At 63.5% G+C, this 886,748-nt stretch carries 861 protein-coding genes, 4 tRNA genes, 2 other RNA genes, 22 pseudogenes and 2 riboswitches (2 of these 891 cut by a window edge); of the genes and pseudogenes, 500 read left to right on the top strand and 389 right to left on the bottom strand.

The features are described from left to right. Window positions 1-13: the 3' portion of an SDR family NAD(P)-dependent oxidoreductase gene (locus ACFOJ9_RS23885; protein WP_378981915.1), read on the top strand. It extends 782 nt beyond the left edge of the window; only the last 13 of its 795 coding nucleotides appear in the window; its start codon lies off the left edge, out of view; it ends in the stop codon at window positions 11-13. 228 nt (window positions 14-241) lie between these two features. Here ACFOJ9_RS23885 and ACFOJ9_RS23880 read toward each other — a convergent pair whose 3' ends face one another. Further along, complete coding sequence (locus ACFOJ9_RS23880) at window positions 242-841, bottom strand: LysE family translocator (protein WP_378981913.1); 600 nt, start codon at window positions 839-841, stop codon at window positions 242-244. A gap of 93 nt (window positions 842-934) precedes the next feature. On the opposite strand from ACFOJ9_RS23880, the gene ACFOJ9_RS23875 reads away from it, so the two are divergent. Both ACFOJ9_RS23875 and ACFOJ9_RS23870 read left to right on the top strand, forming a co-directional pair. After that, a complete protein-coding gene (locus ACFOJ9_RS23875) occupies window positions 935-1,804 on the top strand; it encodes a LysR family transcriptional regulator (RefSeq protein WP_378981911.1) in 870 nt (289 codons plus the stop codon). Between the two features lie 232 nt (window positions 1,805-2,036). After that, window positions 2,037-3,329 carry an IS4 family transposase gene (locus tag ACFOJ9_RS23870; RefSeq protein ID WP_378979481.1) on the top strand — a complete coding sequence of 431 codons (1,293 nt, stop codon included), beginning with the start codon at window positions 2,037-2,039 and terminating at the stop codon, window positions 3,327-3,329. A gap of 107 nt (window positions 3,330-3,436) precedes the next feature. On the opposite strand, the gene ACFOJ9_RS23865 is transcribed toward ACFOJ9_RS23870, so the two are convergent. From ACFOJ9_RS23865 to ACFOJ9_RS23855, 3 genes are all read right to left on the bottom strand, one after another. Continuing rightward, window positions 3,437-4,087 carry a dihydrofolate reductase family protein gene (locus tag ACFOJ9_RS23865; RefSeq protein ID WP_378981909.1) on the bottom strand — a complete coding sequence of 217 codons (651 nt, stop codon included), beginning with the start codon at window positions 4,085-4,087 and terminating at the stop codon, window positions 3,437-3,439. Window positions 4,088-4,196: 109 nt separating this feature from the next. Then, entirely contained in the window at window positions 4,197-5,051 is an 855-nt protein-coding gene (locus ACFOJ9_RS23860) for a protein-L-isoaspartate O-methyltransferase family protein (RefSeq protein WP_378981907.1), read from the bottom strand. An 86-nt stretch (window positions 5,052-5,137) separates the two neighbouring features. Then, window positions 5,138-6,502 (bottom strand): Nramp family divalent metal transporter, encoded by a 1,365-nt coding sequence (locus ACFOJ9_RS23855; RefSeq protein WP_378981905.1) that lies wholly within the window; start codon window positions 6,500-6,502, stop codon window positions 5,138-5,140. Between the two features lie 225 nt (window positions 6,503-6,727). Between ACFOJ9_RS23855 and mntR the strand changes: the two genes are divergently transcribed. Next, the gene (gene mntR / locus ACFOJ9_RS23850) at window positions 6,728-7,183 is read left to right on the top strand and encodes a manganese-binding transcriptional regulator MntR (RefSeq protein WP_378988008.1); all 456 of its coding nucleotides are present in this window, start codon (window positions 6,728-6,730) and stop codon (window positions 7,181-7,183) included. 99 nt (window positions 7,184-7,282) lie between these two features. Beyond that, entirely contained in the window at window positions 7,283-7,471 is a 189-nt protein-coding gene (locus tag ACFOJ9_RS23845) for a hypothetical protein (RefSeq protein ID WP_378981903.1), read from the top strand. A gap of 82 nt (window positions 7,472-7,553) precedes the next feature. Here ACFOJ9_RS23845 and ACFOJ9_RS23840 read toward each other — a convergent pair whose 3' ends face one another. Then, window positions 7,554-9,623, bottom strand: a complete 2,070-nt coding sequence (locus tag ACFOJ9_RS23840) for a hypothetical protein (RefSeq protein ID WP_378981901.1) — start codon at window positions 9,621-9,623, stop codon at window positions 7,554-7,556. Window positions 9,624-9,892: 269 nt separating this feature from the next. Here ACFOJ9_RS23840 and ypfJ point away from each other — a divergent pair, with 269 nt between their 5' ends. Continuing rightward, the gene (gene ypfJ / locus ACFOJ9_RS23835; RefSeq protein ID WP_378981899.1) at window positions 9,893-10,795 is read left to right on the top strand and encodes a KPN_02809 family neutral zinc metallopeptidase; all 903 of its coding nucleotides are present in this window, start codon (window positions 9,893-9,895) and stop codon (window positions 10,793-10,795) included. Between the two features lie 146 nt (window positions 10,796-10,941). Continuing rightward, entirely contained in the window at window positions 10,942-12,207 is a 1,266-nt protein-coding gene (locus ACFOJ9_RS23830) for a TCR/Tet family MFS transporter (RefSeq protein WP_378981897.1), read from the top strand. 156 nt (window positions 12,208-12,363) lie between these two features. Here ACFOJ9_RS23830 and carA read toward each other — a convergent pair whose 3' ends face one another. Continuing rightward, on the bottom strand, window positions 12,364-13,581 hold the full coding sequence (gene carA, locus ACFOJ9_RS23825; protein ID WP_378981895.1) for a glutamine-hydrolyzing carbamoyl-phosphate synthase small subunit: 1,218 nt from the start codon (window positions 13,579-13,581) through the stop codon (window positions 12,364-12,366). A 277-nt stretch (window positions 13,582-13,858) separates the two neighbouring features. Here carA and ACFOJ9_RS23820 point away from each other — a divergent pair, with 277 nt between their 5' ends. Next, the gene (locus ACFOJ9_RS23820; RefSeq protein ID WP_378981893.1) at window positions 13,859-14,308 is read left to right on the top strand and encodes a GatB/YqeY domain-containing protein; all 450 of its coding nucleotides are present in this window, start codon (window positions 13,859-13,861) and stop codon (window positions 14,306-14,308) included. A gap of 91 nt (window positions 14,309-14,399) precedes the next feature. Beyond that, window positions 14,400-14,577: pseudogene (locus tag ACFOJ9_RS38860) on the top strand (DUF4336 domain-containing protein); the annotation flags it as partial. Here ACFOJ9_RS38860 and ACFOJ9_RS23815 read toward each other — a convergent pair. Further along, on the bottom strand, window positions 14,543-15,508 hold the full coding sequence (locus tag ACFOJ9_RS23815; protein WP_378981891.1) for a LysR family transcriptional regulator: 966 nt from the start codon (window positions 15,506-15,508) through the stop codon (window positions 14,543-14,545). The pseudogene ACFOJ9_RS38860 and the gene ACFOJ9_RS23815 overlap by 35 nt on opposite strands. Before the next feature lie 101 nt (window positions 15,509-15,609). Between ACFOJ9_RS23815 and pcaD the strand changes: the two genes are divergently transcribed. Next, window positions 15,610-16,401: a 3-oxoadipate enol-lactonase gene (gene pcaD / locus ACFOJ9_RS23810; RefSeq protein ID WP_378981889.1), complete on the top strand. Its 792-nt coding sequence runs from the start codon at window positions 15,610-15,612 to the stop codon at window positions 16,399-16,401. 53 nt (window positions 16,402-16,454) lie between these two features. Here pcaD and ACFOJ9_RS23805 read toward each other — a convergent pair whose 3' ends face one another. Then, window positions 16,455-17,429: a hypothetical protein gene (locus ACFOJ9_RS23805; protein ID WP_378981887.1), complete on the bottom strand. Its 975-nt coding sequence runs from the start codon at window positions 17,427-17,429 to the stop codon at window positions 16,455-16,457. A 632-nt stretch (window positions 17,430-18,061) separates the two neighbouring features. On the opposite strand from ACFOJ9_RS23805, the gene ACFOJ9_RS23800 reads away from it, so the two are divergent. Next, window positions 18,062-18,775 carry a DNA helicase gene (locus tag ACFOJ9_RS23800; protein WP_378981885.1) on the top strand — a complete coding sequence of 238 codons (714 nt, stop codon included), beginning with the start codon at window positions 18,062-18,064 and terminating at the stop codon, window positions 18,773-18,775. 18 nt (window positions 18,776-18,793) lie between these two features. Here the strand turns inward: ACFOJ9_RS23800 and ACFOJ9_RS23795 are convergent, their stop codons facing one another. Next, window positions 18,794-19,741: a LysR substrate-binding domain-containing protein gene (locus ACFOJ9_RS23795; RefSeq protein ID WP_378981883.1), complete on the bottom strand. Its 948-nt coding sequence runs from the start codon at window positions 19,739-19,741 to the stop codon at window positions 18,794-18,796. A gap of 260 nt (window positions 19,742-20,001) precedes the next feature. Here ACFOJ9_RS23795 and katG point away from each other — a divergent pair, with 260 nt between their 5' ends. Together katG and ACFOJ9_RS23785 are read left to right on the top strand one after the other, a co-directional pair. Next, window positions 20,002-22,197 carry a catalase/peroxidase HPI gene (gene katG / locus ACFOJ9_RS23790; protein ID WP_378981881.1) on the top strand — a complete coding sequence of 732 codons (2,196 nt, stop codon included), beginning with the start codon at window positions 20,002-20,004 and terminating at the stop codon, window positions 22,195-22,197. 182 nt (window positions 22,198-22,379) lie between these two features. Beyond that, window positions 22,380-22,937 carry a GNAT family N-acetyltransferase gene (locus ACFOJ9_RS23785; protein ID WP_378981879.1) on the top strand — a complete coding sequence of 186 codons (558 nt, stop codon included), beginning with the start codon at window positions 22,380-22,382 and terminating at the stop codon, window positions 22,935-22,937. A gap of 6 nt (window positions 22,938-22,943) precedes the next feature. Here the strand turns inward: ACFOJ9_RS23785 and ACFOJ9_RS23780 are convergent, their stop codons facing one another. Further along, on the bottom strand, window positions 22,944-23,981 hold the full coding sequence (locus ACFOJ9_RS23780; protein ID WP_378981877.1) for a DmpA family aminopeptidase: 1,038 nt from the start codon (window positions 23,979-23,981) through the stop codon (window positions 22,944-22,946). Between the two features lie 66 nt (window positions 23,982-24,047). Continuing rightward, window positions 24,048-24,462 (bottom strand): annotated as a pseudogene (locus tag ACFOJ9_RS23775) (MerR family transcriptional regulator). 107 nt (window positions 24,463-24,569) lie between these two features. On the opposite strand from ACFOJ9_RS23775, the gene ACFOJ9_RS23770 reads away from it, so the two are divergent. Next, the gene (locus ACFOJ9_RS23770; protein WP_378981875.1) at window positions 24,570-26,816 is read left to right on the top strand and encodes a heavy metal translocating P-type ATPase; all 2,247 of its coding nucleotides are present in this window, start codon (window positions 24,570-24,572) and stop codon (window positions 26,814-26,816) included. Between the two features lie 5 nt (window positions 26,817-26,821). On the opposite strand, the gene ACFOJ9_RS23765 is transcribed toward ACFOJ9_RS23770, so the two are convergent. The 4 genes from ACFOJ9_RS23765 to ACFOJ9_RS23750 form a co-directional block, all read right to left on the bottom strand. After that, the gene (locus ACFOJ9_RS23765; RefSeq protein ID WP_378981873.1) at window positions 26,822-28,006 is read right to left on the bottom strand and encodes an MFS transporter; all 1,185 of its coding nucleotides are present in this window, start codon (window positions 28,004-28,006) and stop codon (window positions 26,822-26,824) included. A gap of 74 nt (window positions 28,007-28,080) precedes the next feature. After that, a complete protein-coding gene (locus tag ACFOJ9_RS23760; RefSeq protein ID WP_378981871.1) occupies window positions 28,081-28,314 on the bottom strand; it encodes a DUF2061 domain-containing protein in 234 nt (77 codons plus the stop codon). A gap of 108 nt (window positions 28,315-28,422) precedes the next feature. Beyond that, a complete protein-coding gene (locus tag ACFOJ9_RS23755) occupies window positions 28,423-30,087 on the bottom strand; it encodes a Na/Pi cotransporter family protein (RefSeq protein WP_378981869.1) in 1,665 nt (554 codons plus the stop codon). Then, complete coding sequence (locus tag ACFOJ9_RS23750) at window positions 30,084-30,392, bottom strand: hypothetical protein (protein ID WP_378981867.1); 309 nt, start codon at window positions 30,390-30,392, stop codon at window positions 30,084-30,086. Before ACFOJ9_RS23750 ends, ACFOJ9_RS23755 begins: the two co-directional genes overlap by 4 nt. An 83-nt stretch (window positions 30,393-30,475) precedes the next feature. On the opposite strand from ACFOJ9_RS23750, the gene ACFOJ9_RS23745 reads away from it, so the two are divergent. The 3 genes from ACFOJ9_RS23745 (at window position 30,476) to rpoD (ending at window position 35,379) form a co-directional block, all read left to right on the top strand. After that, window positions 30,476-30,844 (top strand): RcnB family protein, encoded by a 369-nt coding sequence (locus ACFOJ9_RS23745; protein ID WP_378981865.1) that lies wholly within the window; start codon window positions 30,476-30,478, stop codon window positions 30,842-30,844. A 139-nt stretch (window positions 30,845-30,983) separates the two neighbouring features. Next, entirely contained in the window at window positions 30,984-32,930 is a 1,947-nt protein-coding gene (gene dnaG / locus ACFOJ9_RS23740) for a DNA primase (RefSeq protein WP_378981863.1), read from the top strand. Window positions 32,931-33,357: 427 nt separating this feature from the next. Further along, complete coding sequence (gene rpoD / locus ACFOJ9_RS23735) at window positions 33,358-35,379, top strand: RNA polymerase sigma factor RpoD (protein ID WP_378981861.1); 2,022 nt, start codon at window positions 33,358-33,360, stop codon at window positions 35,377-35,379. A 70-nt stretch (window positions 35,380-35,449) separates the two neighbouring features. Here rpoD and ACFOJ9_RS23730 read toward each other — a convergent pair whose 3' ends face one another. Together ACFOJ9_RS23730 and ACFOJ9_RS23725 are read right to left on the bottom strand one after the other, a co-directional pair. Next, window positions 35,450-35,851 carry a TauD/TfdA family dioxygenase gene (locus ACFOJ9_RS23730; RefSeq protein WP_378988005.1) on the bottom strand — a complete coding sequence of 134 codons (402 nt, stop codon included), beginning with the start codon at window positions 35,849-35,851 and terminating at the stop codon, window positions 35,450-35,452. After that, a complete protein-coding gene (locus ACFOJ9_RS23725) occupies window positions 35,818-36,504 on the bottom strand; it encodes a TauD/TfdA family dioxygenase (protein WP_378981859.1) in 687 nt (228 codons plus the stop codon). The genes ACFOJ9_RS23730 and ACFOJ9_RS23725 overlap by 34 nt, the downstream gene beginning before the upstream one ends. A gap of 302 nt (window positions 36,505-36,806) precedes the next feature. Here ACFOJ9_RS23725 and ACFOJ9_RS23720 point away from each other — a divergent pair, with 302 nt between their 5' ends. The 5 genes from ACFOJ9_RS23720 to ACFOJ9_RS23700 all read left to right on the top strand — a co-directional run bounded on the left by ACFOJ9_RS23720 (window position 36,807) and on the right by ACFOJ9_RS23700 (window position 39,921). Beyond that, window positions 36,807-37,100, top strand: coding sequence for a GYD domain-containing protein (locus ACFOJ9_RS23720; RefSeq protein WP_378981857.1), 294 nt, complete (start codon window positions 36,807-36,809; stop codon window positions 37,098-37,100). A gap of 124 nt (window positions 37,101-37,224) precedes the next feature. Next, window positions 37,225-38,289 (top strand): DMT family transporter, encoded by a 1,065-nt coding sequence (locus tag ACFOJ9_RS23715; protein WP_378981855.1) that lies wholly within the window; start codon window positions 37,225-37,227, stop codon window positions 38,287-38,289. Beyond that, on the top strand, window positions 38,290-38,658 hold the full coding sequence (locus ACFOJ9_RS23710; protein ID WP_378981853.1) for a thiol-disulfide oxidoreductase DCC family protein: 369 nt from the start codon (window positions 38,290-38,292) through the stop codon (window positions 38,656-38,658). Between the two features lie 159 nt (window positions 38,659-38,817). Then, complete coding sequence (locus ACFOJ9_RS23705) at window positions 38,818-39,510, top strand: PadR family transcriptional regulator (RefSeq protein WP_378981851.1); 693 nt, start codon at window positions 38,818-38,820, stop codon at window positions 39,508-39,510. A gap of 111 nt (window positions 39,511-39,621) precedes the next feature. Next, window positions 39,622-39,921, top strand: coding sequence for an HlyU family transcriptional regulator (locus ACFOJ9_RS23700; protein WP_378981849.1), 300 nt, complete (start codon window positions 39,622-39,624; stop codon window positions 39,919-39,921). A gap of 182 nt (window positions 39,922-40,103) precedes the next feature. Here the strand turns inward: ACFOJ9_RS23700 and ACFOJ9_RS23695 are convergent, their stop codons facing one another. After that, the gene (locus tag ACFOJ9_RS23695) at window positions 40,104-40,241 is read right to left on the bottom strand and encodes a hypothetical protein (RefSeq protein WP_378981847.1); all 138 of its coding nucleotides are present in this window, start codon (window positions 40,239-40,241) and stop codon (window positions 40,104-40,106) included. A 126-nt stretch (window positions 40,242-40,367) separates the two neighbouring features. Between ACFOJ9_RS23695 and ACFOJ9_RS23690 the strand changes: the two genes are divergently transcribed. Further along, window positions 40,368-42,266 (top strand): PatA/PatG family cyanobactin maturation protease, encoded by a 1,899-nt coding sequence (locus ACFOJ9_RS23690; RefSeq protein ID WP_378981845.1) that lies wholly within the window; start codon window positions 40,368-40,370, stop codon window positions 42,264-42,266. A 91-nt stretch (window positions 42,267-42,357) separates the two neighbouring features. After that, window positions 42,358-42,543, top strand: a complete 186-nt coding sequence (locus ACFOJ9_RS23685) for a hypothetical protein (protein ID WP_378981843.1) — start codon at window positions 42,358-42,360, stop codon at window positions 42,541-42,543. Between the two features lie 259 nt (window positions 42,544-42,802). On the opposite strand, the gene ACFOJ9_RS23680 is transcribed toward ACFOJ9_RS23685, so the two are convergent. From ACFOJ9_RS23680 to ACFOJ9_RS23655, 6 genes and pseudogenes are all read right to left on the bottom strand, one after another. Continuing rightward, complete coding sequence (locus ACFOJ9_RS23680) at window positions 42,803-43,186, bottom strand: hypothetical protein (protein ID WP_378981841.1); 384 nt, start codon at window positions 43,184-43,186, stop codon at window positions 42,803-42,805. Between the two features lie 59 nt (window positions 43,187-43,245). After that, window positions 43,246-43,416: a hypothetical protein gene (locus tag ACFOJ9_RS23675; RefSeq protein WP_378981839.1), complete on the bottom strand. Its 171-nt coding sequence runs from the start codon at window positions 43,414-43,416 to the stop codon at window positions 43,246-43,248. A gap of 170 nt (window positions 43,417-43,586) precedes the next feature. Beyond that, entirely contained in the window at window positions 43,587-45,014 is a 1,428-nt protein-coding gene (locus ACFOJ9_RS23670; RefSeq protein WP_378981837.1) for a S8 family peptidase, read from the bottom strand. A gap of 29 nt (window positions 45,015-45,043) precedes the next feature. After that, window positions 45,044-45,973 carry a phosphatase PAP2 family protein gene (locus tag ACFOJ9_RS23665; protein ID WP_378981835.1) on the bottom strand — a complete coding sequence of 310 codons (930 nt, stop codon included), beginning with the start codon at window positions 45,971-45,973 and terminating at the stop codon, window positions 45,044-45,046. A 22-nt stretch (window positions 45,974-45,995) separates the two neighbouring features. Continuing rightward, entirely contained in the window at window positions 45,996-47,720 is a 1,725-nt protein-coding gene (locus ACFOJ9_RS23660; protein WP_378981833.1) for a hypothetical protein, read from the bottom strand. A gap of 393 nt (window positions 47,721-48,113) precedes the next feature. Further along, a pseudogene (locus tag ACFOJ9_RS23655) lies at window positions 48,114-48,431 on the bottom strand (MFS transporter); the annotation flags it as partial. 50 nt (window positions 48,432-48,481) lie between these two features. Between ACFOJ9_RS23655 and greA the strand changes: the two are divergent. Then, window positions 48,482-48,964 carry a transcription elongation factor GreA gene (greA, locus tag ACFOJ9_RS23650; protein ID WP_378981831.1) on the top strand — a complete coding sequence of 161 codons (483 nt, stop codon included), beginning with the start codon at window positions 48,482-48,484 and terminating at the stop codon, window positions 48,962-48,964. Window positions 48,965-49,013: 49 nt separating this feature from the next. Here the strand turns inward: greA and ACFOJ9_RS23645 are convergent, their stop codons facing one another. The 6 genes from ACFOJ9_RS23645 to ACFOJ9_RS23620 all read right to left on the bottom strand — a co-directional run bounded on the left by ACFOJ9_RS23645 (window position 49,014) and on the right by ACFOJ9_RS23620 (window position 53,243). After that, window positions 49,014-49,400 (bottom strand): hypothetical protein, encoded by a 387-nt coding sequence (locus tag ACFOJ9_RS23645; RefSeq protein ID WP_378981829.1) that lies wholly within the window; start codon window positions 49,398-49,400, stop codon window positions 49,014-49,016. A 323-nt stretch (window positions 49,401-49,723) separates the two neighbouring features. Then, window positions 49,724-50,926 carry an MFS transporter gene (locus ACFOJ9_RS23640; RefSeq protein ID WP_378981827.1) on the bottom strand — a complete coding sequence of 401 codons (1,203 nt, stop codon included), beginning with the start codon at window positions 50,924-50,926 and terminating at the stop codon, window positions 49,724-49,726. Window positions 50,927-51,142: 216 nt separating this feature from the next. After that, window positions 51,143-51,664: a YkgB family protein gene (locus ACFOJ9_RS23635; RefSeq protein ID WP_378981825.1), complete on the bottom strand. Its 522-nt coding sequence runs from the start codon at window positions 51,662-51,664 to the stop codon at window positions 51,143-51,145. A gap of 40 nt (window positions 51,665-51,704) precedes the next feature. Beyond that, complete coding sequence (locus tag ACFOJ9_RS23630; protein ID WP_378981823.1) at window positions 51,705-52,163, bottom strand: SRPBCC domain-containing protein; 459 nt, start codon at window positions 52,161-52,163, stop codon at window positions 51,705-51,707. Continuing rightward, window positions 52,156-52,494: an ArsR/SmtB family transcription factor gene (locus ACFOJ9_RS23625; protein WP_378981821.1), complete on the bottom strand. Its 339-nt coding sequence runs from the start codon at window positions 52,492-52,494 to the stop codon at window positions 52,156-52,158. The genes ACFOJ9_RS23630 and ACFOJ9_RS23625 overlap by 8 nt, the downstream gene beginning before the upstream one ends. A 290-nt stretch (window positions 52,495-52,784) precedes the next feature. Continuing rightward, window positions 52,785-53,243: an Lrp/AsnC family transcriptional regulator gene (locus tag ACFOJ9_RS23620; protein ID WP_224571096.1), complete on the bottom strand. Its 459-nt coding sequence runs from the start codon at window positions 53,241-53,243 to the stop codon at window positions 52,785-52,787. Between the two features lie 172 nt (window positions 53,244-53,415). Between ACFOJ9_RS23620 and ACFOJ9_RS23615 the strand changes: the two genes are divergently transcribed. Beyond that, window positions 53,416-54,150 carry an AzlC family ABC transporter permease gene (locus ACFOJ9_RS23615; protein WP_378981819.1) on the top strand — a complete coding sequence of 245 codons (735 nt, stop codon included), beginning with the start codon at window positions 53,416-53,418 and terminating at the stop codon, window positions 54,148-54,150. After that, window positions 54,147-54,446: an AzlD family protein gene (locus ACFOJ9_RS23610; RefSeq protein WP_378981817.1), complete on the top strand. Its 300-nt coding sequence runs from the start codon at window positions 54,147-54,149 to the stop codon at window positions 54,444-54,446. The genes ACFOJ9_RS23615 and ACFOJ9_RS23610 overlap by 4 nt, the downstream gene beginning before the upstream one ends. A 55-nt stretch (window positions 54,447-54,501) precedes the next feature. On the opposite strand, the gene ACFOJ9_RS23605 is transcribed toward ACFOJ9_RS23610, so the two are convergent. Beyond that, the gene (locus ACFOJ9_RS23605) at window positions 54,502-55,137 is read right to left on the bottom strand and encodes an FMN-dependent NADH-azoreductase (RefSeq protein WP_378981815.1); all 636 of its coding nucleotides are present in this window, start codon (window positions 55,135-55,137) and stop codon (window positions 54,502-54,504) included. A 110-nt stretch (window positions 55,138-55,247) separates the two neighbouring features. Here ACFOJ9_RS23605 and ACFOJ9_RS23600 point away from each other — a divergent pair, with 110 nt between their 5' ends. Beyond that, window positions 55,248-56,204 carry a LysR family transcriptional regulator gene (locus tag ACFOJ9_RS23600; protein ID WP_378981813.1) on the top strand — a complete coding sequence of 319 codons (957 nt, stop codon included), beginning with the start codon at window positions 55,248-55,250 and terminating at the stop codon, window positions 56,202-56,204. On the opposite strand, the gene ACFOJ9_RS23595 is transcribed toward ACFOJ9_RS23600, so the two are convergent. Beyond that, window positions 56,137-56,763, bottom strand: a complete 627-nt coding sequence (locus ACFOJ9_RS23595) for a TetR/AcrR family transcriptional regulator (RefSeq protein WP_378981811.1) — start codon at window positions 56,761-56,763, stop codon at window positions 56,137-56,139. The genes ACFOJ9_RS23600 and ACFOJ9_RS23595 overlap by 68 nt on opposite strands. A 66-nt stretch (window positions 56,764-56,829) precedes the next feature. Between ACFOJ9_RS23595 and ACFOJ9_RS23590 the strand changes: the two genes are divergently transcribed. Both ACFOJ9_RS23590 and ACFOJ9_RS23585 read left to right on the top strand, forming a co-directional pair. Then, the gene (locus ACFOJ9_RS23590; RefSeq protein ID WP_378981809.1) at window positions 56,830-57,291 is read left to right on the top strand and encodes a VOC family protein; all 462 of its coding nucleotides are present in this window, start codon (window positions 56,830-56,832) and stop codon (window positions 57,289-57,291) included. Window positions 57,292-57,363: 72 nt separating this feature from the next. Continuing rightward, window positions 57,364-58,176 (top strand): annotated as a pseudogene (locus ACFOJ9_RS23585) (arginase family protein); the annotation flags it as partial. A gap of 96 nt (window positions 58,177-58,272) precedes the next feature. On the opposite strand, the gene ACFOJ9_RS23580 reads toward ACFOJ9_RS23585, so the two are convergent. Continuing rightward, the gene (locus ACFOJ9_RS23580) at window positions 58,273-59,238 is read right to left on the bottom strand and encodes a S1C family serine protease (RefSeq protein ID WP_378981807.1); all 966 of its coding nucleotides are present in this window, start codon (window positions 59,236-59,238) and stop codon (window positions 58,273-58,275) included. 225 nt (window positions 59,239-59,463) lie between these two features. On the opposite strand from ACFOJ9_RS23580, the gene ACFOJ9_RS23575 reads away from it, so the two are divergent. Continuing rightward, window positions 59,464-60,336, top strand: a complete 873-nt coding sequence (locus tag ACFOJ9_RS23575; RefSeq protein WP_378981805.1) for a S1C family serine protease — start codon at window positions 59,464-59,466, stop codon at window positions 60,334-60,336. A gap of 8 nt (window positions 60,337-60,344) precedes the next feature. Continuing rightward, the gene (locus ACFOJ9_RS23570) at window positions 60,345-61,004 is read left to right on the top strand and encodes a response regulator transcription factor (RefSeq protein WP_378981803.1); all 660 of its coding nucleotides are present in this window, start codon (window positions 60,345-60,347) and stop codon (window positions 61,002-61,004) included. 245 nt (window positions 61,005-61,249) lie between these two features. Here the strand turns inward: ACFOJ9_RS23570 and ACFOJ9_RS23565 are convergent, their stop codons facing one another. Then, entirely contained in the window at window positions 61,250-61,516 is a 267-nt protein-coding gene (locus ACFOJ9_RS23565) for a type II toxin-antitoxin system VapB family antitoxin (RefSeq protein ID WP_378981801.1), read from the bottom strand. A gap of 135 nt (window positions 61,517-61,651) precedes the next feature. Between ACFOJ9_RS23565 and ACFOJ9_RS23560 the strand changes: the two genes are divergently transcribed. Beyond that, complete coding sequence (locus ACFOJ9_RS23560; protein ID WP_378981799.1) at window positions 61,652-62,518, top strand: SDR family oxidoreductase; 867 nt, start codon at window positions 61,652-61,654, stop codon at window positions 62,516-62,518. A 385-nt stretch (window positions 62,519-62,903) separates the two neighbouring features. On the opposite strand, the gene ACFOJ9_RS23555 is transcribed toward ACFOJ9_RS23560, so the two are convergent. After that, window positions 62,904-65,171, bottom strand: coding sequence for an OmpA family protein (locus ACFOJ9_RS23555; RefSeq protein WP_378981797.1), 2,268 nt, complete (start codon window positions 65,169-65,171; stop codon window positions 62,904-62,906). A 197-nt stretch (window positions 65,172-65,368) separates the two neighbouring features. Here ACFOJ9_RS23555 and ACFOJ9_RS23550 point away from each other — a divergent pair, with 197 nt between their 5' ends. Together ACFOJ9_RS23550 and ACFOJ9_RS23545 are read left to right on the top strand one after the other, a co-directional pair. Beyond that, complete coding sequence (locus tag ACFOJ9_RS23550; RefSeq protein WP_378988002.1) at window positions 65,369-65,815, top strand: YcgN family cysteine cluster protein; 447 nt, start codon at window positions 65,369-65,371, stop codon at window positions 65,813-65,815. A gap of 288 nt (window positions 65,816-66,103) precedes the next feature. After that, on the top strand, window positions 66,104-66,484 hold the full coding sequence (locus ACFOJ9_RS23545; protein ID WP_378981795.1) for a hypothetical protein: 381 nt from the start codon (window positions 66,104-66,106) through the stop codon (window positions 66,482-66,484). 272 nt (window positions 66,485-66,756) lie between these two features. Here ACFOJ9_RS23545 and ACFOJ9_RS23540 read toward each other — a convergent pair whose 3' ends face one another. Next, window positions 66,757-67,470 carry an SIMPL domain-containing protein gene (locus tag ACFOJ9_RS23540; RefSeq protein WP_378981793.1) on the bottom strand — a complete coding sequence of 238 codons (714 nt, stop codon included), beginning with the start codon at window positions 67,468-67,470 and terminating at the stop codon, window positions 66,757-66,759. Window positions 67,471-67,603: 133 nt separating this feature from the next. Between ACFOJ9_RS23540 and ACFOJ9_RS23535 the strand changes: the two genes are divergently transcribed. After that, a tRNA-Ile gene (locus ACFOJ9_RS23535) sits at window positions 67,604-67,679 on the top strand. A gap of 323 nt (window positions 67,680-68,002) precedes the next feature. Here the strand turns inward: ACFOJ9_RS23535 and ACFOJ9_RS23530 are convergent. The 8 genes from ACFOJ9_RS23530 to ACFOJ9_RS23495 form a co-directional block, all read right to left on the bottom strand. Continuing rightward, complete coding sequence (locus tag ACFOJ9_RS23530) at window positions 68,003-69,481, bottom strand: M81 family metallopeptidase (RefSeq protein ID WP_378981791.1); 1,479 nt, start codon at window positions 69,479-69,481, stop codon at window positions 68,003-68,005. A 67-nt stretch (window positions 69,482-69,548) separates the two neighbouring features. After that, a complete protein-coding gene (locus ACFOJ9_RS23525; RefSeq protein WP_378981789.1) occupies window positions 69,549-70,508 on the bottom strand; it encodes an ABC transporter ATP-binding protein in 960 nt (319 codons plus the stop codon). Then, window positions 70,505-71,464, bottom strand: coding sequence for an ABC transporter ATP-binding protein (locus ACFOJ9_RS23520; RefSeq protein ID WP_378981787.1), 960 nt, complete (start codon window positions 71,462-71,464; stop codon window positions 70,505-70,507). The genes ACFOJ9_RS23525 and ACFOJ9_RS23520 overlap by 4 nt, the downstream gene beginning before the upstream one ends. Next, a complete protein-coding gene (locus tag ACFOJ9_RS23515) occupies window positions 71,461-72,090 on the bottom strand; it encodes an ABC transporter permease (RefSeq protein WP_378981785.1) in 630 nt (209 codons plus the stop codon). The genes ACFOJ9_RS23520 and ACFOJ9_RS23515 overlap by 4 nt, the downstream gene beginning before the upstream one ends. Before the next feature lie 219 nt (window positions 72,091-72,309). Further along, a complete protein-coding gene (locus ACFOJ9_RS23510; RefSeq protein ID WP_378981783.1) occupies window positions 72,310-73,239 on the bottom strand; it encodes an ABC transporter permease in 930 nt (309 codons plus the stop codon). A gap of 48 nt (window positions 73,240-73,287) precedes the next feature. Beyond that, window positions 73,288-74,526: an ABC transporter substrate-binding protein gene (locus tag ACFOJ9_RS23505; RefSeq protein WP_378987999.1), complete on the bottom strand. Its 1,239-nt coding sequence runs from the start codon at window positions 74,524-74,526 to the stop codon at window positions 73,288-73,290. Continuing rightward, window positions 74,451-74,873, bottom strand: a complete 423-nt coding sequence (locus ACFOJ9_RS23500) for a hypothetical protein (RefSeq protein WP_378981781.1) — start codon at window positions 74,871-74,873, stop codon at window positions 74,451-74,453. The genes ACFOJ9_RS23505 and ACFOJ9_RS23500 overlap by 76 nt, the downstream gene beginning before the upstream one ends. 45 nt (window positions 74,874-74,918) lie before the next feature. Continuing rightward, a complete protein-coding gene (locus ACFOJ9_RS23495) occupies window positions 74,919-75,803 on the bottom strand; it encodes a MurR/RpiR family transcriptional regulator (RefSeq protein WP_378981779.1) in 885 nt (294 codons plus the stop codon). A 189-nt stretch (window positions 75,804-75,992) separates the two neighbouring features. Here ACFOJ9_RS23495 and ACFOJ9_RS23490 point away from each other — a divergent pair, with 189 nt between their 5' ends. Then, complete coding sequence (locus ACFOJ9_RS23490) at window positions 75,993-77,135, top strand: NAD(P)/FAD-dependent oxidoreductase (RefSeq protein WP_378981777.1); 1,143 nt, start codon at window positions 75,993-75,995, stop codon at window positions 77,133-77,135. Between the two features lie 89 nt (window positions 77,136-77,224). On the opposite strand, the gene ACFOJ9_RS23485 is transcribed toward ACFOJ9_RS23490, so the two are convergent. From ACFOJ9_RS23485 to ACFOJ9_RS23470, 4 genes are all read right to left on the bottom strand, one after another. After that, window positions 77,225-77,854, bottom strand: a complete 630-nt coding sequence (locus tag ACFOJ9_RS23485) for an HAD family hydrolase (protein ID WP_378981775.1) — start codon at window positions 77,852-77,854, stop codon at window positions 77,225-77,227. Further along, entirely contained in the window at window positions 77,854-79,374 is a 1,521-nt protein-coding gene (locus ACFOJ9_RS23480; protein WP_378981773.1) for an FGGY-family carbohydrate kinase, read from the bottom strand. Before ACFOJ9_RS23480 ends, ACFOJ9_RS23485 begins: the two co-directional genes overlap by 1 nt. A gap of 164 nt (window positions 79,375-79,538) precedes the next feature. After that, window positions 79,539-80,339, bottom strand: a complete 801-nt coding sequence (locus ACFOJ9_RS23475; protein ID WP_378981771.1) for a BtpA/SgcQ family protein — start codon at window positions 80,337-80,339, stop codon at window positions 79,539-79,541. Window positions 80,340-80,377: 38 nt separating this feature from the next. After that, window positions 80,378-81,238 (bottom strand): DeoR/GlpR family DNA-binding transcription regulator, encoded by an 861-nt coding sequence (locus ACFOJ9_RS23470; protein WP_378981769.1) that lies wholly within the window; start codon window positions 81,236-81,238, stop codon window positions 80,378-80,380. Window positions 81,239-81,405: 167 nt separating this feature from the next. On the opposite strand from ACFOJ9_RS23470, the gene ACFOJ9_RS23465 reads away from it, so the two are divergent. The 8 genes from ACFOJ9_RS23465 (at window position 81,406) to gspG (ending at window position 90,062) form a co-directional block, all read left to right on the top strand. After that, window positions 81,406-82,206, top strand: a complete 801-nt coding sequence (locus ACFOJ9_RS23465; protein ID WP_378981767.1) for an SDR family NAD(P)-dependent oxidoreductase — start codon at window positions 81,406-81,408, stop codon at window positions 82,204-82,206. Between the two features lie 175 nt (window positions 82,207-82,381). Next, the gene (locus ACFOJ9_RS23460) at window positions 82,382-83,557 is read left to right on the top strand and encodes an ABC transporter ATP-binding protein (RefSeq protein ID WP_378981765.1); all 1,176 of its coding nucleotides are present in this window, start codon (window positions 82,382-82,384) and stop codon (window positions 83,555-83,557) included. Further along, window positions 83,554-84,384, top strand: a complete 831-nt coding sequence (locus ACFOJ9_RS23455; protein WP_378981763.1) for a carbohydrate ABC transporter permease — start codon at window positions 83,554-83,556, stop codon at window positions 84,382-84,384. Before ACFOJ9_RS23460 ends, ACFOJ9_RS23455 begins: the two co-directional genes overlap by 4 nt. A 95-nt stretch (window positions 84,385-84,479) precedes the next feature. Further along, window positions 84,480-85,775 carry an ABC transporter substrate-binding protein gene (locus ACFOJ9_RS23450; RefSeq protein ID WP_378981761.1) on the top strand — a complete coding sequence of 432 codons (1,296 nt, stop codon included), beginning with the start codon at window positions 84,480-84,482 and terminating at the stop codon, window positions 85,773-85,775. A 95-nt stretch (window positions 85,776-85,870) separates the two neighbouring features. After that, complete coding sequence (locus ACFOJ9_RS23445; RefSeq protein ID WP_023809125.1) at window positions 85,871-86,785, top strand: carbohydrate ABC transporter permease; 915 nt, start codon at window positions 85,871-85,873, stop codon at window positions 86,783-86,785. Between the two features lie 186 nt (window positions 86,786-86,971). Next, on the top strand, window positions 86,972-89,095 hold the full coding sequence (gene gspD / locus ACFOJ9_RS23440) for a type II secretion system secretin GspD (protein WP_378981759.1): 2,124 nt from the start codon (window positions 86,972-86,974) through the stop codon (window positions 89,093-89,095). Window positions 89,096-89,097: 2 nt separating this feature from the next. Next, complete coding sequence (locus tag ACFOJ9_RS23435; protein WP_378981757.1) at window positions 89,098-89,592, top strand: prepilin peptidase; 495 nt, start codon at window positions 89,098-89,100, stop codon at window positions 89,590-89,592. Beyond that, entirely contained in the window at window positions 89,592-90,062 is a 471-nt protein-coding gene (gene gspG, locus ACFOJ9_RS23430) for a type II secretion system major pseudopilin GspG (RefSeq protein ID WP_378981755.1), read from the top strand. The genes ACFOJ9_RS23435 and gspG overlap by 1 nt, the downstream gene beginning before the upstream one ends. A 13-nt stretch (window positions 90,063-90,075) precedes the next feature. Here the strand turns inward: gspG and ACFOJ9_RS23425 are convergent, their stop codons facing one another. From ACFOJ9_RS23425 to ACFOJ9_RS23355, 15 genes are all read right to left on the bottom strand, one after another. Continuing rightward, window positions 90,076-90,792 (bottom strand): hypothetical protein, encoded by a 717-nt coding sequence (locus ACFOJ9_RS23425; protein ID WP_378981753.1) that lies wholly within the window; start codon window positions 90,790-90,792, stop codon window positions 90,076-90,078. Next, window positions 90,789-91,154, bottom strand: coding sequence for a type II secretion system protein J (locus ACFOJ9_RS23420; protein ID WP_378981751.1), 366 nt, complete (start codon window positions 91,152-91,154; stop codon window positions 90,789-90,791). The genes ACFOJ9_RS23425 and ACFOJ9_RS23420 overlap by 4 nt, the downstream gene beginning before the upstream one ends. Next, window positions 91,151-91,624, bottom strand: a complete 474-nt coding sequence (locus ACFOJ9_RS23415) for a GspH/FimT family pseudopilin (RefSeq protein ID WP_378981749.1) — start codon at window positions 91,622-91,624, stop codon at window positions 91,151-91,153. The genes ACFOJ9_RS23420 and ACFOJ9_RS23415 overlap by 4 nt, the downstream gene beginning before the upstream one ends. Then, on the bottom strand, window positions 91,621-92,838 hold the full coding sequence (locus ACFOJ9_RS23410) for a type II secretion system F family protein (protein WP_378981747.1): 1,218 nt from the start codon (window positions 92,836-92,838) through the stop codon (window positions 91,621-91,623). Before ACFOJ9_RS23410 ends, ACFOJ9_RS23415 begins: the two co-directional genes overlap by 4 nt. Beyond that, window positions 92,838-94,481: a GspE/PulE family protein gene (locus ACFOJ9_RS23405; protein WP_378981745.1), complete on the bottom strand. Its 1,644-nt coding sequence runs from the start codon at window positions 94,479-94,481 to the stop codon at window positions 92,838-92,840. The genes ACFOJ9_RS23410 and ACFOJ9_RS23405 overlap by 1 nt, the downstream gene beginning before the upstream one ends. After that, entirely contained in the window at window positions 94,478-95,455 is a 978-nt protein-coding gene (locus tag ACFOJ9_RS23400) for a hypothetical protein (RefSeq protein WP_378981743.1), read from the bottom strand. The genes ACFOJ9_RS23405 and ACFOJ9_RS23400 overlap by 4 nt, the downstream gene beginning before the upstream one ends. Then, on the bottom strand, window positions 95,395-95,961 hold the full coding sequence (locus ACFOJ9_RS23395; RefSeq protein ID WP_378981741.1) for a hypothetical protein: 567 nt from the start codon (window positions 95,959-95,961) through the stop codon (window positions 95,395-95,397). Before ACFOJ9_RS23395 ends, ACFOJ9_RS23400 begins: the two co-directional genes overlap by 61 nt. Further along, the gene (gene gspM / locus ACFOJ9_RS23390) at window positions 95,958-96,557 is read right to left on the bottom strand and encodes a type II secretion system protein GspM (protein ID WP_378981740.1); all 600 of its coding nucleotides are present in this window, start codon (window positions 96,555-96,557) and stop codon (window positions 95,958-95,960) included. Before gspM ends, ACFOJ9_RS23395 begins: the two co-directional genes overlap by 4 nt. A gap of 2 nt (window positions 96,558-96,559) precedes the next feature. Further along, window positions 96,560-97,609, bottom strand: a complete 1,050-nt coding sequence (locus ACFOJ9_RS23385; RefSeq protein WP_378981738.1) for a PilN domain-containing protein — start codon at window positions 97,607-97,609, stop codon at window positions 96,560-96,562. Window positions 97,610-97,863: 254 nt separating this feature from the next. Further along, window positions 97,864-99,474: a GMC family oxidoreductase gene (locus ACFOJ9_RS23380; protein WP_378981736.1), complete on the bottom strand. Its 1,611-nt coding sequence runs from the start codon at window positions 99,472-99,474 to the stop codon at window positions 97,864-97,866. A gap of 53 nt (window positions 99,475-99,527) precedes the next feature. Further along, window positions 99,528-100,562 (bottom strand): extracellular solute-binding protein, encoded by a 1,035-nt coding sequence (locus ACFOJ9_RS23375; protein WP_378981734.1) that lies wholly within the window; start codon window positions 100,560-100,562, stop codon window positions 99,528-99,530. A gap of 104 nt (window positions 100,563-100,666) precedes the next feature. Continuing rightward, window positions 100,667-101,455: an ABC transporter permease gene (locus ACFOJ9_RS23370; protein WP_378981732.1), complete on the bottom strand. Its 789-nt coding sequence runs from the start codon at window positions 101,453-101,455 to the stop codon at window positions 100,667-100,669. Beyond that, window positions 101,452-102,369 carry an ABC transporter permease gene (locus ACFOJ9_RS23365; RefSeq protein WP_378981730.1) on the bottom strand — a complete coding sequence of 306 codons (918 nt, stop codon included), beginning with the start codon at window positions 102,367-102,369 and terminating at the stop codon, window positions 101,452-101,454. The genes ACFOJ9_RS23370 and ACFOJ9_RS23365 overlap by 4 nt, the downstream gene beginning before the upstream one ends. After that, window positions 102,366-103,460, bottom strand: a complete 1,095-nt coding sequence (locus tag ACFOJ9_RS23360) for an ABC transporter ATP-binding protein (RefSeq protein WP_378981728.1) — start codon at window positions 103,458-103,460, stop codon at window positions 102,366-102,368. The genes ACFOJ9_RS23365 and ACFOJ9_RS23360 overlap by 4 nt, the downstream gene beginning before the upstream one ends. Before the next feature lie 93 nt (window positions 103,461-103,553). After that, complete coding sequence (locus tag ACFOJ9_RS23355) at window positions 103,554-104,684, bottom strand: branched-chain amino acid ABC transporter substrate-binding protein (protein ID WP_378981726.1); 1,131 nt, start codon at window positions 104,682-104,684, stop codon at window positions 103,554-103,556. A 192-nt stretch (window positions 104,685-104,876) separates the two neighbouring features. Between ACFOJ9_RS23355 and ACFOJ9_RS23350 the strand changes: the two genes are divergently transcribed. From ACFOJ9_RS23350 to ACFOJ9_RS23310, 9 genes are all read left to right on the top strand, one after another. Beyond that, entirely contained in the window at window positions 104,877-105,794 is a 918-nt protein-coding gene (locus ACFOJ9_RS23350) for a branched-chain amino acid ABC transporter permease (protein WP_023809431.1), read from the top strand. 1 nt (window position 105,795) lies between these two features. Next, on the top strand, window positions 105,796-106,971 hold the full coding sequence (locus ACFOJ9_RS23345) for a branched-chain amino acid ABC transporter permease (RefSeq protein ID WP_378981723.1): 1,176 nt from the start codon (window positions 105,796-105,798) through the stop codon (window positions 106,969-106,971). Continuing rightward, on the top strand, window positions 106,968-107,753 hold the full coding sequence (locus ACFOJ9_RS23340; protein ID WP_378981721.1) for an ABC transporter ATP-binding protein: 786 nt from the start codon (window positions 106,968-106,970) through the stop codon (window positions 107,751-107,753). Before ACFOJ9_RS23345 ends, ACFOJ9_RS23340 begins: the two co-directional genes overlap by 4 nt. Then, window positions 107,746-108,447: an ABC transporter ATP-binding protein gene (locus ACFOJ9_RS23335; RefSeq protein ID WP_378981719.1), complete on the top strand. Its 702-nt coding sequence runs from the start codon at window positions 107,746-107,748 to the stop codon at window positions 108,445-108,447. Before ACFOJ9_RS23340 ends, ACFOJ9_RS23335 begins: the two co-directional genes overlap by 8 nt. A 201-nt stretch (window positions 108,448-108,648) precedes the next feature. Next, entirely contained in the window at window positions 108,649-109,923 is a 1,275-nt protein-coding gene (locus tag ACFOJ9_RS23330) for a flavin-containing monooxygenase (protein ID WP_378981717.1), read from the top strand. 43 nt (window positions 109,924-109,966) lie between these two features. Next, window positions 109,967-110,455 carry a RidA family protein gene (locus ACFOJ9_RS23325; protein WP_378981715.1) on the top strand — a complete coding sequence of 163 codons (489 nt, stop codon included), beginning with the start codon at window positions 109,967-109,969 and terminating at the stop codon, window positions 110,453-110,455. 5 nt (window positions 110,456-110,460) lie between these two features. Continuing rightward, complete coding sequence (locus ACFOJ9_RS23320) at window positions 110,461-111,135, top strand: DUF1028 domain-containing protein (protein WP_378981713.1); 675 nt, start codon at window positions 110,461-110,463, stop codon at window positions 111,133-111,135. 21 nt (window positions 111,136-111,156) lie between these two features. Further along, window positions 111,157-112,647, top strand: a complete 1,491-nt coding sequence (locus ACFOJ9_RS23315; RefSeq protein ID WP_378981711.1) for an aldehyde dehydrogenase — start codon at window positions 111,157-111,159, stop codon at window positions 112,645-112,647. A gap of 49 nt (window positions 112,648-112,696) precedes the next feature. After that, window positions 112,697-113,653 (top strand): LysR family transcriptional regulator, encoded by a 957-nt coding sequence (locus ACFOJ9_RS23310; protein ID WP_378981709.1) that lies wholly within the window; start codon window positions 112,697-112,699, stop codon window positions 113,651-113,653. Window positions 113,654-113,692: 39 nt separating this feature from the next. On the opposite strand, the gene argE is transcribed toward ACFOJ9_RS23310, so the two are convergent. Next, the gene (gene argE / locus ACFOJ9_RS23305; RefSeq protein ID WP_378981707.1) at window positions 113,693-114,859 is read right to left on the bottom strand and encodes an acetylornithine deacetylase; all 1,167 of its coding nucleotides are present in this window, start codon (window positions 114,857-114,859) and stop codon (window positions 113,693-113,695) included. A gap of 274 nt (window positions 114,860-115,133) precedes the next feature. Here argE and ACFOJ9_RS23300 point away from each other — a divergent pair, with 274 nt between their 5' ends. The 12 genes from ACFOJ9_RS23300 to ACFOJ9_RS23245 all read left to right on the top strand — a co-directional run bounded on the left by ACFOJ9_RS23300 (window position 115,134) and on the right by ACFOJ9_RS23245 (window position 130,566). Then, entirely contained in the window at window positions 115,134-117,203 is a 2,070-nt protein-coding gene (locus ACFOJ9_RS23300) for an oxidoreductase (protein ID WP_378981705.1), read from the top strand. Between the two features lie 83 nt (window positions 117,204-117,286). After that, window positions 117,287-117,889: an ANTAR domain-containing response regulator gene (locus ACFOJ9_RS23295; protein WP_378981703.1), complete on the top strand. Its 603-nt coding sequence runs from the start codon at window positions 117,287-117,289 to the stop codon at window positions 117,887-117,889. A 2-nt stretch (window positions 117,890-117,891) separates the two neighbouring features. Further along, window positions 117,892-119,130, top strand: coding sequence for a CmpA/NrtA family ABC transporter substrate-binding protein (locus tag ACFOJ9_RS23290; RefSeq protein ID WP_378987996.1), 1,239 nt, complete (start codon window positions 117,892-117,894; stop codon window positions 119,128-119,130). Window positions 119,131-119,488: 358 nt separating this feature from the next. After that, the gene (locus tag ACFOJ9_RS23285) at window positions 119,489-120,805 is read left to right on the top strand and encodes a CmpA/NrtA family ABC transporter substrate-binding protein (protein WP_378981701.1); all 1,317 of its coding nucleotides are present in this window, start codon (window positions 119,489-119,491) and stop codon (window positions 120,803-120,805) included. A 95-nt stretch (window positions 120,806-120,900) separates the two neighbouring features. Next, entirely contained in the window at window positions 120,901-121,791 is an 891-nt protein-coding gene (gene ntrB, locus ACFOJ9_RS23280; RefSeq protein WP_378981699.1) for a nitrate ABC transporter permease, read from the top strand. 11 nt (window positions 121,792-121,802) lie between these two features. Next, window positions 121,803-122,600: an ABC transporter ATP-binding protein gene (locus tag ACFOJ9_RS23275; protein WP_378981697.1), complete on the top strand. Its 798-nt coding sequence runs from the start codon at window positions 121,803-121,805 to the stop codon at window positions 122,598-122,600. Between the two features lie 405 nt (window positions 122,601-123,005). Next, window positions 123,006-123,197 carry a twin-arginine translocation signal domain-containing protein gene (locus ACFOJ9_RS23270; protein ID WP_378981695.1) on the top strand — a complete coding sequence of 64 codons (192 nt, stop codon included), beginning with the start codon at window positions 123,006-123,008 and terminating at the stop codon, window positions 123,195-123,197. A gap of 113 nt (window positions 123,198-123,310) precedes the next feature. Then, window positions 123,311-124,552 carry an MFS transporter gene (locus tag ACFOJ9_RS23265; RefSeq protein WP_378987993.1) on the top strand — a complete coding sequence of 414 codons (1,242 nt, stop codon included), beginning with the start codon at window positions 123,311-123,313 and terminating at the stop codon, window positions 124,550-124,552. Between the two features lie 21 nt (window positions 124,553-124,573). Continuing rightward, entirely contained in the window at window positions 124,574-127,024 is a 2,451-nt protein-coding gene (gene nirB, locus ACFOJ9_RS23260; RefSeq protein WP_378981693.1) for a nitrite reductase large subunit NirB, read from the top strand. Window positions 127,025-127,029: 5 nt separating this feature from the next. Next, complete coding sequence (nirD, locus tag ACFOJ9_RS23255; protein ID WP_378981691.1) at window positions 127,030-127,359, top strand: nitrite reductase small subunit NirD; 330 nt, start codon at window positions 127,030-127,032, stop codon at window positions 127,357-127,359. 3 nt (window positions 127,360-127,362) lie between these two features. Further along, a complete protein-coding gene (locus ACFOJ9_RS23250) occupies window positions 127,363-130,209 on the top strand; it encodes a nitrate reductase (RefSeq protein WP_378981689.1) in 2,847 nt (948 codons plus the stop codon). A 99-nt stretch (window positions 130,210-130,308) separates the two neighbouring features. Continuing rightward, the gene (locus ACFOJ9_RS23245) at window positions 130,309-130,566 is read left to right on the top strand and encodes a BrnA antitoxin family protein (protein WP_378981687.1); all 258 of its coding nucleotides are present in this window, start codon (window positions 130,309-130,311) and stop codon (window positions 130,564-130,566) included. 136 nt (window positions 130,567-130,702) lie between these two features. On the opposite strand, the gene ACFOJ9_RS23240 is transcribed toward ACFOJ9_RS23245, so the two are convergent. From ACFOJ9_RS23240 to ACFOJ9_RS23200, 9 genes are all read right to left on the bottom strand, one after another. Beyond that, entirely contained in the window at window positions 130,703-131,059 is a 357-nt protein-coding gene (locus tag ACFOJ9_RS23240) for a cupin domain-containing protein (RefSeq protein ID WP_378981685.1), read from the bottom strand. A gap of 58 nt (window positions 131,060-131,117) precedes the next feature. Further along, window positions 131,118-132,500, bottom strand: coding sequence for an NAD(P)/FAD-dependent oxidoreductase (locus tag ACFOJ9_RS23235; protein ID WP_378981683.1), 1,383 nt, complete (start codon window positions 132,498-132,500; stop codon window positions 131,118-131,120). A gap of 29 nt (window positions 132,501-132,529) precedes the next feature. Continuing rightward, the gene (locus tag ACFOJ9_RS23230; protein WP_378981681.1) at window positions 132,530-133,648 is read right to left on the bottom strand and encodes an ABC transporter ATP-binding protein; all 1,119 of its coding nucleotides are present in this window, start codon (window positions 133,646-133,648) and stop codon (window positions 132,530-132,532) included. A 1-nt stretch (window position 133,649) separates the two neighbouring features. Then, window positions 133,650-134,438, bottom strand: coding sequence for an ABC transporter permease (locus tag ACFOJ9_RS23225; protein WP_378981679.1), 789 nt, complete (start codon window positions 134,436-134,438; stop codon window positions 133,650-133,652). Beyond that, window positions 134,435-135,343, bottom strand: a complete 909-nt coding sequence (locus ACFOJ9_RS23220; RefSeq protein WP_378981677.1) for an ABC transporter permease — start codon at window positions 135,341-135,343, stop codon at window positions 134,435-134,437. The genes ACFOJ9_RS23225 and ACFOJ9_RS23220 overlap by 4 nt, the downstream gene beginning before the upstream one ends. A gap of 25 nt (window positions 135,344-135,368) precedes the next feature. After that, window positions 135,369-136,448, bottom strand: coding sequence for an extracellular solute-binding protein (locus ACFOJ9_RS23215; RefSeq protein ID WP_378981675.1), 1,080 nt, complete (start codon window positions 136,446-136,448; stop codon window positions 135,369-135,371). A gap of 3 nt (window positions 136,449-136,451) precedes the next feature. Beyond that, a complete protein-coding gene (locus ACFOJ9_RS23210; RefSeq protein WP_378981673.1) occupies window positions 136,452-137,144 on the bottom strand; it encodes a helix-turn-helix domain-containing protein in 693 nt (230 codons plus the stop codon). A 136-nt stretch (window positions 137,145-137,280) separates the two neighbouring features. Then, window positions 137,281-138,375, bottom strand: a complete 1,095-nt coding sequence (locus ACFOJ9_RS23205; protein ID WP_378987990.1) for an ROK family transcriptional regulator — start codon at window positions 138,373-138,375, stop codon at window positions 137,281-137,283. 57 nt (window positions 138,376-138,432) lie between these two features. Next, window positions 138,433-139,083, bottom strand: a complete 651-nt coding sequence (locus ACFOJ9_RS23200; protein WP_378981671.1) for an SGNH/GDSL hydrolase family protein — start codon at window positions 139,081-139,083, stop codon at window positions 138,433-138,435. 355 nt (window positions 139,084-139,438) lie between these two features. Between ACFOJ9_RS23200 and ACFOJ9_RS23195 the strand changes: the two genes are divergently transcribed. The 5 genes from ACFOJ9_RS23195 to ACFOJ9_RS23175 all read left to right on the top strand — a co-directional run bounded on the left by ACFOJ9_RS23195 (window position 139,439) and on the right by ACFOJ9_RS23175 (window position 144,796). Next, window positions 139,439-140,485, top strand: coding sequence for a substrate-binding domain-containing protein (locus ACFOJ9_RS23195; protein WP_378987987.1), 1,047 nt, complete (start codon window positions 139,439-139,441; stop codon window positions 140,483-140,485). Window positions 140,486-140,579: 94 nt separating this feature from the next. Then, entirely contained in the window at window positions 140,580-142,091 is a 1,512-nt protein-coding gene (locus ACFOJ9_RS23190; RefSeq protein WP_378981669.1) for a sugar ABC transporter ATP-binding protein, read from the top strand. Window positions 142,092-142,099: 8 nt separating this feature from the next. Beyond that, complete coding sequence (locus tag ACFOJ9_RS23185) at window positions 142,100-143,062, top strand: ABC transporter permease (protein WP_378981667.1); 963 nt, start codon at window positions 142,100-142,102, stop codon at window positions 143,060-143,062. A 3-nt stretch (window positions 143,063-143,065) separates the two neighbouring features. Beyond that, complete coding sequence (locus ACFOJ9_RS23180; RefSeq protein ID WP_378981665.1) at window positions 143,066-144,019, top strand: ABC transporter permease; 954 nt, start codon at window positions 143,066-143,068, stop codon at window positions 144,017-144,019. A gap of 93 nt (window positions 144,020-144,112) precedes the next feature. After that, on the top strand, window positions 144,113-144,796 hold the full coding sequence (locus tag ACFOJ9_RS23175; RefSeq protein ID WP_378981663.1) for an SGNH/GDSL hydrolase family protein: 684 nt from the start codon (window positions 144,113-144,115) through the stop codon (window positions 144,794-144,796). A 149-nt stretch (window positions 144,797-144,945) separates the two neighbouring features. Here ACFOJ9_RS23175 and ACFOJ9_RS23170 read toward each other — a convergent pair whose 3' ends face one another. Then, window positions 144,946-145,206, bottom strand: a complete 261-nt coding sequence (locus ACFOJ9_RS23170) for a hypothetical protein (protein WP_378981661.1) — start codon at window positions 145,204-145,206, stop codon at window positions 144,946-144,948. 235 nt (window positions 145,207-145,441) lie between these two features. Here ACFOJ9_RS23170 and ACFOJ9_RS23165 point away from each other — a divergent pair. Further along, window positions 145,442-146,411, top strand: a pseudogene (locus ACFOJ9_RS23165) (SDR family oxidoreductase). A 48-nt stretch (window positions 146,412-146,459) separates the two neighbouring features. Beyond that, a complete protein-coding gene (locus tag ACFOJ9_RS23160) occupies window positions 146,460-147,341 on the top strand; it encodes an NmrA family NAD(P)-binding protein (RefSeq protein ID WP_378981659.1) in 882 nt (293 codons plus the stop codon). Window positions 147,342-147,678: 337 nt separating this feature from the next. Here the strand turns inward: ACFOJ9_RS23160 and ACFOJ9_RS23155 are convergent, their stop codons facing one another. Together ACFOJ9_RS23155 and ACFOJ9_RS23150 are read right to left on the bottom strand one after the other, a co-directional pair. Next, window positions 147,679-148,116: a hypothetical protein gene (locus ACFOJ9_RS23155; RefSeq protein ID WP_378981657.1), complete on the bottom strand. Its 438-nt coding sequence runs from the start codon at window positions 148,114-148,116 to the stop codon at window positions 147,679-147,681. 228 nt (window positions 148,117-148,344) lie between these two features. Next, a complete protein-coding gene (locus tag ACFOJ9_RS23150; RefSeq protein WP_378981655.1) occupies window positions 148,345-150,153 on the bottom strand; it encodes a dipeptide ABC transporter ATP-binding protein in 1,809 nt (602 codons plus the stop codon). 190 nt (window positions 150,154-150,343) lie between these two features. Here ACFOJ9_RS23150 and ACFOJ9_RS23145 point away from each other — a divergent pair, with 190 nt between their 5' ends. The 9 genes from ACFOJ9_RS23145 (at window position 150,344) to ACFOJ9_RS23105 (ending at window position 159,696) form a co-directional block, all read left to right on the top strand. Next, entirely contained in the window at window positions 150,344-151,702 is a 1,359-nt protein-coding gene (locus ACFOJ9_RS23145) for an LLM class flavin-dependent oxidoreductase (RefSeq protein ID WP_378981653.1), read from the top strand. Window positions 151,703-151,716: 14 nt separating this feature from the next. After that, window positions 151,717-152,493, top strand: a complete 777-nt coding sequence (locus tag ACFOJ9_RS23140; protein ID WP_378981651.1) for a DUF427 domain-containing protein — start codon at window positions 151,717-151,719, stop codon at window positions 152,491-152,493. A gap of 34 nt (window positions 152,494-152,527) precedes the next feature. Continuing rightward, a complete protein-coding gene (locus ACFOJ9_RS23135) occupies window positions 152,528-154,165 on the top strand; it encodes an ABC transporter substrate-binding protein (protein WP_378981649.1) in 1,638 nt (545 codons plus the stop codon). A 7-nt stretch (window positions 154,166-154,172) separates the two neighbouring features. Beyond that, a complete protein-coding gene (locus ACFOJ9_RS23130) occupies window positions 154,173-155,132 on the top strand; it encodes an ABC transporter permease (protein WP_378981647.1) in 960 nt (319 codons plus the stop codon). Beyond that, window positions 155,129-156,016 carry an ABC transporter permease gene (locus ACFOJ9_RS23125; RefSeq protein ID WP_378981645.1) on the top strand — a complete coding sequence of 296 codons (888 nt, stop codon included), beginning with the start codon at window positions 155,129-155,131 and terminating at the stop codon, window positions 156,014-156,016. Before ACFOJ9_RS23130 ends, ACFOJ9_RS23125 begins: the two co-directional genes overlap by 4 nt. A gap of 70 nt (window positions 156,017-156,086) precedes the next feature. After that, complete coding sequence (locus ACFOJ9_RS23120; RefSeq protein ID WP_378987984.1) at window positions 156,087-157,109, top strand: LLM class flavin-dependent oxidoreductase; 1,023 nt, start codon at window positions 156,087-156,089, stop codon at window positions 157,107-157,109. Window positions 157,110-157,147: 38 nt separating this feature from the next. Next, a complete protein-coding gene (locus ACFOJ9_RS23115; RefSeq protein ID WP_378981643.1) occupies window positions 157,148-157,792 on the top strand; it encodes a ThuA domain-containing protein in 645 nt (214 codons plus the stop codon). A 17-nt stretch (window positions 157,793-157,809) separates the two neighbouring features. Then, window positions 157,810-159,303, top strand: coding sequence for an aldehyde dehydrogenase family protein (locus ACFOJ9_RS23110; protein WP_378981641.1), 1,494 nt, complete (start codon window positions 157,810-157,812; stop codon window positions 159,301-159,303). Window positions 159,304-159,357: 54 nt separating this feature from the next. Beyond that, window positions 159,358-159,696 carry a hypothetical protein gene (locus ACFOJ9_RS23105; RefSeq protein ID WP_378981639.1) on the top strand — a complete coding sequence of 113 codons (339 nt, stop codon included), beginning with the start codon at window positions 159,358-159,360 and terminating at the stop codon, window positions 159,694-159,696. Window positions 159,697-160,067: 371 nt separating this feature from the next. On the opposite strand, the gene ACFOJ9_RS23100 is transcribed toward ACFOJ9_RS23105, so the two are convergent. Beyond that, complete coding sequence (locus tag ACFOJ9_RS23100) at window positions 160,068-162,089, bottom strand: amidase (RefSeq protein WP_378981637.1); 2,022 nt, start codon at window positions 162,087-162,089, stop codon at window positions 160,068-160,070. A gap of 145 nt (window positions 162,090-162,234) precedes the next feature. On the opposite strand from ACFOJ9_RS23100, the gene ACFOJ9_RS23095 reads away from it, so the two are divergent. Continuing rightward, window positions 162,235-162,510, top strand: a complete 276-nt coding sequence (locus ACFOJ9_RS23095; protein ID WP_378981635.1) for a hypothetical protein — start codon at window positions 162,235-162,237, stop codon at window positions 162,508-162,510. 15 nt (window positions 162,511-162,525) lie between these two features. On the opposite strand, the gene ACFOJ9_RS23090 is transcribed toward ACFOJ9_RS23095, so the two are convergent. The 4 genes from ACFOJ9_RS23090 to ACFOJ9_RS23075 are packed head-to-tail and all read right to left on the bottom strand — an operon-like array spanning window position 162,526 to window position 166,415. After that, on the bottom strand, window positions 162,526-163,611 hold the full coding sequence (locus ACFOJ9_RS23090; protein WP_378981633.1) for a Gfo/Idh/MocA family protein: 1,086 nt from the start codon (window positions 163,609-163,611) through the stop codon (window positions 162,526-162,528). A gap of 40 nt (window positions 163,612-163,651) precedes the next feature. Then, window positions 163,652-164,416 carry an ATP-binding cassette domain-containing protein gene (locus ACFOJ9_RS23085; protein ID WP_378981631.1) on the bottom strand — a complete coding sequence of 255 codons (765 nt, stop codon included), beginning with the start codon at window positions 164,414-164,416 and terminating at the stop codon, window positions 163,652-163,654. Then, complete coding sequence (locus ACFOJ9_RS23080; RefSeq protein WP_378981629.1) at window positions 164,413-165,414, bottom strand: ABC transporter permease; 1,002 nt, start codon at window positions 165,412-165,414, stop codon at window positions 164,413-164,415. The genes ACFOJ9_RS23085 and ACFOJ9_RS23080 overlap by 4 nt, the downstream gene beginning before the upstream one ends. Beyond that, the gene (locus ACFOJ9_RS23075) at window positions 165,411-166,415 is read right to left on the bottom strand and encodes a sugar ABC transporter substrate-binding protein (RefSeq protein WP_378981627.1); all 1,005 of its coding nucleotides are present in this window, start codon (window positions 166,413-166,415) and stop codon (window positions 165,411-165,413) included. The genes ACFOJ9_RS23080 and ACFOJ9_RS23075 overlap by 4 nt, the downstream gene beginning before the upstream one ends. Window positions 166,416-166,453: 38 nt before the next feature. On the opposite strand from ACFOJ9_RS23075, the gene ACFOJ9_RS23070 reads away from it, so the two are divergent. From ACFOJ9_RS23070 to ACFOJ9_RS23060, 3 genes are all read left to right on the top strand, one after another. After that, the gene (locus tag ACFOJ9_RS23070; protein ID WP_378981625.1) at window positions 166,454-167,071 is read left to right on the top strand and encodes a hypothetical protein; all 618 of its coding nucleotides are present in this window, start codon (window positions 166,454-166,456) and stop codon (window positions 167,069-167,071) included. A gap of 118 nt (window positions 167,072-167,189) precedes the next feature. Then, window positions 167,190-167,387 carry a hypothetical protein gene (locus tag ACFOJ9_RS23065; RefSeq protein WP_136616314.1) on the top strand — a complete coding sequence of 66 codons (198 nt, stop codon included), beginning with the start codon at window positions 167,190-167,192 and terminating at the stop codon, window positions 167,385-167,387. Window positions 167,388-167,416: 29 nt separating this feature from the next. Continuing rightward, window positions 167,417-167,617, top strand: coding sequence for a hypothetical protein (locus ACFOJ9_RS23060; RefSeq protein WP_378981623.1), 201 nt, complete (start codon window positions 167,417-167,419; stop codon window positions 167,615-167,617). Window positions 167,618-167,710: 93 nt separating this feature from the next. Here the strand turns inward: ACFOJ9_RS23060 and ACFOJ9_RS23055 are convergent, their stop codons facing one another. After that, entirely contained in the window at window positions 167,711-168,277 is a 567-nt protein-coding gene (locus ACFOJ9_RS23055) for a TetR/AcrR family transcriptional regulator (protein ID WP_378981621.1), read from the bottom strand. A gap of 103 nt (window positions 168,278-168,380) precedes the next feature. Between ACFOJ9_RS23055 and ACFOJ9_RS23050 the strand changes: the two genes are divergently transcribed. The 3 genes from ACFOJ9_RS23050 (at window position 168,381) to ACFOJ9_RS23040 (ending at window position 171,212) form a co-directional block, all read left to right on the top strand. Then, window positions 168,381-169,196, top strand: coding sequence for an oxidoreductase (locus ACFOJ9_RS23050; protein ID WP_378981619.1), 816 nt, complete (start codon window positions 168,381-168,383; stop codon window positions 169,194-169,196). An 85-nt stretch (window positions 169,197-169,281) separates the two neighbouring features. Next, on the top strand, window positions 169,282-170,148 hold the full coding sequence (locus ACFOJ9_RS23045) for an alpha/beta fold hydrolase (RefSeq protein ID WP_378981617.1): 867 nt from the start codon (window positions 169,282-169,284) through the stop codon (window positions 170,146-170,148). A gap of 62 nt (window positions 170,149-170,210) precedes the next feature. Continuing rightward, window positions 170,211-171,212, top strand: a complete 1,002-nt coding sequence (locus ACFOJ9_RS23040) for an NADP-dependent oxidoreductase (protein ID WP_378981615.1) — start codon at window positions 170,211-170,213, stop codon at window positions 171,210-171,212. 28 nt (window positions 171,213-171,240) lie between these two features. Here ACFOJ9_RS23040 and ACFOJ9_RS23035 read toward each other — a convergent pair whose 3' ends face one another. From ACFOJ9_RS23035 to ACFOJ9_RS22995, 9 genes are all read right to left on the bottom strand, one after another. Then, on the bottom strand, window positions 171,241-171,450 hold the full coding sequence (locus ACFOJ9_RS23035) for a hypothetical protein (RefSeq protein ID WP_378981614.1): 210 nt from the start codon (window positions 171,448-171,450) through the stop codon (window positions 171,241-171,243). A 283-nt stretch (window positions 171,451-171,733) separates the two neighbouring features. Further along, window positions 171,734-172,369 carry an outer-membrane lipoprotein carrier protein LolA gene (locus ACFOJ9_RS23030; protein ID WP_378981612.1) on the bottom strand — a complete coding sequence of 212 codons (636 nt, stop codon included), beginning with the start codon at window positions 172,367-172,369 and terminating at the stop codon, window positions 171,734-171,736. A gap of 55 nt (window positions 172,370-172,424) precedes the next feature. Next, window positions 172,425-172,688, bottom strand: a complete 264-nt coding sequence (locus tag ACFOJ9_RS23025; protein ID WP_378981610.1) for a YMGG-like glycine zipper-containing protein — start codon at window positions 172,686-172,688, stop codon at window positions 172,425-172,427. A gap of 83 nt (window positions 172,689-172,771) precedes the next feature. Then, complete coding sequence (locus tag ACFOJ9_RS23020) at window positions 172,772-173,254, bottom strand: VOC family protein (RefSeq protein ID WP_378981608.1); 483 nt, start codon at window positions 173,252-173,254, stop codon at window positions 172,772-172,774. A gap of 180 nt (window positions 173,255-173,434) precedes the next feature. Beyond that, window positions 173,435-174,583 carry an amidohydrolase gene (locus ACFOJ9_RS23015; RefSeq protein WP_378981606.1) on the bottom strand — a complete coding sequence of 383 codons (1,149 nt, stop codon included), beginning with the start codon at window positions 174,581-174,583 and terminating at the stop codon, window positions 173,435-173,437. Window positions 174,584-174,630: 47 nt separating this feature from the next. Next, complete coding sequence (locus tag ACFOJ9_RS23010; protein ID WP_378981604.1) at window positions 174,631-175,086, bottom strand: hypothetical protein; 456 nt, start codon at window positions 175,084-175,086, stop codon at window positions 174,631-174,633. A 124-nt stretch (window positions 175,087-175,210) separates the two neighbouring features. Then, window positions 175,211-175,654, bottom strand: a complete 444-nt coding sequence (locus tag ACFOJ9_RS23005; protein ID WP_378981602.1) for an SRPBCC family protein — start codon at window positions 175,652-175,654, stop codon at window positions 175,211-175,213. A 179-nt stretch (window positions 175,655-175,833) separates the two neighbouring features. Continuing rightward, a complete protein-coding gene (locus ACFOJ9_RS23000) occupies window positions 175,834-176,787 on the bottom strand; it encodes a helix-turn-helix domain-containing protein (protein ID WP_378981600.1) in 954 nt (317 codons plus the stop codon). Window positions 176,788-176,881: 94 nt separating this feature from the next. Then, on the bottom strand, window positions 176,882-177,658 hold the full coding sequence (locus ACFOJ9_RS22995; protein ID WP_378981598.1) for an IclR family transcriptional regulator: 777 nt from the start codon (window positions 177,656-177,658) through the stop codon (window positions 176,882-176,884). A 261-nt stretch (window positions 177,659-177,919) separates the two neighbouring features. Here ACFOJ9_RS22995 and ACFOJ9_RS22990 point away from each other — a divergent pair, with 261 nt between their 5' ends. The 7 genes from ACFOJ9_RS22990 (at window position 177,920) to ACFOJ9_RS22960 (ending at window position 185,680) form a co-directional block, all read left to right on the top strand. After that, the gene (locus tag ACFOJ9_RS22990; protein ID WP_378981596.1) at window positions 177,920-179,584 is read left to right on the top strand and encodes an amidohydrolase; all 1,665 of its coding nucleotides are present in this window, start codon (window positions 177,920-177,922) and stop codon (window positions 179,582-179,584) included. Then, window positions 179,571-180,638: a CobW family GTP-binding protein gene (locus ACFOJ9_RS22985; protein WP_378981594.1), complete on the top strand. Its 1,068-nt coding sequence runs from the start codon at window positions 179,571-179,573 to the stop codon at window positions 180,636-180,638. Before ACFOJ9_RS22990 ends, ACFOJ9_RS22985 begins: the two co-directional genes overlap by 14 nt. 38 nt (window positions 180,639-180,676) lie before the next feature. Further along, window positions 180,677-181,861 carry an ABC transporter substrate-binding protein gene (locus tag ACFOJ9_RS22980; protein ID WP_378981592.1) on the top strand — a complete coding sequence of 395 codons (1,185 nt, stop codon included), beginning with the start codon at window positions 180,677-180,679 and terminating at the stop codon, window positions 181,859-181,861. A gap of 147 nt (window positions 181,862-182,008) precedes the next feature. Further along, window positions 182,009-182,878 (top strand): branched-chain amino acid ABC transporter permease, encoded by an 870-nt coding sequence (locus ACFOJ9_RS22975; protein ID WP_378981590.1) that lies wholly within the window; start codon window positions 182,009-182,011, stop codon window positions 182,876-182,878. Continuing rightward, window positions 182,865-184,580 (top strand): branched-chain amino acid ABC transporter ATP-binding protein/permease, encoded by a 1,716-nt coding sequence (locus tag ACFOJ9_RS22970; RefSeq protein ID WP_378981588.1) that lies wholly within the window; start codon window positions 182,865-182,867, stop codon window positions 184,578-184,580. Before ACFOJ9_RS22975 ends, ACFOJ9_RS22970 begins: the two co-directional genes overlap by 14 nt. Continuing rightward, window positions 184,577-185,269, top strand: a complete 693-nt coding sequence (locus ACFOJ9_RS22965; protein ID WP_378981586.1) for an ABC transporter ATP-binding protein — start codon at window positions 184,577-184,579, stop codon at window positions 185,267-185,269. The genes ACFOJ9_RS22970 and ACFOJ9_RS22965 overlap by 4 nt, the downstream gene beginning before the upstream one ends. Before the next feature lie 267 nt (window positions 185,270-185,536). Next, the gene (locus tag ACFOJ9_RS22960) at window positions 185,537-185,680 is read left to right on the top strand and encodes a hypothetical protein (RefSeq protein WP_378981584.1); all 144 of its coding nucleotides are present in this window, start codon (window positions 185,537-185,539) and stop codon (window positions 185,678-185,680) included. A 227-nt stretch (window positions 185,681-185,907) separates the two neighbouring features. Here ACFOJ9_RS22960 and ACFOJ9_RS22955 read toward each other — a convergent pair whose 3' ends face one another. Continuing rightward, window positions 185,908-186,600, bottom strand: a complete 693-nt coding sequence (locus ACFOJ9_RS22955) for a DUF2270 domain-containing protein (protein ID WP_378981582.1) — start codon at window positions 186,598-186,600, stop codon at window positions 185,908-185,910. Window positions 186,601-186,759: 159 nt separating this feature from the next. Here ACFOJ9_RS22955 and ACFOJ9_RS22950 point away from each other — a divergent pair, with 159 nt between their 5' ends. After that, a complete protein-coding gene (locus tag ACFOJ9_RS22950) occupies window positions 186,760-187,491 on the top strand; it encodes a gamma-glutamylcyclotransferase (protein WP_378981580.1) in 732 nt (243 codons plus the stop codon). Here the strand turns inward: ACFOJ9_RS22950 and ACFOJ9_RS22945 are convergent. From ACFOJ9_RS22945 to ACFOJ9_RS22925, 5 genes are all read right to left on the bottom strand, one after another. Further along, window positions 187,478-189,451, bottom strand: coding sequence for a glycoside hydrolase family 127 protein (locus ACFOJ9_RS22945; protein WP_378981578.1), 1,974 nt, complete (start codon window positions 189,449-189,451; stop codon window positions 187,478-187,480). The genes ACFOJ9_RS22950 and ACFOJ9_RS22945 overlap by 14 nt on opposite strands. Window positions 189,452-189,473: 22 nt before the next feature. Then, the gene (locus ACFOJ9_RS22940; RefSeq protein ID WP_378981576.1) at window positions 189,474-190,331 is read right to left on the bottom strand and encodes a carbohydrate ABC transporter permease; all 858 of its coding nucleotides are present in this window, start codon (window positions 190,329-190,331) and stop codon (window positions 189,474-189,476) included. Further along, complete coding sequence (locus ACFOJ9_RS22935) at window positions 190,331-191,251, bottom strand: carbohydrate ABC transporter permease (RefSeq protein WP_378981574.1); 921 nt, start codon at window positions 191,249-191,251, stop codon at window positions 190,331-190,333. The genes ACFOJ9_RS22940 and ACFOJ9_RS22935 overlap by 1 nt, the downstream gene beginning before the upstream one ends. A gap of 175 nt (window positions 191,252-191,426) precedes the next feature. After that, window positions 191,427-192,674, bottom strand: a complete 1,248-nt coding sequence (locus tag ACFOJ9_RS22930; protein ID WP_378981572.1) for an ABC transporter substrate-binding protein — start codon at window positions 192,672-192,674, stop codon at window positions 191,427-191,429. 63 nt (window positions 192,675-192,737) lie between these two features. Next, window positions 192,738-193,781 carry a LacI family DNA-binding transcriptional regulator gene (locus tag ACFOJ9_RS22925; protein WP_378981570.1) on the bottom strand — a complete coding sequence of 348 codons (1,044 nt, stop codon included), beginning with the start codon at window positions 193,779-193,781 and terminating at the stop codon, window positions 192,738-192,740. 461 nt (window positions 193,782-194,242) lie between these two features. On the opposite strand from ACFOJ9_RS22925, the gene ACFOJ9_RS22920 reads away from it, so the two are divergent. From ACFOJ9_RS22920 to ACFOJ9_RS22905, 4 genes are all read left to right on the top strand, one after another. After that, a tRNA-Cys gene (locus ACFOJ9_RS22920) sits at window positions 194,243-194,318 on the top strand. Window positions 194,319-194,534: 216 nt separating this feature from the next. Beyond that, complete coding sequence (locus ACFOJ9_RS22915; RefSeq protein ID WP_378981568.1) at window positions 194,535-194,741, top strand: hypothetical protein; 207 nt, start codon at window positions 194,535-194,537, stop codon at window positions 194,739-194,741. A 5-nt stretch (window positions 194,742-194,746) separates the two neighbouring features. After that, window positions 194,747-194,938: a hypothetical protein gene (locus ACFOJ9_RS22910; RefSeq protein ID WP_027160878.1), complete on the top strand. Its 192-nt coding sequence runs from the start codon at window positions 194,747-194,749 to the stop codon at window positions 194,936-194,938. A gap of 76 nt (window positions 194,939-195,014) precedes the next feature. Next, complete coding sequence (locus tag ACFOJ9_RS22905; RefSeq protein WP_378981565.1) at window positions 195,015-195,239, top strand: DUF6500 family protein; 225 nt, start codon at window positions 195,015-195,017, stop codon at window positions 195,237-195,239. On the opposite strand, the gene ACFOJ9_RS22900 is transcribed toward ACFOJ9_RS22905, so the two are convergent. Further along, a complete protein-coding gene (locus ACFOJ9_RS22900; protein WP_378981563.1) occupies window positions 195,240-195,506 on the bottom strand; it encodes a DUF1488 family protein in 267 nt (88 codons plus the stop codon). Continuing rightward, window positions 195,503-195,751 (bottom strand): hypothetical protein, encoded by a 249-nt coding sequence (locus ACFOJ9_RS22895; protein ID WP_378981561.1) that lies wholly within the window; start codon window positions 195,749-195,751, stop codon window positions 195,503-195,505. Before ACFOJ9_RS22895 ends, ACFOJ9_RS22900 begins: the two co-directional genes overlap by 4 nt. A 249-nt stretch (window positions 195,752-196,000) precedes the next feature. Between ACFOJ9_RS22895 and ACFOJ9_RS22890 the strand changes: the two genes are divergently transcribed. The 5 genes from ACFOJ9_RS22890 to ACFOJ9_RS22870 all read left to right on the top strand — a co-directional run bounded on the left by ACFOJ9_RS22890 (window position 196,001) and on the right by ACFOJ9_RS22870 (window position 199,652). Continuing rightward, the gene (locus ACFOJ9_RS22890) at window positions 196,001-196,354 is read left to right on the top strand and encodes a co-chaperone GroES (RefSeq protein WP_378981559.1); all 354 of its coding nucleotides are present in this window, start codon (window positions 196,001-196,003) and stop codon (window positions 196,352-196,354) included. Window positions 196,355-196,454: 100 nt separating this feature from the next. Next, window positions 196,455-198,086 carry a chaperonin GroEL gene (groL, locus tag ACFOJ9_RS22885; protein WP_378981557.1) on the top strand — a complete coding sequence of 544 codons (1,632 nt, stop codon included), beginning with the start codon at window positions 196,455-196,457 and terminating at the stop codon, window positions 198,084-198,086. A 149-nt stretch (window positions 198,087-198,235) separates the two neighbouring features. Then, window positions 198,236-198,394, top strand: a complete 159-nt coding sequence (locus tag ACFOJ9_RS22880) for a hypothetical protein (RefSeq protein ID WP_352870515.1) — start codon at window positions 198,236-198,238, stop codon at window positions 198,392-198,394. A 262-nt stretch (window positions 198,395-198,656) separates the two neighbouring features. Continuing rightward, window positions 198,657-198,971 carry a GYD domain-containing protein gene (locus tag ACFOJ9_RS22875; RefSeq protein WP_095200474.1) on the top strand — a complete coding sequence of 105 codons (315 nt, stop codon included), beginning with the start codon at window positions 198,657-198,659 and terminating at the stop codon, window positions 198,969-198,971. 183 nt (window positions 198,972-199,154) lie between these two features. Further along, window positions 199,155-199,652 carry a GAF domain-containing protein gene (locus ACFOJ9_RS22870; RefSeq protein WP_378981554.1) on the top strand — a complete coding sequence of 166 codons (498 nt, stop codon included), beginning with the start codon at window positions 199,155-199,157 and terminating at the stop codon, window positions 199,650-199,652. Between the two features lie 28 nt (window positions 199,653-199,680). Here ACFOJ9_RS22870 and ACFOJ9_RS22865 read toward each other — a convergent pair whose 3' ends face one another. The 7 genes from ACFOJ9_RS22865 to ACFOJ9_RS22835 all read right to left on the bottom strand — a co-directional run bounded on the left by ACFOJ9_RS22865 (window position 199,681) and on the right by ACFOJ9_RS22835 (window position 205,550). Then, window positions 199,681-200,730, bottom strand: a complete 1,050-nt coding sequence (locus ACFOJ9_RS22865; protein WP_378981552.1) for an alpha/beta hydrolase family protein — start codon at window positions 200,728-200,730, stop codon at window positions 199,681-199,683. Between the two features lie 199 nt (window positions 200,731-200,929). Beyond that, window positions 200,930-201,988 (bottom strand): helix-turn-helix domain-containing protein, encoded by a 1,059-nt coding sequence (locus tag ACFOJ9_RS22860; protein WP_378981550.1) that lies wholly within the window; start codon window positions 201,986-201,988, stop codon window positions 200,930-200,932. Between the two features lie 103 nt (window positions 201,989-202,091). Next, window positions 202,092-203,147 carry a YeiH family protein gene (locus ACFOJ9_RS22855; protein ID WP_378981548.1) on the bottom strand — a complete coding sequence of 352 codons (1,056 nt, stop codon included), beginning with the start codon at window positions 203,145-203,147 and terminating at the stop codon, window positions 202,092-202,094. Between the two features lie 167 nt (window positions 203,148-203,314). After that, window positions 203,315-203,599: a type II toxin-antitoxin system RelE/ParE family toxin gene (locus ACFOJ9_RS22850; protein WP_378981546.1), complete on the bottom strand. Its 285-nt coding sequence runs from the start codon at window positions 203,597-203,599 to the stop codon at window positions 203,315-203,317. After that, window positions 203,596-203,877, bottom strand: coding sequence for a type II toxin-antitoxin system ParD family antitoxin (locus tag ACFOJ9_RS22845; RefSeq protein WP_378981544.1), 282 nt, complete (start codon window positions 203,875-203,877; stop codon window positions 203,596-203,598). The genes ACFOJ9_RS22850 and ACFOJ9_RS22845 overlap by 4 nt, the downstream gene beginning before the upstream one ends. Window positions 203,878-203,990: 113 nt before the next feature. Further along, entirely contained in the window at window positions 203,991-204,368 is a 378-nt protein-coding gene (locus ACFOJ9_RS22840; protein ID WP_378981542.1) for an ester cyclase, read from the bottom strand. Window positions 204,369-204,557: 189 nt separating this feature from the next. Then, window positions 204,558-205,550 (bottom strand): carbon-nitrogen hydrolase family protein, encoded by a 993-nt coding sequence (locus tag ACFOJ9_RS22835; RefSeq protein WP_378981540.1) that lies wholly within the window; start codon window positions 205,548-205,550, stop codon window positions 204,558-204,560. A 428-nt stretch (window positions 205,551-205,978) separates the two neighbouring features. On the opposite strand from ACFOJ9_RS22835, the gene ACFOJ9_RS22830 reads away from it, so the two are divergent. From ACFOJ9_RS22830 to ACFOJ9_RS22770, 13 genes are all read left to right on the top strand, one after another. Beyond that, window positions 205,979-206,446 carry a GNAT family N-acetyltransferase gene (locus ACFOJ9_RS22830; RefSeq protein WP_378981538.1) on the top strand — a complete coding sequence of 156 codons (468 nt, stop codon included), beginning with the start codon at window positions 205,979-205,981 and terminating at the stop codon, window positions 206,444-206,446. Window positions 206,447-206,598: 152 nt separating this feature from the next. Beyond that, window positions 206,599-208,032, top strand: coding sequence for an aldehyde dehydrogenase family protein (locus ACFOJ9_RS22825; protein WP_378981536.1), 1,434 nt, complete (start codon window positions 206,599-206,601; stop codon window positions 208,030-208,032). Between the two features lie 169 nt (window positions 208,033-208,201). Continuing rightward, on the top strand, window positions 208,202-208,612 hold the full coding sequence (locus ACFOJ9_RS22820) for an antitoxin Xre/MbcA/ParS toxin-binding domain-containing protein (RefSeq protein ID WP_378981534.1): 411 nt from the start codon (window positions 208,202-208,204) through the stop codon (window positions 208,610-208,612). Continuing rightward, window positions 208,606-209,304: an RES family NAD+ phosphorylase gene (locus tag ACFOJ9_RS22815; protein ID WP_378981532.1), complete on the top strand. Its 699-nt coding sequence runs from the start codon at window positions 208,606-208,608 to the stop codon at window positions 209,302-209,304. Before ACFOJ9_RS22820 ends, ACFOJ9_RS22815 begins: the two co-directional genes overlap by 7 nt. Window positions 209,305-209,369: 65 nt before the next feature. Continuing rightward, on the top strand, window positions 209,370-209,702 hold the full coding sequence (locus ACFOJ9_RS22810; RefSeq protein ID WP_378981530.1) for an ArsR/SmtB family transcription factor: 333 nt from the start codon (window positions 209,370-209,372) through the stop codon (window positions 209,700-209,702). Between the two features lie 16 nt (window positions 209,703-209,718). Further along, window positions 209,719-210,225 carry an arsenate reductase ArsC gene (locus ACFOJ9_RS22805; RefSeq protein WP_127270862.1) on the top strand — a complete coding sequence of 169 codons (507 nt, stop codon included), beginning with the start codon at window positions 209,719-209,721 and terminating at the stop codon, window positions 210,223-210,225. Between the two features lie 5 nt (window positions 210,226-210,230). Next, window positions 210,231-210,920: an aquaporin gene (locus ACFOJ9_RS22800; RefSeq protein ID WP_378981527.1), complete on the top strand. Its 690-nt coding sequence runs from the start codon at window positions 210,231-210,233 to the stop codon at window positions 210,918-210,920. Next, the gene (arsC, locus tag ACFOJ9_RS22795) at window positions 210,917-211,339 is read left to right on the top strand and encodes an arsenate reductase (glutaredoxin) (protein WP_378981525.1); all 423 of its coding nucleotides are present in this window, start codon (window positions 210,917-210,919) and stop codon (window positions 211,337-211,339) included. The genes ACFOJ9_RS22800 and arsC overlap by 4 nt, the downstream gene beginning before the upstream one ends. Before the next feature lie 63 nt (window positions 211,340-211,402). Next, on the top strand, window positions 211,403-211,723 hold the full coding sequence (locus ACFOJ9_RS22790) for an ArsR/SmtB family transcription factor (protein ID WP_378981523.1): 321 nt from the start codon (window positions 211,403-211,405) through the stop codon (window positions 211,721-211,723). 50 nt (window positions 211,724-211,773) lie between these two features. After that, complete coding sequence (locus ACFOJ9_RS22785) at window positions 211,774-213,198, top strand: NAD(P)-binding domain-containing protein (protein WP_378987981.1); 1,425 nt, start codon at window positions 211,774-211,776, stop codon at window positions 213,196-213,198. Beyond that, window positions 213,191-214,432, top strand: coding sequence for an arsenite efflux MFS transporter ArsK (gene arsK, locus ACFOJ9_RS22780; RefSeq protein WP_378981521.1), 1,242 nt, complete (start codon window positions 213,191-213,193; stop codon window positions 214,430-214,432). The genes ACFOJ9_RS22785 and arsK overlap by 8 nt, the downstream gene beginning before the upstream one ends. Before the next feature lie 114 nt (window positions 214,433-214,546). Further along, window positions 214,547-214,792, top strand: coding sequence for a type II toxin-antitoxin system ParD family antitoxin (locus ACFOJ9_RS22775; RefSeq protein ID WP_378981519.1), 246 nt, complete (start codon window positions 214,547-214,549; stop codon window positions 214,790-214,792). Beyond that, window positions 214,782-215,081 (top strand): type II toxin-antitoxin system RelE/ParE family toxin, encoded by a 300-nt coding sequence (locus ACFOJ9_RS22770; RefSeq protein WP_378981517.1) that lies wholly within the window; start codon window positions 214,782-214,784, stop codon window positions 215,079-215,081. Before ACFOJ9_RS22775 ends, ACFOJ9_RS22770 begins: the two co-directional genes overlap by 11 nt. A gap of 45 nt (window positions 215,082-215,126) precedes the next feature. Here ACFOJ9_RS22770 and ACFOJ9_RS22765 read toward each other — a convergent pair whose 3' ends face one another. The 7 genes from ACFOJ9_RS22765 to ACFOJ9_RS22735 all read right to left on the bottom strand — a co-directional run bounded on the left by ACFOJ9_RS22765 (window position 215,127) and on the right by ACFOJ9_RS22735 (window position 220,976). Then, window positions 215,127-215,885, bottom strand: a complete 759-nt coding sequence (locus tag ACFOJ9_RS22765; protein ID WP_449288649.1) for an amino acid ABC transporter ATP-binding protein — start codon at window positions 215,883-215,885, stop codon at window positions 215,127-215,129. Between the two features lie 26 nt (window positions 215,886-215,911). Beyond that, on the bottom strand, window positions 215,912-216,586 hold the full coding sequence (locus ACFOJ9_RS22760) for an amino acid ABC transporter permease (protein ID WP_378981515.1): 675 nt from the start codon (window positions 216,584-216,586) through the stop codon (window positions 215,912-215,914). Next, on the bottom strand, window positions 216,583-217,254 hold the full coding sequence (locus ACFOJ9_RS22755; RefSeq protein WP_378981513.1) for an amino acid ABC transporter permease: 672 nt from the start codon (window positions 217,252-217,254) through the stop codon (window positions 216,583-216,585). Before ACFOJ9_RS22755 ends, ACFOJ9_RS22760 begins: the two co-directional genes overlap by 4 nt. A 129-nt stretch (window positions 217,255-217,383) precedes the next feature. After that, entirely contained in the window at window positions 217,384-218,172 is a 789-nt protein-coding gene (locus tag ACFOJ9_RS22750) for an ABC transporter substrate-binding protein (protein ID WP_378981511.1), read from the bottom strand. Window positions 218,173-218,283: 111 nt separating this feature from the next. Continuing rightward, window positions 218,284-219,447, bottom strand: a complete 1,164-nt coding sequence (locus tag ACFOJ9_RS22745; protein WP_378981509.1) for a saccharopine dehydrogenase family protein — start codon at window positions 219,445-219,447, stop codon at window positions 218,284-218,286. Beyond that, on the bottom strand, window positions 219,444-219,944 hold the full coding sequence (locus ACFOJ9_RS22740; RefSeq protein ID WP_023813263.1) for an Lrp/AsnC family transcriptional regulator: 501 nt from the start codon (window positions 219,942-219,944) through the stop codon (window positions 219,444-219,446). The genes ACFOJ9_RS22745 and ACFOJ9_RS22740 overlap by 4 nt, the downstream gene beginning before the upstream one ends. A 156-nt stretch (window positions 219,945-220,100) precedes the next feature. Beyond that, window positions 220,101-220,976, bottom strand: a complete 876-nt coding sequence (locus tag ACFOJ9_RS22735; RefSeq protein WP_378981507.1) for a LysR substrate-binding domain-containing protein — start codon at window positions 220,974-220,976, stop codon at window positions 220,101-220,103. Between the two features lie 139 nt (window positions 220,977-221,115). Between ACFOJ9_RS22735 and ACFOJ9_RS22730 the strand changes: the two genes are divergently transcribed. Together ACFOJ9_RS22730 and ACFOJ9_RS22725 are read left to right on the top strand one after the other, a co-directional pair. Beyond that, complete coding sequence (locus tag ACFOJ9_RS22730; protein ID WP_378981505.1) at window positions 221,116-221,319, top strand: hypothetical protein; 204 nt, start codon at window positions 221,116-221,118, stop codon at window positions 221,317-221,319. Between the two features lie 21 nt (window positions 221,320-221,340). After that, window positions 221,341-222,090 (top strand): sulfite exporter TauE/SafE family protein, encoded by a 750-nt coding sequence (locus ACFOJ9_RS22725; RefSeq protein ID WP_378981503.1) that lies wholly within the window; start codon window positions 221,341-221,343, stop codon window positions 222,088-222,090. 14 nt (window positions 222,091-222,104) lie between these two features. On the opposite strand, the gene ACFOJ9_RS22720 is transcribed toward ACFOJ9_RS22725, so the two are convergent. The 3 genes from ACFOJ9_RS22720 to ACFOJ9_RS22710 form a co-directional block, all read right to left on the bottom strand. Continuing rightward, the gene (locus tag ACFOJ9_RS22720; protein WP_378981501.1) at window positions 222,105-222,623 is read right to left on the bottom strand and encodes a GNAT family N-acetyltransferase; all 519 of its coding nucleotides are present in this window, start codon (window positions 222,621-222,623) and stop codon (window positions 222,105-222,107) included. Then, on the bottom strand, window positions 222,620-222,895 hold the full coding sequence (locus tag ACFOJ9_RS22715) for a type II toxin-antitoxin system TacA family antitoxin (protein WP_378981499.1): 276 nt from the start codon (window positions 222,893-222,895) through the stop codon (window positions 222,620-222,622). Before ACFOJ9_RS22715 ends, ACFOJ9_RS22720 begins: the two co-directional genes overlap by 4 nt. A gap of 106 nt (window positions 222,896-223,001) precedes the next feature. Beyond that, on the bottom strand, window positions 223,002-223,451 hold the full coding sequence (locus ACFOJ9_RS22710; protein WP_378981497.1) for a universal stress protein: 450 nt from the start codon (window positions 223,449-223,451) through the stop codon (window positions 223,002-223,004). A 212-nt stretch (window positions 223,452-223,663) separates the two neighbouring features. Between ACFOJ9_RS22710 and ACFOJ9_RS22705 the strand changes: the two genes are divergently transcribed. After that, complete coding sequence (locus tag ACFOJ9_RS22705) at window positions 223,664-224,245, top strand: histidine phosphatase family protein (protein WP_378981495.1); 582 nt, start codon at window positions 223,664-223,666, stop codon at window positions 224,243-224,245. Between the two features lie 31 nt (window positions 224,246-224,276). On the opposite strand, the gene ACFOJ9_RS22700 is transcribed toward ACFOJ9_RS22705, so the two are convergent. The 5 genes from ACFOJ9_RS22700 to ACFOJ9_RS22680 form a co-directional block, all read right to left on the bottom strand. After that, complete coding sequence (locus ACFOJ9_RS22700) at window positions 224,277-224,678, bottom strand: VOC family protein (protein ID WP_378981493.1); 402 nt, start codon at window positions 224,676-224,678, stop codon at window positions 224,277-224,279. Window positions 224,679-224,775: 97 nt separating this feature from the next. Continuing rightward, window positions 224,776-225,819 (bottom strand): RNA polymerase subunit sigma-70, encoded by a 1,044-nt coding sequence (locus ACFOJ9_RS22695; protein WP_378981491.1) that lies wholly within the window; start codon window positions 225,817-225,819, stop codon window positions 224,776-224,778. A 40-nt stretch (window positions 225,820-225,859) separates the two neighbouring features. Continuing rightward, window positions 225,860-226,606 (bottom strand): SDR family NAD(P)-dependent oxidoreductase, encoded by a 747-nt coding sequence (locus ACFOJ9_RS22690; protein WP_378981489.1) that lies wholly within the window; start codon window positions 226,604-226,606, stop codon window positions 225,860-225,862. 340 nt (window positions 226,607-226,946) lie between these two features. Next, window positions 226,947-227,693 (bottom strand): pseudouridine synthase, encoded by a 747-nt coding sequence (locus ACFOJ9_RS22685; RefSeq protein ID WP_378981487.1) that lies wholly within the window; start codon window positions 227,691-227,693, stop codon window positions 226,947-226,949. Between the two features lie 136 nt (window positions 227,694-227,829). Continuing rightward, window positions 227,830-228,696, bottom strand: a complete 867-nt coding sequence (locus ACFOJ9_RS22680) for a class I SAM-dependent methyltransferase (protein ID WP_378981485.1) — start codon at window positions 228,694-228,696, stop codon at window positions 227,830-227,832. Window positions 228,697-228,813: 117 nt separating this feature from the next. On the opposite strand from ACFOJ9_RS22680, the gene ACFOJ9_RS22675 reads away from it, so the two are divergent. Together ACFOJ9_RS22675 and ACFOJ9_RS22670 are read left to right on the top strand one after the other, a co-directional pair. Beyond that, window positions 228,814-229,716 (top strand): LysR family transcriptional regulator, encoded by a 903-nt coding sequence (locus tag ACFOJ9_RS22675; protein WP_378981483.1) that lies wholly within the window; start codon window positions 228,814-228,816, stop codon window positions 229,714-229,716. Window positions 229,717-229,909: 193 nt separating this feature from the next. Beyond that, entirely contained in the window at window positions 229,910-230,365 is a 456-nt protein-coding gene (locus ACFOJ9_RS22670) for an SRPBCC family protein (RefSeq protein ID WP_378981481.1), read from the top strand. 37 nt (window positions 230,366-230,402) lie between these two features. Here the strand turns inward: ACFOJ9_RS22670 and ACFOJ9_RS22665 are convergent, their stop codons facing one another. Further along, window positions 230,403-231,236, bottom strand: coding sequence for a helix-turn-helix transcriptional regulator (locus ACFOJ9_RS22665; RefSeq protein WP_378981479.1), 834 nt, complete (start codon window positions 231,234-231,236; stop codon window positions 230,403-230,405). A 90-nt stretch (window positions 231,237-231,326) separates the two neighbouring features. Here ACFOJ9_RS22665 and ACFOJ9_RS22660 point away from each other — a divergent pair, with 90 nt between their 5' ends. Further along, window positions 231,327-232,217, top strand: coding sequence for an SDR family oxidoreductase (locus ACFOJ9_RS22660; protein WP_378981477.1), 891 nt, complete (start codon window positions 231,327-231,329; stop codon window positions 232,215-232,217). 87 nt (window positions 232,218-232,304) lie between these two features. Here ACFOJ9_RS22660 and ACFOJ9_RS22655 read toward each other — a convergent pair whose 3' ends face one another. Continuing rightward, window positions 232,305-233,003, bottom strand: coding sequence for a RibD family protein (locus tag ACFOJ9_RS22655; RefSeq protein ID WP_378981475.1), 699 nt, complete (start codon window positions 233,001-233,003; stop codon window positions 232,305-232,307). 352 nt (window positions 233,004-233,355) lie between these two features. Between ACFOJ9_RS22655 and ACFOJ9_RS22650 the strand changes: the two genes are divergently transcribed. From ACFOJ9_RS22650 to ACFOJ9_RS22635, 4 genes are all read left to right on the top strand, one after another. Beyond that, complete coding sequence (locus ACFOJ9_RS22650) at window positions 233,356-234,303, top strand: substrate-binding domain-containing protein (protein WP_109660434.1); 948 nt, start codon at window positions 233,356-233,358, stop codon at window positions 234,301-234,303. A 226-nt stretch (window positions 234,304-234,529) separates the two neighbouring features. Continuing rightward, on the top strand, window positions 234,530-236,095 hold the full coding sequence (locus ACFOJ9_RS22645) for a sugar ABC transporter ATP-binding protein (RefSeq protein WP_378981473.1): 1,566 nt from the start codon (window positions 234,530-234,532) through the stop codon (window positions 236,093-236,095). Then, window positions 236,092-237,108 (top strand): ABC transporter permease, encoded by a 1,017-nt coding sequence (locus ACFOJ9_RS22640; protein WP_378981471.1) that lies wholly within the window; start codon window positions 236,092-236,094, stop codon window positions 237,106-237,108. The genes ACFOJ9_RS22645 and ACFOJ9_RS22640 overlap by 4 nt, the downstream gene beginning before the upstream one ends. A gap of 285 nt (window positions 237,109-237,393) precedes the next feature. Then, on the top strand, window positions 237,394-238,683 hold the full coding sequence (locus ACFOJ9_RS22635) for a hypothetical protein (protein WP_378981469.1): 1,290 nt from the start codon (window positions 237,394-237,396) through the stop codon (window positions 238,681-238,683). Between the two features lie 36 nt (window positions 238,684-238,719). Here ACFOJ9_RS22635 and ACFOJ9_RS22630 read toward each other — a convergent pair whose 3' ends face one another. The 4 genes from ACFOJ9_RS22630 to ACFOJ9_RS22615 form a co-directional block, all read right to left on the bottom strand. Then, entirely contained in the window at window positions 238,720-239,298 is a 579-nt protein-coding gene (locus ACFOJ9_RS22630; protein ID WP_378981467.1) for a hypothetical protein, read from the bottom strand. After that, the gene (locus ACFOJ9_RS22625) at window positions 239,295-239,888 is read right to left on the bottom strand and encodes a hypothetical protein (protein WP_378981465.1); all 594 of its coding nucleotides are present in this window, start codon (window positions 239,886-239,888) and stop codon (window positions 239,295-239,297) included. Before ACFOJ9_RS22625 ends, ACFOJ9_RS22630 begins: the two co-directional genes overlap by 4 nt. After that, on the bottom strand, window positions 239,885-240,475 hold the full coding sequence (locus ACFOJ9_RS22620; protein WP_378981463.1) for a hypothetical protein: 591 nt from the start codon (window positions 240,473-240,475) through the stop codon (window positions 239,885-239,887). Before ACFOJ9_RS22620 ends, ACFOJ9_RS22625 begins: the two co-directional genes overlap by 4 nt. 100 nt (window positions 240,476-240,575) lie before the next feature. Further along, entirely contained in the window at window positions 240,576-240,938 is a 363-nt protein-coding gene (locus ACFOJ9_RS22615; RefSeq protein ID WP_378981461.1) for a hypothetical protein, read from the bottom strand. Between the two features lie 185 nt (window positions 240,939-241,123). Here ACFOJ9_RS22615 and ACFOJ9_RS22610 point away from each other — a divergent pair, with 185 nt between their 5' ends. Then, window positions 241,124-241,426 carry a hypothetical protein gene (locus ACFOJ9_RS22610; protein WP_378981459.1) on the top strand — a complete coding sequence of 101 codons (303 nt, stop codon included), beginning with the start codon at window positions 241,124-241,126 and terminating at the stop codon, window positions 241,424-241,426. A 357-nt stretch (window positions 241,427-241,783) separates the two neighbouring features. Here ACFOJ9_RS22610 and ACFOJ9_RS22605 read toward each other — a convergent pair whose 3' ends face one another. Further along, window positions 241,784-242,488, bottom strand: coding sequence for an XRE family transcriptional regulator (locus ACFOJ9_RS22605; RefSeq protein WP_378981457.1), 705 nt, complete (start codon window positions 242,486-242,488; stop codon window positions 241,784-241,786). Between the two features lie 209 nt (window positions 242,489-242,697). Here ACFOJ9_RS22605 and ACFOJ9_RS22600 point away from each other — a divergent pair, with 209 nt between their 5' ends. Beyond that, a complete protein-coding gene (locus ACFOJ9_RS22600) occupies window positions 242,698-242,955 on the top strand; it encodes a hypothetical protein (protein WP_378981455.1) in 258 nt (85 codons plus the stop codon). Window positions 242,956-243,049: 94 nt separating this feature from the next. Next, the gene (locus ACFOJ9_RS22595; RefSeq protein WP_378981453.1) at window positions 243,050-243,718 is read left to right on the top strand and encodes a GcrA cell cycle regulator; all 669 of its coding nucleotides are present in this window, start codon (window positions 243,050-243,052) and stop codon (window positions 243,716-243,718) included. A gap of 286 nt (window positions 243,719-244,004) precedes the next feature. Here ACFOJ9_RS22595 and ACFOJ9_RS22590 read toward each other — a convergent pair whose 3' ends face one another. After that, window positions 244,005-244,313 carry a DUF982 domain-containing protein gene (locus ACFOJ9_RS22590; RefSeq protein WP_378981451.1) on the bottom strand — a complete coding sequence of 103 codons (309 nt, stop codon included), beginning with the start codon at window positions 244,311-244,313 and terminating at the stop codon, window positions 244,005-244,007. Between the two features lie 108 nt (window positions 244,314-244,421). Next, window positions 244,422-244,703 carry a DUF982 domain-containing protein gene (locus ACFOJ9_RS22585; protein ID WP_378981449.1) on the bottom strand — a complete coding sequence of 94 codons (282 nt, stop codon included), beginning with the start codon at window positions 244,701-244,703 and terminating at the stop codon, window positions 244,422-244,424. A gap of 241 nt (window positions 244,704-244,944) precedes the next feature. Between ACFOJ9_RS22585 and ACFOJ9_RS22580 the strand changes: the two genes are divergently transcribed. After that, window positions 244,945-245,538 carry a DUF6456 domain-containing protein gene (locus tag ACFOJ9_RS22580; protein WP_378981447.1) on the top strand — a complete coding sequence of 198 codons (594 nt, stop codon included), beginning with the start codon at window positions 244,945-244,947 and terminating at the stop codon, window positions 245,536-245,538. 84 nt (window positions 245,539-245,622) lie between these two features. Here ACFOJ9_RS22580 and ACFOJ9_RS22575 read toward each other — a convergent pair whose 3' ends face one another. From ACFOJ9_RS22575 to ACFOJ9_RS22525, 11 genes are all read right to left on the bottom strand, one after another. Beyond that, the gene (locus ACFOJ9_RS22575; protein ID WP_378981445.1) at window positions 245,623-245,931 is read right to left on the bottom strand and encodes a hypothetical protein; all 309 of its coding nucleotides are present in this window, start codon (window positions 245,929-245,931) and stop codon (window positions 245,623-245,625) included. Between the two features lie 440 nt (window positions 245,932-246,371). Continuing rightward, window positions 246,372-248,354 (bottom strand): acyltransferase family protein, encoded by a 1,983-nt coding sequence (locus ACFOJ9_RS22570; protein WP_378981443.1) that lies wholly within the window; start codon window positions 248,352-248,354, stop codon window positions 246,372-246,374. A 296-nt stretch (window positions 248,355-248,650) separates the two neighbouring features. Then, complete coding sequence (locus ACFOJ9_RS22565) at window positions 248,651-248,944, bottom strand: hypothetical protein (protein WP_378981441.1); 294 nt, start codon at window positions 248,942-248,944, stop codon at window positions 248,651-248,653. 161 nt (window positions 248,945-249,105) lie between these two features. Further along, window positions 249,106-250,182 (bottom strand): ABC transporter ATP-binding protein, encoded by a 1,077-nt coding sequence (locus ACFOJ9_RS22560; RefSeq protein WP_378981439.1) that lies wholly within the window; start codon window positions 250,180-250,182, stop codon window positions 249,106-249,108. After that, window positions 250,179-250,979 (bottom strand): ABC transporter permease, encoded by an 801-nt coding sequence (locus tag ACFOJ9_RS22555; protein WP_378981437.1) that lies wholly within the window; start codon window positions 250,977-250,979, stop codon window positions 250,179-250,181. Before ACFOJ9_RS22555 ends, ACFOJ9_RS22560 begins: the two co-directional genes overlap by 4 nt. A gap of 1 nt (window position 250,980) precedes the next feature. Beyond that, window positions 250,981-251,841, bottom strand: coding sequence for an ABC transporter permease (locus tag ACFOJ9_RS22550; protein WP_378981435.1), 861 nt, complete (start codon window positions 251,839-251,841; stop codon window positions 250,981-250,983). Window positions 251,842-251,924: 83 nt separating this feature from the next. Then, window positions 251,925-252,959: an ABC transporter substrate-binding protein gene (locus ACFOJ9_RS22545; protein ID WP_378981433.1), complete on the bottom strand. Its 1,035-nt coding sequence runs from the start codon at window positions 252,957-252,959 to the stop codon at window positions 251,925-251,927. Window positions 252,960-253,042: 83 nt separating this feature from the next. After that, window positions 253,043-254,521, bottom strand: a complete 1,479-nt coding sequence (locus tag ACFOJ9_RS22540) for an aldehyde dehydrogenase (protein ID WP_378981431.1) — start codon at window positions 254,519-254,521, stop codon at window positions 253,043-253,045. Then, window positions 254,518-255,576, bottom strand: a complete 1,059-nt coding sequence (locus ACFOJ9_RS22535; RefSeq protein WP_378981429.1) for an LLM class flavin-dependent oxidoreductase — start codon at window positions 255,574-255,576, stop codon at window positions 254,518-254,520. The genes ACFOJ9_RS22540 and ACFOJ9_RS22535 overlap by 4 nt, the downstream gene beginning before the upstream one ends. Before the next feature lie 5 nt (window positions 255,577-255,581). Then, the gene (locus ACFOJ9_RS22530) at window positions 255,582-257,366 is read right to left on the bottom strand and encodes an alpha/beta fold hydrolase (RefSeq protein ID WP_378981427.1); all 1,785 of its coding nucleotides are present in this window, start codon (window positions 257,364-257,366) and stop codon (window positions 255,582-255,584) included. After that, window positions 257,359-257,946, bottom strand: a complete 588-nt coding sequence (locus ACFOJ9_RS22525; protein WP_378987975.1) for an amino acid synthesis family protein — start codon at window positions 257,944-257,946, stop codon at window positions 257,359-257,361. Before ACFOJ9_RS22525 ends, ACFOJ9_RS22530 begins: the two co-directional genes overlap by 8 nt. A 141-nt stretch (window positions 257,947-258,087) precedes the next feature. Between ACFOJ9_RS22525 and ACFOJ9_RS22520 the strand changes: the two genes are divergently transcribed. Next, entirely contained in the window at window positions 258,088-258,759 is a 672-nt protein-coding gene (locus tag ACFOJ9_RS22520; RefSeq protein WP_378981425.1) for a GntR family transcriptional regulator, read from the top strand. 23 nt (window positions 258,760-258,782) lie between these two features. Here ACFOJ9_RS22520 and ACFOJ9_RS22515 read toward each other — a convergent pair whose 3' ends face one another. After that, complete coding sequence (locus ACFOJ9_RS22515; protein ID WP_378987972.1) at window positions 258,783-259,526, bottom strand: helix-turn-helix domain-containing protein; 744 nt, start codon at window positions 259,524-259,526, stop codon at window positions 258,783-258,785. A gap of 218 nt (window positions 259,527-259,744) precedes the next feature. Between ACFOJ9_RS22515 and ACFOJ9_RS22510 the strand changes: the two genes are divergently transcribed. Further along, window positions 259,745-260,026: a hypothetical protein gene (locus ACFOJ9_RS22510; RefSeq protein ID WP_378981423.1), complete on the top strand. Its 282-nt coding sequence runs from the start codon at window positions 259,745-259,747 to the stop codon at window positions 260,024-260,026. Here the strand turns inward: ACFOJ9_RS22510 and ACFOJ9_RS22505 are convergent, their stop codons facing one another. Further along, window positions 260,027-260,767: a Crp/Fnr family transcriptional regulator gene (locus ACFOJ9_RS22505; protein WP_378981421.1), complete on the bottom strand. Its 741-nt coding sequence runs from the start codon at window positions 260,765-260,767 to the stop codon at window positions 260,027-260,029. Window positions 260,768-261,129: 362 nt separating this feature from the next. Here ACFOJ9_RS22505 and ACFOJ9_RS22500 point away from each other — a divergent pair, with 362 nt between their 5' ends. Then, complete coding sequence (locus ACFOJ9_RS22500; protein ID WP_378981419.1) at window positions 261,130-261,438, top strand: hypothetical protein; 309 nt, start codon at window positions 261,130-261,132, stop codon at window positions 261,436-261,438. Continuing rightward, window positions 261,435-261,638 carry a hypothetical protein gene (locus tag ACFOJ9_RS22495; protein WP_378981417.1) on the top strand — a complete coding sequence of 68 codons (204 nt, stop codon included), beginning with the start codon at window positions 261,435-261,437 and terminating at the stop codon, window positions 261,636-261,638. The genes ACFOJ9_RS22500 and ACFOJ9_RS22495 overlap by 4 nt, the downstream gene beginning before the upstream one ends. 124 nt (window positions 261,639-261,762) lie before the next feature. Here ACFOJ9_RS22495 and ACFOJ9_RS22490 read toward each other — a convergent pair whose 3' ends face one another. Together ACFOJ9_RS22490 and ACFOJ9_RS22485 are read right to left on the bottom strand one after the other, a co-directional pair. Then, the gene (locus ACFOJ9_RS22490; protein WP_378981415.1) at window positions 261,763-262,104 is read right to left on the bottom strand and encodes a low affinity iron permease family protein; all 342 of its coding nucleotides are present in this window, start codon (window positions 262,102-262,104) and stop codon (window positions 261,763-261,765) included. A 313-nt stretch (window positions 262,105-262,417) separates the two neighbouring features. Beyond that, entirely contained in the window at window positions 262,418-262,627 is a 210-nt protein-coding gene (locus ACFOJ9_RS22485; RefSeq protein WP_378981414.1) for a hypothetical protein, read from the bottom strand. Between the two features lie 484 nt (window positions 262,628-263,111). On the opposite strand from ACFOJ9_RS22485, the gene ACFOJ9_RS22480 reads away from it, so the two are divergent. Further along, window positions 263,112-263,273, top strand: coding sequence for a hypothetical protein (locus ACFOJ9_RS22480; RefSeq protein ID WP_378981412.1), 162 nt, complete (start codon window positions 263,112-263,114; stop codon window positions 263,271-263,273). A 63-nt stretch (window positions 263,274-263,336) separates the two neighbouring features. On the opposite strand, the gene katE is transcribed toward ACFOJ9_RS22480, so the two are convergent. The 4 genes from katE to ACFOJ9_RS22460 form a co-directional block, all read right to left on the bottom strand. After that, window positions 263,337-265,445 carry a catalase gene (gene katE / locus ACFOJ9_RS22475; RefSeq protein ID WP_378981410.1) on the bottom strand — a complete coding sequence of 703 codons (2,109 nt, stop codon included), beginning with the start codon at window positions 265,443-265,445 and terminating at the stop codon, window positions 263,337-263,339. Window positions 265,446-265,625: 180 nt separating this feature from the next. Further along, on the bottom strand, window positions 265,626-265,841 hold the full coding sequence (locus ACFOJ9_RS22470; protein ID WP_378981408.1) for a CsbD family protein: 216 nt from the start codon (window positions 265,839-265,841) through the stop codon (window positions 265,626-265,628). A gap of 381 nt (window positions 265,842-266,222) precedes the next feature. Next, on the bottom strand, window positions 266,223-266,318 hold the full coding sequence (locus ACFOJ9_RS22465) for a putative RiPP precursor (protein WP_378981406.1): 96 nt from the start codon (window positions 266,316-266,318) through the stop codon (window positions 266,223-266,225). A gap of 111 nt (window positions 266,319-266,429) precedes the next feature. Continuing rightward, window positions 266,430-267,461: a hydroxyacid dehydrogenase gene (locus ACFOJ9_RS22460; protein ID WP_378981404.1), complete on the bottom strand. Its 1,032-nt coding sequence runs from the start codon at window positions 267,459-267,461 to the stop codon at window positions 266,430-266,432. A 141-nt stretch (window positions 267,462-267,602) separates the two neighbouring features. Here ACFOJ9_RS22460 and ACFOJ9_RS22455 point away from each other — a divergent pair, with 141 nt between their 5' ends. Both ACFOJ9_RS22455 and ACFOJ9_RS22450 read left to right on the top strand, forming a co-directional pair. Next, complete coding sequence (locus tag ACFOJ9_RS22455; protein ID WP_378981402.1) at window positions 267,603-268,664, top strand: LacI family DNA-binding transcriptional regulator; 1,062 nt, start codon at window positions 267,603-267,605, stop codon at window positions 268,662-268,664. 108 nt (window positions 268,665-268,772) lie between these two features. Then, window positions 268,773-269,627, top strand: a complete 855-nt coding sequence (locus ACFOJ9_RS22450; protein WP_378981400.1) for a sugar phosphate isomerase/epimerase family protein — start codon at window positions 268,773-268,775, stop codon at window positions 269,625-269,627. A gap of 326 nt (window positions 269,628-269,953) precedes the next feature. On the opposite strand, the gene ACFOJ9_RS22445 is transcribed toward ACFOJ9_RS22450, so the two are convergent. Together ACFOJ9_RS22445 and ACFOJ9_RS22440 are read right to left on the bottom strand one after the other, a co-directional pair. Then, window positions 269,954-271,168 (bottom strand): FAD-dependent oxidoreductase, encoded by a 1,215-nt coding sequence (locus tag ACFOJ9_RS22445; RefSeq protein WP_378981398.1) that lies wholly within the window; start codon window positions 271,166-271,168, stop codon window positions 269,954-269,956. A 95-nt stretch (window positions 271,169-271,263) separates the two neighbouring features. Beyond that, on the bottom strand, window positions 271,264-272,763 hold the full coding sequence (locus ACFOJ9_RS22440) for a glucosamine inositolphosphorylceramide transferase family protein (RefSeq protein WP_378981396.1): 1,500 nt from the start codon (window positions 272,761-272,763) through the stop codon (window positions 271,264-271,266). 240 nt (window positions 272,764-273,003) lie between these two features. Here ACFOJ9_RS22440 and ACFOJ9_RS22435 point away from each other — a divergent pair, with 240 nt between their 5' ends. Both ACFOJ9_RS22435 and ACFOJ9_RS22430 read left to right on the top strand, forming a co-directional pair. Then, a complete protein-coding gene (locus ACFOJ9_RS22435) occupies window positions 273,004-275,103 on the top strand; it encodes a GumC family protein (RefSeq protein ID WP_378981394.1) in 2,100 nt (699 codons plus the stop codon). Window position 275,104: 1 nt separating this feature from the next. After that, entirely contained in the window at window positions 275,105-276,421 is a 1,317-nt protein-coding gene (locus ACFOJ9_RS22430; protein ID WP_378981392.1) for a VpsF family polysaccharide biosynthesis protein, read from the top strand. Between the two features lie 173 nt (window positions 276,422-276,594). Here ACFOJ9_RS22430 and ACFOJ9_RS22425 read toward each other — a convergent pair whose 3' ends face one another. Both ACFOJ9_RS22425 and ACFOJ9_RS22420 read right to left on the bottom strand, forming a co-directional pair. Further along, entirely contained in the window at window positions 276,595-277,851 is a 1,257-nt protein-coding gene (locus ACFOJ9_RS22425; protein WP_378981390.1) for a glycoside hydrolase family 5 protein, read from the bottom strand. Further along, a complete protein-coding gene (locus ACFOJ9_RS22420) occupies window positions 277,848-279,017 on the bottom strand; it encodes a DUF1972 domain-containing protein (RefSeq protein WP_378981388.1) in 1,170 nt (389 codons plus the stop codon). Before ACFOJ9_RS22420 ends, ACFOJ9_RS22425 begins: the two co-directional genes overlap by 4 nt. A 338-nt stretch (window positions 279,018-279,355) precedes the next feature. Here ACFOJ9_RS22420 and ACFOJ9_RS22415 point away from each other — a divergent pair, with 338 nt between their 5' ends. From ACFOJ9_RS22415 to ligD, 6 genes are all read left to right on the top strand, one after another. Continuing rightward, window positions 279,356-280,525, top strand: a complete 1,170-nt coding sequence (locus ACFOJ9_RS22415; RefSeq protein ID WP_378981386.1) for a glycosyltransferase family 4 protein — start codon at window positions 279,356-279,358, stop codon at window positions 280,523-280,525. Continuing rightward, complete coding sequence (locus ACFOJ9_RS22410) at window positions 280,522-281,829, top strand: lipopolysaccharide biosynthesis protein (RefSeq protein WP_378981384.1); 1,308 nt, start codon at window positions 280,522-280,524, stop codon at window positions 281,827-281,829. The genes ACFOJ9_RS22415 and ACFOJ9_RS22410 overlap by 4 nt, the downstream gene beginning before the upstream one ends. A 14-nt stretch (window positions 281,830-281,843) precedes the next feature. Then, entirely contained in the window at window positions 281,844-283,073 is a 1,230-nt protein-coding gene (locus ACFOJ9_RS22405; RefSeq protein ID WP_378981382.1) for a GNAT family N-acetyltransferase, read from the top strand. 12 nt (window positions 283,074-283,085) lie between these two features. Beyond that, a complete protein-coding gene (locus ACFOJ9_RS22400; protein ID WP_378981380.1) occupies window positions 283,086-284,303 on the top strand; it encodes a GNAT family N-acetyltransferase in 1,218 nt (405 codons plus the stop codon). A gap of 444 nt (window positions 284,304-284,747) precedes the next feature. Continuing rightward, the gene (locus ACFOJ9_RS22395) at window positions 284,748-284,972 is read left to right on the top strand and encodes a hypothetical protein (protein WP_378987969.1); all 225 of its coding nucleotides are present in this window, start codon (window positions 284,748-284,750) and stop codon (window positions 284,970-284,972) included. Window positions 284,973-285,087: 115 nt separating this feature from the next. After that, a complete protein-coding gene (gene ligD, locus ACFOJ9_RS22390; protein WP_378981378.1) occupies window positions 285,088-287,592 on the top strand; it encodes a DNA ligase D in 2,505 nt (834 codons plus the stop codon). 83 nt (window positions 287,593-287,675) lie between these two features. On the opposite strand, the pseudogene ACFOJ9_RS22385 reads toward ligD, so the two are convergent. Further along, window positions 287,676-287,961, bottom strand: a pseudogene (locus tag ACFOJ9_RS22385) (GIY-YIG nuclease family protein). 362 nt (window positions 287,962-288,323) lie between these two features. Here ACFOJ9_RS22385 and ku point away from each other — a divergent pair. The 5 genes from ku (at window position 288,324) to ACFOJ9_RS22360 (ending at window position 293,319) form a co-directional block, all read left to right on the top strand. After that, complete coding sequence (gene ku / locus ACFOJ9_RS22380; protein WP_378981376.1) at window positions 288,324-289,229, top strand: non-homologous end joining protein Ku; 906 nt, start codon at window positions 288,324-288,326, stop codon at window positions 289,227-289,229. After that, the gene (locus ACFOJ9_RS22375; protein WP_378981374.1) at window positions 289,226-290,347 is read left to right on the top strand and encodes a tetratricopeptide repeat protein; all 1,122 of its coding nucleotides are present in this window, start codon (window positions 289,226-289,228) and stop codon (window positions 290,345-290,347) included. Before ku ends, ACFOJ9_RS22375 begins: the two co-directional genes overlap by 4 nt. Before the next feature lie 214 nt (window positions 290,348-290,561). After that, entirely contained in the window at window positions 290,562-291,206 is a 645-nt protein-coding gene (locus tag ACFOJ9_RS22370; RefSeq protein WP_378981372.1) for an alpha/beta hydrolase family protein, read from the top strand. Between the two features lie 4 nt (window positions 291,207-291,210). Next, complete coding sequence (locus ACFOJ9_RS22365; RefSeq protein WP_378981370.1) at window positions 291,211-291,981, top strand: exodeoxyribonuclease III; 771 nt, start codon at window positions 291,211-291,213, stop codon at window positions 291,979-291,981. A 186-nt stretch (window positions 291,982-292,167) separates the two neighbouring features. Next, the gene (locus ACFOJ9_RS22360; RefSeq protein WP_378981368.1) at window positions 292,168-293,319 is read left to right on the top strand and encodes a hypothetical protein; all 1,152 of its coding nucleotides are present in this window, start codon (window positions 292,168-292,170) and stop codon (window positions 293,317-293,319) included. Between the two features lie 61 nt (window positions 293,320-293,380). Here the strand turns inward: ACFOJ9_RS22360 and ACFOJ9_RS22355 are convergent, their stop codons facing one another. Together ACFOJ9_RS22355 and ACFOJ9_RS22350 are read right to left on the bottom strand one after the other, a co-directional pair. After that, window positions 293,381-293,476 carry a putative RiPP precursor gene (locus tag ACFOJ9_RS22355; RefSeq protein WP_378981366.1) on the bottom strand — a complete coding sequence of 32 codons (96 nt, stop codon included), beginning with the start codon at window positions 293,474-293,476 and terminating at the stop codon, window positions 293,381-293,383. A 213-nt stretch (window positions 293,477-293,689) separates the two neighbouring features. Continuing rightward, window positions 293,690-293,779, bottom strand: coding sequence for a putative RiPP precursor (locus ACFOJ9_RS22350; protein ID WP_378981364.1), 90 nt, complete (start codon window positions 293,777-293,779; stop codon window positions 293,690-293,692). Between the two features lie 173 nt (window positions 293,780-293,952). Between ACFOJ9_RS22350 and ACFOJ9_RS22345 the strand changes: the two genes are divergently transcribed. The 4 genes from ACFOJ9_RS22345 to ACFOJ9_RS22330 all read left to right on the top strand — a co-directional run bounded on the left by ACFOJ9_RS22345 (window position 293,953) and on the right by ACFOJ9_RS22330 (window position 295,629). Beyond that, window positions 293,953-294,411 carry a mobile mystery protein A gene (locus ACFOJ9_RS22345; RefSeq protein ID WP_378981362.1) on the top strand — a complete coding sequence of 153 codons (459 nt, stop codon included), beginning with the start codon at window positions 293,953-293,955 and terminating at the stop codon, window positions 294,409-294,411. Continuing rightward, window positions 294,408-295,013 (top strand): mobile mystery protein B, encoded by a 606-nt coding sequence (locus tag ACFOJ9_RS22340; RefSeq protein WP_378981360.1) that lies wholly within the window; start codon window positions 294,408-294,410, stop codon window positions 295,011-295,013. Before ACFOJ9_RS22345 ends, ACFOJ9_RS22340 begins: the two co-directional genes overlap by 4 nt. Window positions 295,014-295,076: 63 nt before the next feature. Then, window positions 295,077-295,256: a hypothetical protein gene (locus ACFOJ9_RS22335; protein ID WP_378981358.1), complete on the top strand. Its 180-nt coding sequence runs from the start codon at window positions 295,077-295,079 to the stop codon at window positions 295,254-295,256. Window positions 295,257-295,275: 19 nt separating this feature from the next. Then, window positions 295,276-295,629 carry an isochorismatase family protein gene (locus tag ACFOJ9_RS22330; RefSeq protein ID WP_378987966.1) on the top strand — a complete coding sequence of 118 codons (354 nt, stop codon included), beginning with the start codon at window positions 295,276-295,278 and terminating at the stop codon, window positions 295,627-295,629. A gap of 325 nt (window positions 295,630-295,954) precedes the next feature. Here the strand turns inward: ACFOJ9_RS22330 and ACFOJ9_RS22325 are convergent, their stop codons facing one another. From ACFOJ9_RS22325 to ACFOJ9_RS22305, 5 genes are all read right to left on the bottom strand, one after another. Beyond that, on the bottom strand, window positions 295,955-296,185 hold the full coding sequence (locus tag ACFOJ9_RS22325) for a hypothetical protein (RefSeq protein ID WP_378987963.1): 231 nt from the start codon (window positions 296,183-296,185) through the stop codon (window positions 295,955-295,957). Between the two features lie 45 nt (window positions 296,186-296,230). Beyond that, window positions 296,231-296,530, bottom strand: a complete 300-nt coding sequence (locus ACFOJ9_RS22320) for a DUF1236 domain-containing protein (protein WP_378981356.1) — start codon at window positions 296,528-296,530, stop codon at window positions 296,231-296,233. A gap of 1,234 nt (window positions 296,531-297,764) precedes the next feature. Next, window positions 297,765-297,971, bottom strand: a complete 207-nt coding sequence (locus ACFOJ9_RS22315; RefSeq protein ID WP_378981354.1) for a hypothetical protein — start codon at window positions 297,969-297,971, stop codon at window positions 297,765-297,767. Window positions 297,972-298,307: 336 nt separating this feature from the next. Continuing rightward, window positions 298,308-298,595 (bottom strand): hypothetical protein, encoded by a 288-nt coding sequence (locus ACFOJ9_RS22310; protein ID WP_378981352.1) that lies wholly within the window; start codon window positions 298,593-298,595, stop codon window positions 298,308-298,310. A gap of 206 nt (window positions 298,596-298,801) precedes the next feature. After that, complete coding sequence (locus tag ACFOJ9_RS22305) at window positions 298,802-299,542, bottom strand: sulfotransferase family protein (RefSeq protein ID WP_378981350.1); 741 nt, start codon at window positions 299,540-299,542, stop codon at window positions 298,802-298,804. A 241-nt stretch (window positions 299,543-299,783) separates the two neighbouring features. Between ACFOJ9_RS22305 and ACFOJ9_RS22300 the strand changes: the two genes are divergently transcribed. Beyond that, window positions 299,784-300,002, top strand: coding sequence for an exopolysaccharide production repressor protein (locus tag ACFOJ9_RS22300; RefSeq protein ID WP_378981348.1), 219 nt, complete (start codon window positions 299,784-299,786; stop codon window positions 300,000-300,002). A 750-nt stretch (window positions 300,003-300,752) separates the two neighbouring features. Beyond that, window positions 300,753-301,055: a DUF1236 domain-containing protein gene (locus tag ACFOJ9_RS22295; protein ID WP_378981346.1), complete on the top strand. Its 303-nt coding sequence runs from the start codon at window positions 300,753-300,755 to the stop codon at window positions 301,053-301,055. Window positions 301,056-301,166: 111 nt separating this feature from the next. Here ACFOJ9_RS22295 and ACFOJ9_RS22290 read toward each other — a convergent pair. Then, window positions 301,167-301,268, bottom strand: a pseudogene (locus ACFOJ9_RS22290) (glutathione-dependent disulfide-bond oxidoreductase); the annotation flags it as partial. Window positions 301,269-301,451: 183 nt separating this feature from the next. Between ACFOJ9_RS22290 and ACFOJ9_RS22285 the strand changes: the two are divergent. After that, window positions 301,452-302,246 (top strand): hypothetical protein, encoded by a 795-nt coding sequence (locus ACFOJ9_RS22285; RefSeq protein ID WP_378981344.1) that lies wholly within the window; start codon window positions 301,452-301,454, stop codon window positions 302,244-302,246. A 52-nt stretch (window positions 302,247-302,298) separates the two neighbouring features. Here the strand turns inward: ACFOJ9_RS22285 and yghU are convergent, their stop codons facing one another. Beyond that, window positions 302,299-303,165 carry a glutathione-dependent disulfide-bond oxidoreductase gene (yghU, locus tag ACFOJ9_RS22280; RefSeq protein WP_378981342.1) on the bottom strand — a complete coding sequence of 289 codons (867 nt, stop codon included), beginning with the start codon at window positions 303,163-303,165 and terminating at the stop codon, window positions 302,299-302,301. A gap of 228 nt (window positions 303,166-303,393) precedes the next feature. Here yghU and ACFOJ9_RS22275 point away from each other — a divergent pair, with 228 nt between their 5' ends. Then, on the top strand, window positions 303,394-304,299 hold the full coding sequence (locus ACFOJ9_RS22275; protein WP_378981340.1) for a S1C family serine protease: 906 nt from the start codon (window positions 303,394-303,396) through the stop codon (window positions 304,297-304,299). A gap of 43 nt (window positions 304,300-304,342) precedes the next feature. On the opposite strand, the gene ACFOJ9_RS22270 is transcribed toward ACFOJ9_RS22275, so the two are convergent. Beyond that, complete coding sequence (locus tag ACFOJ9_RS22270) at window positions 304,343-304,957, bottom strand: hypothetical protein (protein ID WP_378981338.1); 615 nt, start codon at window positions 304,955-304,957, stop codon at window positions 304,343-304,345. A 255-nt stretch (window positions 304,958-305,212) separates the two neighbouring features. On the opposite strand from ACFOJ9_RS22270, the gene ACFOJ9_RS22265 reads away from it, so the two are divergent. Further along, window positions 305,213-305,812 (top strand): YdeI/OmpD-associated family protein, encoded by a 600-nt coding sequence (locus ACFOJ9_RS22265; RefSeq protein ID WP_378981336.1) that lies wholly within the window; start codon window positions 305,213-305,215, stop codon window positions 305,810-305,812. 5 nt (window positions 305,813-305,817) lie between these two features. Here the strand turns inward: ACFOJ9_RS22265 and ACFOJ9_RS22260 are convergent, their stop codons facing one another. Next, the gene (locus ACFOJ9_RS22260) at window positions 305,818-306,447 is read right to left on the bottom strand and encodes a glutathione S-transferase family protein (RefSeq protein WP_378981334.1); all 630 of its coding nucleotides are present in this window, start codon (window positions 306,445-306,447) and stop codon (window positions 305,818-305,820) included. 408 nt (window positions 306,448-306,855) lie between these two features. Beyond that, entirely contained in the window at window positions 306,856-307,167 is a 312-nt protein-coding gene (locus tag ACFOJ9_RS22255) for a hypothetical protein (RefSeq protein WP_378981332.1), read from the bottom strand. A 383-nt stretch (window positions 307,168-307,550) separates the two neighbouring features. Here ACFOJ9_RS22255 and ACFOJ9_RS22250 point away from each other — a divergent pair, with 383 nt between their 5' ends. Next, complete coding sequence (locus ACFOJ9_RS22250; protein ID WP_378981330.1) at window positions 307,551-309,173, top strand: ABC-F family ATP-binding cassette domain-containing protein; 1,623 nt, start codon at window positions 307,551-307,553, stop codon at window positions 309,171-309,173. Between the two features lie 56 nt (window positions 309,174-309,229). Here the strand turns inward: ACFOJ9_RS22250 and ACFOJ9_RS22245 are convergent, their stop codons facing one another. From ACFOJ9_RS22245 to ACFOJ9_RS22200, 10 genes and pseudogenes are all read right to left on the bottom strand, one after another. Continuing rightward, window positions 309,230-309,670 (bottom strand): hypothetical protein, encoded by a 441-nt coding sequence (locus ACFOJ9_RS22245; protein WP_378981328.1) that lies wholly within the window; start codon window positions 309,668-309,670, stop codon window positions 309,230-309,232. A 281-nt stretch (window positions 309,671-309,951) separates the two neighbouring features. Further along, entirely contained in the window at window positions 309,952-310,197 is a 246-nt protein-coding gene (locus tag ACFOJ9_RS22240) for a MoaD/ThiS family protein (protein ID WP_292643612.1), read from the bottom strand. After that, the gene (locus tag ACFOJ9_RS22235) at window positions 310,197-312,458 is read right to left on the bottom strand and encodes a xanthine dehydrogenase family protein molybdopterin-binding subunit (protein ID WP_378981326.1); all 2,262 of its coding nucleotides are present in this window, start codon (window positions 312,456-312,458) and stop codon (window positions 310,197-310,199) included. The genes ACFOJ9_RS22240 and ACFOJ9_RS22235 overlap by 1 nt, the downstream gene beginning before the upstream one ends. Before the next feature lie 2 nt (window positions 312,459-312,460). Continuing rightward, the gene (locus ACFOJ9_RS22230) at window positions 312,461-312,937 is read right to left on the bottom strand and encodes a (2Fe-2S)-binding protein (RefSeq protein ID WP_378981324.1); all 477 of its coding nucleotides are present in this window, start codon (window positions 312,935-312,937) and stop codon (window positions 312,461-312,463) included. Then, complete coding sequence (locus ACFOJ9_RS22225) at window positions 312,937-313,797, bottom strand: FAD binding domain-containing protein (RefSeq protein WP_378981322.1); 861 nt, start codon at window positions 313,795-313,797, stop codon at window positions 312,937-312,939. The genes ACFOJ9_RS22230 and ACFOJ9_RS22225 overlap by 1 nt, the downstream gene beginning before the upstream one ends. A gap of 250 nt (window positions 313,798-314,047) precedes the next feature. After that, window positions 314,048-314,689 (bottom strand): annotated as a pseudogene (locus tag ACFOJ9_RS22220) (glutathione S-transferase family protein); the annotation flags it as partial. A gap of 93 nt (window positions 314,690-314,782) precedes the next feature. After that, the gene (locus tag ACFOJ9_RS22215) at window positions 314,783-316,351 is read right to left on the bottom strand and encodes an FAD-dependent monooxygenase (protein WP_378981320.1); all 1,569 of its coding nucleotides are present in this window, start codon (window positions 316,349-316,351) and stop codon (window positions 314,783-314,785) included. A gap of 263 nt (window positions 316,352-316,614) precedes the next feature. After that, entirely contained in the window at window positions 316,615-319,248 is a 2,634-nt protein-coding gene (locus tag ACFOJ9_RS22210) for a bifunctional diguanylate cyclase/phosphodiesterase (protein ID WP_378981318.1), read from the bottom strand. Window positions 319,249-319,402: 154 nt separating this feature from the next. Next, window positions 319,403-320,170, bottom strand: coding sequence for a response regulator (locus tag ACFOJ9_RS22205; protein WP_378981316.1), 768 nt, complete (start codon window positions 320,168-320,170; stop codon window positions 319,403-319,405). 187 nt (window positions 320,171-320,357) lie between these two features. Then, window positions 320,358-321,437 carry an IS630 family transposase gene (locus ACFOJ9_RS22200; protein WP_378977646.1) on the bottom strand — a complete coding sequence of 360 codons (1,080 nt, stop codon included), beginning with the start codon at window positions 321,435-321,437 and terminating at the stop codon, window positions 320,358-320,360. 627 nt (window positions 321,438-322,064) lie between these two features. Between ACFOJ9_RS22200 and ACFOJ9_RS22195 the strand changes: the two genes are divergently transcribed. The 3 genes from ACFOJ9_RS22195 to ACFOJ9_RS22185 all read left to right on the top strand — a co-directional run bounded on the left by ACFOJ9_RS22195 (window position 322,065) and on the right by ACFOJ9_RS22185 (window position 328,279). Beyond that, window positions 322,065-324,950: a beta strand repeat-containing protein gene (locus ACFOJ9_RS22195; protein ID WP_378981314.1), complete on the top strand. Its 2,886-nt coding sequence runs from the start codon at window positions 322,065-322,067 to the stop codon at window positions 324,948-324,950. 216 nt (window positions 324,951-325,166) lie between these two features. Further along, window positions 325,167-326,972 carry a type I secretion system permease/ATPase gene (locus ACFOJ9_RS22190; RefSeq protein WP_378987960.1) on the top strand — a complete coding sequence of 602 codons (1,806 nt, stop codon included), beginning with the start codon at window positions 325,167-325,169 and terminating at the stop codon, window positions 326,970-326,972. Between the two features lie 11 nt (window positions 326,973-326,983). Beyond that, window positions 326,984-328,279 (top strand): HlyD family type I secretion periplasmic adaptor subunit, encoded by a 1,296-nt coding sequence (locus ACFOJ9_RS22185; protein ID WP_378981312.1) that lies wholly within the window; start codon window positions 326,984-326,986, stop codon window positions 328,277-328,279. 58 nt (window positions 328,280-328,337) lie between these two features. Here ACFOJ9_RS22185 and ACFOJ9_RS22180 read toward each other — a convergent pair whose 3' ends face one another. Beyond that, the gene (locus ACFOJ9_RS22180) at window positions 328,338-329,231 is read right to left on the bottom strand and encodes a LysR family transcriptional regulator (protein ID WP_378981310.1); all 894 of its coding nucleotides are present in this window, start codon (window positions 329,229-329,231) and stop codon (window positions 328,338-328,340) included. A gap of 103 nt (window positions 329,232-329,334) precedes the next feature. Here ACFOJ9_RS22180 and ACFOJ9_RS22175 point away from each other — a divergent pair, with 103 nt between their 5' ends. The 3 genes and pseudogenes from ACFOJ9_RS22175 (at window position 329,335) to ACFOJ9_RS22170 (ending at window position 330,438) form a co-directional block, all read left to right on the top strand. Further along, complete coding sequence (locus ACFOJ9_RS22175; protein ID WP_378981308.1) at window positions 329,335-330,072, top strand: SDR family oxidoreductase; 738 nt, start codon at window positions 329,335-329,337, stop codon at window positions 330,070-330,072. A gap of 9 nt (window positions 330,073-330,081) precedes the next feature. Beyond that, window positions 330,082-330,195, top strand: a pseudogene (locus ACFOJ9_RS38855) (oxidoreductase); the annotation flags it as partial. A gap of 30 nt (window positions 330,196-330,225) precedes the next feature. Further along, entirely contained in the window at window positions 330,226-330,438 is a 213-nt protein-coding gene (locus ACFOJ9_RS22170) for a tautomerase family protein (RefSeq protein WP_127263805.1), read from the top strand. Between the two features lie 301 nt (window positions 330,439-330,739). On the opposite strand, the gene ACFOJ9_RS22165 is transcribed toward ACFOJ9_RS22170, so the two are convergent. Both ACFOJ9_RS22165 and ACFOJ9_RS22160 read right to left on the bottom strand, forming a co-directional pair. After that, window positions 330,740-331,822 (bottom strand): transposase, encoded by a 1,083-nt coding sequence (locus ACFOJ9_RS22165; RefSeq protein WP_056580349.1) that lies wholly within the window; start codon window positions 331,820-331,822, stop codon window positions 330,740-330,742. A gap of 230 nt (window positions 331,823-332,052) precedes the next feature. After that, entirely contained in the window at window positions 332,053-332,964 is a 912-nt protein-coding gene (locus ACFOJ9_RS22160) for a transcriptional regulator GcvA (protein ID WP_378981306.1), read from the bottom strand. Window positions 332,965-333,181: 217 nt separating this feature from the next. On the opposite strand from ACFOJ9_RS22160, the gene ACFOJ9_RS22155 reads away from it, so the two are divergent. The 3 genes from ACFOJ9_RS22155 (at window position 333,182) to ACFOJ9_RS22145 (ending at window position 335,964) form a co-directional block, all read left to right on the top strand. After that, window positions 333,182-333,364, top strand: a complete 183-nt coding sequence (locus ACFOJ9_RS22155) for a DUF1127 domain-containing protein (protein ID WP_378981304.1) — start codon at window positions 333,182-333,184, stop codon at window positions 333,362-333,364. After that, window positions 333,361-334,251: an NmrA family NAD(P)-binding protein gene (locus ACFOJ9_RS22150; RefSeq protein WP_378981302.1), complete on the top strand. Its 891-nt coding sequence runs from the start codon at window positions 333,361-333,363 to the stop codon at window positions 334,249-334,251. The genes ACFOJ9_RS22155 and ACFOJ9_RS22150 overlap by 4 nt, the downstream gene beginning before the upstream one ends. A gap of 156 nt (window positions 334,252-334,407) precedes the next feature. Beyond that, complete coding sequence (locus tag ACFOJ9_RS22145; protein WP_378981300.1) at window positions 334,408-335,964, top strand: serine hydrolase; 1,557 nt, start codon at window positions 334,408-334,410, stop codon at window positions 335,962-335,964. 29 nt (window positions 335,965-335,993) lie between these two features. On the opposite strand, the gene ACFOJ9_RS22140 is transcribed toward ACFOJ9_RS22145, so the two are convergent. Then, entirely contained in the window at window positions 335,994-336,929 is a 936-nt protein-coding gene (locus ACFOJ9_RS22140) for a hypothetical protein (protein ID WP_378981298.1), read from the bottom strand. A 160-nt stretch (window positions 336,930-337,089) separates the two neighbouring features. Here ACFOJ9_RS22140 and ACFOJ9_RS22135 point away from each other — a divergent pair, with 160 nt between their 5' ends. After that, a complete protein-coding gene (locus ACFOJ9_RS22135) occupies window positions 337,090-338,202 on the top strand; it encodes a KamA family radical SAM protein (RefSeq protein WP_378981296.1) in 1,113 nt (370 codons plus the stop codon). Window positions 338,203-338,211: 9 nt separating this feature from the next. Here the strand turns inward: ACFOJ9_RS22135 and ACFOJ9_RS22130 are convergent, their stop codons facing one another. The 3 genes from ACFOJ9_RS22130 to ACFOJ9_RS22120 are packed head-to-tail and all read right to left on the bottom strand — an operon-like array spanning window position 338,212 to window position 343,456. Then, window positions 338,212-338,829 carry a 4'-phosphopantetheinyl transferase family protein gene (locus ACFOJ9_RS22130; RefSeq protein ID WP_378981294.1) on the bottom strand — a complete coding sequence of 206 codons (618 nt, stop codon included), beginning with the start codon at window positions 338,827-338,829 and terminating at the stop codon, window positions 338,212-338,214. A gap of 35 nt (window positions 338,830-338,864) precedes the next feature. Further along, entirely contained in the window at window positions 338,865-339,350 is a 486-nt protein-coding gene (locus ACFOJ9_RS22125; RefSeq protein ID WP_378981292.1) for a GNAT family N-acetyltransferase, read from the bottom strand. After that, window positions 339,347-343,456, bottom strand: a complete 4,110-nt coding sequence (locus tag ACFOJ9_RS22120; protein ID WP_378981290.1) for a Pls/PosA family non-ribosomal peptide synthetase — start codon at window positions 343,454-343,456, stop codon at window positions 339,347-339,349. Before ACFOJ9_RS22120 ends, ACFOJ9_RS22125 begins: the two co-directional genes overlap by 4 nt. Before the next feature lie 491 nt (window positions 343,457-343,947). On the opposite strand from ACFOJ9_RS22120, the gene ACFOJ9_RS22115 reads away from it, so the two are divergent. From ACFOJ9_RS22115 to ACFOJ9_RS22105, 3 genes are all read left to right on the top strand, one after another. Continuing rightward, window positions 343,948-344,538: a BA14K family protein gene (locus tag ACFOJ9_RS22115; RefSeq protein WP_378981288.1), complete on the top strand. Its 591-nt coding sequence runs from the start codon at window positions 343,948-343,950 to the stop codon at window positions 344,536-344,538. Between the two features lie 97 nt (window positions 344,539-344,635). Next, window positions 344,636-344,983, top strand: a complete 348-nt coding sequence (locus ACFOJ9_RS22110) for a DUF2934 domain-containing protein (RefSeq protein ID WP_378981286.1) — start codon at window positions 344,636-344,638, stop codon at window positions 344,981-344,983. Next, on the top strand, window positions 344,980-345,129 hold the full coding sequence (locus ACFOJ9_RS22105) for a hypothetical protein (protein ID WP_109660636.1): 150 nt from the start codon (window positions 344,980-344,982) through the stop codon (window positions 345,127-345,129). Before ACFOJ9_RS22110 ends, ACFOJ9_RS22105 begins: the two co-directional genes overlap by 4 nt. 52 nt (window positions 345,130-345,181) lie before the next feature. On the opposite strand, the gene ACFOJ9_RS22100 is transcribed toward ACFOJ9_RS22105, so the two are convergent. Both ACFOJ9_RS22100 and ACFOJ9_RS22095 read right to left on the bottom strand, forming a co-directional pair. Further along, a complete protein-coding gene (locus ACFOJ9_RS22100) occupies window positions 345,182-347,044 on the bottom strand; it encodes a CHASE2 domain-containing protein (RefSeq protein ID WP_378981284.1) in 1,863 nt (620 codons plus the stop codon). A gap of 6 nt (window positions 347,045-347,050) precedes the next feature. Next, window positions 347,051-347,581 (bottom strand): FecR domain-containing protein, encoded by a 531-nt coding sequence (locus ACFOJ9_RS22095; protein WP_378981282.1) that lies wholly within the window; start codon window positions 347,579-347,581, stop codon window positions 347,051-347,053. 172 nt (window positions 347,582-347,753) lie between these two features. On the opposite strand from ACFOJ9_RS22095, the gene ACFOJ9_RS22090 reads away from it, so the two are divergent. Further along, the gene (locus tag ACFOJ9_RS22090; protein WP_378988353.1) at window positions 347,754-348,134 is read left to right on the top strand and encodes a hypothetical protein; all 381 of its coding nucleotides are present in this window, start codon (window positions 347,754-347,756) and stop codon (window positions 348,132-348,134) included. Window positions 348,135-348,230: 96 nt separating this feature from the next. On the opposite strand, the gene ACFOJ9_RS22085 is transcribed toward ACFOJ9_RS22090, so the two are convergent. The 3 genes from ACFOJ9_RS22085 to ACFOJ9_RS22075 all read right to left on the bottom strand — a co-directional run bounded on the left by ACFOJ9_RS22085 (window position 348,231) and on the right by ACFOJ9_RS22075 (window position 351,271). Further along, a complete protein-coding gene (locus ACFOJ9_RS22085) occupies window positions 348,231-349,382 on the bottom strand; it encodes a sulfite oxidase (protein ID WP_378981280.1) in 1,152 nt (383 codons plus the stop codon). Between the two features lie 413 nt (window positions 349,383-349,795). Continuing rightward, window positions 349,796-349,960 carry a hypothetical protein gene (locus ACFOJ9_RS22080; RefSeq protein ID WP_378981278.1) on the bottom strand — a complete coding sequence of 55 codons (165 nt, stop codon included), beginning with the start codon at window positions 349,958-349,960 and terminating at the stop codon, window positions 349,796-349,798. A gap of 357 nt (window positions 349,961-350,317) precedes the next feature. Next, a complete protein-coding gene (locus tag ACFOJ9_RS22075; RefSeq protein WP_378987957.1) occupies window positions 350,318-351,271 on the bottom strand; it encodes a DMT family transporter in 954 nt (317 codons plus the stop codon). Between the two features lie 151 nt (window positions 351,272-351,422). Between ACFOJ9_RS22075 and ACFOJ9_RS22070 the strand changes: the two genes are divergently transcribed. The 13 genes from ACFOJ9_RS22070 (at window position 351,423) to ACFOJ9_RS22010 (ending at window position 364,688) form a co-directional block, all read left to right on the top strand. Beyond that, a complete protein-coding gene (locus ACFOJ9_RS22070) occupies window positions 351,423-351,572 on the top strand; it encodes a hypothetical protein (RefSeq protein WP_109660636.1) in 150 nt (49 codons plus the stop codon). Window positions 351,573-351,927: 355 nt separating this feature from the next. Beyond that, entirely contained in the window at window positions 351,928-353,331 is a 1,404-nt protein-coding gene (locus ACFOJ9_RS22065) for a class I SAM-dependent DNA methyltransferase (protein WP_378981276.1), read from the top strand. Between the two features lie 8 nt (window positions 353,332-353,339). Continuing rightward, entirely contained in the window at window positions 353,340-354,269 is a 930-nt protein-coding gene (locus tag ACFOJ9_RS22060) for a GIY-YIG nuclease family protein (RefSeq protein ID WP_378981274.1), read from the top strand. Further along, window positions 354,262-354,630 (top strand): restriction endonuclease subunit S, encoded by a 369-nt coding sequence (locus tag ACFOJ9_RS22055; RefSeq protein WP_378981272.1) that lies wholly within the window; start codon window positions 354,262-354,264, stop codon window positions 354,628-354,630. Before ACFOJ9_RS22060 ends, ACFOJ9_RS22055 begins: the two co-directional genes overlap by 8 nt. A gap of 52 nt (window positions 354,631-354,682) precedes the next feature. Further along, the gene (locus ACFOJ9_RS22050) at window positions 354,683-355,504 is read left to right on the top strand and encodes an IS5 family transposase (protein ID WP_378976343.1); all 822 of its coding nucleotides are present in this window, start codon (window positions 354,683-354,685) and stop codon (window positions 355,502-355,504) included. 88 nt (window positions 355,505-355,592) lie between these two features. After that, window positions 355,593-356,822 carry a restriction endonuclease subunit S gene (locus ACFOJ9_RS22045; RefSeq protein ID WP_378981270.1) on the top strand — a complete coding sequence of 410 codons (1,230 nt, stop codon included), beginning with the start codon at window positions 355,593-355,595 and terminating at the stop codon, window positions 356,820-356,822. A gap of 4 nt (window positions 356,823-356,826) precedes the next feature. After that, window positions 356,827-358,524: an AAA family ATPase gene (locus tag ACFOJ9_RS22040; RefSeq protein ID WP_378981268.1), complete on the top strand. Its 1,698-nt coding sequence runs from the start codon at window positions 356,827-356,829 to the stop codon at window positions 358,522-358,524. Further along, complete coding sequence (locus ACFOJ9_RS22035; protein ID WP_378981266.1) at window positions 358,521-359,309, top strand: hypothetical protein; 789 nt, start codon at window positions 358,521-358,523, stop codon at window positions 359,307-359,309. The genes ACFOJ9_RS22040 and ACFOJ9_RS22035 overlap by 4 nt, the downstream gene beginning before the upstream one ends. A gap of 178 nt (window positions 359,310-359,487) precedes the next feature. Continuing rightward, entirely contained in the window at window positions 359,488-360,297 is an 810-nt protein-coding gene (gene minC / locus ACFOJ9_RS22030) for a septum site-determining protein MinC (RefSeq protein WP_378981264.1), read from the top strand. Window positions 360,298-360,364: 67 nt separating this feature from the next. Beyond that, complete coding sequence (minD, locus tag ACFOJ9_RS22025; RefSeq protein WP_378981262.1) at window positions 360,365-361,180, top strand: septum site-determining protein MinD; 816 nt, start codon at window positions 360,365-360,367, stop codon at window positions 361,178-361,180. Continuing rightward, on the top strand, window positions 361,177-361,449 hold the full coding sequence (gene minE / locus ACFOJ9_RS22020; RefSeq protein ID WP_023813379.1) for a cell division topological specificity factor MinE: 273 nt from the start codon (window positions 361,177-361,179) through the stop codon (window positions 361,447-361,449). Before minD ends, minE begins: the two co-directional genes overlap by 4 nt. A 213-nt stretch (window positions 361,450-361,662) precedes the next feature. Continuing rightward, a complete protein-coding gene (locus ACFOJ9_RS22015) occupies window positions 361,663-362,745 on the top strand; it encodes a transposase (RefSeq protein ID WP_056580349.1) in 1,083 nt (360 codons plus the stop codon). 482 nt (window positions 362,746-363,227) lie between these two features. Continuing rightward, complete coding sequence (locus ACFOJ9_RS22010) at window positions 363,228-364,688, top strand: hypothetical protein (RefSeq protein ID WP_378981259.1); 1,461 nt, start codon at window positions 363,228-363,230, stop codon at window positions 364,686-364,688. 46 nt (window positions 364,689-364,734) lie between these two features. On the opposite strand, the gene ACFOJ9_RS22005 is transcribed toward ACFOJ9_RS22010, so the two are convergent. The 6 genes from ACFOJ9_RS22005 to ACFOJ9_RS21980 form a co-directional block, all read right to left on the bottom strand. Next, window positions 364,735-366,519 (bottom strand): ABC transporter ATP-binding protein, encoded by a 1,785-nt coding sequence (locus ACFOJ9_RS22005; RefSeq protein WP_378981256.1) that lies wholly within the window; start codon window positions 366,517-366,519, stop codon window positions 364,735-364,737. A 9-nt stretch (window positions 366,520-366,528) separates the two neighbouring features. Continuing rightward, the gene (locus ACFOJ9_RS22000) at window positions 366,529-367,563 is read right to left on the bottom strand and encodes a glycosyltransferase family 2 protein (protein ID WP_378981254.1); all 1,035 of its coding nucleotides are present in this window, start codon (window positions 367,561-367,563) and stop codon (window positions 366,529-366,531) included. A 4-nt stretch (window positions 367,564-367,567) separates the two neighbouring features. After that, on the bottom strand, window positions 367,568-368,674 hold the full coding sequence (locus tag ACFOJ9_RS21995; RefSeq protein WP_378981252.1) for a glycosyltransferase family 2 protein: 1,107 nt from the start codon (window positions 368,672-368,674) through the stop codon (window positions 367,568-367,570). Further along, window positions 368,671-369,840: an acyltransferase family protein gene (locus ACFOJ9_RS21990; protein ID WP_378981250.1), complete on the bottom strand. Its 1,170-nt coding sequence runs from the start codon at window positions 369,838-369,840 to the stop codon at window positions 368,671-368,673. Before ACFOJ9_RS21990 ends, ACFOJ9_RS21995 begins: the two co-directional genes overlap by 4 nt. 632 nt (window positions 369,841-370,472) lie before the next feature. Continuing rightward, window positions 370,473-371,714 (bottom strand): sensor histidine kinase, encoded by a 1,242-nt coding sequence (locus ACFOJ9_RS21985; RefSeq protein ID WP_378981248.1) that lies wholly within the window; start codon window positions 371,712-371,714, stop codon window positions 370,473-370,475. After that, entirely contained in the window at window positions 371,711-372,439 is a 729-nt protein-coding gene (locus ACFOJ9_RS21980; RefSeq protein ID WP_378987954.1) for a response regulator, read from the bottom strand. The genes ACFOJ9_RS21985 and ACFOJ9_RS21980 overlap by 4 nt, the downstream gene beginning before the upstream one ends. A gap of 210 nt (window positions 372,440-372,649) precedes the next feature. Here ACFOJ9_RS21980 and ACFOJ9_RS21975 point away from each other — a divergent pair, with 210 nt between their 5' ends. From ACFOJ9_RS21975 to ACFOJ9_RS21935, 9 genes are all read left to right on the top strand, one after another. Beyond that, window positions 372,650-373,375 carry a hypothetical protein gene (locus ACFOJ9_RS21975; protein ID WP_378981246.1) on the top strand — a complete coding sequence of 242 codons (726 nt, stop codon included), beginning with the start codon at window positions 372,650-372,652 and terminating at the stop codon, window positions 373,373-373,375. Between the two features lie 129 nt (window positions 373,376-373,504). Further along, on the top strand, window positions 373,505-373,732 hold the full coding sequence (locus ACFOJ9_RS21970) for a hypothetical protein (RefSeq protein WP_378981244.1): 228 nt from the start codon (window positions 373,505-373,507) through the stop codon (window positions 373,730-373,732). A 226-nt stretch (window positions 373,733-373,958) separates the two neighbouring features. Beyond that, a complete protein-coding gene (locus tag ACFOJ9_RS21965; RefSeq protein WP_378981242.1) occupies window positions 373,959-375,227 on the top strand; it encodes an efflux RND transporter periplasmic adaptor subunit in 1,269 nt (422 codons plus the stop codon). A 3-nt stretch (window positions 375,228-375,230) separates the two neighbouring features. Then, window positions 375,231-378,398 carry an efflux RND transporter permease subunit gene (locus ACFOJ9_RS21960; RefSeq protein WP_378981239.1) on the top strand — a complete coding sequence of 1,056 codons (3,168 nt, stop codon included), beginning with the start codon at window positions 375,231-375,233 and terminating at the stop codon, window positions 378,396-378,398. 11 nt (window positions 378,399-378,409) lie between these two features. After that, window positions 378,410-379,900, top strand: coding sequence for an efflux transporter outer membrane subunit (locus ACFOJ9_RS21955; protein WP_378981237.1), 1,491 nt, complete (start codon window positions 378,410-378,412; stop codon window positions 379,898-379,900). Between the two features lie 168 nt (window positions 379,901-380,068). After that, window positions 380,069-381,151, top strand: coding sequence for a histidine kinase dimerization/phosphoacceptor domain -containing protein (locus ACFOJ9_RS21950; RefSeq protein ID WP_378981235.1), 1,083 nt, complete (start codon window positions 380,069-380,071; stop codon window positions 381,149-381,151). Between the two features lie 181 nt (window positions 381,152-381,332). Next, complete coding sequence (locus ACFOJ9_RS21945) at window positions 381,333-382,214, top strand: EamA family transporter (RefSeq protein ID WP_378981233.1); 882 nt, start codon at window positions 381,333-381,335, stop codon at window positions 382,212-382,214. Window positions 382,215-382,424: 210 nt separating this feature from the next. Continuing rightward, window positions 382,425-383,384, top strand: coding sequence for an AraC family transcriptional regulator (locus ACFOJ9_RS21940; protein WP_378981231.1), 960 nt, complete (start codon window positions 382,425-382,427; stop codon window positions 383,382-383,384). A gap of 221 nt (window positions 383,385-383,605) precedes the next feature. Next, window positions 383,606-384,316, top strand: coding sequence for an outer membrane protein (locus ACFOJ9_RS21935; protein ID WP_378981229.1), 711 nt, complete (start codon window positions 383,606-383,608; stop codon window positions 384,314-384,316). A gap of 156 nt (window positions 384,317-384,472) precedes the next feature. Here ACFOJ9_RS21935 and ACFOJ9_RS21930 read toward each other — a convergent pair whose 3' ends face one another. Genes ACFOJ9_RS21930 through ACFOJ9_RS21920 form a run of 3 tightly spaced genes read right to left on the bottom strand, consistent with a single transcriptional unit; the run spans window position 384,473 to window position 388,220 of the window. Next, window positions 384,473-386,770: a xanthine dehydrogenase family protein molybdopterin-binding subunit gene (locus ACFOJ9_RS21930; protein WP_378981227.1), complete on the bottom strand. Its 2,298-nt coding sequence runs from the start codon at window positions 386,768-386,770 to the stop codon at window positions 384,473-384,475. Continuing rightward, window positions 386,767-387,750 carry an FAD binding domain-containing protein gene (locus ACFOJ9_RS21925; protein ID WP_378981225.1) on the bottom strand — a complete coding sequence of 328 codons (984 nt, stop codon included), beginning with the start codon at window positions 387,748-387,750 and terminating at the stop codon, window positions 386,767-386,769. The genes ACFOJ9_RS21930 and ACFOJ9_RS21925 overlap by 4 nt, the downstream gene beginning before the upstream one ends. Then, window positions 387,747-388,220 carry a (2Fe-2S)-binding protein gene (locus tag ACFOJ9_RS21920; RefSeq protein WP_378981223.1) on the bottom strand — a complete coding sequence of 158 codons (474 nt, stop codon included), beginning with the start codon at window positions 388,218-388,220 and terminating at the stop codon, window positions 387,747-387,749. The genes ACFOJ9_RS21925 and ACFOJ9_RS21920 overlap by 4 nt, the downstream gene beginning before the upstream one ends. A gap of 383 nt (window positions 388,221-388,603) precedes the next feature. Here ACFOJ9_RS21920 and ACFOJ9_RS21915 point away from each other — a divergent pair, with 383 nt between their 5' ends. Further along, on the top strand, window positions 388,604-389,212 hold the full coding sequence (locus ACFOJ9_RS21915) for a TetR/AcrR family transcriptional regulator (RefSeq protein WP_378981221.1): 609 nt from the start codon (window positions 388,604-388,606) through the stop codon (window positions 389,210-389,212). A gap of 88 nt (window positions 389,213-389,300) precedes the next feature. Here the strand turns inward: ACFOJ9_RS21915 and ACFOJ9_RS21910 are convergent, their stop codons facing one another. The 4 genes from ACFOJ9_RS21910 to ACFOJ9_RS21895 all read right to left on the bottom strand — a co-directional run bounded on the left by ACFOJ9_RS21910 (window position 389,301) and on the right by ACFOJ9_RS21895 (window position 392,073). Continuing rightward, entirely contained in the window at window positions 389,301-389,684 is a 384-nt protein-coding gene (locus ACFOJ9_RS21910) for a VOC family protein (RefSeq protein ID WP_378987951.1), read from the bottom strand. Between the two features lie 194 nt (window positions 389,685-389,878). Continuing rightward, on the bottom strand, window positions 389,879-390,883 hold the full coding sequence (locus ACFOJ9_RS21905; RefSeq protein ID WP_378981220.1) for a zinc-dependent alcohol dehydrogenase family protein: 1,005 nt from the start codon (window positions 390,881-390,883) through the stop codon (window positions 389,879-389,881). 49 nt (window positions 390,884-390,932) lie between these two features. Continuing rightward, window positions 390,933-391,196 (bottom strand): hypothetical protein, encoded by a 264-nt coding sequence (locus ACFOJ9_RS21900; RefSeq protein ID WP_378987948.1) that lies wholly within the window; start codon window positions 391,194-391,196, stop codon window positions 390,933-390,935. A gap of 127 nt (window positions 391,197-391,323) precedes the next feature. Next, complete coding sequence (locus tag ACFOJ9_RS21895) at window positions 391,324-392,073, bottom strand: DUF899 domain-containing protein (protein WP_378981219.1); 750 nt, start codon at window positions 392,071-392,073, stop codon at window positions 391,324-391,326. A gap of 329 nt (window positions 392,074-392,402) precedes the next feature. Between ACFOJ9_RS21895 and ACFOJ9_RS21890 the strand changes: the two genes are divergently transcribed. The 3 genes from ACFOJ9_RS21890 (at window position 392,403) to ACFOJ9_RS21880 (ending at window position 395,287) form a co-directional block, all read left to right on the top strand. Beyond that, window positions 392,403-393,623 (top strand): helix-turn-helix domain-containing protein, encoded by a 1,221-nt coding sequence (locus ACFOJ9_RS21890; protein ID WP_378981217.1) that lies wholly within the window; start codon window positions 392,403-392,405, stop codon window positions 393,621-393,623. A gap of 36 nt (window positions 393,624-393,659) precedes the next feature. After that, entirely contained in the window at window positions 393,660-394,292 is a 633-nt protein-coding gene (locus ACFOJ9_RS21885) for a Vgb family protein (protein WP_378981215.1), read from the top strand. Between the two features lie 164 nt (window positions 394,293-394,456). After that, complete coding sequence (locus ACFOJ9_RS21880; RefSeq protein ID WP_378987945.1) at window positions 394,457-395,287, top strand: aldo/keto reductase; 831 nt, start codon at window positions 394,457-394,459, stop codon at window positions 395,285-395,287. A gap of 50 nt (window positions 395,288-395,337) precedes the next feature. Here the strand turns inward: ACFOJ9_RS21880 and ACFOJ9_RS21875 are convergent, their stop codons facing one another. Next, the gene (locus ACFOJ9_RS21875; RefSeq protein ID WP_378981213.1) at window positions 395,338-395,883 is read right to left on the bottom strand and encodes an autotransporter; all 546 of its coding nucleotides are present in this window, start codon (window positions 395,881-395,883) and stop codon (window positions 395,338-395,340) included. 101 nt (window positions 395,884-395,984) lie between these two features. Between ACFOJ9_RS21875 and ACFOJ9_RS21870 the strand changes: the two genes are divergently transcribed. After that, window positions 395,985-396,734 (top strand): GntR family transcriptional regulator, encoded by a 750-nt coding sequence (locus ACFOJ9_RS21870; protein WP_378981211.1) that lies wholly within the window; start codon window positions 395,985-395,987, stop codon window positions 396,732-396,734. A 26-nt stretch (window positions 396,735-396,760) separates the two neighbouring features. On the opposite strand, the gene ACFOJ9_RS21865 is transcribed toward ACFOJ9_RS21870, so the two are convergent. Further along, on the bottom strand, window positions 396,761-397,066 hold the full coding sequence (locus tag ACFOJ9_RS21865) for a hypothetical protein (RefSeq protein ID WP_378981209.1): 306 nt from the start codon (window positions 397,064-397,066) through the stop codon (window positions 396,761-396,763). Window positions 397,067-397,279: 213 nt separating this feature from the next. On the opposite strand from ACFOJ9_RS21865, the gene ACFOJ9_RS21860 reads away from it, so the two are divergent. Together ACFOJ9_RS21860 and ACFOJ9_RS21855 are read left to right on the top strand one after the other, a co-directional pair. Next, window positions 397,280-397,939 (top strand): glutathione S-transferase family protein, encoded by a 660-nt coding sequence (locus ACFOJ9_RS21860; RefSeq protein ID WP_378987942.1) that lies wholly within the window; start codon window positions 397,280-397,282, stop codon window positions 397,937-397,939. A 310-nt stretch (window positions 397,940-398,249) separates the two neighbouring features. After that, window positions 398,250-399,755 carry a helicase HerA domain-containing protein gene (locus tag ACFOJ9_RS21855; RefSeq protein WP_378981207.1) on the top strand — a complete coding sequence of 502 codons (1,506 nt, stop codon included), beginning with the start codon at window positions 398,250-398,252 and terminating at the stop codon, window positions 399,753-399,755. A gap of 207 nt (window positions 399,756-399,962) precedes the next feature. On the opposite strand, the gene ACFOJ9_RS21850 is transcribed toward ACFOJ9_RS21855, so the two are convergent. The 11 genes from ACFOJ9_RS21850 to ACFOJ9_RS21800 all read right to left on the bottom strand — a co-directional run bounded on the left by ACFOJ9_RS21850 (window position 399,963) and on the right by ACFOJ9_RS21800 (window position 413,221). Continuing rightward, window positions 399,963-401,009: a glutathione synthetase gene (locus ACFOJ9_RS21850; RefSeq protein ID WP_378981205.1), complete on the bottom strand. Its 1,047-nt coding sequence runs from the start codon at window positions 401,007-401,009 to the stop codon at window positions 399,963-399,965. A 15-nt stretch (window positions 401,010-401,024) separates the two neighbouring features. Further along, window positions 401,025-402,890, bottom strand: coding sequence for a flavohemoglobin expression-modulating QEGLA motif protein (locus ACFOJ9_RS21845; protein WP_378981203.1), 1,866 nt, complete (start codon window positions 402,888-402,890; stop codon window positions 401,025-401,027). Continuing rightward, window positions 402,887-403,711 (bottom strand): N-formylglutamate amidohydrolase, encoded by an 825-nt coding sequence (locus ACFOJ9_RS21840; RefSeq protein WP_378987939.1) that lies wholly within the window; start codon window positions 403,709-403,711, stop codon window positions 402,887-402,889. Before ACFOJ9_RS21840 ends, ACFOJ9_RS21845 begins: the two co-directional genes overlap by 4 nt. 51 nt (window positions 403,712-403,762) lie before the next feature. Further along, the gene (locus ACFOJ9_RS21835; RefSeq protein WP_378981201.1) at window positions 403,763-404,743 is read right to left on the bottom strand and encodes an ABC transporter permease; all 981 of its coding nucleotides are present in this window, start codon (window positions 404,741-404,743) and stop codon (window positions 403,763-403,765) included. 253 nt (window positions 404,744-404,996) lie between these two features. Next, complete coding sequence (locus ACFOJ9_RS21830; RefSeq protein WP_378981198.1) at window positions 404,997-405,971, bottom strand: ABC transporter permease; 975 nt, start codon at window positions 405,969-405,971, stop codon at window positions 404,997-404,999. After that, window positions 405,968-407,518, bottom strand: coding sequence for a sugar ABC transporter ATP-binding protein (locus ACFOJ9_RS21825; RefSeq protein WP_378981195.1), 1,551 nt, complete (start codon window positions 407,516-407,518; stop codon window positions 405,968-405,970). Before ACFOJ9_RS21825 ends, ACFOJ9_RS21830 begins: the two co-directional genes overlap by 4 nt. A gap of 238 nt (window positions 407,519-407,756) precedes the next feature. Beyond that, the gene (locus tag ACFOJ9_RS21820) at window positions 407,757-408,791 is read right to left on the bottom strand and encodes an ABC transporter substrate-binding protein (protein ID WP_378981193.1); all 1,035 of its coding nucleotides are present in this window, start codon (window positions 408,789-408,791) and stop codon (window positions 407,757-407,759) included. 90 nt (window positions 408,792-408,881) lie between these two features. After that, entirely contained in the window at window positions 408,882-409,796 is a 915-nt protein-coding gene (locus ACFOJ9_RS21815) for a sugar phosphate isomerase/epimerase family protein (protein ID WP_378981191.1), read from the bottom strand. Window positions 409,797-409,934: 138 nt separating this feature from the next. Beyond that, a complete protein-coding gene (locus tag ACFOJ9_RS21810) occupies window positions 409,935-411,470 on the bottom strand; it encodes a mannitol dehydrogenase family protein (RefSeq protein WP_378981189.1) in 1,536 nt (511 codons plus the stop codon). Continuing rightward, window positions 411,467-412,249: an SDR family oxidoreductase gene (locus ACFOJ9_RS21805; protein WP_378981187.1), complete on the bottom strand. Its 783-nt coding sequence runs from the start codon at window positions 412,247-412,249 to the stop codon at window positions 411,467-411,469. Before ACFOJ9_RS21805 ends, ACFOJ9_RS21810 begins: the two co-directional genes overlap by 4 nt. A gap of 78 nt (window positions 412,250-412,327) precedes the next feature. Further along, window positions 412,328-413,221 (bottom strand): MurR/RpiR family transcriptional regulator, encoded by an 894-nt coding sequence (locus ACFOJ9_RS21800; protein ID WP_378981185.1) that lies wholly within the window; start codon window positions 413,219-413,221, stop codon window positions 412,328-412,330. 341 nt (window positions 413,222-413,562) lie between these two features. On the opposite strand from ACFOJ9_RS21800, the gene ACFOJ9_RS21795 reads away from it, so the two are divergent. The 9 genes from ACFOJ9_RS21795 to ACFOJ9_RS21755 all read left to right on the top strand — a co-directional run bounded on the left by ACFOJ9_RS21795 (window position 413,563) and on the right by ACFOJ9_RS21755 (window position 423,589). Continuing rightward, complete coding sequence (locus ACFOJ9_RS21795; RefSeq protein ID WP_378981183.1) at window positions 413,563-414,750, top strand: Gfo/Idh/MocA family protein; 1,188 nt, start codon at window positions 413,563-413,565, stop codon at window positions 414,748-414,750. A 286-nt stretch (window positions 414,751-415,036) separates the two neighbouring features. Beyond that, on the top strand, window positions 415,037-415,921 hold the full coding sequence (locus tag ACFOJ9_RS21790; protein WP_378981181.1) for a helix-turn-helix domain-containing protein: 885 nt from the start codon (window positions 415,037-415,039) through the stop codon (window positions 415,919-415,921). 253 nt (window positions 415,922-416,174) lie between these two features. Then, window positions 416,175-417,245, top strand: coding sequence for an ABC transporter substrate-binding protein (locus ACFOJ9_RS21785; protein WP_378981179.1), 1,071 nt, complete (start codon window positions 416,175-416,177; stop codon window positions 417,243-417,245). Between the two features lie 144 nt (window positions 417,246-417,389). After that, window positions 417,390-418,211, top strand: coding sequence for an ATP-binding cassette domain-containing protein (locus ACFOJ9_RS21780; protein WP_378981177.1), 822 nt, complete (start codon window positions 417,390-417,392; stop codon window positions 418,209-418,211). Beyond that, window positions 418,208-419,467 carry a sugar ABC transporter permease gene (locus tag ACFOJ9_RS21775; protein WP_378981176.1) on the top strand — a complete coding sequence of 420 codons (1,260 nt, stop codon included), beginning with the start codon at window positions 418,208-418,210 and terminating at the stop codon, window positions 419,465-419,467. The genes ACFOJ9_RS21780 and ACFOJ9_RS21775 overlap by 4 nt, the downstream gene beginning before the upstream one ends. Before the next feature lie 21 nt (window positions 419,468-419,488). Further along, window positions 419,489-420,217 carry an SDR family oxidoreductase gene (locus ACFOJ9_RS21770; protein ID WP_378981175.1) on the top strand — a complete coding sequence of 243 codons (729 nt, stop codon included), beginning with the start codon at window positions 419,489-419,491 and terminating at the stop codon, window positions 420,215-420,217. Window positions 420,218-420,347: 130 nt separating this feature from the next. Further along, window positions 420,348-421,949 carry an FGGY-family carbohydrate kinase gene (locus tag ACFOJ9_RS21765; RefSeq protein WP_378981173.1) on the top strand — a complete coding sequence of 534 codons (1,602 nt, stop codon included), beginning with the start codon at window positions 420,348-420,350 and terminating at the stop codon, window positions 421,947-421,949. A 140-nt stretch (window positions 421,950-422,089) separates the two neighbouring features. Then, window positions 422,090-423,112: a cupin domain-containing protein gene (locus ACFOJ9_RS21760; protein ID WP_378981171.1), complete on the top strand. Its 1,023-nt coding sequence runs from the start codon at window positions 422,090-422,092 to the stop codon at window positions 423,110-423,112. A gap of 135 nt (window positions 423,113-423,247) precedes the next feature. After that, window positions 423,248-423,589, top strand: coding sequence for an excalibur calcium-binding domain-containing protein (locus ACFOJ9_RS21755; RefSeq protein ID WP_378981170.1), 342 nt, complete (start codon window positions 423,248-423,250; stop codon window positions 423,587-423,589). A 13-nt stretch (window positions 423,590-423,602) separates the two neighbouring features. Here the strand turns inward: ACFOJ9_RS21755 and dinB are convergent, their stop codons facing one another. Next, entirely contained in the window at window positions 423,603-424,850 is a 1,248-nt protein-coding gene (gene dinB / locus ACFOJ9_RS21750) for a DNA polymerase IV (protein ID WP_378981169.1), read from the bottom strand. 243 nt (window positions 424,851-425,093) lie between these two features. Between dinB and ACFOJ9_RS21745 the strand changes: the two genes are divergently transcribed. Further along, complete coding sequence (locus ACFOJ9_RS21745) at window positions 425,094-426,176, top strand: transposase (protein ID WP_056580349.1); 1,083 nt, start codon at window positions 425,094-425,096, stop codon at window positions 426,174-426,176. 367 nt (window positions 426,177-426,543) lie between these two features. Here ACFOJ9_RS21745 and ACFOJ9_RS21740 read toward each other — a convergent pair whose 3' ends face one another. Further along, window positions 426,544-426,960 carry a winged helix-turn-helix transcriptional regulator gene (locus ACFOJ9_RS21740; protein ID WP_378981168.1) on the bottom strand — a complete coding sequence of 139 codons (417 nt, stop codon included), beginning with the start codon at window positions 426,958-426,960 and terminating at the stop codon, window positions 426,544-426,546. A 102-nt stretch (window positions 426,961-427,062) separates the two neighbouring features. Between ACFOJ9_RS21740 and ACFOJ9_RS21735 the strand changes: the two genes are divergently transcribed. Next, window positions 427,063-427,662 carry a dihydrofolate reductase family protein gene (locus ACFOJ9_RS21735; RefSeq protein ID WP_378981166.1) on the top strand — a complete coding sequence of 200 codons (600 nt, stop codon included), beginning with the start codon at window positions 427,063-427,065 and terminating at the stop codon, window positions 427,660-427,662. A 15-nt stretch (window positions 427,663-427,677) separates the two neighbouring features. Here ACFOJ9_RS21735 and ACFOJ9_RS21730 read toward each other — a convergent pair whose 3' ends face one another. The 6 genes from ACFOJ9_RS21730 to ACFOJ9_RS21705 all read right to left on the bottom strand — a co-directional run bounded on the left by ACFOJ9_RS21730 (window position 427,678) and on the right by ACFOJ9_RS21705 (window position 432,982). Beyond that, window positions 427,678-428,421 (bottom strand): 2OG-Fe(II) oxygenase, encoded by a 744-nt coding sequence (locus tag ACFOJ9_RS21730; RefSeq protein WP_378981164.1) that lies wholly within the window; start codon window positions 428,419-428,421, stop codon window positions 427,678-427,680. Then, complete coding sequence (locus ACFOJ9_RS21725; protein ID WP_378981162.1) at window positions 428,418-428,972, bottom strand: methylated-DNA--[protein]-cysteine S-methyltransferase; 555 nt, start codon at window positions 428,970-428,972, stop codon at window positions 428,418-428,420. The genes ACFOJ9_RS21730 and ACFOJ9_RS21725 overlap by 4 nt, the downstream gene beginning before the upstream one ends. Window positions 428,973-429,320: 348 nt before the next feature. Beyond that, complete coding sequence (locus tag ACFOJ9_RS21720) at window positions 429,321-430,403, bottom strand: transposase (protein WP_056580349.1); 1,083 nt, start codon at window positions 430,401-430,403, stop codon at window positions 429,321-429,323. Between the two features lie 227 nt (window positions 430,404-430,630). Next, entirely contained in the window at window positions 430,631-430,852 is a 222-nt protein-coding gene (locus tag ACFOJ9_RS21715) for a hypothetical protein (protein ID WP_378981160.1), read from the bottom strand. Window positions 430,853-430,873: 21 nt separating this feature from the next. Further along, window positions 430,874-431,986 carry a bifunctional DNA-binding transcriptional regulator/O6-methylguanine-DNA methyltransferase Ada gene (gene ada, locus ACFOJ9_RS21710; RefSeq protein ID WP_378981158.1) on the bottom strand — a complete coding sequence of 371 codons (1,113 nt, stop codon included), beginning with the start codon at window positions 431,984-431,986 and terminating at the stop codon, window positions 430,874-430,876. A 303-nt stretch (window positions 431,987-432,289) separates the two neighbouring features. Further along, complete coding sequence (locus tag ACFOJ9_RS21705) at window positions 432,290-432,982, bottom strand: winged helix-turn-helix transcriptional regulator (RefSeq protein WP_378981156.1); 693 nt, start codon at window positions 432,980-432,982, stop codon at window positions 432,290-432,292. Window positions 432,983-433,160: 178 nt separating this feature from the next. On the opposite strand from ACFOJ9_RS21705, the gene ACFOJ9_RS21700 reads away from it, so the two are divergent. Beyond that, window positions 433,161-433,487, top strand: coding sequence for a DUF1330 domain-containing protein (locus tag ACFOJ9_RS21700; RefSeq protein WP_127383465.1), 327 nt, complete (start codon window positions 433,161-433,163; stop codon window positions 433,485-433,487). Window positions 433,488-433,608: 121 nt separating this feature from the next. After that, complete coding sequence (locus ACFOJ9_RS21695) at window positions 433,609-434,145, top strand: hypothetical protein (protein WP_378981154.1); 537 nt, start codon at window positions 433,609-433,611, stop codon at window positions 434,143-434,145. Between the two features lie 62 nt (window positions 434,146-434,207). Here the strand turns inward: ACFOJ9_RS21695 and ACFOJ9_RS21690 are convergent, their stop codons facing one another. Further along, window positions 434,208-434,657 carry an ester cyclase gene (locus tag ACFOJ9_RS21690; protein WP_378981152.1) on the bottom strand — a complete coding sequence of 150 codons (450 nt, stop codon included), beginning with the start codon at window positions 434,655-434,657 and terminating at the stop codon, window positions 434,208-434,210. 226 nt (window positions 434,658-434,883) lie between these two features. Between ACFOJ9_RS21690 and ACFOJ9_RS21685 the strand changes: the two genes are divergently transcribed. Continuing rightward, on the top strand, window positions 434,884-436,980 hold the full coding sequence (locus ACFOJ9_RS21685) for an EAL domain-containing protein (RefSeq protein WP_378981150.1): 2,097 nt from the start codon (window positions 434,884-434,886) through the stop codon (window positions 436,978-436,980). 55 nt (window positions 436,981-437,035) lie between these two features. On the opposite strand, the gene ACFOJ9_RS21680 is transcribed toward ACFOJ9_RS21685, so the two are convergent. Continuing rightward, window positions 437,036-437,230 carry a hypothetical protein gene (locus ACFOJ9_RS21680; protein WP_292191096.1) on the bottom strand — a complete coding sequence of 65 codons (195 nt, stop codon included), beginning with the start codon at window positions 437,228-437,230 and terminating at the stop codon, window positions 437,036-437,038. Window positions 437,231-437,697: 467 nt separating this feature from the next. Between ACFOJ9_RS21680 and ACFOJ9_RS21675 the strand changes: the two genes are divergently transcribed. Further along, the gene (locus ACFOJ9_RS21675; protein ID WP_378981148.1) at window positions 437,698-438,420 is read left to right on the top strand and encodes a 3-keto-5-aminohexanoate cleavage protein; all 723 of its coding nucleotides are present in this window, start codon (window positions 437,698-437,700) and stop codon (window positions 438,418-438,420) included. Window positions 438,421-438,433: 13 nt separating this feature from the next. On the opposite strand, the gene ACFOJ9_RS21670 is transcribed toward ACFOJ9_RS21675, so the two are convergent. Both ACFOJ9_RS21670 and ACFOJ9_RS21665 read right to left on the bottom strand, forming a co-directional pair. Beyond that, window positions 438,434-439,948, bottom strand: a complete 1,515-nt coding sequence (locus ACFOJ9_RS21670; RefSeq protein ID WP_378981146.1) for an AMP-binding protein — start codon at window positions 439,946-439,948, stop codon at window positions 438,434-438,436. A 38-nt stretch (window positions 439,949-439,986) separates the two neighbouring features. Continuing rightward, complete coding sequence (locus ACFOJ9_RS21665; protein ID WP_378981144.1) at window positions 439,987-440,802, bottom strand: p-hydroxycinnamoyl CoA hydratase/lyase; 816 nt, start codon at window positions 440,800-440,802, stop codon at window positions 439,987-439,989. Window positions 440,803-440,920: 118 nt separating this feature from the next. On the opposite strand from ACFOJ9_RS21665, the gene ACFOJ9_RS21660 reads away from it, so the two are divergent. Continuing rightward, the gene (locus tag ACFOJ9_RS21660) at window positions 440,921-441,373 is read left to right on the top strand and encodes a MarR family winged helix-turn-helix transcriptional regulator (protein WP_378981142.1); all 453 of its coding nucleotides are present in this window, start codon (window positions 440,921-440,923) and stop codon (window positions 441,371-441,373) included. A 101-nt stretch (window positions 441,374-441,474) separates the two neighbouring features. Here ACFOJ9_RS21660 and ACFOJ9_RS21655 read toward each other — a convergent pair whose 3' ends face one another. From ACFOJ9_RS21655 to ACFOJ9_RS21645, 3 genes are all read right to left on the bottom strand, one after another. Beyond that, on the bottom strand, window positions 441,475-442,602 hold the full coding sequence (locus ACFOJ9_RS21655) for a serine hydrolase domain-containing protein (RefSeq protein ID WP_378981140.1): 1,128 nt from the start codon (window positions 442,600-442,602) through the stop codon (window positions 441,475-441,477). Between the two features lie 217 nt (window positions 442,603-442,819). Further along, entirely contained in the window at window positions 442,820-444,424 is a 1,605-nt protein-coding gene (locus ACFOJ9_RS21650; RefSeq protein WP_378981138.1) for an ABC transporter substrate-binding protein, read from the bottom strand. Window positions 444,425-444,479: 55 nt separating this feature from the next. After that, window positions 444,480-445,613 carry an NAD(P)/FAD-dependent oxidoreductase gene (locus tag ACFOJ9_RS21645; protein ID WP_378981136.1) on the bottom strand — a complete coding sequence of 378 codons (1,134 nt, stop codon included), beginning with the start codon at window positions 445,611-445,613 and terminating at the stop codon, window positions 444,480-444,482. A 136-nt stretch (window positions 445,614-445,749) separates the two neighbouring features. Here ACFOJ9_RS21645 and ACFOJ9_RS21640 point away from each other — a divergent pair, with 136 nt between their 5' ends. Further along, window positions 445,750-446,367 (top strand): helix-turn-helix domain-containing protein, encoded by a 618-nt coding sequence (locus tag ACFOJ9_RS21640; protein ID WP_378981135.1) that lies wholly within the window; start codon window positions 445,750-445,752, stop codon window positions 446,365-446,367. 143 nt (window positions 446,368-446,510) lie between these two features. Here ACFOJ9_RS21640 and ACFOJ9_RS21635 read toward each other — a convergent pair whose 3' ends face one another. Next, the gene (locus tag ACFOJ9_RS21635) at window positions 446,511-447,803 is read right to left on the bottom strand and encodes an IS4 family transposase (protein WP_378979481.1); all 1,293 of its coding nucleotides are present in this window, start codon (window positions 447,801-447,803) and stop codon (window positions 446,511-446,513) included. Between the two features lie 397 nt (window positions 447,804-448,200). Then, entirely contained in the window at window positions 448,201-449,196 is a 996-nt protein-coding gene (locus tag ACFOJ9_RS21630; protein ID WP_378981133.1) for an ornithine cyclodeaminase family protein, read from the bottom strand. A gap of 127 nt (window positions 449,197-449,323) precedes the next feature. On the opposite strand from ACFOJ9_RS21630, the gene ACFOJ9_RS21625 reads away from it, so the two are divergent. Next, entirely contained in the window at window positions 449,324-449,785 is a 462-nt protein-coding gene (locus tag ACFOJ9_RS21625; RefSeq protein WP_378981132.1) for an Lrp/AsnC ligand binding domain-containing protein, read from the top strand. 84 nt (window positions 449,786-449,869) lie between these two features. On the opposite strand, the gene gcvA is transcribed toward ACFOJ9_RS21625, so the two are convergent. Next, complete coding sequence (gene gcvA, locus ACFOJ9_RS21620) at window positions 449,870-450,769, bottom strand: transcriptional regulator GcvA (protein ID WP_378981130.1); 900 nt, start codon at window positions 450,767-450,769, stop codon at window positions 449,870-449,872. Window positions 450,770-450,896: 127 nt separating this feature from the next. Here gcvA and ACFOJ9_RS21615 point away from each other — a divergent pair, with 127 nt between their 5' ends. Together ACFOJ9_RS21615 and ACFOJ9_RS21610 are read left to right on the top strand one after the other, a co-directional pair. Beyond that, the gene (locus ACFOJ9_RS21615; protein ID WP_378981129.1) at window positions 450,897-451,601 is read left to right on the top strand and encodes an SDR family oxidoreductase; all 705 of its coding nucleotides are present in this window, start codon (window positions 450,897-450,899) and stop codon (window positions 451,599-451,601) included. Window positions 451,602-451,650: 49 nt separating this feature from the next. Then, entirely contained in the window at window positions 451,651-452,709 is a 1,059-nt protein-coding gene (locus ACFOJ9_RS21610) for a Gfo/Idh/MocA family protein (protein WP_378981127.1), read from the top strand. 160 nt (window positions 452,710-452,869) lie between these two features. On the opposite strand, the gene ACFOJ9_RS21605 is transcribed toward ACFOJ9_RS21610, so the two are convergent. Next, window positions 452,870-453,469: a DUF922 domain-containing Zn-dependent protease gene (locus ACFOJ9_RS21605; protein ID WP_378981125.1), complete on the bottom strand. Its 600-nt coding sequence runs from the start codon at window positions 453,467-453,469 to the stop codon at window positions 452,870-452,872. 125 nt (window positions 453,470-453,594) lie between these two features. On the opposite strand from ACFOJ9_RS21605, the gene ACFOJ9_RS21600 reads away from it, so the two are divergent. Continuing rightward, window positions 453,595-454,089 (top strand): hypothetical protein, encoded by a 495-nt coding sequence (locus tag ACFOJ9_RS21600; protein WP_378981123.1) that lies wholly within the window; start codon window positions 453,595-453,597, stop codon window positions 454,087-454,089. Between the two features lie 285 nt (window positions 454,090-454,374). On the opposite strand, the gene pdxR is transcribed toward ACFOJ9_RS21600, so the two are convergent. After that, window positions 454,375-455,817 carry a MocR-like pyridoxine biosynthesis transcription factor PdxR gene (pdxR, locus tag ACFOJ9_RS21595; protein ID WP_378981122.1) on the bottom strand — a complete coding sequence of 481 codons (1,443 nt, stop codon included), beginning with the start codon at window positions 455,815-455,817 and terminating at the stop codon, window positions 454,375-454,377. Between the two features lie 38 nt (window positions 455,818-455,855). On the opposite strand from pdxR, the gene ACFOJ9_RS21590 reads away from it, so the two are divergent. The 3 genes from ACFOJ9_RS21590 (at window position 455,856) to ACFOJ9_RS21580 (ending at window position 458,646) form a co-directional block, all read left to right on the top strand. Then, window positions 455,856-456,575, top strand: coding sequence for a pyridoxamine 5'-phosphate oxidase family protein (locus ACFOJ9_RS21590; RefSeq protein WP_378981121.1), 720 nt, complete (start codon window positions 455,856-455,858; stop codon window positions 456,573-456,575). 241 nt (window positions 456,576-456,816) lie between these two features. Next, complete coding sequence (locus ACFOJ9_RS21585; RefSeq protein ID WP_378987936.1) at window positions 456,817-457,269, top strand: GNAT family N-acetyltransferase; 453 nt, start codon at window positions 456,817-456,819, stop codon at window positions 457,267-457,269. A gap of 177 nt (window positions 457,270-457,446) precedes the next feature. Beyond that, complete coding sequence (locus tag ACFOJ9_RS21580) at window positions 457,447-458,646, top strand: aminotransferase-like domain-containing protein (RefSeq protein ID WP_378987933.1); 1,200 nt, start codon at window positions 457,447-457,449, stop codon at window positions 458,644-458,646. Window positions 458,647-458,669: 23 nt separating this feature from the next. Here the strand turns inward: ACFOJ9_RS21580 and ACFOJ9_RS21575 are convergent, their stop codons facing one another. Beyond that, window positions 458,670-458,924 (bottom strand): hypothetical protein, encoded by a 255-nt coding sequence (locus ACFOJ9_RS21575; protein ID WP_378981120.1) that lies wholly within the window; start codon window positions 458,922-458,924, stop codon window positions 458,670-458,672. A gap of 385 nt (window positions 458,925-459,309) precedes the next feature. Here ACFOJ9_RS21575 and ACFOJ9_RS21570 point away from each other — a divergent pair, with 385 nt between their 5' ends. From ACFOJ9_RS21570 to ACFOJ9_RS21525, 10 genes and pseudogenes are all read left to right on the top strand, one after another. Further along, window positions 459,310-459,738, top strand: a complete 429-nt coding sequence (locus ACFOJ9_RS21570; RefSeq protein ID WP_378981118.1) for a VOC family protein — start codon at window positions 459,310-459,312, stop codon at window positions 459,736-459,738. Between the two features lie 239 nt (window positions 459,739-459,977). After that, window positions 459,978-460,493 carry a hypothetical protein gene (locus tag ACFOJ9_RS21565; RefSeq protein ID WP_378981116.1) on the top strand — a complete coding sequence of 172 codons (516 nt, stop codon included), beginning with the start codon at window positions 459,978-459,980 and terminating at the stop codon, window positions 460,491-460,493. Window positions 460,494-460,938: 445 nt separating this feature from the next. Beyond that, the gene (locus ACFOJ9_RS21560) at window positions 460,939-461,556 is read left to right on the top strand and encodes a C39 family peptidase (RefSeq protein ID WP_378981114.1); all 618 of its coding nucleotides are present in this window, start codon (window positions 460,939-460,941) and stop codon (window positions 461,554-461,556) included. 23 nt (window positions 461,557-461,579) lie between these two features. Beyond that, a complete protein-coding gene (locus tag ACFOJ9_RS21555; protein WP_378981112.1) occupies window positions 461,580-462,641 on the top strand; it encodes a D-alanine--D-alanine ligase family protein in 1,062 nt (353 codons plus the stop codon). Window positions 462,642-462,765: 124 nt separating this feature from the next. Next, on the top strand, window positions 462,766-463,113 hold the full coding sequence (locus ACFOJ9_RS21550) for a DUF4279 domain-containing protein (protein WP_378981110.1): 348 nt from the start codon (window positions 462,766-462,768) through the stop codon (window positions 463,111-463,113). A gap of 217 nt (window positions 463,114-463,330) precedes the next feature. After that, window positions 463,331-463,690: an SPW repeat protein gene (locus tag ACFOJ9_RS21545; RefSeq protein WP_378981108.1), complete on the top strand. Its 360-nt coding sequence runs from the start codon at window positions 463,331-463,333 to the stop codon at window positions 463,688-463,690. 169 nt (window positions 463,691-463,859) lie between these two features. After that, window positions 463,860-465,239: an NfeD family protein gene (locus ACFOJ9_RS21540; RefSeq protein ID WP_378981106.1), complete on the top strand. Its 1,380-nt coding sequence runs from the start codon at window positions 463,860-463,862 to the stop codon at window positions 465,237-465,239. Beyond that, window positions 465,236-466,000: a slipin family protein gene (locus ACFOJ9_RS21535; RefSeq protein WP_378981104.1), complete on the top strand. Its 765-nt coding sequence runs from the start codon at window positions 465,236-465,238 to the stop codon at window positions 465,998-466,000. Before ACFOJ9_RS21540 ends, ACFOJ9_RS21535 begins: the two co-directional genes overlap by 4 nt. A 243-nt stretch (window positions 466,001-466,243) precedes the next feature. Beyond that, window positions 466,244-466,678 carry a hypothetical protein gene (locus ACFOJ9_RS21530; protein WP_378981102.1) on the top strand — a complete coding sequence of 145 codons (435 nt, stop codon included), beginning with the start codon at window positions 466,244-466,246 and terminating at the stop codon, window positions 466,676-466,678. A gap of 122 nt (window positions 466,679-466,800) precedes the next feature. Next, a pseudogene (locus ACFOJ9_RS21525) lies at window positions 466,801-467,295 on the top strand (IS1 family transposase); the annotation flags it as partial. On the opposite strand, the gene ACFOJ9_RS21520 reads toward ACFOJ9_RS21525, so the two are convergent. Then, complete coding sequence (locus tag ACFOJ9_RS21520; RefSeq protein WP_378981100.1) at window positions 467,292-467,522, bottom strand: hypothetical protein; 231 nt, start codon at window positions 467,520-467,522, stop codon at window positions 467,292-467,294. The pseudogene ACFOJ9_RS21525 and the gene ACFOJ9_RS21520 sit on opposite strands and share 4 nt — an antisense overlap. 172 nt (window positions 467,523-467,694) lie before the next feature. On the opposite strand from ACFOJ9_RS21520, the gene ACFOJ9_RS21515 reads away from it, so the two are divergent. From ACFOJ9_RS21515 to ACFOJ9_RS21495, 5 genes are all read left to right on the top strand, one after another. Further along, window positions 467,695-467,865: a hypothetical protein gene (locus ACFOJ9_RS21515; RefSeq protein ID WP_378981098.1), complete on the top strand. Its 171-nt coding sequence runs from the start codon at window positions 467,695-467,697 to the stop codon at window positions 467,863-467,865. An 89-nt stretch (window positions 467,866-467,954) separates the two neighbouring features. After that, window positions 467,955-469,943 (top strand): AI-2E family transporter, encoded by a 1,989-nt coding sequence (locus ACFOJ9_RS21510; protein WP_378981097.1) that lies wholly within the window; start codon window positions 467,955-467,957, stop codon window positions 469,941-469,943. Between the two features lie 497 nt (window positions 469,944-470,440). Beyond that, the gene (locus ACFOJ9_RS21505; protein WP_378981095.1) at window positions 470,441-470,899 is read left to right on the top strand and encodes a helix-turn-helix transcriptional regulator; all 459 of its coding nucleotides are present in this window, start codon (window positions 470,441-470,443) and stop codon (window positions 470,897-470,899) included. Then, on the top strand, window positions 470,899-472,251 hold the full coding sequence (locus tag ACFOJ9_RS21500; protein WP_378981094.1) for a HipA domain-containing protein: 1,353 nt from the start codon (window positions 470,899-470,901) through the stop codon (window positions 472,249-472,251). Before ACFOJ9_RS21505 ends, ACFOJ9_RS21500 begins: the two co-directional genes overlap by 1 nt. 258 nt (window positions 472,252-472,509) lie before the next feature. After that, entirely contained in the window at window positions 472,510-474,549 is a 2,040-nt protein-coding gene (locus tag ACFOJ9_RS21495) for an ATP-binding cassette domain-containing protein (protein ID WP_378981093.1), read from the top strand. 142 nt (window positions 474,550-474,691) lie between these two features. Here ACFOJ9_RS21495 and ACFOJ9_RS21490 read toward each other — a convergent pair whose 3' ends face one another. The 5 genes from ACFOJ9_RS21490 to ACFOJ9_RS21470 form a co-directional block, all read right to left on the bottom strand. Then, window positions 474,692-475,126, bottom strand: coding sequence for an FKBP-type peptidyl-prolyl cis-trans isomerase (locus tag ACFOJ9_RS21490; RefSeq protein WP_378981091.1), 435 nt, complete (start codon window positions 475,124-475,126; stop codon window positions 474,692-474,694). Window positions 475,127-475,428: 302 nt separating this feature from the next. Then, on the bottom strand, window positions 475,429-476,430 hold the full coding sequence (locus tag ACFOJ9_RS21485; protein WP_378981090.1) for an aldo/keto reductase: 1,002 nt from the start codon (window positions 476,428-476,430) through the stop codon (window positions 475,429-475,431). Window positions 476,431-476,489: 59 nt separating this feature from the next. Next, window positions 476,490-476,735 (bottom strand): DUF982 domain-containing protein, encoded by a 246-nt coding sequence (locus ACFOJ9_RS21480; protein ID WP_378981088.1) that lies wholly within the window; start codon window positions 476,733-476,735, stop codon window positions 476,490-476,492. A 141-nt stretch (window positions 476,736-476,876) separates the two neighbouring features. Next, window positions 476,877-477,062 carry a hypothetical protein gene (locus tag ACFOJ9_RS21475; RefSeq protein WP_378981086.1) on the bottom strand — a complete coding sequence of 62 codons (186 nt, stop codon included), beginning with the start codon at window positions 477,060-477,062 and terminating at the stop codon, window positions 476,877-476,879. 115 nt (window positions 477,063-477,177) lie between these two features. Continuing rightward, complete coding sequence (locus ACFOJ9_RS21470) at window positions 477,178-478,068, bottom strand: LysR family transcriptional regulator (protein WP_378981085.1); 891 nt, start codon at window positions 478,066-478,068, stop codon at window positions 477,178-477,180. Between the two features lie 103 nt (window positions 478,069-478,171). Between ACFOJ9_RS21470 and ACFOJ9_RS21465 the strand changes: the two genes are divergently transcribed. Both ACFOJ9_RS21465 and ACFOJ9_RS21460 read left to right on the top strand, forming a co-directional pair. Continuing rightward, window positions 478,172-479,041, top strand: coding sequence for an NmrA/HSCARG family protein (locus ACFOJ9_RS21465; RefSeq protein ID WP_378981083.1), 870 nt, complete (start codon window positions 478,172-478,174; stop codon window positions 479,039-479,041). 15 nt (window positions 479,042-479,056) lie between these two features. Beyond that, window positions 479,057-479,200, top strand: a pseudogene (locus tag ACFOJ9_RS21460) (DUF1857 domain-containing protein); the annotation flags it as partial. A 69-nt stretch (window positions 479,201-479,269) separates the two neighbouring features. Here ACFOJ9_RS21460 and ACFOJ9_RS21455 read toward each other — a convergent pair. The 5 genes from ACFOJ9_RS21455 to ACFOJ9_RS21435 all read right to left on the bottom strand — a co-directional run bounded on the left by ACFOJ9_RS21455 (window position 479,270) and on the right by ACFOJ9_RS21435 (window position 481,240). Beyond that, on the bottom strand, window positions 479,270-479,476 hold the full coding sequence (locus tag ACFOJ9_RS21455) for a hypothetical protein (protein WP_109660896.1): 207 nt from the start codon (window positions 479,474-479,476) through the stop codon (window positions 479,270-479,272). Between the two features lie 250 nt (window positions 479,477-479,726). Then, on the bottom strand, window positions 479,727-480,014 hold the full coding sequence (locus ACFOJ9_RS21450; RefSeq protein ID WP_378981082.1) for a hypothetical protein: 288 nt from the start codon (window positions 480,012-480,014) through the stop codon (window positions 479,727-479,729). A 222-nt stretch (window positions 480,015-480,236) separates the two neighbouring features. Continuing rightward, window positions 480,237-480,380, bottom strand: a complete 144-nt coding sequence (locus ACFOJ9_RS21445) for a hypothetical protein (protein WP_378981080.1) — start codon at window positions 480,378-480,380, stop codon at window positions 480,237-480,239. Window positions 480,381-480,809: 429 nt separating this feature from the next. Next, a tRNA-Gln gene (locus ACFOJ9_RS21440) sits at window positions 480,810-480,883 on the bottom strand. A 63-nt stretch (window positions 480,884-480,946) separates the two neighbouring features. Beyond that, on the bottom strand, window positions 480,947-481,240 hold the full coding sequence (locus tag ACFOJ9_RS21435; protein ID WP_378981078.1) for a hypothetical protein: 294 nt from the start codon (window positions 481,238-481,240) through the stop codon (window positions 480,947-480,949). Between the two features lie 93 nt (window positions 481,241-481,333). Between ACFOJ9_RS21435 and ACFOJ9_RS21430 the strand changes: the two genes are divergently transcribed. The 3 genes from ACFOJ9_RS21430 (at window position 481,334) to ACFOJ9_RS21420 (ending at window position 483,405) form a co-directional block, all read left to right on the top strand. Then, a complete protein-coding gene (locus ACFOJ9_RS21430; RefSeq protein WP_378981076.1) occupies window positions 481,334-481,624 on the top strand; it encodes a hypothetical protein in 291 nt (96 codons plus the stop codon). 35 nt (window positions 481,625-481,659) lie between these two features. Then, window positions 481,660-482,724, top strand: coding sequence for a PAS domain S-box protein (locus ACFOJ9_RS21425; protein WP_378981074.1), 1,065 nt, complete (start codon window positions 481,660-481,662; stop codon window positions 482,722-482,724). 132 nt (window positions 482,725-482,856) lie between these two features. After that, window positions 482,857-483,405, top strand: a complete 549-nt coding sequence (locus tag ACFOJ9_RS21420) for an MgtC/SapB family protein (protein WP_378981072.1) — start codon at window positions 482,857-482,859, stop codon at window positions 483,403-483,405. On the opposite strand, the pseudogene ACFOJ9_RS21415 reads toward ACFOJ9_RS21420, so the two are convergent. Then, a pseudogene (locus tag ACFOJ9_RS21415) lies at window positions 483,402-484,204 on the bottom strand (alpha/beta fold hydrolase). The gene ACFOJ9_RS21420 and the pseudogene ACFOJ9_RS21415 sit on opposite strands and share 4 nt — an antisense overlap. Window positions 484,205-484,466: 262 nt before the next feature. Between ACFOJ9_RS21415 and ACFOJ9_RS21410 the strand changes: the two are divergent. Next, window positions 484,467-484,769, top strand: coding sequence for a hypothetical protein (locus ACFOJ9_RS21410; RefSeq protein ID WP_378981070.1), 303 nt, complete (start codon window positions 484,467-484,469; stop codon window positions 484,767-484,769). Between the two features lie 283 nt (window positions 484,770-485,052). Here the strand turns inward: ACFOJ9_RS21410 and ACFOJ9_RS21405 are convergent, their stop codons facing one another. The 4 genes from ACFOJ9_RS21405 to ACFOJ9_RS21390 all read right to left on the bottom strand — a co-directional run bounded on the left by ACFOJ9_RS21405 (window position 485,053) and on the right by ACFOJ9_RS21390 (window position 486,384). Further along, on the bottom strand, window positions 485,053-485,298 hold the full coding sequence (locus ACFOJ9_RS21405) for a DUF982 domain-containing protein (protein WP_378981068.1): 246 nt from the start codon (window positions 485,296-485,298) through the stop codon (window positions 485,053-485,055). 13 nt (window positions 485,299-485,311) lie between these two features. Further along, entirely contained in the window at window positions 485,312-485,548 is a 237-nt protein-coding gene (locus ACFOJ9_RS21400; RefSeq protein ID WP_378981066.1) for a DUF982 domain-containing protein, read from the bottom strand. Window positions 485,549-485,678: 130 nt separating this feature from the next. Continuing rightward, a complete protein-coding gene (locus tag ACFOJ9_RS21395; protein ID WP_378981064.1) occupies window positions 485,679-486,122 on the bottom strand; it encodes a GFA family protein in 444 nt (147 codons plus the stop codon). Between the two features lie 82 nt (window positions 486,123-486,204). Next, on the bottom strand, window positions 486,205-486,384 hold the full coding sequence (locus ACFOJ9_RS21390; RefSeq protein ID WP_378981062.1) for a DUF3606 domain-containing protein: 180 nt from the start codon (window positions 486,382-486,384) through the stop codon (window positions 486,205-486,207). A 144-nt stretch (window positions 486,385-486,528) separates the two neighbouring features. Between ACFOJ9_RS21390 and ACFOJ9_RS21385 the strand changes: the two genes are divergently transcribed. Beyond that, window positions 486,529-486,777, top strand: a complete 249-nt coding sequence (locus ACFOJ9_RS21385; RefSeq protein WP_378981060.1) for a hypothetical protein — start codon at window positions 486,529-486,531, stop codon at window positions 486,775-486,777. A gap of 110 nt (window positions 486,778-486,887) precedes the next feature. Here ACFOJ9_RS21385 and ACFOJ9_RS21380 read toward each other — a convergent pair whose 3' ends face one another. Beyond that, a complete protein-coding gene (locus ACFOJ9_RS21380) occupies window positions 486,888-487,079 on the bottom strand; it encodes a hypothetical protein (protein WP_378981058.1) in 192 nt (63 codons plus the stop codon). A 212-nt stretch (window positions 487,080-487,291) separates the two neighbouring features. On the opposite strand from ACFOJ9_RS21380, the gene ACFOJ9_RS21375 reads away from it, so the two are divergent. Beyond that, a complete protein-coding gene (locus tag ACFOJ9_RS21375) occupies window positions 487,292-487,720 on the top strand; it encodes a DoxX family protein (protein WP_378981056.1) in 429 nt (142 codons plus the stop codon). Window positions 487,721-487,729: 9 nt separating this feature from the next. On the opposite strand, the gene ACFOJ9_RS21370 is transcribed toward ACFOJ9_RS21375, so the two are convergent. The 3 genes from ACFOJ9_RS21370 to ACFOJ9_RS21360 all read right to left on the bottom strand — a co-directional run bounded on the left by ACFOJ9_RS21370 (window position 487,730) and on the right by ACFOJ9_RS21360 (window position 489,613). Continuing rightward, complete coding sequence (locus ACFOJ9_RS21370; RefSeq protein ID WP_378981054.1) at window positions 487,730-488,035, bottom strand: hypothetical protein; 306 nt, start codon at window positions 488,033-488,035, stop codon at window positions 487,730-487,732. Between the two features lie 187 nt (window positions 488,036-488,222). Further along, window positions 488,223-488,933 (bottom strand): hypothetical protein, encoded by a 711-nt coding sequence (locus tag ACFOJ9_RS21365; RefSeq protein ID WP_378981052.1) that lies wholly within the window; start codon window positions 488,931-488,933, stop codon window positions 488,223-488,225. Window positions 488,934-488,977: 44 nt separating this feature from the next. Then, window positions 488,978-489,613, bottom strand: a complete 636-nt coding sequence (locus ACFOJ9_RS21360; RefSeq protein ID WP_378981050.1) for a hypothetical protein — start codon at window positions 489,611-489,613, stop codon at window positions 488,978-488,980. Here ACFOJ9_RS21360 and ACFOJ9_RS21355 point away from each other — a divergent pair. Continuing rightward, entirely contained in the window at window positions 489,612-489,779 is a 168-nt protein-coding gene (locus ACFOJ9_RS21355; protein WP_378981048.1) for a hypothetical protein, read from the top strand. The two genes, ACFOJ9_RS21360 and ACFOJ9_RS21355, sit on opposite strands and share 2 nt — an antisense overlap. A 17-nt stretch (window positions 489,780-489,796) precedes the next feature. Here ACFOJ9_RS21355 and ACFOJ9_RS21350 read toward each other — a convergent pair whose 3' ends face one another. Further along, on the bottom strand, window positions 489,797-490,768 hold the full coding sequence (locus ACFOJ9_RS21350) for an IS1595 family transposase (RefSeq protein ID WP_378981046.1): 972 nt from the start codon (window positions 490,766-490,768) through the stop codon (window positions 489,797-489,799). Between the two features lie 363 nt (window positions 490,769-491,131). Here ACFOJ9_RS21350 and ACFOJ9_RS21345 point away from each other — a divergent pair, with 363 nt between their 5' ends. The 5 genes from ACFOJ9_RS21345 (at window position 491,132) to ACFOJ9_RS21325 (ending at window position 494,892) form a co-directional block, all read left to right on the top strand. Next, a complete protein-coding gene (locus tag ACFOJ9_RS21345) occupies window positions 491,132-491,788 on the top strand; it encodes a type II toxin-antitoxin system RelE/ParE family toxin (RefSeq protein WP_378981044.1) in 657 nt (218 codons plus the stop codon). 267 nt (window positions 491,789-492,055) lie between these two features. Continuing rightward, window positions 492,056-492,526: a hypothetical protein gene (locus ACFOJ9_RS21340; protein ID WP_378981042.1), complete on the top strand. Its 471-nt coding sequence runs from the start codon at window positions 492,056-492,058 to the stop codon at window positions 492,524-492,526. Continuing rightward, window positions 492,519-492,923: a hypothetical protein gene (locus ACFOJ9_RS21335; RefSeq protein ID WP_378981040.1), complete on the top strand. Its 405-nt coding sequence runs from the start codon at window positions 492,519-492,521 to the stop codon at window positions 492,921-492,923. The genes ACFOJ9_RS21340 and ACFOJ9_RS21335 overlap by 8 nt, the downstream gene beginning before the upstream one ends. After that, window positions 492,862-493,557 carry a terminase large subunit domain-containing protein gene (locus ACFOJ9_RS21330; protein WP_378981038.1) on the top strand — a complete coding sequence of 232 codons (696 nt, stop codon included), beginning with the start codon at window positions 492,862-492,864 and terminating at the stop codon, window positions 493,555-493,557. Before ACFOJ9_RS21335 ends, ACFOJ9_RS21330 begins: the two co-directional genes overlap by 62 nt. A gap of 579 nt (window positions 493,558-494,136) precedes the next feature. After that, window positions 494,137-494,892: a phage terminase large subunit family protein gene (locus ACFOJ9_RS21325; protein WP_378981037.1), complete on the top strand. Its 756-nt coding sequence runs from the start codon at window positions 494,137-494,139 to the stop codon at window positions 494,890-494,892. Between the two features lie 132 nt (window positions 494,893-495,024). Here ACFOJ9_RS21325 and ACFOJ9_RS21320 read toward each other — a convergent pair whose 3' ends face one another. Further along, entirely contained in the window at window positions 495,025-495,951 is a 927-nt protein-coding gene (locus ACFOJ9_RS21320; RefSeq protein WP_378987930.1) for an IS110 family transposase, read from the bottom strand. A 351-nt stretch (window positions 495,952-496,302) separates the two neighbouring features. Here ACFOJ9_RS21320 and ACFOJ9_RS21315 point away from each other — a divergent pair, with 351 nt between their 5' ends. Further along, the gene (locus ACFOJ9_RS21315; RefSeq protein WP_378981035.1) at window positions 496,303-497,106 is read left to right on the top strand and encodes a class I SAM-dependent methyltransferase; all 804 of its coding nucleotides are present in this window, start codon (window positions 496,303-496,305) and stop codon (window positions 497,104-497,106) included. 141 nt (window positions 497,107-497,247) lie between these two features. Here the strand turns inward: ACFOJ9_RS21315 and ACFOJ9_RS21310 are convergent, their stop codons facing one another. Continuing rightward, the gene (locus ACFOJ9_RS21310) at window positions 497,248-497,619 is read right to left on the bottom strand and encodes a nuclear transport factor 2 family protein (protein WP_378981033.1); all 372 of its coding nucleotides are present in this window, start codon (window positions 497,617-497,619) and stop codon (window positions 497,248-497,250) included. A gap of 158 nt (window positions 497,620-497,777) precedes the next feature. Here ACFOJ9_RS21310 and ACFOJ9_RS21305 point away from each other — a divergent pair, with 158 nt between their 5' ends. The 3 genes from ACFOJ9_RS21305 (at window position 497,778) to ACFOJ9_RS21295 (ending at window position 500,216) form a co-directional block, all read left to right on the top strand. Then, window positions 497,778-498,110: a GYD domain-containing protein gene (locus ACFOJ9_RS21305; RefSeq protein ID WP_378981031.1), complete on the top strand. Its 333-nt coding sequence runs from the start codon at window positions 497,778-497,780 to the stop codon at window positions 498,108-498,110. Between the two features lie 196 nt (window positions 498,111-498,306). Continuing rightward, entirely contained in the window at window positions 498,307-498,876 is a 570-nt protein-coding gene (locus tag ACFOJ9_RS21300; RefSeq protein WP_378981029.1) for a hypothetical protein, read from the top strand. Window positions 498,877-499,133: 257 nt separating this feature from the next. Beyond that, window positions 499,134-500,216, top strand: a complete 1,083-nt coding sequence (locus ACFOJ9_RS21295) for a transposase (protein ID WP_056580349.1) — start codon at window positions 499,134-499,136, stop codon at window positions 500,214-500,216. A 335-nt stretch (window positions 500,217-500,551) separates the two neighbouring features. Here ACFOJ9_RS21295 and ACFOJ9_RS21290 read toward each other — a convergent pair whose 3' ends face one another. Beyond that, on the bottom strand, window positions 500,552-501,166 hold the full coding sequence (locus ACFOJ9_RS21290) for a class I SAM-dependent methyltransferase (RefSeq protein ID WP_378981027.1): 615 nt from the start codon (window positions 501,164-501,166) through the stop codon (window positions 500,552-500,554). Between the two features lie 298 nt (window positions 501,167-501,464). Between ACFOJ9_RS21290 and ACFOJ9_RS21285 the strand changes: the two genes are divergently transcribed. The 5 genes from ACFOJ9_RS21285 to ACFOJ9_RS21265 all read left to right on the top strand — a co-directional run bounded on the left by ACFOJ9_RS21285 (window position 501,465) and on the right by ACFOJ9_RS21265 (window position 507,210). Next, on the top strand, window positions 501,465-503,219 hold the full coding sequence (locus tag ACFOJ9_RS21285; protein ID WP_378981025.1) for a portal protein: 1,755 nt from the start codon (window positions 501,465-501,467) through the stop codon (window positions 503,217-503,219). Beyond that, window positions 503,216-503,539 (top strand): Bbp19 family protein, encoded by a 324-nt coding sequence (locus ACFOJ9_RS21280; protein WP_378981023.1) that lies wholly within the window; start codon window positions 503,216-503,218, stop codon window positions 503,537-503,539. The genes ACFOJ9_RS21285 and ACFOJ9_RS21280 overlap by 4 nt, the downstream gene beginning before the upstream one ends. Window positions 503,540-504,235: 696 nt before the next feature. Then, on the top strand, window positions 504,236-505,852 hold the full coding sequence (locus tag ACFOJ9_RS21275) for a hypothetical protein (protein ID WP_378981021.1): 1,617 nt from the start codon (window positions 504,236-504,238) through the stop codon (window positions 505,850-505,852). Between the two features lie 177 nt (window positions 505,853-506,029). Further along, complete coding sequence (locus ACFOJ9_RS21270) at window positions 506,030-506,458, top strand: hypothetical protein (RefSeq protein ID WP_378981019.1); 429 nt, start codon at window positions 506,030-506,032, stop codon at window positions 506,456-506,458. Between the two features lie 278 nt (window positions 506,459-506,736). Next, window positions 506,737-507,210 (top strand): hypothetical protein, encoded by a 474-nt coding sequence (locus ACFOJ9_RS21265; RefSeq protein ID WP_378981017.1) that lies wholly within the window; start codon window positions 506,737-506,739, stop codon window positions 507,208-507,210. 349 nt (window positions 507,211-507,559) lie between these two features. Here the strand turns inward: ACFOJ9_RS21265 and ACFOJ9_RS21260 are convergent, their stop codons facing one another. Then, the gene (locus ACFOJ9_RS21260) at window positions 507,560-507,874 is read right to left on the bottom strand and encodes a YMGG-like glycine zipper-containing protein (RefSeq protein WP_378981015.1); all 315 of its coding nucleotides are present in this window, start codon (window positions 507,872-507,874) and stop codon (window positions 507,560-507,562) included. Between the two features lie 256 nt (window positions 507,875-508,130). Here ACFOJ9_RS21260 and ACFOJ9_RS21255 point away from each other — a divergent pair, with 256 nt between their 5' ends. The 3 genes from ACFOJ9_RS21255 to ACFOJ9_RS21245 all read left to right on the top strand — a co-directional run bounded on the left by ACFOJ9_RS21255 (window position 508,131) and on the right by ACFOJ9_RS21245 (window position 510,988). Then, on the top strand, window positions 508,131-508,700 hold the full coding sequence (locus tag ACFOJ9_RS21255; RefSeq protein ID WP_378981013.1) for a hypothetical protein: 570 nt from the start codon (window positions 508,131-508,133) through the stop codon (window positions 508,698-508,700). 211 nt (window positions 508,701-508,911) lie between these two features. Then, the gene (locus tag ACFOJ9_RS21250; RefSeq protein ID WP_378981011.1) at window positions 508,912-509,823 is read left to right on the top strand and encodes a hypothetical protein; all 912 of its coding nucleotides are present in this window, start codon (window positions 508,912-508,914) and stop codon (window positions 509,821-509,823) included. Between the two features lie 175 nt (window positions 509,824-509,998). Next, window positions 509,999-510,988, top strand: coding sequence for a Coat protein (locus ACFOJ9_RS21245; RefSeq protein ID WP_378981009.1), 990 nt, complete (start codon window positions 509,999-510,001; stop codon window positions 510,986-510,988). Window positions 510,989-511,193: 205 nt separating this feature from the next. On the opposite strand, the pseudogene ACFOJ9_RS21240 reads toward ACFOJ9_RS21245, so the two are convergent. Then, window positions 511,194-511,649, bottom strand: a pseudogene (locus tag ACFOJ9_RS21240) (IS630 family transposase); the annotation flags it as partial. Window positions 511,650-511,729: 80 nt separating this feature from the next. On the opposite strand from ACFOJ9_RS21240, the gene ACFOJ9_RS21235 reads away from it, so the two are divergent. Together ACFOJ9_RS21235 and ACFOJ9_RS21230 are read left to right on the top strand one after the other, a co-directional pair. Next, a complete protein-coding gene (locus tag ACFOJ9_RS21235; RefSeq protein WP_378981007.1) occupies window positions 511,730-512,041 on the top strand; it encodes a hypothetical protein in 312 nt (103 codons plus the stop codon). After that, complete coding sequence (locus ACFOJ9_RS21230) at window positions 512,041-514,509, top strand: hypothetical protein (protein ID WP_378981005.1); 2,469 nt, start codon at window positions 512,041-512,043, stop codon at window positions 514,507-514,509. Before ACFOJ9_RS21235 ends, ACFOJ9_RS21230 begins: the two co-directional genes overlap by 1 nt. A 328-nt stretch (window positions 514,510-514,837) precedes the next feature. Here ACFOJ9_RS21230 and ACFOJ9_RS21225 read toward each other — a convergent pair whose 3' ends face one another. Further along, window positions 514,838-515,920 (bottom strand): transposase, encoded by a 1,083-nt coding sequence (locus tag ACFOJ9_RS21225; RefSeq protein WP_056580349.1) that lies wholly within the window; start codon window positions 515,918-515,920, stop codon window positions 514,838-514,840. A gap of 117 nt (window positions 515,921-516,037) precedes the next feature. Beyond that, entirely contained in the window at window positions 516,038-516,841 is an 804-nt protein-coding gene (locus ACFOJ9_RS21220; protein WP_378981003.1) for a hypothetical protein, read from the bottom strand. A 37-nt stretch (window positions 516,842-516,878) separates the two neighbouring features. Here ACFOJ9_RS21220 and ACFOJ9_RS21215 point away from each other — a divergent pair, with 37 nt between their 5' ends. Then, on the top strand, window positions 516,879-517,382 hold the full coding sequence (locus tag ACFOJ9_RS21215; RefSeq protein ID WP_378981001.1) for a hypothetical protein: 504 nt from the start codon (window positions 516,879-516,881) through the stop codon (window positions 517,380-517,382). Then, on the top strand, window positions 517,382-518,851 hold the full coding sequence (locus ACFOJ9_RS21210; protein ID WP_378980999.1) for a hypothetical protein: 1,470 nt from the start codon (window positions 517,382-517,384) through the stop codon (window positions 518,849-518,851). The genes ACFOJ9_RS21215 and ACFOJ9_RS21210 overlap by 1 nt, the downstream gene beginning before the upstream one ends. Here ACFOJ9_RS21210 and ACFOJ9_RS21205 read toward each other — a convergent pair. Beyond that, window positions 518,840-519,919: an IS630 family transposase gene (locus ACFOJ9_RS21205; protein WP_378977646.1), complete on the bottom strand. Its 1,080-nt coding sequence runs from the start codon at window positions 519,917-519,919 to the stop codon at window positions 518,840-518,842. The two genes, ACFOJ9_RS21210 and ACFOJ9_RS21205, sit on opposite strands and share 12 nt — an antisense overlap. Window positions 519,920-520,179: 260 nt before the next feature. On the opposite strand from ACFOJ9_RS21205, the gene ACFOJ9_RS21200 reads away from it, so the two are divergent. From ACFOJ9_RS21200 to ACFOJ9_RS21180, 5 genes are all read left to right on the top strand, one after another. Continuing rightward, on the top strand, window positions 520,180-520,641 hold the full coding sequence (locus tag ACFOJ9_RS21200; RefSeq protein WP_378980997.1) for a hypothetical protein: 462 nt from the start codon (window positions 520,180-520,182) through the stop codon (window positions 520,639-520,641). 72 nt (window positions 520,642-520,713) lie between these two features. Continuing rightward, entirely contained in the window at window positions 520,714-521,535 is an 822-nt protein-coding gene (locus tag ACFOJ9_RS21195) for an IS5 family transposase (protein ID WP_378976343.1), read from the top strand. Further along, on the top strand, window positions 521,532-522,107 hold the full coding sequence (locus tag ACFOJ9_RS21190; RefSeq protein WP_378980995.1) for a hypothetical protein: 576 nt from the start codon (window positions 521,532-521,534) through the stop codon (window positions 522,105-522,107). The genes ACFOJ9_RS21195 and ACFOJ9_RS21190 overlap by 4 nt, the downstream gene beginning before the upstream one ends. Before the next feature lie 29 nt (window positions 522,108-522,136). Next, window positions 522,137-522,724 carry a T6SS immunity protein Tdi1 domain-containing protein gene (locus tag ACFOJ9_RS21185; protein ID WP_378980993.1) on the top strand — a complete coding sequence of 196 codons (588 nt, stop codon included), beginning with the start codon at window positions 522,137-522,139 and terminating at the stop codon, window positions 522,722-522,724. 446 nt (window positions 522,725-523,170) lie between these two features. Further along, a complete protein-coding gene (locus ACFOJ9_RS21180; protein WP_378980991.1) occupies window positions 523,171-526,005 on the top strand; it encodes a hypothetical protein in 2,835 nt (944 codons plus the stop codon). Between the two features lie 138 nt (window positions 526,006-526,143). Here ACFOJ9_RS21180 and ACFOJ9_RS21175 read toward each other — a convergent pair whose 3' ends face one another. From ACFOJ9_RS21175 to ACFOJ9_RS21165, 3 genes are all read right to left on the bottom strand, one after another. Then, window positions 526,144-526,887, bottom strand: a complete 744-nt coding sequence (locus ACFOJ9_RS21175; RefSeq protein WP_378980989.1) for a hypothetical protein — start codon at window positions 526,885-526,887, stop codon at window positions 526,144-526,146. A 14-nt stretch (window positions 526,888-526,901) separates the two neighbouring features. Continuing rightward, window positions 526,902-527,285 (bottom strand): hypothetical protein, encoded by a 384-nt coding sequence (locus tag ACFOJ9_RS21170; RefSeq protein WP_378980987.1) that lies wholly within the window; start codon window positions 527,283-527,285, stop codon window positions 526,902-526,904. Window positions 527,286-527,751: 466 nt separating this feature from the next. Continuing rightward, window positions 527,752-528,438 (bottom strand): FkbM family methyltransferase, encoded by a 687-nt coding sequence (locus ACFOJ9_RS21165; RefSeq protein ID WP_378980985.1) that lies wholly within the window; start codon window positions 528,436-528,438, stop codon window positions 527,752-527,754. A 275-nt stretch (window positions 528,439-528,713) separates the two neighbouring features. Between ACFOJ9_RS21165 and ACFOJ9_RS21160 the strand changes: the two genes are divergently transcribed. From ACFOJ9_RS21160 to ACFOJ9_RS21140, 5 genes are read left to right on the top strand one after another with little or no spacing between them, the layout of a single operon-like run. After that, window positions 528,714-529,433, top strand: a complete 720-nt coding sequence (locus tag ACFOJ9_RS21160) for a glycoside hydrolase family 108 protein (RefSeq protein WP_378980983.1) — start codon at window positions 528,714-528,716, stop codon at window positions 529,431-529,433. Then, on the top strand, window positions 529,433-529,654 hold the full coding sequence (locus tag ACFOJ9_RS21155) for a hypothetical protein (RefSeq protein ID WP_378980981.1): 222 nt from the start codon (window positions 529,433-529,435) through the stop codon (window positions 529,652-529,654). Before ACFOJ9_RS21160 ends, ACFOJ9_RS21155 begins: the two co-directional genes overlap by 1 nt. A gap of 1 nt (window position 529,655) precedes the next feature. Then, a complete protein-coding gene (locus tag ACFOJ9_RS21150; RefSeq protein ID WP_378980979.1) occupies window positions 529,656-529,889 on the top strand; it encodes a hypothetical protein in 234 nt (77 codons plus the stop codon). Then, window positions 529,874-530,059, top strand: a complete 186-nt coding sequence (locus ACFOJ9_RS21145; RefSeq protein WP_378980977.1) for a hypothetical protein — start codon at window positions 529,874-529,876, stop codon at window positions 530,057-530,059. The genes ACFOJ9_RS21150 and ACFOJ9_RS21145 overlap by 16 nt, the downstream gene beginning before the upstream one ends. Then, window positions 530,059-530,382: a hypothetical protein gene (locus tag ACFOJ9_RS21140; RefSeq protein WP_378987927.1), complete on the top strand. Its 324-nt coding sequence runs from the start codon at window positions 530,059-530,061 to the stop codon at window positions 530,380-530,382. Before ACFOJ9_RS21145 ends, ACFOJ9_RS21140 begins: the two co-directional genes overlap by 1 nt. 329 nt (window positions 530,383-530,711) lie before the next feature. On the opposite strand, the gene ACFOJ9_RS21135 is transcribed toward ACFOJ9_RS21140, so the two are convergent. Further along, on the bottom strand, window positions 530,712-531,419 hold the full coding sequence (locus tag ACFOJ9_RS21135; protein WP_378980975.1) for a hypothetical protein: 708 nt from the start codon (window positions 531,417-531,419) through the stop codon (window positions 530,712-530,714). Between the two features lie 281 nt (window positions 531,420-531,700). Between ACFOJ9_RS21135 and ACFOJ9_RS21130 the strand changes: the two genes are divergently transcribed. Both ACFOJ9_RS21130 and msrA read left to right on the top strand, forming a co-directional pair. After that, window positions 531,701-533,269 (top strand): glycosyltransferase family 39 protein, encoded by a 1,569-nt coding sequence (locus ACFOJ9_RS21130; RefSeq protein WP_378980973.1) that lies wholly within the window; start codon window positions 531,701-531,703, stop codon window positions 533,267-533,269. A gap of 82 nt (window positions 533,270-533,351) precedes the next feature. Next, window positions 533,352-533,870: a peptide-methionine (S)-S-oxide reductase MsrA gene (gene msrA, locus ACFOJ9_RS21125; protein ID WP_378980971.1), complete on the top strand. Its 519-nt coding sequence runs from the start codon at window positions 533,352-533,354 to the stop codon at window positions 533,868-533,870. Between the two features lie 72 nt (window positions 533,871-533,942). Here the strand turns inward: msrA and ACFOJ9_RS21120 are convergent, their stop codons facing one another. Next, entirely contained in the window at window positions 533,943-535,046 is a 1,104-nt protein-coding gene (locus ACFOJ9_RS21120) for a nucleotidyltransferase family protein (protein ID WP_378980969.1), read from the bottom strand. A 252-nt stretch (window positions 535,047-535,298) separates the two neighbouring features. On the opposite strand from ACFOJ9_RS21120, the gene ACFOJ9_RS21115 reads away from it, so the two are divergent. After that, entirely contained in the window at window positions 535,299-535,577 is a 279-nt protein-coding gene (locus tag ACFOJ9_RS21115; RefSeq protein WP_378980967.1) for a LysR substrate-binding domain-containing protein, read from the top strand. A 66-nt stretch (window positions 535,578-535,643) separates the two neighbouring features. Here ACFOJ9_RS21115 and ACFOJ9_RS21110 read toward each other — a convergent pair whose 3' ends face one another. Next, window positions 535,644-535,973: a hypothetical protein gene (locus ACFOJ9_RS21110; protein ID WP_378980965.1), complete on the bottom strand. Its 330-nt coding sequence runs from the start codon at window positions 535,971-535,973 to the stop codon at window positions 535,644-535,646. A 194-nt stretch (window positions 535,974-536,167) separates the two neighbouring features. Further along, a riboswitch (TPP riboswitch) is annotated at window positions 536,168-536,281 on the top strand. Between ACFOJ9_RS21110 and ACFOJ9_RS21105 the strand changes: the two genes are divergently transcribed. From ACFOJ9_RS21105 to ACFOJ9_RS21090, 4 genes are all read left to right on the top strand, one after another. Continuing rightward, complete coding sequence (locus ACFOJ9_RS21105; RefSeq protein ID WP_378980963.1) at window positions 536,272-536,880, top strand: YkoF family thiamine/hydroxymethylpyrimidine-binding protein; 609 nt, start codon at window positions 536,272-536,274, stop codon at window positions 536,878-536,880. Its footprint overlaps the riboswitch before it by 10 nt. 103 nt (window positions 536,881-536,983) lie before the next feature. After that, a complete protein-coding gene (locus ACFOJ9_RS21100; protein ID WP_378980961.1) occupies window positions 536,984-537,736 on the top strand; it encodes an ABC transporter permease in 753 nt (250 codons plus the stop codon). Then, entirely contained in the window at window positions 537,733-538,500 is a 768-nt protein-coding gene (locus tag ACFOJ9_RS21095; RefSeq protein ID WP_378980959.1) for an ABC transporter ATP-binding protein, read from the top strand. The genes ACFOJ9_RS21100 and ACFOJ9_RS21095 overlap by 4 nt, the downstream gene beginning before the upstream one ends. After that, window positions 538,493-539,515, top strand: a complete 1,023-nt coding sequence (locus ACFOJ9_RS21090; RefSeq protein ID WP_378980957.1) for an ABC transporter substrate-binding protein — start codon at window positions 538,493-538,495, stop codon at window positions 539,513-539,515. Before ACFOJ9_RS21095 ends, ACFOJ9_RS21090 begins: the two co-directional genes overlap by 8 nt. A gap of 101 nt (window positions 539,516-539,616) precedes the next feature. Here the strand turns inward: ACFOJ9_RS21090 and ACFOJ9_RS21085 are convergent, their stop codons facing one another. Both ACFOJ9_RS21085 and ACFOJ9_RS21080 read right to left on the bottom strand, forming a co-directional pair. Beyond that, window positions 539,617-540,372 (bottom strand): hypothetical protein, encoded by a 756-nt coding sequence (locus ACFOJ9_RS21085; RefSeq protein ID WP_378980955.1) that lies wholly within the window; start codon window positions 540,370-540,372, stop codon window positions 539,617-539,619. A gap of 64 nt (window positions 540,373-540,436) precedes the next feature. Beyond that, on the bottom strand, window positions 540,437-544,366 hold the full coding sequence (locus ACFOJ9_RS21080) for a tetratricopeptide repeat protein (protein WP_378980953.1): 3,930 nt from the start codon (window positions 544,364-544,366) through the stop codon (window positions 540,437-540,439). A 238-nt stretch (window positions 544,367-544,604) separates the two neighbouring features. Between ACFOJ9_RS21080 and ACFOJ9_RS21075 the strand changes: the two genes are divergently transcribed. The 3 genes from ACFOJ9_RS21075 to ACFOJ9_RS21065 all read left to right on the top strand — a co-directional run bounded on the left by ACFOJ9_RS21075 (window position 544,605) and on the right by ACFOJ9_RS21065 (window position 546,457). Then, the gene (locus ACFOJ9_RS21075) at window positions 544,605-545,300 is read left to right on the top strand and encodes a methyltransferase family protein (protein WP_378980951.1); all 696 of its coding nucleotides are present in this window, start codon (window positions 544,605-544,607) and stop codon (window positions 545,298-545,300) included. A 549-nt stretch (window positions 545,301-545,849) separates the two neighbouring features. Next, entirely contained in the window at window positions 545,850-546,014 is a 165-nt protein-coding gene (locus ACFOJ9_RS21070; RefSeq protein ID WP_091581271.1) for a DUF3309 family protein, read from the top strand. A 284-nt stretch (window positions 546,015-546,298) separates the two neighbouring features. After that, window positions 546,299-546,457: a hypothetical protein gene (locus ACFOJ9_RS21065; protein ID WP_378980948.1), complete on the top strand. Its 159-nt coding sequence runs from the start codon at window positions 546,299-546,301 to the stop codon at window positions 546,455-546,457. Window positions 546,458-546,497: 40 nt separating this feature from the next. Here ACFOJ9_RS21065 and ACFOJ9_RS21060 read toward each other — a convergent pair whose 3' ends face one another. Together ACFOJ9_RS21060 and ACFOJ9_RS21055 are read right to left on the bottom strand one after the other, a co-directional pair. Then, entirely contained in the window at window positions 546,498-547,568 is a 1,071-nt protein-coding gene (locus tag ACFOJ9_RS21060) for a sensor histidine kinase (RefSeq protein WP_378980946.1), read from the bottom strand. Window positions 547,569-547,701: 133 nt separating this feature from the next. Beyond that, on the bottom strand, window positions 547,702-547,959 hold the full coding sequence (locus tag ACFOJ9_RS21055) for a hypothetical protein (RefSeq protein WP_023814060.1): 258 nt from the start codon (window positions 547,957-547,959) through the stop codon (window positions 547,702-547,704). 85 nt (window positions 547,960-548,044) lie between these two features. Here ACFOJ9_RS21055 and ACFOJ9_RS21050 point away from each other — a divergent pair, with 85 nt between their 5' ends. The 10 genes from ACFOJ9_RS21050 to ACFOJ9_RS21005 all read left to right on the top strand — a co-directional run bounded on the left by ACFOJ9_RS21050 (window position 548,045) and on the right by ACFOJ9_RS21005 (window position 557,124). After that, window positions 548,045-548,314 carry a DUF982 domain-containing protein gene (locus ACFOJ9_RS21050; protein ID WP_378980944.1) on the top strand — a complete coding sequence of 90 codons (270 nt, stop codon included), beginning with the start codon at window positions 548,045-548,047 and terminating at the stop codon, window positions 548,312-548,314. Between the two features lie 229 nt (window positions 548,315-548,543). Then, window positions 548,544-549,269 (top strand): GntR family transcriptional regulator, encoded by a 726-nt coding sequence (locus ACFOJ9_RS21045; protein WP_378980942.1) that lies wholly within the window; start codon window positions 548,544-548,546, stop codon window positions 549,267-549,269. A 3-nt stretch (window positions 549,270-549,272) separates the two neighbouring features. Continuing rightward, on the top strand, window positions 549,273-550,313 hold the full coding sequence (locus tag ACFOJ9_RS21040) for an ADP-ribosylglycohydrolase family protein (protein WP_378980940.1): 1,041 nt from the start codon (window positions 549,273-549,275) through the stop codon (window positions 550,311-550,313). Further along, window positions 550,310-551,281, top strand: a complete 972-nt coding sequence (locus tag ACFOJ9_RS21035; RefSeq protein WP_378980938.1) for a PfkB family carbohydrate kinase — start codon at window positions 550,310-550,312, stop codon at window positions 551,279-551,281. The genes ACFOJ9_RS21040 and ACFOJ9_RS21035 overlap by 4 nt, the downstream gene beginning before the upstream one ends. Window positions 551,282-551,338: 57 nt before the next feature. After that, a complete protein-coding gene (locus ACFOJ9_RS21030) occupies window positions 551,339-552,400 on the top strand; it encodes an ABC transporter substrate-binding protein (RefSeq protein WP_378980936.1) in 1,062 nt (353 codons plus the stop codon). Window positions 552,401-552,467: 67 nt separating this feature from the next. Then, complete coding sequence (locus ACFOJ9_RS21025) at window positions 552,468-553,331, top strand: ABC transporter permease (protein WP_027035086.1); 864 nt, start codon at window positions 552,468-552,470, stop codon at window positions 553,329-553,331. Beyond that, window positions 553,331-554,119 (top strand): ABC transporter permease, encoded by a 789-nt coding sequence (locus ACFOJ9_RS21020; protein WP_378980933.1) that lies wholly within the window; start codon window positions 553,331-553,333, stop codon window positions 554,117-554,119. The genes ACFOJ9_RS21025 and ACFOJ9_RS21020 overlap by 1 nt, the downstream gene beginning before the upstream one ends. Then, window positions 554,119-555,183 (top strand): ABC transporter ATP-binding protein, encoded by a 1,065-nt coding sequence (locus ACFOJ9_RS21015; protein WP_378980931.1) that lies wholly within the window; start codon window positions 554,119-554,121, stop codon window positions 555,181-555,183. The genes ACFOJ9_RS21020 and ACFOJ9_RS21015 overlap by 1 nt, the downstream gene beginning before the upstream one ends. 235 nt (window positions 555,184-555,418) lie before the next feature. Next, a complete protein-coding gene (locus ACFOJ9_RS21010; protein WP_378980929.1) occupies window positions 555,419-556,669 on the top strand; it encodes an aconitase X in 1,251 nt (416 codons plus the stop codon). Next, the gene (locus ACFOJ9_RS21005) at window positions 556,666-557,124 is read left to right on the top strand and encodes an aconitase X swivel domain-containing protein (RefSeq protein ID WP_378980927.1); all 459 of its coding nucleotides are present in this window, start codon (window positions 556,666-556,668) and stop codon (window positions 557,122-557,124) included. Before ACFOJ9_RS21010 ends, ACFOJ9_RS21005 begins: the two co-directional genes overlap by 4 nt. On the opposite strand, the gene ACFOJ9_RS21000 is transcribed toward ACFOJ9_RS21005, so the two are convergent. Genes ACFOJ9_RS21000 through ACFOJ9_RS20985 form a run of 4 tightly spaced genes read right to left on the bottom strand, consistent with a single transcriptional unit; the run spans window position 557,085 to window position 560,293 of the window. Next, window positions 557,085-557,984, bottom strand: coding sequence for an SIP domain-containing protein (locus tag ACFOJ9_RS21000; protein WP_378980925.1), 900 nt, complete (start codon window positions 557,982-557,984; stop codon window positions 557,085-557,087). The two genes, ACFOJ9_RS21005 and ACFOJ9_RS21000, sit on opposite strands and share 40 nt — an antisense overlap. Then, on the bottom strand, window positions 557,984-558,169 hold the full coding sequence (locus ACFOJ9_RS20995) for a hypothetical protein (RefSeq protein ID WP_378980923.1): 186 nt from the start codon (window positions 558,167-558,169) through the stop codon (window positions 557,984-557,986). Before ACFOJ9_RS20995 ends, ACFOJ9_RS21000 begins: the two co-directional genes overlap by 1 nt. Window positions 558,170-558,171: 2 nt before the next feature. After that, entirely contained in the window at window positions 558,172-558,759 is a 588-nt protein-coding gene (locus ACFOJ9_RS20990; RefSeq protein ID WP_378980921.1) for a TonB-dependent receptor domain-containing protein, read from the bottom strand. Continuing rightward, a complete protein-coding gene (locus ACFOJ9_RS20985) occupies window positions 558,749-560,293 on the bottom strand; it encodes a TonB-dependent receptor domain-containing protein (RefSeq protein ID WP_378980919.1) in 1,545 nt (514 codons plus the stop codon). Before ACFOJ9_RS20985 ends, ACFOJ9_RS20990 begins: the two co-directional genes overlap by 11 nt. Window positions 560,294-560,473: 180 nt before the next feature. On the opposite strand from ACFOJ9_RS20985, the gene ACFOJ9_RS20980 reads away from it, so the two are divergent. After that, complete coding sequence (locus ACFOJ9_RS20980; protein WP_378980917.1) at window positions 560,474-561,421, top strand: heme/hemin ABC transporter substrate-binding protein; 948 nt, start codon at window positions 560,474-560,476, stop codon at window positions 561,419-561,421. A 142-nt stretch (window positions 561,422-561,563) separates the two neighbouring features. Continuing rightward, complete coding sequence (locus tag ACFOJ9_RS20975) at window positions 561,564-562,001, top strand: VOC family protein (RefSeq protein ID WP_378980915.1); 438 nt, start codon at window positions 561,564-561,566, stop codon at window positions 561,999-562,001. 87 nt (window positions 562,002-562,088) lie between these two features. Here the strand turns inward: ACFOJ9_RS20975 and ACFOJ9_RS20970 are convergent, their stop codons facing one another. Continuing rightward, on the bottom strand, window positions 562,089-563,120 hold the full coding sequence (locus ACFOJ9_RS20970; protein WP_378980913.1) for a LacI family DNA-binding transcriptional regulator: 1,032 nt from the start codon (window positions 563,118-563,120) through the stop codon (window positions 562,089-562,091). 336 nt (window positions 563,121-563,456) lie between these two features. Here ACFOJ9_RS20970 and ACFOJ9_RS20965 point away from each other — a divergent pair, with 336 nt between their 5' ends. The 14 genes from ACFOJ9_RS20965 (at window position 563,457) to ACFOJ9_RS20900 (ending at window position 577,533) form a co-directional block, all read left to right on the top strand. Continuing rightward, a complete protein-coding gene (locus ACFOJ9_RS20965; protein ID WP_378980911.1) occupies window positions 563,457-565,070 on the top strand; it encodes an extracellular solute-binding protein in 1,614 nt (537 codons plus the stop codon). Between the two features lie 81 nt (window positions 565,071-565,151). Next, the gene (locus ACFOJ9_RS20960; RefSeq protein WP_378980909.1) at window positions 565,152-566,012 is read left to right on the top strand and encodes a carbohydrate ABC transporter permease; all 861 of its coding nucleotides are present in this window, start codon (window positions 565,152-565,154) and stop codon (window positions 566,010-566,012) included. Continuing rightward, window positions 566,009-566,968, top strand: coding sequence for a carbohydrate ABC transporter permease (locus ACFOJ9_RS20955; protein WP_378980908.1), 960 nt, complete (start codon window positions 566,009-566,011; stop codon window positions 566,966-566,968). The genes ACFOJ9_RS20960 and ACFOJ9_RS20955 overlap by 4 nt, the downstream gene beginning before the upstream one ends. Next, the gene (locus ACFOJ9_RS20950) at window positions 566,965-568,056 is read left to right on the top strand and encodes an ABC transporter ATP-binding protein (protein WP_378980906.1); all 1,092 of its coding nucleotides are present in this window, start codon (window positions 566,965-566,967) and stop codon (window positions 568,054-568,056) included. Before ACFOJ9_RS20955 ends, ACFOJ9_RS20950 begins: the two co-directional genes overlap by 4 nt. Window position 568,057: 1 nt before the next feature. Beyond that, window positions 568,058-569,119: an ABC transporter ATP-binding protein gene (locus ACFOJ9_RS20945; RefSeq protein WP_378980905.1), complete on the top strand. Its 1,062-nt coding sequence runs from the start codon at window positions 568,058-568,060 to the stop codon at window positions 569,117-569,119. Window positions 569,120-569,154: 35 nt separating this feature from the next. Then, window positions 569,155-570,243: a Gfo/Idh/MocA family protein gene (locus tag ACFOJ9_RS20940; protein WP_378987924.1), complete on the top strand. Its 1,089-nt coding sequence runs from the start codon at window positions 569,155-569,157 to the stop codon at window positions 570,241-570,243. A 36-nt stretch (window positions 570,244-570,279) separates the two neighbouring features. After that, window positions 570,280-571,194 (top strand): sugar phosphate isomerase/epimerase family protein, encoded by a 915-nt coding sequence (locus ACFOJ9_RS20935; RefSeq protein ID WP_378980903.1) that lies wholly within the window; start codon window positions 570,280-570,282, stop codon window positions 571,192-571,194. A 56-nt stretch (window positions 571,195-571,250) separates the two neighbouring features. Next, window positions 571,251-572,195, top strand: a complete 945-nt coding sequence (locus ACFOJ9_RS20930) for a sugar ABC transporter substrate-binding protein (protein WP_109660982.1) — start codon at window positions 571,251-571,253, stop codon at window positions 572,193-572,195. Window positions 572,196-572,253: 58 nt separating this feature from the next. Next, a complete protein-coding gene (locus ACFOJ9_RS20925) occupies window positions 572,254-573,258 on the top strand; it encodes an ABC transporter permease (protein WP_378980901.1) in 1,005 nt (334 codons plus the stop codon). Further along, the gene (locus tag ACFOJ9_RS20920; protein ID WP_378987921.1) at window positions 573,255-574,037 is read left to right on the top strand and encodes an ATP-binding cassette domain-containing protein; all 783 of its coding nucleotides are present in this window, start codon (window positions 573,255-573,257) and stop codon (window positions 574,035-574,037) included. Before ACFOJ9_RS20925 ends, ACFOJ9_RS20920 begins: the two co-directional genes overlap by 4 nt. 16 nt (window positions 574,038-574,053) lie before the next feature. Continuing rightward, window positions 574,054-575,235, top strand: coding sequence for an aldose 1-epimerase family protein (locus tag ACFOJ9_RS20915; protein ID WP_378980899.1), 1,182 nt, complete (start codon window positions 574,054-574,056; stop codon window positions 575,233-575,235). A gap of 49 nt (window positions 575,236-575,284) precedes the next feature. Then, window positions 575,285-576,367: a fatty acid desaturase family protein gene (locus ACFOJ9_RS20910; protein ID WP_378980897.1), complete on the top strand. Its 1,083-nt coding sequence runs from the start codon at window positions 575,285-575,287 to the stop codon at window positions 576,365-576,367. An 18-nt stretch (window positions 576,368-576,385) separates the two neighbouring features. Further along, entirely contained in the window at window positions 576,386-576,700 is a 315-nt protein-coding gene (locus ACFOJ9_RS20905; protein ID WP_378980895.1) for a MocE family 2Fe-2S type ferredoxin, read from the top strand. Between the two features lie 32 nt (window positions 576,701-576,732). Further along, window positions 576,733-577,533, top strand: a complete 801-nt coding sequence (locus ACFOJ9_RS20900) for a 3-methyl-2-oxobutanoate hydroxymethyltransferase (RefSeq protein ID WP_378980893.1) — start codon at window positions 576,733-576,735, stop codon at window positions 577,531-577,533. Here ACFOJ9_RS20900 and ACFOJ9_RS20895 read toward each other — a convergent pair. After that, window positions 577,498-579,015, bottom strand: coding sequence for an HAL/PAL/TAL family ammonia-lyase (locus ACFOJ9_RS20895; RefSeq protein WP_378980891.1), 1,518 nt, complete (start codon window positions 579,013-579,015; stop codon window positions 577,498-577,500). The genes ACFOJ9_RS20900 and ACFOJ9_RS20895 overlap by 36 nt on opposite strands. Beyond that, on the bottom strand, window positions 579,012-580,013 hold the full coding sequence (locus ACFOJ9_RS20890; RefSeq protein ID WP_378980889.1) for an ornithine cyclodeaminase family protein: 1,002 nt from the start codon (window positions 580,011-580,013) through the stop codon (window positions 579,012-579,014). Before ACFOJ9_RS20890 ends, ACFOJ9_RS20895 begins: the two co-directional genes overlap by 4 nt. Before the next feature lie 121 nt (window positions 580,014-580,134). Here ACFOJ9_RS20890 and ACFOJ9_RS20885 point away from each other — a divergent pair, with 121 nt between their 5' ends. From ACFOJ9_RS20885 to ACFOJ9_RS20850, 8 genes and pseudogenes are all read left to right on the top strand, one after another. After that, window positions 580,135-581,568 carry a DHA2 family efflux MFS transporter permease subunit gene (locus tag ACFOJ9_RS20885; protein WP_378980887.1) on the top strand — a complete coding sequence of 478 codons (1,434 nt, stop codon included), beginning with the start codon at window positions 580,135-580,137 and terminating at the stop codon, window positions 581,566-581,568. Between the two features lie 270 nt (window positions 581,569-581,838). Then, complete coding sequence (locus ACFOJ9_RS20880; protein WP_378980885.1) at window positions 581,839-582,825, top strand: ABC transporter permease; 987 nt, start codon at window positions 581,839-581,841, stop codon at window positions 582,823-582,825. 62 nt (window positions 582,826-582,887) lie between these two features. Then, window positions 582,888-583,916 (top strand): sugar ABC transporter substrate-binding protein, encoded by a 1,029-nt coding sequence (locus tag ACFOJ9_RS20875; protein WP_352634053.1) that lies wholly within the window; start codon window positions 582,888-582,890, stop codon window positions 583,914-583,916. Window positions 583,917-583,999: 83 nt separating this feature from the next. Beyond that, window positions 584,000-586,123, top strand: coding sequence for an ABC transporter permease (locus ACFOJ9_RS20870; protein ID WP_378980883.1), 2,124 nt, complete (start codon window positions 584,000-584,002; stop codon window positions 586,121-586,123). Beyond that, a complete protein-coding gene (locus tag ACFOJ9_RS20865) occupies window positions 586,120-587,175 on the top strand; it encodes a hypothetical protein (RefSeq protein ID WP_378980881.1) in 1,056 nt (351 codons plus the stop codon). The genes ACFOJ9_RS20870 and ACFOJ9_RS20865 overlap by 4 nt, the downstream gene beginning before the upstream one ends. Next, the gene (locus tag ACFOJ9_RS20860; protein ID WP_378980879.1) at window positions 587,175-588,671 is read left to right on the top strand and encodes a sugar ABC transporter ATP-binding protein; all 1,497 of its coding nucleotides are present in this window, start codon (window positions 587,175-587,177) and stop codon (window positions 588,669-588,671) included. Before ACFOJ9_RS20865 ends, ACFOJ9_RS20860 begins: the two co-directional genes overlap by 1 nt. Window positions 588,672-589,037: 366 nt before the next feature. Continuing rightward, entirely contained in the window at window positions 589,038-589,445 is a 408-nt protein-coding gene (locus ACFOJ9_RS20855) for a carboxymuconolactone decarboxylase family protein (RefSeq protein WP_378980877.1), read from the top strand. Window positions 589,446-589,558: 113 nt separating this feature from the next. Beyond that, window positions 589,559-590,688, top strand: a pseudogene (locus ACFOJ9_RS20850) (IS481 family transposase). A gap of 80 nt (window positions 590,689-590,768) precedes the next feature. On the opposite strand, the gene ACFOJ9_RS20845 reads toward ACFOJ9_RS20850, so the two are convergent. From ACFOJ9_RS20845 to ACFOJ9_RS20790, 12 genes are all read right to left on the bottom strand, one after another. After that, on the bottom strand, window positions 590,769-591,656 hold the full coding sequence (locus ACFOJ9_RS20845; RefSeq protein ID WP_378987918.1) for an amidohydrolase family protein: 888 nt from the start codon (window positions 591,654-591,656) through the stop codon (window positions 590,769-590,771). Beyond that, window positions 591,656-592,792 carry a vWA domain-containing protein gene (locus tag ACFOJ9_RS20840; protein ID WP_378980875.1) on the bottom strand — a complete coding sequence of 379 codons (1,137 nt, stop codon included), beginning with the start codon at window positions 592,790-592,792 and terminating at the stop codon, window positions 591,656-591,658. The genes ACFOJ9_RS20845 and ACFOJ9_RS20840 overlap by 1 nt, the downstream gene beginning before the upstream one ends. A gap of 200 nt (window positions 592,793-592,992) precedes the next feature. Next, entirely contained in the window at window positions 592,993-593,874 is an 882-nt protein-coding gene (locus tag ACFOJ9_RS20835) for an AAA family ATPase (RefSeq protein ID WP_378980873.1), read from the bottom strand. 8 nt (window positions 593,875-593,882) lie between these two features. Continuing rightward, window positions 593,883-594,887, bottom strand: a complete 1,005-nt coding sequence (locus ACFOJ9_RS20830; RefSeq protein ID WP_015317098.1) for a xanthine dehydrogenase family protein molybdopterin-binding subunit — start codon at window positions 594,885-594,887, stop codon at window positions 593,883-593,885. A 1-nt stretch (window position 594,888) separates the two neighbouring features. Beyond that, complete coding sequence (locus ACFOJ9_RS20825; RefSeq protein ID WP_378980870.1) at window positions 594,889-596,256, bottom strand: xanthine dehydrogenase family protein molybdopterin-binding subunit; 1,368 nt, start codon at window positions 596,254-596,256, stop codon at window positions 594,889-594,891. Window positions 596,257-596,269: 13 nt separating this feature from the next. Next, on the bottom strand, window positions 596,270-596,752 hold the full coding sequence (locus ACFOJ9_RS20820) for a (2Fe-2S)-binding protein (protein WP_378980868.1): 483 nt from the start codon (window positions 596,750-596,752) through the stop codon (window positions 596,270-596,272). 60 nt (window positions 596,753-596,812) lie between these two features. Then, window positions 596,813-597,607, bottom strand: coding sequence for an FAD binding domain-containing protein (locus tag ACFOJ9_RS20815; protein WP_378980866.1), 795 nt, complete (start codon window positions 597,605-597,607; stop codon window positions 596,813-596,815). 13 nt (window positions 597,608-597,620) lie between these two features. Further along, a complete protein-coding gene (locus ACFOJ9_RS20810; RefSeq protein ID WP_378980864.1) occupies window positions 597,621-598,064 on the bottom strand; it encodes an SRPBCC family protein in 444 nt (147 codons plus the stop codon). A gap of 118 nt (window positions 598,065-598,182) precedes the next feature. After that, window positions 598,183-599,010, bottom strand: coding sequence for an AraC family transcriptional regulator (locus ACFOJ9_RS20805; protein WP_056590327.1), 828 nt, complete (start codon window positions 599,008-599,010; stop codon window positions 598,183-598,185). A 368-nt stretch (window positions 599,011-599,378) separates the two neighbouring features. After that, entirely contained in the window at window positions 599,379-600,146 is a 768-nt protein-coding gene (locus tag ACFOJ9_RS20800) for an SDR family oxidoreductase (protein ID WP_378980862.1), read from the bottom strand. A gap of 13 nt (window positions 600,147-600,159) precedes the next feature. Then, entirely contained in the window at window positions 600,160-601,158 is a 999-nt protein-coding gene (locus ACFOJ9_RS20795) for an ABC transporter permease (RefSeq protein ID WP_378980860.1), read from the bottom strand. Between the two features lie 42 nt (window positions 601,159-601,200). Then, window positions 601,201-601,941 carry an ATP-binding cassette domain-containing protein gene (locus ACFOJ9_RS20790; protein WP_378980858.1) on the bottom strand — a complete coding sequence of 247 codons (741 nt, stop codon included), beginning with the start codon at window positions 601,939-601,941 and terminating at the stop codon, window positions 601,201-601,203. 448 nt (window positions 601,942-602,389) lie between these two features. Between ACFOJ9_RS20790 and ACFOJ9_RS20785 the strand changes: the two genes are divergently transcribed. Next, entirely contained in the window at window positions 602,390-603,379 is a 990-nt protein-coding gene (locus tag ACFOJ9_RS20785) for a sugar-binding protein (RefSeq protein ID WP_378980856.1), read from the top strand. Window positions 603,380-603,559: 180 nt separating this feature from the next. Then, a complete protein-coding gene (locus ACFOJ9_RS20780; RefSeq protein ID WP_378980854.1) occupies window positions 603,560-604,330 on the top strand; it encodes a FadR/GntR family transcriptional regulator in 771 nt (256 codons plus the stop codon). Between the two features lie 24 nt (window positions 604,331-604,354). Here the strand turns inward: ACFOJ9_RS20780 and ACFOJ9_RS20775 are convergent, their stop codons facing one another. Next, a complete protein-coding gene (locus tag ACFOJ9_RS20775) occupies window positions 604,355-605,293 on the bottom strand; it encodes an NAD(P)-dependent oxidoreductase (RefSeq protein ID WP_378980852.1) in 939 nt (312 codons plus the stop codon). Between the two features lie 119 nt (window positions 605,294-605,412). Between ACFOJ9_RS20775 and ACFOJ9_RS20770 the strand changes: the two genes are divergently transcribed. Both ACFOJ9_RS20770 and ACFOJ9_RS20765 read left to right on the top strand, forming a co-directional pair. Continuing rightward, window positions 605,413-606,303, top strand: coding sequence for an NAD-dependent epimerase/dehydratase family protein (locus tag ACFOJ9_RS20770; protein WP_378980850.1), 891 nt, complete (start codon window positions 605,413-605,415; stop codon window positions 606,301-606,303). 108 nt (window positions 606,304-606,411) lie between these two features. Beyond that, the gene (locus tag ACFOJ9_RS20765; RefSeq protein ID WP_378980848.1) at window positions 606,412-607,188 is read left to right on the top strand and encodes a FadR/GntR family transcriptional regulator; all 777 of its coding nucleotides are present in this window, start codon (window positions 606,412-606,414) and stop codon (window positions 607,186-607,188) included. Window positions 607,189-607,191: 3 nt separating this feature from the next. Here the strand turns inward: ACFOJ9_RS20765 and ACFOJ9_RS20760 are convergent, their stop codons facing one another. Further along, on the bottom strand, window positions 607,192-607,479 hold the full coding sequence (locus ACFOJ9_RS20760; protein WP_378980846.1) for a DUF3175 domain-containing protein: 288 nt from the start codon (window positions 607,477-607,479) through the stop codon (window positions 607,192-607,194). 178 nt (window positions 607,480-607,657) lie between these two features. Between ACFOJ9_RS20760 and ACFOJ9_RS20755 the strand changes: the two genes are divergently transcribed. The 7 genes from ACFOJ9_RS20755 to ACFOJ9_RS20725 all read left to right on the top strand — a co-directional run bounded on the left by ACFOJ9_RS20755 (window position 607,658) and on the right by ACFOJ9_RS20725 (window position 615,639). After that, window positions 607,658-608,887, top strand: a complete 1,230-nt coding sequence (locus ACFOJ9_RS20755) for an MFS transporter (protein WP_378980844.1) — start codon at window positions 607,658-607,660, stop codon at window positions 608,885-608,887. A gap of 157 nt (window positions 608,888-609,044) precedes the next feature. Then, window positions 609,045-610,073 (top strand): HTH-type transcriptional regulator GntR, encoded by a 1,029-nt coding sequence (locus tag ACFOJ9_RS20750; protein ID WP_378980842.1) that lies wholly within the window; start codon window positions 609,045-609,047, stop codon window positions 610,071-610,073. 304 nt (window positions 610,074-610,377) lie between these two features. After that, the gene (locus ACFOJ9_RS20745; protein ID WP_378980840.1) at window positions 610,378-611,502 is read left to right on the top strand and encodes a sugar ABC transporter substrate-binding protein; all 1,125 of its coding nucleotides are present in this window, start codon (window positions 610,378-610,380) and stop codon (window positions 611,500-611,502) included. Between the two features lie 78 nt (window positions 611,503-611,580). Then, a complete protein-coding gene (locus ACFOJ9_RS20740; protein WP_378980838.1) occupies window positions 611,581-613,128 on the top strand; it encodes a sugar ABC transporter ATP-binding protein in 1,548 nt (515 codons plus the stop codon). Continuing rightward, complete coding sequence (locus tag ACFOJ9_RS20735) at window positions 613,125-614,105, top strand: ABC transporter permease (protein WP_378980836.1); 981 nt, start codon at window positions 613,125-613,127, stop codon at window positions 614,103-614,105. The genes ACFOJ9_RS20740 and ACFOJ9_RS20735 overlap by 4 nt, the downstream gene beginning before the upstream one ends. Further along, the gene (locus tag ACFOJ9_RS20730) at window positions 614,102-615,088 is read left to right on the top strand and encodes an ABC transporter permease (protein ID WP_378980834.1); all 987 of its coding nucleotides are present in this window, start codon (window positions 614,102-614,104) and stop codon (window positions 615,086-615,088) included. Before ACFOJ9_RS20735 ends, ACFOJ9_RS20730 begins: the two co-directional genes overlap by 4 nt. A gap of 2 nt (window positions 615,089-615,090) precedes the next feature. After that, the gene (locus ACFOJ9_RS20725) at window positions 615,091-615,639 is read left to right on the top strand and encodes a gluconokinase (protein WP_378980832.1); all 549 of its coding nucleotides are present in this window, start codon (window positions 615,091-615,093) and stop codon (window positions 615,637-615,639) included. Here ACFOJ9_RS20725 and ACFOJ9_RS20720 read toward each other — a convergent pair. The 3 genes from ACFOJ9_RS20720 to ACFOJ9_RS20710 form a co-directional block, all read right to left on the bottom strand. After that, a complete protein-coding gene (locus ACFOJ9_RS20720; protein ID WP_378980830.1) occupies window positions 615,634-616,785 on the bottom strand; it encodes a hypothetical protein in 1,152 nt (383 codons plus the stop codon). The genes ACFOJ9_RS20725 and ACFOJ9_RS20720 overlap by 6 nt on opposite strands. Before the next feature lie 90 nt (window positions 616,786-616,875). After that, window positions 616,876-617,325 carry an RrF2 family transcriptional regulator gene (locus ACFOJ9_RS20715; RefSeq protein WP_013530871.1) on the bottom strand — a complete coding sequence of 150 codons (450 nt, stop codon included), beginning with the start codon at window positions 617,323-617,325 and terminating at the stop codon, window positions 616,876-616,878. 256 nt (window positions 617,326-617,581) lie between these two features. Further along, window positions 617,582-618,568, bottom strand: coding sequence for a sulfate ABC transporter substrate-binding protein (locus ACFOJ9_RS20710; protein WP_378980828.1), 987 nt, complete (start codon window positions 618,566-618,568; stop codon window positions 617,582-617,584). A gap of 260 nt (window positions 618,569-618,828) precedes the next feature. On the opposite strand from ACFOJ9_RS20710, the gene ACFOJ9_RS20705 reads away from it, so the two are divergent. The 4 genes from ACFOJ9_RS20705 (at window position 618,829) to ACFOJ9_RS20690 (ending at window position 620,422) form a co-directional block, all read left to right on the top strand. Beyond that, complete coding sequence (locus tag ACFOJ9_RS20705; protein ID WP_378980826.1) at window positions 618,829-619,110, top strand: type II toxin-antitoxin system TacA family antitoxin; 282 nt, start codon at window positions 618,829-618,831, stop codon at window positions 619,108-619,110. After that, window positions 619,110-619,595 (top strand): GNAT family N-acetyltransferase, encoded by a 486-nt coding sequence (locus ACFOJ9_RS20700; protein ID WP_378987915.1) that lies wholly within the window; start codon window positions 619,110-619,112, stop codon window positions 619,593-619,595. Before ACFOJ9_RS20705 ends, ACFOJ9_RS20700 begins: the two co-directional genes overlap by 1 nt. A 155-nt stretch (window positions 619,596-619,750) precedes the next feature. Continuing rightward, on the top strand, window positions 619,751-620,023 hold the full coding sequence (locus ACFOJ9_RS20695; protein ID WP_378987911.1) for an antitoxin: 273 nt from the start codon (window positions 619,751-619,753) through the stop codon (window positions 620,021-620,023). After that, window positions 620,024-620,422, top strand: a complete 399-nt coding sequence (locus ACFOJ9_RS20690; RefSeq protein ID WP_378980824.1) for a type II toxin-antitoxin system VapC family toxin — start codon at window positions 620,024-620,026, stop codon at window positions 620,420-620,422. Window positions 620,423-620,437: 15 nt separating this feature from the next. Here the strand turns inward: ACFOJ9_RS20690 and ACFOJ9_RS20685 are convergent, their stop codons facing one another. The 7 genes from ACFOJ9_RS20685 to ACFOJ9_RS20655 all read right to left on the bottom strand — a co-directional run bounded on the left by ACFOJ9_RS20685 (window position 620,438) and on the right by ACFOJ9_RS20655 (window position 633,259). Then, window positions 620,438-621,478 (bottom strand): sulfate/molybdate ABC transporter ATP-binding protein, encoded by a 1,041-nt coding sequence (locus tag ACFOJ9_RS20685; protein ID WP_378980822.1) that lies wholly within the window; start codon window positions 621,476-621,478, stop codon window positions 620,438-620,440. A gap of 13 nt (window positions 621,479-621,491) precedes the next feature. Further along, window positions 621,492-622,376 (bottom strand): sulfate ABC transporter permease subunit CysW, encoded by an 885-nt coding sequence (gene cysW, locus ACFOJ9_RS20680; RefSeq protein ID WP_378980820.1) that lies wholly within the window; start codon window positions 622,374-622,376, stop codon window positions 621,492-621,494. Then, window positions 622,369-623,220, bottom strand: a complete 852-nt coding sequence (gene cysT / locus ACFOJ9_RS20675) for a sulfate ABC transporter permease subunit CysT (protein WP_378980818.1) — start codon at window positions 623,218-623,220, stop codon at window positions 622,369-622,371. The genes cysW and cysT overlap by 8 nt, the downstream gene beginning before the upstream one ends. A gap of 21 nt (window positions 623,221-623,241) precedes the next feature. Continuing rightward, window positions 623,242-624,267: a sulfate ABC transporter substrate-binding protein gene (locus ACFOJ9_RS20670; RefSeq protein WP_378980816.1), complete on the bottom strand. Its 1,026-nt coding sequence runs from the start codon at window positions 624,265-624,267 to the stop codon at window positions 623,242-623,244. 221 nt (window positions 624,268-624,488) lie between these two features. Further along, the gene (locus ACFOJ9_RS20665; RefSeq protein WP_378980814.1) at window positions 624,489-625,166 is read right to left on the bottom strand and encodes a M15 family metallopeptidase; all 678 of its coding nucleotides are present in this window, start codon (window positions 625,164-625,166) and stop codon (window positions 624,489-624,491) included. A gap of 287 nt (window positions 625,167-625,453) precedes the next feature. Then, complete coding sequence (pbpC, locus tag ACFOJ9_RS20660) at window positions 625,454-627,544, bottom strand: penicillin-binding protein 1C (RefSeq protein ID WP_378980812.1); 2,091 nt, start codon at window positions 627,542-627,544, stop codon at window positions 625,454-625,456. 216 nt (window positions 627,545-627,760) lie between these two features. Further along, entirely contained in the window at window positions 627,761-633,259 is a 5,499-nt protein-coding gene (locus tag ACFOJ9_RS20655; protein WP_378980810.1) for an alpha-2-macroglobulin family protein, read from the bottom strand. A 271-nt stretch (window positions 633,260-633,530) separates the two neighbouring features. Between ACFOJ9_RS20655 and ACFOJ9_RS20650 the strand changes: the two genes are divergently transcribed. The 6 genes and pseudogenes from ACFOJ9_RS20650 to ACFOJ9_RS20625 all read left to right on the top strand — a co-directional run. After that, window positions 633,531-635,453: an autotransporter assembly complex protein TamA gene (locus ACFOJ9_RS20650; protein ID WP_378980808.1), complete on the top strand. Its 1,923-nt coding sequence runs from the start codon at window positions 633,531-633,533 to the stop codon at window positions 635,451-635,453. A 3-nt stretch (window positions 635,454-635,456) separates the two neighbouring features. After that, window positions 635,457-641,510: a translocation/assembly module TamB domain-containing protein gene (locus ACFOJ9_RS20645; protein ID WP_378980805.1), complete on the top strand. Its 6,054-nt coding sequence runs from the start codon at window positions 635,457-635,459 to the stop codon at window positions 641,508-641,510. Window positions 641,511-641,776: 266 nt separating this feature from the next. Further along, window positions 641,777-643,429, top strand: a complete 1,653-nt coding sequence (locus tag ACFOJ9_RS20640) for an ABC transporter substrate-binding protein (RefSeq protein ID WP_378980803.1) — start codon at window positions 641,777-641,779, stop codon at window positions 643,427-643,429. Window positions 643,430-643,656: 227 nt separating this feature from the next. Further along, complete coding sequence (locus tag ACFOJ9_RS20635; protein ID WP_378980801.1) at window positions 643,657-644,691, top strand: ABC transporter permease; 1,035 nt, start codon at window positions 643,657-643,659, stop codon at window positions 644,689-644,691. 12 nt (window positions 644,692-644,703) lie between these two features. Then, entirely contained in the window at window positions 644,704-645,861 is a 1,158-nt protein-coding gene (locus ACFOJ9_RS20630; protein WP_378980799.1) for an ABC transporter permease, read from the top strand. Window positions 645,862-645,928: 67 nt separating this feature from the next. Further along, a pseudogene (locus ACFOJ9_RS20625) lies at window positions 645,929-648,121 on the top strand (dipeptide ABC transporter ATP-binding protein); the annotation flags it as partial. A 593-nt stretch (window positions 648,122-648,714) separates the two neighbouring features. On the opposite strand, the gene ACFOJ9_RS20620 reads toward ACFOJ9_RS20625, so the two are convergent. Further along, on the bottom strand, window positions 648,715-649,305 hold the full coding sequence (locus ACFOJ9_RS20620) for a transglycosylase SLT domain-containing protein (protein ID WP_378980797.1): 591 nt from the start codon (window positions 649,303-649,305) through the stop codon (window positions 648,715-648,717). Between the two features lie 216 nt (window positions 649,306-649,521). On the opposite strand from ACFOJ9_RS20620, the gene ACFOJ9_RS20615 reads away from it, so the two are divergent. Together ACFOJ9_RS20615 and ACFOJ9_RS20610 are read left to right on the top strand one after the other, a co-directional pair. Continuing rightward, entirely contained in the window at window positions 649,522-651,060 is a 1,539-nt protein-coding gene (locus tag ACFOJ9_RS20615) for a trimethylamine methyltransferase family protein (protein ID WP_378980795.1), read from the top strand. 87 nt (window positions 651,061-651,147) lie between these two features. Then, entirely contained in the window at window positions 651,148-653,589 is a 2,442-nt protein-coding gene (locus ACFOJ9_RS20610; protein ID WP_378980793.1) for a GcvT family protein, read from the top strand. Between the two features lie 111 nt (window positions 653,590-653,700). Here ACFOJ9_RS20610 and ACFOJ9_RS20605 read toward each other — a convergent pair whose 3' ends face one another. After that, on the bottom strand, window positions 653,701-654,093 hold the full coding sequence (locus ACFOJ9_RS20605) for a DoxX family protein (protein ID WP_378980791.1): 393 nt from the start codon (window positions 654,091-654,093) through the stop codon (window positions 653,701-653,703). A gap of 204 nt (window positions 654,094-654,297) precedes the next feature. Between ACFOJ9_RS20605 and ACFOJ9_RS20600 the strand changes: the two genes are divergently transcribed. After that, on the top strand, window positions 654,298-654,786 hold the full coding sequence (locus tag ACFOJ9_RS20600; RefSeq protein ID WP_378980789.1) for a hypothetical protein: 489 nt from the start codon (window positions 654,298-654,300) through the stop codon (window positions 654,784-654,786). A 92-nt stretch (window positions 654,787-654,878) separates the two neighbouring features. Here ACFOJ9_RS20600 and ACFOJ9_RS20595 read toward each other — a convergent pair whose 3' ends face one another. Next, on the bottom strand, window positions 654,879-655,655 hold the full coding sequence (locus ACFOJ9_RS20595) for a VOC family protein (protein ID WP_378980787.1): 777 nt from the start codon (window positions 655,653-655,655) through the stop codon (window positions 654,879-654,881). Window positions 655,656-655,828: 173 nt separating this feature from the next. Between ACFOJ9_RS20595 and ACFOJ9_RS20590 the strand changes: the two genes are divergently transcribed. The 11 genes from ACFOJ9_RS20590 to ACFOJ9_RS20540 all read left to right on the top strand — a co-directional run bounded on the left by ACFOJ9_RS20590 (window position 655,829) and on the right by ACFOJ9_RS20540 (window position 667,313). Beyond that, window positions 655,829-656,566, top strand: a complete 738-nt coding sequence (locus ACFOJ9_RS20590) for a gamma-glutamylcyclotransferase (protein ID WP_378980785.1) — start codon at window positions 655,829-655,831, stop codon at window positions 656,564-656,566. A gap of 120 nt (window positions 656,567-656,686) precedes the next feature. Then, window positions 656,687-658,051: an NAD(P)-dependent oxidoreductase gene (locus ACFOJ9_RS20585; RefSeq protein WP_378980783.1), complete on the top strand. Its 1,365-nt coding sequence runs from the start codon at window positions 656,687-656,689 to the stop codon at window positions 658,049-658,051. Window positions 658,052-658,053: 2 nt separating this feature from the next. After that, the gene (gene preA / locus ACFOJ9_RS20580) at window positions 658,054-659,367 is read left to right on the top strand and encodes an NAD-dependent dihydropyrimidine dehydrogenase subunit PreA (RefSeq protein WP_378980781.1); all 1,314 of its coding nucleotides are present in this window, start codon (window positions 658,054-658,056) and stop codon (window positions 659,365-659,367) included. Window positions 659,368-659,475: 108 nt separating this feature from the next. Beyond that, window positions 659,476-659,979 carry an RrF2 family transcriptional regulator gene (locus ACFOJ9_RS20575; RefSeq protein WP_378980779.1) on the top strand — a complete coding sequence of 168 codons (504 nt, stop codon included), beginning with the start codon at window positions 659,476-659,478 and terminating at the stop codon, window positions 659,977-659,979. Window positions 659,980-660,022: 43 nt separating this feature from the next. Continuing rightward, window positions 660,023-660,481 carry a carboxymuconolactone decarboxylase family protein gene (locus ACFOJ9_RS20570; protein ID WP_378980777.1) on the top strand — a complete coding sequence of 153 codons (459 nt, stop codon included), beginning with the start codon at window positions 660,023-660,025 and terminating at the stop codon, window positions 660,479-660,481. A gap of 68 nt (window positions 660,482-660,549) precedes the next feature. Next, window positions 660,550-660,927, top strand: a complete 378-nt coding sequence (locus tag ACFOJ9_RS20565; RefSeq protein ID WP_378980775.1) for a DoxX family protein — start codon at window positions 660,550-660,552, stop codon at window positions 660,925-660,927. 110 nt (window positions 660,928-661,037) lie between these two features. Then, complete coding sequence (locus tag ACFOJ9_RS20560; protein ID WP_378980773.1) at window positions 661,038-662,099, top strand: glycosyltransferase family 4 protein; 1,062 nt, start codon at window positions 661,038-661,040, stop codon at window positions 662,097-662,099. 50 nt (window positions 662,100-662,149) lie between these two features. Beyond that, window positions 662,150-664,312 (top strand): amylo-alpha-1,6-glucosidase, encoded by a 2,163-nt coding sequence (locus ACFOJ9_RS20555; protein WP_378980771.1) that lies wholly within the window; start codon window positions 662,150-662,152, stop codon window positions 664,310-664,312. 146 nt (window positions 664,313-664,458) lie between these two features. After that, window positions 664,459-666,240, top strand: a complete 1,782-nt coding sequence (locus ACFOJ9_RS20550; RefSeq protein ID WP_378980769.1) for an alpha,alpha-trehalose-phosphate synthase (UDP-forming) — start codon at window positions 664,459-664,461, stop codon at window positions 666,238-666,240. Further along, window positions 666,237-666,998 carry a trehalose-phosphatase gene (gene otsB, locus ACFOJ9_RS20545; RefSeq protein WP_378980767.1) on the top strand — a complete coding sequence of 254 codons (762 nt, stop codon included), beginning with the start codon at window positions 666,237-666,239 and terminating at the stop codon, window positions 666,996-666,998. The genes ACFOJ9_RS20550 and otsB overlap by 4 nt, the downstream gene beginning before the upstream one ends. Window positions 666,999-667,058: 60 nt before the next feature. Further along, complete coding sequence (locus ACFOJ9_RS20540; protein WP_378980765.1) at window positions 667,059-667,313, top strand: hypothetical protein; 255 nt, start codon at window positions 667,059-667,061, stop codon at window positions 667,311-667,313. A 30-nt stretch (window positions 667,314-667,343) separates the two neighbouring features. Here the strand turns inward: ACFOJ9_RS20540 and ACFOJ9_RS20535 are convergent, their stop codons facing one another. Together ACFOJ9_RS20535 and ACFOJ9_RS20530 are read right to left on the bottom strand one after the other, a co-directional pair. After that, window positions 667,344-668,066: an SDR family oxidoreductase gene (locus tag ACFOJ9_RS20535; protein ID WP_378980763.1), complete on the bottom strand. Its 723-nt coding sequence runs from the start codon at window positions 668,064-668,066 to the stop codon at window positions 667,344-667,346. After that, complete coding sequence (locus ACFOJ9_RS20530; protein WP_378980761.1) at window positions 668,063-668,908, bottom strand: SDR family NAD(P)-dependent oxidoreductase; 846 nt, start codon at window positions 668,906-668,908, stop codon at window positions 668,063-668,065. The genes ACFOJ9_RS20535 and ACFOJ9_RS20530 overlap by 4 nt, the downstream gene beginning before the upstream one ends. Before the next feature lie 103 nt (window positions 668,909-669,011). Here ACFOJ9_RS20530 and ACFOJ9_RS20525 point away from each other — a divergent pair, with 103 nt between their 5' ends. Then, complete coding sequence (locus ACFOJ9_RS20525; protein WP_378980759.1) at window positions 669,012-669,899, top strand: helix-turn-helix transcriptional regulator; 888 nt, start codon at window positions 669,012-669,014, stop codon at window positions 669,897-669,899. Between the two features lie 165 nt (window positions 669,900-670,064). On the opposite strand, the gene ACFOJ9_RS20520 is transcribed toward ACFOJ9_RS20525, so the two are convergent. After that, on the bottom strand, window positions 670,065-670,700 hold the full coding sequence (locus ACFOJ9_RS20520) for a TetR family transcriptional regulator C-terminal domain-containing protein (RefSeq protein WP_378980757.1): 636 nt from the start codon (window positions 670,698-670,700) through the stop codon (window positions 670,065-670,067). A 242-nt stretch (window positions 670,701-670,942) separates the two neighbouring features. On the opposite strand from ACFOJ9_RS20520, the gene ACFOJ9_RS20515 reads away from it, so the two are divergent. The 5 genes from ACFOJ9_RS20515 to ACFOJ9_RS20495 all read left to right on the top strand — a co-directional run bounded on the left by ACFOJ9_RS20515 (window position 670,943) and on the right by ACFOJ9_RS20495 (window position 675,965). Next, window positions 670,943-672,271, top strand: a complete 1,329-nt coding sequence (locus ACFOJ9_RS20515; protein ID WP_378980755.1) for an aspartate aminotransferase family protein — start codon at window positions 670,943-670,945, stop codon at window positions 672,269-672,271. 109 nt (window positions 672,272-672,380) lie between these two features. Next, window positions 672,381-672,821 (top strand): endonuclease domain-containing protein, encoded by a 441-nt coding sequence (locus ACFOJ9_RS20510; RefSeq protein ID WP_378980753.1) that lies wholly within the window; start codon window positions 672,381-672,383, stop codon window positions 672,819-672,821. Window positions 672,822-672,824: 3 nt separating this feature from the next. Continuing rightward, window positions 672,825-674,075, top strand: coding sequence for a Zn-dependent hydrolase (locus ACFOJ9_RS20505; RefSeq protein ID WP_378980751.1), 1,251 nt, complete (start codon window positions 672,825-672,827; stop codon window positions 674,073-674,075). A 64-nt stretch (window positions 674,076-674,139) separates the two neighbouring features. Next, window positions 674,140-675,591 carry a dihydropyrimidinase gene (hydA, locus tag ACFOJ9_RS20500; protein ID WP_378980749.1) on the top strand — a complete coding sequence of 484 codons (1,452 nt, stop codon included), beginning with the start codon at window positions 674,140-674,142 and terminating at the stop codon, window positions 675,589-675,591. A 2-nt stretch (window positions 675,592-675,593) separates the two neighbouring features. Further along, on the top strand, window positions 675,594-675,965 hold the full coding sequence (locus ACFOJ9_RS20495) for a hypothetical protein (protein ID WP_378980747.1): 372 nt from the start codon (window positions 675,594-675,596) through the stop codon (window positions 675,963-675,965). A 29-nt stretch (window positions 675,966-675,994) separates the two neighbouring features. Here ACFOJ9_RS20495 and ACFOJ9_RS20490 read toward each other — a convergent pair whose 3' ends face one another. Then, entirely contained in the window at window positions 675,995-676,399 is a 405-nt protein-coding gene (locus ACFOJ9_RS20490; RefSeq protein WP_378980745.1) for a cupin domain-containing protein, read from the bottom strand. Between the two features lie 130 nt (window positions 676,400-676,529). On the opposite strand from ACFOJ9_RS20490, the gene ACFOJ9_RS20485 reads away from it, so the two are divergent. From ACFOJ9_RS20485 to ACFOJ9_RS20470, 4 genes are all read left to right on the top strand, one after another. Continuing rightward, complete coding sequence (locus tag ACFOJ9_RS20485; RefSeq protein WP_378980743.1) at window positions 676,530-677,321, top strand: ABC transporter ATP-binding protein; 792 nt, start codon at window positions 676,530-676,532, stop codon at window positions 677,319-677,321. A 387-nt stretch (window positions 677,322-677,708) separates the two neighbouring features. After that, window positions 677,709-678,587 carry an ABC transporter permease gene (locus ACFOJ9_RS20480; protein WP_378980741.1) on the top strand — a complete coding sequence of 293 codons (879 nt, stop codon included), beginning with the start codon at window positions 677,709-677,711 and terminating at the stop codon, window positions 678,585-678,587. Next, window positions 678,584-679,738, top strand: a complete 1,155-nt coding sequence (locus tag ACFOJ9_RS20475) for an ABC transporter permease (RefSeq protein WP_378980739.1) — start codon at window positions 678,584-678,586, stop codon at window positions 679,736-679,738. The genes ACFOJ9_RS20480 and ACFOJ9_RS20475 overlap by 4 nt, the downstream gene beginning before the upstream one ends. A 40-nt stretch (window positions 679,739-679,778) precedes the next feature. Continuing rightward, window positions 679,779-680,750: an ABC transporter substrate-binding protein gene (locus ACFOJ9_RS20470; protein WP_378980737.1), complete on the top strand. Its 972-nt coding sequence runs from the start codon at window positions 679,779-679,781 to the stop codon at window positions 680,748-680,750. A gap of 42 nt (window positions 680,751-680,792) precedes the next feature. On the opposite strand, the gene ACFOJ9_RS20465 is transcribed toward ACFOJ9_RS20470, so the two are convergent. Beyond that, complete coding sequence (locus ACFOJ9_RS20465; protein WP_378980735.1) at window positions 680,793-681,251, bottom strand: Lrp/AsnC family transcriptional regulator; 459 nt, start codon at window positions 681,249-681,251, stop codon at window positions 680,793-680,795. 123 nt (window positions 681,252-681,374) lie between these two features. On the opposite strand from ACFOJ9_RS20465, the gene ACFOJ9_RS20460 reads away from it, so the two are divergent. Both ACFOJ9_RS20460 and ACFOJ9_RS20455 read left to right on the top strand, forming a co-directional pair. Beyond that, the gene (locus ACFOJ9_RS20460) at window positions 681,375-682,658 is read left to right on the top strand and encodes a cystathionine gamma-synthase family protein (RefSeq protein ID WP_378980733.1); all 1,284 of its coding nucleotides are present in this window, start codon (window positions 681,375-681,377) and stop codon (window positions 682,656-682,658) included. 126 nt (window positions 682,659-682,784) lie between these two features. Further along, window positions 682,785-683,228: a CHRD domain-containing protein gene (locus tag ACFOJ9_RS20455; protein WP_378980731.1), complete on the top strand. Its 444-nt coding sequence runs from the start codon at window positions 682,785-682,787 to the stop codon at window positions 683,226-683,228. Between the two features lie 225 nt (window positions 683,229-683,453). Here the strand turns inward: ACFOJ9_RS20455 and ACFOJ9_RS20450 are convergent, their stop codons facing one another. The 3 genes from ACFOJ9_RS20450 to ACFOJ9_RS20440 all read right to left on the bottom strand — a co-directional run bounded on the left by ACFOJ9_RS20450 (window position 683,454) and on the right by ACFOJ9_RS20440 (window position 687,308). Continuing rightward, window positions 683,454-685,103 (bottom strand): thiamine pyrophosphate-binding protein, encoded by a 1,650-nt coding sequence (locus ACFOJ9_RS20450; protein WP_378980729.1) that lies wholly within the window; start codon window positions 685,101-685,103, stop codon window positions 683,454-683,456. Further along, window positions 685,100-686,275, bottom strand: a complete 1,176-nt coding sequence (locus ACFOJ9_RS20445) for a CaiB/BaiF CoA transferase family protein (protein ID WP_378980727.1) — start codon at window positions 686,273-686,275, stop codon at window positions 685,100-685,102. The genes ACFOJ9_RS20450 and ACFOJ9_RS20445 overlap by 4 nt, the downstream gene beginning before the upstream one ends. Before the next feature lie 100 nt (window positions 686,276-686,375). Next, the gene (locus ACFOJ9_RS20440) at window positions 686,376-687,308 is read right to left on the bottom strand and encodes an alpha/beta fold hydrolase (protein ID WP_378980725.1); all 933 of its coding nucleotides are present in this window, start codon (window positions 687,306-687,308) and stop codon (window positions 686,376-686,378) included. A gap of 189 nt (window positions 687,309-687,497) precedes the next feature. Between ACFOJ9_RS20440 and ACFOJ9_RS20435 the strand changes: the two genes are divergently transcribed. Both ACFOJ9_RS20435 and ACFOJ9_RS20430 read left to right on the top strand, forming a co-directional pair. Beyond that, the gene (locus ACFOJ9_RS20435; RefSeq protein WP_378980723.1) at window positions 687,498-688,502 is read left to right on the top strand and encodes a ribonuclease T2 family protein; all 1,005 of its coding nucleotides are present in this window, start codon (window positions 687,498-687,500) and stop codon (window positions 688,500-688,502) included. A 107-nt stretch (window positions 688,503-688,609) separates the two neighbouring features. Further along, the gene (locus ACFOJ9_RS20430) at window positions 688,610-689,221 is read left to right on the top strand and encodes a hypothetical protein (protein ID WP_378980721.1); all 612 of its coding nucleotides are present in this window, start codon (window positions 688,610-688,612) and stop codon (window positions 689,219-689,221) included. A gap of 8 nt (window positions 689,222-689,229) precedes the next feature. On the opposite strand, the gene ACFOJ9_RS20425 is transcribed toward ACFOJ9_RS20430, so the two are convergent. Next, complete coding sequence (locus tag ACFOJ9_RS20425) at window positions 689,230-690,516, bottom strand: GGDEF domain-containing protein (RefSeq protein ID WP_378980719.1); 1,287 nt, start codon at window positions 690,514-690,516, stop codon at window positions 689,230-689,232. Between the two features lie 255 nt (window positions 690,517-690,771). Between ACFOJ9_RS20425 and ettA the strand changes: the two genes are divergently transcribed. From ettA to ACFOJ9_RS20395, 6 genes are all read left to right on the top strand, one after another. Continuing rightward, on the top strand, window positions 690,772-692,421 hold the full coding sequence (gene ettA / locus ACFOJ9_RS20420) for an energy-dependent translational throttle protein EttA (RefSeq protein WP_378980717.1): 1,650 nt from the start codon (window positions 690,772-690,774) through the stop codon (window positions 692,419-692,421). Between the two features lie 59 nt (window positions 692,422-692,480). Then, window positions 692,481-692,729, top strand: coding sequence for a DUF6290 family protein (locus ACFOJ9_RS20415; protein WP_378980715.1), 249 nt, complete (start codon window positions 692,481-692,483; stop codon window positions 692,727-692,729). Continuing rightward, on the top strand, window positions 692,726-692,992 hold the full coding sequence (locus tag ACFOJ9_RS20410) for a type II toxin-antitoxin system RelE family toxin (RefSeq protein WP_378980713.1): 267 nt from the start codon (window positions 692,726-692,728) through the stop codon (window positions 692,990-692,992). Before ACFOJ9_RS20415 ends, ACFOJ9_RS20410 begins: the two co-directional genes overlap by 4 nt. Beyond that, window positions 692,989-693,780, top strand: a complete 792-nt coding sequence (tam, locus tag ACFOJ9_RS20405; protein WP_378980711.1) for a trans-aconitate 2-methyltransferase — start codon at window positions 692,989-692,991, stop codon at window positions 693,778-693,780. Before ACFOJ9_RS20410 ends, tam begins: the two co-directional genes overlap by 4 nt. 106 nt (window positions 693,781-693,886) lie before the next feature. Continuing rightward, a complete protein-coding gene (locus ACFOJ9_RS20400; protein ID WP_378980709.1) occupies window positions 693,887-694,222 on the top strand; it encodes a hypothetical protein in 336 nt (111 codons plus the stop codon). Window positions 694,223-694,353: 131 nt separating this feature from the next. Further along, window positions 694,354-695,475 (top strand): beta-ketoacyl-ACP synthase III, encoded by a 1,122-nt coding sequence (locus tag ACFOJ9_RS20395; protein WP_378980707.1) that lies wholly within the window; start codon window positions 694,354-694,356, stop codon window positions 695,473-695,475. An 8-nt stretch (window positions 695,476-695,483) separates the two neighbouring features. Here the strand turns inward: ACFOJ9_RS20395 and ACFOJ9_RS20390 are convergent. Then, window positions 695,484-695,654: pseudogene (locus tag ACFOJ9_RS20390) on the bottom strand (methyltransferase family protein); the annotation flags it as partial. A 106-nt stretch (window positions 695,655-695,760) separates the two neighbouring features. Between ACFOJ9_RS20390 and ACFOJ9_RS20385 the strand changes: the two are divergent. Further along, on the top strand, window positions 695,761-696,378 hold the full coding sequence (locus ACFOJ9_RS20385) for an MOSC domain-containing protein (protein WP_378980705.1): 618 nt from the start codon (window positions 695,761-695,763) through the stop codon (window positions 696,376-696,378). A gap of 10 nt (window positions 696,379-696,388) precedes the next feature. On the opposite strand, the gene ACFOJ9_RS20380 is transcribed toward ACFOJ9_RS20385, so the two are convergent. Continuing rightward, complete coding sequence (locus ACFOJ9_RS20380; protein WP_378980703.1) at window positions 696,389-697,393, bottom strand: D-amino acid aminotransferase; 1,005 nt, start codon at window positions 697,391-697,393, stop codon at window positions 696,389-696,391. A 151-nt stretch (window positions 697,394-697,544) separates the two neighbouring features. Between ACFOJ9_RS20380 and ACFOJ9_RS20375 the strand changes: the two genes are divergently transcribed. Further along, window positions 697,545-698,048 carry a hypothetical protein gene (locus ACFOJ9_RS20375; protein ID WP_378980701.1) on the top strand — a complete coding sequence of 168 codons (504 nt, stop codon included), beginning with the start codon at window positions 697,545-697,547 and terminating at the stop codon, window positions 698,046-698,048. A gap of 6 nt (window positions 698,049-698,054) precedes the next feature. Here ACFOJ9_RS20375 and ACFOJ9_RS20370 read toward each other — a convergent pair whose 3' ends face one another. Both ACFOJ9_RS20370 and tsaA read right to left on the bottom strand, forming a co-directional pair. Next, the gene (locus ACFOJ9_RS20370) at window positions 698,055-698,369 is read right to left on the bottom strand and encodes a DUF2293 domain-containing protein (protein ID WP_378980699.1); all 315 of its coding nucleotides are present in this window, start codon (window positions 698,367-698,369) and stop codon (window positions 698,055-698,057) included. Next, window positions 698,366-698,905 carry a tRNA (N6-threonylcarbamoyladenosine(37)-N6)-methyltransferase TrmO gene (tsaA, locus tag ACFOJ9_RS20365; protein WP_378980697.1) on the bottom strand — a complete coding sequence of 180 codons (540 nt, stop codon included), beginning with the start codon at window positions 698,903-698,905 and terminating at the stop codon, window positions 698,366-698,368. The genes ACFOJ9_RS20370 and tsaA overlap by 4 nt, the downstream gene beginning before the upstream one ends. A 186-nt stretch (window positions 698,906-699,091) precedes the next feature. On the opposite strand from tsaA, the gene ACFOJ9_RS20360 reads away from it, so the two are divergent. Continuing rightward, complete coding sequence (locus tag ACFOJ9_RS20360; RefSeq protein WP_378980695.1) at window positions 699,092-700,099, top strand: ArsR/SmtB family transcription factor; 1,008 nt, start codon at window positions 699,092-699,094, stop codon at window positions 700,097-700,099. Beyond that, complete coding sequence (metF, locus tag ACFOJ9_RS20355; protein WP_378980693.1) at window positions 700,099-701,016, top strand: methylenetetrahydrofolate reductase [NAD(P)H]; 918 nt, start codon at window positions 700,099-700,101, stop codon at window positions 701,014-701,016. Before ACFOJ9_RS20360 ends, metF begins: the two co-directional genes overlap by 1 nt. Before the next feature lie 647 nt (window positions 701,017-701,663). Here metF and ACFOJ9_RS20350 read toward each other — a convergent pair. Continuing rightward, window positions 701,664-702,580, bottom strand: a pseudogene (locus ACFOJ9_RS20350) (DMT family transporter). A 206-nt stretch (window positions 702,581-702,786) separates the two neighbouring features. On the opposite strand from ACFOJ9_RS20350, the gene ACFOJ9_RS20345 reads away from it, so the two are divergent. Next, window positions 702,787-704,007, top strand: a complete 1,221-nt coding sequence (locus ACFOJ9_RS20345) for an alanine racemase (protein ID WP_378980691.1) — start codon at window positions 702,787-702,789, stop codon at window positions 704,005-704,007. 95 nt (window positions 704,008-704,102) lie between these two features. On the opposite strand, the gene ACFOJ9_RS20340 is transcribed toward ACFOJ9_RS20345, so the two are convergent. Together ACFOJ9_RS20340 and ACFOJ9_RS20335 are read right to left on the bottom strand one after the other, a co-directional pair. Next, on the bottom strand, window positions 704,103-705,281 hold the full coding sequence (locus tag ACFOJ9_RS20340; protein ID WP_378980689.1) for a lytic murein transglycosylase: 1,179 nt from the start codon (window positions 705,279-705,281) through the stop codon (window positions 704,103-704,105). A gap of 183 nt (window positions 705,282-705,464) precedes the next feature. After that, entirely contained in the window at window positions 705,465-706,265 is an 801-nt protein-coding gene (locus ACFOJ9_RS20335) for a glycoside hydrolase family 25 protein (protein WP_378980687.1), read from the bottom strand. 228 nt (window positions 706,266-706,493) lie between these two features. Between ACFOJ9_RS20335 and ACFOJ9_RS20330 the strand changes: the two genes are divergently transcribed. Then, window positions 706,494-707,873, top strand: a complete 1,380-nt coding sequence (locus tag ACFOJ9_RS20330) for a serine hydrolase domain-containing protein (protein ID WP_378980685.1) — start codon at window positions 706,494-706,496, stop codon at window positions 707,871-707,873. Window positions 707,874-707,953: 80 nt separating this feature from the next. Here ACFOJ9_RS20330 and ACFOJ9_RS20325 read toward each other — a convergent pair whose 3' ends face one another. Further along, a complete protein-coding gene (locus tag ACFOJ9_RS20325) occupies window positions 707,954-708,652 on the bottom strand; it encodes a class I SAM-dependent methyltransferase (protein ID WP_378980683.1) in 699 nt (232 codons plus the stop codon). Then, complete coding sequence (locus ACFOJ9_RS20320) at window positions 708,649-709,947, bottom strand: DUF3419 family protein (protein WP_378980681.1); 1,299 nt, start codon at window positions 709,945-709,947, stop codon at window positions 708,649-708,651. The genes ACFOJ9_RS20325 and ACFOJ9_RS20320 overlap by 4 nt, the downstream gene beginning before the upstream one ends. A 653-nt stretch (window positions 709,948-710,600) precedes the next feature. Here ACFOJ9_RS20320 and ACFOJ9_RS20315 point away from each other — a divergent pair. Next, window positions 710,601-710,890, top strand: a pseudogene (locus tag ACFOJ9_RS20315) (DUF1236 domain-containing protein). Between the two features lie 88 nt (window positions 710,891-710,978). Here ACFOJ9_RS20315 and ACFOJ9_RS20310 read toward each other — a convergent pair. Further along, entirely contained in the window at window positions 710,979-711,188 is a 210-nt protein-coding gene (locus ACFOJ9_RS20310; protein ID WP_378980679.1) for a hypothetical protein, read from the bottom strand. A 417-nt stretch (window positions 711,189-711,605) separates the two neighbouring features. Here ACFOJ9_RS20310 and ACFOJ9_RS20305 point away from each other — a divergent pair, with 417 nt between their 5' ends. Continuing rightward, window positions 711,606-712,004: a response regulator gene (locus ACFOJ9_RS20305; RefSeq protein ID WP_378980677.1), complete on the top strand. Its 399-nt coding sequence runs from the start codon at window positions 711,606-711,608 to the stop codon at window positions 712,002-712,004. 3 nt (window positions 712,005-712,007) lie between these two features. Here the strand turns inward: ACFOJ9_RS20305 and ACFOJ9_RS20300 are convergent, their stop codons facing one another. From ACFOJ9_RS20300 to ACFOJ9_RS20290, 3 genes are all read right to left on the bottom strand, one after another. Then, a complete protein-coding gene (locus ACFOJ9_RS20300; protein WP_378980675.1) occupies window positions 712,008-712,199 on the bottom strand; it encodes a hypothetical protein in 192 nt (63 codons plus the stop codon). 83 nt (window positions 712,200-712,282) lie between these two features. Then, entirely contained in the window at window positions 712,283-712,618 is a 336-nt protein-coding gene (locus ACFOJ9_RS20295; protein WP_378980673.1) for an ArsR/SmtB family transcription factor, read from the bottom strand. A gap of 173 nt (window positions 712,619-712,791) precedes the next feature. Next, entirely contained in the window at window positions 712,792-716,664 is a 3,873-nt protein-coding gene (locus ACFOJ9_RS20290; protein ID WP_378980671.1) for a hydantoinase B/oxoprolinase family protein, read from the bottom strand. A gap of 192 nt (window positions 716,665-716,856) precedes the next feature. On the opposite strand from ACFOJ9_RS20290, the gene ACFOJ9_RS20285 reads away from it, so the two are divergent. The 3 genes from ACFOJ9_RS20285 (at window position 716,857) to ACFOJ9_RS20275 (ending at window position 718,710) form a co-directional block, all read left to right on the top strand. Further along, the gene (locus ACFOJ9_RS20285; RefSeq protein ID WP_378980669.1) at window positions 716,857-717,117 is read left to right on the top strand and encodes a hypothetical protein; all 261 of its coding nucleotides are present in this window, start codon (window positions 716,857-716,859) and stop codon (window positions 717,115-717,117) included. A 121-nt stretch (window positions 717,118-717,238) separates the two neighbouring features. Then, window positions 717,239-717,958, top strand: a complete 720-nt coding sequence (locus tag ACFOJ9_RS20280; protein WP_378980667.1) for a TerB family tellurite resistance protein — start codon at window positions 717,239-717,241, stop codon at window positions 717,956-717,958. Then, on the top strand, window positions 717,955-718,710 hold the full coding sequence (locus ACFOJ9_RS20275; RefSeq protein ID WP_378980665.1) for an N-acetylmuramoyl-L-alanine amidase: 756 nt from the start codon (window positions 717,955-717,957) through the stop codon (window positions 718,708-718,710). Before ACFOJ9_RS20280 ends, ACFOJ9_RS20275 begins: the two co-directional genes overlap by 4 nt. A 22-nt stretch (window positions 718,711-718,732) precedes the next feature. Here ACFOJ9_RS20275 and ACFOJ9_RS20270 read toward each other — a convergent pair whose 3' ends face one another. Beyond that, window positions 718,733-719,554 carry an IS5 family transposase gene (locus tag ACFOJ9_RS20270; protein ID WP_378976343.1) on the bottom strand — a complete coding sequence of 274 codons (822 nt, stop codon included), beginning with the start codon at window positions 719,552-719,554 and terminating at the stop codon, window positions 718,733-718,735. 299 nt (window positions 719,555-719,853) lie between these two features. Between ACFOJ9_RS20270 and ACFOJ9_RS20265 the strand changes: the two genes are divergently transcribed. The 4 genes from ACFOJ9_RS20265 (at window position 719,854) to ACFOJ9_RS20250 (ending at window position 721,789) form a co-directional block, all read left to right on the top strand. After that, a complete protein-coding gene (locus tag ACFOJ9_RS20265; RefSeq protein WP_378980663.1) occupies window positions 719,854-720,579 on the top strand; it encodes a lytic transglycosylase domain-containing protein in 726 nt (241 codons plus the stop codon). Window positions 720,580-720,629: 50 nt separating this feature from the next. After that, an RNA gene (gene rnpB, locus ACFOJ9_RS20260) (RNase P RNA component class A) lies at window positions 720,630-721,041 on the top strand. Window positions 721,042-721,214: 173 nt separating this feature from the next. After that, entirely contained in the window at window positions 721,215-721,499 is a 285-nt protein-coding gene (locus tag ACFOJ9_RS20255) for a type II toxin-antitoxin system ParD family antitoxin (protein ID WP_378980661.1), read from the top strand. Next, window positions 721,496-721,789: a type II toxin-antitoxin system RelE/ParE family toxin gene (locus ACFOJ9_RS20250; protein ID WP_378980659.1), complete on the top strand. Its 294-nt coding sequence runs from the start codon at window positions 721,496-721,498 to the stop codon at window positions 721,787-721,789. The genes ACFOJ9_RS20255 and ACFOJ9_RS20250 overlap by 4 nt, the downstream gene beginning before the upstream one ends. Before the next feature lie 8 nt (window positions 721,790-721,797). Here the strand turns inward: ACFOJ9_RS20250 and ACFOJ9_RS20245 are convergent, their stop codons facing one another. Beyond that, complete coding sequence (locus tag ACFOJ9_RS20245; RefSeq protein WP_378980657.1) at window positions 721,798-722,913, bottom strand: cystathionine gamma-lyase; 1,116 nt, start codon at window positions 722,911-722,913, stop codon at window positions 721,798-721,800. Window positions 722,914-723,323: 410 nt separating this feature from the next. Between ACFOJ9_RS20245 and mraZ the strand changes: the two genes are divergently transcribed. The 24 genes from mraZ to ACFOJ9_RS20125 all read left to right on the top strand — a co-directional run bounded on the left by mraZ (window position 723,324) and on the right by ACFOJ9_RS20125 (window position 752,772). Then, complete coding sequence (gene mraZ / locus ACFOJ9_RS20240) at window positions 723,324-723,782, top strand: division/cell wall cluster transcriptional repressor MraZ (RefSeq protein WP_056582893.1); 459 nt, start codon at window positions 723,324-723,326, stop codon at window positions 723,780-723,782. Further along, the gene (gene rsmH, locus ACFOJ9_RS20235; RefSeq protein ID WP_378980655.1) at window positions 723,779-724,807 is read left to right on the top strand and encodes a 16S rRNA (cytosine(1402)-N(4))-methyltransferase RsmH; all 1,029 of its coding nucleotides are present in this window, start codon (window positions 723,779-723,781) and stop codon (window positions 724,805-724,807) included. The genes mraZ and rsmH overlap by 4 nt, the downstream gene beginning before the upstream one ends. Before the next feature lie 4 nt (window positions 724,808-724,811). Then, on the top strand, window positions 724,812-725,210 hold the full coding sequence (gene ftsL / locus ACFOJ9_RS20230) for a cell division protein FtsL (RefSeq protein ID WP_378980653.1): 399 nt from the start codon (window positions 724,812-724,814) through the stop codon (window positions 725,208-725,210). Next, window positions 725,207-726,916, top strand: coding sequence for a peptidoglycan D,D-transpeptidase FtsI family protein (locus ACFOJ9_RS20225; RefSeq protein ID WP_378980651.1), 1,710 nt, complete (start codon window positions 725,207-725,209; stop codon window positions 726,914-726,916). Before ftsL ends, ACFOJ9_RS20225 begins: the two co-directional genes overlap by 4 nt. A gap of 54 nt (window positions 726,917-726,970) precedes the next feature. Beyond that, window positions 726,971-728,425 carry a UDP-N-acetylmuramoyl-L-alanyl-D-glutamate--2,6-diaminopimelate ligase gene (locus ACFOJ9_RS20220; RefSeq protein ID WP_378980649.1) on the top strand — a complete coding sequence of 485 codons (1,455 nt, stop codon included), beginning with the start codon at window positions 726,971-726,973 and terminating at the stop codon, window positions 728,423-728,425. Then, a complete protein-coding gene (locus tag ACFOJ9_RS20215) occupies window positions 728,422-729,879 on the top strand; it encodes a UDP-N-acetylmuramoylalanyl-D-glutamyl-2,6-diaminopimelate--D-alanyl-D-alanine ligase (RefSeq protein WP_378980647.1) in 1,458 nt (485 codons plus the stop codon). Before ACFOJ9_RS20220 ends, ACFOJ9_RS20215 begins: the two co-directional genes overlap by 4 nt. A gap of 19 nt (window positions 729,880-729,898) precedes the next feature. Next, entirely contained in the window at window positions 729,899-730,981 is a 1,083-nt protein-coding gene (gene mraY, locus ACFOJ9_RS20210; RefSeq protein ID WP_183450926.1) for a phospho-N-acetylmuramoyl-pentapeptide-transferase, read from the top strand. An 8-nt stretch (window positions 730,982-730,989) separates the two neighbouring features. Beyond that, entirely contained in the window at window positions 730,990-732,390 is a 1,401-nt protein-coding gene (murD, locus tag ACFOJ9_RS20205; protein ID WP_378980645.1) for a UDP-N-acetylmuramoyl-L-alanine--D-glutamate ligase, read from the top strand. Beyond that, window positions 732,390-733,541 (top strand): putative lipid II flippase FtsW, encoded by a 1,152-nt coding sequence (gene ftsW / locus ACFOJ9_RS20200; RefSeq protein ID WP_027034940.1) that lies wholly within the window; start codon window positions 732,390-732,392, stop codon window positions 733,539-733,541. The genes murD and ftsW overlap by 1 nt, the downstream gene beginning before the upstream one ends. 1 nt (window position 733,542) lies before the next feature. Continuing rightward, entirely contained in the window at window positions 733,543-734,670 is a 1,128-nt protein-coding gene (gene murG, locus ACFOJ9_RS20195) for an undecaprenyldiphospho-muramoylpentapeptide beta-N-acetylglucosaminyltransferase (protein WP_378980642.1), read from the top strand. Beyond that, window positions 734,667-736,073 (top strand): UDP-N-acetylmuramate--L-alanine ligase, encoded by a 1,407-nt coding sequence (gene murC, locus ACFOJ9_RS20190; protein WP_378980640.1) that lies wholly within the window; start codon window positions 734,667-734,669, stop codon window positions 736,071-736,073. Before murG ends, murC begins: the two co-directional genes overlap by 4 nt. Beyond that, entirely contained in the window at window positions 736,070-737,035 is a 966-nt protein-coding gene (gene murB / locus ACFOJ9_RS20185) for a UDP-N-acetylmuramate dehydrogenase (protein WP_378980638.1), read from the top strand. The genes murC and murB overlap by 4 nt, the downstream gene beginning before the upstream one ends. Window positions 737,036-737,337: 302 nt before the next feature. Beyond that, the gene (locus ACFOJ9_RS20180) at window positions 737,338-738,264 is read left to right on the top strand and encodes a D-alanine--D-alanine ligase (RefSeq protein WP_378980636.1); all 927 of its coding nucleotides are present in this window, start codon (window positions 737,338-737,340) and stop codon (window positions 738,262-738,264) included. Then, a complete protein-coding gene (locus ACFOJ9_RS20175) occupies window positions 738,252-739,193 on the top strand; it encodes a cell division protein FtsQ/DivIB (RefSeq protein ID WP_378980634.1) in 942 nt (313 codons plus the stop codon). Before ACFOJ9_RS20180 ends, ACFOJ9_RS20175 begins: the two co-directional genes overlap by 13 nt. Next, the gene (ftsA, locus tag ACFOJ9_RS20170; protein WP_378980632.1) at window positions 739,190-740,497 is read left to right on the top strand and encodes a cell division protein FtsA; all 1,308 of its coding nucleotides are present in this window, start codon (window positions 739,190-739,192) and stop codon (window positions 740,495-740,497) included. Before ACFOJ9_RS20175 ends, ftsA begins: the two co-directional genes overlap by 4 nt. 66 nt (window positions 740,498-740,563) lie before the next feature. Continuing rightward, entirely contained in the window at window positions 740,564-742,243 is a 1,680-nt protein-coding gene (gene ftsZ, locus ACFOJ9_RS20165; RefSeq protein WP_378980630.1) for a cell division protein FtsZ, read from the top strand. Window positions 742,244-742,524: 281 nt separating this feature from the next. Then, entirely contained in the window at window positions 742,525-743,475 is a 951-nt protein-coding gene (gene lpxC / locus ACFOJ9_RS20160) for a UDP-3-O-acyl-N-acetylglucosamine deacetylase (protein ID WP_378980628.1), read from the top strand. A 263-nt stretch (window positions 743,476-743,738) separates the two neighbouring features. After that, a complete protein-coding gene (locus ACFOJ9_RS20155) occupies window positions 743,739-744,608 on the top strand; it encodes an outer membrane protein assembly factor BamD (RefSeq protein ID WP_378980626.1) in 870 nt (289 codons plus the stop codon). A gap of 328 nt (window positions 744,609-744,936) precedes the next feature. Continuing rightward, on the top strand, window positions 744,937-746,610 hold the full coding sequence (recN, locus tag ACFOJ9_RS20150; protein ID WP_378980624.1) for a DNA repair protein RecN: 1,674 nt from the start codon (window positions 744,937-744,939) through the stop codon (window positions 746,608-746,610). Window positions 746,611-747,432: 822 nt separating this feature from the next. Next, window positions 747,433-749,637 carry an NAD-dependent DNA ligase LigA gene (ligA, locus tag ACFOJ9_RS20145; RefSeq protein WP_378980622.1) on the top strand — a complete coding sequence of 735 codons (2,205 nt, stop codon included), beginning with the start codon at window positions 747,433-747,435 and terminating at the stop codon, window positions 749,635-749,637. Further along, window positions 749,637-750,329, top strand: coding sequence for a DUF2461 domain-containing protein (locus tag ACFOJ9_RS20140; protein ID WP_378980620.1), 693 nt, complete (start codon window positions 749,637-749,639; stop codon window positions 750,327-750,329). Before ligA ends, ACFOJ9_RS20140 begins: the two co-directional genes overlap by 1 nt. 169 nt (window positions 750,330-750,498) lie before the next feature. After that, window positions 750,499-751,227: an AzlC family ABC transporter permease gene (locus ACFOJ9_RS20135; protein ID WP_378980618.1), complete on the top strand. Its 729-nt coding sequence runs from the start codon at window positions 750,499-750,501 to the stop codon at window positions 751,225-751,227. After that, complete coding sequence (locus ACFOJ9_RS20130) at window positions 751,224-751,520, top strand: AzlD family protein (protein ID WP_378980616.1); 297 nt, start codon at window positions 751,224-751,226, stop codon at window positions 751,518-751,520. Before ACFOJ9_RS20135 ends, ACFOJ9_RS20130 begins: the two co-directional genes overlap by 4 nt. Before the next feature lie 355 nt (window positions 751,521-751,875). Then, a complete protein-coding gene (locus tag ACFOJ9_RS20125) occupies window positions 751,876-752,772 on the top strand; it encodes a LysR family transcriptional regulator (protein ID WP_378980614.1) in 897 nt (298 codons plus the stop codon). Here the strand turns inward: ACFOJ9_RS20125 and ACFOJ9_RS20120 are convergent. The 3 genes from ACFOJ9_RS20120 to ACFOJ9_RS20110 form a co-directional block, all read right to left on the bottom strand. Continuing rightward, window positions 752,762-754,606, bottom strand: coding sequence for an aminopeptidase P family protein (locus ACFOJ9_RS20120; RefSeq protein ID WP_378980612.1), 1,845 nt, complete (start codon window positions 754,604-754,606; stop codon window positions 752,762-752,764). The genes ACFOJ9_RS20125 and ACFOJ9_RS20120 overlap by 11 nt on opposite strands. Before the next feature lie 143 nt (window positions 754,607-754,749). Continuing rightward, window positions 754,750-755,622, bottom strand: a complete 873-nt coding sequence (locus ACFOJ9_RS20115) for a 50S ribosomal protein L11 methyltransferase (protein WP_378980610.1) — start codon at window positions 755,620-755,622, stop codon at window positions 754,750-754,752. 10 nt (window positions 755,623-755,632) lie between these two features. Continuing rightward, a complete protein-coding gene (locus tag ACFOJ9_RS20110; RefSeq protein ID WP_378980608.1) occupies window positions 755,633-756,211 on the bottom strand; it encodes an SCO family protein in 579 nt (192 codons plus the stop codon). Window positions 756,212-756,400: 189 nt separating this feature from the next. On the opposite strand from ACFOJ9_RS20110, the gene ACFOJ9_RS20105 reads away from it, so the two are divergent. From ACFOJ9_RS20105 to ACFOJ9_RS20095, 3 genes are all read left to right on the top strand, one after another. Then, complete coding sequence (locus tag ACFOJ9_RS20105) at window positions 756,401-756,919, top strand: CreA family protein (RefSeq protein WP_378980606.1); 519 nt, start codon at window positions 756,401-756,403, stop codon at window positions 756,917-756,919. An 84-nt stretch (window positions 756,920-757,003) separates the two neighbouring features. After that, a complete protein-coding gene (locus ACFOJ9_RS20100; RefSeq protein ID WP_378980604.1) occupies window positions 757,004-757,645 on the top strand; it encodes a transferase hexapeptide repeat family protein in 642 nt (213 codons plus the stop codon). 313 nt (window positions 757,646-757,958) lie between these two features. Beyond that, window positions 757,959-758,384: a low affinity iron permease family protein gene (locus tag ACFOJ9_RS20095; protein ID WP_378980602.1), complete on the top strand. Its 426-nt coding sequence runs from the start codon at window positions 757,959-757,961 to the stop codon at window positions 758,382-758,384. 3 nt (window positions 758,385-758,387) lie between these two features. Here ACFOJ9_RS20095 and ACFOJ9_RS20090 read toward each other — a convergent pair whose 3' ends face one another. Next, the gene (locus ACFOJ9_RS20090; RefSeq protein ID WP_378980600.1) at window positions 758,388-759,254 is read right to left on the bottom strand and encodes an SDR family NAD(P)-dependent oxidoreductase; all 867 of its coding nucleotides are present in this window, start codon (window positions 759,252-759,254) and stop codon (window positions 758,388-758,390) included. A 180-nt stretch (window positions 759,255-759,434) separates the two neighbouring features. Between ACFOJ9_RS20090 and ACFOJ9_RS20085 the strand changes: the two genes are divergently transcribed. Next, window positions 759,435-759,716, top strand: coding sequence for a hypothetical protein (locus ACFOJ9_RS20085; protein WP_378980598.1), 282 nt, complete (start codon window positions 759,435-759,437; stop codon window positions 759,714-759,716). A gap of 75 nt (window positions 759,717-759,791) precedes the next feature. On the opposite strand, the gene ACFOJ9_RS20080 is transcribed toward ACFOJ9_RS20085, so the two are convergent. Together ACFOJ9_RS20080 and ACFOJ9_RS20075 are read right to left on the bottom strand one after the other, a co-directional pair. After that, window positions 759,792-760,220 carry an SgcJ/EcaC family oxidoreductase gene (locus tag ACFOJ9_RS20080; protein ID WP_378980596.1) on the bottom strand — a complete coding sequence of 143 codons (429 nt, stop codon included), beginning with the start codon at window positions 760,218-760,220 and terminating at the stop codon, window positions 759,792-759,794. A gap of 111 nt (window positions 760,221-760,331) precedes the next feature. Then, window positions 760,332-760,907: a TMEM175 family protein gene (locus ACFOJ9_RS20075; RefSeq protein ID WP_378980594.1), complete on the bottom strand. Its 576-nt coding sequence runs from the start codon at window positions 760,905-760,907 to the stop codon at window positions 760,332-760,334. A gap of 191 nt (window positions 760,908-761,098) precedes the next feature. Here ACFOJ9_RS20075 and ACFOJ9_RS20070 point away from each other — a divergent pair, with 191 nt between their 5' ends. Further along, on the top strand, window positions 761,099-762,253 hold the full coding sequence (locus ACFOJ9_RS20070) for an MFS transporter (protein WP_378980592.1): 1,155 nt from the start codon (window positions 761,099-761,101) through the stop codon (window positions 762,251-762,253). An 83-nt stretch (window positions 762,254-762,336) separates the two neighbouring features. Here ACFOJ9_RS20070 and ACFOJ9_RS20065 read toward each other — a convergent pair whose 3' ends face one another. Further along, on the bottom strand, window positions 762,337-763,809 hold the full coding sequence (locus tag ACFOJ9_RS20065) for an MATE family efflux transporter (protein ID WP_378987908.1): 1,473 nt from the start codon (window positions 763,807-763,809) through the stop codon (window positions 762,337-762,339). Between the two features lie 170 nt (window positions 763,810-763,979). On the opposite strand from ACFOJ9_RS20065, the gene ACFOJ9_RS20060 reads away from it, so the two are divergent. Further along, the gene (locus ACFOJ9_RS20060) at window positions 763,980-764,768 is read left to right on the top strand and encodes a L,D-transpeptidase (RefSeq protein ID WP_378980590.1); all 789 of its coding nucleotides are present in this window, start codon (window positions 763,980-763,982) and stop codon (window positions 764,766-764,768) included. Window positions 764,769-764,826: 58 nt separating this feature from the next. Here the strand turns inward: ACFOJ9_RS20060 and ACFOJ9_RS20055 are convergent, their stop codons facing one another. Beyond that, the gene (locus ACFOJ9_RS20055) at window positions 764,827-766,311 is read right to left on the bottom strand and encodes an esterase-like activity of phytase family protein (RefSeq protein ID WP_378980588.1); all 1,485 of its coding nucleotides are present in this window, start codon (window positions 766,309-766,311) and stop codon (window positions 764,827-764,829) included. Between the two features lie 310 nt (window positions 766,312-766,621). On the opposite strand from ACFOJ9_RS20055, the gene ACFOJ9_RS20050 reads away from it, so the two are divergent. From ACFOJ9_RS20050 to ACFOJ9_RS20035, 4 genes are all read left to right on the top strand, one after another. After that, window positions 766,622-769,033 carry a GcvT family protein gene (locus ACFOJ9_RS20050; protein WP_378980586.1) on the top strand — a complete coding sequence of 804 codons (2,412 nt, stop codon included), beginning with the start codon at window positions 766,622-766,624 and terminating at the stop codon, window positions 769,031-769,033. A gap of 12 nt (window positions 769,034-769,045) precedes the next feature. Beyond that, the gene (locus ACFOJ9_RS20045; protein ID WP_378980584.1) at window positions 769,046-770,599 is read left to right on the top strand and encodes a trimethylamine methyltransferase family protein; all 1,554 of its coding nucleotides are present in this window, start codon (window positions 769,046-769,048) and stop codon (window positions 770,597-770,599) included. A gap of 98 nt (window positions 770,600-770,697) precedes the next feature. After that, window positions 770,698-771,453 carry a bestrophin-like domain gene (locus ACFOJ9_RS20040; protein ID WP_378980583.1) on the top strand — a complete coding sequence of 252 codons (756 nt, stop codon included), beginning with the start codon at window positions 770,698-770,700 and terminating at the stop codon, window positions 771,451-771,453. A gap of 55 nt (window positions 771,454-771,508) precedes the next feature. Continuing rightward, window positions 771,509-771,823: a ferritin family protein gene (locus ACFOJ9_RS20035; protein ID WP_378980582.1), complete on the top strand. Its 315-nt coding sequence runs from the start codon at window positions 771,509-771,511 to the stop codon at window positions 771,821-771,823. 24 nt (window positions 771,824-771,847) lie between these two features. On the opposite strand, the gene ACFOJ9_RS20030 is transcribed toward ACFOJ9_RS20035, so the two are convergent. Continuing rightward, entirely contained in the window at window positions 771,848-772,873 is a 1,026-nt protein-coding gene (locus ACFOJ9_RS20030) for a LacI family DNA-binding transcriptional regulator (RefSeq protein ID WP_378980581.1), read from the bottom strand. A gap of 195 nt (window positions 772,874-773,068) precedes the next feature. Here ACFOJ9_RS20030 and ACFOJ9_RS20025 point away from each other — a divergent pair, with 195 nt between their 5' ends. The 5 genes from ACFOJ9_RS20025 to ACFOJ9_RS20005 all read left to right on the top strand — a co-directional run bounded on the left by ACFOJ9_RS20025 (window position 773,069) and on the right by ACFOJ9_RS20005 (window position 778,052). Further along, the gene (locus ACFOJ9_RS20025) at window positions 773,069-774,097 is read left to right on the top strand and encodes a Gfo/Idh/MocA family protein (RefSeq protein ID WP_378980580.1); all 1,029 of its coding nucleotides are present in this window, start codon (window positions 773,069-773,071) and stop codon (window positions 774,095-774,097) included. After that, window positions 774,097-775,005 carry a sugar phosphate isomerase/epimerase family protein gene (locus ACFOJ9_RS20020; protein ID WP_378987905.1) on the top strand — a complete coding sequence of 303 codons (909 nt, stop codon included), beginning with the start codon at window positions 774,097-774,099 and terminating at the stop codon, window positions 775,003-775,005. The genes ACFOJ9_RS20025 and ACFOJ9_RS20020 overlap by 1 nt, the downstream gene beginning before the upstream one ends. A 102-nt stretch (window positions 775,006-775,107) precedes the next feature. Then, entirely contained in the window at window positions 775,108-776,121 is a 1,014-nt protein-coding gene (locus ACFOJ9_RS20015; RefSeq protein WP_378980579.1) for a substrate-binding domain-containing protein, read from the top strand. An 87-nt stretch (window positions 776,122-776,208) separates the two neighbouring features. Continuing rightward, window positions 776,209-777,006: an ATP-binding cassette domain-containing protein gene (locus ACFOJ9_RS20010; RefSeq protein ID WP_378980578.1), complete on the top strand. Its 798-nt coding sequence runs from the start codon at window positions 776,209-776,211 to the stop codon at window positions 777,004-777,006. Next, window positions 777,003-778,052 (top strand): ABC transporter permease, encoded by a 1,050-nt coding sequence (locus tag ACFOJ9_RS20005; RefSeq protein ID WP_378980577.1) that lies wholly within the window; start codon window positions 777,003-777,005, stop codon window positions 778,050-778,052. The genes ACFOJ9_RS20010 and ACFOJ9_RS20005 overlap by 4 nt, the downstream gene beginning before the upstream one ends. Window positions 778,053-778,357: 305 nt before the next feature. Here the strand turns inward: ACFOJ9_RS20005 and ACFOJ9_RS20000 are convergent, their stop codons facing one another. After that, the gene (locus tag ACFOJ9_RS20000; RefSeq protein ID WP_378980576.1) at window positions 778,358-781,054 is read right to left on the bottom strand and encodes an ATP-dependent helicase; all 2,697 of its coding nucleotides are present in this window, start codon (window positions 781,052-781,054) and stop codon (window positions 778,358-778,360) included. A 362-nt stretch (window positions 781,055-781,416) separates the two neighbouring features. Here ACFOJ9_RS20000 and ACFOJ9_RS19995 point away from each other — a divergent pair, with 362 nt between their 5' ends. Beyond that, a complete protein-coding gene (locus ACFOJ9_RS19995; RefSeq protein WP_378980575.1) occupies window positions 781,417-783,732 on the top strand; it encodes a glucose/quinate/shikimate family membrane-bound PQQ-dependent dehydrogenase in 2,316 nt (771 codons plus the stop codon). 198 nt (window positions 783,733-783,930) lie between these two features. Here ACFOJ9_RS19995 and ACFOJ9_RS19990 read toward each other — a convergent pair whose 3' ends face one another. Beyond that, entirely contained in the window at window positions 783,931-784,080 is a 150-nt protein-coding gene (locus ACFOJ9_RS19990; protein ID WP_378980574.1) for a hypothetical protein, read from the bottom strand. Between the two features lie 302 nt (window positions 784,081-784,382). On the opposite strand from ACFOJ9_RS19990, the gene ACFOJ9_RS19985 reads away from it, so the two are divergent. Beyond that, window positions 784,383-785,276: a dienelactone hydrolase family protein gene (locus tag ACFOJ9_RS19985; protein WP_378980573.1), complete on the top strand. Its 894-nt coding sequence runs from the start codon at window positions 784,383-784,385 to the stop codon at window positions 785,274-785,276. A 9-nt stretch (window positions 785,277-785,285) separates the two neighbouring features. Here the strand turns inward: ACFOJ9_RS19985 and ACFOJ9_RS19980 are convergent, their stop codons facing one another. Continuing rightward, a complete protein-coding gene (locus tag ACFOJ9_RS19980) occupies window positions 785,286-786,194 on the bottom strand; it encodes an EamA family transporter (protein WP_378980572.1) in 909 nt (302 codons plus the stop codon). Between the two features lie 89 nt (window positions 786,195-786,283). Here ACFOJ9_RS19980 and ACFOJ9_RS19975 point away from each other — a divergent pair, with 89 nt between their 5' ends. Beyond that, complete coding sequence (locus ACFOJ9_RS19975; protein WP_378980571.1) at window positions 786,284-786,763, top strand: Lrp/AsnC family transcriptional regulator; 480 nt, start codon at window positions 786,284-786,286, stop codon at window positions 786,761-786,763. A 28-nt stretch (window positions 786,764-786,791) separates the two neighbouring features. Here the strand turns inward: ACFOJ9_RS19975 and ACFOJ9_RS19970 are convergent, their stop codons facing one another. Both ACFOJ9_RS19970 and ACFOJ9_RS19965 read right to left on the bottom strand, forming a co-directional pair. Further along, window positions 786,792-786,989 carry a hypothetical protein gene (locus tag ACFOJ9_RS19970; RefSeq protein WP_056582983.1) on the bottom strand — a complete coding sequence of 66 codons (198 nt, stop codon included), beginning with the start codon at window positions 786,987-786,989 and terminating at the stop codon, window positions 786,792-786,794. A 237-nt stretch (window positions 786,990-787,226) separates the two neighbouring features. Continuing rightward, entirely contained in the window at window positions 787,227-787,706 is a 480-nt protein-coding gene (locus ACFOJ9_RS19965; RefSeq protein ID WP_378980570.1) for a thioesterase family protein, read from the bottom strand. 102 nt (window positions 787,707-787,808) lie between these two features. On the opposite strand from ACFOJ9_RS19965, the gene ACFOJ9_RS19960 reads away from it, so the two are divergent. After that, entirely contained in the window at window positions 787,809-789,221 is a 1,413-nt protein-coding gene (locus tag ACFOJ9_RS19960) for an FAD-binding oxidoreductase (RefSeq protein WP_378980569.1), read from the top strand. A gap of 121 nt (window positions 789,222-789,342) precedes the next feature. Then, window positions 789,343-789,864, top strand: coding sequence for a hypothetical protein (locus ACFOJ9_RS19955; RefSeq protein ID WP_378980568.1), 522 nt, complete (start codon window positions 789,343-789,345; stop codon window positions 789,862-789,864). Between the two features lie 37 nt (window positions 789,865-789,901). On the opposite strand, the gene ACFOJ9_RS19950 is transcribed toward ACFOJ9_RS19955, so the two are convergent. Next, a complete protein-coding gene (locus ACFOJ9_RS19950) occupies window positions 789,902-790,888 on the bottom strand; it encodes a Dyp-type peroxidase (protein WP_378980567.1) in 987 nt (328 codons plus the stop codon). A 130-nt stretch (window positions 790,889-791,018) separates the two neighbouring features. Here ACFOJ9_RS19950 and ACFOJ9_RS19945 point away from each other — a divergent pair, with 130 nt between their 5' ends. After that, on the top strand, window positions 791,019-794,978 hold the full coding sequence (locus tag ACFOJ9_RS19945; protein ID WP_378980566.1) for an AsmA family protein: 3,960 nt from the start codon (window positions 791,019-791,021) through the stop codon (window positions 794,976-794,978). Between the two features lie 146 nt (window positions 794,979-795,124). Here the strand turns inward: ACFOJ9_RS19945 and ACFOJ9_RS19940 are convergent, their stop codons facing one another. The 3 genes from ACFOJ9_RS19940 to ACFOJ9_RS19930 all read right to left on the bottom strand — a co-directional run bounded on the left by ACFOJ9_RS19940 (window position 795,125) and on the right by ACFOJ9_RS19930 (window position 796,884). Further along, a complete protein-coding gene (locus ACFOJ9_RS19940) occupies window positions 795,125-796,006 on the bottom strand; it encodes a sigma-70 family RNA polymerase sigma factor (protein ID WP_378980565.1) in 882 nt (293 codons plus the stop codon). 16 nt (window positions 796,007-796,022) lie between these two features. Beyond that, window positions 796,023-796,328, bottom strand: a complete 306-nt coding sequence (locus ACFOJ9_RS19935; RefSeq protein ID WP_378980564.1) for a hypothetical protein — start codon at window positions 796,326-796,328, stop codon at window positions 796,023-796,025. Between the two features lie 124 nt (window positions 796,329-796,452). After that, a complete protein-coding gene (locus ACFOJ9_RS19930; RefSeq protein WP_378980563.1) occupies window positions 796,453-796,884 on the bottom strand; it encodes a MarR family winged helix-turn-helix transcriptional regulator in 432 nt (143 codons plus the stop codon). Window positions 796,885-797,040: 156 nt separating this feature from the next. On the opposite strand from ACFOJ9_RS19930, the gene ACFOJ9_RS19925 reads away from it, so the two are divergent. Beyond that, entirely contained in the window at window positions 797,041-798,843 is a 1,803-nt protein-coding gene (locus ACFOJ9_RS19925; protein ID WP_378980562.1) for a chloride channel protein, read from the top strand. Here ACFOJ9_RS19925 and ACFOJ9_RS19920 read toward each other — a convergent pair. The 4 genes from ACFOJ9_RS19920 to ACFOJ9_RS19905 all read right to left on the bottom strand — a co-directional run bounded on the left by ACFOJ9_RS19920 (window position 798,840) and on the right by ACFOJ9_RS19905 (window position 800,619). Next, complete coding sequence (locus ACFOJ9_RS19920; RefSeq protein WP_378980561.1) at window positions 798,840-799,064, bottom strand: ribbon-helix-helix domain-containing protein; 225 nt, start codon at window positions 799,062-799,064, stop codon at window positions 798,840-798,842. The genes ACFOJ9_RS19925 and ACFOJ9_RS19920 overlap by 4 nt on opposite strands. Beyond that, complete coding sequence (locus tag ACFOJ9_RS19915; protein WP_378980560.1) at window positions 799,061-799,258, bottom strand: DUF4169 family protein; 198 nt, start codon at window positions 799,256-799,258, stop codon at window positions 799,061-799,063. Before ACFOJ9_RS19915 ends, ACFOJ9_RS19920 begins: the two co-directional genes overlap by 4 nt. A 16-nt stretch (window positions 799,259-799,274) precedes the next feature. Next, window positions 799,275-799,811 (bottom strand): SspB family protein, encoded by a 537-nt coding sequence (locus ACFOJ9_RS19910; protein ID WP_056583103.1) that lies wholly within the window; start codon window positions 799,809-799,811, stop codon window positions 799,275-799,277. Between the two features lie 118 nt (window positions 799,812-799,929). After that, entirely contained in the window at window positions 799,930-800,619 is a 690-nt protein-coding gene (locus tag ACFOJ9_RS19905) for a TetR/AcrR family transcriptional regulator (protein WP_378980559.1), read from the bottom strand. Between the two features lie 186 nt (window positions 800,620-800,805). Here ACFOJ9_RS19905 and ACFOJ9_RS19900 point away from each other — a divergent pair, with 186 nt between their 5' ends. Next, window positions 800,806-802,011, top strand: coding sequence for a multidrug effflux MFS transporter (locus ACFOJ9_RS19900; protein WP_292353063.1), 1,206 nt, complete (start codon window positions 800,806-800,808; stop codon window positions 802,009-802,011). A gap of 45 nt (window positions 802,012-802,056) precedes the next feature. Here ACFOJ9_RS19900 and ACFOJ9_RS19895 read toward each other — a convergent pair. Both ACFOJ9_RS19895 and ssrA read right to left on the bottom strand, forming a co-directional pair. After that, window positions 802,057-802,606: pseudogene (locus ACFOJ9_RS19895) on the bottom strand (AAA family ATPase). 114 nt (window positions 802,607-802,720) lie between these two features. Further along, window positions 802,721-803,080: a transfer-messenger RNA gene (gene ssrA / locus ACFOJ9_RS19890) on the bottom strand. Between the two features lie 171 nt (window positions 803,081-803,251). Here ssrA and ACFOJ9_RS19885 point away from each other — a divergent pair. Further along, window positions 803,252-803,563 (top strand): DUF2853 family protein, encoded by a 312-nt coding sequence (locus tag ACFOJ9_RS19885; protein WP_378980558.1) that lies wholly within the window; start codon window positions 803,252-803,254, stop codon window positions 803,561-803,563. A gap of 159 nt (window positions 803,564-803,722) precedes the next feature. Further along, window positions 803,723-804,517, top strand: a complete 795-nt coding sequence (locus ACFOJ9_RS19880) for a thymidylate synthase (RefSeq protein WP_378980557.1) — start codon at window positions 803,723-803,725, stop codon at window positions 804,515-804,517. Between the two features lie 37 nt (window positions 804,518-804,554). On the opposite strand, the gene ACFOJ9_RS19875 is transcribed toward ACFOJ9_RS19880, so the two are convergent. Next, window positions 804,555-804,761, bottom strand: coding sequence for a TOBE domain-containing protein (locus tag ACFOJ9_RS19875; protein WP_378980556.1), 207 nt, complete (start codon window positions 804,759-804,761; stop codon window positions 804,555-804,557). A gap of 158 nt (window positions 804,762-804,919) precedes the next feature. Here ACFOJ9_RS19875 and modA point away from each other — a divergent pair, with 158 nt between their 5' ends. From modA to ACFOJ9_RS19855, 4 genes are all read left to right on the top strand, one after another. After that, the gene (gene modA, locus ACFOJ9_RS19870) at window positions 804,920-805,714 is read left to right on the top strand and encodes a molybdate ABC transporter substrate-binding protein (RefSeq protein ID WP_378980555.1); all 795 of its coding nucleotides are present in this window, start codon (window positions 804,920-804,922) and stop codon (window positions 805,712-805,714) included. Between the two features lie 25 nt (window positions 805,715-805,739). Further along, entirely contained in the window at window positions 805,740-806,444 is a 705-nt protein-coding gene (gene modB / locus ACFOJ9_RS19865) for a molybdate ABC transporter permease subunit (protein WP_292190770.1), read from the top strand. Beyond that, entirely contained in the window at window positions 806,441-807,553 is a 1,113-nt protein-coding gene (gene modC, locus ACFOJ9_RS19860; protein WP_378980554.1) for a molybdenum ABC transporter ATP-binding protein, read from the top strand. Before modB ends, modC begins: the two co-directional genes overlap by 4 nt. A gap of 81 nt (window positions 807,554-807,634) precedes the next feature. Further along, complete coding sequence (locus ACFOJ9_RS19855; RefSeq protein WP_256751177.1) at window positions 807,635-807,976, top strand: winged helix-turn-helix domain-containing protein; 342 nt, start codon at window positions 807,635-807,637, stop codon at window positions 807,974-807,976. 52 nt (window positions 807,977-808,028) lie between these two features. Here ACFOJ9_RS19855 and cobF read toward each other — a convergent pair whose 3' ends face one another. Further along, window positions 808,029-808,814 (bottom strand): precorrin-6A synthase (deacetylating), encoded by a 786-nt coding sequence (gene cobF / locus ACFOJ9_RS19850; RefSeq protein ID WP_378980553.1) that lies wholly within the window; start codon window positions 808,812-808,814, stop codon window positions 808,029-808,031. A gap of 141 nt (window positions 808,815-808,955) precedes the next feature. Between cobF and ACFOJ9_RS19845 the strand changes: the two genes are divergently transcribed. The 8 genes from ACFOJ9_RS19845 (at window position 808,956) to ACFOJ9_RS19810 (ending at window position 815,364) form a co-directional block, all read left to right on the top strand. Beyond that, window positions 808,956-809,957: a DUF4424 domain-containing protein gene (locus tag ACFOJ9_RS19845; RefSeq protein ID WP_378980552.1), complete on the top strand. Its 1,002-nt coding sequence runs from the start codon at window positions 808,956-808,958 to the stop codon at window positions 809,955-809,957. Beyond that, window positions 809,957-810,475, top strand: coding sequence for a dihydrofolate reductase (locus ACFOJ9_RS19840; RefSeq protein WP_378980551.1), 519 nt, complete (start codon window positions 809,957-809,959; stop codon window positions 810,473-810,475). The genes ACFOJ9_RS19845 and ACFOJ9_RS19840 overlap by 1 nt, the downstream gene beginning before the upstream one ends. Window positions 810,476-810,626: 151 nt before the next feature. Next, window positions 810,627-811,754 (top strand): FtsH protease activity modulator HflK, encoded by a 1,128-nt coding sequence (hflK, locus tag ACFOJ9_RS19835; protein ID WP_378980550.1) that lies wholly within the window; start codon window positions 810,627-810,629, stop codon window positions 811,752-811,754. Further along, window positions 811,754-812,722, top strand: a complete 969-nt coding sequence (hflC, locus tag ACFOJ9_RS19830; protein WP_378980549.1) for a protease modulator HflC — start codon at window positions 811,754-811,756, stop codon at window positions 812,720-812,722. The genes hflK and hflC overlap by 1 nt, the downstream gene beginning before the upstream one ends. Before the next feature lie 6 nt (window positions 812,723-812,728). After that, window positions 812,729-812,917, top strand: a complete 189-nt coding sequence (locus ACFOJ9_RS19825) for a DUF2065 domain-containing protein (RefSeq protein ID WP_378980548.1) — start codon at window positions 812,729-812,731, stop codon at window positions 812,915-812,917. A gap of 190 nt (window positions 812,918-813,107) precedes the next feature. Next, complete coding sequence (locus ACFOJ9_RS19820; RefSeq protein WP_378980547.1) at window positions 813,108-814,625, top strand: DegQ family serine endoprotease; 1,518 nt, start codon at window positions 813,108-813,110, stop codon at window positions 814,623-814,625. Window positions 814,626-814,681: 56 nt separating this feature from the next. Beyond that, entirely contained in the window at window positions 814,682-815,107 is a 426-nt protein-coding gene (locus ACFOJ9_RS19815; protein WP_378980546.1) for a putative toxin-antitoxin system toxin component, PIN family, read from the top strand. Beyond that, complete coding sequence (locus tag ACFOJ9_RS19810) at window positions 815,104-815,364, top strand: pilus assembly protein HicB (protein WP_378980545.1); 261 nt, start codon at window positions 815,104-815,106, stop codon at window positions 815,362-815,364. Before ACFOJ9_RS19815 ends, ACFOJ9_RS19810 begins: the two co-directional genes overlap by 4 nt. On the opposite strand, the gene ACFOJ9_RS19805 is transcribed toward ACFOJ9_RS19810, so the two are convergent. Continuing rightward, window positions 815,365-815,928 carry a GNAT family N-acetyltransferase gene (locus tag ACFOJ9_RS19805; protein WP_378980544.1) on the bottom strand — a complete coding sequence of 188 codons (564 nt, stop codon included), beginning with the start codon at window positions 815,926-815,928 and terminating at the stop codon, window positions 815,365-815,367. Beyond that, complete coding sequence (serB, locus tag ACFOJ9_RS19800; protein ID WP_378980543.1) at window positions 815,925-816,812, bottom strand: phosphoserine phosphatase SerB; 888 nt, start codon at window positions 816,810-816,812, stop codon at window positions 815,925-815,927. The genes ACFOJ9_RS19805 and serB overlap by 4 nt, the downstream gene beginning before the upstream one ends. Here serB and miaA point away from each other — a divergent pair. Both miaA and ACFOJ9_RS19790 read left to right on the top strand, forming a co-directional pair. Beyond that, window positions 816,802-817,770, top strand: coding sequence for a tRNA (adenosine(37)-N6)-dimethylallyltransferase MiaA (gene miaA, locus ACFOJ9_RS19795; RefSeq protein ID WP_378980542.1), 969 nt, complete (start codon window positions 816,802-816,804; stop codon window positions 817,768-817,770). The two genes, serB and miaA, sit on opposite strands and share 11 nt — an antisense overlap. A gap of 129 nt (window positions 817,771-817,899) precedes the next feature. Next, a complete protein-coding gene (locus tag ACFOJ9_RS19790; protein ID WP_378980541.1) occupies window positions 817,900-818,691 on the top strand; it encodes a GGDEF domain-containing protein in 792 nt (263 codons plus the stop codon). A gap of 288 nt (window positions 818,692-818,979) precedes the next feature. Here the strand turns inward: ACFOJ9_RS19790 and ACFOJ9_RS19785 are convergent, their stop codons facing one another. Continuing rightward, window positions 818,980-820,812: an ATP-binding protein gene (locus tag ACFOJ9_RS19785; protein WP_378980540.1), complete on the bottom strand. Its 1,833-nt coding sequence runs from the start codon at window positions 820,810-820,812 to the stop codon at window positions 818,980-818,982. 155 nt (window positions 820,813-820,967) lie between these two features. On the opposite strand from ACFOJ9_RS19785, the gene ACFOJ9_RS19780 reads away from it, so the two are divergent. Genes ACFOJ9_RS19780 through ACFOJ9_RS19770 form a run of 3 tightly spaced genes read left to right on the top strand, consistent with a single transcriptional unit; the run spans window position 820,968 to window position 822,416 of the window. Beyond that, window positions 820,968-821,531 (top strand): helix-turn-helix domain-containing protein, encoded by a 564-nt coding sequence (locus ACFOJ9_RS19780; protein ID WP_378980539.1) that lies wholly within the window; start codon window positions 820,968-820,970, stop codon window positions 821,529-821,531. Window positions 821,532-821,535: 4 nt separating this feature from the next. Continuing rightward, window positions 821,536-821,844, top strand: coding sequence for a hypothetical protein (locus tag ACFOJ9_RS19775; protein WP_378980538.1), 309 nt, complete (start codon window positions 821,536-821,538; stop codon window positions 821,842-821,844). A gap of 44 nt (window positions 821,845-821,888) precedes the next feature. After that, complete coding sequence (locus tag ACFOJ9_RS19770; RefSeq protein ID WP_378980537.1) at window positions 821,889-822,416, top strand: GNAT family N-acetyltransferase; 528 nt, start codon at window positions 821,889-821,891, stop codon at window positions 822,414-822,416. Window positions 822,417-822,420: 4 nt separating this feature from the next. On the opposite strand, the gene ACFOJ9_RS19765 is transcribed toward ACFOJ9_RS19770, so the two are convergent. Beyond that, complete coding sequence (locus ACFOJ9_RS19765) at window positions 822,421-823,296, bottom strand: LysR family transcriptional regulator (protein ID WP_378980536.1); 876 nt, start codon at window positions 823,294-823,296, stop codon at window positions 822,421-822,423. A 122-nt stretch (window positions 823,297-823,418) separates the two neighbouring features. On the opposite strand from ACFOJ9_RS19765, the gene tmpA reads away from it, so the two are divergent. Together tmpA and tmpB are read left to right on the top strand one after the other, a co-directional pair. Beyond that, complete coding sequence (tmpA, locus tag ACFOJ9_RS19760; RefSeq protein WP_378980535.1) at window positions 823,419-824,570, top strand: 2-trimethylaminoethylphosphonate dioxygenase; 1,152 nt, start codon at window positions 823,419-823,421, stop codon at window positions 824,568-824,570. Beyond that, window positions 824,567-825,151: a (R)-1-hydroxy-2-trimethylaminoethylphosphonate oxygenase gene (tmpB, locus tag ACFOJ9_RS19755; RefSeq protein WP_378980534.1), complete on the top strand. Its 585-nt coding sequence runs from the start codon at window positions 824,567-824,569 to the stop codon at window positions 825,149-825,151. Before tmpA ends, tmpB begins: the two co-directional genes overlap by 4 nt. A 263-nt stretch (window positions 825,152-825,414) precedes the next feature. Here the strand turns inward: tmpB and ACFOJ9_RS19750 are convergent, their stop codons facing one another. Further along, a complete protein-coding gene (locus ACFOJ9_RS19750) occupies window positions 825,415-827,217 on the bottom strand; it encodes an NAD(P)-binding domain-containing protein (RefSeq protein ID WP_378980533.1) in 1,803 nt (600 codons plus the stop codon). Window positions 827,218-827,576: 359 nt separating this feature from the next. Here ACFOJ9_RS19750 and ACFOJ9_RS19745 point away from each other — a divergent pair, with 359 nt between their 5' ends. From ACFOJ9_RS19745 to ACFOJ9_RS19705, 9 genes are all read left to right on the top strand, one after another. Beyond that, on the top strand, window positions 827,577-828,782 hold the full coding sequence (locus ACFOJ9_RS19745) for a DUF6600 domain-containing protein (RefSeq protein ID WP_378980532.1): 1,206 nt from the start codon (window positions 827,577-827,579) through the stop codon (window positions 828,780-828,782). A 257-nt stretch (window positions 828,783-829,039) separates the two neighbouring features. After that, window positions 829,040-830,821 (top strand): acetolactate synthase 3 large subunit, encoded by a 1,782-nt coding sequence (locus ACFOJ9_RS19740; RefSeq protein WP_378980531.1) that lies wholly within the window; start codon window positions 829,040-829,042, stop codon window positions 830,819-830,821. Window positions 830,822-830,905: 84 nt separating this feature from the next. Continuing rightward, window positions 830,906-831,478 (top strand): acetolactate synthase small subunit, encoded by a 573-nt coding sequence (gene ilvN, locus ACFOJ9_RS19735; protein ID WP_023757090.1) that lies wholly within the window; start codon window positions 830,906-830,908, stop codon window positions 831,476-831,478. Window positions 831,479-831,613: 135 nt separating this feature from the next. Further along, window positions 831,614-832,210 carry a LysE family translocator gene (locus tag ACFOJ9_RS19730; RefSeq protein WP_378980530.1) on the top strand — a complete coding sequence of 199 codons (597 nt, stop codon included), beginning with the start codon at window positions 831,614-831,616 and terminating at the stop codon, window positions 832,208-832,210. Window positions 832,211-832,458: 248 nt separating this feature from the next. Beyond that, a complete protein-coding gene (locus ACFOJ9_RS19725; protein ID WP_378987902.1) occupies window positions 832,459-833,715 on the top strand; it encodes an efflux RND transporter periplasmic adaptor subunit in 1,257 nt (418 codons plus the stop codon). Then, window positions 833,712-836,873 (top strand): efflux RND transporter permease subunit, encoded by a 3,162-nt coding sequence (locus ACFOJ9_RS19720; RefSeq protein ID WP_378980529.1) that lies wholly within the window; start codon window positions 833,712-833,714, stop codon window positions 836,871-836,873. The genes ACFOJ9_RS19725 and ACFOJ9_RS19720 overlap by 4 nt, the downstream gene beginning before the upstream one ends. Window positions 836,874-836,950: 77 nt before the next feature. Next, a complete protein-coding gene (gene nthA / locus ACFOJ9_RS19715; protein WP_378980528.1) occupies window positions 836,951-837,556 on the top strand; it encodes a nitrile hydratase subunit alpha in 606 nt (201 codons plus the stop codon). Beyond that, on the top strand, window positions 837,553-838,212 hold the full coding sequence (nthB, locus tag ACFOJ9_RS19710; protein ID WP_378980527.1) for a nitrile hydratase subunit beta: 660 nt from the start codon (window positions 837,553-837,555) through the stop codon (window positions 838,210-838,212). The genes nthA and nthB overlap by 4 nt, the downstream gene beginning before the upstream one ends. After that, window positions 838,199-838,564, top strand: a complete 366-nt coding sequence (locus ACFOJ9_RS19705; protein ID WP_378980526.1) for a nitrile hydratase accessory protein — start codon at window positions 838,199-838,201, stop codon at window positions 838,562-838,564. The genes nthB and ACFOJ9_RS19705 overlap by 14 nt, the downstream gene beginning before the upstream one ends. A 490-nt stretch (window positions 838,565-839,054) precedes the next feature. On the opposite strand, the gene ACFOJ9_RS19700 is transcribed toward ACFOJ9_RS19705, so the two are convergent. Then, entirely contained in the window at window positions 839,055-839,876 is an 822-nt protein-coding gene (locus ACFOJ9_RS19700) for an IS5 family transposase (protein ID WP_378976343.1), read from the bottom strand. 256 nt (window positions 839,877-840,132) lie between these two features. Here ACFOJ9_RS19700 and ACFOJ9_RS19695 point away from each other — a divergent pair, with 256 nt between their 5' ends. Beyond that, on the top strand, window positions 840,133-841,260 hold the full coding sequence (locus tag ACFOJ9_RS19695) for an ATP-dependent DNA helicase (protein ID WP_184873422.1): 1,128 nt from the start codon (window positions 840,133-840,135) through the stop codon (window positions 841,258-841,260). On the opposite strand, the gene ACFOJ9_RS19690 is transcribed toward ACFOJ9_RS19695, so the two are convergent. Beyond that, entirely contained in the window at window positions 841,253-841,675 is a 423-nt protein-coding gene (locus ACFOJ9_RS19690) for a SpoIIAA family protein (protein ID WP_378980525.1), read from the bottom strand. The two genes, ACFOJ9_RS19695 and ACFOJ9_RS19690, sit on opposite strands and share 8 nt — an antisense overlap. A gap of 133 nt (window positions 841,676-841,808) precedes the next feature. Between ACFOJ9_RS19690 and ACFOJ9_RS19685 the strand changes: the two genes are divergently transcribed. Together ACFOJ9_RS19685 and ACFOJ9_RS19680 are read left to right on the top strand one after the other, a co-directional pair. Continuing rightward, window positions 841,809-842,549: a pyridoxine 5'-phosphate synthase gene (locus ACFOJ9_RS19685; protein WP_378987899.1), complete on the top strand. Its 741-nt coding sequence runs from the start codon at window positions 841,809-841,811 to the stop codon at window positions 842,547-842,549. A gap of 103 nt (window positions 842,550-842,652) precedes the next feature. Further along, window positions 842,653-844,572 carry a potassium transporter Kup gene (locus ACFOJ9_RS19680; protein ID WP_378980524.1) on the top strand — a complete coding sequence of 640 codons (1,920 nt, stop codon included), beginning with the start codon at window positions 842,653-842,655 and terminating at the stop codon, window positions 844,570-844,572. Window positions 844,573-844,634: 62 nt separating this feature from the next. Here the strand turns inward: ACFOJ9_RS19680 and ACFOJ9_RS19675 are convergent, their stop codons facing one another. Further along, entirely contained in the window at window positions 844,635-845,528 is an 894-nt protein-coding gene (locus tag ACFOJ9_RS19675) for an SDR family oxidoreductase (protein ID WP_378980523.1), read from the bottom strand. A gap of 134 nt (window positions 845,529-845,662) precedes the next feature. Here ACFOJ9_RS19675 and ACFOJ9_RS19670 point away from each other — a divergent pair, with 134 nt between their 5' ends. Together ACFOJ9_RS19670 and ACFOJ9_RS19665 are read left to right on the top strand one after the other, a co-directional pair. After that, entirely contained in the window at window positions 845,663-846,073 is a 411-nt protein-coding gene (locus ACFOJ9_RS19670) for a winged helix-turn-helix transcriptional regulator (RefSeq protein ID WP_292176908.1), read from the top strand. Between the two features lie 46 nt (window positions 846,074-846,119). Beyond that, complete coding sequence (locus tag ACFOJ9_RS19665; protein WP_378980522.1) at window positions 846,120-847,382, top strand: FAD-dependent oxidoreductase; 1,263 nt, start codon at window positions 846,120-846,122, stop codon at window positions 847,380-847,382. Here the strand turns inward: ACFOJ9_RS19665 and ACFOJ9_RS19660 are convergent. Beyond that, window positions 847,330-848,055, bottom strand: coding sequence for a glutathione S-transferase family protein (locus tag ACFOJ9_RS19660; protein WP_378980521.1), 726 nt, complete (start codon window positions 848,053-848,055; stop codon window positions 847,330-847,332). The genes ACFOJ9_RS19665 and ACFOJ9_RS19660 overlap by 53 nt on opposite strands. 95 nt (window positions 848,056-848,150) lie before the next feature. Here ACFOJ9_RS19660 and ACFOJ9_RS19655 point away from each other — a divergent pair, with 95 nt between their 5' ends. After that, complete coding sequence (locus ACFOJ9_RS19655) at window positions 848,151-848,609, top strand: MarR family winged helix-turn-helix transcriptional regulator (RefSeq protein ID WP_378980520.1); 459 nt, start codon at window positions 848,151-848,153, stop codon at window positions 848,607-848,609. A gap of 29 nt (window positions 848,610-848,638) precedes the next feature. Here the strand turns inward: ACFOJ9_RS19655 and ACFOJ9_RS19650 are convergent. Beyond that, window positions 848,639-849,069: pseudogene (locus ACFOJ9_RS19650) on the bottom strand (DUF1772 domain-containing protein). 156 nt (window positions 849,070-849,225) lie between these two features. Here ACFOJ9_RS19650 and ACFOJ9_RS19645 point away from each other — a divergent pair. Both ACFOJ9_RS19645 and ilvC read left to right on the top strand, forming a co-directional pair. Beyond that, entirely contained in the window at window positions 849,226-849,879 is a 654-nt protein-coding gene (locus ACFOJ9_RS19645) for a TetR/AcrR family transcriptional regulator (protein ID WP_378980519.1), read from the top strand. A gap of 25 nt (window positions 849,880-849,904) precedes the next feature. Next, entirely contained in the window at window positions 849,905-850,924 is a 1,020-nt protein-coding gene (gene ilvC, locus ACFOJ9_RS19640; RefSeq protein ID WP_378980518.1) for a ketol-acid reductoisomerase, read from the top strand. A 96-nt stretch (window positions 850,925-851,020) separates the two neighbouring features. Here the strand turns inward: ilvC and ACFOJ9_RS19635 are convergent, their stop codons facing one another. Next, window positions 851,021-851,569 carry a BA14K family protein gene (locus ACFOJ9_RS19635; protein WP_378980517.1) on the bottom strand — a complete coding sequence of 183 codons (549 nt, stop codon included), beginning with the start codon at window positions 851,567-851,569 and terminating at the stop codon, window positions 851,021-851,023. A gap of 189 nt (window positions 851,570-851,758) precedes the next feature. Here ACFOJ9_RS19635 and ACFOJ9_RS19630 point away from each other — a divergent pair, with 189 nt between their 5' ends. Together ACFOJ9_RS19630 and ACFOJ9_RS19625 are read left to right on the top strand one after the other, a co-directional pair. Beyond that, window positions 851,759-852,871 carry an endonuclease/exonuclease/phosphatase family protein gene (locus ACFOJ9_RS19630; protein ID WP_378980516.1) on the top strand — a complete coding sequence of 371 codons (1,113 nt, stop codon included), beginning with the start codon at window positions 851,759-851,761 and terminating at the stop codon, window positions 852,869-852,871. A gap of 16 nt (window positions 852,872-852,887) precedes the next feature. Further along, entirely contained in the window at window positions 852,888-853,604 is a 717-nt protein-coding gene (locus ACFOJ9_RS19625) for a hypothetical protein (protein ID WP_378980515.1), read from the top strand. Here the strand turns inward: ACFOJ9_RS19625 and ACFOJ9_RS19620 are convergent. The 4 genes and pseudogenes from ACFOJ9_RS19620 to ACFOJ9_RS19605 all read right to left on the bottom strand — a co-directional run bounded on the left by ACFOJ9_RS19620 (window position 853,601) and on the right by ACFOJ9_RS19605 (window position 857,200). After that, on the bottom strand, window positions 853,601-853,843 hold the full coding sequence (locus ACFOJ9_RS19620; protein ID WP_378980514.1) for a hypothetical protein: 243 nt from the start codon (window positions 853,841-853,843) through the stop codon (window positions 853,601-853,603). The two genes, ACFOJ9_RS19625 and ACFOJ9_RS19620, sit on opposite strands and share 4 nt — an antisense overlap. Window positions 853,844-853,977: 134 nt before the next feature. After that, window positions 853,978-855,196, bottom strand: a pseudogene (locus tag ACFOJ9_RS19615) (ABC transporter permease). Continuing rightward, the gene (locus ACFOJ9_RS19610) at window positions 855,193-855,903 is read right to left on the bottom strand and encodes an ABC transporter ATP-binding protein (RefSeq protein WP_378980513.1); all 711 of its coding nucleotides are present in this window, start codon (window positions 855,901-855,903) and stop codon (window positions 855,193-855,195) included. Before ACFOJ9_RS19610 ends, ACFOJ9_RS19615 begins: the two are co-directional and overlap by 4 nt. A gap of 4 nt (window positions 855,904-855,907) precedes the next feature. Further along, on the bottom strand, window positions 855,908-857,200 hold the full coding sequence (locus ACFOJ9_RS19605; protein ID WP_378980512.1) for an efflux RND transporter periplasmic adaptor subunit: 1,293 nt from the start codon (window positions 857,198-857,200) through the stop codon (window positions 855,908-855,910). A 101-nt stretch (window positions 857,201-857,301) separates the two neighbouring features. Here ACFOJ9_RS19605 and ACFOJ9_RS19600 point away from each other — a divergent pair. Both ACFOJ9_RS19600 and ACFOJ9_RS19595 read left to right on the top strand, forming a co-directional pair. After that, a pseudogene (locus ACFOJ9_RS19600) lies at window positions 857,302-858,209 on the top strand (PhzF family phenazine biosynthesis protein). Window positions 858,210-858,564: 355 nt separating this feature from the next. Next, a tRNA-Lys gene (locus tag ACFOJ9_RS19595) sits at window positions 858,565-858,640 on the top strand. A 112-nt stretch (window positions 858,641-858,752) separates the two neighbouring features. On the opposite strand, the gene ACFOJ9_RS19590 is transcribed toward ACFOJ9_RS19595, so the two are convergent. The 8 genes from ACFOJ9_RS19590 to cbiE all read right to left on the bottom strand — a co-directional run bounded on the left by ACFOJ9_RS19590 (window position 858,753) and on the right by cbiE (window position 865,430). Then, a complete protein-coding gene (locus tag ACFOJ9_RS19590; protein WP_378980511.1) occupies window positions 858,753-859,010 on the bottom strand; it encodes a hypothetical protein in 258 nt (85 codons plus the stop codon). A gap of 92 nt (window positions 859,011-859,102) precedes the next feature. Further along, window positions 859,103-860,113 (bottom strand): nicotinate-nucleotide--dimethylbenzimidazole phosphoribosyltransferase, encoded by a 1,011-nt coding sequence (gene cobT / locus ACFOJ9_RS19585; protein ID WP_378980510.1) that lies wholly within the window; start codon window positions 860,111-860,113, stop codon window positions 859,103-859,105. Between the two features lie 38 nt (window positions 860,114-860,151). Continuing rightward, complete coding sequence (gene cobS / locus ACFOJ9_RS19580) at window positions 860,152-860,928, bottom strand: adenosylcobinamide-GDP ribazoletransferase (protein WP_378980509.1); 777 nt, start codon at window positions 860,926-860,928, stop codon at window positions 860,152-860,154. 3 nt (window positions 860,929-860,931) lie between these two features. Beyond that, window positions 860,932-862,245 (bottom strand): cobyrinate a,c-diamide synthase, encoded by a 1,314-nt coding sequence (locus tag ACFOJ9_RS19575; RefSeq protein WP_378980508.1) that lies wholly within the window; start codon window positions 862,243-862,245, stop codon window positions 860,932-860,934. Continuing rightward, on the bottom strand, window positions 862,242-863,060 hold the full coding sequence (cobA, locus tag ACFOJ9_RS19570; RefSeq protein ID WP_378980507.1) for a uroporphyrinogen-III C-methyltransferase: 819 nt from the start codon (window positions 863,058-863,060) through the stop codon (window positions 862,242-862,244). The genes ACFOJ9_RS19575 and cobA overlap by 4 nt, the downstream gene beginning before the upstream one ends. Continuing rightward, the gene (gene cobM / locus ACFOJ9_RS19565) at window positions 863,057-863,821 is read right to left on the bottom strand and encodes a precorrin-4 C(11)-methyltransferase (protein ID WP_378980506.1); all 765 of its coding nucleotides are present in this window, start codon (window positions 863,819-863,821) and stop codon (window positions 863,057-863,059) included. Before cobM ends, cobA begins: the two co-directional genes overlap by 4 nt. Continuing rightward, window positions 863,818-864,204: a cobalamin biosynthesis protein gene (locus ACFOJ9_RS19560; protein WP_378980505.1), complete on the bottom strand. Its 387-nt coding sequence runs from the start codon at window positions 864,202-864,204 to the stop codon at window positions 863,818-863,820. Before ACFOJ9_RS19560 ends, cobM begins: the two co-directional genes overlap by 4 nt. Continuing rightward, a complete protein-coding gene (gene cbiE, locus ACFOJ9_RS19555) occupies window positions 864,201-865,430 on the bottom strand; it encodes a precorrin-6y C5,15-methyltransferase (decarboxylating) subunit CbiE (RefSeq protein WP_378980504.1) in 1,230 nt (409 codons plus the stop codon). Before cbiE ends, ACFOJ9_RS19560 begins: the two co-directional genes overlap by 4 nt. 1 nt (window position 865,431) lies before the next feature. Between cbiE and ACFOJ9_RS19550 the strand changes: the two genes are divergently transcribed. Further along, a complete protein-coding gene (locus tag ACFOJ9_RS19550) occupies window positions 865,432-866,175 on the top strand; it encodes a cobalt-precorrin-6A reductase (protein ID WP_378980503.1) in 744 nt (247 codons plus the stop codon). Here ACFOJ9_RS19550 and ACFOJ9_RS19545 read toward each other — a convergent pair. The 8 genes from ACFOJ9_RS19545 to ACFOJ9_RS19510 all read right to left on the bottom strand — a co-directional run bounded on the left by ACFOJ9_RS19545 (window position 866,163) and on the right by ACFOJ9_RS19510 (window position 876,386). Then, a complete protein-coding gene (locus ACFOJ9_RS19545; protein ID WP_378980502.1) occupies window positions 866,163-866,927 on the bottom strand; it encodes a precorrin-3B C(17)-methyltransferase in 765 nt (254 codons plus the stop codon). The genes ACFOJ9_RS19550 and ACFOJ9_RS19545 overlap by 13 nt on opposite strands. Then, the gene (locus ACFOJ9_RS19540; RefSeq protein ID WP_378980501.1) at window positions 866,924-867,682 is read right to left on the bottom strand and encodes a precorrin-2 C(20)-methyltransferase; all 759 of its coding nucleotides are present in this window, start codon (window positions 867,680-867,682) and stop codon (window positions 866,924-866,926) included. The genes ACFOJ9_RS19545 and ACFOJ9_RS19540 overlap by 4 nt, the downstream gene beginning before the upstream one ends. Beyond that, window positions 867,679-868,311, bottom strand: a complete 633-nt coding sequence (locus tag ACFOJ9_RS19535) for a precorrin-8X methylmutase (protein ID WP_378980500.1) — start codon at window positions 868,309-868,311, stop codon at window positions 867,679-867,681. Before ACFOJ9_RS19535 ends, ACFOJ9_RS19540 begins: the two co-directional genes overlap by 4 nt. A gap of 2 nt (window positions 868,312-868,313) precedes the next feature. After that, entirely contained in the window at window positions 868,314-869,780 is a 1,467-nt protein-coding gene (cobG, locus tag ACFOJ9_RS19530; protein WP_378980499.1) for a precorrin-3B synthase, read from the bottom strand. Then, complete coding sequence (locus ACFOJ9_RS19525; RefSeq protein ID WP_378980498.1) at window positions 869,777-873,412, bottom strand: cobaltochelatase subunit CobN; 3,636 nt, start codon at window positions 873,410-873,412, stop codon at window positions 869,777-869,779. Before ACFOJ9_RS19525 ends, cobG begins: the two co-directional genes overlap by 4 nt. 18 nt (window positions 873,413-873,430) lie before the next feature. Continuing rightward, complete coding sequence (gene cobW, locus ACFOJ9_RS19520) at window positions 873,431-874,483, bottom strand: cobalamin biosynthesis protein CobW (RefSeq protein WP_378980497.1); 1,053 nt, start codon at window positions 874,481-874,483, stop codon at window positions 873,431-873,433. A gap of 2 nt (window positions 874,484-874,485) precedes the next feature. Continuing rightward, the gene (locus ACFOJ9_RS19515; protein ID WP_378980496.1) at window positions 874,486-874,914 is read right to left on the bottom strand and encodes a DUF1636 family protein; all 429 of its coding nucleotides are present in this window, start codon (window positions 874,912-874,914) and stop codon (window positions 874,486-874,488) included. Window positions 874,915-874,953: 39 nt separating this feature from the next. Continuing rightward, window positions 874,954-875,157, bottom strand: a riboswitch (cobalamin riboswitch). Between the two features lie 29 nt (window positions 875,158-875,186). Then, window positions 875,187-876,386: a winged helix-turn-helix domain-containing protein gene (locus ACFOJ9_RS19510; protein ID WP_378980495.1), complete on the bottom strand. Its 1,200-nt coding sequence runs from the start codon at window positions 876,384-876,386 to the stop codon at window positions 875,187-875,189. Between the two features lie 331 nt (window positions 876,387-876,717). Between ACFOJ9_RS19510 and ACFOJ9_RS19505 the strand changes: the two genes are divergently transcribed. The 11 genes from ACFOJ9_RS19505 to ACFOJ9_RS19455 form a co-directional block, all read left to right on the top strand. Beyond that, window positions 876,718-877,083 carry an NADH-quinone oxidoreductase subunit A gene (locus ACFOJ9_RS19505; RefSeq protein ID WP_010910112.1) on the top strand — a complete coding sequence of 122 codons (366 nt, stop codon included), beginning with the start codon at window positions 876,718-876,720 and terminating at the stop codon, window positions 877,081-877,083. Further along, window positions 877,074-877,655 carry a NuoB/complex I 20 kDa subunit family protein gene (locus ACFOJ9_RS19500; RefSeq protein ID WP_013531090.1) on the top strand — a complete coding sequence of 194 codons (582 nt, stop codon included), beginning with the start codon at window positions 877,074-877,076 and terminating at the stop codon, window positions 877,653-877,655. Before ACFOJ9_RS19505 ends, ACFOJ9_RS19500 begins: the two co-directional genes overlap by 10 nt. 4 nt (window positions 877,656-877,659) lie before the next feature. Further along, window positions 877,660-878,262, top strand: a complete 603-nt coding sequence (locus ACFOJ9_RS19495; protein ID WP_378980494.1) for an NADH-quinone oxidoreductase subunit C — start codon at window positions 877,660-877,662, stop codon at window positions 878,260-878,262. Continuing rightward, window positions 878,263-879,453: an NADH-quinone oxidoreductase subunit D gene (locus tag ACFOJ9_RS19490; RefSeq protein WP_352632380.1), complete on the top strand. Its 1,191-nt coding sequence runs from the start codon at window positions 878,263-878,265 to the stop codon at window positions 879,451-879,453. Continuing rightward, window positions 879,454-880,737, top strand: coding sequence for an NADH-quinone oxidoreductase subunit E (locus ACFOJ9_RS19485; RefSeq protein ID WP_378980493.1), 1,284 nt, complete (start codon window positions 879,454-879,456; stop codon window positions 880,735-880,737). Window positions 880,738-880,747: 10 nt separating this feature from the next. Continuing rightward, entirely contained in the window at window positions 880,748-882,052 is a 1,305-nt protein-coding gene (nuoF, locus tag ACFOJ9_RS19480) for an NADH-quinone oxidoreductase subunit NuoF (RefSeq protein WP_378980492.1), read from the top strand. Window positions 882,053-882,234: 182 nt separating this feature from the next. Beyond that, window positions 882,235-882,873 (top strand): NADH-ubiquinone dehydrogenase, encoded by a 639-nt coding sequence (locus ACFOJ9_RS19475; RefSeq protein ID WP_378980491.1) that lies wholly within the window; start codon window positions 882,235-882,237, stop codon window positions 882,871-882,873. A gap of 73 nt (window positions 882,874-882,946) precedes the next feature. Next, the gene (gene nuoG / locus ACFOJ9_RS19470; protein WP_378980490.1) at window positions 882,947-885,028 is read left to right on the top strand and encodes an NADH-quinone oxidoreductase subunit NuoG; all 2,082 of its coding nucleotides are present in this window, start codon (window positions 882,947-882,949) and stop codon (window positions 885,026-885,028) included. 2 nt (window positions 885,029-885,030) lie between these two features. Beyond that, the gene (nuoH, locus tag ACFOJ9_RS19465) at window positions 885,031-886,074 is read left to right on the top strand and encodes an NADH-quinone oxidoreductase subunit NuoH (RefSeq protein ID WP_378980489.1); all 1,044 of its coding nucleotides are present in this window, start codon (window positions 885,031-885,033) and stop codon (window positions 886,072-886,074) included. Further along, window positions 886,074-886,565, top strand: coding sequence for an NADH-quinone oxidoreductase subunit NuoI (gene nuoI / locus ACFOJ9_RS19460; RefSeq protein ID WP_023812382.1), 492 nt, complete (start codon window positions 886,074-886,076; stop codon window positions 886,563-886,565). Before nuoH ends, nuoI begins: the two co-directional genes overlap by 1 nt. A 124-nt stretch (window positions 886,566-886,689) precedes the next feature. Beyond that, window positions 886,690-886,748 carry the 5' end (the start) of an NADH-quinone oxidoreductase subunit J gene (locus ACFOJ9_RS19455; protein WP_378980488.1) on the top strand. It continues 562 nt past the right edge of the window, so 59 of the gene's 621 nt are visible here — the first part of the coding sequence; the start codon lies at window positions 886,690-886,692; its stop codon lies off the right edge, out of view.

The raw sequence follows: 886,748 nt of genomic DNA, 5'->3' as shown, positions 1-886,748 counted from the left end.
CTACGCGGCTTGAGTCGGAATTAGGAAGGCTGGTTCGCTTCGCGAACAAGTACCCCCACCCCGCTCACTTCGTTCGCGACCCTCCCCACAAGGGAGAGGGTGAAGGCGCGCCACCCTCTTTGAGGCTTGGAAAAGGCACGCTCCCACCTCCCCCTTGTGGGGAGGTCGGACCGAAGGTCCGGGTGGGGGTGCTGCGCTGACCTTGCAGGACTTGGCGTCTTCTTCCCAATTCCGTGGCCGTCTATGCCGACCGCCACATCGGGATGATCGAGGCGGCCAGCATCAGCCCCAGCACGATGTTGAGCGCGCGCCATTGCCATTCGGTCTTGAGCAGCCGGGCGAGCAGCATGCCGGCCACGCACCACAGCGACAGCGAGGCGGCAGCGGCGAGGCCGAAGATGGCGCCGAGCAGCAGCGCGAGTTGCATCGGCCCGCTGGCCAATGCCGCGAACGAGGCCGCCGCGCCCAACCCCATCGCCCAGCCCTTCGGGTTCATCCATTGAATGCCGGCGCCGCCGAGAAAGCTGTTCGGCCTGGCCATGCTCACATCCAGATTGGGCGGCCCGCTACGGCCGATCTTGATCGCCAGCCAGAAGAGATAGAGCGAGCCGGCTATCTTCATCACCAGCTGCAGCGAGGGCACGGCAAGCAGCAGGCCGGCAAGCCCGGCCGCGGCGGCGCCCGTCACGGTGGCGAGGCCGGCGGCGCTGCCGACCAGCAAAGGCACGGAACGGCGAAAGCCGAACTGCGCGCCGGACGCCGTCGACAGGGTCGTGGCGATGCCGGGCGTCGTGGTGGCAACGATGGCAAACAGGATGAGCGGGATGATGGGCTCTAGCATGGGCGTCCTTCTGGAGGCTCCATGGTAGGCTCCGATTGGCATCAGTAAATGCAATGTTTGCTATGCTAAACATTAGCATCTAAAATGCTAGCCATGATCCGAAATCTTGACATGGCGCTGATCCGCACCTTCGTCACCGTCGCCGACAAGGCCAGCATGACGGCGGCCGCCAACGCGCTGCACCTGACGCAGGGTGCTGTCAGCCAGCAGGTCAAGCGGCTGGAGGAGGCGCTCGGTTCCAGCCTGTTCGAGCGCGACCGGCGCGGCTTGCGGTTGACGCGCGCCGGCGAACAGCTGTTCGGCAAGGGCAAGCGGCTGTTAGGCCTCAATGACGAAATCTGGGCCGAAATGGCTGAGACACCGGTGGCCGGCCAGGTGCGGCTCGGCGTGCCTTACGACCTTGTCGGCACCTTGTTGGCGCCGGTGCTGAAGACCTATGCCGAGACCTATCCGCAGGTCGAGATATCGCTGGTCTGCGCCTCGTCGCCGGAACTGACTGCTGCCCTTGCGGCCGGGACCATCGACCTTGCGGTGATCGAGGAACGCGTCGGCCCGTCGGTGGGCGAATGCCTTGCCATCGACCGGCTGGTCTGGGTCGGCGCCAAGGGCGGCGTTGCCCGCGCCAAGCGGCCGTTGCCGGTCTCGATCGTCGCCGACACCTGTGCCTTCCGCCCGGCGGTGCTGGCGGCGCTCAGCGAACATGGGCTGGAATGGCGCACGGTGTTCGAAAACGGCAACATCGACGCGACGACGGCGACGGTGCGTTCCGACCTCGCCGTCACCACCTGGCTGGCCTCCACCGTGCCGGCCGATCTCGACATACTGCCATCGGAGTCCGGGCTGCCGCCGCTGCCGAATTTTGCCATCAACCTACATTTGCCCAGGCATGGGGTAGGGCCGGCGGCACAGGAATTCGCGCGGTATATCCGCGATGGTCTAGCGCGGCGGCCGCAGGCGGCTTGAACCAGGCAGAACTTGGGTTCCTCTCCCCCGTCGATCGGCTAGGGCATATACATATCTCGGTGCGGCGGATTGACTCGCCTTGGCTGGGTCGGATTCCGCGAATGCCTGAGGTATGATTTTTTCTGCGACGGTCTGATTTGCAAGGATTGTCGCCGATGTCGTGCCCGTCGTGGTCATTAGGTTTGTTTGGAGATCGCCGCCTCGATAAAGGGGGGCGTCGCTGCTCCAAGGCATGGTGCTGCGCGAAACGGTGTGCTTGCGCCAGCTTTCTGGCGGCAACCATTCCGAGGAGATCCGCTATGGGCGCTTTCTCGGCAATGATGCGGTGACGGTCGAGCGGGTGATTGAAGGCTGGAGCCAACCGACGCGGGTTGCAGTGGACGGCCGGCATGTTTTGGCGCTGCAAGACACCAGCGAGATCAGATTCCCAACGACGCAGGACAACCGGCGCGATCTTGGCAGGATCAAGAAGGGCAATTGCTGGGGCATGCTGCTGCATCCGATGCTCGCCCTTGATGCCGAGCGCGGTTCTTGCCTTGGTCTTGTGGGCGGGCGGGTTTGGACACGGGGCGATGAAGAGCTGCCACCGCACGCTGATCGCTCGTTGAGCGAGAAGGAATCGTGCCGCTGGGTCGAAACCGCGCAAGCGGCCAAGCCAGTGCTGGCCCGGGCCCGTATGGTCACTTTCATCGCCGATCGTGAGAGTGACTTTTATATGATGTGGGCGCGTGTGCCGGATGGCTCTTTCCACGTGCTGACACGCGTCATGCATGACCGCGCACTGCTTTCGGGCACAACGCTGCGCCGTGCCGTGCAGGAGGTGGCGTTCAGTGACACCCAGGTGATCGAGCTGCGCGAACGGGCCGACCGCCCGGCGCGTCGAGCCGAGCTTTGCTTGCGCTTTGGCGAAGCCACGATCCGGCGGCCGGGCAACCTGCGCGAGGCCAACCTGCCCAAAGGCGTGACGCTGCGCTGGGTCGAAGTCATCGAGACGGCTGCGCCCGCCGACGTGGAGCCGCTTCACTGGCTGCTGCTGACCACCCATGCGGTGGCCACACCCTCCCAGGCCTGGCAGATCGTCGACTGGTACAAGCAGCGCTGGGTCATCGAGCAGTTCTTCCGGGTGATGAAGAGCCAAGGCTTGAAGATCGAAGACAGCCAGCTGCAATCGGCCGCGCGCTTGGAAAAGCTCGTCGCCATCGCCGCCAAGGCCGCCATCATCGTCATGCAGCTCGTGCAGGCCCGCAATGGCCAAGGCGATCAACAGGCGAGCCTCGCCTTCACGTCCAACGAGATCGATACGCTCTCGGCGATCGAGACACGCTTCAAGGGCAAGACGCGGCTGCAATCCAATCCCTACCCCAAAAACTCACTCGCATGGGCGGCCTGGATCATCGCAAGGCTCGGCGGCTGGAACGGTTATGCCTCCTCAAGGCCACCAGGCCCTATCACCTTCTACAACGGCTTGGCCTACTTCCGTGCCTGTGCCGATGGTTGGGCCTTGCGAGATGTGTATATGCCCTAGCCTCCGGAGGGAGAGGAAGGGAGCCAAGGTCGGCGAACTCGCGCCGTTCCTCTCCTCCGTCGACCGGACCACATTCGCGGAGGGAGAGGAACCCAGGTCCTGCAAAGCTATTTCCAGTTCTTGCGTCTTTCGATCTCGGCCTTGGACGGCTTTTCCGTGGCAAACGACCCAACCTTGATCTCGCCTGATCGTTCGTAGGTCGCCATGATGACGCCGGTGCTGGAAGTCTGCGACTTGATAAGCTTGAAGGCGGCCGGCATCGCGCTATCGCCGAACAGCCGCTTGCCCTTGCCCAGCAACAGCGGGAAGATCATCAGCCGGATCTCGTCGATCAGCCCGTTGGCGAGCAGGGTCTGGATCAGATTGCCCGATCCCTGGATGAGAAGGTCAGGTCCATCTTCCTGCTTCAGGCGGCGCAACGTCGCGACGATATCCGGCCCGAGCGATTGCGTGTTCTGCCAGGTCAGAGTGTCCGGCCGATGCGTCGCCACATACTTGGTCGCAGGATTGAAGGCATCCGCGATCGAATCTTTCTGATACGGCCAGTACGCGGCGAAGATGTCGTAGGTTCTGCGGCCGAGCAGCAGGGCGAAGGGTTTGGAGAATAGTTCATCCATTGCCGCGCCCGCCACCTCGTCAAAGTAATGGAAGGTCCAGCCGCCGAACTTGAAGCCGCCGACCGGGTCCTCTTCCGGACCGCCGGGTGCCTGCATGACGCCGTCGAGGCTGACGAATGTCGCAGCGATGATCTTTCTCATTCCAATGCTCCCGTTTCTTCGATCCACGCCGTCGTGGCCGGACTTCAACCCAAGGACGGGCGACCAGTCACCGGTCCGACAAGACATATGAAATTTTGGCAAACCACGGTCATTTGCGAGGTCCGGTGCGCGGTCTGGCGTCGAGACTTTTCGACGAGAACCAGACATCGCCTGATATGGCGGTGGCGGTGTCGTCCGGCGCCTTGTCCTGCACCAGCCAGATCGAGCGGCTTTGCGCGGCCTGCTCGCGCGTCGGGATCATCGCCGCGGGGTCCGCGACCGAGGCGCCGACACATGGAATGAACCAGGAGCGCATGAACGGATCGCAGGCGAAGCCTTTTTCGGTGCGGGTCACCATCACCGCCAGCGGGACGCGCTCGGCCGGGCGCCAAGGGAAGATCATGCGACCGCCCGGCCGCAACGCCTTCAGCCATCCAGCCGGTGGTGATGTGACGCCGGCATTGACATAGATGATGTCGGATGGCGGCAACGTCGCCGTCACGGCATCGCCATGGATGACGGTGACTTCTTCATAGGTTTCGAGATTTTTCCGCGCCAGTTCGGCCAGGTTTTCGTCGAGTTCGAAAGCGGTGACGGTGCCGCCAGGCGAAACCAGCCTGGCCAGCACCGCGGTGTAGTAGCCGGTGCCTGCGCCGATATGGGTGACGGCCTCACCGGGTTTCGGTGCAAGCTTTCCGATCCACATGGCGTGCAGGAACGGCTCGCCATTGTTGATGCCCTTGTCGTCGTCGAGTGCCACCAGCACATTCTGGTAGATGTGGGCCGGATCGGCGCTCGGCGTCGTGACCCTGCCGTTGCCGGCGATGATCGTCCACGGCCCGGGACCAAGAAAGGCTTCGCGCGGCACCTCGGCGAACACCGCCTCCAGGCGTGGATCGGGCGAGCCGGCATTGGCGGCCATCAGCCGCGCGTAGAATTTCCTGATATCTTCGATCCGGGTCATGCTGCCGAGAACATAGCGCGGATCGCCGATTTGTCGCGAGGCTACCTCTGCGCAGAGGGGTAGCCGGTTTCCGGGCGACGCGGAGTTCAGCCGACCCCGAACATGGTGTCGTAGAGCAGCTTGAAGTTGAGCGACAGGATGACGGCCGCGACCACCCAGGCAAGGGCTGCGACGCCGCGCGGAATGGCGAGGTTGCCCATCTTCTTCTTGTCGGAGACGAACTGCACCAGCGGGATGACCGCGAAGGGCAGCTGCATCGACAGGATTACCTGGCTGAACACCAGCAACTGGCCGGTGCCCTTTTCGCCATAGAGCGCGGTGACGATCACCACCGGGACGATGGCGAGGCCGCGCGTCAGAAGCCGGCGTGCCCAGTTGGGGATGCGCAGGCGCAGGAAGCCTTCCATGACGATCTGGCCGGCCAGCGTCGCCGTCACTGTCGAGTTCAGGCCGGAAGCCAGCAGCGCCACCGCGAACAGGATCGAGGCGATGCCGAGGCCGAGCAGCGGCGACAGCAGCTCGAAGGCCTGGCCGATCTCGGCGACGTCCTGGTGGCCGGTGTTGTGGAAGGCGACCGCCGACACGATCAGGATCGAGGCGTTGACGAACAGCGCCAGCATCAGGGCGATGGTCGAGTCCGTCGTTGCCCATTTGATGGCGTCGCGCTTGCCCTTGTCGGTGCGTTCATAAGCGCGGGTCTGCACGATCGAGGAGTGCAGATAGAGATTGTGCGGCATGACGGTGGCGCCGATGATGCCGATGGCGATGTAGAGCATCGCCGGATTGGTGACGATTTCCGACGACGGCACGAACATGGCATGCAGGATCGAGCCGGCCGGCGGGGCGGCGACGAAGATCTGGATGGCGAAGCAGCTGAAGATGATGACCAAAAGCGCGATGACGAAGGCTTCGAGATAACGAAACCCCTTGTTCATCAGGAGAAGCACCAGGAAGGCGTCGAGTGCCGTCAGCACCGCGCCGCCGATCAGCGGGATGCCGAACAGAAGCTGCAGCGCGATCGCGGTGCCGATGACCTCTGCCAGGTCACAAGCAATGATGGCCAGTTCGCAGGCGATCCACAGCACGAAGTTGACCGGACGGGGATAATAGGCGCGGCAAGCCTGGGCAAGGTCGCGGCCGGTGGCGATGCCGAGCCGTGCTGCCAGTGCCTGCAGCAGGATCGCCATCAGGTTCGACAGCATGATGATGAACAGCAGCGTGTAGCCGAACTGCGCGCCGCCGGCGAGGTCGGTCGCCCAGTTGCCCGGATCCATGTAGCCGACAGAGACCATGTAGCCGGGGCCCATGAAGGCGAACAGGCGACGGAACCAGACGCCCGAGTTCGGCACGGCGATGGAGGAATTGACTTCCCGCAGACTGGGCTGCTCGTCCTCGTCGGGCCTGGCGAACCGCCATGAGGAACGGAGGACTGTGGCTTCGGCTTCAGACATGAGGGGAGGGCTTTCCGCGAGACTGGGCGATGTTCCTTAAGCTATGCCATGGCTCAACATTATGCAATATGCTATATTTCATTGTTTGTGCTTTTTATCAGGCTGCTGTCAACGCGAAAGGGGCACGCCCGTTGCACCTGCTGCGGAATGCAAATAAACGGCCTGAAGAATCAGAGCCCGTGCTATGAATGCATGGACAGCAAAAGCCTCGGGGAGGAGCGCGTATTGGCGCTGAAGAACAGACCGGTCCCGCGCGAAAAGCCGCTGCCTGACGCCGAAATTCATTCGCAGGGCTTTCGGCAGACGCGCGAAGCGCGCCGCAGCGCGCTGGTCGAGGATTATGTCGAGCTGATCGCCGACCTGATCGAGGACGGCAACGAGGCGCGCCAGGTCGACATCGCCGCACGCCTCGGCGTCGCCCAGCCGACGGTGGCCAAGATGCTGACCAGGCTTTGCGCGGACGGTCTGGTGTCGCGAAAGCCCTATCGCGGCGTGTTCCTGACCGATACCGGCCGCAAGGTCGCGGAGGAAAGCCGCATTCGCCACCAGACGGTGGAAGCCTTCTTGCGTTCGCTCGGCGTCAGCGCCGAGACCGCGCGCATCGACGCAGAGGGCATCGAGCACCATGTCAGCGCCGAGACCCTGGAAGCATTTCGCAAGGCGATGACGGTGGCGCGCTGAGCCGCACCCGCCACCGGATTTGCCGAGCCGCCGGAACCGCCGCACGCCCCGCACGTTGCTCCTGACATCGCGCTGATGTCGCGCGAAAGGGAGGAAGCGATGGGCGTTGAACAGGCACCGACCACAAAGGGCAAGCAGGCGGCCAAGGGACTGAAACAGGCGGCGGCGAGGGATGAGCGCAAGACCGAGGCCGAAACCGGCCATCCGCTGAAAAAGGGCGCGGCGCGTTTCGAGGAACGGTCGAAAAGTTCCGACGGCAAGAGCGCCGGCGCCAAGCAGAAAGATTAGACGTCTGCCAGGCTGACGTCAGTGGTTCTGGGCGAAAGCCGTCTCCGAGACGTGATGGCGGCGCGTTCAGCAAACCGTTCTCTCACTCACGGACATCCTGAACCCAGCTGCGCGGGTGGCCGTCGACGCGGAACTGGAAGATGAAATAGGGCGGAATGCAGGTGCCCTTGCCGGCTTTCGCTTCCGCCAGGTCGTCGTAGCCCGCCGTGCAGATATAGTCCTCGCGGCAGGGATGGGACTTGTCGCAGGCGCGCAGGCCGGCGGTCTTGGTGAACTCCCTGGTGCAGAATTTGTGGTCCTTGCCGGACGCGATGCAGTCGTTGAAGCCGGTCTTGGCCAACCTGCCGCACGTCGCCTCGTCGGGTAGCTTGTCGCAGCTTGCCTTGCGCAGCATTCCGCCGGGAAAGCCGCCAGTCTTCTGTTGCGGGTTGTCGTAGCGCTGGCGTGCGGCGCCATAGCCGGCGAGCTTGACCAGCGGCTTCTTGTCCCGGCCGGGGTCGATGGCGCAGGCCTTGGCGGTGGCCGGCGAGAGGCGGCAATACCGGTCGTCGCCCCATGTCGACATTTTGATCTCGCCGAACTCGACGGGGTCACCGACTGCGGTGCCGGCCTCGCTGACGCAGGTGCCGAAGCCCGGATGGATGGCGCTTTCATGGACGCCGGCGCAGCGCAAGCCCGCGCCGCAGCTCCAGTCCTTGAAGCTCAAATCCTCGCCGCGATAGCAGATCGAGCCCCAGCCATTGTAGAGGTCGGTGCCTTTCAGCGCCTCGGCATACTTCGCGTCAGGACGGGCGGCGAAGCCGCGCGCAAAGTCCGGGTGGCCGCCGGCGGCGAACTGCTCGACGATGGCGCGGCGGCGCGGCAGGTCGGCGAAGAACACGGCAGAGCCCGGAACGAAGACGGCGTTGCGGCGCGGTTCGCTGGCCGGATCGGCGCCGGTATAGTGGAAGCCGGCAATGCCATGTGTCTGATGGCAGCCGGTGCAGCTCATGTCGTTGAGGCGCAATTCGAAACCGGCCACCGATTTGATGGTCGAGAGTGTGTTGCCTTTGGCGACATAGTCCTTCAGCGCCTTGTCTATGTCGGCATCGTCGACCAGCCCGTAGGCGATGTTGTTCTGCGACCGGCTGAGGCCGCCGGGTGCGACGGAGACGGCGCTCCTGGCCAGGAACTTTTCGTCGATCACCAGCCGGCCATGATCGAGGTCGTAGATGTTGCGGTCGGTGAGCAGCCATTTGGCGAAGGACGGCTTGTCGGCCAGCACAATGGCGCGGTCGATCTGGTTTTCCATCTTCGCTTCATAGAAGCTGGACGTGGCCGGATCCCATTTGAAGATCTTCAAGAGGTACTCGGCATGGCCGCCGAAATCGCGCCGTGTCGAGGCGGACAGGCGCAGCACCTGCATGTTGAGTTCGAGCCGCATGATCTGCGAGGCGTTCAGCATGGCACCGGAGAGCGGCCCTTCGTCGGAGCGCAGCCAGGCCGCCAACTGGTCGGGTGGAAGATCCTTTCGCCCGGCGGCAAGCCAGCGCGTGGCGATGTCGGCGCAGGACACGTCGGTGGCGTGTGGCAAGTCCTTCGAGGCGCGGGCCTGTGCTTGGCGAGGCTTGGCGTTGAACACCAGGCTCATGGTCAGCGGCAGGCGCGAGGAAATGCGCTGGCCCGCCTTTCCCTTGGCCGGCTTTTCCGCCACCGAATAGTGGAAGCGGTAGATCAGCCGGATCTCGCCGCATTCGGTGTGGCCGAGATAGCCGCGATCCATGCGGTTGACGACGCCGGTGAGATCCAGCGTCGAGCCGTCGTCGTCGATGTATTTCGGATTGAATTTCTGGCTGGTGTCTTTTGACTTCGCCATATCAGCGACATAGGGGTCGGGACTGGTCTTCGGCTCGTCGGCGATCTGCTGTTTGACTGTGTCGCGCACCGTTGCCAAAGCCGGCACCGAAAACAGGCCGCGATTGTCGACCTCGCGTGTGAGACCGAGTGCGGGTCCGAGCAGACGGCTGATCGACAGGCCGCCGCGCTCGAGCGCCTGCAGCGTCTCAGGGTCGGTTACGGCGACGCTGGAATCGAGCGTGACTGCAGGGGCAGACCCGATGCCAAAACAAGTCAATGCCGTCAGCAACAGCAGGAATTGGCCGATCGTCCGCAAGCGCCCCTCGCTTCCAAAGAGAACCGGACACTAGCGGTCTTCCATAGTCTCGGCCATGGGGACGATTGCAACGGCCAGCCACTTGCCGCAACGAACTTGAGAAAGTCGGCCCAACGGCGAGCGCCTGATGATCTGGCGTTGTAATCACTCGTCGGCTTTCATGGCCAAAGGCCGTCGAAAAATGCTGTGACTTGGCGCAACCATTGGGATAATTGTTTGTTGGGTTGAGCCCCGGAACAACGGGGAAGTTCGCAGCGCGAGGAGTTGCCATGCTCTGGAAGGGCCGTCGTCAGAGTGACAATATCGAGGACGACCGCAGCGGCGGACTCGGCGGCGGCAGCCCTGGCCAGTTCCGCATTCCGATCGGCGGTCGTACCGGTGGTGGTGGCAGCATCTTCCTCGTCATCCTGGTGGTGCTGGCCGGATGGTATTTCGGCTTCGATCCGTCGACGATCCTGGGTGGTGGCGACGGCGGACTGGCGCCGGGCGGTGGCGGCCAGATTACCGAGGACAGCGGCTCGGGTACGCCCGCCAATGATGAGATGAAGCAGTTCGTGGCGACCGTGCTGGCTGAGACCGAGGACACCTGGACCGGCATCTTCAAATCGCAGGGGCTGACCTATGAGGACCCGAAGCTTGTGCTGTTTTCCGGCCAGGTCCGCTCGGCCTGCGGCTTTGCCTCCGCGGCGGCCGGGCCTTTCTATTGTCCCGGCGACCACAAAGTCTATCTCGACATGACCTTCTTCCAGCAGCTCGACCAGCAATTCGGCGCTTCGGGCGAGTTCGCGCGGGCCTATGTGATTGCGCATGAGATCGGCCACCACGTGCAGAACCTGACCGGCATCATGTCCAAGTTCAACCAGATGCGGCAGAGCATGGGCGAGGCCGAGGCCAACCAGATGTCGGTGCGCATCGAGCTCCAGGCCGACTGCTTCGCCGGCGTGTGGGCCCATTACACCGGGCAGAAAGGCATATTGGAGCAGGGCGATATGGAAAGCGCGCTGAACGCCGCCAAGCAGATCGGCGACGATACGCTGCAGAAGAAGATGCAGGGCTATGTCGTGCCGGAAAGCTTCAACCACGGCACCTCGCAGCAGCGGCAGACCTGGCTGGCACGCGGTTACCAGAGCGGCAAGCTTTCGGATTGTAACACGCTGAGCGGCCCGATTTGATAGCCGCTTCCGGCACTGACCTGACGGCCAAGCGCCGTCAGGGGATGTCAGGATAAACGAATCCGGCCTGTTCCCTTATTGTTCCTTGCTGCGGGCTCGCCTATAAGCCGCCTGCGCCCCAGGCGAGCAGAGGAGCTTGACCCATCATGATCGACCCCAAAACCGCCAGACGGGGCCTTGCGCTCGTCTTCACCACGCTGCTGCTCGACATTATCGGTTTCGGCATGATCATGCCGGTGCTACCGGCCTATCTCAGGGAATTGACCGGGGTCAGCATCAGCGGCGCGGCGATCGAAGGCGGCTGGCTGCTCTTCGCCTATGCGGCGATGCAGTTCGTCTTCGCGCCTATTATGGGCGGCTTGAGCGACCGGTTCGGACGGCGGCCGATCCTGCTCGCCTCGGTGCTGACGTTTTCCATCGACAATCTGATCTGCGCCGTCGCCTGGTCCTACCCTATGCTATTCATCGGGCGTGTGCTGGCCGGCATTTCGGGCGCCAGCTATTCGACCACTTCAGCCTTCATCGCCGATATCTCGAACGATGAGAACCGGGCAAAGAATTTCGGCCTGCTCGGTATCGCGTTTGGCGTCGGCTTCGTCATCGGGCCGGTTCTGGGCGGGCTGCTCGGCACGTTCGGGCCGCGCGTGCCGTTCTATTTCGCCGCCGGGCTCGCCTTCGTGAATTTCCTGATTGCACTGTTTTTCCTGCCGGAAACGCTCGATGACAAACACCGCCGCCGCTTCGAGTGGAAACGCGCCAATCCGGTCGGCACGCTCCTCCAGATGCGCCAATACAAAGGCATCGGCTGGATCGGGCTTGTCTTCTTTCTGATGACGCTCGGGCACATGATGTATCCGGCGGTCTGGTCGTTCGTTTCTAATTATCGCTATGGCTGGAGCGAGCAGCAGATCGGCTTCTCGCTCGGCGCCTTCGGCCTGTGCGGGGCGATCGTCATGGCGACGGTGCTGCCGCGCGTGATCCCCAGGCTTGGCGAGTGGAAGACGGCGGTCATCGGCCTGACATTCACGGCAGCCAGTGCCTTTGGCTACGCTTTCGCGTCGCAAGGCTGGATGATCTATGCGGTGATCGTCGTCGGCTGTCTCGAAGCGCTGGCCGATCCGCCGTTGAGGAGCCTCGCCGCCGCCAAGGTGCCGCCTTCGGCGCAGGGCGAACTGCAGGGCGCGATGACCTCGATCTTCTCGATCACCTCGATCATCACACCGCTGCTCTATACGGCGATCTTTTCGTGGTTCACCGGGCCAAGCGCGCCGGTGACCTTCGGTGGCGCACCCTATCTGGTTGGCGCATGTTTCCTGATGCTGGCGCTTGTCGTCTTCGTCACGAAAGTGGCGAGGCCGGCGGCGCGCGCAAATGTCACCGCCGGCGTCGCCGAAGATGGAGCGCAGGTGTGAGTCACAGCCGCATTGCGCTCACCAGGGACGGACATCCTGGAAGCCAGCGAAGGCCGGTCGGTGGCTGGACGTTCCGATACGTTTGCTGTGAAGCGCCAATCGTGCCTGACGTTGGAGGACGGGCAGGCAGATGAGGGGCAGCGCTAATGGATCGAGTTAAGCCCGCTCGGCCAGCAATTCCTCGCCGCGCTTTTCACGGATCAAATTGACGAAGCGGCGGAACAGATAGTGCGAATCCTGCGGGCCGGGCGAAGCCTCGGGGTGATGCTGGACCGAGAACACCGGTCGGCCGGTGAGCGTGATGCCGCAGTTCGAACCATCGAACAGCGAGACGTGGGTCTCCTCGACGCCTGATGGCAGCGAGTCGGCATCGACGGCAAAGCCGTGGTTCATCGAGACGATCTCGACCTTGCCGGTGGTGTGGTCCTTGACCGGATGGTTGGCGCCATGATGGCCCTGATGCATCTTGGCGGTCTTGCCGCCCAGCGCCAGCGCCAGCATCTGGTGGCCGAGGCAGATGCCGAACACCGGAATGTCGGTCTTCAACAGGTCCTGGATGACCGGCACGGCATAGTCGCCGGTGGCTTCCGGGTCGCCGGGGCCGTTGGAGAGGAAGATGCCGTCCGGCTGCATGGCGAGGATTTCTTCAGCGCCCGTCTTGGCCGGCACCACGGTGACCTTGGCGCCAAGGCCGGCGAGCAGGCGCAATATGTTGCGCTTGACGCCGTAGTCGATGGCAACGACGTGCATGGAGGGCTCCGCCTGTTCGCCAAAGCCTTCGTTCCACACCCAGGGCGTCTCGCGCCAGACCGAGGACTGGCCCGACGTGACCTCCTTGGCGAGGTCGAGTCCGATCAGGCCCGACCATGCGGCCGCGCGCCGCTTCAGATCGTCGAGGTCGAACACGCCGTCGGGCGCATGCGCGATGACGGCGTTGGGCATGCCCTTTTCGCGGATCAGCGCGGTCAGCGCGCGGGTGTCGATGCCCGACAGCGCGACGATGCCGCGCTTCTTCAGCCACTGGTCGAGACCGGTGCCGGCGCGGTAGTTGGACGGGTTGGTGACATCGGCCTTGAACACGGCGCCGACGGCGCCGGCACGGGCGGCCGGATTGAGGTCCTCGATGTCCTCGTCATTGGTGCCGATGTTGCCGATATGCGGGAAGGTGAAGGTGACGATCTGGCCGGCATAGGACGGGTCGGTGAGGATTTCCTGGTAGCCGGTGAGCGCTGTGTTGAAGCAGACTTCGGCGACGGCCGAGCCGGTGGCGCCGAGGCCGCGACCTTCGATGACGGTGCCGTCGGCCAGCACCAACAGGGCTGTCGGCTTTTCCGTTGCCCAGGCGGGCGTCGAGGCGGCGGTCATCTCGGCCATGGCGGCACTCCTATCGGGCTGCGCGCTTCCATCGGCCCGGCGGGCCATCCGCGCAGCAAACGGCGCCAAGCAGCGAATACGGTGCTTCCACGCAGACAAGCTTCAGTTCATGCAAGGCCCAGTACATAGGGGAAGGGGGCAGGGCGGTCAATGATCATGCTAAATGCGGATCCGATTTATTTCATCAAGCAATATCAGAGGCTTGCCCTGACATATCAGGGTTTGCGTTGGCTCGCCCCCGGCGCTATTGTCCGCGCCGATCGAAGGAGAATACACCATGCGCGGCAAAATCGCCGAATCCCTGAAGAGCGCGATGAAGGCGCAGGACAAGCACCGGCTGCCGACATTGCGGCTGATCCAGGCCGCCATCCATGACCGCGACATCGCCAATCGCGGCTTGGCCAAGGAGCCGGCCAGCGACGAGGAGATCCTGCAGATCCTGGCCAAGATGGTGAAGCAGCGCGAGGAATCGGCCAAAGCCTTCGACGACGGCAAACGGCCGGAACTGGCCGCGCAGGAGCGCGGCGAGATGGAGATCATCCGCGCCTTCCTGCCGACGCAGCTTGACGACGCCGCCATCCAGGCTGCGGCAAGCGAGGCGATCGCCGCGACGGGAGCCGCCAGCCAGAAGGACATGGGCAAGGTGATCGCCGCGCTGAAGCAGAAATATGCCGGCCAGATGGATTTCGGCAAGGCGAGCGGCATCGTCAAGGGACTGTTGCAGTAGGGGTATTTGCCGCCACGCCCCGGTGTGGTCCGCGCATACGCGCCTCTGGCACTCATCGCATTCACGATCGCCGCCAGCGTTCTGGCTCTGGATGGTGGCCGCCGAGCCCTCGGTGCCGCGAAAATTTCGCGCCGCCTTTACCGACCGGCGCGCCGCGCGTGCCGCCATCCGGCGTGTCCTGGCTTGGCCGGCTGAAAAGGTGCTGATGGCGCACGGCGAACCGGTCACAGGCTTTCATACGCCGCGCCTTTCGCTGGCTGGTTGGCTAGTGACGTCCTGGGCAGATTTCGGCGGTTCGAGGGCGCGGCGCAATGCCGGCGCCTCCTGCTGGATATGATCCCATAACCGGTTCGCGATCGGCCCATGCGGCCGGTCGCGGCGGCGCGCCACCACCAGCTCGTCTGCGCGGCCCGGCAGATGACGGCCGGCAATGGATTGCAGGCGTCCGTCGCGCAGCTCTTCCTCGATCAGGAAGCGGGGCATATGCCCCCAGCCGAGGCCCTGCAGGATAATCTCCTTCTTCATGCCCTGGTCGGCCACCATGCATTGCGGCGCGCCTTCGATCATGAAGTAGTCCTGCCGTGGTGAATGGCGTGCGGTGTCGCGCATGACGCATTGGGTGAGTGCGTGCATCTGATCCAGGGTGATCGGCTGCTTGATACGCTCAGGCAGAAAGCCCGGCGCCACCACTGGAATGAACGGTACCTTGCACAGGTCGACCCATTCCACCCGTGCATCGCCCTTGTCGATCCAGTGCAGGATCAAATCGGCCTCATCATCGAAGAGACGCTCCCATGGGCCGCCAACCGCTTCGAAATGCAGATGCAGGCGCGTGCCGGGGCACTGGGCGAAGAACCGTCCAAGCATCCCCAGCACCTGCGGGCGCGGGCACAGGTCGCCGATCACCACATGGATCTCGCTTTCCTCGCCCATTGCCAACTGGGCGGCATGGACATGCAGGCCCTCCAGTTCGCGCAGCAGCTGACGTGCCCGGCGGTGGAACGACAGCCCTGCCTCGGTGGGGCGCACGCGATAGCCGCTACGATCCAGGAGAACAAGGTCGAGTTGCCGTTCCAGCTTTGCGACGGCGGCGAACACCGCCGGGTGCGAGCGATAGAGCAACGCCGCCGCAGGCTGAAAGCCGCCGGTGCGGACCACGGCATCGAAGCATTGCAGGTCGTGCAGGGTGAAGTCGGCCATGTCAGCTTTATCTACAGAGATTGTCTTATCTTTGTAATATCAACAAAAAAGCGCCGCAGCTACACTTTGCCTCATTCAACGTTCCAGAAGGAATTTTCATCATGAATGAGCTGAATTTCGTCATCATCGGCGACGGCACGCGCATCGCCTATCGTTTCGACGGTGAGGCCGGGAAGCCGGTGCTGGTGCTGTCGAATTCCATCGGCACCACGCTGCATATGTGGGACATGCAGGTCGACGAGCTATCCAGGCATTTCCGCGTTCTGCGCTATGATTTTCGCGGCCACGGAGGATCGAACGCCCCGGTCGGCGCCTATTCGCTCGACCGGCTTGGCCGCGACGTGATCGAGTTGCTCGATGCGCTCGGCGTTGAGCGCGTACACTTTCTCGGTCTGTCGCTGGGCGGCTTTGTCGGGCAATGGCTCGGCATCCATGCGCCCGAGCGGATCGACCGGCTGATCCTGAGCAACACCTCGTCCCATCTGGCGCCGGCAAGCTATTTCGACGAGCGGATTGCCGCCGTGCAGCAGGCGCCGGACATGTCCGAAACCGCTGAAATCTTCCTGAGCAACTGGTTTCCCGCGTCTATGGTGGCGGCCAACGCGCCCGTGATCGAAGAGTTTCGCGCCATGCTGCTGACTATCGACCGGCAAGGCCTGGCGGGTCTGTTCGCGGCGGTTCGCGACGCGGACCTTCGCCGCACCGTAGTCCTGATCCCCCGGCCGACGCTGGTCATTGCCGGCCAGCATGACACGGTGACGGCAGCCAGCCACAGCGAGTTGATCGCAGCAGCAGTGCCCGGCGCGAGGCTGGTTGTCCTGCCCGCGGTTCACTTGTCGAACGTGGAGTACCCGGCCGAGTTCATGCAGGCCGTGCTCGGTTTTCTGCGCTGAGCTGGAGCGCGACATGGATGGTGCTTGAAGTCCGCAACCCACTTGGGGGGACTTCAAGACCCCTTGCAGATCGGCAGCGGCTGCGGCGGCGGTGCCGGGTGATCCTTCCTGTATTGAGCGATGATCGGCTCAAGGGTCTTTCGCGGCCAGAATTTCGGCGTGCCGATTTCCTTCAGGCAGGAGGCGTTCCAATAGGCGCCGGGCTGCGAACGGTTGGCCGCTACCGCGGCGATGTCGCGCGATTCAGGATAGATGTAGAGCGTCGTCGGGCTGTCCTTGACCATCGGGATGATCTGTTGCGCGTCCGCCGGCGACCAGCTGGTGCAGCCGTTGCTGCGGCCGCCGGCATAGTCCACCAGCTTGCCGAAAGGCACGTAACCATCGTGGTCGGCGTGTGAGCTGTTCGGGCTTTTCCGCAGGCACATGCCGCGCAGTACCCGGGCAGCGTGGCCGCCGATCGCGCGCTGTCTGGCGTTTGCCGCTTCGCCTTCGCCGTCGAACTGGATGAAGGTGCGCTGGAAAACCGCGTCCTGTTTCGCGCCGGTGCGGTAGTAGCCTTTGAACGAGGTTTTCGCCTCTCTGGTCATATAGGCCCCGCCGGCCGTCAACGATGAATCCATCGCATTGCCGAAGTTCTTCGCACATCGTTTCCCATTGGCGAAATCGACGACGCCTTTCAAATTCCGGCCGCTACCGTAACCCGACGAAATCGCGCGAAACGACTGGCTGGCTTCGCATATGACGTAGTAGCGGCGCCCCAGCACGCCATTGCCCAGATCGCTGGGGCGTGTGGCATCCATGGCGAAGTAGCAAGGATTCTTGACGGCACCTTGCGCGACCTTCTTCCGGTAAAGCGCGCGCGCCCGTTCCAGCACCACTTGTGCAATCTGACCGTCGCTGTCGCCGACATGGGCCTGCAGCCAGGCTGGAACGCCTGATGGCGAGGCAAAGGATCGGGCCGACACCGCCACGGCGATGACGACGAGAAGGCTGGCGACGACACCCAGAGAAACAGATCTCAACCGCACCGGATCAATTCTCCTGTCGAATCGCTTTGTGATGTTGCCACCGGGAATCGATCATAGAGGGCCTCACATTATCAGGCGAAACACATCTTGTTTAGCGCACCCACTAGGAAGGCGGCACATTATGGGGCTGCTTTCGACCCGAAGCCGAACTCGGCGTGCCAACAGAGAGCGAATTTACATCGCAAAAAAAGAAACGGCGCCCACGAACACGACGGCCGCCGCCGCAGCAAACCAATAAGACGAGCGTAGAATACCGTGGTCCGCTTTCTCTCCTCGGCTTCTTATGAGCACAACCAATCCGACCGAGCACAAAATAAAGCCCGCGAGGGCCGAAAGAATAAATAGATACATACCGGCCTCCACGCCAAGTCGGGTACCCTAGAAAATGGTGGGCATCTGTCGATAGTTATGGAGCGCACTGATCCATCGCCGATGTGCTTTTCGCCATGCCTGGGCATGCGCGATTTTCGATCCGCAGGGATTGGGCTATCATCTGATTCTGGCGCAGCCCACGCCTCCGCCCTCCGCCGGGAAAGCATCATCCATGCAGGGCAATCCGATCACCGAACCAACTGTTCGAGCACCAGGCATAAGGAGGGATTGCGAAAACGGCTCGCACCAGGAGGTTTGTCATGAAGCTATCCGCGCCCATCTACCATCTGAAGCGTCAAGCCAGGCTGTTGTCCCGCGAGGCCAAAATTCCGCTTCACGAAGCGCTTGATCGTGTTGCAGCGCAGGAAGGTTTCACCAGTTGGAGCCTGCTTGCAGCCAAGGCAGCCGAGGCGGCGCCCGCCGGCAGGCTGTTTGCGCAACTGGCGCCTGGCGACCTGGTCCTGGTCGGTGCGCGGCCCGGCCACGGCAAGACGCTGATGAGCCTTGAACTCGCGGTCGAAGCCATGAAGTCCGGCCGCCGCGGCGTGTTCTTCACGCTCGAATATACGCAAAGGGATGTGCTCGACCGGTTTCGCGCCATCGGGGCGGACCCGGCGCAGTTCAACGACCAGTTCGTGTTCGACAATTCCGACGCCATCAGCGCCGAGTACATCGTCAAGGCATTGGGCTCGGCTCCGCGCGGTACGCTGGTGGTGATCGATTATCTGCAACTGCTCGACCAGAAGCGGGAGAACCCGGACCTGATGGCGCAGGTTTGCACGCTGAAGGCCTTTGCTCGCGACAGGGGATTGATCTTCGTCTTCATCTCGCAGATCGATCGGTCATACGATCCCACGAAGAAGCCGGTTCCCGATATCGGCGATGTGCGGTTGCCGAACCCGCTGGATCTGTCGCTGTTCGACAAGACCTGCTTCCTGAACAAGGGCGAAATCCGGTTCCAGGCGGCAAGCTAACGATCAGTCAGGCAGCTTTCATTGGGCGGCTGCCGGCAGGTTCAGCGCAACCGATGCCGGATTATGCTGCGCGCGCAGTGCGTCGGCCGCAAGGCGAACCACTTCGGATATCCGCAGCAACTGTTTGGCGATCGGGCTTGTCTTGCGCCAGATCATGCCGATCGTCCGCGACGGCTGGGGACTGGCGAAATGAGCGATGGAGACCGACGCCGAGCGTGTCTCCACAGGTACGGCCATTTCCGGGATCAGGGTGACGCCGACGCCGGCGCCGACCATCTGCACCAGGGTCGACAGCGAGCTGCCGTCCAGCAACTCCCTTGGCTTTGCCGAATGCATGTTGCAGAACGACAGCGCCTGATCGCGGAAACAATGGCCTTCTTCCAGCAGAAGCAGCCGCATCTCGCGCAGCATTTCGCGGTTGGGCACCGGCTTTCCCTCGTCCTCGCCGGGCCGGACCAGCACGAAGTTCTCGGCAAACAGCACGATTTCCGTCAGCGACGCTTCCGACACCGGCAAGGCAACGATGGCCGCGTCGAGCCGGCCGTCGGCCAGTTCCTGGATCAGCTTCTGCGTCTGCGTTTCGCGCACGTGGATATCGAGGCCATCATGCATGCGGGCGAGGTTGCCGATGATGGCAGGCAGAAGGTAGGGTGCGATCGTTGGGATCACGCCGATGCGCAGCCGTCCCACCAACCGGTCGCGCGAGGCTCGGGCCAGATCCGTCAGCTCATCCACCGAGCGCAGGATCTCGCGGACGCGCAAGGCAAATTCCTCGCCGAAATTGGTCAGCCGGACTTGCCGCGGGCCTCTTTCGAAAAGCTCCGTGCCAAGCGTCTCCTCCAACTCCTTGATCTGCACCGAGATGGCGGGCTGGGAGATCGCACAGGCATCAGCCGCGCGGCCAAAATGGTTGTGTCGGGCCAGCGCTTCGAAATAACGCAGCTGCTTCAGGGTCAGGTTTGTCATAATGTCATCTTATCGCTGCAATCAGGAAATCCAACTTAAATTAATCGCGGGGCTTTGCTATAGAAGTCCCAAGGAAGATGAGGAGCAGCCCGCCTTGTTCGGGGCGCGCGTGCAGCGCTAGGACATCCAAGATATTCGGTCGCGTATCGGGCATAAGGGTCATCGCGCCAGCCATGAAACGGACCGCCTCCAGGGACATCCCGTGTCCCTGTTCACGCAGCAGTTGAAACAGCTCAACACAGCCACGATCGGAGAAAAACATGGACGCACAAACTGATGATCCCAGCGCGGGCAAATGCCCCGTTGCGCATGGGTCTTCCAGCAGGAGCAACCGTGACTGGTGGCCAAACCAACTGGACCTTGGCGTTCTCCATCAGCAATCGAACCTTTCGGACCCGATGGGCGAGGAGTTCGACTATGCCAAGGAATTCAAGTCGCTCGATCTCGATGCGGTGATCAAGGATCTGCATCAGGTGATGACGGATTCGCAGGAGTGGTGGCCGGCCGATTTCGGCCATTACGGGCCGCTGTTCATCCGCATGGCCTGGCACAGTGCCGGCACGTATCGCATCGGCGACGGCCGTGGTGGCGCCGGTGCAGGCCAGCAGCGTTTTGCTCCGCTCAACAGCTGGCCGGACAATGCCAATCTCGACAAGGCGCGCCGGCTGCTGTGGCCGGTCAAGCAGAAATACGGCAGGAAGATCTCCTGGGCCGACCTGTTGATCCTCACCGGCAATGTCGCGCTGGAGTCCATGGGCTTCAAGACCTTCGGCTTCGCTGGCGGCCGCGCCGACGTCTGGGAGCCGGAACAGGACGTCGACTGGGGTTCGGAGACCAAGTGGCTCGACGACAAGCGCTACTCCGGTGACCGCGAACTCCACGGCCATCTCGGCGCCGTGCAGATGGGCCTGATCTATGTCAATCCGGAAGGGCCGAACGGCAAACCGGATCCGCTGGCTTCGGCACGCGACATCCGCGAGACCTTCGCGCGCATGGCCATGAACGACGAGGAGACCGTGGCGTTGATCGCCGGCGGTCACACCTTCGGCAAGACCCACGGCGCCGGCGATGCCTCGCTGGTGGGTGCGGAGCCGGAAGGTGCTGGCATCGAGGCGCAGGGCCTCGGCTGGTCGAGCAAGCATGCCACTGGCATTGCCGGCGACGCCATCACCTCGGGCCTCGAGGTCACCTGGACCACGACGCCGACCAAGTGGAGCAACAACTTCTTCGACAATCTGTTCAACTTCGAGTGGGAGCTGACGAAAAGCCCGGCAGGCGCTCATCAGTGGACGCCGAAGGGCGGCGCCGGTGCCGGCACCGTGCCGGATGCCCACGATCCGTCCAAGCGCCACGCGCCTTCCATGCTGACCACCGATCTCGCGCTGCGGGTCGATCCGGCCTACGAAAAGATATCGCGGCGCTTCCATGAGAATCCCGATCAGTTCGCCGATGCCTTCGCCCGTGCCTGGTACAAGCTCACCCATCGCGACATGGGGCCGGCCGTTCGCTATCTCGGCCCGCTCGTGCCGAAGGAAGAGTTGATCTGGCAGGATCCGATCCCGGCGGTCGACCACGAACTGGTCGGCGAGCAGGATATTGCGTCGTTGAAGGCGAAGATCCTGGCATCGGGCCTGTCGGTCTCCGAACTGGTCTCGACTGCCTGGGCCTCGGCCTCGACCTTCCGCAATTCCGACAAGCGCGGAGGTGCCAATGGCGCACGCATCCGGCTCGCGCCACAGAAGGATTGGGACGTCAACCAGCCGGCTGAACTGTCGAAGGTGCTGGCGAAGCTGGAAACCATCCAGAAGGAGTTCAACGCGGCACAGACCGGCGAGAAAAAGATCTCGCTGGCCGACCTCATCGTTCTCGGCGGCGTCGCCGCGGTCGAGAAGGCGACGAAGGACGGCGGTCAGGAGGCCAAGGTTCCGTTCACGCCGGGTCGAATGGATGCTTCGCAGGAGCAGACCGATGTCCATTCCTTTGCCGCGCTCGAGCCGAAAGTCGATGGCTTCCGTAACTATGTCAGGGGCAAGCAGCCGATGTCGGTCGAAGCCATGCTGGTCGACCGGGCGCAATTGTTGTCGCTGACCGCGCCCGAGATGACTGTTCTAGTCGGCGGTCTGCGCGTGCTCGGCACCAACACCGCCAAGTCGAAGCACGGCGTGCTCACCGACCGGCCGGGTACGTTGACCAACGACTTCTTCGTCAATCTGCTCGGCATGAACACGGTCTGGGATCCGGCCGCCGGCTCCGACGAAGTCTACGAGGCGCGTGACCGCAAGACCAAGGCGGTCAAGTGGACTGGCACCCGTGCCGACCTGATCTTTGGCTCGCACGCCCAACTGCGCGCGCTTGCCGAGGTCTACGGGTCAGCGGATGCCAAGGCGAAATTCACCAGGGATTTCGTCGCGGCATGGACCAAGGTGATGAACGCCGACCGCTTCGAGATCGCCTGAACTCGCGTAAGGCCTCCGGCGCAGCCGCGCCGGAGTGCCAGTCCTCCAAAGCACATAAGATCGGGGCAGCGTTTCCAGCGATGGGAACGCGGCCCTTGTCGTAAGAGCCCGCTCTTTCGTGGCCCGTGCCTTCCCGGGCAAGGATGCTATTTTACCGGCGTAGCGTCTCCCACCGGTGGAATATGGTCGAAATCGTCAAACCCGCGCTTGAACATCTGCCGTCCTACAAGGCGGCGCTCGAGCGCGGCTGGTCGCCGGACAATGTGCGGCTCGAAGAAGCGACGCGCGAGCAGCTTGCGGCAATCGAAAAGGATCCAGTGGCCTTTCTCGCCGACCTCGATGATCCCCAGGCCAAGGGTGGCGCGATCAGCTTGCCCGACGGCAAAAAGGTGCCGCGCCTGCCGGGCTTCCGCCGCTGGATCTGGGATGGCGAGGCGTCGGGCTCGATCGGCTTCCGCTGGCAACCTGGCACGGCCGCTCTGCCGCCGCATGTACTCGGCCATATCGGCCATGCAGTGGTGCCATGGAAGCGACGGCGCGGCTACGCCACCGAGGCGCTGCGGCTGATGCTGGAGGAAGCGAGGGCGGTCGGCCTGCCCTATGTCGAGATCACCGCCAAGCCGGGCAATCCGGCCTCGCACAAGGTGATCCTGGCCAATGGCGGCAAGCTCGTCGAACGCTTCTTCGAGGACGCCGCCTATGGCGGGGTGGAGAGTTTGCGGTTCCGGATCGAGCTGTAGCTCGCTTTATGCCTTTTCGGCCTGATCGCGCAGCCAGTCGGCGAGCGACGTGCGACGCGTGCCGGCCCTGCCTGTGAAGGCCTGGGCGGCCAGCATGGAGTTCAACACAGCTTCCTGCGTGGCCTCCGCCGCCGCCCGGAAAAGGAGGTCGATGCGCGCTTCGTTGAGGGTGAGCAGCGGCACCAGATCGCGGGCTTCGTCGTGGTCGACCATGTTGCCGGTGCTGAAGGCGATGGCTATGTCGCCGCTGCCATGGCCCCAGAAGGAGCCGAGCCTTGCGATGCCTGCGCCGGCTCGGCGCGTCACGCGCTCGAGCTGGCGGTGTTCGAGCGGAACATCGGTTGCCAGAACGACCATGATCGAGCCGCGTTCGGCCTGGTCCGGTTGCCTGGAATCGGGCTTGCGCCCATCGGGGAGCAGGAGGTCTCCGGGCTTGCCGAAATTCGACAGGACGAGAACACCAAGATGACGTTCGCCACCGAGCGCGATCTTTCTGGACGCCGAGCCGATGCCGCCCTTGAAGCCGAAGCAGCTCATTCCCGTTCCGGCGCCGACATTGCCCTGCTCGACCGCGCCTTCATGCGCATCCGCCAGCGCCGCAAGCGCGTGTTCCTCTGATATCGCCAGTGCCTGGATGTCGTTCAGCTGCCCGTCATTGCACTCGCCGACCACTGGGTTGACGGTGCCGGTCGTGCGGCCGATATCCGGGTTCAGGCGGATCGCGTCGCGGATCAGCGCCGTTGCGCAGGTGCCGACCGAGAGCGTGTTGGTCAGGAGGATCGGCGTTTCGATGGTGCCGAGTTCCTGCACCTGCGTCAGGCCGACCGTCTTGCCGAAGCCGTTGATGACATGGCTTGCCGCCGTCACCTTGTTGCGAAACATGTTGCCGCCATGCGGCAGGATGGCGGTCACGCCGGTGTTGATGTCGCCGTTGCGCAGCGTGCAGTGACCGACACGGACGCCAGGCACGTCGGTGATCGCATTGTTGGCGCCCGTCGGCAGGATGCCGCAGGTCAGGCCGAAGTCGCCGACAGTCGTGGTCATGCCTGCTCCTGGCTCACAAACGACCCGCGTCCAGGTCGAGGTCCGCGCCGGGACCCTATTGGAATGTCAACCATGCTCGTCAGCGCAAAGCGCGTGGTCGGACAGGGCGCGGATGACGTAGCAGTCGCCGACCGTCTTGCCATTGCAGCAGGTGGCGATGCGTTCGAGCTCGGCCTCCAGCCGTTTCAGCTGGGCAATCTTCCCGCACCGAGATCAGTTGTTCCTCGGCGATCCGGTCGGCGTGGCCGCAGGGCTGCTCGGGATGGCCGCTCAATTCGATCAACGAGCGGATGTCCTCGACAGCGAAACCGAGGTCGCGGGCGTGGCGGATGAAGGCCAGCCGCTCCAGCTCCTGCCTGGAATAGCGGCGCTGGTTGCCTTCCGAGCGCTCGGGCGCCGCAACAAGGCCCATCTGCTCGTAGTAGCGGATGGTCGGCACCTTGACCCCGGTTCGGCGCGAGAGATCACCGATCGAAAACATGAAATTTTCCTCTTGAAGCTCTAGTGACTAGAGCAATTACAGTGCTGGACATCAGGATTCAAGACCCATGCGGCGACGCCGCGCGGGCAAGACAGACAGGTAATGTGATGACGGCACCCCTCAGGCAGACACGGTTCAAGATCGGCGGCATGGACTGCGCCTCCTGCGCGGCCAAGATCGACACAGCGGTGCGTCGCCTCGACGGCGTCGCCGATGTCTCGGTTTCGGTGACCGGCGCCAGCATGACGGTCAGCCACGGCGGCGCACTGCCGGAAGAGAAGGTGCTGCAGCAGGTGGCGCGGCTCGGCTATGACATCGTCAGAGCGGAAGGCAAGACCGATAGGCGTGCATCGCCGGCAGCTTCGGCGCATGACCATGCTGACCATGACCACGAGGGCCACAATCACGCCGGCGACGACCATGAGCATGGCGGCGAACCGGTCGCCAAGGAGGCTGCGGGGTCATCTCATCTCCACAGCCATGCCGAGCCGGGTCAGGCGTGGTGGCGCTCCCGCCGGGCAGTGCTGACGCTGGCTTGCGCGGCGGCGCTTGTTGCCGCCTACGGCATCGGCCATCTGTTCCCAGTGGCCGAGCGCTGGGTATTCCTGGCCGCTTTGCTGGTCGGCCTGGTGCCGATCGCGCGGCGCGCGCTGATGGCGGCATTGGCCGGCACGCCGTTTTCGATCGAGATGCTGATGACCATCGCGGCGACAGGCGCCGTGATGATCGGCGCCACGGAAGAAGCCGCCGCCGTGGTGGTGCTGTTCCTGATCGGCGAACTTCTGGAAGGTGTCGCCGCCGGCCGCGCCCGGGCGAGCATCCAGGGGCTTGCCGATCTGGTGCCGAAGACAGCCCTGGTCGAGCGGGCGGGCGGCACATCAGAGGTTCCCGCCGAAGACCTTGCGGTCAGCGATGTCATCGTGGTGCGGCCGGGCGACCGTATCCCGGCCGACGGCGAGATCGTCGAGGGGTTGAGCGATATCGACGAGGCGCCGGTGACCGGCGAGAGCACACCGAAGCGCAAGGGTGTCGCTGACGCCGTCTTTGCCGGCACGATCAGCACCGACGGCGTGCTCAAGGTGCGGGTGACAGCGGCCGCGTCCGACAACACCATCGCCCGAATCGTGCGGCTGGTGGAGGAAGCGCAGGAGGCCAAGGCGCCGACCGAGCGCTTCATCGACCGCTTCTCGCGCACCTACACGCCGGCAGTGCTGGCGGTCGGCGCGCTGGTGGCGATGCTGCCGCCGCTGCTTGCCGGCGGCAACTGGAACGAATGGATCTACAAGGGCCTGGCGATCCTGCTGATCGGCTGCCCCTGCGCCCTGGTCATCTCGACGCCTGCTGCGATCGCAGCTGGCCTTGCGGCCGGCGCGCGGCGTGGTCTGTTGATGAAGGGTGGTGCCGTGCTGGAAGGGTTTCGCCGGATCACGGCGGTGGCCTTCGACAAGACCGGCACGCTGACAGCGGGCAAGCCCGTGGTCACCGACATCGTGGCCTATGGCCGCGATGAACGCACCGTGCTGGCGCTGGCGGCGGCGCTCGAGCAGGGCTCCAGCCATCCGCTGGCGGTGGCAATCCTTGACCGGGCCAAGGCCGACAAGGCGCCGGTGCCGCCGGCCCTGGCGGCCAAGGCAATCTCGGGCAAAGGTGTCGAGGGCAGCGTCGGCGGCGTCGCGGTTTTCCTCGGCTCCGGCCAGGCGGCGGGCGAACGCGCCGTGATGACTGAAGCGCAGCGCCTTGCCGTTGACAGCCTCAATGGCCAGGGCAAGACTGTTTCGGTGCTGGTGGCCGATGGCACGGTGGCCGGGCTGATCGCCCTGCGCGACGAGCCGCGGCCGGATGCGGCGGCCGGGATCACAGCGCTGAAGGCCGAGGGCATCCGCGCCGTGATGCTGACCGGCGACAACCGCCGCACCGCCGAAGCCATCGCCGCTTCGCTCGGCATCGAGGCGCGGGCGGAGCTGTTGCCGCAGGACAAGCAGCGCATCGTCGGTGAATTGCAGCGCGAGGGGCTGAAAGTGGCCAAGGTCGGCGACGGCATCAACGATGCGCCGGCGCTCGCCGCCGCCGACATCGGCATCGCCATGGGCGGCGGCACCGATGTGGCGCTGGAGACCGCGGACGCGGCAATCCTGCATGGCCGCGTCATGGACGTCGTGCGCATGGTAAAGCTGTCGCGGGCGGTGATGGCCAATATCGGCCAGAACATCAGCGTGGCGCTCGGGCTGAAGGCGGTGTTCCTGGTCACCACCATTGCCGGCATCACCGGCCTGTGGCCGGCGATCCTGGCCGATACCGGCGCCACCGTGCTGGTCACCGCCAATGCCATGCGCCTGCTGCGCTGGCGCGGGTGAGTGGTCTACTCAGCTGGGACCGTCAGCGGCGGCGTGGCGTTGCTGCGTCCTTCCCAGACATAGGAGGCGAGCGCCACCGCGACGGCGACCAGCATGGCGATGGCGCCGAGCAGCGGCAGGCTGCGGTAGCCATAGCCTGCATTGAGCATGGCTGCGCCCAGCGACGCAGCCAGCGCGATGCCGACATTGAAGCCGGACGGAATGAGCGACGAAGCGAGGTTCGAGGCGTCGGCCGTCCAGGCCAGGATGCGGGTCTGGATCGGTGTGCCGATGGCGAAGTTGAGACCGCCCCAGATGACGATCGCGACAACCATCGGCAGGGGATAGGGGCTGACGGCATAGATGACGGCCAGCGTCACCGCCTGCAGGCCCAGCATGGTGATCAGCGACGGCATCAGCTTCCAGTCGGAGAGCTTGCCGCCGAGGAAGACGCCGAGCGTTGCGCCGACGCCGTTGAGCAGCAACACCCACGGCACCAGGTTCTCGTCGAGCCCGGTGACCTCAAGCAAGGTCGGGGTGATGTAGGTGAACAGGCCGAACTGGCCGATCATCAGCATCAACATCAGGATCAGCGAGGTCCAGACCTGCTGGCGGGCCAGCACGCGAACCTCGCGGGCGAAACCGGCTGGCCTGGCCGACGATCCGGTCGTGCGCGGCAACAGGGCTGCAATGGCAAGCGTTGCCGCTACGCCGAGCGCGCACATCACCCAGAAGGTCGCGCGCCAGCCCCAGATGTTGCCGATCGCAGTACCCGCCGGCACGCCGATGACGTTGGATACGGTGAGACCGGACAGGATGACGGCAACCGCCATGCCGCGCTGGTCCTCGCGCACAAGACCGACGGCGACGACCATGGCGACGCCGAAATAGGTGCCATGCGCGACCGCAACGGCAATGCGCAACAGCAACATCGAGGTGAAGTCGGGCGCCAGCGCGCAGGCCGCCTGGCCTATGGTGAAGGCGATGGCGAGGCCGAGCAGCAAGCTCTTCCGCGACAGCGACTTGGTGGCGAGCGCCAGCAGCGGACCGCCGATGGCGATGCCGCAGGCATAGCCGGAGACGAGATAACCGGCCGAGGGAACCGAAACGCCAAGCCCCTCAGCCACCTGCGGCAGCACGCCGGCAATGACGAATTCGGTGGTGCCGAAGGCAAAAGCGGCAATGAACAGGGCTATGAGCGGAAGCGACATGGGAAGGCCTTAGCTGGAATGGCCTCAAACCACGGATGGGCTTTGCGGGCAATCCAGAAATTTTTGTCGCCGCTTTAGCTTTTCTTGAGTGGTGGCATTAGGCCCGGGGTCTTGCGGCCATAGGGAATCTTCAACCACGCCCGCTCGTGAAAATAATAGAGCAACGATTTGGTGACGACCTCCGTCATGCCGATGGCGGCCGCCAGCTTGATGCTTCCGGTCACGACCAGCGAAATGATCATCGTGTCGATGGTGCCGGTCACGCGCCAGGAAAGCGCCTTGGCGAAACTGCGCGAATGAGTGTCCATCGATTTCCTCCGAAAGGCTGGGCCCGACCGACCCTTATCCCGACTGGGGGAAACAGAGCAAAGATATTTTGCCGCCGAAACGATGGCGGTGCTTGATGGTGTCGTGAATCAGCTCGCCTTCAGCCGCGACCCGGTGAGCAGGCCGCGTTCTTCCAGCACCGGATAGGCCATCGAGGCCAGCAGCGAATTGATCTGCTTCAGGTCGCGGATGGTGTCGAGATGGATCGAACTGGTCTCGACACTCTTGGCGGTGCCGTCGCGCAGCCGCACGAAATGGCTGGCGCTGGTTTCCTTCTCGCGGTCGCGCAGCTGGTCCTTTTCCAGCACCAGCTGACGGGCAGTCTCGGGATCGCGCGACACCAGGACATTGAAGGCAAGCCGCGCATTGGCCAGCACCGAGCCATGGAAGGCGCACAGCTCGCTCCAGCCCTCGTCGGTGAATTCTAGCCCGCGCTCGAACTTCTTCTTCACATGCACCAGCATGTTGCGCACGATGATGTCGCCGACCTGCTCCAGCTTGACGCAGGCGCCGATCAGTTCCTGGCAGCGCAGCGCCTCGTCTTCGGTCAGCGGGTTCCTGGTCAGCTTGGCGAGGTAAAGCTTGATCGCCGCATGCCTGCGGTCGACGCGGTCGTCGAGTGCGGCCAGCGCCTTGATCTTGTCGGCGTCGGCGCTCTCATAGAGCTCGATGATGCGCTTGAGCATGATCTCGATCGTCTCGCAGACCCGCACCACCTCGCGGGTGGCGTTGGCCAGCGCCTGGCTCGGCACGTCCAGCGCGCTTTCGTTGAGCGCCGACAGCTCGACGACGTCGAGCGTGGAGGCCGGCGCCGGCCTGGTACCCAGTGCGACGATCTTCTCCGAGGCGCGATAGACAAAGCCGGCCAGCGGCAGGCCGGCGAGCAGGATCAGCACATTGAACAGGATGTGGGCGTTGACGATCTGGTCCGCCGCCGTCGAGCCAAGAAAGGCGAAGTGAGGCCTGAAGATCATGACCAGGATCAGCATGACCAGCGAGCCAAGTCCGCGCATCAAGAGGTTTCCGATCGGCACGACGCGCACCTCGGGGCTCGACGAGCGGGTCAGCATCGGCGCGATGATCGATGAGCCGAGATTGACGCCAAGGATGAGAACGACGCCGAGTTCAGGCGAGATCAGGCCGCGGCCAGCCAGAGTTGCCATCAAGAGCACCGCCGCGATGCTCGACTGGAACAGCCAGGTGATCAGCGCCGCCAGCAGATAGGCGGTGATGGAATCGGTGGAGAAGTAGTTGATGATCACCGGCATGAGCTGGCTGTTGCGCAGCGGCTCCGATGCCTGGCCGATCATCTCCAGCGACAGGATCAGAAGGCCGATGCCGACCAGGATGCGGCCGGTCTGGCGCCAGTCGCGCCGCTCGGTGGCCATGAACATCACCGTGCCGGTGATGAGGCAGAGCGGCACCAGCAGGGTGAGATCGAAGGTCAGCAGCTTGACCACCAGCGCCGAGCCGATCTCGGCGCCGCGCACGGCAAGCTGGCCGGCGGCACCCGAGACGATGCCGGAGCCGGCGAAGGAGCCGACCAATAGCGTGACGGCGGTGGAGCTCTGCAGGGCGATGGCGAGGCCGGTACCGGCCAGCACCGCCATGATCGGATTGCGCATGGTGGCGCGCAGACGATGGCGCAGCACGTCGCCATAGGCGCGCTCGACGCCGGTCTTCACCATGCGAGTGGCAAACAGCATCAGCGCCACGGCGCCGGCCAGATGCAGAAGGACGACGGAACCGCTCATTTTGCCGCCTGCATGCGAACAGGATGCGCGACGCGGCCTGCGTGGCGATCAGAAAGGAAAACGAAGATACGAATCATGCTCATGGCGGTGTCTGATAATAGCTCGAATATTTTAGCCGGATAATAAAATCTTGTCGATTTCAAGGGGCCGTTGCAGCGCGACAGGCCGTGTCGGAAAATGGACGGACGCGCAAATGGTTGCATTGCCGGGCCGCTGCGATGCGGCGGATCGGCCGGGTTTGCCAGGCACTTGGCTCCTGCCTTTGCGATGTTGTTCAGCTTTCTTGTGTAAATGGAGGAATTCATTACACAATTGTAATGCTGGCGTTCAGTTTCGGTTCATCGATGGGCAACTATTGCTCTGATATCGACAACCAAGGAGACTTCTCATGAAACGCATTGTCCTTTCGGCCCTCGCTTTCTCGATGCTGGCCGCCACGTCGCTCACCGGCCAGGCCGCACCGCTGAATGCGCCGAACGCGCCGCGGTCGAATTACAGCCAGGTCGACTGGCAGAAGCCCGGTCACCACAGCGATGTGAAGAAGCGCGTCTTCAAGAAGAAGGTCGTCGTGAAGCGCAACAACTGGCGCAATGGCCAGAGATATTCCAGCTGGAAGCGTCACCAGCCGATCCGCGACTATGGCCGCTACGGCCTGCATCGTCCCGGCCGCGGCCAGGAATGGATCCGCGTCGGCAACGACTATGTGCTGGTCGGCGTGCTCTCCGGCGTTATCTTCGGCGCGCTTGCCGCGCAGTAACCGGCACCTTGCCGGACATTGAAGGGAGGCGGCCGCAGCGGCCGCCTTTCTTTTTACCCTGTGGAAACCGGGTATGGCCCGCATTAGGGGTCGTCGGATTTCGCGGGCATGATTATATAATCGGGAAACGAGTTCCCCGATGCGCTTTCCACCCGCCTTCCTCGACGAGATACGCGACCGTGTGCCGATTTCATCGGTGATCGGCCAGCGCGTTGCGTGGGACAGGAAGAAAACCAACGCGCCGCGCGGCGATTATTGGGCCTGCTGCCCGTTCCATGGCGAGAGGAGCCCGTCCTTCCACTGCGAGGACAAGAAGGGCCGCTACCATTGTTTCGGCTGTTCGGTCTCGGGCGATCATTTCAAATTCCTCACCGAACTCGATGGGATGAGCTTTCCCGAGGCGGTTGAGAAGATCGCAGACATGGCCGGCGTGCCGATGCCGGTTCGCGATGCGCAGGAGGAGCGGCGCGAAAAGGAACGCGCCAGCCTGACCGATGTCATGGAGATGGCGACCAGTTTCTTTCAGGAACGGCTGCAGGGACCGGAAGGCGCCAAAGCCCGCGCCTATCTGCGCGATCGCGGGCTGACGCCGGCGACGCAGCAATCGTTCCGGCTCGGCCTCGCACCCGACAGCCGCAATGCGCTCAAGGAGCATCTCGCCGCCAAGGGCGTTCCCAAGGCCGATATCGAGGCCTGCGGACTGGTCCGCCACGGCGACGACATCCCGGTTTCCTATGACTGGTTCCGCGACCGCATCATGTTCCCGATCCCGGATTCGCGCGGCAAGATCATCGCCTTTGGCGGTCGCGCGTTGCAGCCCGATGCGCTGGCCAAATACATGAATTCGCCCGATACGGAGCTCTTCCACAAGGGCAACGTGCTCTACAATTTCGCCCGCGCCCGAAAGGCACTGGCCAAGGACGGCACGGTCATCGCCGTCGAAGGCTATATGGATGTGATCGCACTGGCACAGGCAGGCTTCGAGAATGTCGTGGCGCCGCTCGGCACGGCGCTCACCGAAAACCAGCTCGAACTGTTGTGGCGCATGGCGCCGGAGCCGATGTTGTGTTTCGACGGCGACAAGGCCGGGCTGAAGGCGGCGTGGCGCGCCGCCGACATGGCGCTGCCGTCGGTGCAGGCGGGGCGCTCGGCGCGCTTCGCGCTGCTGCCGGAAGGCAAGGATCCCGACGACCTAGTCAAGGCCGCAGGACCGGACGCGTTCCGCATCGTGCTGGCCGAAGCACGGCCGCTGGTCGATCTGTTGTGGATGCGCGAGACGGCGGGCGGTGTCTTCGATACGCCGGAGCGGCGGGCCGAACTCGAGAAGACGCTGCGCGAGCTGACCAGCCGCATCCGCGACGAAAGTCTGCGCTACCACTATCAACAGGAGATGCGCGAGCGCGTGTTGAGCTTCTTCGGCTCGCTGCGCGGTGCGCGCCAGGGACGTCAAGATGGCGGCCGGCCAGGCGAGCGCGGCCAAGGCAAGGCAGCCGCACCCGGGGGACAGTTCGCCAAGAGCGGTGGCGGCCGCATCGCGATCACTGAAAGCCTCGGCCAGTCGGCTTTGGTCAAACGCGGCGGCGAGGGGATGTCGGTGCGCGAGGCGACGATCATCGTCGCGTTGATCAACCATCCGGCACTGATCGACGAGAATTTCGCCCATATCGAGTTTCTCGATCTCGCCAACTCCGATCTGAGGCGGCTGCATGCGGCGATCCTCGACGCGATGGCGCATGACATGGCCAATGACCGTCAGGCCGTTATCGCGACGGTCGAGCGCGCCGGCTGCGCCGAGATCTGGGAGCGGGCCGTCGGCCTGATCCGGCGCATGCGGCAATGGCCGGCGCTAGAGACCGCTGCCCTTGAAGATGCCCGCGATGCTTTCAGCCAGGCACTGCACTTGCAGCGCAGCGCGCGCACCTTACATAAGGAGCTGAAACAGGCGGAAGCGGCGCTCGCCACCGATCCCACAGACGAAAACTACCGGCACCTGATCGAAATTCAGGCGCAATTTCAGGATGTACAGGCGACGGAAGCGCTGATCGAAGGATTCGGCGTGTCGTCGGGCAGGGCCGGGCGAGCTTAGTTTTTGAAGTTTGAAGAGAGTGAAATAAGCGTTGTTGCGCGTCCAAATGGCGCGTGGCTGGCTAAGTCGGGTAATTGATTCGCTTTTTTCATGCGAATCATGCGAGAGGCGCTTGACCTTCTGGCAGATTGGCGGAATCAGGACGATTCGAAACGTTAACCCGAACCCGCATCGACGGGAAATAGGCGATGTGAGGTACTGGTCACTGGACAGGCAGGCTGCCTGCCACAGATATCAGGGTTAATCTGGACTTAATGCATGTCGCCCAAAAGGGGAAACCAGTTTTGGGGCAACGACATACACCAAACGACGAGTTGATGCAGTTACTGGCCCGGTGAGGCGCGTTTCATAAGCGAGCGCATCCGATTTGACTGGTCCGACAGCTTACGCGGCTTCGATGTTCGGCCGCTAGGAGAAGATAAAGACTATGGCGACAAAGGAAAAGGAAGAGGTCGAAACCGAACGCGAAGGCGCCACCGATGGCCCTCTGCTCGACCTTTCCGATGATGCTGTCAAGAAGATGATCAAGGCCGCCAAGAAGCGCGGCTATGTCACCATGGACGAGCTGAATTCGGTGCTGCCCTCTGAGGAAGTGACCTCCGAGCAGATCGAGGACACGATGGCGATGCTGTCCGACATGGGCATCAACGTGGTCGAGGACGACGAGCAGGGCGAGGAGCCCGAGGCCGCCGACACCGCGGCCGATGCCGAGGAAGACGCCAACGAACTGGCCGAGCAGACCGGCACCGCGGTCGCCGCCACCACCACCAAGAAAGAACCGACCGATCGCACCGACGATCCGGTGCGTATGTATCTGCGCGAGATGGGCTCGGTCGAGCTTTTGTCGCGCGAGGGCGAAATCGCCATCGCCAAGCGCATCGAGGCCGGCCGCGAGACGATGATAGCGGGCCTGTGCGAAAGCCCGCTGACCTTCCAGGCCATCATCATCTGGCGCGACGAACTCAACGAATCCAAGATCCTGCTGCGCGAGATCATCGATCTCGAAGCCACCTATGCCGGCCCCGAGGCCAAGCAGGCGCCGGTGGTCGAGCGCATCGAGGAAGCCAAGGTCGAAGAGAAGCCGCGCCGTTCTCGCGACGAGGAAGAAGACATCACCAACGTCGCCGCCGATACGCGCGGGCTGGTCGATGACGACGAGGAAGACGAGGACGAGGCGAGCCTGTCGCTGGCGGCGATGGAAGCCGAACTGCGTCCGCAGGTGATGGAGACGCTCGACGTCATCGCCGACACCTACAAGAAGCTCAGGAAGCTGCAGGACCAGCAGGTCGAGAACCGTCTGGCCGCGGCCGGCACGCTGTCGCCCAGCCAGGACCGCCGGCTCAAGGAGCTGAAGGACCAGCTGATCAAGGCGGTGAAGTCGCTGTCGCTCAACACGGCGCGCATCGAGGCGCTGGTCGAGCAGCTCTACGACATCAACAAGCGCCTGGTGCAGAACGAAGGCAAGCTGCTCAGGCTCGCCGAAAGCTACGGCGTGCGCCGCGAGGAGTTCCTGAAGGAATACCAGGGTTCCGAACTCGATCCGAACTGGACGCGCGCGATCGGCAATTTGACCTCGCGCGGCTGGAAGGAATTCACCAAGAACGAGAAGGACGCGATCCGCGACCTGCGCGCCGAAATCCAGAACCTCGCCACCGAAACGGCGATCTCGATCCTGGAATTCCGCAAGATCGTCAACCAGGTGCAGAAGGGCGAGCGTGAAGCCGCGATCGCCAAGAAGGAAATGGTCGAGGCCAATCTGCGCCTCGTCATCTCCATCGCCAAGAAATACACCAATCGCGGCCTGCAGTTCCTCGACCTGATCCAGGAAGGCAATATCGGCCTGATGAAGGCGGTCGACAAATTCGAATACCGCCGCGGCTACAAGTTCTCGACCTACGCGACATGGTGGATCAGGCAGGCGATCACGCGTTCGATCGCCGACCAGGCGCGCACCATCCGCATTCCGGTGCACATGATCGAGACGATCAACAAGATCGTGCGCACCTCGCGCCAGATGCTGCACGAGATCGGCCGCGAGCCGACGCCGGAAGAACTGGCCGAAAAGCTCGCTATGCCGCTCGAAAAAGTGCGCAAGGTGCTGAAGATCGCCAAGGAGCCGATCTCGCTCGAAACGCCGGTCGGCGACGAGGAGGATTCGCACCTCGGCGATTTCATCGAGGACAAGATGGCGATCCTGCCGATCGACGCGGCGATCCAGGCCAATCTGCGCGAGACCACCACGCGCGTGCTGGCCTCGCTGACGCCGCGCGAGGAACGCGTGCTCAGAATGCGCTTCGGCATCGGCATGAACACCGATCATACGCTGGAAGAAGTCGGCCAGCAGTTCTCGGTCACCCGCGAACGTATCCGCCAGATCGAAGCCAAGGCGCTGCGCAAGCTCAAGCACCCGAGCAGGTCGCGCAAGCTGCGCAGCTTCCTGGACAGCTAGGCTCGGACGGCGGTCGCCGGCCAGCTCAATTCATTAGAAGGCCCGGAGCGTCCGCCGTTCCGGGCCTTTTTTACAACGGCACGTTCAGCCGTGCCCCCTTGACGATGATGCCGCCCCGGTCGCTGATCTCTATCGAGCCATAGCGCTGCCTGAAGCACTCAGGCAGCGGACGGTCGCCGGGGACCGACAGCCACAGGCGCAGCATATGGCGCCGCTTGTCCGGGTCTGGCCAATCCCGAAAGCCCATGCGGTCGTGCAGCAGCGAATGGTTGTAGACAAACTGCATGTCGCCAGGCCGGAGCCGCATCGACAGGTTTAATTTCGGGTCATTGGCAAGGCTGTCGAAGAGATCCAGCGCTTCGACATGCGCGGAGCTCAGCCGCATGGCATCCGGGAAGCGTTGCGCGCTGTCGATATACTGGCGCTGATAGATGCCGGTCAGCAATCCGGCATGCCAATTGAGGACCGGAATTTCGAAGTAGGGCTTTTCCCCTTCCGGTATCTCGCCGCGCCGGTCGGTGGCGATCGGATCAAACAGCGGCGGACCAGATCGGGTCGTCGTTTGCGCATCTCGTTGTAGATCGTCACCGTGCTGACCAGCAGGGACTCGCCGCCTTGCATGGCATCCCTTAGGCAGAGCAGACCGACGACATCGGCAGAGTCGGTGTGAAACGTCTGGCGCTCCGACGTCTGGTAGATGCGTGTCGTGGTGTCCTTGGCGTTGGCGCCTATGTCGCGGACATGGCCGAGGATATGGCCTTGGGCATTCTGGGACCGTGCGCTTCCCAGATGCGCGCCGACCCCGCAGAAGATCGTTGCCGCCATTTGCGCGGAGTATCTCCCGACCGGGAGACCGCGAAGCACCTCGAACCCAATGCCTGCGATGAGTTTTTCGCGAAGGGCGGCAAGATGGCTGGCAAGCCGGGGCAAGGGGAAATCAGCCTTGGTCAAATTGCCAATATCCTGCGAGCGGGCGAGAAAGCCGGTCGCCGCCAATTCCAATTCCGCGACGTCCCGCGGGTCCAATTCGATCAGCCAATTCTGGGGATGCTTAGCTATGTCCTCGCCGGTCCACGCGGCAGGAATTTCGATCTTTCCTGGCGGCAGGTCGATGATCTCGCGCATGAAGTTCTCCTGCGGCCTGACCGGTTTCGGACATTGGCCACGACGGAGATTGCCGCAATCGGGCGGGTTTTTAAACCGGCTTTCCCTGGTCGCTGCCGACTGTTTTGCGGTCGTCGCTATGCCGCCTTCGTGCGCCTGGCGCGAGGCTCGCCTTCACCCGGCAATCGGGCGCCGGCGCGATAGTCCTTGCGGGACGTTCGCCGCGGGAGGATAATTCGGCGTCGGATGCATTTTCTGGGCGACAACCCGGATGCCCGCCCCGGCGAAGCCGCCGTGCTCCGTGGCCCGGAGGGAGGTGTGCCATGACAAGCTACATCGTGCTGATGAACTGGACGGAGCAGGGCGCCAGAAACGTGCGCGATTCACCGAAGCGGCTCGACGCCGCCAGGAAGCAGCTGGGAGATATGGGCGGATCGTTCAAGGCATTCTACCTGACCATGGGTGAATACGACATGGTGGCGGTGGTCGAAGCGCCCGATGACGCGGTGCTGGCGCGTTTCTCGCTGATGCTGGCGGCGGCCGGCAATGTCAGGACGCGGACGCTGAAGGCCTTTCCCGAATTCGCCTACCGCGAGATCATCACCTCGCTCGGATAGGGCCCGCTAGAAGCGCGTCGCGTTGAAACGGGGTTCAGTCGACGCGTTTCAGGTCTTTGTTTTGTGGCATGTCGTTGCCCCAAAACCGCTGCGCACTTTGGATGATGTGCGTTAGGATATAGCCATGTCCGAACCGCACACGCATTCGCATCTGTGGCCCGGCGTGCCGCTCGCGCTTGGCTCGGCCGCCTTGTTCGGTGCGACGCCGCCGCTCAGCAAGCTGCTGCTTAATGGCGTCAATCCCTTCATGCTGGCTGGACTGCTCTATCTCGGTGCCGGTCTCGGCCTTGCTCTGTATCGCCTGCTCCGGGGCAGGCAGGCTGCAGCCGGGGAAGCGCAACTGACCGCTGGGGATATTCCCTGGCTGGCGCTGGCAATCGGCATGGGCGGCATCATCGCGCCGGTGCTGCTGATGTTCGGCTTGACCCTCAACACGGCGTCCAGTTCGGCGCTGCTGCTTAATCTGGAAGGGCTGGCGACGATGGCAATCGCCTGGCTCGTCTATCGCGAGAATGTCGACCGGCGCCTGCTTTTTGGCGCCTTCGCCATTCTGGCGGGCGCCGTTCTTCTGTCGTGGCAAGGTGAGGGCATCGCCTTCAACCGTGGCGCCCTGCTGGTGGCGGCGGCTTGTGTGGCCTGGGGGATCGACAACAATTTCACGCGCAATATCTCGGCCACCGACCCGGTGGTGATCGCGATGCTCAAGGGGCTGGTGGCGGGTGTCGTCAATGTCGGACTGGCGCTTGCCGGTGGGGCTTCGTTTCCCCCAGTGTCAATCGTCGCGCTCACCGCAGCCGTCGGCTTCTTTGCCATAGGAGTCAGCCTGGTGATGTTCATCGTGGCGCTGCGTCATCTCGGCACCGCACGGACAGGGGCCTATTACTCGCTCGCCCCCTTTATCGGCGCGTTGCTGGCAATCGCCATCCTGGGTGATGCTGTCACGCTCAAGCTGGCGGTTGCTGGGCTTCTGATGGGCGTCGGCCTCTGGCTGCATCTGTCGGAGCGTCATGAGCACGAGCACGACCACGAGGCGCTGGAGCACGAGCACAGCCATGTGCATGACGAGCATCACCAGCACCATCATGATGGGCCGGTGAGCGAGTCGCATTCGCACTGGCACCGGCATGCGCCGATGCGCCACCGGCATCCGCATTATCCCGACCTGCATCACAGGCATGGCCACGGATAGATGCTGACCGTCTGGTACAACACGCGCTGCCCGGTTTGTGACGCCGGAATCAGCCAGCAGAAGCGGCGGCTGATCGAAGCGGTCAAGGCCGGACGGATCGAGTTCCGAGACATCAACTTTGAACCGGCAGCGCTTGCCGGACATGGCGCCTCCCTGGAAGACGTCCGCCGCCGGCTGCACGCCACCGATGCGGCGGGCGGGCTGCTGGTCGGCGCTGACGTTGCCATCGCCGTGTGGAAGGTCACGCCGGGCGAGGGCTGGCTGGCGACCTTGTTCGGCAATCCGGTTGCATTGCCGCTGACACGCTTTGCCTATGATCGTTTCGCCGACCTGCTCTATGCCTGGAACCGGCGCAAGGGCCGCTGGTAGCCGAATTTATCGGTGGCCGCCGTTCGCAATGAAGCGGCCCAGACTGGAAAATCGAGCCCGCTGGCGCCGTATCGAGATACATCGTAAGATATATCTTGACTCCTCGGCAGCGCGAGCCCAGTTAAGATATATCGTAAGATACAACTCAAGGAGCAATCAATGCACAAACATTTTGGGAACAATCATTTCGGCGAGCGCATGTTCATGCACATGGCCGGCAAATTCGGCGGCAAATTTGGTGGCAGAGGGGGCGGCGGCTTCGGCCCGTTCGGGCACGGTGGTCGCGGCGGTGGACGCGGCGGCCCGGGCGACATGTTCCGCGCCGGGCGCATGCTGGCCGACGGCGATCTGAAGCTGATCACACTGTCGCTGCTGGCCGAGGCGCCGCGTCACGGCTACGACATCATCAAGGCTCTGGAAGAGCGCACCAGCGGCATCTACAGCCCGAGCCCGGGCGTAGTCTACCCGACGCTGACCTTCCTGGAAGAAGCCGGCTATGCCGCGTCCGCCGCCGACGGCAACAAGAAGGTGTTCTCGATCACCGAGGCAGGCCAGGCGCATCTTGCCGACAACCGCGAGATGATCGACGGCGTGCTCGAGCATCTCGAGCGCTTCGGCCGCAAGATGGCCAAGGCGCGCGATTGGTTCGGCTGGAACGACGAGAGCGAAGAGGGCGGGCGTCGCGGCGGTCGTGGTGGCCGTTCGGAGGCGCGCGACGAATTCCGCGCTGTCCGCCACCGGCTGCGCGCGGCTCTCGGCGACTTCGTCGATGCCCCGGCCGACAAGCAGGCCGAGGCGATCGCCATTCTCGAAGCCGCAGCCGAGGCGCTGGAAGCACTGTCGCGCAAGTGACACCTTCTCCTACGGCCGGCGCACCTCTTGCCCGGCAGGCCAAGGACCGATAGTGAAATTCATCCCGCGCCACGCTACATGGTGCGGGATGAATGCTGTGGAGGAAGCCCGATGTCTTTTCTGAAGCGTCTTTTCGGCGGTGGTGGCGGCGGCGCCGAGGCGGGTGAGCCCAAGAGCACGGCACCAGCCAAGCAGGTCGAGCACAAGGGTTTTCTGGTCAGCGCCACGCCCTACAAAACGGACGGCCAGTACCAGACCTGCGGTGTCGTCTCCAAGGAGATCGACGGCGTGGTGAAGGAACACAAATTCATCCGCGCCGACCGCTTCGCCGGGCTCGACGACGCCGTCGACATCTCGATCAAGAAGGGCATGCAACTGGTCGACGAGCAGGGCGAGCGGATTTTCGGGTAGGGACGGGACTGGTCGAGGCGACGAACGTCGGCTTTGCACCAGGAATCAACCTTCGTGGCTAACTTGGCTTAGCGTGAGCATCCTCTGTCGCAGAACGATACGGCCGAGTGCACCGCTGGCTCAAACGTCAGCAATCGCCAAAAGGCAAATGTAGGTCAGCCCAGCACGATCAACTGGGGCGATCACAGCGTCTGGCCGACCGTCATGCCGGGATCGTCGGCGGAGGAGCCGGCAGCTTCTTCGCCGGCAGCCAGCGCCGAGCGATTGGCGTCGCCGGACGCAAGAGCGACCCGCAGAGTTTGGTGGCCGCCCGCGGCCAAATCGACTGTCGCTAGCTGCTCTCTTCTGAGGAGCGGACTTTTCACAAAACATTAACGCCTATCAGACGCCCGGTTCACGGCATGAGGGATATCCCCAACCGATAGAGGTTCTTGTGGGATGACATCATGCATGCTGCGCTCAAACAGCGCCCCGGTTGCGCCGAGATTTGTATCGCGGTGCTCGACGGCCCGGTCGATCTTGCGCATCCGTGTTTTGCAGGCGCGCTTCTCCAGGCGCCTTTCGGACAATCTCCGGCTCCTCGCGCCGGATGTCCGGCAACAGATCACGGAACGCATGTGGCCAGCATCATCTTCGGCCAGCCGGGCGGTCCGGTCCCCGGCATTGCGCCGGGGTGTCGTGGCATAGCGCTGCCAGTCTTCGGCTCGCGGGCAAACGCAGCGCTCACCTGTTCGCAACTTGACCTGGCCCGCGCGCTCACCCTCGCGGTCGAACGGGGCGCGCATGTGATCAACATCAGCGGCGGTCAACTCGACTTCTCACTGGATCCCGAACCGCTGCTGCGCGAAGCCCTCAACCGCTGTGAGGAGGCAGGCATACTTGTCGTTGCCGCCGCCGGCAACGACAGCTGCGACTGCCCTCATACACCCGCAAGCTATCCGACGGTCCTGGCCGTCGGCGCGGCGGACGAGAATGGCGATCCGCTCAGGTCCAGCAACTGGAGCGCGGCCTACGCGGCGACCGGGCTTCTCGCCCCTGGCAAGAACGTGCTCGGGGCCGCGGTGGGCGGCGGTACGATCAGACTCAGCGGCACCAGCTTCGCGACGCCGATCGTGTCCGGCCACGCAGCATTGCTGCTTTGCGAACAGATTGCGGCCGGCGGAGTGGCCGCACCGCTCGCCGTTCGCGCCGCGCTCCTCGAAAGCGCCTCCAACTGCTCACCGGAGACTGCCCTTACCTGCCTTGCCGGTCGGCTGAACCCGGCCGGAGCAAAAACCCTCTTGAAACGAAGGAGACTTGTCATGGAAAGCATTGGCGACACCACCCATACCCTTGTTACCGAAGACCTCACCCGGCCGGTTCGCGCCTCGGGCGAAAGCCAACCCGACTTTGGCGCGGAACTGCAGCCTGCCCCGCCGGCATTGTCTGTCTCGGGCCGCGCCGGGTCGGTGACGGCATCGTGTGGCGATGGCGGCTGTGGCTGCGGCGGAAAGGCGGGCGGCTGCGGCCGCGGCGGCGCAAAGCCCGAGAAGCAGCTGGTCTACGCGCTGGGCAACATCGGCTTCGATTTCGGTTCCGAAAGCCGGCGCGACTCGATCTTCCAGTTTATGCTCGATGAGGACAAGAACGAGAAATTCACGGTCGCCAAGCTGATCGCCTATCTGAAGAAAACGCCTGAAGAGATCGAGCGCCTAATCTGGACGCTCACCATCGACGGCACCCCGGCCTATGCGCTGCAGCCAGCCGGCGCATTCGCCTACCAGACCTATGCTAACCTCATCGCCGCCTTCGAAGCCCAGGAGAAGGGCGACCTTTCGCTGGTCGCTGTTCCTGGCGTCTCGGTTGGCTCCCTGCGCCTGATGTCCGGCGAGACGGTGCCGCTGCTGTTCCCCAGCAGCCGCGGTATCGTGGAGTGGGACATCAAGAAGGTGGCGCGCAAGGCAATCGGCTTGCAGTCGGATAAAGCGGAGCCAGAGGATGCCGGCGTCCTCCGCCAAGTCACGACCTTCTTCGAAGACTACACGGCGATGACCACCCGGCGATATCGAAATCTCGGTGTGGCCGGCCGCGACAGGGCCCTCAACTACGCAGCGCTGGACGCCGATGAACTGATCAAGTTCGTCAAGGATCAACATGGCATCCAGCTGGTTCTTGACGAGATCAAGGTGAGCCGCAGTGTGGCCTGCCGCACCGGCGCCGAGTGCTTCGACGTGGCCATGCATTTCTTCGTGCCCTCCGACACGACTGCCTCGATCAGGGTCATCCAGTACACGGTCGATGTCGGTGACATCATTCCGGTCCGCATCGGCAAGGCCTCGACCTGGAGCGAGCGCCCGCGGAACTAGCACATATCAATGCCCAACGGCGTCCGCGGGAGCGCCTAGGGTTTGGCGTTTCAACTCCCGCATTCGGAAAGGAACGAAAATGCAGCCTACAATGCGATTCGAATACGGCAGTTCGAGCAATACAGTTCCGGTATCGCGCAAGCGCGACTACCAGGCCTCAACGTCGCGCGTGAATGCGTCGGTCGACGCTTGCGACCTTTGCTACATCGGGTGTCAGTTCCTGCCCGAGCCGGACAAGACCTACTGTCTGCTCGGCTGCGACCTGCTCTGCAACTAACGCGATTTGTTGACGCGCGCCTCAGGCAGGCGCGCGTCAACTCGTTGTCGGGTTTATTCACCCCGCAGGCTGCGGGTTCCTCTCAGCCTCCCAATGTTTCGATCCGAAGCACATCGCCGCCTACGCGCTCCTCCCGCGGAATGGCGGCATAAAGGCCATGCCGGCACAATTGTGTCGGCATGGCCTTGCCCTTTTCTGGTCCATCTTCCCACTCGCTCTGACGGCCCGCCTTTGGCGCCGCCGGCCACTTGGCCTGCCGTCAATGGATCCTTGAGGAGCCATTGGATCTTCTGGAATCATACCCGTCGGGCCCCCGTGCCGGACTTCCAGACAAGACCTTTGCCGTAATCAGGTGTATCGACACTCCAAGCGGGTATTTCCAAGTCTTGTGGCCATCCGTGGCGATGATTTTCACACGAAAGTCAGGTCGTTCTGAGCGAAGCATGGTTTCGACGCGTTTCAGAAAACCGGCCCAGCTTGCACCGCTGGCCTCGCTCCATCCGTAGGGGTGGCCTGCATTCGGGATGAGCCTGTCGCTGCACGCGCCAGAACGCACGCGACCGGTTTCTTCGAGGAGATGGAAGACGGTTTTCGTGACGATCCGTTCAACTTGCCGGAATCCGAGAATGCGTGAATGCGGCATGAACATTTCCAGGTAGGTTTACTTTGCAGTTGTTGGGAGTCCGGCATCGGCGAGCGATGTTACTCGAGGTCTCCAATGCCGGTGAGGGGCGTGCCTGGCGCCACAATCGTTTCGACCCACGGAGGCCGGCTCTGCCGGGCAAGTGACCCCGGTCCGATATCGCCGGCGCCGGACAGCCGCGACGCGTCCCTCGCGGCCGCGACGACGTGAATTCCATTTTCTTCAGCCATGATCTTCTCCAGGCCGCTGAAAGGAGAAGCTGAGGATTGAGGAAGTAGTGTCAGACGGGCGTGAAAGAGGCGCCAGCCGGATGTGATTTCGGCGGTCGGTTAGAGCGGCTCAGTATTTGATAGAATAGCTGAGCCACCTTAACGGCCGACGACAGGCAAAAAACGTAGGGCTATGCCCCTATTTTGCCCACAGCTTTGCCGGCGTCGACAAGCCCCGATCCGAAGAGCAGTTCCAAAGAGGCCTTGTCGCCGTTAATGTCATCAGCCTTGGTGTCGGCTGGGGTGCCGCGAGCCGTTGCACGCAATATTTGCTTGAGCTGCGGCCCCGACAAGATTTGGCCTTTCATCTTGGCCCGTCGCGTCATCAGTGCCACCACACCTGCGACGATAGACGAGGCTGCGGAGGTGCCGCCGAAAAGTGTGAATGCGCCCTGCAGCGGGTCATTGGCATGGGCAAATGTGTCGTCGTCCTCATCGTATCCCAGCGGAGAGTATCCAGTATAGCCGTTCTGTCCGGGAATATCCGTCGACAAAATGGCCTCGCGGCTGAAGTCGACGCGGGGCAGACCTGCGCCCACATATCCGGCGTAATCGTGTAACCGATAGCGACGGCCTAACTCGTTTATCCGGATCTGGTAGCGATTGAACACGGTCGCATCATCGCTTGGCGCCACCACTGTCAACCCAGGACCATAGTTGCTGTAGCTCGATCTAAATCCGGCCGAACTCAGGGCGCCGACGCTGATGATGCCGTTTTCGCCCTTGTCTTCAAGGCTGAGATTGGCTGGATAGGCTAGGCTGTTCTCGCCTGAATTGCCCGCTGCGCACACGATCGGGACGGTGCGCGAGATCGCGAACAGCAGGGCTTCCAAGGCCTCCCATTCTGCTTCGTCCTGGTCGGTCTTCAGCGAAAGGCCGGGATTGTCGTACTCGCCGTTGTCGCTCATCCAGGCAACGGAAATTCCGCGCGGCAGGTGGATGACATCAGCCTGATTTTGCAGGGCGTAAACCAGGGCGAGAATCAGTTGCCCGGGCGTGGGATTGAGGGAGGTTGAAACCGGTATGATTGTGGAAAGCGGATCGACGCCCCAATAGGGTACCGCCAGAGCCGGCTTTCCGTCCGTCAAGCTGGGCAGTGGATCGGTAAAAAAGCCAGGCATCCGCGCTCCGATCAGCCCGGCGCACGCCGTGCCATGGCTGGGAAATGCCGTGTGCAACGCGGTCTCCAGCGGCGCTTTGCACAGCTTGCCGCTGGCACGCTGCATCAATTGCGAGATGGTCGCTTTGTCGTTCGCCGAAAGGGGCAGATGGTCCAATATCTCGGGATCGAACTCGATCGGCTTGTTAATTCCGTCGACATAGCGAAGTCCGAACGGCAGCGCACTGAAGTCGATTGCGAGCTGGGCGTCGATCGCTTTTGAAAGATAAGGGTGGCCGACATGCACGCCGGTGTCGATGAGAAACACGCGCGTCGTAATGGGCTCGTCTTCCGGGACACTTGCACCAAAGCCCTCCAGCCAGTTTATCCGTTTGAGATGCCAGAGCGGATGATAGGCGGACAACTCGGCAGTGAGCGTCGAACCAGCGTCGTCGATCATGGTGTCTGTCCCTTCTTGTCCTCGGCGGCTCATATCCATTCCCTCTGGGCTTCAAGCATCAGGTCCTTGCAGGAATGAACCAGGAAGGGCAGGAACTTGCGCGCCAGATCCTTTCCTGCATCGGTGTCGCTCGGGTAGTGAAGCCCCGCCACTTCGCGGTTCTGGGCAACGCGGCGAGCCACATGAAACAACTCTTCGGAAGCGTTGTGCTCCGGCAGGATGACGGAGAACAGATACGCTGCGGAGTAGGTCTGAAAGGCATGGTTGCTGGGATAGGATGAATGCGCCGGCACCGGCAGCACAGGGCGTATGCGGGTGTCGAACTGGTTAGGACGCATTCGTCCAAACTTGTCCTTGAACACGAGCCCGACATATTCTGTGACTTGGATTGCCGTCAGAAGCAGGCCTTCCGTCGCGCTATAGCCACCAATGTCCTCGATACCGAGTGGACGCGTCAGGTCGCTAAGGTCGAGATTGGCTTCCTGGACGATATCGTCGGCTCGCTCTTTTCGCAGCTCGATGTTTCGTTGCAGCGTCAGCAGATATTCCGCTTCGACCCGCGTCTCGACCGGGCCTGGTGGGGGGACAATGTCGATGGTGTCGTAGATTTCCCAGGGCAGCAGCCGCAACACCGGCGGTTGCCGGCCGGCCTTGTCAGGGGTCCATCGATCCCGGTCATAGGGCTGCTCGCCGCGATGCAAGCGAAGCAGTTCTATATAGGGGATGAGTACATCCGACAGGCCCGTCAGTCCGTCGACGACGCCGTTCTTGTTTCGATTCCGGTTGCGGTTCCTGTTGCGATTGCGATTGCGATTTCGGTTTCGATTGCGGTTCAGCACAACAGCACCAGTGGAGGCTGAGGCACCTTCCGTGCCAAAGCGCAGGACACCCCCTTCGATTCGGAAGTTGTCGATCCGGTCAGTCAAGAATTCCAAGAATAGACTTTCGATGCCTGGCATTGTTCCCCCCTTTTTTGATTGCTTACCGCTCCGGAGCCCCCGCGAGCGAAAAGCCGCGCCGGAGCAAATCCAGCTGTTCCTTCTTCAATTGCAAATGCTGGCCTTGCAGGAAGTTTTCTGTCGAGAAGTCGGGCTCGGCCCGCAGCAGGCATTGAAGCCGCATACTCGCACCTTCGCGGGCGCGAAGATGGCCCAGGCTCGGGATCAGATAGCGAAGTGCCGGACTGAAATTGGGCCGGGCGTTCAACGCCCTTGTTCCGAACTCCACGGCGTCGAAATGATTTCCCGACAACGACGCATTCATGCAGCACGAGGTGTCGAAGAAATAGGAGTACGGACTGAAGGCGCCGATCGTGGCTGCCCATCTCGCGCATTTGAAGCCGACTTCCGGTTGGCCGAGATAGCTGTGCAGGACCGAGAACAGGTCCCAGGTCAACGGGCGATGCGGATTGAGTGTCAACGATCTGACGTATAGGTCGGTCGCGTAGTCGTGGTTATGAAGGATGAAGCTGAAGACGTGGGCGCACAGCGCCAAGGTCAGCGCATTGTTTGGTTCCAGCTCAAGCGCCCGGCGTGCCAAAGCTTCTGCCTCGTCGATGTCGCTGACCGAGAAGACGACTGTTTTCTGACCAAGCTTGAATGTCGAGAGATAGGCCAGCCAGGCGTATGTCTGCGCCATCGGCGCGAGCGCCATTGCCTGCCTCAGGCTTGCTTCGGCTCGAACCAATCGATCACCGGTAATGCCGAAGAGATCGTCGACCGCAGAGAAGATCATGATCCGCGCCGCCTCCGCCGGATCTGCCTGCGCGCGCGCCGACATCCTTTGAAGGCACTTCAGCAGCATGTCGACGGTCAGGTTGACCTTGGCAAGAACCATCGCGTCGCCGCGCACGCGCGAGACCGACGTCGCCACTGGAATTGTCGTCTGAAACTCCACGCATGAGGAGGATCGGTTCAGGAGTTTTACAATTATCGCGAAATCACGGTCGCCGCCCGTGACGATGACTTGCAGCGCGAGCGGCGACCGCTGGCCTGACGGTGTTGCCGCTGGGGTCGTGTCACGACGATCGAGCAACGAGACGTGCGCCGTTTCAGCAATGCTCTGAGAGAGCAACTCGAGTATCTCGCTTGCCAGAAACCTAGCGTCGCCTGCATGGGAATCTATAACGGGGCTAAGCAAGTCCACCGTCGGTGTGAAGAGTTGCAGTGTAAGTGTGGCCCCATATCCCGGCTGGAGAGCAGGTGTTGACCAGTATTCGGCCGAGGTTGCTTTGCGTGTCTCGGTATGAGCTCCGTGAAACCCCTCCCAATGGCTGCGCTCGATCGATAGCCATTCCTCGAACTCACTATCTCTGACGTCGATCCCTTCAAGAAACTCTGCCGAGGATTGCGCCACCAAAGGCATTCGCGCTGGGGAGTTCCTGAATTCCCTGGTGTCTATCCGCACCGCCGTGAGGTCGAGAGCGACGGTGCTGGCGTCGATCTTGAGGATCGACTTGCCGGCTACGCCCAGGGCCTTTCTGATTTCGGTCAGAGTCTGACGAAGGCTCGCGAACGCTTGCTCCGGTGCCCGGTCGCTCCAGAGCTTGCCGCATAGCCAGGTTCGCGATCTCTGCGCGCGGTCCGCCACCGCAACCAGGGCTAGAAGAGCCTTGGCCTTTTGTCCGACAGGGGTAATATCTTCCCCTCCTGGGCCGACTATTTGGAACGGACCCAGCAGAAATATATTGGCAGTCTCATGAGACATGCCCCCGCAGCCTCTTCTGGCCAAATGAACTCGACTTCGGCCTGCAGAAATGATTGAAGCAGGAAAATCTTGCGGTTGCAATGCAACCGGCTCAAAATCCATTATTGTTTGGGAATACTGGAAATGCATGGCGTGCGAGCCGGTTGATTGTGACCTGAAGTTGAGGTCAGAATATTCGACCGACCGTCAGTCGAGCGTGAGCCAACCGTCAAGCCTGCGTCAGAGTGGAACCAGTCGTGCCGGCATCGAAGTTCAAGTTCAGGCTTTTCGTTTGCTCCTGTTGCACTAGGTGGTGCTTGGGAGGCGACTCTCATTTGGGCAGGGCAAGGGTAGGTCCGCTTCGCATCGGCAACCGTGCTTTACCGGCCTTGACCGAAGCGGCCTTGGAGGACTTTACGCCGGCTGCAACTCCCTTCGCGGCAGCGGCGGGAAAGCGATCGCGATGCCGACCGCGCCGAGGCCGATGAGGGCCGAACCGATGAACAGCCAGGAATAGTTGGCGTAGGCATCGAACACCATGCCGCCGGCGAGTGGTCCCAGCGCCATGCCTAGGCTCGACAGCATGGTAGCGGCGCCGAACACGGTGCCGAGGATGCGCTGGCCGAAATATTCGCGCGCCAGGTTGCCAGCAGACGCAGGCGAGTTGTCACGATGAAAAGTCCCCGCAAACAGCAGAATAATTGCTATCGTCTCAGGCCTGTCCGACACAACCTTTTTTAGAATTCCGTCGGGATGGCCTCCATGAAGAAGAGTCTCGACCATTGAGCGTAGCATTTGCCAAAGAGGAAAGCGCCGAGGCGGCATCGGAAACCGTCCTGCCGGCGCGTCCTGTCTCCGATCGGATCAACCTCGTCACGGAGGCGGGCCTCAAGATGCTGCAGGATGAATTGGCTCGCGCTCAGCAAGCTTTCGAGGCCGCCAACGTGCTGGAAGATGTCAATGAGAGGCGACGGCAGTCAGCGGTTCCGGTTCGGGATATGCGCTATTATGCCGAGCGCGTCCGCACGGCTCAGCTTATGTCGGTGCCCACGTCCAATGAAGTGATCGCCTTCGGGCACACTGTTACCTTCAAGCGTGACGATGGCCGCACTCAGACCTTCCGCATCGTCGGTGAGGATGAGGCCAACCCGTCTCAAGCTTCCATATCGCATGGTTCGCCGGTTGCCATCGCGCTGACTGGCAAAACCGTTGGCGACTTTGTCCAACTGGGGCAGCGCGAACTTGAGATCCTGTCCATTTCCTAGTTGGACATCGGGTATGGCCTGGCCGTGGCGGCGCCGCGTGCCTTCCGGCTCAAACGCCCGCAATCGCCAACAGCCAGGCCAGGATATCGAGCAACAGAAAGAGCAGTGCAATCTGCAGCGCTACCCGCAGCCGCTGGATAATTCGCCAGTTGCCGGCCATGTCCGCCTTGATGCGAAGGGCAAGCGCGCGGCGCATGGCCGACATCGTCGTCGGCCTGTCGCCGTCGACATATTGATCAAGCAACTCTTCCGGATCGAAGCGGAATGTATATTGGTGGTAGGGCCAAAGCATGAAGACGATCAGCCCGCCGATGCCGAACAGCAGGGCCACCGCGGTCCAGTCCCAAAGCCCAAGCCCGTTGGAAAGAGCCGCACCGCCAAGCAGCGAGTTTGCGAATGCGGTGGCAAAGACAAGGCTGCCGGCGCGGGTGCTCATGTTCTCCACAAGGGTTTGCTGTTGCGTGAGACCTCTCACCGCTTCCTGATAAATGAACGCAAGACGCGGATCGTCGTCGGCGACAGCGTTGGCGACAATTCGGTTGTTTTCTCTTCCACTCGGACGTTCGGCCATAAGGGTGCCTCTCTGTGTGGCGGGGATACGCGAGCTTAGCCCAGATCCCCCGGTGCAAAATGCGTTGGCCGCGGACCGCCGCACTTCGGCTGGGTCCGGCTGGAAAGCGGGCAGACCGGTCGTGCGCGGAGTGGGCCAGGCTCATGTCGTACCTGGCCGCACGGTTCGGAACTCGAGCTGGCCGCGGACTATGCCGGCTGGAACTCCCTGCGCGGCAGTGGCGGAAAGGCGATCGCAATACCCACCGCGCCGAGGCCGATGAGGGCCGAGCCGATGAACAGCCAGGAATAGTTGGCGTAGGCATCGAAGACCATGCCGCCGGCGAGCGGTCCCAGCGCCATGCCGAGGCTCGACAGCATGGTGGCGGCGCCGAACACGGTGCCGAGGATGCGCTGGCCAAAATATTCGCGCGCCAGCACCGCATAGAGCGGCATGACGCCGCCATAGGTGGCGCCGAAGATGACGGCCAGCATGTAGAACTGCTCGAGCCGGCTGATCGAGAGATAGGCGGCAATGACGATCGCCTGGATCGCCAGGCCCGCGATCAGCACCGGCTTGACGCCCAGCCTGTCGGCCAGCACGCCGTAAAAAAGCCGGCCGCCGAGGCCTGCCAGGCCCTCGACGCTGTAGATCGAGACCGCCGCCATGGGGGCGACGCCGCACAGCATGGCATAGCTGACCATGTGGAAGATCGGCCCGGAATGCGCCGCGCAGCAGGCAAAGAAGGTCAGCCCCAGCACGATGAACTGCGGCGAGCGCAGCGCCTGGCCGACCGTCAGGCCGGCGCCCTCGGCCACCGGCGCCGAGGCCGCATCGGCCGTTGCGGGCTTCGGCGGCTGACGCACCAGCAGCACAGCCGGCAACAGCAGCACCCAGGCGGTGATGCCGATGTCGAACATGGCGGTGCGCCAGTCATAGGCCGAGATCAACCAGCGGGCGAAGGGCGAGATCGTCATCGGCGCCACGCCCATGCCGGCCGAGACCAGCGAGACGGCAAGGCTGCGGTTGGTGTCGAACCAGCCGGTGGTCAGCGCGATCATCGGCGCGAAAAAGGCGCTTGCCGCGAGGCCGACCAGCACGCCATAGGTTATCTGGAAGCTCAGCAACGAACCGGCGCGGCTGGCCAGCACCAGCGCCAGCCCAAGCAGAACCGCACCGATCGTGACAACGATGCGGGCGCCAAAACGGTCCGAAATGGCGCCCCAGGCGAAACCGCCAAGGCCCATCACCAGGAAGTTGAGCGTCATGGCGCTCGAAATGCCGGCGCGCGACCAGTTGGTGTCGAGCGCCATCGGTTCGAGGAAGATCGCCAGCGAAAACATCGTCCCGATGGCGACACAGGACATCAGCGCGCCAGCCGCGACGATGACCCAACGATAGGAAAGGCTCATTCAAATCTCCCATGCCAGAGGGCAGCGCTCAGCGCTGCTTGCGTCCGAAGGACGCTGGCACCGGAGCCGATCCTACAATCCGGTTGCATTTTTTATCCAGTCTGAAAGGGCGGTGTTTTCGGTGGTCTTTTTGGACGCCATCCAGCGATATCTGCAGCGCGGCTATGATCTTGCGCATGGTCCAAAATCCCTCTGCTATTCTCGCGGATGCTGTTTTCATTCGTTCACATGGTCCAAGCGGGCAAGGCTGTCCCCCAGCACCACCAGCGAGACACCCAGAAGCGCGATATCCTTGATAAGGAACTGGCCTGCCGGTCCGAGCGCCGGAAATCCCAGAGTTGCCTCCCATATCGGAAAAGCCAGCATGATCGACGAGGTGACGAGGAAGGTGAGCGACGCCATCGCGCCACCAATGATCCCCGCGATCGCGGACCAGGGACTTGCCAGCAGCAGGAGGGCCGTGGCGATTTCGACGATGCCAAGCACGTAGGAAGTGCCCGCCTCGCCGAATGCCGGGTACATCCAGGCCAACCATGGGGTCAAACTGATCAACGGCTTCAATGCTTCAATCTCCACGGCCGTAAACTTCATGCCGCCGATCAACAGGAGCGGAAGCACGACACCGGCGAAGGCGATGATGCGGCCCGCACGTACGACTTTAGCCGTCTGGGCGAGCAGCGAAGATCGCAACGCCCTGGCTACCGGCCGATCGGAATCCGTCGATTTGAGATCTGTCATCTTTCGTATCCTTATGCTTATCGCCGGCTGGCCAAGAGCGTCAGATTTCTGCCAAATGTTCCGCCAGCATGTCGAAGCTCTCGTTCCACCCAAGCTCATGGCCATCCCGGGCTTCCGCCGTGTCGAAGCTGGCCTGATGGAAAATCATCTTCGTCTTCCCGTCCTCTTCAACGAACGTGATGGTCACGATTGTCGCCGGCCCAGGCTTGCCCGAAGCGTCTTCCCAGGCATGCGTCAGGACCAGCCGAGACGGTGCGTCGACCTCGCGGATCACGCCCGTTTCCGCTGTGTCCGAGCCGTCCTCATGACGCGATGCGACGCGCCATTTGCCGCCCGGACGCAGATCGACTTCGCAAGAAAGCGTGGCGTAGCCGCGCGGCCCCCACCAGTGAGGGATATGGTCGGTTTGCACCCAGACGGCGAACACAAGCTCGCGCGGAGCATCGAAAATGCGGGTGATGGACAGTTCGTGCCGTGCCGTGCCGATCGGATCACGCATTCGCTTTCCCCTCCTGCAACTGTTTCAGGTGATCTTCCATCCGATCAAATCGCGCTTCCCACAGCGGCCTGTAGAACCCAAGCCAGGCGTCTACCGCCGCCAGCCGCCCCGTCTCGATTCGCCGTGGTCGCCATTGGGCCTTGCGGCCCTGCACGATCAGCCCTGCTTTCTCCAGTACCTTCAGGTGCTTGCACACCGCAGGCCCGCTGATGTCGAACGGCTCTGAGAGTTCCGCCACGGTCGACTCGCCCGAAGCCAGCCGCGCAAGTATCGCGCGCCGGGTCGGGTCCGCCAGCGCAGCAAAGGTCAAGCTGAGATCATCGAGGGCCACTATTATCTCACCATTCAGTTATCTATCTAATTGGTGATATACAGAGTGTGGTCCGACCCGTCAAGCGGGCGAGATGGCCTGCTGTTTTCTCGCTCAGCCACCAAGGCTATTGTCGTTCCACAGCCTCGGCTCTTCCGCGACACGAATCGGCTCGACCCGTTCGAATTGGCGCGCCTCGCAGCTTCGTGAATTTCATGCGTGAGGTGTCGGTCCCCAACGAGCATTGGCAGAGCGGGATTGCCGAGACGGATTGATGGCCGGTGTCGTCTCGCTCGCGGATTTGCCGAGGATCAGATCGGCAGTTCCGACGTGTATTTGATCGTCTGGCTGGGAACGTCGGTCTTGACGTTCTGCACGCCCTTGATGCGGCTCAGGTGCTCCGACTGGAAGCGGCGGTAGTCGTCGATGCCGGCCGCCACCACGCGCACCATGGCGTCGCAGTCGCCGAGCATCAGGTAGCACTCCATCACCTGCGGCAGCTTGGCCACTTCGGTGGCGAAATGCTCGATCGTGTCCTCGTCCTGCGCCTTCAGCCAGATGCGGGTGAAGAAGGTGAGGCCCTTGCCGATGCTGGCCGGATTGAGCACGGCGACATAGCGGTCGATGATGCCGGCTTCCTCCAGCAATTTCACGCGCCGCAGGCAAGGCGATGGCGACAGCCCGACTTCATTGGCCAGATCGTTGTTGGCCATGCGGCCGTCGCGTTGCAGTGCCCGCAGGATCCGCTTGTCGATCTCATCCAGCTTCATGGCTTTGGATTCCATCTATTTGGCAATCTGTGACACTCAATGCCAAAATTTGGTGAAATACAACAATCTTCGCAACCAAATTTTGAGCCGGTGCCGGTATGTTTGCCGCCGACATCACGAGATTCCAGACGCAACCGGAAGCGGCGGCCTTAAGGCCGGCCGATGGCAGAGCATGAGCATTTCACAGGCAGTCGAGGCGGAGGGCGATGGCTCGGGATACGAGTTCCGTCGTGGCGTGACGTCATGCGCGCCGGTGCTGTTCGGCACCGTCCCCTATGCGCTGGTGCTCGGCGCCCAGGCCACGCAAAAAGGGCTGAGTACGGTCGAACTGTCTGCCATGACAGGGCTGAACTTCGCCGGCGGTTCGGAATTCGCCGCGATCCAGTTGTGGACGTCGCCGCCGCATATCGTGCTCATCGTCGCCATCACCTTCCTGGTCAACAGCCGTCATCTGCTGATGGGGGCGGCACTGGCGCCGTTCCTGCGCCATCTGCCGCGGCGCAAGGTATTTCCGGCGTTGTTTTTCCTATGCGACGAAAGCTGGGCGCTGGGCTTGGCCGATGCCAGGCAGCGCGCAGCGGCAGGCATCACGCCGGCCTTCAGCCCGCGCTACTATATGGGCGCGGCACTGGCGATGTATCTCACCTGGGTGGTCTTCACCACGCTGGGTGCCGTGCTCGGCCCGATGCTCGGCCATGTCGAGACCTACGGTTTCGACATGGCGTTCCCGGCCGTCTTCCTGGTGCTGATGCGCGGCATGTGGACGGGCATGGCCGCAGCGCGGCCCTGGGTGGTCAGTCTCATCGTGGCCGCACTTGTCTATCTCTTCGTCCCCGGCGCCTGGTATGTCGCCGCCGGTGCGGTATCGGGGCTGGTCGCGGCCTGGCTGATGGCAGGTGATGCATGATCGACGCAACGAGCCTTCTCACCATCGTGCTGATGGCCGGCGTCACTTACCTGACCCGGATCGGCGGCTACGTCGTGCTGCGCAACCGCACGCTCAGCGCCCGCGCCACGGCGGTGATGGAGGCAGCGCCCGGCTGCGTGCTGATTGCGGTCATCGCGCCGGCCTTCGTGTCGAGGAATCCGGCGGATCTTCTGGCGCTGGCTATTACTCTGGTCGCTGCCACGCGGCTTTCCATGCTGCCGACTGTGCTGATCGGGGTCGGCGCTGCTGGCCTGCTGAGGCATGTCATCGGCTAGAACGCAAAAGGCAGGCGCGAACGCCTGCCTTTCGATGCGAATGACGATCTGCGCTTTACGCCGCTGCGGCAACGTCCCGGCTGGCCGCGACCACGGCATCGACCTTGGCGGTCGCCTTGGCGAGTGCTGCGGTCACCGCGTCAGGGCCCATGCCGACGCCTTCGATGCGGATGACGTCGACATCGGTCATGCCGAGGAAGCCGAGCACGCCGCGCAGGTAGGGAATGGCATGATCGAACTGCACGGCCGCACCTTCCGAATAGATGCCGCCGGAAGCCAGCACGATATAGACCTTCTTGCCGGTGACGAGGCCCTTGGGGCCGTTTTCGCCATAGGCAAAGCTCTTGCCGGAACGGGCGATGTGATCGACCCACGACTTCAGCGTCGAGGAGATGTTGAAGTTGATGAAGCCGGTGGCGAGGATCACCGTGCCGGCTGCGAAAAGCTCGTCCAGCACGACATCGGAGACGCCGACGACTTCAGCCTGGCGCTCAGTGCGGGCTTCGGCCGGCGTATAAATGCCGGTCGCATAATCGGCATCAATGTGCGGCAGCGGATTGGCGACGAGGTCGCGCACGACAAGCGTGTTTGACGGGTCGGCGGCAAGCAGCTTCTCGGCGAATTCGGTGGCGATGCGTGTCGAGTGCGAGGCAGCGCCGCGTGGGCTCGAAGTGACGAGAAGAATGGACATTTGGGCTCTCCAGCGGTTGGAATGATTTGTCCCGCCAGATATGGGGCTATCGATCCATTCGATAAACTGGTATATTTTCTATACGATCCATCTATAAGTTAGATATAGCGATGCAGCCCAACCCGACGCTCGATCAACTTCAGATCTTTGTGACAGTCGCCGAAGCCGGCAGTTTCTCGGCCGCCGGTCGCAAGCTCAACCGGGCGCAGTCCGTCATCAGCTATGGCATCGCCAATCTCGAGGCGCAGCTTGGGCTGAAACTGTTCGAGCGCGAGGGCACGCGCGAGCCGCAATTGACCGAGATCGGCCGGGCGATGCTGGAGGATGCACGGCGCATGGTCGGTGTGCTGCAGCGCATCCGCTCCAGGGTTGACGGCCACCACCAGGGGCTTGAGGCTGAAGTTGCGCTGTCGGTCGATGCGGCGCTGCCCTCGCCGGTGCTGGTGCGGGTGCTGAAGGCGTTCGAGGCGCAGTTTCCGACCGTGATGCTGCGCCTGCATATCGGCACGCTCGGACTGATCCCCGATCATGTCGTCAGCGGACAGGCCGATCTTGGCATTGGCGGCCTGCTGGGCGAGGTCGACGTGCATCTTGTGCGCATCGGCTTCATGTCGATCGTGCTGGCCGCCGCGCCCAGCCACCCGCTGGCCTTGCTGCCGAAGCCGGTGGCGATCGAGGATGCGCGCGAACACACCCAGCTTGTCGTCACCGACCAGTCGGAGCGCACGAAGGGGCGCGACTTTGGCGTCTTTGCCTACCGCACCTGGCGGCTGACGGATCTGCGCACCAAGCATACGCTGATGCGCGAGGGGCTGGGCTGGGGCGGGCTGCCGCGCTGGCTGATCGCCGACGATCTGGCGAGCGGCCGGCTGATCGAACTCGACCTCGAGTCTTTCAGGGAGGTGAGTTCGCCGCTGTTTGCCATGCACCGCAACGATCGCAGCCCAAAACCGGCGGCGGCCTGGCTGATCGACCAGTTCAAGCGCCAGCTTGGCTGCTTCAACGAGTTCGAACCGGGCGAGGTGCCTGAGGATGAGCCGGGGACAGTCCATCGATCAGCGCCATGAGCACGGCGCGATAATCCTCGGCCGAGGCGCCGGCCTCGATGGCCAGCGCCGCCCGATCGAAGGCGGAGCCGAGCAGCGCGGTCAGCGCCTCCGCCGGCAATCTCGTCATCGTCTGCGCCCGCATCGCCGCGACCAGCCCCTCGCGCAGCGAACGGTTGCCGTGGCGGCTGTCGATCGCGTCCATGGCGGCGCGACCAAGCACGGCCGGACCGTCAAGCAGCAACAGCCGCGTGCGGCCGGGCGCGCGCATGGCGGTGAGATAGGCGTCGGAGCCGGCAGTCAGTGCGTCGCGGGCAAACAGCGATGGCGGCGAGGCGCGCTCGATCTCATCAGCCACCGCCGTCGCCTCCTGCTCGACCACGGCGGCAAACAGCGCCTGCTTGTCAGCAAAATGATGGTAGAGCGCGCCGCGTGTCACGCCGGCGGCGGCGACGATCTCCGGCGTGCCGGTCTCGGCATAGGATTTTTCCGTAAACAGTTTTCGCGCCGCCGCGATCAGGTCGGCGCGCGTCGCTTCGGTGCGGTCGCGGTTGGAACGGCGCGGGGAGTCCTGTTGCATACATGCAGCCTGTATGTTAATTCAATCTACATGCAGACTGTATGTTAGTTGGCAGGAGAAGGAAAGATGAAGACCACGAGCTATTACCCGGTGCTGATGACCGGCGACGTCGCCGGCACAACGGCCTTCTATGTCGAGCATTTCGGCTTCCAGCCGCTGTTTGAAAGCGACTGGTATGTGCATCTGCAATCGGTGGACAACAAGCGTGTGAATCTCGGCATCGTCCAGGGCGACCACGAAACGATCCCGGAAGAGGGGCGGGGCCGCACCTCGGGCCTGCTGATCAATTTCGAGGTTCGCGACCCGGACGCGATCTATGAGCGGGTCGCCGCCGCCGGCCTGCCGATCCTGCGCTCTCTACGCGACGAGCCCTTCGGCCAGCGCCACTTCATCACCAAGGACCCCAATGGCGTTCTGATCGATGTGATCAAGCCGATCCCGCCGAGTGAGGAGTTTCTGGCGCAATATGCGGAAGGGGCGGCAGAGCTTGAATGGCGTGCCCCTGGCAGGATCTGTCGGCAGAGATGACGCCGGAGCCGTAGCCACTTGGCCGGTCCGATTGCCTCGCTCTATGGTTGCTCGACAAACGCGAGCCTGCCCATGCGCAAGATCTGCCTTATCCGCGCTCCGTCCAACCTCGGCCTTCGGCCGTTGCGGCCCGGCCATGTGCCGGGGACGTGGCGAGCGCCGCAGGCATTGAGCGAGGCCGGCTTGGTCGAGGTGCTTTCGCCGGCCAAGGTGATCGATCTCGAGCGGCCCGCCTACAGCACCGAGCCGCAGCCGAGCACCAGGCTGCGCAACGGCCCCGCGATCCGTCGCTTCAATCTCGAGCTTGCCGAGATTGTCGCCGGCGCACTCGGGCGCGGTGAGTTCCCGCTGGTCATCGGTGGCGACTGTTCGATTCTGCTCGGCGCGCTGGCGGCGGCGCGGCGCTCCGGTCCGCTGGCGCTGGTGCATGTCGACGGCCACAGCGATTTTCGCCATCCCGGCAATTATGATGTCGATGCCGCGCTCGGCTCGGCCGCCGGCATGGACCTTGCTCTTGCCACCGGGCGCGGCGAGCCGTTGCTGACCGGGTGGCCAGGTATTGCCGGTTCGCTGGTGGCCGATGAACAGGTGATCCAGATCGGTGAACGCGAGAGCCGCGACGCCGACTTCGCCTGGCCTGACATCAATTCGACCGCCATGATGCTGATCGACGTGTTTGCCGCGCGCGCGCTTGGCGTGGCTGGGGTGCTGGAAAAGACCCAGGCAAGGTTGGCGCGGTCTCCCTACTGGCTGCACCTCGACATCGACGTGCTCGATCAGACCATTATGCCGGCGGTGGATTCGCCCGGCGGTCCCGGCATAGATCCGGACGACCTCGTTGCCATCCTGTCAGCGCTGGTCGCCGATCCCGCCTGCATCGGCATGGATATGACGATCTTCGATCCCGATCTTGACCCGACCGGCGAACTGGCGGTGCTGCTAGTTGTCTCTGCTCGGGCGGGCGTTTGCGCCGGCGCAGCACTAGCTCGCCCTTGCCACCGGCGTCACCGTCACCTGGCTGACGCCGGTGCGGCGCACGACGGTGCACAGCGTTTCGCGACCGATGCGTTCGGCGTCGAGCATGCGCACGAGGTCGTCGACGCCGGTGACCGGGCGGCCGTCGATGGCAGCGATGATATCGCCTTCCTTGAGGCCCGCCTTGGCCGCCGGGCCGTCCTTCTCGACGCTGCGCAGGCGAACCGCTGTTTTGCTCGACACTTGCGACAATAGCGCGGCGCGGCGCGGCAGGTTTGTGGTGTCGGCCGAGATGCCGATGAAAGCGCGGCGTACGCGGCCGAAGCGGATGATCTCCGAAATGACGAAATTGGCGGTGTTGGAGGCAACCGCGAAGGCGATGCCTTGCGCACCATGGATCATCGCGGTGTTGACGCCGATGACCTCGCCGGCCGACGACACCAGCGGCCCGCCGGAATTGCCGGGGTTGAGCGCTGCGTCGGTCTGGATGACGTCGTCGATCAGCCGGCCGGTCGAGGCGCGCATCGAGCGGCCGAGCGCCGAGACGACGCCTGAGGTGACGGTCCATTCGAAGCCGAGCGGATTGCCGATGGCAATGGCGATCTGGCCGCGCCGCAGCCGCTTGGAATCGCCCAGAGGTGCTACATCGGCGAAGTTGCCGTCGGCGCGCACCAGCGCGATGTCGGTGTCGGGATCGCGGCCAAGCACGCGGCCTTCGCGGGAAGCGCCGTCCGGCATCGACACGCGCACCGTCCTGGCGTCGCCGACGACGTGGAAATTGGTGACGACCAGTCCGTCCGGCGTGATGACAAAGCCGGAACCATGGCCGCACTGGCCGCCAACGCGCTCGATGCGGCAGACGGCGGGGCCGATGCGGTCGACCGCATCGGCCACCGTCGTCGAATAGGCGTCGAGCAGCGTGTCGTCGGCCAATGTATTGTCGGATGGGAATTTGGCGGCGGCGAGGGCCATGGACGGGCTCCGTGTTATCAGGCGCAAGGATGATTTTTTCCTGTGCGTGTCGTTGTCCCAAAACCGCTGAGCACTTTTGGGCGGCACGCACTATATGTGCGGAGCGGCTTGAACCGCCGCGACCTGACCAGATGGCCAGTCAAACCGGCAACTAGCCGTCAGGCGAGTACCTCTAGGCGCGCTGTAGAGCGATATCTGGGGCATGAGAAAACCCAGGAGACCAACATGACCGATTTCAATCTGAGTGCGTTTTCGGAAGCCATCGCCGATCTCGCCGCCAAGGCAGCGCCGGCGACGGCGAGTTTCGCCACGCATCATCATCGCACGGCCACCGCCTTTCACTGGCGCGACGGCTATTTCGTCACCGCCGAAGAGGCTGTCGAGGCCGGCGAGGAGATCAAGCTGACGCTAGCGTCGGGCGAGACGGTGAAGGCCGAACTGATTGGTCGCGACCCTTCAACGGGCGTCGCCCTGCTGAAGCCCGCTGACGCGACTGCAGCGCCTGCGCTGGCCAAGGCGGATGCGGTGCGGCCGGGCAACATCGCCATTGCCATCGGCAACAGCGATGGTTCCGCTCTGGCCGTCTCAGGCTCGGTCGGCGAAGTCGGTCCGGCCTGGCGCTCGATGCGCGGCGGCACGATCGACCGTCGCATCAATCTTGCCGTCGGCGCCGGCGGCCGTTTCGAGGGCGGCCCTGTGCTCGACGCCAAGGGCGCGCTGATCGGCATGCTTTTGTTCGGACCGCGCCATCGGGCGCTGGTGATGCCTTACGAGACGATCGAGCGGGCGGTTGCGACCTTGCGCGAAAAGGGCCATGTCGTGCGCGGCTATCTCGGCGCCGGCCTGCATCCGGTGCGCGACCGCGACGCGCGCGGCGCGATGGTGATGAGCCTTGATGACGATGGTCCGGCCAAGGCTGCCGGCCTCTCTCTCGGCGATATCATCGTGGCGTGGAACGGCGAGGCCGTGCATGGCCCGCGCGACCTGATCCGCAGGCTCGGACCCGACAGCGCCGGCGCTTCGGTGATGCTCGGCGTCGTGCGTGGCGGCGAACAGCGCGATGTCGCGCTGACCATCGGCGAAAAGCCGCTGAGCTGAGAGGATCGATGGAAAGCGACACGCTGACAAGACCGGAGGTAGCGGGCGGCGAACGTCAGCTCGTGGTGCTGATCGCGCTCCGCGATGCCGGGCGTGCCGAGCGCCTGTCAGCCTCGCTTGCCATGGCGGGCGATCTGCTTCCGGTCGTGGCCGGCGGCGGGATTGCCGATGTCGCTGTCGTCGATGATGCTGTTCGGGCGAGGGGTGGCAATACCACAATCCCACTGGTGCTGCTGTCCGCGCACGGCCGGCCAGAAGGCCAGGTGTTTGCCGTGCTTCCATTGGCGGCTGCTGCTACTCTGATCGCGGCCGCCGTCAGATTGGTGGCGGCTGGATACAGGGTGTCCGGCAACGGGCGTTCGGCGCCGGATCGCCATGACGATTTCGACCGCGATGATGCAGCCAGTGGAGTTGGAAACGACGGCGGGCTGTTCGGCGAAGAACCGCTCGACGATGGCGCCGCCGCCCGCCCAACGCTGTCGCCGCGCGAGGCGGAAGTGCTGGCGCTGCTGGCCGAGGGCGCGCCCAACAAGGTGATCGCGCGGCGGCTCAACATCTCCGTGCACACCGCGAAATTCCACGTCGCAGCGATCCTGATCAAGCTGGGTGCCGCCAACCGCACCGACGCCATTGCCATTGCGATGCGGCAAGGGTTGGTGCTGGTTTAGGGGACGACGCCAGGCAGATATTGCGGTCATCGTCAAAGTCCGGCGCTGCCCCTCATCCGCCTGCCGGCATCTTCTCCCCGTATAGTGACGGGGAGAAGGGAGCTTGCCGCGACCTCGGCGCTCTTCTTGCAACGTTGGCGATTGGTGAAAGCGGCGATGACGGCATCTTTTTCCCCGTCACTATACGGGGAGAAATGCCCGGCAGGGCAATGAGGGGCAGCGCGGCGCTGCGGACGGGGCATGCATTATCTGGTCGGGATTCCGAACTCGTCGTAACCGAGTATCTCGTCTTCCGTCATCGGGTGGTCGCGCTTTGGTATTCGACCTGCTCGCTCAGAAATTTCCCGAAGTTTGACGATCAGCTCAGATTCTCCCGACCGAGACGCCATGCTTTCGCGAGCAATCTCGTTTTCGAGGCTCTGCCGGATCGCCTCCGTCGCCGACACGCCGCGGCTGCTGGCGAGTTGACGCGCCAGTTGCGAGATCTCCGCATTCTTAATCGACAAGGCCATTTGATGGTCTACCATTCTGTACGGAATATATACCCAACCCTCCGCAGCGTCACCATGGCTCCCCGCCGCAAGCTCTTGTATCCCGTCGCGTCACAGGCAAGGATCGCGCAGCGAGACAGTGCAAGCGGAGGAAAAATGTCGCTCAAGGGAAAGACGCTGTTCATCTCCGGCGGGTCGCGCGGCATCGGGCTGGCGATTGCTTTGCGCGCCGCGCGCGACGGCGCCAATGTGACGATCGCCGCCAAGACCGCCGAGCCGCATCCGAAGCTGCCGGGCACGATCTATACGGCGGCTGAAGAGATCGAACAGGCCGGCGGCAAGGCGCTGCCTGTCCTGTGCGACATCCGCGAGGAGGCACAGGTGGCCGAGGCGGTCGCCAGGACCGTGGAGAAATTCGGCGGCATCGACATCTGCGTCAACAATGCCAGCGCCATCCAGCTTACCGGCACGCTGGAAACCGACATGAAGCGCTACGATCTGATGCATCAGATCAACACGCGCGGCACTTTCCTCGTCTCCAAAATGTGCATTCCGCACCTGAAGTTGGCCGCAAATGCTCACATCCTGAATCTGGCACCGCCGCTCGACATGAAGGCCAAATGGTTCAAGAACCACGTCGCCTACACGATGGCCAAGTTCGGCATGTCGATGTGCACGCTGGGCATGAGCGCCGAGTTCGCCAGGGACGGCATCGCGGTCAATTCGCTATGGCCGATCTCGACCATCGACACGGCGGCGATCCGCAATCTGCTCGGCGGCGCGACGGTGGCGGCGATGAGCCGTTCGCCCGACATCATGGCCGATGCCGCGCATGCCATCTTCATGCGGCCGTCGCGCGAGGCATCAGGCAATTTCTACATCGACGAGGAGGTGCTGCGCGCCGAGGGTGTCAGCGACTTCTCGGTCTATTCGCCTGATGCGACCGGGCCGCTGGCTGGCGATTTTTTTGTCCCCGATGAGGTGTTTGCCAATTCGGGCACGAAGGTCAAAAGCATCTACTGACGAATCACGCCCTCCCGGCGCTGCCCCTCATCCGCCTGCCGGCGTTCGTCGCTCGAAAAGCCCGCTGCGTGAACCGCTTCTCACCTCTCCGTATAGTGACGGGGAGAAGGTGCAGCCTCACGCCTCGTCCTCCTTGCCTTTGCTCAGACAAAAAACCCCGCCGGAGAGGGTCCGGCGGGGCTCAATGCGTCCCGCTGGAGTCGGGACGGGGCAGGGAACGCCCAGCCCTGAATCTGGGGTAGGTGCGCCTCCGATTCAATGAGCCCGGCTGCATACCGGTACAATTCTTGTTGAACCCGGCACGTCGATCCATCCCCGGCAGGGCCGGGGATGGATGCTTCTCGTGCCGATTCCACAAACCAGGTCATGGTTTTGAAATCATGACCTAATTGTTGCTGGCCACCGGCGCTACCAGCGAGGTGATGCGGCGAATACCAACGCGCCGGTTCTCGCGGTTTGGCGCCGAAGTGTTGACCTTCAGATACTCCTCGCCATAGCCCTGCGTCGTCAGGTTTTCCGGCGGGATGCCGAAGGCGTTGGTCAGCGCTTCCGCCACCGCTTCGGCGCGGCGGTCGGACAGAGCGAGGTTGGCTTCGGGCGAGCCGACGGCGTCGGTGTGACCTTCAATCAGGAAGGTCTCGGCCGGGTTCTTCTTCAACAGTTTCTCCATGGCGGTGGCGACGCCCTCGAGCTTCTGCACCTCGGTGTCGGAGATCGAGGCCGAGCCGAATTCGAAGTTGAGCGTGTCGAGATCGACGCGGCGAGCTATGTCGCGCACGCGGGCCGAACGCTTGACCTCGTCGATGGAATAGAGACGCTGGACCTTCTCAACCGGCGGCTGTTCGAGGAAGGTGTAGTAGTCGTCCGGATCTTCGACATCCTCGGAGTCCAGAATGTACTCCTCGCGCGGGATGGTGAGCCGCATCGGCGGTAGGTCGTCGCCGGGATCGCGCCAGTCGCCGTCATCCTGGTAGCTGCGTTCTTCGACATAGCTCAGCACATATTCGCGTCCATCCGGCGCAATGCGCGAACGCTGGATGACGTCGCCATAGCGGTTGCGGATGGTGACGATCTGGACACCGTTGTCACGCTCGACGATTTCCCGGGTGCGATCGCCCGACAGATCCTCATAGTAGACGTTCCTGGCGCCGCGATTCATGCGCGGGGCGTCATTGCTCTGGACGAATGTCTGGTTGTTGAACTGCAGGATAACGCGGTCGCCGAGTTCCCTCACGATGTCGACGCCTTTCGGACGCCGGCGGTCGCGGACGTTCTCATCGGGCGCACGCTCTACGCGCGTGCCCTTCTCCTCGGTCACCGGGACCATCTTCTCGGGCTTGATCTCCTGCTGCGCGGCCCTGTCGTCGGTCGGAGGCGGCCCTTGGTCGACAGGAGCAACCACCGGCTTCTGACCCTGATCGCCGCCTTGCTGGGCGTTCTGCCCGCCATTCTGCTGCTCGCCATCCTGCGGGACGATCTTGTCGCCCTGCTTCCGGCCGCCCTTGCGCTCGGCATCCTTCTGGCTGTCCAGAATGGGAGCGGCATTGGGATCGGCCGGCGCTTCGCCCTGGGCAGGTGCGGCCGTCTCGCCATTGGCTGGTTGTTCGCCGGTGGCCGGCTGCTCGCCTGTGGCCTCGCCAACAGGCTTCCTGCCACGCTTCTTCGTCGTGTCCTGAGGCTGCTCGCCCTGGGCCGCAGGCTGTTCGCCGGCAGGGGCGGTCGCCTCTCCAGCGGGAGCTTCCTTCGGCGTCGGGACGACTTGAGGTTCGGCCTGCTGGTTCTTCTTGCGCGGCTTCGCCTGGTCGGGCTGATTGTCGTTGGCCGGTTCTGCCTGGCCTGCGGGCGCCTGCTCGGTCTGCTGCTGATCACGCTTCTTCCTGCGCGGCTGCTGCTCCTCGGCGGGTGCGGCCTGCTCGGCCGGCGCCTGTTCGGTCTGCTGCTGCTGATCGCGCTTCTTCCTGCGTGGCTGCTGCTCCTCGGCGGGTGCGGCCTGCTCGGCTGGCGCCTGTTCGGTCTGCTGCTGCTGATCGCGCTTCTTCCTGCGCGGCTGCTGTTCCTCGGCGGGTGCGGCCTGCTCTGGTGGCGCCTGTTCGGTCTGCTGCTGATCGCGCTTCTTCCTGCGCGGCTGCTGTTCCTCGGCGGGTGCGGCCTGTTCGGCCGGTGCCTGTTCGGTCTGCTGCTGCTGATCGCGCTTCTTCCTGCGTGGCTGCTGTTCCTCGGCGGGTGCGGCCTGCTCGGCTGGTGCCTGTTCGGTCTGCTGCTGCTGATCGCGCTTCTTCCTGCGCGGCTGCTGTTCCTCGGCGGGTGCGGCCTGTTCGGCCGGTGCCTGCTCAGTCTGCTGCTGCTGATCGCGCTTCTTCCTGCGTGGCTGCTGCTCCTCGGCGGGCTGCTCGCTCTGGGCAGGCGCTGCCTGCTGTTGCGGCTCGGCCTTCTTCCGCTCGGGCTTTTGTTCGGGTTCCGCCTGCTGCTTCTGCGCGCAGGCCTCGGCCGATTCGCCCTCGGCGCACGCTGCTTGCGCCAAAATGAATGGGGCTGACGTGCGCTGGGCAGGGCCAAATACGGCACTTCCCTGAAGCGGGAACGCGCCCAACGGCGCGGATGCCATCAGCAGGCCAAGTGCGGTGCCGGCCAGAATCCGTGGTTGGCGTTTCATCGAAAACTCTCCTTGTGGGGTCCCATCCTTGCCGAAACCGATCTTGCGCCGATTGGTTCCGGTTTGGCGTGAATAGAGGCCGTGCAGGGCGAATGGCCGGCCTTTTGAAGGCAACTTCGTGTCATTCACCTGGCGATCGCCGCATTCCGGCCGTTGCCACGCTTGACCTTGCCGGCGGCTGGGGCCACATGCCGGGAATGGAAACGCCATTCTGGAAAACCAAGGCGCTGGAGGCGATGAGCCCGGCCGAGTGGGAATCGCTCTGCGACGGCTGCGGCAAATGCTGCCTGTCCAAGCTTGAGGACGAGGATACCGGCGAGATCTACTGGACCAGCGTCGGCTGCCGGCTGTTCGACGCCGAAAGCTGCCGCTGCGCGGACTACGCCAACCGGCTGGCGCGCGTGCCCGACTGCGTCGGGCTGACGCCGCAGAATGTGCGTACCATCAGCTGGCTGCCCAGCACCTGCGCCTACCGGCTGGTGGCCGAGGGCCACGACCTCTACTGGTGGCACCGGCTGGTGTCGGGCAGCGCCGAGACCGTGCATGAAGCCGGCATCTCGATGCGCGGCCGGGTCAAGGCGAGCGAAACCGAGCTTGCCGAGCCGGAAGACTATTTTGACTACATGCTGGACGAGGAGCCGTAGGGCTCGCGCGCCGGAAAGACGAGCAGAGGCTCGCGTTAGGGAACGACGAGCAGAGGCTCGCGTTAGGACTGCCTGATCCAATCCGCTGGATCGGGAACCGGGCGCTGAATCAGACGTTTTTGGTACTCATCTTGTGCTGGACGATGGTGAATGACCGGCAATTTCCCTTTTCCCGCCACATGAACCGGAGATGAACAGCGGGTTCGTAAAGAGTTCAGACACGTAAGTGCATTCTCCCCCCATCGGTTCACGAGGACGGGCGAAAGCCCGCAAAAAGGAGAGAAGACAATGTTCAACACGATCAAGACGGCAGCCCTTTCGGCCCTGGTCGGTCTCGGCACGCTGACCGCCATCCCCGCTCATGCCGACAGCCTCTATCTCGGCTTCGGCAACAACAACGACCCGCGTTTCGGCGTCTATGCCGGCGACGATGGCTATCGCCATCGCCGTTATGAACGCCGCGACGACTGGCGCGGTGATGAACGCCGCGGCTGGCGCCGTGGCTGTTCGCCGGACCGTGCCCTCGACAAGGCTGAGCGCATGGGCCTTCATCGTGCCCGCATCGTCGACGTCAGCCGTCGTACGGTGAAGGTGATGGGCCGCCAGGATGGCGACCGCGTTGTCATCGTGTTCGCCAATGATCGCGGCTGCCCGGTTATTTATCGCTGAGGCTGGACAATTAAGGCCGACCCTCTACGAGGGTCAGCTTGGGAGCATGATCTTTAGCAAGATCAGCCGGGCAGCATGACCCTCTACGAGGGTCAGCCGGGCAGCATGATCTTTAGCAAGATCAGCTGGGACTAGCCGAGCCCCTTTCCCATCTGAAGGGTGTGGCTCGAAAAACCCCGCGGGAGCGATCCCGCGGGGTTTTTCATGCACGCTATTGCAGGTGATTGCATCCGTGGCTGCGGCAAGCCTCAACCACGGATCGTCAAGGCCGCTTATTTCAACTCGAAGGTGACGGTGACCTGGACATTGTAGGAATTCTCGCCGGCCTGCACCGGAGCCGCAGCACCCGCCGCGGCATCGAAGGCCTTGGCGTTGATCGGCATTGGCGTCGGCGCGATGTTCTGGTCGGTGATTTCGAGCACCCGGCCGAGGCTGACGCCGGCGGCCTGGGCCAGCGTCTTGGCTTTGGCCATGGCGTTGGCCACCGCCTTCTTGCGGGCCTCGGTGACGGTCGCCGCCGGGTTGTCGTTGGTGAAGGCGATGCCGCCGCCCTGGTTGACGCCGAGCGACACCGCCTTGTCCAGAATCTCGCCCGTCTTGTCGACATCGCGCACCCGCACCGACAGCGTGTTGGTCACCTGATAGGCGATAAGTTCGGCCTCCTGGCTGCCGTCCGGCTTGTTGGTGTAGTTGTAGCGCGGGTTGATCTGGATGCCGGCGGTCTGCAGGTCGCGGTCCTTGATGCCGGCCGACTTCATCGCCGCGATCACGGCGGCCATGGCGTCGTTGTTGGCGTCGAGTGCAGCGCGCGCGGTCTTGGCCTCGCGCATGACGCTGAGCGTCAGGACCGCCAGATCGGGGGCTACGGTTGCTTCGCCTTCGCCTGACACAATGATGCGGGGCGGCGTCGGCAAATCGGCGGCTCCAGCCATCGCCGGAAAAGCGATTGCAGCGGCGAGCGCGATAGGCAAAAGGTTTCTGGTCATGAAATCTCCTTGGTCCGCGATCAAGTCGCAGAGGTCGCGTAGAGTGCGATTATGGGTTGATTTGGGCGATCTCCGAAAGCCCCAAGGGAAAGCCTTGTGCCGGGACGGGAAAAACATTAATCCAGCCCGCGTGGGGCCTGTAGCTCAATGGTTAGAGCCGGCGGCTCATAACCGCTTGGTTGGGGGTTCGAGTCCCTCCGGGCCCACCATTATCGTTATTTATCAACAACTTATCGTTATATATTGGTTCGGTTAGCCAATTCAATATTGGCGAACCTCTGTGCATCGCGTTGATTTTGTTGATTTATGGTGGGCTTCCGAGGACTGGCGTGAGGGAATCATAGCAGGAGATCGCGCACACGAGAGCGCTCGCTGCAGTTCGCCGTCACCGGATGCAGGAAGTCGGCCGTCTCGGGTTTTTGGGGACTGTCGAGAACCTGCTCAGGCGTGCCAAGTTCATGAATTTGTCCTTGGAGACGCGCTTGCGAGAAAGCGCTCCCTTGATCAGGTAAGCTATGCGGCCTTGGTGCCGTCATTCCCGATCCAGTGGAAAGATCGGCCGCGGCACATTCCGATACGGCATCCGCTCGTAGTGAGGCGTACAAAGCGCGCCACTGTCGCAGACGATGATCTTGCCGGCAATCGGCGCGAACGCGGCACGGAAGTGCTGCATGGATTTCAATGCGACCACCCGCTTCTCCGCCGGGTCGATGCCGAATGCCCTGAACTGCTGGAGGTCCAGCATCTGCTGGGCGATGGTCACGACCAGGATTTCGATGCCATCGACGCGCAGCACCGCGCTTGGACCGAAGTTGCCGGGGAGTCCGCCAATCATCGGCCCGTCGCCGACGAAGTGGCCATCGCTCAGCGCCACGATTTCGGCATCGAGCTCGAGCGGACCGCCCCCGAAGCGGGCGTCGGTCTTGCCGCCAAGCACAATCCCGATGCGCTCGCCAACGGCCGACCGATGCAGGGCGGCCGCAGCCTCGCCATCAACGATCGGACCGAAGCAGGCGTCGGTCACCCTGGCATCGAGCATCGCCTTCAACAGATTGGTCGAGTCGCCATAGCCACCACCGCCGGGATTGTCGGCATAATCGGCGATGACAAGCGGGCCATCGCATGACTTATATGCCACGGCGACCGCTGCCGCCGTTTCGACGCTGACATACTCGTTCAGCACCCCGTGGCGTCTGTCCCAGATGTCGTCGGCGATCGTTTCGGCGAACGCCTGGTGCGCATCGAAATCGCCCTGGCCGGTGACCAGCACGGTCGGCCCGACCTCGGCAATATCGGCGCTGGCGAAGCCGCCATTGATGCTGACGGCAAACACGTCGGCTTGTGCTTCGTAGGCTCGCGCGGATGCGAGCCGTTCGAGCATCGGACCGATGTCGGTGCGCCCGCCATTGACCTCCTCGAGCATGGGTCGCCTGGCGCTGATCGTGAGCGGCTTGATCTCGCCGGCCATGGTGCGCTGCAGGATTTCGCCGGCCTGCCGCCCGATCTCACGCATGTCGACATGCGGATAGGTCTTGAAGGCGACGACGATATCGGCGAGCTCGCACATCTGCCGGCTGACATTGGCGTGCGGGTCAAGCGTAATGGCAATCGGCACGGTCTGGCCGACCACAGCCCGCAAGCGCCGAAGCAGTTCGCCTTCGCCGTCCTCGCAAAAGTCAGGAACCATGGCGCCGTGCAGTCCAAGCAGAATCCCGTTGAAATTTCCTGATGTCGCGGCAGCGATCAATGGCTCGCATAGCCAGTCGAACGCAGCGCGCGTGACCCTGCCGCTTGGACCGGCGGCGGAACTCAGCACATGCTCGACCTGCCAGTCGCGGGCGCGTCCCACATCGAGGAAACCGGCAAGCTCGGTGTTGGCGTCGCGCCGCTGGGCAATGGCTTCCGCTCCCGTCAGAAAATAGCGGTCGCGGAACGCCTGCTCGTCGGTCGGATGACGGCTGAACGTGTTGGTCTCGTGGTAGATTTCCGCGGTCAGGACTTTGAAGGTCATAAGTTACTCCAGGAGTGCATGGATTCGGGCGCGGCAACCGCAAAGGGGCGGCAATTCGGCGCGTGGATCAGTCCGGATGGTGGCAGGCTACGGCGTGGCCGCCTCCGGAAGCGGCCAGAAGCGGCGTTTCCACCCGGCAACGTTCGCTCACCTTTGGGCAGCGCGTCGCGAAGGCGCAGCCCGGCCCAAGATCGAACGGGCTCGGCACCTCTCCGGCCAGGGGCTGGATGCGACGGCGCAGCTTCGGATCGGGCTGGAATGTGCTGTCGAGCAGCGTCCTGGTATAGGGATGACGTGCCGGTGCGTCGGTATCGGGCAACGCCTCGACGACGCGGCCGAGATACATCACCAGCACTTCGTCGCAGAAATATTTAACCAGCGCGAGGTCATGGGAAATGAACAGGTAGGTCAGGCCCATTTCCTCCTGCAGCCGTTCGAGCAGGCCAACGATCTGGGCCTGGATCGACACGTCCAGCGAGGCCGTCGGCTCGTCGAGCACCAGAAGTGCGGGCTTCAGCGCAAGCGCACGCGCGATGCCGATGCGCTGCTTCTGGCCGCCCGACAGCTGATGCGGGTAGCTCGATGCTGTCTGAGGGTTGAGCCCGACCATGGTCAGCAATCCGGTGATCATGTCGGATCTCGCGGCTGACGAAAGGCGTACCCCCTGGATCTGGAACGGCTCCATCACCGCATCGGCAACGGTGTAGCGGGGGTCGATCGCCGAATAGGGGTCCTGGAACACCATCTGCATGCGTGCGCGCAGACGGCGCATCTCGCGCGGGCGTTGCTTCAGCAAATCCAGGCCATCGAAACGGACCGCACCGCTCGATGGTTCGATCAGGCGCAGGATGAGGCGCGCAAGCGTGGACTTTCCACAGCCGGATTCACCGACAACGCCGACAACCCGGCCCTTCGTCATCTGGAACGACACGTCGTTGACCGCGTACATCGAGCGGGCCGCGCCGAACAGGCCGCGCTTGCTGGTGTATTGTTTGGACAGACGGCTGACTTCCAGGAACGCGCTCATCCGACGGCTCCGGCAAAATGGCATGCGGCGGCACCGTCACGGCTGGCTATGAAGGGTGGTGGCACGGCAGCGCAGATTGCCTCGGCGCGCGGGCAGCGCGGGTGAAAGCGGCAACCCTGCGGATAGTGGGCGACGCTTGGGACGGTACCCTCGATGCCCTTCAAGCGCTGCGCGCCCGCCAATCCGCGCGGGATGCAGCCGATCAGTGCCTTTGTATAGGGATGGCGCGGATCGTCGAAAATCGCCGCGACCGCTCCATGTTCGACCGCGGTCCCGGCATACATCACCACGACCTTGTCGCAGGCTTGGGCAACTACGCTCATATCGTGGGTAATCAGCACCATGCTTAGACCGCGGTCGCGGATCAGGTCGCTCAGCAATCGGATGATCTGTGCCTGGACGGTGACGTCCAGCGCCGTGGTCGGTTCGTCGGCGATCAGGAGGTCAGGGTCGGCGGCAAGCGCCATGGCGATGACGATGCGCTGCTTCATGCCGCCGGACAATTGGTGGGGGTAAAGGTGATAGATGGAAGCCGGTTCCGGAATCCGCAGTTCGCCCAGCAGCTCGACGGTGCGGGCGCGCGCGGCCGATTTGTCCAGGCCAAGATGCAGCCGTGCCACGACATCGATCTGCGGGCCGACCTTTTTCAGAGGATCGAGAGACGTCATCGGATTCTGCGTGATCAGGCCAATGCGGCCACCGCGCAGTTTCCGGTAGGCCGGTTCAGGCAAAGCGGTCAAATCGCCGCCGTCAAAGACCACCGAGCCGCAGGTGATACGCCCGCCGATCAGCGGCAGCAGCCCCATGATGGCCATGGCGGTCAACGACTTTCCCGATCCGGATTCGCCAACCAATCCCAGCGTCTCACCTTTCTCGAGCGAAAACGATACGCTGGACAATGGTGTGAGCGCGCCGATCGCAACGCGCAGAGTTTCCACTTTCAGTATCGTGCTCATGTTCCGCGCAGCCGTTCGCGGATATCGAGTGCCCGGATCAACGCATCGCCGAACAGGTTGATGGCAATCACGGTTACGGCAACGACGAGACCGGGAAAGATGATGACCCAGGGCGCCAGGAAAAGCTGCGCGGTGCCGCTGCTCATCATGGCACCCCAGCTTGGCGTGGGCGGTTGCGCGCCAAGGCCGAAGAAGCCGAGCGTCGCCTCCAGGATGATACCGTCGCCGATGGCGAGCATGCCGACCACAATGACCGGCGCAACGGCATTCGGCAGCAGGTGACGCGATAGGATGTGGGCGGGCGTGGCACCCAGGTTGATGGTTGCCTCAATGAACGTCTCGCGCTTCAGCTGGACGATTTGCGCCCGGGTCAGTCGGGTGAATTGCGCCAGGTAGGCGACGGCTATGGCGAACATCGTGCTGGACAGGCCGGGGCCGATGATCGCCACCAGCATAAGCGCGATCAGGATGTCGGGAAACGACCATGTCAGATCGACGACCGTCATCACGGCGCGTTCGAACAGGCCACCGAAATAGCCGGCGGCGGCGCCGAGCGCCATCCCGACGATCATCGAGAAACCGATGGCTGTTGCGCTGACCGACAGCGAGGTGCGCGCGCCGTACATGACGCGCGAGAGGACATCGCGGCCGAATTCGTCGGTGCCCCATCAGATGCGGCCAACCCGGCGCTGCGTTGCTGTTGGCCAGATCCTGGATGGTGACATCGAAGGGCGTGATCCACGGCGCGGTTAGCGCGACCGCCAGCAGGATCATGATATAGCCGCCCGAAAACAGGCCGAGCGGCGTGGCGAAGGCGCGGCCGACGCCGGATTGAGCCAATGCGTTCATGTGGTGGCTTCCCTGACACGAGGGTCCAGCGCGGCCTGGGCGACGTCGCCGATCAGCGTTCCGAGCATCACGGCAAGCGCCAGCATGAGCAGGCATCCCTGTACGACGGGATAATCACGCTGACCGAGCGCACGGATAAGCAGGCTGCCGAGGCCGGGCCGGCCGAAAACGAATTCGACGGTGACCGCGCCGCCAAGGATCCAGCCAATGCGCAGGGCCAGGATCGTGACGACCGGCAGAAAGGCGTGCGGCAGCAGATGGCGGAACAGGATGGTCGAGCGGGGCAGCCCCTTGGCGTGCAAAAGCGTGACAAAATCCTGGCGTGCGATCTCGACCAGCGCCACGCGGGTAACACGCGCCACCAGCGCGATACCGCCGAAACCGATCGTGAGGACCGGCAGGACAAGAGCCGTCCAGGTCTTGGCGCCGGAGACTGGAAACCAGCCGAGCGTCACCGAAAACAGCAGGATCATCAGCAGCGCCAGCCAGAAACTGGGAACCGTCGAGCCAAGCAGGATGAAAGCCTTGACCACCTGTTCCACGACCGGGTTCTTGGCAACCGCGGAGATGGTGCCGGCGATCATGCCGACGATCGAAGAGAAGGCGAAGGCCAGGGCGCCAAGTGTCAAGCTGTAGGGCAGGTTCTGCCAGATCAGGTCCGAAACCGGGCGGCGCAGTACGATTGCCTCGCCGAAATCCCCACTCAGGATACTCCTGATCCACAGCAGGTATTGCTCGATCAGCGTCCGGTCGAGGCCATATTTCATGGTCATTGCGAGCCGGTCTTCCGGAGACGAGCCGACGCGCATGAGGTTGTCGATCGGATCGCCCGGCAGGAGATGAACGACCAGGAAAATTACCACCGAAATCGACAGGGACACCGGAATGAGCATCAGCAGACGTTGCAGCGTGTATCTGATGATCATCCCGGCTCCTCCGGTGCTTCTCTGTTGGTCAAGTGCCGGTAGCGCTGGTTACTGCAGGACCTGCATGTCCATGATGGTCTGCGAGCGGAAACGCGGGCCGCGAACCTTTTCTGGCACGCTCACTGTCTTGGGGTTGAAGGCGACGTTGGTTGCCGGCTGGTAGATCGGCACGAACAGGAACTGGGACAGAAGATATTCGTGATAGGTCCTGAAATTCGCGATCCGCTCGGCCGAAGTCTTCGAGCTGGTCATGGCGGTCTTGTCCAACTCGTCGGATTTGGCGTCTTTCCACATTGAGATGTTCGGGTAGCCGAGCCGCGCGCCGCTGAAGAACCAGTCGAGGATGTCGGCGTTGTTCCAGTCGTAGCCGCGCACGGCGAGCTGATGGTTGTTCTTCTTGTACTCGTCGCGGATCGTGCTGGAATCGAGCACGGTGATCTCGGCATCCATGCCGATATCCTTGAGCTGTGCCTGCACGACCTGGGTAAGCCGCTTGAACTCCGTATCGTTTTGCGTGAAGAGCTTTACCTTCAGGGGTTGGCCGTCCTTGGCGCGCACGCCGTCGTCGGCCCTTTTCCATCCGGCCTCGTCGAGCAGCGCATTGGCCTTGGCCAGGTCGAAACTGACGTCGAGGCCGGGCTTGACCTGGGATTCAGGAAGCGAGCTGATGAGGAAGTTGTGTGCTTCCTGGCCAACGCCGGCATAGACGCTGTCGAGGATGGCCTTCTGGTTGATCGCCAGGGCTGTGGCCTGGCGGACCTTGATGTCGGTGAACGGCGCCACGGACGTATTGATCGGCATGTAATTGATGCCGGTTCCAGGCATCGTGATGATGGTGGCGGCTTTTTCGTTCTTGATGATCGACAGGAAATCGGTCGGCACGCCGAGCAGTAGATCGACGCCGCCGGTCTTCAATTCGAGGAACGCGGTCGACTGGTCGGGAATCTCGCGGAAGGTGATCTTGGCGATCTTCGCCGCACCCTGGTTGACCGACAGGTCCGAATCCCAGGCATAATCGTCATTGCGGACCAATACGGTCTCGAGCCCTATCGAGAAGCTTTCCAGCTTGAATGGTCCCGTGCCGACAGCGGTGGTGACGCCGTAGTCCTTACCGAGCGCCTTGTAGGATTTGGGGCTGGGCACGCCCATGAAGGAACTGGCGAGGTTGTACAGCATGTTCGGCTCCGGCCGCTTCATGACGAATTTGACGGTCAACGGATCGACGACCACGACCTTGTCGATTGCCTCGACCATGAAGGCATTCTCCGTGCCGGCGAAAGTCGGGATCCAGGCTGCGATCGTCTCGGCGTTGAAGAGCTCGCCGTCATGGAATTGACGCCGGGATGCAGCTTGAACTCCCAGGTCATGCCGTCAGGGCTTTCCTGCCATGACGTGGCCAGATGCGGGTGGAACGACTGATCGGCATCCTGCTCGATCAGCCGGTCGTAGATGAGCGACGTTGCCGAATTGAGGTTGCTGGAGGTGACCGGATTGTACGAGGTCGCGCCCAGTTCGCCGGCAGGAAGCGCGAAAGTCGCTTCCTGGGCCATTGCCGCCGATGGCAGGCTCGTCATGAAAAGGCCGGCGGACAGAAGCGCCGAGCCCGAGAGAAATGCCTTGGTCATGGTACGCATGTCATTGTTCCCTGTTGTTATGGTTATTGGGCGGTAGGTCTCGAATTAGTCTCCCATCGAGGGCCCGGTCGGGTCGCCGACATATCCAGTGAAGCGGCTGTAGAGGCGCGATACCTCATTCATGCGCTGCTCCACCTCGGGGCCAAGCTCGATGAACACGCCGTTGACGAGCAGGTTTGTCAGGCTCGCCATCTGGGCGGTCGATTCCCAGAACAGATTGAATTCCGTCGGGACCACGAACATCTCGTCGACCAGTTCGCGACCCCAGTCACAGAAGGCGTCGGTGATCAGGGTGGTCGGTATGCCGAGCCCTCGCGCCTCCTGCGCCAGCAGGCGCGCCATGCGCGAGTAGCGCTTGGCCTCGAAGAGAACGAGGCAGGACTGCTTGCTGTCGGAGGCCAGAACTTCGATGAAATTGCCGCCGGCCAGATCGAGAAGATGGACGCGGTCGCGCAGATACTGCAGCTGATTGACGAAGGTCTGTGCAACACCGCGCTCGGTCTGGAAACCGGAGACGAAGATGGCAGGTGTGGTGGCAAGGCGCTTGACGACACGCTTCCATTCCGGCGTGTGGGCAAGTTCATAGACGGCAACCAGGCCCGCTATTTCGAGCTGCAGCCCGCGTGCCAGCTGGTCCTCTCCGGCAAGCGTTCGGCGCTGCAAATCGCGTAGCCGATCGCTGATCAGCCACGGCCGGTCGCCCAGATCCTGTTTGAGATGATCCTTCAGATCCTTGAAGCTGGTGTAGCCGATGGAGCGGCAGAACCGTCCGACGGTCGGTTCGCTGACCTCCACCTTGCTCGCGATGCTGCCGGCGGTCTCAAAGGCGAGACTGTTCAGCTGGGCGAGCATGAAACTCGCAATCGCCTTGTCTGCCTTGGACGCGCTGCCCAAGCAATCCGACAGCCGTTGGCGAACCGAACCGATCATGCGCAATTCTCCTCCGCCGACTACAAAGTTATAAATCTTACACAGTGTCAATCTATTTTTTTTTTCTTGCATTTTTATAGGAACTGCACTCTTGTGCGCCGGCGGCGACAGAGCGCCGGATCGAACCGCCAGAACAAACGCGGATAATGGAGGATCGTCCGTCCGGCGTGCCACGGCACCTGGATAGGGATGCAAGCCAAAGGCCAGGCCGTCATGGACTACGACTATCTTGTCATCGGCGCGGGCATCTCAGGCTCAGCCGCCGCCTATGAACTCGCCGCCGTGGGGACAGTCGCGCTCATCGAGGCCGAATCGGCGCCCGGTTACCACAGTACCGGAAGGTCGGCCGCGCTCTTCACACCCAACTATGGCGTCGCCACGGTTCGACGCATCAACAAGACAAGCCAGGCTTTCTTCCTAAACCCGCCAGCTGAATTCTGTGACAGGCCGCTTTTGACCCAACGCGGCATGTTGACGGTGGCAGCTCACGGCGAGGAAGACCTGCTGGCGCCGATCCTCGATCTGTCGACGGAAGGATACGAAATCCGGAAACTGGATGCGGCTGGCACGCTCTCCTTGGCACCGTTGCTTCGCCTCGAACGCATCGCGGCCTCGGCCTTTGAAAGCGGCGTCATGGACATCGATGTCGCCTCCCTCCACCAGGGTTTCCTGCGCGGCATCAGGCGGCGCGGCGGGCTCGTCCTGTGCGGCAAGCGCATCACGAAACTGGATCGCCGCGACGGCTTCTGGAAAGCTTCAGCGGGAGATTTCTCAATGAAAGGGCGAATTGTCGTCAATGCGGCAGGTGCCTGGGCTGGAGAGATCGGCGGCATGGCCGATGCTAAGCCGATCGGGCTGGTGGCGAAACGGCGCACGGCAATCATCGTCGACGGCCCTCCAGGGCTAGACATCGCCAAAATGCCTGCCGTCGACTATGTCGCCGCCGATGCCTACATCAAGCCGGACGCCGGCAGGATCATGGCATCGCCGGGCGACCAGACGCCGATTGAACCGCAGGATGTCCAGCCTGACGAATGGGACGTGGCAGTGCTGGTCGATTGGCTGCAGCGCGAGACGCTGGCAACCGTCAGCCATATTGCAAAGCGCTGGGCGGGCCTGCGCTCCTTCGTAGCCGACCAGGCGCCCGTGCTGGGGTACGACGCCGCGGCGCCAGACTTCTTCTGGCTCGCGGGCCAGGGCGGTTATGGAATCATGATGGCCCCGGCCCTTGGCCGTGCCGCGGCCGACCTGATTGGTTCTGGATGCCTGCCTGCCGACCTGCTCGCGAATGGACTTTCCGAGAGGGATCTTTCGCCGGCGCGTTTGGCGTAGCCGTAGTCGGCTTCCTGGTTCAGGTTCGATCCAGCGCCCTCCTGGCCCGCCATTCCCGTCAGATAAGATGGTAGCGTCGCGCCGAACTCTCAACCAGGAAACAGATCCAGGATCGACGACAGACGGTTGGTACTGAGATCGACGTCGCCGAACAGGCCGCCGCTGGGGAGATAGCCAACCACGAACAGACCTGCGGCTCGTGCGGACTCAGTGCCGGTGCGGCTGTCTTCCACCGCCACCACCGACCCTGGGGCGATGGCGAGCTGCCGGCAGGCCTCGCGATAGGGTGTCGGATCGGGCTTGCCGACCGATACGTCGTCGAGGCTGATTGTGAAACTCATGAGGTCGAGCACGCCGAGCGAATCGAGATTGGCATTGACGACTTGCCGGCCGGAATTTGACACACAGATCTGCGGAATGCCGCGATCGGCCAATGCACGGATCGTCTCGATCGCTTCTGGGATTGCGGTGGCGTCCGCCCGGTTGGCGACGTAGTGGGCATTGATGGCTGCGAGCCACTCCGGCTGATCGAGCCCGGCTGGAAGACGCGGACGCAGCATTGTCCAGACGTCGCCCATATGGATGCCGCGAAAGGCCTGATCGGGCAGGTCGTCGAGATCGACATTCCAGTTGCGGCAGCCAGCGAGGAGAGATCGATGATGCAATGGCTCGCTGTCGATCAGCGTTCCGTCGATGTCCCAGGCGATGGCGCGATGCATTACGATGACAATCCCGCTCTGGTCGCGGCAGGAGCCGACAGGCGCGCATAGAGGTCGCGATAGCGGCGATAACCATCGCGGTAGATGTCGGCCTTGCGCGGATCGGGATCGAGCCGGTAAGCGAAGCTGACGAAGCCGGAAACGCCGGACCAATCGTCTGTCAGGCCCACGCCGATCGCCGCCGTCCAAGCAGCGCCGATGCAAGAGCCGGGGTGCCCGGTCAGGCGTTGTACCGGCTTTTGCAATACATCCGCGACGATCTGCATCCAGATCCTGCTGTTTGAGCCGCCGTCGGAGACGAGATAGCGCTCTGTCTGGTGGCCCATGTCGTTGAGCACCTCGACATGATGCGCGATGGCATAGGCGTAGGCCTCGAGCAGAGCGCGCCAGACATGGCCGATATCGTGCGAAAGCGTCAGGCCATCGATCACGCCGCGGGCCGCCGGATCATGGATCGGCGTCTTCTCGCCGAGGAAATAGGGCAGGATGGTGAGGCCATCGGCGCCGGCGGGACGCGCTGCCGCCAGCCCGTCGAGCCGCTGATGCACCGAAATGCCCTCGGCCTGCGCCGCTGCTGTCTCGCCACCGGCGAAATTGCGTACGAACCAGTTGAGGCCCGAGCCGCCGGTCGACATGCAGCCATTGGGCATGAACAGGCCCGGCACCAGATGGTAATCGAGATACATGCGCGGATCGGGCTTGATCTGGTCGGTAGCGATCAGGATATCGACCGAGCCACCGAATTTCAGGAGCACATCGCCTGCCTTGGCAACGCCAGCGCCGAGCGCGGAGGCGATCATGTCGGCCGCACCGCCGACGACCGGTGTTCCCGCCATCAGGCCGGTCTCATCCGCGGCCTTCGCCGAGACGGAACCGAGGATTTCATGCGAGGCGATCTTTCGTGGCACGGCTGAGCGCGATATGTGCGCGAGCGCCACCAGATCGTCGTCGATCCGGTGTGTCGAAACATCGACGAAGCCGGCCTCCAGCGCCCAGTTCTGCTCGACTGCACGTTCGCCGGTGAGGCGCCAGTTGATATAATCATAGGAGCCGAAAACGGTGGCGATGCGACTGAACACCTCCGGCTCGTGACGCTCTATCCAGCGCAGCTTTGCGGTGACCAGTTGTTGGTTGATGCCGTTACCGGCCTTGGCGATGAAAGCCGTCTCATCGCATTCGGTCCGGAGCTCGGCCACTTCGGCGCCACAGCGGCCGTCGCTTTGCTGGATGCTCGGTCGCAGCACCTCGCCCCGATCATCCAGAAGAACGACCGCCGGCAGCATGCCGGTGGTGCCGATCGCCACGATCTCTTCGGCCTTGATGCTGCTGGTCCTCAGCAGCTCCTGTACGATGTCGCGGACATTCGTCCACCATTGCGCGGGATCTTCCTCGGCCCAGCCCGCGTGCTCGGAACGCAGCGTGACGGGGCGGGTGGCGAGGCCCAGCACCTGATCGGGAAGCCGGATCAGGATGCCGATCGTCGAGGTGGTGCCTATGTCGAGGCCTAGAACGCACGCCATGTCGTATCCACTGAAATGCGAGGAAGGGCAGGCGGGCGAAACCTGTCGGCCTCGTTGTGTCCTGCCGGTCGATACCGTCGATCATTCCGGACGCCGGCCCGCAATGATCGATATGATCACGGCGAGCCCGGCGCAATGGCCGGTGTCGCCGTGGGAACCATCTCTCAACGCAGAGTGGTGACAACATCCATGAAGCGCTTGACCCGATCGCCGTCGACGGCGTTCCAGGTATTGCCATCGATCTTGAAATGGGTCCCGATCACGACGCCGCTCGCCAGCGAAAGGACATCGCGGACATTGTCGATGTTCACGCCGGTGTTGGCGAAGACCGGCACGTCCTTGATCGTTTCGCAGACGCTGCGCAGATGGGACTGGTCGGCCGGCTGGCCGGTGATCGGGCCGGAAACAAGGATCGCGTCGGCCATTGACGAGAACACCGCGCTCTTGGCGCGCAATTCAATCGGGCGCTGGTCGAGCGAGTGGGCGAACTCGGCATTGATGTTGAAGAGAAGCTTCATGTCGTCGCGGCCGAGATTGTGCCGCAGGCGCGAGGCGGCGGCGCAATCGGGCTCCCACAGGCCCATGTCGGAAGCGAACAGGCCGGTGAAGATCTCACGTACGAAGCGGGCTCCGGTGGCCGCGCCGATCGCGACGCTTGCAGTCGGATCCCAGAGGTAGTTGACGCCAAACGGCACTTTGAGCTCGGGCTTCACCGCCTGGACGACCGCAGTCATGGCGGCAATGCCTTCGGGCGGTGCCTTGAAGACATAGGGGCGGTCGTTCTCGTTGCCGAACATGATGGCATCGACGCCGCCGCTCTGCAGCTTGCGGATGTCGGCGAGTACGCCATCGATCAACTTGTCGAGGCCGCCATCGGCATCATAGAGGGGCGTCCCCGGCAAGGCACCGATATGTGCCATCGAGATGACAGCCTTCTTCTTGTCGCCGAAAAAATCAAATACCATCGAGTCTTCTCCTTGGGATAAAATGAAAAAATTGCGCCTCAGTCGCGCGTGAGCGGCGGCGCGATGCGCAGCTCGACCTTGGCCGCGGCGAGCGCCGCGGCGATCCTGGCCGGCGGCTCGGCATCGGTGATGAGGATGTCGATGTCCGACAATGGCGCTATCCGCACCAGCGACATGCGCAGGAATTTGGCGGAGTCGCACAGCACGATCTTGGCGCCTGATCGTCTGAGATAGGCGCGCTTCATGTCGGTATCATCGAAGGAATAGTCGAAGAGGCCGTCCACGGTGATACCGGAGACGCCGATCACGGCGACGTCGAACCACAGCGCCTCGAACTGGGCGATAGCCGTCGGCCCGCCGGTCGACATCTCGTCGGCCCGTACGCGGCCGCCGGCCACATAGACCTCGGGCACGCCGCCGTTCAGCAACGCTGCGATCCTGAGGCTGTTGGTAAACACCTTGGCGTGCGGAAGGTCCTTGAGGTGCTCGGCCATCAGATAGGTTGTGGTGCCGACATCCATCGCGATCGTGCGGTATCCCGAGACCAGCGCGGCTGCGGCCGCGGCAATCGCGGCCTTCGGGTCGCGGCGCTGGCGCAAGCGCGAATCGAAACTCGGCTCCTCACTGTCCATGGCGACCAGCGGCGGGCTGTCCGCCTCGATCGCACCTCCGTGGATTCGCACAAGCCTGCCCTCGCGCTCCAATTCGACCAGATCGCGCCGGATCGTCATGTCGGAAACGGCGAGTTCGGCCGCTGCCGCGGCGACGGTGAGCGACCCCGTCCGGCGCAGCAAAGCCAGGATGTGTGCGTGCCGATCGTGCGCGAGAAGGCGCTGACGATCGGCATCGCGCGGTGCGCCATGCGTGGATGATAGGGGAAGGGCGGTGTCGTCTGCCATCGATGTATCCGCTGGGGTAAGCCGCCGACGAAGCGGTCTGCTGATTTTCACTTTATCGCACGATCAAACATTTTCAAACAGAATTATGTTTGCAGTGTTCGATTTTATTGGTATGCATCTCGATATCAACAGAATGCGTTCCGCCATCAAGTAGAGAGAATACGACCATGCCGGCTGTCTCTGTCATTCCTCCCGTGCTTGCCGAACTCGCCGGCAAGCGTGCCTTCGTGACGGGTGGCGGTGCGGGGATCGGTCGCGCTATCGCGGCCGCCCTGACGCGGCAGGGTGTGGTCGTGGCGATCGGCGATCTGGATCCCGACGCGGCGCGCCAGGCGGCCGAGGAGATTGGCGGCGGTGCCGCCGCCGTCGCGGTCGATGTTCGCCGTCGCGATTCCGTCGAGGCGGCCTTCGCCGCTGCGCTGGAAGCGCTCGGCGGCTGCGACATCCTGATCGCCAATGCCGGCGTGTCCACCATGCAGCACGCGCTGGATCTGACCGACGAGGAGTGGGACTTCAACTTCTCGGTCAATGCACGCGGCGTATTCCTCGCAAATCAGATCGCCGGACGGCATTTTGTCAAGCAAGGCACGGGCTGCATCGTCAACACCGCCTCGCTTGCCGCGAAGGTCGGTGCGCCGCTCCTGGCGCACTATTCGGCGTCCAAGTTCGCCGTGCTCGGCTGGACGCAGGCCTTTGCCCGCGAACTCGCGCCCAAGGGGATCCGCGTTAATGCCGTCTGCCCGGGGTTCGTCAAGACCGGCATGCAATCGCGAGAAGTCGAGTGGGAGGCGCATCTGCGGCAAGTCACGCCCGAACGGGTGGTCGCCGACTATATCGCGCAAACTCCGCTCGGACGGCTCGAACTGCCGGATGACGTCGCCGACGTCGTCGTCTTCCTCTGCTCGGATCAAGCCCGCTTCATGACCGGCCAGGGCGTCAACGTGACCGGCGGCGTCTACATGACCTGACGGCTTCCTCGCGGTCGTGGCCGGATCTTGGTGCCGGCACGTGCCGTCCAAAAAAGTGAACACATACGATCAGGAAACAGGCTTTCAATGTTCTATTTTGTTCTCTAAGGTAGCCGTTCGCTCGACTTCAACCGCGGCGTTCGACCGGGTCAGGCGGGGTTCATGAGGAAAGTCTATGGCGTCTATCGAGCTCGATCGCGTTTCCAAGCTCTACGGTAATGGCAATTACGGGGTGCATGAGGTCGATCTCACCATTCCCGATGGTGAATTCGTGATCTTTCTCGGCCCGTCGGGATGCGGCAAGTCGACGACGCTGCGGATGATTGCCGGCTTGGAGAGCATTTCCTCCGGCGATCTTCGCATTGGTGGCAAGAGCGTCGCCAATGTCGCGCCGCGCGACCGCAACGTCGCAGTGGTGTTCCAGAGCTACGCGCTCTATCCGCATATGTCGGTGCGGCAGAATATGGCCTTCGGGTTGAAGATGCGCGGCACCGACGCCGCAGTGATCGATGCCAAGATTGCAGACGCCGCGAACCTGCTCGGTCTGCAGAATCTTCTCGGGCGCAAGCCGGCAGCGCTTTCGGGCGGCCAGCGTCAGCGTGTCGCGCTCGGCCGGGCGATCGTTCGCGAACCGGCGGCCTTCCTGCTTGACGAACCGCTCTCGAACCTCGATGCGCAGCTGCGTGCCGAAATGCGGCTCGAACTCGTCAAGCTGCACCGGCGCCTTGGCCGCACCATTGTCCATGTCACGCACGACCAGGTCGAGGCCATGACCATGGGCGATCGCATATGCATCATGCGCGACGGCCGTCTGGTCCAGGCGGGTCGGCCGCTTGAAGTCTATGCCGATCCGGTCAACACCTTCGTCGCGCGGTTCCTGGCGACGCCGCCGATGAACCTCATTCCGGCGATGCTTCAGGCCGCACCTGGCGAAGGGTTCTCCGTCCTGACCGACAGCGGTGCCGTGCTTGCCGTCCCAGCCCGCCACCGCGCCGCCTATGGCGGGCGTGTCGGGCGCCGCGTCATTCTGGGTGTGCGGGCCGAGGATTTCCACGAAAGCCCTGACAAGCCGGACTGGCAGAAGGTTGCCGTACGGGTCGTGGCCGTCGAGGCTCTCGGCGCCGAGAACGTCCTGATCGGCCAGATTGCGGGTCAGTCCAGCGGCAAGGATGATGCGCGCGCGGCGGGCGACGACAAGCCGTTGGAGATCGCCGCCCGCCTCAGCCGTTATTTCACGGCGCCCGTCGGCTCGATCGTCGAACTCTACATCGACCCGCTGCCAATGCACCTCTTTGATCCCGAGACCGAACTGGTGATTGCGCGGCCGAGCCTCATGGGGGCCACTCAATGACCAGCATGGACAGAAGCGAACGGCCGGCCTTTCGTCGCCGCTTCGGCCTGCATTTCGGACTGATTGTCGTTTGCGCCATCGTGCTGCTGCCGCCGCTCTGGGTGCTCCGGACGAGCTTCGTGCCCGAGCAGCTATCCTACAGCAACGAGTTGATGCCGGCCTTTACGACGGACAACTATTCGGCACTGCTGTCGAGTCGCTTCGGTCAGTCCTACCTCAACAGCCTAATCGTCGCGCTTGGCTCGGTTCTGCTCGCATTGCCCTTTGCCGCGACCACCGGCTATGCCTTCGCCCGCTTCCGTACGGGCGGTCGTTGGGCGCGTTTTGCCGTGCTGGCGACGCAAATGTTGCCGCCCGTGGCGCTGGTGCTGCCGACCTTCACGCTGTTTCGAAGCCTGGAGCTCAGCAATTCGCTGACCGGGCTGATAATCGTCTATGCCGCGCTCAACCTACCTTTCCTGACCTGGATCCTGATGGGCTTCTTCGAAGGCATTCCGGTCGATCTGGAGTGGGCGGCGATGACCGACGGGGCGACCGCCTGGGGCGCCTTCTGGCGCGTTGTGCTGCCGGTGTCGCTGCCCGGCATCGCGGCAGCCGGCGTCCTCGGCTTCATCCTGGCGTGGAATGAGTTTCTGTTTGCCCTGGTTTTGAGCGGGCCGAAGACGGCGACCATACCGGTTGCGCTCGCCGCGTTGCAGACCTCCAACGGCGTCCAGATCGCCAAGGTTTCGGCCGGTGTCGTCCTTGCCATCCTGCCGCTGGTCGTGGCTTCCCGCTTCATCCAGCGCTTCATCGTCCAGGGCTTGACGTTCGGCAGCGTGAAATAGGCCGGCCGCTCCGAGAGCCGACATGGCTCGCTAGCCGGTTACGAAATCGTGGCGGGATCACCGCTGCGTCCAGAGGGAAAGAGGAGTAGAGAGTTATGACTTGGAACAAGCAGACCTTGATCAAAATGCTGATGACGGCCGTGAGCGGGGCAGCTGTTGTCAGCGCATCGCTTCCGGCCAGGGCGGCCGAGCCCATCACCTTACACGCCTTGATGGAGGACGTGCCGGAAACCAAGATCATTGAAGCGCTGTTGCCCGAATTCGAGAAGCAGACCGGCATCAAGGTCGAGTTCGAGAAGATTGGCTATCCCGACATGCACGACAAGCTGGTGTCCCAGCTGACCGCGCCGCAGAGCTACTACAATGTGCTCGAGGTCGACTTCCTGTGGGCCGGTGAATTTCCGGCGGCCGGCTGGCTCGCCGATCTGAAACCCTTCGTCGAGAAATCCAGATACGATCTGACCCCCTTCATTCCTTCGACGCTTGACCTGCTCGGCCGAACCAAGGACCAGCTGTTCCTGGTGCCCATGTACAACTACTCGATGGGCCTCCTCTACCGGACGGACCTGATCGGCGACGAGAAGCTCAAGGCCGCCTACAAGACGGCAACCGGCAAGGAACTCGCCCTGCCGACGACTCTCGAAGACTATGTGGCGATTTCCAAATTCATGAAAGCCAATGCCGGCGTCGCCGGAGCCGCAATGCAGGGCCAGCGCGGCGATCCGAACAGCATGGAATTCTCCAACTACCTGTTCTCCGCCGGCGGCAGCTATCTCAATGCCGACGGCAAGGCGAGCCTCGACACGGCAGAGGCGAAGAGAGCGCTCGATCTCTATGTCGACAACATTCAACACGGCGCCCAGCAGGGTGCTGTGTCGGCGACGCTCGATGACACCATGCGCCTGATGTGCAGCGGTTCCGCCTTCAGCATGGTCACCTATTGGTGGATGCTGCCGCAGATGGACGATGCCGTGAAGTGTCCGACGGTCGCCGGCAAGGTTGGCCTGTCGGTGATGCCGGGTGGCCATGGCGAAAGCGGCGGTTGGGGCTGGGGCATTCCCAAGAACACGTCGCCCGAAGAGCAGGAAGCCGCCTGGACCTTCATCCAGTGGGTGCAGAGCAAGGATGTTTCGGTGAAGCGTGCGCTCGAGGGCCACGCGCCCGTGCGCAGCGATGTCTATACCGATGCAGCGGTGCTGGCGAAGTATCCATTCTACAAGACCGCCGAGGGCGTGGTGTCGACCGGCAAGTCGTTTCCGATCTTCACCTATTCGGCGCAATACGAGGATCTGCTCGGTACCCAGCTCTCGCTGGCGGCTGGCGGCCAGGCGACATCGGAGGCAGCGCTGAAGGCGGCTTCCGACGGCTTGCAGGGGCTCCTCGATAAGTAGCGGTACGGCTCGGCAAGGAGATCCGGCGCGGCGGTGTCAGCCGCGCCGGTTCTTGACCAGACCAGGAACGCCACCCCGACCAAGGCTCGGTTACGATGCACAATGCGATCAAAAAAGGATGGGCTGCCCGTGGCCGCGAGTGGCGGACCGGCTGGGCCTTTGCCTTGCCCGGCCTCCTGCTGCTGGCGATTGTGATGGGCTTTCCGCTGGCCTACGCTTGCATCCTCTCGATTTCCTCGATGACCTTGATCAAGCCGCAGCTTTTGCCGCTTGTCGGGTTCAAGAATTTCGCGTCGATGATCGGCGATGAGCTGTTCTGGAACGCGCTCTGGCTCACCGTGCGCTATTCGGCGGTGACGGTGGTCGGCGAATTCGTGATCGGGCTCGGCATCGCCCTGATGCTCAACCGGACTGTCCGGATGAAGCCGGTCTATTTCGCGGTTCTGACCATTCCCATGGCGATGTCGCCGATCAGCGTCGCCTTGATCTGGCGCATGCTGCTCCAGCCCAATCTCGGCATCGCCAATCATCTGATGGAGACGTTCGGCCTGCCGCGCCTCGACTGGCTCGGGACGCCAGGCATGGCGCTCTGGACGATGGCGGCGATCGACATCTGGCAGCAAATGTCCTTCGTCGTGCTGATCCTCGCCGCGGGGCTCGCCGCTCTGCCGCGTGATCCCTATGAGGCGGCTGAAGTGGATGGAGCGCGCGGCTGGCAGCAATTCGTCTACATCACGCTGCCGATGCTCCGGCCGGTCGCGGCAATCACCATCATCATCCAGCTGATCAATGAGTTCCGGACCTACGATCTGCCTTATGTCTTGACCAAAGGTGGGCCAGGCAACGCGACCGAAGTCCTGAGCTTCTTTGCCTATCGCCGCGCCTTTCTCGGCCTTTCGCTCAACGAAGGCGCGGCAGCCGCGTTCGTGCTGCTGCTGATTGTCCTTCTCCTCACCGTGATCTTCTTCGCCGTCCTCGAGCGCTCGCAATCGGGGGAGGGCCGGAAGTAGTCCATTCAGCCGGCGACCTTGATCCGACCGGCCTGCAATCATCCGCCTACGGATCGCACGCCTGCCTTGACCCAGCAACCCGCCGCTCTCCGCCACCTACCCTGTGGATAGACCCCGAATACCCCCATCATTCCAAACATCCGGTAGCAAGAAGCCCTAGACTGGGAATCTAGGGGAATCGGGTGAATGTCGATCAGGCCGAGTAGTCGCGTCATGTTGTGCACGCTGCTGGCGATTGCTGGATGCACGTCCGCGCCGGGCAAGGACTTCTTCACCGAAACCATCGACAGCCTGCACGCCAAGAATTCGCCCTTGCGGGCGGGCTACACCGGGACCGGCGCCGTCACGTCGGCGGCCGGCCAGGCGCAGCGCTTCAACGGCACGCAGTATCAGGGCTCGGGTCAGTTCGTCTCCTCCGGCGCGCCCGTCACCAGGGTGACGACCGATGGTTCGGGCCAGTTCGAGCTCAACCTGATCAATGCGCCGATTACCGAGGCGGCCAAGGCGGTGCTCGGCGACGCGCTTCACCTCAACTACATCGTCGACCCGCGCGTGCAAGGCACGGTGACGCTGCAGACCTCGCAACCGGTGTCGAAGGATGCACTGGTCGACATCCTGCAATCGGCGCTCGCGGTAAACGGCGCCGGCATCACCAACCGCGCCGGCACCTACCAGGTCGTGCCGCTCTCCGAGATCATGTCCAGCACACCGCCGGTCAGCGTGCCTTCGGTTTCGCCGTCCGGTCCCGGCGTCAAGGTGCAGGTGCTGCAGCTGCAATTCATCGCCGCCGACGAGATGAAGACCATTCTCGAACCGATCACCCGCCAGGGCTCGGTGCTGCGAGTCGATTCCACCCGCAACCTGATCACCGTTGCCGGCAACGACAGCGATCTTAATGCCATCCGCGAAGCGGTCTCGGTGTTCGACGTCGACTGGATGCGAGGCATGTCGGTGGCGCTGCACCCGCTGAAGACCTCCAAACCGGAGGCGGTCGCCGCCGAGCTTGATTCGATCTTCGGCACCAAGGAAGGGCCGGGCGCCAAGCTCATCCAGTTCATTCCCAACGACAGGCTGAATTCGGTGCTGGTGATCACGTCGCGCCCGGCCTATCTCGCCCGTGCCGCGACCTGGATCAACAAGCTCGACAGACTGGCCGAGACCAACGAAGATCAGCTTTTCGTCTACCAGATCCAGAACCGTCCGGCCAAGGAACTGGCCGCGGTGCTGAGCTCAGTCCTCGGCACCTCGGTCAAGACCGAGGGCGACTCAGGCGGCTCGAACGTGTCGCCCGACCAGACGCCGATCGCCATGCAATCGGATGGTGTCACGCCGGTGCCATTGACCGGGCCGTCGCCTTCGCTGCCGATGCAGGACGGACAGTCGCCAGCCCACGCCACGGTCGTCGCCGATATCGAAAACAATGCGCTGCTGATCCAGACCACGGCGCGTGACTACGCACGCATCGAGCAGATCCTCAGCAAGGTCGACGTGCTGCCGACGCAAGTCATGCTGGAAGCCGTCATCGCCGAAGTCACGCTCAACGATGACCTGAAATACGGCCTGCGCTGGTTCTTCGAAAATGGCGGCATGAAGATCTCGGTGTCCGACGTGGCGAAGGGCGTTGCCGCGGCAGCGCTGCCTGGCTTCAACTGGAGCTATGCAACCGACAATATCCAGGTGACGCTGAACGCACTTTCCAGCATCACCGACGTCAATGTCATCTCGGCGCCGACCATCATGGCGCTGAACAACCAGAAAGCGATATTGCAGGTCGGCGACCAGGTGCCGATCGCCACAAGGCAAGTGGTCGACCAGACGCTCGGCAGCTCGCCGGTCGTCTCGGTCGAGATGAAGGACACCGGCGTCATCCTGACGGTGACGCCGCGCATCAACAATGCCGGCAGGGTCATGCTCGACATCCAGCAGGAGGTCAGCAATGTGACGAAGACGACCAGTTCCGGCATCGATTCGCCGACCATCCAGCAGCGCAAGATCCAGACCCGCGTTCTGGTCAATGACGGCGAGAGCCTGGCGCTGGGCGGCCTCATCCAGTCGCGCAACAATGTCGACCGCACCCAAGTGCCGATCCTCGGCGATATCCCGATTATCGGTAACGCGTTCAAGCAAAAGACGGACAGCATCGGACGCACCGAACTGATCATCTTTATCAGGCCACATGTTGTCCGCGACATCAACGAAGCCCGCGAAGTGACGGACGAATTCCGCGGCAAGATCAGCCTGCAGACACCGATCCAGAAGCGACGCGGCGGCACCAAGCTGCAACAGGATCTGAAGAGGCTGGCGTATTGACGATGGCTGCGCACCCATCTCTCGTGCTGGCTGTGACGATCGCCCTGGCAGCTGTTCTCTGCGCCATTTCGATCGCCGATTTCCGCAGGCAGATCATCCCGGATGGGCTCAACCTGGCTCTGGCCGGCATCGGCCTTGCCTATCAGATGGCGACTGAGGCAGACGGCCTGCCGGTACACATCCTGTTCGCCGCCGCGACTTTTGCCGCTGCCTGGCTGATCCGGCGCGGTCATTTCCTCATGACCGGCAGGATTGGTCTGGGCCTCGGCGACGTCAAGATGCTGGCGGCCGCCGCATGCTGGATCAGCCCGCTGCTGTTGCCGGTGCTGCTGTTCATCGCCAGCGCCAGCGCTCTGCTGTTCGTCGGCGGGCAGGTGGTTGCGGCAGGCCCGGCGGCGGCGAAGGCACGTGTCGCCTTTGGTCCATTCATCGCCATCGGCCTCGGCTGCAGCTGGGCACTGGAGCAATTTGCAGGTTTGGATATGGGACTGCTCTGATGATCACTCCGCGCTTCACCTCTGAAAAATCCGGCCGCGCCAGAAAATCTGTCGGCGAACGCGACGATCGCGAAAGTGGCTTCACCCTGGTCGAGCTTCTGGTCGTGCTCGCCATCATCGCGTTGATCGCCACGCTCGCAGCACCTCAGGTTCTGCGCTATCTCGGCTCGGCCAGGACCAACGCGGCCAAGGCGCAAATCCGCAACATCGAAAGCGCGCTCGAACTCTACTATGTCGACAACGCGAAATATCCGACCGCAGAGGAGGGGCTCTCGGCCCTGGTCGCGCCGCCTGCCGGCGAAGCGCGCTGGAACGGACCCTATCTCAAGGGGACGACCGGCCTGAAGGATCCGTGGGGAAGACCCTATTCCTACGAAGTGAAGGACGACGCGAGCGGCGTGCTTATCCGTAGCCTTGGAAAAGACGGTAAGCCGGATGGGAGCGGCGAAGACCAGGACGTCAGCAACTGACGGCGCGAGGTGTTCAGTTCGTGCGTGGCGGCATCCGTGCATTCGCCAGGTCGAGGCGGGCAAAACCTTTCGCCGAATAGGCAGCACCATCGCGCAGAACCGAAACGGTGAACCGGACGGCGGCGGGCAGGCGCCGCGACGCATTCCAGCTCGGCAACCACGGCGACGCTGCCGTCGAACCGTCGAGATATTCGAATTTCATGGCGCTCACGCCGCCGAGCAGCCGCACCGGTTGGCTCTGCGTCGACGCGCCGGCCCCGCTGCCGCGCCGTGTTTTCTGGACAATGGCCAGTGCACTTCCGCCAAGCGAAACAGCAATTTCGCGCAGCGCGGAGGATTTGAAGCCGATTGCCTGAACGGCGTTGAATTCGATCCGGGCACCATCGCCGTCGAGATAAAGCACCTGGTCCGGCGACGACTTCGACAATGGCAACGGCTCGGCGTGGCTGATCGCCGTTTCCAGAAACCGCGATGCGGCATCGACCTCCATCTGGAATTCGGTTGCCTTTTCGATACGCACCATGGTTCGAGCCTGGCCGAGGATGACCATCATCAGCGATGTGATCACGCCGATCAGGGCCAGTCCGACCAACACATCGATCAGCGCAAATCCCTCAACCGATGCCGATGGTCCCGGCGATGATCTGGCGTCTGGCAGAGGGACGCCTGAACGACGTCCCTGCCGGCCAATGGCGCCGAGCTTCGAGCGAGCGCGGACGAACACGCTCATGGGGTGCCCGGGTCCCGCGCGGGCACGAAGGTCAGAAACGCCTGGCTTTGAAATGTTCCGCCTGTCTTTTCGATGAGCACAGCGGTCACCTTGGCCTTCGACAATTCTATCGTACGCGTCTTCAGGGTCCAGCCGGATGGCGCCGTGGTTTGCGCCATGGGTCGGGCCTCGTAGTCGGCCAGCATCACACGGACGGTCCTGGCGGCTTCGACCTGGCGCTTGGCCGCCGCGATGCTGCGGCTCGCCAGCACGATCGACTGGCTGGCGATGCCAAGCACAAGAGCCAGGATGGTCATGGCGACGATCATCTCCAGGATCGAAAATCCGTCTTCGGGGGAGGGTTGGGGCGATGGCCCCGTCATGGCAGTGCGCGCCAGGTTGAAAGCCCGGTCAGCCAGTTGACCGCAATGCGCGCGGTCCGCCCTTTTCGCTCGAGGGCGATGTCCATGCCGGAAGCGCTGCCGTCGGGAAGGAAGGTCAGGACCGTCTGCCGGTCGGCAATGACTGTCTCCTGGCCGGTGGTCACAGTCATCTTGACATCGTCCGGCAAAGTGAGCGTGTCCCGCTCGCCAAAACGGAAGGCGCGGGCGCCGAGATCGACGACGACCTGCTTCGGCCTGGCGGTGGCGATCGCCGATGTGCGCGACAGGCGCAGCCGCATGGTGATCTCGCCGGCCAGTGTCTCCAGGGTCTTGGTGCGATAGTTGCTGACCAGCCCGGGTGCTGCGATGGCCGCGACCAGGGCCATGATCGCCAGCACGACCAGCATCTCGACCAGGGTGAATCCGGCCGTTGCGTCTGCCTGTGCGGCGGCTCCCGGCGCGGCTGTCATTGCAGCGCCAGATCATTGATGCTGAGGATCGTGGTCATCACCGAAATGACCAGGCTGCCGACGAGAAAACCGAGCGAAATCGTCAGTGCCGGGGTCAGCAGCTTCAGCACGGTGTCGATGCGTCGCGTCAATGTCAGCTGAAGCATTTTCGCCGCGCGGTCCAGCACCACCGGAAGCGCATTGGCCTCTTCGCCGAGCGAGACCAGCGACATCGTCGCATTGTCGAAAATCCCTGCCTTGACGATCGCGCCATGCAGGCGCGCGCCATTGGCGACGGTTTCTTCGATCGCTGCAAAACTTGCCGCCAGTGAACTCTGCCTGGAAACGTTGGCGGCCAGGCCAAGCGCCTCGGTCATCGCCACGCCATTGCCGAGCAACAGCGCAAGCGTTTCCAGATAGCGCGCAATCACGGTATCCCTGACCAGCGCGCCGATTAGCGGGATCTTCAACAGCCAATGCGAGAGGCGCTTTCTGGCACCGGTGGACCGGGACAGGAAAAGCCAGGCAAACAGGCCGAGGACCGCTGCCAGCGGGAAGACGAACGGATAGTCGCGGAACACCGTGCCGAACGCCGAAAGCATGGTCATGGTGAACGGCTTGGGGGCGGATGAGTCTTCGAAAATCGGTTCCAGCGCCGGCACCAGGACCGTTGCCAGAATGACCAGCGCCCCGCTCATGACCAGCAGCAGGAAGGCAGGATAGGCCAGGGCCTCGATGATTGCCGCACGGCGCTTGGCGGTTGCCTCATACGTGTCCGCCAGTCGCTGGCATATGTAGCCCATCTTGCCGCTGCGCTCGCCGCTGGCGAGAAGAGCGGCAACGTCGGAGGTGATGCCCGGCAGGCCGGCAAATGCCTCCGCGATCGGCCGGCCGCCGGTCGTCAGATCGAGCACCGATTGCAGCTGTTGGCGCCGCTGACCGTTGGCCTCGCCCGAGATGACCGCACCCAACGCGCGGTCGACGGTGAAGCCAGCGTTCAGAAGCACCGAAAGCTCGGAAAACAACCGACTGAGATCGACTTTCCGGGTGAATGTCAGCGTGCTGCGCCCCGGCAGGCGAAGCTGCTGTTTGTCGCTGTTCACCGGCGCAAGATGATAGGAACGGCGGCCCTGCTGCGCCAGTTTGCGGGCCGCATCCTGCTTGGTCGACGCATCGAGAACGCCGGTCTCGGTGCTGCCGTCGACGAGATAGGCGCGATAGGCAAAGGCCGGCATCAGCCGCCTCCTGCGAGATCGATGACACGCCGGACTTCGTCCATCGTGGTGACCTGCAATCGGGCAAGGGCGGTTGCGTGGATCGACATCGGCACGAGATCATCCTCGGCGGCAATTTTCCCGATCTCCATTTCGCCGGCGCCCTGGTCGATAAGCTCGGCGATGCGCGGCGACACCTGCAGCATTTCGTAGGTCACCGTGCGCCCGCTGTAGCCGGAGCCGTTGCAGGTGCGGCAGGCCGGGCCGGTCTGTTCCGCGCCGTGGCAGGTCGGGCAGATGCGGCGCAACAGCCTCTGTGCGATGACGCCCCTGATCGTCGCGCCGAGCAGATAGCCGTCGATGCCCATGTCGCGAAGCCGCGTCAGCGCTCCCGCGGCACTGTTGGTGTGAAGCGTTGAAAACACCAGGTGGCCGGTCAGGGCCGCCTGGACGGCGACCTGCGCCGTCTCGCGATCGCGAATTTCGCCGAGCAGGATGATATCGGGATCCTGCCGCAGGATCGAACGGAGTGCCGCGGCAAAATCGAGGTCGATCGCCGGATTGACCTGCAGCTGGGTGATGCCCGCCATCCGGTATTCGACCGGGTCCTCGACGGTGAAAATCTTGACGTCCGGCCGCGAACGCTCGGCGAGGATGGAATAGAGCGTCGTCGTCTTGCCGCTGCCGGTCGGCCCGGTGATCAGCACGATGCCGTTGGCGGCTTGCGACATGGAGCGGATCTTGGCTTGCGCGGCACCATCGAACCCCAGTTTCTCCAACTTCAATTCGACGCCGGCGCGGTCGAGAATTCGAAGCACGATGGCTTCGCCGTGAATCGACGGAATGACCGAGACGCGCAGGTCGACGTCGCGGCCGCGCACGGCGATGCGCATGCGTCCGTCCTGCGGCAGGCGCCGTTCGGCAATGTTGAGCCGCGACAGGATCTTGATGCGGGTGGAGATGCCGGACAGCATCGCAATCGATGCGGTGTCGACGGTGGACAGCATGCCGTCATGCCTGAAGCGGATGCGGACGTGATCCTCGAGCGGCTCGATATGGATGTCGGTGGCTCTTGCATCGACCGCCTTGTGGATCGTCTCTGCGACGAAGCGGACGATCGGCGCCTCGCGGGCAAAATCCTTCAACCGTTCGAGGTCGTCGGGGCCGAAATCCAGGATCTCGCCACCGCCGCCGCCATTTGAAACGGCCGCCAGGGCCGATTGCTCGATGCGATCGATGCATTCGGTGATCGTGCGCCTTGGCAAGATGCGCAGCGCCAGTGTCCGCTCATAGTGAAAGGCGAGCGCGTCGATGGTTGCCGAGGAGAACGGATCGGCCACGGCGACAACCAGCCGCTCGGCATCCATCTGCAGCGGCAGGATCGCGTTTTCCCTGAGATAGACCAGCGGCACGCTGGCCAGCATTTCGGGGCTGACCTGTTCGGGAATCTCGACCGGCGTCGGTGCCTGGAGGTAGCGGCTGAGGCTGTTGGCAAGCTCCTGCTCGCCGATCAGCCCGAGTTCGGTCATCACCGTATCGAAGGGGTGTCCTGACGTTCGCGATGCTCCCAGGGCGCGTTGGGCCGCGTGCGCGGTCAGCACCTTCTCGCCTTCGAGAAAGGCCAGAAACGCCTCGATCCCCTGGGGTTGGATGGAAGCGTTCATGAGCCCCACACCTGCAGAAGCTGTGCGGCCTCGGTGCCGAAAAGCACCTCGCAGCCCGCGCTCCCGACGACTGTCGGCAATGTGCCGGCGTCACCGGCCGGGCTTCGCGAGACGCGCCAGAACGCCGTGTCGCTGACCGGAGATTTCTCGATGATGAACCCGGCTTCGCCCGTGATGCCGGATCCGTCGCGTCTGACGACCACGTCGACCGTGTAGGCCGATGCCTCGGCCGCCTGAACCACCGCGGCGCTGGAACCGGTAGCAAGGGCAGCGCGAAGACGGCTCGGCGCACGATCGGCGCTGATCGTGCCGCGCTTCGAGTTGACCGTGAAGGCGGCATGAAGCGCCTGCAGGGGCACTGACGCAAGTGCCGAGAATTCCTGCAGTTCAGACACGGATTCGAACGGCGCCTGCTTGTCTTGCGGCGGCCCGACGGCGCTTCTGGGTCGGGGCTGGCCGGCAAACAGCTTGGCGTTGTCGCGAAATCGGATCGCGGCCTCGGCCAGCGCCTGCGACGCCTGCTGCTCGAAGCCGAGCGATGCGAAACCGAGCGCCAGCAAATGGTCGTCGGCGGCATTGAGATCGACCAGCCCGCTGTGATCCTGGACGCGCACATCGAAGCTGAACGCACCCGACCGGCACGCCGCCGGTGTGGAATCCAGCGCAAATGTCTTCGGCCCCGAGCCGCCGGTCAATTCGCTCGCAATCACATTGCCCAGGCCCTCGGCAAGCAGCGACAGGCGCTCCTGTTCGACCTCGTTGTTGGCGATCATCAGCCGCGTTTTCGCCGTCACGGCAAAGGGAACGACGATCGCCGAGACGATCAGCATGAACACCAGCACGGCGACCAGCGAAAAGCCGCTGCTTGCGCTTTCGTCGCCTGCGCCTGCCCTGTCATGAGAGGTGCGGCCGCTCATAATTCCGGGACCGGCGGTGGCGGAGGGGGCGGCGGCGGTGGCGGGACGTTCTTCCATGGCGGATAAAGCAGGATGCGCGCCACCTTGCCGTCCCGCTCGAGCACGGCCTGATCCTTATCGATCGCCGACACCTTCCAGCCATCGACGGTTTCGCCATTGCCATACCAGACAGCCGCGTCGCTGCCGGCGACGCGCAGCAGCGCCTTTGCCGCTCCGCCGTTTCTGCTGATGCCCAGCAGCGATGGCGCAGCGGCCGGTGCGGCTTCGGGCGGCGGTGCCGGTTGTTCGGCCGGTGCGACGGCAACCTCCACCGGCTGCGGCGGGGCCGGCGGCGGCACGATTTTGCGTCGGGTCGGCGTAAACAGCGGACGCTGGAACGTCTCGCTGAAATCGCCGGCCTCGGGAAACTGCAGCGATCCCGCCGCTGATGCCAATGCGCCGTCATGGCCCTTTCCGGAGGCGACCGGCGTGATGTCGACCGGCGTGCCGTAGAGCGCGACATTGACCAGGACGAGGCCCGCGATCATGGCCGCAATCGCCAGTCCGGTGATTTTACGGGTCATGGCTTGACCCCATTGGCGGCTGGCGCGCCCTGCGTTTGCAGCGGGCCGTAAAACAGGATCTCGGCAAAGATCTCAGGGTCGCCGGTCCGTCCGGCAGCCGGTCCGACATCGGTGGTGCGCACGGTGGCCTCGCGGATGAACAACACCGGCAGCGAGGTTTCAATGGCGAGGACGGCGTTGTGAATGCCCTCCAGCGGCCCCGAAAGGTTGGCCCGCAGACCGATAAAATCCACGCCGGCTTCGCTGAGCACAGGTGCATTGCCGGCCGACAGCACGCTGACCCCATTGGCGACGGCGATCGCGTTCAGCCGCTTTTGCAGCCCGCCGCGAATGATCGCTTCGCTCTCGCCGGTGAGAAATTCGGGATTTGCGGCGACCACGGGGCTGGCGGCACTGTCGAGGCGCTTTGCCAGTGCCGCCACACTCTGCAACTGGCCGAGAAGCTCCCGCTTTTCCTCTATCCCGGCTTGCGCCGAGGCGACGCTGTCGAGCGCCGCGAACGCCACCCAGGCCAGGACACAGGCCGTCACCGCTGCAAGGGCCAGCGCGATCAGGCGACGAACCAGCGGCCTTGTGTCGAGGATGGCGGAGAGCATCGTCAGAGCGCTCCGATCTTGGCCGAAATGGTGAAGTGTTCGCCGTCCTGGCCGGGAACCCTGACCACGGGCGAGGCGAATTCGGGTGCCGAAAACAGCGGCGATGCGTCGAGCGGCTGGATCAGTTCGGCGGCGGAGGCGGAAAAGCCTGTGATGGTCAGGTCGTCGCCCTTGGCGGAAAGATCGGTCACCCAGGCCGTGTCGGGAAGCAGGTGGGTCAGCTCGGCCCAGACACGCACCAGCGACGCCGTGGTCTTCTTTTCCTGACGGATTTTTTCGATCTGCTCGATGCCGGCCTGGCGCTTCTGCAGCGAGGTGCGCGCTGCCTTGGCCAACACCTGCGCGTCGGCGATCTGCGCGTCCAGTTCAGCACCCGCCTGCCAGCTGCGCCAATGGGCATGGGCGAAGGTGACCAGCACCGCCCCGGCCAGCACCGAACAGGCCGCGACCCAGACGGTTCTGCCGCGCCGGTCGCGGGCTGTCGGTGGCCAGATGGCGGCGAGGCTGAGCGGATCGGCCCGCAGCGTGCTGTCCGGTTGCGACAGAGACAGAGAGCGGACGGACCCGCCGGCCCGGCGCACCGCGTCCAGCACGGGGGCAAGCGTCTTCGCCTTGACGACATGGTAGAAGCAGTCCTGCTCAGCGTGCGTGGCGAAGACGACATGCACCTGCGCCGGGTCGATCGGCGTGGTGGCCAGAAGGTCGAGTTCGGCCATGTCGCGCGCCTGGCGAAGCGGCAACCGCCGCGCCGCCAGTTGCCGGGTCAGGAACAGCCCGGGCTCTATCCGGATATCGAAGGCCGGCCGCTTGCGCCGAGGTCCGCCCTGGAGAAGCGCCAGAACCTCGTCCGAGGACGCCGTGAGCGCCAACGGGATCGATTGGAATTCCGGTGCACCGGCTTCGCGGGCGCCGATGCCGTCATCCGCCAGGGTGACGACCCAGTCGCTGGCGGATGATTGCTTTTGCCTGGGAACAATCCGCGTCCAGACCCCTCGCAGCTCATCGAGCCACCAGTCGAGGAAATCCAGAACCTGCGCGTTGAGTGTCGCCACAACCAGCCGCCCGCCACCCCAGCTGATTCTCGGCCGAGGTTTTCAAGGTGAGATTACTACAAATGCTGTTGTGATGCGGATATTAGCGAAGGCGCGGGAGGGTGATTAGTCACAGCTTTTGTCGAGGTCGAGACTGAAGAACGACATGAAACTTCAGGCAGCCCGACACGCTCCGTCACCGGCGGCGACTTCGGCCATTCCCATCGGTCGGATGATCGCGTCCAAATGTATCCGGCACGTGCGCCAACGCACATTCAGTCCCGGCCCAGGATCATGTCCGCTGCCCGCTGGCCGATCATCATGCTGGGCGCATTGGTGTTGCCGCCGATCAGCTTCGGCATGACGGACGCATCCGCGACCCGCAAGCCACTGATGCCGCGCACCTTCAGCGTTGCCGGATCGACGACGGCCATCGCGTCCGTCCCCATCTTGCAGGTCCCGACCGGATGATAGACGGTGAGCGCTTCGGCGCGCAGATAGTCGAGGATCTCGTCATCGCTGCGGACATCTTTGCCCGGCAGCATCTCCGTGCCCCGGATCGCGTCGAACTCGGATGCGGCAAAGATCTGGCGCGCGATCTTGATGCCTTCGACCAGCACCCTGGCGTCTTCCTCGTTGGAGAAGAAGCGATGATCGATCAGGACGTCCCGGCTCGCTGCGTGGCCCGACAGTTTGAGTTCGCCAACGCTTTTGGGCCGAAGCACGCAGGAGTGGATTGCGTAGCCATGGCCATACTCCACCAGCCTGCCGCGATGGCTGCGATAGCCGGGCACGAAGTGGAACTGAATGTCGGGAATGCCGGTTGCATACTTCGTCCTGGCGAAGCCGCCGGCCTCGACATAGTTGGTGGTGAGCATGCCCTTGCGGCCGGCAAAATACTGAAAGGGCGCCGCCAGCACGCGGGGCAGGTTGGGCAGTGACAGGCCGAGCGTCTTCGTGCTGGAGGAGCGGACCGTGATCATGCCGTCGACATGGTCTTGCAGGTTCTTGCCCACGCCCGGCAGATCGACAACCGGTCTTATGCCGATCGCCTGCAACTCGGCTGCGGCGCCGATGCCGGATGCCAGCAAGATCTTCGGTGAATTGATCGCGCCGGCCGAAAGCACGATCTCGCGGCGGGCAGACAGCGTCGTCTGCTCGCCCTTGTGCCGCACCCGCACGCCTGTTGCACGGCCCTCGGCGATCGTGAGGTCGATGACTTCGCATTCACTCAAGATTGTGAGATTCTTGCGATCGAGCACGGGGCGCATGAAGGCGGTAAAACTGCTGAAGCGCTGGCCGCGATCCTGCGTGACATTGTAGATGCCGAGGCCGAACTGGCTTTTGGCATTGAAGTCGTTGTTGGCCGGAAGGCCGGCATTGTTGCCGGCCTTGACGAACATCGACGACAGCACGTTCGGATCGCGCGGGTTGTCGACCAGCAATTCGCCGCTGGTGCCGTGATAGCGCGGGTCCTGGCCAAGCAGGTTGCGCTCGAGCTTTTTGAAGATGGGGAGCACGTCGCTGAACGCCCATCCCGCGCAGCCGAGCCGCGACCACTCGTCATAGTCCTGCGCGGCGCCCCTGATATAGACCATGGAATTGATCGAGCTCGAACCGCCCAGCGCCTTGCCGCGATTGACCGGGATCCTGCGGCCGTTGAGGTTGGGCTGGGGCACGCCGACATAGCAGTAGTCATAGTTCGGATTGCCGTAGAGCGAGAGGATGCCGGCAGGCACCTTGACCCGCAGATGATTGTCGCTGCCGCCGGCCTCGATCAGGCACACTTTGTGGGATGGGTTGGCGCTCAGACGATTGGCCAGGACGGAACCGGCCGAGCCTGCGCCGATGACAATATAATCGTAATCGAGATTTTCGGTCTGCACGGCCAGCACCATTGAAACAGATGCCGGGGCGGCGCGCGCCCCGGCTGAGCAGCTCACTGCAGAAGCTGCGTCCAGACCTTGGTGACGAGTTCCTGCGCCGCCGGCGAGCAGGCCTGGCCCATCTTGACGGGAACGGTCGGGAACAGCTCCGGCGCGTTTTCCTTGTTGTAGAGCGCCTTGCTCTCGTCGATCTTCACCGGCGAGGAGTGGCCGTAGTAATTGTACTGCGCCGTCGCATTGTCGAGCTGGGCCATGAAATCGATGAACTTCTTGGCGTTCTCGATATTGGCCGCGCCCTTCGGCACGACATAGGAATCCAGCCAGCCGACCAGACCTTCCTTCGGCATCGCGTATTCGACATTGGCCTTGTCGTTGCGGCGAAGCCGCATAGTGTTGCCGTCCCACCAGAAATGGGCGGCAACCTCGCCGCTGCCGATGCGGTTTTCGATGTTGTCGCTGGAGTAGGCGGCAACGAATGGCTTCTGCGCCAGCAAGAGATCGAGCACGCGCTTCATCTCCTGCGGGTCTTCGCTGCAATATTTGATACCGAGATAGTTCTCGGCGGCCGGAATGACTTCGTCGGGCTGCGCCAGGCTGGCAATCTTGCCGCGCAGTTCCGCCGGTGGCTCGAAATAGGTCTTCCAGCTGTCGACCGGCCCCTTGTAGAGGTCGCGGTTGACGGTGTAGCCGGCATTGCCGAAGGCGAGCGGGATCGAATGATTGCCTGTCGCATCCCACCACGGTTTCTGCCAGTCCGGCAGGACTTGGCTGTAGGCCGCCATCGAGCTGGCGCCGAAATCCTCGAGCAGCCCGCTGTCGATCATGATTTTCACGAAGTGCTGCGAAGGCGTGACGATGTCGTAGCCCGACGAGCCGGCCTGCAGCTTGGTCAGCAGATCTTCGTTGGAGGAGAAGGCGTCAACCGTGACCTTGATGCCGGTTTCCTTCTCGAATTTCGCGACCATCTCGGGCGAGATGGAATCGGCCCATGCGTAGATGGCGAGGTTACCCTCGGCGAGAGCCGGCACGCTGAAGGCAAGGCTCACGGCGCCGGCCATGGCGAGCGCTGCAATTGTGGTTCTTGTCATGTCATTCCCCTGTTTGTTGTTCTCCCAGGGGCGACGATAACAAACCGTCGGGTTCGATAAATTCGAATTGCCCGACGCCCTGATTAGGAAAAACTACGCCGCTTCTACTGCCGCCGCTGAAGCAGGAAGGCCACGGTCGCCAACACCACCGAAACAACCATGATCAGGGTCGAGATTGCGTTGAGCTGTGGCGACACGCCCTGCTTGATCAGGGAGAAAATGTAGACCGGCAGCGTGGTGGCGCCGCCGGAATTCAACAGGTTGCTGGTGATGAAATCGTCCATCGAGATGACGAAGGCGAGCATGGCGCCGGCAAAGACGCCCGGCAGGATGAGCGGCAGCGTGACGCGACGAAAGGCGATCCAACCGGTGGCATAGAGATCGCGGGCGGCTTCCTCCAGATCAAGGTCCATTCCTTGCAGGCGCGCGCGTATCGGCAAGAAGGCGAACGGGATGCAGAACGTGGTGTGGGCGATCATCAGTTTCACCATTCCGTTGGCGAGCCCGACCTCGGAGAAGAGGATCAGGACGGCGACGGCAACGACGATCTCGGGCAGGAGCAGCGGCAGGTTCACCACCGCTTCGGAGATGCGGCGGAATCTGACATTGCGGCCCCGCACCAGCACCAATGCCGCCATCAACGCGACAAGCGTCGAGGCGACGGTGGCGACCGCGGCGACGAGCAAGGAGGTCTTCACCGCCGTCATCAGGTTCGCGTTGGACAAAGCGGTGGCGTACCAATGCAAGGAGAAGCCGCCCCAATTGGAGACGATGCGGTTCGCGTTGAAGGAATAGAACACCACGACGGCGATGGGCAGGTAGAGATAGGCAAAGAAGATCGCGCTGAAGAGACCGAAGCCCGGATAGCGCCTGACATCATTGTCCGGGCTCATGCCGCGCGCTCCAGCCCTTCGATCCGCATCGAGCGCAGACCCTGGAAAATCAGGAAGATCATGACCGCGGCCATCAGCACGATGGCAATGGCAGCGCCGAGCGGCCAGTTGCGGGCGCCACCGAACTGCAACTGGATGAGATTGCCCATCATCATGGTCTTGCCGCCGCCGAGCAGGGTCGGCTCCAGGACCGCGCCGAGGCTCGGAACGAACACCAATATCGCCCCGGCGATCATGCCGGGCCGGGTGAGGGGCAGGATAACGCGGCGCAATGTGGTCAGGCGGTTGCCGTAGAGATCATGCGACGCCTCGATGAGCGCAGGGTCGAGTTTCTCGATCGAGGCGAAGATCGGCAGGATCATCAGTGGAATGTAGCTGTAGACGAGACCGAGCAGCATGGCGGTGTTGCCGAACAGCAGCGAGTCCATGTTGTCGACGAGACCCAGTCCGCGGAGGGTCTTTTCGATGACACCATCCTTGCCCAGGATGATGATCCAGGAATAGACGCGCACGATCATCGAAACCCAGAATGGCAGCGTGACGAGATAGATCAGCAGCACCTTGATCGTCGGTCGCTGCAGCGCGATGAAATAAGCGACCGGGAAGCTCAGAAGCAGGCAGATCGAGGTCGTCACGGCCGACAGGAGCAGCGTCCTGGCAACGACGATGAGATACTGCGGATTGAACTCCAGCTCGCCGGTCCAGCCTTCGTTGAACAGCAGCTGCTTGTAGGGCGCTGTGGTGAACACATACTCGAATCCGCCATAGGGCCCGCGCGTCGAGAACGACACCACGATGATGATCCCGATCGGGATGATCAGCGTCAGCAGCATGATGAGATGAGCCGGCAGCAAGCCGAGGACATTCCAGGTTGGAATTTTGGGCCAGCTCGGACTTTTTGTGTGTGCCTTCATGCGCCAAGGATCCGCACGGATTCGGCGGCAAAGCCGACTTTCACCGATTGTCCGATCTCGAACATCTGGCCGCGGCTGACGCTGTTGCGCTTGGAGATGCGCAGTTTGGTGCCGCCCGCTTCAATCAGATAGTATGTGTAGCCGCCGAGATAGTTGGTGCTCATGATCGTGCCATCGACAGCGATCGGGTTGTCCTGGGCGGGCAAGCTGATTTTCTCCGGACGTATCGAGAGGAAGGCCTTCTGGCCGGCGACCGCTTTCTTGTGAGAGGCCGTCAAGGTCATGCCGAGCTGCGTCTTCACGGTTGCCTGCTCGCCGTCCACGGCAATCACGTCGGCGTCGAGGAAGTTGGTCTCGCCGATGAAGTCGGCGACGAAGCGGTTCGACGGCTCCTCGTAGATCGCCGCGGGCGTGCCAAGCTGCTGGATCTCGCCATCGCCGAGAACGCAGATGCGATCCGACATGTCGAGCGCTTCTTCCTGGTCATGGGTGACGAAGACGAAGGTGATGCCGGTCTTGCGCTGCAGGATGCGCAGCTCGTCGCGCATGGCCTGGCGCAGCTTCAGGTCGAGTGCCGAGAGCGGTTCGTCGAGCAGCAGCACTTCCGGTTCTGGCGCCAAGGCGCGGGCGAGTGCGACGCGCTGGCGCTGGCCGCCCGACAATTGCTGCGGCTTGCGCCCGGAAAAGGCCTCCATATGGACGAGACGAAGCATGTCGGCGACGCGTGCATCGCGGCGGTCTTTTGACCAGCCGAGATTTTCGAGCCCGAAGCCGATGTTCTGTTCGACGCTCATATGCGGAAACAGGGCGTAGCTCTGGAAGACGGTGTTGACCCGCCTTCTGTGCGGGGGCAGTCCCTGTATGTCCGAGCCGTGCAGGAAAATCTGACCCGCCGTCGGCTGCTCGAAGCCGGCGATCATGCGCAACAGGGTGGTCTTGCCGCAGCCGCTCGGGCCGAGCAGCGTGAAGAACTCGTTGTCGTAGATGTCGAAGGAAACCGGCCTCAACGCCTGATAGGTGCCGAACACCTTGGAGACGCCCTTGATCTCGACAGCCTTTCGGGGTGCGCTCTGGCCATTCTCATAATTCATGGTCTGGGCGCTCCGGTCAGGATTTTGACGAACTCGGCGATGAAGGGTTTCTACGCCGCGCCACTGAGAACGGGCGCGGCGTTGATCAGGTGGTTACATCTTCTCCCATTTGCCGTTGCGCACGACGAACATGTCGATGTCGATGGCCATGTTCGTCTGTCCGTTCGCATCGAAGGAGACGTCTCCCAGAATGCCGTCGTGATGGATGTCGCGAATGGCCTTGCTTAGCGCTTCCTTGTCGTCGAGGCCCTTTTCCTTGATGACCTCGAGCAGGATCTGCGTCGCCTCATAGGCATATTTGGCGTAGGAGCCGGCAGGATCGGGGAAGGCCTTGGTTTCGTAGGCCTTGTTGAATTCCTCGAGCTTCGGGTTCGACTGGACGGCCGGGGTTCCGGCAATGGTGCCTTCGGCGGCAGCTCCCGCGATTTCGATGAACTTCGGATCGTAGATGCCCGAAATTCCGTACATGGGCAGGTTGCCCATGCCGAGGTCGGCCATCTGGCTGCGCACCAGCGCTGCTTCGGTGACGACACCGCCGAAATAGACCGCGTCGGGCGACGCTGCCTTCGCGGTGGTCAGCATGGCGCGGAAATCGGTCGTGCCGACAGCCGCGGCATCCGAAGAAACGACCTCACCGCCGGCCGCCTTGAAGAAATCGCCGAACCACTTGGTGTTGGCCGCGCCGTAGTCGGTGGTGTCGGAGATGATGGCGATCTTCTTGATCTTGCCTTGCTTGGCGATGGCTTCGGCCAGCGGTTTGTTCTCGTTGACCAGCGTCGGCGTCACGCGGGTCACGTTCGGGAAGTTCTGTTCGGTGATCTTCGGGCTGACCGCGCCCCAGACGATGAACGGCATCTGCGAGCGGTTGAAGACCGGGATCGTCGCCAGCGCGACCGAGCTGTTCCAATGTCCGGTTGCCGCGACCACCGCGGGATCGTTGACCAGCTTCTGCGCGGCCGAAACGCCGACAGCCGGATCGGAGGCGTCATCGAGCACGACGCCTTCCACCTGGTGCGGATAGCCGCTGGCATTGGCCTGCTCGATGGCGAGCAGGAAGCCGTTGCGGGCGCCGAGGCCCTGCTGGGCGTTGCCGCCGGACAGCGGGCCGATGAAACCAAGCTTGATCTGGTCAGCCTGGGCCTGGGCGGCGCCCAGGGCGATGGCGAACAAAGACCCGGCCAGAATTGACGATACGCGGATAAGCGCACTGCGCCTGTTTTGCATGGTTCCACCTCAAGTGAATTATCTGCCGCCGTCGTAGCGACCCGGCCGATCGTGATCGTCGGCTGATCATTAGTGTATGGGCGCGTATTCGGTGATGAAATTCGGAAATTGTGACTCGTGAGTTCGGAGATTCGTTCTGTCGGCCCGGCACCACGGTTGATACTTGTCGGCTTCAATCGAGAGACGGACCGCATGGCGGAACTGCTTGTCCAGCAACTGGTGAACTGGATAACCCTTGGCTGCATCTATGCCTTGCTGGCCATCGGATTCAGCCTGATCTTCGGTGTGTTGAACGTCATTCATTTCTCGCACGGTGATGTCGCGATGACGGCGCCGTTCATTACTCTGGCGCTGGCCCAGGCGTTGGCGACGGCACTTGGTGCCTCGGGCCCCGCCTGGCTGGTGCTTGCGGTTCCTGTCGCCGTGCTCGCCGTCGGCTTGATCGGCGTCCTGCTGGACAAGGTGGTCATCCGGCGCTTCCGCGACGCGCCCGCCATGATGGCGCTGGTGGCGACGGTGGCGCTCGGCATCGTCATCCGCGAACTGATCCGCCATCTCTATCCGCAAGGGTCGAACCCGCACGCCTTCCCACGCCTGGTGTCGGGCATGGCATTCGAAATTTCCGGCGTTGCGATCAGCTGGTTCGCGCTGTTGGTGGTGGTGCTGACCGTCGCGCTGGTGGCGATGCTGTTCGTCTTCCTGCGCATGACGCCGCTCGGCCTGCGCATCCGGGCGGCCTCGGAGGACCGGGTCGTGGCGCGCATGATGGGCATCCGCGATGCGCGCGTCTTCCGGGCGACGTTCTTCATCGCGTCAGCGATCGGCGCCATCGCCGGGCTTCTGTTCGCAAGCTATGCCGGCGTGACACGGTTCGACTTCGGCGTCATGGCCGGCCTGCTCGGCTTTTCCGCCGCCGTGATCGGCGGCCTCGGTTCGATGCCGGGCGCCATACTGGGCGGACTGATCATCGCGGGCATCGAGGTGCTGGCGCAGACATTCGTGCCGGACGGTGCTTCCTACCGGCTGGTCTTCGTCTTCCTGCTCGTCATTGCCGTGCTCATCTTCCGCCCCGCCGGCCTGCTTGGGCGCACCGTCATGGAGAAAGTCTAGCATGCAGGGTCGTGCTTCACCCGACGCGCCGGGCATAGCCGCGGCCACGGCCTTCGCCATCGCGTCGCAACTCATCGGGGCAGCTTTCCTCTACCTCATCCTCAGGGTCGACGGCGGCTGGCAGGTGGTCGGCCTTCTGGCCTTGCTCGGCCTCGGCTTCTATCTCTTGGAGAGGCTGCCGTGGATCGCGGACTATGCGTTGGCGAGCTTCGCCCGGGTTCCCCTCGTGGCGATGGTCACCGCGGCGGTCATCGTGCTGGCCTTTCCGTTCTTCGTCGGCTCGAACACCTATATCCTGCATCTGCTGATCGTCGCCGAGCTCTATGCCGTGCTGGCGCTGGCGCTCAATTTCCAACTCGGCAGCGCCAACATTCCGAACTTCGCCACCGGCGCTTCCTACGGCATCGGCGCCTATGTATCGGCACTGCTGGCGATCAATTTCGGCGTCAGCTTCTGGCTGACGCTGCCGGTCGCGGCGCTGGCGGCAACGCTGTTCGGGTTCATCATCGGCATTCCGTCGATGCGCACGCGCGACACCTACCTGGCGCTTGTCACCATCGCCTTCGGTGTCGTGGTCCAGCAATTGCTGAACAATTTCAGCTGGACCGGCGGACCCAACGGACTGGTCGGCATTCCGGCGCCCAGCCTGTTCGGCCATTCCTTTGCCGATCCGCTGGTGATCTTCGGCTGGAAGCTGCCGAGCCAGGCGAACTTCTATTATCTGTCGGCCGCACTGGTCGTCATCGCCATCGTCACCGCGCACCGGCTGCACGGCTCGCGCATCGGGTTGGCCTGGAACGCGCTGCGCGCCGACGAGATCGCCGCCAAGGCGCAAGGCATCAACGTGGCGTGGTTCAAGGTGCTGGCCTTCGCGGTCGATGCCTTTCTCGCCGCCTTTGCCGGCACGATCTACGCCTTCTACGTGTCCTACATTTCTCCCGACAATTTCACCTTCCTGGTCTCGGTCACCATCATGACCATGGTCATCGTCGGCGGCATGGACAATATTTTCGGTGTCATCGTCGGTGCGTTCCTGCTGACCATCCTGCCCGAGAAACTGCGCGCCTTCGCCGACTACCGCCTGCTGTTCTTCGGCGTCGTCATCATCGGCTTCCTGATGATCCGGCCGCAGGGTCTGTTCCCGCAACGCATGCGGCGCTACGGAGGCGAGCAGTGAGCGCGCTTCTCAAGGTCGAGAATTTGACGATGCGCTTCGGCGGCCTGGTCGCGCTCAACGATGTCAGCCTGTCGATCGACAAGGGCGCGGTGCTTGCCGTCATCGGCCCGAACGGCGCCGGCAAGTCGACGTTGTTCAATGTCGTGACCGGCGTCTACCGGCCGACCTCCGGCCGGGTGACGTTTGACGGCGCCGAGATCACCGGCCGCCCGTCCTACGAAGTGGTCGAGCGCGGCATCGCCCGCACATTCCAGTCGTCGCGGCTGTTCTCTGACCTCAGCGTGCTCGACAACGTTATCATCGGTATGCACACCCGCACCAGGACCGGCGTGCTGACCGCGCTGTTTCGGCCCGGCGCGTCGCGCCGCGAGATGGCGGCCTGCGTGGAAAAGGCCGAAACCCTGCTCAAGCTCGGCTCCGGCGACCTGTTCGAACAACGCTACCGGCCGGCGGGCACGCTGGCGCAGGCCGACAGGCGGCGGCTAGAAATCGCCCGAGCGCTTGCCTCGCAGCCCAAGCTCTTGCTGCTCGACGAGCCATCGGTCGGCATGGACGATACGGAAACCGACGCGCTGGTGGCCGACATCGCGCGGCTGCGCGCGCTAAACCCGGAACTGTCGGTGGTGCTGATCGAGCACGACATGCGGGTGGTCGAAGCTTTCCCGCAGCACGTCACCTGCATCGACTATGGCAGCAAGATCGCCGAGGGCGACTTCGCGGCGGTGCGCGCCGACCCGCGCGTCCAGGAAGCCTATCTCGGGAAGGCGGTCGCCGATGCTTGAACTCAGGGATGTCGATACCGCCTACGGTGCGGTGCCGATGCTGCGCGGCGTGGCGATGAGCGTGCGCCCCGGCGAACTGGTCTGCCTGCTCGGGCCGAATGGCGCCGGCAAGACGACAACCTTCATGACCGTCTGCGGTGTCGTGCGAGCGCAGCGCGGCAAGGTCGAGGTGATGGGCCGGGACATGGCGACGTTAGGGACGGAAAACCTGGCGTCGCTCGGTGTCGGCCTCGTTCCGGAAGGGCGCCGGCTGTTCCCTGGCCTGACCGTGAGCGAGAATTTGCGCCTGGGTTACGACGCGGTGTCGGGCAGGGGTCCCAATTTCGCGGCGCAGCTGGACAAGATGTGCAAGCTGTTTCCGCGCATCCAGGAGCGCTTGCGCCAGGTCGCCGGGACTCTGTCGGGCGGCGAACAGGCGATGGTGGCGCTGGCGCGCGCGCTGATCGGCGAACCCAAGCTGGTGATCATGGACGAACCGTCGCTCGGTCTCTCGCCGAAACTCATCGGCGAGTATTTCGAGATCACCCGGGAGATCCATCGCCAAGGCACGACCATCCTGTTGATCGAACAGAATGCCGAAATGGGGCTGGGCATCGCCGATCGCGGCTATGTCCTGGTCAAGGGCAAGGTCGCCCAGGAAGGACCGGCAAAGGAGCTGCTCTCGTCCAAGGCGGCCAGAAGCCTTTATCTCTGAGCCGCCCCATTGCGTCTGTCCAACTGCGATATCCACGCCCTGCGCTCCACACCTTCGTCCCTGCTTCCGGCATTTAGGGACAAGCTAACCACTGCCACATGAAATCGTAATTTTCGCTGTCCGGTCCCTCCAGTAAACCAACGATCAGACCTCCGCCGCATCCGCAGAAACTCTCGGGGAGAGCCAGAAAGGGCCGCTGAAATGCCAGTCGAAACAGTAGACACGCTTGTTGTTGGCGGCGGCCAGGCGGGGTTGGCCATGAGCGAGCATCTGAGCAAATGCGGCGTGCCTCACCTCGTGCTGGAGCGGAGCCGCATTGCCGAACGCTGGCGCTCCGAAAGATGGGACTCACTTGTTGCCAATGGTCCCGCCTGGCATGATCGTTTTCCCGGCATGGAATTTCCGGATGCTGGTCCCGATGCCTTTGTCGCCAAGGAGAAGGTCGCGGATTATTTTGTCGCTTACGCCGACATGATCGCTGCCCCCATCCGCTGCGGCGTGGAGGTCAGGAACGTGCAAAGGCTTGTCGGCCGTCCCGGTTTCCAAGTCGAAACCTCGGATGGCGTGATCGAGGCCAGAAGCGTGGTTGCCGCCACCGGCGCTTTCCAGCATCCGGTCATCCCGGCGGTCGTTCCCGGGGATGCCGGACCGATGCAGATCCATTCCAGCGCCTATCGAAATCCCGGCCAGTTGCCCGAAGGGGCGGTGCTGGTGGTCGGTTCCGGGTCTTCGGGGGTGCAGATCGCCGACGAACTCCAGCGTGCGGGAAGGCGTGTCTATCTCTCGGTCGGGCCGCACGATCGGCCGCCGCGGGCCTATCGCGAGCGTGACTTCTGCTGGTGGCTGGGGGTTTTGGGCAAGTGGGACGCCCAGGCGCCGGCGCCCGGCACCGAACATGTCACCATCGCGGTGAGCGGTGCGCGTGGCGGCCAGACGATCGATTTCCGGCGTCTTGCCGGGCAAGGGATGACGCTGGTTGGCCGGACGGAATCCTACAGGAACGGTGTCATGACCTTCGCACCCGATCTGGCCAAAAATATCGCGCGCGGCGATGCGAACTACATGTCGGTGCTGGACGAGGCCGACGCCTATGTTGCCCGCAACGGCCTTGACCTTCCCCAGGAGCCCGAGGCCCGCAAGATCGGCCCGGATCCGCAATGCGTGACCGATCCCATTCTTGCTCTGAACCTGGCGGAAGCCGGGATAGGTTCGATCATCTGGGCGACGGGCTTCACCGTCGATTACAATTGGCTGAAGGTCGATGTGTTCGACCAAAAGGGCAAGCCCAGGCACCAGCGCGGTGTGTCGACCGAGCCCGGGATCTATTTCCTCGGCTTGCCATGGCAATCGCGCAGGGGGTCGAGCTTCATCTGGGGCGTGTGGCACGACGCCCAGCATGTGGCGGACCATATTTCCACGCAGCGCAAGTACCTAGCTTACCATGCGTCCGCGAAGCGCGAGACCAAGGTGGCATAGAAACGGACGTCCCGACCTCGAGTCTGATCCGACGGAGACCAAGATGGCGCATACAAGAATTCGCAAGTTCAACACCAAGGACACCTATCCCGAGCAGAAGCTCGACAATGATCTGTGCCAGGCGGTCGTTACGCGGGGCGGCAGGACCGTCTATCTGCGCGGCCAGTGCCCGCAGGATCTCGACACGGCCAAGAATATCGACAGCCATGATCCGGTCGAGCAGACGCACAAGGTCATGCAGAACATCCGCCAGCTGATCGAGGAGTGCGGCGGCACCATGGAGCACCTGGTCAAGGTGGTGGTCTACATCACCGACGTGCGCTATCGCGAGGCGGTCTACCGCACCATGGGCGAGTACATCAAAGGCGTACATCCGGTTTCGACCGGCCTTGTCGTGCAGGCTCTGGCGCGGCCGGACTGGCTGGTCGAGATCGACGGCACCGCCGTCATTCCGGATGATCGCACTTCGATCATTCCGGATGATCGCACTTCGATCATTCCGGATGATCGCACTTCGATCATCCAGGATTAAAAGTCATGACATTCTCCATTGTCGCGCGGTGCAGCCGCACCGGCATGTTCGGGGTCGCGGTATCCTCCTCGTCACCCGCGGTGGCGGCGCGCTGCGCCTATGCGCAGGCAGGCGTCGGCGCCATTGCCAGCCAGAACGTCACCGATCCGACGCTCGGGCTGCGAGGCCTCGAATTGCTGGCGCGCGGCGCGTCGGCGGCGGAGGCGATTGCCATATTGAAGCGCACCGGTGCCTATCCCGAATACCGACAGGTGCTGGCTGTCGACGCCGCCGGGACGACCGCGATCCATTCAGGGCCGAAAGCGCTTGGCATTTGGGCCGAAGCACGCGCGGACAATGTTGCCTGCGGCGGCAACATGCTGGCCCATGACGGCGTGCCACAAGCCATGGTCGACGCCTTCCTGGCGTCGGAAGGGCATCTGGGCGACCGCCTCGTCGCGACCATGCGTGCCGCGCTGAAGGCTGGCGGCGAGGCCGGCCCTGTCCATTCGGCCGGCATGAAGCTGGTGCGCGAGGTTGCGTGGCCGGTCGCCGACCTGCGCTGCGACTGGACCGACGCCTGCCCGATCGAGCAATTGGCAAGCTTGTGGGAACTCTACAAGCCACAGCTCGATGCCTATGTGACCCGCGCGATCAACCCATCCGACGCGCCGAGCTACGGCGTGCCGGGCGACGAATAGTCAAGACAGGGGTCACCTGCGATGAGTGAGCTCAGCCACAAGGACTGGATCGGCAAGGCGTCCGCCATCCGTTTTCGCGACAAGGCGTTCATCGACGGCAAGACGGTTGCGGCGCGTTCGGGCCGAACCTTCGCCAGCGTCAATCCGGCAACGGGCGAGGTGCTGGCCGAAGTGGCGTCCTGTGGCGAGGAAGACATCGATCTGGCGGTTGCCGCCGCTAGGCGCAGCTTCAACGCCGGCGTCTGGTCACGCACCAGCCCAGCGCATCGCAAGGAGGTGCTGCTGCGGCTGGCGCAATTGCTGCGCGACAACCTGCATGAGCTGGCGTTGCTCGAATCGCTCGACATGGGCAAGCTGGTCAAGGATGCGGCCTCGGTCGACGTCCCCGGATCGGCGGCGATCTTCCAATGGTATGGTGAGGCCATCGACAAGATCTATGGCGAAGTGGCGCCGACCGGCGAAGGCGATCTGGTGCTGGTGCGGCGCGAGCCGCTTGGCGTGATCGGCGCGGTGGTGCCGTGGAACTTCCCGCTCGACATGGCGACCTGGAAGTGCGCGCCGGCGCTGGCGGCGGGCAATTCGGTGGTGCTGAAACCCGCCGAGCAATCGCCTCTGTCGGCCCTGTTTCTGGCGGAACTGGCCATTGAAGCGGGCCTGCCGGCTGGCGTGCTAAATGTGGTGCCGGGCCTTGGCGAAACCGCCGGCCAGGCGCTTGGCCGTCACATGGATGTGGACTGCCTTGCCTTTACCGGTTCGACCGCCGTCGGCAAGCTGTTCCTGCAATATTCCGGTCAGTCGAACATGAAGCAGGTCTGGCTGGAGACCGGCGGCAAGAGCCCGAACCTCGTCTTTGCCGACTGCGGCGATCTCGATGCGGCGGCCGATATGGCGGCCTTCGGCATCTTCTTCAACCAGGGCGAGGTCTGTTCCGCCAATTCACGCCTGCTCGTCCAACGCGGCATCAAGGATGCTCTGGTGGAGAAACTGGTGCGTCGTGCGGCGGCCACGCAGCCCGGCGATCCGCTCGATCCGGCTTCGAAAATGGGCGCGATGGTCGATGCCCGCCACGCGGCCAATGTCATGCGGTTCGTCGAGGCCGGCAAGAAAACCGCGCGCCTGGTCGCGGGCGGCGATCTGGTCACGGTCAACGGGCGCGGCAGTTTTGTCCAGCCCACCATCTTCGACGATGTCGCGCCTGGCGATCCGATTGCCCGCGACGAGATCTTTGGGCCGGTGCTTTCGGTCATCGCCTTCGACGACGAGGCCGACGCGATCCGCATCGCCAATGACAGCCCCTACGGGCTGGCAGCGTCGCTGTGGACCGACAGCCTGTCGCGCGCGCACCGCATCGCTGGCCGGCTCCATGCCGGCACGGTTTCCGTCAACACGGTCGATGCGCTGAGCCCGATGACGCCGTTCGGCGGCTTCAAGCAATCCGGCTTCGGCCGCGACCTGTCGCTGCATGCGCTCGACAAGTACACCGCGCTCAAAACGACATGGATCAAATACTGATGGGCGCCAAGGCTTGATCGAAGCCCCCAAACCGGCAACATAGCCAGCCATGCCGCTACGCTTCACGCTCAGACAGCTGGAATATTTCGTCGCCGTGGGCGAGGCGGGTTCCATCGCCAAGGCGGCCGAACAGGTCAATGTATCGCCGCCATCGATTTCGGCGTCCATTGCTCAACTGGAAACCGAGTTCGGCGTCCAGCTTTTTGTCCGCAAGCATTCGCACGGGCTCTCGCTCACGGCCGGCGGTCGCATCTTCCTCAAGGAGGCCGCAAGGCTGCTCAACGATGCCGACGCCTTGCATGACGTCGCCGGCGATTTTGCCGAAAAGGTGCGCGGCCCGCTGGCCGTGGGATGCCTGCTGACGTTCGCGCAGATCGTGCTGCCGGCACTGCGGATGCGGTTCGAGCGCGCCTATCCCGATGTGCGCGTGCGGCAGTTCGAGCGCAATCAGGGGCAATTGCTCGAGATGCTGCAGCGCGGCGAAATCGACCTTGCGCTGACCTACGATCTCGAACTGTCGCAGGACATGACCTTCGAGCCGCTGATGCTGGTGCCGGCCTATGTCATGCTGCCGGCGGGGCATCGTTTCGCGGCCAAGGCGTCGATCACGACCGAGGAGCTGGCCGACGAGCCGATGGTGCTGCTCGACCTGCCGTTCAGCCGCGAATATTTCCTGTCGGCGTTCCACCAGCGGGGAATCCGGCCCAACATTGCCGAGCGCACCGGCGACATCGCGGTCATGCGTTCCATGGTGGCGAACGGCTTCGGCTACGGCATTGCCAACATGCGGCCGCTCAACACGCTGGCGCCGGACGGCAAGCCGCTGGTCTTTGTGCCGCTGGACGGTGATCTGCGGCCGCTGACCATGGGCGTCGCCTTGCCCAACTCCGAACATCGCACGCAAACCGTCCAGGCGTTCATCGACCATTGCCGGCATTTTGTGGTCGAGCAAGGCGTGTTCGGCGCCGAGCGGGCCGTCGGCCAGGCAGCGGTTCCGCAGAAGTAGCGCCCGGTTGCGCGACTCCGTTGAACCCCGATCCGTCCATTACGCCAGTTGAAGCTGCTGGTCGGCAAGCCGGTGCAGCAATTTTTCCAGCATGTCGTCGCAGCGGTGCATCTGCTCGACACTGACGAATTCGTCCGGCTTGTGCCCCTGCGCCATCGATCCCGGTCCGCAGACGATCGTCGGCGTGCCGAGATCGCGGCTGAACAGGCCGCCTTCCGTGCCGAAGGCGACCTTGATGGTGTTGTTGGCGCCGGTCAGCGATTTGACGAAGGCGACGGCCTGCGAACTCACCGGCGTATCCAGGCCGGGATAGGTGTTGGTGATGTCGATGTCGATCGCCGCCTCGGGCGCGATGGTCGAGGCATCAGTGGCAATGTGCGCGGCCTCCACGCGCAGGCGCTCGAGAATTTCGCGCCGGTCGTCGGCGGCGACATTGCGGATCTCGAAGTCGACCTGGCAAAGGTTCGGCACGATGTTCAGCGCCACGCCGGCGTTGATCTTGCCGACATGGACGGTCGTGTAGGCAATGTCGTAGTCGCCGTCGCGGGCGCCATCGCGCACCAGCCGGTCCTGCTCGCGGCGCAAAGCGGCGACGAAGTCGCAGCCGAGATGGATGGCGTTGAGCGCCAGCGGGGCCAGCGCCGAATGGCCCTCGCGTCCCTTGCACATGGCGCGCGCGGCAAGCTTGCCCTTGTGACCCGTCGCCACCTGCATGTCGGTCGGCTCGCCGACGATGCACAGCAACGGTTTTTGCGGGGCCGCCCGCAGCATGTCGATCAGGCTGCGCACGCCGATGCAGCCGATCTCCTCGTCGTAGGAGAGTGCCAGGTGCAGCGGCGTGCGCAGCGCCATTTTCGAGGCCTTGAGGCAGGCCGAGAGCGCGCAGGCCACAAAACCCTTCATGTCGGCGGCGCCGCGCCCGTAAAGCTTGCCGTCGCGCCTCGTCATCTCGAAGGGCGGCAGCGTCCAGGCCTGGCCGTCAACGGGAACGACGTCGGTGTGACCGGACAGCATGATGCCGGACGTTTCGGCCGGTCCGATGGTGGCAAACAGGTTGGCCTTGTGGCCGTCTTCGCTCCGGATGATCTGGCAAGCAATGCCGTGCGTGTCCAGCAGGTCCGCCACGTAGCCGATGAGAGCGAGGTTCGAGTCGCGGCTTACTGTCGGGAAGGCGATCAGCTTTTCAAGGATCTGGATGCTGTCCATGCGTCTTGTGTCTCGTTGGCCGTCGGCACTTCTAGCATCGCGTGGCCGCGGCCTTGAAGTCGCATTTGGCTCAGCCAGGATTCAGCGGATGCTAATCCCGGCGGGGGCGATTAGGCGCGGCCTAACCGGCACAGAAGAAATCTCTAGTTTCCCGGCGCCTGCCGCAACTTATGAATAGTCTCACGGCATCAACCCACTGGCTGGCCGGCTTGCGCCTTGGCTCGAACCATGATCGGGCATGTTGCAAGGCGACACTGGCAGGAAGGCACGTTCCATGCGCGATCCACGCTACGACATTCTGTTCGAGCCGGTGAAGATCGGTCCGGTGACCGCCAAGAACCGCTTCTATCAGGTGCCGCATTGCAATGGCGGCGGCTATCGCGACCCTTCGGCCGCGGCCGAGATGCGCCGCATCAAGTCGGAAGGCGGCTGGGGCGTTATCTTCACCGAGCAGACCGAGATGCACCATACTTCGGAGATCACGCCCTTCATCGAGCTCCGGCTGTGGGACGATGCCGATATCCCGGCCTTGGCGAAGATGGCCAAGGCCATGCACCAGCATGGCGCGCTGGCCGGCATCCAGCTGGCCTATTCAGGCATCAACGGTCCCAACCTCTACACCAAGGAAGTACCGCGCGGGCCGTCGGCCTTGCCGATCCGGACCTTCACCAACGATCCGGTTCAGGCGCGCGCCATGGACAAACAGGATATCCGCGACCTGCGCCGCTGGCACCGCAATGCATTCAAACGTGCCAAACTGGCGGGCTTCGACCTGGTATGCCTCTACGGCGCGCATGGCTTCGGCATCATCCAGCACTTCCTGTCCACCGCCACCAACCAGCGCAGCGACGAATATGGCGGTTCGCTGGAAAACCGCTCGCGGCTGATGCGCGAACTGATCGAAGAGGGCAGGGATGCCATCGGCGACACGTGCGGCCTGACGCTGCGGCTGTCGCTGGACGAGATGATCGGCGAGTTCGGCTTCGCCAATTCTGAAGTCCGCGACATGATCGAGATGCATGCCGACCTGCCCGACCTCTGGGACCTGGCGCATGGCGCCTGGGAGGACTGTTCCGGGCCGTCGCGGTTCAAGGAGGAGGGCGCGCAGGAGAGCCTGGTGTCCGGCATCAAGACGCTGACCTCGAAGCCGGTCGTCGGCGTCGGTCGTTTCACGTCGCCGGACGTGATGGTGAAGATGATCAAGTCCGGTACGCTTGATTTCATCGGCTGTGCCCGGCCGTCGATTGCCGATCCCTTCCTGCCGAAGAAGGTGGAAGAGGGCAGGATCGAGGATATTCGCGAATGTATCGGCTGCAACATCTGCATCACCGGTGACATGACCATGTCGATCTCGCGGTGCACGCAGAACCCGACCTTCATGGAGGAGTGGCGCAAGGGCTGGCATCCAGAACGCATGCAGGCCAAGGGCGACAGCGACAGCGTGCTGATCGTCGGCGCCGGTCCCGCCGGGCTGGAGGCCGCCCGTGCACTCGGCCTGCGCGGCTACCAGGTGGCCATCGCCGAAGCCGGCACCGAACTTGGCGGCCGCGTGGCGCGCGAATGCCGCTTGCCCGGCCTCTCCGCGTGGGGCCGCGTGCGCGACTATCGCCAGTATCAGCTCAGCCAGATGTCCAATGTCGACGTCTATTTCGAGAGTCGGTTGTCGGCCGAGGACATCCTGGCCTTCGGCTTCCAGAACATTGCCATCGCCACCGGCTCGACATGGCGCCGCGACGGCGTGGCGCGCGCGCATGTCGTGCCGATGTCGGTGGACCCGGCCATGCCGGTCTATACGCCCGACGATTTGATGGGCGGCAATGTGCCGACCGGCAGCATCGTGCTGTTCGACGACGACCACTATTACATGGGCGGCGTTCTAGCCGAGCTGATGGCGCGCCAAGGCGCAAAGGTGACGCTGGTGACGCCGTCGGCCTATGTGTCCGACTGGACCCGCAACACGCTGGAGCAGGGCGCCATCCACCGCCGGCTGGCCGAACTCGGCGTTGAGATCGTGCTGAACCGGACCGTGACGCGCATTGTGCCGGGCGGCGTTGCCACGGCCTGCGCCTATACGGGCAGCCAACGTGACATCGCCGCGGACGCCGTGGTGCTGGTGACGTCGCGCCAACAGGACGATGGCGTCTGGCAGGAATTGAAGGCGCGGCGGGATGAATGGGCCGATAGTGGCATCCGCTCGATCAAAATCATCGGCGATGCCGAGGCGCCAGGCCCGATCGCCTGGGCAACCTACGCCGGCCACCGCTTCGCCCGCGAGCTGGATGAGGCCGATATCGGTGACGCACTGCCCTTCCGCCGCGAGGTCACGGCGCTGGCCGCGGAATAGGGGCGGCGGCCGCGATCGACGAATGTCGGGATTGTTCAATCATACCGCATTGCACAATTCTCCCGCTTGGTCACAATACAGGCATGGTCCGAACCGCACTCGCCGTCCTGGTGATCGACGAAAACCGCATCCGCGCCGCAATCATCGAGGCGGGGTTGCGCGAGGCCGGCCATGAGCGGGTCACCGTCATCCATGACGTGACCGGCATTGCGCGGCGGATCGCCGAGATCGAGCCGGACGTCATCGTCATCGATCTCGAAAACCCGAACCGCGACATGCTGGAAAACATGTTCCAGCTGTCGCGCGCGGTGAAGCGGCCGATTGCCATGTTCGTCGACCGCTCCGACCAGGCCTCGATCGAGGCGGCGGTCGATGCCGGCGTTTCGGCCTATGTCGTCGACGGTCTGCGGCAAGAGCGGGTCAAGCCGATCCTCGACATGGCGGTGAGCCGCTTCAACGCTTTTTCGCGCATGGCGCGCGAACTGGAAGAGGTTCGCGGCGAACTCGAGAGCCGCAAGGTGATCGATCGCGCCAAGGGCATCCTGATGAAGTCGCGTGGCCTCACGGAAGAGGCCGCCTACACGCTGTTGCGCAAAACGGCGATGAACCAGAACCGCAAGATCAGCGACATCGCCCAGAGCCTGGTGACTGCCGCCGGGTTGCTGGGACCGGCGGAGGACGAATGAGCATGACTGCCGCGCACCAGATCACCGCCGGCTTCATGCCGCTCTTCGACAGCGCCGTGCTGGTCGCGGCCGGCGAGCTTGGCTTCGCCGCACGCGAAGGCATCGATCTCACGCTGCACCGCGAGACGTCCTGGGCCAACATCCGCGACCGCATCGCCATCGGCCACTTCCATCTCGCGCATATGCTGGGGCCGATGCCGCTCGCCTGCAATCTCGGGCTGACGCCGCTTGCTTCAGAAACCATCGTGCCGTTCTCGCTCGGCCTCGGCGGCAATTGCGTCACCATCTCCAACACTGTGTGGGCCGGGATAGTGGCGCATGGCGCCGAAGCCGACCTCGATCCGGCGCGCGCCGGTGCCGCCCTTGGCGCGCTCATCCGCGAGCGCGCTGTAGCCGGTCGCGACCCGCTGCGGTTCGCCGTCGTGCATCCCCATTCCGGGCACAATTACGAACTGCGCTACTGGCTCGCCGCCTGCGGTATCGATCCTGAGCGCGAGATCGAGATCGTCATCGTGCCGCCACCCTTCATGGCCGACGCGCTGGCCGCCGGTCGCATCGACGGCTACTGCGTCGGCGAACCCTGGAACAGCGCCTCGGTCGCCGCCGGTACCGGCCATATCGTCACCGTCAAGGCGCTGCTGTGGAGGAACAGCCCGGAGAAGGTGGTCGGCGTGCGCAAGGCCTGGGCGGACGAAAACCCCGAGGCACTGGCGGCACTGCTGCGCGCGCTGCACCATTCGGCGCGCTGGTGCCAGGATCCGGCCAACCATGGCGAACTGGCTGCTGTCATGGCGCAGGCCGGCTTCCTCGGCCTGCCGCCGGCCGTCCTAATGCCGATCCTGACCGGCCGTCTGCAACTCGGTGACGGAGCCGAGCGGACGATCGACGACTTCTTCCTGCCCTTCGACAAGGCGGCGAACTTTCCGTGGAAGAGCCATGCGCTGTGGTTCTACACGCAGATGGTGCGCTGGGGGCATGTGGCGCACACGCCGGAAAATCTCGCCATCGCGCGGGATTGCTATCGGCCCGACCTCTACCGCTCAGCGCTGAAGCCGCTTGGGGTCGCACTTCCCGGCGCCAATTCGAAAGTCGAGGGCGCGCTGCGCGTGGCCACGGCGGTCGGCGCGACAGGGGCCGGCCTGGTGCTCGGCCCGGATGGTTTCTTTGACGGCCAGATCTTCGATCCCGACGAGATCGACGCCTACATTGCCGGCCAGAAATTGATCCGCACGGAAGCCTGATCATTTTCGCGCCATTCTTGTGCATTGCACAAAAACTGTGCGCGCAACTGCGCTAATGAACAATCTTTGGCTTGCGCGCCCTGCGGCCTGTGCCCCGACGATTGTATCATATCATTGATTTAATTGATGTTTATCATCCATTGCGAAACTGGCACGGTTCCTGCTTTGCAATAGACAGACTCTTCTCGGGGTCACGGAACAGGCGTCCAATGGCGGGCGCTACAGGCAAAGCTGCCGCTCAGGTCAACACGCGATCCCGGATGGACGGACGCGCGCGGCCTGGCCGGCGGCTTTTTTGTTTTGATCGAACACGCAATCGACGGCGCTGATCCCAAGCAGTGCCCAACGGGAGACGACGATGACGAAACGCATCAAGACTGAAGCCCTTCTCGAGGGCATGACTCGCCGCAATTTCCTGATGGCAAGTGCTGCCACCGCGGCAACCCTGGCGGCCGCGCGTGCGCTGCTGCCCTCTGGCGCCTATGCGGCGACCGCCGCCCCGGAAGTCACCGGCGCCAAGCTCGGCTTCATCGCACTGACCGATGCGGCGCCGCTGATGATCGCCAAGGAGAAGGGGTTGTTCGAGAAGTTCGGCATGCCCGATGTCGAGGTGCTCAAGCAGGCCTCGTGGGGCGCGACGCGCGACAATCTGATGCTCGGCGGCGAGGCCAACGGCATCGACGGCGCCCATATCCTGACGCCGATGCCCTACCTGATGCACACCGGCAAGGTGACGCAGAACAACCAGCCGCTGCCGATGGCGATCGTGGCGCGGCTCAACTACGACTGCCAGGGCATTTCGGTCGCGCAGGAATACGCCGCCACTGGCGTCGGCCTCGACGCCTCCAAGCTTAAGGACGCCTTCGCCGCCAAGAAGGCCGAAGGCAAGGAGGTCAAGGCCGCCATGACCTTCCCGGGTGGCACCCATGATTTGTGGCTGCGCTATTGGCTGGCCGCCGGTGGCATCGATCCCGACAAGGACGTCTCGACCATCGTCGTGCCGCCGCCGCAGATGGTCGCCAACATGAAGGTCGGCAACATGGACGTGTTCTGCGTCGGCGAGCCGTGGAACGAGCAGCTCGTCCACCAGGGCGTCGGCTTCACCGCCGCCACCACCGGCGAACTCTGGAAGGGCCATCCCGAAAAGGCGCTCGGCCTGCGCGCCGCCTTCATCGAGAAGAACCCGAACGCCACCAAGGCGATCCTGATGGCCGTCATTGAAGCCCAGCAATGGTGCGAGGCCAAGGAGAACAAGGACGAGATGGCCGCCATTATCGGCAAGCGGCAATGGATGAACGTGCCGACCGCCGACATCATCGGCCGCCTCAAGGGCGACATCAACTATGGCAACGGCCGCGTCGCCAACGGCACCGACCTCTACATGAAGTTCTGGAAGGACGGCGTGTCCTACCCTTTCAAGAGCCACGACAGCTGGTTCCTGGCCGAGAACATCCGCTGGGGCAAGTTCGCGCCGACCACCGACATCAAGGCGCTGGTCGATCAGGTCAACCGCGAGGATCTGTGGCGCGAAGCGGCGAAGGACCTCGGCGTCGCGGCAGCCGACATTCCGGCGTCCTCGTCGCGCGGCGTCGAGACCTTCTTCGACGGCAAGATATTCGATCCGGCCAACCCGTCCGCCTATCTCGACAGCCTGAAGATCAAGGCCTCGGCCTGACCGGCGCAAACGGCGCATTTGCGCCGTTTGTCGCCTCAAGCACAAGCGGCGCTCGCGCCGCTTGTCGCAAATCCCGACCAAGGAGTTTCCAAGACATGTCGATCCAGACAATCGAGGACACAACGGTGAAAGCGTTCCCCACGAAGCCAGCGGAGGTCATCGCCTTCACCTCCAAGGCGCGGCGCCGCTTCGATCCGATCGTGATCGCCGGCAAACTGGCCAGCGCGCTGGTGCCGCCGGTCATCGTCATCGCCCTCATGCTGGTCGTCTGGCAGATCGCCTGCTCGTCGCCCACCGCCAGCCTGCCGCCGCCGAGCCAGGTGTGGAACGAGGCCTACGATCTGATCGCGCATCCGTTCTTCAACAATGGCCCGCAGGACATCGGCCTTGCCTGGCGGGTGCTGATCTCGCTGCAGCGCGTCGCCATCGGCTTCGGCATGGCGGCAATCGTCGGCGTTGCGCTCGGCGCGCTGGTAGGCCAGTCGATCTGGGCGATGCGCGGCCTCGATCCGGTGTTCCAGATCCTGCGCACCGTGCCGCCGCTGGCCTGGCTGCCGCTGTCGCTGGCCGCGTTCCGCGATTCCAGCCCGTCGGCAATCTTCGTTATCTTCATCACCTCGATCTGGCCTGTGATCATCAACACCGCCGTCGGCGTGCGCAACATCCCCGAGGACTACCGCAACGTCTCGCGCATCCTGCGGCTCAACCAGCTCGAATTCTTCGTCAAGATCATGGTGCCGGCCGCCGCGCCCTACATCTTCACCGGCCTGAGGATCGGCATCGGCCTGTCCTGGCTCGCCATCGTCGCCGCCGAAATGCTGACCGGCGGCGTCGGCATCGGCTTCTTCATCTGGGACGCGTGGAACTCGTCGCGGCTGCCCGACATCATCGTCGCGCTCGCCTATATCGGTGTCACCGGCTTCTGCCTCGACCGGCTGGTCGCAGCGGTCGGCACTTTCGTCACCCGCGGCACAACGGCAAAGTGAGGAGAGGGGCGATGACGGCCTATCTGAAACTCGACCATATCGACAAATCCTTCACTCGTGGTGCCCAGGTCAGCGACGTGTTGAAGGACATCAGGCTGACCATCGACAAGGGCGAATTCGTCTCCATCATCGGCCATTCCGGTTGCGGCAAGTCGACCCTGCTCAATCTGATCGCCGGGCTGACCAAGGTGTCCGCCGGCGCCGTGCTGCTCGAGGACAAGGAGGTCGACAGTCCTGGTCCCGAACGCGCGGTGGTGTTCCAGAACCACTCGCTGCTGCCGTGGCTCACCGTCTACGAAAACATCAACCTCGCGGTGTCGAAGGTCTTCGGCCGTTCGAAGAGCAAGGCCGAGCGGCATGACTGGATCATGCGCAACCTCGACCTCGTGCAGATGGTGCATGCCAAGGACAAGCGCCCGGCAGAGATTTCGGGTGGCATGAAGCAGCGCGTCGGCATTGCCCGGGCGCTCGCCATGGAGCCGAAGATCCTGCTGCTCGACGAACCGTTCGGCGCGCTCGACGCGCTGACTCGCGCTCATCTGCAGGATGCGGTGATGGACATCCATTCCAGGCTCGGCTCGACGACAATCATGATCACCCATGATGTCGACGAGGCGGTGCTGCTCTCCGACCGCATCGTCATGATGACCAACGGCCCGGCGGCGACCATCGGCGAGGTGCTTGCGGTGCCGCTCGCCCGGCCGCGCCGCCGCGTCGAACTCTCTTCCGACCGCACCTTCCTGCGCTGCCGCGAGGCTGTGTTGAAGTTCCTCTACGAACGCCACCGCTTCGTCGAAGCCGCTGAGTAAGGCCATGACCGAAAAACGCGTCATCATCGGCAATGGCAATCTGCATCGGCAATGGGCAATCTACCGCATTGCACAAATATTATGCTGCTATGCAAGGCATTCTGACTAATCTTTGATCCGCTGCCGGGCGTGGTCAAAAATCGCGCGGCTGCGGTTCGCATTGATTTCATTCGATAATCTAGAGTGCTGTCGAATTGGCACGCTTCCTGCTTTTCAGAATGTAGGTCCGCAAGGGCCAAGTGACACGGCGTCCAATGGCGGGCGCCACAGGCAAAGCTGCCGCTCAGGTCAATACGCGATCCCGGATGGACGGGCGCGCGAAGACCTGGCCGGCGGCTTTTTTTGTTTTTACCGAACACGCAATCGACGGCGCTGGTCCCAGGCGGCGCCCAACCGGAGACGACGATGACGAAACAGATCGGAACTGGCACGTCCCTCGCGGACTTCACGCGCCGCGATTTTCTGGCCAGCAGCGCGCTGACGGCGGCGCTGTTCACCGTGGCACTCCTGCTGTTTCCCGTCGGCGCCAAGACCGAAAGCAGGGACCTGACCGTGGCGGCCCCGGTCTCGTCGCACGCACCGATGCCGCATCGCTGATTCACCCACAAAATATCGGCGGTGCCTCCCACGCCGCAAACCGGAGCCAGACATTGACCGCAAATCTCCCAGCCGCGCCCAGCCAGGACAGTGCTCCCCGGCAGGCGCTTGTGATGTCCACCATCGCCTTCACCGTCTGCTTCGCGGTGTGGACGATCTTTTCAATCATCGGCGTGCGCATAAAGCAGGAGCTTGGGCTGAACGAGACGGAATTCGGCCTGCTCGTCGGCACGCCAATCCTTACCGGCTCGCTCGTGCGCATGGTGCTCGGCGTCTGGACGGACCGTTTTGGCGGGCGGCTGGTCTACACCGCGACCATGCTTGCGGCCGCGGTCGCGACCTTCCTGCTGGCTTTTGCGCAGACCTACGGGCAGATGCTGATCGCCGCGCTCGGTGTCGGGCTCGCCGGTGGCTCCTTCGCCGTCGGTGTCGCCTATGTCTCGCGCTTCTTCCCCGCCGGCAAACAGGGGACGGCGCTGGGCATTTTCGGCGTCGGCAATGTCGGGGCCGCGGTCACCAAGTTCCTGGCGCCGTTCGTGCTTCTCTCCTGGGGCTGGCAGTCGGTCGCGCTGATCTGGGCGGCCGCACTCGTGGTCATGGCCGCCGTCTTCTGGTTCACGACCGGCGACGATCCGGTCATCCGCGAGCGCCGCGCCGGCAAGGCTGCGCCCGCGAGAAGCTTCTTGCAGGAATTCGCGCCGCTCAAGAACCTGCAGGTCTGGCGCTTCGCGTTCTATTATTTCTTCGCCTTCGGTGCATTCGTGGCGCTGTCGCTGTGGCTGCCCCGCTACCTGATCGGCGTCTACGGCTTCGGGCTTGCGACCGCCGGCATGATCGGCGCGGCCTATTCGATCCCGGCGAGTATTTTCCGCGCCTACGGCGGCGTGCTTTCCGACCGGATCGGCGCCCGCACCGTGCTCTACTGGACCTTCGCTGTCAGTGCCGTCGCGACTCTCGTTCTGTCTCTCCCCTCGGCAGACTATGTCGTGCGCGGCATCAGCGGGCCGATCGCCTTCCATTTCGAGATCGGCCCGCTGGCCTTCATAGCCGTTGCCTGCGTGCTCGGCTTCTTCATGAGCCTTGGCAAGGCCGCCGTCTACAAGCACATCCCGGCTTACTATCCGCAGAGTGTCGGCGCGGTCGGCGGCGTTGTCGGCATGATTGGCGGGCTCGGCGGTTTTATCCTGCCAATTGCCTTCGGCGCGCTCAACGACCTCACCGGCGTCTGGTCGAGTTGCTTCATGCTGCTCTTCGTCATCGTCGCCACCTGCTTTGCTTGGATGCATTTTTCCATCCGGCGGATGGAGCGCAGGGCGTCTGCCGAAGCTTCAGGCCTTTCCTACGCGGCTGAGTGAGACCGGAGTGGATCACAGGACATGACCGAAAAACTCGTCATCATCGGCAACGGCATGGCCCCCGGGCGTATGCTGGAGCATCTCCTGGAAAAGGCGCCTGGGCGCTACCAGGTCACCATCTTCAACGCCGAGCCGCGCGTGAACTACGACCGCATCATGCTGTCGCCGGTTCTATCGGGCGAAAAGGCCTATGAGGAGATCATCATCCATGGCGACGGCTGGTACATCAAGCACGGCATCACCCTCTACAAGGGCCACAAGATCGTCGCCATCGACCGGCAGGCAAAGACCGTCACCTCCGATCATGGCGTGACCGAGCCCTACGACAAGCTCGTCATCGCCACTGGCTCGGTGCCATTCATCATCCCGGTGCCGGGCCACAATTTGCCGGGCGTGCTCACCTATCGCGATCTCGACGACGTCCGGGCGATGATGCTTGCCGCCCAGTCGCGGGCCAAGGCTGTGGTCATTGGCGGCGGGCTGCTCGGGCTCGAGGCCGCGGCCGGCCTCAACGCGCAAGGCATGGACGTCACCGTGCTGCATGTCATGCCGACACTGATGGAGCGCCAGCTCGATCCGGCCGCCGGCTATCTCCTGCAGCGCGCGGTTGAAGAACGCGGCATCAAGGTCATCACCAAGGCCAACACCCAGGCGATCACGGGCAACGGCAAGGTCGAGCAGGTGGAACTTGCCGACGGAACCATCATTCCGGCGACGCTGGTGGTCATGGCGGTCGGCATCCGGCCGAACGCCGCAATCGCCAAGGAAGCCGGCATTGCCGTCAATCGCGGCATCGTCGTCGATGCCGGCATGCGCAGCAACGATCCCGACATCTATGCGCTCGGTGAGTGCGCCGAGGTCAGTGGCCAGGTTTATGGCCTGGTCGCGCCGCTCTATGAGATGGCGCGCGTCACCGCCAGCCAACTGGCCGGCGACGAGGCGGCGGCCTTCGTTCATTCGGACACGCCGACCAAGCTCAAGGTCACCGGCATCGACCTGTTCTCGCTCGGCGACTTCGCCGATGGCGACGACCGCCAGGAAATCGTGCTGCGCGATGCGTCGGCCGGTGTCTACAAGCGGCTGGTGCTGAAGGACGACCGCATCATCGGTACCGTGCTCTATGGCGAGACGGCCGACGGCGCCTGGTTCAACGACCTGAAGAAGAAGCAGACCGACATATCGGAGATGCGCGACACACTTATCTTCGGCCAGTCCTACCAGGGGGGTGCCCCGCTGGACCCTATGGCGGCCGTTGCAGCCTTGCCGGATGATGCGGAAATCTGCGGCTGCAACGGCGTTTGCAAGGGAAAGATCACTGGCGCGATTACGGGGAAGGGCCTGACCTCACTCGACGACGTGCGCGCCCATACCAAGGCGTCCGCCTCCTGCGGCTCCTGCACGGGCCTGGTCGAAAAGCTGATGGTGCTGACCCTCGGCGACACGTACAACCCCGCCGCCGTGCAGCCGATGTGCTCCTGCACCACCCTCGGCCATGACGAGGTGCGCCGGCTGATCAAGGCCAAGGGCCTGAAGACCATTCCCGCCGTCATGCAGGAATTGGAATGGACGACCTCCTGCGGCTGCGCCAAATGCCGGCCGGCGCTGAACTACTACCTCGTCTGCGACTGGCCGGATGATTATGCCGACGATTACCAGTCGCGCTTCATCAACGAGCGCGTCCACGCCAACATCCAGAAGGATGGCACCTATTCGGTGGTGCCGCGCATGTGGGGCGGCGTCACCAATGCCGCCGAGCTGCGCGCCATCGCCGACGTCGTCGACAAGTTCGAAATCCCGATGGTCAAGGTCACCGGCGGCCAGCGCATCGACATGCTCGGCATCCGCAAGGAAGACCTGCCGGCGGTGTGGGCTGATCTCGGCCAGGCCGGCTTCGTCTCCGGCCACGCCTACGCCAAGGGCCTGCGCACGGTGAAGACCTGCGTCGGCTCCGACTGGTGCCGCTTCGGCACGCAGGATTCGACAGGGTTTGGCGTCCGCATCGAAAAATTCATGTGGGGCTCGTGGACCCCGGCCAAGGTCAAGATGGCGGTGTCGGGCTGTCCCCGCAACTGCGCCGAGGCGACCTGCAAAGATGTCGGCGTGATCTGCGTCGACTCCGGCTACGAGATCCATTTCGCCGGGGCGGCCGGCCTCGACATCAAGGGCACCGAGGTGCTCGGCCTAGTCAAGACTGAGGACGAGGCGCTGGAGCATATCGTGGCGCTGACGCAGATGTACCGCGAGCAGGGCCGCTATCTCGAGCGCATCTACAAATGGGCCAAGCGCATCGGCATCCCCGAGATCAAGCGCCAGATCATGGACGATGGCGACAAGCGCAAGGCCTACTACGAGCGCTTCGTCTTCAGCCAGAAATTCGCCCAGGTCGACCCGTGGTCGGAACGCGTTTCCGGCAAGGACAAGCACGAATTCCGGCCGATGGCCTCGGTCGGGTTTGCGCAGGCGGCGGAGTGACAATCATGAACTGGATATCGATAGGCTCCATCTCGGACATCCCCCGCCGCGGCGCGCGCTGCGTCGCCACCCCGGAAGGCAAGGTCGCCGTCTTCCGCACGCAGGACGATCAGGTCTATGCCATCGACGACCATTGCCCGCACAAGGGCGGACCACTCAGTCAGGGCATCGTGCACGGCACGTCGGTGACCTGTCCCTTGCACAATTGGGTGATTTCGCTGGAGACGGGCAAAGCGCTCGGCGCCGACGAGGGCGCGGTGCGCACCATTCCGGTGCGGGTCGAAGGCGAGCGGTTGTTCATCGCGCTGGAAGCGCTGGCCAGCCGCGCGGCCTGAACCATGGAGATCGACGAAGCGCGCGAGGTGAGGACCACCTGCCCCTATTGCGGGGTGGGTTGCGGCGTGCTTGCGAAGGTCGCCGCGGACGGGCAAGTGTCAGTTCGCGGCGACCCCGACCATCCGGCCAATTTCGGCCGGCTCTGCTCCAAGGGCTCGGCACTGGCCGAGACCATCGATCTCGACGGCAGGCTGCTTCATCCGGAGATCCACGGCCGCCGCGCCGGCTGGGACGAGGCGCTCGACCTCGTCGCCTCGACCTTCTCGAAAACCATCGCGGAGCACGGGTCCGATGCGGTCGCCTTCTATGTCTCCGGCCAGTTGCTGACCGAAGACTATTACGTCGCCAACAAGCTGATGAAGGGCTTTGTCGGCTCGGCCAACATCGACACCAATTCGCGGCTGTGCATGGCCTCCTCGGTCGCCGGCCACCGCCGCGCCTTCGGCTCCGACACCGTGCCGGGAACCTATGACGATTTGGAACTTGCCGATCTCATCGTGCTGGTCGGCTCCAACCTCGCCTGGTGCCATCCCGTGCTCTACCAGCGCATCGCGGCGGCCCGGGAAAAGCGGCCGGAGATGAAGATCGTGCTGGTCGACCCGCGTCGCACCATGACCGCTGACATCGCCGATATGCATCTGGCGATCGCGCCGGATGGCGACGTCGCCCTGTTCACCGGTCTGCTCGCCTATCTCGGCCAGCACAATGCGCTCGACCGCGCCTACATCACGACGCACACGACCGGCTTCGGGCAAGCGCTTTTCGCCGCCTCGGCGCTCGACCTGGCCGGCGTCGCCGCCGCCACGGGCCTGAGCGAGGACGAGCTTGGCCGTTTCTACAGCCTGTTCGCGGCGACGCCGAAAACGGTGACGGTCTACAGCCAGGGGGTGAACCAGTCGTCTTCGGGCACCGACAAGGTCAACGCCATCATCAACTGCCATTTGGCCACAGGCCGCATCGGCAAACCAGGCGCAGGGCCGTTTTCGGTGACCGGCCAGCCCAACGCCATGGGCGGCCGCGAGGTCGGCGGCATGGCCAACATGCTGGCCGCCCATATGGAGATCGAAAACCCCGACCATCGCGACCGTGTGCAGCGCTTCTGGAACGCGCCGACTGTGGCCGAAAAAACCGGCCTGAAGGCGGTCGAGATGTTCCAGGCGCTGGCCGACGGCCGCATCAAGGCGCTGTGGATCATGGCCACCAACCCGGTCGATTCGATGCCGGACGCCGATGCCGTCGAAGCGGCGATCAAGGCGTGCCCGTTCGTCGTGGTGTCGGACGTGCTGGCCCAGACCGACACCGTCCGCCACGCCCATGTCCGGCTGCCCGCCGCCGCCTGGGGCGAGAAGGACGGCACCGTCACCAATTCCGAGCGCCGGGTGTCGCGCCAGCGCGCCTTCCTGGACCTGCCTGGCGAGGCGCTGCCCGACTGGCGGATTATCGCCGAGGTGGGCAAGCGGATGGGGTTTGGCGGGGCGTTTTCCCATGCCACGCCGGGGGATGTGTTTGCCGAGCATGCCGCGCTGTCGGGGTTCGAGAATGATGGTACGCGGGATTTCGATATTGGTGCTTATGCCGGGATTGGTGCGGAGGAGTATGAGGCGCTGGAGCCGTTCCAATGGCCGGCGCCGAGCCCAGCCACCCCCCTCTGGCCTGCCGGCCATCTCCCCCGCAAGGGGGGAGATCGGCTGCCACCACGGCCTTCGCCAATTACAAACTATGCAGGAGATATGCGAGCATCAAAGCTGCCAATCTCCCCCCTTGCGGGGGAGATTGCCGGCAGGTCAGAGGGGGGTGTTCAAGCTGGACTTAAACCAGAAGGTGAAAGCACCCGCTTCTTCGCCAACGGCGATTTCTACACTCTCGACCGCAAAGCGCGCTTCATCGCCATCCGCCCCACTGTCGAAATCCGCACCAGTCCCGACTATCCGCTGATCCTCAACACCGGCCGTATCCGCGACCATTGGCACACCATGACGCGAACCGGCAAAAGCCCGCGGCTATCCCAGCACATCGCCGAGCCCTTCGTTGAAATCCACCCGGCGGATGCGCTGCGCTTCGGCATCGGCGACGCCGACATCGTGCGGGTTTCCAGTCCGCGCGGCGACGTGCTGGTGCGCGCGCTGGTGACGGCGCGCCAGCGCCAGGGCAGCCTGTTTGCACCGATGCACTGGACCGACCAGTTTGCCGCAAAGGGCCGGCTCGACACGCTGACCGCGCCGCTGACCGATCCCATTTCCGGCCAGCCGGCGCTGAAACATGTCGCCGCCCGCATCGAGAAATTCGCCGCAAAAGCCTTCGGCTTCGCCGTGACGCGGCGCAGGCCTGAGCCTGATACCGCAGCCTATTGGGCCGTGGCCAAATGCAATGGCGGCTGGCGGGTCGAGCTTGCCTTTTCCGAAGACGACATCGACTGGGCCGGCTTTGCCGGGTCACTGTTCGGCGCGTCACCGGGTGCCGAAATGCTCGCCTATCATGACCGCGACGCCGGCCAGCATCGCATCGCCGCCTTCGACGGCGATCAGCTGTCAGGGGCCTTGTTCGTCGCGCCCGGCCCGGTCGCCGTGTCGCGCGGCTGGGCGGCGGAACAGTTGAGTGCCGATCATGTCGACCGGCGCGGCAGGCTGGCGATCGTGGCTGGACGGCCGGGCGGGATCGACGTCGACCGCGGCGCCATCGTCTGCTCCTGTTTCGGCGTCGGCGCCAACCAGATCGCCGATGCGGTGCGCCGCGGCTGCGGCAGCGTCGCGGCAATCGGCGCTGCCCTGCATGCCGGCACGAATTGCGGCTCCTGCCGCGCCGAGATCAGGGTCATTATCGACGCACAGAGTCTCCAAGCAGCCGAGTGATTGTCCTGGTCAAAGGGGCCTGCGCGACGGCCCGGCTTGGGCTATGGTGGCGCACGCGTGCGGCGTCGCGCACGAATCGTCTCCAGTCAGGGTCATCCGATGACAAATCCCCCGCGCCGACCGACAAATCCGATGACGGCCGCCGAGGCCGCCTTCAAGCCGGTGAAGAAGCCGGCGGCTCCGGTTCGTGAGCCCTCCGCCGCTCCAGGCGTCAGGGAGCTTGTTTCGATCCGGATCGACCGCGCCGTGCTGGACCACTTTCAGGAGGATGGGCCGGGCTGGCAGGACCGCATCAACGACGCCTTGCGGCAGGCGATAGAAGGCAAGCCGACGGCCAGCGGTTCGGACGACGAGTAGCGCTCGTCGCTTCGTCATCCACGGGAGGAGCAAGGAGCGTAGCGACGCGGCGCAGACCCGAGGATCCATGCCGCGACTTCAGAGCGCTGCAACGGTGCAGAATTCTGTTGGGGCTTCGGCTGAAGCGGACGTCGGCTCACGCCTCGAAGTGCAGGATATAGAGCTTACGCGTCTTCTCGTGGATCGTCCATTCGCCTTTCCAGCCTTTCGGCAGCACCAGCATTTCGCCGGCGCCGACGTCCTCGCTGCGGCCATCGGGACCATGCAGCGAGACCCGGCCCGAGACGATGTGGCAGGTTTCGGAATTGCTGTCGCGCGAGGCCGTGAAGCGGCCTGATGTGCACTCCCAGACGCCGACTTCCAGCGTGCCGTCCGGCGAAGTCCACAGCGTCTTCGACGCTTCGAGCTGATCGCCGCTGATCGAGGTCGGCTTGGGCTCGGGCTCGCCGAGATCGATCGAGGCGAGATGGGCGAAGGTCTGGAAGTCGGTCATGGCGGTCTCCGGGCAGGCACTGAAAATGCAGAAGGTTTTTGGAATCGCTCCGAAGGCTTCAATGCCCCGTAATGCGGTCGGCGATCGCGGCCAGTTTCGACGTATGCTGGAGGCCGGCTTCCTCGCGCTCGTCGGCGACACGGTAGAGCTGATACATGGAGTGGACGCCGAGCCAGCGCATCGGCTCTGGCTCCCATTTGCTGACCTGGCGGTTGACCCAGGGCAGCCGGGTCAGTTCGGTGTCGCGGCGCAGGATGAGGTCGCGCAGCGTGCGGCCCGACAGGTTGGAGCTCGACACGCCGAGCCCGACATAACCGCCGGCCCAGCCGATGCCGGTTTCAAGGTCGAGACCGGCCGTCGTGCACCAGTCGCGCGGCACGCCAAGCACGCCGCACCAGGCATGGTCGATGCGAAGCTTGGCTGTCTGCGGCAGCAGGCGGGTGAGGATCGCGTGCAGGCTTTCGATCGTCGCCTGCTGCGTCTGGCCGCGCACATCGGTCTTTGACCCGTAGCGGTAGGGCACGCCGCGCCCGCCCATGGTGATGCGGCCTTCCCTGGTGCGCTGCGCATAGCAATAGGCGTGCGCGGCGTCGCCCAGAAGCTCATGGCCCTCCCAGCCGATCTCGTCCCACAGCGATTGCGGTAGCGGCTCGGTGATGATCTGCGCGCTGTTGAGCGGCAGCCAGAGCCGCTCATTACCCGATATGCCGGCCGTGAACCCTTCGGTGGCGCGGATGATGATCGGCGCGCGCACGGTGCCGCGGTTCGTCGTGACCTTGCCCTTCTCGATACCGGTCACGGTGGTCTGCTCGTAGATCGGCACGCCGAGCCGCTCGACGGCTTCGGAGAGCCCGCGCACCAGCTTGGCCGGCTGCACGCGCGCGGTGCCGTGGTGGATATAACCGCCAAGCACATTTTTGATGTTGATGCGGGCCTTGGCCTCTGCCTGGCCGATCAGGCTGACACGCTCGCTCGGCACGCTCCAGCCGATCGCATCGGCATAGGCGGCCTTGATCCGTTCCAGCTGCGGCGGGTTGGTCGCAACCGTCAGATTGTCGACGCGGCGGATGTCGGCGTCGATGCCTTCGGCCTCGGTCACCTTGATCACTTCATCGACCGTGCCATGCATGGCGGTTTCCATGTCGATGACGGCGCCGCGCGTCGACGTCTGCAGATATTTCTCGCGCGACCAGCTGAAGCCGCCGGACAGCCAGCCGCCATTGCGGCCCGACGCGCCGAAGCCGGCGAACTCCCGTTCGACGATGGCGATGCGGATCGCTGGATCGGCCTGCTTCAGATAGTAGGCCGTCCAAAGACCGGTATAGCCGGCGCCGACGATGCAGACATCGGCTTCGAGGTCGCCCGGAAGCGGCGCCCGATAGGCCGGCAGGCCGATGTCGGCATACCAGAACGAGACGTTGCCGTTGACTTTGGCGTCCATGTCTAAAAATCCTGCGAGGAAAAGAGCGGTCAGGTCATCGTCATGTCGGCGCGGTCGTCGTCGGCAAGAAGTTTTGCATCAACGACGGACCAGCGCAGATCGACCGTGTCACCAATCGAGAACGGTGAGGCTTCCAGCGAGGCGCGCACGATGGCGACCGAGCCGTCGCGAAGCGTCACCTGGTATTTCGAACCCGACCCCAGATAGATCGCTTCGCTGACCTCACCGGTGAGGCTGTTCTGCCCGGCGACCGGAGGCGTATTGGTGCCGGCAAGCGACAGCTTTTCCGGCCGCAGCAGGACCACTGGTTTGCGGTCGCCGGCAAGCTTGCCGTTGGCCACGATCTTCTGGCCGGCGATCGTCAAGCTGGTTTCGTTTCCTGACGTTTCCGCTGCGCCACGCAAACTGGTCGATTCGCCGATGAACTTCGCCACGAACAATGTCGTCGGCTCGTCATAGAGCTGGCGGCCGGTTCCCACCTGTTCGATGCGTCCCTGGTTGAACACGGCGATACGGTCGGAGAGAACCAGTGCCTCTTCCTGGTCGTGCGTCACATAGACGAAGGTGGTGCCGAGTTCGCGGTGGATGCGCTTGATTTCCAGTTGCAGCCATTCGCGCAGTTTCTTGTCGAGCGCGCCGAGCGGCTCGTCCATCAAAAGCAGCGGCGGATCGAAGACGATGGCGCGCGCCAGTGCGACGCGCTGTTGCTGGCCGCCGGAAAGCTCTGAGGGATAGCGATGTGCGAAGTCGGCCATCTTGACCATGTCCAGCGCTCGCACGACGAGACGGTCGCGCGCCTGCTTGTCCATGCCGCGCAAGGTGAGGGGATAGGCGACGTTCTTGCCGACGGTCATGTGCGGAAACAGCGCGTAGTGCTGGAAGACGACGCCGATGTTGCGCTTGTGCGCCGGCAGCGCGACGATGCTTTTGCCGCCGACGGCGAGGTCGCCGGAGGTGAGGTCGGTGAAGCCCGCAACGACGTTGAGCGTGGTGGTCTTGCCCGAGCCGCTGGGGCCCAGCAGAGTCATGAACTCGCCCGGCTCGATATGCAGACTGACATCGTCGAGCGCGGTGAAATTGCCGTAACGCTTGGTTGCGCCCTTGATGTCGATGGCCGCGCCACGTTCCCTGGTGTTGGACGCAGTCATCTCAACTCCTCGTCGATTTCGAGCTGATGATCAGCCCGGCGCTGATGATCAGCGTCGTGGCAATGAAGATGATGGTTCCGACGGCCGTCACCGTCGGATCGGCGTCGCGGGTGATGCTGGTGAAGATCTGCACCGGCAAGGTCTTCAGGTAGGGGCTGGTGATGAACAGCGCGACGATGATTTCATCGAAGGAGGTGACGAAGGCAAACAAAAGCCCGGACAGGATACCGGGCGCGATCAGCGGCAAGGTCACGGTGCGGAATGTGGTGAAGCGGTTGGCGCCGAGGCTGGCCGCCGCCGTCTCCAGCCGTACGTCGAAGACTTCGAGGCTTGCCGATACGGCGATGATGACGAAGGGGATCGCCAGCATCGTGTGCGCGATGACGAAGCCGGTGGTGGTGCCGACAAGCTGGTAGTCGAGGTAAACGGCATAGATGCCGATCGCCAGCACCACGCCGGGCACGATCATCGGCGTGATCAGGATGGCGCGCAGCAGGCCGGCGCCGGAGTGTTTCATGCGGCTGAGGCCAAGTGACGCCAGCGTGCCGATCAGCGTGGCGGCGACGGCGACTAGGCCCGCGACCCTGACCGAATTGAAGAAGCTCGACAGCCAATCGGGATTGGTGAAGAAATTCGCGTACCACTGCCAGGAGAAGCCGGACGGCGGGAAGGCAAGCGACTTCTTCTCGTTGAACGACATCGGGATAATGACCAGCGTCGGCATCACCAGCCAGACGGCGACCAGCAGGCAGAACAGGCCGAGCAGAATGCGGAATGGGGCCAGCCTCATGATCTGGACGCCTGCTTATGGCGCTGGCGCATCAGCGGTGCGGCGAGCGCCAGGAGCACGAAGGTTGCGACCAGCAGCACGACGCCCATGGCGCCGCCACGACCCCAGTTGAGCAGGCTGAGCACCTGGCTCTGCACCAGCGTTGACAGCATGGTGCTGCGCGGGCCGCCGAGCAGTGCCGGGGTGATGTAGAAGCCGAGCGACAGGATGAAGACGATGATGGCGCCGGCGAAAACACCGGGCAGCGACAGTGGCAGATAGATCTGCAGGAAGGCACGTGCCGGCCGCGCGCCGAGGCTGCGCGCCGCCTGCACGAGGCGCAAATCGATGCCGCGCATGACCGAATAGAGCGGCAGGATCATGAACGGCAGCAGCACCTGCGCCATGCCGATGACCACGCCGGTCTGCGTGCGGATCAGCTTTACGCCGTCAAAGCCGAGCAGTCTGATCACGGAATTGATGATGCCGGAATCCTGTAAAAGGATGACCCAGGCCAGTGTGCGCACCACGCCGCTAACCCAGAACGGCACCAAGACGCACAGGATGAGGATGAGCCGCAGGCGCGGCCCGACCGCCGTCATGAGATAGGCATAGGGATAGGCGGCGATGACGCAGACGATGGTGACCCAGGCGGCGATGGAAAAGGTGCGCCACAGAACGGTGACGTTCACCGGCGTGGAAAAGAACCAGACATAGTTCTGCAAGCCCCAGGCCGGGTCCGAAAAACTGCGCAGCGTGACGGTCAGCAAGGGATAGCCCATCGCGGCGATGAGCAGGAGCAAGGCCGGCATCGCCAGCAGCGAAGGATAGGCGGCAAGGCGCGGGCGCCGTTGCGGCCCCTGCACGGCACCTGACGGCCGGGGATGATCACCCCCGGCCGTCGGCGTATGCGATGTCTGGCTCACGCAGTCACCTTGGCGGTAAGCCGGCTCAGTTGCCGGCCATCAGCGCCGTCCACTTGTCGGACGCTGTCGCGAAGTTGGCGACCCAGAACTTGATGTTCTGCTGGTAGCCCAGTTTCGCGTGGTCCGGCGTGTTGGTCAGGAAGGCGCCGACGGAGGCATCCACCTTCGGCTGTGCCTCGCTGTTGATCGGCGAGTAGGACGTCTGCTCGGTCAGGATCTCCTGCGACTTCTTGCCGAGATAGGCGTTGATCAGCGCGTAGGAGGCATCGGGGTCCTTGGCGCCGACCGGGATGGTCAGCTGATCCATGACGACCAGCCAGTCCTTCCACACCGGCGTGTAGGCAGCGCCGTTCTTGACCGCCGTCATGGCGCGACCGGTCCACATGATAATCATGTCGGCCTCGCCGGATTCGGCGAGCTGCTGGGATTCGGCGCCGGTCTTCCAGAAGATGGTGTCCGGACCGATCGCCTTGATCTTGGCGATGCCCTTGTCGATGTCGGCCGGCGTCATGGCGTCGACCTTGCCGCCGTCGGCCAGGATGGCCTGTTCGATCAGGCCGCCGATCGGGCTTCCGCTGCCGTCGATGGCGCGCGTGCCGGGGAATTTCGCGGTGTCGAAGAAATCCTTCCAGTCCTTCGGCGGATTGTCCTTGTACTTGTCGTTCTTGTACATCAGGACCATGCCGTAGTTCATCGCCGGCACGCTGCACTCGCCGACCTGCCCTGCCGGGATGTGCGAAATGTCGAGTTTGGTCAGGTCGAGCTTCTGGAACAGTTTTCCGCAATGCACGAAGGGCGGAAAATCGTCCGTATCGACGACATCCCAGGTCACATTGCCTGATTCCACCTGCGCCTGAAGCTTGGCGATTTCGGTCGGTCCGTCATTCAGCAGCTTGACGCCGCTCTTGTCGACGAATTCCTTGAGCGCGGCGACCTGGCCGTCCTGGTAGATGCCGCCATAGGAGACGAAGGTCAGCGTCTTGCCCTTCAGCGACCCGTCGACGACGGTCCCGGCCGGCGGTGCATTCTGCGCGTGAGCGGCGGCCGCAAGCAAAGCCAGTGCGGCGGCACCGACAAATCCGGCCAATCTTGATCTGCTTCCCATTTTCTAACCCTCCGATGGCTCGCTGTTTGATTTTGGCAGACCGGGTGCGAGCGTTTTCCGGGCTACATATTGGTCGAGGTCGACGGCGCCGCTTGTCGGCGGCGCGATGATCCACAGCACTTCGGCCACCGTGTCGCCGACATTGATCGTTCGGTGCGGCGTCGAGGTCGAATATTCGATGCTGTCGCCCTCTTCGAGGATGAAGCTCTCGTCGCCGAGCGTCAGCTGCAGCCGGCCGCGCAGCACGAGGAACATTTCGTGCGCGTTGCCATGCGTGTAAGGCACGTCGCCGGTCGAGCCGCCAACGGCGAATTCGCCGCAATAGACTTCCATCTCATGGATCGGCCGGCGCGACAGCAGCGTCTTGCGGTAGCCTTCGCTGGTCGGCAGCGCCGGCCGCTCAGCGCGTGTGAGCACCGCGTGCGGCGAGACTTCGCATTCGTCGAAAAGATCGGCGAGGCTGATGCCGAGCGAATTGGCGATCAGCATCAGCGTGCTGGTGTTGGCGCCCGAAAGGCCGCGCTCGAGCTGGCTCAGGAAACTGGCGGTGGTGCCGATCATGTCACCGAGCTGGCGCAGCGTCAGGCGTCGCGTGGTGCGATAGGCCTTGACGCGATTGCCCAACACCGTCGAGCGGCGCGCTTCGGCGCTGGACGCGGCGCTGTCGTCTGGGATGTGATCCTCGGCAATCTTCATGGCGATCTCAGGGTTCACTTAACATGCTATTAAGTGAGGCCTCCTGGCAAGCGGATTCGCCTGGTCATCTGAAAATCACTGATGGAGAGGGTGCTTGATCAGCCGACCGGCGGGAGCAAGCGCCGGTTCGGCCCAATCACTGGATCATGAAGCGCGAACTGAACGGCAGGCTTGCCGCGCCGACGGCCTTCGGGCTGATGGTCACCCGCGCCGGCAACGCTTCGATGGTGGCGAATTCCCGGCTGATATCGGCGCACAAAGCCTTGGCGATTTTCTGCGGCGCATAGCTGGACAGGACGACCGTCCTGAACTCGACAAACTGGGTCAGTGCGGAAATCGAGGCTTTCAGGCGGTTGGAGCATTCCCCCAGCCATTCGCTATAGGCCTCGCCGAGGTCAGGCCACTCAGGGCTGCTGCTCCAGATGATTTCGGACGGTCGCCCGCGCCTGGTCAGTTCGCTCTCCAGGCGCACAAGGCCATGATCGAAGCTGGCGCTGGAGTTTCCCTTGTATATCTGGTGGTTGAGGATGAGCCTGCTCTGCAGCCTTGCTCCGAGATAGAAGAACAGATAGTCGTTCAGCGGCTTGGCGACGCCGAACATGCTTTCGCCGCCGGCTACCGCGGTGATGTCGTTCTGCACGAAAACCGGCAGCTTGCTCTGCTCCTCGATCTCGCTTTGCAGAGCCTTCAGGGAGGTGCTCGATCCGTTGCGGGTTGCAGCCATGGCGTCGACTTCGTCGGGAACAGCCAGCCCGATGCCGGCGACGCGGCTGCGCGCCTCGACCGGCAGGCTCGTCATGGCTTGCCTGATCGCCCCCAGCAGATCTCTGCTTTGCGGAAACGGATTGACTTCATCCGCCGGCAACTGCTGGTGGAAGCGCACGGTGCCGATGAAGTCGATGAGCGCGATGTCGATCCTGCGCCGGCTGAAGCCGACGCCAACCGCATAGGCGCCCTCCGGGTTGAGCGAAAGAGGGATGGTGGGCGGACCGACGCGGCCGCGCTGCGCCTCGCCCTGCGAGACCAGGCCTTCCTGCTCGAGCGAGCGGACGATGACCGAGGCCGTCTGCGCCGACAGGCCGGTCTTCTCGCCGATTTCCATCCGCGAAATGCCTTCGTTCTGAAGCAGCAGCGACAGCACCAGCCGCTCATTGTAGCTGCGCACGCTCAACGCATTCAGCCCGCTCGCACGATCGGCGATGCGCAAGGGGTTGGGCGGTGCGAATCTCATGTCAGGCAAGGGTCGCCCCGTCGGTAAGAGCGCATTGCCTGGTGATGCCGGGATTGCTCATGTCGAGCGGCTCCAGCCGATGGCATCGACCGCGCGGGCGAGTGCGGTGCCAAGCAATCTGTGCGCCTCGGCATCGATGTGAAAGCCGTCCGCTTCGCTGCAGGACACCACCGAGCCGGCATCGAAAAAGTGGAGTTCGAGCGAGTCCGCGAGAACCTCGAACTCAAGCGCCAGCAGGCGCGATTTCTCCGGCGCGCCGGCAAAGATCGACTTCCATTCCTTGACGTCGTCCTGCATCGGCGGCGGCGCCACGATCATGATCTCGGGCGTCGAGCCGCCCGGTCCAGGCGCCAGCTCCTTGATGTCGTAGACGAGGCAGCCGATGCCCATCGCCACTTCCGACGGCGGCTTGTTGAAGCGGATCTTCAGATCGTTGGTGCCGAGCATGATGATGACGAGGTCGAGCGTCGCATGGCTCTGCAGGCAAGGGCGAAGATAGGTTCGGCCGTTCTTGTGAGCCCCTTCGATCGGATCGTCGTGGACGGTGGTCCGGCCGCTCAATCCCTCCTCGATGAGATACCAGTCGGCACCCAGTTGAGAACGCAATATACCCGGCCAACGCTCACCTGGACCATAGCGCTCGAGTGGGCCCCTGCCGGGGATCTGGCCGTGCGTGTTGGAGTCGCCGTAGCACAAGACTGATCGCATGTTTTTCCCGCCGGGACTGACAGCGCGCCGAAGCCGGCGAGCGTCATTCATGATGGATAGAGGAGCGATGAAAGGCAAGCAAGGGAATAGTCATTCAACATGACTAACTATTGACAGGCCGAATCCGCTGTGCTTCTAAAGTGCCCGGAGGAGTTCTCGACCGTCATCATCGTCCAGCCGAAGTTGGGCCTCGACACGCATGTGTTCGGGGGCGGGAGAATTGCGTGCATCGGTCGGTTGCGACGACGAGCATGCATCGGGAGAGCGTCTCGCGGCCCGTACGCATTCGTACGGCCGGGGTAACCACAAGGAGGAGAGTTCAATGTTAGGATTGCTGAAAACCGTCGGTCTGGGGATGCTCGTTGCGTCCACGCTCGTCGTGACGTCCCTGGCGCATGCGGAAGACGTCAAGCTGATGGATGGCGTCGCGCCGCGCCCCGACGACACGCGCATGACCGCGGCCGGTGCGTTCAAGAAGGACCCGCCCTGGGTTATCGGAATGAGCGACTTCGGCGTCAACGCCAACACCTGGACGGTGCAGGTGGCGCATGAGGCGGAAAATGCCGCGGCAAAGGACAAGCGCATCTCGAAATTCATCCTGCTCGATGCGGGCTTCGACCAGAAGAAGCAGGTCGCCGATATCGAGGATCTGATCGCGCAGCATGTCGACGCGATCATTGTTCAGCCGGTGACCAGCACATCGGCGAATGCCAGCATCGCCAAGGCGGTCGCCGCCGGCATCCCCGTCATCCTTCACACCGGCCGCATCGATTCCGATGCCTACACCACCGAGATCCAGGGCGGCGCCGAGCACTTCGGCAAGGTGATGGGCGATTGGCTGGTGAAGACCGTCGGCGACAACGGCAAGATCTGGGTCCTGCGCGGCTTGGCCGGCCATCCGGAAGACACCAACCGCTACAACGGCCTCCTGGAATCGCTCAAGGGCACGCATGTGCAGATTATCGCCGAGGAGCATGGCGACTGGCAGTACGACAAAGCCAAGAAGCTGTGCGAGACGCTCTATTTGAACAATCCGCAGGTCGACGGCATCTGGTCGTCCGGCGCCGACATGACGCGCGCCTGCGTCGATGTCTTCAAGCAGTTCGGCACGCCCATTCCGCCGATTTCCGGCGAGGGCAACAATGGCTATTTCGGCCAGTGGATCACGGACGGATTCAAGTCGATCTCGCCGGAATACAGCCCCGCCCAGGGTGCGGCCGGCGTGCGCGCCGCTGTTGCGCTGCTCGAGGGTCAACAGCTCTACAAGCGCTATGTCTACAACCCCGACGGCTGGGACAAGGACAAGGCTGCCAAATACTATCGCGACGATTTGACGGCCAATGTCTGGTGGCCGAGCGAACTGCCCGAGGACAAGCTCAAGGAATATTACGGCAAGAAGTGACGGCGCCGTGGCCGGCGGGGAGTGGACAAGCATTCCCCGCTGGCATTCCCCGCTGGCCGTTCCATCTGTTGAATCCGGTTCGTTCGAGGGTTTCGTGACCAATCTTATCGAGATGTCCCACATTTCGAAGGCGTTCGGAGGGAGCAAGGCGCTCCACTCCGTTTCCCTCGATCTCAAGGCGGGCAGCGTTCACGCCCTAATGGGGGAGAACGGCGCCGGCAAATCGACGCTGATGAAGATCCTGGCGGGTGTGCATCAGCCCGATTCCGGCGAAATCTTCATGAACGGCGAAAAGCTCGATCTGAAGTCGCCGCGCACCGCGCTCGATGCCGGCATCTCGACCGTTTTCCAGGAGCACTCGCTGCTGCCCAATCTGTCGATCGCCGAGAACATGTTTCTCGGCCGGGAGCCGACGACCCGGTTCGGCTCAATCGATTATTCCGCGATGAGCAGCCAGACCGCCAAGGCGCTTGGCGAACTCGGCCTCACGCTCGACCCGTCGCAGCTCGTTTCCAACCTGACCATAGCCGAGCGGCAATTCGTCGAGATTGCGCATTGCATCCATGCCGACGCCAGTGTGCTCATTCTCGACGAGCCGACGGCCGCTCTCAACGCGGCCGATGTCGATGTGCTCAACCGCAACATCCGCCGGCTGCGCGATAAGGGAAAGGCTGTCGTCTACATCTCGCATCGCATGGAGGAGATCTTCGAGCTGTGCGACACGGTGACAGTGCTGAAGGACGGCGCACTGGTCGGCACCAGGATGGTGTCTGAAATCACCACCGACGAACTCATCGCCATGATGGTCGGACGCGAGCTTCAGGACCTTTTTCCCGATCGCACGGGCGACAAAGGCGATGAGATCCTGCGCGTCGAGAACCTCAGGATCACCGAGACATCGCAGCCGCTGTCGCTGACTTTGCACAAGGGTGAGATCGTCGCCCTGGCCGGGCTGGAGGGGCAGGGCCAGCAGCGCTTCCTGAGGTCGCTGATCGGCCGCTACCATCCCTTCGCCGGGACGATTTCCATCAACGGCAAAGCGCTGAAGATGCCGCTCTCGGCGTCGGCGGGCGTTCGCCATTTGCAGCAGCTGAAGGTCGGCTTCGTTCCCGAGGACCGCAAGGAGGAGGGGCTCTTTCTTGCTCTGCCGATCGCCCACAACATCGCCATCGGATTGCATTCGAGGCGAGCCGAACTTGCGCCGGCGCGGCCGTATCGAAAGGTCATCGCGCGCATGATGGAGGTCATGAACATAAAGGCGTCAGGACCATCCGCGCCGGTCAGCTCCCTGTCGGGCGGCAACCAGCAAAAGGTTCTGCTCGGCCGCTACCTCGCCGCGGATCTCGACCTTCTGCTGGTGGAGGAGCCGACCCGCGGTGTCGACATCGGCGCCAAGTCCGAGATCTACCATCTGCTGCGCGACTTCACCCGCAAGGGCGGCGCCGTGCTGGTGCTGTCGCGCGAGACGATCGAGCTGATCGGGCTCTGCGACCGCATCTACGTCGTCCACAACGACACCATCGTTGCCGAAATGCCGGCGGCGCAGGCGACGGAGCACAAGATCCTCGACGCGGCCCTGATGGGCGGCTCCGCGCGCCAGCATTAGGGGCCTCCATGTATCGTTCGCTTGTCAACATCCTGAGTGGCCGGAACACACGGCAAGGCCTGTGGGGCCTGCCGCTGCTGGTCGCCCTGTTCATTTCGCTGTGGCTGACCGTCGAGACGACGCAGTTCGCCACGGCTGAAAACCTCTTCAACCTGGTTGCCCAGGCGATGCCGCTGATCATCGCGGCGATCGGACAGCTCGTCGTCGTGCTCATCGGCGGGCTCGACCTGTCGGTCGGCTCGGTCATCAGCTTCACGACGGCGGTGCTGGCGCTCGACCAGCCGGCGATCGTGCTGATCCCGGCGGTCTTTCTGCTGGCCGCATTCATCGGGCTGATCAACGGCCTGGCGATCACCCGCTTCAACGTCCATCCGATCATCGCGACGCTGTCGACGCAGTACATCGTGCTCGGCGTCACGCGCATCTTGCGTCCCGTCTCCGGCGGCGCCGTGCCGGAGATCGTCATCGATGCCGTCTCAGGCAGTTTCCTTGGCATCCCCTATCCGGTTTTCTGGGGCATTGTCGTGCTCCTGGCAGCGTGGAAGTTGCTCTACGGATCGCGATACGGGCTGCATCTGTTTGCGATCGGTGGCGGCATCGCGTCCGGCGCCGAGAGTGCCGCCCGTAATTTCGGCGTCTCCGACCGTCGCAACATCATCCTCGCCTATGTGATCTGTTCCTGTTTCGCGGCCGTTGCCGGTGTCTTCCTGGCCGGGCGCATCGTGTCGGGCGATCCGAATGTCGGGCTGCTTTTCGAACTCGACACCGTCACCGCCGTCGCGCTTGGAGGCACCCAGCTCTCCGGCGGCATAGGCAGCCTGCACGGCACGGTGATCGGCGCGCTGGTGATGGCGCTGCTGGCCAATGGCATGAACCTCGCCAACGTCTCGCCCTTCGTCCAGACCGCTATCAAGGGCGGCATCCTGCTGGCGGTGGTCGGGCTGCAATCCCGCAAGAAAATGGGGCTCTGAGCGATGGCTGCTGTTTTCGCCAATCCGATCGCCCGGCGTCTGCTGCGCATACCGCCGTCCTATTTTGTCTTCCTCGTGCTGCTGGCCACGCTGTGGATCGCGCGGCCGAACATGCTCAACCTCAACATCATGGGCATCTTCATCAGGCAGATCGTTCCGCTCGGCATCCTTGTGCTGGGGCAACTCGTCGTCATGCGGGTGAAGTCGATCGACCTCTCCGGCGGCGGTATCATCCTGCTCATCAATTATTTCATCTCGTCGGGCAGTTTCCCCGGCGCGTCGCTGCCCTTCTTCGTCGTGCTGGCGCTCGCCACCGGGCTGGTCATCGGCCTGTTCAACGGCTTCATGATCGGCAACCGGCGGGTGTCGGCCGTCATCGTCACACTGGCCGTCAGCATCATCCTGGTCGGGCTGGTGCAGTTCCTGTCGAGCGGCAACCCGCCCGGCGACGTGCCGAAGCTGTTCAACGACCTCTACAACACGAAATTCCTGTCGGTTCCGACGCCTGTCCTGTTCTGGATCCTGCTGACCGCATTGGTGTCGCTGCTTCTGTCACAGACCGTGTTCGGCCGCTACGTCGCCTCGGTCGGCGAGAATGCCGAAGCCGCCCATTTTTCCGGCGTGCCAGTCCAGCGCACCGTCATCCTGGCACATACGCTCGCCGGCCTGATCGCGGCGATCTCGGCCCTGGTGCAGACCGGTTCGATCGCCGTCGGCAGCGTCCGCGTCGGTCTCGATCTGCCGATCCTGGCCGTCGCGGCAACGATCCTCGGGGGCGTCGTCTTCGGCCGTGGCGACGGCGGCGTCTGGGGTCCATTCTTCGGCGCGCTGTGTTTCGCCCTGCTGTTCGTGGTGATGACGGTGCTCGGCATCGACGAGCCCGGCAAGCTCATCGCCCAGGGCGTCATCATCCTCGGTGCGGCGATCTTCTACGGAGTCCGCGTGCGAACCCCCTGACTTGAGACGGCGAAAGGCAAACCGGCACCGGCGTTTGCCGGGACCGATAAAACTGCGCGTTCAGACAATTGGCAAACAGATGGAGAAACATGGATGTCACCGCCAAAAAACATCATGTGCTACGGCGACTCGCTGACCTGGGGCTGGGTACCGGTCAAGGAGGGATCGCCGACCTACCGCTACCCCTATGACCAGCGCTGGACGGGCGTGATGGCGGCGGCGCTGGGAGCGGGCTACCACATCGTCGAAGAAGGCTTGAGCGCGCGCACGACCTGTCTCGACGACCCCAACGATCCGCGCCTGAACGGGGCCAATTATCTGCCCTCGGCCATCGCCAGCCATCTGCCGCTGGATCTGGTCATCGTCATGCTCGGCACCAACGACACCAAGTCCTATTTTCGCCGGACGCCCTACGAGATCGCCAATGGAATGGCGAAACTGGTCGGGCAGATCCTGACCAGTGCGGGCGGTGTCGGCACGCCTTATCCTGCCCCGAAGGCGCTGGTCATTGCGCCGCCGCCGCTGACCCCGATGCCCGATCCGTGGTTCGAGGGCATGTTTGGTGGCGGTCACGAAAAGTCCAGGGACCTGGCCAGGCAGTACAAGGCGATGGCGGATTTCATGAAGATCGATTTCCTGAATGCCGGTGATTTCGTCACCACGGACGGTGTCGACGGCATCCATTTCACTGCCGGAAACAACGCCGATCTGGGGCGCGCCGTCGCCGACAAGGTCAAGTCGATCCTTGAGCCGGGCAAGGTCAGCACCGCCGCCTGAAGCCGCCACGCCCGTCGGCTTGCGGCACACAGGCCCACGGCGCAGTGTATCGCAGGTTCCTCCGGCGATACACATCGATGCGGGGCCGAACGATGCGTTTGGCCCCGTATTGATGCAGCAAAGTTCGGCGTTGGCAGGCGTGCGTTGATCTAGAGCCTTGGTCCTGAAAGAACATCATCGGCCGACGCTTTGGTTTGGCGATCGAAAACGACCGCCAGCCCGTTCTTGACGGCAAGCGAGGCGACCATGTCGTCGAGTTCGCGATCGGGAATGGCGGGTTTGAGGACCTGCCGGATGGCCTGATAGGCCTGCTCGGTCGACACATAGTCGTAGCGCTTTTTGCGCGCTTCCACATATTGCTCGATGAGAATGCCCAATCGGCGGGCGGCGATGTCATCTGGTTGCTGCAAGGGAGCCTCCTCAAGCGTCGATCATCTGCAGACCCCTAGGATGTAAAAACCCACGCTGCGAAAGTTAAGGCCTGCAGCCGGCCCGAGGCCAAATAAATACGCTGTCGTCATCGACCAACCGGGCGGCAGCCAGCAAGCCTCGCTCAAGGCCGCGCCAAACTCGGATGACAAACGATCGGTTCCGAGTGGGGAACGATCCGCCCGCTGCGACATTTTCCGCAGAAGGAGGCGCGCCATGCTTACAAAGAACGATACGTCGAAGGTGACCCAAAAGCAGCGGCGCATACAGCGCAAGGTGGATGAAGACGACCGCCGCAAGGGTAGGTCGAAACCGGATCGCGCCATGCAGGCCGGCGCACGCAACTATCCGGCGCCGCCTTTCCCGAAACAGCATCACCCCAAGCCTGGCGAGGAGGGGCGGGTCGAGCCCGCACCGCTGTACGATGCGCCATACTGGATCGGCTCGCGCAAGCTGGGCGGCAAGACAGCGCTGATCACCGGCGGCGATTCCGGCATTGGCCGCGCTGTCGCGGTTCTGTTCGCGCGTGAGGGAGCCGACGTGGCGATCGCCTATCTGTCCGAAGACAAGGATGCGGAAGCGACCAGGCAGGCCATCGAGGCGGAAGGCCGGCGCTGCCTGCTTTTGCGCGGCGACGTGTCCCGCCGCGCCTTCTGTCGCCAGGCGGTTGCCGCCACGGTGAAGCAGCTGGGCGGCCTCGACGTGTTGGTGAACAATGCCGCCTTCCAGGTGCACTCGGCCGATTTCGCCGACCTGCGAGGAACATTTCGACACCACGCTGAAGACCAACCTCTACGGCTATTTCCACATGGCGCAGGAGGCGGTGCCGCATATGAAGCCCGGCTCGGCTATCGTCAACACCGGCTCCGTGACCGGCATAGACGGCTCCAAAGCGCTGGTCGACTATTCGATGACCAAGGGCGGCATCCATGCCTTTACGAGAGCGCTGTCGGGCAACCTCATCGGCAAGGGGATCAGGGTGAACGCGGTGGCGCCTGGCCCTGTCTGGACCCCCTTGAACCCCTCGGACAAGCAGGCGGATGACGTTTCCAAGTTTGGTGCCGACACGCCCATGAAGCGTCCGGCGCAGCCTGAAGAACTGGCCCCGGCCTATGTGTTTCTCGCGTCAGCGCAGTGCTCGAGCTACATCACCGGCGAGATCCTGCCGGTGGTCGGCGGCTACTGAACGCGGCTTATCCTGGCGGGGTGGCGCTTTTGGAAGGAAGGACTGACCATGCATATTGTTCTCGGAGGTACAGGTCATGTTGGCTCAGCGGCTGCCAAAACCCTGTTGGGCGAGGGCGAGCCGGTGACGGTTGTAACGCGTGACCGATCGAAGAGCGCCGACTGGCTCGGACAAGGCGCCGAAGTTGCAGTGGCCGACGTTCGTGACAGAGAGGCTCTTCGGCGTGTCTTGCTGAAAGGCGAGCGCCTGTTCCTGCTCAATCCGCCGGCCGACCCGTCGACAGACACGGATGTCGAAGAGCGCGCGACCGTTGCGGCAATCGTCGACGCCGTTCACGGGTCAGGGCTCGAGAAGATCGTCGCGGAATCGACCTATGGCGCGCAACCCGGAGAGCGATGCGGCGATCTGAGCATCCTCTACGAGCTGGAGCGGAAACTGCATGACCAACCCATTCCGGCCAGCATCATCCGCGCCGCCTACTACATGAGCAACTGGGACTCTGCCCTGCAGACCGCCGAGCAGGATGGCGTCGTGCATAGCCTTTTGCCGGCCGACTTCAAATTGCCGATGGTCGCACCGCAGGATCTCGGGCGTGCCGCTGCCCGCCTGATGATGGAACCGGTCGAGCAGACAGGTATCCATTATGTGGAAGGCCCGTCCCGCTACTGCGCGGCCGATGTGGCGGCTGCGTTCAGCGAAGAGTTGAAAAGGGATGTCAAGGTGGTGACGGCACCGCGTGAGACATGGGAAGAAACCTTCGAGGCAATGGGATTTTCCAAGCCGGCGGCGCAATCGTATGCGCGCATGACGGCCGTCAGCGTCGACGAAGGCTATGAGATGCCGGGCAACCCAGAGCGGGGCACCATGTCACTGCAGCAATATATTTCCGAGCTGGTACAGCACGGCCGGAAGGGTCAGCAGGTCCACTAGCTGGTCCGACGGGTGTCCATTCACGTCGCTTTGCCGACCGCCGCGTCCATTCCCATCTCTTCTTCGGAAATATCGTCGAACGAGGCGTAGTTCATGTTGTAGAGGCGGGCGTAGAGGCCTTTTCTTGCCATCAGCTGCTCGGGCATCGCACTGTGTCTGGAAGGAAAGCGAGCATGCGGCTGTGACCCGATGCATTGGCCGGGCACCAGGCGCCAGGACGCCGATGTTGGAAATCTCGGGCATCGTCAGCGCCCTGACCGGTTCAGGCCAGCAGCCGGCGATACGCAAGAGACAGCCGGACGGGGTGCAACCTTCCGTCCGGCCGGAAGTCCAACTGCTAGGCAGGTATCAAGACGGCGATACGATGCACGCCGACCTCCTTGCTTGTGTTGGTGGCCTCGTCGGTCTTGCCCTTGGCGCACGTGTACATGTCGCCTTCCTTGAGCTTGAATTCCTTGTCGGCTTTCTTGATCGTGAACGCACCTGAAGCAATGGTGCAGACCATGTCATTGTCCATCACCATTTGAGGCGCGTGTGCGCCGGGCTGAAACACCACGTCGGCAATTGCGATGCTCTTGTAGGCGGGAATGTCGGAGTTGCCGGTGCTGACCTCAACCACCCTGACACCGGGGGCAATCTCCTTGCCTTCCTTCGGGCCGTATTTCTTGACCTTCGCGGATGCCACCAGGGTGAACAGAGGCGTCATCGCGGCGGCCGTCACACCGAGAGCAATCGCAGACCTGCGATTTATGGTTTTCATCGCATCCTCCCACATGTTCGTCACGAACGAATGTGCATGACCACAATATATTAGCACAAACGTATGTACTTGTATGCGAGGAAACACCCAAGCCCAGCACGGCGCCAAGAACTCCGGGGTTCCGGTGTCGGCAATGCAATTTTACACCGTCCCGCCGCAGCCGTCGGAGAGGTTCCACACATCGACGACCTGCCTGCCGCCAAAACCGTGCTGCCGCGGGCCTTCGGACTGCTGTTGAGCCGCTCAGGAACCCTGGCCGTGCCGCCAGCAGGCGATCCGGTGGCCGGGCGCGACCTCGTTGGCTGATGGCTCTGCCTTTCGGCAGTCGGCCAGGACCAGCGGGCAGCGGTCGGCGAACGAGCATCCCGTGTTCGGGATGCCGGTGGCCTCGGTCTCGACCGAAGCGGAAAGTTTTGGCGCGGCCTCATCGGAAGACGCCGCCAGAAGCAGTGCGGTGTAGGGGTGGTTGGGGCCGCGAAAAATCTGGTCGGATGAGCCGGTTTCGACGAGGCGACCGCGATAGAGCACGCCGATCCTGTCGGCCATGTAGCGCACCACCCTGAGATCGTGGCTGATGAACAGATAGGTGGTGTCCTTGTCGCGCTGCAGGTCGTTGAGCAGGTTGAGAACGGTCGCCTGAACGGAGACGTCGAGTGCGGAGGTCGGTTCATCGAGCACGACGACCTTCGGCACGCCGGCAAAGGCCCGTGCGATGGCCGCCCGCTGCCGCTGGCCACCGGACAGCGACCGCGACTTCTGCTCGGCCGTGACGCCAGCGAGGCGGACCGACTGCAGCAGGTCGCTGACGCGGGCCTTCACCTCGCTGCGGCGCAGGCCAGCCAGCCGCCGCAGCGGCCGGCCGAGGATTCTGCCGATCCGTTGGCGCGGGTTGAGCGTGCGGTCCGGCGACTGGAAGACCATCTGCACGTCGCGCCGTTCGGCAAGGTTCCTTTTCTCGACGCGTGGCGCGACAGCCTTGCCGAACAGCTCGACCGATCCGGCGTCTGATATCTGCAGGCCGGTGATGATGCGTGCCAGGGTCGACTTGCCGGAACCGGACTCGCCGATCAGCCCGAAGGTCTCGCCCTGGCCTATGTCGAGATCAATATCGTGCAGCACTGGCTGGCTGCCGAAGGCGTGGCTGATGCCTTTGCAGGCGATCGCGATCCGGCGCTCTTTTGGTGCGCCGGCGTCTTCGCCGTGCGCTGTTGGATGCGCTGGCACGCCGTCCATTTCTGCCAGCCTGCCGTCCCGCTTGATGTAGTTGAGCGCCGGGATCGAGGCGATGAGCGCCTTCGTGTAGGCGTGAGAGGGGTTGTCGAAGACATCGCCGGCGGCGCCGCTTTCGACCACGGCTCCCGACTGCATCACTGCCACCCGGTCGCAGGAGCGGCGGATCATGTTGATATCGTGGCTGATCAGCAGGATGCTGGTTTTGTGATCCTTGCGCAGGTCATGCAGGATGGCGATGATCTCGGACTGGACGCTGGCGTCGAGCGCCGTTGTCGGCTCGTCCAGCACCAGCAGCGACGGATCGAGCGCAATGGCAATGGCAATGTTGGCGCGCTGCTGCATGCCGCCGGACAGTTCGTGCGGATAGAGCCCCAGCACACGCTCCGGATGGCTGACGCGGACCCGCCCGAGCAGTTCGGCGGCACGCTCGCGCGCCTCGTCGAGGCGCACCGGACGGTGCCGCATGATCGTCTCGGTGATCTGGCGGCCGATCGTCATGCTTGGATTGAGAGCCGCGCCCGGATGCTGGTAGACGGCGGCGATGTGATTTCCCCTGAGCCGGCGCAACTGCTCGGTGGAGAGGTCGCGGATTTCCCGGCCCTGGAATTCCAGCGCTGACGCCGCGAGGCGGGCGTTCTTCGGCAGATAGCGCAGTATGGCGAGCGCCACCGAGCTTTTCCCCGATCCCGACTCGCCGACCAGCCCGAGCGCTTCGCCTTCGCCGATGTGCAGCGACACGCCGCTGACGGCGGGATGCGATCCCTTGCGCCCGTCATAGGCGATGGAGAGCTGGTCTACGTTCAGAACCGAGGAGGACATGGGGACTTGAAACCACTTTCTTCCAGCGCCGCCATCGAGGGCAATCGCTTCCGCTTTGGCAATACATTATCTCTATAAAATTACTCGGATTAAGCTGGAGCGCAATCTACCTTTCTCGGATTGGGAGAGATTGTCACCGTCTGTCGAGGCAGCGCGACGGTCTCCGGAGCAGATCTGGAAGGAGGCCGGCATGGCTCGAGACCACATGATCCTCAGCGCATTCTTCTTCAACCCGCAGGGCGATCATCGGATGTCGTGGCGCCATCCGCGGGCGCCGGGCCGGGAGGTGCTGGGTTTCGAGTTCTACCGCGATCTCGTGCAGGCGGCCGAGCGCGCCAGGATCGACACCATCTTCGTCGCCGACCACGTGTCGATCTGGGATTCGGTCCAGAGCGGCGTCGCCCACTACGCCAATGCCCGCCTCGAACCGCTGACGCTGCTCTCGGCGCTGGCCGGCATGACCAAGCACATCGGCCTGATCACCACCGCGTCGAGCTCCTACAGCGAGCCCTACAATGTGGCGCGCATGTTTGCCTCGCTCGACCATATCAGCAAGGGCAGGGCGTCGTGGAACGTCGTCACCTCGGCCATGGACGAGGAGGCGCGCAACTTTGGCCGCGACGGCAATATCGAGCATGCGTTCCGCTATGAGCGCGCGGCCGAATTCCTCGATATCGTCAAGGCGCTGTGGGACAGCTGGGAAGACGAGGCGCTGCTGATCGACAAGGCGTCAGGCTATTTCGCCGACCCCGACAAGGTCCATCCCATCGATCACAAGGGCAAGCACTTCAAGGTTCTCGGACCGCTCAACGTCTCACGGCCGCCGCAGGGCCATCCACTGATCGTCCAGGCCGGATCGTCCGAGGACGGCAAGAACTTCGCCACCGCCCAGGCCGATGCGCACTTCGCCATCTACAGCACCAAGGAAGACGGCATAAAATACCGCCAGGACATCAACGAGCGTCTCGCCCGCCACGGCAGGCGGCCGGAGAGCTTCAAGATCCTGCCCGGCATCCTGCCGATCGTCGCCGCCTCCGAAGCGGAAGGCCGGGAGAAGCAGGAGTACCTGCAGACCTTGCTGCCCGATCAGGTCGGCATCGACCTTCTGTCCAGCTGGAGCGGCATCGATCTCTCCGTCTATCCGCCGGACGGGCCGCTGCCGCCGCTGCCGGACGAGAGCACATTCAATGGCGGGCGCACCTCGCTCAACCGGGTCAAACAGTGGGCGAAGCAGAATCTCAGCCTGCGTGAGATCGCCCGCAAGCTCGCCAACAGCGGTTCGGTGCCGACCGTCGCCGGTACGCCGGTGCAGATCGCCGACCAGTTGCAGGACTGGTTCGTTTCGGGTGCCGCCGACGGCTTCAACCTGATGTTCCCGCTGCTGCCCGAGGATTGGGTGAACTTCGCCGAACAGGTGGTGCCGGAGCTGCAGCGGCGCGGCGTGTTCCCGACCGAATACGCGCCGGGAACGCTGCGCGACCGCTTCGGCCTGGCGCGGCCCGCCAACCGCTTCGCCGAGCAGCGCGACAATGCGCGCGCCGTGTCCTGACGGGGAGAACGATCATGACCGTCGCACCAAGATTGCAGCCGCGCGAAGCGACCGCGCCGCGGCTCCTCAACGTCCTGCACAGCCCCAAGCGCGTGCGCGTCAAATTCGGCGGCCGCACCATCGCCGACAGCCGCAACGTGCTGGTGCTGCGCTCCAGCCATTTCCTGCCGATCTATTTCTTCCCGCCGTCAGCGGTCGATCCGTCGGTTCTGAAGCCTTCGCTGCATCGCGAACCGCATCCTGTCGGTGGCGAGACCGCGTACTGGGATATCGACAGCGGCGACAGGCGCAGTGCCAACGCCGCCTGGTCGTTCGTCTCGCCGCCGGACGAAAACCTGTCGCCCCTGGCCGGCCGCATCGCCTTCACCTGGAAGGCCGTCGACCAGTGGTTCGAGGAGGAAGAGGAGGTCTTCGTCCATGCCCGCGACCCCTATGCACGCATCGATGTGCTGCAAAGCTCGAGCCACGTGCAGATCTGGTTCGACGGTGAGCCGATCGCCGACAGCCATCGCCCGGTGCTGCTGTTCGAGACGCATTTGCCGACGCGCTTCTGTCTGCCCGCGGAAGACATCCGGCTGGAGCGGCTGACGGCGTCCGTCACAACGACGCGATGTCCCTACAAGGGCATCGCCTCCTATTGGTCCGGCCTGCTGCGCGACGGTTCGGTGCGCCCGGACATCGCCTGGAGCTACCGCGATCCGATTGCGGAGATGCCGAAGATCAAAGGCCTCATCGCCTTCTATCCGCAGGCTGTCGACCGCGTCCATCTCGACGGCGAACCCGTCGCATAGCTTTTCAATCTTCATTTCAGAGCAGGGGTTTAACATGACCAAACGCAGAGATATCGACGCACTTCGCAACCTGTCGGGGGACATCTGGAATGTCGCCGTCGACGAATATCAGGGCGGCTTTCTCAAGCGCCGCGATCTCCTGAAATACGCAGCACTGCTCGGCCTGACCGGCTTTGCCGCCTCGCAGCGGCTTGGAGGCGCGCGTGCCGCGGTCGCTGCCGGCGGCACGGTCCGTGTCGGGCTCGGCCAACCGACCAAGGCGATCGATCCGGTTTCGGTGACCGATCCGGCCAGCATCGGGGTGATCAGCCAGGTCGGCGAATATCTCATCCTCGACGATCCAAAGGACGGGCTGCAGCCGAAGCTCGCTCTGTCCTGGGAGGCCGACGAGACGGCCAGCCGCTGGACCTTTAAATTGCGGCCAGGGGTGAAATTCCACGATGGCCGCGCGGTCACGGGTCGGGATGTGGTGGCGAGCTTCGAGCGGCTGGTCGATCCGGCCAGCGGCTCGTCGGCATTGTCGGCCTACAAGGGCATCCTGTCCAAGGGCGGCGCCAAGGTGGTCGACGACGAAACCGTCGCCTTCGATCTCGACGGTCCCAACAGCAACTTCCCCTTCTATGTCTCCTCCGATGTCTACAATGCCGTCATCCTGCCGGCCGACTATGCCGGCGATTTCGAGAAGACTTTCAACGGCACCGGTCCGTTCAAGCTCGAATCGTTCCGTCCCAAGCAGGGCGCCAGCTTCGTGCGCAATGAGGATTACTGGGGCGACAAGGCGCTGCCCGACCGGGTCGAGATCAAGTTCTTCGACGACGAGCAGGCGCAGGTGCTGGCGCTGCAGGCCGGCCAGCTCGACGTCATCCCGAGCACGACGCGCCTGGAACTGGCGATCGAAGGCAATCCCAATTTCAAGCTGCTGAGCGTGCAGGCAAGCTCGCATGACCAGGTGCATCTCAGGACCGACCAGGCGCCGTTCACCGACAAGCGCATCCGCCGCGCGCTGGCGCTCACCATCGACCGCGAGGCGGTGGTCAAGGGCCTGCTGAAGGGCCGCGCCATCGTCGGCAACGACACCCCGTTCGCGCCGATCTTCCCCTCGGCCGATCCGTCGGTGCCGCAGCGCAAGCAGGACATTGCCGAGGCCAAGCGCCTGCTTGGCGAGGCGGGCGTGCCCAACGGCTTCGAGGTGACGCTGACCACCGAGCGCGCCTATGACATTCCCGACTATGCGGTGATCATCCAGAATTTCGCCAAGAAGGCCGGCATCGACATCAAGCTCAATGTCCTGCCACAGGACGCCTATTATGGCTCGGCGACCTTCGGCAGCTCGCCCTGGCTCGATTCGGTTCTCGGCATCACCGACTACGGCCATCGCGGCACGCCCGACATCTTCCTCAACGCCACGCTGAAGAGTTCGGGAGCCTGGAACGCGGCGCATTTCAACAACCCCGCCTATGACGCGCTGCTGCTCGACTACTCGAAGGCGCGTGATCTGCAGGCACAGCGCCTCGTTGCCGGCAAGATCCAGACCTTGCTGCTCGACGAGACGCCGGCGATCATCAGCTACTTCTCGCAATACAGCCGGATCGTCAGCTCCAAGGTCGAGGGCGTGCGCTTCACCGCGATTTCGCATCTGCTGCTCGATCGCGTTTCCTTCGTCCAGGCATGATCGCGACATGCTGACCGGCCGCATTCTGTCAGCGCGTGTGGGCACGCTTCTCCTCACGCTGTGGCTGGTCAGCATCCTGGTGTTCTTCGCCGGGCAGGTTCTGCCCGGCGATGTCGGCCGTGTCATGCTCGGGCCTTTTGCAGATGCGCAAGCGGTGGCGGAACTGAACAAGCGGCTCGGCGCCGACCAGCCGGTTCTCGTCCAGTACTGGCTCTGGTTCAGCAAGGCCGTGACCGGTGATTTCGGCACCTCGTTGTCGATGCGCGGGCCTGTGGCGCCGTTCGTGCTGGAAAGCCTCAAACGCTCCGCGGCCCTTGCCGGCATTATTTTGATCTTTCTCGTTCCGCTGGGCGTTGGTGCCGGCGTCGTTGCCGGTCTCAATGCGGGCCGCTTGATCGACCGGCTGATCGTGATGGCAGGCGTCTCCTTCGGTATCGTCCCGGACTTTGTCTCCGGCCTGATGCTGCTCATCGTTTTCGGCCTGTGGCTGAACTGGTTCCCGATCTCCGGCGTTGCGCCCGATGGCGCGGGCTTCTGGATGAATAGCTACTATTTGATCCTGCCGGCGCTGCCGCTGGTGCTGAACCTTGCCGGCTACATCGCCCGGATGACGCGGGCAGGGGTGATCGAGGCGATGGCCGCCGACTACACGCGCACCGCCGTCCTGAAGGGGCTGGAGCGGCGCGAGATCATCTTTCGGCACGTGCTGCGCAATGCGCTGACGCCGACCATCGCGGTGCTGGCGACGCAGACCGGATACATGCTTGGCGGGCTGGTGGTGATCGAGGCGCTGTTCGGCATCCAGGGGCTTGGCAATCTGGTTCTGAACGCGGCCAAAGCGCGCGATTTCCCGATGCTTGAAGCGGGCGTGCTGGTGATGGCGGCAATCTTCGTGCTGTCGGCGGCGGCGGGCGACCTGGTGCTGGCGCTGCTCGATCCGCGGCAACGCCGCCGGACGTCGCCATGACGGATCTGGCGGAGTTTCCCGCGCCGCGGCGCGCCGTGGCTGGTTTTCCGGCAATGCGCAGGATCCGCGGTGCTTTCTCCGGACTGGCCCCGTCGGTCGTGGTCGGATCGCTGCTGCTCTTGTTTTGGGTCGTCTGCGCGCTGTTCGGCAATCTCTTCGTTCCATACGATCCCTATGCCGAGGATTTCCTCGCCATGCTGACGCCGCCCGATGCGCTGCACTGGTTCGGAACCGATCAGCTCGGCCGCGACGTGCTGTCCCGCATTATCGTCGGATCGCGCGACATCCTGCTGGTTGCGCCGCTGGCGACGCTGGCCGGCGTTACCGCCGGCAGCATCATCGGCCTGGTGCTCGGCTATTTCGACGGCCTGGTCGATGCCATCGGCGCGCGGCTGCTCGATACGTTGATGGCGTTTCCGTTCATCGTTCTGGTCACCATGACGCTGGTGGCGATCGGACCCTCCAATCTCACCGTCATCCTGGTGATCGGCATCGCCTACGCGCCGCTGGTGGCGCGCACCGTTCGCGCCGGCGTGCGCGAGCAGAAAGAGCGCGACTATGTCAGCGCCGCGCGGCTCGGCGGCGAAGGCCCGCTCGCCATCATGTTCCTGGAGATATTGCCCAACATCAGGGAAACGATCCTGATCGAGCTGGTCACGCGGCTGGGATACGCGTTTTTTTCGATCGCGACGCTGAGTTTTCTCGGCCTCGGCATCCAGCCGCCATCGGCCGACTGGGGGTTGGCCGTCGCCGACGGCTATGGCTTCCTGACCGGTGGCAAATGGTGGGTCGTCGTCTTCAATTCCGCGGCTATCGTCTCGCTGGTCATGGCGACCAACCTGATCGCACAAGGCATCGGCGCCTTCGAGAATAGCGATGCATGAGCCTTGATCGGGCGCGTCGAAAAATCTCTTTTGCATTGAAGCCTGACGCGCATCCTTATATCGCATGGCTATGAAGAAAATCGGTTTCCTGTCGTTCGGGCACTGGACGCCCTCGTCGCAATCGCAAGTGCGCTCGGCTTCGGACGCGCTTTTGCAATCCATCGATCTGGCCGTCGCCGCCGAGCAACTGGGCGCGGACGGCGCGTATTTTCGCGTGCATCATTTCGCCCGCCAGCTCGCTTCGCCGTTCCCGCTGCTGGCGGCCGTCGGCGCCAGGACCAGCCGCATCGAGATCGGCACCGCCGTCATCGACATGCGCTACGAAAACCCGCTCTACATGGCCGAGGATGCGGGTGCTGCCGACATCATCGCCGGCGGCCGCCTGCAGCTTGGCATCAGCCGTGGTTCGCCCGAGCAGGTGATCGATGGCTGGCGCCATTTCGGCTACGCGCCGCCGGAAGGCCAGAGCGACGCCGACATGGCACGGCATCACGCCGAGGTCTTCCTCGAGACGCTGCGCGGCGAGGGGTTCGCCCAGCCCAATCCGCGGCCGATGTTCCCCAATCCGCCCGGCCTGCTGCGCCTCGAGCCGCATTCGGAGGGTTTGCGCGAGCGGATCTGGTGGGGTGCGGCCACCAACGCCACGTCGGAATGGGCGGCGAAGCTTGGCATGAACCTGCAGAGTTCGACGCTTAAATTCGACGAGAGCGGCAAGCCGTTCCACATCCAGCAGGCCGAGCAGATCCGCATCTATCGTGAGGCCTGGAAGGCTGCCGGTCACAGCCGTGAGCCGCGCGTCTCGGTCAGCCGCAGCATCTTCGCGCTGGTTGACGATCGCGACCGTGCCTATTTCGGCCGCGGCAACGAGAGCCGCGACCAGATCGGCTTCATCGAGGAGAACACCAAGGCAATCTTCGGGCGCAGCTACGCGGCCGAGCCGGATGTGCTGATCAAGGAATTGGCGCAGGACGAGGCGATCGCCGAGGCCGACACCCTGCTGCTCACCGTTCCGAACCAACTCGGCGTCGACTACAATGCGCATGTCATCGAGGCGATCCTGACCCATGTCGCTCCGGCGCTGGGCTGGCGCTGACGTTCGGATCAAGGCGGATAATTCCAGGGAGGTACACCATGGCGAAGAAGGCGCTGATCGCCTGGGGCGGCTGGGAGGGCCATACGCCGGAGCAGAGCGCGAAGATCGTTCGCAACCTGCTTGAGCGGAACGGGTTCGACGTCACGCTCGGCCAGGGCACGGCGATGTTCGCCGATCCGGAGCTTGCTTCCTTCGATCTCATCGTGCCCGTCATCACGATGTCGACGATCGAGAAGGCCGAGCTTCAGAACCTGACGCTTGCGGTTCGCCAGGGCAGCGGGCTCGGGGGCTTTCACGGCACAATGGGCGACAGCTTCCGCAACGAAACCGACTATCAGTTCATGACCGGCGGCCAGTGGGTCGCGCATCCCGGCGACATCATCGACTACACGGTCGCTGTCACCAGGCCGGATGACCCGATCACAAAGGGCGTCAGTGATTTCGCCTACCGGTCGGAGCAGTATTACATGCATGTCGACCCGAGCAACGAGGTGCTGGCCACCACCATTTTCGCCGACGCGCATTTCCCGGGGATAGGCGGCGTTGTCATGCCGGTCGTCTGGAAGCGCCGCTATGGGGCCGGAAAGGTTTTTTACAGCGCTCTCGGACACAATGCCGACGAGTTCGCGGTGCCGGAAATGGCCTTGATTGTCGAACGGGGTCTCATCTGGGCCGCCCGCTAGGTTTTGAGGACACGAGCATGACCGTACCGGTGAGGGATTTGCCGCTGCACACGCCCATCGACGGCCGGCACCGCAAGATGCTGATCGACGGCGCCTGGTGCGATGCGTTGAGCGGCCGGATCTTCGAGACGCGCAATCCCGCCACCGGCGTCGTGATCGGCACCGTGCCGCTCTCCGATTCAGGCGATATCGACCTCGCCGTGGCGGCGGCCCGGCGCGCCTTCGACGGACCGTGGAGCCGGTTCAAGCCGTATGAGCGCCAGGTGCTGCTGCTCAAGATCGCCGACCTGATGGAGCGGCACTGGGAGGAGATCGCGCTTTCCGACACCACGGATATGGGCATGCCCATCGTACGCACGCTGGCCAACAAGAACCGGGTGCTCGGCATGCTGCGCTTCTATGCCGGCATGGCAACGTCGATCCATGGCCACACGATCGGCAATTCGCTGCCAGGCGAGATCGTCTCCTACACGCGCAAGGAGCCGGTCGGCGTCGTCGGTGCGATCATTCCCTGGAACGCACCGACCGCCGCCTCGATCTGGAAGATCGGCCCGGCGCTGGCGACCGGCTGCACCATCGTGCTGAAGCCTTCCGAGGAAGCATCGCTGACGCCGCTGCTGATCGGTGCACTGATGATGGAGGCCGGCGTGCCGCCCGGCGTCGTCAACGTCGTCACCGGCACGGGTGCGGAGGCCGGCGCGCCGCTCGCCGCCCATATGGATGTCGACAAGATCGTCTTCACCGGCTCGACAGTTACCGGCCAGAACATCCTGCGCGCCTCGGCCGGCAACATGAAGCGCGTCTCGCTTGAGCTCGGCGGCAAGTCGCCGGTCATCGTCTGCGCCGACGCCGATCTCGAGCGCGCCGTGCCGATCGCGGCGATGTCGGTGTTCGCCAATTCCGGCCAGATCTGCATCGCCGGCTCGCGGCTGTTCGTCGAACGGCCGATCCATGACGAGTTCGTTGAAAAGGTCTCAGCCTATGCGGCAAAACTCAGGATCGGCGACGGCGCCGACCCCGAGACCGAGATCGGGCCGCTGATTTCGCCCAGGCAGCTCGAACGCGTCGCGGGTTTCATCGAGGACGGCACCAGGCAAGGCGCGCGGCTGGTCACCGGCGGCACGCGCATCACCGAAGGTGCGCTGGGCGCAGGTAACTTCATCGCGCCGAGCGTCTTTTCCGGCGTCACCGACGACATGCGCATCGCCCGGGAAGAGATCTTCGGCCCGGTCATCTCGGCGCTGCCGTTCGACACGCTGGACGAAGTGGTGCGGCGCGGCAACGACACGCCCTATGGGCTGGGCGCCGGCGTGTTCACCCGCGACCTCGGCAAGGCGCACCAACTGGCCAACCGCCTGCGCGCCGGCTCGGTCTGGGTCAACACATACCATGCCATCGACCCGGCGGTGCCCTTCGGCGGCTACAAGATGAGCGGCTACGGGCGCGAGGGCGGAGCGGAGCACCTCGACGAATATCTGAACACCAAGGGTGTGTGGATCAGGACGGATTGAGAGGGGCAGATGGCGACGTTTTGACGGTGGGGTAATCCAAGGACGGAGAAAATCATGGATTCCAAGGAAAGCTGGTCCGCATCCGAAAAGAAGATCGCACGCCACGCCTTCGACGCGGCACTTGAGGTGGCGCTCGCAAGGACGATGGCCGAATTCAAAAGCAAGGCCAACGCCGCGACGCTCCCCGCCGAGATGTGGGAGGTCGAAGACTATTTGCGTGGACGGCGGCGGGAGATCGACCGGATGTTTGACTACCGCTACTCCCAGCTTCTTTATGTCTTCGCAGGTCTCATTTGGGCAGGCTATCTCGACGAAGGCCTGCTCGCCGGCCTGTCGCAGGACAAGCGGGACGCCATTCGTCGGGATATTGCTTTTGCCGAGAGCCGTAGTTGACTGGGGAGGGGGCTTCGGCGAAATGCGAAGACTAGCCATGCCATTGATGCCAGCCCTCAACCTTCGCGATTATCGACCGGCCCCCATGCCTTCGTCATCCTAGGGCGGAGCAAGGAGCGCAGCGACGCGAAGCGTTGCGAAGACCCGCGGATCCTGCCGGGACCTTCGAGCGGTGCGACGGTGCAGAAGCTTCGGTCACCGTCACCACATGGCAACGCACCCACATGCGATCGGTGCAGACGATTATCCTGGACCGATGCATTCTTCGGTCACAGTCCCGGCATGGATCCTAGGGTCTGCGCCGCGTCGCTTCGCTCCTTGCTTCGCCCTAGGATGACGAAGCTGCGGAAGTTTCGGAATCGCGCACCACCTCACCCGATGCCGCCGCTGACCGCATAAGCACCTGCGGTGCGTCCATCCTCCAAGCGCACTACCGCCGTCAAGATCGAGCCATACGAGCCGCGCCAGACGCTGTGGAACCGTTGATGCTCGGCGGCCGGGACGAGCGTGCGTCCGCTGAAACGCTGACCGCTTCGCTGCACCGCAACGGCCTCTCCGTTGACGTGCACCTGGACGCTGGCCATCTCGGCTGCCTCGCCGGGCAGGTCGAGCGCGATGACGATCTCGTCCCGATCGCCGGAAGGCCGCGTCTCGGCGGCGAGCGCGATGGCGAACGCAGGCGCCTTGCCGGCGTCGGCTTGGCCGGGGCGGCGCGAAAACACATCATCGGCCAATTCAGGCGTGCGTGGCGGGCTCGTACGGCGCTGAGTGGCGCGTTCGAAGTCGCCGGCCATGCGCAGCAGCCTTTCGTCGTCGTAGGCCTTGCCGGCGAAGGTCAGGCCGACCGGCATGCCGATGTCGGCCATGGTGCCCATCGGCACGGTGACGGTCGGGATGCCGAAATGGCGCCAGACCAGATTGCCGTTGGCGACCCAGGTGCCGTTGCGCCAGGCAAGGGCGGCGGATGCCTCATTGACATCGGCATCGGCCGGCCCGACATCGGCGGCGGCGGGCAGCACCACGGCGTCGATGCCTTGCGCGTCCAGCCAATCCTCGAAATCGATCCGCCTCGTCGCCTCCAGCCCCTTGAGGCCGTCTTCCAGCGTCGGGATGTCCGCGACGGGCGTGACGCCGGACCGCGCCCGCTCGACATACTCCGCCAGATCGAAGCCGCCCTCATAGCGGTCGGGCAGTGTGCCCGGCGGCTGCGGGAAGATCTTTGGGCCATCGACCGAAACGAGATCGGGAAGCGCCGGATCGGCATTGGCGCGCAGGAAATCGTCCCAGCCCCAGATGCAGAGATCCCAGAGTTCGCGCTCGGCGAAGTCTTGCGGCACCAGTCCGCGCTCGACCATGCTGCGTGTGCCGGGGCGGTCGTGCTCATAGTTGGAGACGACGGGAAAATCGACCTCGATCACCTCGGCGCCAAGCTGCTTGAGATCGGCCGCTGCCTGTTCCCACAGGGCTAGCACCGAGGCGCGGGTTTCGATCGGTCTATCGGCGCCGCTGTCGCGGCCGATATACATTCTGGGCACGCCTAGGCGCTTGCCCTTCAACGATCCCGCCAGTGTGAGATCGGTATAGCGCGGCGGCCGCATATCGGAGCTTTTCGGCAGCTTGACCCAGGGCTGTGCGCGCCAGAAATCGCCTTGCGTCTCCGGGTCGTCGGCGACGATCACGTCGAGCAGTTCGAGCATGTCGGGCACGCTGCGCGTATGCGGCACCACGACATCCATGGTCGGCACCAGCGGCCAGTTGCCGCGCACCGAAATGACGCCGCGCGACGGGGTGTAGGCGACCAGCGCGTTGTTGGTGGCCGGCGCGCGGCCGGACGACCAGGTTTCCTCGCCGAGCCCGAAGGCGCAGAAGCTGGCTGCTGTCGCCGTGCCCGACCCGTTCGACGAGCCCGACGCAAAGGCGGCGGTCAGGTAATCGACATTGTAGGGGCTCTCGGCGCGGCCATAGACGCCACGCTGCATGCCGCCATTGGCCATTGGCGGCATGTTGGTGAGGCCGATCAGCACGGCGCCGCCGGCCCTGAGCCGGGCGATGGTGAAGGCATCCTCATTGGCAATGAGATGCTCGAAGGCCGGCGAACCGGCGGCCACCGTCAGGCCTGATACCTTGTAACTGTCTTTGGCGGTGTAGGGGATGCCGTCGAGCGGCCCGAGCACCGTGCCGTTGCGGCGGCGCCGGTCGGAAGCGACCGCCTCCTCGAACATCGCTGGATTGAGCACCGGGACGGCGTTGAGGGCTATACCGTGCCGGTCGAAATGCGCTATGCGCCTGAGATAGGCCCCGACCAGTTCGACGGTGGTGACGGTGCCATCGTCGAGCGCGCGGCGCAGTTGGTCGATCGTCGCTTCGACGAGATGAAGGCCTGCATCGGTCATCGCTGATCCCAAATTTCCACGCACCATGGATGAGCAAGGTGGCCTGCTTCGGCAAGAGCCTATCGCGGTCTTCGTTGGAACTTTTGTCCGGCTGGCGATTTTGGATGTATGGTGTGAACTCGGAATGGCCAGGAGGGTGTTGCCGATGACCACGAAATGCGTTGCGATCCTAGCTCTCGCTCTGGCAATGGGCTCAAGCCTGTGCGCCCCGGCCTTCGCGGGCGACCGGCATCACGACCGCCGGGTCCAATCCGAACGCTACGTTCCCGCCGAAGGCGATCTCATCGACGTCCTGTTCGGCGGCCCGCGCTACTACGATCAGCAACTGGTCACGACGGCTGCCGGCGCGTGCTCCTACCATCGCGTCGGACCGGACGCGAATGCGTTGAACAAGATCAACGATCATCACTGTGGGAAGTAGGCAGTAGGCAGCGCCTCAACGCTGGCCGCTCTCCTTCATCCGATCGATGATCTCGGCCATCAGCGCCAGGTCGCGGCGTGAATCGGCGAGGTCGGTCAGTGGCTTCGTACCTTCGGTGATGTGGCGGTGGAAAATCTCGAGTTCATTCGAGAAAGCGTCGCCATAGAGCGGCCCGAAAGTCTTCGTCACCGGGCCGAGCGGGCCGGCATCGGTCACCTCCAGCCGGGTCGGCAGGCTGCGGATGTAGGGCGTGTCGTAGAGGATGCGCACGCGTCTGGTGTTGGAGCGCACTTCGATCATGGCGTCGAACAGGCCGAGATCGTCGACCACCGCGTCATACAGACAAGCGAAATGGCCGTAGTCGAAAGTGACTGATGTGTTGGCGCCGCCATTGGTGCGGTGGGCGGCGAGCACGCGCGTCGGCTCGCCGATGAGCCCGCGCATCGCCGAAATGTGGTGCGAGGACAGCGCCGTCAGCCCGCGATAGGCGCGCACCAGATCGGCTGATGCATCGGCGCCGACCACCTCGCGGATCAATGCGTCGCGTTCCCTGGCGCCACGCGCCAGCAGGGCAGGGTCGATGTCCTGGGGGTAAAGGACGTTCTGGCTCTTCTTGAGGAAATGCCGGCCTTCCGAGATCAGGTCGAAGATGCGGACATGGGTGATGTCGGCGTACGCCGGCAGCTCGTCCCTGGCCGCCAGATAGGCCGGCGCGTAGCGGCGCATATAGCCGACGAACAGGGTCTTGTCGTAGCCCGGCATCAGCGCGAGCAGATCGTCGATCTCGCGCACCGTCAGGCAGGCGGGCTTTTCCAGCAGGATGTGTTTGTTGGCCCGCATCCCCGCGCGCACGAAGCGGCTGTGGGTGTCGTCGGACGACAGCACGAACACCGCGTCGATGTCGGGCGAATTAATCAGCGCCTCGGCCGTCTCGAAGGCCTTTGCCGTCGGATGTTGCGAGGTGCACAGCGCCACCAGGCTCGCCGAGACATCGTACACGCCCGCGATCACCCAGCGGTCGCGCTGATCGCTCAGCACAGGCAGATGGATCGACTGCGCGACCTCTCCAAGACCGACAAGCCCGACACGGATTGGTGCCACTGCGAAACTCCTTTTATTTTAACTCTGCTGCTGGCCAGGGCTATGCCGCGCCGGTGACCAGCGCGACGAGTTCGTTGCCGGTGGTTTCGGAAGCGCGCACCGTCGCCGCCATCTTTCCGGCCCGCATCACCCAGATCTGGTCGGACAGGCGGCGGACCTGATCGAAATTGTGGCTGACCAGGATGACGCTGACCGATTGTTCGCGCAGGCGCCGGATCAGCGCTTCGACATTGGCCGTCTCCTGCACGCCGAGCGCCGCCGTCGGTTCGTCCATCACCACCAGCTTGGCGCCGGATCCGACGGCGCGGCAGATCGAGATCGCCTGCCGCTGGCCGCCCGACAGGCGCCGCACACGCTGGTTGATCGACGGCACGTTGATCGACAGGCGCGACAGCATGGAACGGGCCTCGCGTTTCATCGCCTTGCGGTCGAGGAAAGCGAAGGGGCCGATGCGGCGCACGATCTCGCGGTTGAGGAACAGGTTCTGGGCGACGGTCAGTTCATCGATCAGCGCCAGGTTCTGGTGCACGGTCTCGATGCCGGCTTTGCGCGCTTCGTCGGGGTTGGCGAAGGGCCGCGCCCGGCCGTCGAAGAACAAATTGCCGGTGTCCGGCTGATGCACGCCAACCAGGCTGCGGATCAGCGTCGACTTGCCGGCGCCATTGTCGCCGATGACGGCGGTGACCTCGCCGCGACGGGCCTGGAAGGCGACGTCGGTGAAGGCGCGGATGCCGCCGAAATGCTTGCTCAGCCCTTCGCAGGCGATGATTGCCTCAGAGGCGGGAATGTGATTGGCAGCGCTCATTTCTGATACCGCATGATCAGCGCCGCCAGCACCACGATGGCGCCCACGGCAAGCGGTTGGTAGAAGGCCGACACGTTGAGCAAGGTCAGGCCGTTGACGAGTGCTGTGAGCATCAGCGCGCCGATGGCGGGGCCGAGAATGCTGGCGCGGCCGCCGAACAGGCTGACGCCGCCCAGCACCACCGCCGCCACCGAATTGAGCAGCAGGCTGGTGTTGATCTGCGGTTCGGCCGAGCCGATGCGGGCGACCAGAAGAATGGCCGCGATGCCGGCGCAGAGACCGGAAATGGTATAGGCGGCGATCTTGACCCGATCGGTGCGGATGCCGAGCGCGCCGGCACTTTCGGTCTGGCCGCCGGTGGCCAGCAGATGCACGCCGAAGCGGGTGTGATAGAGCGCGATATGCGCGACGATGACGGCTGCGATCGCCACCCAGACCGGGTAGCCGAACGGTCCGAACGAACCGGAGGCAAGCCTGAGCAGGAAGGTCGAGCCGACCATGGTCGGCTCGCCGCCCGACAGGATGAGGCCAAGGCCGGTGATGCCCGACAGCGTGCCGAGCGTCACCACGAAGTCGGGAATTTTGCCTGCGGTGATGATCAGCCCGTTGAGGAAGCCAAGGGCGCTGGTGGCGAGAACCGCGAGCACGCAGGCGACGAAGATGCCGTAGCCGGCGGCGTTGACGAGGCCGAGGATGATGGCGCCGAGCATGACGGCTGCCGCCAGCGATAGGTCGATGCCCGAGGTCGCGATGACGAAGGTCTGGCCTATCGACAGCACGACCAGGATCGCCGCCGCCAGCAGCAGCGCCTGCAGGTTGGCGACGCTGAGAAAGACCGGCTGGGCGATGCCGAAGACGATGACGAGGCCGACCAGGCCGACGACGGATGCCCAGTCGGCCCAGAAGGAGGGATCGAGGAGGAGAGCCGCCAGGGAGGGACGGCTCTCCTCCGCACCCGCCGAATGGGCGGCGGGCGCGTTGTCTGCGGGTGTGCTCACTTCAGCATCTCGCGGAAGGGATCGGGATAGTCGCCGCCGGGACGCGGAAAGTTCTTCAGCGAGGCTTCGGCATTGTCCTTGTTGATCAGCAGCACGGGCGCCGGCACGTTGGCGGGCAGTTCCTTGCCCTTGGCAGCGACCGCACAGGCTTCGACGCCCATGGCGCCGACGACATAGGGGTATTGCGCGACGGTGGCGGACAGTTCGCCGGCAGCGATCGATTTCAGCGCGTCGACGATGCCGTCGAGGCCGATCACCTTGACGTCCTTGCCCGATGTCTGCACGGCGCGTTCGACGCCGAGCGCCATGATGTCGTTGGCGGCGAAGAAGCCGGCGAGATCAGGGTGCGCGGCGAGGATATCGGTGGCGGCGGTCAGCGCCTTCTCGCGGTCCCAGTCGGCGCTGACCATCACCACGACTTCGAGCTTGCCTTCGACGGCCTGCTTGAAGCCCTTGATGCGGGCGTTGGAGCCGACATCGCCGACGATGCCGGCGATCAGCGCGACCTTGGAACCCTTCGGCACCAACTTCAGCATCTCTTCGCCGGCCAGCGCGCCGGCCGCGACATTGTCGGTGCCGATATAGGTCGAGACGGCAAAGCCGGCGGCCTTGGCCTGCTCGGGGTCGATGGTCGAGTCGATGTTGACGATCGGCTTCTTCTTCTGGGCGACCGGCACCAACGCCTGGACGAGGTTGGAGACGCTGATCGGGTTGACCAGATAGCAATCGAAATCCTGCATGGCCATGGCGGTCAGGCGGTCGGCCTGGCCGGTGGCGTCACCCATATTGGCGGCGGCCTGGACGCTGACATTGACGCCGTTCGCCTTGGCCTGCTCCTCGATGCCCTGCTGCATGGTCTGGAAGAACGGATTGTCGAGGCCTTTGACGATGGCAGCGACCTTCGCCGCGCCCTCGGCGTGGGCGGGCGCTGAGACGATGGTTGCAAGCATGCCGGCGCCAAGCAGGCTCGTGCCGAGTTTCAAGCAATTGAACACGCGCATGGTTTTTCCTCCTCCTGATTGTTTTATATGCTGCATCAATGTCGCTGTCCGGCGACTGCAATACCCGACGGTGCGCAAGCGCGCCTGGCGCGACGATCCGCCAACAGGTTGCTGCCCGCCCTGCGGTGTGCGGGTCGCAGCCCCGGTTCGGCTTTTTGATGTCAGGCATTGCTCCTCCCAGAGCGCCGGCCGATGCCATGCCGACATTTCCGCATGTTTTAGAAAAAATTGACATGCGTCAAGATTTAAAATGGTGCGTAGCGATTTTGACTGTGCGGTCCTACGGCATGACTGGGCCTGTCGGCACGCGCCACAACCGAGACGCGAAAAAAATGCCGCGTGGAGGGAACCTTTTTGGGGTATCGACGTCGGTCGGCACTTTTGTGCAAGGGGGAGGTTTGGGGATGGAGCGTTTCGAAATCCTGGAAGAGCCAACAGGCACATTCTCGATTTTCGATACATTCACGGAATTGCCGGTAACGGTCGAAGGCGGTGCGTGCATCGGGCTTTACCGGCACGAACTGCCGTTGGCACTACTTGAAGCGATCGAAGCGGTTCAGCCCGGCAATTTTTCGCTGCTGCCATCACTGTCGGTTTTAAACGGCTGGCGGATCGATGAAGACGATCGGTCGCTTTCAGACGACCTGCTGGCGTGAGCAAAGCCAGCCGAGATCGCATCAAAAAATCATACCGTAAGGGAAATCACGCTCTGTCGTCGAAAGCGGCGGTGAGGCTTGGGAAGCAAGGGGAGGTTGTAGGCGTGGGAGGTGAACAATGTCTGATCAGGACGACCTGATCCGAGCAGCCATCGGACGGCTGCTCGCCGAGAAGACAGGCGCCGCCGTCATATCGATGAGAGAGAGCATCACCGAGCTTCTGGCGCTGACCGGTGCGGCGCTGGACGAAAGACTGCAGGATCTTCTTTTGGAAATGGCTGAAGTCCGCGGCATGATGGTTGCCCTCGATATTTAGGGCGGCCGTCGGTCTGGCAGGCAGAGCCGATGCCGTCCGCCGACCAGGGCGTTTTTTCAGGGCTCCAGCCCAGCGTGCCACGTCGGGCCGAGTACGCGGTGCTCGACCTCGCGCGCATCGTGGTGCCGGACTATCACCCGGTGATTTCGGACCTGACGATCATCCTGGCGATGCTGTTTCTGCCGAAGGGGCTGATGCGGAGTTTTGGGAGCAGGGCGCGGACCGCCTGAAGGGGCGCCCCGCTATGTTTTGACGCAATTCCCAAGGGAAAGCGCTATGCGCTTTTCCCGGGAAAACCGTTTCACACTTTTCCTGGAATTGCCCTAGCGCTGCTCGATCAGTGTCCGCGCTGCATCTTTCCCAGCCGCGAGGATACGATCGGACAATTCCGTCCCTTGCACGGCGCGGGCCATTTGAAGCGCGCCGATGAGCGTTGCAAAGACAGCCAGCGCTACGCCTTCCGGGTTCCTGGCCTGCGGGAGCGCTTGCGCCAACTGGTGTGCCAGCACCAGCAAGTGGTCAGTATAGGCGTCGCGCGTTTCGGGCGGCTGACGCGCGATCTCCGGCAGCAGCGCGGCTGACGCGCAGCCCTTTCCCGGATTGTCCCGGTGCTCGGCCGACAGATACGCCTCTATGGCCATCTCCACCCCCCCCGAAGCCAGTGCTTGCGCCAGCTGCTGCGCCTGAAGCTCCATGGCTGCCGCGACGCTTTCGCGCACAAGCTCCGCCTTGGATTGAAAGTGCGGATAGAACGCGCCGTTCGTCAGCCCGGCGTCGCTCATGATGGTCGCCAGTCCGGACGCGGCGATGCCGTCACCGCGAAAACGGTCGGCGGCGACCTCCATGATCCGGCCGCGCGAGGCGTCCTTCCGGCCCTTTTCGTAGCGCATGGCTGCCATTCCTTTCTGTTATTGCATTATGACCATAATCTGATATTATGACTGTAATTCAACTGAAGCGAAAAAGCTAGCCCTCATGATTTTGGAGCACGAAATGAACGCGAATTCCGGAAAAACCGCCGTTGTGACCGGCGCCTCTTCGGGCATCGGCCGCGCCAGCGCCGAGGCCTTGGCACGGGCAGGCTTCACCGTCTTCGGAACCAGCCGGCGTAAGGCCGGCACGGACCCGGACGGGGTGACCATGTTGGTTTGCGACGTGACCGACGGTGAGGCCGTTGCCGAACTCGTTTCGACGGTGCTGTCGCAGACCGGCCGGATCGATCTGTTGGTCAACAATGCCGGTGTCGGCCTGCTTGGAGGCGCCGAGGAATTCTCGATCGCGCAGGTGCAGGCCCTGTTCGACGTCAATCTGTTCGGCGTCGTCCGCATGACCAATGCGGTGTTGCCGTCGATGCGGCGGCGTGGCGAAGGGCGCATCGTCAATATCGGCTCGGTGTTGGGTTTGGTGCCGGCGCCGTATTCAGCGCATTATTCGGCGGTCAAGCACGCGCTCGAGGGCTATTCGGAATCGCTCGACCACGAGGTTCGTGCGTTCAATATCCGCGTCTCGGTCGTCGAGCCGGCATTCGTGCGCACTGTCTTCGACCAGAACGGGATCCAGCCGGACTCGCCGTTGAAGGAATACGATCAGGCTCGAGCTACGCTCGAAGCGCTCCTTCGCGACGTGATGCCTGTAGCCGACCGGCCGGAGGTGGTCGCGCAGGTGGTCGTCAAGGCAGCGACCGATGCCCGTCCGCTACGGCGTTACACCGCCGGCAAGGCAGCGCGCCAGGTCAGCCTGCTGCGCCGCTTTGCCCCCGCGGGGATATTCGACAAGAGCCTGCGCAAACAGTTCCGCCTGCCGGTTTAAACAGCAGCGAGCAGAGGATTTCACGCACATGCGACTAGCAACGACAACACAATTGGCCAGCGCCCACAAGACGGAGGTGCCGAGCATGACGCATAGATTCAATCGATCGCCCCACTCACCGGCATTGTTCCAGGACACGCCAACGCGCTCCGTCGATGTAGGCGGCACGGCATTTGTTTACCGGGAAGTCGGACCCAGGACGGGCGTACCGGTGATCCTGCTCAACCATCTCGGTGCCCAACTGGACAATTTCGATCCACGCATCGTCGATGGCCTCGCCGCGACCCGGTGGGTGATTGCCTTCGACAACAGGGGCATAGGTGCGTCGGGCGGCAAAACGCCATCAAGCATTGCCGAGATGGCACGCGATGCGGTCGCCTTTATCCGGGCACTGGGGTTCGAGGAAGTCGATCTCTTCGGCTTTTCCCTCGGCGGTTTCGTGGCGCAGGAGATTGTGCTGACCGAGCCCAGGCTTGTGCGCAAGCTCATCCTGGCCGGCACCGGCCCGGCCGGTGGCCAAGGCATCGACAAGGTGACGCCGCTGACGATCGTGGACATGATCAAGGGTGCGCTGACGCTTCGGGATCCGAAATACTATCTGTTCTTCACGAGGACGCCGAACGGGCGCCGCGCCGCCAAGGCATTCCTGCAGCGGCTGACGGAGCGCCAGGTCGACCGCGACAAGCCGGTGTCGCTGAGCGCGTTCGGCGCCCAACTCAAGGCGATCAAGGCTTACGGACTGCAGGCCCCTCAAGACCTGAGCACCATCCGCATTCCTACCTTGGTGGCCAACGGCGATCAGGACAGGATGGTGCCGAGCGGCAACACCCACGATCTCGCCCGGCGAATCCCAAGGGCACAATTGGTGATCTATGCGGATGCCGGACATGGCGGAGTGTTCCAGAACCACGCCGATTTCGCCCCGAAAGCGCTGGCCTTCCTTGATGCCTGACGCCTTCCTCCGGGTGCGGCTTGTCCCGGAACATCAACAAACATTTTCAGAAAGTCACTGCCATGAAGGCATTCGTTGTCGATAAGTATAGCAAGAAGGGCACTCTGCGATTGGCCGAGATGCCGGAGCCGGTGCTCGGGGACAACGATGTCCTGGTCGAGGTCCACGCCGCGGCGGTGAACCTGCTCGATTCCAAGATCAAGACCGGAGAGTTCAAGCTGATCCTGCCCTATCGCCGGCCCTTCATCCTGGGTCACGACGTGGCCGGGAGGGTTGTCCGCGTGGGATCGAAAGTCCGCAAATTCAAACTCGGCGACGACGTCTATGCGCGGCCGCGCGACGGCCGCATCGGGACGTTCGCCGAATTCATCGCCATGGATGAAGCCGACGTGGCCTTGAAGCCTGCGAATCTCAGCATGGAAGAGGCGGCCTCGATCCCGCTGGTCGGCCTGACCGCCTGGCAGGTGCTCATCGAAAGGGCCAATCTGACGAAAGGGCAGAAGGTCTTCATCCAAGCTGGCTCCGGCGGCGTGGGGACATTTGCCATCCAGTTGGCAAAGCATCTCGGCGCGACGGTCGCGATCACCGCGAGCGCGGCAAGTGTCGATCTGGTCAAGGGGCTCGGTGCCGATGTCGTCGTCGACTACAGGAAAGATGACTTCGAGAAGGTCCTGTCGGGCTACGACGTGGTCTTGAACAGCCAGGACGCCAAGACGCTCGAAAAATCACTGAATGTGCTGAAACCAGGTGGCAAGCTCATCTCCATCTCCGGCCCACCGGATCCCGAATTCGCCAGGGAAAAGGGACTGAACGTGGTGCTGAGGCTGGTGCTGCGCCTGCTGAGCCGCGGTATTCGGGCCAAAGCCAAGCGCCGTGGCGTGACGTTCTCGTTCCTTTTCATGTGGGCGCAGGGTGAGCAGCTGAGCAAGATCGCATCGCTCATCGAATCTGGAGCGATCCGCCCGGTTGTCGATCGGGTCTTCCCCTTCGAAGCGACCAATGAGGCTCTGGCTTACGTCGAAACAGGACGTGCCAAGGGCAAGGTGGTCATCAAGGTCAGATAGCATCCCTGTCACATCTTCGATGTCGGGATCAATTCGTCCTGGTGGGATCGATCGTCGTCAGGCGTGCTCTGGCCTCGATGAGGCGCCTTTGCGCTGCCCTTATCCGTCCGCACAACGCGAGATTAAGGGCGACGCCACCTTCCTCATCCAGCAAATCATTCGCGCGCTTAAGAGAGATCTCAGCTCTTCTTATGCGCAGTCTGGCGTTGGCCGTTTCGATGCTATGAATTTCAATCATTTGTCCAGCGTCCTTTGGGGGTTCCGGTCCCTTCATTGAGTAAACCGCCGCTGATCGGATTGGTTCCGGCGATGGCGGGGCACCGCCCGTGGCAGGTGGAGCGATCCGGTCGGGTCTACAACGCTGTCGCGGCGATGGTGACGATGCCCGCCAGGCTTTGACCGGATGACCTCCGGCTCGGCATGATCCAATCCGGCAATGTCGTTTGCCCTCGGCTTCGAGAGACAATCCGCCGCTTCCCTGGGATTATGGCTGCGGCCTACCAATGGCGGCGATTCGCCCGCTATTTCGTTGTGGTGTTGAATTCACGGTTTGCCGCATAATCGATAGTGAAGGTACCGGCGGCGGCGCGAACGCCCTGCTTCACATTGAATATAGTGACCGTTGTCGTAAGGCCCTTCTCGTCGGTAAGGCTCCATCTGCGTAAATCGAGCGATTTCCTGTCAAACACCATAGAGATTGACGAATTGCCGAAGGCCGACTTGTCAGCCAGCTTAATGACAATTTGAGCGCCATCGTCTTTGATGCTTTTGAGGCGACGGCCTGAGAAGTCGACCTTGTTGTCGAGTAGCAGCTTAAGCGGCGTCTTCGAGAGAGCATAAAGCCGCGATGTTTTTAGCTTCTTGTTATAAACCACCAAGGATTTGCCATCTGCAATTACGCTGACTCCTGATTGGCCAGCATAGTTGAACCGAATCTTGCCCGGGCGTTGGAAAAAGAACCTGCCGCTGGTCTTTTCCGCTTTTGGGCCCGACTGGACAAAGTCCCCGGACATGGACTTTACCGATGAGAAGTGGTCGGCAATCGTCTTCGCTTCTACAGGCGCGGCCGAGATCGCGGTCGTGAGTTCGACATTTATCGCGGCAGCGCTGACAACAGCAAGCCAGAAAGCCAGCAGTTTTTTGATCCTATATGCCATTCACTTATCCTACCCCGAGCAGGCGCGTGATCGAAAGAAGTCACGTGCCTTGAGATCAGTAGCCGTCCGGGCAGCGTGCAACGTAAACTCGGCCATACCGATCGCGATATCTGCACTGGCCGGCTTCGCTGGCGTGCCCGATGACCGCCCCGGCTATCGCTCCGACCGCACCGCCAACAACCGCCCCTTGCACGGGGTCGCCGGCCACTGCGGCGCCTATGGCTGCGCCACCCAAGCCGCCGACAGCAGCGCCTTGTTCGGTGCGGGAGCATGCCGCAAGCGGAATGAGCAGGCTCAAAATGAGCAGCGTCTTCTTCATTGGTTCTCTCCTGAGGCCATTGTTAGCCGGAGCTTAAATGCGCCACGGAGTTTTTCGATCCATCGACCCTTGCCTGTCGAGCGTCAGCCGCGCCGGGCCGCGTCAATCGCCGCGACGTCGATCTTCTTCATCTCCATCATCGCATCAAAGGCGCGCTTGGCTTCGTCGCCGCCGGCCGCCATCGCCTCGGTCAGCGTGCGCGGCGTGATTTGCCAGGACACGCCCCATCTGTCTTTGCACCAGCCGCACGCGCTTTCCTGGCCGCCATTGCCGACAATGGCATTCCAGTAGCGGTCGGTTTCCTGCTGATCGTCGGTGGCGATCTGGAACGAGAAGGCCTCGCTCTGCTTGAACGCGGAGCCGCCGTTCAGTCCGATGCAGGGAACGCCGGCAACGGTGAATTCGACCGTCAGCACGTCGCCCTTCTTGCCGGACGGAAAATCGCTCGGCGCACGGTGAACGGCGCCCACCCTGGTGTCAGGAAAGGTCTCTGCGTAGAAGCGAGCCGCAGCCTCGGCGTCCTTGTCGAACCAGAGGCGAATCGTGTTCTTTGGCGTCTTCGGCATTGCGTATTCCTTTCGATCTGAAGCCGGATTTCCGTCCTTGTGTCCCACCCCTCCGACATAGGTCGCCAACCGCTTTTCTCCACTCTTGGCGGAAGCAAGTCGGCAAGCGCAGCCAACCGCTTCGCGTCACAGCCCTCGGCGGAATGCCGTTTTTCGGCGTTACAGTTGATCTGGCAGACGTCAGCCCAGCAAATTACGCGCCGTGCGCATGAAGATCTTTGACCCGATCGGGATCAGGTCGTCGGGAAAGTCATAGTCGGGATTGTGCAACGCAGGGTGCCGCTCGCCTGCACCGAGAAAGAACATCGCCGACTTGGCGCTGTGGCCGAACAGGCCGAAATCTTCCGAGGCGCGCATCGGCAGGGCTTCTTCGCCGTGCATGACGCCCTCTTCCTGGAGTGCGCGTTGCAGATGCTCCACCGCGTCCAGCGCGTTGACGCTGGCGACGAAAATCTCGTGATAGTCCCAGCGGGCGGAAAGACCATGCTGGCCGGCGATCTTCGTGACCAGCGCTTCAGCGGTGGCACACAGGTTTGCCATGCGCTCGTCGCGCCGGGTCCGCAGCGTCGCCCACACCTCGGCGTGAGCCGGTGCGATGCCGAACACGGCTTCGCCCATCGCGGCATGGGTGACGGTCACCATGCTGAAGTCGTCGTCGGCGAAGGTTCCACAGCCGAGTGCTGGCAGTGCCGGCATCAGCTGGCTGATTGCCATCATCGGCGAGGTGCCGGTCTCGGGCATGGATGAATGCGCGGTCTTGCCCTCCAGCACGATGCGCATGCCGCGTGAAGCACAGTTGACCACGCCGGTTTTGAGCCGTACCTCGCCGAACGGCACGCCGGGCAGATTGTGCAATGAGAAGGCGAAATCCGGCGCGATCTCGCCGAAGCGCGGATCGGCGACGACGCCGGCCGCGCCATTGCCGGTTTCTTCCGCCGGCTGGAACATCAGCACGACACGGCCGCTTGCAGGCCGCTCGCGCCCCAACTGACGGCCAAGGGATGCCAGGATCGCCGTATGTCCGTCATGGCCGCACATATGCGACTTGCCCGGCACGCGCGATGAATGCGCCACGCCTGAAAGCTCCTCGATTGGCAAGGCATCGAGTTCCGAACGGAACAGCACCGTCGGCCCCGCTCTGCCACTGTCGTATATGACCGCGACGCCGTGTCCGCCCAATCCGGTCAGCACCTTGTCCGGCCTGGTATCGGCGAGGAAGTCGACGACCTCTTTTGCCGTCTTCTCCTCTTCATTCGAGATTTCCGGGTTCTGGTGCAACTGGCGCCGCCACGCGGTCAACTCGACAATGTCTCGATTGGTCAGGGTCACGCTTTTTGGCCTCCGTCTCCTCGGTTCATCGTTTCTAGTGAACCGTCCTATCGCACGCGATTGGGGCACAGGGCTTTGAATTGCTCCAGCGTACAATCGTATCCGGAAGCACCCGAACCATCCAGCACAACATCGTCGTCCGTGTCTGATATCAGATAGTCTGTCGCTGCACCTGGCTCAGGATTGCGGCCCTGGAACAGCATGTTCGCACCGTAGAAGGTGGTGAACTTGCCAGTCTTGCAGTTCGCGGTGATTTCCAGATGCAGGGCCGTTTGCAATTCCTTGGCAATGCACTCCTCTGTCGCCTTGCCGACATAGTCGCGGCAGAAGGTGATCGCATTCTGCCGCGTGTGCTTGGCCACGATCCTGGCATGGGAGGACCCGATGCCCGATGTCTTGACGATCGTGACCTCCATGCCCACCCTGGAACCGTAGTAGAGGGTTTTAGCCTCAGCCGACGGCGCCAGCATCAAAGCGGAAAGCACGAGCAGCAAACGTCGCATGGACACCTCCCTTTGACTGGAAAGGACTCCCGCGCGCACGGTCGTCCGGTCAAGCCCTGATGCGCCACCGCCGCTGACGCTGGCGATCACTCCCAACCATTGGGCCGGCCCGCCGCGCACCAGCCTATTGATTGATCTCGGGTTCGACGAGCCTTGCCAGGTTTCGGAGCGACTCCTGCCAGCCGAGATAGCAGGCCTCGACCGGAATGACGTCCGGAATGCCGGCCTGGGTGATGTCAATTTCGGTGCCGACCGACACCTTTTTCAAGATTACGGTCACGCGGATCTCGCCGGGCAGATTGGGATCGTCGAACCTGTCGGTGTAGAGCAGGCGCTCGCCCGGAACGAGTTCGAGATACTCGCCGCCGAAGGAATGGCTGTCGCCGGTCGTGAAGTTGCGGAAGGACATCTTGAACGTGCCGCCGACCTTTGCCTCGAGGTGATGGACCGTGCAGGTGAAGCCGTTCGGCGGAAGCCACTTCGCCAGTGCGTCCGCTTCAATGAAAGCGCGATAGACCTTCTCCGGGCTGGTCGTCAGAACGCGATGCAAACGTACGGTGCCGGGCATATCCTGTATCCTTTCATGATTGCCTATTCGGTACCCCAAGGACGAACGAGGCGTGACCAGTCCGACATAGGCTCTCGGATTTTTCTAAGCGCCTGGCCGCAGCCTGTCCGGCCGGCGCGTAGATTGTACTCCGCTTGAGGGGCGCAGGGTCAACAGCGGATCCAAGGCCGGTTTGCTCCCTAATGCACCACCGCCCGCACCCTCTCCCGCAATTCCCGTGGCGCGACATCGTACCTGCTCTTGAACGCGCGGGAGAAGTGCGCGCTTGAATTGAAGCCGCAGGCGAAGGCGATTTCGGAGATCGAGGTTGAGGTTCGCGCCGGCGACAGCAGCTCTTCCTTGCTGCGTTCCAGCTGGCGGTCCCAGACGAAGCGTTCCAGCGTGGCGCATTCGCCCTCGAAGGCGCGGTGCAGGTAGCGGCGCGAGCAGCCCATGTGGCGGGCGATGTCTTCGGCCGACAGGCTGCCGCGCGCCAGGTTGGCGTCGATATAGGCGACGATGCGCTCGCGCAGCGCTTCGAGCGGCGAGCGGCGGAACTCCGGCGCCATCGGCTTGGCCTGGATCAGGCCGTTGACCAACTGGATCAGGCTTTCGCCGACGCGCCGACTGCCGGCTTCGTCGAGCTTGTGCGCTTCGCCGATCGCCATCTGCATCAGACCGGAGACGATGTGGGTGAGGCTGTCGTCCTTGCCGGGCAGGGGCAGCGGTGCGGACAGGCGGGCGAGCGTGTCGTCGCCGAAGGTCGAGCGCGGCACCTGCAGGATGAGCTGGTCGACATCACTGAGGTTCTGCAGGGAGTAGCTGCGCACGGGATCGTAGATGATCGCCGATTGCGGGCCGAGGTCGACGGCGACCTGCTGCTGCTCGAAGCGGCTGCGGCCACTGAGCTGCATCAGGATCTTGATCGCGTCGGGGTCGAAGCTGCGCCAGAACAGCCGGTCGTTGACCACCAGATGCGAATTGGCCTTGATCTCCGACAGCCGGCAGGCGCCGAGATTGACCGACACCAGCTGCGGGATCGACGGCACCGTGCCGCGCGAGAAGCGCTGGGTGATCGGGCCGAACAACAGGCGCGATGTCGACAGAAAGGCCTCGCCATCGGCGACGCTCACATGGTGGGCGGCAGCGTGCATTTGTTTCCTCCTCCAAAACAGCCTTCCCGTCTTGTCGCGGGATTGTGGCGCGGGGACATGCCCCGATGCAACGTTCAGGAACTTAACATGATAATTATCTCTGCCGCAACGGTACAGACGCATGCCATTGTTCGCCGCTGAGCTCAGCCGAAATCCTGCGGCCGGCCTCGCGCGCGGCCTGTCCTTGTTTGTCGGCGATGGCGTCATCGATGCGCGATACCGGCGAGGCCACCGCCAGCGTGCCGAGGGGGAACCCGTCGGAGCCAAGGATGGGGGCGGCGACCGAGTGCACGCCTTCCTCATAGCCCTGGGCGCTGCGCGAATAGCCACGCTCCGCCGCCAGCCGCACGGCGTCCATCACCTTGTCGCGGCTGGTCATGGTGTGCGGGGTGAAGGCGGTCAACGGCTTGGCGAAACAGGCTTCCACCGTCTCCGGGCGCGAGAAGGCGAGGAAGGCTATGCCCGACGCCGTGCCGTGCAGCGGCAGGATCTGGCCGACATCGACACTGACGCGATTGGCTTTGGCCGAAAGTTCGACATGCACCGTCAGCAACGCGCCGGCGCTGAACTCCGACAGATGCACGGTCTCGCCGGTTTCCAGCGCCAGCTCGCGCACCAAAGGGGCGGCGACCCGCACGAAGGGCAGATGCGCGTCGCGCATACGGGCAAGCCGCGACAGGCCGGCGCCGAGCCGGTAGCGGCGGCTTTGAGGCTCCTGCTCGATCAATCGGTGCTCTGCCAGCGCCACCAGCAGGCGCCGCGCCGTGGCCTTGTCGAGGCCCGACTTGCGGGCAAGGTCGGAGAGGCCGATTTCCGGCTCCTTCGGCGTGAAATGCTCCAGCAGAGAAATCGCCTTGCCAACCGTGCTCATTCCCGGGTTCTCCAATTTACTTAGCGTGTTAACTAGCAGATAGTTAGCATGTGAATTAACTTGACAGCGGCGTCCGCGCCTTGCAGTCTGGCTATAACATACAAAACATCGGTTCACATGATGAACCGGCATGGGAACGTAAAAACAAGGGCAAAGGCGGTTTCGCGGCGACGCAATAGGCGGTGCCGCACGCAATGCCGAAAACCGCTGGAGCGGCCGGGTGCGGTGCGCAACCTGCGGCGAGGTGAGGAGAGAGACCGAATGCCCGAGAGAAGCGCCGACCTGGTTCTCAGCAATGGCCGCATCTGCACGCTGGATCGCAAGCGGCCATGGGCCTCGTCGGTGGCGGTCAAAGGCGGGCGCATCGTGGCGGTGGGCGAGGCGGAGGCCGTCGCCGGCTTGAGCGGGCCGGCTACACGTGTCGTCGACCTCGGCGGCGCCATGCTGATGCCAGGTATTGTCGACGTGCATGCGCATCTGATGATGGGCGGCCAGGCGGAGCTGTTCGAACTGCGCTTTCCGCCGACCGCGAGTTTCGAGACGCTGATTGCGCGCGTTGTGGAGGCAGCCGCCAAGGCGCCTGAAAATTCGTGGATCATCGGCGGCCAGTGGGGCAGTGACCTCTTGCCGAAGCTGAACACGCTGGAGGCACTGGCGGCGCTCGACAAGGCCAGCCAGGGGCGGCCGGTGATGCTGCGCGACGATACTTATCACAACCGCTGGATCAATTCGCGGGCGCTGCGTCTGGCCGGCGTTTCCGCCGCGACGCCTGACCCGGAAAAGGGTTCGATCGGCCGCGACCCGGCCACCGGCGCGCCAACCGGCATGATGATCGAATCCGCCGCCGGCATCGTCGAGAGCACCATCGCCAAGTCAGGCCATTACACCGAGGAGATGGACCGGGCGGCGATGGCGCAGTCGATCGCCACGCTCAATTCCTACGGCGTCACCGCCTTCCTCGATGCCGCCGCCATGCAGCCGATCCTGGCCGCATTGAAGGGCCTCGACGATCGCGGCGAGCTGACCGCCTGGTCGGTGTCGGCGATGCCGGCGGTCGAGCCGTCCTTCATGTTCGGCATCGCCGGCGACGAACTGATCGCGTTGCGCGACCAGTATCGCAGCGTCCATGCGAGACCGGATTTCGTCAAGGTGTTCCTCGATGGCGTGCCCGGCGCGCGCACCGCCGCCTTTCACGAGCCCTATACGAACGATCCGATCCTCGGCTGCTGCTTTCGCGGCTCGACCATCGTCACCGTGCCGGACCTGATCCGCTGGGTCGGCAAATGCGAAAAGCTTGGGCTCGGCGTGAAGATCCATTGCGCCGGTGACGCCGCCGTCAGCCAGGCGCTCGACGCCATCGACGTCGTGCGTTCGTTCAACGGACCGACCAAGCTGGTCCATCACATCGCGCATGCGAGCTACATCGCGCCTGATGACATTGCCCGCTTCGCCGAACTTGGCGTTGCCGCCGACCTGTCGCCGTTCCTGTGGTATCCGACCAGCTTCCTCGAAGGCCACAAGCAGACCATGGGCGAGGCGCGCGCGCTGCGCTTCTGGCCGAACAAGGACCTGCTCGAGGCCGGCGCGCTGCTGGCCGGCGGTTCCGACTGGCCCGTCATGCCCAACCCCGATCCCTGGGACGGTATCGAAGGACTGGTGACGCGCCGCAACCCGAGCGGCGAATTCAAGGGCGCAGCACTTTGGCCGGAACAGGCGCTCGATGTCGCGACCGCGCTCGAGATATTCACCATCAACTCGGCCCGCGCCATCGGCCTTGCCGACACGGTCGGCTCGATCGAGATCGGCAAGTCGGCCGACTTCATCAAGCTCGACCGCAACGTGCTGGACATACCGGCCGACGAGATCGCCGACACCAAGGTGCTGACCACCTGGTTCGAGGGGAGGGTTGTCTATGAGCGGAGCTGATCCCCTTTGCGCCATTCCGGTGACAATCCTCACCGGCTTTCTCGGCTCGGGCAAGACCACGGTGCTCAACCGCTTGTTGCGCCGGCCGTCGCTGGCAGGGGCGGCCGTCATCATCAACGAGTTCGGCGCCATCGGCCTCGACCATCTGCTGATCGAGACGAGCGAGGAGCAATTCACCTTGCTCGACAATGGCTGCGTCTGTTGCACGGTGCGCGGCGACCTGGTGGCGACGCTGAAGGAACTCGACCGGCGCAGCCGCGCCGGCGAGATGACTGATCTGACCCATGTCGTCATCGAGACGACGGGACTGGCCGATCCGGCGCCGATCCTGCACACACTGATGGCCGAGCCTGAGCTTGCCGGCCGCTATTTTGTCGACGGCGTCGTCACCACGGTCGACGCGGTCAATGGCGGATCGACGCTCGACAGACATGCGGAAGCAGTCAAGCAGGTCGCGGTTGCCGACCGGCTGCTGGTCACCAAGACCGATCTGGTTTCAGCGGACGCCCTGAGCGAATTGCAACGCCGGCTGGCGGCCCTTGCGCCGACAGCAAGGCAAAGCCTGGCGCATAATGGCGAGGCCGATTTCGACATCATGGACAACCAGCATCTTGGCGATCCCCAAGGGATGGCTGCCTGGCTGGATATGCCGGCCGCGGAGTGCGGCGCGGACTGTGCCCACGATCACGCACACCACCATGGCCACGCCCATCACGGCATCCAGTCCTACAGTTTCGTCATCGACGAGCCGGTCGAATGGGCAGCCTTCGCGCGCTGGCTCGATTATGTCGCGGCGCTGAAGGGCGAGGACCTGCTGCGGCTCAAGGGCCTGATACATGTCACCGACCAGCCGGAACGGCCGCTGGTGCTGCACGGCGTGCAGCATGTCTTCCACCCGCCGGTGCGGCTCGATGCCTGGCCGTCGGCCGACCGGCGCACGCGGCTGGTGTTCATCGTGCGCGGCATCGCGCGCGAAACAATCGCGCGCACGCTGACGAAGTTCGCGGCCATCGATGCCGCCAGAATCAGCCAGCCTTCGCGCCACGCCGCATGATCAGAAAACGCATGAAGAAAAACAGGGGAGTGACAGACATGCAATGGAAATCCAGCCTGCTCGCGGCAGCTTTTGCCGGATTGAGCCTTGGTGCGATGTCCGGGACGGCGTCGGCCGCCGGCCCGACCTGCAAGGACGGAACGATCAAGGTCGGTGCGGTCTCGACCATCACCGGTCCCGCCGATTTCAGTGAAGTGCCGAAAGCGACCCAGGCGGCTTTCGATGCCGTCAATGCCGCCGGCGGCATCAATGGCTGCAAGATCGACTACACGATCGCCGACGACAAGGCCGATCCGGCGGTCGCAGCCCAAGCCGCGCGCGACCTGATCGACAACAAGGAAGCGGTGGCGCTGGTCGGCTCGGGCAGCCTGCTCGACTGCGCCGTCAACTCCGCTACCTACAGCCGCAAGAAGATCCTGTCGGTGCAGGGCCTCGGCGTCGACGCCGCCTGCTTCTCCTCGCCCAATGTGGCGCCGGTCAATGTCGGGCCCTACACGCTGTCGACCGCGATGGCCTATTACGCCACCAACCAGCTGAAGAGCGAAAAACTGTGCGCCTTCTTCATCATCATCGGCGGCACCCAGGAAGCCTACAAGAAGGCGATCGAGAACTGGGAGAAAATTTCCGGCAAGAAGGTCCATCTCATCGACCTGACGCTGCCGTTCCAGGGCGACCTGACGCCTTATGTCATCAAGGCGCGCGACGCCGGCTGCGACGCGGTGCTGACCAACCAGGTCGAGCCGCAAGTGGTGCAGCTGATCAAGACGGTCGATGCGCAGAAGATCACGGGCATCAACTGGCTGTTCCTGGCGCCGGGCTACACCGAGCAGGTCGCCTCGGCGCTCGCCGACACCAGGCAGCCGATCTATGTCGGCACCGAATGGGAGCCCTTCACCGAGAAGAGCTCGGCCGCCAACGCGCAATGGGCGGCCGACATGCAGAAGGCCGGCCGGCCACTGACCGCCTTCTCGCAAGGCGGCTATCTCGCCGCACAGCTGTTCCTCAAGGTGGTGGCTTCGATTGAGGGCGAGGTGACGCGTGAGAGCGTGACCAAGGCGTTGCACGACATGCAGCCGATCACCAATCCACTGTCGGGCAGCGCTTATGTCTTCGGCACCGCCAAGGTCCACTCGCCGATGCAGGCGACCAAGGTGATGAAGCTTGAAAAGGGCGCCTGGACGGTCGAGACGCCGGACTGGGTCGTGCTGCCGCAGGCCAAGTGAGTCCTCCCGGGTGTTGGCGCCGCTCCTCATCCGCCGACCGGGCCTCTCCCCGCGGAGAACTTCCCGTCAGGGCATGAGGGGCGGTGCTGACCTCGACAGGGCGGCGGACCCCAACCCGCCGCCCGTTTTTCCAATCCAGGACATCTGATGAACGCATTGCTTACATCCGCCGTGGCGGGGCTGACAGCCGGAGGCACCTATGCCTTGCTTGGCGTCTGCGCCGTCTTCACCTACCGGCTGGTCGCCGTGGTCAATTTCACCGGTGCCGCGATTGGTACCGCCGGAACCTTCGTGCTGATCGCGCTCTTTGAGGCCGGTTTCCCGATCTGGCCGTCGGTGCTGGCCGGCATCGCGGCCGGCACGGTGGTCGGCGTCGCCATCGGCACCATCATGACCAGATGGTTCGGCGAGGCCAGCGCGTCGACCAAAGCGGCGGTCACCGTGGCGTTGCTGGTCGGCATCATCGCTATCGGACTTCGGCTCACCGGCGGCCAGCATCCGCACAACATGCCGGAGCTGTTTCCCGGCTCCGCCTTCCGTATGGCCGGCGTCGAGGTGACGATCGCCTCGGTGATGACGATCGGGCTGGCGGCGCTGTTCACCGTGCTCGCCGACCTGTTCCTCAACAACACCAAGGTTGGCCTCAATCTGCGCGCGCTGGCCGACCGGCCGATGGCGGCCGAACTGCTTGGCATCAGGGTGCAGCTTCTGTCGCTGCTGGTCTGGGGCATGACCGGCGCCTTCACCACCTTCGCGCTGATGATCATCGCGCCGCAGCGCTCGCCGAATTTCATGACGCTCAGCCTGCTGGTCGTGCCGGCACTGGCCGCCGCCCTTGTCGGCCTGTTCCGCAGTTTCTGGCGCACGCTGGCCGGCGGCATCGTGCTTGGGCTGGTCGAGGGCATGGCAAGTTCGGTCGACAGCATCAGCCAGTACCGCAGCGCCATTCCGTTCCTGGTCGTGCTGGCCGTTCTGCTCTGGTCGCAGCGGGAGGCCCGCTGGGATGAAGCGCGCTAGCATTCGGGCATCCCTGATCATCGTCATCGCGGCGATCATCCTTGGCGGCGTCATCGCCGGGCTGCTGCAGTCCTACTGGGTGTTCTTGGCCACCTCGGTGCTGATCACCGGCGTCGCGCTGCAGAGCCTCGGCCTCGTCGCCGGCCGCACCGGCATGATCGCGCTCTGCCAGATGTCGTTTGCCGGCGTTGGCGCCTGGACCGTCGGCTATCTCAACCTCGCCGAGGCGCCGGGCGGCTTGCCGGTCTGGATCCTCATCGGCGGGCTTGCGGCGGTGCCGCTCGGTGTTGCCATCGGCCTGCCGGCGCTCAGGCTGCGCGGCATCAACCTTGCCATCGTCACGCTGTCCTTCGCCACGGCCTTCGACACAATCCTGGCGACCATGACCTATCCCGGCCAGACCGACTTCCTGCAGGTGCCGCGGCCGGCACTGTTCGACAGCGACGAGGGCTATTTCGTCTTCGTTTTGCTGCTTTACGTTGCGATCGCGGTGGCGCTCGAAGTGCTCAGCCGCTCGCGGCTCGGCGCCTCCTGGCTGGCGGTGCGGCACTCGGAACGCGCAGCGGCGGCTCATGGCGTCAGCATCGCCACCGCCAAGCTATCGGCTTTCGCCATCTCAGCCTTCACCGCCGGCATTTCGGGCGGGTTGCTCGCCGGCTATCTCGGCACGCTGGTCTCCGAGAATTTCAGCATGATGCAGTCGCTGTCGCTCTATGCCGTCGCGGTGATGACCGGCGCGCATTTCGCCGAGGGCGCCATCATCGGCGGCCTGCTGGTGGTCATGTTCCCGGAAATCCTGCGCCGGCTCGACCTGCCGCAGGACATCGGCAATGTGCTGTTCGCCATCGGCGCCACGCAGGCGCTGTCGACCGGCGAGACGATGAGTGAGACCTTTCGCCGGCAGTTGCGCAGGCTGATGCCGGCGCGCGTGAAGGCGGCCGCATCGGCGCCGGCAAGCGATCTGCCGGCGGCGGTTGTGCGCCCGGCTGGCCCGGCGCTCAGCATCGAAAAACTCACCGTTCGCTACGGCAGCGTGGTGGCGCTCGACAGCGTCAGTCTGACGGTTGCCGCCGGCACCGTGGCCGGGCTGATCGGTCCCAACGGCGCCGGCAAATCGACCTTCATCGATGCTGTCGCCGGCTTCCTGTCTAGCTACGAGGGCAGCATCCGGCTGGACGGCAAGCGGCTCGAAGGCATGCCGGCGCATCTGCGCGCCCGCGAGGGCGTGCGTCGCACCTGGCAGACCAACCGCATCGCGCCGGAGCTCACCGTCGGCGGCTATCTGGCGCTGGCGGCCAAGGGCCTGTCGGAGAGCGAGACGAGGGCGATCCTCAGCTGGCTGGATTGTCCCGATCCGGAGACGCTGGTGGTCTCGGTCGATGCCGGCACCAGGCGCCTGCTCGACGTCGCCGGCGTGGTCGCGGCGCGCCCGGCCGTGGTGCTGCTCGATGAGCCGGCCGCCGGTCAGTCACATGAGGAGACGCTGCGGCTCGGGCAACGCATCGCCGAAATCCCGAAACTGTTCGGTTCGGCGGTGCTGCTGGTCGAGCACGACATGGACCTGGTGCGGGCTGTCTGCTCGGAGGTCACCGTGCTCGATTTCGGCCGCGTCATCGCGTCCGGCCCGCCGGCCAAGGTGCTCGACCAGGGGCCGGTGAAGAAAGCCTATCTCGGCATCGAGGAAGAGAGCGTGGCGGCATGAGCAAGCTCGTCGTTTCCAACCTCTCGATCAACCGCAGCGAATTGCCTGTCGTGTCTTCGGTCGACATATCGGTCGAAAGCGGCGCCATCAGCGTCGTGCTCGGCGCCAACGGTGCCGGCAAGACGACGCTGCTCGAAGGCCTGTCGGGTATCATCCCGGTCGCCGGCGGCTCGATTGCCATCGATGGCCGCGACATCCACAAGGCGCGGCCGGGCGTGCGCTCGCGCGAAGGGCTGGCCCATGTCGAACAGGGGCGCACCGTGTTTCGCCAGCTCACCACCGAGGAGAACCTCAGGGTCAGCCTGCGTCCGGCCGCCGATATCGCTGAGGCCTATGCACTGTTTCCCGAACTGGTGCAGCGCCGCACGGTGAGGGCGAGCCTGCTGTCGGGCGGCGAGCAGCAGATGCTGGTCATCGCCCGCGCGCTGCTGACGCGGCCCAAGGTGCTGTTGATCGACGAGATGTCGGCGGGCCTGGCGCCGGTCATCGTCACGCGGCTGATGAGCGCGGTGCGCAAGCTCGCCGACAATGGGCTTGCGGTGCTGCTGGTCGAGCAGTTCGCCGCATTGGCGCTGTCGATCGGCAACCGCGCCTATGTCATGCGGCGCGGCCGCGTCGTCCATGACGGCGACTGCATGAAGCTGCTCAAGTCGCCGGACGAACTGCATCGGCTCTATCTCGGCGGATAGGGGCTGGCGTTCATTCGTTGAATCGAGGTCCCGAGCCATCTTGTTGTTCAGGCGCTGTTTTTCCCACTTGGCGGGGAACAACCGCGCCTGCCAGTCAATGCTGGATCTCGTTGAATGCCGCTGAACAGGGCAGCACGTTCTTTGCCGGTCCCACGTTCCGATCATTAGCATTTGCATCTGATCCGAGTTGATTTCCTATCGGGTCGTTAATGCGGCCATGCTGTTAATCAGTATTTGCTAATGAATCGATCGAGCGCGGGGTACGCCATGACCAAGAATCTCGGCAACGCACGTTACATGCCGCCAAAGGATGCCAAAGTCTCCTTGTTCGGCAAGGCCGCGCCGGCGCTGTTTCCGCTGGTGGTGGCGGCGCTGGGCTACATGATCGGCAAGCAGTTTTTTGGCATCTAGACTCCGAAAACGGTAAGGGCAATCAAGCGCTAGTCTCGGTAGCCACCTCCAGCCTGGCCTCCGTGGGGCGAATTCGTTCGCTGGCCAGCAGCACGACCGGGCAGGGTGGCGCGTGACGTCGTTGCCGATCGACAGGTCATGGGTTCCCTCAAACGCCGCGGCGGACTGACCATCACAACGCACGGGCCGCCATTTGCGTTGCAGCCGCCCGTCGCCAGACGTTGCTGTCAGACATGCACGTCGCCGAAGGAAAGTTCGCCGTCGTCGCCTGCCGCGAACACGGCGAAGGCGAACAGCCCGACATAGAATGCCGCAACAATTGCCACGATCGCCAGGCCGGGAATGGGGCCGAGGGCGGCGCTGTCGACGGCCTCGCGAAGCGAGCCGACAAAGCCGGTCTTGACGCCTACGGCCTGAAGGCTGGGGGTCGATATCTTGAGCACCCAGGCCAGCAGCAGGATCAGGAAGAGATAGAGGTAATTTCGCCGTAGGCGGCGCGCCAGCGCGACACGCTGTGACAGCAGGAACTTTGGCGCGCGCAGGCCTTCGCCGACGATGAGCAGCCAATCCGAGGCAAAGTCGGGTTGCGGGGAGAAGATCTGCGCGAAATAGTGGCGCTCGAACTGGCGCACGCGCGCCCGATAGAAATCAAAGAACCGATAGCGGCGCGCTTCGATCCACAGCAGCAGCAGAATCAGCAGCATGGCGAACAACAGCACGCCGTGATGCGCACTGGCCGTCGACAGCGACACAGAAAGCAGCGCCGCCACCACGGTGATTGCCCAGTTGGTCGTCCTGTCGAGCCGATCGCGCCATCCCGCCATCCGCGCGATCTCGGCACGGTGAAAATGCGACAGCGTGTTCACGCGCTCCGCCGATGAAAGGACGGGACCCGCGGGCTTTGCCGACGCATCGTTCATGGCATCCTCCGGCAAAGACTAGAACAGTTTGCCGGCAACATTGTTCCCTGTCGCGTCGCGCACGTCCGGCATCGGCCTGTGGACTTACGTCGGCTGCACGGCCCCCCTTGAGAATCCTCCAGCCTTCGGCAACATGGCGGTGAGGCTGGGAGCGTGAGGATGAGCAAGGCCATTTCCGCCGCATCGTTGAAGACTCCACGCAAGGCGCCGATGGCGCTGACCGAGGAACTCGTGGCGCGCACCATGCGCACGGTCGAGGATGCCGGGCCGACGCCGGGCATGGTTTACATGACCGATGCGGACTATGCGCGCATCCGTGACGGGGTGCTGGCCGGCGCTCCGTCCGGGCCGCTGAAACTGTTCGCCTATGGCTCGCTGCTGTGGAAGCCGGTCGGCGAGGTGAGGGGCGGCGAGCGGGCGGTGGCGACGGGCTGGCACCGGTCGTTCTGCTTCACGGTGCAGCGTTTTCGCGGCACCGTCGAGCGGCCCGGCCTGATGATGGCGCTCGATCGCGGCGGCCAGTGTCAGGGCATGGTGTTCGAAATCGCCGAACCGGTGGCGGCCAACCTCGAGGCACTGCTGCGCCGCGAGATGACCATCCTGCCCGCCGTCAATGTGCCCCGCTGGCTGCAGGTGAGGACCGAAGGCGGCCCACGCCGCGCGCTCGGCTTCGTCGTCGATCCGGCCAATCCGCGCTATGCCGGCAAGCTCGACAAGCAGGCGATCGCGGCGACGCTGGCCACGGCCGTCGGCCATTGGGGCTCTGGCGCCGAATACCTCTTCGAGACCATCCGCCACCTCGAAGCCTGCGGCATCCGCGACCGCAATCTGTGGCAGTTGCAGGAACTGGTGGCCGAGGAGATCGGACGCCTGTCGTTCAACCGTCCCTGAGCCACACCAGCATTTCGCCGGGTTCGCGGTTGTCCCAGGCGAAATAGGGAATGGCGGTCAGGCGCGTTTGCGAGGTGGCCGGCGGCTCGGGCCTGTAGAGCCCGTTTTGCCAGCCGTCGGCGGCATCGGCTTGCGCGAGCGCCGACAGTGTCACCACACCGCCGAGAAGCTCCGGCCGATGTTGCGCTTCGACGCCGGCCGTCCTCGGCAGGGACACACGATGCAACTGGCTGTCATTGTCGGTCGCCTCGACGCAGTAGATCAGCGGACCGCGCGACAGCGCGACGCGGCCGGCATCCTGGCGCACCTGCGGGTTGGCGTAGAGCCGCTCGATCGGCATGTCGAGATCGAGCCGCACCTGGTCGCCCTTTTTCCATGTGCGGCGGATCGCGGCGTAGCCATCGCTGGTGACGTCCGCCAACTTGACCGTCTCGCCATTAACCTCGAGCGCGGCGCCGGCGCTCCAGGCGGGAATGCGCAGGTGCAGCGTGAACGCCACCGGCGCCTGCGGCTCGACCGCGATTTCCACCGCGCCGTCCCAGGGATAGTTGCTTGCCTGTGTCAGGCTGACCGCGACACCGCCAATATCGAAGCGGGCCGTGGAGTCGCCATACAGATGCACGGCAAAAGCATCTTCGGCGACGCCGTAGAAATAGCTGCCGATCGAGGCGACCATGCGGCCGATATTGGGCGGGCAGCACGGGCAGCGGTGCCATTTCCACCTGTTGTGCTTGCCGCGGCTTTCCAGGGGGTTCTCGTAGAAGAACAGCGAGCCGTCGAGCGACAGGCCCGAGATCGAACCGTTGTACAGCGCCCGCTCCATCAAATCGGCATAGCGGGCGTTCGGCCCCATGCCGAGCATGCGGCTGGCCCAGAACACCAGCCCGACCGAGGCGCAGGTTTCGGCATAAGCGGTCTCGTTGGGCAGGTCGTAGTCGCTGGTAAACCCTTCATTGTGCGCCGATGGTCCTAGCCCTCCGGTGATGTAGAGGCTTTTGCTTGTGAGGTCGTCCCACAGGCGGTCGAGCGCCACGCGCAGGCTGTCGTCGCCATACTCCGTCGCGATGTCGGCCATCCCCGAATAAAGGTACATGGCGCGGACGGCGTGGCCGACGACCTTGTCCTGCTCGCGCACCGGCTTGTGCGACTGGTTGTATTCGTAGGTTTTGAAGTGATAGGCCTTCGGGTCGGCGCCACGGGCGCGCGCTTCTTCGTCGAAGAAATGCGGTTCGAGGCCGCGCTGGTCGATAAAGTACCTGGCCAGCTCCATGTATTTGCGCTCGCCGGTGACGCGCGAAAGCTTGACCAGCGCCAGCTCGATCTCCTCATGGCCGCAATAGCCCTTCTTCTTGCCGGGCTCCGGCCCGAGCACCGAGGCGATGTGGTCGACATACCTGCACATCACGTCGAGCAGCTTGCGTTTTCCCGTCGCCTGGTAATAGGCGACGGCGCCCTCGATCAGATGGCCGGCGCAATAGAGTTCGTGGCAGTCGCGCAGATTGGTCCAGCGCAGGCCGGGCTGGATGCGCTGGTACCAGCTTGAGAGATAGCCGTCCTCCTGCTGCAGCTTTTCATACATGTCGATGACGGCATCGATCCTCTTTTCCAGTGCGGGGTTCTTGCGCCGGTAGAGCGAATAGGCCGCGGTTTCAATGGTCTTGCCCCAGTCGGAATCCCAGAACATCTGCGTGGTCACCGTCGAGCCGGTGAAGCCGACGGAAGCTGCTTCATCGGGCGAGGGCGAGTGGAACGGGATGACGACACCGGGCGCGGGCCGGTCCGGATCGATCTGCTCCAGCATGCGCGCCTCGACACAACGCTCGTAGAGGATGTCGGCGGTGCGCGCGGCGACGGCATCGACGCGGTCGCCCCAGAAGCCGTGCACGTCGACCTGCGGCACTGGCAGGGGTCGAAAGGCGAGCTTTGGCTTGGCCGGTTTTGCGGATGGCGATGCGGTCATGAACTTACTCCATTCGGTCTGTCTATTTGACGGCCCCGGCCATCAGGCCGCGGATGTAGAAGCGCTGCAGCGCCAGGAACAGGATGAGGCAAGGCACCATCATCACGGTGACGCCCGCCTGCACCGCGCCCCAGTCGATGGCGCCGAAGCGACCGGACTGAAGTGCGGTCATCATCACCGGCAGCGTGAACTTGGACTGGTCGGTCATCAGCACGAGGGCGGCGAGGAATTCGTTCCAGGCGCCGAGGAAGGCAAACAGGGCGATGGTGACGACGCCCGGCCAGACCAGCGGCAGCATCACCTTCAAAAGCATGGTGATATTGCTGGCGCCGTCCATGCGGGCAGCTTCCTCGATCTCGCGCGGCACCGCGTCGAAGGCGTTGCGCATCATGAAGATCGAGAACGGCAGTTGCAGCGTCACATAGACGCCGACCAGGCCGGTCAGCGTGTTGTGCAGGCCGAGCTTGGTCAGCACCAGGAAGATCGGCGTCAGGATCGACTGAAACGGGATCATGATCGTCGACAGGATGAGGATGAAGAACAGGTCCTTGAACGGAAACCGGAACCGCGAAAAGCCGTAGCCGGCCAGCACGCTGACGATGACCGACAGCACCACCGTCATCACCGAGACGTAGATGCTGTTCTGTGCCGAGACCCAGAGACCGTCGCCGAAGCTGTTGAGCGTGGCATAGTTCTCCAGTGAGAAGCCTGATGTCGGCCAGGGCGGCAGCGGCGGCAGGCGTGCTTCCTGCGCCGGCTTGAACGCCGACAGCACCGCCCACACGATCGGCGCCGCAAACAGCACCGAGGCGATGATGCCAGTCGAATGCTCGCCGATGCGGGCTAACAGCCGGCGGTTGCGGGAGGCGGCCTGCGCCATCAGTCGAGCCCTTCCGGCTTGCGCAGCAGCCACAGCTGGACGAGGCTGAGCGCCACCAGGACGACGAGCAGCACCATGGAGAGCGCGGCACCATAGCCGAGCTTGAACGACACGAAGGACTGGTTGAAGATCCAGTAGACTGCCGTCAGCGTCTGGTTGCGCGGGCCGCCGCGCAGGATGATGTAGAACTGGTCGAAGGCGAGGATCGAGCCGGCGACCGACAGGATCAGCGCCAGCGCGAGCGTACGGCGCATCAGCGGCAAAGTGATCGCCCTGAACCTGGCGAACGGCCCGGCACCATCGATGACGGCGGCCTCCTGCAGATCCTGCGGGATCGATTGCAGGCCTGCCATCAGGATGATCATGGTGAAGCCGGCGACTTTCCAGACGACCATGGCGATGATCGACCAGAAGGCCGGCTGGAAGGTGGCCAGCAGGTTGAATTTTTTGTCGATCAGGCCGAGATCGTAGGCTGCCGGGCTGAACAGGCCGGAATCGACATTCAGCAGCCACGACCAGAGCAGGCTGGCCGAAGCGAAGCCGACAACCGCCGGCATGAAGAACATGGTGCGGTAGAGATTGGTCAGCGGCCGCGGCCGTTCGACGAACAGCGCCAGCGGAAACGCCACCACGAAGATCGCGATGGTGACGATCACGGTGTAGTAAGCGGTGAAGCGCAGCGCGTTCCAGAACCTGGTGTCGCGCAGGATGGCGACATAGTTGCCGAGGCCGATATAGCTGTGCTCGCCCATCAGCGGCCAGTTGTGCAGCGACATCCACGCCGTCATGCCGAGCGGGACGAGGAAGAAGACGACGACCAGCGCAACGGCCGGCGCGACATAGAGCAGGCCGATCCACTGCCGGCGTCCGGCGAGTTTGCGGGCGCGGGGCGGGACGGTGGTTGCTGCGATGGAGGTCATGGCTGTTCCCTTGGCGCTGCGTCCCCCTCCCCCTTGAGGGGAGGGTCCGGCCGAAGGCCGGGGGTGGGGTCCTCTCTGAAGCGCGCCGACGAAAAAGGAACGTCGAGCACTGCCGAGGCGACCCCACCCGGACCTGCGGTCCGACTTCCCCCCGAGGGGGAGGTGGGGTTGGCGCTTATTTCTGCGGCGCCTGGTCGATGATCGACTGCATCGTCTCCTGCGCATTGGCGATCGCGCCGTCGACATCGTCGCCGAAGAAGACCTCGTTGATCATCTGCGTCCACGGCCCGTTGGCGGAGTTGATCAGGTCGTTGAACACCACCGAATAGGGTGTCTTGCCCTTGGCCATGGCCTCGGCGGCGATCTGATAGCGTGGATCGAGATCCTTCAGCGCCTCCTTGGCGATGTCGCCGCGCACCGGCAGGCTGCCGTATTTGGCCAGGATGGTCTGGCCCTCGAGCGAATAGGCGAAATCGAGGAACTCCTTCACCACGGGCAGTTTCGTGGTGCCCTTGGTGACGACGAAATTGTCGCCGCCGGCAAAGGACGACCAGCCGCTATCCTTGCCCGGCAGGAAGGTGACGCCGTAGTCGATATCGGGATACTGGGTGTTGAGCGCGCCGATGGCGAAGGCGCCGGACGGCGAGATGCCGATATTGCCGGCGGCGAAGGCGGCAAAGAAGTTGGCGCCGGTGTCGGTCTGCGCGCCTGCCGGCACCAGATCCTTCTTGACCATCGAGCGGTAGAGATCGATGGCGCCGCGCAGCTGCGGGCTGTCCAGCGTCGCTTTCGAGCCGTCCTCCGAGAGGATGTCGCCACCCGACGCCCAGATCAGCGGCGTGAAGGTGAAGATGTTGCAGCCGCCGCAATTGCCGGAGAAGTAGAAGCCCTTGATGTTGCCGCCGAGCGCGTTGACCTTCTCGGCGTCGGCCGCGATCTCGGCCCAGTTGGTCGGGCCTTTTTCAGGGTCGAGGCCGGCCTGCTTGAACAGTTTCTTGTTCCAGATCAGCACCGAGGCGTCGGCGGAGAACGGCAGCCCGTAGATGTGGTCCTTGTAGGTGCCGGTCTTCACATGCGCAGGCGACAGGCTCGAGAAATAGGGCAGGGACTTGGCCCAGTCGGTGATGTCCTCCAACTGGCCGGCGGCGGCGAAGGAGGGCGTGTAGATCAGGTCGAGCGACAGCGCGTCGGGCGCCGTGCCGCCGGCCGCGGCCGCGCCGTATTTCGGGATGATCTCGGCATTGGGGATGATGTCGAGCTTGACCTGGTTGGTGTGCGCCTTGTTGTAGGCGTCGACGATCCTCGGCATGAAATTCGAGCCGTCGGCGCGCACCCAGATGTTGGCCGTCTCGGCGGCCGCGGCACCGACGCCGCCACCCAGAACGGCAGCGGCCAGGGCCAGTTTGGCAATAAGGTTCCTCATGTTCTCCTCCTCCAGGGTTGGCCGCGGTACGCGGCTTGGCGCCGATTGCGCGGCGCTTGGTTTTCAGCCATCCAGCGGATGGCCGCATGACTGTCGCACCACCAGCCGGCACGGCAGTTTTCGAATGCCCGGCGCGGCGGGCTTGCCGCCGACCAGCGAAAGCAGGGTCAGCCCGGCCTCGCGCCCGAGGGCGACCAGGTTCATGTCGATGGAGGTCAGCGGCGGACGCGTCGCCTCGGCCACGATCTCCCAATTGTCGAAACCGATGACGCCGACATCGCCGGGAACGCCAAGGCCACGCTCGCGCAAGGCATCGATGACGCCGCGCGCGATCTGGTCGTTGCCGCAAAAGACGGCGTCCGGCCTCTCGGTTTTGCCATCGAACAGCCGCGCCACCGCCTCGTGCCCCCAGGCTTCCGACCAGGAGCCGAGCAGCGGTTCGGTGACCGGCAGGCCGTTTTCGATCAGCACGTCGCGGTAAGCCTGCGCCCTGGCGTGCACCACGGCAAAGCTCGCCGGCCCGGTGACATGGGCGATGCGCTTCCAGCCCAGCCGGCACAGATGCTCGACCGCCAGCCGGGCGCCGTCGGCGTCGTCCGAAACGAAGGCGATGGCGTCGGGATCGGGCTGCGTGAAGGCATAGATCACCGGGACGCGCAGATTGGAGAGGTCGACGGGCAAATGGCGGTCGATGCGCTTGCCGGTGGCGATGATGCCGTCGACGCGCTTGTCGAGCATTGCGTCGACATGCATCTGGCCAAGGCGCGGGTCTTCCTCGACATTGCACAGGAACACCGAGACGCCATTGTCGACCAGCGCGTCCGAAATGCCCGACATCAGCGGCAGCGAGAAGCGGCCATAAGTATCGTTGGTGAGCAGGCCGACGGTGAAACTGCGCCGCCTGAGCAGGCTTTGCGCCAGGCTGTTGGGCCGAAAGCCGAGACGCCGCGCCGTCTCGCGAATGCGCTCCCGCGTCTCCGCGGTCATCCGCCCCTGATCGTTGAGCGCCTTGGAGGCGGTGGCGACGCTGACGCCGGCCTGCGCGGCCACGTCACGCAGGGTGACTGGCTTGGAAAAGACCGGAACAGGCAGATCATCCGATGGCATCGCGCCGAGAATCCTTAGCTGGGAAAAGGTTTTCTCTTACAGGTCGAAAACAGACCCGGCACGCGGCCAAGCCCGATCGGAAGTGTTTGGAAAAACCTTTTCTCAAGTCAAGGCTAGGCCAGATCGGGTGGCGGTTCAAGCGGGAAAGTGGGTTGGGGGGAAAGTGGGTTGGGTCAGGCCAATCGCTTCGGGCTTGGAATTCGTCCCATCTCTTTCTTTCCGAGTGCTGGCGCCGTCCTCACCTGCCTGCCGGCATCCTCTCGCCGTTCGTGACGGGAGAGGGGCGCTCTCATCGCCGGTCTCGTCAATCTCCAGCGTCGCAGGATAGGCGCCGGCGGCGGCCGGGCAAATCTGGCCGCTACACATGCTGGCGCGCGCTCTGAAAATCGATGCCGAAAACCCTGAACAATCCCTCTGGCTTAACCTTTCCGCAAGTATTTGCCCGCTACTTCGACAGCGATGGCCTCGTGGCGGAGCGGCTACGCTGGAGACTGCAAATCTCTGAAGCCTCGGTTCGATCCCGAGGCGAGGCCTCCAAAAATCATCTACTTCGCGTTGAGCCGCGGTCTCAACATGCTGCAGGTCAGTCAATTCCCAGCGCGCAGCTTCGTGCGTTCCGAAGGAAGGCAGCGTGGATCGGCCGTTGGGCGGTCCCAATTTTGCATTTGGCATGCAGGGCGCTCGCGAAAAGAGTGCTATGGAAGGGAGACGAGCGTCCTTGCTCCGCTCTTCCCGACATTCGAGGTCATTTTCGTGCGTGAACCGTCGCTGCTGCCCGTCTTTGGAAAACTTGGCCTCAAGGCGCCTGTCGCCTTCGTGGCGGCGCCGGCCCGGTCGGCAGGCGTCGTGTCGCGCCTGCGGGAGCTTGCGACCGCGCATGGCGGCATGGCGCTGAAGCTGTCGGTCATCGCCTGGACGGTGCTGATCCTGGGCGCCGTGTTTTTCATGATGCAGGGCTGACCGGCATGGCCAACCGCTACACACTGCGCATGGAGCTTCCCCAGAGTTGGAGTATCATCGATGTCTTCACCGGCCAGCCTGCCGTGGTCCGGCAAAAGGTGATGGTCGGGATGGGCCCGCGTGAGGCCGAGGACATGGTCGTGCAGATGAATGTCCGCGACGTCAAACGCCGCGAACGGGCCGAGCGCAAGGCCTGAACTGCCGCAGCAATGGCCTGAGACCAGCACCTTGTCGCGGGGAAAGGGCCTGCGCACCAAGAATCAAAGGATTCCCGTGAGAGCCAGCCTGAAGCAGAAGATACTGGAGGTCTGCGACCGCAAGATCTCCGAAAAAGGGACCGGCGTCGGCGTGTCGTTCTATGCGTTCTTCGCCAACAGGAACGACGACCCCGAACTCTTGATGGAAGCCGCCGAATGGTGGATCAGAACCCACCGCCTCGACCATTTTGAAAAAGCTGAAAAGATACGCACGATGGTCGAGAAAATGGATTTCGGCTGATCAGCCGAAATCAGCCGCCGTCAGCACATACATGCTCTTGCGGGTGCGGTCGTAGGCCTTCGACGCCACCTCACGAATGGTGCTGCTCTCGGTGTCGAATGTCTGGAGGTAGCCGGCTTCATTGGCCGCGGCTCCCGGCCGCATCTTGGCCATGGCGTCGGCGGCGACGGAGAAGGATATCTGGAACATGCCGTCATGTCCGACGAAACGGATACGCTGGCCGGCTTCGTCATAGCTGCGGCTGCGGTTGGGGAAGGTGAGACTCATGTCTTTGCCTCCGTGGCTTTCTTGGTCACCCGCTTCTTTTTCGGCGTCGGATTAAGGGCCTCGGCGACGCGGTCGGCCTCTTCCTTGGCCAGCCGCAACTCCCTCAGCCTTGCCGTCTTGATCTCCCTGGCCCTTGCCTCGGACATGTATTCGGCGGTTGCCTTGTTGCGCTCCGCCGTCTTCTTCTGCTTGTCGACAAAGCGGGCTTCAGCTTTTTCCATGATCGTCTGATTGCCTTCGGCCATCGAAGAAATCTCCCTTGTGCCTGAAATCGTGAAAGTGAACTTGTCCGATAAATAGGCACTCGATCGGCAAAATTCAATCTTTTGAAATATTTGACCCCTTGCCGATATCACGAAACGGCAAGCCGAAATAATACTTTTGAATATTTAATTTCGGCCGTGAATAATTTTTGGCACTCCTATCTATCGAGTGCCAACGCGTTTATAGAGGAGGGGCGTGGCCGCCTGTGCCGGCCCCAGAAAGAAGTTCCCATGAAATTTCGGCCCCTCCACGACCGCGTCGTCATTCGTCGCGCTGAAGGCGATATCAAATCCAAGGGCGGCATCATCATTCCCGACAATGCCAAGGAAAAGCCGCAGGAAGGCGAAGTCATCGCCGTCGGCCCGGGTGCACGCGACGAAAACGGCGCGCTTGTTCCACTTGACGTCAAGGCTGGCGACTTCATCCTGTTCGGCAAATGGTCGGGGACCGAGGTCAAGATCGACGGCGAGGACCTTCTGATCATGAAGGAAGCCGACATCATGGGCGTTATCGACAAGAGCGAGACGGGCGTTATCGACAAGAAGGGCGCCGAGAAGACAGTGCCTGCCAAGAAAGCCGCCTGATTGGAGCGCTGCGTGTCCTTCGGGATGCGCAAGGGACACTCCGGGCTTTGATCATGGAGGGCAGGGCTCTGCCTTCCTCAACCGAACTGGATAAAAAATCATGTCTGCCAAGGAAATCAAATTCTCCACCGATGCGCGCGACCGCATGCTGCGCGGCGTCGAGATCCTCACCAATGCGGTGAAGGTCACGCTCGGCCCCAAGGGCCGCAACGTCATCATCGACAAGGCCTATGGCGCGCCGCGCATCACCAAGGACGGCGTCACCGTCGCCAAGGAAATCGAGCTTGCCGACAAGTTCGAGAACATGGGCGCGCAGATGGTGCGCGAAGTGGCCTCGAAGACCAATGATCTCGCCGGTGACGGCACCACCACCGCCACGGTGCTGGCCGCCTCGATCCTGCGCGAAGGCGCCAAGCTGGTTGCCGCCGGCATGAACCCGATGGACCTCAAGCGCGGCATCGACCAGGCGGTTTCTGCCGTGGTCAAGGAGATCCAGGCGCGCGCCAAGAAGGTCAAGTCGTCGGCCGAGATCGCACAGGTCGGCACCATCGCCGCCAATGGCGACGCCAGCGTTGGCGAGATGATCGCCAAGGCGATGGACAAGGTCGGCAATGACGGCGTCATCACCGTCGAGGAGGCCAAGACCGCCGAGACCGAGCTCGACGTCGTCGAAGGCATGCAGTTCGACCGCGGCTATCTCTCACCCTATTTCGTCACCAATGCCGACAAGATGCGCGTCGAACTGGAAGAGCCCTACATCCTCATCCACGAGAAGAAGCTCGGCAATCTGCAGGCGATGCTGCCGATCCTCGAAGCGGTGGTGCAGAGCGGCAGGCCGCTGCTGATCATCTCCGAGGACGTCGAGGGCGAGGCTCTTGCCACGCTGGTCGTCAACAAGCTGCGCGGCGGCCTCAAGGTCGCGGCCGTCAAGGCGCCGGGCTTCGGCGATCGCCGCAAGGCGATGCTGGAAGACATCGCCGTGCTGACATCAGGCCAGATGATTTCCGAGGACCTCGGCATCAAGCTTGAAAACGTCACCATCGAGATGCTCGGCCGTGCCAAGCGCGTGCTGATCGAGAAGGACACCACCACCATCATCGACGGCGCCGGCACCAAGGCGACGATCCAGGCGCGCGTCGCCCAGATCAAGGGCCAGATCGAGGAGACGACCTCCGACTACGACAAGGAAAAGCTGCAGGAGCGGCTGGCCAAGCTCTCCGGCGGCGTTGCCGTCATCCGCGTCGGCGGCGTCACCGAGTCGGAAGTCAAGGAAAAGAAGGACCGTATCGACGACGCGCTGAACGCAACGCGCGCCGCGGTTGAAGAAGGCATCGTGCCCGGCGGCGGCGTCGCTCTGCTGCGCGCCCGCTCGGTGCTTGGCGGCCTGACCGGCGCCAATGCCGATGTCACGGCCGGCATTACGATCGTGCTTAGGGCGCTCGAAGCGCCGATCCGCCAGATCGCCGAGAATTCCGGCGTCGAAGGCTCGATCGTCGTCGGCAAGCTCACCGACAGCAAGGACCACAATCAGGGCTTCGACGCCCAAAACGAGACCTATGTCGACATGATCAAGGCGGGCATCGTCGATCCGGCGAAAGTGGTGCGTACCGCACTGCAGGATGCCGGCTCGATCGCAGCGCTTCTGATCACCGCCGAAGCGATGATCACCGATATCCCGGCCAAGGATGCGGCACCTGCGGGCGGTAATGGCGGCGGCATGGGCGGCTACTAAGAGATTCGGCCGGCCTGCGAAGGTGGTTTCATAGAAGCCACCTTTCAGACCTGACCTGAATCAGCCACGCCGGCACTTCATTGGAGCCTGGATAACTACCGCCGGGGGATTTTCTCCCGGCGCAGGCCTCTAGCCCAGGAGACGGATCCATGATCACGTTCGTGCGGAAGCCAGAGACGGTCGTCACGACCGAAAAAACCGAGGAAAGCCGCTTCGACCGCATCCGTAGGATTGCCGCCGACAAGCACAAGAAATCCGATTCCAACACGGCGACGCCATCAAAGAGCGAACCCAAACGCCCGATGTGAGGCGGCGGAGACGCCGCTACTGGCCCGAGCTCGATGCCATTGGCCGAGCCGTGATCCAGCCAGATCACCTGCGCAATCCCGGTGGCTGCTATCGGCATGTCCGGTATTGTCATTATATTAGCTTAAGCGCATATTCATCCGGCAGTGGCCCTTGGTCGCCAACGCGTCCAAGGGCGCCTGCAATTGTTCCGAAAAATAAATCGCTCCGTGCCGCTCGAATTATGGAGCAGCCACGAGACAATGACATTTGGAGGAAATACCCATGAAAGTGACTATTTTGGCAAACTATGCGCCTCATGCCGCCAAAGGACTGATGCAAGGCTCGGACAGGCAAGCTGCGGTCAAGGCGCTTTTCGAAAGCGTTGGCGGCAAGGTGACCAGCGTGATGTTCACGCGCGGCATCTATGACGTCGTCGTCAATGGCGAGGTGCCGGACCAGTCAGCGGGGATTGGCATGTCCCTTGCGGTGCGAGCGAGCGGCTCGCTGACCGAAATGGTTGTCCTAGAAGAACTCGACATGAAGGCTGTGCTTGCGGCCGCCAACAAGGCTGCCGGCGCGTACAAACCCGCGGGCTAGTGGACTTGCCTTCTTGATCAAGGCAGCACGGTTCGATGGACGTGCCGTGCTGCCTTGCGTCGGATGGCGCATCTTCTCCCGACTTTCGCGGCGACTGGAATTCACGCTAGTATCGTCCGGTGGTCGTTTGGTGCAGAGAGCTTGCGGAAACGCAACCGCGATTCTGAGTACGGAGACAAGTTCATGTTTGCGGCCAAGGCCATCGACACGTCAGATAAGGCCGCGTTCTACCGCGACCTCGCCACGCAATTGAAGGCGCTGCTCGACGGCGAGCGCGATTCGATCGCCAACGCTGCCAACACCGCAGCACTGATCTTCCAGATGGTGCCGGACCTCAACTGGGCCGGCTTCTATTTTCTGCAGTCGGACGAGGAAATGGTGCTCGGACCGTTCCAGGGCAAGCCGGCCTGCGTGCGTATCGCCGTCGGCAAGGGCGTGTGCGGAACCGCGGTCGAACTCGGCACCTCGATGCTGATCAAGGACGTGCATGATTTTCCCGGCCACATCGCCTGCGACGCCGACTCGCGCTCGGAACTGGTGGTACTGCTCGAGGACGACGAGGGCGTCTTCGGCGTGCTCGATCTCGACAGCCCGCTGCCGGCCCGCTTCGACAAAGCCGACCAGGCCGGCATCGAGACGCTGGCGGCAATCTATGCTGCTTCGAGTTCGTTCGAGGATTGAACGACGGCCTGACTGAAAGCGGCCGCACCTATGGATCGGTCTTCAGCGCGCGAGTGAAAGCCACGACTGCCATATCGATCAGTTGCGCGTGAATCTCACCGCGCGACCGTCCGCCGCCATCGTCGCAAACCGGGTCACCAATCTGTTCTGATGCAATGATGCCGGCCGCGCCGGGTTTGCACTCACCGAACATGCTGTAGTGGCTGGCATCCTCGATCGTCGCATAGCTCGCCTTTGAAATCGCTTCTGCGATCCCGGATGCGTCGGCAGCCGCGGGGATCTTTCCCGGCCGGCCAAGATTGACGATATCGACCGGAATGCTGATGCCGGCAAAGCTTTTGACGTCGAAGACATCGGAGGGGGCGGGATCGATCGCCATGGCGAAGTGAATGCGCTCATCCTTGTTGTCACGACCGGCGGCCTGCAAATCCATGGCGTGAAGATCAACGCCGCTTTGCCGGACCCATTCGCAAAGTGAGGCATTGAGCAGGTCCGTATCGCAATAGGCCGCGAGCAATTTCGGGTCGACGCGGGCACCGGCTATCGCGAGCGCGGTGTTGCCGCCCATGGAAAGACCGATGACACCCACTTTGCCTTGCTCGAGATGCTCTCTGAAGAAGGCGTCCTTCTCTATCGTGGTCAGGGCTGCCGTGAGATCGGCGGGCCGCAACCAGAGTTTCATGGTCTCGGCGGCGGATCTGTTTTTCCCCGTGTTTCCCGGATGTGTGGGAGCGGCGACGACGAATCCCTGCCTGGCCAAGGGCGTCGCGATCCAGCTCAGGGCTTGCGGGTTTCCCGCCAGACCGGCGCCGTGCGAAAGCAGGATGAGTGGAAATTTTCCGTCAGCGATAGGCGCGTCGCGCATGGCCGACGTTCCGACGAAAAGCGCGGTGTCGCCTGATATAACCTTCTCGCCGCCCGGTTGTGCCGGGTACCAGACCGTCACGTCGAGATCGATGCCGCGCTCGTTGGATGGGGCAAGAAACTGACGAACGCCGACAGTGTCGCCGGCGTTGGCCGCGTGTTGCATCAGCGCCGTGGAAACAGCGACGGCGCAGAGCATGGTCCAGAATTTCATTGAAATCTCCGTTGTCGAACGCGCGCTATGGCTGGCGAGGCCGGAGGCTTCAGCGTCCGGGCAAGTGGCGGTCATGTTCGATTGCTGTGTTGACGACCCGATGTCAGCGGATCGGAGCGAAGCCCGCGACCTCGATCGTGATCAAGGACGTGCTTTATCGCGATTGAGTACCGTTCAATGCGGAACGGCGCTGCCGATTTCAGCCACCCGCCGGGTTCGCAAGCGAGGGCGCCACGTCAGGCGCGTTCCGCTCCCGCCAGGCGAGCGGGGTCATGTCGGTGACGCGGCGGAATTCGCGGTTGAAGTTCGACTTGGTCTGGAAGCCGACCGCAAGCATGATCTCCGTCACGGACTGATCGGTCTCGCTCAGCAGCCGGCAGGCCTCGGTGATGCGGTATCCGTTGACATATTGCGAGACGTTCCTGGCAGTGGCCCGGTTGATCGCCGCCGAAATCTGCCGCGCCGGAATTGCGGCGCGCCGGGCAAGGCGGTTGAGGTTCAGATTGGCGTCGCGATAGAGTCCTTTCTCCCGCATCAGTTCGTTGACTCTGGCGATCGCCTCGGCGTCTTCGCCGGCATCGGGTGGGGACGAAGCCTCGGCGGGCTCGGCGGCATTGAGCGGCACATGGCTTTGGCTGGCAGCAGCCGCCGCGACGCCGACAAAGACTAGGATGAACAGATTGGCGATGCCGATCACTGTCGCCGCGCGGTCGCCGTGGCCGGATGCCAGGTCGAAGGACACCAGCATGTCGACCAGTCCTCCCGACAGGCACAGCGTCACCGCCGCGGCAATGATCGCCCGATAGGCCGGGACCGCGCCGTCGAAAGGGGCAAGGCGAAGCCCGTCCGCGCCGGAGCGAAGCAGCCAGAGAATGGCAGCGGCGTAGATGAAATCGATTGATATCAGCGCGACGTCGATCGCCTCACGCCAACAAAACACCAGCACGATGATGATGACGGCAGGCTTTGCATGGATCCCCAGCAGCGCCGGCCACCGGCGGTTGCTGGTCCGGACCAGCCTCGATACGCCGGCGTAGAGCAGCGACGGCATGATCGCGGCGGATACCGGAGCGATATAGCCGACTTCGCTGATGCCATAGCCCCAACGCAGTCCGGTGAACACCGATTGCAGTGCGGCGACGAGGATCAGGCAGAGAAACGGCAGGTTCGGTGCCGACTCATCCTCGCGCCGGGCGACGACCCAAAGCAGGATGAATAGCAACAGGGCGACGACGAAGGGCAAGGGGACAAATGGCATGAATCGGGTGCGGGCTCGCGTGTTGATGCGCGGACCCTAGCCGATGTGATTTTGATTCCCAAACACGCTTGTGCCGTCCAGCCTCTGGCGCTCGCAATCAAGCTCAGGCGAACTTCACCAGCATCAGGCTGAAGCAGCCGATGAACAGGAAGGCCGAGAAGGCGAGCGCCAGCGGGCGCAGGCCGCGTGAGCGCAACTGCGAAATGTCGGCCTGCAGGCCCATGGCGGCCAGGCCCATGGTCAGCATGATGGTGGTGGCGAGCGCCATTGCCGATTTCACCTCGGCCGGCACCGTGACCAGGCTGTTCAGCGCGACGATGGCGACGAAGGCGGCGACGAACCACGGCATGGGTGGCCGGGCCGCCGAGTGATCGCTGCTCTTGCGGCGCGCCATCAGGCCGAGCGCGATGACCATCGGCGCCAGCATGGCAACGCGGGTCAGCTTGGCGACGGTGGCGATCTCGCCGGACTGGGTGCCGTTCTGGAAGCCGGCGCCGATCACTTGCGCCACCTCATGGATCGAGGCGCCGGCCCACAGGCCGAAAGCGTGCTGGTCGAGGCCGAGCATGGGCGCCATGAGCGGGAAGCCGAGCATAGCGACGGTGCCGAACAAGGTGATCGAGGCAACGGCGTAGGTGACGTCCTCGTCACGTGCATCGGTGACGATGTTGGTGGCGACGATGGCCGAGGCGCCGCAGATCGAGGTGCCGGCTGCGATCAACTGCGCCAGCTTGGCGTCGACGCCGATCAGCCGGCCGAGCGTGATGGTAAAGATGAAGGTGGCGCCAAGCGTCGCCGCGACGATGCCGACACCGCCGGCGCCGATGGAGACGACCTGGCCAAGCGTCAGCTGGAAGCCGAGCAGCACGATGGCGAAGCGAAGCAGCCGGCGCTGCGAAAACGCGATGCCGGCCTTGGCATGGGCGGGCGTGCCGAGCACGTTGGCGTAGATCATGCCGGCGACGACGGCCAGGATCATCGGGCTGAACAAAGCGAAGCCGGAAACATTGCGGGCCGAGAAGGCGACGCCGGTGATCATCGCGACGAGCACGACGCCGGGTACGATGCCATTCCAATTAAGGGATTTTCGCCCTTGTGTCTGATCGGCAGGAAACGCGCTTTTCGGAATATCGTTCGCGAAGTGGGAAACGGAAGACAATGCAATGCTCCAGGCGGGTATGCTGGGAGAATGTCATTCCCGAACCGATCTTTCCAACGAATTATTCTCGTTAGAACGATCGATTTTTACGAACGATTGTCATGGGGCAGCATGCATTGGCTCTCTTTGGGTCTGCCCATAGTTAACTCCTTCAGAGAATCGTCCGGCTAGAGCAATTCTTGCCACTGCCGTGCGCCATGGATAACACGCACGATCTCCGCGCCGTCCTCGATCTGGCGATAGAGGATCAGGTAATTTCCTGCGGGGAAGGTGCGCAAGCCCGCTCGCACTTCCGGTCGAGCAACGCCCATTCCCGGCATGTCGGCGATTCGCTGGCATGGAGCATGGATTTCGTCATACCACCGCAATGCCGCAGAGGGACTATCCTCGGCGATATAGAGCGCGATGGCCTCAATATCCGCTTCGGCTTCGGGCCGTAAGCGCAGCGTCATCGCAACTCGCGCTCGGCGATCCTCGCATCGAGCTTGCTTTTGATCCGGGCGAAGGCTTCGCGTCCGTCGACAGCGTTGCCGCTTGCTATGCCTTCGTCCCAAAGCCGGCCCAGCTCGTCGACAGCCTGTTCGCGTTGCGTGCGGCGAAACTTCCACTCGCGCAACGCCTCACGCATGACTTCGCTTGCCGAGGCGTATTCGCCCGCCGCGACGACCTCGCGCATCATGGTTGCCATTTCAGGGGTGAGGGCAACGCTCACCTTCTCGACATTCGCCATCCGCATAGTCTCCTACGCACGCAAGGTAGGCAAGTTTACCACCAGCTGCAAGGGCGATGGATGGCTCGCATGCTTGACGATGCTTCCGACCGGAGGATGCGGTGCCGCAGCCGTCAAAGCTGCGCCTCGATCGCGGCCTTGTCGATCACCGACCAGACGTTCCGGATCCTGTCGTCGAGGAATTCATAGAAGACGTTCTCGCTGAAGGTGACCTTCCGGCCGTTGATGGGCAGGCCGAAGAAGGTTCCCTTCGGCGTGTAGTTGAACTGAAGGCGGCTGGCTATGAACGGTGGTTCGGCGATCAGCAGCTGGATGTCGAAATAGAGATCCAGGATTTCCCGAAAATCGCGCTCCAGCATTTCCTGGTAACCCGACAGCCCGGCGCGGTCGCCATTGTAGTGCACCTCGTCATGAACGAAGCGATGCAGCTTCTGCCAGTCCTGATTGTTGAGGCAGGCGATGTAGCCTCGATAGTGGTCAGTCACGGTCACGGCGATGGCTCCGGTGCTGGCGTGATTGGAAAAGGTCACGCTCGAGCAGGAAGATAGAACGACCGCGGGTGCAGTCCAGATGGACCGATCAATTGGGAGAAAGGCGGGGGCGTAGAGCCGGAAGGGCGGGTGGGCAAGCACCCGCACCAACTCGCCACTGGCAGCGCCGCAAGCCGGCGTGACGCCTCACTAGAACATGCCGCGGTCGTTGCTCCGCTGGTCGTCCTCCACCAGATGCGGCTGATAGATTCCCGCTCGCGCCGTTCGCCGCCAGGGCCGGGCCGGGTCTCCCGGATTGCTGTTGATATCGGCGACGGCAATCGCGGGGGTTCCATCGGCTGGACATTGCGCCGCCCACCGGCCGCCGGGAGCAACGATTCCCGAAGGCGCGGTCAGGCTGTGTTGCGCGGGGATGGAGAAACTGGCCCAATAATTGTTGCTTGCCGCGTGTCCCTGCATCTCGACGGCGAGGGCCGGGCCATCGGTGTGAGAGTTTGTCGAGAACAGGACACAGTCGACGTCGAGCCTCTCATACTCGATAAAAATCTCGGGAAAGTGCGATTCCATGCCGAGCGTGCAGCCGAAGCGGATCCCGTCGACCTCAAACGTCACCGGGGTCGAACCCGGTGTGTACATGAAGGAGATCTTGGTGTTCGACAGCATGCGTTCGTCATAGCGCGTCTCCAGATCGCCGCGATCGGAGACGACATACAGGCTGCTGTGCGGCCGGCGCGGCTGGCTGAGCCGATGCACCGAGCCGAAGACCGTCCACAGTCCAAGCTCACGCGCAAGCGCCGTCGTTGCCTCCAGTTCCTCGCGCAGCACCGCCCATTCGAACCGGTTCCAATCGGCCGGCCCGATTGGTTCGCGACCGCCGGCCGACATGATGCGCTTGTTGGGGGAGCAGGTCGCGCCTTCGGGAAAGTGCAGCAGTCTCGCGCCCGCCTGCCGCGCCTCTCGCATCAGGCGCCGCATCTCCAGCCCGCTGCCGCGCAGTGCGCCGATGTCGCGAGGATCGTCATGGACGGTGCTTTGCGCCACGGCCAATCGCACCGATCTCACTTCGGGCGCCGGATTATCCGGCGCGCCGCGGTGAAAATGCCTGAGAGCAGCCGTGTAGGACTCGCCTGTCTTGGCAGCGCGAGCCCGCACACGACGTTTGAAATTTGCGTTTTGGGTCATTGTCATGGCCTTTCACGTCCCAGATGGCGTTCCCCAGCAACCACACCCGAAACGATCGGACCAAGACAGCGGCCTGAGACTGGAAAGCCCCTTTGCCTCCGTTAAAAGACCGTGCTGGGGACGGTCCCTGGAGGTTCGGCGCAGGCCACGCCGTGGAGAATGATGCCGATGCGGTGCTGCTTCGTCAACCACTCACAGGTGGTGACCTGGGAAGGCGAGGCACTGTCTTGACAGCGCCACGCTTCCTGCGCCAGCTTGACGCCATGTTCATTCTCGCGCCCACAAATACCAAGCGACGCCGTCCCTGCACAGTGCGGAGCGGCAAGCTGATTGCGCGACGACAACGACCGGCACGATAGACCCGGTTCGTTCGTTTCCAGCCCCGCCCGCGACACCGCCGGCGGGTTTTTCATGTCCGGAGCACTTTCATGACCAACAATTCTTCCATCCGGCTTCGGCCGGCCGCGCCGGCGGATGCCGCTGCGATCAGGGATATCGTTCGGGCTGCCTATGCCAAATGGGTGCTGGTGATCGGCCGCGAGCCGCTGCCGATGCGCGCCGATTACGACAAGGCCGTTGCCGAGCATCCGTTCGATCTCGCCGTCGAGGATGGCGGCATCGTCGGGATGATCGAAACCATCCTGGCCGACGATCACCTCTGGATCGAGAATGTCTGCGTGGTCCCGCAGGCGCAGGGCAGGGGGATCGGCCGGCTGTTGCTGGAGCTGGCCGAGCGCAAGGCAATCGAAGCGGGCCGCCTCGAGCTTCGCCTGCTGACCAATGGCGCCTTCGAAGCGAATGTGTCGCTCTACAAGAGGCGTGGCTATAGCGTGGATCGGGAAGAGCCGTTCATGAATGGTGTCACTGTCTATATGAGCAAACGATTGGCTGGCTGACGCAAACAGACAGATTGCCGCTGGCTCTCTGGCACAACGACTGGCGCGCTGGCTCAATGCGTTCCGGGGTTGTGTTTGACAGCGGCGTTTGTGCATCGTTATCTCCAGCCAGATATGACGGCCGGCACGGCCATGCGGCCAAGGAGAAAACCATGTCACACGATCTGCAGTTCTATATCGATGGCGCGTGGGTCGATCCTGTTGTGCCCAACTCATTCGACGTCATCGATCCGTCGAATGAGGATGCCTTCGCGCAGATCTCGCTCGGCTCCAAGGCCGATGTCGACAAGGCGGTGGCCGCCGCCAAGCGCGCCTTCAACAGCTTTGGTTTCACCGAGGTCGGCGAGCGGCTCGAACTCTTGAACCGCATCATCGCGGTCTACAAGAAGCGCAGCGCCGATCTTGCGGTTGCCGTGTCGCGCGAGATGGGTGCGCCGCGCCAGATGGCGTTGGACAGCCAGGTCGGCATCGGTCTTGCGCATCTGCAGAAGATGGCCGACGTGCTCAGGAGTTTCGAGTTTCGCCACGTCAAGGGCAACCATCTCGTGGTCAAGGAGCCGATCGGCGTCGTCGGCCTGATCACGCCGTGGAACTGGCCGCTCAACCAGATCACCTGCAAGGTCGGTCCGGCGCTTGCCGCTGGCTGCACCATGGTGCTGAAGCCGTCCGAGATCGCGCCGCTCGACGCCATCATCTTCGCCGAGATCCTCGACGAGGCCGGCGTGCCGAAGGGCGTGTTCAACCTCGTCAATGGCGACGGACCGGGCGTCGGCCAGGCGCTCTCCAGCCATCCCGACATCGACATGATGTCGTTCACCGGTTCGACCCGCGCCGGCATCCTGGTGGCCAAGGCCGCCGCCGACACGGTCAAACGCGTGCATCAGGAGCTTGGCGGCAAGTCGGCCAACATCCTGTTCGGGGATGTCGACCTAGCAAGCGCCGTCACCAAGGGCGTCGCCGGCTGCTTCAGCAACAGCGGCCAGTCCTGCAACGCGCCGACACGCATGTTCGTGCCGCGCGACCGCCATGACGAGGCGGCCGGCTATGCCAAGGTGGCCGCGGAAAAGTTCACCGTCGGCCCCGCTGACGCCGCCGGCACCAAGCTCGGACCAGTCGTCAGCCAGGTCCAGTTCGACAAGATCCAGGACCTGATCCAGGCCGGCATCGACGAGGGTGCGACCCTGGTTGCCGGCGGGCCTGGCCGTCCGGCCGAACTCAACCGCGGCTACTACGTCAGGCCGACGGTGTTCGCCGACGTCACCCACGACATGCGCATCGCGCGCGAGGAGATTTTTGGACCGGTGCTGGCGATCATGCCCTATGACAGCGTCGACGAGGTGATCGAGACCGCCAACGACACCGTCTATGGTCTCGCTTCCTACATCCAGGCCAAGGACATGAAGAAAGCACGCGAAGTGGCGGCGCGCATGCGCACCGGCAATGTCTACATCAACTATCCCCAGTGGGACGCCGGCCTGCCGTTCGGCGGCTACAAGCAGTCGGGCAACGGCCGCGAATATGCCGAATACGGGCTCGAGGACTTTTTGGAGATCAAAGGCATCGCGGGCTATGAGGCGGCAGAGTAGGTACGTCACAGTTTCAGGCTGGCGGCAATGCCGGCCTGTGATGCAATCCAGGGGCGCGGCCCGCGATGTGGGGCCGCGCCTTTTTCATTTGCATCCAGCCTTGCCACCTCGCGCACTCTTGCCAATTGGCAAATACATGCTATATATCTGCCAATAGCGAGGCACCAAAATGCAGCTTCAGTCCATTGTCACGACACCGGCCACGGTCGGAAGCGTCATCACTGATGACGAGGCTGGCGCGCTGGCGCGCACCACGGTCAATCTGTTCAAGGTCTGGAATCTTAGCGACGTCGAGGCCTGCATCCTGCTCGGCGGCATATCGGCCCGGACCTGGGCGCGCTGGAAGGAAGGCGGCATCGGCAGGATTGACCGCGACCTGCGCACCCGCATGGCGCACCTGATGGGCATCCACAAGGGCCTGCGCTATCTGTTCACAGAGCCGGCGCGCGGCTACGCTTGGATCCGCAAGCCCAATGCCACCTTCGGCGGACAGTCGGCTCTCGACCTGATGCTGCGCGGCGAAATCTCTGATCTCTCGGCGATGCGGGAATGGCTCGATGCGGAGCGTGGTGCATGGTGAGTGGGCTTGCGGTCCGTCGCCGCGTCGACTGGCACCAGACCTTCCGCATCATCCGCTCCATCCATCCGCCCATCGACCTCTTCGAGGACATTGCCGACCCGCGCGACTGGGAGGCGCTGGCCGCCGTCGAGGCGAAGACCAACCCGCGCATAAGGTTCGAGATCGGCGACCTCGGCAAGGTGTCTGCCGCAAGGCGGGTTTCGGGCCCCGGCGCAAGCTTCGTGATGGCGCCCTTCGTGCATTGCTCGACGCTCAGGCCAGGCCGTTTCTCGGATGGCAGTTACGGGATCTACTATACCGGCGACAGCGAGGAGGTGGCGCTGGCCGAGACCATCCACCACCATCAGAAATTCATGGGCGCCACCAACGAGGGTCCGGGCTGGACAGCGGATTTCCGCGTGCTGATCGGCAGCGTCGACCGTGACCTCGATGACGTGAACGCCGTGCCCGGCGTGCTCGACCCCGACGATTACACCGCCTCGCAGGCGGAAGGGCGCGCGTTGCGGGCCGAAGGCAGCGACGGGCTGGTGTGGAACAGCGTGCGCATGCCGGGCGGTGGCTGCATCGGCATCTTCTGGCCTGATGTCATCACCATTCCCGTCCAGGGCCGCCATTACAGCTACCATTGGGACGGCGCCCGCGTGGATTTCGTGCGCCAGCACGATACGGGAAAGGTGCTTGCCGTCACATGATGGTGGCGGACACGCTTTACAGATCGCGGGGAAACAGATATCCATAAATCCAAGGATTTGGATATATGGATAAGAAAGACACTTTGAATGCGCTGGCCGCACTTGGCCAAGAGACGCGGCTGGATGTCTTCCGGCTGCTCGTGCGCGCCGGTTCGGAAGGCATTCCGGCGGGCGAGATCGCGACAAGGCTGGACACGGTCCAGAACACTATGTCGGCGCATCTGAAGGTGCTCGCCCATGCCGGGCTGGTCCGCCCCGAACGCGACGGCCGGATCGTGCGCTACGTCGCCGACATGATCGGCTTGCGCGACCTGCTGGCCTATCTGATGGAAGATTGCTGCAATGGCGCGCCGGAACTGTGCCAGCCCGTGATCCAGGCGGTAACCTGCAAATGCTAGAAGGGAGGCATGCACCATGAGCGAACCGTACAACGTTCTTTTCCTCTGCACCGGCAATTCGGCGAGGTCGATCATCGCAGAGGCGATTCTCAATCGTATTGGCGCCGGTAAGTTCAAGGCCTATTCGGCCGGATCGCATCCCAAAGGGGCGGTGCATCCCTACACGCTCCAGCTTCTGAAGAACCTCAATTACGACACGTCCTTTGCCCGTTCGAAGGACTGGGAAGAATTCGCGGTTCCCGGTGCGCCGGAGATGAATTTCGTTTTCACGGTCTGCGACAACGCCGCCAATGAATCGTGCCCCGTCTGGCCCGGGCAGCCGATGACCGCACATTGGGGCGTGCCTGATCCGGCTGACGCGGAGGGCACCGATGCCGAAAAACATCTGGCCTTTGCCGAAGCCTATCGCATGCTCAACAACCGGATTTCGATCTTCATCAGCCTGCCGATGAGCATGGTCGACAAGCTTGCCCTGCAGAAGCGGCTGGATGAAATCGGCCGCAACCTGCCGAAGGCCGGCTGAAGCTCGTGGCGAACGACCTGCCACGCCGCATCGTAGCGGAAGCTTTGGGAACCGCGCTGCTCGTCGCGACCGTGGTCGGCTCCGGCATCATGGCCGCCCGGCTGACACACGACGTCGCCGTTTCACTGCTCGGCAACACGCTGCCGACCGGGGCGATCCTCGTCGTGCTGATCACGATACTGGGACCGATCTCGGGGGCGCACTTTAATCCCGTCGTCACGCTGGTATTCGCGCTCCGCCGCGAGATCGAGGCGAACGTGGCGCTTGCCTATGTCGTCGCCCAGGTCGCGGGCGGCATCGCCGGGACGTTTCTGGCCCACGCCATGTTCGAACTGCCGATCCTGCAGGCCTCAGCGACGGTGCGGACCGGAACCGGGCAATGGCTCGCGGAGGCAGTCGCCGCCTTCGGCCTTGTCTTCACCATCCTGGCAGGCCTGCGCTTCCGCTCAGACGCGATCCCGTGGCTGGTCGGGTTGTACATCACCGCCGCCTACTGGTTTACCGCCTCGACCTCCTTCGCCAATCCGGCCGTCGCGATCGCCCGCGCCTTTTCCGATACGTTTTCTGGCATCCGCCCGGTCGACCTGCCGGGCTTCATTGCCGCCGAATTGCTGGGGGCTCTGCTGGCCATGGCGCTGGCGGGCTGGCTGCTCGCCGAACCGAAACCAACAAGACAGATAAAGGCTGCCGAATGACCGTCACCATCTACCACAACCCCGATTGCGGCACCTCGCGCAACACGCTGGCCATGATCCGCCAGTCCGGCGAAGAGCCGCAAGTGATCGAATATCTGAAGACGCCGCCGTCGCGCGAAAGGCTGGTGGAGCTGATCGCGGCGGTGGGCATGACGCCGCGCGACCTGCTGCGCGAAAAGGGCACACCCTATGCCGAACTCGGCCTTGCCGATCCGAAATGGTCCGACGAGGAGATCCTCGATTTCATGCTGGCGCATCCGATCCTGATCAACCGGCCGATCGTGGTCAGTCCGCTCGGCGTCGTCCTGGCGCGGCCATCGGAAAAGGTGCTGGACATCCTGCCCAACCCTCAGATCGGCGCGTTCACCAAGGAGGATGGCGAGGTGGTCACTGACGCCTCGGGCAAGCCTGCCGGCTGACGCTATTTCCATATTTTTCGAAATTTGGTTGACGGCGCGAAAAGTGTCGCGTAGCTTATTTCCATGAAACTCGAAAAAGCAGCCGCCCAGCTCGAAGCGCTCGGCAATCCGACGCGGCTTCAGCTCTATCGTATCCTGGTGCGCGCCGGCGATGACGGGCTTGCCGTCGGCAATGTCCAGGGCAAGCTCGACATTCCGTCCTCGACGCTGTCGCATCACCTCAAGCGGCTGGTCGACACCGGTCTTGTCACGCAGGAGCGGCAAGCGACGACGCTGATCTGCCGCGCCAACTATCCCGGCATGAATGCGCTGATCGGCTATCTCGCCGACGAGTGCTGCGCCGACGCCACTTGCGCGCCCGCCGCCGGCAAAGCACTGGCTTGATTTTTTTGCGCCTGTAATTCGAAGATACCGGAAGGATCGAACCTATGGACATGATGGAAAACCTTCCGGTCGCGGTGATCGGTGCCGGCCCGGTCGGGCTGGCCGCCGCGGCGCATCTGGTCGAGCGCGGCATCCGTCCGCTCGTCCTGGAGCGCGGCGAAAGCGTGGGTGCGGCACTGCTCGAATGGGGCCATGTGCGGGTGTTTTCGCCGTGGGAATACAACATCGACGCGGCGGCTCGGGCGCTGCTCGACCGCTCCGGCTGGACGGCGCCTGATATGCGCGGCCTGCCGACCGGTGGCGAGATCGTGCGCGACTACCTGGCGCCGCTTGGCCGGCTTCCCGCGATCGCCGCCAATTTGAAGCTTGGCGCCGAGGTCACCGCGATCACCCGTCAGGGACACGACAAGGTCGCCAATGACGGCCGCAACGATGCGCCCTTCGTCATCCGCTATCGCGATGCCGGCGGCGAGCACCGCGTTGTCGCGCGCGCCGTCATCGACGCGTCCGGAACATGGTGGCGGCCAAACCCGATCGGCGTCGACGGGCTGCCGGTTCCCGGCGAAGGCGCGGCGTCGGCGCGCATCGCCTATGGCATTCCCGACGTGGTTGGCGAGGCGAGAGATGATTATGCGGGCAAGCGCGTCCTGGTCATCGGCGGCGGGCATTCGGCCATCAACGTCGCCCTGGCGCTGATGGAATTGCAGGATGCGGCACATGGCACCGAGATATTCTGGGCGCTGCGCCACGCCAGCGTCGACAGATTGCTTGGCGGCGGGCTGAACGACCAGTTGCCGGAACGCGGCGCGCTTGGGCTGGCCGCCAAACAGGCGATGGCCGACGGCAAGCTGAACATGCTGGCGCCCTTCGCCGTCGACCGCATCGAGACGCAAGGCGAGGGACTCGTCGTCGATGCTCACCTTGCCGGCAAGCCGTTCAGCCTGACCGTCGACCGCATCGTCGTCACCACGGGTTTCCGGCCCGATTTGTCGTTCCTGAGCGAAATCCGCATCGCGCTCGATCCCGCCGTCGAAGCGCCGCCGGCGCTGGCGCCGCTGATCGATCCGAACTTTCACTCATGCGGCACGGTTCCCGCGCATGGCATCGGGGAACTCGCCCATCCCGAGCCCGGCTTCACCATCGTCGGCTCGAAATCCTACGGCCGCGCCCCGACCTTCCTGATGGCGACCGGCTATGAGCAGGTCCGCTCGGTGGTCGCCGACATTGCCGGAGACCATGCCGCGGCCCGCGAGGTGCGGCTGGTGCTGCCGGAGACCGGCGTGTGCAGCGCCGTCGGCGTCGTGACGGCATCGGAAAGCGCCGGCTGCTGCGGCGGGCCTGCGCCCGCCAATGTCGATGCCTGCTGTGTCGAGGATGCGCATGCCAAGGCAAAGGGCGCATCGGGCTGCGGCTGCGCAACCGCGCCGGCCAGCACCGAGACGCGAGAGACGATGGCGGCCGGCGTCGATGCCTGACGGGTCCGTCCTGCGCAAAGCGATCTGGGCGCTCGGGCTGACCCAGATCGTCGGCTACGGCACGCTCTTCTACAGCTTCTCGATCCTGGCGCCGGCAATGGCCAGGGAGTTCGGCCTGACGGAAGGCTGGGTGTTCGGCGCGCTGTCGGCCTCGCTGTTTGCCGGCAGCCTGTTCGCGCCGACGGCCGGGCGTTGGGCCGATCGCTTCGGCGCCGGGCTCATCATGACCGTCGGTTCGGTCGCGGCAGCCATGGCGCTGGCGCTGTGCGCCGTCGCGCCCGGCCGCGTGACCTTCGTCCTGGCATTGCTGGCAATGGAGCTGGCTTCCAGTTTCGTCCTCTACAGCGCCGCCTTCGTGGCGATCGTGCAGATCGGGGTTCCCCGGCCGCAACGCAGCATCACCCACCTGACGCTCATCGCCGGGTTCGCCTCGACCCTGTTCTGGCCGCTGACCTCGGCGCTGCATGCCCATCTGACATGGCGCGAGGTCTATCTTTTGTTCGCGGCGCTCAATCTAGGCCTCTGCCTGCCGATCCACGCCTGGCTGATGCGCCTGTCGCGCCGCCACGCCACGGCCGCGAGCCAAGAGCGCGGGCCGGCCCCGGAAGCGGGCGCGCCGCTCGATCCGCGGCGCGGCCGGGCCGCATTCCTGCTCATGCTGGCGGGGTTCGCCTCCGAGGGCTTCGTGCTGTCGGCGATCCTCATCCACATGGTGCCGCTGACGGCGGCCCTTGGGCTGGGCACCGCCGGCCTCTTCGTTTCGACCCTGTTCGGGCCGGCCCAGGTCGCCAGCCGGCTGATCAACATGCTGTTCGGCGGGCGGCTGCAGCAGACGCACCTTGCCGTCATTGCCGCATCGCTGCTCACGGCCGGGCTGTGCGCGCTGTTGCTGACCACGCCATGGCTGCCCGGCGCCTTCGTGTTCGTGTTCCTGTTCGGCCTCGGTTCCGGCCTCGCCAGCATCGTCGGCGGCACCTTGCCGCTCGAACTCTTCGGCCGCGAAGGCTATGGCGCGCGGCTGGGATGGGCGAGCGCTGCGCGTCAGTTCACCTCGGCCTTCGCGCCCTTCGCGCTCGCCTTTATGATGGCGCGGACATCCGTCGCCAATTCGCTGTGGGTGCTGGTGGTCGTCGCCGCAAGCGGCGTCATCGCCTTCCTCGCCATCGCGCTGCTGAGGCGGCGCGGCGTCCGGGTCGCGTTTGCGATTGGCGGCAATCCGGGAGAGGCGGCTTGAATCAGGATATCCGCGATGGCAGAGCGACTTGGCATCTTACCCTTCCGGGGTCAGAGTTATGGATATATACCAATTTTTGGTATATATTGATGTCACCACCTTAGGATGGAGACTATGCCCCGAAACACCTCTGTTTCCCTTGGCGACCATTTCGCCGGTTTCATCGATACGCAGGTTCAGACAGGCCGTTACGGTTCGGCAAGTGATGTCGTGCGTGCCGGCCTGCGGTTGCTCGAAGAGCATGAGGCCAAGGTCCGTGCCTTGCAGAACGCCCTCATCGCCGGCGAGGAATCTGGCGCACCCGTAGCCTTCGACAGCACCGCATTCCTGAGCAAAATGCGGGCCAAGCATGCCAGATGAGAGCCGCCAGTATCGGCTCTCGCCGCTGGCTGAAGCTGACCTGGAAGATATCTGGCTCTACACGTTCAAACACTGGTCGCTGGAACAAGCCGATCGGTACCACCACGATTTGATCGATGCTATCGAAGCCTTGGCCCGCGGCGTTAAAACCGGCCGCCGCACCGATGTGCGCGAGGGGTACTTCAAATACCCAGTCGGCCAGCATTTCGTTTTCTTCCGTCAATCCGAAAGCACCCTGGACGTTATCCGCATCCTGCACCAACGAATGGACGTTGAACGACATCTGTGACGGGCGAAGTGCGTTCTCTACAGGAACCCGCGCAGTCAGTGCGCCTCAATGCCTTAGAATCTTGCTCAGGAAAGCCCGGCTGCGGTCGGTCTTGGGGTGCGAGAAGAATTCTTCCGGCGTGCCGCTTTCGACGATGGCGCCGGCGTCCATGAAGACCACGCGCTGGGCGACCTTGCGGGCAAAGCCCATCTCGTGGGTCACCACCATCATGGTCATGCCTTCCTCGGCGACCGCGACCATCACGTCGAGCACTTCGGAAATCATCTCGGGGTCGAGCGCCGAGGTCGGCTCGTCGAACAGCATTATCTTCGGGCGCATGCCGAGGCAACGCGCGATCGCCACGCGCTGCTGCTGGCCGCCGGAGAGCTGTGCGGGATAGGCATTGACCTTGTCGGCGAGGCCAACCTTGGCCAGCAATTCGCGGCCGGCCTTTTCGGCTTCAGCGCGCGGGATCTTGCGGACATGGATGGGCGCGAGCGTGACATTTTCGAGTGCTGTCTTGTGCGGGTAGAGGTTGAACGACTGGAAGACGAAGCCGATCTCGGTGCGCAGCTGCGTCATGTTGGTGGCGGGGTCGCCGAGGCGCTGGCCGTCGACGACGAGGTCGCCGTCCTTGATCGCCTCCAGGCCGTTGACGCAGCGGATCAGCGTGCTCTTGCCGGAGCCGCTCGGGCCGCAGACGACGACCACTTCGCGCGGTTCGACGCTCAGCGTGATGTCCTTCAGCACGTTGAGTGCGCCGAACCATTTGTTGACGCCGCGAAAGTCGATCATGCCGGTTTTGGTCAGGTTTGGTTTGGTCATAGCTGCCGGACCTTTGGAGTTCGATGTCATATCTGCACCTCGCCATGCGCCGCACCCATGCGCCGTTCGAGCCGGCGGGCCAGCATGATCAGGGGATAGCAGACGATGAAATAGCCGGCGCCGACCAGGAAGAAGACCAGCAGGCCGTTGGGCACACGCTGCACCACCAGCCAGCCGACGCGGGTGAGGTCGGTCAACCCGATGGCAGAGACGACGGAGGAATCCTTGATCAGCAGCACATACTGCCCGACCAGCGGCGGCAGCACGATGCGCATCGCCTGCGGCAGCACCACCTGGCGCATACGCTGCCAGCGCGACAGGCCGGACGCCAGCGCTGCCTCGACCTGGCCGGTGGGCACCGAGCGGATGCCGGCGACGACGATCTCGCAGATGAAGCAGGCGGCCAGATTGGTCAGCGCGATGATGCCGGCGGTGAAGGCATCGAGCTCGATGCCGAACTCCGGCAGGATGAAGAAGATCAGAAAAATCTGCACCAGGAATGGTGTGCCGCGGATCAGGTCGACCCAGGCGCCGATCAAGCTGCTGATCAGCCGGTTGCCGCCGGTGCGCAGGATGCCGAGGCCGAAGCCGAGCAGAGTGCCGAGCACCAGGCTGATCAGCGACAGCACCACGGTCATGCCGAGGCCGCGCAGTGCCAGCGGATAGGAGCCGGCGAGGCTTTGCAGTTGTTGCCAGATCATGTCCGCGCTCCCGCTGTGCCGAGCCAGCGGCTGGAGACGCCAGCCAGTCCTTTCAGTCCGTAGTAAAGCAGCAAATAGAAAGCGGCGATGGTGAGGAAACCTTCGGCCGGCATGAAGCGGTCGGAGGCGAGCAATTGACCGGCGCGGGTCAGTTCGGAAACCGAGATCAGCGACAAAAGGGCCGAATCCTTGACCAGCACGATCGCCTGGCCGAGCAGCGGCGGGATCGTCACCTTGAAGGCTTGCGGCAGGACGACCAGGCGCATGCGCTGGACATAGGTCATGCCCGAAGCGACGCTGGCCTCGACCTGGCCGCGCGGGATCGACAGGATGCCGGCGCGAATGATTTCAGCAATATAGGCGCCGCTGTTCAGCGACAGCGCCAGGATGCCGACGACCAATTCCGGCAACACGAAGCCGAGCCGGGGCAGGCCGAAATAGAGGAAATAGAGCTGCGCCAGCAAGGGCGTGGCGCGCACGGCATCGATATAGGCCTTGGCCGGCACGCGAAACAGCCAGCCGCGCTGCAGGTTCATGGCGCACAGCACGATACCGACGATGAGCGCGCCGACAAAGGACAGCGTCGACAGCCAGACGGTCGTGACCAGGCCCTGCCCGAACAGCGGCAGATATTCGACAATGGTGCGGAAACTGAAATTCTCGAGCATCGTTGGGTGAATCCCCGGAGCACGGGAAGGGCGAATAGCGAATAGCGAATAGGGAGTAGGGAATTAGGGAGCAGCAAAGTATGGCCGGAACGGCCATTCCCTACTCGCTACTCCCTACTCGCTAATTCCTCAGTGGTCTTTCTTCCAGGCGTCGGAATTGACCCAGTAGTCGAGGTTCTTCTGCAGGCGGCCGTCGATGCTGACCTGGTTGAGGAACAGGTTCATCCAGATCAACAGGTCCGGCTCGTCATAGCGGGTGGCGAAGGCAAGCGGCTCCTTCGACAGGAGGTCCGGCATGATGGTGAAGGTGCCGGCCGGATAGGCTGTCGACTGGCCCTTGACCGCCGAAACGTCGTTGACGCCGCAGTCGGCCTGGCCGTTGTTGACGGCGTCGAGCAGCAGCGGACCGCCGCCCTTGTAGCTCTTGATGTCGGCATCGGGGAAGGCGGTCTTGGCTTCCTTTTCGCCGGTGGCGCCGAGCAGCACGGCGATCTTGGTGCCCTTGGCCTTGCAGTCCTCGGTGGTCTTGAACTTGCTGTCGGCCTTGGTGAAGACGGTGCTGCCCGTATACATGTAAGGCGTGGTGAAGGCGACCTTCATGCCGCGCGCCAGCGTTGGTGTCATGTCGGCGACCAGCAGGTCGGCCTTGCCCGACAAGAGCGCCGGGATCAGGCCATCCCAGTCGAAGTCGAGGAAGGTGATCTTGACGCCCATTTCCTTGGCCATCAGTTCGGCGAGTTCCACCGAACTGCCGGTGCGTTCGCCATTGGCGCCGACCAGCGAGAAGGGAGGCCCTTGAGTCTGCACGGCGACGCGCAACTCGCCGCGCTTGGTGATGTCGTCGAGCGTACCGGCACTGGCAGCGGCAGTGAGCCCGGCGAGTGCAAGTCCGGCGATGAAAAGTCTGGCAATCTTCATTTCGGTATTCCTCCTTGTTTTATTGTTCCACGTTGTTTTTCACCCCTGGGGGTGCTTTTTGAGCGGCAGCGCCGTTGCCGACGGCAGCCACCGTTCGAAAATCTTTTCTCCTCAGTCCCGTGCCACCGTCTCGGAAACCGTGATGCCACGCTTGGCCAGTTCATCGAAGAACCTGATGTCGGGCACGTCCAGCAGCGGGTTGAGCAGGCCGGGTTTGGTGATCTCGCCACGCGCCAGCATCTGCGCCACGATGCTGGCGGGATAGCCGACGCCGAGGCTCATGCCGAACAGGCCGGAAGCCAGGTCCCGCTCGATGATCAGGTCCGACGTCACCGTCTTGGCCCGGCCGCCTTCGAGGCCGGAAAAGACATTGCGCATCACGCACAGGTCCTTCTCGCCGGGACCATATTGCAGTTGCGGGCCGAGCAGACGGCCGAGGAATTCGCGCGGGCTGTTGCCGGTGCCAGGCACCTTGTCTTCAGAGAGGAAGCCGAGCTCCTTCAGCGGCGCCCAGAAGGCCGACCATCCCGGCCAGCGCAGCGTGTAGCGGCCGGAGCGGCGCAACCCCTTGGCGGCGTCCAGCATCTCGACATAATGCAGCGCATCGCCATTGGGGAAGGCTTCCAGCTTGCCGAGGCCGGCGACCTCGATCTCATGGATGAATGGATTGTCGTGCTGCTGGCCGGCCGGCACCGCGACGCGTTTTCCGTCCTCGATCATCACGCTGTCGCGGTTCTGGCTGACCAGGACCATGTCAAAATTCCAGCTCACCTTGTAGCACAGCGGTTTGGCCATCGCCTTCGGCTCGGGGATGCCGCCGCAATAGGAATCGATCGAGGAAATCGAGTCGAACTGCCTGGCGGCGCGCGCGTAGAGCACGAGGTCGATGCCGGGGTCGAGCCCGCATTCGGTCATGATCGGGACGCCGGCCTGTTCGGCGGCCGGCGCCAGGTCGGCGATCGACTTGGCGTAATTTGTGGTGACCAGCGGCGTGCGGGTGGCGATCGCGGCCTGCACCGCCTCGCGCATCAGCGGCTGCGGCAACAGGTCGATGACGGCGTCGACATCATCCAGCACAGTGGCCAGAGCCGGGCCGATCGCGCCCTCTGGTACGACGAAGCGCACACGGGCAAGATCGGTCAGGCCGGCAAGCCGGGCCGGGCCGTCCGCTGCGGTGTCGACGCAAACCACTTGCTCGACGTCGTCGCTGGCGACGAGGTCGGCGATTGCCGCCCGGCCTTGCAGGCCGAGGCCACCGAGAACCGCGATCTTCATGCCGGCTCCTTGCGGTCGTCCGACCAGCAGCCTTCCGGCAGGCTGACCCATTTGTTGCATGATGCCATGACCACGAAGGTCTCGCTGCGCACGACTTCGCCGGGCTCGCCGGCGCCGGGGATCAGTTCGCTGGTGACGCGATAGAGATCGGCGACGTCGCCGGCCACCGTCACGTCGACGATGATGTCGAAGCGCCCGGTGACCACCGAAGCCGAGTTGACGAAGGGCAGTTCGGCAATGCGCTGCGCCAGTTCGCGGGCTCGGCCGCGCCCTTGGGCATTGATGCCGACAATGGCCGAGATCAGCTCGGGGCGCTCGGTCAGGTTCAGCAGGCCGACGATCTTGAGCAGGTTGCGGTCGAGCAGGTTACGCAGCCGCGTGCGCACCGTCGGCACCGAAATCGCCAATATCTCGGCGATGCGGTTGATGCCCGGCTGTGCATCCTGCGACAGCTGTTTGACCAGCCGCCGATCGGTCAGATCGAGATGTTCCCGCAAAGTCCCCGTCTTTCACAAAAGGAAAAAACTTTGGCGATTTTTTTGCCAATGTGCAAACAAGCTACGTCACGGATATTTGAAAAGCAAGGCAATGTTTCAGCGCTCATGGGGATGCCGGCGCCAGCCGGCCTCTGCCTTGCGGTCGCTGGTCCGACTTCAGACCAGCGCCGCCGCCAGCAGTTTTGCCTGTGGCGTCAGTTCGTTGAAGCGGCGGGCGCAGAGGTTGAGCTGGCGCGTCGCCCAGTCGTCGGTCAGCCGCAGGCTTCGCAGCGAGCGTGCCGAGCGGCGCGCCGCACTTTCCGGCACGATGGCGATGCCGGCGCCTTGCGCGACCAGCCGGCAGACATTGTCGAGGCCAGGCACGCGGATGCGGACATGCAGATGGCCGCCAAGGCGGGCCGCCCGGCGCGTGATGTGCTCCTGCAGCGCATGGCCGGTGCTGAGGCCGACAAAGGATTCGCTGAGGACGTCAGTGAGGCTGGTGGTGTGCAGGCCGGCTAGGCCGGGCCAGTTCCGCGCGGCGATCACCACCAGCCGGTCGGTGAAGAACGGTTTCTGCTCGAGATGCGAAAGGCCGGCCCAGGTTGCAGCGATGCCGAGATCGGCCGCACCGCTGGCCACGGCTTCGACGATCTCGTGGCTTGGGTGCTCGTCGAGATCGATGTCGATCCGGGGATGAGCGACAAGGAAAGCCGGCAGGATGTCGCGCAGCAGCTCGGCTGTGGCTGCGGTGTTGGCCATCAGCCGTACGCGGGCGCGCAGACCCGTGGCATAGGCGGCGAGGTCGCCGGCCATCGCCTCGATCTGGTTCTGCACCGCCCTTGCATGGTGCAGCAGCGCCTGGCCGGCGGCCGTTGGCACCACGCCACGGCGGCGGCGCTCCAAGAGCGGCGCGCCGAGCCGCTCCTCCATGCCCTTGATGCGGGCGCTGGCCGACGCCAGGGCCAGCCCGGCAAGCTCGGCGCCATGGGTGATGCTGCCGCGCTCGGCCACCAGCAGGAACAGCCTGAGATCGACCAGGTCAAAGCGCATTCTTTTGCTCCTGCAAACGGTTCGGCGACCGCGGTCGGCTCCTTGCTTCAGCCTTCGCCCTGGCCGAAGGCTGGCAGCGCAACTTCCACATTGTGATCGGCCGAGATGTTCGTCAAACAGTTTTGCGTGGAGATCTGTGATGAGCGAACGAGTATCAGGCCGCCCCGACCTTCTTGAAAGCATGGCGATCGTGCTGGCCGTCGCCGTGGCATGCCTGGCCATGGCGCGGGCGGAGTCCGGTTTGCGGGGATGCGCGGCGACGGTCGCTCCCATCGGCCGCGATGCCGCACCGGCAAAAGCCACATCAGAGGCCGATGCCACGGACATGCTGCTGCATGACTGATCCCACCCTGAGGATGCGATCATGCTGAGCGCCGGGGTCCTCGCCTGGATCGGCGCCGTCTTCCTGGCCGCTGGCTTCGTCAAGGGCGTCGTCGGCATGGGGCTGCCGACCGTGGCGATGGGCCTGCTGGCGGTGACGATGCCGCCGGCGCAGGCCGCCGCTTTGCTGTTGACCCCGTCGCTGGTCACCAATCTCTGGCAATTGCTGACCGGCCCGTCCTTTGGCGGCCTGTGCAAGCGGCTGTGGACGATGATGGCCGGCGTGATGCTTGGCACCGTCACTGGTGCCGGCCTACTGACCGGCGCGCATACGGGCGCGGCATCGGCGGGGCTGGGCGCGGCGCTGGTGCTCTATGCAATCCTCGGTCTCGCCAAGGCCGGCTTCACCACGCCGGCGCGCCACGAGGCCTTGATGTCACCGTTGGTCGGCGTGGCGACCGGACTGGTCACCGGCGCCACCGGCGTCTTCGTCATCCCGGCGGTGCCCTATCTGCAATCGCTGCGGCTGGACAAGGAGGACCTGATCCAGGCGCTCGGCCTGTCCTTCACCGTGTCGACGGCAGCGCTCGCCATCGGGCTGTTCAGGACCGGCGCCCTGGCGTCGCCGGCGGTGCAACTGGCGGGGTCGATCGTGGCATTGGCGCCGGCGCTGGCCGGCATGTTCGCCGGCCAGGCGCTGCGCCAGAAGATGAGCGTCGAGACCTTCCGCACGGTGTTCTTTGTCGGGTTGCTAGCGCTGGGGGTCTATCTTGCGGGAGACGGTATTCTGTAGCTTGCGGCAGGCGTTCAGAATGCAGCTATCGCCTTGGCGATCGCGGCGAAAGGCAGGACCAGGGACAGCGGCGCGTCATCGAGACGGACCGCACCGTAACCCTCATACCAGTGTGCAGCCTGGTCACCTTTGGCATCGATAAGCAAGGCAACGCCGCCGACTTCCTCCGCGACTGCCATACAGCGCTTCCCGGCGGCGAGCAGCAAACCGCCGCCGAGACCGCGCCCTTGTATCGTACGGTCTACGGCGAGCCGACCTAGACGGTAGACCGGCACGTCATAGCGGCCAAGGCCGCGTCTGGCGATTGCCGGGGTCCTGGCAAAGTCGATCGAAGCCGGGCTGAGAGAATAGAACCCGAGGATGTGCAAAGGATCTTGCGCCGTCACGGCGACGAAAGTTTTTGCGCCACCGCTTTGATGACTTTGACGCGCGAAGCGCTGCAAATAGATGTTGAGGTCCGCGTCGCCACAATCGAAGGCGGCACGGTTATGTTGTCTACCGATCGGCACTTCTTGCCATGTGATGGAGTTCACGCGAGAGTCTGACCGGCCTTGGCGGCGCGGATAAGGCGGTTGGTCGGGGAGGGCGGGTTTTCAAGTAGGTCGAGGACGCGCAGACTGTCCCGTTCTGACAGCGCAAGATGTTCGGCGCGTTCGATCGCAGCCTGGGCGTCACGCAGTGCGGAGCGCGTAACGAACTCGGTCAGGCCGACATTCGACAAGGCCGCCGCACGTGCGATCACGGCTTTCGCTTCGGGCGGAATCCGGAAATCGATTCGACCGTTGTCACTGACGTTGCGAGGCATGGCTATCTCCTTTGCCTTCTATTGTACAGTACGGATTGAATCCGTACAATATAAATCCTGTCGCTTTAGCCTCACGGGCATGTGAGGAGCGCGCTGGGCCAATCTATTACCGCACCACCAGAACCGGGATTTCTGTGTAGGACAGCACTTCCGCCGTCTGGCTGCCGAGAAGCAGCTTGCCCAGTCCGCGGCGGCCATGCGAGGCCATGACGATCAGGTCGCAGCCCAGGGCCTGCGACAGCTCCAGGACGGCTTCGGCGGGCCGCTTGTCCTCGACATGCACGACTTCTGCGGAGACGCCGGCCGCGTCCGCCGACGCCTTGCATTTGGCGAGCACTTCCTTGGCATAGCGGCCCGCCTCTTCCTTGTAGGCGACCAGTTCGTCACCGGCGGCATAGCCGGCCATGGCGCCGCCCCAGGCGAAGATGGGAAACGGCTCCGAGACCGTGACAAAGGTGACGGCGGCGCCAAGGCCGCTGGCCAATGTGAGCCCGTGGGCAACGCCCTTGTCGGCCAGTTCCGATCCGTCGGTGGCGATGAGCAGATGTTTGTACATGATGATCTCGACCTGTTGTGCAAGGGCCGATGCCCTTGTGGTGGCGGGGGCCTTGGTGAGGCTGACCTTGATATAGTTGCGGCGCAGGGTTGATCACAGGGTTTGGCTCGATGCGGATCAGGGCCAGGCGACCACGCAGTTTTGTACCAACCAACCGGATTCCCCTTTGCCGCATCGTCCCCTAAGGTGCGGGCGACATTGAAAGGCATCCCATGAGCAGCGCGTGTCCCCAAATCCATCTGGTCCGGCATGGCGAGACGGCATGGAGCCTTTCGGGGCAGCATACCGGCCGCACCGACATGCCGTTGACGCCGGCCGGCGAGGCCGCCGCGCGGGGTGTCGCCGAACGGCTCAAGGGGCTGTCGTTTTCGGCCGTCTGGTCGAGCCCGTCGCAGCGCGCCTACAACACCAGCGTGCTGGCCGGCTTCGACGCCGAGAGCGTCAAGAAGGACGATCTGCAGGAATGGGACTACGGCGCCTATGAGGGGCTGACGACAAAACAGATCCTGGCCGACCGTCCCGGCTGGAATGTGTTTCGCGATGGTTGCCCGCAAGGCGAGATGGCGGCCGATGTCGGCGCGCGGGCCGACAGGATTGTCGCCGGGCTGCGCGAGGCCAATGCCGACATGTTGGTGTTTTCCAGCGCACATTTTTTGCGCGTGCTGGCGGCGCGCTGGATCGGCTTGCCGCCGGAGGGCGGCGCGCTGTTCGTGCTGGATACGGCCAGCATCAGCGTGCTCGGCTACGAGCACGACCTGAGCGAGCCGGTCATTCGGAAATGGAACCAGAAATAGGGCGGCTTCGGCCAGCAGCGCCGCTTCCATTCTATCTGTCGAATTTCCTGATCGCCTCGGCGGTCACCGGTGTGAAGAAATTCACCAGATTGCCGTCCGGGTCGCGGAACAGCAGCGAGCGATTGCCCCAGGGCATGGTGGTCGGCTTCTGCACCGTAACATCCCTGAGGAGGTCCGAGAGCCTGGCGAATTCCGCATCGACGTCGCCGACGCGGAATTCGATGATGGCCGTGTGGTTGTCGGCGGGGCGGGCGATGTCGCCGCCGAACAGCATCAAGGTGCGCGTGCTGCCGATCGCCAGCGTGCAGGCCGGTGTCGCCAGTTCCGCGAAGTCTTCCGTGTACACCGTCACGGGCATGCCGGTGATCTCGCCATAGAAGTGCACGAGACGCTGGACGTCCGACGTGATGATGCGGACAGAGACGAAATTCATTGTTTTGCTCCTGGATTGCTGGAGCCGCGGCCCGGCCCATGACCGATCTATAGGCCCGGCCTCCTGACAGCTTTCCGTCAGGAGATGGATGCGACGATCATTTGTTCGGCTCGGGCCAGACGGCCGGCAGGCCGAAGGCGGCGAACAGCTCGGTCCCGAGCGGGCCGACATAGACCGTCAGCGAGGCGATCCGGCCATCGGCCGGTTCGATGACATGCAGCGACTGCGCGCGCCATTCGGGCTCCTGATGGCGCCGGGCATAGACCGCGAAAGCGGGTTGGCCGTTGGCCCTCGTCGCGACCGCATGGTAGCCGGCGAAATTGCCCCAGACGGTTTTGAAGAAAGCCCGGATCGCCTCGCGCCCCTGATACCAGTCCAGCCATGGCGGCATGTGGTAGGTGGCGTCCTCGCGCAGCAGCTCGATGAAGCGGTCGAGATTGGCGGCCTGCCAGGCCTGCATGTAGCGTTCGAGCAGCAGGCTTTCCTCGCGGTTTGGCCGCTCGCGCTGCAGGGGCCGTCCCTGCGGATAGCGCATCGCCAGCGTCGCGCGGGCGCGCTGCAGGGCGCTGTTGATCGAAGCGGTCGTGCCGCCCAGTAAGTGCGCCGTCTCGAGCGCCGACCAGCCCAGCACGTCGCACAGAAGCAGCGCGGCGCGCTGCCTGGGCGGCAGAAGCTGGATCGCGGCGACGAAGGCGAGCTGTACGGCTTCGCGGGTCTCGTAGCGCGCGTCCGGACCGGGCTCGCCGTCGACAAGATCCGGCAGTTCGGCGTCCGGGTATGGCTCCAGCCAGGCGAGTTCGGCGGCGGGCCCGCCAGCGGCACGCCCCTCGGTCGGCGGCCGTCCGGGCTGCTCGAGAATGCGATGCACTGACGACCTCGCCTTGATGGCGTTGAGGCAACTGTTGGTGGCGATCGTGTAGAGCCAGCCGCGCGGCGAGCCGCGCCCGTCGAATTGCGAGCGGCCGCGCCATGCCCTGAGAAACGTCTCCTGGACGAGGTCGTCGGCCTCGTGCAGCGAGCCCATCATCCGGTAGCAGTGCAGCTTGAGTTCGCGGCGGTGGGCCGTTGTCAGCCGCTCGAAGGTCAGCCGATCGAGGATCGGCTGACCCAGCGGCTCAAGCGGGCCGGGAGCATCTGTCATAGCGAGCCTGCGGTGCTGATCGGCTGGCATCCTGCGCGCCTCATGCCGCCGCCGCAAGGCCGCTGCCGCTCACCGTGAAGGAGACGCCTTGCAGCTTGCCGTCGGCGAGCGTGACCACGGCGCGCCCGACATCGGCCGGCGTCTGCACGTCGGTCATGCTGGCGAGGAAATCCGCCGGGCTGATGCCGAGATAGGTCGAGATGCCATCGATGCCGCCCTGGCCGACGCCGGTGCCGGCCATGATGCGCATCGGCACCAGCGCCATGAAGCGCAGATCAAGGCCCAGCTGGTCCGCTTCCTTCTGGCAGTGGCCAGCAAGAAACATCTGCATGCGCTTGGCGCCGGAATAGCCGCCGGAATTCGGCGGCCCGCCGCTGAGTGCCGCGCCACTGGAGATCAGCACCACCCGGCTGCCCGGCTTCAGCCGGCCCTGGAGTGCCGCCTTGCAGAACAGGAAGGATGCCTTGACGTCCATGTCCCAGTTTGCGGAAAAGTCCTCCCAGCTTTGTTCCGGGATAGGCGCGGACGGGGCAAGCGCCCCGGCGCAGATCACCAGCACGTCCGGTTGCAAGGCGGCGAACACCGCATTCGGCGTTGCCTCCTGCGTGGCGTCTGCGGCAAGCGTCTTCACCCTGGGGTGCTCCCAGGAGAGCTGTTTCAGATCGGCCGCGCTGCGGGCAACGGCGAGCACCGTCGCCCCCTCGCTGAAGGCGGCTTCCACGATCGAGCGGCCGACACCCCGACTGCCTCCGACCACGACGACATTCTGACCTTGCAACGAACCCATGGATCACCTCGCTTTTCCGGCCCGGAGGATTCCGGTGCCTGTAGGTGAAGACAGTGGGGATGGGCAGAAATCATCGGTGAGGGGCGAAAGTTTTTTCTGCGGCGTTTATCGTTTCGTCATCCTGGGGCGTAGCAAGGAGCGCAGCGACGCGGCGCAGACCCCAGGATCCTGCCGCGACATGCGAGCGCCGCCGCAGTACAGAATTACGCTCCGCTGCACTCTTCGAGCGGAGTCCCGGCATGGATCCCAGGGTCTCCGCGACGCCGCTTCGCGGCTGCTTCGCCCTAGGATGACGAAGGGAGGATGCTTCAACCAATCTCCGGGGCCGCGATGGTGAAGCTCACCCCGCCAGCAGCGCCAGTTCCTCCGGCGTCAGATGCCGTGCCGTGCCTTTGGCGAGGTCGCCGAGCGGCAGGCTGCCGATGGCGATGCGGATGAGGCGCAGCACTTCGATGCCGTGCGCGGCGAGCAGGCGGCGGATGTGGCGGTTGCGGCCTTCGTCGAGCACGATCTCCAGCCAGGCGGTGCGGCCGCCGCTGCGCAACAGTTCGATCGAGCTGGCGCTCAGGGTCTCGCCGTCGACGGTCACGCCCGCGCGGAACTTGTCCAGCATCGCCTCGTCGGGCACCGTGCCGATCTGCACGTGATAGGTCTTGGGCAAATGCGAGGCCGGGTCCATCAGGCGGTTGGCAAACCGGGTGTCGTTGGTCATCAGCAGCAGGCCTTCGCTCGCCTTGTCGAGACGGCCGACCGGCGAGACGAAGGGCAGGTCGAGCCCTTCCAGGCAGGCATAGACGGTGCCGCGCTGTTGCGGGTCGTCGCGGGTGGTGACCAGACCGCGTGGCTTGTTGAGCATGAGATAGACCTTGCGCTCGGCAACCACCGACCTGTCGTCGACGACGATGCGGTCGCGGTTGAGGTCGACGCGCAGTGCTGCATCGCGCACCACCTTGCCGCCGACGCGCACGCGGCCTTCGGCGATCAGCACCTCGGCCTGCGTGCGCGAGCACAGGCCAAGCTTCGACAGCGCCCGGTTCAGGCTGACGCCGGCTGGCTTGCCCGCGGTTCGTGGCTGGTGTGGTGTCATGTCCTGCTTTCCGGACGATGTGTCCGGTTGGGGTACGTGCCGGCGGGCCTGCCGCCGACACGGTCGTTTGGTGCGTGGTCGGGCTTGCCGACGCCTTGGCTATCACGCGCATCCGGTCTTGCTCAAGCCGGGCCGACTATCTGGTCGCGGCGGCGACGAGCATTTCGCACGGCCCCTCGAATTGTCCGTCATGCTCGAACTGGCCAAGCGCAGTCTCGATCTCCGTCCAGGCGTCGTCCTGCTCGCTGGGCGAAAGGCCGGCCAGCATCTGGTGCAGGGCGCCGAAAGACTCCTGCTCGAACTGCAGGCATTCCAGCGCCGATTGCAGCCGCACCGGCGCGTTGACCTTTTCGATGCGCACGTCATGGAAACCGGCATCGGTCAGGCGTTTGGCAAGCACCGCCGGGTCGCCCAGGCTGAACGGTCCGGGCTGGCCGGGCAGGGGCGCGGGCAGGGCGGCGCGGCGGCGGATGATGCCGACCGGGATCGAGAAGAACGGGTTCCTGTCGGCGGTGGAATAGACGATGGCGCCGACCTTGCCGCCCGGCTTGAGATGATCGCGCATGCCGCCCAGCGCCCGGTTCTGGTCGGGAAAATAGATCAGCCCGACGCGCGAGATCACTGCGTCGAACGGTTGGGCTGATATGGCATCCAGCATTTCGCCGTCGGCAACGACCGTGCCGACATTGGCATGGCCGGCCAGCTTGGCGTTGCTGGCGGCAAAGTCGAGAATGCCCGGCGAGATGTCGGTGGCCAGCACATAGCCCGTCGGCCCCACGCGCCGCGCGGCGGTCAGCGTCTGTTCTCCGGCACCGGCGGCGACATCGAGGACGCGGCTGCCCTTGCCGATATCGGTCATATCAAGCATCAGTTCGGTGGCAGGCCCCAGCCAGCGGGTCAACAGGGGACTCCAGCGGTTCCAGGCTTCGGCGGCGCTGTCCCATTGCTTTCGGGTGGTGTCCTTGAACTTGACCGGATCGAAAATCGGTTGCTGCACGGTCATGGTTTCCTCCTGGAAGGCACTATTGCCTTGCCGAAAACCGTACGGATCGCGTAGTTCTGCTACCATTCTCGAAATCTCGACACCCATTTTGCAAAATTGCACGGATCGGGGTCCAGGATGCATTGGGACGACTTGCGGATATTCCTGGCCGTCGCGCGCGACGGCTCGATCAGCGGCGCCGCAAAACGCCTGAACATCCAGCACTCCACCGTGTCGCGCCGCATCCGGCTGCTGGAGACACAGCTTGGCACGCGGCTGATCGAGCGCAAGAAATCCGGATATGAGCTGACTCCGGCCGGCGACGAGCTGAGGATGGCAGCCGGCAAGATGGAGCTGGAAGTGCTCGAGGTCGAGGGCGCGCTCGGCGGTCAGGAAGACCGTGTCGCCGGGGAACTAAGGGTATCGGCGATCAACAACATGGCTTCATCGGTGCTGATGCCGATCTTCGCCGGCTTCAGCGAGGCTTATCCGGATATCCGGCTGCATGTGCAGGTCTCCAACAAATATGTCAGCCTGGCCGAACGTCATGCCGACATCGCCATCCGGCTGACCAATACGCCGCTGGACACATTGGTCGGCACGCGGCTCACCAATGTGGCGTCGGCCGTTTACGGAGAAAGGCGCTACCTGGAGGGCCTGCGCGCCAGTGGCGCCAGGCCGCTCTGGATCGGCGTGGAATGTTGCGCCTTCCATCAATCCTGGACCCATACGGCATGCCCGGATCACCGGCATAGCTTCTTCGTCGATGACACGTTGCTGACGCTCGCCGCCCTGAAACAAGGCCTCGGCCTGGCCTATCTGCCATGCTTCATGGGCGACAGCGCCGAGGAGTTGGCGCGCTTTCGCCAACCGGACCCGATCCACGATCTCGGACTCTGGCTGCTCTACCATCCAGACCTGCGGCGAACCAAGCGCGTCAGTGTGTTTCGCGAACACATGGTGGCGCGCATCCACGACCAGCGTGCGTTGTTCGAGGGCCGCCTGCCGCAGCCATCAGGCCCGGCTTCATTGGGACCGTGACACGACCGGTCATCGCGATGACGAAGGTCGTCAGCCGGCCTGCTCAGCCATGACGACGATGTTGCCGCAGGTGGAGGCCCAGCGGGCAGGGTCGAGCATCTTGCGAGCCGATCGCCGGCAACGATGGCGCCGTCATAGGGCAATGTGTGTGCGACCGCCTTGGGTTTGCGCCAGATCGGCGTTAGCCGCATGAATGCGCAGCATCAGTGAGTCTCCCGCGCCGATCATCAAGACCGTCGTCATCGGTGCCGAGCCGACCAAGGTCTGGCAGGTGCTGACGACGCCCGCGATGATCCAGCACTGGATGTCGGATGAAGACTTGACCGTCAGCCTGCAGGGGCATGTCGGCGGGGCGATCGTGATGCGCGGACTGTTGCACGGAATGCCGTTCGAGAACCACGGCACCGTTCGGGCCTTCGAGCCGGAGAGAGCATTCGCCTACGGTTACTGGAGCACGCTGTCCGCCTCGCGCCTGTTGGATGTGCCCGAAAACCACACGGTGGTCAGCTTCGATCTGGCGCCGGCGGATGGGGCAACGCTGCTGACGCTGACGCTCAGCGATTTCGCCGAACCAGCGATCCGTCCGCATGCCAATCTCTACTGGGGGCCGACCTTGCAGATTCTGAAGGCGGTCTGCGAGCGCGCTTGAGGGCGGGCGTCATCGCAGCGGATGGGTCGTCCTGCCCTTACTCTTTGGGGTGTCGGGCGAGGGCCAAAGCGCGGATGCGGTCGGCGACCGCGCTGTCGACCGGGTTGTAGACGGTCAGGCTCAAATCCGGCCGGCCGTCGACCGCGAACCCCGAATATTCCAGCTCGATATCGCCGAGTTCCGGGTGCTTCAGGCGCTTTGTCCCGTCGCCGTGGCTGAGCACGTCGTTCTCCCGCCACAGGGCGGCAAACTCGGGGCTGACGCTGCAAAGTTCGTCGACAAGCTGGGCGACCTCGGACACCGCGCCGGCGCGCGCCGCATCGGCCCGGAAAGAGCCGACCACGAACCGGGCCAGGCTTTGCCAATCGTGCTGCTTGGCGCGGATATTGGGACTGAGGAACATGAAGCGCAGGATGTTGCGCTGCCCGGCGGGCAGGGCGCTGTAGTCGGTCATCACAACCTGCGCGGCGCGGTTCCAGGCAACGACGTCCCAGGTCGCGGTCTTGATCAGAGCCGGGCTGGCTTCGAGCGTGTCGATAAGGCGCTGTAGCCGGGGACTGACGCCCTCGACGCCCCTGTAGCGGACCTCGGGCGGGCGCCCCAGTCCCAGCATGAAGAGATGTTCGCGTTCCGCCTCGGTCAGCAGCAGCCCCTTGGCGATGCGGTTCAGGACATCGGCCGAGGGCGCGCCGCCGCGGCCCTGTTCCAGCCAGGTGTACCAGGTCGGGCTTATGTTGGCGCGTTGGGCGACCTCTTCGCGGCGCAGCCCCGGCGTGCGCCTGCGCCCGGACAGCCCGAACGACGAGGGATCGAGCCGGGTGCGCCGGTCTTTCAGGAAGGCTCCAAGCGAGCCGGCGGAATTGATGGGCATCCTGTTAGCCATTATACCATGATAAGATCACTACTTTAATGGAATAATAGACTGGAGATACTGCGCGGGCAACTGTGCAGGAGATTTTGCATGCGTATCTTTCTGACCGGCGCGACCGGTTTCATCGGTTCGGCGCTCGTTCCCGAACTCATCAAGGCGGGCCACCAGGTGGTCGGCGTCACCCGCTCCGACGCGGGCGCCGAGGCGCTGGCGGCCGCGGGCGCCGAAGTGCATCGGGGAACTCTCGAGGATCCGAAAAGCCTGCGCGACGGCGCGGCGAAGGCGGAAGCCGTGATCCACACGGCGTTCGATCACGATTTTTCGCGGTTTGTCGAGAATTGCGAAAAGGACAAGCGCGTCATCGCCGCACTCGGCGCCGCCCTGGCCGGCTCCGACCGGCCGCTGGTGATTACGTCCGGGGTCGGCATGGGCAGCCCCGGACATGGCCAGTTGGCCAGCGAGGACGTCTTCAACACCAGCCATCCCAATCCGCGCATTGCCTCCGAACTGGCCGGCAATGCCTTGCTGGAGGCCGGCATCAATGTCTCGGTGGTGCGCCTGCCGCAGGTCCACAACCCGGTCAAGCAGGGCCTCATCTCGCCGCTTATCGAGATCGCGCGTGAAAAAGGCGTCTCGGCCTATGTCGGCGAAGGCCGCAATCGCTTTTCCGCGGGCCATCTCCTCGACGCGGCGCGGCTTTACCGGCTCGCCGTGGAAAAACGGCAGCCGGGTGCCCGCTATCACGCGGTCGGCGAGGAAGGTGTCGAGGTGCGTGCAATCGCCGAGGCGCTTGGCCGGGGCCTGAAATTGCCGGTCGTTTCCATCGCGCCGGAAAAGGCGGCGGAGCATTTCGGCTGGATGGCAATGTTCGCGCCGATGGATCTGCCGGCCTCCAGCGCGCTGACACAGGCACGATTGGGCTGGCATCCGACCGGCCCGACGTTGATCGCCGATCTCGACGCCATGCGATACGCCGATTGAGCGACTGAAGCCTCGGCGCTGAAGCGGACGAGACAGGGCCGGTAATCTCAGTCAGATTGCCGGCCCTTGTACGAGGCGGTCAGCGCATCATTCAGGGGTGACGGCGTAGCGCAGATGGACGAGCCCATGCGCCAAAGCCTCGCAGCTCTTCAGGGACAACTGCGTCTTGCCTGGCAGGCCGCTGTCGCCGAACTCGACAAAACCCTGGTTCGCGACGCGTCCGTCGATCGCGGGTGCGACGAGAAGGCTCAACTCATCGACGAGTCCGGCCGCAAGGAAGGAACCGTTGATGCCGGCACCGCCTTCGAGCAGCAGCCGGCGGATGCCGAGTTCCCGTCCGAGCACCTCGAGCATCGCGGCGAGATCCATGTCCGCCGTTTCCGCGACGACATAGGACACGCCGTCGGCGGCGAGCTCGGCCAGATGGCTGTCGGCAACGTCATGCCCAAGCAGCACCACGACATGATCGCCGCCGATGTCCGGTTTGGAAAAGTGAAGCTTGCCCGAGGCATCGAGCGCCACGGCATAACTGCCCGCATCCCTTTGCGCGAAATGATAGGGCCGGTCGACCTTGCCGACATGCGCTGGCGGATGCGCGCCGGCCTTGCTCATCTCGGCCATGGTGACGCGGCCAACCATCCAGGCGTCGCCGGCGAGGTCGTTGTGGATGTGCTCGTAGAGGCTCGACCACTCGGCCCGGGTTCCGTCCGGACTTGTCGTGTAGCGGCTTGGATGGAGGCTGCCGTCGAGTGATGCGAGCATGTGGCAGATGATTTGCGGCTTCATACGGGTTCACCAGATCACAAAAGCTTCGCGAGTCAGTCCAAGGTAGTGCCGGGCAGAGGGAATGGAAGCCAGGCGCCTCAGGGAGATGTTGCCCACGCCGCAAACCAAAAATCCGACAATTCCGATAAATTGCCCGGCACCTCTGTTATATCGATGTTGCACAAATGGTTGACCCTGGGTTAGCATCCCCGTGCAGGCGTCGGTGGGAGGCTCTTTTTACAGCGGCGGCCAGCTGGAGCGGCATGCGTTTTCGGGCGCAGGGAGGATGCTCCAACATTTTGAACCGACGCATGATCCTTCCTGAAACCGATCCCGGTTTTCGGGGTCGTGCGTTCCTGTGGAGGAGGATCCCATGAACAGACGCGAATTCCTGCTGTCGTCCGCGGCCTTTGGCGCCATGATGCTTGCCGCACCCTCGGTGTTTGCGCAGGACAAGCTCACCATCCTGGGCTCGGTGCCCAATCTCGGCTTTCCGTTCTTCGTGCACATGCTGAACGAGATCAAGGCCGAAGCCGCCGCGCAAGGCGTCAATTTGACCGAGAGCGACGGCCAGAACTCGGCCACCAAGCAGACCGCCGACATCGAGGCGGCCCTGGTGCAGAAGGTCAACGCCATCGTCATCTCGCCGCTCGACGTCAACGCGCTGGCGCCGGCAATCGAGGAAGCGGTCAAGGCCGGCGTTCCCGTGGTGACGATCGACCGCCGCGTCGACGGCGTCGAGGGCATTCTAGCCCATGTCGGCGCCGACAACGTCAAGGGCGGCGAGGCGGAGGCCAATGCCATGGTGGCGGCATTCCCCAACGGCGCCAAGATCTTCCATCTGCAGGGCCAGCCCGGTGCCGGTCCGGCGATCGACCGCAACAAGGGCGTCCACAATGTGCTCGATCCCCTGAAGGACAAGTACCAGATCGTCTTCGAGCAGACCGCCAACTTCGCCCGCGCCGAGGCGCTGTCGGTGACCGAGGCCGGCCTTGCCGCCAACGGCAAGCCGGACGCCATCGTCTGTGCCAATGACGACATGGCGCTCGGCGCCATGGAGGCCTGCGCGGCGCGCAACTTCACCGACGTCAAGATCTACGGCTTCGACGCGCTGCCGGAAGCACTGGTCGCGGTGCGCGACGGCAAGCTTGCCGGCACGGTCGAGCAGTTCCCCGGCGAGCAGTCGCGCACGGCAGTGCGCATCGCGGTGGCGTTCGCTAAGGACAAGACAGAGCCGAAGGAGAAGCTGGTGCTGCTGACGCCAATCGTCATCGGCAAGGACAATCTGGACAAGGCGGAGCGGATTGGCGAGACGAAGTAGTCGGGCGAGGCCGGCGGGACAGCACCCCCCTCTGTCCTGCCGGACATCTCCCCTCAAGGGGGGAGATCGGCTGTTCACCCTGTTTTCGCCAGGTCACAAACGTTGAAGGAAAAGGTGCCGCCGGTGACACTGCCAATCTCCCCCCTTGAGGGGGAGATGTCCGGCAGGACAGAGGGGGGTGTTCAAGCGCTGACGAGCGATATGAACTGCATGGAAGGAGCAACCATTGTCGCCAGCTGAAGCCGCATCGCCTGAACCCATCCTGCTTGCCGTCGAGGGCATCACCAAGCATTTCTCGGGCGTGACCGCGCTCAGCGACGTCTCGCTCGACATCCGCCCCGGTGAAATCCTCGGCCTGCTGGGCGAGAACGGCGCCGGCAAATCGACGCTGCTGAAAATCCTGTCGGGCGTCATGCCGCCCTCCGGCGGACATATCGTTTTCGACGGCGCCGACTATCACCCATCCAGCCCGCAGGACGCCAAGCGGCTCGGCATCGTTACCATCTACCAGGAGCTGAGCCTGATCCCGACGCTGACCGTGGCGGAGAACATTTTTATCGGCCGCGCGCCGATCGGCCCGCTCGGGCTGGTCAGCTGGAGGCGGATGGAGCAGGACTCCCGCGCGATCATCGCCCGCGTCGGCCTATCGATCGACCCAAGGACGCCGGTGTCGGCGCTGTCGGTGGCCGAACAGCAGCTGGTAGAGATTGCCCGCGCGCTGTCGCTGAAAAGCCGGCTGATCATCATGGACGAGCCGACCTCGGCGTTGACCGAGACCGAGGTGCAGCGGCTGCTGTCGATCATGGACCGGCTGCGCAAGGACAAGGTCGCCATCATGTTCGTCACCCACCGGCTGGAAGAGGCCTCCGCCATCTGCGACCGCATGACGGTGCTGCGCGACGGCAGGCTGGCCGGACATCTCAACCGCGAGGGCGGACCGATTGCGCTGCCGAAGATCATCGAAAAGATGGTCGGCCGTGCGGCGTCCGAACTCTATGCGCGGCCGGTACTGCGCGCGGTCGCCGGCGATGTCGTGCTGTCGGTGCGCGGATTGCGCACCGTGCGCGACCCCGAGGCGCCGCACGCTATCGTGCTCGACGGCGTCGACATCGACCTCAAGGCGGGTGAAATCCTCGGCGTTGCCGGTCTGGTCGGCTCGGGCCGCACGGAACTGGCGCGCGCCATTTTCGGCGCCGACCGCATCGCGGCAGGCATCATCACGCTCGACGGCAAGCAAATCGCCCCGGCGTCACCGGCGGATGCGATTGCGCTCGGCATCGGCCTTGTGCCGGAGGACCGCAAGCATCAGGCGATCTTTGCCGCACTCGGCATCCTGCCGAATTTCTCCGTCGCCTCGCTTGGGCATTTCAGCAACGGCTTCGGCTTCATGATCGAACGGCGCGAACGCGATGCACTGGCCGGTTTTCGCAAGATGCTGTCGATCCGCATGGCGTCGGCCGAGCAGGCGATTGAGGGCTTGTCGGGCGGCAACCAGCAAAAGGTGATCCTGGCGCGGTGGCTGGCGCGCGATCCCAAGGTGCTGATCGTCGACGAACCGACGCGCGGCGTCGATGTCGGCGCCAAGACCGAGGTGCACCAGATCCTGGTGCAGCTTGCGGCGCGCGGCATTGCGGTGATGATGATCTCGTCCGAACTGCCCGAAGTGCTGGCGGTGTCGGACCGCATCGTCACCATGCGCCGGGGACGCATCACCGGCCAGATGCCGGGCGTCGAGGCAAACGAGGAAAGACTGATGGAACTGATGGCACTCGACCGCAAGGAGACACAATGAGCGTGGCGGGGGAGCGGGACCAGCGCGGCGGCATCAATTTCGCGCGGCTGCTGATGAGTTTTGGGCCGCTGCTGTTCCTGGTGGCGCTGATCGTCGTCTTCACGGTGCTGAAGCCGAGCTTCATGGACCCGATCAACCTGTTCAACATCACGCGGCAGATCTCGATCACCGGGTTGATCGCGCTCGGCATGACCTTCGTCATTCTCACCGCCGGCATCGACCTGTCGGTTGGCTCGCTGCTTGCCTTCTGTGGCATGGTCGCCGCCGTGGTCGCCAAGGGCGGCTCCGCCAACACGCTGTCGCTGTCGACGAGCGGTACGCAAGGGTTTGGCTGGTTCGCTGCCCTTTTGGCCGCCGTTGTGGTGGGAGCGGCCGCAGGCGGCGTGCAGGGGCTTGTCATCACCCGGCTGAAAGTGCCGCCCTTCGTCGTCACGCTGGGTGGGCTGACGGTGTTTCGCGGGCTGACGCTGACCATCTCCAATGGCGGCCCGATCTCGGGCTTCGACGCCTCGATGCGCTGGTTCGGCACCGGGCTGATCGGCCCCGTGCCCGTGCCGGCGCTCATCTTCGCGGCGGCCGCCATTCTGTGCCACATCGTGCTGCGCTACACGCGCTACGGCCGCGCCGTCTATGCCGTCGGCGGCAATGCCGAGGCGGCAAGGCTGTCGGGGCTGCGCGTCGACCGCATCCTGGTCTCGGTCTATGTCATCGTCGGCTTCTTCGCCGGGCTTGCCGCCTTCGTGCTGTCGGCGCGGCTGAATTCATCGGAAGCGGTGGCCGGCATCGGCTACGAGCTGACGGTCATTTCGGCCGTCGTCATCGGCGGCACCTCGCTGTTCGGCGGCATCGGCTCGGTCGGCGGCACAGTGGTCGGGGCGGCCCTGATCGGCGTGCTGCAGAACGGGCTGCAGTTCAACAACGTGTCGTCCTACACGCAAAGCATCGTCATCGGGCTGATCCTGATCCTGGCGGTGGCGTTTGACCGGTGGTTGAAGTCGCGGGTGCGAAGGTGAGGTGCAAAGGGGGCTGTTGGCGCCCAGGCACCCCCCTCTGTCCTGCCGGACATCTCCCCCGCAAGGGGGGAGATTGGCAGCTTCGTCTTCGTTGCTTCTTCTTCAACTTTGAAAATTGGCGAAAGCAGTCATGACATCCAATCTCCCCCCTTGCGGGGGAGATGTCCGGCAGGACAGAGGGGGGTGCCTCGCACCTTCGCTTGCCGGGTGAAGCTCACCCCTTCCTTGCAAAACAATCATGCTTTGCTAGAAAGGCCGGGGCGGGTGGCATCGTGAGAGAACCTCATGTTTGCCGACATCATCAGACCGATCACCTTGAGTTTTTCGCTGCTGCGGCGGTTCTGGCCGCAGCTTGTTGCACTGGTGCTGGCCGGCGTGCTGGTCGGCGATCTCCTCATGCAACTGGCAGCGAAGGTGGCGCTCGCCAATCATTTTGCCGGCTTGGCGATGCTGACGCTGGTGGCGTTGGCGCAGCTGGTGGTGACGGTAGCGATGTTCCATGTGCTGCGCCCCGGCCTGCCGCATGTGCTGGCCGCGCAACGCGCCGCCGACAAGGCCGCAACCACTGAGGCGCAAACGGAGCCGGGCGCAGCAGCGGACCGGCGCGGCTCGCGGCTGGTGCGGATGATCACCATCGCGCTGCTGCCCTTCTTCGCCTATTATGCCGCCTGGGGATTTCTGGGCGACATCGTGCGCCAATATTCGCGCGCCACACTCGACCAGGCCGATTTCGGCCAGAGCGCCAATGTGCTCGACGTGCTCGATTCACGCTGGCTGCTGGTCTCGGTGGCGGTGTCCTGGCTGATCCGCCGGCTGGCCAAATTCATGCAGACGAAAACGAAAGCCACCTCATTCTGGCAGATCGTGGTGGTGATCTGCGAGACCAACTGGATCTTCGTCGGCCTCTATGTGATCAGCTGCTGGAAGGACAGCGCGCTGCAATGGCTGATGAGCCGCAATTTCTGGTCGGCCCTGCAAGCGTCTGCCGACGGGCTGGCGAACCCGGTGCCGATGGCCTCGGCCGCACCCATGGTGCCGGTCGAGATTACCTCGATCGCGCCTTCGACGATGGCGATAAACCTGTTCTTCTTCATGCTCCTGCCGCTGATCTGGCTGGTGATGGCGGCGCTGATCTATGGCTATGACGTGCGCGACGACGCCGCGCTGATGCGCGTGCATGGCCGGCTGGAGCGCGCCGGCCAGCGCTATGCCGGCCTGCCGAAATTCCTGCGCGATTTCGTCGAGCATTTCATCGCCGGCTACCGCTCGCGCTATCTGCCGATCGCCAACGGTGTGCGGCTGACGGTCAGTTCCAGCCTGGTGCTGTTGTGCACGCTGGTCGTCGGCTACCGCCTGCTGGACTGGGGCGCTGCCTGGCTATGGCTGGGGGCGACGCGGCTGATCGGCCCGCACGAGCTCGACGTCTGGCAGATTTTTTCGCACGGCGTGACGCTGCTGTTCGGCAGCCCGTTCCAGGATTCCTCCACCGGCATCCTGATCGAGCCGCTGCGCATATGCTTTCTCGCCGCCGTGCTTGAGACGGCGTTTTCGATGGCGAAGCGGGCGGGGAAGTGAGCTCTCTTCTCCCCGTAAACGGGGCGAAGGACGCTGTCATTTCGGCGGCCTCTGAAAACGCAGGAACCAGGGCCGTTCGCTGCCCAAGCCAACAGCCGGGCGGATGGTCTTGACGGCATCCTCGGGCACGATGAAGGTCTCGCCGATGGTGATGACGTCGCCCTTTTTGGCGCCGGAGAAGATCGCCGAGGTGCAGTTCATCACGCCGTCCGGCAGGCCGACGCCGGAGATGAAGTCGGGCAGCCAGCGGCGCCCGGCGGCATCGGTCAGCATCACCTTGCAGCCCAGCCACTGCTTTTGCAGATCGGGGTCGCCAACGGTGACGGAAAAGGTGGCGATGACGGCGAAGGCATGTTCGGGCAAGCGGCCGGCCTTGCCGCCGCGCAGGTCGGCCAGCCGCCAGTCGCTGCCGCCGAACGGCATCGACTGGCCAAAATCGACATCCCTGGCGATGAGGTCTTCGCCGTGCAGCCATTCGCGCACGCTGTCATAGCTGATTTCGGCCAGCGTCAGCGGCAGCAGGATGGCGAGTGCGACAAGACCGCGCCGGCGCCATTTTGTCTCGGCCTGTCGGTCATCGGCGGCTGGTGCGGCATTTGTCGAAACTGCGGTCATGTCTTGCCTTGCGCCGGGCCATCGAGATCGAATAGCGGCAGGACATCCGCGGGCTGGCCATCGGCGCCGGTCGGCAATGCGTCGAGCCGGATTCGGGCCTGGGCGTCGAGCGGGCCGAACCGGCGCGCGGCGACCAGCAGGCTGGCGCCGGGGATCTGGTCGGGCGGCACCTCGAAGATGAACAGGCCGCTTCTTTCGAGACCTGGATCGACGGCATGCGGCGGCATGTCCTGGCGATAGCTGAGCCGTTCGGTCTGGTGGTAGCGCAGGCCGGTCGGGCCTTGCCAGGTGCCGTCGGCGACCGTGGTGGAGGTGCTGGTGGCGGCGAGACTGGTCGTCACCACCGCCCACAGGCCGCTCGTGGTCAGAAGCCTGGTCTGGCCGAACTGGTCGGTCTTCAGCGTGCGGGCAAAGATGACCTTGTCGAGGCGGACATCGAAGCTGCGCGCCCGCACCATGTCGTGCATGGCGCCGTCGAGCGGGATCGGCGCGGTCAGCTTTGCATAATGCGGCTTGGAAACCTGCATGCCATAGCTCAGCGCCACGGTCGTGCAAAGGATCAGGAGATTGCCGATGGCCCGGACCTTCATGAGCCGCCTTCCGGCGAGTCTGGCAGGTCGGCAACCGGCAAGGTGACGGTGCCGAGCCGAGTGGGATTGAACCAGCCGGGCGTGCCGTAAAGGTTGTCGCGCGGCTTGAAGACCTCGGCGGTGATGCCGAAGCTGAGATTTGCCGGCACGATGGCGTCACGGGCAAGCGGCCAGACATAGGCCATGCGTTCGGTCATGCCGGGATGCAGTTCCGGCGTCAGCGTCTGATCGCGGGCCAGCGCGACCATCGGCAGGCCGTCGGGCAGAGCGAGGCCGTCCGGCGTGAAGACGTTGAAATAGGCCTTGTCGGATTGCGCCGTGCGGTTGGTCATGTCGGCCTCCAGCACCAGCGCCTTCTGGCCAGGTTTCAGCGGCACGCCATGGACCTTGGCACGGCTGACATAGGCGCGCACCGGCTTGAGATGCCAACGCCCGGCATCGATGGCGGCATCGGGCGGCAATTGCGGCGGGGCGTGAGCGGGCAGGGCGCCGAAGGCCCCCATCAGGCCGGCCACAAGCAGCGCGGCGATGGTTCCCGCGCCGGCCGTTATCCAGGTCTGAAATCTTGAGCGGGCAGTCTTGAACATTCCAAACTATGCACGTCGAACGATCAGCCACCCACGCGCAGTTTAGAAAGAAAGTTTGGCTGATGGAACCCGCAATTGGCAGGTGCCGGGTTGTCGCGCCTCACGCCGCCTCCAGCGCCCACAGAAAATGGCCGTACCGGCGGAAGTAGCGCGCCACCTTGCGCTGCTGTTTGGCTCTGATCAGGTCGGGCAGGCGCCGCTCCTGGCGCCAGCGCGGCATGTTGCGCCAGCAGGCGATGAAGCGGGCGGCGTCCTCGATGGCTTCCTCGGCCGACAGCGCCGGGCCGATCGCCGCCACGAACAGCGCCTGCGACTGCTTCAGCTCGTCAATCACCGCCTTGCGCCTGATATGATCCAGGCGGGCGTGGGCGATGCCGTTGCGGCGGATGGCTTCGAAAGCGTCGAGGAGGGCAGGGCTGTCGCCGGTGTAACCGCAGGCGCGGGCGAAATCGGCGGCGTCCATCGTCACTCCCAAGCCTGATGTGGCGGTGGGGTTCGAGCCCCGACTCACATTTACGAGTTGATATAAGCATAACTCAAATAGATGTAGAAGAAAACTTTTGGGACTGTTTGAAAACTGCGACTCGACTCCCGGCGCAAAACGCAGGAATATGCGAACAAATCAGGAACAAAGGAGCAGGAGGGGCGATGGCATTGCCGGGCAGGGAACCAGTGATCGCGCATGTCGCCTCGATCTCGGTCGAGTGCGCCGATTGCGGCCGCAATCGTTGGTGGCGGCCCGATCAGCTGAAGCGGTTCGGGGTGACGGGCAATACGCCGCTGGCCGCATTGTCGGGCCGCATCGTCTGCTCGGCCTGCCGCGCCGACGGGCTGCCGGGGGCTGCGGTGTCGATCCAGGCGGCGTTCATCGACGAACGCCAGCGCGTGCGCAGCGAAGCGCAGATGCTGAGTGACCGGGAGGTGCCGCTGGAGGGATCGCGGCGGGCTTGAAGGGGGAGTGTGCCAAGGAAGTACGGGCGGACCGAACTGGCCGGATTTAGTTCTGTTTGGTGGTGCCTTTCACCCTGGTCGCGGCCTGGATCCTAGGGTCTCCGCGACGCCGCTTCGCGGCTGCTTCGCCCTAGGATGACGAAGGGAAGTCGGCTTCGGCTAATCTGCCAAGTCGCGCTTTCCATCTGCTGGTCTCGGGTCTTTGCGGTTGGCCCTCAGCCTCCGTGATTTCGTCATCCTAGGGCGGAGCAAGGAGCGAAGCGACGCGGCGCAGACCCTAGGATCCATGCCGTGACTCCTGAGAGATCCAACGGCTAAAAACCAAGTGCGGGTTGGTACGCCGGACGGCAAGAACCCTCAATACCCCAGCAATTCCTTCAGCGGAATCACCCGCCAGACGTGCTTTATCGCGTAGCGGTTGAAGGTCAGGGTCTTCGGCGGATTGTATTGCTCGACAACCAGCTCGGCGGCGGTGCGCTTGACCAGCTTCTTGATGAAGGCCTTGCCGTTGCGCTCGTTTTCTTCCGGGAAGGTCTCGATTACCACATGGTCGCCGGGCACGGCGTCGCGGCCGCCGCAATAGAGCATTTCGCCGGGCTCGTAGCGCGGCACCATGGAATCCGACAGCACGTGCAGCGCAAACACCTTGCGCAGATGCGCGATGCCGGGCGGACGCTGGACATAGCCGGCGATCTCGCCGTTGAAGGTGAAATCGCCATCGTCGCCGCCGACCGCCGCGCCGAGCATCTCGATATCCATCGACCCGGCGGGCAGGGGGGCGGCATCGGTGACGATCTCGGCGTCGGCGACCGGGCCGGCATCGTCGAGGAAGACGACCTGCCCTTGGCCCAGCGCCACCGGGTCGACACGCAGGAAGGCTGCGGTCTTCAGCAGGTTCTCGGTCTTGGGCAGGTTGCGGCCGGTTTCCCAATTGCCGACGGCGGCGACATCGGTGTCGTTGTGCTCGGCGATGTGGCGCATGACCAGGCCGCGCTGCTTGCGCGCCTTGCGGATCGCCGCCCCGACCTTGATCGACAGTTCCGTTTTTGCCATGGCGCCCATGTGAGCGATGAAAGCGGCTCTCGTCTATGAAAGAATGGCTTGCATCTATTTTTGAGTTATGCTTATATATGGTCATGCAAAACCTGTCCAGCTTTGAAGGCGCAAGAGCGCCGGCCTCACACGAGGCGCATCCGGCGACTGTCGCCGCTCATTCCCTTCCGTCACGGCCGTCCTCCTCCCCGGCCGGGACGAAGCCCGAGGCTCAGTGTTTGGCTGCCTCGGGCCCGGTCCGCCCGTCACTGGCGGCCGGAACGGCCAGAGCCGCCGCTCCCAGCGGCTCTGGCCCCCAATTCGACCGGCGCGGCGCCGGTCTGCCCGCCAGGTCGTGTATCCGCACGCAGGACGGCACCGTCATCCTGTTCGACAGACCGACTGGCTGGGCGGTTTCCGCGCCCGACAGAAAGACGGCCGAGGCGCGGCTTTCGCGCCTCGTCGAACCGGCCGGGCTGCGAACCCGGTCCGGCTGAGCCGGCGCCAGCCGGCCCTCGAACTACACAACCCTGAACTCTGGCGCTGCCTGACGGCGCGCGGCCGAAGGCAGAACTTTGGATGGAGCCTGGAATGGCAAGCTATACCGACGCGGAATTGCAGGAGATCGCCCGCTGGCTGAAGGAAGGGCTTTCCGCCTCCAGGATTGCCGCCGCGTTCAGCGCGCTGCGCGGCAGTGCGGTGTCGCGCAATGCCATTATCGGCATCGTGCATCGCAACACCATGCTGGGCGCGATCGGCTTTGCCAATGGCAAGGGGCTGCCGATCGGAGCCAAGCTTGCTGCACGCAAGCGCGCGGCGAGCAAGCGGGCGACCGGAATATCGGCGAGTGCGAGGCCGGCCGCCGGCACGATCGACGCCGCGCTCGCTGTCGCCGGCATGCGCAAGGCGGCCGCCAAACGCGACGCTTCGCCGGCCTGGCTGCCGCCGCGCCTGTTCGTGCGCGAGGTGGGCGTGCTGATCGCCGACGGCGAGGCCTATCGTTTCAAAGTCCCGGTGCCGCCGCGCACGCCCGTCGGCCGCCAGCCGCATGGCGTGGCGATGCGCTTCATCGACTGCCTGTTCAACCGCTGCCGCGCGCCGCTGGACCTGACGCTGGAAGAGGACTCTGAGAACGATGCTCCAGGCGGCCGGCCGGGCGCCGACATGCTGTGCTGCGGCATGCGCACCAAGGCGCTGAAAAGCTATTGCACCTACCACCAGGCCCGCTTCCAGCGCCGCGTTTTTGAAGCGGTGGGGTGAGGCGGTGGGAGCAGCCCTGCGTTAATTTTGGAGGTATCGCCAGCCCCCTCATCCGGCCCTTCGGGCCACCTTCTCCCCGCTGGGGAGAAGAGGGAGGCGCCGGCGCTGCAAGTCTCCTCTCCCCTCGGGGGTCCGAGGGACGGGCGAGACACGCGGCTCGCCCCGGAATGGTCAGCCGAGCGAAGCGGAGGCTGGGTGAGGGGGCCTCGCAGCCTCGGCGTCATCGGGGGCTGATGGCCATGAAGGATCCGAGATGAATCAAGCCCTAAACAAAACCGCCGCCGCCCTATTTCGGCGCCTGCCGGCCCTGTTTGGGCATACGGCTTTGAACGGTTCTGGCCTCCATCGTCATGTCCAGGCTGTCTCCGTCGACCAATATGCCGGTCACCCGGGCAAAGCCGGTGAATACTTTCATGGCGTCGGCTTCGGAAATCTGCGCGGCGATTGCGGCGCTGCAGGCGTTGAGAGCGCTGCGGTAGACATGGCCGCGCCGCTCAAGCGGCCAGCGCTGCAGGAAATCGGCGGCTTCGCTGACGGTCTCGATCTCTTCGATCTGCTCGTCCATCCGCACCTTAAGCGGGACTCCGGTCTTCATCGTACCCACGGCGTTCACCTTCGCTTTACGCGCGGCTTAACCTACCGCCCTTTTAAACGCGCCGCGCCGCCGGGCGGTTGCATCAATTTTTCGGCCGGCACGCGCCTCTCACGGGCTGGCCACGGCATCCAGCCAGTCATGGGCACGGCTCTTCGGCTTGGCCACCAGTATGTTCTGTTGCCTGGCCGCCCTGGTGAGGGCATCGAAGGCGATGCGCTGGCAGCAGGTGCCGTCGACGGCGAGCGCCACCAGCCGTGCCGCCTCGACATAGGCCGGCGCGGTCTTGTCGGGCCATTGCTGGCTCAGCGCCCTGGCAGCTTCGGCCACCGAGCTGACCAGCATGGTTTTGTTGTCGCAAAAGCGCAGGGTAACCGGCATGAAGGCTGTCATCGGCGAACCTCCCCTTGGCATGGACGCGACATAACGCCGAAAATTCGCGCTGGTTCCATCAAACTGGATGCGGGCGGCAAGGAGGTGGTGCTCTCCGATAGGTCGGCGGGACAGCGCCCCCCTCTGCCCTGCCGGGCATCTCCCCCCTCGTGGGGGAGATGCCCGGCAGGGCAGAGGGGGCGCGAAGGATCGCCACCTTGCGAGCCTCCATCCCGACCCAATCCCCAACCAGGAGCCACCCATGCCCAAAAACACCAGACCCGCCAAACTGCAGGCGCCGAAACTGCCGAAGGGCGAGGCCGAGCAGGTGCGTATTCGCCGCGAGGTCGGCCATGATTTCGCGCTCAGGGATGACGCCTTCGGCCGCAAGCGGCTGGCGGCCGGGACGCTGGAGGCAAGGCGCGTCTACGAGGTGTCGAATGACGGCTACACCACCACCGGCGGCATCGTGCGGGTGCGCACTATCGACCCGCTGCTGGGCATCACCTCGCTGTCGCGCCAGCAGCGCGAAGCCGGCCTGCGCTACCGCGAGGACTTCCGCTGCAGCCAGCAGGCGAGCGTCAAGCCGATGCGCTGGAGCGAGCGCGTCGACGGCGGCCGCCATCGCGGCGGCATTGCCGACAGCGTGCTGGACGCCGGCCGCGCCCATGCCGCCGCCACCAGGGCGCTAGGCCATTGGGAGGTGGCCGCCGTGGTGCGACAAGTCTGCTGCGCGGAAGGCTCGATCAAGGGCGTGGCCGAGCAGACCGGCGAGGGCCGGGATGTGGTGACGAAGCTGCTGAAGGTCGGGCTGGATTTGTTGGCGGTGCATTATGGGATGATGATGGGGCGGTGAGGGGTGGGGGATGGGTCAGAAGGTTTGTCACGTTCCAACCTCTTGAAGGTGGCTCCGCTCAAGACATCCAGGAACGTGCATTGGCTACCGAGACTCATCCACGACGATCTTGGTTGGCTTTGGTAACCGAAACCGGCGCAGCACTACGAGGCCGGCCGTGAAGGTTATGATATGGATCAAGATGCCAACGTGTGCCAAAGGTTTGGCTGCCTCCACATTTCCATCCCAGTAGTGCTCGACCAGGAACAGCTTCGCATCGGATAAGACGATGTATAAGCCCATTTCCAAGATGAAAACTCCGGTGAACACGAGAAACCTTGGCAAGAACGCTGTCCTCGGCGCAACCGTGCCAATAATAACCGCGATAAAGAATCCTATGATAAGCGGCGTCATTGGATTCTTAGTAATATAGATGTGAAACACGTAGGCGACCTGCGAAATGACGACTGCTCCAATCAAAGTGCGCCAATGCAATGACGTTGATTGACAACCACTTCAGCGAATCCATTGCAGCCATCCCTAGTCGGCTTGCCGTTGGCTGGTGTTGGGGCCGGGCTTGAATGCACTGGGCAACGGGTCGGTTTGACAGCCTGCCAGCAATAGAACTGCGACGATTTGAAGTTTCTTCACGATTGGTTCCCCCGGAAGTCCCGCCCAATCAATCGTAAAACCGAAGACGTTCAAGTGTATCAATATTAGGCCAACAAAGTTGCTCCGAGGGCGAACGCCGCGCCGCCCCTCATCCGCCTGCCCGTCCTCCGCAGCAGCTGCGCTGCAGCTGCGGAGGGTGGACCGGCACCTTCTCCCCGTGAACGGGGAGAAGGGAACGACCCTCAAAACAGCGCCCTCTCCAACGGCCCCTCCAGCGTCTCCGCAAACGCTGTCGCCAGATGATGCCTGTCACGAAACGCGAGTTGGCCGCCGATAACGACGTGGCAGGCGGTCGCGCCACAGAAGCGGTCGGTGAGGTCGACGTAGAGCGTGTCGGGCACGCTCATAACGACCGCGCGTTCGGTGGCGGCGGTGCTGTCGTTGGCGGCGTCCGCCCTTGGCGTGTCGCAGTGCGGCGAGGGTGCTTCGCGCCACCACAAAGCGCGCGCCACGCAGGAGTCGGCGAAGCTGGCGTTGATCGGCGTGTCGCGGATGACGGCCGTCTCGACGCCGGCCCGGCTGAAGGCCTGCAATGTCGAGCGCAGACCGGCCTGCCAGCGCGCGGTCTCGGCGGCGCGGGCGGCGGCGGGCAGGTCGCGCGTCAAATTGCCGATGGAGAATTCCGAGATCACCACCAGGCGCGGCCTGGCCTGGATGATGTCTGCTATCGCCTGCTCGCGCCACGCGTCGCATTCGGTGTAGTCGCGCTTCAGTACGGTGTTGAAGGTGGAGAGCCGCGAGGCGCGACACGATGATTTGAGATAGGTGACCACCTTGGTGTCGTTGCGCTTGGCCGCTTCGATCAGCGGCGTCGACCAATGGTCGGCATGCGAATCGCCGAACAGCACGACGGTGTGGGCGGCGTCCGCCGCGCCGAACACGCAGGGTTTGGGCGTCACCGTTTGGAAGTCGGCCAGGCAGCTCTTGTCGAGGGCGCGCGCAATGGAGGGTTTTTCGGCCGCCTGCTCGATGCCGCGCTGCTCGGGGCCGATGTTGCGCTCAGCCAGATGCGCATTGGCATAGGCGACCGCCACGCCGGCACCGGTCAGTGCCAGCGCGGGAACGAGCGCCCGGGCGCCTGCGGTAAGCCAGCGGCCGCGCCGCGCCGGGTTCTCGATCAGATGATAGGTGAGCACCGACAGCGCCAGCGCCAGCACGCCGCAGCCGAGGCGCTGCGGCACGGTGAGATCCGGCGCCAGCATCCCGGCATAGACGATGACCGGCCAGTGCCAGAGATAGAGCGAATAAGACAGCGTACCGATCCATTGCAAAGGCTGCAGCGACAAGGTGGCGGCCGGGCCAAGGGCCTGCCAGTTGGTGAGCCCATTGGTCCGCCTGTAGGTCTGCTCTTGGCCCACGCCGCTCAGCAATACCAGCACGGTGCCGGCAACCGGCAGCAGCGCATACCAGCCGGGGAAGGGCAGGTCCTCGCTCAAGCAGAGATAGGCCGCCGCGATCAGCGCCAGGCCGAGCCAGCCCAGTGCAGGCCGCAGCCAGGCGCGGCGTTGCAGCAAAGCCACGGGGACCAGCGTCGCCAGGCCGCCGGCGGCGAACTCCCAAGCGCGCAGCGGCGAGAAATAGAAGGCCCAGGCCGGCGCCGCGCTGGTCAGCCACAGGCAGGCGGCGAAGGAGGCGAGGCCGGCCACCCCAATCACCGCCACTGCCATGCGCCGGCCCGGCCGCAGCCAGGCGGCCAGCAGAAGCAGCGCCGGCCAGGCCAGATAGAACTGCTCCTCCACCGACAGCGACCAGAAGTGGATGAAGGGATTGCTGGTGGCGTCAGCGGCGAAATAGTCGAACGACCAGCGCAGCAGCCACAGATTGATGGCATAGGCGGAGGCGAACATGGCGCCACGCGAATAGAGCGCCTGCTCCTGCGGCGCCAGGATGAAGTAGCCGGCTGCCAGCGTCGCCAGGATGACGAACAAAGCTGCCGGCAAAAGCCGCCGGGCGCGCCTGGCATAGAAGCGCCACAGGTCGAGCCGGCCGGTGTCGCCGATCTCCTGCATGAGGTGGGTCGTGATCAGCCAGCCCGATATGACGAAGAAGATGTCGACGCCGGCAAAGCCGCCGGGCAGCGCGGTGAGGCCGAAATGATAGGCGACGACGCCGCCGACGGCGAGCGCGCGCAATCCTTGTATGTCCGGCCGGAACGATGCTGCCACGGAGGCTCCTTCGTGTAAGCCCAGCCCCAGATCCAGCCCTTTGCCAGTGTCGGCCGGGCGGGCTGATATCGCAACGCAACAAATTTATCGCAGTGCAACATGACCAGAATGGGGAGGCGGGAATGGGGCGGGCCGCCGGCGAGCAGGGTGGCTGATCGGCGGGCGTCTGTTGACGGCGATAATGCCGTCCTATCCGCAAATGTCGCGCTGACCTCGCAGAAAAGAGATCTTCCGCGCCCCATGCAAACGCAAAACAGCCCCGGTCGGGGCTGTTTTCTCGTCGGTCCGGTGGGCGCTTACTTGCTGCCGCCGTTCGCTTTCACGCTGCTGCAGAATTCCGGATGGCTGTTGGCCGCAGTGGCGTCCTTCGCCTCGTCCTCGCAGGCCTTCATCATCGCGGTCTGGTCGTCCGGCGTCAGTGCCTTCCAAGCCTTCACGAAGTCGTCATTGCTGACCATCGTCTTCATGCCGGAGTCGGTGTAGAAGGGCTGCATCTTGGCCGGGTCGTCGAGAGCCGACGTTTTGGCAAACGCCGCGCCGCCGACGATCGAAAGCGCCATGGCGCCCAAGCAGATCATCTTGATGTTCAAACTTTTTCGAATTTTTCTCGTTTCGGCCAAAGTGGGATTCCATGACAAGAATCATTTGCCGCGCGATAAAGATTGCGCGGTGCCTTGCTGTGGCGCGATGTGCATACGGGCCACTGTTTGCCGCGCTGGGGTCTGCTCCAGGCAATCAATCAATCGGCATCTCAGGCAGGAAACAGGAACGCCGCCGCCGGATCGAAAAAGACCGGCCGGCTGCAGGGCGCTAGATTCTGCGACTGCATCGCGGCGGAGGTCGGCCTGATGTCGACCCCCTCGCCGCCGGCGGTGCGCGCGACGATGCGCCGGCGCTCGCCGTAGAAGGCGACATCGACGATCTCGACGTTGAGCTCCGCGTTCGCCGGGCTCCGCTCCATGCCAAACGCTTCCGGCCGGATCATCAACCTGGTCTTCTGGCCTTTGCCGAACGTGCCGTTGGCCCTGACGCCGGAGACGACCGAACCGTCGGCCAGCCGGATCGTTGCCGTGCCATCTTTGGTGTCGAGATGTTCGGCGGCGAGGAAATTCGAATTGCCGATGAAGCCGGCGACGAAATCGGTCGCCGGCCGCAGATAAAGGTCTTCGCCGCTACCGGTCTGCTCGATGCGGCCGTCCCGGAACAAAGCGATTCGGTCCGACAGATGCAGCGCCTCCTCCTGGTCGTGGGTGACGTAGAGGATGGTGACGCCGGTCTCGCGATGGATGCGGCGGATCTCGCCCTGGATTTCCTCGCGCAATTTCTTGTCAAGCGCCGACAGCGGCTCGTCCATCAACAGGATCGGCGGATCATAGGCCAGCGCGCGGGCCAGGGCCACGCGCTGCTGCTGGCCGCCAGACAGGGCGCCGGGCAAGCGCGCGGCGAAGCTTTCGAGCCGCACCAGAGCCAGCATGTCGGCGACCTTCTTCTTCACCTCGGCCTCCGGCCGGCGGCGCACCCGCAGCGGAAAGGCGACGTTCTCGGCCACCGTCAGGTGCGGGAACAGCGTGTAGCGCTGGAACACCATGCCGATGTTGCGCTTGTGCGAAGGCACGGCAAGCAGCGACTTTCCTTCCAACTCGACATCGCCGGAACTCGGATCCTGGAAGCCGGCGATGGCGTAGAGCGTCGTCGATTTTCCCGAACCCGACGGTCCGAGGAAGGTCAGGAACTCGCCTCTGGGTATGTCGAGGGTGACGTCGTGCACGGCGGTGATCGCGCCGAACGCCTTGCGCAGATTGCGGATGGAGAGGAAGGGCTGGGTCATGTCTTGACCTTTCGCTGCAGCAGCGCCGTCACCACCATCAGGGCAAGCGTCAGCCCAACCAGCAGGCTGGAGGCGGCGGCGATGACCGGGCTCAGATCCGAGCGCAGACTGCCCCAGATCTTGACGGGCAGGGTTTGCAGGCTGGGGCTGGCCATGAAGATCGCCACCACGACTTCGTCCCAGGAGGCGAGGAAGGAAAAGATCGCGGCGGAAAAGATGCCGATGCGGATCGACGGCAAGGTGATCCGGAGCCTGGCCTCGAGCGGGCTGGCGCCGCAGACGATCGCCGCGTCCTCGATCGACTTGTCGAAACCTTCCAGCGCCGTGGCGATCGGGATGATGGCGAAGGGCAGCGCCAGCACGGTGTGGGCGATGACGAAGCCGATGGTGGTGCCGCCGAGGCCAAGGCGCAGGAAGAAGGCGTAGATGGCGATGGCGAAGACGACGACGGGCAGCACCATCGGCGTCAGCAGCAGGCCGCGCAGGATTTCGCGCCCGGCAAAGCGTCCGCGAACCAAGGCGAAGGAGGCGAGCAGGCCGATCACCACGGCCAGGATCGCCGTCATGGTGGCGATTTTGGCGCTGGTCAGCGCCGCATCAAGCCAGGCCGGGTCGGCAAACAGCTCCTGGTACCATTTGAGCGTCCAGCCTGGCGGCGGAAAGGCCAGCCAGCGCGACGAGCCGAAGGAGAGCAGGACGATGAAGACGACAGGCAGCAGGAGAAAGCCGGCGACCAGCGCGGTGAAGCCGAGCAGGGCAATCTTCAGCCATCCCATGCGGTCATAGTCGAGCAGCATCTCAGATGCCTCCGCTCATGCGCCTGGCGCCGACAAGCCGCAGTTGCAGCGCGTAGAGCGCCATGGTGACGATAAGCAGGATGAAGGCGGCGGCGCTGCCGAGCCCCCAGTTGAGCAGCGACTGGATCATCTGCGCGATCATTTCAGCCAGCATCATGTTCGAGGTGCCGCCGAGCAGGGCCGGGGTGACGAAGTAGCCGAGCGACATGACGAAGACCATCAGGCCGCCGGCCGCGACACCGGGCAGCGACAGCGGCAACAGGATGCGGCGGAATGCCTGGAAGGGGCTGGCGCCGCACAGCGCCGCGGCACGCAGCGTCATCGGATCGATCGCGCGCAGCGTGCCGACCAGCGGCAGGATCATGAAGGGCAGCATGATGTAGACCATGCCGATGGTGACGCCGGTCAGGTTGTTGATGAGCGGCAGCGGCTGGTCGATGACGCCGATGGCCATCAGCGTCCGGTTGATGACGCCGGTGCGCTGCAGCAGCACCATCCAGGCATAGGTGCGGGTCAGGAGATTGGTCCACATCGACAGGATGATGACGCCGAAGACGATCGAGGCCAGCGCCGAGGGCATGATCGCCAGCATCCAGGCGACCGGAAAGGCGACAAGGACCGTGACCGCGGTGACCACCGAGGCGACCAGGAAGGTGTTGAAGAACACCCGCGCATAGGTGCCGTCACCCAGCAGCGTCGCGTAGTTCTGCAGGCCGGGCTCGGGTTCCGTGACGCTGCGCAAGAGCAGGGCCAGGACGGGGACGACGAAGAACAGCACGATCAGGACCAGGGCCGGCAACAGGCCATTGAAGCCTGCCGGCATCCGAAATGTTGGTAGGCTCTGGCGTGTTTCGACCGACATGGTGGCAACTCGGGGGCAGCGACTTGGAGCTACGGAACGAGACGGCGCGCGCCGTCTCGTTCCTTGCGGTTCAAGGAGCAGGCCTATTTCGCCTGCCAGGCATACCAGCGCGTGGCAATGGCGTCGCGGTTCTCAGCCCAGTAGTTCATGTCGAGGTTGATCTGCCCGTCGACATGGGCGTCTGGCAGGGATTTCACGGCATCGGCGGGCATCTCGGCCTTGGCCTTGGTGTTAACAGGCGCATAGCCGCTGGCTTCGGCAAACTTCGCCTGACCGGCCGGGCTGCTCGCGGCGGCGAGGAACTTCATCGCGGCGTCCTTGTTCTTGGCGCCCTTCGGCACCACCAGGACGTCGGCCGCGGTCAGGTTCTGGTTCCAGGAGACGCCGACATCGGCGCCGTCTTTCTCCAGCGCGAAGACGCGGCCGTTCCACAGCTGGCCGAAGGTTGCTTCGCCGGACGCGATCAATTGCTGCGACTCCGCCCCGCCGCCCCACCAGACGATGTCGGACTTGATGGTGTCGAGCTTCTTGAAGGCGCGGTCGAGATCGAGCGGATAGAGCTTGTCGGCCGGCACGCCATCGGCGAGCAGCGCGATCTCGATGACGCCGGGCGCCGACCATTTGTAGAAGGTCCGCTTGCCGGGGAATTTCTTGGTGTCGAACATGTCGGCCCAGCCGGCCGGGTCGCCCGAAACGGCGCCCTTGTTCCAGGCGAGCACGAAGGAATAGTAGAAGCTGCCGACGGCATGATCGGTGGTGAAGCGCGGATCGAGATCGGCCTTCGGCACGGCTGTGAAGTCGATCGGCTCGAGCAGGCCGTCCTTGGCCGCCTTGATGGCGAAATCCATCTCGACGTCGACGACATCCCAGTTGACGCTGCCGGCGTCGACCATCGCCTTCAGCTTGCCGTAGTCGGTCGGACCGTCCTGCATGACCTTGATGCCGGATGCGGCCGTGAACGGTTCGGCCCAGGATTTGGTCTGCGCCTCCTGGGTCGTCCCGCCCCAGGAAGTGAACACCATGTCCTCGGCCTTTGCGGCCGTCGTTGCCAGAAGTGTGGTTGCGAGAAGTGTTGTTGCGAGAAGGCGGGAAAGGACGCCGGTGGTGATCAGTTTCATGTCGTTCTCCTCTGTTTGTTTTCGTTGTTTTCTGTTTGCGACCGGCGTTTTCGCCTTGATCGCGTTTCCCCGGCCTGCGGCGGTTACCGCATGACGAAAGGATCGGGAATCGGATCGTCCGAAGTGCGTATCCAGACCGATTTCGAACGCGTGTAGTCGCGGATCGCGTCCATGCCGCCTTCGCGGCCGAGGCCCGACTGGCCATAGCCGCCAAACGGAACCAGCGGCGAGACGGCCCGATAGGTGTTGACCCAGACCACGCCGGCATGAATGCCGCGCGCCATGCGGTGGGCTTTGGCGAGATTGGTGGTGAAGACGCCGGACGCCAGGCCGAACGGCGTGTCGTTGGCAAGTGCCAGGGCTTCGCTTTCCGTATCGAAGGCGAGCACGCTCAGCACCGGACCGAACAGTTCTTCGCGCATGCAGGGCAGGCCGGTGTTGTCACCGGCATCGATGATCGTCGGTGCGTAATAGAGGCCGCTTTCGTGGCCGGCGGGCCGTTCGCCGCCGGTGACCAGCCGCCCACCCCCGGCAAGGCTTGCCGCAACGATCTTCTCGATCCAGTCGCGCTGCCGCGACGTGGCAAGCGGCCCCATTTCGGTTGCGGAATCTTGCGGGTCGCCGATCCGGATCGCCTCTGCCTTGCGCTTGAGCCCGGCGAGGAATTCGTCCTTCACCGAATGCTCGACCAGCAGGCGCGAGCCGGCGACGCAGCTCTGGCCGGTGGCGGCGAAGATGCCGGCGACGACGGCGTTGGCGGCACTGTCGAGATCGGCATCGGCAAACACCACGACCGGGCTCTTGCCGCCCAGTTCGAGCGTCGTGTAGGCGAGATTTTCCGCCGTGTTCCTGACGATCCGGCGGGCGGTTGCCGGACCGCCGGTGAAGGCGACGCGGGCGACGAGCGGATGGCTGGTCAGGCGGTGGCCGCAATCATGGCCGAAGCCGGTCAGGATGTTGACGCTGCCCGCGGGAAATCCGGCCTCATGGACGAGTTCGGCGAAGGCCAGCAGCGGGGCGGGGCCATCTTCCGATGCCTTGAGGACGACGGTGCAGCCGGCGGCAAGCGCCGGCCCGAGCTTGACGGCGGACAGGAAGAGCTGCGAATTCCACGGCACGAGCGCGGCGACGACGCCGATCGGCTCGGGCCGGATCGTCACCTCCATGTCCGCCTTGTCGATGGGGACGAACGCGCCTTCGTGCTTGTCGGCCAGTCCGCCATAATAGCGATAGTAATCGCCGACATAGGCGATCTGGGCGCGGGTCTCGCGGATGATCTTGCCGGTGTCGCGCGTCTCGAGTTCCGCCAGCCGGTCGGCATTGGCGACCACCAGGTCGCCGAGCCGCACCAGCAGCTTGCCGCGCACTGTCGCCGTCATCGCTGCCCACGGGCCGGAGCGCAGCGCAAGGTGAGCGGCTTCGACGGCGCGGTCGACGTCATCAGCCGATGCGGCGGGCATTTTTGCCCATGTCGCGCCGGTCGACGGATCGATGCTGTCGAAGGTCGCGGCCGCGTCCTCGAAGCTGCCGTCGATATAGTTCCTGAACTGAGTGGTGCTCATCGCGATCCCGCCTTCGGCTCGGCAAAAACCGGCATCACCTTGTCGATGAAGAGCTGCAGCGATTTCTTCTTGCGCTGGTGCGACAGGCCGCTGTCGATCCAGATCGAATACTGGTCGTAGCCGAGCGCCTCATAGGCCTTCAGCCTGGCGATCACCTCGTCGGCTTCGCCGATGACGAGGTTCTGCCGGATCTTGTCCGGCGCATATTGCGGCATGGCGGCGATCTCAGCCTCGGTCAGCGGCTCCAATATGCCCTGGTGCACCGGCTTCTTGTTCTGGAACCAGGCGCCGAACTGACAGTAGAATTGCGACAGGTCCCGCGCCAGGCGATCAGCATCGGCCGCGTCCTCGGCGACGAATGTATGCATCAGCAGCATGATTTCCGGCCGCGCTATGTCGGGGTGAGCACTACAGGCGGTGTTGAAGCGCTCCATCAGGCTGGTCACCTCGCCATCGCCGGAGGCCAGCGGTGTCACCTGCACATTGCATTTGCTTGCGACGGCGAAATCGTGCGAGTTCGGATCACGCGCCGCCACCCAGATCGGCGGATAGGGCTTTTGCAGCGGCTTGGGCGACGAGGTGGTCGACGGGAACGACCAGAACTCGCCGGAGAGTTCGAAATCGCCATCCCACAGGCCGCGGATCGCCGGCACCATCTCGCGCATGCGCTGGCCGGCGCCCCAGGCCTCCAGGCCGGGAAAAAGCCGCTGGTATTCGTAAGCGTAAGCGCCGCGCGCAATGCCGATGTCGAGGCGACCGCCAGAGATCACATCGGCCATCGCCGCTTCGCCGGCAAGCTTGATCGGGTGCCAGAACGGCGCGACGATGGTTCCGGTGCCCAGCCGGATGCGCCTGGTCTTGGCTGCGAGCCAGGCGATGTTGATGAACGGGTTCGGCGAGATGGTGAATTCCATGCCGTGATGCTCGCCGATCCAGGCGGTCTCGAAACCTGCCTCTTCGGCCTGCACAATCAGCTCTTCCAACTCACCGACAAGCTCGGAATGCGGCTTGGCCAGATCCGAACGCTCCATGTGGACGAACAGCGAGAATTTCATCAGCGTCACCCGCGACCGGAAAGAAGAACTGGCGAAGGCTTGGCGAGCGGCCGGACTTCGCCTTCGACCTCGTTGCCGACATAGACGCCGAACGCATCTTCCGTGCGTTCGCGTACGTAGCGGGCAAGCATGGAACGCACCGCCGGATCGGCAATCCTGAGATCGGTTATTTGCTCTATGTCGACAAGCCGGGTCTGGCGATCGCCGGGACTGGGGGCAGTGACCGATCCCCGGTAGTAGACGTGTGAACGCGACGGATCGGCGGCGTCGTCCCACACCGCAAACAGGAAGCCGAGCTGTGCGTCGATGGTGCTCGCGGCAAGGCGCCCCTTGAGGCTGCGCGGATCTTTCGGTGTGCCCAGCCCGCGTCCGGCGGGCAATTCGTGGAAACCGTCCGGTGTTTCGAAAAACAGCACGCGGCCTTCATTTTCGAGAATGGCGCCGACTTCGGTCCCATGAGGTGCAGCCGCCAGTGCTTCCTGGCTGAGGCCGGGCGTCACGTAGGTGCCTCGGCAATAGCCGAGAGGCTGTGCTCCGTTGTGGCTGAAATCGCGGACGCGGCCGATCAGGATCGAGTGATCGCCTGCATCGACCAGCTGCTGCATGGCGCAATCGAACACCGCGACGGAACCGTCGATCAGGGGATTGCCGGTCTGTCCGGGTTGCCAGGCCACGCTCGCGAACTTGTCCGCGGCCTTGGAGGCAAAGATGCCGGAGTGCGTTTTCTGGCTCTCCGACAGGATGTTGATGGCAAAGCCTTTCGATGTCGAGAAGGCGCTGTGTCCCAGCGCCTTCTTGGCGATGCAGACAAGCACCAGCGGCGGTTCGAGCGAGACCGAGGTGAAGGAGTTGGCGGTGAAGCCGCGCGGCTCGCCTTCCGCACTGACCGTGGTGACGATGGTGACGCCGGTCAGGAAGGAGCCGAGCGCGCGCCGGAATTCGCCGCTGTCGAAGGTGGCATCGGCCTGCTGCGTCGCAGCTTCGGCGTCGAGAAAGGCGCTGATGTGTTGAGTCATTTTTTCGGGTGAAGCCATTGCCATCATGTGCCTTTCTCCGCTGAGCACCAGGCATTGGCCGTGCGGCGCGAGCCTCGCCATCGCCGCAGACATGGCCGGGGTCGAATTGCTGTCGTCAGACCCGGTCATGAACAGGGCCGGTAGCTCAAGCCCGGCCAGGGCATCGGCATGCTCGGCATCGGCATGGGCAAAGAGGCGATAGGTGCGCGCGTAGCCTTCCGGGTCGACGCCTTCAAGGGCAGCGCGCGCCGTTGCCGCCGCACCCGCCAGGCTCTGCGGCAACGGGTCGCCGAACCAGCGGGCCAGCGTTGCCGCAATGGCGGAAGGATCGCCATGCGTGCCGAGGGCTGCCGCTCGCTCGCGCACGGCCCGTGCCAGGGCCGCGGGGCGGCGGAACACCGCGTTGAGGCAGACGATGGAGCGCACGCGCGACGGTGCGCGAAGGGCGATTTCCAGGGCGACCAGCGCGCCCATCGAATGGCCGACGATCGACACCGAGGCGAGACCGAGATGGTCGAGCAGACGCAGCGCCTGCTCGGCAAAATCCGACAGGGCGGCGTTTTCCGGCGGCAGGGGCGAGGTGCCGTGGCCGAGCATGTCGATGGCGATCAGGTCGTGGCGGCCTTTCATCGACGCGATCTGATCGCGCCAGATCGCCGCGTTCATGCCGACGCCGTGAATGAGCAGAACCGGCGCGCCGGCGCCGGCGCGGATGAAGCCGGTGCCGTCGGGCGCCGTGTTGCGGACCCATGCGGTGGCGGCGACATCAGCCATGCAGGTCTCCTACCTCCTTGAGGTCCTGATAGCGGTCGCCGATACGGTGATGCGGGCGGCCGCCGATCGAAGCGCCAAGCGCCACCACCAGTTCGTCGGGGGCGGGAGCGTCGCCGATCTGGAAATGCACGGTCAGATAGTGGGAGCGGCGGCCCTCGTCGTTCTTGTCCATCAGCGGAATCATGATCGGCGTGTTCGGCCCGCCGCGCAGATTGGTGAAGGCGAGATAGGTCTTGGCGCCGACCGCACGGCGGTAGTGATTGCCGAAATGCAGCGTATGGATCAGCGCCGATGCATGCTCGATCTCGCCCGACGTGCCGCAGATGGCGGCCTTGCCGTAGCCTTCGATCGCCTCGCCCGAACCGGCGACCGCGATGATCTCGCGCGTCAGCAGTTCGCCGAGGACGGGAGCGATGGCGCGGATCTCCGGCGACAGGTCCTCGGTGAAACCACGGCCAGCCCAGGGGTTCGTCAGCACAGCGGCGACGCCGATCAGCCGCAACGGCCTGGGTGCGGCCTTGCCGCCCTCGATAAGCGTGTTCTCGATATAGGTGACGGTTTTTCGAATGGCCGGTTTCATGAAGTCCTCGGTCGCGATGGCGCTGTGAGGCGCCGTCATCACTGTATCGTCTTATGGTATACCATGCTATGGAGCGCCAAGGACCTTGTCAATCGGCTTCGGAATCTGTTTTGTGGCGGCGCAAGCGAAGGCGGAGAAAAAATGTCAGACGATACGCTGCGGATCGACCGCTCTGCCAAGACGTTGCGGACGCTGGCGCTGGAGCGCATGCGCGAGGCGATCATGGGCTTCCACTTCCAGCCCGGTGAAAGGCTGGTCGAGCGGCCGCTTTGCGATCAGCTCGGGGTGAGCCGTTCCGTGGTGCGCGAGGTGCTGCGGCAGTTGGAGGCGGAAGGCCTGGTGCAGATGATACCGGGCCATGGACCAGCCGTCGCCAAGCCGGATCTCGGCCGCACCGATGAAATCTATGAATTGCGGGCGTTGCTCGAAGGCATCGCGGCGCGGACTTGCGCCCTGTCGGCCACCGACGCGCAGATCGCTTCGCTCGATGCGGCCCTGACGAACTTGCTTTACGCCTGGGCATCACGCGCGCCGGTCGAGGTGATGCGGGCGACGACCAAGTTCTACGAAACGCTGTTCGGGGCGGCCGACAAGCGCATTGCCTGGGAAATCGTGACGGGGCTGAATGTCCGCATCAACCAACTCCGCTCGATGACCATCGCGTCGGAAAACCGCCGCGAGCCGGCGATCGCCGAAATGACCGAAATCATGGATGCCATCCGGTCGCGCAAGCCGGACGAGGCGGAAGCGGCGGCCCGGCGGCACGTCGAATCCGCCTGGCAGATCGCACGCAACACGCTTCGCCTTGGTTGACTGCGAATGCCGGCGCCGGTGTATCAAGCCTCGCGTGCGAGACTGACCACCAGACGATCGACGCTGGGGTCATCGAGCCTGACGATATGGGCCATCTGCATCGCCCGTCTCATGCTGATCCTGGTGACGTCCTGGCGCATGATGACCGACACGAAGGCTGGCCCCGATCCGGTCAGGACGATCGCCCTGCCGACCAGAACCGGTTCCGAGATGGGAGCCCACTGCACGGTCATGATCGAGGGCTCGCTGGTCTGGCGGCGGTTGATGCCGCTGAAATAGATCCAGTTTAGGCGCGAGATCGCCACGCCGTAATGGTTGCCGGGCACTCTCGCCCCGCCCTGGCCATCGCCCGGAGCCCACCGCGTCACCCGCCTGAAGGTAACCAAATCGGCCTCGCGCCGCACGAAAGTGACCGAGCGCATCAGAAGGTCGGGGTGGTCGGGGACCGAAAAATAGGTGAAGTAGGTGCCGCCGGCGATGGCGGGCGACGGAGGACGCACCATGTTCTCATACAGCGTCTGGCGCAGCGAAGCGTGGCCGTCGTCGCTGGCTGCCGCGGCAGCCGGCTCGCGATACAGCTCATTCTCGTCGATCTTGAAGTAGTCGCAGATCAGCCTGGCGGTGGCTTTGTTCGGAACGGCCCGCCCCTGCAGATAGCGCTCGAACTGGGTGCGGTTAATGCCAAGCTCACGGCACACCGCGCTCACGGAAGCGTGGCGCTGGATCAGCCGCCTGAGATTGACGGCGAGATTCTCGCGAATTGGCACGACATCGCCCCCGCGATAGACGTACGAATCATTATTCAAGCTATAGCTTATATACAGTCGCACGCCGTGGCGGCGGCACGAAGATGGACCTTTGGCCAATAGCGCAGCCAGCTTGGGACGCGCAAACCGTCTGGCTATGCAAGCCGTGCAAATGGGCGTATTTCGGTGCCAAGAGCGACCTCAGATCGGCCTCTCGACATCCTGTGATGGAGGGCGGTTTGGATCATACCGACCTGGTCGAGCTTCTGGACTACACGCAAGCGCAATTGAGCAAGATCCGCCAGGCGGTCGCGGCGAGCGACCACGGCGGCGCCATGTTCGCCATCGATTGCCTTGTCGGAGCAGCCGCCGAACAGACAAAATGCAAGCTCGCAAGCCTGGAGCATGCCGGGCTGCCGATCAGTCGGCCGGTTGGCCGAGATGCATTGGAAGGCGATGCGGCCCGGCCCGGCAAAGCGACATCATCGGGCAAGCCGAATGCAGGCGGCAACCGCTCCTGATCAGGCCGCGCCGATCTCGCCGATCAGCCTGACATATTCGGCCTCGGCTTCACCGTAACTGCCATTGGCGAGTTCCAGCAGCCCGGCTCGGTCACGAATGACAATCTCGCCGCGCCGCGCCCGGATCAGCGCACGGCCTTCGAGAAGCTGGAGGGCGACGGTGACGCCCGGCCGCCTGACACCAAGCATGATCGCCAGGAATTCGTGGGTAATGGCGAGGTGCTCGCCGGGCACCCGGTCGTCGCACATGAGCAGCCACCGCGCCAGCCGCTCCTCGAGCTTCAGCCGCGCGTTGACGAGGGCGGTGCAGCCGGCCTGGGTCTGCAGCGAATTGACGAAGCGCAGCAGGAACATGCGCAAGGTCGCGCTTGCCGCCAGTGCCGCATTGAAAGCACCGGCTTCGATGCGGATCGCATCGCCTTCGAGTTGCACATAGCAGGCATGCGGCGCACGGTCGTCACCCATCACCAGGGAAGATCCGGTCATGCCTTCGAAGCCGATGAAGCCCACTTCGGCCTCGTGGCCGCTCGTCGTGCTGGCGACCACCGAGCCAATGCCCTCTTCGATGAAATAGACGGCCTCGATCGGGATGCCGGGGGTCACCAGCATCATGCGCAACGGCAATTCGCAGCGCTGCATGTAGGGCTCGAGCAGTGCCAGGTCATCCGCAGGCATGCGCCGCAGCAGTTGATTGCGGTATTGGTGGTTTTTGTCGGGAGAGTTTTTGTCTGGATTAGTCATGGCACGGCCCAATGCAGGGCAAGAGCCATCCGATCTCCCAGCCGCCTGCGCCCGTGTCAACGTGCCGACGATCGCCTACATATAGGCTCTTTGAACCAACAAACCTAGGAATACGGTCTGGAATGCGATGCACGGCGTCCCCCCACTGCCGTTCGCATACGAAAAGATCGAGTTCAACGTTAGTGTCGGAAACGTACCAAGCACCACTTGGTACAAAACCGACATATCCTCGAGAACGCCGGATCGCCGTGACGGGCGATAAAATCCGCCGGCTAAACGATAAGGGCGTTGTGTCAAGCCCGGTCCCGCGAACCGTTCGAAGAGCGCCCAGTTCAAGCGGGGAGAATTGTACGATTTTTACTGTGATCACGCTGACATTGACTCTTGCTGCGCGCGATTTCATTTTTAATCGACAGCGTCAGGCAAATGGGTCGCTGCTCCGAGAGGGGCTTCTCATGTCGAGCCTTAATAAACGCAATCCCGGCTTCCATCCTTCCGATCTGCAACTGTGCCAACGCGTCTTCGATCGGGTATGCTCCGAACGCAAACTTGATCGGACGTCGGTAGAACCGGACGTGCAGCTACTCGCGGCCACGGTGTTCTCACTTTTCGAGAATGGCTGCCGCAATGAAAGCGAATTGCTCGAGAGTTTCAGGCGGACGCGCCAATGACCAAGGCCAGGGTCGCGTCCTTGGCGCCCGGGGCTGAAAACGAGCCTTACGACACGGCGGCCTTTGCCAGGAAATACGGCATGTCGGAGAAGTCCGCGGAGGTCGTGCTGTCGGCGAACGGACCGTCCAGAACGGCTTGCGACGCTGCCGCCCGCTCGTTTATGGAAGCGGTCGCCCGCAGATCGAAAAAGCAGCCATGAACGCTGAAGATGCGCCTAGGCCGCCCGCTGTTTTCATCGAACCTATCAGCGGGTGCGCCTCGGGCTTCCTCCATTGAATGCTAATGACCCCGATCATTGGCATTCAATGACCCGGGAAGAGCGGCTAGGCTTCGGGAGCGGTCCTCGCCGCCTCTTCCTCGAGTTTGCCCAGCTTCGCCTTGATCTCTTTCGGGTCGGCATGCTCCAGCCCGACGACATCGTTTCTGGTTTCGTTGAGGGCGACGATGATCTCGTCGAGCTTGGCGTGGATTGCGGCGGTGTCTCGGTAGCCCTGGATCAGCACGACACCGGTGATGACGATGGCCGCGACCGACAGCGCGTAGGTGACGACGTTCGTCAGGCCAAAAGGCACCAGCGCAGTGCATAGCGCCATGGCTATGATCATGACGTAGAAACCCGGCGGGCGAGACAGAAAATCAGCGGCTGCGAAAAGGAACTTGTTCATGGTGCCAACCACCCTGGCAAATGCACACAGACGCTCATGACGCCAGCAAGTTCGCGAAAGGGATTTCGTTCCAGGAACCTAGGTTGCCTCCCGAAGTTTGGCTGACAGGAGGCCAGCCATGCCACGTTACCAGATCGACGAATGGACGGGGAGTCGCTGTCTGCTTCGCACGTTGCAAGCGGGGCTACGGCACTTGAGGCGCTGCAGAAAATCACGGGCAAAGCCACTTCGACGCGTGCCCTGCAGAACCGCTGGTTCAGGGTGGTCGACGAAAGCGAGGGCAGCGTGTTCGAATACAACGTTGAGCACAAGTTTACCTCACGTCGATAGTTTTGCGTGCCGCTTTTTTGGTCCCGGGCTTGCGCTTTGCCGCCCCGGTCGAAACTGGCGCCTCCGACGAAAGCCGCAATTCTCGCAGTCGGGCGGTCTTTGCCTCACGCGCCTGACGTTCGATGGCTATGATGGATTGAGCCTCGCGGGTGGCACGTTCAATCCGGTCTTTGTCCTGAGGCAGTCTGGCCAAGGAAGTCTCCTGTCCTTCGATGGCATTCCAAATGCTGGCTAAAAGAAAACGTTCCGACGACAAGCCGCTCGGTGCGGGAAAACGTCATCCGCTCCGATCTCATTTGTTATTGAGCAGATGTGCAGAGCCGCTACGTGGCGAGCGGTCACCGACCACGCGTGACAATGACAAACCTGAGGATCGCCTGGCGACGGTGACGCCGGGACGCACGTCCTTGGTCCCGCGACTGTTCGAAAACGTACCCAGCGGTGCACGCAATTGTTCGCTTGGCGGTAACTCGCTAGGTTCGCAATGCGGCGGACCTCAGGAGCCGCCTTGGCCGACGCGGGACCCGGCCCCCCGCCCAACCCAACCCCGCGTCGGCCATCGATAGAGGTGCCTCGATTGCCGGGTGATGCGAACCGGGACGCTTGATGCCGAGAGACAAAATCGCCTGATGCCAAGAGACAGATTTGAGTGCCTGCAGGAAACGCCTGGCAGTTGGATGGTCTGGGACCACACGGGCGGCGCTCCGGCAAGGCTCGGCGGTGTCGAGTTGCGAGGCCAGGACAAGCACCGGGCCGAGATCGCGTGCGACATCCTCAGGCGGATTTTTCCAACCGGCCGGGATGCCGACGCCGCGAAGAGCGACCCTTCGGACGCGTGACGCGCAATCGGGTGCTGGGGTTCCAGGGTGACCTTAGTCACCCTGCCGCCGGCCCAGCCGGCTTCATCCCAGTTTGACCTTCGGCTCGCGCGCCCACCAGCGGAGTTCGCCGAGCCTAGTGACAAAGCCCGCAATGTCCTTGACTGACGCAAGCGGGATCACCGCCTCGTCCTCGGCCACGCCCGCCTTCGACAGCAGCGGCGATGCCGCCTCGACATAGCCGATGAACTTGCAGTGGGCGAAGGCGTCGGCGACGAAATCGCGGGCGGTCGATTCTTTCAACAGCTCCGCCATTGCAGCCTTTGTCGGCAGGAGTGCCACGGCGTCGTAGAGAACCGAGGGTGCGCCAGCGATCATCTGCTGTGCGTCGATCCAACTGCCGTCGCTGGCCTTGGCGCCGCCGACCTTCGGCGCGATGATCTCGAAGCTGGCGCCGGCCTTTGTCAGCGCCGGCTTCAGGGCATTCAGCATGGCAGCATCGGTTCCGTCGGTCACGAGAATTCCGAGCTTGCGGCCCTCGAACCGGCCGGGGCCGTTCTTGAGGATGCTGAGCGCGTCCGACGCGGGGAGATCCCGGCGCGTCGCCACAGCCGCATCGGCGGGCTTCGGCATTGCCTTCAGCCCGAGTGCGTCCGCCACTTTGCCGGCCAGCCCGTCATCGATGTTCAGAAGGTGGGAGACGATGCGCTCGCGGATGACCGGGGTCTGCACCTTGCTCAGCTCAAAAGTCAGCGCCGAGGCGATGTGGCCTTGCTCCACGGGCTGCTGGCTGATGTAGAACTGGCGTGCCTGGCTGTAGTGATCGGCAAAGGTTTCCGAGCGCAGCCGGGCCTTTGGTCCGGCTTCGACTTCGGCGAATGACCGGAACCCCTTGGCCGGGGATTCACGCGGCCCTTCGCCCCATGAATTCGGCTGGTAGTTGGCGCGGCCGGCCGGATTGCGCATCGCCATGTGCCCATCCTGCTGGAAATTGTGGAAGGGACATTTTGGCGCGTTGATCGGAAGGTGGGTGAAGTTGGTGCTGCCCAGCCGTTTGATCTGCGTATCGAGATAGGAGAAATTCCGGCCCTGCAGCAGCGGATCGTTGGAGAAGTCAACACCCGGCGGCACATTCTGCGTCATGAACGCGACCTGCTCGGTTTCGGCGAAGAAATTGTCGGGCATGCGATCGAGCACCAGGCGGCCGACCGCGATCGGCGGCAGAACCTCTTCGGGGATGATCTTGGTGGGATCGAGGATGTCGAAGTCGAAACTGTCGGCGAAGGCCTGGTCGAACAGCTGAAGCTGCAGTTCCCATTCGGGGAAATTGCCTGCTTTGATCGCATCCCAGAGGTCGCGGCGATGGAAGTCGGGGTCGGCGCCGTTGATCTTGACCGCTTCGTTCCAGGCGACGGACTGGAGACCGAGCTTCGGCTTCCAGAGGAATTTCACGAAGGTCGACTCATCCTTGGCATTGATCAGCCGGAACGTATGAACGCCAAAACCTTCCATGAAGCGCAAGGAGCGCGGTATGGCCCGGTCGGACATCGCCCACATGATCATGTGCATGCTTTCAGGCGTCAGCGAAATGAAGTCCCAAAAATTGTCATGCGCGGTCTGCGCCTGCGGGAAGTCGCTGTTGGGCTCGGCCTTGGCGGCGTGGATCAGGTCGGGAAACTTGATCGCATCCTGGATGAAGAACACCGGAATGTTGTTGCCGACGATGTCCCAGTTGCCCTCCTGCGTATACAGCTTGACGGCAAAGCCGCGCACATCGCGCGCCAGGTCGGCGGAGCCCTTGTTGCCGGCAACGGTGGAGAAGCGCACGAAAGCCGGCGTCTTTTCGCCGGCGCGCTGGAAGATGTCGGCACGCGTGTATTTCGCCAGCGATTCATAGGTTTCGAAATAGCCGTGGGCGCCGTAGCCGCGCGCATGGACGACGCGTTCGGGAATCCTCTCGTGATCGAAATGGAAGATCTTTTCACGGAAGTGAAAGTCTTCGAGCACCGTCGGCCCCCGGGCGCCGATCTTGAGCGAGTTCTGGTCGTCGGAGACCGGTCCGCCTTGAGCAGTGGTCAACACAGGCGTCGCGCCGGATGCTGTCTGGTGCAATTCGCCTCCTGCACCGCGCTCCAGTTTCTGATCGTGGATCGTCGCGGCTGATCCAGCCGACTTTGATGCTTGCTTCGCCATGCCGTTAATCCTTGAGCTGAATGCGCGGGCTGCGCTGGTGCTCAATCTCCCGGATGGCGATGCGTTCCCTTGCCTGGTTCAAATCTGGCCGGTTTAAGATCTGGCCGGTTTAGGATCTGGAATGAAGAAGGCCGCCCGTTCGCACGAGCGGCCTCCGGCGTTCAAGGTAGCTTGAAGCCCTCAGAGGTTCTTGTTGATCGCGGCGGCCGTCTTGTTTGTTGCGTCCTTGACGGCGGACTTGGCATCGCCAACCGCCTTCTGGACCTTACCCTTGGCTTCCTGCGCGGCGCCTTCGGCCCGCAGACGGTCATTGCCGACCGCCTTGCCGACGCCTTCCTTGGCTCTGCCGACGGCCTGATTGGCGAGGCCCGAAGCCTTGTCGCTGGTGCTTCCCATGGAATTTCCTCTTTGCGGATTGTTGCCTGACCGGCGAGAACCAACGTCGCTTTGTCTGGAAAGTTCCGCCCGTCGCGGGCGAGAGCTCCAAACAAGTAGGCCCGCCACCGACGCGAATCGGGACGGACCTTCCGGAGTAGACCGGGCTTCCCACCGCCCAGCTGCTTTCAAAACTTTGCGGCCGGACGATTGTTCCGTCAACAGAAAACCCGTGCGTTCTGCGCGGATTAAAAAACCCCGCCGGCCGGAGCCTGGACGGGGTATTTGATGGAGGAGTTCCGGATCGAATGGGAAACGATCCGGGTGAAGAACGCAAACGCCGCGCAAAGGTTCCAGAGCGGTTCTGGTGCTGAAGTGCGTCGGCGATGCCCTGTTGCGGCGTCAGTCTATCGGGCCTGACGACGGGCTTTGCTGCGCCGTCACGGACGACAGTTTCTGCCGTTTGACCAGCACCGGCTTTTCATAGGTCTTCTTCATGATTTGCCCCTCCGTAGAGTTCGATTGCGGCAGCGTCGTCGCCGGCCGCGCTCTTGTCAAGCTGAAGCGGTCAAGGCTGGCCTACCGGATGGCGACTAACCGGCTGCCCTTTCAGTTCCTGTCGGCGGGCTTGGAGCGCATCCGCGAGACCGTCTCGCGCTCGGCGCGCTTGGAGCGTAGCGGCGGCAGGCCGCGGTCGATCAGGTCCATGTCCTCCAGCACCATGTCGCCCATGCGCTTGAAAGCGATGTCGAGCGCGCCGGCGCGGTGGGCCGAGCGCAGGAAGCTGGGCAGGGCGCGCACGGGGTGGTCCGACGCCAGCGGCTCTTCGGGGAAGACGTCGCTGGCGGCGACGATATGTCCGCTCTTCACTGCCGCCATCAGTGCCGGGAAATCGACGACGCCGGCGCGGCTGAGCAGGATGAAGGCGGCGCCTTTTCGCATGCTGGCAAAGGCCTCGGCGCCCAAAAAACCCTGGTTCTCAGAGGTCACCGAGGCGACGACGAAAACGAAGTCGCTGGTCGACAGCACTTCGTCGAGCGAGGCCGGCTCGACGCCATTGTCGATGAGGACCGACGGCGGCAGCCAGGGGTCGAAGACTTTGGTGCGGGTGCGGAAGCCCGACAGCAGCCGGTTCAGCGCGCGGCCGAGATCGCCGAAGCCGATGATGCCGACATCGGCGCCCGACAGCAGCCGCGCCGTCTGGTTGCCGTCGCCGCCCCACAATTCCCTGCCTTGCCGGAAGGCGAGGTCGGCATCGACAATGTTGCGGGCGAGGTTGAGCGCCATGGCAAGGCCAAGCTCGGCCACCGGCTCGGCGAACACCAGGCCGGTGGTGACGACATGGATGCCGCGCGCAAACAGCGTCTCGTAGGGCATGTTGTTGATGAGGTTGGTCTCGACATTGAACACGCAGCGCAGCGCCTTCATCCGGTCGAGCGTTTGCGGCGATATCGGCGGCTGGCCGACGATGTAGCGGGCCTCTCCCAGCACATCGGCCGGCAGCTTTGCAACGCCGTCGGCGGTGGTCTCGACGATGCGGTATTTCGCCTTGAGGCGCGCCAGCTGCGGTTGGGTGAAGATAAGGTCGAGCGTGCGTGGTTCCGGCGCGCTGATGATCAGCGGCAAGGCGTTGTCTGACATGATGGGTCCTCCCGGCGCGATCCATCGCGGCCTCGTCGGTGAACAAAATACCTCCGATTAAACGATTTACAACCACGAAAAATCGATTTACCCATTTGGCAGCGGGCGAAATGCGTGGCCCGCTCCTCGGGAGGAGGACCAATGGCGCATAGGCAGGCTCAGCAGCGGCGTCCGTCGATCCACGATGTGGCAAGCCGCGCCGGCGTGTCCGCCGCCACCGTCTCCAAGGTCATGGCCGGCGTCGCCACCGTGAAGCCCGAAAATGCGCAGCGCGTCTTCGATGCCGTCGAGCTTTTGGGCTACCGCGTCGATCCGCTGGCTTCCGACATGCGCAGGGCCAAGCGCCGCATCATCGGCGCCATCATGCCCGAGTTCGAGAGCGAGTTCTTCGGCCAAATGGTCACCCAGCTCGAAAGCCTGGCCGAGCAGCGCGGCTACACGTTGGTGGCGGCGTCGAGCCGTGAATCCGAGGCGCGCGAAACGGAAATCCTCGCCCGCATGCATGACTGGCGCGTGGCTGGCGTGGTGCTGGCGCCAGTGCGCAACGAGCATGGACCGGCGGCCGCATTCATGAAGGCCAACGGCATGACCAGCGTGCTGATCGACCGTGTGCTGTCCGATGACGCCTTCGACACGGTGTCGGCCGACAGCGCTTCTGCCAGCGCCGAAGTGGCGCGCGAGCTGATTGGCAAAGGACACCGCCATATCCTGGTCGTCGGTCTTGGCGAACAGGCGGCTACCGTGCGCGCCCGCCTCGATGGCTTTCGCAGCACCGCGCTCAAGCTGGCGCCGGATGTCCGCATCGATGTCGTGCTCGCCGAAAGCGATGTCGAACCGCTGCGGGCGCAGTTGCGCGACTATTTTGCAAAGGGAGAGCGGCCGACAGCGGTCTATTCGCTGTTCCTCAAGGGCACGCTGGTGGCGCTGTCCGAATTCCGCCGGCGCGGCTGGCACTGCCCCAACGACATTTCGCTGGTCGGCTTCGACGACGCCGAATGGATGCAGGTGACTTGGCCGGCCATCGCCGCCGTGGTGCAGCCGGTGCGCCAGATCGCCGGCCATGCCATGGAGGCCCTGTTTGCCAGGATCGAAGGCGGGGTGGGGCCGCCGACCGCACGGCTCGAGCCTTGCAGGGTTTTGATGCGGGAATCCGTTGGCTCGCCAGGCAGCGGTCCGCATTCCGGGGAGGCTCGAGGCACGTGACATCAACCGCAGGACAAACAGAATGACATCGTTCGTCTTGAAGATAAATCGATTTACTTTGGCTTTGGGCTTCGCAACGGCGTTCTCGGCGCGGAGAGGCGAGACCCGATGAACACTTTTGGATTGCACACTTTCGCCATTGCCCCGGTCTGGGACCTCGACCTGATCGAGCCACAGATGGAGCGGCTGAAGGGACTGGGCATCGGCCTGCTGGAGATCCCGCTGCTGCGCCCCGAGGAGATCGACACCAGGCGCACGCACGCCTTCGCCGAACGCTGGGGTGTCGCGCTGATCCCATCGCTGGGGCTGCCGGCCTCGCTCGACGTGGTGGCACGGCCGGACGAGGCGCTGGCTTTCCTCGAACCGGCCTTTGCTGTGTGCGAGGCGGTCGGCAGCGAGGCGCTCGGTGGCGTCACCTATGGCACGATCGGCAAGACCTCGGGTCGTGCGCCGACTGCTGCTGAAATCGACGGCATGTGCCGTTTTCTCGGGCGCGCCGCCAAGGCGGCCAAGGCGCATGGGCTGAAGCTCGGCATCGAACCCTGCAACCGCTACGAGACGCATCTGATCAACCGCGGCATCGACGCCGCCAGGATCATCGAGCGCGTCGGCGCCGACAACATCTTCATCCATCTCGACACCTACCACATGCATATCGAGGAGGAGAGCTTTGAGGCCGGCTTCCGCGCCGCCGCGCCCCATCTCGGCTACGTCCATGTTTCCGAAGCCAATCGCGGCGTGCCGGGGCGCGGCATGCTCAACTGGGCAGCCTGCATGAAGGCGATATCAGACATCGGCTACAGCGGCGCCATCACGCTGGAAAGCATGAACCATGTCGATGTCGACATTGCCGGCGGGCTCGCCGTGTGGCGGCCGGTGGCCGACAATCCGGACGATGTCATCGGCGTCGGCCTGCCGTTCCTGCGCGAGGAGGCGAGGAAGGCCGGGCTTACGCTGGGGTGAGGGTGCTTCATCGGAGCCGTCACATGTGCCAGCGATGCAACAGTGCAGAATCGTTTGACCGAGGCGCTGCAGAAACGACGTACGAACCAGTAACGGCACAATTGACACAAGGCAGGGAATTGGTTCTGCTGGCGCCGTATCCAACGTGGAGGGACTTTACGGTGAAGAAATACGAGAAGCCAACTTTGCAGAAGCGCGACAGGCTTTCGGGCGTCACGGCCCAGACTGCTCCCTCGACACCTTCGCCAACGCCAGCCTGAGCGGTTGGCGTCTGACGCATTCGCCCGATAAGGGCAATCAATAGGGCGCGATTGGCTGATCGCGCCCTATTGCATGTTGGCCACGGGCGCCCGCCGCTGTCCCAGATGCCGCATCTTGCGGCCGATGATCATCAACTGGCGCGCCGTGTTGTTGCGCAGGCGCCGTACGCGCCATTCCAGCCCGGTTTCGGCGGTGATCGACCTGGCATAGTAGCTCACACGCATGCCGTCCGCATCGGTAGCCACCTTGACCGGGTCGTCATAGAAGGCGTTGATCTTGTCAGCCGTCATGCCTGGTGTTTCGAGCCAGCGCGGAATGTGAACCGAATGGAGTTGATCGACATCGGTCATCACCCGCCCGATGCCGACGCCCGGCGTTGGACACGTCGTGCAGAAAGCGTCGCCGATGAAGATGACCCCGTCGCGGCGATGGCCTTGCGTCGTGTTCAGGCTGATCTGCCTGACCTCGACAGGACTTGCGACTTCGAAGTTGCCGCATAGCGCTGATATTTCGGGCATCAGTTCGCAAAGCATCTTTTGCGGGTCCTGACGAAACGCCCGCGTCCACGGTTCGGCCACGGTGCGATAGACGAACATGTTCGCCCGCATCTTGTCGCCGAGGGGAAAGATGCTGATGTAGGCGACACGGTCGGCAGCCCGCTTGCTGTAGCAGGTGACGGACTGATGGCCGAATTCACGCGGCGAGATGGCAAGGTCGAATCCCATCGACAGCGAATGCGCCTTCGATTGCTCGATACGCTCGACCCCGACGGCGCGCCGCACCGCTTCGCCGTGGCCGGTGGCCACCACCAGCAGGCGGGCATTGATGACGGAACCGTCGGCCAGCACAAGCCGTTGCCGGTCCGGTCCGGTCGAGACCTCGGTTACCTTGCCGACCATCAGCGGCACTTGCGGCGGCAAGGCGTCGCGCAGGCCGTTGATCAGCGCGCCATAGGAAAATGTGAATTCCGACTTCTTCTCATGCGCGAAGAATTGGCCGAGGCGGAAGACATGCGTGTCTGATATCGAGGTGACGAGACGCTTGACCGTCGCATCGAGGCCGAGCTTTTCGAACAGCAGCATCTGATCCATGCCGATCTTCTCAGCCCGAAACTCGTCGTGATGGACGCGGTGCGGATCGATCAGCGCCACCTTGCGCCCGGCTTTTCCCAACACCGTTGCCAAGGTGGTGCCGGCCATTCCGGCGCCGACGATCGCCACGTCGACTTCGGTTTGGCCAGCCTCTGCGATCGTCATTTCGCTGCCCTTTCTGGTAGCCATCTTCCAGCTACACAATCTGTGGTGGAAAATATCCGCCGGACCTAAATCAACCTCAAGCAACCGGAGCGCGTGTCTGGTAGTAACCAATATTTAGGTTAATCGCGGACCCGTCGTTTCCAGCGCGGCGCGATCGCCGAGCCGTCGATGAACTCAAAACCGCCTGCCTCGTTGAGTGTGTGAAGTTTACGCCCACTCCATAGCGCACCTGGATTTAAGATGGTTTCAACGACTTGCTCCATGCCGATCAAATCAAGGTGAGAAATGCGTGCAATGCCGAGAGCCGCACCGTAGCTCCTGCGGCAGTCCTGCACCGGGCGCAGCAGCTCGTTGCCGCGCCTGACCATGCGGCCGGCCGGCCGCGCCGAGGCGATGTCGATCAGCACGGGATTTTTGGGGTGCGGCGTCCACGGGCCGCGAAAATCCGGCGCCGACCACAGATGCAGCGCGTCGGAGAAGGCGCCGCCGCCGTCGCGGACGGTGGCGAACAGCCACCAGGCGCCGCTGTGCTCGACAAGCGTGGCGTCGCTGGCGACGACGCCGGACAGAAGCGTCGCCTCCTTGACCCATCCGCCGGGAAAGGCGGTCGCCCGGTAGAGATCGACCGTGCCGTTGGCGCAGCTTTCCGGCACCATCCAGACCTCGCCGTCGCGCTCGAAAACGAAGGGGTAGGAGAGATGGTAGGGCAGGTCGAGCACCGGTTCAGGGCGTCCGAGCGGGCCTGCCGAGCCGAAGGGCACGGCGGAGATGATGGCCCGGCCCAGCCGATGGATATAGTCCTCGACGAACAGGGTTAGCTGGCCCTGGTAAAGGATCGGGAACGGGTCGGCGTAGAAGCGGCTGCCGTCGTCCGGCAGCTCTTGCCAGCCCGAGGCCGGATGCGCGCGCAGGTCGAACAGATCCCGGCCCTTGGTTTGCCGCCAGCCGACCTTCCAGTGCGGGGCGTTGTAGCAAAGATGGTAGATCTTCTGGACGATCCGCCGCGCCAACGCCTTGCCGGCTCTGACGCCAAGCTTGCCGGCCGAGGGCATTGACGGCGGGGCATCTGCTTGCGCCGGCTCTGGCAGATCAGGCACAGATTTTGCCGTGCCGTTCATTGCCGCGACGATCAGGCTTGCCGTGCGCGCCAGCATGTCCTGGAAGGACGCGAGCGCGATGCCGCCATATTCGGTTCCCAGGCGTCCGGCGGCAATCGCAACACCGTTCTCCTCGATGCGGGCAAGCGGTGTGCGGCCGGCAAGGATCAAGGCCAGCAAGGCCGCTTCGCCGCTGGCGCCATCATAGGTGACGCGCCAGACCCGCGTGCCTTCCAGACTGACATCGCCGCAGAGGTCGATCACCAGGTCGGGCGAAGCGGAGGACTGCGTCCTGTAGGGAGCGAGCGTCGAAAGCGGCACACGCTTCGCCAGCCCATCATGGGACAGGCCGTGGATGGCCGTTTCGAGTTGAAACAGGGCCGCGGCGCTACGCGGGAGGCCGCCGCCCGCGGGCCTGATATCGACGGACAACTGCACATCGTCAAGCGCGGCGAGGCGTTCCAGCAGCGCGACATGGAAGGCGCGGACGCAGTCGCTATCCAGGCGCAGGCTTATCCGCATGTCGGAGACCCGAAAAGGCGGTATCCGGCCTTGCCGGTCCGGTCAAATTGTAGCCCCATCCGCATACGTCTCCGCTCGCTGTGCACCCAGCACCTCGGTATGTATATTTTTAAGCAAACCGCGTGCCAAAATTCACATGACTTCTCAACATAATTAACAATCTTTTAACAGTTGGAGGAATAGCTAGGTTAGTGCCGCAATCTGATCTTGCCGGCATATGGGGTATTGTCGGAGGCAGCCATGCAATCATCTCTGCCCATGGTTCCTCAGCAACACGCTCCGGATGCGGGACAAGCGGGATCATACGCGGCTTCGACTGTCGAACTGGGCGATCTGAAGCGCATCCTGGTGCGCCGCCGGTTCTGGATCTTCGGCACCGTCGCGCTGCTGACGCTGGTCACCTTGCTCTACGGTCTTTTCACACCCGCGCTCTACAGCTCGGCGGCGGAAATCCTCATCGATCCGCAGGACCTGCAGGTGGTCACCAACGACGTCAATCCCAGCCGTATCTCACCCGACGGCGGCATCACGCAGGTCGAGAGCCAGGTCAGCGTGGTCCAGTCGACAGGCGTGCTGATGCGGGCGATCGCGGCGACAAACCTGACGCAGGATCCGGAATTCAACGGGCAGGGCTTGCTGTCGCGCCTGCTCGGTTCGGCATCGGCCGAAGGCGACAGGTCGGCGCAAACGCTCGACGCGCTGCGCCGTCGCCTGGCGGTGAAGCGGGCCGACAAGGTCCTGGTCCTCGACGTCATCGTCACCGCCAAGAGCGCCGACAAGGCCGCCCTTCTGGCCAACGCCATCGCGCAGGCCTATCTGGTCGACCAGGCGAGCGCGCGCGCGAAAATGGCCAAGGACGCTTCGGAGTCCATCACCGCGCGGCTGGACGAGCAGCGCAAACGCGTCCAGCAAGCCGAAAACGCCGTCGAGGCCTACAAGTCGGCCAACAACATGGTGATGGCGGCAGGCAATCTGGTCAGCGACCAGGAACTGACCGAGATCAACACGCAGCTTTCAGCGGCGCAGAGCCGCACCGCGGCGCTGAAGGCGCAGGTCGACCAGATGCGCCGGCAGAGCGGCACGGCGGACGCAACCTCGGAAGCGATGCGCTCGGCGGTAATCTCGAGCCTGCGGGCACAGGAGGCGACGCTGGTCGACCAGGTCTCGCAGCTCGGCACGGAGCTGGGGCCGCGCCATCCGTCGATGATCGCAGCCCAGCAGCAGCTGCGCGATACGCGCCAGCTGATCGCGCGCGAAATCGGCCGTATCGCCACCGCCACCGAGACCGACTACGAACGGGCGCTCGCCAACCAGCAGGCGCTGGAAGCCAAGGTCGCGGGCATGAAGAGCAAGTCGCTCGACACTGACCAGGCCTCGGTGCGGCTGCGCGAACTGCAGCGCGACCTCGAGGCGCTGCGCTCCGTCTATGCGAACTATCTCCAGCGCGCCCAGGAGACGCGCGAGCAGATCAATGTCGACAGCACCAATGCGCGCATCATCTCCAACGCCATGCCGGCCCTGAAGAAGAGCTGGCCGCCTTTCTCGCTGCTGCTTGTCGGCGCGGTCTTCGGCGGGCTGGGGCTCGGCACCGGCCTGGCGCTGATCGCCGAATATGCCTCGCCAACGGTGCTTTCCAGCGCCCAGATGCAGTCGGCCATCGAGGCGCCGGTGCTGGGCGTGGTGCCGGCAAAGTCCGGCACTGGCCGGCGCTGGTGGCCTTTCGGCGGGAGTGCGGCCGCCGCCTCCAGCCAGAAGACCGACGCCGTCGTCGGCCTTGCGCTGAGGCGCATGTTCAGTTCGGGCCAGCGGCCGCCGGACTGGCCGCTGGTGCCATCCATCCTGGTGACATCGTCGCCGGGCGAGGGTGCGCAGCGCAGCCGGGTGGCACGGTTGCTGGCCAATACCGCGGCGTCCAGGGGCAGTCGTGTGCTGTTCATCGATGCCAATGGCGGCGGCAGCCAGAAGGATCCGCAGCCGGGAATCCTCGACGTGCTGCGCGGCGAATACGCGTTTGAAGCCGTCAGCCACTACGCCGCCGGCAGCAACGTTGCCGTGCTGGGCAGGGGCCGCTCCAAGGCGATCTTCCAGGAAGCGCACGGCATCTATTTTGCGCAGCAGATGCTGGCCCAGGCCAGCCGGAGCTTCGAGCTCGTCGTCATCGACGGCGGCGCGCTGGCCGACAATCTGAATGCCTCGCCGCTGGTTGCCATGGTCGACGAGATCGTGCTCGTCGCCACGCTGAACGCCACGCCGATGCGCGACGTTACGACGACCTCGCAGGCCGTTTCCGTCATGGGGCGGCTGCCGACAGGCGCCTTGCTGGTCGACGAGGCGGCCTGACATGGCCACCAGCTGGAGCGGAAGCGCTTCGAATTACGGTGCTGCCGCGCCCCGCGCCGGCACGTCGGTCGACGCGCTGACGCGGTTCGGACTGATCGCTGCGGTGGCGGTGCTGTTCAGCGTCTCGGGCGGCATGCTGTGGCTGGTGGGCTACAATTACGACGGCCTGTTCGGCAATCCGGCGACCAAGATCCACCCGTCCACCTATCTCATCGTGCTCCTGTTTGCCTGGCGCTCTTGCACCTTTGGCAATCCGGTCGGCTATCTCGTCCATATCGCCGACAGGCGGCCGGCCAGCGCGCTGATGGCGGCCATCTCGATCGTGCTGCTGTTCGTCGTCATCGCCAGGCAGCGTCCCGGCATGGCCGGCATGATCGATACGTTCGTGGCCGCGGCACTTCTGGTGCTGATGCTCAGCGAGGACGACGAACGAACATTCGCCGGGCTGCAGACCGTCATTCACGTGGTCATGACGGCGAATGCGTTGCTTGCGCTTTTCGAGTTCGCCACCAAGACGCTGATTTTCCCCTATCGCCTCGACGGCGTGGCGTTTACCACCGATCTGCGCTCGAGCGCGCTGCAGGGGCATCCACTTGCCAATGCCATGGTGACAGCGATCTACGTGCTTGCGCTGCTCTCCGGTGCCAGATCCCTGTCGATGCCTGTGCGGATAGGGTTGATCGGCCTACAATGCGCTGCACTCGTTGCCTTCGGCGGCCGCACGGCGATGGTGACGACGATCGTGCTCGGCGGCTGCTACCTGCTTTTTCAGGGCATCACCAAATTGCGCCAGGGACGCGTCAACCTGCTGGGTGCGGCGCTCGGCTTCATGCTTGCCGCGCTGCTGCCGGTCGTCATCGTCGTGGCGGCATACTATGGCTTCTTCGACGCGCTGCTGGAGCGCTTCGTGTCGGACAGCGGCAGCGCCAATGCCCGCGTCGAGATGTTCGAGCTCTTCAAGTACCTGGAATTGCGCGATCTGATCGTTGGGCCGGATGTCGACCTGATCGACAGCCTGCGCCGCATCAATGGTCTCGAACAGGGCATCGAGAACCCGATCATCCGCACGATCGTCTATCAGGGCGCCTTCTTCACCCTTTTGCTGACGTTTGGCTTCGTGCTGTTCCTGTTTGAGGTGGCGCGCCGCTGCCACACCGGCATCTGGCTGCCAATGCTGGGCTGGATCATCCTGATCAACACCTCGGAAAGCGTCGCGTCGAAGACGACGCTGCTGACCAAGTTCGTGGTGCTGGCGCTGGTGCTCTACCGGCCGATGCGGGTGGTGGTGCGGCAAAGGACGCAAGCGGGGCAAACGTAGCGCCCTACGGCGGCTCTCTGCGGCGTAAGCGTCAGGTTCCCCCGCGCCTCGTCATCCTAGGGTCTGCGCCGCGTCGCTTCGCTCCTTGCTCCGCCCTAGGATGACGAAGAGAGGGAGGCTTTCGGCTAATCCCGGAGGTCAGTGATTGCCACTGGTGGTAGCCTTCAACCGACTTACTCCGGCATCACCAACCCGAGCGCCTCGACCATCGCCGGATCCAGCGCGCGCGTGGTGTCGTCCATCATCCCCATGCCGTCGAAGAGATCCCAGAATGCCCAGGTAAAGCCGAACGACTCGGCGCTCTGCCTGACATCGGCGATGTAGCGCGCGCGATCCGGATTGGGCGCGGCGACATAGCGGGCGTCGGTGCGCAGCGCGCCGAACTCGGCCATGACGATGCGTTCCGGCGCAAGGCCGTGGCCGTCGGCCCAGGCGCGAGCCTCGGCAAGGTATTTGTCGACAAACCAGCGGTCGGGCCGGGCGTCGAAATAGACCTTCAGCACGCGCTCGGTTTCGGCATAGGCGGCCTGCTTGGCGTCTTCAGGGGTCTCGGGATCCTCGGCCATACGCGCCCTGACCGACGCCAGCGTCTGTTCCAACGAGCCGGCGGATGCCGGCCACGGCACATTGTTGAGCGACCGGTAGACCGGCTCGCGCATCCACGGCGCGCCCTGATGGCTGAACAGATAGGGCTCGTAGAAGTGGAAGGTGAACAGGATCGGCTCGAACGGCGCCAGCGGTGCCGGGTCGAGCGCGGTCAGTCCGCTCACCATCGAGCCGCAGCCGCCGGTGACGACCAGCGGCAGGGTTGCGGCCGTCGCCCTTGCCGCTGTCAGAAGTGAAAGCTGGATCTGCGACCAGACGTTCGACGTGCAGGACTGCGCCGGCTCGTTGACCGGCTCAAGCGCCACCCTGCCGGGCTGGAAGCGCTCCAGCCTGCCGGCAAGCTCGCCGACCAGCCCGCGATAGAGATCGAAGGCGGGTGCCGCAGTGCTGGAGACCATGCGGTCGGGGTTCCAGTAATGGGTGGCGCCATTGGCCTGCACATTGACGATGACGCCGAGATCGGCGTCGAGAGCGGCGGTGACGGCCGCGTCCACCATGTCCAGCAACCGGCCGCGCGTGGTGGCGTCGGCGGCCAGGAAGGGGCCGGGATCGACGGGCAGACGGATGAAATCGAGCCCGGTCTTGCGCAGCCGATGCAGGTCGTCCGGGGTCGGTACCGGTCGTTGCGACTGGAAGGGCGGCCAGTCATAGTCGGTGCGCGGTGCGGGAAATTCGCGCGTCAGCGAGAACCAGGGCCAGGCGTTGACGCCGCGCCGAAACTGCGGCCCGGCGGCGCGGGCGGTTGGCGCGATCGGGAGCGAGCCAAGGGCCGCTGCCGTGGACAGCGCCGTCCTCAGCACCCGCCGGCGCGACCAGCCTGTCATACAGTTCCGTGCGATGCGTTATCCATCGCGGTGGTCTTGGCGGCGGTCACGCCGAGCAAGCGGTAGGCCTCATTTTCATAGGCAAGCAGGACATCGTCCCAGCGGAAGGCTTCGCGGGCGCGCGCCCTGGCGGCAGCGCCGCAGGTCCTGACCAGGTCATCGTCGTCCAGCGCCTGCTGCATCCGCTCGGCGCAACTGTCCTTGTCGGTGAAGTAGATCGCCGCGGCCCCCGCGGTCCACCTGTTGTAGGGATTGTCGTGCGCGATCACCATGTTGCCGGCCGCCAGCGCCTCGACCAGCGACGGGTTGGTGCCGCCGACCGTGTGGCCATGCAGATAGGCGCGGGCGTGGAAGCGCAGTGCCTTCACCGTTGCCTGGTCGTAGATGGCGCCCGGCAGGACCACCGAGTCGTTCGCCGCGTTGCGGATGGCCGCATGATAGGGGATGTCGTCGGACAGCGTTCCCAGCACCACCAGCTTCATATCGCGCTTGCGGCTGCAGAAGGCTTCGACGATCGGCAGGATGTTGTTGTCGGGTTCGATGCGCGCGATCGAGACCAGATAGCGCCCGGGCTCGAGGCCGAGCGCCCGCACCGGCGCCTCCGGCGCCGACGTCACTGGATCGGCGCCATAGGCAATGGTGGCGATGGCGCTGCGTGGCCGGCGCGTCGCCAAATGATTGGCGATGGCGGGATGATCGGCGACCAGCCGATGCGAGGCCCAGGCGCCGATCCATTCGTTGAGCCAGAACCAGGTGCGCGCCGCCATCCCCCATTTGGGGCGGCGCCACTCGATGCCGTCCATGTTGGTGAAGATCTTGCGCCGCTTCAGCCTGAGCCAGGTCAGGAAGACCGCGCCGTTGTAGCCGAGCACGAGGCAGACGCCCTGCCGCCTGGCGGCGTCGCGGACACATTGCCAGTCGAATTCCAGGGTCGCGCGCGGCCCCTTGGAGGCGACCTGGATGTGGATGAGCTCGATGCCGCGCCAGGTTTCGCTGCGCACCCGCTGGTCGATCCGCTCGACCTCGTCCTGGCAATAGACGCCGACCTTCCAGCCTCGCCCGACAAGAAACAGCGCCAGTCTTTCGGCGAAGGTTTCAAAGCCGCCATGGGCCGCGGGTATGCCGCGGGTCCCCAGGATCAGAATGGCAGACGTCTCTGGTTTCATGGCCGGCGGCACTTTCAGGTGTTCTCTATATATTAGCGATTGCTGAATTTTTAGGAAACAGACGGCAACTTCCGTGCCATCTGCCTGTTTCAGCGTTCTTGGGGAGTGATCATGGCGCGGGGTTGTAAAAAAACGGTGTTGAACCCGGTGGTTGTTTCATTCTCGGTCAACCCTTCTGTGCGTAGCTGTATCGAAACGAGGCATTGCCAGGGTCGTGCGGCCGATAGTCGGGCATCTCGAACCGATAGCCGGGCATATCGAACCAGGCATGATTCTTGCGACAAGGATTTTGCACCCTCGTCGAGCGCGATGGTAGCAGCACCTGGCGGGATACAAAGATGCGGATTGCCTGTGTTCATCAGGGCTATGAACTCTATGGTTCCGACCGCAGCTTCGCGGAGAGCGTTGCTGCGTTGCGCGCCGCGTTTCCGTCTGCCGACATCGAGGTGGTCTTGCCGCGCAGCGGGCCGATCGTGCATATCCTGGAAGCCCATGCCAGCCGGATCGTCTTCGAACCACTCTGGGTGCTGAGGCGCCAGGCCATAGCGCGCCTTGCGACGGTCGAGATGGCGCGATTGCCGGTTGCGGTGTTCAGGGCATGGCGGCGCCTCAGGCATTGCGACCTCGTCTATGTCAACACCTCGATCGTGGCCGACTACGCGCTGGCCGCGCGCTTTCTTCCCCACAAGGCCGTCCTGCACATCCACGAAATCCCCGAAGGCGCCATGCGCAGGATACTCGTCGGCCTGATGCGCTGGAGCCGTGCGGATCTGATCTTCAACTCGCGCGCAACGCGCGCCGCTTTCGGCGATCCCAAGACCGCGCGCACGCATGTCGTCTACAACGGCGTTGCCGGGCCGGCGGCGGTCGAACCGACGACCTATGACGGCAAGCGTCCGCTGCGGGTGCTGCTGCTCGGCCGCATCAACAGGATCAAGGGGCAGGAGATCCTGCTGGAGGCGATCGCCTCGATGCCGGCGGAACTCCAGTCGAGGATCGAGATGCGGCTGGTCGGCGGCGCCTTCGAAAGCACCGAGCGCGAGCGCGCTTTGGCCGAGCTGGTCGAGACCATGGGCCTTACCGGGCGCGTCAGCGTCTTGCCCTTCGTATCGGACCCTTCGGACCATTACCGGTGGGCCGACATCGTCACCGTGCCGTCGCGGCGTCCGGAATCGCTGGGGCGCGTTGCCATCGAGGCGATGGCTTACGGCCGTCCGCCGCTGGTGTCGGCGATTGGCGGGCTGGTGGAAGTGGTCAGCGACGGCGAGACCGGCTGGCATGTTCCGCCCGGCGACGCAGCAGCTCTTGCCGCGAAATTGCAGGAGATCATCCTCGCCCCTGAGGCCTGGCGCGGTTTTGTCGCTGCCGGGCGCGCGCGCTACGAGGCAATCTTCTCCGAGCCGGTCGCGGCCGCCGCGATCGCGGCGATCGCCGCCGACAAGCTGAAGACGACCATGGCGCGGCCGGGCCGGGCGCGGGCTGCCCGCGAAGCGGAGACACGGCCGTGAAGCTTGCGTTCCCGAGCCATCTGGTTCGACGCCTCGTGCTGATGATCGGCGGCGAGGCGATGCAGAGCGGCTTTCACTTTGCCCTCAACATCATGCTGTTGCACATGCTCTCGGCGCAAGGCTATGGCCTCTTCGCCATCGGCATGGTGATGGGCGGCGTCGGCCTGTCCTACATCAGGTCGCTCACCGCCGTTCCCGCCAGCATCTGGATGAGCAAAAGCACCAACAGCGCCGGCGTCGATGCCTATGACGTGGCGTTTGGAACGGCAGCACTGATCGTGGCGTTGCTGATGGCCGTCGGTACGGCTGTTCTGATGCATCTCCTTGGCGATCCAAGTGGAATTGCCGCTGGCTGCTTCGTCGGCGCCTGGTCGTTGCGCAGCCATATGCGCACGGCTTTCTTCGCACGTCGCCAGCAGGTGGTCGTTTCCATCAGCGACGGCGCTTTTACGATCGCCGGCATTGTCCTGACCGGGCTGACGATCTGGAAGGTCCAGGACCCGCTGCAGACCGTGTTCTATGCACTTGCCGCGGCAAATGTGTTCGGTATTTTCGCCCTGGTCCGGCTGGCTCGGCGCACACTTCGCATCAGCTTTCGCATGCCGACACGGCGACGCTATATCGGGCTCTGGCACCAGCTGCGCTGGTCGGCATTCAGCGCGACCACCACCAACATCCAGGGTCAATGTCTGGCGCTGCTGGTCGCGGGCATTGCCGGGCCTGCCGCCTACGCACCGCTGGCGGCGGTCCTGGTGCTGTTTGCCCCGCTGCGCATCATCAGTCTTGCTTTCGTCAACATGATACAGCCGGATCTTGCCAGGCTGATGCGGAACAACGAAACAGGCCGTGTTTGGGCGCAGGCGAAGATCTGGGCGCTCGTCATGGGGCTCGGCGGCCTGGCCTATGGATGCGCCATCATGTTCGTCCTGCCGATGATAAAATCCCAGGCTCTCCAGGATGCGTCGGTCGGATTCATCGGGATTTTCGTGATCGCGAATTTTGTCCCGATCATGCTCTACATCATGCCCCGCATCGTGCTTGAGATACTCGGCGATTTCCGGATCGTCGCGTTCACCACGCTGGGCGGCGCGGTCGTCGGGCTGGTCCTGATCGCGATCCTGCTGGCGATTGCGTCTCCGCCGTGGGCGCTGGTGGGTTCCGCCGTCTCCGAGATATTCGTGCTCGCGGCATCATGGTATTTCGCGCATCACCGCATATGGAATCTCGAGCATCCGGATGAGGCGCGCGACAGCCGGTTGGGTTCGTGGCGGCGAGCGGTTACGTTCGCGACGGCAAAACGATAGGAGAAGATGAAGATATGGCAGGCCAGGCAGTGCAAAGTGCTGCGGCGACCGGCTTGCCCGAAGGGCAGGCCCTCGATCCCGCGACCGTCGCTGCGAACGATGCCTACACGGCGCGATTGCACACCAGCCTGGAAGCGGCCAGATCGCTCTGGCTGCGCTACGAGGCGGACGGTGTGTGCACCGCCCACCAGCATTATGCGTGGACCGAGGGAATTGTCGCGCGACTGATGCCGAAAGGTGCGGACGTGCTCATCGTGGAGGTGAACGACGCCGCGACGGGCGCGCCCCGTATGCTGGTGCCGCTGATGCGGCGACCGGCTTTCCGCCATCGGGTGATCGAATGGCTGAGCTGTGGCGTTTGCGACTATTCGGCACCGCTGCTGGCCGATGCGAGCCCGTGGACGAGGCAATCCGCACAGGCCGCGTGGGCCGCGGTGCGTTCCGTGCTGCCGCCGGCGGACCGCATCAACATCACGGGAATTCCGCAGTTGATCAGCGGCGTCGCCAATCCGCTGGCCTTGCTGGCGGCCACGCGCGATTCCCTTCATACCAGCTTCGGCCTCGCTATCGACGGCGATCCGGAAACCGTCCTCAAGCGTCTATGCCGGCCATCCTTCGTCAAGGCCTTCAACAAGGACTGGCGCCGGATCGAACGGCTCGGCGGCGTGGAACTGGTCGAGGCCAACACACCGGCTCTGGTGGAGCTCATCTTCGGCAACCTGGTCCGGATGCGGCTCAGCCGCTTTCGCGAATTGGGCCGTTTCGACCTGCTGACGCAGGGGACGGTTGTCGACTTCTACCGAAACGCCGCCCTCGAGGGGCTGTCGGATGGATCGGTGCGGCTCTTCGGGCTGCGCGTCGGTGAGGCTCTGATCGCGGTCCAATACCTGCTGATCCATCAAGTTACTGTTCATGCTCTGCTGATATCAATCGAGCAGGGCGCGGTACCCAACGTGTCACCGGGACTTCTGATCATGGGCAAGTTGATGAGCTGGGCGCGCGAGAAGGGTTTCGACCATTTCGACCTGTCGGTGGGCAATCAGAGCTACAAGGAGCATATGGGCGCCACGGGGTCGGTCCTGCGCGAGCTTTGCCACGGGATTACGGTGCGGGGCAATGCCGTGAGCACCGCCCTCGAGGTCCGCAACCGGACCGAGGTGTTCGTGCGCTCCAAACCTCGGCTGCTCAAGACGATCCAGGGACTGATGCGGGGTTTGCGGCGCTTGCGTGGGGGACCGGAATGACAGGACAAGCATATGGCAAGCCGGGCAATGCAAGTGACTGCGATGACGGACGATGGGCCGGTTTCCCCGATTGCCGCCAGCGCCGGCGCTGGCGCTCGCTATACGGCGCGGCTGCACACCAGCTTTGAGACCGTCAAGCCGCTCTGGCTGCAACATCAGGCGGACGGCGTCTGCACCGCCCATCAGCACTACGCGTGGGTCGAAGGAATCGCCGCGCGACTGATGCCCAAAGACGCGGACCTGCTCGTCGTCGAGGTGAGCGACACTGCTACGGGCGCGCCGGTCATGCTGCTGCCGCTGATGCGGCGCCGAGCCCGCGGCCACCACGTGATCGAATGGCTAAGCTGCCGCGTGTGCGACTATTCGGTGCCGCTGCTGGCGGATGCGAGAGCGTGGACCAGGCAGAGTGCCGACGCCGCCTGGGCGGCGGTCCGCGCCGTGCTGCCGCCGGCGGATCGCATCCATATCGCGGGAATCCCGCAGCAGATCCACGGCGTGGCCAATCCGCTGGCGCTGCTTTCGGTGGCGCGCGACTCCATCCAGATCACCTCCGGCCTCGTCCTGCACGGCGACCCGGAGACGCTCATCAAGCGCATCTGCAAGCCATCCTTCGCCAAGACCTTCCACAAGCAGTGCCGCGCCTTCGAACGGCGTGTCGGCCTCGCTCTGGTCGAGGCCGACACGCCGGCGCTGACCGAGGAGCTTTTCGACACGCTGCTGGAACTGCGGCTCAAGCGCTTTCGCGAGCTTGGGCGTTTCGACCTCCTGACGCAGGCCCCGGTCGTCGACTTCTACCGCCACGCGGCGCTGCAAGGCCTGTCCGACGGATCGGTGCGGCTGTTTGGGCTGCGCGTCGGCGAAGCCTGGCTCGCCTCCATCTATGTGCTGGTCCGAAAAGGCACGCTTCACACCCTCCTGCTCGGCATCGACCAGAATGCGGTCGCCAATGTCTCACCCGGCCTGACGATGATGGGCAAGCTGATGATGTGGGGGCGCGGACAGGGGTTCGACTATTTCGACCTGTCGGTCGGCAGCCAGGGCTACAAGGGACATATCGGTGCCGCGAGCTCGGTTCTGGCCGAGATCTGCGAACCGATGACGGTGCGGGGCAGGGCTGCGAACGCAGCCATTTTGCTGCGCAGCCGGGCCGAAGGCATGGCGCGATCGCGTCCGCGGCTGCTCAAGGCCGTTCGGAGCCTGATGAGCCGCTTACGGCGATTGAAGGACTGAAGTTGGCCGCATGCGAACTCGTGGAGCCCGCCAAGGCGACCGCGTCCGACCGCGCTGGCAAGGACGTTCTCGCTGAGGATATTTCAGCGGCGGCTTGACAAAGTATCGGTGCATGCTCCACTTGCCGCGGGCCGATTAGGGCTTTGGGGAATACCGATGAAAAAGACTTATGAAAAGCCGACGCTCAACAAGCGTCAGCAGCTCTCCCGCGTCACGGCGTCACCGAGCCCATCGGCAGCAACCTGACGGGGCAAACCGCCGTTCGATCATCGCGATCATCAGATCCGCCGCCGCAAGGCGGCGGTTTTTTTTGTGCCCCCCGATCCGGCTACAAGCCGTTTGCACCGAAATTGACAGGACGGCGCGTCTCCGTCATCCTTGAGCTCAGTCGCCAGGCTGCGGGCAGCGGCCATGTTGCGTGTCAGGGCGACCGAGGGCAGCGTCATGTTCAGTCCCGTCATCGGCCAGAATTCCAAGCGCGCCGCGGTGCGCAAGGCGCTCGACCGCCACAAGGTCTACATCACCGCTCAGAGTTTTTCGGCCGGCGCCTACCAGGCCCGCGTGCTGGTCGACGGCGAGGCTTATTGGGTGGACGAATTCCGGTTGAGCCAGCTGCAGCAGGGACTGTCACCGGCGGAGCTCGAGTTGACGCCGGCCACCGACGATTGAGACCCTGTGATCGCCATCCTTTAGAGACGCTGGAGGGACAGCACCCCCCTCTGGACAGAGGGGGGTGTGAAGGAACGCGCCGCTGGCAATTGGCCACCGTGCTTTGACCTTTGCCATGACCACCGCTCCTCCCAAACTCAAAGCCTATCGCGCCAAGCGCGAATTCACCAAAACGCCGGAACCGGCCGGCGGGCTCATTGCCGGCGACGGCAACCGCTTCGTCGTCCACAAGCACCACGCCACCGCGGACCACTATGATCTGCGCCTGCAGGTCGGCGATGTCTTGAAAAGCTGGGCGGTGCCGCGCGGGCCTTCGCTCAATCCGGCCGACAAAAGGCTGGCGGTCCAGACCGAGGACCATCCGCTCGAATATATCGACTTCGAGGGCGTCATTCCCGAGGGCGAGTATGGCGGTGGGCCGATGATCGTCTGGGATACCGGCACCTGGGCGCCGATGGACGACGTCGAAAAGAGTTTCAAGACCGGCGCCTTCAAGTTCCGGCTGGCCGGCGACAAGCTCAATGGCGGCTGGATGCTTACCAGGCTGAAACCCAAGCCCGGCGAGGACAGCGAGAAGAAAAACTGGCTGCTGTTCAAGGAGCGCGACCTTGCTTCCGACACCGCTCTCGACATCCTGGAATCGCGGCCTGAAAGCGTCAAATCCGGATTGCGCATCGAGGAGCTGGTGGCGCCGGCGAAGCCGGCCGCCAAACCCGTACCCAGGCAGGGTTCGCTGAAGCCCGGCACGCTGCCGGGTGCCTTCAAGGCCCCGGCGCTCAGCCGCATCGAGCCGCAGCTGGCGACGCAGGTGCCAAAACCGCCCGATGGCGAGGACACCAAGAGCGGTACAGGCGAGGTCTGGCTGCATGAGATCAAATTCGACGGCTACCGCACCATGGCGCATCTCACTGAGGGCGCGGTCAAGCTGATCACCCGTGGCGGCATCGACTGGACGAAGCGCTATGGCGACTTGGCCGGCGCCTTCGCCAAACTGCCTTGCCGCGATGCCATCATCGATGGCGAGATCGTCGTGCTCGATGCCAAGGGCATCAGCCGCTTCGCGCTGCTGCAGGATGCGCTGGCAGAGGGTGCCGGCAGCAAGTTGCACTTCTACGCCTTCGACCTGCTTTATCTCGACGGCTGGGACCTGACCAAGGCGCCACTCATCCGGCGCAAGGCGCTGCTGGCGCAGATGCTGTCCGGCCTCGGCGCCAATTCCGCCATCCAGTTCTCCGACCATGTCGAAGGCTCGGGGCAGGGACTCTACGACCAGGCGTCGGAACTCGGGCTGGAAGGCGTCGTCTCCAAGCGCGCCACCGCGATCTACCAGAGCGGCCGTACCAAGAGCTGGACCAAGACCAAGGCGCTGCAAAGCGGTGACTTTGTCATTGCTGGCTACACCACATCGGATGCGGCCGAAGGCCTGGCAGCGCTCGGCCTCGCCGAATTCGAGGACGGCGAATTGCACTATCGCGGCAAGGTCGGCACCGGCTTCGATGCCGTGACCGCGGCAGAATTGCTCGCACGGCTGGAGCCGCTCACATCAGGCGCGTCCGCACCGGAAGGCGTGCCGCGCGAAATCATGCGCGAGATGAACTGGGTCAAGCCGCTGCTCTCGGCCCGCATCCACTACGCCAACCGCACATCGGACAATGCGCTGCGCCACGCGGTGTTTCGCGGCTTGCGCGATGTCGGCCTGTCGACGCCGGTGTCCTCGACACGCAAGCGGCTGATCTCGGAGGCCGATCTGGCCACCATCTGGGTGACCAACCCGACGCGGCGGCTGTTCGGCAAGACCGGTCCGACCAAGCTCGACATTGCCGTCTATTACGCGCTGGTCGGCGACTTCATGCTGCCGCACATCCTCGGCCGCCCGGTGTCGCTGGTGCGCTGCCCGACCGGCCTGCCGAAGGACTGCTTCTTCCAGCGCCATGCCTTCACAGGCATGCCGCCGTCGGTGGTGACGTTCGAGGCGACCAATTCCGAAGGCGAGACCAAATCCTACCTCTCGGTCGAAGGGGCGAAAGGCTACCTGGCACTGGCGCAGTTCGGCGTCGTTGAGTTCCATACCTGGGGCACGCATCGCACCAGCCTCGACAGACCCGACCAGATCGTCTTCGACCTCGACCCGGGCGAGGGGATCACCTGGCGCGAGGTGGTCGAGGCGGCGGTGCATATCAAGAGCGAGCTGGAGGGGCTGGGGCTGGTGCCCTTCGCCAAGACCTCCGGCGGCAGCGGCATCCACATCACGGTGCCGGTGACGCGCAAGCAGAACTGGAAGAAACTGCACCAGGCGACCAGCGCCATCGCCACGCATCTGGCGGCAACCGCGCCCGATACCTTCACCACCACAATGGGCAAGGACAATCGCAAGAAGCGCATCTTCATCGACTACCACCGCAATGCGCGCGGCCACACTTCGGCAGCACCTTACTCGCTGCGCGCCCGCACCAACCTGCCGGCCTCGACACCGGTGAGCTGGGCGGATCTGGAGTTGATCGATGCGCCGCAGGATCTGAACTATTCCTCACTGCCGGGGCTGCTGGCAACTTCGGGCGATCCATGGGCGGATATCGATGAGTTCGCGCGGGATTTGCCTACCCATCTTTCGTCATCCTAGGGCGAAGCAAGGAGCGAAGCGACGCGCGCAGACCCTAGGATCCTGTGCCGCGACCTAAGAGCGTTGCAAACGGTGCAAAACGCTCACCACCCAGTTCCCCGAAAGAGCTCGAACCATTCCGGATTGGTCGCCTCGATCAAGTCGATCTTCCACTGGCGTGGCCAGCGTTTCACGGACTTCTCACGTTGGATCGCATCAGTGATGTCGAAATACTCCTCGTACCAGACAAGGCGTTGCACGCCGTAGCGACTGGTGAAGCCCGAGCCTTGGCCGGACTTGTGCTCGGGTACGCGACGACCGAGGTCGTTGGTGACGCCGATAGATCGTGCCACGCTTCTGGCTTGCGGTCATATAAACATAGCCGGTCATGTGACCACGATAGCGGGCAGCGCGATAAGCGGCTATTCTGATCCGCCGCATCCTTTGACTGATGTCACACAGGATCCTAGGGTCTGCGCCGCGTCGCTTCGCTCCTTGCTACGCCCTAGGATGACGAAGAATGGGGACGCTTTGTCGTTGTGAACCTTGGTCTGACCCCGCTAGGGCGTGCCATCGACGCTTCCGACAATTTGAATTATTCTCCATCCACGACCTCAAAGACGTACCGGAAGATTTCGTCAGGGATTTGCCTGTATCGTGTGGGGTCGGTGTAGGATTTGCGCAGCCTCGTTCGTCCTTCGAACGAAAAAGCGCTGCAGTAATGTCAGTGCATGGCCGCGTAGGAGTGTATCATGGCGCCCAGGGCAAGTTGGAAAGGTTACCTCAAGCTCAGCCTCGTGAGCTGTCCGGTGCGGCTATACCCCGCCACCAGCGCCAGCGAGCGCATCAGCTTCAACCAGCTGCACAAGAAGACCCACAACCGCATCAACATGAAGCCGGTTGACCCGGAACTCGGGCTGGTCGAGCGTTCGGATCTGGTCAAGGGGTACGAGTACGAGGACAAGCAGTACATCATCATCGATGATGCCGACCTCGACGCGGTGCGCATCGAATCCAACCACACGATGAACATCGAGGCTTTCGTCGACGAGGGCGAGGTCGACGTCATCTACCAGGACGCGCCATACTACTTGGCGCCCGACGGAGCGATGGCGGAGGAGACCTTCGCCGTGCTGCGCGAAGCCATGCGCAAATCCGGCAAGCTGGCGATCGCCCGCCTTGTGCTGTCCAGCCGCGAGCGGGTGGTGACGATCGGCGCGCGCGAGAACGGCATGTTCGTGTGCACGTTGAGGAATCCGAACGAAGTGCGTGGCACGGCTGAATATTTCGGCAACATCCCGGCCGGCAAACCCGACGCCGAAATGTTGCAGCTCGCCGAAGCGCTGATCAAGCAGAAGGAAACAACCTTCGATCCGAAGCACTACGAGGACCGCTACGAGGCGGCACTCATGACGATGATCCGCGAGAAGCTGAAAGGCCACAAGCCGATCATCGCGGCGGCACCGGAGCGCGGCAATGTCATCAATTTGATGGATGCGCTGAAGGCCAGCCTGTCGCAATCGAAGCCGCCGGCCAAGTCGAAGAGCAAGGCCGACGAGGTCGCCAAGCCAGCCGCCAGGAAGGCGGCAGCGGGCGGTGCGGCTGAAAATCCGCTGAAGGCCAATCTGCTGAAGGCGGTCGGCAAGAGCAAGAAATGACGGCACCGGCCGTCCTGGGCGCCGTCTTCGGCACCATCGGCGCGCTGGCGGCGTTTCCGCTCAGGTTGGCGGCACGCGAGGTCGAGCGCCAGCACGGCCAGCTGCGGCGCGGCGTCACCAGGCGCACCACGCATGTCGTGTTCGGCCGCGCACTGCTCGCCAAGGCCGGGCTCTCCAAGAACGGTGACGCCGAGATCGAGCGCCGTGTCGCCGCCGAGCGCGGGGCCGGGCGCAAGCTGCTCAGCGAGAACGGCTTCCTGCGCCTGCTCGAGCTGATGAAGGCGCCGGAGGCATCCTCGCTGTCACGGCAATCGCTGATCGAGCAATCGCGGCTGTCCGGCGCCGATCTCGATTTGTTGTCGCTGTTCGATGCGTTCGAGCATGACGCAGATCCCTATTCTTTCCGCGACCTGATCCTGGCCCGCAAATATGCCGGGCTGGTGGCCGGCGGTGCGACATGGGGGGCTATCGCGCGCTCCGTCCATCGCTCTGGCCCGGTGGCTTCGCTGACCGCCAAATCGCTCAATGTCGGCTCGCAGCACGGCCGACCCGACGCGATCTATCTCGAGGGTGGGCAGAGCGAACTCGATGGGCAATTGCTGTTCGATCTCGGAACAGCCGGGGCAGAGGGCGACGACACGCTGGAAGAGCTGTTCGCTGAGGCGGAAGCAGCGGAGGAGGGCGGCGACCATGAAGGTGCTGCCGCGCTCTACCAGCGCTGCTTGGCCATCGACCCGAGCGATGCGATAGCCGCCTTCAACCGCGCCAACTGCCTGCGCGCCGGCGGCCACGCGGCGGACGCCGCGCACGACTATATCAGCGCGATAAAACTCGATCCGGCCTTCGTCGAAGCCTGGTTCAACCTGGCCGGGCTGATGAGCGAGCAAGGCCGCGAGGCCTCGGCGCGAAGGCACCTGCAGAAAGCGATCACGCTCGATAAGAATTATGCCGATCCGGTGTTCAACCTCGCCCGGCTGGAATTCGACGCCGGCAATCTGCTGGAGGCGCGGCGGCTGTGGGTGCGCTATCTGGAGCTCGACGCGGAGTCCGAATGGGCGCGGGTGGCGGCCAAGGGCGTGCAGTTCGTGGATTTGCAACTGGCGCGGACGGCGGGGTGAGGGGATTGATGCTGGCGCTTGAACACCCCCCTCTGGCCTGCCGGCCATCTCCCCCGCAAGGGGGGAGATTAAGCGCTCACCCGCTTTCGCCAATCTCCTACTTTGCAAGAAGGAGCGAAGCGCCCAAGCTGCCAATCTCCCCCCTTGCGGGGGAGATGTCCGGCAGGACAGAGGGGGGTGTGACGGAACGCGGCCTCTCTAGCGAGGCCGCTCCATGACCACCTTCCTCTTCGACGGTCCCGACACCGCCCCCATCACCATCCTGCTCGCGCATGGCGCGGGTGCGTCGATGGATTCGCCCTCGATGACCGCCACCGCGAAAGCTCTTGCCGCGGCTGGCTTCCATGTCGCGCGCTTTGAATTCCACTATATGGCCGCCCGCCGCTATGGCCACCGCAAGCCGCCGCCGCGGGCCGAGACGGTGAATCCGGAATATATTAAGGCGATAGCCGACCTCAGGGCGAAGGGCGTGACTGGCCCGCTGATCATCGGCGGCAAGTCGATGGGCGGGCGCGTCGCTTCGATGGTCGCCGACGAGATGTTTGCCAAGGGTGAGATTTCAGGCCTGCTGTGCCTCGGCTATCCCTTCCACCCGCCGGCCAAACCCGAGCAATTGCGCACCAAACACCTCGCCGGGCTGAAGACGCCAACGCTGATCTTCCAGGGCACGCGCGACGAGTTCGGCACGAAGGACGAGGTTGCGACTTATGCGCTGTCCGGCAGCATCGAGATCCACTGGCTGGAGGACGGCGACCATGATCTGAAGCCGCGCAAGAGCATTTCCGGCTTCTCCGCCGCCGATCATTTGAAGACGCTGGCCGAGGCGGTGAAGGCGTGGTCGGGTCGGATCGTTTCCTGAAGCGATGAAAATCGCCTCCTTCAACATAAACAACATCAACAGTCGCCTCGAAAACCTGCTGGCGTGGCTCGCTGTCGCAAAACCCGATGTCGTCTGCCTGCAGGAGTTGAAGGCGCGCGACATGCAGTTTCCGTGCTCGGTCCTCGCGGCGGCCGGCTATGGCGCGGTGTGGAAGGGCGAGCCGACCTGGAACGGCGTTGCCATCCTGGCGCGGGGTTCGGAACCGGTGCTGACCCGCGATGTCCTGCCCGGCGATGAAGCCGACAGGCAGAGCCGCTATATCGAGGCGGCGGTGAATGGCATTGTCATCGCTTGCCTCTATGCGCCGAACGGCAACCCGCAGCCCGGTCCGAAATTCGCCTACAAGCTCGCCTGGCACGAGCGGCTGGGGGGGCATTCCGAACAGCTGCTCGACACCGGCCTGCCGGTGGTGCTGGCCGGCGACTACAACATCGTGCCCGAGCCGCGCGACATCTATCCCACCCGTTCCTATGACGACAACGCGCTGGTGCAGCCGGAAAGCCGGGCTTCCTTCGCCGCGTTGCTCGAGCAGGGCTGGACAGATGCGCTTCGCAAAAAGCATCCGAAGGAGACGCTCTACACCTTCTGGGATTATCGCCGCAACCGCTGGCCGCGCAACGCCGGGCTTCGGCTTGACCACATCTTGCTGTCGAAGAAACTGGCACGGCGCCTGACCGCCGCCGGCATCGACCGCGACGTGCGCGGCGAGGACGGCGCCAGCGACCATGCGCCGGTGTGGGTGGAGTTGAAGTAGGGCTTCGAGCCACTTGCGGCGGCGGTCTCCCTTTGCCACCGGCCTCATCTGTGCAGCGGCGATGTCGCAAGCTAGTCTGCTGCAAATCGCGCCAACGCAGCCGCATTGCCCATGAACTCCAACAAGACCTTTGGATCGAGGCCCCATGCCTGACTTCGGCCCTGTCGAGATCCTGTCCGAGCAATCGTGGTCCTTGCGGTGGCTGCCGCCCTGTTCTGGCTGCAGTGGCGGAGGCGTAGTCGCCGCAGGGGGCGGGCCAATCCGGCGAATGACTATGCCGTTCGCAGCGATTGGAGCGACAGCGGCGGCACCTTGAACTATTCGTCCTTCGTCTATTTCGACGTCGATCGCGACGGCAAATACGGCGTTGGCGACCGGCCGATGGCCGGCATCATGGTGCGGCTGTATGACGAGGCCGGCAAGTTCGTCGCATCAGTGCGGACCAACAATGCCGGCTTTGCCAATTTCCCGATGTCGGTGAAACGCAGGAAGGCAGTGATCCGCGTGCCGGGCAACTGGCGCTTTGTGGTTTCGGTGCCGCCCGGCTGGCAGGCGAAGAGCGAAAACGACACCCAGTCCCGGCACCTCCTGTCGGTGCCAGGTTCGCCTGCCGGGCTGGTGTCGCACGAGATGCTGCAGCCGGTCGGTCTGGCGCCGCCGCGTCGCCTCGCCGGGCGCGTAGGCGGTGACGGATCCGCAATCCTCTCGGTGATGAGGAACGGACACGTCCTGGAGACGCGGCCGCTGGCGCCAGGCGCCGCCTTCAGCGCCGATCTAGCCGATGACGCCGACACGGTTCTCGTCAGTGGCGAAGGCCTTGAGCGGCGGCTGGCGCTGTCGCCCTATCCGACCGATCTCGGCCTGCTGTCGCCGCAAATCGCTTGCATCGCGACCGACGCCGCCCTGGAAACGATCGATTTCGACGATGTGACGTCGCGCACTTTCAGGAAGATTCCGTCCGGCCATGCCGGGTTGGCGTGGCGCAACCTGAATGCGATGGCGCGCGACTACACCAAGGACAGCCAGGGCTATGTCAATGGAAATGTCTCCGGCGACCATCTGGTCTACACCAGCAGCGGGCTGCCGGCCGAATTCAGCTGTGAACAGCCGTTCGGCTTTCACTCGGTCATGCTGAGCGCTGCCTGGCTGAAGTCGGAAGGAGAGGTGGCGCTGATCGAAAGCTGGCTTGGCGAGCAACTGATCTCAAGCGATCAGGTCACATTGTCGGCGCTCACGCCGCTGCACTACGCCCCGATGCTCAAAGCGGTGACGCGTGTTCGCCTGTCGACGAAACACTATTGGCAAATGGTCCTGGACGATCTGGTCCTGGCGCGCTGAGATTGGGGCGCACTAAGACGGGACGAAATTTCGCCCCGCTGCAATCAGGTTGCGCTTACGGTCAGCCCGGCAGAATAATCGAGGCGCCGTTTCCCGCCGTGATCGCTGAAAGACGCCCTTTTTTCAAAAACGTCGGCTTGGCATAGGTCTTTTTCATGTCAGACTCTCCTAAAATCCCGGTTCGATGATGCCAGACTGCGGCCATCTGTCAATATCCAAGCTGAAATCGGCAAAACCGCAATACATCCAAGGCTGAACGGCAAGGCGCTCGCCCTGCAATTCTTTGTTTTACGCAGTTCCTGATCGAAACCTTCGATGCTTTTCCCGGAATTGCTCCAGTGCCGCGCGATCCGGCCAAAGGTGCGCCGGACTATATCGTGGCGCTGCTCGGGCCGTTTGCCGTGACGGCTGAAAGCTTGCCCTTCCTGACGAAGGTCGGCTTGTCGTAAGTCTTCTTCATCGTGGTCTCTCCTGAATCCCGGCGCGATGATGGCAGAGACGCGACATGTGCCAACCAAGCCGGACGAGTCCCAGGTTTTGCCCATGGAGTCAACATATATATTGACGCCATGCCAACATTTGTATACATATGAATTTACATAATGACTGAATTTGTCAATATATGGATTTACAATGAGCGTCAAACAGGTGGTTCGCCAACATTATCAGGCCGTGGTGGATCTCGCCCAGGGCGTCACCATCCAGGTTCCTTCGGAGGGCTGGATAAGAACTGTGCGAAAGGCGCTCGGCATGTCCGGTGCCCAGCTTGCAAGGCGGATGGGCGTGACCCGCGCCCGTATTGCCCAGGCGGAGCAGGCCGAACTCGAAGGCGGCATAACGCTAAAGTCGATGCAGGCGACCGCGGAAGCGATGGGGTGCCGGTTCGTCTACGCGTTCGTGCCGCCCGACACGATCGAAAAAGTCATCCTTGCACAGGCGCGGAAACGGGCAGAGGCGATCGTCGCGACGGCCGGCAAACATATGGCGTTGGAAGACCAGGCCGTGACCGGCAGCCGGAATGGTCAGGAGGTGATCCGCCTGACCAACGAGCTGATCCATGACATGCCGCCCGATTTCTGGCAGGACAAATGACGATAGCGCCCGATTATCCCGAAGGCGCGACGCCGCTTGACCCCAATGAGCTTGGCGGACTGAAGCACAGACACATCACGACCCAGGCCGAGCTTGACGAATTGGAGCAGGCCAACATCACGTCCGGCCTGCTTTGGCTTTCGCGGACACGCAGGAAAGATGTTCTCACCAACGGTTTTGTCATCGAGCTTCACCGGCAATTGTTTGGCGAGGTGTGGAACTGGGCCGGAACCTTCAGGACGACCGGCAAGAATATCGGCGTCGATCCCGTGCAGATCGAGGTGCAATTGCGCGCTGTTCTGGACGATGCACTCTACTGGGTGGATCAAGGTACATATGCGCCCATGGAAGCAGCGGTGCGGCTTCACCACCGGATCGTGCTCATCCATCCGTTTGCGAATGGCAACGGACGCCATGCCCGCATCCTGGCCGATACCGTGCTGGAGAAGGTGTACGGCGTCGATCAGATAGACTGGACCGCCGGTTCCGACCTGCAGAAAATGAACGAAAGGCGAGCGGCCTATATCGCCGCCCTCAAGGCCGCCGACCAGCATGACATCGGCCCGTTGCTGGCTTTTGTCGGGTTGGCAAGAGTGCCGTGAGGGGCGGCGATGACCGCATCAAACGTACCTTGATCACCTTGCCCGCCGTGCTATGTAAAAACCATGTCAGCTCGCAGCCTCCCAGACAACGCGCCGCTCATTGTCATCGATCTCCAGACCGGCATGTTCGACGGTATGCACGAGCCGCCGATCCATGATGCGTCGGGCATCGTCGAGCGCGCCAGGGCGGTGATCGACTGGGCGCGGCGCGGCGGACGCAAGGTCGCTTTTTGTCAGGCATGACGGACCCGAAGGCGATCCGCTGGCGCCGGGTGAACACGGCTGGCCGGTATGGCCCGCACTTGGCCAGGCAGCGGACGAGCCGACTTTTGCCAAATCCGTGCGCGATGCCTTCAGCAATCCGGCCTTTGGCGACTGGGTTGCCAGGCAGGGCGCGGGTGCTGTCGTGCTGCTGGGCGCACAGACCGATTTTTGCCTGGCGGCAACCGTCAAGGGCGCGATCGCCAGAGGGCTCGGCGTGACCGTGGTATCCGATGCCCACAGCACGCTGGACAATGCCAGCGAGAGCGCCGAGCAGGTCATCATCAGGCACAATGGTGAATTCGCCGAAGCCGGCGTCACTTTGGTGACGACGAAGGCGCTGGTCGGCGGCTGAAGCGGCAACGAAGGTCACGGCAGGCTGTCGCTTCGCGCGATGGCTGCATTGTCCGGCACTGCCGACTCAGGACTATCGGATGACAGCGCCAAGCGGCTGCCGTGGTCGACGCGGACGGGGGGGCGCATTGTTGGGATGGCTCGGGCGCCCGCGTCAACCAGGGCGGCTCGTACCGCCGCATTAGCAGCATTGCATATTGCGCACCGGTCGAAACTTCCGCGAAAGCGGAATAGCCCGAGGCTAAAGTACAGATTCGGCGCCCGGATCTCGGCGACCCTGGCCGCCTGGGCGCGGGGTATCAACAATCTGCTAGTTGTCGGGCACGTCACTCAAAGCGTTTGCGGGGGTCCGCAAGGAACGATGCGGCAACCAGGTCGTCGCTATCGATCCGGCCGTGACGGTCTTCCATGATGGCCGCAACCTTCTGAAAGGTTTTCATTTCGGCATCCGTTATTCGCGCCTCGCGCATCCTGGCTTGGAGATCAGCCACGCGAAGTCCCAAGGCCGGTGACGTCACAGCTTCAACGCACTCGTACTGGCTGGAGCTGGCATGGATAAACCCGCCGCCAGACTGGCGGCGGGTTTAGGCCGGTTCGAAGTTTCAGTCGTAGACCTTCACGATTTTGCGGGTGCCCGGATCGACCAGAACGGTGCGGTTGTCGACCACCACATAGCGGTATTTGACGTCGGGAACCTCATGAAGCTCGACCGTGTCCGGCAGCGCCGTTCCGACATTCAGCTCCACACCGGGAATCTTCACCGAAGCGAGAGGCTGCTTCTTCACATACTCGCGGATGACCGTGTCCTGTTCAGGCTGAATGATAACATCCTGAGCGGCGACAGCGCCGACACTGGCCAACAGCGACAGCGCCGCGGCGGCGCCCGTAAGATGCATTCTCATGTCGTTCTCCTTGTGAGGTCAGCACATGACAAGATCGTCCAAACGCTGACGGCAGTTGAACTTAAGCGAAATAAAAATGTTCCTCGGCTGGGGCTTCGGTCGGGCGGGGCGTGGGACTTAGGTCTGGCCTCAAAACGCATTGGTCTTACCGAGGGCAGCAGTCGGGAACGGCCTGCTACTCAAGGCTGTTCTCTCTCGGAAAAGTTGAGAAAACAGATGGATAAGAGTGTTGGCCAAGCGCGATGGTTGCTCGCACCGATTTTCGCAACAGCCGTCACCTTTCTGGTGATGGGAATAGTGCTTGGCTGATATGTCGTGGATCGGCGCAGCTACGTCCCTTCCTGCGCTGATAGGATTCGCGAGCCGCTACGGCGGCTGGCGAGTCCTTAATTTTCACCGTGCGCTGCGCCTGCTCATTCGGCAGGCGGGGCGCTTTGTTCAGCTCAAGCAACCTTGGGAGGTTTATTATGGATCGGCGATCCTTCTTGACTGCGATGTTTGGCGTTGCAGGGGCAGCAGCTCTTGCAGTTACACTTCGGCCAGTCGACACAATGGCCGGGGTTCCAGGCGCCGGAAACGGCATCCTTGATGAACTTGACGCACCACAACCCGAGTCCTTCGACGGAGATCCGCAGGCAGAAGTGCAGCAAGTTTACCATCGGGACTGGCACCACCCCCGCCGCCGCCGCCGCCGGCGGGGTTGGAGACGGGTCTGCCGTAGTTATTGGCGACATGGTCGCCGTCGCGTCCGGTGCTATCGCAGACGTGGTCCTTCGATCATCCTTCGATTTTAGCAGCTAGCCCACACGTCCTGGCGATTGGATCAGCACGACCGGCCCGGCAGCCGCATCCTCTTCGGACTGCCGGGCCGAGGGCTGATTGCCAAAGGCTGAAGTTGCGTGCCGATGCTGGCGCGCTGGTGCCGTGCCGCATCGCCCGGCGCGAGAGGGGTAAACGGCATGAGAAAGGTGGTCCCGGCGGCCCAGTGCAAAGGGAGGAACGCCGGGCCGGCCGACTTCTGGCGGTCGCCGGCTGATTGTTATATTCGACATGTCTAATGTTAATGCAAGCGGCATCAAACCTTGCCGGTGGATAAGAGGCTGTCGAGAGCGTCAAAGCCGACAACTCCGGCCGCCATCAACCCAGCATGACGACCGCTGTGGTGACACGACGGAGATTTGCGACAAGGGCCGTAAGAAGGCGGCTGAATGTTCCGCCGCGGGGGCAGGCTCGTTCAGTTTGCCGCGCTGTCATCCGTCGCCTGAATCGATCGGGCGGGTGGCGAAGATAGCGCGCGTTGATCCGACGGCTGCTCGCTGAAATAGAGCGAGCTGCCCAGAACGAGGAACACGATGCCGACAGCCATCAATCCAACCATGAGCACGGCGACCGCCGTGCCCGGGCCGTGGCCCGTTTTGATGATGGTGGATCGATGGGGCATTGCCTGTTCTCCAGATTGGGTGCCGGCTGTCGTTATGCCGGAGCCTTTGCGACAAACGACATTCGGAGCCGGATGTTCCCGTGTCGGGCGCTTCAATCGGTCAAATCGGGCTTCTGCTTTTTCTTGTAGGACCAAGGTCTTAGCTACCGGAGGCAAAAGGTCCAAGGGGCCTTGTTCGGTTCAGGCAATGTCCATTGGATGTTCCGCTATTTTAGTCAAACCTGATATAATGCGCGGGCAAAAAACTTAGCCGGCCAAGCGCCTTCGCCCGCAAAACGGGCATGGAAAGTGTGGCTTTGGCAAGTTCGACAACAGGCCGTTCGGGTGAGGAGCGGCTCACGTCTCGTCGAACCGGCCCTCGCGGGTCGGGTGGCGCTTGATGGCGGCTTCTTCCTCGTCGTCGGGCAGGGCGTCGTCGCTGTCCTGGTAGGCGTTGTCGTCGTCTTCCTCGGGCAGGTCGCCATCCTTCTCGATGCCGTAGCGCATGTCGCCGTTTTCCGGCACGGAGTCGGGCAGGATCTGGCCACCTTTGACCGCGTCCCAATCCTGCTGCTCGATGGTCGGGCCATCAGCTTGCGGGGCACTATCTTCTGTATCGGTGCGTGGTTTGCTGCGCAGTGCCATGCTGGCCTCCAACTTGAAAAGACTGGAGGCGAAACTCGGGGTGCCGGCGTTTGTTCCCGTGCCCGCCGGGCAAGACTGGTTCTGGATTGCCGACGGCTTTGGAGGTCAGAGCGGTTCATCGTTTCACTGAAACGTTGAACCGTTCTATCTTTCTGTTTTGACGCAATTCCCAAGGGAAAGCGCTTTGCGCTTTTCCTGGAATTGCTCTAGCCCAGCCACCACCACAGCGCCGCAACCACGGCCACTACCGCCGTGATCGCCAGCCCCAGCATGATGTAGGAGCCCTTGATGATGTCGCGGATGATCTTCTTGATTGTTTCGCGGTCGTTGAGGTTGGGGAAGGGTTCGTTGGGCAGTGCCACGCCGAGGAACTCGCAAAGCGGGTCCCAGCCTTCTGTCACTTTGTAGACCAGCAGTTTTTGCGGCGGCACCGCTGCCTTCACCTCCTCGATGTAGGCGTTGTAGCGCGCCACTGCCTTGGCGCGGTCGTCCATCACGCCTTTCAGCGTGCGGCCCCACACCAGCTTGCTCGACATGTCCCCGAATTTCCGGCCGAAGGGCGTCAGCCATTCCAGGATCTTGAACTGCCAGACAGTCTCGGTGAAATAGATCGTGTCGATGGTGCTTTCATACCAGGCTTCGGCGCCGCGCGGGTGGAGCGTCAGCAACACCTTGGCGTCGGGGTAGGCGGCCATCAATTCTTTCCACACGCAGCAGCCGGGATTGTCGACGGTGGCCGTATAGTTGGCGAACACACGGTTCCAGTCGTGCTGGCTGCCCGCCGGGCTGTTGGCGACCTTGCGCCAGAAATCGAGATGGCCCTTGTTGGCCTTGTTCATGATCACTTCCTGCATGTGGTAGGAAGGCAGGCCGAGCCTGTTCAGCGCGGCAAAGGTCGACCACGTGCCGGTGCGGCCGAAACCGGCCCCGATCAGTTTGAGCGTCATTCCCAATCCCCCGGACTTGTTTTCTTCGCTACCCCAGTCCGTGAGCATCAAATTGCTCCCGACCAGGCCGGCGCGCAACAAATTTCGAGAGCGCGGTACCGGCGGGCGATCGCATGTTGCGAAGTTGCTAAAATAATGGAACGTTGTCCGCGGGTAACGGGAATTTGGGCAGGGAGTCGTTGGAACCGGGCGGTTTCGACGATTTTGGGCAACGATGTATTTTGGACAGTTTCTTGTGGGGATGTCAGCCACGGCCGTCATTGTCGCGGTCTGGACCTATATGGCCACCGGTTCTTTCTGGGAGGCATTTGCCTGGACGATCGTGACGCTGCTTGTTCTGCAGGTCGGCTACTTCGTGCTCGTCGTGAGGCTGATCTTTGGGCGTGCGCACCATGCCGCAACGAGCCAGGACCCAGTCGACGCTGTCCCGCCCCTGCATCGCGACGGTGTCTGGTTTTGAGGCCGGGCACTCCGGTTCGACGAAACGGGATCGATCAGGAATGGCGCTCCCGCAGCCCACCCATTCGCGCGTGCGCCAGGCAAGCCCGGCAAACGGCGAACATCAAGGTGAAAAGATGCTTGGTCACTGAGGGGCGGGGGAGCCATCGGCAGATTCTTGCTGGAGATTTTCGGCGCAACGTCATCGTGGCGACATGGTTACATCCGTGGCAGGTTTCGAGGCTGCGTCGGTGCATAAGACGTCAAAGGTTGGAACCAAGCCCAGACACCCGCGTTTTTCCTGGCGTGACCGGTGAGGCTGCCACCTCCGCCGGCGCCGTTCAAGGCTCGCTCTGCTCCCGGCAGGGCGAGCCTTTTTCCTGGCGGGAACGACATTGCGCTCTCTACGTTAGCCAATCCTAAGATGTTGCAGCAAATCGACCGCTGCCCTCGATTGAGATGGCGGGCGAAGCCGATGTGCCGCGTTTGCGACCATCGTCTCGCACCGAGGTGGGTTTTCTAGTTGGGACATAGCCCCGCCGGGTCCAGGTGATTTTATAAATCCGAAATCACCCGGATTCACAATTTATCTGCAAATCATCCAGAAAAATTTTGAAATATCTTGGGCTTTCCGCCGAAGAACGACAATAATATGCGTCGACGTCCCGCCAATTTTATTTATTTATGTATTTGGAAATTCGAGATGGAACCTCACGGCAGCGATGGAGTTTTCATGCAGGGCGGATTTTCAGATAGCCCTATGGAGATTGTCATGAAACTTTATCTTACGAGTGCGGCGGCCGCGGTTGTCCTGATGAGCGGCATTGGTGCGGCGCTGGCGCAAGATGTCATCGTCGTCCAGCCAGAGCAGAGAACCATCGTTCGCGAATACATCAAGAAGGAGCCGCTGGCGTCGGTGAACCTTCTGGGCGTTGAGCTCAAGCTCGGCTCGCCAGTGCCGGATACGGTCCAACTGCGCGAAGTGCCCAACGTCAAGTACCGCGTCGCCGTCATCAATGACCAGACTGTCCTGGTCGATCCCGAGACCCATCAGATCGTCGAAGTCCTGAACTGATTGAGGCTTGACGCGGGGGTGCCCGCGCCACGCCAGGCTTGCCTTGGGAAAAGCCCGCCCCGACACCGCGTCGGTGGCGGGCTTTCTTTTTGAGGCCGGCTTTGCCGTGGCCTATTCAGCGGCCAGCCGTCCCTGCGTCTTCGTCTCGAAATCGCCGGCGTCGTGGCGCTCATGCGGCGGCAAGGCAGGCGCGCCGAAGGCGCGGTTGACCATGTGCGGCAGCGCGGCCGGGAGCATCAAGCGCCCCGGCCTGCGCGATCGGCCGTATGCATCGGGCTGGCAAAGTCGTCCGCCTGGGTGCAGGGTTACAGTCGTGCGAAACGTTCGCAAGCCGACATATCGATGCTTGCATCGCATGCGCAGCCGGCCTTTCGACCGAGACCTGGAAGTCCTTCGATGACCATCCCGCCCATCGAGACTGTTCGCGATGATGCACCGCGCATCCTGCTTCTGCTTGGCAGTGCGCCCGACGCGGTGCGCTGCGAGCCCTGGCCGAAGCAGGCGTTCAGCCGGATCGTCGCCATCAACAATGCCTGGCGGGTGCGCCCCGACTGGGATTTCCTCGTCCATGCCGGCGATTTCCCGTCGGACCGGCTGCCCCACGACGCGACCTTGCGACAGGCTCGGATATTCAGCGCCACGCAGTATGTTCCGGCGCAGAACGCCTTCGGTGGCTTCGTCTATGCCGGCGCCACGATGGCGCTGACCGCTGCCTATTGGACCATTCACAGCCAGAAGCCCGATGTGCTGGCATTCCTGGGCTGCGACATGATCTATGACCGGCCGGACAAAACGCATTTCTACGGCATCGGCCGTCCCGATCCGTTGCGCGATGACGTCACCCTGCGCAACCTCGAGGCCAAGTCGGCGCGCCTGCTTGTCCAGGCGCTGAAGCATGGCTGCCTGTGCATCAATCTGTCCGACCTGCCGCGCAGCCGACTGGTCTTTCCCAGGCTCGCCTTCGACGAGCTTGGCAGCCTTTCGCTCACGCGGATTGCCGACATGAAGGCGGACATTCTTGGCAACATCCGGCTCGACAAAGCCGAAAAGGCCGAGGAGATCGAGAGGGACCTCGGCTATTTCTACGAGGACGGCATGTACTGGAACCATCTCGACGAGATCGACGAGATGTTTCTTGCCGACATCGACGGGCTGTGGATGTCGGCCGTCGAGAAGAGGCGAGCGGGTTGAAGCGGTCAACCTCCCCCACAGGGGAGGGAGGTCGGCGCCCTAACCGTTCATTTCACTCGGCCGCCAGCTTGTCCTGCGTGTTCGTGTCGAAGTCGCTGGCGTCGTGGCGCTCGTGCAGCTGCAGGGCAGGCTCGCCGAAGGCGCGGTTGACCATGCGGCCGCGCTTGACCGCCGGGCGTGCGTCGATAGCCTTCGCCCAACGCTGCACATTCTTGTACTCCCGCACCGACAGGAACTCGGCGGAATCATTGTACATGCGGCCGAGCGCCAGCCCGCCATACCAAGGCCACACCGCCATGTCGGCAATGGAGTAGTCCTTGCCGCCGAGATATTCAGTCTCGGCCAGCCGACGGTCGAGCACGTCCATCTGGCGCTTCACCTCCATGGCGAAGCGGTCGATGGCATATTCGAACTTTTCCGGCGCATAGGCGTAGAAATGGCCGAAGCCGCCGCCCAGATACGGCGCCGAGCCCATCTGCCAGAACAGCCAGGACAGCACTTCGGCGCGTGCCGGCTGTTCGGTAGGCAGGAATTCGCCGAATTTTTCGGCGAGATAGACCAGGATCGAACCGGATTCGAAGATGCGCACCGGCGTCTTGCCGCTGCGGTCCATCAGGGCCGGAATCTTGGAGTTGGGATTGACCTCGACGAAGCCGCTGCCGAACTGGTCGCCATCGTTGATCCTGATCAGCCAGGCATCGTATTCGGCGCCCTTATGGCCGCGTGCCAGAAGCTCCTCCAGCATGACCGTCACCTTGACGCCATTCGGCGTCGCCAGCGAATAGAGCTGCAGCGGGTGCTTGCCGACGGGCAGTTCCTTGTCATGCGTCGGGCCGGCGATCGGTCGGTTGATGCTGGCAAAGGCGCCGCCACTCGGCTTGTTCCAGGTCCATACTTTCGGCGGGGTGTAGTCGGTCATCTCGGGGCCTCGTGTGGCGGGGGAAGGATGGGACGGGAACGGGTGTGGCAGATCCACCTACAATTAGGGCTGCAAACGAGGAAGTTCAACTTGCGTTGAACTATTGTCGATATCGGTGAGGTTCCTGCCTTCTCCCACAAGCGGAGAAGGAAGAACTCCACCCCTTGCGCCTTCTCCTTCGTGGCATACCTATAGAAGATGTCACCAAAGCCCACCCAGGACAAAAGCATGACCATCAATCCCAATCCGCGCTCGGTCGTTGCCGTGCGGGCCACTGTACCCGAAGATGCCTTTACGGCCGGGGCGCTTGGCACGCTCCGGGAAGGCAGCGGCGTCGTCATCCGCAATGACGGGCTGGTGCTGACCATCGGCTATCTCATCACCGAGGCGGAAGAGGTTTGGCTGACCAGCCACGATGGCCGCGTCGTTCCCGCGCACGCGCTGGCCTATGACCAGGAATCGGGCTTCGGCCTGGTGCAGGCGTTGGCGCCGCTCGGCCTGCCGGCGGTGGCGCTGGGCGATGCCGGCAAGGCCAGGATCGGCGACCCCGTGGTGCTGGCCGACGGCATTGGCCAGTCGGTGCAGGCCAGGATCGTCACCAAGCAGGAATTCGCCGGCTACTGGGAGTATCTGCTCGACGAGGCGATCTTCATTGCGCCGGCACACCCGTCCTGGGGCGGCGCCGGGCTGTTCGGTGCCGACGGCTCGCTGCTCGGCATCGGGTCGCTGCGCCTGCAGATGAGCCGCAACGGCGAAGTCGCCGATATCAACATGGTGGTGCCGATCGATCTGTTGCCACCCATTCTCGACGATCTCCTGACGCGCGGCCAGGTGGCCAAGCCGCCGCGCCCGTGGCTGGGCGCCTTGTCTGCCGAAAGCGACGGCAGGGTGGTGGTGATGAGCGTGACCGAAGGCGGCCCGGCGGCGAAGGCCGGCCTGCGCCAGGGCGACATCATCTCCGATATCCGCGACGGCGCGGTCGACGGGCTGGCCGATTTCTACCGCAAGCTGTGGGAGAGCGGCTCGGCGGGCGCCGAGATTCCGATGCGGGTGCTGCGCGACGGCCGCGAAACCTGGCTGCGCGTCAAATCGGCCGACCGCGGCAGTTTTCTGAAAAAGCCGCAGCTACAGTAGGCGCGTCAGCCAGGGCGTTCCGTTGCATCCGGCGTTTTGACGCTTACTCGCCGCAAGCCGCGAAGGTGGTGCCCGGGCTCCAGTCCTTGAAGGCGATGGTCCGGCCTTCGACCGAGACGGTCTTGTGCTTCGTGCTGCCGTCCGGCTGCTTTTCGCTGCTGGTGCCTTTGCCGGTCAGCACATTGTACTCGCAGGCGCTTTCGGCATTTTCCTTCATATAGTCATAATGGTCATAGGCAAAGCCGGCGACGATGAAGGCACCGTTGCGCCAGGCGATGGTCAGCGTCATGTCGGTCCGTTCGCTGCCGACCGGCATCGCCGGCTGGTAGAATTTGATCGAGCCGTTGGGCAGCATCGTCAGTTCCGGCTCGGTGTCGGAGTTCTCGTAGCCCGGGCGGTCGTAGTTGTTCCATTCGCCGAGGATCTGCTCGTGCACGATTTCAACGGGCTTGAGGTAATTGTGCTCCTTGTCCCTGAGGAAGAAGTGGACGTCCATCGGATGGCCGGGCTCGGTCTCCACCACCATGGCAAGATCGACGGCGTCGTCGCCGTTGAAGTCGCCGGTCACCGCCGTGATGATTTTCCGGGTTTCGATCGGCTCGGCAAGGGCAAGGGTCGGCAGCAGCAAAGGTATAAAGGCGAGCAACAGAGATTTCATGGTGGCATATTCCCCCAGCCTGACACCTTGCGGTCCTATAGCACGGCGGGGGAATATCGCGCGCCTTCCCCCCGGACGAAGTGGCGCGCTGGTGAGTTCCGTTGGCCTGTGGCAGCGCGTATTACTGCTGACGGAAACTGACAGCGATCTGTACCACATGCTGGCCGATGACGATGGGCACGATGCCGGAGGCAAGACGACAGTGAGAGCAGGGGATATGGCGGCGCGAGCGATACTGAACGGGCAGGCCGGCTGATGGCGCCGGTCAAGGTCGATCCCGACAAGGTGCACGAGTTTCCGGATCCGGCCAGCTTCTACGCCTGGCTCGGCAAGCACCACGCCACGGAAACCGAAGTCTGGATCAAGGTGCACAAGGTGGCTTCTGGGCTGAAATCGATCACGCCCAAGGCAGCCATCGACGTGGTGTTGTGCTTCGGCTGGATCGATGCGGTGCGCAAGGGGCTGGACGACAAGAGCTTTCTGCAGCGCTACACGCCGCGCGGCAGGAAGAGCATCTGGAGCCAGATCAACATCGACAATGTCGCGCGGCTGGTCGAGGAGGGCCGCATGACCGAGCATGGGCTCAAACAGGTCGACGCGGCCAAGGCCGACGGGCGCTGGGCGCGCGCCTATGGCAGCGGCAAGGAGATGAAAATCCCCGATGATTTGCAGGCCGCGATCGACGCCGAGCCGGCGGCGAAGGCGATGCTGGAAAAACTCAGCGCGCAGAACCGCTTCGCGCTCGCCTTCCGCACCCACAACATGAAGACCGAGGCCGGCCGCAAGAAGAAGATCGAGACCTTCGTCGCGATGCTGAAGCGCGGCGAGACGATCCATCCGCAGGGCAGGAAGTAAGCCCCTCAGGCGCCGGAATGCGGATCGATGCTGTAGGGGTGCACGGGATAGCCGGGACCGATGGCATCGCGCACGCGGCCAGCCCACGCGGCGAAAGCCGGGTAGTCCGGCAGCGAGAAATCGCAATCCTCGGCGCGATGGCTGTAGGCATAGACGGCGATATCGGCGATCGTGAGGTCGTTTCCGACGAGAAACGGGGTATCCGCCAGGCTGCGGTTGATCGCGGCGAGTGTGCGGGCTCCCGCTTCGCGTTTGCCAGCAACCATGGCCTGGTTGCGATCGAGCCGTCCGGTCAAGGTCCAGAAGCGCAGCGAGCCGATGACCGGCTCGACATTGTATTGTTCGAAGAACAGCCACTGCATGACCTTGGCGCGCCGATAGCGGTCCGCCGGCAGAAAGCGCGTTCCTTCGGCGAGGTAGGTGAGGATCGCATTGGATTCGGCGATGGCGCTGCCGTTTTCGAGCTGAAGCACAGGCACCGCACCGGCCGGGTTGAGCGCAAGGAAGGCGTCGGCGCGGCTCTTGCCCTCGAAAATCGAGACAAGGCGACTGTCATAGGAGATGTCGAGCAGCCCGAGCAGGACCCGAACTTTCCAGCCATTCTGCGATGGCAAATAGTCGTGGAGCGTAAGCATGGCCCATCCTTCTGCGGCGAGGGGCTAGCGTTTCGCATGCGGCCCCACCACCCGCCACCCGATTCCTGCGCCGGGCATTCGATGAAGTGAGGACGCCCGCTGGCACAGGATGTGCGCGGCATCGTCCTTCCGGACGATGGCCGACCGGTTTTTTCGCCATGGCGAAGGGCTGCCGTGGACAGCACTTGGCGTCGCATTAAGCGCTTCAGTATCTGAATCGCCGAATTGCAATAAGTGTCGGGTTTTATGCGGTTTTGACAGGTATCAACCGCGCATTCCCTTCGGGATTGCGCAGCCAAGAAAAAACCGCCCTCGCTTTTGCGAGTGGCGGCCTTTTCCCGGGAGGAAGTCAGGAAAGAGGGGCGATCAAGCAGCCTTGGCGTGCTTGATGGGTTTCAAAGGCAGATATCACTGGTTCAGGTCGACCGGTGTCACTCCAAGAAGCTTCAGGGCGTTGGCGAAGGTCCGGATGCCTTGTGCCTGCTTGCGCTCGGCACAAAACCGGTTCGCCTTGTCCTGGAGCGCGGTTGCCTCGGCGATCTCGCCCGCATTGGCCCCTGGGTAGGCTTTCGTTTGAATGGCACCGTCGAGTTGAAGACCGAGCCGGCTGCAATATTCGCTCCGGGTGACCGCTGCTTCCGCACCCGGCTGTGCGACCGCAAGCATGGCGAGCGAAATGCCCGTCAGGGCACCAATCCATCCGGTCGAACGTCGTTGCATGTTTCGGGACCATCGCTTTGCGTTGTGCCGCAGCCCGCTTCGGCCGCCGCGAGGATGCTTATGACAGGCGATGTTTTCGCCAGTTTTTCCGGAGTGTTGAATGTTGTTTCCGGAGTGTGTCTGGCGGGGTTTTCCCTTCTCCCGTGGGAGAAGGTGGCCTGCGAAGCGAGGTCGGATGAGGGGTGTTCCAGGGAACGCCAACGCCTCATTCCGCTGAAACACCCCTCATCCGTCTCGGCGCTGCGCGCCAATCCACCTTCCCCCACAAGGGGGGAAGGAAGAGCGTTCCGCTGCTGCGGCGCTTGCGCCTCTTCCTTTGCGACCATCCTTCGCGTAAGGCGCCGGGCAAATCCTTTTATCGCAGGCGCAGCCCCGGAAACCGCATGATCAGACTTGAAAGCATCAGCAAGCAGAACGGCCGTCAGCTTGTCTTCATCGAGGCGTCGGCCGCCCTGCAGAAGGGCGAGAAGGTCGGCCTCGTCGGCCCCAACGGCGCCGGCAAGACGACGCTGTTTCGCATGATCACCGGCCAGGAGCAGCCCGACGAGGGCCAGGTGCAGGTCGATCGCGGCGTCACCATCGGCTATTTCAGCCAGGATGTCGGCGACATGGAAGGCCACAGCGCGGTCGCGGAAGTGATGAACGGCGCCGGGCCGGTGTCCGAAGTCGCGGCTGAAATGGCAGCGCTCGAGGCGGCCATGGCCGATCCCGACCAGGCCGACCAGATGGACGAGATCATCGAAAAATATGGCGAGGCGCAGCACCGCTTCGAGGAGCTCGACGGCTATGCGCTGGACGGCCGCGCGCGGGAAGTGCTCGACGGTCTCGGCTTCTCCCAGGAGATGATGGATGGCGATGTCGGCAAGCTGTCCGGTGGTTGGAAGATGCGTGTGGCGCTGGCACGTATTCTGCTCATGCGGCCCGACGCCATGTTGCTCGACGAGCCGAGCAACCATCTCGACCTGGAAAGCCTGATCTGGCTGGAATCCTTCCTGAAGAACTATGACGGCGCATTGCTGATGACCTCGCACGACCGCGAGTTCATGAACCGCATCGTCAACAAGGTGGTCGAGATCGATGGCGGTTCGCTGACCGCTTACTCGGGGAACTACGAATTCTACCAGCAGCAGCGGGCGATCGCCGACAAGCAGCAGCAGGCGCAGTTCGAGCGCCAGCAGGCGATGCTGGCCAAGGAGATCGCCTTCATCGAGCGCTTCAAGGCGCGTGCCTCGCATGCCGCGCAGGTGCAGAGCCGGGTGAAGAAGCTGGACAAGATCGACCGCGTCGAGCCGCCCAAGCGCCGCCAGACTGTTTCCTTTGATTTCTTGCCGGCACCGCGCTGCGGCGAGGATGTCGTCACGCTGAAGAATGTGCACAAGGGTTATGGCAGCCGCTCCATCTATGAGGGGCTGGACTTCCAGGTCCGCCGCCGCGAGCGCTGGTGCATCATGGGCGTCAATGGCGCCGGCAAGTCGACGCTCTTGAAGCTGGTCGCCGGCGCTTCCGAGCCGGACACCGGCACGGTGGCGCGCGGTCCGAGCGTCAAGATGGGCTATTTCGCCCAGCACGCCATGGAAGTGCTGGAAGGCGAGCGCACCGTGTTCCAGACGCTGGAAGATGCGTTTCCGCAGGCCGGCCAGGCGCCGCTTCGGGCACTCGCCGGCTGTTTCGGCTTTTCCGGCGACGAGATCGAGAAGAGGTGCCGGGTGCTCTCAGGCGGCGAAAAGGCGCGGCTGGTGATGGCGCTGATGCTGTTCGATCCGCCCAATCTGCTGGTGCTGGACGAGCCGACCAACCATCTCGACATCGCCACCAAGGAAATGCTGATCACGGCGCTTTCGCAGTACGAAGGCACCATGCTGTTCGTCTCGCACGACCGGCATTTTCTAGCGGCACTGTCGAACCGCGTGCTGGAGCTGACGCCCGAAGGCATCCACACCTATGGCGGCGGCTATACCGAATATGTCGAGCGCACGGGGCAGGAGGCGCCGGGGCTGCGGAGCTAAGCAATTGCGGACGGAGAACCGTCCTTTCCCGGAATTGCTCTGACGGGGTGACAGCCTTACCTCAGCGAGATGCTCATACCACTGAGATCGGCGTTGACTTGCAGGCCGACCTGCCTGCCTGTCAGTTCGAGTTGGGCGCCCTTGTCATTGGTCATGACGATGACCTGAGCCCCTTTACCGAGCGCGCCGCCACCGCCCGCTGCACCATACACCCCCGTCACATCACGGGCCCGCCTGATATGGCGCACGGTACCCTGGAAATAAGTCTTGGAAACGCCGAAGGCCAAGCCGCCCGAGACGCCGCCGACCGAGATGGGATAGCGGCGGCCATGGAAGGTCAACGTGCCCTCGCCTCCGGATCCACCAATGAAGAAGGCCGCCTTGTAGACGGCGAAGCGGATCGTGCCGCTGTCGGCATGCGCGGCGCTGGCAAAGGCAACGCCGGCAGTGGCGATGGCGGCAACAGCGATTGAACGAAATCCGGACGAAATCTTCATGATGAGAACTCCTCAAGGTCGCCGCTTTGCCCCAGCCAGCCGGGATGTCGGCGTCGCATAAAAGTTACAACTGAACAGTCTCGTCCGTCATTAGTTCCCAAGCACGCGATCAGAATTTGGCCGCGGCAAGACAGCCACGAAGCGAGGCTTATGGCAGGCGCGCCCCTGGGCCGGACATCGCTCATTTCGCAACAAGATACGAAATGGGCGTCGCCCGAAGGCAACCACATGGCGGCGGCTACACGGAATATGTCGAGAGGACGGGGCAGGAGGCTGTCCGATTATCCCCCGGCAAGACGCGGCAGCAGGAAAATTTCGGAGCCTTTTGGCAATTCCTTCGACCAGGTGTCGCGATAGATCGTCCCGTCGATGGCGACGGCGATGCCGCGGTCGATCAAGGGCTCAAGGCCGGGATACTGTTCAGCCAGCTTCCTGAACAGCTCCCTTATGTCCTTGGCCTCGATCTCGACCTTGTTCTTGCCTCCGGCGGCCGCGCCAAGCGATCCCCAGAGCGTCACTTCGACCATCAGCCCGCCCGTTCCTCCAGCGCCGCCAGGATGCGCGGCGGCGACATCGGGATATGCGTCATCCGCACGCCAACCGCATTCGACACCGCATTGGCGATCGCAGCCAGCGGCGGCACGATCGATGTCTCGCCGACGCCGCGCACCCCGTAAGGGTGGTTGGGATTGGGGATCTCGAGGATCTGGGTGTCGATCATCGGCAGGTCCGAGCAGACCGGGATGCGATAGTCGAGGAAGCCAGCATTTTGAAGCCGCCCGTCCTTGCCGTAGATATACTCCTCGTTGAGCGCCCAGCCGATGCCTTGCGCGGCACCACCCTGGTATTGTCCCTCCACATAGGTCGGATGCACCGCCTTGCCAGCATCTTGCACGACTGTGTAGCGCAGGACCCTTGTGGCGCCGGTTTCAGGATCGACCTCGATATCGCAGATATGGGTGGCGAAGGAGACGCCCGCGCCGTCGGCGACGAGCTCGCTGTGGCCGGCGATCGGTCCGCCGGTCTTCCCCGACTCGACCGCGATCTCCTTCAGCGACAGCTTGCCGAGATTGCCGTGCTTCTCGCCTTTGGCAATCGCGTGGCCCTTTTCCCAGACCACGTCGTCGACGGCAATGTCCCACATCTGTGCGGCGCGTTCGCGCAGGATCCTGATCGCGTTGCGGGCGGCGGAGATCGTCGCCATGGAGGATGAGAAGGTGCCGCGGCTGCCATCCGTCATGTCGTTGTAGCCGAGGCTGGACGTATCGGCGACAATCGCCTTGACCTGCTCATAGGCGATGCCGAGTTCCTCCGCCGCCACCAGCGACAGCGAGGCGCGCGAGCCGCCGACGTCGACGGTTCCGACGGCAAGCGAGACCGAGCCGTCCATGCCGATGTTGAGGTCGGTGCAGGTCTGGCCGCCGAAGTTGAACCAGAAGCCGCAAGCCATGCCGCGGCCCTGGTTCTTGCCCAGCGGCGCCTTCATGTGCGGATGGCTCTTCACCGCCTCGAGCGTCGGGCCGATGCCGATCGGGCCGTAGACCGGGCCGTAAGAGGATCTCGTGCCTTCCTGTGCGGCGTTCCTGATCCGGAACTCGACCGGATCCATGCCGACCTCCTTGGCCAGCTCGTCGACGGCGCTTTCCACCGCGAAGGCCGCCATCGGCGCCGAGGGCGCGCGATAGGCCGCGGTCTTGGGCCGGTTGACCAGCACTTCGTAGCCGACCGTCTTGACGTTATCGAGCTTGTAGCAGGCGAACGCGGTCATCGCGCCGATCTCGGCCCAGGAGCCGGCATACGGGCCGCAGCTGTAGCGCAGCGTCGCCTCGGCGGCGGTGATCGTGCCGTCCTTGCGGGCGCCGATCTTGACGTCGATCGAGGTGGCGCTGGTCGGGCCCGAAGCGCGGAACACCTCGTCGCGGGTCATCACCAGCTTCACCGGCCGTCCGGCTTTGCGCGACAGCGCCAGCGCCACTGGCTCGGCCCAGACATGGGTCTTGCCGCCGAAACCGCCGCCGATCTCCGAAGAGGTGACGCGCAGCTTCGAGGCTTCCATGCCAAGCAGCTGGGCGCAGTGCTGGCGGTAGACGAAATGGCCCTGCGTGCACACCCAAAGGTCGGCGGTGCCGTCGGAGCTGAAATTCGCCACGCAGGCATGCGGCTCGATATAGCCCTGGTGCGTCTGCTCGGTCTTGAAAGAGCGCTCGACGATGAAGTCGGCGTGCCCGAAACCCTGGTGGACATCGCCATGGCCAAACTGGCTGCGCTTGGTGACGTTGGAGGGTTTTACCGGCTTCTCCTCGAGGCCCTCGGTGAAGATGGCATCATTGATCAAGGGCGCCGTGTGCTTGGCCGCCTCGTCGACATCGGTGACATGCGCCAGCAGCTCGTACTCGACCTCGATGAGCTTCAGCGCCTGCCTGGCCGTGCGGGCGTCGATCGCAGCCACCGCGGCCACCGCGTGGCCGTCATAGAGCGCCTTCGTGCGCGCCATGCAATTGTCGAGGACGTCGTACATGGCGGCATCGCCATCGGTGAGGTCCGGCAGGTCGGCAGCAGTGATCACCGCCTTGACGCCGGCGAGCTTTTCCGCCTTCGACGTGTCGATCTTGACGATCCTGGCGTGAGCGTGCGGGCTTCTGAGAACACGCCCGACCAGCTGGCCGGCCATGTTGAAGTCGGCGCCGTAGCGGGCGCGGCCCGTCACCTTGTCGATACCGTCGGGACGGATCGGACGCGTGCCGACGGAGGTGAATTTACGTCCGGAAAAACGTGGATCGAAATTCATGGTCATGCTCCCTTCATCACGATGGCGGCGTCCTGGACGGCGCGCACGATCTTGTCGTAGCCGGTGCAGCGGCACAGGTTGCCGGCAAGGCCGAAGCGGATTTCCTCCTCGGTCGGGTCGGGGTTCTTGGCCAGAAGGTCCTTCGCCGCGATCAGGAAGCCGGGCGTGCAGATGCCGCATTGGAGTGCTGCGTGCTCGAGGAACTTCTGCTGCAGCGGATGCAGCCTGTCGCCATGCGCCATGCCCTCGATGGTCTCGATGCGCCGGCCTTCAGCCTCCGCGCCGAGCACCAGGCATGAGCACACCAGCCGATCGTCGAGGATGATGCTGCAGGCGCCGCAGTCGCCGGTGCCGCAGCCTTCCTTGGCGCCTGTCAGCCCCAGCCGATCGCGCAGGACGTCGAGCAGCGTCTCGTCCGGCTGGCAAAGGTACTCGACAGTGTCGCCGTTGATTGTCGTTGAAACTGCTACACCAGCCATCACTTGCCTCCTGCGCGTGCATAGGCGGTCGTGGCGGCCCGCTTGGCCAGCACGCCCGCAACTTTCCTTCTGAATGCGATGGTGCCGCGCTTGTCGTCGATGGGACGACAGGCCCCCGCGCAGACCTTGGCGAGCCGCTCCAGCGTCGCTTCGTCCAGCTTGGAGCCGATGAGAACCTCCGCGGCCTCTTCGACCAGAAGCACCGTCGCCGCCACGGCGCCCAGCGCCACGCGAGCCGATTTAACGACACCTTGCTCATCGAGCGTCAAATTCACGCCGGCGCTGACCACCGCGATATCCATCTCCGTGCGTGGAATGAACCGCAGATAGGCATCTCCCGACCGCGGCGCGCGCTTGTCGAGCAGGATCGCCTCGATGATCTCGCCTTTGGCCAGCGACGTCTTGCCCGGCCCGGTCGGCACGCTCTGCACGGGGATCGTGCGCCTGCCCGCCGGCCCGACAATCGATGCCCTGGCGCCGGCCGCCACCAGCGCCGGCACGCTGTCGGCAGCCGGCGAGGCGTTGCAGAGATTGCCTGTTATGGTGCAGCGTCCCTGCACCTGTTTCGAGCCGATCAGCTTGGCCGCTTCGACGACGCCGGGCCATGCCTTCTTCAGGGCCGCGCTCTCTCCCAACACGGCGCAGGGGACCGCGGCACCTATGCTGAAGCCTTCAGCGGTTTCCCGGATCTCGCTCAAGCCATCGATTGCCTTGATGTCGACGATCAGGTCGGGTTCGACAAAACCGCCCTTCATCCTGACCAGGAGGTCGCTGCCTCCCGCAAGGATGGCGGCCGTACCGGCCGACCCGGCCAACTGGCCAACGGCATCTTCTATTGAAAGCGGACGTATGTAGCGCATCGTCTCCCCTTGATCATCGTCATCTCAGCGACCGTTATAAACAGTCTCCTCATAATGGCTATCCGGTTCCGCATCTGCGGCGATTGGGCCAGGCGTCGCAATATCCAGTCCCAATAGACCGAACTGACATGCGCCCCGAATGGCAGAAACCGGCTTTGAGATGACTTTCGGAAAACTTCGGCTGTGGATCAAGTGCGCTCATTCGCTCATGTCCGGCCTTGGACCCGGAACGGCCCGCATCAGCCGGCCGGTTGCTTGCCGGTGTAGCCGCCAATTGCGCGTCAAAGGCGCGCTTGTAGGCGGGCCGTGCTTCGCCGCGGGCCACATAGGCGGAGAGGTTCGGATAGTCGTCCAGCATACCCGACGCTTTCAACCTGAGCAGCACCGACACCATCATCAGGTCGCCGGCGCTGAACGCGCCATCGAGCCAGTCGGCATCGCCAAGGCGACGGGAAAGTTGGCCCAGCCGGTTACGGACGCGATCCTCGACGAGAGGCATCCGTTGCGCGGACCAGGGCTTGTCGCCCTCATGGATCCTGGCGGTTGCGAGTTCAAGTATCGGCGGCTCCACCGTGCTGAGCGCGGCGAACATCCATGTGATCGCACGCGCCCGGGCATTCGCATCGTCTGGCAACAGGCCCGCATGGCGCTCCGCGATATGGAACACGATCGCCCCCGTCTCGAACAAGCCGAGATCGCCTTCTTCGTAGGTCGGAATCTGCCCGAAAGGATGAAGCGCCAGATGTGCGGGTTCCTTCATCGCCCTGAACGAAACATGACGAACCTCGTAGGGTTGGCCCACTTCTTCCAGCGCCCAGCGAACGCGCGTATCGCGCGCCAGTCCCTTGCCGCCATCGGGCGACCGCTCAAAGGCTGTGATGGTGGGAGTCATTGGAAGGCTCCGGGGCTATCAGGTGTCCAGTTCCTGCGCTTTGCGTCCAGAGGACGAACGACCGGCGTGACTCCCGACACCTTACCTCGTTTTTCAGCCATGGGATTTCGCGGTCCGATCCTGTTCGGGTTCGCCAAACCATCGCGACGCGGCCTGTGCGGTTTCCTCGGGGTCAGGGGCAGCGTTAGCGGCCCAGGCAATGAAGCCATCGGGGCGCACCAGCACCGCGCTCAAGCCCAGCCGCTCCCTGGCGTCACCTGCGACATAGGCGATCCGCCCGCTCCAGCGGCTTGCAAGCGCTTGAAGGGGAGGACTGATCTCGAAGTCCAGAAGCAGGCCTCGCCCCTCCCTGAGGCGTCCGCCGAGCCTCGTCCCGTCGACCAGCTCGAAGTCGGGCGCGCTGCGGCCCACCAGTGGATGGCTGCCGCCAAGATCGTAGCGGAGAGAAACGCCCCAGACGCGCTCGGCGAAGTATGTCGCGCCGTCGCGCGTGTCGATGAGATCACGGATGATGGCTTCGAGCGCACGCGAACTCCGGCTCGGCCGCATGAGGGCGACCTGGGCGCGCGACCAGTCAAGAACCTGCGCCCCCACCGGATGCCGTTCGCTCAAATAGCTGTCGAGCAGACCGGCCGGCGCATCGCCACGGATGGTTGAAGCCAGCTTCCAGCCGAGGTTCATCGCGTCGCCAAGTCCGAGGTTGAGCCCCTGGCCACCCAAGGGGGGATGGATGTGCGCGGCGTCGCCGGCGAGCAGCACCCGTCCTTTGCGGTAGGCGGCCGCCTGGTAGGCGCGATCCGTCCAGGTGGTGGCAAGCCGGAGCGCCGTCACCGTGACGTCGGTGCCGGAAATATGCCGCAACACCGCCTGCACCTGCTCGAGCGTGACCGGCTGGGTTCGGTGGAACGCGCCGCCGTCGAAATCGACCATCGCGATCACCCCGGGCGGCGCGTAAGTATACATGCCGGTCGGCGTGTAGTGGCGGCCTGGGGTCAGCTTGTCGGGATCGGCCATCTCGACCTTGACAGAATAGCCGGTGAATTCGGGATCGGTGCCGACGAACTCGAAGCCGCCAGCCTTGCGCACCGTGCTGCGGCCGCCATCGCAACCGACGAGCCAACGTCCGCGAAAAGTCTCGCCGCCGGCGCGAACAGTCACGTCTTCGTCCGACGGGTCGAGGTCTTCGACGCCGACCCCGCGCCTGATCTCGACTCCGATCGCGCTTGCGCGTGCGGCCAGGGCGGCTTCGAGGGTCTCCATCTCGACCGCCATGCTGGTGCCGGCCGGATCTGGCAGGCGATACGGCCATTTCGAGGTGTCTATGGTGTCGAGGTAGAACTGGATGCCGGCAAAATGGCCCCCCGGGCGGCGTGCCTGTTGCATCCAATGCGCGGCAGCCGAAGCGCTGCCCGCGTCATCTTTCGTGCGTTGCGGCGCCGCGATGTCGTTCAGCAAGCCGCGACGGTGGAAGGCTTCAAGAGTGGGCACTGAGAGGCCGCGCATGCCGAATGGAAGCCGCTTCAACGGGGAGCGCTGGTCCTCGGCCTGCTCCAGCACCAGGACCTGGAGGTTCGCGAGGCGCAGCTCGCAGGCGAGAAACAAGCCGACGGGGCCGGCTCCAGCAATTACGACGTCATAGAGAGGGGAATGTCGCTCGTTCATGGAAGACTCCTTGGTCGATGTTCGACCGGAGCGTTCCTCAAGCTTGAGCACCACACGGACGAACGATTGAACGCTTGGGAAGCGTCCGATGTTCGTCGTGGGGATCTCGTGCACGAAGCCAAAGACCAGAGCTTTCGTTACCGAAAGGACTTGGGCTTACCAAACCAAGTCTGCCTTTTCCGACACGGGCTACATAACGTCGCCGCGGCTGATCCGCAACGGGCACGGCAGCGACCAGGGGCAACGCTATCGGCTAGGGGCCATTACCCCGCGGCCAGCCATTTGCGCGACTGGGCGAAGGCTTTGAAGGCCTTGTCCTCCATCGGGCGGCCCAAAAAATAGCCTTGCAGGATATCGCAGCCAAGCTCTTTCAGGATACGCGCGTGCTCCATCGTCTCGACGCCTTCGGCAACCACTTCGATGCCGAGCGATTTGCCGATCTCGATGATCGACGCAACCAGGTGCTGCTGCGCCATTGAACCGGTGATGGGTGTGATCAGTTGGCGGTCGATCTTGAGGCGGCGAGGCCGCAGCTTGAGCAGCGAGACGATCGAGGCATAGCCGGTGCCGAAATCGTCGATCTCGATGTCGATGCCGAGATCCTTGATGTGCTCGATGTTCCAGGTGACCAGATCATCGTTCTCGTCGAGGAAGATGGACTCGACCAGCTCGAACGACATGGTTCCCGGCTTGATGTCGAGTTTGCGCAGGCCCTCGATCAAGTCCTTGTCCTCCAGGCGCCTGGCCGAGACGTTGACCGACACGCGCGGGATGTTGAGGTGGCTACGCGACCAACGCTCGAAATTCTCCAGCGCGTGCTTGAGGACGATGCGGTCGATCAGCGCCACGACATTGAGCTCTTCGGCCACCTTCATGTACGCGTCCGGGGCCAGGATGCCGCGTCGCGGATGCTTCCAGCGCGACAACGCCTCGACGCCGACGATCTCGAGCGTCCTGGCGTCGAACTGCGGCTGGTAGTAGGCGATGAATTCGTTCCGCTCCAGCCCGCCCAGGATCTCATCGGCGATCTGCTTGGTTCGCACGATCTCGCTTTGCAGCGCCTCGTTGAAGAACTCGTGGCGGTTGCGGCCGTGGCTTTTCGCCCGGTAAAGCGCGAGATCGGCGTTGACGAGCAGCTGCCTGGCGTCGACGCCGCTGTTGGCGGCAATGCCGATACTCACTCCGAACCGGCACGGATGGCCGCGATAGTCGACAGGCTGGCGCATCGCCTCGATAATGCGGTCGGCGAGCGCCGCGAGCTCGTCGTCGTCACGCCCATGGCTCACCACGACGAACTCGTCGCCGCCGATGCGCGCAACGAAATCGGCAGGGCCAGCATTGGCCTTGATGACAGTCGAGGCATGCACCAGCATGGCATCGCCGGCGGCGTGGCCGAGCGTGTCGTTGATTTGCTTGAAGCGGTCCAGATCCAGATGCAGCAGCGCCGTGTGGCGGTCCGGTTCGCTGTTTTCTGCCAGCAGCTCGTCGAGATAGCGGCGGTTTGGCAGCCCGGTCAGCGAATCGTGCAGCGCCGCATACTCAATATGCGCCTTGGCAAGATTAAGCTCGGCGTTCTTCGATTCCGTCAATTGGCGCTCGCGCACAAGGGTCTCGTTGAGCAGCACGTCGCTGGTCACGTCCCATTCGGCGCCGATCAGCTTTGACGTGCCGTCGATATCCTGGAAGAAGCTTGCACGCGTGCGCACATGGCGGACCGTGCCGTCGGGGCGCAGGAGCCGGTATTGTGAGGAGTAGAGGCCCTTTTTCGCGGCGGCCAGATCGAAGTCCCGCAGCGCCCGCCCGATGTCTTCAGGATGGATCGCCTGCGCCCAGTCATCATAGCCGCGCGGCTTGCCGTCTTCCGGCTTGCCGTAGATTTCGTTGACGCGATCATCCCACAGCATTTTGTTGGTAGCGAGGTCGTGTTCCCAAACGCCGATGCCCGAGGCTCCTAGCGCCAACTCCAGGCGCCCGGACAGGCGTCTCAGCTCGGCGTAGTGTTTCTGCCTTTCGCCGAACAGCCGCCCGGCCACCATGATCGGCAGCACCACCAATGCGCCGGCAAGTAACATGAGCGCCCGCAAGGCCAGCTCGTTCTTTGGAGCGGCTGGCCAGCCGCCTTTGGGGATGGCCGAAATCTGCCAGGAGCCTGAAGACAGCTGCACATCGGCAGAAACGGGATTTCCGGCGACGACATTGTCGCCGCCGAAGAAGCGTTCGCCGCCGCCGCCCAGCGCATCCTTGCCTGTGAGTGCGACATCGATGTCGATATCCGGGTCGGTCAGCCCGCTCGCCGCGTAGAGCCGGTCGACATCGACCACTGCCGAGACGATGCCCCAGAAGCGGTCGCCGCCGCCCGCCGTCGGCACAAAGACCGGAATGCGGCCGATGAAGCCGCGCCCGCCCTGGGCGAGGTCGACGGGGCCGGCAAACACCAGTACGTGCTGGTCGCGCGCCCGCAGCGCCGCCATGCGTTGCGCCTCGTTCTTGCGGTAATCGAGCCCGATCGCCTTCTCGTTGCCTGCCATCGGATACATCAGCGAGATGACGAGGTCGGGCGCGCCGGCGATATTGCGCAACTGCGATTTCTGCTGGAACAGATTGCCCGCAAGCGAGGCAAATCTCTGCTGGCCCATATAGGGCTCCGTGACGATGGTCGAGACAAGCCCCTGAACAAGCTGAAGATTGCCGCCTATGTTGCCTTCGAGCTTGGCGCGGATGATGTTGACCTTGGCCAATACATCGGCGCGCGCCAATTGGTCGGAGACCCTTCTGTTCTGCTGGTCGGCAAAGACGGCGCAGACCAGGAGCACGACAAAAGCGATCGCCGCCGGCAAGTTGGCGGAAGAAAAAACGGCCTGTCTTACGCGGCCGAGACTGAGTTCCGTTGTGGCCAATTCAACCCGAATACCTTTCCTGAACAATAGCCCCTCGGTGGAACCTAGTAGCAAACGCTTAAATTTGCCCTTCCAGGCTGGCAGGAAGTTTCAGCATCAGCCTATGCTGGCATTTCAGCGCGCAGGCTGAACCGGCGCTTGTGGTGGTGCGCGGCTACGCGTCCCTGGCCGGATTTGCAAAACCGAACTGATCGCGAGGGCCGCCGGCAGTCGGCCCGATCTGGCCGGCGGCCAGTTGCAAAAGCTGCACGCGCGAGGCGATCTCCAATTTGCGATAGATGTTGTTCATATGGATTTTCAGCGTGCCTTTCGAGATGCCGATATCGAACGCGATGCGTTCGTACGGCGTGTCCGCGGCAACCAGCCGGGTGATCTCCATCTCTCGCCTAGTCAGCCGCGACGACAGTTTCTGCCATTTGATCCGGCGGGACGCCTCGTCCTGCACGGCCTTGCCGACAATCTCGACCGGCAGCCAGCGGCCACCCCCGGCGACCTCGTGCAGACATCTGAGCAGCGCCTCGACGGCGGCCTCCTTGAATACGATTCCGGCAACGCCAACCGCGACCGCGTCGTAAAGCTGGGCTTGCGAGGCGCCGACCGTCAAAAGCACGCAAAGCGTCGCAAGGCCCTGCCTGCCGATTTCGGCGGCGATGTCGAGACCGCTCAGTCCCGGCATGCTGATGTCGAGCACCGCGACATCAGGCACGTCGCGCCGGATCATGGCCATAGCGACGGTGCCGTCCTGCGCCGAACCGACCACCCGGAAACCAGGGTCGCGGGCAATCAGGTCGGTCAGACCGTGCAGCAGCAGCGGATGGTCGTCGGCGACGAAAACCGTGGTGACCATCGTCAGCTCGCCAGCAGCCGGCCCTTGGCGCCACGGCCCCATGCCGGAAAATTGCCAACGATGGGTGGCGGCCATCGCCCGTGCTCGGTCATGCCGTCTTCTCCCTTTGCGTGTCTCCACGACACGCCAGTGACTGCTTCTTGCCGAAGAAGCGGACATCGCAACCCGGTCCGCATCCCCCGAAGCGTGAGGCCATGCTGACAGAAGCAGCGCGGCTGCGCAAAACATTAGCAATTGCTTAGTTAATCTCGAAGCGGCACTTCTAGTGGATTGATTCCAACGTTTGGTGCCCGCGCCTGACGGCGGCGATGATTTTGTGTGGGTCGGCTCTCCAGACGAACGGTCGGGATTGCTGATTGTGCTCGGTGATGAAGCGATTGATGGCGGCCTGGAGATCGACGACGGAGTAGAAGACACCGTGCTTCAGCCGGCGGCGTGTGAGCTTGGCGAAGAAGCCCTCGACAGCATTGAGCCATGAGCAGGATGTCGGCACAAAATGGAAGGTCCAGCGCGAATGCCTGGCCAGCCAAGCGCGTACTTTGGGCTGCTTGTGAGTGGCATAGTTGTCGAGGATCACATGGACGGCCTTGTCGGGCGGAAGTTCAGCCTCGACGGCGTTGAGGAAGCGGATGAACTCCTGATGGCGATGGCGCTGCATATTACGGCCGATCACCGAGCCATCGAGGACGTTGAGCGCGGCGAACAGGGTCGTCGTGCCGTTGCGCTTGTAGTCGTGCGTCATTGTCGCCCCGCGACCGCGCTTCAGCGGCAACCCCGGCTGAGTGCGGTCGAGCGCCTGGATTTGGCTCTTTTCGTCGACCGACAGCACGATGGCATGAGCGGGGGGCGAGACGTAGAGCCCGACCACATCGTGAAGCTTCTCGGCAAACGCCTTGTCGTTGGACAGCTTGAAGCTGCGCCAGCGGTGAGGCGCAAGGCCATGGTCGTGCCAGATCTTCACCACCGAAGACGCCGCGATGCCGACCGCCTTCGCCATCGCGCGGACCGTCCAGTGCGTCGCCTCGTGGTCTGGCGGATCGAGTGTCAGCGCCACGACCCTGTCGACCAGCACAGACTGAAGCGGTGCAATGCCCGGTGGCCGCGTCTTGTCGCGCAGCAGGCCGTCGACGCCTTCGTTCATGAAGCGCTCCTGCCAGCGCCACACGCAGGTCTTCGACTTGGCTGTCATCGTCATGATCGCGGCGGTCCCCAGGCCATCACCGCTCAACAGAATGATCCGCGCTCGCCAGACATGCTTCTGAGGCGAACTCCGTGCTGCGACGATCCCTTCAAGCCGAATTCTGTCCGAAGCCGTGATGTCGATGCTGATACCAGTGCGCATCCCGCAATGTCGCATGCCGAAGCGATCCGGGGAATCCCAAAAAGGACTCTTCTGTCCCGATCAATCCACTAGCAAGACGCGCGACGTCCGGCTGAAAGAAAACGCCACTCCAGCGTGCCGATGCTGGTCTTCATCTTGAAAAATCTATCGGTTCCGCCAGGAAAATTTTATAATTCTCCTCGTGGAGCCCGAGTCTCGAAAATAATTCAATCAGTATTGTGTATTTATTCTTTGTTGGAATAAGCACTTTTCCGAAATTAACGATGCCTTGCTGTCTATAACCGGGGATATATAGACGATCGCATTGCAACCTGCGAAATATGGTTTGGGAAATATTAACGTCTGGGCGATCGTTGGGGATCGTGTAGGGGTTTGGGGCTTTGGGTGTGGGGGTAGCAGTCAGTCTGACGACGGGCCAGTTCCGTCCTGGAATAACTGTGTCTGGCGACCGGGAGGCAGTCTCTCCGCCGGCCTTTTCCCTGTTCAAGGCTTTTGTCACGAAACGATTGCTCGCCGGCATGGCCGCGTTTTGCGGACAGCCGAACGCCCTGCGCCGGCGTCGCAATCATACTGGGGTAGACGGTGACGGCCCGGCCGCCAACCGTACAACATGGTGGAGGAAGTAACATGGCGATCGATATCGGCGATGACGCCCTTCTCGAGGCAACGACCGTAGGATCGGGAACCGGCAACTACGATTCCTTCCTGCGGCTGCAGGCGACAAATGTAGAGGCGGGCTTCAATACCGACGAGAACGGCAATGTGCTCGACAACAAAGCCTCGTTCACGCACAGCCTGCAGTATGGCGACCTTGTTCCGATCACCGTCGATGGCGTCGAATACATCGAATTCCGGTTGGACCTCAACGAAAGCAACAGCGCGGAGAACGGCCAGATCACGCTGACCGATCTGAACATCTACCTTTCCGGCTCCGGGGCCACCCTTGCCGACTACACTGCGGGGTTTGCCGGTTTCGACACGGTCTACTCACTCGACACCTCACATCTGCTGATCGATGCCAATCATGGATCGGGAACGGATGATTACCGGGTGCTCATCCCGGTCAGTTCCTTCACGGACGCCGGTGTCACCGCTGATTCCTATGTGACGCTGTTTTCAGGCTTCTCGGGATCGAACGGCGGCTTCGAAGAGTGGCGCACCACCACGACGTCCGGCACCGGCGCAGATACGGCGGCGATCGTCGTCGAAAAGACCGCCGATCCGACATCGATCAACGAGGGTGTGGCCACCCGAGTCACCTATACCTATGAAGTGATGAACACGAGCCCGGCCGGTGCGGCCGACCCGCTGACGCTGACTTCGCTGGTCGACGACAATGCGACGCCGGGAAGCCCGGGCGACGACATCAACCTGCTCGACGGCTTCGTGGCCAACAGCACACACGGCACCCACTACGTGTCCGGCGACACCGACAACGACTATCTCGTCGACAGCGACGAGACATGGACGTTCAACGCAACGGTCAACATCGCCGCGCACAATGCCGGCAGCAGCATCGTCAACACGGTCGTGGTGCATGGCCATGACGACGACAGTCTCACCGACGTAACCGCCAACGACGCGGCGACCGTGACGGTGACGGATGTCGCGCCGGCGATTGCTATCGAAAAGACGGCGGATACGATCTCGATCGATGAGGGCGCGTCCGGTGATGTCACCTATACCTACAAGGTGACGAACACGAGCGCGGCTGGCGCGCTCGATCCGCTGACGCTGACTTCGCTGGTCGACGACAATGCGACGCCGGGAAGTCCGGGCGACGACATCAACCTGCTCGACGGCTTCGTGAAGGGCAGCGACTACGGCACCCATTATGCGGACGGCGACACCGACGGCGACTATCAGGTCGACAGCGACGAGACCTGGACCTTCAACGCGACCGTCAACATCGCCGCGCACAATGCCGGCAGCATCGTCAACACGGTCGTGGTGCATGGCCATGACGACGACAGCCTCACCGACGTGACCGCCAACGACACGGCGACCGTGACGGTGACGGATGTCGCGCCGTCGATCGCCATCGAAAAGACGGCGGATACGATCTCGATCGATGAAGGCGCGTCCGGTGATGTCACCTATACCTACAAGGTGACGAATACGAGCCCGGCTGGCGCGCTTGATCCGCTGACGCTGACCTCGCTGGTCGACGACAATGCGACGCCGGGAAGTCCGGGCGACGACATCAACCTGCTCGACGGCTTCGTGAAGGGCAGCGACTACGGCACCCATTATGCGGACGGCGACACCGACGGCGACTATCAGGTCGACAGCGACGAGACCTGGACCTTCAACGCGACCGTCAACATCGCCGCGCACAATGCCGGCAGCATCGTCAACACGGTCGTGGTGCATGGCCATGACGACGACAGCCTCACCGACGTGACCGCCAACGACACGGCGACCGTGACGGTGAACGATGTCGCGCCGTCGATCGCCATCGACAAGACTGTCGATGCCGATCACGACGGCATATTCCATTCGTCCGAAACCGTTCAGTCGGGGGCGCAGAACGCCACCTATCACTATGCCATAACCAACACGAGCGCAGCGGGCGCGCTTGATCCGTTGACGCTGACCTCGCTCATCGATGACAACGGCACGGCGAATACCGGCGACGACATCAATCTGCTCAGCGGCTTCGTGGCCAACAGCTCGCACGGCACCCACTATGTGTCCGGCGATGCCGACGGCGATTACCAGGTCGACAGCAACGAGACCTGGGTCTTCGAAGCGACCAGCGCCTTCAACCTGGCTCCGAATGCCGCCTCCAGAACCAATACCGTGGAAGTCGCCGCTCATGACGATGACAGTCTGAACGAGGTCAGCGCCCAAGACACCGCAACCGTATCGTCGTTCGACGGACCCGGGGTGCGTACGCCAGGGTTCTGGAGCAATCTCGGCAAGTCGTTCTGGGACGGTGTTGCCGGTGCTGACAAATCAGGCCCGAACTTTGCGTCGGGCGAACTGCGCTACGCTGTCGACGCCGATCACAATGGAAGCCTGGACGCAGGTAAACTGGGCCTTTTGATCGGAGACTACAACAAGAACGGACTGAGTGATGTCGGAGAAGACACGTTCTTCATCTCCTATGCCGATGCACTCAAGGTGATCAATGCATCTGCCAAGGATTCGCAGGATACGCGCTTTGTTATCGGCCGCGATGCGGTAGCCACCTGGCTCAACTACCTTGCCGGGAATCCGATCGGCGACGCCTCCGATCCCAACAGCCCCCACAAATATCTCGACCAGGCGATCGACTGGCTGCAGGTGACGAATGGCGGGAACTCTTCCTCTAACTTCGAGGATTGGGGTGGCGGAAGCGCGGTGAAGGCGAGCAGTGCTTCCTGGAACGTCGGGCTGGATGCCGAGTCTGCCACCGGTGGATCCGAACTTGCCGGAAACCTCATCCACCAGGAACTCGATTTCTACAACAACACCGGCATGACGTTCGAAGGGGCGATATTGCACATCTACGCCAATGATGGCGGCTGACGCCAGGAAGCGCTCGGCATGACACTGCTGGCAAGATCTCTTAGGCTCATCCTCGGCACCGGCGTGTTTATGCTCGTTCTTGGTGGAGTGCAGTTGGCAGCGCTGGAAACAAGCACGCGCTGGGCGGTTCTTGGGGGAACGCTCGGCGCGCTGGTTTTGCTTTACATCTGGAGTTCTTCTCGCCGTGAGTCTGCCGTGAATCCGCGCTCTGCTCGCATGGCCGACGGCAAGCCGGGGAAGATAAAGCGGCCGGGAGCGGGGCCCGAACGCTCCGAGCTCGCGGCCGCATTGGCCGCGTGCCGTTCAGCGCTTGCCTCGGTCGCGCTTTTCAGCGGCGTGCTCAACGTGCTGATGCTCGCCGGCTCGCTCTACATGCTCGAAGTCTACGATCGCGTGCTGCCGAGCCGCAGCGTGCCGACCCTCATCGGCCTCAGCGTGCTCGTCGCAATCCTTTATGCCGGGCAGGGCGTGCTCGATTTCATCCGCGGCCGCATCCTGGTGCGCATCGGCGGCGCCCTTGACGAGGCGCTCGGTGCTCGCGTCTATTCCAGCGTCCTCAAGCTGCCGCTCAAAGTCGGGCGCAACGGCGACAGCATGCAGCCTGTGCGCGATCTCGACAGCGTGCGCAATTTCCTTTCGGGCACCGGTCCGACCGCGCTGTTCGATCTGCCATGGCTGCCGCTTTATCTGGCCATCATCTTCATGTTCCACGTGCTTCTCGGCCTGACCGCCCTGGTCGGGGCGATCGTACTTGTATTGTTGACTGTCTATGCCGAGCGGCTGACGCGCAAGCCGGTCACCTCCGGCACCCAGGCCGGCATCGTCCGCAACGGCCTGACCACGGTCGGCAATCGCAATGCGGAAGTCATCGCGGCACTCGGCATGGGTGGCCGGATGGCGAAGCGATGGGAGGAGGCCAATCGCGACTATCTCGCCGAGCAGCGCAGCGTCAGCGATATCGCCGGCGGCTTCGGCGCCGTATCCAAGGTGCTGCGCATGCTGCTGCAATCGGCGATGCTCGGCGTCGGCGCCTGGCTGGTGATCGAGCAGCAGGCAACGGCCGGCATCATCATCACCGCGTCGATCCTGAGCGGTCGCGCGCTGGCTCCCGTCGATATGGTCATCGCCAACTGGAAAGGTTTCCTGACAGCGCGGCAAGGCTGGCAGCGGCTGACCAAGATTCTCGCCACCGTCCCGGCCGACGCCGAGCCGATGGCGATGCCAACCCCGAACCGCCACGTTTTCATGCAGGTCGTCAGCGTCGCAGCGCCCGGCACGCAGCGGCTGCTGGTGCAGGACGCCAGCTTTGCGCTGGAAGCTGGACACGCCGTCGGTATCATCGGCCCTAGCGGTTCGGGCAAGTCGACGCTGGTCAGGGCGCTTGTCGGGGTCTGGCAGCCGGCCGCCGGCAGGATCCGGCTCGACGGCGCCGATCTCGACCAATGGTCGCCGGAGGATCGCGGCCGCTTCGTCGGTTATCTGCCGCAAGACGTCGAGCTGTTTGCCGGCTCGATTGCCGAAAACATCGCACGTTTCGAGCCCGACGCCGACCCCGCGTTGATCATCGCTGCCGCCAAGGTGGCCGGCGCGCATGATCTCATCGTCGGGTTCCGCGACGGGTACGAGACACAGATCGGCGAACTCGGCGAGGCCGTCTCGGCCGGCCAGCGCCAGCGCATCGCGCTGGCCCGCGCGCTTTATCGCGATCCTTTCCTGGTGGTGCTCGACGAACCGAACTCCAACCTCGACGCCGAAGGCGAGCAGGCGCTGTTCCAGGCGATTGTCTCGGTGCGGCAGCGTGGCGGCATCGTCGTGCTCGTGGCACACCGGCCCAGCGCGCTCGTCACGGTCGATTTCATCCTCGCCATGAACCAGGGCCGCGTTCAGGCGTTCGGCCTCAAGGACGAGGTTCTGGCCAAGCTGTTTCCGCGGCCGCAACCGGCGGTGACAGCCGTGCCGCACCTCAGGCTCGCCACTGAGGAGTCGGCGCCGCGGCCTGGCGTGGCCGCGGCTGGTGAATGAGGCGAGGAACGATGCTCAGTCCCTCCCACCAATCCATTCGAGGCTACATGCGCTTCGGCCTCATTGCGGTCGCGCTGCTGGTCGGCGGCGTCGGCGGCTGGGCCTCGCTGACCCGGATTTCGGGAGCGGTCATCGCGTCGGGGGTTCTCGTCGTCGATTCCCACGTCAAGGACGTGCAGCATTCGACCGGCGGCATCGTCGGCGAGATCGCCGCGCGGGACGGCGACCGCGTCAAGCACGGCGCGCTGCTTGTGCGGCTCGACCCAACCATGCCGGCGGCCAATCTCGCCGTCGTCACTAAGGCGCTCGACCAGCTGTCGGCGCGAGAGGCCCGCCTCGAAGCCGAACGCCAGGGCGCCGGCGCCGTCGCATTTCCGCAGGACCTTCTCGATCGCAGCAGTGATCCGGCGATCGCCGAGATCATCGCCGGCGAGGAACAGGTGTTTGAGACGCGGCGGGCGGCTCGTTCCGGTCAGAAGAGCCAGTTGCAGGAGCGCATCCTCCAGCTGCAGAAGGAGATCGGCGGCAACACGGCCCAGGCGGACGCCAAGTCGCAGGAAATCGCGCTTGTCGAGGAAGAACTGGGCAGCATACGCACGCTGTGGAAAAAGCGGCTGATTTCGATCGACCGCCTGACCGCGATGGAGCGCGAGTCGGCTCGGCTCGATGGCGAACGCGGCCAGTTGACGGCGGCGCTGGCGCAGGCCCAAGGCAGGATCGCCGAGATCAATTTGCAGATCATCCAAATCGACCTTGAGCTCAGCACCGAGGTCAACAAGGATTTGCGCGAGATCGACAGCAAGGTCGGCGAACTGACGGAGCGCAAGATCGCCGCCGAGGATCAGCTCAAGCGTATCGACATCCGCGCGCCGCAGGACGGCGTCGTGCAGCAGTCCATCACCCATACGATCGGCGGCGTCATCACGCCTGGACAGACGATCATGCAGATCGTGCCCGACAGTGACAGTCTGACGGTCGAGGCCAAGATCGCGCCGAGCGACATCGACCAGCTCTGGATCGGCCAGCCGGCGGCGCTGCGCTTCTCGGCCTTCAACCAGCGCACCACGCCGGAGATCAACGGCACGGTCGAACGCACCTCGCCGGACACGACGACCGACCAGCGCACCGGCATCAGCTATTACACCGTTCGCATCTCGACCACGAACACCGAGGTGGCTCGCCTCGGCGAGGTCAAGCTGGTTCCGGGCATGCCGGTGGAATCCTTCATCAAGACCGCCGACCGGACCGTGATCTCTTACCTTGTCAAGCCGCTGCAGGACCAGATCAGCCGCGCCTTCAGGGAATGAAGTAACGCTCGGAAGACAGGGTTGTCCGGATCGTTTCGATCCGCTCTGCCGCTAGCCCCTAAAGGTTCGCCTCGGCGAAGATGCGCGAGGCCCAGTCGAGGAAGACGCGAAGGCGTGGCGAGAGCTGTCTGTTCTGCGGGTAAAGCGCCGACAGCGGCGTCGGCGATGGCGGGTAGTCGGCCAGCACCTCGACCAGCGTCCCATCGGCGAGATCCTTCTCGAAGCGATAGCGCGGCGCCTGGATGAGGCCGAGGCCAAGCCGCGCCAGATCGGCGGCCGTGTCGGAATTGTTGGCCGCCACGCGCCCCGGCAGCCTGACCTCGCGGGTCTTGCCGGCGACAGTGAATTCGAACGGAAGGGTCTCGCCGGTGCGCGACGAGACGAAGCCCACCGCCTCATGGCCATCGAGCGCATCGGGGGAGGCGGGCGTGCCGTGGCGTTCGAGATAGGCGGGGCTGGCGCAGGTGATCTCGCGGATGACAGCCAGGCGGCGCATGATCATGCCGCTGTCGGGCGGCTCGCCGACGCGGATGACGCAGTCGACGCCTTCGCGCACGAGATCGACCAGCCGGTCGCTCTGGCCGATCTGCAGGTCGATGCGGGGATAGCGGTCGAGGAACTCCGGCAAGCGCGGCAAAAGGAACGTGCGGGTGAGCAGCGTGCTGGCGTCGATGCGCAGCAGGCCGAAAGGCTCGGCATTGCGGAAGGCGGCCTCGGCATCCTCGATCTCGGCCAGGATCGACAGGCAGCGCCGATAATAGGCTTCGCCGTCCTGCGTGGCGTTCACCTGTCGCGTCGTTCGTTCCAGAAGCCGCGCGCCGAGATGCGCTTCCAGCCGCCGGATCGCTTCCGTCGCTGTTGAACGCGGCAGGCCGAGATCGGCCGCGGCAGCGGTGAAGCTGCGCCGCTCCAGAACGCGAACAAAGAGCCGCATCGTGTCCAGCCGATCCATGACCTTTGTTCGCAGTTTCCGAATAGTGATGTCAATAGGCGGCTGATTATCCGGAACTTGGCTTGGCCTATATCCGTGTCCGCAACAATGCGGAGACACTTCCATGACAAACCAAACCAGAACCGCGATCGTGACCGGCGCCTCCAAGGGCATCGGTGCCGCCATCGCACAGCGGCTCGCCCGCGACGGCGTCGCCGTCGTCGTCAACTATGCGCGAGGCCGCGCGGAGGCCGAAGCGCTTGTGCGCAGCATCGAAGCCGGCGGCGGCAAGGCGATCGCCGTTCAGGCCGATATCGCCGATCCGGCCAGCATTGCTGCGCTGTTCGACGCCGGCGAGAAGGCGTTCGGCGGCATCGACATCCTCGTCAACAATGCCGGCATCATGAAGACGTCGCCGATCGCGCAGACCGACGATGCTTCGTTCGACACGCAGATCGCAATCAATCTCGGCGGCGTTTTCCGGGGCATGCGGGAAGGTGGGCGCCGGCTTCGCGACGGCGGCCGCATCGTCAATTTTTCGAGCAGCGTCGTCGGCCTCTACCAGCCGGGCTACGGCGTCTACGCCGCCACCAAGGCGGGCGTCGAGGCGATGACCCACATCCTGGCCAAGGAGCTTGGCGCGCGCCGTGTCACCGTCAACGCGGTGGCGCCCGGACCGATCGAGACTGCGCTGTTCACGGACGGCAAGAGCGCGGCCCAGATCGAGGCCATCGGCAAGATGATCCCGCTCGGCCGGCTTGGCCAGCCCGACGACATTGCCGGGCTGGTCTCGTTCCTGGCCGGGCCGGACAGCGGCTGGGTCAACGGACAAATCATCCGCGCCAATGGCGGCGTGGTCTGAGGAGACAATCACATCGACCCCTCCGACGACGGTGCCGCGATCGTCAATGGCGTCGCCGACCGCGTGCGCGCACAACTCATGGAACGGATCGGCCTTGCCGACCTGCTCCGTCCCAAAGCCTGAAATCCACACTCACGAGACAGGAAAACGATCATGCCATTTGCCAACATCAAGATGCCGCAGGCGGCTCTCTCCAAGGCGCAGAAGGAAGACCTCATCCATCGAACCACAGCCATGTTCGTCGATTTTTTCGGCGAGGGTGTGCGCCCCTACACGATGGTGCTGGTGGAGGAGGTCGCCGACGGCGGCTACGGCCGGGCCGACGAAGTGTTCGTAGTGCCGGAAGCCTATCGCGCCAAGGAATAGTGCAGGGGCGAGCGACGGTGGCTCGAACTCTCGCAAAACGGGGACGAGGAACCCAGATTCTTCAAGATCTGCGCCAGCACCCCCACCCGGACCTTCGGTCCGACCTCCCCTCAAGGGCATATGCGCTAAGATAGCTTCGGCATGGACTGAAATTTGCGCTTTCGTGGTGGCTCACGCCATCGATGTCGCAAGGCATGGAGATTTTGGCGCAGGGCTGCCAAGGGAGGTTGAGCAAAGATCGCTGCGATCAGAGAGGCGACGATCTGGCGGGTGGCGCGCCACAGCAGCGGGCGCCCGTCGCTCAAGGGGGAGAGACACCCAACTCCTGCGAAAGGGGTTCGGTCACAAGCGCGATGAGGAAGTGGGCAAGAATCCAAGGCTTTGCGATCCTTGGGTCTTTGGCTGGAGGCGCGCGCAGTCCGATCAGGCTCTTCAGACGCTTGAAGGCGAGCTCGATGCGCCAGCGCATGCGATAGAGCTTGAGAACTGTGCCGGAGGGAAACTCCTCCTGGTCAAGCGAGGTCACAAGGATGACAAAGCCGGCGGCAATCAGCGTCTCCGGTTGAACCTGCTTGCCCTTGGCCTTGGCTTCCTTGTTGATTTTGCGCCGCGCTTCTTGTGTCGCAGCCTCGGATTTGCGCAAGGCGATCAGGCGCATCTTCAGGGGCTCGCCCTTCTTGAGGCCCAGCCAGACAGGCGTTTCGATGACCTCCTCCCGGCAGCTCTTCAGGTGGCCGATGAGATCGAACGCCTTGCCGTTGGCGTCGAGCCATCGCACATTCTTCCACGGCGCGCGCACGACAACGTCGCCGTCTTGCGCCATGACCTTTGCGATCCGCTCGGCCTGCAGATAGGCGCGGTCGCCGATGCGGATCTCGCCCGGCACCACCGGCACGCGGTCGATCAGCTCGGCCTCGCTCTGGTCGGTGATCTCGAGGAAATCGAACTGCTCGCGCTCAAGATCGAAGGCGCAGTGCATACGCCAAAGGCCATTGTTCTTCTTCTCATGCACACCCGCCTTGGCAACCGATGTCGCATCGAGGATGCGGATCAGCCGGCCCTTAGGCAAGCCTTCCTCCTCGCGCTTCAAAAGGTGCCCGATCAACTGCTGCAGCCACGGCCCTGCATTGCGCAGCCGGCCGAGCAACGCCACGTCCGAGATGTCGGCGATCCCGCTTGCCGCCGCCCAGGCCACGACGCCCCGCATGCCCACCTTGCCAAGGCAGTAAGCCAGTGTCAGGCGCAACAGATCAGTAGCCGACCTGACGCCCCGCGGCCGCAGAAACGCCTTCGTCTCGCGGGCACTCCCTGCAATCAACTCTTCACCGCCGAGGAGCTCAATCGTCTCGGCCCAGCCGTCATCTACAAGCGATTCGTGAGTCATCGCAGCGTAGAATCACAACCGATTCCCCACTGCAACACCTATCTTAGCGCATATGCCCTCAAGGGGGAGGTAGGGAGCCCAGCTTTTCCGCATTTCCAAAAAGGGCGCTGTTCGGCAGGCGGGCAGGGCGCCTCCTCACCCTCCCCTTGTGGGGAGGGTCGCTGCGAAGCAGCGGGGTGGGGGTCTGCGCGGCGCTGCAACGCTTGGGTTTGCAAGCGCAGACCTCGGCCTCAATCGCTCTTCGTCATCCCAATCCAGTCGGCCGCCACTTCGGCAAACAGCCAGTCGCGGAACGCCCTGATCTTTTTCTGGCGTAGCGCGCCGTTGGGATAGACGACGTAGTAGCGCGAGGCGGATTTTAGCGCCAGATCGAAAGGCCGGACCAGCCGCCCCGCGGCAAGGTCGGCCGAGACCAGCGCGCTTCGGCCTAGCAGCACGCCTTCGCCGTGCACAGCGGCCTCGACGGCGAAGGTGGCGGAATCAAAGCGCACGCCGCGCTTGGGGTCGACATCTCCGACGCCTGCGTGTTGCAGCCATGTCGCCCAGTCGATGCGAAAGGCGTCATGGATCAGTTTGTGATGCCTGAGATCCGCCGGCAGGCGCAGCGGATGTTCGCCTTGCAGCAGTTCCGGGCTGCAGACTGGGAAGACCTCTTCATCGGCAAGAAATTCCGCGGTCACTCCGGCATAGCCGCCCTTGCCGTAGCGGATGGCGATGTCGATGCCGTCGCTGACGAAATCGGAAAGCACGCCAGACGTGGAGAGCCGCACGTCGATGTCGGTGTTGGCGCGATGGAAGCGATGCAGCCTCGGCACCAGCCAGCGGCCGGCAAAACCGTCCGATGTGCTGACATTCAGGATGCCCGTGGTGCGGTCTGGCGTGGCGGCGATGGTGGCGGCGGCGATCTGGTCCAGCGCCGTCCGGACTTCCGACGCGTAGGCGGCGCCCACCGGGGTCAGGCGCACGGACCTTGTCCCGCGATCGAAAAGCTGGATGCCCAGCCTGTCCTCTATGTTGCGGATGGCACGGCTGACCGCGCCATGGGTGACGTTGAGCTCGCCCGCCGCCTTCGAGAAACTCAGATGCCTGGCGGCAGCCTCGAAGGCGGGCAGCGCGGTGAGGGGCGGCAGTCTGCGCGGCATGATCCATCTGTGAGCGTTGCTCACAAATCCTGCACAAAGAGTCGTTTGTCGTCCAGCCCGGAAATGTCCAATCTATAGGTGTAGCAGCGCATGCAGATCGGGCTTTCCATCTCGCCACTGCGCTGAACGACCAGAAACAGTGTGAGCAATCGTCATACTCGTCCCCCTGCGGACGGCGTCGGCACGCTTGCGCCTAGGCAAACACAGGAGACGAACAATGAACCCGACCCTCGAATCCATCAGCGCCGCGATGAGCGGCCTTGCACTCAGAACCTCGGCAGTCGTCGAGCGCCGGCGCATGCTGCGCCGGATTGCGTGCTTCTCGGACCGCCGCCTTCACGACATCGGCCTGGAGCGCGACTGGGACGGTTCCATCCTGCGCAATGGGAGGTCGATATGACCAGCACTCTTATCATCGGCGCGACGGGGCTGCTCGGCAGCGAGATGGCGCAGGCCAGCGCTCGCAATGGCGATCGCCTGCACGTTCTGGTGCGTCCGGCAACAGCCGGCAATGAAGAGCGGCTGCGTTCGCTGAAGGAGCTCGGCGCCAAAATCCATGTCGGCGATCTCGACGACTATGACAGCCTTGTCCGCGCCGCCGGTGCGGTGGATCGCGTGATCAGCTCGGTGCATGTGGATTCAGCCAGCGAGATGACGCTGGTGCGTGCGCTTAGGGATGCCGGCGTCTCCCGCTATGTACCTTCCGCCGGCTTCGGCCTCGACTTTGCCGCCGCCGCCCCGGGCTCGGTTCCACCGCTCGACCTCAAGCGAGCCGTGTTCGACGCGATCAAGGAGGCGGATCTGCCCTATACGGTGATCTACACCAATGGCTTCTTTTCGACCTGGGTAGCGACGCTGGGCGATTTGATGCGCTTCGGCTCGTCGCCGCTGCCTCCCGAAGAGGTGACGCTTTATGGCGACGGCAAAGTGCCGGCGACGTTCGTCAGCGAGAAGGACATCGCCGCGGTCACCTTGCGCGCACTGAATGACCCCAATGCCATCCGCAGCGAAATCCGCATCGCCCAGAACCGGACAACCCAGAGCGAGATGATCGATCTGTGGCGCCGGGTTAGCGGCCGCTCGCCGCGCATCGTGCATCAGAGCGCGGCGGAGCTGGAGGCGATGATCGCGTCTGCCCCCTGGCTCGGACTGCTGCGGGCGTTCTGGATACGCGGCGAGACCGCGCTTGAAACGGCCACGCCGGAAGCCGCTGCGTTGTATCCGGAGCTGACGTTCGAGACCATCGAGGGCGCCCTTGTGGCGCTGGCGGATGCCACTGGGCGGTAGGAGCAGGGGAGCGCGGCGCTGAAGCTGACGTCGTCGGCGCGGCCGATGAAGGAGATCGAACCGTCCGGCTCGCGGCGCGAGTGGCCAGAGAAGGGCTGGCCTCACCCGTGCGGGCCTGTATCATGGCTATGTGAATTCCTGGGAGGAGGCTTGTGCATGCGGCTGAATCGGAATCTCTGTCATTGCAGGGTTTGGGTCTTCATCGCCGCAATGGTGCTTTGGCCGTACGCGGCGCCGGCCGATACCCTCACGCCCGAGCGCATCACTGCTGCCCTGTCGAAGCTCGAAGCGCTTGCCGAAGCCGCCGTCGCGGACGGTGCCGTACCCGGTCTCGCCATCGGCGTCGTGCGCGATGACGAGGTGATCTTCCTCAAGGGTTTTGGGCATCGCGAGGCCGGCAAGCCTGAGACCGTCGACGCCGACACGGTGTTCCAGATCGCGTCCCTTTCCAAGCCGGTTTCCGCCACCGTCGTAGCGGCGTTGGTTAGCGACAGGATCGTGTCCTGGGATTCGAAGATCGCCGATCTCGATCCGGCCTTCCGGTTGGCCGATCCTTATCCGGCGAGCCAGCTCACCGTCCGTGACCTGTTTTCGCATCGCAGCGGGCTTCCGGGCACCGCCGGAGACGACCTCGAGGACATTGGCTACGACCGCGTCGAGATACTGCATCGCCTGCGGTTCGTGCCACCATCGTCGAGCTTCCGCGCCGGGTATTCCTACAGCAATTTCGGATTGACAGAGGGTGCCGTGGCAGCCGCGACGCCGACAGGAAAGCCCTGGGAGGACGTCGCTGAGGAGAAGCTCTACCGTCCGCTTGGCATGGCCTCGACCAGTTCCCGTCATTCGGACTTCGTCAAGCAAACCAACCGCGCCGCGCTTCACGTCAAGGTCGATGGCGCCTGGGCCGCGAAGATAGAGCGCGATCCGGATGCGCAGGCGCCCGCCGGCGGCGTCAGCTCCACGGCACGTGACCTCTCGCAATGGGTGCGCCTCATCCTCGGCAACGGTGTTTATGCCGGCAAGACACTGATTGCCGCCGATGCGCTAAGCCAGACGCATGTTCCGCTGATAGCGCGCGGCAACAACCCCGTCTCCGGCGGCGCATCGTTCTACGGCCTCGGCTGGAACGTCGAATTCGGCCGACACGGCCTGAGCTGGGGCCACGCCGGCGCCTTCAGCGTCGGCGCGCGTACCCTGGTGACAGTCTTCCCAAAGGAGAGGCTGGGCATCGTCATCGTCGCCAACGCCTTTCCGACTGGCCTGCCGGAGGGATTGTCCGACAGCTTCGCCGATCTCGTCTTCGACGGTAAGGTCGAGAAGGACTGGGCCAAGGCGTGGGATGATATCTATGCGGGCTTGTTCGGTCCGGCGGTCGTGGCGGCCAAGGCCGCCTATGCCGCGCCGTCGTCTCCGTCACGGCCAGCCGGGCCGGGCAGTGTCTATGCCGGCCGGTACGCCAACGACTTCATCGGCGACGCGATTGTGTCGAAAGCGGGAGACGACCTTGTGCTCAGGGTTGGCCCGGCCGCCAGCCGGTCCTATTCATTGACTCATTTCGACGGTGACCTTTTCCTGACCTTCCCCGACGCGGAGACACCGGACAGGCCCTCGGGCGTAAGTTTTGTGGTCGGTGCTGACGGCAAGGCGTCGGCCATGACCGTAGGTTTTCTCGACGACAATCATCTCGGCACGCTGCAACGTGTGGGTGACTGACTTCCGAATCGAACGGCGCCGCCGGGAGTTCAGGATGCCGGGCCGTACCGAAGCAGTTTGAAACAATCGCCGTTGCCCGATTTCGTCTGCGCCAGCAAGGGCTTCGATCTGTCGATCCATTCCTGATGTGACCTCGCATCGGCTTCGATCGCGTCGACCGGTGCTAGACTGACAAAGCTGCGTCCGTGGCTGAGGAGCCAGCACGCACGGCCGAGAAATCGCCTGCTGCGCTGGCGCAGGAGGTCGGCATCGTAGAAGATGTCGAGCACCTCGTGCTTGATCTTGCGCTCCGTTTCAGGATTGGCGATCGAAACCTCGATCGGCTCGCCGCCGATCGCATCCTGCAGGTCCTTGTAGTCGAGGGTGAGTTGGGTGATGGCATATTTGATCTCGCTCTCGTCGCGCACGATGTCGAACCATAGTGTGGGATCGAGCTCGTTGACGACGAACGACGACTCGAAATCGCGCGACAGGTTGAGGATGTCGAAGTCCCGGATGTCGACGTCGCGCTCGACCAGCAGGATCTCGCTGACCTGCTTACCAAGCTCCGCTCCCTGGGCGCCGATGGCGGCGTTGGTTCCACCAAGTTCGGGACTAACGTAGGCCCCGCCGTCATCCAGCAGCGCGTCGAATTCGCCAAGTGACTCGACGAGGGGAGCGCCGCGAGCGATGCGCGCCGCCAGCTTGGCCAGAACCTGCTGGAGATCCGTTTCGCGTCTGCGCTGGTCTTGGTAATTCTGCTGGAAAAAGAAGATGAACAGCGACACGCCGATGCTGATCAGTATCACGCCCAGCTGCGAGAAGATGTTGCGGTGGTATTCCAGCAGCTTTTCGCGATGGCGTACGTCGTCGCGCACACTGTGGGCGACGCGCAGATTGACGATCAGCGACAGGATGAGCAGCCCAGCACCGACCAGGATGAGACCGCCGATGAGCAGGTAACCATGGCCTGTGCTGAAATCCATTCGTTTTCCCTCAAGCCCAGACTGCGCAGAATAGTGCCATTTGGGCTAAATACCTATGGATTTGCAGGCGGTGGATTTGATGGCGGCGACCACCCCAGAAGGTTGACCCGCCTGGCCATCCGGCCGATAGCTCCGCCAGAAACTGCCCCCGAGAACCCTGATGACTTCAGACACCAACCTCCACGATGCACCCGCCGCCGATCCCGACACTGCCTGGCAGGCGGACGTCCGCGCCGGTGTGCGCCATGTGCGCGACCTTGCCTCCCTGCCGCTGTCACCAGCCGAGCGCGCGGCGGCTCAAAGTGCTGCGGCGAACCACAAGGTGCGGGTTCCCAAAGCCTATCTCGACCTGATCGACTGGAACGACCCGGCCGATCCGATCCGGGCACAGGTTATCCCGTCGCCCGACGAATTGATGGAGCAGGACGGCGAACTCGACGATCCGATCGCCGACCATGACTTCAGCCCGGTACCCAGGCTGACGCATCGCCATGCCGACCGGGTGCTGTTGTTCCCGACCTATCAATGCGCGGTCTATTGCCGGTTCTGCTTCCGCAAGGAATCGCTGACTTCGATCGGCAGGGGTTATACGCGCGAGGCGCTGGAGCCGGCGCTGGCGTATATCTCCGACCATCCGGAAATCCGTGAGGTGATCCTGACCGGCGGCGATCCGCTGTCGCTGCCCGACAAGGCACTGGCCGAAATCTTCGCGCGCATCGAAGCGATCCCGCATGTGCGGCTGCTGCGCATCCACACGCGCGTGCCGGTGGCGCTGCCGTCGCGCATCACATCAGGGCTGGTCGAGGCCCTGCAAGGCCGGCTGATGGTCACCGTCGTCACCCATTTCAACCATCCGCGGGAAATCACGCAGGCCACCGAAGTTGCCTGCCGCACGCTGCGCCATGCCGGCTTCGTGCTGCTCAACCAGAGCGTTCTGCTCAAAGGCGTCAACGACACGATCGAGGTGCTGGAGGAGCTGTGCCGCGAGCTGATGTACCGGCTCGGCGTCAAACCCTATTACCTCCACCATGGCGACCTCGCGCGCGGCATGGCGCACAGGCGCACGACGATTGCTGAGGGACAGGCGCTGGCCGAAGCGCTGCGGGCGCGGCTGTCGGGTATCTGCAACCCTGTCTATGTGCTCGACTTGCCGGAAGGCGGCGGCAAGGTGCCGATCGGGCCTTGCTATGTCGAGGGACGGGACGGGGAGAGCTGGCGGCTGCGCAGGCTCGATGGCGAGGTGAGGGGATATACGGAAATTGTTGGCGAATAGGGCTGCGCGCTACCGCGCATCTCCATTGACAAACGCCAACACGAACACGCGCGGGGCAACGCAGTATGCGAGGCTGACCTTGCGGCCTGCCTTGGTCGTCGCGCGGCCTGCGTTCAGGTCGACGGTGATGTCCTCATAGCCCAGCACCTCGCGATCGAGCGGATAGACGGCCTTGTAGACCGCTTCCTTGGCGGCAAAGAGGATGCGGCCGGCAAGATGCCGGTCCGCGGCGTCTATCCGGTCCGCAGGGGTTGCAACGAGCGCGAAGATGTCGTCCGGGAGAGGCTGCGCGGGCTCGACGTCGATGCCCAGCGAACGGATATGACCAACGGGCGCAACCGCCGCCACGGCCATGTAGTCGTCGTGGGTGAGCGAGCCGGTTATCCCATCGGGCCAGACCGGCGCGCCCGTTGGCGCGCGCAGGATGGCGACGTCGTTGATGCCAAGCTCCGCCAGCAGCCCGTGCGCGATCCAGCGGGCCGCGCCGCTGGCCCGCCGCATGGCAGGCTGGCGCGCGGGGATGGAATGCGCTTCCTCGGGCAGCAGATGGACGTCATCCCCTTCGCGGATCATCCGGCATCCGATCCGGACATTCGCGGGCGCGATGGCGGCGATCGCTTCGGCCAAGGAGACTTCCTCGGGCAGACTTGCGGGGGACCGCGTCACGGCTCGTCCGTCCGTGCGGCGAGGGCGAGATCGGCGATCATTTCTCCGTCCTCGTCCAGCCCTTCTTCGACGAAGCCGGCGCTGCGATAGAGGTTTCGCGCCGCTTCATTGTCCGGTTCGTAGCAGATTGAAACGTGCCCGACGTGGCCGAGCCTTTTGATCTCGTCCAGCACTTCGCGCAGCGCGGCCTTGCCGTAGCCTCTGCCTTGAGAGGCGCGGTCGATCATGAAGCGGTAGATGCGCGCCTCGTCGTTATCGCGTGGCGCCTCGTACATCAGGAACCCGACGACACGATCTCCAGCCACGATGACGCGCGGCTGCGCGTCTCCGTCGGTTTCGGCTTCTTCCAGCGACTCCGCATTGCTGGCGACGAAATTCATCTGCTCCGGGGCGAGCCCCAGGGCCGCGACCAGGACCCGGTTGGCCTCGGTCACGGCAACGAGACGGATATCCGCGCTCTTCAAGCCGATGCCCTTTTTCAAGCCGTCCGGGAGCCATCATCGGTGATCGGCTCGACGAAGCGATGCAGCTTGGCCGGGTTGCCCCGCCAGATCGAGTTGGGCTCCAGCTCTTCGCCCTTCATCACGAAGGAGTCGACATCGACCACCGACCCTTCGCCCATCACGACGCCGTAATGGACAAAGGCTGAAGGCCCGAGCGTGCAGCCCTTGCCGATGCGGATGAAGTCGGACTTGAAGGCGCCTTCTTCCAGCGAATGGGCCTGGATGACGCAGCCCTCGTTGAGGGTGGCGTCATCGCCGATCTCCACCAGCGAGCGTTCGGTCAAATTGCTGCCGCCGTCATAGACACGGCTGCCGACCTTGACGCCCAGCAGGCGCAGGATCATCGGCCGGAACGGCGTGCCGGCGAACAGGCGCACGATCGGTGAGTCCGCGAGCTTCCAGTGGCGTTCGTGGCGCCAGAACGCCACGTCGTAGATCGTCGTCATTTGCGGCTTCAGCCTGCCGAAACCAAGGCTTGCCCGCTCGACCAGGATGTAGAACGGAATGGTGATCGCCGAGGTCAAGAGCACGGCGACGAACAGCGCGACCTCCGCCCATTCGGTGTAGTAGTTCAGCGCCCGGTCCCAGATCGCCAGCGTGGCGAACAGCATGACCCATTGCGTTGCCACGAACAGAAGGATCGTCACCAGATTGTGACGGTTCTTCAGCGGGATGCGCTGGCGCCGGTCTGCCTCGTCGACGCCGGCGATAAGCTCCTTGTCGCGGTTCACCATGCGCGGGATTTCAAAGGCAGGCGAACCCAAGAGCCCGACATTTTCGCGCAGCGGCCCGTCGATGGGGATCATCACCTTGGTGCCGAGCAGGACGTTGTCGCCCGTGCGTCCGTCCGGCGGATAGTAGATGTTGTTGCCGAGATAGTTGCGCTCGCCGATGCGCGTCGGCTCGAGCCTGAAGGCGGAGGCGGACTTGTGCATGTTGATCATGAACAGCCCGTCCGACACCATGGTCTCGGTGCCGATCTCGCACAGAAGTGGGTTTTCGTGCTGCTGGTTGCTGCCGAAGTTGGAACCGGTCTGCACCACCTTGTTGAGGTTCCAGCCGATGGCGCTGATATAGTGCACGATGGCCGAGCTGTCGCCGAACAGGAGACCGAGCACGCGGGAGTTGCTCGAGAATTCGGCGACGGTCTGCAGCCAATAGCGGAAGCCGTAAAGCGTGTAGGTGCGGCCTGGCTTCAGGATCAGGTTCGTCAGGCGCGGCACCAGCGTCGCGGCCAGGAAGGCCACGGCGATGTAGCCGAAAAGCGTGACCGTGGTGCCGATCGCGACGATGCCGATCGTCTCCTGATAGTCGTCGCCGACATTTTCCCAATAGCTGTGGAACAGCAGTGGCAAGGGGGTGACGATGGCAAACAGGCCGATCAGCTGAACCGCTTCGAAGAGGAAGCGGCGGATGTTGGAAGGATCGACATTGCGCACATTGCAATAGTCCGCCGTGGTCGGCACCGCCGGCGATCCATGCCAGCGTTCGCCGTCGGGGATGCTTTGGCCACGGTGCAGCGAGGACGAATGGCCGAGCTGGGCGCCGTCGCCGATCCTGGTGTCGATGTCGAGCGTGGAGCCGACGCCCACGAAGGCATCGCGGCCGATGGTCAGCGGCCCGGTGTGGATATAGCCGGACTGCGCCCTGAAGCCGAGGATCATCGATTCCTTGCGCAGGATGGTGTTGGCGCCGATTGAAATAAGATCCGTGCAGACGGGCACGGATTTCGATTCGATGACGGCGTTTTTCCCCAGCTTGGTGCCCAGCAGCTGCAGATAGAAACTGTAGAGCGGGCTGCCGCGGAACAGCACGACGGGCGCGGTGCGGATCAATGTCTTGACCACCCAGAAGCGGAAGTAGCGCACGCTCCAGATGGGAAACGCCTCGGCCTTCCAGCGGCCGATGAGCACCCATTTGGCGATGACGGCAAAGCCCGACATGCCGAAGAACACGGCCGCCGAAAGCGCCACGCAGCGCAAATAGAGCTGCAGCGGCTCGTCGAGCGCATCATACATCCAGTTGAGGCCGTCATTGACCGCCCACAGGGCGCCATAGCTGTAGAGCGCGTAGAACAGCAACTGCGCCACACCGCAGGTCCAGTAGGCGAGATTCGATGCCCGGCGGGTGAGGACGGGCTCGTTGGTGGCCGTCGTCATCTCTTCCGCCACGCCAAGATGGAGCGCGAGGCGCGCCACGGTCGGATGGAGATAGATGTCGCGCATCGACGCCGTCGCCCATTCCTTCCTGGTGCGTACGCGTGCGCAGAAATGCGCCATCAGCAGCGAGTTGGCGCCGAGATCGTCGAAGAAATTGTCCTCGACGGACACCTTGTCGAATTTCAGCACGGTGGCCAGTGCTTCGGCCAGGAAGCGCTCGTCGTCATTGCCGGGCGGCACCATGGTGCGGTCGGCTGAAAGCCGGATGCTTGTCGGTTTCGGCAGCTGGCGAAGGTCCACCTTGTTGGACACCGTCATCGGGATGACAGGCAGTTCCTCCAGATAGGAGGGCACCATGTAATCTGGCAGGCGCCGCTTCATCGTCTGGGCGAGATCGGCGCGGGAAATCGCCGCTACGCCGGTTTTAAGCGCGTAGTAGGCGACGAGTTCGACGCGGCCGGGCTCGATCTCCCAGGTGGTGACGGCAGCCTGGGCGATCTCGGGCTGGTCGAGCAGCACCGCCTCGATCTCGCCGAGCTCGATGCGATAGCCGCGGATCTTCACCTGGGTGTCGATGCGGCCGGCGTATTCGATCTCGCCGATATCGTTGATCCGGCCAAGGTCGCCCGTGCGATAAATGCGCCTGGACGGGTTGTTCGGCAGGCCGATGAAATCGGCGATGAATTTCTGTTCGGTCAGGTCGGGCCTGTTGAGATAGCCGACCGCGAGCCCGATGCCGGCGATGCCGATCTCGCCCAGTTCACCGGGCTCGGCAAGTTGCGGCAGCGAAGCGTCGAGGATGACGATGGAATAGGTCGGCAGCGGCGCACCGATGGTGACGGGGCTGTCAGGCGTCAGCGCGCCCATGGTCGCGGTGACGGTCGCCTCGGTCGGGCCATAGGTGTTGAGGATCTGCCGCCCCGGCTTCGACCAGCGCACCACCAAATTGTGCGGGCAGGCCTCGCCTCCGACCAGAAGCGTGCGCAGGCTGGGCACATCAGATGTCATCGACGACAGCAAAGTCGGGCTGCAGGCCATGCAGGTGATGTCATGGTGGCGCAGGAAGTCGGCCAGTTCCTCGCCCACCAGAGGCATCTGGCCAGGTGCGGGTACGACCGTCGCGCCGGCGACGAACGGCACCCAGATCTCTTCGGAGGAAAAGTCGAAGGCGATGGTCATGCCCTGATAGACACGGTCGCCCGGCCGGTAGCCGTAGGAGGCGGCGGCGACGCGGATGAAGTTGACGAAGCTCTGGTGCTTGATGACGACGCCCTTGGGCTTGCCGGTCGTGCCCGAGGTGTAGAGGATGTAGCAGGTGTCGTCGGCAGTCTTGGCATGCGGCTTCAGCGGCGCGCTGGACTGTTTGGAGATTTCGGCGGCAGCGCTGTCGATCAGCAGATGCGGAACCGGCAGTTGACCGGCGCGCGACGCATAGGCGGCGATGGTGACGATCAGGCTCACGCCGGCGTCTTCGATGATGAGCGTCATGCGCTCTTCGGGAAACGCGGTGGCCAGCGGCACGAAGGCGGCACCCGCCTTCATCACCGCGAGCAGCGCGACATAGGTCTCCGCCGAGCGGTCGAGGATGAGCCCGACCCGGTGGCCCGGCCGCACGCCGCGCTTGACCAGCAGGCGGGCGAACTGGTTGGCGCGGCTGTCCAACTCCTGATAGGTCCAGACACGCCCGTCGGAGATCACCGCCGGCAAGGCGGCGAATGTCTGTGCGAGCTCTTCGAACACCGTATCGAGCCGCTCTCCGGGCAGACCTTGCCGGGCAAAGTCGGCGCCCGTCAGGATTTGCCCGCGCGCGACTGTTGCGGGGACCGTTTTTACCAGCGCCTCGACGCTTGCCAGGCCGGTTTCGGGCTCCGGTCTTACCGCGTCCATGTCCAGTCCGGCGATATCGAGACCGTGATCCATTTCCATACTTTCCCGTCCAGGCCGGGAATCACCCGGCGCGGCCATTTTCCCGGCCGTTGCGGGGCGGTTATGCCATCCGATCTTTTCGGCAGTTTTTCCGAACTGTTGAATATTGTTTCTGGAGTGTGTCTGGGCGCTCTTCCCGGCTTCCGCCTGAGGGCTGCGAACCCAGGTCAACAACAGGCCTGACGACGGCGAGTCCGGCGGTGTCGGCAGCTTCGTTCATGCGGCTTTTGATAGGAATTTATTCTTGACACTGTGAGGGCAGCTATGCTACATGTCCGTCCATGGTGTTGATCTGCGCCAGTGACCCGCCGGCCAGGCGGGTTTTTGCGTTTTGATGCTTCGCAGGCCTCTCCCTTGTTCGCCCTTGCGGGGGACTATCGGCCGCTGCGGGATTGCTCCCGTGAGTGGCAGGCGCCGGCATCGCCGAAGCGTTTTTCTGGAACCAGCCTTGAGGCCCCGCATTCTATAAGCACGGGCTTAAGGAGCGTGACGTGAAAGCGGTTTTGGGACTGGTCTGCGGCTTCGTGCTGACCCTTGCGGTCTTCGGCAGCGGACTGGGCTTCGCCGCCTGGCTGCTTGCCGCAAAGCCGCCGCGCCAGGCAACGGCCACCATCAGCATGGCGGAGCTGTGGACCAAAAAAGCGCAGCCGGTGAACAAGGCGGCGCAGAGCTTCAAGCGCCTGCCGGCCGAGCAGTCCGCGTCCCCCGATATCGCCGCCCAACCACAGGAAACGCCATCCGATCCCACCGTCACCGCCGCCATCGCGCCCGGCGCGGCCGACCTGTCGCCTTCGCATCTTGCCTGGTGCGCCAGCCGCTATCGCTCCTACCATCCGGACGACAACAGCTATCTCTCCTACAGCGGGCAGCTGCGCCCCTGCATCTCGCCCTATCTCGAAGTCGCCAACGCTGGCGATGGCGACGAAAACGGCGCTGGCTTGGGCGTCTACGCTGCCAATGACGGCGGCGAAGCCCTTTCGGCCGACCATGTCGACAACTGCTTCAGCCGCTATCGCTCCTATCGCCCGGAAGACAACAGCTACCAGCCCTACTCCGGCGGGCCGAGACGGCAATGCCAGTAGAGCCCACGCGCCGAAGCCATGGCGATCCGATCACGCAGATTTTCTGGAGCGTTCGCATTGGCGCGGCGTTCATCCCTGACCCAAAGGAGGACTCACCATGAGCGACGACCGCAACGACAGGATTCGTGAGCGCGCATACCAGATCTGGGAACGGGAAGGCCGCATGCATGGCGACCCCGAGCGGCACTGGCACCAGGCCGAGGCCGAGATCGATCGCGAGGCAGCGCTGCCGCTGACGGCGGATGATGCGCTGCCTGAAACCGGCAAGATCGCCAGCACCGACGTGCTGGAGGTCGAGGCGCTGGCGGTGCGCACCGGCATATCGGGCGACGAGGCGCAGGCGCTGCTCGACCGCCTGGGCAGCGACCGCGCGGCGGTCGAGCAAGCGGCGCGAAGCCTCAAGAGCAAGCGGCGGCGAAATCCCGATGAGGGACAAGCGAAATGATCCGGAAACTGAAAGGCGGAAAATACCGCCTCTATTCACGCAAGAAGGACGAAAAGACCGGCAAGCGGCGCAACCTCGGGACGTTCGATACGCGCGAGGCGGCGGAGAAGCATGAGCGGGAGGTGCAGTATTTCAAGCGGCATTGAGAGGCGCCGCTGTTCACTGGGCAGGCAAGCCGCAGGGCCTGGTGGCAACCCTCTACTGCAGCGTCCGTGCACTCTGCCAAAGCCAGATTGCGAGCGAGCCGGATCGCCCACGGATCTGTGTTTCCACGGGCCCTTTCAGGGTACCGGATTGGAACAACGCGCACTCGCGGCCGGCGGCATCAAGCATTATGTCACTCACCGCGACTTCAGCATTCTGGTCGGCTGCGATCTCCATCAAGCGACTGGCAACGTTGACTGTGTCACCTATGGCTGCGATGTGCTGACGGCCTTCGCTGCCGAGCCGAGAGGCTACGATTGTTCCGTGGTGGGCTCCAATCTTGAAGCCGAGCCGGGATGCGGTCGATGCAGGCAACGAGCCGAGCCAATCGTTGGTGCGGCTGGAGAGCCCCACACAACAGCGGGCGGCATTGAAGGCGTCATTTGTCGCTGGTTCCGGCAGACCGAATAGGATCATGGCTCCGTCACCCATGAAATTCGTGACGACGCCACCGCAACTCGTCACTTCTTCGCCGACCAACGCATGAAAACCGTTCAGGAGCTCGCGTGTGGCGACCGGTCCCAATGTTTCACTCAGCCCCGTGAAGCCGGACAGGTCGATGAACAGGATGGCGGCGTCTACCCGGACGGGGTCCGAGAGGAAGTCGCCATGCTTGGCCAGCCACTCCCCCATGCCTGGGGCTTCAACGCGTTGAAGCAATTGGCTCTGCGTTGCGAAAAATTGGGCCCGGCTCCTGCCCAGCCAAAGCTGCATGGCCCCGTACAAGATAGCCGGCGGAACGGCGGCGGTCATCGGCAACGCGGCGCTCAGCCAGATGTGGTGCGAGAAAGCGGTCATGTTGACCACGAACCAGATCAGGATCACGCCGGCGATCGCCGCGAGGCCGCCGGCGTTTCGCCGCCATGCCAACAGCCCGACAAGAATCATTGGCAGCACCACTGCAAAGCCGGCATCCGCAAGCCGAACATGCTGGTCTCGCACAATTGCGTCGCCGGCCATCAGATGGGCAATCGCCGTCGATATGACTTCGACGCCCGGGAGTATGGGATCGAACGGTGTCGGGAAAACATCGCCGGTGCCGGTTGCCGTTGCTCCGATCACAACAATTCGATCCCGGATCGTGCCGGGATCGAATCGGCCGTCCAGCACGGTCGCCGCGCTGATCGTGCGGATCGTGCCGCGGGGACCATAGAATGTCAGGGGCAGGATGTGACCAATGTCCGTCCGAATAGACCGTCCTCCCAGCGATAGATGATCGGCTGCGATTTCTGGATCCTCTCCCGCTGCCACGGCGGCAACACGCAAGGGGAAAGACGCTTCCAGCCGATCTCCGGCCCGAAACAGCAACGGCACGAACCGGGGCGTTCCGGTCTTGTCGGTGGCCACGTTCACGACGCCGACTGCCGCGACATCCGAGAACGCTTTCAGGGGCCACAGGAACCGCTCGGCATTCGGCACGCCGGCGATGGGTCCTTCGCCCAATGTCCATTGCTTGCCTCCGGGGTAGACCGCCGCGGCTGCGATTACGCTTGCACCCCCGCTCAGCGAACGCGCGAGCGCGTCATCATTGTCTTTTGCCCCGGGATCGACCAGCAGCAGGTCGAGCGCAATGGCTTTCGGTCCAAGCCGCGCTATCGCATCGACAAGCCGGGCAAGCGTGGCGCGGCTGAGGGGATATGCGCCCTCCTGCCGCACCGCGTCGTCGTCTATCGCGACAATGGTCATCAGCTCCGGTGGCTTTGCCGTTCCTCGAACAAGCGTTCGAAGATCGGTCATCGTTGCTTCGACGCGATCGAGAAACCACAAATTGCCGCGCCAGTGCGCGAAGCCCAGGCCGGCGCCCCAAAGACCCGCCAGGATGAGCGCGATGAGCGTCGGAAGCGCTAGCCTGCTCACGGCGGCTCACTGGCCGAAACGGGCCAGCAATGCGGAAACGCGTTTGGCGGGCCAGCGCTTGACGGTCAGTGGTTCTGTGCCGGCCCCGACGTCGACGCCTTGGCCCGGCGCCAGCACCACGCCGGCACTGGACGCCGGCCGGTTTACGGCGACGCGACCTCTGAGGACGAGAACAGACGTCTTGCCCTGGCCAACGTCGACTGCCCATTTGGTGCCTCGCGCCGCGGCGATCGCCAGCGGGGTGACAACCGCGAAGCCACCCGGGACCGAGCCGGCCGGAGCATCGAGCAGCAGCGCCTTGCGCCGCAACCTGACCGTATCGACCTTGCCGTTTCGATCACGGTCCAACAGCGTAAAACGAGCGCCGCCTTCCACAATGATGGTAATGCCTTCCCGACATTTCAGAATCTGTCGGGACGTGCCGGCCACCGGCTTGAACGTACACCCTGCGTCCTGCGCCAGGGCGGCATCCATCCAGAAGACACCGGCAAACAGGCCAGCCACAAGGCCACGGAAAAATCGACCTCTTGCGCTCATCAACGCCTCCTTGCTCTTGCGAAAATATGCGGCAGGAAAATCTTCCGCCGCCAGCCTGGCAGCATGCTTGCGAACCGGCATTTGCAGCCGCGATGCGCTGAGGGATGCCGACCGGCGATCCTAGCACGACAAACCTGCTCCGACACCAAGCAAGGCCCCGGCCGCGATGCGAATGTCGAGGAATATCAGGCGGCGACCTTTTACTGCCAATGACACGGTCGAGGTGCTGGAGGGGACCGGCAATGACGGACCGCCTCAGCGTAAAAGCCCTGCACCACGGCGACCTCGCGCGGCATGCCGCACCCTGCCGAAAGCCAAGCGCCGCCGCACGGGTATATGGCGACGAGGCGCAAGCGCTGCTCGACAGGCTGGGCCGCGCGGCGATCCTGATCAGGGAGAGGCAGATGATCCGAAAACTCAAGGCGGAAAATACCGGCTGTATTCACGCAAGAAGGACGAAAAGACCGGCAAGCGGCGGAATCTGGGGACGTTTGACAACCGCGAGGCGGCGGAGAAGCATGAGCGGGAGGTGCAGTATTTCAAGCGGCATTGAACGATGCACCGCTGACCGAATTGTCATGCCGCGCGGCCGCGTTGGCATGACAATTTTCGCCACTTCGCTGGCCTCCTGCAGGCTTCCCGGCTCTCCTCAAACGATCTTGACGTGCCGCGTGACCTGGCCATTGCTCTCCCAGTATGTGTGCTTCTTGGCGATCAAGGGATCGTCCATTGCCGGTTGAATCTGTCCCGTGGTGCTGACCGCGCGCGAGGTCACCGTGTGTTCTCCCGGCGAGGGGCTTGCCCAGGGCAGGGACCAGATTTTCCAGGCGTGTTCGGCCTCCTCGCTGTGGTCGATGGTCGCCGGCGCCCAGGGCGCTTGATCGATTTGCACTTCGACCCGGTCGATCGGCGCGCCCCAGGCTGCCCCGACGATGGCGTAGTCCGAGCCTTTCTTGGTGACCTTCGCGGGTGCCGACTTTAGCAGCGCCCGGCCCACCGAGGTCTCGGCCCATACGGTCTCGCCATTGTGGTCTTCCTCCCGGATGGTGACATAGTCGCGGGCCATCATAACGCTCATGAACCTTGTGTCGCGAACCTCGATGCGCTTCAGCCACTTGACGTTGGCGATCCCGTACCAGCCCGGAGCAATGAGCCGCAGCGGGAAGCCGTTGGCCGCCGGCAAGGCGGCGCCGTTCATTTCATAGCAGAGGAGATTGGCTGGGTTCATCGCGTCGGCGAGCGACATGCTGCGCGCGAAATTCTGCTTCATCTTGACGTCGCGTATCGGGATCTCGCTTTCGTCGGTACCGAAAAAGACGACCTCAATGCCCTTCTCGTGAACGCCGGCTTCCTCGAGGATCGGCGCCAGCGGCGTTCCTGCCCAGCTGGCATTGCCGATGCCCCCGGTGAAAAAGGGAAACCCGTGGTTGCCCGAGCATTCCACCGTGAAAACGACCTCCTGGCGCGGCCGCGCCCTGATGTCGGCGAGCGTCAGCTTCAAGGGCTTCTTGACCAGGCCTGCGATCTCCATGGACCAGGTCTTCTCGTCGATCGTCGGTCGATTGAAATGCGAGATGCTGAAGAACTTGTCGTTTGGCGTTATCCAGCTATCCAGATCCTCCCAGACAAGCTGCGACTGGATACCGACCGGATCGGGATTTTTGGCCGGCTGATCCAGCCAGGGAACAATTTCCTCGCCCGCCTGTGTTGGAAAAGCGTAAGCGCGACGCGAGAAAGCAGCGATTGCGACAAGAGCCGCGCTTCCCCCGACAAGAAGTTCTCTGCGTTGAATGCTGTGCATGTTGTTTACCTCCCAGTTGATCCGGAACAGGCTGCAACGTGCGTTAGGCCGTAGCCCGATCACGGATAGGCGACACAATGAAAGTTATGCCCAGCCGGAAGTATCCGGACAGGTCAGACAATCACCGATGCACCCCAAGCATGTGAAGTGTTGAGCGAAACTCTGGCATGCGTTTCGCAACCCAAGAGTGCGCCTTTGAAAAGGACGTGTCCACAACTTGGACGGGACATGACAATTTTGTGGCGTACCAGAGCGATTTCCTGTCGTGCCATTGCTGCTTAAATCGCGACAGGCCGGCTGGGCATCGGGGGGCGGCGCCGAGCCGGTCGAAGCCGGTATCGCCGGGTGGCGAGTTCCGACGTGCTTGGAGGTCAAAGCGCTGGTGCGCACCGGCCCTTCCCCCGCCAGACGCTTTAACGCCTCTTCGCCTTCGGCGTGATCTCTTCGACTCTCACCTTGTCGCCAATCTTTTTCGCCATGGCCAGAGCCTTGGCCCGGTCCTTGGTCGTGAGCACGGTCCGCCAATGCGGCTTCTCGAAAACGCTCACAATGTAGGTTGCGACGGGCTGGTCGGTCATCACTTACCCCGGCACGAAAGCCCGCGCCTCTGGCGGAGGACGCGGGCCGATCGGAGGGCCGATCTTCAGCAGGCGATGGAGGGCACCACCTGCCGCACGCATCAACAATTAGCTATAGCTAATGTTCCGTCAAGCTGGATCTGGGTGCTACTTTCGTTCGAATGTCGGCCTCCAGTCGCGATTGCGCCGCTGGCCTTCGTAGTCGGGAGTGCATGGCGGGCAGCTTTGTGCGGTTGGCTTTTCATTGCAAAATGAGGGCAGTTATGCTACTGATTCAGGTATGGTGCTGATTTGCGCCAGTGACCCGCCGCACAGGCGGGTTTTTTGCTGACCCGCCGCACAGCCGTCATTCGCATTCTACGCCACGCGTGGTTGAGCTGGCCTGGGTTTGACCATTGTGGCGAGTACGATGCCGGCGACGATGCAGGCCGCACCGACCAGATCGTAATCATGCAAGCCCTCGCCGAGCAGCAGATAGGCGAGCATGGCGACGAACACCGTCTGCAGGTAGAGCAGCATGCTCGCCCGGCTCGCGCCGAGGGTTTCCACGCTTTTGTTGTAGAGATAGTACATCAAGGCGCCGCCGGGGCCTGCCAGATAGGCGAGCGCGAGAAGGCTGTGGACGTTCATGGCGGAGCGTTCGTCGTTGAACAATTCCCACAAATGGAAAGGCAAGGCGACCAGCGCACCGGCGCCGAGCAGCAGCACGACCATCGGCAGCAGTTCGATGCCGAATTTGGCACGGCGCAAGAGCACGGTGTAGAGGCCCCAGCAGAACGCGCTGCCGACGATCCACAGCTCGCCGGCGTTGACCTTGAGCTGCAGCAGCGCCGTCAGGTTGCCGTGGGCGACGATGAAAATCATCCCGGCAAGCGCGCCCAGCGCGCCAAGCGACTTCCACAGCCCGAGCGGCTCGCCCAGCACGAAACGGGCGAGCACCATCGTCATGACGGGCGACAGCGCCATGATGATGCCGGCCGTGGTGGCGTCGGTGTCGTTGAGGCCATGGTAGATCATACCCTGGCACAGCGTGAGGCCGATCGCCCCCACGGCGACGACCTCCACGGCGCGGGTTCGCAAAAGCCCGATCATCGCCTCGTGATGACGGTGCACGATCGGCAGCAGGATGGCGCAGGCAAGCGTCAGCCGCCAGAAGCAGAGGCCCCAGGGCGGCATTTCAGGCGCCACCCATTTGGCCGCGATATAGACACCGGCCGAAAGCAGCCAGCACAGGACGGCGGCCGGATAGCCGGCCAGGGACGGGCCGGCCACGGGTTGCGCGGCTTGATGCGCTATCGGCATTGCCTGCATGCCATGTCTTCCCCCTTCGATGACCTCGGCCAGACGGGGCAACATAACCTGCGTCGTTGGGTCGTGCATCCGTTTTGAAAGGCCGGAATCCGCGCTCGGCCGCGCGGACCTCAAGGGCAAGGGGAAATCCTGATCAGCCAGGGAGAGCGAGATGATCCGGAAACTGAAAGGCGGAAAATACCGGCTTTATTCGCGCAAGAAGGACGAGAAGACCGGCAAGCGGCGCAACCTAGGAACGTTCGACACGCGCGAAGCCGCGGAAAAGCATGAGCGAGAGGTGCAGTATTTCAAGCGGCATTGAGGGAGGGGCGACGGGGAGGTCTGCGATGTCGACAAATCAGTAGCGCCGCATATCTGGCGGAATTTGAATTCTAGCCCGCAACGAACAGTCGCGAAGCCGCTCGGCTTACTGCTATCTTGCAGCGGCGGGAGCTATTCGAGAGGGTTCTCGCGACCTGGCCTGCTAAGGCGCGTTGTTGCGCGGAGCGCTAAGGGGGACGGCGGCCTCACGGAAAAGCCCCCTTTTACACCGATCCTGGATTTCAGCGTCGGTTGATCATCCTTTAACCGGCCCAAGGTTTCCGGTACCACCTGCTGGACTGAGTCTCGACCACACACTATCGTTGGATGCTCTTAGGCTTGGAATTTTGGTTTGCATGAAAAACGAAAATGTCATCCAGAAAATATGGAACCTATGCCACATATTGCGCGGCGATGGCATCAGCTATCATCAATATGTATCGGAATTGACGTATCTTCTTTTTTTGAAAATCGCGGAAGAGAATGATGTCGAACGCCTCCTCCCCATTGGGTTTCGCTGGAAAAATTTAGTCGGTGAGCCCAACGCCAGTTTGTTGGGTTTCTATCAGGAGATGCTCACGCACCTTGGCACGAGTGCTGAGAGCGAAACAATTCGCGCGATATATTCCTTCCCCACCACAGTGTTTTCCCATGCCGAGAACCTCAGGGCAGTGATTGAGGGGATCGCCAAAATTGAGTGGCACGATCTGACCGACGACCGCATCGGCCGAATTTACGAAGGATTGATCGAGAAAAGTTCTCAGGATGTGCGTTCTGGAGCCGGCCAATATTTCACGCCGCGAGCATTGGTCAATTCTATGGTCCGAATTATGAAACCCAAACTCGGAGAAATAATACAAGACCCAGCTACTGGGAGCGGCGGGTTTTTGATTTCCGCGGATCATTTCATTCGTTCTGAAAATTCGAACAGCGCCTATTCGAAAAATCCCCCGAAATACGAAGGCGCCGAGATAGAGAAAAACACGCGCCGAATTTGTCTGATGAATACCTTTTTGAACCGACTTGACGCCGAGATAATCTATGGGGACGCGTTAACGGACGATGCTGCTCACTTCAGATCAGCGGATCTTATTCTGGCCAATCCGCCATTTGGGAATAAGGCCGGCAGCAAGAGGGCTTTACGAAAAGACATACCTTATCATAACGCGAATAAACAGCTTGTTTTTCTGCAGCATATATATCTCAGCATCGGCGACGAAGGGCGAGCGGCGGTCGTATTGCCAGACAATGTTCTATTTGAAGATGGAGTCGGGAAAACCGTACGCCAGCAATTGATGGACAAATGCAATCTACACACGGTTCTAAGGCTTCCTAGAGGGATTTTTTCTAGCGCAGGTGTGAAAACTAACGTCCTTTTCTTTAATCGTGAGAAAAAAGAAAAAGAAAGCACCTCGGCCATTTGGTTCTATGATTTACGTGCAAACATGCCAGCTTTTGGCAAGACGAACCCATTGAGAACGGAACACTTTGCTGAATTTGAGAACTGTTTTGGCGATGATCCTAAGGGCAAATATCCACGCAAAGATCAAGGTGAAACAGGTCGTTTCCGCTGCTTTACGCGTGAGGAAATCGCTGATCGCGGCGAAAATTTGGACATCACATGGCTGCGCGACGAAAGCGGCGATGGTGAGGACGCGCTAGCCTCGCCGGAAGCTATTGCGGCTGTGATCCTTGGCCACCTGCGTTCTGCACTGAGCGAGATCGAAGCGGTCGCCGATGAACTCGCCGAAACTGTCTAGGTTGATGAATGACACCACCCGAGGTTTTCGGCCGCACCATTCAGCTCTTCCTAGTCGACGGAACCCCTAACGGCTTGCGCAAGGCCACAATTCACGGTTGGACTGGCCTTATCTTTGTTGCGATCGCCTCGACCTTTGCCTCTCTCACTGCGCGGGCCGAGGTTGACCGCACTGGCATCTACATCCTGTCCGGTCCGGACCCGGAACGGCTCGGCGATACCCGCGTATACATCGGTTCGGCCAATTCGGTGCGGGAGCGGATCAAGCAAAGCGCTGTCAACCGCGAATACTGGGAAACGGCCATCACCGTCACCACCAGCGATGATGATCTCTCGAAGGGCCATGCCGAATATCTCGAAGCGCGGTTGATTGAATTAGTCGCCCAGGCCGGCCGCGTCGTGCTCGACAACGCCACCAACCCCACCAGCCTTCGCCGCCGGTTGCCTGAAGCCGACCGCGCCAACATGGAACAGTTTCTCGTTAATCTGAAAATCATCCTGCCCGTAATTGGGCTGGATATGCTGAAGCCTCAGCCGCGCGCTGCTAGCCAGACCGGCACGCCTATCGAACAGCGCACATCTGGCGAGGTCCGTTTTGAGATGCGACACAAGACTGGCGTGCAGGCCGAAGCGGTCGAGGAGGACGGGGAATTCATTGTACTAGAAGGATCGCAGTCCCTGACAAACACAGGCTTTGTGCAACAAAGCTATGCGGGACTGAAGCTCAAGCTAATCGCTGAAGGGGTGCTTGTGCCTCTGAGCCAAGACATGATGACTTTTGCTAAACCCTATCCCTTTTCCAGTCCCTCGGCCGCCGCAGCCGTCGTACTCGATCGCAACAGCAACGGGCGGACTGAATGGAAAGTGAGAGGCTCGAAACAGAGCTATCACGATTGGCAGCAGGCCCGCGCTTCTAGAGAGGAGGCGGGGTATGAATGAACTGCCGAAAGGATGGGCGCAGGTCACCTTCGAAGATGTTGTTGAGATAAATCCGCGGAAGTCCGTTGACCTCGAACCCGATGACAATGTGACTTTCGTTCCGATGGCGGCAGTCAACGAGATTTCCGGAACCATCGTCAATGGCGTCTCGCGGCCGTTGCGAGAAGTCAACAAAGGCTTCACACAGTTTGCCGAAGATGATGTGATCTTTGCGAAGATCACCCCGTCAATGGAAAATGGAAAATCTGCTGTGGCCACGGACCTTGAAAACGGCATTGGGTTTGGTTCGACTGAGTTCCATGTATTTCGCAGTTATGGGGCCGTTTTGCCTAAGTGTCTGACCCGAAAAGAAGTTGGGTGATATCAGCGGCTTGTGATTCAGTCGGTGTTGCGAAGCATCGACGGAGAATCCCATGTGGACCGATATCACCCGAGCCAAGCATGCCCGCAAAGGGCTGCGGTATTCAAGCGATTTGACGGATATGGAGTGGGCGGTTCTTGATCCGGTGATTCCGCCCCGGTCCCGACTTGGGCGCCCGCCGAAATGGTCGCGGCGCGAGATCATGAATGGACTGTTCTACGTGCTGCGCAGTGGCTTGCCATGGCGGATGCTGCCCAGGGACTTGCCGCCGGTGTCGACGCTGCAGCGCTACTTCTACGCTTGGCGCGACTGCGGCCTTTGGAGCACCATCAATCATCTGCTGCTGATGAGCGTGCGTCTGGCCACCGGTCGCCAAGCCTCACCCAGCGCCGGCGTGATCGACAGCCAAAGCGTGAAAACCACGGAGAGCGGCGGGCCTTGCGGTTACGATGCCGGCAAGAAGATCAAAGGCCGCAAGCGCCATATCCTCACCGACACCCTGGGTTTGCTCGTCGGCGCGGTCATCCATACCGCCGATATCCAGGACCGCGACGGCGCTCCCGACGTTCTGGCCTCCATTCGAGCCAGCTTTCCTTGGCTGCGCCACGTCTTCGCCGACGGCGCTTACGCCGGTGAGAAGCTTGAGACCGCCCTTCATGGGAAAGGCGACTGGACGCTCGAAATCATCAAACGATCCGACACCGCCAAGGGCTTCGAAGTGCTTCCACGTCGATGGGTCGTCGAGCGCACCTTTGCATGGTTCGGACGAAACCGACGCCTGGCCAAGGACTTCGAGGCCACGATCGAAAGTTCCACCGCATGGCTCTTGCTGGCCTCCGCTCAGCTCATGACGCGCAGGCTGGCAAACCATTGATCCGCTTCAAAAACATTATGAGTCAGACTCTAAGTATCTCTGGCACTTTATCCGTCAGAAGTCATTCCGAGAAGATGCGCAGAAAGTGATGGCAGGCGCAGTTGGTCAACAACGCGTACCGGCGGATTATTTGAAGGCTCACATCCTCCCTCTGGCTCCCCTGGCCGAGCAGAAGCGCATAGTCGCGAAGGTCGACAGCTTGACTGCTCGCACTACCGGTGCCCGTGCAGACCTCGGCCATATCCCGGCGCTGTTGGAAACGTACAAGGCACGCATCTTGGATCTGGCGTTTACCGGGAAGCTTACCCAGGATTTTCGAGCCAGCTCGACGGCGAAGAGCGCGGGTAATAGTGATTGGCCGGAGGGCTGGACTCTGAAGTTCCTAGGAGATATTGGCGACATTCAAGGTGGTATACAAGTTGGCAAGAAGAGATCTCCACAAACCGAGCTGACAGACGTTCCCTACCTTCGAGTGGCAAACGTACAACGCGGTTGGCTGGATCTTTCTGAGATAAAGAAAATCGCCGTTACACCTGCGGAAAAGGATCGCCTTCTTCTCCAAGAAGGTGATATTCTAATGAACGAAGGGGGCGATCGCGACAAATTGGGTCGGGGCTGGGTTTGGGATGGTCAGATTGCCGAGTGTATCCATCAGAACCATGTCTTTCGTATTCGTTTGAAAAACAACTTGCTGCCACCTGAGTTCGTATCTCACTACGCCAACGAAAAAGGGCAACAATACTTTTTCGATCAAGGCACACAAACCACCAACCTTGCGTCAGTCAGCAAGCGCAAAGTGGCTGCGCTACCGGTCCCGGTCCCGCCGATCGAAGAAGCGGTAGAGATCGTCCGCCGTATCGAGGGCGCCTTCGCATGGCTGGATCGAGTGTCCGCCGACCATGCAGTGGCAAGCAAGTTACTACCCAAGCTTGATGCCGCCATCCTGTCCAAAGCCTTCCGCGGCGAGCTTGTCCCTCAGGATCTGAGTCACGAAACCGCCAGCGCCCTTCTGGCCCGTATCCGCGCCGAACGCGAGATGACCCCGGCGCCTGAACGAGTTCGGAAGGCGACAAGAGGAAAGGTGTCCGCCGCCATGGCCAAAAATCTAGAAGCAGTACTAGCAGAAGCTGAGGACTGGCTACCTGCACAGGAAGCATTTCGGCGCTGCGGTATCGGAGATGGCGCTGAGACCGACGCGATCGAAGCGATTTACGCCGAGTTACGCGCACTAGATAAGGCCAGCCGCCTTGAGGTGGAAGTCGTTATGGATGAAAACGGCCGGAAGTTGCATGACCGATTGAAGCTCAAGGCGGGCTGATCTCATGAGATTGGACAAAATCAAGATTGGGAGCGCCAAAAAGAGCCCTGGACACCATTTTAAAAACCTCAAAGACGTCACCATCGACTTTGATCAGGATCATTGGGTAACCGTAGTTATTGGCTGGAACGGCACCGGCAAATCCAATGTTCTGGAGGCGCTCGCGATCATCTTCCGCGACCTGATCATGCAGAAAAAGACGCCGGGATTTGCGTTTGTCCTGCAGTATCGTATGGGCGGTGGGGAAAACGCGCTACACATTGAAATCGACGCCGATCCTGAGCGTGCGAAAGAGCCGTTTGTCATCCACGTAGCCAGTGATCCAGAAGCGCGCGGCGTTGGCACGCTGACGCCCTTCATAGAGGGCGAGCCGAAAACTTCCGCGCGTCGTGGCAAGCAAATCACACTTAACGCCTTTCTAAAGGATGATGAGAAGCACCTGCCTCGATACGTGTTCAGTTATTATTCAGGCGAAAGCTCGCGCATGCACGAGGTGTTTCGTCCCTATCTGGAACGCTATGACAAAGAATTGCGTGGTGGTAAGGATCCTGGCTTAAAGCGCCTCTTCTATACCTTGCCGGTGCATAGCCAGTTTGTGTTGCTGGCTTTCCTGATCCAGAAATCCGAAGACGTGCGGACCTTCTTGCTTGATCATCTTGGTATCGATCCAGATGAGGGAATAGAGTCCGTGCTGTTCGTGCTAATGCAACCACCTTGGAGCAAAAACAAAGCGGTCCCTTATAGCGATGGAGATTCTCGCTTCTGGAATGCTCGGGGCGTAGTTAGTGAATTCCTGAACCGCCTGTATGATATTGCCCTGGCGCCCGTGGAGAGCAGCCGAAAGGAGCCTGTTTCCCTTTGGAACGACAAAACGCTGTTGTTCAAATATCTCTACGTAAAGGATGTCGATGCCCTGCGCCGGCTCGTCGGCAGCCAACCGCCGGCACAATTCTTCAGGGATCTGGAAAGCACTCACGTTTCTCAACTAATCGATGAAGTTCGCATCCGGATTCGGCTTAAGCAGAATGACGGAACCGTTACATTCAGAGAGTTGAGCGAAGGTGAACAGCAGCTTCTAACTGTAATTGGACTTCTCCGCTTCACGTCGGAAAGTGAAAGCCTTTTTCTGCTTGACGAACCGGATACTCATATAAACCCGCGTTGGTGCGTGGACTACCTGAATTACCTTCAAAAGTTTTCTGGTCAGGATGCCGGGGTTAGGCAGAGTAGTCACATCGTACTAACCACGCACAACCCATTGGCAATTGCTGAACTTGTTAAGGAACAGGTGCAGATATTGTTTCGTGATCCAAAATCTATGGCAGTTATGGTAGAAAATCCGGCAGTCGATCCGAAGGGTATGGGATTTTCCGGGATCATAACCAGCGACATGTTTGGCCTCGGATCGAGCTTGGACAACGCGACCAATGATGACTTGATCAAGCTGCATCGGCTTTCGACGAAACCAGACCTGACGCCACAAGAACGAGATGAGATGGTGAAGCTTCGCGAGAGACTGAAGCAGCTCGACTTCAATTTTGCGGCCCGCGACCGGTTGGAACAGGAGTATCTTCGGGCCCGGTTTGATCTCGCTACTGACGAAAATCTTGACGGCGCTGTCGTCACTCCGGAGAACAAACAAAGGGCGCTCGATGCGTTGGTTCAGAGCCTTCTCAAGGACCTTGGGGAGGGTCAGAAGTGAGGTTTATCACATTTGCGCATCCGCCTGATCTGCCGAAAGGCTGGGGGAAGATTTACGCTGGGAGAGTGGCTGGTCTGACCGCACAGACTACCCACAAGAGGCGAGCTCTCTTCTTCAAGAAACATGGTAGCTGGAAGGCCCTGAAGGGTTGGCTTTCCAGAGTTAGCAGCAACAAATGTTGGTACTGCGAGGCAAAGAGTGAACGGGCTCCGTTGGATGTGGACCACTTCCGTCCTAAGCTCGCGATCACGGTTGATGGAAAGAAGCTGGTCGTAGGTTCCGGCTACTACTGGATAGCGTATGATTGGTGGAATTTTAGGCTTTCATGCCAGCGCTGTAACCGTCCAGAGGGCGATGACAGCGGTACTGTCCGTGGGAAAGCGAACGAATTTCCACTCGAAGACGAACGTACCCGCTGTAGGGTCCCTGGAGGATCGTTGGAGGCTGAGGCATCTCGATTTCTGGACCCCTGCAATGAAACAGATTGTGCCCTTTTAGCTCATGGGATCGATGGAGAAGTAAAGCCCGCTGCGAAGGACGGAACTTGGGACTTTCAGCGAGCCGATTATACCATTAAGAAGCTTGGTTTTAACGCCTTCAACACCCCAGAAAGCAGAAAGAGGTCGTGGAATACACTAGACATATTAATCCGCCATGCTGGCAATCACCAAGATGTCATCAGGTGTATTGAGCAGCACTTATCGATCGAGCAGGAGTATTGGAGCTTTTTTCGATCTGCTATTGGAACGCATCGCGATAAGCCATGGGTCGATGCGCTCCTCTGAATAGCAACGCGCCCACGCCGTTAGTATGACGAACGGTTGATCGCTGTTCTTGCGCGGGCATTCTCCGCGCTGTGCCTGTCAGGAACCACACTCCCGTGCCCCTTCTCCCCCCCTCCCATTAACCATTCGTTAACCATTCCCTCGCTAGCGTTTACCTCTCAGTAAGGATTCGCCAGCCGTGACTTTTGCCGCTCCCCTCGAGGCCAAATCCATTCGCTTTCGTGCACGCTCCTTCGTCGCTTTCACGCTGACGCCGGAAGATCCCTTGGCGGCCTGGCTGGAGGGGCTGGATCACTGGATCGGCAACTCACCAGGCTATTTTGCCGGCCGCCCGGTGGTGCTTGACCTCAACACCTTGAAGCCCGATGTCGCCGCGATCGAATCGCTGGTCGATGTGCTTGGCCATCGCGGCATCCGCATCTACGCCATCGAGCTCGACGGCCACACCGCACTCGAGCCCAACCTGCCGCCGTTGCTGGTCGGCGCCAAGGAGGCGACGACCGATGGACTGCTTCCCGGCCGCAAGGCACGGGATTCCGGCACATCGGAGGGCAAGGCCGAGGGCAGGGCGCCTGAAGCCGGCCCGGACAAGGACAAGGTCGGCAAGGCTGGCGCAAGCAAGGTGGACGAAAGCGAGCCGCAGGGTGCGCCCGAAGCATCCGGTACGTTGATGATCAAGGCGCCGATCCGCTCCGGCCAGGCGATCGTGCATCCGCATGGCGATGTCATCGTGCTGGGTTCGGTCGCTTCCGGTTCGGAGATCATCGCGGCGGGTTCGATCCATGTCTACGGCACGCTGCGCGGGCGCGCTTCGGCGGGTGCGCTGGGCAACAAGGGCGCGCGCATCTTCTGCCGCAAGAACGAGGCGGAGCTGCTGGCGGTCGACGGCTGGTACGTGACGGCCGAGGAGATGGAAGGTGTTTCGCGCGGCAAGCCGGTGCAGGCGTTTCTCGATGGCGAGAGCTTGCGGGTTTCGACACTGAGCTGACATTCGATATTGGGGCGGCCGGGCCGCCCGGCAACAACAACAAATGAACAACAACGGAGGCTTTTCAATGGGCAAGGTAGTGGTGGTCACCTCGGGCAAGGGGGGCGTCGGCAAGACGACCTCGACGGCGGCCCTGGGGGCTGCGGTCGCCAAGACCGGCAAGAAGGTGGCCTTGGTCGACTTTGACGTCGGCCTGCGCAACCTCGACCTGATCATGGGCGCCGAGCGCCGCGTGGTGTTCGACCTCGTCAACGTCATCCAGGGCTCGGCGAAACTCTCGCAGGCGCTGATCCGCGACAAGCGGGTGGAGACGCTGTTCCTGCTGCCGGCCTCGCAGACGCGCGACAAGGATGCGCTGACCGAGGAGGGCGTCGGCGAAGTCATCGACAAGCTGCGCTCGGTGTTCGACTACGTGTTCTGCGACAGCCCGGCCGGCATCGAGCGCGGCGCGCAGCTCGCCATGCGCTTTGCCGACGAGGCGGTCATCGTCACCAATCCGGAAGTGAGCTCGGTGCGCGATTCCGATCGCATCATCGGCCTGCTCGACGCCCGCACCATGAAGGCCGAGCAGGGCGAGCAGATCGCCAAGCATGTGCTGGTCACGCGCTATGACGCGGCCCGCGCGGCTCGCGGCGAAATGCTGTCCATCGACGACGTCCTGGAAATCCTGTCGGTGCCGCTGCTCGGCATCATCCCCGAGAGCCAGGATGTGCTGCGCGCCTCCAACCTCGGTTCGCCGGTGACGCTGTCGGAGCCGCTCAACACCGCGGCACGCGCCTATCTCGACGCCGCCAGGCGGCTCGAAGGCGAGGACCTGCCTGTTATCGTGCCCTTCGAACGCAAGGGCTTTCTCGATCGTCTACTGGGAAGGAGGGCGGCATGAACCTGCTCGACATCTTCAAGCGGCGCTCCAGCGCGCCGGTGGCGCGCGAGCGGCTGCAAGTGCTGCTCGCCTATGAGCGCCGCAACCGCAGCCAGCCCGACCTCGTCTCCATCCTGCGCGAGGAGATCATGGCCGTCATCGCCAAGCATGTGCAGATCGACCAGGATTACCTGCAGGTCTCGATGGACCGCGGCGAGACCATGTCGACGCTGGAAATCGACATCCAGATCCCCAACAAGAGTGCTGTGCCGATGGCCATGGCGGGATGAGGGTCAAGGCAGGGGAGGTCGCGATCCTTCGCCGCCCCCCTCTGTCCTGCCGGACATCTCCCCCTCAAGTGGGGAGATTGGCTCATCGTCGCTTTCGCCAATCGCCAATGCCTCAATGAGAAGTCCGGCGCCGAAACTGCCAATCTCCCCCTTGAGGGCATATGCGCTAAGATAGGTGTTGCAGTGGGGAATCGGTTGTGATTCTACGCTGCGATGACTCACGAATCGCTTGTAGATGACGGCTGGGCCGAGACGATTGAGCTCCTCGGCGGTGAAGAGTTGATTGCAGGGAGTGCCCGCGAGACGAAGGCGTTTCTGCGGCCGCGGGGCGTCAGGTCGGCTACTGATCTGTTGCGCCTGACACTGGCTTACTGCCTTGGCAAGGTGGGCATGCGGGGCGTCGTGGCCTGGGCGGCGGCAAGCGGGATCGCCGACATCTCGGACGTGGCGTTGCTCGGCCGGCTGCGCAATGCAGGGCCGTGGCTGCAGCAGTTGATCGGGCACCTTTTGAAGCGCGAGGAGGAAGGCTTGCCTAAGGGCCGGCTGATCCGCATCCTCGATGCGACATCGGTTGCCAAGGCGGGTGTGCATGAGAAGAAGAACAATGGCCTTTGGCGTATGCACTGCGCCTTCGATCTTGAGCGCGAGCAGTTCGATTTCCTCGAGATCACCGACCAGAGCGAGGCCGAGCTGATCGACCGCGTGCCGGTGGTGCCGGGCGAGATCCGCATCGGCGACCGCGCCTATCTGCAGGCCGAGCGGATCGCAAAGGTCATGGCGCAAGACGGCGACGTTGTCGTGCGCGCGCCGTGGAAGAATGTGCGATGGCTCGACGCCAACGGCAAGGCGTTCGATCTCATCGGCCACCTGAAGAGCTGCCGGGAGGAGGTCATCGAAACGCCTGTCTGGCTGGGCCTCAAGAAGGGCGAGCCCCTGAAGATGCGCCTGATCGCCTTGCGCAAATCCGAGGCTGCGACACAAGAAGCGCGGCGCAAAATCAACAAGGAAGCCAAGGCCAAGGGCAAGCAGGTTCAACCGGAGACGCTGATTGCCGCCGGCTTTGTCATCCTTGTGACCTCGCTTGACCAGGAGGAGTTTCCCTCCGGCACAGTTCTCAAGCTCTATCGCATGCGCTGGCGCATCGAGCTCGCCTTCAAGCGTCTGAAGAGCCTGATCGGACTGCGCGCGCCTCCAGCCAAAGACCCAAGGATCGCAAAGCCTTGGATTCTTGCCCACTTCCTCATCGCGCTTGTGACCGAACCCCTTTCGCAGGAGTTGGGTGTCTCTCCCCCTTGAGCGACGGGCGCCCGCTGCTGTGGCGCGCCACCCGCCAGATCGTCGCCTCTCTGATCGCAGCGATCTTTGCTCAACCTCCCTTGGCAGCCCTGCGCCAAAATCTCCATGCCTTGCGACATCGATGGCGTGAGCCACCACGAAAGCGCAAATTTCAGTCCATGCCGAAGCTATCTTAGCGCATATGCCCTTGTGGGGGAGATGCCCGGCGGGCAGAGGGGGGCGCTGTCCCGCCGACCTTGCCAGCTTCACACACCTCACACCGCCTTGAACACCACCGTCCGCGCCAGGCCGCCGCCCTTGCGGTTTTCCAGCGTCACGGTGCCGCCGTAGCGCTCGATGATTTCCTTGGCGATGGCGCGCCCCAAATGTTCCAAATTTACCTTCGTGCCAAGGGGGGCTTCCCCTGCGCAATCAGCGGATGTAAGGATACATTAGCAATTCGTTAAGTTTCCAGTTGAGGGTATGCGTAAGGGAGTTCCAGCATGAACTTCAAGGCCCTGATCAAGCGTGCTGAAGACGTAGATGATGCACTCCAGGATCTGCAGACCGATTTGGCGGATGCGCTGAACGCGAGTCTGGAAGCAGGGGACGAGCCGCCGCCAAAGAGCGACGATGTCCCGGATCCCGCCGCCGCAGAGGCTGACGACGCGCCGCCCGAGGCGAATGCGGCAAATTCGGATGGTGCCGACAGTGCGGGCGAACCGGACAGTTCCGAAACCGCGCCACGGTTGACGGCCCATACCCAGACCCGGCTGGCAGCGTTGAGTGCCTTTGAAGGGCTTTTCCACGACGCCAGGGATTATCTGGAGGAGATCAACGACAAGCTGTCGGAGATCGGGACCTCTCACCATTTGACGCGCGAATTCCTCAACATCCTGCACAGCGACATTCTTCGCGCCAACGAGCTGGAGCTTGTAAATGCCGGCCTGGCCGCCGAACAAAGAACGCTGTCGGAAAAGCTGCACGACGCGGTGAGAAAGCTGCGCGAGCGTGAAGGCGCTTTCGACGTGCTGCAACAGCGCGAGACAAGCCTGATTCAGGACAGGGAGGCGCTTCGTGCAGCGCTTGCCGCGACAAGGCTGGAACTCGTGGAGACAGCCAATGCGAGCACACAACGCGAGGCGGAGTTCGGCGATATCGCCAAGCGGCTGACCGGCAGAACGGTCGAGGCCAACAGGCGCTTGCGCGAGAGCAAGATGCTGCGGGAAAAGCATGTCAGCCTGTCGATCGAGCTCGACAAGGCGCTGAAGCGGGAATCCCAGACGCGCCACAGGCTCGACGAGCTCTCGACGATCCATGCCAGCGAAGCAGCGCGGCTTGCGGAACTGCTGGCGGCGCTCGGCAAGAGCGAGAAAGAGGAGATGCGGCTGCAGAAGTCGCTTGAGGCCGCACAGGCGAAGCTGTCGGAAACAACCGAAGCGGCCCGCATGATGGAAGGCGACAGGGAAGCCGAGCTGGCTCGCGGTCAGGCGGAAATGCGCGGGTTGCGTTCCGAGGTCCAGGACCTGCAATCGCGACTGGAGCAAACCTCGACCGAGAACAGCGAGGCTGCAAGCGAGATCGCCAGGCTCAAGAGTGAATTGAACGACGCCCTGGCCGAAAAGAAAATCGCCGATGAAAGATTGTCCGCGCTCACCCAGGAGAACGACAACGACAGGATGAGCCTTTCGAAAGTGAACGCCAATCTTTCACAGCTTGCGCTGCAACAGGCATCGGAACAGATACAGTTCGACGTCCAGAGGCAAGAGTGCGAGGACCTCAAAGCCGAAATTGTGTCACTCAATGCCCGGATCAAGGAATTGCTGCCCTTCGAGCGGCTCCACAAGGCCACCAGCGGTAGGCCGCGCGAGGACGGCGTGGTCGAGATTGCCGGGGCGATTGCGGAGAAGGCACGTACAACGGGCAGGCGGCGCATCCGCAGGAACCTCCGCGCCGCGACTTAGGGCAGGCCACGAACGCCTGCAGGAAGCGATCGCGTGCCGACTCTTGTCAGTCGAGCGGCTCGTGCTGGTAAAGCTCGTCCATGCTGAGCGATGCCAGGGCGCCGAAAGGTGCCTGCTTTTTCACCCGGCCGCCGCTGAGGATCACCACGTCGTCGCAGAACGAGATGGTGCTGTGATGGTGGCTGATGACGATGGTCGTGCGGCGGCCGGCTCTCGACTTCAGGGTCTCGACGATGGCCGCTTCCGACAGTCCGTCCACCGCATTGGTGGCTTCGTCCAGGATGAGGAGATCGGGATCGCGCACCAGGGCCCTGGCGAGCGCGATACGCTGCCTCTGTCCCGCCGATAGGTTGATGCCCCTGTAGCCAACCAACGTGTCGTAGCCCTGAGGAAGCCGTTCGATGAATTCATGCGCCTCGGCCAGCCTTGCGGCGCCCTCGGCGTCGCCGGCGGTGGCCGCGTCCTGGCCGTAGGTTATGTTTTCAAAAATGCTGCCATCGACCAGTTCCAGCTCCTGGCTGGCCAATGCGATGTGCCGGCGCCACTGGCTGGCTTCGATCCCGTCGAGCGGTGATCCATCGACGAGAATCCTGCCGGTGTCCGGTTCCACGAAGCGGCACAAAAGATTGACGATCGTCGTCTTGCCGGCGCCCGAGCGGCCGATCAGCGCCGTCGAGCGGCCGCCACGGATTTCGAACGTCGCCGCATGCAGCACCACCTCGCGCCGGTCCGTGCCGGAATAGGTGAACATCACGTCATCGAACTTGATGCCCTGGCGCAGACCGTGGAACGCCCCGTCGCCCTGCGGCGGTTGAGGCTTGCCGGTGGGATCCAGCATCCATGTCACCTCTTCGAGCGACCCGCTCAGGCCTTGCAGCTGGCTCCACGATCCTTGCAGAGCCCGCATATGCGGCTGCAGCCTGTAGAGCAGTATGACGAATGCGATGATCAGCGGGAAACTCACTTGCGCCAGCCAGGCGCCGATCACCACCGCCAGGAACAGCATGGCGTGGAGAACCTCCGTCAGCGGCGGCAGCACTCCCTGGCGCACAAGCAGCGCGAAAGAGGCGCGGCGAACCGCATCGGACGCCGTATCGAATATCGCCTTCTCCCGGTTCTCCTGTCCGAAGATGCGGATCAGGCGTCCGGCATGCACCAGATGGAGCATCTGCGAGGCGAGGTGGCCGTTGCGCGAAGCGACGCTGCGGCTGGGCTCTTTGAGATTGGCCGAGAGGATGGCGTGCGCGATCTGGACAAGCGCCAGTCCGAGCGTGACCAACAGCGTCATGCGCCACGAAAGCAGCAGCAGGAAAGCCAACAGGATGATGGCGGCCGATGCGCTGACGATGGCCGACAGCACGATCTGGATCGCATCGGACGCCCGCCAGGATTCGTTGGAGATGATGTTGAGCAGCCGTCCGGGGCTCTGCCGCAGGAAGAAGGGGTAGCCGACCCGCAAGAGCTGCTCCGACAAGGCACTGCGGATCGAATGGCTTGCCTTGCCGGAGATGAAGGTCGTCAGCAGCGTGTTGGCGAAGGCAAAGACGTTCTTCAGGATGATCGATCCGAGGATGGCGATCGAAATGGCAATAAGCCGGTCGCGCTCGCTCAAGCCCGATCCGACGTGCTGCAGGACAGCGGAGAAACCGGCCATTCCCGCCGCATCCCCGTGTCCCATGATAATGCCCAGCAACGGGATGATCAGGCCGATGCCGAACCCTTCGAGGACGGCGCTGACCAGACCGAGAACCACCACGGCCGGAAGCAGGCGCAGTTGCCGCTTTCCGAACGCCCGGAACAGCATCGGCAGGCTTGGCGGTAGCAATGGCATTATAGCGTTTCACCTCGCCTGGGCATTGGCTTGTTGATCTTGCCGCATCGGCTCAGCCTGCGGCCGTCTCGCCAGCAGGAGAACCGCGAACCTGGCCGCGCCGAGCAAATTCATGGCGACGATCGGCCAGTGCGACAGGTTGAGTTCACGATCGAACGCAGGGCCCCCCGCCAATTCCCGCAAAGCCCCTCTTGCGGCCCAGTAGAAATGGCGAAGCAGCCAGGGCGCATGGCGAATATGTTTCAGGCAGAGCCCGCCATTGCCCAGGCTGTAGTCGCGGTGGAGCTTTTCGATGGCTTTGCGATCCCGCCGGCCGTGATGATGGAATATCGTCATATCGGGCACATACTCCACGGGAATACCAAGCAGCATCGCCCGCACGAGGTAATCGGTGTCCTCGGCCGACCGCAATGGTCCGCCGGCGCCGAAGCGTTCGTCGAAATAGCCGATGCGGGCCGCGACATCGCGGTGCATCGTCATGTTGCAGCCCAGCACGAAACCGCCCGGATGAACATCCGGTGTCAGCCGCTCGCCCACTCGCGACCGCTTGATGGTGAACGGCAGATCCCTGGGATCGCCAAGCTCGACACGGCCTCCCCGGATGAGCCATTGTTCTCCGGACGCATAGTGTCGCTCCAGATCGCGCAAATAGTCGCAATGGACCGCGCAATCATCGTCGACGAAGACCAGCACACGGCCGCGCGCGCGCCTCAGCCCGGCGTTGCGGGCAGCCGCCAATCCGGGGCGCGGCTCGCAAATGGCCGTGAATGGAATGTCCGACATGTCGGCGATGCTGGCCAGGCATTCGGCCGTGCGGTCGCTCGAACCGTTGTCGACGACCACGAGTTCGGCCGCGAAGCCGGAATGTGCGCGGCACGCGGCTTGCACCGACTTGATGCAGGCATCGAGCACGGCGACGCGGTTGCGCGTGCAGATGATGAAGCTGACTTCCGGCGCCGATCGTTCCCGGCGGGAACCGGCCGGGGCAACGCCTAGCGCCGTCGAACGATCGCGCTGCAGAGGTTGGTGGGCTTTGACGGTCATCCCTTTAACTCAACCGATAAGATGCCAAAACCGCCGCAGCGGGCGCGGATTTGAAGAAGTATGCCATGGCGTCCGCTTGCCTGCTGGCCGACAGCGAGGCAAGGCTGAGCCAGGGCGCCCAGGCGCCGGGCCGCAGCGCATATTGCTCGCGACGCCGGATGACGTTCCACTTCGCGGTCCGCGTCAGCAATTCATGCGTCAGCGGGGGCTGCTTTTCGTCGGCGACGAGCTGATAGAGGAAATAGAACAGGTTCAGCGCGCCGGCCTCGAAGCTCGGCCGCGTCGCGGCCGGCAGCGAGCAAATCTCCTCCTCCAGCGCGACGATGAAGTTGGCCGCACGGGTGACCGTGTCGTGGCTGACCGCATCGCCAATGTCGCGCAGGTCTCGCGTGGCTTGCGCCAGGCCCTCGCGCTCGAGGTTCTCGGCCACGATCCGCAAATGCGTCCTGCGCATCTCCTTGACGTGCCGGCTGGTCACGCTTGCCTGATGGACGCGGTAGACGACCAGGTTCTCGGGCATCATGGCTGCCGGGTAACGGCCGGCCAGCCGCCTGAAAAGATCGAAATCCTCGGCATGCCTGTAGGTCTGGTCGTAATGGAGCGCGCCGTCGTCGATGATCTTCCTGTTGTAGACGACCGTCGGGTGCATGAAGATGGTGAAGAACATCGCCAATATAGGGATGCGGCCGAACTGGAACACCGGATCGGGCTTGCCCCTGGCGATGCGGCCGCGGATCAACATGTCGACGCCGGCGCCGCAGAAGCCCAGCTCGGGCCGCCGCTCAAACAGCGCCACCTGGCGCGACAGGCGCCAGGGATAGGCGACGTCGTCGGCGTCCATCCGCGCGACCAACTCGCCCCGGGCGACCGCCAGCCCTTCGTTGAGCGTCGCGACGAGGCCACGGTTTTCGCGCGAGATGATCGAGATGCGGGTGTCGGCCTTCCGGTATCGCTCAAGGATCTCGAGCGAATTGTCGGTCGAGCCGTCATCGATCGCGATGATTTCCAGGCGGCCGTAATCCTGCCGCAGAATGCTTTCCAGCGCGGCGGCGAGATAGGGACCGGCATTGTAGACCGGCAGCAGGACGGAGACGAGCGGCGCGGCGGTCATCGTGTGACATCCGTTTGCTGGAGGTCGAGCGATGGCGTGCGGCCGTCTGGCGACCCGCTGGGCACGGTCGCGAGCCAGCCGCTATGGCCGGCATGCGCGGCACGGGCGCGCGCGACATAGGGGAAGTGGCGCTTGAGGCTGTTGAGCGGCCTTTCGAAAACCACCCAGGAAATCCAGGCCGCGACGATCGTGGCGGTGGTCGCAACCAGGAACCGTCCTGGCCCTTGCTCCGAGACATTGAGCGGAATCCAGGGCTGCGACTTGACGGCGAGCGACAGCAATATCGGATGATAGAGATAAACGCCGTAGCTGATGCGGCCGAGACCAAGCAGCGGCGGCAGGTCAAGAAGCTTGCCGATTGTGCCGCCAAGGCCGCTCGAACAGGCGGCGACGATGACCATCAGCGGCACCAGGGGCAGGACTTGCCGCACCAGCCAATGGGCCCATTCCAACATCGGATCGGCAGGCGCCGGGACAAACCACTCGATCATCAGGAATGCGGCCGCGAAGGCAGGCCAGCCTAGCCGCATCCATTGCGGCAGGCTGGCGCCCCTGGACCGCCAGCAGGCAAGCAGCGCGCCCGACGCCAGCGCATCCATGGATGCCGGCGGCAGCAGGTCGCGCGCCAGCGCCGGAGTGGCGGTGACCGGCCAATAGAAGCGATAGGCCATCGATAGCGCGATGACGCCGATGCAGATCTGTTCGAAGCGGCGGCGTGGGGCCAGCAGGACGACCAGCGGCCAGGCAAGATAGAACTGCTCCTCGATGCTCAGGCTCCAGAAATGGCATAGCACCCAAGGGTTCCAGTCATTGTGCAGCGCATACCAGAAATTCGACAGATAAAGCGCCTGCCAGACCAGCGATCCCCTGGACTGCTCCAAGTCGACCAGCCAGACGAAACCCAGCACGGCAAAATAGGGCGGGAAGATCCGCAGCGCCCGCCTGATGTAGAAGGATCGCAGCGCGGGGCCGGTTTTGAATTCAGCGGCCGAACGCGCTTCCAGGAGCAGGCGCGTGATCAGGAAGCCGCTCAGCACGAAGAACAGCCGCACGCCGATATGACCCCAGAAGGAAGATCCGCCCGCCGCGAAGAAATGGGAGTACATCACCATCGTCACGGCGATGGCCCTCAGTGCATCCAGTTGGATGTCGCGGGCGTTTCCCATCAGCGGCTTCCGCCGGCGCGATGTCCGCGATGAAGTTGCCAGCCGGCCGTTTCGAGCGGCAGGCCAAGGCGGACGAGAGCCGCCAAGGCACCGGCACCGTCAAATCCGCGCTTTGCGCGTCCGATCGGGGCGAGGACGGCCGGGCCGGGCTCGAAATCGACGGACGGACAACTCAAGCTGGTCAACCTGGCGGAATCCTCCACGGCATATGTCCAGTCGCAAACAAGTCCCCCAGGAGATCGTTCGGCCACGGCATTGTGCAGCGCAACACAAAAAATCTACCCGGCTGAAATACTTATGTGAGCAAGTGCTAAAAATTGACAAAACCGGCCGGTTCTCGCCATGTTTGGCGAGTTTCCTCAGAATTTAAATCCTATGGTTTAAGCTGTGCCGATATTCCCGCCTCGGTTGATTGAGGAGAGCTCTTGGCTTGAGAGCCTAGTTCTTTGTTAAATCACAAGAAATTTCGGAATCTATATTTTGGCTATATGGATTCGGCCCTGGGTCCGCGGAGAAATGAGTTGGAACCATTGGCTTTGCGCGATGCAGCATGGTCGCCGTTTTTTCGTCGGTTGCCGCACGCAACGCCCGTCACTCGGCTGAGCGGGCCTCTGCTGTGGGCCGCCAACCCGTCACACCGCGTAGAACACCACCGTCTGTTCAAGACCGCCACCCTTGCGGTTTTCCAGCGTTACGGTGCCGCCGTAGCGCTCGATGATTTCCTTGGCGATGGCCAAGCCCAGCCCGGCACCGGGGATGGATTGCAGGCGGCCGGGGTCGACGCGGAAGAAGGGCTCGAACGCCTTGTTCAGCAGCTCCGGCGGAATGCCCGGCCCATGGTCGGAAATGGTCAGCACGGCGCGATTGTTGGCCGCGGCAAGGTCGATGGTGCATGCCTTGCCATGGGTGGCGGCGTTGACAATCAGGTTGCGCAGCGCCCGGCGCAGGCCGAGCGCTCCGGCCCGCACGCAAACCTTGTCCAGATGCCCGATCGAGACGGGATGGCCGAGCGACACCATCTCGGCTTCGATGTCGCGCACGGTCTTTTGCAGGTCGACCGGTTCGACGGCGTCCTGGTTCACCTCTTCGCGCACCAGCCGGATGGCGCTGTCGGCGATGCGGTCGAGCTCGTCGAGGTCGTGAAGCCATTTGTCGCGCTCGTCATCGAGGAACTCGGCGCGCAGCCGCATGCGCGTCATCGGCGTGCGCAGATCATGGCCGGCGGCGGCGACCAGCCGCATGCGGCTTTCCATGGCGGTCCGCAGCCGCGACGAGAGCTGGTTCAGCGCCTGCGCGGTGGCCTTGACCTCGGCCGAACCCACTTCCGGCACCGCCGCCAGCACGCCATCCGATCCGATCTTGGAGACGGCGGCCTCCAGCATCTCGAGCGGCCGGATCAGCACCGAGGTGAAATAGACCGACACCGCCGTGGCGCCGGCCACGATCAGCGAGATCCAGCCGGCCAGAACCAGCCATTCGCGCCTTGGCGGATTGATGTGGGGAACCTCCATGATCGCCCAGCGATGGTCGGGCAAGCGCACCGATGCAAGCTGACCGGGTTCATCCGCCTTGTCGCTGACGACGGCCAGGACATCGAAGCCCCGGCGGCGCAATATGTCGTTGAGCATTGCCGTTTCCGGGCGGTCCACCTTGCCGCCGGCCGGGTGGTCGCTGAATTGCACCCGCAGAACGTCCGGGATCGGGCCGGGCAGCAGCCGCATCACCAGCTCCATCTGCTGGGCAACCCAGGGCACCGTCAGTTCCGGCGGTGGTCCGCCGCCGCGCACGCTGATGACGGCGGCCGTCGCCAGGCCGACGACGCCGACGATCGAGGCGACCAGCAGCAGGATGAGGCGCCGGCGCAGCGAGTTCACGCGTGGCTCTCCACCGTGTCGACGCGCGCGGTGAGCTGGTAGCCGCCATTGCGCACCGTCTTGAACAGCGGCCCGTCGGCGGTATCGGTGAATTTGCGGCGCAGCCGGCTCACCAGCACATCGACCGAACGTTCGAGCGGGTCGCGTTCGCGGCCCTGCGTCAGGTCGAGAAGCTGGTCGCGCGACAGAAGCCGGCCGGGACGGTCGAGAAACACCTGCAGCAGGTCGAACTCGGCGCCTGTGAGGACGACGGCCACGCCTTGCGCGTCCGTCACCTTGCGGGTGTCCGGCTCCAGCCTGTAACTGGCGAAGCGGTATATGCGGGCGCGCGGCGCCGCAGGCGCCTCCTCGGGCGTCGAACGCCTGAGCACGGCGCGGATGCGGGCGATGAGCTCGCGCGGGTTGAACGGCTTGCCGAGGTAATCGTCGGCGCCGAGTTCCAGGCCGATGATGCGGTCGACATCTTCTTTCAGCGCCGTCAGCAGGATGACCGGGATATGCGGCTTGCGGTCACGCAAGGCCCGGCAGATATCGAGGCCCGAGCCGTCCGGCAGCATGACGTCGAGAACGATCAGGTCGAACTGGCCGGCACCAAGCCGCTGCTCGCATTCGCGCCGGTCCGCCGCCGCCGTGACACGAAAGCCCTGGCTGTCGAGATAGCGCTGGAGAAGCGTCCTGATCTCGCGGTCGTCGTCGACGACGAGGATATGGGGTTGTGACTGCATCATCGTGCCCTTGCCTTGGCCGCGATTATAGGGAGAGCCGCGTCCAAGCGGCACGGAAAATTGCAACTGAATGTTTCCAGTGGCCTGAGGGAAACATTCGGAAACAAATTGCCCTTTTGCGGAAACCTTCGGCAACACGCCGACGCGAAGCGGACAAACACGCTTCCTATCCTCTCATTTGTCCGAAGCATGAGAGAAAGGAACACCGTCATGCGAAGCAGACTTCTTGCGCTCGGCCTGTTTTCCGTCGCCGCAATTCACCCCGTGCTGGCGGCACAGCGCGATCCGGGTGCCGCCCCCGGCGAGCCGCCACCGGTCATGGCCCAGCAGAATGGGGCAATGCAGGATGGACCCGACCATGGCCCGATGGCCGGACCCGGCCCGCACGGGCCGATGCGGCATGGTCCGCAGGGCTTTGGCCCGCGAGGTTTTGGACCGGAAGGCTTTGGCCCCCGCCGCATGGGTCGGCCGCCGGAATTCATGCTGGCCGCCCGGCTGGCCGCGCTCGAGACCCGCGTCGGCATCCGCTCCGAACAGCTCGACGCCTGGCGCGACTACACCAGCGCGCTGCAGGCCGTGCTGACGCCGCCACGGCATGATCGCGGCCCCGGCGGTACGGGCGAGGGCGGTCGCGGTCCCGATGCCGGCGCTCCCGAGGGTCCTGGCGCCAAGCCCGATCCCTTCGCCTTCCAGGAAAAGCTGGCCGATGACGTCACCGCCCGCGCTGTATCAGCTGGCAGACTGAAGGACGCGATCGCTGAACTGCGCGCCAAGCTGACGCCCGAACAACTCGAACTCCTCGCTTCGGCGGAACGCCCCCATGGACCACCCCCCGGTCCCTGGGGCGGTCCGCCGAACGATGCAGCCGGCCCCAGGGGCTTGCCCAACGATGGCAGGCAGCTCCCGCCCCAGCCCGGGAACGACGAGCAACTCTGACCGACTGCGCCGGCCGGCCCGGTACCCAACCCGTTCTCGGGTCGGCCGGTTCAGGGATGGCGGGCGTATCTCCGCCATCCCTGATTTTCAAATCATGCCCAGTTCAAATCACGCAATGGAAGCACGACAATGTGGGAAGCCATGATGCTGCTGCGGCTGCTCGCATCCGCCAGCCCGAGATTGTCGCTCGACCATGCCGGACGCGGTCTTCCGCTGTCCGGGCGCGGCCTGCCGCTGGCTCTGCCGGCCGACACGCTGAAGGGCGCGATCCGCCTAAGCTTCGCCGCCTGGCGGCTGTCGCTTCCGATCTCGCAGCCGCTCGACAACCATGGACATCATGACCGCAAGATCGCGTGAGCTCCGGCAAGGCGCTTGGCATGTCCTCGCTGATCGGCATAATGACGCTGGTGGGCATCGCGGCCGGCTGCTCCGGCCGCCGAGAAGGAGCGCGACATGAGCCGCTTCGAAGCATTGCTCGACGCCGCCCGCCGATGGATGCGGCCTATCATCATATGGATCGGCATGCCCTCGACCAAGCGGTCCATTGCCCACGCGCACGCAACTCCAGGGAAAGATCCAGGCCATGACTTCCAAGCCTAGCCAGCCTTTTTCGGCACGTCGCCTCGCGCCCTGGACCGCGATGCTCGCTGCCACCCTTTTGCTGGCCGCCTGTTCGCAGGAGAGCAGCGCTCCCGCCGGCATGGGCGCGCCCGGCAAACCGGAAGTCGGCGTCGTCACCTTGCATCCGCAATCGGTCGCGATAACGGCCGAACTGTCGGGGCGCACGGCGGCCTCGCTGGTTGCCGAGGTGCGCCCGCAGGTGAACGGCATCATCCAGCAGCGCCTGTTCAAGGAGGGCAGCGAGGTGGCGGCGGGACAGCCGCTCTACCTGATCGATCCGGCAAGCTACAAGGCAGCCTATGACAGCGCGGTCGCCGCCCGGCAGAAGGCCGAGGCAGCGGTGCCTACCGCGCAGGCCAAGTTCGACCGTTATGCCGGCCTGTTGAAGCAGAACGTTGTTTCCAAACAGGATTATGACGATGCCGCCGCCACGCTGGCACAGGCGCAAGCCGATGTCGCCTCGGCCAAGGCCAGCGCCGAGACGGCGCGCATCAGCCTCGACCGCACCTCGATCACAGCGCCGATCGCCGGCCGCATCGACAAGTCCACGTTGACGCCAGGTGCGCTGGTCACCGCCAACCAGGACACGGTGCTGACCACCATCCGTTCGCTCGATCCGATCAATGTCGACGTCACGCAGTCGAGCACCAATCTGCTCAATTTACGCCAGGCCATCTCGGAAGGGCGGCTGAAATTCAGCGGCCCCAATGTCAGCGTCAAGCTGAAGCTCGAGAACGGCACCATCTACACGCAGACCGGCAAGCTGGAATTCGCCGGCGCCAATGTTGATCAGACCACCGGCACCTTCGCGCTCAGGGCCGAGTTCCCCAATCCCGATCGCTTGCTGCTGCCCGGCATGTATGTGCGGGCGCTGGTCGAGGAGGGCGTTGCCCAGAACAGTTTCCTGGTGCCGCAGCGCGCCGTCAGCCGCAACACCAAGGGCGAGGCCACCGCCATGGTCATCAATGCGCAGGGCAAGGTCGAGACGCGGGTGCTCGCTGTGCGCAACAGCGTCGGCAACAACTGGCTGGTGGATTCGGGTGTCGGCGACGGCGACCGTGTCATCGTCGAGGGCATGCAGCTCGTGCGCCCCGGCGGCGATGCAACCGGCGTCGAAGTGACGATCGACGAGACGACCGGCGAGGTCAAGGACCGCGGGCAGGGCACTTCGGCCGCGCCAGCCGCGTCCAACGCTGCCAAACCGGCACCTGCCGCCGCGGCCGGGAACTGAGCGATGTCCGTATTCTTCATCAACCGGCCGATCTTTGCCTGGGTGATCGCCATCGTGATCATGCTGGGCGGGCTTCTGGCGCTCACCTCGCTGCCGATCTCGCAATATCCGCAGATCGCGCCGACCACGGTCAACATCAGCGCCACCTATCCGGGCGCCGATGCGCAGACGGTCGAGAATTCGGTGACCAAGGTCATCGAGCAAGGCATGACCGGCATCGACAATCTCGACTACATGACGGCGACCTCGACCTCGACCGGTTCGGCTTCGATCACGCTGACCTTCACCACATCAGCCGATCCCGACACCGCCCAGGTGCAGACGCAAAACAAGCTGCAGCTGGTGCAGTCGCAGCTGCCGCAGGTGGTGCAGAGCAACGGCATCACCGTCTCCAAATCCTCGACCGGCTTCCTCATGGTCATCGGCTTCGTCTCGACCGACGGCAAGATGAACTCGACCGATCTCGCCGACTATGTCGATGCCACCGTCAACGACACGCTGAAGCGCGTCGAGGGTGTCGGCTCGACGCAGCTGTTCGGCTCCAGCTATGCCATGCGCATCTGGCTCGACCCCGACAAGCTCGCCAAATATGCGCTGATGCCGAGCGACGTGGCCACCGCCATCGAGGCGCAGAACACGCAGGTTTCGGCAGGCCAGCTCGGCGGCCTGCCGGCGCGCAAGGGCCAGCAGCTCAATGCCACGGTGACGGCCAAGAGCCGGCTGCAGACCGCCGAACAGTTCCGCAACATCATCCTGAAGAGCCAGACAGACGGCTCGCTGGTTCGCCTCAACGATGTCGCCAGCGTCGAGCTCGGCGCTGAAAGCTATACGACGCAGGCCAACTACAACGGCAAGCCGGCGGCCGGCGTCGCCGTCAACCTGGCGACCGGCGCCAACGCCATCAACACCGCCGAGGCGGTGCGCTCGACGATCGCCCGCCTGAGCTCGACCTTCCCGCAAGGCGTCGAGGTCGTCTATCCCTACGACACCTCGCCCTTCGTACGGCTGTCGATCGAGGAGGTGGTCAAGACGCTAGCCGAGGCGATCGTGCTGGTGTTCCTGGTGATGTTCATCTTCCTGCAGAACCTGCGCGCCACCATCATCCCGACCATTGCCGTGCCGGTGGTGCTGCTCGGCACGTTCGGCGTGCTGTCGCTGTTCGGATATTCCGTCAACACGCTGACCATGTTCGCCATGGTGCTCGCCATCGGCCTTTTGGTCGACGACGCCATCGTCGTCGTCGAGAATGTCGAACGCGTGATGCAGGAGGAAGGCCTGTCGCCGAAGGAGGCGACGCGCAAGTCGATGCACGAAATCACCGGCGCGCTGATCGGCATCGCCACCGTGCTTTCGGCCGTGTTCGTGCCGATGGCCTTCTTCGGCGGTTCGACCGGCATCATCTACCGGCAATTTTCGGTGACCATCGTCTCGGCGATGGTGCTGTCGGTGCTGGTCGCGTTGGTGCTGACGCCGGCACTGTGCGCCACCATCCTGCGGCCGCCCAAGGACCATGCGACGCAGACGGGTCCGTTCGGCTGGTTCAACCGGGTCTTCGATCGCGGCACGCTTGCCTATCGCGACGGCTCGCACGGCATCATCAACCGGTCCTGGCGTTTCCTCGTCGTTTTCCTGGCCATCGTCGTTGCCGTGGGCTGGATGTTTGCCCGGCTGCCGAGTTCGTTCCTGCCGGAAGAGGACCAGGGCATCCTGATCACCAGCGTGCAGCTGCCGGTCGGCGCGACGCAGGACCGCACCGAGCGCGTGCTGGCGCAAGTCACCGACCACTATCTCAGCCAGGAGAATGACGCCGTCGACGGGGTGTTCACCGCTTCCGGCTTCGGCTTCGGCGGCGCCGGACAGAATGTCGGCATCGCTTTCGTACGGCTGAAGGATTTCGACCTGCGGAAATCGCCAGCCATGGCCGCGCAGGCGATCGCCGGTCGCGCGATGGGCGCCTTCTCCAAGATCAGGGATGCGCAGGTCTTTGCGCTTGCGCCTCCCGCCATCCAGGGGTTCGGCAACACCAACGGCTTCGATTTCTACCTGCAGGACGTCAATGGCGCCGGCCATGACGCGCTGATCCAGACGCGCAACCAGCTTCTGGCCCTGGCCGGGCAGAGCAAGGTGCTCGCCAACACCCGCCCCAATGGCCAGGAGGACCAGCCGCAATTCTCGGTCGACATCGACCAGGAGAAAGCCAGCGCGCTGGGCGTCAGCCTGGCCGACATCAACAACACGCTTTCGACCGCCTGGGGCAGCGACTACGTCAATGATTTCATCGATCGCGGGCGGGTGAAACCGGTCTATCTGCAGTCGGACCCGAACTTCCGCATGCAGCCGGAGGACCTGGAGAAATGGCAGGTCCGCAATGCCAGCGGCGCCATGGTGCCGTTCTCGGCCTTTGCTTCAAGCCACTGGACATTCGGTTCGCCCAGGCTCGAACGCTACAATGGTTCGGCGGCGGTCGAGATCCAGGGCGCGGCGGCCACGGGCGTCAGCTCGGGTGCCGCCATGGACGAGATCGACAAGCTCGTGGCGCAACTGCCCGCCGGTTATTCCCACGAATGGACCGGCCTGTCGCATCAGGAGAAGCTTTCCGGCAACCAGGCGCTGTCGCTTTATGCGATCTCGGCGCTGGTCGTGTTCCTGTGCCTGGCAGCACTTTATGAGAGCTGGTCGATCCCGTTCGCGGTCATGCTTTCGGTGCCGATCGGCATCTTCGGCGCGCTGCTGGCGGCGAGCCTGTTCGGCCAGTCCAACGACGTCTATTTCAAGGTCGGCCTGCTGACCACGATCGGCCTTGCCGCCAAGAACGCTATCCTCATCGTCGAGTTTGCCATTGAGCGGCAGACCGCCGGGATGGGGCTCGTCGAGGCGACGCTGGAGGCGGCGCGACAGCGGCTGCGACCGATCCTGATGACGTCGCTGGCCTTCATTCTTGGTGTGTTGCCGCTCGCTATTGCCAGCGGCGCGGGCTCCGGCGCGCAGAACTCCGTCGGCATCGGTGTCATGGGCGGCATGATCGCGGCGACCGTGATCGGCGTGTTCCTGGTGCCGCTGCTGTTCGTCACGGTGCGGCGCATCTTCAAGGGCAAGGCGGTGAAGCAGGATACTGGGCCAGATACCGGGCAGGGTACAGGCGAGACGCCGGCAACAGCCAACCAGCAATAGGGGTTCTTTCCATGACAGGTTTCGAACGTGGCTCGGTGGCCGCGAGGCGGCTCCTTGCGCCTATGATCAGCACGGTCCTGCTCGCGGGATGCGTGGTCGGTCCGGATTATCAGACACCCATCCTGCCGATGCCGGGGAACTGGAGCGGCCAGAAACAGACAAAGCCCGCCCAGTCGACGCAACTGTCGAAATGGTGGCAGCGGCTGCGCGACCCGCAACTGAACACGCTTGTCGAGGAAGCGGTTGCCGGCAATCTCGACGTCGCCACCGCCAAGGCCAGGATCCGCGAGGCGCGCGCCAGCTATCGCCAGAGTGCCGGCACATTGCTGCCCTCGGTGGACGGTTCTGGCTCGGTCACCCGCAACAAGTCGGCGGAGACCACGTCAGGTTCAAACGCCACCTACAACGAGTACCAGGCCGGTTTCGACGCCAGCTGGGAACTCGACCTGTTCGGCGCCAACCGCAGGGGCGTCGAGGCCGCACGCTATGGGCTCGATGCCTCGCAGGAGGAGCTGCGCTCGACGCTTCTGACGCTGGTCGGCGATGTCGCATCGACCTATGCCCAGGCGCGCGGTTATCAGGCCCGCATCGCGCTCGCCAGGCGCTCGGCCGCATCGCAGCGGCAGACCGCCGAACTGACACGCACCATGGCGCTGGCGGGCACCGCTACCGCCGCTGATGTCGCCAAGGCGATGGGGCAGGCGGCGAGCACCGAAGCCGCGGTGCCGACGCTAGAGGCAAGCTATACGCAAGCCGTGCATCGCCTCTCTGTGCTGACCGGCCGGCCGCCGGCCGCACTCAGCGACCGGCTGAAGCGCAGCGCGCCGATCCCGGCGCCGCGCCTGCCGATCCCGACCGGCATTCCCGCCGACATCCTGCTGTCGCGGCCCGATGTGCGCATGGCGGAACGGCTATACGCGCAATACACCGCAAAGATCGGTCAGGCCGAGGCCGCCCGCTATCCCTCGGTCAGCCTGACCGGTGACATCAGCACGGCGGCGTTGAAGCTCGGCGACCTCGGCAAGAATTCGTCGATCGGCTGGTCGTTCGGGCCGACGCTCAGCGTGCCGGTGTTCAATGCCGGCCAGTTGCAGGCGGCCGTCGAGGTCGCCAAGGCACAGCGCGATCAATATTTCATCGCCTACCGGTCTTCGGTGCTGACCGCGCTCGAGGATGTGGAGAATGCGCTCGTGCTGTTGTCGCAGGAGCGCATCCGGATCGGCAAGCTTGCCTCGTCAGCGAAGTCCTATGGCGAGGCGGCAAGTCTCGAAGGCACGCTCTACAAGGCCGGCGAGACCAGCCTTCTCGATGTGCTCGACGCCCAGCGCTCGCTCTACTCGGCCGAGGACACGCTGCTGCAAAGCCGCGTCCTGCTGGCGACCAACTACATCGCTCTCAACAAGGCGCTTGGCGGCGGCTGGGACGGCGTGGTCGACAGCGCGAAGCCGGAAATCGTCGACGTCAAGACCGGTCCAAGGCTGGCGTCAAAGCCGGCCTCCTGAGCGGTTCCCGAGGCCTCGATCAAGTGTTTCGAGGCGGCTACGCGGATTTCGAGACCGTGCGACACATCGCGCGTGACGGAGCGTGAAATGCCGCCTCGAGCTTTGGCGATGGCGGGGTGATCGCATCGCTGATATTGATGGTGATCAAACACAGCACAGGCGCCGCAGATGACATCCGACACACAAAAGGCCGAAGCGGTCGGGCAGTTGCTCGAAACGCCGGACCTTGCCAGCGCGCTGGAAAGCGAACAGTTCAAGAAGTTCCTCGACCAGGTACCGATCGCCATTGCCGTCTCGAATCTGGGTTCGAAGGAGCGCGTCGTCTATGCTAACCCGGAATTCGAGAAACTGTCCGGCCTCAAGGCGGCGAGGCTCGCCCGGGAACACTGGGCGGCGCTTTCCGGCACCGGCCTGCACCAGCAGAAGGACCGGGCGCTCTTCGAGGCCGTCGTCGAGGAGACCGATTTCGTCGGCACGTTCCGGCTGGAGCGAACAGAAGACCAACCGGCGATCGTCGATGTCTATTCCAATGTCATCGAGGACGACAATGGCAAGGTTTGCTTCCGGCTGGTGGCGCTGGTCGACGTCTCGGCCCATGGCGAAACCGAGGATGCGCGCTCGATCGACGAGCACATACGCGAAAAGGACACGCTGCTGCGCGAACTGCAGCACCGGGTGAAGAACAATCTGCAGATGATCACCGCGCTGATCCGCCTCGAAACCCGCAACGCGGCCGAGTCGGATCAGAAGCGTTTCGAGAGGCTGGCGGGGCGCGTCGACGCGCTGGCGATCCTCTATCAGACGCTGTCGGGCGACGATCACAAGGATGATGTCGATCTCGGTGTCTATCTCAGCCAGATCGCGTCGGCGGTGATGAACTCGCATGCGGTCGAGGGCATCCGCCTCGACATGAAGGTGGACACCTATCCGGTGTCGATCAACGTCGCCATGCCGACCGGGCTGGTGGTGAACGAGCTTTTGACCAACGCGCTCAAACATGCCTTCCAGGGGCGCGACGACGGCACGATCACGCTGCACAGCATCGTTGACGGCGATGGCTGTCGCATCGTCGTCGCCGATGACGGCATCGGCCTGCCGGAAGGCGAGACCTGGCCCAAGCCCGGTAAGCTCGGCGCGCTGATCGCCCGCTCGCTGACCGAGAATGCCAAGGCGGAATTCGACGTGAATTCGAGCGCCGGCGAGGGTACGCGGGTCACCATCGTCTTCAAGCGCTCGGTTGCCGCCGCGTAGACAGGATGAACCTGAACCAAGCGGCACGGATGGCCGTAAGTAGTGCTTGGCTGACTTTCCAACCGCCAATGCCGGCCCTTGCCCCAGCCTAAAGTCCGCCCTGCCTCACGACAGGAGGGCCGGTTGCCCGTATTCCGCATCCTTGCCGCCTGACCCGGCGGCAGGGAAGGACAAAACCAAAGTGACATCGACGCCAGTTGCCAGTCGCGAAGCGGCGTCCTTACCGGTCGCGGCGCTGATGGGCGCCATGGTGTCGATCCAGATCGGCGCCACCTTCGCCAAGGGTCTGTTCCCGCTGATCGGCGCGCAAGGCACGACGACGCTGAGGCTGGTCATCGGCGCGCTGATGCTGATCGCGGTGCTGCGGCCCTGGCAGATGCGGCCCTCGCGCGCCACCTTGCCGTGGCTGGTCGCCTATGGGGTGACGCTTTGCGCGCTCAACCTTCTGTTCTATGCAGCGCTCGCTAGGATTCCGCTCGGCATCGCGGTGGCGCTGGAGTTTTCCGGCCCGCTTCTGGTGGCGACCTTGACCTCGCGGCGCGCCAGCGACTTTGCCTGGATCGCGCTGGCGGTGGCCGGCATCCTGCTGTTGTCGCCCTTCGTCCATTCACTCACGCCGCTCGATCCGATCGGGGTGATGCTGGCGCTGGCGGCCGGCGGCTTCTGGGCGCTCTATATCGTGCTGGCCCAGAAGGCCGGCGCGGAGCTTGGCACCCGCACCACCGCCTACGGCATGGCCATCGCCGCCGTACTGGTGTTGCCCTTCGGCGTGGCGCAGGCGGGAACCGCGCTGCTCGCGCCATCGATCCTGGTCAGCGCCTTGCTCGTCGGCCTGTTCTCCAGCGCGTTGCCGTTCTTTCTGGAGATGGTGGCGCTGACCCGGATGCCAGCCCGCATCTACGGCACGCTGACCTGCCTGGAGCCGGGACTGGGCGCACTGGCCGGCTTCCTGTTCCTGCATGAGAGCCTGACTGCCACGCAACTGGCCGGCATCGCCGCCGTCATTGCCGCTGCCTTCGGCACGGCGATTACCTCGAAGCCACCGGTGCCGTCGCCGGAGTAGGGACGGGACGGGCGCGGGGTTCATGGATATTTGCGAGTATTTCTGGAATTCAGCCGGTCAGTCGACGAAGTTTGGGCGAATTCTTGCCTAAAACAGCACTGAAATTGTCGCCTGGCGCAACAGTATTTCCGGCTCTGGACAGACCGTGATCTGGTCCAATACGGTGCGCGTCGAAGTGAAGACCTGTGTGTGGAAAAGGCCGGTTGCTGCTTGCAAAAGAATGTCTTCTCATCGGCCGACCTGCCGCCGCATCTGGACCAACGCGCGCGGTTCGCGCTCTGGCAGGACATCCACGTCGCCGAAATCTGGTCGGTTGAATATACGATTTCCGAGAAGCTGTCGTTTCAGGCCGCGATCGAAGCCACGGCCGTCGGGTCGCTGGTGCTGGGGCAGATGGCCGGGACGATCAAGCATGCCAGCCGCAAGGCGAGCAACATCGCCGCCGACGGCCGCGACGGCTATCTGTTGCTGGTCAACAATGGCGATACGGTGCTCAGCGGTACCCAGATTGCCCGCGACTATCACGTCAGCAAAGGCGAGGCAGCACTCGTCTCGGCTTCGGAAGCGTTGCAGATGACCGGCGGCGATAACAATGTCTGGGCCAATGTGGTGCTCCCGCGCGTCGTTCTGGAGAATGCCTTCACGCATGTCGAGGACCGGCTGGCGTTGACCATCGGTGCCGACAATGAGGCGCTCGACATGCTCAAGCGCTATTGCAGCTTTCTCGAAGCAGGTCCCGCCTTGCTCTCGCCCGATCTCGTCAGTCATGCCACCGAAACGATCGTCGACCTGATCGGCCTTGCGACCGGCGCCAAGGGCGAGGCCGCCGAACTGGCGGGCCTGCGCGGCCTGCGCGCGGCAAGGCTGCAGGCCATACTGCAAAAGATGCGGGACAATTTCGCCGATCCCGCCATTTCGGCGCAGAGCGTTGCCGGGCAATTGCGGCTCTCCGTGCGCTATGTCCATGACCTGCTGCAGGAAACCGGAGTGAGTTTCGCCGAGCGCATTCTCGAGCTGCGCCTGCAGAGGGCCCATCGGATGCTGTCCGATAGGCGCAACGACCGCATGCGGATCAGCGAGATCGCGCTGCTCAGCGGCTTCTCCGACGTGTCCTATTTCAACCGCTGCTTCCGCCGCCGCTTCGGTTCGACGCCGGGCGGCGCCAGGTAGTTTCGCCGGCCGCTGACCCCGCCGGCTGCACGGCGCCAATCGACTGAGGCTGAATGGCCACACCTATCGGGAATGCGCTGTGGTGCTTTCCCGGACAATTCGGGTGCGGCCCAGCCCAAGACGCGGCCGGCGGACAATGCAACACCGGATTTCTCGACAACAGCTGAATCTCCGCAGGTCATTTGTGCGGCGGAGAACGCAACATGGGGCAGCAGACAACAATGAAAACTCTTCTTCTCGCCACGGCCTTCATCCTCGCGCCGCTCGGTATGGCATGCGCGGCTGATATCAATGAGGTTTCGCCTGTTGCCTCCTCCTACGACTGGTCCGGCCTCTATGCCGGCGTCGATATCGGCTACGCAGCCGGAAAATCCAATCTGTTCATCGCAGGCGCCGGACTGGGCGGGGCCACAGACCTCGATGTCTCCACCGATCCGAACGGATTTATCGGCGGCGTCCATATCGGCGCCAATTACCAGATGGAGAACAGCTTCGTGATCGGCGCCGAGGTCGACATTGCGTACAGCAATATAGATGGGCTGACGGCCCTCGACGCCGGCGGCGGTGGTGTCACCACGTTGCTCAAGAGCGAACTGAAGTGGTCTGGGTCGGCACGGCTGCGGGCCGGCTATGCTTTCGATCGCACTCTGCCTTTCATTACCGCCGGCGTTGCGGCGGCCAAGTATGAATTGATTGCGGTCAGCGCCGGCGGCCCCGCCGCCGAAATAACGCTTCACAGCGACAGCCATGTCGGCTGGACCGTTGGCGCCGGTATCGAGCACGCCTTCACCGACAGGTGGATCGCCCGGGCCGAATATCGCTACTCAGACTTCGGCAGCCAGGACCTCTCGGTGGCAGCCGGTCTGCCCACGGAAACCCATGTCGATCTCCAGACACAGGATATCCGGGTCGGACTCAGCTACAAGTTCTGATTGCTGGTGCTACAAATCTCCCTCGGGAGATGGCCGGCAGGCCAGGGGGCGGCGGGGCTCGGCCTGCTGCCGCAGACGGGGTCGGCGCTCTACACGCGACGACCCCCTCTGTTGCCTTTGGCGACATCTTCCCTCGAGTGGGAGATCAGCCACTCTTCAGATCAACTTCTCCAGCGTGATCGGCAAATCCCGCACGCGTTTTCCCGTGGCGTGAAACACCGCGTTGGCGATTGCCGGTGCGACGCCGACGATCGCCAGTTCGCCGACACCCTTGCCGCCGAGCACCGACGAATGCAGGTCGGGGATGCCGACCGAGATCACCTCGATGTCGGGGATGTCGGCATTGGTCGGCACGAGATAGTCGGCGAGGTTGTTGTTGACGATGCGGCCATGGCGGCGGTCGACGATGCCTTCTTCGAGCAGCGCCTGGCCGATGCCCATGATGATGCCGCCCTTCCACTGGCTTTCGGCGAGTTTCGGGTTGTAAAGGCGGCCGGAATCCAGCGCTGACACCACGCGTGAGACGCGCACCGTGCCGAAATCTTCGTCGACGCGCACCTCGATGAAATGCGCGCACCAGGAGTGGCGGGAATAGTCGCCCTCGGTGTGCGGCAGCGCCATGGCGATGGTGGTATAGTTCTTGTAGCGGTCCTCTGGCGTCGAATTGGCCGGCATGGTGTCGCCGGTGGCCTCGATGTGGTCGCGGCCGACGCTTTTGAGCAGTTCGGCAATGGAGATATCGGGGCCGTCGCCGCGCGGCGAGGCGATGCGGCCGTTGCTCACCACCAGCGTGTTGGCCTGCAGCGTGTGGAAGGGCGAGCGCGGATCGCTGATCGCCAGCCCGATCAGCTGGTCGAGCGCCGAGGTCGCCGCCTTGTAGACCGCACCGGTCATGACGCCGGCCAGCCGTGAGCCGCCGGCGACGCCGGCGCGGGGAAAGCGCGAGTCGCCGAGCTTCACCACCACGTCGTCAGCCGGCACGCCGACCGTTTCGGCGGCTGTCTGCGCCAGGATGGTGTAGGTGCCCTGGCCCATGTCGATCGACGAGCTTTCGACCTCGACGGAGCCATCGGCGAGGATGCGCATGATCGCTTCGCCATAGGCGCGCCGCACCGGATAGGTGCCGGCCGCGACGCCCCAGCCGATCAGCTGGTTGCCGTCGCGCATCGAGCGGGGTTCGGGCGTGCGCCTGGCCCAGCCGAAGCGCTCGGCGCCTGCGGCAAAAGCCTCGCGCAACTGCCTGGTCGACCAGGCTTTTTTCGCCTCCGGATCCTGCTCGGCATAGTTTCGGAGCCGGATCTCCAGCGGATCGATGCCGACCTCGTAGGCGAGCTCGTCTATGGCGCTTTCGATGCCGAAGGCCGAGGGGTTTTCGCCCGGCGCGCGCATGGCGCCCGGCACCACGGAATTGACCCGCACGACATTCTGCTTCGAGGAGAAATTCGGCGTCGCGTACATGATCGAGGTGACCGATCCGAGCGGCTCGACCCACATGCCGTCGATCGACGTTTCATTGACGCCGCGATGCACGATCGACTGGATGTTTCCTTGCCGGTCGGCGCCGATCGTCACCGTCTGGCGCGTCGCCGCGCGGCCACCGTAACCGGTGAAGGTCTGCGGCCGCGTCATCACCAGCCGCACCGGCCGGCCGAGCATTTTGGCGGCACACGCGGCCACCGCGCCATGGCTGAGCGCCAGCGCCTTGGAGCCGAAGCCACCGCCTATATAGGGCGAGATCAGCCGCACATTCTCGAACGGCACGCCGAACCATTCGGCATAGGTGCGCGCCATGCCGTCCAGCCATTGGCTCGGCTCCCAAACGGTGAGCTGATCGCCTTCCCAGCGCGCGATCAGGCCATGCGGCTCCATCGGCGCCTGGTATTCGCGCGGCGTGTTGTAGGCGGCGCAGATGCGGACCGGAGCCGAGGCAAAGGCGGCTTGCGCATCGCCCCACTCCTTGGTCATGGCGTCGATCGGAATGCCGTCGCCGGCCTTGGCATCGCTGAGGTCGACAATCGAAGGTGTCTCGTCATAGCTGACCTTGACCAGTGCGGCCGCAGCAACCGCCTGTTCGAAGGTCTCGGCGACCACGGCAGCGACATGTTGACCCGAGAACGTGATGTCGCGCGCGAGCGGGCAATAGGGTTTGTCGGGCGGCGGCGTGCCGAACCAGTCCGCCGCGGTCCTGAGGCTGATGATGGTGTCCGGCGTCAGCACTTGCAGCACGCCGGGCGCCGCTTCAGCGGCAGTGGTGTCGATCGCGCGCACCTTGCCCGATGCAATCGTGCTTTCGACCAGCACGGCGTAGGCGAGGCCTTCGAGCTGCTGCTCGACGGCGTATTTGGCCGCACCTGTGATCTTGGCCGGGCCGTCGACGCGCGACAACCGGCCGCCGACGGCTTCGGCAAAAGCGCCATCGGACGCGTCGCCATGTCTGATGTTGTGAACGGTCATGCCGTCTCTCCCAATTTGAGGATGGCGCGGGCGACGACGCGCGGCGCCAGTTCGATCTTGTAGTGGTTGGCGCCATGGTCGACGGCGCCTTGGACGGCGAGCAGGCTGGCGGCCCGGACAGCATCCGGCTCCAGCACCTTGCCTATCAAGGCCGCCTCGACGGCCCGCGCCCGCCATGGCTTTGTCGCAACGCCGCCGAGCGCCACGCGCAGGTCGCGGATGGTGCGGCCGTCGGCCTCGAACTCGATGCCGACGGCAGCACTTGCGGCGGCAAACTCATAGGATTGCCGGTCGCGGATCTTCAGATAGGTCGAACGCCGGGCAGAGGGTGAGCCGGGGATCTCGATCGCGGTGATCACCTCGCCCGGTTCGATCGCATGTTCCTTGTCCGGCGTGGTGCCAGGCAGCAGGAAAAAGTCGTCCACCGAAACCTGGCGCGCGCCCAGATGCACGATCGCATCGAAGGCGACCAGCGCCACCGCGAGATCGCCGGGATACATGGCGATGCAGGCGTCGCTGGCGCCGAGCACGGCGTGTCCCCTTGTGACGCCGCCGATGGCCGAACAACCACTGCCGGGTTCCCGTTTGTTGCAGGCAGGGAAATTCGCCGGGTCGCGGAAATAGGGGCAGCGTGTGCGCTGCATCAGATTGCCACCGATGGTCGCCATGTTGCGGATTTGTGCCGAGGCCGCCTGCCACAGGGCTTCCGAAACGGCGGGGAAGCGGCTCTTGATGCCGGCATGGTCGGCGACATGGCCCATCCTGGCCAGCGCGCCGATGGTGGCGCCGCGCTCGCTCACCTCGATGCTGTTCAGCCCCTTGAGATGGGTGATGTCGACCAGCGTCTCGGGCTCGGCGACGCCGCATTTGGCGAGATCGATCAGCGTGGTGCCGCCGGCGAGCAGCATGGCACCGGGCAGGGCGGCCGCCTGCCTTGCCGCATCAAGCGAATTGGCGCGCAGATAGGAAAAATCCCTCATGACTGGACCTCCAGGGCTGCCTGGCGAACGGCTGCGACGATGTGCGGATAGGCGCCGCAGCGGCAGAGATTGCCGGCCATGTATTCGCGGATTTCTTCGTCGGAGCCGGCATGGCCCTCGCGGATGCAGGCGACCGCCGACATGATCTGGCCAGGTGTGCAATAGCCGCACTGGAAGGCGTCCTGTTCGAGGAAGGCAGCCTGCACGGGATGCATTTCGCCCTCCCGTGCAAGCCCCTCTATGCTGGTGACGGTGCGGCCCTCGACTTGTGCGGCCAGCGTCAGGCAGGCCAGCACGCGTTCGCCGTCGACATGCACCGTGCAGGCGCCGCACTGGCCGTGGTCGCAGCCTTTTTTGGTGCCGGTCAGCCCAAGCCGGTCGCGCAAGGCGTCGAGCAGCGTGACGCGCGGCTCAAGTTGCAGTTCGTGATGGTGGCCGTTGATATCGAGATGAACGGGGATTTTGGTCATGGGCGTCTGGCTCCAGTTGCTTGACGCTGAGGGGAAGGGACGGCAAGGCGATGGCTAATCTCCCCCCTCGAGGGGGAGATGCCCGGCAGGGCAGAGGGGGTCGCCTGACCTGGAGCGCTAGCCTTCAGCAGTCGCAAGAGGTCGCGCCCAGTCGAACCGACCCCCTCTGTCGCCTTCGGCGACATCTCCCCCTCGAGGGGGGAGATAACGCTCTGCGCCGCCTTCGCCAGCCTCCAGTAATCTTGCAGCTTCGAAAGACGTGACATACCGGTTCACCTTCTTATATGATAAAGGTACTCCACTAAAGCGGAGGCGCCTCCGTTTATTACGTGGGGGTTGACCCGGCCGGGTTCAAGCCCCGAATTTGATGTGGAGAAAAAAAATTGGCCACCGAGCCGTCCGTCGCTGAACAGGCCGCAGAGGCAAAGCCGTTGCGCGCCGATGCGCAGCGCAACCGCGACCGGCTGGTCGAGGTGGCCGCCGCCGTGTTTGCTGAGCGCGGCATCGATGCTTCGCTGGAGGAGATCGCGCGCCGCGCCGGCGTCGGCATAGGCACGCTCTACAGGCATTTCCCGACGCGCGAACATCTGGTCGAGGTGGTCTATCGGCGTGAGGCGGAGGGGCTGTGCGCGGCCGCCGGCGAACTCGCCCAAAAACATCCGTCCGATGTCGCGCTGGAACAGTGGATGCAGCGCTTCGTCGACTACATCGCCACCAAGCGCGGCCTGGCGACCAGCCTGCGCATCCTGCTCACCACCAATTCGACGCTGTTTTCAGACACGTCGGGCCGGGTGTCGCAGGCCTTGCGGCAGCTGGTCGAGGCAGCGGTGGCCGACGGCACCATTCGCGGCGACGTCGATGCGTCCGACGTGCTGCACGCGCTGTCAGGCATCTACTCCGCACCCGACACCCCGGAATGGCGCGACCGCTCGCGCCGGCTGGTCAAGCTGTTGATGGACGGGTTGCGGTTCGGGGCTGTAAAGGCACGGTGAGGGCGACCGGATTCCGGCCGTGCTCCAGAGCGGCCGCAACAACGCTCCGAGCCGATCCCGAATCGTGCCTGGCGATCGAAGCGGAACTTCAGCGGCCAGCCGGCTGGAACAGCTCGACGAGATTTCCGGAAGGGTCCACCAACAGGATTTGCGATCCGCCGGGGCCGGTCACGATATCGTTGCGGAACGACACTCCGGCGGCGCGCAGGCGGGACACCTCGGCCGATATGTCGTCGACGAGAAGGTGAATGCGATTCCAGCCACCAGGCCGTGGTTGTTCGCCGTCGGGCATCGGCCGTCCGGCGGAGCTGGTCGGCCCGCTGAGCAAGAGCCGCAACGATCCGCGCTCGACGTCCGCGAAGGCGGGCGCATGCTTGGAGAGAAGCGAAAAGCCCAGATGTTTGCCATACCATTCGATGGCCGCTTCGACATCGTCGACCATGTAGCGCACATTGACCGTGGTTTCCGACATTCCTGCCTCCCGATGTTGGAGCCGCCGGGACGGGGGTGAACGCTCGGCGTTTTCCATGGCTGTTGCGCTTGTCAGTCAAGCGTAGGCATAGTTAGAGCGGCTCGACGATTCCGCCAGGTGTCAGCCGCGCTGGCGACACGCACGAAAAATCTGGCGTGCATGCCGCTTCGGGCTGCTGGCGCCTGGGGGAGCACTCAAACTTCGAGGCAGACCTTGCCGAAATGCTTCTGGGATTCGTAGTGCGCGAAGGCGGTGGCGATGTCCTGCAGCGGGAAATGGCGGTCGACAACCGGCTTCAGCCTGATAGCCTCTATCGCCCGGATCATGTCCTCCTGATCGGCCCTGCTGCCGATGGAAATTCCGCTGATGCGGATCTGGTTTGAAAACAGGGCCGGGATCGACACTTCCGCCGCAAAGCCGGTCAGGACGCCGATCAGGGCGATGTGGCCGCCCGTCCTGCAGGCTTTGATAGACTGCGCCAGCGTGGCGGGTCCGCCGACCTCAATCACGTGATCGACGCCACGTCCGTCCGTCAAATCTCGGACCTTTTGGCCCCAGTCCGGCACGGAATTGTAGTTGATGACGGTGTCGGCGCCGAGGCGCTTAAGCCTCTCCAGCTTCCGCTCGTCGGATGACGTGGCGATGACCCGGGCGCCGGCTGCCTTGGCGAATTGCAGCGCGAACAGCGATACGCTGCCCGTGCCGAGGACCAGCACGGTGTCGCCGGGCTTCACCTTGCCGCACACAACCAGGCCCCGCCAGGCGGTGACACCGGTGCAGGTGAGCGTCGCCGCCTCGACATGCGTATAGCCTGCCGGTGCCCTGGTGAAAGCGTGCGCCGGCATGCAGACATACTCGCTGGCGAAGCCGTCAAAACTTTCCCCCGGAATGTCGCGCCGGGTCGAGGGCGTCATGTCACCGTCCAGCCACCAGGGGTAGAAAACGCTGACGACGCTGTCCCCGGGCTTGAACGCATCGACATCGCCGCCGACGGCAATCACCTCGCCCGCGCCATCGGACAGCGGAACGCGGCCGTCAGCGAATGGGGTCTTGCCGTGCACCGCGAAATCGTCACGCAGGTTCAAGGCGCAGGCCCGGATCCTGACCAGCACTTCACCCGGCCCTGGCTGGGGCGGATCTTCCTCGACGAGGTCGAGATTGCCCAAGCCGCCCGGCGCTCTCAGCCTGACCAGTCTCATTGTCTTTCTCCGATGTGTGGGGTGTCTAAATTGGGGCGGTGTGCTGGACCTATCGGGCCTGCCGGCCGGAAATCACCCGCAGCCAGGGCACCAGATGGAAGGCGCTCATCAGCAGATACATCGCCGGCATTCCGGTGAGTGGCGAGGAGCCCATGCACAGCATGGCCGCATCGCCACCCTGAAGACAGGAGAGCAGCGCCATCAGGGCAAAGGTCGGTGCGGCGGCGAGGCACAGCCAGTCGGTGATGCCGAGGGAGGACGCATCGATGTTTTCGGAGGACACGCCTCCGGCGCGAGAATGGATATCGCTCATGGTCTTTGTCTTTTCCTTGATGGTCATGGCGGAGCCGAGAACAGGACTTCGGTTCCTCTCCCCCGCTCCGTGAGGGAGAGGAAATCCAAGCTGGACGGGCGCGCCACCCTTTCCCGCCAGGTCCCTGCTACTCGCCCTTGTCGCGGAAAGCCGCTTCGCCGGCAGCCGACACTTGTTCCCATGTCTTGTCGGCCCCAGCGTCGTAATTGTCGTGCCAGTTCCACCAGGAGTAGAGCGGGGTCTGCGGATAGCCTTCGGGCGAGTCTTCCCAGATCTCCTGGCGGCCGAGCGGTGTCGCGTCGAGATAGCTCCAGACAGTGCCCATCTGCTCGTCGCCGCGGCTGTTGATGAAATAGGTGCGGAAGATCTTGTCGCCATCACGGATGAAGACGTTGTGGCCGTGCCATTCGTCGACGCCGAAGTCTTTGTCGAAACTGTCGGTGATGGTGTACCAGGGCATCTCCCAGCCCATCCGCTGCTTCAGCCGGGCAATATCGGCCTGCGGGGCACGCGAGGCGTAGGCAAGCGTGGTGTTGCGGGCGTTGAGATGGGCGAGGTGGCCGACCTGATCGGCGCCGAGCGAGCAGCCGCGGCAAGCGTGCTCGGGCCAGCCGAACACGCCGGGCTCGAAGAAGGCGCGGTAGACGATCAGCTGGCGGCGGCCCTCGAACAGGTCGAGCAGGCTCGCTCTGCCGTTCGGCCCTTCGAACACATAGGCCTTGTCGACTTCCATCCACGGCATGCGCCGGCGCTCGGCGGCCAATGCATCCTTGGCGCGCAGCGTTGCCTTCTCCTTCACCAGCATCTGTTCGCGGGCGGCTTCCCAGTCTTGCCTTGAAACGATCGGCGGGGTCTTCATCGCGGTGTGCTTGGTCATTGGTCGTCTCCTTGTCAGTTTGCCGCCGCACTGTTGCGACGTGTTGCTGCTTGCTGGTCGTGAGCTAGGGTAGGGCGGTCAGGCGCAGCGGTGGGAGTTACAGATGTGACGGGATTTGAATCGCCAGGCCCGCCGCAGCAGGGGTGGCGGATTCGCCCGGCGTGCCTGGCCGTGTCGATTGTCGCGTCGAGGGGTAGATCGGCTGAACTGGGCATCTTCTTCTCCGTTGGCGTGCCGTTGGTTGCCGGCACGGCTTGCTGGTTGATGGTGCTGGCTTAAGTTAGGGCGGTGAGGCGCGGGGTGGGAGTTACAAGTGTGACGGGATTTGAATGGACTCGCTGATCACCGCGGCGGCACTGGCGCTGGCCGGGGGCGATCCGCTCGGCGCGCTCGATCGCGTCGCCTTGCGCGAAGACCCGCCGGCACTGGCGCTGCGCGGCATCGCGATGGCGCAGCTCGGTGATCTCGATCGCGCCAAGGCGCTGCTGCGGCGGGCCGCGCGTGGCTTCGGTCCGAAAGAGGCGGTGGCGCGTGCCAGATGCGTCGTCGCCGAGGCGGAGATCGCGCTGGTCTCGCGTGACCTGGGATGGCCCGCCAAGGCTTTGGACGCGGCGCGGGCGACGCTGGAAAAGCATGACGACCGGCTGAACGCCGCGCATGCCGGCCACCTCAAGGTGCGGCGCCTGCTTTTGATCGGCCGTCTCGACGAGGCCGAAGACGTGCTTGCCGGGCTCGACCCAGCACCGCTTCCGCCGGCCTCGCGCGCCGCGCATGAGCTCGCCGTCGCCGGCATCGCGATGCGGCGCCTCAAGACGAAGCCAGCGCGCAGGGCGTTGGAGTGGGCACGCCACGCCGCCCGCCGGGCCGGCATTGCGGGCCTGATCGCGGAGGTCGACAGCGCATTCCTGGCGCTGGACACGCCAGCCGCGCGGCTGATCGCGAGTGGCGAGCAGCGCCCCGTGCTGCTCGAGGAGGTCGAGGCGTTGCAGGCGTCGCCGGCGCTGCTGGTCGATAGTTTCCGTTATGTCGTGCGCAGGCAGGAAATCACGGTCTCGCTGGCAACGCGCCCGGTGCTGTTTGCGCTGGCACGCGCGCTCGCCGAAGCGTGGCCAGGCGATGTGTCGAGGGCGAGGCTCATCGCTGAAGCCTTCGGCGGCAGGCACGCCGATGAATCGCATCGGGCGCGGCTCAGGGTCGAGATCGGCCGGCTGCGCGCCGAATTGCGCGGGCTGGCCGATATCGGCGCGACCAGCCAAGGCTTCGCGCTGGCACCGCGCCAGGCGCGCGAGGTGCTGGTGCTGGCGCGGCCGATCGAGGAGCGGCACGCGGCGGTGCTGGCCTTCCTTGCCGATGGTGAATCCTGGGCGTCCTCTGCGCTGGCGCTGGCGCTTGGCACCGGCCAGCGCAGCGTGCAGCGGGCGCTGGAGCAGCTTGGCGAGGCCGGCAAGGTGCAGTTTTTCGGTCACGGCCGGGCGCGCCGCTGGATGACGCCGCCGGTGGCCGGATTCACGACCACCTTGTTACTCCCGGCGCCACTGCCGAGTGGTTAGTAAGGGACATCAGACCATCTCAGTGAGGACAAAGACATGAAACAGTCAGCAGCCGAAATCCTGCGCGAATACGGACCCTTTGCCGATGTGGAGAGGGTGCATGGGGTGAGCTTTGATGGCAACAGCGTCTGGTTTGCCTCGGGTGAGAAGCTGAACGCTTTCGATCCGGAAAGCGGGCAGGCGCTGCGCTCGATCGACGTCGCGGCGCATGCCGGGACCGCCTACGACGGCCAGCATTTCTTCCAACTTGCCAACGACCTGATACAGAAGATCGACCCTGGTACCGGCCAGGTGCTGGCGACCATTCCGGCGCCGGGTGGCGGCGGCGATTCCGGGCTCACCTGGGCCGAAGGGACGCTCTGGGTCGGGCAATACCGCGAGCGCAAGATCCACCAGATCGACCCGGAGACAGGGGCCATCCTGCGCACCATCGAATCCAACCGCTTCGTCACCGGGGTGACATGGGTCGACGGCGAGCTGTGGCACGCCACCTGGGAAGGCGAGCAGAGCGACCTGCGCCGCGTCGACCCGCAGTCGGGCAAGGTTCTGGAGAAGCTCGACATGCCGGCCGGCATGGGCGTGTCGGGGCTTGAATCCGATGGCGGCGACCGCCTCTACTGCGGCAGCACATCCGCCGGGGTGGTGCGGGCGGTGCGTCGGCCGCGGTGAGGCCGCGGCCGACGCCGAGATCACACTTGCAGGCGCACTTCACACGGCAATTTGTCCGCTGTCGGCTGGTCGTCGCGCCCTGTCGAACCTAGATAGGCTGTGCACCGGGCAGACCGCCCGGACCCGCTTTGCAAAGGATCCCCCCCATGCCCGAACAGCCCGCCATGCCCGCACAGATTGCGTTGAACGACGGCTCCGCCATTCCCCAACTCGGCCTTGGCGTATGGCAGGTCGACCAGGATATCACCGCCGACGTGGTGGGTTGGGGCATCGAGGCCGGCTATCGCCTGATCGACACCGCCGAAGGCTACCAGAACGAGGAGGGGGTCGGAGAGGCGATCCGCAACGCCGGCGTGCCGCGCGGCGAGCTGTTCATCACCTCGAAACTGCGCAACGGTGCGCACCAGCGCGACGCGGCTTTGCGCGCCTTCGACGAGACGATGGGCAAGCTCGGCATCGAGCAGCTCGACCTGTTCCTGATCCACTGGCCGGTGCCCAGCCAGGACAAATATGCCGAGGCCTGGAAGACGCTGGTCGAACTCAGGCAAGGCGGCCGCATCAAGTCGATCGGCGTTTCGAATTTCAACCAGGACCATCTGGAGCGGATCATCGCCGAAACCGGCGTGACGCCCGTCGTCAACCAGATCGAGCTGCATCCTCGTTTCCAGCAGCGCGACCTCAGGGAGTTTCACGCCAAGCACGACATACGTATCGAAAGCTGGAGCCCGCTGGGCAGCGGCCGGCTGCTCGGCGATCCGACCCTCGCAGGCATCGCCAAAAAGCATGGCAAGTCCGTCGCCCAGACGATCATCCGCTGGCATATTCAGGAGGGGCTGATCGTCATTCCAAAATCGATCCGTCAGGACCGCATATCAGCCAATTTCGATGTCTTCGATTTCGAGCTCGATGCGCAGGACCTGCAGACGATCCGGGGCATGGATTCGGCCGACGGCCGCAACGGGCCGAACCCCGCCACGGCATCGTTCCTGTTCTGAGGAGAGGCGCCCCTTTTCTCCCCGTGGGAGAGGTAAGGCGGGCGCGCCGGTCAGGACTGCCCGATGGGCTGGGCGCCGGCCAGATAGCGATCATTGTCGAAGGGCTCGGCCTGATTGCTCTGAAGGTCCCAGAGCTGTCGGTGGGTCGCCGGCAGATTGCCCAGATAGACATGAAGCGCGCCCGACCGCGCGCCGCCGGTGTTGGCGACCGAATGCACGGTGCGAGGGGGCAGGTGCAGCACGGCGGGCGCGGTGGAGTCCTGCCTTCGCGGAGCATCGAGCGCGCTTGCGGCATCGGGATAGATGAAGTTTGTCTCGCCGCCCCTGTAGATGCCGATCAAGGCATCCATCAAATGGTTGTGGGGCGGGTACTGCAGGCCGGGCGACAGCGTGATGTGATAGATCGTCAAATTCGCGCTTGCATGGAGAAGCACCTCGTCGTCCTCTTCTTCATGGACGAGCGCCCCAAGGGCGTGAAGGCGGTTGGTGTGCTCGCCCAACACCGCCCTTGTGCGTGCTAGGGGATCGGGACTTCCGGCGGCGTTGACGATATCATCGACAACCGCGTAGAGAGGCGAGTCAACGGGAATAGCCATTGCCAGTTATCCCTTTTGAGATGTCCAAGCGATTGATCTGAGATGCTCAGGCTAATCAATGCCGATGGCATCGTCAACCGGATCGCCAGAACGGAACAAGCATGACTCCTCGCGTCACAACCGCATCGCCGAAACACGCCCTGTCCGCCGGCGCGGCCGCGGCGCCATCGACCGCCGACCTGCTGCGCAGCGAGCAGGCCTACGAGCAGGTGAAGAGCGACATCGTCGCCTGCCTACTGCGCCCCGGTGAAACGCTGACGGAAAAGCAGATAGGCGATCGATACCAGATCCGAAAGGCGACGATCCGCGCGGCGCTGACGCGGCTGATGCAGGAAGGGCTGGTCAGGAGCGAGCCGCGCCGTGGCTATGTCATCACGCCACTGACGCTGCGCGATGTCACCGAGATCTTCGATGTCCGCGCTCTGATCGAGCCTGAGGTGTTCAGGGTGGCCGCGTCCGGCCTCACCGAGCGGGGGCTCGAGGATGTCAGGCAGGCTGCCAGGAAGGTGCTGAAGCCGGAGACGCTGCGCAGCCATGTCGCATTCATGGCGGCCGATCGTGCCTTTCGTCTGGCCCTGGCGGAACTTTCGGGAAATTCCCGCCTGGCGCAGCTTCTGGGGCAGATACTCGACCAGTCGGAGAGGGTGCTACACCTCGGATTCAGGTCGCGCGATTTCACGCAGCTGATCATCGGCCAGCAAAAGGAACTGGTTCACGCCTGCGAGGTGAGCGAGGTTTCCGGCATCGTCAAGCTCGCCCGCTCGCAGTGCCTCACGCTCAAGAAGCAGGTGCTGGAAACCCTGCTTGCGGGCGCCAAGCTTCAGGAAGCCAATCTGCAAGATTTCGCTTAAGGGCGAGCCGACAAAGCTGCCGCGCCTTAAATCCCCGAGCCGTCGAGCTGCTGGGCGTCGTCGCCCTCCCAGGGGGCGGGCATGGATGCGCGGCTGAGGTTGGCCGTCGGCAACGGCATCCAGCATTTCAGTTCCGGGTCGGCGTATTCGATGACCCGCCCCGGCGAGGAGTCCGATGCGCGCCAGCCTTCCGAGGCGAACTGGTCGGCGCGCGACCAATAGGCGAGGTCGACTTCCGCCGGCCCCTGTTCGGTCGGGCGCACCGTGACAAGGATCCGGCTGCCATCCCTCGGCGCCGTCGACATATGTCGCCACCGTTCGGGTTCGTCCATCGCAATTCCTCCGCAAGATACATTGCTTCGAAACCGGATAGTCGTCTCGCGTCCGGAGCCGGTCAACCCGGAGTCTTGCCGCACTGCCCCAGGATTGATTGTTTGTCGGATCAGACCGAGCGCATTCGTCCTTGGCATGGCGCGTTGCAGCGGGGACAAAGGAAGGAGACGATGATGGATGACAAGGTCGAACCAATGCCGGCTGGCGTGAACATGAAACTATACTTCAGCCGCAATCCCAATCCGCGCCTGGCGGTCGCGGTGGCGCGTCATCTCAACGCGAAGGTGGAGTTCGAATTCGCGTCACCGTTCGCGCCGGGGCAGGCCGAGCGATACCGGCCGCTCAATCCCAACCTCTCCCTGCCCATTCTGGCGTGGCTGGGCGGTAGCCTGTGGGAGGCCGACGCCATAGCCTGCCGGCTGTCGCGTGACATGCACTCGGATTTCTGGCGCAACAGCGACGACGAGCCCGAGATGATCCGCTGGCTGAGCTGGGGCAAGGAGAATTTCGCCAGGGCCTGCGACATGGTGCATTTCGAGCGCGGCACCAAGCAGCGCTATCATATCGGCCCGATCGATCATGACTTGGTCGAGGAGGGCCTGAAACTGTTCCACACGACGGCCGCGATCCTCGATGCAGCCCTTGCGGACCGGCAATGGCTGGTCGGCAATTCGGTTTCCTATGCCGATTTCCGCATGGCGACGTTTCTGCCCTTCAACGATGCCGCAGGTCTGCCGCTCGGCGATTATCCCCGGATCGCCAGCTGGTACCGCCGGCTCGAAGCGATCGATGCCTGGCGCGATCCGTTCGACGGGCTCGATGCGCCCGCACTGCCGGCGGTGCCGGGTCAGGTCGGCGTGAGCGGACGCTGAAGCCGGGTGCGGTGAGCGGCGAAGGTGGCGACCGACATATACTGCGACAGAAACTTGAAAACGCCGGCCGCCATTGGGGGCGTTTGGGACGCACCACGTTGGGGACGCGATGCAAGGTCAGGCTAAGCGGATGCGGGGCGTCCGCAATCGGAACGCCGGCGCATGGTGAACGACTGGTTACTATCCACAGGGTTCACCCGGCAGACGGCGTCAGGACAGCTGTGCGCAACGCGGAACTGCCGGCCATGTGTGCTCGACGGGCCGGGATCGGGTTGATAAGCCCGTCTGCGAAAGGAGCGCCTGAGTCGAGATGACCGTTGCGATCGAGATGGGACACACGACCGCAGGCGCCCCGGCGAAGCTGGACCTCGAGGAACTGCTGGCGACGCGCCTTTTGGTGCAGGGCAATTCCGGCTCCGGCAAGTCGCATCTGCTGCGGCGGCTTTTGGAGCAGAGCGCGCCCTGGGTGCAGCAGACCATCATCGATCCCGAAGGCGACTTCGTTTCGCTGGGCGACCGTTACGGCCATCTGGTGATCGATGCCGAGGAGCATACGGAGCGTGGCCTGCAGGCGGCCGGCGAGCGGGCGCGCATCCACCGTGTCTCCACCGTGCTCAATCTCGAAGGGCTCGACGCCGAGAACCAGATGCGGCGTGCCGCCGCCTTCCTCGGCGGGCTGTTCGAGGTCGCCCGCGACCACTGGTATCCGATGCTGGTGGTGGTGGACGAAGCGCAGCTGTTCGCGCCGGCTGTCGCCGGCGAGGTTTCCGACGAGGCGCGCAAACTTTCGCTCGGCGCCATGACCAATCTGATGTGCCGTGGCCGCAAGCGCGGGCTTGCCGGCATCATCGCCACCCAGCGGTTGGCCAAGCTCGCCAAGAACGTCGCTGCGGAAGCGTCCAATTTCCTCATGGGCCGCACCTTTCTCGACATCGACATGGCGCGCGCCGCCGATCTGCTTGGCATGGAACGGCGCCAGGCGGAGGCGTTCCGCGACCTGGAACGCGGGCAGTTCATGGCGCTCGGCCCGGCGCTGTCGCGCCGCCCGCTGGGGCTGCGCATCGGCCCGACCGACACAAGCCCGCGCAACGGCACGCCGCGGCTGATGCCGCTGCCGGAGGCGGTGCTGGAGGATGCACGCGCCATCATCCTGGCCGCTCCGCCGCCCGAGATCTCGCGGCCTCAGCGCCGGACGGCATCGCCGGACCTGCTCGATCAATTGATGGCGGCGAAGTCGGCGGCGCTGGAAATTCGCCCCGAACCGGTCGAGCCGCAAATCAGCGCCGAGGATCTGGCGGAGCGCCGCGAGCGCGTCGACCGTGTGCTGCGCGCCATCCTTGCGCAACCCGACGCGGGTTTTCGCGTGATCGGCGTGCTCTATCAGGAGTTCGTGGTGCGCTGCCGCATCGAGGGCCTCGCCTCGGTCGTCCCCGACCTGGCCGAGTTCCGCCGCATGCTGACGCGCGCCCGCGCCGGCCTCGGCTCCGACATGGCGGCCGGCGATGACGCCTGGCAGGACGTCTCGGTACGCGCCTCGTTGCTGCCCGACGACATGCAGGGCGTGTTCATGATGATCGCGCGGGCCGCGAAGGAGGGCTGGCCGTGTCCCAGCGACGCGGCGATCGCCCGCGCCTATGGCTCGCACTCGCTGCGCCGCGCCCGGCGCCTCTTGACCTATATCGAGGAGCAGGGCCTCATCGTCTGCCAGCTCGACGGGGTAGGCCGGCGCACCGTGACGCTGGTCGAGCTGGCCTGGGCCACGGCCCCTGGCGACCCCAACGCCGAGGAGGTTGAGCAGGGGAGCCTGGCGCTGTGAGGCGAGGCGGATAGGGCGCTGTGGGGGTTAGAAGCCGCCTTGGATGCGCTCGCCTCGGCATGCGCGCACGACGTCGACCCGACACCCAGCCGCCAGGTCGATCGCGGTGACACCGGTCAGGGTAAGCGTATCGCCGCCACCGAATCGATGACCGTGTCTGTTTTGTGCCAAGAGCCGACCTTTGCGGCGCCTCGTCAGTGGAGATGATCAAAGCGTCGCCAACTGCGAATTCGGTATGGTCTTTCCATAGGCTTGGCGAAGCTTCAGCTTCCCCTCCAGCGAAACGACGACACTTGCGGCAAAATCCGTCGTGTACATGGCGGCGAGCCGGGTCAGCCCGCCTGGCGTGAAGACGTTGATTTCCAGAAGTTTGTCGCCGACGATGTCGAGCCCAACCAGAAACATGCCGTCGCTGATCAATTTGGGGCGCACCATCTCGGCAATGGCCAACATCGTGTCCGTCACCTTGACCTTGCGGGCGGTTCCGGCGGCGTGGATGTTGGAGCGGACGTCGCCCTTGGCTGGGACGCGGCGGAAGGCGGCATAAGCGCCGTCGCGCATCAGCGGCAGGCCGTTCATCAGGAAAAGACGCACGTCGCCGGCCTTGGCCTCCGGAATGTAGGCCTGCGCGATAAGGTAGCCGGCACCGCTGGCGGCCTCGAAAATCTGGTTGACGTTGGTATCGGCAGGCGTCGCAATATGGAAGACGTTCTTGCCACCCGACCCTTGCAGGGGTTTGACGATGCAGCCCTTCGGGTGTTTGTCGATGAATGCGCGGATCTCGGTAATACTGCGCGATATCAAGGTCGCTGGTCTGACCGCCTCTGGGAAAGATTGAAGGTAGAGCTTGCTCTGTGCCTGCCCCAGGCCGTCCGGATCGTTGACGACAATCACGCCGCGTTCCGCCGCCAGCCGCCCGAACATGATACCTGCATTGGCGGCCCATGGTCGATCGGTGATGTCCAGCGACGGGTCGTTGCGCAGAAACACGATGTCGACATCGCCGATCGCCAAGGTCTTTTTCTGCTTCGCGGCGTCCTTCAGGGCAGCATGCAGCCTGTCTGATGTCTTGTAGGGAGCATCCGGCAGAACCGCGACGCTGACGGCCAGACCGTCATCGGCACGCAGTATGAAGTCGCCTGGCTCGACATAAACAACAGAATGGCCGCGCTGGACTGCAGCGAGCGCCAACGCCGTCGTCGTGTAGCCGGGCGTCTCGCTCTCAATGGAATTGACAAAGAAGGCAATGCGCATTCAGGAGCCCCCCGCTCAGGTTTCAACCATATCGATCGGATCTATTCCCGCCATCGCTTTCTTGAGGCGCGGACGGGCCGCGTCGGAAGAGAGAAACGCAGGTTCAAGGCGCGGCGCCCGCAGCAGGCCGCGCGCGTTGAGTTCCTGGATCGCGCCGAAATGCGCGGCGGAAATCTTGCCGATCCAGAAGGGAGTGAGGCTGCCGCCGTTCTTGAGATGATCGAGGATCTGCACCAAGCCGCGCAGGTAGATGGCGTCTTTGGCAAGGCCACCGCCTCGATAGACGCGCAGAACGACGTTGAAGGCGCTGTGATCATCGAGACCGAAATCCCTGCGGAGAAGGTGGAAGGCCTCCTCGAACGTTGCGGCGTCGAGCATTGCCTGACACGCGATGACCCTGGCCGCGATCAGCCGCAGACGCGCCGCGGTCATGCCGCCGACCAGATATTCCGCCAGCACGGCCAGTCCCTCCTGCATGCCCTCATAGCCGGCCAGCCCGTTGCGGAAGAGGGCGAGCCCCTGCGCGTCACCGTTGAAATAGGTCAGCAGGTGAACACCGATCTCATGACAGAGCAGCGCGGTCAGACGCTCCGGCGGAAGGCTGGTATCGCGCGAAACCAGCAATCGGTTTCGCGACACCAGGAGGCCGGCCGGCAGGTCGCCGCGGATCTCCACGGAAGCATCGAAATCGGGGTGCGCGGACCGGTATCCGGCGATCATGTCGCGCGCGGCCGCGGCAACGGCGTCGGCATCCAGGCCCTTCTGCCGGGCCACTGACGCAACTCGCGATACCTTTTCGAGAATAGTGCGCGCCCTTGCCGCCAGGCTCGGCTCGACGCTGCCATAGAGGGCTCGTCCGAGTTCGACGAAACGCGGCGTTTCGCGTGCAGCGAGCATCGACAGCTGGAGATCGAGTTCCTGCTGCTTTTCGGAGAGCAGCCTGGTCAGGAGCGGATCTTCCAGATGATCGAGCGAGACCGAATAGAGTTTCCGCTTCTGGTCGGCGACCTCGAACTCGAGTGGCCGGTAAAGCAGTGCGGGCACACGTTCGAACGCGCCTGCCTGGAATTCCCGCCAGGCTGGTTCGGCGTTGATCGGTGTAACGGCAAGCAGAAAATCGAACGTCGACGCGACATTGTCGATCGCCCGGTCGGCGCGCACGACTGCGTCGATATAGGCGCGGCGCCCCAGGGCACGATGGGTCGCAGGCTGTTCCAGGCTTGATGCTTTCAGGAAGGCGCTGACAGCCTGCAGCGCGGAATCCACCATGTTGGCAACGACGAGGTCGTGGAGTTCGGGATAGACGCGCCTGGTGCCCGGCATCCTGTAGATCGGTGCGAAGCGTACCGTCAGGCACGCCACATCACCGGGATCACTCCAGAGTCGGGTTTCGGCTGATGTCGTGGGGTTGAGTTCGTCCACACGCGGCGTGCGGTATTTTGCTTCGCGCGCGGACGCAGCGGTGGCGAAGCGCTTGAGTGCGGCCTTCTCCGCCGCCGTGTCGCCGCAGGCCAGCGCAATCTCGAAAGGCGGTAGGAACGGAACATCCTCCGTCAGGAACCGGTCTTCGGCCAATTCGCCGATGTCCAGCATGAGGAATGCGCCGCAGTGATCGCGCGTCCTTTGCGCCACCAGCCGCGCGACCTCGCCGGCGAGTTCGATGTCGGCGGCGATCAGATAGGACGCGTTGGCGGAGACGGCATGGAATGCCGCATCCTGGTGTGACCCAACATGGACACACAGAAAGGGCAGCGGCCGATCCATGTGCAAACGGTTGCCATTGCCGAAATCGCGGCGGATCGGCTTGCCGTCCCGGAATAGCGCGTCCAAATCGGCTTCGATTTGCAAAGGAGGCGCGGGCTCGACGAGCTTCGGCTTCATCGCATGGCCCGCAGTGTCGACTCCAGGACGGGCACCGTCGATGCCAGCATGGCGCGCAGCCGCTCGATTGCTCCCCAATCGGGTTCGCCGCTCCATTCGTCCATGAAGATCTTCTTGAACTCGACCGCGATGGCACACCCGGTTTCTGGAAAATTGGCATGGACAAAACGGGTCTGTTCGCCCTTGCCCTGGAAGGACACGTTCTCGCGCACGTCGATCGGCTCGCCGTTGAGACGTTGGCCGCGAAGCGCCTCGATGAAAGCGTCGACGACCGGCGCCCAGCGCTCGCGGTCCATCGAGAATGTGCCGACATTGATATCGGGCGCGCCATCTTGAGACGCGGGCACTCCTTCCGGCCCTTCGCGCCGGTGGTTGTAGCTGTGGACGTCGACAAGGACGAACCTGCCATAGCGTTTTTCGACATCGACAAGGACACGCTTGAGCTCGGCATAGAACGCGTCATGAAACGCGAGGGACTCGTTTATGATCTCCTCGGCCGGTGGCTCTCGCCACACATTCAAGCCCCAGGACTGGTCCGGTGACAGGTAGATCGCAGCCTCGCGCGCGCGGTTCAGATCGACTTGAAAGCGCGATCGATGAACGATGATTTGGGTCGGGAAATCGGCGATAAAATGTTCGGTGAAGGGGTCCTCTTCCCGCAGCCGGTCGGCGTTGGAGACGGACAGGAGCGATTGGCAAACGCCCCCGACATCGCAGCCGCTGTGGATCGCCGTGCCGATGACGGGCGATTCACCGAGCTTGATTGTCCAGCCCGCCGCTGACCCGTTCGAAGTGTTGTTGAAAGTGGGTTTGTTCACGATCCACTGAAATGCGCGGAGAGGGCGGACGGTTCCGGTAAACTACACAAGCCCCTACCTTTCCTCGACAATCCTCAGATAAGCCGCCGTCACGAACAGCACGATCAGCCCGAACAGTATCCGCCTTGCTCCCTCCGGCATTTGCAGGATCGTCAGCAGCGTCGTCAGAACCGTCAGGATGAGCGCGCCGATGATGGTGCCGGTGTAGCCGCCGCGGCCGCCGAAGATGGAGGTGCCACCGATCACGGCGGCGGCCACGGAGGGCAGCACCAGCGGTTCGGCGAGCGACAGCGATGGCGCCTTGATCAGGCCTATATAGAGCAGGCCGGTGATGCCGGCGAGCACGCTTGAGATCACATAAAGCGCTGTTATGACCTGCCAGTATTGCACGCCGGACAGGCGCGTTGCGCGCTCATTGTCGCCGACGGCGTAGAGCAGGCGGCCGAAACCGGTGCGGGCGAGGGTGAAGACGATCAGCGCTGCCAGCGGCACGAACAGCAGCAGCGCGTTGGGGATGCCCCAGGTCAGGCCGGTGCCGAGCCAGGCGAGGAAGTCGGGGATTTTCGCACCGGACGCGATCACCGTGCGCTGGTAGACCTGCAGGCAGCCGGTGCCGATCAGGCTGGTGCCCAGCGTCATGATCAGCGGGTGGACGCGGAAGACGCCGACGCCGATGCCGTTGACGAGGCCGATCAGCACCGCCGGCATCATCGCCAGCAGGAAGGCCACCGCCGGGTCCTGGTTGACGACTTGCGTCGCCATGATGAAGGCGCTCATCGTCGCCACCGTGCCGACCGACAGGTCGATGCCGCCGGTCAGCATGGTCATGGTCTGGCAGCCGGCGAGGATCGCCAGCGGTATGGCGAATTTGATGGTGTTGGCGATCCAGCGCTCGTTGACGATGCCGGGGCGCAGAATCTGCAGGATCACCACCAGGATGACGAGCAGGATGACCAGCGGGATCAGCGGCCGGTCGGCCATGAAGCGTTTGACGCGGCGGCCGAAGGGGACGGGGGTGATCGCGGTGGTGCTCATGGGGTGGGTCCGGTTCGCGATGGGGTTGGGCCGGCGGCGTTCTGCGAGGATGGTGCTCTACGGCGCCCCCCTCTGTCCTGCCGGACATCTCCCCCTCTAGGGGGGAGATTGGAAGCTTCGGCGCCCCACACATTCCTAAGAGGTTGAAGGTTGGCGAAAGCCGAGACGAGGGCCAATCTCCCCCCTTGAGGGGGAGATGTCCGGCAGGACAGAGGGGGGCGCCGTAGAGCGCTACGCTCTATTTTTTGCCCCCTCATTGCTGCCGCCCCCGCATCGTAATAAACGCGCCGAACATCACCACGGCGACCATGATGGCGCCCTCGATGATGGCGGTGACGTTGGGGTCGATGGCAAGCAGCGTCAGGTCGGTGCGCACCAGCCGCAGCACGAAGACGGCGACGATGGGGCCGAGCAGGCCGCCCTTGCCGCCGCCGAGTGCCACGCCGCCCAGCACCACCGCGGCGACGCTGGCCAGCAGATAAGGGCCGGGGATGGGGGCGCCGATGCCGGTGCTCATGGTCAGCGCCAGCCCGCCCATGGCCGCGAACAGGCCCGACAGCGCATAGGCGATGATGCGGGTGCGGGCGACCGGCACGCCGCTGCGGAACGCCGCCAGCTCGCTTGAGCCGATGGCATAGATGGAAAGGCCGAGCCGCGAGCGCCTGAGCGGAATCCAGATGATGCAGAGGCAGACGATCAGCACCAGCAGCGCCTTCGGGACCCAGGCATCGATGCTGTCGGGCAGGCCCGTTATAGGAACGGTGCCCGAGATCAGACCCTTCAGCCATTCGGCTGCGGCACCGCCCGGCGCGTCGAGCACCAGAAGGGCAGCCCCCTGCAGCACGAACAAAGTGGCCAGCGTGACGACGATGTCGGGCACGCGGGTGACGACGATCAGCATGCCGTTGACGGCGCCGAGCACGAAACCCATGGCCAGCACGAAGGGCACCACGAACAGCGCGTATTCTTCCGAGGCGCCGGCCATCATCGAGGCGGCGGTGACGCTGGTCAACGCCATCATGGCGGCGACCGACAGGTCGATGCCGCCGGCGATGACCACGACCGTCTGCGCGGCGACGGCGAAAGCGTAGGGCAAAACCGCCCGTGCGAGCGAGCCGAAATCGCCGCTGCCATAGGCCGGCTGGATCAGTTTCGTGATGATGAACAGGGCGACGAAGAGAGCGAACAGGCCGGCGACCCAGCCCTGGCGGCGCGGGAAATGGCTCATGGCGTCGCCCCCGGCGCATCTGAAGCATTCGCCGTGGGGTCGGCCAATATGCCGATATCGGCCTTGGCGCCGCGCGGCAGTCCGTAGGCGGCGCGCATCAGCGCCGGCTCGTCGGCCTCCTCGACCGGAAAGATGTCGACGACGCGGCCGCCGAAGATGACGATGACGCGGTCGCAGACACGCTGCACCTCTTCCAGTTCGGAGGTGTAGAACAGCACCGACTTGCCGTTGCCGGCGAGCTCGCGCACCAGATGATAGATCTCCTGCTTGGTGCCGACATCGATGCCGCGCGTCGGGTCGAAGCACAGGATGGTGCGGGCGTCCGCGGCGATCCAGCGGGCAATGGTCACCTTCTGCTGGTTGCCGCCGGACAGGCGCTGCACCTCGCCTTGCGCGCGGGTGTCGATCTGCAGTCGCTCGATGGCGCTGACCACCTTGGCGCGCTCCCGGCGCATGTTGATCGGCCCCCAGTTGCGCAGCGCTGCACTGAAGGGCAAGGCGATGTTTTCGCGCACCGAGCGCTGCATGGCGAGCGCCTCGGCGCGGTCGCCCGGCACATAGGCGATGCCGGCGCGGATGGCGTCGATCGGGTGCGAGAATTTCGCCGTCTGGCCATCGACCTCGATCGTGCCGCCGGAGGGGCGGATCGAGCCGGCAAGGGCTGAAAACAGCTCGTCCTGCCCCTGGCCTTCGAGCGCCACGACGCCGGCGACCTCGCCATCGGCGAGATCGAACGAGACATCGTTGAGCTTGGTGCCGACGCGCAGGTTTCGCACGGCAAGCCTGGGCTGGGCAGGGGCGGGCGCTGCCTTCTGGGCGGCGCTGCGCGCGGCGACATGGGTCTTGACGATGCGGGTGCCGAGCATCAGCTCGACGATCTTTTCCTCGACGCCGGGCACGATCTCGACGACGCCGACCGTCTCGCCGTCGCGCAGCACGGTGGCGCGGTCGCACAGCGCGGAGATTTCGACGAAGCGGTGCGAGATGAAGATCACCGCGCGGCCGCTGTCGCCCTGGCGGCGCACCACTTCCAGCACTTTTTCAGCGAGGTTGGCGGGCAGGGCGGCGGTCATCTCGTCAAGCAGCAGCACGTCGGGCTCGACCGCCAGCGCGCGGGCCAGATCGAGCACGCGCAGCACGGCCAGCGGAATGTCGCGCGCGGTGTCGCGGATATCGAGGTCGGGAATGCCGAGTTCGCGCACCCAGGCGCGGAACGGCTCGACCGGCGTGCCGGTCAGCCGCAGATTGGACAGCACGTCGAGATCGGGGATCAGCGACGGCTCCTGATAGACGGGCAACAGGCCGGCGCGGCGCGCGGCGGCGGGCGAGCGTATGTCGCGCGCCTCGCCACGGATCAGGATGCGGCCGGCATTGGCAGGAATAGCGCCGGTCAGGATCTTCACCAGCGTCGACTTGCCGGCGCCGTTGGCGCCCATCAGCGCATGCACCTCGCCGGGTAAGACAGACAGCGATGCGTTGCGAAGGGCCGCAACCGCGCCGTAATTCTTGGCGACGCCTGACGCGTCGAGGAGGGGGGTGGTGGTCAAATCGTGGGGTTCTCGATTTAGATGGCTATCGCGTGTGGAGAGGCCCCCTCATCCGGCCGCTTCGCGTCCACCTTCTCCCCGTGGGGGAGAAGAGGCTGGCGCTCGTGCCGGCTCCTCTCCCCTCGGGGAGAGGTCGGATTGCCCCGAATTGCCCTTCGCAATTCGGTTGGCAATCCGGGTGAGGGGGCCTTTACCCATATGTGACTTCCCCGCCTTGTGAGGCAGGGATACCGGAGACTTACTCGCCCGGGCCCTTACACGCGACGATCTGCTCCTTGGTATACGTCGTCCAGTCCGGGATCGAGATCGAGACCGGCCATTCGGGGCTCAGCGACGGATCAGCCGCGGCCTTCAGCTTGGCCTTGCCTTCCTCTGTGGCGTTCTCCCACAGCTGCGGCTCGACCAGCACGGTCTGCTGTGCCGGCTTCTTGCCGTCGAGGATCTGCAGCGCGAGCGTCACGCCAGCGCCGCCGATCGAGCCGGGGTTGGTGACCGCGGCGCCGACGAGGCCCTTGACCGAGCTCAGCTGGCCGACGAAGCCGGCATTGTCGGCGCCGACCACCGGCACCAGCGGCGCCTGCGACTCGACCAGCGCGTCGACGATGACGTTGTCGATGCCCGACGTCCACACACCGTTGATCGGCGTGCCGGTGGCGAGGAAGGACAGCATCTGCTGCTTGGCCTGGTCCTGCTGCCAGCCGGTGAAGACTTCCTGCGCGACTTTGACGTCGGGGAATTCGGCCAGCGCCTTCTTGAAGCCCTTGTCGCGGTCAGAGTCGGCGGACGCGCCGGCGGCACCACGCATGTAGAAGACGTCGCCCTTGCCGCCCATCTGGCCGAACAGCCACTTGGCGCCGAGATAGGCGTACTGCTCCTGGTTGTTGGAGATGATGTAGGCCGACGGCTCGGTGACCGCCTGGTCGACGGCAACGACGACGATGCCGGCCTTGGTGGCTTCCTCGAGGCCAGCCTTGATGCCGGCCGGATCGGCCGGGTTGACGACGATGGCGTCGACCTTGGCGCTGATCAAATTGCGGATGTCTTCGAGCTGGCCGGCGGCATCGGTGTTGCGGTGGGCGATGTTGAGCTTGGCGACCTCGCCGGAAGCCAGCGCCTGCGCCTTCATGGCGCAGACCATCTCCTCGCGCCAGCCATTGCCCTGCACGGTGTTGGAGATGCCGATCGTGTATTTGCCGGCGGCGGACGAGACGCCCATCGAGGCCAGCAAGGCAGCGCCCGCAAGCAGCGGGACCATGGTCAGGATTTTCTTCATTTCAGACTTCCTCCACATTGTTTTTTCAGTTTCAGTTCGACCCGTTAAAGCGCGTTGCTGGCTGAGTGAGTCATGCGGCGCGCGCTAATTTCATTTGACGAAGGGACGCAGCACGTCGCGGGCGAGCAGGAAACCGCGCTTCACCTGATCGTCGCTGCCTTCAAATCGCCTGTCCTCGTGTTCGATGATGACGGGGCCGTCATAGCCGGCACGGTAGAGGCCGGAGAAGAAGCCGCTCCAGTCGACATCGCCCAGCCCCGGCATGCGCGGCACCTGCCAACCTATGCCGGACGACAGGATTCCGCGCTCGTACAAACCATCATGATCAATCATCAAATCCTTGGCGTGGACATGCAGCATATAGGGGCCGAATTCCCTGATGAAGCGGGCCTGGTCGATCATCTGCCAGACCAGGTGCGACGGGTCGAAATTCATGCCGACATCGCCGCCCCAGGCTTCGAGGATGCGGCGCCAGACCTGCGGCGAATAGGCGATGTTGTGCCCGCCCGGCCACTCGTCATGGCTGAAAATCATCGGGCAGTTCTCGAAGGCGAGTTTTACACCATGCTCGCGCGCATGGGCGACGATTTCAGGCCAGACCTTGAGCGCCGCCTGCCAGTTGACGTCGACGGTCTTCGAGGCATCGCCGCCGCAGAAGGTGTTGACGACGGGCACACCCATATTGGCGGCCAGCACGATCACCTTCTTCAGATGGGCGATCACTTCGTCGCGGTGAGCGGCGTCGGGGTGCAGCGGGTTGGGGTAGTAGCCGAGGCCGGAGACCGACAGGTTCTTCTCCGCCAGCGAGGCGACGATCTCCTTCGCCTGCGCGGCGGAAGTCGAAGCAGCGTCGATGTGGCTGGTGCCGGCATAGCGGCGGCTGGCGCCGGCGGATTTCGGCCAGCAGGCGATTTCCAGCGCCTCGAAGCCGGCAGCACTTGCCCAGCCGGCGACCTCGCCAAGCGGCGTCTCCGCGAACGGTGCGGTGAGCACTCCAAGTTTCATACTGCCTCCCTAGAGCGGTTCATCGTTTCACGGAAACGCAGAACCGCTCCATCCCTTTGTTTGACGCAATTCCGGACGGAAAACCGTTTCACACTTTTCCTGAAATTGCTTTGGTCGTGAATTCACGACCGACTTGTACTATGCAGATCGAGCCGGCCGCTTCAACCGTGTGGTGTCGGCTTGTTTCAGATTGCGCTTGACGGTTGCCATCGGATCGTCCGAAAGCAGCCCGTCAAGCGCCGATGTCACGGCTTTGCGGAATGTATCATTCGCGGCAAGGCCGGGGTCGAAAATCGTGTCGATGGCGAGGATCCCAGCCACCAGTGCCTTCGCATCGCGGCCGGTTGCGTCGGCAATCGCGGCGACCTTGCCGGCATAGGGGTCCGACACCGGCCAGCTTCTGCCGAATTTCTCCGAAGCCTGGATGAGATAGGCCATCCAGCCGGCGACAGGGACCGACAGCAGCGCGATGCTTTCGCCCTGGCGCAAGCGGTCGCGGATCGGGTTGAGCAGGCGCTGGACGATCTTCTGCGAGCCGTCGGTGGCGATCTGGTGGTTGCGGTGGCGGATCGCGGTGTTCTTCAGGCGGCCGAGGCTCTGCTCTACATAGGTCAGCGGATCCATCCCCGGCACCGGCGTCAGTGTCGGCAGCGTTTCCTCGACAAGCATACACTTGATGAAGGCGGCCAGCAGCGGGTCGGCGATGGCATCCGATGTGTGTTCGAGGCCGGCCAGCACGCCGAGCGTGGCGAGCGTCGTCTGGGCACCGTTGAGCACCCGCATCTTGAGATGCTCGAACGGCGTGACGTCGTCGACGAAGGTCGCGCCGACAAGATCCCAGCGCGGCATACGGCCGGCGAATTTGTGTTCGATCACCCATTGGCGGAACGGCTCGCCGACAGCAACGGCGGCGTCGCGGTAGCCGAACCACTGCTCGACGCTGTCGAGATCATCCTGCGTCACCGCCGGTGCGATGCGGTCGACCATGGCCGAGGGGAAGGCGGCGTTGGCTTCGATCCAGTCGGCGAGACCGTTGCCGCGCCGCTGGGCAAAGGCCCGCACGACATTGGCCAGAATGATGCCGTTGCTCTGGATGTTGTCGCAGGAGAGCAGCGTCAGCGGCTGGCCATGCGTGGCCCTACGCTGCTCCAATGCCCGTGCCAATATGCCGGGCACGCTGCGCGGCGTCTGCGGGTTGGCGAGGTCGTGGACGATGTCGGGATGGCTGAGGTCGAGCTCGCCGCTCGATGGGATGTGGCAATAGCCCTTCTCGGTCACCGTCATGGTGACGAGCTCGATGTCTGATGAGGACAGCACGTCGAGCGCCGGCGCGGCCCTGGCCTGGCTGTCGACCACCTCGAGGATGCTGCCGATGATTCGCGCCTCAATATGGCTGTTCTCGCGGATCAGCCTTGTGTAGAGCCCGCTCTGCCGGCCGAGCGTCTCAGTGAGATTGGGCGGGCGGATGTTGATGCCGACCACGCCCCAGCGATCGAACTGGAGCGACAAGAGATCGTCGGTGTATTCGGCCTGATGGCAGCGATGGAAGGCGCCGACACCGAGATGTGCCATGCCGGGCGCCAGCGCCGCGCGGTCATAGGCCGGTTTCTGGACAGCGGCGGGCAAACGGTCGAGCAGCGCCGGCCCAAGTGTCTCAGGGGCGGCAACACTCACCGGTTCGCCCCGATCACCCACTGTTCCTGGTCGACCAGCGTCCCGGTCATCGGCCCGGCAGTATCCGAAAGCAGGAAGACCGCGAGGTTCGCGATATCGTTCGTTGAGAAGAGGCGGCCGAAAGGCTGCGACGCGTTGGCGGCATCCAGCCAGCCCGGGCCGTTGCCCAGCGTGTCGGCCTGCATGGCGCGCTCGGCCGGCGTGTCGGTCCAGCCGACATTGATGCCGTTGACGCGGATGCGGTCGAAGCGGTGGGCGTTGGCGGCGTTCTTGGTCAGCGTCGCCAGCGCGCCCTTGCTGGCGGAATAGACGGCCAGCTCCGGCGAGCCGCAATGGGCGTTGATCGACAGGATGTTGACGATGGCACCACCCTGGCCGCGCCTCTTCATGTCGGCAATCGCCGCCTGCATGAGGAAGAACGGGGCGCGTGCGTTGACCGCGAACAGCGAAGCCCAGTCGTCGAGATCGGCATCGAGGAAGGAGGCGCGGTCGGTCAGGCCGGCGGCGTTGACCAGCGCGTCGATGCGTTCGAAGCGCTCGATGCAGGCTTGCGCCAAAAGGGCAGGGGTTGCCGGGTCGGCGAGGTCGGCGGCGACGAAGTGTGTCGGCGTGCCGAGCCGCGAAAGCTCCGCCGCCACAGCGTCGCCGCGCACCTTCTCGCGCCCGGTGACCAGCAGGCCGCCAGCGCCGGAACGCGCAAGCGTCTCGGCGATCGCGCGGCCGATGCCTTGCGTCGCGCCGGTGACCAGCACGACCTTGCCTTGAAGATGAAGCTCCATTCCTCCTCCCGGAACAAAGTTTCTATTTTTTGAAATATGGAACGGCAATTCCCGATAGTCAATTGTGCCAGCATCTCCTCATGTGCTGCGGCGCGCGGCGACGCCTTGGACCAGCGCCATGCCGACCGCCAGCGACGCGGCCAGCGAGCGGAAGCCGGCGAAGTCCGATTCCACCACTTCCAGCCAGCTGTCCGACAGCCGGATCAGCGGGCTGAAAGTACTGTCGGTGATGGTGACGATGCGGGCCTTGCGCTCATGCGCCACGGCGACGAGGTCGGGCGTGATCGAATTGTAGGGGCTGAAGGACACCGCCAGCACGGCATCTCCTTTGCCGATGCAGCCGACCTGGTCGATTGCAGTGGAGCCGACATTGTCGACCAGCACGTTGCGCACGCCTTGCTGCGAGAGCGTCAGCGACAGATAGGTGGTGACGGGGAAGGCGCGCTTGGAGCCGATGACATAGATCAGGTCGGCGGCCGCCAGCAGCGCCACCATCTTCTCGAAACTCTCGACATCGAAGCCGCTCTCGATGCGGCCAAGCGAGGCCTGCGAGGCGCCGACCATGCCATGCAGGAAATGCAGATCGGCATTGGGCTCGGTCTCGGTGCGCTCCAGGCCGCGCCCTTCCGGCCATGATCCTTTGACATGGTCCTTGAACAGGCCCTGGAAATCGGAAAAGCCGGAGTAGCCGAAGATCTGGGCGAAGCGTACCAGCGTCGAGGGCTGCACGCCGGCCTGTGCCGCCACCTGCGCGATGGTGCCGAGCGCGACGTCGCTCGGATGCTGCCACAGGAAGATGGCGACCTGGCGCAGCCGCTTGGGGAAATGCACGGTGCCGGACGACAGCACCGCGCGCAGCTCCTCATAGGTCTGCGGCTGGATGTAGCCGAGCGCCGCCAGCGAGCGTCCGCGCTTGCGCGTCGCCGCCTCGTTGGCAATCGACCGTCCCGATGTTTTGCCTGCCCCACTCATGATTTCAGGCTAGCGCGGCACGATCGTTTTACAATATGGAAATTGTGTTCGAAGGCGATAGAGGTTCTGTAGGTTGGCAGATTGGAAACTGCCGGGCCGTCGCGGTGCGTAGGGTTGGCGAAGCCTTCAACGTCGTCATCCCTGGGCGGAGCAGGAGCGAAGCTCCGTCGCGGAGACCCTGGGATCCATGCCGCGACCTTAACCGTAGAGTGCAGCGGAGCAGAATTCTGTACCGCGGCGGCGCTTTGAAGTCGCGGCATGGATCCTGGGGTCTGCGCCGCGTCGCTGCGCTCCTTGCTCCGCCCCAGGATGACGAAGCGATATGTGGAGGAATCTGAGACATGGTCTATGCAACATCGGACGGATCGACGCGCCAACGTTTGCGGGTCGGCATGGTGGGCGGCGGCCGCAATGCCTTCATCGGCGCCGTGCATCGTCTCGCCATGCGCCTTGACGACCAGATCGCGCTGGTCGCCGGCGCGCTGTCTTCCGATCCGGAGAACGCCGCTGCCTCGGCAGCCGAGATCGGCATCGCGCCGGAGCGCAGCTATGCCGACTATCGCGTGATGGCGCGCACGGAAGCGGCGCGGCCGGACGGTATCGAGGCGGTGGTCATCGTCACCCCCAATCATCTGCACGCGCCGATCGCCACGGCCTTCCTCGAGGCCGGCATCGACGTGATCTGCGACAAGCCGCTGTCGACGACGCTGGCCGACGCCGAGGCGCTGGTGACGCTCGCGAAGGCGAAAAAGCGCCGCTTCGTCGTCACCCTCAACAACACCGGCTACGCCATGGTGCGGCAGGCGCGCGAAATGGTGGCGGCGGGCGAACTCGGGCGCATCGTGTCCGTGCATGGCGCCTATATCCAGGACTGGCTGACCAAACCGATCGATGCCGAAGGCCAGAAGCAGGCGGAGTGGCGCACCGATCCGGCGCGCGCTGGGCAGTCGGCGGTGCTGGCCGACATCGGCGTGCATGCCTTCAACCTGGCGAGCTTCATCTCGGGCTGCGAGGCCGAGGCGGTGTCGGCAGACCTTTTCACCGCCGTGCCGGGACGTCGGCTCGACGACAACGCGCATGTGCTGATGCGCTGGACAGGCGGGGCGCGCGGCACGATCCTGGCCAGCCAGACATCGCCCGGCCATTACAATGATCTGTCCGTGCGCATCTATGGCGACAGAGCCGGGCTGGAATGGTCGGGTGCGCGGCCGGAAGAACTGCGCTTCTCCCGCTACGGCGAGGAAACCCGCACGCTGGCGCGCGGCGGCCATGGCTCGACCGAAGAAAGCCGGCGCGTCTCGCGCATGCCGGCGGCGCATCCCGAAGGCTATATCGAGGCCTTCGCCAATTTCTACCGCGACGCCGCCGACATCATCCGCGCCCATCGCTCGGGCGGGGCGGTCGATCCGGCGCGTGCAGCGCAAGTGCCCGATGTCGTCGACGGCGCGCGCGGCGTGAAGTTTGTTGCCGCCGCGGTGGATTCGAATGCGGCGGGTGGCGCGTGGACGTTGGCAAGGTTTCAAGAGTAGCTCGAAGGTCACCGGCGTCGTTCCGCTTCTTGACGGCAGGGCAGGCTTGCTGTTGGCCCGCACCTGCCAGCGCGTCAGCAAGACTGACCTGTCCTGCCCGAATATCGCCTCTGAGCGTCCCCTCCCGGTTAAAAAAGTATCATCCGTTGCCCTGAATCGTGGTGGCGCCTGTTGTCATGAGCCGATACCGTGGCTCTTGAAATGCAGAGCCGAAACCAATTCGGCCGGTTTAGGGAATGTGGGCCGAACGCGGCAACGATCCGTGCCGGCCCGGGAGGAAACGGACATGGAACCGGACCTGGAAGTTGTCCAGATACGACGCGGTGAGTCCTTCAAGGCGTGGTCGCATGGCTACCCGTTCCACACGGTGCGTTGGCATTTCCATCCCGAATATGAACTGCATCAGGTGATCTTCACCAACGGGCGCTATTTCGTCGGCGACTTCATCGGCGAATTCGAGCCGGGCAATCTGGTGCTGACCGGGCCGAACCTGCCGCACAATTGGGTCAGCGATATCCCGAGGGAGAGCTCGATCCCGCTGCGCGGCCGCATCATCCAGTTTTCCGAGAGTTTTATCGGCGATGCCATGCATGTGCTGCCGGAGCTGGCGGGGCTGGGGCACCTGCTCGAAGCGTCGCGGCGCGGCGTGCTGTTTTCCAGCCGCACCAGCAAGGCGCTGGCGCCGCTGATGGAAGAGATGATGCAGGCGCAGGGCGTGCGCCGCATCGAGTTGTTCATGATGATCGCTGGCCTGCTCAGCCGCGCCCAGGAATTCCAGCTTTTGGCCAGCGCCAGCTATCGACCCGATCCGTCGGGCTACATGACCGCCGGCATGAACAAGGCGCTCGCCTATATCAGGGAAAACCTGACGCAGCTGTTCGACGAGGCGGATCTCGCCGCCATCGCCGGCCAGTCGACCGGGGCCTTCTCGCGCTCGTTTCGCCGCCACACCGGCATGTCGCTGGTGCAGTATGTGAAGCGGCTGCGCATCAACCTCGCCTGCCAGATCCTGATGAGCGACGAGCAGGCCTCGATCACCGACATCTGCTACGAGGTCGGCTTCAACAATCTGTCCAATTTCAACCGGCAGTTCCTGGCGGAGAAGGGCATGCCGCCCTCGCGCTTCAGGCGCCTGCTGGCCGACAACATCAACGCGGGAAAAGCCGCTTAACGGAGGAGCCAGGGAGGAACCAAGGGAGGATTTTTTCTTTTGCATGACGACGTGAGCCGCGTGGAGCGGTTCGCTATGGAGCACACTTGTCTCAAATTTCCTCCGCTTAGCGGAGGATGTCGGCGCGGACTCGAAAGGCCGGCGCCGGACCCTAGTTCCCAATTGCAGTTCGGGGCGAGGGGCGGAGGCGTGTCTTCACACCAAAGCAGTCAACGACCTTCTTACAACCATATCCAGAAACGGAGAAGACCGAATGACCAAACTTTCATTGAAGTCGACCTGCACAGCAGCCCTTGCGCTGTCGCTGCTGGCCGGCACCGCCGCCATCACCCGGGCCGCTGAGGTCACCGACGCCACCGTCGCCTTCCTGATGCCCGACCAGGCCTCGACCCGCTACGAGCAGCATGATTATCCCGGCTTCGCCGCCGAGATGAAGAAGCTGTGCCCGGGCTGCAAGGTGCTCTACCAGAATGCCGATGCCGACGCCTCGCGCCAGCAGCAGCAGTTCAACTCGGTGATCTCGCAGGGCGCCAAGGCGATCGTGCTCGACCCGGTCGACTCGACCGCCGCGGCCTCGCTGGTCAAGCTGGCGCAGAGCCAGGGCATCAAGGTCATCGCCTATGACCGGCCGATCCCGACCGCGCCTGCCGACTTCTATGTCTCGTTCAACAATGAAGGCATCGGCAAGGCCATCGCCGACTCGCTGGTCGAGCACCTGAAGGCGCTGAAGGTCGATCCCGCCACCGGCGGCGTGCTGCAGATCAACGGCTCGCCGACCGACGCGGCGGCCGGCCTGATCAAGAAGGGCATCCATGCAGGCCTCGACAACAGCGGCTACCAGATCCTGGCCGAATACGACACGCCGGAATGGGCGCCGCCGAAGGCGCAGCAATGGGCCGGCGGCCAGATCACCCGCTTCGGCCCGAAGATCCTCGGCGTCGTCGCCGCCAATGACGGCACCGGTGGCGGCGCCATCGCGGCCTTCAAGGCGGCCGGCGTCGACCCCGTGCCGCCGGTGACCGGCAATGACGCGACGATCGCAGCCTTGCAGTTGATCATCGCCGGCGACCAGTACAACACCATCTCCAAGCCGAGCGAGATCGTGGCGGCGGCCGCCGCCAACATCGCTATCAAGCTGCTTTCGGGCGAGACGCCGAAGGCCGAGATGACGCTGTACGACACGCCCTCGCAGCTGTTCACGCCAGCCGTGGTGACGCAGGAAAACCTGAAGGCCGAGATCATCGACAAGAAGATCAACACCGCGGCTGAACTCTGCGTCGACCGTTACGCGGAAGGCTGCAAGAAGCTGGGCATCGGGAACTGACCGCGACCGTTGCCCGCTCCGCTGTCTGGCCGCCAGACCATGATCCCGAAAAGTGGGACCCGGTTTTCGGGTAAGATCATGGTCCAACAATAGGCCAGACAGCGCTCACTGCTTTTGAACCGGTCTTTGAAAGGTGCTCCAGGCATGATCGATATCCCGGACGAACCGGTTCCGGCAGGCGAGCTGGTGCTCAGCCTGCGGGGCATTTCGAAGCATTTCGGTGCCGTCTCGGCGCTGACCGACATCGATCTCGATGTCCATGCCGGCGAGGTGGTGGCGCTGGTCGGCGACAATGGCGCCGGCAAGTCGACGCTGGTCAAGATCTTGGCCGGCGTACATCAGCCGAGTTCGGGCACCATTAATTATCGCGGCAAACAGGTGACGCTTGCCGACCCGAGTGCCGCGCTGACGCTCGGCATCGCCACCGTGTTCCAGGACTTGGCGCTGTGCGAGAACCTCGACATCGTCGCCAACATCTTCCTCGGCCGCGAGCTCAGCCCGCTGCGGCTGGACGAGGTGGCGATGGAAGTGCGCGCCTGGACGCTGCTCAACGAGCTATCGGCGCGTATCCCGAGTGTGCGCGAAGTGGTCGCGTCGTTGTCGGGCGGCCAGCGCCAGACGGTGGCGATCGCCCGCTCGCTGCTGCTCGAACCCAAGCTCATCCTGCTCGACGAGCCGACGGCGGCGCTTGGCGTGGCGCAGACGGCGGAAGTGCTCAACCTGATCGAGCGCGTGCGCGACCGCGGGCTCGGCGTCGTCATCATCAGCCACAACATGGAAGACGTGCGCGCCGTCGCCGACCGCATCGTCGTGCTGCGGCTTGGCCGCAACAACGGCATCTTCACCCCCGACGCCTCGAACCAGGAACTGGTCAGCGCCATCACCGGCGCGTCGAACAATTCGGTGTCGCGGCGCGCCGAGCGCCGCCAGGCGCGGCAGGATCAAACGCAGGAGCCACGCCCATGAGCCGCGACGTGCAACAGACGGCCCCCGTGCCGCCGCAGCTCGACCGCGCCGATGTGCGCGTCAAGCATGAGGCGGGGATCGGCGGCGCCATCCGCAGGTTCTTCGACCGGGTCCGCTCCGGCGATCTCGGCTCGCTGCCGGTGATCGTCGGGCTGGTCATCATCTGGACGGTGTTCGCCAGCATCAACCCGATCTTCCTGTCGAGCAGCAATTTGGTCAATCTGCTGTTCGATTGCTCCACGGTTGGCGTCATCGCGCTCGGCATCGTCTGCGTTTTGATGGTCGGCGAAATCGACCTGTCGGTCGGCTCGATCAGCGGCTTTGCCTCGGCGATGGTCGGCACGCTGTGGGTCAACCAGGGTTGGCCGGTGGCGCTCGCCATTCTTGCCGCTGTCGCCGTCGGCGGCTTCATCGGCGCCCTCTATGCGCTGCTGTTCAACCGGCTCGGCATGCCGAGCTTCGTCTCGACACTGGCCGGCCTGCTGGCGGTGCTTGGCCTGCAGCTCTATATCCTCGGCTCGACCGGCTCGATCAACCTACCTTACGGCTCGAACCTGGTGAATTTCGGCCAGTTGCTGATGATGCCCAAGTTCGTGTCGTTCGGGCTGGCGGCCGTTCCCGGCATCGTCATGCTGGTCACCGGCCTGCGCACCGTTGCGCGTCGCCACGCCGCCAATTTGTCGGCGCCGTCGACCGGCGGTATCGTCACGCGGGCGGTCGTGATCACGGTCATTCTCGAACTCATCGTCTTCTATCTCAACCAGGCGCGCGGCATTCCGTGGATGTTCGGTCTGTTCGTCGGCCTAGTCATATCAATGCACTACGCGCTGACGCGGACGAAATGGGGCCGCTCGATGTCGGCGGTCGGCGGCAACCGCGAGGCGGCGCGGCGCGCCGGCATCAATGTGCGGCTGATCTATTCCAGCGCCTTCGTGCTGTGTTCGATGCTGGCCGCTTTCGGCGGCGTGCTGTCGGCGGCCCGCCTAGCCTCAGCCAGCCAGCAGGCAGGCACCGGCGACGTCAACCTCAACGCCATCGCGGCGGCCGTCATCGGTGGCACCAGCCTGTTCGGCGGCCGCGGCAGCGCCTATTCGGCACTGCTCGGCATCATCGTCATCCAGTCGATCGCCAGCGGCCTGACGCTGCTCGATCTGTCCTCGTCACTTCGGTACATGATCACCGGCGCCGTGCTTGCCATCGCAGTCATCGTCGACTCGCTGGCACGCCGCTCGCGTGTCTCGCATGGCCGGGCCTGAACCATCAACAGGAAGCAAGACATGAGCGAAGAACTGTCCGGAAAAGTTGCCGCCGTCACCGGCGCGGCATCAGGCATCGGCCTCGAATGCGCCAGGCATATGCTGGCGGCCGGCGCCACCGTGGTGCTGGTCGACCGCGCCGAGGCGACGCTGAACAAACTGTGCGCCGAGCTCGGTTCGAAGGCGATCCCGTTGGTGATCGACCTGATGCAGCCGGCAAGCGTCGCCACCATGATGCCGCAGATTCTGGAGAAGGCCGGCCGGCTCGACATCTTCCACGCCAATGCCGGTGCCTATGTGGGCGGCGAGGTGGCGACCGGCGATCCCGATGCCTGGGACCGGATGCTCAACCTCAACATCAATGCCTGCTTCCGCTCGATCCAGGCAGTGCTGCCGCACATGATCGAACGCAAGACCGGCGACATCATCGTCACCAGTTCGATCGCCGGATTGGTTCCGGTGGTCTGGGAGCCGATCTACACGGCCTCCAAGCATGCTGTGCAGGCCTTCGTCCACACGGTGCGCCGGCAGGTCGCCAAGCATGGGTTGCGCGTCGGCGCCGTGGCGCCCGGCCCGGTGGTGACGGCGCTGGTCGACGACTGGCCGAAGGCGAAGCTCGAGGAAGAACTCGCCGCCGGCGGCCTGATGCAGCCGCGCGAAGTGGCCGAGGCGGTGATGTTCATGCTGACCCGGCCGCGCAATGTGACGATCCGGGATCTGGTGATTTTGCCGCAGAGCAATGATCTCTGAGCGAATAGGGAATAGGGAGTAGCGAATAGGGAAGAATCCAACGACTTACCTACTCGCTACTCGCTACTCGCTACTCGCTACTCGCTACTCGCTACTCGCTATTCGCTATTCGCTAGACCGAAGGTTTCACATGCCCCACTATCTCGGCATCGACGTCGGCACCGGGAGCGCGCGCGCCGGTGTGTTCGACCACACGGGAAACATGCTCGCCTCGGCCAAGCAGGACATCGAGGTCTGGCGCGAGGCCGGCGACATTGTCGAGCAGTCGAGCAATGATATCTGGCGGGCGGTGTGCGCGGCCACGCGCGCTGCCGTCGCCCAGGCTGGCATAGCGCCCGAGGCGATCGCAGGCATCGGCTTCGACGCCACCTGTTCGCTGGTGGTGCTGGGCGAGGGCGGCGGGCCCTTGGCGGTCAGCAAATCGGGAAATGCCGAACGCAACATCATCGTCTGGATGGATCATCGCGCGGTCGAGCAGACGCGCCGCATCAACCGCAGCGGCGAGGCGGTGCTGAATTATGTCGGCGGCGTCATCTCGCCGGAGATGGAAACGCCGAAACTCCTGTGGCTGGCCGAAAACCTGCCCGCCACCTTCAATGCCGCCTGGCAGTTCATGGACCTCGCCGATTTCCTGACCTGGCGGGCGACCGGCAGCCTTGCCCGCTCGGTCTGCACGGTGACCTGCAAATGGACCTATCTGGCGCATGAAAGCCACTGGGACGAGACCTATTTCCGCAAGATCGGCCTCGGCGCGCTGGCCGACGAGGCATTCGCGCGCATCGGCACCGAGATCGTGCCGGCCGGTGCCGCGCTCGGCGGTGGACTGACCGCGCAAGCGGCAGCGGACCTTGGCCTTGTCCCCGGCACCGCCGTAGCCGCCGGGCTGATCGATGCGCATGCCGGTGGCGTCGGCACGGTCGGCGCGCGCGGCGATTTCGGCAGCGTGTTGTCGCGCATGGCCTATGTCTTCGGCACCTCGGCCTGCACCATGTCGTCGACCGCCGAGCCGGCCTTCGTCGACGGTGTCTGGGGTCCGTATTTCTCGGCCATGGTGCCGGGCCTGTGGCTGAACGAGGGCGGCCAATCGGCAGCCGGTGCGGCCATCGACCATCTGGTGCGCATGCACCCGGCGGCGGGCGAGGCGGCGGCCAAGGCGCAGGCCGAGGGGCTCAGCCTCAGCGCCTGGCTGTCGCTGCAGGCGCAAAGCCGCAACGGAGCCGCGGCGACGCCGGCGCTGGTCGGCGGCATCCATGTCGTGCCAGAATTCCTCGGCAACCGCGCGCCTTTCGCCGACCCGGACGCACGCGCGCTGATTGCCGGGCTCGATCTCGACACCAGCCTCGACAGCCTGGTCGGGCTCTATGTCGCCGGGGTCTGCGGGCTGGGCTACGGCGCCCGCCAGATCGTGCGGGCTGAGCATGACAAGGGCATTCCCGTCGACACCATCGTCGTCAGCGGCGGCGCGGGCCAAAGCCCGCTGGTGCGCCAGCTGCTTGCCGACACCACAGGCATGGTGGTGGTGGCGTCGACCTCGCCCGAGCCGGTGCTGCTCGGCTCGGCGATGCTGGGCGCTGTCGCCGCCGGGACCTACAAGGACCTGGTCACGGCGATGGCCGGCATGTCGGAACTCGGCGAGGTCTATCATCCCGACGCTACGCTGGCCGGCTGGCATGCAAAGCGCTTCGCCGCGTTCGAGCTGCTGCAGCAGGCCGGCAAGGCGATCCGGAGTTGAAGCGAGCGACTCCTGTCCGGCTTTGTCAGGAGCGTCGCGAACACCGCTTGGCGGTTTAGGCGGAAGCTGGCAGCTTTGTTCTGTCGTGGACCCTCCAGCAGTATGGCTGAGCGACGAGGGCAGGGCGACAGGGAGGCCCTATGGCAGACGACAAAGCGCCCGTGCCGTTCGCATCGGATGAGGTGCCGTGGACCGAATGGTCCGATGTGCCGCGCTTTGGCGTGCGCTACCGGCATCTGTCGCTTGCCGCCCTCGGCGAGAATTACCATGTCGGCGTGGCGATCGAGGAACTGCCGCCGGGCAAGCAGACCTCACCGGCGCACTACCACATTTTCGAGGAAGAGCATGTCTTCATCCTCGAGGGGATGCTTACCGCGCATGTCGGCGACGCCGCCTACGCCATGAAGGCCGGCGACTACATCTGCTTTCCCGCTGGTGCCGCGGCGGGGCATTGCCTCATCAACACCAGCGACGCGCCGTGCCGCTATGTCATCGTCGGCGAGCGCAACCCGAATGACGTGGTCGTCTATACCGCCTCCAACAAGGTGCTGGTGCGCGCCCTGGGCAGCCGCGCGATCTTCGACCTCTCGGCAACCCGAACTTACTGGGACGGCGAGAACACCGGCCTTGCCGCCGGCGATCCGTTGCCGTCGGATGTGTCGGCCGGTGTCACCAAACCCCCAGCCGTGCCGATCCCGCCTATTGCCAGCGATGCCGTCGAATGGAAGGTCGAGGGCGAAGGCCCGCGGTTCGGCGGCCGGTCTAGGCATCTGACCCATGCCGCCTTGGGACGATCCGACTATCATGTCGGCATGCTGATCGAGGCGCCGGCCCCCGGCATGCGCCTGGCGCCCAGGCACTACCACATGCTCGAAGAGGAGCACGCGCTGATCCTGGAAGGGCAGGTGACGCTGCTGCTTGGCGAGGAGCGCCACGAGATGAAGGCCGGCGATTATGTCTGCTTTCCCGCCGGCCTGGCGGTCGGGCATTCCTTCCTCAACAGCGGTACGGAACCGTGCCGCTATCTGATGATCGGCGAGAAAAATCCCAACGAGGTCTGCGTCTATCCCGATTCCAACAAGATGGCGGTCGACGCCTTGCGCCGGCGCGACGGCATTTTCGATATGGCAGGGGTGAGGCGGTACTGGGATGGCGAGGCATAGAACTGGCGTTTCGCTATCCAATAGCCACGCTCTGAACGCAGGAAACCGTTCGGAGATGGCCGTTATTGCTACTGTACCTGGGTGCTGGGTGACGCTAGTCTGGTCCGGGCACTCCAACCGGGGAGTTGGCGGGGAATGCTCCTACCATTCTTGCGACGGCCTTCACCCTATCACCGTCGCCGCCTTGGCAGGCTGAGATGGGTGGCCTTGTTTGCGCCGTTCATTCTGTTGTCGGGCTATATCATCTATGGCTTCGTCGGCATTCGGTTTGATACGTCTCTCTCGGTGCTGAGGCACCTTGCCGCGTTCCCGAACTGCACTGCCGCCCGTGCCGTTGGCCTCGCCTCTGCGCGCAGGGGCGAACCTGGCTATTGGCCGACTCACGATGCCGACCATGATGGCAAAGCCTGCGAGCCCTGGCACGGGGCAAGCTCCAGTGGTGTCCGGGTCCATCGTTACTCGCATACCGGCCCATAGCCTTGCCCTGGCCTCACAGCTCCTTCTCCGCGAGTTCCCTGAATTTGTCGGGAACCAAGCGTGCCGCCTCCAGCGCCACCGTGCCATAGCCGACCGCCTGTTTGCCGAAGCGCTCGCGGATCCTGTCGATGGCGCGGTCGGCGCCGAAGCGTGCCAGGCCTTTCCTGGTGCCGGGCCGGCGTTTCTCGTCGGCGAGGCCGAGCGGCAGTTCGAGCTGTAGCTCGAAGCTTTCCTCGAGATGCGACACCGAGATCGCCAAGAGCGAGATCGTTTTCTCCTGGCGGTGGTCGGCAAGCACGCCGCGCACCAGATCGCCGGCGATCTCGGCCAGCATCATGGTCGCCGAGATCGGCTGGTCAAGCGTGATCGAGCGCGTGACGGCGGTGAGATCGGCAAAGCGCACGCGCACCGTCACCGTGCGGCCGGGCCGCGCCTTGGCGCGCAGCCGGCTGGCGACGCGGTCGGCCAGATGAAGCAGGGTGGGCGCGATGACGTCAGCCACGGCAGGCTTGCGGCCAAGCGCCGATTGCGCGCCGGCCGAATGCGCCCGACGCTTCGCCTCCAGTTTTCGCGGGTCGCGGTTCCACGACAGTGCCGACAGCTTTTCGCCGGCGGCGGGACCGAGCAGCCGCGTCAGCGCGCCGCTATGGGTCCTGGCCAGTTGGCCGATGGTCTCGACGCCGATCTCCGCCAGCCTCGCCCTGGTCGCCGGGCCGACGCCCCACATCAGCCCGACCGGCAAATCATGCAGGAAAGCGAGCTCGCTGCCGGGGTCGACCACCACCAGCCCATCGGGTTTGGCCACCTGCGAGGCGATCTTGGCCAGATGCTTGGTGCGCGCCACGCCGATCGAGATCGGCAGGCCGAGCTCGGCCCGCACGCGGCGTCGGATGGTCGTCGCGATCTCTTGCGGCGAGCCGAACAGATGCGTGCAGCCGGCGACGTCGGCAAAGGCCTCGTCGATGGAGATGCGCTCGACCAGCGGGGTAAAATCGTCGAGCACCTTGATCGCCGCGTCGCCAAGTCGCTGGTAGTGGCTGAAATTGCCGCCGACGAAGATCAGCTGCGGGCACAGCTCGCGCGCCGTGCGCCCCGGCATGCCGCCGCGCACGCCAAAGGCGCGCGCCTCGTAGGAGGCGGCGAGCACCACGCCGCCGCCGACCGCAATCGGCTTGCCGCGCAGCGACGGGTCGAGCAACTGCTCGACCGAGGCGTAGAAGGCGTCGAGATCGGCATGCAGGATGGTGGCTGTCGTTTCCATCCCGACCGCACATCCGCAGTTGCTGATAGATGTGAACGAATAGAGAACAAAGGCAGATCATTGTCAAGATGGAGTCGGATTGTGCAATGCTTGGGTGACGCGATCACGCCCGGTTCGAATGCGTCACCCAAAATCGCGGCGACAGCGCTGCCCCTCACCTGCCTGCCGGCATCCTCTCCCCTCAAGGGCATATGCGCTAAGATAGGTGTTGCAGTGGGGAATCGGTTGTGATTCTACGCTGCGATGACTCACGAATCGCTTGTAGATGACGGCTGGGCCGAGACGATTGAGCTCCTCGGCGGTGAAGAGTTGATTGCAGGGAGTGCCCGCGAGACGAAGGCGTTTCTGCGGCCGCGGGGCGTCAGGTCGGCTACTGATCTGTTGCGCCTGACACTGGCTTACTGCCTTGGCAAGGTGGGCATGCGGGGCGTCGTGGCCTGGGCGGCGGCAAGCGGGATCGCCGACATCTCGGACGTGGCGTTGCTCGGCCGGCTGCGCAATGCAGGGCCGTGGCTGCAGCAGTTGATCGGGCACCTTTTGAAGCGCGAGGAGGAAGGCTTGCCTAAGGGCCGGCTGATCCGCATCCTCGATGCGACATCGGTTGCCAAGGCGGGTGTGCATGAGAAGAAGAACAATGGCCTTTGGCGTATGCACTGCGCCTTCGATCTTGAGCGCGAGCAGTTCGATTTCCTCGAGATCACCGACCAGAGCGAGGCCGAGCTGATCGACCGCGTGCCGGTGGTGCCGGGCGAGATCCGCATCGGCGACCGCGCCTATCTGCAGGCCGAGCGGATCGCAAAGGTCATGGCGCAAGACGGCGACGTTGTCGTGCGCGCGCCGTGGAAGAATGTGCGATGGCTCGACGCCAACGGCAAGGCGTTCGATCTCATCGGCCACCTGAAGAGCTGCCGGGAGGAGGTCATCGAAACGCCTGTCTGGCTGGGCCTCAAGAAGGGCGAGCCCCTGAAGATGCGCCTGATCGCCTTGCGCAAATCCGAGGCTGCGACACAAGAAGCGCGGCGCAAAATCAACAAGGAAGCCAAGGCCAAGGGCAAGCAGGTTCAACCGGAGACGCTGATTGCCGCCGGCTTTGTCATCCTTGTGACCTCGCTTGACCAGGAGGAGTTTCCCTCCGGCACAGTTCTCAAGCTCTATCGCATGCGCTGGCGCATCGAGCTCGCCTTCAAGCGTCTGAAGAGCCTGATCGGACTGCGCGCGCCTCCAGCCAAAGACCCAAGGATCGCAAAGCCTTGGATTCTTGCCCACTTCCTCATCGCGCTTGTGACCGAACCCCTTTCGCAGGAGTTGGGTGTCTCTCCCCCTTGAGCGACGGGCGCCCGCTGCTGTGGCGCGCCACCCGCCAGATCGTCGCCTCTCTGATCGCAGCGATCTTTGCTCAACCTCCCTTGGCAGCCCTGCGCCAAAATCTCCATGCCTTGCGACATCGATGGCGTGAGCCACCACGAAAGCGCAAATTTCAGTCCATGCCGAAGCTATCTTAGCGCATATGCCGTAAACGGGGCGAGGGACACTGTCATCGATGGTTTCGCCAATTGGCAGCGTGGCAGAAAAGGGATCGGCGTTGCGGTCGGCTTCTTTCTCCCCGTTTACGGGGAGAAATGCCCGGCAGGGCAATGAGGGGCGGCGGCGCCTTCGCAAAAGAAAGCGGTGCTGCTCTCGGAACCGCCACCGCCTAGACAATATGCTCCCTCCGCAGCGCTGCCTTCATCCGTTCCAGCGCCGCTTCTCCCCCGGCCGCCAGTTCGTCGGCGACCCGGGCCAGGTTGTCGTCGGCCTTGCGGTGCCTGCTGCCCCAGGCGCCGAGCGTCGCCAGCACCGGCAACAGGTCGATGCCGGCCTCGGTCAGCCGGTAGACCGTCCTCAGCCCGTGTGTCGGGTCGTCGCTTCTGGTGAGGATGCCTTCGTCCTGCAGCGTCTGCAGCCGCTCGGCCAGCGTGCGCGACGAGATGCCTTCGTCGGATTGCAGGAATTGGCGAAAATGCCTTTTCCCGGCGAAGACCAGGTCGCGGATGATGAGCAGCGTCCAGCGGTCGCCGACGAGTTCGAGCGACAGGTTGATCGGGCAGCCGGATTTTTCGCGCGTCGACATCTATGCTTCCATTTTTAAATCACTTTACTATTGATACCATTTTCATCCTGTGTCAATGGTTCCAAATGTAAACTGTTTTGCGCGACCATGAGAAGAATGACGATGAGAAAGCTGATCCTTCAGATGCAGATGTCGGTCGACGGGTTTGTCGGCGCCAATGAGGACCATCCCTGGCAGCTCTGGGAATGGGGCGACGACAGCGCCTGGGACGACGAGCTGAAGCAGGACTTCAATACTGTCTTCGCCGGCATCGACACCATTCTGCTCAGCCGCAAGATGGCGCAGGAGGGCTATCTCACCCATTGGGGCAATGCGGCGAAGAAATTTCCGCGCGATCCGTTCTATGCCTTTGCGCAACGCGTCGTCGACGCCCAGAAGGTGGTGCTGAGCGACAGGCTCAAGCAATCGGCCTGGGAGCCGGCTTGGGAGCGCACGAAGGTGGCCAGTGGCGACCTGCCGCGCGAAGTCAATGCGCTAAAGGCCGGCGAGGGCGGCGACATGGCGGTGTTCGGCGGCGCCGGATTCGCCTCGGCGCTGATCGCGGCCGGGCTGGTCGACGAGTTCCAGTTGTTCATCAACCCGGCCGTGCTGGGTGCCGGCCGCCGGATTTTTGATCATGGCGGGTTTCAAACCCTGCGGCTGCTCGGCTCGAAGGCCTATGCCTGCGGCATGGTGGTCAACCGCTACGCGCCGGTGGGGTGAGGCGCCTCATCACACTCACTTCGCATCATGAAAAATGATGCCGACCGTGTGGCGCATGCCTGAGCGCAAGCGGCTGACGCCGTGGCGCAGATTGACGCGGTAATTGCCTTTGGTTCCCTGCACCGGCGGGTTGTGGACGGCGAAGATAACGGCATCGCCCTGGCGCAGCGGCACCACTTCGACCCGGCTCTGCATGCGCGGCCGCTGTTCGGTCAGCGCGAACTCGCCGCCGGTGAAATCCTCGCCCGGCTCGGAGAGCAGGATCGCCACCTGCAGCGGGAAGGCGAGGTCGCCATAGAGGTCCTGGTGCAGGCAGTTGAAGTCGCCAGGCACATATTGCAGCAACAGCGGGGTCGGCCGCGTCTGGCCGGCGGCATGGCACTGTTCGAGAAACGCGGCATGCGTCGCGGGGTAGCGCATGGCCTGCCCCATGCGCTCGTTCCACCGGTTGGCGACCTCGGCCAGCCTGGGATAGAGCGCGCTGCGCAGGCCGCCCAAAAGGTCGGGCAAGGGATAGCGGAAATAGCGGTACTCGCCCTTGCCGAAACCGTGCCTGGCCATATGGATGTGGCTGCGGAAATGCGCTTCCTCGGGGTAGAGGCCGGCGATCTGCCGGCACTCCTGCGGCGACAGCAACTTCTCGATCACCGCACAGCCGAAGCCGTCGAGTTCGGCGGCAAGCGCCGGCCAGTCGTAGCCGGCGACGCGTGTCTCGGCGGCTTCGACTACCGATTTGGCAATTTTGGCATGGGCGTTCATATCGTAGCCTCCTTGTTAAGCAGGGCGCGCTTGCGCTCGACGCCCCAGCGATAGCCCGACAGCGTGCCGTCGGCGCGGACAACGCGGTGGCAGGGAATGGCGAGCGCGATCGCGTTGGCCGCACAAGCGGTCGCCACGGCACGGGCGCCGTTCGGCTGGCCGAGACGCCGGGCCAGCGCGGTGTAGGTGATGGTGGCGCCACACGGGATGGTGCGCAGCACGTCCCATACCTTCTGCTGGAACGGCGTGCCGTGGCGCGTGTCGAGCGGCAGGTCGAGGCCGACGGCCGGCGTTTCGATGAAGCGCGCGATCGCCGCGAGATCGCCGCGCAAGGTGGTTTCGTCTTCGAGCAGCATCTTGCCGGGGAAACGATCGCCAAGGTCTTGTTCCAGCGCGTCGGCGTCCGAGCCGATTAGGATGGCACAGACGCCGACATCGGTGCGTGCCGCTAGGATTTTGCCGATCGCGGATTCGCCGATCGCGTAGGTGATGGTGTCGAGGGCGTTGTGGACGCTCGCCGATGCCGCCATTTGGGTTTGCGTGAGGTTCATTGCGTTGCTCCTTTGTCTGTGCCTGAACCCTAACCATGCGGCGGTCGGCGCTCACTCCGATGCTTGCTTTCAAATTCAAATCCCAGGATCCGGGGCTTGAACTGCGAAAGGTAGGTGCCCTACGGCGCCCCCCTCTGTCCTGCCGGACATCTCCCCCTCAAGGGCATATGCGCTAAGATAGCTTCGGCATGGACTGAAATTTGCGCTTTCGTGGTGGCTCACGCCATCGATGTCGCAAGGCATGGAGATTTTGGCGCAGGGCTGCCAAGGGAGGTTGAGCAAAGATCGCTGCGATCAGAGAGGCGACGATCTGGCGGGTGGCGCGCCACAGCAGCGGGCGCCCGTCGCTCAAGGGGGAGAGACACCCAACTCCTGCGAAAGGGGTTCGGTCACAAGCGCGATGAGGAAGTGGGCAAGAATCCAAGGCTTTGCGATCCTTGGGTCTTTGGCTGGAGGCGCGCGCAGTCCGATCAGGCTCTTCAGACGCTTGAAGGCGAGCTCGATGCGCCAGCGCATGCGATAGAGCTTGAGAACTGTGCCGGAGGGAAACTCCTCCTGGTCAAGCGAGGTCACAAGGATGACAAAGCCGGCGGCAATCAGCGTCTCCGGTTGAACCTGCTTGCCCTTGGCCTTGGCTTCCTTGTTGATTTTGCGCCGCGCTTCTTGTGTCGCAGCCTCGGATTTGCGCAAGGCGATCAGGCGCATCTTCAGGGGCTCGCCCTTCTTGAGGCCCAGCCAGACAGGCGTTTCGATGACCTCCTCCCGGCAGCTCTTCAGGTGGCCGATGAGATCGAACGCCTTGCCGTTGGCGTCGAGCCATCGCACATTCTTCCACGGCGCGCGCACGACAACGTCGCCGTCTTGCGCCATGACCTTTGCGATCCGCTCGGCCTGCAGATAGGCGCGGTCGCCGATGCGGATCTCGCCCGGCACCACCGGCACGCGGTCGATCAGCTCGGCCTCGCTCTGGTCGGTGATCTCGAGGAAATCGAACTGCTCGCGCTCAAGATCGAAGGCGCAGTGCATACGCCAAAGGCCATTGTTCTTCTTCTCATGCACACCCGCCTTGGCAACCGATGTCGCATCGAGGATGCGGATCAGCCGGCCCTTAGGCAAGCCTTCCTCCTCGCGCTTCAAAAGGTGCCCGATCAACTGCTGCAGCCACGGCCCTGCATTGCGCAGCCGGCCGAGCAACGCCACGTCCGAGATGTCGGCGATCCCGCTTGCCGCCGCCCAGGCCACGACGCCCCGCATGCCCACCTTGCCAAGGCAGTAAGCCAGTGTCAGGCGCAACAGATCAGTAGCCGACCTGACGCCCCGCGGCCGCAGAAACGCCTTCGTCTCGCGGGCACTCCCTGCAATCAACTCTTCACCGCCGAGGAGCTCAATCGTCTCGGCCCAGCCGTCATCTACAAGCGATTCGTGAGTCATCGCAGCGTAGAATCACAACCGATTCCCCACTGCAACACCTATCTTAGCGCATATGCCCTCAAGGGGGAGATTAGCAGTTTTGGCGCCGGCTCCCTTCTTGCAACGCTAGAGATTGGCAGAGGTCGTGGTGACGGCCAATCTCCCTCCTTGTGGGGGAGATGTCCGGCAGGACAGAGGGGGCGCCGTAGAGCGCTGATTTTGATCATTCGCACTTCAGTCAAGCATGCTCATGCCACACGCGTGACCGACACCTCGCCAAGCACAAACACCTCGCCGTTCAGCAGGCGCAGTTCGATCTCGCCGGTGGCGATGTGGTTCCACTCAGCTTTACCCTCATCGACAAGCTCGCCTATGGCGGCCATGACCTGGGACTTCGCCTCCTGGGCACGGTTGCTGGCGGCGGTGGTGCGGGCCGTCCCATCGGTGACGCTGCCATGAGACCTTGCCATCGCGCGCATTGCCGGTCCTCGTCAGGCCCGCACCGACCGGCTGGCATTGTCGGATACCGCCTCACGGTCGAGCAGCGCGCGCTTGCGCTCCGCGCCCCAGGCGTAGCCGGACAGGGCGCCGTCTTTGCGGATCACGCGATGGCAGGGAATGGCGACGGCAAGGCTGTTGGCGGCGCAGGCGGCGGCGATGGCGCGGGTCGCCTTCGGCGCGCCGATGCGCTGCGCGATCTCGGTATAGGAAACCGTGCGGCCGACGGGGATGTCGCGTAAAGCCTGCCAGACGCGCTGCTGGAAGGCGGTGCCGCGCACGTCGAGCGGCAGGTCGAGGCCGAGCGCCGGCGCCTCCACGAAACCGACGACGCGGGCGACCATCGCCTCGTAGTCATGGTCGCCGCCGATCAGCCGCGCCCTGGGGAAACGGTCCTGCAGGTCGCGCACCAGCGCGTCTGGATCGTCACCGAGCAGGATCGAGGCGACGCCCTTTTGGCTCGACGCCACCAGGATGGCGCCTAGCGAGGATTCGCCGACGGCAAAGCGGATCTCTTCATGGGCGCCGCCGGCGCGATAGCGCGTCGGCGTCATGCCGAGCATGCCAGTGGATTTCTCGTAGAAACGCCCGCTCGAATTGAAACCGGCATCGTAGATCGCCGTCGTCACGCTGGCACCGTCCTCCAAGCCCTGGCGGACCCTGGCGGCGCGGTGCGCGGCGGTAAAATCCTTCGGCGTCAGCCCGGTGACGGCCTTGAAGATGCGGTGGAAATAACCGGCGCTGCGGCCGGCGGCATCCGCCAGCTCAGCGAGTGACGGTTCTTCCTCGCTCTGCTCGATCCTGCGGCAGGCAGCGGCGACCATCGCCGCGTTGCCGGCCTCGAGCGACGGGCCGTCCGGGTTGCAGCGCCGGCACGGGCGAAAGCCGGTCGCCCGTGCCTGATCCAGCGTGCCGTGCAGTTGCACATTCCTGGGGTTGGCGCGCCGCGATGGGCAGGAAGGCCGGCAATAGACGCCGGTCGTCGCCACCGAATACCAGAATTCGCCGTCGGCCGATTTGTCGCGCGCAACGATACGCGCCCAGCGCGGATCGTCGGCAACCGGCAGCGGTGCAGGGTGCAGATCCTTGGCCAGGGTGATGAACATGGCCGCATTGAAGCCGCTGGAAGACGGCCCCGCCACCCGTTTCCTGACAAGTGTCAGGAGGGTGCAAGCCTGTTCGTAGGCACGCACAAAGAGTATGATAGAAACGATCCGGAGAAGGTGTGATGGAAAACATTCGACCCATTAAGACCGAAGCCGATTACGATTGGGCGATCGCCGAAATTACCAGGTATTTCGAGAGCGAGTCGAAAGTCGGCACTCCCGATGGTGACCGCTTCGACGTTCTCGCAACTCTGATCGAGGCTTATGAGGATGAGCATTGTCCGATCGAAGCCCCCGGTTCTCCTAAGCCGCGCGCTTGGGCTCCACCGCGAACGGGCTGAGGCCGAGCCAGGTTTGCATCTGCTTGCCGATGACCTGGTCGCCGGTCAGGGCAATTTTCGCGCCGGCCTTGTCGACCGTGAGCAATCCCATCCAGATCGCCGTCATCGTGTGCAGGTCGGTCGAGACGTAGAGATCGACGTCGAAGCCCGGATCGTACCAGCACAGATCGACCTCGCCGTGCTTTTCGACGATCAGCCACCATGACCGTTTGGACGCCGGGAGCTCCTGATACAGAAATTGTATCACCGTGCGCCCCTCGGGCAGCGGCGAGGGGTTCAGATTGCGCCGCATGTCCCACATCAGCAACGACGGATCGAGGTTTTTCAGCGACAGCCGGGACTCGACCCATTTCTGTCCCCAGAAGCCCATCGCCTCGACGACCGGGCGCAAATCCTTGCCGGCTTCCGTCAGCCGATATTCGAGGATGCCTTTCTCGCCCGGCACTTCCTTGCGCTCGATGATCCCCGCCAGTTCGAGCTCCTTGAGCCGTTGCGACAGAAGGGTCGGCGACATTTTCGGGACGCCGCGGCGCAGGTCGTTGAAGCGGGTCGAACCCGCCACCAATTCACGCATCAGCACCATCGTCCAGCGGGTGCAGAGCACCTCGGCGGCCATGGATAGCGGGCAGAACTGTTTGTATCCGTGCTGGGTCATGATCTGTGTCCCTCCCTCGAAACTGGGCCGAATATTAGGCCTTCATGAATGAAGCGGCCAGTACGGAAACTGTACTACCCCAGTACAGATCGCGGACTGGTTGGCGAGGGCCCGGTCATGCGAGCCCTTTGGCCGGTTGCACGGGATATCCCTGTGCGCCGCAACCAGGAGACTACCCATGACCGCTTACGTTATCGCAGACATCAAGATAAACGACCCGCAGTGGGTGCCGGCCTATGCCGCCTCGGTGCACGACCTCGTCCACAAGCATGGCGGCAGATATCTGTCGCGTAGCGGCAATGTGAAGACGCTTGAAGGCAAGCCGCTCGACACCACACTGATCGCCCTGATGGCGTTCCCGTCGGAAGCAGCAGCGCGTGCCTTCACCACCGATCCGGCCTATGCGCCCTTCGTTTCGGCTCGTCAGGGCGGCAGCGACAGTCGTTTCCAGATGATCGACAACACCGATCTGGCCGGAACGATCCCGTATCTGCCGAAGGGATGATCCTTCCCGGCATTCGTCGCATCGATTTCGGGATCTCCAAGCAACAACAGCCACAGCGCTTGCCTGCCGGGCCTCCGTATTTTCGGCGGCCGGCCAGCTGTGCTTTTTCAAGAAGAATGGAATGAAGATGATATCGAATTTTCGCAACAGGCTGGTCATCGCCGTGGCCATGCTGGCTGTCTGCACCAGCTTCGCACAGGCGCATCAGGGGCCGGCTGACGCTGCTTCCGGCCCCAACCCACTGGCCGACAAGGTGCGGGCTGCCAACAGCCGGTTTGTTGACGTCAAGGCCGCGACATCAGAGGGCTATTCGCCCATTCCCTGCGCCAGCGGCATCACCGGCGGCGCCATGGGCATCCACTACGTCAACGGCCAGTACCTGAAGGACGACAAGATCGACGTCGCCCGTCCCGAAGCCGTGATGTACGAGCCGATGGCCGACGGCACGCTGAAGCTGGTGGCGGTCGAATACATCACCTCGAAGGGGCCGGCATCGCTTGACGGACAGCTGTTCAACTTCAACAGCGCCCCCAACCGCTACGGCCTGGGCGAGTTCTACGAACTGCATGTCTGGGCCTGGAAGGGCAATCCGGCCGGCACCTTCGCCGACATGAACCCGAAAGTGTCATGCAAACACACGATGGCGCCGAGCCAGTAGACAATGAGGCCAGGCGGCATTGACGCCGCCTGGCCCGAAACGATCGTTTTGCGTAACCGCCCTCAGGCGGCCTTGATCAGGCCGAGCTGGGTGAGGGCGGCAACGCCGTCATCGAGGCCGATCTCCTCGACGATCCTGCCGTCGACCACCTTCAGCACGGTGGTGCCGGTGAAGCGCATGGTGCGGCCGGTGGCGGCCGGCAGCGAGCCGACGAGGAAATCGCTGAAGGCCGGGCCGGTATGCGTGCCGCCGCCCTCCCACTGGCCGACGGCATAGTCGCCCTCGGCAATCAGGTCAGCCGTGGCCCAGAAGTTGAGGTCCGGGAAGGCGGCGCGAAAGTCGGTCATGAAGGCCTTGATGTCGTCGCGGCCATGGCGCGGTTCGTGCAGCGAGTATTTCAGCAGCATGTCGGGTGCTGCGATGTCGTCGACGACGGACAGATCGCAGGTTTCACCCCAGAAGTCGGTGAACCATCTGACGACGACGGCCTTGTTGTCTTCTTGCTTGGTCATTGGGAGGTCCTTGTTGTCTCTGCAACGCGATCATCGGATTGGCCGACGACCTGGAGCCATGACTAGGACGATCGGGCAGACGCAAAACTCCGATTCTTGCCGGCCAATCGAAAGGCAGGGAGGTGGCAAGGTGAGGAGCGGAGGAAACAGGCCGCCACAGCTAGGTAACGCTTTCTTCTCTGGTTTTGCCGCAGATTGCCCCACGGTGGGGCAGGCGAAGCAGACGATGGCTGGTCGAGGCAATAAAAGTCGCAAGGGAACGTTCTGGGCCAAGGCCCTGGAACGCGCCCATCTTGGCGTCTGGGATTGGGATCTTGCGACCGGCGACTGCTTCTATTCCGCGACATGGACGCGGATGCTGGGCTATGATGAAAGCGAACTTGCCAACACCAGCGACCTGTGGCTGCAGCTGACCCATCCCGACGATCGCGAGCGGGCGCTGGCCAGCGGCGACCGCCACATTGCCGGGCAGACCGACGCCATCGAGACCGAACTCAGGCTGAAGCACAAGCAGGGCCATTGGGTGTGGGTGCTCGATCGCGGCGGCATCGTCGAGCGCGACGCGACGGGAAAGCCGCTGAGGCTGATGGGCGTGCAGACCGACATCACCAGGCAGAAGGCCGCCGAAGCCGAGCTCGAACAGGTCAATGTACGCTTCCGCCTGGCGCTCGCGGCCAGCGGCACCGGCATCTGGCATTATGATCTCGCCACCAACAGGAGCTATTGGGACACCCGCACCAGGGACATATTCGGCCTCGTTGCCGATACCGACGAGGTGACGGCCGACCTCTGGCACAGCTATCTGCACCCCGACGACAAGGAGGCCACCGAGCAGGCTCACTTGCCGCCGCCCGGCTCGGACGGTGTCACGGCCTCGCAATACCGTATCATCCGGCGGGACGGCCAAATCCGGCATGTTGAATCGCTGGTGCGCTTCATCGCCAGTGCGGGTGCTGCCGGCCAGATTCTCGGCACGGTGCGCGACATCACCGAGGAAAAACTGCGCGAGCAGGAACTCGCCTATGCCGCCCGTCACGACGCGCTGACCGGCCTGTGGAACCGCTCCGCCTTCGACCGGCTGCTCGCCGACCATATCGCCGCTGGTGCGCCGCTGGCAGTGTTCTATGTCGATCTCGACTACTTCAAGGCGCTCAACGATTTTGCCGGCCACGCCGCCGGCGACCTGGCGCTGAAGAGCGTTGCCGCCGGTATTCGCGGCTGCCTGCCGCCGGCAGCACACGCGGCGCGGCTGGGCGGCGACGAATTCGCGCTGCTGGTGCCGCATTGCGATGCCGCGCAGGCCGAGCGGATCGCCGCTGCGGTGCTCGGCGCGGTGCGCGAGGCCGATCTCGGCGTCGCCGCGTCGACGCGCAAGCTGGCGGCCTCGATCGGCATCGCCTTCGTCGACGACGCCAACACCACGGTCGCCGACGCGCTGGCCTGCGCCGACGACGCCTGCTACGCGGCCAAGGCCGCCGGACGCAACCGTTTCGCGGTGTTCTCCCCGGCTGCGGAAGCGGGATCGGGCGGACTGAATGCCGCACGCATCGCCGCCGACACCGTCGATGCGATGGAAGAGGGACGGCTGAAACTGTTCGGGCAGGAAATCCATCTGCTGGGCCGGCCTTGGCAAGAGAGCCGCCATGTCGAAGTGCTGGCCAGGCTCGTCGCACGCAATGGCCGGCTGGTGCCGCCCGGAGAATTCATTCCGGTGGCCGAGCGGTTCGGCATCGCGTCGCGGCTCGACCGCTGGATCATCCGCACCGCGCTGTCGCGGCATGGTGCCGCCTTGCGCTCGGGCGCGCTGACGCTCGGCTTCAACCTGTCGGCGCAGACGCTGAGCGATCCGCAGCTGTGGGCGTTCGTCGACGGCGTCATCGAAGAGACCGGGGCGCCGCATTCGGGCATCGGCTTCGAGATCACCGAAACCGCCGCGGTCACGAATTTCGACGCCGCCGAACAATTCGTGCGCAAGGCGCGCGAGCGGCACTGCCGGGTCAGCCTCGACGATTTCGGCGCCGGCATGAGTTCGTTCGAATATCTCAGGCGCTTCCCGGTCGACACGATCAAGATCGACGGTTCCTTCATCGAGCACATCACGCAAAGCCGCTTCGACCGCGAGATCGTGCTGGCCATCACCAGCATCGCCCGCAGCCTCGGCTGCGACGTGGTCGGCGAGAAGATCGAACGGCAGGACACACTGGCTATGCTCAGCGACATGGGCGTCGCCTACGGCCAGGGATTTTTGCTGCACCGGCCGGAGCCGCTGGAGCAGATTGTCGCGCGCGCAACCGAGCTGGTGGCGGCCCGCAAGGCATCGTGATCCCCGGTGTGTCGAGATTCAGGCCGGTCCAGTCGGCCTGAATCTCGACAAAATTTTAGCCGGTTCGCCGCGCCGTCGATTGCGGAAACTCCAGCACCCCAGCCTCGGGTCGCCTGTGTTGTGCCTCCGCCACCGTTTCGATCAACAGATCGAGGGCGTCACAGGCCGTGCGGCTCGTCTCGTCATTGCCCTGCAGATAGTGATAGGCGCGTTCGAGGTGGATGCGGGCGGCTGAAAAATCGCTGGTCAATGGTCTCTCCATGATCCCGCCCTAAAATAGCTTGCCGGAGGCGAGGGAACGCGGGGTAAATATCCACAGGCGGCTTTTATTCAAATGCTGGCGAAAGTTCGCAAGGAAGAGACCTTGGAACGCGGCGGCCTTGCCCTTCAATCTTGCAAGGAAGGGCGCCGTTGGCGACGCTGCAAATCTCCCCCCTTGAGGGGGAGATGCCCGGCAGGGCAGAGGGGGGCGTGAAGGATCGCCGGCCTCTCTGATCTCAATTTCATCAACTGCTGCCGGCTGCAAACAGGATCGAAAAATGCCATTTGGTTGTTTGGGTCGGTGGGACAGCGCCCCCCTCTGTCCTGCCGGACATCTCCCCCTCAAGGGGGGAGATTGGCAGTTCCACGGCCGCACTGTCAGGAGAGACGCCTCCAACCCTTTGTCATGTCTTGCCGCACAGCTACACTGCGGCCCCCTTACGCAAGGTGACATCGATGATCGTCCAGGCCTGCATCAACGGCGCGCGTCCGCGCGATTTCCACGCGAAGCTGCCGCTGACCGCCGAGGCGATGGCTGGCGATGCCGCAGCCTGCGTCGCCGCAGGAGCTGCCGAACTGCACATCCACCCGCGCAGCATTGACGGCCGCGAAAGCCTGGCGGCCGTCAATGCCACCGTGCTGGCGGTGCGCCAGGCTTGTCCGGGCACGCTGGTCGGCGTGTCGACGGGCGCCTGGATCGAGAACGATGTCGAGCGGACCCGTGCGGCGATCGCCGGCTGGCGGGAATTGCCCGACTATGCCTCGGTCAATCTGTCGGAGGCTGATGCACCGGGGGTGATGGAGCTGTTGCGCCAGCGCGGTGTCGGCATCGAGGCCGGGCTTGCCACAGTGGCCGACGCCGAGCGCTTCGTCAGCCTTGCCGATCATGACCGGGTGTTGCGCATCCTGATCGAGATCGACATCCAGGACCTGTCGGCAGCACTTGATGAGGCGCACGGCATCGCCGCCGTGCTCGAACGCGCCGGGGTGCGGCGGCCGATCCTGTTGCATGGCGTCGACGTCACGGTCTGGCCGTTCGTGGAGCTTGCGCATCAAAAACGCTGGCCGACGAGGGTCGGGCTGGAAGACGGCAAGATGCTCGCCGACGGAACGATGGCGAAGGACAATGCGGCAATCGTCGCTGCGGCCGTGGCGATCTTTCGCGGCGCCGCCGGCTGACCTGTGGCCAGACTCAGGATTGCTCTAAGCCTTGTACCGCTAAGCTGCGCAAAATGTGTTTCTGGATCTTGCCGGATGCAGTGCGCGGCAGTGCATCGGTGAGCAGGAATTCTTTCGGCACCTTGTAGCGGGCGAGGCGGGCGCTGCAATGACTTGCCAGATCAGCCGGATCGACAAGGCATTCGGGTTTGACCACGACAAAGGCGCACCCGACTTCGCCCCAACGCTCGTCGGCGACGCCGATCACGGCTGCTTCGGCGATGTCGGGATGGTCGAGCAGCACCATCTCGATTTCGACCGGATAGATGTTTTCGCCGCCGGAAATGAACATGTCCTTGAGGCGGTCGACGAGGGTGACGAAGCCGTCCTCATCCCGCCTGGCGATGTCGCCGGTGCGGAACCACCCATCGGCGGTGAAGGCACGCGCGGTCTCTTCCGGCCGGTTCCAGTAGCCTGATGTGATGGAGGGGCCGGACAGCCATAGCTCGCCTGGTTCGCCGGCAGCGACGTCGCGGCCAGCGTTATCGACGATGCGCAGGCGGATGGTCGGCGCCGCAAGGCCCGCCGAACCCGCCTTGCGGGCGATGCGGTCGGCCTCGACCGGCATGCCGAGCACGGTGCCGGCTTCCGTCATGCCGAAGCCGTCGACCATGCGCACGCCCTGCGCCAGCCACCAGTTGATGTCGGCCGCCGGGTTCGGCGCGCCGCCGGTGAAGATGGCGGTAAGCGCGGTCCAATTCGAAGGCGCAAAATCCGGATGGTCGCGCAGCATCCTGGCCATCTGCGGCACGCAGAAATAATGGGTGACGCCGAGCGCGGGATCGGCCAGGCGACGATTGGTGACGCCGGCGTCGAAGCCGGGCGATATCAGCACTGTGCCACCCTGCAGCAGCGGCGGACGCAGGCTGGTGATGAGGCCGATGACATGGAACATCGGCGCGTCGCAGAGGAAGACGCTGGCATTGCCGACGCGTCCCAGCACGCCGAAATTGACCGCGGTGGCCACCGCATTGCGTTCGGTGACGATGACGCCCTTTGGTCGGCCCGACGTGCCCGAAGTGTAGAGGATGATCGACGGCGCATCGTCCGCCGGCAACGGACGGCGCGGTGCCGGCACCTGCGCCTCGACTGCCGCCGCGAAGGCCGCGACTTCGATCGGCAAGCAGCCCTTGGGCAGCGTCATCTCAAGGGCGACGTCGTGCAGCAGCAGCACCGGATCGCAATCGGCCAGGATGGCCTGTTGTTCGGCATTGGCGAGCCGCCAGTTGAGCGGCACGAAGATAGCGCCGAGCCGCATCGCGGCCTGCTGCAGGACAACCAAGTCGGCGCTGTTGCGGGCAAGCGCGGCGATGCGTTGTCCCTGTTCGATGCCATGGCCGGTTTCGAGCACGCCGACGGCGCGCTGGATGGCCTCGTCGAGCGCGGCATAGGTCCAGCGCCGGCCGGATGCCAGGTCGACACAGGCAATACGATCCGGCTGCGTCCTGGCGTGCAGGGCCACGGGGTCCGATGTCGTCCAGGCCGGCATTCGCAGCTCCTCCCCAGGATTGCCTTATGCTTGCACGGTCACCTTGCCTTGTCGTAGGCGGCAAGGCCGGGCTTGTAGCTCTTTTCGTCGATGAACTGGCGGATACCTTCCTTGCGGCCCTCATTGTCGTGCGAGTTCGCCGCCTCCTGTGCCCGCACCAGATAATCCTCGGCATTGTCGTAGGTCATCTCGGCGACGCGGCGGATGGCGTCCTTGGTCGCCTTCAGGGCAATCGGGTTCTTCTTCAGCAGGATGGTCGCAACCTCGGTGACGCGCACCTTCAGGTCCGCCAGCGGCAGGCTTTCATTGACCAGCTTCCAGGCGGCGGCTTTCCTGCCGTCGATGAGCTCGCCGGTCAGCGCGTGGTACATGGCATCGCGCATCGACAAGAGGTCGGCCACCACCTTGGTGGCGCCGCCGCCGGGCAGGATGCCCCAGTTGATCTCGGACAGGGCGAACTGCGCCTCGTCGGCGGCGAAGGCGAGGTCGCAAGCGAAGAGCGGGCCGTAGCCGCCGCCGAAACACCAGCCATTGACCATGGCGATGGTCGGCTTGCCGTACCAGCGCAGGCGCCGCCACCAGCCGTACGCTTCGGACTGCGCCTTGCGGATGGCGCCAAGACCCTTGGCCTCGGTCTCGCGAAAATACTCCTTGAGGTCCATGCCGGCCGACCAGGCGCTGCCTTCGCCGGACAACACCAGCACGCCGACATCGTCGCGGAATTCAAGCTCGTCGAGAACCTCCATCATGCGCCGGTTGAGTGCCGGGTTCATGCAATTGCGCTTGTCCGGCCGGTTGAAGCGCACCCAGGCGATGCCCTTCTCGATGTCGAAAGCAACGGTCTCTCCGGTCATGGTCAATGTCCTCCCGTTTCGCGTGGCAAATTGCTATGTGACATAGCTATCATACTTGCTATGTCGCATAGTCTTTTTTGCTTGACAAGAGGGGATGTTCGCGGCGATCGGTTGAAACATGGAAAAGGCACGGCTCCGCACCAGTCCCGAAGACGCGCTCGACGCGCAGATCGGCTACAATCTGAGGCGCGCCTCGGCTCTTGCGCTCAATGATTTCGCCGTCGAGATGACTGACGCCGCGCTACGCCCGGTCACCTACGGCATGCTGGCGCTGATCGCCGAGCGGCCCGGCATCCGCGCCGCCGAACTCTGCCGCCTGCTCGGCATGAAGAGCGCTAACATGGCGCCGTTGCTCGCCGAACTGGAAGAACGCGGACTGGTTGAGCGCGACGATCATGCCGGCGACAAACGCGTGCAGATGCTCGCCCTGACGCGGGCGGCCAGGGAAGCCATGCCCGGATGGCGGCAACAGGTTCGCCGGCACGAGGACCGGTTTCTGCACCGGTTGACCAAAAAGGAGCGGGCAACGCTGCTGCGCCTCTTGCGTCTGATCTGGACGGACGAAGACTGAGGGCTGGCGCCTGCACTCAAGCCGGAGTGCGGAAAGTTTCTGAAATAGGCGGGCCTCTTATTTCAGAAACCTGGCCCGAAAATGAAATAGCGGCTGGAAGGTCATGATCCCAGAATAATCCCGATCGCCTTATCGACCACCGGATGCAGGCCACTCGCCTGGAAGGACAGGCGGTTGCCGGAACCGACATTGCTGGTCATGGCGATGGTCAGCCCTGAGCTCGGGTCGTGCAGCATGACGGCGACGTAGCCGGGAATGCTGCCCTGGTGGCCGTAGAAGGCGCGGTCGACGTAGGCGCTCTGGAACATGCCGGCACCGGTCTCGCGCATGCGGGTGCCGGGGAAACTTGCCGGCACGCGGTGTTCGAACATCTCGGCTAAGAAGGGCGGCGACAGCAGTCTGCCGGAAAACAGCCCGCGCATGAAAGCCACCATGTCGGATGGCGTCGAGACCATGTCGCCGCAACCATAGGCGGCGCCGAACGGGAAGGAATCGGAAGAATCCTGCAATTCGTCGGAATAGGGCAACACGCCATCCATGCGCCACATCTCACCGCCCGAGGCGATGTCGGTCGGCGCATTCGCCGCCGGCGGCGGCCGGTGGTAATAGCCGCGCACCATCGATTTTTCCGGAAAGGCCTCGGTTGCCGGCGACCAGGTATTCTCCAGGCCGAGCGGCTGCAGTACCGCGCTTCTGACGTAGCCGCCCAGCGACTGGCCGGAGACGGCCTCGATCACCATGCCGGCCAGCACATAGCCGGTGTTGTTGTAAACGGCGGGGCCGCCCGGCGCCTTCTGCTTGTCGGAGGCGAAGGCGATGTCGACCAGCTGTTGCGGCGTCCACTGCCGGCTCGGGTCCATCGGAATGTAATATTCGAACTCCGGCAGGCCGCTGCGATGGTTGATCAACTGGCGCACCGAAATGTCGCCGGCACCCGGCAGGTCGGGAAACCAGCCGGAGATCGGCGCGCCGAGATCGAGCTTGCCGTCCTGGGCGAGCTTGACCAGCGCTGCGGCAACGAAGGTCTTGGTGCAGCTGCCGATCTTGAACAGCCGGTCGGGCGAGACGGCAACGCCATGTTCCCGGTCGGCGAGGCCGGCGGTGACGGCGGTTGGCGCTGCGCCCGTTGAGTAGGCCAGCGAGGCGCCCACCGCGCCGTCGGTGAGATAGGTCTTGAGGAGAGAGGTCAGGTCTTTCATCGCCGTGGTCTCACTTGCTATGTTGCGCATTGACTATTCTAAATCGTGCCGCCGTGCGTTTGCTTGAAGGCCCCCTCATCCGGCCCTTCGGGCCACCTTCTCCCCGGCGGGGAGAAGAGGGCGCCGGGTTCATCTATCGCCGCTTTTGTTGTCCGTTGAACGAAGTAGCGCGGCGCTCGAAGACACCTTCTCCCCATCGGGGAGAAGGTGGCCCGAAGGGCCGGATGAGGGGGCGCCGCGCCAGGTCCTACTCCGCCATATCGACGGCGGCAAAGTTCTGCCGACCGAAGGGGTCGAGGACGTAGTTGAGCACGCTTTTGCGGATCGGGATCGCCACCACCGAATGGGCGATCGGCGCTACCGGCACCTCGACCTTCAGGATCGCCTGCGCCCTGGCGTAGATGTCGGCGCGCTGTTTCGGATCGGCGGCAACGCGGCCGTCCTGTAGCAGCTTCTCGAAGGCCGGATCGCACCAGCGCGAGCGGTTGGAGCCACCCTTCACGCCGTCGCAGGAAAGCAGGTAACTCAGCATGTTGTCAGGGTCGCCATTGTCGCTGCTGCCGCCGAGCAAATAGGCATCCTGTTCGCCCCCAGCGGTGCGCTTCAGATATTCGCCCCATTCGAAGCTGACGATCTCGGCCTTGACGCCGACCTTCGCCCAGTCGGCCTGGATCATCTCGGCCATGCGCTTGGCATTGGGATTGTAGGGCCGCGACACCGGCATCGCCCACAGGCTGATTTTCAGGTCACTCTCGTGGCCGGCGTCCTTCAGCAGTTTCTTCGCTCCATCCGGATCATAGTCGATGCCGGCATCGGTGACGGCGCCGATCTGCGCCGGCGGCACGACGCTGCCGGCGACCGTGCCGGCGCCGGCATAGACGGCGTCGACGATCGCCTTGCGGTCGATGGCCTTGGCCAGCGCCATGCGCACGCGCACATCGCCGAGCGGCTGGTGTTCGACATTGAAGCCGAGGATGCCGATATTCTGGCCCTTGAGGTCGAGCACGGTGATATCGGGATCGGTGCGCAAATCGGCGACGGCGCTTGGCGGCGGCGGGGCAGCGACCTGACACTCATTGGCCTTGAGGCGCTCGACGCGCGTGGTCGGTTCGGGCGTGATGGCGAAGACCAGCGTGTCGATCTTCGGCGCGCCGCGCCAGTAATCCTTGTTGGCGGCGTAGCGGATCTGGCTGTCCGGCACATAGGCCTGCAGCACGAACGGGCCGGTGCCGACGGGTTCAGAGTCGATCAGTTCCGGCGTGCCGGCGGCGACCATCTTTTCGGTCTGCTCCAGCGATAGGATGGAGAGATAGTCGAGCGCGATGCCGGGCAGGAAGGTGACGTTGGCCGCCGTCAGCGTGAAGCGCACGGTGTAGTCGTCGACCTTGTCTATCTTGTCGATCAGCGTGCCCATGCCCAGCGCATTGAAGTACTCGTAAGTGCCGCCGCCGAGCTTGTGGTAGGGATTGTTGGCGTCCCGCTGGCGGTTGATGGTGTAGAGCACGTCGTCGGTGTTGAGATCGCGCGAGGGTGTGAAATGGTCGTTCGACTGGAATCTTACGCCGTGCCTGAGATGGAATGTGTAGGTCTTGCCGTCGGCTGAGACCTCCCAGCTTTCGGCCAGTGCCGGACCGACTTCGGTCGTGCCCGGCTTGAACTCGACCAGCCGGTTGAAAATCGTCTTGGCGGCGGCGTCCATGGTGGAATCGGCGATGCCGATCGCCGGGTTGAAGGTCTCGGGATTGGCTTCCGAGCAATAGACCAGGGTCTTGGCATAGGCCTGCCCGCCGAGAAGGACGGATGAGGCCAGCAGGGACGAGGTAAGCACTGCGCGCAGAACGGTGGATTTCATCGCAAACGCTCCTGATGACACTTTACGGGTTGAAGGAAGGGCAGGCCGGTGAATTTCATGGCGTCGCCGCCGGGGTGAGGAAACGGTCAGGCGCCAGCGCCGCCGTGGTGATGCCGCGTGCCGCGAGATCGTCGGGTAGGGGCTGGCCGCGCAACAGCGCCGAACCCAGCCGCGCCAGCGTCAGCGACACCTGGAAACCGTAGCCGCCCTGGCCGCCGAGCCAGAAGAAGCCGGGCAGGCGAGGGTCGAAGCCGACGACCGGCGTGCGGTCGGGCGAAAAGGTGCGCAGGCCGGCCCACGGCGTCGACGGGCGGCCGATACGCAGCGATGTCGCGTGTTCGATGCGGTCGACGGCGATGGCGACGTCGATGTCTTCTGGATAGGCGTCGCAAGGCTCGGAATCGGTTTCGTCGGCGAGCGAGCCGATCAGCCTGCCGGCATCGGGCTTGAAGTAGAACTGTTCGTGCAAATCGACCACCAGCGGCCAGGCGCTGATGTCGGTGCCGGCGGGCGGATCGAACAGGAAGGCGGTGCGGCGCCTGGGCCGGAAGCCGAGGCCGGGGAGGGCGGCCAGGCCAGCGACGACATCGACCCAGGCGCCGGCGGCATCGACAACGATGTCGGCCTCGTATGTGCCGGCATTGGTCACGACGCGGAAGCCGTTTGCTATTCGGGAAATCTCCAGCACCTCTTCGCCGGTGCGGATGACGCCGCCGCCCGCCTTGAGCACCGAGGCTGAAGCGGCAAGCATCTTTCCCGTGTCGACATCCAGCGCGCCGGGCTCATGCACGCCGCCGCAGGTGGTTGCCATGGCGATGACCGGCACCAGTGCGTGGACCTGCGCCCCCGAAAGCCGTCGCACGCTCGGCACCAGCGCCTGCATCTCGGCCGCCATGCGGTCGACGGCTACGCTGTCCTCGACGCCGCCGACATGCAGCGCGCCGCGCCCGTGGGCGGCAAAGCCGCCATCGACGATTTGCTGCCGGCTGGCCAGCGACAGTGCGCGCACCAGCGCATTGCCGTAGGTTTCGGAAAACAGCGCCGCCGAGCGGCCGCTGGCGTGGTAGCCGAGATGCGGCTCGCGCTCGAGCACGGTGACCTCGGCCCAGGGCTGCACGGCCGCCGCCAGCGAGAGGCCGGCGATGCCGCCGCCGATGACGACGATTTTTTGGGGAGACTTCGACTGCATCCTCTAGGGGGTAGAAACAATTTCGTATCCAGTCAATATTTAGTGTATAAGAAAATTGTTAGCGTTGTTGATAGCGGCAGGGAGTTGGACTACCTAGAATGACAGGCGGCGTGATCGCCGCTCCATGGAGCTGACGATGTCGGAGCAACCGAACCTCGGTGATTGCCTGCGCGGCCTGAGGAAGACGCATGGCTGGACCTTGCAGGAGGTCAGCACGCTCACCGGCGTCGCGGTGTCGACGCTGTCCAAGGTCGAGAACGACCAGATGTCGCTGAGCTACGACAAGCTGCTGCAGATCTGCGAAGGGCTCGGCATCCATGTCACCGAGCTGCTCAGCGGCGACCGCAAGCAGCCGGCGGCGCGCACGCGGCGTTCGGTGACCTCGCAGTCCAACACGCTGCGCCAGCTGACCCGCAACTACGATTACCGCTATCTGGCCACCGACCTGGTGCGCAAGCGCATGGTGCCGATCCACGCCTATGCGCGCGCCCGCACGCCGCAGGAATTCGGCCCGCTGACCAAGCATGCCGGCGAGGAATTTTTGATCGTGCTCAAGGGCGAGATCGAGCTGCACACCGACCAGTACGCGCCGGTGCGTCTGAAAGAGGGCGAAAGTGTCTACATCGATTCCACCATGGGCCATGCCTATTTGTCGGTCGGCGAAGGCGACGCCGAGATGCTGTGCGTCTGCTCCGGCGACGAGCCTGATATGGAAGGCACGCTGCTGAGTGTGCTGGAGACGGTGGAGGGGTAGGGGCGGTCTGGCCCGAACATCCCGACGTTTGCGCCGCCCCTCATCTGGCTGCCGCCATCTTCTCCCCGTGAACGGCAGGGCTATCGACATATGGTGCTCCCCACTCCGTCGAGCTTCGCTCGCCACCTCTCCCCCGATCGACGCTAGGGCATATACACATCTCGCAAGGCCCAACCATCGGCACAGGCACGGAAGTAGGCCAAGCCGTTGTAGAAGGTGATAGGGCCTGGTGGCCTTGAGGAGGCATAACCGTTCCAGCCGCCGAGCCTTGCGATGATCCAGGCCGCCCATGCGAGTGAGTTTTTGGGGTAGGGATTGGATTGCAGCCGCGTCTTGCCCTTGAAGCGTGTCTCGATCGCCGAGAGCGTATCGATCTCGTTGGACGTGAAGGCGAGGCTCGCCTGTTGATCGCCTTGGCCATTGCGGGCCTGCACGAGCTGCATGACGATGATGGCGGCCTTGGCGGCGATGGCGACGAGCTTTTCCAAGCGCGCGGCCGATTGCAGCTGGCTGTCTTCGATCTTCAAGCCTTGGCTCTTCATCACCCGGAAGAACTGCTCGATGACCCAGCGCTGCTTGTACCAGTCGACGATCTGCCAGGCCTGGGAGGGTGTGGCCACCGCATGGGTGGTCAGCAGCAGCCAGTGAAGCGGCTCCACGTCGGCGGGCGCAGCCGTCTCGATGACTTCGACCCAGCGCAGCGTCACGCCTTTGGGCAGGTTGGCCTCGCGCAGGTTGCCCGGCCGCCGGATCGTGGCTTCGCCAAAGCGCAAGCAAAGCTCGGCTCGACGCGCCGGGCGGTCGGCCCGTTCGCGCAGCTCGATCACCTGGGTGTCACTGAACGCCACCTCCTGCACGGCACGGCGCAGCGTTGTGCCCGAAAGCAGTGCGCGGTCATGCATGACGCGTGTCAGCACGTGGAAAGAGCCATCCGGCACACGCGCCCACATCATATAAAAGTCACTCTCACGATCGGCGATGAAAGTGACCATACGGGCCCGGGCCAGCACTGGCTTGGCCGCTTGCGCGGTTTCGACCCAGCGGCACGATTCCTTCTCGCTCAACGAGCGATCAGCGTGCGGTGGCAGCTCTTCATCGCCCCGTGTCCAAACCCGCCCGCCCACAAGACCAAGGCAAGAACCGCGCTCGGCATCAAGGGCGAGCATCGGATGCAGCAGCATGCCCCAGCAATTGCCCTTCTTGATCCTGCCAAGATCGCGCCGGTTGTCCTGCGTCGTTGGGAATCTGATCTCGCTGGTGTCTTGCAGCGCCAAAACATGCCGGCCGTCCACTGCAACCCGCGTCGGTTGGCTCCAGCCTTCAATCACCCGCTCGACCGTCACCGCATCATTGCCGAGAAAGCGCCCATAGCGGATCTCCTCGGAATGGTTGCCGCCAGAAAGCTGGCGCAAGCACACCGTTTCGCGCAGCACCATGCCTTGGAGCAGCGACGCCCCCCTTTATCGAGGCGGCGATCTCCAAACAAACCTAATGACCACGACGGGCACGACATCGGCGACAATCCTTGCAAATCAGACCGTCGCAGAAAAAATCATACCTCAGGCATTCGCGGAATCCGACCCAGCCAAGGCGAGTCAATCCGCCGCACCGAGATATGTATATGCCCTAGCCGATCGACGGGGGAGAGGAAACGCCACCGCCGAGGTCGCGGCCTTGAAAGGCTTGGGTTTCCTCTTCCCCCTGGGGGAGAGGTGGCCGCGCAGCGGCCGGAGTGGGGGGCTGGCGCCGCCATTTGCGATTGCCCTGCCGTGGACGGGGAGAAGGGCGCACTTATCGACGGGCGGCGCTGGCTTCAACAATCAAGCGCCTCCACTACACCGCCACGACACGCCCCAATCCCCGCCGTACCGCCTCGCGATAGGCGAGATCGGCGGCCACCATGTCCTCCATGGCGACGCCCATGGCCTTGTAGACGGTGACCTGATCGGCGCTGACGCGTCCCGGCCGCAGTCCGAGCAGCATTTCGCCGAGCTCGGTTCCGGTTTCCGGATCGAGGTTAGCCAGTTCGCAGGAACCGACCGGGGTCGGGGCAAAGGCATTCCTGGTCTCGACGAACAGGCTGGCCCGCCCGACAAGCTCGACCGGCAACTCGCCGCCCGGCGGGGCGACGCCCACCGACGAGACGTGGCTGCCGGGCCGTACCCAGTCGGCCGAGATCACCGGTTCGTAGGAATGCGTTGCCAGGCAGACGACGTCGGACGAGCGCACCGCGGCCTCGATATCGGCGACGGCAACGACACCGGGATGTTGCGCGGCGAGCGCCTGCGCATCGGCGAATTCCTTCGAGACGACGCGGATCTCGGCGAAGTCGCGCACCAGCGGCAGAAGATGCAAATGCTGGCCGGCCTGCACGCCGGCGCCGATCACTGTCGCGACCTTGGCGTCGCGGCGGGCGAGTTCACGCACCGAGAGCACGGCGGAGCCGGAGGTGCGCACGGCGGTGATGTAGGTGCCGTCCATGACGCAGACCGGCATGCCCGTCTGCGGGTCGAACAGATGGATGGTGGCGAGGTGGCTGGGGATGCCTTTGGCGATGTTGCCCTCGAAGACGTTGACGATCTTCACCGTCAGATGCATGCCCGCCATCCATGCCGACATCGCCAGCGAATAGCCGGCCTGCGGAATATCGAGCTGCGGCCGTGCCGGATTGACCACCTTGCCGCCGGACAAGGCCTTGAAGCCGCCGGCGAGCGCGTCGAGAAGCTGGCGCAGGTCGATGCAGGTTTTCACCTCGGCCTCGCTCAGAGTGAGTATGGGCGTGTCGCCCTTGGCCTGGGCGCTGCGGGAGGTCGATATCGCTGATGTCATGGGATCCGCTTTCGTTGTCGGTTGCACGGCAACGGTATTGCGATCTATCGGCGTGATGAAATATGCTGTTTTTGCTATTTTGGCGGGACTATCACGCTTTCAGAGGCCAAAAGGTGTGAATCCTGAAATGAACGATCTCGACCGTATCGACCGCTCGCTGCTGCGTTTGTTGCAGGAGGACGGCCGCCGCACGACGCTCGATCTGGCGCGGCGGGTCGGTCTGTCGCCGACCGGGGCGGCGCAGCGCGTCAAGCGGCTGTTCGCCGAAGGGTTCATCCGCGCGGTGCGCGCCGTGCTCGATCCGGCCAGAATCGGACAGGCGCAACTCGTCTTCATCGAAGTGCGGCTCGACCACACGGCGCCGCATGTCTTCGACCGTTTCGCCGAGGCGGTTCTGCGGGCACCCGAGATCATCGAGTGCCAGATGGTGGTCGGCGGCTTCGACTATCTGGTCAAGGCGCGCATCGCCGACATGGCGATGTTCCAGGATTTCCTGCAGCGCGTCATCCTGCCGCTGCCCGGGGTCCGGGAAACGCACACCTACGCCTCGATCGCCAATGTGAAGCCCGACGCCTTGCTACCGATCTAACCCTTTGTTTTGACGCAATTTCCAAGGGAAAGCGCTATGCGCTTTTCCCGGGAAAACCGTTTCACACTTTTCCTGAAATTGCCTCTAGACCGGCGGCCTTTCCCCGGCATCGAGCAACCATTGCCGCACGGCCTGCGTCGGCTCGGGATGGCGCTGCTTTCTCGGCATGACGACATAGAAATCCTGCGTGCCGCGCATTTCGCCGGTGACGGGCTGAACCAGGCGGCCGGCGGAGAGGTCGGCGGCGACGAGAAAGCGGCTGGCCAGCGCAATGCCCTGGCCGGCGATGGCCGCGTCGATGGCGAGGCTGGTCTGGTTGAAGCGCATGCGTTTCAACTCGGTCGTCATCTTCAGGCCGACAGCCTTTTCCATGAACTCCGGCCACAGATTGTGCGCGTCATGCAGCAGGACGTGATGCTGGATTGCAGTGGCCGCGATCCCAACCGTGCCGGCCGGCAGCAGGGCAGGGCTGCAGACGGCGATGATCTGCTGTGGAAACAACAGGTCGACGATCAGCCCGGCGCCGAAGGGCGGGCGGCCTTGCCTGACCGCGATGTCGACGCCATCGGCCTGAAAGCTCGACAGGCTCTCGCTGGCCAGGACGCGCAGGTCGACCAGCGGATTGTGTGCCATGAAGTGCTGCAGCCGGGGGATCAGCCATTTGGTGGCGAAGCTTGGCGTCACGCTGATCGTCAGCCGCGCCGGCTCGGGACGAAGCAGCAGCGTCGCCTCCGAGATCAGGTCGAAGGCGCGGCGGATGTTGGGGACATAGGCGCGGCCCTCATCGGTCAGCGCCAGGCCGCGCGGCAGCCGCTCGAAGAGTTTCGTGCCGAGATCGGCCTCCAGCCCGCGAATGTGCTGGGCCACCGCCCCTTGCGTGACATTGAGCTCTTCGGCCGCGATGCGGAAGTTGAGATGCCGCGCCGAGGCTTCGAAGGCGCGCAGCGCATTCAACGGCGGCAGGCTGAGGAAGGCTTCGGGCATGCAGGAGTTTTTCTACAGGTTGATTTCAGGCATTCTGGTTCGAACCGGCGGGGAAAACCAGCTATATCAACGCTCAACTCCTGAAAACACCGCTTGCGGTGCCCGCCAACCCTGAGAGGAAAATCCAATGAGTGTAGAAAAAGTAGCTGTGGTCGTGGCCGGCGGCAGCGGCATGGGTGCGGCGGCGGCGAGGCGGCTGGCGGCGGACGGCTTCAAGGTTGCCATCCTGTCTTCCTCCGGCAAGGGCGAGGCGCTGGCCAAGGAACTGGGCGGGCTCGGCGTCACCGGCTCCAACCAGTCGAACGACGATCTGCAGCGTCTCGTCGACCTGACGCTCGAGCGCTATGGCCGCATCGACGTGCTGGTCAACAGCGGCGGCCACGGGCCGCGCGCGCCGATCCTGGAAATCACCGACGAGCAATGGCACACCGGCATGGACGTCTACCTGCTGAACGTCATCCGGCCGGTGCGCATCGTGGCGCCGCAGATGGTCAAACAGAAGGGCGGCGCCATCATCAACATCTCGACTGCCTGGGTGGTCGAGCCGAGCCCGATGTTCCCGACTTCCGCCGTGTTCCGCGCCGGCCTTGCCGCCTACACCAAGATCTTCTCCAACACCTATGCATCGGACAATGTGCGCATGAACAATGTGCTGCCCGGCTGGATCGACAGCCTGCCGGCCACCGAGGAGCGCCGCGACAGCGTGCCGATGCAGCGCTACGGCACGTCGGAAGAAATCGCCGCGACCATCGCCTTCCTGGCGTCCGAGGGCGCCGGCTACATCACCGGCCAGAACATTCGGGTCGACGGCGGCATTATACGCGCTATTTGAGGGCGTCGACCGGGAGGGGATTCCGGCATCTCACCCCAAAGGAGCAAAAATGCGGCTTTTGATACTCGGCACCGGCTGGATGGCGCAGGAACATGCCCGGCGCTTCAGCGCCATCGAGGGCGTCGACATCGTCGGCGCCGTCGATGTCGATCCGGCGCGGGTCGGCGAATTCGCCGACAGCTTCAAGATCGCCAACCGCTTCACCTCGCTGGAGGAGGCGCTGACATGGGGTGAGTTCGACGCGGTGGCCAATGTCACGCCGGACCGGATCCATCATCCGACCACCATGGCGCTGATCGCCGCCGGCAAGCCGGTGCTGTGCGAGAAGCCGCTGGCCGAAAATTTCGGCAAGGCGACCGAGATGGCCGACGCCGCCGAGGCCGCCGGCATCGTCAACATGGTGAACCTCACCTATCGCAATGTCGCGGCGCTGCAGAAGGCCCGCCAGATGGTGCAGGCGGGCGAAATCGGCACGGTCAGGCATGTCGAGGCGTCCTATCTGCAAAGCTGGCTGGTGTCGAAATTCTGGGGCGACTGGCGCACCGACCCGAAATGGCTCTGGCGCCTGTCGCGCGGCCATGGCTCGAATGGCGTGCTCGGCGATGTCGGCATCCACATCCTCGATTTCGCCAGCTATGGTGCGGCGCTCGACATCGACCATGTGTTCTGCCGGCTGCGCGCCTTCGACAAGGCGCCTGGCAACCGCATCGGCGACTACGGGCTCGACGCCAATGACAGCTTCGCCATGACGCTGGACTTTTCCAACGGCGCCTTCGGCGTGGTGCATGCCAGCCGCTGGGCATCAGGCCATCTCAACGAACTGCGCCTGCGCATCTATGGCGACAAAGGCGGCGTCGAAGTGGTGTACAATCTCGATGGCTCGGCGCTCAGGGCATGCGTGGGGGAGAATGTCGAGAACGCCATATGGGAAGAGCTCGACGCCGGCACGGTGCCGACCAACTACCAGCGTTTCGCCGATGCGGTGCGAACCGGCGTGCAAGCCGAACCGTCCTTCCGCCATGCGGCCGAATTGCAGAAGGTGCTGGATCTGGCTGTCGTCTCGGACGAGAAGCGGGCGGAGCTGAGGGCGAGTGCCGAGACGCAGTAGGCTTGGGTTCCTCGCCCCCAAGCGAGTGGGGGAAAGGGGGCCGCGAAGCGGCCGGAGAGGGGGCCGGCTGGGGGAGAGGGGGCCGCGAAGTGGCCGGAGAGGGGGCCGGCGCCAGCGGTCGAAGCATCTCTAAGCCAACCGCGGATTAGGTCCGCGCCAGTCAGGGGCCGGTCACCAGGCCGAAAACCAGCTTCTGCAGGTTGCCGCCATTGCCGAATTCGACGCGGTCGAAATCACGGCTCCCCTGCACCCGCGCCTTCGATATCGCGTCCAGCCGACGGACCACCTCGGCCCTGGTCTTGCTGCATTTGGGATCATCGGCAAGGGTCAGGCCGTCCGTCACCGCTTCTATGTCGTGGACCATCTGGACCATGCTGGCGCCATGCACCTTCTCATGGGCGCTGACGCCGGCGATGAACACGTCCCAGTTCTTCTGGACGGCCGGCGGCAACGAACCGGCAGGCTTCGGCAAGGTGTAGGTGATGATCAGTTTCGGCCGCCCCGCCGTCAGCACGCAGTCCTTGCCGCTGGGCTTGTAGTCCCTGACCCCCCAGGTCAGTTTGAAATTGGTGTAGGCGATGGCGCGGGCAATGCCGAGCTTTGGCCCGTTCTCACCGATCGAGCGGTAGAGTTCGGCGCCGGATTGGCCCGAGACGGCGTAGGGCTCGATCTTCTCGACCGGCTTCCACTCAGCATGGGCGGCCAGCGGCAAGGCCGGCAAAACCACCAACAGAAAACACAGACGAACACAGGCTCTCAACACCGCTCTCCGCAAAATCAGGACCGGGCGACATCGCCGCAACAGGCAATGCCACAGGACAGCTTTTCCTATAGAATGCCTGCTGGTGCTGCAAATGCCCTAGAGGGAGTCAATTGGGGGAAGTCATGAGAGCTGGATATCTCGTCGTCGCCGGTGCGATAGCGGTCCTGCAGGCCGCGCAGCCGGCGTTTGCCGCGTCCTGCGGCGGCTGGAGTGCGAAGATGGAGGAAGACGAGGGCGGCAGTGTGCTGACGGCTTCGGTCTGCGGTGGGCCGAAAGGCGATGCGCATCTGATGCTGACCTGTTTCGACACGCCGGTGCTGAGCTACGATCTCGGCGCCACAGGCCAGCAGCTGGAACCCGGCATCAGCGGTTCGTTCGAGTTCAAGGCCGACGGCAAGACGGTGACCAAGACGCTGCAGCTAGAGGCCATGTACAACTACTTCGTCGTCAATTTGGCGAAGGCCGATCCGCTGCTCGACCTGCTGCGCGGGAAGGGCGATGTGAGTGTCAGCGCCGCAAAATACGGCGAGACCAGTTTTCCGCTGAAGGGCTCGAGCGCTGCCATCGGCAAGGTGCTGGCGCAGTGTGGCAAGGCCGTGCCGGCAGACGGGGATTGATTGAGAGCCATCCACGCCTTCGTCATCCTAGGGCGGAGCAAGGAGCAAAGCGACGCGCGCAGACCCCAGGATCCATGCCGGGAAGTCTGCCAAAGAATGCAGCTGATAAGGACTGCACTGATCGAAAGGGCCGATCCGGAATGGTTTGAGCTGTTTCGCGGAACGGGGTGTAGTGCTCGATCCCGGCCCGCTTTGCCCGTCGCTTGCGTCACGGCATGGATCCTAGGGTCTCCGCGACGTCGCTTCGCTCCTGCTCCGCCCTAGGATGACGAGGGAAGAGTACCGCTACCCCATCACCTCACACAGTCGCACCGCCGCCCCCATCAGCTCCTCGTCCGAAAACCCCGAAAAACCCAGCACCAGGCCTTGCCTCGGCACCCCGTCGATGAACATCGAGGAGAGGGCACGCGCACCGACGCCCACCGTCTTCGCTGCCTCGACGATTGCCGTGTCCGGCCCGGCGCGCTTCAGCGTCGCCATCAGGTGCAGTCCCTGTTCGGGCACGGTTACTTCGAGGGCGTCACCGCAATGCGCCTCGAGGCCGGCGACGAGCACGTCGCGCGCGGCCTGGACGCGGCGGCGCACGCGCCTGAGATGCGCGGCGAAATGGCCCTCGTTCAGGAGGTCGGTCAGCGCACCTTCGGCCAGCGTCGAGGGAAAGCGGTCGGAGCGCGCCCTGACCGCCATGACGGCGTCGAGCAGCGGCTCCGGCACCACGATGTAGCCGATGCGCAGGCCGGGGAAGAGGATTTTCGAGAACGTGCCGAGATAGGCGACGCGGCCCGTGCCGTCCATGCCCTGCAGCGAGGTCAGCGGCGGGCCGGCGTAGCGGAACTCGCTGTCGTAATCGTCCTCGATGATCCAGGCATCGTTGCGTTGTGCCCAGTCGAGCAAAACGAGGCGGCGGCGCATCGTCATCGTCACGCCGAGTGGGTATTGATGCGAGGGCGTGACATAGGCCGCACGCGCTTTCGGGCACAGGCTTTCGCCGATCTCGGGATCGAGCCCTTCTTCGTCGACCGGCACGCCAAAAACCCTGACGCCGCTGCCGGCCAGCACGGCATGCGCCATGGGATAGCAGGGGTTTTCGATCCAGACGGCGTCGCCGGGGCTGAGCGCCGCACGCACCAGAAGATCCAGCCCCTGCTGCGTGCCCGAAGTCAGCACGATCTGGCCGGCATCGCAGCGCACGCCGCGCGCGGTTCTCAGATAGGTGGCAATTGCCGTGCGCAGCGGCAGGCCGCCGCGCGGGTCGCCATAGCGGAAATGCTCGGGGCCGGGGCGGGCGAGGTGACGCGACAAAAGGATGCGGAACAAATCAAGCGTGCGCGGATCGGACACCGCCACGCCAAGGCCGCAAGGCAGCGAGGTGGCCGCGTCGATCTCCGGCGGACGCGGCTTGACCAGTGTTGTCGGCAGATGCGGTACGTCAGGCGCGACGAAGGTTCCGGCGCCGACCCTGGCGATGGCGAAGCCTTCGGAGATCAGCATTTCGAAACAGGCGACCGCCGCCGAACGCGACAGGCCGAAGCGCTGTGCGAGATCGCGGGTGGTCGGCAGTTTGGCGCCTGCGGCCAGCGCGCCGGTCTCGATCAGCCGTCTGAGAGCCGCGTAGAGCTCGCGGCTGCGCGGGCCGTCGCCCGGCAAGACAGGGATCAGCGCCGACCAATCCGGCGAATTGGTCTGTTTTTTCTTTATTAGATTGGTTCTTTTATCGACCAATGTCATGGCGCATGGTTGGCAGACAAGCAGCAAGGATGCAAGCCATGAACGACGCCGCCGCCAGCTTTCCGACCACCAGCCGCAACCGGGTAAAGCGCCTGCATGAGCGCGGCAGCTATGACCACGCCTCGGTGTTCGCGGTGCTGGATGCCGGGCTGCTGTGCCATGTCGCCTACAATTTCGAAGGCCAGCCCTATTGCACGCCGACCATCCACTGGCGCGAGGACGACATGCTCTACTGGCACGGCTCATCGGCCAGCCGCATGCTGCGCCAGCTGCGCGGCGGCACGCCGGCGTGTCTGGCGGTGTCGCATCTCGACGGGCTGGTGCTGGCGCGCTCGGGCTTCAACCATTCGGCCAATTACCGCTCGGCGATGTGTTTCGGCACGGCGCGGATCATCGATGAGCCGCAGGAGAAACTGAAGGCGCTGGCCGGCGTCGTCGACCGCTTCTATCCGGGCCGATCCGAAACCTTGCGGCCGATCTCGGCGCAGGAAGCCAAGGCGACGACGGTGATCGGGATGCGCATCGAAGAGGCATCTGCCAAGGTGCGCGCCAAGGGCGTCGCCGACGACGAGGAGGATTACGGGCACCCGGTGTGGGCCGGCGTCATCCCGGTGCGGATGATGGTCGGCGCCGCCGAGCCGTGCCCAAGGCTGCTGCCGGGTATGGAGCGGCCGCGGAACCTGTCGGGTTATGCGGAGGATGCGCGGCTCGACCAGGCGCTGACACAGGCGCAGTTGGCGTATGAGAGCGGGGTGTAATTCGCGCCTTTCCCTTCTCCCCTTGTGGGATCCGAAGGACGGGGCGAGACCAGTGGCTCGCGCCAGGGCGGTGGCCTCGCGAAGCGAGGTCGGATGAGAGGTGTTCCAGGGAACGCCGACGTCTCACTCCGCTGGAACACCCCTCATCCGTCTCGGCGCTGCGCGCCGATCCGCCTTCCCCCACAAGGGGGAAGGGAGAGTGCACCTTGCTGCTGCCAGCGCCTCGCGATATCTCGACACCATGATCACCTTCCGCCGTGCGCAAGCCTCCGACCTGCCTGATATCGTCGCCATGCTGGCCGATGATCCGCTTGGCGTCGGTCGCGAGGATGCCTCCTTGCCGCTGGCGCAAGGCTATATCGATGCCTTCAAGGCCATCGACGCCGATCTCCACCAACTGCTGGCGGTGGCCGTGGAGGGCGCCGAGGTGATCGGCACCTTGCAAATCTCTTTCCTTGCCGGCCTCTCGCGCAAGGGCGGCTGGCGTGGGCAGATCGAGGCGGTTCGGGTCGCCGGCCACAGGCGCTCGGGCGGTATCGGCAGGCAGATGGTTGAATGGGCGGTCGACGAGTGTCGGGCGCGCGGCTGCAGCCTCGTCCAGCTGACCACCGACAGGTCGCGAGCGGATGCGCACCGCTTCTATGAGAGCCTCGGCTTCACCGGCAGCCATCTCGGCTACAAGAAGAGCCTTTAGGCGGACGGAAAACCGCTGCACACTTTTTGTGGAACTGCTCGCGGCGCTCGTGCATTGCGCCAGCGCTGGCGCATTCGGGAAATCGTTCAGGCACACTTCAATTCGCGGCCAAGAGGAGATATAGGTCAGGCAAGTTGACCTATATTGCTGCGTCTGGGGAGGCGTGTCGTGACCCTTATGAACCTGTTGGCTTCGCGCTCGTCGCGCATGAAGGCGTCCGAAATCCGCGAACTACTGAAGCTGCTCGACCAGCCGGACATCATCTCGTTTGCCGGCGGCATTCCCGATCCGGCGCTGTTCCCGGTCGAGGCGATCCGCGACGCCTATGCTTCGTTGCTGGGCGGCGCGGAGGCGGGTGCGGCGCTGCAGTACCAGGTCTCGGAAGGTTATCTGCCGCTGCGGCGCTGGCTGGCCGGGCAGATGGGCAAGCTCGGCGTTGCCTGCGACGAGGCCAACATCTTCATCACCTCCGGCTCGCAGCAGGCGCTGGACTATCTCGGCAAACTGTTCCTGTCGCCGGGCGATACCGCGCTGGTGACATGGCCGACCTATCTGGGCGCCCTGCAGGCCTTCAACGCCTATGAGCCGCGCTACGAGCGGCTGACGGTGGACGGCGGTAACATGACGCCCGACGCCTATCGCGCGGCGGCGGCGGCAAACGGCGGTCAAGCCAAATTCGCCTATCTGGTGCCGGATTTCGCCAATCCGACCGGCAATACACTGAACCGCCAGCAGCGCGAGGCGGTGCTCGACCTTGCCGGCGAACTCGACATCGCCGTCATCGAGGATGCCGCCTATCGCGCGCTGCGCTATGACGGCGACGGCGAGCCGCCGATCCTGGCGCTCGATTGCGCGCGCTGCGGCTCTATCGACAAGGCGCGCACGCTCTATTGCGGCTCGTTCTCGAAAATCCTGTCGCCTGGCATGCGCGTCGGCTGGGTGTGCGCGCCGCGCCACATCGTCGAGAAGCTTGTGCTGATGAAGCAGGCCTCCGACCTGCACAGCCCGTCGATCAACCAGGTGGTGATGCATCGCGTCGCAGAAGCGGTGTTCGACGGCCAAGTGGAAAGACTCATCGGCGCCTATCGCGAGCGCCGCGATGGGCTGGTCGCGGCACTGGAAGCCAACATGCCGGAAGGCGTGACCTGGAGCCGTCCGGAAGGCGGCATGTTCGTCTGGGTGACTCTGCCGGAAGGGTCCGATGCCACCGCGTTGCTGACGCGATCGGTGAAGGAAGCGCGCGTCGCCTTCGTGCCTGGCAGCGCCTTTTATGCCGACGGCACCGGGCGCAACACGCTGCGGCTGTCGTTCACGCTCGCCGACCGGCGCGCGGTGAGCGAAGGCATTCCAAGGCTGGCCGCCATCCTGAAGGGATAGGCCGGAGCCGGACGTCGGGCACTCTACGCTGACACGCTCACCAGGTGTTTGAGATCGGAAAGCCTGGTGCGAGCCAGTTTGCGAAGCGGTTTTTCGAAACCTTCCTCGCCGGTTTCTACGATGAAGACCAATGTCATGAAGTCGAGCATGAACTCGTCGATGGCCGCAGCGACCTTCTCTGATCTGCCCTTGAAACGACGCAGCAAAGCGTTCGCTTCTTCGATGCCGTCGCCATCGGCACTGTCGACCAGCGCTTCGAGCCTTTGAAAACAGTCCAATCGCAATTCCTCCCAGCCGCGCCACAAAACCCGGTTGGGAGCGGAAAGTTCCAGCAGGGAGGGAGAGCCTGCGAAAAGAAATCGCCTCCACCGCTTGAATTCCCTGGATTTCGGCGGCTCGCTGGCAATCTTCTTTTTGTAAGGGTGGAACCTCTGCGGCCAACAAAAGTTCTCACCACGTCTGATCCCCCCTCAGACATCTGAAAGCTCGATATCTGCTTTCCAAAGGCCCGCTGGATCCCCCCTCCCGGCGGGCTTTTTGTTTGAAAGACGGACTGGAGCTATATGGGCTGGGCTTGCGGTAAGGGTGGCGGCTGGCAAGCGTCCACAATTGACGGCGTCCTGTCCGGACCTAAATTCGAAAGCCTCACGAGGAGGAGTTTTCATGGAAACCCAGGAATTGCATCGCGGCCGGCTCATTGATCACATCCAACTGGTGGTCAGGGATCTTCCCGCCAGCAAACGTTTCTACGAGGCGATCTTCCGGGTGCTCGATGTCCCGATAGGCGGTATCGGCGACGACTTTTTCTGGGCCGACGAGCTGTTCGTCTCCAGTGCCGACAGCCGGGCCGCACAGGGAAAACTCACCGGCCGCCATCATCTGGCCTTCCAGGCAAAGGACCACGCCATGGTCGACGCCTTCTACAAGGCCGGGCTCGCAGCCGGCGGCGAGGACAATGGTGCGCCGGGCGAACGGCCCTATCATCCCGGCTATTACGCCGCCTTCCTGCTCGATCCGGACGGCAACAACATCGAGGCCGTCCATCACGGTCCGCATACACGCAGCGCTCCTTCGGTGAAGATCACCTTCTGAGGTGTGCTGATCTTCCGGTGATGCTGGTCCGCAAATGACGGCTTTGTGCGCTTGGGTGCTCACCGAGTCGGTGCCGGGCCGCTGCGCTATGGGCGATGCTGGAGAGACGCTGCTTTGCGTTGCCAGATTGGTGGCCCCGATGCTACCCGTGCAAATGGCGGGCGGAATCGGTATCGAAGCAACGTGCGCCACAAATCTCTCAATAAAGATCGCCTTACCTCATCGGAGAAATACTTTTTATGCAATACCCAACCAAGGCGACCTGTGCTGTCGCGCTTTTGTTTGCGATCGGGACCATGGGTATGGGTTATATATTACCTGTTGCTTATATATCGTCGGCGCAAGCTCAGGAGGATTATCTTCCGACCCAGAAGGATTTTGTCGGCAAATGGAAACTGAACGGTGGAGCCATCCGGCCGCCGCGCGATATGAAGGATGCGCCCACGCCGGAACAGGAAGCGGCCGCCAGTGAGTTCCAGCAGACGGTGACCGCGTTTTACGGCGCGTTCGACTATCTGGAGATCACGGCGGACGGCCGCTACAATTTCCATCAGCCCGGTGACCCGACGTCAGGGGCCTGTGTCTGGTGCGGAACCTGGTCCTTCAGCAACAGTTCGGCATGGCTCAAGCTGGAAACGGCGCCCAGGCTGGATATCTACGCCAAGGACGGCGACATGCAGATGACCTACACTGCCGAACCCGACGAAAAGTCGAAATATGCCTGGCTGGTTTTCGGCTGGACGAAGGCCGAGTAAGCGGCGCTAAGCGGCTGGTACCTCTGCACAGTAGTTTTGACGGATCGCTTGCGTTGATGCGCCGCTTGCCTTGGTGATTTGGCGGAACGCCCATGACTTCGTCATCCACGGGCGGAGCAAGGAGCGCAGCGACGCGGCGCAGACCCGAGGATCCATGCCGCGACTTCTGAGTGCGCGCCACGGTGCAGAATTCTGATCCGCTGCACTCTATGGTTAAGGTCGCGGCAGGATCCTCGGGTCTCCGCGACGGAGCTTCGCTCCTGCTCCGCCCGTGGATGACGAAGGCGGGGAGGCTTCGGCCGTATGTCAGTGAAGGTCGACCGAAACAGAGGATGACATCCTCTTGCAGCGCTACCAGAGCGAATTTCGAAACAGCCCTCTAAGCGGCTTTTCATCCATCTCGTATCCCCGTATACGAGATGGCGTTATCTGCCCGAGGAGTCGCATGAGCCCGCTGCCTGAAACCGTGCCGTTTTTCAGCCAGTGGGAAACGCCAGACATGACCACGGCCGTGCTTGCCGACGGCGCCGAGGTAGCGCTGCGGCGCGATCCGCTGTGGCAGGCGTCGGGTGCGGAAACACTCGATGAGTACGCGGTCTGGGCCGCCAACATCTGCGGCATGGCCTGCCTGAAGATGATCCTGGCGACGCGCGGCGAGATCGTGCCGACGATCGAACTCGCCAGGCAATGCACTGGATATGGCGGCTATGTCGTCAACGAGGCATCGATCAAGGGGCTGATCTACGCGCCTTTCGTCAGCTTCGTGAAAGAGGTTTTTGGGCTCCAGGCCGAGGTGATGACCAATGTCGCGACAGCGGACATTCCGGCGATCCTGGAGCGGCAGCGCTTCTTCATCGCTTCGGTCAGCAGCTCGATCCGCTGGCCCGAGCGCGAGTCGCCGTCGAAGGGTGGCCATCTGGTGCTGGTCACCGCGACGTCGGACAAGGGTTTCCGCTTCCACAATCCATCCGGCCATACCAGTGCCACACAGGCAAACGCAGTGTTGGCGCCAGCCGATTTCGACCGCTTCTTTGCCAATCGCGGCATTGCCGTCGCCATTTGATCTTTGACAGTTGAGGGATTTCGATGACGGAAAAGACAAGAGTGGCCATCCTCTATGGCGGGCGTTCGGCCGAACATGACGTGTCGCGCCTTTCGGCCGCCAATGTGCTGAAGGCGATCGACCGGACGCGCTACGACATCGTGCCGATCGCCATTTCCCGAAGCGGCAGATGGCTGCTGCAACAACTCGATGAAGGTGCAGGGGCGCCGGCATCCGAGGACGGCATGGAGGTTGCGCTTTTGCCCGGCGGCAAGGGCAGGCTGGTCGCCGTGTCGCGCGATGGCGTACAGCCTGGCTCCGTCGATGTCGTCTTTCCCGTCCTGCACGGACCGTTCGGCGAGGATGGGTCGGTGCAAGGTTACGCGGAAGTCGCCGATGTCGCCTATGTCGGCTGCGGCATCCTTGCCTCGGCCGCCGCCATGGACAAGGAGATCGCCAAGCGGCTGATGCGCGAGGCAGGGCTTTCGGTTGCCCGCTCACTGACCTTGCGACGCGGGGAGCATGTGTCGTTCGAGGATGTCGCGGCGAAGCTCGGCCTGCCGGTGTTCGTCAAGCCGGCGCGTCAGGGCTCATCCTTCGGGGTCAGCAAGGCAACCGACAGCGCCGGCCTCACGGCTTCCGTCGAGGCGGCTTTCCGGCATGACAGCAAGGTTCTGGTGGAGGAGTTCGTCGAAGGCCGCGAGATCGAGTTCTCGGTGCTGGAGCGGGCCGACGGCACGCTGACGGTGTCGCTGCCCGGCGAGATCATCCCGGCCGGCAAGCATGGCTTCTACACCTATGAGGCCAAATATCTCGATGCCGACGGGGCAGTGGTCAAGGTGCCCGCCGATGTCCCGGCCGCTGTCGCCGACAGGGCCAGGGAGATGGCGCGGCAGGCTTTTCAGGCGCTCGGTTGCGAAGCCATGGCGCGCGTCGATTTCTTCCTGCGCGCCGACAGCAGCCTGCTGGTCAACGAGGTCAACACCATTCCCGGCTTCACCGACATCTCGATGTACGCCAAGGCGCTGGCGGCGTCAGGCATCGGCTACAGCCAGACCATCGACGTGCTGATCGAGCACGCGCTGGCGAGGCATGCGGCGCGCTGATCCCGGCAGGCGTAGCATTGGCCGTACTCCGGATTATCAGTATTATACCAAGATTACCCCCAAGCCCGGAACTTGAATCCCGATGAGTCGAATAACCTCATTTCTATCCATTACGTCAGACGACTTGTCCGCAGCCGAGATTTCCAAGCAGCTGGCGATGGAACCGGACCATGCGGTTTTGAAAGGAAGCCTGCGTAACCCGGTTCGGGAAACGCCCCGCAGGCATGGGTGGAGTCTGCAATGCAGGTTTGAGGGCGAGGTCGATCTCGATGTCGCTGTGGCGAGCGTTCTCAAGAGAGTAGAAGGCCTTGTCTCCACGATAGGCAGCCTCAGCCAACAAGGCGTCATAAAGGTCTCGGTCGCGCTGGCCATTGCTGAATCGAAAGAGGTGCTTCCGATGTTTTTCGAAAGCGGCACGATAAAGACCATCGGCGATCTGGGCGCCACTTTTGATATCGAGTATTTCGACTAGGTCGGTTACGACGTGCTGATCGAGCACGCGCTAGCCAGAAATGCGGCGCTCTGATCCCATTCGGGAGCAGAGTGGCGCTGGGAAGTGGCCTACGCCAAGCTGAGGCTCTTCATTAGCCAGGTCTTGAAGGCCATGTGAAGCGTAGTTACATCAATGATTGAGCGTGCGTTGCACGCGAACTTAACGCTTTGGTCAAGCTTCATCTATGGAGGTTGTCATGGCTAATACACTCATAGAAGGTAAGAAGGGCCAGGACTGGCTCAATCTGGTCCTTGCCATCTGCCTGTTCATCTCACCTTGGATAATCGGCTTCGCTGCTGAAACCGCTCCCGCATGGAACGCCTGGATTGTTGGCGTCGTGCTGGGCGTCATGGCTCTGGCGACGCTTGCCGCATTCGCCGAGTGGGAGGAATGGGTTAGTATCGTTCTCGGGCTCTGGCTGATCGTTTCGCCCTGGCTTCTCGATTTCGTGGCGAACGGGTACGCGATGGGCACCCACGTCATTCTCGGCGTGCTGGTGGTTGCCGCATCAGGTTGGGCCGTCTGGGACTTCCGTCATCCGCACGCGCATGCGTGACCGGTAAAGGGTGGGGCCCGGCGCGCGAGCGGCGGGCTCCTCCGGATTTGAATATACGCCCCATGCGTTTGTCGTCCAGGCCGTGCGGAGCCGGGTTGCCGGCTTGCAGGCCTGCGACCGCGGATTTCGGTAGGATTGGGTCCCATATCCTGCCCTGGGAGCTTTGAGCGTGACCTTCGCGCGGGTGGCCCTTGTTGCCGCGGCCTTCGTCGCCGCAGCTGTCTTTTCTCCCTTCTCTTCGGCCGGGAGCGAGAGGGTCGCGCTGAGCGTCGCCATTGACGGCGCCATCGGACCAGCAAGCACCAGGCAGCTCGAGGAAGCGCTTGATGTAGCCGCCACGCGGGGCGCCGAAGTTGTCATCCTTCAGCTCGATACGCCAGGTGGACTGGTCACCTCGATGCGCGAGATGATCGCCGATATCCTTGCCTCGCCCGTTCCCGTCATCGGCTATGTCGCGCCGGCCGGTGGCCATGCCGCCAGCGCCGGAACCTATATCCTCTACGCCACCCATGTCGCGGCGATGGCGCCCGGCACCAATCTGGGTGCGGCGACGCCGGTTGAGATGGGCGGGCTGCCGTCGCTTCCCGGCGGCGACAAGGACAAGAAGGACAAGGACGAGAAGGACGCCACCGGGCGGCCGGCGGGCGACGCGATGATGGCCAAGGTGACCAATGACGCGGTCGCCCTGATCCGCTCGCTCGCGGAACTGCGCGGGCGCAATGGCGACTGGGGCGAGAAAGCCGTGCGCGAAGCGGCGAGCCTGTCGGCCAATGCGGCGCTGCAGGAACATGTTATCGACTTCGTCGCCGGCGATACCACCGAGCTGCTGCGACTGGCCGATGGGCGCACCGTTGACGTGGGCGGCAAAAAGCACGTGCTGGCGACGAAAGGGCTGCCGGTCGAGACGCTGGAGCCCGGCTGGTTCATCCGGCTGCTCTCCGTCATCACCGATCCGAACGTCGCCATCATCCTGATGCTGATCGGCGTCTATGGCATCATCTTCGAGTTCACCAGCCCCGGCGCGGTGGCGCCCGGCGTCATCGGCACCATCTGCCTCGTGCTCGGCCTCTATGCGCTCAATCTCTTGCCGATCAACTATGCCGGCCTTGCCCTGATGCTACTCGGCATCGCCTTCCTCGTCATCGAGGCCTTCAATCCCACCGTCGTGCTTGGGCTCAGCGGTGTGGCCGCCTTTCTGCTCGGCTCCACCATGCTGCTCGAGACCCAAGGTCCGGGCTTCGAGGTGTCGTGGGCCGTGACCGGCGCCGCCGCCACCGTCACGCTCGGCCTGGCATTGCTCACCGGCACCTATCTCTGGGCGGCGCGCAGGAGCCTGCCGCGCGTCGGCGGCGAGGCGATGCGCGGCTTACCGGCCGAGATCCTCGACTGGCAGGGCGGCGAGGGCCATGTGCTGGCCCAGGGAGAGCGCTGGCGGGCGAAGGCCGACGAACCCGTCGCACCGGGCGACAGCGTCGAGGTGACCGACATCAGGGACCTCGTGCTGACGGTGCGGCGGCGCGATGCGGGAAGGAATGGAGCAAGACAATGATGATCGGTTATGTGGCCTATCTGATCGTTGCGCTGGTGGTGATGATGTTCCTGTCCGCGGCCATCCGCATCCTCAGGGAATATCAGCGCGGTGTGGTCTTCACGCTCGGCCGCTTCACCGGGGTCAAGGGTCCCGGTCTCATCATCCTCGTCCCCTTCATCCAGCAGATGGTGAAGGTCGATCTGCGGGTGGTGGTGCAGGACGTGCCGCCGCAGGACGTGATTTCGCGCGACAACGTCTCGGTAAAGGTCAACGCGGTGCTCTATTTCCGCATCGTCGACGCCGAGCGGGCGATCATCCAGGTCGAGGACTTCATGGCCGCCACCAATCAGCTGGCGCAGACCACGCTGCGCTCGGTGCTCGGCAAGCACGAACTCGACGAAATGCTGGCCGAGCGCGACAAGCTCAACAACGACATCCAGGAGATCCTCGACCAGCGCACCGATGCCTGGGGCATTAAAGTCTCCAATGTCGAGATCAAGCATGTCGACCTGAACGAGAGCATGATCCGCGCCATTGCCAAGCAGGCCGAAGCCGAGCGGCTGCGGCGCGCCAAGGTGATCAATGCCGAGGGCGAGCAGCAGGCGGCGGCCAAGCTGGTCGAGGCGGGCAAGATGCTGGCGGCGGAGCCGCAGGCCATGCAGTTGCGCTATTTCGAGGCTTTGCACGACATCGCCGGCGAGCGCTCGTCGACGGTGGTGTTCCCGCTGCCGGTGGATCTGCTCACGATCTTCAACAGAAAGCCGGACGGGGCCAAGTGACCCGGCCTCGTGCCTGAGCAGCCGCATCGCCTGTTTCGGGTTCCCCGACCGTGCTCTGCGATAATCCTGGCGCACGAACTCATCGCCCGACCGACCGCGCGCTCGCGACCTGTGCTTCGGAATGGAGCCAAGCCGCCCAAAATGAATCGTCGTAGCGTGCATTTCCGGGTCTTGCCGACCTCACGGAGCGCCATAATTCCATTCAAGGCTGGAGCGAATTCAGCTGCTGAATAGGAGGCGTCCGTGAAGCATCAAACGGTTGACCAACTGCATGCCGTTGCCGACGTCCACGCCGAGGCAACCTATCTTGTCGCGACTCGAGGCGAACGTCTCGAACGCTGGGCGCGGCTTCTGGAGCAAAATCCCAACAGGTGCCTAGGGGCGCTGACGGGGACCGAGCACCAATCCGTGGAGATGCGCGAAAGAATGCATTCCGCGGGATCACCGATCACAGTTGCTTTCGAAGATCCGATCTTTCGCGCGCTGGGCTTGAAGGCGGATACCTACGGTGAGGCCAAACGCTTCTTCGAGTTGACCGATTGGCAGCTCCACGACATCGTCTGCCATTGCCATGTCGGCGCCACGATGCCGGCACGATGGGCCGCATCGCGTGTCCGCGCGGCAATGTCGGGAAGATCCGGTTTCTTCGCGTGGCTGCGAGGAACGTTTCTGCACTGAAGGCCGATGCTCAGGCTGGCAAACATCGCGCACGGTGTCGAGCGAGGCTGAACGAGTGCTTGAAGAACGATGAGGCGGCAGCGGGTCTCTCCGCCTCCTATCGATTGTTCTGGATGGTGCCGCTTGTCAATCGCGTCCAGCTGACCAGCGATGGCCACAGGTACCTAGAGGCGGTCGAAGGTGCATTCGGCGGCGACATCGACTACGCGATGTTGATCAAGCTGTATGGCACTTCGCCTGACAGCGCCAAGGGCCGCTATAGCCCCGCCGAATGCACTGGTGCGCGGAAAGAACGGATCGAAGGCAATCCAGACATCAAGCACGTCAGCACGTCATTTGCAGAGCGCCAGAACCCGACCATGCGGATGCACATGCGCCGCTTCACGCGCCTGACCAATGGCTTTTCCAAGAAGGTGGAGGCTCACGCAAACGCGGTCGCCCTACACTTCATGTATTACAATTTTGTGCGAATTCATGCGACGCTTCGCGTTACCCCGGCAATGGCCGCTGGCGTCACCGGTAAGCTTTGGGAAATAGCGGACATCGTTGCGCTTATCGAAGCGAAGGAAGCCGAGAAGCCAATGGTTCGTGGACCTTACAAAAAGCTTAGCGACTAGCCGTTTCTCGGCATATGATCGGGTTTCAAGTCCTTGGCGATGTTGTCCAGAGCCATCCGGATATCGTCTGGACTGTCTATGCCGCCGCTGAAAAGAGCGATCAGGCGACGTGCTAGATGCTCCCGCGCAAGGTGCGAGCCTTCAATCCCGGCTTGCTCGCAATAATCGTCCAAAATCCTGGTGAGTGTTGCCAACTGCATCTCGTCGGCTGTGCCACGATAGGTCATCGCGCGTCTCCCTGTTAGGGCGAAAGCGTGATCGACTCTTTCAAGCGCTCGTTGCCTTGCTAGATCGAGCGACGAAGGGATTGTACGCTTTCGGACAGGATTAGCGAGTCAATTCCCGCCAAGGAACCATGTCCTTACCCTGTCGTTGGGTCGTCAAGGGACGGACATGATGATGACTGACGAACAAGGCAAAGCGCCTAGCAAGCCGGACGATTCTGTCGTGCGTCGTCTGGTCGATGAAGCCGGCATAACCGAAGCGCAAACCCGCGAGCTTATCGCCATCCTTGGGCTCAATTGGTCATCGCTATTGCGGGAAGCGCGCATTATGTCTGGCCGACGCTAAATTTCAAACTGACCCACTACCCATCACTGGCTAAAGTTGCACGCCGGCTCAATATATCAGATCATGGCGGCTGGCAGGGGAGACATCGAGTGGCGGCCAATCGTCGAAACGGCATGACGTCTCCGGCTGAAGGGCTGGGGGACATGCTTTCCGCCGCCGCGCCCCGCCCGCGAACCTCATTGCCCAATGTGGCAACCACCGTCACGACGGTGGCGGCGCTGTATTTCGGGCGAGACGTTTTCCTGCCGATCGCGATCGCGCTGCTGCTGACCTTCGCGCTCGCGCCGCTTGTCTCGACGCTCAGAAAGGTCGGCATCCCCCGGATTGCCGCCGTCATCGCCAGCGTTCTGGGCGCTTTCGCGGCCCTTGCCCTGTTCTCCTTCATTGTCGCCACGCAGGTCAGCGAACTGGCGCAGAACATCCCCGTCTACCAGACCAACATCCTGGCCAAGATCCGTTCGCTCAAGGAAACCGGGGTCGGGGGAGGGATCGTTGCCAGATTGAGCCAGGTGGTCGAGCGTATCGGTCAGGAGATCGACAGGCAGGACGCTTCGCTGCCGGCCGTCACGCCGGAAAAGCCGCCGCGTGAGCCGGTGCCCGTCGAGATCGTCGCGCGCGAAAGACCGCTCGAGGTCCTGCAGAACATAGTCGGGCCGCTGATCAGCCCGCTCGGGTCGGCCGGGCTGATCATCGTCGTCGTCATCTTCATGCTGCTCGAGAGGGAGGATTTGCGCGACCGCTTCATCCGGCTTGTCGGTTACGGCGACCTCCACCGCACCACCGAGGCGCTTCGGGATGCCGGCAAGCGGGTGGGCCTCTATCTGCTCATGCAATTGGTCGTCAACATCGTCTACGCCGTACCGATCGCGATCGGGCTCTGGATCCTCGGCATTCCGAATGCGCTGCTGTGGGGGCTGCTGGCGCTGGCGCTGCGTTTCGTTCCCTATATCGGCCCGGCCATAGGCATGCTGCTGCCGCTGTTCCTGGCGCTGGCCGTGGCGCCGGGCTGGTCGCTGGTCCTTTGGACGGCCGCCCTGTTCGTGGTGATGGAGCTGATCACCGGCAACGTCATCGAACCCTGGCTTTACGGTTCGCGAACGGGACTGTCGCCGCTGGCGATCATCGTCGCGGCGATCTTCTGGACGTGGCTCTGGGGGCCGCTCGGGCTGATCCTGTCGACGCCGCTCACCGTCTGCCTGGTGGTGCTGGGCAGGCACGTGCCGCAGTTTGAATTCCTCGATGTGCTGTTCGGCAACGAGCCGGTGCTCGAACCCCATGCGCGCCTGTACCAGCGGCTGCTGGCCGCCGATCCGGAAGAAGCCACCGACCACGCCGAGGAGATGCTGGAGGAGAAATATCTGGTCGAATTCTACGACAAGGTCGCCATTCCGGCCCTTCTGCTGGGAGAACGCGACCGTGTGCGCGGCGTCATGGGCGACTTGCAACGGCGGCAAGTGGCGGCCAGTGCCCTGACGCTGGTGGCCAATCTCGACGACAGCGCGCAGGAGGAGGCGGGCGCGGAGGAGGATCCGCACGTGGCCGGGGAGGCGAGCGACCAAAGTGATCCCAGTGGCGAGGACGAGACCGAGCTGCCGGATGGCACGGATATGTCCGTGCTTTGCGCCGGCGGGCGCGGCGAGCTCGACGATGCCGCCGCCGCGATGCTGGCGCAGGTGCTGGAGGTCCAGGGCGCAACGGTGTCGAAGGCCGGCTTTGCCGATATGGAACCCGCCAATATTCGCCGCCTCGAACTCGACACCGTCGACACCGTCGTGGTCGGCTTCCTGAACCGGGATTCCGTCAAGCACGCCCGCTTTCTGGTTCGCCGGCTGAAGCGTATGAAGGCCGCACTTCGGGTGGGGATCGTGTTCTGGTCGGAGACCGCTGCTGAGGACAAGGAAACGGCGGCCAAGCTGGCCCATGACATCAACGCGGATTTCGTGGCGCATGGCATGGTGGACGCAGCGGTGGGCGCGCTGTCAAACGAGCCGCCGGTTGCCCTCAAGCTCATCGCCAAACGCCGCATGCGGCGACAGCGGGCGGCGCCCAAAAAGGTTGCGACAGCGGCGGCGAGTTAGGTCGGCCTTCGCCTCGTTCTAAAGCGCGTCGCGGCCAAACGGATTCATGCGACGCGCTTTAGCAGGCTGTTGAAAAAGTCGGCCCGGGAGGCCGATTTTCGCGATTTGGCTCGTTCAGGGCGAACGGCAGTCAAATTCGCCTACTGAAAACGTTGGATTTTCTGACTCAGCTCAGGTGGATTCAACCTCCTCCGAGGGGTCGAAAATCGAATTTCAACAGCCTGTTAGGTCTTTGTTTTTATGCATGTCGTTGTCCCCAAAACCGGATCCACTTTTGGGCGACATGCACTAGGCACCGATGACGACAAAGCATATTGTGTCCTGCTCCCGCTCGGGATCACTGTGGAGATTGTGGGCATCAGGATGCATCTCTGTTCCCGTACGGTATCCAATCTTCCTGAGTTCTGATCCCGATCGGTAGCAAAATGGCTTGTATTTGGCCTTTGGAGAGATTATGTTCCCGATCGGGATCGGAACTCAGGACCAAAGCCACGCAGATGCCGACGACCGTACCGCCAAATGCCATCGAGATTGCGCGCCGCGCCGCGCGATCCGATCCCGCGGATGCCGGCATAAAAGCCGGGTTCGCCGAGCAGGGCGATGTGGGTAAGGCACTGGACCCGGGCGGGGCAAACGTCATCGTTCCTGTGACAGGGATGAAGATCAAAGCCCTTGCGCCCGAAGTTCGGGTCACGCTGCCTCGTATGCTCGGCTCCGATGCGCAGGGGCAGGCCGAGGCCGAACTCGCCACCATCGCGTCGCCGGCGGACCTCGGCCGGCTGGTGCGTGCGGTCCGTGAGCGGCGGGATTTTTCGCAGCAGGCGTTCGCCGACCTCGCCGGGGTCGGCCGGCGCTTCCTGTCGGAACTGGAGAACGGCAAGCCGACATTGGAACTGGGCAAGGTGCTGAAGGTCACCAATGCCGCCGGCATTGTGCTCGTCGCCCGGGAACGCTGATGGATGCTTTGACACTCGACGTCCGGCTCGACGGATTCAGCGAGCCGGTCGGCATCCTGGCGCGCGACGACAATGGCGGGATCGCTTACGCCTATCGGCCGGACTATGTCGCCAATCCCGAGGCTGTCGCCCTATCCTTGTCGCTACCATTGACCGACGAGCCCTATGGCGATGTCGCCGCCAGGCCGTTCTTCGACAATCTGCTGCAGGAACGTGATGGTGCGCTGGCCGATATCATGGCCCGCGAGGGTCTCGCCCGCGATGATATCGCCGGCCTGCTGTTCCATCTCGGCAAGGACTGCGCCGGCGCCTTGTCGGTGCTGCCGGCCGGAGCCCCACCGGTCAAGCTGCCCGGAGATTATGGCAGCGACTATGTTCGGATCGGCATGGAGCGAATGGTCGACATCGTCGATGCGCTGCACCGCCATCGCCGCCTGCCGGACGGCACCGCCGACCCGTCGCCGCTGGCCGGGGTGCAGAGCAAGATCGCGCTGACCTACCTGCCCGACGGCTCCTTCGCCGAACCGCGGCCGGGTTCGGGCGCACCGACCACGCATATATTGAAAGTCGCTGATCAGGGTCATCTCCACGATGCCCGCGACGAGGCCGAGGCGCTCTCGCTCTCGCGGGCGCTCGGCTTCGACACGACCGACGCCACGGTTATGCCTTTCGGCGAGATGGAGGCGCTGCTGATTACCCGGTTCGACAGGGCGCTGACCGGCGACGGACGGATCGTGCGCATCCATCAGGAGGATTTCGCCCAGGCGCTCGGGCTGCCGGCGGCGCTGAAATACGAGCGGCGCGGAACGCCCGGCCGCTGCTTCGACACGCCGGCCATTCGCCGCGTGCTCGAGGCGACGGCGGATCCGGCCGGCGAGAAGGATATCTTCATCAAGGCAACGCTGTTCGATCTGATGATCGGCAACACCGATGGCCACGCCAAGAATTTCGCCCTTCTTCACGATAGAGGCGGGCGCATCCGCATGGCGCCACGCTACGACCTGCTGCCGACACGGCTCGACGCCAACCTGACCGAAGAACTGGCCTTCAGGATCGGCGCGGCGGACAGGCTGGCGGCGATCACCGCTGATGATTTCGCGGCCTTCCTGCAAGCGCTAGGTATCGAAAGCGCTGCCGCGCGCAAACGTATTCGTGCCGGCCATACGGTCGACATTGCTGCATCCCTGGCGCGGCAGCTCAATGGCCTCGACAAGCGGAACATGAAGCGCTTCGCCGATCTCATTGCGTCGAACATCGGCACGCTGACGGCGGCGTTCGGGCTGGCCGCGCCAGCGGCGGTGGAACAGCGGGACGCGTTTCTCGACCGAGCCGGCGGTTGGCTGATGAGCTGAGAGCCGGCCGGCCCCGCAAGAAGCGACAGCATTGCCCGCTCCGGCTCCTCAAACGCCCGGGCGGCAAGCATGGCTCCGTATACGGTCGCCATGAAAGCTTCATCGAGTACGTTTGGCCGAGTGCGAGGGCGGGCCGTGGCCAGAGGCCGCGAGCGCCCTGGGCGAGACCGTGCGGCGCCGCAACTCCAGAAGAGCGTGGCTGCTGGATCTCGAACGGGCATCATGAAACCTTTTGATTTTTAAGCCGTTACCGCCCTTATGTCCGGGGTCGAATCCAAGCCGAAACGGGTGAATGGCGCCAAACCACGCGGCGCTCAAAAGTCGCGCCAGGAAAAGGCATCGGCTATCGAAGCCGCGCCCGAGGCCGACGGCCATGCCGCGCCCGAGGCCGACCAAGCCGCGCCTGAGGTCGACGGCCAGGCCGCGCCGCCGCCGGATGCCGTCGAACCCGATCCAGAACTGACGCCTGAGGAGGCCGAGCAGGCGCGCAAGCGATACTTGCTGCGGCGTTTCTGGATCAGCGCGCGCGGTTACTGGAGCCGGCGCGGCGACCGGCTCGCCTGGCCGTTCACGATCGGGGTGCTGCTGCTGATCTGCATCAATATCGGCTTCCGGTATGGCATCAATGTCTGGAACCGCTCGATGTTCGATGCCCTCGAGCAGCGCAACGCCCGCAGCGTGTATTTCCTCAGCGCCGTATTCGTGCCGCTGGTGATCTGCAGCGGCAGCCTTGTCGTCGCGCAGGTCTACCTGCGCATGACGATCCAGCGCCGCTGGCGTTCCTGGCTGACCACCGCGGTCATTGCGCGCTGGCTGGCAAGCGGCCGCTATTACCAACTGAACCTCGTCGGCGGCGACCACCAGAACCCCGAGGCCCGCATGACCGAGGATCTGCGTATCGCCACCGAGTCGCCGGTCGATTTCATCGCCGGCGTCCTCAACGCGTTCCTGTCGGCCTCGACCTTCATCGTCGTGCTGTGGACCATCGGCGGCGTGCTCACCCTACCGATCGGCGGCGAGAGCATTACCATTCCCGGCTTCCTGGTCATCACCGCGATGATCTATGCCGCCATCACCTCGACCTCGATGGTGGTCATCGGCCGCAATTTCGTCCAGCTCTCCGAGCGGAAGAACCAGGCGGAGGCCGAACTGCGCTACACGCTGACGCGCGTGCGCGAAAACGGCGAGAGCATCGCCTTGCTGGGCGGCGAGGAGGAGGAGCGCAGCGGCATCGACAGGAATTTCGGCCATGTGCTGAGGCAATGGGCGCTGCTGACCGGCCAGCACATGCGCACGGCGGCGGTGTCGCAGGGATCGAGCCTGTTTGCGCCGGTCGTGCCGATCCTGCTGTGCGCGCCAAAATTCCTCGAAGGCTCAATGACGCTTGGCGAGGTGATGCAGGCAGCGTCTGCCTTTGGCATCGTGCAAGGCGCGTTCGGATGGCTGGTCGACAACTACCCGCGTCTTGCCGACTGGAACGCCTCGGCGCGGCGCATAGCCTCGCTGATGATGTCGCTCGACGGGCTCGAGCGTGCGGAGCAGAGCGACGCGCTCGGGCGCATCAACCGAGGTGAAACCGATGACGGTGCGATGCTCAGCCTCGACAATCTCTCGGTCACGCTGGACGACGGCACCTCTGTGGTCAAGGAGACCGAGGTTGCGATCGAACTGGGTGAGCGGGTGCTGGTGGCGGGCGAATCCGGCTCAGGCAAGTCGACGCTGGTGCGGGCCATTGCGGGCCTGTGGCCGTGGGGCGGCGGCGGCGTCAATTTCCACGCCGGCAGGCGTCTGTTCATGCTGCCGCAACGCCCCTATATCCCCTCGGGGACCCTGCGCCGCGCGGTCGCCTATCCTGCGGCGGCGGATAAGTGGACGATCAAACAGATCAAGACCGCCCTCGACAAGGTGGGCCTTGCTTATCTTGCCGACAGGATCAAGGAAGAAGCGCCATGGGACCAGACGCTGTCGGGCGGCGAAAAGCAGCGTCTCGCCTTCGCGCGCCTGCTGCTGCATCGCCCCGACATTGTCGTGCTGGATGAAGCGACCTCGGCGCTGGACGAGAAGAGCCAGGACAAGATGATGGAGACGGTGACCCGCGAATTGCCCGATGTCACCATCATCAGTGTGGCGCATCGCGCAGAGCTGGAGGCCTTCCATAGCCGCAAGATCACCCTGGAGCGGCGCGAGGGTGGGGCCAAGCTTGTCAGCGATGTCGATCTCGTCCAGCGCAAGGGCAAGCGGAACCTGCTCAGGCGCGCTTTGTGGGGCTCCGGCACGCGCAACAAAAGGCAAGCGTGAGCTTCGATCTACGCCACCGAGCCGCCTGGTTTGGCGATCGCCTAAACGCGGAAAGCAGGGCGCAGGCGACGCGCCGCCGAAACCTCCGGCGGAAGCGCGTCACCCGAAATCATAGCCATCGCGGCCTTGGCCGCATGGATAGCTAAGCCGCCTGAACGATCTCGACCAGTTCAACGTCGAACACCAGATCCTGCCCGGCCAACGGATGGTTGCCGTCGAGCTTGACCCTGGCATCGTCCACTTCGACAACCGTTACCGGCATGGGTTGCCCGTCGCGGGTTCTGACCTGCAATCGCGTGCCGATATCAACGTTGATGTTGTCTGGCACCTTGGCGCGTTCGATGGTCACGACTGCTTCGGGGCGGTGGGGACCATAGGCGGCGTCGGCGGGAACGGTGACGGTGCTTCTCGCGCCCACCTCCATACCCTCGACATGGGTTTCAAGGCCGGAAATCACCTGTCCTTCACCCAGCGTGAACTGCAGCGGTTCGCTGCCGGAAGAATCGAATTGAGTGCCGTCGACTAGGCGTCCATTGTAATTGATGCGCACGGTGTCGCCATTCTTGGCCTGTGTCATAGCAGTCATCCTTTCGGAAGTTTTTGAGGGGCCGGCTGGGGTTTCACGGTCCCGTTCTCGGTCAGCCCTGCACTCAGGTGCACGGCGCGAAACCCTAGAACTAGGTGCCTGGCCGCCGATGTAAACCCAAAATGCCGATTGAGCTCCCGCGGATATGACCCGCTGGCGTTCGCCGCCACCTATTCGGTGCCGGTGTGGGCTTCTGACCATCTCGGCCATTGGTGGCAGCAAGCTGATCGCGTTTTGACTGAGCATCGTCTTTTCCGAAAACCGGTTCCCATTTTCCGGATCGCTCCAGCGCCCTACCGGTCGACCATCGCCATGCCGCGCTCGGTGTAGCGCGGGCCGGAGATTTTTCCTGGCGCGAGCGCGTCGTCGAGCGCGGCCATTTCGGCGGCATCGAGCTTGATCGCGACGGCGGCGACGTTCTCCTCCAGGTAGCTGATCCGCTTGGTGCCGGGGATCGGCACGATGTCCACACCGAAACCGGGGCCCTTGTGCAGCAGCCAGGCCAGCGCGATCTGGCCGGGCTTGACGCCTTTGGCCGCTGCGATGTCGCGCACCTTGGCGGCTGCCTCGACATTGGCGTCGTAGTTTTCGCCCTGGTAGCGCGGGTCGTTGCGGCGGTAATCGCCTTCGGGATAGTCTTCCGCGCGCTTGACCTCGCCGGTGAGAAAACCACGGCCGAGCGGCGAGAACGGCACCAGGCCGATGCCGAGTTGTTTAAGCAGCGGGATGATCTCCGGCTCCAGATTGCGCTCCCACAGCGAATACTCGCTCTGCACCGCCGACACCGGATGCACGGCATGCGCCCGGCGGATGTTGGCCGCACCCGCCTCCGACAGGCCGAAGAACCGCACCTTGCCTTGCGCGATCAGCTCGCCGACGGCGCCCGCGACATCCTCCATCGGCACCGCCGGGTCGACGCGGTGCTGGTAGAGCAGGTCGATATGGTCGGTGGCGAGCCGGCCGAGCGAGGCTTCCACCACCTCGCTTATATGCTCAGGCCGGCTATCGGTTCCGAACTGCTTGCCGTTTTCGATGCGGAAGCCGAATTTGGTGGCGATCGTCACCTGGTCGCGCTTGCCCTTCAATGCCCGGCCGAGCAATGCCTCGTTGGTATACGGGCCATAGACCTCGGCGGTGTCGAGGAAGGTGCAGCCGAGTTCGATGGCGCGGTGCAGCGTGGCGGTGGATTCGGCCTCGTCGGCCGGGCCGTAGGACTGGCTCATGCCCATGCAGCCGAGGCCGATGGCCGAGACCTGCAGCCCTTGGCTGCCGAGCTTGCGTGTTTTCAGGGTCATTGATGCGCTCTCCGGCGGGGTGCAGGGACTATGGCGTTGGCCGATTTTATCGACACGCCTTACTCGACAAGGATGTGGGCTTCACGCGCCGCTTCGACAAGCGCCGACCTGGCGATATCGGCGGCAACTTCGCCGCTGGTCGCCCGGCGGCAGGCGCGCAATGCCGATTGGTGTTTTGGACTGCCGGCGTCACGCCAATGTGTGGTGAGCAATTCAATGGCCTGCTGTGTGTTGGACAGATGGCGGATGGAACCGGTGACACCGACAGACACCGCCACGGGCTTGGAGAACCATGCAGTTTGCATCGGAACCTCGACTGAACTGAAGCGATAAACGCGTTTGGCGGCTCAAGGTTTCGTCGATGCCAATCAATCTGGCGTGAGAGGCCCGAAACGGGCGTTCTTCAACGAACCATCCACATCGAGAGACGCCCGGTTCGGCGTCACTCACATGTTCGAGGCGACGTCGCGGGTGGGCGGTGGTTTGGGCTTGTGGGCGGCACGCTGCTTCGTCGTTTGCTGGGCGGTGCGGGGTGCGGCTTTGACCGTGTTCACGGTAGTGGGCGCTTGCGCCTTGCGGCGCTTGAGCCAACTGGCTGACAGTTCGGCAAGGAGACTGCGCAAGTCTTTCACGACGTCCTCCTCTTGTAAGTGACAGGATAATTTCCGTCAGTTCAACTTGTTCCACCGGAAAAATAGTTCCGCCCAAAAAAGATAAGGGGTCCTTGCCGGCGAAAGCGGCCGGGCGTCACCTGCCAATATAGGCGGCCAGCTCGTCCGGCGTCCCGTTTGGGAAGGCCTGTTTCAGAAAATCCAGGAACGCCGAAACGCGCGGGCTGAGCAGCCGCCGAGACGGGTAGAGCGTCCATAGAGCGATCTCTGGGCCGTCAATATCGCCCCAATTTACCAGCGTGCCGTCAGCCAAATCGTGGGCCACCAACGAAATGGGAAGACGTGCTGCACCGACCCCGGCTCGCACCGCATCCCTGACCATGATGAGCGTCGACAAAGCAAGGACCGGCTCGATTTTGATTGTCGACCGGCCACCTTGTGTCTTCACATGCCATGTTTGCCGTTCGCCTGCCCCGCGCGCAACCCCGGGAGCGCCGGATCCACCGGTCGTGCGTGGAAGGTGAGGGCTCGCCACGACGACCAGGCGGTCGCGGAGAAACGCCCGTCCGACCAGGCTTTCGTCGGGATCCGGATTGACCCGGATTACCAGATCGTAGCCTTCCTCGATCATGTCCACCTGCCGGTCCTCTGTCGTCACCTCAAGCCTCACCTCCGGATATTTGAGGGCAAACCCCGCGGCGATCCTCCCCATTGCGGTCTGAGAAAAAAGCATGGGTGCGCTGATCCGCAGTCTCCCCTTGGGTCTTTGACCGCCCGAGGCTATCGCCGCAGCCGTCTCGTCCAGCTCGGCAAGCAAGGCCCCCGTCCGCTCGAAGAGCGCCCGTCCTTCTTCGGTCAGCTTCAGGTTACGCGCACCCCGTTCAAACAGGCGCAGATCAAGGCTGCTCTCCAAGTCTCCGACGCGCCGCGACAGGGTTGCCTTGGGCCGGCCGGTGGCTCTTGCCGCTTTGCCGAAACCACCATGGCGGGCAACGAGGTTAAAATCGGTGAGGGCCAGAAGATCCATGAGTGTTCCACCAGTGAGACGGTGCGTCTAAAATTTCGGCCTGTTTGACTGTTTGTGAGCCACACATATTGGGCCTGTCAAGCAACCCAACAGGAGAAATTCCATGACCATCCTCGTTACCGGCGCCACAGGCAATGTTGGCCGCCAAGTCGTCGAACACCTCGTCAAGCGCGGCGCCGATGTCCGCGCTCTCGTCCGCGATCCGTCGAAAGCCAGCTTCCCGGCAGGCGTATCGGTCGTGCAAGGCGACTTTCTCGACGTCGATTCGCTGCGCAAAGCCATGTCCGGCATTTCCACTCTGTTCCTCTTGAACGCCGTGGTGCCGGACGAATTCACCCAGGCTTTGGTCGCGTTGAACGTCGCCCGATCGGCGAGTATCGAGCGGATCGTCTATCTGTCGGTGATCCACGCCGACGTCTATGTGAACGTGCCGCATTTCGCGGGCAAGTTCGGCGTCGAGCGAATGATCGAGCAGATGGGCTTCAAGGCTACGATCTTGCGCCCGGCCTACTTCATCCAGAACGATCTGATGATCGAAGACGTCATCACCGGCTACGGCACCTACACAATGCCGATCGGCGCCAAGGGTCTCGCCATGATCGACGTGCGTGATATCGCCGAGATCGCCGCCCTTGAGCTGCTGCGCCGCGAACAGTCCACAGAGCCGCTTGCGCTCGAGCGGGTCAACCTCGTCGGTCCGCAGACCCTGACCGGGATGGATATCGCCGCCATCTGGTCAGACGTACTCGCCCGCCCGATCAACTACAGCGGCGACAGCACCGAAGGTTTCGAGCAGAATCTCAAGCTGCTCTTACCCGCCTGGATGGCCTACGACATGCGCTTGATGGGCGAGCGGTTCCTGACCGACGGGATGCTGCCCGAGGCCGGCGACGTCGAGCGCCTGACTGCGCTTCTGGGCCGCCCGCTGCGCCCATATCGCGACTTCGCCTCACAAGTCGCTGCCTCCGCCTGACGGAAGCAATCCGCTTACATGGGCCTGCGCGGCAAAGAGCCAAACAGTCGCGAGGAGCAGGCCGAGCAGACTCAGTTCGCCAGCGAAAACGGCTACAAGGCCGCCCTGCTGTCGACGCTGATGCGGACCCGCGAACTGCTCGCAGAGGGAAAGCTCTGATCATCACAAACAGCAGGGCGGCCCTCTTAGGGAGCCGCCCTGCCTTGCGCGGGACGCCATGGCTCGCCTCTATAGAATGTTGGTCGTCACTTCGACGACGATCGCGGCACCTTCCAGGCTGCCATTGGTCACGTGCACGACACGCGATACCCGCAGGTCCTGCGCATTTCCGTTGATCGATAGGGAGACGCTTTCGCCGATCCGGGGAACCGCCTGGAAAACCGCGTCGGTGGCTTCCGGCCGGTTGTCGATCGATATGCGGCAGTTGACGGTCATAAGAGTCTCCTGTGTCGGCCCCGGTGGTCAACGCAGGGTCCGCGAAATGGTTTCAGGAGGCCGGATGCAACTTAGTCGCGCCCGGATTCGTAGCTCATCAATTGCTCCATTGTTCATCGTAGCGGAGCAACAGGCTCGCTGGGGAGGCGTTGGGGCTGCCCCGGCGAGTTTGATCCTCGTTGCCATCGCCGTTACGTCCGCAAAACCGTCGTCGGACCTAATGGCCAGGCGGCTCAGCGGCGCTCTCTGCTCATTTCGCCCGGCGTGGCACGACATAGCTCGTCACGGCACCTATTCCTCGCGTGACGATGACCGTGGTGTAGTCCGCCGGTAGAGAAGCCGTGGCGGTCGGGTCGATTGACTGGCACCGGCCGACGATCTCGCCATTGGGCGAGTTCGCCAGCCTGTCGGCCAATGACGCCCGGCATTGATCGATCGATGCGTACAAAGCAGGCGCCGTTTCCACGGGTTTGCAGACGGCGGCCTCGCCGGTGCTGCACGAAAGCAAAACCATCACTGCCGCGCTTGCCGGATCCATTGCCTGAGCTCCCTGTTGGACGAGCCTCAACGTGGGCGTGCGACCTTGGTTTCGCTGTCGCTAAAAAATGTCAGCGAACCCGGTCACTCAAAATCCGCATATGGCCGTCCGGACCCGAACCAGACCGGACTGTGTGATTGATTTTGGTTCCGCTCATGGGCTCGAACCACGGTTCGCGCCATCGAAGGGTGCTCCTATCCCTTCTTTTCCGCGGGCGTGGTGTCACTGAGGTGAGAAGGGCACGCGTTTCGGCGACCGCAATTCCCCGGCCATTTTCGCCGCTTGGAAAATTGTCATCAAAACCAGGATTGGCTCACCCTCGGTCGGGTTGATGGTCAGGACCACACGGCCAAGCTCGTCGCTCATGCCGCAAGACCAGTCCTTGACGGCTATCACCTTCCTCGCGGCCATATACTTCTCCAGATGGGAAGCACCTCGCGGGCTACACCGTCTGGAGCTGTTCGATAGAACCTTCGCCCGACATTGCAATCAGCCGTATAGCGGCCAATGCTGCCACAATTATCATAACCGCCGTGATGTTCAGGAACATCGTCGATGCAAAGATGCCCCCACTCTGGTCAAAGCAACTCAGTTGCATGGCGCTTCACCCCTTCAAGCCACTAACAGCTTGATGATGATCCTGCTTCTGAAGAAATACAAGCATGTGCTAATAAGATCGGATTGGAGCGTTCTCCCGGGAGAAATCAGGTGACCTTCTTCGTCCTAGGCAAAAGCCGAAAAAGGCTTAGCAATTGGTTCGGAGAGGACAGCCGGTGGCCCTGCAGCGCTTAATTTTGGTTCCCGCTCATGGGCTCGAACCACGATTCACGCCTTCAAAGGGCGCTGTCCTACCATTAGACGAAGCGGGAAGATGCAACTGCGCCTACACCCCTAGCCGGTTCGCGCGCCGGGATCAACGCAGGGCGGCCGCATCAGTCTGGAAAGTCGGTGACCGGTTCCTCGCAGCGGTAGACCGGACAGCTTCCGTCACGGGTCGGGACATAGGCCGACATCGGTACCTCGGGCCAATCGCATTCGTTGCCAAACTGCCTGACATAGCGGTCATAGGTGTTGGGACCGGTGGTCAGCACCACGGCGCGATGGCTCTGGATCAGCTGCCGGAGTTGGTGGCAACTCATCGTGCGGGTATCGGGCCGGGCGTCTGCCATGCCGGTCGCAGCCAGCAGGATCGCTGCCGTCATCAAGGCAATTCGGCGGACGGGCATCGCGGTTTCCTCGAATGAGCGTGTCACGCGAAACTCGCATCTTGGCCGGTGGTTCCGCAACGTCCGGCTGGCCGTCTTTGGCGGCGCAACCAAATGGCGCGTCGCGCATTGCTGGGGATGGACAGCCGGAAGCATTACGAAACACCGAAATGGTGGCCTGGCGGCGAAGATCGCGAAGCCATGTGCTGTTCGTTCTGCGGCGGTCGCGACCACCGCTACGAGGATTGTCCGCAACGGGACGTTCCGGCCGATCGTCCGTTTGACGCCCCGGAAGATGTCACCCCAGACCGACCTGATTCTGAAGCTGGGCCTGCTTCGAACATCACGCCCCATTGCAACCAAAATGTCCGCCACGCATTGCAGAACATGGATGGAAATCCCTGATGTGAGCCCAGAGGGGCCGGGGGAAGGGCGGGGCCATGACGGAATTGGCAGGCATCGATGGTCTGATCGAAACCACCGCCGACGCAAGGCTGGCGGCGATCGTCGATTCATCTTTCGACGCCATCATCAGCAAGGATCTGAACAGCGTCATCACCAGTTGGAACGGGGCGGCGCAGCATATGTTCGGCTACACTGCGGAGGAGGCTGTCGGCCGGTCGGTGCTGATGCTCATTCCCGATCATCTCAGGGATGAAGAGGGTGACATCATCGGCCGGGTTCGCAAGGGCGAGGTCGTGGCCAGCTACGAGACGGTGCGGCGGCGCAAGGACGGCAGCTTCATCGCCGTGTCGCTGACCGTGTCGCCGATCAGGAATGCATCCGGCGAGATCATCGGCGCTTCGAAGATCGCCCGCGACATCACCGCGACCAAGGAGAGCGAGCGCCGGATCCGGCTTTTGCTGCGAGAGGTGAACCATCGCGTCAAGAACCAATTCGCGGTGATCCTCTCGATGGTCAGGGAGACAGGCAAACGCTCGACCGATCCGCGCGAGTTCGAGGAACTCATCCGCTCCCGCATCATGGCGCTGTCGCGCTCGCACGACCTGCTGGTGAATTCGGAATGGGCGGGCGCCAGCCTCTTCGACCTCATCCAGGAGCAGCTCACGCCGTTCGGCCACGAAGAGCAGGTATCGCTCTCCGGACCGCTGCTGACCTTGCAGCCGAACGCCGTGCAGAGCCTCGGCATGGCCTTCCATGAGCTTGGCACCAACTCTTCCAAATATGGCGCGCTGGCGGGTGATGCCGGGCGGCTCGAGATCACCTGGCAGATCGCCAGCGGTGTTTCGGGCAAGCGGGAAATCCATCTCGTCTGGGACGAGACGATGCCGGTGTATGAAGGGGACCGACGGGACGAAAGCACGCGCAAGGGTTTTGGCACCGTCGTCCTGCAGCGGGTCGCGCCGCAATCGCTGAACGGCTCGGCGGTTCTGGAGCGCAGCCCGGGCCATCTCAGCTGGTCGCTGACGGCGCCGCTGGAATCGATCATCGTTGCGCAGCTCGGCGCCGAAATGCTCGACACCGAGCCGTCCTTCAGCCCTTGAGAGGCCGGTCCGGCCGCTTCATCCCGGCAGAAGCGTTCAGAAACAACGACGGCCCATTGCCGCATCCGTCGTGAATTCAGGAACCGTGGCCCGGCGGCCGCGTTGTTGGCGTCAGGCGTTCGAAGGGACCTCATGGAACAGCTCGTCGAGGAATTCGGCCATCCCACCTACACCTCGTTTCCGGTCATCGCGGCGCGGCTGTTGCTGGCGACGCTCTATGGCGCGGTCATCGGCTTCGAGCGCGAATGGCGCAATCGTCCCGCCGGGCTTCGCACGCATATGCTGGTCTGCGTCGCCGCTGCCACTTTCGGCATCCTGACGATCGAGATCGTTCATGCGCCGATGTTTGCGCAGGACTCCGTCAAGGTCGATCCGATCCGGGTGGTCGAGGCGGTGACCGCCGGCGTCGCCTTCCTTGCCGCGGGCTCGATCATGTTTGCGCGCGGCGAGGTGCACGGGCTGACGACAGGCGCCGGCATGTGGCTGGCGGGCGCGATCGGCGTCGCCTGCGGACTGGGCCTGTGGCAAGTGGCCGGTTTCGGCACGCTGATCGTGCTGGTGGTTGCCGGGCTTCTGCGCCGGTTCGAACGCGGACCCGGCCTTGCCGCCGGTGATGAGGACAAGGCAAGGCCGGAGAAGAAGGAGGCGGCTTCGGCCCCGTCAAAGCGAGGGCGCAGCTAGGTGCGACGCTGCGAAATATCCTGACTGGTTTCGCCGAAAAAGCTGGCCAGCGCGTCGGCGGTCCGCGCCGGGTTCTCCTCGGGAAAGAAATGCCCGCCTGGCATCGCCTGGCCGCGCACGTCATCGGCCCAGCCGCGCCACAGCGCCAGCGGCCCGCCTTCGCCGGCATACCATTCCGCCAACGCGCCCTGGCCGCTCCACAGTGCCAGAAGCGGGCAGCGGATGCGCTGGCCGGCGGCTTTGTCGGCATGGTCATGGGCACGGTCAAGGGTGGCCGCCGCACGGTATTCCTCACAGATCGCATGAATGTGGGAAGGCGCGCGCAAGGCATCGACATAGGCCTGACGCACTTCGCCTGGAAACACCGATGGCGATGACCCCCCAACCGCTGAGCGCATTGTCGACAATCGCCTCGGCGGCGCCGGCCAGGATTTTTCCGGCAACGGCTCGGGCTGCGCCAGCAACGACCGTGGCCAGTAGCCCAGCGCCAGCCTCGCGTCGGCTCGATCCCAGGCATCGGCCGTCGGCACGATGTCGAGCACGGCGAGCTTTTCGATGCTGACGGGATGATCGAGCGCCATGCGGTAGGCGACACGCCCGCCGCGATCATGGCCGGCGACCATGAAACGGCTGAAACCGAGATTTTCCATCAGCGCCACCATGTCGGCGGCCATGGCACGCTTGGCGTAGGGCGCATGGTCCGGAGCGGACGCCGGGCAGGAGCTGCCGCCATAGCGCGCAGGTCGGCGCAGACGACGCTGAACCGGTCAACCAGGACGGGCGCAATGTTGCGCCACATCAGATGCGTTTGCGGAAAGCCGTGCAGCAACAGCAACGGCGGCCCGCTGCCGGCACGCAGGCAGAATATGCCGGCATCACCGGTGTCGATTTCCGCGCTTTGAAACTCATCGAACATGATCGCCTCCGGCACGCGCAACGGGCGGCGAACGGATTTGGTTGCAACAGGATCGGACGCAAGCGGCCAACCTTTTTCATCGACAGGCGTTGTTCCTGCGAAGGGAAAGGTCGCCGCTGGCGACCGCGGAAAGAAGGAGGCAGAGATGAGAACTCTCGCCATCGTGCCATTCAGCCTGATGCTGGCGCTGGCAGTGCCGGCCGCAGCCCAGACGGACCAGCAGAACGACAGCCAGGCGCCGCAGGCCGACAAATGCCGGGCTCAGACCGAGCAAGATGCAAAACAGCAGCCTAGCGACGCCAGTCTGACGGAGACGCTCAACGATTGCGGCGGTGTGCTGAAACCGCCCCCCACAGGAGATCAGGGAATGGCTGCACCGGCGCCCGACCAGGGCAGGACGCCGGTGATCAAGCCGGGTGAAGTGCCGGCCCAGCCGCCGAAGCAGTAGGGCAGGTTTGCCGGTATTCTGGCAAGGTGGCGGAACCTCGTTTTAGCAGGAACGTTTCTTTCACGACTTGGAATTGGAGAAATTATCGTGAGAGATATTGCGCGTACCGCCGCGTTTCTTGCCTCGATAGCCATTGTGATTGCCTTGATGCTGATGGCGCCAAGGAGTGTTGGGTTCGAAACCTCTCACCCGATCGTACAGGGCGAGCTGCCGGCGGAATAATCACGACCGACTGAAAAAAGCAGGCGAGGCATGGTGCCGCGCCTGCTTTTTCGTTGAACCTCTATCGCACCAGCACGCCGGCGTGGTTGCAGAGCGCCGCGAAGGCTTCCTGAGCCTCGGCGGCGCCTGTGTTGTTTTCCAGCGCGGCTTCGATCTTTTCGCGCGCCGCCTGATAGAAGGGGCCGCGTTTGGCCTGCGGCCAGTCGATCAGGATTTCGCTGGCATCCCTGAGCGTGGCGATGTCGCGGATCGTGTCGGAGCCATGCGGCTTGATCCGCATCGGCGTGGGCAGCATCAACTCGGCCATCTCGTGTTTTCCCCTACTGGAGGAATTTTGCTTCGCGCGCGGCGTCGATCATCGCCCGCATCGCCTTTTCCGGCGGCGTCCAGCCATCCAGCGCATCGCGACAGCTGCGCAACGCCGCCCGATAACGCCGGCCCCGGCCGGCCGGCCAGTCGCCGAGACATTCCAGGCTTTCCCAGGCGCTGCGCACGACGCGCTCACGCTCGGGGGCAAATTTCAGCCGGATGGGTCGGGGAAACATCTTGTCGTTCAACGGTCGTCTCCGTGACTGAAGCATGTCGCCCAAAAGCGCACAGCGGTTTTGGGGAAAACGATATGCACAAAGGACAGGGCGCTGATAACGTTGCCGGCAGGGCAGGGTTCCCTTCCCGAAAGATCAAATCTCACTCGGCGGCATCGACGTCCGACAGCGACCTCGGCGTCGGCACTTCGGCGTTGTGCGCCGCTGGCCGGTCATGCTCGAACTGCTCGGTGCCGGGCAAGGCCTGCAGCCAGGTTTCGCGCCTTGAGATCCACAATTCATATTCGGGGACGAGATCGGTCGGGGCGACGTCGAGGCTGCCGATCGCCACCTCGGCCTCGTTGTCGTCGACCCAGGCGACGCGGCCGCCGCAGGTCGGACAGAAGCTGCGCGTGCCATAGGAGCTGACGAGGCCTGTCGTCTCGAAGGCCTCGCGCGGCCAGACGGCAAAGGCCGAGTAGACCGATCCGCCGGCCTTGCGGCAATCCTTGCAATGGCACAGACCAACGCGCAGCGGTGCGCCGCTGACCGAGAACTGCACGCCGCCGCACAGGCAGCTGCCGGTCCTGCGTATGCTGTCGGACATGACGACCTCCCTCAATGCGTGGCTCTGCGGGCCGGGTGGGACAGGTGCTGAGCCCCGTCCCGATCCCGGGATGAAACAGGCTCTAGCCGCGCGCCGCCATATAGGCATCGAGCTTCTTGCGCGACGGCCCGTAGCGCTTGATGATGGTCTGCGCCTCGCTTGGCGGAACGCCGTATTTGCGGGCAAAGGCAGCGACCTCGTAAGGCTCTTCGCTCGAGACCAGCTTGCGGTCCTGTTTCGTCTTCGATTTGTCGTCAGCCATCTCGGGCCTCGCTTTCTGTTGTCGGGGAAACGCACAGCCGTCGGCGCCCGATCCCGCGATCAACAGGACATAACACAGATCGGCGCCGCGGGTTCCACCGCCACGACAATAACGCCATGGCATCGTAAAGCCTGTATCAGGCCGATGGCCGCATGGGGGTCGGCGTCGGACGAATGGTCGCCGTCGCACTCGCTGCATGCAGCACTGATACCGGGGCAGCCGCGCTGGTGCGTGCCGGCGGGGCAGCAATGGCCGTTGGAACTCGCCCAGCGCTGGCATTGGAAGACCTGGCCGGCGCCGCCGCAACCGCTGCATTCCAGCGCCGTCGACCGGACGCCACGGGATTTTGTCCTGAACCTGACGTTCGTGCCCAATTTCAACCCGCCCGAATAGCTGCATCGGCACACGCCTGTGCATTAGCCCTGGCTAATAATAGCACTTTCGTGGTTACCAACAAGTTCAATCGCGGGACGCGCGGGAAGGCCGTGCGGGCCGGGCGTGCGTCAGGCCGGCTTCAGCCGCATCGCGGCGAGATACATGAGCGCCGAGGCGGCCTGCCCGCGGTCCCAGCCGGCGGCCTCGACCTTGTCGAGCAACGCGTCGAGATGAGGGACGAGCGCCTCCCGGCACTCCTGCTCATAAGCGGTGCTCATCGCCGGATGTTGCGGCGCGCCGATGGTCAATGCCTTGGCCATGTCCGATCCCCCTTTGAGCGGGCAATAATGTAACATCAGCCGGCAAAGCGATAAATCGGTTTTGCCGGCGCGGTGCAGGCTTCAAGAGGCGCCCCGGATCCGCGCCGGAGCGCCTGCATCGCGGCTGTCGAGAAAAAATTGGCCTGATGTGTCGGACCTGGCACCCGTGGCGCGTCCTAGGAGCGACCAACCTGCAAAGCTGGAGAACGAGCATGCCGTCGCAAATCACTCAATCGCCGTGGCAGACCGCGGCCCTTCTCATCGCCCGGCTGATCTTCGCCGGTGTCTTCCTGATGGCCGTGACCTTCAAATTCATGGGCATGGAGGCGACCGCCGGCTACATCGCCGCCGCCGGATTCCCGTTTCCGCTGTTGCTGGCCTGGTGCGCGGCGATCCTGGAAGTCGCCCTGGTGCTGTGTTTCCTGACCGGCGCCTTCTTCACGCAGGCCGCCCTTGTCGCCGCCGCCTATGTGCTGTTCCTCGGCTTTGCCTTCCACGGACCCAGCCACTGGGCCGGCAACCAGGCCGAGTTCGGCTTCTTCGTCGACCATTTTTCCTTCCTGGCCGGATTGCTGTTCGCGGCCGTGCATGGTCCGGGCCGGGTGCTTTCGCTCAATTTGGGATGGCCGGGCAGGGCGTAGGTCGTGCCCTCATAGCTGGTCGTTGTAGGGTTCCTTTATCTTGCCGACCATGCGGGCCAGCTTCGAAAAGGAGGGCATGTCCGCCTCCGGCTGGCACTGATTGGCGAGTTCCAGCAGCCGGATTGGAAAGTTGACGGCGTCACGGCTTGACGCGGACATGCCTTCGGATCGCTCCTGGTTGGTCTCGCCGGCCTCGGTCTTGCGCAAGGCCACATCGATTTCCTCAGATGTCAGCACCCCCTTTTGAACCAGGAGGCGGTTGACCGACGCGACGGCCATCAGCAGGCCTTCGAGTTGCAGATTGGCGACATTCATGGCGATTGCTCCCGTGGCTACGATCGAAACGCGCGAGCGGCGTTTTCGCTCCGGAGGGCGCGGCGAGGCGATGCCTTGGCACGTCTTCGGTAGGGTGCCGAAAGCGCGGCCTAGGAATTTTTTCCTAATTATATACTTGAGAAAGTATGGGAATATGTCATATGATTCGAGCCGACAGGCCGGCATCTCAATCGAACAACTCGACAATCGCTTGGACAAGATTCGCAAAATCGTTGAGTACGGCAATAAGTGGCCGTCCTACGAGGAATTTGGGCTCAGCAAAGCTGACATCGATGGCGAGGTTGCCTTGCATATTGAACCCACCCTCGTAGCTCATGATTGTTTGCTTAACGTGAGTGAGCGGTCCCTCAAACTTGATAATGGGGGAGACGATAGTGCCTCCAGTGAGGGCAAAGTGGCTAACGCCAGCGGAGGTAAGGACCAAGCGCCGGTGCTTGCGCATCAAATCCGTCTCATGAAGCGCAAAGAGCATTGGATTTCCCTCAGCGTAGGGGTTGAGGGAAGCGATAGTTGCCTTGTCGGCTACCGAAAGCTTTGTGATTTTCTTTTGCCCGTCTGCGGCGAAGATGGCGGCGCTTTTGGAAACGGGAAAATAGACGTTGTCAGCTGTTTGCCCGTTTCGAGCGGCCAAAACGCAGGCAAGTGAATCTAGCGTGGCTCTCAATTCATGAGCCACGGAACCGGCCGTAATGCGGATTGATGCCGGGATGGGTTTCCCCAGTTGGACTGACAGGTGTGTTCTTCCACCTACGTCGACCTCTGACGACACCAGATAGGCGCCATTGAGCATATAAAGCTCGATTTCGGCGCCCATGAATAAGATCTGATTTCGGCACCATCTCACGCGCTCATGAATTTCGGTAAGGTCATCGGCCATGTCAGAATCCCCAAAAGGCAAAGGTCAAGAAGCTGAAATTGAGGTCACGCCTCAGATGATTTCTGCGGGCCTTTGCGCCGTTTTCCCTGACGTGGAGTTTCATTCGGCGGTGGTCGAGGCGGAAGTGTTGGCGCGAGCCTTTCGAGCCATGGCGATTCTATCGCCGGCTCTTGTGTCAGCAAATGCCAAATATGAGCAACGAGGCAGGATAGCCGGGCAGATTGATCCCTGACTGCCTGCAAGTCCGACACGGGGCGCGGCTTATCAGACTTGACCCGGCGCGCCTCAAGAACTGCTTTGTCGCCCCAAACACCGTCACGCCAAACACCTGCTTTCCATACGCCATCAGCCCACGCACCACCTCGTTGGACGATCTGAAACCAGGCATGAATAAAGTCGTTTCTGGCCGCCGATACGATTTGAATCTCGGCAAGCGTATGCGTGACGAGCCACAGGGTATCTTCATCGGTCGTTTTGGCGCGGATCACCTCCGCCCAGATGCCGGCATTGTCTGAGACCTTTGTGGACCCCATAATGCGGTTTGCGGTGCCGCGCTGCACGTTCAAAAGTTTGGCAACCGTGCGGATAAGGATTTCATCCACCTGACCTAAAATGGCGGTAAGCTCGCCTAGAACGGCATGCTGGTCGTCACTCAAGAGAAGTTTAAAGGCTGGCTCCATGGACACCTCGAAAGCCGACGACGAAAAGAAATTCAACGACACGCTGAAGCGGATGCTTCAGACGGCGCCGAAACAGCACGATACGGGCAAGGTTGATAAGAGTCCCAAAGAAAAAGCTAAGGCGAGACCCGCTAAGGCTTCGCCTTCCTCTTCCTCAAAGCAATAAGTCGGCGCGCCTTCTGCTTAGGCGAGATCGCCTTCACCAATCCGCCGATAGGTAAGGCGCTTGCCTTCGATCATTGCAAGCAACTGGTCGTGGCGTTCGGTGTCGGTGACCTTGAGCGCGGTGCGGCGATTGTAACGGAAATCGAACTCAGCAAGGTAGCGATGCAAGTGAGCTTCCCCGCAATGCTGGTAGACGCCGATCATGCCGCGCTTGAAGACTGAGAACACGTTCTCAATCGTGTTCGAATGGATCGACACGCCGTCTTCATAGCGGACGTATTCGCCAGCGGAATGATTGGTCGTCTTGTGTGAGGCGTATTCCTCGCCGGTGGTGGTGTAGAGCTTGGACTGGTCGGTATAGAGCGTCGAATTGCGGTCGGCATTGCGCACAAGGATATCGCGCACAACGGCCTTGGTGGCGTGCTGGACGTGAACCATGCGGGCTTTGCCGCCACGCTCGACAAGGCCGATAACGGTGCGCTTCGGCTTCATCTTGCGCTTCAAGCGCGGCTGGCCCTTGCGCTGCGGCGAAAGATAATCGCGGTCGACGCGTCCAATGTAGGTCTCGTCGGCTTCAACGGTTTTGCCCTCGCCACCAAGCGGGCCAGCGGACTTAACGTCTTCCGCCATAGCCTCGCGAATACGATGAGCCATGAACCAAGCGGTCTTGTAGGTGACGCCAAGCATGCGGTGCAGCTGATGCGCGGACATGCCTTTCTTGGAAGACGCCATGAGGAACGTCGCCAGAAGCCACTTGTTCAAGGCGATCTTGGAGCGCTCGAAGACCGTGCCGACAGTGACGGTAAACTGCTCACGGCACTCCATGCAGTTGTACAGGCCGGGACGATGCGCCTTGCCTACCATCTTGGTGATGCGGGACGGTTGAGCATTGCCGCAATGAGGGCAGTTCGGGCCATGCGGCCAACGCTGCGCTTCCAAATGGATGCGGGCTGCGTCGGCGTCTTGGAAGATTGGGCTGTCGAGTTTCATGGCTAGGTGCTCCCTGCCATGTTTCTAGCAAATGTCCCGTACTTTGTCACGTATATAATTAGGAATTTTAGAAAATCGTTGACGGGGTGAGGGCAGCCGTGCTATATATTTGTCCATGGTGCTGATTTGCGCCACGACCCGCCTCCGAGGCGGGTTTTGTGTTTCTGGTGATGCCTTAAAGCAAGCGCGCCCACTCGTGCGAGACATCCCGAGTCCCTCGTATCTTTATCCGGTCTCAGTTTCCGACGATGGAACCCCTAGCCTGTTTACCAGTTGACAAGGTGCGTAGTTTACATACTCATGCGTGGTATGCATACGGTATCGGAACTGAGAACCTTCCGCAGTGCGGCTGCAGTGGCCGGGATGTCTCAAGAGGACATTGAGGACTTTGTAGACCACATTGCAGCGAACCCGGATGACGGCGAAGAGATCGTCGGGACTGGCGGCTGCAGGAAGGTAAGGTTTGCGATTCGTGGCAACAACAAAGGCAAGAGCGGAGGCGTTCGCACGATAACGTTTTACACGGGCAATGACCTGCCCGTTTTTCTCATAACCGTTTTTGGGAAAAGCCAAAAGGTCAATCTTACCAAGGCCGAGCGGAACAGTCTGAAGAAACTGACGACGGCTATTGTGGACGAATATGCGATGCGGGGTTCAAGCGCTTGCCGCAGGTGGAGAAAGAGCATGAGCAAGAAGGTATTCGATCAGATCGCGGAGGGCTTGCAGGAAGCGTTGGCCATCGCTCGCGGCGAGGCCGAGCCCTACAAGCTCCACATCCCTGCCGAAATAGACGTTAAAGCAATCAGAACCAAGACCGGCCTTTCGCAGAAGGATTTCGCATCGACGTTTGGATTCGGCTTTGATCAGTTGAAGCAGTGGGAGCAAGGACGCTCTAGGCCTGTCCAGGCCATGCGCGCATACCTTCTGCTGATCAACTCTCGGCCGGTCGAAATGGTCAACGCGCTGCGCGACCTTCACAGCGAGATTGTGAACGAGCCTTCGGTTCGTAAAGTCGGTTAATCGCCCCCTTTCGTCACGAAAGCGTGGGCGGAGCATTTGCATCTGAGATTTCGGAGCCGCGCGGCAACGACCCGCCGAGGCGGTTTTTTTGGTGATCTCAGCCTTGTTCCAGCACTGAAATGTGGGCGGAACAGCGCCCCCCTCTGTCCTGCCGGACATCTCCCCCTCAAGGGGGGAGATCGGCAGTTTCTGCGCTTCGCCTTTCCTTTCAACGTTGGCGATTGGCGAAAGCCGAGATGCCAGCCAATCTCCCCACTAGAGGGGGAGATGTCCGGCAGGACAGAGGGGGGCGCCAAGGAACGCAACATCCGCAAGAGAAATCCCATGCCCACACGCTACGCCACCATCATCACCGGAGATGACGGCCAAGAGATCGTCAGCGCCATTGGCGAATTCGAGGGCGCTGCGCCGCGGCCACGCCTCGGCCGTGTCGAGCCGGTGGCGCCGGATGTGCTGATCGGCATGGTGCGGGACGAGGCCGGCGGCTTCGGGTTCCCGCAAGCCGGCATCGCCGGGCACCTTGTCGGTCTCGTCATGGCGCGGCTCAAGGCGCGGGTTGGTGCGGCGGAGCCTGCCCAGGCGGCGAAGCCTGCCGGCGCGGCAAGGCCGAAGCGCGCCCCGCGGGCCAAGAAGCGGGCCAAGAAAAAATCCGCACGCTCGACGAAGCCGGCCAGCCGGGCCAGATCGGCGCCGCCGAGCATCGGTATTTCCGCTGCGGACGGCCAGGCCCATGACTGACAAGACCGCCGCCGGGCCAACGCGCCGCAAGCCGGCAAGGCGCAACCCCGCCGCCAGCCCGGTCGCGCGGAAGCCACGCCCGAAGCGTGCGAAGAAAACACTGGGCGATGATTTCCTGGCTGCCGTGCGCGCCGATTTCCGCGCGCATGGCGCCGGCGTCATTGCCGAGGTGCGGGCCGACAAGCCGGACCAGTATCTGAAGATCGTGCTTTCGGTACTGCCCAAGGATTTTGATGCCACGATCAACCAATTGGACGGCTTAAGCGATGACGAGATCCGCAGCCGCATCCGCGCCCTCGAAGCCGTCGTCAAACCGTTCCTCGAAGAGCTCGGTGATGTCCGCGAAGACGGAATATCTGGCGCTGCTGGCGGAGCTGGACCGCAGGCGCCGGACTAATCTTCTTGCCGCTTACAGGCCGTATCAACGCCAGGCCCAGTTTCACGCGGCAGGTGCCACCAATCGCGAACGGCTGTTCATGGCCGGCAATCAGCTCGGCAAGACCCGCGCCGGTGGCGCGGAATGGGCCATGCACCTGACCGGCCGCTATCCCGAATGGTGGCAAGGCAAGGTTTTTGACTCAAGCGTCAGGCTGTGGGCGGCGGGTGTGACCGGCGAAGGCACGCGCGACAATCCGCAGCGTGTGCTGGTCGGCCCGCCGCAGCAGCAGGCGGCCTGGGGCACCGGCATGATCCCCGCCGACGCCATCCTGCAGACCGCGATGGGCCGCGGCGCGCCGGGCGCGCTCGACAGCGTCGTGGTGCGCTGGGGCGGCGGCGGCGACGTGCAGGCCGATGAATCGGTGCTGTCGTTCAAGAGTTTCGAAAAGGGCCGCGAGAAATGGCAGGGCGAAACCCTGCACGGCGTCTGGTTCGACGAGGAACCGCCGCTGGACATCTATTCCGAAGGTCTGACCCGCACCAATGCGACGGGCGGTATAACGATCGTGACGTTTACGCCGCTGCTTGGGGTGTCGGATGTGGTGCTGCTGTTTTTGTCGGCGGCGCAGGTGGAGGGGATGGCGGGGGGTTGAAGTAGAGTCGCCCGCAAGGCGCCGGTGCTGTCGCAGCGATGGTCGGTATTTACCTCAACGCTGGAGAAATAGAGAGACCTTTAAACGAGGTGCAAAAAAGCAACGTAAATACAGCTGATTGGTTACGACGTAGGTATTTTCGCAGATATGGTATTGGTCATCTGGGGATTCCTGTACGCTGTCCGGTTGGATGATAAAATTATGCGGCAAATAGATGTAACCACCGTCAATTCTGGACCGCACCGAAGATATAGGTATGGCGCGGCAATCATAACTACAGCAACACTTGAATTTCATCTGCGGGTCAATTTTGTCTTCGTACCAATCATGGGCGCTAGCGGCTGTCGCGGCGGCGATACATATCGCCGTGAAGATGAATCTTCGCATGGCATTCCTCAAGCCTTCGGCAGGCGCTGCTCGTTGGAGCGTCTATGTATATTAGCGTCCCATTGAAAATACCCATTGGCCTCGACTGACCGACGCAGCTCCGGCAAGCGACGCTGAAAGACTAACCGGTCGAACGCGGTCGTTGAGAGTGATTGGTTTGACCCTTCCTGGCCATCAATGACCGAGGTCATCATGTCCCGTCACGTCACCTTCATGACCATCGACGATGCCGAGCACTATTCGCCACAGGAGCGCGCGGCGATCGTTGCCGCTTATCCCGCGCATGAGCGTGAGGCCCGCGCGCGCGGCATTCCGGTGCTGGGCTCGGGCCGCATCTTTCCGGTGGCCGAGGCGCTGATTTCCTGCGAGCCGTTCCGGCTGCCGCGCTACTGGCCCAGGCTAGGCGCGCTCGATTTCGGCTGGGATCATCCGTCTGCCGCGGTCGAGCTTGCCTGGGATACGGAGGCCGACGTCGTCTATGTCTCAAAGGCTGCCCGCGCTTCGCAGCAGACGCCGGCCATGCAGACGCTGACGCTGAAGCCGTGGGGCGAATGGCTGCCCTTTGCCTGGCCGCGCGACGGTCGCCGCGAGACGCTGGAAGGGGCGGGCGTGGCGCTCGCCCGGCAGTATTCAGCGCACGGGCTGAACATGCTGTCGCGCCACGCGCAATTCCCGGACGGGTCCGTCTCGGTCGAGGCCGGGTTGATGGAGATGCTCGACCGCATGCAATCCGGCCGCTTCAAGGTGTTTTCGACGCTGGCCGACTGGTTCGAGGAGTTTAGGCTGTTCCACCGCAAGGACGGCCAAGTGGTCAAGCTGCGGGATGATCTGATGGCGGCGACACGCTATGGCGTGATGATGCTGCGCGAGGCGGTGGTCGATCCGGCGGAGTTCAAGGCGGCGAGAAGGCCGGCGGGGCAGAGTGATCCGCTGGGGGCTTTTCGGTGAGGGGGCAAGGCTCCCACACTTCGTCATTCTCGGGCTTGACCCGAGAATCCATGCCGCGACATCAGCCGGGGAACGCGGCACGTCAGAATTCTGCGCCGTAGCAGCGCTCCAAGGTCACACAGGCAACTGTGTTCATGCGAAAGCTTTTTTATCCCGGATGATGGCGTTGAGGACGACGAGGAGCTTTCTTGCGACGGCGATGATAGCCAGCTTCTTTGAGCCTGAGCGGGCTGCGATGGCGCTGTAGAAGGTTCTGAAGCGCTCACAGGCGCGGATTGCGCCCAGCGCTGCCATGTAGAGGGCACGGCGCACGCGCGATCGGCCACCCTGGATCTGGCTTCTTCGGTTGAGCTTGCCGCTCTTGTTGTCGAAAGGGGCAAGGCCGGCGAGTGCTGCGATCGACTTGGGTGAACGCTGGCCGAGCTCGGGCAGATGCGCCAGCAGAGAGAATGCCGTGACCTTGGAGACGCCGGGCACGGAGACCATCAGCGCGTTGTCGCGGGCAGTATCCTCGACTTTGCCAATGGCTTCGGCGATCCGGCTCTCGATCCCCTTGATGCGTGTGTTGAAGGTGGCGATCAGCTCTTCGAGCTCGGCGATGACGATCGCGTCGAAGGCTTCGCCGCGATGCTTCTTCAACTCTGCCCGCATATCGACCAGTTGGTCGCGATGGCGGGCAAGCGATTGAAGGTGTTCACCTTCTTCGCGCGGCGCCGGCTCGGCTTCAGGGTGATAGCGACGGCCATAGCCGCTCAGCATCCTGGCATCGAGAGGATCGGTCTTGGCGCGTCGTGCCGTCGACTTCGCATAGTGGTGGGTGTGTGTCGGATTGTGCCGCGAGAAAGCGATGCCTGCCTTGGCCAGCGCATGGCGCAGCAGCCGGTCATGGACCCCTGTCGCCTCCATGACGACGAAGTCACGATCGGGGCAAAGGCCTGCCACATAGGCAGCGATCGCGTCGGCCTTATTGTCGATGCGCTGGCAGCGACTGCTTGCCTCATCAAAAAAATCGAGCCACTGCTTGGAGATGTCGCAACCGACATAGTTCTGCATTATCATGTCCACGCCTCTTCCTGTGGTGCGGGGTCTGCTTGTTACAGCCCCGTGCAACTGTTCAGGTTGATGGTTCACCGGTGGGAAGGGACCGAGCCATGCCGCGGCCTGTCCCGAAAGGGACGACCAGGATCCTCTCGGCCTCCTTCCCACCTCAACCATAGCACCGGAACTACACACAGGATCCTCGGGTCTGCGCTGCGTCGCTCCGCTCCTTGCTCCGCCATAGGATGACGAAGAGGTAGGGCGCCGGCCCTGCGCCTGTAGTCCGTAACACCGGAATTACGGTGCGGGACTTTCTGGGCGATATGTCGGCACAAAATATGCCAATCTCAGGTCGATCCATTGGAGGCAATGATGCCCAACCACGCGATGAGCCAGGCAAGTTTCCCGGAGATGTACGAGCGGTGGCTCGCAGGCCCTCTCTTCCGGCCGTGGGCCGAAATGATTATCGAAGAGGTGGCGTTGTCTCCAGGCGATCGTGTCCTCGACATCGCTTGCGGAACAGGAATAGTGGCCCGCGTTGCAAGGGAGCGGCTCGGTGACGCCGGATACGTCGTCGGCATCGACGTCAGTTCGGATATGCTTGCCGTTGCGCGCGCCGTGGCACCGAGCATCGACTGGCGCGAAGGCAATGCCAGCGCCCTGCCTCTCCATGACGGAGAGCAGTTCGACGTTGTCGTCTGCCAGCAGGGACTGCAGTTCTTTCCTGACAAGCCCGCGGCGGCAGCGCAGATGCGGCGGGCGCTGGCGAAGGGCGGCAGGCTGGCGGTAGCCACATGGCGATCCGACGATGAAATCCCGTTCTTTCGGGAACTGCGCCGCGTGGCGGAGCGCCACCTGGGCGCCATCGCGGATCAGCGGCACAGCTTTGGCGACGCGGCCCCCGCTGAGGCGCTGCTCCGGGACGCCGGCTTCCACGAAGTCCGGTTAACGACTGTATCGCGCACAATGCGCTTCCAGGACGGCGCACCCCTCCTGCGATTGAACACGATGGCCCTCGTCGGCATGAGTGCTGTCGGCAGGGAAATGGGCGATCAGGAACGCAAGCGCGTCGTGGAGGCCATCGTGAGCGAAAGTGCGCCCGCGCTGCGCCCCTACGCCGATGGATCGGGACTCGCTTTCGAGCTCAGCACCAATTTGGCGACAGCTGAAGGCTAACGTGTTCCATCGCTGCCCTGCTCTTTCGATCTTCGCGATCGCGACTTGCGAATTACGGTGACAGTGCATTTTTGTCGGGCGCAAACTGTCGGCGGGGCAGAGCGATCCGCTGGGGCTTTCAGGTGACGCCGCCGCCGTGAGTTACTCCACGATCTTCCAGTAGGAATCCTTGCGGATCACCTTGCCGTCGCGAAATGTGTAGAAGTCGCAACCCTGGACTTCCTTTTTCACGCCCTCGCGGGTGGTGCCGGTGAGGGTCCATTTCGACATGCCGGTATCGGCGGCCTCGTCCGCAAAGTGCTCTGATTTGCCGTAGTGGACATCGGGCAAGCCTTCGAAGCGTGTCGCCAGCGCGTCCCGTACGTTGCGCTTGCCCTCGCAACGCGTTCCCCAGGGCTCGGCTCCTCTCGGCATCTCCAGGACGCAGTCGTCGGCGAAGAACGCCATGATGCGCTCGAGGTCGTGCGCGTTGAAGGCTTCGCATAGCTGCGTCAGTGTCGATCGAATGTCCATTCGCCCGTCTCCTGGATAACCGATAGCGTGCGCGTTCGAAGTAGTCACTGGCGACGGTGCCGGTGAGGGTCCAATTCGACATGACGGTGTCGGCAGCCGCTGTCGCAGTCAGGCCCGAACTCCTGTATACTTAGCCGGGAAACAGGGAGGATAAGACCATGCCATTATACCTGACCCGGTTCAGCTACACGCCGGCAACTTGGGCGAAGCTCATCAAGAACCCGGAGGACCGCCGAGAAGCGGCGAAGCAGTACATTGAATCGGTTGGCGGAAAGTTGCACGGCTTCTGGTACGCCTTTGGTGAGCATGACGGATATAATCTGTGGGAGGCTCCCGATAACGTGTCCATGGCGGCTACTGCGCTCGCGATCGGCGCGGGTGGAGCGCTGAGTTCAGTCCAGACGACCGTCCTCCTGACCGTTGAGGACACGCTTGTGGCACTGCAAAAGGCGTCGTCGATCAGATATCGACCACCAGGAGAACAAACCTAAAGCGCGTCGCGTTTGAACGGATTCAGGCGACGCGCTTTAGGTTTTTGTTTTTATGCATGTCGTTCTCCCAAAACCGGGGCCACTTTTGGGCGACATGCATTAGGCGCCAACCGGACTAAACGCCATCACGGCATCAACCCTTTGAAACCGCCGGCAATTTTCTGCCGGGTGCGGCTTCCACCGCTCCGGTGCGCTCATGACCCTTCGCATCATACCCGCTACGCTCCGCGACCTCTCCTACATCGCCGCCAATCTCCGCCCCGAAGACCGCGCCGAGATCGACTGCCAGCTTGACCGTTGGTCGCCGGCGCTGCTGGCGCTGACGGCGCTGCAGGGGTTTGCCTATGTCGCCGAGTTGGACGGCAATCCGGAGGCCGGCTTTGGCGCCGCCGAGCAGCGCGGCGGGCTGTGGATCGCCTGGAGCTGGGGCACGCGCCGCGTGAAGCGCTGCGTGCCTGGGATTACCGGGTTCTTTCACACTGTGCTCGGGCCTCAGGTTGCGGCGCGGGGCGCCTGGCGGGTCGAGGCCCGGGCGCTGGCCGCCAATGAACTGGCGCTGCGCTGGCTCGGCCGGCTGGGCGCCACGCAACGCTGCCTGCTGCCGGGCTACGGCCGCAACGGCGAAGATTTTTTCCTCTATGACTGGACAAGAGAAGGCTGGAACCATGTGTCTGTTTCAAAAACCACCGGAACTGAAGCCGTTGCCGCCGGTGCCGACGGCGCAGGACAAGGACGTGCAGGCGCGGGAAGCCGCGCTTCGGGCTGAGCTCGAACAGCGGAACGGCACCGCCGGCACCATCAAGACCGACCTCGCGCCAGGCAGCCTCACCGGCCAGCGCCGCGTGCTGTTGGGGATGTGACCATGACCGCGATGAAGCGCAGTTTCAGGAAGCGTGTGTGGGATTGGTGGGTGTGGAGACGGCATGCACGGGTGATGAGAAGGCGGGGGTAATCTCCCCCCTTGCGGGCATATGCGCTAAGATAGGTGTTGCAGTGGGGAATCGGTTGTGATTCTACGCTGCGATGACTCACGAATCGCTTGTAGATGACGGCTGGGCCGAGACGATTGAGCTCCTCGGCGGTGAAGAGTTGATTGCAGGGAGTGCCCGCGAGACGAAGGCGTTTCTGCGGCCGCGGGGCGTCAGGTCGGCTACTGATCTGTTGCGCCTGACACTGGCTTACTGCCTTGGCAAGGTGGGCATGCGGGGCGTCGTGGCCTGGGCGGCGGCAAGCGGGATCGCCGACATCTCGGACGTGGCGTTGCTCGGCCGGCTGCGCAATGCAGGGCCGTGGCTGCAGCAGTTGATCGGGCACCTTTTGAAGCGCGAGGAGGAAGGCTTGCCTAAGGGCCGGCTGATCCGCATCCTCGATGCGACATCGGTTGCCAAGGCGGGTGTGCATGAGAAGAAGAACAATGGCCTTTGGCGTATGCACTGCGCCTTCGATCTTGAGCGCGAGCAGTTCGATTTCCTCGAGATCACCGACCAGAGCGAGGCCGAGCTGATCGACCGCGTGCCGGTGGTGCCGGGCGAGATCCGCATCGGCGACCGCGCCTATCTGCAGGCCGAGCGGATCGCAAAGGTCATGGCGCAAGACGGCGACGTTGTCGTGCGCGCGCCGTGGAAGAATGTGCGATGGCTCGACGCCAACGGCAAGGCGTTCGATCTCATCGGCCACCTGAAGAGCTGCCGGGAGGAGGTCATCGAAACGCCTGTCTGGCTGGGCCTCAAGAAGGGCGAGCCCCTGAAGATGCGCCTGATCGCCTTGCGCAAATCCGAGGCTGCGACACAAGAAGCGCGGCGCAAAATCAACAAGGAAGCCAAGGCCAAGGGCAAGCAGGTTCAACCGGAGACGCTGATTGCCGCCGGCTTTGTCATCCTTGTGACCTCGCTTGACCAGGAGGAGTTTCCCTCCGGCACAGTTCTCAAGCTCTATCGCATGCGCTGGCGCATCGAGCTCGCCTTCAAGCGTCTGAAGAGCCTGATCGGACTGCGCGCGCCTCCAGCCAAAGACCCAAGGATCGCAAAGCCTTGGATTCTTGCCCACTTCCTCATCGCGCTTGTGACCGAACCCCTTTCGCAGGAGTTGGGTGTCTCTCCCCCTTGAGCGACGGGCGCCCGCTGCTGTGGCGCGCCACCCGCCAGATCGTCGCCTCTCTGATCGCAGCGATCTTTGCTCAACCTCCCTTGGCAGCCCTGCGCCAAAATCTCCATGCCTTGCGACATCGATGGCGTGAGCCACCACGAAAGCGCAAATTTCAGTCCATGCCGAAGCTATCTTAGCGCATATGCCCCTCGAGGGGAGATGGCCGGCAGGCCAGAGGGGTCGGTACGACGGGACGCGACCTCCTGCGGCAGATGAAGTCGCGTCGGTCGCACCGACCCCCTCTGTCGCCTTCGGCGACATCTCCCCCTCGAGGGGGGAGATTAGCAGCGTCTCTCTCACGCCTTCTTCGCAAACGCCCAGACCATCAGCGGGTATTCCTCGTCGTTGCTGAGATCCCGCCATAGTCCGTAGGCACGCACGGGGCCGCCGATGTGGGCCCTGGCGCAGGCCTTGTTGCCCCAGCCGTGGACCTTGACGTTGGCTTCCGCGAAGCCGCCCTCGACCATCAGCTGCTTGAGGCCGGCGGGGGTCCATCTGTTGTAGTCGTGCGGTCTGGCGTGCACCCGAAACAGGAAGGGTGTCGCCACCATCGCCCAGCCGCCGGGCCGGGTCATGGCGTGGATGTTTTGCACCGCCGCCTGCGGCCGCTGCACATGTTCCAGCACCTGGTCGGCGATGACGATGGAATATTGCTCATCGGTGCGGTCCTTGCAGATGTCAAAGGCGGGGAAATCGACCGACCTGTAATTGGGGCACATCGCCCGCCAGTAGCGGTTCCAGCCGGGTGAGATCTCGATCACATCGGAAGCTTTGCGGTTTCCGGCTTCGAGAAAGAGGCTGAACGCCTCGATCTGGCGGATGCGCAGCCAGTTGCGGGAATCATAGCCAAGCAGCCGTTTGGCCACCTGTTTGCCGCGGTTTTTCAGGGTGCCGGCAAGGCTTGTCGTCACATCGACCTCCTCCAAAACCCCGCCGCAAGAAATTCGTAGCACCGCCAAGTGGGCAAAAGATGACAAGGCGCGACATCGACGCTGCCAATCTCCCCCCTCGAGGGGGAGATGTCGCCGAAGGCGACAGAGGGGGTCGGTACGACGGGACGCGACCTTCAGGCTTGAAAAGAGAATGCTAGCGCTCCACGCGAGACGACCCCCTCTGGCCTGCCGGCCATCTCCCCCTCAAGGAGGGAGATCAGCAGCTTCGCCGCCTGCTCTCAACTTTTTTCCATTCCTCACCTCAACGAGGCCTCCCATGACCGATTCCCGCGCCCGCGATATCCTGTCCCGCCAGTCCGAGCTCGAGAGCGAGCGCAGCCAGTATGAGGCTGTGTGGGAGCAGGTGGCGGAATTCTGCGACCCCGATGCGCCCGATATCTGGAGCGGCCGCCGAACCGGCAGCCCGGACTCGCAGGCCGAGCGGCAGGAGCGGCGCGGCGCCCGCGTCTATGCCAACACCATCAACTCGGCCGCCAACCGGCTGGCCGCGGGGCTGGAAAGCCTGATCATTCCGCAGTCGGAAAAATGGCATGGCCTGTCGACGGCGGCCATGAACGACGAGGAGACCGACGAGGAAAAGGAATGGGCGGAAGGTTTGCGCGATTTCCTGTTTGCGCTGCGCTACTCCGCCAATTCGAATTTCGTGCCGGCCACGCAAGCCTGCCTGCGCAATGTCGTGCGCTATGGCCCGGCCTATCTTTATGCCGAGGAAGGGTTCGGCGCCACGCTGATCCGCTACGCCTCGATCCCCGTGGTCGAGGGCTATCTCAGCCGCAACCGCTGGGGCCAGGTCGACATTTTCCACCGCCGCTACGAGCGCACGGCGCGGCAGGCGGCACAGCTGCTCGGCTATGACAAGCTGCCGGCGCGCATAAAAGTGCTGGTCGACGATCCGGCCAAAAGCGAGACGAAGATTTCGCTGACCCAGTGCATCCAGCCGCGCGACGAGCGCAAGATGTATCGGCTGGGCGGCCAGTACCAATATCTCGACACGACCTTCGCCTCCTACCACGTCATCGAGGACGAGGAGGAAATCGTGCGGGAAAGCGGCTTCCGCACCTTTCCGGTGTCGACCTTCAACTGGCGCCGCTATGAGGGCGACCCCTATGGCATCTCGCCTGCTATCGAGGCGCTGACGACCGTGCGCGAGGAAAACGCCGTGCGCCGCTCGGGGCTTCGCGCGCTGCAGCAGATCACCGATCCGGCGACCGCCTCGAAGGCCCGGCTCGACTATGTGCCGGTGCTCAACCCCGGCGAGAATTATCCCGGCCTGATCGACGACAATGGCAGGCCGCTGATCGCGCCGATCACCACCGGGCAGAACCCGACCTATGCCTTCAACTACGCGCAGAGCCGCGCCGACGAGATCCGCGACATGATGTTCGTCAATCTGTTCCAGACGCTGGTGCAGAACCCGCAGATGACGGCGACCGAAGCGCTGATCAGGCAAGAGGAAAAGGGCGCGCTGCTCGGGCCGTCCGGCTCGATCATCCAGGCGGGTTTTGCCACCAATCTCGACCGCGAGCTCGGCATTCTCGAGGACAAGGGGCTGTATGACGAGGACAGCCGCTTCCTGCCGCCGGAAAGCCTCGCCGGCAAGGCGGTGCGCCCCACCTTCACCGGCCCGCTCGACGTGCTGCGCCGCTCGGCCGAAGCGCGCGACACCATCCAGGTGGTGACGACGGCCATGCAGATGGCGCAGTTCGACCCCGGCGTCATGGACAACATCGACAGCGACGAGGCGATCAAGATCGTGCAGAGCGCCGGCCGCAGCCCGCAGCGCATTTTTCGCCGCAAGGAGGAAGTCGACGGTCTGCGCGATGCGCGCGCCAAGGCCAGCCAGGCGCAGGCCGGCATGGCGGCGATCGCCACCGCTGGGAAGGCCGCGAAGGATGCGGTGCCTGCAGCCGTGCAGGCGCGCGACAGCGGGTTGCTCGACGGGCTGCAAGACATGCTGGGCGGCGGTGGCCAAAGCGGGCAGCCCGTCGGCCCGGCGGGTAACGGCGCATGAGCCGGAAACGCTTCGCTCATTCCGGCCAGGCCGGCAGTCCTGCCAGGGCGCGGGATGCGCTGGCCAAGGCCTATCTCCGCGTGTTTTCCGGCGAGGACGGCGAGATGGTGCTCGCCGATCTCGCGGCGACGACCGGCTACTATCGCCGCCCGTCCTATGGCGAGTGGATGGCGCGGACGCGGACGCCCAATGGGTTCGAACTGCACAGCGCGCTGAGCAATGCGCGGGCCGAGGTGGTGCAGCACATTATGGGGTTTTTGACCCTGGACGAGGCGCAGCTTGCGGCGCTGGAGAAGGCGGCACGGGCGGAGGAGCGGTAGCCGTTCGCGGACGCTGGTGCCCTACGGCGCCCCCCTCTGTCCCGCCGACATTCCGATTAATCGGGCGCGCCCGAGATAGCGGTCGCTGCGCTCTGCGACGTGGTCGCGCTGACGACGAGGTCCACCGACCCACAAGGCAGCACCGCTGCTCCAGGATTTTTCCAGAAAAGTCGATCCGACAGAACTCCGCGACAGCCAGCGTGCGTGCGACCCGGCCGTGCCGTGATCGCCAGCGCAGCTTTTGTTCAAAGCCAGTTGGGCAGGAAAACAGCCAATGGTCCACATCATCCCCCTCTCCATTGCCCAGCGCCGGCTCGATACCGGCAATGCGGTGCAATACCCGCAGGGATCGTCGATCGGCGGCGCCATGCAGGGTCTTGGCGACCAGTTTTCCGCTGTCGCCGCGCGCTATCAGCAGATGAAGGACCAGCAAGAGGCGTTCGATGCCGAACTGGCGCGTCGCCGGTTCAACGGCCGGATCACGCAGGCGGAAGACGAGGTGGCGGCAAATGCGCCGGCCGATGGTGCCGGCCTGCATGAGACCATGTACGGCCAGGTCGATCCGCGCAACGGCCGGGTGGTCAAGACAGCCTGTTCGACACGCTGTTCGACGATGCATTGCCTGGTATGCCCGAGAGCCAGCGCGCCAACTTCGCCAGGCAGAAGGAGGCGATGCGCGCGGTTGGCGCGCGGCGCATGGCGCAGCGGCAGCTTCAGCGGCGTCAGGACTACGAGCAGGCGCAGGTCGACACGGCGCTCAAGACCAGCGCCATCGCCATCGGCAACGCCAACCCCGACGATCCCGTCACCTTCGAAGCAGCCCGCCAGGAAGGCCTCGACCTGATCGACAAGATGGGGCTCGACCCAGGGATCAGACAACAGAAGGTGAAGGATTGGTTCGGCACCGCGGCCAAGACGCGGTTCGAGGCGCTGATCGCCAAGGATCCGAAACGCGCGCTTGAGATGTTTGGTGTCGGGATGCCGGCCTCCGGCAGCGATGCCTTCGGCGACCGCCTCGGCAAGAAAACACCTGATGAAGCCGTGGCGCAGGCGTTTGAGGGCCGTGCTCCGACGCCCGATCCGATCGTGACCAAGCCGGCAGCCGACCATCTCGCCGACCTATCTCCAGATGACGTTCAGCGACTGATCGACCAGGCGCACGCCGCGACCACGGTCCAACTGATCGAGGCGCGCACCAACATCGCCCTCGCTTCGCAGAACGCCCCGGACGCAATCGCCAATACGGGCAGCTATTCCGGCAAGATGCCCAGCCCCGCTGACTTCGCGGCCGTTTATGGCGCCGAGGAGGGCGGCAATCGGTACCAGGACTTCAGCGTGAAGATGGATGTCGGCCGCCAAGCCTTTGGTATGCGGACGATGCCCAACCAGGCGATCCACGCAGCGCTGCGCGATGCGGAGCCTGGGCCGGTCAGCTCCAACGAAGAGCAGACACGGTATCGGGTTACGGCTGCCGCTGCGCTCAAGACTCTGGGCATGAGGCGGGCGGACCCTGCTGGCTACGTTCGCAAGGTCTTCCCCAATGTCGACGCCGCGTGGAAGGCGACAACGAGCCCAGACCACAAATCGGAGACCAGCAATCCGGCGGCGTACAGATGGGCCATCGCCGTCTCTGTCGCAGCCCAGAGGCAACTGGGCGTCGAGACCCCTCAACCTCTACCAAGGGCCGTTGTCCAAAGCCTTGCCGACACCTTTAGCGACGAAGACGTGCCGCAGGCTGAGAAGGACGTCATCCTGCATGATCTTCTGGCAGCAGCGCCCAATCCGGGTGCTCGCGAGGCCCTGTCTCGGCAATTGGATCAAGCTGGCCTTTCCGGGCCGACCCAAGTCGATCCGATCATCACGACTGCGACGGGGCAAGGACGGCCGCCATCGGCGCACCCTGGCGAACCCCGGTCTGCATTCCAACAAGCCGCGGACGACTTCGGCAACTATCTCAGCGAGAGTTTCGAGGCCCTGGGCCGAGCCCCGCATGACATTGGGTTGTTTCTCCGGGATCTGCGCGACGACCCGTTAGATGCGGTTGGTCAGCTGCCGGTTACTTCCGCCTCCGGAGCAACGGCCGGCGGGGTCGCAGGCCTTCGGTGGTTGGGCGCCAATTTCCTTAAAGGAGGAAAGATCTCCGATGAAGTAATTGATCCGGTTTTAAGATCCTTCTCCAAAAAATATCAAAAAGACATTCTTCAAGGAATATCCGAAATTAGTTGGAGTTGTATTTGTCCATCATCGGATAGAGCAAAAAGCACTAAAGATATACGCTGGAATTATGAACAAGGAGATGATGCATTCGCTTGAAAATCTCCGAGGAATACCGAAGCAATTGAATTCCACGTTGCATCTAAGTACCATTCGGCGCGAATGGGACGCGTTCTACAGGCAAAATCCCACGACCACATTGCAGAAGTTGCTAGAAAAAGCCACCGAAATAGATCAGAAATATGGCCACCTCTTCAATCCATCAATAGGTAAGAAATGAAATACTATTATCTCGAGCCAGAGGTGTCTGGCGGTTTTGGCGATAACGTCATTTTGGACGCTAGTGTTCATCCTCCTCTCATAACTCGTTTGCATTATGAGTTTGATGGATGGCTGGGCGATAGTATGGTGACGTCATTCCCGTGCTACCTTGTCACCGAAGATGTGAAAGAGAAAATTCTCAAGAGTGAATTTTCAGGCGTAACCTTCGATAAGGTCGAGGTGACCACTTCTGAATTGTTCGAGGAAATGCAACCGGACCAGAAGCTTCCGCCCTTCGTATGGCTGAAAGTGAACGGGGAGGCCGGTCGCGATGATTTCGGAATAGCGAAAGATCTTCGCCTAGTCGTTTCCGAGCGCATTCTCGATGCCCTCAAGCCATTGGGGATCTCCAATGCCTTGATTGAGCCTTTTGAAGCGTCTTGATGTGTTCTTAGCCTGGCGGCTCTTGGGAGGGGCGGCGTTGATGCGATGGATTGCTGGCCTGAGGGCGAAATTCGCCGAAGCGACACGTGAGGCGGCACGGAGGCATCCGACCGGGTCGATCGGATACTTTAAAATAAGGCCGAACGTCGCTGGCGGGATTGGCAAAAACACCGTTCTCGACCCGAGCGTCCATCCACCAATCGTGACCATATAGAACGGCATCGGGATGCCGGAGACCACAGACGCTGGGCTATACAAAGGTGGCAAGGGAGTTAGTCATGGAGCACACTGCCAAACCCGACTTAAGCAGCGTCACACGTCTGCCTCCGGCCGATGTCAGCACCGGCGACGATGAGCTTGATTCCGCCCGGATTGAGGCGCGCCAATATCTCGAATTCTACACATGGGTATCGGCCATCAAGGGTGAATATCTTGGTTACGGCGCGGAAGGGATAATCTATATTTTCCTCTTCGAGATAGAGACCAGCCGAGCGGATGTGAACCCATGGACATGGGTGATCGTCGGGGATGTGCCGCCGACGTACCTGCCAGCCGACGATGGAAAGACCCCATTTGAGGCGCTGGATGGGTATGTCGGTGCCCTTGAAGTCTGGGTCGAGGCCGCGCGCCAGGGAAAGTCAGTGGCGAAATTGATACCGGTCAATGTCGACGCAAATCCCGCCAACGCCGAAATGCTGGCCGGCCGCCTCAAATTCCTTGATGAGAAGATTTTGCCAGAGCTTAAAGGGTAATACGGACGATCGCTGCAAACTGGAATTGCGGTTGGCGGCGGCATCGCGAATTCTATCTCCGGTCAAGCCTCGCTGTCGTGGGGCTATCCCAACATGCGAGTGGCAGACGATGCCTCGAACTGCTTTCGGGGTAAGGGCGCCGGCATTGACGCTTACCTTCTCCCCTTGTGGGAGAAGGTGGATCGGCGCGTAGCGCCGAGACGGATGAGGGGTGCTGGACGGAGTGAGGCGCTGGCGATCGTGTCGCAAAGTCGCCTGTCGGAAAAGGGGTGTCGCCAAGCTGGAACACCCCTCATCCGGCCGCTGCGCGGCCACCTTCTCCCCAGGGGGAGAAGGGAAGATCAGCGCCTCAATAATCGCCGTTGTAATACCGGTCGTCGCACGGTGCCGTGTAGATGCGGCCGTAGCGGTCCTGGTAGCGGCACATCTGTTCGCCGCGGCGCTGCGGCGTGGTGGAGCTGCCGACGACCGCGCCGAGCAGGGCGCCGGCGCCGGCGCCGATGAGCGTGCTTTCAGTGTTGCCGCCAATGGCCTGGCCGACGAGGGCGCCGCCGGCGCCGCCGATCAGCGCGCCGGTTCCGGCGCGCTGCTGGCCCTCGGTCTGTGCGCAGCCTGCGAGTGCCGCGATCATCAGCACGGCGGCAATGGCTTTGTGAAAGTTCATGTGCGGTCTCCCTTGAAGGCCTGAATCCCTATGGCTCGTCCCGTGCGGTCGCATTGCGGCGGAACGGGGGCACGAGGCCTCACGATATAAGACATGGTTTCTCGGGCGTTGATGGACCGACGGCCGAAAACACCTCTTTCGAACAAGGCGCTAGCGCTGCTCCTTGTCAAAATGATTCAACCTTTCGATGGTCGGCCCGGTTGGGGCTTGATTGGTCGGGCTGCCAGAATTGCCACTGAAAAAATGGAGAAATGCCATGACCCGAGGTCTTCCCCGGACGCTTGCCCGTGCCGCCGCCCGCGAGGCCGGCCTTGCCCCGCCCAGGCCCGGCCTGAAAGCCGTCACCACGGGGCAGGGCGGATCGTACCGCACCGTCTTCACCTTCGCCGGCATGCAGGTGCCGGGCACGGATGCGCTGGCCTATGCCAGCCAGAAGATTTTTGATTTCGCCGACGGCAAGGTGCGCATCAAGGGCGGTACGGCAAGATTGCAGTTCGCCGTGCCGACCACCCGCGCGACGACCATCAACGACAATGCGGCGCTGACCTGGTCGCTCGGCTCAGCGCCTGCGTCGAGCGCGACGCTGGCCTCGACCATGGTCAATGTGCTGGCCTCGACCGCCCGCACGCTCGACGGTGTGGGCGCCGCACTGTCCACCGCCTCGGTCGCCGACATCGCCGCCGCCGCGACATTGGATGGCACGACGACGCCGATCGATCTCTATCTCAACCTGGCGTTTGCCACCGGCACGGATATCGACGCCGACGGGACGATTGCCGTGACGGGCACGATCACGCTGCTGTGGGAGAACTGGGGGGATGTTTAGCCGCTAATCTCCCCCCTCGAGGGGGAGATGTCGCCAAAGGCGACAGAGGGGGTCCGTGCGACCGGACGCGACTCCCTGTTTCGAGACAGACGAAGTCGGCGCTCAACGCGCGGCGACCCCCTCTGGCCTGCCGGCCATCTCCCCCTCAAGGGGGGAGATACCAAGCTTTGGCACCGGCTCCTATCCTCACACCTCAACAAAGGAACATCTCATGACAGATCTGGCAGACGCCGGGTCCGTGGCGGCGCGTGCGCAGCCGGCGGGCAACCCGGCACAGTCACCGGCAGGCGCGGACAACGGGTCCGCCGCGCCTGTCGCCAAAAGTTGGTTTGACGGTCTTTCCGAAGGCAACCGCAAGCTCGCTGAAACCAAGGGCTGGACCAAGCCTGAAAGCCTCGATCGGGTTTTCACATCCTATGCGGAGCTGGAGCGGCAGCAGGGTGAGAGCCTGCGCGTTCCCGCCCCGGACGCGCCTCGGGAAGACTGGGATAGGTTTCATGCCCGGTTGCCCGAGACCATGCGTCCAGTCACCTCGTCCGAAAAGGTCGAATACCTCAGGCCGGAAGGCCTGCCGGAAAACTTCGCCTATTCGGACGAACTCGCCAATGCCTCCAAGGCCTGGGCGGTCGAGGCGGGTGCTTCGCCGAAGATCGCGCAGGCCTATCACGACAGGTTCGTCGGCTACATGGCCGAGCAGGCGAAGGTGCAGGAGATCGCACTGGCTCGCTCGGTGGAAGCCACCCATGACGACCTTGTCAGGGACTGGGGACCGGCCGACAGCGACGGCTTTCGCCAAAAGCTCGAGGTCGCCAACCGGGCGATGAAGAAGCTCGGCCTGGTCGACGCCTACAAGGCGAAGGGCATCCTTCTGCCTGACGGGGCGCTGACCGATCCGCAGATCGCCAAGGCGTTTCAGGCGATCGGCGAGGCGATGTTCCGCGAAGACACGATCGATGGCGGTGCGGTCTTGAGCCGAGGCAATCCGTTCAAGCGCAATGCCGCCGGCGAACGCAACCTGACGGCCATTTCAGCCCTCGTCAAAAGCGACCCCGCCCGCGCCCGGCGGCTGGCTCGCGAGGCCGGGGAGAACCCGGATCAGTGGATGCCCAACAACCCGCGCTGAAGCTGTGTCGATATTCAGGTGATGCCGGCCTGCAAACGATGGCTTTCTGCGCTTCCGGTGCTCACGGACCCAAATGTCCGCTCCGCTCCGGTTCTCGAAAGTCAACGTTTTCGACTCGGCCTGACCTGAATCTCAACACACCTTCTCCGCCAAACCAACCTGAAGGAAGAGAAAAATGGCAGATGCCTACACCCGTATCGCGGACGCGATCGTTCCGTCCGTCTATGCGCAATATGCTTTCGAGGAACATGTCCAGTCGCTCGAAATCTACCAGGCCGGAATCCTGTTTTCCGACCCGGCCATCTCCTCGAAACTGTCGATGGGCGGCCGCTCGGTCGACATGCCCGGCTGGAAGGATCTCGGCAACGACCCGTCCGAACCGGTCAATGACGATCCGGCCGATTCCATCGAGATGAAGAAGATCGGCTCGCGCCGCGAGGTCGCCGCCCGCAATGTCCGCGCCCAGGCGTGGGGCGTTCCGGACCTGACCTCGATCCTGGCGGGCGACGATCCGCAGAAGCTGATCGTCAAGCGGCAGACCGAGTACTGGCAGCGCGCCAACAAGCTGACCTTGCTCGGCATCCTGAAAGGCGTCGTCGCCGACAACATCGCCAATGATGGCGGCGATCTTGTCCGCACCACCGGTGCCTCCATCGTCGACACCGACATCATCGAGGCCGCCTATCTGATGGGCGACCGCGCGGACAAGTTCAAGACGATCTGGATGCACTCCAAGCAGATGAAGGCGCTGAAGCTCGCCGACCTCATCGACTATGTGCCGTCGTCCGAGCAGGGCGGGCCGCTGATCCCCTATTATATGGGGCTGCGGGCCGTGGTCGACGACGACATTCCGCAGGCCGCGGGCGTCTACACCGCCTTCATGTTCAAGGACAAGGCGATCCTGTGGAACGAGCTGCCGGTCAACACCGAAGGCGGCCCGCTGGAGTTCGACCGCAAGCCGCGCCAGGGCCATGGTGGCGGCGTGACCGAAATGGTCGGCCGCCGGCATTTCGTGCCGCATGTGCCGGGCACCCGCTTCCTCGACGCCTCCTCGGCCGGCGAATTCGCCACCGATGCGGAACTCGCGCTGGCGGCGAACTGGGACCGCAGCGCGTCGAGCGTCAAGAACATGACGTTTATTGCGTTGAAGACAACCGAGGCCTGAGCGGGCCAGGGCGGGGGGCGGGGGCGATGAGCTCCCGCCCCTTGCCTATCTCGTACTGACAGCATTCCTTTGCGCCCCCCTCTGTCCTGCCGGACATCTCCCCCTCAGGGGAGATTGGTAGTTTCTGCGCTTCGCTTTTCCTTCAACGTTGGTGATTGGCGAAAGCCGAGGTGACGTCCAATCTCCCCACTAGAGCGGGATGAGATTAGTTTCGGTCATAGCCGGAGTTTTCGAAGTAGTGTGAGCACTCTGCCGGTGTGACGCGATTGAGGGTTTGGCCGATCGCGTCGCAGACGGCTTCGACGGTTCGGCTTGCGGCCTTTCTCAGCCAGTGCTTGAGCTTTGAAAAGAGCTGCTCGATCGGATTGAGGTCGGGCGAGTATTTCGGCAGGAAGAAGAGCCTTGCGCCGGCGGCGCGTATGGCGCGGCGCACCGCCTTGCCTTTGTGCGAGCCGAGATTGTCCATGATGACTATATCCCCCGGCTGGAGGGTCGGCGCGAGAACCTTCTCGACATAGAGGAGGAACCTCTCGCCGTTGATCGGCCCATCGATCAGCCAAGGCGCATCGACGCGATCGTGGCGCAGCGCGGCCAGGAAGGTCATGGTCTTCCAGTGGCCGTGCGGCACTTTGGCCTTGATGCGCTGGCCCACCGGCGCCCAGCGGCCTGACCTTCGCCTACGAGCTGCCGGCCGACTGCCTGCGACCGCTGCCGCTGACCCACAATGGCGAGCCGGACGGCGTGCCGATCTCCTGGCGCCAGGAGGCGGGGCTGATCTATTCCGACCGGTCTGGCCCGCTGACCATCCGCTACGTCGCCAACCTCACTGATCCGAACGACTGGGATGCGCTGTTCACCGAGGTGCTGGTGGCCGCTCTTGCCACCAAGGTGGCGCATCCGCTGACCCACAAATCGGGCATGATCGACATTGCCCGCTCGGCCTATGACCGGGCACTGGACGCCGGGCTCAACGCCAACGCCATCCAGCGCGGCGGCCGGCTCTACACCGCGTCGTGGTCCAGCCAGCGCGGCGACAGCAGGATTGTGCGCTGATGACAACGCTGTACCCGATCCAGGACGTCTTCACCCGCGGCGAGATCTCGCCGCGCCTGCACGCACGCGCCTCGCTCGATTTCTATCGGGCGGCGCTGTCGAAATGCGAGAACTTCGTCACCCTGCCGCATGGCGGCATCCGCAAGCGCGGCGGCACTTATTTTGCCGGCGAGGTGAAGATTTCCGCGAAGAAAACGCGACTGATCCCGTTCATCTTCTCGGCCGATCAGGCCTACGCGCTCGAATTCGGCGACCAGTATATCCGGGTCTACGCCTATGGCGCGCGCGTCGGCACGGTGGAGGTCGCCTCGCTCTATCTCGAGGCAGATCTGTTCGATCTCGCCTATGTCCAGTCGGCCGACCAGATGTGGATCACGCACAGGGATTATCCGCCGAAGGTTTTGACACGCACCGCGCACACGGCGTGGGCGCTCACCGATTACGAGATCGCCGACGGCCCCTATGATCCGATCAATGAGACCGCGACAACGCTGACGCCGGCCAGCTACGGCTCGTTTGTTCCGAAGATGAGCAGCCTGACTGTCCCAGGCGGCACGGTGTCCAGCGTGAATGCGACGGGCGATGCCTGGCAGTTGTTCGACAAAGACAGCAAGACAATGAGCGTGCTCACCGGGGGAACCGGGGCATGGGTTCAGTACCGGCTGGCAAGTTCCGCGCAAAAAGTGTGCAACGCCTACTGGATCCAAGCGCCGGGTGCTGCCGGTCGAGCAGAGGACATGCCGACCCAGTGGGAAGTGCAGGGCTCGAACGACGGCTCCACTTGGGTTACGATCGACTCGCAGCAAGGCCAGACAGGATGGAGTGCTTCCGAACGCCGGTATTTCGAATTCTCCAATAGGACGCCGTTCGAATATCTGCGGCTGGATTTCGAAGGTGGTGGCGGGCCGGACAGCACCAACGCGGCCCTCGCCGAATGGGCGCCGAACGAGGACGGCGACCTGATGACGCCGTTCAACCTGACGGCTTCCTCGATCGTCGGCATCAACAATGGCGCAGGGTTCCAAACCTCGGATGTCGGGCGCGCTATTCGCCTCTACGCTTCCGATGGCCGCTGGCGCTGGGCCAAGATCGCAGCGCACGCCAGCACCACAATCGTCACGATCCGCATGTATGGCCATGCCCTGCCAGACCTCAACCCGGTATCCCGCTGGCGGCTCGGCACGCTCGTGCCGGGGAAGTATATGGAGAGCGGCTCGCTCTATGAGGAACGCCTGGCTTTTAGCCGGAAGTTCTCCGTCTATGCCTCGGCCACCGGCGACTTCGACAATTTCGCGCTGGGCGAGAAGGACGACGACGCGCTGGAGTTCGTCCAGGCCGGCGGCGGCCAGGCCAACGACATCGTCTGGATCGCCGACAGCGACGGCGCACTCTTGATCGGCACCTCAGGCGGCATCCGCGCGCTTTCGGGCTCGGGCATAGATGAGGCGCTGACGCCGTCCTCGTTCAAGAATCGGCGTTCGCGCACCTTCGGCTGCGCCCGCATCCGCCCGGTCGATGCCGGCCAGTCGTTCCTCTATGTCACGCGTTCGCGCAAATCGATCGCCGAGCTGACGCAGACGGCGCAGAGCCGTTTTGCTTCGGACGATGTTGGCCAGATTTCCGAGCATATCCCGAAGAAGGGCGTGGTCGAACTGGCCTTCCAGACCGACCCCGACCCGTTGCTGTGGTTCCCGCTCGAGAATGGCGAGCTTGGCGGTTATACCCATCAGCCGAGCCAGGAGGTGCGCGGTATGCATCGGCATCGCCTGGGCGGCGCCTTTGGCGGGTCTGGCTGGGCGGTTGTCGAGAGTGCTGCGGTCACCCCCGGCCAGGACGGCAATGACGACCTCTGGCTGATCGTCAAGCGTACCATAGGCGGTGTGACCAGGCGCTATATCGAGATCAAGACCGCACCGTTTGAATATGGCGCCATCGCGGACGCCTTCGAGGTCGACTGCGGCCTCAGCTATACGGGCCTTCCCGTCACCACGGTGGGCGGCGCCATGCATCTCGCCGGCCAATCCGTCGATGTGCTGGCCGACGGAAAAGTCTATCGCGGGCTGACCGTCAGCGGCGGTGGCACTGTCACGCTGCCGGGCGGCTCGACCGCCGCCAAGTGGCAGCTCGGCCTGCCCTATGCGGCGGGCGCCGACACGCTGGAACTCGATGTTGGCGGCCGCGACGGCTCCATCATCGGCCGCCGCAAGAAGGTGGCGAAGGTGATCCTGTCGCTGCTCGAGACCGACACGACGGGGCTCCAGGTGCAGTCCTTCATGCGCGGCCGCTGGGAGCCGGTGCGCATGCCCTCGATCGTCGCGCCGGATGGTCGGGCACGCCTGTTCACCGGCAATGTCGAGGTGCCGATCGACGACAGCTGGGAAGGGCAGGGCCGGGTGAGGATCCGCCACGTCAACCCGACGCCCTGCACGATCCGCGCGTTCACGCCGGTGTTTGACGCCGAGCCTTAGCAGGCTGTTGAAAAAGGATCGGAGATACCCGGTTTGACTCTGATTTGTGCTTGGTCTGATTCTGATACGTTCCGTGAACAAAACAGTTTTTCAACAGCCTGTTAGAGCGCCGGCGTTGAAGTTGGTGATCTCCCCCCTTGAGGGCATATGCGCTAAGATAGCTTCGGCATGGACTGAAATTTGCGCTTTCGTGGTGGCTCACGCCATCGATGTCGCAAGGCATGGAGATTTTGGCGCAGGGCTGCCAAGGGAGGTTGAGCAAAGATCGCTGCGATCAGAGAGGCGACGATCTGGCGGGTGGCGCGCCACAGCAGCGGGCGCCCGTCGCTCAAGGGGGAGAGACACCCAACTCCTGCGAAAGGGGTTCGGTCACAAGCGCGATGAGGAAGTGGGCAAGAATCCAAGGCTTTGCGATCCTTGGGTCTTTGGCTGGAGGCGCGCGCAGTCCGATCAGGCTCTTCAGACGCTTGAAGGCGAGCTCGATGCGCCAGCGCATGCGATAGAGCTTGAGAACTGTGCCGGAGGGAAACTCCTCCTGGTCAAGCGAGGTCACAAGGATGACAAAGCCGGCGGCAATCAGCGTCTCCGGTTGAACCTGCTTGCCCTTGGCCTTGGCTTCCTTGTTGATTTTGCGCCGCGCTTCTTGTGTCGCAGCCTCGGATTTGCGCAAGGCGATCAGGCGCATCTTCAGGGGCTCGCCCTTCTTGAGGCCCAGCCAGACAGGCGTTTCGATGACCTCCTCCCGGCAGCTCTTCAGGTGGCCGATGAGATCGAACGCCTTGCCGTTGGCGTCGAGCCATCGCACATTCTTCCACGGCGCGCGCACGACAACGTCGCCGTCTTGCGCCATGACCTTTGCGATCCGCTCGGCCTGCAGATAGGCGCGGTCGCCGATGCGGATCTCGCCCGGCACCACCGGCACGCGGTCGATCAGCTCGGCCTCGCTCTGGTCGGTGATCTCGAGGAAATCGAACTGCTCGCGCTCAAGATCGAAGGCGCAGTGCATACGCCAAAGGCCATTGTTCTTCTTCTCATGCACACCCGCCTTGGCAACCGATGTCGCATCGAGGATGCGGATCAGCCGGCCCTTAGGCAAGCCTTCCTCCTCGCGCTTCAAAAGGTGCCCGATCAACTGCTGCAGCCACGGCCCTGCATTGCGCAGCCGGCCGAGCAACGCCACGTCCGAGATGTCGGCGATCCCGCTTGCCGCCGCCCAGGCCACGACGCCCCGCATGCCCACCTTGCCAAGGCAGTAAGCCAGTGTCAGGCGCAACAGATCAGTAGCCGACCTGACGCCCCGCGGCCGCAGAAACGCCTTCGTCTCGCGGGCACTCCCTGCAATCAACTCTTCACCGCCGAGGAGCTCAATCGTCTCGGCCCAGCCGTCATCTACAAGCGATTCGTGAGTCATCGCAGCGTAGAATCACAACCGATTCCCCACTGCAACACCTATCTTAGCGCATATGCCCTTGTGGGGGAGATGTCGCCAAAGGCGACAGAGGGGGTCGGCACGACGGGACGCGACCTCCTACGTTGAAAAGAGGATGCCAGCGCTCCACGCGAAGCGCCAATCTTCATCTGTCGCAGAAGGTCGCATCCGGTCGTGCCGACCCCCTCTGGCCTGCCGGCCATCTCCCCCTCGAGGGGGGAGATAACCCGCTGCCGCCCCGCACTCCATCCACAAGGACACTCCCCAATGACATCCCCCCATGCCGAGCAACTCGGCAGGGCGCGGACGGCTGCCGAATTCGCTGCCGTCATCGCCTTGCTCGACATCGACCTCAACGATGCGATCGCCCGCAGAGCCGAGCTGGCGGAGGCCGAGGACCGTGCGGTCTTCGGCGATGGCGACCTGGCCGCCGCGCGTGCAGTCCTCGACGACTGCAACGACCAAATCGCCCTTCTGGAAAAAACTATCGACGCTGCCGGCAAGCGCCGCGCGGAGGCCGCGCAGGGTGAAGCCCGGGCCGACATCGCCGCGCTTGGCGACGAGATCAAAGCCAGGGCAGCAACGCTCGGCGAGCGTTGGCGCAGCGCTCACCGGCTGGTCGAGCAATTGCGCCAGCAACTGTTCGAGGCCGATGCACTCGCCCGCGCCATTGCCACCGCCAACGGCCTGTTCGACGCCGCCGGCGTCACCGAGCTGAAGGTCAACCTGACCACCTCTCGCCGCGTCGCCATGGCGGGTCCGCGTGCCGCCGCACCCGCCCGCCTCAGCCGGCCGGCATTGCAGGCCGACAGGCTGTTGCTGTCCTTCCTCAGCCCGGGCGGCGCGCTCGACCCGCGCCACGCCGCTCGGGGCGCCGGTCGACAGCGTCAAAAGCAAATTCATCCCCGCAAGCCCTCCCTTGAACGAACGAGGCTGAACCATGTGCACACTTGCCCTTATCGGCACGGCTCTTTCCGTCGGCGGCGCGCTGGTCGAAGGCCAGCAGTCGAAGCAGATGGCCAACTACCAGGCCAAGGCCTACGAGCAGCAGGCGCAGGCCGACGCGCAAAGTGCCGCTTTCGAGCAGAACCAGGAACGCCATAAGCAGGATCTCCTGCTGTCGCAGGCGCGCGCCCAGGCCGGTGCCTCGGGCGTCGGCATAGCCGGCTCGCCGACCGAGGTGCTGGCCGCCAATGCAAGGCAGGGCCAGCTTGATCTCGACGCGATCCAGTACGGCTCGAAACTGCGCCAGAACAGCCTGACCACGCAAGCCGCCATCTCGCGCTTCTCCGGCAAGCAGGCGGCCACGGCCTCGATCTTCAAGGCCGGCAGCAATCTCGTATCGGGTCTCTCCGGCCTCTACGACCCGACCAAGGCCGTGACTTTCGGCAGGGGCGCCTTCCCACCGCCGCCGGGCGGCTTTTCCACCGGAGGCCTCTACTGATGGCCACCATTCCTCTCAATATAGCCCAGCGCCGGCTCGATACCGGCAACGCGCCGCAATATCCTCAGGGATCGCCAGTCGGCGGCGCCATGCAGGGTCTCGGCAATCAGCTTTCCGCCGTCGCCGCGCGCTACCAGCAGATGAAGGACCAGCAGGAGGCCTTCGACGCCGAACTGGCGCGCCGCCGGTTCACCGGCCGGATCGCGCAGGCGGAAGACGAGGTGGCGGCGAATGCACCGCCCGACGGCGCCGGCCTGCATGAGGCCATGTACGGCCAGGTCGATCCGCGCAACGGCCGGGTGGTCAAAACAGGCCTGTTCGACACGCTGTTCGACAATGCCCTGGCGGACATGCCCGAGAGCCAGCGCGCCAATTTCGCCAGGCAAAAGGAGGCGATGCGCGCTATGCGCGCGCGGCCCATGGCGCAGCGGCAACAGACGCGCCGCGACGAGTATGAGTTGGCCGAGTGGACCAAGATCGACACCATGTCCACCGGTTCCATTGCACAGGGCGACCCGAACGACACCGAGACGTTCGAGGCGATCCGGCAGAGCGGCTTCGACCTGATCGCCAAGATCGGCAACCCGATCATTCGGCAAACAGCCGAGGCCACCTGGCGCGGCAACACGGCCAAGGCGCTGGTCCAGGCAATGATTGCCAAGGACCCGAAGCGGGCGGCGGAGATGCTGGGTGCGGGGCAGGCTGGAAGCCGGACAAAGGACGATACTGCCGAGGAGGCTGGTGGCTCCAACGCCTCGAGCACATCGACATTCGATAGAAGCAGTTCGGCGACGCCTGATGACAAGCCAGCTATCCTCCTCGACGCCATCACGTACTTGAAGCCCAGCGATGTCGCAGCACTAAGGGATCAGGCCAACACTGCGACAGCAGCACAGTTGGTCGGCGCTCGCGCCAAGGTGCAACTCGCGGAGCAAAACGCTCCGGCTGTCATCGCCGCCACGGGCGAATATCCCGAGGAGAAACCGACCGCACAGGATTTCGTCAATATCTACGGTGCGGAAGACGGCCCGAAGCATTTCGAGCAATTCAGAATAACGGCGGGCGTCGCCAAGGCCTTTAACGACATGTATCGGGCGCCGAACCAGGCGATACATGCCGAACTTCGGGATTTCGAATCCGAGCCCAATGGCGCACCGGAAGAGCGCGAACGATACGAGGTAAGAGCTGGCGCCGCCCAGTTGATCATGGGCGCCAGGGGCGCCGATCCTGTCAATTATGTTGGTCAAGTGTTTCCGGGGTCGGCCCCGGATTGGAGCAAGGTTTCAACGCCTGAGGATTTCCAGGCTGCCATCACCTGGGCCATTGCCGCCCAACAAGAGATGGGTTTCGACAACGGACTGCCACTGCCTTGGGCTGTGGCCGACCAGCGGGCCGCGAAATACATCGACCCAAGCAAGCCATTTGACCGGCGTTTTGCGGAGTTGAGTTCGATTGTCCTAGTGGATTGATTCCAACGTTTGGTGCCCGCGCCTGACGGCGGCGATGATTTTGTGTGGGTCGGCTCTCCAGACGAACGGTCGGGATTGCTGATTGTGCTCGGTGATGAAGCGATTGATGGCGGCCTGGAGATCGACGACGGAGTAGAAGACACCGTGCTTCAGCCGGCGGCGTGTGAGCTTGGCGAAGAAGCCCTCGACAGCATTGAGCCATGAGCAGGATGTCGGCACAAAATGGAAGGTCCAGCGCGAATGCCTGGCCAGCCAAGCGCGTACTTTGGGCTGCTTGTGAGTGGCATAGTTGTCGAGGATCACATGGACGGCCTTGTCGGGCGGAAGTTCAGCCTCGACGGCGTTGAGGAAGCGGATGAACTCCTGATGGCGATGGCGCTGCATATTACGGCCGATCACCGAGCCATCGAGGACGTTGAGCGCGGCGAACAGGGTCGTCGTGCCGTTGCGCTTGTAGTCGTGCGTCATTGTCGCCCCGCGACCGCGCTTCAGCGGCAACCCCGGCTGAGTGCGGTCGAGCGCCTGGATTTGGCTCTTTTCGTCGACCGACAGCACGATGGCATGAGCGGGGGGCGAGACGTAGAGCCCGACCACATCGTGAAGCTTCTCGGCAAACGCCTTGTCGTTGGACAGCTTGAAGCTGCGCCAGCGGTGAGGCGCAAGGCCATGGTCGTGCCAGATCTTCACCACCGAAGACGCCGCGATGCCGACCGCCTTCGCCATCGCGCGGACCGTCCAGTGCGTCGCCTCGTGGTCTGGCGGATCGAGTGTCAGCGCCACGACCCTGTCGACCAGCACAGACTGAAGCGGTGCAATGCCCGGTGGCCGCGTCTTGTCGCGCAGCAGGCCGTCGACGCCTTCGTTCATGAAGCGCTCCTGCCAGCGCCACACGCAGGTCTTCGACTTGGCTGTCATCGTCATGATCGCGGCGGTCCCCAGGCCATCACCGCTCAACAGAATGATCCGCGCTCGCCAGACATGCTTCTGAGGCGAACTCCGTGCTGCGACGATCCCTTCAAGCCGAATTCTGTCCGAAGCCGTGATGTCGATGCTGATACCAGTGCGCATCCCGCAATGTCGCATGCCGAAGCGATCCGGGGAATCCCAAAAAGGACTCTTCTGTCCCGATCAATCCACTAGCGATTCGCGACCCGGATGCGCGCAGGGCCACGGCCAAACAAATTTCGCTGGCAGCGGAAGCCCAATGGCGGGCCCGGGCCATCCAAGATCCGAACATGACGCCAGAGTTGCTGGAAGCCCAACTTACGGCGCTCAGGGAAGGATTAGCTTGGATTGGGGAACACCCGGCCCAAGCCCAGTACAGCACAATGCCATTTCTACAGCAGTTCGGCTTGGCATTCGGCGATATCGGTCGTCTCACGGCCAAGGGCGGAACCGCCGGCGGTGCGGACGCGATCTCCGCCGGGCTAGACTCTGCTTTGTCGGGCGGGAGCTACCAGGACCTTCTCAAGGATGAGCAGGCCCGAACCGAGGACGCCGAGGACCGGGCAGGCTCGGCCGGTTGGGTGGCGGAGGCCCTCGGCGCCGGCCTGTCAGGATACGGCCTGGCGAAGGGTTTGTTCGGTTTGCTGGGCCGCGCAGGCATCGGCGTGGCGGAGAGCGGTGGCTTGACCGGTCTTACCGCCCGAACCGGCGTAGGGGGCGTGGCGGGTGGCACTTATGGTGGGGCATACGCCTACAACACAGGCGGCAGCGTTCCCTGGGGGATTGCCAATGGCGCGCTTTGGGGTGCCGGCGGCAATGTCCTTGCTGAAGGACTTAGTGTCTGACCCGAAAAGAAGTTGGGTGATATCAGCGGCTTGTGATTCAGTCGGTGTTGCGAAGCATCGACGGAGAATCCCATGTGGACCGATATCACCCGAGCCAAGCATGCCCGCAAAGGGCTGCGGTATTCAAGCGATTTGACGGATATGGAGTGGGCGGTTCTTGATCCGGTGATTCCGCCCCGGTCCCGACTTGGGCGCCCGCCGAAATGGTCGCGGCGCGAGATCATGAATGGACTGTTCTACGTGCTGCGCAGTGGCTTGCCATGGCGGATGCTGCCCAGGGACTTGCCGCCGGTGTCGACGCTGCAGCGCTACTTCTACGCTTGGCGCGACTGCGGCCTTTGGAGCACCATCAATCATCTGCTGCTGATGAGCGTGCGTCTGGCCACCGGTCGCCAAGCCTCACCCAGCGCCGGCGTGATCGACAGTCAAAGCGTGAAAACCACGGAGAGCGGCGGGCCTTGCGGTTACGATGCCGGCAAGAAGATCAAAGGCCGCAAGCGCCATATCCTCACCGACACCCTGGGTTTGCTCGTCGGCGCGGTCATCCATACCGCCGATATCCAGGACCGCGACGGCGCTCCCGACGTTCTGGCCTCCATTCGAGCCAGCTTTCCTTGGCTGCGCCACGTCTTCGCCGACGGCGCTTACGCCGGTGAGAAGCTTGAGACCGCCCTTCATGGGAAAGGCGACTGGACGCTCGAAATCATCAAACGATCCGACACCGCCAAGGGCTTCGAAGTGCTTCCACGTCGATGGGTCGTCGAGCGCACCTTTGCATGGTTCGGACGAAACCGACGCCTGGCCAAGGACTTCGAGGCCACGATCGAAAGTTCCACCGCATGGCTCTTGCTGGCCTCCGCTCAGCTCATGACGCGCAGGCTGGCAAACCATTGATCCGCTTCAAAAACATTATGAGTCAGACTCTTAGCGCAATTGGCAGGCAGGTGGTGGCGAAAATCACCAAGCGTGTCGCCGATCCCCCCGAACCACGCAGTCCAGAAGCCGCAGATACCGCCGTAAATAAGCAAGCCGTAGATACTACCGCTTCGGAGTCTCTTGTAGAGTTCGGTGCATCGAATAGCGAGACTAACAGCTGGTTAATCCGCGAAACTCCTGCTGGGCAGGACATACACGTATACCATATGCGCAAGTGGAATTCTGTTCAACGGGAAGCAGCAGCCCTGAAAGCCCAACGACTGAGTAACAGTGACGCCTCAGTAAACCGTGATTCGGCTCGGGATCCAAAATCTGTTCGCCGAAGGTATATTGAGGCTGGCAATGAGGTTGCGCCCGATGAAGATGTAGATCACATCCGCGATCTGCAGTTAAATGGTTCGGAGGAATTATCCAATTTGGCCGCCTTGGACCGGAGCGTTAACCGCAGTTTCGGGCCTCAGATAAGGCACCGGATCAAGGATCTGCCTCATGGGGCGAGAATCAACAAAGTGACGATTGGAGACCGCTAGTGTTTGACACATTCCGACGAACTTTTCCCATGGACGCTGCGCGAACACCCGCGGTTGACAATTTTCCGCTGGACACGGACGTGACTGGGTTGAATGAATTGCTCACGGGTTTTGGCGGCGCTTCGTTCAAACGTGGTCTATATCGGATCATCCGTGCATCAGACGTCGCGGATTGGAATGCCCGTGTCTGCCTGGGTTTTCCTAAATTCGCCGGACGGATCACCTGCTTTGGTTACGACTGGCAGGGGACGGCATTTGCGACCGACACATGGCGATTGGAGCAGGGAGAACCAGGCGTCGTGATGTTTGAGCCAGGCACGGGAAAGGCCCTGCAGATACCCGCTAATGTCCGAACTTTCCATGAGGTCGAATTGTTAGAGGACGAAGACGCTGCGCTAGCCGCAAATACATACGCCGATTGGCGGAGGGCTGGTGGCGCTGAGCCTTCCTATGACCAATGCATAGGTTACAAGAAACCACTGTTCCTGAATGGCAAGGATGAGATCGATAATCTGGAACTGTCGGATCTTGAAGTCTACTGGCATCTGATGGGCCAAATCATAATCCAGACCAAGGACTTGCCGCCGGGAAGTCCTGTTCGAATTAATCTTGGCTGATAGAAAGCGCAGTACAGGCTGAGCGGCGTCGGCAGGCTGGCATCACCTTAATGGCAGGCTTGGCACCGCCGACATTGAAGGCCTGTCCGACATTCTGGAGTTAACCTCCCGGCCGAGACATGGAAGATATTTGAAAATAGTGCACTGTCACCGTAATTCGCATCCGATGATGGGACATAACGCGGTACTCTTGCGGCAATGGGCGATTTGCGGCTGCGCCGAGGCAGGAGATGCCCGGCAATTGCATGCGCACGCCCATTGGCTCAAATCTCTCTGCGTGAACCAATACTAAAACAATGCTGTCCTCGGCCGAGTCAGCGCCTTGCCGTTGACTATTCCTGGGAGGATTCGGCAGGGCGCGGTGGCCAGCCTGCCGTTGGAAAAGCCGCCAAATCCGCAATGTCACAGCCACGCTTTCGCGAGGCTTTTTTTATGGAGCACGCCTCATGGCCCGACCCGCAACCGCCGCCGTTCGCCTGCTGACCGGCGAGCGCGAACCCGTGCGCCTGGCGACGACGGCGAACCTGGAGACGATCATCATCGATGGCGTTGCCTGGATCCAGGGTCTCAAGGTGGTCGATGGAGTCCAGACCACGATCGGCGACCGAGTGCTGGTCAAGGACCAGGCCGATGCCAGGCTGAACGGCATCTATACGGCGTCGGAAGGCAACTGGTACCGCGCCGCCGACGCGCGAGCGGGACGCACGATGCAGAAGGGGACGACGGTGCATGTCCAGGAGGGCACGGTTTCGGCCGCTTTCGTCTATGCCTTCCAAACGCTGAACCCCGTGATCGGTGCCGACGACATTATGCTGTCGTTCTACCAGTCCGACGACACGGTCGGGGATATTCGAGACGCCGCGCAAGGCATCATCGACCAGGCCCAGGCGGCCGCGGATGTAGCGACCGGCGCCATGACAACCGTGCTCGATCCACAATTCGCGACCAAGGCGACGGCAGAGGCATACTCGCCGGCGATTGCGCCGGATTACATCAGGACTGCGTTCTACGACGTCAACCAAGTGGCCGGCAGTGGCGGTGTTTATCGAAAGAATGGCACAACGACCGGCGATGTCGTCATCACCTTGAACGACAGCGTCACAGTCGTCGGCTATACCCTTACCGACACGCCGTCGGCGTCACAGAAGGGCGCTCGCAAGAATAACTCCAATGACGATGCGCCGGCCGTGCAGGCGGCGCACGACCTAGCGTTGGGCGGGGTCAGGCTGCCAGCCGGTTCCTACAAGATGGTGCCAGGTTCGGTCTCGCCTTTCACCTTCGGCAATTTCCCTACGGTGAACGTCTATCGTGCGGTCGCACTGACTACGGACAACATCACTTTCAGTGGCCATGAGGCGGTGTTGCACGGCGTGAGCCGGGCCAGCGTTATCGCGGCGGATGTCCAGCCGGTCTTCTCGACTGACAAGAACATGACCGTCGGCGCCCGGAAGAACATCACGTTTGATGGTGTTACCTTCGACCCTGAAAATAATGTCGATGCCACGAACAGCAACCAGCGCTTTGTCTATGCGGTCGGCGTCGACGGACTGAGGTTTCTTGATACCAAGGGCGGTTCCAGCGGCAGCCGGCGCGGCTACTACGCCCACATCCAGAACAGCAAGAATGTGCAGGTCGACGGGCATCGTCACCAGAAGGTGACGGGCGGCTTCAATGTTCGCTATGTCGACGGCTTCGTGATGACGAATTTCCTTTTCGAAGACTTCTCGGAAGCGATTGACCTCGATGGCGCCAGCCAACGTGTCGTCATCCGCAATGGAGCGTTCAAGTCGACCTCGCGCGTGAACCAGTGCATCGACGTCAACGACCAGGTCGACGCCTCAATCGGTGATTTTTCAGTCAACAACACCGGAAACATCGTTACCGTAAACTACAAAACGACGACGCCCGATACCTTTGCGGAATATGTCGCAGGCACAATTGTTAGGAATTTCCAGGTCGGGAAGCGCATCCTTCTGTCAAACATCTCAGGCTCGGCGGTTGGCTCAGCGGCCGCTCCGGCTTTCTATATCGGGTGGGATTGGTCGGCAGGGAATCATGCCGGCGCGGCCCCGGTGCAGGACATTACTCTGCAGAACATTGTGCTCGACGATCACGGCTACTTCGATATTCGCGAGGCGGTCAACCTGAAGCTCAAAGACATCACATCCTACCGGGCACAATGTGGTTTCAACCATGCCGTGAACTGCATTTCGGCCGGGTCGAATGCCGATCAGATCGCTTGGTCTGATCTCGATGTCGATATCGACGGACTGCGCATCGAGGCATCTGACAAAGGCGGCCTGAATATTTCGACACCATCACGGGCAAGGGTTCGGCGGCTGATCACGCGGGGGAACAACACGCTTGGTGGCACGCTTACGGATCTAACAATCACGGGGCTCGCCACTCGTGCCGGACGCGCTTCCGTCGATGAGTGCGATATCGGCGGCAATGTGGTGCTGAACGGCGACAGCACCGCCATAGCGGCTTGGGCTGGCGACACGATCTACAAGCGCAACGCTATTGTGACCAATGGCGGGAATTTCTATCGCGCGACAGCGGAGGGGAAATCAGCCAGCAGCGGCGGGCCAACGGGAACGGCGCTTTCTATCACAGATGACGGCACAGCTTCGATTTCGGCCTGGGCAGGGTCGACCGCCTATATGGTCGACGACGTTCGGTTGAATGGCGGTGGATACTTTATCTGTATGACGGCGGGCGCCTCGGCGGCCTCTGGCGGTCCGTCCGGGACAGATCAACGCATTGCCGACGGCACCGTAGTTTGGCGACCGATTAACGGCGCGATAAAATGGGAATATCTGCTCGTGCCCTATTCGATCCGGTGGGGCAAGAACAACCGTGTGCGCGGTACGGTGACTATCCAGGGCGATGCCCAGAAATTCATCAAAGCTGAGAAACAGACTGCACATGTTGGCGACCTCTCAGCGACAGGAACGGTCATCTATCCGATCATGACAACGGACCGGCGAGGTGCGGTGACAGCCGTCGCCTACACGGTGAACGCGGATGCTTCTGCCGACGCAAGCAACTACCGTACGCTGCTGCTTCGGCGCTATAGGACCGGCGTAGCAACAACGATCGCGACGGTTGACACCAAGTTGGGACTGACCGCGTTCATTCCTTCAGTTGCCGCGGTCACCGCAGCTAACGCCACGCTTGGCTTCGAACCCGGCGATGTGCTGGCAATCACAAGCAACTCTGCCGGAAGCGGAAAGGGTCTTTCTGGGCTTGCAGTGACGCTCTCGTTTATGGAGTTTTGACCGGCGCAGTGCAGTGCGGCGGGATTTGGTCACCTGCCGTGGCATGGGGCGCTGGCAAAGATGACCACAATGATAACGAGGTGGGCCACCAGTGCCAAAAGGCTACCTGCCTGTTCGCCGTCGTTGCTTTCCTGGTGGTCATCTCTGTCCAACATTGCTGCAGCCTATTTTAATCGTCGCCAAGATGACGAAAACCAGAGGATATGTCAGCTTCAGCTTCGTGGCCAACAGCACAATGGAGAGACCAATGCCTAGCGGCGGTAAGGTCAACAAGTAGGCTGCAATTCCGACAACCGCCCACAATCCGTAGCGCAATAGGAAATCAAGGCCGACACCGAGATAGCCGAACGTAAAGAACATCGGAATTTGGCTTTCGCTCAGGCCAAATAGCGTGATCCGCTGGTAGGAAAACGCCCATTCCATCATTTGGTCGTGCTGAGTTCCCTCGACATAGAGTTGAGATCTTGTCTCAAGGTTTAGCATCGCCCAATAGATCAGGATCGCAAGCGTCGCTATACCGACTGCCGCAACGAGTAGCCGGTATCTACGAACGGCGAAAAACTGATGAACGCCTACAACGCCGCAAAACATGGCGACGAACATCATCCCGCCCAACGACATCGTGGCGATGGCCGACAGAATGCCGAATACAGATATCTTGGACAGTTTGCGCGAGAGGGCGTATTCGCCAGCAAGTAGACTCGCGATCATGGTCGAATGCGTACCCGGCTCATTGGACAAGCCTGCAAAGCGCGGTATTCTGCCCATAGCGAGTTCAAGCCCCTTCCTGCTTATGACCGCTTGGTCCGCAAGGCCAAGGCTGGCGAGTGGGTCAAAGTAGACTCGGAACATCGCAAAGTAGGTGACCTGGAAAAAAACCATTGCGGCGTGGATTACTATTGCACACCGCAGCCCGACCAACAATGAGCGAGGGTCTTTCGAAAAGCATGCGGGATGAGGACGAGAGCTAGCGTGCTGCCGATGGTGCCTAGAACGGCCTTAGTTCCACCATCCTCTGCGGTGGCCAGAGTGCCGCACATCCCGACGAGCAAAAAGGCGATGATCCAGAAGACGTTAGCCTTGATTGGCGCATTCAGCAAAGGGACCAGCATACGAAGCCCGACGTAACAGAAGGCGGCCATCCCGAACTGCGGGAGGTAGACGCTCTGAAGGCTCATCGCGATGACGGCTGCGGCGACGTAAAGCGTTTTCAGCTTATCGGCAAAAGTTGCCCGCCTGGTTGCCGGGATACTTGATGTCTGGGCATAATAGTGTGACATCTCGTCAGCAGGGCTTGTAGCCAGGGATTGTCCCGCAAAGAATACCAGCATCCGCCAAGGCTGTCGCCAGGTCGAGCGCTCCGTCTATCTTGCATTGCGCTACGGTCGATGCTCCGAGCATCGCTACCGTTTTACCGTCGCATGGTGTTCCGCCGCCAACCGGTCTGCATTTCACGTACGCGATGTCGTAAGAAGCCTTGACGGCGAGGGTGGCGGTTTGCGCCGACATCGCACTAGATGGCCTAACTCCGCAAAGGACAACGGAAGTGCCGTCCACCTTGAAAGAGTTGGCAGTAAGGACGGTTAGTCGGCCCTTGATGTCTTTGATTTCTGCCGGCCTCGGTTCTGTCTTGGGAACCCGAGGGGTGGCGCACGTGAGGACGCCAACAGCCACAATCAGTCCAAGACCGACAGCGATGGCAAGGAAAGCAATTGGTCTCACGGTTGTCTCACCCCGAATCAGCCCTCACTGCGCCTTTATAAACGCGATTGTTCCGCCAACCCGGCCAAACTCCGTAAATCCACGACTGATTATGTCCCGCTCCAACTCCAGCGCTTCGGCGGGACCGGTCAATTTGGGGTGGAACTCGATGATGAGCTTTTCAAATGGCTCAAAATGGTTTGGCGGAATGCTCGTTTCGGCACCTTCGATATCCATGATCAGGACATTTGGCTTTAATGGAAGCTCTGAAACGATTGTCGGGATTGAGAGCATAGATACCGTGAGCCGTTCGGCTTCGTTGTCTCGACGCAACGCGCTGGACGACCAGAAATTTCGGCTGATACCGAAGCTGATTGAGCCGTCGGACGGGCCTACAGCGACGGTCTTGAGAACGGGCAGGCTGATCCCGTTGAGGCGAAAATTCTCCCGGATGGATGCCTCCAGGCGAGGGTTCGCCTCGACCATGCAGTAATCTTCGATGCCGATGTCGATCATGCAGTTCAGCGCCATGAAGCCGATGGCGCTGCCGGCCTCAAGTACCCTGTCGTGGCGGTTCAGAACGCGCGAAGCGAGAGCTGCATCTTGAGCCTCGTAGCCTCTGGCCATGACATACCGCATGCGGCGGGAGACGCCATCCAAAGACAGAGTGATGTCCCGGACTGTTACCGTTTTTCTGCCGGTGGTAAGAATTTCAAAGCCGCGATCGCGCACGTTCCGGATGGCTTCCAGATCATCTTGGTTCCCTACAAGCTGGAATCAGCAGCCGAATGTAAACGTGCAGGCCCGGCCGCTGGCAAGGTGCGTGGCTCATGTCCACGGCTTGCCTGGTTCAAGGTCTTCCCGACTTCGGATTTACCCTGATTACAACACGACGATCGCTTTGCACGGCAGGCGGTGCGCAGGGCTTTCCCGCCTCGCATCCCCTCGACCGTAAAATTCCCATCGCCCGTCCCGATCATAGTTCAACCTTCAAAGGAACCAACATCATGGACCGCAACTTCGCGCGGGCGCTTGCGCTCGTCTTGAAATCGGAAGGCGGCTGGTCGGACAATCCGGCTGATCCCGGTGGCGCCATCATGAAAGGTGTGACGCTTGCCAACTTCCGCCGCTACGTGAAGGCCGACGCGACGAAGGCGGATTTGCGCGGGATCCACGACGGGCAGATCGCCACCATCTACCGCCGCTTTTACTGGGATGCCGTGCACGGCGCCGAACTGCCCGATGGCGTCGACCATGCCGTGTTCGATTTCGCGGTGAACAGCGGGCCTGGCCGGGCGGCGAAATATTTGCAAGCGGCCGTGGGCGTCGCACAGGATGGCCGGATCGGGCCGGTGACCCTTTCGGCGGCCAACGCAAAGCCGGCCGGCGTCATCATCGATGCGCTTTGCGATGCGCGGCTGACGTTTCTCAAACGGCTGCCGACATGGCCGACATTCGGGCGCGGCTGGTCCGACCGCGTCAAGTCGGTGCGGATCCAGGCCTTGCTGATGTCGGCACAACGGCAGGCGGCGGCCGCGCCGGAGCCTGTCGCGCAGCCGCCCGAGGTCGAGAAGCCTGCCGCCGAGGCGCCGGCGATCCAGCCCGGACCCTCGGCGTCGCCATCCGGCGGCAAGGCGGCTGCCGCGGCTGGCATTGTCGTTCTCATGGCCGGAACGCTCGCTGTCTTCTGGCATCACGTCACCGAATTTTTCGGGAGTGTCTTCTAATGAAATGCTTCAACACCAACGCGCTGCACAATCTCCTCAACACGCTGATCGCCATCATCTGCGGTGGCGCCCTGGCCGGCTTCGACTGGACGCTGTTCGGCGTGGGCGATCGCACCGCGCTTCAGATCAGCGGCGCCATTGCCCTTGCCAAGATCATCGTCAATGCGGTGCGTGACGGCCCGCGTGGCATGGTCGCGCCGTCGCCGGCGCGGGAGACCTGAGATGGGAGCACTCGTCCTCGCACTGCTTGGCCAGGCCTGGCCGTATCTGCTTGCAACGGGTGCCGCGCTCGGCGGCCTCTGGACGGCTTACGCCAAGGGCAAGGCAAGCCAGAAGGCCAGGCAGGATGCCGCCGACGCCGCGGCGCGCACTGAAGCCCAGAAGATCGATGACGCCGTCGCCGGGCGGACGCCGGATGATAACAGGGGGAGGCTGGCCAGATGGTCAAGATCGTAGCGCTCGTGCTCCTGCTGGCCGGCTGCACCAGCACCGGCGGGTCGTTCTGCGCGGCCGGGCATCCCATCCGGCCGGCAAAGGCGGAGGTGGCGACACTTTCCGACGCGTCGGTGGCGGCGATCCTGGCTCACAACGAAAAGGGCCGGAAGCTCTGCGGATGGAGGTCATGATGCACGATCTTTTCGACCTGCTCGGCATCAAGGGCCCGGTTGTCGCCGCCGGCCTTGCCGGCGGTGTCCTGCGCGCGCTATCGCGGCATCGCTACAAGCTGCGCGAAATGGTGGCCTCGCCGATCTGCGGCGCGCTTGCCGCGGCCTACCTGACGCTGCCGGTGGTTTCCTATGTCAGGATCGCAGGCCTGCCGATGCCCGATCCCGCCGACGACACCACCACGCTGGCAGCGGCATTTCTGATCGGTGTCTGCGCCATGTGGATTTCGGACGTCCTGTTCGAGTTCGTCGTGCGCCGGTTCAAGTCGGTGCCAGAAGAGTAGCTGCTGGCGCCGGTTGGTGTTGTTTGCCAGCGACTGTTTGACAGAATTCCAGAGACACTTTCGTCATAGCCCGCTCCGGTTCCCCGGAGCGGGCTATTTTGCGTTTCGGGACTGGCTTGATGGCCGCTTTATCCGTTTCCACTTGGCTCCCGCGCCAAAGTTCCGACCCCAGCGAGCTTGCGTCAATGATCCGGCCTGGCAAGCCTCAGAGCCGTTCGTCGTTTCGCCGAAACACTGAACCCGCCCAATCTCCTTTGGGCGCAATTCCCATGGGAAAGCGCTATGCGCATTTCCCGGGAAAACCGTTTCACACTTTTCCTGGAATTCCGCTAGGCCAGGATGTTGACCGCGCGTGCCGCGACCAGGGCGATGGTCAGCAGTGAGATCATGGCCTCGGCCATCATCAGCAGCTTGGCGCGCTGGCTGAGTGGCAAGGTATCGGTGGGCGAAAACGCCGTCGCGTTGGTGAAGGCGAGGAAGAAATAGTCGACGAAGCCGGGCAGCCAATCGCGAAGCTCACGATCGTTCAGCGTCATCTGCGCGAACAGGAAATCGGCCTGCGCGAGCTTGACCAGGCCGCAGGTCGGCGGTCCGCCGCGGTCGGTGCTCCAGAACCACAAGGCAAAGACGATGACGTTGGTGACCCAGATGTTGAGCGCGTCGATCAACAGCGTCGTGCCGCTGTTGCCGGCATGGCCCTCCAGCAAGGCACGCACCAGCAAGACCAGCGAACCGCAATTCATAACGCTGATGATGACGGTCATGGTCAGGGCCGCTCTGCGGATCATGACGCGAAACTGGCCGATCGCATGCCATTCGTGGTCCTCGACCGCCTTTCGGGTGGCGGCCTGTGTCCAGGCTGTGGCCACCGACAAGGGCAGTAGCAGGGCGGCCTCCAGCGCCGGGGCCAGCCAGCGCGGCCCGAATGAGAGGTCGTTGATGACCAGAATCTGCAGGCAGATGATGACCAGAACGGCCGCACGCGCCATCCAGAAGTCGAGCGCACGGTAGTGGATGACGGCATGGTGGTGGCGCATTTTTCAATCCTGGATGCTCGTTGGTGGGGCGTGGCCGGGGAGCCGGTCAGGCGTAAACGACGCCCGCCGCGATCACGGCCAATGCGCCATGCCTGGCATGTTCGAGGTGCCGCAGGAGGACGTTTCCATTGTCGTCTTGCTTGCGTGTGAAGGGAGAGGCAGCATCGTGACGCGAAACTCTGCCTCAATCTTGGTCTTGCAATGGTCGCTCAAGTATACATTTTCGTAAGCTTTGAGTTCTGGGCTGTTCGAAAAACCGTCCGGTGTGATTTATCCACCGCATGACGCGAATCGATGAACCCATCAACGGCTGGCTGCCGGTCGGCGGCTCTGTTCCAGGCGACTGGCGCCAGTCGTCGATCTGGTCGCATCTGACCCGATATCCGGAAGCTGTTCTGGCACTGTTATGCCTGACGCAGATCCTGTGCTGGACCGTGGTGCCGGCGCTTGTCGACGCAGCACCGCCCGGCGATGTCGTCGAGGGCTTCATGTGGGGCCGCGAATGGGTGCTGTTGACCTACAAGCATCCGCAGCTTCCCGGCTGGCTGCTCGAGACCAGCCACCTTCTGACCGGATCGTTCCGCTGGCCGCAATATCTGCTCGCCCAGCTCGTCGTCTCGGCGACCTTCATCTTCGTCTACCTGCTGGCCCGCGACATGCTCGGGAGAATCCGCGCGCTGGCCGCCGTGCTTTTGATGCCGTCGCTCTATTTCTTCGGCTGGCCCACTCCGCAGTTCAATCATGACTATGCGCAGATGCCCTTCTGGGCCGCTATCTGCTGGCTGCTGTGGCGCGCAAGCCCTGGTGGTGGGCCGGGCTGGTGGCTGGCGCTCGGACTGGTGTCGGGCGTCGGGCTCTATGCCAAGTTTTCCACCGGACTGCTGTTGCTCTTCGGCGCGATCTGGCTGTTGTCGGACACACGGGCACGCGGTCGGCTCGCCACGCCCTGGCCATGGCTCGGGCTTGCGGTTTTCCTTGCCGTCGCCGCGCCGCTGGCCGTCGAGCTCTACCGCATCGATTTCCTGCCGCTGACCTATGTCGCCGGCCGCGATGAATGGGTGCTGGTCCACCGCACCCGCCTTTATTATATCGGCGTCCAGATGGCGGGGCTCTGCGGCTTTCTTCTGGTGCTGTCGATATCAGGCCTGTTGCGGCGCTCGCCCGCGCCGGAAGAGCCCGTCGGGCGCAGCACGCTGGTCTATGTCGTGTGGATGGGGCTTGGTCCGGCGGCCCTCGTCATGCTGGCTTCGCTGTTCACCGGCGCCGGCGAGGCCTGGGGCGCGCCGATGTACAATCTTGTCGGCGTTGTGGCGATCGCCTTGCTGGGCCATCGGCTCGGCGCCGTCGAGATGCGCCGGCTGGCGATCTGCGCGTTCGCCTGCATTGTTGGCATGTCCGGTGCCTATGCTTGTATCCGCTGGACGGGCTGCAATTTGCGCGGGCGCATGGACGCCGTCTGCTGGCCGGCCCAGCAGATCTCGGATGAGGCCGAGGCCGTCTGGCACGCGGCGGTGCCCGGTCGACTCGACATTGTCGGCGGCGACACCCGTATCGCGATGCTGGCGGGCCTCAATGCCTATGACAAGCCATCGATCTTCACCGAGCTCGACATGCGGCTCGCCCCCTGGATCACCAGCCAGCGGCTGCGCGACCACGGCATACTCCTGGTCTGGCCTGGGCGCGGCGTGCCGCCTCGGCTGCAGGCGTGGCTGGGCAACATCTCGGTCAAGACCGTTCTCTTCGACTGGTCGCTCAAGGCGCCGCCGGTGGCGATCAGCTTTGCCGCCATTCCGCCTGGCGTGAAGCAGTTGCCGGGTGTGATCGACGGCCTCGCCCGATCGAGCAACTGAAGTAGATCCACCGCGTCCGCTGGACGAAGCAGGTGATAGTGCCCATTTATGGCGAGACCACTTGCTTTTGAGGAGACGTGATATGGCGACTTCGACCGAACGCGCAGTCCTTGCCGGCGGCTGCTTCTGGGGTATGCAGGATTTGATACGGCGCTATCCCGGCGTCATCTCCACCCGTGTCGGCTACAGTGGCGGCGACGTAGCCAACGCCACCTATCGCAACCATGGCAGCCATGCCGAAGCCGTCGAGATCAATTTCGATCCGGCTATCATAAGCTATCGCACGCTGCTGGAGCGCTTTTTCCAGATCCACGATCCGACGACCCGCAACCGGCAGGGCAACGATGTCGGGATGAGCTATCGCTCGGCGATCTATTACACCAGCGATGAACAGAAGCGCGTCGCCGACGACACCATCGCCGATGTCGATGCCTCGGGTCTGTGGCCGGGCAAGGTCGTCACCGAAGTCGCGCCGGCCGGTCCCTTCTGGGAAGCCGAGCCTGAGCATCAGGATTATCTGGAGAAATACCCCAACGGCTACACCTGCCATTTCGTCAGGCCGGGCTGGAAGCTGCCGGTTCGTGAGAAGGCGGTTTCGTAGATTCGCAACTGCGATTTGCCATGCATTGCTGCTCGACGGGGTCGTCGAGCAGGTCATCGCATCCAAACTCCTTTAACCAGCGCGCCTTGTCGCGTCGGTGAAGCCATCGAGCTCTTCACCAATATCCGAAAGTGCCCTTCGAACGATTGTCTCGACCGTGTCTTGCCGATCGGGATCGAGTAAACGAAGACCTCGTTGGATTGCATCGCGCCAGCTGGCACCGCGATTCCATGCTTCGGAGAACACCACGGCGAGATCATCTTGCCGGCGGGCAGCTGCCATCGCCTCGACCAGCAAGCTTGCCTGAAGAACATCTTTTTCCCGTTTTGCCGCGCCGTTTGCATTCGCTTGGCGAAGAGAGGCGACAATCAGTTTGTGGACGGCATATCGCTCGGGTGAGGGGACCAATACCGGGACTCCGGATCGATGCAACAAGACTGTCCTTACGGGTTCGCGGATCAGAAAATCCAGGAATCGCAAGGGTTGTGCCGATGCGCCGCCCAGCGACGGCATCGCGCTCGCGTGGTCGGCGTAGTCGTCGCCACCCCGGTTTGGGGTCAGGAATTCGACCTTGTACCGGGAAGCGTTTTCGAACTGGGTCGTGCGATTGGCATCCGTTCGGTGCGGAATTTCGCGAAACGACGGATCGATATCGCGCAGCACATCCATGATCGGTGGCAGACTGTCGCCCACTTCGACGGAGACCGAGTGAAATTGGGCAAAGTCAGCATCGCCTGTCTGTAGCGCCACCCCCGGCAGCCTTACGCCCAGATATCCGGCGTAGGCCTGGAATGCGACCGTGCCGACAAGTACGCCCCGCAAGCGGAAAAACCCGGCCTTGCCAAGAGCTTCGACGATATCGCCGGTAAATTTTTCCGGCTCCATCAACCCAGCCTCGCGAACAAGCGTCGATACGAGCTTACGACGGCTTTTCAGATCGCTCTTGATTTCCCTGAAGGCGGCGACGCGTTTTGCGATCTCGGGATCGTCGGCCGGACCGACATATCGTCTTGTCGTCTTCGGCCTGGTCTCCTCGAAATACCAGTAGTCGCGGCCTTTTACCGGAACCCGTACGAAATTGCCTGCCGTCGAGAAGTCAGTTTGGAACGAGGCGTCCAGGCTTCGTTGCACGAGTTCAGCGAACAGAGTGCGATAAGCGATATCGATCGATTTCATGGCGGCGTCCGACCAGGGCCTTTGCGTTATAAGAAATTTGCAGTTCTCTTATAACTGCGCGCTTCTGCTCCTGGTTTCAAGTGGTTATAAGAAAATTGCGAAAACCTTATAATCGCCCGACCTGAACATTTTGGCCAACCGCTATGTCAGCTTTCCTCCTATGGTCGGACTGGCGCCATCTTCATACGCCATGTGGCAATCGATCGCGGCAGGCTGCAAGGGTTTCATGCCTGCGTCGGGAATTCGCCCGGGATGGCCAACTTGGTCGCCGTCAATGGTCAGCTGGTCGTTTCCAGCCGCGACATGGCGCTTGCGATGCAGGGCGTCGGCGTTGCCTTCTGGGCGGAAGAGCTGGTGCGTCCGCTGATCGACGCCGGCAAACTGGTCTCGCTGCTGGATGAGTGGTGCGCGCCTTTTCCTGGCTGGTTCCTCTGTTATCAGAAGCAGCGCCATACATCGCCGGCGGTGCGCGCCTTCGTCGATTTCCTGCGGCATGCGCATACCGACCGTCAGACGATGTCCGGCGGTTAACGATGCGCCGCAAACCCGCGGAGCATTCGCTCCGCAGGTTTTGTTTTCGCTCCGATTGGCGACAACTTACTTGCCGCAATGGTTGTCGTTGACTGTCGGCGAAGCCGTGCCCGGCGAGGTGCCGATGGCATCTGGCTGTGCGCCCTGCGGACCGGCCGGGCAGTTTTCATCCGCGTTGGAATTCATGCCGTCGGGCATGCCGGTCGTGCTGTTGGTTATGCCCGGGTCCACAGTGTCCGGCTCGACCGTATTGGGTGAAGCCGGCGTGCTCGGCTCAACCGTCACCGATTTGCCGCTTCCGCCTCCGTTTGCACCGTTGTCGCCAGCGCTTTGCGCCATGGCTGATGTAGCCAGACCAATGGTGAGAGCCGAAGCTGCGAGGATTTTCATGAACATGGTTTGTCTCCATTTCCGTGAACTCGTCGCTCATTTCTACGAAGGTGATCGCATCGCGACTGTGGGGACAACCGGTCGCGGCAGCGAAGGTTCCCGATAAAATTCCGCTCAGGCGCACCATGCCTGGCGCAATGCTATTGGCGCAGCGCACTGAAAAAACGGCTTTCCCTTCAGCTCGAATGGTGCTTTAACTTGCGCATCCACAGGGGTGCTCCGTACGGTCGGGGCTGAGACGGGGGCGGCAAGCCCACAGACCCTAGAAGCTGATCTGGGTAATACCAGCGGAGCGAGGCGGGCGATGTTTTCAGGCGCACAGATTTCCCTATATCCCATGGCCGACGATTTCGTCGGCGTCATCCTTGGCGCGCTCGGCGCGCTCGATCCTTACCGCGACAAGCTCAGGATCGAGACCGACGACATCTCGACCTTGCTGGTCGGGCCGCCCGAAGTGCTGTTTCCCGCCATGCGCGACCTCTTCGTGGCGGCGGCACGCAGCGGCAAACATTGCGTGTTGTCGGCCACTATCTCGCGCGGCTGCCCGGGCGAGCCGGATGATCCGATCTGCCGCTCCGATGCACTTGGTGGGCCTGTCGGACCACTCGGCCCACGCAAAGATGCGGCCATCGCGGCGGTGCGCAATGCTGCTGCCACCGGCCAGCCGGCGGCCGCGCAGTTCTCGCTCTATGTGATGGGCACCGACGACCACATGGACGAGATCTACGGCTGCATCGACTTTCTCAAGCAGTCCGGCGTCTATGAGCGTTCCAAGCATTTCTGCACGAAATTGCGCGGTGATGCCGGTGCGATCTTTTCGGCGCTGGACGAAGCTTTCTGCCGCTTCGGACCAGGCGCCGGTCACGTAACCCTCGACGTCACGGTCTCGGCCAACAGCCCGTCGGCTGTCTGAGCCAGTCGCGCTCTCGCGCGGCCGTCAAAGGTTATCTCCCGTGGTCTCATCATCAGTCGCTTCGCGCCCGATCGCGAGCCTTCTTGTCAAGGCAGGACCGGCCATGATCTCGGTCGGGCTGCTCCTGCTGGCGTGGGAGCTTTATGCCACCTATTCCGGCATCAAGCCGACGATCCTGCCGGCGCCGTCGCGCGTCTTCGAGCAAGCGATGCTCAATCGTGAGGCGTTGGCCGACAACGCGATGCCGACCATCCGTGCCACGCTACTCGGCTTTGCCTGTTCGCTCAGCGCCGCCTTTGCGCTGTCGATGCTGGTCGACTTCTTCCAGCCGCTGCGCCGCGCGTTGTTTCCCGTCTTCATCGTCAGCCAGACCTTGCCGCTGGTGGCGATTGCGCCGCTGGTGGTGCTGTGGTTCGGCTTCGGACTGGCACCCAAGATCATGCTGGTGGCGCTGGTCACCTTCTTTCCGATGCTGGTGGCATTGGTCGAGGGTTATGAGGCGACGGAGGCCGAGATCGGGCAAATGCTGCGCGCCATGGGAGCTGGGCGCTGGCGCATCTTCGTGCTGGCACGGCTGCCTTCGGCGCTGCCTTACTTCTTTGCTGGCCTGAGGATCTCCATCACTTATGCCGTGGTCGGCGCGATCTTTGCCGAATATGCCGGTGCCGCGAAGGGGCTGGGCATCTACATGCTCAACGCCAAGAACAATTTCCGCCCCGATCTGGTGCTGGCCGCCGTCGGTGTCAGCGCCGCGCTGACACTTGTCCTGTTCGGGTTGACGGTGCTGTTGCAGCGCCTTGCCATGCCTTGGGACCGCACCGGCAAGGATACCGCAGCGAAGAGGCTGTGGCGATGAGCCGGCTCGAGCTGCGTCATGTGCGCAAGGCGTTCGGTGGGCTCGACGTGCTGGCCGATATTTCGCTGAGTGTCGGCGCTGGTGAGTTCGTCTCGATCCTCGGGCCCTCGGGCGCCGGCAAGTCGACGCTGTTCCAGCTTCTGACCGGCGCCGAGCATGGCGAGGGCGAGATGCTGTTCGACGGCGCGCGCCTCGATGACCACGGCAAGCACTTCGCCTTCATGCCGCAACGCGACGCGCTGATGCCGTGGCGGCGCATCCTCGACAACACGACGCTCGGGCTCGAAGTGCAAGGCATCAGGCGCAAGGCGGCGCGGGCGCGCGTCGCGCCGCTGTTTGCCGAATTCGGGCTCGCCGGCTTCGAGCGGCATTTTCCCGCGCAGCTGTCCGGCGGCATGCGCCAGCGCGCGGCCCTGCTGCGCACCGTGGTGCAAGAGCGCGACATGCTGCTGCTCGACGAGCCGTTCGGCGCGCTCGATGCACTGACCCGCACCGCCATGCAGCGCTGGCTCGAACAGATGTGGCGGCACCACCGCTGGACGGCGCTCCTAATCACCCATGACGTGCGCGAAGCCGTGTTCCTGTCCGACCGCGTCTATGTGCTGTCGGCGCGCCCGGCCCGCATCGTCCGTGAAATCAAGGTGCCGCTGCCGCGCCCGCGCAGCCTTGGCGGCGATGCCGCGCGCCAGGCAAGCGCGCTCGAGGCCGAAATCCTCGACATCATCCTCAACCCCAACCCATCCAAAGGACACGATCATGACTGACTTGACACGCCGGCAGGCCTTGTTGCTGACCCTTGCCACCGGTCTTCCCTTGGTTGCCGGAACGGGTCGGGCTCGAGCGCAATCGGCGGCACAAAAGGTCACCGTCGCCCTCGACTGGACGGTCAACACCAACCACATCGGACTGTTCGTTGCCCGCGACAAGGGCTTCTATCGCGAGGCCGGGCTCGAGGTCGACATCCTGCCCTACAGCGATACCGGTGCAGGCACGCTGGTCGCAAACCGCGTCGCCGATTTCGGCATCAACGGCACCATCAGCCTGTTCACCCAGAAAACCGCCGGGGCGGACCTGAAGGGCGTCTATGCGGTGGTGCAGTCCGAAACCGGCCGCGTGGTCTTCAATGCGGCACGCAGCGAGATCAAAAGCCCGAGAAGCCTTGACGGCTTGATCTATGGCGGCTTCGGCAGTGCCTGGGAAAACGCACTGATATCGACCATCATCCGCCATGATGGCGGCAAGGGCAATTTCGAGACGGTGACGCTCGGCACCTCAGCCTATGAGGCGCTGGCCAATGGTTCGGTCGATTTTACGCTCGAAGTCTCGACCTGGGAGGGTGTCGAAGCCGAACTCAAGGGCGTCAAGCAGCGCAGCTTCGTCTATGCCGATTACGGCGTGCCTGACGAGCACACGACGCTGATCTCTTCGAGCGAAGCCTATCTCCAGGCAAATCCCAAGCCTGCGGCCGCTTTCGTCCAGGCGACGCGGCGCGGCTACCAGTTCGCCGTCGACCACCCCGAAGATGCGGCAGCCCTGCTGATCGCGGCCAACAAGGATGCGCTGACCAATCCGGCGCTGATCGAGGCTTCGCTGAAGGCGCTGATCGACGGCCATTATCTACGCAGTCAAAGCGGCGCCATCGGGACGATGGATCCGGCCAAGATGGACGCGATCGGCGACTATCTCTTCGCCTCCGGCATTTTGCGCGATGCCGACGGCGAAGTTCTGGCGCAACGCCCTGATTTCCAGAAGTATTTTAGCAATTCAACTCTGGGGTAGGGAGCCAACTGGCTCTCGAACTTCGAGGAAATGGCTAGCCAGTCAACGAGGTTCACGAGGCGCGACAGATCCACGTCAGACGCACAGATCAGCAGATCCGGCTAATTCCGGGCGATCTCATAGAGCAGAGTGGTTTTGATGTGTCGCCCGGGTTCACCCTGCAGCGACAGGGCGGCTGCGTAGAGTTTTGCTACGGCTGGGCAGAGACCTTCGAATTCCCGGCTGACATTGGCAATGGCAGTTATCTCGGCGGGAGTGCCGCCAGCGTTGATGAAAGCGTCGGCCAGCAGCGACCAGTCTCCGTCGCTGGCAACAGCGGCCGGCAGACCGCCATTCTTCGCTGCGCCGAAGGCGTGGAACAGGGTGGCGCCGACCTTGTCCATGTCGATCAGGAAATCCTGGTCCGGCGTGCTGAGCGTGCCCGGCCCTTCACGAAGGTAGTTGTTGCAGATGGCAGCGGTTTCCCGCGCCATGACATGGTTGAGCATATCCAATTGTGCACGCAGCGCCTCGGCGGCTTTGCTGTCCGGAGCCGAGGACAGCAGGGATGCGTATCTTCGCCTGAGATCGGCGACAGCCATCCTGCTCGTATTTCGCACCTGATCGACATTTCCAAGCCTGGCCACGGCCGTGATCTTTTCCACGACGGCGTCGTAGTCGTCTGGGAACTCCTGCTTGATTGCCCTGAATATCTGGCTTCCCTGGCTCTCAATCTGTTCACTCACCTGAGCCGCGGTTAGCGTTTGTGGATCGGGCGAACCCGCCACTGTCTGGTAGAGATATTTACCGCCGGCAAAGCCGAACGCCCAGGGCAACACCTTTACCGCAACAAAGGACAAAGCGGCGACCGCGGCCACGCCCAAGCCTTTCCAACGTCCCATCCACCCGCCCTCCCTGAACCTGTCTAGTTCGCGCCGAGGCTCACCGCCTTCTTGCGTTGCGGTCAGCTTCGGCGCGCTTGTGATTGTCCTTGGCCTCCCACGCCTTGCTTCGCGCATCGTAGGCAGCGGCAAACTTGGGATTGAGTTTTATTGCCTGGCTAAGATCGGCAATAGCTCCGTCATAGTCCGCCCTGCTGGTCCGGATCACGCCTCGGCCGAAATGGCCAAATGGGTTCTTGTGGTCGAGGCTGAGGGCCTTTTCGAAATCGCGCAGCGCAGCGACATCCTCGTGCCTTCCCATCCACAAGAGGCCCCGATCGGCATAGACATTTGCGTCCTTGGGATTGAGACTGATGGCCTTTTCGAAGTCGGCAAACGCCTCCTCGTAGTTATCCTGGAAGCTGAGGTTCCGGCCGCGGTCATAGCAGGTCTCGGCAATATTCGGATTGATCGCGATCGCCTGCGTGTAATCGGCGACGGCATGTGCGTAATCGTTCCTGGTCTCCCACACTATCGCCCGGGCCAGATAGGCATCGTGGAATGCCGGGAAGAGCGCGATCGCTTTGCCATATTGGGTTATAGCACCGTCATAGTCGTCCTTCTCATGCAGCCTCTGGCCCTTATCGAAAAATGCTTTGGCGGCCTTCGGAACGGCATTACGCGATACGGCCGAACCGGCGGCTGAGCCGCCTGCTGCCGCCGCATCGCGCTCCTCGCGGGCATTGGCAAAGTTTGGATCGAGGCGCAGGACTTCATCGAGATCGGCGATGGCGCGGTCGTATTTCCCCTTCTTGTTCCAGCAGAAACCACGATTGTACCAAGCTTCCGCGTCGGTCGGTCGAAGGCCGATTGCCTTTGTGGAATCGGCAATGATGCGATCGCAATCATGTTTGGCGGCCCAGCCGCGGCTGCGCAGTATATAGGCGTCCGCATTGTTCGGTTGTAGCGAGATGATCGTGCTCAGATCCGCGATGGCGCGGTCGATGTCGCCCCTCTGCTGCCAGAGCAAGGCACGATAGAAATAGCTGTCGATGAAATTGGGGTCGAGTTCTATTGCCTTGTCGTGGTCCGCCATCGCCCGGTCGGGATCGCCCTTCAGCGAGAAGGTGAAGCCGCGTAAACTGTAGGCGCGGGCGTTGGATGGGTCGGCGGCAACTGCGATGTTGTATTGTTCGATGGCACGGTCGAACTGATTTTGAGAGCGCCAGATCGTGCCCGATTCGATGGCCTCTTCAGCAACCTTGTTTCGAAGCTGACCGGCAGGTGCGGGGGCGGGCGCTTTCGCCTTCGCCGCTACCGCCACCTTGCGGCCTTTGCGGGCGATGGCCAGCTTTGGATCAAGCTCGAGCGCCTGATCATAGTCGGCAATGGCTCGATCGTAGTCGCCCTTGGCGAACCAGGTGCTGCCACGCCCGAAATAAACGGGCGCATAGCTGCCATCAAGTTCGATCGCGCGATTGTAATCGGCGATGGCGCGATCGAATTGATCCTTTTTGCCCCAGGCAACGGCGCGGCCGAAATAGGCGTCGAAATAGGTCGGATAGAGCTCGATCACCTTGCCGTAGTCGTCGATGGCACCGTCATAATCACCCTTCTCGACGCGTGACAGTCCTCGCCCGACATAGGCGGCGGCCTTCCTTGGATCGAGCGCGATCGCGCGGTTGTATTCGGTGATCGCGCGATCGTATTTGCGCTTCCTGTAGAACGCATCGCCACGATCCATGAAGGCCTTGAGGTTCTTGGGATCCGAGCCGACGGCACCCGGCGCGGCGCCGCCTTTCTTCAAGGCGGCCACGGCCGCCTCGCGGGCGACCGCGTAGTCCGGATTGCCCGGATAGAGCCTTATCGCCTGGTCGAAGTCGGCAACGGCGCCGTCATAATCCTTGCTGTCGGCCCGTTCTATGCCGCGCCCGTAATAGCTGGGGGCATCCTTGGCGTCGATCTCGATCGCCGCCGAATAGGCTGTGATCGCTCGCTGGGTATCGCCCTTGACGTGCCAGGCCATTCCCATGCAGAAATATGCATCCACCACCTTCGGATCGAGCGTAGCAGCCCGGCCGCAATCGGCAAGAGCACCTTCGGCATCCTCGGAGGTGGCCTTGGCCATACCCCGGCGAACATAGGCAGAGACCATATTCGGGAGGAGCTTGATCACCCGGTCATAGTCGGTGATCGCCCGATCATAGACGCGCTTGGCGTCCCAGGCTTTGCCGCGGCCGAAATAGGCAAGGGGGCTGTCGTGGTCGAGCGCGATCGCCTTGCCATACGCGCCGATTGCCTGGTCATACTTGCCGGCATCCGACAGGCTGTCGCCGTGCTGTACCGCGGCCAGAACGCGCGGGTCGGTCGCCTGAATGAGCTCCGCCATCTCGGCCGTCGAAAGCTTGTCGTCGGACTGAGTATCATTGTCGGCGCCCTGCGGGACCGCAGGTTCGGCGCCTGGTTGCAGTTCGGCTTTCGCCGCCACCGCCGCCTTGCGGCTGACGAGATAGTCCGCATTGCCCGGATCGCGCTTGGTCGCCTCGTCGAAATCGGCAATGGCGCCGTCATAGTCTTTGCTGCCGGCCCGCGCCATGCCGCGCCCGTAATAGCTGGCATCGTCCTTCGGATCGATCTCGATCGCCACGGAATAAGCGGCGAGCGCGCGGCCGGGGTCGCCTTTCGCTTGCCACAGAATGCCCTTGCAGAAGTGTGGGTCACGCGCCTTCGGATCGAGCGTGGCGGCTCGGTCACAATCGGCGAGAGCACCATCGATGTCGCCAAGGGTGATCTTGGCGAGGCCCCGGCGAAAATGGGCCGCGGCGAAATTAGGGGCGAGTTCGATGACCTTGTCGTAGTCGGCGATCGCCTGCTCGTAGGCGCGTTTGACAGCCCAGGCCTTGCCGCGGCCGAAATAGGCGAACCGGTTGTTCGGATCGAGCGAGATCGCCTGGTTGTAGGCGCCGATCGCCTGATCGTACTTGCCCATGTCCAGGAAGGCATCGCCGCCAAGGATCGCTTCCAGGGCGCGCGGATCGGTAGACTCCAGGGCCTTCGCGGCCAGCGTGTCTTGCGTGGCCGCCATATTCGAAACGGTGGCTCGCGACTTCGGCTGTTGTGTGTCTGGCAACGGTGCCGACTTGCTGTCGTTGCCCGCAACCTGTTCACGGCAGCTTCCCGCCCATTTTGGATCGAGCTCGGCGGCGTGACGGCAATCCGCCGCCCGGTTGGCATAGGCTTCGGCGTTCTTGGGATCAAGGCCCAGCACAACGTCATAGTCGGCCATGGCGTGGTCGAATTCGCCCGTGGCGGCGCGAGCAATGGCACGGTTGATATAGACGATCACGTCCTTCGGATCGATGCGGATCGCCTCGTCATATTCGGCGACGGCGCGCACCAGGTCGCCCTTCCTGTCCCAGGCGGTGCCGAGGCCGGCATGTGCCTTGCAGTTCTGTGGATCGGCCTCGATCGCTTGTTGAAAATCGAGAATGGCCGCATCGGTACGGCCTTTGCGCAGGAAGGCGGCGCCGCGGCTGGAATAAGCATCGCTGGCCGATGGCTCCAGGCTGATGGCGAGGTTGAAGTCCGCGATAGCGCGGTCGTTGTCTCCCTTGTCGTACCAATCGGCTCCGCGGTTGAAGTATGCCGATGCCTGCTTGGGATCGAGCGCAATCGCCTCACTGTAGTCCGCGATCGACCGATCGTAGTCCTGCTTGTCGTCCCGGGCGACGCCCCGATGGAAGTAGGCCATGACGCGGATGCGCGGCGGCTCCGTGGTGTCCTCAGCGATCGGCGTGCAGGCGGCGATGCGCTTGTCCGGCTCGATGTCCTTGCCTATGCAGGTTGCGTAGTCCCGCTCTGTGGCGAGCGCCGGTGCGTTCAGGGCAAGAATGACAGCAAGCCCAGCCAACAGCCGGCCGGGCGAAACCTTCATCGGCACACGCAATCCAATCACGGCGACGGGCAACCCCGCACCTTTCCAACTCGCCATATCGCTGGTCCTCCCCCCGAAAAACCTTGGTCCGCCTCAGCGGTAATTGATTTATTGTTCTTTATTTGTTCCAAAAATGCAAGCATAAATTGCAATGTTGCGCAAACAATCTGTCCCGCGATGCGGTGGTGGCTCGGATGCCTTCGGTAGCTTTGATCCCGTTTAATGCCGATCTGATCTTGTTGGTTAACTGCCCGGCAATGGTTGCATGCAAAGGTCGCCCTGAGGGATTATTGGGGTGCTTGCCTTGCTGATATCAAAAAGCGAAACCCTTTCGCACGCCAACGACGGCAGGATTTTGTCCGCAGCGCGAAAGCGCGAAATCCTGGTCGATTTGCGCGAAGGTTTCTTTCGGATCTGCGCGCTCGCTTTCGCGGGGATGTTCGTCTACCGCGGCGTGTATCACCTTATGCTCGACCCGACCCGTCTCAACGTGGCGCTGGTGGCGATTTCCGAGATCCTGACCTTTACCTGGCTGCTTCTATCGCGGCGGCCGCAGGTTCGGGACTGGAATCCGCTCACAGTGATAGTCTCCGTGATCGCCAGCTTCGGTGTCGGCTTCATCGACCTGGAGCCGGGCGTGGCCATCGTCCCGGTCTATTTCGCGGCGCCGCTGCAGGCCCTGGCGTTGGGGTTCGTGATCTGGGGAAAGATATCGCTGGGGCGTTCGTTCGCCATTCTGCCGGCCAATCGCGGCGTGATGACTGGCGGTGCGTACCGCCTGGTGCGGCATCCGATCTATGCCGGCTACCTTGCCGGCCATGTCCTGTTCCTTGTGTCGGCCTTTTCCTTCTACAATCTCGCCGTCTACGCCGTGATCACCTTCTTCCAAGTGTATCGCATCCTGCGCGAAGAGGCGCTGCTGGCCGCCACGCCGGAATACCGGGACTATATGAAGCGCGTCCGCTACAGGCTGTTTTACGGGATCGTCTGACAAAGGGCCGCTGGGCAGAATCGCTCGGCCTGCAATCACGCTGGCACCTTTCACGTGGTCTGCCGCCCATCGGCGCCAACGTTGGTGGAACGAGCGGCGTTGGTGTCGGCGTCGGCGGAACCAACCCAAGCAATCCCGGAACACTGGGTACCCCTGGACATCCAAACCTGCCGGGTGTCGTCGCAGACATGTCGGACAGCCAGGTGGCGCGGATGAAGAAGCGCTGCGTCGAGGTTCTCGGCAGTTCCGGGATCTGTGACCGCGACCTGCGCCAGCTCTGCCTGCTCATCGCATGCCGCTAACACAAGAGCGCCGGATCGGAAGTGCCAAACCAGCCGTGAGGCTTTGACCGCACTCTCTGGCCTCCGGCCGGGTCGGAAAGCCCGCCATCCTGGCGGGCTTTCCGCGTGTTATCCTAGTTGTTCCCGTGCGTCCGGCATCGCTCGCCGGGCGGAACGCTAATGCTCTGAAAGCGTTCACATCCCCAGCAACATCCGAATAGCGCGATGTTCAAACCGGCGCATCAGCGCCTACAGGAGCGGGAAAGCCATGAGCCTAGGAACCATTCTCATCATTATCCTCATCATTGCGCTGCTTGGCGGCTTCAGCGGCCTCGGCGGCGGTCCGTTCTACGGAACCGGCTATTATGGCGGCGGTGGTCTCGGGCTCGTTCTGCTCATCATCATCGTGCTGGTTGTGCTTGGGCGGATCTAGCCGCGCTGCTCGATTGACGCCGGGGACGATCGCAATCTCGTGACCGCCTCGATGCCGGTAAGCACCGGATTGTGATGCGTGCAGGCCTGCTTGTGATCCGGCTTGTTTCGAAATTTTTGTAAGGTGATCGCGGTCCACACCCCCGTGGAAACAAGAGGAGAGGGTCCCACCCCTTGTCCTCCTCCAAGGCCCGCTCCGGTTCACCGTGGCGGGCTTTTGCTTGGCGGGGGAGCCGGCTTTGCGTCAATACCGTTGCGGAAGGCTGCCAATGCCCCTGACGCTCCTTGCAACACTCTGCGAAAATTCGCGATGATCTTCATGTTCTGCGGCGGATGGTGGCGACTCGCGGTCATATCGAGACCATCCAGGAAATAGATGCGCTGATTGGCGTGGCGGAAGCAGAAGCCATCAAGGCCATCCGCCGGATTGACCGCGCTGGCTGAAGAGACAGAAGGACCGCGCTAAGGCATCGTGGCAGCGGTTTTACGCCGCTCGCGGCACCCGTGAGGTGAACGTCGCCCGAGTGACCGACACGCTGGTGCCGTCAGTGTCGCTGATAACTTCCACCTTGGCCTCCAGCTGTTTGACCAGTGCTTCCACGATGGCTGTCCCAAGACCGGTGGCCGGTACGTCGTTGGCGATCTTGCCGACGCCATTGTCCGAAACCGTCAGTTTCCAGTCGCTGCCCGCGGTCTCGTAGCTCACCTGGATGCGAGCGCCGGCCCTCGCCTTGGGGAAGGCATATTTGATGGCGTTGAGGACGAGTTCGGTGACGATCAGTCCCAGGCTGACTGCCCTTTGCGAATCCACCCTGCCGCCTTCGGCCGTCACGGTGACCGTGATCGGCTGAGCTTCGCCGACCATCGACGAGGCGAGGCTGCTGCACAATTTCGGAAGGTAAGAGCCGACGTCGATCTCGTCGATGCCGGCCGAGGTGTGGAGATGGCGCTGCACTTCGGCCACGGACAGAACGCGTTGGTGTGCGTCCTTGAGATGCTGGCGCGTCTCTTCCGACGTGACCGAGCGTGCTTTCAGCAACAGGATCGAGGCAATGATCTGCAGGCTGTTGGCAACCCGATGCTCCATCTCGCGCAGCAGCACGTCCTTCTGCCGAAGCAGATCTTCGGTGCGGCTGAGCAGCTCTTCCTTTTCCCGCTCGATGACACGACGGGCCGTTATGTCATTGAAGGCGAGAAGGATGGTGATGGCTGAGCTGTGGTCGTAAAGCACCTTGCGGGCGTTGAGCAGCATGGTGCGGCGGCCAATCTGAGGGAAATCATGCTCGACCTCGAAACCGTCCATGGCGGTCTTTTCGGGAATGATCGTCTCCAGCAACAGTCGAAGTGCCGGAATATCCCACTGACCGTCGCCGAGCGCGTAGAGCAGCGATCCCTGGGTCTGCCCTGGGTCGACTTCGAACGTGTTGTAGAAGGAGCGGCTGGCCGCCAGCACGCGAAACTGCTCATCGAGGACCAGAAATGGCTCGGTGATCGTGTTGACGATCGCCTGCGCCAGCGTCTGCGCGTCTTCGATATTCACAATGGGTTGAAACATGGGCACAAAGCCGGATGAGCGGCGTTTTTGCCCCTCCTAAGTCCCAGCTATATACCGTTGTCCGACCGTTGTCGCGAATTGAATGCGCCAGGCCGCCTACATTGAGCGCGGGCCAGATCCTGGCGCCAATCGATTACTCCATGTCAGGCACGTCGCCGCTGACGAAGAGCGTGTTCGGCGGGCCGTATTCGCCCAGCGTCGGGTCGGCCTCGCGGCTCCAGGCGATGACGCCAGCATGTTTTGCCGCCAATGCCCTGGCGGTGCGTATGGCGCGGTCCTCGCTCTGCTGGTCCGCGGGTCCAAAGGCTGGAAACAGTTCGCCATCCTCGCCGCGATCGAACGCGACCACGACGATCAGCCTGGGATTTTTTTGGCCACTGGAATCGGACATCTTGCACCTTTGGCGCTGAACCTATCACATTGCCCGGGGTTGAAGGCCGCGAATCGATGAATGCCGACTTTGGGGAGGTGGCATCGTGCAAGATCAGCGTTTCGATGAGCCGGTCAGGATTGCGCTCGGCCGATCGCGAAACTCGATCTTCAACGTGGAGCGGGTCGCTCAAGCCGCCGACATCCTGATGAACCGCTGGCCGGTCGCAACCGGGCAAAGACACATGGTTGCCCGCAAGGCCTGCCTGGCCGTGCTTGAGGGAAAGAAAGAAGCCTCGGCGGCACGCGCGGCGTTCATCAACGCCGCGATCGAGGCAGACATCCTCGTTGAGCCCCGTGAGGTGTCGATACCGTAGGGCCCGGCCAAAATTGAATCAAGACTTGGCGCTATCCTCTTGATCGATTGCGATCTTTTCGGTGATCGTTGGTCGGCTTTTGCTGGCCCATGGTGACCGGTCTGTCGGCGCGCTTTGCAGACATTCCGAAATTCGCTGCCCCGTTTGGCTTGCCTTCAGCATCCGTTGACAGGGCATCCGTGTCCATATATTGAACAGGATTACACAGGTTCATTGAACAGGTACCTTTATGAAGCGGCGCGCGGTTCAACTGTCACCCGGCACGGGCAAGCCCGAGCAGATCGCCACCGTTCTCGAACATGAGATACGCTCCGGCGTTCTCGGCTTCGGCGACCGCCTGCAAAGCGAGAACGAGCTTGTCCAGCGTTTCTCCGTCAGCCGCAACACGGTCCGCAAGGGCCTCGAGGAACTGTCCAGCCGGGGGCTGATCACCACCAAGGTCGGCATTGGTTCGTTCGTCACCTTCGACGGCAAGCCGGTCGACGACGCCATCGGCTGGTCGCGGGCGCTGGCCAATGCCGGCGCCAATGCCGAGACGCGGACGCTGCGGCTGGAGGTCATCGAAGACACCGATCTGGCCGCTCTGCTTGGCATCGAAAGCCCGTTCTTCATCGCCGTCGACCGGGTGCGCACCAACGCCAGCGACGGCCATGCGATCTCCATCGAGCGCAGCCGGCTGCCATTGTCACCCGAGCTTGAGGACGTACCGTTGCGCGGATTGCGCGAGGGCTCGCTGCACCAGACGCTGCGCGCCGCCGGCCTCATTCCCGACCATGGCGAGGAATGGGTGGAGATCGAGATGCTCAATGCCGAGGACGCGGCCATCCTCGCTTGCCCGCAAGGCACGCCGTTCCTGCGCGGCCGCCGTTTGACGCGTGCCGCCGACGACCGGCCGATCGAATATGTAACCAGCCTGCTCAATCCGGCGCATTTCGCGCTGCATATGAGGTTCTGAGCGATGCCGGACAAAAGCAAGGACACGCTCGATCGCGCCATGGGTGCGCTTGTCGGCGGAGCGCTGGGGGATGCGCTCGGCATGCCGACGCAGCTTTTGTCGCCGGCCCGCATTGCCGAACTCTACGGCCATGTCGAGGATTTCATCGCGCCTTTCGCCGATCATCCGGTGTCGAAGGGACTGGCTGCGGGCACCATCACCGACGATACCGAACAGGCGCTGCTGCTCGGCCGCATTCTGGTCGAGTCCGGCGACCGCTTCGACCACGCGCGCTGGGTCAATGCGCTGCTCGACTGGGAACGCGAGGTCAAGGCGCGCGGCAGCTATGACCTTTTGGGGCCGTCGACCAAGCGTGCCATCGACGCTATCAACAATGGCGTGCCGGCAGAGGAAGCGGGGCGCAGCGGCGACACCAATGGTGCGGCGATGCGTATCGCGCCGGTCGGCATCATGATGCCGCTCGAACCATTGGAGGCGTTCGTCGCCAAGGTGGCGGAGACCTGCCAGGCCACGCACAACACCTCGATCGCCATCGCCTCGGCCGCAGCCGTCGCCGCCGCGATCAGCCGTGGCGTCGCTGGTGGCGGTTGGCGCGATGCTTCCGCCAGCGCCGTCGCGGCGGCGAGGCGAGGGGCGACGCTCGGCCATTGGGTCACCGGCGGCGACATCGCCGCGCGTATCGTCTGGGCGCAGGATACCGTGCGCGGCAAGCCGATCAGGGATGCCATCCGGCTGATTACCGATCTGGTCGGCACCGGCGTCGCCAGCCAGGAATCCGTTCCGGCAGCCTTCGCCGTGCTGGAGGTTGCCGGTGGCAACCCCTGGCAAGCAGCCATCATCAGCGCCAATCTCGGCGGCGACACCGATACGATCGGCGCCATCGCCGCCGGCATGGCCGGCGCCTGCAGCGGCTTTTCCCTATTGCCGCAACAGCATATCGCCCGGCTTGTCGGCATCGACATGTCAGAGGTTCGCGCGCTTGCGGCCGATCTTGTCGCGGCAAGGGTGGCGAAAATCGGTTCCGGCAAGGACGCGGCGGCATGAGCGGGCGTCTTGTCCATATCGGTAGTGCCGTGGTCGATTATGTCTACCGCATCGACGCCTTGCCGGCACCCGGCATGGAAAAGACGGCGTCGAGTTTTACCCAGGTCGCCGGCGGCGGCTTCAACATGATGGTCGCGGCCGGCCGCACGGGCATGCAAGTGGTGTTCGGCGGCCAGCTCGGCAGTGGACCCAATGGCGACTTCCTGCGTGCTGCTTTCATAGCCGAGGGGATCGCGACGCTGACGCCGCCATCGCCCTTGATGGACAGCGGCAATTGCGTCGCCATGATCTCGAGCGACGCCGAACGCACCTTCGTGTCGTGGCCAGGCGCGGAGAGCGTGCTCAGCCTCGACATGATGGCGCCGGTCGCGGTGGCGCCGGGCGATTGGGTGTTCACCTCCGGCTACACGCTGAGCTATCCCGCAAGCCGCGATGCGCTCACCGACTGGATCGAGGCGCTGCCGGCTGACATTCCCTTCGTCTTCGACCCGACGCCGGTCATCTCGGACATTCCACGCCCGATCCTGTCGCGGGTGCTTGCCCGCACCACATGGCTGAGTTGCAACACGACGGAGGCGGCCGAGATTGCCGGCCCGGGCGATGTCGAGGACCTCGCGGCGCGACTTCTGGCCGACCATTGCCCGCAGGGTGCCGGCGTGGTCATCCGTTCCGGGCCAAAGGGTTGCCACGTACGGTTGGCCGACGGGTCTGCGCAAACCATTGCCGGCTTCAAGGTCACCGCCATCGACACCAATGGCGCCGGCGACACCCATATCGGCGCCTTCGTCAGCGCGCTGGCGCGCGGCATCCCGGCCTTCGAGGCAGCGCGCTATGCCAACGCGGCAGCGGCGATTTCGGTCACCCGCCATGGCGGCTCGTCGGCGCCGAGCGATCACGAAATCCAGACATTCCTGAGCCATGCTGCCGACCCGTCGGGCGCAGGCCGGACACAGAAGGCCAATGCATAACAGCTGGAAAGCCTGACAAGCCCGGGAACCGGGCAAACCCACAGAGAGGAACCAACCATGCGCATGCCTGACTTGACTGCTCTGCTGACGGCGACCGCCGTCTTTACCTCCGCACTCGCGTTCGCCGCCAAGGCCGACGAAGTGCATGTGCTCAACTGGAAGGGCTACGGTGCTGACGAGCCGTGGGCCGTCGAGGCTTTCGAAAAGGCGACTGGCAACAAGGTCGTCAACGACTTCTTCAATTCCGAACAGGAAATGCTGACCAAGATCCGGACCAATCCCGGCCTCTACGACGTGGTCATGATCAACGCCGCCTTCAACGACCAGGCGATGGCCGGGAAACTGATCCAGCCGATCGACGTCTCCAAGCTGCCGAACTACGCCGACATCAGCAAGGACAAGGCGGGATCGCCGATGCTCGTCCATGACGGCAAGGTCTATGGCGTGCCGTGGGTATGGGGCCTCACCGCACTCGCCATCAACGACAAATCCTTCGACAAGCCGCCGACGAGCATCGCCGAGATGTGGGATGCTGCCCACAAGGGCCGTGTCGTCATTCGCGACGACGCCGTCGAGGCGGTGCAGTTCGGCGCCATCGCCACGGGCCAGAACATCAACGACATCAAGGATATGGATGCGGTCAAGGCGAAGCTCACCTCACTGATGCCGCAGATCAAGACCTTCTGGAGCTCGGAGAACGACTGGAACCAGATGGTCGCCTCCAACCAGATCGACATCGGCACCTACTGGAGCGGCTCGGCCGATCGCGCCAAGACGCATTTCAAGCTGCCGGTCTCGCTGGTGGTTCCGCAGGAAGGCGCCGTCGCCTGGCTCGACGCGTTTTCCATTCCCGTCGGCGCCAAGAACGTCGCCGGCGCCGAGGCCTTCATCAACTACATGATCGAACCGAAATTCTACGTCGAATGGGTTACCAAGGTCGGCGCTCCGGTGTCGGCCAACACCAAGGCGGTGGAAGCGCTGCCCGAGGACGCCTTCAACCGCAAGGTCATGGGTGATCCCGAAGTGGCCAAGCGCATCCAGTTCCAGGCGCCGATCACCGACGCCCAGCGCGAAGCCTATCTGGCGCTGTGGCAGCAGCTGAAGGTCGACGTGAAATAAAGCCGACATCCGGACCAGCCGGCGGTTCGCGCCGGCTGGTTCTTCCAATCCTGGGGAGGAGGATATCATGGCAGCTGCGACAGCGTCGCGAAGCGGGCTAAGATCGGCATTGCCGCTGCTGGCGCCAGCCTATCTCTGGCTGACGGTGGCGATCTTCCTGCCGTTGTCGGCCATGGTCTTCTTCTCGTTCATGACCGAGCTGCCGCTGTCGGGAAAGCCGTGGGCATTCACGCTTGGCAACTATGCCGCCTTCTTCTCGCAAAGCCTCTATCTGACGCTGCTGCTGGCCTCGCTGCGCCTTGGCCTCGAAGTGACGTTGTGGTGCGTCGTCATCGGCTATCCCGCCGCTTACGTGCTCGCCAAGGTGCTGAAGGGGCGCAGTCGCGAGGCGATCTTCCTGCTCGTCATCCTGCCGTTCTGGTCGAACGGGCTGGTGCGCATCTTCTCCTGGGCGATGGTTTTGCGCGAAGGTGGCATCCTTGACACCGCGCTTAATGCCGTGCTGCCGTTCAAGATCAACATCGACCTGATGTATTCCTATCCGGCCGTCATCATCGGGCTGGTGCATTCCTATGTGCCCTACATGGTGCTGACCTGTTATCTCACGCTACAGGCCATTGACGACTCGCTGATCGAGGCCGGGCGCTCGCTTGGCGCATCGCGGTTGCAGGTGCTGAAGCGGGTGATCATCCCGCTGTCGATGCCCGGATTGGTCGCGGGTGCGGCACTGATCTTCGTGCCGGTCGTCGGTTCGTTCATGGAGCCGCGCATCCTTGGCGGCCGTACCGGCACCTTCTACGGCACGATCATCGAGGACCAGTTCGTCGCCGTGTTCAACTGGCCGCTCGGTGCCGCTCTCTCCTTCATCCTGCTGGCGGTGGTGCTGGTCATCCTGGCGGTTGCCTCGCCAGTGCTGCGGAGGGCCGCGTGATGGCGACGACCCGCATCCTCGAATGGCTTGGCCGCCTCTACATCTGGCTGCTGCTCGCCTTTCTTTATCTGCCCATCATCATCATGGCGCTGATGTCGTTCAACGTCTCGCCCTTCTACCAGTTGCCGTTCGAATGGACGACGGAGTGGTACGCCTCGCTGTGGCAGAACGATCAACTGATCGCGGCGACCTGGAACAGCGTCGAGATCGCCGTCATCACCACAGTCATCTGCGTCGTGCTCGGCTCGGCGGCATCATTGGCGCTCTATCGCTATGAGTTTCGCGGCAAGAAGTTCCTGCAGGCGCTGCTGTTTCCGCCGATCGCCATACCGTGGCTGATCACCGGCACGGCGATGCTGATCTTCTTCTTCGGCGTCGGCATCGGCCGCGGCCTGCATGCGATCCTGCTCGGCCATGTCGCACTGGCGCTGCCCTATGTCATCGTCGTCGTCTCGGCCCGGCTGCAGACCTTCGCGCCGGAGCTGGAAGAGGCGGCGCGCTCGCTCGGCGCCAACCAGTGGCAGGTGACGCGGCGCGTCACGCTGCCCTGGATCATGCCCGGCGTCATCGCAGGCGGGCTGTTCGCGTTTGCCGTTTCGTTCGACCAGTTCGTGGTGTCCTATTTCCTGGCGACGCCGGGGCAGACGACGCTGCCGGTCGAAATCTACGCCGCGATCCGCAAGGGTTTCACGCCCGAGATCAATGCGGTCTCGACGATCATCATTGTCGTGTCGATGGCGCTGATGCTGCTGACGGCGCGGTTCTTCAAATTCGGCGGAGAGAAATAATGGCCGGCGTGCAGGTATCTGATGTCTCGCGCAGCTTTGGCGCGCACAAGGCGCTGGACGACGTCTCCATCGACTTCGCCGATGGCGGATTCTATGCGCTGCTGGGGCCGTCGGGCAGCGGCAAGACCACGCTGCTCAGACAGATCGCCGGTTTCGATTTTCCCGACTCGGGTCGCATCACCATCGGCGGTGAGAGCGTCGAGCGGGTGCCGGTCGAAAAGCGGCGCATCGGCATGGTGTTTCAGAACTACGCGCTGTTTCCCAATATGAGCGTCGCCGACAATGTCGCCTTCGGCCTGTCGGTACGCGGCGAGGCCAAGGCAGTGATTGCGACGGAGGTGCAGCGTGCGCTTGACCTCGTGCAGCTCGGCAAGCTTGGTGGCCGCCGTCCGCACCAACTCTCCGGCGGGCAGCGGCAGCGTGTGGCTCTCGCCCGCGCCATCGTCACCAAGCCGCGCGTGCTGCTGCTCGACGAGCCGCTCGGCGCGCTCGACAAGGCGTTGCGTGTCGACATGCAGATCGAATTGAAGCGCATCCAGCGCGAGATCGGCATCACCACCATCTTCGTCACCCACGACCAGGAAGAAGCGCTGACGATGAGCGACCGCATCGGCATATTGCGTGACGGCAGGCTGGTGCAGGAAGGGCCGCCGGAGGAAATCTACGACCGGCCAAAGAGCGAATTCGCCGCCACCTTCCTCGGCGACGCCAACATCTTTCGCGGCGACACGACAGGCAATGGCATCCGGCTGGCGGACGGCACGGCGATTGCCGCGGGGGCGGGTGCGACGCTTGCCGCCGGTGCCAAGGCAAGCTGTGCCGTGCGGCCCGAACGCATCCGCATCGCCACGGATGCCGGGGCGCCGGATGGCAACGCCAACATGCTCAAGGGGCAGGTCTCCAAGCGCATCTTCGCCGGCAACAACAGCACGTATTTCGTCGAGCGTGGCGGCCAGACGTTGAAGGTGATTGTGCAGAATACGGGTATGGAACGGCTAGCGGAAGGTCAGGATGTTGTGCTCAGTTGGTCGCCGGAAAGCACTGTGCTGATTGCGGCAAACTAGTCGACGCGGTTCGATAGCAGGGACTGTTGGCGTTCCTTCGCACCCCCCTCTGTCCTGCCGGACATCTCCCCCGCAGTGGGGAGATTGGCGGTTTGAGCGTCACTGCCCTTTCTGCAACGTCGAAAATTTGCGAAAGCGGTGATGACGGCAATCTCCCCCCTTGCGGGGGAGATGCCTGGCAAGGCAGAGGGGGTGCTGTCCCTCCGTCCTTTCCGATAACGAGCCCGGAGCTGCGATGACGCTTAAATTGACCGCACAGGACCGGTCCATGCTCGACGGCGAGCAGGGCCTGTCCGCCGCCGCCGCGATGAAGATCCTGGTCGCGTTTTCCAATGCGGTCGGGGCGGGCAGCCTGCTCGACATCGCCGGCGCCCATATCGATGGCTGTCTCTACCATGGCAAGGCCGGTCTCGATTTCGTCGAGCGGCTGGTCGAAGGCGGTGGCCGTGTTCAAGTGCCGACGACGCTGAACGTCGGCTCGTTCGACCTCATCCATCCCGGCATGGTGACGATGCCGGCGGCGGAAGAGGTGCCGGCGCGGCGGCTGATGAAGGCGCATCTGGAGCTCGGCTGCCAGGCGACCTTCACTTGCGCACCTTACCAGACGCGGTTTCGGCCAGGCTTTGGCCAGCAGATCGCCTGGGGTGAATCCAACGCCATCGTCTTTGCCAATTCGGTGATCGGCGCGCGCACCAACCGCTATGGCGATTTCATCGATCTGTGCTGCGCCATGACCGGACGGGCGCCGGCCTGGGGCCTGCATCTGAGCGAGAACCGGCGCGGTCGGATTTTGTTCGAGTTGGATGTTGCGGACGGCGAACCGAGCGACAGTCTGTTCGTCGGCGTCGGGCTGATCATCGGGCAAGCGATTGGCGACCGGATTCCGGTGATTGCAGGCCTGCCGCAGCCGCGCGACGAGGACCAGCTGAAGGCACTGGGGGCGGCGGCGGCAACGACAGGCGCGGTGGCTCTGTTCCATGCGGTCGGCATCACGCCGGAAGCCAGGACCCTGGATGAGGCGTTCCAGAGCCATGCGCCTGACGAGACGATCCGCATCACCCGCGCCGATATCGACCATGCGCTGGCCAGGCTATCGACCGTGCCAGACGGTGCGCCGCTGGCGGCCGTGTCGCTCGGCACGCCACATTTTTCGCATGAGGAATGGATGCGCCTGTTGCCGCTGCTGCGCGAGGTTGCGCCGGGCCGGCACATCCCGATCTATGTCAACACGGGCCGTGCGACGCTGACGCGACTGCAGGAGGAGGGCGCGTTGACCGGCATGGAGGCATTCGGCCTGATCCCGGTCACCGACACCTGCACCTATGTCACCTCGATCCTGGAACGCCTCGACGGCGTGGTGATGACCAATTCCGGCAAATGGGCGCATTACGCGCCTGGCAATATCGGCGTGTCCGTCGCCTTCGCCGAGATGAGGGATTGCATCCGCTCTGCTGCGGCCGGGCATGTTGTGCGGAGCGCCTCATGACGCGACCGGTGGAACGAACCGGCACCTTCCAGCTGGCCGGTGAGGCTGAGGGTCAGGCGCTGGTGTTTTCGCAGCCGCTCAGCTTCTGGGGCGGTGTCGATGCCGAGACCGGCGACATAACAGACCATTCGCATCCCGGTCTCGGCCAGAATGTCGCCGGCAGGATCCTGGTCATGCCGAGCGGGCGTGGCTCGTCGTCCTCGTCCTCGGTCCTGGCCGAGGCGATCCGCAGAGGCACGGCGCCGGCCGGTATTCTTCTGGAGAGGCCGGACCCGATCCTGGCGGTTGGCGCCATCGTTGCCGAATTTCTCTACGAGATCCGCATGCCGCTGGTGGTGTGCGACATTGCCGGCATAGCCTCCGGCGACGGGATCATGATTGGTGTTGGTGAGGACGGTGCTGTCACCGTCAGGATTCAGCCTGCCATCAATCCGGCAGCACCGCGCCGCCAGTAGGCGGCGGCCAGCGTTTGATCGCGACCAAGCCCCAGCGTGTCGCGCCAATATTCGCGCACGATCTTGGCGGCGGCGGCTTCGGCAGCAAACCAGCCGAAGGCCGAGCCACTCTGCGACCACGCTACGGAGCGGACAGCCTCTGCCAGCAGTTTGTCCTCGCCCGCCGGCACGCCGTTCCTTGTCAGCCAATGCAACTCGATGCCCGTGGCGTTGTTGATCACCTGCTTTTCACCATCATTGGCGATCTCTACAAAGGCGACGCCTTTTGTCTCGGCCGGTAGCGTCTCCAGCAGCCGCGCCACTGCCGGCAGGCCGGTTTCGTCGGCGCCCATGACGTACCATTCCGCCTGGCGTACAGGACGGCCGACCGACCCCATGATGCCGACCTTCGTGCCGGGAGCTGCCTGCATGGCCCAGGCGGAGCCAACGCTCTCGCCGGGATGGATCAGGAAGTCGACATCGATGACGCCCCTGGCCACGTCGAGCGCGCGGATGGTGTAGACGCGCGCCACCGGGCGCCGGTCATCGGCGGGCCAGACCGGCAAGCCATTGCCGCCGAGCACCGGCCACAGCGGATCGGGCACCTCCCTGGTCGGAAACAGCATGCGGATATGCATGCCGCCGAACTTGGCGAAGCGGCCGAGGTCCTGGCCGGCCAGCCGGATGCGGCGCATGTGCGGGGTGAGGTCGCGAACATCCGTCACCACCACCTCGCGGAACTGGGCGAGGCGGGTCTCATTGGCGAGATCGCCGGTCCAGACGATCTCCGGGTTTTCGTCCCTGGCATAGACCTGGACCGCCGTGGCGAGCAGATCCTTGATGCGGGCCAGCCCGTCGCGGTCGGCGGCATTGGCCCGCATCACCAGCCGCTCCATGTCGATGGAGGCGTCGCCGAAGGCGAAGCGGAAATCGATGCGCTGTCCGTGATGCGAAGCATCGGCCTCGAAGCTCTGAGCCTGTCGCTGATGCTGTCCATGTAGTCCGGCAGATGCCGCAGGTTGAGCTGTGCCTCACAGGCCAGTTCACGCACCGATGCTTCGCTCATTGTCAGCCTCCGATCCTGCCGGTGAAGGCCACCTTGAAGGTGCGGCCCTTGCCCTGTTCGGTTGCCGCCGAGGTCGACCATGCGCTTTGCGGGTCGGTGTAGGCGGTGTTGAAGACGTTATCGACGCCGAAATCGAGCTTGAGGTTGTCATTGACGCGCCAGTTGGCGAAGACGTTGACCAGGTCGAAGGCGTCGTCGACGACGATTGGGTTGTTCAGACTGGTGCGGCGGGTGCGGGTGATCTCGCCGATGCTGAGATATTGCGCGCCGATGGTGAGCTGGTCTTCCAGCATGCGGAAGCCGATCGTGGCCGAGAAGCGGTCGAGCGGCGTGTTGTTCAACGCCTGACCGGAATAGACGCCGCTGACGACCTTGGCGTCGATCAGCGCACCGGAGAGGTTCACGAAACCCCAGCCATAGTCGTAGACGGCCTCAGCCTCGATACCCTTCAGTCGCGCGTCGCCAATGTTGATCGCGGTGCGCGGCGAGACGGTGAGGTCGGCCTCGATGTAATCGTCGACGTCGGTGTGGAAGATGTTGAGCTTGGCGCGAAGGCGGTCACTGTTGGTGAGCACGTCGTCATACTTCACGTTGATGCCTGGCTTCCCAGCTCTTCGCCGTCTCAGGCTGGAGAAGCAGGTTGGGCACATAGGCGTCGCCGCCGCCATGAGCGCCGCCGCCACGGAAGACATCCTGCAGGCCCGGCGCCCGGTAACCTTCGGAATAGGTGCCGTAGAGTTGAAAACCGTCGAATGGCGTGACGCCGACGGTGAGACGCGGCGACCAGCGGTCGCCGGAGATCGAGGCTTCCTGCGGCGGCACCGTGCGGGTCTCGCCGTCGAGCTGATAGCCGTCATAGCGCATGGCCGCGATCACCTGCAGCCAGTCCTCGTAGTCGCCCTGCCATTGCAGGAAGCCGCCATAGCCCTGCTGCTCGCCGGCGCCGAAATGCGCCGCTTCCGACAATGCTTCGAGGTAGTAATAGTCGAGCCCGTAGGTCAGCGTGTGGGCAAGCCCCCAGCCGTCGAAGCGAGAGGAGTTCTTCACATTGAAGCCTGTCGTGGCGACGTCGTAGAAGCGGAAATTGCCGATCGCCGAGGTGGGCCAGACCTGCGTCTGCTCGGCGCGGGTGCGGTTGTGGTAGGCATTGGCGCTGAAGTCGATCAGCTCGTTGTCGTCAGGCTTCCAGGTGTAAGCTGCGGTGTAGGTCTGGTTGGTGGTGTTGGTGTCGTAGCGGCTCAGTGTCGGTGAGGTCGAGCCGCTCGATCCGGTGATCTGGTCGTTGTAGCGCTGCAGGATGGCGCCGAGCTTCAGCTCATGGCCGTCGGCCGGCCGCAGCGTCGTCTTCAGATAACCGCTGGTCACCCGCTCGCCGGTCCACGGCACGGTGTCGCCATTGCCGTCGGTGTAGCTGTCGCGGTCGCGATAGATGAGGTTGCCGATGATGTCGGCATCGTCGCTGAAGCGATAGGCGCCGGTGGTGCTGGTGGTGAAGCCGTCGCCATTGTCCTCATAGCCGAGCTTTTCGCTCAGCGCCCAGCGCTCGTCCTTCTTGAGGAAATCGCCGGCATCCTTGGTCTCGAAGGAGACGACGCCGCCGATGCCGCCTGAACCATAGGCATTCGACACCGGGCCGCGAATGACCGTGGCTTCCTTGATCAGGTCGGGTTCGACATAGAACGAGCCCGAGCCGTGGCCGACGCGCCAATAGTCCTGACGGGCGCCGTCGAGCGTCACGACGACGCGGCCATATTGCTCCAGGCCGCGAATGTTGATGGCGGTGGCCGGATCGTCGCCATTCATCGAGGCGGCGACGCCAGGTGTGGTGCGGAAGATGTCGGCGGCCGTATCGGGCTGGATGCGATCGAGTTCGTCCTGATCGACGGCGCTGATGGCGGCCATCGATTCGATGACGGCGGTCTTGATCATCGTCGCCGAGATGGTGATGAGGTCGAGCATCGTCGCCGGTTGCGCGGCATCGGCCGGCGCCAGGCGACCGGTCTTGGCGGCGGCCTTTTTCTCCTGGTCCTGTTCCTGCGCGCTGGCAAAAGGCACGGCGCAGAGGCCGAGCACGAAGGCAAGCGCGGTGCTCGTCATCAATGTCGTGTTTGTTGTCGTTGTCATGCAGCCCCCAAGCAAAAGCAAAACTGCTGGCGGTGGCTGAATGGCCTTGGCTGGCATGATCGAAAATCCCTCGACCAGGCGGGTCAGGGCATGGGTCACATATTAAAACATGATGACATGAGTCAACTTTAATTTTATAGCCGACCATCATCGAGAAGCATCTGGCACGGGAGCAGCGGCATGGTCGGCAGGGTGGGCGAAGGCAAGAGGATCAGCTGGCCGGGCAGGATCGCGGCGTTGCTGTTCTTGGCGCTGTCGGTGCTGGCGCCCCCCTGTGGTTTCAAGGCGCTGGCCGCCGAGGGCGTTGTCGACGCGCTGGGACGAACCGTCGCGCCGGGACCGGCAACGAGGATCCTGACGCTGGGCTCCGACGTCACCGAGATCGTCCACGCGCTCGGCGCCGGCGAGCGGATTGTCGGCGTCGATCGCGGTAGCAAGTATCCGCCTGATGTGACTGAGAAACCCAATGTCGGCTACCGCCGCCAGCTCTCGGTCGAGGGGCTGGCGGGCTTGCGCCCCGACCTGATCCTGGCGGCCGAGGACAGCGGGCCGCCCGAGGCGGTCGAGGTGCTGAAGTCGCTGGCAATCCCGATCATCTTCGTCCCGCAAGACAACACCCCGCAAGGCATCGAGCGCAAGATCACGCTGATCGCCGCCAGCCTTGGGCTTGAGGACAAGGGCAAGGTGGTTTCCGCCGACGTGCTCACGGCCTTTCAGGCTGCCGCCGATCTCGCCTCGAAAATCCCGCCGGAGCGGCGCAAGAAGGTGGTGTTCTTCCATGGCCTTGTGAAGCTGAGCGCAGCCGGCGCCGGCACCTCGGCCGATGCCATCATCCGCTATGCCGGCGGCCTCAACCCGATGGACGTCGTGCAGGGCTACAAGGCAGCCTCGGAGGAAAAGCTGATCGAGATGGCGCCTGACGTGATCCTGATGATGAGCGACGGCAAGGGCGGCCCGACGCCCGAGCAGGTGTTCGGCAACCGCGCGCTGGCGGCAACGCCGGCGGCGGCAAACAAGGCGCTGGTCGTGCTCGACGGCGCCTACATGATCGGCTTTGGTCCGCGCACCGCCGAAGCAATCCGCGAGCTGGCGAAGGCGCTCTATCCGGAAGGGGCGGGCGTTGACTAGACCAGCAACCACTCAAAATCCGTCAGATCAAACCGGCGACGCATCACAGGGCTCCCTTGCAAAGTCCTGCATCAACCACTTGCTCAACTGGCAAGCAGTTCTATGAGTTTACGTCGTAGACGACACCTTGGAGATTGGACACATGGCGCTCAAACGGATGGACAACATAGGAATCGTCGTCGAAGACCTCGAAGAGACGATTGATTTCTTTCGCGAACTCGGCCTCGAACTCGAAGGGCGGGCCGCGATCGAAGGAGAATGGGCCGGACGTGTTACTGGACTGGGCGATCAGCGTGTCGAGATTGCCATGATGCGCACACCGGACGGCCACAGCCGGCTCGAACTCTCCCGCTTCCTCACGCCGCCTGTCGTCGCGGATCACCGCAACGCCCCGGTCAACGCCCTAGGCTACCTCTGCGTCATGTTCACCGTGGACGACATCGACGAGACGCTTGAAAGACTCCGCACGCGCGGCGCGCAGCTCGTAGGCGAAGTAGTCCAGTACAAAGACGCGTATCGGCTCTGCTACATCCGCGGGCCTGGAGGCCTTCTCATCGGACTCGCCCAAGAACTCAGCTGAGCGCAATACGACGGCAATGACGAGGAGCGGCCAATGTCAGCGAGCGCGTCTCACAAAGGGTCCGTTGTTAGACAATAGGCTTGCTGCTCAGATCTCCGGGATGTTCTCCTTGAAGATCACCTGCAGCCTTGGCTGATGCAATTCATAGGGCAATCCCCGGACCGCATGGGTCAGAGTGTTGAGCGCTTCACGAGCCTCGACGCGCGGGTTCTGGTCGATGACCGCATCGAGCGTGCCGTCGAGCAGAAGGTCCTTGGTGCCGTCCGTCACCTCATGGCCGAGGAAAACCATGGACTGGGCGCGGCCGCGTTCCTTGAGCGCGCGGGCGATGCCGGTGTTGCCGGCGCCGACATTGTAGATCGCGGCGAGATCAGGATGCCGCTCCAGCAGGGCGGACGCTTCCGAATAGGCCTTCTCGCGGTCGTCGAGCATTTCGCGCATCTCGACAATCTGCAGGTTGGGCGATTCCTCCGTCAGGATATGGCGGAACCCCATCTCGCGTTCTTCGTGGCCGCGATAGGACAGCGAGCCGGCGAACAGCGCCACCTTGCCCGGACGCCCCGATCCCATGAAGCGGTTGAGCAGATAGCCCGCCAGCCGCCCGGCGGCGCGGTTGTCGATGCCGATATAGGCGACCCTGGGCACATGCAGGATGTCGGAGGCGATGGTCACCACCTTGATGTCGTTGGCCGACAGCGAGCGGATCGCCTCGCGCACCGTTGGATGGTCGAGCGCGATGACGCCGACGCCTTGCGTCCGGCCACGTAAGTCCTGCAGCAGGCGGGCGAGCCGGTCAGGATTGAAGCCCTCTATGGTGGCAATGTGCACATCGAGGTCGGGCCGTGACTGCGCCTGCGCCTCGATCTGGCGATGCAGCATCTTGATGAAGGAATTGGTGCCGGCGGGCAGCGCGAAGTCGAGCCGGATGACGTCGCCGGGCAAGGGCCGCGGCGGCGGTGCCCCGTTCGGGCTTTCGGCGATGTAGCCAAGCCGCTGCGCCATTTCGAGCACGATTTCACGTGTACGCACCCGCACGCCGGGCCGGTTGTTGAGCACGCGGTCGACGGTGGCGGCGGAGACGCCGGCTTCCCGGGCTATGTCAGTCAGGGTGGAACGCACCGTCTTTCATCTCCTGCAAGCGTCAGATCGGCCGACGACGGCTTCCCCGCCATCGGCGATTCTGATGGGAAATGATGTATCCGCCCTTGGCCGATGTGCAAGCCGCCGGGCTAAATCAAATGATCCGGCAGGGCTATGCAGGGCCGGGATGAGACGTTTCCCCTCAAATCGAGGCATCAGGAGTGAGGTGTGGATCCCGGTTTTGCGCATTTCCTCGCCCTATTTGCAATGTTGTGAGGTGTTTTGATTATTTATGATGTTGACAGCCTTCCCATGCTGCCGTCAATATCCCTCATAGGGTCGTGGAGGAAACGTGGCCCTGAGGGAGGAGTTTCAATGTCTGACTTGATCCGCATCTCGCGGCGTCGCTTGCTGGCGTCCGGAGGAAAGGCGGCCGTGATCATGGCCGCCGCTGGCATTGCGCCGAAGTTCATTCGCCCCAGCCGCGCCTATGCGGCCGACGCGCTGGCGCCAGGCATGATCGGCGGCCCGACGGGCTTCGATGGCGCCGAGCGCTACCAGTATGGCGCCGACACGCCGGAAGGCCGCGCCATCGAGGCGGCCAAGGCGCTGAAGGGCGCCGGCAAGGCGCCGGCCAAGATCGTGCTCGGCCTGTCCGATGGCTCGATCGGCCAGCTCACACAGCCGTTCCCGGCCGGTGCGCCGTCGATCAAGGATTTGTGGGAAAAGGAGACCGGCATCGCGATCGAAATCGTCGGCCTGCCGAACGGCCAGGAATTCACCAAGACGATGCAGGACATCTCCACCAAGGGTGGGGCCTATGACATCTACTCGACCGAGTGGAACCGTCTCGGCGATCTCGCCGAAACCGGTGGTATCGCCAAGCTCGATGACTTTGTCGCGCAGTACAAGCCGGAGTGGGACGATCCCGTGACCGGCTATGTCAACGGCGCCAAGGGCGTGTCGCTGCTCAACAAATACCGCGGCTCGAACTATGGCGTGTCGCTGGATGGCGACTTCCAGACATGGGGCTACCGCACCGATCTGTTCGGCGACGAGGCCGAGAAGAAGGCGTTCAAGGACAAATACGGCTACGATTTGGCGCCGCCGAAGACCTGGAAGCAGCATGGCGACATCGCCGCCTTCTTCCAGCGTCCGGACAAGGGTCTGTTCGGCTCGACCGATCTGCGCAACCAGGGCTGGGGCTACACCAACTGGTACCAGCGCTATGTTTCGATGGCCTCGCCCAACCAGTTCCTGTTTGGCGATGACGGCGAGCCGATGATCAATTCCGAGCAAGGCATCGCGGCGACCAACGAATATATCGCTTCGCTCGCGCATCATTCGCCGGATGCGATCTCCTGGGGCTGGCCGGAACAGTACGGCAATTTCGCCAAGGGCGGGGCGGCAATGACCTGCGCCTTCTCCAACCTGCCGAAATTCCTCGACAATGCCGGCAACAAGGACTCAGCTGTCACCGGCAAGATCGGCTCGATGCTGCCTCCCGGCCGCGAGATCGAAGGCAAGCTGATCAGCCGTTCCGTGCTTTGGTTCTCGCTGACCGGCATGGTCTCGTCACAGTCGAAAAACCAGGAGGTCGCCTATCTCCTGCTGCAATGGCTGGGCTCGGCCCGCATCTACGCCTGGATGAGCGCCAACCCCGGTGGGTATCTGGACCCGTTCCGGCTGTCGGATTTCTCCGACCCGCTGGTGCGCCAGACCTACCACGCCTACCACGTGGACGTGGTGCGCGAGACGGTCGCCCGCACGGTGCCGACCATCAACTATCCCGGCGCGACAGCCTTCCACAATGCGCTCGACGAGAACCTCATGGCGGCGCTGACCAAGGCCAAGACATCAGAGCAGGCGATGGCCGACACCGAGGCCGAGTGGAAGAAGATCGCCCGGCGCACCGGCGAGGACAAGTTGCTCGAAGCCATCAAGACCAACAAGGAGGCCTGGCCGACAGTTCTCGATCCAATCGTCTGATCCATCTCCCTGGATCACATCGAAGGAGGGGAGGAGCTTGCTTCTCTCCTCCGCCCACAACGCCACCAGCAAAGCCGCCAGATGAAGCGTTCCATTCCCTTCGAGATATTCCGCTACGCCGCGATCCTCGCGGCGATGGCGGTGACGCTGGTGCCGATCCTGTGGATGGTGTCGATGGCGTTCAAGCCGATCGCCGAATGGTCGGCGACAGGCGCCGACCTGACATGGTGGCCGAAGAACCCGACGCTCAGCAACTTCCGTTTCGTCTTCGGCGAGTCGACCAACAATCTGATCGTCGCGCTCGACCGCACCGCGCTGAAGCCGATCTTCTCGTCGCTGCTGTCGGCGGTTTTCGGCACGGTGATCGCCATGTCGGCAGGCACTGCCGCGGCCTACGGGCTGTCGCGTTTCGGCTCCGGCCAGAACCTGCCGCTGGCACTGATCCAGCTCAGGATCTTTCCGCCGATGGCGGTCATGATCCCGGTGATGATCATGTGGGCCTTCCTCAACTTCACCGACAGCTGGTGGGGGCTGGCGCTCATCTACGGCATCGTCACCTTGCCGTTCGCCTTCTGGCTGATGAAGACCTTCTTCGACGACATGCCGCGCGAGATCGAGGAGGCGGCACTGGTCGAGGGCTGTTCGCGGCTGCGCGTCTTCACCCGCATCACGCTGCCGATGATGCGCGCGCCGCTGGCCAGTGCAGCGCTGTTCGTCTTCATCCTCAACTGGTCGGACTATCTGATCGCACTGCTTCTGACGACGCGCGAATGGGTGACGATCCCGGTCTACATGGCCTCGCTGTCGTCCTCGATGACCGGGCAGCTCTATGGCGCCAAGGCAGCGCTCGGCCTGATCGCTGCCGTGCCGCCGGTCATCATGGGCATCGCCATTCAGCGCCATCTGGTGCGCGGGCTGACTTTCGGGGCGCTCAAGCAATGAGCGCGGTGACTGCCATGATTTCAAAGGATGAGATGAAAGCCGTCGGAGCAAGGCCGGTTTCGCGTGACGAGGGCGCAAAGCTGGGTTTCCGGCTGACATTGCCGGCGCAGATCCTGGTGCTGTTCATCTCGGCCTTTCCGCTGTTGATGCAGCTCTACATCAGCGTCACCGATTGGTCGCCGTTGTCGGGCCTCGGCTGGTGGAATGCCTGGTCGCTGTGGAACAACTTTGCCAACTACACCGATCTTGCCGCCGATCCGCGCTTTTGGAGCGCGCTGAAGCGCACCGCCATCGTCATGATCGTGTGCGTGCCGGCGGAGTTCCTGCTCGGGCTGGCGCTGGCGACGCTGTTTGCCGACGATTTTCCCGGCAAGCGCATCTTCTATTCGATCCTGCTGATGCCGATGATGGTGGTGCCGGCAGTGGCCGGCTACATGTTCTTCATGCTGTTCCAGTCGGGCGGCCCGGTGAACGACATATTGTCGGCGCTCACCGGCTCTCCCGTCACCATCGCCTGGCTGTCGGATCCGACGCTGGCGCTGATCGCCGTCATGGTCGCCGACATCTGGCAGTGGACGCCGCTGATGTTCCTCATCCTGCTTGCCGGCCTGGTCGGCGTGCCGGAGGATCAGATCAAGGCGGCGACGCTGCTTGGCGCCAATCCGTGGCAGCGTTTCGTCACCATCGTGCTGCCGAAGATGAAGACGATCATCATCATCGCGCTGGCGATCCGGGTGATCGAGAACTTCAAGATCTTCGACACGCTCTACATCATGACTGGCGGCGGCCCCGGCGTCGCCACCGAAACCATCTCCGTCTACATCTACAAGCTCACCACGCAGGATCTGATCTGGGGCTATGTGGCGGCGATCGCGCTGGCCATATTGATCGTGCTCTCGATCGTTGCGGTGTTCGCCATGAAGCGCATGGCGCGGGCACGCGAGGTTCCGGCATGAGCGCTATCCACCTGCAGAACCTGGTCAAGAAATTCGGCGAGTTCACCGCGCTGAAGACCATGGACCTGGCAATATCAGACGGCGAGTTCATGGCGCTGCTCGGGCCGTCTGGCTGCGGCAAGTCGACGACGATGAACATGATCGCCGGCATGGAGGAGCCGACCGGCGGCAAGATCCTGTTTGGCGAGCGCGACATGGCCGGCGTGCCGATGGGGCGGCGCGGCGTCGGCTTCGTCTTCCAGAACTATGCAATCTTCACCCATATGACGGTGCGCCAGAACCTCGCTTACGGCCCAAAAATGCGAGGCGCCGCCAAGGCCGAAATCGACCGCCGTGTCGGCGCCATCGCCGAGATGCTGCAGCTGACACCGCTGCTCGACCGCAAGGCCGACCGGCTGTCGGTCAATATCTTGCAGCGGGTGGCGATCGGCCGCTCGGCGATCATGGAGCCGGCAATCTTCCTGCTCGACGAGCCGCTGTCCAATGTCGACGCCGCTTTCCGGGCTGTCATGCGCACCGAACTGAAGCAATTGCAGCGCCAGTTCCGCCAGACCATGGTCTATGTCACTCACGACCAGCTCGAGGCGATGACCATGGCCGACCGCATCGCCGTCATGGATCATGGCGTGCTGCAGCAGGTCGGCACGCCGCTCGAGGTCTACAACGATCCGGCCAATGTCTTCGTCGCCCGCTTCATCGGTGCGCCGGGCATGAACCTGCTCAAGGGCAGGCCGGCGGAGAGCGACCGCGGGCTGGTCGTCGATCTCGGACCGTTGGGCATTACGCCGCCGCTGCCGGGCGAACTCGCGGCGGTCATGCGCGGGGCGCGCGGCGAGGTGCTTTACGGATTCCGGCCGGAACAAGCGACGCTGGTGCAGAATGGGCAGGGCCTCGCCATGCAGGTCACCTTTGTCGAACGGATCGGCGCGCGCACAATCGTTCATCTCGGCCACGGCGAGGCTGCTGTGAAAACGGTGTTCGACAATGATGTCGGGCTGGCGATCGGCGACACCGCCATCGTCGCCCCCGCCGCGTCGTCGGTGCGTGTCTTCGACGCCGCTACCGGCCTTGCGATGAAGGCGGGTTGAGATGGCCGATATCGTCTTTCGCAATGTCACCAAGCGCTATGGCAATACACTCGCCGTCGATGACGCCTCGTTCACGGTCAACGACAATGAGTTCTTCTGCTTCTTCGGGCCGCCGCTGTCGGGCAAGTCGACCATCCTGCGCCTGGTGCTCGGGCTGGAGACACCTGACACCGGAGAGATCCTGATCAGCGGCAGACCGGTCAACACGGTGTCGCCGGCCGAGCGCAACGTGGCGATGGTGTTCCAGAACCTGGCGCTGTTTCCGCATATGAGCGCGCTCGATAATGTCCGCTTCCCCTTGGTCGAACGGCGGGTCGCCGAGGTCGAGATCAAAAGGCGGGTCGCCGACGTCGCGGCGAAGCTGCATATCGGCCATATCCTGCACAAGCCGCCGGGACAGCTTTCGGGCGGCGAGCGGCAGCGTGTGGCGATCGCCCGTGCGCTGGTACGCGATCCCAACGCCTATCTGATGGACGATCCGATCTCGGCGCTTGACGCCAGGCTGCGTGAAGAAACGCGCGTCGAGCTGAAGCGCATCCAGCGCGAACTCGGCAAGACGCTGATCTATGTCACGCACGACCAGGAAGAGGCGATGTCGGTCGCCGATCGCATCGCCATCCTGGAGGATGGCAGGATCAGGCAGATCGGTGCGCCGGCCGAGATCTATGACCGTCCGGCCAGCACCTATGTGGCGCGGCTGCTCGGCTCGCCGATGATGAATATCCTGAGATCGGTGCGCGGCGAGGGCGGCGTCGAGGCGGCCGAAGGCACGATCCATATCAAGGACAAGACGGCGCCGGCGGATGCCATCGAGATCGGGCTGCGGCCGGAAGATATCAAGGTCAGGCCGTGGGCGGACGGTGGGCCAAGCCGCCCTGCGCGGGTGTTCGAGGTCGAGCCGCTTGGCGGCTACACCGTGGTGACACTCGCTGCCGGGCAGACGCGGCTGAAGGCATTGCTGCGCGGCCAGCCTGACATCAGGCCGGACGCCATGGTGGCGATATCCTGCGAGCCGGCCCGCGTGCATTATTTCGGACAGAGCGGGGGAGCGCTGGCACGATGACGGCGGCCGCAAGAAAAGAGCTTCGGGAGGAAGAGATGGCGAGCAAGGGCTTCGAGCCGGACGTGAAGGTCCGCACGAAGGAATACAGGATCGGCTGCGTCGGGGCCGGGATGATCATGGCCGAGTGCCATCTCGCCGCCTACAAGGAAGCCGGCTTCCCGGTGGTGGCGATTGCTTCGCGCACCAGGGCCAGCGCCGAGAAGGTGGCGACGCGCTGGGGCATCCCGACCGTCCACGATACGCCCGAAAAGCTGATCGAGGATACGAATGTCGAGATCATCGACCTTGCCTTTCCGCCTGACCAGCAACCGGCGCTGATCCGCCATGCGCTGAAGCAGAAGCACATCAAGGCGATCCTGGCGCAGAAGCCGCTGGCGCTGTCGGTCGACGAAGCGGTCAAGCTGCGCGACGAGGCGGCAAAGGCCGGCAAGATCCTCTCGGTCAACCAGAACATGCGCTACGACCAGTCGATGCGCGTGCTGAAGCAGATCATCGACAGCGGCGCTTTGGGCGACATCGTCTTCGCGCAGATCGACATGCACGCCATCCCGCACTGGCAGAGCTTCCTCGAGGATTACGACCGGCTGACGCTCGCCAATATGAGCGTGCATCATCTCGACGTGCTGCGCTTTCTGTTCGGCGACCCGGATGAAATCACCACGCTGACCCGCAAGGACCCGCGCACGAAATTCGACCATTCCGACGGCATCACCGTGTCGACGCTGCGCTTCCCGTCCGGCGTGCTCGCGGTGTCGCTGGAGGATGTGTGGTCGGGTCCGCGCCAGGACGGCTACAAGGACGACCAGCACATCAATTGGCGCGTCGACGGCACCAAGGGGGTCGCCAAGGGCACCATCGGCTGGCCGACGGGCGCTGCCTCGACGCTGACCTACGCCTCGGCCGAGACGACCGGTGGCGAATGGGTCAGCCCGAGCTGGGACACGATGTGGTTCCCGCATGCCTTTATCGGCGTGATGGAGCAGCTGCAGCACGCGGTGAAGACCGGCACGCCGCCGGCGCTGTCGGTCGCCGACAACGTCAAGACGATGGCGCTGGTCGAGGCCGGCTACCGCTCGATCGACGAGGGCCGCACGGTCAAGCTTTCCGAAATCTCGACAAACTGAATCAACTGAAATCGCTTACAGGGAGGAATTCACACCATGATGCAGGCAGGTATTTTCACGGGCTATTTCCCGTACGGCCTCGAAGAGACGGCGAAGAAGATCCGCGGGCTCGATTTCAACACGGTGCAACTCGACCTCCACTTCAAGGATGTCGACCTGTCGGCGGGGCAGATCACCAAGGACAAAGCCAAGAAGGTGCGTGACGTCTTCCGCGACCATCACCTGCCGGTGTGCTGCATTTCCGGTTATACCAACATCATCCATCCGGACAAGGCCGAGCGCGACAAGCGTGTCGGCTACCTCAAGGAGATCATCCGCAACGCCCGCCATTTCGGCAGCCCGTATGTGATCTCGGAAACCGGCACCTACAACACCGAATCCGACTGGGTGCATCACCCCAAGAACAAGACCGAGGAAGGGTTCGAGGAATGCCGCAAGGTGGTCGCCGACCTTGCCCAGACGGCCTATGACCACGGCGCGGTCTTCCTGCTCGAAACCTATGTCAACAACGTCGTCGGCTCGGTTGAGGAGACGGTGAAGATGTTCGCCCAGGTCGACCATCCCGGCCTCGGCCTCTTGATGGATCCGACCAATTATTTCGAGACGCACAACATCGACAAGATGGACCAGATCCTGAACCAGGTGTTCGACACGCTGACCGACAAGATCAGAATAGCGCACGCCAAGGACGTCAAGCGTTCGGGCGGCGACAAGTCCGAGAAGCACGCCGATATTGGCGACGAGGACGCGCTGGAGAGCCATACGTTCCGTGGCGTCGGTGAGATCGAGCTGCCGGCCCCCGGTCTCGGCTCGCTGAACTACGACCTCTATCTCCAGCGGCTGGCGGAAAAACATCCGAACATCCCGGTCATCATCGAGCATCTCTCGGAAGACGACGTACCACGCGCCAAGAAATTCCTCGACGGGAAGTTCCGCGCCAACGGTCTGTGACGGCCATCTCGCGCCGTCAATTTGCGGCGGCGCGCCCAAAAGCAAGGGAGGAAAGAATGTTGAAATTCGCATTGAAACTGGCGGCTGCGGCCACGCTGCTGGCCGGCGTTTCGTTGAGCGCGCCGGCACTGGCGCAGGATGGCCAGAAGACCTTCTACCTGCTGTCGCATGGCGGTCCGTCGGATGCATTCTGGCTGGACTGGAATGCCGGCGCCACCAAGGCCTGCGACCAGCTCAAGGTGACCTGCAAGATCTCCTTCAGCGGCGGCGACATGGCGGCGCAGAAGGAAGCCTTCAACTCCGCACTTGCCGCCAAGCCCGACGGCATCGCCACCACCTCGGCGCAGCCGGGCCTGTGGACCGAGGAGGTCAAGGCCGCCAAGGCAGCCGGCATCCCGATCGTGTTCTTCAACACAGACGATCCGGCGACCGGACGGCAGGCCTATGTCGGCGCCGATCTCAAGGAGGCCGGCGTCATCTGGGCCAAGTATCTCGTCGACCACAAGATGGTGAAGCAGGGCGACAAGGTGTTCCTGCCGGTGGAGGTGCCTGGCGCCAGCTATCAGCAGCTGGAGACCGAGGGCATCGCCAGTGTCTTCGATCCGTTGGGGATCAAATATGATGTGGTCGATTGCGGCACCGATCCGGCCGGAATCATCGCCAAGATGACCGATTACATGGTCGCCAACAATCCGCCGGCGATCATCGCGCTCGGTGATTCCGTGGCGGCCAGCGTCAAGCGGGTGTTCGACGGCGCCGGCGTGCCGGCCGGCAAGATTCCGGTCGTCGGCTGGGGCAACTCCAAGGAAACCGCCGAAGCCGTCAAATCCGGCTTCGTCAATGCGGCCGCCTGGCAGTTCCCGTCAGCGCAAGGCTTCATGCCGGTGGCGCTGCTCGGGCTCGCCGCGTCGGGCGAGCCGATCGGCTACGACATCCACACGTTCAGCCTCTACGACGCCTCGAGCGTCGAACCGATCCTGAAGCTCTACAACACGAAGTGAAAACCGGTGCCCGCGGCGCAGGCCGCGGGCGTCTCTTCAAAGCATGGTTCAAGCAGTCATGACGATCGCAGCAGAAGACGAAATGCCTGTCGGGAAACGCAGATCGAGCCTGATGCGCTCGCCGCAATTCTCCTCGCTGGTTATCCTGATTGTTTTGCTTGCGGTGTTCGCCATCGCCGACGCCAATTTCCTGTCGCCGCTCAACATCTCCAACATGATGGCGTTCCTGCCTGAGCTTGGCATCATCGCGCTCGGCATGACGCTGCTGTTGACGGCGGGTGAGTTCGACCTTTCGGTCGGCGCCGTGTTCGGACTGGCGCCGGTGGTGGTGATGCTTCTGGTGCAGAATGGCGGCGTGGATATCGGTGTCGCTCTTCTGGCTGGACTTCTGCTGTGCATCGCCATCGGCGCCATCAACGGACTGATCGTTACCAAGATCGGCATTTCGTCCTTCTTGGTCACACTGTCGATGCTGCTCGTCGTGCGCGGGGCGGCGCTCTACATCACGCAGGGTTTTCCGCTGAAGTCTTGGGACCAGCCCGGCTTCTTCGTGACGCTGCTGGCCGGCAGCTTCAATGTCGGCTCGTTCCGATTCTACACCTCGCTGTGGTGGTTCATCGGCCTGTCGCTGCTGGCGATCTATGTGCTGCGCTATGCCAAGCTCGGCAACTGGATCAGCGCCATCGGCTCCAACCGCAACGCCGCGGTGGCGCGCGGCGTGCCGGCGGACGCCGTCAAGGTTTGGCTGTTCATCCTGACCTCGGTTTTGGCGGGGCTTGCCGGCATGATCAGCGCCTTCCGCATCTCGGCCGCCTCGCCGGTGGCTGGCACCGGTTACGAGCTCGAGGTGATCGCCATGGTGGTGGTCGGTGGCACGGCGCTGACCGGCGGGCGCGGCACGATCCTCGGCACCATCGTCGGCGCGCTGATGCTGCGCGCCATCCGCAACGGCATCGTGCTGATCGGCGTGCCGGGCCTGGCCTACAACATCTTCGTCGGCGTCATCATCCTGGCCATGCTCATCCTGCACGCTCTGCTGCAGAAGAACGCCGCAAGGGGCTGACCATGGAAGTTCTCCGGTTGCAGAACCTGCAAAAATCCTTCGGCAGCGTGCGCGCGCTGAAGAACGCGTCCTTCGCCCTCAACGAGGGCGAGGTGGTGGCCTTGCTCGGCGACAATGGCGCCGGCAAATCGACGCTGATCAAGGCGATCTCCGGCGTGTTTCCAGCCGACCGTGGCGACATCTATGTGCGCGGCGAAAAGGTTTCGATCCGCTCGACGCGCGATGCGATGGATTTCGGCATCGAGACCATCCACCAGGACACGTCGCTGGCGCCGGATCTCAGCATCGCGCGCAATCTGTTTCTCGGCCGCGAGCCGGTCAAGCTGAAATGGCTGGGCGTGTTCGCGCCACTCGATCTGGCAAAATTGCGCGGCGCGGCATCGGCGTTGTTGAAGCGCGTTGGCATCTCGAAAAAGCTCGATGCCGATGCGCTGGTCTCAACGCTGTCGGGCGGCGAGCGCCAGTCGATCGCGATTTCGCGCGCCATGCAGTTCGCCGCCAAGGTCATCATCCTCGACGAACCGACCAACAATCTCGGTGTCGAGGAAACCCATGGCGTGCTGCGCTTCGTCAAGGAGGTGCGTGACGCCGGCCATTCGGTGCTCTTGATCACCCACAACATCCATCACGTGTTCCAGGTCGCCGACCGCATCATCGTCATGCGCCGTGGCGAGATCGTCGCCGAGCAGACGGTTGCCGATACCGATCTTCTGACCGTGGAAAGCATCATCACCGGCGCCGACATGTCGGCGCTGCTGAAAGAGACGAGAGCGAAGTGAAGAAGTTGGCCGTCACATGGTAGAACTTTACGGCAAGACGCTTTCGCGCCGGCAGGTGTCGGAACGTTCGGGCATGCTGTCGCAATTCGCCGGTGTACGGCTGATGACGCTTGGCGACGGGGTGGAACGCGGCATCCGCATGCTCGAGTTCCGCACCGGCTCGGGCCTGCGTTTCACCGCGCTGGTCGACCGGGCGCTCGACATCGCCGACTGCGACTTCAAGGGCCAGGCGATCGGCTGGCATTCGCCGAGCGGTTTTCGCAATCCCGGCCTGCACGATTATGAGGGGGAAGGGGGGCTCGCCTGGGCACGCTCGTTTTCAGGCCTGCTGGTCACCTGCGGCCTCGACCACATATTGGGCCGGGAAGAAGTGCCCGCCGATAGCTACAGCTACCCGGGCAAGAAGACCGTGACCCATTCGCTGCATGGCCGCGTCGGCACCATTCCGGCGCGGCTGACCGGTTATGGCGAGACCTGGGATGGCGACCGCTGCGTGCTTTGGGCCGAAGGCATCGTGCAGCAGTCGGCAGTGTTCGGCGAGGACCTGCATCTGCTGCGGCGCATCGAGGCCGATGTCGGCGGCAACGAGATCCGGCTGTCGGACCGCGTCGTCAATCACGGCTTCAACCGCACGCCGCATATGTATTTCTACCACGTCAATGTCAGCCATCCCTTGCTCGATGAGGGTTCGCGCTATCTGGCGCCGATCCGGGACGTGGTCTGGGCCGGGCATGACGGCGAGCGCTACCAGGCGCAGAAGGTCGGCTACCGCACGATGCCGGCGCCGCGGCTGGGTTTCAGCGAGCAGGTCTGGCAGCATGAAATGGCGGCGGACGCCAATGGCGAGGTACCTGTGGCAGTGGTCAACGATCATCTCGGCCTTGGCTTCGAAGTGGTGACGCGCAAGGATCAACTGCCTTGCGCCTACCAATGGCAGAATTTTCAAGCGGGGCAGTATGCGATGGGCATCGAACCCTCGACGCATCATGTGCTCGGCAATCTCGCGGCGCGTGAACGCGACGAGATGATCTGGCTGGAGCATGGCGACAGCCGTTCTTACGACGCGGTGTTCCGGGTGCTCGACGACGCCGGCGCGATCGCCGCGGCTGAAGCGAGGATCGCTTCGATCGCCACGCAGCCGCAACAGGATTATCCTGCGCCGTCGGGAAATTTTCCGGGATTGGCGGACAGGGCATGATGCGAAACGAATGCTCCGGCTGGCGGGCCGGAAATCGGAGGTCGATGTGATGGAGAAAAAGCGCGACTACAGCCTGGTCGGCGAAAGCACACGCATCGCGATCGAGACGGGACTGGCCTCGGCCGAGTGGTATCACACCGACGTCGCGCGCAAGGCGATGAAGGAGCTGATGCAACGCTCCGACGGGCCGGCAATCCGCGACACGATCATCTGGATCGTTGCCATACTGGGTTCGGCCGCCGGCATCATCTGGTTCTGGGGCACGTGGTGGGTGGTGCCGTTCCTGCTCGTCTATGGCGTGCTCTACGGCTCATCCAGCGACTCGCGCTGGCACGAATGCGGCCACGGCACCGCCTTCCGCACGCGCTGGATGAACGATGTCGTCTACCAGATCGCCAGCTTCATGCTGATGCGCAATCCGGTGACCTGGCGCTGGAGCCACGCCCGCCACCACACCGACACCATCATTGTCGGCCGAGATGCCGAAATCGCCGTGATGCGTCCGCCGGACCTGCTGCGCGCCGCACTTGCCTTCACCGGCATTCTCGATTTCCGCTATTCGCTGCCTGCGCTGGTGCGCAACGCGTTCGGTAGCATCTCGCCCGACGAGAAGAGTTTTATCCCGGAGATGGAGCTGCACAAGGCGGTCACCGCCGCGCGCTGGCATGTTGCCATCTATGTCCCGGCAATCGCGCTGGCGCTGTATTTGTGGTCGTTCCTGCCGCTGGTGCTGATTGGCCTGCCGCGCCTCTACGGCAGCTGGCACATGGTGCTGACCGGCCTGCTGCAGCATATCGGGCTGGCCGACAACGTCACCGACCATCGGCTGAACACGCGCACCGTCTACATGAACCCGATCAGCCGCTTCATCTACTGGAACATGAACTACCATGTCGAACATCACATGTTCCCGATGGTGCCGTATCACGCGCTGCCGAAACTGCACGATCTGATCAAGCACGACCTGCCGGAGCCGAATCCGTCGATGTGGCATGCCTATCGCGAGGTCTGGCCGGTGCTCATCAAGCAGCTCCAGTACGAGGACTATTTCCTCAAGCGCGAGTTGCCGCCGACGGCGCGGCCATACCGGGAGGAGTTCCACGCGCTGACCGTCCCGGCGGCGGCGGAATAGAGTTTCGGGAGCCGAGAGATGGCCGACTGGGTTGAAGCGTGTGGCATCGACGATGTCGAGGAAGAGGACGTCATCCGCTTCGACCATGGCGGCAGAACCTTTGCCATCTATCGCAGCCCGGACGACGAGTACTTCGCCACCGACGGCTACTGCACGCATGAGAAGGCGCATCTGGCCGATGGGCTGGTGATGGACGACATCATCGAATGCCCCAAGCACAATGGCCGCTTCAACTATAAGACGGGTGTGGCCCGGGGTGCACCGGTATGCGTCAATCTTGCCACCTATCCGGTGAAGGTCGAGGCTGGCAAAGTGATGATCCAGATCGGCTGACCTGCCGCAGCATGTAACAGAGGGACCTCCAGATGAGCCGAAAGAGACCGACGGTGGCGGATTTGCGCGCCATGAAGGGCAAGCGCCAGCTGACCATGTTGCGCGTGCTGACGATGGACGAGGCCGAGGCCGCAGAGCGGGCAGGGGTCGACATCGTCTCGGTGCCGCCCGAACTGGTGCTCAACCCGCAATACCGCGACGCAGCGCCCAGCCTGTTCACCATGCCGGGCGACAATTTCTACGAGATCGGCACATCGGACGATTTCCTGCGCTGGGCCTTCCGGCTCTACAAGGCCGGCGCCGACGCGGTCTATTGCAGCGCCGGCTACGCCACCATCAAGCGGATGGCGGACGACAATATCCCGGTGATCGGCCATGTGGGCCTCATTCCCTCCCGCGCGACCTGGACCGGTGGCTTCAAGGCGGTCGGCAAGACCGCCGATACCGCCATGGAGGTCTTCGCAGCGGTAAAGCAGTTGGAGGCCGCCGGCGCCATCGGTGCCGAGATCGAGGTTGTGCCTGTCGAGGTGGCCAAGGCGATCTCGGAGCGTACGTCGCTGATCATGCTGTCGATGGGCGCGGGCACAGGCTGCGACGCACAATATCTGTTCGCCGACGACATCCTCGGCCAGAACCGTGGCCACATGCCTCGTCACTCCAAGGTCTATCGCAATTTTACTGCCGAATATGATCGTTTGCAGGCCGAGCGCATCGCCGCCTTCTCGGAATACGTCGCCGACGTCAACAGCCTGGCCTATCCCGAAGACAGGCATGTCGTCCACATGGACCCGGCCGAGCTACGCCTGTTTCTGGACAAGGTCGGCGGAGCGTAAGGCCGGCTGCCAATCTCCACCTGCGAGGGCGGCGTAGAGTGCTTCGGCATCGATGCCGAGCGGCCTGTCTTCTTTCACGGCAGGGATCAGCGCGCGTATCGCCGTGTGAACAGCGGCGGTGCGTGGCGCCAGCGTCAAGCCGTCGCGCAGGTCGACCGCCTGTGCCGCCGCCATCAATTCGAGGGCGATGAGCCGCCGCCACAGCGCGATCATCCCGGCGCATTTCGCAACCGCCAGCGGCGTCTGCGTGGCGTGGTCCTCGACGCCTTCCGACACGGCCAGGAAGTCGAGCATCACCGGATTGGCCTTGTGGCGGATGGCGGCCAGGATCGACGTCGCTGTCTTCTGCAACGGCACGAAGCCGGCCGAAGCGCCGCCGACCGGCGATAGATATTTCGGCAGGCCATTGCGGCCGGAGCCGGTGAGCTGGATGAAGCGGGCGGCGCTTGCCGCGGCACATTGGGCGATTGCCAGGCCGAGCGTCTCGAAGGCCAGCGCCAGCGACGCGGTGTGGAAATTGCCGGTCGGCAGCACCAGTTCGTCGTCGCCCAGCACCAGCGGATTGTCGGCGGCGGCGTTGAGCTCGATCTCGGCGGCATGTCTCGCCTGACCGATCGCCTCGATCAGCGCGCCATGGATCGACGGCATGCAGCGGATCGACAGCGGATCCTGCAAGGTGGTCGGCGCCGGCGTCTCGTCTCGGACAAGCAGATCGTGCAAAGCCTTGGCGGCTTCCTGCTGGCCGGCCGCCGGACGCGCCATATGCAGGCGCGGGTCGAGGATGGTGCGGTTGGCACCAAAACCTTCCATGGTCAGAGCCCCGGCCTGCTGTTGCTGGGCAAGGGCGGATAGGGCATCCGTCACCGTAAGTGCGCCGCTGCCGGCGGACACCGCCGAGGCGTTGATCAGCGACAGCCCGTCCTTGGGCGCCAGGCTGATGGGGGCGAGGCGCGCCATCATCAGCGCCTTGGCGGCCTGCATGCGACGGCCCTGATAGTCTGCTTCGCCTTCGCCGGTGAGCATGCGCGCGAGTGCTGTCATCAGCACCAGATCGCCGGCACCGATCGAGCCGAGCGACGGCATGACGGGATGGACGCCGGCATTGAGCGCGTCGACCAAGGCGACAAAGACGGCAGGCGAAAGGCCGGAGCCGCCGGTCGACAGCATCGCTGCGCGCGCGACCATGGTCGCGCGCACGGCATCAACCGGCAACGCTTCGCCGACCGCGCCGCTGCGTCCCTCAAGCAACTGGCGCTGGAAGGCGCTGGCGTCGCCCTCGACAGCGGTGCCGAGATTGGCGCCGAGCCCGGTGTTCAGGCCATAGATCTGCTGGCCGGACGCTGCGGCCTGGTCGAGCACTTTTCGTGCCTTCTCCAGCCTGCCGATGACATCCGGTCCGATCTCCACCTTGCGCCCATCGCGGGCGACCGTAGCGACATCGCTAACGCCGATGCCGGTTCCGGTGAGGACGAGCGCGGTCATGCGAAGCGCAGCCTTTGGCCGATGCCTTGCGCCTGCGCCTTGGCCAGCATCGCCTTGCCGAGCGCAATGTCGGACAGCGACAGGCCGCGATGCCAGAACAGGATCGTTTCGTCGTCGTTTTCGCGCCCGGCCTTGAGACCGGCGGCAATCTGGCCGAGCTCGGCATGCAGCGTCTTCTCGCTCAGCCGCCCGGTCTCGACATGGGCACGCAGCGAGCCGAACTTGCCGCCCTTGCACTGGCCCCAGTCGTCGACGACCATTTTCTGCATGATGTCGGTCAGCGACAGTTCCACCGCGCTCATCGTGCCGTAGGGAACAACCAAGGCACCGGGCTTGATCCATTCGGTTTTCAGCAATGGCTGCGGCTCCGGCAGCCGCGAGGCCTCGACGACGATGTCGGCGCCCTCGATGCAGCTTTTCCAGTCGACCACCGCCGTGACTTTCTTGCCGAGGTCGGCGGACAGTTTGGCGGCGAAACTGTCGCGACTTTCCGGGCGGCGCGAATGGACGCGGATCTCGTCGAAGTCGAAGAGGTGGTCGAGCAGGCGCACGTTCCAATAGGCGGTGCCGCGCGCGCCGATATGGGCCAGCACCTTGGAATTCTTGCGTGCCAGATGCTTGGCGCCGATGGCGGTGACAGCGCCGGTGCGCATGTCGGTGATGACGGTGGCGTCGAGGATGGCGCGCGGCGTGCCGGTGCGCGGATCGAACAGATTGAGGATACCGAATTCGGAAGGCAGACCATGCAGGTAATTATCGACATAGTCGCCGACGATCTTGACGCCGGCGGTGTCGAGCGGCGCGACGTAGCCGCGCAAGACATTGAAATGACCGTGGAAGGACGGGTCCGGCTCGAGATGGACGCGCGGCTCGATCACCGTCTGGCCGTTGCCTTGCGCCACCAGGCCGGCCTCGACGGCGGCAATGATTTCACCATCGGTCATGGCAAGGGCATCGATGTCGAGGGCATTGAGGTAGTCGATATAGATGGGCTTCATTTTACGCGGACACTTTCCTCGGCCACCCCGTTCATCCCATAGCAGGCCGCGGCGGGACACGAAAGTTTGTTGCGCCGTCTCTGGACGCGTCCGGCCGAATGCTGTTCAAACCGGTTCCATCATGACTGCCATTCCCGAGACCGAAACCTTACCCGAAACGGCCACCAATGCGCGGCGCGTGGCGCTGATCGTCGCCATCGCCTTCTTCATGCAGTTGCTGGATTCGACGATCATCTCGACCTCGCTGCCGCAGATGGGTGAGTCCTTCGGTGTATCCGCGGTGGCGATGAGCATCGGCATCACCGTCTACATGCTGACCATGGCGGTGTTCGTGCCGCTGTCGGGCTGGCTTGCCGACCGGTTCGGCGCGCGCAACATCTTCCTGCTGGCGATCGTCCTGTTCACCCTGGCTTCGCTTGCCTGCGGCGTCTCGCAAAACCTGACCCAATTCGTCGCCGCACGTGTCGTGCAAGGGCTGGGCAGCGCGCTGATGACGCCGGTCGGGCGCATCCTGGTGCTGCGTAACGCGTCGAAGTCGGAGTTGCTGAACGCCACGGCACTGATCACCTGGCCGGCGCTGTTTGCGCCAGTGGTCGGGCCGGTGCTCGGCGGCTTCATCACCACCTATCTGTCCTGGCACTGGAATTTCTTCATCAACATCCCGCTCGGCGTGGTCGGGCTGGCGCTGGTCGCGCGCTTCATTCCGGGCGACCGCGAAGCAGATCCCAAGCCGCTCGACTGGCCGGGCTTCGTGCTGACATCGGCCGGGCTCGCTTTGCTGCTCTACGGCCTCGAGCGCATCGCGCATCCCGAAGACGGTGTCCTGCCGACGGTGCTGCTGATCGCCGCCGGCATCGTCATCGGCTGGCTGGCGGTGCGGCATCTCCGGCGCGCGCCGCATCCGCTGCTCGATCTCTCCTCGTTCAGGGTGCTGACCTTCGCCATATCGACGCTGGCCGCCGGCACCATCTTCCGGGTGGCGATCAACGCCACGCCATTCCTGTTGCCGCTGCTGTTCCAGGTTGGCTTTGGCCTCAGCCCCGTCGATGCCGGCATGATGATCCTTGCCTATTTCCTCGGCAATCTCGGCATGAAGACGGTGACGACGCCGACGCTGCGCCGCTTCGGCTTCCGGTCGGTGCTGGTCGTCAACGGCCTGATCGCCTCGGCGGCGATCATGGCCTGCGCTGCAATCTCGCCGCAGACACCGCAAGCGCTGGTGGTGGCGCTGATGCTGATCGCCGGCCTGTCGCGCTCGATGCAGTTCACCGCACTCAACACACTGGCCTTCGCCGATATCGATGCGGCGCAGCGCAGCTCGGCGGCGACGCTGTCCTCGATGCTGCAGCAGGTGGCGATGCTGTTCGGCGTCGCGGTGGCGGCGGCCATTCTCAACCTGTCGCAGATCGCCAGGGACCGGCCCGCCCTCGACCTCGTTGATTTTCGAATCGCCTTCCTGGTGATCGGCGCCATCGGTCTGGTGGCGGCGTTGCGTTTTCTCGTGCTGCCGCCGGGTGCGGGCGCCGAGGTTTCCGGCCATACGCCGGAGAATTGAGATCGAATTCTTCCGCCTGATGCGGAGATAAATTCCGTCTTGTCCTTTCGCCTTGGTGCAGCGCTTTCGCGAGCGGTCGCAATGGCGCAACCAATTGCCAAAAGCGCAGAGTTTTCCGCGCATTGCGCCAGCTTCGGCAATCGATGCGTCCACTCGGTGAATATCGCTGCCGGCTCGGGTTCTGAACGCGGATTCATTTGACGAACCGGCGCTGAGCCGATTAGCTTTCTTCCCAGGGATGGCAGCGCTGCCATCGGGGCAAACGCAGACATGAACACGATCGGCTGGCCGACTCTCACGAGCCTGAATCAGGAAGGCATTGTCTTTGCCATCGCGGTGGTGCTGTTCGTTGCCGCTGCCATCGGCCTGCCGGGCTTCATCGACCCCAACAACCTTGTCGCCATTGTCCGCTCTGTGTCGGTGCTCGGCATATTGGCGCTCGGCATGGCCGTCGTCATCATCGGCCGCGGCATCGACCTGTCGGCCGTGGCAATCATGGCGATGTCGGTCGCCTGGTATCTGCAGCTTCTGAACTCGGGCACGCCGGATGGGCTGGCCTTCGCCTATGTGCTGGCCGGTGTGCTTGCAATCGGCCTGCTCAACGGCTTTCTCGTCGCCTATGCCGACGTGCCGGCGATCTTCGTGACGCTGGCGACAGGCTCCTTTGTCTTCGGCTATGTGCGCTCGCAGCTGATCACGCAGGATGCCGTGCCCGTGCCGCAGGGCCACTGGGTCGAGCTGCTGGGCGGCCTGCGCTTCCTCGATATTCCCATCGAGGTGTTCGTCTTCGCCGGCCTGGCGTTCCTGTTCTTCCTGTTCCTGCGCTACACCAAATGGGGCCGCTACATCTATTTCGCAGGCGACAATCCGGTGGCCGCCCGCAACATCGGCATTCCGGTGCGGCCGATGCTGGTGCTGCGCTATGTGCTTTCCGCCTTCGTCGCACTGATCGCCGGCCTGCTGACGGCGGCGAGCCTGCATTCGATCAACACCCGCGTCGTCAATTCCACGCTGCTCTACGACATTGTGCTGGTGGCGGTGATCGGCGGTATCGGCCTGTCCGGCGGGCGCGGCGGGGTGCGCAACGTGCTGGTGGGGGCAGCACTGATCGGCATCCTGCTCAACGCCATGACCATCATCGACATTCCGCTGCTCTACCAGAACCTGATCAAGGCGGCGATCCTGCTCGGCGCCATCATCGTCGACGGCATCATCAATCCACGTGACGAGCAGACCGCCCAGCAGGGCGACATTTAGGGGTACCCGGTCCGATCCATCCCGATCGGCCGGCAATGAAAATCGAAACGAGAGGATCTGACATGAAATTCATCAGGACATTGATGGCTGCCGCCACAGCGCTCGCCGTCACCGCCTTCGTGGCGCCAACCTTCGCCGCCGACGATCCGGGTCCGGCGGCTTACGCGCAGGCGCTCAAGGGCAAGCGTGTGATGCTGGTGCCGCTGGCGATGGGCTTCGACCTGGCGCAGGGCTGGGCGCACTATCTGAAGACCGAGGTCGAGGCATGGGGTGGCGTGTTCGAGACGCGCGACCCGAACTGGGTGGTCGATGCCGGTGCGCAGGCGATCACCGACGCCATCTCGTCGGACACCAGGCCGGACGTGCTGATCATCCATGCACCGGACCTCAACTCCTATTCCAAACTGATGAAGAAGGCGCAGGCCGCCGGCACCTATGTCATCCTGGTCGACAATCCCGCCAACTTCCCGGCTGATGCCTTTATCGGCAGCGACTGGGACCGGCTTGGCCAGCTCGAGGCCGAAGCGGCGATCAAGGGCTGCGGCGAGAACTCGTCGAAGAAGATCGGCCTTGTACAGGGCGACCAGGCCAACTCTTCCAGCCTTTACCAGTATGCCGGCATCATGAAGGTGCTGGACAAACATCCCGACTTCAAAGTCGTGGCCAAGCCCGACTCCAACTGGGATGCGACGACCTCGCGCAACGTGACGACGACGATGCTGCAGCAGAATCCCGACATCTGCTCGATCATCGATTTCTGGGATGGTGACGCCACCGGCGCATCCGCCGCGATCCGCGACGCCAAGCTTGACGGCAAGGTGTTCCTGGTCACCACCGGCGGCGGCGAGAAGGCGGCCGACTGCGACAAGCTGCAGGACGGTACCTATGGCGCCGTGGTGATGACCGATCTTGCCCGCCAGTCGGGCGACATGAACGCCATCATCAAGTTCCTGCTGCAGAGCGGCCAGCCGGCCGGCACCTCGCACACCTACATCTACACGCTGGAGAAGGCGACGACCAAGGCCGACCTCAAGCCCGACAGCTGCTGGGACCTGAAGGCGCTTCAGGCACAAGCGGCAGCGGCAAAGTAAGGCCGCACTTTTTCGACTGAAGTATCAACGAGGTGGCCGGAAGGATCCGGTCACCTTGTTCCCTCATGGAATAGCAGCAGCCGATGTCCTTTCGCGAACGCCTCCAGTCCTGGCGCTACAATCTCGTGCCCGACCATGTCGTCGGCGAGATCCTGACGAAACGCTGGACCGACAACGCCATTCCGTTCCTGGCGCTGGTGGCGACGCTGGCAACCTTCGGCTCGGTCATTCCCGGCTTCTTCAAGCTGACCGCGCTGCAGGAATCGACCCGCCAGCTCGGCGAGTTCTCGATGGTGGTCACCGGCATGACGGTGGTGATGCTGGGCGGCGGCATCGACCTGTCGGTCGGCTCGATCTTCGCACTGTCCTGCTTTTCCGCCGTCTATGTCTTCTTCATCCTCGAACAGTCGATCTGGCTGGCGCTGGCCGCGTCGCTCGCAACGGGTCTCATCTTCGGCGCCATCAACGGCTACCTCGTCGGCTATCTCAGGCTGCGCGCCTTTCTCACCACGCTGGTCACCTTCATCTTCGGGCGGGCGCTGTTCGACATTCTGGTCACCACCTATGCCGCCGATGTGCAGCTCTCGACCGCCACATCGGATGTGCTCGACTTCATCGGCGACAGCACCTTCTGGGGTCTCTCGGTCTCGGTGTGGCTGGCGATCATCCTGGCCATCATCACCCATATCGCGCTGACCCGCTCGCGGCCGGGCTGGCATGTGCTGGCGGTCGGCGGCTCCAGGCGCTCGGCGCACAATGCCGGCATCCGCGTGCGCCGCACGGTGTTCATGACCTATGTCTTCTCCGGCTTCTGCGCCTCGATCGGCGGTTTTCTCATCGCCTGCCGCCTGAGCGGGGCAGGGCCGGGCACCGGCCTCAATCTCGAGATCATGGCGCTGACGGCGGCGGTGGTCGGCGGTGTCAGCCTCGGCGGCGGCCGTGGCTCGGTGATCAAGGGGCTGATGGGCGCCATCATCGTGCTGACCATGACCAACGGCCTCATTCGGCTTGGCTACGGCACCGGCACCAACCAGATGGTGCTTGGCATCATGCTGGCGGTGGCGGTGACCATCGACATCCGCTGGCTGAAGAACCGCCACAAGGTGCTGAACGAGGTCTATGTCGCGCCGGTCTATCTCAAGATGGGCGAGACGCAGTCGGCCGCACCCGGCTCGGGCACGCCCTACGAGCTGGACAACAGGCTGTCGGCCGCTGACCATATCGGGCTTGGCGAGCTGGAGGGGCCGGAAGACGTCATCCTCGACCGCGACGACAATCTCTATTGCGGCACGCGCCATGGCGAGATCGTCCGTTTCTTCGCGCCGGACTATGTCAGATCGGAGGTCTTCGCCCACATCGGCGGTTTTCCGCTTGGACTTGCCTTCGACAAATCGGGCAATCTGATCAGCTGCGTCGGCGCCATGGGACTCTATTCGGTCTCGCCGGATCGAGAGGTCAAACGCCTGTCGGCGGAAACGTCGCGCTCGTGGACCTCGATCGTCGACGATGCGCGCCTGCGTGACCCGAACGACTGCGACATCGCACCCGATGGCCGCATCTATTTCACCGACTCGACCAAGCGCTATGACGCGCATGACTGGGCGCTGGACTCGATCGAAAATCGCGCCACCGGCCGGCTGCTGGTCTACGACCCGAAGGACGGCTCGACGACGACATTGCTCGACGGCTACCGCTACACCAATGGCGTGTGCATGGCGCATGACGGCAAGTCGCTGTTCTTCGCCGAAAGCTGGGCCTGCCGCGTGCATCGCTACTGGCTGGAAGGGCCGAAGGCCGGCACCGCCGAATGCGTCATCCGCGACATGCCGGGCTATCCCGACAACATCAACCGCGCCTCGGACGGCAATTACTGGATGGCGTGGCTCGGCATGCGCACGCCGAGCTTCGACCTGTCGCTGCGCCATCCCGACATGCGCAAGCGCATGACGCGGCGGCTGCCGCAGGACGAATGGCTGTTCCCCAACATCAACACCGGCGGCGTGGTGAAATTCACAGAAAAGGGCGGCATCGTCGAGGCGATGGCCGATCTCACGGGTGGCGCGCACCCGATGGTCACCTCGATGCGGGAGCACAAGGGATATCTGTTCGTCGGCGGCATCCTCAACAACCGCATCGGCCGCTACAAGATTTCAGGTGCCGACCCGAACTGGACCAGTCCCGCTTCCTATTGGGGAGCAAAGCCATGATCCTCGATCCTGTTCTCGACCTGTTTCGCGGCAAGGCGGTGACCATTCCGCCGCTCGACGGCGCTTTCCGCCCCAACACGCGGCTGGACGATGCGCCGGCTCTCACCAGCCTGGCCGAGCCAGACAATTTGCTGGTTGCCGATGGCCGGCTGCTCGCTTCCAGCGGCAACGTCATCTACGCGATCAAAGCCGGCGCGGAGCCTGCCGTGGTCGAGACCTTTCCGTCTCCGGTCACGGCGCTGGCGCTGGTGCAGTCGGGTGAACTAACGGTGGCTTTGGAAAGTGGCAAGCTGCTGATTGCAGGCGAGGAGGTTTCGCTGCCGGCAGAAATCCGCTGTATCACCGCACTTGCCTATGCGGACGACGGGACCCTGTGGCTAGCCAATGGTTCGGCCGAGCATGCGCCGTCGCAATGGGCCGCCGACCTGATGAGGAAGGGTGCCTCCGGTTCGCTATGGAGATGCGGACCTGCCGAGATCCGCTTCCAGAAGATCGCTGGCGATATCGCATTTCCCTACGGTCTTCATCCCGTTGGGCGGGATGTGCTGGTCAGCGAAAGCTGGCGCCATCAGCTCGTCCGCTTCGATGGCGCGACGGGCAGCCGCTCGACGGTTCTTGCGCATCTGCCCGGCTATCCCGCGCGGCTGTCGCCGTCCGCCGATGGTGGCGCCTGGCTGGCCTTGTTTGCGCCGCGCAACCGGCTCATCGAATTCGTGCTGCAGGAAACACACTACCGCCAGGACATGCTGAGCCAAGTGCCGCCGGCCTACTGGATCGCGCCGGCACTGGCGTCCAGCCGCAGCTTCCTCGAGCCGCTGCAATGCGGCGGCATCCGCACCATGGGCATCCACAAGCCGTGGTCGCCGAGCCGCTCCTACGGGCTGGTGGTCAGGCTCGACCAGAAGATGCAGCCGCAATTCAGCCTGCACAGCCGCGCCAACGGCACGCGCCACGGCATCTGCAGCGTAGCCGAGAAGGACGGCCTTCTGTTCATCGCCTCCAGGGGTGGCGACCGCGTGCTGGCCATCGACCTTGCGTCGGGAGGTTTTTGATGGAACCTATCGTTCGCCTGGACAATGTCACCAAGACTTATCGCGGCGTGCCCGCGGTGAAGAATGTCACCTTTGAGCTGCGCAAGGGCGAGATCCATGCGCTGCTTGGCGAAAACGGCGCGGGAAAATCGACGCTGACCAAGATCATCGCCGGCGTCGTCGACGCCACCTCAGGCAAGATGTTCCACAAGGGCCGGGAGATCGCCTACGCCTCGCCGCATGCCGCCCTTGAAGCCGGCATCGCCATGGTGTTCCAGGAGACCAGCCTGGTGCCGTCGATGACGGTGGCGCAGAACCTCTATCTCGGCACCGAAAAGTTCCTCAACCGGCTGCGCGGTACCTACATTTCGGCGCAGCAATTCCTGCAATCGCTCAACTTTCCGGTCGACCCCAACGCCATGGTGGCAACGCTGGGTGCCGCCAAGCGGCAGATGGTCGAGATCGCGCGCGCCGTTCACCACAATGCCGAGATCATCATCTTCGACGAGCCGACGGCGACGCTGACGCCGGAGGAGAAGCGCCATTTCTTCGCGCTGATCCGCCGGCTGAAGGCGAGCGGCGTTTCGATCGTTTTCATCAGCCATGCGCTGGAAGAAGCGCTCGATATTGCCGACCGCATCACCATCCTGCGCGACGGCGAACTGGTCATCACCGACGACACGTCGGCCTTCGACCGCGACCGGATCGTCGCCGCCATGGTCGGGCGTACTTTGTCGGGGCAGATCTACCGGCAGCGTGACGAGGCCAAGCTGCGCAAGGCGGGCCGGAAGGTGCTGTCGGTGCAGGACATTTCGATGAGCAATGTCGTGCGCAACAATTCCTTCTCGATCTTCGAGGGCCAGATCACCGGCGTGTTCGGGCTGATTGGTTCGGGCCGCACCGAGACCTTCAAGATCGTCGCCGGCATCTACAAGCGCGATTTCCTGCGCGGTGGCGCAATCGAACTCGATGACAGGCCGGTGCGCTATCTCGTGCCGAGCGAAGCGGTGGCCGACGGCATCGTCTATGTCACCGAGGACCGCAAGAGCGAAGGCATTTTCGAGACGATGGGCATTGCCGAGAACCTGTTCGGCGGGCTCTTGGCGGCAGGCCGCGAAAAGGCCTGGGTGATCAACGCGCAGGAGATGCGCGCGCTGTCGGCCGAGTGGACGAAGACGCTGAACATCAAGGCGATCAACGACAATGCGCGTGTCGTCGAGCTGTCCGGCGGCAACCAGCAAAAGGTGGTGATCGGCAAGGGGCTGGTGCAGAAGCCGCGCATCGTCATCTTCGACGAACCGACGCGCGGCGTCGATGTCGGCGCGATCGCCGAGATCCACCAGATCATCAACCGGCTGGCCGATGAGGGCTTGGCCGTCGTGGTCATCTCGTCCTACCTGCCGGAGATCATGAACCTGTCCGATCGCATCCTGGTCTGCCGCCAGGGTCGCATAGTCGAGGAGTTTTCGCCGGCGGAGGCCACGGAGGAGAAGATCATGTACGCGGCGGTGCATTAGGTTTCTGGGCGGTGCGTACTCAGACAATTGGCCGGAACGCCCATCCCTTCGTCATCCACGGGCGAAGCAAGGAGCGTAGCGACGCGGCGCAGACCCAAGGATCCATGCCGGGACTCTGTAGCGCTGCCGCGGTTCAGAATTCTGCTCCGCTGCATTCTACGGCTAAGGTCACGGAATGGATCCCAGGGTCTGCGCGACGGAGCTTCGCTCCTGCTTCGCCCAGGGATGACGAAGGTGAGGGGTCTCGCCAACCTCCGTGGTTGTCAGTCAACCGTATCAAAAACTGAATCATGCATAGCGGTTAGCTCCAGTTGCTCAGGACTTGATTCAGCTATCCCACGACGATCCAAACGAAGGAAAAATGCCATGGCCACCACAAGACTCCTCAGCGACGCCGATGTCGAAAAGATCCCCGCCGTGAAAGCCGTGTTCGACGACATCCGCGCGACGCGCAAATCGGATTTCGTCAACAATTTCTGGCGCGGTCTGGCCAATGATCCTCCGGCGCTGAAACGGATCTGGGAACAGTTGAAGGTGGTGATGGTGGCGGACAGCGCCATCGACCCGCTGACCAAGGAGATGGTCTACATCGCGGTGTCGACCGCCAATGGCTGCTCCTACTGCGTCCACTCGCACACGGCGGCAGCGCGGGCGAAAGGCATGACCGATGCGCAGCATGGCGAGCTGGTGTCGATCATCGGGCTCGCCGGCCAGACCAACCATATGGTGACGGCTATGCAGATCCCGGTCGATCCGCAATTCGAGGTGAAGTGAGGGTAGGCGCGCTCTTCCCTTCTCCCGCAGGTGTGTTTGGACTGGGGACATCGCGAACAGGTGTGCGAGGACATCGCGAACAGTTTTACGCCTTTTGCGCGAGGGGGTTCGGGATGCCATTCGAGGACAGAAGCGCGATGAAGCAGAAGCTGGAATTTGTGAGGCTGGCGTCGGTAGAGGGGGCGAATGTGAGCCTTCTGTGCCAGCGCTTCGGTATCGGCCGGACGTGCGGCCACAAGTTGCTTTCGCGCTACCGGATCGAGGGCGAGGTCGGGCTGGTCGAGCAGTCTCGGCGGCCGCAATCGAGCCCGGCGCGCAGTGCGCCGGAGGTGGAAGCGGCAGCCCTTTCCGTGCGTATGGCGCATCCGGCTTGGGGTGGGCGCAAGATCGCGCGTGTGCTCGCTCGCGAGGGCGTCGGCACGCCGGCGGCCTCGACGGTGACCGGCATCCTGCGCCGCAACGGCATCGCGCTGGGGGCGCTGGGCGGCGGAGCGCAGCCTTTCATCCGCTTCGAGCACGAAGCTCCCAACGATCTGTGGCAGATGGACTTCAAGGGTCACGTCGCCTTGCGAGCCGGTCGACTGCATCCGCTCACCGTGCTTGATGACCATTCGCGCTTCTCGGTCGCGCTGTCGGCCTGCGCCGATCAGACCACCGAAACCGTAAAGGCCCGGCTGATCGCCGCTTTCCGCCGCTACGGCCTGCCGTGGCGTATCGCCACCGACAATGGCCCGCCTTGGGGCGATGGCGGCCGCAACAACTTCACGCTGCTCACCGTCTGGCTGGTCGAAACCGGCATCGCCGTCAGCCACTCCAGGCCTTGCCACCCGCAGACGCTCGGCAAGGACGAGCGCTTCCACCGCTCGCTCAAGGCCGAGGCGATGCAGGGACCGCCTTTCGCCGATCTCGCCAAGGCCCAGGACGCATTCGACCAGTGGCGCCATGTCTACAACGCGCAGCGTCCCACGACGCCCTGGACGGCGGTGTGCCGCTCGACCGCTACCGAGCCTCGCTGCGCCAGTATCGCGAAACTGTCGAGCCGTTCGAATATGCCAAGGGCGATCTCATCCGCCGCGTTCAGCAGCATGGCTTCGTCTCCGTGCTCGGCCGTTCCATACGATTGTGCAGAGCCTTCGCAGGAAAGTCCGTCGCCTTCCGTCCCACCGCCACAGACGGCGTCTTCGACGCCTGGTTCAGACATCAGAAAATAGAAACCATCGACCTCAATGCCCTTGCTCGATAGGATGCAAAACTGTTCGCGATGTCCTCGCACACCTGTTCGCGATGTCCCCAGTCCAAACAAGGTGGAGAAGGGGAGCGCTCTCACACCGGCCGGTAAACCTTCTCCGCCGTGTTCCAGAAAATATCCGCCTCCGCCGCCGCACCGTGCTTCGCCACCGCATCCCGGTGCGCCTTGATCAGTTTGGCATGGCTGGCCCACAGTTTCTCGATCGGAAAGTTCGAGCCGAACATCAGATGGTCGGCGCCCAAGATGTCGATCGCGTTGTCGACGATATAGGCGATCAGCGCCGGGTCGTTGCGGTGGACGAAAGTGCCGAGGCCGGACAGCTTGGCGTAGAAATTGGGCGCCGCCGACAGCGTGCGCAGGCCCTCCTTCCAGGCTTCGGTGGTTTCCGGTTCCATGCCGGTCAGCATGCCGGCGTGGGTGAGGATGAAGTTCGTTTCGGGGTTTTCGCCGACCAGCGTCAGGCCGTCCTTCATCTGGGCGGGGAAGAGCTGCAGATCGAAGGACAGGCCATAATCCTTGAGCCGCGCAACGTTAGCGCGTACCTTCGGGTCGATGACCTGGTCGGCCGAAGCGGCGAAACGGAAGGCCGGTGTTTCGTGCCAGTGCAGCTGCATGCGCACGCCGCGTAGCAGCGGATACTTTTTCAAGCGATCGATCTGGGGCCTGATATCGTCGACGGTCATGTCGGTATAGCCGACGATGGCATGCGGCCAGCCGGTCTCGTCAGCGGTCTTCTGCAGGAAGGCGACTTCCTTCTCGAAATCCTCCTTGGCCCAGTTGGTCTGGACATAGACGGCCTTCTCGACGCCGGCGCCCTGCTGGTCCTCGAGAAACTCCTCGATCGGGTAGTCGCGCCGTATCGGCTCGTAGGGGCCGAAGATGCGCGGCACCATCGGGCCGACCAGCCAGGGCTGGTCCTTCTGGCGCCAGATGTGGAAATGCGCGTCGATGACTTTCTGCATCATGAAACCCTTTTCCAGATTGTCGCCGCCGCCGGGGCAGGGCGGGCGAGCGACAGGATGAAATCGGTGAGGCCGGCAAGCGATGAGCCGTCGACGAGATCGTCGAGCACAGGCAGGATGGCGCGAAGTGCCGCCGTCGCCGGCCGGAAGCGGGGGTCACCGGCCAAAGGTGTGGCCAGCGACAGCCGGAAAGCGCGGGCGCTCAGCCGCCGCATCGCCGTCTCCAACTCGCCATGATCGCCGCGCTCCAGCGCGTCGGACAGAATGACGATCCCGGCACCGCGTGCAAAAGCGGAAAAGCGCGGTACCGAGAGGAAAGCCAGCAGTGTCGGTCCCATGCGGGTGCCGCCGTCCCAGTCGTCGACCTGGGCCGCGGCGCGGGCCAATGCCTGGTCGCGGTCGCGGATGCGCAGCGCTGATGTGATGCGGGTCAGGCGCGTGCCGAAGGTGAATATTTCAGCACGATCCGCGCCTTGCACAGCGGCGTGCGCCAGCTTGAGATAATCCGCTGTGTGCAGCTTCATCGAGCCGGAAACGTCGATCAGCAGAAGCAGCTTGCGCGGGACGGTCTGGCGGCGGCGCTGCAGTGGCGAAGGGACGTCGCCATCGGCGCTGACGATTTCCCGCAGCGACCGGCGCAGGTCGAGCTTGCCGCGTGAATGGGTGCGCACGGTGCGGAAGGAGCGGCGGGCGGGTAAGGCGGAAGCGAGCTTGCGGCGGAAGGTCGTTAAGCCATCGTCGTCGCGCCGGAAATCGCGGGTGCTCAATTGCTCGGCGCCGGAAGAGAGTTCGCCGCCTTCTTGCCGCTGCTCGGCGTTGATCCGTTCGTCGTCGGCGCCGCCATCGTCCTTGATGCGGGTTTCCTCGTCGGCGTCGCCTTCGACCATGGCCGATGTGTTGCCATAGAAATGGCTCTGGAAATGCGCCTCGAATTCGTCGCGACGGTCGGGCGGGGGCGCCAGCGTGGCAAGGGCCGCCTCGCGGATGTCGGCCATCGAGCGGGGGCCGAGCAGGGTCACCGCTTGCATGAAGCCGGAGACCTGCTCGGGCGCTATGGCAAAGCCGTAGCGGCGCAGCAGACGGCCGAAGGCGAGGAAGGGCGCGGCGGCGCGAGGCAAGCTTGTTTCCCGCATCATTGCGTGGTGCCCCCCTCTGTCCGGCCGGACATCTCCCCCCTCAAGGGGGGAGATTGGCAGCTTCAGCGCTTCGCTCCGTTCGGAGACCTTAGAGATTAGCGAAAGCGGGGATGACAGCTGATCTCCCTCCTTGAGGGGGAGATGTCCGGCAGGACAGAGGGGGGCGCTGTCCCGCCAGCCTTGCGGAATGCGTCGGCGCGTCACGCCAGCGCCTCCTCGACGATGCGGCCAAGCTCCGGCGCGATGTAGGACATGTCTTCCTCGTCCTTGATCAGCACGCCGATGGCGCGGCGGAAGGCTTCAGGCCACGGGCTGCCGCCTTTTTCCAGAATGGTGGCGGCATTGGCCCATTCGACCGCCTCGGCGATGCCGGGTGGCTTGGCGAGCGGGCGAGCGCGGATGATCTGTACGGCTGCAGCCACCGCGCGTGCGGTGGTTTCAGCGACATTGCCGGCGCGCAGCATGATGATGGCGGCCTCCCGCTCGGCGTCGGGATAGCCGATCCAGTGGTAGACGCAGCGCCGGCGCAACGCCTCGGCGAGTTCGCGGGTGCGGTTCGAGGTCAGGATGACGATCGGCTGTGTCGTGGCGCGGATGGTGCCGCGCTCGGGAATGCTGATCTGGAAGTCGGAGAGGAATTCCAGCAGCAGCGCTTCGAATTCGTGATCCGAACGGTCGATTTCATCGACCAGCAGCACGCGCTGCTCGGGCGCTTTCAGCACCTGCAGCAGCGGCCGGGCGATCAGGAAGCGATCGTCATAGATGTCGATCTCATGCTCGCCGGCATGGCGAATGGCCAGCAGCTGACGCTGATAATTCCATTCGTAGAGCGCATGCGCGGCGTCGATGCCCTCATAGCATTGCAGCCGCACCAGATCGCGGCCGAGCAGTTGCGCGATTGCCTTCGCCGCTTCCGTCTTGCCGACGCCCGGCGCGCCTTCGAGCAGCAGCGGCTTGCCAAGCCGGATCGCCAGGAAGACTGCCGTCGACAGGCTTTCATCGGCAAGATAGCGCGAGGCGGCCAGATGCTGCGCCACCGCCTCCGGCGAGGTCGCGACAGTCTCGGCGCTTGTCTCGTTCATCCCAGCCCTCAGTTTGCCGCTTGCGCCTTCAGCGCGCGCAAAATGCGCTCCGGCGTGATCGGCAGCGTGTCGATGCGCACGCCCACCGCGTCGAAGACGGCATTGGCGACGGCGGGGATTTGCGGGTTGGCGCACATCTCGCCGGGTCCCTTGGCGCCATAGGGGCCGTCGGCCGAGGGACGCTCCAGCACGATGATCTCGGTCTCGGCGAGATCGCCGGGGCCGGGCATCAGATACTGGTTGAAGTCGGTGCCGCCATGGTCGCGGTTGGGATAGTAGGGCTCGGTCGTCTCATAGAGCGCGTGGCTGATCCCCATCCAAGAGCCGCCGACCAGCTGCTGCTCGACCATTTTCGGGTTCAGTGCGCGGCCGATCTCGAAGACGTTTTTCACCGTCAACACGGTGACCTCGCCGGTCTCGTCATCGACCTCGACCTCGGCCACGGTGCAGGCATGCGCGTAGCAGGTCGACGGCTTCATCGCGCCGGTCTCCTTCTCGGGATAGGAGCGCGGGATCAGGAACATGCCGCGGCCGGAGATCGAGCGGCCGCGCTTGAAATGCGCCGACAGCGCGACGTCGAAGATCGAGATCGACCTTTGCGGCGCCCCCTTGACCAGGATGTTGCCCTGGCCGTCGGTCTCGAGGTCGGAGGCATTCACCTCCAGCTCCTCGGCGGCCACTTCCAGCATCACCTGGCGCGCTTCCCTGGCCGCCTGGATGACGGCGTTGCCGGCGCGGTGCGTGCCGCGCGAGGCAAACGTGCCCATGCAGTGCGGCCCGGTATCCGTGTCGGCGGTGTCGACGACGACGCGGTCGGTCGGCACGCCGATCGTTTCGGCGCAGATCTGCGCCATGATCTGCTTCATGCCCTGGCCGAGATCGACCGATGACAGCGTCACCATGAAATTGCCGGTCGGCGTCGAATGCACCAGCGCCTGGGTCGGGTCGCCGCCGAGGTTCATGCCTGTGGGATAGTTGATCGCGGCGACGCCGCGTCCACGCCTGATCGCCATCTCAAGCTCCCTTCACGTAGGAGGACATCGCCATGTACTTTTCCGCCACCGGCCAGTTGGCGGCACGCGAGGCTTCCTGCATGCATTCGATCAGCGCGGCACCCTCGGTCGGTTGGCGATGCGCCTTCATGTCGCCGTCGCGATAGGCGTTGATGAAGCGGAATTCGAGCGGATCCATGCCGATCAGCCGCGCCAGCTTGTCCATCTGCACCTCCAGCGCGAAGTCACCTATGGTGACGCCGAAGCCGCGCATGGCGGAGGAGGGCGTGCGGTTGGTGTAGACGCAGTATGTGTCGATCCAGACATTGGGGACCGTATAGGGGCCGGGATAATGCCCGGCGCCCTTCTGCGCGCCATAGGGCGAGTGGCGCGAATATGCGCCGGCGTCGGTGTAGCCGGTCACCTTGCGGGCGATGATGCGGCCGTCCTTCATGACGCCGTCCTTGATGACGACCTTTTCGGCGGCGCGAGGTGACGATATCTGCATCTCCTCCTCGCGGCTGTAGATAAAACAGACCGGTCGTCCTGTTAATTTTGCGCCGAGGATGGCGATCGGCTCGACGATGACGTCGACCTTGCCGCCAAAGCCGCCGCCGACGGTGCCGCCGACGAAATGCAATTTGCTGCCGGGCATCTGCAGGATGATCGAGGTGTTGTCGAGGGTGAAGAACATGGCCTGCGTGTTGGTGTAGCAGGTGAAGCGGTCATTGCCCTCGGGCGCTACCACGCAGCCGGTGGTCTCGGTCGGCGCGTGTTCGATCGGCGAGGACTGGTAGCTCTGCTCCAGCACGTGGTCGGCGCCGGCGAAACCCGCCTCGACGTCGCCGAAACGCACCTTGCGGCACTCGCCGCTGTCATAGAGATAATAGTTCTGGCCGTGATATTCGTTGACCAGCGGCGCGCCGGGCTTCAGCGCCTCCTCCATGTCGAAGACGGCCGGCAGCACCTCATAGTCGACCTTGACCTTGGCGGCGGCCTCTTGTGCCGCGCGCTCGGTCTCGGCCAGCACCGCCACCACGGCCTCGCCCTTCCAGCGCACCTTGCCGTCGGCCAGCACCGTCTCGTCCTCCGGCCCGATCTGGATCAGGATCAGGATGGTGTAGACATTGTGCGGCACATCCTTGGCGGTCAGCACTCTGACAACGCCCGGATGCTTTTCCGCCTCCGATGTGTCGATCGAGCGGATGCGGGCATGGTGATGCGGGCTGCGCACCATCTTCAGATGCAGCATGCCGGGGAAATTGCGGTCGGCGAAAAAGGCGGTCTTGCCGGTGACATGGCCGGGCGAATCCGAACGCGGCCGTGGCTGGCCGATCTCGTGCAGATCGTCCTTGCGGACATCGGCGAAGTAGCTCTTGCGCAGTTCCATTGTTTTTGTTCCCTCAAGCCGCGTTCTGAGAGTTGGACCGCGCGGCGGTCAGCACCGCCTGGATGATCGGCTCGTAGCCGGTGCAGCGGCAGATGTTGCCCGACAGCGCCTCGACCACCTCGTCGCGGCTGGGGTTGGGCGTGTGGTCGAGCAGCACCTTGGCTGCCATGATCATGCCCGGCGTGCAGAAGCCGCATTGCGTGGCGAAGGTGTCGAGGAAGGCGCGCTGCAAGGGATGCAGCACGCCAGCCTCGGAAAGTCCTGACGTGGTGCTGATGAAGGCGCCATCGCAGGTCTCGGCCAAGGTCAGGCAGGAGAGCCGGAGTTCGCCGTCGACGATGACCGAGCAAGCGCCGCAGGTGCCTTGATGGCAACCGCCTTTCGGCGAGGTGTCGCCGATCTTGTCGCGCAAGGCGTGCAGCAACGTCGTGCCGCTGTCGATGAATTCGGCCTTTTCAGAACCGTTGAGCGTGAATTGAACCGGAACCTTTGCCATTTTTTCCTCCCAGCGCGCCTGCCCGAACCATCGGACAGACGCGCGCCCCCGAACGAAATATTATGCGAGCAGCAACCGCCCGAGATGGACCGGCAGCACTTCAGCGCGATACCAGGCGCTGGCGATAGGATCCGTGATCGGCGCGATGCCGTCACCTGCCGCCGCCAGTGCCGGCGCGATGCCGTCCTTGGTGAGCTTTCTGCCGATCAGCGCCTTTTCCGCCGCGCTGGCGCGCATTGGCCGGTCGGCCATACAGCCGAGCGCGATCCGCGCCGAAGACACGGTGCCGTCCGGCGCCTGTTGGAGCACAGCGGCGATGCTGAGCACCGAGACGCCCTTCGGCTTCACCCTGGACACTTTCAGGAAGCGGAAACTGTCGGCCTTCGGAAGCGTGAAGCTTACGGAAGTGACGATAGCGCGGCTGCCGTCCCGCTCGGCCAAGAAGGTCACGACCGGCGTTTCGCCGTTATCGGTACCGACAATGGCGTCGAGCGCCAGCAGGGCAACGGCGAAATCGCCATAGGGAGCCGGGGCGAACAGATTGCCGCCGACGGTCGCCATGTTGCGGATCGCCGGGCCACCGACGGCGCGGGCGGCCTTGGCAAGCGCGCCGAGGTCCGGATGGCGGGCAATCGCCGCCATGGTCACCGAAGCGCCGATGCGAACCTTGCCGTCGGCAACAGCGATGGTGGACAGAGACGGCTCGGTCGAGCGGATTAGGCCGGAAACCGAAACATCGCCTTCATTGGCCGCGCGGACCACGAGCGTGCCGCCACCGAGATAGCGTGTGCCTGCGGCTTTCAGTGCCGCGTTGGCGTCCTTCACCGTTGCAAAAGTCTGCAGTGCTAGCGCCATGGCCTGGCTCCTGTCAGCTCTGACCGGCGAAATGGCTTTTCAGGGCATTGAAGCCGCCCTGGAAGACATTGGCGCCCATGCCCTCGGCCAGCTTGTCAGCTTCCCCGGGCGCGGCGTCGAAGCTGGCGGTCCATTCGGCATAGGTGCGGTCGCCATCGGTGACGCGCCGCAATTGCAGCGTCGCCTTGTGATTGGTGAGCGGCTGCGGCGTCTCCAGGATGGAGTAGCTGACGAGGAAATTCTGATCGGAGAAGTCGAGCAGTTTTTCACGGATACGGGCACCGCTGGCGAGCTGGAAGTTGCGCACGCAGCCGATCTCGGTGGCGTCCTTGCCGTCTTCAATGTGGCTTTCCACCATGCGCGGATGCCAGCCAGGCAGGCCATTGAAGTCGCGTATGCGCGCCCAGACCTTTTCGACCGGCGCGTCGATGACGCTGGAGATGGTGACTTTGGCCATTCAAATGTTCCCTTGCAAAAACGATCCGGTGCAAGGGTAGGGCGGCCATTTCGGCGGCGCTTATCAATGCGTCTTGAGCGCGTATCAATGCGTCTGAAAAAGGGTGGCGGGCGGTGGTTCAGGCGATCGCCCGCGCGGCCTCGCGGTAGAGCGTCGGCGGCACGCCGACATGGTCGCGGAAGAAGCGCGAGAAATTGCCTTGCGTGGTGAAGCCGAGATTGCAGGCGACCGAGATCAGCGGCTCCTGCGACCATTGCAGCTGCCGCACCGCTTCCTCCATGCGCAGCGTGTTCCAGTAGACGTTGGGCGTCAGATTCGTCTGTTCCTTGAACAGCGCGAAGAAATGCGGCCGCGACAGGCCGACGCTGCGCGCCACGTCGTCGAAGCAGATGCGCTCGCAGACATTGGCCTTCATCAGCTGGATCGCCTTGCGGACACGGAAGTCCTGCATGGTGTTGATGCGGACACGCGCCTCCTGCGGCGCCGAGGCGTCGGCGGCATCGAGCACTGAGTCGATGAAACGCTCGATCTCGTAATTGGCGATATCGTCGATGCTCTCATTGTCGCTGAGGTGGTCGAGCAGATTGGCGGCGGCCTGGTGCAGCCAGGGCTCCAGCGTGATCGCGGCCTGTGAAAACAGCGGCGCGGACGAAGGCAGGTCGCGGCGGCGTCGCGCCCAGTCCGGATCGATGTAGAAAGCGAGGAACAGGCCCGGCGTGCCGTTCTGCGACAGGACGTGGCTGTGTGGCTGGAAGGAATTGATGCCGGCGGCGGTGCAGGGGCCAAGCCGTACGGTCTCGCGGCCGATGGTCATCTCGCCGGCCGTGCCTTCCAGCCAGATGATCAGATGCGCCTCGACATGGGCATGGGTGACGAAGTCGCTTGCGACATTCAGGACAGAAACATGTCCGAACCGGCCCCAGTAGAGCCTGATCGCTTCCGTCATGGGTATTCCTCCCGCAGACGACTGGCCTCCCTTCGCCTGCAGTGGGGATAGTGCGGCCGAGTTCGGGCCCGCGTCAAGACGCGGGGCTGCCGAGAGGGTGGATGAGGGCCGATGCCGGTGGATTTTCAGACTGAGCGATAGGTTTCCCCTTCTCCCTTGTGGGGTCCGAAGGACGGGGCGAGACCAGTGGCTCGCCCCAGGGCGGTGGTCTCGCGAAGCGAGGTCGGATGAGGGGTGTTCCAGGGAACGCCGACGCCTCACTCCGCTGGAACATCAGCGTCTCACTCCGCTGGAGCACCCCTCATCCGTCTCGGCGCTGCGCGCCGATCCACCTTCTCCCATAGGGGGAGAAGGCAAAGGGTAGTGCCTCAAACCGAGGCCGTCATGCCACCATCGACATACAGCGTATGGCCGTTGACGAAGGACGAGGCATTTGACGCCAGAAACACCGCGGCGCCGATCAGCTCGTCGACATTGCCCCAGCGCCCGGCCGGCGTGCGCTTTTCCAGCCAGGCGGAAAATTCCGGATTGTCGACCAGCGCCTGGTTCATCTCGGTGCGGAAATAGCCGGGCGCGATCGCATTGATCTGCAGGCCGTGTTTGGCCCAGTCGGCGCACATGCCCCTTGTCAGGTTCCTGATCGCGCCCTTGGTGGCGGTGTAGGGCGCGATGTTCGGCCTGGCCAGTTCGCTCTGCACCGAGCCGATGTTGATGATCTTGCCCTTGCCGCGCGGGATCATATGGCGGGCGACCGCCTTGCCGGCATGGAAGGCGCCCGACACATTGGTCTTGAACAGCCGCTCCCATTGCTCCTCGGGAAAATCCTCTAGCGGGGCGCGGAACTGCACGCCGGCATTGTTGACGAGGATGTCGATGGCACCGATCTCGGCCTCGATGCGGGCGACATCGGCGTTGACCGCTGGAAAATCGGTGACGTCGAACACCGAGGCATGGGCCTTGAAGCCGGCAGCGCGCAGCTTTTCGACGGCACTGCCGATCCTGGCGGCATCGCGGCCGTTGAGCACCACGCTGGCGCCGTGTTCAGCAAGACCGCGAGCCAAGGCGAAGCCTATGCCTTGGCCAGAACCGGTAATCAGCGCAAGCCGCCCATCAAGGCTGAACAGGGAGTTTGTCACAGACTGTCCCGGCCTAGTCGCTGCGGCGGAAATTGCGGATGCGGTCGAACAGCACCGCCAGCAGGATGGCGCCGCCGATGAAGACGCCTTGCCAGAAGGCATTGATGCCGAGCAGGCCGAGGCTGTTGCGGATCACTTCGATCAGCGCCGCGCCGACGATGGCGCCGAAGGCGGTGCCGACGCCGCCGGCCAGATTGGCGCCGCCGATGACGGTGGCGGCGATCACCTGCAGCTCCATGCCGGTGCCGAGATTGGTGGTGACGGCGCCCAGCCAGCCGGTCTGGATAATGCCGGCAATGCCCGCCGACAGCGCCGAGATCATGTAGACGGCGACCTTGATCTGTCGCACCGGAACGCCGGTCAGCGTTGCCGCGTGCTCATTGCCGCCAATGGCGAAGATGTGGCGGCCGAACTTGGTCCAGCGCAGTATGAAGCCGGTGATCAGCGCCAAGAGGATCATGTAAAGCACCGGATTGGCGATGCCGAACACCCAGGCGCCGCCGCCCAATGACAGAAGCTTGGCATGGTCCGGCCCGAACTGGAAGACGACGGTGTTGTTGGAGGCGACCATGGCCAGGCTGCGGGCGATCGACAGCATGCCGAGCGTCACCACAAAGGGTGGAAAGCCGAGATAGGCGATCAGCACGCCGTTGAAGGCGCCAATGGCGAGCGCGGTGGCGATCGAGGCCAGGATGCCGACCTCAATCGAGTAGCCGGCATGCATTGTGACAGCCAAAATCATCGATGACAGGCACAGCACCGAGCCGACCGAGAGGTCGATGCCGCCGGTGATGATGACGAAGGTCATGCCGAGCGCGATGATGGCGACGAAGGTGATGTTGCGGGTGATGTTGTAGAGGTTCTTCGACGTGGCGAACGCGTCGGTGGCAAACGACAGAAACACGCAGGCGAGGATAACCGCGATCACCACCCAGAAGGTCTGGCTGGCAAACAGTCTTGCCGGCAAGGATTGCTGCTTTTGTTCGATCGGCTGGTCAATTGTCAGTGCCATCGTCGACCTTCATCCGCTGTGCGTGGTGGAATTCGCTTGAAATCAAACCTGTTCGATGGCGCCCGTGATCAGCCCGGTGACTTCCTCGGGCGAACTCGACGCAATCGTCTTGTCGGCAACCTTGCGGCCGCGCCGCATGACGATGACGCGATCGGCGACTGTGAAGACGTCGGGCATGCGGTGGCTGATCAGCACCACGGCAATGCCCTGGTCGCGCAAATGGCGGATCAGGTTCAGCACCTCGGCGACCTGGCGCACCGAGATCGCGGCCGTCGGTTCGTCCATCAGCACAATCTTGGCCTGCGACAGCATGGTGCGGGCAATCGCCACCGCCTGGCGCTGGCCACCCGACATCTGCTTGACGAGGTCGCGCGGACGCGTCTCGGACTTCAATTCGGCGAAGAGCTGGCCGGCCCGCTTGTACATCGTCGCATAGTCGAGGATGCGGAACGGGCCGACGCCACGCCGCAGCTCGCGGCCGAGATAGACATTGGCGGCGGCCGTCAGATTGTTGCAGAGCGCAAGGTCCTGGTGGACGATCTCGATGCCGTGCTGGCGGGCTTCCGCCGGCTTGTGCAGGATCAATTCCTTGCCGTCCATGTGCATGGTGCCATGGCTCGGGCGGAAATTGCCGGCGATCATCTTGACCAGCGTCGACTTGCCGGCGCCGTTGTCGCCCATCAGGCCGACCACCTGTCCGGGCTCGATCGACAGCGAAACGTCGTTGACCGCCTGGATGGCGCCGAAATGCCTTGAGATGTTGGTGAGTTCGAGAACCGCCACCAGCCTTTGCCTCCCCGTGCTTTGCGGCCTGCCGCTGTTCCCGGCGTGAATGCCGACGCTGCTTTGGCCTCGCTCTCCCCAGCTCCTCCCGGAGACAGCGTTAGCGTTCTTTTACGCAAAAGCCGGCGCGCGTCAATCGCCGGTCTATTTTAAAAATCCGTTTTGTAGGACAAATAGCATTGACGTTGGCGGCAAGCCGATATTACCTAAGCGTCGGAGGAGATTATGCCGATGCCCGCTGGCGGTTCGCCGGACGGAATCGACGGAGGGTTCAACGGTCCAGGGTCCGGCGACACCTGTGTGTGAGCTGATCTGAAGCCGAATCTGGAAATGCTTATCGATCTGTCTTGGCGACACGAGCGCTCGCGAAACGACCCTCGGTCATCACGTATCCGGTCGATCTGTGTGGCGGGCACGCCGTGTCCGTTTGTTTCAAGGGAGGACTGACATGAGGAAAACACTTTTGCTCGCCGCCGTCGCCGCCATGGCGTTGGGTGCCGGGCCGGCTTTGGCCAAGAAACAGCTCGTCATTGTCGTGAAAGGTCTCGACAATCCGTTCTTCGAAGCCATCCACCAGGGCTGCGAGAAATGGAACTCGGAGAACGCCAGCTCGGAATATGAATGCTTCTACACCGGTCCGGCGTCGACTTCCGATGAAGCCGGCGAGGCGCAAATCGTCCAGGACATGCTGAGCAAGGCCGACACGGTGGCGATGGCGATCTCGCCGTCCAACGCGCCGCTGATCGCGCAGACGATCAAGACCGCCAATCCGACGATCCCGATCATGACGCTCGATGCCGATCTCAGCAAGGAAGATGCAGGACTTCGCAAGACCTATCTTGGCACCGACAATTATCTGATGGGCAAGAAGATCGGCGAGTACATCAAGAAGGGCAAGCCGAATGGCGGCACGATCTGCACGATCGAGGGCAATCCTGCGGCCGACAACATCCTGCGCCGCGCGCAGGGCATGCGTGACGCACTGTCGGGCAAGGAAGGCCTTGCCGCACTTGCCGGTGAAGGTGGTTGGACCGAAGTCGCCGGCTGCCCGGTGTTCACCAATGACGATGGCGCCAAGGGCGTGCAGGCGATGACCGACATCCTCGCCGCCAATCCCAAGCTCGACGCCTTCGGCATCATGGGCGGCTGGCCGCTGTTTGGCGCGCCGCAGCCCTATCGCGATCTGTTCGGGCCGCTCAAGGACCGGATCGCCAGCAACGACTTCGTCATCGGCGCCGCCGACACGATCGGCGACGAAGTCGCGATCGCGCGTGACGGTCTTGTGACTGCTCTTGTCGGTCAGCGTCCATTCGAAATGGGCTACAAGGCACCGTCGGTGATGATCGACCTCATCGAAGGCAAGCCCGTCGCCGATCCGGTGTTCACCGGCCTCGACGAATGCACCAAGGACACGGTCGACACCTGCATCCAGAAGTAGGTTCTCGATTTCGGGGCGCTCCGTAACGGGCGCCCCGTCAATTCCCGAACGGACGCAATGGCTGGGGCAACGGGCTCCGGCTTTAACGCGCCCGTGGTCTGGATTTTCGGCAACGAGATCGGCGCGCCGTGCGGATTCGGACCGTTCCGGACGACAGACGGCCGACGCATTGGAACGTGAATGCCGGACGAGAAGTCAAATAAGCGAACCAACCGGGCCAGCCGCCCTCCGGCCGTCATGCGCAAGGCCGGTGCAGCGCACTTTGCGGGAGCGAGCGTCCATGTCTCGCTGGCTGGCGAGATTGGTCTGCGGATCGTGCGTGGCGACTATCCGCCCGGCACCATCCTGCCCAACGAGGCCAGATGGGCCGAGATCTTCAACGTCAGCCGTTCGGCGGTGCGCGAAGCCATCAAGATGCTGATGGCGAAAAGCCTGTTGGCGTCGCGCCCCAAGATAGGCAGCTGGGTCGAGCCGAAGGAGCGCTGGAACCTGCTCGACCGCGACGTGCTGGCCTGGTATGCGACGGCGCCCGACCGCGAGGCTTTCCTGCGCACCGTGCAGGAGTTCCGCCACATCATCGAGCCGGAAGCGTCGGCCTTTGCCGCCATGCGGCGCAGCGACGAGGAGATGGCGGAAATCAGCCAGGCCTGCCGCGAAATGGGCGAGGCTTTGAGCCTGCAGGAACGTATTCGCGCCGACACACGCTTTCATCTCGCCATCCTGCGCGCCTCCGGCAACGACCTGCTGGTGCCGCTCGGCGTTCTGATCGAGTCGGCGCTCGACCACCTCTTCGCGTTCACGACGCAGCAGGTTGGCGATCAGCGGCAGGCGCAGAAGCTGCATGAAGCGATCGAGAAGAACATCCGTCTGCAGCGTCCAGCCGCCGCGCGCAACGCCGTGCACAAGCTGCTTGAAAACACCGACGATGGGATAGGGCGGTGGAGGCGGTGATCGGCGCCTGCGTTTGGCAATCAGTTAAATAGCCTGCTTCTTCCCATCCTTCATTGGCATCAGGTCGACGCCGTTCACCTTGCCGATATGAGTGGCCAGCATTGGCACGAACTGCTCGGCCGGGCCGGTGGCATGGGCGCCGGCGAAGGAGTTCTTGGTGGCGTTGCCGAGCGGGTTGGCGATGCCGGCCGCACCGGCCATGGATTCCAGATAGGTCAGGTCCTTGAAGGCGTTGGCAATGGTGAATTTGTGGGCGTCGCGGTCGCCCTCCAGCGTCCAGCGCATGAAGGTCTGGTAGAAGCCGCAATCCATGCGGCCGTTGCGGATGACGCTGTCGAAGCGCGGCGGCGAGATGCCGACCTTCTCAGCCAGCGCCAGCGCCTCGGAATAGATCGCGGCGTAGCCGAGCGAGATGAAATTGTTGAGCAGTTTCATGCGGTGGCCGTCGCCGGTGCCGCCGATATGGACGATGCGGCCGGCCCAGGTTTCGATCACCGGCTTCACCCTGGCAAAGAGGGCGTCCGGCGCGCCGACCATGGCGTCGAGCGTGCCTTCCCAGGCTTCCTTCGGCGTGCGGCTGAGCGGCGCGTCGACAAAATCGATGCCGAGCGTCTTGAGTTCCGCTGCCAGAGCCACCGTCGAGACCGGATCGGAGGTCGAGCAGTCGACGACGACCGAGCCCTTTTTCAAGCCCTCCTTGAGGCCGCCGGGGCCGCGAATGATGGCTTCGACCTCGCGTGAGCCGGTGACGCAGATGAAGACGATTGTCGATGCCGCCGCCACATCGCGCGAGGTCGATGCTTCAGTGGCGCCGCGGCCAATCAAGTCTTCCGCCGGCTTGCGGTTCTTGCGGCCGAGAAAGGTCAGGCTGTAGCCCTTGTCGACGATGTTCTTGGCGATCCCGTGCCCCATCAGGCCAAGGCCGATGAAGCCGATCTTTTCGCTCGCGGCAGTCGTGTTCATGTCTTCAAGTCCTGTTGCAATGATTGATGTCAGGCGCTGCCGTTTTGCAGGCGAGGGTGGTTGCGGATGGTGATATTGTCTGACAATACACATAAATCCCAGAGGATGTGGAGAGCAAAATGACGAAGCGGATCATGTTCACCGGCGGCAGCGGCAAGGCCGGACGCCATGTCGTACAGTATCTGGTCGAGCAAGGCTGTCAGGTGCTCAACATCGACACCAAGCCGCTCGACAATCCCAAGGTCCGCACGCTGATCACCGACATCACCGACAGCGGGCAGGTGTTCAACGCGCTGTCGAGCTATATGGGATTGCATGAATTCGACCCGTCGCTGCGTCCCCAGCCTGTCGATGCTGTGGTCCACTTTGCCGCCATCCCGCGCATCATGATCACCACCGACAATGAGGTGTTCCGCATCAACGCGCTCGGCACCTACAATGTCATCGAGGCGGCGGTGAAGCTCGGCATCCGCAAGGTTATCATCGCCTCCAGCGAGACGACTTACGGGCTGGTGTTCGCCAACGAGCCGCGTGATCCCCAATATTTCCCGCTCGACGAGGAGTACGATGTCGATCCAATGGACAGCTATGCGCTGTCCAAGGTCGTCAATGAGAAGACGGCTCGCGCCTTTGCGCAGCGCAATGGCACCGACATCTACGCCCTGCGCATCGGCAACGTCATCGAGCCACACGAATATTCGCTGTTTCCGAAATGGTTCGCCGATCCGGGTTTCCGCAAGCGCATTGCCTGGAGCTATGTCGACGCGCGCGACCTCGGCCAGATCACGTTGCGCGCCATCGAGAAGGACGGCCTCGGCTATCAGGTGTTCAATGCCGCCAATGACGACACCTCATCCGACCTGCCGACGGCCGAACTCTTGAAGCGGTTCTATCCGGACGTACCGGTCAAGGCCGAACTCGGCGAATACGAGACGCTGCTCTCCAACCGCAAGGCGCGCGACGTGTTGGGTTTCCGCCCGGAGCATAGCTGGCGCAAATACGTCAAGTAGGTCTAACCGCAGGAGCAACAGGGGCTGATCTGTGCACAGCGGCCGGCTTTGCGGCCCAAGCCGCTTGCCGCGCTTGACAGCTTGCTGAAACCAGACTTTCTGGAGCCTATGCGGGACGCGAAGCCGAACAAGGAAAAATCGCTGGGGAAAGCGGCCTCCGCCGAGCGCCCGGCTGGCGTTCGCCGACCCGACGCGGCGCGCATTCCAGGCTCAAGCGTCCATGCTTCGCTGGCCAGCGAGATTGGTCTGCGGATCGTGCGCGGCGACTATCCGCCCGGCACCATCCTGCCCAATGAAGCGAAATGGTCGGAGACCTTCAGCGTCAGCCGCTCGGCGGTGCGCGAAGCGATCAAGATGCTGATGGCCAAGAGCCTTTTGGCATCGCGCCCCAAGATCGGCAGCTGGGTCGAGCCGAAGGAGCGCTGGAACCTGCTCGATCGCGACGTGCTGGCCTGGTACGCGACATCGCCGGATCGCGAAGTATTCCTGAAGACCGTGCAGGAATTCCGCCACATCATCGAGCCGGAAGCGACCGCGTTTGCCGCCATGCGGCGCAGCGACGAGCAGATGGCCGAGATCAGCCAGGCCTGCCGGGAGATGGGCGCAGCGACCAGCCTGCAGGAGCGCACCCGCGCCGACACGCGCTTTCACCTCGCCATTCTGCGCGCCTCGGGCAACGACCTGCTGGTGCCGCTCGGCGTGCTGATCGAATCCGCCTTCGATCATCTCTTTGCCTATACGACGCGGGAGATCGACGATCTCAACCACGCTCAGAAGCTGCACGAGGCGATCGAGAAGAACATCCGGCTGCAGCGCCCGGACGCGGCGCGCAACGCGGTGCGCAAACTGCTCGCCAACACCGACGGCGTCATCCGCGCCCGGTAGGGGCTAATCGTCTTTCTCGCGCCCGAAGGCGGTGCGCAGTTCGTCCTTGGCGTTCTCGAGCACTTGTCTGCGCGCCGCGGGCAGATTCTTGCCGGCGCGGTTGATGTAAAAATTCAGCATCGACATGGCGGATTGAAACGGCTCGGCCTTGCGCCGGTGGCTGTGTTCGGCGGATCGCTTGAGCGAGGTGGCGATCTTCCTGGCGTCGTCGGATTCGAAGACGTGGTCCTCGAGATCCATCGCGTCGCTGTGCTCGGTCACCTCGGCCGACCATTTTTTCTTCGCGATCATGGCAGACTCCTTTGCAGGGTGGGTTGCCGGGAAACTCCGCACATCGGCATCGGTTCCTACATCCGCCCCTTGGGTCTGGAGCCACGGATTTGCCCGCTGTGGCGCTGCTGCGGCCTGAGAATGCGCCGATAGTGGCGCAAACGGCAGCCGATTTTCGAGACCGCCGACAGGAAGCGCCTTGACCCGAACCGACTTGAGCCGGCCGAGCCCCGGCATCGACAGCAGCTACGCCTGGATGCGGCTCGCCATTTCGATGCTGCTGGCGACGATCGGCGCCGTCGGCATGTGGGCTGTTGTCGTGGTGCTGCCCGCCGTGCAGGCCGAGTTCGGCGTCGACCGCGCCGCGGCGTCCATGCCCTACACCGCGACCATGGTCGGCTTTGCCGCAGGCAACGTGCTGGTCGGCCGCGCCATCGACCGGATGGGTTACTGGATCCCGGCGCTGCTCTCCTCGATCGCGCTCTCCGCCGGCCTTCTGCTCGCGGCACTGTCGACCTCGATCTTGCAATTCACCCTTGCTCAAGGGTTGCTGATCGGCGTCGGCACGTCGGTGATCTTCGGACCGCTGATCGCCGATATCTCGCACTGGTTCAACCGCCGGCGCGGCGTCGCCGTGACGGCGGCGGCCGCTGGCAATTACCTTGCCGGAGCGATCTGGCCGACCATCATGCCGACGCTGATGAAGGCGGAAGGCTGGCGCTTCACCTATGCGGCAATCGGCATCTTCTGCCTGGTTACCATGGTGCCGCTGGTGCTGATGCTGCGGCGCGGTGCTCCGGAGGCGGCGGCCGCGGGTTCGCCCGGAAGCCGGACGGTGCAGCCGATCTCGCTGTCGCCGGCGGCGTTGCAGGTGCTGCTGGTCGTCGCCGGGCTCGGCTGCTGCGTGGCGATGTCGATGCCGCAGGTGCATATCGTCGCCTATTGCATGGACCTCGGCTACGGCGTGGCGCATGGCGCCGACATGCTGTCGATCATGATGGCAGGCGGCGTCGTCAGCCGGCTGGCGTCCGGCTTTCTCGCCGACCATATCGGCGCTGTGTGGACACTGATGATCGGCTCGGTGCTGCAGTGCCTCTCACTGCTGTTCTATATCCCGTTCGATGGGCTTGCCTCGCTCTATGTGGTGTCGCTGGTGTTCGGCCTGTCGCAGGGCGGCATCGTGCCTTGCTATGCGATCATCGTGCGCGACTACATGCCGGCCAAAGAGGCTGGCCAGCGTATCGGCATCGTCATGATGGCGACCATCTTCGGCATGGCGATCGGCGGCTGGATGTCGGGCTGGATCTATGACCTGACCGGCTCGTATGCGGCTGCGTTCCTCAACGGCATTGCCTGGAATTTGCTCAATCTGCTGGCGATCGGGCTGTTGGTCTGGAAGGCACGGCGCAGCGCCGCCGTGATGGCTTGAAAGGGGCAGGATTGTTTTGCATTGCTTGACAAGGACGACAGGCTGCGCGACGCCAGATGGCGAGTGGATGTGGCAAGCGGGCCGGTGAGATGGCGACAGCACGGATGATCGTACCGAGACCGCGTTCTACCGGGTGCATTCCCGAGCGAGCGCGTCGTTGATCAAGCCGCGCTCACGCCGGGGCGGCGGCCGCCCGACGATATCAGATGTCGCACGCAAGGCCGGTGTCGGCGCCATCACCGTGTCGCGCGCCTTGCGCGAGCCGGAGCGTGTCTCCGAAGAGCTGCGCCGCCAGATCCAGGCCGCCGTCGACGAACTCGGTTACGTGCCGGACCCGAATGCGCGGGCGCTGGCCTCGGCGCGCGCCGAGGTGTTCGGCGTCTTGGTGCCGTCGCTTACCAACAACGTCTTTGCCGAGGTGGTGCGCGGCATCTATGACAGCCTGTCGGCCAGCCCGTTCCGTATCCAGCTCGGCAACACCCATTATTCCGGCCTTGAGGAAGAGCGGCTGCTGCAGCTGTTCGGCTCGCAGCGTCCGGCCGCACTGATCGTCGCCGGCATCGACCAGACACCGACCTCGAGAAAACTACTGGAGAGCGCCGGCTGCCCGGTGGTGCAGGTCATGGAGACCGGGCCCGATCCGGTCGACATGATGGTCGGCTTCTCGCATCTCGACGGCGGCAGGACGGCCACCGAACATCTGATCGAGGCGGGCTACCGCCGCATCGGCTTCATCGGCGCGCGCATGGATCCACGCTCGCAGCGGCGCCTTGCCGGCTATCGGGCGGCGATGGAGGCCGCCGGCCTGTTCGACCCGCGCCTTGTCACCACCACGCCGGTGCTGTCCAGCGTGTCGCTCGGCCGTGAAATGCTCCGCGACGCGCTGGCCAAGGTGCCGACGCTCGACGGTGTCTTCTGCAACAATGACGATATCGCGCTCGGCGTGTTGTTCGAGTGTCATCGCGCTTCGATCGCGGTGCCGAAGACGATCGGCATCGTCGGCTTCAATGATCTCGACATGATGCAGGTGGCGTTTCCATCGATCACCAGCATCCGCACCCATCGCTATGAGATCGGCCGACGTGCGGTCGCCATGGCGCTGGCGGCGATCGCCGGCAACAGGCCGGAGCAACGGATCGTCGATCTCGGGTTCGAGCTCAAGCGCCGCGAGAGCACCGACCGTTGAACACGCATTCGCCACTGTGCGAATGACGCTTTACACTGCGTAATGGTAGCGCTACCATTTCATCGGGAAGGTGCTTATAATAAACAGCAAAACCTGTTTAATATATATAAGCGACAACTCGTACTTGTTTATTATGGATAATATGATAGTTTTTTCCGGCATTGACCGGGGAGCAAGGGGAGGGGATCGGGGCGGCATTCAGCCACCGAAAGGCGCGGCAAAGCCAGGCGGGAGGTGCCAGATCTGACGCGCGAGACGTCACAGCAGCCAACAAAAATCAGAACTGCAACTGGGAGGAATATCGATGATTAAGTCACTCGTTGGTGGCATCGTTGCCGCCACTGCATTTGTCATGTTGAGCTCATCGGCGATCGCCGACCCCGAAATCGTCAAGGGACCGTCCGCCGAGCCGGACTGCTTCGCGCCATGGGCAGCTGACACACAGTTCTTCAAATTCCCCAAGAAAGACGGTCCCTATCGGATCGCGCTCGCCAATGGCTACATCGCCAACACCTGGCGCATCCAGATGGTGCAGACGGCGAAAGCCTATGCGGCACAGCCGGAGGTCGCCGCGAAACTGAAGGAATTCAAGGTCGTCTCGACCGGCGAAGACGTGCCGGCACAGATTTCGGCGATCAACAACTTCATCGATTCCGGCTATGACGCGATCGTCGTCAACGCCCAGAACCCGACCGCTTTCGGGCCGGTTATCAAGCGCGCCAAGGAAGCCGGTGTCATTCTGGTTGCCTTCGACAACATTCTCGACACCAAGGACGCCATCAACGTCAACGTCGACCAGAAGGGTCTTGGCGAGCTGTGGGGCAAATGGCTGGTCAGCCATGTGCCGAATGGCGGCAAGGTGCTCGAAGTGCGTGGCGTTGCCGGCACCTCGGTCGATACCGACCGCCACAACGGCATCCATGAGGTTCTCGACGCTTCCGGGAAGAAGTGGGAGGTCACCGAAGTGGTCGGCAAATGGGATGACGGCGTGGCGCAAAAGGCTTCAGCCGATGCCATCGCCACCAACGGTCCCTTCGACGGCGTCACCGGGCAGGGCGGCGACACCGGCATCGTGCAGGCGATGATCGATGCCAAGCATCCATTCGTGCCGTTCGGCGGCGAGACCGAGAATGGCTTCCGCAAGTTCTGCGCCGCTCATGCTGCGGACGGGCTGAAATGCTCATCGGCCGGCACCGGTCCGGCCCAGGTGGCGGTTGCCATCAAGACGGCGATTGCCGCACTCGAAGGCAATGTCGTTCCGCAAGCGGTCAAACTGCCGCTGGCGATTGTCGAGGATCCGAACTTCAAGGCCGGTCAGGATTTCTTCCCCGACCAGTCCGACAATTTCTTTGTCGGCAATTCCTTCCCGACCTGCGGCATCAATTTCACGGCGCAGGAAATCATGGGCCAGACCAAGGCGGACCAATAGGCATACAAGGCGCCGCGGGACCTCCCGCGGCGCCGGCCACTCGATATCCCTGGTCGTCAAAGTGCCTCGGGAGGGCCGATGGACGGTACGGTTCCGCTCTTCCGGATGGAAGACATATCCAAGCGCTATGGTGGTGTGCGGGCGTTGGAAAAGGCCGAGCTTTCGGTCTCATCCGGCAGCATTCACGCTATTCTCGGCGAAAATGGCGCCGGCAAATCGACGCTGATCAAGGTCATGGCGGGCGTCGTCGCGCCCGACGAAGGCCGCATGACGCTGGATGGACGCGAGGTGACGTTCGCCTCGCCAGGCGCGGCGAACAAAGCCGGTATCGTCTGCATCTTCCAGGAACTGTCGCTGGTTCCCGAACTCAGCGTTGCCGACAACATTGTCATTTCCGATCCGCCGAAGCGTTTTGGCATGATCGACCGCAAGGCGCAGCGCCGCATCGCTGAGGAGGCGCTGGCACGCGCGGGCGCCGCCGACATCCACCCGCTGGCGCTGGTCAAGGACCTGCCGCTGTCGCGCCGCCAAATGGTCGAGATCGCCAAGGCGCTGGCCAGGAAGCCGCGCATCCTGATCCTCGACGAGGCGACCTCGGCACTGACCGCGACCGACGTCGCCAAGATATTCAGCGTGCTCAAGCGATTGCGCTCGGAAGGGTTGGCGCTGCTTTACATCTCGCACCGCATGAACGAGATCGCCGAGCTTGCCGACCACTGCACGGTGTTTCGCAACGGCCGCAATGTCGCCAGCTACAAGGCAGGCACAAAGAGCGACAACGAAGTCGTCGAACTGATGATCGGGCGCGAATACAGCCATATTTTCCCGCCGAAACCCGCGCGCAATGCAGTTGCCGCCGTTCCCGTGCTGGAGGCACGCAAGCTGTCCTGGACCGACCGGCTGGACAATGTCTCGCTGACGGTCGGGGCAGGCGAGGTCGTCGGCCTCGGTGGCCTCGACGGCCAGGGCCAGCGCGAATTGCTGCTCGCCTTCTTCGGTGTACTGCGCGGCCTGTCCGGCCAGATATTGATCGACGGCAAGCCGGCGGCGATCGCCAGTCCGTCCGCCGCGCGCCATGACCGCATCGGCATGGCTCTGATACCGGAGGACCGCAAGACCGAAGGCCTGATGCTGCCGATGACGGTGCGCGAAAACCTTTCCTTCGCCGCCCTCGACCGGTTGGCAAAAGCCGGTATCATCGACCGCGCCGCCGAGCAGCGGCTGATCGACGACATGGTCGGTCTGCTGGCGATCAAGACGGCAGGCCTCGACATTCCGGTCGGCGCGCTGTCCGGCGGCAACCAGCAGAAGGTGGTCATCGCCAAATGGCTGATGCGTCAGCCGCGCATCATCCTGCTCAACGATCCGACGCGCGGCATCGATGTCGGCACCAAGCAGGAGCTCTACCAGCTGATGCGCAAGCTCGCCGATGCGGGTGCGGCGATCCTGTTTTATTCGACCGACTATGACGAACTGATCGGCTGCTGCGACCGGGTGCTTGTGCTCTATGACGGGGCGGTCAAGCGCGAGCTGGTCGGCGCGGAGATCACCGAGCGGGCGCTCATATCAAGTGCGCTCAACATTCATGGCGAGGATAGCCCGGTGGGCCTGGGAGCGGACGCATGAAAGATTGGCGCTACTGGCTGGCCGAACAGCGGGGAACGCTGCTGGCGTTCGGCATTTTCATCGTCATGTTCGTCATCTACACCTCGAACCATCCGGCCGGATTCACCGCCAACGTCGTGCAGACAGCCTCGAATAAAGGCGTGCTGCTCGCCTTTGTGGCGATGGCCCAGACGCTGGTGGTGGTCACCGCCGGCATCGACCTCTCCATCGGCATGATCTTCACGCTGACCAATTGCCTGGCTTCGTGGCTGGTCATCGGTACCGGCATCGAAACCGCGTTCGGGGTCATTGCGGTGCTTGGCACTGGACTGCTGTGCGGGGCGATCAACGGTGCCATCGTCATCTATGGACGCCTGCAGCCGATTGTCGCCACCATCGCCACGGGTGCCGTCTATTTCGGCATCGCCCTGCTGCTGCGGCCCTTTCCAGGCGGTTCGGTCAACGAGGACCTTGCAGACGCGCTGACCGGGCGGCTGTTCGGCGTGGTGCCGGCGAGCCTGGTGGTGCTGCTGGCCGTGGTGCTCGTCGTCTGGGTGCCGTTCAGCCGCTCGGTGCTCGGCCGCGCGGCTTACGCGGCCGGTTCCTCGGAGATGGCGGCCTACATGTCCGGCGTGCCGATCCGGCGTGGCAAGTTCGCCGCCTACGCGCTTGCCGGGCTGCTCGCCGCGATCGGCGGGCTGTTCCTGACATTCTTCACCTATACAGGTGACGCGGCCTATGCTAGCGGCAACGCCTACACGCTGTTCTCGATCGCCGCCGTGGTGCTCGGCGGCGTTTCGCTGTTCGGCGGCAAGGGCAGCGCCATCGGCGCGATCTTCGGCGCGCTGGCTTTCCGCACCATCGGCGACCTGCTCTTCGTCTTCGATTTCGATCCGCTCTGGCAGCCGCTGTTCCAGGGCGTTATCCTGCTGGTCGCCGTCAGCCTCGGCGCTTTCGCCCTGTTTCGGGTCCGCAACCGGCTGGAGTGGTTCCTGTGAGCGAAACGACGCTTGGCGGCATTGCCGGCCGCATGCCCAGATTCATCCGCCGCGCCGATCCGGCGGTGCTGACGGCCTTTGCCTGCATCGTGCTTTTGCTGTTCCTGGGCAGCCTCTATTCCAGAAGCTTCCTGTCGCCTGAATATCTTCTGCAGCAGCTCAAGGTGGCCTCGTTCCTCGGCGTCATCGCCACAGGCATGATGCTGGTCATCCTGCTAGGCCAGATCGACCTGTCGGTGCCGTGGTCGGTGGCGGTAGGCGCCATGATGGCCTGCGCGGCGGCCGCCTATGGTCCGCTCGGCGTGGCGTTGGCCATTCCGTTCGGCATTTTCTGCGGGGTGCTGATCGGTATCGTCAACGGTATCGGTGTCGCCTATCTCAGAATTCCGTCGATGATCATCACGCTTGCCACCAACGCCGTCGCGCAAGGGCTGATGGTCGTCTACACTGGCGGCTTCTCGCCACAGGATTCGGCGACGGGCGCGATGCGCTACCTGGCGACCGGCTTCACCATTCCGGGCGTGCCCAACGCGGTCATCATCTGGGCGCTGATTGGTGCCGCGATGGTGTTCGTGCTGACCCGCACCAGCTTCGGCCGCACCGTTTACGGCATCGGCAACCGCGAGCGCGCCGCCTATCTCTCCGGCATCGACACACGGCGCGTGGTGATGATCGCCTTCGCCGTGTCGGGAGGCCTTTCCGCATTCGGCGGGGTGCTGCTCGCCGGCTATGCCTCCAAGGCGGCGCAGTCGATGGGTGATGCCTATCTGCTGCCATCGATCGCCGCCGTCGTGCTTGGCGGCACCTCGATCCTGGGCGGGCGCGGCTCGTATCTCGGCACCGTTGCCGGTGTCATCCTGATCACGCTGCTGCAATCCATCCTGTCGGTCATGCAGATGCCGGAGGCCGGACGGCAGATCATCTATGGCGCCGTCATCGTCGCCATGCTGTTGCTCTACGGCCGCGCGCCGGCAAGTCGCTGACAGTGGACGAAAAGGCAGCTCAGGCGCCAGCGGGCGCTCCCGGCTCGGTGCCTCCGGCCATCGTGGTGATGGGCGTCGCCGGCTGCGGCAAGTCGGCCGTCGGTATTGCACTGGCCGCCGCTCTGGGCGTTACCTTCATCGAGGGCGACAGGCTGCACCCGCCGGAAAACGTCGCACGCATGGCAAGCGGCGAGCCGCTCACCGATCAACTGCGTGAAGGCTGGCTTGACGCGATCGGCGAGCGCATCGCGGCCCCGGTGGGGCAGGGCGAAGGCGTGGTTGCCGCCTGCTCGGCACTGAAGCGCAGCTACCGCGCCCGGCTGAGCGGCTTCTGCCCGCAGATCGTCTTCCTCTACCTGGAGATCGACCCTGCCACGGCCAGGCGGCGCGTCGGCAACCGCAAGGGCCACTTCATGCCGGCGAGCCTGGTCGACAGCCAGTTCGCCATCCTCGAGCTGCCGGCGGCGGATGAGCGGGCATTGACGCTCGATGCGACACGCCCGGTCGGTGAGGTTGTCGCTACCGCGGTCCGCCAGATGCGCCGGTCATGAGCCTTCATCAGTGCCGATGCCGGTGCTGTCCTGAGCCTCGGTCAGCCGCTGCCGGCGGGACCACGTCAGCATCTGCTCGGGGTAGAGCTTCAGCGCCTCCAGCAGGCGGTCACGCTTGAGCAGGATGTAGTGCGCCTGCACGGCCATGTTCTTGGTTCCATCCTTGGCGGTGTCCGTTGCCGGCGCGGCCGATACGGCCGGCGTCAGCGCGGGGCTGAGCACGGCACGGTATTCGATGAAGGGAACCACTTCGAAGGTCGACATGGCGAACAGGGCAGTCCTTCCCCTGGCGGCGAAATTCGCCGGCGCCGAGGCGAGGTGCGTCCAGCCGCTTTCGCCCATGGCGGCCTCCGTGAAGGTGGAACCGGCATGGACGGTGTTGGTCATCGTCACCACGCCATTCTGCTTCAGGATTTTCTGGATGCGGATGGTGACCTGGTAGGCATCGTCGCGATCAAAGGCGACCCGGCTTTTCAGGAACCGGTTCTCGACATTGACCAGCGGCGGGTTGAGGAAACGCAGGCCGAACGCGCTTTCGGAAATACCGTGGGTGTTGACGCTCACCTGATGCGCCTCGATGCCGGCCTCGTATAGCGCGCGCTTGCCGATGATGGTCTGGGCGGTGAACTGATCGCACCAGAGGATGGCGCCGTGGCCGCGCTGCAAGGCCGACTGTAGCCCGTCCAGCCCCTCGAGCCGGATCGTCGGCGACCAGCGGCCAGCCACCAGATGCGCGGCCAGTTGCAGGCGGCGGCGATGGCGCGCCGTCAGTAATCCCTCGAACAGCTTGCGCGCATCGATGCCTTCGCCAAGCACTGCGCGCGTGGCGGCGGCGTAAGCGGGGAATTCCTTGCGAAGATGGCGCTTCAGGCGAAACCTGGACATGCGGCGACAGATTGGCGCCCACCAGCGCACCGGCAGCGCCGCTGCCACCATGAGATAGAAGACGCACAGCAGGGTTTCGCGGAGATCCCCGTTGGAAAAACGGCGAAACCTGCCGGGGTGAACCTGCTTGCGGCTGAAGAAGCGCACATTCTCGGTCCGTTCGGGGACAAAGACGTCGGCGATGATTTCAGTGCGGAAACTGGCTGCCGATGGCAGCTTGCGGGCGGCCTTGCGGGATTTTGCGAACCACCACAGCCTCATCGGTCCAGCCCGTTCCTCGAACCCCGCTTTACTGCGTCGGCATGGACCGCGCAAGGTTGCGATGGCGAAACGCGGCGCAGCAATCGTGGTCTAGATCTGCGACGTCAGCTCGACCGGAAAATCATCATTGTCGGCATCGCGCATGGCGGCGAGGCTGCGATTGTCCAGCACTTCGGCGATCGCCTGCCGCACCTCCAGCATCATGTGGCGGACCTGGCAAGTCGCCTCGTCGCAATCCTCGCAGCGTTGATACTGCGTGCGGCTGGCGCAGGGGATCGGTGCCAGCGGCCCGTCAAGCACGCGCACGACATGGCCGATCTTGATTTCGGAGGCCGGCCGGGCGAGGCGATAGCCGCCTTCCTTGCCCTTGCGGCTCTGGACGAAGCCGGCATTGCGCAACTCGCCCAGGATGGCATCGAGGAATTTCTTCGGGATGTTGTTGGCCACCGCGATATCGTTGACGAAAGCCAATTGGCCGGCCGGCAGGCCGGACAGATGCACAAGGGCCTTGAGGCCGTATTTGCCTTTTTTTGTCAGCATGCCCAGATCAACCCATTGAAGCCCCAACCACTCGCATCTGGCGACTGTTTGTGTGCAAATAATGACGTTTTCGCCGCGCGATGATGTTTCGCGAAAACAAGCCGCCGGATTGCACGTTAGGCACAAACGCGTTGATTCTTTGTAACGCTTTGCGCGGATGACGCCGATATTCTGCGGAAAACCGGGTTGCCGGCGCACAAAACGAAAAAAGCCGGCAAGCGCCGGCTTTCTCGTTCGCCTTGGGATGTCGCTGCCGTCAGCGGCTGCCATAGGTCTGGTCGAGCAGGCCGCCGGCGGCGAAATGCTCCTTCTGCACCTTGTCCCAGCCGCCAAAGACGTCTTCCACCGTCAGCAGGCGGATATCGGGGAAGTCGGCCTTGTATTTCGCCGCCACAGTGGTGTCGCGAGCCCGCAGGCCGTTGCTGGCGGCGATATCCTGGCCCTCCGGCGTGTAGAGGAAGTCGAGATAGGTCTTGGCGAGGTCGCGGGTGCCATGCTCGTCGGCGACCTTGTCGACGATCGCGACCGGAAATTCGGCCAGCAGGCTGACCGACGGCGTGACCTGCTCGAACTTGTCGTCGCCATACTCCTTGCGGATGCCGCGCGTCTCCGACTCGAAGGTGATCAGCACGTCACCGATCTCGCGCTGCACGAAGGTGGTGGTCGCGGCGCGGCCGCCGGTGTCGAAGATCGGCACGTTGTTGAACAGCTTGGTGATGAACTCCTTCACCTTGGCGTCGTCGCCCTTGAAGGCTTCCTTGGCGTAGGCGGTGGCCGCCAGATAGGTGTAGCGCGCATTGCCCGAGGTTTTCGGGTTGGGGAAGATCACCTGCACGTCGTCGCGCACGAGATCGTTCCAGTCCTTGATGTGCTTGGGGTTGCCGGCGCGCACCAGGAAGGACGGCAGCGAGTAGAAGGGCGAGGCGTTGTCGGGAAAATCCTTCTGCCAGTCGGCCGAGACGAGGTCCTTCTTGACCAGGAAGTCGATGTCGATGACCTGGTTGAAAGTGACGACATCGGCGCCAAGGCCCTCGGCGATGGCGCGCGCCTGCGCCGAAGTGCCGGCGTGCGACTGGTCGACGGTGACGCCCGGATGCTGCGCGATGAAGGCCTTGTTGACCTGCACGAACAGTTCGCGGCCGACGTCATAGGACGCATTGAGCAGTTTGTCGGCCGGCCAGGCCTGGGAGGATGCGAGGAACAGGCCGGCGACGGTGGCAAGCCCGAGGAAAAATCGCTTCATGAAAACAGGCTCCGATGCAATGCGTTTATGGTCGGACCATAACTGCGGGGCATGGTGTGCGACGAGGTATAGGTTCAGGGCCTGACGCCCTTTTCTGGAAAAACCGTCGCTGAAATAGACAACTTGTAGGATTTTCTTTCAAGTTGGGTCCCTTTGAGTGTCTTCGACAGCCGTTTCCTTCCTGCTACCTCACAGGCCACGCGATAAAAAAGATACACATTGTGTATGCGGAATGCTACGGTAGAGGCAAGGAGTCCTTCATGACAAAGACCACACCCGAGACACACGCCAAACCCGTCAATCTGCGCATCCGCGAGGACATGCGCATGCTGATTGACCGCGCTGCGAAAATACGCGGGAAAACGCGCTCCGACTTTATGATCGATGCCGCCTACCGTGCGGCAGAGGACACGCTGCTCGACCAGGCACTGATCAAGGTGGATGCCGAGAGCTACCGGCACTATCTCGACATCCTCGATGAACCGCCGAACGGTGAAGGTTTTGCACGCCTTATGAACGTGCCCAAGCCATGGCAGGGCTAGTGCTGTCGGCGCCCACGCCTCTCGCCGAAAACCACGATCTCGACCTTTTCCAAAGTGGCTCGGAAAGCCTCGACCAATGGCTTCGCCTGAGGGCGCGAGCCAACCAGGTCAGCGGCGCGTCCCGTACCTATGTGGTGGCGGAAGACGCGCGCGTTGTCGCCTACTACTGTCTCTCTTCGGGCGGACTTGATCTGGCGGCGGCGCCTGGCGCCATTCGCCGCAACATGCCTGATCCCATTCCGATGGTCGTGCTCGGGCGTCTTGCCGTCGATGCGGGCTGGCAAGGAAAGGGGTTGGGTGCCGCGCTGCTGCAAGACGCCGTTTTACGGGCAGGTCACGCCGCGACGATCCTAGGCATTCGTGGCATTTTTGTTCATGCCATATCGCATGAGGCGAAAGCCTTCTACGAACACTATGGTTTTGCGGCTTCCCCGAAAAACCCGATGACCTTGGTGCTGTCGTTGAAAGGCGTGACGAAAGGATAGCCGTGTCGCTCGAAGCATGAATAGAGCTGACCGCCATCAGACCGAAACGTTGCTTGGTACGATGGCGGGCGATGTCACCTGTGCCGAGTTTTCCCGGACCTTGCATCGTGGCGTCGTTTGGCATATACAAATGGCATATACAAGGAGCCGCGACCATGGCCCAGAATCGTCGTTCAACAACGCCGGCCAAGGAGGCGAAGCTGTTCCGCAACAACCGCAGCCAGGCGGTGCGCATTCCTGTCGAGTTCGAGCTTCCCGGCGAAAGGGTCTTGATCAGCCGTGAAGGCGACCGCCTGGTCATCGAGCCAGTCCGCAAACCTGGCCTCACCGCGCTGCTCGCCCAATGGGCGAAAGATCAGCCGCTCGGTCCCGAAGACGACTTCCCCGAGATTGACGATATGCCGGTCAAGTCCGAGGAAATTTTCTAAATGCGGTTCATGCTGGATACGAACATTATCAGCGACATGATCCGAAACCCGGCTGGCAAAGCCGCGAGTGCAATGATGCGCGAGGGAGACGCCGCCGTGTGCACCAGCATCGTGGTCGCCTCGGAATTGCGATATGGCTGCGCTAGGAAGGGATCGGCCAAACTGCTGAAGAAAGTCGAGGAACTGCTGGCCGAGATTCCTATCCTGCCGCTCGATATACCGGTGGATGTCGAGTACGGCGCTCTTCGCGCCGAGCTTGAAGCCGCGGGCCAGACCATTGGCCACAACGATCTTTTTATTGCCGCGCATGCCTATGCCATGAGGGCTACGCTGGTGACCGCCAACGTGGGAGAGTTCAACCGGATCAGAGGCTTGAAGGTCGAGAACTGGCTGGAGTAGCGTCCCGATCTCGGATCAAGCAGCCGGGAAAAGCTTCCAGCGTCCGGGGCGGAACGCCACCCGGCTTTTCTGGGCCGCCGGGTGGTCGACCGGCAGTTCGATTTCGACCCGCTGGCGCTCACCACCGATCTCAAGCTCGACCCGGCGCGTGCCGGCGACGCGGCGGCTGGCGGCGACCGTGCCGGCGATGCAGCCGCTGCAGCCATCCAGCAATTCGACATCGTGCGGGCGGAAGTAGAGCATAGCATCGCCCGAGGGCTCGTTGGGCGCGGCAAGCCCGATCGGCCGGTCGGCGAGCCAGATCTCGCCATTCTCGACCTTGACCGGAAGCGTGCTCGATTCACCAATGAAGCCGTATACGAAGGGCGAGTTCGGCGTGTCGTAGATGTCGTCGGCGGTGCCGACCTGCTCGATACGGCCCTGGCTCATCACCACGACGCGGTCGGCAAGCTCTAGCGCCTCTTCCTGGTCGTGGGTGACGAAGACGGTGGTGTGGCCGGTGGCGTCGTGGATTTCGCGCAGCCAGCGGCGCAATTCCCGACGCACCTGCGCGTCAAGCGCGCCGAAGGGCTCGTCGAGCAGCAGCACCTTGGGTTCGATCGCCATGGCGCGCGCCAGCGCCACGCGCTGGCGCTGGCCGCCGGAGAGCTGCGCCGGATAGCGCTTTTCGAGCCCTGACAACTGGACAAGGTCGAGAAGCTCGGAGGCGCGGCGGCGGATCTCCTGCGCCGGCGGACGCGACGACCCGTGCCGGACCTTCAGGCCGAAGCCGATATTGTTGGCCACAGTCATGTGCCGGAACAGCGCATAGTGCTGGAAGACGAAGCCGACATTGCGCTCCTGGATCGACTTGTGCGAGGCGTCCTCGTCGCCGAAGAAGATATTTCCCCGCGTCGGCCGCTCCAGCCCGGCGATCAGCCTGAGCAGCGTCGTCTTGCCGGACCCGGACGGACCCAGCAAAGCGATCAGTTCGCCCGACTTGATGTCGAGCGACACGTCATGAAGCGCCGGAAACTGGTCAAACTCTTTGCGCACGTTGGCAACGCGAACTTCCATGCAAATCCCTCTGTCAGTGCCCGCGCGTCGCGGCGATCTCGGCGCCGTAGCGCATCTCGAGAAGTGTTTTCAAGATCAGCGTGACGAGCGCCAGGCCCGCAAGCAATGAAGCCACGGCAAAAGCGCCGACGGCATTGTACTCGTTATAGAGGATTTCGACATGCAGCGGCATGGTGTTGGTCAAGCCGCGTATGTGGCCCGACACCACCGAGACCGCGCCGAACTCGCCCATGGCACGCGCATTGCACAGAAGCACGCCGTAGAGCAGCCCCCATTTGACGTTGGGCAAGGTCACGTACCAGAAGGTCTGCCAGCCATTGGCGCCGAGCGAGAGTGCCGCCTCCTCGTCGCCATTGCCCTGTTCCTGCATCAGCGGGATCAACTCGCGGGCGACGAAGGGGAAGGTGACGAAGACAGTGGCCAGCACGATGCCCGGCACGGCAAACAGGATGACGATCCCATGCGCTTTCAGCCAGCCGCCGAGCAGCCCCTGGGCGCCAAACAGAAGCACATAGACGAGGCCCGATATGACCGGCGAGACCGAGAAGGGCAAATCTATCAGCGTGGTCAGGAAGGCCTTGCCCTTGAACTCGAATTTGGCGATCGCCCAGGCGGCGGAGATGCCGAAGACGATGTTGAGAGGCACCGAGATTGCCGCGACAAGCAAGGTCAGCCGGATCGCCGAGCGTGTGTCCGGATTGCCGAGTGCTTCGGTGTAGGCACCGATGCCCTTGGAGAAGGCTTCGTTAAAGACGATGATCAGTGGCAAGACCAGGAAAATGCCGAGGAAGGCGAAGGCGACGGCCATCAGCGCCACACGCGCCGGGCGGCTTTCCGTGACCGCCGCCGACTGGCTTTCATGGTGCGTTTCGTAGGATTTGATCTCGGGATCAGCCATAGCGCTTGCGGCTCCATGTCTGCACGAGATTGACGACCAAAAGCATGATGAACGACAAAGCGAGCATGATCGCCGCAATCGCGGTCGCCGCGGGGTAATTGTATTCTTCGAGGCGGATGACGATCAAAAGCGGCGCGATCTCGGATTTGTAGGGCAGGTTGCCGGCGATGAAGATGACCGAGCCGTATTCGCCGACGCCGCGCGCGAAGGCGAGCGCAAAGCCGGTGACGATGGCCGGTGCCAGGCCCGGAAACAGGATGCGGGTGATGATCTGGAAGCGATTGGCGCCAAGCGTGGCGGCGGCTTCCTCCACTTCCTTGTCGATCTCCTCCATGATCGGCTGCACGGTGCGCACGACGAAGGGCAGGCCGATGAAGATCAGCGCGATGACGATGCCGAGCGGCGTATAGGCGACCTTGATGCCGAGCGGCATCAGCAATTTGCCGATCCAGCCGTTAGGCGCATAGAGCGTGGTCAGCGCGATGCCGGCGACAGCCGTGGGCAAGGCGAAGGGCAGATCGACCATGGCATCGACGATGCGGCGGCCGGGAAAGCGGTAGCGCACCAGAACCCAGGCGACCAGCGTGCCGAAGACGACATTGACGGCAGCCGCGACGAAGGCGGTGCCGAAGCTGATTTTCAGCGCGTTGATGGTGCGGCGATCGGTGGCGATTGCCCAGAATTCAGGCCAGCCGAGGGCGGCCGAGCGCCAGAGCAGCCCGGACAGCGGGATGAGAATGATGAGGGTGAGGTAGGCAAGCGAGAAGCCGAGCGTCAATCCGAAACCCGGAATGACACTCGGCTGCCTGAATCGCCACCCCGCCTGCGCGGGTGCTGTGGTCATATCGTCCTGAATATCGACTGCTTATTGAGGCTTGTAGATCTGGTCGAATATACCACCATCGCCGAAATGATAAGGCTGTGCTTTTTTCCAGCCACCGAACTGTGGATCGTCGATGGTGACAAGCTTGATCGGCGGCAACTTGGCGAGGTCTTCGGCCGGCACCAGATCGGGCTTGGCCGGGCGATAATGGTTCTTGGCGATGATCGTCTGCGCTTCCTTGGAATAGAGCCAGCTCAGATAGGCTTCGGCGACCTTGCGGGTGCCTTTGGCGTCGACATTGGCGTCGACCACCGCCACCGGCGGCTCGGCCAGGATCGAGGTCGGCGGGTAGACGATGTCGAAACTGTCGGCACTGAACTCGTCAAGCGCCAGATAGGCCTCGTTTTCCCAGGCGATCAGCACATCGCCGAGACCCTTTTGCGCGAAGGTCACGGTCGAGCCGCGGGCGCCGGTGTCGAGCACCGGGGCATTGGCGTATAGCTTGCCGACGAACTCCTTGGTCTTGGCCTCGTCGCCGCCATCATTGGCGTTGGCGTAGGCCCAGGCGGCGAGATAGTTCCAGCGCGCACCGCCGGAGGTCTTGGGATTGGGCGTGATCACCTGGACGCCGTCCTTGACGAGGTCGTTCCAGTCGCGGATGCCCTTCGGATTGCCCTTGCGGACAAGGAAGATGATGGTCGAGGTGTAAGGCGCTGAATTGTTTTCGAATTTGGTGCGCCAATCGGGGTTGATCTTCTTCGACTTCGAGACGATGGCGTTGATGTCGCCTTCAAGCGCCAGCGTCACCACATCGGCGTCCAGGCCGTCGATCACGGCGCGGGCTTGGGCGCCCGATCCACCATGCGACTGCTGGACGGTGACCGTCTCGCCGGTCTCGGCCTTCCAATGCGCGACGAAAGCTTCGTCATAGGCCTTGTAGAGCTCGCGTGTCGGATCGTAGGACACGTTGAGAATGGTGGTGTCGGCAAACGCGAAACCGAGCGTGCCGAACTGGACAGATGTGGCGACCAGTGCGCCGAGCAGTTTCCTGAAATGAGGTTTGGTCATTTCTGCCTCCGTTGAACCCACGCCAAATCTACCGAATTGATAGAAATTAGATGCATTTAATGTTGTTTTTTTTGCCTCTCTTGAGAAAATATTCGACGATCTTTCGGTGTATGGAGAAATATTTTCCTCTTACGTCTCCGGGAAGAATCCATGCCTGCCACCCAGCCTATCTAGAAATGAGCGGTGCTGAGGCAAGGCCGTGTAGAATTTAGTCCGGCGCCTCAATCGGCGGTGATGGGAAAGTCGAAACGCTGCTTGGCGAACGGTTCGTTTGCCAGCGTGAAGTGCCACCATTCGCGTGCATAATTCTTGAAGCCGCCGGCGCGCATGGCATCGACAAGCATCTTGCGGTTTGCGGCCGCTTCACTGGCGAGGCCGCGGTGCGCGGTTTCGCTCATCGGATCAAAGCAGTCGAAACCGGTCCCGAAATCGAGCGTGTTGGCATCAACGGCGCCGCAGGCTGGGTTTGGGCTGGACCTACTGTCCGTTCGGGCGATGGCGACGTCGACGGTCGAGCCACGTGAATGGGTCGATAGTTCTCCGACATAGCCCTTGGCGATCAGATCGCCACGCTTGACCCGGGGATACCATTGCGGATCGGGCGGCCCGCCCTGTTTCGTCCATTCAGCCATATCGGCGATGGCGAGGGCAGGGCGATAGCAATCGAACACGACCAGCGTCAGGCTTTTGGCGACGATCGCCTTCTGCACACGGCCGAGTGCCTGGGCCGCCTGCTCGGTGAGGATGCAGGCCGGCGCGTCATAGCCGTTCACCTTGCGGTGCAGGAAATTGTCCGATCCGGCGTAGCGGATGTCCGGGCGGATCGAAGGGTCGACATCGGCGAGCCGGACAAAGCCGGCGGGCAGGGCGTCGGCAAAAGCGGGGAGGGTGATTGCCATGACAAGAATCGTTGCTGCCAGCGCTGAGGCAGCCGACGATACAAGATTGCGCGAGGCACCCCCCTCTGCCCTGCCGGGCATCTCCCCCGCAAGGGGGGAGGTTGGCAGCCTTGCCGTTGCGTCTTGTCTTTGACAATTGGCGAAAGCGGAAAGGAAATCCGATCTCCCTCCTTGCGGGGGAGATGGCCGGCAGGCCAGAGGGGGGTGCCTAGGAACAGGCATGGGGTGAGTATCCTGCTATCCGCTGAGCCTGTGGAAAGCCAATTCCACGAATCGCTTGCAGCCGTCTATTCGACGAACACTTTTACGCTGGCCGCACGTCCCGCGGCGTCGATGACGGTCAGCGTCGAATAGCCGGCGCCGTCTGGTTGCCAGGTCGCGGTGCGGCGACGGTCGATGCCAACCAGCGGCTTGCCGTTGGCCAGCCAGCGGAACGGTGCACGGCCGCCTTGCAGCTTCAGCACCAGCGGTGAGGCATCGACGGAATTGGTGCCGAGATCGACGCGGGCGCCGTCGGGCGGGAAGATGATGGTCGGTGCGGGTTCGGTCACTGTCGCCTGCACCAGGCCGTCCGACCCGGCGCCGAAGCGGGCGAGGGTCACCGGCAGATCCTCGCGCCTGGGGTTGAACACGCCGGGCGGCTTGCCCGGCAATGGGACGGTGGCCAGGCCCGAGCGGACAAAACCCTCGAACAGGATGGGAGCGGCCGAGACATAGCCGGAAAGGCCCGGCACCGCGCCGGCGTCGGGGCGGCCGACCCATACACCCAGCACATAGCGGCCGTCCAAGCCGACCGACCAGGCGTCGCGATATCCGTAGGAGGTGCCGGTCTTGTAAGCGATGCCGCGCTGCAAGGCCCCCTCGGGCGGCTTGACGCCCGACAGTATGTCGATGACCTGCCAGTTGGCCTGATTGTCGAGGATGGTGGCGGTGGTTCGCTCAGCGTCGGCCGGTTCGGTGCCGTCATGCAGCGTGTGCGTCTTGCCGCCATTGGCGAGCCCTGTGTAGAGCTGGACGAGGTCGCGCAGCGTCACCCCGACGCCGCCGAGGCCGATGGCCAGGCCCGGCGCCTCGTTGACCGGCAGTATGGGGTTTACCCCTGCCCGGCGGAAGCGCGCCATCAGCCGCGTTGGCCCGACCGCGTCGAGCACGCGGATCGCCGGCACGTTGAGCGACAGTTGCAGCGCTTGCCGGATGCTGACATCGCCCTGGTAGCCCATGTCGAAATTCTTCGGCCGGTAGCCGGAGAAATCGATGGGGCTGTCGTCGATCAGCGTCTCCTGCGCCACCAGGCCCTGTTCGAAGGCAAGACCGTAGATGAACGGCTTGAGCGTCGAGCCGGGCGAGCGGACGATCCTGGTCATGTCGATCCAGCCGGAGCGGCTGGCGTCGAAGAAATTGGCCGAGCCGACTTCACCGAGAATGTCGCCGGTGCGGGAGTCGGCCAGCACCATGGCGACCGACAGGCGAGGCCCAAGCTTGGTGGCCGCGTCCCTCGCCACCTGTTCCAGCCCTTCCTGGACGCTCTTGCTGATCGTCAGTCGCACGGGCTGGCCGGGAACGGCCTTGGACAGCATCGCATAGGCGGCGTGCGCGGCGAGCGCCGGCAGCGTGCGGCGCAGGCCCGACACATCGTCGAGGGCGGCGCGTGCGGCCTCGCGCTCGCCGAGCAGGCCGGAGGAGACCATGCGGGCCAGCACCCGGTCGCGGGCGGCGTGGGCGATCTTCAAATTGCGGTCGGGCCGGCGTTTTTCCGGCAGCTGCGGCAGAGCGACGAGAAGCGCGGATTCGGACACGGTAAGCCGCTTCGGCTCCTTGCCGAAATAGGCGAGCGAGGCGGCGCGCACGCCTTCCAGATTGCCGCCATAGGGCGCCAGCGTCAGATAGCGTTCGAGGATCTCGCGCTTGGACAGCCGCCGCTCGATCTGGATGGCGCGCAGCATCTGCTTGACCTTGGAGCCGAGGCTGCGGCTTTCGCGCGGCTCGATCAGCCTGGCAAGCTGCATCGACAGCGTAGAGCCGCCGGAGACGATGTGGCCGCTGGTGGCGAACTGGCCGGCCGCACGGGCCAGCGCCAGCACGTCGACACCCTCATGATCCCAGAAGCGCTTGTCCTCATAGGCGACCAGCATGTCGACGAATTGCTTGTCGACCTGGTCGAGGCGGGTTTCGAGCCGCCAGTAGCCGTCCGGCGTGGCGAAGGCGCGCAACAGCTGGCCATCACGATCCTGCACTTCGGTGGAGACCGTGAGTTCGGCCGGCAGCGGGGGCGGGAAGGCGCGGTCGAGTTGCCAGAGGGTGGCGGTGGAGAGGGCGAGAATGCCAGTGCAGGAAGCTGCGGCAATGGCGGCGCGGCGAAGGTGTTTTCTTGAAAGCATGGCGCTGCCCCTCATTGCCCTGCCGGGCATTTCTCCCCGTATAGAGACGGGGAGAAATAGGCCTGCGCAGAGGTTTTCGCCAATTTCCAGCGTTGCAGAACAGGTGCCGACGATCGCGACAGTCCCCTTCTCCCCGTCACTATACGGGGAGAAGGTGCCGGCAGGCGGATGAGGGGCAGCGCCGTCGTCCTGATCATGATCGTCATCATCGGCGCCTTACGGCGCCTTGATCTCCATCATGCCGGTGGCGGTGCGGGCCGAATATTGCGGCCGGTACATGTCCTCCACCGTCGCCGCCGGGTGCGCATAGGTGCCCGGCGTCACCGCACGCACGACATAGGCAAGCGTCAAATTGTGGTCGTGTTCGCCGTCGGCCGGGTTGAACGCCGCGACGAAACGGTCGTCGCGGAATTCGAGATGGGCCGCATCGGTCTGCGCCAGCCACGAGAAGTTCGTCAACTGGGCGCTGGACACCAGGCCCGGATTGTCGATCTCGAAGCCGGCCGGCAACAGGTCGGTGATCAGCAGGCGCGAGGGCCATTTGTTCTGCTCGTTGACCTTGAGCACGACGACGTAGCGCTCGTTCTGCGTTGCCTCGGTGACATTGGCCTCGGTGCCGTCGAGCTTGTAGTAGGTGCGGCTGATGGTGAAGCCGTCACCACCGGCCGGCAAGGGCTGGATCGGCGACGCCACCGTGGTGACGACGGCCTGCAGCGGGGTCTTGCCGGTGTTGGCGATGGTCAGCGGGCTGGCTATCAGGTCACTGCCGTTGACCTGGTTGGAATAGCCGCCGGCATGCGGCGCGCCATTGACGGCCAGCGTGATCGAGTCATTGCCTTCCTTCAGTGCGCGGGCCGCCAGCAGCATCCAGGATTCGTCCTGGGTGCTGGTCCAGCGGGCTTCGGCGCGTTGCCTGGTCACCAGCTTGATCAGCTCCGGCACGATCGTCGGCACCGGCTTCGATTCCGCCGCCAGCGCCAGCATCGACGCACCGTCACGCAGCCGCGAGCCGTAGTCGGAGCGGTAGTAGTCGTAGTCGGTGGTCGACTTGGCGAGTTGCAGGGCAGTCTTGAACGTCGCTTCGGCACGCGGCGTATCGCCGTAGAGCGCCAGGCTCGCCGCCAGCTGGGCAACAGCCATCGGGCTCGAGAAAGCTTCGAGCTGGGTGTCCGCATAGTAGCGCAGATCGCCGATCGAGGCCTTCTTGTTGCGGGCCAGCACGTAGAGGGCGTAGGCGATCTCGCTGCCGCGGTCCTGTACGCTCTGGTCGTAGCCGAGCGAGTTCTGCAGGTTGCTCAGCGCCTGGTTCATGGCCAGGCTCGGCACGTCGTATTTCTGCTCGCGCGCCCTGGTCAGGAAGTCGGTGACATAGGAGTCGAGCCACAGATCGCCGGAGCCCGGACCCCACAGACCGAAGCTGCCGGCCGAGGCCTGGTAGCTCAGAACCTTGTAGATGGCGTCCTGGATGCGGCCATGGATGTCGGGATCGCTGGCCATGCCGATGCCGGATGCCAACTCATTGACGTAGAGAAGCGGCATGGCGCGGCTGGTGGTCTGCTCGGCGCACCCATAGGGGTAGCGGTCGAGCGTCATCAACAGCGACGGCACGTCGAAGGCGGCTGCTTGCGAAACGCCGACGCTGACGGAAGCGCCGTCGAGCAGGCTTGCCGCCAGCAGCTCCTTGTCGACGCGCAGCGCGCCGCCATTGCCCTTGAGGTCGACCACCAGGCGCGTGGTGACCGGCAATTGCGCCGGGCGCACCGGCACATAGAGCGTCTGCTCCACCTTGGTGCCGTCGGCATGGGCAAGCTTGATGGTGAGCGAGGCATTGCCGGCCGTCTGTGCGATCAGCGGCACGGTCAGCGTCTGGCGCTTGCCCTGAGCGAGCGTCAGCTTCTGAGGCAAGGGCTTGTCGCCCGTCGACAGGTCGCCCGTCGTTTCGATCGACAGCGCATAGTCGCCGGCAGGCCCATCGGTGTCGGCGACATCGAGGCGCATGACGGCGGCGTCACCAGGCGCCAGGAAGCGCGGCAGGCCGGCGGTGATGACGATGGGATCACGCACGATCACATCGGACTGGGCGTGGCCGACCGCGTCCTTGGTCCAGGCGACGGCCATGACGCGCACGGTGCCGTTGAACTGCGGAATGTCGAAGTCGATCCGCGCCTTGCCGTCGGCATCGAGCTCGACGGTACCGGAGAAGAAGGCGACCAGCTTTTCGGTCGGCGGGCTGCCTTGCGCCTGCATGTTGGCGCCGTCGCCGCCGGTCCTGAGCTTGCCGGTGTTGCCCAGCGAGCCGTCGATCAGGCGACCGTAGATGTCGCGGATTTCCATGCCCAGCATGCGCTGGCCGAAGAACCAGTTCTCCGGATCCGGCGCCTTGTAGTTGGTCAGGTTGAGGATGCCGACATCGACGGCGGCGACCATGACATAGGCATTGCTGCCCGGCTGCACGCCGGCGACGGAAACCGGGATAGACAGCTGCTGGCGCGGCATGGTCTTGTCCGGCGGCGTCAGGGTGACCGCGAGCTTCTTCGAGCCCGGATCGACCTTCAGCCATTTCACGCCGATGGCGCGGGCCGGCATACGCGTTTCCTGCGCCTCGCCCGGCCGGAACAGGGTTGCCGTGATATAGGCACCAGCGCCCCAGTCGTCGCCGACCGGAATGTCAACGGTGCTGCCGCCGGCCGGCACTGACGCCGTGACGGTCTTCAACAGCTTGTCGGAGCCGATGTTGATGAGAAGTTCGCCGGCAAAGTGCGGCGAGACTTTCAGCTTGGCCACTTCGCCGGCGGCATAATTGTCCTTGTCGAGGGCGATCTCGAGGCCGTCAGGCGTTTCGGTGGTGGTCGAGGAGACATACCAGCCGGCATCGAATTCATAGCTGGTCGCCGGTCCCTCGGGATCCGATGTTTCGACCTCAAGCCGGTACTGGCCCCAATCGACCGGCACGGAGACCGTTGCGTCACCATCGGCGCTGAGGTCGATCTGGCCGTTGGCGATCGACTTGGTGAAGGTGACCGGCTCGTAATTCCAGGAATTGTTGGAGCGGTACCACTGGTAATTGCGTTCGACCTTGACCAGCGTCCACTGCGCGCCGTTCAGCGCCTCACGCTTGCCGTCGGGATCGACGGCGATCAGGCTGAACTTAGCCGTGCCGCCCTGCGGCACTTCATTGTCGGCGAAATCCGGACGGATGCCGATCATATGGCCTTGCGGGCGGATGCCGATGTTGAGCGAACGCTCGATGGCGCGGCCACCGGTTTCGCGCATCCTGACCGTCACCTTGGCGTCGACCAGCTTGGTGGTCGACGGCAGCTGCTCGACGGAGACCGGGAAGGTCACCTTGCCGTCGTCGCCAACCACGGGCAGATCGGCGAGGGGGGTGACCGTGGGTTCGGCCGACTGCTCGTCGGCGAGGCCGAAGGAAAAGCCCTGGAAACGGTCCCAGTCGCGCGACGTCGACAGCGTCAACTCGCCTTCCAGCGCCAGGCCCGCGGCCGGCGCGCCATAGAGGAAGCGGCCGTCAATGTTGATGTTGGCGGTTTCGCCCTGGGCAATCTCCTGCTTGTCGGCCTTCATGTCGAATTCGATGCGATCCGGCACGAAATCCTCGACCAGGAACATCTGGCTGGCCACCGCCGGCTGCTTGGGATCGGTGTAGATCGACACCGACCAGGTGCCGCGCATGGCGTTGGGTTCGAGCGGCAGGTCGACGGCATGGCCACCGGCCGATGCGCCGTCGCTGACGATGCGGCGGTTCTCGACACCGTCGGGGCGCGAGAAGATGAAGGTCAGCGGCAGGTTCTCGACCGCCTTGGCGGCGCCGTCGCGAGCAAGGGCCGCGACATGGACATCCTCGCCGGCGCGGTAGATGCCACGTTCGGTCCAGGCATAGACGTCAAGCGCGCCGGGCGCCGGGCGTCCGGTAACGCCACGGTCGGACAGGTCGAAGCCGGCCCGGGCCATGTCGAGGAAGACGAAATCATTGTCGCCCTGCTTGGCCATCAGCACGGCCGGCACCATGCCGCCGTCGCCGCGTGTCAGGCCGGGGTTGAAGACGGCGTGGCCGTCGGCATCCGATGTCGCCGTGCCGAGAACCTCATTGTTCCTGGCAACCAGCGTCAGTTCGGCGCCTGCTATCGGCTTGGCGCTGCCCAGCGAACGGGCAAAGACATTGAGCCCGTCCTGGCCGGTATAGGTCGACAGGCCGATGTCGGAGACGACGAACCATTGCGTGGCCATCGAATTGTAGTCGTCGCTCTTGTCGTTGACGGCCTGGGCGGTCAGCACATAGACGCCGGGCTTGCGCTGCGGCAGCGCCTCGTCGACCGGGAAGGAGGTGGTGACCTCCTTGTTGAGATCGTTGGCGATGTCGAGTTGGCCCTGCCAGACCGGCGCGCCCATCTGCTCGGAAATGTTGGAAATGTCATAGCCGTCGAGCTGGTGCAGGAACTGGTAGCCCGACAGAAGCTGTGCCAGCGAACGGTCGCCGATGCGATAGAGCTTCATTTCGGCAGCGTTCATGTTGACGGTGACGACGGGGATGCCGCGGCGCGCGCCGGCCGGCAGCACGAAGCTGTCGCCGGTGAAACGGGCGGACGGTGCGCGGTCCTGGACATAGATCGACAGCACCACGGGTGCCGCAGTCACTTCGCCGATTGCCGCCGGCAGGCCGGCGCGGAAGGTGACGTCGTAATGCTGGCCGTGCTCCAGCCCTTCGACGCAGATTTGCTTGTCCTTGGCCTCGACGCCCTTGGGCGGTGCATTGTCGACGGTGACGAACTGCGCGTAATCGACGCCGGTCTTGACCAGATCCTCGGAGAATTGCGCGCAGATGCGTGGCGCGCTGGTGTCGGCATCGACGGTGTGGTCGATGACGCGGAAACCCTTGCGCGCCTTGAGATCGGAATAGTCGGCCTGGACCGCCGGCGAAGGGTTCAGCGCAAGGCTGGCTTCATAGGCCTGCAGGGCCGGCCGGTAGAGATCGCGCTTGTCGAGGCCGTTGCCGAGCAGCGCCAGCACGTCGGCGCGTGTCTTGGTGGTGCGCAGCAGCTTGTAGGCGTTGAAAGCGGCCGAAGTGCCGTTTGCCGGCAAAGTGGAGGCATCGGAGGTGTTGGCGGCCGGTTGCACGGCCAGCGTTTCACGCGCCAGCTTGAGCCAGAGTTGGCCATCGTCGGGCAGCACCGAGACCGCGGCCTCGTATTTCAGCATGGCGGAGCGGTGGTCGCCGGTAAGCACAGCCTGCTCGGCGGCATTCATCAAGGCCGCCATGCCCTCGGTCGGTTTGTCATAGGCCGGACCGAGCAGCCTGTTGCGGTATTGCTGAGCCTGGTCGGCCATCCAATTGGGGAAGAAGGCGAGTTCCGGCGGTGCGCCGATATCAGGATCGCCATCAAGGTTGACGACCTTGCCGGCGACCGCGCCGTTGAAGGGTTTCAGCTGGTTGTAGTCGGATTTGAGGAAGCACCATTTGGCTTTGTTGTTGTAGGTGAAAGCGCGGCAGGCCGGGTCGCCCAGACATGTCGTCTTGCACTGGTCGAGCGTGACATTCTGATCGGATCTGAGATCAAAACCGAAATAATCGGAATTGTCCGTCGTCGTGATTCGTCGGGCCTCGGTCGCTTGCGCGGCACCGCTCCAGGCTAAGACATTGGCCCAGGCAAAAAACAGAAGAATCAGGATCGACAGACCACGAGCCGCGCGCATTGCCATAACACCCCTCCAGACACAGCTGACGTCCAGGCATGATCAAGCTTCAGTCAAGCTTGTCAACACAAGGACGCGGCAGGGTTCCGCCTGCCAACGGTTTCCTTTCCGGCCAATGGCCGGTAGTACCTCCATAGGACAGGGATCACGCTTTCTTGCAGCGACGCAAAAGGTGTGAATTCCAAGCCCATCCTATTTCAGACAATTGGATTGTGGCCCCTTTACGAGCGCTTCAGAACTTCATTCCAATTTTAGTTTTATAACCTAGGTTGTCTTAATGCCGGCGCATGAAGAGCAGATGTCAGGAGGTCGCGCGCCAGGGCGTGCGCTTCCGCGCGCCCTGCTCCTGGCCATGATGTGCTCGACCGCGCTCGTCGCCGAATTGCGGCCGGCGGCCGCTTTCGAGCTTTTCGGCATCAAGCTGTGGGGATCGTCCAGCGACGAGGATGCCGACATCGTCGATCCGCTGCGCTATGCCGTGACCATCACGGCACCCGACGCCGACAAGGATCTGGTCAAGAAGCTCGAAAACGCCTCGACCTTGAAAAGTGACGAGGAGCGTCCGGTTTCCGGCTCTCTTGGGCTGATGGCCAAGGCGCGCAGCGATCGCGAACAGCTTGTCGCCGCGCTCTATGCCGATGCCCGCTACGAAGGCGTCGTGACCGTCACCATCGACGGCAAGCCGCTCGACGATTTGCCGCCGGATGCTGAATTCACGGGGCCGCAGCCAGTCCCGGTGGTCATCGATATCGCCAGCGGACCGAAATTCACTTTGGGCAATATCAGGCTGGAAGGCGACGCGGCAGGGAGCGCCGATTATGGCCTCATCGCCGGCGGCGATGCCGGATCCGGCGCTGTGCTCAAGGCCGAGGCGCTGATCGTGCGGGCGCTGAAGCAGGAGGGCAGGCCGCTGGCCGAGGTGACGGACCGGAAGATCGTCGCCGACCATGCTACTTCGACGCTCGACGTGACGCTGACGGTCGCCGCCGGGCCGGTCGCCGGCTATGGCGACACCACTGTGGAAGGCACCGAGAAGGTCGATCGCGATTTCACCGAATACATGACCGGCCTCAAGCGCGGCCGGCAGTACTCGCCGCAAGAGATCGACGATGCACGCGACCGGTTGCTGGCGCTCGAGGTCTTCAACAGCGTCACGTTCAAGGAAGCCGACACGCTCGATGCCGATGGCAACATTCCGATCGGCGTCCAGGTCAGCGAGCGCAAGCCGCGCTATTTCGGCGTCGGCGGCACCTTCTCCAACACCGAGGGGCTGGGCCTGGAAGGCTATTGGGGCCACCGCAATTTGTTTGGCCGGGCCGAGAAGCTGCGCATCGACGGCAAGATCAGCGGCATCGGCAGCAACGATCTCGGCGAGCTCAACTACAATGCCGGTATCATGTTCGAAAAACCCGGTGTGATCGGGCCGGCATCGAAGTTCTTCGCCAGCGTCAAGACCGTGCTCGAACATCCTGATGCCTATGACCATTTCTCGGTCAAGGGCAGCACCGGCCTGTCCTATGAACTGACCAAGAAGCAGACGGTTTCGGCCGAGGTGGCGCTCGACTATTCCCGCATCCACGACGCTTTCGGCAAGCACAAATACCTGATCGCCAGTATTCCGCTGCAATATGTCTATGATAACAGGGACAACCGGTTGAACCCGACCAGCGGCTTCCGCGTGCTGGCCTATGCCGAGCCGAGCTACGACATTTTGAGCGGTGCGACCTTCCTCAAGCTGAAGGGCGAGGGATCGGCCTATCAGTCGCTGGATTCAGCCTCGAAGTTCGTGCTGGCCGAACGTGTCGCCATCGGTTCGATCGTCGGCACCAGCCTCGAACACGTGCCGGCCGACCGTCGCTTCTATTCCGGCGGCGGCGGCTCGGTGCGCGGCTATGCCTATCAGGGCATCGGCCCCAAGGACTTCACCGGCCAGCCGATCGGCGGTCTGTCCTTCTTCGAAACCTCGGTCGAGATGCGCATCGCTATCACCGACACGATCGGCATCGTGCCGTTTGTCGATGCCGGCACGGTGTCGACCAAGTCGGTTCCCGATTTCTCCGACGTCAAGGTCGGCGCCGGTGTCGGCCTGCGCTATGTTACGCCATTCGGGCCGCTGCGCATCGACGCCGCCGTGCCGCTCAACCGCGATCCGGGCGACCCGCGTTTCGGCATCTATGCCGGCATCGGACAGGCGTTCTGAGCGATGAAGACGGTCTGGCGCATCCTCCGCATTGGTCTTTACACGCTGCTGATCGTGATCGCAGGCGCTATCGGCGCGCTCGTGGTGCTGACCAAGACCGAGCGCGGACGCGACAATCTCGCCGGTATCATCTCGCGCATGGCGTCGAGCGACGACCGCAAGATCACGGTCAGCGGCATCGACGGCATCTGGTCGGGGGCGCTCAGCGTCGACCATGTCGTGCTGGAGGACCGCGAGGGTGCCTGGCTGGTGGCGCGCAAGGTCGCCGTCGACTGGTCGCCGCTGGCGCTGCTGTCGAAAAACTTCAGCGCCGATCGCATCGCGGCCGAGCGCATAGAGCTTGCCCGGTTGCCGGTGGCCAGCACGCAGCCAGCGCAGAGCAGCGGCACGACGACGCTGCCGGTTTCGCTCGATATCAAGCAGATCGACCTGCCCGAGATCGCGCTGGGGCAAGACCTTGCCGGCAGCGGCATCGCCGAACTCGCCGCCAAGGGCATGCTCAAGGCCGATGCCGCGCCGCTGGCGGTCGAGACGACGCTCAACGTCACCCGCCATGACGGCAAGCAAGGCAATGTCGACGCCAAGATCCACTTTGCGCCGGCAGACAACAGGCTCGATCTCGACCTCAAGGCCTCGGAGCCGGCAGGCGGCATCATCGCCAATCTGCTCAAGCTGCCCGATACGCCGCCGGTCGACATAATTGTCTCGGGCACGGGACCGCTCGCCAACTGGAACGGCATCGGCACGTTCACAGTCGACGGCAACATTGTCACTCAGCTGACGGGCCGCCATCAACTGACCGACAAGGGCAATCACATCGAGGCCAAGGGCGACGGCGATTTCGCCCGCTTCCTGCCGGAGAATTTGAAGCCGCTGTTTGCCGGCAAGACCAGCTTCGATGTCGCGGGCACCGCCACATCAGCCGGTGGTGTCAGTGTCGACCACGCCAACATCGACAGCGACACGGTGCATGGTACCGCCACCGGCATCGTCGATCCTGCCGGCGCCAGCGATCTTTCGGTCGAACTCGCCGCCAAGGGCCCGCCCGTGGTGATCAGCGTCGGCAGCAAGGCGCAGCCGATCACGCTGGCGATCGACAACGCCACCGCCCGCGCCTTCGGCGACGGCAAGGCGCCGATCATCGACATCGGCGCCTCCTTCGTTTCGATCGTCGCCGGCGGTACGCGGCTGGACGATCTGGCAGCGCAGATCCATTCCGACGGTTTCGATATCCAGAACCACGCCGGGCCGGTCACCGTCAAGCTGGGAGCGGGTGGTCTCAAGACCGACGTGGCGACGCTGGCGCCCTTGATCACCGGCAAGGTCGACGTCGACCTGGCCGGATCGGTGAGCAAGGACGCCATTGCCATCGACCAGGGCACATTGCGGTCCGATGCGGTCAATGCCTCGCTGACAGCCACCGTGGCGCTTGCCGACCTGTCGATGCAGCTGAAGATGAACGCGGATGCCGTGGCGACGGCCTTTCCGCAGCAGATCGCATCGGTGCTCGGCGCCCGCGTGAAATTCTCGGCCACCGCGACCCGTGATCCGCAGGGCTCCTTCGCCGCCAACTCGATCGAGTTCACTTCCGGTACGCTCAGCGCCGCCGGCACGGCCAGCATGCAAGGCACCGACATCCAGGCCGACATCAAGGGCAAACTGGGCGATGTTTCGGTGCTGTCGCCGACGGTCGGCGTACCGGTTGCCGGTGGTGTCGATTTCGCGCTGTCGGCAAGCGGCGCGATGACGGCGCCGGATTTCACGATCTCCGCCGATAGCGACAGCCTGACCGCCTCGGGCCGCACGGTGAAGGCCATCAAGCTGACGGCGAGCGGCAAGGCCGACATCGCCAACCCCGCCGCCACTGTCTCGCTGACCGGTTCCGTCAACGATCAGCCGCTCGACATCAAGGCGGCGCTGGTGACGAGCGAAGGCAAGCGTTCGATCAATGGTTTTTTGGTCTCGCTGGGCGACAACAAGGTCTCGGGCGATCTCGCGCTTGACGACAAATTCATGCCCTTGGGCACGCTGACGCTCGACGCGCCCGCTATCGACCAATTGGCTGCCCTTGCCGGCCAGGCGGTGACGGGCGACATCGACGGCACCATCCGCTTTGCCAAGGAGGGCGACGCACCCTCGGTCGCGATCGATGCGAAGAGCACGTCGATCGCGCGCGGCGAGGTGACGGCCAAGGCCATCAGCGTCAATGCCCTGATCGCCAACTATCTCAAGGCGCCGGCGATCGCCGGTTCGATCAAGGCCGACAGCGTCACCTCCGGAACCACCGAAATCGGCGACATCGGCGTCGACCTGAAGCGCGACGGCGACTGGACCAATTTCACCGGCGGCGCCACCATATCGGGCATTCCGGCGACCGCTGCCGGCCGGGTGAAGATCGCCGACGGCACGACCAGCGTCGAAATCGCCTCGGGCGAAGCCACTATTCGTGGCATCAAGGCGGCGATCGCTCAAGCTTCGACGCTGAGCATCGCCAACGGCACGGCCAGCATCGAAAGACTGGCGCTCGATGTCGGCGGCGGTTCGGTGACCTTGTCCGGTACTGCTGGCCAGACGCTCGACCTCGCGGCGCAGTTCTCGGCACTGCCGGCAGCGCTCGCCAATGATTTCTCGCCCGGCCTCGATGCCGTGGGTACGCTCGACGGCACAGCGCAGGTGGCCGGATCGCCGGCCGCTCCCGACGTCCGTTTCAACGCGCAGCTGGCTGGCGTCGAAACCAGCCAGACCCGCCAGGCCGGGCTCGGGCCGCTCGCTGTCGACGCGGCCGGGAGCTACACCATGGCCGGCGGTGTTGTGCTCGACCATGCGACGCTGACCGGCGACGAGATTTCCGGCAAGGCGACCGGCATCCTCAACCCGAACGGTGCCAGCGATTTCGCCCTCGACCTCAATTCGACCGGTCCGAGCCTGCCGCTGACGCTGGGCAGCGCGGAAAGCCCAATCAAGCTCGAGTTGCAGGCGCTTTCGGTAAAGGCTGCGGGGCAGGGCACGCAGCCCCGGCTCGACATTTCGGCGATGCTGCCTTCGGTGGCCACCAACCTGGCCAAGGTCGAAGGCGTCGCGGTCGCCCTGCATTCCGATGCCTTTGACCTGAAGGCTCGCACAGGGCCGATCTCCGGCACGGTGTCGGCGGAAAAGATCGGTCTCGACAATCCGACCATCGCGCCGCTGATCGCCGGCAAGGTCACGGCCAAGGTTGCCGGCAGCCTGGCCACGGACGTCATCACCATCGACAGCGGCTCGGTGACGAGCGATGCGCTGAACAGTGGCTTTAACGGCCGGGTATCGCTGGCCGACGGCGCCATCGACCTCAATTTGAAAGCCGATGCCGCCTCGACGGCGCTGCCGGCAGCGCTACGCGGCGTGCTTGCCGAGCGCGCGGAACTGAGCGCTGCGCTGAAGCGCGATGCGTCGGGCAACGTCAATGTCGATGGATTGCAGCTGGCCTCGGGCGCGCTGACTGCCGAAGGGCAAGCCAGCCTTGCCGACAACAAGGTCGCCGCCGACATGAAGGGTGCGCTGAGCGACATTTCGCTGCTGTCGAAAGATGCCAAGGGCGCCATCGCCTTTGCGTTGAACGCACAGGGGCCGGCCACCGCGCCGGATCTGTCACTGACGGTCGACAGCGACAGGCTGCTGGTGGCATCGCGCGAGATCACCGGGCTGAAGCTGACCGCCACCGGCAAGGCCGATGCCGCCAACCCGGCGGCGAATGTGCTGCTGACCGGCAATGTCGCCGGCCAGGTGCTGCAAGGCAGTGCGGTGCTGGCGACGGCGGACGGCAAGAGCGCCATCAACGGCCTGCTGCTGTCGCTGGGCAAGAACAGGATTTCCGGCGATCTGGCGCTGGACGAGAAGTTCGTGCCGGTCGGCACCATCGCGCTCGACCTGCCCGATATCGGCCCGCTGGCGGCACTGGCGCTGGAAAAGGCCGAAGGCGACATACGCGGCACGATTGCTTTCTCGAAGAACGGCACCGCGCCGCAGGTCGCGATCAAGGCGGCGACGGCATCGATCTCACGCGGCGACCTCCAGGCGAAAGCCGTCTCTATCGATGCGCTGGTCGCCAATTATCTGGCAGTACCCGTGATCTCCGGAAAGATCCGCGCCGACACCGTCACGTCAGGAGGCACCGTGATCAGCGGCATCGATGTCGATTTGAAGCGTGACGGTGACTGGACCGGCTTCTCCGGCGGCGCAACCGTCAAGGGCATTCCGGCACAGGCCGCCGGCCGCGTGAAAGTGGCCAATGGCACGACGACCATCGAGCTCGCGTCCGGCCAGGCGACCGTCCAGGGCATCAAGGCGGCCATAGCCCAGGCCTCGACCGTCAGCATTGCCAACGGCACGACGACACTGGATCGGCTGGTGCTCAACCTCGGCGGCGGCACGGCAACGGTGACCGGCAAGGTCAGCACGGCGCTCGACATCAATGCGACGCTGGCGCGGGTGCCGATGTCGCTCGCCAACAGTTTCTCGCCCGGGCTCGACGCCGCCGGCTCGATTTCGGGCACGGTGAAGGTGACGGGTGCTCCGGCGAGCCCAGCAATTGCTTTCAACATCGACGCGGCCGGCGTGCAGACATCGCAGACCCGAGGTGCTGGTGTCGGCGCGGTGAGTGTTTCCTCGTCGGGCACCTTCGGCGCCAACAAGCTGACCTTCAACGCCAATGTCAGCGATGGGGCCGGCCTTGGCCTCAAGGGTGGCGGCACCGTAGCGACGGCAGGCACGCCGGCGCTGGCACTCGACTTCAATGGCGCCGTGCCCTTCGACCTGCTCAGCCAGAAGCTCGCCGCGCAAGGTCTGTCGCTGTCTGGAACCGCCAATGTCAACGTGCAGGTGCGTGGTCCCGCTTCGTCGCCTGTCATCGGCGGCAGCGTTACCACCTCCGGTGCGCGCCTGGTCGATGCGCGCTCGGGCCTCGCCGTCAACGATCTCGCCGCCGATATCTCGATCGCCAGCGGCGTCGCCAGGATAAACCGGCTGACCGGAACGCTGTCGACGCGCGGCAGCCTGTCGGCCAGCGGCACGGTCGGTATCAATCCCGCACAGGGCTTCCCGGCCGACCTGTCGATCAAGCTGGTCGACGGCCGCTATACGGACGGTAGGGTGGTAACCGCCAATCTCGGCGGCGACCTGACGATCAAGGGACCGCTGACGTCCGCACCGGTGATTGCCGGCACCGTCAACCTCGCCAAGACCGTGATCACGGTTCCGGACAAATTGCCCGGCTCGCTGGCGGCGCTCGACGTCAAGCACAAGAACGCGCCGGGCGCGGTCAAGGCGCAGGACAAGGCGCTGCGGCCGCCGACGACCAGCGGCAAGGGCGGCGGCACCGGCCTTGCGCTCGATGTCACGGTCAACGCGCCGAACCAGATCTTCATCCAGGGCAGGGGCGTCGATGCCGAACTCGGTGGCTCGCTGAAGCTGACCGGCCCGGCATCGTCGCCGCAAGCGGTCGGGACCTTCACCCTGCAGCGCGGGCGGCTGTCGATCCTCGGCAAGCGGCTGACCTTCACCGAAGGCACGGTCGGCTTCTCCGGCTCGCTGGTGCCCTATCTCAACCTGACAGCGACCACGACGACGACCAGCGCCACCGTCACCATCGTGGTGTCGGGCGAGGCGACCAATCCGAAATTCACCTTCTCCTCGGTGCCGGCGCTGCCCGAGGACGAGGTGCTGGCGCAATTGATCTTCGGCCGCTCGATGTCGAACCTGTCGCCGCTGCAGATCGCCCAGCTCGCCGAGGCCGCCGGACAACTGGCCGGTGTCGGCGGCTCGACGTCGCTGCTGGAAAACCTGCGCAGCGCCATCGGCGTCGACGATCTCGACGTCACCACGGACGACCAGGGCGGCACGGCGGTTTCGGCCGGCAAATATCTCAACGACCGTACCTATGTGACGATCCAGAAGGGCGACAAGCCGGGCTCGGGCAAGGCGACGATCGACCTCAATGTCGGGCGCGGCGTCAAGCTGCGCGGCGAGGCCAATGATGCCGGCGAAGCCAAAGGCGGCATTTTCTACGAGAAGGAATATTGATATTTCGATAGGGCTTTTGGCCCTATGGTGGCTCGAGGCTGGCGCTGTCCGGCCCCCAGTAAATGTCTCAGTTTAATCGACTATCGAGATTCCAAAGGAATCCGACGGGCAGTAGCAAATTTGCGCCAAGACTGTCGTTATCACGCGAACCGCTCCCTCTTCAAAGTTGCACATTCCCTAACATGTTCCCAATCCATGTCGTCTTTGACATCATGGCCTGGATGCGGAATGTTAAAAGGCGGAAAGCCAACAATGGGAGTTAAGTCATGACGATTTACAAGAGTAATGGCGATCGCGTTCCGGATCACATCCTGGCCATGGCCGAAGACGCCAAGGCGGGCAAGGTCGATCGCCGCGAATTCCTGGCCATGGCCAGCGTCTTCGGTGCATCGACGGCAATGGCCTACGGCTTGCTCGGCCTCGCCGACCCGACACCGGCAAAGGCCGAAGAGGTAAAAGGCAAGAAGGGCGGCACGCTGAAGATCGCCCAGTGGATCAAGGATCCCAAGGACCCGCGCAAGGCCGACTGGTCGGAAATCGCCAATGCCGAGCGCCAGGCGCTCGAGCCGCTGGTCAAGTACACATCCGAATACACGTTCCGCCCCTATCTGCTGGAGAGCTGGGACGTCAACGACGACGCCACGCAGTATACGCTGCATGTGCGCAAGGGCGTCACCTGGTCGAATGGCGATGCCTTCACCGCCGCCGACGTCGTCTTCAACCTGAAGCGTTGGGCCGACAAGAAAGCCGAGGGCAATTCGATGCCCGGCCGTCTCGGCTCGCTGGTCAAGGACGACAAGCTCGACGAAAGCGCAGTGACCACGCCTGACGACCACACGGTCGTGCTCAAGCTCGGCAAGCCTGACATCGCGCTGATCCCGAACATGTGCGACTATCCCGGCCTGATCGTCCACAAGAGCTTCGACGAGAAGGGCGGCGACTTCAAAGCCTGCCCGATCGGCACCGGTCCGTTCGAGCTCGTCTCCTACGATGTCGGCCAGAAGGTGGTTTACAAGCGCCGCACCGACGACAAGTGGTGGGACGGCGAAGTGTTCCTCGATGGCCTGGAATTCATCGACTACGGCACCGATCCGGCGGCCATGGTCAGTGCTTTCGAGGCCGGCGAAGTGCACACCAATTTCGAGACCTCGGCCGACTATGTGTCGATCCTCGACGGCATGGACCTTGTGAAGTCGGAAATCGTCACGGCGTCTACCATCGTCTGCCGCGCCAACGTCAACAACAAGCCCTATGGCGACCAGAAGGTGCGCAACGCGCTGCAGCTTGCGGTCGACAACAATGTCGTTCTTCAGCTCGGCTATGGCAATGCCGGCACCGTTGCTGAAAATCACCATGTCTGCCAGATTCACCCGGAATATTATGAGCTTGCGAAGGTCGCTCGCGACCCGGCCAAGGCAAAGGCGCTGATGGCGGAAGCCGGCCAGGCCGACTTCGAGCACGAACTGATCACCGTCGACGAAGACTGGCACAAGAACACGGGCGATGCGATCGCCGCCCAGATGCGCGATGCCGGCCTCAAGGTGAAGCGCACCGTGCTGCCGGGCTCGACGTTCTGGAACGACTGGACCAAGTATCCGCTGTCCATGACCAACTGGAACATGCGGCCGCTTGGCGTCCAAGTGCTTGCGATCGGCTATCGCACAGGCGAAGCCTGGAACGAGACGGCCTATGCGAATCCCGAGTGGGATGCCAAGCTCAATGCCGCGCTCGCCGTTGCCGACGCCGCCAAGCGCAAGGAGATGATGAAGGACATCGAGCAGATCCTGCAGGATTCCGGCATCATCATCCAGCCGTACTGGCGCAAGCTCTACAGCCACTCGGTCAAGGCGGTGCAGAACTACAAGATGCATCCGACCTTCGAGCGCGACTACGGCAAGGTCTGGCTCGACCAGGCTTGATCGCCTCGACAAGGGGAAGGGGCGCCGCCCCTTTCCCTCGCTCTTTGCATCGTCCGTCCCTGTTGGTTCGCGCTTTGTCAAAAAAGTTGCGGACTCCCGGGCAAGGTCATGCAACAAAAACAGGGTTGATCGCATCCGAAGGCCTGTTTGACAGCCAGCCCCGCCGGTCACGGCAGGGTTGGCTTTCATAGCCGGCTCAAACCCCAACCCATCGGCAGGGGACCGCCATGCTTTCTTTCGTTATCAGGCGTCTTGGCACCATGGCATTGACGATGCTGTGCCTGACCATGGTCGTCTTCTTCCTGATCAACCTTGAGCCCAACCTGAAGAAGCTGGCGATCAGCCAGACCGAAATGCACACGTCGGCCGAGCAGCTCGAGAGTTGGCTGGTCAACCATGGCTACCGGCAGAACTTCTTCGTCCGATATGGACAGTGGCTGGGCGTCGTGCCCAAGCAGCCTGTGACCGACCCAGCGACCGGCAAGCCGGCGCAGCGTTTCTCCTTCTGCAACGACCCGCTCGTGTCGACATTCTCCGGCGTGCTCGAAGGCGACTTCGGCTGCTCGACCAAGTTCAAGGCAACCGTCGCCTCGAAACTGTTTCCCGCGCTCGGCGCCACCGGCATCCTGATGTTCTGGGTGCTGGTGGTGATGGTGCCGATCTCGCTGCTGATCGGTATCCTTGCCGGCATGCGCGAGGGGTCGCGAACCGACCGCGTGCTGTCGGTGGCCTCGATCGCCTCGACGGCGACGCCCGAATATGTGTCGGGCGTTATCTTCACCGTCATCTTCGCTTCGTGGCTCGGCATACTGAATGGCTCGGCGGCCTCGGCCAGCCAGGGCATCACCTTCTATAATTTCACGCTGCCTGTCATGACGCTGGCGATCTACGGCATCGGCTATATCGCCCGCATGACCCGCGCCTCGATGGTCGAGGTGATGACGCAGCAATATATCCGCACCGCCCGGCTGAAGGGCCTGTCCTTCGGCAGCGTCGTGGTCAAGCATGCGCTGCGCAACGCACTGATCGCGCCGTTCACCGTCATCATGCTGCAGTTTCCCTGGCTGCTCACCGGCGTCGTCATCGTCGAGGTGATGTTCCGCTACCAGGGCTTCGGCTACACGCTGGTCGAGGCGGCCGGCAACAACGACATCGACCTTTTGCTCGGCTGCTCGCTGGTCTCGGTGTTCATCGTCTTGATCACGCAGCTCATTTCCGATGTCGGCTACGCGTTTCTCAATCCGCGTATCAGAGTTCAGTAGGGGGCGAAGCGGATGCCGGTTCAATATATCAGTGGCTTCACCGTCGTTCTCGAAGTGCTGTCGCGCTTCTGGCCGGTCTGGATCGCCCTCCTCATCGTCATGGGTACGAGCTTCGCCTACAAGAAGAAGCTGGCGCTCTACGGCCAGCTGTTCGACAGCGGTGTCGGCATTGTCGGCGTCGGCATCTGCCTGTTCTGGCTGTTCACGGCGATCTTCGCCGCGACCATATCGCCCTTCGATCCGCTGGCCCAGATCCCCATCATGAAGGACGTGCTGCCGGGCGCCGTCGAACCGCAATCGGGGCTGACCTATCTGTTCGGCGGCGACAAGCTGGCGCGTGACGTGTTTTCGCGCATGGTCTATGGCAGCCAGATCGTGCTGATCATCGCACCTGCGGCAACCGGCTTCGCGCTGATGGTCGGTATCACGCTCGGGCTGCCGGCCGGCTACTATGGCGGCAAGATCGACACGGTGCTGTCGTTCCTGGCCAACCTTGTGCTCGCCTTCCCGGTGATCCTGCTGTTCTACCTGCTAGTGACGCCCGGCATTATGGACACGCCGATCCCCTATGGCATGGCCGGCGTCTTCTTCCTGTTTCCGATCATCTTCTTCAGTGTGCTGTTCTGGACGCGCTACAAGAACCGGTCCGACCGGCTCTACATCCTGCTCGGCATTACCCTGATCCTCGGCGGCTGGATCTATGCCGGCCTGGTCTTCGACGCCGATCCGCTGAAGATCGTGCATATCGATCCCAACCAGCTCAACATCTTCGTGGCGGTGGTGTTCGCCTCCAGCCCGGGCGTGTTCCGCATCGTGCGTGGCCTTGTGATGGACATCAAGACACGCGACTATGTGGCGGCAGCGCAGACGCGCGGTGAATCGCCCTGGTACATCATGCTGTGGGAGATCCTGCCCAATGCGCGCGGGCCGCTGATCGTCGATGCCTGCCTGCGCATCGGCTACACCACGATCCTGCTCGGCACGCTCGGCTATTTCGGTCTTGGCCTGGCGCCGGAAAGCCCGGATTGGGGCACCGCGATCAAGGACGCCAGCCGGCTGCTGCGCTCCTTCATCCATCCGGCGCTGCCGCCGACGATTGCGCTGATGTCGTTCGTGCTGGGCTTGAACCTGCTCGCCGACTCGCTGCGCGAACAATCGATGAAAGACTGATCTCACGGGTTTCGACCCGATGCGCCTGGAAGAACCAGGCCCGAAAGAACCAGGATTGGAGCGACCCATGAATGAGGCAGTTCGAAATCCCGCCAAGCCGGCCAATGTGCCGATCATCGAGATCGAGAACCTGTCGATCTCCTTTTTCACCCGCAAGGGCGAGATTCCGGCCGTCATGGATTTTTCCTGCACGGTCATGCCGGGCGAGGCGATGGGCATCGTCGGCGAATCTGGCTGCGGCAAGTCGACCGTGTCGCTCGGCATCATGCGCGACCTCTCCAACATCGGAAAGATCGTCGGCGGCAAGATCAAGTTCCAGGGCAAGGACATGGGCGAGCTCTCCGACGAGGAGCTGCGCGCCATCCGCGGCAACAAGATCGCGATGATCTACCAGGAGCCGATGGCCAGCCTCAACCCGGCGATGAAAGTCGGGCAGCAGTTGATGGAAGTGCCGCTGATCCACGACAAGGTGTCGAAGGAAGAGGCGTATAAGCGCGCGATCGAAATGGTGCGCTCGGTCAAGCTGCCCGATCCCGAGCGCATGATGCGCTCCTATCCGCACCAGCTCTCCGGCGGCCAGCAGCAGCGCATCGTCATTGCCATGGCGCTGCTGTCGAAGCCGGCGCTGCTTCTGCTCGACGAACCGACGACGGCGCTCGACGTGACGGTGGAAGCGGGCATCGTCGACCTGGTCAAGGGGCTCGGCGAGAAGTTCGGCACGTCGATGATCTTCGTGTCGCACAATCTCGGCCTGATCCTCGAAACTTGCGACCGCATCACGGTGATGTATTCGGGCGAAGCGGTCGAGACCGGCAAGATCAAGGACGTGTTCGACCGCATGCGCCACCCCTATACGCAAGGGTTGTTCCGCTCGATCCCGCTGCCCGGCGCCGACAAGAATTCACGGCCGTTGATCTCGATCCCAGGCCAATTGCCGCTGCCGCACGAGCGGCCCAAGGGCTGCAATTTCGGCCCGCGCTGCCACCATTTCGTCGAGGGCGTCTGCAACGCCGCCGAAATCCCGATGATCGAGGTCGCGGGCCATGAAGGCCATTTCTCGCGCTGCGTGCGCTTCAACGAGATCGATTGGGAAGCGCTGCCGCCCGGCGCCAAGAAGGTCAATGAGCGCGTCGTGCCCGGCGCGCCGGTGCTCAAGATCGAGGACCTCAGAAAATACTACAAGGTCGGCGGCAGCGAGGTGTTCGGTTCGAGCGAGGGCCGCGTCGTCAAGGCCAATGAGACGATCTCGTTCATGGCGCGCGAATCCGAGACGGTTGCCATCGTCGGCGAATCCGGCTGCGGAAAGTCGACGCTGGCCAAAGTGCTGCTTGGGCTGGAGACGGCAAGTGCCGGCACGGTGACGCTGGGCAACAAGGAAATCCAGTCGACCGGCATCGAGAAGCGCAGCGTCGAAACCGTGTCGTCGATCCAGATGGTGTTCCAGAATCCGTTCGACACGCTCAATCCCAGCCATTCTGTCGGTTCGCAGATCATCCGCACGCTGGAGAAGTTCAATGTCGGCAAGACTGTTGCCGACCGCCGCAAGCGCATGCTGGAGCTGCTCGACCTGGTGAAGCTGCCGCGGGCGTTCGAGACCCGCAAGCCGCGCCAGCTTTCGGGCGGCCAGAAGCAGCGCATCGGTGTGGCGCGCGCCTTTGCCGGCGACGCCAAGGTGGTGGTCGCCGACGAGCCGGTGTCGGCATTGGATGTGTCCGTGCAGGCGGCGGTGACCGAACTGCTGATGGATATTCAGCGCAAGAACAAGACGACGATGCTATTCATCAGCCACGATCTGTCTGTCGTGCGCTACATCGCCGACCGCGTCGTCGTCATGTATCTCGGCTATATCGTCGAGCAGGGCACGACCGACCAGATCTTCGCGCCGCCCTATCACCCCTATACCGAGGCGCTGCTGTCGGCGATCCCGATCGCCGACACCAGCGTGGTGAAGCGGCACATCGTGCTGGAAGGCGACATCCCGTCGGCGATGAACCCGCCGTCGGGCTGCCCGTTCCAGACACGCTGCGGCTACAAGAAGCTGGTGCCGGACAATCTGTGCGAGACCAAGGTGCCGCCGGTCAAGCATCTCGGCGATGGCCACATGAGCCTGTGCTGGCTCTCCGACGATGTGCTGGCCAAGATGGAGCCGGTGATCAAGTTCGACAAGGAACACGCCGCGCATGAGGGCGTGCCGGATGACGCGCCGCATGGCGAAGGGCCTGGTTTTGCCGGCACGCCGCCGAAGCGTCCGCATGGCAAGACGGGCAGTGCGGAAGCCGATGCGGTGGGGCAGGCTGCCGAGGAGACGGAAGCCGTTTCGAAAGCCCGCCGTCACGAGGTCCGCGACGAGGTTTCGGAAACCGGCGCGCCGGCAACGGATGCCAACGCTACCTCGGCGCCGTTCACGCCAAGAACGCTTGGCGACGGCCGTCAGGCAGAGCATGCACGCGTTGCACCGGCTGTCGGGCGAGCCGCGAGGCAGACCAAACCAGGCCAAGCCGCGACAAAGGCGAGCGGGATTGTCGAGCCGGTCAGGCTGAGCGGCGCAAACGCCGCCGACAAGAACCGCCCGTCAGGCATCGCCAGGCCTGCCAAGCCGGACGATTTGAAGCTGATCGCCGGCGTCGGTCCAAAGATCGAGGGCATCCTGAACGGCCTCGGCATCTTTACCTATGCGCAGGTCGCGGCGTGGAAGAAGGCCGAGCGCGAATGGGTCGACGACCATCTGAAGTTCCACGGCCGCATCGAACGCGACGACTGGGTCAAGCAGGCCAAGGCGCTCGCCAAGGGCGGTGAGGCGGAATACATCAAGGTGTTCGGCAAAAAGCCGCGCTGAATCGGAACGGTCGCTATTTAGTTGCCGCACTCACTCAGTTGCTGCGCATAGTCTCGCGCCATCTTGTCGGTGGCCCGAGCATAGCCTTGGACGCCGGCATCGCCCCGGTTGCCGCGGCCATAGGCGGTCCAGCCGAGATAGTAGGCGAGGTAGAGATTGTAGGTGTCGTTGCGGGCAACGCCATACGTGTCAGCCGTCTTGGAATGATACCAGCCGACGAAATCGACCGCGTCGGCGAATTTCGTCCGCCGTGCCGCCCAGTTTCCGGTCTCGCTCTGATATTGCGACCAGGTGCCGTCCAGCGCCTGCGAGAAGCCGGTGGCCGAGGAGACATGCTTCCACGGAATGAAGCCGAGCAGCTTGGTGCGCGGTGGCCGAGCGTTGCTTTTGAAGCCGGATTCCTTGCGAACCGTCGCCATCAGCACGGGAACGGGGATGCCGTATTTCTGCTGGGTGCGCTCGGCGGCCGACTGCCAGTTGTCGAACCAGCCGTCATTCTGGTCGAAGACGGCGCAGACATTGTTGATGTGATTGGGCGGCGTGGCGCAGGCCGAAAGTGCCAGCAGCATGCAAACCGCACCAATTTTACTAAAACTCGAGCTACGCATTGGCAGAGCAATAGGCCGAAATCATAAAGGGAATCTTGCAGCGCCCGTTAACGCTTCGCCGGCGCAGTCGCTGGAGGAATCCTGTATCAATAATCCGACGTATTTTGTCGCTTTTTATAGACAGATATTGCAGAAATGCCGCCGTGGCTAAAATCACGCCCGCAAACGGCGTATTTCTGACAGCTTGCCCGGTTTGCCGGGGCTTTGATGCCAGGCATGAACGAACCAAGACGCAAACGCGGCGCCGAGCGCACCAGCAACAGGGGGCCATCCGCTATCCCGCAACTGCCGCTCAGGCGGGTGACAAATCCCTATCCGCCAATGGCCATGCTCTCGCCCGACCAGATCGAGCAGATCCACCAGGCGTCGATGCACATATTGGAGAATTTCGGCATCGAGGTGATGAGCCCGCGTGCGCTGTCTCTGTTCGAGAAGGCTGGCGCCAAAGTCGATCATGCCTCGGCGAATGTCCGCATCGATCGCGGCCTGATCACTGACGCGCTGAAGACCACGCAGTCCAGCTATGTGCTGACGCCGCGCAACCCGGCCAACGCGGTTCATCTCGGCGGCAACACCATCAATTTCACCCTGGTTGCCGGGCCGCCCAATGTGCACGACATGGAGCGCGGCCGCCGCGCCGGCAACTTGCGCGACTATGCGGATCTCACCCGGCTGGCGCAGCATTTCAACTGCATCCACATGCTCGGCAACCAGGTCTGCGCGCCGGTGGAGCTGCCGGCCAATTCCCGCCATCTCGACACCTACTTCACCAATCTGACGCTGACCGACAAGAGTTTTCATGTCTCGGCGATCGGCCGGGGCAGGGCGCTGGACGGCATCGAGATGATGGCGATCGCGCGAGGCTTGACGCTCGACCAGATGCGCGACGATCCGGGCATCACCACCATCATCTCGGTCAACTCGCCGCGCCGCTTCGACGAGATGATGGCCGAGGGGCTGATGACCATGGCCGAATTCGGCCAGTCGGTGGCGGTGACGCCGTTCACGCTGATGGGAGCGATGAGCCCGGTGACGCTGGCCGGTGCGCTGGCGCAGCAGAATGCCGAGGCGCTGTTCGGCGTCGTGCTGACGCAGCTTGTCCGTCCTGGCGCGCCGGTCATGTATGGCGCCTTCACCTCCAATGTCGACATGAAGTCGGGGGCACCGGCCTTCGGCACGCCGGAGAACACCAAGGCCAACATAGCGTCGGGGCAACTGGCGCGGCGCTACGGGCTGCCGTACCGCACGACGCCGGGCTCGGCCTCCAACGCCGCCGACGCGCAAGGCGCCTATGAGACGCTGATGGCGCTGTGGGGCGCGGTGCTCGGCCACGGCAATCTCGTCTACCATGCCGCCGGCTGGCAGGAGGGCGGGCTGACGGCGTCGTTCGAAAAGCTCATCATCGATGTCGAGATGATCCAGCACATGATGGAGTTCTTGCGCCCGATCGAGGTCAACGAGGCCGAGCTCGCCGTCGAGGCGCTGGGCGCGGTGCCGACCGGCGGGCATTTCTTCGGCGAGCCGCATACGCTGGAGCGCTACGCCACCGCCTTCTACCAGCCGATGCTGTCCAACTGGCAGAATTACGAGGCCTGGCAGGAGGCCGGCGGGCTCGACGCCACGGCGCGCGCGACGCGGCTGTGGAAGAAGGCGTTGGAGGACTATGTCGAGCCGGTGATGGATATCGCCGTGCGCGAAGAACTTGAGGCCTACATGGCCAAGCGCAAGGAAGCGATCGGGCAGGGCGAGCCGTGATGGTCACAGGTTTGCGCGCGTGCCGCCTGGCTCCTCCCGATCCGATTCATCTCACCCATCCAACTCACTGATATCAGAGAAAAATCCATGAAATCGCATGCAAAGGTCGTGGTCATTGGCGGTGGCGTCGTCGGGTGCTCCGTGCTGTTCCATCTCGCCCGCCACGGCTGGACCGATGTCGTGCTTCTGGAGCGCGACGAGCTGACGTCGGGCTCGACCTGGCACGCGGCCGGCGGCATGCACACGATCAATGGCGATCCCAACGTCGCCAAGCTGCAGAAATACACCATCAACCTCTACAAGGAGATCGAGGAGCTTTCCGGCCAGGCGACCGGCGTGCATCTGACCGGTGGCGTGCTGCTGGCGGCGACCGAGGCGCGGCTGGACTGGCTGCGCGGTGTCGTCGCCAAGGGCCGCTATCTCGGCATCGAGCTCGAGGAGATCTCCCCCAACGAAGCGGCCGAACTGATGCCGCTGCTCGATCCCAAGCAGTTCGTCGGCGCGGTCAGAAACAAGGAGGACGGCCATCTCGATCCCTCCGGCGTCACCCATGCCTATGCCAAGGCCGCGCGCAAGCTCGGCGCCGAGGTCGAGCGCTTCACCAAGGTCGAGGACATCGTGCGGCGCGTCGACGGACTGTGGCGGGTCATCACCAACAAGGGCGAGGTGGTGGCCGAGCATGTCGTCAATGCCGGCGGCCTGTGGGCGCGCGAGGTCGGCCGCATGGTTGGGCTCGAACTGCCGGTGCTGGCGATGGAGCACATGTACCTGATCACCGAGGATATGCCGGAGGTCGCCGCCTGGAACGCCAAGACGGGCACCGAGATCATCCACGCGGTCGATTTCGACGGCGAGCTCTACCTGCGCCAGGAGCGCGGCGGCATGCTGATGGGCACCTACGAAAAGGCCAACAAGCCGTGGTCCGAGTATCAGACGCCGTGGAATTTCGGCCATGAATTGCTGGCGCCCGACATCGACCGCATCGCGCCGTCGCTGGAGGTCGGGTTCCGGCATTTCCCGGCCTTCCAGAACACCGGCATCAAGCAGATCATCAACGGGCCCTTCACCTTCGCGCCGGACGGCAACCCGCTGGTCGGGCCGGTGCGCGGCCTGCCGGGCTTCTGGGTCGCTTGCGGCGTCATGGCCGGCTTTAGCCAAGGCGGCGGCGTCGGACTGGCGCTGTCCAACTGGATGATCGAGGGCGATCCCGGCGCCGACATCTGGGCGATGGATGTCGCGCGCTATGGCGACTGGGCGACGATGGCCTACACCAACGCCAAGGTGCGCGAGAACTATTCCAGGCGGTTCTCGATCCGCTTCCCCAATGAGGAGCTGCCCGCCGGGCGACCGCTGAAGACGACACCGGTCTACGACCTGCTGTCGGCCAAGGGTGCGCAATGGGGCGTTGCCTACGGGCTGGAGGTGCCGCTCTGGTACGCGCCGGAGGGCGTCAAGGACGAATTCTCGTGGCGCCGCTCGAGCGACTTCACCCAAATCGCCAAGGAGGTCGCGACGGTTCGTGACGGTGTCGGCCTGTCCGAGATTTCGAGCTTCGCCAAATACAAGGTGACGGGCGAGGGGGCCGCCGCCTGGCTCGACAGAATGCTTGCCTGCAAATTGCCGAAGCCTGGCCGCATGACGCTGGCGCCGATGCTGAAGGAAGACGGCAGACTGATCGGCGACTTCACGCTGGCCAATCTCGGCCCTCTTGATCGAGATGGGGAAGGCTGGTTCCTCGCCGGCTCCGGTATTGCCGAGCAGTATCATATGCGCTGGTTCGAGAAGCATCTGCCTGACGACGGATCTGTGCGCATCGAGGCGCTGGGCGCGAAGCTCACCGGCCTGTCGATCGCCGGGCCGAAGGCGCGCGATGTGCTGGCAAAGGCCACGCGCTCGGATGTCTCCAATGCGGCATTTCCATTCATGGCCATTGGCAGGATGGACATCGGCATGGCGCCGTGCCTGGTCGGCCGTGTCAGCTACACCGGCGATCTCGGCTATGAGATGTGGGTAGCGCCGGAGTATCAGCGCGCCGCCTTCCAGGCCCTGATGGCGGCCGGCGAAGAGTTCGGCATCGGCCTGTTCGGTTCGCGCGCGCTCAACGCGCTGCGGCTGGAAAAGAATTACGGCTCATGGGGGCGCGAATACCGGCCGATCTACGGCCCGCTGGAAGCCGGGCTCGACCGTTTTGTCGCCTACGGCAAGGAGGCCGATTTCATCGGCAAGGCCGCGGCGCTTACCGAGCGCAAGCAGGGTGGAAAATTGCGCCTGCGCGCCTTCATCGTCGATGCCGACGACGCCGATGTCATTGGCGACGAGCCGATCTGGTTCGACGGTGCGGTGCGCGGCTGGGTGACCTCGGGCGGCTACGCGCATCATTCGAAGAAGTCGGTTGCCGTCGGCTACGTGCCGAAGGAGATCGCCGATGAGAGCGACGGCTTCGAGATCGAGCTGCTGGGCAAACGCCATGCGGCGCGCATGCAGGCGACGCCGCTGTTCGACGCCAATTTCGAAAGGATGCGCGCCTGAAGCGCTTCGGCTTGGCCGATGCGCTTCAGATTCCTGTTTTGTGCATGTCGTTGTCCCAAAACCGCTGCGCACTTTTGGGCGACATGCACTGGGTGAGCCGCTGATTGAGCGTCAGGCGCTGCGTCGGTTGTCCAGCGCGAAGGCGCCGGCGCCGGCAAACACCAGATAGAGGAAGATGAAGCAAAACGAGATCGCCGAATCGCCGCCGTTGTTGACCGGGAAGAAGTCGCGCGGCATGTGCGCCATGAAATAGGCGATCGCCATTTCGCCGGCCAGAAGGAACGCGACCGGTCGGGTGAACAGCCCCAACGCCAGCAGCACGCCGCCGGCGAATTCGAGGATGCCGGAGGTGAGCGACAGCCCGCTCAAGGCACCGGCGTGGTCGCCGACGGGGAAATTGAACAGTTTCTGGGTGCCGTGCTCGAGAAACTGCAGCGCCGTCATGATGCGCAGCACGCCTAGAGCCTGCGGCTGATATTTGGTGAGGCTTTCGAAAAGCTTCATCTAAAACTCCATTTTAGCTTTCCGGACCGGCCATAGATTACCGCCCGGCGATGGACCATTCACTTCCCGTGGCCTGCCATCAACAATCAGTGATTGGAAATGTTCCCCGTCCGACTCTTCATATTTCTCACGTCAGGGTTGTATTTACATCAATATGGTTGTATTGATGTGTAGATATTTCAAATCAGGTGGGTCCCCTTTGCCATGAAGAAAGTCGTCATCAGCCTATTCGTAATCCTTGCAGCCACCAGCTTCGCTATGGCCGAGGAGGCAGGCTGCGAGGCCTTCAAGTGGCCGGTGACGCGGGAGCAGGCGTTGTTTGCCGCAGCACCCGAAACACCGTCCGGAACGATGCTTGCGGTCGGTGCGGCCGCGGACCTGGCACTGGTGCCGGTGGACAAAGCCGGTTTTGCGGTGCCGCCCGAACGTGCCCCGGCCTCGGACACGTTTGGCGCCGTCGCCAGCGTGGAGGTGCCGCCGGAGGGAGCTATCCAGATAAGTCTGTCAGGCGAGGCCTGGGTCGATGTTGTTCAGGATGGCCACGCCATCAAGTCGGCGGGCTATAGCGGCGTGAAAACTTGCCCCGGCATCCGCAAGAGCGTGCGCTTCAAGCTTGCGCCCGGTCCGGCCACCGTGCAGTTTAGCGGCGCGAAAAAGGCAGACCTGAAGGTCGCGGTGCTGGCGCCGGAATAGATCGGCGCCAAGCAGAGGAATGCAGAGGAATACGCCCCTTGTCGGCGGTGCGATGAAAGGCCGGTGCTTTTGTGCCGCGGTGTTTATCGCCGTCAGCGGACCGGCGCCATCAAGGCGAAGTGTGCGCCTTGCGGGTCCTGGCACTGCACGACCCAGCTGCCGCCGGGGACCTCCATCGGCCCCATCAGGATCTTGCCGCCATTGTCGGTTACCCGTTTGGCCGCCGCGTCGATGGCCGGAACGTTGAAATAGAATTGCCAGACCGGCACCGGAATCTGCTCTGGCTTGTTCATGATGCCGCCGCCGGATTCGGGGCCGGCCGTGAAGGTCTGGTAGGTGCCCATCGGGCCCATGTCGAAATCGCCGGCATCGACCCAGCCGAACTGGTCGGAATAGAAGTCGAACGCGGCTTTCCAGTCCGACGTGTAAAGCTCGTGCCAGCCGATATGGCCCGGCGTGCTGGCCGGCACGACAGGCTGGTCCGGGCCGTTCGGCTGCAGGAACATGAAGGTCGCGCCTTGCGGGTCGGCGACGACGGCAAAGCGGCCGACGCCCGGAATGTCCTCGGGCTGGCGGTGAACTGCACCGCCGGCTTTCTCCAGCGATGCCGTCGAGGCATCGACATCCTTGGTGTGGATGTAGCCGAGCCAGGCCGGCGGCATGCCCATCTTGGCGGCATCCTCGGGCATCGTCATCAGGCCGCCGACGCCACGCTCGCCGACATTCATGACGACATAGCGCGGCATGCCGGGCGCCAGGTCGAAAGGCTGCGCCGTCCAGCCGACCACCTTGGGGTAGAACGCCTCGGCGGCGTCGAGATCTGATGTCATCAATTCGTACCAGAAGAAGGGCATCGGGAATTTCTGCATTTTCGGTCTCCTCACCTTTCTTGCATCGATCGTCGTCCGATCCATCCTAGGACGATCTTCACGACGGAAATCCGACAGCCGCCCAGACAATAATGGCGAACCGCGGCAAGCGTTCCGAGGCTTGCGCGCCCAACGTTTTTCGATTTCTCTGCGGTGATGAGGGGTTGTCGTTCATGCGCTTGATGTCGCTCACGCCCGAGCTTGTCGCACTGTGCCATCGGCAAGAAGCCGATCCCGGTCCGGACCCGAGCTGGACGGAGTTGAACGACAAGGATTTCCGCACCCTTGCCTTGCGGCTGTCCGATGAAGCCGACGAGGGGCCGCTCTGGGTGTTCGCCTACGGGTCGTTGATCTGGAAGCCGGAATTCGAGTCGGTCGAGCAACAGCTCGCCACCGCTTTCGGCTGGCACCGCTCCTTCTGCCTCGACATGGTGCATTGGCGCGGCAGCGCCGAGCAGCCGGGTTTGATGATGGCGCTCGAACGGGGCGGACGCTGCAACGGGGTGATCTATCGCTTGCCGGAGGGCGAAAAACCGGCCCAGATCGAAAGGCTGCTGCGCCGCGAGATCAGCGATCACGAAAGCATCGACACGGTCAGGTGGCTGCCGGTGCGCACGCCGCAAGGTACGCTGCGCGCGCTTGGCTTCTGGGTCGGCGTGAAGGGCAGGGGAACGTCGCTGAACCAGCCGCTGGACAGGGTGGCGAGCGTGCTGGCCAGAGCCTGCGGGCATATCGGGTCCGGCGCCGAATACCTCTACAACACGGTCAGCCATCTCGAAGCGTTCGGCATCCGCGATCGCAATTTGTGGCGGCTGCAGCAACTGGTCGCCGACGAGGTCCGGGCTATCCATGGTTGCGGACTTGAGCCCGGCCCTTCGCTCGCGCTGCAAACGCTATCGCGGTCGCAATAACATGAGTAAAAAAATCATGTTATTGTCGAGCCTTTTCAGGGGCTTGTGCCGAAAATTGACCAATTGATAAAAAAATAATACGTGCTAGCCTTCCTCAAAAGAAAACATGGGGAACTGACGATGCCAGAAGGCCAGTTCAAAGAAGGTGTTGCAGGCGGCAGGCTTCCGGCCGACCAGTACGCGGACAATTTTTCCGACCTGCATCCGCCGCTCGATCACCACGAGGCGCTGGTCGAATCCGACCGCTGCTATTTCTGCTACGACGCGCCGTGCATGAATGCATGCCCGACCTCGATCGACATTCCGCTGTTCATCCGCCAGATCTCGACCGGCAATCCGATCGGTTCGGCCAAGACGATCTTCGACCAGAACATCCTCGGCGGCATGTGCGCCCGCGTCTGCCCGACCGAAACGCTGTGCGAGGAAGTCTGCGTCCGCGAAGTGGCGGAAGGCAAGCCGGTGCAGATCGGCCGCCTGCAGCGCTACGCCACCGACGTCGCCATGGGCGAGAACAAGCAGTTTTATCCGCGCGCCGAGCCGACCGGGAAGACGGTCGCCGTGGTCGGCGCCGGGCCGGCCGGCCTTGCCGCCGCGCACCGGCTCGCCCGCCACGGCCACGACGTGACCATCCTGGAGGCGCGCACGAAGGCCGGCGGCCTCAACGAATACGGCATCGCCGCCTACAAGAGCGTCGACAATTTCGCCCAGGCGGAAGTCGACTATGTGACCGCGATCGGCGGCATCGACATTCAGAGCGGCAAGGCGCTTGGCCGCGACTACCAGCTGTCCGATCTGATCCGCAACTACGACGCGGTGTTTCTCGGCATGGGGCTTGGCGGCGTCAATGCGCTGCGCGCCGATGGCGAGGACGCCGATGGCGTCATCAATGCGGTCGAGTTCATTGCCGAGCTGCGCCAGGCCAGTGACCTTTCCGGCCTGCCGGTTGGCCGGCGCGTCGTCGTCATCGGCGGCGGCATGACAGCGATCGACGCCGCCGTGCAGTCGAAACTGCTCGGCGCCGAGGAGGTGACGATCTGCTACCGGCGCGGCCAGGAGCACATGAACGCCTCCGAATTCGAGCAGGATCTGGCGGCCGCCAATGGCGTCACCATCCGCCACTGGCTGCAGCCGAAGCGGGTGATCGCCGAGGGCGGCAAGGTGTCGGGCATCGAACTCGAATACACCGCCATGAACGGCGACAGGCTTGCCGGCACTGGCGAGACGCTGACGCTCACTGCCGACCAGGTGTTCAAGGCGATCGGCCAGAGCTTCGTGCCGGCAGCACTCAACGGCAGTGGCGCTTCCATCGACCTCGAGGCCGGTCGCATCAAGGTGGATGCGGAAGGGCGCACATCACTGGCCAGGGTCTGGGCCGGCGGCGACTGCATCTTCGGTGGCGACGACCTCACCGTCTCGGCGGTGGCGCAAGGCCGCGACGCGGCGGAGAGCATCAACCGGGCACTGACCTCGAACGGGAGGGCATGAGCATGGCAGATATCAGAAACAATTTCGTCGGCATCAAGTCGCCCAATCCGTTCTGGCTGGCCTCGGCGCCGCCGACCGACAAGGCCTACAACGTCATCCGCGCCTTCAAGGCGGGCTGGGGCGGTGTGGTGTGGAAGACGCTGGGCGAGGAAGGCCCGCCGGTGGTCAACGTCAACGGCCCGCGCTACGGCGCGATCTGGGGCGCCGACCGCCGCCTGCTCGGCCTCAACAACATCGAGCTGATCACCGACCGCGACCTGCAGGTCAATCTGCGCGAGATCAAGCAAGTCAAGAAGGACTGGCCCGACCGCGCCATCGTCGTCTCGCTGATGGTGCCTTGCGTCGAGGAGGCCTGGAAGGCGATCCTGCCGGTGGTCGAGGAGACCGAGGCCGATGGCATCGAGCTCAATTTCGGCTGCCCGCACGGCATGTCGGAACGCGGCATGGGCGCCGCCGTCGGCCAGGTGCCGGAATATATCGAGATGGTGGTGCGCTGGTGCAAGCAGAACACCCGCATGCCGGTCATCACCAAGCTGACGCCCAACATCACCGATGTGCGCAAGCCCGCGCGCGCGGCACACGCCGGCGGCACCGACGCGGTGTCGCTGATCAACACCATCAACTCGATCACCGGCGTCGATCTCGACAGTTTCGCGCCGCAGCCGACCATCGACGGCAAGGGCTCGCATGGCGGCTATTGCGGCCCGGCGGTGAAGCCGATCGCCATGAACATGGTGGCCGAGATCGCGCGCGATCCGGAGACGCATGGCCTGCCGATCTCCGGCATAGGCGGCATCACCACCTGGCGCGATGCGGCCGAATTCATGGCACTCGGCGCCGGCAATGTGCAGGTCTGCACGGCGGCGATGACCTATGGTTTCAAGATCGTGCAGGAGATGATCGCCGGTCTGGAAAACTGGATGGACGAGAAGGGCCATGCCTCGCTCGACGACATCGTCGGCCGCGCCACGCCCAATGTCACCGACTGGCAGTATCTCAACCTCAACTACGTCGCCAAGGCGCGTATCGACCAGGACGCCTGCATCAAATGCGGCCGCTGCCACATCGCCTGCGAGGACACTTCGCACCAGGCAATCACCAATATGGTCGACGGCGTCAGGCACTTCGAAGTGATCGAGGCCGAATGCGTCGGCTGCAATCTGTGCGTCAATGTCTGCCCGGTCGAGAACTGCATAACCATGGAGCCGCTGGCGGCCGGCGTGATGGACCAGCGCACCGGCAAGCCGGTGTCGCCAATCTACGCCAACTGGACGACGCACCCGAACAATCCGATGGCCAAGGTGGCGGCGGAGTAGGGATCCCGGGATCCGAAAAAACGGCGCTTTCGAGCGCCGTTTTCATTTTGCTATTGCAGATAAGAATTATCCACGATAGGATATATCCATGATCAAGGAGCCGATCCAATGAAGCTGGGAGAGGGCGTTGAAGCAGCAGTCCATTGCGCCGCCACGCTGGCCAGTGTGGAAGGCAACAGCACCATGCCGGGCGCTGCTCTGGCCGAGGCGTTTGGCCTGTCGCCAAGCTATCTGCTGAAGCATCTCAACATGTTGAGCGCCGAGCGCATCCTGGAATCGGTGCCAGGGCCTGCGGGTGGCTATCGGCTGGCGCGGCCGGCCGAGCGCATCACGCTGCTCGACATCGTGCTGGCCGTCGAGGGCCGCGAGCCGGCCTTCCGCTGCGGCGAGATCCGCCAGCGCGGTCCGGTCAAGCTCGATGCTTCCGCCTATGTGAAACCCTGCGGTATCAACGCCGCGATGCTGAAGGCCGAGCGCGCCTATCGCGCCGCACTCGCCGAGACCAAGCTGTCCGATATCGTGGCCACCTATGCGGCAGAAGGCGATCCCAGGTCGCTTGCTGCGAGTTGCGCCTTTGTCGAGCGCCACCAGCGGCCGCAGAAATCCAGTTAACCCGCAGACCCAAAACCCAAAGCAGATTTGAAAGGACAAGAAGATGAAACAGAGGCTGCAATTTTTCGCCAAGGCGCCGGAGATCATGAAGGCGGTGTCGGCGCTCAACAAGGCGGTGGACGAATGCGGGCTCGAGGAAAGCCTGCTGCACCTGATCAAGCTCAGGGCGTCGCAGATCAATGGCTGCTCCTATTGCGTCGAAATGCACAGCCGCGAGGCGAGGCGCGACGGCGAGACCGAGCAGCGGCTCTATCTGGTTTCGGCGTGGAAGGAATCGCCGCTGTTTTCCGAGCGCGAACGCGCCGCCTTGGCATGGGCCGAGACCGTCACCCTGATCGCCAACAATGGTGTGCCGGACGAACTCTATGCACGGACGCTCGAGCATTTCTCGGAAGAGGAGCTGGTCAAGCTGTCCGTCGCGCTCGGCATGATCAACATTTGGAACCGGCTGTGCATCCCGTTCCAGGCCATTCATCCGATGCCTGCGGCCAAGGCCGCCTGATTGTCGCGATTGTGTTTTGGATCGCCGTCGCGAGGCGGCGCTCCAATCGTTTCCAGAGGGAGAGTTTGATGCTTGCCGATTTGCCCTCGACAGTGTTGTTCCTGGGCCGCCTGTTGCTCGGCGGCGCCTTTGTCTTCGCCGGCCTGCGCAACATTCAGAACGAGGCCTTCCTGACCGGGCTGATGGCCGCGCGCGGCGTGCCGCAGGCACGGCTGGTGCTGTGGCTCGGCATCGTACTTCAGGTCGCTGCAGGCGTTCTGGTCATAGCCGGCCTGTGGACGGCAATCGCTGCAGCGGTGCTGTTGCTGTTCCTCATCGTCGCCACGCCGATGTTCCACAATTTCTGGGACCATCAGGGCCCGGACCGCGCGTCCCGTATCAATGGCTTCGTCGGCAATGTCGCGCTGAGCGGTGGTTTCCTGACGCTGATCGCGCAGTCGGTTTGACGCGCGGCTCCATGCCGACTGCGGCACTGTGGCGCCGCCAGTCATTAAATCGGAACCAATCGAGCCGTTGACGCATTTCGCACCTGTATGCCGAGCATCCAGGATGAAATATGAAAATTGCCCATGTCGCGCCGCTTTATGAATCGGTGCCGCCCAGACTCTATGGCGGCACCGAGCGCATCGTGGCGTATCTGACCGAAGCGCTGGTCGATCTGGGTCATGAGGTGACGCTGTTTGCCAGTGGCGATAGCCAGACCTCGGCAAAGCTGGTGGCTGGCCGGGAGTGCGCCCTTCGCCTCGATCCGCGCCCTCTGAAATCTGAGATCGCGGCGCATCTTTCGATGCTTGCGCAGGTGAGGGAACGGGCGCCGGAGTTTGACGTCATCCACTTCCACCTCAGCCATTTCCTGCACTTTTCCTTCTTCGAGGACATGGCGCAGCGCACGGTGACGACGCCGCATGGCAGGCTGGATTATGTCGACCTGGCGCCGGCCTATGAGCGTTTCCCGCGCTTTCCCATGATTTCCATTTCGTACAGCCAGAAGGCAGGCCTTGCCAGGGCCAACTGGTTGGCGACGATCCACCACGGACTGCCGACCGGTATCTACGAGCCGACTTTCGAGACGAGGGCGGAAGAGCCCTATCTTGCCTTCCTCGGCCGGTTTTCACGCGACAAGCGCCCGGATCGCGCCATCGAGATCGCCTTGCGCTCGGGGCTCAGGCTGAAGCTTGCGGCAAAGATCGGCGACGACGACCGCGCCTATTTCCACGAGGTGGTCGAACCGTTGATCGATGGCGATCGCATCGTCTATGTCGGCGAGATCGAGGAGGATCAGAAGGCGGAATTTCTCGGCAAGTCGGCCGGCCTTCTGTTCCCGATCGACTGGCCGGAGCCGTTCGGCCTTGTCGCCATCGAGGCCATGGCTTGCGGCACGCCGGTGATCGCGTGGAATTGCGGCGCACTGCCCGAGATCATCGATCAGGGCGTGACCGGTTTTATCGCTGACACGATGGACGGCGCGGTCGCCGCGGTGCCTGATTTGCTGCAGCTCGACAGGCGAAAGGTGAGAGCCGTTTTCGAAAAGCGGTTTTCCGCCAGAAGAATGGCCGGCGACTACCTGGCCGCCTATGCGCGCCTGATCGGTGTCCCGAGCGAGGCGAAGGCGTCGTGAGCAGCGACGTGCTCCAACCACGGGAACGAAACAACAGGGATCTGTGACGAATGGCCCAACTCGACGAGCGCCAGCTCGATCCCGCCGTAGCGCTTGCCTCGCTCGACGCGACCGCTCCTCGCGAACCGCACCGGCTGTTTGCGCTCAAGCAGGGCGACTGCTTTGCGGTTGCCGATGCCTATGGCGACATACGCGGCGCCGGCGACGGTTTCTTCCGCGACGACACACGCGTGCTTTCCGAATTCCGGCTGACCGTCGGGGGACGGCAGACATCGTTGCTTGGCGCCTCGCTCAGCCAGGACAATGTGCTGTTCACCACCAACCTGACCAATCTGCCGATGCAAAGTGCTGCCGGTCGCGACATTCCGCAGGGCGCCATTCATGTCGAACGTGTCCGGCTGCTTTGGCAAGACAGGCTGTTCGAACGCATCACCCTTTCCAACTACAGCCGGGAAACCTCGACGATTGGCGTCTCCCTGCACTTTGCCGCCGATTTCCGCGACATGTTCGAAGTGCGCGGCTCGACACGGCTAAAGCGCGGGATGGCGCATGTGGCCGAGATGGATGCGACATCCGTCCTGCTGCGCTACGACGGCCTGGACGGGCTGGCGCGTGTCTCGGCGATATCGTTCTCGCAAGCGCCGGAGCTGTTGACAGCCGACCGTGCCGATTTCCTGATCGCGGTAACCAAGCGCAGCAGCAAGGTGCTCTATGTCGAGGTCGGTCCCGAGATGGCGGATGCGCCCGATCGCGACCGTTTCCGCGCCGCTGCCGCCCGGGCGCGCTTTGGCATGCGGGCCAAGCGCCGCCATGGCGCGACGGTGCACAGTTCGGGTCGCGTCTTCAACGATTGGGTCGAGCGCGCCCGCGCGGATGTCGCGCTGCTGACCACCGAGTTGGCGACCGGACCCTATCCCTATGCCGGCATTCCCTGGTTCTCGACGGCGTTCGGCCGTGACGGCGTCATCTCGGCACTGCAGATGCTGTGGCTCAATCCGGGCCTGGCACGGGGCGTGCTGGCCTTCCTGGCCCAGCACCAGGCGACGGAGACGTCGCCGTTCAGCGATTCGCAGCCGGGCAAGATCATGCACGAGACACGCAAGGGCGAGATGGCGGCGCTGCGGGAGCTTCCCTTCGGCCGCTACTATGGTGGCGTCGATACGACGCCGCTCTACATCCATCTCGCCTGTGCCTATGCCGATCGGACCGGCGACATGGCGTTCATCGACAGCCTGTGGCCGTCGCTGTGCGCAGCGGCCGAATGGACGGAGGAGGCGGGCCGCGAGACCGGCTTCGTGACCTACCAGCGAGCTGCCGAGTCCGGCCTCGCCAACCAGGGATGGAAGGACAGTTTCGATTCCGTCTTTCATGCCGATGGCCGCATCCCCAAGGGACCAATCGCGCTGGTCGAAGTGCAAGGCTACGTCTTTGCCGCCTTCCGGGGGCTGGCGGCACTTGCCCGTCGTCGCGGCGAGGACGACAGGGCCGATCACTGGGAGGGCCGCGCCGAGGCCATGCGGGTGGCTGTGGAACGCGACTTCTGGCTCGACGATCTCGGCTTCTATGCCCTGGCGATCGACGGTGCTGGCGAGCCCTGCAAGGTGCGGACCTCGAATGCGGGCCATCTCCTCCTTGTCGGATTGCCCGAGCCGGCGCGGGCGCAGATGGTCGCCGACCAGCTTCTTTCCGCATCCTTCCATTCCGGCTGGGGGCTGAGGACGCTTGCCGACGATGCCGTGTTCTTCAACCCGATGTCGTACCACAATGGCTCGATCTGGCCGCATGACACCGCCATGTGCGGCGCCGGCCTGGCGCGCTATGGCGAGCGTGAAAGCGTGGTCCGCCTGATGAGTGGCACGTTCGAATCCGCGGTCCATTTCAACATGCGATTGCCCGAACTGTTCTGCGGTTTTACCCGCGCGCCGGGCGAAGCACCGATCGCCTATCCCGTCGCCTGCCTGCCGCAAGCGTGGTCGGCGGGCTCCGCCTTCATGCTGATGCAGGCCTGCCTTGGCCTGGAGATAGACGGCTGGGATGGCGAAATCCGTGTCACCCGTCCCAGGCTGCCGATCGGCATCGACACACTCACGCTTCGCCACCTGGGCGTCGGCGAAAGAGTGGTCGATCTCACCTTCCAGCGCGTCGGCGACCGGGTCGTCGCTTTCCTCGCCGACCGCCATGAAGGGTTGGTGCCGCTCATCGTCAGAACATGATTCGAACAAAATTGGCGGAACCGATCCCGGCTTTGTGCGTTGCAAAAATACAGGTCCGGACGGCGACTATGTCGCCGGTGGACAGTTTCAAATCGGAAACACGAACAAAACGGCCGCCGAACGGCCGGAGGTGAGTTGACATTCCAATGACAAATTACGGTGCGGGCCTGCTCTGGGTTCTGATCCTCGCGAGCCTCGGTTTTTCCGCTTTTGCCGTTTTCTTCTCCATATCGCGGCAGCGCCGCAGTCACCCGCCGGCGGTCGCGCATACAGCGGGCGAAGACGTCGCCGCGGAAGCGGCGCGCAAGGTGATACGGGAGTTCGAAAAGAACGGCCAATCGGCCGACGCGGCGCTGGTGACATGGTCGCCCGAAACATTGCGCAAGATCCTGGCCGACGACCTGCCGGAGGCGCAGGTCATCGTGGTGTCCAACCGCGAACCCTATATCCACAACATCAGGGATGACGGCGGCGTCGAATTGCTGGTGCCGGCCAGCGGGCTGGTGTCGGCGCTTGAGCCGATCACTCGCGCCTGTGGCGGCACCTGGATCGCTTATGGCGGTGGAACCGCGGACCGTCTCACGGTCGACGACAACGACCGCGTGCAGGTGCCGCCCGGCAATCCGTCCTACACGCTGCGCCGGGTCTGGCTGACGGAGGAAGAGCATCAGGGCTACTATCTCGGCTTCGCCAATGAGGGCCTCTGGCCGCTATGCCATATCGCCTTCACCCGGCCGATTTTTCGCGCCTCGGACTGGGAGGCCTATGAAGCCGTCAACCGGAAGTTTGCCGATACGGTGGTTACCGAAGCGCGCAACGAGCGGCCGATCGTGCTGGTCCAGGACTACCACTTCGCGCTGCTGCCGCGCATGATCCGCGAGCGCCTGCCGGAGGCGATCGTCATCACCTTCTGGCACATCCCATGGCCGAACTCGGAAGTGTATAGCATCTGTCCCTGGCGTGAGCGCATCCTCGAGGGGCTGCTCGGCAGCTCGATCATTGGTTTCCACACCCAGTTCCACGCCAACAATTTCACCGAAAGCGTCGATCGCTTCCTGGAAAGCCGCATCGAGCGGGCCGATGCGGCCATCTCCTATGGCGGCCAGACGACGCTGGTGCACGCCTATCCCATCTCGATAGAATGGCCGGCGGACCTTCTGGCAAAATTGCCTGACGTCGATGACTGCCGCGCCCGCCTGCGGAATAGGTTCGGACTGAACGCGGATGTGAAGCTGGCTGTCGGGGTTGAGCGTCTCGACTACACCAAGGGCATTCTGGATCGGTTTCAGGCGCTGGACGAATTGTTCAAGCGATACCCTGAATGGATCGGAAAGCTGGTTTTCCTGCAGATCGCGGCTCCCAGCCGGGGCACGCTCCCGGCCTACAAGCTGCTCCACGACGAATGCCAACGCTATGCCGAAGAGCTCAACCAGCGTTATGGCAGCGAGGGCTACAGGCCGGTGGTCATGGTGGCCGAACATCACTCGCAAGAACAGGTCTATGAAATCTATCGGGCTGCCGACATATGCATGGTCACCAGCCTGCATGACGGCATGAACCTGGTCGCAAAGGAATTCGTCGCGGCGCGTGACGACGAACAGGGCGTCTTGATGCTCAGCACATTCGCCGGCGCCTCGCGCGAATTGCTGGAGGCGCTGATCGTCAACCCCTACGACGCCGCCATGATGAGCGAAGCGCTGCTGCAGGCGCTGACCATGACGCCCGACGAACAGCGCGAGCGCATGCGGCCCATGCGCGAGATGGTCCGCAACAACAATGTCTATCGCTGGGCCGGCAGCATGCTTCTGGATGCGGCGCGCCTGCGCAAGCGCGGTGACCTCGATCGGGTAACCGGCGGTGGCGACCGGCCGCCCAGCGTCGACAATGTCGTTTCCATGTTCGAGCGCAAACGGGTGGCAATGTTATGAGCGAGACGCTGCAAAAGGTTATTGGCGAGACCCTGCAAAAGCCGCAGGCCCTCCTGACTGGCGAATGGGCGTTGTTCCTCGACATCGACGGCACCCTGCTGGAACATGCCGAACACCCGGACGCCGTCTCGGTCAGCGACGAGCTACGCTCTTTGCTGCAAGGCCTGGATCTCAAGTTGAACGGGGCAGTGGCCTTCATCACAGGCCGCTCCGTTGCGGCCGTGGACCAGCTGTTTCAGCCTTTGAAGCTGCGCGCGGCCGGGCTTTATGGCCTGGAGCACAGGCTGCTGCCGGACGACGACGTCGAAGTCGCGGACGAGCCGGCGGATATTGCGGCGCTTGCCGACGAGATCGAGGCCGAGCTCGGTCGTGGGGCCTATATCGAGCGCAAAGGACGGGTTCTGGCCATCCACACGCGCGCTGCCCCACATCTGCTTCCCCGCGCGACGCAGCTTGTCGAGCAGGCGCTGGCCGTCCTGCCAAAGGGCTACCGGGTGGTTCCCGGCAATGCCGGAGTGGAATTGCTGCCGCTCGAGGCAGCCAAGGGCGCCGCGATCCGGCGTTTCATGGACATCGCGCCATTTGCGGGCCGCCGCCCGGTCTTCCTGGGCGATGACACCTCGGACGAAAACGGCTTCGAAGCCGTCAATGATGCCGGCGGCATATCGATACGGGTCAAACCACCAGCGCATACCACCGCGCAGTACGGGCTTGCCGGCGTTGCCGAGACGCTGGCCTGGCTGAGAGGTCAACTCTAGGTCCAGCCGACGCAACCGCGATCGCGCATCCTGGAAAGGGCAAGGAAAGGAACGGTTTCGATGGGACGCTTTGCACAACTGGTTCGAGAGATCACGCCGAGTTGGCTTCACGCTCGCACCTCCCGCCATGAGATTGCCGACGTTTCACCGTCCGACGCAGACTTCAGCTGGCAAGAAGCGATCGATAACAAGATGTATGGGGCGGATACGTCTGACTATTCTCATGTTCCGGAAAGGCCTGTTTCAGGTGTGGCAAAACCGGCTGACGACGGGCCTATGGACGAGAACAACCGCGTTCCAAAGAAAACCAATTGAGGGTCTGTCGGCGCCCGATGGTCGCTGTCTCTACGCCGCAAACCGTAGGCCGCCGTCGCAGGTCAGCACCTGGCCGGTCATGAAGCCGTTGGAGACGAGGAAGGCTATTGCCGCGGCGACGTCTTCGGCGCGACCGATTCGGCCGACCGGGGTCCTTCCGGCATAATCGGCAAACAGCGCCTGCCTCTGCTCCTCGGCCAGGAAATTCCACCAGGGCGTATCGATGACGCCGGGTGCCACGACGTTGACACGCAGCGGCTTCAGCTCCACCGCCAGGATCGGCACCACGGTCAACAGCATGCCGTTGATGGCGGCGATACCGGTGACACCGGGCGTTGCGAGCTGCGCTGAGACCGCCGAGATGAAGGTGACCGATCCGGCCTTGTTCAGAGTGGGCAAGGCCGCCTGCAGACAGGACAGCTGCGGGCGGACTTTCTCGTCGACGCCGCTGCCGATGTCGGCCAGGTCAAGCGTCGGGAAGGGGCCAAGGCCCTTGCCGCCGCTGGCCGCCAGCACCAGATGATCGAAAGGGCCGAGGCTGTCGAAGAACTGGCCGACCTCATCCGGCTTCGCGGCATCGAAGGCCGCCTTGTCGGCAGCGCCGCCAAGGCTCTTCCATGCGCTGTTGAGCTTGTCCTGGTTGCGCCCGGTGATGGTCACCTTCATGCCCGGGCCAAGCAGTTTTCGCGCTGTCGCCAGGCCGATGCCGGATGAGCCGCCGATGATGACGGCATGTTCGATTGCCTTGGTCATGAATGCTGTTCCTTCGATGTGGGGGAGGCCGGGCCGACGAGGTCGAGACTCAAGGCTCGCAACTGTTGCCTTGCTTTGGCGTCATAGGCCTGGGCGTCGGCACGGGATTCCCGCAGGCCGTCGAAATAGAGGCCGCTTTTTCCGTCGAGCGCGGATGAGATGGCGAGGTTGAGGATGGCGTCGGCGCCGGTTTCGACCGAGCTCCACGGCGTCACGCCGGCCTGCCGGACCATGGTGGTGTTCATGTAGCTCGCCGGATGCAGCGCGTTGACGGTGACCCCGGTGCCTTTCAACTGTTCCGCCAGGTCGACTGTGAACAGGATCTGCGCCAGCTTGCTCTGGCAATAGGCACGCACGCCGTCATAGGACCGAGTCAGCATGACATCGCCGAAATCGATCGCCTGCTGGCCGGCCGAGGCGACGTTGACGATGCGCGCCGGCGCGCTGGCCTTCAGCAAAGGCAGAAGCTCGGAGGTCAGCAGGAAACCGGCAAGATAGTTGACGGCGAAGCGCAGTTCGTAGCCGTCGGCGCTGACCTGTCGTTTGGCGCCTCGGCTCGCGGTGCCGATGCCGGCATTGTTGATGAGGATGTCGAGCCGGTTCGTCCGGGCGCGCACCGCCTCGGCGAGGCGGCGTACTTCGGCCAGAGAGGAAAGGTCGGCGACCAGAAGCTCGGCCTTGCCGCCGGCGGCTTCGATCTCGGTGACAACAGCCTTGCCGCGCGTCGCATCGCGGCCGTGCACCAGCACACGGGCGCCGGCGGCGCCCAGCCGTTGCGCGACGACGCGGCCGACGCCGTCGGTTGAGCCGGTGATGAGGATTGTCTTGTCTTTGAGTTCCATGTTCAGAGCCTCCGTTCTGTTGCTCTGAACGGAAGATGGGACAGGTGGCGCGAGCCAAACAGTTCAAACTTTATCCTGGTATCGATACTGCTATAATGAGCGAATGAAGACCCAACCCCACGCGGCCCCCACACACTCCGCAGAAGACAGCCGCCGGCGCGAACTCGGCGCCTTCCTGCGCTCGCGCCGCGAAAGGCTGACGCCCTCGGCCACAGGCATCGCCACAGGCCTCAGGCGGCGCACGCCAGGCTTGCGGCGCGAGGAGGTGGCAATGATCGCCGGCGTCGGCACAACCTGGTACACATGGCTGGAGCAGGGGCGGGAGGTCAGGCCTTCGGTCGAGGTGCTGACGGCGCTCGCCGAAGCGCTGCGCCTCGACGCCGCCGAAAAACAGCATCTGTTCATCCTCGCCGACCGCCAGCAGCCGGAGCGCCGTACCGTGGCGCCGGAAAAGGTCGATGGTCCGTTGCTGCATATGCTGCAGAGCCTGGTGCTGCAGCCGGCCTATGTCGTCGGGAGGCGCTGGGACGTGCTGGCCTGGAACCCGGCGGCGGTGGCGGTGTTCGGCGATTATGGCCTGCTGGAGGGTGACGCCCGCAACATCGTCCACATGGTGTTCACCAATCCGCACCACCGGCGCCTGCTGGTCGACTGGGAGGAACTGGCGCGCACCGTGCTGGCCTCGTTCCGCGCCGCGAGCGCCCGCTATGTCGGCGATCCGGATTTCGAGCGGCTGATCGAGTTGATGACGCGCTCGAGCCCCGAATTTCGCAGCTGGTGGCCGCAGCGTGACGTCGCGCACCGATTGTCGGGGGTGAAGCATGTCCGGCACCCGAGCGCGGGCGCCATGACCTTCGAGCATATGAGCCTGTCGATCGGCGACGGCTCCGACATGAAGCTGATCGTCTACACGCCGCTCGCCGAGCAGAACTCGGTCGCCAAGCTGCAGACATTGCTGGATGCGCTGCCGGCAGAGCGGCGCAGCGCCTGAGGTTGGCTGGCGGCCCCCCTCAGCTTCGTCATCCTCGGGTCTGCGCCGCGTCGCTTCGCTCCTTGCTTCGCCCTAGAATGACGAAATCAATGTGCGCTTCGGCCAATCCCCACCGTCTGGGATTGCCCGACGACTGCCAAGTTGACCCCAGACGTGATCTCGCTGCTACCCCTTTGGCTTCAGCCCATCCAAGAACAGCTGCTCCAAGAACCTTGCCGCATCCTCGAAGCGGCCGTCGCCGCCGCGGTTCGGCCCGAGCACGGCGCGGACCTGGACATCGAAATCGGCATAGTGCTGCGTCGTCGCCCAGATCGAGAAGATCAGGTGCCACGGATCGGTCTTGGCGATCTTGCCGGCGCGCATCCAGCCCTTGATGACGACGGCCTTCTCGTCGACCAGCGTCTTCAACTCTCCGGCCAGCAGCGGCATGATGCGCGGCGCGCCTTGCAGGATCTCGTTGGCGAACAGCCGGCTCTCGCGTGGAAAGTCGCGCGCCATCTCCAGCTTGCGCCTGATGTAGCTCCTAAGTTCCGTCATGGGGTCGCCGATATCGTCGAGTTCACGCAGCGGCGCCAGCCAGGTGTCGAGCAGGCGCTGCATCAGCGTCTCGTGGATGTCTTCCTTGCGGCGGAAATAATAGAGCAGGTTCGGCTTCGACATGCCGGCGGCTTCGGCGATCTGGTCGATGGTCGAACCGCGAAAACCGTTGGTGGAGAAAACCTCGAGCGCTGCCTCCAGGATGAGTTCGCGCTTTTCCTGCTGGATGCGGGTGCGGCGAGGGGCGTCCGTGCCGGTGGTCACCGTTGCCAGCCCTCGCGTTGCCAAACCTCGCGTTCAAGGTCATCTGGACCAATTCTCTGGACCAGTTTTTCCCTAGCCTGTGGAACGCACTTCAGGTGCCGCATTTCCGCTAGTAATCCCTTGACCGCCGACAGGGCGGTGCTAACGTTTGTCCAATCGGTCAAAAATTTGCGTAGCATGAAAACGCGGCAAAGACCAAGCGTTGGGCGCACCGAAACAGGTTACAAGGGGAAGTCTTGGTCATGTCCAACCGGCTGAAAGTCACGCCGAACGATCTCAGCGCATTCTGGATGCCGTTCACGGCAAACCGGCAGTTCAAGCAGGCGCCGCGCATGATGGTGTCCGCCAAGGACATGCATTACACGACCAGCGACGGCCGCAAGGTGCTCGACGGCACCGCCGGACTCTGGTGCGTCAATGCCGGCCACTGCCGTCCGAAGATCACCGAGGCGATCCAGCACCAGGCCGCCGAACTCGACTATGCGCCCGCCTTCCAGATGGGCCATCCGATCGTGTTCGAACTGGCCAACCGCCTGGTCGACCTCGCGCCCAAGGGCATGGACCATGTCTTCTTCACCAATTCCGGCTCGGAATCGGTCGAAACCGCACTCAAGATGGCGATCGCCTATCACCGCGTGAAGGGCGAGGGCTCGCGCACCCGGCTGATCGGCCGCGAGCGCGGCTATCACGGCGTCAATTTCGGCGGCATCTCGGTCGGCGGCATCGTCACCAACCGCAAGATGTTCGGCACGCTGCTCGGCGGCGTCGACCATATGCCGCACACGCATCTGCCGGAAAAGAACGCTTTCACCAAGGGCGTGCCGGAGTATGGCGCGGAACTCGCTAACGAACTGGAGCGCATCGTCGCCCTGCATGACGCCTCGACCATCGCCGCCGTCATCGTCGAGCCGGTCGCCGGCTCCACCGGCGTCATCCTGCCGCCGAAGGGCTATCTGCAGAAGCTGCGTGAAATCTGCACCAAGCACGGCATCCTTTTGATCTTCGACGAGGTCATCACCGGTTTCGGCCGTCTCGGTACGCCGTTCGCCGCCGACTATTTCGGTGTGACGCCCGACATCATGACCACCGCCAAGGGCGTCTCCAACGGCGTCATTCCGATGGGCGCGGTGTTCGTGAAGAAGGAGATCCACGACGCCTTCATGACCGGGCCCGAGCACATGATCGAGTTCTTCCACGGCTATACCTATTCGGGCAATCCGATCGCCTGCGCAGCCGCGCTGGGTACGCTCGACACTTACAAGGAAGAGGGCCTGCTGACCCGCGGCGAGGAGCTGGCGCCCTATTGGGAGGACGCGCTGCATTCGCTGAAGGGCGAGCCGAACGTCATCGACATCAGGAACATCGGCCTGATCGGTGCGATCGAGCTGGCGCCGATTGCTGGTCAGCCGACCAAGCGGGCCTTCTCGGCCTTCGTCAAGGCGTTCGAGCGCGGCGCGCTGATCCGCACCACCGGCGACATCATCGCGCTGTCGCCGCCGCTGATCATCACCAAGGGCCAGATCAACGAATTGATCGACCATGTGCGCGAAGTGCTGAGGTCGATAGATTGAAAAACTGGACGCAGCTTTCCCTCCCCCTCGAGGGGAGGGTGGCCGCGAAGCGGTCGGGTGGGGTCGGTGGCGACGCGCGCCGACCTGATCTTTTGCGAGGCTGCCGCTGATGCCCCGTACCCGCGTGAGCTTCGAAATGCGCCAGAAGGCGCGAGCGCTTCGAGTTCACGCGACCAAGGGCGAATCCCTTCTGTGGTATGAATTGCGCGAGCTGAAATCGGCTGGCATCAAATTCCGCCGCCAGTGTCCGATTGGCCCCTATATCGTCGACTTTGCTTGCCTTGCCGTAAAACTGGTGGTGGAGGTGGATGGCGATCTGCATGAGCATCAGAAGGGCAAACGGCACGATGCTGTTCGTGATGCCTATCTGCGCTCACTCGGGTTTGATGTCTTCCGTGTTGACGAGCCCGATGTCATAAACAGCGCGTGGCATGTCGCGCAGGTGGTCAAGGGGAAGGTTGAGCATATGTCAGCCGACCCCACCCGACCGCTTCGCGGCCACCCTCCCCTCGAGGGGGAGGGGGACGCCCGCGCATCAATGAGGTTTTAGAGTATGGCCGCACCCGGCGAGAATCTGCGAATCAATTCAGACCGTTTGTGGGATTCCATCATGGAAATGGCGAAGATTGGCCCCGGCATTGCCGGCGGCAACAATCGCCAGACCGTGACCGACGAGGACGGCGAGGGGCGGCACCTGTTCAAGCGCTGGTGCGATGCGGCCGGGCTCGAAATGGGCGTCGACGAAATGGGCACGATGTTTGCCCGCCGCGAAGGCACCGATCCCAGCCTGCCGCCGGTCTATGTCGGCAGCCATCTCGATACGCAGCCGACCGGCGGCAAGTATGACGGCGTGCTTGGCGTGCTGGGCGGGCTTGAAGTGGTGCGCTCGCTCAACGACCTCGGCATCAAGACCAAACATCCGATCGTCGTCACCAACTGGACGAACGAGGAAGGCGCGCGCTTCGCGCCGGCGATGATGGCGTCCGGCGTGTTTGCCGGCGTGCTCGACCAGGCCGATGTTTACGGGCACACCGACAAGCAGGGCAAGAAATTCGGCGAGGAACTGGAGCGCATCGGCTGGAAGGGCAGCGAGAAGGTCGGCGATCGCAAGATCCACGCCTTCTTCGAACTGCACATCGAGCAGGGACCGATCCTCGAGGACGAGGGCATCGATATCGGCGTCGTCACCCACGGCCAGGGTCTGAAATGGCTGCAGGTGACGCTGACCGGCAAGGAGGCGCATACGGGCTCGACGCCGATGCCCAAGCGCCGCAATGCCGGGCTCGGCATGGCGCGGGTGATCGAGCTGGTGCACGAGATCGCCATGGACTACCAGCCCGACGCCGTCGGTGCGGTCGGCCACATGGAGGTCTATCCCAATTCGCGCAACATCATCGCCGGCCGCACCGTCTTCACCATCGACATCCGCTCGCCGGAAAAGGAAGTGCTGGATGCCATGGACGGCCGCATCCGTGAAGGCATCGACACGATCTGCGAGGCGCTCGATATCCAGTACGAGATCGAGCAGGTCGGTGCTTTCAACCCCGTGACCTTCGATGCCGGTTGCGTCAAGGCGATCCGCGATGCCGCCGAACGCCTCGGCTATTCCCATCGCAACATCGTCTCCGGCGCCGGCCATGACGCCTGCTGGATCAACCGCGTTGCGCCCACCGCCATGGTGATGTGCCCCTGCGTCGATGGCCTCAGCCACAACGAGGCCGAGGACATCACCAAGGAATGGGCCTCGGCCGGCGCCGACGTTTTGTTCCACGCAGTGGTGGAGACAGCTGTCATCGTGGAGTGAACCAAAGATCCGGATTCAAACGCCGCTCGCAAAGAAGCGCGAAGAGAACAAGGGAACAAGAAAAATGACCAAAATCATCAAGAACGGCACCGTCGTCACCGCCGACCGCACGTGGAAGGCCGATGTGCTGATGCAGCACGGCAAGATCGTCGCCATCGGCTCCAACCTGCATGGCGACCACGAGTTCGACGCCACCGGCTGCTATATCATGCCGGGCGGCATCGACCCGCACACGCATCTCGAAATGCCGTTCATGGGCACCTATTCGGCCGATGATTTCGAATCCGGCACGCGCGCAGCGCTTGCCGGCGGCACGACCATGGTGGTCGATTTCTGCCTGCCGGCGCCGCAGCAGTCGCTGCTCGAAGCCTTGCAGATGTGGGACAACAAGACCTCGAAGGCGTCCTGCGACTATTCCTTCCACATGGCGATCACCTGGTGGGGCAAGCAGGTGTTCGACGAGATGGCCACCGTCGTCGACAAGGGCATCACCTCGTTCAAGCATTTCATGGCCTACAAGGGCGCTCTGATGGTCGATGACGACGAGATGTATGCGTCGTTCCAGCGCTGCGCCGATCTCGGCGCGCTGCCGCTGGTGCATGCCGAGAATGGCGACGTGGTTGCCGCCCTGTCGCAGAAGCTGCTGGCCGCCGGCAACAACGGGCCCGAGGGTCACGCCTATTCGCGACCGCCGGAGGTGGAAGGCGAGGCGACCAACCGCGCCATCATGATCGCCGACATGGCCGGCGTGCCGCTCTATGTCGTGCATGTCTCCTGCGAACAGAGCCACGAGGCGATCCGCCGGGCGCGCCAGAAGGGCATGCGGGTGTTCGGCGAGCCGCTGATCCAGCACCTGACGTTGGACGAGAGCGAGTATTTCGACAAGGACTGGGATCATGCGGCGCGCCGCGTGATGAGCCCGCCCTTCCGCAACAAATTGCACCAGGATTCGCTGTGGGCCGGCCTGCAGGCGGGATCGCTGCAGGTGGTGGCGACCGACCATTGCGCCTTCACCACCAAGCAGAAGCGCAACGGCGTCGGCGATTTCACCAAGATCCCGAACGGCACCGGCGGGCTTGAAGACCGCATGCCGGTGCTGTGGACCACCGGCGTCAACACCGGCCGCCTGACGATGAACGAGTTCGTCGCGGTGACCTCGACCAACATCGCCAAGATCCTCAACATGTATCCGAAAAAGGGCGCCATCGTTGAAGGCGCTGACGCCGACATAGTCGTTTGGGATCCGAAGCGCAAAAAGAAGATTTCTTCGAAAAAGCAGCAGTCGGTGATCGACTACAATGTCTTCGAAGGGTTCGAGGTGACCGGCCTGCCGCGCTTCGTGTTCTCGCGCGGCGAACTGTCGATCCAGGAGGGCGAGGTCAAGGCCAAGCCCGGCCATGGTGAGTTCGTCGCCCGCGAGCCGAATGCGGCGGTCAACCGGGCGCTGTCGACGTGGAAAGAGATTTCCGCGCCGCGCAAGGTGGAACGCACCGGTATCCCGGCGACCGGGGTTTGAGCTTGGCGCGTTCGGCCGCGCTCATTTCGTTGGTCTTGGCGGCAATTGTCGCTGGCCCGGCAGCAGCAGGCGGCGTGCTGGCCGGCTCCTGGGGCAATGATGTCGGCTGTGCCGGCGTCAAGGCCGGTTATCAGGACAGCGATGCCTATATCGTGCTGACCGCCGAAGGCATCGAGACCTATGGCAGCGGCTGCCGGTTCGCACAGCAATTGACGCCGGTGCTGGGTGCGCAATCGCTGACTTCGACCTGTTCCGCCGAGGGCGAGGCGGGAACGACGATCGAAACCGTCTTGGTCACCAACAAGGGAGAGGATGGTTTCTTCGTCACCATTCCGGGCCTTGAGGAAATGGGGCCGCTGCAATCATGTTCGTGACGGTGACGGTCTCTCCGTCGATGCCGGCTTCAGGCGACCAGCGCATCCAGTTCCGGCAGCAGGACGACGCTTTCCTGTTCGTTGGGGTCGGTGCGGGCAATGACGGCCGAAGACGGGGCGCTGCTCAGATTGGCCGGCAGATGCGGCACGCCGGCCGGAATGTAGAAAAGGTCGCCGGCCTTGACGACGATGTGATGCTCGAGCCGGTCGCCGTACCAGGTGTGGACTTCGCCGGAGAGCACATAGATCGCCGTCTCGTGGCTCTCGTGCATATGCGCCTTGGCGCGGGCGCCGGGCGGCATGGTGAGCATGTGCATGCAGATGCCGGAGGCACCGACGGTCTCCGTGGCGATGCCGGCGAAATAGGTCAATCCCTGCTTGCCTTCATAAGTGCTTTCAGGGCGGATAAGATGACAAGTGGGTTTGGGCGACATCGGGGAAACTCCGGGCGTCGATCGAGTGGGACAAGACCAATGGGACAGGGCGAGTGGAAAACAACATCGCGATAAAAGCAATCGGATTCCAGCCGGCGCCGCAGGGGCGGCAACAGGCAGGCGGCAGCCGATGACAGGGACTTCGCCAGCCGTCGTCGCGGCAAGCAAACTCGGACTGACCTTCCAGACCAATGACGGGCCGGTGCAGGCGCTGTCCAATGTCGATCTCACCATCGGCAAGGGTGAGTTCGTCTCCTTCATCGGGCCTTCGGGCTGCGGCAAGACCACGCTGCTGCGCGTCATCGCCGATCTGGAGAAGCCGACCTCGGGGACGATTTCGGTCAACGGCATGACGCCCGAGCAGGCGCGCGAGAAACGCGCCTATGGCTATGTCTTCCAGGCCGCCGCCCTGTTTCCCTGGCGCACCATCGAGCGCAATGTCGGGCTGCCGCTGGAGATCATGGGCCTGTCCAAGGCGGAGCAGGTGGAGCGGATCAAGCGCACGCTCGATCTCGTCAATCTCTCGGGATTCGAGAAGAAATATCCCTGGCAGCTCTCGGGCGGCATGCAGCAGCGCGCCTCTATCGCCCGCGCGCTGGCCTTCGATGCCGACCTGCTGCTGATGGACGAGCCGTTCGGCGCGCTGGACGAGATCGTGCGCGACCATCTCAATGAGCAATTGCTGGAACTGTGGGGACGCACCAACAAGACGATCTGCTTCGTCACCCACTCCATTCCCGAAGCAGTCTATTTGTCGACGCGCATCGTCGTCATGTCGCCGCGGCCGGGCCGCGTCAGCGACATCATCGAATCGACGCTGCCGAAGCAGCGGCCGCTCGACATCCGCGAGACGCCGGAGTTTTTGGCGATCGCGGCGCGTGTGCGTGATGGGCTGCGGGCAGGGCACAGCTATGATGATTGAGGGGCAGGATGAGCTTCCTCCTCTCCCCAACGGGGAGAGGGTGGTCGGAGCGAAGCGGAGGTCGGGTGAGGGGGCGGCCAACCACGCCTTCGTCATCCTAGGGCGAAGCAAGCGCGAAGCAGCTTGCGCAGACCCTAGGATCCATGCCGTGACGCCGGCCGAAAGGCCAAAACGGTGGAGAATATCGGCCAAGCAGGGCGGGGCACAGGGAGCCATGTTCCGCCCCGTTGTGGAGCGGAGAGGTAACGGCATGGATCCTAGGGTCTGCGCCGCGTCGCTTCGCTCCTTGCTTCGCCCTAGGATGACGAAGAGAAAGGGCCTCCGCTTCGCTCCGGCCACCCTCTCCCCGTTGGGGAGAGGTGGGCGCCTGGCTTGCGAGGCCCGCTGATGGACACCTTCCGCGACAAGCTCGTTCCGGTGACCTCGATTCTCGCTGGGGTGGTCGTGCTCTGGTATGTCTTCGCCGTCATCCTCAACACGCCGTTCCAGCGCGATCTCGATCGCCGCGCCGGTGAAACATCCACGTTCAGCGAACTCATTGGCAAAACGCTGTCGCAGCCCAAGCCGACGCTGCCGGCGCCGCATCAGGTGGCGGTGAACTTCTTTGAGAACACGTTCCTGCGGCCAATCACCTCGAACCGCAGCCTTGTCTACAACGCCTGGGTGACGCTGTCGTCGACGCTGCTCGGCTTCGCTTTCGGCACGGCACTCGGCATCATCATCGCGGTCGGCATCGTGCATGTGGCGACGCTCGACCGCAGCCTGATGCCGTGGATCATTGCCTCGCAGACCATTCCCATCCTGGCGGTGGCACCGATGATCATCGTCGTGCTGGGGGCGGTCGGCATCAGTGGCCTGATCCCGAAGGCGATGATCTCGACCTATCTGTCATTCTTCCCGGTGACGGTGGGCATGGTGAAGGGCCTGCGCTCGCCCGAGATCATGCATCTCGACCTGATGCATACCTACAATGCCAGTGCCTCGCAAACCTTCTGGAAACTGCGCGTGCCTGCTTCGGTGCCGTTCCTGTTCACGTCGATGAAAGTGGCGGTGGCGGCAAGCCTGGTCGGCGCCATCGTCGGCGAACTGCCGACCGGTGCGGTCGCGGGCATCGGCGCCAAGCTGTTGGCCGGCGCCTATTACAGCCAGTCCATCGACATCTGGTCGGCGCTGGTCGCCGGCTCGGTGGTGGCGGCCCTTCTGGTCATGGTGGTCGGCATTGCTGGGCGTATCGTCGACCGCGCCATGGGCGGGAGGCCGGCATGAACTGGTCGAAACCCTCCTGGCAAGCAGTGCTGGCGATCGTGCTGTGCCTGATCGCGGTCGCGCTCGGCCCGATCGCCGTGCCGAAAGTGGATCCGCTGGCGCAGCCGGCAGGGACGTTGATTTATCCCTATGTCGCGACGAATTGGCTGATCTTCGGCGTGCTGCTTGTCGCCGCTTTGATCTCGATGGCCAGAATACCGTCCATCGTAGAAGCCGTTGTGCTTTTCATCGGCGCGCATCTGGTCGCCTGGCTGCTGATTGGAGGCATCGCCGGCTTCGAGGGCCTGGCGCGGGCGCCATATTTCCTGTTGCTCGCGGCTAGCTGGCTGCTGGGCTGGCGCTGCGTGGCGGTGCTGTCATCGCTGCGTCCTTTCGCCAAATGGGCTCGCACCGCGCTACGCCTGATCATTCCTGCCATCTTCGGTGCATGGATCCTGATCATCTGGGAAGCGGTGACGCGCGGCGCCGGCATCCCTTTCATCCTTTTGCCACCGCCAAGCGCCATCGGCGCGCGCATTGCCAGTTCGTTGCCGGTTCTCGGCGCCGATGTCCGCCAGACCATCTTCAAGGCGGTGATCTTCGGCTATGTCGTGGGCAGCGGCGCCGGCTTCATCACTGCGATCCTCGCCGACCGCGTGCCGTTTCTGCGGCGCGGGCTGCTGCCGATCGGCAACATGGTCTCGGCGCTGCCGATCATCGGCGTCGCCCCGATCATGGTGATGTGGTTCGGCTTCGACTGGCAGTCCAAGGCAGCCGTGGTCATCATCATGACCTTCTTCCCGATGCTGGTGAACACGGTTGCCGGCCTTGCCGCCTCCGGCCATATGGAGCGCGACCTGATGCGCACCTATGCGTCGGGCTACTGGCAGACGCTGCTGAAGCTCAGGCTGCCGGCAGCCGCGCCCTTCATCTTCAACGCGCTGAAGATCAACTCGACGCTGGCGCTGATCGGCGCCATCGTCGCCGAGTTCTTCGGCACGCCTGTCGTCGGCATGGGTTTCCGTATCTCGACCGAGGTCGGGCGGATGAACATCGACATGGTCTGGGCCGAAATCGCAGTTGCAGCACTTGCGGGTTCGGTCTTTTATGGCGTGGTCGCTCTTGTCGAAAGAGCCGTCACGTTTTGGCATCCCTCTGTCCGTGGTGGATAGGGGCGGTGGGTTTAGGGCACTAACTTCAGAGGGTAATAAAATGAAAAGACTTGTTATTCCTGTTCTGGCCGGCGCGATGTCTCTTGCCGCTTTCCAGGCGATGGCCGCCGACAAGGTGACGTTGCAGCTGAAATGGGTCACGCAGGCCCAGTTTGCCGGCTACTATGTCGCCAAGGCCAAGGGTTTCTATGACGCCGAGGGTCTCGACGTCGAGATCAAGCCGGGCGGCCCGGACATCGCTCCGGAGCAGGTGATCGCCGGCGGCGGCGCCGATGTCATCGTCGACTGGATGGGCGGTGCGCTGGCCGCCCGCGAAAAGGGCGTGCCGCTGGTCAACATCGCCCAGCCGTTCAAGAAGGCCGGCATGGAACTGGTCTGCCCGAAGGACGGCCCGATCAAGACCGAAGCCGACTTCAAGGGCCACACGCTCGGCGTCTGGTTCTTCGGCAACGAGTATCCGTTCTACGCCTGGATGAACAAGCTCGGCCTGAAGACCGAAGGCGGCGCCGATGGCGTCACCGTCTTGAAGCAGAGCTTCGACGTGCAGCCGCTGATCCAGAAGCAGGCGGATTGCATCTCGGTCATGACCTACAACGAGTACTGGCAGCTGATCGACGCCGGCTACAAGCCGGAACAGCTGACCGTGTTCAACTACTCGGCGATGGGCAACGACCTGCTCGAGGACGGGCTCTATGCGTCGGAAGACAAGCTCAAGGATCCGGCCTTCGAAGACAAGATGGTGCGTTTCGTGCGCGCCTCGATGAAGGGCTGGAAATACGCCATCGACAACAATGACGAGGCCGCAGGCATCGTCATGGACGGCGGCGGTCAGGACGAGAACCACCAGAAGCGCATGATGAGCGAAGTCGCCAAGCTGATCGACAATGCCGACGGCAAGCTCGACCCGGCCACCTACGAGCGCACCGCCAAGGCGCTGCTCGACCAGAAGATCATCACCAAGGAGCCGACCGGCGCCTACACCACCGCCATCACCGACAAGGCGGTCAAGTAAGCCTAGTCGGCAACATATCGATCTAGAGAACGGCGCCTCTTGCTAGAGGCGCCGTTCCTTTATGGTGTTCATGACGAAGCTGGTCTCGATCGAGGCGACGCATTTCAGCCGCGCGATCTTTTCCTTGATGAAGCGCTCGTACTGCTCGAGGTTTCCCGTCACCACCTTCAGCACATAGTCGCGCGAACCGGTGACGAGGTGGCATTCCAGCACCTCTTCCCAGCCGCGGATCGCCTCCTCGAACATCACGATCTCGTCTTCGTTCTGGCGGCTGAGCCGGATGGTGGCGATGGCGACCATGCTCCAGCCGAAGGCGGCCGGATCGACCAGTGTGGTGTAGCCTCTGATGACACCGGTCTCTTCCAGCCGCCGCACCCGCCGCAGGCAGGGCGACGGCGACAGGCCGATCCGCTCGGCAAGCTCATTGTTGGTGATGCGGGCGTCGGCCTGCAGTTCACGCAGAATCTTGCGGTCGAAATCGTCGGCTATCTTCTGCTGCACTTTTGGTCTCTCCAGGCAGTTTGTTGCGGGAATGCAGCCATGCGAGCCCAAGAATAGCAAGGACTGGCTGATCGGGATCGCATAAATTGCCGCACGACACTCTTTCAAAAGCAGGAAAAAGCCATGCCCGCGCCACGCCCTTCGAAAACCCATATCGGCAACCACAAGCTCCACCCGGAGACGCTGATGCTGAGCTATGGCTTCGATCCGCAGCTTTCGGAGGGCGCCGTTAAGCCACCGGTGTTCCTGACCTCGACCTTCGTGTTCAAGTCGGCGGAAGAGGGACGCGACTTCTTCGACTACACCTCCGGCCGCAAGGAGCCGCCGAGCGGCACTGCGTCCGGCCTGGTCTATTCGCGCTTCAACCATCCCAACAGCGAGATCGTCGAGGACCGCCTGGCGATCTATGAGGGGACGGATGCCTGCATCCTGTTTTCATCAGGCATGTCGGCGATCGCCACGACACTGCTCGCCTACGCCCGTCCGGGCGACGTCATCCTGCATTCGCAGCCGCTGTACGGCGGCACGGAGACGCTTTTGACGCGCACGCTTTCCGGTTTCGGCATTGGTGCTGTCGGCTTCGCGGACGGCGTCGATGAGACAGCGGTGCGCGCGGCCGCCGATGCGGCCGTCGCGAAGGGCCGCGTGTCGGTCATCCTGATCGAGACGCCGTCAAATCCGACCAACAGCCTGGTCGATATCGCGCTGATGCGGACAATCGCCGACGAGATCGGCGCGGGCCAAGGGTCGACGCCGATCGTTGTCTGCGACAACACATTGCTCGGCCCGGTGTTCCAGCGGCCGATCGAACACGGCGCCGATGTCTCCGTCTATTCGCTGACCAAATATGTCGGCGGCCACTCCGACCTCATCGCGGGTGCCGCCATGGGCAGCAAGGCGGTCACCAAGCCGATCAAGGCGTTGCGCGGCGCAATCGGCACGCAGCTCGACCCGCATTCCTGCTGGATGCTCGGCCGCTCGCTGGAGACGCTGTCGATCCGCATGGAGCGGGCCAACGACAATGCGCGCCTCGTCGCCGAATTCCTGCGCGATCATGCCAAGGTCGGGAAGGTGCATTACCTGCCGTTCCTCGGCGAGGACACGCCGGCGGGCCGCGCCTACAGAGCGCAATGCACCGGTGCCGGCTCGACCTTCTCGTTTGATATTAAGGGCGGGGAGAAGGCGGCTTTCGCCTTTCTCAACAACCTGCAGATCTTCAAGCTGGCGGTGAGCCTGGGCGGAACGGAATCCTTGGCCAGTCACCCGGCAGCCATGACCCATTCGGGTATTCCCTTCGAGGTTCGCCAGCGCATCGGCGTGTTGGAGACCACGGTCAGGCTGTCGATCGGCGTCGAACACCCGGACGATCTGATCGCCGACCTGACGCAGGCACTGGCAGCCGTCTGACGCGCGGTCCGGCCGTTTGCACATAAGCGTTACTCGCGCGGAGCCATCCGCTTTTATAAGCGTTGTGCCGATACATCCGCGCGCCGGGGAGCCGTGGAGGATGTCATCCACCAAACGGAGATTTTCATGCGTATCCAATCCTTGGCACCAATGCTTTCGGCACTGGCCATCTCGGCGTCCTTCCTCATGGCTTCACCGGCCCTGGCCGAGACGGTGAAGCTGAAAGCGACGCTCGACGGCGCCCAGCAGAACCCGCCGGTGACCACGAAAGGCAAGGGCACGGCAGCTCTCACCTTCGACACGGCCACGAAGAAACTCAGCTGGAACGTCAAATATTCCGGGCTGAGCGGGCCGGCGACGGCCGGACACATTCACGGCCCAGCCGCGATGGGTGAAAACGCCGGGGTGGCGATCCCGTTCAAGGGCAAGCTGAAGAGCCCGATCAAGGGTTCAGAAACGCTGACCGATGCCCAGGCGGCTGACCTGGAGGCCGGCAAATATTACGTCAACGTCCACACCGCAGCCAACAAGGACGGCGAAATCCGCGGACAGATCGAGAAGGCGAAGTAGGGGGCAGCGGCCAACACCGTTCAAGGTTGGCGGGACAGCGCCCCCCTCTGTCCTGCCGGACATCTCCCCCTCAAGGGGGGAGATTGGCAGTTCTGGCATCTGCGCCTGTTGTTCAACGCTGAAGATTGGCGAAAGCAGTCGTGACATCCAATCTCCCCCCTTGAGGGGGAGATGTCCGGCAGGACAGAGGGGGGCGCCGTAGAACTCGGCCTATGCCCTTAGTACTCAGCTCTTGTCGCGGATCTGGGTCATCGTCTTGGTCGGCGTGATCGCTTCGGGGTCGAGCCTGATCTCGACGATCGCCGGCTTGCCGCTGGCGCGGGCACGTTCGAAGGCGGGAGCGAAGTCGGCGGTCTTCTCGACCGTTTCGCCATGACCGCCATAGGCACGGGCCAAGGCCGCAAAGTCGGGATTTTTGAGATCCGTGGCCACGACCCGGCCGGGATATTCGCGCTCCTGATGCATGCGGATGGTGCCGTAGATGCCGTTGTTGACGACGACGACGATGATCGGCAGGTCGTACTGCACGGCAGTGGCGAATTCCTGCCCGTTCATCAGGAAGCAGCCGTCGCCAGCGAAGGCAACCACGGTGCGGTCCGGGAACAGTTCTTTTGCGGCGACCGCCGCCGGCGTGCCGTAGCCCATCGAGCCTGAGGTTGGTGCACCTTGAGTGGCGAAGCGGCGGAAGCGGTGGAAGCGATGCACCCAGGTCGCGTAATTGCCGGCGCCGTTGGTGAGGATGGCGTCGTCGGGCAACATCTTTTCGAGGTAGTTCATGATCGGCCCCATCTGGACCGAGCCGGGGCCGCCTTCCGGTGGCGTCGACCAGTCGAGATAGGCGGCATGCAGCTTTGGCGTTTCGGCTGCCCAGACGGGTGCGGAGGCCGGCTTGCGCTTGGCGAAAGCGTCGACGAAGGCAGACGGCGAGGCGTTGATCGCCAATGCCGGCCTGTAGACGCGGCCGAGTTCGCCGGCGTCGGCATGGACATGGACCAGTGTCTGGTCGGGGTAGGGGCTTTTCAGCACCGTATAGTCCGACGAGGGCATTTCGCCCATACGGCCGCCGATCAGCAGCACGAGATCGGCCTGCTTGATCGTCGTTGCCAGCCTCGGGTTGATGCCGATGCCGACATCGCCGGCATAGTTCGGATGGAGATGATCGAACAGCATCTGGCGGCGGAAGGAACAGCCGACCGGCAGCGCCCAGGCCTCGGCGATCGTGCGCATCCGCGCTACCGCCTCGGCATCCCAGCGCGTGCCGCCGAGGATGGCGAACGGCCTGATGGACTTGGCCAGCAGCTTTTCCAGCGCATCGAGCTCGGTTTCGCCCGGCCGGGTTTCGACCTGTGTGTGCGGCAAGGCGATGGGTGCCTCGACGACGCTGGTCAGCATGTCTTCCGGCAGCGAGATGACCACCGGGCCGGGGCGGCCCGATGTGGCCACCGCGAAGGCGCGGGTGACGAATTCCGGGATGCGCGAGGCGTCGTCGATCTCGACCACCCATTTGGCGATGTCACCGAAGAACCTCTTGTAATCAACCTCCTGAAAAGCCTCGCGCTCCTTGGCGTGGCTGGCGACTTGGCCGATGAACAGGATGACGGGTATCGAATCCTGCATGGCGATGTGGATGCCGGCCGAGGCATTGGTGGCGCCGGGGCCGCGGGTGACGAAGCAGATGCCGGGCTTGCCGGTCAGGCGGCCGTGGCAATCGGCCATCATGGCCGCACCGCCTTCCTGGCGGCAGACGATGGTGCGGATCGCTGAATCATGCAGCGCGTCGAGCACCGCCAGGTAGGATTCACCTGGCACGCAATAGATGCGGTCGGTGCCGTTGGCTTCGAGCGCGTCGACGATCAGTTGTCCGCCGGTCTTCATTGTCCAGACTTCTCCAGTTCGGCAAGGATTTCTTGCGTGTGCTCGCCCAGGCGCGGCGAGGGGCGCTCATAGACCAGCGGTGTGCCCGACATCACCATCGGCGCGCGCACCGACGGCAGAAGATTGCCGTGGCCGTCGTCGAGATCGAGCCGCATGCCGCGCGCGATTGTCTGCGGGTCGGCAAACATCTGGCCGATCGTGTTGATCGGGCTCGCCGGCACGCTGGCCGCTTCCAGCTTTGCCAGCAGCGGGTCGCGGTCAAAAACCTTCAGCGCCTCGATCATGCGCTCGCGGAGCTTGATCCTGTTGGCGACCCGGGCAGGATTGGTGGCGAAGTCGGGATTTGCAGGCAGATCGTCCAGTCCGACGGCAGCGCAGAATTTGCCGAACTGGCCGTCATTGCCGACCGCCAGGATGATGTGTCCATCCCTGACCGGCACAACCTCGTATGGAGCGATGTTCATATGCGCATTGCCCATCTGCACCGGCGACTTGCCGGAGACGAGGTAGTTGAGGTTCTGGTTGCCGAGCGCCGAGATCTGGGTGTCGAAGAGCGCCATGTCGACGTGCTGGCCATCGCCGGTCTGTTCGGCATGACGCAGTGCTGCCTGGATGGCGATGACCGAATAGAGGCCGGTGAAGATATCGGAGATGGCGACACCGGCTTTCTGCGGCTCGCGGCCGACCTCGCCGGTGATCGACATCATGCCGGCCATGGCCTGGATGATGAAGTCGTAGCCGGCGCGTGGCGCGTAGGGACCATCCTGGCCGAAGCCGGTGATCGAGCAATAGACGAGGCGGGGGTTGATCTGGCGCAGGCTGTCATAATCGAGGCCATATTTCTTCAAGCCGCCGAGCTTGAAGTTCTCGATCAGCACATCCGAGGTGGCGACCAGCCGGCGCACGATCTCGGCGCCTTCCTGTGTCGAGAAATCGATGGCGATGGAGCGCTTGCCACGATTGCAGGAATGGTAGTAGGCGGCCGACAGGTTCTCGCCGTCCTTGCCCATGACGAAGGGCGGGCCCCATTTGCGGGTGTCGTCACCGCCGTCGGGGCTCTCGACCTTGATGACGTCGGCGCCGAGATCGGCAAGCAATTGCCCGGCCCATGGCCCGGCAAGGATGCGGGCGAGTTCGACGACGCGGATGCCTTTCAGGGGAGGCTCAGTCATAGATCACCCTGGTTGCTGCAATCACCGTGATTGCTGCGAAAGCAGAGCCTCTATCAAGCCCTGCAACGGCTGTCACGGCTCTTGCGATAGGCCAATGCCGTCAATCCTTCAGCACGCCGTCGGCCCAAGCCGCGAAATCGTCCATGATGATGTCGCGATTCACCTCGTTCAGGCTTTCGTGGCGGGTATCGGCGTAAACCTTTGAAACGAGATTCGAAAAGCCCATCCTGCGCATGCGATTGGCAAGATGCGTGATCCCTTTGCCATAGTCGGAAGCCGGATCCTTTTCGCCGCCGACGATGCTGACGGGTAGGTCGCGCCGGATGCCGGCAAAGCCGGCGTCCTTGCCGCCATTCAGCGCCATGCCGACGACGTCGCGCCACATCGATACCGAAGCGTCCCAGCCGCACAAGGGATCGGCAATGTATTTCGCCACCTCGGCCTCGTCGCGCGACAGCCAGTCGAACAGTGTGCGGTGGTTGGGCACCGCCTTGCCCCAGGCCTGGAAGGTGAGTTTTGGCAGCAGGCGCGACGGCACGTCTGAGCCGAGCCGCATCCGTTCCCAGGCAAGGATGCCCAGCGCTACCTGTCCGAGCAGGCCTTGCGAGAAATTGCCGTTCCAGATCGCGGCGGCATGGACGCGTGGCGAGTGGTGCAACAGGTAGTTCAACGCCACCGACGCGCCCATAGAATGGCCAAACAGGATGACCGGCCGGTTCGGCTGTTCGCTGGCGATGAGATCATGGATGGCGCCGACGTCGGCGATCACCTTGGCGGCGCCGTTCCTGTCGGCGAACCTGCCGATCGGCGCGTCTGGGGCCTTGGTTGCGCCGTGGCCACGATGGTCGTGAACATAGACGTGGAAGCCGCGGGAGCCAAGAAAATCGGCAAAGCGGGCATAGCGCGCGGCGTGCTCGGCCAGGCCGTGATTGATCTGGACGACGGCACGTCCCCGGCCATCGGCTTGCCTGACGAAAAGATTGAGATCGGCACCGGTCGGCGAGGCAACCACGCGCTGCTGGCTGAATGACATGCCGCTTGGTCTCCAGGCTCTAGCCGCCACCATGGCGCCGGCTTTGTTTGCGCTGGCGCCGGTTTTGCGTCAATTGGCAAAGCCTGCTTTTCCGCGACGATGTTTCTTGCGTTTGGCCAGTGAAATATCGCAATTCTGACATGGAGACAGCTTCAGTCTGTCGCCCACTTCTTGAGCCGGGGATTTTCCATGCGCATTGGTGTCGTTTTCGGATTGGCCATGTTGGCGGCGTCGCTGGCCGGGGCGGCGCGCGCCGACGTCAAGATGAGCGGGTCCTTCGTCGCCGACGCTGCCTGTCCGGCGACGCAGGCCATCAAGAACGGCAAGAACCCCGGCAACGTTTCGACCAATGCCGGACAAAGCTACCAGTTGCTGGCCGGCAACAAGGATGCGCCGACGCACTACCTTATCCAGGTGCCGGGCGCCGATCCGGAGCGCCGCTGGGTGAAGGTTTCCTGCGGCCATGTTTCGGGCAGCAGCGCGGCGACGGTGCCGGCCGCACCGGGTGGGCAAGGCAAGCCGGCGGCCTCAAAACCCGAATATGTCTTCGCGCTGAGCTGGCAGCCGGCCTTCTGCGAGACCAAGTCGAGCAAGACCGAATGCAAGGCGCAGAGCGCCGGTGATTTCGACGCGACGCATTTTACCTTGCACGGGCTGTGGCCGCAGCCGAACGGCAATTTCTATTGCCAGGCGACGGCCGGCGACAAGGCCAACGACAATCCGGCCCACTGGAAGGACCTGCCGCCGGTCAACCTGGATGCCAATACCCGCACGGAGCTCGATCGGGTGATGCCGGGAACAGCTTCCCATCTCGAGCGGCATGAATGGATCAAGCACGGCACCTGCTACGGCAAGAGCCAGCAGGATTATTTCTCCGATGCGCTCAACCTGATGCGCGCGGTGAACAGCTCGCCGGTGCGCGATCTCTTCGCCAAGAACATCGGCGGCAAGCTGACGGCGGACCAGATCCGCGGCGCCTTCGACAGCGCTTTCGGCGCTGGAGCAGGGGACCGCGTGCGCGTGTCCTGCGTCATCGATCCGTCGAGCGGCAGGCGGCTGATCGGCGAACTGACGCTCGGCCTCGCCGGCCCGATCGAACCCAACAGCTCGCTCAAGGATCTGCTGCTGGCTTCGGTGCCGACCAACAAGGCGGGCTGCCCGACAGGCACTGTCGACGCGATCGGCTTCCAGTAGATACGGGGCGGCTTCCCACATGCGTTGGCAGGGCGCAGACACCGGACTGTCGCGTTGCCGCGTCCTGATGCTATCTTGCTTTGCGCATCATTAAGGCGGGGGTCGCAATGAATGGCATGACGAGCAGCGCGCTGGCCCGGCTGGCTTTCTGGGCCAAGGGCATGGTCTCGATCAACGATGCCCGCATGGAATGGCCGGGCTTTTCCTATAGCGACGCCGAGTGGGCGCGCATGCGAACGCTCTCCGAACCGATCGGCGTCGGCACGTACCAGCTGTTCACGATCGTCAATGCGGTGATTTTCATCACTATTGCTGCAATCGGCATTTTTGGCGTCTTCCTGCCGCTGGCGACGCTGCTGTTTCCTGTACCGGCGGAAACCAGCGCGCTGAAATTTTCGCTGCTGCTGGCGGCTTGCGCTTTCCTGATCATCGGACTCGGCCTGCCGATCTCGATGCGCCTTTCGGCCATGCTGGTGGGCGGCAAGACGGTGCGGGCGGCGCTGGCTCCAGCACCCGGCGACGAGGCGTTGGCGTCAAAAGTGTCGTGGCAGATCAACCGCATCATGCTGATCATGTGCGGCCTGCTGGTGCCGGGCATCCTTCTGTTCATTGCCTACGACATCAAGACCGGGCCGATCATCACGGCGCTGAAATGGCTGGCGATTGCGCTGATGGCGGTTTCCACCGTGACAGGCCTTCGACGGCAGAAGAAGTCGTAACAACAGACCTAGATCTGCGCGGATTTGGTCCATGCAATGGCGGCGTCGGCTTCGTGGCCGCCCGGCTCGCCGACGACGCGATCGCGGCCGGTCGATTTAGCCTTGTAGAGGCGCTGGTCGGCAAGGGCGAACAGGTCGGCAAGGCAGCGCGTCGTTTCACTGACGCTGGAAACGCCGGCGCTGACGGTCAGCTCGAAGCGGCTGGTGGCCGCCGAGGCCTTGACCGCGGAACGGATGCTTTCGCCGAGCAGCCTGGCGACCGAGTGCGGACGCGAACTGAGGATGGCGAATTCCTCGCCGCCGATGCGGAACACCTGGTCCTCGGCGCTTGCCGCCTCGCCAAGCAGGGCCGCGACCGCTTTCAGCACCTTGTCGCCTTCGGCATGGCCGAAACGGTCGTTGATCGACTTGAAATGGTCGACGTCGAAGATCAGCAGGCTGAGCGGCCTGGCGGTGCGCAGGCTGACCTGGACGGCGGCTTCACCGTCGGCGTCGAAGCGCCCGCGGTGCAGCAGGCCGGTCAGGCCGTCACGTCCGACATGTTCGACCAGCGCCTCGTAGCGTTCGCGATAGGTCAGCGTGTCGAAGATGTCGGTGAGGCCGCGCGGCGCCGCGATCTGGCGTTCCTCGAACCATTTGAGATACGCGACGAGCATGGTGCTGAAGGTCAGCGCCGCCGCCATCTTAGCGACCCAACCGCCGAAAAAGACCGCGATCGGCGCGCCGGCGACGAAATGCAACGCGGTGAAGAACCCGGCCTGGTCGAAAGTCAGCACGCAAGCGACGGAAATCAGGATGCGCGCGAACTGTGCCTTGCGCAGGTATCGCCCGAGCTTTTCATAGAGCAGGATGATCAGGATGGCGTCGATGAAGAGCAGTGTCGTACCCCACACCATCAGCCAGCCTATCTGGTCGATGAAGCCGATGTCGGGGAGCCTGCCGTCGGGAAGTGCCGCGATGGCGTGCAGGCGCAGCAGCAACACCAGGCCGATCATCAGCGCATTGCCGAGCAGCAGGCCATAGATCGGCTGACGCACGGTTGCGGCGTCCTCCTTCATATAGAGCAGCAACAGCATCACCAGCTTGCCGGAAAACAGCACCGCCGAGCCCGGAGAGACCATGCCGAACGGCAAGGCGACGTAAAAAACGCTGGCGAGATAGGTTTCGAGGAAGTGCATGACACCGAGCGCGCAGACGAAGACGCCGAGACCAATGCGCTTTCTAAATCGGAAAAGCGTCACCATGACGCTGAAGTAGACGACCGCTTCGGCAAGGAGCAGGAAACTGTTCAGCAACGCCGTCGATCCGATCTTTCTCCTGAAATCGCGACAAATCAGCGATTCCACCCCGATCCTGTTTTGACGCTGAAGGGTTAACCGGAGCTTTCATCGCGCCCGGTGAGCGTGGAAAACTTCAGGGGTTGGCGGACACTTCCGCGTGTGAGCGGCCAGATGCGGCAAAAGCGATTGCCGTTCGCCGCCGCATCGCCTACATAGCGGCCAACTCCACTCAATTCGACAAATCCAGTCAGTTTTTCAGGGAAAGCGCGCGTGGCACGCCAGTTCATCTATCACATGGCCGGCCTCAACAAGGCCTATGGCACCAAGAAGGTGCTCGAGAATGTCCATCTCTCCTTCTATCCCGACGCCAAGATCGGCATCCTCGGCCCCAACGGTTCGGGCAAGTCGACGATCCTCAAGATCATGGCCGGGCTCGACAAGGAGTGGAACGGCGAAGCGTGGCTCGCCGAAGGCGCCACCGTCGGCTACCTGGCGCAGGAGCCGGCGCTCGATCCGGACAAGACCGTGTTCGAGAACATCATGGAGGGCGTTGCCGCCAAGACCGCCATCATCGAGCGCTACAACGAATTGATGATGAACTATTCCGACGAGACGGCCGACGAGTCGGCCAAGCTCCAGGACGAGATGGACAGGCTCAACCTGTGGGACCTCGAACAGCAGGTCGAGATGGCGATGGAAGCGCTGGGCTGCCCGCCCAAGGATTCGGAAGTCACCAAGCTGTCGGGCGGTGAGCGGCGCCGTGTCGCGCTCTGCCAGCTCTTGCTGCGCCAGCCCGACCTTTTGCTGCTCGACGAACCGACCAACCATCTCGACGCCGAAACCACGGCGTGGCTGGAAAAGCATCTGCGCGCCTATCCGGGCGCCGTGATGATCATCACCCACGATCGCTACTTCCTCGACAATGTCACCGGCTGGATTCTCGAACTCGATCGCGGCCGCGGCATTCCCTATGAGGGCAACTACACCAAATATCTCGAAGCCAAGGCCAAGCGCCTCAAGCAGGAAGGCCGCGAGGACGACGCCCGCCAGCGCGCCATCGGCCGCGAGCGCGAATGGATACAATCCAGCCCGAAGGCCCGCCAGACCAAGTCCAAGGCGCGTATCCAGGCGTTCCAAGACCTTTTGGATGCAGCCGACAAGCGGCGTCCGAGCGATACGCAGATCGTCATTCCGCATGGCGAGCGGCTCGGCAATGTGGTTATCGAGGCGGAAGGCCTGTCGAAGGGCTTTGGCGACACGCTTTTGATCGACGGCCTGGAATTCAAGCTGCCGCCTGGCGGCATCGTCGGCGTGATCGGCCCCAATGGCGCCGGCAAGACGACGCTGTTTCGCATGATCACCGGCCAGGAAAAGCCGGACGCGGGCTCAGTCCGCGTCGGCGAGACGGTCAAGCTCGGCTATGTCGACCAGAGCCGCGATGCGCTCGATCCGTCAAAGACGGTGTGGGAAGAGATTTCCGGCGGCGCCGAAGTGGTCAAGCTCGGCAAGTTCGAAGCCAACACGCGTGCCTATTGCGCGTCGTTCAACTTCCGTGGCGGCGACCAGCAGCAGAAGGTCGGCAACCTCTCCGGCGGCCAGCGCAACCGCGTGCATCTGGCCAAGATGCTGAAGACCGGCGGCAATGTGCTGCTGCTCGACGAGCCGACCAACGATCTCGATACTGAAACGCTGGCCGCACTCGAAGACGCGCTGGAAAACTTCGGCGGCTGCGCGGTCATCATCTCGCACGATCGCATGTTCCTCGACCGTCTGGCGACGCACATCCTCGCCTTCGAGGGCGACAGCCATGTCGAATGGTTCGAGGGCAATTTCGAGGATTACGAGCAGGACAAGATCCGCCGCCTCGGGCCGGATGCCATCAACCCGCACCGCATGACCTACAAGAGGCTGACGCGGTAAGGGGCCGGTCCGTTGCGGGCGATCGTCGTTTGACCTAAATTGGGTTGACGGAGCTTTCCATGATCACAGTCAAACTGCCGCAAAAGACCGAAAAGCTGCTGGCCGACATGGCCAAGGCCAGTGGCCGTACGACCGATCAGGTCGCAGTCGACGCGATCCTCGAGGCCATCGAGGATTGGCAGGACGCCAGGATTGCCGAGGAGCGGGTCAAGAATGACGACGGCGTTCGTATCCCGCTGGAGGAGATGATCCGCCAGCTTGAACTTCGTGAAGGCGACGAGCGTAACAAGAAGCCCGCCGCTGAATGAGTTGGCGTGTCGAGTTCACGCCGCGCGCTAAGAAGGACATTGAACGGCTTTCGACGAAGGGCCAACGCCGCGTCCTCGAATTCCTCTCCGGAAGAGTTTCAGCGCATCCCGATCCAAGAGTTCTTGCCAAACGCCTTACCGCAACCAAAGAAGAAGCTTGGCGGTTTCGCGTCGGCGACTACCGGATCATCGTCCAGTTCTGGGATAGCAGCCTTGTGGTCCTAGTCGTGGAAATAGGCAACCGTCGCGAGGTGTATCGATGAACAACAGCGTCGTTTCACAAAAGCCCGATTGGTCCGCCGCCCAATATCTGAAATTCGAGGATGAGCGCACGCGGCCCGCGCGGGACCTGGTGGCGCAGGTCCCCGTCGACTTTCCGCGCCGCGTCGTCGACATCGGCTGCGGGCCGGGCAACTCGACCGAACTGCTTGTCGGGCGCTGGCCGGATGCGCAGGTGAGCGGCTTTGACACCTCACCCGACATGATCGAGAAGGCGAGGGCGCGTTTGCCCGAGGTCACCTTTGATCTCGCCGATGCCTCCAAATGGCAGCCGGCGGAGCCGGTCGACGTGATCTTCGCCAATGCGGTGTTCCAGTGGCTGCCCGAGCATCCCGCGGTCTTCCAGCGGCTGATGGGCTTCCTCGCCCCAGGCGGCGCGCTGGCCATCCAGATGCCCGACAATATGGGCGAGGATTCGCATCGTCTGATGCGGGAGACCGCCGCCGAGATGCCGTTTGCCGAAAAGCTAAAGGGCGCGGCACGCGGGCCGTTGCCGCCGGTGCCGTTCTACTACGATCTGCTGTCGCCGTTCTCCGACCGGCTCGATATCTGGCATACGGCCTACAATCATCCGCTGGCAGACGCCGAGGCGATCGTCGAATGGGTGAAGTCGACGGGACTGAAGCCGTTCCTCGATCCGCTGGACGCCGACGAGCGGACAATGTTCCTCGACAGCTACACGGCCAAGGTCAAAAAGGCCTATCCGAAGATGGCAAATGGCAAGGTGCTTTTGCGCTTTCCACGCATCTTCATCGTCGCCAAACGGGCCTGATTATCCACGTTACGCGGCGCCCGTTGCGGCCGCTTGACCCGGTTTCGCCGCCATGCGCATTTCATCGCGTTGGGGTCACGATGGCCCACGTGGCAGGGGGTGGATGATGACACTGAATAAGATGCTTTTCGGCGGGGGCGTGTGCGCGGCGGCACTTCTGGCGTTCTCGATCTCAGCGGAAGCCAAGCGGGCGCGCTGCTTCACCAGCGACGACGGCTATTTCGCATGCACCTACAGGGCGATCGATGATGCGGGCAGCTTCCGCATTTCGGCGCCGGGCTATCCGACCTATGTGCTGGAGATAGACGGGCCGGGTTTTGCCTATGGCTATGTCAATCTCGGCCGCCGCAATGTGCCGCTGCCGGGGCAGTTCGTGCGCAGCCACGACGACGGCGCCTGCTGGTACAATCCGCAGACCAACACCAAGCTCTGCGCCTGGTGAAATCAGGCTTAAGTCGGCCTAAACCTTTGGTTTAAGCCGGCGTAAACCGCCGCGGTGAGAAAAGTGTTGCGCCGGAGCGTTCCGGCGCCCACATGAAGCCCGCAACGCTGCGGATGGGACGGACTGGATATATGCATCGCGTCATCATCAGTGGCATCGGCGTTGAAATCCCTGAAGCCAAGATCACCAATGAAGAGCTGGTTGCCAGCTTCAATGCCTGGGTCGATATGGAGAATGCGCGCCGCCAGGATACCGGCGAGCCGCCACTGCCGAAATCGGACAGCGACTTCATCGTCCACGCCTCGGGCGTGCGCACCCGCCATGTGATCGAGCGCGAGGGCATTCTCGATCCGACCCGGATGGCGCCGCGCATTCCGCCACGGCCTGACGATGCGCTGTCGCTCGAAGCCGAGTTCGGCATCGCCTCGGCCCAAAAGGCTCTCGACCATGCCGGGCTGAAGCCGTCCGATATCGATTTGGTGATCTGCTCGGCCTCGCATCACCAGCGGCCCTATCCGGCAATCGCCATCGAAATGCAGGAAGCGCTGGGCACCAAGGGCGCAGGCTTCGACATGGGGCTTGGCTGTTCTTCGGCGGCCGCCGCCTTGCACATTGCCGTCAACCTGGTGCGGTCGGGCGCGCACAAGCGCATTCTGGTGACGACGCCCGAGATCATCACCGGTCATCTCAATTTCCGCGACCGGCAGACGCATTTCATCTTCGGCGACGCTTCGGTGTCGATGGTGGTCGAAGGCCTGCCCAAGGGCGACAAGCGGCCGGGGCGCTTCGAGGTGCTCGACACGCGCATCTGGACGCAGATGTCGAACAACATCCGCACCAATCTGGGCTATCACACCCGTACCGCCCAGGATGATCCCTACATGATCAATCTGGAAGGCAATCTGATCAAGCAGGTCGGCAACAAGGTGTTCAAGGAAGTCACCGTCGCCGGGCAAAAATTCATCGTCGAATTCCTGGCCGAGCACGGGCTGACGCCGCAAGCGATCAGGCGCTTCTGGCTGCATCAGGCCAATGCGCGCATGAATGCGATGATCCTGAAGCTGTCGTTCGGCCACGAGGTCGACCACGACCGCGCGCCGATGGTGCTGGAGCGGCTGGGCAACACGGCGGGTGCCGGCGCCATCGTCGCGCTGTCGGAAAACCATGCCGACATGAAGGCAGGCGATTTCGGCCTGATCTGCGCCTTTGGCGCGGGGTATTCGATCGGCGGCGCGCTGCTCAGGATGCTCTGATTCAGCTCGGTGCCCTTGGCCGCCATGGTGGCGAGGATCGCCAGCAGCAATCCGGTGTAGATCGGATGGCGGACCAGTCCGTATGGGCCGGTATCGACGATACGGTGCCCGGCCTTGGCGGTGACGGTGCCCGGCCACAGCCTGCCGAGATGCAGGCGCGCCCACCAGGCGATGCCAGCGTGATCGCCATCCCATCGGTGGTGCTGATCGAACAATCAGCACTTTCAACTGGACGCCGCGAAGTCCGCCCGGCTAATTCGCTGGATGACGAGAGAAAAGAACGCCATGCTGGATCTCTTCCCCGAGGCTGAAAAGCCTGTTGACATCATCCCGGCGCGAAAACTCGCCGCCAAGGCGGCAGCGCTTTACGTCGCACCATCAGGGCGTTTCGAGACGCGCCCGGTCGACGCGTTGCGCCTTGGTTTCAACGGCATCGATGGTGATTTCCACTCCGGCGCGACGCGGCGCTCGGGCGGGCGCGAGCCCTGGTATCCGCGCGGCACCGAAATGCGCAACGAACGGCAATTGTCCATCGTGGCGGCGGACGAGCTGGCCGTCGTCGCCGAACGCATGGGCCTGGCCGAGGTCAAGCCGGAATGGCTCGGCGCCAATCTGGTGATCGAAGGGGTGTCCAACCTCTCCATGCTGCCGGCCGGTACGCTGCTGTTCTTCAAAGGCGGCGTGACCATCAAGGTCGACGCACAGAACGGACCATGCCGCATCGCCGGCCGGTCGATCGCCGAGCATGCCGGAATGGCCGACGTCGAAGCCGGGGCGCTGTTGTTCCCGAAAGCAGCCATGCGGCTGCGCGGCGTCGTCGCCTGGGTCGAGAAACCGGGAACGATCAGCGTCGGCGAAGAGATTTCGGCGCGGGTGCCGGAGCAGTGGATCTACACGGCATAGATGCGGGTTCTCATCGTTCAGTACGCAGCCAAAGGAGTGGGGCTACGCCGCCTTCAGGATAGTTCACCGGGCTCGACCACGCCGGATCATCGTGCTTTTGCCAGTAGCGCGCCATCAGGCGGCTGGTGATCGGCCCGACCTTGCCGTCGGCGATCCGGACGCCGTCGATCTCCGTCACCGGCATGATGCCGCCCGCGGTCGAGGTGATGAAAACCTCGTCTGCCTCGCGCAATGCGGCGACGCTGACATCGGTGGCGGTGGCGGCAAGACCTTCTTCGGCGCACAGGTCGAAGACAGTGCGGCGGGTGATGCCGGGCAGCACGCCAATGGAAGGCGTCGACAGTTTGCCATCCCAGACGCAGAAGACGTTGAAGCCCGGACCCTCGGCGACATTGCCGTTGAAGTCGAGAATCAACGCGGTCTCGGCGCCGCGGTCATAGGCATCGTAGAGGCCACGCACCAGATCGAGCCAGTGGTAGTTCTTGATCGCCGGGTCGATCGAGGCCGGCGGAATGCGCACCTTGTCGCTGATGGCGACACGCAGGCCGCGCTGCAATTGCTCGGCGTTGGCGACCGAGCCGAACGGCACGGCGAACGCCATGAAGCGGTTGACCGCCTGGCGCGGGTCGCGGCTGAAGGTCGGCGAGGCGCCGCGCGTGCACAGCATTTCGACATAGGCGGCGCGATGACCGGACAGCGCCACGCAATTGTGCAGGATTTCGGCCACGCCGTCGCGGTCGAAGGGAATGGTCATGCGCAGCTTTTCCAGCCCGCCGAAGAAGCGGCCGAGATGCAAGTCGAGGCGGAAGAAGCGACCATTCCAGACATGCACGGTGTCGTAAGTGGCGTCGGAATGCAGAAAGCCCCAGTCCAGCACCGAGATCTTGGCTTGTGACATCGGCAGGTATTGGCCGTCGAGGAAAGCGACGCCCTCGGGGTAGGAGTGCGGGTCGACATGACGGTCGCCAACCACGGGCAGTTGCTTCTTGTCCTGTGTTGCCATCGTCCGGCTCATCGGGGTCTCCTGTCGCGTAAGGCGAGAGGCTAGCGGCGCCAGACAGAAGGCATAGAGCCACCCGCCCGGCGCTGTTCGGCCTCCATGACCATCTCGCCGATACATTGGATCGGAATTGCCTTACATTGCGAGTTCTGAACGGGAGGGGGATATGGTCAGGTTTGGGGTCGCTATTGCAGCTTTGTCGATGTTCGCCGCGTTCGGCGAAGCCAGCGCCCGATGCGCGCGGGAGGGCGAAGAGCTGTGCCAGGGCGGCCAGACCTATCGCTGCGAGAAAACCGGCAGCGAATTGACGCCGATCTTCCAGAACCTGCCTTGCGCGGTGAATGTGCCGACGCTGAGCGGCACCTGGGTCGGCAGCGGCCACCAGAGCCCGGCGGGCGATGCCGGGGCCGATTGGCCGATCGCCATGACGATTAACGATGGCGATGCGTCGATCGACTATCCGTCGCTCGGCTGCGGCGGATCCCTGTCGCAGACGTCCAGGGACGACACATCGGCGGAATACCACGAGAGCATCACCTACGGTCAGGACAAGTGCATCGACGGCGGCAACATCACCGTCAGGTTTTTCAAGGGCAATCTGTCCTGGACCTGGGTAGGCCAGGCCGACGGCCAGCCCTACAATGCGGTCGCCGTGCTGACGAGGAAGTAACCGTGCTCAATCCTCCTCGTCATCGGCGTCGAGCAGGCGTGTCGCACGCCAGCGGGTGAGCACGATGTTGGTCTGTTCTATGACGAAGAAACGCGCCGAGTCGCGGTCATAGCCTTCGCTCAGCAGTTTTTCGTAATCGGTGTGCATGTGGCGGATATGGGCGATGGTCGTCAGCCATACGGCGATGCCCGGCGGCAAGGTCTTCATGTGAACCGCACCGGCGTCGGTGCGGATCTTTTCCATGTCGGCATAAGGCGCCAGCGGCAGAAGTGCCGTCAGCGCCTTGGCGATGGCGCGGCGACGGCCGGTTGGCGCTGTCATCGCCGAATCCCATTGGGCTCGTCGCGCCCTTCAATAGTCGCCTCCGGTATGGCGTCAGTCGAGGCGAAATAGGGTTTTATGTCGATGACCGGCGTGCCGTCGAGCACGTCGATGGCGTCGAGATCGATATGGCCTGTGCCGATATCGACAGCGATCAGCTTGGCGATGTGCAACCCGATGGGGTTCGGGCGGGCAGGGGAGCGCAGCGAAAATACGCCTTTCGCTTCAGCCGCATGGCGCGGTTTCTGCACAATCAGAGTCCGCGGCGCGTGATGCAGCCAGGACAGGATGATGACGTGGCTGGCGCGCTCCAGCCCTTGCAGGCCAAGGCGATAGGGCGCGTCTATTGTCAGTACTGCCGGCTGCCCGGTCTCGCGTGCGCTGCGCATGTTCTTCGGGCAGGTTTCGCGCGTCGTCCATGGCGAGGCGATGCGGCCGATGAAGACGATGCCGCCATCAGGCGGCATCAGTGCCGGATCGTTCTCCAGCCTCTGCTCGCCTTCTCGCGTTTCGAACATCTCACGCGGTCCGGTCATTCTGCTATCATCCCGCATCTTTTTGTTCGTGCATGTCGTGTCCCAAGGACCGCGGCCCACTTCTGGGCCGCATGCATCGAGAGTCGACGCATGCGGCATTTTCTTGTCCGGAAGCGACATAGCGCTTGCAAGGTTTTGAAAATCGACATAAACATATGTTTATATCTTTTCAAAGAGAATACGCTGATGCATGTCTCGCTCGACACCATGGTGGATACATTGAAGGCGGCGGCCGAATCCAGCCGGCTGCGCATATTGGCACTGTTGTCGCGCGGCGACCTCACCGTTTCCGATCTTACCGAAATTCTCGGCCAGTCGCAGCCACGCGTTTCGCGTCACCTGAAGCTCCTGCTGGAGGCCGGATTGATCGGCCGCTACCAGGAAGGGTCGTGGGCCTTCTTCCGCCTGTCGGATGCGGATTCCTCACGCGGCTTCGTCATGGGGCTGGTTTCCGGCATTCGCGGTGCCGATCCGCAGGTCGAACGCGACCTCGAGCGCCTGGCCTCGGTCAAACGCAAGCGGCAAGACCGGGCGGTCGAGTATTTTTCGGTGAATGCGGCGAGCTGGGACCATATCCGTTCGCTGCATGTGCCGGACCGCGCCGTCGAAGCCGCAATGTTGAAGTTGGTCGGCAAGCGGCCGTTCCAGTCGATGCTCGATCTCGGCACCGGCACCGGGCGGCTGCTGGAAATCTTCTCGCCGCTCTATCGGCGCGGCGTCGGCATCGACATGTCGCGCGAGATGCTGACCGTGGCGCGCGCCAATCTCGACAAGGCCGGCGTTTCGAATGCGCAGGTGCGGCAGGGCGACATCTTCGCGCCGCCGGTCGAGCGCGATGCCTTCGATCTCGTAACCATTCATCAGGTGCTGCACTATCTCGACGATCCCGCCCGCGCCATCCGCGAGGCGGCGCGGCTTTTGCGTCCGGCGGGGCGGCTGGTCATCGTCGACTTCGCGCCGCATGCGTTGGAATTCCTGCGCGACGAGCACGCGCATATGCGGCTCGGCTTTTCCGACCGGCAGATCGCGGACTGGTTTGAGGAAGCCGGCCTCGATCTCGAGGATGCCCAAGAGTTCGAGCCGCGCGGCGGCAACGAGGCCAGGCTCACCGTAAAGCTCTGGCTTGGTCGCGACCGGCGCCTGCTGATCGCCGATCCTTCCAACGACAAAAGGCAGATAAGGGAAACCGCCTGATGAACCAGTTCCGCTTTTCCCGCCGTCCCGACATTGGCGACAAGGTCAGGGTTTCCTTTGAATTCTTCCCACCGAAGACGGACGAGATGGAGTCAAAACTATGGGACACCGTCACAAGGCTGGAGCCGCTGAAGCCGAAATTCGTCTCGGTGACCTACGGCGCCGGCGGCTCGACGCGTGAGCGCACCGCGCGCACTGTAAAGCGCATCCTGACGGAAACCGCTATTCCTGCCGCGGCGCATCTGACCTGCGTCGGTGCAACGCGCGACGAGGTCAACGCGGTCATCCAGGATTACAAGTCGATCGGCATCAACCGATTCGTGGCGCTGCGCGGCGATCCGGCTTCCGGCGTCGGCGAACCCTATCGGCCACACCCCGGTGGCTACGAGAATGGCGCGGAGCTGGTCGCCGGACTTAAGACAATCGCGGATTTCGACATCTCCGTCGCGGCTTATCCGGAAAAGCATCCGCAAAGCCCCGATTTCGCCACCGACATCGAGATGCTGAAACGCAAGGTCGACAATGGCGCGACGCGGGCGATCACCCAGTTCTTCTTCGACAATGATCTCTATGAGCGCTATGTCGAGCGCGTCCGTCGCGCCGGCATCTACATCCCCATCGTGCCGGGTATCCAGCCGGTTCACAGTTTCAAGCAAGTCGCGAACTTTTCCGCGAGGGCGGGCGCGCATGTGCCCGGCTGGCTGGCGGAACGTTTCGAGGGCCTTGAGCGGGACCCGCAGACGCATGCGCTGGTGGCGTCGGCGGTGGCGGCCGAACAGGTTCTGGATCTGGTCGAGCGCGGGGTCGGCGACTTCCACTTCTACACCATGAACCGGGCCGACCTCGTCTTCGCCGTCTGCCACATGATCGGCATCCGCTCGCATGAAGCAGAGGTTGCGGGATCGGCTGCGGCTTAGCAGGCTGTGGAAAAAGGGACGGAGATACCCGTTTTGAATCTGGTTTGTGCTCGGTCTGATTCTGATACGTTCCGTGAACAAAACAGTTTTTCAACAGCCTGTTAGAGCATGATCCCGAAAAGTGGAATCCGGTTTTCGGAAAAGATCATGCTCAAACCATGAGTCTCGAAGAAGCGTCCGAAATGCAAAAAGGCCGGGTAAAAACCCGGCCTTTTCAATGGTTTGGACTATGTTGTGCTGGTTCTTCCCGTCTTGGCGGGTCAGGGAAGAAAGCCCATAATAAGGGCTCCGATGAAGGCGAACGCAGCACAGATCATCAATGCGTTGATAGGCCTCGTAAGTCCCATGACATAGCCTCCTCTTAAAGAGCTATGCCTGAGAGTCTAGGTTCATTTGTGCCACAGGCAAGCGGAAAATGTGCTGCATTGCGACGTGATTGTGGATTTTGCGACCCCGCTTTTGCCGTTAGGCTTTGAAACTCCTAGGCAAAATCCGGCTTCAGACCTGTGAATAAAATGTGGCGGTGGTGTGTCGCCGGCGTGTCATGGCAGCGCTACCGCTGCGAAAGTCGAATTCGACTTTCGCGATGCGCGGGGGCAATTAAGTGGTCAGAGCGTCCTTTGCGCGTCCAGTGGACGCGCGGCGCTCTAACGTCGACCAAGCAGCCGTCCGTCGATCATGATGAGACCGAGTCCGATCAGCACCACGCCACCAATCTCGAACAACTCTAGACGTTCGCCAAGGAAGAGAAAACCGAGCAGCATGGTGCTGGCCGGCACGATGAGCGTGACCAGCGCGGCGTTGGTGGCACCGGCCGAGGCGACAAGGTTGAAATAGAGGATGTAGGCGAAGGCGGTGGACAAAAGCGCCAGCGCCAGCACCGCCGCCCAGACCGGCGGCGAGGCCAAGAACAGGCCGGTCGGTCCATAGGTGAAGAGCACGATCGGGATCATGATGATGGTCGAGGCGGTCAATTGTCCAGTGGCGATGACCGGTGAGGGCACGCCCTTGAAGCGGCGAGCGACCATCAGGGCGACGCCATAGGACAGCGAAGCGCCGATCAGAGCGAATTTGGCCCAGACCGGCCCGCCGAGGCCGGCAAGCAGGCCGGGGCCGATCATCACAGCCGTGCCGGCGATGCCAAGCGCAATACCGGCCAGTTTGTTCCAGGAGAGCTTTTCGTCTGGTGTCAGCGCATTGGCGAGGATCATGGTCCAGAACGGCGTCGTTGCGTTGAGCACCGAGGCGACGCCGGCGCCAAGCTCTGTCTGACCGGCGAAGATCAGCGAGAAGGGGACGACATTGTTGGTGAGCGCCAGCAGGAAGGACAGGCCGGCATGCGGAAGCGCGAGGCGAAAGGAAGGGCCACGCAGGCCGAGATAGATCTGCAGCGCGATCGCGGCGATGGCAACGCGAAACAGCACCAGCACCAGCGGATGAAGCTCCGCCACCGCGATGCGGGCAAGAAGAACGAGCCGCCCCAGATCGCACCGAGCAGCAGAAGTTGCCCCCAATCCCTGAGCACCATCGGCCCGCGTTGTGCTGATGTCGCGGCTATTGCCATGTGAGTCGCCCTCCCAAACGGCCTGTATGCCAGTCAGGCAGAAGCCATATCGGGTCCACGGACAAGGGCCACCCGAAACCTGATTGATGGCAGACGTAGCTCCTCAAAGACCTAGCGCCGCTGCGTCAGCGCCGCGAGACACAGAATTGTTTTCATTAGCCGCTAGCTTGGATTAATTGTGCGCAGGCTAGGTCAAGGATTCGTCCATGCAGCGATTCGAGAATGCCCGCGAGGCGGCACTGGCGCTTCGCCCGGACGATCCGGTCTACTGCTTCCGCCCGCAGGTGCTGATGGCGGATGCCAGGCAGTTCATGGGCATGTTCCCCGGCAAGACCGCCTATGCGGTCAAGACCAATGGCGAGCAGATCGTGCTGAAGACCCTGGTCGAGGCCGGCGTCAATGCTTTCGACGTCGCTTCGCCGGGCGAATTCGCCGCCGTGCGCGCAGTTTCTCCCGATGCCGAGATGCTCTACATGCATCCGGTCAAGGCGCAGTCGGACGTCAAGCTGGCGCTGGAGAAATACGCCATCCGCGTCATTTCCCTCGACCATGAAGACGAGATCACCAAGCTGACGCGGGTGGTGCGAGCACTCGACATCGATCCGGGCTCGATCAGCGTGTTCGTGCGTATCCAGACGAAAGGATCGGCCGCCTACGAACTGTCGAAGAAGTTCGGCGCCGGGCCGGCCTATGCCGTCGAACTCGCCGAGCGGCTGAATCGTACCGGCTACAAGGTTGGCCTGTGTTTCCATGTCGGCAGTCAGATCGAGGATCCCGACACCTATGAACGGGCGCTGGCCTCCGCCGATTGGGTGCGCAACCGGTTGACCTTCGATATTGCCGGGCTCGATGTCGGCGGCGGTTTCCCCGCCGAATACGGCCACGACCCCAACCGCAAGCAGATCGAGATGCCGTCGCTCGGCCAGATCATGTCGCGGCTGTCGGGCGATCTCAAGGAGTACCAGTTCGACCAGATGCCGCTGGTGGCGGAACCCGGTCGGGTGATCGTGGCGCGCTGCCTGTCGCTGATCGTGCGGGTGCTGCTGCGCAAGGGCAAGCGGCTCTACATCAATGACGGCATCTGGGCGTCGCTGTCGGATTCATGGACCGGCAAGATCACGCTGCCGGCGCGCTTCATTCCCGATCCGGCGATCCGCTCGCGCAATGGCGAGGAAAAGAACATCGTGCCGTTCAAGGTCTGCGGCGCGACCTGCGATTCCGTCGATATCCTGTCGCGGCCGTTCTGGCTGCCGGAGACGGTCGACACCGGCGACTGGATCGAAATCGGCCACATCGGCGCCTACTCGCTGTCGCTCAGAACCCGCTTCAACGGCTTTTATCCCGACACCTTCGTCGAGGTGACGACGCCGTTCGACGAGGGCGATGCGCCACAAGGCTTTGCGAGTTTGGAGACGATGGCGGATTAGCGAATAGGGAATAGCCAGTAGCGAATAGGGAAGATTTGCTGAGACAACAGCAAGGAAGGATTACCTTCTATTCGCTATTCGCTATTCGCTATTCGCTAAAGCCTCACCAAAAGCTCCGGCGTCGGCCAGCCATCCACCGGCAAACCAAGACGCATCTGCTCCTTGCGGATCGCCTCGCGGGTGTTGGTACCGAGGATGCCGTCGACGGTGCCGACATCGTAGCCCCTGGCTTCAAGCTTGGTCTGCAGCGCTTTCATCTGCTCGTTGTTGAGGCCGGTCTCGGGATTGCGCGGATCGAACTGTTTTGCGCCTGCCAATCGGGCGGCGAGATTTGCCGCGGTCAGCGCATAGGTGAAGGACTGGTTCCATTCGAGATAGACGTCGAAATTGTCATAGGCGAGGAAGGCTGGCCCCTTGCGGCCCATGGGCAGCGCCAGGCCGGCCTTGAGGCCGTTGTCGATGAGCGGCGTGCCGTCGGGGTTGGTGACACCCCATTGCGCCCATTGCGACAGCGGCAGCTTGTTGGTGCGGCCGGTCTGGTCCCACGGGATGTCGTCGGGTACGCGGACTTCCTCGATCCAGGGTTGGTCGCGTTTCCAACCGCGCGACAGCACCTTGTTGGCGGTGGTCATGATCACGTCCGGCACGCTGCCGCGCAGGTCGACCTTGCCGTCGCTGTCGCCGTCGACGCCACGCGCCAAATAGTCGGAAGGCAGGATCTGCGTCTGGCCGATCTCGCCGGCCCAGGCTCCCCTGACGTCGGCCGGCAGCACGCCGCGGTCGATCAGCTCCAGAAGCGGCACCAGCTGTGGCCGGAACAATTGCGGGCGGCGGCAATCATGCGACAGCGTCACCAAGGCGCTCAGCGTGTGGAAATCGCCCTGCACGGCGCCGAAATCGGTCTCCAGCGCCCAGAAGGCGGCGATGATCGGTGCCTGAACGCCGAACTGCTGATCGGCGCGGGCGAAGACATCGGCGTATTTCTTCAGGTTTGCCGCACCTTGCTTCAACCGGTAGGCCGAGATCATGCGGCTGGAGAATTCGATGAAGGTCTGGGTGAAGACGCCTTGGGCGCGGTCGCGTGCGAGAACCTTGTCGTCGATGGTTGCGGCCTCCAGCGCCTCAAGGCCAGCGGGGCCGACACCGGCGGCCTTGGCTTCCACTGCCACGCTTTGCTTCCACGCTTCGAAGTCGCCGCCGCATTCCTGCGCCATCGCCGGCCAAGCTGTGACGCACAGGAGCAGCGCCGCGAGGGCTTGAGAACGCAGTCGCATCAGCTTCCTTTCGAAACGAATGGGGCATTTGTCTTGCTCCCCTCGGAAGCCCAAAGCCCTGAATTACCGGTGGTTGCACTCTTTGCCGCCGGCTGTGTCGAAAGCAGGCGGCTGGCCCGGTGTCAACGGTTCTTCTGTCCTAGCCTCTTGCTGCCGCCGACTTCGGTGCCGTTGAACCCGGTATCAACGGGTGTTCTGCCGCAGCCACTTATTCCATGCGGTTTCACTGCCGTTGAAGACGTTGATGTCGGCCTTGCCGGTCATACCGGGGATGACGCCGGTTCCGGTGTACTGCCAGAAGGTGAAGGGGTGGCTGCCGTATTTCTCGCGAGGGTGGCCGGCGACGGAGCGCAGCCAGTACGGGTAGCCGCGGAAGCCCGACAGCTCGTTGTCGTCGAAGAAGTCGACCGAGGTGTAGATGATCGGCTTCTTGCCATAGTGGCGTTCGACGATTTCGAGGAAGGTGCTCATCTCCGCGCGCACCGTGGCGGCGTCGGGACGCAGCCTGCAGGTCGGCGATTGCGGGTTCCATTCCATGTCGAGGACTGGTGGCATTGCCGAGCGATCGACGGGGACGTTGCGGATAAACCAGCGCGCCTGCACGGCAGCCGGGGTGCAGAAATAGTAGAAATGATAGGCCGCGCGCGGAATCCCGTTGGCCTTCGTGCGGGCCCAATGCTCGTTGAAATACTCGTCGAAACGGTCGCCGCCCTCGGTCGCCTTGATGAAGGCGAAGGAAATGCCGCCGGCCCTGGCTGCCGGCCAGTCGACCGAGGTCTGGTATTTGGAGACGTCGGTGCCGTGAACGGCATAGTTCCAGGGCGCCCCGCTTTCCCACTCATGCGGTTTGGAATCGGCAAAGCGCGGCGCGCGCACGGCGACCGTCGCGCTGCTCGACACGGACGGCGACAGCGGCGAGAGATCGTCCACGGTCGAGCAGGCGCCAAGCAGCATCAGCATGATAAGGCCCGCAAGACGACGCATCGCAAATCCCGAGCCGGATTCAGCCGGTCACTGATGGGTCTGTGCACTGATGGCCGGCGCTTGGTCTGGCCCCCGACGAGTGATCGCCCCACAGCATCACCTGTTCCCTGTGATCGCCGAACATGGTTGATATCAGGTTGACGGCGCTCGACAAGAGCTCCGATTTGCTGAAGCAATGGCGGCAAATCGATGTCATCGGGCGGAACTCCGCTCGAACGAGGGTGGAAAATGCGGATCATCGTCAAGATCGTCAAATGGCTGCTTGGCCTGATCGTTCTGGCGATCGCCGCGCTTTTTGCCTGGCTTTATATCGCGCCGCCGGAATTGATTCGCGTCGGCTCGGGCTACTCAGCCAAGATCGTCTGTTCGAATGTCTTCATCGCCGGTCGCGATCCCAATGAGGTGCTCGCCGTCGACGTGCAGGCGCCTGGGCACCCGTTGCTGCGGTTGATGCGAATCTCCGTGGACAAGAACAGGGGAACGGTCTCGGCCGGCCTGCTTGGCTTCCTCGGCAAAAGCGTTGCCGTCGCCCGCGACGGGCTCGGCTGCGCGTCGGTTCCGGACGGCGATGTCGGCAAGGTGCGGCGGACGGCGATCCATGCCGAGCCGTCGGCGGTCAGCCCGGACGCGCTGTGGCCGGAGGGCGAGCGGGTCGAGGCATCACAGGATCCGGTGATTGCCAAGCTGCTCGACGATGCGGCGCTGACCGGCACCGGCATGCGTGCGGTGGTGGTGGTCAAGAATGGCCGCGTCGTCGCCGAGCGCTATGGCAACGGCTTTTCCGCCAAGACGCCGCTGCTCGGCTGGTCGATGACCAAGACGGTGAACGCCGCCATCGCCGGCACGCTGGTCAGGGACGGCAAGATGGCCATCACCGACAAGGGGCTGTTCGCGCCGTGGAAGGCGGATGGCCGCGCCGCGATCAGCCTTGCCGACATGATGGCGATGTCGAGCGGGCTGGAGTTCAACGAGGATTATGGCGACGTCGCCGACGTCACGCGCATGCTCTACCTCGAACCCGACATGGCGGGCTTTGCCGAAGCCAAGCCGCTGGCGGGCGAGGTCAGCAAGGTGTTTTCTTATTCGAGCGGCACGGCGGTGATGCTGTCGCGCCTCTGGCAGGACGCGATCGGCGACAAGGTCAAGGCGCTGGCGTGGCCGCGCACGGCGCTGTTCGAGCCGCTCGGCATGCACAGCGCGGTGCTCGAGACCGACGAACAGGGCACCTTCGTCGGCTCGTCCTATCTCTACGCAACCGCGCATGACTGGGCCCGCTTCGGCCAGTTCCTGCTGCAGGGCGGGGTGTGGAACGGCAACCAGATCCTGCCTGCAGGCTTCGTCGACTGGATGCGGGAGCCGGCATCCGCCTCGAAAGTCTACGGCAAGGGTCAGTTGTGGATCGAGGCTCCGGGCGATGAGGAAAACCCCGGCGCCGGCGTCGCCGCGGGCCTGCCCAAGGACACCTACTGGATGGAAGGCCATGACGGGCAGACGGTCGCCATCATTCCCTCGGAGCAACTGGTGGTCGTGCGGCTGGGGTTGACGCCGGCCAAGGTCGGCTACCGGCCGCAGACGATGCTGGCGGCGCTGGTGAAGGCACTGCATTAGTTTCCTTACCCTCCCCTTGATGGGGAGGGTCGGCGCGTAGCGCCGGGGCGGGGTGCCTAGCGCTTCACCCCCACCCGCGCCTACGGCGCGACCTTCCCCATCAAGGGGGAGGTGAGGGTGCGCGGCCCGAGCACGGCCAGCCAGGCATAGCCGCGATAAAGCGTGCGGAAACGGAAGCTTGCGCCGGTTCGCCGCGATTCCGATTCCAAGACCTCGCGCAACGATTCACGCGGCGCGACGTGGAACTTTTTGAGCCAGCCGCGCAGCAGCGCGCGGAACCAGCCCGGCAGGCCTTCTTGCTGGCCGAAATCGACAATGTGCAGCGAACCATTCGGCGACAGCGCGGCAAGGGCCGCCGACACCGTCTTTTCCCAGCCGGGGATCATCGACAGCGAATAGGAGACGAAGACACGATCGAAGCGTTCGACACCGAAGAGTGCCTCGGCATCGAACTCGGTGGCGTCGCCCCTTGCTAGCATGACGCGGCCGGACAGGCTTTCGCGGGCAATCGCGGCGCCAGCCGTCTCCAGCATCTCGGCCGAAATGTCGAGGCCGAAGAAGCGGGCGTCGGGGTAGCGACGCGCGGCCAGGATAATGTTGCGGCCGGTGCCGCAGCCGAGTTCCAGCACGGTGCCGCCGGCCGGTACGTCCAGCCCTGATATCAGCCGGTCGCGGCCGAGCAGGTAGTATTTGCGGGTCAGGTCATAGATGTGGCGCTGCCAGCGGTAGACGCCGTCCATCAATTCGGCATGGCTGGCCGGCAGCTCGGTGGTGCTCATGCCGCGCGCTTCACATAGAGGTGGAAGCCACCATAGATGGCCGAGCGGTCGCGGGCCGAGAATTCGCGCGAAGCCTCGTCCTGATAGGTCCACTGGTCGAGCAGCGAGCTGGAAACCCGGCCGGGCAGCAGGCTGGGTTCGGCGGCGGTGCGGAAGATGACGCGGGCGCCGGCCGATGCGGTGCGGGTGATTTCCGCCCACAGGGCATTCAACTGGTCATCGGTCATCCAGTCCTGCGCGTCGAGCAGGACGAAGCGGTCGACCGCGCCTGCATCCTTGCCGGCGAGGAATTCGATCAGATTGGCATGGTGGATGGCGACGCGGTCGACATTGCCGCGGATGGTGTCGTAGTTCTGTTTTTCGAGATAGGCGGGCAGGGCGGCCTCGCCGGGGTTCGGATAGCGCCGGGCGAAGGCCTGCCAGGCGAAGTAGTTGTTCTCCAGCGGAAAATCGCAAGCGAGCTTTTCCAGCCGGGCTTTCAGCACACTGGCCATGGTGCCGTCACCCGAGGTGATCAGCGAATCGTACTGCGCCGGCGGAATGCCGAGGCCGAACAGCGAGGCCTTGCGCGATGTCGCCCATTTCAGCAGCGGTTTATCGAAGACCGGCGCCAGCTCCTCATGGAAGAAGCGGCGCTGCTCGCCGATGTTGCGGGCCTCCATGATGCCGGCAGGGTCGACGCCGAAGAACTTTGCCGTGCGATGGCCCATGGCGATGAACAGGCCAAGCAGGCCGGTCTGGTAGAAATTGCTGTCGAACACAGCGATGCGCCTGCGGCCGCGCCAGTTGCGCCGCTCCCAGTAGTGACGGCTGACCGGATCGAGATGCGGCGCGATGAAACGGTCGTAGGCTTCCGAATTGTGGCTGGTGTCGGCGGCGCCGAAGAAGCGGAACAGGTCACCCTGCGAAGGCAGGTGGCGCACGGCCTCCAGCTTCATGCGGTTCAGCGCGATGTGCGCGGCGTTGAGGTCGACGGCGTCGACCCGTGCCGGCGAGCGGGTGAGATAGGCCAGGATGTTGCAGCCGCCCGAGGCGATGGTGACGACGCGGTGGCCCTGGCCAAGCTGCATCGCCTCCATGTCGACGTCGGGGTCTTCCCAGATCTGCGGATAGACGAGGCCGGAAAACAGGAAGGCGAACAGCCGCTCCGAAATGCCGGCTTTCGACAGCGGGCGGTTCTGGTAGACGGCCTTTCCAACTTCCTTGCCGCGGCGAAAAATCAGATCTGCGGAAACGTCCGTCATGGCAAGATGATTCCCCGTTTGCTTTGGCGCAAGCGGGTAGCGCAGGGTCATGACAGGCCGGTGACAGCCTGTTGACCCTTACAGAGGTAGCGGCAAAATCGTTTGGCATCTCCGCGCAACTTCGTTTGGCAGCAAGTCGCGAACTCCGATCCTTCAGTCGAATGTAAGGCCAACGAGCAGACCGCGATCCAGATTGAGAGCGGCACGACACCTATGCTGCTACGTTGCCGGTAGAAGCCGCCAATGTCGTTTCTGTCCGCAATGCGTCTGTAGAACGACTGACGACTCACGAACTTGAGGGTTCGCTCGCCACACGGGAGCAGGGAGCGAACCCTATCAGCGCAGGAAGGGACGTGGCTGCACCGACCTCATCTTGGGGCACTGCATGCTCAGCCAAGCGATATCCCGATTGCCAGGAAGGTGATGGCCACTGCGAAGATCGGTGCGAGCAGCCAGCGCGCTTGATCGACGCTCCTATTCATCTGTTTCCTCCTGCAAATCCACACGGACAACTAGCGCAAGCGGTGGCTGTTCCGAGGCGGCGCCACTGGTGGGACCATTGCGTTTTGCGACCGGACCTAGGTCCCACGCGCGGCCAGACCGAAGCCCAGCCGTGGGAACGTTTGGGATGGCTCCAAGTTCGAATTCTCAAGCGTAAGACGATGTCGTCCTGCGCCGATCTCGCAAAGGAGGTATTTTTGAGAATGTATCTTACCGCCGCCGCTGCAGTTCTAATGCTTGCGGGTGTCGGCGCAGCCGCGGCCGATGACATCATCATCCAGCCTGAGCAGGACACGATCATCCGCGAATATGTGAAGAAGCAGCCCCGGCTTCGGTAAAGGTTCCCGGGGTGGAACTCAATATCGGCACGGCTCTGCCCGACACAGTCGAGCTTTATGAAGTTCCCAACGTCAAATACCGCTACGTCGTGATCGACAACCGGACTGTTCTCGTGGATCCCGGCACCCACAAAATCGTCAAGGTCTACGACTGACCAGCCTTAAGGCTGCAGCCCGTCGCCCATGTGGCGACGGGCTCGCAGTGAAACTGATGTAGGCTGAGGCCCTATCAAGACCATCGCCTTAGCGGCCCAAAGGCTGCCTTGAAAGAGAAACCAGTTCCGGCTCGTCAGTCACGCCGGTCATGTAGTTTGCAATGATCCGAGACGCGATCGCATCGCGCGTATCGGGCGTTTGGCCATCGAGCTTAAGCTGTTCGAAAACTCGTCCCAACAAGGCCAACTCGGATGGCTCAAAAATGCCAGCCTGCGTGGCTTTTCTTCGAATCGGCATGACTTGCGCTCCGCCCAGGAGCGGACACCATAGACGGCGACCTCAAAACCGACAAATCGGCCTTTCACTCCGTGGGCGGATTCGGCGCCTCGGCCAGCCTATCTGTCTCTTGAGCTAGTCGCTGTTCTCTTAGGCGTGCCGTCTTGGCTTCCCTGGCTTTCCGCTCACTATCCAACTGCAGTCTGCTCTCGCGGTCAGCTCTCTCAATCTTTTCGCGATCCACGCGCCTTTTCATGACAGCCTCCTTGGTCTGACGGCCAAAAAAGTGCTGACGCCGAGAAATGTTCCCGACAAATAAAATCGGCCTCCCCAACAAATGATGTTGACGAGTCATGACCGTTGTCCTCGCGCCGTACCCTACGCGGAACCAAAGCACTTGCCCGGAGCTTATACGGCCAGCGGGGCGTGGGGAGTTTCATGAACCAGAACGTTGTGCTGCTCGTCGAGGACGAGGCGCTGATTTTGCTGGACCTTCAGACCAGCCTTGAAGAGGCTGGCTTTGCTGTAGTCTGTGCCAAGAATGCAGAAGACGCGATAACGCATTTCGATCGCGACCCAACTGGCGTCAAAGCTCTCGTGACCGACATCAGGCTTGGCAGCGGTGCATCAGGCTGGGAAATTGGGCGCCATGCGCGGCAGGCCATGCCGTCCATACCGGTCATTTATGTGAGCGGCGACAGTGCCAGTGATTGGCATGCTCAAGGGGTGCCGGGGAGCGTCATGATCCAGAAGCCGTTTGTCTTGGTTCAGATCATTACCGCTCTCTCGACCCTGCTGAATGAGCAGCCTGCTTTACCGCCTCTTGATAATGCGTAGGGCTTACAGCCGGACGAAAGTATCGAGGTGCAAGCGAAGCCGTTGACCTTCCGCGAAGGCGAGCGCACAAGATTCCAGTTCGAAGGATCGGCTAATCTCTTGCCCGTCCTCGACCACGCGAACGAACCATTCGCCGCAGGCTTCAACCACTTCGACCGCCGCAGGGATTGTTCCGTTAGCGACCGTGCCGTCCATCGCAATTGCCTCGTGCAAAAAGGGGACAACAGCGAATTTATATGAGAGCGGAAATCAGCCTGGCAAGAACAGGCGGCAACCCCTCAAGAAGCTGCAGTGACCAGGCGCCTTCGCTCTAAAACGCTATCCTCGCCATATAATGCCTCTAGCGTGGAAAACAGTTTCCGCACCACGTTCGACTTGCAGGAGTAATAGATAAACTGGCTGTCCCGGCGGGTGTCCACCAGACCAAGCGTCCGCAGCTTGGCGAGATGCATTGAAAGCAATGGCTGGCTGATTTCCAACCTTTTACCGAGGACGTTCACCGACACTTCCCCATCGAGCAAATGGGCCATGATCAACAGCCGAGGCGGGCTGCCCATCAACGACAGGAAATCAGCTGCCTCCCTGGCATTGATCAACAGATTTATCGAAACCATTTCCCTTGCCCGCTGCTCGCCAAACGCTATTCAATTCGCTCGCGCTGAATTTGTTCCGGAACTCTTCCCGAGGCCCGAAAGCGATGCGACCGAAAATGGGCGCTCATGCGTCTGACGATGAACCTGTTGTGCTGGATTGCTGATCTGGTTCTTCGTCCATTCGACCTTGCGGGTCACAACAGCTTGCCGAACCCGCCCGGCGTCGGCGTCGTCAAGATGACGGCGTCGCCGGCCTGAAGCACGGTCTGGTCGCAGGCCTTCAGCACGTCGATCGCACCGTCCTTGCGGCGGACCTTGGTCGAGCCGACCTCGCCATCGCCACCGCCGTCCAGCCCTTGCGGCGGCCGATTGCGATGCGAGGACAGGATCGCGCATTCCATCTTTTCCAGGAAACGGATGGTGCGCCTGGTGCCGTCGCCGGCGCTCCATCTGCCCTTGCCGCCTGAGCCTTCGCGGATGTGGAAATCCTCGAGCAGCACCGGAAAGCGCAGCTCCAGCACTTCCGGATCGGTGAGGCGCGAATTGGTCATGTGGGTGTGCACGCCGGAGGTGCCGGCAAAGCCGCGGCCCGAGTTCATTTGGCCCGCAGGCGAACCGGAGCAGATCGTCTCGTAATACTGGTAGATCTTGTTGCCGAAGGTCAGGTTGTTCATCGTGCCTTGTGCGTTGGCCATGGCGCCCATGGCGCCGAACAGCGCGTTGGTGACGTGCTGCGAGGTCTCGACATTGCCGGCGACGACGGCGGCGGGGTAGGCGGGCTTCAGCATGCAGCCATCGGGAATGATGATGTTGATTGGCCTGAGGCACCCGGCATTCATCGGGATCATGTCCTCGACCATGACGCGGAAGGCGTAGAGCACGGCGGCGCGGGCGACGGGTTCGGGCGCGTTGAAATTGTTCTTCATGACCGGCGATGTGCCGGTGAAGTCGACGGTCGCCTCGCGCTTCTTCCGGTCGACAGTGATCTTCACCTTGATGACCTGGCCGGTGTCGGTCGGGTATTCGTACTGCGAACTGTCGGGCAGCCGCTCCAGCACGCGGCGCACGCTTTCGGCGGCATTGTCCTGGACATGGCCCATATAGGCTTCGACGACATCGAGGCCGAAATGCGCGACCATCTTGCGCAGTTCGGCGACGCCCTTCTCGTTGGCGGCGATCTGTGCCTTGAGGTCGGCGATGTTCTGGTGCGGGTTGCGGGCCGGGTAGCGGTGGTCGGTGAGCAGCGTTTCCAGCTCCTTCTCGCGGAATTTTCCGCGATCGACGATGCGGAAATTGTCGAACAGAACGCCTTCCTCGTCGACCGTGGTGGCGAGCGGCGTCATCGAGCCGGGGGCTGTGCCGCCGATATCTGCATGATGGCCGCGCGAGGCGACGTAGAAAAGTATTTCCTCCCCCCTTGAGGGGGAGGTGCCGCCGAAGGCGGCGGAGGGGGTCGGTGAGGCAGTGCTCGACGTTCTTGTGGTGCCTTCTGAGAGGACCTCACCCGGCCGCTGCGCGGCCACCCTCCCCTCAAGGGGGAGGGAAAACACCGGCGTCACGACAGTGATGTCGGGCAGATGCGTGCCGCCATTGTAGGGTGCGTTGAGGGCAAAGACGTCGCCGGGGTGGATGTCGCCGGAATTCAGGCGGATGATGGTTTCGACCGAACGGTCCATCGAGCCCAGATGCACCGGCATGTGCGGCGCATTGGCGACCAGCGCGCCGGTGCGGTCGAAGACGGCGCAGGAGAAATCCAGTCTTTCCTTGATGTTGACCGAATAGGCGGTGTTCTGCAGCGTCACGCCCATCTGTTCGGCGATCGACATGAACAAATTGTTGAAGACCTCCAGCATGACCGGGTCGGCCTCGGTGCCGAGCGCTGCTTGCCGGCGCTTTTTCTCGACGCGGCGCAGCAGCACATGGTTCCTGGCGGTGATTTCGGCCTGCCAGCCCGGCTCGATGACGATTGTCTGGTTCGGCTCGATAATCAAGGCAGGGCCTGCAACCCTGTTTCCCGGCTTCAGCGCCTCGCGGCGGAAGATGCCAGAAGCACGCCACTCTCCCTCAGTGAAGATTTTGCGGGTCTGCGAAGGGCTTACGGCAAGGTCTTCGGTTTGCGATTCAGTTTCGTCACGGCCAGTGCCGCCGGTATCAGTGCCTTCGACGCCGACGGTCTCGACGATCATCGGCTTGTCGTCATAGACGAAACCGAACTGCGCCTTGTGGGCGATTTCGAAATCGCGCTTGGCCTGGAAAATCGAGTCTGCCTCGAAATTCACCGGCAGTGTCGTGTCGGTGCCGTCATAACGAATGTGCAGCACCGGCTTCGCGGCAACCGTATTCTCGGCGATGCCTTGCGCTGCGAGTTCGGCGATGACGGCCTTTCTCAAGGTGGCAATGAGGTTGCCGATCTCCGTCCTGGACTCTTCGGCAAGCGGCTTGAGCAGCGCCTGCTGGCGCGAGGCAAAAACCGAGGACAGGCCGATGCCATAGGCCGACAGCAGGCCGGAGAAGGGATGGATCAGCACCGCCTCCATGCCGAGCGCATCGGCAACCAGGCAAGCGTGTTGGCCACCGGCGCCACCAAAGCAATTCAAGAGATATTCGGTGACGTCATAGCCGCGCTGGACGGAAATCTTCTTGATGGCGTTGGCCATGTTCTCAACGGCAATGGTGATGAACCCTTCGGCGACAGCCTCGGGCGTACGGCCATCGCTGATTTCGGCGGCAAGTGCGGCGAATTTTGCCCGCACTGTCTCGACATCGAGCGGCTGGTCCTGTCCGGATCCGAAAATGGCCGGGAAGAAATCGGGCTGCAGCTTGCCCAGCATGACATTGGCGTCGGTGACGGCGAGTGGACCACCGCGCCGGTAGGCGGCCGGGCCGGGATTGGCGCCAGCCGAGTCGGGTCCGGCGCGAAAACGGCCGGCCTCGTAGTGCAGGATCGAGCCGCCGCCGGCGGCGACGGTGTGGATGCGCATCATCGGCGCGCGGATGCGCACGCCGGCGACCTCGGTGTCGAAGGCGCGCTCATACTCGCCGTCATAGTGGGCGACATCGGTGGAGGTGCCGCCCATATCGAAGCCGATGACTTTGCCGAAACCGGCGAGCTTGGCCGTCTCGACCATGCCGACGACGCCGCCGGCCGGCCCTGACAGCAGTGCGTCCTTGCCCTGGAACATGTCGGCGGCGGTCAGGCCGCCCGACGACATCATGAACATGAGGCGGGGGCTTTCCCTCCCCCTCGAGGGGAGGGTGGCGGCAAAGCCGCCGGGTGGGGTCGGATCGACCGGGCTCGACGTTCTGGCGGTGCCTCCTGATAGGACCCCCTCTGGCCGCTTTGCGGCCATCTCCCCCTCCAGGGGGGAGAGGACGCCGAGCTCTTGGCCAACTCTCTGTACATATCTCGACAGGATCGGCGACAGATAGGCGTCGACCACCGTGGTGTCGCCGCGGCCGACCAGCTTGATCAGCGGCGAGACCTCATGGCTGACCGAGACCTGGCTGAAACCAAGTTTGCGGCAGACCTTTGCCACCGCCTTCTCGTGATCGGGATATTTCCAGGCGTGCATGAAGACAATGGCCACGGCGTCGATGCCATCGGCCCTGGCCTGTTCGATCGCCGGCCGGCAGGCGGCGATGTCGAGCAATTGTTCGACGCAGCCATCGGCACGCACGCGCTCGTTGATTTCGATGACGCGCTCGTAGAGCTGCTCGGGAAGGATGATCTCCTTGGCGAAGATGTCCGGGCGCGCCTGATAGGCGATCTTCAGCGCATCGCGAAAGCCTTTGGTGATGAGCAAAAGCACGCGGTCGCCCTTGCGCTCCAGCAGCGCGTTGGTGGCGACCGTGGTGCCCATCTTGATGTCGCCGATCAGACCGGGCGGGATCGCGGCGCCGGAGGATAAGCCGAGAAGGTCGCGAATGCCCTGGATAGCGGCATCGGTATAGGCTTCGGGATTTTCGGAGAGAAGTTTGCGGGGATGCAGCCCGCCTTGCGGGTCGCGGCCGATGACATCGGTAAAGGTGCCGCCGCGGTCGATCCAGAAATCCCATTTTGCGGTCATGACAGCCCCTGGCACTTTGTGTTCGATCCGTGGTTCAGCATTCTGTTAGTTCGCCATCGCCTGACCGGCAATCGCAAATGAACCAGACGATGTTACATGCGGAAACGCAACGTTACGAAACTCATGGCCATCTGATGCATTTCCCCTTCGACCGTTCACGGCGACGTGAGCGTGTAGTGAAGGAGAGAAAAAATGAAAAAGCTCATTCTTGCGTCCCTTTCCGCCCTCGCGTTGCTCGGCGTTGCTGCATGCAGCGACAGCGGTACGGACAACTCCACCACCCAGAGCACCAATCCGCCAGCCGCCGAGGAGCCGATGAAGCCGGCTACCCCGGAAGCCACGCCGCCGGCCGCGACGCCTCCGGCAACGGATAACTCGACCACGAAGAGCATCACACCCGAGAAGCCTGCCGAGCCGGCTCCGGCAACACCTGCTCCTGCGCCCGCGCAGTAGCCTGTAGCGCAGTACTTCGTGTGATGAATGAGAAAGGCCGGCTCACGTCGGCCTTTCTCATACTGTCCTGCGGCACTGTCCCGGCTTGATAGCGGGGGGCGGTGGCACTAAGAAGCAGGCCATGTCGATTTGGGATCGCCTCGGCGAATTCATCACCCGCGTTTCATCTTCAGCCTCATCGGGTGTCGCCGATGTCGTCGAGGCCGTGCGCACGGTGTTCTCCGGCGATGCGGATCTGCGCCGGCGTGTCGCCTTCTCGGTGGCGATGATCGCGCTGTCGGCCAAGATGGCCAAGGCCGATGGTATCGTCACCCAGGATGAGGTGCGCGCCTTCCAGGAAATCTTCGATGTGCCGCCGAAGGAGAGGCGCAATGTGGCGCGGCTGTTCGATCTCGCCCAGCGCGACGTAGCCGGTTTCGAGACCTATGCCGAGCGGATGGCGCAGATGTGCGGTTCCGGGCATGCCAATTGCGTGATGCTGGAAGACATACTCGACGGCCTCTTCCATATAGCCAAGTCCGACGGGCTGGTGCATGAGCGCGAAGGCCACTTCCTGCACCGTATCGCCGAGATTTTCCGCATCGACGAGGCACATTACGAAAGCATTATGGCGCGGCACGTCAATCTCGGCGCCGGGGATCCCTACGTCGTGCTTGGCATCGAGCGCGGCAAGCCGTTCGAAGAGGTCAGGAAGCGCTATCGAAAGCTGGTTTCCGACAATCATCCGGACCGGCTGATCGCACGCGGACTGCCGCAGGAATTCATCAAGATTGCGACGACCAGAGTGGCGGCGATCAATGCCGCCTATGAGATGATCGAGCGGGGCCTGCGCCACGCATGAGCGGCTTCCTGCCCGACGAGCCACGTGCCGAGGTCAGGGTATCGCCGAATTTTGGTCCGCGGCGCGAGACGCTCAAGCCTGACATGATCGTGCTGCATTACACCGGCATGGCGACCGGTGCCGGGGCCGAAGCGTGGCTTTGCCATCCGGCCAGCGAGGTCTCGTCGCATTATCTCGTCCATGAGAATGGCCACATCGTACAGATGGTCAGGGAAAGCGATCGCGCTTGGCACGCCGGCAATAGTTTGTGGTTCGGACGCACCGATATCAATTCCTGTTCCGTCGGCATCGAGATCGTCAATCCGGGACATTTGCTGGGCTATCCCGGTTTTCCCAGGCGGCAGATCAATGCGGTGATCGGGCTGTGCAGAGGGATCGCCGGGCGGCATTCGATTGCAGCCGAGCGGGTGCTCGCGCATTCCGACGTGGCGCCGGGGCGCAAGATCGATCCGGGCGAGAAGTTTCCGTGGCGGACGCTGTTCGAGGCCGGTGTCGGTCATCTCGTGGCGGCCGCACCGGTCAGGCAAGGAGCCACGCTGACAGCCGGCGACACCGGCAGCGATGTCGAGGCCTTGCAGTCGATGCTGGCGCTCTACGGCTATGGCGTCGAGATATCGGGCATTTTCGACCGGCAGACGGAGATCGTCGTCGGGGCATTTCAACGTCATTTCCGGCCGCGCAAGGTGGACGGCATTGCCGACGCCTCGACACTGCGTACGCTGCAAAGGCTGCTTGCTTCCGTAAGAGTCTGACTCATAATGTTTTTGAAGCGGATCAATGGTTTGCCAGCCTGCGCGTCATGAGCTGAGCGGAGGCCAGCAAGAGCCATGCGGTGGAACTTTCGATCGTGGCCTCGAAGTCCTTGGCCAGGCGTCGGTTTCGTCCGAACCATGCAAAGGTGCGCTCGACGACCCATCGACGTGGAAGCACTTCGAAGCCCTTGGCGGTGTCGGATCGTTTGATGATTTCGAGCGTCCAGTCGCCTTTCCCATGAAGGGCGGTCTCAAGCTTCTCACCGGCGTAAGCGCCGTCGGCGAAGACGTGGCGCAGCCAAGGAAAGCTGGCTCGAATGGAGGCCAGAACGTCGGGAGCGCCGTCGCGGTCCTGGATATCGGCGGTATGGATGACCGCGCCGACGAGCAAACCCAGGGTGTCGGTGAGGATATGGCGCTTGCGGCCTTTGATCTTCTTGCCGGCATCGTAACCGCAAGGCCCGCCGCTCTCCGTGGTTTTCACGCTTTGACTGTCGATCACGCCGGCGCTGGGTGAGGCTTGGCGACCGGTGGCCAGACGCACGCTCATCAGCAGCAGATGATTGATGGTGCTCCAAAGGCCGCAGTCGCGCCAAGCGTAGAAGTAGCGCTGCAGCGTCGACACCGGCGGCAAGTCCCTGGGCAGCATCCGCCATGGCAAGCCACTGCGCAGCACGTAGAACAGTCCATTCATGATCTCGCGCCGCGACCATTTCGGCGGGCGCCCAAGTCGGGACCGGGGCGGAATCACCGGATCAAGAACCGCCCACTCCATATCCGTCAAATCGCTTGAATACCGCAGCCCTTTGCGGGCATGCTTGGCTCGGGTGATATCGGTCCACATGGGATTCTCCGTCGATGCTTCGCAACACCGACTGAATCACAAGCCGCTGATATCACCCAACTTCTTTTCGGGTCAGACACTAAGGCCCTGATCCCGAGAAGCCCTCTCGGCAGTCCCTTTTTCAATCCTTAAATTACAAGCTGTCACTCAAAGTGACTTGCCCTGCCTTCATTGACACCAATTCGAGCGTCAAACGGCTGGCGTGCAAGTTTGTCGGACCCTAACATCCCGGATGTTCCGATATTGATTAAGCGTTGCTGCGTGAACATCTTCACGCGGTTCAGACAGAACAGGATCACATGCAGAAATTGACCGTTTTAACGGCAGCTCTTGCTGCCGGCGTAATGAGTTTTGCCTTCAGTGCCGCGCATGCCGCGCCACTCAGCCCGCGGGCCGATCAAGGGCTTGTGGTGGCATCCGCAAAGAGCGGCAAGGCCACGCTGGCCAAAAGCGGCAAGGCAGGCCACGACGCCAAGGCGACGAAGCGCGCTTCCGCCAAAGCGGAAAAGGCAAGCTGGTCCAAGGCGAAGAAGTCCACCGCCAAAAGGCAGAAGCGCGGCCGCAAGACCGTCGACATGACGGCAACGGCGTCGATTGGCCTAAGGAACGCTGCGGCGTCGACGGCCGCGGTGGCCAGCAGCGGCCAGTATTCCGCAATCGTTGCCCGCTATGCGGCGATCGAAGGCGTGCCCGTGTCGCTCGCCACGGCGGTCATCAAGATCGAGAGCAACTACCGGCCCAACATCGTCGGCGGCGCCGGCGAGATCGGCCTGATGCAGATCAAGCCGGCAACGGCGCGGATGATGGGCTATAACGGTTCCGCCAAGGGCCTGTTCGATCCCGACACCAACATCAAATACGGCATGAAATACCTTGCCATGGCGCGGAGTCTCGGCGGCGGCACGACCTGCGGCACGATTCTGAAATACAATGCCGGGCACGCCGCAACGCGGATGAACCCGGTGTCAGCCGCCTATTGCGGCAAGGTCAAGGTGCAGATGGCTGCGCTTGGATCGCCGGCATAAGTCTGCTTTTTCGTTTGCGTTTTCGGGCGTGAACCCCTTTATACGCCTTGCCAGCTGGCTGGGCGGCCGCACCCGCAAACGCCGAAAGGCCGCGGGTGAGGAAAGTCCGGGCTCCATGGAAACACGGTGCCGGTTAATGGCCGGCGGGGGCGACCCCAGGGAAAGTGCCACAGAAAGCAAACCGCCACGGTTCGGCTTTTGCCGGATTCGGGGCAAGGGTGAAAGGGTGGGGTAAGAGCCCACCGCGCGACTGGCAACAGGAGCGGCACGGTAAACCCCACCGGGAGCAAGACCGAATAGGGGCGGTGCGAGGGGAAACCCTCGAGGGCTGTTTCCGGCTCACCGTCCGGGTAGGTTGCGTGAGGCGCATGGCAACATGCGCCCAAGATGAATGGCCGCCACGTTCTCGCACCGCAAGGGGCGAGGGCCATACAGAACCCGGCTTACAGGCCAGCTGGCAATTCTCTCCATGATATCGAAGAGAAGTCTTTGAGATCAGCAGGTTGCGCCCTCGGGCGCGCCTGTTGATTCAAACTTGTTCAACGATCCATCCATGCAAGCCGGGACCGGCTATTGCTTGAAACTGGTGCGATTAAATCGTACCGTGGATCGGTGAAGAGCATCGGGAGCCCATCATGGGACAGGTCGACAAACGCAGCATCACCCTGTCGCCGGAACTGGCACAGGCGGTGGACGATGTGGTCGCCGCCGGCGAATATGCGTCGGCCAGCGAGGTGATCCGCGACGCGCTGCGGCAATGGAAAGACCGGCGCGACCTCTTCGGCTATACGGTCGATGAGTTGCGCAAGCTGGTGCAGGAGGGCATCGACAGCGGACCCGCTCTTGAGGGGCCGCCGATTATCGAACGAGCGCGCGCCAAATATCTCAAAATGGCAGAGGCAAAAGGCTTTGAGGAGTGAAATACCGCCTGCTGCCGCAAGCGGCGGTCGATCTCGAAGGCATTGGTGACTACATCGCTGAGCGCAATCCCAATGCCGCGGTCCGTTTCGTGGACGCTCTTGAAAGGCGGTGGACTTTACTCACCTTGCATCCCTTCTCAGGCGCGCCGCGCGATGACATCGCGCCTGGCGTCCGTCATGTGGTCGTTGGCGACTATCTCACCTTGTATCGTGTCGGTGACGACGCGATCGAAATTATCCGCGTGCTGCATGGCAAGCGCAACATCGAGGCCGATGACCTGGCTCGCTAGCCGATTTGTCAGCCGCTGATCTTGTCCAGCGACGCCTCGATCGCCTTCCAAAGCTCTTCCACCGGCTCGCAGCCGACCGAGAGGCGGACGAAGCCGGCGTGTACCGCATCGCCCCGCTTCAAGCGCCGCTCGGCGGAGGTATGGACGCCGCCGAAGGATGTGGCGGCCTGCATCAGTTCGCAACTGTTGATGAAATCCTCGGCCTTGGCCTCCGAGGCGAGCTCGAAAGAGATGAGAAAGCCGAAGCGCTCCATCTGGGCGCGGGCAAGGTTGTGCGACGGATCGCCTTCCAGGCCGGGATAACGCAGGCCGCTGATTGCCCTGTGGCCCTGTAGCCGCCGCGCGATCACTTCCGCCGAAGAGCACATGCGATCGAAGCGCACATCCAGGGTCTCCAGGCCGCGATGCACCAGCCAGGCTTCGAACGGTCCGGGAATGCTGCCGGAAACCTCGCGCCAGCCGGTCACGGCGGCGATGATGTCAGCATTGCGGCTGGCGACATGGCCGAACAGCACATCGGAATGGCCGTTGGGCGCCTTGGTGTCGGCGGCAACCACGATATCGGCGCCATGGTCGAGCGGCCGCTGGCCGAAGGGCGTCATGGTCGTGTTGTCGACCACAAGGATCGCGCCGGCTTTGTGAACAGCGTCGGCAACGGCTGCGATATCGCAGATATCCAGCCCCGGATTGGCGGGGGTTTCGACAAACGCCAGGCGGTAGCCATCGAAGCCGCCATCGAGGAAGGTCGAGGTCGGCCTGACATCGTAGGTGATGCCGAGTGGCTTAAGAAAGCGATCGGCCAAAGCCCGCGTCGTGTGGTAGCCGTCCGAAGGCAGCAGGATACGGTCGCCGGTCTTGAGCACGGCAAAAAACGCCGCCGAGATTGCCGCCATTCCGGAAGGGAAGGCGACGCAAGGCGCATCCTCCAAATGGGCTAGCATATGTTCAACGGCGTCCCAGGTCGGGTTGCTGAAGCGGCCGTACTGGTTGAAGCCGGTGGCGTCACCGGGCGCGTGAAAAATGGCGGCCATGGTCAGGGGCAGCGGGATGGAATCGCCCATGGCAAGCCCGCTGCGACGCAAATGAGGAAGTGCTGCCGCGCGTGACTTTGCTGTTTCAGACATTGAATTTCCAACCCTGTTGGTGACCGACGAGATGTGGCGAGACGCTATGCCCAGGAGCGGCTCGCGGCAAGGCGGGGCCGGTTGGGCCAGGCGGTTCTAAACGCTTCGTTAGGCTTAATGATCCATAAAGACGAGACGTGCCGTAGCGGCTGCTCAGATTGGTCGAGATGCGCGTGTTTGTGAAGCCTATTCCCGTTGACGCCCATAGTGCCCCATGATATCCCATTTCCATACCAAAGCCTTCGTTCCGCGTCAGGGTAAAGCGTACGCCAATCGGGCAGCCGCGGCGGCTGCGCGTTTGCCGGTTTTTGCCTGTGTGGACGAGGCTGGTGCGGGGCAGGGAACGCGCTGCGGCGGCGCGTGCGACAAGATGGAGAGGGGTGCGGCGGCGCAAGCGGCTGTAAAGCATGATGGACCGGTTTCTGTCAAACACGGTGAGCAGGATCGATGCGAAGGGACGGGTGTCCGTTCCGGCGCATTTTCGTGCCGTCGTACAGAAGCGCGGCTATTCGGAACTCTACGCACTGCGTTGCCTGGATCTGCCGGCGATGGATGTCGGCGGGCTCGACCTGCTCGACCGCTACGAGCAGCGCATCGCGCTCGAGGATCCCTTCTTGCAGACGGCGGACGATATGTCGTTCTTCTGCCATGGCGACGGAACCTTCTTGAAACTCGACCAGGACGGCCGCATCACGATGAGCGACTTCATTCGCGAACACACCGGCATTTCGGCGGAAGTGGCCTTTGTCGGGCGCGGCAATTTCTTTCAGATCTGGGAGCCGGGACGGCTTGCCGCCTATGGGGCGCAGGCGCGAGCCCGGCTTTTGCAGCTTCGGCAGGGGACGAAGCCTGGGGAGCGACCGGAATGAGCCACGGCGATGACCTTCCTCACGCCGTAGATGGGCACGCCGTTGGCGGATCGGCCCGCCACATTCCGGTCCTCCTTGGCGAAGTGCTTGAGGCACTGGCGCCGGCGGAGGGCGACATCATCATCGACGGCACGTTCGGCGCCGGCGGCTACACCAGAGCCATTCTGGCGATAGGCGCCTCCGTGGTGGCGATCGACCGCGATCCGGATGCGATTGCGGCCGGTCGCGATCTGGAAGTGCAGTCGGGCGGCCGGCTGCGGCTGGTGCAGGCGCCGTTCTCGACGCTGGACGAACACGTCGAGAGCGCCGACGGCGTCGTGCTGGATATCGGTGTGTCCTCGATGCAGCTCGACCAGGCCGAGCGCGGTTTTTCGTTCCGCGCCGACGGGCCGCTCGACATGCGCATGGCGCAGGCTGGTTTGAGCGCCGCCGACGTCGTCAACAGCTTCAAGCCGGGCGACCTTGCCCGCATCTTCGGCTTCCTCGGCGAGGAGCGCCACGCCGGGCGCATTGCCCGTATGATCGAGGCTCGCCGCGAAAAGCGCCCGTTCGAACGGACGCTGGAACTCGCCGACGCCATCGAGACGCATATCGGCCGCGCGCCGAAGGACAAGATCCATCCGGCCACGCGCGTCTTCCAGGCGCTGCGCATCTTCGTCAATGATGAGCTTGGCGAACTGGCCAAGGCCTTGTTCGCCGCCGAACGCGCGCTGAAGCCAGGCGGGCGGCTCGCTGTGGTGACCTTTCATTCGCTGGAAGACCGCATCGTCAAGCGCTTCATCGCCGACCGGGCCGACGTCGCGACCGGCTCGCGGCATCTGCCTGAGGCGCATGCGCGCACCGCGACCTTTAGCAAGGCGGGGGGCGGCGTGACTGCCGGCGACGCCGAGGTGGCAGCCAATCCGCGCGCCCGTTCGGCCAGGCTTCGCGCCGCGATCCGTACCGGGGCGCCGGCGCGCAGCAGCGACTTTTCGATTTTCGGCCTTCCAAAGCTTCCCGGTATCGACCGGCCGGGGGAGAGGTAAGCACGTGTTTCGTACCAGCGACATCGTCCTGATCGCCGTCATGGTTGCGGCGGCGGCCCTTACCTACAAGACCAAGCGCGAGGCCGAGGAACAATTGGCTTCCGTGCAGAATATCCATGCGCAGATCCGCTATGAGGAGGACACGATCGACCTGCTCAAGGCCGATTGGAGCCTGCTCACCCAGCCGTCGCGGCTGCAGAAGCTGGCCGAACTTTACAAGTCGCAGCTCGAACTCCAACCGGTCAGCGCTCGCCAGATCGTCGGCATCGGCGATCTGCCGGCCAAAGCCCTGGACATTCAGGACATCCTGAACGGGCGCCAGGGCGGCATGGCCGACAATTCGGGCGGCAAGGTGCCGTTGGACGGCAGGGATCCCGTGGTGACCGGAGGCATCGCCCAATGATCGGCAAACTGCTGAAGCGACGCGCCAGCACGGGTGAAGACGGATCGATCGTGGTCGAGGGCGCCCGCAAGGCGACCGGCGGCAAGGGCAGGACGCGCATCGTGATGACGATGGCGGTGTTCTTCGGCATCTTCTCGACCATTTCCGGGCGGCTGGTCTATCTCGGCTTCCAAATCCCCGATATGTCGGGCGGCCCGCAGAGCCGGGTGACGGCCTCGCGGCCCGACATTGTCGACCGCAACGGCGAAGTGCTGGCGACGGACATCAAGACGGCGTCGCTGTTTGCCGAACCGCGCCGCATCGTCGACGCCGACGAGGCGATCGAAAAGCTGTCGACGGTGCTTCCGGAAATCGACTACGAGCAGACCTACCACAAGCTGAAGAGCGGCGCCGGCTTCGTCTGGCTGCAGCGGCAGCTGACGCCCAAGCAGCAGTCCGACATCATGCAGCTCGGCATTCCCGGCTTCGGCTTCCGCACCGAGAAGCGCCGCTTTTATCCGAGCGGCGAGACCTCGTCCTACATTGTCGGCCTCACCAACATCGACAACCAGGGCATCTCCGGCATGGAGAAGTATGTCGACGAACAGGGCCTGAGCGACCTGCAGGCATCGGGCCTGGCGGTGGCCAAGGATCTGAAGCCGGTGCAGCTTTCGATCGATCTGCGCGTCCAGCACATCGTTCGTGACGAAGTCGCCACCGGCATGGAGCGGTTCCATGCCATCGCGGCGGGCGCCGTCGTCCTCAACGTGAAGACCGGCGAAGTGCTGGCGATGGCCTCGGTGCCGGATTTCGATCCGAACAACCCCTACAATGCGCAGGACAAGGATCGGCTAAACCGCATGTCGGCGGGCCTCTACGAGATGGGCTCGACCTTTAAGAGCTTCACCACCGCGATGGCGCTCGATTCCGGCAAGATCACCCTGGAGAGCCGTTTCGACGCTTCGCATCCGATCCGGATCGGTCATCAGACCATCCATGACTTCCACGGTAAGGGCCGGGTGCTGTCGGTGCCGGAGGTGTTCATCTACTCCTCCAACATCGGCTCGGCCAAGGAGGCCGAAGCGGTCGGCATCGAGGGGCATCGCGAATTCCTGCACCGCCTCGGCGTGCTGGAGAAGATGCAGACCGAGCTGCCGGAGGTTGCGCGCCCGACCGAACCCAAGGTCTGGAAACAGGTTAATTCGATCACCATCGCCTTCGGCCATGGCGTGTCGACGACACCGTTGCAGACGGCGGTTGGCTGCGCCGCGCTGATGAATGGCGGCTTCCTGATGAACCCTACCTTCCTGGTGCGTACGCAGGCAGAGGCGATGGCCGTGGCCAAGAGAGTGGTCAGCGAAAAAACCGTCGAAGGCATGCGCTATCTCTATTCGCTCAACGCCGAGAAGGGCTCGGGCAAGAGCGCCAGGGTTCCGGGCTACCGCGTCGGCGGCAAGACCGGAACGGCCGAGAAGGTCGTCAATGGCCGCTACTCCAAGGAAAAGAATTTCAACGCCTTCGTTGCCGCCTTCCCGATGGACGATCCTCAGTACATCGTGCTGACGATTGCCGACGAACCGAAGCCGGAAAAGCCCGGCATGGGGGCCACCGCAGCCTCGAATGCGGGCGTTATGGCGGCAAACATTATCAGACGTGCGGCTGCCATGCTTGGCGTGAAGCCAGATTTCAGCCATGAAAATGGTGCAACGCTGGTTTCCTATCAGTGATTCTTAGGGCGCGCCGGTAACTGCGCGCTATTTTGTTGCGGTGAACGGGACTCGATGAAGCTCAGAGATCTAGCCGGTATCCTGCCCGTCGAGGGAATAGCTTCCGTCGATCTGGAGGTTACAGGGATTTCTTCGGATTCCCGCCAGGTAAAACCGGGCGTTGTCTTTTTTGCGCTCGCTGGAACCAAGGCCGACGGTGCCGTTTATGCCGCCGCCGCCGCCGCGAGCGGTGCGGCCGCGATCGTGGCGGACAAGCGCAGCACCATTGCCGGGCTGTCGGTTCCGGTGCTGGCGGTCGACGATCCGCGCCTGGCGCTGGCGCTGAGTGCCGCCTGCTATTTCGGCAAGCAGCCGCAGACCATGGTCGCGGTGACCGGCACCAGCGGCAAGACGTCGGTCGCCGCCTTCACCAGGCAGATCTGGGAGCAGGCCGGCTATGCCGCCGCTTCGATCGGCACCACCGGTGTGGTGGCGCCTGGGCGCAACGACTATGGCTCGCTGACGACGCCCGACCCGGTCGCGTTGCACCAGTTGCTGCGGAAATTAGCCGATGCCGGTGTCACCCACGCCTCTATGGAAGCCTCCAGCCATGGCCTCGACCAGCGCCGCCTCGACGGGGTGAAGCTGGCGGCCGGTGGTTTCACCAATCTCGGCCGCGACCATATGGACTATCACCCGACGGTCGAGGACTATCACCGCGCCAAACTGCGCCTGTTCGACACGCTGCTGCCGAAAGGCGCGCCGGCCGTCATCTTCGCCGACGATCCATGGTCGGCACCGACAATTCAAGCAGCGCAGGCTGCCGGGCTCGAGGTGCTGACGGTTGGTCGCCATGGCGATTTCCTCAGGCTGAAGCGGGTCGAGCACGAGCGCCATCGCCAGCGCGCCGAGGTGGAGGCCGACGGCGTGCTGTACGAGATCGACCTGCCGCTGGCCGGAGATTTCCAGATTTCAAACGCGCTGGTTTCGGCAGGGCTTGCCATTTCCACGGGAACACCTGTCGCCAAGGCCTTGATGGCGTTGGAGAAACTGAAGGGCGCGCCGGGCCGGCTCGACCTCGTCGGCACCACCGCCAATGGCGCGCCGGTCTATGTCGATTATGCCCACAAGCCCGATGCGCTGGAAAATGTGCTGGCTTCGGTGCGCCCGTTCACCACCGGCCGCGTCATCGTCGTGTTCGGCTGCGGCGGCGACCGCGATCGCGGCAAGCGACCGATCATGGGCGAAATCGCGACGCGCCTTGCCGATGTCGTCATCGTCACCGACGACAATCCACGCTCGGAAGTGCCGGAAACGATCCGCGCCGCCATCCTCGCGGCTGCTCCAGGTGCCATCGAGATCGGCGACCGGCGCCAGGCGATCCACGAAGCGGTCGCCATGCTGCATGCCGGCGACACGCTGATCGTGGCCGGCAAAGGCCATGAGGAGGGCCAGACGATCGGCTCCGAGACCTTGCATTTCTCCGATCACGAGGAAGTCCGCGCAGCACTGGCGGAGCGTGCCGCATGAGCTTGCTGTGGACCTCCGAGGCGCTGGTTGCCGCCATGGACGGGCGGCCGCTCGGGCCGATGCCGGAAGGCATTTCAGGCATTTCGATCGACAGCCGTAGCCTGCAGCCGGGTGACGCCTTCTTCGCCATCAAGGGCGAGGCGATGGACGGCCATGACTTCGCCACCGCCGCCATCAAGGCCGGTGCCGGCGTGCTGGTGGTGGCCGAAGGCAGGCTGCCGTCGCTCGGCCGGCTGACGGCGCCGATCATCGTCGTCGAGGATGTGCTGGTCGCGCTGGAAAAGCTCGGCGTCGCGTCGCGCGTCCGCTCGAGCGCGAAAATCATCGCGGTGACCGGTTCGGCCGGCAAGACCACCACCAAGGAAGCGCTGCGCCATGTGCTGCAAGCCGTCGGCAAGGTGCATGCCTCGGCGCAGTCGTTCAACAATCACTGGGGCGTGCCGCTGACTTTGGCGCGGATGCCCGATGACTGCGACTATGCCGTGTTCGAGATCGGCATGAACCATCCCGACGAAATCCGGCCGTTGGTCAAGATGGTAAGGCCGCATGTCGCCATCGTCACCATGATCGCGGCGGCGCATCTTGGTTTTTTCCGCAATCTCGATGAGATCGCCAAGGCCAAGGCCGAGATTTTCGAAGGGCTGGAGCCCGGGGGTGCCGCCGTCCTCAACCGCGACGATGCGCGCTTCAAGTTTCTCGACAAGATGGCGGATGCCGCCGGTGTCGAGCACGTCTACGGCTTCGGCGAGAACGCGCGTTCGACCTTCAAGCTGGTCAAATGCGAACTGCATGCCGATCATTCCGACATCGCCGCCCGGATCGGCGGCCACGAAGTACTGGCGCGGATCGGCGCGCCCGGCCGCCATATGGTGCAAAACGTGCTGGCGGTGCTGGGTGCGGCGCATCTGGTCGGCGCCGATCTCGACAAAGTGGCTTCAGCACTGGCCGATCTTTCGGCCGAACGTGGGCGCGGCAAGCGCCATGTGCTACGCCATCCCGGTGGCTCGACTTCGAGTCACCACGGCGGGCCGATCACGCTGATCGACGAGAGCTATAACGCCAATCCGGCGTCGATGGGCGCCGCCATGGCGCTGCTCAACGCGACGCCGGTGACGGGCGAGGGCCGTCGCATCGCCGTGCTCGGCGACATGCTTGAGCTCGGCGACCACTCGACCAAGCTGCATGCAGCCCTTGCCGAGCTCATCGTCGGCACCGGGACGCAGACCGTCTTTCTCGGCGGGCCGGAAATGCGGGCGCTGGCAGAAGCGCTGCCGGCTGAGATCAAGACGGAATACCGTACCGGTGTCGAAGAGCTGAAGCCGGTGCTGCTTGCCGCGCTGAAGCCGGGCGACGTGGTGATGATCAAATCGTCGAAAGGCATCGGTTTTGCAAAACTGGTCGATGCGCTGCTGGGCAAATTCCCGGCTGAATCGACAACCAGAAAACAGACCTAGGTCGGGGGACGAAAAGCGCATGTTTACACTGCTCGTCGATTTTGCGGACAAGGTCTCGGTCTTCAACGTCTTCCGTTACATCACCTTCCGCACCGGCGGGGCGCTGATCACATCGGCGCTGATCGTCTTCATTTTCGGACCGACCATCATCAATTCGCTGCGGCTGCGGCAAGGCAAGGGCCAGCCGATCCGCGCCGACGGGCCGCAGACGCATTTCAAGAAGGCCGGCACGCCGACCATGGGCGGACTGATGATCCTGTCCGGCATCATCGGCTCGTCGCTTTTGTGGGCGAACCTGTCGAGCATCTATGTCTGGGTGGTGCTGCTGGTGACGCTGGGCTTCGGCTCGATCGGCTTTTACGACGACTATCTGAAGGTGACCAAGCAGTCGCATCTCGGCTTTTCCGGCAAGGCACGGTTGGCGCTCGAATTCGTCATCGCCGGCATCGCCGCCTGGGTGATCATGCACAACGGTCAGGCGCCGTTCTCTTCGTCGCTGACATTTCCCTTCGCCAAGGAATTCATCGTCAATCTCGGCTGGTTCTTCATTCCGTTCTCCTGCTTCGTCATCGTCGGCGCCGGCAATGCGGTGAACCTGACCGACGGCCTTGACGGGCTGGCGATCGTGCCGATCATGATCGCGGCGGCCTCCTTCGGCGTCATCGCCTATCTCTCCGGCAACGCTGTGTTCGCCGAATATCTGCAGATCCATTTCGTGCCCGGCACCGGCGAACTGGCGGTCGTGCTTGGCTCGGTCATCGGCGCCGGCCTCGGCTTCCTCTGGTTCAACGCCCCGCCGGCCGCGATCTTCATGGGTGACACCGGCTCGCTGGCCATGGGCGGCCTGATCGGCACGGTCGCCGTCGCCACCAAGCACGAGATCGTGCTGGTCATCGTCGGCGGATTGTTCGTCGTGGAAATCCTGTCCGTCATCATCCAGGTCGGCTACTTCAAGATGACCGGCAAGCGGGTGTTCCTGATGGCGCCGATCCACCATCATTTCGAAAAGCTCGGCTGGACCGAAAGCCAGGTGGTGATCCGCTTCTGGATCATCGCCGTCATCCTGGCGCTGGTCGGCCTGTCGACCCTCAAGCTGAGATAGGAAGCCCTTTGATCCCCGCCGCATCCTTTTCAGGCAAGCGCGTTTCGCTCTTCGGGCTCGGCGGCTCGGGGATCGCGACGGCGCGTGCGCTGATCGCCGGCGGGGCGGACGTGCTGGCTTGGGACGACAATCCCGATAGCGTTGCCAAGGCCTCGGCTGTCGGCATCGCAACCGCCGATCTGCGTGGCGCCGACTGGGCGAAGTTCTCGGCTTTCGTACTGTCGCCGGGCGTGCCGCTGACGCATCCCAAGCCGCACTGGACGGTGGAGCTGGCGCGTGGCTCAGGCGTCGAGATCATCGGCGATATCGAACTTTTCTGCCGCGAGCGGATGCTGAGCGCGCCAACGTCGCCTTTCATCGCCATCACCGGCACCAACGGCAAGTCGACGACGACCGCGCTGACCGCGCATATCCTGAAAGCGGCGGGACGCGACACTCAGATGGGCGGCAATATCGGCCGCGCGGTGATGACGCTCGATCCGCCCGATCCCGATCGGCACTATGTCGTCGAGTGTTCGTCCTACCAGATCGACCTCGCGCCCTCGATCAATCCGACGGCTGGAATCCTGCTCAACCTGACGCCCGATCATCTCGACCGCCACGGCACCATGCAGCACTACGCCGCGATTAAGGAGCGGCTGGTGGCCGGCAGCGAGACGGCGATCGTCGGCATCGACGATTCCTGGTGCGCGCAGATCGCCGAGCGGCTGGAGCGGGCGGGCCGGCACGTCATCCGCATTTCCAAGCGGCTGCCGCTGACCGACGGCTATTTCGCCGATGGCGGCAATCTGATGGAAGCCGTGCATGGCCGCTACAGCCGCGTCGCTTTCCTCGAAGGTATCGGCTCGCTGCGTGGCCAGCACAATGCGCAGAACGCGCTGGCAGCGGTCGCCTCATGCCTCAGGGTCGGACTGGAGCTTGGCGAAATCCAGTCGGGGCTGGAAAGCTTTCCCGGCCTCGCGCACCGCATGGAGCAGGTCGGCCGCAAGGACCACGTGCTGTTCATCAACGATTCCAAGGCGACCAACGCCGATGCGGCAGCACCGGCGCTGTCGAGCTTTGCGCGCATCTACTGGATCGCTGGCGGCCTGCCCAAGGAAGGCGGCATCGAGCCGTTGCGCGGCTTCTTCCCGCGCATCGCCAAGGCCTATCTGATCGGCGAGGCCGCGCCTGCCTTTTCGGCAACCTTGGGCGAGGCCGTGCCCTACGAGATTTCAGGCACGCTGGCGGCGGCGGTCGAGCATGCCGCGCATGATGCGGCTAAGGATGACAGCGGTGAGGCGGTGGTGCTGTTGTCGCCGGCCTGCGCCAGCTTCGACCAGTTCAAGAATTTCGAAGTCCGCGGCGAAGCCTTCAGGCAAGCTGCGAATGCTATCGAGGGTGTGAAACCCATCGGAGGGGCACGATAATGCAGAGCCGTCTCGACAAAAGTCCGGTTGCGACCTGGTGGTGGACGATCGATCGCTGGTTCCTGGCGGCGTTCCTGTCGCTGATGGGCCTTGGCATCGTGCTGTCCTTCGCCGCCAGCCCGGCGGTGGCCGAACGCATCGGTCTCGACAGTTTCCACTTCGCCACAAGGCAGATCATCTTCACCGTGCCGGCACTCGGCGTGATGCTGGCCGTGTCGTTCCTCGATTCCAGGCAGATCCGGCGCATGGCGCTGATCATGCTGTGCCTGATGCTGGTGCTGATGGTGGCGGTGCTCTACATCGGCGTCGAGGTGAAGGGCGCGCGCCGCTGGGTCTCGCTTGCCGGCCTGTCGATCCAGCCCTCTGAATTTCTGAAACCCGCCTTCGTCATCATGTGCGCCTGGCTGTTTGCCGAACACAAGCGCCAGCCCGACATTCCGGGCAATTTGTTCGCCATGCTGCTGCTGGTGCTGGTCGTGTCGCTGCTGGTGGCGCAACCGGACCTTGGCCAGACCATGCTGACGACCGGCACCTGGGGCATCATGTTCTTCATGGCCGGGCTGCCCTGGCTGTGGATTGTCGCACTGGGGGCGGCCGGCGTCGGCGGCGTCTTCGCTGCCTATACGGTGTTTCCGCACGTCGCCCTGCGCATCGACAAGTTCCTCACCGGCGAGGGCGACACGTTCCAGGTCGACATGGGACGCGAGGCGCTGATCAATGGCGGCTGGTTCGGCGTCGGGCCGGGCGAGGGCACCGTCAAGCGGGTCATTCCCGACAGCCATGCCGACTTCGTCTTCTCGGTCGCGGGCGAGGAGTTCGGGCTGATCATGTGCTTCTTCATCATGTCGATCTTCGCCTTCATCGTGCTGCGTGGCCTCAATACGGCGCTTAAGGAGCATGACGATTTCACCCGCTATGCGGTCGGCGGCCTTGTCACCGTGTTCGGCCTGCAGGCTGTCATTAACATGTGCGTCAACCTGCAGCTTGTGCCGGCCAAGGGTATGACGCTTCCGTTCATCTCTTACGGCGGCTCCTCGCAGATCGCCATCGCCATCTCGATGGGCATGGTGCTGGCGCTGACACGCAAGCGGCCCGAAAAGCGCAAGCAGATGGGCTTTGGCCTGTCGCAGCGCGCCGTGCCGGCGGAGTGATATGGCCAGAGGCGTCATCCTTCTCGCGGCAGGCGGAACCGGTGGGCACCTTTTCCCGGCCGAGGCGCTGGCGCATGAGCTGAACGAGCGCGGCTGGTCGGTGCATCTGGCGACCGACGACCGTGCCGAGCGTTTCGCCGGCCATTTCCCGGCCGCCGCCGTCCATCCGATCCAGTCGGCGACGATGGGCTCGAAGAATCCTTTTGCCCTGCTTGGCGCCTTCTGGAAGATCTGGCGCGGTGTGCGTCAGGCTTCCGCCGTCATCGCCAGGATCAAGCCGGATGCCGTCGTCGGCTTCGGCGGCTATCCGACCTTGCCGCCACTCTACGCGGCGACGCGGCGCAAGGTGCCGACACTGATCCACGAGCAGAACGCGGTAATGGGGCGCGCCAACCGGGCGCTGGCCGGCCGTGTCGACGCCATCGCCGGCGGCTTCCTGCCGCAGGACACCAGTGCGGTCGGCGTCAAGACGGTGACGACGGGCAATCCGGTCAGGCCTGCCGTGCTGGAAGCGGCCAGGACGGCTTATGCGGCGTCGACCGGGGAGCAGCCGTTCCGCCTGCTGGTGTTCGGCGGCAGCCAGGGCGCCCAGTTCTTTTCCGATGCCGTGCCGGGGGCCATCGCGCTGCTTTCCGATGCCCAGCGCAAGCGGCTGGTCATTACCCAACAAGCTCGCGCGGATGACGTGGCGCGGGTCAAGGCGGCCTATGCCGCCCTTGGTGTCGCCGCCGAGGTTTCGCCCTTCTTCACCGATATGGCGGCACGCATCGCAGCGGCGCATCTGGTGATCTCGCGCTCCGGCGCTTCGACTGTCTCGGAGATCGCTGTCATCGGCCGGCCGGCGCTGCTGGTGCCTTACCCCTATGCGCTCGATCACGACCAGGCGGCGAACGCGGCGGCCCTTGCCGCGGCCGGCGGCGGCGAAGTGCACCCTCAATCTTCGCTTTCGCCCGAACGCATCGCAGCGCTCCTCGGCGGGCTGATGGACGCCCCCGAGCGGCTGGCAGCCATGGCGGCGGGCGCGAAATCGGCCGGCAGGCCAGATGCCGCACGGTTGCTCGCTGATCTCACAGAGGCTATTGCGTCGAAAAAAACCGTTTCGGATTTCAGAAAGGGCACGCACGCATGAAGATGCCGCAGACCATCGGCCTTGTGCATTTCATCGGCATTGGCGGCATCGGCATGAGCGGCATCGCCGAAGTGCTGCACAATCTCGGCTACAAGGTGCAAGGATCCGATCAGGCCGAAAGCGCCAATGTGCAGCGGCTGCGCGACAAGGGCATCGAATGCTTCGTCGGCCACAAGGCCGAAAATCTCGGCGATGCCGAGGTCGTCGTCGTCTCGACGGCGATCAAGAAATCCAACCCGGAACTCAAGGCCGCGCGCGAAAAGCTGCTGCCGATCGTGCGCCGGGCCGAGATGCTGGCCGAGCTGATGCGCTTTCGCCAGGCGGTGGCGATCGGCGGCACGCATGGCAAGACGACGACGACCTCGATGGTGGCGACCTTGCTCGATGCCGGCGGGCTCGATCCGACCGTCATCAATGGCGGCATCATCAACGCCTATGGTACCAATGCCCGCATGGGCGACGGCGAATGGATGGTGGTCGAGGCCGACGAGAGCGACGGCACTTTCCTGAAGCTGCCGGCCGAGATTGCCGTCGTCACCAACATCGATCCCGAGCATCTCGATCACTATGGCAGCTTCGACAAGGTGCGCGAGGCGTTCCGCCAGTTCGTCGAGAACGTGCCGTTCTACGGTTTTGGCGTGATGTGCACCGACCATCCGGAGGTGCAGGCGCTGGTCAGCCGCATCGAGGACCGCCGCGTCATCACCTATGGCGAGAACGCGCAGGCCGATGTGCGCTTCACCAACCACCGCATGGCGGGTGCCATTTCGGAATTCGACGTGGTGATCCGCGACCGCAAGACCGGTGGCCAGACGACGATAGCAGGCCTGCGCCTGCCGATGCCCGGCCGCCACAACGTTTCCAACGCGACCGCAGCGATCGCGGTCGCGCATGAGCTCGGCCTGTCGGCCGAGGCGATCAAGAAGGGCCTGTCGTCCTTCGCCGGCGTCAAGCGCCGCTTCACCCATACCGGTTCGTGGAACGGCGTCGATGTGTTCGACGATTACGGCCACCATCCGGTGGAGATCTCGGCGGTGCTGAAGGCGGCGCGCAGTGCCACCAAAGGCCGCGTCATCGCCATTGCCCAGCCGCATCGCTTCACCCGGCTGCATGATCTGTTCAAAGAGTTTTCCACCTGCTTCAACGATGCCGACACGGTGATGGTGGCGCCGGTCTACGCGGCCGGCGAGGAGCCGATCGACGGCGTCAGCTCGGACGCTCTGGTGTCGCGCATCCGCGCCGGCGGCCATCGCGACGCGCGCTACATCGAGGGGCCGGCGGCGATCGCGCCCATCATCCGTGATTTGGCCAAGCCGGGCGATTTCGTCGTCTTCCTTGGCGCCGGCAACATCACCCAATGGGCCTATGCGTTGCCCAAGGAGCTTGGCGGGACCGTCTCATGATGCACGGCCAGGCCCTGATCGACAGACTTGGCGACCGGCTTGCCGGCTTGCGCGGCCGCCTCACGCCGAATGCCGAGATGGACAAGATCACCTGGTTCCGTGCCGGTGGCCTGGCCGAGGTGCTGTTCCAGCCGGCCGATGAGGAGGACCTTGCAGCGTTCCTCAAAGCTGTTCCCGAGGACATACCGCTGACCATCGTCGGGGTCGGCTCGAACCTCCTGGTTCGCGACGGCGGCATTTCGGGCTTTGTCATCCGGCTTTCAGCCAAGGGGTTCGGCGAGGCCGAGGTCATCTCGCCAATTAGGATCAAGGCAGGTGCCGCCACGCCCGACAAGCGCGTTGCCGCGGTGGCGCTCGAGGCAGGCATTGGCGGCTTCCATTTCTACCACGGCATTCCGGGCGCTATCGGCGGCGCGCTGAGGATGAATGCCGGTGCCAACGGCGTCGAGACGCGCGAGCGCGTCGTCGAAGTGCGTGCGCTCGATCGCAAGGGCAATGTGCAGACGCTGAGCAATGCCGATATGGGCTACGCCTATCGTCATTCGGCGGCACCTGCCGGGCTGATCTTCACCTCGGCCGTGTTCGAAGGCTTTGCCGAGGACAAGGCGGCGATCAAGGCGGCGATGGATGCCGTGCAGAACCACCGCGAGACCGTGCAGCCGATCCGCGAGAAGACCGGCGGCTCGACCTTCAAGAATCCCGAAGGCACATCGGCCTGGAAGGAGATCGACAAAGCGGGCTGCCGCGGCCTGATGATCGGCGGCGCGCAGATGTCGCCGATGCATTGCAACTTCATGATCAACACCGGGACCGCGACCGGCTACGACCTTGAATATCTCGGCGAGACGGTGCGCACGCGGGTGCTGGAGAATTCCGGCATCCGGCTGCAATGGGAAATCAAGCGCATCGGCAATTTCCGGCCGGGGCATGCGGTTCAGGAGTTTCTCGGGCAACTCCTTTAGCCCGCGTTGAAGTTCATGTGATGCATGAACTTCAACAGCGTCGACACGGCCCCGCAACCGTTGCTGCAAAGACTCAACGACACGCTTTTCGCATCCATTTTCTCAGAAAGTGAATCTCTCGGAATCGTAAGCACTTGCCAGTGAATCAACTCTCTGATTCTCTGCTCAAAAGCGTTTCCTGATTTGAGTCGTTCGACGCGTTTTCAGCGTTTTCCGTCTGGGGGGCAGCCTGCCGGGAGACTCTGACTCAATGTTGCGGAAAATCTTTGTTTTTGGTCCGCCGTGAGAGGGGATGCCGGGGAATGAAAAACAAGCATGTGGCCGTCCTGCTGGGTGGGTTTTCGTCCGAGCGGCCCGTGTCTCTGTCCTCCGGAAAGGCTTGTGCCGATGAGCTCGAGAGGGAAGGTTACCAGGTCACGCGCGTCGATGTCGGGCGCGATGTCGGCTCCGTGCTTGCCGAGCTCAAGCCCGATGTCGCCTTCAATGCGCTGCATGGCCCGTTTGGTGAGGATGGCACCATCCAGGGTATCCTCGAATATCTCGGCATTCCCTACACCCATTCCGGTGTGCTCGCCTCGGCTCTGGCCATGAACAAGGAGCAGGCCAAGCGGGTTGCCAAGGCGGTCGGCGTTCCGGTCGCCGAATCGAAGGTCGCCAGCCGCTTCGCCATCCAGAACAAGCATCCGATGAAGCCGCCCTATGTGGTCAAGCCGGTCAATGAGGGCTCGAGCTTCGGCGTCGTCATCGTGCATGAAGGCCAGTCGCATCCGCCGCAGGTTATTGGCTCGTCCGAATGGAAATATGGCGATACCGTCATGGTCGAGCGCTACATCCATGGCCGCGAGTTGACCTGTGCGGTGATGGGCGATGTGGCGCTGGGGGTTTGCGAGATCATCCCGACCGGTCATTCCTTCTACGACTATGATTCAAAATATGTCGCCGGGGGATCAAAGCACGAATGCCCCGCAAAAGTTTCACCGAATATTTACCAAAAAATACAAACACTGGCGCTCAAGGCTCACCAAGCGATCGGCTGTCGGGGCGTTTCCCGGTCGGACTTCCGTTATGACGATCGTCATTCCGAAAACGGCGAGGTTGTCTGGCTCGAGGTCAACACCCAGCCGGGTATGACGCCGACGTCCTTGGTGCCTGAAATCGCCGCCCAGGCCGGGCATTCGTTTGGCGATTTGTTGAGTTGGATGGTGGAGGACGCTTCGTGTCTGCGTTGAAATGGGGACAAGGTAAGGAGAGGGGCGCGGCCGGGCCGGCGCTGTTCGGCTTGCCGTTGTCGTTGGACCATTTCGTGCTGCCGCGGATGCTGCGCCGCCCGGTGCGCATTCTGGCGCGCCTGGGTGTCGGGGAATTCCAGGCGCCGCGCTTTTCCGCGGCCATGATGTCGGCCGTGCTGATTGCTTCGAGCAGTGCCTATGGCGCCTATCTCGGCGGCCATGTCGACGGCATCGTGCAGAGCATCACCGCCCGCACCGGCTTTGCCGTCGATCAGGTCAAGGTAGTCGGCAATCGCCAGACCTCGGAGATCGATATCCTCGACAGGCTGGAACTCGACGGCTGGACGTCGCTGATCGGCTTCGATGCCGAGGCGGCGCGGGAACGAATTGCGACATTGCCGTGGATCGAGGTCGCGGCGGTGCGCAAGGTCTACCCGCATACTCTGGAAGTGCGCGTCGAGGAGCGCGAGGCCTTCGCGCTGTGGCAGCAGGGCGACGAGCTATCCGTCATCGAGAAGAATGGCGCCGTGATCGCGCCGTTCTCGGGTGGCAAGCAGGTGCTGTTGCCGCTGCTGATCGGCACCGGCGCGCCTGCGAGCGCGCCCGGCTTCATCGCCAAGATCGAAAAATACCCTGAGCTCGCGACCCGGATCAAAGGCTATATCCGCGTCGGCGAACGGCGCTGGGACCTGAAGCTGGACAATGGCATCACCGTCAAGCTTCCCGAGGATGGCGAGGATCAGGCGCTCGCCGAACTCGTCAAGATGGATCATGACAAGGGCCTGTTGTCGCGCGACATCGCTGCCGTCGACATGCGCCTGACCGATCGGCTGGTTGTGCAGCTGACGCCCGAGGCGGCAACGCAGCGCGAAGCCGCACTCAACGAAAAACCCAAGAGCCTGAAGCGCAAGCCGGAGACGAAGATATGAGCTGGCTTGGCGGTCATGGCGATGCCTCGTCGCGCCGGTCCGGCACCCTGACGGTGCTGGACGTCGGTTCGAGCAAGGTCTGCTGCATGGTGGCCAAGCTGAAGCCGAGCGATGACGGCAAGCTGCTGCGTGGCCGCTCGCACCGTATCCAGGTGATCGGCATCGGCCATCAGAAATCGCAAGGCGTGAAGTCGGGTGTCGTCATCGATCTCGATCGCGCCGAGCATGCCATCCGCCTTTCCGTCGATGCGGCCGAGCGTATGGCCGGGCTGACGGTCGATTCGCTGATCGTCAACATGACGGCTGGCCGGCTGAAGAGCGAAGCCTATTCCGCAACCATCAATCTGGGCGGCCACGAGGCCGACGAGGCCGATATCAAGCGCGTTCTCGGCGCCGGCGCCAAGCAGGCGCTGAAGGCCGAGCGCGAGGTGATCCATTCGCTTCCCGTCGGCTTCTCGCTGGATGCGGAACGCGGCGTGCGTGATCCGCGCGGCATGGTCGGCGACGCACTCGGCGTCGACATGCATGTGCTGACCGGTGACGCCGCGCCGATGCGCAATCTGGAGCTTTCCATCAACCGTTCGCATCTGTCGGTCGAGCGCATGGTGGCGACGCCCTATGCCAGCGGATTGGCGGCCCTGGTCGACGACGAGCTGGAAATGGGTGCGGCCTGCATCGACATGGGCGGCGGCACGACGACGATCTCGGTGTTTTCGGAAGGCAAGTTCGTGCATGGCGACGCCATCGCCATCGGCGGCAACCATGTCACGCTGGATATGGCCAAGGGGCTGTCGACCTCGCTCGATGCGGCCGAACGGCTGAAGGTGATGCATGGTTCGGCGCTGCCGGGCAGCGCCGACGATCGCGACCTGGTCTCGATCCAGCCGATCGGCGACGATGGCGATGTGCCTTTGCAGATCCCGCGCTCGGTGATGACGCGCATCGTGCGCGCCCGCATCGACGAGACGCTCGAACTGCTGCGCGACCGGCTCAACAAGTCCGGCTACGGCAATGCGGTGGGCAAGCGTGTGGTGCTCACCGGCGGCGCCAGCCAGCTTGCCGGTCTGCCGGAGGCGGCGCGCCGCATCCTGGGACGCAATGTGCGCATCGGCCGCCCGCTCGGCGTGGCCGGCCTGCCGGAAGCGGCGAAGGGGCCGGCCTTCTCGGCCGCGGTGGGGCTTCTGATCTACCCGCAGATGGCGAGCTTCGAGAGCCATCCGGCGAAAGGAATTTCCGGTCTCAGAATGACCGGAACGGGCGGAAAACTGCATCGCATGAGTCAGTGGTTGAGAGACAGTTTCTAATTGACGGGGACAGCCCCATAGGCGGCCGCGGCGGCGAAGCGGCGTGAAAGGCAAAGGACGGAGACAATGACCATCAATCTGCAAAAGCCGGACATCACCGAGCTTAAGCCGCGCATCACCGTGTTCGGTGTCGGCGGCGGCGGCGGCAATGCCGTCAACAACATGATCACGGCCGGTTTGCGCGGGGTCGAGTTTGTGGTGGCCAACACCGACGCGCAGGCGCTGACCATGTCAAAGGCCTCACGGCTGATCCAGCTCGGCGCACATGTCACCGAGGGTCTCGGCGCGGGATCGCAGCCGGAGGTCGGCCGCGCGGCCGCTGAAGAATGCATCGACGAGATTCTCGATCATCTCACCAACACCCATATGTGCTTCGTCACCGCCGGCATGGGCGGCGGCACCGGCACTGGTGCTGCTCCTGTCGTTGCCCGTGCCGCCCGTGAAAAGGGCATCCTCACCGTCGGCGTCGTCACCAAGCCGTTCCACTTCGAAGGCCAGCGCCGCATGAAGACGGCGGACTTCGGCATCGAGGAATTGCAGAAATGCGTCGATACGCTGATCGTCATCCCCAACCAGAACCTGTTCCGGCTGGCCAATGACAAGACCACCTTCGCCGACGCCTTCGCCATGGCCGACCAGGTGCTCTATTCCGGTGTTGCCTGCATCACCGACCTGATGGTCAAGGAAGGCCTGATCAACCTCGACTTCGCCGACGTGCGCTCCGTCATGCGCGAGATGGGCAAGGCGATGATGGGCACCGGCGAGGCTTCGGGCGAGGGCCGCGCGATGGCCGCCGCCGAAGCGGCGATTGCCAATCCGCTGCTCGACGAGACCTCGATGAAGGGCGCCAAGGGCCTGCTGATCTCGATCACCGGCGGCCGCGACCTGACGCTGTTCGAAGTCGACGAAGCGGCAACCCGTATCCGCGAGGAAGTCGATCAGGACGCCAACATCATCCTGGGCGCCACCTTCGACGAGGAACTCGAAGGCGTCATCCGCGTCTCGGTGGTTGCCACCGGCATCGACAAGTCGGCGGCTGAAATCGCTGCTGCGCCGATCTCGATCCGCACGGCGCCTCCGAAGCCGGTCAGCCGCCCGGCCGTTGCCGCGGTGGAAAGCCGCCCGGCCCCGGTCCAGCAGACCACGTACGAACCGCGCGCCACCGACCCGGTCGCCGAAGCCATCCAGTTGGCCGAAGCCAATGCCGCGGCCATGGCACAGGCGCGCCCGGCTCCGGTCGCTCATGCTGAAGATTTCCGCCCGCAGAGCAAGATCTTCCAGGCGCCGCCAGCACAGCCAATGCCGCAGCCCGTGGTCCAGCAGATGCAGCCGGCTCCGCAGCCGCGCGAAATGCTGCGCGAAGCACCGCAGCCGGTTGCCATGGCGCCGCAGCGGATGCCGCGCGTCGAGGACTTTCCGCCCGTCGTCAAGGCCGAGGTGGATGCCAAGAGCCGTCCGGCCGACCACGAGAACAACAGCGGACCGATGGGCCTGCTGAAGCGCCTGACCAACGGCCTGACCCGCCGCGAAGAAGAGCCTGCACGGCTGCAACCGGCGCAGCCACGTGAGCCCAAGCTGCGCCAGGCAGCGCCCGAAGTGCGCCGCCTCGCCAGCCAGGACGCGCAGCTCTACGCGCCGCGCCGTGGTCAGCTCGACGATCAGGGCCGCCTGACACCGCAGGTGAGGTCGACTCAGGAAGACGATCAGCTGGAGATTCCGGCGTTCCTGCGCCGCCAGGCCAACTGATTGGTAAACGGACTGTAACGTTTGTTAACAGGCAAGCGAGGAATCGCTTGCCTGTTGACGTTTTAAATGATGTGATTTCAATCACTTACCAAGTCGTGCCCATTCCAGTTCGCGGTTACACAGAGTAAGAAACCGTGATTTGGAGTCTCCCTGACGGGACATTATCTTCGCTGCCTACCATGGTCGGTTTGCCGGGATTTCGGGGGAAGTCGCCCTGCCTGCCGATTCACACAAGAGCCGCGCCCTCGGGCTGGAGAAGCGGACCTAGGCATTACGGGCTTATGGGGATTGTCTTGCACGACTATCAGACGACATTGAAGACGCGCGCGTCGCTTACCGGCACCGGCGTCCACAGCGGCAAGGAAGTTTCCATCAGCTTTTTGCCGGCGGATGCCGACACCGGCATCGTTTTCCAGCTTTTCAACGGTGCGGAGCAGGGCCGCGAGTTTCGTGCCCTGGTCTCGGAAGTCGGTGCTACCGACCTGTGCACCATGCTTGGTGATCCCGCGGGCGAACACATCGCCACGGTCGAGCACATCATGGCGGCGCTGTTCGGGCTCGGCATCGACAATGTCGCCATCGAGATCGATGGCTCCGAGGTTCCGATCTTCGACGGCAGCGCCATGGCGTTCGTCGAAGCCATCGACCAGGCGGGCATCGAGACGCTGTCGGTCAAACGCCGCTACATCAGGGTCATCAAGCCGGTCCGCATCGAGAACGGCGCCTCCTGGGCGGAGTTCAGGCCCTATGACGGTACCCGTTTCGAGATCGAGATCGACTTCGAAAGCCCGGCAATCGGCCGTCAGCTGTTCGCGTCCGACCTCAATGCCGATATTTTCCGCCGCGACATCGCGCGCGCTCGCACCTTCGGCTTCATGAAGGATGTCGAGCGGCTGTGGGCGGCCGGCTACGCGCTCGGCTCCTCGCTGGAGAATTCGCTGGTGATCGGCGACGACAACCGCGTCATCAACATGGGCGGCCTGCACTATCCCAACGAATTCGTGCGCCACAAGACGCTGGACGCCATGGGCGACCTGGCTTTGGCCGGCGCCCGCTTCATCGGCTGCTTCCGCTCCTATCGCGGCGGCCACAGGATGAATGCCGCGGCTCTGCGCCGCCTGCTGTCGGATCGCACCGCGTTCGAAATCGTCGAGACGACACGCCGCGAGCGTGGCCGCAGCGCAGAGATGAATGCCGTCAATGCGCCGCTCTACGCGCCCTGGATGATCTGATTTTCTTAAGTTTTTCGGGTTTCATGGGAAATAGCGCGTGTTGCAGGAATGCACCACCTGCCGGTGAAATTGCACGGATGTTCAAGCTGTGTCCGGCCGCCATAAAAATGCGCGATTGGCCGGAGATAGCGTTGCCGGGCAAGGCGGTAATGGTTTATGGCTGCTGCCGTCGATTAGTGCATGGCGCTCAAAAGTGGGGACCAGTTTTGAGACAATGGCATGCAGCGGGCATTGAAATAACGCCGAAAGGGCGGAATCCAATCATGTTCTTCAAGCGAGTTGGTCAATTGAAAGCGCCGCAGAGGGCTGTTTTCCTGGCGCTTTCGGTGGTTGTTCCATCGCTCTTTCTATCGGGCTGCATGTCGTCGGAGAAAGATATCGACCTGTCGACCTATGTCGACCAGACCGAGCCGGCCGATGTTCTCTACAATCAGGGCCTGGCCAATCTGAACGCCGGCCGTCTGGACGAAGCGAGCAAGAAGTTCGACGCCGTCGACCGCCAGCATCCCTATTCAGAGTGGGCCCGCAAATCGATGGTGATGGGCGCTTTCGCCGACTATCGCCAAGGTCACTACGACGAGGCGATCGGCTCGGCCAAGCGCTACCTCACGCTCTATCCGTCGACCGATGACGCCGCCTACGCGCAGTACATCATCGGCTTGAGCTACTACCGCCAGATCAAGGACGTGACGCAGGACCAGAAGGAAGCGCGCCAAACCGTTCAGACGATGCAGGACCTGGTGACGCGCTGGCCGACATCGGAATATGTCGACGATGCCAAGGAGAAGATCCGCTTCGCCAACGATCAGCTGGCCGGCAAGGAAATGCAGATCGGCCGCTACTATCTCGAGCGCCGCGAATACATCGCCGCCGTCAAGCGCTTCCGCACCGTGGTCGAGACCTATTCCAACACGCGCCATGTCGAGGAGGCGCTCGCCCGCCTGACCGAAAGCTATTACGCGATGGGCCTGACCTCGGAGGCGCAGACCGCGGCCGCCGTGCTCGGCACCAACTACCCTGACAGCCCGTGGTACAAGGATTCCTACAAGCTCTTGCAGAGCAATGGGCTTGCACCGCGCGAAAATGCCGGGTCGTGGATATCCAAGGCCGGAAAGATGATCACCGGCGCCTGATTCTAAGCAGAACGTCGCGGGCTTCGCCAACGCGCCGTCTGCTTGGTTTTCCTGGTTTGTCGCAGGTTCTTGTCGCAAAATCGCACGACACTTTTGCGGAACCTGCTTGGATCAGTTCACCGTTTCACGGAAACGGCGAACCGCTCCAGCTCTTTGTTTTGGAGCAATTCCGGACGGAAAACCGTTTCACACTTTTCCTGGAATTGCTCTGGAGCACTCGGACCGAAGCGTGCGCAGCGCTTTTTCGGATTGATCCGACGCTCAAACAAAAAGATAGTGCGGCGCTGCGACTCCAAATGGTCGCGTGCCGTTCTAGATTTGGGTTCTGATGCTTTCCAGACTGTCGATCCGCGATATCGTCCTGATCGAGAAGCTGGATATCGACTTCCAGCCGGGTCTTTCGGTGCTGACCGGTGAAACCGGCGCCGGCAAATCCATCCTGCTCGATGCCCTGTCGCTGGCGCTTGGTGCGCGCGGCGACGCGTCGCTGGTGCGCCATGGCGCGGCGCAAGGCCAGGTCATCGCGGTCTTCGACGTGCCGCGCAACCATCCGGTGCGGGCGCTGCTTGCCGAAAACGCCATCGAGGATGACGGCGACATCATCCTGCGCCGGCTGCAGACGGCGGATGGCCGCACCCGCGTCTTCGTCAACGATCAGCCTTCAAGTGTCACTTTGATGCGCGATGTCGGGCGCGCGCTGGTCGAAATCCACGGCCAGCATGACGAACGCGCGCTGGTCGATCCCGGCGCGCACCGCGAGGTGCTCGACGCTTTCGGCGGCCATCTCGGCGCCGTCCGCTCTACGGGCGAGGCATGGCGGCACTGGCGGGCCTGCGAGCAGGAGCTGTCGCGCCATCGCGCCAAGGTGGCGGCGGCCGCGCGTGAGGCCGACTATCTGCGCGCGGCGGTGGCGGAGCTGACGAAGCTTGATCCGCAGCCCGGCGAAGAGACCGACCTCGCCGAACTGCGCGCGTCGATGATGCGGGCGGAGAAGATCGCATCCGAGATCCATGATGCGCAGGATGTGCTGTCCGGCCCGTCCTCGCCCTTGCCGCAACTCGCCAGCCTGCTCAGACGCCTGCAGCGCAAGGTGACGGAAGCGCCCGGCCTGCTCGATGACGTGGTCAAGTCGCTCGACGAGGCGATGCTGTCGCTCGACGCGGCGCAGTCGGGCGTCGAGGCCGCACTGCGCGCCGCCGAATATGATCCGCAGCGGCTGGAAAAGGCGGAGGAGCGGCTGTTTTCGCTGCGCGCGGCGTCACGCAAGCACAGCGTCGCCGTCGACGATTTGGCGCAGCTGCGCGACACGATGGTCGCCGATCTTGCCGATCTCGATGCCGGCGAAGAACGTCTGCACGGGCTGGAAAAGCAGGCCGCCGCGGCGCGCGAGACCTACGATATCGCCGCCGCACAGCTGTCCTCGCTGCGTCATGCGGCGGCGGTCGGCCTGACCAAGGCGGTCATGGCGGAATTGCCGGCGCTGAAGCTCGAACGCGCCGCCTTCATCGTCGAGATGAAGAGCGAGGCCGAGAGCCGCATGGAAGAGGGCATAGACCAAATCGAATTCTGGGTGCGCACCAATCCCGGCACGCGGCCCGGGCCGATGATGAAGGTGGCCTCCGGCGGCGAGCTGTCGCGCTTCCTTTTGGCGCTGAAGGTGGCGCTGGCCGACCGTGGCTCCGCGCCGACGCTGGTTTTCGATGAAATCGACACCGGCGTGGGCGGCGCCGTGGCGGACGCCATCGGCCAGCGGCTGGCGCGGCTGTCGAAGCGCGTCCAGGTGCTGTCGGTGACGCACGCGCCGCAAGTGGCGGCGCGCGCGGCGACACATTTCCTGATCTCCAAATCCGGCACCACCGACCGTGTCGCCACCGGCATTGCCGAGATGGACCGGCCGGCGCGGCAGGAGGAGATCGCGCGCATGCTGGCCGGCGCCACCATCACCGACGAGGCGCGCGCGGCAGCCGAGCGATTGTTGCGCGAAAACACCGGCGCGATGTAGAGCCCCGCAGTCAGGTACCAGGCCCACTGCATTGGTGATTTCTACCGCCAAGAATGACGTCTCAATCGGTCTGCTCTTTGAGGCAGTTCCAGGCATGCATAGTTGGTAGTTGCCAGCGCTTCAATATTGACGCTAACTGTGGACGACCAACAACCAGAACCAAGATTGTTACGGGGGGAAAATGTCTTGCCGTTCGAAAATTGCCACTGTTGCGGGTTTTTCTCTTACTGCTTTGCTGTCTGTATCTCCTGGGGACGCAAAGATGAAGTCACCCGATGGCATAACGCCGGGTATCGAGCGTCCAAAGAGTGGCGATAGCGTTGGTTGGGCTAGCATCGTCCGGACAGGGCACGTTCTCGATACCTATCAGACAACATATATGGATGCGGCCTGCAAATTCTTTGGCTACCCAAAGGTTTCACTATCTGTGCCCCCCAAGCAGGGGACCTTTACGTTTACCAACGCGCCAGCGCTTCCAAACGTTTCGAAACGCAGCAAATGTTACAATGTAAAGATACCTCACGTGCTTGGACACTATCGTCCGAACCCAGGCTTTGTTGGGACTGACAGAGTTAAGATACGCTCTACGTTGATCAACGGTGGTTTTGCGTATGTCGAAATAACCATCCATGTGACCAAATAGCGCTTGATCTTCTGAAAACTGAGTTCCGATTTTCGAGATCAAACTCCAGTCTCTGTCATCCGCCTACGAGTCAGGATATGGCTCCATCCTGCTGTTCGGGAATGATTTTCCCAAGGCCGCTCTCCCCTGTGGGAGAATCCTGATCTATTGTGCCGCGCCACCGTTCGGGGAAGAAAAGCATGGCCGAAAAACCTGTCGATTCGCTTAGCGAGAGCGAGGCCGAAGCCGAGCTGAAGCGCCTGGCGGAAGAGATCGCCGAGCACGACCGGCGCTACCACACCGAAGACGCGCCTGTTATCACCGACGCGGAATATGATGCGCTGGCGCGGCGCAACCTTGCCATCGAGGAGCGCTTTCCGGCGCTGGTGCGCGAGGATTCGCCGTCGCGCAGGGTTGGTGCAGCACCGGCGGAAGGCTTTGCCAAGGTGCGCCATGCGGTGCCGATGCTCAGCCTCGCCAAGGCCTATACCGACGCGGACGTCACCGATTTCATCGAACGCGGCCGGCGATTCTTCGATCGCGACAAGGATCTCGACATCGCGTTTACGGCCGAGCCGAAGATCGACGGGCTGTCGGCTTCGCTGCGCTACGAGAAGGGCGTGTTCGTGCAGGGCGCAACGCGCGGCGACGGTGCCGTCGGCGAGGACATCACCGCCAATTTGAGGACCATTGCCGATATTCCCGCCAAGCTGAAGGGATCTGGCTGGCCAGAAGTCATCGAGATACGCGGCGAGGTCTACATGACCTATGCGGAATTCGAGGCGCTGAAGCAGCGGTCGGCAGCGGTCGGCGGCCAGGACTACGTCAATCCGCGCAATACGGCGGCCGGGTCGCTGCGCCAGAAGGATCCATCCGTCACCGCCAGCCGCAATCTCAAATTCTTCGCCTATGCCTGGGGCCACACGACAGCGGATCCGGCTCCGACCCAATATGATTCGGTGCAGAAATTCGCCGAGTGGGGGTTCAAGATCAGTCCGCTGATGGTCAGGGCGAAATCGGTCGACGAACTGGTCGCCCAGTATCGCCTCATCGAGGAGCAGCGCTCGTCGCTTGGCTACGATATCGACGGCGTCGTCTACAAGGTCGACCAGCTGGAACTGCAGCGCCGCTGGGGGTTCGTCACCGGTGAACCGCGCTGGGCCGTCGCGCACAAATTTCCGGCCGAACAGGCGATGACGACCGTGCAGAAGATCGACATCCAGGTCGGCCGTACCGGCACGCTGGCGCCGGTTGCGCGGCTGGCGCCGGTCACGGTTGGCGGCGTCGTGGTCGAGAACGTCACGCTGCACAATGAGGATTACATCAAGGGCCTGGACAGCACGGGCCAGCCGATCCGCGACGGCATCGACGTGCGCATCGGCGATACGGTGGTGATCCAGCGGGCAGGCGATGTCATCCCGCAGATCGTCAGCGTCGTCATTGACAAGCGGCCGCCTGATGCCGTGCCCTACGAGTTCCCGCACACCTGTCCGATCTGCGGCTCGCCGGCGACGCGCGAGATCAATGAGAAGACCGGCAAGGAAGATTCCCGCCGCCGCTGCACCGGCGAACTGATCTGCCCGGCGCAGGCGGTGGAAGGATTGCGCCACTTTGTGTCACGCGGTGCCCTGGACATCGAAGGCCTCGGTGCCGAAAACATAGACACCTTCTTCAATGCGGGATTGATCAAGACCGCCGCCGATATCTTCACGCTCAGGGACCGCCGTCCGGCCGTCACCGGGGCGCTGGCCGAGCGGCGTGAGGAGCAGGCCAGGCAGCGCGAGGCCGCATCAGGCAAGACGCGCAAGAACGTGCGCAGTGTCGAGGACCGCAACTATGAGGGCCTCGACAAGCTGTTCGCTGCCATCGATTCGCGCCGCGAGCCGGAGCTGGACCGTTTCATCTTCGCGCTCGGCATCCGCCATATCGGCGAAACGACGGCGGCCGTGCTTGCCCGGACGTTCTCGACCATCGAGGAGCTGATCCGTGTCGGCAAGGAGACGGCAGCAGCGGCCGATCCGCACAGCGTTTTCCCGTCGGTCAACGGCATTGGCGACACGGTGATCGACGCGCTGCGCGATTTCTTCGGCAACGAACGCAATGACGACGTGCTTGACGCGCTGCTCACGCAGGTCAAGCCGAAGCCTTACATCGTCAACGTCTCGGCCGACAGCGAGGTCGCCGGCAAGACGGTCGTGTTCACGGGCTCGCTTGAGAAGATGACACGCTCCGAAGCCAAGGCGATGGCGGAGCGCCTCGGCGCCAAGGTCGCAGGCTCGGTTTCGGCGAAGACGGATCTGGTGGTCGCCGGACCGGGTGCCGGCTCCAAGCTGAAGCTCGCCAGCGAGCTCGGCATCGAGGTGATCGACGAGGATGCCTGGCTGGTGCGGATTGGCAAGGCGTGATGGAAGCCGCATTCAAAGGGTTCGGCCCCAAAGCCATTCCGTTCCTCAAGGCGCTGGACTTCCACCAGAGCCGGGAGTGGTTTCTCGAGAATCGTGACCTGTTCGAAAAGGAATTGCGCGATCCGCTCAGTGATCTGGTCGACACGCTGACCGTGCGCTTTGCAAAGGCCGGCCTCGGCCTGCGCGGCGACCGCAAGAAGTCGTTGTTCCGGATCAATCGCGACGTGCGCTTCGCCAAGGACAAGCGGCCTTACAACAGGCATCTGTCGGCCATCCTGTCGCCCGACGGCACCAAGATGGAGCAGGGTGTGTTCTACGTGCATATCGGGCTTGAGCGCTGCTTTGCCGACATTGCCTGGTGGCAGCCGGAGCCGGCGCTGCTGCTGGCGATGCGCAAAGCCATCGCGACGAAGCCGGACAGATTTCGCGCCCTGGTGGCGGCGTTGAAGAAGAACCGTCTCGAACTCGAGACGGAAGGCCGCATGAAGCGTACGCCACGCGGCTTCGAGCATATCAGCGATGCTGACCTGGTCGCCGCCATCCGCCACCGGCATTTCTATGTCCAGCATGTTATCGATCCGGTGGGAATCCATAGGGCTGATCTGGTCGACGAACTCGTCGATTTCACCTTGCGCGCCAAGCCGCTGCTCGACTGGGGCAGGGCGATCGAGGGCAAAATCCCGAAGGACTAGCATCCCGCTCCGGCAACCTGGCGATCATTTCCGCTGATCATTTGGCTCAAGCGAATTCGTGTGACAGCGCAGGCCGCGCCACCTACATACCGCCATTCCCTTGTTGTTGTGCATGTCGTTGTCCCAAAACCGCTACGCACTTTTGGGCGACATGCATCAGGAGTGGTCGATGGCGACGGACGTAATTTCCGAGAGCGGCGCGAAGAGCGATTTCTGGCAGGGCGTGCGGCTCTCGATGCCTGTCGTGGTGGCGTCGGCGCCGTTTGCGGTGCTGTTCGGCGCGCTCGCCGTCGACAATGGCTTCTCGGTATTCGAAGCCTTCCTGATGAGCGCGCTGGTCTATGGCGGCGCCAGCCAGATGGTCGGCATCCAGCTGTTCGGCCAGCATGTCGCGCCATGGCTGATCGTGCTGTCGATCTTTGCCGTCAACTTTCGCCATGTGCTCTATTCCGCCGGCATCGGCCGGCGTATTGCCCACTGGCCTGTTGTCCAGCAGGCGCTCGGCTATTTCATCCTCACCGACCCGCAGTTCGCGGTGGCCGAGGCGCGGGCGCAATCCGGCCAGACGGTCGGCTTTGCCTGGTATCTTGGGCTTGGTCTGCCGGTCTACGTGTTCTGGGTGATCGAAAGCGCGCTTGGCGCGTTGTTCGGCAAGCTGATCCCCGACACGCATGCGCTGGGCATCGATTTCCTGCTGCCGATCTATTTTCTCGGTCTTGTGCTGGGCTTCCGCAAGCGGCCACTGTGGCTGCCTGTGGTGATTGCCAGTGCGGCCGCCTCCATCGTCGCCTACAAGACCGTGGGCTCGCCCTGGCACGTCTCGATCGGCGCGATTGCCGGTGTGCTGCTGGCGGTCATCCTGCCACCCCACCACAGCGGCGTGAAGGCACGGCCATGAGCACGACATTCTGGATCATCATCGCCGGCGCGATCGCCACCTATCTGACGCGCATCGGCGGGCATCTGGTCATCTCCCGCTTCGACAACATCCATCCGCGTGTGGAAGCGGGTCTCAATGCCGTGCCGGCGGCGGTGCTGACGACGCTGGTGGCGCCCGAACTGTTGAACGCCGGGCCGGCCGAATGGGCCGCACTGGTGGTCACAGCTGCCGTTTCGCTGCGCGGTGGGCTGATGGCGATGTTTCTGGCGGGGGCGGCGGCGTTGATCGTCGCCAGGCAGTTCGTCGGCTGACTTCTTGTCTTTGTCAGTCCACGTATGCTCACTAACGCGGCGCCGACACACGTAGTGATCGAGGCAATAATTCCTGTCAGGCGCTTCTTGAAAATCGAAGCGATCCACACCCCGCTCAGCCGAATTGCCTCCGATCTCTCCTGATGGGCGCGACGCACAACGTTGGTGTAGAGGGCGTTGCGCTGCATAGCAGTCAATGCGCCAAGATCGATCGGCCCGCGGCCGAGAGGTTCAGGTGACATTTCCATCTCCCGTGGTTGACGCCCGAATCGGCGTCAATAGCAGGCGATTTACGCGCCGTTGATCATCAGATAAAATGAATTATTAAGATCATTTTATTCTCCAGGAGAGATGTATGGATTTGGCCGACCTTCGCATCTTTCGCATGGTGGTGCGCGAGGGCGGTATCACCAAGGCGGCGGAAAAGCTGTTTCGCGTGCAGTCCAACGTGACCACTCGCATCCGGCAGCTTGAAGAGGATCTGGGCGTGCGGCTGTTTATCCGCGAAGGCAAGCGGCTGCAGGTGTCGGCCGCCGGCCGAAGGTTGGTTGTCTATGCGGACCGGTTGCTGGCGCTTGCCGAGGAAGCGCGAACGGCGGTCCTCGATCCGCGCCCACGCGGTGCGCTGCGACTTGGCGCTATGGAGAGCACCGCCGCAGCTCGGCTTCCTGGCCTGCTCGCCGAGTACCACGCACGCTATCCCTTGGTGGAGATCCAACTGCGCACCGGCAACCCGCAGGTTCTCGCGGCCGCCATGCTCGCCGGCGAACTCGACGCTGCGCTCGCGGCCGAGCCGCTCCCAGACGCTCCGTTCGAGAAGCAGGCTGCATTTCGCGAGGAGTTGGTCATTGTCTCGGCGGCATCGCGCAGTTCGATTGAGGACCGCAGCGACATGCCCAGAACCATGATAGCCTTCGAGCATGGCTGTCCACATCGCAAGCGGCTGGAAGAATGGTATGCGCGCCGAGGCTTCATGGCCGAGCAAATCGTCGAGCTCGGTTCATATCATACGATGCTCGGTTGCGTGGCGGCCGGCATGGGCATAGCGCTGATGCCCAAAAGTGTGCTCAAGGGCTTCCCTGAAGGTGGCAGGCTGCAGGTGCATGAACTGCCTTCGGACGAGGACAGTGCCCTGACGGTATTGTTTTGGCGCAAGGGAGCAGGCTCTCCCAATGTTCAGGCTTTGCGGGAGCTGCTTGTGGAGCAAGGCTCCCCAATACCAAGCAAGGTTGCCGCCGCGACTACTGCTTGAGATCGTGCGGCAATGGCGCAGTGGCCTTTCCTAGCCAGGCCAGCGTTTCGCCGTCGAGCATCGGCCCGATCTCGGCCAGCACGCGGGCATGGTATGTGTCGAGCCAGTGCAGCTCGTCGCGCGTCAGGAGATCGGTGCGCACCAGGCGGGTGTCGATCGGCACCAGCGTCAATGTCTCGAAGCCGTGCATGGCGATGTCGCCGCCCTCGATCTCTTCCGCCGGCGTCACCAGGATCAGGTTCTCGATGCGGATGCCGTAGGCGCCTTCCTTGTAGTAGCCGGGTTCGTTGGACAGCATCATGCCTTCGAGCAGCTTTTCGGTGCCGGTGCGGGCAATGCGCTGCGGGCCTTCATGCACGGCCAGATACGAGCCGACGCCATGGCCGGTGCCGTGGGCGAAATCGCAGCCGTGCTTCCACAGTGCCATGCGGGCGACGGCATCGATTTCCGAGCCGCGCGTGCCGGCGGGGAAGCGAAGCGTGGAAATGCCAATCATGCCTTTCAACACCAGCGTGAAGCGTTCGCGCATCTCCTCGGTCGGCTGGCCGATCGGCACGGTACGCGTGATGTCGGTGGTGCCATCCTGATACTGCGCACCGGAATCGAGCAGGAACAGTTCGCCGGCCCGCAGCTTGCGGCTGGTGGCGCGCGACACGCGATAATGCATGATGGCTCCGTTCGGGCCGGCGCCGGAAATGGTGTCGAAAGAGACGTCGCGCAGCGGCATCTGCGTTTCCTCGCCGGTCTGCCGGCGCGACTCCTCCAGCCTGGTGACGACAGCGATCTCGTCGAGCGAGCCGGGTTTTTGCCGGTCCAGCCAGCACAGCAATTTCGCCACCGCCGCACCATCGCGGCGATGCGCGGCGCGCGAGCCGTTGATCTCGGCCTGGTTCTTGGTGGCGCGCGGAATGCGCGCGGGGTCGACTGCTGCAATCACGGTGCCGCCATTGGCCTCGACCAGCATGCGCAGCCTGTCGGCCGCCAGCACCGAGTCGAGCGCGATTTTCGCGCCACCTTTCGCGAGAGCCATGATCGCCGCTTCGAATTCGCCGAGTTCATGCGGCTCGGCGAGCTGGGTGAGGTAGGCCGCGACCTGGCGCGAAAATTTGCGCCGGTCCATGAAAAGCTGATGCGAGCCGTCGGCGGCAAGAATGGCAAAGCCGAGCGCCAACGGCGTGTGCGGCACGTCGCCGCCACGGATGTTGAAGGCCCAGGCGATGGAGGAGGGGTCGGTCAGCACGGCATGAGTGGCACCGTCCTTGGCGATCGCAATTGCCAGCCGCGCCAGCTTGTCCTTGGCGAGCTCGCCGGCAAAGCCGATCGGGTGAAGCTCGACCGGGGCGACGGGCGGCTGCGGCTGATCCTTCCAGATGACGTCGATCGGGTTCTTGTCGAGCGGCACCAGCACCGCGCCTGATTTGTCGGCCGAAGCCTGCAGCGCCTTGATCTCGCTAATCGTGTGCAGCCATGGATCGAAGCCGAGCCGCGCGCCCTTGCCAAGATTGTCCTTGAGCCAGGACGCAGGCGGGTTGTCGACCAGGCTTTCGACCGAAAAGACGTCGAGATCGACCTCGCTGCGCACCTGCAGCGTGTAGCGCCCGTCGACAAAGACGAAGGCGCGGTCGCGCAGGACGATGGCGACACCGGCCGAGCCGCTGAAGCCGGTCAGCCATTTCAACCGCGCCGAACGGTCGGCGACATATTCACCCTGGTGCTCGTCGAAGCGCGGCACGATGAAACCATCAAGCCCGTTGGCCGCCAGCCATTGGCGCAGCAGCGCCACGCGGGGTTTGCCGATGGCCGGGTCGCCCGTGGAATCGAAGGTCTGGAACATGGTGGGCCTCCTGCAGTCAGCGAACCGTAGCGTACGGTCGCGGAAATCGGAATCGATTTCCGGCTGGGCGCAACCTGCTACAGCATCGCCTGGCTGACAACCGGCGGAACTTGGTCCAAGCAGCGGCGGCAGGCCCGCTTGCCTCAATGCTTGAGATGGATCGTCACCCAGCCTTCACGGTGCAAGGTGCGCACGTGGCGGAAGTTCTGACCGACATAGGCCGAGACGACGGCGTCGCGCTGGCGCTCGAGGATGCCTGACAGTACGATCGAGCCGCCAAGCGCGATGTGACCGGCCATTTGCGGCGCAAGTCGCATCAGCGGCCGCGCCAATATGTTGGCGACGATCAGATCGAAAGGCGCGCGCTTGCCGAAGATCGGGTGGTGGAAGCCCGGCGCGGTCACTGTCTCCACCAGCGCCTTGACGTGGTTGAGCCGCGCATTGGCGGCAGCCACTCTCACCGCCACCGGATCGATGTCGGTGGCCAGCACCGGAATATGCGCCAGCTTGGCGACGGCAATGGCCAGCACCGCGCTGCCGGTGCCGAGGTCGAGCGCATTGCGCGGGTGTTCGCGCCGGACAACCTTTTCCACCATTTCGAGGCAGCCGGCTGTGGTGCCGTGGTGGCCGGTGCCGAAGGCGAGGCCGGCCTCGATCTCGATGGCGAGTTCGCCGCTGTGGCGCTTGCGGCGGTCATGTGCGCCGTGCACGAAGAAACGGCCGGCACGCACCGGCTTCAGCCCCTCCAGCGAGCGCGCCACCCAGTCGATATCGGGCAGGCTCTCGCGCTCGATCGGCTTCGACAGGGAAAGCCCGGCAAGGATGTCCTTCAAGCGGGCCTCGACCGTATCGACATCGCCATCGGCATAGAGCGATACTTCGTGGATGTCTTTGTCCTCGTCGACCTCCCGCAGGGCGATCGGCAGGCCTTCATCCTCGAAGGCCGCCTCCAGCGCCGCGAAAATGCTGACGGACTCGATCTTTCCTGTGGTGAAGTAGAGGCGCGTCTGGGTCATGAAATGGTGATCAGCCTTTCGCCGCCAGCCGTTTCAGCTTGGCGACGGCCGTATCCGAACTTTCGCCATAGGCGATGGTGCCGGCAAAGTCGCCCTTGGCGTTGAGCAGCAGCACCGAGGCGGTGTGGTCCATCGTGTAGTCGCCATCGCCGGTGTCGACCTTCTTCCAGTAGATGCCGAACGACTTGGCCATGGCATGGACCTTGTCCGGATCGCCTGTGATGCCGGTGATGCGGTCGGAGAAATTGCTGACATAGGCGTTCATCACCTCTGGCGTGTCGCGCTCCGGATCGACCGAGACGAAATAGGTGTGCAGGTTCTTGCCGTCGTCGCCGAGTGTTTTCAGCCAGCCGGCCAGTTCGAACAGCGTGGTTGGGCAGACCTCGGGGCAATGGGTGAAGCCGAAGAAGACGACGCTGGGCTGGCCCCTGAAGGCGGCCTCGGTGATTGGCGCGCCTTTCTGGTCGACCAGGGTGAAGGCGGCGCCGAAGGGCTCGCCGCCATAGTGGCCGCGGTACCAGTCGAAGGTCAGCCAGCCGATGCCGGCCGCCATCAGGACGAGAATGCCGACCAGGATAGAACGCATCATCATCAAAAGTCCGTCTGCAGAAATCGTCGCGCCGGCTCAATGCCGCGCCTGTGCGACAGTCTTAGCGGTTCGGCCCCGCTCAGGCAAAGTGCCGCGTTGCCGCAACCGCGGTGGTGTTGACGTATCCGCTTGCAAAGCTGGGCTGCTCGCCCCACCTGTGACCGGCAACTCGAACCGCAGGAGGCTCCTTTGCGACGACTGATTGGGCACGGACTGATCGGGCGAAAACTGATCGGCGGCGCATTGGCCGCGTGCGTTGTCCTTGGCGCCGGTGCCGCCGCCGCCGAGGAAGTCGGCAAGGTCGGCGTCGACTGGCTCGGCAACGACATCATCGTCGAGGCGATCAAGGATCCGAAGGTGGAAGGCGTGACCTGCCACGTCTCCTATTTCGATCGCGGCATCATCGATCGCCTGCACAAGGGAAACTGGTTCGAGGATCCGTCCGATTCCTCGATCTCCTGCCGCCAGACCGGCCCGATCACTATCGGTGACATCGACATGAGCGAGGGCGGCGAGGAAGTGTTCAAGCAAGGCATCAGCCTGATCTGGAAGAAGCAGGTGGTGAACCGCATCTACGACAAGGCCAATGAGACGCTGATCTATCTCTCGCATTCGCGCCAGGTGCAGAACGGCTCGGCCAAAATGTCGGTCACCACCGTACCGCTCTACGGCCAGAACGTGGTGTGGAGCAAAGGCAAGCCGCAATGAGCGGCGAACTCCTTCGCGCGATTGGTCTGACGGACAATTGCTCCCGACTTGCGGGAGCAATTGCCTGGGGGTAAAGCCGCCGGCATGGACCGTTCCGAAAATCTCGTCCCGAAAGACTCCGAGCCGCGCATCCATCCGACCGCGGAACTGAAAGCGTGCAAGCTCGGCCGCTATGCCTCGATCGGTGAGCGGGTGGTGCTGCGCGAGGTTACGGTCGGCGACTTCTCCTATTTCGAGCGCCATTGCGAAGCGATCTACACGACGATCGGCAAATTCTGCTCGATCGCCGCCAACAGCCGGATCAACGCGCTGGAGCATCCCATCGAGCGGCTGACCCAGCACAAGGTCAGCTACCGGCCGAACGAGTATTTTCGCTGGCTGGGCGTCGACGCCGCATTCCGCGAGCGGCGGCGAGCGAAGGCCGTGACCATCGGCCATGATGTCTGGATCGGCCACGGCGCGGTGATCATGCCTGGGGTCACCATCGGCAATGGCGCGGTGGTTGGCGCCAACGCGGTGGTGACGCATGACGTGCCGCCCTACGCGATCGTCGCCGGTGTGCCGGCGAAGGCACTCCGGCCACGCTTCGCTCCGGATATTGCGGCGCGGATCGAAGCGCTCGCCTGGTGGGACTGGCCGGTCGAAAAGCTCGCCAAGGCGGTTCCCGACATGCAGGCAATGCCGATCGAAACCTTCCTTGATCGCTGGGAAAACGACGCCGTTTAAGCTCCCACAAACAGGTCTGCGCTAACCGGTCGGCGCTCTCGGGAAACCATGCTCCGGGCTCTCCGGACTGAAACCCCTTCCGCCATGCGGGGGTGGCGCAGCGGAAGGGGCTGGAGGTAAACCGCTGTGAAGCGGAAGGAACAGGCTCTCTTGCCTGCACGGTTACTGTGACATTGAACCCATAAGGTGTGTTTTCGGCCGCATTCTCTTTATGCGTGTGTTCAATTGTGCCTGAGGTATTTGTCTGCGTCGGGAACCTGAAACGGTCGCCGGTTGTTTCTCATCGCGCCGCAGCGTTGAGGGATTTCGACAGATGGAAAAGCTTTTCACCAAGATCGCCAACTGGGTCGCCCATATAACCGGCCTGCCGCTGACATTTGCCGTCTGCTGCCTGATCGTCGTCGTCTGGGCGGTCAGCGGTCCGTTCTTCGGCTTTTCGGACACCTGGCAGCTCGTCATCAACACGGGTACGACCGTCATCACCTTCCTGATGGTGTTCCTCATCCAGAACACCCAGAATCGCGACGGTGCGGCGATCCAGGCCAAACTCGACGAACTGATCCGTGTCGGCGCGGGCCACAACCACTTCATCGGCATCGAGCATCTGACCGAATCCGAAGTCGAAGAGATCCGCGACAAATGCGAGCGTGCGGCCAAGCGGCATGACGAGCAGGTTGCCGCCATGGCCGCGAAGAAGGCCGTGGCGCAGAAGCGCGGGTCGAAAAAGCAGGCGGCGTGAAGATCAGCCTTTCATGAAGGCGGCGAAAGGCTCCTTGTAGTCCGGATGCCAGCGCGACAAAGCGGGGCGGTTCTCGATGATGTCGCCGATTGCCCAGGCCATGCGCTTTTCATCCAGCGGCCGCGCCGCCTCATTGTCCGGGCACAGGATGTAGAAATCGCCTCTGGTCAGGGATTCCAGCATGAAATCAACGACCTGTTCGCCGGTCCAGGCGCCGGCCGGTTTTTCCGTCGCGCCTTCGGTCAGGCCGGTGAAGGTGAAGCCGGGGATCAGCAGATGGGCCGAGACACGGGAGCTGGGTTCGTTGCGCAGCACATGCGCCAGGCCTTCGGTGAAGGTCTTCACCCCGGCCTTGGAGACATTGTAGGCAAGGTTGCCGGGCGGCGTGGTGATGCCTTGCTTGGAGCCGGTGTTGATGATCAGGCCCGGCCTGGACGATGCCAGCATGCGCGGCGCAAAGGCCTCGACGCCATGCACGACGCCCCAGAAATTGATGTCCAGCAACCGTTTCCAGGCATCGCGGTTTTCCCAGGGCTTTCCGGGATTGTCGCCAACGCCGGCATTGTTCATCAGCAGCGACACGTCGCCGAAGGCGCCGAACGCCCGTTCGGCGAGGCGGTCCACCTCATCCGTCTTTGAAACGTCGGCGGCGACCGCGAGCACGGCATCGTCGCCGGCAATCGCAGAGACGGCGCGCGCGGCGTCGTCAAGACGCGCGCCGCCGATGTCGGCCAGCACGATCTTCATGCCCATCAATGCAAGCCGCTTGGCGGCCGCAAGACCAATACCGCTGGCGGCGCCGGTGATGACGGCGGCGTTGCCTCGGCCAAGCGCGGGCAGGGCGGTCTGGATTTCGGCGTCGGTGATCATGGGCGATGGGTTCCTTCTTTCGGTGGCGGCGAACTTAGCGCCGGAACGGGCTTGCGCAAGCCTCTGCTCGCCTTGTCGGGTTGACCAGTCCGGTCGAGGCTGCGCATGTTGCCTGGGCAAAAGAGATTTTTGCCTGGGGGCAAAAGGAGACTTTTGCCGGGGCAAAATGGAGATTCCTGATTGACGGACTGGGTTGCAATCCTGAAGGAACAGACCGTCACCGGCGACCAGATGGGCCGTGAGGTGCCGCAGATGCTGGCCAACCCCGACATCAGCGAAGCGCAGGTGAAGACGCTCTTTTCCGCCCTGGAGAAACAAGCCGAGTTCGTCGAGAAACTGCGCATGGCGCTGGAAAAGTTCGGCCATGATTTCTCGATCATCAAGGCCGCGGAACGGCTGGAGGAGCGCTATGCCGACCTTGCCGCATCGGTGGCGGAAAAACTGAAAGCGATGCGCAAATAGGGTAGTGTCTCAGTCTCGGCGCGCCGCTCTGGCGTCACGTCGGCGGGGCACTTCTGGCCTTTAGCTCCGGTCGAGTCAGCTTTTCGAGCCGGCTGGGGCGATTGTGCCAGGAACAATATCCGTGTTCTGAGCCACCTTGATACGCCATCCCGACTGCCCTTCTTGGGCAATCAGAAGCAATATGCCTTTCCTAAGCCCTGCCGGGGACCCGTCCGGGGCAGATGCTCCCGTTAGGGTCCAAGTGTAATGAACGGAAGCAAGCCCCGGAGCCAATTCCACAACCGACGAGACATCGCCTTCTAATCGGCTATCCCGAAACATGGTGTCATGAGTAGCTCGGTGCGCCGATTCGATTTCGGATCGGTTCTTCCACCAAACACCTACGACGTTGACGAAATTAGCATCAGAAGCGAACAGAGATGCAAACTCATCCATATCATGCCGGTTCCAAGCGTTCGCAAAAGCGGTAGCGACATGCTCAGGCTTGCTAGTCGTCACGCCCATGACCCTACGTCTCCTACATACTTTCCGCTAAGCGTATAGGAGTCGGGGGCCGGATGCGACAACGGAACGGCAAGGTCAAATCTCAAACTGAGACACTACCGCAAATAGCAGCTACTTTTCGATCACCCGCGCAAAACGCGTATCCGGCACGAGCCATATCATCGCGACCAGCACATAGAGCGCGACGCCAATCCACTGGCTGACGAAGGTCAGCACGACGGCTGCGATGTAGACAGCCAGCGAGATCTTTCCCTTGCGGTCATTGCCCAGTGCCTTGGCAAAGGCGGTGTCACTGCCGTGCAGGCGATGCAGCGCGGCGGCCAGTATGGTATAGGCGATGGCGCATAGCACCAGGTCGATGCCGTAGACGGCAACCGGCACCGGCGCAAAGTGGTTCTCGCCCATGAAGGCCGTCGTCACCGGTATCAGCGATAGCCAGAACAGCAGATTGAGGTTCGCCCACAGCACGCGGCCGTCGACGCGCTGCACGGTGTGGAACATGTTGTGCAGATTGTTCCAATAGATGCCGACATTGATGAAGGACAGCACGTAGCTGAAGAAGATCGGCCACAACGGCAACAGGGCGGAAACATCCTCGCCATGCGGCACTTTCAGCTCAAGCACCATGATGGTGATGATGATGGCCACGACGCCGTCGGTGAATGCCTCGACCCTACCTTTGCCCATGGACCTCCCCGCTTTTCGGCACAGGTTATGAGAGGAAATCTTAAGATGCTAGCTCCAAGCCAAAGCGCAGAGAGGGAACTTCCAACCCAAGCAATGTCCACCGTGCTGTCAGGAGCCTGCCTGTCGGCTGGAACGTCGTGGATGAAACCGCGTTAAACTCTCGATCCCCGAAATCGGTGACGAGGTTGGCCATGGCCATTCGCGATTTTGCGCATACGCACGAAGGGGCCGGCGGCGGCGCTCTCGCAATCCCGGCCGTTGCCGCGATGATCGCGGTGCTGTTCGCCGGCAGCACGGTGCTGACGCCGCTCTATATCGTCTACAAGCAGCAATTCGGCTTTTCACAAATCACGCTGACGCTGATCTACGCGGTGTATGTCGTCGGCAATCTGGCGGCATTGCTGATGTTGGGCGGCGTGTCCGATGTTGTCGGGCGCCGGCCCGCGAGCCTGGCGGCCATGCTTGTCGCCATCATCAGCGCGCTTGTCTTCCTGTTTGCCGGAAACGTCGTCTCGCTCGACGTCGCCCGCATCCTGAGCGGGCTTGGCATCGGCGTTGGCGCGGGGACCGGAACCGCGTGGATTGCCGAGCTTCTTCCCGGCGCGGACAAGTCGCGCGCCAGCGTCATCGCCACCAGCACCAATTTCCTTGGCCTCGGTTTCGGCGCCTTGATTTCGGGACTTCTGGCTGAGTACGAGCCGTGGCCGCTGCGGCTGATTTTCATCGTCTATCTGGCAGTGCTTGTGGTGGTGACGATCCTGATCTGGCGCACCCGCGAAACCGTGGCGGAGCCGGGCGGCCTCGCGCGGATTTCCTTGCGGCCGCAGCTCTCCGTCCCAGAAGAGATCCGTGCGCGCTTCGTCGCGCCGGCGGTGACCGGCTTTGGCGCGATGGCGCTGGTCGGCTTCTATGCCGCGTTGGCGCCGAGTATCCTGGCACAGCAGCTGCACGAGACCAACCACGCCGTCGCCGGCGCGCTGTTCTTCGAACTGGCGATCGTCACCGCGATCAGCATCGTGGCGCTGACGCACTTGCAAAGCAGCAAAGCCATGCTGGCGGCGCTGGCGCTGTTGATCCCGAGTGTCGTGCTGGTGGTAGCGGCGCAGATACTGGCCTCGATGGCACTGATGGTTGCAGCGACGGCCTGCTGCGGCGTTGCGGCGGCGCTTGGTTACCGTGGTGGCCTGCAGGTGGTGAACGAGATTGCGCCGCAGGATCGCCGCGCCGAAGTGGTATCCAGTTTCTTCATCTGCTGCTTGTCGGCAACGCCTTGCCCGTCATCGGCATCGGCATCGTTTCGACCTATGCCAGTCCCTTCGCTGCGAGCCTGGCGTTCGCCTGCATGATCGTGGTGTTTGCGCTGGTGGCGCTGGTTTTTGGACTGAAACACAGGCGTTGAGGCCTGGGACGATCCAGCGGGAACAGGGATTCAGCCGTTCGGCGTCTCAGGTGAAAGATGGGCGCGTCCGCGCGGCACGCCAAGCCCGGTGTCCGGCGGTTCGCCGGCAGCCGGCCTGTCCTCGATCATGTGCATGGTGCGCCAGCGGCCGAAGCGGTAGTAGGCGGCCGCCAGTATAAGCGAACTGATCGAACCGGCCGGGAAACTCCACCACAGCGCTTCCTCGCCGATCACGCCGCGCATGAAGTAGGCAAAGCCGGTGCGCACGACCAGCACCGAGATCACCAGGATGATCAGCGGCGGCATCACAGCACCCGTGGCGCGCACCGTGGCAAACAGCACGATGGTGATGCCGAACAGGATGAACGACCACGACGCGACATTGTTGATGTGGACGGCGATGTCGATCGCGGCACTATCGCTGCTCAGGAACAGGCTCAGCACCGGGCGGTCGAAAACCGACAGCACGGCAACCAGTGCGCCGGTCAGGACCAGGTTGAAGCCGACGCCGGAGGCGGCGATGCGGCCGATCCGGTCCCAGCGCCCGGCGCCGACATTCTGCGCCGCCATCGAGGAGACCGCCGCACCGATGGCGAGCGCCGGCATCTGGATGTAGGTCCACAGCTGGGCAGCGATGCCGTAGGCGGCGGCGACCTGCGAACCGTTGGAGTTGACCATGCCCATCACTGTCAATGCAGCCGCGGAGATGACAATCATCTGCAGACCCATCGGCACGCCCTTGAAGACGATGATGCGCAGCAAGGCGGGGTCGGGCCGCAGCAGAGCGAGGTTGGCGCCGGCCAGACGCAGCGGATGCTTGCGCACATAGAGCACGATGAGGATGGCGATCACGCTCACCGTCTGGCCGATCAGCGTGGACGTGGCGGAGCCCGCGATACCGAGCTCGGGAAACGGGCCGATGCCACGGATGAGCAGCGGGTTGAGCACGATGTCGAGGACGACGGCCAGCGCCATGAAGAAGAAGGGCGTGCGTGAATCGCCGGCACCGCGCAGCACGGTCATGACGAAGGACAAAAGGTTCATCATCGGCACGGCGACGAAGATGATGCGCAGATAGGAGCGCGCCAGCGGCAAGGCGTCGGCTGGTGTGCCGAGCGCACCCAGGATGGCGTCGACCCAGATCCAGCCGCAGACCGCGAACACCACCGAGACGAGGAAGAAGAAGGTGGCGCTGGTGCCGACGATGCGGCGCGCTTCGGGCAGGTCGCGGGCGCCGACCGACTGCGCCACCAGGATGGTCGCCGCCATGCCGATGCCGAAGACAGTGCCGAGGATCAGGAACAAGACGAGGTTGGCGTTGGAGGTGGCGGTCAGTGCCGATTCGCCGAGGAAACGGCCGACCCAGACGGCGTTGATCGAACCATTGAGCGACTGCAGCACGTTGGAGCCGAGCACCGGCAGGGCGAACAGCAGAAGCGTGCGCGGGATCGGCCCGCTGGTCAGGTCGCCGGTGCGCCGGCGCGTGGGCATTTTTTCGTCCATGGCTGGCAACTCGGCGAAGGTTTGTTTCAAGTCGCGTCCGCGATGATTGCCGATTCAACGGAACAGGTCGTGCCTTGATCTAATCATGTTCTCAAAGCTTCCGGAATGGGATATTGATCCTCGGTGCGTGGGGCCGCATTCCTACCAGATCTTGGATAGACCGGGGGTTCATGTCCGATATTCCGCTGTTTTCTGAGCGCCTGAACCGGCGCGCGTTCCTCGGTGCATCCGCCTTGGGCGCGGCCTCCGTGGCTCTTTCGGCGTGCACCACGACGGACATGGCGCCGCCGCCGGTGGCGGCACCGCCAAGCGATCCGGCTTTCGGCGATGCCGCAAGCATGTATGCGGCGCGCGTCGATGAGGGCTATCAACTGCCGGCAATCCCGGTCGCCAAGCTCGATCCAAAGTTCGTGCGCCAGATCGTGTCCGACCCGACCGGAGAAAAACCCGGCACGATCGTCGTCGATGTCTCCGAGCACTTCCTCTATCTGGTGCGCGACGGCGGCGAGGCAATCCGCTACGGCGTCAGCCTCGGCAAGGCCGGTTTCGGTTGGACCGGCAGCGCCGTGGTTCAGGCGAGGAAGAAGTGGCCGGTCTGGACGCCGCCGCCGGAAATGATCCAGCGCCGGCCGGAACTGGCGAAATACAAGGACGGCATGCCGCCCGGCCCGCAGAGCCCGCTAGGCGCCCGCGCGCTGTATCTGTTCCGCGACGGCAAGGACACGATGTACCGGCTGCACGGCACGCCGGAGTGGGATTCCATTGGCAAGAACGCTTCGTCCGGCTGCGTGCGCTTCATGAACCAGGACATCATCGACCTCTACAGCCGCGTCAACGGCCCCGCCCAGGTCTTCGTGCGTCCCAACCTGTCGGCTGCCGGCAAGATCATGGCCGTGTCGAGCAGGACGGCCGAGCCGATCGATGCGGGCGTGCCAAGGGACGCGGAGATGTTGCAGTAAGAGCCTTCACGATCTGCTCAGGCGGACGCGCCGAGCGCGTCCGCCTGCAGAGGTGTCGTTACTTCCTGGCCAGATCTGGCAGCGTGACCTGATAGACCAGGAACATGGTGTCGACATCGGCGCCGTCTTCCGCCTTGTAGGGCGCTCCGACCTGGAAGCCGTCCTGGGCGAGGAAGTCGTTATCGTTAGCGACGAACAGGAAGTAGTCGTCGGGCAGCTTCGGATTGAGAACGCTGACCACCGACATCGCCTCCCACTTCTCCGACAGGTTGTTCTTGTCGTTAGGCGCGCCATTGTGCAGGCCGAAGCGGCCGAGTTCGCCCTTGTCGTTGATGTCGATGAACGGCGTCAGCTTGGCCGGCGTCACCGACGGGTCGAGCACGCCCTTGGGCGCCAGCGGCTTGTCGGCGGCATCGAAAGCGCCGCCGGCGATGTCGGTCGCGGCCGAGACGTCGACGACGAAGATCTGGCGCACCAGCGAGGTGTCGCCCTTCAGCCCCTGGCCGTTGCCGCTGTCACGCGCCAGCATCAGGAAGGTCTTGTCGGAGAGCGCCACGATCTCGCTCTGCGCGGCGATCTTGGTCTTGCCCTTGGCATCCTTGAACACCGGCAGCGACACGACATACTCATGCGCCAGCTTGAGATGGCCGAGGTCGGAGACGTCGTAAACCAGCGCACGCGTGTTCTGGCGCGTCGCGGGCGAATCGCCGCCATCCTGCCGGGGCGCCGACTGCAGCACGGCGATCAGGAACTTGCCATCCGGCGTCATTGCCATGCCCTCGAGACCCTGGTTGTTCTGGCGGCCGGTATCGGGATCCTTCGGATCGGGTTCGGCAGCACCCGCACCCGGATTGTCCGAGGCGAAGTTCGGCCCGCCGTGGCGCATCGGCACCAGCGCAGCCGGTGGCTGGGTCGCCGACAACAGATGTCCGTCCGCCGAAAACCGATAGATGTTCGGGCCGTATTCGTCGGAGATGAACATCGAACCGTCGGGCAGGTGCACGATGGCTTCGTTGTCGAGCGCCAGCTTGCCATTGTCGGCCTGCGGCAGGATCGGCATGTCGCCGCTTGCTGCGCGCACGCCGTTGAGCGGATCGAGGCCGGTGGCATCAGCGCCCTTGTCGTCGGTGAGCAGCATGGTGTCGGCAAGCGTTGCCTTGACACCCGTCTGCTCCTGGCCGGCAGCGGGTGCCGCACCTGGTGCGACCGGGGCAAACTCTATGCCGATCGTGTTGAGGCGCGGCCGGTAGTCGGTGGTGCCGACGACATTGTAGCCGCGGTCCGGCAGCAGCCAGAGTGAACCCTTGTAGCCGGCGGCGTCATGCGTCCAGCCTGATGTGTCGATCGACATGCCGGAGCCCGAGCCAAACGTCTCGCCGAACTTGTCGCGCTGAGCGGCCGGGATGCGGCCGACGCCGACCAGCCCCTTGTTGATGAAGCTGGTGCCGCCGACGGTCGCGGTGCTGTCGGCGAGCGCCGGGGTCAAGGCGGTGAACAATGCCAGCGCGACGCCGAGCGATGCGGTTCGGTACAGGTGTTTCATGGACAATCCTCTTTGTGACAGATGTGCCGGAGCGGCCGCAGGACGAAAAGCTGAAAGAGGTGCGACATCGATGATGCCGCGCGCGCCTCCCCGAAACGCGGTCTACGGCGCGAACATGATGCTTGCGTGACAGTACGCGGTGCATGCCCGCCGTCTTCTTCACTCGCCGACAAAAACGTGCGCCTGGCGGAAAGAATTGATCATCCCGTCAGGCTCAGTCGACGAAAAGGCGCGCGCATGCTCTGGCACTAGACACTTATGTCCAGAGTATGTATGGTCCAGCCTTCGGACTAACCGTGGAGGGGAAGCCTTGAAGTCGCACTACCGCGCAGTCGTCATCGGGGGTGGCGTGGTCGGGGCCTCGGTCCTCTACCATCTGACGCGGTACGGCTGGAGCGATGTGGCGCTGATCGAGCGTGCCGAACTGACGGCCGGTTCGACCTGGCACGCGGCGGCAGGCTTCCATGCGCTCAACGCCGATCCGAACGTTGCGGCGCTGCAGGACTACACCATCAATCTCTACCGGGAGATCGAAGCCGAATCCGGTCAAAACATCGGCCTGCACATGACCGGCGGCGTCAACATCGCCAGCGATCCCGCGCGCTGGGAGTGGCTGAAATCGGCCTGGGCAGTGTTCCAGTCGGTCGGCATCGAGACCGCGCGCCTGGTCACGCCCGACGAGATCAAGGCGATCTGTCCGATCGTCGACGTCACCGGCGTTCTCGGCGGCTTGCACGATTCCAACGAAGGCCATCTTGATCCGTACGGCACGACGCACGCCTATGCGGGTGCTGCGAAGAAGCGCGGCGCCGACATCATCCTGCGCAACCGGGTCGTCGAGCTGAAGGCGCGCGCCGACGGTCGCTGGGACGTCGTCACGGAGCAGGGCACCATCACCGCCGAGCATGTCGTCAATGACGGCGGGCTGTGGGCAAAGCAGCTCGGCCGCATGGCCGGCGTCGACCTGCCGGTGACGCCGATGGAGCACCATTATTTCATCACCGAGGATATTCCCGAGATAGCAGCACTTGACCGGGAGATCGGCATCGCCGTCGATCTCGACGGCTTTTCCTATTTGCGGCAAGAGCGCCAGGGCGTGCTGCTTGGCGTCTACGAGCAGAATCCCAAGCACTGGAACATGGATGGCGCGCCGTGGGACTACGGCATCGAGCTGATCCCGGAAGACATCGACCGGATCAGTCCGGAACTCGCCAAGGCGCATGAGCGCTTCCCTTGCCTGGCGACGGCCGGCATCCGCAAATGGGTCAACGGCGCCTTCACCTTCACGCCGGACGGCAATCCAATCGTCGGGCCGGTGCGCGGGTTGAAGAACTACTGGGTCGCCTGCGGCGTCATGGCCGGTTTCAGCCAGGGCGGCGGCGTCGGCAAGTCGCTGGCCGAATGGATGATCTATGGCGAACCGCAGGCCGACATCTTCGGCATGGACATCGCTCGCTACGGCGCCTTCGCCGCCAACCGGGAATATCTCAAGCAGACGACGCGCCAGTTCTATTCGCGCCGCTTCGTCATGACCTTTCCCAATGAGCGGCTGCCGGCCGGGCGGCCGCTGAAACGCCCCGGCGCCTATGACGGCATGAGCGCGGCAGGATGCGAATGGACGGCGTCCTGGGGGCTGGAAATTCCGGCCTATTTCGCGCCGATGGGGTTTGCCGAGAACACGACGCTGCGGCGTTCCAACGCCTTCGACATCGTCGGCGACGAGGCGTTGCAGGTGCGGCGCGCCGCCGGTCTCGTCGATATCTCTGCCTATGCGCGCTATTGCGTCTCTGGGCCAGGCGCCGAGGCGTGGCTCGACCGGCTGCTCGCCTGCAAGCTGCCGAAAGCAGGGCAGGCGAGGTTGGCGCCGATGCTCGGCCATGACGGACGGCTGAAGGGCGACCTGACCGTCTTCAACTGGGGCGGCGGCGACTATTGGCTGATGGGCTCCTACTATCTCAGAGAGTTCCACATGCGCTGGTTCGAGGCCCATGCGGCGCAGGGCATCACCGTCACCGACCTCTCCGACATGATGAGCGGCTTCCTGCTGACCGGGCCGAATGCGCGCAAGATCCTGGAGCGCACGACGCATCAGGACGTGTCCGGCGCAGCATTGCCATTCATGGCCTGCGGCGCATTCGACATCGGCATGGTGCAGGCACGTGTGGCGCGGCTGTCGATTGCCGGCGAACTCGGCTTCGAAATCAGTTGCCCTGCGACCCTGCATGCCACTCTGCGCGAAACGCTGCTGGCTGCCGGCGAGGATCTCGGCCTTGCCGAAATCGGCTATTACGCGCTCAATGCGCTGCGGCTGGAAAAGAGCTTCGGCATCTGGTCGCGCGAATTCACGCAAGGCTATACATCAGGTCAGACCGGTCTCGACCGCTTCATCGCTTTCGGCAAGGGCGACTTCATCGGCCGCGAAGCCGCGTTGAAACAGCGGGAGGCCGCCAGCGGCCAATGCCTGGTGACGCTTGAAGTCGATGCGCTCGACGCCGACGCCAGCGGCTTCGAGCCGGTCTGGCATCAGGGCCGGCGCGTCGGCTTCGTCACTTCGGGCGGCTATGGCTATACGGTCGGCAAGAGCCTGGCGCTGGCGCTTGTCGATCGTGATTTCGCGGGCGAGGGCACCGCGCTCTCGGTGCATGTCGTGGGTGAGGAGCGGCCGGCGCGTGTCATCGCGGCTTCACCCTACGATCCCCTGGGCAAGGCGATGCGGCGATGAGGAGGATTTCTAATGGTCGATGACGCGGCACGGGACAGCAGGCGCGAGCGCCGGCGTGGACGCACGGGCGAGGCCGGCAGCGAAAGCAGCCGCCGGCCCAATTACCATTCGCTGAAGAACCCGTTCCTGCCGCAGCCGATCTTTTCGGATGATCAGGTGGCATCGATCCACGATACGGCGCTGCGCGTGCTGGAAGAGCTCGGCATCAAGGTGCTGCTGCCGCAGGCGCGTGAGCACTTCGCCAGCGCCGGCGCCCTGGTCGATCCCGACACCGACATGGTGCGCATCGGCCGCGACATGGTGACGGCCGCACTCGCCTCGGCGCCGAAGTCGATCCTCGCTTATGCCGGTTCCCGTGCCCGCGATCTGACGCTCGAACTCGGCTCGATGACCTTCCTGGCCGGATGCGGGGCACCGAACGTCACCGACCTCGAGCGCGGCCGGCGGCCGGGAACGCTGGCGGATTTCGAGGATCTGATGCGGCTGGTGCAGTATTTCGACGTGCTGCACATGCTGGGACCCTGCATCGAGCCGCAGGATGTCGACAACCGCTTCCGCCACTATGCCGTCAACCGCGCGCAGCTGACGCTGTCGGACAAGTTTCCGTTCGTCTTCGCGCGCGGCACGCCGCAGGTCGAGGACGGCTTCGAGATGCTGCGGCTGGCGCGCGGCCTGTCGGAAGACGAGTTTCTGGCGGGCGCGCATTGCTACACCGTCATCAACACCAACTCGCCGCGCCAGCTCGACATTCCGATGGCACAAGGCATCATCGATTTCGCCCGCGCGGGCCAGGTCTCCGTCATCACGCCGTTCTGCCTGGCGGGCGCCATGGCGCCGATCACGGTCGCCGGCGCGCTGACGCTGCAGCATGCCGAAGCGCTGGCCGGGCTGACGCTGGCGCAGATCGTGCGGCCGGGTGCGCCGGTCGTCTACGGTTCGTTCTCCTCCAATGTCGACATGAAATCCGGGGCGCCAGCCTTCGGCACGCCCGAGCACGTCAAGGCGACGCTGGGCGCCGGCCAGCTGGCGCGCTTCACCGGGCTGCCCTGGCGATCCGGCGGCGGCAGTGCGGCAAACATCTCGGACGTGCAGGCCGCGCACGAAACGCAGTTCGCGCTGTGGGGCTCGGTGCTGGCCGGGGCGACGATGTGCATCCATGCCGCGGGCTGGCTGGAGGGCGGCCTCAGCGTCTCCTTCGAGAAACTGATCACCGACATCGAGGCGCTGCAGACGGTGGCTGAACTTTGTGCCGCGACGCCCGGCGACACCGATACGATCGGTTTCGAGGCGATTGCCGAGGTGCAGCCGGGCGGCCATTTCTTTTCGGCCGGCCACACCATGGCGCGCTACCGCACCGCTTTCTACGAGCCGCTGGTGGCCGACTGGTCGAATTTCGGTAACTGGACGCAAAGCGGCTCGAAGACAGCGAGCGAGCGCGCCACCGGCGTCTGGAAGCGCACACTTGCCGATTTCGTGCCGCCGGCTTCGGCCGTCGCCACCGCGGGCGTGCTGGATGAGTTCATCGCGCGGCGCACAGCAGAGGGCGGAGCGGCGCCGGTGTCGTGAGACACGAGCAGTCGCGCGAGCGCCTGGGACTTGCTTTCGCGGTGTGATCGGTGCCGGGGTCATTGGCAATCGGCGCATGCCGTGCAGAAATGTGCGGCATGCGCGAAGCCTTTATTGCAGTGATGATCTTTCTGTGCCTGGCGGCGGCGCCGCTGGTCAGCATGGCGATCTGGCCCAGGCTGCCAGCGAGACATCGCGACGACGATACCAACACCGTGGTGCGGCTGGCCGCCAATCTGTTCGGGGTCATGACCTCGCTGGTGCTCGGCCTGACGATCAACTCGGCCAAAACCACCTTCGAATCGATCGACCACAATGTGCACGCCTATGCGACGGAGATGATCCTGCTCGACAGGATATTGCGCCAGTATGGCCCTGAAACCGACGCGGTGCGCGAACCGCTCACCGCCTATGTGCAGAGGGTGGCGGCCGGCTCGTCGCGAACCAGCGAAACCCCCGTTGTCGCCAACCAGCTGTCCGAACGCCTGCTGACGGAGATCGGCACCCGGCTGAGCGCGCTGACGCCGGCCGACGCGGCGCGCGGCTCCATCTTGCAGGATGCCCGCCAGCGCCTGCAGAAAGTGCTGGAACTGCGCTGGGTTCTGATCGAGCAGTCGGAGGGTGCGATCCCCTGGCCGCTGATCGCCATGCTGGTTGCGTGGCTGGCGCTGATCTTCGCCAGTTTCGGCTTCAGGGCGCCCCGCAACGCGATAACGGTTTCGACATTCGGGGTTTCGGCCGTGCTGATCGCCGGGGCGCTCTATCTGATCCTGGACATGGACGTTCCGTTTTCCGGCCCGATCCAGATTTCGCCGGCGCCCCTGGAGAGGGCACTGGCGGAATTGCAGCAATGACGCGGAACCGGCGTCGTTCCCCGGCATTCATGGAGATGGCCTAACGGAGGACGACATGGGATTCGACCAGTATCACGAACCGCCTGAGGAACTGTCGCAGAAGGTGCGGACCTTTGCCCGCATGATCACCTCGCTGATCGAGGAGTCGGAAGCGATCGGCTGGCACGAACAGCGCATGTCGGTGGAGAAGGACCCTCAAGCCAAGGCGATCATGAAGAATGCGCAAGGCGAGGAGTTCAAGCATTTCGGCATGGATCTCGAATTCCTGCTGCGCCAGAAGACGGACTGGCGGGCGGAATTGAAGGAAATCCTGTTCACCACGGGCGACATCGTCAAGGCCGGCGAGCGGGGCGAGAAGAAGGTGGACTGAGCGCCTTCACCGGCCTGGCCTTCATCAATCGCTGTCGCGCGCCACCAGCTCCAGCGGCCAGACCTCTCTGATGATCCGCGGACCTTCCGGGCCGGCGAAGGCGGGAAGCGACGCCAGCAGCATTTCGGCGAGCCGCTGTCCCATAGGCTCCAATGCCGGGCGGAAAGCGGTCAGCGCCGGCGAGAAGTAACGGCAGAGCGGTGTGTCGACGATGACGATCACGGCCATGTCATGGCCCGGCCTGATGCCCATCTCGGCCAGTGCCTTGCAGCCGCCAAGCGCCATCGCGTCATTGTTGAAGATGACGGCGGTCGGTGGGTCCTTGGAGCGCATGACTTGCGGGGTAACCTCATAGCCGCCGGCCTCGCTGATGAAGCCGGACGCGATCAGTTCGGGGTCGATCTCGATGCCGTAGCGTTGCAATGCCTTGCGATAGCCGTCGAGGAACAAATAGCCGAAGTTGAGATCATGCGAAGGGCGGATGGCGGCAATACGGCGGTGTCCTCGCGCGACCAGGCGGTCGACGGCGTCAGCACCCGCCCTCTCGAAATCGATATCGAGCGAAGGATAGGTGTCGTCGCCGGACTGACTTCGGCCAAGCGTGGCGAAGGGAAAGCCAGCCTTGCTGAGATAGTCAATCCGATCGTCCTCTCGTCGCGTATTGGCCAACACGACCGCATCGACCCAGCGCGTCTCCACCACGCGGCGCAACCGCTCCTGCTGGTATTTGCCGGGCTCACCCATGACGACCATCAGATCGAGGCCATGCTCGGCAAGCTTCGCCTGCAGCCCGATCAGGAACGGAATGAAGAACGGTTCGCCATATTGCTGGTCGCCCGGATGCGGCTGCAGCATGAAGGCGATCGAATGGGTGGCGCCTTGCCTGAGACTGCGGCCGGACTGGTTCGGCGAATAGTTGAGCGCCCTGGCCGCCTCGAGCACGCGCTGGCGCGTGTCGGCATTGACGTCGGCGCGGCCGTTCAGCGCCCGCGACACGGTGCCGATCGAAATGTTCAGGTGACGGGCAAGGTCATGAATGCTGGATGCCAAGTGACTGTTCTCCCCCTTGCTTGGCTAGCACCGGTAGCCGCTCAGGCCAAGGCGAGAAGACGATTTTCGCGAGCGGCCAATTGACATTCTACGCCTTCGGGTGTGTTCTCGTAAACGTTTACGGAAAAACGTTTACGGTCCTGCCGTGAACGCCGTGACGATCGGTCTGGAGGGACCGAGAGGGAGGAGCGCTGGATGATCGAAGTCGTCCTGGTCGGCTGCGGAGCGATGAGCAAGGCCTGGCTCGATGCCGCGCGGCAGGTCGACGGGCTCGCCATTGTCGGCCTTGTCGACCTCGACGCCGACAGGGCGCGGGCGAGGGCGCGCGAATACGACCTCACCGATTCCGTCATCGGCAGCAATCTCGACGCCGTGCTCGACCAGACCCAACCGCAAGCGGTGTTCGATGTGGTGGTCCCCGCCGCCCGGCGAGAAGTTGCGCTTTCCGCTTTTGCGCACAATTGCCATCTGCTGACGGAAAAGCCGCTCGCCGACAGTCCGGAGAATGCGCGCGCCATCGTCGAGGCTGCCCGCCAGGCCGGGCGCATTCATGCCGTCGTCCAGAACCGCCGCTATGTCGCCAATGTCAGGCGCATCAGGCGCTTCCTCTCTTCCGGCGCCATCGGAGCGCCGACCAGCATCCATGCCGACTTCTTCGTCGCGCCGCATTTCGGCGGTTTTCGCGAGGAGATGGCGCATGTGCTGCTGCTCGACATGGCGATCCACACATTCGATGCCGCACGCTACATGGTCAATGGCGAGCCGGCCGGCGTCTATTGCCAGGAATGGGAGCCGGCCAATTCCTGGTACCGGCAGGGATCGTCGGCCAGTGCGGTCTTCGATCTCGGCGGCGGCAAGGTCTTCACCTATGCGGGAAGCTGGTGCGCGGCCGGCTTCCGCACCAGCTGGGAGAGCGCATGGCGGATCGTTGCCGAGCGCGGCAGCCTCATCTGGGACGGCAATGACGACCTGAGGGCAGAAGTGGTGGTGTCAGGCCGCGACGGCCTGATCGACAAAACCCAGCCAATCGATGTGCCGCCGCTCGACGCGTCCGACCGCATCGGCGGCCATCTCGGCATCATCCAGGATTTCATCCGCGCCATCGAAACCGGCACCGAACCGGAGACGCGTGGCGCCGACAACATCAAGAGCCTGGCAATGGTTTTTGGCGCCATCGAGAGCGCCGAGACCGGTCGCCGCGTAGCAATCGCAGAGGAAGCATGATGATGCCAAACCCGCTTCTTGACATCCGGATAGGCACCATGGTGCGGGCCAATCTCGACGACCCGGCGGCGTACATCAAGGCGATCCTGCCGCTCGGCTTCGAGAGCATCCAGCCCTTCTTCTGGCAGACGCTGGGCGGCAAAGACCTGCCGCGGCTTGCCGGCCAGATCCGCGAGGCGATCGGCGATGCCGATGTCACGGTGTCCTCGATTGGCGTGTTCGGCAACCCGCTGGAGAGCGGCGATGTCGACCGCGGCGTGCTCCAGGCCTGGGAAACGGTCATCGACAACGCGCATCTGTTCGGCACCTCGATGGTCAGCGGCTTCACCGGCCGCCTGCGCGGCAAGAAGCTGACCGACAGCCTGCCGCGCTTCAAGGAGGTTTGGGGGCCGCTGGCCAAACGGGCCGCCGACAAGGGCGTGCGCATCGCTTTCGAGAACTGCGCCATGGACGGCAACTGGGCCGCCGGCGACTGGAACATCGCCCACAATCCGGACGCCTGGGAGCTGATGTTCAACGAAGTGCCCGACGACAATCTCGGGCTGGAATGGGAGCCCTGCCATCAACTCGTCTACCTGATCGATCCGATACCGCAGATACGCAAATGGGCGCCGCGCATCTTTCACGTGCACGGCAAGGACGCGACGGTGCGCTGGGACGTCATCCGCGAACACGGCGTGTTCGGCAGTTTGCCGTTCGTGCAGATGCGCACGCCAGGCTTCGGCGACAGCGACTGGACGCGGGTGATCAGCGAATTGCGGCTGGCTGGGTATAAGGGCGCCATCGACATCGAGGGCTGGCACGACCCGGTCTATCGCGACGATCTCGAAATCACAGGCCAGGCGAGGGCGCTGGAGTATCTCAAGCAATGCCGGGGAGGTGCCAGCTACCTGCCGAACCCGATGTGAAGACCGGCCGGCGGGAGGAGCCGGCCGACAAGGATTGCGGCGCAACGCCGAAGCTATCGTTCAACCCCTCGGCTAAACGAGGGAACAAAGGGAGGAACGTGCATGAGCATGACGATGAGAAGGACAGTTCTGCGCTCGACCGTCGTGGCCGCGGCCACGGTGTTCGCCGCTGCGATCTCCACCTTGCCCGCGCAGGCGCTCGACGCCAAATGGTGCAAGGACGTCCACATCCGCTTCTTCGTCGGCGGCGCCGAGGGCGACGCTTTCGGCACCATCGTCTACAACGGCGCCAAGCAGGCCGAGGCCGATCTCGGGCCGAAGGTCGACTACATCTTCTCCCAGTGGGACATCGAAAAGATGGTGCAGCAATTGCGTGAGGCGGTCGCGGTCAAGCCTAACGGCATTGCCATGATGGGCCATCCGGGTGACGCGTCGATCATGCCGCTGGCCGAACAGGCGCATAAGGACGGCATCAAGATGATGTACCAGAACGTGCCGGTGCCGAAGGTGGTGGAAGCGTTCGGCGGCGGCTATGTCGGCGCCCAGCAGGAGCAGCAGGGCCGCGCGCTCGGCGCCGAGGCGTTCAAGCTGGGCAAGCTGAAGGCCGGCGACAAGGCGATCATGATCGGTCCGTTCGAGAATGAGAGCCGCGGCGCGCGCGAGCGCGGCACGGTGGCAGCGCTCAAGGAGGCCGGCGTCGAGGTCATCCAGCTGTCCTCGCCGCCGAGCGGCGAGTGGGCGTCCGATCCCAATCTGGCGATCCCGGTGATCACCGCGGCACTGCTCAACAATCCCGACGTCAAGGCGGTCGGTTATCCCGGCGGACAGATGCTCGGCAATGTTCCCACCTACATGCAGGCGGCGGGGCGCAAGGCGGGCGAGATCTTCAATTTTGGCTTCGACACCAGCCCGCAGATCGTCGAGGGTTTCAAGGGCGGCTGGGTGCAGCTGACGGCCGACCAGCAGCCGTTCCTGCAGGGCTATCTGCCGATCCTCAGCCTCTGCCAGCAGGTGGTGCTGGGCCTCGCGCCGATGAATGTCGACACCGGCGCCGGCTTCGTCACTCCCGAAAATTACGAGATCGTCGCCGAGCTCGCCAAGCAGGCGCTGCGCTGACCTCCCAAGCCGCCGGCCGGGATCAGGCCCCGGCCGGCGGGACCGCCGGCGACAAAGGCCGGCACAAGACAATCAAGCGAGGATCCGATGGCCGAACGCCTCATCGAACTGCGCGACATCAGCAAATCCTATGGCCATGTCTATGCACTGGGCGGGGTCAATCTCAGCGTCGATCGCGGCGAGGTCGTCGGCCTGATCGGCGACAACGGCGCCGGCAAATCGACCCTGATCAAGATCCTCTCTGGCGTGGTCAAGCCAACCAGCGGCGAAATCCTCGTGCGCGGCAAGCCGGTGACCGGGTGGAGCGCGGCACGCTCGCGTGACGCCGGCATCGAGACGGTGTTCCAGGATCGGGCGCTGGCCGTGCAGCAGACCATCGTGCGCAACATCTTCATGGGCCGCGAACTGACCGGCTTCATGGGCTTTCTCAGGGTTAACAAGGAGATCGAGGAAGCGAGCCGGCTGATGCGTGAGATCGGCTTCACCTCGAAAGTGTTCACGCCGCAGTCGATCGTCGGCCAGCTTTCGGGCGGCGAACGCCAGGGCGTGGCGATCGCACGCGCCATCTACAAGCAGGCCGAGCTGATCGTCCTCGACGAGCCGACGACCGCACTGTCGCTGACCGAAACCGCCAAGGTGTTCCATTTCGTGCGCCAGGTGCGGGCGAGTGGCCGCTCGATCCTGTTCATCGGCCACAACATTCATCATGTCTTCGACATCGCCGATCGCTTCGTGGTGCTGGATCGCGGCAAGATCGCACTGACGACCGATCGCAGCCAGGTCAAAACGGCTGAAGAGCTTATCAATTTCATGGAAGAGGTCGCGCATCCGGGCGGATTGGCCGGACTGCACGATGCCGGCGACGCGGAGCAGAGAGCACGATGAGCAAGACCATGGAGCCCGATCTGCACGAGCCGACCACCGGCATCCCCCGTCCCGGTTCCCAGAAGGAGTGGAAGCACCCGTCCGATCACTGGATGCGCGGCTTCATCCTCGACAACCGCGCTTCGCTCGGCACGCTCGGCGTGTTCATCGTCATGATGGCGCTGTTCATGATCGCCAACCCGACCGTCTTCACCACCTGGTATCTCTATCGCTCGGTGCTCACGACGCTGCCGGTGGCGCTGTTCGTGGTGGTGCCGCTCGTCTTCGTCGTCACCTGTGGCGAGATCGACCTGTCGTTTCCGGCGACGATGGGTTTTGCCTCATGGGTCTTCGCGCTGGTCGTGCAGGCCGGCTACGATCCGTTCCTCGGCATCGCCGCGGCGCTCGTCACCGGCATGCTGCTCGGCTTCCTGGTAGGCTCGCTGGTCGTTTATGGCGGACTGTCGTCGCTGATCGCGACGCTCGGCATGAATTTCCTGCTGCGCGGCCTGATCCAGATCATCAATGAAGGCAAGTCGATGGCGCTGACCAGCCTCAGCGACAGCTGGGCCTACACGATCTTCTCCAGCCAGGTCCTGGGAATTCCGGTGCAGATTTTCTGGGCCATCGGCTTCGTCGTGCTGTCGGCGATGCTCTACAACCGCCATCGCTTCGGCGCTCAGGTGAGGGTGGTCGGCGACAATCCCGACAGCGCCCAGCAGATGGGCATCGACGTCAAACGCGTGCGGGTGAAAGTGTTCGTCTTCGTCGGCATCGGTGCGGCGATCGCCGGCACCTTCTCGGTGATGATCAACTTCACCTGGTGGCCGACCGCCGGCGACGGCTATCTCTTGCCGGTGCTGGCCTCGGTGTTCGTCGGCGGCACGCCGACCTGGGGCGGCATCGGCACCGTGGTCGGCGGCGCCATCGGCGCCGTCACCGTGTCCTTCATCCAGACTGGCGTCGTGGCAGCGGGGTTGAGCGGCTTCTACGTGCAGTTCTTCAACGGGCTGATCATCATCCTGTCGCTGCTGGGGCACAAGTGGAACCAGGCGCGGTATCGGTGAGGGGGCTGTTTCGTTGGCGGACCGCATGCCTTGACGCAAACCGCCCATCGCTTCGTCATCCACGGGCGAAGCAAGGAGCGTAGCGACGCAGCGCAGACCCGAGGATCCATGCCGCGACTCAAACGCGTCACCACGGTGCAGAATTCTGCTCCGCTGCATTCCTGGGCGAAGGTCGCGGCATGGATCCTCGGGTCTCCGCGACGGAGCTGCGCTCCTGCTTCGCCCGTGGATGACGAAGGTAGGGTATCGTCAAAGTAGACGCGTACACAAGGCGGTCGCTTGTAGGACAACGGGGCAAGTGGGCGTCACACCGCCGCGACAAACCCGTCCAGCACGCGTTTCTGGCCGGCCTTGTCGAAGTCGATGGTCAGCTTGTTGCCTTCTATTGCCGAGATGTTGCCGTTGCCGAATTTCTGGTGGAAGACGCGGTCGCCGACGCTGAAGGGCGACGGCTTGTCGGCGACAGATTTGGCGACCAGTTCGCCGTCGATGGTGCGGCTCTTGACCGAGGTGCGGCCGGCGCCGTAGCCGCTATCCGTCTCGCCATAACCGATGCGCTCGACCTGATGGCCGGAACGCGAGCCCCAGTTGCGGTCGGTCGCCTCGGTGCGGTTGGCCTGCGCGCGCTGCCAGCCCGGTGTGGCATAGGTGTTGGAGAAGGCGCCGGATTTTTCGGTGTCGGCGCCGACATTGTCGAAGCGCGAGGCGCCATAGGGGTTCTGTCTTCCTGCGCCCTGGCCGCCACGACCGGAGGCAAAAGAACCGCCGCCATAGGAATTGCCGTAGCCGCCATAGGAGTTGCCGCTTTCGGCGACCTCGACATGGGCTTCCGGCAGTTCGTCGAGGAAGCGCGAGGGGATGGTCGACTGCCACAGGCCGTGGATGCGGCGGTTGGAGACGAACCACAGATGCAGGTTCTTCTTGGCGCGGGTCAGGCCGACATAGGCCAGCCGGCGCTCTTCCTCCAGCCCGGAGCGGCCGCCTTCATCGAGCGCACGCTGATGCGGAAACAGGCCTTCCTCCCAGCCGGGCAGGAAGACGGTCTCGAATTCGAGGCCCTTGGCCGAATGCAGCGTCATGATGCTGACGGCGTCGAGCCCGGCATTCTGCTCGGCGTCCATGACGAGTGCGACATGCTCGAGGAAGGAGCGCAGCGATTCGTACTCCTCCATGGAGCGGATCAGCTCTTTCAGGTTTTCCAGCCGGCCGGGGGCTTCGACCGAGCGGTCGTTCTTCCACATGTCGGTGTAGCCGCTCTCTTCGAGAATGGTCTCGGCGAGTTCGGTGTGCGGCGTGGTTTCCAGCGCCTTCTGCCAGCGCTCGAAATTGGCCGCCACTTCGCGCAGCGCGGCGCGCGGCTTCGGCTTCAGCTCGTCGCTTTCGGCCAGCTTGGCGGCGGCTTCCAGCATCGGGATGCGCAACGCGCGCGCCGTGTCGTGGATCTGGCGGATGGTGGCTTCACCCAGGCCGCGCTTCGGCACATTGACGATGCGTTCGAAGGCGAGGTCGTCGGCGCCTTGCGCGACGACGCGGAAGAAGGCGAGCGCATCGCGGATCTCCATGCGCTCGTAGAAGCGCGGGCCGCCGATGACGCGGTAGTTGAGGCCGAGCGTGACGAAGCGGTCCTCGAACTCGCGCATTTGAAAGGAGGCGCGGACCAGGATCGCCATGTCGTTGAGATTGTGCTTCTGCCGCTGATAGGTCTCGATGGTTTCGCCGACGGCGCGGGCTTCCTCCTCGGAATCCCAGGCGGCGTGGACATGCACCTTGCCGTCCTCCGGCTCGTCGCGGTCGGTGAACAGCGTCTTGCCGAAGCGGCCCTCATTGTGGGCGATGAGGTGGGAGGCGGCGCCAAGGATGTGCGCGGTGGAGCGGTAGTTGCGCTCCAGCCGAATGATGGTGGCGCCCGGAAAATCCTTGTCGAAGCGCAGGATGTTGTCGATCTCGGCGCCGCGCCAGCCATAGATCGACTGATCGTCGTCGCCGACGCAGCAGATGTTGACGGTGGCGGTGCGCTGATATCCCTCCCCCTTGAGGGGAGGGTGGCCGGGCGCAGCCCGGTCGGGTGGGGTCCGCGCGGCAGTGCTCGACGTTCTGGAGGTGCCTTCTGCGCCGACCCCCTCCGCCCGCTTCGCGGGCACCTCCCCCTCAAGGGGGGAGGATTGCGGCCGCTGCGCCAGGAGCCGCAGCCACATGTACTGGGCGGTGTTGGTGTCCTGATACTCGTCGACAAGGATGTATTTGAAGCGCTTGTGGTATTCCTTCAGCACGTCCGGATTGGCGCGGAAGATGCGGATCGGGTGGCACAGAAGGTCGCCGAAATCGCAGGCGTTCAGCGTCTGCAACCGGGCCTGATAGGCCTTGTAGAGTTCACGGCCCTTGCCGTTGGCGAAGGCGCGCGCATCGCCCTCGGCGATTTCGGCCGGGCCTTGGCCCTTGTTCTTCCAGCCGTCGATCATCTGGGCGAACTGCTTGGCCGGCCAGCGCTTGTCGTCGAGCCCCTCGGCCTGGATCAGCTGCTTGATCAGCCGCACGACGTCGTCGGTGTCGAGGATGGTGAAGTCGGATCTCAAGCCGGCAAGTTCGGCATGGCGGCGCAGCAGCTTGACGCCGATCGAGTGGAAGGTGCCGAGCCACGGCATGCCCTCGACATTGCCTTCGCCGATCAGGACGCCGATGCGGATCTTCATCTCGCGCGCGGCTTTGTTGGTGAAGGTCACCGCCAGGATCTGCGACGGGAATGCCTTGCCGGTGGCGAGGATGTGAGCGATGCGGGTGGTGAGCACGCGGGTCTTGCCGGTGCCGGCGCCGGCCAGCACCAGAACCGGACCTTCGGTGGTTTCCACCGCCAGCCGCTGTTCCGGGTTCAGCCCCTTCAGATAGTCGGGCGCATTGTTTTGACCGCTGCGGGCGGCCATGGCGCGCGCGGCAATGCCCGACGGGGCCGTGGGCCGCGCATTGGGTTCATCGAAAAAGGGCATGTCTTCGGAAAAGCCGGACATCGCCCCGAATGTAGTGATTCGGGAGCGAAAGACCAGAAGTGTCTACGTTTTGTTCCGGTAAAGTGCCTGATATCGCCGTTCAGGCCTTGCGATAACCGAGAGCAATGGCGCCTCCTCCGTCATCACGGCGCACCAATCGCGTCAGCGGTGGAACCAACGACGTCATTTTGCTTGCTCCCGAGGAGAGATGTTCCAACGGAGACTGCTGGAAAACCCCGACACAGGCAAGGTGGATTGCTACCTCGGCGTGTAGTCGCGCTTGACAGGCGCGGCAGGCAGGAGAAAGTTGTGTCAGGGCAGGACGGTAACGCCGGGTTGCCCATGGCCGCGCCACGAAGCGCAACAGTCGAAGGAGTATCATCTTGGCTGTCACCATCACCTCCCTCATCCTTTTGCTCATCGGTCTGGCGCTTGGCGGCGGCGGTATCCGCCTCGCGATGCTGGGCGGCAGCTGGTACTACGTCATATCCGGTCTCGCCTTCCTGATCGCCGCCTGGATGCTCTACCGGCGCAGATCGACCGCGCTGTGGCTCTACGCGGCGATCGTGCTCGGCACGCTGGCCTGGGCCGTCTGGGAAACCGGCTTCGACTGGTGGGAACTTGGGCCCCGCGGCGGCATCATCGTGCTGGTGGCGCTGTGGCTGCTGACGCCATGGGCGCGGCGGGGTCTTGCCGGCCCTGACGCGCGCGCGCCGCTCATCCTTGCCGTGCTGGCATCGCTGGCCGTCGCCGGTTATTCGATGACATCGGACCCGAAGGACATCGCCGGCGAACTCGGCACCGACAAGGTGGTCGCCAACGCCAATCTCGGCAATGATGTGCCTGCCGGCGAGTGGCACTACTACGGACGTACGCAGTTCGGCCAGCGCTATTCGCCGCTCGACCAGATCACGCCGGACAATGTCGCCAAGCTGCAGCCGGTCTGGACCTACCGCACCGGCGACGTGAAGGGACCGGACGACATCGGCGAAACCACCTATCAGGTGACGCCGCTCAAGATCGGCGACACGCTCTACATCTGCACGCCGCACAATTTCGCCATCGCCATCGACGCGGCGAGCGGCAAGGAGAAATGGCGCTTCGATCCCAAGGTCAAGCTCGACAAGGACCGTCAGCACCAGACCTGCCGCGGCGTGGCCTATTATGCCGATGCGGCAATCGCCGCCGGCCAGCCCTGCGCGACGCGGGTCTACCTGCCGACCTCGGACGCGCGGCTGATCGCGCTCGATGCCGCCAACGGGCAGGTCTGTCCGGCTTTCGCGGAGGGCGGCACGCTGAACCTTCTGACCAACATGCCCTATCCGAAGTCGGGCTATTATTACTCGACCTCGGCACCGCTGATCTCAGGCGGCAAGATCATCCTCGGCGGCGCGGTCAACGACAATTATTCGACGCAGGAGCCATCCGGCGTCATCCGCGCCTACGACGCCGCCACCGGCGCGCTGCTGTGGAACTGGGATTCCGGCAATCCGGACCAGACGACGCCGCTGGCGGCGGGCCAGACCTATACCGCCAACTCGCCCAACATGTGGTCGACGCCGAGCGCCGACGAGAAGCTTGGCCTGCTCTATGTGCCGCTCGGCAACCAGACGCCGGACCAACTCGGCGCCGGGCGCAGCGCCAATGTCGAGAAATTCTCGTCGTCGATCACCGCGCTCGACCTCAACACCGGGCAATTCCGCTGGGTGCGGCAGACCGTGCACCATGACCTCTGGGACATGGACGTGCCGGCGCAGCCGAGCCTGATCGACATCACCAAACCAGACGGCACGGTCGTCCCGGCACTGGTCGGGCCGACCAAGCAGGGCGACCTCTATGTGCTCGACCGGCGCACCGGCGAGCCGGTGATCGCGGTCAACGAAGTGCCGGCGCCCGGCGGCGCGATCGAAGGCGACCACACGTCGCCGACGCAGCCGGTCTCCGATCTCACCTTCATGCCGAAGCCGCTCACCGGGGCCGACATGTGGGGCCTCACCATGTTCGACCAATTGGCTTGCCGGATCGAATTCCAGGGCCTGCGCTATGAGGGTCGCTATACGCCGCCTTCCGTCCAAGGCTCGCTGATCTATCCCGGCAATTTCGGCACCTTCAACTGGGGTGGCGTCGCTGTCGACCCGGTCCGGCAGGTGATGTTCGGCATGCCGACCTATCTGGCCTTCAAGTCGCAGCTCATTCCGCGCGACCAGGTGCCGCCGCCGGACGAGGGGCGCGGCAGCGAGCAGGGGCTGAACCGCAACGAGGGCGCACCCTATGCGGTGGTGATGGGGCCATTCCTGTCGCCGCTCGGCATTCCTTGCCAGGCGCCGCCCTGGGGCTATGTCGCCGGCGCCGATCTCAGGACCGGCAAGATCGCCTACAAGCATCGCAACGGCACCGTCTACGACATGACGCCGCTGCCGTTGCCGCTGAAGGTCGGCGTGCCCGGCATTGGCGGGCCGATGATCACCGCCGGCGGCGTCGCCTTCCTGGGTGCGGCGGTCGATGATTATCTGCGCGCCTATGACCTGACATCAGGCAAGCAGCTGTGGCAGGCGCGGCTGCCGGCCGGCGGGCAATCGACGCCGATGACCTACACGGTCGCCGATGGCCGCCAGTTCTTGGTCATCGTCGCCGGCGGCCACGGCTCGGTCGGCACCAAGCCAGGGGATTATGTGATGGCCTACGCGCTGCCGAAGTAGGTAACTCTAGTCGGTGATACAGGGCGGAACGTCGTTCCGCCCGAGTCAGTGCTTCCAATGCCCAGACGGCTCTTCAGGCTGGGCAGCCGAACCAAGCACATGGTTGGTCAAGTCGGGGCGGGCAGCCGCTTCGGCCTGCTGGACCAACATCGCACCGGCCTTCTGGATTTGCGCCATGTCCAGGCCGGACGCCGCACCTCAACCCTGGTTTTTCGCGTTTGCAGACTGGCGCTGGTTGCTGCGCACCTTGACCATCGACCGCGTGGTGGAAGCGGCCGATCGCAGTGCCTGCAGCGCGGCTGCGGCGAGCACGAAAGCCGTTGCGAGGATCGGGGTGGAGAAGGTCATAGGTGTCGTTCCTTCTTGGTCGGAATGAGCGCAACTGCGAGGCAGGGAAGAGACCGCCGCCGGCAGCTTCCCCTTATATTGTGGCAGCGGCATCAAGATTGTCGAAAATGACCAAAATGTGATTGAGGCGGTTCTTCCGTCAAGGCTTTCGTGCCGAAACCAGGAGATAGGCCTTGGTGATCGCGCCGAAATAGCCCGTTGTGGTCTGTCTTGTGGACCGTCACCCAACCGTGACTGGACCATGCAAATCTCGACCCTATCTTGCGCCGCAACGAGACTTTCCGAAGCCGAGGAGCACATCCATGACGAAGCCCGACGCCAACACCAAGCCTGCCATTACCCAGGCGATGATCGATGCCTATGACGAATACACGCATCTGACGCTCGATCGCCGCCGGTTCATGGAGCAGTTGACCCGGCTTGCCGGATCGGGTGCGGCGGCCGCCGCGATCGCGCCACTGCTGGCGGCGAATTCAGCGCAGGCGGCAATCGTCGCCGACAACGATCCGCGGGTGAAGGGCGAGGACATCAGCTATCCCGGCAGCGGTGGCGAGATGAAGGGCTATCTCGTCAAGCCGGCGGACCAGGCGGGCAAACTCGGCACGGTCATCGTCGTGCATGAGAACAGAGGCCTCAACCCGCATATCCGCGATGTGGCGCGGCGCGTGGCGCTGGAAGGGTTCGTGGCGCTGGCGCCGGATTTCCTGTCGCCGCTCGGCGGAACGCCTGACGATGAAGACAAGGCGCGCGACATGTTTGCCAAGCTCGATCCGGCGCAGACCATCGCCAACGGTGTCGCGGCCGTCGCTTTCCTCAAGAGCGAAAAGGACGGCAACGGCAAGGTTGGCGCCATCGGCTTCTGCTGGGGTGGCGGCACGGTCAACATGCTGGCCGTCAACGACCCCGATCTCAGTGCCGGCGTCGCCTATTACGGCATGCAGCCGAAGGCCGCCGATGTGTCTGACATCAAGGCGGCCTTGCTGCTGCACTATGGCGGCCTGGACGAGCGCATCAATGCCGGCATCGACGCCTTCAAGAAGGAACTCGACGCGGCGCATGTCGAATACACGGTCTATGTCTATGAAGGCGCCAACCACGCCTTCAACAACGATACGTCGGCGGCGCGCTACGACAAGAAGGCGGCGGATCTGGCGTGGGGGCGCACGATCGCTTTCCTCAAACAGAGATTGGCATAGGGCGTCCGCTTAATCCGCGTTGGCCGGCTTGTGGAAGGCAACGCCGGCGACCACCATCGCGACGCCGAGGCAATCGGCAAAACTTGGAATCTGGTGCAGCACGACGACGCCGATCAGCGTCGCGGTGACCGGCAGTAGCGACAGCATCAGCGCGAAGCTCGCGCGCGGCAGCCGCGACATGGCGAGCTGGTCGCAGATGTAGGGAATGACCGACGAACAGATACCGACGCCGATGGCGGCGAGCAGCAGCGGCGGCGAGAAAAAGGCGGGCAGCGCATCGGTGACGCCGATCGGCAGCACGACCACGAAAGCGATCGCCATGGCGGCGCCAAGGCTTGCGATGCCGCCGCCGGCACCTGAAGCGGCGATGCGGTGGCCGAGTACGATGTAGCCGACAAACAGCGCGCCATTGAGGAAGGCCCAGAACAGCCCGATGGGATCGCTCGACCACTTGACGTCGATGAGCAGCAAGGTGCCGGTGACGGCGACGGCAAGGGCGGCGAGATTGCGCGGGCTCCTGAGGCCGATCACCGCGACGCCGATGGTGCCGACGAATTCGATCGCTGCCACCAGCGAGATCGGCAGGCGGTCGAGCGCCAGGTAGAACGAACAGTTCATCACCGCCAGGCAGCCACCGAAGGCCAGCAACAGCAGCCGCGTCGAGCGATCGGCGCGGGCGAAGGTTCGCCACGGACGGGTCAGTGGCGCGAAGATCAGCGCGGCGGTGGCGATGCGCAGCCATGTCATGCCAAGCACGCCGACATGCGGGAAAAGCAGCACGGCGAATGCCGGCCCGAGATAGTGGAAGACGGCGCTGACGCCGAACCAGACATGCGGCGGCAGTTTTTCCGTCAGCCTGCCGAGGGTGGGGTTGCCGAGGGCAGGGCCCGACGCGAGGGCTTGCGTTTGATCATCCATCGGATCAGTATCGCAGGCAGATTTGCCTGTTTATATGGGTGACGATTGACTCTTCCAGTCATCTTTCGCCTGGAAGCAAGGAATTTTCCATGAAACGCCTTCGAACTGAAAGCGCCGACCTCGACGCCGCGGATATGAAGATCCTGCGCCTGCTGGAGAAGGACGCGCGCACCAGCACGGCGGAGCTTGCACGCTCGGTCGGCCTGTCGGCGCCGAGCGTGGCCGAGCGCATCAAGCGGCTGCAGGAAAGCGGCGTCATCGAGGCCTATTCGGTCAGGATCAATCCCGCGGCACTTGGCCTGCCGCTGTCGGCATGGCTGCGCATCCGTCCGGTACCGGGGCAACTGGCTGTCGTGGCCGAAATCATCCGCGAACTGCCGGAGATCGCGCAATGCGACCGGGTGACCGGTGAGGATTGTTTCATCGCGCTGGCGCATGTCGGCTCGGTGGCCGAACTGGAGCGGGTGATCGACCGCATCATTCCTTACGCGATGACCAATACGGCGATCATCCAGTCGTCGCCGGTGGTGGCGCGCTCGCCGCTGGGGGCGGTGAAGCGCCCGACTTGAGGGCGAAGGGATTATCGGTTCGAAGGTTTTAAGCGTGGCCTCGCTTCATGCGCGCCTGCTTCAGGATGGCGCGCCAGCGGATCATGTCGAACGGGATCGGCTCGTTGCTGTTGGCGATGTGGAAAATCTCGTTGTTGACGTTCTTGAGGGAACGCCAGAAATCATAGTCGGTGATGCGCGGATCGGCGGCCAGCCTGTCCACCTCGACCTTGATGTCGGTTTTCATGCACGTTCCTCGAACCGGCTTCGCCCCGCCGCCCGTGTCGCTACCTCGATGCGGATCGTTTTCGACCGACCTGCTGAGTCGCGCAACGGCTCAATTGGCTTGTTCCCGTTAAAACCTCGGTAAGGTTAACGCGGGCGCCGAGCCGCTTCAAGCGCTGCTGCCGGCCGATTCCAGGGTTTTGCGATTTTAGATTGCCGGTGTGGCTTTGAAGCCGGGAACGAGAGTGTCGGCTTTGCCCTATTTGCGTTTGATCCCGATCGAACGGCCGGCACGCTCCGGCATCGGCAGTGCGGAATGGGCGGCGCGCATGGCTTCGACCCTGGCAAGCACATCGGCGGGGAAGGGCGCGACCTTCGGCCCGGACATGTCGACATGCAGCGAAAGCGATTCGGAGGTGGCGGCGAGCCAGCCGTCGACATGGCGGATTTCCTGGTAGACCCGCAGCCGCTTGTCGTCGTGGTCGATGAGCTGGAACGAGACCGTGACCTTGTGATCCAGATGCAGCTCCTGCACGTAGCAGACATGGACCTCGGCCGTGTAGATGGTGAGGCGGCGATCCCTGGCATAGTTCGGTCCCATGCCCATTGTCTCAAAGGCGTCGTCCGAGCAGCGGTCGAACAGCACGTTGTAGTAGGCCATGTTGAGATGGCCGTTGTAGTCGATCCAGTCCTTCTCGATGTCCATGGATCTGGAGACGAAGGGGGCGAGGATGGGCATCGAAACTTCCTTATGCTGGCGCTGGACAGACCGTGGCGGGTAAGACTACGCATCCATAATCGCGTAACAAGCGTGGACGCTGGTCCATTCGCGGAGGAATTCATGGCTCTGAGCGACCTCAACCCGGTCGAACGCAACGAAGAGGGCATCGCTGCGGTGCTCGGCATCCTCAAGCAACAGCTTGGCGAGCGTTTTCAAACCGGCCAGGCCATCCGCTCGCAGCATGCGCACACCACCACCTACATTCCGACGCAGGCACCGGATGGCGTCGCTTTTCCGGAGACGACCGCCGAGGTGCAGGAGATCGTGCGTGCCTGCGCCGCGCATCGTGTGCCGGTGATCGCCTTTGGCGTCGGCTCCTCGCTGGAGGGCCACACCAACGCACCGGGCGGCGGCATATCGGTCGACACCTCGCGCATGAACCGCATCCTGGCGGTCAATCCGCAGGATCTCGACTGCACGGTCGAACCCGGCGTGACGCGGGAGGATCTGAACCGGCATCTACGCGACACCGGCCTGTTCTTTCCGATCGATCCCGGCGCCAATGCCTCGCTCGGCGGCATGGCGGCGACGCGAGCCTCCGGCACCAATGCGGTGCGCTACGGCACGATGCGCGAGAATGTGCTGTCGCTGACAGCCGTCATGGCCGACGGCGAGACGGTGACGACCGGCAAGCGCGCGAAAAAGAGCTCGGCCGGTTATGATTTGACGCGGCTGCTGGTCGGCTCGGAAGGCACGCTCGGCATCATCACCGCGCTGACCTTGAGGCTGCAAGGTATCCCGCAAGCGATCTCCGGCGGCGTCTGCCCGTTTCCGAGCGTCGAGGCGGCCTGCAACGCGGTCATCGCGACGATCCAGATGGGCATCCCGGTGGCGCGCATCGAACTGGTCAACGCGCTGCAGATGCGGGCGATGAAGAACTATTCCAAGCTCGACTATCCCGAGAGCCCGTGCCTGTTCGTCGAATTCCATGGCAGCGATGCCGGCGTTGCCGAGCAGGCCGAGACCTTCGGCATGATCGCGGAGGAAAATGGCGGCGGGCCGTTCCTGTGGACCAGCGTTGCCGAGGAGCGGACGAAACTGTGGAAGGCCAGGCACGACGCCTACTGGTCATCGCTGACGCTGCGGCCGGGCGCCAAGGGGCTGTCGACCGATGTCTGCGTGCCGATCTCGCGCTTTGCCGAATGCGTCCTGGAAACCGAAGCCGATATCGCCGAGATGGGCTTGATCGCGCCGATCGTCGGCCACGCCGGCGACGGCAATTTTCACGTGCTGGTGCTGATGGATGTGAACGATCCCAAGGAGATAGCGCTGTCGGAAAAATTCGTCGCGCGGCTCAACATGCGGGCGATCGCCATGGACGGCACCTGCACCGGCGAGCACGGCATCGGCCAGGGCAAGATAGGCTTCCTGCGCCACGAGCTCGGCCACGGCGTCGACATCATGCGCACCATCAAGCAGGCGCTCGATCCGCTTGATATCATGAACCCGGGCAAGATCTTGCCGGGAAACTAGGCGGGTCTTCCAACGCCAGGTTCGCAGCCCGGCTAGTCTTGACCATGCCACCATTCGGGCCGAGACTTCGCCGAGCAGCGAGGCCTGAAACAGACAGGCGTGCCAGCGGAGGAGGAATGCCATGGCAATTTCACGCAAGGAAGAGGCGCGCGCGCTGAGTGCCGACGAACACGATCTGGTGGAGAAGTCTCACCACCCGGCGGTACAGGAGCTTTCCGACGCCGATCTTACCGGCCTGGTCAAGCTGTTGCGGGAGCGGCGCGACAAGGCACAGACCGAAGCGCATCGCCGTCGCCGTGAAATACGCGGCAAGGGCGCACCGAAAGGGGCTGTCGCCTCAAAGACCGATGGCGGCTCGCAGCAGAAGCTTGCGGTGCTGGCCATGGCCATGCGGCGGCTGAATGGCGAGGCCGAGCGGCGCCGGCAGCTGGCGGCCAGCGTTTCGCTGATCGAAAACGCGCGCAAGGCATTTGTCATGAAGCAAGAGGCCGCCCCGGAAGGCCCTGCTTTCAATTCGCGCACCGCGCGCAAGGGGATGCGGTCGGTGGCAAACCAGAGGGCGCAGGACCTCGTCCGACCGATGGAGCTTGGCCGGCAGCGCAAGGCGGCCAAGGTGGCGCAGGCAAAGCGCGACGCACGCTGAGCGGTGATCGCGGTCTGAAACCGCTGAGGACGTCTGCCTACCGTGCGGCCGCGGGCTTCTCTTGTACGCCTTGAACAAGGGTTTGCAGCATGGGGCGGGTTGGCGCGAAGAAAGTCGTGCCGGTGTGCGGCGTCGAGAAATCGAGCAGCCGGTCATAGGCGCCCGGCGGCTCACCGATGTACATTCGCTGCAGCATCTTCTCGATCACCCAGAGATACCTGGAATAGCCGATAAAGTAGGTGCCGAATTCCTGTCGCCCCGGCCGGCCGAAGGGCATGTTGTCGCGCAATATGTCGTATTCTTGGCCATCGGCATCCTCGATGGTGGCCAGCGATTTGTGCGACTTGCGCGGTGCGTCGTCATCGTCGATTTCAATGTTGTCGATCTTGGTGCGGCCGATGATTTCCTCCTGCAGGGGTGTCGGAGTTCGCGCCCACGCGGCAAGGTCGTGCAGATATTTCTGGACGACGACATAGCTGCCGCCGGCGAAATCGGCATCTTCATCGCCGACGAGTGCCGAGGCCGGCAGATCGAGGCCGGTCGGGTTGGCTGTGCCATCGACAAAGCCGAGCAGGTCGCGCGCATCGAAATAGCGAAAGCCAGAGACTTCGTCGACGACGGTAACGCCTTCACCAAGGCTGTCGAGCAGAATACGCTCGAACTCGAAGCACATGTCGGGCCGTTCGGAGCGGATGTGGAAAAGAAGGTCGCCCGGCGTTGACGGGGCCGAATGAACGGCTCCCTTGATCGGCGCAAACGGTTTCAGTTCCAGCGGTCGCCGGTCTGGAGAGAGACGATCCCAGAGATCGCGGCCGATGCCGGCTATGCACGACAGTCGCCCGGAAAGGTCGCGGAATCCTACGGTCTTGACCAGATCGTCGAGTCCGCCCAGCACCGAGGCGACCTTGGCTAGCACGCTCTCATCGCTGGCGACGGTGACAACGAGAAAGACCGCCGACAACGACAGTGGAGCGTCGATACTTTGCGCATCGATCGGCACGCGATCCCAGTTCTTCCCAGACATCCGAATTCTCCGCTTCGCCGGATTTGTTTCAGATCATCAGGGATCGCGCAACACTGGGTGATTTGCCTCTTTATCGACACGCGGATGCGGGTAGAGTGCGGCAGAATTTCAATCAACCCGTTCGGAGCTGATGCTCGCACGCCTGTTCGTGATCTTTGGTGGCCTTTTTGTGCTGGTGCTGTGTGCGGCGCTGGTGGTGCCGTATTTTGTCGACTGGACCGGCTACCGCGCCGAGTTCGAGCGCGAGGCAAGCGCCATTCTCGGCCGCAAGGTGACCGTGCAGGGCGACGCCACGGCAAGGCTGTTACCGTTCCCCTCGGTGACCTTCTCGAATGTCGCCGTCGCCGGTGGCCCCAATGGCCAGCCGGCCATGACCATTGAGACGTTTTCGATGGACGCCGAGCTGGCGCCCTTCCTGCGTGGCGAGGTGCTGATCTTCGACATGCGGCTGGTGCGGCCGAAAGCGACCATCGATATTGCCAATGACGGCACCGTCGACTGGGCGATGCGGCCGTCCTCGCCCTTCGACCTCAACCAGATCTCGATCGAGAAGCTGACGGTGACGGAAGGGCAGATCGAACTGCGCCATGCCGCCGGCGGGCGCAGCCATTTGTTTTCCGAGATCAATTCGACCATTTCGGCCAAATCGCTGGCCGGCCCGTGGCGCATGGATGGCACGCTGCGGCTGGACGGTCTTCGCACGAGGGTCGCGGCGTCCACAGGCAAGGCCGAAGGAACCGGGCAGATGCGGCTGCGGCTGAAGGCCGATCCGGACGCCTATCCGCTGGTCATCGAGACCGACGGCAATGCCGGTATCGTCAATGGGGCCGCCGTCTATTCCGGCCAGTTCAAGATCTCAAGTTCCGACAAGAATGGCGCCGACAAGAACAGCGCCGAACTGCGCGGCACCGATGGCGAGACGGTGAAAGTCAGCGCCGGCAAGCCCGATCCGGGCTTTCGGCTGAACGGCAAGTTTTCCCTCGACCACCAGAAGTTGGGCGTCGACGAATTCCGCTTCGAGACCGGGCCGCTCGACAACCCCTACACCGCCGACGGCAAGGCCTCGGTCGATCTCGGACTGAAGCCGAATTTCGCGGTTGAGGCCAATGGCGCACAGGTGCAGTTCGACGAGGCGGTGGGCGCCGAGGCCGGCGCCGGCCTGACACTGGATCAACGCATCGCGGCGTTCGAGCAAGCGCTGCTCGACCTGCCGAAGCCGACCATTCCCGGCACTGTCGAGGTCAAGCTGCCGGCGGTGGTGGTCGGCGACACCACGGTGCGCGACGTGCATCTTTCCGCCGAGCCGGTCGATGGCGGCTGGTCGGTGAAATCGCTTGCCGCCACCTTGCCCGGCCGCACCACGCTGGAAGCCGATGGCATGCTCGTGCTCAACGTGGAGGGCCATTTCGGCTTCAACGGCTCGCTGCTGCTGGCCGTGGCCCAACCCTCCGGCTTTGCCGCCTGGCTGTCGAAGGATGTCGACGAGGCGATCCGCCGTCTGCCCGCCGCCGGCTTCAAGGCCAAGGTCGACCTCAGTGAAAAGCGCCAGGCCTTCAGCGATCTCGAACTGATCCTGGGCAAGGCGAAGTTTTCCGGCCGCATCGATTCCAGCCAGCCCGACGATGCCAAGCCGTCGGTACTGATGCGGCTCGAAGGCGGCGACCTCGATGTCGACGGGCTGGCGGCCTTTGCCTCGATCTTCGTCAGCGACAAGGGTGCCAACCGCTTTGCCGACCGCGACCTCGATTTCCAGATCAAGGCCGGACCGGTCAACGCCGGTGGCCTGACCGCCGATACGGTCGATACTGCGCTGAGGCTGCGCGACGGGCTGCTCGAAATCGACCGGCTGTCGGTGGGCGGGCTGGCCGGCGCCTCGATCAGCGCCACCGGCAGGATCAAGGATTTCCCGGCGAGCCCGACCGGCAAGCTCGATGCATCGGTGGTTGCCGTCGACCTGAAGCCGCTGATCGACGTCGCTGCCCAGCATTATCCCGACAGTGCCGTGCTCAAAGGACTGGCAAGCCGTGCCGCCGCCTATCCCGAGCTGTTCCAGGACGCGCGCGTCGACCTGGTGGCGAGTGCGGCCGACAATGGCGACGGCACCACGGGCCTGGCAGTCAGCGGGCAAGGCAAGGCCGGCGGCTCGGCCTTTTCCGCGTCGCTGTCGGGGAAGGGGGCGGTGGACAAGCTTCTCGAAGCGCCGGTGGCACTGACTTTCAACGCCAAGAACCCTGATGCCACCGCGCTGCTGGCCCTCTACGGCCTGCCGGCGCTGCCGCTCGGCATGCTGGGCGAGGCAAGCACGGACATTCAGGCCAAGGGCACGCTTGGTGGCGGTCTGGCGACGAGTTTCAGCCTTGCCGGCGACGACTTCAAGGCCGGTTTCGAGGGGACGATCGCCGATACGCCGCAAGGCCTCGCCGCCAAGGGCAAGCTCAGCCTCGATGCCGCCGACATCGAGCCATGGCTAATGACGACAGGCATCGGCCTGCCGGGCATGGGGGCGGGCATGTCGACGTCGTTCTCGGCGCAGGGCGACTATGGCAACGGTCTGCTGGTGCTGGACGAACTCAACGGCGCCATCAACGAAGCGGCGGTGTCCGGCGACGTCAATGTCAACGTCAAGGACGGCGTGCCACATCTGGCCGGCGCGCTGATGCTCGACGAACTCGACCTCGATCCGATGGCGGTGGCGCTGTTCGGCGATTCCGCCTTTCTTGCCGACAAGGAAGAAACCAACAAGGGTGGCGCGTGGCCGGCCACACCGTTCAGCCAGAAATCCAACCTGCCGTTCACCGCCGACCTCGACCTGACGACGGCAGCGCTCGCCGCCGGTCGGTTCGCCACCGCGTATGATGCCGCCTTTTCGCTCAAGCTCGACCAGGAAGGCATCCGCGTTTCGGATCTGAAGGCGAAATTGCTGGGCGGGGCGCTGACCGGCCTGTTCGAGCTGAAGAACAATGACGGCACCGGACTTTTCACCGGCCAGATGAAACTCGCCGGCGCCGATCTGGCGGACGTGCTGCCGGATGCCGGCATCAGCGGTATCAGCGATTTCTCGACGGCGCTGTCAAGCAGCGGCAAATCGGTCGAAGGGATGGTGGCCGCCTTGTCCGGCTCCGGTACGGCGGCGCTGAAGAACTTGCAGGTCGCCGGCGTCAATCCCGATGCCTTCAGTGCGTTCCTCGCCAAGGCGGATGCGATCGGGCGCGACATCGATGCGGCCAAGACCGCCGGCTTCGCGCCTGACATCGCCGCCAATGGCAGTCTTGCCGCTGAGGATACCGACATCGCCTTCACGGTTGCCGGCGGCATGCTCAGGGCGCCGCCGATCAACCTGGAGAATCCAGCGGCGACCTTGTCTGCCGACATCACGGCGGACCTCAACACAGCCATGGTTTCCGCCATGGGGGCGATCACCTATCGGCCGGGCGACGAGGCACTGGTCGGCTCCGAGCCGGTCGTGAATTTCACCGCCGAGGGGCCGTTCGGCGCGGTGAAACGAGAATTCGACAGCCAGCCGCTGGCGCAGTTCCTGACCCAGCGCGCGCTGGAGAAGGAGCAGCAGCGCGTCGAGGCGATGCAGGCCGCACTGCTCGAGAAGCAGCGGCTGCGGCGCGAGGTGCGCTATTACGCGGCGCTGCAGACCGAACGGGACAACGCCGCCGAGGAATTGCGCAAGCAGGAGGAAGCAGCACGGCTGAAAGCCGAGGCCGACGCCAAGGCAAAGGCCGAAGCGGACGCGCAGGCGAAAGCCGAAGCCGACGCCAAAGCTCAGGCCGACGCGGAGGCGAAAGCCAAGGCCGAGGCGGATGCCAAAGCCAAGGCGGATGCGGACGCCAAGGCCGCCGAACAGCAGGCCGCCGACGAGGCGGCCAAGGCACAAGCCGAGCAGGCGCGGCAGAAGGCGGAAGAGGCGATGCGTATCGCTTCGCAGGAAAAGGCAAAGCTCGAGGCTGAACGCAAGGCCGCGCAGCAGGCTCCGAAGGTGGAGCGTGCGCCGCTGCCGGAAGCCAACGACAATCCGCCGCCGGCCAAGCCGAAGTCCAATCCGTTCACGATCGACAATCTGCTGAAGTCGCTGCAGTAGGCAGTAGGGAGTAGGCAGTAGGCAGTAGGGAGTAGGGAGTAGGGAGTAGGGAGTAGGGAGTAGGGAGTAGGGAGTAGGGAGTAGGGAGTAGGGAGTAGGGAGTAGGGAGTAGGGAGTAGGGGAGGCCTTTCCGGCCCGAAATCGTTTCAAAGCACGAACGGTTCGGCACCGTCGGTGGTGTAGCGGGCGTGGCGAAAATCGCGGATGGCGGCAAGCCTGCCGTCCTGCCAGGCCAGCAGGATGAAATAGGTGGGGCGCCCTGTTGGGTCATTGGGATCGCGGACGAGGATTGCCGGCCTGTTTCCGACGAAGCCGAGCATAAGATGCCAATCCTGCACTCGGGAATAGTTGTGGAAGTAGGTGCCGACCTCCTTGCGACCATTCAGCCGCGTCCTGGCCACCAGTTCCAGCCGCACCTCATCGGCCAGCATGTCGCGCACCGCGTCGAAGTCGCGGGCGTTGAAGCGATCGATGTAAGCATCGAGCAGCAGACGCGCTGCGCCGCTCAGTTTCGGAACAGGGCGGTCGTCCGGTTCGTCCGCAAGATGGCGCAGCCGATGGCGACCACGATGCAGCGCCGCCTTGATGGCGGGAATGCTGGTGTCGAGCGTGGCGCTGATTTCCTGCAGCGAATAGCCCAGAACGTCCATCATGATGACGCTGCTTCGCTGCGCGACGGGAAGGCGCATGAAGGTGTGCAGGCCGGCGGCCGCGGCCTGACGGTCGGCGGTTGGGTTGGCCGGGTCGACGATCATATCCGGATCCTCATCGGCAAAGGCGTTTTCACGGGTTCGCCGGCGCAGGAAATCGAGCGCTGCATTGTGGGCAATGCGAAACAGCCAGCCTTCCGGATTGGCGATCGGTCCGGCGTTGGGCAGAGCCTCGAACGCCTTGGTCAGCGCTTCCTGCAGCACGTCCTCACCGTCGATGACCGAGCCCGTCATGCGGGCGCAGTAGCGATGCAGTTTGGGGCGCATTTCGCCGAACAGGCGGTCAAAAGGCTCGCGGATCTCGCCAGGAATGTTCATGCGCCTCTGTTCGCCGTTACTGGTCCAGCATCCGGTAGTGGCCCACCACGGTCATTTCTTCGCGCTGCGGACGCTCGATCAAGCGATCCCTGATGCCACTCTGAAAGGCCTCGAATGCCGCCAGCCCGGTAATGATGTCGGCATGGGCTTCGGTTTCCGTCTCGACCAGATGGACAAAGGTCCCGTCGTCGGACCGCCATGTCATGTAGCGAACGCCGTCCGGCGATTTTTCCCGCAGCTCCTGGAACACGGCCTTGACCAGCCGTTCATTCTCATCGGCCCGTTCCGGTTTCGTCTTGTAGCGTATCAGATGGCGTTTCATCGCAGTTGTTCCTCTTGGTTGCACCTGCGCCTTTGAGGTCGCTCACCTTCGAGACGTTATCGTGAGGCGAAAGGATTCGGGCACTGGGAAATAATTGGTGTCGCTCGCAAAGAGACCGGAGTGTTCACTTGCGATCAAGCAGGCGCCGCAGCATCGGTTCGATGCGTGACAGCTCGTCGAGATGCACCGCCGACAGCTCGGCCAGGCAATCGTCGGCGCGCTCGGTCAGCTGCAGCAGCACGCGACGATGGTCGTCCTTGTCCTGATCCCTTGTGACGAGCCCCGCCTCGCCAAGACGATTGACCAGCTCGACGGCGCTGTGGTGGCGGATGCGCAGGCGTTCCGCGAGGTCGCCAACCGTTACCGGTCCGCCGCCGGGAAATCCCTTGATCGCCAGCAGCGCCTGATGCTGGCGCGGGGTCAGGCCGGCGTCTTCCGCCTGGATCTGGCTGAATTCGAGGAAGCGGCGGATCAGGTAGCGAAACTCGGACAGCCGTTGGTAGTCGGCTTGGCTGATGGCGGGGCGTGGTTTTTGTGGCTGCGACATACCGGACATTTGTTCGTTTTCCGCGAAAGCTCAAACGGTTTTCGGGCGAAACCGGCTTGAATATTTATATCGTGTTACGATACATAACCACCGACAAACCCGGCTGGCCTCATCGACCGTGCCGCATATCCACATTCGGCCCGCCGCCAGGAAGCAAAGCCCGCCATGAAGACCCCTCACTCGAACCCGGAGCATCTGCGTGATTTCACCACGGACGCCAGGATGCTGCTCGTCGCGGCCATCGCGGTAGTGGTGGCAACAGCCGGGCTGTTTGCGGGCATCGCGCTTTTGAAACTGATCCGGCTTGCCACCAACATCGCCTATTTTGGCCAGTTCACGCTCGCCGATCTGAAACTCCAGGACACGCCGCATGGGCTTGCCGCCGTCATCGTGCCGGTGATCGGTGCGCTGATCATCGGCCTGATGGCGCGCTTCGGCAGCGAGAAGATCCGCGGCCACGGCATTCCAGAGGCCATCGAGGCGATCCTGCTGGGACGCTCAAAACTTGACGCCAAGGTGGCGATCCTGAAGCCGCTGTCGTCGGCGATCTCGATCGGCTCCGGCGGACCGTTCGGCGCCGAGGGCCCGATCATCATGACAGGCGGCGCCATCGGCTCGCTGATCGCGCAGATGCTGCCGGTCAGCGACAACGAACGCAAGACGCTGCTGGTGGCGGGTGCGGCAGCGGGCATGACCACGGTCTTCGGAACACCGATCGCCGCCATCATGCTGGCGGTCGAACTGCTGCTTTTCGAATGGACTCCGCGCAGCTTCATTCCCGTGGCGGTCGCGGCGATCATCGCCGAAGTGGAGCGCACCATGCTGCATCTGCCGGGGCCGATCTTTCCGTTTCAGGGCGGCATGGAGGTGTCCTTTGTCGGCCTTGCCGGCTGGGTGGCGATCGGCGTTTGCGCGGGACTGTTGTCGGGGCTTTTGACGCAGATGGTCTATGCCTGCGAGGACGGTTTTCAGAAGCTGCCGATTCACTGGATGTGGTGGCCGATGCTTGGCGGCCTCGTGGTCGGCATAGGCGGGCTGATCGAACCGCAGGCGCTCGGCGTCGGCTATGACAACATCGCCAACATGCTGGACGGCCGCACGGTCGCGACGGCGGCACTCCTCCTGCTGGTGGTGAAGGCCATCATCTGGTCGGTTGCGCTCGGTTCGGGGACATCCGGAGGCGTGCTGGCGCCGCTGCTGATCATGGGCGGAGCGATGGGGGCGGTGCTTGCCGGCGTTCTGCCCGCTGCGGATCCAGGTTTCTGGGCGTTGCTGGCCATGGCCGCCACCATGGGCGGCACGATGCGGGCGCCACTGACCGCGACCTTCTTCGCCGTCGAACTGACCGGCAACACGCATATGCTGGTGCCTCTGATTACAGCCTGCGCCGCGGCGCACGCCGTCACCGTGCTTCTGATGAAGCGGTCGATTCTGACCGAGAAGATCGCCAGAAGGGGACACCATCTGGTTCGCGAATACCGCGTCGATCCCTTTGCCTTGACCCGGGTGCGCGAGGTGATGACGTCCGAGGTCGAAAGCGTGCCGGCGACGATGACCTTGCATGGCGCCGCAGCGTTCCTGACCGCGCCGGAAACGCGGCATCCGAGTTTCCCCGTGGTGGATGAGAACGGCCATGTGCTCGGCCTCATCGACCCACCGGCGATCCTGCGCTGGCGCCGTGCCGGTACCCACCGCACCACGACGCTTGGCGAGTTGCTGGCCGGCAGCAAGGTGACGCTCGCCTATCCGGATGAGTATCTCGAAGGCCTTTCCGACAAACTGCTGATGGCCAATGTCTCCCATCTGCCCGTCGTCACCCGTGAAGGCCTGCTGCTGGTCGGCTATGTCGGCTGGAAGGATTTGATGCGCGTGCGGTCCAGGAAACAGGCCGAGGAGCGCGAGCGTTCGACCTTGCTTGGCTTCGGCACCAGACGCAGGAAAAAGGAAGACGTGGTCGGAAGCCTTTAGAGACTCGTTCCGCGCTTCGCCGACTCCAGGACATAGAGCCTCAATGCCGAGGACAGGTTGGTGTCGCGCGGCCGCGTCTCGTCGACTTCGGCGACAAGAGCGGCGAGCGTCAATTGCCGAGCAGCCGCGATCGCGACGAGGTCGTCATAGAACGGCTTTTCGAGCGAGTAGCTGGTGCGGTGACCGCGAATGGTCACCGAGCGCTTTTCAACCGCGCTCACTGGTCGTCTTCGGTGCCGGATGGCTCGCGGCGGTGTCCAGCGACGAAGTTCTCAGCCTTGTCGGCGACTGTGCGGTCGCGTTGCTTCTCTGCCTTGGAGCGGCCGTACAACGCCCGGTTCTGTTCGGCGACACGCACTTTCTCGTCCCGTGCCTTCTGCTTGCGGGCATGGCGAAGGTTGACGATGTCGGCCATGGCGTGAACCGCAAGCCTATTTCTTGCGGAAGGCGTCGAGCGAGACCACTTCGGCGCCCTTGGTGGCGGCGTCCGCCGCTGCGGGCTTCTTCTCCGCCTCGGCGGCTGCCTTCTTCTCGGCTTTCGGCTTTTTCTCGGAGACGATGGTCAGCGGCTCGGGCGTGGCTTGAGCGGCTGGTTCCTCGGCTGCACCGTCCGTCTTGACGTCGAATTCGAGTTCGAAATTGACCGACGGATCATAGAAGCCGCGCACGGCCGAGAACGGGATTTCGAGTTTCTCCGGCACATCGGAAAAGGACAGGCCGACCTCGAAGCCGGTGTCGGTCACCTTCAGGTCCCAATACTGGAACTGGATGACGATGGTCATCTGCTCGGGATAGCGCTCGCGCAGACGCGACGACACGCGCACGCCAGGCGCGCCGGTCAGGAAGGTGATGAAGAAGTGGTGGTTGCCGGGGAGGCCGGTGCGCGCGACCTCGGCCAGGACCTTGCGCATGACGCCGCGCAACGCCTCCTGGGCCAGAATGTCGTAGCGGATGTGGTCGTCGGCCATGTGGCGGTCGGGTTCCGTTGAATCGTCCGCATAGCTGTAATCAAGCTTGAGGGCGGCGTAAACCTGATATAGACCGTCGCCGCACCGAGACGAGGACTATTGCCGACGATTTGATCGCTCAGGCGCTGGCGAGCGCGCTTTGCTTTTCCGCTGAGGCTACGGACCGGCGCTTGCCGAAGGCGCGCAGGAAGGTGCGCACGCCATTGGTCGCGGATTGCAGCACCTCGTCCTCGCGCGGGGAACCGCCAAGCATGAAGGTGGTCTGCAGTTCGGCATTGACGAGGCCAAGGAACTGGCGTGCCGCCACGTCGGGGTCCTCGATCGCGAGGTAACCGCCATAGGCGAGGCGGGCAAAGCGGGCGGCGATTGCCGGCCATGTCCTGCCCGGTCCCTGTTCGCGCCATTCGGCAAACAGTTCGGGATAGCGCTCGCCTTCGGTCTGGATCAGCTTGCGCAGGAATTTTCCATCGCGGTTGCAGATGCAATTCTGGTTCAGGCGGACGGCAAAGCCGATCAGATCGGCTTCGAGGTCATTGGGCTGATCGGGGAAGGTGGCAATGGTGGCGAAGATACCGGCATTGCAGCGTTCGGTGAGGTCGCGAACCACAGCAACGAACAATTTCTCCTTGTCGCCATGATGATTGTAGATGGTCTGGCGCGAGACGCCGGCTTCGACGGCGATCAGATCGATGTTGGCGCCGGCGAAACCCTCGCGGCAAAACACGGCAGCTGCGGATTCGACGATCGACAGGCGCTTGGCCTCATGGCCGCGTGGCGGGAAAATGTCAGGAGAAACGTGCAGCTTCATAAAAAACTATATAGAGGTGATTGACGATTTAGACAAGAGTGTCTAAATTTGTGGACACAAGATAAAGAGATTTCGCTCGACGAGACGAATAGAATTCGCTCTTGGATGTCGGAATCTCATGGGATGGAACGTCCTAGGTTAGACGTCGCCTGGCGGCGGCAACCAGATTTGAAAGAAGCCTTTATCATGAGTCCCAAATTCCTCCGCATCGCGGTCGTGCTCGGCTTGTTGTCCGCCATCGGCCCGTTCGCCATCGACATGTATCTGCCCGCACTGCCGTCGATCGGCGCGGATCTGCATGCGAGCACCGCTGCCGTGCAGATGAGCCTGTTGATCTTCTTCCTGTCGATGGGTTTTGGCCAGATCGTCGTCGGGCCGATCTCCGACATGGTCGGCCGCAAGCTGCCGCTCTATGGCGGCCTTGCGCTGTTCATGGTCGGCGGCATCGGTTCGGCAATGGCGCCGACCATCGAATGGCTGATTGCTTTCCGTTTCCTGCAAGGGCTTGGCGCCAGCGCCGGCATGGCCGTTCCGCGCGCCATCGTGCGCGACCTGCACACCGGCAATGAGGCCGCCAAGCTGATGTCCTTGCTGATGCTGGTGTTCTCGGTGTCGCCGATCCTGGCGCCGCTGACCGGCAGCGTGATCATCGAGAGTTTCGGCTGGCGCGCCGTGTTCTGGACGGTGACGGGCGCGGCTCTGCTGGCCACAATCCTTTTGGCGACCTCGCTCAAGGAGACGCGGCCGGTGGAAGACCGCGCCGGTTCCTCCTTCGGCACCGCGCTGTCGGCCTACCGCTTCCTGATGGGTGACCGCAATTTCCTCGGCCTGACGGCGATCGCCGGCTTCGGTATTGCGAGCTTCTTCGTCTATCTGTCGAGCTCGTCGTTCATCCTGATCGACCATTACGGCCTGTCGCCTTCGGTCTACAGCGTGTTCTTCTCGATCAATGCGGTCGCCTTCATCGGCATGTCGCAGATGACGGGACTGCTGGCCGAGCGGTTCGGGCTGCGGCGCGTGGTGCGCGTCGCGGTGACCGGCTATGCGACGACGATGGTGGTGCTGTTCGCGGTGATGGCCACTGGCATCGACCGGCTCGACGTGATGGCGGCACTGCTGTTCGTGGGCTACGGCTTCCTCGGCCTGGTCATTCCGACCACCTCGGTGCTGGCCATGGAAGAGCATGGCGAGATCGCCGGCACGGCTTCGGCGCTGATGGGCACGCTGCATTTCGCCATCGGCGCGCTCGCCATGGGTGTTGCCGGCGTGTTCTTCGACGGAACGCCGCTGCCGATGGTGGCAGGCATCACGCTGTGTGCGGTGATCTCGTTCACGCTGGCCAAGGTCACGCTTGGCCGCTCGCGCGAAGCTGCCGAGGCACCGGCGGAATAACAGACTTTCGATGAGAACAAAAAAGGCCGGGTTCGCCCGGCTTTTTCATGCCAATCCTGCCTCGGCCAGCACGAACCGCAGCCGCTCCTCGACCGGCGACAAAGGCAGCGAGACGAGTTCATAGCCGAGTTCCATGTAGACGCCGACCAGTGCAGGATAGGTGCGCTCGGCCTCATCAGGCGTCTGCTTTCTCTCCTCATCTTGGGCGAAGATCTCCGGCCAGGGCGGGGCGACGAAGATGCGCGGATTGTAGCGAAAATGATCCGCCGCGACCCTGACGTGCTCCGGCACCGGCAGGCCGCTCAGCCTAGCCAAGCGTGTCCGGGACGCCGCGGTCAAAAAAGACAGGGCGCCCGGTCTGTTCGCGCGCATGCTGATACGAGCGCATCTCCCATGACAGCATCAGTTCGGCGAACAGCGCGCGATCGTGCCAGGGCAAAGCGGGTCCGCCTATATCGGACTGGTCGCGGATGATGCCGCGCCCGGCTTCGACGGAGGTGGCAAAGCCTGCCCGGCGCAGGGCTTCGATCAGGGTGGTCTTGCCGGAACCCGGACCGCCGGTCAGCACGAAGAATCGATCGGAATCGTTTTGCATGTTTTGTCCATGGAGAGGGCGCGCGCGGCGGTACGCCTTCGCGGCTCATAGCCGTTGGAAGGACCGGCCAGCGGGAGCTGCCGTCGTGCGTAAGCACATGTCGAGGAGGGGAGAAGTGGAGGTTTCTGTTGCCAGGTACCTCCGAACCCCGCCTAGAAGTGCGAACCTCTAGGGCTTGATTTGAAGCTATCGCACCGCTTACGCGGCGAGACGTGCTTCCGCATAGTTGTCATTTGCAACTACAGGTTTAGCCCGATGACGGTGGTACCATGCCGGGCAAAAGTACGATCTTTACACCTTCGTCGATCCTATTTCGCCCCCAGCAAAAACTGCTCTCTCATCAACAGCAGCTTTTGGTGGAGGCGCCGGGTACCGCCCCCGGGTCCGAACGGCTTATTTCATCGCCCATTTATCGCCATAGTCGGTCAAGCCGACAAATCGAATATAGGGGGCCATCGCAGGAAATGAAAGGCCGCAAATGGCACTTTGTCCCCGTGTCAAAACCGCATCTCCGAAGGGTTGACTTGGGCGCGGTCTCAACCGAAGCTTTGCCACGGTGAGGAGTTATCGACCTAGCGCACAAGTTGCAGCAGCGCGCCACAGCCCTCATCGATCGGATCCGTGGCGCCGACGAGGGGAATTTTGATGGCCGACTATCTTGCAGACGTGAAGAAATACGACACTGGCGCCAGTGCGGATGCGGTCGAAAAGATCGTAAAGCATTTGGGCATCGCGCTCAGGAACCGTGATTCCTCGCTGGTATCGTGCACCGACCCAAAGGAACTCGGTCGTGTCAGGGACAACTGGGTCGCCAAGAAACTCGGCATCAGCGACGCAGCGAAGGCCGATGCGGCGATCGAGAAGACTTGCAAGGCAATGGCTGCTGACAACACCAAGAGCCGGGTGACTTTTTACTACCTCGTCGCGAAGGATCTGGGCAAGCTCGCCTCTCTCTGACGATCGCGCGTCAATTTGCGAAGGCTGGCGCGGCCCATGCGCCAGCCGATGATGTTGTTGGGGACTGGCAGCCTTCGGGCAGGGCTTGTGCTGCTTTGTAGTGTTCGACCGCCCGCCTGTCGGCTATGATGGTGGCACAACCGAATCGAGCCGGAACCGATGCGCCAGTATCTCGACCTCCTACAGCATGTGCTGGACAACGGCGCCGATCGCGGCGACCGCACCGGCACCGGAACGCGCTCCGTCTTCGGCTACCAGATGCGTTTCGACCTGGCGCGCGGCTTTCCGGTCACCACCACCAAGAAGCTGCATCTCAAGTCGATCATCCATGAACTTCTGTGGTTCCTGGCCGGCGACACCAACATCAAATACCTCACCGACCATGGCGTTTCGATCTGGGACGAATGGGCCGATGAGAATGGCGATCTCGGCCCGGTCTACGGCAAGCAGTGGCGTTCCTGGCCGGATGGCCATGGCGGATCAATCGACCAGATTACGAATCTTCTCAAGGAGATACGCAAAAACCCTCAATCGCGGCGGCTGATCGTTTCGGCATGGAATCCGGCCGAGGTGGAAGCGATGGCGCTGCCGCCCTGCCACTGCCTGTTCCAGTTCTATGTTTCGGAAGGGCGGCTTTCCTGCCAGCTCTACCAGCGCTCGGCCGACATCTTCCTCGGCGTGCCGTTCAACATCGCGTCCTACGCCTTGCTGACGCTGATGGTGGCGCAGGTGACCGGGCTGAAACCCGGCGATTTCGTCCACACGCTTGGCGATGCGCATCTCTACTCGAACCATTTCGAGCAGGCGCGCGAACAGCTGCGGCGCACGCCGAGGGCGCTGCCGACGATGTGGATCAATCCGGAGGTGAAGGACCTGTTCGCCTTCCGCTTCGAGGATTTCCGGCTGGAAAACTACGTCGCCGACGCATCGATCAAGGCGCCGATCGCGGTCTAAGCCCTGCGCTTTACTCAATCCTGAAATCACGCGCCGATCAGTCGATGCCTACCATCACGTCCGAGGCCTTGACCACGGCATAGGCTTGCTTGCCCTTTTCGAGCTTGAGATCGGCGACGGCCTCGTTGGTGATCGAGGCGGTGACGACGGCGCCGCCAATGTCGATCCGGACATGTGAAGTGGTGGCGCCCTTGACGATCTCGGTGATCGATCCCTTGAGGATGTTGCGGGCACTGATCTTCATCGGTGTTTCCTTTCCAGGGTTTCTTTGCCCGTCTTACCAGAACAATCGATGTCGCACAGACGCTTTCGCAGGGCGTCGGGCCTTCCCTTGTTATATTCATGCGGATATATCGGTTGGCAGGCTTCGGGCCGATCGGATTTCAAACCAGGGAGTTTTCCATGACGCGCAAAGGTTTCGGGTTGAGGGCGATCGCCCTTGGCGGTTTTGCGGCGACGTTGATGGCGGCGGTGCCGGCAGCACATGCGGAGGACAAGGTGGTGGTGTTTGCCGCGGCCAGCCTCAAGGACGCGCTCGACGCGGTGAACAAGGCCTGCGAGGCCGATGTCGGCGAAGCCGCGACCGTCTCCTATGCCGCGAGTTCGGCACTGGCCAAGCAGATCGAGGGTGGGGCGCCTGCCGACGTCTTCATCTCGGCCGACCTCGACTGGATGAAATATCTGTCCGACAAGAAGCTGACCAAGCCCGATACCGAATTGAAACTGCTCGGCAACGAGATCGTGCTGGTGGCGCCGAAGGACTCGGCGGTTGAAACCAAGATCGAGAAGGGCTTCGACCTCGCCAAGCTGATCGGCGACGGCAGGCTCGCCATGGGCGACTTCAAGGCGGTGCCGGCCGGCAAATACGGCAAGGCCGCACTCGAATCGCTCGGCATCTGGTCCTCGGTTGAGGGCAAGGTGGCGCAGGCCGAGAATGTGCGCGCGGCGCTGAAGCTGGTTTCGACGGGCGAAGCAGCCCTTGGCATCGTCTACGCCACCGACGCGCATGCCGAAAAGGGCGTCAAGGTGGTCGGCACCTTCCCGGAGGATTCGCATCCGCCGATCATCTATCCGGTTGCCCAGATCGCCGATTCGAAGGACAAGGATACGCCGGCTTTCCTGAAATGCCTGCAGTCGGCCAAGGCCGGCGCGCTATTCAGGGATCAGGGTTTTACCGTGCTCGGGCCAAGCAACTGAGTTCCATGGGGCTTCATCTCGCAATATGAACTGGCTGCTGGACCTCACTCCCGACGAATGGAATGCGGTTCGGCTGTCCATCAAGGTGGCGACAGTGGCGATGCTCGCCAGCCTGCCGCCGGGCATATTGATCGCGCTGCTGCTTGCCCGAGGACAGTTCTGGGGTAAGACGCTGCTCAACGGGCTGGTGCATCTGCCGCTGATCCTGCCGCCTGTCGTGACAGGTTATTTGCTGCTGCTTACGTTTGGCCGGCGTGGCCCGGCCGGCGCCTTCCTGGCAGAGCATTTCGGCATTGTGTTCTCGTTTCGCTGGACGGGTGCGGCGCTGGCTTGCGGGGTCATGGGCTTTCCCCTGATGGTGCGGGCGATCCGGCTGTCGATCGAGGCGGTGGACCGCAAGATGGAGGCGGCGGCGGGAACGCTCGGCGCCAATCCACTGTGGGTGTTCGCCACCATCACGCTGCCGCTGATCCTGCCTGGGCTGATCGCCGGCGCCATCCTGGCCTTCGCCAAGGCGATGGGCGAGTTCGGCGCGACCATCACCTTCGTCTCCAACATTCCCAATGAGACGCAGACATTGCCGTCGGCGATCTACACCTTCACGCAGGTGCCGGGTGGCGATGAAGGCGCGCTCCGCCTGACGCTGATCTCCATCGTCATTTCGATGGCGGCACTTGTCGCCTCGGAAGTGCTGGCGCGGCGTGTCGGCCGGCGGATGGACATCGAATGAGCATTCTCGTTGACATCAGCCATCGGCTCGGCGGTTTCGCCATCGATGCCCGCTTCGAAAGCGCCGGGCGGCTGACGGCGCTGTTCGGACCGTCGGGATCGGGCAAGACGACGCTGATCAACATGATCGCCGGGCTGATCCGACCCGACAAGGGGCGCATCGCGGTCGACGGCCGCGTGCTCGCCGATACGGGTGCCGGCATTTTCGTGCCGAAGCACAAGCGCCGCATCGGCATGGTGTTCCAGGATGCGCGGCTGTTTCCGCATATGAGCGTTGCCGGCAATCTGCACTATGGCCGCTGGTTCACGCCGCCCGCGGAGCGCTATGCGGATATCGATGCGGTCGTCGACCTGCTCGGCATCGGCCCGCTCATGAACAGGCGACCGGCAAAGCTCTCGGGCGGCGAGAAACAGCGCGTGGCGATCGGCCGGGCACTGCTTGCCAGCCCCAGACTGCTGCTCATGGACGAGCCGCTGGCCTCGCTCGACGAGGTGCGCAAGGCCGAAATCCTGCCCTATATCGAACGGCTGCGCGACGAGACGAAAATCCCCATCGTCTATGTCAGCCATTCGGTTGCCGAGGTGGCGCGGCTGGCCAGCGACGTGGTGATGCTGGCGCAAGGCAATGTCATCGCCAGCGGACCGACCGAGGCAGTGATGCAAAGGCTCGATCTGTTGCCGGCTGAAGAGCGCGGCGAGGGCGGCGCCGTGCTGGACACCAGGGTGCTGCGTCATGACGAAACTTTCGGCATGACCGTGCTCGGCTCGGCCGCCGGCGAGATCCGGGTGCCGCGGCTGCCGGTGAAGGCGGGAGCGCCGGTGCGCGTTCGCATCCGTGCCCGCGATGTGATGATCGCCACCGAACATCCGGCAGGCCTCAGCGCGCTCAACATCCTGCCGGGAACCATTACCGCGATAAGCCCCGGCGAGGGTCCTGCGGTCGAGGTCGGCATCGACTGCAACGGCGCAACCGTGCTTGCCCGCATCACCGAACAGTCGCGGCAGACGCTGAAGCTTCATCTCGGCGGCAAGGTTTTCGCGGTGGTCAAGACGGTGAGCTTCGACCGGGCCAACACCGGCGCCGGGCTGCCCGCTGAGGCGGATGGATGATCATCGCTATGTCTTTTTGGAATAGCGGTTTCGCCAGGGAGCTTCTAGTATGGGATCGGGCGTGACCGCGGAGGAGCAAAAATGCCGTCGCTGAGCTTGCGGATAAATCTCGATCCCGACGGGCGCATCGGACCGGGCAAGATCGAGCTCCTGGAACAGATCGCCGCTTTCGGCTCGATCTCGGCCGCCGCGCGCGGCATGGAAATGTCCTACAAGCACGCCTGGGACCTGGTCGAGGATATGAACCGGGTGTTCGGCAAGCCGCTGGTCGCGGCGCAAACCGGTGGCCGCAAGGGCGGCGGCGCGCAACTCACTGCCGTCGGGCTGGCAGTGGTCAGCCGTTTTCGCGCCATCGAGCGTGCGGCTGCCTCGGCGGCGGCGACGCATATGGAGGCGCTGCAGGCGGAGATTGATGCTGGGTGAGGGGAAGGCAGTAGGCAGTAGGCAGTAGGCAGTAGGCAGTAGGCAGTAGGGCCTAATCCTCTGCACTGGGCTTGCGAAGCAGATAGGTGTCCATGATCCAGCCTTTTTTCCGGCGGGCTTCTTCTCGGGTTCTCTCGATCTCGGCGCCGACATTGCCGAGACGGCCCGAGATGAGAATCTCGTCCGGGGTGCCGAGATAGGCGCCCCAATGGATCACGACATCCTTGTCGTCCAGCGTGTTGAAGGCGCATTTGCCGTCGAGCAGGACGACCGCGCTGCCGGCATTGTCCGGCATGCCTTCCTCAGTCAGGCGCCGGCCGGTGGTGATGAGGACGGAATCGCCGATGCGGTTCAGCGCCATCTTGTGGCTGGCGGCAAGCGCCTGGACGGCGGTAATGCCGGGTATCACCTCAAGCTTGAACGCGACATTGCCTCGCAGGCGCACGCGCTCGAGGATGCGCAGCGCGCTGTCGTAGAGCGAAGGATCGCCCCAGATCAGGAAGGCGCCGCAACCATCCCCGGCAATCTCGTCGCGGATCAGACCCTCGTAGATCGCGGCGATGGCTTCATGCCAGTCATCGACGGTCGAGCGATAGGTGGGCGCCGGCCCATCTTCCACTGGCAGGTCGCGCACCGGCACGCCGAATTCGACGCGGCGTGATTTCGGGTTGGTGACGAAGCGGTCGCAGATCTGGCGGCGCAGCTCGGCAAGCTCGTTCTTTTTCGCCCCCTTGTCGGGAATGAACAGCACATCCGCCTGGTTCAGGCCTGATATGGCCTGAACGGTCATATGGTCGGGATTGCCGGCGCCGATGCCGATGACGAGAAGCTTGCGCATGGGCGAACTCCTGCCCGATCGGGACCTGTTAGTCCAGACCGTAGTCCAGACCCCTTTGATGCGCCCGCGGATGCGGAAGGGCTTTGAAACGTCATATTGAAACGGCTAGGGTCACGTGGCATTCCAGCCGAGGAGGCTTCCATGTTGCGATATGTTCTGACCGCCGTGCTGGCCCTGTCGGCCGCGCCTGTCCGTGCCAATGATTCGGTTGCCGAACTTGGCACCGGCGGCCTGATCCTGTCGCGTAGCGACGCCGTGGCGATGCAAAGCGAGGATCTCTTCATCTCGCCGGAAAAGGTGACGGTCGACTACGTCTTCCACAACAACACCGACAAGGATGTCGACGCCATCGTCGCCTTCCCGATGCCCGATATATCGGGCAATCCCGAAGAGATCCCGGCGATCCCTGAAAATCAGAGCGACAATTTCCTCGGCTTTGAGGTGACGATCGATGGCGCACCGGCAAAGCCGCAACTCGAGCAGAAGGTGTTGGCGCTCGGCATCGACATCAGCGCCGAGCTGAAGGCGCAAAATGTGCCGTTCTATCCTTTCGGCGATGCGGCGAAAGCGGCGCTGGCGAAGCTGCCGCAGGCCGTTACCGACGACTGGGTCAACCGCGGTATCATCATCGAGGACACCGGCAGCGACGGTACGGAGGCGAACAAGGTCTACACGCCATTCTGGCAATTGCGTTCGACCTATTGGTGGCGTTCGACCTTTCCGGCCAACAAGGACGTCCGCGTTTCCCATCGCTACAAGCCGAGCGTCGGCGGCACGTCTTCGGTCAGCTTTTTCTACAACGGCAAGTTCCAGGGGCAGTACGCCACCTACAAGACACGCTACTGCATGGACGACACATTCGAGAACGCGGTGCGCAAGGCGGCCAAGGACGACCCCGACGGCTATCCAAAATATTTCGAGAGCCGCATCGCCTATATCCTGACCACCGGCGGCAACTGGGCGGCAGGCACAATCGGCAAGTTCAAGCTGACGGTCGACAAGGGCAATCCGAAAGCCCTGGTCTCGTTCTGCGGCGACGATGTCAAAAAAATCGGGCCGACGACATTCGAGATGACGGCGAACGATTTCTATCCCGAGCGCGACATCGATATCCTGATCCTCGATCCATCGGACGACAACTAATGCACGTCGCAATCTACGTTGCCATCGCCGAGAACGGCGTGATCGGGCGAGACGGCGGGCTGCCTTGGCGGCTGTCCACCGATCTCAAGCGATTCAAGGCCGATACGATGGGCAAGCCCATCATCATGGGCCGCAAGACCTATGAGGGCATCGGCCGGCCGCTGCCGGGCAGGCTGAACATCGTCGTCACCCGCGACAGGGCCTGGCGCGCCGAGGGTGTCGAGGTCGCGCATTCGCTCGAAGCCGCGATCCAGCTGGCAACGGTGCGCGGGCGCTGCATGGTCGGCGTGGACGAGGTCTGTGTCATCGGCGGCGGCGAAATCTATGCCCAGGCGCTGCTGCTGGCCGACCGGCTGCACGTCACTCATGTGCTGGCAGCGGTCGACGGCGATGCGCATTTCCCGCCGATCGATCCGGATTTGTGGCGCGTCGTCAGCTCGCAGGAGGTTCCACCCGGGGAAAAGGATAGCCACGCGACGCGCTATTCGGTTTACGAGCGCCGCCGCGACGTGCATTGAAGGAAGACAAAGGGTCGCGACCGGACCAAATCGGACGAAGTCGGCAACGCATCTCGTTGAAAGCGCCTCGTGGCGTCCCTATAGAAGAAGAAATACTGGATTTTGCGCCGTAATACCGGCGCTTGAGGGAATTCCAAGCGAAAGGACATTCATGCCCTGGAACGACAAGAGCGGCGGTGGCGGCGGCCCATGGGGCGGCGGCGGCGGCAACAATCAGGGACCCTGGGGGCAGGGACCAAAGGGACCGAGCGGCCCACAGGGCTCGCCTCCCGATCTCGAAGACATCATCCGCCGCGGCCAGGACCGGCTGCGGCGCGCTCTGCCGGGTGGTGGAGGCATGAGCCCGGCTATTTTCGCGCTGATCGCGGCGGCACTTGTGGTGCTGTGGGCGTTCAAGGCGGTTTATACCGTGCAGCCCGACGAGGTCGCGGTCGAACTGCGCTTCGGCAAGCCGAAGGCCGAGCTGTCGCAGCCCGGCCTGCATTTCCATTGGTGGCCACTCGAAACGGTCGAGACGGCCAAGATTTCCGAGCAACTGGTCGACATCGGCGGCGGCGGCGCGACAAGTGGCAACACGTCCGGGCTGATGCTTACCGGCGACCAGAACATCGTCAACGTCCAGTTCTCGGTGGCCTATCAGGTCTCCGACCCGAGCGCGTATCTGTTCGACGTGTCCGATCCCGACGGCATGCTGCGGCAGGTTGCCGAAAGCGCCATGCGTGAAGCCGTCGGCCGCCGGCCGGCGCAGGACATCTTCCGCGACGATCGCCAGGGCATCGCCGCCTCGGTGCGTGAAATCATCCAGACGACGCTGGACGGCTACAAGGCCGGTCTCAACGTCAACGCCGTCTCGATCGAGGATGCGGCACCGCCACGCGAAGTGGCCGATGCGTTCGACGAGGTGCAGCGCGCCGAGCAGGACGAAGACAAGTTCGTCGAGCAGGCCAACCAGTACTCCAACCAGAAGCTCGGCCAGGCACGCGGCGAGGCCGCACAGGTTCGCGAAGACGCGGCCGCCTACAAGAACCGGGTCGTGCAGGAAGCCGAAGGTGAGGCGCAGCGCTTCATCTCGGTCTATGACGAATATGCCAAGGCGCCCGACGTGACACGCAAGCGCCTCTACCTGGAAACCATGGAGAAGGTTCTGAAGGATTCTAGCAAGGTCATCGTCGAGCAGGGCAACGGGCAGGGGGTCGTCCCCTATCTGCCGCTGCCGGCATTGCAGCCGAAAGTGCCGGCACCGGCCGCCCCTGCTGGCGTTACGGGAGGTAACCAGTGATGGCCAACCGTCTTCCCATCATCGTCGTCGCAGCAGCGGTCATCCTGTTCCTGCTCTATTCGTCGGTCTTCGTGGTCAATGCGCGCCAGCAGGCGCTGGTGCTCAGGTTCGGCGAGATCGTCGACGTCAAGAGCGAGCCCGGCATCTACTTCAAGGCGCCGTTCTCGTTCTTCGACGCCGATACGGTGCAGCTGATCGAGAACCGGGTGCTGCGCTTCGATCTCGACAACATCCGCGTCCAGGTGTCGGGCGGCAAGTTCTATGAGGTCGACGCCTTCATCGCCTATCGCATCTCGGATCCGCGGGTCTTCCGCTCCGCCGTGTCCGGTCAGATCGAACTGGCCGAAGCCCGGCTCAGGACGCGTCTCGACGCTGCCTTGCGCCGCGTCTACGGACTGCGCGATTTCGAGGCCGCGCTCTCCGAAGAGCGCGGCGTGATGATGCGCGAAGTCCGCGATCAACTCAGGCCCGACGCCACCTCGCTCGGCCTGCAGATCGAGGATGTCCGCATTCGCCGCACCGATCTCACCGCCGAGGTCTCGCAGCAGACCTTCGACCGCATGAAGGCGGAACGCCTGGCGGAGGCCGCGCGGCTGAGGGCGCGCGGCAATGAAGCGGCACAGCGCATCACGGCTCGCGCTGATCGCGAAGTGGTCGAGATCGTCGCCGAAGCGCAGAAAGAGTCGGAAATCCTGCGCGGCGAGGGCGAAGCCCAGCGCAGTGCCACCTTCGCGGGAGCCTATCAGCGCGATCCGGCCTTCTTCGACTTCTACCGGTCGATGAATGCCTATGGCACGGCGCTGGACAACACCGGAACGACGATGGTGCTGTCGCCGAACTCGGAGTTCTTCCGCTTCTTCCGCAATCCCGACGGCAGCGACGCGCCGGCCAACCCGGTTTCGCCTGCTCCAACCGCTCCGGCGACGGCACCCGCCGCGCCGGCGGCACAGCCCAGCACCGGCCAGTAGCGGCCGGTGCAGGATTTTCTCGCCGCCATGGGCCTCGTCCTTGTCATAGAAGGTCTGGTCTATGGCGGCTTTCCCGGCCTTGCCAGGAAGCTTGCCACCGAAGTGCTGTCGCTGCCCGAGAACGCGCTGCGGATTGCCGGGCTGGCGGCGATTGCCATCGGCGTCGGCATCGTCTGGCTGGTGCGGAGCGCATGACGGCGGCGAGCTTCGGTTTTCGGGACACGAGCTTCGATCCCCGGGATACGAGCTTCGATCCGGGATAACGGATGATTTATCCTCTGCCGATAGTCATAGCCGCAAACGTGCCGTATTTTTTGCCAACATGGCGCGACGCGGCGTTTTCGTCGAAGCGCTTTTCTTTTCAGGAATACCGGGAGGCTTCTCGATGACATCCAATACAATTTTGCGCGCGGCACGGCGGACGTTCATCGCCGGCGCGGCAGCACTTCTTGTCAGCGCCGTCGCTGTCCCGTCCTTCGTGACGCCGTCATTTGCCGCCGATGGGCCGGCTTCGGTCGCCGACCTGGCGCAAGGCCTGCTCGGCGCGGTGGTCAACATCTCGACTTCGCAGACGGTGAAGGGCACGGAAGGTCCGGGCGCGGTGCCAATGCCGCAATTGCCCGAGGGTTCGCCTTTCCAGGATTTCTTCGACGATTTCTTCAAGAACCGCGGCGGCGACAAGGACAACGGCGCGCAGAAGGTGCAGTCGCTGGGCTCCGGCTTCGTCATCGATGCCGAGCAAGGCATCGTCGTCACCAACAACCATGTCATCGCCGACGCCGACGACATCGAGGTCAATTTCTCCGACGGCATCACGTTGAAGGCGACGCTGGTCGGCACCGACACCAAGACCGATGTCGCGGTGCTCAAGGTCGACCCGAAAGGCCACAAGCTGACGGCGGTGAAGTTCGGCGATTCCACCAAGATGCGCGTCGGCGACTGGGTGATGGCGATCGGCAATCCGTTCGGCCTCGGCGGCACGGTGACGGTCGGCATCGTCTCGGCCCGCAACCGCGACATCAATTCCGGTCCCTATGACGACTTCATCCAGACCGATGCCGCGATCAACCGCGGCAATTCCGGCGGACCGTTGTTCAACAGCACGGGCGAGGTCATCGGCATCAACACGGCGATCATTTCGCCTTCCGGCGGCTCGATCGGCATCGGCTTCTCCATTCCCTCGCAGCTCGCCTCGGGCGTCGTCGACCAGTTGCGCCAGTTCGGCGAGACGCGGCGCGGCTGGCTCGGCGTGCGCATCCAGCCGGTGACCGACGACATCGCCGAGAGCCTAGGCATGGCGACCGCCAAGGGCGCACTGGTCGCCGGTGTCATCAAGGGCGGACCGGTCGACAATGGCACCATCCAGGCCGGCGATGTCATCATCAAGTTCGACGGCAAGGACATCCATGAAATGCGCGACCTGCCGCGCGTCGTCGCCGAAAGCCCGGTCGGCAAGGCGGTCGATGTGCTGATCGTGCGCAAGGGCGTCGAGCAGACCGTGAAAGTGACGCTCGGCCGGCTCGAGGACGGCGAAAAACTCGCCAGCGGCGAGGACGGCGGCAATACCGACCAGGACAAGGGTGACAAGCCTCCGGCGGTTTCAACGGCTTCGGTGCTTGGCATGACGGTCGGCGAACTGAACGACGAGACGCGCAAGAAGTTCAGCATTGCGGCCGATGTTTCCGGTGTCGTCATCACCGACGTCACCAAGGACTCGGCTGCGGCCGAACGCGGCATCCAGCCCGGCGAGGTGATCACCGAGATCGCACAGGAATCGGTCGCCACCCCCAAGGACGTGATGGACCGGATCGGCGCCTTGAAGGAGCAGGGGCGCAAGAATGCGCTCTTGATGTTGGCGTCGAAGACCGGCGAGCTCAGGTTCGTGACGATCCGGATGGACTGAAGTCCGCCAGCCAACAGGCATATTGTAACATCCCATGGGATGTACTATTTTGACTTGTGAAACGGATCGTACTGGACACAAACGTTCTGATGGCGGGTTTGCGAAGCAGGAATGGTGCGTCGTTTGCCATCTTGCAACAGATCGCAGATCGACACATTTGCCCATTGGTGACGACAGCGCTGTTTCTTGAATATGAAACCGTGTTGGCTCGACCCGAGCAAATGGCGGTTCACGGATTATCGATTGCGGATCTGGATCGTTTGCTTGCCGGTTTTGCTATCTTGGCAGAACCGGTCGAACTACACTTTCTCTGGCGCCCGCAATTGAGCGATCCGAAAGATGAGATGGTGCTTGAAGCCGCGATCAACGGCCGGGCAGATGCCTTGGTGACTTACAATCGCCGGGATTTTATGGCTGCGGCAGGCCGTTTCGATGTCCAAGTCGTTAGCCCGGCTGCGTTCCTGGAAGGACTTCGAACATGAGCAAAGCGACTTATCCCTTGAAGCTCCCGCTGTCGGTCAAGGAGGCTGCCGCGCGTTTGGCAAAGGCCGATGGCGTGTCGCTCAATCAGTGGATCGCTTCGGCTGTGGCGCAGAAGGTTGGAGCAATGGAAACGGCGGCGGATTTCCTGCGTCGTCGGGCGGGCGATGCGTCCGCCGGCGATTTCGCAAAGATGCTTGAGCGGGTTGCTGCCGGACCTCCGCAACCTGGCGATGAACTCCCGCCTGATCGACATTGATCAGCGACGTTTCTTTCGCCAATTCTTGGCAGTCAGCCGGTAGAAAACATGTCGCTTGAGCGCGGGGTGATTGTCGGGAATGCCGGGATGGTCGAAGTCGGCGGATGGGTCGGCGGTCATGCCCAGGCGTTCCATGACGGCCGTGGAGCGGTGGTTGTTGTCGACGGCAAAGGAAACGATCTCGCCAAGGCCCAGCGTTTCGAACCCGTAGGCCAGCCAGGCTTGCGAGGCTTCGGTGACATAGCCCTTGCCCCAGAATTCAGGCGCCAGTCGCCAGCCGATCTCGATGGTGCCGGCCGGCAGGAACGGCATATGGTCGGTTCCGGTGATGCCGACAAAGCCGATGCATTCACCGGTGGCGGTGATCTCGGCGGCGGCAAAGCCATAGCCGTCACGGGCGATCGCGCCTCGCAACTCGTCCATCTTGGCGTCCGCGGCGGTGCGGTCGCGGCGGAACGGAAAGAATTCCATCACTTGTTCGTCGGAGTTGATCCGGTGAAACAGTTCGCGGTCGCGATCCTCCCAGTTGCGCAGGATCAGGCGCTCGGTACGCATTGGTTTCATTGCACGAACTCGTCCTGCCTGTAGCCCTGCACATAGAGCAATGCGGTCAGGTCGCCATGGTCGATGCGGACCTTCGCCTGTGCCGCCACTGTCGGCTTGGCATGGAGCGCGACACCGGTGCCGGCCAGGCGGATCATGTCGAGATCATTGGCGCCGTCGCCGACGGCGATGGCGTCAGCAGGCGTCAGGCCAAGGCGCCCCGAAATTTCGATGAGTGCGTCGGCCTTGGCGGCGCGGCCGAGGATCGGTTCGCCGACCAGTCCGGTGAAGCGGCCGTCCTGTTCGAGCAGGCGATTGGCGCGGTTTTCCTGGAAGCCAAGCATGGCGGCGATGCGCGTGGTGAAGACTTCGAAACCGCCGGATACGAGTGCCGTCCAGGCGCCGTTGGCGCGCATGGTCTGAACCAGAGCGCGGCCGCCCGAGGCCAGTGTCAGGCGATTGGCGACGATGCGATCGACCACGGCGGCGTCAAGGCCCTTCAGCAACGCCACCCGCTCGCGCAAGGCCGGTTCGAAGGCGATCTCGCCATTCATCGATCGCGCGGTAATCGTGGCAACACGATCCTTGACGCCGATCTCGTCGGCCAGTTCGTCGATGCATTCCTGGTCGATCATGGTCGAATCCATGTCGGCGATCAGGATTTTCTTGCGGCGGGTTTCCGCCTGCTGGACGATCACATCGACCGCCTCGGTGGCGAGTGCCGTGCGCAAGGCGGCGCTCGTATCGGCCGCGTCAGCTGCCTCAGGCAGGACAAGATCGCAGGCAATCCCTTCAGCCAGCCAGACAACAGCGCTTGCGCCGACCGACCGTGACGCCATATTCGCAAGCGACAGCGACAAAGCGCGGTCGGCGGGACGGGAAACAAGCGTGGCGATGAGCGGCATGGAACATTCCGGCGGACAGGCGGGCGAGGGCCGCGTGAAGAACGCGATCCTGATAGCCGGGCCGACCGCCAGCGGCAAGTCGGCGCTGGCGCTCGATCTGGCCGGGCGCAAAGGTGGCGTGATCGTCAACACCGATTCCATGCAAGGCTATTCGGTGCTCGACGTGCTGACCGCCCGGCCGGAGGCGGCCGACCTCGCCCGCGCACCGCATTTTCTCTACGGCCATGTCCACCCGGCCACAGCCTATTCCACCGGCGCCTGGCTGCGCGACGTGATGAAGCTGATCGACGGCGGCACGCTCTCCGGGCGACCTGACGGCACGCTCTCCGAACGGCCAGTAATTTTTGTCGGCGGTACCGGGCTCTACTTCCGCGCGCTGGCCGAGGGCATTTCGGAAATGCCCGACATTCCGCAGCGGGTCCGGGACCGCTGGCGCTACGAGCTGAAGGAGCAGGGCGCCGTCAAGCTGCATAGCCTGCTGCTGCGCGAGGATTCAGCGGCCGCCATGATGCTCAAGCCAACCGACAGCCAGCGCATCGTGCGGGCACTGGAGGTGCTCGACGCGTCGGGCCGTTCGATCCGGGAATGGCAGGCAGAACGCGGGCAGCCGCTCATCGACAGGGAGAGCGCGCGTTTCTTCGTGATCGAGCCGGACCGGGCGGCGCTGGTCGGCCGCATCGAAAAGCGCTTCGACCAGATGCTGGACAAGGGCGCGCTGGACGAGGTCAAGCGGCTATCGGCGCTTGGCCTCGATCCCGAATTGCCGGCGATGAAAGCGATCGGCGTTCGCGAACTGCAGGCCGCGATGGCCGGAGAGATTGGCTTTCCCGAGGCGATCGAACGCGCCAAGATCGCGACCAGGCAATATTCCAAGCGGCAGACGACCTGGTTCAGGCATCAGCTGGGGCCGGAATGGCAAAGAGTGCGCCCCGGTGATGATCTGGAAACCACGATCTGATTGTTTGTTTCCATTGCAACCTGGAAAGTTTATCTGCAAGGAAAGGTTCTCGTTGCGGTTGTCCAAGTTAACCCTCCGTAAGCCCGCCCATGCCATAAGGTCAGTGGGCACTTTTCCAACGGGGAGCAGATGCGTTTCCACAAGGCGGAATCAGCATTTTTCGTCTTTATCTTCGTGATCCTGGCCGCCGGCCTGGTGACGCTGCATGCCTATGGGCTTCTGCAATCCTTCGCCAACGAGCTGCATACGGCTTCGGGCCTGGACAAGGTCATCTATCTCAACAAACTGCTGTTCGCGACCGGCGTGCTTTTGGCCACCGCGCTGTTCTTCGGCATTTTCTTTATCTATCCGCTGATCCGCAAACAGGCGACGGACGAGGGCAAGCTGCGTGCCATGACGGTCTCGCTCAGTGCGCGCTCGGAAACATTCGAGCATGCGGCGCTGACCGACGGCCTGACCGGCATGCAGAACCGGCGCTATTTCGATGATGCGCTGAAGGAGTATCTCGAGGAATTCAGGCGCATCGAAAAGCCCGTCGGGCTGATGATCCTTGATCTCGACCATTTCAAGCAGGTCAACGACACCCACGGCCATGACGTTGGCGACGAGGTGCTCAAGGCCGTCGCGAGCTGTCTCAAGGATATGACACGCTACCACGACGTGGTGGCGCGATTGGGCGGCGAGGAATTCGCCGTGGTCACGCCCAACATGGACGCCGACCTTCTGGGCAAGTTTGCCGAGCGCATCCGCAGGGCGATCGCCAACATGTCGGTGCTGTCGGGCAATGTCCGCCTCAAGATCACCACCAGCGTCGGGCTTGCCGTCTGGGACCGGACAGAAACGGCGGAGGAGTTTTATCGCCGCGCCGACCGCCAGCTCTACGAGGCGAAGAGGCAAGGCCGCAACCGCGTCTGCGCCTAAAATCCCGCCACTAAATTCGTGACGCTGGCCGTTTGATGCCAACTTCTGCGCTTCCGGCCTTCGCCGGCAGAAGCACTCATGGGTGGGGTGGCAATCAAGGCTACGGCCGGCGTAGGCCGGTGCTCACGGACCAAAAGTCCGCTCCGCTCCGGCTCTCGAAGTCGACACCAACCGACTCAGCCTGACGAATTTCCTGACGGGATTTATCCAAGCTTTTCGAACGAAGCAGAGCCAACCGAAGTTTGGCGCGGATTTTCGGGATTCTCGGCAGATGGACTTAGCGCAAACTCAATCGTTTTGCGGGCGCAGGCCGAAGGTCGCCGGCTTGAGGCCATAGCGCATATCGAAATCATTGTCCGATTCAACGCGAGTGGCCGGCGGCTTGCGGTAGTCGGGGTCGCCGGCCTGGCGGCCTGAATCGACGACTTCGGCGAAGGCCATCGCCTGCTGCGTTGGTTTCGGCACGTTGCGCAGTCGCTCGACGATCGCCACCAGATCAACATCGTCGCCGGTTTTCGACGAGGCCGCCTCTTCGCGCTTGGCCGTACCGGGAAGCAGGTGGCTCGGCAGTTTTTCGAACTTCAGCCGCATGGTCGTCGCCACGCCTTCGCCGAAGGCGATGGCTTCGCGCTGGCCCATGGAGGACAGGAAGGCAAGCGTTGAGGCGGAAGAATCGGCAATCGCCGAGCGGATGATCGCTTGGTCCTGCTCATTGGCGAGCCGCATGGCGAAGAAGGTCGAGCATTGCGACAGGATGGTCGGGTCAAGCTCGCCCGGGCGCTGGGTGACGACGCCGAGATAGCAGCCATACTTGCGGCCTTCCTTGGCAATGCGCGACAGCGCATGCCTGGTCGGCGCGAAGCCGAGACGCGGATCGGCCGGCATATAGCGGTGCGCTTCTTCACACAAAAACAGCAGCTGCAGCTTGCCTTCGCTCCACAGCGCGAGATCGAAGGCCAGGCGCGCCAGCACCGAACAGACGGAATTGACCACTTCGGACGGCATGCCGGCCATCTCGAAGCAGGTTACCGGGCGGCCATGATGCGGCACGCGGAAGATGTTGCCGATCGTCTCGTGGATGGTGTCCTCGATCAGGCGCGAGTTGAACATGAAGCGGTAGCGTGGGTCGGCGGCCGCCGATTCGATGCGCGTCTTCAACGATCTGAGCGTCGGGCGATCGGTCTTGCTATCGAGCATGCCCATGCGCTCGTCGATCTGCTTGAGGAGGTCGGCGATGCGGTAAGGCACCGGCGTATCGGCGGTCAGCGCATCGCTGCCGCGCCGCAGATAGGTGCCGGAATTCGGATTGCGGTAAAGGTTCTTGGCGGCCGGAATGAGGTCGCGCAAGGCATCGATTTCTTCCGGCTCGGTCTCGCGGCCTCGAAACAGCACCTCGGCGAATTCCTCCAGCGTGAACATCCAGAACGGAAGATCCAAGGTTTTGGAATCGACCCTGACGCAGTATTCGGGCAGCGACGCCGCGAACTCGTTGTGCGGGTCGAGGATCAGGATGCGCAGGTCGGGCCGTGCCGCGATCGACTTGCGCAGCAGCAGCGAGACGGCGGTGGATTTGCCGACACCGGTGGTGCCGACAATGGCGAAGTGACGTGCCAGCGTATCGTCGATGGCGATGTTGGCGGCGATCGTCTCGTCCTGCGCGAGCGTACCGATGGTGATCGAATGACGCCCGGCGAGATCATAGACCGCCTGCAGGTCACGGGTGCGGATGCGGTGCGCAACGGCGCCGATATGCGGATAGGTGGTGATGCCGCGGTCGAAGACCGGTTTGGCGCCAGGTTCTGCTCCGTCACGCACTTCGCCGATCAACTCGATGCTGACCTCGATCGCGTTCTGGCCCTCATTGCTCCAGGCGCGATCCGACTTGCCGATCCCGTAGACCAGACCGACGGTTCGCGTGGATCCGAGATTGATGGAAATCATCTTGCCGACCGTCCACAGGCCGGTCACCGCGCCGTCGGCATCGTCCGCATAGGCGCTGATGGTGGCACGCGCGCCGTCGCATTGCACGACATTGCCCAGAATGCGCCTGTCGTTCTGCTCGGCGTCGCGGCGCTCCTGCGATGTCGGTTCTCCAGCGGAGGCTTCGCGTTCGACATACATGGACAGGCCAATCCCCATTTCCCTGGAGCATCCACCCTATAGGAATGGGGTTAAGGCCCGATGAGGTCGGATGGTGTAGAGACGATTAAGGGCCTCGTGAAAATTGTCGCGAGGCGGCTCTTTTCCGATAGTCGATATTTCGCTATAATAGACGTATGGATGATATAGCGAACGATATTTCTTCGACGATCGGCCGAAGGATACACGCCGAAAGGATCATGCGGGACTGGTCCCTGGCCGAGCTGGCGGAGCGTTCCGGGGTCTCGAAGGCGATGCTCAGCACGATCGAGCGCGGCAAGACCAGTCCGACGGCGGCTCTTCTGGTGCGCATCGCGTCGGCCTTCGGCATGACGCTGTCAACCTTGATAGCGCGCGCGGAGTTGCAGGGCGGCGGGCTACTGCGCGAGGCCGATCAACCGGTGTGGCGCGATCCCGATACCGGCTATGTCAGACGGCACCTTTCGCCGGCTTCCGACATGCCGCTCGAGCTGATCAGGGTGCAGCTGCCGGCAGGTGCCAAAGTCAGTTTTCCGGCCGCCTCCTACGCCCTCATCAAGCAGCAAATATGGCTGATTTCCGGGCGGCTCGAATTCGTCGAAGGCGAGGCGGTGCACAGGCTGGAACCCGGCGACTGCCTGGCGCTTGGGGCGCCGTCGGACTGCACCTTCCATGCCCTGGAGCCCGGCGCCGACTATCTGGTCGCGCTGGTCAGGGGCTGACATCATGGCGAGAAGACCAAAGCGCTCCCATAATGGGGGGCCGCCTCTCGATGAGTACAAGGGGCCGCCATGGGGCAAGGGCGATCCCTACATCTTCCTTGCCTGGCAGGCCGCCCATGCCAAGGCTTGGAAGGCGCCGAGCCGCGAGGTCATGCTGCTGCGCATGGACAAGGCCGAGCGGCTGGGCCTGACCTATGAGGAATACACGCTCGAGATTCTGGAGCGTGGCCGGCACCTCAGGCAAGAAGACACCGAACGCATCAGCGCCATCAAGGCGGCGCGAAAGCGACGCCGCGTACGCCGTCTGGACTGACGGCAATGTGCCTGCATCTATCGCAATCACGGGACATCCTGCACATGAACTCGATCGAGATCGGAACCCTGAACCCGACTGCTGAGACGCAGGACATGCTGGCCGAATTGTTGGTTGCAACGGTGGCGGCCGGCGGATCTGTCAGCTTCATGCATCCGCTGGCGCCGCAGGCAGCAAGGGCATTCTGGGAGAAATCGCTAGCCGCGACGGCAAGAGGGGAAAGGTTGGTGCTTGGCGCCTGGGACGGCGAGGTCCTGGTCGGCACCGTGACTTTGCTGCTCGACTGCCCGCCCAACCAGCCGCACCGGGCCGAGATCGCCAAGCTGATGACATCAGTCGATTATCGGGGCAGGGGTGTGGGAACGCGCTTGATGCGGGCTGCCGAGAGCCTCGCCGTCGAGAAGGGGCGCACGCTGCTGGTTCTGGATACAGCGACCGAGGAGGGCGCTTCCGGCCTCTATGAGCGGTTGGGCTTCAAGCTGGCCGGTGAGATACCGGACTATGCCCTGAAGCCGCATGGCGGGCTAACCGGCACGCTCGTCTATTGGAAGCGGATCGGGGCAATTTCGTAACCAGTCATGCCGGCGCGGACAGGCGCGACAGTAGCCATTGGCGGAAATCCTGCTCGGCGCCGGTCAGGCGGGCGGCCGACGCCTTGGTCAGAAAATGGCCTGATGTGCTGGAGAGTTCGAAGTCGGAAAGCCTGACCAGCGTCTTGCTGTCGAGCGCCGCATCGACCAGCGGCCGCGAGCCCAAAAGCACGCCGGCACCGGCCCTTGCCGCTTCCATCGCCGCAACGAAACTGTCGAAGCGGTGCGATCGCCTGGGGTGGCCAGCCAATCCTGCCGCGGCGAACCATTCCGCCCACATCTCGCGTGCGCCGGCGACCAGAAGCAGCGGCAGGGATGTCCAGTCGGCATCGCCGGCCAAGCCCGGAGCCGCCACCGGCACGAGTCGCTCGGCGGTCAGCCTGTCGGCTTCGCGTCCAGGGAAGGAGCCGTTGCCGAAACGGATGTCGAGCACCGAGCCCGGCAGGTCGTAATCAGCAGGGCGATGGATCGTCACCAGGTCGAGCTGGATGCGCGGCAGTGCCTTTGCCAGATCAGGCAGCGCCGGAACCAGCATCAGCAAGGCAAAGGAGATCGGCGCTCGAATGGTCACGGTCTGGACCGCGCGCGGCTCGAACAGTTCCGCGGTGCTGCTGCCGATGGTGGCGAAGGCCGACTGGATGTGGGGCAGGTAGGCCGCGCCCTCCGGCGACAGCGCGACGCCGCGCGCCAGCCGCGAAAACAAACGCGCCTTCAGCCGTTCCTCGAGAAACCGGATGTGCTGGCTGACGGCTGCTTGGGTCAGGCCAAGCTCGGCTGCCGCCGCGGTGAAATTCGACAGCCGCGCCGCGGCCTCGAAACTGCGCAGCCAGTCGAGCGGCGGCAAGGGTGGGGTTCGAGCCATTAGTGTACTACGGTCATTGGCCAAAAAATGATAATTTGAGTTATGCCTATCGCAAGGTCAACATGCAATTGAAACCCCTGCGGATCGGGCCGTGGGGACGCATTGGACAGGAACGGATCTCCATGCTCACCCACGCGCTGATCGGCGACGAAGGCAGAACAATCGAACTTGGCTGGCAGGATGGGACGCGCACCCGCTTCCACGCCATGTGGCTGCGCGACAACGCGCTCGACGACAAGACGCGCAGCGCCGGCAACGGCCAACGGCTCATCACCATCCTCGACATTCCCGCCGACACCAGGATCGGCGCCGCGTCGATCAAGGGCAACGCCCTGGAAGTCAGCTTCGTGCCCGAGCAAAAAACGGTGAGTTTCCCGGCGGCATGGCTGAGCGCCAACACCTATGATCGCGGCGAGGCGCGCCAGCCCGGCTGGACAGGCGAGGACACGGTGCGATGGACCAAGGCCACCATGCAGAATTCGGTGCCGCGCGCCGGCTACCCTGCCGCCAGCCGCGACCGCGACGTCCTGCGGCAATGGCTGTCGGCGGTGAAAATCTACGGTTTTGCGGTGATGGATGATCTGCCCACCGAATCCGGGGCGCTTTGCAAGGTGTCCGATCTGTTCGGCTATATCAGGGAGACCAATTACGGGCGCTGGTTCGAAGTGCGCGCCGAGGTCAATCCGAACAATCTCGCCTACACGAATCTCGGCCTCCAGGCGCACACCGACAATCCCTATCGCGACCCGGTGCCGACGTTGCAAATCCTGTCCTGCATCGAAAATACGGTGGAGGGTGGCGAGTCCAGCGTCGTCGACGGCTTTGCTGTCGCGGCTGCGCTGCAGGCTGAGAACCCGGAAGGCTTCCGGCTGTTGAGCTCATGCGCGGCGCGCTTCGAATATGCCGGCTCTTCCGGCGTGCGGCTGCAGGCGAAGCGGCCGATGATCGAGCTCGGGCCTGATGGCGAGCTGATCTGCATTCGCTTCAACAACCGCTCGCTGGCGCCGACGGTCGACGTGCCGTTCGCCGACATGGAGAGGTATTACGCCGCCTACCGACGGTTCGCCGAACTGATCGAGGATCCGTCCTTCGAAGTGACCTTCAAGCTCGAAGCGGGGCAGGCTTTCATCGTCGACAACACACGCGTCATGCATGCGCGCAAGGCGTTTTCCGGGACCGGCAAGCGCTGGCTGCAAGGTTGCTATGCCGACAAGGACGGCCTGCTGTCGACGCTCGCGGCGATCGAGCACGGGTTCAAGGAGGCGGCGGAATGAGCGGCCAGGATCTGAACGCGGACACCATCGTCGAGTTCATCGCCGACATCTTTGAGCGCCGGGGTGCGGAATCCTATCTCGGCGAACCCGTCACCATGTCGGAGCACATGCTGCAGGGCGCCTGGTTCGCCGAGCAGGACGGCGCGCCCGACGAACTGGTCGCGGCGGCGCTGCTGCACGACATCGGCCACTACACCAGCGAGTTCGGCACCTATTCGCCGGAGGATGTCGAGGACAAGCATCATGATGAGGCCGGTGGCGAGGTGCTGGCGCCGTTCTTTCCGCCCGTCATCGTCGAGTGCGTCAGGCTGCATGTCGCGGCCAAGCGCTATCTCTGCGCCACCGACCCGAGCTATTTCGGCAAGCTTTCGCAGGCCTCGGTGCATACGCTGTCGCTGCAGGGCGGGCCGATGAGCGTCGATGAGGTGGCCGAGTTCCGCAAGAACCCGTTCCACGAGGAAGCGGTCCGGGTCCGCATCTGGGATGAGAGCGGCAAGATCGCCAACATGAAGACACGGACGTTTCGCGATTACGTGCCGCTGCTGCAGCGGGTGGTTCGCGATTTTCGCGATCGCGCCTGACGGCGGCGCCTACTGGAGAGCAACAGATGTGCTTCAGCTTCGACGGGCACGGTGCGGTGGCGCCACGCAGACCCGACAATTGCCGGGAACGCGGGCGCCCCGCAGGCGCTCCTGCAACGCCGCTTAGCGCCTCCCTCGGTGAGACGGGACGTCTCGATGCGGCCAGCAGGGCTGAGCCGATCGAAGCGGCGCATGTTCCGCGGTCATAGCGATGCTGGAGGCGCGGCATTCGCCGCACCCCGGCCGGCGCCTTGTCGGCCCGGCTATCCCTTGTGGTGGGCCTGCTGCAGCCCGTAGACCGGCGTCGCGATGCCTTCATGCCGTGCCTTCAATTGCAGCGACAGAAACTGCGAATAGTGGCGCGACTGATGCAGATTGCCGCCGTGGAACCACAGCGCTTCCTGTTGCGTCGGCTTCCACATGTTGCGCAACTCGCCTTCCCAAGGGCCGGGATCCTTGGTGGTGTTCGAGCCGAGGCCCCAGCATTTGCCGACCTTGTCGGCGGTTTCGCGCGATATCAGATCGGCGGCCCAGCCGTTCATCGAGCCGTAGCCGGTGGCGTAGACGATGAGGTCCGCAGGCAGTTCCGACCCGTCGCTGAGCAGAACCGAGTGCTGCCTGATCTCCTTGACGTCGACGCCGCTCTTCAGCTTGATCGAACCATCGATGACCAGCTGCGAGGCGCCAACATCGATGTAATAGCCGGAACCGCGCCTGAGGTACTTCATGAACAGGCCAGACTCGTCGTCGCCCCAGTCGAGCATGAAACCGGCCTTTTCCAGTCCCTTGTAGAATGTCGCGTCGCGTTTCTTCATTTCGGCATAGGCCGGGATCTGGAACTCGTGCAGGATCTTGTAGGGCAGCGAGGCAAAGATCAGGTCGGCCTTGGCCGTCGTGATGCCATTCTGCAGCGCCTGCTCCGAATAGAGCGAACCCAGTCCGATTTCCATCAACGTGTCGGATCTGGAGATGTGGGTGCTCGAGCGCTGCACCATGGTGACGTCGGCGCCGGCTTCCCAAAGTGCCGCAGCGATGTCATGGGCGGAATTGTTGGATCCGATGACAACGGCCTTCTTGCCGGCATAGGCGTCGGGACCCGGATGCTTCGACGAGTGGTGCTGATCGCCCTTGAAGGTCTCCATGCCCTTGAATTTCGGCAGATTGGCCTTGCCGGACTGTCCGGTGGCCAGCACCAGCTGCTTCGGCTTCAGCGTGATGTCCTTGCCGTCGCGGTGGACGACGACGGTCCATTCCTTCTTCTTGTCGTCATAGGAAGCGCTTTTGGCCTCGGTCGAGGACCAGTAATTCAGTTCCATCACCTTGGTGTACATTTCCAGCCAGTCGCCGATCTTGTCCTTGGGCGAGAAGACCGGCCAGTTCTTCGGGAAATCGATATAGGGCAGATGGTCGTACCAGACCGGGTCATGCAGGCAGAGCGACTTGTAGCGCTTGCGCCAGCTGTCGCCGGCCCGCTCGTTCTTCTCGATGATGATGGTAGGCACGCCGAGTTGCCGCAGCCGCGCGCCAAGCGCGATGCCGCCCTGGCCGCCACCGATGATCACCGTATAGGGCTGTGTCTTGAAGCCGAGCTCGGCGGCTTCTTTCTCGCGCTCTTCCTTCCACGTCGGACGGTTCTTGCCCGAGCCATGCTTGGCGCCCATCGGCCGCGCGAACCCCGCCGGCTCCTCATGGCCTTTCAACTCGGCCATGGTGGTCAGCAGCGTCCAGATCTTGCCGTCCTTCAGCCTGACATGGCCGAAGCCGCGTGCCACCTCCGTCTCGAAGCTGATCCAGCCCTCGATCACCCCGCCGCTCTCGGTCGCGTCCTCGCCCTTGGCGATGGCAAAGTGAGACGGCCTGGTTTTCGACAACTGGCTTTTCAGCATGTCACGGACCTGGTCGTGGCCTTCCATGGTCTTGATGTTCCAGGTGAAGGTGACGAGGTCGCGCCAGTAGCAATCCTCCTGAAAGCAATCGACCGCTTTCTCGATGTCATTGGCGGCCAGGGCGGCGCCGAATTGGTCGAGCAGGTCGGACAGTTTCTTGCTAGGGGCCTTGTCGAGCATCAGGTTTCCTCCCGTGAAATCCAGATCGTCATGGTGGCTCCGCCGGACTTGCCGGCCGGACGGCCAAGTATCGGCAAAGATAGCCGCCCTCGTCACGCCCCACCATAGTTTCCTGCGATTTCAATTGCTTCCGGAAATCGAGGTCGCCAAGCAGTTTCGGAATACGCAAGCGTTGGGAACGGACGCTCCGATTCCGAACGCCGGGACAATGCCGCGCCGGTCGCGCAAAATTGATGGTCATATGCCGCAATGCGGCCACCGAGGCTGATGACAACCGATCGGTGAGAAGCCGGGAAGCGGTGGCGGGCAACAGGGCGGTTCCCGGGGATTTTTCTGGATGCGGAACTCTGGAGCCCGTTATGCAAGCATTTTCACGTCATTATATCGGCCGGCGCGGACGCGCCGCTGCCATGGCTCTGGTCATGGCGATCAGCGCGACCTTGACCAGCCCGCTGGTACTGCCCAGAACTCAGGCGCATGCGGCGGAAATTTCCGTTACCGTCCGCGAGAGGCTTTCAAACTATGGCGGATGGCGAACCTCCAGCCGCTTCGGCGATGTCTGGGTTCCCAAGGTCCGCACCGAATGGCGGCCCTACACCGAAGGTCGATGGATCTGGACCGATGACGGCTGGTACTGGCAATCCACCGAGCCGTTCGGTGATGTCGTCTATCACTACGGTCGCTGGGCCTATGATCCCGATTTCGGCTGGGTGTGGATCGCCGGCGATCAATGGGCGCCAGCCTGGGTGGTCTGGCGCCAGGGCGGCAACGATGTCGGCTGGGCTCCGGCACCCCCCGATGTCGATGCCGCCTTCGACGACGCCTGGTGGTGTTTCGTGCCGGTGGCGGCGATCGGCGCGGTCGACCTGGTCAGGGTGGTACGGCCTGCCACTGAGAATGTCGTGATCGTGCGCAACACGACGATCATCAACCAGACCGTCGTGGTCAACAACGCGCCGCATGTGCGGCTCGGTAACCAGGTCGTTGCGATCAATGCCGGGCCGAGGCTGCAGCAGTTCCCGAAGCCCGTTATCGAATCGATCAAGGCAGCAAGACTGGTTCCGCCTCGCAAAGGGGTGTTTGCCAGTGCACGGCTCGATGCTTCCAGGGGCGCGGAGATCAAGAGACTGGCCGGCAATGGAACGCACGCCGCCAGGGCGGCCAATGGAAACGGGCAAACCGTCCCGGGCCATGACCCCAAGATGCTGACCGGCAATAAGGTCATTTCTCCAGGCGCTGAGACAGCGGGCAATCCCGCCGTGGCGAAGCCGGGTGATGCCGTGCGCAAGCGGATGGTCGCCAGCAACGGCGCGAAGGCCGATGCCAACAAGACCGCAGGCAATGGACGGATCGTGGTAAAATCGTCGTCCAACCCGGCTTTGTCCAGGCAGCGTCTTGCACGCGGGGCTGGGCCGCAAAGGCAGCATCAGCAGGCGTTGGCCATGCGCATGCCCCAGCACCATGGTCCGGCGAAAGTGGCGCCCCACCGTCCACCGGCAAAGATGCAGGCCAAGAAGGTGACCAAATGCGATCCGCGCGTTTCCCGCTGCAAGGCGCCGGGCTGACACCGCAGTCGCGCCGGCACGCTGCGCGCGCCGGCGCGATTTTTCCCGTTGACAGGCTGCCTTTCCCGCCCTTAGTGTCCGCCACCATGAAAACGGCACTCATTCTCGTAGGAAAGCGCGTGGGCAAGGCGGTGTAACCGCCGGGCGAAAACCCCCCATGCGCAAGACACAGGCTCCCTCGGGGGCCTTTTTTATTGCCTGAAACACGACTAAACGACCAGCAATCGCCAGATGGCGGACAGTACGGGACCAGACCGATGAGCAACGGACAGAACGAGCGGCGCGAAATGACGGGTGCCGAAATGGTGGTGCAGGCGCTGAAGGACAATGGCGTCAAGCATGTCTTCGGCTATCCGGGCGGCGCAGTCCTTCCGATCTACGATGAGATCTTTCAGCAGGACGATGTCGAGCACATCCTGGTCCGCCACGAGCAGGGCGCTGGCCATGCGGCGGAAGGCTATGCGCGCTCGACCGGCAAGGCCGGCGTGATGCTGGTGACCTCCGGCCCCGGCGCCACCAATGCTGTGACGCCGCTGCAGGACGCGCTGATGGATTCGATCCCGCTGGTCTGCCTGACCGGGCAGGTGCCGACCTCGCTGATCGGCTCGGACGCTTTCCAGGAATGCGATACGGTCGGCATCACGCGCCCCTGCACCAAGCACAACTGGCTGGTGAAGGACGTCAACGAACTCGCCGCGACCATCCACGAGGCCTTCCATGTCGCGACCACCGGCCGCCCCGGTCCGGTCGTGGTCGACATTCCAAAGGACGTGCAGTTCGCCAGGGGATTCTACGTCCCGCCGCAGATCGCGCCGCGCACCAGCTACCAGCCGAAGGTCCAGGGCGACCTGGAAAAGATCAAGGCGGCGGTCGAACTGATGGCCGGCGCCAAGAAGCCGATCATCTACAGCGGCGGCGGCGTCATCAATTCCGGCCCGGAAGCGAGCCATCTGCTGCGCGAACTGGTCGATCTCACCGGTTTCCCGATCACCTCGACCTTGATGGGCCTCGGCGCCTATCCGGCATCGGGCAAGAACTGGATGGGCATGCTCGGCATGCACGGCACCTATGAAGCCAACATGGCCATGCATGACTGCGACGTGATGGTCTGCATCGGCGCGCGTTTCGACGACCGCATCACCGGGCGGCTGACCGCGTTCTCGCCGAACTCGAAGAAGATCCATATCGACATCGATCCGTCGTCGATCAACAAGAACGTCCACACCGAGGTGCCGATCATCGGCGATGTCGGCCGGGTGCTGGAGGATATGGTGCGGCTGTGGCGGGCGAGCGCCAAGGCCGACAAGAAGGCCCTCTACCCCTGGTGGGAGCAGATCGCCAAATGGCGTGCGCGCGACTCGCTCGCCTACAAGATGAACAACGACGTGATCATGCCGCAATACGCCATCGAGCGGCTCTACGAACTGACCAAGGGCATGGACACCTACATCACCACCGAGGTCGGCCAGCACCAGATGTGGGCGGCGCAGCACTATCATTTCGAGAAGCCGAACCGCTGGATGACATCCGGCGGGCTGGGCACGATGGGTTACGGACTGCCGGCGGCGCTCGGCGTGCAGATCGCGCATCCCAACGCGCTGGTCATCGACATCGCCGGTGACGCCTCGGTGCAGATGACGATGCAGGAGATGAGCGCTGCCGTGCAGCACAATGCGCCGATCAAGATCTTCATCCTGAACAACCAGTATATGGGCATGGTGCGGCAGTGGCAGCAGCTGCTGCACGGTAACCGGCTGTCGCATTCCTACACCGAAGCGATGCCGGATTTCGTCAAGCTGGCCGAGGCCTATGGCGGCCACGGCATTCGCTGCGAGAAGCCGGACGAGCTGGACGACGCGATCAAGGAGATGATCTCGGTCAGGAAGCCGGTGCTGTTCGATTGCCGCGTGGCGACGCTCGCCAACTGCTTCCCGATGATCCCGTCGGGCAAGGCGCACAACGAGATGCTCTTGCCCGACGAGGCGACCGACGAGGCGGTGGCCAACGCGATCGACGCCAAGGGCAGGGAACTGGTGTAGCCGGCGGGTACGAGGCAGGGCTGTCGCGAGAAGCCGTGCGCAAACAGAGAATTAGCTCAAGAGCTTGGAATCGAGATTCATGTCATGAATGCACAGCTACAGCCGACCGGTTCGGCCTATTTCATCGCCAAGGAAACGGAAAAGCCGGAAAACCACACGCTTTCCGTGCTGGTCGACAACGAGCCGGGCGTGCTTGCCCGGGTCATCGGCCTGTTTTCCGGGCGCGGCTACAACATCGAAAGCCTGACCGTCTCCGAGACCGAACATGAGAAGCACCTGTCGCGCATCACCATCGTGACGCGCGGCACACCGCATGTGCTGGAGCAGATCAAGCATCAGCTCGAGCGTATCGTGCCGGTGCACCGCGTCGTCGACCTGACCGTGCGTTCGCATGAATCCGGCCAGGAGCGGCCGCTGGAGCGCGAACTGGCGCTGGTCAAGGTCGCCGGCACCGGCGAGGCCCGGGTCGAAGCCCTGCGGCTGGCCGACGCGTTCCGCGCCAGCGTCATCGATGCCAACACCGAGCATTTCATCTTTGAGATCACCGGCAAGGGCTCCAAGATCGACCAGTTCATCGCCATCATGAAGCCGCTCGGCCTGGTCGAAATCTGCCGCACCGGCGTGGCGGCGTTGAACCGCGGCCCACAGGCGATGTAGGACTTCGGCGGGGCTGGCGCCGACCGCGCCAGCCAGCTTCCATAGCGAGGCTTCTGGCCCCGCTGTGGGCCATCCGTGGCCTTTGCAGGGTCGCCGAGAAGAGACAATGATGCTGACTTATCAGGGAGGATATCCATGTCGCTTGACGCTTTCCTTGCCCTGCTTGTCTACGCCTTCGTGACCTCGATCACGCCGGGGCCGAACAATCTCATGCTTCTGGCATCGGGGGTGAATTTCGGCCTCGTCAGATCGATTCCGCACATGCTGGGCATCAGCATCGGTTTCCTGGTGCTGCTGGTGGCCGTGGGCCTTGGCCTCGGTGCGGTGCTGACGGCGTTCCCGGTGCTGCACACGGGATTGAAGATCGCCGGCGGCGCCTATCTACTCTATCTTGCCTGGAAGATCGCCATGTCGCGCTCGCTCAGCGGCAAGGGCGAGGTGAAGGCGCGGCCGATGCGCTTCATCGATGCGGCGGCGTTCCAGTGGGTCAATCCCAAGGCTTGGGTGATGGCGATCACCGGCATGGCCGTCTACACCAATCCGGAGCATCCGTTCCTGTCGGTGGTGTTGATCGCCGTGGCCTTCACGATCGTCAATTTGCCGAGCGTCTCGGTGTGGGCGGGTTTCGGCACTGCGCTGCGCGGTTTCCTGTCGGACCCGGTGCGGCTGAAATGGTTCAACATCGCCATGGGCGTACTGCTGGCGGCGACGCTTTGGCCGATGCTCAAATAGGTCGAGACGCCCACGTTCTGGTCGTCTCAGGCCGGAAGGTGATGGCTCGCAAGCCGTTCGGATGGGGATCCAGCCCGTGCTGCACAGCTATTGTGCAGTGCACATTAAATCTTCGTAATGCCGCCTTTTGGCCCTTTTCCGACAAAGGCCTGTCCTATCTATTCGGCCAAATCGCGGCAATGGGCCGTGGTTTGCGCTAGAACAGAACCATCGGACCACGACGTGTCGGGTGGAGAGGGCCTTTGACCATGCGTGGAAAAGTCGTTCTTTCGTTGCTGGCCGTCGCCTGCCTGGGCGCGGCGGGGCTCTATGTTTCGCCCGACGCGCTGGGCAAGGTTCAACAGCTCGTCGGCGCAAAGCAGGTGGCTGCATCGGACAAACCGGCAGCGGCTTCCGCCAAAAAAGACGGCAGCGCGGCGCGCTCGGCCTCCATCCTCTCGGCAGTCGCCTCGACCGCCGATTTTCCGATCCGGCGCTACGCGATCGGCTTCGTCTCCTCTCCAGCCGTCGTCAACATCAACGCGCGGGTGTCCAGCCAGATCGTCTCGATCGACGTCAAGGACGGGCAGATGGTCAAGACCGGCGATCTGCTGTTCTCGCTCGATGACCGGGCGCTGAAGGCGCAGCTTGCCAAGGATCAGGCGACGCTCGCCAAGGATCAGGCGATGCTCGCCAGCTCGAATTCCGATCTTCAACGCGCCAAGGACCTTGTCGCCAAGCAGGCCGGCACGCAGCAGACCTACGACCAGGCCGTCGCCGCGCAGAAGGCTGCCGCAGCGACTGTCGATGCCGACAAGGCGACAATCGACGCCGACAATGTCCAGCTTGGCTTTGCCACCATCACGGCGCCGATTTCCGGCAGGCTGGGTGCGGTCAGCGTCGCCGTCGGCGACCTCGTCACCACCAGCAATGGCAGCAGCAGCACGGCGACGCCGCTGGTGACCATCACCCAGATGGACCCGCTGCAGGTCAACTTCAATCTCCCCGAGAGCAATCTGGCTCTGCTGCACAAGGCATTGGCGGCACCGACGCAAGGGGCCGTGACGCTGACCAAGGATGGCGATCCGACGCCGATCGGCAAGGGTACGCTCGATTTCGTCGACTCCAGCGTCGACACTGCTTCGGGCACGATCGCGACGCGAGCGAGCGTGCCGAACGCCGATCTTTCGTTGTGGCCAGGCCAGTATGTGAATGTCGTGCTCGACGCCGGCATCATGCCGCAGATGACATCGGTTCCGACGGTGGCGGTGCAGCCTAGCCAGAAGGGGCCGTTCGTCTATGTGGTCAAACCGGACAACACCGTCGAGATGCGGCCGGTGCAGGTGGCGCTGACCGAAGGCGAGAACAGCGCCATCAGCCTGGGGCTGAAAAGCGGTGAGAAGGTTGTCACCGAAGGCCAGACAAGGCTGAAGGACGGTGCCGCCGTGCATGAAGGCAAGGCCACGGCGAGTGCTGCCGCGCCCAAGGTGGCCGAGGCGACCAACGCCGGCGAGGCGGCCCAATGATCTCCGAATTCTGCATTCGCAGGCCCGTCGCCACACTTCTGATGTCGTTCGCCCTCGTGCTGGGCGGGCTGTTTGCCTACAAATTCCTGCCGGTGGCCGCACTGCCCAGCGCTGAATTCCCGGTGGTCAATGTCTCCGCTTCGCTGCCCGGCGCCTCGCCGGAAACCATGGCGACGTCGGTGGCGACGCCGCTGATCAAGCAGTTCGCCACCATCGCCGGCATCGATTCGATCTCGACCACGAACTCGCTCGGCTCGACCTCGATCGCCATCCAGTTCGTGCTCAACCGGGACATCGACGCGGCTGCCGCGGACGTGCAGGCGGCGATCGCGCGCACGCAGAAATCATTGCCGCCGCAGATGACGGCGCCGCCGAGCTATCGCAAGGTCAATCCGGCCGACGCGCCAATCCTTTTGATGTCGCTGGTCAGCGACACGGTTCCGCTGACCGATCTCGATGCTTTCGCGGAAAACGTCATCTCGCCGTCGCTGTCGACCATCGACGGGGTGGCCCAGGTCTCGATCTTCGGCCAGCAGAAATACGCGGTGCGCATCCAGATCGACCCGACCGCGCTTGCCGCGCGCGGCATCTCGATCGATCAGCTGCAGGCGGCGGTTGCCTCTGCCAACAGCAACACGCCGCTCGGCGTGCTCCAGAACGACAAGCAGCAGCTCACCATCACCGCCAACACGCAGCTCGACAACGCCGCCGGCTTCTCCGACCTCATCATCGCCACCAAGAACGGTCATCCGGTACGGCTGGGCGAGGTGACCCGCGTCGTCGATTCGGTGCAGACCACGACGACGGCTAGCTGGTATGACGGTACGCGCGCGATCATCATGGCCGTGCAGCGCCAGCCCGACGCCAACACCGTCGACGTCGTCGACAAGGTCAAGGCGATGCTGCCGTCCTTCCAGGACCAGATGCCGGCCGCCGCCGACATCAAGCTGCTCAACGACCGCTCCAGTTCGATCCGCCAGGCCGTCAGCGACGTGCAGTTCACGCTGCTGCTCACCATTGCCCTGGTGATCATGGTGATCTTCGTGTTCCTGCGCCGGGTGACGGCAACCATCATCCCGGCCGTGGCGGTGCCGATCTCGCTGATCGCCACGCTCGGAGCGATGTTCCTGTTCGGCTTTTCCATCGACAACATATCGCTGATGGGCCTCACGCTCGCCGTCGGCCTCGTCGTCGACGACGCCATCGTGATGCTGGAGAACATCTTTCGTCACATGGAGGAAGATGGGCTGTCGGCCTTCGATGCATCGCTGAAGGGCGCGCGCGAAATCGGCTTCACCATCATCTCGATCTCGATCTCCCTGGTGGCGGTGTTCATCCCGGTGCTTCTGATGGGCGGCGTCATCGGGCGCATCTTCAACGAGTTCGCCGTCGTGGTGACGGTCGCCATCCTGGCCTCGATGTTCGTGTCGCTGACGCTGACGCCGATGCTGTGCTCGCGGCTGCTGTCGGTGACGAAGGCCGACCGCGACGCGCATGGTCCCGGCCACAAGCAGGACCTTGTCACGCGCGGCTACGACCGGGTCTTGAGTTTCTGCCTGCGGCACACCTTCCTGGTGTTCCTCGTCTTCGTCGGCACCGCTGCAGCGTCGGTGTGGCTGATCGAGGTCTCGCCGAAGGGCTTCTTCCCGCAGGAGGATATCGGCCAGATATCGGTGACGACCATCGCGCGCCAGGACATCTCGTTCGACGCCATGTCCAAGCTGCAAGGGCAGGTCGCCAGCGTCTTCTCGCACTCGCCCTATGTCGACCATGTGGCGTGGTCGGCGGGCAGCGGCAACAACGCGCTCAACCAGGGGCAGCTCTTCGTCCAGCTCAAGGGCAAGGACCAGCGTCCCGATATCGAGAAGGTGCTTGCGGATCTGCGCAAGCAACTGGCCGGCGTGGCGGGCATCGAGACCTACATGCAGCCGGTGCAGAATTTGAGGCTGGGCTCGCGGTCGTCGGCCAGTGCCTACCAGCTCGTGGTTCAGGGCCTCGACACCGGCCTGACCGACACCTGGGCGCAAAAGCTGAACGACGCGATGGCGGCCGACCATACGAACTTCACCGATGTCACCAGCGACCTGCAGAACAATGCGCTGCAAGCGACGCTGGTGGTGGATCGCGACAAGGCAGCCCAACTCGGCATCGATACCGACACGCTCCGCTCCGCCCTCTATGGCGGGTTCGGCACCGACCAGGTTTCGACCATCTTCGGTTCGGCCGACAGCTACGAAGTCATCACTGAGCTCGATCCCAAGATCGAGTGGTCGCCCGAGCGGATGCTCGCTATCCAGATGAGGACGGCGAGCGGCAGTCTGGTTCCGCTTGGTGCCTTCGCCCGGGTCGATCGCACGGCAGGCGCCCTGACCGTCAACCAGCTCGGCCAGCTACCTGCGGTGACCATCTCCTACAATCTGCCGCAGGGCGTGGCGCTGGGTGACAGCGTAACGCGCATCAACGCGCTCAAGGAGCAGATCGGCATGCCGACGGCGATCTCGACGACCTTTGCCGGCACGGCCAAGACCTTCCAGGACTCGCTGGCCAACCAGGGTCTTCTGGTCGGTGGCGCGATCCTGACCATCTATATCGTGCTCGGCATCCTGTATGAGAGCTTCATCCACCCGCTGACCATTCTCACCGGCCTGCCGTCGGCTGTGCTCGGGGCGGTCGTTGCACTGCGCTTCGCCGGTATGGACCTGTCGGTCATCGCGGTGATCGGCATCCTGATGCTGATCGGCATCGTCAAGAAGAACGGCATCATGATGGTCGACGTCGCGCTCGAATTGCGACGAGAAGGCATGTCCGCCAAGGAGTCCATCCACAAGGCGTGCCTGATGCGGTTCAGGCCGATCATGATGACGACGCTGGCGGCACTGATGGGCACATTCCCGATCGCGCTCGGCACCGGCGCCAGCGCCGAACTGCGCCAGCCGCTGGGCGTTGCCGTTGTCGGCGGTCTGCTTGCCTCGCAGGCGCTGACCCTGTTCGTGACGCCGGTGATCTATGTCTACATGGAGAATTTCTCGGGCTGGCTGGTCGGGCTTTGGTCGAAGCGCAAGGGCGAGCCGAGCCCGGTCGAAGATGTCGACCAGCCCTCGCTGTTCAAGCCCAGGGAAGAAATGCTGCCCGAACCGCAGCGGGCGGCCGCCGAATAGGGGCAGGCCAGCGTCACGTGCCGTTGGCCCAAGCCGTCATGCTTGCAGCGGCATGATCGGAAACGTATTTTGCTGTCATGTCACACGATCATGACCACGACAACGAACTCGATCCGTTTGCCGCCCGGGTGCGTGCGCTGGAGACCATCCTCACCAGCAAGGGGCTGATCGATCCGGCCGCGATCGACGTTATCGTCGACACCTACGAAACAAAAATCGGTCCGCGTAATGGCGCCAAGGTGGTGGCGAAAGCCTGGAGCGATCCAGCCTATGCCGACTGGCTGAAGCGCGATGCGACGGCGGCGATCGAATCGCTGAGCTATACCGGCCGCCAGGGCGAGCACATGCAGGCGGTGTTCAACACCGAGGACACGCACAACCTCGTCGTCTGCACGCTGTGCTCCTGCTACCCGTGGTCGGTTCTCGGTCTGCCGCCGGTCTGGTACAAGGCGCCGCCCTATCGTTCGCGGGCTGTCATCGATCCGCGCGGGGTGCTGGAAGAGTTCGGGCTGACGCTGCCGGCGGACAAGAAGATCCGCGTCTGGGATTCCACTGCCGAGCTGCGCTATCTTGTCGTGCCGATGCGGCCCGAGGGCACCGAGGACTGGAGCGAGGAGCGGCTGGCGGAGCTGGTGAGCCGCGATGCGATGATCGGCACCGGCCTGGCGAGGCAGCCGGCATGAACGGGCCGCAGGATCTCGGCGGACAGATGGGGTTCGGCCCGGTCGCGCCCGAAAAGGACGAACCCTATTTCCATGCCGCCTGGGAAAGGCGCGCGCTCGGCGTGACGCTGACTGCCGGCGCCATGGGCGCGTGGAACATTGACGAGAGCCGGCACGCGCGGGAATCACTGCATCCCGCCGATTACTATGCCTCCAGCTACTACGAGATCTGGATCAAGGCGCTTGAGATGCTGCTCAAGCGCCACGGCTTCGTCACGGAGCGCGATCTCGATGCGGGCACGGCAGTCGATCCGGCAGCGACTCCCAAGAGGGTGTTGAAGGCGGAAAACGTGCCTGGTGTGCTGGCCAAGGGCGGTCCTTGCGACCGGCCGGTTGCGACCCCGGCGCGGTTCAAGGCCGGCGATCCCGTGCGGACCAAGAACTTCAACCCGACCGGCCACACGCGGCTGCCACGCTACGCGCGCGGCAAGCATGGCGTTGTCGAGGCGGTACGCGACGGCTTTGTCTTTCCCGACAGCAACGCGCATGGGCACGGCGAAAACCCGCAATGGGTCTACACGGTGGTTTTCGAAGGGTCGGAAATCTGGGGTGAGGGCGCCGACCCGACGCTGACCGTCTCGATCGATGCCTGGGAGAGCTATCTTGAGCCGGCCTGAGGTGGACGGACCCGTCGCCGATTTGCCGCCAGGCGTCGATGCCCCGGTGTTTGCCGAGCCGTGGCAGGCCGAAGCCTTCGCCATGACGGTGGCGCTGCACGACAAGGGCCTGTTCTCGTGGAGCGAGTGGGCGCAGTCACTGTCGGCAGAAGTGAAGAGACCGGGCGCTGCGGCGGACGGCCATGACTATTACGAACATTGGCTAGCGGCGCTGGAAAGCCTGCTTGCCACCAAAGGGCTGGCCGCCAAGTCGGATGTCGACGCTATGGCTGAAGCCTGGGAGCGCGCGGCGCACGCCACACCACACGGCAAGCCGATCCTGCTGGAGAACGATCCTGGGCCGATCGGATAGGTCGTGGCAGCCCGGCCCGATAGATCGCGGTGGCCTGGTTTGTTCGTCGTGTCGTAGTTTGAATTTCGGCCCGCGACTCTAAGCGGACCTATGCGCGCGTCCCAAAAACACCAATAATGAGGAGAAGGCAGCCAAAGGAGCCCAGACCGCCGATTATTGCAAAACATATGAGATGCCGCAGATACTTGAACTCACTTTGGACGAAGATTCTGCTGGCTCGGCTGTTCTTGCGTGCAGCCCGTTCCCAATATGGCAGCCCGCTTTCATTGGGCCTGGTTACAAGCGCTTCCGTCTTTGTCAGGGTGAGGTAGATACCGCAAAGCATCCCCAAAAAGCTGACGAGAAAGACAGCAACACATGTCCACACTGCAAGGTGGACGAATAGTGGTTGTCCTTCCATGACGAGCTTCATACGCTCTTGGCCCTTGTTTGTGCTGTTTTTGCTAGTCTAAACGCCTTAGAGTCTGACTCATAATGTTTTTGAAGCGGATCAATGGTTTGCCAGCCTGCGCGTCATGAGCTGAGCGGAGGCCAGCAAGAGCCATGCGGTGGAACTTTCGATCGTGGCCTCGAAGTCCTTGGCCAGGCGTCGGTTTCGTCCGAACCATGCAAAGGTGCGCTCGACGACCCATCGACGTGGAAGCACTTCGAAGCCCTTGGCGGTGTCGGATCGTTTGATGATTTCGAGCGTCCAGTCGCCTTTCCCATGAAGGGCGGTCTCAAGCTTCTCACCGGCGTAAGCGCCGTCGGCGAAGACGTGGCGCAGCCAAGGAAAGCTGGCTCGAATGGAGGCCAGAACGTCGGGAGCGCCGTCGCGGTCCTGGATATCGGCGGTATGGATGACCGCGCCGACGAGCAAACCCAGGGTGTCGGTGAGGATATGGCGCTTGCGGCCTTTGATCTTCTTGCCGGCATCGTAACCGCAAGGCCCGCCGCTCTCCGTGGTTTTCACGCTTTGACTGTCGATCACGCCGGCGCTGGGTGAGGCTTGGCGACCGGTGGCCAGACGCACGCTCATCAGCAGCAGATGATTGATGGTGCTCCAAAGGCCGCAGTCGCGCCAAGCGTAGAAGTAGCGCTGCAGCGTCGACACCGGCGGCAAGTCCCTGGGCAGCATCCGCCATGGCAAGCCACTGCGCAGCACGTAGAACAGTCCATTCATGATCTCGCGCCGCGACCATTTCGGCGGGCGCCCAAGTCGGGACCGGGGCGGAATCACCGGATCAAGAACCGCCCACTCCATATCCGTCAAATCGCTTGAATACCGCAGCCCTTTGCGGGCATGCTTGGCTCGGGTGATATCGGTCCACATGGGATTCTCCGTCGATGCTTCGCAACACCGACTGAATCACAAGCCGCTGATATCACCCAACTTCTTTTCGGGTCAGACACTTAATGTCTGGTTCCCACCCGTCGCGGAAATCCAAACTAGAACATCGTGTTTGTTCTCTTTACGTTCCTATTTGCGCCTGATAGCCTGACCTGTCGGCGGCGCTGAGGCGTCCCGACGTATCGATGGTGGTGACGGCTGTCTTGTCTTTCCCTTGCGAATCCGGTCTCTCGCGCTGATGGAATTCTCTCCCCAACAGGACGAGGCGCTGCAAGCGGTTGCCCGCTGGCTCAAGACCGGCAAGCCGCAGCTGTTCCGGCTGTTCGGCTATGCCGGCACCGGCAAGACGACGCTGGCGCGCTATTTCGCCGAACATGTCGATGGCCAGGTGCAGTTCGCCGCCTTCACCGGCAAGGCCGCACAGGTGCTGCGCTCCAAGGGCGCGGTCAATGCCCGCACCATCCATTCGCTGATCTACCGGCCGAAGGGCGAGGAATCGGTATCGGACGAGGTCACCGGTAAGACCTCGATGTCGCCGACCTTTTCGCTCAACCGGCAAAGCCCGATCTCGCGTGCCAAACTGGTCGTCATCGACGAATGTTCGATGGTCGACGAGCAGCTCGGCCGCGACCTGATGAGCTTCGGCACGCCGATCCTGGTGCTCGGCGACCCCGGCCAGTTGCCGCCGATCTCGGGTGGCGGCTTCTTCACCGACCACGAGCCGGATTTCCTGCTCACCGAAATCCACCGGCAGGCGCGCGACAACCCGATCCTGCGGCTTGCGCTCGATGTGCGCGAGGGCCGCGAATTCATGCGTGGCGACTATGGCACGGCGCAGGTCATCGGCAAGGAAGACGTCACCCAGGAGCTGGTGCTCAAGGCGGACCAGGTGCTGGTCGGCACCAACCGCACGCGGCGACGCTACAATCAGCGGCTGCGCGAGCTCAAAGGCTTCAATGCCGACTATCCGCAGGCCGGCGACAAGCTGGTCTGCCTACGAAACGATCCAGCCAAGGGCCTGCTCAACGGCTCGCTGTGGAAGGTGATGACCTCATCGCGCGAGACGGTGAAGCCCGGCATCAACCTGCTGGTGTCGCCGGAAGAGGACGATCCGGATCGCGGCGTCGCCAAGATCAAGCTGCTCAAGGCGGCCTTCGAGGATCCCGATGCCGACATCCCCTGGCAGCAGAAGAAGCGTTTCGACGATTTCGACTATGGCTACGCGCTGACCGTGCACAAGGCGCAGGGCTCGCAGTGGAACGAGATCGTGCTGTTCGATGAAAGCTGGGCTTTCAAGGAAACCCGCCAGCGCTGGCTCTACACCGCCATCACGCGGGCGGCCGAGCGGCTGACGATCGTTAGGTAGCGACGCCGGATGCTATTGCCCCGACCGGCTGCGCAGCAAGCCATTGCCAAGCCGCGGCTTCGTCCTCGATCTTGAAATATCGCAATTCGATGGGCGGTGAGGGCGGCAGGAAGCGTTTTGCGTCCGCTATCCAGTCCGGTTCGCCGATCGTCGCGCAGCGGCCGACATGTTCCAATGCATGGATGGCGCCCTGCTTCAGAGTCTCGTCCACTATATGGGCCCAGTCGACGCCATCATGGTCGACAAGGCGCACCAGCACGTCGATGCGCGCGTGCAGAGCATAGGCTGCCTCCAGCAACCCGAAAAGGTTTTCGCCGTCGGCGGCGGCGACGTGCCCGACGACGTCGATGGCGAAAAGGTCATCACGGCTGGTCTCGATACGGCGGATTGCCGGAACCTCATCGAGAAAATTCATCGGCGCTTCCTTTCCCGGTTCGTTCATCAGGCTTGGAACACCCGAAACCCCAGTCTGTTCCCACCAAAGGCATTACTGTTTCCGCCAAAGCCATTATAGGTGAGCGCGTCGAATGATTTCCGAGGCCACCAACATGCCCGCAAAGCTCTCCGTTAATCTCAATGCCATCGCCATGCTGCGCAACCGGCGCGACCTGCCGTGGCCAAGCGTCACCGGCCTAGGCCGCATTGCGCTTGCTGCCGGAGCGCATGGGCTGACGGTGCATCCACGCCCCGACGAGCGGCACACAAGACACTCCGATCTGCCCGAGATCCGGTCGCTGATCGACGACGAATTTCCGCGCGCGGAATTCAACATCGAGGGCTATCCGACCGAGGATTTCCTGGTGCTTGTGGAAAAGCACCAGCCCGAACAGGTGACGCTGGTGCCGGACGATCCGGCCCAGGCGACTTCAGACCATGGCTGGAACTTCGCAGCCCAGGCCGCGTTCCTCACTCCGATCGTCAAGCGTCTGAAGAAGGGCGGCTTTCGGGTGTCGCTGTTTTCCGATTCGGACGCCGCCGGCATAAACGCAGCGCGCGACACCGGCGCCGACCGCATCGAGCTCTACACGGGTCCGTATGGCAGTTATCATTCCGATCCCGCCAAAGCGGCCAAGGAGCTGGAAAGGCTGGGAAAAACCGCCGACGCCGCCCTTGCCGCCGGGCTTCAGGTCAATGCCGGGCACGATCTGGTGGTCAGCAATCTGCCGGCACTTGCCAAGCGCATTCCGGCATTGGCCGAAGTGTCGATCGGACATGGGTTGACAGCCGACGCGTTGGAGTATGGCATGGCGGGCACGGTGGGTCGGTTCCTCAAGGCCTGCGGGTGGTAGCGATGGCAGCCTCGCGTGGCAGGCATGGCAGCCATTACGCGACGGCACTTGATATTGCATCGCAGCAAGCGTAGAGCACCGCGCGCTTATCGGAGTGTCGTCCATGGCCCTTACCAATACTGGTAGTGAGGCAGAACCCGTCGAACAATCGAGCCATTCGGAAGTCGAACAGCACAGCACCAAGGTTCTGATGCTGGGCGCGCTCGGTGTCGTCTATGGGGATATCGGCACCAGCCCGATCTACGCCTTTCGCGAGGCGCTGGTGGCGTCGTCGGGCGGCAATGTAGCCCAGCGCGGCGATATTCTCGGCGTGCTGTCGCTGATCATCTGGTCGCTGACGATCATCGTCACCATCAAATACATCATGTTCGTGCTGCGCGCCGACAACCGTGGCGAGGGCGGCGTGCTGTCGCTGATGGCGCTGGCGCGCGGCAGTTTCCCCAAGCGCTCGGCGCTGATGCTTGGCATCGGCATCGTCGGGGCGTCGCTTTTCTTCGGTGACGCCGTCATCACACCGGCGATTTCGGTGCTGTCGGCGGTTGAGGGCATGAATGTCGTCACGCCTGCCTTCCAGCCCTATGTCGTGCCGCTGACGCTGGTCATCCTTGCCATGGTGTTCGCGGTGCAGCGCTTTGGCACGGGCGGGGTGGGATTGGTGTTCGGCCCGGTGACCGCTGTATGGTTCCTGGCTATTGGCCTTTCCGGTCTCAACCACATCATCGCCGACCCGGAAATCCTGTGGGCGATCAGCCCGCACTACATCGTCGCCTTTCTGATCAATTCGCCCGACGTCGCTTTCGTGACCATCGGCGCCATCTTCCTCGCCGTCACCGGCGCGGAAGCACTCTATGCCGATCTCGGCCATTTCGGCCGCAAGCCGATCGTGCTCGCCTGGCTGGCGATCGTCTTTCCCTGCCTGCTGCTCAATTATGCCGGGCAGGGTGCCTTCGTGCTGGCCAAGAACGGCGTCGTCGGCCATCCGTTCTTCGAGATGAACGAAGGCTGGACGCTGATCCCGATGGTCGTGCTGGCGACCGCTGCCACGGTCATCGCCAGCCAGGCGGTGATATCAGGCGCGTTCTCGCTGACCAGGCAGGCGGTGCAGCTCAACATGCTGCCGCGCCTGCAAATCCTGCACACGTCGGAGAAACAGTCCGGCCAGATCTATATGCCGCGCGTCAATCTCTTGTTGGCGCTGGCGGTGATGATGCTGGTGGTCGGCTTCGGCGAGTCCAGCAGGCTGGCGGCGGCCTACGGTATTTCGGTGACCGGCAACATGCTGGTGACGACGGTGCTGCTCTATGTCGTCATGACGCGCATCTGGAAATGGCAGCTGTGGCTGGCAGTCTCGCTGACGGCGCTGTTCGGTTTCATCGATGTCGGGTTCTTTGCCTCCAACATCGTCAAGGTGTTCGAGGGCGGCTGGGCCTCGCTGGCCGTGGCCTTCACCATCGTGCTGGCCATGTGGACCTGGGTGCGCGGCAGCCGCTATTTGTTCGACAAGACCCGTCGCAACGAGATCCCCCTCGATTTCCTCGCCGGCAATCTGTTGAAGAAAAAGCCGCAACTGGTGTCCGGCACCGCCGTGTTCCTGACCAGCGATCCGCTCAGCGCGCCAACCGCGCTGATGCACAGCCTGAAGCACTACAAGGTGCTGCATGAACAGAACGTCATCCTTTCGGTGGTGACCGCGCCGCAACCGGTGGTGCCCGACAGCGACCGGGTCAAGATGGAGACGGTCAACGAGCTGTTCATGCGGGTGACGCTGACCTTCGGCTACATGGAGCAGCCCAACATCCCGCGCGCGCTGGCGATCTGCCGCAAGCAAGGCTGGAAGTTCGACATCATGACGACCTCGTTCTTCCTGTCGCGGCGTTCGCTCAAGGCCTCGCCCAATTCCGGCATGCCGGTGTGGCAGGACAAGCTGTTCATCGGCCTGGCGCGCACGGCCGCCGACGCGACGGAGTATTTCCAGATCCCGACCGGTCGCGTGGTGGAGATCGGCACGCAGGTGGCGATCTAGGACATGTCCTGGCGGATCGGCGAACGGACTGTGCCTCACGGCACAGTCCATGTCACTCCGCTTCAACCGGCCAGGGCGGCCTTGTTGGCCTCGAGGAACTGCTTCAACGTCTTTGGCGTCCTGCCGGAAAGCGTCTTGATCGCGTCGGTCACCATGGCGATGCGGCCGGAGCGCGTGTTGGCGTCGAAGGACACGATGACCTCAGCGAAATCCTCGGGAACGCCTGATGCCTTCACGCCTTCCGTCAAAGCTTCATCCGGAACCTGCACGACATCGAGCGGCTTGCCGGTGACCTCGCTTACCAGAGCGGCGATCTCGGCCGTGGTGTAGGCGTGCGGACCGGTCAAGGTGTAGGTCTTGCTTTCGTTTGAAGCTCCAGCGAGGCCGGCGGCGATCGCCGCTGCCATGTCATCGCGTGCGCCGTGCGCAATCCGGCCTTCGCCGGCGGACGTATACCAGCGTCCCGAGGCGATCGCGTGCGGCAGTGCCATGAACAGGTTCTCCTGGTACCAGCCGTTGCGGAAGATCGTGTAGGGGATGCCGCTCGCCTTGATCGCCTGCTCGGTGCTGTAGTGGTCATCGGCAAACAGGACCGGCGATACCGGCTCCGGATTGGGCATCGAAGTGTAAAGCAGATGCGAAATGCCGGTATTTTTGGCTGCGGCGACGGCATTTTCGTGCTGCTTCAGGCGCCTGCCGCTTTTGAGATCGAGATCGCCGGTCGAAATGATCAGCACCTTGTCGGCGCCCTCGAATGCGGTTTCCAGCGAGGCCGCGTCGTTGAAGTCGGCGGCCCTGACAACGACGCCGCGCAGCGCCAGATCGGCCACGCTTTCTGGATTGCGTGTGGTGGCGATGATCTTTGCTGGCGGAACTTTGTGCGTGTCCAAGAGATAGTGGATGACGCTGCGGCCGAGCTGGCCGGAGGCGCCGGTGACGAGAAGGGTTTTGGTCATGGGAGATCCTGACATTGCGCCGCAAGGGCGGCCGAGTGATAGTCTCAGAAAGAGACCAGCACTAAAATAGGAATTGACCTATGGCCGTAAAGAAGGCAGTTTTTCGGGAGGTAGGCACAGGCAGGGAACCAGCCATGGACGGCAAGGTCATCAATCTGAAATCGAAGATGGAGATCTACAAGGCGATCTCAGGCGGCGGCAATATTGCCAATTGTCCGGTTCGTGATGTCATCCAGGGCGTTAGCGGCAAATGGAGATCGCTGCTGATGATGGCCTTAGCTGAAAAACCCTACCGCTTCGGCGAGCTGAGGCGCCTGGTGCCCGACATTTCGCAGCGCATGCTGACCCAGACGCTGTACGATCTTCAGCGCGACGGTTATGTACATCGTGAGGTGTTCCCGACCAAACCACCGAGCGTCGAATACAGCCTGACCGATCTCGGGCGCTCTATGTTCGGCGCCTTTCATCAATTGATTCTGTGGGCCGAACTCAACCATGATGCGGTGCGCGCAGCGCGCGCCGATTTTGATGCCACCCAAGCGTAAGCCTCAGGACGGTGCCGCGACTTGATTTCGCCCGGCGGCTGAAGGATTGTCCCGGCCATTCGGCTTTGGGGGCATTGGCATTTCCTACGACATCGCAATTGCAGGCGCCGGGCCGGCGGGACTGGCCATGGCGCTCTATCTCAAGCGCGCCGGGCATCGGGTAACCGTCTTCGAGCGCTTCGACGAACCGAAGCCGGTCGGCTCCGGACTGATCCTGCAGCCGACCGGGCTGACGGTCCTGGCCGACCTTGGCCTGCTCGACGACATCCTGGCGCTGGGCAGCCGCATCGACCGCCTGCATGGCGCCGACGCCAGCACAGGCCGTACCGTGCTCCACGTCCGCTACGATGCGCAACGCGGTGGCCGCTTCGGGCTCGCGGTGCACCGGGCGGCCTTGTTCGGCGTGCTTTTTCGCGCTGCGCGGCGCGAGGCGATCGCCATTGAGACCGGCGTCGAGATCGAGGCGTTGGAGGCGGGCGAACGGGCGACGCTGATCTGTGGCAACGGGCGAAGGGCAGGGCCGTTCGATCTGGTCGTCGACGCCAGCGGTTCGCGCTCGAAACTGCGACTCGCAAGCGCTCCAGGCGAGCCGCGGCCACTCACCTATGGCGCGTTCTGGGCCTCGCTCGGCTGGCGCGGCGAAGGTTTTGACGAGCAAGCGCTGCTGCAACGCTACGACAAAGCGAGCGTGATGATCGGCGTGCTGCCGATCGGCCGGCCGGAGCCGGGCGCTGAAAAGATGGCGGCTTTCTTCTGGAGCCTGAAGCCGTCGGATGCCGATGCGGTGCGCGTCCGGGGTCTGAACGCCTGGAAGGAGAGAGTGGTCCGGCTATGGCCGCAGAGCGAGGCATACACCAGCCAGATCGACAGTTTCGACCAGCTCTCGCTGGCGCGCTATGGTCACCACACGATGAGGCTTCCGATTGGCCGGCGGTTGGCCGTCATCGGCGACGCCGCGCACTCGACCAGCCCGCAGCTCGGGCAAGGGGCCAATATGGCGCTGCTCGACGCCGCGGCGCTCAGCCATGCGCTGGCGCGGACGGACGGTGTCGAGGCAGCGCTGGAAGCCTATGCGAAGGCGCGGCGCTGGCATGTGCGTGTCTTCCAGGCGCTGTCGCTGGCATTCACGCCGTTCTACCAGTCGGATTCGGTGGCGCTGCCCTTCATCCGAGACAGGCTGGTGGCGACGGTGGCAAAAATCCCGCCGGCGCCGCAATTCCTCGCCTCGATGGTGGCGGGCACGGTGATCGATCCGTTCAAGCGGATTGCGCTGACGGAGGCGCGGTGGCCGGCTCGCTTCGGCGGATGAGGCTCGAAAGGTATGATCCTTTCGCTTGCAGGAAGGCATGCAGGCCTTGCGGGTAGCCCGGCGCCACGGCGTGCTTGATCGACGGGCGTTCACTCAAGGCTTTGCGCCAGGCTCGGACGAGCGGTTTGCCGTCCAGGATGCCGAAATCACCGATCCGGTCGAAGGCGTCCAGATAGCGGAAGACCGGACCGTAAACGGCGTCGACCAGCGAAAAGTGCTTGCTGGCGAACCAGGGTCCGCCAGGCTCGTCCGCCAGCTCGGCTTCGAGACGATCGAACATGGCGGACAGCGCGCTGGCTTCGGCAAGGAAGCCGGCCTCGGTCGAGGCTGAATAGAACCGGCCGATGGCGTTGAGGGTGGCCGAGCCGAACTCGATCCAGGCACGATGCCGGGCGCGGGCATAGGGATCGGCAGGGTGGAGGGGATTGGCCTGCGTCTCTTCGAGGAATTCGAGGATGACGGCCGATTCGAACACCACCGTTTCCTCGCCATTTCGCTGTACGCGCAGCAGCGGCACCTTGCCGAGTGGCGAGATCGCCTTGAACCAACTGGGCTTGTTGGCGAGGTCGATATCGACGCGCTCGAACGGCACGCCCTTTTCGGCCAGTGAAATCGCGGCGCGCTGCACATAGGGGCAGAGATGATGGCTGACGAGGATGAGCTTGTGTTTCATGGGGTTTTCCAAAGTTAATGCAACTGCATCTATATAGATGCATACGCATCGATCGTCAAGCTTGATGCATCTGCATCTATCGCCTAAGTTGGGCCATGACCGAGAAAGCGACGCCTTCGCCCGAAGCCATCAAGGCCTGGGCCCGCCTGATGCGGGTTTCGCGCCAGCTGATGGAAAGCGCTGAAGAGGCGTTGAAGGCCGCTGGCCTGCCGCCGCTTGCCTGGTACGACGTGCTGCATGAGCTTGCCGAGGCGGGTGAGGGCGGGCTGCGGGCGTTCCAGCTGATCGAGCGCACGCTGTTCGCGCAATACAACATCTCCCGGCTGCTGGCCCGGCTCGAGGCCGATGGGCTGGTCGAGAAACTGCCGGTGGCCGATGACGGCCGTGGCCAAACCATCCGCATCACGGCCAATGGGCGAGAGACACGCCGCCAGATGTGGGCGGTCTACGGATGGTCGATCGCTGAACTGGTCGGCGCCAAACTGTCGGGAGACGAGTTGACCATGGTCTCGGCACTGCTTGGCCGGCTGCGCCATCCGCCCGTCGCCGACTGATGCCATGGCGCCGAGCCGACCTGCCGAGGTCAGGCCAGATGGCTGCCCCAGAGAAACGCCAGCGTCGCCAAAACGCCAAGTGCCGTGCGAACCAGGTGCAGATTGCCCCATTTGACGATCAGGGACCTGGCTTGAGGGTTGCCGGCGCCTGCGTCCATCGCCTCCAGCACCCTGTTGGTCGGCATCATGGCGATCAGCGTCCATGGCCAGGGCAAGATGATCAACACCGCGCCAGCCAGGAACGCAAAACCGCCGGTCTGTCACCAGCAACCAGACCGAGAACGCAGGCAACAATGGCAATGGACGCCTGCATGGCGGCGCCGCGCTTGTAGGAGGGCTGCCATTCCTGCAGTAGTGCCTTGTCGTCAAGACGAAGCCGCGCTGGTTGCTCGGCGACACTGACATAGATCGCGGCGCCGGAGTATGCAGCGGCAACCGTCAAGGCAAGCAATCCGATCAGCATCTTCCTTCCCGCGCAAGCTTCCCGGCGCCGACGCCGTTCAGACAGAAATAGGGCTTGCAAGGCTCAGCACAATACGGCATAGATCAGGCGAACCGTAACGTACGGTACGGCTCGCCGGAATGACTGGCCGGCCTTGCCTTTCGAGAGAAGAACGTGTTGCATAGCGTGCCCGAGATCGACACCAGCGAAGCGCTGACAGAGCGGCAGAAGGCCGTGCTCGACGCAGCGTTGCGGCTGCTGGTCGAAGAGGGCGACCAACTGACCATGACCGCCGTGGCGCGCCGCGCCAGCTGTTCCAAGGAAACGCTCTACAAATGGTTCGGCGACCGCGACGGGTTGTTGACGGCGACGGTGCAGTGGCAGGCGTCGAAAGTGCGGGTGGCGCCGGTCGACGGCAAGGGACTCGATCTGGCCTCGCTGACGGCAAGTCTTGAGCGCTTTGCCTCGGACTGGCTCCAGGTGATTTCCAGCGACACCTCGATCGCGCTCAACCGGGTGGCGGTCGGGCATGCCGGCTCGGGTAAGGACAATCTCGGCGCCGTGGTGTTGGAGAATGGCCGCTTCGCGCTGGCCAAACGGCTGAAGCCGGTGCTTGAGGCTGGCCGCCAGGCCGGGCTGCTCGACTTTGCGGATGCCGAAACGGCGTTCCGCACCTTTTTCGGGCTGGTCGCCCGCGATGTGCAGATCCGTCTGCTGCTCGGCGACCGGCTGGAATTGACTGAGGCGGCGATCGGCGGCGATGCCGCACGGGCGACGCAGCAGTTTCTCGCTCTTTTCGGAGCAATAACCGGGCTACAAGGCCCCTGATTTTCAAAACGGGAAGGAAGACAAAATGCGCGTCTATTACGATCGTGATGCCGATCTCAATCTGATCAAGGGCAAGAAGGTCGCCATCATCGGCTATGGCAGCCAGGGCAGGGCGCATGCGCTCAATCTCAAGGATTCCGGTGCCAAGGAGATCGCCATCGGTCTCAAGGCCGGCTCGCCGACCGCCAAGAAGGTCGAGGCCGACGGGCTCAAGGTGATGAGCGTGGCGGACGCCGCCAAATGGGCCGACCTGATGATGATGGCAACGCCCGACGAACTGCAGGCCGACATCTACAAAAACGAGATCGCGCCGAACATCCGCGATGGTGCCGCAATCGCCTTCGCGCACGGCCTCAATGTGCATTTCGGTCTCATCGAGCCGAAGTTGACGGTCGACGTCGTCATGATCGCGCCGAAGGGTCCCGGCCACACGGTGCGCGGCGAATACCAGAAGGGCGGCGGCGTGCCGTGCCTGGTCGCGGTCAACCAGGATGCTTCGGGCAATGCGCTCGACCTGGCGCTGTCCTACGCCTGCGGCGTCGGCGGCGGCCGTTCGGGCATCATCGAGACCAATTTCCGCGAGGAATGCGAGACCGATCTGTTCGGCGAGCAGGTCGTGCTGTGCGGCGGCCTGGTCGAACTGATCCGCGCCGGCTTCGAGACGCTGGTGGAAGCCGGCTACGCGCCGGAGATGGCCTATTTCGAGTGCCTGCACGAGGTCAAGCTGATCGTCGACCTGATTTATGAAGGCGGCATAGCCAACATGAACTACTCGATCTCGAACACCGCCGAATGGGGCGAATACGTCTCGGGTCCGCGCATCATCACCGCCGAGACCAAGGCCGAGATGAAGCGCGTGCTGAAGGACATCCAGACCGGCAAGTTCACTTCGGAGTGGATGCAGGAATACCGCGCCGGCATGTCCCGCTTCAAGGGCATCCGCCGCAACAATGACAGCCACCAGATCGAGGAAGTCGGCGCCAAGCTGCGCGCGATGATGCCGTGGATTTCCAAGAACAAGCTGGTCGACAAGGCCAAGAACTAAGCGCGTTCCGCACGACTCGAAGTCAAAACAGCTTCGAACAGGAAAAAGCAAAAACGGCGCCACGCGGCGCCGTTTTTCATTTCTGAGGCCAGCCTATCAATAGGGCGAGTAGCACTGCTGGCGCGGGCCGCCGTAGGGCTGGAACGTGTTGTCCCAGGCGCGATACGACCGGTACCTGTTATAGCACCATTGGACATGGGCACTGGAAACCCGCTGCGTCCGATAGGTGCGGTAGTAGCGGCGCGGCGGCGGCCCGTCATAGTAGTTGTAATTGTTGTACATGCTGCCAATGCCGAGCCCCAGCCCAAGGCCCAGGAGTGCGGCCGCTCCATCATTGTGATGGCGGCCATGATAGTGGCGGCGACCGTGACGCCAACGCCAGTCATCTCCGCCATTCCAGTTGTCGCGGTTCCAATTGCGACGCCCGTCGTGACGGCGCCATCTCCAATTGTCGTTGTTGAACCGCCGGTCGTTACCGCCGGCCCAGCTGTCGCGGACCGGTGTGACCGTCGGCGCCGCCGTGCTGGTGGGAGTAGACATGTTCGGCTGCATCATCGGTCCGGCGGCGGACGGCGCCGTGACGCCGGAGAGGATACTGAGGGCTACCAGCCCGGATTTGACTGTGGAAGAAAAGAGCGAATTCATTGCACTCTCCAAGAGTTACAGGCCCCACGCCCACCCGAGGAATGGGGCAACAATGGATCTTTGCATCTGAACGGCGGATGAACGGAAAGGTTCCGTCAACCATAGCGCGAATGCCGGCAGGACCAATCGATCTGCGCCGGTGGTCCTGCGACCTTGTTTTCTCCGGCACTTGCGGGCAAAGGTCATGGCATGTCGCTGCGCCTTGCCACCTTCAATGTCGAGAACCTGATGAACAGGTTCGATTTTTCCGGCTATCGCAATCAGCTCAACGAGGATCGCACGCTGGCGCTGTTCGATATCCAGAGCGAGGCGGAATACAGGATGCTGGAGCAGGCCCGCGCCATCGCCCAGTCCGACGACACGCGCCAGCTGACGGCACTGGCGATCGCTGCCACCCGCGCCGACATCATCTGCATGCAGGAAGTCGACAACATCGAGGCGCTGAAGGCCTTCGAATACGGCTATCTGTTCAAGATGGTGGGGCAGGGCTACCGGCAGAAATACACCACATCGGGCAATGATTCGCGCGGCATCGACGTTGCCGTGATGATGCGCAACGAAACCGCGCAGGGCCAGCCGATCGAATTCGTGCGCATGACCAGCCACGCCTATGTCACCTACGAGCAGTTCGGGCTGCATACGCCGGAGCTCGAGGGGCTAGGCAACCAGGCCAATGAGCGTATCTTCCGGCGCGACTGCCTGGAGATCGACGTCACCGTGGGCGGCGTGCCGCTGACGCTCTACCTCGTGCACTTCAAGTCGATGGGCTCGCCGCGTAACGGGCTCGACGGGCGCGAGGCAACGATGCCGGTGCGCATCGCCGAGGCGCAGGCCGTGCGCCGCATCATCGAGGAGCGCTTCGGCAAGGACCATGCCGCCGACAAACGCTGGGTGATCTGCGGCGACATGAACGACTACCGGCAGCGCGTGAAGGTGGCCGGCGACGCGATCGACGGCTACCGCTTCGAGGTGGTCGACGAGGCCCAGTCCTGCATCAATGTGCTGACAGAAGGCGGCTTCTGCGAAAATGTCGTCGAGCGGCGGCCTGAGATGAACCGCTGGAGTTTCTACCACACGCGCGGACCGGAAGAGCGGCATCTGTGCCAGCTCGACTACATCCTGCTGTCGAAGGGGCTCGCCGCCAGCAACGCGACGGCGGTTCCCGACATCATCCGCAACGGCCAGCCCTGGCGCACCATTTTCCCGCCCGGCCAGGAGGTCGAGCGCTTTCCGCGCGCCGGCTGGGACCGGCCGAAGGCATCGGACCATTGCCCGGTGGCGATCACCCTGGACATGACCTGAGCTGCGTTGGAGCAAGATGAGTTTCGACCTGCCCCGCAATGTCATCCTGCCGGTCGATGCCGTCGACGTCCGGCTTGATCCTGGCCCGCATCCCTTCGCGCTGGACAATACAGAGGCCATCGCCGAGAACTGGCAGCGCGAAATCGCTGCCAATCCGGCGCTGTTCGACGGCACTGTGGTGCTGCTGTCGCAACTCGCCTACCGCGACAACCGTCTCGTTGGCCGCTGCCACGCGGTCAACTACTCGACTTTCATGCTGTGGCGAAAACGGCGCGAGAATTCGGGCGCCGAGCACGCCTATGCGCATGCCATGCTGGTCGCCGGCGACAATGCGCTGGTGGCGATCCGCATGGGATCGCACACGGTGAACGCCGGCCGCGTCTATTTCGCCGCCGGCTCGTTCGAGCCTGTCGATTTTCGCGACGGTCTGGTCGACGTCGATTTCAACATGATGCGTGAGGTGCGCGAGGAAACCGGCCTTGACCTCTCGGATGCCATGCGCGGCAAGCGCTGGCATGCCCTGTCGACCAACAGCGGCACGGTGATCTTCCGCCGCTATCACGAGACGGCACCGGCCGACGAGATCGCCCGGCGCATCAACGCCTTCGTTGCCGCCGAGACCGATCCGGAGATCGAAGGGCCGGTGATCGTCCGCCATGCCGCCGACCTGCCGGTCGGGCTATCGCCGCATATGAAGCCGCTGATCGAGTGGCATTTTTCGGGCGTCGATTAACGAAGCGTCTTGCTCTGCGCTGCCTTGCGATCGTTGCGGGCGGCGACGAGGAACAAGACAAAGCCGATGCTCAGCAAGCCGCCCATCGCCATTCCCATGGTCTGGCCGACGACGGCCTGAAAATCTGATGTGACGCGGTCGGGATTGGCCATGCCGTGGCGGGCGAGATACCACCAGATGCCTGCCAGGAAGGCCTCGATGACGACCATCGCCAGGATCAGTCGCGCCTTCTTGCTCATTGGCTATTGCTCCACCCAAGGTGAATTGCCCTAGCATCGCGAACGGTGCGGGGACAGTGGTGGGGCAGGGTGGAAACGTTGAAGGCTGTGCAAAACAGGGTCGGAGCGCTGGCCGCGTTTCCGATCAGGTTGCCCTATTCGTGCCGCAGCGCGTCGATCGGATCGAGCCTGGCGCCGCGCAACGCCGGGAAGAAACCGAACACCATGCCGATCAGCGCGGAAAAGCCGACGGCGAGCAGGATGACCGCCGGGCTTGGCGCGAAGGGGATGGTCAGCGTCACAGCGGCGAGGCCGGCCAGCGTCAGGCCGATCAGGATGCCGATGATGCCGCCGAGCAGCGACAGCACCGTCGCCTCGACCAGGAACTGGATCAGGATGTGCTTTTCATGCGCGCCGATGGCGAGCCTGATGCCGATTTCGCGCGTGCGTTCGGTGACCGAGACCAGCATGATGTTCATGATGCCGATGCCGCCGACCAGCAGGCTGACGCCGGCGACGGCGCCCAGCATGCCGGTCATGGTGGTGGTGGCGCTGGCCATGGCGTCGGCGATCTGGGTCATGTCGCGGATGGCGAAATCGCTCTCGCGCTCGGGCGTGATGCGGCGCGCGTCGCGCAAAATGTCTTCGACACGCGGCTGCAGTTCGCTGGTCGGCGTGCGGTCGTCGGCGGCGATGTAGATGTTGTCGATGTCGCGGTTGCCGGCGATGCGGCGCTGATAGGCATGCAACGGCATCAGCACGACATTGTCCTGGTCCTGGCCGAAACCGGTATAGCCCTTGGGTTCGAGCAGGCCGATGATCTTGCAGGAGGTGCGGTTGACGCGGATGATCTCGCCCTCGGGGTCGCCGGCGCCGAAGAACTGCTGGCGCACCGTCTCGCCGATCAGGCACACGCCGGTGCCCGAGCGGGTTTCGGAATCGCTGAACGGACGGCCCGACACCAGCTTCCAGTCGCGCGCATCGAGATAGGCGCTGTCGGTGCCGGTGACGCCGGAGGTCAGGCTCTCGGTGCCGAAGATGACGCGCACCTGCTTTTGCGAGGCCGGCGAAATGGCGCGCGCACCGGTCAGGTGCGCAACCAGCGCCGCCAGGTCCTTTTCGGCCAGCGGGGCGCACCACCTGGTCGAGCCCGCCCGGGCCGCCGGGACCGGCCGGGCGGCCGGAGCGGACGACCAGCAGATTGCTGCCGAGCTTGGAGATGTCGGCCTTGACCTTTTCAGTGGTGCCCGAGCCGATGGTGAGCATGGCAATGACGGCGGCAACGCCGATGACGATGCCGAGCAAGGTCAGGAACGAGCGCAGCACGTTGCGGCGAATCGAGCGGAACGAGAGGCGGACGGTTTCCCAGATCATTGTGCCATCTCCAGATTCTTGGAATCGGAAGCGACGTGGCCGTCGAGGAAGCGAATGGTGCGTTCGGCATAGTCGGCGACGTCCGCTTCATGCGTGACCATGGCGATGGTCAGGCCAAGCTCGGTGTTGAGCCGGGTCAGCAACTCCATGATCTCGTGCGTGCGGGCGGTGTCGAGATTGCCGGTCGGCTCGTCGGCGACGAGCAGCGTCGGGCGGGTGACGATGGCGCGTGCGATCGCCACGCGCTGCTGCTGGCCGCCGGACAGCTCGGCCGGCGTGTGGTGCTCGCGGCCGACAAGGCCGACCTCCGCCAACGCCTGCATGGCGAGGTCGCGGCGTTCGCGGGCGGCAACGCCGCGATAGATCAGCGGCAGTTCGACATTTTCGGCCGCCGTGGTGCGGGCCAGCAGATTGTAGCCCTGGAAGACGAAGCCGACATAGAGGTTGCGCAGCATGGCGCGGCGGTTGCGGTCGAGGCGGCCGGCGTCGATGCCCATGAAGGAGTAGGTTCCGGCCGTCGGCGTGTCGAGGCAGCCGATGATGTTCATCGCCGTCGACTTGCCGGAGCCGGACGGACCCATGATGGCGACGAATTCGCCACGCCGGATGGCAAGATCGACGCCGGCCAGCGCATGCACTTTGGCCTCGCCCTGGCCATAACTCTTCCAGACCTTGTCGAAAGTGATGAGGGTCGCGCCCGCAGCCACGGCATCAGCTCCGCTGCTGCGACGCGGTGATGATTTGTGCGCCTTCGTCCAGGCCCGAAATGATCTCGGTCAGTTCACCGTCGGTTGAGCCGATCTTGACGTTGACCGGATGCGGCCGGCCGTTCTCCAGCACGTAAAGGGTGCGCGAGCCGTCGGTGGGCGCCGTTGCGGCCTGGCGCTGGCGGTTGCCGCCGGGGCGACCCATGCGGCCGGTGAACAGGTCGCTCAGGCTCCAGCCGCGAGCGGCCTGCTGGGCAGGGCGATAGCGGAAGGCCGTGGCCGGCACGGTGAGCACGCCCTTGGCCTGCTTTGTGACGACCGAAACGGTGGCGGTCATGCCGGGCCGCAGCAACAGCTCGTTGTTGTCGACTTCAAGCCGCGCATTGTAGGTGACGACGCCGTCGGTGGTGACCGATGCATAGGAGATGTCGCGGATCTCGGCATCGAACGGCCGCTCGGGGAAGGCATCGACGGTGAAGCGGGCATGCTGGCCGCTCTTGACCGCGCCGATGTCGGCTTCGTCGACAGCGGCCACCAGTTCCATGTTCCTGAGATCGGCGGCGATGATGAACAGCACCGGCGCCTGCAGGGAGGAGGCGACCGTCTGGCCGGGATCGACCGAGCGCGTCAAAACGATGCCGTCGATCGGCGCATAGATGGTGCTGTTGGCAAGGTCGGTCTGCTGCGATTTCAGGTCGGCATTGGCGATGGCGAGATTGGCGGTGGCGCTGTCGAGCGCCGCCTTGGAGCGGTCGCGCGTCGCGGTCGCCGCCTCGAGCGACTGGTCGGTCGCCATACCGCGCTTGGTCAGTGCCGCCGCGCGCACAAGCGCTTTTTCGTTTTCGGTGAGCGTTACCGTTGCGTCCTCGACATTGGCGGCCGCGCCCTTGGCGGAGGCTTCCGCCCGTTCGATCTGGACCTGCAGCTTGGCGGTGTCGAGTGCCGCCAGCACGTCGCCTTTCTTGACCTGCTGGTTCTCCTCGACCGACACCGAACGGATGATACCGGAGAGCTGGCTGGAAATATCGACCTGGGTGAGGGGCTGCAGCGTGCCGGTAGCCGACACCGCGACGGTGAGGTCGGCCTTGGCGGCAGGTACCGTGGTGTAATCAATCTTGGCCGGCGAGCCGGCATACCACTGATAGGCGCCAAGCCCGGCGGCGAGCACGATCAGCGCAAGCAGCGCATAGCGCCAGCCGCGACGGCGCGACTTGCGCAGACCTTGTCTGTCGAGCCCAAGCGCCGTCTCGATGGCGGAATCCGATTCCGTCTTTGGCGGATTGACAATCTGGTCCACGCTGGACCCCTATAATGCGCAATGTCCCTATCTGTGCACAGATCAGGCTTACTGGTTCAAATATCAAATTAAATTTCGCCCATCTTGGGATTGAGGCAGGAATGAAAACCCGGAACTACTTGCTTTACGATGTGTTTACGACCGAGCGACTGGCGGCAATCCTTTGGCCGTCGTGCTGGACAGCAAGGGATTGGACACTGCCGCGATGCAGGCCATCGCGCGTGAGTTCAACCTGTCGGAATCGGTTTTCGTGTTGCCGCCGGGCAATCCGAAGCATAAAAATCGCATTCGCATCTTCACGCCCGACTATGAAATGCCGTTCGCCGGTCATCCCACGGTAGGCGCTGCGATTGCGCTGGCCGAACTGGCGGAAGACGGCGGCGCCGGCATCTTCGTGCTGGAGGAAAACATCGGCCCGGTGCGTTGCGCTGTCAGCAAGCACGACGGCAACATTTTTGCCGAGTTCGACCTGGCGAAGCTGCCGGAGCCGCTGAAGCTCGAGGCCGATCCGGAGGCGATCGGTGCCGCCCTTGGGCTCACGCCGCACGAAATCGGCTTCGAGAATCACCGCGTCTCGTTCTGGTCGGCGGGCGTGCCCTATGTCACCATTCCGGTTGCCAATCTCGAGGCGGCAGGCCGGGTCCGGCTGGACAACCAGGCCTGGTCGGAACTGGCGCCACGCAAGAGCGACTGGGCCTTCGCCAGTCCCTATGTCTACTGCCGCGAGACGGTGAACCACGAAAGCGCCTTCCACGTGCGGATGATCGTGCCCGGCACGCCTTCCTACGAGGATCCGGCAACCGGCTCGGCGGCAGCGGCCTTTGCCGGCGCCATCATGCATTTCGACGCGCCGACCGACGGCATTTCGCAGCTGTGGATCGAGCAGGGGCTGGAGATGGGCCGGCCATCGCGCATCCGCCTCGAACTGACCGTGCAAGGCGGCAAACTGGCCTCGGCGCGCATTGGCGGCAACGCGGTCAAGGTTGCGGAAGGCAAGCTGTTCGTTTGATCGCGCCTTAAGGCATCGAGGAAGACCGTCGCTGTTAGAGATCCTTCACCGCCCCCTCTGTCCTGCCGGACATCTCCCCCTCAAGTGGGGAGATTGCCGTAACTTCTGATTTCGCCAACCTCGGATGCAAAAAGAGAGGCGGGACGACGAAGCTTCCGATCTCTCCCCTTGAGGGGGAGATGCCCGGCAGGGCAGAGGGGGGCGCTGTCCCGCCAAGAGAACGTAAGGTTTCGCCCGGCGCCAACACCTAAAAGCGAGGCTCCAGGCGATTTGTCGGGAAATGATTCCGGCAGGGCTGGACAGGACCGATGGTGGCGGCTATATGCCCGCCAACGCCGGTTTTTGCCGGCCGAGTGGGTGCGTAGCTCAGTTGGTAGAGCAGCTGACTCTTAATCAGCGGGTCCACAGTTCAATCCTGTGCGCACCCACCAAATTCTTCAAAGACTTGGTGGAAAGACCCTGAAAACGAGACGCGTTTGGCGCGTCTCGGGCAGGCTGTCTGACCGTGATTCTTTAACTGCGCTATCCGGATCTCGTGGCGATTCAGCCGCGTTGAAAAATGCGGCTCAGAAACCGGCCCAATCGAAAAGCAATGCTCTTTTCCCCGGCTGCAGCTTCGTTGGCGCCAATTCCGTCTTTTCCCCCGGAGAAATCGCTGATGAGCCACCAGAAGAAGACCAGGAAGACAACGAAAATGCCGGTATCGATCGGGCCATGGCTTGAATAGCTGCTGTGACGGAACACAACAGCGACCGCCCCGGCGATAAACACCGCAGCTGCGGCAGGATGAAATTTCTTCATCCGCAAAATCTATTTGAGAATCGCCGTTACGGGAAGATGCCTCCTTTGTCGTGACAACGGCATCTTTGTCGGCCGATACGGGGAATGGATAACTACTTCTCCGACACCCCCGCCTCGGCAAAACTCGCCATGCGGGCATGGCACTCCAGCGCTGAGCGGACGATGTTGACAGCAAGACAAGCGCCGGAGCCTTCGCCGAGTCGCATGCCGAGATCGAGCAGCGGCGGCAGGCCGAGGGCTTCTAGCAGGCCGCGATGGCCAGACTCGGCCGAGACATGAGCTGATATGGTGTGGGCGAGACCGGTCGGGTGCAGCTTTGCCAACGGGGCCGCGGCGGCGGTGCAGACGAAGCCGTCGAGCAGCACGGGTATGCCGAGATGCCGAGCGGCGAGCGTGGCGCCGAAGATGGCGGCCAGTTCGCGTCCGCCAAGCGCGGCGGCGATCCCTAGCGGATCGGCAAGGGCGGCGGCGTGACGCTTCAGGCCGGCTTCGATGGCAACCACCTTGCGCTTCAGGCCGGCGTCGTCGACACCGGTGCCGCGCCCGGTCCATTTTTCCGCGCCGCCGCCGAACAGGGCAGCTGAAATGGCGGCCGCCGGCGTCGTGTTGCCGATGCCCATTTCGCCGAAGCAGATGAGGTCGAGGTCTTTCGTCACGGCGTCGTAGCCGGCCGAGACGGCGGCGAGAAACGCCTTCTCGTCCATTGCCGGCACTTGGGTGAAGTCGCCTGTAGGATGGTCGAGATCGAGCGGAATGACGTCGAGTTCGGCGCCGGCCATGCGGGCAAGCTGGTTGATGGCGGCACCGCCGCCGGCGAAATTCGCCACCATCTGCACGGTGACCTCGGAAGGATAGGCCGACACGCCTTGCGCGGTGACGCCATGGTTGCCGGCGAAGACGAAGACCTTGACGCGGTCGAGTTTTGGCATGTCGCGGCCCTGCCAGCGCGCCAGCCAGGCGGCGATCGTCTCCAGCCGGCCAAGGCTGCCTTGCGGCTTGGTCAGTGTGTCCTGGCGGCGGGCGACCGCGCTTGCCGCGGCATCGCTGCCAGCTGGAAGGTCGAGGCAGGCGGCGCGCAGTTCATCGAGGGATTTGAAGGGCATGGGGCAAAGTCTCCGAAAGGGAATCAGGCCAAAGGGAATCAGGAAAGCGCTACGGAAGCGACGAGCAGCACGGCGATTTCGCTGACCTGCTGCAAGGCGCCGATCGTGTCGCCGGTCTGGCCGCCGATCTGGTTGAGGCAAAGCGCGCGGAACGCGGCAAACAGCAGGCCAAGCAGGATGAGCGCGAAAACGGCGCCGCCCAGCCCGAGCAGCAGCAGCGGGATCGCGCCGAGCACGGCGCTGGCGATGGCGGTTTCCTGCGAGACGGTGCCGGCATCGGCCGAGAGGCCGTCGACCCGCGCTGGGGACAAGAGATGCATGAAGGCGCCAAGCACGCCGCGCGAGGCCGCGTGTGCGGCCAGGAGGGCGAACAGCGCCTGTGTGGGGTCGACGAGTTGCGAAAGCGCGCTCCAGCGGATCAGCAGCGACAGAGCCAGCGCCGCGGCACCATATGTACCGATGCGGCTGTCGCGCATGATCTCGAGTTTGCGGCCGCGTGATTTGCCGCCGCCAAAGCCGTCGGCGACGTCGGATAGCCCGTCCTCATGCAGGCAGCCGGTGGTGAGCAGGGTTGCCACGAGCGCAAGGGCGGCCGCCGGCCCCATGGCAAGGCCGAACCGTTCCGCCGTGGCAAAGACGATGGCGCCGATCAGGCCGACGACAAGTCCGGCAATGGGGGCTGCCCAGACCGCGGCGGCAAGGCTGCGACCGCGAAAATCGAAGACGGGCAGCGGCAGCCTGGTGAAGAAGACCAGGCAGAGCGCGATGTCGTCGACGACCTGCCGCGGTGAAAGAGCCAAGTTCCTGAACTTCATGCTCTAGCCCCTCGCAATCGCATGGAAGAAGGTGCCGCTGACATGGCCGCGCCGACAGCCCGAGGCGCCGATCGGATTGCCCTGACCGTCGGCAAGGTCGGCCAGCGGCTCGTCATTGCCTGTCGCCGTCATCTGCGCATAGTGGAATTCGTGGCCGCGGATCAGCGCGCCAGCTAGGCCCAGCGGGCAATCGGCGCGCAACCGCGCCTCGCGGTAGCCGAGATTCATCTTGCGCTTGGCGAAGCTGGTGGAATGGCCGAGCAGGCCGAGCATCGCATGCGTTTCACTGGCGGCGTCTTCAAGCGCTTCGCCAAGCACCATGAAGCCACCGCACTCGCCATGGATGGGCTTCTTCGCCGCAAATCTTGCCATTCCGGCTTTGAAGGTCTCCGCTGCTGCGAGCCGGCCGGCGTGAAGCTCGGGATAGCCGCCCGGTAGCCAGCAGACATCGCAATCCTCGTCGGGCGCTTCGTCGGCGAGCGGCGAGAACGGGACGATTTCCGCACCCGCCTTGCGCCAGTACGCCGCCACATGCGGGTAGAGGAAGGTGAAGGCGGCATCCTCGGCCAACGCGATCCGCTGGCCGGGCGGCGCCAATGCTTCGGCGAAGCCGCCGGGCGCCGGGGTGAAGGGTGTCGCCAGGGCCATGATCGCATCGAGGTCGAGCGACTTTTCCGCCATGTCGGCCAGCCGGTCGAGATGCGCCATCGGGTCATCATATTCGCCAGCCTGGACAAGGCCGAGGTGGCGCTCAGGCAGGTTCAGCGTGGGGTCGCGCAGGATGGCGCCGACGACCGGCAGGCCGATCGCCTCGATGGCGTCGCCGGACAAGCGGCGGTGCCGCTCGCTGCCCAGCCGGTTGAGCACGACGCCGGCCATGCGCACATCCGGATCGTAGGTGGCAAAACCCTTGGCGACGGCGGCCGCAGTGGTCGACTGGCCGGAAACGTCGAGCACCAGCAGCACCGGCAGTCCGTAGAGCCGGGCGAGATCGGCCGCCGAGCCGGTGCGCCCCGGCGAGGCCGGAATGCCATCGAACAAGCCCATGGCGCTTTCGAGGATGACGAAATCGGTATCGTCGGCGGCTTGTGCAGCGAGCGCGTTGAGCAAGGATGGCGGCATCGCCCAGCTGTCGAGATTGACGCCGGACAGTCCCGTGGCGGCGGTGTGGAAGCCGGGGTCGATATAGTCGGGGCCGGATTTGGCGCCGCGCACCTTCAGCCCGCGCCGGGTGAGTGCGCGCAGGATGCCGATGGTGACGCTGGTCTTGCCGGAGCCGGAGCGCGGCGCGCCGATGATGATGGCGCGGGCCGTCATGCTTCCCCCGCAAGGGCCGCGCGCATGGCGACGATGCCGCCGACGACGATCAGCGCCGGCGAGGCAAGACCGGCGGCCGCGGCTTCCTCGGCAATTGTGGCGAGCGTGGCGACGACGGTTCGTTCCTGCGGCGTCGTCGCGGCGACGATCACTGCCGCCGGTGTCGACGGCGCCAGCCCGCCGTCCAGCAGTGCCGCGGCGATCAGGGGCAGATTGGCCATGCCCATATAGACGACGACAGGCTGGCCGGTGCGGGCGATTGCCGCCCAGTCGATATCGTCATCGGTGCCGGCGGCGTGGCCAGTCGCCAGGATCACTGCCTTGTTGATGCCGCGCATGGTGGCCGGGATGCCGGTCGCGGCCAGCGCGCTGAGCCCCGATGTCAGGCCGGGCAAGACCCGGAAGGGGATACCCTCCCGCGCCAGCGCTAACGCCTCTTCGCCGCCACGGCCGAAAATATAGGGGTCGCCGCCCTTCAGCCTGACGACGCGGCGGCCGTCGCGCGCCAGCCGCACCAGCAGTGCGGTGATGTCGTCCTGCTTCATCGACGGTTTTCCGCCGCGCTTGCCGGCAAAGAAAAGCTCGGCATTTTCGGCAACGGCGACGACATCGGATGAGACCAGCGCGTCGTAGACCAGCGCATCCGCCTCGGCCAACGCCGCCAGCACTTCCAGGGTCAGGCAGCCGGGGTCGCCGGGGCCGGCGCCGGCCAGCCAGACATGGCCAGGCTCCAGCCGGCGCGGCTTGAAGTTCAGCCGGGACAACGCCTGTTCGAGCGTGGCGTTTTCGCCCTTGTTTTTGGTGCTGCCGCTCACAATCCGTCCCGTCCGCGAAAACGCCGCTGATAGTGGGCGTCGTATAAGGAACTCTCGCCAAAACCTTCCGCCGCCAGCGAGCGGCCGACGAAGATGATTGCCGTGCGCTCCATCGGATCGGCGGCGAGCAGCGCCTCGATGGTCGCCAGCGTGCCGGTCAGCACGCGCTCGTCCGGCCAGGAGGCGCGGAAGACGATCGCCACCGGGCAATCGCCACCATAGTGCGGTGTGAGCTCGGCGACGACACGGTCGATGGCGTGGATGGCCAGATGAATGGCCAGCGTGGCGCCGGTACGGCCGAAGCCGGCCAGCGTTTCGCCGGGCGGCATTTTTGATGCGCGGCCGGAGACGCGGGTCAGCACCAGGCTTTGCGCGACTTCGGGAATGGTCAACTCGCGGCGAAGTGCGGCGGCGGCAGCGGCGAAGGAGGGGACGCCCGGCGTCAGCGTGTAGGGAATGCCGTGCTTTTCCAGCCGGCGGATCTGCTCGGCCACGGCGCTCCACACCGACAGGTCGCCGGAATGCAGGCGGGCGACATCATGGCCCGCCTCGTGCGCCGCGACATACTCGGCCTCGATCTCGTCGAGCGACATCGGTGCGGTGTCGATCAGTTTTGTCCCCGGCGCGCAGTGCTGCAGCAATTCGGGCGCGACGATCGATCCGGCATGGAGGCAGACAGGGCAGCTCGCCAGCAGCCTCGCGCCGCGCAGCGTGATGAGGTCGGCCGCACCTGGACCGGCGCCGATGAAATGCACGGTCATGGCGCATCTCCGCTGATGGCGATGGCGCAAGTGACCGGGCCGAGCACCGTGCGGGGGCCGAGCAGTTTTGCACCAGTGCCGGCCACGGCAAGGGCGGATGCTTCGGAAACCGATGGCGTGCCGGCGAGTGTCTGCGAGAGGTCGGAATGGCTGAGCGTATCCGGCGCGGCGGCCTGAAGTGCTGCATCGTCGACGACGATGACCGGAAGGTTCAGCGCGCGGCCAGCGGCGGCGATTGCCTCCTCATCCTTCTTGAGCACGGCAGTCGCCAGTGCCGAAAGCGCTGTCATCGCCAGTCCATGGGCTTCGAGCGCGGTTTCGATCGCCGCAAGCACGTCTTCGACGCTTACGCCCTTTCGGCAGCCTATGCCTGCGACCATCATGGCTTCACCCAGCTCCATTGGGTGACCGGCATGGCCGGCCGCCATGCCTGCATCGCGCCGACCGGCGACGCGCGCGATATGGCGATGCGGGTGAGATCACCGCCAAGCGAGACGTGGCGGGCAAGAAGCAGGGTTTCCATCTCCAGCGTCACCGCATTGGCGACGAGGCGGCCGCCGGGGCGCAACGCCTTGATGGCGGCGTTCAAGACGCCGGCATCGCTGCCGCCGCCGCCGATGAAGATCGCGTCAGGTGTGTCCAGCCTGGCCAGTGCCTTGGGAGCGCTGCCTTCGACCACGGCGAGGCCGGGAACGCCACAAGCGGCGGCGTTGCGGCCAATGCGGGCGGCGCGGATCGGATCGGCCTCGATGGCAATAGTGCGCATCGAAGGGTGGGCCAACATCCATTCGATGCCGATGGAACCGGAACCGGCGCCGATGTCCCACAGTAACTCGCCGCGCTTCGGCGCCAGCGCCGACAAGGTGATCGCGCGGATTTCGCGCTTGGTGATCTGGCCGTCATGGTCGAACAGATGATCGGCAAGGCCTGATGTGAGCGGAAGGACGCGCGCATCCGGACCAGATTCAATTTCGACCGCCAGCACGTTGAGCGGATTGATGTATTCGAGATCGAAAGCATCGGCACGGGCAGAGCGCAGGTTTTCGTTTGGCCCGCCCAATGCCTCGAGGATCGTCAGCCGCGATGCGCCGAAGTCGAGTTCGGTGAGCAGGCGCGCAACTGCGGCCGGGGCTTCGGCATCCGAGGTCAGCGCCAGGATGCGCGCGTTTGGCTGCAGCAGCGGGCGGATCAGGTCGAGCGGCCGTCCATGCAGCGAGACGATTTCAATGTCCTGCAGCGCCCAGCCCAGCCGGGCGGCCGCCAGCGAAACGGCTGAAGGCGCGGGAATGACATGCATCTCCTGCGCCTTGACCTTGCGGGCGAGGGTGGCGCCGACCCCATGGAAGAACGGATCGCCGGAAGCGAGCACGCAGACGCGCCTGCCGGCAAGCGCCAGCACATCAGCCATCTCGGCATCGAAAGGAACCGGCCAGGGGCGCGGCTCACCCTTGGCGAAGGCAGCGACCAGCGCCAGGTGCCGCTTGCCGCCGAAGATGATCTCCGCCTGGGCAATCCGCTGCTTGGCCTCGTCGCCGAGACCCGCTAAACCGTCCTCGCCGATACCGACGACCGTCAGCCAGGCGGCTCGCGATTGACGCTCAGCAGGCATGATGACCCACCGCATTCTGATCCTCGGCGGCACCACGGAAGCCCGGCAATTGGCTGGAAAACTGGCCGCGCGCGCCGATCTGTCGATCACGCTGTCTCTGGCCGGGCGCACCGAAAGCCCTGTTGCGCAAGGCGTGCCGGTGCGAACCGGAGGCTTTGGCGGTGCCGACGGGCTGGCCGCCTATCTCATGGAGACGGGCATCGACCTGCTGATCGACGCCACGCATCCCTATGCTGCGCAGATTTCCGCCAATGCCGCGCAAGCCGCGCGCGTGGCCGGTGTGCCGATCCTTGCCCTGCGACGCCTGGGCTGGGAGCCTGTCGAAGGCGACCGCTGGACGCTGGTCGATACGTTTGGCGATGCCGCGCAAGCGCTTGGGCCCGCGCCGCGCCGCGTTTTCCTGGCACTCGGCCGGCAAGAGGTGGCCGCCTTCGAGGCAGCGCCCCAGCATCACTATCTCATCCGCAGTGTCGATCCGATCGAGCCCGCGCTGGCCGTGCCTGATGCCGTCTATCTGTTGGCCCGTGGCCCGTTTTGCGAGACCGACGAGCGCGCGCTGCTCGAAAAGCATCGCATCGATGTCGTCGTGTCCAAGAACAGCGGCGGCGAGGCAACCTACGGCAAGATCGCCGCGGCGCGGGCGCTCGGCATCGACGTGGTCCTGGTCCGACGGCCGGCCTTGCCGGATGTTCCCGCGGCTGAAACCGTCGAAGCGCTGGCCGCGATGGTCGATCATTTTCTCTGACCCGTCGACGAACGCGGCGTGTAGACCAGCGCCGGCCTTTCGCCGCGCTTGATGATACGGGTTTCCGGCGAGCCGATGATAATGCAGGTCGCCATGTCGGCCTTCTCTGCCTCGACATCGGCCAGCAGATAGACCTCGATGCGCTCGTCCGGGCGGCCGGCGGCGCGGCCGAAAATCACCGGGGTGGTGCCAGGTAGGATCGCGGTCAGGCACTCGAAGGCTCGGCCAAGCTGCCAGGGGCGCGCCTTGCTGATCGGATTGTAGAGCGCGATGACGAAGCCGGCGCCGGCCGCCGCCAGCAGGCGCAATTCGATCAGATCCCAGGGCTTCAGATTGTCTGACAGCGAGATGGCGCAGAAATCATGGCCGAGCGGCGCGCCGATGCGGGCGGCGACGGCCAGCATGGCGGTGATGCCGGGCACGACGGCGACATCGACCGCGCGCCATTCGACTGGGCCGGCCTCGATCGCCTCGCAGACGGCCGCCGCCATGGCGAACACGCCGGGATCGCCGCCGGAGACGACGGCGACGTCATGGCCCTCTGCGGCTTTGACCAGGGCGTCCTTGGAGCGGGCGAGTTCCTCGCGATTGTCGGAAGCGACGCGGGTCTGGTCGGGGCGCAATTCCAGCCGGTCGAGATAAGGTTTGTAGCCGAAAAAGAATTTGGCTTCCGTCACGGCACGGCTGGCTTCCGGGGTGACCTGATCGGCATTGCCGGGCCCAAGCCCGATGACGGTGAGACGGGCGCTCATGCTTCGCCTCCCAAGACGCCGGGGCGGCCGGACCAGCCGGCGACCAGCACGATGGCGAAGTAGGGCGCCCTGTCGTCCTTTTTGTCGGCAAGCTTCATCGAGACGCTGCCGGCCATGGTGCCGCGCTCGACATAGACGGCGCGCGACAGCTTGGCCGTAGCTTCAAGTGCACGCCTGATCTTGGGCAGGTTACGGCCGACCTTCATGATGACGGCGGCATCGGTGTCGGCCAGCCGGCGCGTCAGCTCGAATTCGCTCATCGTGCCGGGCAGCACCGTCAGCACATCGTCGCCCTGGACGATCGGAACACCAGTCTGCGACCAGCAGCCGGACATGGCGGTGACGCCGGGAATGACTTCGGTCGGAAAACGATGGGCGAGGCGCACGTGCAGATGCATGTAAGAGCCGTAGAAAAGCGGATCGCCTTCGGAGAGCACCGCAACCATTCTGCCTGCCTGGAGATGTTCGGCGACCTTCTCGGCCGACTCCTCGTAGAAAGCCGTGATCTGCGAGCGGTAGTCGTCGTGATCCTTGTCGATTTCGGTTGTGACGGGATAGAGCAGTGGCAGTTCCGTCATTTCAGGCCGGAACTGCGCTTCGACGATGGCGCGCGCGTTGCTGTTGTTGCCGCGCTTGGCGAAATAAGCCACGACATCGGCTGCCGCCAAGGCCCGCGCGGCCTTCAGCGTCAGCAGTTCGGGGTCGCCGGGACCGGTGCCGACGCCGACGAGACGGCCTTTTGGAAGGGCGTTCACAGGCCGGGCCTCGCCAACGAATTGAGTGCGGCGGCGGTCATGGCGCTGCCGCCAAGCCGACCACGCACGATCGCATAGGGAACGCCGTAGGAATTGTCGGCCAACGCGTCCTTCGATTCGGCGGCTCCGACGAAGCCGACCGGCATGCCGATGATGGCTGCAGGCTTCGGCGCGCCGTCGCGCAGTTTCTCCAGAAGATAGAACAGCGCGGTAGGCGCATTGCCGATGGCAACCACCGAACCGGCCATGCGTTCGCCCCACAAGTCGATCGCGGCGGCCGAACGGGTGTTGCCGATCGCTTTGGCAATGCCGTGCGTGCGCGGGTCGCGCAAGGTGCAGATCACCTCGTTGCCGGCCGGCAGCCTGGCGCGGGTGACGCCATGCGAGACCATCTCCGCATCGCAGAAAATCGGCGCGCCAGCCGCCAAAGCGGTGCGGGCAGCGGCAACGAAATCCTTGGAGAACACAAAATGACTTGATGCTTCGACTTGCCCGCAGGCATGGATCATGCGGATGGCGACGTCGGCCTCGGCTTCGGAGAAGCGCGAAAGATCAGCCTCGGCGCGGATGATGGCAAAGGAGCGCTCGTAGATCGCCGTACCGTCATGGATATAGTCGTAGGCGGCCATGCTCATTCCTGTCGGTAAGTCTCGGCGATACCGGCCGGCCCGAGCCTTGTCAGGCAAGCGGCGGCGGTTTCGCCTTGATATCGTGTGCTGCGGATCATTGCCGCGACGCGGCCGATGCCGCGCGCGGCGTCATAGCCCGGCCTGTAGCCGGCAGGAAGAGCCTTTGCCGTCGCGTTCACGACAAGTCCGGCTCCATTTTCGCCGCCGACAATCGTCAGTGCCGCCGAGCCGGGGTGGGCGCAACCTTTGGCGCAGCCGGAAATGTGCAGGGTGAAGTCGAGGATGTCGGCAGTTTCAGCCGCGATCGTCTCGGCGATGTCGCGCGTGGCGATGCGGCCGGAGGCGCAGGCTGGTGTGCCCGGGCAGGCGGCGATGCGCGTGCGCGGGTCGGTGGGGGCGATGACGAAGCCGAGGGTGGCGGCTGCGTTTTGGAGGGGTTGGTTGGCGGCGGGTGGCTGACCGAGGAAGAGCAGGGCACGGCCGGGGGCGAGGCGGATTTCGGTTGTGCCGAGGGTGAGGGCGTGTTGGGCGAGCGCGATGATCTTGTCCGCCGGCATGCTGCCGTAGGGGAGAGCGATGCCGAGGGCGGTGGCGTGGCTTGTGTTGAAGAAGCCAATTGGCCGGCGAGAGTGCTCTACGGCGCCCCCCTCTGTCCTGCCGGACATCTCCCCCTCAAGGGGGGAGATTGGCAGCTTCACCGCAGGCTCTTCTCTTTCAGCATTGATAATTGGCGAACGCGGCTCTCCGAGCGCAATCTCCCCCCTAGAGGGGGAGATGTCCGGCAGGACAGAGGGGGGCGCCATAGAATGCCAGCTTGCGAGAGAGGCTAACTGTCTCTCCGACAGATCCCTCGCGTGAGCCTCACGGCCTTTCTCGGCAACCATCCTGAGCACCGCAACGGCGATATCGCGCGCTGCATCGCCTTCCACCGTGACAAGTGACTTCGCATTCCACCCATCACCCGCGACAGACACTCGCCACCGAACCCCCACATCAATGCGCATTGCAGCCAACCTCACATCGGCCGTCACCGCATCCAGCGTCAGTTGCCCGCCGCCATCAACAACCACCGAAACCTTCGGCCCCAGCCTGGCCGCCAACCCCGCTTCCTCGATCGCCACTGTGACCCGCTCCGCCAACTGGCGTGGGTCTGCGACCTCCTGCGGGTCGATGCCGGCCAGCGGGCCGGTCTCGACTGGAACGCCGGTGCGCACGGCGATACCCAGCACATCGACCTCCGCCGCCAGCAGCGCGGCACTTTGCGGCGTCAATCCACGTATCTGCAAGCTGCCGCGCGCGGTCACTTCCATGATGCCGTTGCCGTGCCGCAGAGCAGATTGGGCTAGTCCGATCAACGACTTCGGCGACAATCCTCCGTCCACAGGGTTGAGCCGCACCAGCAGGCCGTCGCCGGTCTGCATCGGCGCCGACAAGGCCGGACAAGCGCCGCGACGCGAGAAGGCGTTCATGCCGCCACCCCAAGCGCTTCTGCCTCGGCAATCAGGGCGGTGAGACCGTCGTCGATGGAATTGCGCAGGGGATGCCAGAGGCCACGCCGGCGCGCCGACAGGAAGCGCTCGGCGATGACTTTCGCAGCGGCGGGGTTCTCGCGCAGGATGAAGGCGCGAACAAGAGGATCGCCTAGATAGGCATCATGCACCGCCTCGATCAGGGTGCCCGAAATGGCGTGGGTGGTTTCGGCAAAGCCGACCAGCCGGTCGACGGTTTCGGCGAATTCCGAGGCGCCGCGTGGGCCGTGCCGCATCTGGCCTGATATGAAGCGTGGATTGACGGCGCGGGCGCGCACCACACGCGATACCGCTTCGCCTACCGAGCGGGGCTTCGGCCTTTGCGGATCGGTGGTGTCGAGCACGATGACGTCGGCATTTCTGCCGAGAGTTGCCAAGGCGGCCGAAAAGCCGCCGATGAAGGCGACGTCGGCGGAGCCTTCCAGGATATCGCGGCCGGGATCGTCGCCGGTGTGGACGAGAAGATCGGCCTCGGCGATCCGGCCTTCGAAGGCGCCGGGCGCGGAGACGCCTTCGCCGTCAGTGCCGCCATAGGCATGCGAAGTGGCGTCGAGATAGGCGCGGCCGATTTCTTCGCGCGCCGCCCAGTCCCCGCTCGACAGCAGATCCTCGACGCCGGCGCCGTAGGTGCCGGGCGACGTGCCGAAGATGCGCGGGCTGATCTTGCCGTCAGTGCGGGTTTTGGCAGCGAGCGGGTTTTCCGTATCGTCCTCGTCGCGGGCGGCAACGGCGTAGGCGGCGGCATCGATCAGTGCGATCTGGGTCGGGAACATGTCGCGGAACAAGCCTGAAATGCGCCAGGTGACGTCGACGCGCGGGCGGCCGAGGGCCGCTGGCGGCAGCACCTCGATGCCGGTGATACGGCCGGTCGCCGAATCCCATTGCGGCCGGCAGCCCATCAGCGCCAGGCCTTGCGCTATCTCCTCGCCGCCGGTGCGCAGCGAGGCCGAGCCCCAGAGATCGATGACCAGCGAGCGCGGCCAGTCGCCATGCGATTGCATATAGCCGCGCACGACTTCTTCCGCCGCCGCCTTGCCCAGATCATAGGCGGTCGGTGTCGGCATGGTGCGTGGGTCCGATGTGAACAGGTTGCGGCCAGTGGGCAAAACGTCGGATCGGCCGCGCGCGGGCGCGCCGGCCGGACCGGCCTTGACGTGGCGGCCATCGAGCGCGGCGAGCAGCGCCGTCTTCTCGGCTTCAGCGCTTTGTCGCCGCATGGCGTCGGGCTCGTCCTCCAGAGCGCGGCCATAGATATGCAGCCCGTCCTTGATGGCGAAGTCCTTGAGGTCGCAGAGCCAGGCGTCGATGCGGCGCAAGGCCTCGTCGGGCGCGTCGGTGCTGGCGACGCCGGCTTCGGAGGCGAGGCCGGTCTTCTGCGCGGTTTCGACAATCAGCTTGGCCAGGCGGTCGCGGCGGCGGCGGTCGAGCCCGTCGGCCTGGGCATATTCGTCGACCAGCCTTTCGAGCTTGTGCTGGTTCTCGTCCAACCCGGCGCCGGTCAGGGGCGGTGGCAGATGACCAAGGGTGACGGCGGCAATGCGCCGCTTGGCCTGGGCAGCCTCGCCGGGATTGGAGACGATGAAGGGATAGATGACGGGCAGGGGACCGGTGACGATTTCGGGAAAGCAGTTCCCCGAAAGTGCAACCGTCTTGCCCGGCAGCCATTCCAGCGTGCCGTGTGCGCCGACATGGACAAGCGCATGGACGCCGAGCGACTTGCGCAGCCATAGGCCGAAGGCGATCAGCGCATGGCGCGGGGGTAAAGTCGGGTCGTGGTAGTCGGCGCGGCGGTCGGCGGAGCGGCCGCGATCGGGGGCGAGTGTGACGGTGATGTTGCCGAAGGTTGCGGCACGGAAGGGGAATTTTGCGGCGGTCGGCGCTTGAACACCCCCCTCTGTCCTGCCGGACATCTCCCCCGCAAGGGGGGAGATTGAGCTCTCATTGCCGCTTTCGCCAGCTACGAACGTCGCAGAATGAGCGCCGATGGCGGAACTGCCGATCTCCCTCCTTGCGGGGGAGATGTCCGGCAGGACAGAGGGGGGTGCCTCGCACAAACCTACCTCATATTCAGCCTTCCAAGCTGCATCTACGGCAGCAATTGCCGCAGACGGCAGTGCCTTCGAGAACTCCACATAATCCCTCAAGGCCAAGCCATGCCCGCCCTGGTCCAGCCGCGCCAGCAGTTCCCGCGGCGTCTCCGGAATCCCCTCAACGGCATAGCCTTGTTCGCTCAGGTCGTGCAGCATGGCCAGCACACTCGACGGCACGTCGAGGCCCACGGCATAGCCGGTGCGGCCAGGAGCACTGGGATAATCCGGGATCAGGATCGCCAGCTTGCGCTTGGCGCGGGGCGTCTCCTGCAGACGGATGAAGGCCGCGACGCGGTCAGCAACTTGCGCCACACGATCCGGCTCCGGCCGGTTGGCGAAGGCGCGGTGGCCAAGTGCTGGATCGGTCTCGCTTTCGCCCTTGAAGGAAATGGCGCCGGCGAGGATGCGGCCGTCGAGTTCGGGCAGCACGACATGCATGGCAAGGTCGGCGGGCGCCAGCCCGCGCTGGTTGTTCTCCCAGATGTCGCGGCGGGTGGTGGCGACAATGACCTGGAAGACAGGCACGCCGGCGCGGTCGAACAGGGTTTCGACGCCGGGTTCGGCGCCGGACGCGAAAGCGGTCGCGGTGATGATGGCCGCGGGTTTCAGCGCGGCAAGCGCCGTTTCCACGAACGCCAGGGATGTCGGATCCTTGAGGCTGGAGACGAAGATGGGGACCGGGTTGATGCCGCGCTGCCGTAGCGCTTCAACAAGCGCGTCGATGGGCGCGACATCGGCGGCCAGCAACATGGAGCGGTAGAACAGGATGGGGATGACATTTCCCTCCCCCTCGAGGGGAGGGTGGCCCGCAGGGCCGGGTGGGGTTGGTACGACCGGTCGCGGCGTTTCTTTGAGTCGGCGCGCTTCGGAGAGGACCCCACCCCCGGCCTGCGGCCGGACCCTCCCCTCGAGGGGGAGGGGGACGACGCCGCGGCCGGGTTCGTAGTAGCCAACTTTCGGCACGGCAACCGGCTCTGCAACAGCCGCATCCTGTCCCGCCAACCGCGCCAGCCTCCGCACCAGCGCACTCATATTCGCCGGGCCGCCCTCGCGAAAATAGTCGAGCAGGCCGTCCAACTCCTCGCGCGGCAATGTCGAGGCTTCGATCAGGCGCAGATCCTCGTCTCGGCATTCGCCGGGCAGCAGCGCCAGTTTTATGCCGCGCTCGCGGGCGGTCGAGGCAAGCTGGTCGCAACCGTAGCGCCACCAGTCGTAGCCGCCGAGGATGCGGACGAGGATGATCTTGGCGTGGCGGGCGACGCTGTCGACCCAGAGGTCGACGGACATGGGATGCCGCAGGTCGCGCAGGGCAGCCAGCCGCATCGAGGGCAGGTGTTCCGCTTCGGCCTTCCAGGCTGCCGCCAGTCCGGCGAGATCGCTGTCGGTGAAGGACAGGGCCACAATATCCGCCGGCGTCTGCCGCAGATCGACCGGCTCGGCGAGGTCGTCGAGCGAGGCGGATGTCGTGGTTAGGATGTGCATCGCAACCCGTGTCCGAAATCAGCCGGCGAGTATACGCTCGATCGCCGGACGGTTCAGCCCCTTCAGGCCGATGACGACGAGGCGCGAACGGCGGTCGTCCTGCGCCGTCCAGGCGCGGTCGTAGTAATGATTGACGCGCGGCCCGACCGCCTGCAGCAAGAGCCGCATCGGCTTGCCGCCGACCTCGACGAAGCCCTTCACGCGCAGCACGTTCTCTTCTTCGGCCACGGTGGCGACGCGCTTTGCCAGCTCATCGGGATTGGCGATCGAGGCAATGTCGACAATGAACGTGTCGAAGTCGTCATGCTCATGATCGAATGCGCCGTCATGATGGGACTTGCGGTTCTCGATGTCGTCCTCAACGGCGAGACCGAGCCCGAGCAGCACCGAGGGATCGACCTTGCCATGCGACGTCGGCACGATCTTCACCGCGCGGGCGGAGTGTTCGTTGATGATGGCGTTGGCGCGGGCGGTGCCGGCGGCGTCCATCAGGTCGCTCTTCGACAGGATGATCAGGTCGGCGCAGGCGATCTGGTCCTCGAACACCTCCTCGACCGGATCGTCGTGGTCGAGCGTCTCGTCCTGGGCGCGCTGCGCCTGCAGGGCGTCCATGTCGTTGGCGACGCGACCCTCTGCCAATGCCGGCCCGTCGACGACGGCGATGACGCCGTCGACGGTCACCCGGCTTTTCACGCTCGGCCACTGGAAAGCCTGGACCAACGGCTTAGGCAGCGCCAGGCCCGACGTCTCGATCAGGATGTGGTCGACCCTCGGCGTCAGCGACAGGATCCGGTCGAGCGCCGGCACGAAATCGTCGGCGACGGTGCAGCAGATGCAGCCATTGGCCAGTTCGACGATGTTTTCCTCCGGGCAGGTGTCGATGCCGCAACCCTTGAGGATCTCGCCATCGATGCCGATGTCGCCGAATTCGTTGACGATGATGGCAAGACGCTTGCCGCCGGCGTTTTCCAGCAGATGGCGGACCAGCGTCGTCTTGCCGGCGCCGAGAAAGCCGGTGACGACGGTGCAGGGAACGCGGGAGAGGTTCGCAGACGAATCTGGAGCGGTCATGGTCAGTCCTTCAACAGGTCGAGGGGAGGGATGCGGGCAACGAGGCCACGCTTCAGGCTATCGGGACGGCCGCGCCATGGGATCAGGCCGTCCTTCGAGGTGGCGAAGAGTTTGGCTCCGGTGACGAGATCGGCGCCGCTGGTTGCGGTCAGGTCGCCGAAGACATAGCTCCAGCAACCGTCGCGCAGGATGGCGGCGCTCAGACGCCGCTTGCAATTGCCAAGGCATTCGACGCTGCGGATGCGGATGTCTTCGCCAGATGCGGCGCGGCGCGTGTCGTCCGCCAGCAGTGCGCCGGCGCGGGGATGGGCGTCGGAGCCGGTTTCATCGCGGCAGGAAGCGCAGACGATGACCGTGACGCCAGCCAAGGCATCATCATGGCCGGACGAAATATCCGCTGTGCCAGCCGAAAAACTGCTGTCGTGGTCCAAAGATCGGGCTCCTTGCCCGGAAACCCGCCGGGCGATCGGATTCTACAGTCGCAGACGGCAGGTCTCCTGGCTCGCGGGTCATCGCCTTGGGTAGCCGCCTTCCCGGGAATTCCCAGTGGCTTTCGGCCTTGGCTCTTCGCTTACAGTTGCGGGGACAGCCGCGGATTTGGGATTTTGTCCCGCACCGCATTCCCTCTTGGCTCCTCTCGTTGAAGAGAGGAGACCGTCTGGAACGGATTTAGGCTTTTGCGGGCAGCGGTGTCAACGCGAGCTTACGACGCGGTCAGGTCGGCCAGCGCCGGACCCAAGTCACCAGCCGGTGTCACTTCGATGCGTTCAAGGCCCAGCCAGCCCTGCATCTGCTTCAGTTCCTCGAACAGCTGGGCGGCCGTCTGCGGTGGCGCGTTGGGCTCGGCATAGGCCGCATGGACACGCAGGACGCTGGCAGGCCGGTCGGCCTTGAGGTCGACGCGCGCCACGATCCTGTCGCCGAGCAGGAACGGCAGGACATAATAGCCGTATTGCCGCTTGTCGGCCGGCGTGTAGATCTCGATGCGGTAGTGGAAATCGAACAGCCGCTCCGTGCGCGAGCGTTCGAAGACGACCGGGTCGAACGGCGCCAGCAGGGCGCGAGCTTCGATCTTTCGTGGCAGACGGGCGTCTTTATGAAGATAGGCGGGCTTGTCCCAGCCTTCGACACGCAGCGGCAGCAGCTCGCACGTTTCGACCAGTTCCTCCAGCCGGCCTTTCATATCGGCCGGCGACAGGCGGAAATAGTCGCGCAGGTCGCCTGATGTCGCGATGCCATGGGCGCGGGCGGAAATGCGCAGCAATTCGCGGTGCGCGTCCTCGGCGGCCGGCACCGGCAGATCGAGGATCGCCTGCGGCAGCACGCGTTCGGGCAGATCATAGAAGCGCTCGAAACCGCGGCGATGCGCCGTGGTGATGCGGCCGGCCCAGAACAGCCATTCAAAGGCGTGCTTGGCATGGCTCCAGCCCCACCAGCCACCCGAGCCTTTCTGGCCTTCGAGTGCGGAAGCGGCGATCGGGCCGCGCTCGGCGACCTGGCGGTAGATCTCTTCGATATAGGCGGCGTGCTCGCGGCCCCATTTGGCGAGGCCCAGATACATCTCGTCGCCTCGCTCGGCGCGCTGCATGCGCCAGCGCATCAGCGGGTAGGTCTCGACCGGCAGGAAGGAGGCCTCGTGCGCCCAGTATTCGAACACTGTGCGCTTGCGCGTCACCGCGGCATTGTCGAGCAGAGCGAGCGGGTAGGGGCCAAGGCGCGAATAGAGCGGCATATAATGAGCGCGCACCACCGCGCTGACGGAATCGATCTGCAACAGGCCGGTGCGGGAGAGTGTGCGGGCGAAATGCCGGCGGTCAGGCGTACCGGTCGGGCGGGGATCGAGAAACCCTTGGGCGGCAAGCGCGATGCGCCGGGCCGTGGGGAGCGAGATCTTTTCCTTCATGCAGGCATCACTTTGAAGTGTTTTGACCGAGGGTCGGATGACTGATTCCGGGCCATGCTAGCAGGGTTTTGGCGGCAACCATGTCAGCAGAGAAAAGTGGAGTAAAAAGCGAAGGAAATCAAACAGGAGCGGATCGGACCAGTTTCCTCGGATATGCCGTCCAGGTCAGTGTTTTGAACAAGGTTTGACTTGCTTCGCTGGAAGTGCTGCGCTAACCCTCGCCGCGTTGCAGCATAGGCCCTTAAAACGGTTCAGCGGTTAAACTGTCACGCTTCCGCATTAGGGTCCGGTGCTGTAATCAACGTGGATTGGCGCCAACGGAAAGCCGAGCATGAACGCACTTCTAAGCTCATACCTGCCCATCGTGCTGTTCATCGGCGTGGCGCTGGTTGTCGGCCTGGCGCTGCTGGCCGCACCCTTCCTGGTGGCTTACCGCAATCCCGATCCTGAAAAGCTTTCCGCCTACGAGTGCGGTTTCAACTCGTTCGACGACGCCCGCATGAAATTCGACATCCGCTTCTACCTGGTGTCGATCCTGTTCATCATCTTTGATCTGGAAGTGGCCTTCCTGTTTCCGTGGGCAGTGTCGTTCTCGAAGATCGGCATGCTCGGCTTCTGGTCGATGATGGTGTTTTTGGCAGTGCTGACGATCGGCTTTGCCTATGAATGGAAGAAAGGAGCGCTGGAATGGGATTGAACGACAGTTCAGGCACCCTCGTCGCGCCGAAGCCCAAGGGCATCATCGATCCGAACACCGGAAGGCCGGTGGGGGAGGACGATCCGTTTTTCCTCGAGATCAACAACGAACTCGCCGACAAGGGCTTTCTCGTTACCTCGACGGAAGCACTGATCACCTGGGCGCGCAGCGGCTCGCTGATGTTCATGACCTTCGGCCTCGCCTGCTGCGCGGTCGAGATGATCCATACCTCGATGCCGCGCTACGACTCGGAGCGCTTCGGTGTTGCGCCGCGCGCGTCCCCGCGTCAGTCCGACATCATGATCGTTGCCGGCACGCTGACCAACAAGATGGCGCCGGCGCTGCGCAAGGTCTACGACCAGATGCCGGAGCCGCGCTACGTCATCTCGATGGGCTCCTGCGCCAATGGCGGCGGCTACTACCATTATTCTTATTCTGTGGTGCGCGGCTGCGACCGCATCGTGCCGGTCGACATCTATGTGCCCGGCTGTCCGCCGAGCGCCGAAGCGCTGCTCTATGGCATTCTTCTGCTGCAGAAGAAGATCCGCCGCACCGGCACGATCGAACGGTAAATCCATGGCTGCTTCCCTTAGCGAACTGTCGACCTATCTCGGCGAGAAGCTGCCTGGCCGCTTCAGTGACGCGGTGCTTGCCTATGGCGAACTCACCGTTCACGTCGAGCCGCGCGATCTGGTCGAGGTCATGACCTTCCTGCGCGACGATGCGCGCTGCCAGTTCATCTCGATCATCGACGTCTGCGGCGCCGACTATCCGTCGCGGGCCAAGCGCTTCGACGTCGTCTATCACCTGTTGTCGCCGAAGCAGAATGTGCGCATCCGCGTCAAGGTGCAGGCCGACGAGGAAACCATGGTGCCGTCGATCACCGGCGTCTATCCCGGCGCCGACTGGTTCGAGCGCGAGACCTACGATCTCTACGGCGTGCTGTTCTCGGGCCATCCCGATCTGCGCCGCCTGCTGACCGACTACGGTTTCGAAGGCCATCCGCTGCGCAAGGATTTCCCGCTGACCGGTTTCGTCGAGGTGCGTTACGACGACGAAGCCAAGCGCGTCATCTACGAGCCGGTCGAGCTCAAGCAGGAATTCCGCAATTTCGATTTTTTGTCCCCGTGGGAAGGTACGGATTACGTCCTGCCGGGTGACGAGAAGGCAAAGCAGTAAATGGCTGAAACCTCCGTCCGCAATTTTAACATCAACTTTGGCCCTCAACACCCTGCAGCGCATGGTGTTTTGAGGTTGGTTCTTGAGCTCGACGGCGAAGTCGTCGATCGCGTCGATCCGCATATTGGGCTCCTGCATCGCGGCACGGAAAAGCTGATCGAGGCGAAAACCTATCTGCAGGCGATCCCCTATCTCGACCGGCTCGACTATTGCGCGCCGATGAACCAGGAACACGCCTTCGCGCTCGCCGCCGAGCGGCTGCTCGGTATCGAAGTGCCGAAGCGCGGGCAGCTGATCCGCGTGCTTTACTGCGAAATCGGCCGCATCATGTCGCACATCCTCAACGTGACGACGCAGGCGATGGATGTCGGCGCGCTGACGCCGCCGCTGTGGGGTTTCGTCGAACGCGAAAAGCTGATGGTGTTCTATGAGCGCGCCTCCGGTTCGCGCATGCATGCCGCCTATTTCCGTCCCGGCGGCGTGCATCAGGACCTGCCGCAGAAGCTGGTCGAGGATATCGGCAAGTGGATCGACCCGTTCCTGAAGTCGATCGACGACCTCGATCAACTGCTGACCGGCAATCGCATCTTCAAGCAGCGCAATGTCGATATCGGCATCGTTTCGCTGGCCGATGCCTGGGCCTGGGGCTTTTCCGGCGTCATGGTGCGTGGCTCGGGCGCTGCATGGGACCTGCGCAAGTCGCAACCCTATGAATGCTATTCGGAAATGGATTTCGACATTCCGATCGGCAAGAACGGCGACTGCTTCGATCGCTACCTCGTACGTATGGAAGAGATGCGCCAGTCGGCGAAGATCATGCGCCAGTGCGTCGATCTCCTGCTCGGCAAGGAGAGCGCTGGTCCGGTATCCAACCTCGATGGCAAGGTGGTGCCGCCCAAGCGTCAGGCGATGAAGCGCTCGATGGAAGCGCTGATCCATCACTTCAAGCTCTATACCGAGGGTTACCGCGTGCCGGCCGGCGAGGTCTATGCCGCGGTCGAAGCGCCGAAGGGCGAGTTCGGCGTCTATTTGGTCTCCGACGGCTCCAACAAGCCCTACCGCTGCAAGCTGCGCGCGCCCGGCTTCGCGCATCTGCAGGCCATGGATTTCCTCTGCCGCGGCCACATGCTGGCCGACGTCACCGCCGTTCTCGGCTCCCTCGACATCGTGTTTGGTGAGGTCGATCGCTAAATGTCAGTCCGCCGTCTCGCAGAAGCCAGCGTCCAGCCAGCATCCTTCGCCTTCAACCGGGCGAATGCCGCGGCGGCGAAGCAATGGATCAAGAAATACCCGAAGGGCCGTGAGCAGTCGGCGATCATTCCCTTGCTGATGATAGCACAGGAGCAGGAAGGCTGGGTGACGAAGGCGGCGATCGAGACGATTTCCGACATGCTCGGCATGCCCCGCATCCGCGGCCTCGAGGTCGCGACCTTCTACACGCAGTACCAGCTCAACCCGGTCGGCACGCGTGCGCACATCCAGGTCTGCGGCACCACGCCCTGCATGCTGCGCGGCTCGGAAGCGCTGATGGATGTGTGTCGGTCAAAAATCCATCACGACCAGTTCCACACCAACGACAAAGGCACCTTGTCGTGGGAAGAGGTCGAATGCCTTGGCGCCTGCGTCAACGCGCCGATGGTGATGATCTTCAAGGATACTTTCGAGGATCTGACGCCGGAACGTCTGGCCGAGATCATCGATCTCTACGGCGCCGGCAAGGGCGCCTCCGTGCCCGTGGGGCCGCAGAACGGCCGCACCGGCTCGGAGCCGGCCTCCGGCCTCACCACGCTGAAGAGCGAAAAGGCGATCCTCAAGTCGACCCGCGAAAGGGAAGCCAGGGAAGCAGCCAAAGCCGCCAGGGCGGCGCCGGATGCGATCATCGCCACGGCCGTGCCAGCACCGGCCCCTGTCGCGCCGTCCAAAGCCAGCAAGCCGAAGACCGACGCCCTTGAAACCAGCCCGGCATTGAAGACGCCCTCAAAGACCAAGGTCGCGCCGGCAGTTGAAAGGGCGGCGAGCGTTTCGGCGCCGCTGCATTCGGCTGCCAATGCCAACAAGGCAGACCCCGAGGTCGAGCAGGTTTCCAAGCAGCGCAGTGGTCCTAAGACCAAGGCCGAGCCGGCATCTGCCTTCAAGGCGCCGGAGGTCAAGGTACCGGTCGCTAAGGCCGCCAAAACTGCCAAGCCGTCGCTGGAAGACAAGAACCGTCCGGCCGGCATCGACAGGCCGGCGCTGGTCGACGACCTGAAGCTGATTTCCGGCGTCGGTCCGAAGAGCGAAGGCGTCCTGCATTCGCTCGGCATCTTCACCTTCGCGCAGGTTGCTTCGTGGAAGAAGGCCGAGCGCGATTGGGTGGACGGTTATCTCGCTTTCCACGGCCGCATCGAACGCGAGGACTGGGTCAAGCAGGCCAAGGCGCTCGCCAAGGGCGGCGTCGCCGAATACATCCGCGTCTTCGGCAAGAAGCCGGTCTGAGGGTCGAAAAATGCTTCAGGACAAGGACCGCATCTTCACCAACATCTACGGCCTCTTCGACAAGTCGCTGGCCGGCGCGATGGCGCGCGGCGCCTGGGACAACACGCCCGGCATCGTCGCCAAGGGGCGTGAGTGGATCGTCAACGAGATGAAGGCGTCGGGCCTGCGCGGCCGCGGCGGCGCCGGCTTCCCGACAGGTCTCAAATGGTCGTTCATGCCTAAGCAGAGCGACGGCCGGCCTAGCTATCTGGTCATCAACGCCGACGAATCCGAGCCCGGCACCTGCAAGGACCGCGACATCCTGCGCAATGACCCGCACACGCTGGTCGAGGGTGCGCTGCTTGCCGGTTTCGCCATGGGCGCGATTGCCGCCTACATCTATGTGCGCGGTGAGTTCATCCGCGAGCGCGAGGCGCTGCAGCGCGCCATCGACGAGGCCTATGAGGCCAAGCTGATCGGCAAGAACAACACATCGGGCTATGATTTCGATATCTACATGCACCACGGTGCCGGCGCCTATATCTGCGGCGAGGAGACAGCACTCCTCGAGAGCCTCGAGGGCAAGAAGGGCCAGCCCAGGCTAAAGCCGCCATTTCCGGCCAATGTCGGCCTCTATGGCTGCCCGACCACCGTCAACAATGTCGAATCGATCGCGGTGGCGCCGACCATCCTGCGCCGCGGTGCTGCCTGGTTCTCGTCCTTCGGCCGGCCCAACAATGTCGGCACCAAGCTGTTTTGCATCTCCGGCCACGTCAACAATCCGTGCACCGTCGAAGAGGCGATGTCGATCCCGTTCCGCGAGCTGATCGAGACGCATTGCGGCGGCATTCGCGGCGGCTGGGACAATCTGCTTGCGGTCATTCCGGGCGGTGCTTCGGTGCCGCTGGTGCCGGCCGAGCAGATCATCGATACGCCGATGGATTTCGACGCGCTGCGCGACCTCAAATCCGGTCTCGGCACGGCGGCTGTCATCGTCATGGACAAGTCGACCGATATCGTGAAGGCGATCGCGCGGCTTTCGTATTTCTACAAGCATGAGAGCTGCGGCCAGTGCACGCCGTGCCGCGAAGGCACCGGCTGGATGTGGCGGGTGATGGAGCGGCTGGTGCGCGGCGAAGCGCAGAAGCGCGAGATCGACATGCTGCTCGACGTGACCAAGCAGGTCGAGGGTCACACGATCTGCGCGCTGGGTGATGCGGCGGCATGGCCGATCCAGGGCCTGATGCGGCATTTCCGCAGCGAGGTGGAGCGGCGCATCGACGAGTTTTCGCGCAACGCGCACCGGGCCGAGCCGGTGATGGTGGCGGCGGAATAGAAGAATTTGTGAATGCGGGCGAAAGCCCGAGCGAAATACGGGCAAGTGCCCGATTTGAGATACGGGCAAGTGCCCGATCTGAGACAACCGGGGCGGGCGAACGAAAAAACGACCAGGAGAACTCTACGGCGCCGTATCCGACCCCCAACCCATTGATGCCCAATTTGGACCAGCTCGAGAAGATGAACCAGGACTTGACCAGGATGATGCCGAAGGAGATGGCCAGCGCCGTCAACCTTCTCGCGCATCCTGTGGCGGGTGCGGCGGCGATGTCGGCGCTTGGCCTCGGGCTCGCCAACCACGCTTTCGGCGTCTGGCTGGGCGCGCTTTCGGGGGCGGCCGAAGCCTCGCAACGGCTGCTGCAGCCGATCGTCGATGATTTCGAGGCGCGCGTCGCGCAGTTCGACGACCCGAATTCTTCCTCCACCAGAGCGCGGGCGACGGCGAAAACCATGATCGCCGAGGCGCAGTCCTTCGCCCAGGAGGTCACCGATATTGCCGCGAAGGAAGCCGCCACTGCAGTGCCAGCCGCAAATGCCGCTCCGGTAACGGGCGACGCCGGCCATGTGCTGATGCCCGAGGATTTCAGGCAGCCAGAGGCTATGGAAAAGCCGGTGAAACCGGCGGATCTCAAGGCGATATCGGGCATCGGACCCAAGCTGGAAAAAGTTCTCAACGGCCTTGGCATCTGGACGTATGGCCAGATCGCGGCATGGACGCCGCAAGAGGTTGCCTGGGTCGAGGACTATCTGTCGCTCACCGGCCGCATTGGCCGCGACGATTGGACAGCCCAAGCGGCGGCGCTCGCCGTCAAGAAGTGAATGAAATGCCTGATGTGGTCTCGACCGCGTCCGGAAAATGAGATTGCGGGAACTCCGCAGGGGTTTGAGGCGAATGGCAAAGCTCAAGGTCGACGGGAAAGAGATCACTGTACCCGACCACTACACGCTGCTGCAGGCGGCGGAAGACGCTGGCGCGGAAGTGCCGCGCTTCTGCTTCCATGAGCGGCTGTCGATCGCCGGCAATTGCCGCATGTGCCTGATCGAGGTGAAGGGCGGACCGCCCAAGCCGCAGGCGTCCTGCGCCATGGGCGTGCGCGACCTGCGCCCCGGCCCGAATGGCGAGCCGCCGGAAATCTTCACCAACACGCCGATGGTCAAGAAGGCCAGGGAAGGCGTGATGGAGTTCCTGCTGATCAACCATCCGCTGGATTGCCCGATCTGCGACCAGGGCGGCGAATGCGACCTGCAGGACCAGGCGATGGCCTTCGGCGTCGATTCCTCGCGCTATCATGAGAACAAGCGCGCGGTCGAAGACAAATATATCGGACCGCTGGTCAAGACGGTGATGAACCGCTGCATCCATTGCACGCGCTGCGTCCGCTTCACCACGGAAGTCGCCGGCATTTCCGAGCTTGGCCTGATCGGCCGCGGCGAGGACGCCGAGATCACCACCTATCTCGAACAGGCGATGACCTCGGAGCTGCAGGGCAATGTCATCGACCTTTGCCCGGTCGGTGCGCTGACCTCAAAACCCTTCGCCTTCCAGGCGCGGCCGTGGGAACTGACAAAGACCGAATCCATCGACGTGATGGACGCGGTCGGCTCGGCGATCCGCGTCGATAGCCGGGGTCGCGAAGTGATGCGCATCCTGCCGCGCGTCAACGAAGCGGTGAACGAGGAGTGGATTTCCGACAAGACCCGCTTCATCTGGGACGGTCTGCGTACACAGCGCCTCGACCGCCCTTATGTGCGCAAGGACGGCAAGCTCGCGCCGGCAAGCTGGGCCGAGGCCTTCGCCGCGATCAAGGACGCGGTGTCGAAGACGGCACCCGAGAAGATCGGCGCCATATCGGGCGATCTCGCTGCTGTCGAGGAAATCTACGCACTGAAGCTGCTGATGGCTTCGCTCGGCTCGAAGAATATCGACTGCCGCCAGGATGGTGCCGCACTCGATCCGGCGCTCGGCCGGGCGAGCTACATCTTCAATCCGACCATCGAAGGCATCGAACAGGCCGATGCGGTGCTGATCATCGGCGCCAACCCGCGCTATGAAGCCTCGGTGCTCAACACCCGCATCCGCAAGCGCTGGCGGATCGGCAATCTGCCGGTCGGCGTCATCGGCGATGTCGGCGACACGCGCTACGACTACGAACAGCTGGGCGCCGGACCGGATTCGCTCAGGGATTTGGCGGATGGCAATGGCAAGTTCTTCCAGGTGCTGAAGAAGGCGACGCATCCGCTTATCATCGTCGGCCAGGGTGCGCTGGCGCGTGCCGATGGCGCGGCCGTGCTCGGCCAGGCGGCCAAGCTCGCCGCCGCCGTCAACGCCGCTCGCGCCGACTGGAACGGCTTTGCCGTGCTGCACAATGCGGCCGGACGTGTCGGCGGTCTCGATCTTGGCTTCGTGCCAGGCGAGGGCGGCAAGAGTGTCGCCGGCATGCTGGGCGACATGGAGCTGCTGTTCCTGCTCGGCGCCGACGAAATCGACATGGCCAAGACCGGCGGCGCCTTCGTCGTCTATATCGGCACGCATGGCGATCAGGGCGCACACCGCGCCAACGTCATCCTGCCGGCGGCTGCCTACACCGAAAAATCGGCCACCTATGTCAACACGGAAGGGCGTGTGCAGCAGACCAACCGCGCCGGCTTTGCGCCGGGCGATGCGCGTGAGGACTGGGCGATCCTGCGGGCCCTGTCGGATGTGCTGGGCAAGAAACTGCCGTTCGATTCGCTGCCGCAGCTGCGCGCCAAGCTTTATGGCGAATACCCGCATCTGGCCCGCATCGATCAGGTCGCGGCCGGCAATGCCGAGGACATCGCTGGGGTGGCGAAGCTCGGCGGACGGCTGAACAAGGGCACGTTCACCTCGCCGGTGACGGATTTCTACCTGACCAACCCGATCGCGCGGGCATCGGCCGTGATGGCGGAATGCTCGGCACTGGCCAAGAGCGGCTTCAAGCAGGCGGCGGAATAAGCATGGACACTTTCTTCTCCTTCTACGTGCTGCCGGCGCTGCTGATCCTCTTGAAGTCGGTCGTGCTGATCGTCGTGCTTTTGATCTTCGTCGCCTACATCCTCTACGCCGACCGCAAGATCTGGGCGGCGGTGCAGCTGCGCCGTGGCCCGAACGTCGTCGGTCCCTGGGGCACGTTGCAGGCTTTCGCCGATCTCTTGAAATTCGTCTTCAAGGAACCGATCATTCCATCGGGCGCTAACAAGGGCGTCTTCCTGCTGGCGCCGCTGGTGTCGGCGGTGCTGGCGATCTCCGCCTGGGCGGTCATTCCGGTCAACGAGGGCTGGGCGATCGCCAACGTCAATGTCGGCATCCTCTATGTCTTCGCCATCTCCTCGCTCGAGGTCTACGGCGTGATCATGGGCGGCTGGGCATCGAACTCGAAATATCCGTTCCTCGGCGCGCTGCGTTCGGCGGCTCAGATGGTGTCCTACGAAGTCTCGATCGGCTTCGTCATCGTCACCGTTCTGCTCACCGCCGGTTCGCTCAACCTCACAGACATCGTGCTGTCGCAGCATGATGGAATTGGTACGCGGATTGGCCTGCCCAACACCTTCCTCGACTGGAACTGGCTGGCGCTGTTCCCGATGTTCATCATCTTCTTCATCTCGGCGCTGGCCGAGACGAACCGGCCGCCTTTCGATCTGGTCGAAGCCGAATCGGAACTGGTTGCCGGCCACATGGTCGAATATTCCTCGACGCCGTTCCTTTTGTTCTTCCTCGGCGAGTATGTCGCCATCGTGCTGATGTGCGCCTTGGCCACCATCCTGTTCCTCGGAGGCTGGCTGCCTCCCTTCGACTTCGCGCCGTTCACCTGGGTGCCTGGTGTCATCTGGTTCGTGCTGAAAGTCTGCTTCGTCTTCTTCGGCATCTCCATGGTCAAGGCCTTCGTGCCGCGCTACCGCTACGACCAGCTGATGCGGCTCGGCTGGAAAGTGTTCCTGCCGATCTCGCTGTTCATGGTGGTCGCCACCGCCACCTTCCTCAAGATCACGGGGTTTGCGTGATGTCCGCTCTGTCCCAAGCCGCAAAATCGCTGCTGCTGCAGGATTTCGTCAGCGCCTTCTTCCTGTCGATGCGCCAGTTCTTCGCGCCGAAGGAGACGATCAACTATCCGCACGAGAAGGGGCCGACCAGCCCGCGCTTCCGGGGCGAGCATGCGTTGCGCCGCTATCCCAACGGCGAGGAACGCTGCATTGCCTGCAAATTGTGCGAGGCGATCTGCCCGGCGCAGGCCATCACCATCGAGGCCGGCCCGCGTCGCAATGACGGCACGCGCCGCACGGTTCGTTACGACATCGACATGGTGAAGTGCATCTATTGCGGCTTCTGTCAGGAAGCCTGCCCGGTCGACGCCATCGTCGAGGGGCCGAATTTCGAATTCGCGACGGAGACGCGCGAGGAACTCTACTACGACAAGGACAAGCTGTTGGCGAATGGCGACCGGTGGGAGCGCGAACTGGCGCGCAACATCTCGCTGGACTCGCCGTACCGCTGATATTTGACGCATGGACGGGGCGAGGGGCCTCGTCTAAGGACACAACGAAACTTGCAGCCTGACGCGGCGGCAAACATCGAAACAGGACGCTTGTCCTGTTTGTACAGGAACCCGGGGGAACCCCATGTTGAGTGGACTAGAGGCGGCCTTTTTCTACCTCTTCGCCTTTGTCGCGGTGGCATC

This window comes from Mesorhizobium cantuariense (assembly GCF_042647205.1).
Taxonomy (GTDB): Bacteria; Pseudomonadota; Alphaproteobacteria; order Rhizobiales; family Rhizobiaceae; genus Mesorhizobium; species Mesorhizobium cantuariense.
Note: the sequence above shows the minus strand (reverse complement) of the source record. Positions and strands in the feature narration are given on the sequence as shown.

What these genes read in the sequence shown, in the direction of transcription:
- ACFOJ9_RS20525 (WP_378980759.1), top strand. Translation starts at nt 669,012, where the DNA reads ATGAAGACCCAACCCCACGCGGCCCCCACACACTCCGCAGAAGACAGC.
- ACFOJ9_RS20265 (WP_378980663.1), top strand. Translation starts at nt 719,854, where the DNA reads ATGCAGAAATTGACCGTTTTAACGGCAGCTCTTGCTGCCGGCGTAATG.
- ACFOJ9_RS21405 (WP_378981068.1), bottom strand. Translation starts at nt 485,298, where the DNA reads ATGGCCGAGTTGATGCTGCCCACGCCGATGCGGATCAAGCCGCATGGC.
- ACFOJ9_RS21470 (WP_378981085.1), bottom strand. Translation starts at nt 478,068, where the DNA reads ATGGATCTTCTGGCCCTCACCGATTTTAACCTCGTTGCCCGCCATGGT.
- ACFOJ9_RS21390 (WP_378981062.1), bottom strand. Translation starts at nt 486,384, where the DNA reads ATGGCTGACGACAAATCGAAGACGAAACAGGACCGCAAGCTGGTCTCG.
- ACFOJ9_RS23140 (WP_378981651.1), top strand. Translation starts at nt 151,717, where the DNA reads ATGACCGTCGCACCAAGATTGCAGCCGCGCGAAGCGACCGCGCCGCGG.
- ACFOJ9_RS19690 (WP_378980525.1), bottom strand. Translation starts at nt 841,675, where the DNA reads ATGAATTTTCTCGATGAGGTTCCGGCAATCCGCCGTATCGAGACCAGC.
- ACFOJ9_RS21480 (WP_378981088.1), bottom strand. Translation starts at nt 476,735, where the DNA reads ATGCAAACTGCATGGTTCTCCAAGCCCGTGGCGGTGTCTGTCGGTGTC.
- ACFOJ9_RS22085 (WP_378981280.1), bottom strand. Translation starts at nt 349,382, where the DNA reads ATGCACAGCATTCAACGCAGAGAACTTCTTGTCGGGGGAAGCGCGGCT.
- ACFOJ9_RS23275 (WP_378981697.1), top strand. Translation starts at nt 121,803, where the DNA reads ATGACGGCCTATCTGAAACTCGACCATATCGACAAATCCTTCACTCGT.
- ACFOJ9_RS23605 (WP_378981815.1), bottom strand. Translation starts at nt 55,137, where the DNA reads ATGTCCATTCTTCTCGTCACTTCGAGCCCACGCGGCGCTGCCTCGCAC.
- ACFOJ9_RS22235 (WP_378981326.1), bottom strand. Translation starts at nt 312,458, where the DNA reads ATGAATTTCGATCCACGTTTTTCCGGACGTAAATTCACCTCCGTCGGC.
- ACFOJ9_RS19510 (WP_378980495.1), bottom strand. Translation starts at nt 876,386, where the DNA reads ATGAAGGAAAAGATCTCGCTCCCCACGGCCCGGCGCATCGCGCTTGCC.
- ACFOJ9_RS20490 (WP_378980745.1), bottom strand. Translation starts at nt 676,399, where the DNA reads ATGTCGCCCAAACCCACTTGTCATCTTATCCGCCCTGAAAGCACTTAT.
- ACFOJ9_RS23785 (WP_378981879.1), top strand. Translation starts at nt 22,380, where the DNA reads ATGGTCGAAATCGTCAAACCCGCGCTTGAACATCTGCCGTCCTACAAG.
- ACFOJ9_RS21360 (WP_378981050.1), bottom strand. Translation starts at nt 489,613, where the DNA reads ATGGAGCCAGCCTTTAAACTTCTCTTGAGTGACGACCAGCATGCCGTT.
- ACFOJ9_RS22490 (WP_378981415.1), bottom strand. Translation starts at nt 262,104, where the DNA reads ATGAACAAGTTCCTTTTCGCAGCCGCTGATTTTCTGTCTCGCCCGCCG.
- ACFOJ9_RS23200 (WP_378981671.1), bottom strand. Translation starts at nt 139,083, where the DNA reads ATGCGATCAGTCTTGTGCTACGGCGACTCCAACACGCACGGCCAGATC.
- ACFOJ9_RS22460 (WP_378981404.1), bottom strand. Translation starts at nt 267,461, where the DNA reads ATGTCAGACAACGCCTTGCCGCTGATCATCAGCGCGCCGGAACCACGC.
- ACFOJ9_RS23560 (WP_378981799.1), top strand. Translation starts at nt 61,652, where the DNA reads ATGTCGCTCAAGGGAAAGACGCTGTTCATCTCCGGCGGGTCGCGCGGC.
- ACFOJ9_RS23135 (WP_378981649.1), top strand. Translation starts at nt 152,528, where the DNA reads ATGACCAAACGCAGAGATATCGACGCACTTCGCAACCTGTCGGGGGAC.
- lpxC (WP_378980628.1), top strand. Translation starts at nt 742,525, where the DNA reads ATGGGGATTGTCTTGCACGACTATCAGACGACATTGAAGACGCGCGCG.
- ACFOJ9_RS20870 (WP_378980883.1), top strand. Translation starts at nt 584,000, where the DNA reads ATGTCCTTTCGCGAACGCCTCCAGTCCTGGCGCTACAATCTCGTGCCC.
- ACFOJ9_RS19845 (WP_378980552.1), top strand. Translation starts at nt 808,956, where the DNA reads ATGTTGCGATATGTTCTGACCGCCGTGCTGGCCCTGTCGGCCGCGCCT.
- ACFOJ9_RS21895 (WP_378981219.1), bottom strand. Translation starts at nt 392,073, where the DNA reads ATGACCAAGCACACCGCGATGAAGACCCCGCCGATCGTTTCAAGGCAA.
- ACFOJ9_RS19490 (WP_352632380.1), top strand. Translation starts at nt 878,263, where the DNA reads ATGGCTGAAACCTCCGTCCGCAATTTTAACATCAACTTTGGCCCTCAA.
- ACFOJ9_RS19975 (WP_378980571.1), top strand. Translation starts at nt 786,284, where the DNA reads ATGAAACGCCTTCGAACTGAAAGCGCCGACCTCGACGCCGCGGATATG.
- ACFOJ9_RS21850 (WP_378981205.1), bottom strand. Translation starts at nt 401,009, where the DNA reads ATGCGCATTGCCTTCTTTGTCAATTCCATTGAGAGCGAGACGCCCGGC.
- ACFOJ9_RS23245 (WP_378981687.1), top strand. Translation starts at nt 130,309, where the DNA reads ATGACAAATCCCCCGCGCCGACCGACAAATCCGATGACGGCCGCCGAG.
- ACFOJ9_RS23545 (WP_378981795.1), top strand. Translation starts at nt 66,104, where the DNA reads ATGTTCAACACGATCAAGACGGCAGCCCTTTCGGCCCTGGTCGGTCTC.
- ACFOJ9_RS22990 (WP_378981596.1), top strand. Translation starts at nt 177,920, where the DNA reads ATGCCCGAGAGAAGCGCCGACCTGGTTCTCAGCAATGGCCGCATCTGC.
- ACFOJ9_RS20830 (WP_015317098.1), bottom strand. Translation starts at nt 594,887, where the DNA reads ATGGCGATCAGGCGTGGACGCGGCGTCGCCGCGATCAACTATCCCACA.
- ACFOJ9_RS20975 (WP_378980915.1), top strand. Translation starts at nt 561,564, where the DNA reads ATGGCGCTCAAACGGATGGACAACATAGGAATCGTCGTCGAAGACCTC.
- ACFOJ9_RS19675 (WP_378980523.1), bottom strand. Translation starts at nt 845,528, where the DNA reads ATGACCAAAACCCTTCTCGTCACCGGCGCCTCCGGCCAGCTCGGCCGC.
- ACFOJ9_RS23125 (WP_378981645.1), top strand. Translation starts at nt 155,129, where the DNA reads ATGACGGATCTGGCGGAGTTTCCCGCGCCGCGGCGCGCCGTGGCTGGT.
- ACFOJ9_RS23265 (WP_378987993.1), top strand. Translation starts at nt 123,311, where the DNA reads ATGTCCACCATCGCCTTCACCGTCTGCTTCGCGGTGTGGACGATCTTT.
- ACFOJ9_RS20360 (WP_378980695.1), top strand. Translation starts at nt 699,092, where the DNA reads ATGCATGTCTCGCTCGACACCATGGTGGATACATTGAAGGCGGCGGCC.
- ACFOJ9_RS23420 (WP_378981751.1), bottom strand. Translation starts at nt 91,154, where the DNA reads ATGACGGGGCCATCGCCCCAACCCTCCCCCGAAGACGGATTTTCGATC.
- ACFOJ9_RS23875 (WP_378981911.1), top strand. Translation starts at nt 935, where the DNA reads ATGATCCGAAATCTTGACATGGCGCTGATCCGCACCTTCGTCACCGTC.
- gspM (WP_378981740.1), bottom strand. Translation starts at nt 96,557, where the DNA reads ATGCTCTCCGCCATCCTCGACACAAGGCCGCTGGTTCGTCGCCTGATC.
- ACFOJ9_RS23100 (WP_378981637.1), bottom strand. Translation starts at nt 162,089, where the DNA reads ATGACCGATGCAGGCCTTCATCTCGTCGAAGCGACGATCGACCAACTG.
- ACFOJ9_RS21665 (WP_378981144.1), bottom strand. Translation starts at nt 440,802, where the DNA reads ATGACCGGAGAGACCGTTGCTTTCGACATCGAGAAGGGCATCGCCTGG.
- ACFOJ9_RS22075 (WP_378987957.1), bottom strand. Translation starts at nt 351,271, where the DNA reads ATGCAGGCAATGCCGATAGCGCATCAAGCCGCGCAACCCGTGGCCGGC.
- ACFOJ9_RS21820 (WP_378981193.1), bottom strand. Translation starts at nt 408,791, where the DNA reads ATGAAGAAAATCCTGACCATGGTCCCGCTGCTTGCGGGCGCTGCCTTG.
- ACFOJ9_RS21950 (WP_378981235.1), top strand. Translation starts at nt 380,069, where the DNA reads ATGACATCCGACACACAAAAGGCCGAAGCGGTCGGGCAGTTGCTCGAA.
- ACFOJ9_RS23800 (WP_378981885.1), top strand. Translation starts at nt 18,062, where the DNA reads ATGAAGCTATCCGCGCCCATCTACCATCTGAAGCGTCAAGCCAGGCTG.
- ACFOJ9_RS23195 (WP_378987987.1), top strand. Translation starts at nt 139,439, where the DNA reads ATGCTCGTTGCGTCCACGCTCGTCGTGACGTCCCTGGCGCATGCGGAA.
- ACFOJ9_RS20705 (WP_378980826.1), top strand. Translation starts at nt 618,829, where the DNA reads ATGACAAAGACCACACCCGAGACACACGCCAAACCCGTCAATCTGCGC.
- ACFOJ9_RS23465 (WP_378981767.1), top strand. Translation starts at nt 81,406, where the DNA reads ATGCCGGCTGTCTCTGTCATTCCTCCCGTGCTTGCCGAACTCGCCGGC.
- ACFOJ9_RS19545 (WP_378980502.1), bottom strand. Translation starts at nt 866,927, where the DNA reads ATGAGCGCCCGTCTCACCGTCATCGGGCTTGGGCCCGGCAATGCCGAT.
- ACFOJ9_RS21905 (WP_378981220.1), bottom strand. Translation starts at nt 390,883, where the DNA reads ATGAGACTGGTCAGGCTGAGAGCGCCGGGCGGCTTGGGCAATCTCGAC.
- ACFOJ9_RS21720 (WP_056580349.1), bottom strand. Translation starts at nt 430,403, where the DNA reads ATGACTCACGAATCGCTTGTAGATGACGGCTGGGCCGAGACGATTGAG.
- ACFOJ9_RS21330 (WP_378981038.1), top strand. Translation starts at nt 492,862, where the DNA reads ATGTCCGCGAAGACGGAATATCTGGCGCTGCTGGCGGAGCTGGACCGC.
- ACFOJ9_RS21610 (WP_378981127.1), top strand. Translation starts at nt 451,651, where the DNA reads ATGCGGCTTTTGATACTCGGCACCGGCTGGATGGCGCAGGAACATGCC.
- ACFOJ9_RS21535 (WP_378981104.1), top strand. Translation starts at nt 465,236, where the DNA reads ATGATGATCGGTTATGTGGCCTATCTGATCGTTGCGCTGGTGGTGATG.
- ACFOJ9_RS20925 (WP_378980901.1), top strand. Translation starts at nt 572,254, where the DNA reads ATGACGATCGCAGCAGAAGACGAAATGCCTGTCGGGAAACGCAGATCG.
- ACFOJ9_RS21315 (WP_378981035.1), top strand. Translation starts at nt 496,303, where the DNA reads ATGCCCAACCACGCGATGAGCCAGGCAAGTTTCCCGGAGATGTACGAG.
- ACFOJ9_RS22685 (WP_378981487.1), bottom strand. Translation starts at nt 227,693, where the DNA reads ATGACACCACACCAGCCACGAACCGCGGGCAAGCCAGCCGGCGTCAGC.
- ACFOJ9_RS21695 (WP_378981154.1), top strand. Translation starts at nt 433,609, where the DNA reads ATGAAGATGATATCGAATTTTCGCAACAGGCTGGTCATCGCCGTGGCC.
- ACFOJ9_RS20995 (WP_378980923.1), bottom strand. Translation starts at nt 558,169, where the DNA reads ATGAGCGAAGCATCGGTGCGTGAACTGGCCTGTGAGGCACAGCTCAAC.
- ACFOJ9_RS21865 (WP_378981209.1), bottom strand. Translation starts at nt 397,066, where the DNA reads ATGGACGAACCCGAACGGTGGCGACATATGTCGACGGCGCCGAGGGAT.
- ACFOJ9_RS22045 (WP_378981270.1), top strand. Translation starts at nt 355,593, where the DNA reads ATGGCAGGCGCAGTTGGTCAACAACGCGTACCGGCGGATTATTTGAAG.
- ACFOJ9_RS20655 (WP_378980810.1), bottom strand. Translation starts at nt 633,259, where the DNA reads ATGGCAATGCGCGCGGCTCGTGGTCTGTCGATCCTGATTCTTCTGTTT.
- ACFOJ9_RS22875 (WP_095200474.1), top strand. Translation starts at nt 198,657, where the DNA reads ATGAAAGTGACTATTTTGGCAAACTATGCGCCTCATGCCGCCAAAGGA.
- ACFOJ9_RS21445 (WP_378981080.1), bottom strand. Translation starts at nt 480,380, where the DNA reads ATGAGCGACGAGCTTGGCCGTGTGGTCCTGACCATCAACCCGACCGAG.
- ACFOJ9_RS22455 (WP_378981402.1), top strand. Translation starts at nt 267,603, where the DNA reads ATGGCGCATAGGCAGGCTCAGCAGCGGCGTCCGTCGATCCACGATGTG.
- ACFOJ9_RS23845 (WP_378981903.1), top strand. Translation starts at nt 7,283, where the DNA reads ATGGGCGTTGAACAGGCACCGACCACAAAGGGCAAGCAGGCGGCCAAG.
- ACFOJ9_RS23690 (WP_378981845.1), top strand. Translation starts at nt 40,368, where the DNA reads ATGCATGCTGCGCTCAAACAGCGCCCCGGTTGCGCCGAGATTTGTATC.
- ligD (WP_378981378.1), top strand. Translation starts at nt 285,088, where the DNA reads ATGACCACCGCTCCTCCCAAACTCAAAGCCTATCGCGCCAAGCGCGAA.
- ACFOJ9_RS20590 (WP_378980785.1), top strand. Translation starts at nt 655,829, where the DNA reads ATGCGCTTGATGTCGCTCACGCCCGAGCTTGTCGCACTGTGCCATCGG.
- ACFOJ9_RS20985 (WP_378980919.1), bottom strand. Translation starts at nt 560,293, where the DNA reads ATGACAACGACAACAAACACGACATTGATGACGAGCACCGCGCTTGCC.
- ACFOJ9_RS19750 (WP_378980533.1), bottom strand. Translation starts at nt 827,217, where the DNA reads ATGCTCGACAAGGCCCCTAGCAAGAAACTGTCCGACCTGCTCGACCAA.
- ACFOJ9_RS20980 (WP_378980917.1), top strand. Translation starts at nt 560,474, where the DNA reads ATGGTCGGCAGGGTGGGCGAAGGCAAGAGGATCAGCTGGCCGGGCAGG.
- ACFOJ9_RS22695 (WP_378981491.1), bottom strand. Translation starts at nt 225,819, where the DNA reads ATGACAGATGCTCCCGGCCCGCTTGAGCCGCTGGGTCAGCCGATCCTC.
- ACFOJ9_RS19590 (WP_378980511.1), bottom strand. Translation starts at nt 859,010, where the DNA reads ATGAAGAAATTTCATCCTGCCGCAGCTGCGGTGTTTATCGCCGGGGCG.
- ACFOJ9_RS23050 (WP_378981619.1), top strand. Translation starts at nt 168,381, where the DNA reads ATGAACGCGAATTCCGGAAAAACCGCCGTTGTGACCGGCGCCTCTTCG.
- ACFOJ9_RS22710 (WP_378981497.1), bottom strand. Translation starts at nt 223,451, where the DNA reads ATGTACAAACATCTGCTCATCGCCACCGACGGATCGGAACTGGCCGAC.
- ACFOJ9_RS19945 (WP_378980566.1), top strand. Translation starts at nt 791,019, where the DNA reads ATGCTCGCACGCCTGTTCGTGATCTTTGGTGGCCTTTTTGTGCTGGTG.
- ACFOJ9_RS23210 (WP_378981673.1), bottom strand. Translation starts at nt 137,144, where the DNA reads ATGAAGATTGCCGAGGATCACATCCCAGACGACAGCGCCGCGTCCAGC.
- ACFOJ9_RS21585 (WP_378987936.1), top strand. Translation starts at nt 456,817, where the DNA reads ATGATCACCTTCCGCCGTGCGCAAGCCTCCGACCTGCCTGATATCGTC.
- ACFOJ9_RS19525 (WP_378980498.1), bottom strand. Translation starts at nt 873,412, where the DNA reads ATGCACATCCTAACCACGACATCCGCCTCGCTCGACGACCTCGCCGAG.
- ACFOJ9_RS23215 (WP_378981675.1), bottom strand. Translation starts at nt 136,448, where the DNA reads ATGGGAAGCAGATCAAGATTGGCCGGATTTGTCGGTGCCGCCGCACTG.
- ACFOJ9_RS21180 (WP_378980991.1), top strand. Translation starts at nt 523,171, where the DNA reads ATGGCCCGACCCGCAACCGCCGCCGTTCGCCTGCTGACCGGCGAGCGC.
- ACFOJ9_RS20020 (WP_378987905.1), top strand. Translation starts at nt 774,097, where the DNA reads ATGATGCCAAACCCGCTTCTTGACATCCGGATAGGCACCATGGTGCGG.
- ACFOJ9_RS21295 (WP_056580349.1), top strand. Translation starts at nt 499,134, where the DNA reads ATGACTCACGAATCGCTTGTAGATGACGGCTGGGCCGAGACGATTGAG.
- ACFOJ9_RS23610 (WP_378981817.1), top strand. Translation starts at nt 54,147, where the DNA reads ATGATCGACGCAACGAGCCTTCTCACCATCGTGCTGATGGCCGGCGTC.
- ACFOJ9_RS20560 (WP_378980773.1), top strand. Translation starts at nt 661,038, where the DNA reads ATGAAAATTGCCCATGTCGCGCCGCTTTATGAATCGGTGCCGCCCAGA.
- ACFOJ9_RS22620 (WP_378981463.1), bottom strand. Translation starts at nt 240,475, where the DNA reads ATGTTCAAGACTGCCCGCTCAAGATTTCAGACCTGGATAACGGCCGGC.
- ACFOJ9_RS20720 (WP_378980830.1), bottom strand. Translation starts at nt 616,785, where the DNA reads ATGAGGCTGTGGTGGTTCGCAAAATCCCGCAAGGCCGCCCGCAAGCTG.
- miaA (WP_378980542.1), top strand. Translation starts at nt 816,802, where the DNA reads ATGAGCGGCATGGAACATTCCGGCGGACAGGCGGGCGAGGGCCGCGTG.
- ACFOJ9_RS23615 (WP_378981819.1), top strand. Translation starts at nt 53,416, where the DNA reads ATGAGCATTTCACAGGCAGTCGAGGCGGAGGGCGATGGCTCGGGATAC.
- ACFOJ9_RS20380 (WP_378980703.1), bottom strand. Translation starts at nt 697,393, where the DNA reads ATGAGCCGGACGATGGCAACACAGGACAAGAAGCAACTGCCCGTGGTT.
- ACFOJ9_RS21630 (WP_378981133.1), bottom strand. Translation starts at nt 449,196, where the DNA reads ATGACATCAGCGATATCGACCTCCCGCAGCGCCCAGGCCAAGGGCGAC.
- ACFOJ9_RS22015 (WP_056580349.1), top strand. Translation starts at nt 361,663, where the DNA reads ATGACTCACGAATCGCTTGTAGATGACGGCTGGGCCGAGACGATTGAG.
- ACFOJ9_RS22395 (WP_378987969.1), top strand. Translation starts at nt 284,748, where the DNA reads ATGTTCAGTCCCGTCATCGGCCAGAATTCCAAGCGCGCCGCGGTGCGC.
- ACFOJ9_RS21185 (WP_378980993.1), top strand. Translation starts at nt 522,137, where the DNA reads ATGGACGCTGCGCGAACACCCGCGGTTGACAATTTTCCGCTGGACACG.
- ACFOJ9_RS23630 (WP_378981823.1), bottom strand. Translation starts at nt 52,163, where the DNA reads ATGCGTGATCCGATCGGCACGGCACGGCACGAACTGTCCATCACCCGC.
- ACFOJ9_RS22660 (WP_378981477.1), top strand. Translation starts at nt 231,327, where the DNA reads ATGCGTATCTTTCTGACCGGCGCGACCGGTTTCATCGGTTCGGCGCTC.
- ACFOJ9_RS19840 (WP_378980551.1), top strand. Translation starts at nt 809,957, where the DNA reads ATGCACGTCGCAATCTACGTTGCCATCGCCGAGAACGGCGTGATCGGG.
- ftsZ (WP_378980630.1), top strand. Translation starts at nt 740,564, where the DNA reads ATGACCATCAATCTGCAAAAGCCGGACATCACCGAGCTTAAGCCGCGC.
- ACFOJ9_RS22270 (WP_378981338.1), bottom strand. Translation starts at nt 304,957, where the DNA reads ATGAAATCTCTGTTGCTCGCCTTTATACCTTTGCTGCTGCCGACCCTT.
- dinB (WP_378981169.1), bottom strand. Translation starts at nt 424,850, where the DNA reads ATGGAAACGACAGCCACCATCCTGCATGCCGATCTCGACGCCTTCTAC.
- ACFOJ9_RS21170 (WP_378980987.1), bottom strand. Translation starts at nt 527,285, where the DNA reads ATGTCACACTATTATGCCCAGACATCAAGTATCCCGGCAACCAGGCGG.
- ACFOJ9_RS19960 (WP_378980569.1), top strand. Translation starts at nt 787,809, where the DNA reads ATGGCTCTGAGCGACCTCAACCCGGTCGAACGCAACGAAGAGGGCATC.
- ACFOJ9_RS23300 (WP_378981705.1), top strand. Translation starts at nt 115,134, where the DNA reads ATGCGCGATCCACGCTACGACATTCTGTTCGAGCCGGTGAAGATCGGT.
- ACFOJ9_RS20865 (WP_378980881.1), top strand. Translation starts at nt 586,120, where the DNA reads ATGATCCTCGATCCTGTTCTCGACCTGTTTCGCGGCAAGGCGGTGACC.
- ACFOJ9_RS21245 (WP_378981009.1), top strand. Translation starts at nt 509,999, where the DNA reads ATGGCAGATGCCTACACCCGTATCGCGGACGCGATCGTTCCGTCCGTC.
- ACFOJ9_RS19875 (WP_378980556.1), bottom strand. Translation starts at nt 804,761, where the DNA reads ATGAAGATCAGTGCCCGCAACATCCTCAAGGGATCGATCACCGAGATC.
- ACFOJ9_RS19725 (WP_378987902.1), top strand. Translation starts at nt 832,459, where the DNA reads ATGCGTGGAAAAGTCGTTCTTTCGTTGCTGGCCGTCGCCTGCCTGGGC.
- ACFOJ9_RS22165 (WP_056580349.1), bottom strand. Translation starts at nt 331,822, where the DNA reads ATGACTCACGAATCGCTTGTAGATGACGGCTGGGCCGAGACGATTGAG.
- ACFOJ9_RS20080 (WP_378980596.1), bottom strand. Translation starts at nt 760,220, where the DNA reads ATGGGCGTGACGACTAGCAAGCCTGAGCATGTCGCTACCGCTTTTGCG.
- ACFOJ9_RS20840 (WP_378980875.1), bottom strand. Translation starts at nt 592,792, where the DNA reads ATGATGCGGGAAACAAGCTTGCCTCGCGCCGCCGCGCCCTTCCTCGCC.
- ACFOJ9_RS19965 (WP_378980570.1), bottom strand. Translation starts at nt 787,706, where the DNA reads ATGCCCATCCTCGCCCCCTTCGTCTCCAGATCCATGGACATCGAGAAG.
- ACFOJ9_RS21110 (WP_378980965.1), bottom strand. Translation starts at nt 535,973, where the DNA reads ATGTTCATGAAAATCCTCGCAGCTTCGGCTCTCACCATTGGTCTGGCT.
- ACFOJ9_RS20455 (WP_378980731.1), top strand. Translation starts at nt 682,785, where the DNA reads ATGCGTATCCAATCCTTGGCACCAATGCTTTCGGCACTGGCCATCTCG.
- ACFOJ9_RS19655 (WP_378980520.1), top strand. Translation starts at nt 848,151, where the DNA reads ATGACCGAGAAAGCGACGCCTTCGCCCGAAGCCATCAAGGCCTGGGCC.
- ACFOJ9_RS20880 (WP_378980885.1), top strand. Translation starts at nt 581,839, where the DNA reads ATGAACACGATCGGCTGGCCGACTCTCACGAGCCTGAATCAGGAAGGC.
- ACFOJ9_RS22320 (WP_378981356.1), bottom strand. Translation starts at nt 296,530, where the DNA reads ATGAGAATGCATCTTACGGGCGCCGCCGCGGCGCTGTCGCTGTTGGCC.
- ACFOJ9_RS22005 (WP_378981256.1), bottom strand. Translation starts at nt 366,519, where the DNA reads ATGCCATTGCTACCGCCAAGCCTGCCGATGCTGTTCCGGGCGTTCGGA.
- ACFOJ9_RS21205 (WP_378977646.1), bottom strand. Translation starts at nt 519,919, where the DNA reads ATGCGCACTGGTATCAGCATCGACATCACGGCTTCGGACAGAATTCGG.
- ACFOJ9_RS22870 (WP_378981554.1), top strand. Translation starts at nt 199,155, where the DNA reads ATGTTTGCGGCCAAGGCCATCGACACGTCAGATAAGGCCGCGTTCTAC.
- ACFOJ9_RS20620 (WP_378980797.1), bottom strand. Translation starts at nt 649,305, where the DNA reads ATGCGTAGCTCGAGTTTTAGTAAAATTGGTGCGGTTTGCATGCTGCTG.
- ACFOJ9_RS22995 (WP_378981598.1), bottom strand. Translation starts at nt 177,658, where the DNA reads ATGAGCACGGTTGGCAAGGCGATTTCTCTGCTGGAGCATTTCACGCCG.
- ACFOJ9_RS20770 (WP_378980850.1), top strand. Translation starts at nt 605,413, where the DNA reads ATGACGAAGCGGATCATGTTCACCGGCGGCAGCGGCAAGGCCGGACGC.
- carA (WP_378981895.1), bottom strand. Translation starts at nt 13,581, where the DNA reads ATGGCCGAGATGACCGCCGCCTCGACGCCCGCCTGGGCAACGGAAAAG.
- ACFOJ9_RS22930 (WP_378981572.1), bottom strand. Translation starts at nt 192,674, where the DNA reads ATGAGGAACCTTATTGCCAAACTGGCCCTGGCCGCTGCCGTTCTGGGT.
- murC (WP_378980640.1), top strand. Translation starts at nt 734,667, where the DNA reads ATGAAGATGCCGCAGACCATCGGCCTTGTGCATTTCATCGGCATTGGC.
- ACFOJ9_RS21955 (WP_378981237.1), top strand. Translation starts at nt 378,410, where the DNA reads ATGACAGGTTTCGAACGTGGCTCGGTGGCCGCGAGGCGGCTCCTTGCG.
- ACFOJ9_RS22520 (WP_378981425.1), top strand. Translation starts at nt 258,088, where the DNA reads ATGTCAGACGATACGCTGCGGATCGACCGCTCTGCCAAGACGTTGCGG.
- ACFOJ9_RS21930 (WP_378981227.1), bottom strand. Translation starts at nt 386,770, where the DNA reads ATGACCGTTCACAACATCAGACATGGCGACGCGTCCGATGGCGCTTTT.
- ligA (WP_378980622.1), top strand. Translation starts at nt 747,433, where the DNA reads ATGGCCGAAAAACCTGTCGATTCGCTTAGCGAGAGCGAGGCCGAAGCC.
- gspG (WP_378981755.1), top strand. Translation starts at nt 89,592, where the DNA reads ATGATCACTCCGCGCTTCACCTCTGAAAAATCCGGCCGCGCCAGAAAA.
- ACFOJ9_RS19790 (WP_378980541.1), top strand. Translation starts at nt 817,900, where the DNA reads ATGCGTTTCCACAAGGCGGAATCAGCATTTTTCGTCTTTATCTTCGTG.
- ACFOJ9_RS23745 (WP_378981865.1), top strand. Translation starts at nt 30,476, where the DNA reads ATGAAACGCATTGTCCTTTCGGCCCTCGCTTTCTCGATGCTGGCCGCC.
- ACFOJ9_RS21370 (WP_378981054.1), bottom strand. Translation starts at nt 488,035, where the DNA reads ATGAATGTCGCCAATCTGCAACTCGAAGGCCTGCTGATGGCCGTCGCG.
- ACFOJ9_RS19740 (WP_378980531.1), top strand. Translation starts at nt 829,040, where the DNA reads ATGAGCAACGGACAGAACGAGCGGCGCGAAATGACGGGTGCCGAAATG.
- ACFOJ9_RS22445 (WP_378981398.1), bottom strand. Translation starts at nt 271,168, where the DNA reads ATGGCTACCAGAAAGGGCAGCGAAATGACGATCGCAGAGGCTGGCCAA.
- msrA (WP_378980971.1), top strand. Translation starts at nt 533,352, where the DNA reads ATGGCGACTTCGACCGAACGCGCAGTCCTTGCCGGCGGCTGCTTCTGG.
- ACFOJ9_RS22140 (WP_378981298.1), bottom strand. Translation starts at nt 336,929, where the DNA reads ATGGATTTCAGCACAGGCCATGGTTACCTGCTCATCGGCGGTCTCATC.
- ACFOJ9_RS21225 (WP_056580349.1), bottom strand. Translation starts at nt 515,920, where the DNA reads ATGACTCACGAATCGCTTGTAGATGACGGCTGGGCCGAGACGATTGAG.
- ACFOJ9_RS23065 (WP_136616314.1), top strand. Translation starts at nt 167,190, where the DNA reads ATGTCTGATCAGGACGACCTGATCCGAGCAGCCATCGGACGGCTGCTC.
- ACFOJ9_RS21495 (WP_378981093.1), top strand. Translation starts at nt 472,510, where the DNA reads ATGTCCGGGGTCGAATCCAAGCCGAAACGGGTGAATGGCGCCAAACCA.
- ACFOJ9_RS19970 (WP_056582983.1), bottom strand. Translation starts at nt 786,989, where the DNA reads ATGAAAACCGACATCAAGGTCGAGGTGGACAGGCTGGCCGCCGATCCG.
- ftsA (WP_378980632.1), top strand. Translation starts at nt 739,190, where the DNA reads ATGAGCTGGCTTGGCGGTCATGGCGATGCCTCGTCGCGCCGGTCCGGC.
- ACFOJ9_RS19775 (WP_378980538.1), top strand. Translation starts at nt 821,536, where the DNA reads ATGGCGAGAAGACCAAAGCGCTCCCATAATGGGGGGCCGCCTCTCGAT.
- ACFOJ9_RS20670 (WP_378980816.1), bottom strand. Translation starts at nt 624,267, where the DNA reads ATGACCAAACCTCATTTCAGGAAACTGCTCGGCGCACTGGTCGCCACA.
- ACFOJ9_RS22275 (WP_378981340.1), top strand. Translation starts at nt 303,394, where the DNA reads ATGACCATCAATCCCAATCCGCGCTCGGTCGTTGCCGTGCGGGCCACT.
- ACFOJ9_RS20300 (WP_378980675.1), bottom strand. Translation starts at nt 712,199, where the DNA reads ATGGACGGCACGGTCGCTAACGGAACAATCCCTGCGGCGGTCGAAGTG.
- ACFOJ9_RS21500 (WP_378981094.1), top strand. Translation starts at nt 470,899, where the DNA reads ATGGATGCTTTGACACTCGACGTCCGGCTCGACGGATTCAGCGAGCCG.
- ACFOJ9_RS23085 (WP_378981631.1), bottom strand. Translation starts at nt 164,416, where the DNA reads ATGAGCGCTGCCAATCACATTCCCGCCTCTGAGGCAATCATCGCCTGC.
- ACFOJ9_RS20375 (WP_378980701.1), top strand. Translation starts at nt 697,545, where the DNA reads ATGGTCAGGTTTGGGGTCGCTATTGCAGCTTTGTCGATGTTCGCCGCG.
- ACFOJ9_RS19575 (WP_378980508.1), bottom strand. Translation starts at nt 862,245, where the DNA reads ATGACGGCCCGCGCCATCATCATCGGCGCGCCGCGCTCCGGCTCCGGC.
- ACFOJ9_RS22260 (WP_378981334.1), bottom strand. Translation starts at nt 306,447, where the DNA reads ATGCTTACGCTCCACGACTATTTGCCATCGCAGAATGGCTGGAAAGTT.
- ACFOJ9_RS20570 (WP_378980777.1), top strand. Translation starts at nt 660,023, where the DNA reads ATGAAACAGAGGCTGCAATTTTTCGCCAAGGCGCCGGAGATCATGAAG.
- argE (WP_378981707.1), bottom strand. Translation starts at nt 114,859, where the DNA reads ATGGACAGCATCCAGATCCTTGAAAAGCTGATCGCCTTCCCGACAGTA.
- ACFOJ9_RS20890 (WP_378980889.1), bottom strand. Translation starts at nt 580,013, where the DNA reads ATGAAGCCCATCTATATCGACTACCTCAATGCCCTCGACATCGATGCC.
- ACFOJ9_RS21975 (WP_378981246.1), top strand. Translation starts at nt 372,650, where the DNA reads ATGCGAAGCAGACTTCTTGCGCTCGGCCTGTTTTCCGTCGCCGCAATT.
- ACFOJ9_RS20765 (WP_378980848.1), top strand. Translation starts at nt 606,412, where the DNA reads ATGCGGGACGCGAAGCCGAACAAGGAAAAATCGCTGGGGAAAGCGGCC.
- ACFOJ9_RS22595 (WP_378981453.1), top strand. Translation starts at nt 243,050, where the DNA reads ATGGCAAGCTATACCGACGCGGAATTGCAGGAGATCGCCCGCTGGCTG.
- ACFOJ9_RS23590 (WP_378981809.1), top strand. Translation starts at nt 56,830, where the DNA reads ATGAAGACCACGAGCTATTACCCGGTGCTGATGACCGGCGACGTCGCC.
- ACFOJ9_RS20645 (WP_378980805.1), top strand. Translation starts at nt 635,457, where the DNA reads ATGAAGACGGTCTGGCGCATCCTCCGCATTGGTCTTTACACGCTGCTG.
- ACFOJ9_RS21835 (WP_378981201.1), bottom strand. Translation starts at nt 404,743, where the DNA reads ATGAGCACCACCGCGATCACCCCCGTCCCCTTCGGCCGCCGCGTCAAA.
- ACFOJ9_RS21455 (WP_109660896.1), bottom strand. Translation starts at nt 479,476, where the DNA reads ATGACCGTCAACTGCCGCATATCGATCGACAACCGGCCGGAAGCCACC.
- ACFOJ9_RS22725 (WP_378981503.1), top strand. Translation starts at nt 221,341, where the DNA reads ATGCTGAGCGCCGGGGTCCTCGCCTGGATCGGCGCCGTCTTCCTGGCC.
- hflC (WP_378980549.1), top strand. Translation starts at nt 811,754, where the DNA reads ATGGCCAACCGTCTTCCCATCATCGTCGTCGCAGCAGCGGTCATCCTG.
- ACFOJ9_RS21220 (WP_378981003.1), bottom strand. Translation starts at nt 516,841, where the DNA reads ATGAATTTGCTTTTGACGCTGTCGACCGGCGCCCCGAGCGGCGTGGCG.
- ACFOJ9_RS22545 (WP_378981433.1), bottom strand. Translation starts at nt 252,959, where the DNA reads ATGAAACTGATCACCACCGGCGTCCTTTCCCGCCTTCTCGCAACAACA.
- tmpA (WP_378980535.1), top strand. Translation starts at nt 823,419, where the DNA reads ATGCTCACCCACGCGCTGATCGGCGACGAAGGCAGAACAATCGAACTT.
- ACFOJ9_RS23235 (WP_378981683.1), bottom strand. Translation starts at nt 132,500, where the DNA reads ATGGACGCCAAAGTCAACGGCAACGTCTCGTTCTGGTATGCCGACATC.
- ACFOJ9_RS23705 (WP_378981851.1), top strand. Translation starts at nt 38,818, where the DNA reads ATGCACAAACATTTTGGGAACAATCATTTCGGCGAGCGCATGTTCATG.
- ACFOJ9_RS21115 (WP_378980967.1), top strand. Translation starts at nt 535,299, where the DNA reads ATGGCCAACTTGGTCGCCGTCAATGGTCAGCTGGTCGTTTCCAGCCGC.
- ACFOJ9_RS23240 (WP_378981685.1), bottom strand. Translation starts at nt 131,059, where the DNA reads ATGACCGACTTCCAGACCTTCGCCCATCTCGCCTCGATCGATCTCGGC.
- ACFOJ9_RS23150 (WP_378981655.1), bottom strand. Translation starts at nt 150,153, where the DNA reads ATGTCCTCCTCGGTTCTGAACGTAGACCAGCTCTCCATCGCCTATGAC.
- ACFOJ9_RS20400 (WP_378980709.1), top strand. Translation starts at nt 693,887, where the DNA reads ATGACACTGAATAAGATGCTTTTCGGCGGGGGCGTGTGCGCGGCGGCA.
- ACFOJ9_RS21995 (WP_378981252.1), bottom strand. Translation starts at nt 368,674, where the DNA reads ATGACCGCCGCGCCGCTCGTCTCCGTCCTGCTGCCGGTCTACAATGCC.
- ACFOJ9_RS22555 (WP_378981437.1), bottom strand. Translation starts at nt 250,979, where the DNA reads ATGCTGCTCGACTATGACCGCATGGGATGGCTGAAGATTGCCCTGCTC.
- ACFOJ9_RS23525 (WP_378981789.1), bottom strand. Translation starts at nt 70,508, where the DNA reads ATGAGCGCGTTCCTGGAAGTCAGCCGTCTGTCCAAACAATACACCAGC.
- ACFOJ9_RS22400 (WP_378981380.1), top strand. Translation starts at nt 283,086, where the DNA reads ATGGCAAGCCGGGCAATGCAAGTGACTGCGATGACGGACGATGGGCCG.
- ACFOJ9_RS20610 (WP_378980793.1), top strand. Translation starts at nt 651,148, where the DNA reads ATGAAATCGCATGCAAAGGTCGTGGTCATTGGCGGTGGCGTCGTCGGG.
- ACFOJ9_RS19940 (WP_378980565.1), bottom strand. Translation starts at nt 796,006, where the DNA reads ATGAACATTCCTGGCGAGATCCGCGAGCCTTTTGACCGCCTGTTCGGC.
- ACFOJ9_RS22205 (WP_378981316.1), bottom strand. Translation starts at nt 320,170, where the DNA reads ATGGCCGCCACCCATCGTTGGCAATTTTCCGGCATGGGGCCGTGGCGC.
- ACFOJ9_RS21505 (WP_378981095.1), top strand. Translation starts at nt 470,441, where the DNA reads ATGCCGACGACCGTACCGCCAAATGCCATCGAGATTGCGCGCCGCGCC.
- ACFOJ9_RS20070 (WP_378980592.1), top strand. Translation starts at nt 761,099, where the DNA reads ATGGCCATTCGCGATTTTGCGCATACGCACGAAGGGGCCGGCGGCGGC.
- ACFOJ9_RS23075 (WP_378981627.1), bottom strand. Translation starts at nt 166,415, where the DNA reads ATGCGCGTGTTCAATTGCTTGAAACTCGGCACGAGCCTGCTTGGCGCC.
- ACFOJ9_RS19770 (WP_378980537.1), top strand. Translation starts at nt 821,889, where the DNA reads ATGAACTCGATCGAGATCGGAACCCTGAACCCGACTGCTGAGACGCAG.
- ACFOJ9_RS20040 (WP_378980583.1), top strand. Translation starts at nt 770,698, where the DNA reads ATGCGCGAAGCCTTTATTGCAGTGATGATCTTTCTGTGCCTGGCGGCG.
- ACFOJ9_RS21515 (WP_378981098.1), top strand. Translation starts at nt 467,695, where the DNA reads ATGACTGACGAACAAGGCAAAGCGCCTAGCAAGCCGGACGATTCTGTC.
- ACFOJ9_RS19915 (WP_378980560.1), bottom strand. Translation starts at nt 799,258, where the DNA reads ATGGCCGACATCGTCAACCTTCGCCATGCCCGCAAGCAGAAGGCACGG.
- ACFOJ9_RS22345 (WP_378981362.1), top strand. Translation starts at nt 293,953, where the DNA reads ATGAGCGTCAAACAGGTGGTTCGCCAACATTATCAGGCCGTGGTGGAT.
- ACFOJ9_RS20115 (WP_378980610.1), bottom strand. Translation starts at nt 755,622, where the DNA reads ATGACCCAGACGCGCCTCTACTTCACCACAGGAAAGATCGAGTCCGTC.
- ACFOJ9_RS21055 (WP_023814060.1), bottom strand. Translation starts at nt 547,959, where the DNA reads ATGTCCGATTCCAGTGGCCAAAAAAATCCCAGGCTGATCGTCGTGGTC.
- ACFOJ9_RS20410 (WP_378980713.1), top strand. Translation starts at nt 692,726, where the DNA reads ATGAGTTGGCGTGTCGAGTTCACGCCGCGCGCTAAGAAGGACATTGAA.
- ACFOJ9_RS20275 (WP_378980665.1), top strand. Translation starts at nt 717,955, where the DNA reads ATGAGCGGCTTCCTGCCCGACGAGCCACGTGCCGAGGTCAGGGTATCG.
- ACFOJ9_RS23660 (WP_378981833.1), bottom strand. Translation starts at nt 47,720, where the DNA reads ATGTCTCATGAGACTGCCAATATATTTCTGCTGGGTCCGTTCCAAATA.
- ACFOJ9_RS21690 (WP_378981152.1), bottom strand. Translation starts at nt 434,657, where the DNA reads ATGACCAAGCAAGAAGACAACAAGGCCGTCGTCGTCAGATGGTTCACC.
- ACFOJ9_RS22440 (WP_378981396.1), bottom strand. Translation starts at nt 272,763, where the DNA reads ATGCGGATAAGCCTGCGCCTGGATAGCGACTGCGTCCGCGCCTTCCAT.
- ACFOJ9_RS21355 (WP_378981048.1), top strand. Translation starts at nt 489,612, where the DNA reads ATGGACACCTCGAAAGCCGACGACGAAAAGAAATTCAACGACACGCTG.
- ACFOJ9_RS20685 (WP_378980822.1), bottom strand. Translation starts at nt 621,478, where the DNA reads ATGGAAGTTCGCGTTGCCAACGTGCGCAAAGAGTTTGACCAGTTTCCG.
- ACFOJ9_RS21655 (WP_378981140.1), bottom strand. Translation starts at nt 442,602, where the DNA reads ATGCGCAACATAGCAAGTGAGACCACGGCGATGAAAGACCTGACCTCT.
- ACFOJ9_RS22495 (WP_378981417.1), top strand. Translation starts at nt 261,435, where the DNA reads ATGACCAAGGCCAGGGTCGCGTCCTTGGCGCCCGGGGCTGAAAACGAG.
- ACFOJ9_RS21345 (WP_378981044.1), top strand. Translation starts at nt 491,132, where the DNA reads ATGTCTCAAGAGGACATTGAGGACTTTGTAGACCACATTGCAGCGAAC.
- ACFOJ9_RS22370 (WP_378981372.1), top strand. Translation starts at nt 290,562, where the DNA reads ATGACCACCTTCCTCTTCGACGGTCCCGACACCGCCCCCATCACCATC.
- ACFOJ9_RS20960 (WP_378980909.1), top strand. Translation starts at nt 565,152, where the DNA reads ATGAAGCGTTCCATTCCCTTCGAGATATTCCGCTACGCCGCGATCCTC.
- ACFOJ9_RS23475 (WP_378981771.1), bottom strand. Translation starts at nt 80,339, where the DNA reads ATGGTATTTGATTTTTTCGGCGACAAGAAGAAGGCTGTCATCTCGATG.
- ACFOJ9_RS21285 (WP_378981025.1), top strand. Translation starts at nt 501,465, where the DNA reads ATGACCGATTCCCGCGCCCGCGATATCCTGTCCCGCCAGTCCGAGCTC.
- nthB (WP_378980527.1), top strand. Translation starts at nt 837,553, where the DNA reads ATGAACGGGCCGCAGGATCTCGGCGGACAGATGGGGTTCGGCCCGGTC.
- serB (WP_378980543.1), bottom strand. Translation starts at nt 816,812, where the DNA reads ATGCCGCTCATCGCCACGCTTGTTTCCCGTCCCGCCGACCGCGCTTTG.
- ACFOJ9_RS22810 (WP_378981530.1), top strand. Translation starts at nt 209,370, where the DNA reads ATGGATAAGAAAGACACTTTGAATGCGCTGGCCGCACTTGGCCAAGAG.
- ACFOJ9_RS21625 (WP_378981132.1), top strand. Translation starts at nt 449,324, where the DNA reads ATGAACGATCTCGACCGTATCGACCGCTCGCTGCTGCGTTTGTTGCAG.
- ACFOJ9_RS22765 (WP_449288649.1), bottom strand. Translation starts at nt 215,885, where the DNA reads ATGACCAAACCAAACCTGACCAAAACCGGCATGATCGACTTTCGCGGC.
- ACFOJ9_RS21485 (WP_378981090.1), bottom strand. Translation starts at nt 476,430, where the DNA reads ATGACCCTGAAAACACGCAAGCTCGGCAGCCAAGGGCTGCAGGTCTCG.
- modA (WP_378980555.1), top strand. Translation starts at nt 804,920, where the DNA reads ATGACGCGCAAAGGTTTCGGGTTGAGGGCGATCGCCCTTGGCGGTTTT.
- ACFOJ9_RS23160 (WP_378981659.1), top strand. Translation starts at nt 146,460, where the DNA reads ATGCATATTGTTCTCGGAGGTACAGGTCATGTTGGCTCAGCGGCTGCC.
- ACFOJ9_RS22245 (WP_378981328.1), bottom strand. Translation starts at nt 309,670, where the DNA reads ATGAAGATTTCGTCCGGATTTCGTTCAATCGCTGTTGCCGCCATCGCC.
- ACFOJ9_RS21790 (WP_378981181.1), top strand. Translation starts at nt 415,037, where the DNA reads ATGGAACCGGACCTGGAAGTTGTCCAGATACGACGCGGTGAGTCCTTC.
- ACFOJ9_RS21095 (WP_378980959.1), top strand. Translation starts at nt 537,733, where the DNA reads ATGAGCCGGCTCGAGCTGCGTCATGTGCGCAAGGCGTTCGGTGGGCTC.
- ACFOJ9_RS22010 (WP_378981259.1), top strand. Translation starts at nt 363,228, where the DNA reads ATGAACTTCAAGGCCCTGATCAAGCGTGCTGAAGACGTAGATGATGCA.
- ACFOJ9_RS21435 (WP_378981078.1), bottom strand. Translation starts at nt 481,240, where the DNA reads ATGCCCGTCCGCCGAATTGCCTTGATGACGGCAGCGATCCTGCTGGCT.
- ACFOJ9_RS20845 (WP_378987918.1), bottom strand. Translation starts at nt 591,656, where the DNA reads ATGCAGAAAGTCATCGACGCGCATTTCCACATCTGGCGCCAGAAGGAC.
- ACFOJ9_RS23225 (WP_378981679.1), bottom strand. Translation starts at nt 134,438, where the DNA reads ATGAGGCTGGCCCCATTCCGCATTCTGCTCGGCCTGTTCTGCCTGCTG.
- ACFOJ9_RS22735 (WP_378981507.1), bottom strand. Translation starts at nt 220,976, where the DNA reads ATGCGCTTTGACCTGGTCGATCTCAGGCTGTTCCTGCTGGTGGCCGAG.
- ACFOJ9_RS19910 (WP_056583103.1), bottom strand. Translation starts at nt 799,811, where the DNA reads ATGGCCGACGACCACATCCGCTACGACATTCTGGCCCAGGAGGCGTTG.
- ACFOJ9_RS21140 (WP_378987927.1), top strand. Translation starts at nt 530,059, where the DNA reads ATGCACGATCTTTTCGACCTGCTCGGCATCAAGGGCCCGGTTGTCGCC.
- ACFOJ9_RS20180 (WP_378980636.1), top strand. Translation starts at nt 737,338, where the DNA reads ATGAAAAACAAGCATGTGGCCGTCCTGCTGGGTGGGTTTTCGTCCGAG.
- ACFOJ9_RS23715 (WP_378981855.1), top strand. Translation starts at nt 37,225, where the DNA reads ATGTCCGAACCGCACACGCATTCGCATCTGTGGCCCGGCGTGCCGCTC.
- ACFOJ9_RS22465 (WP_378981406.1), bottom strand. Translation starts at nt 266,318, where the DNA reads ATGAAGAAGACCTATGAAAAGCCGGTGCTGGTCAAACGGCAGAAACTG.
- ypfJ (WP_378981899.1), top strand. Translation starts at nt 9,893, where the DNA reads ATGCTCTGGAAGGGCCGTCGTCAGAGTGACAATATCGAGGACGACCGC.
- ACFOJ9_RS21740 (WP_378981168.1), bottom strand. Translation starts at nt 426,960, where the DNA reads ATGTCGACGCGCGAAAAATCCGGCTGCCCGATCAACCTGTCGCTCGAA.
- ACFOJ9_RS20640 (WP_378980803.1), top strand. Translation starts at nt 641,777, where the DNA reads ATGACGATTTACAAGAGTAATGGCGATCGCGTTCCGGATCACATCCTG.
- ACFOJ9_RS22910 (WP_027160878.1), top strand. Translation starts at nt 194,747, where the DNA reads ATGGCCAACCGCTACACACTGCGCATGGAGCTTCCCCAGAGTTGGAGT.
- ACFOJ9_RS22550 (WP_378981435.1), bottom strand. Translation starts at nt 251,841, where the DNA reads ATGTCGGTCGAAACACGCCAGAGCCTACCAACATTTCGGATGCCGGCA.
- ACFOJ9_RS22265 (WP_378981336.1), top strand. Translation starts at nt 305,213, where the DNA reads ATGGCGCCGGTCAAGGTCGATCCCGACAAGGTGCACGAGTTTCCGGAT.
- ACFOJ9_RS22105 (WP_109660636.1), top strand. Translation starts at nt 344,980, where the DNA reads ATGATCCGGAAACTGAAAGGCGGAAAATACCGCCTCTATTCACGCAAG.
- ilvN (WP_023757090.1), top strand. Translation starts at nt 830,906, where the DNA reads ATGAATGCACAGCTACAGCCGACCGGTTCGGCCTATTTCATCGCCAAG.
- ACFOJ9_RS22000 (WP_378981254.1), bottom strand. Translation starts at nt 367,563, where the DNA reads ATGACCGTCAAAGCCCACCAACCTCTGCAGCGCGATCGTTCGACGGCG.
- ACFOJ9_RS22655 (WP_378981475.1), bottom strand. Translation starts at nt 233,003, where the DNA reads ATGAAGCCGCAAATCATCTGCCACATGCTCGCATCACTCGACGGCAGC.
- ACFOJ9_RS21340 (WP_378981042.1), top strand. Translation starts at nt 492,056, where the DNA reads ATGTCCGGCAGGACAGAGGGGGGCGCCAAGGAACGCAACATCCGCAAG.
- ACFOJ9_RS20005 (WP_378980577.1), top strand. Translation starts at nt 777,003, where the DNA reads ATGAGCAAGACCATGGAGCCCGATCTGCACGAGCCGACCACCGGCATC.
- ACFOJ9_RS20585 (WP_378980783.1), top strand. Translation starts at nt 656,687, where the DNA reads ATGCCAGAAGGCCAGTTCAAAGAAGGTGTTGCAGGCGGCAGGCTTCCG.
- ACFOJ9_RS22150 (WP_378981302.1), top strand. Translation starts at nt 333,361, where the DNA reads ATGACCAGCACTCTTATCATCGGCGCGACGGGGCTGCTCGGCAGCGAG.
- ACFOJ9_RS21715 (WP_378981160.1), bottom strand. Translation starts at nt 430,852, where the DNA reads ATGGCAAGGTCTCATGGCAGCGTCACCGATGGGACGGCCCGCACCACC.
- ACFOJ9_RS20775 (WP_378980852.1), bottom strand. Translation starts at nt 605,293, where the DNA reads ATGAACACGACTGCCGCGAGCGAAAAGATCGGCTTCATCGGCCTTGGC.
- ACFOJ9_RS22095 (WP_378981282.1), bottom strand. Translation starts at nt 347,581, where the DNA reads ATGAGCGCAAGAGGTCGATTTTTCCGTGGCCTTGTGGCTGGCCTGTTT.
- ACFOJ9_RS22405 (WP_378981382.1), top strand. Translation starts at nt 281,844, where the DNA reads ATGGCAGGCCAGGCAGTGCAAAGTGCTGCGGCGACCGGCTTGCCCGAA.
- ACFOJ9_RS20475 (WP_378980739.1), top strand. Translation starts at nt 678,584, where the DNA reads ATGAACTGGTCGAAACCCTCCTGGCAAGCAGTGCTGGCGATCGTGCTG.
- ACFOJ9_RS22900 (WP_378981563.1), bottom strand. Translation starts at nt 195,506, where the DNA reads ATGAGTCTCACCTTCCCCAACCGCAGCCGCAGCTATGACGAAGCCGGC.
- ACFOJ9_RS21805 (WP_378981187.1), bottom strand. Translation starts at nt 412,249, where the DNA reads ATGGAGCTTCATCTTCAAGGCAAGGTCGTGCTGGTCACCGGCGCGACG.
- ACFOJ9_RS21070 (WP_091581271.1), top strand. Translation starts at nt 545,850, where the DNA reads ATGAGCCTAGGAACCATTCTCATCATTATCCTCATCATTGCGCTGCTT.
- ACFOJ9_RS20955 (WP_378980908.1), top strand. Translation starts at nt 566,009, where the DNA reads ATGAGCGCGGTGACTGCCATGATTTCAAAGGATGAGATGAAAGCCGTC.
- ACFOJ9_RS22770 (WP_378981517.1), top strand. Translation starts at nt 214,782, where the DNA reads ATGCCAGATGAGAGCCGCCAGTATCGGCTCTCGCCGCTGGCTGAAGCT.
- ACFOJ9_RS22215 (WP_378981320.1), bottom strand. Translation starts at nt 316,351, where the DNA reads ATGAACGAGCGACATTCCCCTCTCTATGACGTCGTAATTGCTGGAGCC.
- ACFOJ9_RS20245 (WP_378980657.1), bottom strand. Translation starts at nt 722,913, where the DNA reads ATGTCTGAAACAGCAAAGTCACGCGCGGCAGCACTTCCTCATTTGCGT.
- ACFOJ9_RS22850 (WP_378981546.1), bottom strand. Translation starts at nt 203,599, where the DNA reads ATGACGCTGCGCTTACGGCCCGAAGCCGAAGCGGATATTGAGGCCATC.
- ACFOJ9_RS20835 (WP_378980873.1), bottom strand. Translation starts at nt 593,874, where the DNA reads ATGAACGAGACAAGCGCCGAGACTGTCGCGACCTCGCCGGAGGCGGTG.
- ftsW (WP_027034940.1), top strand. Translation starts at nt 732,390, where the DNA reads ATGCAGAGCCGTCTCGACAAAAGTCCGGTTGCGACCTGGTGGTGGACG.
- ACFOJ9_RS22435 (WP_378981394.1), top strand. Translation starts at nt 273,004, where the DNA reads ATGCAATCATCTCTGCCCATGGTTCCTCAGCAACACGCTCCGGATGCG.
- ACFOJ9_RS19500 (WP_013531090.1), top strand. Translation starts at nt 877,074, where the DNA reads ATGGGATTGAACGACAGTTCAGGCACCCTCGTCGCGCCGAAGCCCAAG.
- ACFOJ9_RS22975 (WP_378981590.1), top strand. Translation starts at nt 182,009, where the DNA reads ATGAACGCATTGCTTACATCCGCCGTGGCGGGGCTGACAGCCGGAGGC.
- ACFOJ9_RS22615 (WP_378981461.1), bottom strand. Translation starts at nt 240,938, where the DNA reads ATGGACGCCGCCGATTTCGCCCGCGCCTGCGGTTACACCGGCGACAGC.
- ACFOJ9_RS21025 (WP_027035086.1), top strand. Translation starts at nt 552,468, where the DNA reads ATGGCAGCTGCGACAGCGTCGCGAAGCGGGCTAAGATCGGCATTGCCG.
- ku (WP_378981376.1), top strand. Translation starts at nt 288,324, where the DNA reads ATGGCGCCCAGGGCAAGTTGGAAAGGTTACCTCAAGCTCAGCCTCGTG.
- ACFOJ9_RS22110 (WP_378981286.1), top strand. Translation starts at nt 344,636, where the DNA reads ATGAGCGACGACCGCAACGACAGGATTCGTGAGCGCGCATACCAGATC.
- ACFOJ9_RS20225 (WP_378980651.1), top strand. Translation starts at nt 725,207, where the DNA reads ATGATCGGCAAACTGCTGAAGCGACGCGCCAGCACGGGTGAAGACGGA.
- ACFOJ9_RS23880 (WP_378981913.1), bottom strand. Translation starts at nt 841, where the DNA reads ATGCTAGAGCCCATCATCCCGCTCATCCTGTTTGCCATCGTTGCCACC.
- ACFOJ9_RS21465 (WP_378981083.1), top strand. Translation starts at nt 478,172, where the DNA reads ATGACCATCCTCGTTACCGGCGCCACAGGCAATGTTGGCCGCCAAGTC.
- ACFOJ9_RS19985 (WP_378980573.1), top strand. Translation starts at nt 784,383, where the DNA reads ATGACGAAGCCCGACGCCAACACCAAGCCTGCCATTACCCAGGCGATG.
- ACFOJ9_RS22470 (WP_378981408.1), bottom strand. Translation starts at nt 265,841, where the DNA reads ATGGGAAGCACCAGCGACAAGGCTTCGGGCCTCGCCAATCAGGCCGTC.
- ACFOJ9_RS22960 (WP_378981584.1), top strand. Translation starts at nt 185,537, where the DNA reads ATGACCAAGAATCTCGGCAACGCACGTTACATGCCGCCAAAGGATGCC.
- ACFOJ9_RS19785 (WP_378980540.1), bottom strand. Translation starts at nt 820,812, where the DNA reads ATGTATGTCGAACGCGAAGCCTCCGCTGGAGAACCGACATCGCAGGAG.
- ACFOJ9_RS23110 (WP_378981641.1), top strand. Translation starts at nt 157,810, where the DNA reads ATGACCGTACCGGTGAGGGATTTGCCGCTGCACACGCCCATCGACGGC.
- ACFOJ9_RS23025 (WP_378981610.1), bottom strand. Translation starts at nt 172,688, where the DNA reads ATGAAGAAGACGCTGCTCATTTTGAGCCTGCTCATTCCGCTTGCGGCA.
- ACFOJ9_RS23115 (WP_378981643.1), top strand. Translation starts at nt 157,148, where the DNA reads ATGGCGAAGAAGGCGCTGATCGCCTGGGGCGGCTGGGAGGGCCATACG.
- ACFOJ9_RS20825 (WP_378980870.1), bottom strand. Translation starts at nt 596,256, where the DNA reads ATGGAACTGCGCAAGAGCTACTTCGCCGATGTCCGCAAGGACGATCTG.
- ACFOJ9_RS23500 (WP_378981781.1), bottom strand. Translation starts at nt 74,873, where the DNA reads ATGCGTACCATGACCAAGGCATTTCTCTCGGGCTCGGCGCTTCTGTCC.
- ACFOJ9_RS20075 (WP_378980594.1), bottom strand. Translation starts at nt 760,907, where the DNA reads ATGGGCAAAGGTAGGGTCGAGGCATTCACCGACGGCGTCGTGGCCATC.
- ACFOJ9_RS22450 (WP_378981400.1), top strand. Translation starts at nt 268,773, where the DNA reads ATGAACACTTTTGGATTGCACACTTTCGCCATTGCCCCGGTCTGGGAC.
- ACFOJ9_RS20445 (WP_378980727.1), bottom strand. Translation starts at nt 686,275, where the DNA reads ATGACTGAGCCTCCCCTGAAAGGCATCCGCGTCGTCGAACTCGCCCGC.
- ACFOJ9_RS22535 (WP_378981429.1), bottom strand. Translation starts at nt 255,576, where the DNA reads ATGAAATTCTCGCTGTTCGTCCACATGGAGCGTTCGGATCTGGCCAAG.
- ACFOJ9_RS23685 (WP_378981843.1), top strand. Translation starts at nt 42,358, where the DNA reads ATGCGATTCGAATACGGCAGTTCGAGCAATACAGTTCCGGTATCGCGC.
- ACFOJ9_RS22505 (WP_378981421.1), bottom strand. Translation starts at nt 260,767, where the DNA reads ATGACTAATCCAGACAAAAACTCTCCCGACAAAAACCACCAATACCGC.
- nuoG (WP_378980490.1), top strand. Translation starts at nt 882,947, where the DNA reads ATGGCAAAGCTCAAGGTCGACGGGAAAGAGATCACTGTACCCGACCAC.
- ACFOJ9_RS22420 (WP_378981388.1), bottom strand. Translation starts at nt 279,017, where the DNA reads ATGAAACCAGAGACGTCTGCCATTCTGATCCTGGGGACCCGCGGCATA.
- ACFOJ9_RS19700 (WP_378976343.1), bottom strand. Translation starts at nt 839,876, where the DNA reads ATGTGGACCGATATCACCCGAGCCAAGCATGCCCGCAAAGGGCTGCGG.
- ACFOJ9_RS20055 (WP_378980588.1), bottom strand. Translation starts at nt 766,311, where the DNA reads ATGAAACACCTGTACCGAACCGCATCGCTCGGCGTCGCGCTGGCATTG.
- ACFOJ9_RS23645 (WP_378981829.1), bottom strand. Translation starts at nt 49,400, where the DNA reads ATGAGCACCCGCGCCGGCAGCCTTGTCTTTGCCACCGCATTCGCAAAC.
- ACFOJ9_RS21845 (WP_378981203.1), bottom strand. Translation starts at nt 402,890, where the DNA reads ATGAAGCCGAAGCTCGTCGAGCCCGCGCCTCCTTTGCAAATCGAAGCC.
- ACFOJ9_RS22730 (WP_378981505.1), top strand. Translation starts at nt 221,116, where the DNA reads ATGAGCGAACGAGTATCAGGCCGCCCCGACCTTCTTGAAAGCATGGCG.
- ACFOJ9_RS19625 (WP_378980515.1), top strand. Translation starts at nt 852,888, where the DNA reads ATGAGTTTCGACCTGCCCCGCAATGTCATCCTGCCGGTCGATGCCGTC.
- ACFOJ9_RS20515 (WP_378980755.1), top strand. Translation starts at nt 670,943, where the DNA reads ATGTCCAACCGGCTGAAAGTCACGCCGAACGATCTCAGCGCATTCTGG.
- ACFOJ9_RS20125 (WP_378980614.1), top strand. Translation starts at nt 751,876, where the DNA reads ATGGATTTGGCCGACCTTCGCATCTTTCGCATGGTGGTGCGCGAGGGC.
- ACFOJ9_RS22200 (WP_378977646.1), bottom strand. Translation starts at nt 321,437, where the DNA reads ATGCGCACTGGTATCAGCATCGACATCACGGCTTCGGACAGAATTCGG.
- ACFOJ9_RS22980 (WP_378981592.1), top strand. Translation starts at nt 180,677, where the DNA reads ATGCAATGGAAATCCAGCCTGCTCGCGGCAGCTTTTGCCGGATTGAGC.
- ACFOJ9_RS21560 (WP_378981114.1), top strand. Translation starts at nt 460,939, where the DNA reads ATGAGCCCGCTGCCTGAAACCGTGCCGTTTTTCAGCCAGTGGGAAACG.
- ACFOJ9_RS19635 (WP_378980517.1), bottom strand. Translation starts at nt 851,569, where the DNA reads ATGAATTCGCTCTTTTCTTCCACAGTCAAATCCGGGCTGGTAGCCCTC.
- ACFOJ9_RS20340 (WP_378980689.1), bottom strand. Translation starts at nt 705,281, where the DNA reads ATGCGACTGCGTTCTCAAGCCCTCGCGGCGCTGCTCCTGTGCGTCACA.
- ACFOJ9_RS23450 (WP_378981761.1), top strand. Translation starts at nt 84,480, where the DNA reads ATGACTTGGAACAAGCAGACCTTGATCAAAATGCTGATGACGGCCGTG.
- ACFOJ9_RS20220 (WP_378980649.1), top strand. Translation starts at nt 726,971, where the DNA reads ATGAAGCTCAGAGATCTAGCCGGTATCCTGCCCGTCGAGGGAATAGCT.
- ACFOJ9_RS21555 (WP_378981112.1), top strand. Translation starts at nt 461,580, where the DNA reads ATGACGGAAAAGACAAGAGTGGCCATCCTCTATGGCGGGCGTTCGGCC.
- ACFOJ9_RS22355 (WP_378981366.1), bottom strand. Translation starts at nt 293,476, where the DNA reads ATGAAAAAGACCTATGCCAAGCCGACGTTTTTGAAAAAAGGGCGTCTT.
- ACFOJ9_RS22750 (WP_378981511.1), bottom strand. Translation starts at nt 218,172, where the DNA reads ATGAAGATTGCCAGACTTTTCATCGCCGGACTTGCACTCGCCGGGCTC.
- ACFOJ9_RS20025 (WP_378980580.1), top strand. Translation starts at nt 773,069, where the DNA reads ATGATCGAAGTCGTCCTGGTCGGCTGCGGAGCGATGAGCAAGGCCTGG.
- ACFOJ9_RS20785 (WP_378980856.1), top strand. Translation starts at nt 602,390, where the DNA reads ATGAGGAAAACACTTTTGCTCGCCGCCGTCGCCGCCATGGCGTTGGGT.
- katG (WP_378981881.1), top strand. Translation starts at nt 20,002, where the DNA reads ATGGACGCACAAACTGATGATCCCAGCGCGGGCAAATGCCCCGTTGCG.
- ACFOJ9_RS23755 (WP_378981869.1), bottom strand. Translation starts at nt 30,087, where the DNA reads ATGAGCGGTTCCGTCGTCCTTCTGCATCTGGCCGGCGCCGTGGCGCTG.
- ACFOJ9_RS21700 (WP_127383465.1), top strand. Translation starts at nt 433,161, where the DNA reads ATGACCGCTTACGTTATCGCAGACATCAAGATAAACGACCCGCAGTGG.
- ACFOJ9_RS21675 (WP_378981148.1), top strand. Translation starts at nt 437,698, where the DNA reads ATGATCGTCCAGGCCTGCATCAACGGCGCGCGTCCGCGCGATTTCCAC.
- ACFOJ9_RS20860 (WP_378980879.1), top strand. Translation starts at nt 587,175, where the DNA reads ATGGAACCTATCGTTCGCCTGGACAATGTCACCAAGACTTATCGCGGC.
- nthA (WP_378980528.1), top strand. Translation starts at nt 836,951, where the DNA reads ATGTCACACGATCATGACCACGACAACGAACTCGATCCGTTTGCCGCC.
- ACFOJ9_RS20470 (WP_378980737.1), top strand. Translation starts at nt 679,779, where the DNA reads ATGAAAAGACTTGTTATTCCTGTTCTGGCCGGCGCGATGTCTCTTGCC.
- ACFOJ9_RS20460 (WP_378980733.1), top strand. Translation starts at nt 681,375, where the DNA reads ATGCCCGCGCCACGCCCTTCGAAAACCCATATCGGCAACCACAAGCTC.
- ACFOJ9_RS22845 (WP_378981544.1), bottom strand. Translation starts at nt 203,877, where the DNA reads ATGGCGAATGTCGAGAAGGTGAGCGTTGCCCTCACCCCTGAAATGGCA.
- ACFOJ9_RS23175 (WP_378981663.1), top strand. Translation starts at nt 144,113, where the DNA reads ATGTCACCGCCAAAAAACATCATGTGCTACGGCGACTCGCTGACCTGG.
- ACFOJ9_RS19990 (WP_378980574.1), bottom strand. Translation starts at nt 784,080, where the DNA reads ATGACCTTCTCCACCCCGATCCTCGCAACGGCTTTCGTGCTCGCCGCA.
- ACFOJ9_RS23760 (WP_378981871.1), bottom strand. Translation starts at nt 28,314, where the DNA reads ATGGACACTCATTCGCGCAGTTTCGCCAAGGCGCTTTCCTGGCGCGTG.
- ACFOJ9_RS23040 (WP_378981615.1), top strand. Translation starts at nt 170,211, where the DNA reads ATGAAGGCATTCGTTGTCGATAAGTATAGCAAGAAGGGCACTCTGCGA.
- ACFOJ9_RS20450 (WP_378980729.1), bottom strand. Translation starts at nt 685,103, where the DNA reads ATGAAGACCGGCGGACAACTGATCGTCGACGCGCTCGAAGCCAACGGC.
- ACFOJ9_RS21200 (WP_378980997.1), top strand. Translation starts at nt 520,180, where the DNA reads ATGCCATTTCTACAGCAGTTCGGCTTGGCATTCGGCGATATCGGTCGT.
- ACFOJ9_RS23395 (WP_378981741.1), bottom strand. Translation starts at nt 95,961, where the DNA reads ATGACCCGTAAAATCACCGGACTGGCGATTGCGGCCATGATCGCGGGC.
- ACFOJ9_RS21900 (WP_378987948.1), bottom strand. Translation starts at nt 391,196, where the DNA reads ATGAGCGATATCCATTCTCGCGCCGGAGGCGTGTCCTCCGAAAACATC.
- ACFOJ9_RS23480 (WP_378981773.1), bottom strand. Translation starts at nt 79,374, where the DNA reads ATGGCGTGCGTTCTAGGCCTCGACATAGGCACCACCTCGACGATCGGC.
- ACFOJ9_RS23005 (WP_378981602.1), bottom strand. Translation starts at nt 175,654, where the DNA reads ATGCCCGGCACCGTACGTTTGCATCGCGTTCTGACGACCAGCCCGGAG.
- ACFOJ9_RS21385 (WP_378981060.1), top strand. Translation starts at nt 486,529, where the DNA reads ATGGCCGCATGGGGGTCGGCGTCGGACGAATGGTCGCCGTCGCACTCG.
- ACFOJ9_RS22230 (WP_378981324.1), bottom strand. Translation starts at nt 312,937, where the DNA reads ATGGCTGGTGTAGCAGTTTCAACGACAATCAACGGCGACACTGTCGAG.
- murB (WP_378980638.1), top strand. Translation starts at nt 736,070, where the DNA reads ATGATGCACGGCCAGGCCCTGATCGACAGACTTGGCGACCGGCTTGCC.
- ACFOJ9_RS23155 (WP_378981657.1), bottom strand. Translation starts at nt 148,116, where the DNA reads ATGTGGGAGGATGCGATGAAAACCATAAATCGCAGGTCTGCGATTGCT.
- ACFOJ9_RS20565 (WP_378980775.1), top strand. Translation starts at nt 660,550, where the DNA reads ATGCTTGCCGATTTGCCCTCGACAGTGTTGTTCCTGGGCCGCCTGTTG.
- ACFOJ9_RS19550 (WP_378980503.1), top strand. Translation starts at nt 865,432, where the DNA reads ATGACCCACCGCATTCTGATCCTCGGCGGCACCACGGAAGCCCGGCAA.
- ACFOJ9_RS21520 (WP_378981100.1), bottom strand. Translation starts at nt 467,522, where the DNA reads ATGACCTATCGTGGCACAGCCGACGAGATGCAGTTGGCAACACTCACC.
- ACFOJ9_RS20335 (WP_378980687.1), bottom strand. Translation starts at nt 706,265, where the DNA reads ATGCGTCGTCTTGCGGGCCTTATCATGCTGATGCTGCTTGGCGCCTGC.
- ACFOJ9_RS22190 (WP_378987960.1), top strand. Translation starts at nt 325,167, where the DNA reads ATGGCCGACGGCAAGCCGGGGAAGATAAAGCGGCCGGGAGCGGGGCCC.
- ACFOJ9_RS23530 (WP_378981791.1), bottom strand. Translation starts at nt 69,481, where the DNA reads ATGACCTTCAAAGTCCTGACCGCGGAAATCTACCACGAGACCAACACG.
- ACFOJ9_RS21450 (WP_378981082.1), bottom strand. Translation starts at nt 480,014, where the DNA reads ATGGATCCGGCAAGCGCGGCAGTGATGGTTTTGCTTTCGTGCAGCACC.
- ACFOJ9_RS20065 (WP_378987908.1), bottom strand. Translation starts at nt 763,809, where the DNA reads ATGGACGAAAAAATGCCCACGCGCCGGCGCACCGGCGACCTGACCAGC.
- ACFOJ9_RS20530 (WP_378980761.1), bottom strand. Translation starts at nt 668,908, where the DNA reads ATGGAACTCAAAGACAAGACAATCCTCATCACCGGCTCAACCGACGGC.
- ACFOJ9_RS19855 (WP_256751177.1), top strand. Translation starts at nt 807,635, where the DNA reads ATGCCGTCGCTGAGCTTGCGGATAAATCTCGATCCCGACGGGCGCATC.
- ACFOJ9_RS23325 (WP_378981715.1), top strand. Translation starts at nt 109,967, where the DNA reads ATGGCGCATACAAGAATTCGCAAGTTCAACACCAAGGACACCTATCCC.
- ACFOJ9_RS22195 (WP_378981314.1), top strand. Translation starts at nt 322,065, where the DNA reads ATGGCGATCGATATCGGCGATGACGCCCTTCTCGAGGCAACGACCGTA.
- ACFOJ9_RS21210 (WP_378980999.1), top strand. Translation starts at nt 517,382, where the DNA reads ATGGCCACCATTCCTCTCAATATAGCCCAGCGCCGGCTCGATACCGGC.
- ACFOJ9_RS20715 (WP_013530871.1), bottom strand. Translation starts at nt 617,325, where the DNA reads ATGCTGACAAAAAAAGGCAAATACGGCCTCAAGGCCCTTGTGCATCTG.
- ACFOJ9_RS23405 (WP_378981745.1), bottom strand. Translation starts at nt 94,481, where the DNA reads ATGAACGCTTCCATCCAACCCCAGGGGATCGAGGCGTTTCTGGCCTTT.
- ACFOJ9_RS23680 (WP_378981841.1), bottom strand. Translation starts at nt 43,186, where the DNA reads ATGCCGCATTCACGCATTCTCGGATTCCGGCAAGTTGAACGGATCGTC.
- otsB (WP_378980767.1), top strand. Translation starts at nt 666,237, where the DNA reads ATGAGCGAGACGCTGCAAAAGGTTATTGGCGAGACCCTGCAAAAGCCG.
- ACFOJ9_RS22630 (WP_378981467.1), bottom strand. Translation starts at nt 239,298, where the DNA reads ATGACCGCAGTTTCGACAAATGCCGCACCAGCCGCCGATGACCGACAG.
- ACFOJ9_RS21635 (WP_378979481.1), bottom strand. Translation starts at nt 447,803, where the DNA reads ATGGTGCTGCGCGAAACGGTGTGCTTGCGCCAGCTTTCTGGCGGCAAC.
- tmpB (WP_378980534.1), top strand. Translation starts at nt 824,567, where the DNA reads ATGAGCGGCCAGGATCTGAACGCGGACACCATCGTCGAGTTCATCGCC.
- ACFOJ9_RS20695 (WP_378987911.1), top strand. Translation starts at nt 619,751, where the DNA reads ATGGCCCAGAATCGTCGTTCAACAACGCCGGCCAAGGAGGCGAAGCTG.
- ACFOJ9_RS21020 (WP_378980933.1), top strand. Translation starts at nt 553,331, where the DNA reads ATGGCGACGACCCGCATCCTCGAATGGCTTGGCCGCCTCTACATCTGG.
- ACFOJ9_RS19475 (WP_378980491.1), top strand. Translation starts at nt 882,235, where the DNA reads ATGAACCAGGACTTGACCAGGATGATGCCGAAGGAGATGGCCAGCGCC.
- ACFOJ9_RS22890 (WP_378981559.1), top strand. Translation starts at nt 196,001, where the DNA reads ATGAAATTTCGGCCCCTCCACGACCGCGTCGTCATTCGTCGCGCTGAA.
- ACFOJ9_RS22480 (WP_378981412.1), top strand. Translation starts at nt 263,112, where the DNA reads ATGGTCTGGGACCACACGGGCGGCGCTCCGGCAAGGCTCGGCGGTGTC.
- ACFOJ9_RS20735 (WP_378980836.1), top strand. Translation starts at nt 613,125, where the DNA reads ATGAAAGATTGGCGCTACTGGCTGGCCGAACAGCGGGGAACGCTGCTG.
- ACFOJ9_RS22340 (WP_378981360.1), top strand. Translation starts at nt 294,408, where the DNA reads ATGACGATAGCGCCCGATTATCCCGAAGGCGCGACGCCGCTTGACCCC.
- ACFOJ9_RS22065 (WP_378981276.1), top strand. Translation starts at nt 351,928, where the DNA reads ATGAAAAACGAAAATGTCATCCAGAAAATATGGAACCTATGCCACATA.
- arsC (WP_378981525.1), top strand. Translation starts at nt 210,917, where the DNA reads ATGACCGTCACCATCTACCACAACCCCGATTGCGGCACCTCGCGCAAC.
- ACFOJ9_RS19720 (WP_378980529.1), top strand. Translation starts at nt 833,712, where the DNA reads ATGATCTCCGAATTCTGCATTCGCAGGCCCGTCGCCACACTTCTGATG.
- ACFOJ9_RS23365 (WP_378981730.1), bottom strand. Translation starts at nt 102,369, where the DNA reads ATGAAGGCACACACAAAAAGTCCGAGCTGGCCCAAAATTCCAACCTGG.
- ACFOJ9_RS23860 (WP_378981907.1), bottom strand. Translation starts at nt 5,051, where the DNA reads ATGACCCGGATCGAAGATATCAGGAAATTCTACGCGCGGCTGATGGCC.
- ACFOJ9_RS20120 (WP_378980612.1), bottom strand. Translation starts at nt 754,606, where the DNA reads ATGTTCCAGACCTTCGATTCCACGGGCGACCCGGCCATCGGCAAACCC.
- ACFOJ9_RS21685 (WP_378981150.1), top strand. Translation starts at nt 434,884, where the DNA reads ATGGCTGGTCGAGGCAATAAAAGTCGCAAGGGAACGTTCTGGGCCAAG.
- ACFOJ9_RS22745 (WP_378981509.1), bottom strand. Translation starts at nt 219,447, where the DNA reads ATGAAGATCGCGGTTCTCGGTGGCCTCGGCCTGCAAGGCCGGGCGGCA.
- ilvC (WP_378980518.1), top strand. Translation starts at nt 849,905, where the DNA reads ATGCGCGTCTATTACGATCGTGATGCCGATCTCAATCTGATCAAGGGC.
- ACFOJ9_RS23485 (WP_378981775.1), bottom strand. Translation starts at nt 77,854, where the DNA reads ATGCATCGCGCCATCGCCTGGGACATCGACGGAACGCTGATCGACAGC.
- ACFOJ9_RS21395 (WP_378981064.1), bottom strand. Translation starts at nt 486,122, where the DNA reads ATGTCCGACAGCATACGCAGGACCGGCAGCTGCCTGTGCGGCGGCGTG.
- ACFOJ9_RS20290 (WP_378980671.1), bottom strand. Translation starts at nt 716,664, where the DNA reads ATGACCGCAAAATGGGATTTCTGGATCGACCGCGGCGGCACCTTTACC.
- ACFOJ9_RS23865 (WP_378981909.1), bottom strand. Translation starts at nt 4,087, where the DNA reads ATGAGAAAGATCATCGCTGCGACATTCGTCAGCCTCGACGGCGTCATG.
- ACFOJ9_RS23635 (WP_378981825.1), bottom strand. Translation starts at nt 51,664, where the DNA reads ATGACAGATCTCAAATCGACGGATTCCGATCGGCCGGTAGCCAGGGCG.
- ACFOJ9_RS22650 (WP_109660434.1), top strand. Translation starts at nt 233,356, where the DNA reads ATGAACAGACGCGAATTCCTGCTGTCGTCCGCGGCCTTTGGCGCCATG.
- ACFOJ9_RS23415 (WP_378981749.1), bottom strand. Translation starts at nt 91,624, where the DNA reads ATGACAGCCGCGCCGGGAGCCGCCGCACAGGCAGACGCAACGGCCGGA.
- ACFOJ9_RS22705 (WP_378981495.1), top strand. Translation starts at nt 223,664, where the DNA reads ATGAGCAGCGCGTGTCCCCAAATCCATCTGGTCCGGCATGGCGAGACG.
- recN (WP_378980624.1), top strand. Translation starts at nt 744,937, where the DNA reads ATGCTTTCCAGACTGTCGATCCGCGATATCGTCCTGATCGAGAAGCTG.
- ACFOJ9_RS22925 (WP_378981570.1), bottom strand. Translation starts at nt 193,781, where the DNA reads ATGCCATCGGATGATCTGCCTGTTCCGGTCTTTTCCAAGCCAGTCACC.
- cysT (WP_378980818.1), bottom strand. Translation starts at nt 623,220, where the DNA reads ATGACCACAGCACCCGCGCAGGCGGGGTGGCGATTCAGGCAGCCGAGT.
- ACFOJ9_RS23355 (WP_378981726.1), bottom strand. Translation starts at nt 104,684, where the DNA reads ATGCAAAACAGGCGCAGTGCGCTTATCCGCGTATCGTCAATTCTGGCC.
- ACFOJ9_RS19630 (WP_378980516.1), top strand. Translation starts at nt 851,759, where the DNA reads ATGTCGCTGCGCCTTGCCACCTTCAATGTCGAGAACCTGATGAACAGG.
- ACFOJ9_RS20325 (WP_378980683.1), bottom strand. Translation starts at nt 708,652, where the DNA reads ATGAGCACCACCGAGCTGCCGGCCAGCCATGCCGAATTGATGGACGGC.
- ACFOJ9_RS23595 (WP_378981811.1), bottom strand. Translation starts at nt 56,763, where the DNA reads ATGCAACAGGACTCCCCGCGCCGTTCCAACCGCGACCGCACCGAAGCG.
- ACFOJ9_RS23335 (WP_378981719.1), top strand. Translation starts at nt 107,746, where the DNA reads ATGCTTGAACTCAGGGATGTCGATACCGCCTACGGTGCGGTGCCGATG.
- ACFOJ9_RS21890 (WP_378981217.1), top strand. Translation starts at nt 392,403, where the DNA reads ATGGACTCGCTGATCACCGCGGCGGCACTGGCGCTGGCCGGGGGCGAT.
- ACFOJ9_RS22970 (WP_378981588.1), top strand. Translation starts at nt 182,865, where the DNA reads ATGAAGCGCGCTAGCATTCGGGCATCCCTGATCATCGTCATCGCGGCG.
- cbiE (WP_378980504.1), bottom strand. Translation starts at nt 865,430, where the DNA reads ATGCCTGCTGAGCGTCAATCGCGAGCCGCCTGGCTGACGGTCGTCGGT.
- ACFOJ9_RS21870 (WP_378981211.1), top strand. Translation starts at nt 395,985, where the DNA reads ATGACTCCTCGCGTCACAACCGCATCGCCGAAACACGCCCTGTCCGCC.
- ACFOJ9_RS22820 (WP_378981534.1), top strand. Translation starts at nt 208,202, where the DNA reads ATGCAGCTTCAGTCCATTGTCACGACACCGGCCACGGTCGGAAGCGTC.
- ACFOJ9_RS20605 (WP_378980791.1), bottom strand. Translation starts at nt 654,093, where the DNA reads ATGAAGCTTTTCGAAAGCCTCACCAAATATCAGCCGCAGGCTCTAGGC.
- ACFOJ9_RS22225 (WP_378981322.1), bottom strand. Translation starts at nt 313,797, where the DNA reads ATGCGCTACATACGTCCGCTTTCAATAGAAGATGCCGTTGGCCAGTTG.
- ACFOJ9_RS20510 (WP_378980753.1), top strand. Translation starts at nt 672,381, where the DNA reads ATGCCCCGTACCCGCGTGAGCTTCGAAATGCGCCAGAAGGCGCGAGCG.
- ACFOJ9_RS19810 (WP_378980545.1), top strand. Translation starts at nt 815,104, where the DNA reads ATGAGCAAAGCGACTTATCCCTTGAAGCTCCCGCTGTCGGTCAAGGAG.
- ACFOJ9_RS23400 (WP_378981743.1), bottom strand. Translation starts at nt 95,455, where the DNA reads ATGGAAGAACGTCCCGCCACCGCCGCCGCCCCCTCCGCCACCGCCGGT.
- ACFOJ9_RS22940 (WP_378981576.1), bottom strand. Translation starts at nt 190,331, where the DNA reads ATGGCGCAGGCCGCCTCCCGCAACCGCCGGCTGTTAGCCCGCATCGGC.
- ACFOJ9_RS23345 (WP_378981723.1), top strand. Translation starts at nt 105,796, where the DNA reads ATGCAGGGTCGTGCTTCACCCGACGCGCCGGGCATAGCCGCGGCCACG.
- ACFOJ9_RS21280 (WP_378981023.1), top strand. Translation starts at nt 503,216, where the DNA reads ATGAGCCGGAAACGCTTCGCTCATTCCGGCCAGGCCGGCAGTCCTGCC.
- ACFOJ9_RS21795 (WP_378981183.1), top strand. Translation starts at nt 413,563, where the DNA reads ATGGTCTATGCAACATCGGACGGATCGACGCGCCAACGTTTGCGGGTC.
- ACFOJ9_RS20320 (WP_378980681.1), bottom strand. Translation starts at nt 709,947, where the DNA reads ATGACCCTGCGCTACCCGCTTGCGCCAAAGCAAACGGGGAATCATCTT.
- ACFOJ9_RS21105 (WP_378980963.1), top strand. Translation starts at nt 536,272, where the DNA reads ATGTTTTCAGGCGCACAGATTTCCCTATATCCCATGGCCGACGATTTC.
- ACFOJ9_RS23550 (WP_378988002.1), top strand. Translation starts at nt 65,369, where the DNA reads ATGGAAACGCCATTCTGGAAAACCAAGGCGCTGGAGGCGATGAGCCCG.
- ACFOJ9_RS22865 (WP_378981552.1), bottom strand. Translation starts at nt 200,730, where the DNA reads ATGAAATTCTGGACCATGCTCTGCGCCGTCGCTGTTTCCACGGCGCTG.
- ACFOJ9_RS20810 (WP_378980864.1), bottom strand. Translation starts at nt 598,064, where the DNA reads ATGGCCAAAGTCACCATCTCCAGCGTCATCGACGCGCCGGTCGAAAAG.
- ACFOJ9_RS23870 (WP_378979481.1), top strand. Translation starts at nt 2,037, where the DNA reads ATGGTGCTGCGCGAAACGGTGTGCTTGCGCCAGCTTTCTGGCGGCAAC.
- cobF (WP_378980553.1), bottom strand. Translation starts at nt 808,814, where the DNA reads ATGCGCAAGCTTCTCGTCATCGGCATCGGCGCCGGCAATCCCGACCAT.
- ACFOJ9_RS20935 (WP_378980903.1), top strand. Translation starts at nt 570,280, where the DNA reads ATGATGCAGGCAGGTATTTTCACGGGCTATTTCCCGTACGGCCTCGAA.
- ACFOJ9_RS21970 (WP_378981244.1), top strand. Translation starts at nt 373,505, where the DNA reads ATGTGGGAAGCCATGATGCTGCTGCGGCTGCTCGCATCCGCCAGCCCG.
- ACFOJ9_RS21120 (WP_378980969.1), bottom strand. Translation starts at nt 535,046, where the DNA reads ATGAAATCGATCGATATCGCTTATCGCACTCTGTTCGCTGAACTCGTG.
- ACFOJ9_RS23490 (WP_378981777.1), top strand. Translation starts at nt 75,993, where the DNA reads ATGCAAGCCAAAGGCCAGGCCGTCATGGACTACGACTATCTTGTCATC.
- ACFOJ9_RS20600 (WP_378980789.1), top strand. Translation starts at nt 654,298, where the DNA reads ATGAAGAAAGTCGTCATCAGCCTATTCGTAATCCTTGCAGCCACCAGC.
- ACFOJ9_RS22160 (WP_378981306.1), bottom strand. Translation starts at nt 332,964, where the DNA reads ATGCCGCGCAGACTGCCGCCCCTCACCGCGCTGCCCGCCTTCGAGGCT.
- ACFOJ9_RS20435 (WP_378980723.1), top strand. Translation starts at nt 687,498, where the DNA reads ATGCGCATTGGTGTCGTTTTCGGATTGGCCATGTTGGCGGCGTCGCTG.
- ACFOJ9_RS22575 (WP_378981445.1), bottom strand. Translation starts at nt 245,931, where the DNA reads ATGACGCCGCTTATCATAGGATTCTTTATCGCGGTTATTATTGGCACG.
- ACFOJ9_RS19980 (WP_378980572.1), bottom strand. Translation starts at nt 786,194, where the DNA reads ATGGATGATCAAACGCAAGCCCTCGCGTCGGGCCCTGCCCTCGGCAAC.
- ACFOJ9_RS22060 (WP_378981274.1), top strand. Translation starts at nt 353,340, where the DNA reads ATGACACCACCCGAGGTTTTCGGCCGCACCATTCAGCTCTTCCTAGTC.
- ACFOJ9_RS19880 (WP_378980557.1), top strand. Translation starts at nt 803,723, where the DNA reads ATGCGCCAGTATCTCGACCTCCTACAGCATGTGCTGGACAACGGCGCC.
- ACFOJ9_RS20135 (WP_378980618.1), top strand. Translation starts at nt 750,499, where the DNA reads ATGGCGACGGACGTAATTTCCGAGAGCGGCGCGAAGAGCGATTTCTGG.
- preA (WP_378980781.1), top strand. Translation starts at nt 658,054, where the DNA reads ATGGCAGATATCAGAAACAATTTCGTCGGCATCAAGTCGCCCAATCCG.
- ACFOJ9_RS20155 (WP_378980626.1), top strand. Translation starts at nt 743,739, where the DNA reads ATGTTCTTCAAGCGAGTTGGTCAATTGAAAGCGCCGCAGAGGGCTGTT.
- ACFOJ9_RS21780 (WP_378981177.1), top strand. Translation starts at nt 417,390, where the DNA reads ATGATCGATATCCCGGACGAACCGGTTCCGGCAGGCGAGCTGGTGCTC.
- ACFOJ9_RS21705 (WP_378981156.1), bottom strand. Translation starts at nt 432,982, where the DNA reads ATGACCCAGCACGGATACAAACAGTTCTGCCCGCTATCCATGGCCGCC.
- ACFOJ9_RS21420 (WP_378981072.1), top strand. Translation starts at nt 482,857, where the DNA reads ATGGAACAGCTCGTCGAGGAATTCGGCCATCCCACCTACACCTCGTTT.
- ACFOJ9_RS23295 (WP_378981703.1), top strand. Translation starts at nt 117,287, where the DNA reads ATGGTCCGAACCGCACTCGCCGTCCTGGTGATCGACGAAAACCGCATC.
- ACFOJ9_RS22120 (WP_378981290.1), bottom strand. Translation starts at nt 343,456, where the DNA reads ATGGAAATGGATCACGGTCTCGATATCGCCGGACTGGACATGGACGCG.
- ACFOJ9_RS22375 (WP_378981374.1), top strand. Translation starts at nt 289,226, where the DNA reads ATGACGGCACCGGCCGTCCTGGGCGCCGTCTTCGGCACCATCGGCGCG.
- nuoH (WP_378980489.1), top strand. Translation starts at nt 885,031, where the DNA reads ATGGACACTTTCTTCTCCTTCTACGTGCTGCCGGCGCTGCTGATCCTC.
- ACFOJ9_RS19495 (WP_378980494.1), top strand. Translation starts at nt 877,660, where the DNA reads ATGGCTGCTTCCCTTAGCGAACTGTCGACCTATCTCGGCGAGAAGCTG.
- ACFOJ9_RS21800 (WP_378981185.1), bottom strand. Translation starts at nt 413,221, where the DNA reads ATGAGTGGGGCAGGCAAAACATCGGGACGGTCGATTGCCAACGAGGCG.
- ACFOJ9_RS21545 (WP_378981108.1), top strand. Translation starts at nt 463,331, where the DNA reads ATGGCTAATACACTCATAGAAGGTAAGAAGGGCCAGGACTGGCTCAAT.
- ACFOJ9_RS20000 (WP_378980576.1), bottom strand. Translation starts at nt 781,054, where the DNA reads ATGTCCGGCTTTTCCGAAGACATGCCCTTTTTCGATGAACCCAATGCG.
- ACFOJ9_RS21375 (WP_378981056.1), top strand. Translation starts at nt 487,292, where the DNA reads ATGCCGTCGCAAATCACTCAATCGCCGTGGCAGACCGCGGCCCTTCTC.
- ACFOJ9_RS19950 (WP_378980567.1), bottom strand. Translation starts at nt 790,888, where the DNA reads ATGTCTGGGAAGAACTGGGATCGCGTGCCGATCGATGCGCAAAGTATC.
- ACFOJ9_RS20805 (WP_056590327.1), bottom strand. Translation starts at nt 599,010, where the DNA reads ATGACGGAAGCGATCAGGCTCTACTGGGGCCGGTTCGGACATGTTTCT.
- modB (WP_292190770.1), top strand. Translation starts at nt 805,740, where the DNA reads ATGAACTGGCTGCTGGACCTCACTCCCGACGAATGGAATGCGGTTCGG.
- ACFOJ9_RS22955 (WP_378981582.1), bottom strand. Translation starts at nt 186,600, where the DNA reads ATGAACGATGCGTCGGCAAAGCCCGCGGGTCCCGTCCTTTCATCGGCG.
- ACFOJ9_RS21305 (WP_378981031.1), top strand. Translation starts at nt 497,778, where the DNA reads ATGCCATTATACCTGACCCGGTTCAGCTACACGCCGGCAACTTGGGCG.
- ACFOJ9_RS21430 (WP_378981076.1), top strand. Translation starts at nt 481,334, where the DNA reads ATGGCGCGTCGCGCATTGCTGGGGATGGACAGCCGGAAGCATTACGAA.
- ada (WP_378981158.1), bottom strand. Translation starts at nt 431,986, where the DNA reads ATGTTCATCACCCTGGCCAAGGATCTGCACCCTGCACCGCTGCCGGTT.
- ACFOJ9_RS21960 (WP_378981239.1), top strand. Translation starts at nt 375,231, where the DNA reads ATGTCCGTATTCTTCATCAACCGGCCGATCTTTGCCTGGGTGATCGCC.
- ACFOJ9_RS19900 (WP_292353063.1), top strand. Translation starts at nt 800,806, where the DNA reads ATGAGTCCCAAATTCCTCCGCATCGCGGTCGTGCTCGGCTTGTTGTCC.
- ACFOJ9_RS22950 (WP_378981580.1), top strand. Translation starts at nt 186,760, where the DNA reads ATGAGCAAGGCCATTTCCGCCGCATCGTTGAAGACTCCACGCAAGGCG.
- ACFOJ9_RS20740 (WP_378980838.1), top strand. Translation starts at nt 611,581, where the DNA reads ATGGACGGTACGGTTCCGCTCTTCCGGATGGAAGACATATCCAAGCGC.
- ACFOJ9_RS23815 (WP_378981891.1), bottom strand. Translation starts at nt 15,508, where the DNA reads ATGGCCGACTTCACCCTGCACGACCTGCAATGCTTCGATGCCGTGGTC.
- ACFOJ9_RS23515 (WP_378981785.1), bottom strand. Translation starts at nt 72,090, where the DNA reads ATGTACGGCGCGCGCACCTCGCTGTCGGTCAGCGCAACAGCCATCGGT.
- ACFOJ9_RS22040 (WP_378981268.1), top strand. Translation starts at nt 356,827, where the DNA reads ATGAGATTGGACAAAATCAAGATTGGGAGCGCCAAAAAGAGCCCTGGA.
- ACFOJ9_RS20930 (WP_109660982.1), top strand. Translation starts at nt 571,251, where the DNA reads ATGTTGAAATTCGCATTGAAACTGGCGGCTGCGGCCACGCTGCTGGCC.
- ACFOJ9_RS22805 (WP_127270862.1), top strand. Translation starts at nt 209,719, where the DNA reads ATGAGCGAACCGTACAACGTTCTTTTCCTCTGCACCGGCAATTCGGCG.
- nuoF (WP_378980492.1), top strand. Translation starts at nt 880,748, where the DNA reads ATGCTTCAGGACAAGGACCGCATCTTCACCAACATCTACGGCCTCTTC.
- ACFOJ9_RS23205 (WP_378987990.1), bottom strand. Translation starts at nt 138,375, where the DNA reads ATGAGATTCGCACCGCCCAACCCCTTGCGCATCGCCGATCGTGCGAGC.
- ACFOJ9_RS19535 (WP_378980500.1), bottom strand. Translation starts at nt 868,311, where the DNA reads ATGGCCGCCTACGACTATATCCATGACGGTACGGCGATCTACGAGCGC.
- ACFOJ9_RS20345 (WP_378980691.1), top strand. Translation starts at nt 702,787, where the DNA reads ATGCAGCGATTCGAGAATGCCCGCGAGGCGGCACTGGCGCTTCGCCCG.
- ACFOJ9_RS23020 (WP_378981608.1), bottom strand. Translation starts at nt 173,254, where the DNA reads ATGCCGAAGACGCCAAAGAACACGATTCGCCTCTGGTTCGACAAGGAC.
- tam (WP_378980711.1), top strand. Translation starts at nt 692,989, where the DNA reads ATGAACAACAGCGTCGTTTCACAAAAGCCCGATTGGTCCGCCGCCCAA.
- ACFOJ9_RS22610 (WP_378981459.1), top strand. Translation starts at nt 241,124, where the DNA reads ATGGCATTGCCGGGCAGGGAACCAGTGATCGCGCATGTCGCCTCGATC.
- ACFOJ9_RS23410 (WP_378981747.1), bottom strand. Translation starts at nt 92,838, where the DNA reads ATGCCGGCCTTTGCCTATCGCGCCTATCTCGTCGACGGCAGCACCGAG.
- ACFOJ9_RS20905 (WP_378980895.1), top strand. Translation starts at nt 576,386, where the DNA reads ATGGCCGACTGGGTTGAAGCGTGTGGCATCGACGATGTCGAGGAAGAG.
- ACFOJ9_RS23130 (WP_378981647.1), top strand. Translation starts at nt 154,173, where the DNA reads ATGCTGACCGGCCGCATTCTGTCAGCGCGTGTGGGCACGCTTCTCCTC.
- ACFOJ9_RS21745 (WP_056580349.1), top strand. Translation starts at nt 425,094, where the DNA reads ATGACTCACGAATCGCTTGTAGATGACGGCTGGGCCGAGACGATTGAG.
- ACFOJ9_RS23580 (WP_378981807.1), bottom strand. Translation starts at nt 59,238, where the DNA reads ATGGCCCTCGCCGCCGCCAAATTCCCATCCGACAATACATTGGCCGAC.
- nirB (WP_378981693.1), top strand. Translation starts at nt 124,574, where the DNA reads ATGACCGAAAAACTCGTCATCATCGGCAACGGCATGGCCCCCGGGCGT.
- ACFOJ9_RS19925 (WP_378980562.1), top strand. Translation starts at nt 797,041, where the DNA reads ATGAAGACCCCTCACTCGAACCCGGAGCATCTGCGTGATTTCACCACG.
- ACFOJ9_RS21660 (WP_378981142.1), top strand. Translation starts at nt 440,921, where the DNA reads ATGGAAAAGGCACGGCTCCGCACCAGTCCCGAAGACGCGCTCGACGCG.
- ACFOJ9_RS23370 (WP_378981732.1), bottom strand. Translation starts at nt 101,455, where the DNA reads ATGAGCCCGGACAATGATGTCAGGCGCTATCCGGGCTTCGGTCTCTTC.
- hflK (WP_378980550.1), top strand. Translation starts at nt 810,627, where the DNA reads ATGCCCTGGAACGACAAGAGCGGCGGTGGCGGCGGCCCATGGGGCGGC.
- ACFOJ9_RS22775 (WP_378981519.1), top strand. Translation starts at nt 214,547, where the DNA reads ATGCCCCGAAACACCTCTGTTTCCCTTGGCGACCATTTCGCCGGTTTC.
- ACFOJ9_RS22180 (WP_378981310.1), bottom strand. Translation starts at nt 329,231, where the DNA reads ATGGATCGGCTGGACACGATGCGGCTCTTTGTTCGCGTTCTGGAGCGG.
- ACFOJ9_RS20745 (WP_378980840.1), top strand. Translation starts at nt 610,378, where the DNA reads ATGATTAAGTCACTCGTTGGTGGCATCGTTGCCGCCACTGCATTTGTC.
- ACFOJ9_RS20130 (WP_378980616.1), top strand. Translation starts at nt 751,224, where the DNA reads ATGAGCACGACATTCTGGATCATCATCGCCGGCGCGATCGCCACCTAT.
- ACFOJ9_RS20945 (WP_378980905.1), top strand. Translation starts at nt 568,058, where the DNA reads ATGGCCGATATCGTCTTTCGCAATGTCACCAAGCGCTATGGCAATACA.
- ACFOJ9_RS19660 (WP_378980521.1), bottom strand. Translation starts at nt 848,055, where the DNA reads ATGAAACACAAGCTCATCCTCGTCAGCCATCATCTCTGCCCCTATGTG.
- ACFOJ9_RS23750 (WP_378981867.1), bottom strand. Translation starts at nt 30,392, where the DNA reads ATGAATTCCTCCATTTACACAAGAAAGCTGAACAACATCGCAAAGGCA.
- ACFOJ9_RS19955 (WP_378980568.1), top strand. Translation starts at nt 789,343, where the DNA reads ATGGCAATTTCACGCAAGGAAGAGGCGCGCGCGCTGAGTGCCGACGAA.
- rpoD (WP_378981861.1), top strand. Translation starts at nt 33,358, where the DNA reads ATGGCGACAAAGGAAAAGGAAGAGGTCGAAACCGAACGCGAAGGCGCC.
- ACFOJ9_RS22585 (WP_378981449.1), bottom strand. Translation starts at nt 244,703, where the DNA reads ATGACAGCCTTCATGCCGGTTACCCTGCGCTTTTGCGACAACAAAACC.
- ACFOJ9_RS21260 (WP_378981015.1), bottom strand. Translation starts at nt 507,874, where the DNA reads ATGAACTTTCACAAAGCCATTGCCGCCGTGCTGATGATCGCGGCACTC.
- ACFOJ9_RS21490 (WP_378981091.1), bottom strand. Translation starts at nt 475,126, where the DNA reads ATGACACAGGCCAAGAATGGCGACACCGTGCGCATCAATTACAATGGA.
- ACFOJ9_RS20635 (WP_378980801.1), top strand. Translation starts at nt 643,657, where the DNA reads ATGCTTTCTTTCGTTATCAGGCGTCTTGGCACCATGGCATTGACGATG.
- ACFOJ9_RS20385 (WP_378980705.1), top strand. Translation starts at nt 695,761, where the DNA reads ATGCTGGATCTCTTCCCCGAGGCTGAAAAGCCTGTTGACATCATCCCG.
- ACFOJ9_RS22525 (WP_378987975.1), bottom strand. Translation starts at nt 257,946, where the DNA reads ATGAAACCGGCCATTCGAAAAACCGTCACCTATATCGAGAACACGCTT.
- ACFOJ9_RS20650 (WP_378980808.1), top strand. Translation starts at nt 633,531, where the DNA reads ATGCCGGCGCATGAAGAGCAGATGTCAGGAGGTCGCGCGCCAGGGCGT.
- ACFOJ9_RS19780 (WP_378980539.1), top strand. Translation starts at nt 820,968, where the DNA reads ATGGATGATATAGCGAACGATATTTCTTCGACGATCGGCCGAAGGATA.
- ACFOJ9_RS20330 (WP_378980685.1), top strand. Translation starts at nt 706,494, where the DNA reads ATGCGGATCATCGTCAAGATCGTCAAATGGCTGCTTGGCCTGATCGTT.
- ACFOJ9_RS22080 (WP_378981278.1), bottom strand. Translation starts at nt 349,960, where the DNA reads ATGACCGACCAGCCCGTCGCAACCTACATTGTGAGCGTTTTCGAGAAG.
- ACFOJ9_RS19765 (WP_378980536.1), bottom strand. Translation starts at nt 823,296, where the DNA reads ATGGCTCGAACCCCACCCTTGCCGCCGCTCGACTGGCTGCGCAGTTTC.
- ACFOJ9_RS20710 (WP_378980828.1), bottom strand. Translation starts at nt 618,568, where the DNA reads ATGAAGCGATTTTTCCTCGGGCTTGCCACCGTCGCCGGCCTGTTCCTC.
- ACFOJ9_RS20540 (WP_378980765.1), top strand. Translation starts at nt 667,059, where the DNA reads ATGGGACGCTTTGCACAACTGGTTCGAGAGATCACGCCGAGTTGGCTT.
- nirD (WP_378981691.1), top strand. Translation starts at nt 127,030, where the DNA reads ATGAACTGGATATCGATAGGCTCCATCTCGGACATCCCCCGCCGCGGC.
- ACFOJ9_RS21815 (WP_378981191.1), bottom strand. Translation starts at nt 409,796, where the DNA reads ATGAAACTTGGAGTGCTCACCGCACCGTTCGCGGAGACGCCGCTTGGC.
- ACFOJ9_RS21770 (WP_378981175.1), top strand. Translation starts at nt 419,489, where the DNA reads ATGAGCGAAGAACTGTCCGGAAAAGTTGCCGCCGTCACCGGCGCGGCA.
- ACFOJ9_RS20630 (WP_378980799.1), top strand. Translation starts at nt 644,704, where the DNA reads ATGCCGGTTCAATATATCAGTGGCTTCACCGTCGTTCTCGAAGTGCTG.
- ACFOJ9_RS19670 (WP_292176908.1), top strand. Translation starts at nt 845,663, where the DNA reads ATGGACGGCAAGGTCATCAATCTGAAATCGAAGATGGAGATCTACAAG.
- ACFOJ9_RS19805 (WP_378980544.1), bottom strand. Translation starts at nt 815,928, where the DNA reads ATGAAACCAATGCGTACCGAGCGCCTGATCCTGCGCAACTGGGAGGAT.
- ACFOJ9_RS21580 (WP_378987933.1), top strand. Translation starts at nt 457,447, where the DNA reads ATGAACCTGTTGGCTTCGCGCTCGTCGCGCATGAAGGCGTCCGAAATC.
- cobG (WP_378980499.1), bottom strand. Translation starts at nt 869,780, where the DNA reads ATGAACGCCTTCTCGCGTCGCGGCGCTTGTCCGGCCTTGTCGGCGCCG.
- ACFOJ9_RS21015 (WP_378980931.1), top strand. Translation starts at nt 554,119, where the DNA reads ATGGCCGGCGTGCAGGTATCTGATGTCTCGCGCAGCTTTGGCGCGCAC.
- ACFOJ9_RS21860 (WP_378987942.1), top strand. Translation starts at nt 397,280, where the DNA reads ATGAAACTATACTTCAGCCGCAATCCCAATCCGCGCCTGGCGGTCGCG.
- nuoI (WP_023812382.1), top strand. Translation starts at nt 886,074, where the DNA reads ATGTCCGCTCTGTCCCAAGCCGCAAAATCGCTGCTGCTGCAGGATTTC.
- ACFOJ9_RS23510 (WP_378981783.1), bottom strand. Translation starts at nt 73,239, where the DNA reads ATGATCATCAGATACACGCTGCAACGTCTGCTGATGCTCATTCCGGTG.
- ACFOJ9_RS21650 (WP_378981138.1), bottom strand. Translation starts at nt 444,424, where the DNA reads ATGAAATCCACCGTTCTGCGCGCAGTGCTTACCTCGTCCCTGCTGGCC.
- ACFOJ9_RS23725 (WP_378981859.1), bottom strand. Translation starts at nt 36,504, where the DNA reads ATGCGCGAGATCATCGACCTGCCGCCAGGAAAGATCGAAATTCCTGCC.
- ACFOJ9_RS22830 (WP_378981538.1), top strand. Translation starts at nt 205,979, where the DNA reads ATGACCAACAATTCTTCCATCCGGCTTCGGCCGGCCGCGCCGGCGGAT.
- ACFOJ9_RS23570 (WP_378981803.1), top strand. Translation starts at nt 60,345, where the DNA reads ATGGAAAGCGACACGCTGACAAGACCGGAGGTAGCGGGCGGCGAACGT.
- ACFOJ9_RS21040 (WP_378980940.1), top strand. Translation starts at nt 549,273, where the DNA reads ATGCCGGACAAAAGCAAGGACACGCTCGATCGCGCCATGGGTGCGCTT.
- ACFOJ9_RS23575 (WP_378981805.1), top strand. Translation starts at nt 59,464, where the DNA reads ATGACCGATTTCAATCTGAGTGCGTTTTCGGAAGCCATCGCCGATCTC.
- ACFOJ9_RS20505 (WP_378980751.1), top strand. Translation starts at nt 672,825, where the DNA reads ATGGCCGCACCCGGCGAGAATCTGCGAATCAATTCAGACCGTTTGTGG.
- ACFOJ9_RS23710 (WP_378981853.1), top strand. Translation starts at nt 38,290, where the DNA reads ATGCTGACCGTCTGGTACAACACGCGCTGCCCGGTTTGTGACGCCGGA.
- ACFOJ9_RS22760 (WP_378981515.1), bottom strand. Translation starts at nt 216,586, where the DNA reads ATGATCTGGCAACAACTGCAAAGCCTCGCCGGCTCCTATCCGCTGGCA.
- ACFOJ9_RS22635 (WP_378981469.1), top strand. Translation starts at nt 237,394, where the DNA reads ATGTTTGCCGACATCATCAGACCGATCACCTTGAGTTTTTCGCTGCTG.
- ACFOJ9_RS20760 (WP_378980846.1), bottom strand. Translation starts at nt 607,479, where the DNA reads ATGATCGCGAAGAAAAAATGGTCGGCCGAGGTGACCGAGCACAGCGAC.
- ACFOJ9_RS21425 (WP_378981074.1), top strand. Translation starts at nt 481,660, where the DNA reads ATGACGGAATTGGCAGGCATCGATGGTCTGATCGAAACCACCGCCGAC.
- ACFOJ9_RS22815 (WP_378981532.1), top strand. Translation starts at nt 208,606, where the DNA reads ATGGTGAGTGGGCTTGCGGTCCGTCGCCGCGTCGACTGGCACCAGACC.
- ACFOJ9_RS21265 (WP_378981017.1), top strand. Translation starts at nt 506,737, where the DNA reads ATGGAGCACACTGCCAAACCCGACTTAAGCAGCGTCACACGTCTGCCT.
- ACFOJ9_RS22240 (WP_292643612.1), bottom strand. Translation starts at nt 310,197, where the DNA reads ATGGTCGAAGTGACGCTCTGGGGATCGCTTGGCGCGGCCGCCGGAGGC.
- ACFOJ9_RS20310 (WP_378980679.1), bottom strand. Translation starts at nt 711,188, where the DNA reads ATGCCGATTCGAAGAAAAGCCACGCAGGCTGGCATTTTTGAGCCATCC.
- ACFOJ9_RS23820 (WP_378981893.1), top strand. Translation starts at nt 13,859, where the DNA reads ATGCGCGGCAAAATCGCCGAATCCCTGAAGAGCGCGATGAAGGCGCAG.
- ACFOJ9_RS23425 (WP_378981753.1), bottom strand. Translation starts at nt 90,792, where the DNA reads ATGAGCGTGTTCGTCCGCGCTCGCTCGAAGCTCGGCGCCATTGGCCGG.
- ACFOJ9_RS22175 (WP_378981308.1), top strand. Translation starts at nt 329,335, where the DNA reads ATGACAAACCAAACCAGAACCGCGATCGTGACCGGCGCCTCCAAGGGC.
- ACFOJ9_RS23455 (WP_378981763.1), top strand. Translation starts at nt 83,554, where the DNA reads ATGACCAGCATGGACAGAAGCGAACGGCCGGCCTTTCGTCGCCGCTTC.
- ACFOJ9_RS21910 (WP_378987951.1), bottom strand. Translation starts at nt 389,684, where the DNA reads ATGTCGGAAACCACGGTCAATGTGCGCTACATGGTCGACGATGTCGAA.
- ACFOJ9_RS21785 (WP_378981179.1), top strand. Translation starts at nt 416,175, where the DNA reads ATGACCAAACTTTCATTGAAGTCGACCTGCACAGCAGCCCTTGCGCTG.
- ACFOJ9_RS22715 (WP_378981499.1), bottom strand. Translation starts at nt 222,895, where the DNA reads ATGCCTCGCAACGTCAGTGACAACGGTCGAATCGATTTCCGGATTCCG.
- ACFOJ9_RS21010 (WP_378980929.1), top strand. Translation starts at nt 555,419, where the DNA reads ATGACGCTTAAATTGACCGCACAGGACCGGTCCATGCTCGACGGCGAG.
- ACFOJ9_RS20395 (WP_378980707.1), top strand. Translation starts at nt 694,354, where the DNA reads ATGCATCGCGTCATCATCAGTGGCATCGGCGTTGAAATCCCTGAAGCC.
- ACFOJ9_RS21590 (WP_378981121.1), top strand. Translation starts at nt 455,856, where the DNA reads ATGAACGACGCCGCCGCCAGCTTTCCGACCACCAGCCGCAACCGGGTA.
- ACFOJ9_RS21155 (WP_378980981.1), top strand. Translation starts at nt 529,433, where the DNA reads ATGAAATGCTTCAACACCAACGCGCTGCACAATCTCCTCAACACGCTG.
- ACFOJ9_RS21135 (WP_378980975.1), bottom strand. Translation starts at nt 531,419, where the DNA reads ATGCGCCACCACCATGCCGTCATCCACTACCGTGCGCTCGACTTCTGG.
- ACFOJ9_RS20950 (WP_378980906.1), top strand. Translation starts at nt 566,965, where the DNA reads ATGAGCGCTATCCACCTGCAGAACCTGGTCAAGAAATTCGGCGAGTTC.
- ACFOJ9_RS21640 (WP_378981135.1), top strand. Translation starts at nt 445,750, where the DNA reads ATGTCGGAGCAACCGAACCTCGGTGATTGCCTGCGCGGCCTGAGGAAG.
- ACFOJ9_RS23055 (WP_378981621.1), bottom strand. Translation starts at nt 168,277, where the DNA reads ATGCGCTACGAAAAGGGCCGGAAGGACGCCTCGCGCGGCCGGATCATG.
- ACFOJ9_RS21175 (WP_378980989.1), bottom strand. Translation starts at nt 526,887, where the DNA reads ATGGTTTTTTTCCAGGTCACCTACTTTGCGATGTTCCGAGTCTACTTT.
- ACFOJ9_RS23435 (WP_378981757.1), top strand. Translation starts at nt 89,098, where the DNA reads ATGGCTGCGCACCCATCTCTCGTGCTGGCTGTGACGATCGCCCTGGCA.
- ACFOJ9_RS20535 (WP_378980763.1), bottom strand. Translation starts at nt 668,066, where the DNA reads ATGACCAAGGCAATCGAACATGCCGTCATCATCGGCGGCTCATCCGGC.
- ACFOJ9_RS22880 (WP_352870515.1), top strand. Translation starts at nt 198,236, where the DNA reads ATGATCACGTTCGTGCGGAAGCCAGAGACGGTCGTCACGACCGAAAAA.
- tsaA (WP_378980697.1), bottom strand. Translation starts at nt 698,905, where the DNA reads ATGACCGGACCGCGTGAGATGTTCGAAACGCGAGAAGGCGAGCAGAGG.
- ACFOJ9_RS21980 (WP_378987954.1), bottom strand. Translation starts at nt 372,439, where the DNA reads ATGCAGTCACAACCCCATATCCTCGTCGTCGACGACGACCGCGAGATC.
- ACFOJ9_RS23180 (WP_378981665.1), top strand. Translation starts at nt 143,066, where the DNA reads ATGGCTGCTGTTTTCGCCAATCCGATCGCCCGGCGTCTGCTGCGCATA.
- ACFOJ9_RS20415 (WP_378980715.1), top strand. Translation starts at nt 692,481, where the DNA reads ATGATCACAGTCAAACTGCCGCAAAAGACCGAAAAGCTGCTGGCCGAC.
- ACFOJ9_RS19505 (WP_010910112.1), top strand. Translation starts at nt 876,718, where the DNA reads ATGAACGCACTTCTAAGCTCATACCTGCCCATCGTGCTGTTCATCGGC.
- mraY (WP_183450926.1), top strand. Translation starts at nt 729,899, where the DNA reads ATGTTTACACTGCTCGTCGATTTTGCGGACAAGGTCTCGGTCTTCAAC.
- ACFOJ9_RS19820 (WP_378980547.1), top strand. Translation starts at nt 813,108, where the DNA reads ATGACATCCAATACAATTTTGCGCGCGGCACGGCGGACGTTCATCGCC.
- ACFOJ9_RS22580 (WP_378981447.1), top strand. Translation starts at nt 244,945, where the DNA reads ATGCCCAAAAACACCAGACCCGCCAAACTGCAGGCGCCGAAACTGCCG.
- ACFOJ9_RS22055 (WP_378981272.1), top strand. Translation starts at nt 354,262, where the DNA reads ATGAATGAACTGCCGAAAGGATGGGCGCAGGTCACCTTCGAAGATGTT.
- dnaG (WP_378981863.1), top strand. Translation starts at nt 30,984, where the DNA reads ATGCGCTTTCCACCCGCCTTCCTCGACGAGATACGCGACCGTGTGCCG.
- ACFOJ9_RS21670 (WP_378981146.1), bottom strand. Translation starts at nt 439,948, where the DNA reads ATGCCGGCCTGGACGACATCGGACCCCGTGGCCCTGCACGCCAGGACG.
- ACFOJ9_RS23035 (WP_378981614.1), bottom strand. Translation starts at nt 171,450, where the DNA reads ATGATTGAAATTCATAGCATCGAAACGGCCAACGCCAGACTGCGCATA.
- ACFOJ9_RS21130 (WP_378980973.1), top strand. Translation starts at nt 531,701, where the DNA reads ATGACGCGAATCGATGAACCCATCAACGGCTGGCTGCCGGTCGGCGGC.
- ACFOJ9_RS23565 (WP_378981801.1), bottom strand. Translation starts at nt 61,516, where the DNA reads ATGGCCTTGTCGATTAAGAATGCGGAGATCTCGCAACTGGCGCGTCAA.
- ACFOJ9_RS22250 (WP_378981330.1), top strand. Translation starts at nt 307,551, where the DNA reads ATGATCAGACTTGAAAGCATCAGCAAGCAGAACGGCCGTCAGCTTGTC.
- ACFOJ9_RS21030 (WP_378980936.1), top strand. Translation starts at nt 551,339, where the DNA reads ATGCGCATGCCTGACTTGACTGCTCTGCTGACGGCGACCGCCGTCTTT.
- ACFOJ9_RS20215 (WP_378980647.1), top strand. Translation starts at nt 728,422, where the DNA reads ATGAGCTTGCTGTGGACCTCCGAGGCGCTGGTTGCCGCCATGGACGGG.
- pbpC (WP_378980812.1), bottom strand. Translation starts at nt 627,544, where the DNA reads ATGCTTTCAAGAAAACACCTTCGCCGCGCCGCCATTGCCGCAGCTTCC.
- ACFOJ9_RS20370 (WP_378980699.1), bottom strand. Translation starts at nt 698,369, where the DNA reads ATGACAGCGCCAACCGGCCGTCGCCGCGCCATCGCCAAGGCGCTGACG.
- ACFOJ9_RS23350 (WP_023809431.1), top strand. Translation starts at nt 104,877, where the DNA reads ATGGCGGAACTGCTTGTCCAGCAACTGGTGAACTGGATAACCCTTGGC.
- ACFOJ9_RS22255 (WP_378981332.1), bottom strand. Translation starts at nt 307,167, where the DNA reads ATGCAACGACGTTCGACCGGATGGATTGGTGCCCTGACGGGCATTTCG.
- ACFOJ9_RS21920 (WP_378981223.1), bottom strand. Translation starts at nt 388,220, where the DNA reads ATGACCAAAATCCCCGTTCATCTCGATATCAACGGCCACCATCACGAA.
- ACFOJ9_RS21335 (WP_378981040.1), top strand. Translation starts at nt 492,519, where the DNA reads ATGACTGACAAGACCGCCGCCGGGCCAACGCGCCGCAAGCCGGCAAGG.
- ACFOJ9_RS20480 (WP_378980741.1), top strand. Translation starts at nt 677,709, where the DNA reads ATGGACACCTTCCGCGACAAGCTCGTTCCGGTGACCTCGATTCTCGCT.
- ACFOJ9_RS23495 (WP_378981779.1), bottom strand. Translation starts at nt 75,803, where the DNA reads ATGATCGGTTCGGTTCGCCAACGGCTGTCGGATTGCTTGGGCAGCGCG.
- ACFOJ9_RS23360 (WP_378981728.1), bottom strand. Translation starts at nt 103,460, where the DNA reads ATGAATTATGAGAATGGCCAGAGCGCACCCCGAAAGGCTGTCGAGATC.
- ACFOJ9_RS22145 (WP_378981300.1), top strand. Translation starts at nt 334,408, where the DNA reads ATGCGGCTGAATCGGAATCTCTGTCATTGCAGGGTTTGGGTCTTCATC.
- ACFOJ9_RS21350 (WP_378981046.1), bottom strand. Translation starts at nt 490,768, where the DNA reads ATGAAACTCGACAGCCCAATCTTCCAAGACGCCGACGCAGCCCGCATC.
- ACFOJ9_RS21760 (WP_378981171.1), top strand. Translation starts at nt 422,090, where the DNA reads ATGGCAGACGACAAAGCGCCCGTGCCGTTCGCATCGGATGAGGTGCCG.
- ACFOJ9_RS21755 (WP_378981170.1), top strand. Translation starts at nt 423,248, where the DNA reads ATGCTCCTACCATTCTTGCGACGGCCTTCACCCTATCACCGTCGCCGC.
- ACFOJ9_RS19485 (WP_378980493.1), top strand. Translation starts at nt 879,454, where the DNA reads ATGTCAGTCCGCCGTCTCGCAGAAGCCAGCGTCCAGCCAGCATCCTTC.
- hydA (WP_378980749.1), top strand. Translation starts at nt 674,140, where the DNA reads ATGACCAAAATCATCAAGAACGGCACCGTCGTCACCGCCGACCGCACG.
- ACFOJ9_RS22530 (WP_378981427.1), bottom strand. Translation starts at nt 257,366, where the DNA reads ATGGCTGATGTCGCCGCCACCGCATGGGTCCGCAACACGGCGCCCGAC.
- ACFOJ9_RS21270 (WP_378981019.1), top strand. Translation starts at nt 506,030, where the DNA reads ATGAAATACTATTATCTCGAGCCAGAGGTGTCTGGCGGTTTTGGCGAT.
- ACFOJ9_RS20095 (WP_378980602.1), top strand. Translation starts at nt 757,959, where the DNA reads ATGGAAAAGCTTTTCACCAAGATCGCCAACTGGGTCGCCCATATAACC.
- ACFOJ9_RS23665 (WP_378981835.1), bottom strand. Translation starts at nt 45,973, where the DNA reads ATGCCAGGCATCGAAAGTCTATTCTTGGAATTCTTGACTGACCGGATC.
- ACFOJ9_RS22785 (WP_378987981.1), top strand. Translation starts at nt 211,774, where the DNA reads ATGATGGAAAACCTTCCGGTCGCGGTGATCGGTGCCGGCCCGGTCGGG.
- ACFOJ9_RS23030 (WP_378981612.1), bottom strand. Translation starts at nt 172,369, where the DNA reads ATGGCATATAGGATCAAAAAACTGCTGGCTTTCTGGCTTGCTGTTGTC.
- ACFOJ9_RS20035 (WP_378980582.1), top strand. Translation starts at nt 771,509, where the DNA reads ATGGGATTCGACCAGTATCACGAACCGCCTGAGGAACTGTCGCAGAAG.
- katE (WP_378981410.1), bottom strand. Translation starts at nt 265,445, where the DNA reads ATGGCGAAGCAAGCATCAAAGTCGGCTGGATCAGCCGCGACGATCCAC.
- ACFOJ9_RS22640 (WP_378981471.1), top strand. Translation starts at nt 236,092, where the DNA reads ATGAGCGTGGCGGGGGAGCGGGACCAGCGCGGCGGCATCAATTTCGCG.
- ACFOJ9_RS20295 (WP_378980673.1), bottom strand. Translation starts at nt 712,618, where the DNA reads ATGGTTTCGATAAATCTGTTGATCAATGCCAGGGAGGCAGCTGATTTC.
- gcvA (WP_378981130.1), bottom strand. Translation starts at nt 450,769, where the DNA reads ATGCCCGAAGCCTTCCTCAGCCTGCCGCCGTTGAATGCGCTGCGCGCC.
- ACFOJ9_RS20690 (WP_378980824.1), top strand. Translation starts at nt 620,024, where the DNA reads ATGCGGTTCATGCTGGATACGAACATTATCAGCGACATGATCCGAAAC.
- mraZ (WP_056582893.1), top strand. Translation starts at nt 723,324, where the DNA reads ATGGACCGGTTTCTGTCAAACACGGTGAGCAGGATCGATGCGAAGGGA.
- ACFOJ9_RS21195 (WP_378976343.1), top strand. Translation starts at nt 520,714, where the DNA reads ATGTGGACCGATATCACCCGAGCCAAGCATGCCCGCAAAGGGCTGCGG.
- ACFOJ9_RS22895 (WP_378981561.1), bottom strand. Translation starts at nt 195,751, where the DNA reads ATGGCCGAAGGCAATCAGACGATCATGGAAAAAGCTGAAGCCCGCTTT.
- ACFOJ9_RS23000 (WP_378981600.1), bottom strand. Translation starts at nt 176,787, where the DNA reads ATGCACGCTGCCGCCCACCATGTGAGCGTCGCCGATGGCGAGGCCTTT.
- ACFOJ9_RS21565 (WP_378981116.1), top strand. Translation starts at nt 459,978, where the DNA reads ATGCAATACCCAACCAAGGCGACCTGTGCTGTCGCGCTTTTGTTTGCG.
- ACFOJ9_RS21875 (WP_378981213.1), bottom strand. Translation starts at nt 395,883, where the DNA reads ATGGCTATTCCCGTTGACTCGCCTCTCTACGCGGTTGTCGATGATATC.
- ACFOJ9_RS21410 (WP_378981070.1), top strand. Translation starts at nt 484,467, where the DNA reads ATGAGAACTCTCGCCATCGTGCCATTCAGCCTGATGCTGGCGCTGGCA.
- ACFOJ9_RS19930 (WP_378980563.1), bottom strand. Translation starts at nt 796,884, where the DNA reads ATGTCCGGTATGTCGCAGCCACAAAAACCACGCCCCGCCATCAGCCAA.
- ACFOJ9_RS23780 (WP_378981877.1), bottom strand. Translation starts at nt 23,981, where the DNA reads ATGACCACGACTGTCGGCGACTTCGGCCTGACCTGCGGCATCCTGCCG.
- ACFOJ9_RS19680 (WP_378980524.1), top strand. Translation starts at nt 842,653, where the DNA reads ATGGCCCTTACCAATACTGGTAGTGAGGCAGAACCCGTCGAACAATCG.
- cobW (WP_378980497.1), bottom strand. Translation starts at nt 874,483, where the DNA reads ATGACCGCTCCAGATTCGTCTGCGAACCTCTCCCGCGTTCCCTGCACC.
- ACFOJ9_RS20820 (WP_378980868.1), bottom strand. Translation starts at nt 596,752, where the DNA reads ATGGCAAAGGTTCCGGTTCAATTCACGCTCAACGGTTCTGAAAAGGCC.
- ACFOJ9_RS23315 (WP_378981711.1), top strand. Translation starts at nt 111,157, where the DNA reads ATGAGTGAGCTCAGCCACAAGGACTGGATCGGCAAGGCGTCCGCCATC.
- ACFOJ9_RS21600 (WP_378981123.1), top strand. Translation starts at nt 453,595, where the DNA reads ATGAGAGCTGGATATCTCGTCGTCGCCGGTGCGATAGCGGTCCTGCAG.
- ACFOJ9_RS23540 (WP_378981793.1), bottom strand. Translation starts at nt 67,470, where the DNA reads ATGACCAGAAACCTTTTGCCTATCGCGCTCGCCGCTGCAATCGCTTTT.
- ACFOJ9_RS21000 (WP_378980925.1), bottom strand. Translation starts at nt 557,984, where the DNA reads ATGCGGGCCAATGCCGCCGACCGCGACGGGCTGGCCCGCATCAAGGAT.
- ACFOJ9_RS23470 (WP_378981769.1), bottom strand. Translation starts at nt 81,238, where the DNA reads ATGGCAGACGACACCGCCCTTCCCCTATCATCCACGCATGGCGCACCG.
- ACFOJ9_RS20780 (WP_378980854.1), top strand. Translation starts at nt 603,560, where the DNA reads ATGCCGGACGAGAAGTCAAATAAGCGAACCAACCGGGCCAGCCGCCCT.
- ACFOJ9_RS21310 (WP_378981033.1), bottom strand. Translation starts at nt 497,619, where the DNA reads ATGGACATTCGATCGACACTGACGCAGCTATGCGAAGCCTTCAACGCG.
- ACFOJ9_RS21230 (WP_378981005.1), top strand. Translation starts at nt 512,041, where the DNA reads ATGACAACGCTGTACCCGATCCAGGACGTCTTCACCCGCGGCGAGATC.
- ACFOJ9_RS22590 (WP_378981451.1), bottom strand. Translation starts at nt 244,313, where the DNA reads ATGAAGACCGGAGTCCCGCTTAAGGTGCGGATGGACGAGCAGATCGAA.
- ACFOJ9_RS22755 (WP_378981513.1), bottom strand. Translation starts at nt 217,254, where the DNA reads ATGCTCGAGAATTTCAGTTTCCGCACCATTGTCGAATATCTGCCGCTG.
- ACFOJ9_RS23310 (WP_378981709.1), top strand. Translation starts at nt 112,697, where the DNA reads ATGCCGCTACGCTTCACGCTCAGACAGCTGGAATATTTCGTCGCCGTG.
- ACFOJ9_RS22985 (WP_378981594.1), top strand. Translation starts at nt 179,571, where the DNA reads ATGAGCGGAGCTGATCCCCTTTGCGCCATTCCGGTGACAATCCTCACC.
- ACFOJ9_RS20010 (WP_378980578.1), top strand. Translation starts at nt 776,209, where the DNA reads ATGGCCGAACGCCTCATCGAACTGCGCGACATCAGCAAATCCTATGGC.
- ACFOJ9_RS23060 (WP_378981623.1), top strand. Translation starts at nt 167,417, where the DNA reads ATGCCGTCCGCCGACCAGGGCGTTTTTTCAGGGCTCCAGCCCAGCGTG.
- ACFOJ9_RS20255 (WP_378980661.1), top strand. Translation starts at nt 721,215, where the DNA reads ATGGGACAGGTCGACAAACGCAGCATCACCCTGTCGCCGGAACTGGCA.
- ACFOJ9_RS23285 (WP_378981701.1), top strand. Translation starts at nt 119,489, where the DNA reads ATGACGAAACGCATCAAGACTGAAGCCCTTCTCGAGGGCATGACTCGC.
- ACFOJ9_RS22070 (WP_109660636.1), top strand. Translation starts at nt 351,423, where the DNA reads ATGATCCGGAAACTGAAAGGCGGAAAATACCGGCTTTATTCGCGCAAG.
- ACFOJ9_RS22185 (WP_378981312.1), top strand. Translation starts at nt 326,984, where the DNA reads ATGCTCAGTCCCTCCCACCAATCCATTCGAGGCTACATGCGCTTCGGC.
- ACFOJ9_RS22310 (WP_378981352.1), bottom strand. Translation starts at nt 298,595, where the DNA reads ATGGCACTGCGCAGCAAACCACGCACCGATACAGAAGATAGTGCCCCG.
- ACFOJ9_RS22415 (WP_378981386.1), top strand. Translation starts at nt 279,356, where the DNA reads ATGCGGATTGCCTGTGTTCATCAGGGCTATGAACTCTATGGTTCCGAC.
- ACFOJ9_RS23795 (WP_378981883.1), bottom strand. Translation starts at nt 19,741, where the DNA reads ATGACAAACCTGACCCTGAAGCAGCTGCGTTATTTCGAAGCGCTGGCC.
- ACFOJ9_RS22790 (WP_378981523.1), top strand. Translation starts at nt 211,403, where the DNA reads ATGAAACTCGAAAAAGCAGCCGCCCAGCTCGAAGCGCTCGGCAATCCG.
- ACFOJ9_RS21725 (WP_378981162.1), bottom strand. Translation starts at nt 428,972, where the DNA reads ATGAACCTCACGCAAACCCAAATGGCGGCATCGGCGAGCGTCCACAAC.
- ACFOJ9_RS20915 (WP_378980899.1), top strand. Translation starts at nt 574,054, where the DNA reads ATGGTAGAACTTTACGGCAAGACGCTTTCGCGCCGGCAGGTGTCGGAA.
- ACFOJ9_RS23600 (WP_378981813.1), top strand. Translation starts at nt 55,248, where the DNA reads ATGCAGCCCAACCCGACGCTCGATCAACTTCAGATCTTTGTGACAGTC.
- ACFOJ9_RS23120 (WP_378987984.1), top strand. Translation starts at nt 156,087, where the DNA reads ATGAAGAAAATCGGTTTCCTGTCGTTCGGGCACTGGACGCCCTCGTCG.
- ACFOJ9_RS21045 (WP_378980942.1), top strand. Translation starts at nt 548,544, where the DNA reads ATGAAGCGGCGCGCGGTTCAACTGTCACCCGGCACGGGCAAGCCCGAG.
- ACFOJ9_RS23375 (WP_378981734.1), bottom strand. Translation starts at nt 100,562, where the DNA reads ATGACAAGAACCACAATTGCAGCGCTCGCCATGGCCGGCGCCGTGAGC.
- ACFOJ9_RS20100 (WP_378980604.1), top strand. Translation starts at nt 757,004, where the DNA reads ATGGACCGTTCCGAAAATCTCGTCCCGAAAGACTCCGAGCCGCGCATC.
- ACFOJ9_RS23045 (WP_378981617.1), top strand. Translation starts at nt 169,282, where the DNA reads ATGACGCATAGATTCAATCGATCGCCCCACTCACCGGCATTGTTCCAG.
- ACFOJ9_RS22090 (WP_378988353.1), top strand. Translation starts at nt 347,754, where the DNA reads ATGTCGAGGAATATCAGGCGGCGACCTTTTACTGCCAATGACACGGTC.
- ACFOJ9_RS21935 (WP_378981229.1), top strand. Translation starts at nt 383,606, where the DNA reads ATGAAAACTCTTCTTCTCGCCACGGCCTTCATCCTCGCGCCGCTCGGT.
- ACFOJ9_RS22305 (WP_378981350.1), bottom strand. Translation starts at nt 299,542, where the DNA reads ATGACGCTCAAACTGATCGGGGCCGGTTTCGGCCGCACCGGCACGTGG.
- ACFOJ9_RS20855 (WP_378980877.1), top strand. Translation starts at nt 589,038, where the DNA reads ATGGCCACCACAAGACTCCTCAGCGACGCCGATGTCGAAAAGATCCCC.
- ACFOJ9_RS22365 (WP_378981370.1), top strand. Translation starts at nt 291,211, where the DNA reads ATGAAAATCGCCTCCTTCAACATAAACAACATCAACAGTCGCCTCGAA.
- ACFOJ9_RS22285 (WP_378981344.1), top strand. Translation starts at nt 301,452, where the DNA reads ATGACCATCCCGCCCATCGAGACTGTTCGCGATGATGCACCGCGCATC.
- ACFOJ9_RS21965 (WP_378981242.1), top strand. Translation starts at nt 373,959, where the DNA reads ATGACTTCCAAGCCTAGCCAGCCTTTTTCGGCACGTCGCCTCGCGCCC.
- ACFOJ9_RS21925 (WP_378981225.1), bottom strand. Translation starts at nt 387,750, where the DNA reads ATGAGGGATTTTTCCTATCTGCGCGCCAATTCGCTTGATGCGGCAAGG.
- ACFOJ9_RS21855 (WP_378981207.1), top strand. Translation starts at nt 398,250, where the DNA reads ATGACCGTTGCGATCGAGATGGGACACACGACCGCAGGCGCCCCGGCG.
- ACFOJ9_RS22335 (WP_378981358.1), top strand. Translation starts at nt 295,077, where the DNA reads ATGTCAGCTCGCAGCCTCCCAGACAACGCGCCGCTCATTGTCATCGAT.
- ACFOJ9_RS22690 (WP_378981489.1), bottom strand. Translation starts at nt 226,606, where the DNA reads ATGGGTTCGTTGCAAGGTCAGAATGTCGTCGTGGTCGGAGGCAGTCGG.
- ACFOJ9_RS20045 (WP_378980584.1), top strand. Translation starts at nt 769,046, where the DNA reads ATGGTCGATGACGCGGCACGGGACAGCAGGCGCGAGCGCCGGCGTGGA.
- cobT (WP_378980510.1), bottom strand. Translation starts at nt 860,113, where the DNA reads ATGCCCTTCAAATCCCTCGATGAACTGCGCGCCGCCTGCCTCGACCTT.
- ACFOJ9_RS19935 (WP_378980564.1), bottom strand. Translation starts at nt 796,328, where the DNA reads ATGAAACGCCATCTGATACGCTACAAGACGAAACCGGAACGGGCCGAT.
- ACFOJ9_RS21880 (WP_378987945.1), top strand. Translation starts at nt 394,457, where the DNA reads ATGCCCGCACAGATTGCGTTGAACGACGGCTCCGCCATTCCCCAACTC.
- ACFOJ9_RS22835 (WP_378981540.1), bottom strand. Translation starts at nt 205,550, where the DNA reads ATGACCCAAAACGCAAATTTCAAACGTCGTGTGCGGGCTCGCGCTGCC.
- ACFOJ9_RS23105 (WP_378981639.1), top strand. Translation starts at nt 159,358, where the DNA reads ATGGATTCCAAGGAAAGCTGGTCCGCATCCGAAAAGAAGATCGCACGC.
- arsK (WP_378981521.1), top strand. Translation starts at nt 213,191, where the DNA reads ATGCCTGACGGGTCCGTCCTGCGCAAAGCGATCTGGGCGCTCGGGCTG.
- ACFOJ9_RS23230 (WP_378981681.1), bottom strand. Translation starts at nt 133,648, where the DNA reads ATGACTGCGTCCAACACCAGGGAACGTGGCGCGGCCATCGACATCAAG.
- ACFOJ9_RS22540 (WP_378981431.1), bottom strand. Translation starts at nt 254,521, where the DNA reads ATGAGCACCACTCAGTTCAGGAACTATATCGACGGCAGCTTCGAGGAC.
- ACFOJ9_RS20595 (WP_378980787.1), bottom strand. Translation starts at nt 655,655, where the DNA reads ATGCAGAAATTCCCGATGCCCTTCTTCTGGTACGAATTGATGACATCA.
- minE (WP_023813379.1), top strand. Translation starts at nt 361,177, where the DNA reads ATGAACCTGCTCGACATCTTCAAGCGGCGCTCCAGCGCGCCGGTGGCG.
- ACFOJ9_RS20110 (WP_378980608.1), bottom strand. Translation starts at nt 756,211, where the DNA reads ATGATGCGTTCTATCCTGGTCGGCATTCTCGTCCTGATGGCGGCCGGC.
- ACFOJ9_RS22300 (WP_378981348.1), top strand. Translation starts at nt 299,784, where the DNA reads ATGTCAGCCACGGCCGTCATTGTCGCGGTCTGGACCTATATGGCCACC.
- ACFOJ9_RS23290 (WP_378987996.1), top strand. Translation starts at nt 117,892, where the DNA reads ATGACTGCCGCGCACCAGATCACCGCCGGCTTCATGCCGCTCTTCGAC.
- ACFOJ9_RS19685 (WP_378987899.1), top strand. Translation starts at nt 841,809, where the DNA reads ATGCCCGCAAAGCTCTCCGTTAATCTCAATGCCATCGCCATGCTGCGC.
- ACFOJ9_RS20060 (WP_378980590.1), top strand. Translation starts at nt 763,980, where the DNA reads ATGTCCGATATTCCGCTGTTTTCTGAGCGCCTGAACCGGCGCGCGTTC.
- ACFOJ9_RS21380 (WP_378981058.1), bottom strand. Translation starts at nt 487,079, where the DNA reads ATGGCCAAGGCATTGACCATCGGCGCGCCGCAACATCCGGCGATGAGC.
- ACFOJ9_RS20575 (WP_378980779.1), top strand. Translation starts at nt 659,476, where the DNA reads ATGAAGCTGGGAGAGGGCGTTGAAGCAGCAGTCCATTGCGCCGCCACG.
- ACFOJ9_RS22155 (WP_378981304.1), top strand. Translation starts at nt 333,182, where the DNA reads ATGAACCCGACCCTCGAATCCATCAGCGCCGCGATGAGCGGCCTTGCA.
- ACFOJ9_RS23670 (WP_378981837.1), bottom strand. Translation starts at nt 45,014, where the DNA reads ATGATCGACGACGCTGGTTCGACGCTCACTGCCGAGTTGTCCGCCTAT.
- ACFOJ9_RS20090 (WP_378980600.1), bottom strand. Translation starts at nt 759,254, where the DNA reads ATGATCACCGACGCCGAAATCCAGACCGCCCTGCCCGCGCTTGGCCGA.
- ACFOJ9_RS21570 (WP_378981118.1), top strand. Translation starts at nt 459,310, where the DNA reads ATGGAAACCCAGGAATTGCATCGCGGCCGGCTCATTGATCACATCCAA.
- ACFOJ9_RS20910 (WP_378980897.1), top strand. Translation starts at nt 575,285, where the DNA reads ATGGAGAAAAAGCGCGACTACAGCCTGGTCGGCGAAAGCACACGCATC.
- ACFOJ9_RS20885 (WP_378980887.1), top strand. Translation starts at nt 580,135, where the DNA reads ATGACTGCCATTCCCGAGACCGAAACCTTACCCGAAACGGCCACCAAT.
- ACFOJ9_RS21990 (WP_378981250.1), bottom strand. Translation starts at nt 369,840, where the DNA reads ATGGGAAACGCCCGCGACATCCAACTGGATGCACTGAGGGCCATCGCC.
- ACFOJ9_RS21080 (WP_378980953.1), bottom strand. Translation starts at nt 544,366, where the DNA reads ATGGCGAGTTGGAAAGGTGCGGGGTTGCCCGTCGCCGTGATTGGATTG.
- ACFOJ9_RS19620 (WP_378980514.1), bottom strand. Translation starts at nt 853,843, where the DNA reads ATGAGCAAGAAGGCGCGACTGATCCTGGCGATGGTCGTCATCGAGGCC.
- ACFOJ9_RS20140 (WP_378980620.1), top strand. Translation starts at nt 749,637, where the DNA reads ATGGAAGCCGCATTCAAAGGGTTCGGCCCCAAAGCCATTCCGTTCCTC.
- ACFOJ9_RS20550 (WP_378980769.1), top strand. Translation starts at nt 664,459, where the DNA reads ATGACAAATTACGGTGCGGGCCTGCTCTGGGTTCTGATCCTCGCGAGC.
- ACFOJ9_RS22135 (WP_378981296.1), top strand. Translation starts at nt 337,090, where the DNA reads ATGACTTCAGACACCAACCTCCACGATGCACCCGCCGCCGATCCCGAC.
- ACFOJ9_RS20015 (WP_378980579.1), top strand. Translation starts at nt 775,108, where the DNA reads ATGAGCATGACGATGAGAAGGACAGTTCTGCGCTCGACCGTCGTGGCC.
- ACFOJ9_RS23010 (WP_378981604.1), bottom strand. Translation starts at nt 175,086, where the DNA reads ATGCGACGTTTGCTGCTCGTGCTTTCCGCTTTGATGCTGGCGCCGTCG.
- ACFOJ9_RS21365 (WP_378981052.1), bottom strand. Translation starts at nt 488,933, where the DNA reads ATGGCCGATGACCTTACCGAAATTCATGAGCGCGTGAGATGGTGCCGA.
- ACFOJ9_RS23320 (WP_378981713.1), top strand. Translation starts at nt 110,461, where the DNA reads ATGACATTCTCCATTGTCGCGCGGTGCAGCCGCACCGGCATGTTCGGG.
- ACFOJ9_RS23250 (WP_378981689.1), top strand. Translation starts at nt 127,363, where the DNA reads ATGGAGATCGACGAAGCGCGCGAGGTGAGGACCACCTGCCCCTATTGC.
- ACFOJ9_RS20555 (WP_378980771.1), top strand. Translation starts at nt 662,150, where the DNA reads ATGGCCCAACTCGACGAGCGCCAGCTCGATCCCGCCGTAGCGCTTGCC.
- ACFOJ9_RS21150 (WP_378980979.1), top strand. Translation starts at nt 529,656, where the DNA reads ATGGGAGCACTCGTCCTCGCACTGCTTGGCCAGGCCTGGCCGTATCTG.
- ACFOJ9_RS20875 (WP_352634053.1), top strand. Translation starts at nt 582,888, where the DNA reads ATGAAATTCATCAGGACATTGATGGCTGCCGCCACAGCGCTCGCCGTC.
- rsmH (WP_378980655.1), top strand. Translation starts at nt 723,779, where the DNA reads ATGAGCCACGGCGATGACCTTCCTCACGCCGTAGATGGGCACGCCGTT.
- ACFOJ9_RS20665 (WP_378980814.1), bottom strand. Translation starts at nt 625,166, where the DNA reads ATGGCAATCACCCTCCCCGCTTTTGCCGACGCCCTGCCCGCCGGCTTT.
- ACFOJ9_RS21615 (WP_378981129.1), top strand. Translation starts at nt 450,897, where the DNA reads ATGAGTGTAGAAAAAGTAGCTGTGGTCGTGGCCGGCGGCAGCGGCATG.
- ACFOJ9_RS20815 (WP_378980866.1), bottom strand. Translation starts at nt 597,607, where the DNA reads ATGGCGCTAGCACTGCAGACTTTTGCAACGGTGAAGGACGCCAACGCG.
- ACFOJ9_RS21090 (WP_378980957.1), top strand. Translation starts at nt 538,493, where the DNA reads ATGACTGACTTGACACGCCGGCAGGCCTTGTTGCTGACCCTTGCCACC.
- ACFOJ9_RS23095 (WP_378981635.1), top strand. Translation starts at nt 162,235, where the DNA reads ATGACCACGAAATGCGTTGCGATCCTAGCTCTCGCTCTGGCAATGGGC.
- ACFOJ9_RS22430 (WP_378981392.1), top strand. Translation starts at nt 275,105, where the DNA reads ATGGCCACCAGCTGGAGCGGAAGCGCTTCGAATTACGGTGCTGCCGCG.
- ACFOJ9_RS23270 (WP_378981695.1), top strand. Translation starts at nt 123,006, where the DNA reads ATGACGAAACAGATCGGAACTGGCACGTCCCTCGCGGACTTCACGCGC.
- ACFOJ9_RS22965 (WP_378981586.1), top strand. Translation starts at nt 184,577, where the DNA reads ATGAGCAAGCTCGTCGTTTCCAACCTCTCGATCAACCGCAGCGAATTG.
- ACFOJ9_RS21730 (WP_378981164.1), bottom strand. Translation starts at nt 428,421, where the DNA reads ATGAACGCCCATGCCAAAATTGCCAAATCGGTAGTCGAAGCCGCCGAG.
- ACFOJ9_RS20305 (WP_378980677.1), top strand. Translation starts at nt 711,606, where the DNA reads ATGAACCAGAACGTTGTGCTGCTCGTCGAGGACGAGGCGCTGATTTTG.
- ACFOJ9_RS21775 (WP_378981176.1), top strand. Translation starts at nt 418,208, where the DNA reads ATGAGCCGCGACGTGCAACAGACGGCCCCCGTGCCGCCGCAGCTCGAC.
- yghU (WP_378981342.1), bottom strand. Translation starts at nt 303,165, where the DNA reads ATGACCGACTACACCCCGCCGAAAGTATGGACCTGGAACAAGCCGAGT.
- ACFOJ9_RS21255 (WP_378981013.1), top strand. Translation starts at nt 508,131, where the DNA reads ATGACCCGAGGTCTTCCCCGGACGCTTGCCCGTGCCGCCGCCCGCGAG.
- cysW (WP_378980820.1), bottom strand. Translation starts at nt 622,376, where the DNA reads ATGGCTGATCCCGAGATCAAATCCTACGAAACGCACCATGAAAGCCAG.
- ACFOJ9_RS22625 (WP_378981465.1), bottom strand. Translation starts at nt 239,888, where the DNA reads ATGAAGGTCCGGGCCATCGGCAATCTCCTGATCCTTTGCACGACCGTG.
- ACFOJ9_RS22675 (WP_378981483.1), top strand. Translation starts at nt 228,814, where the DNA reads ATGCATTGGGACGACTTGCGGATATTCCTGGCCGTCGCGCGCGACGGC.
- ACFOJ9_RS23555 (WP_378981797.1), bottom strand. Translation starts at nt 65,171, where the DNA reads ATGAAACGCCAACCACGGATTCTGGCCGGCACCGCACTTGGCCTGCTG.
- ACFOJ9_RS23770 (WP_378981875.1), top strand. Translation starts at nt 24,570, where the DNA reads ATGACGGCACCCCTCAGGCAGACACGGTTCAAGATCGGCGGCATGGAC.
- ACFOJ9_RS22315 (WP_378981354.1), bottom strand. Translation starts at nt 297,971, where the DNA reads ATGCCCCATCGATCCACCATCATCAAAACGGGCCACGGCCCGGGCACG.
- ACFOJ9_RS21035 (WP_378980938.1), top strand. Translation starts at nt 550,310, where the DNA reads ATGAGCGGGCGTCTTGTCCATATCGGTAGTGCCGTGGTCGATTATGTC.
- ACFOJ9_RS21060 (WP_378980946.1), bottom strand. Translation starts at nt 547,568, where the DNA reads ATGTTTCAACCCATTGTGAATATCGAAGACGCGCAGACGCTGGCGCAG.
- ACFOJ9_RS23830 (WP_378981897.1), top strand. Translation starts at nt 10,942, where the DNA reads ATGATCGACCCCAAAACCGCCAGACGGGGCCTTGCGCTCGTCTTCACC.
- ACFOJ9_RS20280 (WP_378980667.1), top strand. Translation starts at nt 717,239, where the DNA reads ATGTCGATTTGGGATCGCCTCGGCGAATTCATCACCCGCGTTTCATCT.
- ACFOJ9_RS21645 (WP_378981136.1), bottom strand. Translation starts at nt 445,613, where the DNA reads ATGCAGTCGAAGTCTCCCCAAAAAATCGTCGTCATCGGCGGCGGCATC.
- ACFOJ9_RS19905 (WP_378980559.1), bottom strand. Translation starts at nt 800,619, where the DNA reads ATGAAGCTGCACGTTTCTCCTGACATTTTCCCGCCACGCGGCCATGAG.
- ACFOJ9_RS22295 (WP_378981346.1), top strand. Translation starts at nt 300,753, where the DNA reads ATGAAACTTTATCTTACGAGTGCGGCGGCCGCGGTTGTCCTGATGAGC.
- ACFOJ9_RS22935 (WP_378981574.1), bottom strand. Translation starts at nt 191,251, where the DNA reads ATGACCTCCATCGCAGCAACCACCGTCCCGCCCCGCGCCCGCAAACTC.
- ACFOJ9_RS21250 (WP_378981011.1), top strand. Translation starts at nt 508,912, where the DNA reads ATGACAGATCTGGCAGACGCCGGGTCCGTGGCGGCGCGTGCGCAGCCG.
- pdxR (WP_378981122.1), bottom strand. Translation starts at nt 455,817, where the DNA reads ATGACATTGGTCGATAAAAGAACCAATCTAATAAAGAAAAAACAGACC.
- groL (WP_378981557.1), top strand. Translation starts at nt 196,455, where the DNA reads ATGTCTGCCAAGGAAATCAAATTCTCCACCGATGCGCGCGACCGCATG.
- modC (WP_378980554.1), top strand. Translation starts at nt 806,441, where the DNA reads ATGAGCATTCTCGTTGACATCAGCCATCGGCTCGGCGGTTTCGCCATC.
- ACFOJ9_RS22050 (WP_378976343.1), top strand. Translation starts at nt 354,683, where the DNA reads ATGTGGACCGATATCACCCGAGCCAAGCATGCCCGCAAAGGGCTGCGG.
- ACFOJ9_RS20485 (WP_378980743.1), top strand. Translation starts at nt 676,530, where the DNA reads ATGACAGGGACTTCGCCAGCCGTCGTCGCGGCAAGCAAACTCGGACTG.
- ACFOJ9_RS21830 (WP_378981198.1), bottom strand. Translation starts at nt 405,971, where the DNA reads ATGAGCCATTTCCCGCGCCGCCAGGGCTGGGTCGCCGGCCTGTTCGCT.
- ACFOJ9_RS20440 (WP_378980725.1), bottom strand. Translation starts at nt 687,308, where the DNA reads ATGTCATTCAGCCAGCAGCGCGTGGTTGCCTCGCCGACCGGTGCCGAT.
- ACFOJ9_RS22350 (WP_378981364.1), bottom strand. Translation starts at nt 293,779, where the DNA reads ATGAAGAAGACTTACGACAAGCCGACCTTCGTCAGGAAGGGCAAGCTT.
- ACFOJ9_RS23640 (WP_378981827.1), bottom strand. Translation starts at nt 50,926, where the DNA reads ATGAGCCTTTCCTATCGTTGGGTCATCGTCGCGGCTGGCGCGCTGATG.
- ACFOJ9_RS22170 (WP_127263805.1), top strand. Translation starts at nt 330,226, where the DNA reads ATGCCATTTGCCAACATCAAGATGCCGCAGGCGGCTCTCTCCAAGGCG.
- ACFOJ9_RS21215 (WP_378981001.1), top strand. Translation starts at nt 516,879, where the DNA reads ATGTGCACACTTGCCCTTATCGGCACGGCTCTTTCCGTCGGCGGCGCG.
- ACFOJ9_RS20900 (WP_378980893.1), top strand. Translation starts at nt 576,733, where the DNA reads ATGAGCCGAAAGAGACCGACGGTGGCGGATTTGCGCGCCATGAAGGGC.
- ACFOJ9_RS23855 (WP_378981905.1), bottom strand. Translation starts at nt 6,502, where the DNA reads ATGTCTGAAGCCGAAGCCACAGTCCTCCGTTCCTCATGGCGGTTCGCC.
- ACFOJ9_RS22700 (WP_378981493.1), bottom strand. Translation starts at nt 224,678, where the DNA reads ATGAATTTCGTCTCTGTCCGCATCATCACGTCGGACGTCCAGCGTCTC.
- ACFOJ9_RS22665 (WP_378981479.1), bottom strand. Translation starts at nt 231,236, where the DNA reads ATGCCCATCAATTCCGCCGGCTCGCTTGGAGCCTTCCTGAAAGACCGG.
- ACFOJ9_RS23765 (WP_378981873.1), bottom strand. Translation starts at nt 28,006, where the DNA reads ATGTCGCTTCCGCTCATAGCCCTGTTCATTGCCGCTTTTGCCTTCGGC.
- ACFOJ9_RS21735 (WP_378981166.1), top strand. Translation starts at nt 427,063, where the DNA reads ATGAGAAAGCTGATCCTTCAGATGCAGATGTCGGTCGACGGGTTTGTC.
- ACFOJ9_RS20795 (WP_378980860.1), bottom strand. Translation starts at nt 601,158, where the DNA reads ATGGCACTGACAATTGACCAGCCGATCGAACAAAAGCAGCAATCCTTG.
- ACFOJ9_RS22945 (WP_378981578.1), bottom strand. Translation starts at nt 189,451, where the DNA reads ATGACCGCATCGCCATCCGCAAAACCGGCCAAGCCAAAGCTCGCCTTT.
- ACFOJ9_RS23520 (WP_378981787.1), bottom strand. Translation starts at nt 71,464, where the DNA reads ATGAGCACGATACTGAAAGTGGAAACTCTGCGCGTTGCGATCGGCGCG.
- ACFOJ9_RS22825 (WP_378981536.1), top strand. Translation starts at nt 206,599, where the DNA reads ATGTCACACGATCTGCAGTTCTATATCGATGGCGCGTGGGTCGATCCT.
- ACFOJ9_RS23330 (WP_378981717.1), top strand. Translation starts at nt 108,649, where the DNA reads ATGCCAGTCGAAACAGTAGACACGCTTGTTGTTGGCGGCGGCCAGGCG.
- cobS (WP_378980509.1), bottom strand. Translation starts at nt 860,928, where the DNA reads ATGAAGTTCAGGAACTTGGCTCTTTCACCGCGGCAGGTCGTCGACGAC.
- ntrB (WP_378981699.1), top strand. Translation starts at nt 120,901, where the DNA reads ATGTCGATCCAGACAATCGAGGACACAACGGTGAAAGCGTTCCCCACG.
- ACFOJ9_RS23070 (WP_378981625.1), top strand. Translation starts at nt 166,454, where the DNA reads ATGTCGCTGTCCGGCGACTGCAATACCCGACGGTGCGCAAGCGCGCCT.
- gspD (WP_378981759.1), top strand. Translation starts at nt 86,972, where the DNA reads ATGTCGATCAGGCCGAGTAGTCGCGTCATGTTGTGCACGCTGCTGGCG.
- ACFOJ9_RS21145 (WP_378980977.1), top strand. Translation starts at nt 529,874, where the DNA reads ATGGTCAAGATCGTAGCGCTCGTGCTCCTGCTGGCCGGCTGCACCAGC.
- ACFOJ9_RS23675 (WP_378981839.1), bottom strand. Translation starts at nt 43,416, where the DNA reads ATGGCTGAAGAAAATGGAATTCACGTCGTCGCGGCCGCGAGGGACGCG.
- ACFOJ9_RS20270 (WP_378976343.1), bottom strand. Translation starts at nt 719,554, where the DNA reads ATGTGGACCGATATCACCCGAGCCAAGCATGCCCGCAAAGGGCTGCGG.
- ACFOJ9_RS19695 (WP_184873422.1), top strand. Translation starts at nt 840,133, where the DNA reads ATGGAATTCTCTCCCCAACAGGACGAGGCGCTGCAAGCGGTTGCCCGC.
- ACFOJ9_RS23185 (WP_378981667.1), top strand. Translation starts at nt 142,100, where the DNA reads ATGTATCGTTCGCTTGTCAACATCCTGAGTGGCCGGAACACACGGCAA.
- ACFOJ9_RS20940 (WP_378987924.1), top strand. Translation starts at nt 569,155, where the DNA reads ATGGCGAGCAAGGGCTTCGAGCCGGACGTGAAGGTCCGCACGAAGGAA.
- ACFOJ9_RS23460 (WP_378981765.1), top strand. Translation starts at nt 82,382, where the DNA reads ATGGCGTCTATCGAGCTCGATCGCGTTTCCAAGCTCTACGGTAATGGC.
- ACFOJ9_RS20615 (WP_378980795.1), top strand. Translation starts at nt 649,522, where the DNA reads ATGAACGAACCAAGACGCAAACGCGGCGCCGAGCGCACCAGCAACAGG.
- minD (WP_378981262.1), top strand. Translation starts at nt 360,365, where the DNA reads ATGGGCAAGGTAGTGGTGGTCACCTCGGGCAAGGGGGGCGTCGGCAAG.
- ACFOJ9_RS23720 (WP_378981857.1), top strand. Translation starts at nt 36,807, where the DNA reads ATGACAAGCTACATCGTGCTGATGAACTGGACGGAGCAGGGCGCCAGA.
- ACFOJ9_RS21160 (WP_378980983.1), top strand. Translation starts at nt 528,714, where the DNA reads ATGGACCGCAACTTCGCGCGGGCGCTTGCGCTCGTCTTGAAATCGGAA.
- ACFOJ9_RS23620 (WP_224571096.1), bottom strand. Translation starts at nt 53,243, where the DNA reads ATGAAGCTGGATGAGATCGACAAGCGGATCCTGCGGGCACTGCAACGC.
- ACFOJ9_RS19745 (WP_378980532.1), top strand. Translation starts at nt 827,577, where the DNA reads ATGCAAGCATTTTCACGTCATTATATCGGCCGGCGCGGACGCGCCGCT.
- ACFOJ9_RS22860 (WP_378981550.1), bottom strand. Translation starts at nt 201,988, where the DNA reads ATGCCATTTGTCCCCTTGCCCTTCGTCGTCGCCCTGTTGCTATTCATC.
- ACFOJ9_RS19885 (WP_378980558.1), top strand. Translation starts at nt 803,252, where the DNA reads ATGGCCGACTATCTTGCAGACGTGAAGAAATACGACACTGGCGCCAGT.
- ACFOJ9_RS23145 (WP_378981653.1), top strand. Translation starts at nt 150,344, where the DNA reads ATGGCTCGAGACCACATGATCCTCAGCGCATTCTTCTTCAACCCGCAG.
- ACFOJ9_RS21275 (WP_378981021.1), top strand. Translation starts at nt 504,236, where the DNA reads ATGGCGCAGCGGCAGCTTCAGCGGCGTCAGGACTACGAGCAGGCGCAG.
- cobM (WP_378980506.1), bottom strand. Translation starts at nt 863,821, where the DNA reads ATGACCGTGCATTTCATCGGCGCCGGTCCAGGTGCGGCCGACCTCATC.
- ACFOJ9_RS20430 (WP_378980721.1), top strand. Translation starts at nt 688,610, where the DNA reads ATGAATGGCATGACGAGCAGCGCGCTGGCCCGGCTGGCTTTCTGGGCC.
- ACFOJ9_RS21885 (WP_378981215.1), top strand. Translation starts at nt 393,660, where the DNA reads ATGAAACAGTCAGCAGCCGAAATCCTGCGCGAATACGGACCCTTTGCC.
- ACFOJ9_RS19730 (WP_378980530.1), top strand. Translation starts at nt 831,614, where the DNA reads ATGTCGCTTGACGCTTTCCTTGCCCTGCTTGTCTACGCCTTCGTGACC.
- ACFOJ9_RS20285 (WP_378980669.1), top strand. Translation starts at nt 716,857, where the DNA reads ATGAAAAAGCTCATTCTTGCGTCCCTTTCCGCCCTCGCGTTGCTCGGC.
- ACFOJ9_RS21765 (WP_378981173.1), top strand. Translation starts at nt 420,348, where the DNA reads ATGCCCCACTATCTCGGCATCGACGTCGGCACCGGGAGCGCGCGCGCC.
- ACFOJ9_RS22670 (WP_378981481.1), top strand. Translation starts at nt 229,910, where the DNA reads ATGCGCAGCATCAGTGAGTCTCCCGCGCCGATCATCAAGACCGTCGTC.
- metF (WP_378980693.1), top strand. Translation starts at nt 700,099, where the DNA reads ATGAACCAGTTCCGCTTTTCCCGCCGTCCCGACATTGGCGACAAGGTC.
- ACFOJ9_RS23700 (WP_378981849.1), top strand. Translation starts at nt 39,622, where the DNA reads ATGTCTTTTCTGAAGCGTCTTTTCGGCGGTGGTGGCGGCGGCGCCGAG.
- ACFOJ9_RS21320 (WP_378987930.1), bottom strand. Translation starts at nt 495,951, where the DNA reads ATGATAATGCAGAACTATGTCGGTTGCGACATCTCCAAGCAGTGGCTC.
- ACFOJ9_RS21300 (WP_378981029.1), top strand. Translation starts at nt 498,307, where the DNA reads ATGACCCTTCGCATCATACCCGCTACGCTCCGCGACCTCTCCTACATC.
- ACFOJ9_RS20895 (WP_378980891.1), bottom strand. Translation starts at nt 579,015, where the DNA reads ATGACCGCGCTCGTCCTCACCGGAACCGGCATCGGCGTTAGCGATGTC.
- ACFOJ9_RS20965 (WP_378980911.1), top strand. Translation starts at nt 563,457, where the DNA reads ATGTCTGACTTGATCCGCATCTCGCGGCGTCGCTTGCTGGCGTCCGGA.
- ACFOJ9_RS22605 (WP_378981457.1), bottom strand. Translation starts at nt 242,488, where the DNA reads ATGGGCGCCATGGCAAAAACGGAACTGTCGATCAAGGTCGGGGCGGCG.
- ACFOJ9_RS21325 (WP_378981037.1), top strand. Translation starts at nt 494,137, where the DNA reads ATGTCCCGTCACGTCACCTTCATGACCATCGACGATGCCGAGCACTAT.
- pcaD (WP_378981889.1), top strand. Translation starts at nt 15,610, where the DNA reads ATGAATGAGCTGAATTTCGTCATCATCGGCGACGGCACGCGCATCGCC.
- murG (WP_378980642.1), top strand. Translation starts at nt 733,543, where the DNA reads ATGGCCAGAGGCGTCATCCTTCTCGCGGCAGGCGGAACCGGTGGGCAC.
- ACFOJ9_RS23445 (WP_023809125.1), top strand. Translation starts at nt 85,871, where the DNA reads ATGCACAATGCGATCAAAAAAGGATGGGCTGCCCGTGGCCGCGAGTGG.
- ACFOJ9_RS21005 (WP_378980927.1), top strand. Translation starts at nt 556,666, where the DNA reads ATGACGCGACCGGTGGAACGAACCGGCACCTTCCAGCTGGCCGGTGAG.
- ACFOJ9_RS19560 (WP_378980505.1), bottom strand. Translation starts at nt 864,204, where the DNA reads ATGATGGTCGCAGGCATAGGCTGCCGAAAGGGCGTAAGCGTCGAAGAC.
- ACFOJ9_RS22680 (WP_378981485.1), bottom strand. Translation starts at nt 228,696, where the DNA reads ATGACCGTGCAGCAACCGATTTTCGATCCGGTCAAGTTCAAGGACACC.
- ACFOJ9_RS22560 (WP_378981439.1), bottom strand. Translation starts at nt 250,182, where the DNA reads ATGACCCAGCCCTTCCTCTCCATCCGCAATCTGCGCAAGGCGTTCGGC.
- ACFOJ9_RS21100 (WP_378980961.1), top strand. Translation starts at nt 536,984, where the DNA reads ATGATCTCGGTCGGGCTGCTCCTGCTGGCGTGGGAGCTTTATGCCACC.
- ACFOJ9_RS22425 (WP_378981390.1), bottom strand. Translation starts at nt 277,851, where the DNA reads ATGACAGGCTGGTCGCGCCGGCGGGTGCTGAGGACGGCGCTGTCCACG.